General features: G+C 51.9%; 777 protein-coding genes, 8 tRNA genes, 4 pseudogenes and 1 riboswitch (2 of these 790 running past the window's edge). Of the genes and pseudogenes, 405 read left to right on the top strand and 384 right to left on the bottom strand.

Going from position 1 to position 922,746, the window contains the following annotated elements; all coding sequences use genetic code 11:
- The 3 genes from rfbC to B0B12_RS07365 all read left to right on the top strand — a co-directional run.
- Positions 1–308, top strand: partial view of a dTDP-4-dehydrorhamnose 3,5-epimerase gene (gene rfbC / locus B0B12_RS07375; RefSeq protein ID WP_076667762.1) — the 3' portion only. 247 nt of this gene lie to the left of the window's left edge; only the last 308 of its 555 coding nucleotides appear in the window; the start codon falls outside the window, past its left edge; its stop codon occupies positions 306–308.
- A 117-nt stretch (positions 309–425) separates the two neighbouring features.
- On the top strand, positions 426–1,772 hold the full coding sequence (locus tag B0B12_RS07370) for an NAD(P)H-dependent oxidoreductase (protein WP_076667046.1): 1,347 nt from the start codon (positions 426–428) through the stop codon (positions 1,770–1,772).
- A 95-nt stretch (positions 1,773–1,867) separates the two neighbouring features.
- Positions 1,868–3,082, top strand: coding sequence for a glycosyltransferase family 4 protein (locus B0B12_RS07365; protein WP_076667044.1), 1,215 nt, complete (start codon positions 1,868–1,870; stop codon positions 3,080–3,082).
- A gap of 10 nt (positions 3,083–3,092) precedes the next feature.
- On the opposite strand, the gene B0B12_RS07360 is transcribed toward B0B12_RS07365, so the two are convergent.
- From B0B12_RS07360 to B0B12_RS07350, 3 genes are all read right to left on the bottom strand, one after another.
- Positions 3,093–4,334, bottom strand: a complete 1,242-nt coding sequence (locus tag B0B12_RS07360; protein WP_076667043.1) for a glycosyltransferase family 61 protein — start codon at positions 4,332–4,334, stop codon at positions 3,093–3,095.
- Positions 4,335–4,395: 61 nt separating this feature from the next.
- Positions 4,396–5,520: an alginate O-acetyltransferase AlgX-related protein gene (locus B0B12_RS07355; protein WP_076667041.1), complete on the bottom strand. Its 1,125-nt coding sequence runs from the start codon at positions 5,518–5,520 to the stop codon at positions 4,396–4,398.
- Positions 5,521–6,999, bottom strand: a complete 1,479-nt coding sequence (locus B0B12_RS07350; RefSeq protein WP_076667039.1) for an MBOAT family O-acyltransferase — start codon at positions 6,997–6,999, stop codon at positions 5,521–5,523.
- A gap of 592 nt (positions 7,000–7,591) precedes the next feature.
- Between B0B12_RS07350 and B0B12_RS07345 the strand changes: the two genes are divergently transcribed.
- Entirely contained in the window at positions 7,592–9,937 is a 2,346-nt protein-coding gene (locus B0B12_RS07345; protein WP_083704103.1) for a LamG-like jellyroll fold domain-containing protein, read from the top strand.
- Positions 9,938–10,277: 340 nt separating this feature from the next.
- The gene (locus tag B0B12_RS07340; RefSeq protein ID WP_076667038.1) at positions 10,278–10,754 is read left to right on the top strand and encodes a hypothetical protein; all 477 of its coding nucleotides are present in this window, start codon (positions 10,278–10,280) and stop codon (positions 10,752–10,754) included.
- Positions 10,755–10,895: 141 nt separating this feature from the next.
- Here the strand turns inward: B0B12_RS07340 and B0B12_RS07335 are convergent, their stop codons facing one another.
- The 17 genes from B0B12_RS07335 to B0B12_RS07255 all read right to left on the bottom strand — a co-directional run bounded on the left by B0B12_RS07335 (position 10,896) and on the right by B0B12_RS07255 (position 34,585).
- Positions 10,896–13,487 (bottom strand): PA14 domain-containing protein, encoded by a 2,592-nt coding sequence (locus B0B12_RS07335; RefSeq protein ID WP_076667036.1) that lies wholly within the window; start codon positions 13,485–13,487, stop codon positions 10,896–10,898.
- Positions 13,488–14,182: 695 nt separating this feature from the next.
- Entirely contained in the window at positions 14,183–15,445 is a 1,263-nt protein-coding gene (locus tag B0B12_RS07330; protein WP_244554621.1) for a glycosyl hydrolase, read from the bottom strand.
- Between the two features lie 27 nt (positions 15,446–15,472).
- A complete protein-coding gene (locus B0B12_RS07325) occupies positions 15,473–16,312 on the bottom strand; it encodes a glycosyltransferase family 2 protein (protein ID WP_076667034.1) in 840 nt (279 codons plus the stop codon).
- 106 nt (positions 16,313–16,418) lie between these two features.
- Positions 16,419–17,315 carry a nucleotide-diphospho-sugar transferase gene (locus B0B12_RS07320; RefSeq protein WP_244554620.1) on the bottom strand — a complete coding sequence of 299 codons (897 nt, stop codon included), beginning with the start codon at positions 17,313–17,315 and terminating at the stop codon, positions 16,419–16,421.
- 102 nt (positions 17,316–17,417) lie between these two features.
- Entirely contained in the window at positions 17,418–18,719 is a 1,302-nt protein-coding gene (locus B0B12_RS07315) for an O-antigen ligase family protein (protein ID WP_076667031.1), read from the bottom strand.
- A 40-nt stretch (positions 18,720–18,759) separates the two neighbouring features.
- Positions 18,760–19,953, bottom strand: a complete 1,194-nt coding sequence (locus B0B12_RS07310) for a glycosyltransferase family 4 protein (RefSeq protein ID WP_076667030.1) — start codon at positions 19,951–19,953, stop codon at positions 18,760–18,762.
- A 78-nt stretch (positions 19,954–20,031) separates the two neighbouring features.
- Positions 20,032–21,567 (bottom strand): lipopolysaccharide biosynthesis protein, encoded by a 1,536-nt coding sequence (locus B0B12_RS07305; protein ID WP_076667028.1) that lies wholly within the window; start codon positions 21,565–21,567, stop codon positions 20,032–20,034.
- A 104-nt stretch (positions 21,568–21,671) separates the two neighbouring features.
- Positions 21,672–24,044 carry a GumC family protein gene (locus B0B12_RS07300; RefSeq protein WP_076667026.1) on the bottom strand — a complete coding sequence of 791 codons (2,373 nt, stop codon included), beginning with the start codon at positions 24,042–24,044 and terminating at the stop codon, positions 21,672–21,674.
- 5 nt (positions 24,045–24,049) lie between these two features.
- Positions 24,050–24,748: a polysaccharide biosynthesis/export family protein gene (locus tag B0B12_RS07295; protein ID WP_244554619.1), complete on the bottom strand. Its 699-nt coding sequence runs from the start codon at positions 24,746–24,748 to the stop codon at positions 24,050–24,052.
- A gap of 522 nt (positions 24,749–25,270) precedes the next feature.
- Positions 25,271–25,489, bottom strand: coding sequence for a hypothetical protein (locus tag B0B12_RS07290; RefSeq protein ID WP_076667023.1), 219 nt, complete (start codon positions 25,487–25,489; stop codon positions 25,271–25,273).
- A gap of 172 nt (positions 25,490–25,661) precedes the next feature.
- Entirely contained in the window at positions 25,662–26,978 is a 1,317-nt protein-coding gene (locus B0B12_RS07285; RefSeq protein ID WP_076667021.1) for a sensor histidine kinase, read from the bottom strand.
- Positions 26,962–28,341 (bottom strand): sigma-54-dependent transcriptional regulator, encoded by a 1,380-nt coding sequence (locus B0B12_RS07280; RefSeq protein ID WP_076667020.1) that lies wholly within the window; start codon positions 28,339–28,341, stop codon positions 26,962–26,964. Before B0B12_RS07280 ends, B0B12_RS07285 begins: the two co-directional genes overlap by 17 nt.
- Before the next feature lie 54 nt (positions 28,342–28,395).
- On the bottom strand, positions 28,396–29,574 hold the full coding sequence (locus tag B0B12_RS07275; RefSeq protein ID WP_076667018.1) for an ABC transporter permease: 1,179 nt from the start codon (positions 29,572–29,574) through the stop codon (positions 28,396–28,398).
- The gene (locus B0B12_RS07270; protein WP_076667016.1) at positions 29,571–30,812 is read right to left on the bottom strand and encodes an ABC transporter permease; all 1,242 of its coding nucleotides are present in this window, start codon (positions 30,810–30,812) and stop codon (positions 29,571–29,573) included. The genes B0B12_RS07275 and B0B12_RS07270 overlap by 4 nt, the downstream gene beginning before the upstream one ends.
- Before the next feature lie 2 nt (positions 30,813–30,814).
- Positions 30,815–31,519, bottom strand: a complete 705-nt coding sequence (locus B0B12_RS07265; protein ID WP_076667015.1) for an ABC transporter ATP-binding protein — start codon at positions 31,517–31,519, stop codon at positions 30,815–30,817.
- Positions 31,520–31,772: 253 nt separating this feature from the next.
- The gene (locus B0B12_RS07260) at positions 31,773–33,230 is read right to left on the bottom strand and encodes a TolC family protein (RefSeq protein WP_076667013.1); all 1,458 of its coding nucleotides are present in this window, start codon (positions 33,228–33,230) and stop codon (positions 31,773–31,775) included.
- Between the two features lie 110 nt (positions 33,231–33,340).
- The gene (locus B0B12_RS07255) at positions 33,341–34,585 is read right to left on the bottom strand and encodes an efflux RND transporter periplasmic adaptor subunit (RefSeq protein ID WP_076667011.1); all 1,245 of its coding nucleotides are present in this window, start codon (positions 34,583–34,585) and stop codon (positions 33,341–33,343) included.
- Between the two features lie 262 nt (positions 34,586–34,847).
- Between B0B12_RS07255 and B0B12_RS07250 the strand changes: the two genes are divergently transcribed.
- From B0B12_RS07250 to rluF, 7 genes are all read left to right on the top strand, one after another.
- Entirely contained in the window at positions 34,848–35,816 is a 969-nt protein-coding gene (locus B0B12_RS07250; RefSeq protein ID WP_076667010.1) for a hypothetical protein, read from the top strand.
- Positions 35,817–35,892: 76 nt separating this feature from the next.
- On the top strand, positions 35,893–37,188 hold the full coding sequence (locus B0B12_RS07245; RefSeq protein ID WP_076667008.1) for a S41 family peptidase: 1,296 nt from the start codon (positions 35,893–35,895) through the stop codon (positions 37,186–37,188).
- Positions 37,189–37,266: 78 nt separating this feature from the next.
- Positions 37,267–38,406: an OmpA family protein gene (locus tag B0B12_RS07240; RefSeq protein WP_076667006.1), complete on the top strand. Its 1,140-nt coding sequence runs from the start codon at positions 37,267–37,269 to the stop codon at positions 38,404–38,406.
- Between the two features lie 160 nt (positions 38,407–38,566).
- Positions 38,567–40,345: an aminopeptidase P family protein gene (locus B0B12_RS07235; protein WP_076667005.1), complete on the top strand. Its 1,779-nt coding sequence runs from the start codon at positions 38,567–38,569 to the stop codon at positions 40,343–40,345.
- 556 nt (positions 40,346–40,901) lie between these two features.
- The gene (gene ctlX, locus B0B12_RS07230) at positions 40,902–41,831 is read left to right on the top strand and encodes a citrulline utilization hydrolase CtlX (protein WP_076667003.1); all 930 of its coding nucleotides are present in this window, start codon (positions 40,902–40,904) and stop codon (positions 41,829–41,831) included.
- A gap of 178 nt (positions 41,832–42,009) precedes the next feature.
- A complete protein-coding gene (locus tag B0B12_RS07225) occupies positions 42,010–42,921 on the top strand; it encodes an AEC family transporter (RefSeq protein ID WP_076667002.1) in 912 nt (303 codons plus the stop codon).
- Between the two features lie 90 nt (positions 42,922–43,011).
- A complete protein-coding gene (gene rluF / locus B0B12_RS07220; RefSeq protein WP_076667000.1) occupies positions 43,012–44,022 on the top strand; it encodes a 23S rRNA pseudouridine(2604) synthase RluF in 1,011 nt (336 codons plus the stop codon).
- 176 nt (positions 44,023–44,198) lie between these two features.
- On the opposite strand, the gene B0B12_RS07215 is transcribed toward rluF, so the two are convergent.
- The 3 genes from B0B12_RS07215 to hemN all read right to left on the bottom strand — a co-directional run bounded on the left by B0B12_RS07215 (position 44,199) and on the right by hemN (position 46,951).
- Positions 44,199–44,858 (bottom strand): hypothetical protein, encoded by a 660-nt coding sequence (locus B0B12_RS07215; RefSeq protein WP_076666998.1) that lies wholly within the window; start codon positions 44,856–44,858, stop codon positions 44,199–44,201.
- 59 nt (positions 44,859–44,917) lie between these two features.
- Complete coding sequence (locus B0B12_RS07210; protein ID WP_076666997.1) at positions 44,918–45,466, bottom strand: CopD family protein; 549 nt, start codon at positions 45,464–45,466, stop codon at positions 44,918–44,920.
- 114 nt (positions 45,467–45,580) lie between these two features.
- Positions 45,581–46,951, bottom strand: a complete 1,371-nt coding sequence (gene hemN / locus B0B12_RS07205) for an oxygen-independent coproporphyrinogen III oxidase (RefSeq protein WP_076666995.1) — start codon at positions 46,949–46,951, stop codon at positions 45,581–45,583.
- Between the two features lie 228 nt (positions 46,952–47,179).
- Here hemN and B0B12_RS07200 point away from each other — a divergent pair, with 228 nt between their 5' ends.
- Complete coding sequence (locus B0B12_RS07200; protein WP_076666994.1) at positions 47,180–48,292, top strand: alanine racemase; 1,113 nt, start codon at positions 47,180–47,182, stop codon at positions 48,290–48,292.
- Positions 48,293–48,355: 63 nt separating this feature from the next.
- Here B0B12_RS07200 and B0B12_RS07195 read toward each other — a convergent pair whose 3' ends face one another.
- Positions 48,356–49,219 (bottom strand): M28 family peptidase, encoded by an 864-nt coding sequence (locus tag B0B12_RS07195; RefSeq protein ID WP_076666992.1) that lies wholly within the window; start codon positions 49,217–49,219, stop codon positions 48,356–48,358.
- Between the two features lie 192 nt (positions 49,220–49,411).
- Between B0B12_RS07195 and B0B12_RS07190 the strand changes: the two genes are divergently transcribed.
- The gene (locus B0B12_RS07190; protein ID WP_076667756.1) at positions 49,412–50,293 is read left to right on the top strand and encodes a glycoside hydrolase family 25 protein; all 882 of its coding nucleotides are present in this window, start codon (positions 49,412–49,414) and stop codon (positions 50,291–50,293) included.
- A gap of 101 nt (positions 50,294–50,394) precedes the next feature.
- Here the strand turns inward: B0B12_RS07190 and B0B12_RS07185 are convergent, their stop codons facing one another.
- Complete coding sequence (locus B0B12_RS07185) at positions 50,395–51,135, bottom strand: hypothetical protein (protein ID WP_076666991.1); 741 nt, start codon at positions 51,133–51,135, stop codon at positions 50,395–50,397.
- 84 nt (positions 51,136–51,219) lie between these two features.
- Positions 51,220–53,031: a glycosyltransferase family 2 protein gene (locus B0B12_RS07180; protein ID WP_076666989.1), complete on the bottom strand. Its 1,812-nt coding sequence runs from the start codon at positions 53,029–53,031 to the stop codon at positions 51,220–51,222.
- 289 nt (positions 53,032–53,320) lie between these two features.
- On the opposite strand from B0B12_RS07180, the gene B0B12_RS07175 reads away from it, so the two are divergent.
- Positions 53,321–54,568, top strand: a complete 1,248-nt coding sequence (locus tag B0B12_RS07175) for a glycoside hydrolase family 2 TIM barrel-domain containing protein (protein WP_244554618.1) — start codon at positions 53,321–53,323, stop codon at positions 54,566–54,568.
- A 238-nt stretch (positions 54,569–54,806) separates the two neighbouring features.
- Positions 54,807–55,622 carry a nucleotidyltransferase gene (locus tag B0B12_RS07170; RefSeq protein WP_083704100.1) on the top strand — a complete coding sequence of 272 codons (816 nt, stop codon included), beginning with the start codon at positions 54,807–54,809 and terminating at the stop codon, positions 55,620–55,622.
- A 206-nt stretch (positions 55,623–55,828) separates the two neighbouring features.
- Here B0B12_RS07170 and B0B12_RS07165 read toward each other — a convergent pair whose 3' ends face one another.
- The 3 genes from B0B12_RS07165 to B0B12_RS07155 form a co-directional block, all read right to left on the bottom strand.
- Positions 55,829–56,314, bottom strand: coding sequence for a GNAT family N-acetyltransferase (locus B0B12_RS07165; protein WP_076666986.1), 486 nt, complete (start codon positions 56,312–56,314; stop codon positions 55,829–55,831).
- 3 nt (positions 56,315–56,317) lie between these two features.
- Entirely contained in the window at positions 56,318–56,743 is a 426-nt protein-coding gene (locus B0B12_RS07160) for an EamA family transporter (RefSeq protein ID WP_076666984.1), read from the bottom strand.
- Between the two features lie 98 nt (positions 56,744–56,841).
- On the bottom strand, positions 56,842–57,651 hold the full coding sequence (locus B0B12_RS07155) for a phosphatase PAP2 family protein (RefSeq protein ID WP_244554617.1): 810 nt from the start codon (positions 57,649–57,651) through the stop codon (positions 56,842–56,844).
- Between the two features lie 1,130 nt (positions 57,652–58,781).
- Here B0B12_RS07155 and B0B12_RS07150 point away from each other — a divergent pair.
- On the top strand, positions 58,782–60,245 hold the full coding sequence (locus B0B12_RS07150) for an aminoacyl-histidine dipeptidase (protein WP_076666981.1): 1,464 nt from the start codon (positions 58,782–58,784) through the stop codon (positions 60,243–60,245).
- A 90-nt stretch (positions 60,246–60,335) separates the two neighbouring features.
- Here the strand turns inward: B0B12_RS07150 and B0B12_RS07145 are convergent, their stop codons facing one another.
- The 5 genes from B0B12_RS07145 to B0B12_RS07125 all read right to left on the bottom strand — a co-directional run bounded on the left by B0B12_RS07145 (position 60,336) and on the right by B0B12_RS07125 (position 67,675).
- Positions 60,336–61,511, bottom strand: coding sequence for a sensor histidine kinase (locus B0B12_RS07145; RefSeq protein ID WP_244554616.1), 1,176 nt, complete (start codon positions 61,509–61,511; stop codon positions 60,336–60,338).
- 25 nt (positions 61,512–61,536) lie between these two features.
- Positions 61,537–62,112, bottom strand: a complete 576-nt coding sequence (locus B0B12_RS07140) for a chemotaxis protein CheB (protein WP_076666977.1) — start codon at positions 62,110–62,112, stop codon at positions 61,537–61,539.
- Positions 62,112–62,942 (bottom strand): CheR family methyltransferase, encoded by an 831-nt coding sequence (locus B0B12_RS07135; RefSeq protein ID WP_076666975.1) that lies wholly within the window; start codon positions 62,940–62,942, stop codon positions 62,112–62,114. The genes B0B12_RS07140 and B0B12_RS07135 overlap by 1 nt, the downstream gene beginning before the upstream one ends.
- The gene (locus tag B0B12_RS07130; protein ID WP_076666974.1) at positions 62,932–66,984 is read right to left on the bottom strand and encodes a response regulator; all 4,053 of its coding nucleotides are present in this window, start codon (positions 66,982–66,984) and stop codon (positions 62,932–62,934) included. Before B0B12_RS07130 ends, B0B12_RS07135 begins: the two co-directional genes overlap by 11 nt.
- Positions 66,985–67,150: 166 nt before the next feature.
- Positions 67,151–67,675 carry a DUF421 domain-containing protein gene (locus tag B0B12_RS07125; RefSeq protein ID WP_076666966.1) on the bottom strand — a complete coding sequence of 175 codons (525 nt, stop codon included), beginning with the start codon at positions 67,673–67,675 and terminating at the stop codon, positions 67,151–67,153.
- Positions 67,676–67,961: 286 nt separating this feature from the next.
- Here B0B12_RS07125 and B0B12_RS07120 point away from each other — a divergent pair, with 286 nt between their 5' ends.
- Positions 67,962–68,498 carry a DUF2975 domain-containing protein gene (locus tag B0B12_RS07120; RefSeq protein WP_076666964.1) on the top strand — a complete coding sequence of 179 codons (537 nt, stop codon included), beginning with the start codon at positions 67,962–67,964 and terminating at the stop codon, positions 68,496–68,498.
- Positions 68,499–68,501: 3 nt separating this feature from the next.
- Positions 68,502–68,723 (top strand): helix-turn-helix domain-containing protein, encoded by a 222-nt coding sequence (locus B0B12_RS07115; protein WP_076666963.1) that lies wholly within the window; start codon positions 68,502–68,504, stop codon positions 68,721–68,723.
- A gap of 52 nt (positions 68,724–68,775) precedes the next feature.
- Here the strand turns inward: B0B12_RS07115 and B0B12_RS07110 are convergent, their stop codons facing one another.
- Positions 68,776–69,174, bottom strand: a complete 399-nt coding sequence (locus B0B12_RS07110) for a GNAT family N-acetyltransferase (protein WP_076666961.1) — start codon at positions 69,172–69,174, stop codon at positions 68,776–68,778.
- A gap of 192 nt (positions 69,175–69,366) precedes the next feature.
- Between B0B12_RS07110 and B0B12_RS07105 the strand changes: the two genes are divergently transcribed.
- Positions 69,367–69,582, top strand: coding sequence for a hypothetical protein (locus tag B0B12_RS07105; RefSeq protein WP_076666960.1), 216 nt, complete (start codon positions 69,367–69,369; stop codon positions 69,580–69,582).
- Between the two features lie 112 nt (positions 69,583–69,694).
- Here B0B12_RS07105 and B0B12_RS07100 read toward each other — a convergent pair whose 3' ends face one another.
- The 14 genes from B0B12_RS07100 to B0B12_RS07035 all read right to left on the bottom strand — a co-directional run bounded on the left by B0B12_RS07100 (position 69,695) and on the right by B0B12_RS07035 (position 90,141).
- Complete coding sequence (locus B0B12_RS07100; RefSeq protein ID WP_076666958.1) at positions 69,695–70,105, bottom strand: SdiA-regulated/phytase-like domain-containing protein; 411 nt, start codon at positions 70,103–70,105, stop codon at positions 69,695–69,697.
- A gap of 80 nt (positions 70,106–70,185) precedes the next feature.
- Entirely contained in the window at positions 70,186–70,554 is a 369-nt protein-coding gene (locus B0B12_RS07095; protein ID WP_076666957.1) for a methylglyoxal synthase, read from the bottom strand.
- Positions 70,555–70,817: 263 nt separating this feature from the next.
- The gene (locus tag B0B12_RS07090; RefSeq protein ID WP_076667750.1) at positions 70,818–72,020 is read right to left on the bottom strand and encodes a threonine synthase; all 1,203 of its coding nucleotides are present in this window, start codon (positions 72,018–72,020) and stop codon (positions 70,818–70,820) included.
- Between the two features lie 62 nt (positions 72,021–72,082).
- Positions 72,083–72,988, bottom strand: coding sequence for a LysR family transcriptional regulator (locus B0B12_RS07085; RefSeq protein ID WP_076666955.1), 906 nt, complete (start codon positions 72,986–72,988; stop codon positions 72,083–72,085).
- A gap of 72 nt (positions 72,989–73,060) precedes the next feature.
- Entirely contained in the window at positions 73,061–73,306 is a 246-nt protein-coding gene (locus B0B12_RS07080; RefSeq protein WP_076666954.1) for a hypothetical protein, read from the bottom strand.
- A 118-nt stretch (positions 73,307–73,424) separates the two neighbouring features.
- Positions 73,425–76,175, bottom strand: coding sequence for an alpha-L-rhamnosidase-related protein (locus B0B12_RS07075; RefSeq protein WP_076666952.1), 2,751 nt, complete (start codon positions 76,173–76,175; stop codon positions 73,425–73,427).
- Between the two features lie 548 nt (positions 76,176–76,723).
- Complete coding sequence (locus B0B12_RS07070) at positions 76,724–77,899, bottom strand: aldose epimerase family protein (RefSeq protein ID WP_076666950.1); 1,176 nt, start codon at positions 77,897–77,899, stop codon at positions 76,724–76,726.
- Between the two features lie 14 nt (positions 77,900–77,913).
- Positions 77,914–79,500 carry an alpha-amylase family glycosyl hydrolase gene (locus B0B12_RS07065; RefSeq protein ID WP_076666949.1) on the bottom strand — a complete coding sequence of 529 codons (1,587 nt, stop codon included), beginning with the start codon at positions 79,498–79,500 and terminating at the stop codon, positions 77,914–77,916.
- A 303-nt stretch (positions 79,501–79,803) separates the two neighbouring features.
- Positions 79,804–82,275, bottom strand: coding sequence for a glycoside hydrolase family 31 protein (locus tag B0B12_RS07060; RefSeq protein WP_076666947.1), 2,472 nt, complete (start codon positions 82,273–82,275; stop codon positions 79,804–79,806).
- Between the two features lie 105 nt (positions 82,276–82,380).
- Positions 82,381–83,421 carry a SusE domain-containing protein gene (locus B0B12_RS07055; protein ID WP_076666946.1) on the bottom strand — a complete coding sequence of 347 codons (1,041 nt, stop codon included), beginning with the start codon at positions 83,419–83,421 and terminating at the stop codon, positions 82,381–82,383.
- 68 nt (positions 83,422–83,489) lie between these two features.
- Entirely contained in the window at positions 83,490–85,079 is a 1,590-nt protein-coding gene (locus B0B12_RS07050) for a RagB/SusD family nutrient uptake outer membrane protein (protein WP_076666945.1), read from the bottom strand.
- Between the two features lie 13 nt (positions 85,080–85,092).
- Positions 85,093–88,383, bottom strand: coding sequence for a SusC/RagA family TonB-linked outer membrane protein (locus B0B12_RS07045; protein ID WP_244554615.1), 3,291 nt, complete (start codon positions 88,381–88,383; stop codon positions 85,093–85,095).
- Between the two features lie 17 nt (positions 88,384–88,400).
- Positions 88,401–89,435, bottom strand: coding sequence for a FecR family protein (locus tag B0B12_RS07040; RefSeq protein ID WP_076666943.1), 1,035 nt, complete (start codon positions 89,433–89,435; stop codon positions 88,401–88,403).
- A 142-nt stretch (positions 89,436–89,577) separates the two neighbouring features.
- Positions 89,578–90,141 carry an RNA polymerase sigma factor gene (locus B0B12_RS07035; protein WP_076666942.1) on the bottom strand — a complete coding sequence of 188 codons (564 nt, stop codon included), beginning with the start codon at positions 90,139–90,141 and terminating at the stop codon, positions 89,578–89,580.
- 223 nt (positions 90,142–90,364) lie between these two features.
- Here B0B12_RS07035 and B0B12_RS07030 point away from each other — a divergent pair, with 223 nt between their 5' ends.
- Positions 90,365–93,184, top strand: coding sequence for a DUF4961 domain-containing protein (locus B0B12_RS07030; protein WP_076666940.1), 2,820 nt, complete (start codon positions 90,365–90,367; stop codon positions 93,182–93,184).
- An 82-nt stretch (positions 93,185–93,266) separates the two neighbouring features.
- Here B0B12_RS07030 and B0B12_RS07025 read toward each other — a convergent pair whose 3' ends face one another.
- Complete coding sequence (locus B0B12_RS07025) at positions 93,267–94,724, bottom strand: M48 family metalloprotease (protein WP_076666938.1); 1,458 nt, start codon at positions 94,722–94,724, stop codon at positions 93,267–93,269.
- 137 nt (positions 94,725–94,861) lie between these two features.
- Entirely contained in the window at positions 94,862–95,503 is a 642-nt protein-coding gene (locus tag B0B12_RS07020) for a dioxygenase family protein (protein WP_076666937.1), read from the bottom strand.
- Between the two features lie 292 nt (positions 95,504–95,795).
- On the opposite strand from B0B12_RS07020, the gene B0B12_RS07015 reads away from it, so the two are divergent.
- On the top strand, positions 95,796–96,683 hold the full coding sequence (locus B0B12_RS07015; protein WP_076666935.1) for a hypothetical protein: 888 nt from the start codon (positions 95,796–95,798) through the stop codon (positions 96,681–96,683).
- A 172-nt stretch (positions 96,684–96,855) separates the two neighbouring features.
- Positions 96,856–97,317 carry a DUF4268 domain-containing protein gene (locus B0B12_RS07010; protein WP_076666933.1) on the top strand — a complete coding sequence of 154 codons (462 nt, stop codon included), beginning with the start codon at positions 96,856–96,858 and terminating at the stop codon, positions 97,315–97,317.
- A gap of 8 nt (positions 97,318–97,325) precedes the next feature.
- Here B0B12_RS07010 and B0B12_RS07005 read toward each other — a convergent pair whose 3' ends face one another.
- Both B0B12_RS07005 and B0B12_RS07000 read right to left on the bottom strand, forming a co-directional pair.
- Entirely contained in the window at positions 97,326–97,556 is a 231-nt protein-coding gene (locus B0B12_RS07005) for a DUF3820 family protein (protein WP_076666932.1), read from the bottom strand.
- A gap of 96 nt (positions 97,557–97,652) precedes the next feature.
- Positions 97,653–98,513, bottom strand: a complete 861-nt coding sequence (locus B0B12_RS07000) for a bestrophin family protein (protein ID WP_076666930.1) — start codon at positions 98,511–98,513, stop codon at positions 97,653–97,655.
- A gap of 252 nt (positions 98,514–98,765) precedes the next feature.
- On the opposite strand from B0B12_RS07000, the gene B0B12_RS06995 reads away from it, so the two are divergent.
- Positions 98,766–99,530 (top strand): oxygenase MpaB family protein, encoded by a 765-nt coding sequence (locus B0B12_RS06995; protein WP_076666928.1) that lies wholly within the window; start codon positions 98,766–98,768, stop codon positions 99,528–99,530.
- A gap of 61 nt (positions 99,531–99,591) precedes the next feature.
- Here B0B12_RS06995 and B0B12_RS06990 read toward each other — a convergent pair whose 3' ends face one another.
- From B0B12_RS06990 to B0B12_RS06975, 3 genes are all read right to left on the bottom strand, one after another.
- The gene (locus B0B12_RS06990; protein WP_076666927.1) at positions 99,592–100,653 is read right to left on the bottom strand and encodes an ArsO family NAD(P)H-dependent flavin-containing monooxygenase; all 1,062 of its coding nucleotides are present in this window, start codon (positions 100,651–100,653) and stop codon (positions 99,592–99,594) included.
- A 289-nt stretch (positions 100,654–100,942) separates the two neighbouring features.
- Complete coding sequence (locus B0B12_RS06985; RefSeq protein ID WP_076666925.1) at positions 100,943–104,218, bottom strand: S41 family peptidase; 3,276 nt, start codon at positions 104,216–104,218, stop codon at positions 100,943–100,945.
- 945 nt (positions 104,219–105,163) lie between these two features.
- The gene (locus B0B12_RS06975) at positions 105,164–106,474 is read right to left on the bottom strand and encodes an NCS2 family permease (RefSeq protein ID WP_076666921.1); all 1,311 of its coding nucleotides are present in this window, start codon (positions 106,472–106,474) and stop codon (positions 105,164–105,166) included.
- Positions 106,475–106,796: 322 nt separating this feature from the next.
- Between B0B12_RS06975 and B0B12_RS06970 the strand changes: the two genes are divergently transcribed.
- Both B0B12_RS06970 and B0B12_RS06965 read left to right on the top strand, forming a co-directional pair.
- Positions 106,797–109,265, top strand: coding sequence for a TonB-dependent receptor (locus B0B12_RS06970; RefSeq protein WP_076666919.1), 2,469 nt, complete (start codon positions 106,797–106,799; stop codon positions 109,263–109,265).
- 111 nt (positions 109,266–109,376) lie between these two features.
- A complete protein-coding gene (locus tag B0B12_RS06965) occupies positions 109,377–110,123 on the top strand; it encodes a Mut7-C RNAse domain-containing protein (protein ID WP_076666917.1) in 747 nt (248 codons plus the stop codon).
- A 35-nt stretch (positions 110,124–110,158) separates the two neighbouring features.
- Here the strand turns inward: B0B12_RS06965 and B0B12_RS06960 are convergent, their stop codons facing one another.
- From B0B12_RS06960 to B0B12_RS06945, 4 genes are all read right to left on the bottom strand, one after another.
- Positions 110,159–110,410, bottom strand: a complete 252-nt coding sequence (locus B0B12_RS06960; protein ID WP_076666915.1) for a hypothetical protein — start codon at positions 110,408–110,410, stop codon at positions 110,159–110,161.
- A 189-nt stretch (positions 110,411–110,599) separates the two neighbouring features.
- Positions 110,600–111,673: a 3-oxoacyl-ACP synthase III family protein gene (locus B0B12_RS06955; RefSeq protein WP_076666914.1), complete on the bottom strand. Its 1,074-nt coding sequence runs from the start codon at positions 111,671–111,673 to the stop codon at positions 110,600–110,602.
- Between the two features lie 163 nt (positions 111,674–111,836).
- Positions 111,837–112,487 (bottom strand): CatA-like O-acetyltransferase, encoded by a 651-nt coding sequence (locus B0B12_RS06950; RefSeq protein WP_076666912.1) that lies wholly within the window; start codon positions 112,485–112,487, stop codon positions 111,837–111,839.
- A 70-nt stretch (positions 112,488–112,557) separates the two neighbouring features.
- Positions 112,558–112,971, bottom strand: a complete 414-nt coding sequence (locus tag B0B12_RS06945) for a hypothetical protein (RefSeq protein ID WP_076666910.1) — start codon at positions 112,969–112,971, stop codon at positions 112,558–112,560.
- A 529-nt stretch (positions 112,972–113,500) separates the two neighbouring features.
- Between B0B12_RS06945 and B0B12_RS06940 the strand changes: the two genes are divergently transcribed.
- From B0B12_RS06940 to B0B12_RS06920, 5 genes are all read left to right on the top strand, one after another.
- On the top strand, positions 113,501–114,127 hold the full coding sequence (locus B0B12_RS06940) for an OB-fold-containig protein (protein WP_076666909.1): 627 nt from the start codon (positions 113,501–113,503) through the stop codon (positions 114,125–114,127).
- Positions 114,128–114,132: 5 nt separating this feature from the next.
- Positions 114,133–116,268: a flotillin family protein gene (locus B0B12_RS06935; protein WP_076666907.1), complete on the top strand. Its 2,136-nt coding sequence runs from the start codon at positions 114,133–114,135 to the stop codon at positions 116,266–116,268.
- 68 nt (positions 116,269–116,336) lie between these two features.
- Entirely contained in the window at positions 116,337–116,678 is a 342-nt protein-coding gene (locus B0B12_RS06930; protein ID WP_076666905.1) for a cyclic-phosphate processing receiver domain-containing protein, read from the top strand.
- Positions 116,679–116,836: 158 nt separating this feature from the next.
- Positions 116,837–117,538 (top strand): LEM-3-like GIY-YIG domain-containing protein, encoded by a 702-nt coding sequence (locus B0B12_RS06925; RefSeq protein WP_076666904.1) that lies wholly within the window; start codon positions 116,837–116,839, stop codon positions 117,536–117,538.
- 170 nt (positions 117,539–117,708) lie between these two features.
- On the top strand, positions 117,709–122,670 hold the full coding sequence (locus B0B12_RS06920) for a DNA repair ATPase (protein WP_076666902.1): 4,962 nt from the start codon (positions 117,709–117,711) through the stop codon (positions 122,668–122,670).
- Positions 122,671–123,030: 360 nt separating this feature from the next.
- Here B0B12_RS06920 and B0B12_RS06915 read toward each other — a convergent pair whose 3' ends face one another.
- The 5 genes from B0B12_RS06915 to B0B12_RS06895 all read right to left on the bottom strand — a co-directional run bounded on the left by B0B12_RS06915 (position 123,031) and on the right by B0B12_RS06895 (position 130,758).
- Positions 123,031–126,123, bottom strand: a complete 3,093-nt coding sequence (locus B0B12_RS06915; protein WP_076666900.1) for an efflux RND transporter permease subunit — start codon at positions 126,121–126,123, stop codon at positions 123,031–123,033.
- A gap of 24 nt (positions 126,124–126,147) precedes the next feature.
- Positions 126,148–127,296 carry an efflux RND transporter periplasmic adaptor subunit gene (locus tag B0B12_RS06910; RefSeq protein ID WP_076666899.1) on the bottom strand — a complete coding sequence of 383 codons (1,149 nt, stop codon included), beginning with the start codon at positions 127,294–127,296 and terminating at the stop codon, positions 126,148–126,150.
- Positions 127,293–128,603 (bottom strand): TolC family protein, encoded by a 1,311-nt coding sequence (locus tag B0B12_RS06905; protein ID WP_076666897.1) that lies wholly within the window; start codon positions 128,601–128,603, stop codon positions 127,293–127,295. The genes B0B12_RS06910 and B0B12_RS06905 overlap by 4 nt, the downstream gene beginning before the upstream one ends.
- A 105-nt stretch (positions 128,604–128,708) precedes the next feature.
- Positions 128,709–130,076, bottom strand: a complete 1,368-nt coding sequence (locus B0B12_RS06900) for a sensor histidine kinase (protein ID WP_076666896.1) — start codon at positions 130,074–130,076, stop codon at positions 128,709–128,711.
- Positions 130,066–130,758, bottom strand: a complete 693-nt coding sequence (locus B0B12_RS06895) for a response regulator transcription factor (protein WP_076666894.1) — start codon at positions 130,756–130,758, stop codon at positions 130,066–130,068. Before B0B12_RS06895 ends, B0B12_RS06900 begins: the two co-directional genes overlap by 11 nt.
- A gap of 475 nt (positions 130,759–131,233) precedes the next feature.
- Between B0B12_RS06895 and B0B12_RS06890 the strand changes: the two genes are divergently transcribed.
- Positions 131,234–132,073, top strand: a complete 840-nt coding sequence (locus B0B12_RS06890) for an MBL fold metallo-hydrolase (RefSeq protein WP_076666892.1) — start codon at positions 131,234–131,236, stop codon at positions 132,071–132,073.
- A gap of 23 nt (positions 132,074–132,096) precedes the next feature.
- A complete protein-coding gene (locus B0B12_RS06885; protein WP_076666891.1) occupies positions 132,097–132,357 on the top strand; it encodes a hypothetical protein in 261 nt (86 codons plus the stop codon).
- A 213-nt stretch (positions 132,358–132,570) separates the two neighbouring features.
- On the opposite strand, the gene hflC is transcribed toward B0B12_RS06885, so the two are convergent.
- Positions 132,571–133,509, bottom strand: a complete 939-nt coding sequence (gene hflC / locus B0B12_RS06880; RefSeq protein ID WP_076666889.1) for a protease modulator HflC — start codon at positions 133,507–133,509, stop codon at positions 132,571–132,573.
- A gap of 3 nt (positions 133,510–133,512) precedes the next feature.
- Positions 133,513–134,496 carry an FtsH protease activity modulator HflK gene (gene hflK, locus B0B12_RS06875; RefSeq protein WP_076666887.1) on the bottom strand — a complete coding sequence of 328 codons (984 nt, stop codon included), beginning with the start codon at positions 134,494–134,496 and terminating at the stop codon, positions 133,513–133,515.
- 226 nt (positions 134,497–134,722) lie between these two features.
- Here hflK and B0B12_RS06870 point away from each other — a divergent pair, with 226 nt between their 5' ends.
- On the top strand, positions 134,723–135,334 hold the full coding sequence (locus tag B0B12_RS06870) for a hypothetical protein (protein WP_076666886.1): 612 nt from the start codon (positions 134,723–134,725) through the stop codon (positions 135,332–135,334).
- A gap of 32 nt (positions 135,335–135,366) precedes the next feature.
- On the opposite strand, the gene B0B12_RS06865 is transcribed toward B0B12_RS06870, so the two are convergent.
- The 4 genes from B0B12_RS06865 to B0B12_RS06850 form a co-directional block, all read right to left on the bottom strand.
- A complete protein-coding gene (locus B0B12_RS06865) occupies positions 135,367–135,729 on the bottom strand; it encodes a spore germination protein GerW family protein (protein WP_083704099.1) in 363 nt (120 codons plus the stop codon).
- 217 nt (positions 135,730–135,946) lie between these two features.
- Positions 135,947–136,969: an LLM class flavin-dependent oxidoreductase gene (locus B0B12_RS06860; RefSeq protein ID WP_076666884.1), complete on the bottom strand. Its 1,023-nt coding sequence runs from the start codon at positions 136,967–136,969 to the stop codon at positions 135,947–135,949.
- A gap of 144 nt (positions 136,970–137,113) precedes the next feature.
- Positions 137,114–137,815 (bottom strand): DsbA family oxidoreductase, encoded by a 702-nt coding sequence (locus B0B12_RS06855; RefSeq protein ID WP_076666882.1) that lies wholly within the window; start codon positions 137,813–137,815, stop codon positions 137,114–137,116.
- A gap of 77 nt (positions 137,816–137,892) precedes the next feature.
- A complete protein-coding gene (locus tag B0B12_RS06850; RefSeq protein ID WP_076666881.1) occupies positions 137,893–138,522 on the bottom strand; it encodes a nitroreductase family protein in 630 nt (209 codons plus the stop codon).
- A gap of 116 nt (positions 138,523–138,638) precedes the next feature.
- Between B0B12_RS06850 and B0B12_RS06845 the strand changes: the two genes are divergently transcribed.
- The 3 genes from B0B12_RS06845 to B0B12_RS06835 all read left to right on the top strand — a co-directional run bounded on the left by B0B12_RS06845 (position 138,639) and on the right by B0B12_RS06835 (position 141,850).
- Positions 138,639–139,088: a winged helix-turn-helix transcriptional regulator gene (locus tag B0B12_RS06845; RefSeq protein ID WP_170871830.1), complete on the top strand. Its 450-nt coding sequence runs from the start codon at positions 138,639–138,641 to the stop codon at positions 139,086–139,088.
- Positions 139,089–139,201: 113 nt separating this feature from the next.
- Positions 139,202–140,614 carry a DUF1800 domain-containing protein gene (locus tag B0B12_RS06840; RefSeq protein ID WP_076666879.1) on the top strand — a complete coding sequence of 471 codons (1,413 nt, stop codon included), beginning with the start codon at positions 139,202–139,204 and terminating at the stop codon, positions 140,612–140,614.
- 24 nt (positions 140,615–140,638) lie between these two features.
- Positions 140,639–141,850 (top strand): DUF1501 domain-containing protein, encoded by a 1,212-nt coding sequence (locus tag B0B12_RS06835; RefSeq protein ID WP_076666878.1) that lies wholly within the window; start codon positions 140,639–140,641, stop codon positions 141,848–141,850.
- Between the two features lie 60 nt (positions 141,851–141,910).
- On the opposite strand, the gene B0B12_RS06830 is transcribed toward B0B12_RS06835, so the two are convergent.
- The 4 genes from B0B12_RS06830 to B0B12_RS06815 all read right to left on the bottom strand — a co-directional run bounded on the left by B0B12_RS06830 (position 141,911) and on the right by B0B12_RS06815 (position 148,166).
- Entirely contained in the window at positions 141,911–144,382 is a 2,472-nt protein-coding gene (locus B0B12_RS06830; protein WP_083704097.1) for a TonB-dependent receptor plug domain-containing protein, read from the bottom strand.
- Between the two features lie 108 nt (positions 144,383–144,490).
- On the bottom strand, positions 144,491–145,627 hold the full coding sequence (locus B0B12_RS06825; RefSeq protein WP_076666874.1) for a putative sensor domain DACNV-containing protein: 1,137 nt from the start codon (positions 145,625–145,627) through the stop codon (positions 144,491–144,493).
- A gap of 215 nt (positions 145,628–145,842) precedes the next feature.
- A complete protein-coding gene (locus B0B12_RS06820) occupies positions 145,843–147,441 on the bottom strand; it encodes a M20/M25/M40 family metallo-hydrolase (RefSeq protein ID WP_076666873.1) in 1,599 nt (532 codons plus the stop codon).
- 158 nt (positions 147,442–147,599) lie between these two features.
- The gene (locus B0B12_RS06815) at positions 147,600–148,166 is read right to left on the bottom strand and encodes a pseudouridine synthase (protein ID WP_076666871.1); all 567 of its coding nucleotides are present in this window, start codon (positions 148,164–148,166) and stop codon (positions 147,600–147,602) included.
- A gap of 372 nt (positions 148,167–148,538) precedes the next feature.
- On the opposite strand from B0B12_RS06815, the gene B0B12_RS06810 reads away from it, so the two are divergent.
- From B0B12_RS06810 to B0B12_RS06795, 4 genes are read left to right on the top strand one after another with little or no spacing between them, the layout of a single operon-like run.
- Entirely contained in the window at positions 148,539–148,967 is a 429-nt protein-coding gene (locus B0B12_RS06810) for a hypothetical protein (RefSeq protein ID WP_244554614.1), read from the top strand.
- Positions 148,968–148,982: 15 nt separating this feature from the next.
- A complete protein-coding gene (locus B0B12_RS06805; protein ID WP_076666870.1) occupies positions 148,983–150,077 on the top strand; it encodes a toxic anion resistance protein in 1,095 nt (364 codons plus the stop codon).
- Positions 150,077–150,265, top strand: a complete 189-nt coding sequence (locus tag B0B12_RS06800) for a hypothetical protein (RefSeq protein WP_076666868.1) — start codon at positions 150,077–150,079, stop codon at positions 150,263–150,265. The genes B0B12_RS06805 and B0B12_RS06800 overlap by 1 nt, the downstream gene beginning before the upstream one ends.
- Positions 150,262–151,194 carry a hypothetical protein gene (locus B0B12_RS06795; RefSeq protein WP_076666867.1) on the top strand — a complete coding sequence of 311 codons (933 nt, stop codon included), beginning with the start codon at positions 150,262–150,264 and terminating at the stop codon, positions 151,192–151,194. Before B0B12_RS06800 ends, B0B12_RS06795 begins: the two co-directional genes overlap by 4 nt.
- A gap of 802 nt (positions 151,195–151,996) precedes the next feature.
- Here B0B12_RS06795 and B0B12_RS20785 read toward each other — a convergent pair.
- Together B0B12_RS20785 and B0B12_RS06785 are read right to left on the bottom strand one after the other, a co-directional pair.
- Complete coding sequence (locus tag B0B12_RS20785) at positions 151,997–152,152, bottom strand: BPTI/Kunitz-type proteinase inhibitor domain-containing protein (RefSeq protein WP_170871829.1); 156 nt, start codon at positions 152,150–152,152, stop codon at positions 151,997–151,999.
- A gap of 223 nt (positions 152,153–152,375) precedes the next feature.
- Positions 152,376–153,932 carry a protein adenylyltransferase SelO gene (locus tag B0B12_RS06785; protein ID WP_083704096.1) on the bottom strand — a complete coding sequence of 519 codons (1,557 nt, stop codon included), beginning with the start codon at positions 153,930–153,932 and terminating at the stop codon, positions 152,376–152,378.
- A 186-nt stretch (positions 153,933–154,118) separates the two neighbouring features.
- Between B0B12_RS06785 and B0B12_RS06780 the strand changes: the two genes are divergently transcribed.
- The gene (locus B0B12_RS06780) at positions 154,119–155,051 is read left to right on the top strand and encodes a 2-hydroxyacid dehydrogenase (RefSeq protein WP_076666862.1); all 933 of its coding nucleotides are present in this window, start codon (positions 154,119–154,121) and stop codon (positions 155,049–155,051) included.
- Entirely contained in the window at positions 155,052–155,465 is a 414-nt protein-coding gene (locus B0B12_RS06775; protein WP_076666860.1) for a VOC family protein, read from the top strand.
- A gap of 100 nt (positions 155,466–155,565) precedes the next feature.
- Here B0B12_RS06775 and B0B12_RS06770 read toward each other — a convergent pair whose 3' ends face one another.
- The 12 genes from B0B12_RS06770 to B0B12_RS06715 form a co-directional block, all read right to left on the bottom strand.
- Positions 155,566–156,072, bottom strand: a complete 507-nt coding sequence (locus tag B0B12_RS06770) for a GNAT family N-acetyltransferase (RefSeq protein ID WP_076666859.1) — start codon at positions 156,070–156,072, stop codon at positions 155,566–155,568.
- A 33-nt stretch (positions 156,073–156,105) separates the two neighbouring features.
- Complete coding sequence (locus B0B12_RS06765) at positions 156,106–156,993, bottom strand: dienelactone hydrolase family protein (RefSeq protein WP_076667740.1); 888 nt, start codon at positions 156,991–156,993, stop codon at positions 156,106–156,108.
- A 199-nt stretch (positions 156,994–157,192) separates the two neighbouring features.
- The gene (locus B0B12_RS06760; protein WP_076666857.1) at positions 157,193–157,846 is read right to left on the bottom strand and encodes an ABC transporter ATP-binding protein; all 654 of its coding nucleotides are present in this window, start codon (positions 157,844–157,846) and stop codon (positions 157,193–157,195) included.
- Positions 157,843–158,151: a hypothetical protein gene (locus tag B0B12_RS06755; RefSeq protein ID WP_139337776.1), complete on the bottom strand. Its 309-nt coding sequence runs from the start codon at positions 158,149–158,151 to the stop codon at positions 157,843–157,845. The genes B0B12_RS06760 and B0B12_RS06755 overlap by 4 nt, the downstream gene beginning before the upstream one ends.
- A gap of 161 nt (positions 158,152–158,312) precedes the next feature.
- Positions 158,313–159,179, bottom strand: a complete 867-nt coding sequence (locus B0B12_RS06750) for an amidohydrolase family protein (protein WP_076666854.1) — start codon at positions 159,177–159,179, stop codon at positions 158,313–158,315.
- 184 nt (positions 159,180–159,363) lie between these two features.
- Positions 159,364–159,753, bottom strand: coding sequence for a RidA family protein (locus B0B12_RS06745; RefSeq protein WP_076667738.1), 390 nt, complete (start codon positions 159,751–159,753; stop codon positions 159,364–159,366).
- Positions 159,754–159,840: 87 nt separating this feature from the next.
- Complete coding sequence (locus tag B0B12_RS06740; protein WP_139337775.1) at positions 159,841–160,434, bottom strand: Crp/Fnr family transcriptional regulator; 594 nt, start codon at positions 160,432–160,434, stop codon at positions 159,841–159,843.
- A 306-nt stretch (positions 160,435–160,740) separates the two neighbouring features.
- Positions 160,741–161,703: a hypothetical protein gene (locus B0B12_RS06735; RefSeq protein ID WP_139337774.1), complete on the bottom strand. Its 963-nt coding sequence runs from the start codon at positions 161,701–161,703 to the stop codon at positions 160,741–160,743.
- A 119-nt stretch (positions 161,704–161,822) separates the two neighbouring features.
- A complete protein-coding gene (locus tag B0B12_RS06730; protein WP_139337773.1) occupies positions 161,823–162,155 on the bottom strand; it encodes a hypothetical protein in 333 nt (110 codons plus the stop codon).
- Positions 162,156–162,553: 398 nt separating this feature from the next.
- Positions 162,554–163,183 carry a phosphatase PAP2 family protein gene (locus B0B12_RS06725; RefSeq protein WP_076666848.1) on the bottom strand — a complete coding sequence of 210 codons (630 nt, stop codon included), beginning with the start codon at positions 163,181–163,183 and terminating at the stop codon, positions 162,554–162,556.
- 53 nt (positions 163,184–163,236) lie between these two features.
- Positions 163,237–164,592, bottom strand: a complete 1,356-nt coding sequence (locus B0B12_RS06720; RefSeq protein WP_076666846.1) for a sensor histidine kinase — start codon at positions 164,590–164,592, stop codon at positions 163,237–163,239.
- Positions 164,582–165,940, bottom strand: a complete 1,359-nt coding sequence (locus tag B0B12_RS06715) for a sigma-54-dependent transcriptional regulator (protein WP_076666844.1) — start codon at positions 165,938–165,940, stop codon at positions 164,582–164,584. The genes B0B12_RS06720 and B0B12_RS06715 overlap by 11 nt, the downstream gene beginning before the upstream one ends.
- Before the next feature lie 232 nt (positions 165,941–166,172).
- Between B0B12_RS06715 and B0B12_RS06710 the strand changes: the two genes are divergently transcribed.
- The 7 genes from B0B12_RS06710 to B0B12_RS06680 all read left to right on the top strand — a co-directional run bounded on the left by B0B12_RS06710 (position 166,173) and on the right by B0B12_RS06680 (position 174,984).
- The gene (locus tag B0B12_RS06710) at positions 166,173–168,599 is read left to right on the top strand and encodes an ABC transporter permease (RefSeq protein WP_076666843.1); all 2,427 of its coding nucleotides are present in this window, start codon (positions 166,173–166,175) and stop codon (positions 168,597–168,599) included.
- 364 nt (positions 168,600–168,963) lie between these two features.
- Complete coding sequence (locus B0B12_RS06705; RefSeq protein WP_076666841.1) at positions 168,964–171,414, top strand: TonB-dependent receptor; 2,451 nt, start codon at positions 168,964–168,966, stop codon at positions 171,412–171,414.
- A gap of 169 nt (positions 171,415–171,583) precedes the next feature.
- Entirely contained in the window at positions 171,584–172,150 is a 567-nt protein-coding gene (locus B0B12_RS06700; RefSeq protein WP_083704095.1) for an RNA polymerase sigma factor, read from the top strand.
- Entirely contained in the window at positions 172,147–172,959 is an 813-nt protein-coding gene (locus B0B12_RS06695; protein ID WP_076666839.1) for a HEAT repeat domain-containing protein, read from the top strand. Before B0B12_RS06700 ends, B0B12_RS06695 begins: the two co-directional genes overlap by 4 nt.
- Positions 172,960–172,964: 5 nt before the next feature.
- Positions 172,965–173,834: a DUF4097 family beta strand repeat-containing protein gene (locus tag B0B12_RS06690; protein ID WP_076666838.1), complete on the top strand. Its 870-nt coding sequence runs from the start codon at positions 172,965–172,967 to the stop codon at positions 173,832–173,834.
- 49 nt (positions 173,835–173,883) lie between these two features.
- Complete coding sequence (locus B0B12_RS06685) at positions 173,884–174,693, top strand: DUF4097 family beta strand repeat-containing protein (protein WP_076666836.1); 810 nt, start codon at positions 173,884–173,886, stop codon at positions 174,691–174,693.
- Positions 174,694–174,777: 84 nt separating this feature from the next.
- Positions 174,778–174,984: a hypothetical protein gene (locus B0B12_RS06680; protein ID WP_076666834.1), complete on the top strand. Its 207-nt coding sequence runs from the start codon at positions 174,778–174,780 to the stop codon at positions 174,982–174,984.
- Between the two features lie 208 nt (positions 174,985–175,192).
- Here B0B12_RS06680 and B0B12_RS06675 read toward each other — a convergent pair whose 3' ends face one another.
- The gene (locus B0B12_RS06675) at positions 175,193–175,627 is read right to left on the bottom strand and encodes a hypothetical protein (protein ID WP_076666833.1); all 435 of its coding nucleotides are present in this window, start codon (positions 175,625–175,627) and stop codon (positions 175,193–175,195) included.
- Between the two features lie 126 nt (positions 175,628–175,753).
- On the opposite strand from B0B12_RS06675, the gene tcmP reads away from it, so the two are divergent.
- Complete coding sequence (gene tcmP / locus B0B12_RS06670) at positions 175,754–176,878, top strand: three-Cys-motif partner protein TcmP (RefSeq protein WP_076666831.1); 1,125 nt, start codon at positions 175,754–175,756, stop codon at positions 176,876–176,878.
- Positions 176,879–177,672: 794 nt separating this feature from the next.
- Complete coding sequence (locus B0B12_RS06660; protein WP_076666828.1) at positions 177,673–178,236, top strand: DUF1543 domain-containing protein; 564 nt, start codon at positions 177,673–177,675, stop codon at positions 178,234–178,236.
- A 67-nt stretch (positions 178,237–178,303) separates the two neighbouring features.
- Here B0B12_RS06660 and B0B12_RS06655 read toward each other — a convergent pair whose 3' ends face one another.
- Positions 178,304–182,206 carry an InlB B-repeat-containing protein gene (locus B0B12_RS06655; RefSeq protein WP_342039365.1) on the bottom strand — a complete coding sequence of 1,301 codons (3,903 nt, stop codon included), beginning with the start codon at positions 182,204–182,206 and terminating at the stop codon, positions 178,304–178,306.
- Positions 182,207–183,125: 919 nt separating this feature from the next.
- Here B0B12_RS06655 and B0B12_RS06650 point away from each other — a divergent pair.
- Together B0B12_RS06650 and dacB are read left to right on the top strand one after the other, a co-directional pair.
- Positions 183,126–183,839, top strand: a complete 714-nt coding sequence (locus B0B12_RS06650) for a hypothetical protein (protein ID WP_076666825.1) — start codon at positions 183,126–183,128, stop codon at positions 183,837–183,839.
- A gap of 100 nt (positions 183,840–183,939) precedes the next feature.
- A complete protein-coding gene (gene dacB, locus B0B12_RS06645; protein ID WP_076666823.1) occupies positions 183,940–185,334 on the top strand; it encodes a D-alanyl-D-alanine carboxypeptidase/D-alanyl-D-alanine endopeptidase in 1,395 nt (464 codons plus the stop codon).
- A gap of 80 nt (positions 185,335–185,414) precedes the next feature.
- Here the strand turns inward: dacB and B0B12_RS06640 are convergent, their stop codons facing one another.
- Entirely contained in the window at positions 185,415–185,747 is a 333-nt protein-coding gene (locus B0B12_RS06640) for a hypothetical protein (RefSeq protein ID WP_076666822.1), read from the bottom strand.
- A gap of 289 nt (positions 185,748–186,036) precedes the next feature.
- On the opposite strand from B0B12_RS06640, the gene B0B12_RS06635 reads away from it, so the two are divergent.
- The 3 genes from B0B12_RS06635 (at position 186,037) to msrB (ending at position 190,280) form a co-directional block, all read left to right on the top strand.
- Positions 186,037–189,213: an AsmA family protein gene (locus tag B0B12_RS06635; protein ID WP_076666820.1), complete on the top strand. Its 3,177-nt coding sequence runs from the start codon at positions 186,037–186,039 to the stop codon at positions 189,211–189,213.
- A 148-nt stretch (positions 189,214–189,361) separates the two neighbouring features.
- A complete protein-coding gene (locus tag B0B12_RS06630) occupies positions 189,362–189,787 on the top strand; it encodes a DoxX family protein (RefSeq protein ID WP_076666819.1) in 426 nt (141 codons plus the stop codon).
- A gap of 31 nt (positions 189,788–189,818) precedes the next feature.
- Positions 189,819–190,280, top strand: coding sequence for a peptide-methionine (R)-S-oxide reductase MsrB (msrB, locus tag B0B12_RS06625; RefSeq protein ID WP_076666817.1), 462 nt, complete (start codon positions 189,819–189,821; stop codon positions 190,278–190,280).
- A 28-nt stretch (positions 190,281–190,308) separates the two neighbouring features.
- Here the strand turns inward: msrB and B0B12_RS06620 are convergent, their stop codons facing one another.
- The 5 genes from B0B12_RS06620 to B0B12_RS06600 form a co-directional block, all read right to left on the bottom strand.
- Positions 190,309–191,427 (bottom strand): tetratricopeptide repeat protein, encoded by a 1,119-nt coding sequence (locus tag B0B12_RS06620; protein ID WP_083704093.1) that lies wholly within the window; start codon positions 191,425–191,427, stop codon positions 190,309–190,311.
- Between the two features lie 67 nt (positions 191,428–191,494).
- The gene (locus B0B12_RS06615) at positions 191,495–191,956 is read right to left on the bottom strand and encodes a hypothetical protein (RefSeq protein WP_083704092.1); all 462 of its coding nucleotides are present in this window, start codon (positions 191,954–191,956) and stop codon (positions 191,495–191,497) included.
- A 98-nt stretch (positions 191,957–192,054) separates the two neighbouring features.
- Positions 192,055–192,819, bottom strand: a complete 765-nt coding sequence (locus B0B12_RS06610) for an alpha/beta hydrolase (RefSeq protein WP_076666813.1) — start codon at positions 192,817–192,819, stop codon at positions 192,055–192,057.
- 47 nt (positions 192,820–192,866) lie between these two features.
- Positions 192,867–195,659: a cation-transporting P-type ATPase gene (locus B0B12_RS06605; protein WP_076666812.1), complete on the bottom strand. Its 2,793-nt coding sequence runs from the start codon at positions 195,657–195,659 to the stop codon at positions 192,867–192,869.
- 121 nt (positions 195,660–195,780) lie between these two features.
- Entirely contained in the window at positions 195,781–196,545 is a 765-nt protein-coding gene (locus B0B12_RS06600) for an SDR family NAD(P)-dependent oxidoreductase (RefSeq protein ID WP_076667732.1), read from the bottom strand.
- 174 nt (positions 196,546–196,719) lie between these two features.
- Between B0B12_RS06600 and B0B12_RS20255 the strand changes: the two genes are divergently transcribed.
- The 7 genes from B0B12_RS20255 (at position 196,720) to B0B12_RS06570 (ending at position 205,675) form a co-directional block, all read left to right on the top strand.
- Positions 196,720–196,881: a hypothetical protein gene (locus B0B12_RS20255; protein WP_170871827.1), complete on the top strand. Its 162-nt coding sequence runs from the start codon at positions 196,720–196,722 to the stop codon at positions 196,879–196,881.
- 23 nt (positions 196,882–196,904) lie between these two features.
- Complete coding sequence (locus B0B12_RS06595) at positions 196,905–197,954, top strand: efflux RND transporter periplasmic adaptor subunit (RefSeq protein WP_244554613.1); 1,050 nt, start codon at positions 196,905–196,907, stop codon at positions 197,952–197,954.
- 2 nt (positions 197,955–197,956) lie between these two features.
- Positions 197,957–199,216: an ABC transporter permease gene (locus B0B12_RS06590; protein ID WP_076666808.1), complete on the top strand. Its 1,260-nt coding sequence runs from the start codon at positions 197,957–197,959 to the stop codon at positions 199,214–199,216.
- Positions 199,217–199,241: 25 nt separating this feature from the next.
- Positions 199,242–199,922 (top strand): ABC transporter ATP-binding protein, encoded by a 681-nt coding sequence (locus B0B12_RS06585; RefSeq protein ID WP_076666807.1) that lies wholly within the window; start codon positions 199,242–199,244, stop codon positions 199,920–199,922.
- A 147-nt stretch (positions 199,923–200,069) separates the two neighbouring features.
- Complete coding sequence (locus B0B12_RS06580) at positions 200,070–201,269, top strand: anhydro-N-acetylmuramic acid kinase (RefSeq protein WP_076666805.1); 1,200 nt, start codon at positions 200,070–200,072, stop codon at positions 201,267–201,269.
- A 51-nt stretch (positions 201,270–201,320) separates the two neighbouring features.
- Entirely contained in the window at positions 201,321–204,332 is a 3,012-nt protein-coding gene (locus B0B12_RS06575; protein ID WP_076666803.1) for a SusC/RagA family TonB-linked outer membrane protein, read from the top strand.
- Positions 204,333–204,358: 26 nt separating this feature from the next.
- Positions 204,359–205,675 (top strand): RagB/SusD family nutrient uptake outer membrane protein, encoded by a 1,317-nt coding sequence (locus tag B0B12_RS06570; protein ID WP_076667730.1) that lies wholly within the window; start codon positions 204,359–204,361, stop codon positions 205,673–205,675.
- A 100-nt stretch (positions 205,676–205,775) separates the two neighbouring features.
- Here B0B12_RS06570 and B0B12_RS06565 read toward each other — a convergent pair whose 3' ends face one another.
- Entirely contained in the window at positions 205,776–206,303 is a 528-nt protein-coding gene (locus B0B12_RS06565) for a GAF domain-containing protein (RefSeq protein WP_076666801.1), read from the bottom strand.
- Between the two features lie 355 nt (positions 206,304–206,658).
- A complete protein-coding gene (uvrA, locus tag B0B12_RS06560; RefSeq protein WP_076666799.1) occupies positions 206,659–209,196 on the bottom strand; it encodes an excinuclease ABC subunit UvrA in 2,538 nt (845 codons plus the stop codon).
- Between the two features lie 469 nt (positions 209,197–209,665).
- On the opposite strand from uvrA, the gene B0B12_RS06555 reads away from it, so the two are divergent.
- Both B0B12_RS06555 and B0B12_RS06550 read left to right on the top strand, forming a co-directional pair.
- Positions 209,666–210,817: a zinc-dependent alcohol dehydrogenase gene (locus B0B12_RS06555; RefSeq protein WP_076666798.1), complete on the top strand. Its 1,152-nt coding sequence runs from the start codon at positions 209,666–209,668 to the stop codon at positions 210,815–210,817.
- A gap of 14 nt (positions 210,818–210,831) precedes the next feature.
- The gene (locus tag B0B12_RS06550) at positions 210,832–211,320 is read left to right on the top strand and encodes a hypothetical protein (protein ID WP_076666796.1); all 489 of its coding nucleotides are present in this window, start codon (positions 210,832–210,834) and stop codon (positions 211,318–211,320) included.
- A 71-nt stretch (positions 211,321–211,391) separates the two neighbouring features.
- On the opposite strand, the gene B0B12_RS06545 is transcribed toward B0B12_RS06550, so the two are convergent.
- Complete coding sequence (locus tag B0B12_RS06545; RefSeq protein ID WP_076666794.1) at positions 211,392–212,207, bottom strand: hypothetical protein; 816 nt, start codon at positions 212,205–212,207, stop codon at positions 211,392–211,394.
- A gap of 271 nt (positions 212,208–212,478) precedes the next feature.
- Between B0B12_RS06545 and B0B12_RS06540 the strand changes: the two genes are divergently transcribed.
- From B0B12_RS06540 to B0B12_RS06525, 4 genes are all read left to right on the top strand, one after another.
- Positions 212,479–212,883: a hypothetical protein gene (locus B0B12_RS06540; protein WP_076666793.1), complete on the top strand. Its 405-nt coding sequence runs from the start codon at positions 212,479–212,481 to the stop codon at positions 212,881–212,883.
- Positions 212,884–213,020: 137 nt separating this feature from the next.
- Entirely contained in the window at positions 213,021–214,166 is a 1,146-nt protein-coding gene (locus B0B12_RS06535; protein ID WP_076666791.1) for an efflux RND transporter periplasmic adaptor subunit, read from the top strand.
- 196 nt (positions 214,167–214,362) lie between these two features.
- Positions 214,363–217,512, top strand: coding sequence for an efflux RND transporter permease subunit (locus tag B0B12_RS06530; protein WP_076666789.1), 3,150 nt, complete (start codon positions 214,363–214,365; stop codon positions 217,510–217,512).
- A 35-nt stretch (positions 217,513–217,547) separates the two neighbouring features.
- Positions 217,548–218,999: an efflux transporter outer membrane subunit gene (locus tag B0B12_RS06525; RefSeq protein WP_076666787.1), complete on the top strand. Its 1,452-nt coding sequence runs from the start codon at positions 217,548–217,550 to the stop codon at positions 218,997–218,999.
- A 145-nt stretch (positions 219,000–219,144) separates the two neighbouring features.
- On the opposite strand, the gene B0B12_RS06520 is transcribed toward B0B12_RS06525, so the two are convergent.
- Together B0B12_RS06520 and B0B12_RS06515 are read right to left on the bottom strand one after the other, a co-directional pair.
- Complete coding sequence (locus B0B12_RS06520; protein WP_076666785.1) at positions 219,145–219,546, bottom strand: hypothetical protein; 402 nt, start codon at positions 219,544–219,546, stop codon at positions 219,145–219,147.
- 45 nt (positions 219,547–219,591) lie between these two features.
- Positions 219,592–222,153 carry a PAS domain-containing protein gene (locus B0B12_RS06515; RefSeq protein WP_076666783.1) on the bottom strand — a complete coding sequence of 854 codons (2,562 nt, stop codon included), beginning with the start codon at positions 222,151–222,153 and terminating at the stop codon, positions 219,592–219,594.
- Between the two features lie 188 nt (positions 222,154–222,341).
- Here B0B12_RS06515 and B0B12_RS20100 point away from each other — a divergent pair, with 188 nt between their 5' ends.
- From B0B12_RS20100 to B0B12_RS06500, 3 genes are all read left to right on the top strand, one after another.
- Positions 222,342–222,854 carry a hypothetical protein gene (locus tag B0B12_RS20100; RefSeq protein WP_139337772.1) on the top strand — a complete coding sequence of 171 codons (513 nt, stop codon included), beginning with the start codon at positions 222,342–222,344 and terminating at the stop codon, positions 222,852–222,854.
- A 75-nt stretch (positions 222,855–222,929) separates the two neighbouring features.
- Positions 222,930–223,664 carry a hypothetical protein gene (locus tag B0B12_RS06505; RefSeq protein WP_076666779.1) on the top strand — a complete coding sequence of 245 codons (735 nt, stop codon included), beginning with the start codon at positions 222,930–222,932 and terminating at the stop codon, positions 223,662–223,664.
- Positions 223,665–223,961: 297 nt separating this feature from the next.
- Positions 223,962–224,441 (top strand): DinB family protein, encoded by a 480-nt coding sequence (locus B0B12_RS06500; protein WP_076666777.1) that lies wholly within the window; start codon positions 223,962–223,964, stop codon positions 224,439–224,441.
- Between the two features lie 91 nt (positions 224,442–224,532).
- Here the strand turns inward: B0B12_RS06500 and B0B12_RS06495 are convergent, their stop codons facing one another.
- Positions 224,533–225,453 (bottom strand): macrolide 2'-phosphotransferase, encoded by a 921-nt coding sequence (locus tag B0B12_RS06495; protein ID WP_076666775.1) that lies wholly within the window; start codon positions 225,451–225,453, stop codon positions 224,533–224,535.
- Between the two features lie 228 nt (positions 225,454–225,681).
- Here B0B12_RS06495 and B0B12_RS06490 point away from each other — a divergent pair, with 228 nt between their 5' ends.
- From B0B12_RS06490 to B0B12_RS06480, 3 genes are all read left to right on the top strand, one after another.
- Positions 225,682–226,116: a hypothetical protein gene (locus B0B12_RS06490; RefSeq protein ID WP_244554612.1), complete on the top strand. Its 435-nt coding sequence runs from the start codon at positions 225,682–225,684 to the stop codon at positions 226,114–226,116.
- Positions 226,117–226,340: 224 nt separating this feature from the next.
- Positions 226,341–228,089 (top strand): ABC transporter ATP-binding protein, encoded by a 1,749-nt coding sequence (locus B0B12_RS06485; RefSeq protein ID WP_076667728.1) that lies wholly within the window; start codon positions 226,341–226,343, stop codon positions 228,087–228,089.
- Positions 228,090–228,456: 367 nt separating this feature from the next.
- Positions 228,457–230,664 carry an acylase gene (locus tag B0B12_RS06480; RefSeq protein ID WP_076666771.1) on the top strand — a complete coding sequence of 736 codons (2,208 nt, stop codon included), beginning with the start codon at positions 228,457–228,459 and terminating at the stop codon, positions 230,662–230,664.
- A gap of 111 nt (positions 230,665–230,775) precedes the next feature.
- Here B0B12_RS06480 and B0B12_RS06475 read toward each other — a convergent pair whose 3' ends face one another.
- A complete protein-coding gene (locus tag B0B12_RS06475) occupies positions 230,776–231,558 on the bottom strand; it encodes a bestrophin-like domain (RefSeq protein ID WP_076666769.1) in 783 nt (260 codons plus the stop codon).
- 176 nt (positions 231,559–231,734) lie between these two features.
- Here B0B12_RS06475 and B0B12_RS06470 point away from each other — a divergent pair, with 176 nt between their 5' ends.
- The 5 genes from B0B12_RS06470 (at position 231,735) to B0B12_RS06450 (ending at position 234,922) form a co-directional block, all read left to right on the top strand.
- Entirely contained in the window at positions 231,735–232,088 is a 354-nt protein-coding gene (locus B0B12_RS06470; protein WP_076666767.1) for a DUF6152 family protein, read from the top strand.
- A 14-nt stretch (positions 232,089–232,102) separates the two neighbouring features.
- A complete protein-coding gene (locus tag B0B12_RS06465; RefSeq protein ID WP_076666765.1) occupies positions 232,103–232,576 on the top strand; it encodes a DUF6644 family protein in 474 nt (157 codons plus the stop codon).
- Positions 232,577–232,824: 248 nt separating this feature from the next.
- Positions 232,825–233,145, top strand: coding sequence for an ArsR/SmtB family transcription factor (locus B0B12_RS06460; protein WP_076666763.1), 321 nt, complete (start codon positions 232,825–232,827; stop codon positions 233,143–233,145).
- Positions 233,142–233,651: an SRPBCC family protein gene (locus B0B12_RS06455; RefSeq protein WP_076666761.1), complete on the top strand. Its 510-nt coding sequence runs from the start codon at positions 233,142–233,144 to the stop codon at positions 233,649–233,651. Before B0B12_RS06460 ends, B0B12_RS06455 begins: the two co-directional genes overlap by 4 nt.
- 182 nt (positions 233,652–233,833) lie before the next feature.
- Entirely contained in the window at positions 233,834–234,922 is a 1,089-nt protein-coding gene (locus tag B0B12_RS06450) for a DUF3616 domain-containing protein (protein WP_076666759.1), read from the top strand.
- 83 nt (positions 234,923–235,005) lie between these two features.
- Here the strand turns inward: B0B12_RS06450 and B0B12_RS06445 are convergent, their stop codons facing one another.
- On the bottom strand, positions 235,006–238,920 hold the full coding sequence (locus B0B12_RS06445) for a S8 family serine peptidase (protein WP_076666757.1): 3,915 nt from the start codon (positions 238,918–238,920) through the stop codon (positions 235,006–235,008).
- 455 nt (positions 238,921–239,375) lie between these two features.
- Between B0B12_RS06445 and B0B12_RS06440 the strand changes: the two genes are divergently transcribed.
- Entirely contained in the window at positions 239,376–239,732 is a 357-nt protein-coding gene (locus B0B12_RS06440; RefSeq protein WP_076666754.1) for a DUF6152 family protein, read from the top strand.
- Between the two features lie 8 nt (positions 239,733–239,740).
- Here B0B12_RS06440 and B0B12_RS06435 read toward each other — a convergent pair whose 3' ends face one another.
- From B0B12_RS06435 to truA, 4 genes are all read right to left on the bottom strand, one after another.
- Positions 239,741–240,349, bottom strand: a complete 609-nt coding sequence (locus B0B12_RS06435; RefSeq protein WP_076666752.1) for a c-type cytochrome — start codon at positions 240,347–240,349, stop codon at positions 239,741–239,743.
- 158 nt (positions 240,350–240,507) lie between these two features.
- Positions 240,508–240,699 (bottom strand): hypothetical protein, encoded by a 192-nt coding sequence (locus tag B0B12_RS20095; RefSeq protein ID WP_139337771.1) that lies wholly within the window; start codon positions 240,697–240,699, stop codon positions 240,508–240,510.
- Between the two features lie 56 nt (positions 240,700–240,755).
- Entirely contained in the window at positions 240,756–241,787 is a 1,032-nt protein-coding gene (locus B0B12_RS06430; RefSeq protein ID WP_076666750.1) for a proline iminopeptidase-family hydrolase, read from the bottom strand.
- A 122-nt stretch (positions 241,788–241,909) separates the two neighbouring features.
- Entirely contained in the window at positions 241,910–242,698 is a 789-nt protein-coding gene (gene truA / locus B0B12_RS06425; RefSeq protein WP_076666748.1) for a tRNA pseudouridine(38-40) synthase TruA, read from the bottom strand.
- 263 nt (positions 242,699–242,961) lie between these two features.
- Between truA and B0B12_RS06420 the strand changes: the two genes are divergently transcribed.
- Complete coding sequence (locus B0B12_RS06420) at positions 242,962–245,679, top strand: PAS domain-containing protein (protein ID WP_076666746.1); 2,718 nt, start codon at positions 242,962–242,964, stop codon at positions 245,677–245,679.
- A gap of 87 nt (positions 245,680–245,766) precedes the next feature.
- Here the strand turns inward: B0B12_RS06420 and treF are convergent, their stop codons facing one another.
- Positions 245,767–247,305: an alpha,alpha-trehalase TreF gene (gene treF / locus B0B12_RS06415; protein WP_083704091.1), complete on the bottom strand. Its 1,539-nt coding sequence runs from the start codon at positions 247,303–247,305 to the stop codon at positions 245,767–245,769.
- Positions 247,306–247,475: 170 nt separating this feature from the next.
- Here treF and B0B12_RS06410 point away from each other — a divergent pair, with 170 nt between their 5' ends.
- From B0B12_RS06410 to B0B12_RS06400, 3 genes and pseudogenes are all read left to right on the top strand, one after another.
- Entirely contained in the window at positions 247,476–248,060 is a 585-nt protein-coding gene (locus B0B12_RS06410; RefSeq protein ID WP_076666744.1) for a Crp/Fnr family transcriptional regulator, read from the top strand.
- Positions 248,061–248,134: 74 nt separating this feature from the next.
- The gene (locus B0B12_RS06405) at positions 248,135–248,554 is read left to right on the top strand and encodes a DUF4345 domain-containing protein (protein ID WP_076666742.1); all 420 of its coding nucleotides are present in this window, start codon (positions 248,135–248,137) and stop codon (positions 248,552–248,554) included.
- 238 nt (positions 248,555–248,792) lie between these two features.
- Positions 248,793–249,146, top strand: a pseudogene (locus B0B12_RS06400) (SRPBCC family protein); the annotation flags it as partial.
- Between the two features lie 209 nt (positions 249,147–249,355).
- Here B0B12_RS06400 and B0B12_RS06395 read toward each other — a convergent pair.
- From B0B12_RS06395 to B0B12_RS06385, 4 genes are all read right to left on the bottom strand, one after another.
- Positions 249,356–249,991: a DUF6932 family protein gene (locus B0B12_RS06395; protein WP_076666740.1), complete on the bottom strand. Its 636-nt coding sequence runs from the start codon at positions 249,989–249,991 to the stop codon at positions 249,356–249,358.
- 101 nt (positions 249,992–250,092) lie between these two features.
- Entirely contained in the window at positions 250,093–250,506 is a 414-nt protein-coding gene (locus B0B12_RS20090) for an ASCH domain-containing protein (protein ID WP_139337770.1), read from the bottom strand.
- Positions 250,484–251,077: a GNAT family N-acetyltransferase gene (locus B0B12_RS06390; protein WP_139337769.1), complete on the bottom strand. Its 594-nt coding sequence runs from the start codon at positions 251,075–251,077 to the stop codon at positions 250,484–250,486. The genes B0B12_RS20090 and B0B12_RS06390 overlap by 23 nt, the downstream gene beginning before the upstream one ends.
- Positions 251,078–251,329: 252 nt before the next feature.
- On the bottom strand, positions 251,330–252,502 hold the full coding sequence (locus tag B0B12_RS06385; RefSeq protein WP_076666736.1) for a hypothetical protein: 1,173 nt from the start codon (positions 252,500–252,502) through the stop codon (positions 251,330–251,332).
- Positions 252,503–252,696: 194 nt separating this feature from the next.
- Here B0B12_RS06385 and hrpB point away from each other — a divergent pair, with 194 nt between their 5' ends.
- Positions 252,697–255,153: an ATP-dependent helicase HrpB gene (hrpB, locus tag B0B12_RS06380; protein ID WP_076666734.1), complete on the top strand. Its 2,457-nt coding sequence runs from the start codon at positions 252,697–252,699 to the stop codon at positions 255,151–255,153.
- A gap of 321 nt (positions 255,154–255,474) precedes the next feature.
- Here the strand turns inward: hrpB and B0B12_RS06375 are convergent, their stop codons facing one another.
- Both B0B12_RS06375 and B0B12_RS06370 read right to left on the bottom strand, forming a co-directional pair.
- Complete coding sequence (locus tag B0B12_RS06375; protein ID WP_076666732.1) at positions 255,475–255,843, bottom strand: endonuclease domain-containing protein; 369 nt, start codon at positions 255,841–255,843, stop codon at positions 255,475–255,477.
- Positions 255,844–256,068: 225 nt separating this feature from the next.
- Complete coding sequence (locus B0B12_RS06370; protein ID WP_076666730.1) at positions 256,069–257,544, bottom strand: alanine/glycine:cation symporter family protein; 1,476 nt, start codon at positions 257,542–257,544, stop codon at positions 256,069–256,071.
- A gap of 617 nt (positions 257,545–258,161) precedes the next feature.
- Between B0B12_RS06370 and B0B12_RS06365 the strand changes: the two genes are divergently transcribed.
- The gene (locus tag B0B12_RS06365) at positions 258,162–258,452 is read left to right on the top strand and encodes an isoamylase early set domain-containing protein (protein ID WP_076666728.1); all 291 of its coding nucleotides are present in this window, start codon (positions 258,162–258,164) and stop codon (positions 258,450–258,452) included.
- A gap of 15 nt (positions 258,453–258,467) precedes the next feature.
- On the opposite strand, the gene B0B12_RS06360 is transcribed toward B0B12_RS06365, so the two are convergent.
- The 6 genes from B0B12_RS06360 to B0B12_RS06340 form a co-directional block, all read right to left on the bottom strand.
- The gene (locus B0B12_RS06360; protein ID WP_076666726.1) at positions 258,468–258,890 is read right to left on the bottom strand and encodes a hypothetical protein; all 423 of its coding nucleotides are present in this window, start codon (positions 258,888–258,890) and stop codon (positions 258,468–258,470) included.
- Between the two features lie 14 nt (positions 258,891–258,904).
- A complete protein-coding gene (locus tag B0B12_RS20665) occupies positions 258,905–259,027 on the bottom strand; it encodes a hypothetical protein (RefSeq protein WP_280173744.1) in 123 nt (40 codons plus the stop codon).
- Between the two features lie 15 nt (positions 259,028–259,042).
- The gene (locus tag B0B12_RS06355) at positions 259,043–260,860 is read right to left on the bottom strand and encodes an AMP-dependent synthetase/ligase (RefSeq protein ID WP_076666724.1); all 1,818 of its coding nucleotides are present in this window, start codon (positions 260,858–260,860) and stop codon (positions 259,043–259,045) included.
- 79 nt (positions 260,861–260,939) lie between these two features.
- Entirely contained in the window at positions 260,940–262,061 is a 1,122-nt protein-coding gene (locus B0B12_RS06350; RefSeq protein WP_076666722.1) for an MBL fold metallo-hydrolase, read from the bottom strand.
- 118 nt (positions 262,062–262,179) lie between these two features.
- Complete coding sequence (locus B0B12_RS06345; protein ID WP_076666720.1) at positions 262,180–262,653, bottom strand: COG2426 family protein; 474 nt, start codon at positions 262,651–262,653, stop codon at positions 262,180–262,182.
- Positions 262,654–263,122: 469 nt separating this feature from the next.
- Positions 263,123–264,232 carry an SDR family oxidoreductase gene (locus B0B12_RS06340; RefSeq protein WP_076666718.1) on the bottom strand — a complete coding sequence of 370 codons (1,110 nt, stop codon included), beginning with the start codon at positions 264,230–264,232 and terminating at the stop codon, positions 263,123–263,125.
- 164 nt (positions 264,233–264,396) lie between these two features.
- On the opposite strand from B0B12_RS06340, the gene B0B12_RS20250 reads away from it, so the two are divergent.
- The 10 genes from B0B12_RS20250 (at position 264,397) to B0B12_RS06295 (ending at position 275,899) form a co-directional block, all read left to right on the top strand.
- Positions 264,397–264,573, top strand: coding sequence for a hypothetical protein (locus tag B0B12_RS20250; protein ID WP_170871826.1), 177 nt, complete (start codon positions 264,397–264,399; stop codon positions 264,571–264,573).
- Between the two features lie 96 nt (positions 264,574–264,669).
- Positions 264,670–265,224, top strand: a complete 555-nt coding sequence (locus B0B12_RS06335) for a serine acetyltransferase (RefSeq protein WP_076666716.1) — start codon at positions 264,670–264,672, stop codon at positions 265,222–265,224.
- Positions 265,225–265,373: 149 nt separating this feature from the next.
- Positions 265,374–267,320, top strand: coding sequence for a PAS domain-containing sensor histidine kinase (locus B0B12_RS06330; RefSeq protein ID WP_083704089.1), 1,947 nt, complete (start codon positions 265,374–265,376; stop codon positions 267,318–267,320).
- A gap of 155 nt (positions 267,321–267,475) precedes the next feature.
- Positions 267,476–269,602, top strand: a complete 2,127-nt coding sequence (locus B0B12_RS06325; protein WP_076666713.1) for a PAS domain-containing sensor histidine kinase — start codon at positions 267,476–267,478, stop codon at positions 269,600–269,602.
- 39 nt (positions 269,603–269,641) lie between these two features.
- Positions 269,642–270,559 (top strand): pirin family protein, encoded by a 918-nt coding sequence (locus B0B12_RS06320; RefSeq protein ID WP_076666711.1) that lies wholly within the window; start codon positions 269,642–269,644, stop codon positions 270,557–270,559.
- 717 nt (positions 270,560–271,276) lie between these two features.
- Entirely contained in the window at positions 271,277–271,768 is a 492-nt protein-coding gene (locus B0B12_RS06315) for an EF-hand domain-containing protein (RefSeq protein ID WP_076666709.1), read from the top strand.
- Positions 271,769–272,096: 328 nt separating this feature from the next.
- Positions 272,097–272,357 (top strand): hypothetical protein, encoded by a 261-nt coding sequence (locus B0B12_RS06310; protein WP_076666707.1) that lies wholly within the window; start codon positions 272,097–272,099, stop codon positions 272,355–272,357.
- Positions 272,358–272,432: 75 nt separating this feature from the next.
- Positions 272,433–273,950 (top strand): sensor histidine kinase, encoded by a 1,518-nt coding sequence (locus B0B12_RS06305; RefSeq protein WP_076666705.1) that lies wholly within the window; start codon positions 272,433–272,435, stop codon positions 273,948–273,950.
- A 29-nt stretch (positions 273,951–273,979) separates the two neighbouring features.
- A complete protein-coding gene (locus B0B12_RS06300) occupies positions 273,980–275,041 on the top strand; it encodes a serine hydrolase domain-containing protein (protein ID WP_076666703.1) in 1,062 nt (353 codons plus the stop codon).
- 180 nt (positions 275,042–275,221) lie between these two features.
- Complete coding sequence (locus B0B12_RS06295; protein ID WP_076666701.1) at positions 275,222–275,899, top strand: LytR/AlgR family response regulator transcription factor; 678 nt, start codon at positions 275,222–275,224, stop codon at positions 275,897–275,899.
- Between the two features lie 378 nt (positions 275,900–276,277).
- On the opposite strand, the gene purL is transcribed toward B0B12_RS06295, so the two are convergent.
- Positions 276,278–279,958, bottom strand: a complete 3,681-nt coding sequence (gene purL, locus B0B12_RS06290) for a phosphoribosylformylglycinamidine synthase (protein WP_076666699.1) — start codon at positions 279,956–279,958, stop codon at positions 276,278–276,280.
- Between the two features lie 189 nt (positions 279,959–280,147).
- On the opposite strand from purL, the gene B0B12_RS06285 reads away from it, so the two are divergent.
- The gene (locus tag B0B12_RS06285) at positions 280,148–280,804 is read left to right on the top strand and encodes a response regulator transcription factor (protein WP_076666697.1); all 657 of its coding nucleotides are present in this window, start codon (positions 280,148–280,150) and stop codon (positions 280,802–280,804) included.
- Positions 280,805–280,901: 97 nt separating this feature from the next.
- Here the strand turns inward: B0B12_RS06285 and B0B12_RS06280 are convergent, their stop codons facing one another.
- Positions 280,902–284,333, bottom strand: coding sequence for a PAS domain S-box protein (locus tag B0B12_RS06280; protein ID WP_076666695.1), 3,432 nt, complete (start codon positions 284,331–284,333; stop codon positions 280,902–280,904).
- Positions 284,334–284,765: 432 nt separating this feature from the next.
- Between B0B12_RS06280 and B0B12_RS06275 the strand changes: the two genes are divergently transcribed.
- From B0B12_RS06275 to mug, 3 genes are all read left to right on the top strand, one after another.
- Positions 284,766–285,152, top strand: coding sequence for a hypothetical protein (locus B0B12_RS06275; protein WP_139337768.1), 387 nt, complete (start codon positions 284,766–284,768; stop codon positions 285,150–285,152).
- A gap of 203 nt (positions 285,153–285,355) precedes the next feature.
- Entirely contained in the window at positions 285,356–286,270 is a 915-nt protein-coding gene (locus tag B0B12_RS06270) for a cyanophycinase (protein ID WP_076666691.1), read from the top strand.
- Positions 286,271–286,403: 133 nt separating this feature from the next.
- On the top strand, positions 286,404–286,964 hold the full coding sequence (mug, locus tag B0B12_RS06265; RefSeq protein ID WP_076666689.1) for a G/U mismatch-specific DNA glycosylase: 561 nt from the start codon (positions 286,404–286,406) through the stop codon (positions 286,962–286,964).
- A gap of 12 nt (positions 286,965–286,976) precedes the next feature.
- On the opposite strand, the gene B0B12_RS06260 is transcribed toward mug, so the two are convergent.
- Positions 286,977–287,438 carry a DoxX family protein gene (locus tag B0B12_RS06260; protein ID WP_076666687.1) on the bottom strand — a complete coding sequence of 154 codons (462 nt, stop codon included), beginning with the start codon at positions 287,436–287,438 and terminating at the stop codon, positions 286,977–286,979.
- Positions 287,439–287,627: 189 nt separating this feature from the next.
- On the opposite strand from B0B12_RS06260, the gene B0B12_RS06255 reads away from it, so the two are divergent.
- From B0B12_RS06255 to B0B12_RS06240, 4 genes are all read left to right on the top strand, one after another.
- Positions 287,628–288,203: a TetR/AcrR family transcriptional regulator gene (locus tag B0B12_RS06255; protein ID WP_076666685.1), complete on the top strand. Its 576-nt coding sequence runs from the start codon at positions 287,628–287,630 to the stop codon at positions 288,201–288,203.
- A 165-nt stretch (positions 288,204–288,368) separates the two neighbouring features.
- Positions 288,369–289,703 (top strand): TolC family protein, encoded by a 1,335-nt coding sequence (locus tag B0B12_RS06250; RefSeq protein WP_076666683.1) that lies wholly within the window; start codon positions 288,369–288,371, stop codon positions 289,701–289,703.
- Positions 289,704–289,721: 18 nt separating this feature from the next.
- Positions 289,722–290,864 (top strand): efflux RND transporter periplasmic adaptor subunit, encoded by a 1,143-nt coding sequence (locus B0B12_RS06245; protein ID WP_076666680.1) that lies wholly within the window; start codon positions 289,722–289,724, stop codon positions 290,862–290,864.
- A gap of 39 nt (positions 290,865–290,903) precedes the next feature.
- On the top strand, positions 290,904–294,098 hold the full coding sequence (locus B0B12_RS06240) for an efflux RND transporter permease subunit (protein WP_076666678.1): 3,195 nt from the start codon (positions 290,904–290,906) through the stop codon (positions 294,096–294,098).
- Between the two features lie 452 nt (positions 294,099–294,550).
- On the opposite strand, the gene B0B12_RS06235 is transcribed toward B0B12_RS06240, so the two are convergent.
- A complete protein-coding gene (locus B0B12_RS06235) occupies positions 294,551–295,009 on the bottom strand; it encodes a hypothetical protein (protein ID WP_244554611.1) in 459 nt (152 codons plus the stop codon).
- 223 nt (positions 295,010–295,232) lie between these two features.
- Here B0B12_RS06235 and B0B12_RS06230 point away from each other — a divergent pair, with 223 nt between their 5' ends.
- Positions 295,233–296,525 carry a DUF5690 family protein gene (locus tag B0B12_RS06230; protein WP_076666674.1) on the top strand — a complete coding sequence of 431 codons (1,293 nt, stop codon included), beginning with the start codon at positions 295,233–295,235 and terminating at the stop codon, positions 296,523–296,525.
- A gap of 38 nt (positions 296,526–296,563) precedes the next feature.
- Here the strand turns inward: B0B12_RS06230 and B0B12_RS06225 are convergent, their stop codons facing one another.
- Both B0B12_RS06225 and B0B12_RS06220 read right to left on the bottom strand, forming a co-directional pair.
- Positions 296,564–296,935 (bottom strand): hypothetical protein, encoded by a 372-nt coding sequence (locus B0B12_RS06225; RefSeq protein ID WP_139337767.1) that lies wholly within the window; start codon positions 296,933–296,935, stop codon positions 296,564–296,566.
- Positions 296,908–297,204: a hypothetical protein gene (locus B0B12_RS06220; protein WP_139337766.1), complete on the bottom strand. Its 297-nt coding sequence runs from the start codon at positions 297,202–297,204 to the stop codon at positions 296,908–296,910. The genes B0B12_RS06225 and B0B12_RS06220 overlap by 28 nt, the downstream gene beginning before the upstream one ends.
- Before the next feature lie 153 nt (positions 297,205–297,357).
- Between B0B12_RS06220 and B0B12_RS06215 the strand changes: the two genes are divergently transcribed.
- Entirely contained in the window at positions 297,358–297,996 is a 639-nt protein-coding gene (locus tag B0B12_RS06215; RefSeq protein ID WP_076666668.1) for a TetR/AcrR family transcriptional regulator, read from the top strand.
- A 60-nt stretch (positions 297,997–298,056) separates the two neighbouring features.
- Here the strand turns inward: B0B12_RS06215 and B0B12_RS06210 are convergent, their stop codons facing one another.
- On the bottom strand, positions 298,057–298,557 hold the full coding sequence (locus B0B12_RS06210; RefSeq protein WP_076666666.1) for a DUF421 domain-containing protein: 501 nt from the start codon (positions 298,555–298,557) through the stop codon (positions 298,057–298,059).
- A gap of 234 nt (positions 298,558–298,791) precedes the next feature.
- Here B0B12_RS06210 and B0B12_RS06205 point away from each other — a divergent pair, with 234 nt between their 5' ends.
- Positions 298,792–299,655 carry an SDR family oxidoreductase gene (locus tag B0B12_RS06205; protein WP_076666663.1) on the top strand — a complete coding sequence of 288 codons (864 nt, stop codon included), beginning with the start codon at positions 298,792–298,794 and terminating at the stop codon, positions 299,653–299,655.
- Positions 299,656–299,717: 62 nt separating this feature from the next.
- On the opposite strand, the gene B0B12_RS06200 is transcribed toward B0B12_RS06205, so the two are convergent.
- From B0B12_RS06200 to B0B12_RS06175, 6 genes are all read right to left on the bottom strand, one after another.
- A complete protein-coding gene (locus B0B12_RS06200) occupies positions 299,718–300,377 on the bottom strand; it encodes an alpha/beta hydrolase (protein WP_076666662.1) in 660 nt (219 codons plus the stop codon).
- A 40-nt stretch (positions 300,378–300,417) separates the two neighbouring features.
- Positions 300,418–301,251, bottom strand: coding sequence for a 4,5-DOPA-extradiol-dioxygenase (gene ygiD, locus B0B12_RS06195; RefSeq protein ID WP_076666659.1), 834 nt, complete (start codon positions 301,249–301,251; stop codon positions 300,418–300,420).
- Between the two features lie 116 nt (positions 301,252–301,367).
- Positions 301,368–301,820, bottom strand: a complete 453-nt coding sequence (locus tag B0B12_RS06190; RefSeq protein ID WP_076666657.1) for a DoxX family protein — start codon at positions 301,818–301,820, stop codon at positions 301,368–301,370.
- 19 nt (positions 301,821–301,839) lie between these two features.
- Positions 301,840–302,412, bottom strand: a complete 573-nt coding sequence (locus B0B12_RS06185; protein WP_076666655.1) for a YceI family protein — start codon at positions 302,410–302,412, stop codon at positions 301,840–301,842.
- Between the two features lie 45 nt (positions 302,413–302,457).
- Positions 302,458–303,120 carry an NADPH-dependent F420 reductase gene (locus B0B12_RS06180; RefSeq protein ID WP_076666652.1) on the bottom strand — a complete coding sequence of 221 codons (663 nt, stop codon included), beginning with the start codon at positions 303,118–303,120 and terminating at the stop codon, positions 302,458–302,460.
- Positions 303,121–303,232: 112 nt separating this feature from the next.
- Positions 303,233–303,811: a Crp/Fnr family transcriptional regulator gene (locus tag B0B12_RS06175; RefSeq protein WP_076666650.1), complete on the bottom strand. Its 579-nt coding sequence runs from the start codon at positions 303,809–303,811 to the stop codon at positions 303,233–303,235.
- 361 nt (positions 303,812–304,172) lie between these two features.
- On the opposite strand from B0B12_RS06175, the gene B0B12_RS06170 reads away from it, so the two are divergent.
- Positions 304,173–304,511 (top strand): hypothetical protein, encoded by a 339-nt coding sequence (locus B0B12_RS06170; RefSeq protein WP_170871825.1) that lies wholly within the window; start codon positions 304,173–304,175, stop codon positions 304,509–304,511.
- 158 nt (positions 304,512–304,669) lie between these two features.
- Here B0B12_RS06170 and B0B12_RS06165 read toward each other — a convergent pair whose 3' ends face one another.
- Entirely contained in the window at positions 304,670–305,335 is a 666-nt protein-coding gene (locus tag B0B12_RS06165; protein WP_076666646.1) for an NADPH-dependent FMN reductase, read from the bottom strand.
- A 209-nt stretch (positions 305,336–305,544) separates the two neighbouring features.
- Between B0B12_RS06165 and B0B12_RS06160 the strand changes: the two genes are divergently transcribed.
- Positions 305,545–306,522, top strand: coding sequence for a ring-cleaving dioxygenase (locus B0B12_RS06160; protein ID WP_076666644.1), 978 nt, complete (start codon positions 305,545–305,547; stop codon positions 306,520–306,522).
- Between the two features lie 239 nt (positions 306,523–306,761).
- On the opposite strand, the pseudogene B0B12_RS20245 reads toward B0B12_RS06160, so the two are convergent.
- Positions 306,762–307,991: pseudogene (locus tag B0B12_RS20245) on the bottom strand (arylsulfatase); the annotation flags it as partial.
- A gap of 445 nt (positions 307,992–308,436) precedes the next feature.
- Between B0B12_RS20245 and B0B12_RS06145 the strand changes: the two are divergent.
- The 5 genes from B0B12_RS06145 to B0B12_RS06125 all read left to right on the top strand — a co-directional run bounded on the left by B0B12_RS06145 (position 308,437) and on the right by B0B12_RS06125 (position 311,710).
- Positions 308,437–308,976, top strand: a complete 540-nt coding sequence (locus B0B12_RS06145; RefSeq protein WP_076666638.1) for a YceI family protein — start codon at positions 308,437–308,439, stop codon at positions 308,974–308,976.
- Positions 308,977–309,055: 79 nt separating this feature from the next.
- Positions 309,056–309,991 (top strand): ring-cleaving dioxygenase, encoded by a 936-nt coding sequence (locus B0B12_RS06140; protein ID WP_076666635.1) that lies wholly within the window; start codon positions 309,056–309,058, stop codon positions 309,989–309,991.
- A gap of 38 nt (positions 309,992–310,029) precedes the next feature.
- Positions 310,030–310,389, top strand: a complete 360-nt coding sequence (locus B0B12_RS06135) for a cupin domain-containing protein (RefSeq protein ID WP_076666633.1) — start codon at positions 310,030–310,032, stop codon at positions 310,387–310,389.
- 43 nt (positions 310,390–310,432) lie between these two features.
- Positions 310,433–310,729, top strand: a complete 297-nt coding sequence (locus B0B12_RS06130; RefSeq protein ID WP_076666631.1) for a GNAT family N-acetyltransferase — start codon at positions 310,433–310,435, stop codon at positions 310,727–310,729.
- 18 nt (positions 310,730–310,747) lie between these two features.
- Positions 310,748–311,710, top strand: a complete 963-nt coding sequence (locus tag B0B12_RS06125; protein WP_076666629.1) for an adenylate/guanylate cyclase domain-containing protein — start codon at positions 310,748–310,750, stop codon at positions 311,708–311,710.
- A 74-nt stretch (positions 311,711–311,784) separates the two neighbouring features.
- Here the strand turns inward: B0B12_RS06125 and B0B12_RS06120 are convergent, their stop codons facing one another.
- The gene (locus tag B0B12_RS06120; RefSeq protein WP_076666627.1) at positions 311,785–312,828 is read right to left on the bottom strand and encodes an LLM class flavin-dependent oxidoreductase; all 1,044 of its coding nucleotides are present in this window, start codon (positions 312,826–312,828) and stop codon (positions 311,785–311,787) included.
- Between the two features lie 118 nt (positions 312,829–312,946).
- Here B0B12_RS06120 and B0B12_RS06115 point away from each other — a divergent pair, with 118 nt between their 5' ends.
- The 16 genes and pseudogenes from B0B12_RS06115 (at position 312,947) to B0B12_RS20560 (ending at position 325,874) form a co-directional block, all read left to right on the top strand.
- Positions 312,947–313,834 (top strand): helix-turn-helix domain-containing protein, encoded by an 888-nt coding sequence (locus tag B0B12_RS06115; RefSeq protein ID WP_076666625.1) that lies wholly within the window; start codon positions 312,947–312,949, stop codon positions 313,832–313,834.
- A 6-nt stretch (positions 313,835–313,840) separates the two neighbouring features.
- Positions 313,841–314,005, top strand: a complete 165-nt coding sequence (locus tag B0B12_RS20240) for a hypothetical protein (RefSeq protein ID WP_170871824.1) — start codon at positions 313,841–313,843, stop codon at positions 314,003–314,005.
- Positions 314,006–314,332: 327 nt separating this feature from the next.
- Entirely contained in the window at positions 314,333–315,454 is a 1,122-nt protein-coding gene (locus B0B12_RS06110; protein WP_076666623.1) for a muconate/chloromuconate family cycloisomerase, read from the top strand.
- 3 nt (positions 315,455–315,457) lie between these two features.
- Positions 315,458–315,754, top strand: coding sequence for a muconolactone Delta-isomerase (gene catC / locus B0B12_RS06105; RefSeq protein ID WP_076666621.1), 297 nt, complete (start codon positions 315,458–315,460; stop codon positions 315,752–315,754).
- A gap of 56 nt (positions 315,755–315,810) precedes the next feature.
- Positions 315,811–316,734: a catechol 1,2-dioxygenase gene (gene catA, locus B0B12_RS06100; RefSeq protein WP_076666619.1), complete on the top strand. Its 924-nt coding sequence runs from the start codon at positions 315,811–315,813 to the stop codon at positions 316,732–316,734.
- 12 nt (positions 316,735–316,746) lie between these two features.
- Positions 316,747–317,556 (top strand): 3-oxoadipate enol-lactonase, encoded by an 810-nt coding sequence (gene pcaD, locus B0B12_RS06095; protein ID WP_076666617.1) that lies wholly within the window; start codon positions 316,747–316,749, stop codon positions 317,554–317,556.
- A 7-nt stretch (positions 317,557–317,563) separates the two neighbouring features.
- Positions 317,564–318,913: a 3-oxoacid CoA-transferase gene (locus B0B12_RS06090; protein ID WP_076666615.1), complete on the top strand. Its 1,350-nt coding sequence runs from the start codon at positions 317,564–317,566 to the stop codon at positions 318,911–318,913.
- Positions 318,914–318,956: 43 nt separating this feature from the next.
- Positions 318,957–319,445: an FUSC family protein gene (locus tag B0B12_RS06085; protein WP_076666613.1), complete on the top strand. Its 489-nt coding sequence runs from the start codon at positions 318,957–318,959 to the stop codon at positions 319,443–319,445.
- A 19-nt stretch (positions 319,446–319,464) separates the two neighbouring features.
- Positions 319,465–320,673, top strand: coding sequence for a 3-oxoadipyl-CoA thiolase (pcaF, locus tag B0B12_RS06080; RefSeq protein WP_076666611.1), 1,209 nt, complete (start codon positions 319,465–319,467; stop codon positions 320,671–320,673).
- A gap of 101 nt (positions 320,674–320,774) precedes the next feature.
- Positions 320,775–320,918: a hypothetical protein gene (locus B0B12_RS20235; RefSeq protein WP_170871823.1), complete on the top strand. Its 144-nt coding sequence runs from the start codon at positions 320,775–320,777 to the stop codon at positions 320,916–320,918.
- Positions 320,919–321,082: 164 nt separating this feature from the next.
- Entirely contained in the window at positions 321,083–322,333 is a 1,251-nt protein-coding gene (locus B0B12_RS06075; RefSeq protein ID WP_244554610.1) for a M20 metallopeptidase family protein, read from the top strand.
- 216 nt (positions 322,334–322,549) lie between these two features.
- The gene (locus tag B0B12_RS06070) at positions 322,550–323,341 is read left to right on the top strand and encodes a glucose 1-dehydrogenase (RefSeq protein WP_076666609.1); all 792 of its coding nucleotides are present in this window, start codon (positions 322,550–322,552) and stop codon (positions 323,339–323,341) included.
- Between the two features lie 61 nt (positions 323,342–323,402).
- Complete coding sequence (locus B0B12_RS06065; RefSeq protein ID WP_076666607.1) at positions 323,403–323,921, top strand: DUF488 domain-containing protein; 519 nt, start codon at positions 323,403–323,405, stop codon at positions 323,919–323,921.
- Between the two features lie 548 nt (positions 323,922–324,469).
- Entirely contained in the window at positions 324,470–324,880 is a 411-nt protein-coding gene (locus B0B12_RS06060) for an OsmC family protein (protein WP_076666605.1), read from the top strand.
- A gap of 24 nt (positions 324,881–324,904) precedes the next feature.
- Positions 324,905–325,438 (top strand): annotated as a pseudogene (locus tag B0B12_RS20565) (DUF5996 family protein); the annotation flags it as partial.
- Between the two features lie 55 nt (positions 325,439–325,493).
- On the top strand, positions 325,494–325,874 hold the full coding sequence (locus tag B0B12_RS20560) for a DUF5996 family protein (RefSeq protein WP_244554609.1): 381 nt from the start codon (positions 325,494–325,496) through the stop codon (positions 325,872–325,874).
- 17 nt (positions 325,875–325,891) lie between these two features.
- On the opposite strand, the gene B0B12_RS06050 is transcribed toward B0B12_RS20560, so the two are convergent.
- From B0B12_RS06050 to B0B12_RS06030, 4 genes are all read right to left on the bottom strand, one after another.
- Positions 325,892–326,476 (bottom strand): NADPH-dependent FMN reductase, encoded by a 585-nt coding sequence (locus tag B0B12_RS06050; RefSeq protein WP_076666603.1) that lies wholly within the window; start codon positions 326,474–326,476, stop codon positions 325,892–325,894.
- A 110-nt stretch (positions 326,477–326,586) separates the two neighbouring features.
- Positions 326,587–327,447, bottom strand: a complete 861-nt coding sequence (locus tag B0B12_RS06045; RefSeq protein ID WP_076666601.1) for an EamA family transporter — start codon at positions 327,445–327,447, stop codon at positions 326,587–326,589.
- Positions 327,448–328,131: 684 nt separating this feature from the next.
- Positions 328,132–329,379 (bottom strand): alpha/beta fold hydrolase, encoded by a 1,248-nt coding sequence (locus B0B12_RS06035; protein ID WP_076666597.1) that lies wholly within the window; start codon positions 329,377–329,379, stop codon positions 328,132–328,134.
- Between the two features lie 470 nt (positions 329,380–329,849).
- Positions 329,850–329,921 (bottom strand) — tRNA-Glu (locus B0B12_RS06030).
- A 183-nt stretch (positions 329,922–330,104) separates the two neighbouring features.
- Between B0B12_RS06030 and gap the strand changes: the two genes are divergently transcribed.
- From gap to B0B12_RS06010, 4 genes are all read left to right on the top strand, one after another.
- Positions 330,105–331,097 carry a type I glyceraldehyde-3-phosphate dehydrogenase gene (gene gap, locus B0B12_RS06025; RefSeq protein WP_076666595.1) on the top strand — a complete coding sequence of 331 codons (993 nt, stop codon included), beginning with the start codon at positions 330,105–330,107 and terminating at the stop codon, positions 331,095–331,097.
- Between the two features lie 181 nt (positions 331,098–331,278).
- Complete coding sequence (locus tag B0B12_RS06020) at positions 331,279–332,124, top strand: universal stress protein (RefSeq protein ID WP_076666593.1); 846 nt, start codon at positions 331,279–331,281, stop codon at positions 332,122–332,124.
- A 124-nt stretch (positions 332,125–332,248) separates the two neighbouring features.
- Positions 332,249–333,130 carry a diacylglycerol/lipid kinase family protein gene (locus tag B0B12_RS06015; protein WP_076666591.1) on the top strand — a complete coding sequence of 294 codons (882 nt, stop codon included), beginning with the start codon at positions 332,249–332,251 and terminating at the stop codon, positions 333,128–333,130.
- Between the two features lie 79 nt (positions 333,131–333,209).
- Positions 333,210–333,557 (top strand): translation initiation factor, encoded by a 348-nt coding sequence (locus tag B0B12_RS06010; RefSeq protein ID WP_076666589.1) that lies wholly within the window; start codon positions 333,210–333,212, stop codon positions 333,555–333,557.
- 396 nt (positions 333,558–333,953) lie between these two features.
- On the opposite strand, the gene B0B12_RS06005 is transcribed toward B0B12_RS06010, so the two are convergent.
- The 5 genes from B0B12_RS06005 to B0B12_RS05985 form a co-directional block, all read right to left on the bottom strand.
- The gene (locus B0B12_RS06005; protein WP_076666587.1) at positions 333,954–334,379 is read right to left on the bottom strand and encodes a hypothetical protein; all 426 of its coding nucleotides are present in this window, start codon (positions 334,377–334,379) and stop codon (positions 333,954–333,956) included.
- A 265-nt stretch (positions 334,380–334,644) separates the two neighbouring features.
- Complete coding sequence (gene kdsB, locus B0B12_RS06000; protein WP_076666585.1) at positions 334,645–335,379, bottom strand: 3-deoxy-manno-octulosonate cytidylyltransferase; 735 nt, start codon at positions 335,377–335,379, stop codon at positions 334,645–334,647.
- A gap of 105 nt (positions 335,380–335,484) precedes the next feature.
- On the bottom strand, positions 335,485–335,829 hold the full coding sequence (locus B0B12_RS05995) for a hypothetical protein (RefSeq protein WP_076666582.1): 345 nt from the start codon (positions 335,827–335,829) through the stop codon (positions 335,485–335,487).
- A 37-nt stretch (positions 335,830–335,866) separates the two neighbouring features.
- Positions 335,867–336,205: a hypothetical protein gene (locus B0B12_RS05990; protein WP_076666580.1), complete on the bottom strand. Its 339-nt coding sequence runs from the start codon at positions 336,203–336,205 to the stop codon at positions 335,867–335,869.
- A gap of 124 nt (positions 336,206–336,329) precedes the next feature.
- Positions 336,330–337,676: an NfeD family protein gene (locus B0B12_RS05985; RefSeq protein ID WP_076666578.1), complete on the bottom strand. Its 1,347-nt coding sequence runs from the start codon at positions 337,674–337,676 to the stop codon at positions 336,330–336,332.
- A gap of 84 nt (positions 337,677–337,760) precedes the next feature.
- Between B0B12_RS05985 and B0B12_RS05980 the strand changes: the two genes are divergently transcribed.
- The 4 genes from B0B12_RS05980 to B0B12_RS05965 all read left to right on the top strand — a co-directional run bounded on the left by B0B12_RS05980 (position 337,761) and on the right by B0B12_RS05965 (position 341,592).
- Positions 337,761–338,531 (top strand): DUF4905 domain-containing protein, encoded by a 771-nt coding sequence (locus tag B0B12_RS05980; RefSeq protein WP_076666576.1) that lies wholly within the window; start codon positions 337,761–337,763, stop codon positions 338,529–338,531.
- A 32-nt stretch (positions 338,532–338,563) separates the two neighbouring features.
- The gene (locus B0B12_RS05975) at positions 338,564–339,550 is read left to right on the top strand and encodes a LysM peptidoglycan-binding domain-containing protein (RefSeq protein WP_212564605.1); all 987 of its coding nucleotides are present in this window, start codon (positions 338,564–338,566) and stop codon (positions 339,548–339,550) included.
- A 148-nt stretch (positions 339,551–339,698) separates the two neighbouring features.
- Positions 339,699–340,475, top strand: a complete 777-nt coding sequence (locus tag B0B12_RS05970; protein WP_076667715.1) for a TIGR02757 family protein — start codon at positions 339,699–339,701, stop codon at positions 340,473–340,475.
- 40 nt (positions 340,476–340,515) lie between these two features.
- Positions 340,516–341,592 carry a serine hydrolase domain-containing protein gene (locus tag B0B12_RS05965; protein WP_076666573.1) on the top strand — a complete coding sequence of 359 codons (1,077 nt, stop codon included), beginning with the start codon at positions 340,516–340,518 and terminating at the stop codon, positions 341,590–341,592.
- A gap of 11 nt (positions 341,593–341,603) precedes the next feature.
- Here B0B12_RS05965 and B0B12_RS05960 read toward each other — a convergent pair whose 3' ends face one another.
- From B0B12_RS05960 to B0B12_RS05950, 3 genes are all read right to left on the bottom strand, one after another.
- Positions 341,604–342,053, bottom strand: a complete 450-nt coding sequence (locus B0B12_RS05960; RefSeq protein WP_076666571.1) for a GNAT family N-acetyltransferase — start codon at positions 342,051–342,053, stop codon at positions 341,604–341,606.
- Between the two features lie 53 nt (positions 342,054–342,106).
- Positions 342,107–343,075 (bottom strand): alpha/beta fold hydrolase, encoded by a 969-nt coding sequence (locus B0B12_RS05955; RefSeq protein ID WP_083704086.1) that lies wholly within the window; start codon positions 343,073–343,075, stop codon positions 342,107–342,109.
- Positions 343,076–343,145: 70 nt separating this feature from the next.
- Complete coding sequence (locus tag B0B12_RS05950) at positions 343,146–343,604, bottom strand: NanQ anomerase/TabA/YiaL family protein (protein WP_076666569.1); 459 nt, start codon at positions 343,602–343,604, stop codon at positions 343,146–343,148.
- Positions 343,605–343,933: 329 nt separating this feature from the next.
- Here B0B12_RS05950 and B0B12_RS05945 point away from each other — a divergent pair, with 329 nt between their 5' ends.
- The gene (locus B0B12_RS05945; protein ID WP_076666567.1) at positions 343,934–346,330 is read left to right on the top strand and encodes an endonuclease MutS2; all 2,397 of its coding nucleotides are present in this window, start codon (positions 343,934–343,936) and stop codon (positions 346,328–346,330) included.
- Positions 346,331–346,360: 30 nt separating this feature from the next.
- On the opposite strand, the gene B0B12_RS05940 is transcribed toward B0B12_RS05945, so the two are convergent.
- The 3 genes from B0B12_RS05940 to murB all read right to left on the bottom strand — a co-directional run bounded on the left by B0B12_RS05940 (position 346,361) and on the right by murB (position 348,455).
- On the bottom strand, positions 346,361–346,792 hold the full coding sequence (locus tag B0B12_RS05940) for a hypothetical protein (RefSeq protein ID WP_139337765.1): 432 nt from the start codon (positions 346,790–346,792) through the stop codon (positions 346,361–346,363).
- Positions 346,793–346,895: 103 nt separating this feature from the next.
- Entirely contained in the window at positions 346,896–347,336 is a 441-nt protein-coding gene (locus B0B12_RS05935) for a lipocalin family protein (RefSeq protein ID WP_076666563.1), read from the bottom strand.
- A 102-nt stretch (positions 347,337–347,438) separates the two neighbouring features.
- Positions 347,439–348,455 carry a UDP-N-acetylmuramate dehydrogenase gene (gene murB, locus B0B12_RS05930; RefSeq protein ID WP_076666560.1) on the bottom strand — a complete coding sequence of 339 codons (1,017 nt, stop codon included), beginning with the start codon at positions 348,453–348,455 and terminating at the stop codon, positions 347,439–347,441.
- A gap of 309 nt (positions 348,456–348,764) precedes the next feature.
- Between murB and B0B12_RS05925 the strand changes: the two genes are divergently transcribed.
- Positions 348,765–349,940 carry a THUMP domain-containing class I SAM-dependent RNA methyltransferase gene (locus tag B0B12_RS05925; RefSeq protein WP_076666558.1) on the top strand — a complete coding sequence of 392 codons (1,176 nt, stop codon included), beginning with the start codon at positions 348,765–348,767 and terminating at the stop codon, positions 349,938–349,940.
- A 96-nt stretch (positions 349,941–350,036) separates the two neighbouring features.
- Here B0B12_RS05925 and B0B12_RS05920 read toward each other — a convergent pair whose 3' ends face one another.
- The 6 genes from B0B12_RS05920 to B0B12_RS05895 all read right to left on the bottom strand — a co-directional run bounded on the left by B0B12_RS05920 (position 350,037) and on the right by B0B12_RS05895 (position 357,850).
- Complete coding sequence (locus B0B12_RS05920) at positions 350,037–351,962, bottom strand: glycoside hydrolase family 13 protein (protein ID WP_076666556.1); 1,926 nt, start codon at positions 351,960–351,962, stop codon at positions 350,037–350,039.
- A gap of 93 nt (positions 351,963–352,055) precedes the next feature.
- Positions 352,056–352,712 (bottom strand): hypothetical protein, encoded by a 657-nt coding sequence (locus B0B12_RS05915; protein ID WP_076666554.1) that lies wholly within the window; start codon positions 352,710–352,712, stop codon positions 352,056–352,058.
- A gap of 91 nt (positions 352,713–352,803) precedes the next feature.
- A complete protein-coding gene (locus B0B12_RS05910) occupies positions 352,804–353,190 on the bottom strand; it encodes a hypothetical protein (protein ID WP_076666552.1) in 387 nt (128 codons plus the stop codon).
- Between the two features lie 208 nt (positions 353,191–353,398).
- On the bottom strand, positions 353,399–354,703 hold the full coding sequence (gene murA / locus B0B12_RS05905) for a UDP-N-acetylglucosamine 1-carboxyvinyltransferase (RefSeq protein ID WP_076666550.1): 1,305 nt from the start codon (positions 354,701–354,703) through the stop codon (positions 353,399–353,401).
- 6 nt (positions 354,704–354,709) lie between these two features.
- Positions 354,710–355,381, bottom strand: a complete 672-nt coding sequence (locus B0B12_RS05900) for a DUF4290 domain-containing protein (protein WP_076666548.1) — start codon at positions 355,379–355,381, stop codon at positions 354,710–354,712.
- A gap of 213 nt (positions 355,382–355,594) precedes the next feature.
- Positions 355,595–357,850: an ATP-dependent helicase gene (locus B0B12_RS05895; protein ID WP_076666546.1), complete on the bottom strand. Its 2,256-nt coding sequence runs from the start codon at positions 357,848–357,850 to the stop codon at positions 355,595–355,597.
- A gap of 250 nt (positions 357,851–358,100) precedes the next feature.
- On the opposite strand from B0B12_RS05895, the gene B0B12_RS05890 reads away from it, so the two are divergent.
- Positions 358,101–359,711: an ankyrin repeat domain-containing protein gene (locus B0B12_RS05890; protein ID WP_244554608.1), complete on the top strand. Its 1,611-nt coding sequence runs from the start codon at positions 358,101–358,103 to the stop codon at positions 359,709–359,711.
- A gap of 76 nt (positions 359,712–359,787) precedes the next feature.
- Positions 359,788–360,372, top strand: a complete 585-nt coding sequence (locus B0B12_RS05885) for a DUF3109 family protein (protein WP_076666541.1) — start codon at positions 359,788–359,790, stop codon at positions 360,370–360,372.
- A gap of 75 nt (positions 360,373–360,447) precedes the next feature.
- Here the strand turns inward: B0B12_RS05885 and B0B12_RS05880 are convergent, their stop codons facing one another.
- From B0B12_RS05880 to efp, 4 genes are all read right to left on the bottom strand, one after another.
- On the bottom strand, positions 360,448–361,404 hold the full coding sequence (locus tag B0B12_RS05880) for a DUF6340 family protein (RefSeq protein WP_076666538.1): 957 nt from the start codon (positions 361,402–361,404) through the stop codon (positions 360,448–360,450).
- A gap of 137 nt (positions 361,405–361,541) precedes the next feature.
- The gene (gene accC / locus B0B12_RS05875) at positions 361,542–362,885 is read right to left on the bottom strand and encodes an acetyl-CoA carboxylase biotin carboxylase subunit (protein WP_076666536.1); all 1,344 of its coding nucleotides are present in this window, start codon (positions 362,883–362,885) and stop codon (positions 361,542–361,544) included.
- A gap of 129 nt (positions 362,886–363,014) precedes the next feature.
- Positions 363,015–363,512 carry an acetyl-CoA carboxylase biotin carboxyl carrier protein gene (gene accB, locus B0B12_RS05870; RefSeq protein ID WP_076666534.1) on the bottom strand — a complete coding sequence of 166 codons (498 nt, stop codon included), beginning with the start codon at positions 363,510–363,512 and terminating at the stop codon, positions 363,015–363,017.
- A 4-nt stretch (positions 363,513–363,516) separates the two neighbouring features.
- A complete protein-coding gene (gene efp / locus B0B12_RS05865) occupies positions 363,517–364,080 on the bottom strand; it encodes an elongation factor P (protein ID WP_076666531.1) in 564 nt (187 codons plus the stop codon).
- Positions 364,081–364,395: 315 nt separating this feature from the next.
- Between efp and B0B12_RS05860 the strand changes: the two genes are divergently transcribed.
- Together B0B12_RS05860 and B0B12_RS05855 are read left to right on the top strand one after the other, a co-directional pair.
- Entirely contained in the window at positions 364,396–365,658 is a 1,263-nt protein-coding gene (locus B0B12_RS05860) for a PAS domain-containing protein (RefSeq protein ID WP_076666529.1), read from the top strand.
- 24 nt (positions 365,659–365,682) lie between these two features.
- Positions 365,683–366,048: a histidine kinase gene (locus B0B12_RS05855; protein WP_076666527.1), complete on the top strand. Its 366-nt coding sequence runs from the start codon at positions 365,683–365,685 to the stop codon at positions 366,046–366,048.
- Between the two features lie 74 nt (positions 366,049–366,122).
- Here the strand turns inward: B0B12_RS05855 and B0B12_RS05850 are convergent, their stop codons facing one another.
- The 6 genes from B0B12_RS05850 to B0B12_RS05825 all read right to left on the bottom strand — a co-directional run bounded on the left by B0B12_RS05850 (position 366,123) and on the right by B0B12_RS05825 (position 371,579).
- Positions 366,123–367,121, bottom strand: a complete 999-nt coding sequence (locus B0B12_RS05850) for a beta-ketoacyl-ACP synthase III (protein ID WP_076666523.1) — start codon at positions 367,119–367,121, stop codon at positions 366,123–366,125.
- A gap of 134 nt (positions 367,122–367,255) precedes the next feature.
- The gene (gene plsX / locus B0B12_RS05845) at positions 367,256–368,200 is read right to left on the bottom strand and encodes a phosphate acyltransferase PlsX (RefSeq protein WP_076666521.1); all 945 of its coding nucleotides are present in this window, start codon (positions 368,198–368,200) and stop codon (positions 367,256–367,258) included.
- A 51-nt stretch (positions 368,201–368,251) separates the two neighbouring features.
- Positions 368,252–368,449, bottom strand: a complete 198-nt coding sequence (gene rpmF / locus B0B12_RS05840; RefSeq protein ID WP_076666519.1) for a 50S ribosomal protein L32 — start codon at positions 368,447–368,449, stop codon at positions 368,252–368,254.
- 54 nt (positions 368,450–368,503) lie between these two features.
- A complete protein-coding gene (locus B0B12_RS05835; RefSeq protein WP_076666517.1) occupies positions 368,504–369,049 on the bottom strand; it encodes a YceD family protein in 546 nt (181 codons plus the stop codon).
- A 66-nt stretch (positions 369,050–369,115) separates the two neighbouring features.
- On the bottom strand, positions 369,116–370,138 hold the full coding sequence (gene pdxA, locus B0B12_RS05830) for a 4-hydroxythreonine-4-phosphate dehydrogenase PdxA (protein WP_076666515.1): 1,023 nt from the start codon (positions 370,136–370,138) through the stop codon (positions 369,116–369,118).
- Between the two features lie 7 nt (positions 370,139–370,145).
- A complete protein-coding gene (locus tag B0B12_RS05825) occupies positions 370,146–371,579 on the bottom strand; it encodes a leucyl aminopeptidase family protein (protein WP_076666513.1) in 1,434 nt (477 codons plus the stop codon).
- Positions 371,580–371,737: 158 nt separating this feature from the next.
- Between B0B12_RS05825 and rsmA the strand changes: the two genes are divergently transcribed.
- From rsmA to B0B12_RS05800, 5 genes are all read left to right on the top strand, one after another.
- Entirely contained in the window at positions 371,738–372,517 is a 780-nt protein-coding gene (gene rsmA / locus B0B12_RS05820) for a 16S rRNA (adenine(1518)-N(6)/adenine(1519)-N(6))-dimethyltransferase RsmA (protein ID WP_076666511.1), read from the top strand.
- A gap of 4 nt (positions 372,518–372,521) precedes the next feature.
- The gene (gene mgtE / locus B0B12_RS05815) at positions 372,522–373,874 is read left to right on the top strand and encodes a magnesium transporter (RefSeq protein ID WP_076666509.1); all 1,353 of its coding nucleotides are present in this window, start codon (positions 372,522–372,524) and stop codon (positions 373,872–373,874) included.
- 4 nt (positions 373,875–373,878) lie between these two features.
- The gene (locus B0B12_RS05810; RefSeq protein ID WP_076666507.1) at positions 373,879–374,832 is read left to right on the top strand and encodes an NAD(P)-dependent oxidoreductase; all 954 of its coding nucleotides are present in this window, start codon (positions 373,879–373,881) and stop codon (positions 374,830–374,832) included.
- A 320-nt stretch (positions 374,833–375,152) separates the two neighbouring features.
- Positions 375,153–375,626, top strand: coding sequence for a transcription elongation factor GreA (greA, locus tag B0B12_RS05805; RefSeq protein WP_076666506.1), 474 nt, complete (start codon positions 375,153–375,155; stop codon positions 375,624–375,626).
- Between the two features lie 4 nt (positions 375,627–375,630).
- Positions 375,631–376,032, top strand: a complete 402-nt coding sequence (locus B0B12_RS05800; RefSeq protein WP_076666505.1) for an HIT family protein — start codon at positions 375,631–375,633, stop codon at positions 376,030–376,032.
- A 64-nt stretch (positions 376,033–376,096) separates the two neighbouring features.
- Here the strand turns inward: B0B12_RS05800 and B0B12_RS05795 are convergent, their stop codons facing one another.
- From B0B12_RS05795 to ruvC, 4 genes are all read right to left on the bottom strand, one after another.
- Positions 376,097–377,149: an MlaD family protein gene (locus B0B12_RS05795; RefSeq protein ID WP_076666504.1), complete on the bottom strand. Its 1,053-nt coding sequence runs from the start codon at positions 377,147–377,149 to the stop codon at positions 376,097–376,099.
- The gene (locus B0B12_RS05790; RefSeq protein WP_076666503.1) at positions 377,150–377,929 is read right to left on the bottom strand and encodes an ABC transporter ATP-binding protein; all 780 of its coding nucleotides are present in this window, start codon (positions 377,927–377,929) and stop codon (positions 377,150–377,152) included.
- Positions 377,929–378,747: an MlaE family ABC transporter permease gene (locus tag B0B12_RS05785; protein ID WP_076666502.1), complete on the bottom strand. Its 819-nt coding sequence runs from the start codon at positions 378,745–378,747 to the stop codon at positions 377,929–377,931. Before B0B12_RS05785 ends, B0B12_RS05790 begins: the two co-directional genes overlap by 1 nt.
- Before the next feature lie 786 nt (positions 378,748–379,533).
- Positions 379,534–380,100: a crossover junction endodeoxyribonuclease RuvC gene (gene ruvC / locus B0B12_RS05780; protein WP_076666501.1), complete on the bottom strand. Its 567-nt coding sequence runs from the start codon at positions 380,098–380,100 to the stop codon at positions 379,534–379,536.
- A gap of 25 nt (positions 380,101–380,125) precedes the next feature.
- Between ruvC and B0B12_RS05775 the strand changes: the two genes are divergently transcribed.
- From B0B12_RS05775 to B0B12_RS05730, 10 genes are all read left to right on the top strand, one after another.
- Positions 380,126–381,115 (top strand): lysylphosphatidylglycerol synthase domain-containing protein, encoded by a 990-nt coding sequence (locus B0B12_RS05775; RefSeq protein WP_076666500.1) that lies wholly within the window; start codon positions 380,126–380,128, stop codon positions 381,113–381,115.
- Positions 381,115–382,254: a glycosyltransferase gene (locus B0B12_RS05770; RefSeq protein ID WP_076666499.1), complete on the top strand. Its 1,140-nt coding sequence runs from the start codon at positions 381,115–381,117 to the stop codon at positions 382,252–382,254. Before B0B12_RS05775 ends, B0B12_RS05770 begins: the two co-directional genes overlap by 1 nt.
- Positions 382,247–382,504: a hypothetical protein gene (locus B0B12_RS05765; protein WP_076666498.1), complete on the top strand. Its 258-nt coding sequence runs from the start codon at positions 382,247–382,249 to the stop codon at positions 382,502–382,504. Before B0B12_RS05770 ends, B0B12_RS05765 begins: the two co-directional genes overlap by 8 nt.
- Positions 382,505–382,722: 218 nt before the next feature.
- Positions 382,723–383,946 (top strand): GAF domain-containing SpoIIE family protein phosphatase, encoded by a 1,224-nt coding sequence (locus tag B0B12_RS05760; RefSeq protein WP_076666497.1) that lies wholly within the window; start codon positions 382,723–382,725, stop codon positions 383,944–383,946.
- Between the two features lie 157 nt (positions 383,947–384,103).
- Positions 384,104–384,739, top strand: a complete 636-nt coding sequence (locus tag B0B12_RS05755) for a polysaccharide deacetylase family protein (RefSeq protein ID WP_076666496.1) — start codon at positions 384,104–384,106, stop codon at positions 384,737–384,739.
- Positions 384,736–385,827: a glycosyltransferase gene (locus B0B12_RS05750; protein WP_076666495.1), complete on the top strand. Its 1,092-nt coding sequence runs from the start codon at positions 384,736–384,738 to the stop codon at positions 385,825–385,827. The genes B0B12_RS05755 and B0B12_RS05750 overlap by 4 nt, the downstream gene beginning before the upstream one ends.
- 383 nt (positions 385,828–386,210) lie before the next feature.
- On the top strand, positions 386,211–386,978 hold the full coding sequence (locus tag B0B12_RS05745) for a TatD family hydrolase (RefSeq protein WP_076666494.1): 768 nt from the start codon (positions 386,211–386,213) through the stop codon (positions 386,976–386,978).
- A gap of 3 nt (positions 386,979–386,981) precedes the next feature.
- Positions 386,982–388,046: an asparaginase gene (locus B0B12_RS05740; protein WP_076666493.1), complete on the top strand. Its 1,065-nt coding sequence runs from the start codon at positions 386,982–386,984 to the stop codon at positions 388,044–388,046.
- An 81-nt stretch (positions 388,047–388,127) separates the two neighbouring features.
- A tRNA-Ser gene (locus B0B12_RS20230) sits at positions 388,128–388,215 on the top strand.
- 479 nt (positions 388,216–388,694) lie between these two features.
- A riboswitch (SAM riboswitch) is annotated at positions 388,695–388,799 on the top strand.
- Between the two features lie 801 nt (positions 388,800–389,600).
- Positions 389,601–390,935: a Na+/H+ antiporter NhaC family protein gene (locus tag B0B12_RS05730; protein ID WP_076666491.1), complete on the top strand. Its 1,335-nt coding sequence runs from the start codon at positions 389,601–389,603 to the stop codon at positions 390,933–390,935.
- A gap of 137 nt (positions 390,936–391,072) precedes the next feature.
- Here B0B12_RS05730 and B0B12_RS05725 read toward each other — a convergent pair whose 3' ends face one another.
- Together B0B12_RS05725 and rlmH are read right to left on the bottom strand one after the other, a co-directional pair.
- Entirely contained in the window at positions 391,073–392,620 is a 1,548-nt protein-coding gene (locus B0B12_RS05725; RefSeq protein WP_076666490.1) for a glycoside hydrolase family 10-like protein, read from the bottom strand.
- 229 nt (positions 392,621–392,849) lie between these two features.
- The gene (gene rlmH / locus B0B12_RS05720; protein ID WP_076667709.1) at positions 392,850–393,323 is read right to left on the bottom strand and encodes a 23S rRNA (pseudouridine(1915)-N(3))-methyltransferase RlmH; all 474 of its coding nucleotides are present in this window, start codon (positions 393,321–393,323) and stop codon (positions 392,850–392,852) included.
- Between rlmH and B0B12_RS20225 the strand changes: the two genes are divergently transcribed.
- Positions 393,307–393,471 carry a hypothetical protein gene (locus B0B12_RS20225; RefSeq protein WP_170871822.1) on the top strand — a complete coding sequence of 55 codons (165 nt, stop codon included), beginning with the start codon at positions 393,307–393,309 and terminating at the stop codon, positions 393,469–393,471. The two genes, rlmH and B0B12_RS20225, sit on opposite strands and share 17 nt — an antisense overlap.
- Before the next feature lie 175 nt (positions 393,472–393,646).
- Positions 393,647–393,883: a hypothetical protein gene (locus B0B12_RS05715; RefSeq protein ID WP_076666489.1), complete on the top strand. Its 237-nt coding sequence runs from the start codon at positions 393,647–393,649 to the stop codon at positions 393,881–393,883.
- 156 nt (positions 393,884–394,039) lie between these two features.
- Here B0B12_RS05715 and B0B12_RS05710 read toward each other — a convergent pair whose 3' ends face one another.
- The 5 genes from B0B12_RS05710 to B0B12_RS05690 all read right to left on the bottom strand — a co-directional run bounded on the left by B0B12_RS05710 (position 394,040) and on the right by B0B12_RS05690 (position 398,966).
- A complete protein-coding gene (locus B0B12_RS05710; protein WP_076666488.1) occupies positions 394,040–394,291 on the bottom strand; it encodes a hypothetical protein in 252 nt (83 codons plus the stop codon).
- A 209-nt stretch (positions 394,292–394,500) separates the two neighbouring features.
- Entirely contained in the window at positions 394,501–395,589 is a 1,089-nt protein-coding gene (locus B0B12_RS05705) for an ABC transporter permease (protein ID WP_076666487.1), read from the bottom strand.
- Complete coding sequence (locus B0B12_RS05700) at positions 395,586–396,968, bottom strand: ABC transporter permease (RefSeq protein WP_076666486.1); 1,383 nt, start codon at positions 396,966–396,968, stop codon at positions 395,586–395,588. The genes B0B12_RS05705 and B0B12_RS05700 overlap by 4 nt, the downstream gene beginning before the upstream one ends.
- A gap of 7 nt (positions 396,969–396,975) precedes the next feature.
- Positions 396,976–398,604, bottom strand: coding sequence for an ABC transporter substrate-binding protein (locus tag B0B12_RS05695; protein ID WP_076666485.1), 1,629 nt, complete (start codon positions 398,602–398,604; stop codon positions 396,976–396,978).
- 176 nt (positions 398,605–398,780) lie between these two features.
- Positions 398,781–398,966, bottom strand: a complete 186-nt coding sequence (locus tag B0B12_RS05690; protein WP_076666484.1) for a hypothetical protein — start codon at positions 398,964–398,966, stop codon at positions 398,781–398,783.
- Positions 398,967–399,286: 320 nt separating this feature from the next.
- Between B0B12_RS05690 and B0B12_RS05685 the strand changes: the two genes are divergently transcribed.
- Positions 399,287–400,795 carry a hypothetical protein gene (locus B0B12_RS05685; RefSeq protein WP_076666483.1) on the top strand — a complete coding sequence of 503 codons (1,509 nt, stop codon included), beginning with the start codon at positions 399,287–399,289 and terminating at the stop codon, positions 400,793–400,795.
- A gap of 26 nt (positions 400,796–400,821) precedes the next feature.
- Positions 400,822–402,150 (top strand): MFS transporter, encoded by a 1,329-nt coding sequence (locus tag B0B12_RS05680; RefSeq protein ID WP_076666482.1) that lies wholly within the window; start codon positions 400,822–400,824, stop codon positions 402,148–402,150.
- Positions 402,151–402,419: 269 nt separating this feature from the next.
- Here the strand turns inward: B0B12_RS05680 and B0B12_RS05675 are convergent, their stop codons facing one another.
- Positions 402,420–404,081, bottom strand: coding sequence for an amidohydrolase (locus B0B12_RS05675; protein WP_076666481.1), 1,662 nt, complete (start codon positions 404,079–404,081; stop codon positions 402,420–402,422).
- A 9-nt stretch (positions 404,082–404,090) separates the two neighbouring features.
- Positions 404,091–404,864, bottom strand: coding sequence for an AMP nucleosidase (locus B0B12_RS05670; protein WP_076666480.1), 774 nt, complete (start codon positions 404,862–404,864; stop codon positions 404,091–404,093).
- Positions 404,865–404,952: 88 nt separating this feature from the next.
- Between B0B12_RS05670 and B0B12_RS05665 the strand changes: the two genes are divergently transcribed.
- Entirely contained in the window at positions 404,953–405,405 is a 453-nt protein-coding gene (locus B0B12_RS05665) for a type I restriction enzyme HsdR N-terminal domain-containing protein (protein WP_076666479.1), read from the top strand.
- 34 nt (positions 405,406–405,439) lie between these two features.
- Here B0B12_RS05665 and B0B12_RS05660 read toward each other — a convergent pair whose 3' ends face one another.
- The 3 genes from B0B12_RS05660 to B0B12_RS05650 all read right to left on the bottom strand — a co-directional run bounded on the left by B0B12_RS05660 (position 405,440) and on the right by B0B12_RS05650 (position 409,707).
- The gene (locus tag B0B12_RS05660; RefSeq protein ID WP_076666478.1) at positions 405,440–407,317 is read right to left on the bottom strand and encodes an LTA synthase family protein; all 1,878 of its coding nucleotides are present in this window, start codon (positions 407,315–407,317) and stop codon (positions 405,440–405,442) included.
- A 172-nt stretch (positions 407,318–407,489) separates the two neighbouring features.
- Complete coding sequence (gene ald, locus B0B12_RS05655) at positions 407,490–408,602, bottom strand: alanine dehydrogenase (RefSeq protein WP_076666477.1); 1,113 nt, start codon at positions 408,600–408,602, stop codon at positions 407,490–407,492.
- Between the two features lie 322 nt (positions 408,603–408,924).
- Entirely contained in the window at positions 408,925–409,707 is a 783-nt protein-coding gene (locus B0B12_RS05650) for a DUF1573 domain-containing protein (protein WP_076666476.1), read from the bottom strand.
- Positions 409,708–409,896: 189 nt separating this feature from the next.
- On the opposite strand from B0B12_RS05650, the gene B0B12_RS05645 reads away from it, so the two are divergent.
- Positions 409,897–412,305 (top strand): alpha-ketoacid dehydrogenase subunit alpha/beta, encoded by a 2,409-nt coding sequence (locus tag B0B12_RS05645; protein ID WP_076666475.1) that lies wholly within the window; start codon positions 409,897–409,899, stop codon positions 412,303–412,305.
- Between the two features lie 255 nt (positions 412,306–412,560).
- Here B0B12_RS05645 and B0B12_RS05640 read toward each other — a convergent pair whose 3' ends face one another.
- The gene (locus B0B12_RS05640; protein ID WP_076666474.1) at positions 412,561–413,175 is read right to left on the bottom strand and encodes a hypothetical protein; all 615 of its coding nucleotides are present in this window, start codon (positions 413,173–413,175) and stop codon (positions 412,561–412,563) included.
- Between the two features lie 74 nt (positions 413,176–413,249).
- On the opposite strand from B0B12_RS05640, the gene B0B12_RS05635 reads away from it, so the two are divergent.
- Together B0B12_RS05635 and B0B12_RS05630 are read left to right on the top strand one after the other, a co-directional pair.
- Complete coding sequence (locus tag B0B12_RS05635; RefSeq protein WP_076666473.1) at positions 413,250–414,245, top strand: acyl-CoA synthetase family protein; 996 nt, start codon at positions 413,250–413,252, stop codon at positions 414,243–414,245.
- A gap of 34 nt (positions 414,246–414,279) precedes the next feature.
- Positions 414,280–415,206 (top strand): zinc-dependent peptidase, encoded by a 927-nt coding sequence (locus tag B0B12_RS05630; RefSeq protein ID WP_076666472.1) that lies wholly within the window; start codon positions 414,280–414,282, stop codon positions 415,204–415,206.
- An 85-nt stretch (positions 415,207–415,291) separates the two neighbouring features.
- Here the strand turns inward: B0B12_RS05630 and B0B12_RS05625 are convergent, their stop codons facing one another.
- Positions 415,292–416,458 (bottom strand): sigma-54-dependent transcriptional regulator, encoded by a 1,167-nt coding sequence (locus B0B12_RS05625; protein ID WP_076666471.1) that lies wholly within the window; start codon positions 416,456–416,458, stop codon positions 415,292–415,294.
- A 125-nt stretch (positions 416,459–416,583) separates the two neighbouring features.
- Entirely contained in the window at positions 416,584–417,480 is an 897-nt protein-coding gene (locus B0B12_RS05620) for a transglutaminase domain-containing protein (RefSeq protein WP_076666470.1), read from the bottom strand.
- A 296-nt stretch (positions 417,481–417,776) separates the two neighbouring features.
- Here B0B12_RS05620 and B0B12_RS05615 point away from each other — a divergent pair, with 296 nt between their 5' ends.
- Positions 417,777–419,156, top strand: coding sequence for an alpha/beta hydrolase family protein (locus tag B0B12_RS05615; protein ID WP_076666469.1), 1,380 nt, complete (start codon positions 417,777–417,779; stop codon positions 419,154–419,156).
- 24 nt (positions 419,157–419,180) lie between these two features.
- On the opposite strand, the gene B0B12_RS05610 is transcribed toward B0B12_RS05615, so the two are convergent.
- From B0B12_RS05610 to B0B12_RS05590, 5 genes are all read right to left on the bottom strand, one after another.
- On the bottom strand, positions 419,181–420,251 hold the full coding sequence (locus tag B0B12_RS05610; protein ID WP_076667706.1) for a hypothetical protein: 1,071 nt from the start codon (positions 420,249–420,251) through the stop codon (positions 419,181–419,183).
- A gap of 137 nt (positions 420,252–420,388) precedes the next feature.
- A complete protein-coding gene (locus B0B12_RS05605; RefSeq protein ID WP_076666468.1) occupies positions 420,389–421,180 on the bottom strand; it encodes an FRG domain-containing protein in 792 nt (263 codons plus the stop codon).
- Between the two features lie 192 nt (positions 421,181–421,372).
- Positions 421,373–422,434 (bottom strand): PA0069 family radical SAM protein, encoded by a 1,062-nt coding sequence (locus B0B12_RS05600; RefSeq protein WP_076666467.1) that lies wholly within the window; start codon positions 422,432–422,434, stop codon positions 421,373–421,375.
- 36 nt (positions 422,435–422,470) lie between these two features.
- Complete coding sequence (locus B0B12_RS05595) at positions 422,471–423,745, bottom strand: Y-family DNA polymerase (RefSeq protein WP_076666466.1); 1,275 nt, start codon at positions 423,743–423,745, stop codon at positions 422,471–422,473.
- Positions 423,738–424,208, bottom strand: a complete 471-nt coding sequence (locus tag B0B12_RS05590; RefSeq protein ID WP_076666465.1) for a LexA family protein — start codon at positions 424,206–424,208, stop codon at positions 423,738–423,740. The genes B0B12_RS05595 and B0B12_RS05590 overlap by 8 nt, the downstream gene beginning before the upstream one ends.
- 350 nt (positions 424,209–424,558) lie before the next feature.
- On the opposite strand from B0B12_RS05590, the gene B0B12_RS05585 reads away from it, so the two are divergent.
- Together B0B12_RS05585 and B0B12_RS05580 are read left to right on the top strand one after the other, a co-directional pair.
- The gene (locus B0B12_RS05585) at positions 424,559–425,101 is read left to right on the top strand and encodes a DUF4142 domain-containing protein (protein ID WP_076666464.1); all 543 of its coding nucleotides are present in this window, start codon (positions 424,559–424,561) and stop codon (positions 425,099–425,101) included.
- A 278-nt stretch (positions 425,102–425,379) separates the two neighbouring features.
- On the top strand, positions 425,380–426,627 hold the full coding sequence (locus B0B12_RS05580; protein WP_076666463.1) for a pyridoxal phosphate-dependent aminotransferase: 1,248 nt from the start codon (positions 425,380–425,382) through the stop codon (positions 426,625–426,627).
- Between the two features lie 112 nt (positions 426,628–426,739).
- On the opposite strand, the gene B0B12_RS05575 is transcribed toward B0B12_RS05580, so the two are convergent.
- Positions 426,740–427,990 carry a pyridoxal phosphate-dependent decarboxylase family protein gene (locus B0B12_RS05575; RefSeq protein WP_076666462.1) on the bottom strand — a complete coding sequence of 417 codons (1,251 nt, stop codon included), beginning with the start codon at positions 427,988–427,990 and terminating at the stop codon, positions 426,740–426,742.
- A gap of 624 nt (positions 427,991–428,614) precedes the next feature.
- Here B0B12_RS05575 and B0B12_RS05570 point away from each other — a divergent pair.
- From B0B12_RS05570 to B0B12_RS05555, 4 genes are all read left to right on the top strand, one after another.
- Positions 428,615–429,286 (top strand): carbonic anhydrase family protein, encoded by a 672-nt coding sequence (locus B0B12_RS05570; RefSeq protein WP_076666461.1) that lies wholly within the window; start codon positions 428,615–428,617, stop codon positions 429,284–429,286.
- On the top strand, positions 429,261–429,941 hold the full coding sequence (locus tag B0B12_RS05565; protein WP_076666460.1) for a TetR/AcrR family transcriptional regulator: 681 nt from the start codon (positions 429,261–429,263) through the stop codon (positions 429,939–429,941). The genes B0B12_RS05570 and B0B12_RS05565 overlap by 26 nt, the downstream gene beginning before the upstream one ends.
- 140 nt (positions 429,942–430,081) lie before the next feature.
- On the top strand, positions 430,082–431,098 hold the full coding sequence (locus tag B0B12_RS05560) for an NADP-dependent oxidoreductase (protein WP_076666459.1): 1,017 nt from the start codon (positions 430,082–430,084) through the stop codon (positions 431,096–431,098).
- Between the two features lie 17 nt (positions 431,099–431,115).
- Positions 431,116–432,273 carry an iron-containing alcohol dehydrogenase gene (locus B0B12_RS05555; protein ID WP_076666458.1) on the top strand — a complete coding sequence of 386 codons (1,158 nt, stop codon included), beginning with the start codon at positions 431,116–431,118 and terminating at the stop codon, positions 432,271–432,273.
- Between the two features lie 79 nt (positions 432,274–432,352).
- Here the strand turns inward: B0B12_RS05555 and B0B12_RS05550 are convergent, their stop codons facing one another.
- Positions 432,353–432,712 (bottom strand): STAS domain-containing protein, encoded by a 360-nt coding sequence (locus B0B12_RS05550; RefSeq protein ID WP_076666457.1) that lies wholly within the window; start codon positions 432,710–432,712, stop codon positions 432,353–432,355.
- A gap of 423 nt (positions 432,713–433,135) precedes the next feature.
- On the opposite strand from B0B12_RS05550, the gene B0B12_RS05545 reads away from it, so the two are divergent.
- Positions 433,136–438,961 (top strand): carboxypeptidase-like regulatory domain-containing protein, encoded by a 5,826-nt coding sequence (locus B0B12_RS05545; RefSeq protein ID WP_076666456.1) that lies wholly within the window; start codon positions 433,136–433,138, stop codon positions 438,959–438,961.
- Positions 438,962–439,323: 362 nt separating this feature from the next.
- Positions 439,324–439,569, top strand: coding sequence for a hypothetical protein (locus B0B12_RS05540; RefSeq protein WP_007652719.1), 246 nt, complete (start codon positions 439,324–439,326; stop codon positions 439,567–439,569).
- 236 nt (positions 439,570–439,805) lie between these two features.
- Here B0B12_RS05540 and B0B12_RS05535 read toward each other — a convergent pair whose 3' ends face one another.
- The 4 genes from B0B12_RS05535 to B0B12_RS05520 form a co-directional block, all read right to left on the bottom strand.
- Positions 439,806–441,161 carry a 4Fe-4S binding protein gene (locus tag B0B12_RS05535; RefSeq protein ID WP_076666455.1) on the bottom strand — a complete coding sequence of 452 codons (1,356 nt, stop codon included), beginning with the start codon at positions 441,159–441,161 and terminating at the stop codon, positions 439,806–439,808.
- A 141-nt stretch (positions 441,162–441,302) separates the two neighbouring features.
- Complete coding sequence (locus B0B12_RS05530; protein WP_076666454.1) at positions 441,303–442,682, bottom strand: NAD(P)/FAD-dependent oxidoreductase; 1,380 nt, start codon at positions 442,680–442,682, stop codon at positions 441,303–441,305.
- A gap of 148 nt (positions 442,683–442,830) precedes the next feature.
- Entirely contained in the window at positions 442,831–443,070 is a 240-nt protein-coding gene (locus tag B0B12_RS05525) for a hypothetical protein (protein ID WP_076666453.1), read from the bottom strand.
- 62 nt (positions 443,071–443,132) lie between these two features.
- A complete protein-coding gene (locus B0B12_RS05520; protein WP_076666452.1) occupies positions 443,133–443,798 on the bottom strand; it encodes a hypothetical protein in 666 nt (221 codons plus the stop codon).
- A gap of 134 nt (positions 443,799–443,932) precedes the next feature.
- Between B0B12_RS05520 and B0B12_RS05515 the strand changes: the two genes are divergently transcribed.
- The 3 genes from B0B12_RS05515 to B0B12_RS05505 all read left to right on the top strand — a co-directional run bounded on the left by B0B12_RS05515 (position 443,933) and on the right by B0B12_RS05505 (position 445,952).
- A complete protein-coding gene (locus B0B12_RS05515) occupies positions 443,933–444,607 on the top strand; it encodes a hypothetical protein (RefSeq protein ID WP_076666451.1) in 675 nt (224 codons plus the stop codon).
- A 63-nt stretch (positions 444,608–444,670) separates the two neighbouring features.
- A complete protein-coding gene (locus B0B12_RS05510; RefSeq protein ID WP_076666450.1) occupies positions 444,671–445,204 on the top strand; it encodes a hypothetical protein in 534 nt (177 codons plus the stop codon).
- A gap of 202 nt (positions 445,205–445,406) precedes the next feature.
- Positions 445,407–445,952 (top strand): SRPBCC family protein, encoded by a 546-nt coding sequence (locus tag B0B12_RS05505; RefSeq protein WP_076666449.1) that lies wholly within the window; start codon positions 445,407–445,409, stop codon positions 445,950–445,952.
- Positions 445,953–446,017: 65 nt separating this feature from the next.
- Here B0B12_RS05505 and B0B12_RS05500 read toward each other — a convergent pair whose 3' ends face one another.
- The 10 genes from B0B12_RS05500 to B0B12_RS05450 all read right to left on the bottom strand — a co-directional run bounded on the left by B0B12_RS05500 (position 446,018) and on the right by B0B12_RS05450 (position 457,191).
- Complete coding sequence (locus B0B12_RS05500; protein WP_076666448.1) at positions 446,018–446,464, bottom strand: DUF421 domain-containing protein; 447 nt, start codon at positions 446,462–446,464, stop codon at positions 446,018–446,020.
- 9 nt (positions 446,465–446,473) lie between these two features.
- On the bottom strand, positions 446,474–446,977 hold the full coding sequence (locus B0B12_RS05495) for a hypothetical protein (protein ID WP_076666447.1): 504 nt from the start codon (positions 446,975–446,977) through the stop codon (positions 446,474–446,476).
- A gap of 42 nt (positions 446,978–447,019) precedes the next feature.
- Complete coding sequence (locus tag B0B12_RS05490) at positions 447,020–447,913, bottom strand: hypothetical protein (protein ID WP_076666446.1); 894 nt, start codon at positions 447,911–447,913, stop codon at positions 447,020–447,022.
- A 125-nt stretch (positions 447,914–448,038) separates the two neighbouring features.
- On the bottom strand, positions 448,039–448,908 hold the full coding sequence (dapA, locus tag B0B12_RS05485; RefSeq protein ID WP_076666445.1) for a 4-hydroxy-tetrahydrodipicolinate synthase: 870 nt from the start codon (positions 448,906–448,908) through the stop codon (positions 448,039–448,041).
- Positions 448,909–449,099: 191 nt separating this feature from the next.
- Positions 449,100–449,834 (bottom strand): LytR/AlgR family response regulator transcription factor, encoded by a 735-nt coding sequence (locus B0B12_RS05480; protein WP_076666444.1) that lies wholly within the window; start codon positions 449,832–449,834, stop codon positions 449,100–449,102.
- 4 nt (positions 449,835–449,838) lie between these two features.
- Complete coding sequence (locus B0B12_RS05475) at positions 449,839–450,852, bottom strand: sensor histidine kinase (protein ID WP_244554607.1); 1,014 nt, start codon at positions 450,850–450,852, stop codon at positions 449,839–449,841.
- A gap of 414 nt (positions 450,853–451,266) precedes the next feature.
- The gene (gene ligA / locus B0B12_RS05465; protein ID WP_076666442.1) at positions 451,267–453,276 is read right to left on the bottom strand and encodes an NAD-dependent DNA ligase LigA; all 2,010 of its coding nucleotides are present in this window, start codon (positions 453,274–453,276) and stop codon (positions 451,267–451,269) included.
- 369 nt (positions 453,277–453,645) lie between these two features.
- Positions 453,646–454,140, bottom strand: a complete 495-nt coding sequence (locus B0B12_RS05460; protein ID WP_076666441.1) for a DUF4920 domain-containing protein — start codon at positions 454,138–454,140, stop codon at positions 453,646–453,648.
- Between the two features lie 122 nt (positions 454,141–454,262).
- Positions 454,263–456,614, bottom strand: coding sequence for a patatin-like phospholipase family protein (locus B0B12_RS05455; RefSeq protein WP_076666440.1), 2,352 nt, complete (start codon positions 456,612–456,614; stop codon positions 454,263–454,265).
- Positions 456,615–456,627: 13 nt separating this feature from the next.
- The gene (locus B0B12_RS05450; RefSeq protein WP_076666439.1) at positions 456,628–457,191 is read right to left on the bottom strand and encodes a hypothetical protein; all 564 of its coding nucleotides are present in this window, start codon (positions 457,189–457,191) and stop codon (positions 456,628–456,630) included.
- 291 nt (positions 457,192–457,482) lie between these two features.
- Between B0B12_RS05450 and B0B12_RS05445 the strand changes: the two genes are divergently transcribed.
- Positions 457,483–458,109 carry a cytochrome c oxidase subunit 3 gene (locus B0B12_RS05445; RefSeq protein ID WP_076666438.1) on the top strand — a complete coding sequence of 209 codons (627 nt, stop codon included), beginning with the start codon at positions 457,483–457,485 and terminating at the stop codon, positions 458,107–458,109.
- Positions 458,110–458,114: 5 nt separating this feature from the next.
- On the opposite strand, the gene B0B12_RS05440 is transcribed toward B0B12_RS05445, so the two are convergent.
- On the bottom strand, positions 458,115–460,304 hold the full coding sequence (locus B0B12_RS05440) for a T9SS type B sorting domain-containing protein (RefSeq protein ID WP_170871821.1): 2,190 nt from the start codon (positions 460,302–460,304) through the stop codon (positions 458,115–458,117).
- A 301-nt stretch (positions 460,305–460,605) separates the two neighbouring features.
- Between B0B12_RS05440 and B0B12_RS05435 the strand changes: the two genes are divergently transcribed.
- Positions 460,606–461,073 carry a hypothetical protein gene (locus B0B12_RS05435; protein ID WP_076666436.1) on the top strand — a complete coding sequence of 156 codons (468 nt, stop codon included), beginning with the start codon at positions 460,606–460,608 and terminating at the stop codon, positions 461,071–461,073.
- A 123-nt stretch (positions 461,074–461,196) separates the two neighbouring features.
- On the opposite strand, the gene B0B12_RS05430 is transcribed toward B0B12_RS05435, so the two are convergent.
- From B0B12_RS05430 to B0B12_RS05420, 3 genes are all read right to left on the bottom strand, one after another.
- Positions 461,197–461,628, bottom strand: coding sequence for a DUF2147 domain-containing protein (locus tag B0B12_RS05430; RefSeq protein ID WP_076666435.1), 432 nt, complete (start codon positions 461,626–461,628; stop codon positions 461,197–461,199).
- Between the two features lie 667 nt (positions 461,629–462,295).
- The gene (locus B0B12_RS05425) at positions 462,296–462,670 is read right to left on the bottom strand and encodes a hypothetical protein (protein ID WP_076666434.1); all 375 of its coding nucleotides are present in this window, start codon (positions 462,668–462,670) and stop codon (positions 462,296–462,298) included.
- 100 nt (positions 462,671–462,770) lie between these two features.
- Entirely contained in the window at positions 462,771–463,190 is a 420-nt protein-coding gene (locus tag B0B12_RS05420; RefSeq protein WP_244554606.1) for a C40 family peptidase, read from the bottom strand.
- Between the two features lie 456 nt (positions 463,191–463,646).
- Here B0B12_RS05420 and B0B12_RS05415 point away from each other — a divergent pair, with 456 nt between their 5' ends.
- The 3 genes from B0B12_RS05415 (at position 463,647) to B0B12_RS05405 (ending at position 466,713) form a co-directional block, all read left to right on the top strand.
- Entirely contained in the window at positions 463,647–464,060 is a 414-nt protein-coding gene (locus tag B0B12_RS05415; protein ID WP_076666433.1) for a hypothetical protein, read from the top strand.
- 86 nt (positions 464,061–464,146) lie between these two features.
- Positions 464,147–465,949, top strand: coding sequence for a M61 family metallopeptidase (locus tag B0B12_RS05410; RefSeq protein ID WP_076666432.1), 1,803 nt, complete (start codon positions 464,147–464,149; stop codon positions 465,947–465,949).
- A gap of 320 nt (positions 465,950–466,269) precedes the next feature.
- Positions 466,270–466,713, top strand: a complete 444-nt coding sequence (locus tag B0B12_RS05405; RefSeq protein ID WP_076666431.1) for a hypothetical protein — start codon at positions 466,270–466,272, stop codon at positions 466,711–466,713.
- Between the two features lie 29 nt (positions 466,714–466,742).
- Here the strand turns inward: B0B12_RS05405 and B0B12_RS05400 are convergent, their stop codons facing one another.
- Positions 466,743–468,167, bottom strand: coding sequence for a Glu/Leu/Phe/Val family dehydrogenase (locus B0B12_RS05400; RefSeq protein WP_076666430.1), 1,425 nt, complete (start codon positions 468,165–468,167; stop codon positions 466,743–466,745).
- A gap of 272 nt (positions 468,168–468,439) precedes the next feature.
- Between B0B12_RS05400 and B0B12_RS05395 the strand changes: the two genes are divergently transcribed.
- Complete coding sequence (locus tag B0B12_RS05395; RefSeq protein WP_076666429.1) at positions 468,440–468,931, top strand: hypothetical protein; 492 nt, start codon at positions 468,440–468,442, stop codon at positions 468,929–468,931.
- An 85-nt stretch (positions 468,932–469,016) separates the two neighbouring features.
- Here B0B12_RS05395 and bamJ read toward each other — a convergent pair whose 3' ends face one another.
- A complete protein-coding gene (bamJ, locus tag B0B12_RS05390; protein WP_076666428.1) occupies positions 469,017–469,616 on the bottom strand; it encodes a BamJ family beta-barrel-assembly machinery protein in 600 nt (199 codons plus the stop codon).
- A gap of 745 nt (positions 469,617–470,361) precedes the next feature.
- On the opposite strand from bamJ, the gene B0B12_RS05385 reads away from it, so the two are divergent.
- Together B0B12_RS05385 and rnk are read left to right on the top strand one after the other, a co-directional pair.
- Positions 470,362–471,918 carry an FMN-binding glutamate synthase family protein gene (locus tag B0B12_RS05385; protein ID WP_076666427.1) on the top strand — a complete coding sequence of 519 codons (1,557 nt, stop codon included), beginning with the start codon at positions 470,362–470,364 and terminating at the stop codon, positions 471,916–471,918.
- Position 471,919: 1 nt separating this feature from the next.
- Positions 471,920–472,333, top strand: coding sequence for a nucleoside diphosphate kinase regulator (gene rnk / locus B0B12_RS05380; RefSeq protein WP_076666426.1), 414 nt, complete (start codon positions 471,920–471,922; stop codon positions 472,331–472,333).
- A 111-nt stretch (positions 472,334–472,444) separates the two neighbouring features.
- Here the strand turns inward: rnk and B0B12_RS20220 are convergent, their stop codons facing one another.
- From B0B12_RS20220 to B0B12_RS05370, 3 genes are all read right to left on the bottom strand, one after another.
- Positions 472,445–472,606, bottom strand: coding sequence for a hypothetical protein (locus B0B12_RS20220; RefSeq protein WP_170871820.1), 162 nt, complete (start codon positions 472,604–472,606; stop codon positions 472,445–472,447).
- A 154-nt stretch (positions 472,607–472,760) separates the two neighbouring features.
- On the bottom strand, positions 472,761–476,147 hold the full coding sequence (locus B0B12_RS05375; protein WP_076666425.1) for a methylmalonyl-CoA mutase family protein: 3,387 nt from the start codon (positions 476,145–476,147) through the stop codon (positions 472,761–472,763).
- 211 nt (positions 476,148–476,358) lie between these two features.
- Positions 476,359–477,039 carry a helix-turn-helix transcriptional regulator gene (locus tag B0B12_RS05370; RefSeq protein WP_076666424.1) on the bottom strand — a complete coding sequence of 227 codons (681 nt, stop codon included), beginning with the start codon at positions 477,037–477,039 and terminating at the stop codon, positions 476,359–476,361.
- Positions 477,040–477,346: 307 nt separating this feature from the next.
- Between B0B12_RS05370 and lepA the strand changes: the two genes are divergently transcribed.
- The 5 genes from lepA to B0B12_RS05345 all read left to right on the top strand — a co-directional run bounded on the left by lepA (position 477,347) and on the right by B0B12_RS05345 (position 483,542).
- Complete coding sequence (lepA, locus tag B0B12_RS05365; protein WP_076666423.1) at positions 477,347–479,131, top strand: translation elongation factor 4; 1,785 nt, start codon at positions 477,347–477,349, stop codon at positions 479,129–479,131.
- 94 nt (positions 479,132–479,225) lie between these two features.
- Complete coding sequence (locus B0B12_RS05360; RefSeq protein ID WP_076666422.1) at positions 479,226–479,726, top strand: class IV adenylate cyclase; 501 nt, start codon at positions 479,226–479,228, stop codon at positions 479,724–479,726.
- Positions 479,727–479,761: 35 nt separating this feature from the next.
- Complete coding sequence (locus B0B12_RS05355; protein ID WP_076666421.1) at positions 479,762–480,643, top strand: bifunctional 5,10-methylenetetrahydrofolate dehydrogenase/5,10-methenyltetrahydrofolate cyclohydrolase; 882 nt, start codon at positions 479,762–479,764, stop codon at positions 480,641–480,643.
- A 313-nt stretch (positions 480,644–480,956) separates the two neighbouring features.
- Entirely contained in the window at positions 480,957–481,610 is a 654-nt protein-coding gene (locus tag B0B12_RS05350; RefSeq protein ID WP_076666420.1) for a 7-carboxy-7-deazaguanine synthase QueE, read from the top strand.
- 6 nt (positions 481,611–481,616) lie between these two features.
- Positions 481,617–483,542 carry an OmpA family protein gene (locus tag B0B12_RS05345; protein ID WP_076666419.1) on the top strand — a complete coding sequence of 642 codons (1,926 nt, stop codon included), beginning with the start codon at positions 481,617–481,619 and terminating at the stop codon, positions 483,540–483,542.
- Positions 483,543–484,426: 884 nt separating this feature from the next.
- Here the strand turns inward: B0B12_RS05345 and B0B12_RS05340 are convergent.
- The gene (locus B0B12_RS05340) at positions 484,427–485,713 is read right to left on the bottom strand and encodes a citrate synthase (protein WP_076666418.1); all 1,287 of its coding nucleotides are present in this window, start codon (positions 485,711–485,713) and stop codon (positions 484,427–484,429) included.
- A 443-nt stretch (positions 485,714–486,156) separates the two neighbouring features.
- On the opposite strand from B0B12_RS05340, the gene B0B12_RS05330 reads away from it, so the two are divergent.
- Positions 486,157–488,613 carry a T9SS type A sorting domain-containing protein gene (locus B0B12_RS05330; RefSeq protein WP_076666416.1) on the top strand — a complete coding sequence of 819 codons (2,457 nt, stop codon included), beginning with the start codon at positions 486,157–486,159 and terminating at the stop codon, positions 488,611–488,613.
- Positions 488,614–488,681: 68 nt separating this feature from the next.
- Here B0B12_RS05330 and B0B12_RS05325 read toward each other — a convergent pair whose 3' ends face one another.
- Complete coding sequence (locus tag B0B12_RS05325) at positions 488,682–489,005, bottom strand: hypothetical protein (RefSeq protein ID WP_076666415.1); 324 nt, start codon at positions 489,003–489,005, stop codon at positions 488,682–488,684.
- Positions 489,006–489,062: 57 nt separating this feature from the next.
- The gene (locus tag B0B12_RS05320; RefSeq protein WP_076666414.1) at positions 489,063–489,524 is read right to left on the bottom strand and encodes a hypothetical protein; all 462 of its coding nucleotides are present in this window, start codon (positions 489,522–489,524) and stop codon (positions 489,063–489,065) included.
- 526 nt (positions 489,525–490,050) lie between these two features.
- On the opposite strand from B0B12_RS05320, the gene B0B12_RS05315 reads away from it, so the two are divergent.
- The 3 genes from B0B12_RS05315 (at position 490,051) to B0B12_RS05305 (ending at position 495,134) form a co-directional block, all read left to right on the top strand.
- Positions 490,051–491,979 (top strand): PrkA family serine protein kinase, encoded by a 1,929-nt coding sequence (locus tag B0B12_RS05315; protein WP_076666413.1) that lies wholly within the window; start codon positions 490,051–490,053, stop codon positions 491,977–491,979.
- A gap of 186 nt (positions 491,980–492,165) precedes the next feature.
- On the top strand, positions 492,166–493,425 hold the full coding sequence (locus B0B12_RS05310) for a YeaH/YhbH family protein (RefSeq protein ID WP_076666412.1): 1,260 nt from the start codon (positions 492,166–492,168) through the stop codon (positions 493,423–493,425).
- A gap of 194 nt (positions 493,426–493,619) precedes the next feature.
- Complete coding sequence (locus tag B0B12_RS05305; RefSeq protein ID WP_076666411.1) at positions 493,620–495,134, top strand: SpoVR family protein; 1,515 nt, start codon at positions 493,620–493,622, stop codon at positions 495,132–495,134.
- Between the two features lie 115 nt (positions 495,135–495,249).
- On the opposite strand, the gene B0B12_RS20085 is transcribed toward B0B12_RS05305, so the two are convergent.
- From B0B12_RS20085 to B0B12_RS05290, 3 genes are all read right to left on the bottom strand, one after another.
- A complete protein-coding gene (locus B0B12_RS20085; protein WP_139337764.1) occupies positions 495,250–495,996 on the bottom strand; it encodes a fasciclin domain-containing protein in 747 nt (248 codons plus the stop codon).
- Positions 495,997–496,383: 387 nt separating this feature from the next.
- The gene (locus B0B12_RS05295) at positions 496,384–497,622 is read right to left on the bottom strand and encodes a cysteine desulfurase-like protein (RefSeq protein ID WP_076666410.1); all 1,239 of its coding nucleotides are present in this window, start codon (positions 497,620–497,622) and stop codon (positions 496,384–496,386) included.
- 37 nt (positions 497,623–497,659) lie between these two features.
- Positions 497,660–498,127, bottom strand: a complete 468-nt coding sequence (locus tag B0B12_RS05290; protein ID WP_076666409.1) for a MaoC family dehydratase — start codon at positions 498,125–498,127, stop codon at positions 497,660–497,662.
- 745 nt (positions 498,128–498,872) lie between these two features.
- On the opposite strand from B0B12_RS05290, the gene B0B12_RS05285 reads away from it, so the two are divergent.
- Positions 498,873–499,769: an aldo/keto reductase gene (locus B0B12_RS05285; protein WP_076666408.1), complete on the top strand. Its 897-nt coding sequence runs from the start codon at positions 498,873–498,875 to the stop codon at positions 499,767–499,769.
- 4 nt (positions 499,770–499,773) lie between these two features.
- Here the strand turns inward: B0B12_RS05285 and B0B12_RS05280 are convergent, their stop codons facing one another.
- From B0B12_RS05280 to B0B12_RS05255, 6 genes are all read right to left on the bottom strand, one after another.
- Positions 499,774–500,493: a hypothetical protein gene (locus B0B12_RS05280; protein WP_076666407.1), complete on the bottom strand. Its 720-nt coding sequence runs from the start codon at positions 500,491–500,493 to the stop codon at positions 499,774–499,776.
- Between the two features lie 4 nt (positions 500,494–500,497).
- Positions 500,498–502,327, bottom strand: a complete 1,830-nt coding sequence (locus tag B0B12_RS05275) for a hypothetical protein (protein WP_076666406.1) — start codon at positions 502,325–502,327, stop codon at positions 500,498–500,500.
- Positions 502,328–502,680: 353 nt separating this feature from the next.
- Positions 502,681–503,010, bottom strand: coding sequence for a hypothetical protein (locus B0B12_RS05270; RefSeq protein ID WP_244554605.1), 330 nt, complete (start codon positions 503,008–503,010; stop codon positions 502,681–502,683).
- A 100-nt stretch (positions 503,011–503,110) separates the two neighbouring features.
- On the bottom strand, positions 503,111–505,336 hold the full coding sequence (locus tag B0B12_RS05265) for an FUSC family protein (protein WP_076666404.1): 2,226 nt from the start codon (positions 505,334–505,336) through the stop codon (positions 503,111–503,113).
- A 196-nt stretch (positions 505,337–505,532) separates the two neighbouring features.
- Positions 505,533–508,271 carry a family 10 glycosylhydrolase gene (locus B0B12_RS05260; RefSeq protein ID WP_076666403.1) on the bottom strand — a complete coding sequence of 913 codons (2,739 nt, stop codon included), beginning with the start codon at positions 508,269–508,271 and terminating at the stop codon, positions 505,533–505,535.
- A gap of 370 nt (positions 508,272–508,641) precedes the next feature.
- Positions 508,642–509,535 carry a phosphorothioated DNA-binding restriction endonuclease gene (locus B0B12_RS05255; protein ID WP_076666402.1) on the bottom strand — a complete coding sequence of 298 codons (894 nt, stop codon included), beginning with the start codon at positions 509,533–509,535 and terminating at the stop codon, positions 508,642–508,644.
- 165 nt (positions 509,536–509,700) lie between these two features.
- On the opposite strand from B0B12_RS05255, the gene dndC reads away from it, so the two are divergent.
- From dndC to B0B12_RS05230, 5 genes are read left to right on the top strand one after another with little or no spacing between them, the layout of a single operon-like run.
- Positions 509,701–511,038, top strand: coding sequence for a DNA phosphorothioation system sulfurtransferase DndC (gene dndC, locus B0B12_RS05250; RefSeq protein ID WP_076666401.1), 1,338 nt, complete (start codon positions 509,701–509,703; stop codon positions 511,036–511,038).
- On the top strand, positions 511,028–513,121 hold the full coding sequence (gene dndD, locus B0B12_RS05245) for a DNA sulfur modification protein DndD (RefSeq protein ID WP_076666400.1): 2,094 nt from the start codon (positions 511,028–511,030) through the stop codon (positions 513,119–513,121). Before dndC ends, dndD begins: the two co-directional genes overlap by 11 nt.
- Positions 513,111–514,661 (top strand): DndE family protein, encoded by a 1,551-nt coding sequence (locus B0B12_RS05240; protein WP_076666399.1) that lies wholly within the window; start codon positions 513,111–513,113, stop codon positions 514,659–514,661. Before dndD ends, B0B12_RS05240 begins: the two co-directional genes overlap by 11 nt.
- Before the next feature lie 10 nt (positions 514,662–514,671).
- Positions 514,672–515,124 carry a hypothetical protein gene (locus tag B0B12_RS05235; protein ID WP_076666398.1) on the top strand — a complete coding sequence of 151 codons (453 nt, stop codon included), beginning with the start codon at positions 514,672–514,674 and terminating at the stop codon, positions 515,122–515,124.
- On the top strand, positions 515,124–516,347 hold the full coding sequence (locus B0B12_RS05230) for a DNA phosphorothioation-associated DGQHR protein 1 (protein ID WP_076666397.1): 1,224 nt from the start codon (positions 515,124–515,126) through the stop codon (positions 516,345–516,347). The genes B0B12_RS05235 and B0B12_RS05230 overlap by 1 nt, the downstream gene beginning before the upstream one ends.
- Positions 516,348–516,393: 46 nt before the next feature.
- On the opposite strand, the gene B0B12_RS05225 is transcribed toward B0B12_RS05230, so the two are convergent.
- Positions 516,394–517,539 carry a cysteine desulfurase family protein gene (locus B0B12_RS05225; RefSeq protein ID WP_076667697.1) on the bottom strand — a complete coding sequence of 382 codons (1,146 nt, stop codon included), beginning with the start codon at positions 517,537–517,539 and terminating at the stop codon, positions 516,394–516,396.
- A gap of 273 nt (positions 517,540–517,812) precedes the next feature.
- On the opposite strand from B0B12_RS05225, the gene B0B12_RS05220 reads away from it, so the two are divergent.
- The gene (locus B0B12_RS05220) at positions 517,813–518,640 is read left to right on the top strand and encodes a hypothetical protein (protein WP_244554604.1); all 828 of its coding nucleotides are present in this window, start codon (positions 517,813–517,815) and stop codon (positions 518,638–518,640) included.
- A 65-nt stretch (positions 518,641–518,705) separates the two neighbouring features.
- On the opposite strand, the gene B0B12_RS20745 is transcribed toward B0B12_RS05220, so the two are convergent.
- A complete protein-coding gene (locus B0B12_RS20745) occupies positions 518,706–519,590 on the bottom strand; it encodes an SRPBCC family protein (protein ID WP_076667693.1) in 885 nt (294 codons plus the stop codon).
- Between the two features lie 129 nt (positions 519,591–519,719).
- Entirely contained in the window at positions 519,720–520,274 is a 555-nt protein-coding gene (locus B0B12_RS05210) for a 3'-5' exonuclease (RefSeq protein ID WP_076666396.1), read from the bottom strand.
- A 298-nt stretch (positions 520,275–520,572) separates the two neighbouring features.
- Between B0B12_RS05210 and B0B12_RS05205 the strand changes: the two genes are divergently transcribed.
- Positions 520,573–522,891, top strand: coding sequence for a GH92 family glycosyl hydrolase (locus tag B0B12_RS05205; RefSeq protein WP_076666395.1), 2,319 nt, complete (start codon positions 520,573–520,575; stop codon positions 522,889–522,891).
- 492 nt (positions 522,892–523,383) lie between these two features.
- Here B0B12_RS05205 and B0B12_RS05200 read toward each other — a convergent pair whose 3' ends face one another.
- Positions 523,384–524,808 carry a sugar MFS transporter gene (locus B0B12_RS05200; protein ID WP_076666394.1) on the bottom strand — a complete coding sequence of 475 codons (1,425 nt, stop codon included), beginning with the start codon at positions 524,806–524,808 and terminating at the stop codon, positions 523,384–523,386.
- A 57-nt stretch (positions 524,809–524,865) separates the two neighbouring features.
- The gene (locus B0B12_RS05195) at positions 524,866–525,579 is read right to left on the bottom strand and encodes a DUF8091 domain-containing protein (RefSeq protein ID WP_083704083.1); all 714 of its coding nucleotides are present in this window, start codon (positions 525,577–525,579) and stop codon (positions 524,866–524,868) included.
- 255 nt (positions 525,580–525,834) lie between these two features.
- Here B0B12_RS05195 and B0B12_RS05190 point away from each other — a divergent pair, with 255 nt between their 5' ends.
- The 3 genes from B0B12_RS05190 to B0B12_RS05180 are packed head-to-tail and all read left to right on the top strand — an operon-like array spanning position 525,835 to position 529,615.
- Entirely contained in the window at positions 525,835–527,088 is a 1,254-nt protein-coding gene (locus B0B12_RS05190) for a glycosyltransferase family 1 protein (RefSeq protein ID WP_076666393.1), read from the top strand.
- 34 nt (positions 527,089–527,122) lie between these two features.
- Positions 527,123–528,325: a UDP-galactopyranose mutase gene (gene glf / locus B0B12_RS05185; RefSeq protein WP_076666392.1), complete on the top strand. Its 1,203-nt coding sequence runs from the start codon at positions 527,123–527,125 to the stop codon at positions 528,323–528,325.
- A 30-nt stretch (positions 528,326–528,355) separates the two neighbouring features.
- Positions 528,356–529,615 (top strand): glycoside hydrolase family 1 protein, encoded by a 1,260-nt coding sequence (locus B0B12_RS05180; protein ID WP_244554603.1) that lies wholly within the window; start codon positions 528,356–528,358, stop codon positions 529,613–529,615.
- Between the two features lie 307 nt (positions 529,616–529,922).
- Here the strand turns inward: B0B12_RS05180 and B0B12_RS05175 are convergent, their stop codons facing one another.
- The 6 genes from B0B12_RS05175 to B0B12_RS05145 all read right to left on the bottom strand — a co-directional run bounded on the left by B0B12_RS05175 (position 529,923) and on the right by B0B12_RS05145 (position 537,355).
- Positions 529,923–531,671, bottom strand: coding sequence for an amino acid permease (locus B0B12_RS05175; protein WP_076666391.1), 1,749 nt, complete (start codon positions 531,669–531,671; stop codon positions 529,923–529,925).
- Positions 531,668–532,786 carry a lysylphosphatidylglycerol synthase transmembrane domain-containing protein gene (locus B0B12_RS05170; RefSeq protein ID WP_076666390.1) on the bottom strand — a complete coding sequence of 373 codons (1,119 nt, stop codon included), beginning with the start codon at positions 532,784–532,786 and terminating at the stop codon, positions 531,668–531,670. The genes B0B12_RS05175 and B0B12_RS05170 overlap by 4 nt, the downstream gene beginning before the upstream one ends.
- A gap of 264 nt (positions 532,787–533,050) precedes the next feature.
- Positions 533,051–533,413, bottom strand: a complete 363-nt coding sequence (locus B0B12_RS05165; RefSeq protein ID WP_076666389.1) for a hypothetical protein — start codon at positions 533,411–533,413, stop codon at positions 533,051–533,053.
- Positions 533,414–533,640: 227 nt separating this feature from the next.
- Complete coding sequence (locus B0B12_RS05160) at positions 533,641–535,068, bottom strand: APC family permease (RefSeq protein ID WP_076666388.1); 1,428 nt, start codon at positions 535,066–535,068, stop codon at positions 533,641–533,643.
- Positions 535,069–535,620: 552 nt separating this feature from the next.
- Positions 535,621–536,349, bottom strand: coding sequence for a LytR/AlgR family response regulator transcription factor (locus B0B12_RS05150; RefSeq protein ID WP_076666386.1), 729 nt, complete (start codon positions 536,347–536,349; stop codon positions 535,621–535,623).
- Positions 536,318–537,355 (bottom strand): sensor histidine kinase, encoded by a 1,038-nt coding sequence (locus tag B0B12_RS05145; RefSeq protein WP_076666385.1) that lies wholly within the window; start codon positions 537,353–537,355, stop codon positions 536,318–536,320. The genes B0B12_RS05150 and B0B12_RS05145 overlap by 32 nt, the downstream gene beginning before the upstream one ends.
- A gap of 250 nt (positions 537,356–537,605) precedes the next feature.
- Between B0B12_RS05145 and B0B12_RS05140 the strand changes: the two genes are divergently transcribed.
- On the top strand, positions 537,606–538,532 hold the full coding sequence (locus B0B12_RS05140; protein ID WP_244554602.1) for an ABC transporter ATP-binding protein: 927 nt from the start codon (positions 537,606–537,608) through the stop codon (positions 538,530–538,532).
- Positions 538,529–542,119, top strand: a complete 3,591-nt coding sequence (locus B0B12_RS05135) for an ABC transporter permease/M1 family aminopeptidase (RefSeq protein ID WP_076666384.1) — start codon at positions 538,529–538,531, stop codon at positions 542,117–542,119. Before B0B12_RS05140 ends, B0B12_RS05135 begins: the two co-directional genes overlap by 4 nt.
- Before the next feature lie 377 nt (positions 542,120–542,496).
- Here B0B12_RS05135 and mnmE read toward each other — a convergent pair whose 3' ends face one another.
- From mnmE to B0B12_RS05090, 9 genes are all read right to left on the bottom strand, one after another.
- Positions 542,497–543,876 (bottom strand): tRNA uridine-5-carboxymethylaminomethyl(34) synthesis GTPase MnmE, encoded by a 1,380-nt coding sequence (mnmE, locus tag B0B12_RS05130; RefSeq protein ID WP_076666383.1) that lies wholly within the window; start codon positions 543,874–543,876, stop codon positions 542,497–542,499.
- 79 nt (positions 543,877–543,955) lie between these two features.
- A complete protein-coding gene (locus B0B12_RS05125; RefSeq protein WP_076666382.1) occupies positions 543,956–544,501 on the bottom strand; it encodes a thioredoxin family protein in 546 nt (181 codons plus the stop codon).
- A 73-nt stretch (positions 544,502–544,574) separates the two neighbouring features.
- Positions 544,575–545,453, bottom strand: a complete 879-nt coding sequence (locus B0B12_RS05120) for a metal ABC transporter permease (protein WP_076666381.1) — start codon at positions 545,451–545,453, stop codon at positions 544,575–544,577.
- Positions 545,454–545,714: 261 nt separating this feature from the next.
- Positions 545,715–546,998, bottom strand: coding sequence for a metal ABC transporter permease (locus B0B12_RS05115; RefSeq protein ID WP_076666380.1), 1,284 nt, complete (start codon positions 546,996–546,998; stop codon positions 545,715–545,717).
- Between the two features lie 226 nt (positions 546,999–547,224).
- Positions 547,225–548,016, bottom strand: coding sequence for a metal ABC transporter ATP-binding protein (locus tag B0B12_RS05110; RefSeq protein WP_076666379.1), 792 nt, complete (start codon positions 548,014–548,016; stop codon positions 547,225–547,227).
- Positions 548,017–548,028: 12 nt separating this feature from the next.
- Positions 548,029–548,961: a metal ABC transporter solute-binding protein, Zn/Mn family gene (locus B0B12_RS05105; protein ID WP_076666378.1), complete on the bottom strand. Its 933-nt coding sequence runs from the start codon at positions 548,959–548,961 to the stop codon at positions 548,029–548,031.
- Position 548,962: 1 nt separating this feature from the next.
- Positions 548,963–549,619, bottom strand: coding sequence for a metal-dependent transcriptional regulator (locus tag B0B12_RS05100; RefSeq protein ID WP_076666377.1), 657 nt, complete (start codon positions 549,617–549,619; stop codon positions 548,963–548,965).
- A 157-nt stretch (positions 549,620–549,776) separates the two neighbouring features.
- The gene (locus tag B0B12_RS05095) at positions 549,777–550,775 is read right to left on the bottom strand and encodes a 3-oxoacyl-ACP synthase III family protein (protein ID WP_076666376.1); all 999 of its coding nucleotides are present in this window, start codon (positions 550,773–550,775) and stop codon (positions 549,777–549,779) included.
- A gap of 76 nt (positions 550,776–550,851) precedes the next feature.
- Complete coding sequence (locus B0B12_RS05090) at positions 550,852–551,991, bottom strand: glycosyltransferase family protein (RefSeq protein WP_076666375.1); 1,140 nt, start codon at positions 551,989–551,991, stop codon at positions 550,852–550,854.
- Positions 551,992–552,042: 51 nt separating this feature from the next.
- Between B0B12_RS05090 and B0B12_RS05085 the strand changes: the two genes are divergently transcribed.
- Positions 552,043–552,855 carry a 2,3,4,5-tetrahydropyridine-2,6-dicarboxylate N-succinyltransferase gene (locus B0B12_RS05085; RefSeq protein WP_076666374.1) on the top strand — a complete coding sequence of 271 codons (813 nt, stop codon included), beginning with the start codon at positions 552,043–552,045 and terminating at the stop codon, positions 552,853–552,855.
- A 115-nt stretch (positions 552,856–552,970) separates the two neighbouring features.
- Here B0B12_RS05085 and B0B12_RS05080 read toward each other — a convergent pair whose 3' ends face one another.
- Entirely contained in the window at positions 552,971–553,360 is a 390-nt protein-coding gene (locus tag B0B12_RS05080; protein WP_076666373.1) for a VOC family protein, read from the bottom strand.
- A 2-nt stretch (positions 553,361–553,362) separates the two neighbouring features.
- Positions 553,363–554,268 carry a 3-hydroxybutyryl-CoA dehydrogenase gene (locus tag B0B12_RS05075; RefSeq protein WP_076666372.1) on the bottom strand — a complete coding sequence of 302 codons (906 nt, stop codon included), beginning with the start codon at positions 554,266–554,268 and terminating at the stop codon, positions 553,363–553,365.
- Positions 554,269–554,700: 432 nt separating this feature from the next.
- Here B0B12_RS05075 and B0B12_RS20080 point away from each other — a divergent pair, with 432 nt between their 5' ends.
- Together B0B12_RS20080 and B0B12_RS20075 are read left to right on the top strand one after the other, a co-directional pair.
- Complete coding sequence (locus B0B12_RS20080) at positions 554,701–554,853, top strand: lmo0937 family membrane protein (RefSeq protein ID WP_007660459.1); 153 nt, start codon at positions 554,701–554,703, stop codon at positions 554,851–554,853.
- A gap of 67 nt (positions 554,854–554,920) precedes the next feature.
- A complete protein-coding gene (locus tag B0B12_RS20075; RefSeq protein WP_007660460.1) occupies positions 554,921–555,070 on the top strand; it encodes a lmo0937 family membrane protein in 150 nt (49 codons plus the stop codon).
- Positions 555,071–555,145: 75 nt separating this feature from the next.
- On the opposite strand, the gene B0B12_RS05070 is transcribed toward B0B12_RS20075, so the two are convergent.
- Together B0B12_RS05070 and B0B12_RS05065 are read right to left on the bottom strand one after the other, a co-directional pair.
- Positions 555,146–555,829 (bottom strand): hypothetical protein, encoded by a 684-nt coding sequence (locus B0B12_RS05070; RefSeq protein ID WP_076666371.1) that lies wholly within the window; start codon positions 555,827–555,829, stop codon positions 555,146–555,148.
- A 36-nt stretch (positions 555,830–555,865) separates the two neighbouring features.
- Positions 555,866–557,491, bottom strand: coding sequence for an ABC-F family ATP-binding cassette domain-containing protein (locus B0B12_RS05065; RefSeq protein ID WP_076666370.1), 1,626 nt, complete (start codon positions 557,489–557,491; stop codon positions 555,866–555,868).
- A 370-nt stretch (positions 557,492–557,861) separates the two neighbouring features.
- Here B0B12_RS05065 and B0B12_RS05060 point away from each other — a divergent pair, with 370 nt between their 5' ends.
- Together B0B12_RS05060 and B0B12_RS05055 are read left to right on the top strand one after the other, a co-directional pair.
- Positions 557,862–558,296 (top strand): DUF4199 domain-containing protein, encoded by a 435-nt coding sequence (locus B0B12_RS05060; protein WP_244554601.1) that lies wholly within the window; start codon positions 557,862–557,864, stop codon positions 558,294–558,296.
- 65 nt (positions 558,297–558,361) lie between these two features.
- A complete protein-coding gene (locus B0B12_RS05055) occupies positions 558,362–558,820 on the top strand; it encodes a DUF4199 domain-containing protein (RefSeq protein WP_076666368.1) in 459 nt (152 codons plus the stop codon).
- Positions 558,821–558,905: 85 nt separating this feature from the next.
- On the opposite strand, the gene B0B12_RS05050 is transcribed toward B0B12_RS05055, so the two are convergent.
- Positions 558,906–559,241, bottom strand: a complete 336-nt coding sequence (locus tag B0B12_RS05050; RefSeq protein WP_244554600.1) for a hypothetical protein — start codon at positions 559,239–559,241, stop codon at positions 558,906–558,908.
- Between the two features lie 210 nt (positions 559,242–559,451).
- Between B0B12_RS05050 and B0B12_RS05045 the strand changes: the two genes are divergently transcribed.
- On the top strand, positions 559,452–559,850 hold the full coding sequence (locus B0B12_RS05045; RefSeq protein ID WP_076666367.1) for a hypothetical protein: 399 nt from the start codon (positions 559,452–559,454) through the stop codon (positions 559,848–559,850).
- 51 nt (positions 559,851–559,901) lie between these two features.
- On the opposite strand, the gene B0B12_RS05040 is transcribed toward B0B12_RS05045, so the two are convergent.
- Positions 559,902–560,291: a hypothetical protein gene (locus B0B12_RS05040; RefSeq protein ID WP_076667685.1), complete on the bottom strand. Its 390-nt coding sequence runs from the start codon at positions 560,289–560,291 to the stop codon at positions 559,902–559,904.
- A 268-nt stretch (positions 560,292–560,559) separates the two neighbouring features.
- Here B0B12_RS05040 and B0B12_RS05035 point away from each other — a divergent pair, with 268 nt between their 5' ends.
- On the top strand, positions 560,560–561,375 hold the full coding sequence (locus B0B12_RS05035; protein WP_076666366.1) for a murein L,D-transpeptidase catalytic domain family protein: 816 nt from the start codon (positions 560,560–560,562) through the stop codon (positions 561,373–561,375).
- A gap of 71 nt (positions 561,376–561,446) precedes the next feature.
- Here the strand turns inward: B0B12_RS05035 and B0B12_RS05030 are convergent, their stop codons facing one another.
- On the bottom strand, positions 561,447–561,638 hold the full coding sequence (locus B0B12_RS05030) for a hypothetical protein (protein WP_244554599.1): 192 nt from the start codon (positions 561,636–561,638) through the stop codon (positions 561,447–561,449).
- A gap of 275 nt (positions 561,639–561,913) precedes the next feature.
- Here B0B12_RS05030 and B0B12_RS05025 point away from each other — a divergent pair, with 275 nt between their 5' ends.
- Together B0B12_RS05025 and B0B12_RS05020 are read left to right on the top strand one after the other, a co-directional pair.
- Positions 561,914–562,711, top strand: a complete 798-nt coding sequence (locus B0B12_RS05025) for a M48 family metalloprotease (protein ID WP_244554598.1) — start codon at positions 561,914–561,916, stop codon at positions 562,709–562,711.
- A 38-nt stretch (positions 562,712–562,749) separates the two neighbouring features.
- Positions 562,750–563,655 (top strand): diacylglycerol/lipid kinase family protein, encoded by a 906-nt coding sequence (locus B0B12_RS05020; RefSeq protein WP_076666363.1) that lies wholly within the window; start codon positions 562,750–562,752, stop codon positions 563,653–563,655.
- Positions 563,656–563,663: 8 nt separating this feature from the next.
- On the opposite strand, the gene B0B12_RS05015 is transcribed toward B0B12_RS05020, so the two are convergent.
- Complete coding sequence (locus tag B0B12_RS05015; protein WP_076666362.1) at positions 563,664–564,893, bottom strand: metallophosphoesterase family protein; 1,230 nt, start codon at positions 564,891–564,893, stop codon at positions 563,664–563,666.
- The gene (locus B0B12_RS05010; protein ID WP_076666361.1) at positions 564,893–565,528 is read right to left on the bottom strand and encodes an LON peptidase substrate-binding domain-containing protein; all 636 of its coding nucleotides are present in this window, start codon (positions 565,526–565,528) and stop codon (positions 564,893–564,895) included. The genes B0B12_RS05015 and B0B12_RS05010 overlap by 1 nt, the downstream gene beginning before the upstream one ends.
- Before the next feature lie 159 nt (positions 565,529–565,687).
- Between B0B12_RS05010 and mtgA the strand changes: the two genes are divergently transcribed.
- Positions 565,688–566,425 carry a monofunctional biosynthetic peptidoglycan transglycosylase gene (gene mtgA, locus B0B12_RS05005; protein WP_076666360.1) on the top strand — a complete coding sequence of 246 codons (738 nt, stop codon included), beginning with the start codon at positions 565,688–565,690 and terminating at the stop codon, positions 566,423–566,425.
- The gene (locus B0B12_RS05000) at positions 566,412–566,906 is read left to right on the top strand and encodes a YybH family protein (RefSeq protein WP_076666359.1); all 495 of its coding nucleotides are present in this window, start codon (positions 566,412–566,414) and stop codon (positions 566,904–566,906) included. The genes mtgA and B0B12_RS05000 overlap by 14 nt, the downstream gene beginning before the upstream one ends.
- 89 nt (positions 566,907–566,995) lie before the next feature.
- On the opposite strand, the gene B0B12_RS04995 is transcribed toward B0B12_RS05000, so the two are convergent.
- The 4 genes from B0B12_RS04995 to B0B12_RS04980 all read right to left on the bottom strand — a co-directional run bounded on the left by B0B12_RS04995 (position 566,996) and on the right by B0B12_RS04980 (position 572,664).
- The gene (locus tag B0B12_RS04995) at positions 566,996–568,135 is read right to left on the bottom strand and encodes an App1 family protein phosphatidate phosphatase (RefSeq protein WP_076666358.1); all 1,140 of its coding nucleotides are present in this window, start codon (positions 568,133–568,135) and stop codon (positions 566,996–566,998) included.
- 57 nt (positions 568,136–568,192) lie between these two features.
- Positions 568,193–569,029: a M48 family metalloprotease gene (locus B0B12_RS04990; protein ID WP_076666357.1), complete on the bottom strand. Its 837-nt coding sequence runs from the start codon at positions 569,027–569,029 to the stop codon at positions 568,193–568,195.
- Positions 569,030–569,248: 219 nt separating this feature from the next.
- Complete coding sequence (locus B0B12_RS04985; RefSeq protein WP_076666356.1) at positions 569,249–572,098, bottom strand: M16 family metallopeptidase; 2,850 nt, start codon at positions 572,096–572,098, stop codon at positions 569,249–569,251.
- A gap of 89 nt (positions 572,099–572,187) precedes the next feature.
- Positions 572,188–572,664, bottom strand: a complete 477-nt coding sequence (locus B0B12_RS04980) for a hypothetical protein (protein WP_244554597.1) — start codon at positions 572,662–572,664, stop codon at positions 572,188–572,190.
- 73 nt (positions 572,665–572,737) lie between these two features.
- On the opposite strand from B0B12_RS04980, the gene B0B12_RS04975 reads away from it, so the two are divergent.
- Positions 572,738–573,805, top strand: a complete 1,068-nt coding sequence (locus B0B12_RS04975) for a DNA topoisomerase IB (RefSeq protein WP_083704082.1) — start codon at positions 572,738–572,740, stop codon at positions 573,803–573,805.
- Between the two features lie 87 nt (positions 573,806–573,892).
- Here the strand turns inward: B0B12_RS04975 and B0B12_RS04970 are convergent, their stop codons facing one another.
- Positions 573,893–575,491 carry a hypothetical protein gene (locus B0B12_RS04970; protein WP_076666354.1) on the bottom strand — a complete coding sequence of 533 codons (1,599 nt, stop codon included), beginning with the start codon at positions 575,489–575,491 and terminating at the stop codon, positions 573,893–573,895.
- Between the two features lie 47 nt (positions 575,492–575,538).
- Positions 575,539–577,188 (bottom strand): glucose-6-phosphate isomerase, encoded by a 1,650-nt coding sequence (gene pgi / locus B0B12_RS04965; protein ID WP_076666353.1) that lies wholly within the window; start codon positions 577,186–577,188, stop codon positions 575,539–575,541.
- Positions 577,189–577,396: 208 nt separating this feature from the next.
- Here pgi and B0B12_RS04960 point away from each other — a divergent pair, with 208 nt between their 5' ends.
- The 5 genes from B0B12_RS04960 to B0B12_RS04940 all read left to right on the top strand — a co-directional run bounded on the left by B0B12_RS04960 (position 577,397) and on the right by B0B12_RS04940 (position 582,828).
- Positions 577,397–577,582, top strand: coding sequence for a hypothetical protein (locus tag B0B12_RS04960; protein ID WP_076666352.1), 186 nt, complete (start codon positions 577,397–577,399; stop codon positions 577,580–577,582).
- 111 nt (positions 577,583–577,693) lie between these two features.
- Positions 577,694–578,440 carry an HAD family hydrolase gene (locus tag B0B12_RS04955; protein ID WP_076666351.1) on the top strand — a complete coding sequence of 249 codons (747 nt, stop codon included), beginning with the start codon at positions 577,694–577,696 and terminating at the stop codon, positions 578,438–578,440.
- Between the two features lie 35 nt (positions 578,441–578,475).
- On the top strand, positions 578,476–579,297 hold the full coding sequence (otsB, locus tag B0B12_RS04950; protein WP_076666350.1) for a trehalose-phosphatase: 822 nt from the start codon (positions 578,476–578,478) through the stop codon (positions 579,295–579,297).
- Positions 579,290–581,692 carry a glycoside hydrolase family 65 protein gene (locus tag B0B12_RS04945; RefSeq protein WP_076666349.1) on the top strand — a complete coding sequence of 801 codons (2,403 nt, stop codon included), beginning with the start codon at positions 579,290–579,292 and terminating at the stop codon, positions 581,690–581,692. The genes otsB and B0B12_RS04945 overlap by 8 nt, the downstream gene beginning before the upstream one ends.
- A 197-nt stretch (positions 581,693–581,889) precedes the next feature.
- Positions 581,890–582,828 (top strand): 1-phosphofructokinase family hexose kinase, encoded by a 939-nt coding sequence (locus B0B12_RS04940; RefSeq protein WP_076666348.1) that lies wholly within the window; start codon positions 581,890–581,892, stop codon positions 582,826–582,828.
- A gap of 641 nt (positions 582,829–583,469) precedes the next feature.
- Here the strand turns inward: B0B12_RS04940 and fbaA are convergent.
- The 3 genes from fbaA to B0B12_RS04920 form a co-directional block, all read right to left on the bottom strand.
- Positions 583,470–584,540 (bottom strand): class II fructose-bisphosphate aldolase, encoded by a 1,071-nt coding sequence (fbaA, locus tag B0B12_RS04930; RefSeq protein ID WP_076666346.1) that lies wholly within the window; start codon positions 584,538–584,540, stop codon positions 583,470–583,472.
- A 107-nt stretch (positions 584,541–584,647) separates the two neighbouring features.
- The gene (locus tag B0B12_RS04925) at positions 584,648–586,057 is read right to left on the bottom strand and encodes an exonuclease domain-containing protein (RefSeq protein WP_076666345.1); all 1,410 of its coding nucleotides are present in this window, start codon (positions 586,055–586,057) and stop codon (positions 584,648–584,650) included.
- Between the two features lie 136 nt (positions 586,058–586,193).
- Positions 586,194–587,342 carry an AI-2E family transporter gene (locus B0B12_RS04920; protein WP_076666344.1) on the bottom strand — a complete coding sequence of 383 codons (1,149 nt, stop codon included), beginning with the start codon at positions 587,340–587,342 and terminating at the stop codon, positions 586,194–586,196.
- A gap of 348 nt (positions 587,343–587,690) precedes the next feature.
- Here B0B12_RS04920 and B0B12_RS04915 point away from each other — a divergent pair, with 348 nt between their 5' ends.
- The 8 genes from B0B12_RS04915 to rplT all read left to right on the top strand — a co-directional run bounded on the left by B0B12_RS04915 (position 587,691) and on the right by rplT (position 597,637).
- Positions 587,691–589,553 (top strand): DNA topoisomerase IV subunit B, encoded by a 1,863-nt coding sequence (locus B0B12_RS04915; RefSeq protein WP_076666343.1) that lies wholly within the window; start codon positions 587,691–587,693, stop codon positions 589,551–589,553.
- Positions 589,546–592,293 carry a DNA gyrase/topoisomerase IV subunit A gene (locus tag B0B12_RS04910; protein WP_076666342.1) on the top strand — a complete coding sequence of 916 codons (2,748 nt, stop codon included), beginning with the start codon at positions 589,546–589,548 and terminating at the stop codon, positions 592,291–592,293. The genes B0B12_RS04915 and B0B12_RS04910 overlap by 8 nt, the downstream gene beginning before the upstream one ends.
- Before the next feature lie 61 nt (positions 592,294–592,354).
- Complete coding sequence (locus B0B12_RS04905; protein WP_076666341.1) at positions 592,355–593,146, top strand: tetratricopeptide repeat protein; 792 nt, start codon at positions 592,355–592,357, stop codon at positions 593,144–593,146.
- Positions 593,147–593,294: 148 nt separating this feature from the next.
- Complete coding sequence (locus B0B12_RS04900) at positions 593,295–594,371, top strand: tetratricopeptide repeat protein (RefSeq protein ID WP_083704081.1); 1,077 nt, start codon at positions 593,295–593,297, stop codon at positions 594,369–594,371.
- A gap of 21 nt (positions 594,372–594,392) precedes the next feature.
- Positions 594,393–596,333: a threonine--tRNA ligase gene (thrS, locus tag B0B12_RS04895; protein ID WP_076666339.1), complete on the top strand. Its 1,941-nt coding sequence runs from the start codon at positions 594,393–594,395 to the stop codon at positions 596,331–596,333.
- Positions 596,334–596,452: 119 nt separating this feature from the next.
- The gene (gene infC / locus B0B12_RS04890) at positions 596,453–596,977 is read left to right on the top strand and encodes a translation initiation factor IF-3 (protein ID WP_076666338.1); all 525 of its coding nucleotides are present in this window, start codon (positions 596,453–596,455) and stop codon (positions 596,975–596,977) included.
- 23 nt (positions 596,978–597,000) lie between these two features.
- Positions 597,001–597,195: a 50S ribosomal protein L35 gene (rpmI, locus tag B0B12_RS04885; protein WP_076666337.1), complete on the top strand. Its 195-nt coding sequence runs from the start codon at positions 597,001–597,003 to the stop codon at positions 597,193–597,195.
- A gap of 97 nt (positions 597,196–597,292) precedes the next feature.
- Positions 597,293–597,637, top strand: a complete 345-nt coding sequence (rplT, locus tag B0B12_RS04880) for a 50S ribosomal protein L20 (protein WP_007656428.1) — start codon at positions 597,293–597,295, stop codon at positions 597,635–597,637.
- Positions 597,638–598,590: 953 nt separating this feature from the next.
- On the opposite strand, the gene B0B12_RS04875 is transcribed toward rplT, so the two are convergent.
- Positions 598,591–598,664 (bottom strand) — tRNA-Met (locus tag B0B12_RS04875).
- A 135-nt stretch (positions 598,665–598,799) separates the two neighbouring features.
- Here B0B12_RS04875 and B0B12_RS04870 point away from each other — a divergent pair.
- The 8 genes from B0B12_RS04870 to bshB1 all read left to right on the top strand — a co-directional run bounded on the left by B0B12_RS04870 (position 598,800) and on the right by bshB1 (position 607,485).
- Positions 598,800–599,201 (top strand): START-like domain-containing protein, encoded by a 402-nt coding sequence (locus tag B0B12_RS04870; protein ID WP_076666336.1) that lies wholly within the window; start codon positions 598,800–598,802, stop codon positions 599,199–599,201.
- Positions 599,202–599,301: 100 nt separating this feature from the next.
- Positions 599,302–600,729, top strand: a complete 1,428-nt coding sequence (locus B0B12_RS04865; RefSeq protein WP_076666335.1) for an LptF/LptG family permease — start codon at positions 599,302–599,304, stop codon at positions 600,727–600,729.
- A 116-nt stretch (positions 600,730–600,845) separates the two neighbouring features.
- Positions 600,846–601,121 carry a 30S ribosomal protein S15 gene (gene rpsO / locus B0B12_RS04860; RefSeq protein ID WP_076666334.1) on the top strand — a complete coding sequence of 92 codons (276 nt, stop codon included), beginning with the start codon at positions 600,846–600,848 and terminating at the stop codon, positions 601,119–601,121.
- A gap of 146 nt (positions 601,122–601,267) precedes the next feature.
- A complete protein-coding gene (gene pnp, locus B0B12_RS04855; RefSeq protein ID WP_076666333.1) occupies positions 601,268–603,406 on the top strand; it encodes a polyribonucleotide nucleotidyltransferase in 2,139 nt (712 codons plus the stop codon).
- 192 nt (positions 603,407–603,598) lie between these two features.
- Positions 603,599–604,462, top strand: coding sequence for a sigma-70 family RNA polymerase sigma factor (locus B0B12_RS04850; RefSeq protein WP_007656436.1), 864 nt, complete (start codon positions 603,599–603,601; stop codon positions 604,460–604,462).
- A gap of 171 nt (positions 604,463–604,633) precedes the next feature.
- Positions 604,634–605,572: a thioredoxin-disulfide reductase gene (gene trxB, locus B0B12_RS04845; RefSeq protein WP_076666332.1), complete on the top strand. Its 939-nt coding sequence runs from the start codon at positions 604,634–604,636 to the stop codon at positions 605,570–605,572.
- Between the two features lie 135 nt (positions 605,573–605,707).
- Complete coding sequence (locus B0B12_RS04840) at positions 605,708–606,751, top strand: M23 family metallopeptidase (protein ID WP_076666331.1); 1,044 nt, start codon at positions 605,708–605,710, stop codon at positions 606,749–606,751.
- 14 nt (positions 606,752–606,765) lie between these two features.
- Entirely contained in the window at positions 606,766–607,485 is a 720-nt protein-coding gene (gene bshB1 / locus B0B12_RS04835; RefSeq protein ID WP_076666330.1) for a bacillithiol biosynthesis deacetylase BshB1, read from the top strand.
- Between the two features lie 79 nt (positions 607,486–607,564).
- Here bshB1 and accC (B0B12_RS04830) read toward each other — a convergent pair whose 3' ends face one another.
- Positions 607,565–609,064 (bottom strand): acetyl-CoA carboxylase biotin carboxylase subunit, encoded by a 1,500-nt coding sequence (gene accC / locus B0B12_RS04830; protein ID WP_076666329.1) that lies wholly within the window; start codon positions 609,062–609,064, stop codon positions 607,565–607,567.
- A 207-nt stretch (positions 609,065–609,271) separates the two neighbouring features.
- Here accC (B0B12_RS04830) and B0B12_RS04825 point away from each other — a divergent pair, with 207 nt between their 5' ends.
- On the top strand, positions 609,272–610,510 hold the full coding sequence (locus tag B0B12_RS04825) for an aminotransferase class I/II-fold pyridoxal phosphate-dependent enzyme (RefSeq protein WP_076666328.1): 1,239 nt from the start codon (positions 609,272–609,274) through the stop codon (positions 610,508–610,510).
- Between the two features lie 106 nt (positions 610,511–610,616).
- Complete coding sequence (locus B0B12_RS04820) at positions 610,617–610,808, top strand: histone H1 (RefSeq protein WP_076666327.1); 192 nt, start codon at positions 610,617–610,619, stop codon at positions 610,806–610,808.
- A 78-nt stretch (positions 610,809–610,886) separates the two neighbouring features.
- Here B0B12_RS04820 and tyrS read toward each other — a convergent pair whose 3' ends face one another.
- Positions 610,887–612,191 carry a tyrosine--tRNA ligase gene (tyrS, locus tag B0B12_RS04815; RefSeq protein ID WP_076666326.1) on the bottom strand — a complete coding sequence of 435 codons (1,305 nt, stop codon included), beginning with the start codon at positions 612,189–612,191 and terminating at the stop codon, positions 610,887–610,889.
- Positions 612,192–612,726: 535 nt separating this feature from the next.
- Between tyrS and holA the strand changes: the two genes are divergently transcribed.
- The 9 genes from holA to trmB all read left to right on the top strand — a co-directional run bounded on the left by holA (position 612,727) and on the right by trmB (position 623,891).
- Complete coding sequence (gene holA / locus B0B12_RS04810; protein ID WP_076666325.1) at positions 612,727–613,776, top strand: DNA polymerase III subunit delta; 1,050 nt, start codon at positions 612,727–612,729, stop codon at positions 613,774–613,776.
- Between the two features lie 221 nt (positions 613,777–613,997).
- Positions 613,998–617,048 (top strand): tetratricopeptide repeat protein, encoded by a 3,051-nt coding sequence (locus B0B12_RS04805; RefSeq protein ID WP_076666324.1) that lies wholly within the window; start codon positions 613,998–614,000, stop codon positions 617,046–617,048.
- Between the two features lie 6 nt (positions 617,049–617,054).
- Positions 617,055–618,761 (top strand): TonB-dependent receptor, encoded by a 1,707-nt coding sequence (locus B0B12_RS04800; RefSeq protein WP_076666323.1) that lies wholly within the window; start codon positions 617,055–617,057, stop codon positions 618,759–618,761.
- A gap of 6 nt (positions 618,762–618,767) precedes the next feature.
- Entirely contained in the window at positions 618,768–619,892 is a 1,125-nt protein-coding gene (locus tag B0B12_RS04795) for an HU domain-containing protein (RefSeq protein WP_076666322.1), read from the top strand.
- Between the two features lies 1 nt (position 619,893).
- On the top strand, positions 619,894–620,598 hold the full coding sequence (locus tag B0B12_RS04790) for a MotA/TolQ/ExbB proton channel family protein (RefSeq protein WP_425298497.1): 705 nt from the start codon (positions 619,894–619,896) through the stop codon (positions 620,596–620,598).
- Between the two features lie 2 nt (positions 620,599–620,600).
- Positions 620,601–620,996, top strand: coding sequence for an ExbD/TolR family protein (locus tag B0B12_RS04785; RefSeq protein WP_076666320.1), 396 nt, complete (start codon positions 620,601–620,603; stop codon positions 620,994–620,996).
- A gap of 10 nt (positions 620,997–621,006) precedes the next feature.
- The gene (locus B0B12_RS04780) at positions 621,007–621,927 is read left to right on the top strand and encodes a hypothetical protein (protein ID WP_076666319.1); all 921 of its coding nucleotides are present in this window, start codon (positions 621,007–621,009) and stop codon (positions 621,925–621,927) included.
- Between the two features lie 59 nt (positions 621,928–621,986).
- A complete protein-coding gene (locus B0B12_RS04775) occupies positions 621,987–623,234 on the top strand; it encodes a bifunctional folylpolyglutamate synthase/dihydrofolate synthase (protein WP_244554596.1) in 1,248 nt (415 codons plus the stop codon).
- Between the two features lie 3 nt (positions 623,235–623,237).
- Positions 623,238–623,891, top strand: a complete 654-nt coding sequence (gene trmB / locus B0B12_RS04770) for a tRNA (guanosine(46)-N7)-methyltransferase TrmB (protein ID WP_076666317.1) — start codon at positions 623,238–623,240, stop codon at positions 623,889–623,891.
- A 257-nt stretch (positions 623,892–624,148) separates the two neighbouring features.
- Here the strand turns inward: trmB and trpF are convergent, their stop codons facing one another.
- Positions 624,149–624,772: a phosphoribosylanthranilate isomerase gene (trpF, locus tag B0B12_RS04765; RefSeq protein ID WP_076666316.1), complete on the bottom strand. Its 624-nt coding sequence runs from the start codon at positions 624,770–624,772 to the stop codon at positions 624,149–624,151.
- A 217-nt stretch (positions 624,773–624,989) separates the two neighbouring features.
- On the opposite strand from trpF, the gene mnmA reads away from it, so the two are divergent.
- The 5 genes from mnmA to B0B12_RS04740 are packed head-to-tail and all read left to right on the top strand — an operon-like array spanning position 624,990 to position 631,642.
- A complete protein-coding gene (gene mnmA / locus B0B12_RS04760) occupies positions 624,990–626,117 on the top strand; it encodes a tRNA 2-thiouridine(34) synthase MnmA (RefSeq protein ID WP_076666315.1) in 1,128 nt (375 codons plus the stop codon).
- Positions 626,117–626,839, top strand: a complete 723-nt coding sequence (locus B0B12_RS04755) for a hypothetical protein (protein WP_076666314.1) — start codon at positions 626,117–626,119, stop codon at positions 626,837–626,839. Before mnmA ends, B0B12_RS04755 begins: the two co-directional genes overlap by 1 nt.
- Positions 626,840–626,844: 5 nt before the next feature.
- A complete protein-coding gene (locus tag B0B12_RS04750; RefSeq protein ID WP_076666313.1) occupies positions 626,845–628,485 on the top strand; it encodes a S8 family serine peptidase in 1,641 nt (546 codons plus the stop codon).
- A gap of 52 nt (positions 628,486–628,537) precedes the next feature.
- A complete protein-coding gene (gene rpe, locus B0B12_RS04745) occupies positions 628,538–629,191 on the top strand; it encodes a ribulose-phosphate 3-epimerase (RefSeq protein WP_076666312.1) in 654 nt (217 codons plus the stop codon).
- 21 nt (positions 629,192–629,212) lie between these two features.
- Positions 629,213–631,642, top strand: coding sequence for a TonB-dependent receptor (locus B0B12_RS04740; RefSeq protein ID WP_083704079.1), 2,430 nt, complete (start codon positions 629,213–629,215; stop codon positions 631,640–631,642).
- Between the two features lie 62 nt (positions 631,643–631,704).
- On the opposite strand, the gene B0B12_RS04735 is transcribed toward B0B12_RS04740, so the two are convergent.
- Positions 631,705–632,571 carry a DUF2911 domain-containing protein gene (locus B0B12_RS04735; protein WP_076666311.1) on the bottom strand — a complete coding sequence of 289 codons (867 nt, stop codon included), beginning with the start codon at positions 632,569–632,571 and terminating at the stop codon, positions 631,705–631,707.
- 504 nt (positions 632,572–633,075) lie between these two features.
- On the opposite strand from B0B12_RS04735, the gene B0B12_RS04730 reads away from it, so the two are divergent.
- The 5 genes from B0B12_RS04730 to hisB all read left to right on the top strand — a co-directional run bounded on the left by B0B12_RS04730 (position 633,076) and on the right by hisB (position 641,454).
- Positions 633,076–636,801, top strand: coding sequence for an MBG domain-containing protein (locus tag B0B12_RS04730; RefSeq protein ID WP_083704078.1), 3,726 nt, complete (start codon positions 633,076–633,078; stop codon positions 636,799–636,801).
- A 360-nt stretch (positions 636,802–637,161) separates the two neighbouring features.
- A complete protein-coding gene (gene hisG / locus B0B12_RS04725) occupies positions 637,162–638,013 on the top strand; it encodes an ATP phosphoribosyltransferase (protein WP_076666309.1) in 852 nt (283 codons plus the stop codon).
- The gene (hisD, locus tag B0B12_RS04720) at positions 638,013–639,302 is read left to right on the top strand and encodes a histidinol dehydrogenase (protein WP_076667679.1); all 1,290 of its coding nucleotides are present in this window, start codon (positions 638,013–638,015) and stop codon (positions 639,300–639,302) included. Before hisG ends, hisD begins: the two co-directional genes overlap by 1 nt.
- Complete coding sequence (gene hisC, locus B0B12_RS04715; protein ID WP_076666308.1) at positions 639,295–640,338, top strand: histidinol-phosphate transaminase; 1,044 nt, start codon at positions 639,295–639,297, stop codon at positions 640,336–640,338. The genes hisD and hisC overlap by 8 nt, the downstream gene beginning before the upstream one ends.
- Before the next feature lie 21 nt (positions 640,339–640,359).
- Positions 640,360–641,454 (top strand): bifunctional histidinol-phosphatase/imidazoleglycerol-phosphate dehydratase HisB, encoded by a 1,095-nt coding sequence (gene hisB / locus B0B12_RS04710; protein WP_076666307.1) that lies wholly within the window; start codon positions 640,360–640,362, stop codon positions 641,452–641,454.
- 83 nt (positions 641,455–641,537) lie between these two features.
- Here the strand turns inward: hisB and B0B12_RS04705 are convergent, their stop codons facing one another.
- Positions 641,538–641,921 (bottom strand): hypothetical protein, encoded by a 384-nt coding sequence (locus B0B12_RS04705; protein ID WP_244554595.1) that lies wholly within the window; start codon positions 641,919–641,921, stop codon positions 641,538–641,540.
- A gap of 596 nt (positions 641,922–642,517) precedes the next feature.
- On the opposite strand from B0B12_RS04705, the gene B0B12_RS04700 reads away from it, so the two are divergent.
- The 8 genes from B0B12_RS04700 (at position 642,518) to B0B12_RS04665 (ending at position 650,157) form a co-directional block, all read left to right on the top strand.
- Entirely contained in the window at positions 642,518–643,927 is a 1,410-nt protein-coding gene (locus B0B12_RS04700) for an anthranilate synthase component I family protein (RefSeq protein WP_076667677.1), read from the top strand.
- Position 643,928: 1 nt separating this feature from the next.
- A complete protein-coding gene (locus B0B12_RS04695; protein ID WP_076666305.1) occupies positions 643,929–644,492 on the top strand; it encodes an anthranilate synthase component II in 564 nt (187 codons plus the stop codon).
- A 57-nt stretch (positions 644,493–644,549) separates the two neighbouring features.
- Positions 644,550–645,560 carry an anthranilate phosphoribosyltransferase gene (gene trpD / locus B0B12_RS04690; RefSeq protein ID WP_076666304.1) on the top strand — a complete coding sequence of 337 codons (1,011 nt, stop codon included), beginning with the start codon at positions 644,550–644,552 and terminating at the stop codon, positions 645,558–645,560.
- Between the two features lie 45 nt (positions 645,561–645,605).
- A complete protein-coding gene (trpC, locus tag B0B12_RS04685) occupies positions 645,606–646,421 on the top strand; it encodes an indole-3-glycerol phosphate synthase TrpC (RefSeq protein ID WP_076666303.1) in 816 nt (271 codons plus the stop codon).
- A gap of 29 nt (positions 646,422–646,450) precedes the next feature.
- The gene (locus B0B12_RS04680) at positions 646,451–647,092 is read left to right on the top strand and encodes a phosphoribosylanthranilate isomerase (protein WP_342039361.1); all 642 of its coding nucleotides are present in this window, start codon (positions 646,451–646,453) and stop codon (positions 647,090–647,092) included.
- Between the two features lie 89 nt (positions 647,093–647,181).
- Positions 647,182–648,372 carry a tryptophan synthase subunit beta gene (trpB, locus tag B0B12_RS04675; RefSeq protein WP_076666302.1) on the top strand — a complete coding sequence of 397 codons (1,191 nt, stop codon included), beginning with the start codon at positions 647,182–647,184 and terminating at the stop codon, positions 648,370–648,372.
- Positions 648,362–649,150, top strand: coding sequence for a tryptophan synthase subunit alpha (gene trpA, locus B0B12_RS04670; protein WP_076666301.1), 789 nt, complete (start codon positions 648,362–648,364; stop codon positions 649,148–649,150). The genes trpB and trpA overlap by 11 nt, the downstream gene beginning before the upstream one ends.
- The gene (locus B0B12_RS04665; RefSeq protein WP_076666300.1) at positions 649,147–650,157 is read left to right on the top strand and encodes a bifunctional 3-deoxy-7-phosphoheptulonate synthase/chorismate mutase; all 1,011 of its coding nucleotides are present in this window, start codon (positions 649,147–649,149) and stop codon (positions 650,155–650,157) included. The genes trpA and B0B12_RS04665 overlap by 4 nt, the downstream gene beginning before the upstream one ends.
- A 487-nt stretch (positions 650,158–650,644) precedes the next feature.
- Here B0B12_RS04665 and B0B12_RS04660 read toward each other — a convergent pair whose 3' ends face one another.
- Positions 650,645–652,696: a S9 family peptidase gene (locus B0B12_RS04660; protein WP_076666299.1), complete on the bottom strand. Its 2,052-nt coding sequence runs from the start codon at positions 652,694–652,696 to the stop codon at positions 650,645–650,647.
- Positions 652,697–653,029: 333 nt separating this feature from the next.
- On the opposite strand from B0B12_RS04660, the gene hisH reads away from it, so the two are divergent.
- The 4 genes from hisH to hisIE all read left to right on the top strand — a co-directional run bounded on the left by hisH (position 653,030) and on the right by hisIE (position 655,908).
- Complete coding sequence (gene hisH, locus B0B12_RS04655; protein ID WP_076666298.1) at positions 653,030–653,611, top strand: imidazole glycerol phosphate synthase subunit HisH; 582 nt, start codon at positions 653,030–653,032, stop codon at positions 653,609–653,611.
- Positions 653,608–654,330 (top strand): 1-(5-phosphoribosyl)-5-[(5-phosphoribosylamino)methylideneamino]imidazole-4-carboxamide isomerase, encoded by a 723-nt coding sequence (gene hisA / locus B0B12_RS04650; RefSeq protein WP_083704077.1) that lies wholly within the window; start codon positions 653,608–653,610, stop codon positions 654,328–654,330. The genes hisH and hisA overlap by 4 nt, the downstream gene beginning before the upstream one ends.
- Positions 654,324–655,082 (top strand): imidazole glycerol phosphate synthase subunit HisF, encoded by a 759-nt coding sequence (gene hisF / locus B0B12_RS04645; RefSeq protein ID WP_076666297.1) that lies wholly within the window; start codon positions 654,324–654,326, stop codon positions 655,080–655,082. Before hisA ends, hisF begins: the two co-directional genes overlap by 7 nt.
- Positions 655,083–655,302: 220 nt before the next feature.
- Positions 655,303–655,908: a bifunctional phosphoribosyl-AMP cyclohydrolase/phosphoribosyl-ATP diphosphatase HisIE gene (hisIE, locus tag B0B12_RS04640; RefSeq protein WP_076666296.1), complete on the top strand. Its 606-nt coding sequence runs from the start codon at positions 655,303–655,305 to the stop codon at positions 655,906–655,908.
- 65 nt (positions 655,909–655,973) lie between these two features.
- On the opposite strand, the gene B0B12_RS04635 is transcribed toward hisIE, so the two are convergent.
- From B0B12_RS04635 to B0B12_RS04625, 3 genes are all read right to left on the bottom strand, one after another.
- Positions 655,974–656,570, bottom strand: a complete 597-nt coding sequence (locus B0B12_RS04635; protein WP_076666295.1) for a hypothetical protein — start codon at positions 656,568–656,570, stop codon at positions 655,974–655,976.
- Positions 656,571–656,635: 65 nt separating this feature from the next.
- Positions 656,636–657,493, bottom strand: coding sequence for an alpha/beta fold hydrolase (locus tag B0B12_RS04630; RefSeq protein WP_076666294.1), 858 nt, complete (start codon positions 657,491–657,493; stop codon positions 656,636–656,638).
- Positions 657,494–657,512: 19 nt separating this feature from the next.
- Complete coding sequence (locus B0B12_RS04625; protein WP_076666293.1) at positions 657,513–658,067, bottom strand: TetR/AcrR family transcriptional regulator; 555 nt, start codon at positions 658,065–658,067, stop codon at positions 657,513–657,515.
- Positions 658,068–658,344: 277 nt separating this feature from the next.
- Here B0B12_RS04625 and B0B12_RS04615 point away from each other — a divergent pair, with 277 nt between their 5' ends.
- Positions 658,345–660,048: a hypothetical protein gene (locus tag B0B12_RS04615; RefSeq protein WP_139337763.1), complete on the top strand. Its 1,704-nt coding sequence runs from the start codon at positions 658,345–658,347 to the stop codon at positions 660,046–660,048.
- A 325-nt stretch (positions 660,049–660,373) separates the two neighbouring features.
- Entirely contained in the window at positions 660,374–661,180 is an 807-nt protein-coding gene (gene prpE, locus B0B12_RS04610; protein WP_076666290.1) for a bis(5'-nucleosyl)-tetraphosphatase PrpE, read from the top strand.
- Positions 661,181–661,194: 14 nt separating this feature from the next.
- Here the strand turns inward: prpE and mnhG are convergent, their stop codons facing one another.
- Genes mnhG through B0B12_RS04575 form a run of 7 tightly spaced genes read right to left on the bottom strand, consistent with a single transcriptional unit; the run spans position 661,195 to position 667,104 of the window.
- Positions 661,195–661,596 carry a monovalent cation/H(+) antiporter subunit G gene (gene mnhG, locus B0B12_RS04605; RefSeq protein WP_076666289.1) on the bottom strand — a complete coding sequence of 134 codons (402 nt, stop codon included), beginning with the start codon at positions 661,594–661,596 and terminating at the stop codon, positions 661,195–661,197.
- Between the two features lie 3 nt (positions 661,597–661,599).
- The gene (locus B0B12_RS04600) at positions 661,600–661,869 is read right to left on the bottom strand and encodes an MrpF/PhaF family protein (RefSeq protein WP_076666288.1); all 270 of its coding nucleotides are present in this window, start codon (positions 661,867–661,869) and stop codon (positions 661,600–661,602) included.
- On the bottom strand, positions 661,866–662,363 hold the full coding sequence (locus tag B0B12_RS04595) for a Na+/H+ antiporter subunit E (protein WP_076666287.1): 498 nt from the start codon (positions 662,361–662,363) through the stop codon (positions 661,866–661,868). Before B0B12_RS04595 ends, B0B12_RS04600 begins: the two co-directional genes overlap by 4 nt.
- Before the next feature lies 1 nt (position 662,364).
- Positions 662,365–663,873, bottom strand: coding sequence for a proton-conducting transporter transmembrane domain-containing protein (locus B0B12_RS04590; RefSeq protein ID WP_076666286.1), 1,509 nt, complete (start codon positions 663,871–663,873; stop codon positions 662,365–662,367).
- A 9-nt stretch (positions 663,874–663,882) separates the two neighbouring features.
- On the bottom strand, positions 663,883–664,245 hold the full coding sequence (locus B0B12_RS04585; RefSeq protein WP_076666285.1) for a Na+/H+ antiporter subunit C: 363 nt from the start codon (positions 664,243–664,245) through the stop codon (positions 663,883–663,885).
- Between the two features lie 4 nt (positions 664,246–664,249).
- Positions 664,250–664,792 (bottom strand): MnhB domain-containing protein, encoded by a 543-nt coding sequence (locus tag B0B12_RS04580; protein WP_076666284.1) that lies wholly within the window; start codon positions 664,790–664,792, stop codon positions 664,250–664,252.
- A complete protein-coding gene (locus B0B12_RS04575) occupies positions 664,789–667,104 on the bottom strand; it encodes a putative monovalent cation/H+ antiporter subunit A (RefSeq protein ID WP_076666283.1) in 2,316 nt (771 codons plus the stop codon). The genes B0B12_RS04580 and B0B12_RS04575 overlap by 4 nt, the downstream gene beginning before the upstream one ends.
- A 157-nt stretch (positions 667,105–667,261) precedes the next feature.
- On the opposite strand from B0B12_RS04575, the gene B0B12_RS04570 reads away from it, so the two are divergent.
- A complete protein-coding gene (locus B0B12_RS04570) occupies positions 667,262–668,185 on the top strand; it encodes a universal stress protein (protein ID WP_076666282.1) in 924 nt (307 codons plus the stop codon).
- 87 nt (positions 668,186–668,272) lie between these two features.
- On the opposite strand, the gene B0B12_RS04565 is transcribed toward B0B12_RS04570, so the two are convergent.
- The 4 genes from B0B12_RS04565 to B0B12_RS04550 all read right to left on the bottom strand — a co-directional run bounded on the left by B0B12_RS04565 (position 668,273) and on the right by B0B12_RS04550 (position 673,019).
- Complete coding sequence (locus tag B0B12_RS04565; RefSeq protein WP_076666281.1) at positions 668,273–669,613, bottom strand: Na+/H+ antiporter NhaA; 1,341 nt, start codon at positions 669,611–669,613, stop codon at positions 668,273–668,275.
- 331 nt (positions 669,614–669,944) lie between these two features.
- Entirely contained in the window at positions 669,945–671,018 is a 1,074-nt protein-coding gene (locus tag B0B12_RS04560) for an alanine racemase (RefSeq protein ID WP_076666280.1), read from the bottom strand.
- A gap of 4 nt (positions 671,019–671,022) precedes the next feature.
- Positions 671,023–671,475 carry a GNAT family N-acetyltransferase gene (locus tag B0B12_RS04555; protein WP_076666279.1) on the bottom strand — a complete coding sequence of 151 codons (453 nt, stop codon included), beginning with the start codon at positions 671,473–671,475 and terminating at the stop codon, positions 671,023–671,025.
- Positions 671,415–673,019 carry a sodium:solute symporter family protein gene (locus B0B12_RS04550; RefSeq protein WP_076666278.1) on the bottom strand — a complete coding sequence of 535 codons (1,605 nt, stop codon included), beginning with the start codon at positions 673,017–673,019 and terminating at the stop codon, positions 671,415–671,417. The genes B0B12_RS04555 and B0B12_RS04550 overlap by 61 nt, the downstream gene beginning before the upstream one ends.
- A 425-nt stretch (positions 673,020–673,444) precedes the next feature.
- On the opposite strand from B0B12_RS04550, the gene B0B12_RS04545 reads away from it, so the two are divergent.
- From B0B12_RS04545 to B0B12_RS04515, 7 genes are all read left to right on the top strand, one after another.
- Positions 673,445–673,834 carry a DUF4180 domain-containing protein gene (locus tag B0B12_RS04545; RefSeq protein ID WP_244554594.1) on the top strand — a complete coding sequence of 130 codons (390 nt, stop codon included), beginning with the start codon at positions 673,445–673,447 and terminating at the stop codon, positions 673,832–673,834.
- A gap of 16 nt (positions 673,835–673,850) precedes the next feature.
- Positions 673,851–674,495: a hypothetical protein gene (locus B0B12_RS04540; RefSeq protein ID WP_139337762.1), complete on the top strand. Its 645-nt coding sequence runs from the start codon at positions 673,851–673,853 to the stop codon at positions 674,493–674,495.
- Positions 674,496–674,519: 24 nt separating this feature from the next.
- Positions 674,520–675,083 carry a DUF4256 domain-containing protein gene (locus B0B12_RS04535; RefSeq protein ID WP_139337761.1) on the top strand — a complete coding sequence of 188 codons (564 nt, stop codon included), beginning with the start codon at positions 674,520–674,522 and terminating at the stop codon, positions 675,081–675,083.
- A 77-nt stretch (positions 675,084–675,160) separates the two neighbouring features.
- Entirely contained in the window at positions 675,161–676,228 is a 1,068-nt protein-coding gene (locus B0B12_RS04530; protein ID WP_076666275.1) for a DUF5700 domain-containing putative Zn-dependent protease, read from the top strand.
- Between the two features lie 47 nt (positions 676,229–676,275).
- Positions 676,276–677,010: an acetolactate decarboxylase gene (locus tag B0B12_RS04525; RefSeq protein WP_076666274.1), complete on the top strand. Its 735-nt coding sequence runs from the start codon at positions 676,276–676,278 to the stop codon at positions 677,008–677,010.
- Between the two features lie 345 nt (positions 677,011–677,355).
- Positions 677,356–679,947: a DUF5686 and carboxypeptidase regulatory-like domain-containing protein gene (locus tag B0B12_RS04520; RefSeq protein ID WP_244554593.1), complete on the top strand. Its 2,592-nt coding sequence runs from the start codon at positions 677,356–677,358 to the stop codon at positions 679,945–679,947.
- 314 nt (positions 679,948–680,261) lie between these two features.
- On the top strand, positions 680,262–681,509 hold the full coding sequence (locus tag B0B12_RS04515; protein WP_076666272.1) for an aspartyl protease family protein: 1,248 nt from the start codon (positions 680,262–680,264) through the stop codon (positions 681,507–681,509).
- Positions 681,510–681,516: 7 nt separating this feature from the next.
- Here the strand turns inward: B0B12_RS04515 and B0B12_RS04510 are convergent, their stop codons facing one another.
- Positions 681,517–681,789 carry a hypothetical protein gene (locus B0B12_RS04510; protein ID WP_076666271.1) on the bottom strand — a complete coding sequence of 91 codons (273 nt, stop codon included), beginning with the start codon at positions 681,787–681,789 and terminating at the stop codon, positions 681,517–681,519.
- A 555-nt stretch (positions 681,790–682,344) separates the two neighbouring features.
- Between B0B12_RS04510 and B0B12_RS04505 the strand changes: the two genes are divergently transcribed.
- The 8 genes from B0B12_RS04505 to argH all read left to right on the top strand — a co-directional run bounded on the left by B0B12_RS04505 (position 682,345) and on the right by argH (position 691,265).
- On the top strand, positions 682,345–683,013 hold the full coding sequence (locus B0B12_RS04505; protein ID WP_076666270.1) for an N-acetyltransferase: 669 nt from the start codon (positions 682,345–682,347) through the stop codon (positions 683,011–683,013).
- Between the two features lie 7 nt (positions 683,014–683,020).
- A complete protein-coding gene (gene argG / locus B0B12_RS04500) occupies positions 683,021–684,217 on the top strand; it encodes an argininosuccinate synthase (RefSeq protein ID WP_076666269.1) in 1,197 nt (398 codons plus the stop codon).
- The gene (argC, locus tag B0B12_RS04495; RefSeq protein WP_076666268.1) at positions 684,217–685,218 is read left to right on the top strand and encodes an N-acetyl-gamma-glutamyl-phosphate reductase; all 1,002 of its coding nucleotides are present in this window, start codon (positions 684,217–684,219) and stop codon (positions 685,216–685,218) included. Before argG ends, argC begins: the two co-directional genes overlap by 1 nt.
- 249 nt (positions 685,219–685,467) lie before the next feature.
- Positions 685,468–686,616: an aspartate aminotransferase family protein gene (locus B0B12_RS04490; protein ID WP_076666267.1), complete on the top strand. Its 1,149-nt coding sequence runs from the start codon at positions 685,468–685,470 to the stop codon at positions 686,614–686,616.
- A complete protein-coding gene (locus B0B12_RS04485; protein ID WP_076666266.1) occupies positions 686,616–687,572 on the top strand; it encodes an N-acetylornithine carbamoyltransferase in 957 nt (318 codons plus the stop codon). The genes B0B12_RS04490 and B0B12_RS04485 overlap by 1 nt, the downstream gene beginning before the upstream one ends.
- A 357-nt stretch (positions 687,573–687,929) precedes the next feature.
- Positions 687,930–688,727 carry an acetylglutamate kinase gene (gene argB / locus B0B12_RS04480; protein WP_076666265.1) on the top strand — a complete coding sequence of 266 codons (798 nt, stop codon included), beginning with the start codon at positions 687,930–687,932 and terminating at the stop codon, positions 688,725–688,727.
- Entirely contained in the window at positions 688,720–689,784 is a 1,065-nt protein-coding gene (locus tag B0B12_RS04475; protein WP_076666264.1) for a M20 family metallo-hydrolase, read from the top strand. The genes argB and B0B12_RS04475 overlap by 8 nt, the downstream gene beginning before the upstream one ends.
- A gap of 149 nt (positions 689,785–689,933) precedes the next feature.
- Entirely contained in the window at positions 689,934–691,265 is a 1,332-nt protein-coding gene (gene argH / locus B0B12_RS04470; protein ID WP_076666263.1) for an argininosuccinate lyase, read from the top strand.
- A 179-nt stretch (positions 691,266–691,444) separates the two neighbouring features.
- On the opposite strand, the gene B0B12_RS04465 is transcribed toward argH, so the two are convergent.
- Complete coding sequence (locus B0B12_RS04465; protein ID WP_244554592.1) at positions 691,445–692,095, bottom strand: MCP four helix bundle domain-containing protein; 651 nt, start codon at positions 692,093–692,095, stop codon at positions 691,445–691,447.
- A gap of 232 nt (positions 692,096–692,327) precedes the next feature.
- Between B0B12_RS04465 and B0B12_RS04460 the strand changes: the two genes are divergently transcribed.
- The 7 genes from B0B12_RS04460 (at position 692,328) to B0B12_RS04430 (ending at position 698,679) form a co-directional block, all read left to right on the top strand.
- Positions 692,328–693,050: a peptidase-C39 like family protein gene (locus B0B12_RS04460; protein WP_076666261.1), complete on the top strand. Its 723-nt coding sequence runs from the start codon at positions 692,328–692,330 to the stop codon at positions 693,048–693,050.
- 3 nt (positions 693,051–693,053) lie between these two features.
- Entirely contained in the window at positions 693,054–694,529 is a 1,476-nt protein-coding gene (locus B0B12_RS04455; RefSeq protein ID WP_076666260.1) for a RimK family protein, read from the top strand.
- Positions 694,519–695,775 carry a carboxylate-amine ligase gene (locus B0B12_RS04450; RefSeq protein WP_076666259.1) on the top strand — a complete coding sequence of 419 codons (1,257 nt, stop codon included), beginning with the start codon at positions 694,519–694,521 and terminating at the stop codon, positions 695,773–695,775. The genes B0B12_RS04455 and B0B12_RS04450 overlap by 11 nt, the downstream gene beginning before the upstream one ends.
- Positions 695,769–696,494 carry an N-formylglutamate amidohydrolase gene (locus tag B0B12_RS04445; RefSeq protein ID WP_076666258.1) on the top strand — a complete coding sequence of 242 codons (726 nt, stop codon included), beginning with the start codon at positions 695,769–695,771 and terminating at the stop codon, positions 696,492–696,494. The genes B0B12_RS04450 and B0B12_RS04445 overlap by 7 nt, the downstream gene beginning before the upstream one ends.
- Positions 696,495–696,635: 141 nt before the next feature.
- The gene (locus B0B12_RS20545) at positions 696,636–697,238 is read left to right on the top strand and encodes a YqaE/Pmp3 family membrane protein (protein WP_244554591.1); all 603 of its coding nucleotides are present in this window, start codon (positions 696,636–696,638) and stop codon (positions 697,236–697,238) included.
- A gap of 127 nt (positions 697,239–697,365) precedes the next feature.
- A complete protein-coding gene (locus B0B12_RS04435; RefSeq protein WP_076666257.1) occupies positions 697,366–698,292 on the top strand; it encodes a DnaJ C-terminal domain-containing protein in 927 nt (308 codons plus the stop codon).
- A 30-nt stretch (positions 698,293–698,322) separates the two neighbouring features.
- The gene (locus B0B12_RS04430; protein WP_244554590.1) at positions 698,323–698,679 is read left to right on the top strand and encodes a hypothetical protein; all 357 of its coding nucleotides are present in this window, start codon (positions 698,323–698,325) and stop codon (positions 698,677–698,679) included.
- Here the strand turns inward: B0B12_RS04430 and B0B12_RS04425 are convergent, their stop codons facing one another.
- Positions 698,680–699,414 carry a pseudouridine synthase gene (locus B0B12_RS04425; protein ID WP_076666255.1) on the bottom strand — a complete coding sequence of 245 codons (735 nt, stop codon included), beginning with the start codon at positions 699,412–699,414 and terminating at the stop codon, positions 698,680–698,682.
- 94 nt (positions 699,415–699,508) lie between these two features.
- On the opposite strand from B0B12_RS04425, the gene B0B12_RS04420 reads away from it, so the two are divergent.
- Entirely contained in the window at positions 699,509–699,709 is a 201-nt protein-coding gene (locus tag B0B12_RS04420; protein ID WP_076666254.1) for a hypothetical protein, read from the top strand.
- Between the two features lie 2 nt (positions 699,710–699,711).
- Here the strand turns inward: B0B12_RS04420 and B0B12_RS04415 are convergent, their stop codons facing one another.
- Entirely contained in the window at positions 699,712–699,975 is a 264-nt protein-coding gene (locus B0B12_RS04415; RefSeq protein ID WP_076666253.1) for a hypothetical protein, read from the bottom strand.
- Positions 699,976–700,007: 32 nt separating this feature from the next.
- On the bottom strand, positions 700,008–700,427 hold the full coding sequence (locus B0B12_RS04410) for a hypothetical protein (RefSeq protein WP_076666252.1): 420 nt from the start codon (positions 700,425–700,427) through the stop codon (positions 700,008–700,010).
- Positions 700,428–700,640: 213 nt separating this feature from the next.
- Between B0B12_RS04410 and B0B12_RS04405 the strand changes: the two genes are divergently transcribed.
- The 6 genes from B0B12_RS04405 to B0B12_RS04380 all read left to right on the top strand — a co-directional run bounded on the left by B0B12_RS04405 (position 700,641) and on the right by B0B12_RS04380 (position 705,315).
- Entirely contained in the window at positions 700,641–701,021 is a 381-nt protein-coding gene (locus B0B12_RS04405; RefSeq protein ID WP_139337760.1) for a hypothetical protein, read from the top strand.
- A gap of 47 nt (positions 701,022–701,068) precedes the next feature.
- The gene (locus tag B0B12_RS04400; protein ID WP_076666250.1) at positions 701,069–701,350 is read left to right on the top strand and encodes a GIY-YIG nuclease family protein; all 282 of its coding nucleotides are present in this window, start codon (positions 701,069–701,071) and stop codon (positions 701,348–701,350) included.
- A gap of 118 nt (positions 701,351–701,468) precedes the next feature.
- Positions 701,469–702,494, top strand: coding sequence for a cation diffusion facilitator family transporter (locus tag B0B12_RS04395; protein WP_170871819.1), 1,026 nt, complete (start codon positions 701,469–701,471; stop codon positions 702,492–702,494).
- Between the two features lie 117 nt (positions 702,495–702,611).
- The gene (msrA, locus tag B0B12_RS04390) at positions 702,612–703,256 is read left to right on the top strand and encodes a peptide-methionine (S)-S-oxide reductase MsrA (protein WP_244554589.1); all 645 of its coding nucleotides are present in this window, start codon (positions 702,612–702,614) and stop codon (positions 703,254–703,256) included.
- Between the two features lie 94 nt (positions 703,257–703,350).
- Entirely contained in the window at positions 703,351–703,785 is a 435-nt protein-coding gene (locus B0B12_RS04385; RefSeq protein ID WP_076666248.1) for a phage holin family protein, read from the top strand.
- 141 nt (positions 703,786–703,926) lie between these two features.
- Positions 703,927–705,315: a thioredoxin domain-containing protein gene (locus tag B0B12_RS04380; RefSeq protein WP_076666247.1), complete on the top strand. Its 1,389-nt coding sequence runs from the start codon at positions 703,927–703,929 to the stop codon at positions 705,313–705,315.
- Positions 705,316–705,683: 368 nt separating this feature from the next.
- Here the strand turns inward: B0B12_RS04380 and B0B12_RS04375 are convergent, their stop codons facing one another.
- From B0B12_RS04375 to B0B12_RS04330, 10 genes are all read right to left on the bottom strand, one after another.
- A complete protein-coding gene (locus B0B12_RS04375) occupies positions 705,684–706,817 on the bottom strand; it encodes a tetratricopeptide repeat protein (RefSeq protein ID WP_076666246.1) in 1,134 nt (377 codons plus the stop codon).
- Between the two features lie 68 nt (positions 706,818–706,885).
- Positions 706,886–709,438: a DNA gyrase subunit A gene (gene gyrA, locus B0B12_RS04370; protein WP_076666245.1), complete on the bottom strand. Its 2,553-nt coding sequence runs from the start codon at positions 709,436–709,438 to the stop codon at positions 706,886–706,888.
- Positions 709,439–709,505: 67 nt separating this feature from the next.
- Positions 709,506–709,748: a hypothetical protein gene (locus B0B12_RS04365; RefSeq protein WP_076666244.1), complete on the bottom strand. Its 243-nt coding sequence runs from the start codon at positions 709,746–709,748 to the stop codon at positions 709,506–709,508.
- 146 nt (positions 709,749–709,894) lie between these two features.
- Complete coding sequence (locus B0B12_RS04360) at positions 709,895–710,671, bottom strand: SDR family oxidoreductase (RefSeq protein WP_076666243.1); 777 nt, start codon at positions 710,669–710,671, stop codon at positions 709,895–709,897.
- A 4-nt stretch (positions 710,672–710,675) separates the two neighbouring features.
- On the bottom strand, positions 710,676–711,695 hold the full coding sequence (locus B0B12_RS04355; protein ID WP_076666242.1) for a metal-dependent hydrolase: 1,020 nt from the start codon (positions 711,693–711,695) through the stop codon (positions 710,676–710,678).
- Between the two features lie 2 nt (positions 711,696–711,697).
- Complete coding sequence (locus B0B12_RS04350) at positions 711,698–712,864, bottom strand: hypothetical protein (RefSeq protein WP_076666241.1); 1,167 nt, start codon at positions 712,862–712,864, stop codon at positions 711,698–711,700.
- Between the two features lie 168 nt (positions 712,865–713,032).
- Positions 713,033–713,105, bottom strand: a tRNA-Thr gene (locus B0B12_RS04345).
- 22 nt (positions 713,106–713,127) lie between these two features.
- Positions 713,128–713,200: transfer RNA gene (locus B0B12_RS04340), tRNA-Thr, on the bottom strand.
- A gap of 131 nt (positions 713,201–713,331) precedes the next feature.
- Entirely contained in the window at positions 713,332–715,485 is a 2,154-nt protein-coding gene (locus B0B12_RS04335; protein ID WP_076666240.1) for a DUF349 domain-containing protein, read from the bottom strand.
- Between the two features lie 26 nt (positions 715,486–715,511).
- Positions 715,512–716,081: a YqgE/AlgH family protein gene (locus B0B12_RS04330; RefSeq protein WP_076666239.1), complete on the bottom strand. Its 570-nt coding sequence runs from the start codon at positions 716,079–716,081 to the stop codon at positions 715,512–715,514.
- A gap of 276 nt (positions 716,082–716,357) precedes the next feature.
- On the opposite strand from B0B12_RS04330, the gene pdxH reads away from it, so the two are divergent.
- The 4 genes from pdxH (at position 716,358) to B0B12_RS04310 (ending at position 720,510) form a co-directional block, all read left to right on the top strand.
- Entirely contained in the window at positions 716,358–717,008 is a 651-nt protein-coding gene (pdxH, locus tag B0B12_RS04325) for a pyridoxamine 5'-phosphate oxidase (RefSeq protein WP_076666238.1), read from the top strand.
- A 179-nt stretch (positions 717,009–717,187) separates the two neighbouring features.
- Entirely contained in the window at positions 717,188–718,486 is a 1,299-nt protein-coding gene (locus tag B0B12_RS04320; RefSeq protein ID WP_076666237.1) for a DUF1015 domain-containing protein, read from the top strand.
- Positions 718,452–719,033, top strand: a complete 582-nt coding sequence (locus B0B12_RS04315; protein ID WP_076666236.1) for a Maf family nucleotide pyrophosphatase — start codon at positions 718,452–718,454, stop codon at positions 719,031–719,033. The genes B0B12_RS04320 and B0B12_RS04315 overlap by 35 nt, the downstream gene beginning before the upstream one ends.
- Before the next feature lie 289 nt (positions 719,034–719,322).
- Complete coding sequence (locus B0B12_RS04310; RefSeq protein WP_076666235.1) at positions 719,323–720,510, top strand: class I SAM-dependent rRNA methyltransferase; 1,188 nt, start codon at positions 719,323–719,325, stop codon at positions 720,508–720,510.
- A gap of 49 nt (positions 720,511–720,559) precedes the next feature.
- Here B0B12_RS04310 and B0B12_RS04305 read toward each other — a convergent pair whose 3' ends face one another.
- From B0B12_RS04305 to sdaAB, 7 genes are all read right to left on the bottom strand, one after another.
- A complete protein-coding gene (locus tag B0B12_RS04305) occupies positions 720,560–721,963 on the bottom strand; it encodes a methyltransferase RsmF C-terminal domain-like protein (RefSeq protein WP_076666234.1) in 1,404 nt (467 codons plus the stop codon).
- A gap of 44 nt (positions 721,964–722,007) precedes the next feature.
- Positions 722,008–722,418, bottom strand: coding sequence for a (deoxy)nucleoside triphosphate pyrophosphohydrolase (locus B0B12_RS04300; RefSeq protein ID WP_083704076.1), 411 nt, complete (start codon positions 722,416–722,418; stop codon positions 722,008–722,010).
- 35 nt (positions 722,419–722,453) lie between these two features.
- A complete protein-coding gene (locus B0B12_RS04295) occupies positions 722,454–723,443 on the bottom strand; it encodes an acyltransferase family protein (RefSeq protein ID WP_076666233.1) in 990 nt (329 codons plus the stop codon).
- An 84-nt stretch (positions 723,444–723,527) separates the two neighbouring features.
- Positions 723,528–724,517 (bottom strand): NAD(P)H-dependent glycerol-3-phosphate dehydrogenase, encoded by a 990-nt coding sequence (locus tag B0B12_RS04290; protein ID WP_076666232.1) that lies wholly within the window; start codon positions 724,515–724,517, stop codon positions 723,528–723,530.
- A gap of 9 nt (positions 724,518–724,526) precedes the next feature.
- Positions 724,527–725,918: an efflux RND transporter periplasmic adaptor subunit gene (locus tag B0B12_RS04285; RefSeq protein WP_076666231.1), complete on the bottom strand. Its 1,392-nt coding sequence runs from the start codon at positions 725,916–725,918 to the stop codon at positions 724,527–724,529.
- A gap of 9 nt (positions 725,919–725,927) precedes the next feature.
- Complete coding sequence (locus B0B12_RS04280) at positions 725,928–727,406, bottom strand: TolC family protein (RefSeq protein WP_076666230.1); 1,479 nt, start codon at positions 727,404–727,406, stop codon at positions 725,928–725,930.
- A gap of 14 nt (positions 727,407–727,420) precedes the next feature.
- A complete protein-coding gene (sdaAB, locus tag B0B12_RS04275) occupies positions 727,421–728,098 on the bottom strand; it encodes an L-serine ammonia-lyase, iron-sulfur-dependent subunit beta (protein ID WP_076666229.1) in 678 nt (225 codons plus the stop codon).
- Positions 728,099–728,444: 346 nt separating this feature from the next.
- On the opposite strand from sdaAB, the gene B0B12_RS04270 reads away from it, so the two are divergent.
- From B0B12_RS04270 to B0B12_RS04260, 3 genes are all read left to right on the top strand, one after another.
- Positions 728,445–729,413: a tryptophan 2,3-dioxygenase family protein gene (locus B0B12_RS04270; protein ID WP_076666228.1), complete on the top strand. Its 969-nt coding sequence runs from the start codon at positions 728,445–728,447 to the stop codon at positions 729,411–729,413.
- Between the two features lie 241 nt (positions 729,414–729,654).
- A complete protein-coding gene (locus B0B12_RS04265; protein WP_076666227.1) occupies positions 729,655–731,232 on the top strand; it encodes an NAD(P)/FAD-dependent oxidoreductase in 1,578 nt (525 codons plus the stop codon).
- A gap of 91 nt (positions 731,233–731,323) precedes the next feature.
- The gene (locus tag B0B12_RS04260) at positions 731,324–731,686 is read left to right on the top strand and encodes a CoA-binding protein (protein ID WP_076666226.1); all 363 of its coding nucleotides are present in this window, start codon (positions 731,324–731,326) and stop codon (positions 731,684–731,686) included.
- Between the two features lie 142 nt (positions 731,687–731,828).
- On the opposite strand, the gene B0B12_RS04255 is transcribed toward B0B12_RS04260, so the two are convergent.
- Together B0B12_RS04255 and B0B12_RS04250 are read right to left on the bottom strand one after the other, a co-directional pair.
- Entirely contained in the window at positions 731,829–734,339 is a 2,511-nt protein-coding gene (locus B0B12_RS04255) for an ABC transporter permease (RefSeq protein WP_076666225.1), read from the bottom strand.
- A 223-nt stretch (positions 734,340–734,562) separates the two neighbouring features.
- Positions 734,563–735,279, bottom strand: coding sequence for an ABC transporter ATP-binding protein (locus tag B0B12_RS04250; protein WP_076667663.1), 717 nt, complete (start codon positions 735,277–735,279; stop codon positions 734,563–734,565).
- Positions 735,280–735,422: 143 nt separating this feature from the next.
- Between B0B12_RS04250 and B0B12_RS04245 the strand changes: the two genes are divergently transcribed.
- On the top strand, positions 735,423–736,142 hold the full coding sequence (locus B0B12_RS04245; RefSeq protein WP_076666224.1) for an arylesterase: 720 nt from the start codon (positions 735,423–735,425) through the stop codon (positions 736,140–736,142).
- A 183-nt stretch (positions 736,143–736,325) separates the two neighbouring features.
- On the opposite strand, the gene B0B12_RS04240 is transcribed toward B0B12_RS04245, so the two are convergent.
- The 3 genes from B0B12_RS04240 to B0B12_RS04230 all read right to left on the bottom strand — a co-directional run bounded on the left by B0B12_RS04240 (position 736,326) and on the right by B0B12_RS04230 (position 742,323).
- Positions 736,326–737,498 (bottom strand): efflux RND transporter periplasmic adaptor subunit, encoded by a 1,173-nt coding sequence (locus B0B12_RS04240; protein ID WP_076666223.1) that lies wholly within the window; start codon positions 737,496–737,498, stop codon positions 736,326–736,328.
- 1 nt (position 737,499) lies between these two features.
- Positions 737,500–741,897, bottom strand: coding sequence for a CusA/CzcA family heavy metal efflux RND transporter (locus B0B12_RS04235; protein WP_076667661.1), 4,398 nt, complete (start codon positions 741,895–741,897; stop codon positions 737,500–737,502).
- A gap of 102 nt (positions 741,898–741,999) precedes the next feature.
- Positions 742,000–742,323: a DUF6660 family protein gene (locus tag B0B12_RS04230; protein ID WP_076666222.1), complete on the bottom strand. Its 324-nt coding sequence runs from the start codon at positions 742,321–742,323 to the stop codon at positions 742,000–742,002.
- Positions 742,324–742,581: 258 nt separating this feature from the next.
- Here B0B12_RS04230 and B0B12_RS04225 point away from each other — a divergent pair, with 258 nt between their 5' ends.
- The 3 genes from B0B12_RS04225 to B0B12_RS04215 are packed head-to-tail and all read left to right on the top strand — an operon-like array spanning position 742,582 to position 745,155.
- Positions 742,582–743,115: an RNA polymerase sigma factor gene (locus B0B12_RS04225; RefSeq protein WP_076666221.1), complete on the top strand. Its 534-nt coding sequence runs from the start codon at positions 742,582–742,584 to the stop codon at positions 743,113–743,115.
- A gap of 18 nt (positions 743,116–743,133) precedes the next feature.
- Positions 743,134–744,015 carry a hypothetical protein gene (locus B0B12_RS04220; protein ID WP_076666220.1) on the top strand — a complete coding sequence of 294 codons (882 nt, stop codon included), beginning with the start codon at positions 743,134–743,136 and terminating at the stop codon, positions 744,013–744,015.
- Positions 744,016–744,027: 12 nt separating this feature from the next.
- Entirely contained in the window at positions 744,028–745,155 is a 1,128-nt protein-coding gene (locus tag B0B12_RS04215) for an outer membrane beta-barrel protein (RefSeq protein ID WP_076666219.1), read from the top strand.
- A gap of 65 nt (positions 745,156–745,220) precedes the next feature.
- Here the strand turns inward: B0B12_RS04215 and B0B12_RS04210 are convergent, their stop codons facing one another.
- Positions 745,221–745,973 (bottom strand): TrmH family RNA methyltransferase, encoded by a 753-nt coding sequence (locus B0B12_RS04210; RefSeq protein ID WP_076666218.1) that lies wholly within the window; start codon positions 745,971–745,973, stop codon positions 745,221–745,223.
- On the opposite strand from B0B12_RS04210, the gene tamL reads away from it, so the two are divergent.
- Entirely contained in the window at positions 745,932–748,439 is a 2,508-nt protein-coding gene (gene tamL, locus B0B12_RS04205) for a translocation and assembly module lipoprotein TamL (RefSeq protein ID WP_483247307.1), read from the top strand. The two genes, B0B12_RS04210 and tamL, sit on opposite strands and share 42 nt — an antisense overlap.
- Positions 748,440–748,509: 70 nt before the next feature.
- On the opposite strand, the gene B0B12_RS04200 is transcribed toward tamL, so the two are convergent.
- Positions 748,510–750,588, bottom strand: coding sequence for an alpha-ketoacid dehydrogenase subunit alpha/beta (locus B0B12_RS04200; RefSeq protein WP_083704074.1), 2,079 nt, complete (start codon positions 750,586–750,588; stop codon positions 748,510–748,512).
- Between the two features lie 318 nt (positions 750,589–750,906).
- On the opposite strand from B0B12_RS04200, the gene hemF reads away from it, so the two are divergent.
- The 4 genes from hemF to B0B12_RS04180 all read left to right on the top strand — a co-directional run bounded on the left by hemF (position 750,907) and on the right by B0B12_RS04180 (position 755,819).
- Positions 750,907–751,806, top strand: a complete 900-nt coding sequence (gene hemF, locus B0B12_RS04195) for an oxygen-dependent coproporphyrinogen oxidase (protein WP_076666216.1) — start codon at positions 750,907–750,909, stop codon at positions 751,804–751,806.
- A gap of 72 nt (positions 751,807–751,878) precedes the next feature.
- Positions 751,879–752,466: a phosphatase PAP2 family protein gene (locus B0B12_RS04190; protein ID WP_076666215.1), complete on the top strand. Its 588-nt coding sequence runs from the start codon at positions 751,879–751,881 to the stop codon at positions 752,464–752,466.
- A 43-nt stretch (positions 752,467–752,509) separates the two neighbouring features.
- Positions 752,510–754,882: a TonB-dependent receptor gene (locus tag B0B12_RS04185; protein WP_076666214.1), complete on the top strand. Its 2,373-nt coding sequence runs from the start codon at positions 752,510–752,512 to the stop codon at positions 754,880–754,882.
- Positions 754,883–754,886: 4 nt separating this feature from the next.
- Positions 754,887–755,819 carry a DUF4249 family protein gene (locus B0B12_RS04180; RefSeq protein ID WP_076666213.1) on the top strand — a complete coding sequence of 311 codons (933 nt, stop codon included), beginning with the start codon at positions 754,887–754,889 and terminating at the stop codon, positions 755,817–755,819.
- A gap of 61 nt (positions 755,820–755,880) precedes the next feature.
- On the opposite strand, the gene B0B12_RS04175 is transcribed toward B0B12_RS04180, so the two are convergent.
- Positions 755,881–756,468 carry a riboflavin synthase gene (locus B0B12_RS04175; RefSeq protein WP_076666212.1) on the bottom strand — a complete coding sequence of 196 codons (588 nt, stop codon included), beginning with the start codon at positions 756,466–756,468 and terminating at the stop codon, positions 755,881–755,883.
- A 234-nt stretch (positions 756,469–756,702) separates the two neighbouring features.
- Here B0B12_RS04175 and B0B12_RS04170 point away from each other — a divergent pair, with 234 nt between their 5' ends.
- From B0B12_RS04170 to B0B12_RS04160, 3 genes are all read left to right on the top strand, one after another.
- A complete protein-coding gene (locus tag B0B12_RS04170; protein ID WP_076666211.1) occupies positions 756,703–757,365 on the top strand; it encodes a protein-L-isoaspartate(D-aspartate) O-methyltransferase in 663 nt (220 codons plus the stop codon).
- Between the two features lie 86 nt (positions 757,366–757,451).
- A complete protein-coding gene (locus B0B12_RS04165) occupies positions 757,452–757,982 on the top strand; it encodes an acyl-CoA thioesterase (RefSeq protein WP_076666210.1) in 531 nt (176 codons plus the stop codon).
- A gap of 15 nt (positions 757,983–757,997) precedes the next feature.
- Positions 757,998–758,642 (top strand): hypothetical protein, encoded by a 645-nt coding sequence (locus B0B12_RS04160; protein WP_076666209.1) that lies wholly within the window; start codon positions 757,998–758,000, stop codon positions 758,640–758,642.
- Between the two features lie 175 nt (positions 758,643–758,817).
- On the opposite strand, the gene B0B12_RS04155 is transcribed toward B0B12_RS04160, so the two are convergent.
- The 3 genes from B0B12_RS04155 to alaS all read right to left on the bottom strand — a co-directional run bounded on the left by B0B12_RS04155 (position 758,818) and on the right by alaS (position 764,269).
- Positions 758,818–759,927: a TlpA disulfide reductase family protein gene (locus B0B12_RS04155; protein ID WP_076666208.1), complete on the bottom strand. Its 1,110-nt coding sequence runs from the start codon at positions 759,925–759,927 to the stop codon at positions 758,818–758,820.
- 108 nt (positions 759,928–760,035) lie between these two features.
- Complete coding sequence (gene gatB / locus B0B12_RS04150; protein ID WP_170871818.1) at positions 760,036–761,490, bottom strand: Asp-tRNA(Asn)/Glu-tRNA(Gln) amidotransferase subunit GatB; 1,455 nt, start codon at positions 761,488–761,490, stop codon at positions 760,036–760,038.
- A gap of 142 nt (positions 761,491–761,632) precedes the next feature.
- Entirely contained in the window at positions 761,633–764,269 is a 2,637-nt protein-coding gene (gene alaS, locus B0B12_RS04145; RefSeq protein ID WP_076666206.1) for an alanine--tRNA ligase, read from the bottom strand.
- A gap of 202 nt (positions 764,270–764,471) precedes the next feature.
- On the opposite strand from alaS, the gene B0B12_RS04140 reads away from it, so the two are divergent.
- From B0B12_RS04140 to B0B12_RS04130, 3 genes are all read left to right on the top strand, one after another.
- Positions 764,472–764,819 (top strand): MerR family transcriptional regulator, encoded by a 348-nt coding sequence (locus B0B12_RS04140; protein WP_076667657.1) that lies wholly within the window; start codon positions 764,472–764,474, stop codon positions 764,817–764,819.
- Positions 764,820–764,837: 18 nt separating this feature from the next.
- Complete coding sequence (gene dprA, locus B0B12_RS04135; protein ID WP_076666205.1) at positions 764,838–765,959, top strand: DNA-processing protein DprA; 1,122 nt, start codon at positions 764,838–764,840, stop codon at positions 765,957–765,959.
- A 196-nt stretch (positions 765,960–766,155) separates the two neighbouring features.
- Positions 766,156–766,971 carry an aminotransferase class IV gene (locus tag B0B12_RS04130; RefSeq protein WP_076666204.1) on the top strand — a complete coding sequence of 272 codons (816 nt, stop codon included), beginning with the start codon at positions 766,156–766,158 and terminating at the stop codon, positions 766,969–766,971.
- A 75-nt stretch (positions 766,972–767,046) separates the two neighbouring features.
- Here the strand turns inward: B0B12_RS04130 and B0B12_RS04125 are convergent, their stop codons facing one another.
- The gene (locus tag B0B12_RS04125) at positions 767,047–769,653 is read right to left on the bottom strand and encodes a TonB-dependent receptor plug domain-containing protein (protein ID WP_076666203.1); all 2,607 of its coding nucleotides are present in this window, start codon (positions 769,651–769,653) and stop codon (positions 767,047–767,049) included.
- A 125-nt stretch (positions 769,654–769,778) separates the two neighbouring features.
- Between B0B12_RS04125 and B0B12_RS04120 the strand changes: the two genes are divergently transcribed.
- Both B0B12_RS04120 and B0B12_RS04115 read left to right on the top strand, forming a co-directional pair.
- On the top strand, positions 769,779–770,843 hold the full coding sequence (locus B0B12_RS04120; protein ID WP_076666202.1) for an oxidoreductase: 1,065 nt from the start codon (positions 769,779–769,781) through the stop codon (positions 770,841–770,843).
- An 85-nt stretch (positions 770,844–770,928) separates the two neighbouring features.
- Positions 770,929–771,645 (top strand): 3-ketoacyl-ACP reductase, encoded by a 717-nt coding sequence (locus B0B12_RS04115; RefSeq protein ID WP_076666201.1) that lies wholly within the window; start codon positions 770,929–770,931, stop codon positions 771,643–771,645.
- A 60-nt stretch (positions 771,646–771,705) separates the two neighbouring features.
- On the opposite strand, the gene B0B12_RS04110 is transcribed toward B0B12_RS04115, so the two are convergent.
- Positions 771,706–772,500: a thymidylate synthase gene (locus tag B0B12_RS04110; protein ID WP_076666200.1), complete on the bottom strand. Its 795-nt coding sequence runs from the start codon at positions 772,498–772,500 to the stop codon at positions 771,706–771,708.
- A gap of 138 nt (positions 772,501–772,638) precedes the next feature.
- Positions 772,639–773,238 carry a DUF4136 domain-containing protein gene (locus B0B12_RS04105; protein WP_170871817.1) on the bottom strand — a complete coding sequence of 200 codons (600 nt, stop codon included), beginning with the start codon at positions 773,236–773,238 and terminating at the stop codon, positions 772,639–772,641.
- Between the two features lie 234 nt (positions 773,239–773,472).
- Between B0B12_RS04105 and B0B12_RS04100 the strand changes: the two genes are divergently transcribed.
- The 3 genes from B0B12_RS04100 (at position 773,473) to B0B12_RS04090 (ending at position 777,232) form a co-directional block, all read left to right on the top strand.
- Complete coding sequence (locus B0B12_RS04100; protein WP_076666198.1) at positions 773,473–774,762, top strand: acetyl-CoA hydrolase/transferase family protein; 1,290 nt, start codon at positions 773,473–773,475, stop codon at positions 774,760–774,762.
- Positions 774,763–774,821: 59 nt separating this feature from the next.
- The gene (locus tag B0B12_RS04095) at positions 774,822–775,664 is read left to right on the top strand and encodes a DUF1206 domain-containing protein (RefSeq protein ID WP_076666197.1); all 843 of its coding nucleotides are present in this window, start codon (positions 774,822–774,824) and stop codon (positions 775,662–775,664) included.
- A gap of 209 nt (positions 775,665–775,873) precedes the next feature.
- Positions 775,874–777,232: a sigma-54-dependent transcriptional regulator gene (locus B0B12_RS04090; protein WP_076666196.1), complete on the top strand. Its 1,359-nt coding sequence runs from the start codon at positions 775,874–775,876 to the stop codon at positions 777,230–777,232.
- A gap of 62 nt (positions 777,233–777,294) precedes the next feature.
- On the opposite strand, the gene B0B12_RS04085 is transcribed toward B0B12_RS04090, so the two are convergent.
- On the bottom strand, positions 777,295–778,392 hold the full coding sequence (locus B0B12_RS04085) for a sensor histidine kinase (RefSeq protein WP_076666195.1): 1,098 nt from the start codon (positions 778,390–778,392) through the stop codon (positions 777,295–777,297).
- Positions 778,393–779,215: 823 nt separating this feature from the next.
- Here B0B12_RS04085 and B0B12_RS04080 point away from each other — a divergent pair.
- From B0B12_RS04080 to alr, 3 genes are all read left to right on the top strand, one after another.
- The gene (locus B0B12_RS04080) at positions 779,216–783,178 is read left to right on the top strand and encodes a PAS domain-containing hybrid sensor histidine kinase/response regulator (protein WP_076666194.1); all 3,963 of its coding nucleotides are present in this window, start codon (positions 779,216–779,218) and stop codon (positions 783,176–783,178) included.
- Between the two features lie 132 nt (positions 783,179–783,310).
- Positions 783,311–784,483, top strand: a complete 1,173-nt coding sequence (locus tag B0B12_RS04075) for an amidohydrolase (RefSeq protein ID WP_076666193.1) — start codon at positions 783,311–783,313, stop codon at positions 784,481–784,483.
- 7 nt (positions 784,484–784,490) lie between these two features.
- Positions 784,491–785,642: an alanine racemase gene (alr, locus tag B0B12_RS04070; protein WP_076666192.1), complete on the top strand. Its 1,152-nt coding sequence runs from the start codon at positions 784,491–784,493 to the stop codon at positions 785,640–785,642.
- Positions 785,643–785,660: 18 nt separating this feature from the next.
- Here the strand turns inward: alr and B0B12_RS04065 are convergent, their stop codons facing one another.
- The 16 genes from B0B12_RS04065 to B0B12_RS03990 form a co-directional block, all read right to left on the bottom strand.
- The gene (locus B0B12_RS04065; protein ID WP_076666191.1) at positions 785,661–786,491 is read right to left on the bottom strand and encodes an ion transporter; all 831 of its coding nucleotides are present in this window, start codon (positions 786,489–786,491) and stop codon (positions 785,661–785,663) included.
- Between the two features lie 8 nt (positions 786,492–786,499).
- Positions 786,500–787,888, bottom strand: a complete 1,389-nt coding sequence (locus B0B12_RS04060; RefSeq protein WP_076666190.1) for a TIGR00341 family protein — start codon at positions 787,886–787,888, stop codon at positions 786,500–786,502.
- Between the two features lie 54 nt (positions 787,889–787,942).
- On the bottom strand, positions 787,943–789,277 hold the full coding sequence (locus B0B12_RS04055) for a DUF2254 domain-containing protein (protein WP_076666189.1): 1,335 nt from the start codon (positions 789,275–789,277) through the stop codon (positions 787,943–787,945).
- 112 nt (positions 789,278–789,389) lie between these two features.
- Entirely contained in the window at positions 789,390–789,764 is a 375-nt protein-coding gene (locus B0B12_RS04050; RefSeq protein ID WP_076666188.1) for a Crp/Fnr family transcriptional regulator, read from the bottom strand.
- 13 nt (positions 789,765–789,777) lie between these two features.
- Positions 789,778–790,686 carry a universal stress protein gene (locus B0B12_RS04045; RefSeq protein ID WP_076666187.1) on the bottom strand — a complete coding sequence of 303 codons (909 nt, stop codon included), beginning with the start codon at positions 790,684–790,686 and terminating at the stop codon, positions 789,778–789,780.
- Positions 790,687–790,786: 100 nt separating this feature from the next.
- Positions 790,787–791,503 carry a sulfite exporter TauE/SafE family protein gene (locus tag B0B12_RS04040; RefSeq protein ID WP_076666186.1) on the bottom strand — a complete coding sequence of 239 codons (717 nt, stop codon included), beginning with the start codon at positions 791,501–791,503 and terminating at the stop codon, positions 790,787–790,789.
- 4 nt (positions 791,504–791,507) lie between these two features.
- Complete coding sequence (locus tag B0B12_RS04035; protein WP_076666185.1) at positions 791,508–791,972, bottom strand: FixH family protein; 465 nt, start codon at positions 791,970–791,972, stop codon at positions 791,508–791,510.
- Positions 791,973–792,013: 41 nt separating this feature from the next.
- The gene (gene ccoG / locus B0B12_RS04030) at positions 792,014–793,420 is read right to left on the bottom strand and encodes a cytochrome c oxidase accessory protein CcoG (RefSeq protein WP_076666184.1); all 1,407 of its coding nucleotides are present in this window, start codon (positions 793,418–793,420) and stop codon (positions 792,014–792,016) included.
- Positions 793,421–793,644: 224 nt separating this feature from the next.
- Positions 793,645–794,829, bottom strand: coding sequence for a c-type cytochrome (locus B0B12_RS04025; protein ID WP_244554587.1), 1,185 nt, complete (start codon positions 794,827–794,829; stop codon positions 793,645–793,647).
- An 8-nt stretch (positions 794,830–794,837) separates the two neighbouring features.
- Complete coding sequence (locus tag B0B12_RS04020; RefSeq protein ID WP_076666182.1) at positions 794,838–795,032, bottom strand: hypothetical protein; 195 nt, start codon at positions 795,030–795,032, stop codon at positions 794,838–794,840.
- A gap of 88 nt (positions 795,033–795,120) precedes the next feature.
- The gene (gene ccoN, locus B0B12_RS04015; RefSeq protein ID WP_083704071.1) at positions 795,121–797,301 is read right to left on the bottom strand and encodes a cytochrome-c oxidase, cbb3-type subunit I; all 2,181 of its coding nucleotides are present in this window, start codon (positions 797,299–797,301) and stop codon (positions 795,121–795,123) included.
- A gap of 147 nt (positions 797,302–797,448) precedes the next feature.
- Positions 797,449–797,631: a cbb3-type cytochrome oxidase assembly protein CcoS gene (gene ccoS / locus B0B12_RS04010; RefSeq protein ID WP_076666181.1), complete on the bottom strand. Its 183-nt coding sequence runs from the start codon at positions 797,629–797,631 to the stop codon at positions 797,449–797,451.
- Between the two features lie 188 nt (positions 797,632–797,819).
- On the bottom strand, positions 797,820–800,228 hold the full coding sequence (locus B0B12_RS04005; protein ID WP_076666180.1) for a heavy metal translocating P-type ATPase: 2,409 nt from the start codon (positions 800,226–800,228) through the stop codon (positions 797,820–797,822).
- A gap of 324 nt (positions 800,229–800,552) precedes the next feature.
- The gene (locus tag B0B12_RS04000) at positions 800,553–801,257 is read right to left on the bottom strand and encodes a Crp/Fnr family transcriptional regulator (protein ID WP_076666179.1); all 705 of its coding nucleotides are present in this window, start codon (positions 801,255–801,257) and stop codon (positions 800,553–800,555) included.
- 170 nt (positions 801,258–801,427) lie between these two features.
- Entirely contained in the window at positions 801,428–801,970 is a 543-nt protein-coding gene (locus tag B0B12_RS03995; RefSeq protein ID WP_244554586.1) for a plastocyanin/azurin family copper-binding protein, read from the bottom strand.
- A gap of 28 nt (positions 801,971–801,998) precedes the next feature.
- A complete protein-coding gene (locus B0B12_RS03990; protein WP_076666177.1) occupies positions 801,999–803,741 on the bottom strand; it encodes a L,D-transpeptidase family protein in 1,743 nt (580 codons plus the stop codon).
- Positions 803,742–804,166: 425 nt separating this feature from the next.
- Between B0B12_RS03990 and B0B12_RS03985 the strand changes: the two genes are divergently transcribed.
- A complete protein-coding gene (locus B0B12_RS03985; RefSeq protein WP_076666176.1) occupies positions 804,167–805,969 on the top strand; it encodes a M1 family metallopeptidase in 1,803 nt (600 codons plus the stop codon).
- A gap of 148 nt (positions 805,970–806,117) precedes the next feature.
- Here the strand turns inward: B0B12_RS03985 and B0B12_RS03980 are convergent, their stop codons facing one another.
- Entirely contained in the window at positions 806,118–806,621 is a 504-nt protein-coding gene (locus B0B12_RS03980) for a YciE/YciF ferroxidase family protein (RefSeq protein ID WP_076666175.1), read from the bottom strand.
- A gap of 338 nt (positions 806,622–806,959) precedes the next feature.
- Between B0B12_RS03980 and B0B12_RS03975 the strand changes: the two genes are divergently transcribed.
- Complete coding sequence (locus B0B12_RS03975) at positions 806,960–807,856, top strand: cyanophycinase (protein WP_076666174.1); 897 nt, start codon at positions 806,960–806,962, stop codon at positions 807,854–807,856.
- Here the strand turns inward: B0B12_RS03975 and B0B12_RS03970 are convergent.
- Positions 807,853–808,779, bottom strand: a complete 927-nt coding sequence (locus B0B12_RS03970; RefSeq protein WP_076666173.1) for an isoaspartyl peptidase/L-asparaginase family protein — start codon at positions 808,777–808,779, stop codon at positions 807,853–807,855. The genes B0B12_RS03975 and B0B12_RS03970 overlap by 4 nt on opposite strands.
- 169 nt (positions 808,780–808,948) lie before the next feature.
- On the opposite strand from B0B12_RS03970, the gene B0B12_RS03965 reads away from it, so the two are divergent.
- A complete protein-coding gene (locus B0B12_RS03965) occupies positions 808,949–809,314 on the top strand; it encodes a DUF3127 domain-containing protein (RefSeq protein ID WP_076666172.1) in 366 nt (121 codons plus the stop codon).
- 144 nt (positions 809,315–809,458) lie between these two features.
- Entirely contained in the window at positions 809,459–810,079 is a 621-nt protein-coding gene (locus B0B12_RS03960; RefSeq protein WP_076666171.1) for an AlbA family DNA-binding domain-containing protein, read from the top strand.
- 50 nt (positions 810,080–810,129) lie between these two features.
- On the opposite strand, the gene B0B12_RS20660 is transcribed toward B0B12_RS03960, so the two are convergent.
- Both B0B12_RS20660 and B0B12_RS03950 read right to left on the bottom strand, forming a co-directional pair.
- Entirely contained in the window at positions 810,130–810,258 is a 129-nt protein-coding gene (locus tag B0B12_RS20660) for a hypothetical protein (protein WP_280173743.1), read from the bottom strand.
- Between the two features lie 585 nt (positions 810,259–810,843).
- Positions 810,844–811,320: a toxin-antitoxin system YwqK family antitoxin gene (locus B0B12_RS03950; protein WP_244554585.1), complete on the bottom strand. Its 477-nt coding sequence runs from the start codon at positions 811,318–811,320 to the stop codon at positions 810,844–810,846.
- A 272-nt stretch (positions 811,321–811,592) separates the two neighbouring features.
- On the opposite strand from B0B12_RS03950, the gene B0B12_RS03945 reads away from it, so the two are divergent.
- Positions 811,593–813,008: a PhoH family protein gene (locus B0B12_RS03945; RefSeq protein WP_244554584.1), complete on the top strand. Its 1,416-nt coding sequence runs from the start codon at positions 811,593–811,595 to the stop codon at positions 813,006–813,008.
- A gap of 37 nt (positions 813,009–813,045) precedes the next feature.
- On the opposite strand, the gene B0B12_RS03940 is transcribed toward B0B12_RS03945, so the two are convergent.
- Positions 813,046–813,627, bottom strand: a complete 582-nt coding sequence (locus B0B12_RS03940; protein WP_076666168.1) for an SRPBCC family protein — start codon at positions 813,625–813,627, stop codon at positions 813,046–813,048.
- Between the two features lie 197 nt (positions 813,628–813,824).
- On the opposite strand from B0B12_RS03940, the gene B0B12_RS03935 reads away from it, so the two are divergent.
- From B0B12_RS03935 to gndA, 7 genes are all read left to right on the top strand, one after another.
- Entirely contained in the window at positions 813,825–814,274 is a 450-nt protein-coding gene (locus B0B12_RS03935; protein ID WP_076667651.1) for a YkvA family protein, read from the top strand.
- A gap of 533 nt (positions 814,275–814,807) precedes the next feature.
- Complete coding sequence (locus B0B12_RS03930; RefSeq protein ID WP_076666167.1) at positions 814,808–817,135, top strand: S46 family peptidase; 2,328 nt, start codon at positions 814,808–814,810, stop codon at positions 817,133–817,135.
- A gap of 390 nt (positions 817,136–817,525) precedes the next feature.
- Positions 817,526–817,909: a hypothetical protein gene (locus B0B12_RS03925; protein ID WP_170871816.1), complete on the top strand. Its 384-nt coding sequence runs from the start codon at positions 817,526–817,528 to the stop codon at positions 817,907–817,909.
- Positions 817,910–818,080: 171 nt separating this feature from the next.
- Complete coding sequence (locus tag B0B12_RS03920) at positions 818,081–818,593, top strand: hypothetical protein (protein WP_076666165.1); 513 nt, start codon at positions 818,081–818,083, stop codon at positions 818,591–818,593.
- Between the two features lie 112 nt (positions 818,594–818,705).
- Complete coding sequence (locus B0B12_RS03915; RefSeq protein WP_076666164.1) at positions 818,706–819,224, top strand: hypothetical protein; 519 nt, start codon at positions 818,706–818,708, stop codon at positions 819,222–819,224.
- A gap of 97 nt (positions 819,225–819,321) precedes the next feature.
- On the top strand, positions 819,322–819,990 hold the full coding sequence (locus B0B12_RS03910) for a hypothetical protein (protein ID WP_076666163.1): 669 nt from the start codon (positions 819,322–819,324) through the stop codon (positions 819,988–819,990).
- Positions 819,991–820,371: 381 nt separating this feature from the next.
- Positions 820,372–822,273, top strand: coding sequence for an NADP-dependent phosphogluconate dehydrogenase (gndA, locus tag B0B12_RS03905; protein WP_076666162.1), 1,902 nt, complete (start codon positions 820,372–820,374; stop codon positions 822,271–822,273).
- Positions 822,274–822,565: 292 nt separating this feature from the next.
- On the opposite strand, the gene B0B12_RS03900 is transcribed toward gndA, so the two are convergent.
- Entirely contained in the window at positions 822,566–823,438 is an 873-nt protein-coding gene (locus B0B12_RS03900) for an SDR family oxidoreductase (RefSeq protein ID WP_076666161.1), read from the bottom strand.
- A gap of 283 nt (positions 823,439–823,721) precedes the next feature.
- On the opposite strand from B0B12_RS03900, the gene B0B12_RS03895 reads away from it, so the two are divergent.
- A complete protein-coding gene (locus B0B12_RS03895; protein WP_076666160.1) occupies positions 823,722–824,126 on the top strand; it encodes a nuclease A inhibitor family protein in 405 nt (134 codons plus the stop codon).
- 63 nt (positions 824,127–824,189) lie between these two features.
- Here the strand turns inward: B0B12_RS03895 and B0B12_RS03890 are convergent, their stop codons facing one another.
- Together B0B12_RS03890 and B0B12_RS03885 are read right to left on the bottom strand one after the other, a co-directional pair.
- Entirely contained in the window at positions 824,190–825,023 is an 834-nt protein-coding gene (locus B0B12_RS03890; protein WP_076666159.1) for a DNA/RNA non-specific endonuclease, read from the bottom strand.
- A gap of 203 nt (positions 825,024–825,226) precedes the next feature.
- Positions 825,227–826,681 carry a phytoene desaturase family protein gene (locus B0B12_RS03885; protein WP_076666158.1) on the bottom strand — a complete coding sequence of 485 codons (1,455 nt, stop codon included), beginning with the start codon at positions 826,679–826,681 and terminating at the stop codon, positions 825,227–825,229.
- An 81-nt stretch (positions 826,682–826,762) separates the two neighbouring features.
- Between B0B12_RS03885 and B0B12_RS03880 the strand changes: the two genes are divergently transcribed.
- The 3 genes from B0B12_RS03880 (at position 826,763) to B0B12_RS03870 (ending at position 829,427) form a co-directional block, all read left to right on the top strand.
- A complete protein-coding gene (locus tag B0B12_RS03880) occupies positions 826,763–827,590 on the top strand; it encodes an SDR family oxidoreductase (protein ID WP_076666157.1) in 828 nt (275 codons plus the stop codon).
- Between the two features lie 82 nt (positions 827,591–827,672).
- Complete coding sequence (locus B0B12_RS03875; protein ID WP_076666156.1) at positions 827,673–828,902, top strand: BaiN/RdsA family NAD(P)/FAD-dependent oxidoreductase; 1,230 nt, start codon at positions 827,673–827,675, stop codon at positions 828,900–828,902.
- Between the two features lie 81 nt (positions 828,903–828,983).
- The gene (locus B0B12_RS03870) at positions 828,984–829,427 is read left to right on the top strand and encodes a ferritin-like domain-containing protein (RefSeq protein WP_076667649.1); all 444 of its coding nucleotides are present in this window, start codon (positions 828,984–828,986) and stop codon (positions 829,425–829,427) included.
- A gap of 343 nt (positions 829,428–829,770) precedes the next feature.
- On the opposite strand, the gene B0B12_RS03865 is transcribed toward B0B12_RS03870, so the two are convergent.
- Entirely contained in the window at positions 829,771–831,612 is a 1,842-nt protein-coding gene (locus B0B12_RS03865) for a DEAD/DEAH box helicase (protein WP_076666155.1), read from the bottom strand.
- Positions 831,613–832,273: 661 nt separating this feature from the next.
- On the opposite strand from B0B12_RS03865, the gene B0B12_RS03860 reads away from it, so the two are divergent.
- The 8 genes from B0B12_RS03860 (at position 832,274) to B0B12_RS03820 (ending at position 843,808) form a co-directional block, all read left to right on the top strand.
- Positions 832,274–832,810, top strand: a complete 537-nt coding sequence (locus tag B0B12_RS03860; protein WP_076666154.1) for a hypothetical protein — start codon at positions 832,274–832,276, stop codon at positions 832,808–832,810.
- A 173-nt stretch (positions 832,811–832,983) separates the two neighbouring features.
- On the top strand, positions 832,984–836,382 hold the full coding sequence (locus tag B0B12_RS03855) for a UvrD-helicase domain-containing protein (protein WP_076666153.1): 3,399 nt from the start codon (positions 832,984–832,986) through the stop codon (positions 836,380–836,382).
- Positions 836,383–836,474: 92 nt separating this feature from the next.
- Positions 836,475–837,029, top strand: coding sequence for a DUF4287 domain-containing protein (locus B0B12_RS03850; protein ID WP_076666152.1), 555 nt, complete (start codon positions 836,475–836,477; stop codon positions 837,027–837,029).
- Between the two features lie 115 nt (positions 837,030–837,144).
- Complete coding sequence (locus B0B12_RS03845) at positions 837,145–837,519, top strand: VOC family protein (protein WP_244554583.1); 375 nt, start codon at positions 837,145–837,147, stop codon at positions 837,517–837,519.
- 408 nt (positions 837,520–837,927) lie between these two features.
- On the top strand, positions 837,928–840,828 hold the full coding sequence (locus B0B12_RS03835; RefSeq protein ID WP_076666149.1) for a PD-(D/E)XK nuclease family protein: 2,901 nt from the start codon (positions 837,928–837,930) through the stop codon (positions 840,826–840,828).
- Between the two features lie 91 nt (positions 840,829–840,919).
- Positions 840,920–841,537, top strand: a complete 618-nt coding sequence (locus B0B12_RS03830) for a hypothetical protein (RefSeq protein WP_076666148.1) — start codon at positions 840,920–840,922, stop codon at positions 841,535–841,537.
- 169 nt (positions 841,538–841,706) lie between these two features.
- Positions 841,707–842,804, top strand: coding sequence for an N-acetylmuramoyl-L-alanine amidase family protein (locus B0B12_RS03825; protein ID WP_076666147.1), 1,098 nt, complete (start codon positions 841,707–841,709; stop codon positions 842,802–842,804).
- Positions 842,805–843,199: 395 nt separating this feature from the next.
- Entirely contained in the window at positions 843,200–843,808 is a 609-nt protein-coding gene (locus B0B12_RS03820) for an outer membrane beta-barrel protein (RefSeq protein ID WP_076666146.1), read from the top strand.
- 75 nt (positions 843,809–843,883) lie between these two features.
- Here the strand turns inward: B0B12_RS03820 and B0B12_RS03815 are convergent, their stop codons facing one another.
- Positions 843,884–845,143, bottom strand: coding sequence for an alkaline phosphatase family protein (locus B0B12_RS03815; protein ID WP_076666145.1), 1,260 nt, complete (start codon positions 845,141–845,143; stop codon positions 843,884–843,886).
- Between the two features lie 169 nt (positions 845,144–845,312).
- Here B0B12_RS03815 and B0B12_RS03810 point away from each other — a divergent pair, with 169 nt between their 5' ends.
- Complete coding sequence (locus B0B12_RS03810; protein WP_076666144.1) at positions 845,313–846,692, top strand: MBL fold metallo-hydrolase RNA specificity domain-containing protein; 1,380 nt, start codon at positions 845,313–845,315, stop codon at positions 846,690–846,692.
- A gap of 7 nt (positions 846,693–846,699) precedes the next feature.
- Here the strand turns inward: B0B12_RS03810 and B0B12_RS03805 are convergent, their stop codons facing one another.
- Complete coding sequence (locus tag B0B12_RS03805; protein WP_076666143.1) at positions 846,700–847,161, bottom strand: RES family NAD+ phosphorylase; 462 nt, start codon at positions 847,159–847,161, stop codon at positions 846,700–846,702.
- Positions 847,158–847,586, bottom strand: a complete 429-nt coding sequence (gene parS / locus B0B12_RS03800) for a type II RES/Xre toxin-antitoxin system antitoxin (protein WP_076666142.1) — start codon at positions 847,584–847,586, stop codon at positions 847,158–847,160. Before parS ends, B0B12_RS03805 begins: the two co-directional genes overlap by 4 nt.
- A 233-nt stretch (positions 847,587–847,819) precedes the next feature.
- Here parS and B0B12_RS03795 point away from each other — a divergent pair, with 233 nt between their 5' ends.
- The 3 genes from B0B12_RS03795 to B0B12_RS03785 all read left to right on the top strand — a co-directional run bounded on the left by B0B12_RS03795 (position 847,820) and on the right by B0B12_RS03785 (position 850,237).
- Positions 847,820–848,533 carry a tetratricopeptide repeat protein gene (locus B0B12_RS03795; RefSeq protein ID WP_076666141.1) on the top strand — a complete coding sequence of 238 codons (714 nt, stop codon included), beginning with the start codon at positions 847,820–847,822 and terminating at the stop codon, positions 848,531–848,533.
- An 84-nt stretch (positions 848,534–848,617) separates the two neighbouring features.
- Positions 848,618–849,337 carry a tetratricopeptide repeat protein gene (locus B0B12_RS03790; protein WP_076666140.1) on the top strand — a complete coding sequence of 240 codons (720 nt, stop codon included), beginning with the start codon at positions 848,618–848,620 and terminating at the stop codon, positions 849,335–849,337.
- Between the two features lie 42 nt (positions 849,338–849,379).
- Positions 849,380–850,237 carry an OmpA/MotB family protein gene (locus tag B0B12_RS03785; protein ID WP_076666139.1) on the top strand — a complete coding sequence of 286 codons (858 nt, stop codon included), beginning with the start codon at positions 849,380–849,382 and terminating at the stop codon, positions 850,235–850,237.
- Positions 850,238–850,317: 80 nt separating this feature from the next.
- Here B0B12_RS03785 and B0B12_RS03780 read toward each other — a convergent pair whose 3' ends face one another.
- Entirely contained in the window at positions 850,318–850,881 is a 564-nt protein-coding gene (locus tag B0B12_RS03780) for a DUF2062 domain-containing protein (protein WP_076666138.1), read from the bottom strand.
- A gap of 200 nt (positions 850,882–851,081) precedes the next feature.
- A complete protein-coding gene (locus tag B0B12_RS03775; RefSeq protein WP_076666137.1) occupies positions 851,082–852,185 on the bottom strand; it encodes an AI-2E family transporter in 1,104 nt (367 codons plus the stop codon).
- 223 nt (positions 852,186–852,408) lie between these two features.
- Here B0B12_RS03775 and B0B12_RS03770 point away from each other — a divergent pair, with 223 nt between their 5' ends.
- The gene (locus tag B0B12_RS03770; RefSeq protein WP_076666136.1) at positions 852,409–853,788 is read left to right on the top strand and encodes a DEAD/DEAH box helicase; all 1,380 of its coding nucleotides are present in this window, start codon (positions 852,409–852,411) and stop codon (positions 853,786–853,788) included.
- A 206-nt stretch (positions 853,789–853,994) separates the two neighbouring features.
- On the opposite strand, the gene B0B12_RS03765 is transcribed toward B0B12_RS03770, so the two are convergent.
- Complete coding sequence (locus B0B12_RS03765) at positions 853,995–854,276, bottom strand: hypothetical protein (protein WP_076666135.1); 282 nt, start codon at positions 854,274–854,276, stop codon at positions 853,995–853,997.
- Positions 854,277–854,385: 109 nt separating this feature from the next.
- Between B0B12_RS03765 and B0B12_RS03760 the strand changes: the two genes are divergently transcribed.
- From B0B12_RS03760 to B0B12_RS03745, 4 genes are all read left to right on the top strand, one after another.
- On the top strand, positions 854,386–856,641 hold the full coding sequence (locus B0B12_RS03760) for an efflux RND transporter permease subunit (protein ID WP_076666134.1): 2,256 nt from the start codon (positions 854,386–854,388) through the stop codon (positions 856,639–856,641).
- A gap of 64 nt (positions 856,642–856,705) precedes the next feature.
- Entirely contained in the window at positions 856,706–857,290 is a 585-nt protein-coding gene (locus B0B12_RS03755; RefSeq protein WP_076666133.1) for a hypothetical protein, read from the top strand.
- A gap of 161 nt (positions 857,291–857,451) precedes the next feature.
- On the top strand, positions 857,452–859,392 hold the full coding sequence (locus B0B12_RS03750; RefSeq protein WP_076666132.1) for an AAA domain-containing protein: 1,941 nt from the start codon (positions 857,452–857,454) through the stop codon (positions 859,390–859,392).
- Positions 859,393–859,514: 122 nt separating this feature from the next.
- Positions 859,515–860,030, top strand: a complete 516-nt coding sequence (locus tag B0B12_RS03745) for an FKBP-type peptidyl-prolyl cis-trans isomerase (protein ID WP_076666131.1) — start codon at positions 859,515–859,517, stop codon at positions 860,028–860,030.
- A 238-nt stretch (positions 860,031–860,268) separates the two neighbouring features.
- On the opposite strand, the gene B0B12_RS03740 is transcribed toward B0B12_RS03745, so the two are convergent.
- Complete coding sequence (locus tag B0B12_RS03740; protein WP_076666130.1) at positions 860,269–860,856, bottom strand: acyl carrier protein phosphodiesterase; 588 nt, start codon at positions 860,854–860,856, stop codon at positions 860,269–860,271.
- Between the two features lie 137 nt (positions 860,857–860,993).
- Between B0B12_RS03740 and B0B12_RS03735 the strand changes: the two genes are divergently transcribed.
- Together B0B12_RS03735 and B0B12_RS03730 are read left to right on the top strand one after the other, a co-directional pair.
- Complete coding sequence (locus B0B12_RS03735; RefSeq protein WP_076666129.1) at positions 860,994–861,488, top strand: pyridoxamine 5'-phosphate oxidase family protein; 495 nt, start codon at positions 860,994–860,996, stop codon at positions 861,486–861,488.
- A 117-nt stretch (positions 861,489–861,605) separates the two neighbouring features.
- Positions 861,606–862,346, top strand: a complete 741-nt coding sequence (locus B0B12_RS03730) for a DUF3291 domain-containing protein (protein WP_076666128.1) — start codon at positions 861,606–861,608, stop codon at positions 862,344–862,346.
- 2 nt (positions 862,347–862,348) lie between these two features.
- Here the strand turns inward: B0B12_RS03730 and B0B12_RS03725 are convergent, their stop codons facing one another.
- Both B0B12_RS03725 and B0B12_RS03720 read right to left on the bottom strand, forming a co-directional pair.
- Positions 862,349–863,044, bottom strand: a complete 696-nt coding sequence (locus B0B12_RS03725; protein ID WP_076666127.1) for a DUF1003 domain-containing protein — start codon at positions 863,042–863,044, stop codon at positions 862,349–862,351.
- Positions 863,041–863,691 carry a DsbA family protein gene (locus B0B12_RS03720; RefSeq protein ID WP_083704070.1) on the bottom strand — a complete coding sequence of 217 codons (651 nt, stop codon included), beginning with the start codon at positions 863,689–863,691 and terminating at the stop codon, positions 863,041–863,043. The genes B0B12_RS03725 and B0B12_RS03720 overlap by 4 nt, the downstream gene beginning before the upstream one ends.
- A gap of 160 nt (positions 863,692–863,851) precedes the next feature.
- Here B0B12_RS03720 and B0B12_RS20215 point away from each other — a divergent pair, with 160 nt between their 5' ends.
- Together B0B12_RS20215 and leuS are read left to right on the top strand one after the other, a co-directional pair.
- On the top strand, positions 863,852–863,989 hold the full coding sequence (locus B0B12_RS20215; RefSeq protein WP_170871815.1) for a hypothetical protein: 138 nt from the start codon (positions 863,852–863,854) through the stop codon (positions 863,987–863,989).
- Positions 863,990–864,081: 92 nt separating this feature from the next.
- The gene (gene leuS, locus B0B12_RS03715; RefSeq protein ID WP_076666126.1) at positions 864,082–866,847 is read left to right on the top strand and encodes a leucine--tRNA ligase; all 2,766 of its coding nucleotides are present in this window, start codon (positions 864,082–864,084) and stop codon (positions 866,845–866,847) included.
- A 149-nt stretch (positions 866,848–866,996) separates the two neighbouring features.
- Here leuS and B0B12_RS03710 read toward each other — a convergent pair whose 3' ends face one another.
- From B0B12_RS03710 to ispG, 4 genes are all read right to left on the bottom strand, one after another.
- Entirely contained in the window at positions 866,997–867,503 is a 507-nt protein-coding gene (locus B0B12_RS03710; RefSeq protein WP_076666125.1) for a MarR family winged helix-turn-helix transcriptional regulator, read from the bottom strand.
- Positions 867,504–867,771: 268 nt separating this feature from the next.
- Positions 867,772–868,116 carry an MmcQ/YjbR family DNA-binding protein gene (locus tag B0B12_RS03705; RefSeq protein ID WP_076666124.1) on the bottom strand — a complete coding sequence of 115 codons (345 nt, stop codon included), beginning with the start codon at positions 868,114–868,116 and terminating at the stop codon, positions 867,772–867,774.
- Positions 868,117–868,129: 13 nt separating this feature from the next.
- A complete protein-coding gene (locus B0B12_RS20210) occupies positions 868,130–868,294 on the bottom strand; it encodes a DUF6728 family protein (RefSeq protein ID WP_170871814.1) in 165 nt (54 codons plus the stop codon).
- Positions 868,295–868,375: 81 nt separating this feature from the next.
- Positions 868,376–870,349 carry a (E)-4-hydroxy-3-methylbut-2-enyl-diphosphate synthase gene (gene ispG / locus B0B12_RS03700; protein WP_076666123.1) on the bottom strand — a complete coding sequence of 658 codons (1,974 nt, stop codon included), beginning with the start codon at positions 870,347–870,349 and terminating at the stop codon, positions 868,376–868,378.
- Between the two features lie 285 nt (positions 870,350–870,634).
- Between ispG and B0B12_RS03695 the strand changes: the two genes are divergently transcribed.
- Positions 870,635–870,997, top strand: coding sequence for a hypothetical protein (locus B0B12_RS03695; RefSeq protein WP_244554582.1), 363 nt, complete (start codon positions 870,635–870,637; stop codon positions 870,995–870,997).
- Positions 870,998–871,050: 53 nt separating this feature from the next.
- Here the strand turns inward: B0B12_RS03695 and B0B12_RS03690 are convergent, their stop codons facing one another.
- A complete protein-coding gene (locus B0B12_RS03690) occupies positions 871,051–873,243 on the bottom strand; it encodes a glutamine synthetase III family protein (protein WP_076666121.1) in 2,193 nt (730 codons plus the stop codon).
- A 275-nt stretch (positions 873,244–873,518) separates the two neighbouring features.
- Between B0B12_RS03690 and B0B12_RS03685 the strand changes: the two genes are divergently transcribed.
- The 3 genes from B0B12_RS03685 (at position 873,519) to B0B12_RS03675 (ending at position 877,525) form a co-directional block, all read left to right on the top strand.
- Positions 873,519–875,357: an LTA synthase family protein gene (locus tag B0B12_RS03685; protein ID WP_076666120.1), complete on the top strand. Its 1,839-nt coding sequence runs from the start codon at positions 873,519–873,521 to the stop codon at positions 875,355–875,357.
- Between the two features lie 133 nt (positions 875,358–875,490).
- Positions 875,491–876,813, top strand: coding sequence for a tRNA (N(6)-L-threonylcarbamoyladenosine(37)-C(2))-methylthiotransferase MtaB (gene mtaB, locus B0B12_RS03680; protein ID WP_076666119.1), 1,323 nt, complete (start codon positions 875,491–875,493; stop codon positions 876,811–876,813).
- Positions 876,814–876,886: 73 nt separating this feature from the next.
- Positions 876,887–877,525: an OmpH/Skp family outer membrane protein gene (locus tag B0B12_RS03675; protein WP_244554581.1), complete on the top strand. Its 639-nt coding sequence runs from the start codon at positions 876,887–876,889 to the stop codon at positions 877,523–877,525.
- Positions 877,526–877,588: 63 nt separating this feature from the next.
- Here the strand turns inward: B0B12_RS03675 and B0B12_RS03670 are convergent, their stop codons facing one another.
- Both B0B12_RS03670 and B0B12_RS03665 read right to left on the bottom strand, forming a co-directional pair.
- Positions 877,589–877,972: a DUF6678 family protein gene (locus B0B12_RS03670; RefSeq protein ID WP_076666117.1), complete on the bottom strand. Its 384-nt coding sequence runs from the start codon at positions 877,970–877,972 to the stop codon at positions 877,589–877,591.
- A gap of 3 nt (positions 877,973–877,975) precedes the next feature.
- Positions 877,976–879,208 carry an ABC transporter permease gene (locus B0B12_RS03665; protein ID WP_076666116.1) on the bottom strand — a complete coding sequence of 411 codons (1,233 nt, stop codon included), beginning with the start codon at positions 879,206–879,208 and terminating at the stop codon, positions 877,976–877,978.
- Between the two features lie 128 nt (positions 879,209–879,336).
- Here B0B12_RS03665 and B0B12_RS03660 point away from each other — a divergent pair, with 128 nt between their 5' ends.
- On the top strand, positions 879,337–880,605 hold the full coding sequence (locus B0B12_RS03660) for an asparagine synthetase B (RefSeq protein WP_076666115.1): 1,269 nt from the start codon (positions 879,337–879,339) through the stop codon (positions 880,603–880,605).
- Between the two features lie 157 nt (positions 880,606–880,762).
- Here B0B12_RS03660 and B0B12_RS03655 read toward each other — a convergent pair whose 3' ends face one another.
- From B0B12_RS03655 to lpxK, 3 genes are all read right to left on the bottom strand, one after another.
- On the bottom strand, positions 880,763–881,368 hold the full coding sequence (locus tag B0B12_RS03655; protein ID WP_076666114.1) for a MiaE family protein: 606 nt from the start codon (positions 881,366–881,368) through the stop codon (positions 880,763–880,765).
- A gap of 16 nt (positions 881,369–881,384) precedes the next feature.
- Positions 881,385–883,268 carry a putative porin gene (locus B0B12_RS03650; protein WP_083704069.1) on the bottom strand — a complete coding sequence of 628 codons (1,884 nt, stop codon included), beginning with the start codon at positions 883,266–883,268 and terminating at the stop codon, positions 881,385–881,387.
- A 66-nt stretch (positions 883,269–883,334) separates the two neighbouring features.
- The gene (lpxK, locus tag B0B12_RS03645; RefSeq protein ID WP_076666112.1) at positions 883,335–884,408 is read right to left on the bottom strand and encodes a tetraacyldisaccharide 4'-kinase; all 1,074 of its coding nucleotides are present in this window, start codon (positions 884,406–884,408) and stop codon (positions 883,335–883,337) included.
- Positions 884,409–884,529: 121 nt separating this feature from the next.
- Here lpxK and B0B12_RS03640 point away from each other — a divergent pair, with 121 nt between their 5' ends.
- From B0B12_RS03640 to groL, 12 genes are all read left to right on the top strand, one after another.
- Positions 884,530–884,988 carry a hypothetical protein gene (locus B0B12_RS03640; RefSeq protein WP_076666111.1) on the top strand — a complete coding sequence of 153 codons (459 nt, stop codon included), beginning with the start codon at positions 884,530–884,532 and terminating at the stop codon, positions 884,986–884,988.
- 55 nt (positions 884,989–885,043) lie between these two features.
- Positions 885,044–886,150, top strand: a complete 1,107-nt coding sequence (locus B0B12_RS03635; RefSeq protein WP_076666110.1) for a Nif3-like dinuclear metal center hexameric protein — start codon at positions 885,044–885,046, stop codon at positions 886,148–886,150.
- Positions 886,151–886,158: 8 nt separating this feature from the next.
- Complete coding sequence (locus B0B12_RS03630; RefSeq protein ID WP_076666109.1) at positions 886,159–886,890, top strand: zinc ribbon domain-containing protein; 732 nt, start codon at positions 886,159–886,161, stop codon at positions 886,888–886,890.
- A gap of 47 nt (positions 886,891–886,937) precedes the next feature.
- A complete protein-coding gene (locus B0B12_RS03625; RefSeq protein WP_244554580.1) occupies positions 886,938–888,416 on the top strand; it encodes a tetratricopeptide repeat protein in 1,479 nt (492 codons plus the stop codon).
- 3 nt (positions 888,417–888,419) lie between these two features.
- Entirely contained in the window at positions 888,420–889,715 is a 1,296-nt protein-coding gene (locus B0B12_RS03620; RefSeq protein ID WP_076666108.1) for an anthranilate synthase component I family protein, read from the top strand.
- An 89-nt stretch (positions 889,716–889,804) separates the two neighbouring features.
- Positions 889,805–891,244: a tRNA (N6-isopentenyl adenosine(37)-C2)-methylthiotransferase MiaB gene (gene miaB, locus B0B12_RS03615; protein WP_076666107.1), complete on the top strand. Its 1,440-nt coding sequence runs from the start codon at positions 889,805–889,807 to the stop codon at positions 891,242–891,244.
- Between the two features lie 88 nt (positions 891,245–891,332).
- Complete coding sequence (locus B0B12_RS03610; protein WP_076666106.1) at positions 891,333–892,607, top strand: sigma-54 interaction domain-containing protein; 1,275 nt, start codon at positions 891,333–891,335, stop codon at positions 892,605–892,607.
- Complete coding sequence (locus tag B0B12_RS03605; protein ID WP_076666105.1) at positions 892,591–893,115, top strand: LptE family protein; 525 nt, start codon at positions 892,591–892,593, stop codon at positions 893,113–893,115. The genes B0B12_RS03610 and B0B12_RS03605 overlap by 17 nt, the downstream gene beginning before the upstream one ends.
- Before the next feature lie 33 nt (positions 893,116–893,148).
- Positions 893,149–894,546, top strand: a complete 1,398-nt coding sequence (locus tag B0B12_RS03600) for a hypothetical protein (protein WP_076666104.1) — start codon at positions 893,149–893,151, stop codon at positions 894,544–894,546.
- Between the two features lies 1 nt (position 894,547).
- Positions 894,548–894,934, top strand: a complete 387-nt coding sequence (gene secG / locus B0B12_RS03595) for a preprotein translocase subunit SecG (RefSeq protein ID WP_076666103.1) — start codon at positions 894,548–894,550, stop codon at positions 894,932–894,934.
- A 249-nt stretch (positions 894,935–895,183) separates the two neighbouring features.
- Positions 895,184–895,474: a co-chaperone GroES gene (gene groES / locus B0B12_RS03590; protein WP_101442623.1), complete on the top strand. Its 291-nt coding sequence runs from the start codon at positions 895,184–895,186 to the stop codon at positions 895,472–895,474.
- A gap of 36 nt (positions 895,475–895,510) precedes the next feature.
- Complete coding sequence (gene groL, locus B0B12_RS03585; RefSeq protein ID WP_076666102.1) at positions 895,511–897,148, top strand: chaperonin GroEL; 1,638 nt, start codon at positions 895,511–895,513, stop codon at positions 897,146–897,148.
- A gap of 82 nt (positions 897,149–897,230) precedes the next feature.
- Here the strand turns inward: groL and B0B12_RS03580 are convergent, their stop codons facing one another.
- Both B0B12_RS03580 and B0B12_RS03575 read right to left on the bottom strand, forming a co-directional pair.
- Entirely contained in the window at positions 897,231–897,827 is a 597-nt protein-coding gene (locus B0B12_RS03580) for a hypothetical protein (protein ID WP_244554579.1), read from the bottom strand.
- Between the two features lie 173 nt (positions 897,828–898,000).
- Complete coding sequence (locus tag B0B12_RS03575; protein WP_076666101.1) at positions 898,001–899,587, bottom strand: peptide MFS transporter; 1,587 nt, start codon at positions 899,585–899,587, stop codon at positions 898,001–898,003.
- Between the two features lie 211 nt (positions 899,588–899,798).
- Here B0B12_RS03575 and pckA point away from each other — a divergent pair, with 211 nt between their 5' ends.
- The 3 genes from pckA (at position 899,799) to B0B12_RS03560 (ending at position 902,952) form a co-directional block, all read left to right on the top strand.
- Positions 899,799–901,415 (top strand): phosphoenolpyruvate carboxykinase (ATP), encoded by a 1,617-nt coding sequence (gene pckA, locus B0B12_RS03570; protein ID WP_076666100.1) that lies wholly within the window; start codon positions 899,799–899,801, stop codon positions 901,413–901,415.
- Positions 901,416–901,551: 136 nt separating this feature from the next.
- Complete coding sequence (locus B0B12_RS03565) at positions 901,552–902,268, top strand: 16S rRNA (uracil(1498)-N(3))-methyltransferase (RefSeq protein ID WP_076666099.1); 717 nt, start codon at positions 901,552–901,554, stop codon at positions 902,266–902,268.
- 18 nt (positions 902,269–902,286) lie between these two features.
- Complete coding sequence (locus B0B12_RS03560; RefSeq protein WP_076666098.1) at positions 902,287–902,952, top strand: DUF4159 domain-containing protein; 666 nt, start codon at positions 902,287–902,289, stop codon at positions 902,950–902,952.
- 154 nt (positions 902,953–903,106) lie between these two features.
- On the opposite strand, the gene B0B12_RS03555 is transcribed toward B0B12_RS03560, so the two are convergent.
- Positions 903,107–903,685, bottom strand: a complete 579-nt coding sequence (locus B0B12_RS03555; RefSeq protein WP_076666097.1) for a hypothetical protein — start codon at positions 903,683–903,685, stop codon at positions 903,107–903,109.
- Between the two features lie 141 nt (positions 903,686–903,826).
- On the opposite strand from B0B12_RS03555, the gene smc reads away from it, so the two are divergent.
- Positions 903,827–907,369: a chromosome segregation protein SMC gene (gene smc / locus B0B12_RS03550; protein ID WP_076666096.1), complete on the top strand. Its 3,543-nt coding sequence runs from the start codon at positions 903,827–903,829 to the stop codon at positions 907,367–907,369.
- 127 nt (positions 907,370–907,496) lie between these two features.
- On the opposite strand, the gene B0B12_RS03545 is transcribed toward smc, so the two are convergent.
- The 6 genes from B0B12_RS03545 to B0B12_RS03520 all read right to left on the bottom strand — a co-directional run bounded on the left by B0B12_RS03545 (position 907,497) and on the right by B0B12_RS03520 (position 912,101).
- On the bottom strand, positions 907,497–907,844 hold the full coding sequence (locus B0B12_RS03545) for an MmcQ/YjbR family DNA-binding protein (RefSeq protein WP_076666095.1): 348 nt from the start codon (positions 907,842–907,844) through the stop codon (positions 907,497–907,499).
- A 32-nt stretch (positions 907,845–907,876) separates the two neighbouring features.
- Entirely contained in the window at positions 907,877–908,428 is a 552-nt protein-coding gene (locus B0B12_RS03540) for a 1-acyl-sn-glycerol-3-phosphate acyltransferase (protein ID WP_076666094.1), read from the bottom strand.
- Between the two features lie 92 nt (positions 908,429–908,520).
- Entirely contained in the window at positions 908,521–909,171 is a 651-nt protein-coding gene (locus B0B12_RS03535; RefSeq protein WP_076666093.1) for a hypothetical protein, read from the bottom strand.
- 123 nt (positions 909,172–909,294) lie between these two features.
- Positions 909,295–910,059 (bottom strand): patatin-like phospholipase family protein, encoded by a 765-nt coding sequence (locus B0B12_RS03530; RefSeq protein WP_076666092.1) that lies wholly within the window; start codon positions 910,057–910,059, stop codon positions 909,295–909,297.
- Positions 910,059–910,901 (bottom strand): MBL fold metallo-hydrolase, encoded by an 843-nt coding sequence (locus B0B12_RS03525; protein WP_076666091.1) that lies wholly within the window; start codon positions 910,899–910,901, stop codon positions 910,059–910,061. The genes B0B12_RS03530 and B0B12_RS03525 overlap by 1 nt, the downstream gene beginning before the upstream one ends.
- Positions 910,902–911,150: 249 nt before the next feature.
- Complete coding sequence (locus B0B12_RS03520) at positions 911,151–912,101, bottom strand: acetyl-CoA carboxylase carboxyltransferase subunit alpha (protein ID WP_076666090.1); 951 nt, start codon at positions 912,099–912,101, stop codon at positions 911,151–911,153.
- 223 nt (positions 912,102–912,324) lie between these two features.
- Between B0B12_RS03520 and B0B12_RS03515 the strand changes: the two genes are divergently transcribed.
- The 3 genes from B0B12_RS03515 to B0B12_RS03505 all read left to right on the top strand — a co-directional run bounded on the left by B0B12_RS03515 (position 912,325) and on the right by B0B12_RS03505 (position 912,667).
- Positions 912,325–912,398 (top strand) — tRNA-Asp (locus B0B12_RS03515).
- Positions 912,399–912,461: 63 nt separating this feature from the next.
- A tRNA-Asp gene (locus B0B12_RS03510) sits at positions 912,462–912,535 on the top strand.
- A gap of 58 nt (positions 912,536–912,593) precedes the next feature.
- Positions 912,594–912,667 (top strand) — tRNA-Asp (locus B0B12_RS03505).
- A 626-nt stretch (positions 912,668–913,293) separates the two neighbouring features.
- On the opposite strand, the gene gmd is transcribed toward B0B12_RS03505, so the two are convergent.
- The 3 genes and pseudogenes from gmd to B0B12_RS03490 form a co-directional block, all read right to left on the bottom strand.
- On the bottom strand, positions 913,294–914,406 hold the full coding sequence (gmd, locus tag B0B12_RS03500; RefSeq protein WP_076666089.1) for a GDP-mannose 4,6-dehydratase: 1,113 nt from the start codon (positions 914,404–914,406) through the stop codon (positions 913,294–913,296).
- 57 nt (positions 914,407–914,463) lie between these two features.
- Positions 914,464–915,426, bottom strand: a pseudogene (gene fcl, locus B0B12_RS03495) (GDP-L-fucose synthase); the annotation flags it as partial.
- Positions 915,427–915,670: 244 nt separating this feature from the next.
- Positions 915,671–916,498 (bottom strand): DUF481 domain-containing protein, encoded by an 828-nt coding sequence (locus B0B12_RS03490; protein WP_076666087.1) that lies wholly within the window; start codon positions 916,496–916,498, stop codon positions 915,671–915,673.
- 157 nt (positions 916,499–916,655) lie between these two features.
- Between B0B12_RS03490 and B0B12_RS20740 the strand changes: the two genes are divergently transcribed.
- The 4 genes from B0B12_RS20740 to B0B12_RS03475 are packed head-to-tail and all read left to right on the top strand — an operon-like array spanning position 916,656 to position 919,226.
- Positions 916,656–916,865, top strand: a complete 210-nt coding sequence (locus tag B0B12_RS20740; protein ID WP_342039360.1) for a hypothetical protein — start codon at positions 916,656–916,658, stop codon at positions 916,863–916,865.
- Complete coding sequence (locus B0B12_RS20735; RefSeq protein WP_342039359.1) at positions 916,856–917,110, top strand: hypothetical protein; 255 nt, start codon at positions 916,856–916,858, stop codon at positions 917,108–917,110. Before B0B12_RS20740 ends, B0B12_RS20735 begins: the two co-directional genes overlap by 10 nt.
- A gap of 57 nt (positions 917,111–917,167) precedes the next feature.
- Positions 917,168–917,839, top strand: coding sequence for an HD domain-containing protein (locus B0B12_RS03480; protein ID WP_076666086.1), 672 nt, complete (start codon positions 917,168–917,170; stop codon positions 917,837–917,839).
- Positions 917,840–917,894: 55 nt separating this feature from the next.
- A complete protein-coding gene (locus B0B12_RS03475; protein ID WP_076666085.1) occupies positions 917,895–919,226 on the top strand; it encodes a DNA recombination protein RmuC in 1,332 nt (443 codons plus the stop codon).
- Between the two features lie 66 nt (positions 919,227–919,292).
- Here B0B12_RS03475 and B0B12_RS03470 read toward each other — a convergent pair whose 3' ends face one another.
- Positions 919,293–920,012, bottom strand: coding sequence for a pirin family protein (locus B0B12_RS03470; RefSeq protein WP_076666084.1), 720 nt, complete (start codon positions 920,010–920,012; stop codon positions 919,293–919,295).
- Between the two features lie 143 nt (positions 920,013–920,155).
- The gene (locus B0B12_RS03465) at positions 920,156–920,932 is read right to left on the bottom strand and encodes an XRE family transcriptional regulator (RefSeq protein ID WP_076666083.1); all 777 of its coding nucleotides are present in this window, start codon (positions 920,930–920,932) and stop codon (positions 920,156–920,158) included.
- Between the two features lie 525 nt (positions 920,933–921,457).
- Here B0B12_RS03465 and B0B12_RS03460 point away from each other — a divergent pair.
- Positions 921,458–922,746: the 5' portion of a S8 family serine peptidase gene (locus B0B12_RS03460; RefSeq protein ID WP_076666082.1), read on the top strand. Its footprint extends 238 nt past the window's final position; the window shows 1,289 of its 1,527 coding nt (coding positions 1–1,289); its start codon is at positions 921,458–921,460; its stop codon lies beyond the right edge, outside the window.

The raw sequence follows: 922,746 nt of genomic DNA, 5'->3' as shown, positions 1-922,746 counted from the left end.
ACGTTATCATCGATCTGAGACCGGACTCCGAAACGTATAAGCAGTGGATCGGGGTGGAGCTGACCGCGGACAACTACCGCATGCTCTATGTGCCGGAAGGCTTTGCACACGGCTACATGACACTGGAGGACAACTCGGATGTGATGTACCAGGTAACGGCCTTTTATGCGGCAGGAGCCGAGCGCGGCCATCGCTGGAACGACCCCGCTTTCAACATCCAGTGGCCAATGGAACCAGTGGTGATTTCAGAGAAAGACCAGCAGCACCCTTTGCTGGAGACGGTGATGGAGCAGTCTGGAATAGCTTGACAAACGACTGATTGACAAAGGATAAGAGACTTTTTTTATCGTAAGCTACTAGCAAAGTCTTTTTCATATTTAGTCCTTTGTCTAAAAATCCCTTGTCCTAAATACAATAAGAACAACATGATCATTATAGATACCGCATTAGCCAAACGACAAGCCGAAGGCCGACCTGTTCGTGTGGGCATGGTGGGAGCCGGGTTTATGGCGAAAGGCGTAGCCCTTCAGGTCAAGAACCATGTGCCAGGGATGGAGATCGTTGCTATCTCCAACCGCACCATCGACCGCGCCCGCGAAACTTATAACGAGGCAGGTATAGCCGACGTGGAGGAAGTGAACTCCCTGACCGAGCTGGAAGAAAACATTCGCCAGGGCAGGTATAGCATCACCCACGACCCGATGCTGTTATGCCGCGCCGAGGGAATCGACGCGATTCTGGAAGTAACCGGTGCCGTAGAATTTGGCGCGCAGGTGGCTTTGGAGGCTATTCAGCATGGCAAGCACACGGTTATGATGGATGCGGAGGTGGACGGCACGGTTGGTCCGATCCTGAAGGTATACGCCGATAAAGCAGGTGTTGTGTTTACGAACGTGGACGGCGACCAGCCCGGTGTGATCATGAACCTGTACCGCTATGTGAAGTCCATCGGCATGAAGCCGGTGCTGTGCGGCAACATCAAAGGCCTCCACGACCCTTACCGCAACCCGACCACGCAGGAAGGTTTCGCCAAGCGATGGGGACAGAACCCGGCCATGGTGACCTCCTTTGCCGACGGCACCAAAATCTCGTTTGAGCAGGCCATTGTAGCCAATGGAACCGGCATGCGGGTGGCCAAACGCGGTATGCTGGGACCTTATGCGCCACAGGGAGCTAATATCCGGGAGTCGGTGAACCTGTTTCCGCTGGAGGAACTCACCAACGGTCCAGGTATAGTCGACTATGTGGTAGGTATAGCCGAGCCGGCCGGCGGCGTGTTTGTGCTGGCTACGCAGGATAACCCACGACAGCAGCATTACCTCAACTATTATAAAATGGGTGAGGGGCCGCTTTACTGCTTCTATACCCCGTACCACCTGTGTCACCTGGAGGTTCCGCTCACCATTGCCCGGGCTGTGCTTTTCAACGACGCGGCGCTCACACCGCTTGGCAGACCTTACGTAGAAGTAGTGACGGCTGCCAAGAAAGACCTAAAAGCCGGCGAGACCATCGACGGCATTGGCCACTACATGACCTATGGCCTGTGCGAAAATGCGGACGTGACCGAGCGCGAAAACCTGTTGCCAATGGGTATAGCCGAGGGTTGTGTGTTAAAACGCGACATCCCGAAGGACCAGGTCCTCACCTACGACGATGTGATTTTGCCGGAAGGTAGAACCATTGACAGACTGCGGGAAGAGCAGCGCCAGTACTTTGCTTCAGCTTTTGCTGAGGCCAGAGAGCAAGCGCCCAACACAACCGCTATTGCCTGAGATTTTTCACCCACAAAAAAGAAGTATTAGGCAAAATCCCGCACTGGTCAGGTATAGACCGGGCGGGATTTCGTATGCCTGACAAATAAAGATTCATGCGCATTCTGATCATACACAACTATTATAAGCAGGCTGGGGGCGAGGATACCGTTTTTCATGCCGAAGCCGCCTTGCTGGAGCAACACGGCCATCAGGTGGAGAAGCTAAGCTTTTCGAACAAAGAGGTAAACAGCCTGTCGGAGAAGCTCAAGGCTGCGCTGGGCGTCGTGTATAATCCGGGGAGCGCCAAACTGGTGGAGGATCGGATAAAGTCCTTTCAACCTGACGTCATCCATGTGCACAACTTCTTTCCGCTGCTTTCGCCGTCCGTCTTCTATGTGGCCAACCGCCTGCAGGTGCCCATTGTGGTGACGCTGCACAATTACCGCCTGGTTTGCCCAAGTGCGCTGCTTTACTACAACGGAAAGGTACAGCTTGAAAACCTGCACAAGGTTTTCCCCCTGAGTGCCATCCGCCAGAAAATATACCGTGACTCTGCCATACAAACCGCCTCTGTAGTGCTCACCACTGGTATGCATAAGTTGCTGGGTACCTGGAGGAGTAAGGTTGACAAGTTCATCGCACTTACGCCCGGAGCCGCCGACCTGTTCCATAACTCTTCGCTCAAACTCAGGCCAGGGCAGGTGGCCGTGAAGCCCAACTTCACCCAGGACATAGGTATAAGCCGCGTCGAACGGGAGGAGTACTTTCTGTACGTTGGTCGCCTGACGGCTGAAAAAGGGATAGAAACACTTCTGAAAGCCCATGAACTGAATCCATTTCCGCTGAAAGTGGCCGGTGACGGGCCGCTGCGGGAGCGGGTGGAGGAATATGCAAAGACGCATGCAAGTATAAAGTACTTGGGTTTCCAGAACCGGGAACAGGTACTGGAACTCCTGAAGCAAGCCAGGGCACTGATCTTCTCCTCTGAGTGGTTGGAAACGTTCGGCATGACCATCATCGAAGCTTTCTCGGCGGGTACGCCTGTGATTGCGGCCAACATTGGCGGCGCGGCGCAACTCGTGGAAGACGGCGTAAACGGACTGCACTACACTCCGGGCAATGCGGAGGAACTGGCGGAGCGCGTGCATACCCTGATCCAATACCCGCGTATGATCCGGCAACTGGGTACGGCAGCCCGCCAAAGCTATGAGGTCAGGTATACGCCTGAGGTAAATTACCAGATGCTCATCTCCATTTACAAAGACGCCATCCGCTCTAAAAAGAGAAAAGCCCCTGCAACCAAAGTCGCAGAGGCTAACCTTTCCTAGCGGCTTGGTGCTACACCGCTTCTACATTCGTTTTCTTTCCGGAATTCTTGCGCATCTTCTCCAGTATCGACACAACCTGTTTGGTGTCTACTAACAGGTGCTGGCGCTGCCCCTCGTCTGCATTATGCACCGGCTTGTCGCCTTTGCAGATGATGTAGTCGTAGTCCAGGTCTATTTTGGTGGCAATGTCATAGAAAGGCTCTATCACAAAACCCTCGTGGAAGATCTCGATGATCTTGGTGCCCGGCTTGCAGAAGAACATGCTGATCAGGCCAGCCCCAGTGGCAGAAATCACCACCTTCGCCTGCGAGAACATCCGGATTTTCTCCAGGATGCTGTACTTGCTGGAAACGATCGACTTGAATTTATACGGTTCCAGTGCTTCCAAAAGCTCTTGCTCGTTCAGTACGTTGCGTATAGCCGAGTCGCTGCGGCTGATGTATAGGTAGGGCACGCGCTCCGATTCAGGCAAGACTTCGTGCTGCACGAGCGGCAGGAAGGAGTCGCGGATGTACTGGCCCAGCCAGCGTGGCACCAGGGTATGGCTTCCGCGTGGCGCCGTGGAGGCGATCACACGGTCGGCAGTCAGGTGGTGGTATTCGATAGAAGTGATGATCTTCTCGGCAGGTATACCCAGCAACTCCAGTGTTTCGGTCTGGTAGCTGTAGCGGGTGCTCGGCACCAGAAACCAGTCTACTTCGTCGTAAAGGCCGCTTTCGCGGAGCAGGTGCAGGCGTGGCAGCACATCCATAAACCAGTGGCCAATGTTGTTGAGGCCCGCGCCACCGGTCAGCATGCTGAACACGGTGCCCTTGAAACGGGTGGGCGCCTGGAAATAACTCTGGTCAAAGATGTTGTTTTTCTCGGCATCCACCACTTTGCCGTTGATCATGCTAAGCGACACATTCTCCACGATCCGGTTCTGCTGCGACACGATGGCCACACTGCTCTCATTGTCTGTGTAAATGCGTCCGTTGGGCACCTCGGCCACCACATAGTCGGTGGTAACGCTGCGCATGGGCTTCCAGTAGTCGGAGCAGGCTTTGTAGAGGTCCTCCGAAATTTCGAGCGGGGTGGTCAGGTTCGGGTAGATGGGGTATACCTTCACTTCGGACGGCGGGCAGGAAGTCTCGCCCCCTTTGCTGATGCGGCAAACGCCGATTGGTCTAAAGCGCTTGTTGTGGGGAATGATGCGCCCCATTATCTTTTTAAGGCGTTTGGTAGATTTATCGTAAAATACCTTTGGTTTCATATATATACGGTGAGTAATAATGGCTATACGTTTGTAATTCAAATTTGGCTGTGTGATACCATCAATCAGGCTGCTTTACCAGGTATAAGGTATTGGATCCGGTACTGTCGACTGGCTGCTGCAAACGCTGCGCCAGCAGGCTGGCAGCGGCAGCCACCGCCGTATTGTTCCAGTGCCCGTCATCGGCAGGGTACAGCTTCTTGTTTTCGTTCAGGTACAGGCGTTCGAACAGGCTTTGCGGATTTACCACCGTCACGTTCCTGCTTTGGAGCTCTGACACGAGGCGCGGAAGAAAGTCCGGTTTACGGGCCGAGGGTAACAGCTGGTGATAAATGTTCTCCTTGTTAGGGATTGGCATGAACACAAAGGGAATGCCCCGCTCGGCCAGCGCAAGTTTATAGCCCTCCAGGACATCGGCTATCTGGTGTATCTCTTCGTCACTGAAATGGCGGTTGGCATGTTCGCCTTCCATGAAAAATTCGTTCTGGTATTGGATGTACTCCTTTTTACCGGACATGCGTTCGATGTTGGCCAGTGTGCGGTGGTAGAGCGCCAGCTTCGAGGCGCGGTCAGCCGTCACAGCCAGCCAAGTGAGCACCCCAGACGAGTTGATAACAGAGCCGGTCCGGTCGCGGAGTTTGTTGCCTATACCGGTGGCGCCCACGGGAGGCAGTTCAGGTATACGGCGCTCGATGCTCGAAACTACCACCAGCTCCGGTGGGTTTTCTTCGAAGCGTTTGGTGCCCAGAAAGCGGTTGACGGTGGCAGGAGCGAAGGAGTATACTTCTTTGCCCAATTGTTTTTCCAGCACCTCCGCCAGCGTTTCTTCCTGCGAGAGCTTGGCACCGGTGATGTTGGAGTCCCCGATCAGCAGCACCTCGGCTTTGGAGTCGCGGTTACGATAGCCGTAGCGGTCGGTGTACCATACTACCTGCTTCTTTTCGGCAAAGCGCGTGCGAGGTGCCAGTTCGCCTTCTTCCTCCATGCGCAGGTGCATGTTCGGGTAAAAGGGCCCGGACATCAACCGCACGCTGTTCACCGAAATAGTTTCCCACACCCGGAAAGTGAAAGTATCCATGGGCAGCACCACGGCTTCGACCAGAGGCCAGAGCACGAAAGGGGCCACCAGCAGCGCCAGTTTTCGGAGCAGCCTTTTCACCTCGCTATGTTTGGTCTCCTGCGCCATTTAGAACTGAAAATAAATGAACTCCTGGTGTCCAAACTGCCCGAAGAGCAGCACCGCTACGATGACCACATAATACAAACCCCAGCGCACCACAGCCGGGCGCTGGCTGATTAACTGCGATATGCTGCCGTTGCGCTGAATCAGGTGCACCGTTTCCATGATCAGGATGGAAATGACAGACACGGCAAAAACCTTGAAGCCTTGGTCCATGAACAAGATGTGCTGCAGGTCTATACCTGCCAGCAGCTGGCGGATGTTGCCTATACCTGCCACGCTGCTCTGCAGAATGTAGAAAGCGTCGCCGATGGAGTTGGCCCGGAAAAACACCCACGAAAACAGCACCAGCGCGAACACGCTCAGCACCTGCACCCATTTGTATAACAGTGGCCGGCTGGTAAGTCCGATGGCCTCGGCAAGAGCGTCGCGCTGCTTAACCGTGACAATTGCAAACACCAGGTAAAAGCCGTGCAGCGCCCCCCATACCACAAAGGTCCAGTTAGCGCCGTGCCACAGGCCACTCACCAGAAACGTGATAAACAGGTTGTAGTACCAGCGCCACTTCACCACCCGGTTGCCACCCAGCGGGATGTAGAGGTAGTCGCGGAACCAGGACGAGAGCGAGATGTGCCAGCGGCTCCAAAACTCCGAAATGCTTTTGGAAAAGTAAGGTCGCCGGAAGTTCTCCATCAGCTGAAAGCCCATGACCTGCGCCGACCCGATGGCAATGTCGGAGTAGCCCGAAAAATCGCAGTAGATCTGAAAGGCGAAGAAGACTGTGGCAATGATCAGCGTGATGCCCTCGTAGTCGGTGGGGTTGTTGTATACCTGATTCACCATCAGGGCCAGGTTATCGGCAATCATGATCTTCTTGAAAAAGCCCCAGCCCATGCGTCGCAGGCCGGCCACCACCCGCTCGTAGCTGAACTGGTGCTCCATCTTGAGTTGCCCGAGCAGGTTGCCTGCCCGCTCAATGGGGCCTGCCACCAGCTGCGGGAAAAAGGTGACGAAGAGTGCGAAAATCCCCAAGTGCTTTTCTGCCTTGATGCGCCCATGGTACACGTCGATCGAGTAGCTCATGGTCTGGAAGGTATAGAAGGAGATGCCCATGGGCAGGAGCAGCTCAAATGCCGGCATGGCGTAGCTCATGTTCAGGGCCGAGGCAATATCGTGCGCGCTGTCGTTGAAAAAATTGTAATACTTGAATAAGCCCAGTATGCTCAGGTTAGATAGAAGCGAGAGCCAGAGAAAAGGCTTGCGTTTGTGTTTTTCCACGTCGCTATACCTGCCCATAGCGCGGCCGCAGAAATAGTCCACCAGCGTGGAGCCGATCAGGATCAAGGTATAGGCGGGCCTCCAAGAGGCATAGAAATAATAGCTGGCCAGCAGCAGGATGAGCCATCTGCGATTAGGAGGCGTCAGAAAGTAGAGCGTAACGACTACCGGGAAGAATATGAAAAATTCAGTAGAATTGAATAACATATGCAGACGCTGTTATGGATCGGGAGAAGCGCGTGGTCTCCAGTCGTTTTGCTTTCACCCTCTCGGGTGAGGGGTGGAACCATGGCCTTTAACCTCATTATAGGAAAGCCAGGCCTAAAAGGTTTAAGAATTCGGTATATATTTTTCTAGCTGTATAGATGCACGAATATAATTGTGCAGCTTTCTATACGCAGCTAAAATGAATTGGCTGTTACTGAGGTGAAAAAATTGCATTAACAGATCTGACTCCATGATACAAGCGTAGACCTGGCTCAGGTATGTTGTGTTATCAGATCTGTATTCTCCCTGATTTGGCCGCTAAAATCCCCTCTGACAACTCTTTTCAGGAAGATGACAATGTGGACAATTTAAGTATACCCTAAAGCCGAACATCTGAGCGGCAACGGCGTAATATTATTGTACTCTAATACAACAGTAACCCTATACTCTCCGTACAGGACATGCGATGTTGTCAACTGGCATTTTAAGTAGAACAACAGCTGTTCAGCTCTAGCCTATACCAATCATACACCCGACTTAGAAGTAGCGAGCATCAACCAAATGCCGTGATACAGATACTTAGTGAGCTTATATGATAGCAACTACCTTCAGGTACATTCTTCGGTACCTTTCCCTATACCTTTGGGGCTGCAACTGCAAAGTAGCCCTGACACTTTGCGCGCTACTCAGCTTAGCAGTACAGGATGCGGCGGTGGCGCAGACCAACTGTCCTCCTGGTCTGGTGCACCACTTTGGACTCGACGAAAAAGTGGCTGGCGCCTACACAGACTACGTGTCCGGCGCCAGTGCCACCTGTACGGCTTGCCCTGCGCCCACAGTCAGTCGGTATGGCGGCGGGCAGCGCTTCAGCGGCTCCAACAACGGCATACAATTCAGCGAGGTTGGCAACTTTCAATGGGGGCCGCATGATAGCTTCACGCTCGAGGTATGGGTGCAGGTCAACCGCAAATCTGCCAACCAGGTGATTGTCGGCCGCAAATCAAGCGACGGGCTGTCGGCCTGGTGGCTGGGCGTTAACCCGGAAGGGTATGCTGTGTTCGACATGCAGGATAATTACGGGGAGCCGCATACCATGACGGACTACCTCAAGGCGGTGAACCTATTTGACGGCAAATGGCATCACCTGGTGGTGGTACGGGAGGGAGCTCCCCAGATCACCAAACTCTATGTAGATGGTTTTCGGGTAGACGACAGACGGACTGAAGTGAGGCAATACCGCGGCAGCATGGAGTCATCCAGTCCGGTTACGATTGGGTACATCGACATCGACTCCAAGTATTTTTTGGATGGCACAATCGATGAACTGCTGGTTTATAACACCAATTTGTCGGAGCAGCAGGCGCGCGACCGCTACAACCTCGGTGCGGGCAGCTACTGCGGTCCTGAGGATGTCCGGCCTGAAATCATATCGACACCTATTACGTACGGCACCGTCGGCCAGCAATACCGGTACGATGTGAATGCCGTCGGCAAACCTGCTCCGCGCTATATCCTCCTGGTGAGTCCGCCGGGGATGACGATTGACGCAGGCACGGGCCTTATTTCGTGGGTGCCATCAGCCGCCGGAAGTTTCGGAGTGGAGGTAAAGGCAACGAACAGCCTGGGAGAAAGCACTCCTCAGCGTTTTCAAATAGAGGTGAGGCCCGCCACGGAAGAGCCCAACGGCATGCTCCATCACTGGATGCTGAATGAGAACGGAGGCCCAAATTACCGCGATGTGTACACGCCGATAGATGCCGTTGCCAAAGAAAGAAGCCGCCCAGCCGCGGTGAAAGGCGCCGTGGAAGGCGGACAGCGGTTTAACGGTCGCGACACAGGGCTCGACGTAATCGGCAGCCCGAACTTCGACTGGAAGGCAAAAGAAACCTTCACGATCGAACTCTGGCTCCGAACCGACACCAAAGATGGCAGTAGCGAGGCCCAGAACCAGGTGTTGCTAGGGCGCCACGCCACGGATTCGCCCTCGCAGTGGTGGCTTGGACTTGACAAGGACCGAAGGGCGGCCTTTTACCTGCCGGATATTGAGTTTAAGGGCATTCTGGTAGGGTCTAGCGGTCCTAAACTGAACGACGGTGGCTGGCATCAACTCGTGGCAGTGCGGGACGGTGGTTCCGGGGCCCTCAGGCTGTATGTGGACGGAGAGCAGGTTGCAGCAGGCAACTTCGCGCACAGTTTCGGATTCAGCAGCCGGTCGCCTGTTACCATGGGTTACTTTAATGCGAGCATGCTCAACAGTTACCATTTCGAAGGCGACCTCGATGAAGTAAAACTCTTTGGCAGAGCGCTTTCGTCAGAGGAAATCCGTGAACGCTTTGTGGACGTATATAATAACCTGACTGAGATCGTCGGCTTTAAGGGACGCTATGTAGAGGGCGAGACCTTCAACCAGAAGACCGTGGTGCTAGACTGGAGAACCCTTTACGAGCTTGAAACCAACTACTTTGATGTGGAGCGGTCTGAAGATGGGGAGAACTTCACAGCCATCGGCCAGGTGAAAGCTTCGGGAACTACAACGACAGCCATCGACTATACCTTTACGGACGATGCACCGCTCAAAGAGCAGGGGTATTACAGGCTCCGGCTCGTTCGGCTGGACGGTACCTCTTCCTACTCCAACGTCATCCTGGTGCAGGATCGCTCCCCTTCTGCCTCTTCGTTTAGGATCTACCCTAACCCGGCCGCGGTTGGCGATGAAGTGACCCTCGAAGTTGCCAATCTGAAAGAGAACGAGGAAGTGACCTTTATGATAACAGACGGAGCCGGACGGCAGGTGATGAGCCAGCAGGTGCAAACCGATGCGTTTGGGGAACTGCGCCTGACGCTACCTGTCGGAGGGAATCTAAAACCTGGCATCTATAACCTGACAGTGGCTGGCAGCAACAAAACCCTTAACCGTAAGCTCGTGATCGCACGTTGATAGTAGTTGATTAACTGTGCAATTAACAGGAGATGAGCAATTGGATCGTTTGAAAGACTTACAGGTATAGTATTTAGCTCGGAGAAGGACTGATAGAAAGCGTTAAAAACTTATAAATGTGAGGTAATTTTCAGGTATAGCGAGCTCTATTGGTATTTAATTTTTATATAACATGCTGACTTGTAATTTTTTAAAAATATAATATCGCATCTATGAAATTTTTGATAAACCCTGCCATGCCTAGTCCGTACTATGTCTGGAAATCATAGGCAAATACCCGCATGCCAACAGCATATCACTCGATTTTAAATAGCCTTTACTTATATAAATTTTAGTTTCTATGAAAAAGTTATTCCTCATACCAATTCTATTTGCCTTGTTCCTTACATCTTGCGACGATGATAAAGATGAAAAGCTAGACCCGCCGGTTTCGCAAACTGACGCGCAGATGCGTGGCGACTGGACAAACACCATGATCAAAAGAGTGTACTACTCTATGGAAGACGAGGTGATGTTCACGGACTCAGTACAATATCAGACAACTTTCAGTTTTAACGGAAAGCAGTTAACCGTTACTGTACCGGGCGGTCAGCCAGAAGTGATGAACTACAGTTTCCCGGACCCGAACGATTCTACCCTGATTGAATTGCAGCGTGGTAGCGACAGAGGAAGGTATAATGTTGTCTCTATTTCAGGTTCACAAATGACCTGGATGGAAGAAAAGGCCTGGGCAGGCTTCCCGGAAGAAGCTCCTGAAGCTGAGAAAACAACATCCAAGAAAGGTGTCTATACCTGGCGATTCACGCGCAAGCAATAGTTGACACCGAGAAGTGTCCTGGACTTTAGGATGCTTTGAAAGATTTAGAAAAAAGAAGCGGTACAGGTTTTTCCTGCACCGCTTCTTTTTTATTTGGCCTGTCCCTCCGTCAAGCTTTGGGAAGCCTTATTTTTGATATACTTACTCTTTGATCAATTTGATGGTAGCGCTCTTGCCAGCGTTATCAGTATACTTCAGGAAGTACAGACCTGCTCTAAGTCCGGTAGCAGCCAGGTTCATCACCAGCTTGTTGTTCTCTACCTTCAGGTTTTCTTCTTTGTATACCACTGTACCAGCCTGGTCCAGGATGACAACTTCCTGCAGTTTGATCTCCTCTTTGCCCAGGTCAAGCGTTACCACGTCGTTGAACGGGTTAGGATAAGCGCTCACTTTTTCGAAGCTGATGTTTGTGTCCGCTGTCTCAGCAGTAAGTGCTGAAGAAGAGGAAGCAGTCAGCGACTCGATTGGAGACAATCTGTTTCCGGCAATCGGGCGCTCCATGGTGCCGTTCGGCAGCTGCCAGCCCACGGCCAGGTTGTCGCCGCCGCCGCCCTGCAGCATCAGGGCCTCGATGTAGTAGCGCTTGCCGGCCTCCAGGGTGATCTTGGCCGACTGCTGGCCTGAGGTCTTGGTCCACTCGCGTGGGTTGGTCCAGGTGCTGGAAAGAGCGATTCTGGTCTTCTTGGCAGGGTCCTCCGAGGTGCTCAGGTAAAGCTCGGCCACGTCGTCGGCCGCGATCCAGAAGGTGTACTGGCCTGACACAGGGGCCGTCACGTAGCCGCGGATGCGCTGGCCGTAGTTGTTGCCCTGGCTCTGTGGCGCCTCGAACGAGCTCAGCTCGGTGGTAGAGGCAGGCTTGGTGTTCACCGGAATTACGCCGATGGTAGAGCCGTGCACGTTGCTCCAGAAATCGCGGGTGATCTTGCCAACTGGTGTTGTGCTTGCAACTGGAGCCGTTGTTTCAGTAGGAGCGGTAGCCGGAGCAGTGCTTCCTATTTCAGACAGTCTGTTTCCGGCGATCGGGCGCTCCATGGTGCCGTTCGGCAACTGCCAGCCCACGGCCAGGTTGTCGCCGCCGCCGCCCTGCAGCATCAGGGCCTCGATGTAGTAGCGCTTGCCGGCCTCCAGGGTGATCTTGGCCGACTGCTGGCCTGAGGTCTTGGTCCACTCGCGCGGGTTGGTCCAGGTGCTGGAAAGAGCGATTCTGGTCTTCTTGGCAGGGTCCTCCGAGGTGCTCAGGTAGAGCTCGGCCACGTCGTCGGCCGCGATCCAGAAGGTGTACTGGCCTGACACAGGGGCCGTCACGTAGCCGCGGATGCGCTGGCCGTAGTTGTTGCCCTGGCTCTGTGGCGCCTCGAACGAGCTCAGCTCGGTGGTAGAGGCAGGCTTGGTGTTCACCGGAATTACGCTGATCGTAGAGCCGTGAACATTTGACCAGAAGTCACGCGTAATCTTACCAGTGCCTGCTGTGCCTGTAGTAGTACCAGTACCAGTACCAGTTGAGCCAGTTCCTGTAGTTGGCTGCTCAGCAGGAGCAGTAGCTACAGGATCCTGTACTGGCTGTGAAGGCGAAGTAACAGGAGCTGAGCCGTTAGGTCCAAGCACGATTCCGTTGCTGCTAAGCTTATTCAACCAGGCGTTGTATTCATTTTTCTCGTGCTGCTTCGTGATGTTGCCACCTACGTATGGGTTGTTCTCGTTCTTAACCAATCCATCCGGGAAGTAGTTTTTGTCGAAGAGGTTGCCCTGGCTCATAACGCCGGTTGTGTTGTTGCGCATTACGGCATTAAACGTAGCGCCTTTCTTGTAGTAGTCGTAGCCATAGAGGCCTACGTTGTGTGTGTTGACACGAGTGCCATCGTCAAACAGGCCAGAGTTAACACCACGGTTGTTGTACACCTCGATGTTGTTACCACCTGCGATAGCGTAGTTGTAGTTACCTACGTTTACAGTCTGGTTGTCGTATACCTTCACGAAGGCAGTGGCCACGGAAGCAGGATCGCCCATGCCGTCCTGGTACCAGGAGTCTGTGATGATACCGCCACCTGAGAACTTCGTTTCTGTAGCAGGATAAGGGTAAGCACCCTGGATGTAGTTGTTGTGAACACGGATCGGAGAACCGGAAGTACCGCGTGAGTTGGACAAGTTGATATTGTCCTCTACAAGCGACTTGTTCGGCTCGTTGATGATCTCGTTCCAGGCGATCTCAGCGTGCGGCAGGTTGCCACGATAGTTGAACTGAGCGAACTGCGAGTGCTCGCGCTGACCACCGTAAACGCGGCCGTCGATGTTCTTGGCTTTGTTGTAGCGTATTTTTACTGTGTTGTTAGCAGATCCGTCACCTTCATAGCGCGTGCCCACGTAAATGCCGGCCGTACCTTCCAGGTAGCAGTTCTCTACTATAACGTTTTTGAAGTTGTTTACAGTTAAGAAACGACGTGGTTTCTTGTAGTCTCTGAAGGGAGTTGGTGTAAGACCGTAGCCTTTAGTGTTTTTTACGGTAACATTAACCGAATAGCCCCAGCTTTTGATCAGGTAACCTGCACCACGGATGTTGGAGTTAACAATGGTCACAGGCTCAGAAGTACGAATGTCCACAGCGGCCACCTCAGAATCTTTCGATTCCCAGTTGCCTGTGTAAGTACCTCCTTTTGTGATTACGAGTGGCCCGCTGTAAGTCTGGGCATTGGCGAAGCCTGTCGATAATAGAAAGGCTACGAGTGTGAGAATCAAAACAGACAGAGTTGTCCCCGTCCACTTAGATCCCTGAGTGGAAATTGTATTCATCTTTTTGGCTAAAAGTTGAAAAATTAAAAAATGTACTCCTTATAAGGCACTCGACAAGTCATCGTCTTCAAGAACAGAAGCAAACGTCTTACTTTGTGCTTTTTATGAAAATATTAAGCTTGAAGAATCAAGTGTTCTATCTTCATATATAAGTTGTTGCAAATATAAGTAGGAATTTTTTAGAAAAACTAGTCTTTTTAGAGTTCTTCTTTCTTAAATTATAAATGCTTAGAATATTTCTATTGTTGTTGACTGTCTAAATTGGGTATAAGGCCTTTAATTGATGTTTTTATCCCAATTTGAGCCTCAAAAAAGGTTGTCGAAATTTGAAAGATACAAAAAATAAATTTATATAAAACGTATAAAACATATGAAATAACAAATAATTTAGGATTTTGAATATAGAATACCGCGAGGATTTTGGAAGAAAAGCGATACAAAAAATGTAAACATATAAAATATAATATATTTAATAAATCCGCTATAATTGTTTAGTTTTTTTAAGGTGTTATAACTTTGATTTGGGGCGCTAAGTGGCTCCTCCCGAAAGTCGGAGCGACAGGTATAGCTAGGATAAGTGAAAAGTGGAGGAGGGTAAGCGTATAAATTTGCTGGCTTATACCTGCCAAAGTGTTCGCCTGCTATTGGATAGTAGTGGAGGTTCTCTCTACCGGGCGTGTCGTGTGGGGGCCAAGCAGGATGTTGTGCTCTTTTAGTTTGGACTTCCAGAGCTGGTACTCAGCTCGCTCGCTCTGTTTGTCTATCTCGCCAGTAATGAACCTATTGCTGTGCTCACGCACCGTACCGTCCGGAAAGTAATGGTTGTCGTTTCTGGCGTCCTGCCCCATAATGCCAATCACATTGTTGTGAAAGGTGTTGTTGAAAGTCGCATTCTTCTTGTAAAAGTCGTAGCCATAGAGCCCCTGTGTCCACATCTTGAATTTTTCGCCGTTCTCGAACCGGGCGGAGTTGACGGCTCGGTTTTTAAACACCTCAATGTTATTGCCGCCCGCAATGGCATAGTTGTAGTTGCCGAGGTTGACCGTTTGGTTCTCGTATACCTTCACGTGGGCTGTTGCCACCTCCTTCGGGTCGCCCATACCCTCCTCGTACCACGAGTCTGCAATAATGCCGCCACCTGAATAGTCCTTGCTATCGGCCGGGAAGGGGTAGGCGCCTTGTATGTAATTGTTGTGAATGCGGATAGGGGAGCCGGGCGTACCCCGTGAGTTCGACAGGTTGATATTATCTTCCACCAGCGACTTGTTCGGCTCGTTTATGATCTCGTTCCAGGCGATCTCGGCGTGCTGGATCGGGTTCCGGAAGTTGAGCTGTACAAACTGCGATCGGTACCAGCCCTTGTAAATGCGCCCGTCGATGTTTCGGGCCACGTTATAGCGGATCTTGATGGTGTTGTCAGGGCTACTGTCTCCTTTGTAGGCGTCCCCGATGTAGATGCCGGCCGTATTCTCCATATAGCAGTTCTCCACTACTACATGCTTGAAATCATTCACGATCAGAAACCGACGTGGCTTCTCATACAAAATCCAGGCGGTAGGCATAAGACCATAACCACGGGTATTTCTGATCGTGATGTTTGCATCATGCCCCCAGCTTTTGATCAGGTAGCCAGCTCCGCGGATATTGGAGTTCTCAATAATGACAGGTTCCGACGTTCTGATCTCCACTGCAGGCACTTCGGAGTCTGTTGATTCCCAATTGCCGGAATAGGTACCTTTTTTTGTGATCACGATCGGGTCGTCGTAGCCGACGGTTGTGGCTTTGGCCTTGCTTTTTGCGCCAGGAAGGTGCCCTTGGGTATAATAATAAGCAAAAAGCATTGCTACCACCACCAGGGGAATAACAATGCTCAGTGCTTTGAGGTATGGAAAGTTTCGCTTCAAATCAATCGCAAGGTGCATTAGCAAGTATTACCTTAAAAAGTACCCGACGAGCCTGCGCGTATAGCCGTTTGCCAGGTGAAACGGAATATAGGGTGTCGGGCAGTTCTTCAACGTAAATCTGGTAAAGTCGCGCAGGTTACCGCCGCCCTTCAGGTCGAACAGGTGCTTGTAGTAGTTTTTAAAGCTCTTCGTGCTTCTAATCTGACGCTCTCCGCTTTCTTCCGGGTAGGTAAGCAGGCGGGCATCGTAGTTTACGTACAACTCAAACCCGGCTCTTCTGGCCGTGTGGGTATAGTCGTAGTCGGCAATGTAGTGCGGGAAGCGGTCCTGGTCAAAGAGGCCGATCTTTTCAATCACCGCACGAGGTATAAGCAATCCCCTGCCGGGCAGGTGGGTAACGGCATGCAGGCCCTTTTGCTCGTCCTTTGACAGCGTAGGCAGCACTTCTTCGATGGTGTTCAGCAGCCAGTTCAATCGCTCACCGCCAAAAATAGGCTGTTGTGTGTTGGCATCCAGCTCAAGAGCGCCCAGCAGCGCCTCAGGTTTCTGGGCATGCCAGAAGTACATCTTCTCTATCAGGCGCTCATCCGTGATCACGTCGTTGTTCATGGTCATGATAAGGGGCGCTCCTTGCTTGAGGGCGTGGCGGATGCCCATGTTCACGCCGGCCGTCCAGAACAAACTGCCGCTGCCTTTGAGTACTTCCACCTCCGGAAACTCCTCCCGCAGCATGTCTTCTGTGCCGTCTGTAGAGCCATCGTCCACAATTACGACTTTAAACCGCTGGTCCGTTTGCTTCTGCAGCGACAGCAGGCACTCTCTTGTATATTCTTTCCTGTTGAATACAGGTATAACGATGCTTATCATATGGTTCAAAATGTAATGCTGTTAGCAGGTATAGCTTGTAGGCCGTCTTGCAGCCGAGCAGCCCCGACAGCATTTTTACGAAAATCAAAAATGTTGTTGGATGATCTTACAAATTAAAGCTTAGGATGCTCTTCAGCTTGGAGCTCACCTTGCCCTTGATCAAGTGATTAAAGTTCTTGGTGTCCGACTCGATGTCGCGCACGACAAAGCGTGGGTGGCGGAGCGGGAAGGCAATCTCGTTTTCCTTGATCTGTGCCTTGTTATCGTGAGTGTTGAAGGTATGCGTGGCGTCCTCTCCGAAGCCGATGTTGCGCACCAGGTTCACCTCAGGCACAATGCACAGGCCCGAGTTGCTGTAGACCGTAAACTCCCACTGGTAGTCCCAGATGTCACCATTCGGGATGCTGGCAAATGCTTCCTCCAGCTTACTCAGGCGGTAGGTTTCCTCGAACTTGTTCAAAAACAAGCCTTTCAGGTAGCCTTTCTCCTTGAGCTCCGGGTAGGCTTTGAGGTTGAAATCGAATAGCTGCCAGGCTCTGCGCCAGGTGGCCCAACCCCAGGCATTCACCTTGTTGGAGAAGTAGTAGGAGTAGTCGTTGTCGCGGCGCCAGCCGTTCAGGTAGTTGTTGCCGCTGATGTGCATGATGCGCGTGTCGTGCTTGTATTTCTCCAGCAGCTCCTGGCAGAACCAGAAAAAGCTTTTGGACGGAACGCAGTCATCTTCCAGTATAATGCCGGTCTCTTCGTGCTCAAAAAACCAGCTGATGGCGGTAGCTGGGGCCACACCACACTTTAAGTTCTTCTCCTGGAAAAGCGTTTTTACCTCGCAGTCCCAGTCCACTTGTTCTACAATGCGTCTTGTCTCGGCGCATTTAGCTATATCTGTCTCTACGCCTGGTCTTGGTCCGTCGGCGGCTACATAGAGGCGCGAAGGCTTTACCTGGCGGATACGGTCGAATACTTGTTGTGTGGTATGAGCTCTATTGAATATAATTAACAGCACGGGTGTGTGCAAAGGGGTATTGGGAATAGAATTACTCATCATATTAAGGTATAACGATATGTCTGTATTGTATACTGAAATTGCTGCCAGAGGTTTCTAAAATCAGGCGGCTGTAAGCTTTCTGTACTGCCCGATTGCTTTGGCCTTCCAGCGGGCTCCAAAATCGCGCAGGTAACTGGTTTTCTCAACGCCGTCTTCCTCCATGTACACGATCGTCCAGCCCAGTATGGCATAGTAAAACACGGGCAGCACGTACGAGAAACCGTAAACGAAGCCCGTGCTGATAAAGGCCAGCAGGATGATCTGGTGCACCGTCATGGCTTTGGAGCGCAGTCCTTTTACGATCGCGTAGATCGGCATGATGGAGTAGATGGCCAGCCCGACAAAGCCGGTATAGAAAAGGATGTCTACATAGAAGCTGTGGAAGTGGTGGCCCTGGCCATCGTCGAATACGGGCTCGTTGGTGTCGTCGCGCCAGAACTGAATGGGCAGCTCAAAACCTTCGAAGCGCATCCCCACCAGCCAGTTGTCCTGGATAAAAGGCAGGTACGACATCCACTGAATGTATCGCCAGCCGCCGGTGCCCTGCGAGTCGAAGTTCTCGATGTCAGAGAAACTGTCTTGTATCTTGGTGATGATCTCCGGATTCGTCGAGAAGAGGAAAGCGCTGCTCGCTATACCTGCAATCAGCAACACGATGCCAATGGGCATGAACTTGGTCACAAAGTTGATCGACAATCCCGACTTAAAACGGATCAGCAGGTAGTATACCACCAGTATAATGGCAGTGGAGATCCATACGGTACGGTGCTGAAAGAAAACGATCGAAACCAGTATGAAGAAGGACATGAACAGGCTGGTCAGCTTGTTGTGGAAAATGTACTGGCTGAGGAAATACATAAACGGAATCACCAGCATGTAGACCGATGAGGCGTATACCCCGCGCTCGTGTGAGGTAAAGGCGCCCAGGCTGAGTTTGTCAGGGTGCACAACGACAACGCTGATCCAGAAACCGCCCAGTATGAACCAAACCAGGTGCGAAAACTTCAGGTGAAAATTGCCTTTGTAGAAGGTATAGACAAAGAAAATGAAGTAAAACAGAAACAGCTTCTGAAACACGTGCGGGTATACCATGGGAGTACCATAGAAGTAGTACGACTCAAATACCATGGCAAACACATACAGCGTGGTCAGCGCAAAGGCCACCCGCATGACGGGCGACATGCGTTTGAAGTAAAAAGCGCTGTAGCCAAACGACACGACCGCCATCCCTTTCAGCAAAAGATTCAGCATGTTTCCCTGCGCTTCAAGGTTGTGCGGAAACGCCAGCTCCGTGAACATGTTGTCCATCAACAGGATCAGGGCAATGGGTATAATGAATATGAAGCTGTAATTGAGTTTCATGTTTTGCTTTCAGTTTAAAGCCGTGTTTGCCGCCAGCAGGCTAGGCAACTTTTTGAGGCTTGTCGGGCTGCTGTACAACAGGCTTCAGGTCCCTGCCTAAAACTTCGCTGTAGTAGTCCAGGTGTTTGCGTACGATCACCTCCTCCGAGAAATTCTCCTCCGCATAGGTATAGCCGGCATGCGCAAGTGTCTGGTACAAGTCCCTGTCCGACAGGAGGCGGCCCACTTCGGTTGCCATCGACTCCGGTGACTCCACATCGCTGAGTAAACCCGCTTTGCCGTAATTGAGCAGATGGGGAATGTAGCCACTGGCCTTGCCGCCAACCGTCGGCGTACGTGCCACCATGGCCTCGAGTAGCACCATGCCAAAGGACTCTTCTCTGGACGGATGCAAAAGCACCTGGGCGTTCTGGATCAGCTTGAACACATCGTCGTATGGCATCGGGCCCATAAACCGTACGCCATCTGTTAAGTTTTGTTTCTCGGCATACTGCTGCGCCAGCCCTCCTTCTTCCGAATCGACCCCTACCAGGTAGTATTCCAGGTCCGGAAACTGCCTGCGCAACAGGGCGAAAGCCTGCAGGCCGTTCTCAATGTTTTTACGCTGCGTGAAGCCTTGGGCGACCGTGATAATGTAATTTCCTTTCTGGGCAGTAGCCGACAGGCGCTGCTCTAGTGTGCTTGGGTAAAAGTTGTCAATGACCCTGGTTTTGGACTTCGTTTTTCGGTCGAGCTGGTTGTAGGTATAGACTGAGTTGGCCAGCAGGAAATCCGCCTTGCTCACGACGATGTAATTGATCATCCAGCGCACCAGACGGAACATGTCCGGAATTTTGCGCAGAATCTGGAGGGCCACGTCGTGCAGGCTCACCACAGTAGGTTTTCCGGTTTTCAGGGCCGCCCAGGCGAACTCGTAGCTCCAGAAAGCACTGATGAAATCAGCTGGGTGTGCCACCATCATCTTCCGCATGTCTTCCACCTCAAACAAAAAGAAACGGCGACCGGGCTGCGGCTTCTGGCGGCTGATGCATACCTTCAGGTTACCGCTCTCCAGCACCATCGGCTCCGCGATTTCGGTCGAGTTAGTATAGGCGATGACTTTAAACCCTCTTTTAAGCAAGGCATTGATGAAGTGCGAGGTAAGCGGAAACGCATTGGTCTGGGGTAAACTTGTGTCTTTCAGGTCCCAGTCAAGTATTCGCAACTCAATGGGCCCGGCTACTCCTATCGTCATTTTTGTCTTCTTCTAATTAAATTCGTGTGCACTAGATGAGCCAAGGCCGGCTAACGCGGCTGCCTGTTTATACCTTGTTTATACCTGCTCAGTTTCTTTTATCAGACTCTTTCTATACCGCATCAGCATACGGCCATAGTACGAGCTGGGGTTGTCCTGTACCCCCAGTTTGGAGAAGATCATTTGCAGTTGCTCCCTGAGCGCGCTGTGCGGGAAAAGCAGGATCATGGCCAGAAACACAAAGCCGCCTACGATCATCTGCGAGACCATGACCACCAGGTGCGGTAGCTCCATGTTGCGCAGCAGGCTGCTCAGCAGGTATACCACGATGGCTACCACCGCGCCGTTCATAATGCCTGGCAGGTATACCCGCATTTGCTTCCAGTAGCTGATCTCCAGGATCTTCTTCATCAGGGTCTGGTACATGCCGATGCGGACAAGCTCGCTGATGAGGAGCGCAAAGCCGAAGCCCACCAGACCATAATCGCGGAGCAGGAAAAACAGGCCGCTGATCACGACAATCAGGGTGATGGTAATCACGATCTTCCAGTTGAGCACGGCCTTGGCGTCGCACACGATGCCGGCGAACATGGTCACGAAGCTGAGCGGGATGGCCAGGCTGAGTACCTGCAGCACAGGTATAGCCTCCAGCCACTGGTCACCCAGCAACACATGCACAATCTCGGGCGCAGCCACCATGATGCCCAGGCAGACAGGTATAATGATGGTAGCCAGCAGCGTGGTGCTCGACAGGTATACCTTGGCAAGCGTTGCTGTTTCGGACTGCAGTTTGCTGAATGAGGGGAACACCACACGCGACACGGTACGCGTCAGATTATACATGGGCAGGTTCACCAGCATGAAGGCCCGGTTGTAGATACCCAGTTTAAAGGCACCGAACACACGGCCGATTAGCAAGGTGGCCAGCTCGCTGTAGATGAACTCGAAAAAGCTGATGACGGACATTTTGCTACCGTAGGCCAGCAGCGCCCGGTAGGCTTCCCAGCGCACCACCGGCAGCACATTGTGCCGCGCCATGGCATGGGCACCGATCGCTACCAACAGTTGCTGCACGAGCGAGGCATACACCAAGCTCCATACCCCAAAGTCCAGCCAGGCCAGCAGGATGCCCACACCCAGGTATGAGACCACATAAGAAGCCGTCTCGACAATGCTCAGCTCCTTGAAGCGCATGTTGCGCTGCAGCAGACTGGTGGCCGTGGCCGATACGCCGCCAATGACGAACGCCAGCGCCATGACGCGCACAATCGGCACTACCTCGGGCATGTCGAAAATAAGGGTGGCGTAAGGAGCCAGCGCCCAGGCCAACACCGTGAACACCGCACCGAGCAGGGCCGAAGAGGTAAAGGCCGCCCGGATGTTCTCAGTGGTCAGCTCCTCTTTCTGGATGATGGCCTGGTTCAGGCCCAGGTTTGCAAAGTAGTACCCGAAGCGCAGGATAACGGCCGAAAGCGCCACCAGACCAAAGGCCTCGGGAGCAAGCAGGCGGGCCATGGCGGAGGTATAGCCAATCTGCATCACGGCGTTGGCGATGGTGCCCGCTGAACTCCATTTCAACCCGCTGACCGCTTTCGAAGCTAAATTCTTACTCATGTGTAATTTCAGGTAGTCGTGCTGCTCTCAAAAAAAGGTGCCGCAGGAATCTGCATCCTACAGCACCTTCTGTTTCAAGCGCGCATTTATTTGTTGCTCAGGCGCTAAACGTAGTAGTAGCTGCCTTTTTTCTTGTATCCGTACTCGTAAGTGTTGTTGTAATCCAGGTCGTTGATCACCATGTAGATGTTCTTCAGCTTGCGGGCCGCGTACAGCTCGTTCACCTGTGTGAGCATGTCCTTGCTGGTGTACTTGTGCTTCACCACATACAGGTTTACGTCCATGTGCTTCATCAGGATAAAGTACTCAGCCACAAAACCGATCGGCGGCGTGTCGATCACCACATAGTCGTACTGCTCCTTCAGCTTAGCGATCAGCTCGGTCATGCGCTTGTGCTCCAGCAACTTGATCGCGTTGTCAGGTATAGGGCCGCACGAAATGATGTCCAGGTTCTCGATGTCAGTTTTCTGGATCACTTCCTCCAGTGGCAGTCCCTGGCTCAGGTATGAGGAAAGGCCGGCCGCGTTGTGCGTGTTGAAGTACTTGCCAAACGTAGGCTTGCGCATATCCGACTCGATCAGGATGGTACGCTTACCGGCCATGGCCATCTCGCTGCTTAGGTTAACGGAGGTAAACGTTTTGCCCTCGCCCGACACGGATGACGTTACGCCCACCACCTTGAAGTCAGTTTCAGACATCAGATACTGCAGGTTAATACGGATGGACCTAAACGACTCGGCAATGGCAGAGCGCGGGTTGTTTTTTACGGCCAGCTTGTCGGCCTTGGTGCCGTGTGCGATCACGCCCAGGAACGGGATGTTGGTCACGTTGTTCAGGTCGTTTTTGCCCTGTATGGTATTGTCCACGTTGTCCATCAGCACGATGAGCACAGCAGGTATGATCAGACCCAGGATAAGGGCCAGCATAAAGATCATTTTCGGCTTCACGTTCACCGGACCGGAACCCCACATGGCGGCTTTGTCCACGATCTTCTTGTCGGTGGTGTTTGTAGCCAGGGCAATAGCCGCTTCAGCGCGTTTCTCGAGCAAAAAGTCATACTTCTTATTCACGAAATCGGCCTGGTTCTGCAGATCCATCAAACGGCGCTCATGCTCGGGCACCTTCGCTATACCTGTCTCGAGCTGACCGATGCGTTTGTTTGCATTGGCAATGGAGATATCGGTGGAGCGGATCAGGTTTCGGATGTTCGCGATAATGGCATTGCGCGTGCTTTTTATCTCACTCTCAATTACCTTTATTTTCGGGTTTTCTGCCGTGGCGCTCACGCTGTAAGAGGCGCGCTGCTGGTTCAGGCGCGACAGCTCAGCAAACAGGTTGGCCAGGTTCGGGTTCTGCACGCCCGCCACCGCCGGCGACACCGCCTGCGTGAAGCTCTCGTCGTCTTCGATCTGCTCGAGCACCGTCACGTAATACTGCTTCTCTGTGCTCAGCTTCGATTTCTCCATTTCCAGCTGCGCCAGTTTCTCGTAGCTGATATTCGACTGCACATCGATGTTGGCGATGCGGTTAGACGAACGGAACGAAGAAAGGGCCTGCTTGCTCTGACGGAGCGAGTCGGAAAGGCCGGCGATCTGGCTGTCGATAAACTCGAGCGTTTTCTGACCGTTCATGTTCTTCTCCTCCAGGTCGCGGGCCACGTAGGTCTCCATCAGTGTGTTCAGGAAGAGCATTTCTTTTTCAGGTATGGCGCCCTTGGTGCTCATTTCCAGCACGCGCGCCTCACGCTCAATCGGCTTGATGTGCAGGCTGCTGGCATACTGGGCCACCAGGCTTTCCATGCTGTTGAGCACGAAATAGTGCTTTTTGGCGTCGATCTTGTCCTCCGGATTGGCGCGCTCCACCGTGAAGCTGAAGTACTTGTCCTTGTACGGCTTGCCAAACTCGAGCACCTTGGTAAAATTTACCTCCGGCACTATCTGCTTCACGGTATGGCTCGTGTAATCATACAGAGGAGGGTTTTCGGCCTTCACGGTCAGCTCATATTGCTTATCGTTGAGCACGCGCACCTCCAGCGGTATGTCCACAATCTGCAGCGAGCCGGTATCGAGGCGCACCACAAACGGGGCATTGTCATACTGCTCTTCTTTAATCAGGTCCAGTCCGGTGTTCAGCCAGTGGTCGGGCACCTTGTAGTAGGACACCGAGAAATCAAGCTGCTTCAGGGTGCTGCGAATCATGTCCGCCGAGGTCAGGATGCCGATCTCGTCTTCCACCTTGATGCCCTTGTTCTGCACATCGAGGAGGTTGAGCAGTTCCTGGGCCTTTTTAGAGCCAGTATGCTGGTCGCCCAGCAGGAGGGTGGATTTAAAAGCGTATATGCGGGTTGAGCTTTTGACATAGACGTAGGCCCCTGCCATCGCCACCAGTACGAAGGCCATGAACAGGTACCATCTGGTGCGGAACTTGAACAGCCAGCTTCTCAGGTCTATTTCGTGCGCTGTATTTTTTCGTTTCATGGGTACTATTTAAAGTAATTCAGGATAACAGCCGCTGTGGAGATAACTCCCAGGGCAATGGTGATCACATTGAGTCCCACCAGGTTGTCGCGTTTCACCTGCGCGACAGAAGGTTCTACATACAGCACGTCGTTAGGCTGCATGAAGTAGTATTTTGATTGTACGATGTTCGGGTCTTTGAGGTCAAGCAGGACTACTTCTGATCCGCCGGGCGTCTGGCGCACTAGTTTCACATTCTCACGTGCAGCACCGCGCGTCAGGTCGCCTGCCATGCCCAGCGCGTCGAAGAGGGTGGCGCGCTCGTTGTAGACAAAGTACTGGCCCGGACGGTTTACCTCGCCCAACACGCTCACTCTGAAGTTGATGAGTTTCACCACCACGGTGGCGTTGGTGATGTAGCGGTCCACGTTTCGCTGAATCAACTCCTGCGACTGCTGCAGGGTGAGGCCCGATACTTTCACTTTTCCCACGTTGGGGAGATTCACGTTGCCTTCATCGTCCACGGAGTAGCCGCTCAGGAACATGGTGCCCGGGTCGGCGAAGCCGAAGGCGCTGGAAGGGGGTACAATGTTGTAGATATTGGATATTTCTGGTTCCAGGCTTTGTACTTTAATAGAGAGCACGTCGGCAGGCTGCAGCAGGTATGGCTTGTAATTTGTTTGCATCGGCGTGGCCACGGTCTCTTTCAAATTGTCATTTTGCATGTATACAAGCTCTTTTTTGCTGAGGCACGATGTTGCGCTTATCATTAGGAGCAGGAGGTATACGACTCTTCTCATGGGTTTTGCTTAAGGGTGTTGTGATGGATGATACTTGTCTGTTTGTTTTGTGTCGGATTGTGTTACCCAAAAAATTGTATCAGCCATATATACTATGGGAGCCACAAAAAGATGCTCATTTTCAAAAATATTATGTGAATTTAATGTATAAGATAGGCTTGTTTTAAAATAAGTTTCTGATCAACAGTGATTTGTATTTTTTATGTACTTCGGTTAAAGAACGCTTTACGACATGACAATTGCACAGCATCAGCCATTTGATATAAAGGTTTTATTGGAATAATAATATTATTTGTTTTGATATGGGTTCGTCACGGAGAGGAGGGCAGAAAAATGTGACGACTGCTGTTATACCTGGGGCTGGCATAAAACAGAGCCACCTTCCCCATGCGCTCGGCACGAAGAAGGTGGCTCACCTACTTATATAAAAAGTATCCGGTATGCGGGTTATTCAATCCATTTGGTACGGCGATGCTTGGCGCGGGGTGCCGGGAGCTGGTTCTGTCTCTGTTTTAGTTTATCAGATGCCTTGCGGGTCAGCTGCTGTGAGTATCCGCCAGCGTGTTCAATAATTCCACCTTTCAGCTTCCAGCCTTGCGGAAATAATACGGCAACCTCTGTTGCCAATGTCTCTAGATTAGGGGCTACTACTATATTGTATTCCATCTTTGTGAGTAAATAAACAAACTATAGAACCAATATAGCGGATTGTAACATAGGTTGTATGCGTCTGGCTACGAAATTTGGCGAATGAAGTTACATTCAAAATAAAATTTAGTAGATTATGAGAATGATTCAATAGAAAAGAGGGGTTCGGTCGCTTTTTGACGAATTTGTGCTATTTGGAATTTTCTGTTGTAAGATGAATTCTGAATGAGGTCAGCCCGTTTTCCTCAGATTCGAGCGAGAACCGGAAGCCGTGGCTGAGCAAAATCTCCCGGATCATGGTCAGGCCGATGCCCTGGCCGGTTTCTTTCGTGCTGAAGAAGGGGGTGAAGAGCTTCGGCCGAACATGCTCCGGTATACCTTCGCCGTCGTCGGAAATGGTGAGACAGAGCGGCCGCTCCTGCAACTCCACCCAAATATTACCGTCCGATTTCACAGCTTCCATGGCGTTTTTCAGGATGTTAAGCAGGGCCTGTTCTATCTGCTGCTCATCCATCGGGATGCACAGTGGCGCGTCAGGCAGTTTCAGGCTGAGTTTAATCTGCCGCTGCTCCAGCTGGGGCAGCATCAGGCGCTCGAGCCGTTTGAGCAGCGCCTGTACCTGCACGGGTTTTTTGGAAGGGGCGGGGAGGCGCACTACATCCGCAAAGTTGGCCATGAACCGGCTTAGGTTCGCGTTCCGGTCGATGGCCACCTGCAGGGCATAGGTAAAGTCCTCGCGGTGTTCCTCGTCGATCTGCGGGGTATAGAACTGCACCGAGTCCAGGATGGAGTTGATGGCGCCGGTCGAGTTGTTCACTTCATGCGACATCATCCGGATTACTTTTTCATAAGCCTGGCGCTCGTTTTTGATGATGGCCTCGGTGAGCTCCTCGATCATAATAAAAGCCCGTTGGAAGCCCCGGTCGATAAAATGTGCCCGATGTGCCCGGAAGGTGCGGATGCCGTTGAGGCGGAAGGTATAGGGTTGACCGGCCTGTACCTGTGTGAGCTCCCGCGCCCAGGTATTGGGAAGCGTAGCCAGCTCGCTGCCCTGCCACGACTGACCGGATAGGTATAGGAAGCGCTCGGCGGCGGGGTTGATGCTTTCGATACGGCCATCGAAGTCGAGGAGGATGATACCGGCGGGGGAGGCCTGGATGATCTTTTCGAGCAGGAAATGTTTCTCGGCCTGAGCCACGCGCTCCTGCCGCAGCTGCTCGATCATGCGGTTGTACACGTCCACCAACTCGTCGAGCTCGGGTTGCCCCACCTGCACAAACTTCGTCGAAAAGTCCTTGTCGCGGATGGACTCTATACCTGCCCGGATCAGGTTGAGCGGTTTGAAAAAGGCATTGTAGAGGTTGACGGTCAGCACCACGGAGAATAGCACCAGCAGCTCCATCCCGATAAACAGCCACTTGTTTTCCTGCAGCAGGAAATAGGCCATGATGGCTAAGAGGACGTGCAGGACAACTGCGAAGAAGATGAACTTAGTCCTGAGCTTCATACGGGATGCCAAACTTTTCGAGGCGGCGGTAGAGGGCGGCACGGCTCAGGCCAAGCGCACGGGCCACTTTGCTGATGTTGTTGTGGTAATAGGCCATGGACTTGCGAATCATGGAGGCCTCCATTTCGTCGAGCGTCATGGTGCCCACGGCAGGCAAGGCTTTGTCGCCAGCCTTTACGGGCCCCTGCTGCGCCTGCGCCTGGAAATCCTCCGCGCGTAGCACCTCGTCTTCGGCCACCAGCACGGTGCGCTCCACCAGGTTCTTCAGCTCGCGGATGTTGCCCGGAAAAGGCAGCTCCTTCAGCCACTGCAGGGCTTTGGGACTCAGCGCCAACTCCGGCCGGTGGTAGGTCTTCTTCATGTTCTCCACAAAAAACTGCACCAGCAAAGGGATATCGTCCGGTCGCTCTCGCAGCGAAGGTATACGCACCTTGATCAGGTTGATGCGGTAGAACAGGTCCTCGCGGAATTTGCCTTCCTCCACCATCTGCTCCAGGTTGCGGTTGGTGGCGCACACCACCCGGATGTCGAGCTTGCGGGAGCGGCTGTCGCCAAGCACTTCGTAGGTGCGGTCCTGCAGCACGCGCAGCAGTTTTACCTGGCTGTTTAGATCCAGCTCGCCGATCTCGTCGAGGAAGATGGTGCCCTTGTTGGCCATTTCGAAGCGGCCCACCCGGTCGGCTTTGGCGTCGGTAAAGGCGCCGCGCTTGTGGCCGAACATCTCGCTTTCGAACAGACTAGCCGAAATACCGCCCAAATTCACCTTCACGAATGGCTGGGATTTGCGAAGGCTGTTACGGTGCACGGCCTCCGCAATCAGTTCCTTGCCCGTGCCGCTTTCACCCTCGATCAGCACCGAGGCATCGGTTGGCGCAATCTGCCCGATCCGCTTCAGGATTTTGAGCAGTTGCGGGTCCTGGCCCACAATGTAGCCGAAATCATACTGCTGGTCCAGCTTTTTACGGGTGAGGGCTTCGTCCTTGGCCGGAGCCTGCTGCGACAAGCTGAGCGCTGTGCGTACCGCCTGCACCAGGTAGTCGTTGCTCCAGGGCTTGGTAATAAAGTCGGCCGCCCCCAGCCGCATCCCTTCCACAGCCAGGCTGATGGAGCCCCAACCGGTAATCAGGATGACGGGCAGCTCCGGCATACGCTGCTTGAATGCCTCCAGCAGCTGCAGCCCGTCGTGGCCGGTGGTTTCGATGGAGAAGTTCATGTCCATTATGACGAGTTGCGGTGGGTGCTGCTGCGCTACTTCCAGCGCCTCTTTCGGGGAGGCCGCTTCTTTTGTCTTGAAGCCGTGCTGTTTGAGCAGGATGCTCAGCGAGGCGCGAACGGCCACATCATCGTCTATTATCAGGATCATGCGCGGTGTGCTTAATTTCTGCTCTAAATTAAGTTTTTTGTGACTTATTTGCTATTATTCTTCATGCAAAGCCAGGGCCGGATGAATGGCAGCGGCCTGTCGGCTCGGGTAGAAGGCGCAGCCAATAGCCAGCAGGTAAATAAGCCCTACGGCTATACCTAATGCGATGAAGTAAACTATCGATTCGACCTCAAACACCTGCAGCAGCGGAAACTGAACCGCAAAGGCCACGCCCAGCACCAGGCCAAATGTCGCCAGCACGAGCACCTCGCCTATGAACTGCCGGTATACCTGGTTGGCAGACGCACCCAAGGCCCTGCGCAGGCCGATCTCGCCATTTCGGCGACTGATGTTATACCACAGCACCCCAAAAAGCCCCAGCGCCACGTTGAAAATAAGGAAACCACACACCACGGCCATCGCAATCATGGGTACTAAGGAAAGCTTTTCTTTCGTCTGTCGCATTTTTTCGACAGTCGTCAGCTCCAGCGTCCAGTTTTTGGCGATGCCGCTCAGGTCTTTTACCATGCGTTCTTCAAAGGCTATACCTGTGCCCGGCTTCACCCGGATCAGCATCTCGCCCCAGAAAACAGCCACTTTCTGCTGATTGATGCGCGTAAACAGCACCGGCGATTCTTCAGAATATTCGCTGCTGCCCCGGTAGTGGTCCACCACGCCGATGATCTGCACCTGGCTGCTGTCGTTTCGGGTAATCAACTTTCCGACCGCGCTTTCGGCTCCGAACAGTTCCTGCTGCAGCACGCGGTTGATCACGACGGATTCATAGCGTGCGGCATCATCCTGTTTTGTAAACCAGCGGCCAGCACTCACGTTCAGCTGCAGCACTTCGGCAAAGGTATCCTCCACGTCGATGTTCTCAACCAGTATGCGCGGACCGCCCTCTACCTGGGCCCATACCTTCATCTGGCTGAAAGCGAAAGGGGAGTTGCTGCTGACCAGGGCCGTACCTTCTACCTCGCCATACGACCGGATCTTTTGAGCCAGTTGCTGTTCTACAGCTATTCTTAACTCAGTGGAGTCGATGTCGGCGCGGGAGGTCAGCAACCACACGTTGTCGTACTCAAAGCCGAGGGGCTTGCTATAGTTGCGCACGTTGTACACGACCAGGCTCAGCACGGCGAAGAGCACCAGGAAGCAGAAGAAAATCTCCGAGATGAGCAGGAAGTTGCTTTTCTTCCTGTTCCAGATCAGTTTAAACAGATGGCGTATCATTGATTACCTCCTTTCAGTGCGGCCACCGCGTGTAGCCTCGACATTTTATAAGCCGGGTATACCCCCGAGACAAGTCCAAAAATCAAACAGAAAAACAAACCGAGCGCGAAAACCCGCAGGTTCAGCCCCAGGTCGGCATACACGATCACCCCGCTGTCGTTGATCAGCCACAGTACCCCCGCCGACAGCACAAACCCGAGCAGACCGCCTAGCAGCGTCAGGAAGATGTTCTCGATGATAAACTGGCCGATGATGGTGGAAGAAGTAGCCCCAAAAGCTTTGCGGACGCCAATTTCAGAGGAGCGCTCCATGATGCGGCTGATGTTGATGTTAGCCAGGTTGATGGCGGGCAGCAGCATGAACAGCAGCACCGCAGCAGCCAAGATCGCATAGAGCTTGGCCATACCTGTGTCATCGTCATTGCCTAAAAAAGTTCGGGCAAAACCTTCCACAATCGAGTCGGGGTAAGAGTAAAGTTTGGTGCCTTTTTCCGGGTGCTGACGCTCCACATCCTGCAGCATCACCGCGAATTCATTCTTGATGTTGTCGATGTCCGACGCTTTATGAGCTTTGATGGTGGCAAAATAATCGCCGCGCAGACTCGTGGAGCTGTAGTCTTCGGTGCGCAAACTGATCGGTACCCACATATCGGCATAGGAGTGGAGTCGCAATACGGGCACATCTTTCACCACACCCACCACCGTGTAGCTCACCTGGTCTGCCACAATGGTTTTGCCGACTGCCGTGGTATTGCCAAAGTAGTTCTGGCGTGTTGCCTCGTTGATTACGGCCACGCGCTGAGCATTGCGCACTTCCTGTGCTCCGAAAGGGCCGCCTTCCACAAATTCGAAATCCAGTATCTGCCAGAACTCACTGTCGGTAAACTTGATGTCGAGGGCCAGTTTCCGGTTGTCGATGTAGCTGTTCACGGTTTGGAACACGGAGTTGACGGAGACCATCTCCGGTGTGGTGAGCGTGCGTACTCTTCGGTCGAGGAAGGTATAGCTGGGCGGACCGCTCATCTGGTAGTCGCCGTCTTTGCGTTCCTGCATCATGTTCACAAACAGGATGCGGTCGAGGTCTTTCTCGGGCATCTGCGGACCGAAGGCATGGTCGTACAGGGCGGTGGCCACCATGAGCACCATCAAGGTAAAGCTGATGCCGAAAAGGCTGATGAAGGTAAAGAACTTGCGCCGCAAGAGCACCTTCCAGGCTATTTTAAGGTAATTCTTTAGCATGGCTATACCTGTTGAAAGTCGTAGGCGTTGGTTTTTGCGTCAGATACCTGCTGTCCGTCAAAGAAACGGATGAGGCGCTCGGTCTTCTGGGCCATGTTCTCGTCGTGCGTCACCATCACGATGGTGGTGCCGTCCTGGCGGTTGAGGTTGAGCAGGATGTTCATGATCTCTTCGCCCATCACCGAGTCGAGGTTACCGGTGGGTTCGTCGGCCAGGATGATCTCGGGCTGACCGATCAGCGCGCGCGCAATGGCCACCCGTTGGCGCTGGCCGCCCGAAAGCTGCGTCGGGTAGTGCTTGGTGCGGGCGCTCAGACCCACTTTCTCCAACGCGGTGAGGGCCATGTGTCGGGTTTCGGCGGCGGAGGTGCCACTGCGGTAAAGGAGCGGCAACTCCACGTTGTCGAGCACGCTCAGGTCGTTGATCAGGTGGTAGCTCTGGAACACGAAGCCGATTTTCTGGTTGCGGATGTGCGCCAGTTCATTGTCTCTATACCTGCTGATGGGCTTGCCGTCTATCTCCACGATGCCATTGGTCGGTTCGTCGAGCAGGCCCATGATGTTGAGCAGCGTGGACTTGCCGCAACCCGATGGCCCCATCACCGACACAAACTCCCCTTTGGGTATGTGCAGGTTGACGTTGTGCAGCGCTACCGTCTCAATGGTCTTGGTCTGGTAGACTTTTTCGATGTTCTTTAACGTGATCATAGTTTTATGTCTTGATGGTTGAATTCCTAAATTGTTGTATTTAAATGGTTAAATTGTTGATGGTTAAATTGTTGGATGAATGATTAATCTTTCACTAACCTTCCTTTTAAAGAGCACCCCTACCACCGGAGAGGATTCCGCTGCATGATTATCAGTACACGATTCGGAAGGTCGCGACCTGCACCTACAGCTATACCTATCACATTTTCAAATCTTAGAATCTCCAAATCTCCAAATTTCAAAAATCACTCATTCACTCAATTATTTTCCCCTGTTCAAAGTCAAATAGCGTCAACTGCCGCAGCATGTAATGTGCCGTCCAGAACTCACTCAGCGAGGCAATATGGGCGCGGCGGGCCTGGTCTTTTTCGGCCAGGGCGATGTTGAGGTCGGTGATGCTGATGCGGCCGATTAGGAAAGTGTTGCGGGCGATCTCGTAGCGTTCCTGGGCGATGGCGTCGGCTTCGGCGGTGGTGGCGATGCGGGCTTTCAGGGTATTGTATTGGTTTACCTGCGTGAGCACGGCCTGCTCAAAATTGGCCTCTTCCTGGTCGACGGTGTACTGCACCAGCTGTTTGTTCAGCTCGGCTACTTTATAGATGGAGCGCTGCCGACCCCAGTCCAGGATAGGCATGCTGAACCCGATGCGGGCGCGCTGCTGGTTTTCGGGACTGGTATAGATGTCGGTGAAGGAGGCGCCGCGGTTGGTAAGGCCGAAAGTGGCAAACAGGCTGGCGTTCAAACCATTGTCGCCCTGTGCTTTGGCCATCTGCGCTTCGGCCTCCAGAAGTCTTCTGCTGAAGTTGATGCTCTCTTTCCTGTTTTTGCGGGCTTCGGCCAACGCTACTTCTGCCAGCACGGTTGTCGCAGGTATACCTTCCGGCGCCAGCAACTCTAACTCGTCTGTTTCTTTCATGCCGATGTAGGTTTTAAGGGCAAGGGCGGCGGTCTGTTGATCGAGGGCGGCCTGCGCCATGGCCAGTTCGGCGTTCAGCACAGCCAGGCGTAACTGTAGTAGGTCGTTTTTGGAAAGGCGACCAAGCTTGTACTTCTCCTGCGCGATCTGGTACAGGGTGTCGTTGCTTGACTGGTTTTGGCTCGCGATGCGCTGATTGGTCTGCGCCAGCAGCAGGTCGAAGTATAGTCTGGTAGCATTCACGGCTATCTTTTCGCGCTCCTCCAGGTATACCTTTTGCGATTCCTGGTAGCGGAGGGGCTCTATCTTTTTGGCCCAGGACAGCTCGTTGTAGGCAAACAGCGGCTGTTCAATCCCTACAATGGCGGGGTTTCCGTTGTAGCGGGTCTGGTCGCGGTCAAAATCGTCGAAGCGCTGCATCAGCGAGGTTACGAACACCCGCCCGCCTGTTGGACTCACCACCTGGTTCAGGCTCAGCCCCAACTCCGAGTTATTGATCGAAACCGGTTTGAAATCGGTGGTGCCGTCGGGTTGCGTAACCGGCATGATGGTGCGGCTAAAGTCAGGAAGGGTGCCGGTCAGACTGAGCTGCGGTTTGTAGTCCGATTTAAAGCTGCGCCACTGCCAGTAGCTGTTCTCGCGGCTGGTTTCGGCCTGCCGTGCTGTTGCTGACTGCTCCTGCGCTAGGGCAATCACCTCCTGCAGACGTAAGGTACGCGTGGCAGGCTGTGCTATACCTGGCAGACAGGGCAGCAGCGTCACAAACAGCAATAAGATCAGGTATAGCTTTTTCATGGTTCTATTTCGGTATCACGACACACGTATCAGGTAGCACGACTTCTTTTTTGACAAAGGACCATTTGACTTTCTAACTTTCTAACTCCCAAACTCCTCAACTTCCAAACTCACTTCACTTTCACTTTGTCCAGGTGCTGGTAGTCAGCCAGGTCAGAGATCACAACTTGCTCACCGGCTTGCACGCCGCTTTCCAGTTCCACGTAGTCGATGTTGCTCACGCCAATTTGGGCATCTCTTCGGATCAGCTCACCGTCGCGCAGCACGTATACCTGGGGCTTGGTAGCTGTTTTGAAGTAGGGGCCGTTTTTCACACGCAGCGTGTTCGGCTTGGCGGCAGTTTGCACATACACATCTACGCGCAGGCTGGGGCGCAGCAGCACGTGTGCTTTCTCTTCTAAGGCCACAAAAAAGGTCACAATACCATTTTCGACGGTCGGTTTGATGGAGGCCACGCTACCGTGGAGGTTAGTCTCGTTGATGCGCACCAGCACGCTGCTCCCGACGCTGATCTGGCTGGCGAAGGCATCCGAAATGGTGGCCTGCACGCGGTAGCTGCTCAGGTCAGCGAGGCGGGCAATGATGTCGCCGGCGTTCACATTGCTGCCGATCTCGTTTTTCACCCAGGTGATGACGCCGGGCTGCGTGGCCCGCACTTCGGCCTGTTTCATTTTGCGCTGCAGCTCCTCAATCGAGCGGCTCTGCATGGCCAGGGTATAGCGCAATTCCTGCTCGTCGGCTTTCAATAGTTGGCGCTCCGTTACGATGTCGCGCTCTATCTGGGCCAGTTCCTGCTGCGCGATCTTCAGGTTGAGTTCAGCCTGCTTCACACTCTCCTGCGTGCCACCCCCGATCTTGAGTAGGTATAGCTCGTCTTCGAGCTGGGCCTGCAGGCTCTTCACATGCATGAGCTTGATTTCCAGCTGCGAGGCCAGGGCGTTCAGTTTCTTTTCGAGGTTGAGATTGAGTTGCACGCTTTTGTGGCGACTCTGTTCCTGCTCGTCCTTCAGTTTGTCGTAAGCCAGTTGGGTATAAGCCCTGTCGAGTAACAGGATCTGGTCGCCGGGCTGCACCTGCTCGCCTGTGGTGTGCACTACCTGCTCAATGCGCGCCTGAATCGGACTGGTAATAACCTGCTCGTGCTCCGGCACCACCGTACCCGAGGCCGTGATGGTGGCTTCCACCGGCCCTGCTTCCACCACCGCAGTTCTGATCTCAGTTTGTGCGATGCTCGGAGTGATCAGGCTTCTGAAACCGAATATAGCGACTGCCACCAGGGCAGCGGCTATACCTAGTTGCCAGAAGCGTTTCTGCTTCCGGGCGTGTCTGGTGCTGGCTGATAATTCACGGTCCATCGTCTTGTATTGTGTATTGCTCGTGAGGGTATACCCAATTTGAATGCCAGTTATTTAAATAATTGATTTACTGTGGTTTACGATAAATATCGTAAACTTTTTATGCCATATGCCTGTCCGGAAATGAACAGTTTGTGCGGTTTTGAATTGGGATTTAGTCAGGTGAGCAATTAAAGATAGTATTCTGCTGATTTTTAGTAGTTTTAGGTGTGGGTAAGTCTCAGGCAACCTTCCATGCTACATAAAACTATTTCCATAAAAGATGAAGACAAACTATTTGCTATACCTGGCTGCGGTGCTGCTGCTGGCTTGCGGTGAACAACAGGTGAAAGATCCCGATGTTGCCGCTGAAAAACCTATTGAAACTTCCGTGCAGCTTACGGAAGAGGAAATAGATACCTTGCGGCAAAAGTGTGAAGCCTACTACGCCGGTCTGCATGTGCACGACTCGGTGCGGATAGCGTACCTGGACAAGGTTTTGGCAGACAGGAAAAGCAAACTTACTGAGAACAACCGCCGGTTTCTAACGCAACTAAAGCAGGATTTTACTACAAGCACACCCAAGCAGCCTCGTCTGACCATTGAACAGGCACTTTTCCCGGTTTTCAGGATTCCAGACCAGCCATTGGGCATTATCGGTCAGCGCATTCCGGATATGGACAAACCTGAGGAGTTTACAGATCTTTCTGCAGAAGCTGCGCTGCTGCAGAAATGGGTCGGTCCTGACTGGGCAAATAATAATGGAACCCGCCTGGTGCATTACCCTGAGTTACTTGAATCTGTTTATCCTGCCGGCAAACCCCAGGTATACCTGTACACCACCAAAACAACCCGCAAATCTAGGATAAAGGAGTTGGGATTCTACCAAAGTGAGTGTTCGGACTATTTCCATTATACCTTCGATGCGCAATCGTTGCAGGAAGGCGACGAATTACTTTTTGCCAGCCGCCTGCCACTCGACCTGACCTACGAAAACAATCCGGCTTTCGACAGCTGGTACAAGTCTAACTTATTGCCCGAGTGTGCCGACTGCCCCAGCAGCCACGATCAAGCTAAAACTGTTGCCAAGCTGACAGGTACCGAAAACCTTTACTTTATGTATGCGGACGCCTTCCCGGATAACCAGGAGCTGCACACACCGCTTCGGGCACTGGTAGCACAAGGAGATGATGGAAAGTGGCTATACCTGTGGTACAGCGACATTGACAATTTCGGTTGTAGCTGTTTGTAGGAAATGTATTCAAAAGTTAGTCTGCTATACCTGAACATGTTGTAGTGTTGTTATCAAAACACTTGATTTAAAGATCATGAGGATACTTCTGATATTAGCTCTCTTATTGTCTGCCCCTGTTGCAAATGCGCAGGTAGATGTGTACCTGGCCGACTTGGAAGCATTGAGGACTTTCCTGGAGAAGACGCCTTCTTATAGAACGCAGATCAGAGGCAGCAAGCTTTCTGCCTATAATGAGCTGTATGGACAACTAGCGGCAGACACGTCAGCTGACCTGAGCAGCTACGAGCAGTTTTGCAGGCTGTCGAAGCTTCTGTCTCCAATCCGGGACAATCATCTGAGTTTGTACCAGACCCCTCAATTCCATCACTTCAAGGACTCCGTCAGTACCAACAACTATGTAGCTTCAGAAGAGTTTCAGCATTATCCCAGGGTCGAACTTAACGTGGACTCATTAAAAAGCGTGTTGCTTCAGAAGCCGACAGACTCCGTTGAAGGGATCTATCACTTTGGGAAGTCTTACCGTGTGGGTCTTTTCCGGAGGAGCGACAAAGAATATCTGGGGGTGGTGCTGGACTCGGATGTAAAGGTATGGCAGAAGGGGCAGATTGCCGTTCGCCTTTACCAGACAGGGCTAGGTACTTTTAAAGCGGTATACGGTCATCCGGCCTACAAATATTTTATACTTCAGAACAACGAAAAACTTCGAAACCAGACGCTCTTAAATTCTCAGTTTTACGCTTTTGGTGCCCTGAATCAATACACCAAACATCAGCATCAGACTGACTACATAAATATACCCGGCACTTCTAGGTTTGAGTTGAAAAGTGTAGCCGACGATGTGCAGTATCTGTTGATCCGGAGTTTTCAGGTGAACAGTGCTACCCGGCAGCAATCACAGGCCTTTTATGAATCCATCAAAGATTCCCTCACTGCAGACAACCTGATCCTGGACCTGCGAAACAACGAAGGTGGCGCCCCGAAAGAAATGTTAAAGTACTACAAGCTACTGAGGGAATACTCCAGAAAGGGTAACTTGTATGTGCTCCTTAATAATGGTACGCTCAGTCAGGCCGAGATTTTTACCTTGAAGCTTCAAAAATTGAAGAACACCACGACTGCAGGGCAAACCACTAAAGGGATGTTGAGTTACGGCAGCAACTATGGTAAACGAGAAAAATTGCCAAGCGGGCAATTCGTTCTCTATATCACGGATACTAAAAATAAAAGAGCATTCCTCAAATATGAAGAGCGGGGCATTGATCCGGCGATCGAACTGCTACCTGACGCTGATTGGACCGACCAGATACTAGAACGAATAAAGGGAAGAAAACCAGTTGTTTCAAGCGAAAACCGGCCTGAAAAGGGGTAGGCCGGGCGGACGTTTTCATATTTATAATTGTCCGACTCTCCACCACACCCTCTGCCATTGGTCCCCGTAAAAACAGAGATGAAAGCGCTGCTGCTATACCTTCTTTTCAGCTTGTACCTGACTCAGGGTATGGCGCAGAATCTGGTGCGGAATCCCAGCCTGGAACAGCTGAAAGGTGGGGTTATCGGATTCAAGGGAGAGAGCGGTACGCCCGATGTTGCCGCTGTGGAAGGAAAAGTCGTGCAGTTCCCGCCTTACTTCAACGCCTTTCAATCGAACACGCCCTCCCGGCAGGTTTCTACCATCCAATTCGGGGAGGTTTGCCTGTGCCAGTGGTTCAGTTTTGAGGCGAGTGAGCTGACGCAGGTGGAATTATCGAAACCGCTCCGGAAAAATCAGGAGTATGTGGTCTCGCTCTATACCATCCGGGCCTCTGCCATCGAGCCGCCCATCAGTGAAGTGACGGTACACTTTAGAAGCAGACCCCTGGCAGCTATAAAACAGGTTTACGGCCTCAAAGAGCATCCCCTGACAGCGGCTACTATTTCCTATACCACCCTCAAAAATGCCACCGGAACCCCTTTGTTTTCCCGCACATCCTGGGAAAAAGTTAGCGGCACCTACAAAGCCACTGGTGGTGAACGCTACCTGCTGATCGGTAATTTTCTGGGGGCAAATGCTGCTGCGCTGAGTGTCATGAATCCGGATACCGTGGATAGCGACGAAGAACCTAAAAGCAGCAAGACCAAAGGCACCTATTACTGCTACGACAATTTCAGTGTCGTGCCAAAAGACGAGGCAGCCCGGGATACAGATGCTGTACCGGATGTGGCCCCTCCGTTGGCGTCGGGGAATGCGGCGCCCATAGCCATTGGCAGCACCCTCACGCTAGACGATGTGAATTTTGCTTACGGAGAACATACCATCCAGCCGGTAGCCTTTCCGCTACTCGATTCCCTGGCTGCTTTTATGGCAGCGCACCCACAAGTGGGCGTCCGGATTGTGGGGCACACCGACGATGTGGGGACCGATGCCGATAACCTCGCTCTCTCACAAAGAAGGGCCACTGCTGTGAAGGTATACCTGGAGGAAAAAGGGATAGCCGATCATCGCATTTCGGCCAATGGACTAGGTGAATCATCTCCGAAAACAGATAACCTTACCCAGGAAAACAGAGCCCTGAACAGGCGGGTGGAGATCGAGATTTTCCAAAAGTGAAGGCACCTTCCTTCTCATAAGGTATAGCCTTCCGTTTTCCAGCTGATATTTTCCATCCAGGTAAAAATTAACCAGTCGGCAAGCCACCAATCTGGACCCGGGACTGCGCATTTCTCCCCATCTTTCCTTAATTTGCCTCTTTCACAAAGCAACCATACCTATGAGTTATACAGAAAGACTGGCCGCCATACGCCAGCAAATGAAAGAGCAGGGGCTGAGCGCCTACATCATCCCTTCTGCAGATCCGCATATCAGCGAATACCTGCCCGACCGATACAAGTGCATTTACTTTGCCTCGGGCTTCACAGGCTCAGCCGGCACCCTGGTCATCACCCAGGACTTTGCCGGTCTTTGGACCGATGCCCGCTATTTTGAACAGGCCGTGGACCAGTTGGCAGCCAGCGGTTTTGAGCTGGTAAAGCTGCAGGTGCAGCACGCGCCGGAGTACATTGGCTGGCTGGCTGGCCGTCTGAACCAGGGCGAGACTGTGGGCTACGATGCGAAACTGATTTCTGTAGGTTTGGCCGAACTGCTGGAACAGGAACTGGCTCCGCTCGGCATAGCGCTAGCCACCGACCGCGATCTGCTGGACCCGATCTGGGAAGGCCGTCCAGACCTGCCAACTGCGCCGGCCTACCTGCTGGGAGAGGAGCTAACCGGACAATCTACCACGGCCAAGCTGGAAAAACTGCGTAAGTCGCTCCAAAAGCAGCGCGCCGACTACCACCTGATTTCCTCGCTCGACGACATGGCTTGGCTCTTCAACATGCGCGGTGCCGATGTGAAGTGCAACCCCGTGGTGCTGAGCTTTGCGCTCATCAGTCAGGAGAACGCCGTGCTATTCATTGACCAGGCAAAACTGAGCGAAGCCGACAAGAAGAAACTGATGGCCGATGGTGTGGAACTGCAGCCTTACGAAATGGTGGAGCGTCTGCTGGCCGAGCTGCCTGCTGGTTCCTCGATCCTGATCGACCCGAAACGCAACTGCTACGCCCTGTACAAGCAGTTGCCAGATGGCGTGCGCGTAATCCAGAACACCAACCCAACCACGTTCTTTAAGGCTGTTAAAAATGAAGTGGAGGTAGAGAACACCCGCAAAACGATGGTGAAGGACGGCGTGGCCCTGACCCGCTTTTTCAAGTGGCTAGAGGAAAACCTGGGCAAAACTACCATCACGGAGATATCAGTAGCAGACATATTGCGCGATTTCCGGGCAGAGCAAGAGGGCTTCATCGGTGAGAGCTTTGATACCATTGCCGGCTACAAAGCACACGGCGCCCTGCCGCACTACAAAGCAACGCCGGAGAGCGACGTGGAACTGAAAGCCGACGGCCTATTCCTCCTCGACTCCGGCGGACAGTACACCACCGGCACCACCGACATCACCCGTGTGGTATCGCTGGGTAACCTCACCGACGCAGAGAAGACTGACTATACCCTCGTGCTGAAAGGCATGATCGACGGCGCCACTGCCCGTTTCCCGAAAGGCACCCGCGGCTACCAGATCGACGCCATTACCCGCAAACCGCTCTGGGACCACGCCCGCAACTACGGTCACGGCACCGGTCACGGCGTTGGTTTTGCCCTGAACGTGCACGAAGGTCCGCATGTGTTCAACCCGTCGCCCACACCCGTGGACATCGAACTGGGCATGATCACCTCGGTAGAGCCCGGCATTTACAGACCAAACCAGTACGGTATCCGCATCGAGAACCTGGTGCTCACCATTCCGGACGAGGCCAATGATTTCGGCGAATTCTTTACCTTCGAACACCTGACGCTGGCGCTAATTGATACCGCTCCGGTGAAGAAAGAGCTGCTGGACGAGCGCCAGATCCAATGGCTGAACGATTATAACCAATTGGTAGTAGAGAAGTTAGGTCCGCATTTGAGCGAAGAAGAACTTAACTGGCTGAAGGAAAAGGCGAAAGCTGTTTAGTTGTTGATTGATAATTGTTAAACCGGCTATACCTGCATAAGGTATAGCCGGTTTTTTTATTTGTCAGAAATAGGATTTTCGTGTACGATTAACCCACCCCTGCCCCTCCCAAGAGGGGAATTTCTGCAGCTACCAGTTCACGGCATAGGCTTTGATGTTTCTGTCACAAACTATAAATGCCCCTGGCAGGTATAGCAAGACTAACTATCAGCAGGCTATGCAACAACTAGCTATACAAGGTGCGCCTAATGACTATCCACTGTTGGGGGTGAAGGGGTCCCCCTGTCAAGAGCGTTCAGCGAATGGGGGTAGGGGCCCTCTTTATTTTCATCAAGGAAAAAAGTGAGTGCCCGCCGCACAGGCGAAACAGCGTCCCGCCTGGCTAAGGCAAATTATGCAACAGAAGCAGTTGCTATACCTATACTTATACCCTCAAAGAACCATAATTACAAACACATGGGCGCACTAACTAGCAAACCATAGCCTGGATTAGCTAGAGAGAAGAACACTATACCTTTGCTGGAAACAAAGTATATTTGTAGGTATACACGCTACCATGAAACAAACCACCTCCACCATCCTCATGATCGAGCCGACAGGCTTTGGCTATAACCCAGAGGCGGCCTCCACCAACTCCTTTCAAAAAGAATCCCGTGACTTCACCCCAAGCCAAATACAAGACATTGCCGTGCTGGAGTTCCGGAATGCCGTGGCGGAACTGCGGAACCTGGGCGTAGAGGTGATTACTCTTCGCGACCCGGAGAATGCAGGTACACCCGACTCTGTGTTTCCGAACAACTGGTTCTCCACCCACGCCGAGGGGCAACTGGTGACGTACCCGATGGCATCGCCGAGTAGAAGGAAAGAGCGCCGCCCAAAGGTGATCGAACAAATTAAGAACGCCTGTGGGTGCGGCGAGCATGTGATGCTGGAGTCTTTTGAGGAGCAGGAGACACCGGTATTCCTGGAAGGAACGGGCAGCATGGTGCTCGATCGCGTCAACAAAATTGCCTACGCTGCTGTATCGCCGCGTACAAATGTTGAGGTGCTGCAGCAGTTCTGCGACAGGCTGGGCTACCAGGCGCATACCTTTAAGGCCTATGGGGCAGCAGGCGAACTGATCTACCACACCAACGTGATGATGTGCATTGGCGACACCTATGCGATTGTGGCGCTGGACACAGTGGCAGTGCAAGACCGCCAGAAACTACGCGACAGCCTGAGCGAGAGCGGGAAAGAGATCATTGAGATCTCAAAAGAACAAACCTACCAGCACTTTGCAGGCAACATGCTGCAGGTTGAAAACCAGCTGGGTGAGCGCATTTTGGTGATGTCGAAGGCGGCTTATGAAAGTCTGACGCCGCTGCAGCTGGAGCGTGTGCAAGCCCACAACGAGTACCTGCTATACCCGCCCATCCACGTAATCGAGCAGGCGGGGGGCGGCAGCATCCGGTGCATGATCGCAGAGCTGTTCAAGAAAGTTTAACCTGGAGCATCAGCTATTCTTTATGCTCCTCTCCGCGTACCTGGGAGCGGGGAGATAGCCTTCCAAGGATGCAGCCATGGCAGCTCGGAGGTATAGCTGTATAATTTTTCTCCTGTTCTATACCCCATTCCAATTCACGTATACCTAGTTTTGCGGTTTCATCTAGACCGGAGCCTGCATGAGCAGTATCATCTTACTTTTTCTGTGCCTGATCGTGGGGGTGTTGCTGCGGCGAGTACCGGCTTTCCCGAGCTCATCGCCTGTGGTGCTCAACCAGTTCATCATCCATATTTCGCTGCCTGCGCTGGCGCTCTATGCCATACCTGAAGTAAAACTCGACAGCACGGTGCTGTTACCCGTGGGCGTGGCTTGGATCTGCTTTGTAGCGGCGGCGGCGTTCTTCTATACCCTGGGCCACATGTATGGCTGGTCCAAAAAGCTGATTGGCTGCCTTATTCTGACGGCCGGGCTAGGCAATACCTCGTTCGTCGGTTTCCCGATCATCGAGGCACTGTACGGACAGCAGGGTTTGCAGACGGCGATCCTCGTCGACCTGCCCGGGACTTTTGTAGTGGTGTCGACGTTAGGCATCGCCCTGGCCGCCTACTTCTCCAAAGGACAGCCCGATTTCAAAGCCATTGGCCTCAAGATTCTCACTTTCCCGCCCTTCATCGTATTTATGGTCGCCTTTGCTATGAACGTGGCCAACCTGCACTTTTCAGACGATCTGAAAGATGTCTTCAACCGCCTGGGCAGCACCGTGACGCCGTTGGCGTTGGTAAGCGTGGGCATGCAACTCCGCATCGAACGCAAGAGTAAGCACTGGCGCTTTCTGTTCCTGGGCCTTGCCTTTCAGCTGATTCTGGCTCCGCTGCTGATCTATGTGCTTTATGTGCTGGTGCTGGGCGCGCGCGGTCCGTTGGTGCAGGTGAGCATCCTGGAGGCAGGTATGGCGCCCATGATCACGGCCTCCATCGTGGCCATTTCCTACGCACTCAAACCCCGACTGGCTTCCATGATGGTGGGGTTTGGCATCCCGCTTTCCTTCATCACGCTGGCCATCTGGTACCTGCTAGTGCAAGGGCTGTAGGCTGCTAGGGTTAGCTTTTGCTGAAGATTTCTCGTTATTTTACAAGGTATACCATACGGGGCCGGGCTATACCTGGGCCTATTGCTAATTATGACACAACACACAGCCGAGGGCATCCGCCTAAATAAATTCATCAGCGAATCGGGCATTTGCTCGCGCCGCGAAGCCGACAAACTGATCGAGCAGGGGAGGGTGCTGGTGAACGGCAAATTGCCGGAGGTTGGCGCCCGCGTAAGGGCTAAGGACAAGGTACAGGTAGATGGCAAAACGCTGCAGATCGACCAGGTGCCACCCGTATACCTGGCGCTCAACAAACCAGCTGGTATCGAAACCACTACCGATCTCTCGCAGCGCGACAATATCATCCGCTTTGTCAACTACCCGGAGCGCATTTTTCCGATTGGCCGCCTCGACAAAGATTCCGAGGGTCTGATCTTCCTGACCAACGACGGCGACATCGTAAACAAGATTCTGCGGGCTGGCAACAGGCACGAGAAAGAGTACATCGTGACGGTGGACAAGCCGATCAATGAGGATTTTGTGAAGAAAATGAGCAGCGGCGTGTCGATTCTGGGTGTAAACACGAAGAAGTGCTTCGTGGAGCAACTGGGAGCGAACAAGTTCCGCATCATCCTCACGCAGGGCATGAACCGCCAAATCCGACGCATGACTGAAACGCTGGGTTACGAAGTGCAGACCCTGCAGCGCATCCGCATCATGAACATCACCCTGGCCAAACTCCCGCTCGGCCAGTGGCGCGAACTCACCGACGAGGAAATTGCTGAGATCCAGAGTCAGGTGGCCGACTCCGCAAAAACTGAAGAAGGCTCCGTGAGCAAAAAGAAGGCAGCGACGAATCAAACGTCCACTTCTCAGCCTGCTCGCAAGAAGTCACCTACAAGCAACCGACCAGCCCGGAAAGAGGGCGGAGCGGGCAAGAAAAGCAGTTTTGGAACAAGTGATGCCAAAGGCGGCAGAGGGCAGCGCGGTGCTTCGAAAGGACCGGGCGCTAAAAAGTCTGGTGGTAAGAGCAGCGCAGGTGCCAGAGGCGCCAGCCGCAACGCCCCGGCAGCCAAAGGCGGTGGACGTAAGAGACGCTAAGCAGGTAACTGAAAGCGAAAAACCGGTGCAGCAGGTATAGGAATTACCTGCTGCACCGGTTTTTTTGTTTTGTGGGCCTACTGATTTAGGAGTGATTACACCTGCGCTCAGGATGACAAAAAGGAAACGATTTTGAGTCTGCTATACCTTGGTCAGAAATTCTTTAAGCGAACGGCTTACTGATTATCTTCCTCCTCTTCAGCTTCCTCTTCCGGATAAGCGTTCAGCTTGATCTTTTCGATCTGCAGGTAGGTTTTGAATTGGTGGATCAGCTTGTCCATTTCCTTTTCCTTCTGCTGCAGGGCGTCCACTTCTTCGTCTGAAGTTTGGAGTACCGGGCGCAGGCGGTTCAGGCTGTCTTTCATCTGAATTACAGCGTCTTCGGTCTGGTGGATCACTTGCTGGTTTTGCTCGGCGGCCATGGCCAGTTGCAACTGCCCGATGTACATTTCCAGAAACTCGACCATGTCCCAGGGGTTGTTGGGGCGGTTCCAGGTAAAGCCCGTGTTGCAGCGGCGGCACTTGTAGGTGTTGCACTTCCAGCCGTACTCGTTGGTGGTGGACCCGGTGCGCTTCAGCATGTCGGCTTTGCTGCACTTGGGGCACTGGGCGTTGTCTTCGATGAGGTTGAGCAGGCGCTCCCGCTTGTCCATGATGGCGCTGCGGTTATTGGCGTGCGTGATCAACTGTGTTTCCAGGTTCTGGCAGGCAGCGGTCAGTTGGGAATGTTCCGCGCTAAGCTCTCCCTCCTCCATCAGCTTGGCAGCACGCTTGCTAAAAAAGCGTATCAGTTTGATCAGTTCTCTCTCGTTCGGCTTCAGAGCGGCTTGTTTCATGTGTTGTGTGTTTGTTCAAAGGTACGGAATCTGGCGCAAAGCACGAATTGTTAGCTGGTTTAGCGCGACTGTTTCGCTTCGCGGGCGCGTTTGTAGATGCGAATAGCCAGCATTAGCATAGCCGAAAACAGCAGCAGTCCCACAATGCCCCACACCATGCTCAGCGCGCTTTTGAGCACTACCAGAAACACAATGGCGATCAGGAAGACCGTGGCCACCTCGTTCCAGATACGCAGTTGGGTAGAGGTATACCGAATGATGCCATTTTGCTGTTGTTTGAAGATGCTATGACAAAGAAAGTGGTACAAATAGAGGCACACCACAAAAGCCAGCTTCCAGACCAGCCAGCCCGGGAATTGGTCGTACAAACCAAGGGTGACCACGATGCTGGTACCAAAGATGAGTGTCAGGATGGCCGAGGGCCAGGTGATGCCGTACCACAGGCGCTTCTGCATGATGCGGAACTGGCTTTGCAGGATGCTGCGCTCCGGCTCCGGCTTCTCCGCGGCCTCAGCAAAGTAAATGAACAGGCGCACGATATAGAACAAACCTGCAAACCAGGTCACCACAAAAATGATGTGCAGCGCTTTCAGGTATAAGTAAGGCATAGGACGTTAGGGTGCTGTTCCGGCAAAGGTAAGTAAAAACAAAAGCCCGGCATACCCTGCGGTACCCGGACTTTGCTCTTCAGTCTGAATAATTACAAAATCAATCCTCTCACCTTAAACAGACTTACTGAAAACAGGCACCGTTAACTTACTGGCCCACAGGCGGGAATCCAGGCACATGGCAATGTTGCGTATGAAGGGCTTGCCAGCGGGCAGCACCTGTATGTCGTGGTTGCTGTATTCGACCAGGCCATCGTCGGCAAGCGGCTGCAGGCGCATGAGGGCATCTACAAAGTAAGGCAACTCTTCAGGATTCCAGCTGGTGTAGTCGCGGCACATCAGGTTTTGGATGTGGGTGCGCAGCAGCATGTCCTCACCGGTCAGTTCGTGGCCTTTCAGGATTGGCAGGTGACCGGTCAGAACGGCTTCTTCGTAGGCTTCTACTTCCTTGACGTTCTGCATAAAGGCCGTGCCCGTGTCGGAGATGCTGGAGCAGCCCAAGCCGATCAGCAGCTCGGTATGGCGCGGGGTATAGCCCATGAAGTTGCGGTGCAAAGTGCCATTGGCGGATGCAATGCACAGCTCATCCTCTGGCAAAGCGAAGTGGTCCATACCGGTTTCGATGTAACCGGCATCTTCTAACATGGCGCGGCCCAGTTCATACAAACCGCGTTTTACTTCCGGTGCAGGCAGGTCGGCTTCGGAGTAACGGCGCTGTCCTTTGCTTTTCCACGGCACGTGCGCGTAGCTGTAGAAGGCGATGCGCTCCGGACGCAGTTCTTTTACTTTCTCAATGGTATGGCGTACGCTCTTCGCGGTCTGGTGCGGCAGTCCGTAGATGATGTCGCCGTTGATGGAGGTATAGCCGATCTCACGGGCAATGTCAAAGATTTCTTTTGTCTTCTCGAATGTCTGGATACGGTTGATGACCAGTTGCACGTAAGGATCGAAGTCCTGTATGCCGACGCTCAGCCTGCGGAAGCCCAGGTCGTAAAGCACCTCCAGTTGTTCACGGTTCGTGGCGTTCGGATGCACCTCAATGCTGAAGGCCGCATCCGGTGTGATCTCGGCTTTCTCGAGCAGACGCTCCAGCAGGTTTTTGAGGTTGGCGGCGCTGAAGAAGGTAGGCGTGCCGCCGCCCAGATGCAGCTCCGTGATGCGTGGCTTCTCATCAAAAAGAGCCAGGTACTGGTCCCACTCTTTCAGCAGCGCCTCCAGGTAGGGCGACTCCACCGCGTGGTTTTTGGTGATGCGCTTGTTACAGCCACAGTACGTACACAAGGCCTCACAGAAAGGCAGGTGCAGGTATAGACTGATGCCATCTTTGCTATTGGTCTTGCGGAAAGCCTGCTGCACATGGCTCATCCAGCGCTCCTCGGTCAGGGGCTTTTCGTCCCAGAACGGCACAGTGGGGTAGCTGGTATATCGTGGCGAGGGTACGTCGTACTTGGCCAGTAGTTCAGCAGGGGTGACAGCAGTATTCATAGTAATTCTTCTTAATTATACCGAAGCAGACGTCTGCTCCATTACGGTTACAAAGGTCGGGCACGCAGGCCGGCTAAGAAATGACATTTGTCAGTCAGCGTGCTTTTCCCGAAATTTAAGGCAGGGCAGCGGGGTGATATTTGTCATGAAAATCAAATTTTGTGCTGACAGATCAACTGCTATACCTGTTTCATCGCCGCCCGCTATACCTGTAAACCGATTATTCTCATGCTCGACCATATCACACAAACCACACTCCTGCTCGACGAGGCAAAATGCCGCCAAAACATCGCCATGATGGCTGAAAAGGCCGACCGCAACAACATCCGGCTGCGGCCGCATTTTAAAACGCACCAGTCGGCGCAGGTGGGAGAGTGGTTCCGCGAAACGGGCACGACGGGCATCACGGTGTCGTCGCTGAAGATGGCCCGTTACTTTGCCAGCCACGGCTGGACCGACATCCTGGTGGCTATACCTGTGAACATCCGGGAAATGGCGCTGGTGAACGAACTGGCGGCCAAAGTGCAGCTGCACCTGGTGGCCGTGAACATCGAGACGGTGCAGGCGCTGTCCGAAAAGGTGCTGCATCCAGTCCAAGTGTGGCTTAAGATCGATACCGGCTACCACCGCACCGGCATCCCGCCGCACAGTCACGAGCAGCTCGACGCCACGGTGGCGCTGCTGGAGCAAAGCGATAAGCTGCAGTTCACGGGAGTGCTCGCCCACGACGGCCATACCTATAAGCAGACCGACGCCGATGCCATCCGTACCATTCACCACACCACCGTTTTTCTTCTGAATCTGGTGCGCGACAGGTATAAGGCCCGTTTCCCAGAGCTGAAAATATCGATCGGGGACACGCCTTCTTGCAGCATTTTGCAAACCATCACCGGAGTAGACGAGATTCGGCCAGGCAACTATGTGTTCTACGACCTCACGCAGCAGCACATTGGCTCCTGCAGCTTCGACCAGATAGCGGTGTGCATGGCCTGCCCCGTCATCGCCAAACACCCGGAGCGCAACGAGATCATTGTGCACGGCGGCAGCGTGCATTTCTCCAAAGACAGCTTGGTAGGAGCAGATGGCTCAGTGATTTTCGGGAGGGTAGTGGCATTGACGGAAAACGGCTGGTCGGAGCCGCTGGAAGGTATAGAAGTGGTGTCGCTTTCGCAGGAGCATGGCACCATTCGCGCCAGCAAAGCGCTCTTCGACAGGTATAAGATCGGTGATCTGATGGGGATCCTGCCTGTGCACTCCTGTCTGACGGCGGACGTAATGGGGAGCTATACCACCCTGGAAGGCGAGCGTCTGGAGCATTTGTCAGGTATAGGGCAGGTATAACAAGGTATAGCTTTCGAAGTGCGGGTGCCTGGCAGATTTTAGCTCTTGCCAGGCACCGGTTTTTTATAAGCGGATGAGCGCCCCGTAAACCCCTTGCACAACTGCTGCCATTCGGTCAAAATCGAGCGTGTCGATGGTGTCGCTGGTTTGATGATAGTGCGGGTTGCGCAGAAAAGAAGAGTCGTTGATCATGATGGCGTTGATGCCGTACGTCCAGTAGTTGCGGTGATCGGAGAGGCCCACCAAGCCGAAGCCGGCCGGCAGGTTCACCGACTGCACATCGATGTCGGTGTGCTGGCGCATGAGGTCGCGCACCTGCTGGGTATAGGCTTCCTGCCCCGTTTTGCCGACTACTACTATAAAATTACCCGTATGCGGGTAGTGCCTGGCCAGTTCCGGGTCCGGGAACTTCTGTGAGTCCGGCTCGTCCGAAAAATAACCGATCATCTCGTAGCAAATCATGGCCCGCACCTTCACTTTATGTTCGTGCAGTTTCCGGGCATGCACGGCGCTGCCCATGTCCTCGCTGGCAAAGTAGGGCGGCTCCTCCAGGCAATAGGCTACCAGTTCCACATCGTGCTGCAGCAGTGGCTTGTGCTCGTGAAGGAGCCGGGCTGTCTCGAGCAGGCCGGCCACACCGCTGGCGTTGTCATCGGCACCGGGCTGGTCGCCGCACACATCGTAGTGCGCGCCTACCACGATGCGCTCAGTGCTGCTGCTACCCTTGAATAAGGCCACCACATTTTTGTACGTCCTGCCATCAACTTTAAAGGGCTGCTCCTGCACCTCACAATCAAGTTGCTCCAATTCGCCTTTGATGTACCGGACTGCCTCCTCCAAAGCCTCCAGGTTCTGGTAGTTTCGTGCCGGCTGTATACCTGTCAGTTGTGCAACATCCCGGTAAAGTCTCACTTTGCTGTTTTCCATGTCCTTGCTCTCAGGTAGACTATCACTTACGAGAACAGCAAAATCTGTTTGGCTGGATTTAGGCATTATGCCATCCTGAGGCTGCTCTCAAGCCTCCTTAAGGTATAGCTACCTTCGACAGCATCTTTTTTAAACAGACCTATACCTTCCATTTGCCTGAAAGGCATATCTTTGCTTCCCCCGCAGCAACCTATGAGCACCGTTAAGACACCCGCACCGCTAAAGCCCATCAAGACGCCCAGGAAGGCCGTGCAGGCCCCAAAGGTGCCGCGTGCTGCGCCTAAGCGGAAAAAAGGGAAGAAAAAGCAGTCCAAACTGCCGTTCTGGATCGGGGTAGGCGTGGTGGCCGCCATCGGTTTGCTGGTGCTTTATGTGGAGCTGTTCACGGAAAAAGAGCAGCCCATTTGGCCGGAGGGACATAGTCCGCTCGGCAATACCATATTGGGTATAGACGTGTCCAAGTACCAGCGCAAGATCGACTGGGAAAAGGTGCGCGACAACGATGTGTCCTTTGCCTTTATCAAAGCGACCGAGGGCAAGAAGCTGAAAGACAGCCATTACGAGCGCAACTGGGAAGGCACGCAGCAGGCCGGCATCATCCGCGGGGCCTATCACTTTTACCGGCCTAATGTATCGCCTGAGGAGCAGGCACGCAACTTCATCCAGACGGTAGTGCTACAGCCCGGCGACCTGCCGCCTGTGCTGGATGTGGAAGTGCGCGGCAAGCAGGCGCTCAACCATTTCCGGGGCGATATCAAGGAGTGGCTCGTGCATGTGGAGCGGGCCTATGGCGTGAAGCCGATCATCTACACCGGTTACAGCTTTTATAAAGACTACCTTGAAGGTTTTTTTGACGAGTACACCCTCTGGATTGCACACTATAATGTGAAAGAGCTGCAAATGCAGCGCACCGACCGCGCCTTGCTCTCTTTCTGGCAGCACACCGACCGCGGCGTCATCGAGGGCATCAAAGGTCCTGTGGACTGCAACATCTTCTACGGTACTAAAAAAGATATCCAGAAACTTTGCATCCCACCCAAGGAAACCACACAAACAGCAAAGGCGCAACGATAAGCTGCGCCTTTGCTGTTTTTAACAGGCTATACCTGCTTTTTGTCATGCTGTGGATTTTCTTCTAAAAATTATTGTCGGATTTGGGAGGCTATACCTGTTGTTTACCAGTCGGTATTCCAGCGGTTCCGGGCGGTGTTAAACTCGCGGGTGCGGCCTTGGCGGTCGCGGTTCATGTTGCCCTGGTTGCGTGACTGCAGGTAGCCGCTCGAGCCGTAGTCGCCTTCGCCATACCTGCCGCGGGACTCGCGATGGTAGCCGCCGCCCATGTAGTTGCCCTGGTCGTCGCCGTAGTTGGAGCTGTAGTAGTCGTCGCGCTCAAAGTCGTAACGCTCCTGCCCACTGCGGCCCTCAAAGCGGCGCGAGATCTCGTTTCCGTACAAATCTTCGCGGCTGGAGCCATAGTGGCCGGAGCGACCATAATTCCGGCCCTCCTCACGGTAGCCCCGGTTGCCCATGCTGCCGCGGCCTTCATTGCCATACCTGCGCTGCGAGCCCATGCCGCTGTCGAAGGGGTGACCCGAGTCGTGACGGCCGCCTCTGCTGTCGCCGAAGCCCTGGGCGCCGCCGTAGCTGCCCATGTTACCGTAGTTGCGGGAGGTGCTGTAGGTGTTACTGTCGGTGATGTTGGTGCGGGAGTAGTTGCGCGATCCGCCCCGCTCGTTACCCTGGTTGCCCCAAGTGTCCTGGTAGCTCTCGTTGCCATAGCCCCCGTGCGCTGCGGAGCCATAGTCGTCGAAACGGTAGCCGCGGTCCTGCTCCGGATGGCGGTAGCGCTCTGAGCGATGGGTATGGAAACCTCCTTCGTGGCTGTCGTAGTCCCTGTCTGATGCGTGTCTGTTCATAGTCTTAAGTTTTAGCGTTTTACATCGGTACACTATACTTATAAACGACAGCGAACAGCAACTGTTGGGTAATTTGTGCCAGACTTAATTGGGAGCAGGCGGCATACTAACCGGAAGGGTAGCGTGCGTGCGGGCTCCTGGTTTAGTGGGTTTCTGAACGAGTGGCTGGTCCTGGCGCTGCGGCGTGTTGTAGGGTTTGTAGCCAAAAAGCAGGAAACCGGTCGAGACGGCCACCGAGACCATGGTGATGACGATGGCCACGTAGCGGATGCCGTCGTAGAAGCTGTGGCGTGTTCGCCAGATGGCCAGACGCAGGGGCTGCAACACAGGCTGCAGCAGTCGGGCATGCAGTACGTTGTGGCGTACCCACTGGATAGTTTTCTCCTGACCGATCACCACCACCGAGCCCAGAATCGCGACGTTTACGAGCGAGAACATCGCCATCATCTGCACATAGGGGTTGTAATAGAGGTGTCCGTACAGGTGCTGGCTGTAGGCGATGGCCCCGAGCATCAACCCGATCATCAGGATGTTAGGTAGGCTCAGCAACCAGTTGTTTTTCGGTTTATCGTCTTTTGGGGTCGGTATATAAGGCACCTTCACCCGGAAAATAGAGTAAATGAGTCCTAGTAAAAAGATCCACCAGGTACCGGTGCGCAGGATTCCGCCAAACATATGGAAGCCCTTCTCATTTTTCTCATGATACCAGCGCTGCGCATACTGCCGGATGGCGATGGAGATCAGGAAGAAAGGTGTGAACATAATCAAAAACTCACCCAGCGACACATACCACGGGAACTCTGCCATGATCAGTGCCAGTGAGGGAATGAGAAAATCGATGAGGTTGAACACCCCGAAGAGGTAGTACATCGGCAACGTGCCGTAGTGGATGCGCTGCCGCCAGGTGAAGTGCTTAAACAGTTTTGGGTATACCGTGAAAAGCAGCTCGAAAGTGCCGCGACTCCACTTCACCTGCTGTTTATAATAGGCTGAAAGCGTGCCGGGTACCAGGCCACGGTTGAGTATCTTGGGAACGTAGACCGATTTCCAGCCCTTGGCATGCAGCTGCATGGCCGTGTGCATGTCTTCGGCCAGACCGGCGGCGTGGCCTCCAATGCTGTCGAGGGCGCTGCGACGGAAGGTGCAGTTGGCGCCGATGGCCTGGGCCGTGCCGTGGGCGTTCATGCCCATCATCATCGGGCCATAAAAATTGTAGGTCTGCTCCGCCGCACCATAAGCCACCAGGCTTTCCTTTTGGTTATAATAAGCCTGCACACACTGCACATAGCCAATCTCCGGGTCCTCAAAGTAAGGCAGCACCTCGTCCAGAAACTCCGGCACAGGTACGTGGTCCGGGTCCAGTACCAGGCAGATGTCGCCGGTGGCTTGCTTCAGGGCGTTGTTGATGTTGCCGGCCTTGGCGTTGATCTTCTGGGTGCGGGTTACATGAATGACTCCCAGGCGCGCGCATTCTTTTCGCAGGAAAGGGTCGTCGGCCTCATCGCAGAGGTAGGTAGTGTGCGGGTAGCGGATGCGCTGAATGGCCTCCAGCGTGTTGATGATCATGTCGTAGGGCTCGCCAGGGCAGAACGTGGTAAGCACATCCACCTTAAACTTGGTGCGCAGCTTTGGCTTGACGGGCACGCTCACATCAAAATAATGATACCACTCATGCAGGGTGCGCAGGAGCTTGAAGGCCAGTGCCGTGGTGAGCATGATGTAGAGCGGCAGGTAGCCGATATGGTCTTTGTCGATGAACCAGTAAAGGAACAGCACCATCGTGATGAGGCCCATCACGATCATCAGCCGGATCGTCAGTACATCTTTCGAACTCGGGACAACACCGGGCACAGAAGTATGCTGAACTTTCGGATTACTGGCAGGAGCGTTAAACATCAGGAAAGGGAGTCGTGTATTATCTTTAGAATGGTTTCATGGGCATGCAAGTGCTCTCTTGCATGATTTAGGGTTATCTGGTACAATAACATCTGCAGTTTATACTCGTATTAGCCTCAAAAGTTCTGTTGCTTTACCCCGATTTTTAGAATAAACACCCGCTATACCTGCCTATATGCTTACCCGCCACATGGTTCACTTTGCCCGTAAGAGTACAATTTTATTGTTCTGCTTACTCTTTATCAGTTCTTGTTCTTTCAGAGGGTCTGATAATCAGCGGTATACAAAGTTGGGACGCACAGTAGAGGTTGTGAAGGAAGGCGACAAGTATACGCTCTACCGCAACGGCGAACCTTATTTTATAAAAGGAGCGGCCGGGTATGAGCATTTTGACAAGGTGGCGGCCTATGGCGGCAACTCCATCCGGGTATGGCACACCGACGACGACACCCAGCGCATACTGGACGAAGCCCACCAACAAGGCCTCACCGTGATGCTCGGGCTCTGGATGGAGCGCGAGCGCGAAGGCTTCAACTATTACGACAAAGACGACGTGGCCGCCCAACGGGAACGCTTGCGCGCGGAAGTGCTTAAGTACAAAGACCATCCGGCCCTACTAATGTGGGTAGTAGGCAACGAACTGTACGCCGAAGGATCGAACGTAAAGGTATGGGACGCGGTGAACGGCGTGGCCGAAATGATCCACGAGCTAGACCCGAACCACCCAACCACGACCACTGTGATGAACGTGCCCAAGCAGGTGGTGAACCTGATCAAGCGCCGCTGCCCGGCTATCGACATCCTGTCCATCAACTCGTTCGGCGCCCTGCATAATTTGTCTACCGAACTGCGCGACACTAACTGGGACGGGCCCTATGTTATCGCCGAGTTCGGAGGGCAAGGTTACTGGGAAACCAGAACAACCTGGTGGTATGCGCCCCTCGAGCAAACCAGCACAGAGAAAGCCGCTTTTGCCCGTGAAAGGTATGAAAAAACGGTACTAAACGACCCCGACCGCTGCCTGGGTGCCTATGCCTTTATCTGGGGCTACAAGTATGAGACGACCCCGACCTGGTTCAGTATTATGACTGAAACTGGCGAAGAAACCGAAATGGCGCAGGTGATGCGTGAGATCTGGAGTGGAAAGCGCGACTTTAACCGGGCACCGCACATTGCCTATCTGTCGCTCAAAGACATTTTTCCATCTGACCAGGTATACCTGCAGCCCGGCGAATTGTCTAAGGCTGCCGTATTTGCCACCGACCCTGATGGCGACAGCCTGCAAGTGAAATGGGAGTTGCTGCCCGAAACCGTGAGCGAAGACGGTAATGCGATTAAAGAGCAGAAGCCGGACGCTATACCTGGCGTGATCCAGGAAGCAGCGGGTAACCGCGTCACCCTAAAAGCCCCGCAACGTGACGGCGCCTACCGTCTTTATGCCTATGTGTATGACGGAAACGGAAACGTGGCCACCGCCAACTTCCCGTTTTATGTAAAAGCTGGCAACACCTTCAGTTCAGCATTGGATTTCTACTAATAGCGGATCTGTTTTATTTGGATTATCAGGTTGATTGTTAGGCTTATATCAACGTCCGGGCCTGCCTGATTCTTTATTTAGTAAGTACAACAACCAATTGGGCGCTTCAGCAGTAAACCACTTACCTCAGTTTTAGATTTAGGAGTAGTACAATTTAGACTGTTTCCGATAGAGGCAGTCTTCAGGACATGCTGTCTCCTGCTGAACATTTCAAAGATTATGGATCCTGCATTGACACATGAATAAGCAACTGAATAATACAAAAACAAAAAAGTCCCCGCCGACCGAGAAACTAACCCGCACCATCTCGAAGAATGGGCAAAAGTCACCCGACAAGCTGGAGGCCGCAGACTTTTACAAAGAAGCGCTGAGCCTGCTGGTAAAAAGCGAAGCGAAATTTCTGGTAGGCGGCGGACTCGCCCTGGACAAATACACCGGCATCAACAGAGCCACCAAGGACCTGGACATTTTCTGTAAAGTAGGGGAGTGCCCCCGCATCCTCAAAACTTTTGCCGATGCCGGCTACTATACCGAGATGACCGACCCGCGCTGGCTGGCTAAAGCCAAGAAAGGCGACCACCTGATGGACCTGATCTACAACAACCCGGCTAGCCTGTGCCCTGTGGATGACCGCTGGTTTGAGTATGCCACCGAAGGAGAGCTGTATGGTGTGAAGGTTAACTTTATGCCGCCTGAAGAGTTGATCTGGTGCAAACTGTACGTCCAAAACCGGGAGCGCTACGACGGTTCCGACATCAACCACCTGCTGTTGCGCTGCGGCGAAACGCTTGACTGGAAACGCCTCTGGTCTTATACCGAACAGCACTGGCAGCTGGTGCTGGCGCAGTTCATGAGTTTCCATTTCGTATACCCATCCGACCGCGACATCATACCCCGCTGGCTGATGGACGAGCTGCTGCTGCGCGCCAAAGAGCAGTACGACGTAGAGACTCCGAAAGAAAAAATCTGCCGCGGCCCTTACATCGACCAAACCCAGTATGGCCACGACATCACGGTATGGGACTACAAAGCTCTGACGATGCGCACGATCTAGGGTGAGGCTGTCAAATTAAGTTGCCATACCTTTAAGGATTGATTTTCAGAGCATATTGCCAGTAAGCTGATGGCTGTTGAAATTGAATCTTCCACTTTAGGTATAGCTCCTATTCAGTCCATCGTTCCATAAGGTATAGCGCTGCCTGTTTGCTATACCTGACCATTTTACAACAAAGGCCCTGTACTTGCAGGGCCTTTGTTGTTTCAGAACTTATCGCTACGCCGCTCCAGCAGAACGGTGTTGCGCCAGACGCCGTGCAACTGCGCAATGCGGTCTCGGTAGCCGATCTGCCTAAAGCCGTGCCTTTCCTGTAGACGCAGGCTGGTGGTGTTGTCGGCGAAGGTGGAGGATTGCAGGGTCCAGATGCCGTTGGCTTCGCTTTCTTCGATCATGGCGCGCATTAGCTGGTCGGCTATACCTCTGCCGCGGTGGCGGGAGGCGATGTAAATGCTAAACTCCGCCACGCCCCGGTAACAGGCTCTCGACGAAACAGGCAACAGCGCTACCCAGCCCAGCACTTCATTGTTCTCAATCGCTACCAGACGGGTGTGGGGCAGGTGGTTGCGGTCCCATTCCTCCCAGGTAGGCACTTCGGTGTTGAAGGTCGAGTAGCCGGTTTCCAGGCCCTCGCCGTAAATGCGGAGTACCTCGTGGGCATGCTCCAGCTGCATGGGTGCAAGCGCTATCATGGCTTATTTCCAGATCAAAATCAGGGTGCCACACAGAATCACGCCCATGCCGAGCAGCAAACGTGGCGTGAGCGGCTCGTTTAGCAGGAAGTAGGAGAGGCCCACCGTCACCAGAATGCCAGCCCGGTCTATCGTCGCCACAACCGACACATCGGCTGTTTTGATGGCTTTGAAATACAAAATCCAATAAACGGCGGTGCAGGCCCCGGCCAGTATAAACCAGGTAAGCGTTTTATTGTCGATCTGCCGGGCCGTCTTGAGGCCGCCCGCATACAGCGCATGCCCCAGCACCATCATAAAGAGCACACCGGTGCGTATAACCAAAGCCAGGTGCTCGTTGGCATTGTTATTCATTCCCATCTTCGCAAACACCATGGCCACGCCCCCTGTGAGCATGGCAATGAGTGCGTATCCTAACCAAGCTTCCATGTATTCTTATACTTTGAGGCTGCAATAGTACGATAGGTTTTGATCTTTCCCGCCAGTTCTAACCGGAATTTTTTATCCCACCGCCAGCCCCTGTACGTTTACTTTCTGGTGAGCTGATGAGCGGCTCTTTCTTGCATAATTTCGTTCTTCATAGAGGCCAGATCTGTGCGGAATTTTGGGCTCTTCATCAGTTCGTTTACAAACTGTCGTGCAAATTCTTTTCCGGCCTCTGAGTCGCTGGGATAGTGCACGCCGCGGGTTTCTCTGGAGAAAGCCATGTCGCTGGCAACCCCCTCGAAGTGGTCTTTGTACTCCGGGAAAATATGGCTCAGGATGAAGGCATGCACATAAGAGGCAGAAGCGTGTCCGCTCGGGTATGAGGCGTGACCGGGCGCTTCAAGGTGCTGGATGCGACTGTCCAACTGGTAGGGTCTGGCACGGCTGAACTCATTTTTGAGCGAGAAAATGTAATAGGTAGCGTCCTGTATCACGTTCTGTAGCACCTGCGAGGTAAGCGGCAGCTTCTCTGCATTGAACCAGGGCCCCAGATCGCGGCCGATATAGAACAGGCTGTTGATGTTGCGGGTATAGTCCGGATCGCTTGGGTTGGTGGTCAGCGGATCGAAGTATACGGCGGCCATGGTTTCGGTGCGGTTAATGGCCTCAGCGTTGCGCGTTTGCTGCAGGCGCAGCAAAAAGTTGAGCTCAGCGCGGGTTTCAGAAGAGCTATTTGCTGGGAAGGGTTTCAGTTTGAACTTACTGAACGGCACATGCACGTACACGGTGCGCAGTTTCAGGTAAGCGCTACGTCTGAAGTCTGCCTCCGGAAAAGTCATGTCGTCCAAAGACCGAAAGGCCACATCCGAATTGTTTTCTTTCGCTGCTTTCTTGCCACCGTTGAATGCCACAGCTGTTTGGGCAATCGCAGCTGTATGCAGAGCCAAGCCGCAGAATAGAATCAGGGCAAGGGTGAGCAGAGAAGGGTTCGCTTTTTGCGCTCGCTCGCAGGTTTCTTTGCTGCAGTGTTGCTGCGTATCCGGCTGCTGTTATTCTGGGGTTTGGCTGTGCTGTCCTGATTTCTGGTTTTGAAGAGACTGCGGTGTTGCGAAATGGTAAATCGGTTCCATATGATGAATTGGTTTGATGTTTTGGTTTCAAATTCATCAGGATGACGGGGAGGGGAGCAGAAAGACGCAGGGTTTCGAATTTTTTTCGGACTTGGAGAAGAGGAGTGCTTCTATTCCTTTGGGTTGATTAAACAGGTATGGAGCAACGACTTTAAGCCTGTGAGTGTTTAAACCGGTCGGCGGTGGCTGATCAGGTATAGCCTGTCTGAATCAGGATTTTAAAGAGGGCCCCTACCCCCAGGATTAACAGGATCTCGGTGCACGGTTAACCCACCCCTGCCCCCTCCCGAAAGGGGAATCTGGGAACGATTGTCATCCCCCTGCCCCCTTCGAAGGGGGACTTTTCTGTTGCAGCTATACCTAAGGTATAAGCTCTGTCGTAAAGGCCACACTGACCACTGACAGGTATAACAAGACTAACTTGCACGCTCACAATGCAACAAGTAACATTGCCAGGTGCACTTTTTGACGCTCCACTGTCTGAGCGGTCAGCGAGTTTGGAGCGTCTTGACTTTTTTGCTTACTTTTTGTGTCAAGACAAAAAGTGAGTGCCCGCCGCACAGGCGAAGCTATAAAACAAGACAGATCGCTATACCTGCAAGGGCAGTAGCTACACTAGCAAAAGCTTCTCCTCAAGCGACCAGAGTCCGCCCGATAACGCACACTCGCGGGACACGAGCGAGGGCATATCCTTATGATACAAGACAATTCATATACCTGCCACGGGGCTAGAGACCTCACCATACCAGACACAAGCGTAGACGCTCGCGCCATAGCTAATAGCTATACCTACACCAACCAAGCATATGCCCGCAAACCAAAACCTTTCCCATATTCTTATTACCTTAGCGCCACATTGCCACTGGCAATTGCAATTCATTATTTCAACACCAGACATAAGCAAATCAGATATGAGCACTGAAGTAAGAGCACTGGAGCCGAAGGCCCTTTGGAATAATTTCGCTGACCTGAACGCCGTGCCGCGGCCCTCTAAAAAAGAAGCACGCGTGATCGCGTTCATGATGGAATTTGGCCAGAAACTCGGACTGGAAACCATCCAGGATGAGATCGGCAACGTCATCATCAAGAAACCCGCCACACCCGGCATGGAAGACCGCAAAACGGTGCTCATCCAAAGTCACGTTGACATGGTGCACCAGAAAAATGCCGATACCAATTTTGACTTCGACACGCAGGGCATCGACATGTATGTGGACGGTGACTGGGTGAAGGCCCGCGGCACCACGCTGGGCGCGGACAATGGACTGGGTGTTGCCTCGATCATGACGCTGCTGGCTGCCAACGACATTGAGCATCCGGCCATTGAGGCGCTTTTCACGGTGGACGAAGAGACCGGCATGACCGGTGCCCTTGGCCTGAAAGGAGGCGTACTGAAAGCCGACATCATGCTCAACCTCGACACCGAAGACGATACCGAGCTGACCATTGGTTGCGCAGGTGGTGTAGACATCAACGCTACTGGTACCTACCAGCCTGAAGGTATAAGCGGCGATGTGAAAGGCTACAAAGTAAGCATCAAAGGACTGACCGGCGGACACTCGGGTATGGACATCTATTTGGGTCGTGGCAACGCCAACAAACTGATGAACCGCCTGCTGCACCAGGCTGCCGAAAAGACTGGTCTGCTCATTGGCTCTATCGACGGCGGCGGACTGCGCAATGCTATTCCGCGTGAGTCGGTGGCTGTGGTTGCTGTACCTGCTGAGCAGGCAACTGCTTTCGAAAAGTTTGTAGCTGAACTGACAGCCATCCTGAAAAACGAGCACGCCACCACCGACCCTAACCTGGCTGTGACAGTAGAGGAGGTAGAGGCGCCGGCACAGGTACTGCCAGCCGATTACCAGGCAAAATTGCTTCGCGCACTTTATGCCTGCCACAACGGGGTATACCGCATGAGTCCGGACATTGAGCACCTGGTGCAGACATCCAACAACGTGGCCCGCGTGCTGGTGCAAGACGGAAAACTGCAGGTACAGTGCCTCACGCGCAGCTCCGTCGACAGCGAGAAGATGGACCTGGCCGCAGCCATTCAGAGCGCGCTGGAACTGGCTGGCGCTTCGGTAAGTCTGAGCGGTTCGTATCCGGGCTGGACGCCGCGTCCGGGTGCGGGCATTGTGCAACTTATGAGCGACCTCTACAAAGAAAAGTATAACGGGGAAGCGCATGTAAACGCCTGCCACGCTGGCCTGGAGTGCGGCATCATCGGCTCGAACTATCCGGAGATGGAGATGATTTCATTCGGCCCGAACATCCGCGGCGCACACTCTCCTGACGAGAAAGTGCAGATCAGCTCGGTGCAGAAATATTGGGATTTCCTGCTCAATACTCTGAAACGTATACCTGCAAAGGCCTAACTCTATTATTGCCTGAAATAAAAAGCCCCTTCCGGACCATTCTGGAAGTGGCTTTTTTATGCCTGACTGCTTATGTGGGCTTTCTGTTCTCTAAACGCCTTTCAGGTATACCCTGAATTCGGAGCCTTTGCCTTGTTCGCTGTCGCATTCTATTTTACCGTCGCTGTTCTCTACAATTCGCTTCACAATGGCCAGACCTACGCCTGTTCCTTCCACATGGGCGTGCAGGCGCTTAAACATATCAAACACTTTATCCCGGTCTTCTGATTTCAGTCCAAGTCCATTGTCTTTCACGCAGAACACGGTATAGTCACCTTCCCGGTAAGTACTCACCCAGATGATGGGCTTGCGTTCCGGCGAGCTATACTTGATGGCATTCGACACCAGGTTATAGACTATGCTGCGCAGGTTTTTGCGGGAGAAAACCATGTCCGGGACTTCCGAAAAATCGGTCTCGATGGTGGCGTCGTACTTGAAGATCAGATCCTGGATGTTGAGGGTGATGTCGTCGATCAGCTCTTCGAAGCGAACGCTTTCAGCCGCCGTTTCGTCCTGATGCTGCAGCTTGGCCACTTCCGTCAGGTCCATCAGGGTATGTTTGAAGCGGCTGATGGCGTCCTGGATCATGGCCATGATGATGTTGAGTTCGTCACGTGCCTCCTCCGGGTTTTCCAGCACTTCTCCCAACGCAGTAACCAGCCCCTCAATGTTGTTGATCGGTGCCTTCAGGTCGTGGGAGGCGGTATAGACGAAGTTGTCGAGGTCTTTGTTCACACGAGTGAGCTCGGCAGTGCGGGCAAGCACGCGTTCCTCCAGTTCGCGGTTGATCTCCTGCGTGCGTTTGTGGGCCTGCTCAATCTCCTTTTTCTGAAGATAAAAGCGCACAAAAGCCGCCACCTTGGCTTTGGTAATGGCAGGGTGCAGGGGCTTGAAGAGAAAGTCTACGGCACCGGCCTCAAAGCCCTCCATCACGTGCACATCCTGCTGGTTAATGGCCGTCACGAAAATGATCGGAATGTCGCGCGTTTTGGAAATGTCGCGCAGGTAGCGGGCTACCTCGTAGCCGTTCATACCGGGCATTTGCACATCTAACAAAATAAGGGCGATTTCTTCCTGCAGAGCAAGCTTCAGGGCTTCTTCACCCGAATTGGCCAGCAGGTAGTTGGTATGGTCGCCTTCTTCCGAAAGCAAACTCATCAGGCTGACAAGGTTTTCCTCCTTGTCGTCCACGAGCAAGATCTTCACCGGGTGGGTATGAGTAGGCAAGGTTGTAATAGGTAAAATATCGTGGTCAGTGTTCATGTAAGGTTAGCAAATAAGCCTGTATGCCCTCAATGTTCATGATACGACAGCCGGGTGTGCTGTTGATGGCTGCCAGCGGCATGATTGCAATCTCCGCTTCGCCGGGGTGCTGTACAATGGCGGTGCCCCGTTTGTCAAATATATGCTTTAATCCTGAACTTCCATCCTTGCTGGCGCCACTAAGTAGAATACCCACCGTGTTTTTCCCGAAAACATCGGCCGCGCTGGTAAACGTCACGTCGATGGAGGGGCGGGAGTAGTTCTCCAGCTCCGAGTCGTCGAGCGAGAAGGTATGGTCCTTTTCGAGCAGCACGTGGTAGTTGGCCGGGGCAATGTACAGGTGGCCCGCCTCCAGTGGTGCTTTATCATCTATTTCCACCGCCTTCAGGGCCAGCTTTTTTTCGTAGAGCTCCTGCAGGTTGCCCTCGTAATTGCGCAAACGGTGCAGCACCAGCACAACGGGAAAAGGGTAGTCGGCAGGCAGTGCGCGCAGAATTTTCATCGACGCCTGTATACCGCCCCAGGAGCCACCTATTACGATCAGTCTGGATGAAGTGCCGTGCATCAGGAATTTTTGCGATAAATGCGGTTGCTCTTGTCTACAAAGTCATAGCGGTCGTTGATGCCCGACATCACCAGCGTCTCCTTTTTGCCCAGTGCCAGGTAGCCAAGGTCCACCAGGCTCTCGTCGAACAAATTGAAAACGCGGTCCTGCAGCGCCCGGTTAAAGTAGATCAGCACGTTGCGGCACACGATCAGGTGAAACTCGTTGAACGAGCTGTCAGTGGCCAGGTTGTGCGGATAAAACACCACGTTCCGAACAAGCGAGGAGTCAAACTTCACGCTGCCGTAGTTGCTGGTATAGTAGGTAACGAAATCGCGCTTGCCGCCCGCTGCATAGTAGGCGGAGGTATAGGCGGCCACCTGTGTGGCTGAAAAGATGCCTTCCTTCGCCTGACGCAATACCTTCTGGTTGATGTCGGTAGCGTAAATCTTGGTGCGGCCCAGCAGTCCTTCCTCTTCCAGCAAAATCGCTAAAGAGAACAATTCCTCACCGGTCGAACAGCCCGCGTCCCATACCTTGATGAAGGGGTAGGTGGACAGGATGGGCAGCACGTTCTCGCGCAGCGACTTGTAGAAGGTCGGGTCGCGGAACATCTCCGTCACGTTCACGGTGATCTCCTGTAGAAAGTTCTCGAAGAAAAAACTGTCCGTGAACAGGTGTTTCCGCAAATCGTCGATGCTATGCAAATGCTTCTGCCCCAGAAACCGCTTGATGCGGCGGTACACCGAGGCCCGGGCATAGCCGCTGAAATCGTATCCGTACTGGGTGTGTATTTCTTTGATGAGCGCCTCTACCTCCTGCTCAAACAAATCATCCTGCTCAGGCTTCATACAACCAAACCCGCATCAGGGTCAGCAACTTATCGGTGTCTACTGGTTTCGGAATATAATCAGAAGCCCCGGCTTCAATGCATTTTTCTCTGTCCTCTTTCATGGCCTTGGCGGTGAGTGAAATAATCGGCAGTTGCTTAAAACGTAAATCCGCCCGGATTCGTTTTGTCGCTTCTATACCGTCCATCTCGGGCATCATCACGTCCATGAGCACCATGTCTATACCTGGCTCAGCGTCAAGTTTTTCCAGTGCCTCCTTGCCATCATAAGCGGCAATTACCTGCATGCCGTGCATCTCCAGCAAACTGCTCAGCGAATAGATGTTGCGCACATCGTCGTCCACTACCAGTATCTTTTTGCCACGCAGCACTTCCTCGGGCACGTGCAGCTTCATCTTGAACTCGTTGCCCGGCGGCAGCTTCTGGTTCACCTTGTGCAGGAAAAGCTGCACTTCGTCGAGCAGGCGCAGGTATGAGTACTCGTTTTTGATGATGATCGTGTTGGCAAACTCTTTCAGCTTCGTCTCCTCGTCCTCGCTCAGGTCTTTGCCGGAGTAGATGATGATCGGAATGTCGCCGAGTTTGGTCTGCGACTTGATCTTCTTCATCCACTCGTAACCCTTCATACCCGGCAGGTTCAGGTCGAGGATGATGCAGTCCACTTTCTGCTTGGCCAGCACCACCTCGGCCTCTTCGGCGGAGTAGGCGGAGGTAGACTTGAGTCCGTGGGCCAGCAGCAGCTCAGCCACGGCCTTGTTCTCGATCTCGTTGTCCTCCACGATCAGGATGTTCTCGATGTTGGCGCCCGAATTGTGCACAATGGAGCCAAAGGCCTTGTTGAGCATCTCGAGCGTGACCGGCTTGGGCAGGTACTCTTCGTTTTCAGCATGCTCGCCAATCACCTCCTTGTCGTAGGCCGACATCACGTGCACGTTGATGCTGCGCAGGTTCTTGTCTTCCCGCACTTTTTTGAGCACATCCCAGCCACTCATATCCGGCAGGTGAATGTCGAGCAGCATGGCGTCAGGTTTGTGCTGCAGGGCCATGCGCAGGCCGTCGCGACCCGTAAAGGCCTGGTGCACCTTGAAATTTTTCGCTTTGGCGAAGTCGGCCAGGATGTCGCTGAAGCCCTTGTCGTCTTCCACGATCACGACGCAGATGTCTTTCTTGTCCTCGCGTTCCATTTCCAGGAAAACCTGGCCCATGCTCTGACTCTTCTGCTGGCCCATAGCAAGTGGCGCCTCAGTTGGTTGTGGCATTGGCTTGTAGGCCGGAGCTTGTGGCTGCGCAGGTATAGCCGAACCGTTCACGGCGCCTTGTGGCACGCGCGGCAGGTATAGCGTAAAGGTGCTGCCCTTGCCCGGTTCACTCTCAAGCGACAGTTCACCGCCCAGCAAAGTGGCGAGCTCCTTGCTGATCGTCAGGCCCAGCCCGGTACCGCCGTACTTGCGTGTGGTAGAGGTGTCGGCTTGCTGGAAGGCTTCAAACACCATTTCCTGCTTGTCCTGGGCTATACCTATACCTGTGTCGCGCACGGCAAAGGCCACCACGTCCTGCGACTCGCGCAGTCGCTCCGATTTAAAGGCCGGGCGATCGCTAACCGGGTATACCTGAAACTCTACTTCGCCGCCCTCGTCGGTAAACTTGATGGCATTGCCGATGAAGTTCTTCAGGATCTGCTCCAGTCGGAAGCGGTCGGTCACGATGCTGTCGAAAGCACCTGCCAGGTGGCGCTCCCTGAAGCTGATCTGCTTTTTGGCGGCCAGTTCCTTGAACATCGGCTTCATCGAAATATCGGCCAGTTTCAGTTCCTCGGTTTCCAGCTTCACCATACCAGATTCGATTTTGGAAAGGTCCAGTATCTCGTTGATGAGGCGCAGCAGGTCGTTGCCTGACTTGTGGATGATGTGGGCGTGGTCGATCTGTTTGGTCGACAGCGTGTTTTCCGTATTGTCGGCCAGCAGCCTGGAAAGAATGAGGATACTGTTGAGCGGCGTGCGCAGTTCGTGGCTCATGTTGGCCAGGAAGTCGCTCTTGTACTTGCTCACGGTTTCGACCTGTTGTATCTTCAGCTCGATGGCTTCGCGGGCATCTTCCAGGGCCTTGTTCTTGGCGCCAAGGGCCTCGTACTGCTCTTCCAGCAGCTGCGCTTTTTCTTCGAGCTCGGCGTTCTTTTCCTGCAGCTCTTCCTGGTTCACGCGCAGTTCTTCTTCCGAAGCCTTGAGCTCGGCATTGAGCTGGCGCAGTTCCTCCTGCTGGGTTTCAAGTTCTTCGGCCTGGTTCTGTGTTTCGTAGAGCAGCTCCTGGGTATGCAGGTGCGCCTTCAGGGTATGGATCAGGACGGAAATGCGCTCCGAGGCAGAGTCGAGCATACGGCGCTTCACGTCGGTATAAGGCGTGCGCGAGGCTAGCTCCAGCGCCCCGACAATGGTGTTGCCAAAGTAGAGTGGCATGATGATGACCGTGGCCGGCTCGATTTCAGAAAGGCCGGAGCGGATGCGCAGGTATTCTTCCTGCACGTTTTCCAGCACTTTTACTTTGCGTTCCTTCACCGCCTGGCCCACTGTGCCGGTTCCAATTTCAAACACGGGCAGTTGCGCCTTATTCTGCTGCACGCCGTAGCTGGCAGCCGGCTCCAGTTTGCCATTCTCGAACAGGTATAGCACACCCGCTTCGGAGTCGGTGTAGTTGCAGAGGTAGGAGAGGGCGTGCTTGGACACGTTGTCGAGCGTGGACTCGCCCCCGATCAGGTTGCTGAGCTCGGCCACGCCGGTGAGCACCCAATTGCGGTTGGCATTGTCGGTGGTGAAGGAATGCAGGTTATCCTTCATGGTGCGGATGGATAGGCTGAGCGTGTCTTCCTCGCTCTGCGGCTCCACATCCATGTCGTAGCGGCCCTGGCCAATGGCTTTGGTCACTTCCGAGAGCATCACCGTTTTCTTCACAACGCCCCTGAACGAGGCCGCCACACTGCCAATCTCGTCTTTGCTGTCGATGTCGATCTGCACGTCGGTAGCGCCCAGCCGGATGCGGTCGGCCGCGTTTTTGAGAGTAGAAAGCGACCCGGAGATCAGGCTGATGATGTAGTACGACAGGAAGCCAACCAGCAGCAGAACGGCCAGCAGACTCGCAAACAGCACCTGCAGGTAGCGCTCCTTGTTCGTGCTCTCGTTCACCACCTCTTCCCGGATCTGTCCGATCAGGGCTACTTCGGCTTTGCGAATAGTTTCGATGTTGTTAGTGAACAGGGTATAGACAGCGAGCGGCTCGAACCTGTTCAGGTCCACTTCGGGATTTTCCTGAAGGGTTTTCAAGATCGCATCGCCGCGCTTATACGCGTCCGACACCACAATCTGCTGTACTTGGGCAACCGCATCCTTTTCGCCATAGCGGTAAAACTCGCTCAGGGCGGAGTTGTGTGCCGTGTACTGCGTCATGAGTTGGGCATAATCCTGGTAAGAGAAAATGCCCTCCTGCAGCGATTTCATGAGCAGGCTGCGCATGCGGGCCAACTGCACTTTCGCTTCCGACAAGCTCTTGAAACTGTTCAGCTGCCTGGCAATCCGGGCATTGCCTATACCTGTGGCGCCGGCGTCCATGCGCTCCAGCATGCTGAAAATAAAATTAGAAGAGTAACGCCGGAACTCCAGCACATCGAGCTTGCCCTGGTCAAGGTCGTTACGGTATTTTTTAAGCTCCTGCAGCATGCCGAGGGCAGGCAGGGGGCGGTTGTTCTCGCTCAGGAAATTAACAAGCTCTGTTTCAGTTGCATCCGTGAGGCCGCGTTGGGCACGGGCGTCCAGCATAAAGGCCGAGTCGCCGGCGGCGGCTGCCAAAATACGGGCCCGCTCCCGCTGAAAGGCGTGCAGCAGGTCGGATATCTTTTCAGACTCGTTCAGCTGAACCACCTCCTGTTTCAGCTTCTCGTTGTCTTCGAGTTCGCGCTGCACGTTGGTGGCCACAAAGTATACGAGCGGGAAAAGGAGCAGCGCCAGCAGGAGGAGGAGTTTGTCCCTGATCTTCAGGTTTTTGATGATGTTCATCGCGTGTGCGTCGTTTTAAACAAGGGTGAATAAGAACCTGTTGAAAATGCAAGTTAGGAAAACATAAGGAATTTTGAGTCCGGGTGCCCAAAAAGCCCAGGCAGAGCACTTCTGCGCATACCTGGGCCTATACCTATAAGGGTACCAAGTATTGTTGGGGACAGCCTTAGCCCGGGAAATTGCCTGCGTCTTTCACGGTACTAAGCCTGTTGGATTTCAGTGTAGGTATAACCGTTATTTCACCAGTCGATTCCAGTATCATCGCGTCAATTACCGACAAGTCTTCCTGGCCTCCGTTACGGGCGGCAGAATTGATTTCTTCTATTGTAATGCGTTCCCTTTTCAGGGCATCTTGCAAGAGTTCTCCTTTGTAGAGCAGCAAGGTGGGCTGACTGGTGATGACCTTTTTGACTTGTTTGATGCGAACAGACAGCCAGGTGATGGTGTACTGCAGGAAGATAAGCACGAAGAATGACGTGATGCCGTCGGCCAGCGCTACGTTTTTGTTGAGCGAAAGCGAAGCCAGTACAGAGCCCAAAGCCACTGTCACCACAAAGTCAAAAGCATTCATTTTGGAGAGCGTGCGTTTACCAGAGGCTCTTAACAACACGATCATGGCCACATAACCCATAATCGTGACAGCGAATGTTCTGATGATGCTTTCCCAACTATCGAAGAAGATGTTTTCCATAAGGTGCGTTTTCCTGTGAGGCTCAGAAAAAAGTATACGCCCTCTTTTACTCGATTGCGGTTGTACAGTTACGGATAGCCAGAAGCCTCCTTTCCTAAACAGAAAGGTGTTTACTGTACGCTCAAAATGTCCGGCTTTCGAACAGAATTGGACCAACACAACGCTGCACGAATAAGCCACAATTTCAGATCGTGGTATTTTAGAAAAGGATCAAAAAAATTAAACTATTATTTATTGTTTTTCGATAAATATTTATTTACTTTCGATCAATATAAATGATAAAACTATGGAAACTATAGGCAAAACAAGAACCGAGCAAATTCTACGGGTCATGTACGTACTGTCGTGGATCACGTTTATTGGCCTGTTGATAAAAACAGGGGCCATTTTGATTTCTTTTGGGGTGAGCCTGATCAATCCAGAGGCCTCACACAATTTGTACAAAGGTTGGAGTCTGCATGGGCTGAGGGTGCACAGTTTGTGGTTATACATGCAGGTTGTTTCTCTCGTTATTGCCTTTTCTGGCCTGAAAGCCTATATTTTTTATTTGGTGATCAAAGCCTTGTCAAAAGTAAACATGACTAACCCCTTCACCATGGACGTGGCACACCTGCTGGAAAAGATCAGTTATGTACTGATTGGTATTTGGGCAGTGGCGCTGCTGTATAACGCACAGGCGGAGTGGTTTGCCAAAAGACAGATCATAAACCTGGATCAGTGGTCAACCGACGGATTCTTTCTGATGGCAGGGCTTGTGTTTATTATCTCCCAAATATTTAAGCGTGGCGTGGAGATACAGACTGAAAACGAACTTACTGTATAAGGTATGCCGATAATTGTGAACCTGGACGTGATGATGGCCAAACGGAAAATGTCGTTGAACGAACTGTCAGAAAAGGTCGATATCACGCTGGCGAATCTGTCTATACTCAAAACGGGGAAAGCCAAGGCGATCCGATTCAGCACCCTCGAAGCCATCTGCCAGGCCCTCGACTGCCAGCCCGGTGATCTGTTGGAATTTAGTGCTGATGAAGGTGCAGGTTCCTAATACAATGTGGAATATGGCTAATAGTTTATAACTGGAGGTATAGCTGGAGGTCCTATCTGCTCCGTTTGATCATAAATCCATTCTCCACCTTCTCAAATCCTACTTTGGGATAGTAGTCCATGGCGGCCGGGGCTGAAAGAAGTAGCAGCATGGTCTGCTCGCCGATAATCTCTTTCGTCAAAGCGATGAGCTGTCTGCCGATTCCGGCTACCTGGTACTCTTTGCGAACGGCCAGGTCAGAAAGATAGCAAGCATAGCAGAAGTCGGTGAGCGAGCGGGCTATACCTACCAGTGTTTCCCCATCCCAGGCTGTCACTACCAGGTTAGAGTTTGCATACATGTTGGCAATGCGGGCCTGGTCTGAAGTCGGGCGATTTATACCTGAACTGTCGTAGAGGTTGATGATCTGTTGCGTGTCTGGTGTGATGTCTGTTTTGTAGGTGATGTTCATGCGGGAGGAGGGATGTTGGAATTTAGGTTAACTGATTGGTACAAGCAATGTGTGAGGCGTCAGCCGAACGTAATGGTTAAGCAGCAAGCCTATCCTATAACCTTATGCAAATAAATTTAAGGAACGGTTGGGCATTAAATAGAACTTCATACTCCAAATGTCGTTTCTAACGAGAAACATAAAAATACTACTATGAATAACTTATTCAGAGGCTTGCTTGCTGGCTATGGTGCTAAAAAACTAGGTGGAGGATGCTTCAGTACGATTCTAATTTTTGTAATTATTTGGGTTGTGCTTGGTCAGTGTAGCAATACACTTAAATCGAACGAAAGCGAAGAAAACACGACTAATCAAACAGAGCTAAAAGAACCTGGATTTGTCTCTTTATGTGTCCCCGCCTTTCGGTAAAAGTATGTGTGCTTTTATGATAACTTGATGCCGCGCCAATTATGGGTGTAAGTAGGGTTCATGATACACTTCTTTAACGGATAGTGCAGCCTGAGCCGAAGCGTAGCAAAGGTTAAGGCTGAACAGGGTTAGCGATAGATGTATTTGTGTTTTGTTTGATAATTGGTATTGTTTCCCAACCTTCAGCTGGAACATCTTTTATAGTGTCAGGCACAGGCATGTCCTGTAGAAAGTCACTAAAGTCAGGATTGTCTGAAGAAAACTTAACAAAATATCGTTTGCCCTTTTCTCCGCCTTGATAATTTTCCCTACCAATATATTCAACGCCATCTACTAAAAATTTGTAGTCTATTTTTTGAATGAGATGCCCACTAAGAGAAAATTCCACAATTTCTCCCACAGTGTATTTGGCGTTGTTCTTCAACTCGTAGGTCTGTCTAAAAATAACATAAACACAATAGCCAGATATAATTAAGAGAATAAATACACCTGCATATTTATTTAAGTTTTTCAGATTTTGCATTTCTACTATTTATCATTAACCGCCAACTAGTTCAAAAGCATGAACATACGCTCCGTAGTACTGAATCAAAAGCGCTTTCCCTAACCCTCTCGTTCCAGCACAATCAGATCCGCTGAGGCTCGGTTCAACGCAATCGGGATATTATTGAGCACTGCGGTGCGAATCAAGGTTTGGATGTCGTGCTCGTGGCCGTGCGGGGTTTCTACGTCGATGAAGAAAATCACTTTCTGGATCTGGCCTTGCAGCAGGCGAGCGGCCAGCAGAATGTCACCACCACTGGGGCCGTGTCCGAAAGGCTCAATGTTCATGTCGAGCAGCTCGTTGATGAGCTTAGCGGTGTTGGTGGTACCGATCAGGTGATATTGGCGAAGCGCCTGTTGGTTTTCCTTTACCCAGTTCAGGAGTTCGGTCTTTTTGTTGTTGTGGGCGATCAGTGCAATTGTTGTCATAATTTACAAGTATAAGGTATAGACGCAACACCGCTCCCTGGATGTCGCGCATTGAAGATAGCGGATTTCCTATTAATAGTCGATACCCGGAAGATCGAAAAATTGGAGAGCAACAGGTATAGCAGCGCCAAATCGGTGGCGTGGTCCATAAAAAAGCGTCGCCGGACAATGCCGACGACGCTTTTAATAACCACCAGGGTGAAAGCGGCGGGAAAAACGCTATTGCATAAAAGAGCCCCACCTTTTGTTAAAGATCAGCGTAGTTACTCCGGCTGAAAGCCGCTTAGGTTCTCCATGTATTTCTGGCCCGATCCGGTGTTGAGCAGCAGGATTTCCTCGTCGTACTGAATAAAGCCGGTGTCCAGCAATTTGCGGGCGGCCATCCAGACGGCCGCTCCCTCTGGCGCCACAAACAGCCCCTCGCGGGTACCCAGTTCTTTCAGACCCTCAACCATTTCCTGTTCGCTAATGCTGATGGCCGTGCCGCCCGATTCCTGCAGGGTCTGCAGCATCAGCTGCTCGCCCAGCGGACGCGGCACCGCCAGGCCGTTGGCGATGGTTGGTTTGCCCATGTAGTTCTGGGCATTGTCCTGCCGGCCGTAAAAGGTCTCTACCAGCGGACGGCAGTTTTCGGCCTGCACGGCCACCATCCGTGGCAGTTTAATGTCTTCCGGCAGCCAGCCGATCTGTTTCATTTCCTTGAAGGCCTTCCAGATGCCGATCAGGCCGGTGCCTCCGCCAGCAGGGTATAGGATCACGTCCGGCAGTTGCCAGTTGCCTTGCTCGGCAATCTCGTAGCCCATGGTTTTCTTGCCTTCGAGGCGGTAAGGTTCCTTCAGCGTCGAGACGTCCAGTAGTTCACCATTGCTGTTGAGTTCTCTCACTTTCGCGGCGCAGTCGTTGATCAGGCCATCCACCAGCACCACCTCAGCGCCATACCAGTAGCACTCATCCCGGAAAGCCTTTGGCGTATGGCGGGGCATCACCACGGTGGCGCGCATACCTGCCTTGGCACAATAGGCGGCCATCGCCACACCCGCGTTGCCGGCCGTCGGTATAATGCAGCCCTCTACGCCGTGTTCTTTGGCTTTGGAGATGGCCATGCTCAGGCCGCGGGCCTTGAAAGAACCGGTCGGGTTCTGGCCTTCGTCCTTCAGCAGCAGTTTGCGGAGTTCGTAGCGCCGCGCCAGGTTGTTCAGTTCCAGTATCGGGGTGAAGCCCTCGCCCAGGCTCACGATGTTTTCTTTGTGCAGCACGGGCAACATCTCGAGGTAGCGCCACATCGTGCCTTCCCGGGTAAGCAGTGCCTCTTTTTCAGGCATTACGTCAGGGGTATAGCCGGCCAGTAGCGGCAGCTGACAGCAGGCCGAAACCGTTTGTTTATCAAAAGGTGAATGAGGTTTGCCACAGTTAGAGCAGGTAAGGGCGCTCAAGTGGCTGGTAAGGGATTGAAGCGTCGTTTTCATATCAGTATCTACGGCAAATTGCATCCCTGATATGACCAAACAAAATAGCTAAAAGGAATAGCCTATTCCATTTTGGAATAATAGCGCTTTGTAAACTGAATGAAGTTCTTGTAAGGGAAATTGTTCTCAGTGCCTTTGCGCTGGATAAAGTTGAAGCTCCGCTTGATGGTGAGTCCGTTGATCGGCACCTGCACCAACTCGCCTGACTGCAGCTCCTTGATAACCGCCTGCCGGGGCAGGAAGGAAAGGCAGGTATCGACCCGCACAAAGTTTTTGAGGGCCTCTGTGCCGCCCAGCCTTATTTTGATGGGCAGTTCACTGAGCTTCACCTGCTTTTTCTCCAGTGCCAGTTCCAGCACGGCCAGGGTGCCCGAGCCCCTTTCGCGCAGCGCCAGCGGGACCTCGTACAGGTCGCGTATCTCGAGCTGCTGCTTTTTGAGCGGGTTACGCGACGAGCAGACCGCAATCACCTCGTCTGTCAGGAAAGGGGTATAGGTTACGTTGCTTACCTTGTTGATGCCCTCTACAATGCCCAGGTCGATTTCGTGGTCGAGGAGCGCTTTGAGGATGTTCTCGCTGTTGCGGTTTTTGAGGTCGAGCTGCACGTTCGGGTTCTTCTGCAGGTAGGCCGACAGCACGGGTGGCAGGATGTAGAGCGAGATGGTGGTGCTGGCCCCCAGCACCATGTTCACCTGCGGCGAAAAACTCTCGCTGAGCTGCTTGAAGTCCTGGAACAGCTCGTGCTGCAGCTGCTTGGCAGCCAGTAGTTTGTCATACAACAGCCGGCCGGCGGGCGTCAGCACCACACTGTTGCCGAGCCGCTCAAAGAGGCCGGTTTTATAGAACTCTTCTAGCGCCTTGATGTGCTTGCTGATGGCGGACTGGCTGATAAAGAGCGTCTGGCTGGCTTTCGTAAAGCTCAGCAGCCGCGCCACTTCCATAAAAATCTCGTGCCTGTGAGAGAGCATACCGGTCTGAATGTGTTCCTGCCAATATAACGAAATGCTGTGTGCTTTGGTAGCAGGTACACCGGAAAGGTACTATTGCTGCTGCGTTGTAATCTGCTTGACCAGTTCCTCGTCGCTCACAGACTCCAGCCAGTCTTTGGGAAGCTGCAGCCGCACGGTTTGCGCACCGCCGCTGGGAGTGCAGACCACCGTTACCTCGCCGTTAGTGTCTTCGGTTAGCTCAGCTGCTTTGTCGGCGTTTTCTTTTGAAAGGGTGCCATAGGCCTGCACGCAGGTCCAAGTGGTGTTTTCGGAGTCGGTTACTTCTCTTTGGTTCATCGTTCGTGTTTTAAGGTATAGGCTATACTCTTTTGGGCAGGATAGGATGCAGGCAAATAAAAAATCCCCTGCATGAATTAGCTCAGGCAGGGGATTTTCATGTATAGCGAGCAACAAGCTACTGCACCCGGATCATACGCAGGTGGTCGATCATGGCCTGGTTGACTTCGCCGTTCATGTTCTCGTTGGCGGGCTCGAAGGTGAGGGACAGTTGGTTGGCGCCTTTCTCGAGCTGCACCCATACCTTGTTGCTGTAGCCCCAGTCGCTCCACTCGCCAATGCCCCGCTGCGGCAGCACAATGGTGCCCGCAAAGGCATTGCCTTTTTTCAGGGTGCGCATGGCCGCTTTGTTGTCTGTGTTGATCGGGCCGTTGCCGTTGGCATAGCGGAAGTCGATGGCGTACAGGCCAGCCTGGGGTGCGTTCACTTTGAAAGTGATGGTCGTGTTTGCCTTTCTGCTCACTTCCACAAAGCCCTTGCCGGTGAAGCCTTTGTAGGGTTGCTTGGCTGGTGTAGCAGCTGCTTCCGCTTCGTATACCTGCTCCAGCAATTTGGCATACACTGGCAACGGTTCGCTGGCGAAAGAGCCATAACCAGCTGCATCCGTCGCAATCACCTGGTACTCAGCGTAACCATCCGGCTGCACAGCTATACCTGTCTCAGTCGTTTGCTGCAGCGGCTTGCCGTTTTTGAGTACCGTGTAGTTCACCGCGCCCTCTACGGGCTGCCAGCTATACCTGCCCTTGGCGAAAGTAGCGGTAGGGGTGGGAGGAGTTACATGGTGGGCTACTTTGTTCTGCTTTCCTTTGTCCGAAATCGCATCGCTTAGCACGATCTTCACGGTATGGCGACCGGTGAGCGTGGCAGGTATAGCAGCTCCTTTTAGTTCCTGACCATCCATTGTAATGGAGCGGATGCTATTGCCGAAACCTTCCATTTCGATGTCGAGCACGGCGTTCCTATACCTGAAATTGGTGAGGCTGCGCTTGCCTTTGTAAACTTCCGGCACAAAGGGCTTGAACGCGAGCTGGTCTGCCTGAAAATCCATACCGAAAAGCAGTTTGTAGGTCATGCCCAGATAACCGCCCACGCTCCAAAGCTGACGGTCGGAATTAACCTGCGTGCCGGCGTAGTCGCCGTTGCTGGCCACAAAGTTCTCCTTGTTGGTGAGGAACAGGGCAGCCGGACGGTAAATAGCGTTCAGGCTCTCTACAGTAGCGGTTTCATTACCAGCTTTGGCGGCAGCCAGCGTCCAGTATGCCTGCACGAAGGGCCAGATGCCGTTGTTGTGGTAAGGCGGCATGTTCGGGATCTGTGGGAAGATACAAGGCACTCCATATTCGTAAACCGGCGTGCTGGCCACGATTTGCTTCGTTTTGCTTTCATCGGCAATGTCAAACAGCACCGTCAGGGCCTCACCCAATGCTTCGGACCTAGGCGAAAGCGTCAGGTAGTTGCGACCATACAAGTATTGTCCATAATAGCCTTTGTCCTGCTGCCAGAGTTTTTCATTTATACCCTTTCTAATGCGCTGGGCTAGTTGGCTATACTTGTCGGCTGCTTGTTTGTCGTTTAGCATCGTCGCCATCTGGCTTAGCAGCACATTGGCCTGGTAGTGCACCGCGTTCGTGCCCAGGTTCTGCGAAGCGTAAATGTCGGCGGGCTGCATCCATTTCGGGTACGTCTGCTCACGCCAGTCCAGGAAAGAGGATTCGCCGCGCATCAGGTTCGTCTTTTGGTCGAAGGCATTGAGCAGGTCATCTTCCATGGAATTGCGGGTGATCTCGTATGCCTGGCGTAGCCAGTTCTGGTCGCCGGTCACGGTATAGATTTCCCAGGCGGCAAGCGCCCACACAATGCGGTCCGTCGATACCGGGTAGGCGCCGCCCGTGCCCGTGTCTTGAATGATGCGCTTGTTCTTCACTTTGCGCATCAAACTCTTGCGGGCTACCTCAGGCTCGATGGCGGCCAGGCCCAAGACCAAGGCATAGCTGATGTCGCGGGTCCACACCCCGGCCCACTCTTTTCCGGTCCGGAACGTGCTGTCGGCCTCGATGTTTTTCACCACTTCTTCCAGCGTCATATTGTAGAGTGCATCAGTCAGCAGGTAATCCGATTTGTACTGCGGATAATGGTCGATCTTCGAGCTCAGCTTCCAGTGCGAGGCCGTGAATTTTTCTTCGCGGTGGGCGTTCATGGTGAGCGTCACTTCGTAAATGCCATCGCCATCCGGGTCCTCCAGCCGCATGCCTTCCCGACTAGCCAGGTTGTCGAAATCCCAGGAAAGGGGAGAGGAGTTGCCGGCGATGTAGACGCCCTTGAAATCGTCTTTGTATACCTTGCTGCCGTTGTAGGCCGTGTAAAAACCGTCTTTTTCAAAAGCGGCCAGCACGTCCCGCATGTCCACGCGCACAGTCAGCGGCGTGTTCGGGGCCAGAAAAGCCTTTGGTGGCGCAGGAGCCGTAGCCTTTAGCTGTTGCCCGAACTTGATGATCGGTGTTTCGCAGCTTCCGCCTTCCTCGGCCAGGCAGATGAACTGGTGGTCCATGCCCGGCGGCATCTCATTGTCCTTGCTGTTGATGCTGAACTTGAACATGATCTCAGGCGACTGGAACTCATTGGCCGGACTTTGGTAACTGGAGGTAATCTCGGTTGGGGAGACGGCTTTTGCTGTGTGGTCGCCTTGCACAATACGATCACGGTATACGCTGTAGACCTGCGATTGCCAGATCAGGTTTTCGTTGCTGACTGTTGCGGTAGTTGCGCCGGTGTCGGCAGTGGTAGCCGAGCCAGGCTGTTGTGTTTTGCAGGCTGTGGCAGTTAGCAGGGCTGCTAAGCCCAGGGTATGTAGGTAATAGTGTCTTTTCATGGTCAATCTTTGTAATGTATTATACCTGTGTTGGTTGCAGATATAGCGGTTCTTGTTTCATAGCTTTCGCTTAGCCAGCGGGGCTGTTTCGCCTGTGCGGCGGGCACCTACTTTTTGTCTTGACACAAAAAGTAGGCAAAAAAGTCAAGACCCTCCAAACTCGCTGACCGCTCAAACAGTGGAGTGTCGTAAAGTGCACCTGGCCATTGTAATCTGTTCCATAGCTTCGGGGACAAGTTAGTCTTGCTATACCTGCCAGAGGTCAGTAACAATACCGGTAACTACAAAGCTTATACCTTAGGTATAGAAGCTACAAAAAGTCCCCCTTCGAAGGGGGCAGAGGGATGTCAACCGTTCCCAAATATGAAGCTAGCTACAGCGCTGCTACCCCAAAATTTGCAGCATCATAAATTCCCCTCTCGAGAGGGGCAGGGGTGTGTCAATCATGCACGAGAATCCTGAAAATCCGTGGGGGTAGGGGCCCTCTTTAAAATCCTGCAAATCCTTGGGGAAGGGGCCCTATATAAAGATTCAGGCAACCCCCAACACTACTCCTTCACCTCAAACTTATAAACCGTTGTCTCACTATACTTCTCGCCCGGCTTTAATATCGTCGAAGGAAAACTTTCCTGATTCGGGGAATCGGGGAAGTGCTGGGCTTCGAGGCAGAGGCCGGCGTAGCGGTTGTAAGTTGTGTTGTTGTGGCCGGTCAGGGTGCCGTCGAGGTGATAGGCGGTGTAGAACTGGATGCCGGGCTGCGTGGTCTGCACATGCATCACACGACCTGTACTCGGATCTTCTACTGTGGCGGCGTGTACCAGTTTGTCGCCGCCGTTGCGCACTACATAGTTCAGGTCATAGCCGTAACCCTGCAGGTTTTCGATGCGGTCCCCAACACGGGTGGGCGTGGTAAAGTCGTAGGGAGTGTCTTTCACTGAAGCAAGCTCGCCGGTAGGTATAAGCGTTTTGTCGGTAGCCGTGAACTGGTCGGCGTGGATCGTGACGATGTGGTGGAGGATGTCCTCCTCTTTGCCGGCGCTCAGATTGAAATAACTGTGGTTGGTCAGGTTCACCGGGGTGGCTTTGTCGGTAGTGGCCTCGTAGTCGATCTTCAGAGCGTTGAAGCCGGTCAGGGTATAGGTGACTACTACGGTCAGGTTGCCGGGGTAGCCTTCTTCGCCGTCTTTGCTCACATAGGTCAGCCGGATGGCATTTTGCTTCTGCAGCGGCTCGGCCTGCCACACCACCCTGTCGAAACCGGTGATGCCGCCGTGCAGGTGGTTGGGCTTGTCGTTCACCGCCAGGGTATACTCCTGCCCATCCAAGGTAAATTTGCCTTTGGCGATGCGGTTGGCGTAGCGCCCCACAATGCCCCCGAAATGCGGGTCGTTGGGAACGTAGCCGTCTATGTTGTCGAAGCCAAGCGCCACTTCGCCCATATTGCCGTCCCGGTCGGGTGTCTGGATGGAGGTCACGATGGCGCCGTAATTGGTGATCTTCACGGTCATGCCGTTGGCGTTCGTCAAGGTATAGAGCTGCACTTGCTGTCCGTTGGGGGCAGTGCCAAAGGGTTCGGATTTTATTTCCACAGTATTCACTTCCTGTTCACTTAAATCTTGTCCGGACTGGTCTGGGTTACTATTGCAGCCTGTCAGCGTCGCGCAACTCAGGCAGGCAATCAGCGTCAGCGAGGGCAAGGTATAGGAGCCTTTACGTTTTTTCATAAACTCGTTTTGATTTATTTTCTTAAGATAAGGGAGCTGTAGGCTGGTAGCTGCGCCGTATTGCCATTTCGTTTGGCGCCGTTGTGCTGGTGCATCAGCTGCTTGTGGTCCTGCACACTGGCAGGTATAGCCACGCTCACTTCCTTGCCTGACAGGTTGTGCAAAACCAACACCGATTCATCAGGCGACGTGCGTGTAAAGGCGCTAATGGCACGGTCGTTCACGTTCACAGGTTCGATTTCCCCAAGGGCCAGGGCCTTGCTGCTGTTGCGCAGCCGGATGTAGGCTTTGTAATGGTTGAGGAGCGAATTCGGATCCTGAGCTTGCTGTGCTACTGGCTTAACCGTTTGCTCTGTGCTAAACTTTGGCGTTACCCAGCTCGTGCGGCAATCGTCGTTGGTTTTGGTATCCCACAGGAAGGGCTCGCGTATCTGTTCGTCCGGTTTCTTGCCTTGCATCCCGATCTCCTCGCCATAATACACGTAAGGCGCGCCCGGCAGCGTGAAGAGCAGGGCAGCTGCTACCTTGGCTTTGTTCGGGTCGCCGTTTACCTCACTCATAATGCGGTTCTGGTCGTGGTTGCTCAGGATGGTGGCATCGACATAATTGGGGTTCACCTGCTGGTAGGCGTCCCGCATACGTTCGTGGTGGACGGCAATTGAGTCGCCGTTCCCGGTTTTGAGCGCGTCGAGTATTTTCCAGCTCAGCTCGAAGTTAAAGAGGGCGGGAAGGCCCTTCATGTAAGGAGCCACGATATCAGACTCACCCCAAACCTCGCCCACCAGGTATACGTCCGGTTTTACTTTCTGCATCTCGGCTTTGAACTCTTCCCAGAAAGCGTGGTTGTCGTCGGGTCTGTCATCCGGGAAAATGTGACGGGCCGCATCAAGCCGGAAGCCGTCCACGCCAACTTCTTCGAGCCAGAAACGCCCTACTTTGTATATTTCCTGCCGCACTTTCGGATTGTCGAAATTGAGGTCGGGCATGCCGCCCCAGAAGTAACCGAAGTATTTGTAGTCGCTGCCCTTCACTTCGTGCCAGTGCTGCACGTTGCGGGAGTCGTCGCCCGTGGTTTTGCCCTCGCCTTTGGTCTGCGGATCGTCTTTGTGCGCCCATACGTAGTAGTCGCGGTAAGGGCTTTTCTCGTCTTTGGCCGCCTCCAAAAACCAAGGGTGCTGGTTGCTCGAGTGGTTCACCACCAGGTCGATCACTACTTTGATGTTACGGTCGTGCGCCGCAGCCACAAAAGCCTTAAAATCCTCCATCGTGCCGTAATCCGGGTGGATGCCGTAGTAGTCGGTCACGTCGTATTTGTGGTAGGAGGGAGAGGGGCTCATCGGCATCAGCCAGACAGCCTCTATACCTAAATCAGTCAGGTAATCGAGTTTGGAGGTCATGCCTTTGATGTCGCCGATGCCGTCGTCGTCGGAGTCGCAGAAGGACTGCACAAAGATCTCGTAGCTCACGCTGCGCGGCCATTCGCTGGCTTTGATTTCTGTGCTCACACCGGATTCGCCCTCTGCTGTACCCGGTCTGCTACAGGCCGTGGACAGGTATAGCGCAGGTATCAGCAGGAGGTAATTCAGGTTTCGTTTTTTCATGGTTGTTTGAGTTTACCGATGATGTAAAGTCGTACTATGTAGCACTCCTCGTTTTTATGTTTCTAATCCCTTCGCCCCTTAATGCCCTCGCTCGCGTCCCGCGAGTATGCGCTATCTGGCGGACTCTGGCCGCTGTGTTTGTGCCTTCTGGCACAAGTGGCGGGACGCCAATAGATTTCTCACAGGGACACTCTGCACGATAATTCCCCTCGTTGTAGGGGTAGGTTAATCATGCACAAGAATCCTACTAATGCGTGGGGGTAGGGGCCCTCTTTATAATCCTGAAAATGCTGATTCAGGCAGTTAAAACCCCACCGTAAACTTTCCATTCTCATTCCGCACTACCAGGCTTCGCACGCTATACCCGATTCCCGGGTTGGCTGTGCCTTGCGGATCGAAGCGGGAAACCGGGTCGATGAACGAGGCGAAGTCTTGCTGCACGGTGGTGCGCTTGCCGTTCAGTTGGAACCGGGTCTTTGCATCGAAACCGTGCAGCATCACCTTTACGTGGTTGAATTTCGTTTTGAAGTTGCCCTCCACATCGCCGAAAGTGATGGTCTTGCGGCGCGGGTCGTAGCTGATCGTGCGTTTGTAGTAGGCCCCCTTTTGGTAGTCGTAGCTCTCGCCGTCGTCTTCGTAGTACACAAAACTATTAGGCACGTCGCCGCGGTAAACGTGTATGGTCAGCGTGTCGGTTGGCATCTCACTGGTGTGCTGCACCAGCGACTGCATCGGAACAATGCTGCTTTCCTTCACATAGACCGGCAACTTGTTATACTGCACAGGAATCATCTCTTCGCGGTTACCCTGTTTTACTTCGCCTGTCCAGAGATCGTACCACCTACCGCGCGGGAAGTAAACCCTGCCGTAGTTTTTGGTACTCTCGAACGGCATGATCAGGAAGGCCTTGCCGAACTGGTACTGCGACTCAAACTCGCCATTGTATACCTTGTCGTCGTGGGTATAGTCAATAGCGAGCGTGCGCATGAGCGGCTGTCCGGTTTGCGTCGCTTCGTACATGTTGGAGTAGATGTAGGGCATCAGGCGGTAGCGCAGGCTGATGAAGTTGCGGGCAATCTCGGTTACTTCTTCGCCAAAAGCCCAGGGCTCTGCAGAGCGGGTATTAACGCCGGTGTGGTTGCGGAAGTAGGGGGTAAAGGCTCCCAGTTGAATCCAGCGGGCGAACAGACCAACCGGCGCATTGCCCGTGAAGCCGCCAATGTCCATGGCCGAGAAGGAAACGCCCGTTACGCCGAGGCTGTTGAGCAGGCGTATACCTAGGAGCATGTGACTGTCCTCGGCGCGGTTATCACCGGTCCAGATGGCGGAGTAGCGCTGGGAACCCGAGTAGCCGGCACGCGAAAGGATGAACGGACGCTTGTTAGGCATGTGCTGGCGGGCGCCTTCGTAGCTGGCGCGGGCCATTTGCAGACCGTACACGTTGCGGCCCTCTTTGTGCGTGGTGAGGTTGCCCTCATAGTCGAAGAGCACATTGTTGGGCATTTTTTGACCCCAGGTGGCAATCTCATTCATGTCGTTCCAGAATCCGTCCACATTCGTGTTAGCAAAGAATTTGATCTCCTTCTTCCACCATGCGCGGCCTTTCTCACTCGTGAAATCCGGGAAGTGCGTCCAGCCCGGCCATACCTCACCGGCATAATATTTTCCGTCCGGGTACTTCAGAAACACATCGTCTTTGACGCCGCGCTCATAGGCGCCGTAGCCTTCCTCGATCTTAATACCCGGGTCCACGATCACGGTAGTCCGGAAGCCCATGTCCTTGAGCTTTTTGTTCATGGCGGCCGGGTCCGGGAAGCGCGTTTTATCCCAGGTGAAGAGTTTGTAAGCATCCATGTAGTGGATGTCGAGCGTGATGCCGTCGGCAGGTATGCGCTTTTCGCGCAGGGTCTGGGCGATGCGGTATACCTCCGTCTCCGGGTAGTAGGAGTAACGGTTCTGCTGGTAGCCCAGGCTCCAGAGCGGCGGCAGCTCCATGCGGCCAGTCAGCCAGGTATAGCTCCCGATGATGTCGGCCAGTTTGGAGTGGTAGAAGAAGTAATAGTCCATCTCGCCACCCTGCGCCCCGAAAGAGGAAAAGCGGTTGTTGCTGGCCCCAAAGTTGAAATCGCTCTGGTAACTGTTGTCGAAGAAGATGCCGTAGTTGAGGCCACTGTGGATGCCGATGTAGAAAGGAAAGGTGGTATAGAGCGGATCCTGGTTGGTGGTGTAGGCGTAGGCGTCGGTGTTCCAGTTGGTGTAGCCGCTGCCGCGTCGGTCAAGCCCACCGGTCTTTTCGCCCAGCCCAATGAAGCGCTCGCCCTGCTGCATTTTTTTGTAAGTAGTCACTTCCTCGCCGATCCAGGAGGTAGTCAGGCCCTCTTCGTCCTGGTTGATCACCTTGCCGTCGCGGGTCAGGAATGCGATGGCGTAAGGCTTCTTGGTGATGCGGGCCTGCAGCGAGTCGGTCACGATCGACACTTCCTTGTCGTTCTGCGTGATGTTCACCTTAACCTGTTGCGGTTGCGTGACCACGGCGTAAGAGAAGTCCTTGCCCAGTGGTTGCTTGTCCATGCGCACGCGCACCACGGTCGGGGAATAGACGGTCACCTCCACGTGGTTGTTCAGGTCGGTAGTCAGGTTTACCCTTTGGCCCTCGATGCTCACATTTTTGACAGAGCCAACTGCTCTGATCGGGTTGTTCTGAGCAAAGGAGGACGGCAGGTATAGCACGGTAGCTAGCAGGAGGGCGGCCAGTGGTTTGTAGAAAATCTTCATAGGCAGGGTTCTTACCAAAGGGTTAAAACAAGAGGTCTTTATATAGCAAACCCGGCCAGGCGTGGTAGCCTGCCGGGTTTGCTGATATGTGATAGTCAAGTCCGATTACAACTTAACTAAAGTGTAAGTTGCAGTCTCAGCCTCTTCATCTATTTTGAGCGTGATCTCATACTTACCTGCCGCCGTTATGGCAATGTTATCACCACCGAGGTTCAAGTTTCCGTCTTTGCCGCCATAGTTGATGTCCCAGGCGTCGTTGAAGCGGAATTTGATATCACCTACTTTCAGGTCAAGGGTTGCTTTCCAAACATCCTCCTCGTTGATGTAGCGCATGTTCTGGTCTGAATCCCAGCCACCTGCCGTCGCGCTACCGATTACGCCCCATGAGTGTTTGGTAGCGCTCCAGGTCAAAGTGTTGAGGTTAACAATGAGCATATAGCTGTCATTTGCAGGTACTGACAAGTCGGAGCCATTTTCAGCCAATGTGCCAGCTGTTGCCCCATTGCCCCAGTTCAGATCCCAGCTACGCTCAGCTGTAAATTTGAACATACGGCTCTTTCCTGGATCTGTGAAGCTGATTATACCCTGGTAAATGTTGTTAGCCTCTACTGAGATTAGACTTGGTGCCGTGCCTGGGTTCCAGCCCTGGTAGTCGCCTGGTACATAAATGAAGGTTGGCTCGATGTACGTGTTGTATGGCGTCACGTTTACGGTTACGACGTTAGAGTAAACCGGATTCACGAACTCTGAAACCCCGGCTCTGATTCTGAATTTCACTTCGTGCATCTCTTCCGGTGTGTACTTCAGCCGGCTCATCAGCGTATTCAGTTCCTGACCAGTATAGGCTTTTGAGGTCATTTTGTTACCCAACGAAACAGAATAGGGAGCCACGAAATTATCACCAGCCGTATCGATCTGCAACGAGTACTCTGTGGCCGCATCGAAACCGAAATCGGCTTCGTTCCAGTTCAGGGTGAGGGCTGTGCCTTCAGCAGTCTCCTCCGTTAAAACCACATTAGTTGAGCTTGCTGAAAGCATAGGAGGAGTGCCCTCACGGAGAATCAATTTGTCTTCGTCTTTCTCGCAACTCATTAGCGTGAGGGAGGCGAGCACAAAGACCAGCGATTTATTTAACCAGTTTTTCATAAAAAACGATTTTTAAAACAGTTGGAAAAGGCAGCGACAGGTATAGCGCCTGCCGCCGCCGTTTATTTTTAGTAACCTGGCGTAGGGGTCAGGTTAGGGTTTGCCACCAGGTCGTTGGCCGGAATCGGATACAGTTTCCTGAAGTCGGCTACGCTAGTACCCTCCATCATGCCGCCTTTCCAAGCCCATAGATAGCTATCACCTGTAAAGCGGTTGAAGCGAATCAGGTCGGTACGGCGGTGTGCTTCCCAGTTCAGCTCGCGGGCGCGCTCATCCAGAATGAAATTGAGCGTCATCTGGCTGGCTGTAACGTTTCCTGCCGCGCCGCCATTATAGGCGCGGGTACGAAGGGCATTCACATATTGCAACGCCAAAGCAGGGTCACCGCCTGTGCCGCCACGCAACACGGCTTCTGCATACATCAGGTATACATCCGCCAGACGGAACATCGGGAAGTCAGTGTCCACGAAGGTAGGGTTGGAACCTGCCTGGCCGGCAGGATTAACGTTTTTCCATTTCGTAATCGGGTAACCGTCCGTGAAGGTGGCAATCGTGTTAATCTCTTTCTCCTGTCCGTTGGTGTGAAAGTTGGCACGGTCATCAGCAGTGAGCGCTGTGCTGGAGAACAGGTCATAAATAGAAGGGGTGGAGCGTATACCTCCCCAACCAGAGTCGATGCCAAAGGCTGAGGCTGACATGGTACCGCCAACAGCCGCGTGTGTCAGGAAGGTAGTACCACCGTAAGACTGTGTCCGCAGACCATCAAACGTGATCGGGAAAATGATCTCGTTGGAGGTATGGTTCGTTGTCATGAACAGGTGGTCGTAATCTGGTTCCAGGGTATAGCCTGCACCAATCACCTTTGTAGCGTATGTGATGGCCTCCGTGTACTTTTTCTGGTTCGTGTATACCTCTGCGTTCAGGTATAGCTTGGTTAGCAGCGTCCAGGCAGCGGCCTGGTCGGCACGACCATACTCATTCTGGCGGGCAGCTGCCAACTCGCTCTCGATGGCCAGCAGCTCAGATTCCACATAAGCGAACAGCTCTTCTCTGGAGGCTTGTTCCGGGAAGAACTTGCCGATCAGGTCGGCTTCGGTTACAAACGGCACGCTTCCGTACAGGTCAAGGGCATGCCAGTAGCTGAGGGCACGCAGGAATCGGGCCTCTGCACGGAATTTCTTCGCCTCTTCAAGGTTAGCGCCTGTAATGCCGCGCTCATTTAACTTGGCATCGTCCATCTCCCGGATAAACTCGTTCGCCAGCGTAATCTGGTAGAAAATGCGGTAGTACATGGCTGTGGTCACGTCGTTGTTCGATGACCAGGTCAGTGTATTGAGCGCAGGCAGTCCCGGGTCGTTCCAGGCGATCACCGCCTCATCGGTTGGCACCTGCTGCAGCATCCAATAGGTACGCACATAGTTAGACGCACCCTCATCTATACCGCCCACGTCTGGCCTACCGGACGGGCCTTGCTGGCCTGTAAGGGCAAAGCCAGCATATAATTTAGCCAGAATTGGTTTGTAATTGGCAAAGTCGCGGTAAACGCTTGCCGAGGTAGCCTCATAAAAAGGCTCTCTTTCAAGGTCGTCGACGCAGGAGGTAGCGGCCACAGCCATGAGTCCTGCACAGAGTATGGTTTTTAGATATCTTGATGTCATGATGATGCGCTAATTAAAGTTCAATGTTCAGACCAAGGGTGAACACTCGCGGTCTTGGGTAGAAATTGTTGTCGATACCGCTCGCTATTTCAGGATCCAGACCGGTATAGTCGGTGATCACAAAGGCGTTCTGGATGTTGGCGTTCAGTCGCAGGGCCGCACGATCGTTCATGATCCTGCCGAAGTTGTAACCCAGGCTGATGTTCTCCATGCGAACGAATGAAGCGTTCTCAATGTAGTAGTCAGACTCATACTGACGGATGTTGAAGCCCGTCTCGTTTACGTTGCGTGACATGTTGGACAGCCAGTTGCTCACAGAGGTTACTTCGTAAGCGCCCGTGTTGGAATGCACGTTGTTGTAAACATAGTTATTGAAGTTGCCGCGCATTAACAGACCCAAAGACCAGTTGTTATAGTTCAACTGTGTGTTGAAGCCCATGAAAAGACGTGCATCGGGATTCTTATAGCGGTACTTGTCTTGCTCATTGATGATGCCGTCCTGGTTCAGGTCAGCATACAGGCCTTCGATCGGACGACCGTCCTCGCCATACACCTGCTTGTACACATAGAAGCTGTTTGGAGCGAAGCCTACGGTGTGTACCTGTATGTTACGTCCGGTGGCACCTGCAATACCGCCAGTTAGTACGCCTACAGAGTTGTCTTCGTCCACTGTGTTCAATTTAGTGATCTCGTTGCGGATAACAGAACCGTTGATGCCCGCAGACCAGGTGAAGTTCTCACGGTCGATGATCACGTAGTTCAACACTGCTTCTAAGCCCTTGCTTTCGATGCTTCCCACGTTGGTCAGCAGCAGGTTGGTCAGGTTCGTGCCAGCAGGTACCGGCACCACGCTCAACAGGTCTTTTGTGTTACGCTGGAAGGCGTCCAGGCTACCGTACAAGCGGTTGTTCAAGAAACCAAAGTCGATACCTGCGTTCCATGTCTTGGTTTCCTCCCATTTCAGGTTCGCGTCATATCCTTCCGGACGAAGCAGCAGGTAGTATTGATTGCCGATCTGGTACATGGCAGCGCTGTCACTGGAGGTATAGCGGGCCAGGTATGGGAAGTCATTGCCCACGTCCTGCTGACCAGTTACACCATAGCCTACACGCAGTTTCAGATCAGACACCACTGGGTTATCTCGCAGGAAAGCCTCTTCATTAATTCTCCAGGCAAGTGCCAGTGATGGGAAAGTTCCCCATTTCTGACCTTCTCTGAAGCGGGAAGAACCATCACGACGCACGGTGGCTGTTAAGATGTAGCGGTCCATCAAAGCATAGTTCACACGGCCAAAGAAAGATACCAATGTGTTCTGCGTTTTGAAAGGGAATGGGGCAGCCGCTCTGCGCACTGTACCATTTTCTCTTAACAGCGGGAAAGCCGGGCGCTCCGTAACCCAATCCTGATAAGAGTAACCGGCTGTTACATCAACGCGGCTGCGAATGCCCTCGAAGTCGTTGGTGTAGTTCATGTAGTAATCGAGTAGCTTGTTGGTCCGCTTCTCTTCGTAGCGCTGGAATGAACCACCCTCGAATGACTCAGCGGCAAGCGTAACAGGCGCGTTGTTGTTGCCTTCGCTGTCAGACTTGTCGTAGCCTACGTTTAAGTTAGCACGCAACGCTGGCAGGAAGTGAAATTTGTAGTCAATCTGTATGTTACCGATGCTGCGCCGGGCTTCCCCTTCGTTGCGGCGCTGCTCCAGCATGCTGAGTGGGTTGCGGGTCGCAATGGTAATCGGTTTTTTGTCAGCCGGGTCAAGCCATTCGAAATAGCCGCCGAAACCGTTTTCTGCATACACAGGCTGTGTCGGATCGAAATTAACTGCGGCTCCGATGGCACCTTCGTCAGCAAAACGGCTGTTGGTCAAGGCGCCTTTCCAGTTCAGATCCACACTTAAGTGATCGTCCAGGAAATTTGGTGTCAGCTTCACGCTACCCGTCAAACGCTCAAAGTTGGATGTTTTGACAACACCATCCTGGTTCAGGTAGCCGAGTGATACACGGTAAGGCAGCTCTTTCACCGAGCCGCTCACACTCAAATTGTTGTCGGTAGTGTAGGCATTGCGGTAAATCTGATCCTGCCAATCGGTGTTTGCACTGCCCAGCAGCCTGATCTGTTCCTGGTTGCCCAACTCGGTTACGGTCCTTCTGAACTCATCCGCGCCCATGACGTCCACCTGCTTGGTGTTGGTAGACAGAGAGTGCTGAGTGCTGAAGTTAACGCGTGTCTTCTGACCGGCTTGGCCACTTTTGGTTGTAATGATAATCACACCGTTGGACGCCCGTGAGCCGTAGATGGCTGTCGCGGAGGCATCCTTCAGGATGTTCATGGAAGCGATGTCGTCCGGGTTAATGAAGTTGAGCGGGTTAGCTGAACCCGCAATCACCTCGTTGTCGATCGGCACGCCGTCGATTACGATGAGGGGGTCGTTGCTGGCGTTCAGGGATGCGCCACCACGTATACGAATGCGGCTACCAGCACCCGGTGCACCACCGTTTGAGGTGATCTGCACACCGGCTACTTTACCGGTAATAAGCTGCTCGGCTGTAGTTACCTGTCCATCCTGGAAATCCTCTTCCGAAATGGTGGTCACGGCGCCAGTCACGTCTTTTCTTTCCTGCGTACCATACCCCACCACGACCACTTCCTGTAGCGCCTGCGCGTCGGTGCGCATCGTCACGTTCATGGTAGCTTGGTTGTTGACGGCCACTTCCTGTGTGGTATAGCCAATAAAGGAGAAGACCAGCGTGCCGCCGGAAGCCGGCACCGGCAAGGTGAACTCGCCGTTGGCATTGGTGGAAGTACCGCGGGTAGTGCCTTTGAGTACCACCGTTACGCCGGGCAGCGATTCGCCGTTCTCGTCCAGCACACGACCGCTTACGGTCACATCCTGCTGCACGGTTGCGCGAGGCTTGGCTACTACGGTGGTGGTATTGGCTGCGGCAGGACGTGCCTTGGAGATGATGTACACACCGCGAACTTTTTTATACGACAGGTTATTGCTGGCCAGCGTGGTGCCCAGGAACTCGTCCACGTTCTGCACGGCGCCCTTTTGCTCCGGCATGATCAGTTGTACGTCATCGGCCAGGCTGGCCTGGTAAGAGAACTGTATACCGTGTGAGTTCTTCAGGTCGTTGAGCAGATCCTTGAGCGACTTGGCCGTCAGGGCCTGTCCGGAGGTGTGGTTCACTGCAAGGTTCGGACCCGGGCCCGGATAACCCTGAGCGGTCCCCGGCACCTGCAAGCAGCACAGGGCTACTGCCAGACCAAAGGACCCTAATCTCTTGGTAGATGTATTTGACATGGATTATGCGTTAGTTTTTATAGTGAGCTAATGTATATGGTATTCTCTTGTTGGGTGATTTTCAGTTCAAATGTCTCAGCCAGTGTGTTCAGAATGTCTTCAGGGCGCTTTACTTCCAGAAAGGCGGTGATGCGCTGCCCGGAAAGCTCTTGGCCACTGAATTCTACTTTATAGCCATACTGCTGCTCGATCAGTGCGCCTACTTCACGCAGCGTGTAGTCATCAAAATATAGTTTGTTTTCCTGCCAAGCAGTGTATAGGTCGGGGTCTACGTGTCGGTGGCTGAGGGCACCCGCTGCAGACACTGTGATCAGGTCGCCGGGCTGCATCTCCGTTTGTTTGGTTGCCCCGTTTTGGGTGGTGCTCAGCCTTACTTTGCCGCTCGAAAGTACAACCCTGTCTTCCTGGCCGCGGTCATATACGTTAAATTCGGTTCCGAGTACATTAATTTCGGTGCCTTTGCTGGTTGTTACGATAAACTGCTGTCTGTTAGCCTGCTGTGTTACCGAGAAAAACGCCTCGCCGCGCAATTCCACTTTTCGGGGTCTGTTACGCTCCCATTTTTCAGGAATAGTTATACTTGAATTGGCGTTAAGTACTATTACGGATTTGTCAGAGAATTGGATGGTGCGTTTCTCGCCATAAGCAGTGGCATAGGTCATAGAATCAGTGCTTTGGCGGGTGAAGAGTAGGGCGGCTGATGCAAGCAACAGGATAACGGCGGCAGCTGCCGACAGCCAGGTTTTGCGGCTATACCCCAAAAGGGAGAACACGCTTCCGCCATCGGTTCCGCGCTCCCGGTCTTGCTGCATCGCTTCCTGCAGTTGCTCCCAAACCAGCTGCGCGTCCTCATCAGCGCTGTGGTCGTCGGCCTGCTCCTGCGACAGCAACAGCACCAAACGACGCGCCTCGGCCAGTTCCTCCGCCTTTTCAGGATGCTGCTCGGCTACCTGCGTCCAGTATAGCGTGCGCTCCTGCGTAGGGTACTTGACCCATTGGATAAAGTCGTGGTCGGCTGCGAGTTCAGCTGCAGTGGCTGTTGCGTAGTTCATGTCGGGCGTTTTGTTGCGATGCGGTTTTAGCAGGTATAGGTGCTCTCCTTATACAATAGCCTGCCTCCCCGGAAATTATCCCTCCAGGCAGCGAAATTTTTTTTAAAGTTTGGTAAAAGATTGTAAGTGAGGATGGTAAATTTTAAAAGAGCAGCATGAAAAGCAGGAGGGCACCGTGGTGCAGCAGCTGCTGAAGCCGGGCAATGGCCTTGTAAGTGGTCTTGTATACGGAGTCCTGCCCGATGCCCATGATGGCGGCAATCTCGTCGTATTTGAGGTTGGCGTAGTATTTCAGGAAGATAACCTCCCGCTGCCGGGCCGGAAGCTGTGAGAGCAGCTCCGCCATGCGCTGGCGCGTCAGTTCGGCTGTCTGCAGCTGGATCAGGGTCTGTTCATGGGAGTCCTCTTGCTCGAGGTGATAGTTTTCAGGCAGGGCCTCGTGCTGCCTGTCGCGATTGCTTCTTTTGATGACTTCGTTCCGGATGGATTTGAGCAGGTAGTGCTGCACACTGGCAGGGTTGCCCACCGTAGTGCGGCTTTTCCACAGGCTAAAGAATACCTGTTGCAGGCAATCGCGTATAAGCTCTTTGTCGGGCGTGATCCGGTTGCCGTAGCGCAGCATGATGGGAGCAAAATGACGGTACAGCAGCGAAAAATCTTCTTCGCTTCCCGCTTTAAACCTGTCCCAGACTTCCTGCTCGTTCATGCGCAATTGCACCCTAAGTGAAACGGATTACAACAATTATATCAGAATTTAATTTGAAATCATACCTTTAGGCTCTGAATAATATACAAACTTATCTGTTGTTATAACACTTAATACGACACATGGCCGCTCTTGCCATGTCGGACAATTGCTGTTATGACCCGGAAGAGTTGCCGGCCTGCTGCTTTATACCTGAATTTCTGTTTTTTATACTTATCCCTTTATGGCAAACAAATACTACTATCGTTTGTTGGTGCTTTTTATTTTTTTATCAGGTATAGCCTGGCAGGCAAAGGCGCAGGCGGTGCAGACCATACCTGAGTTTCCCAACGGCGACCAGGAAATCACTTTAATTTTTGATCTGAAACAGGCCAAGGACGGGCGAGCGGCGGGGCTGCTGGGCAAAACCGACGATGTATACCTGTGGTCGGGTGCAGGTGTGGTGGGCAACAGCAATGCCTTCCAGTACCAACCGGCCGGACAAACGAGCTTCAACCAGCCTTTCAATCCGGGCAAGATGACCTCGCTCGGCAACGACCGCTGGCAGATCAAACTTACGCCACGCACCTACTTCGGCGTACCGGCCGGGCAGACCATCGACAAGCTGGGCTTGCTGCTCAAAAACGGCAGCGGCACAGCCCAGACCGAGGATTTTATCATCAAGATCTACGACGGCAGTCTGCAGATCGCCCTGCAGGAACCGGAGCAGCAGAACTTTTTCGTGGCGGCCAACAGTGCTATACCTGTGCGGGCGGTTGTTTCTGCTGCAGCCGATGTCACGGTGAAGCTGGACAATACCGTAATATACAGCGCCTCCAACACCGACCAAGTACAGACCAGCGTGAATGCCGGCAACCAGCAGGGCGTGCTGCGTACCGTCACCATCGAAGCAAAGCGCGGTACAGAGACTGCAACCCAAACCTTCACATTTCGGGTGAGGCCGCAACCGGTGGTGGCCGCGCTGCCGGCAGGTATGCGCGATGGTGTGAACTATACCAGTGCCACCACAGCCACACTGGTGCTTTTTGCCCCGCATAAGCAGTTTGTGTACGCCATCGGGGAGTTTAACAATTGGGAAACTTCGCCGGCATACCTGATGAAGCGCACCCCAGACGGCAACCGCTACTGGATCGAGCTGAGCAATCTGCCGGCCGGGCAGGAGGTAGCCTACCAGTATTTGGTGGATGGCACCCTGGCCGTGGCCGACCCTTATACCGAAAAGATTCTGGACCCGGCCATGGACCAGTACATACCAACCAGCACCTATCCCAATCTGAAAGCCTACCCGGCAGGGGCGGAGGGCATCGTGTCGATCCTGCAGACAAACCAGCCCGGCTATACCTGGAAAGTGACGAATTTCGAGAGGCCGGACCCGGAAAACCTGGTAATTTACGAACTGCACGTGCGCGACTTCATCGAGGCACGCAACTACAAGGTGCTGGCCGATACGCTCACGTACCTTAAAAGGCTGGGTATAAATGCCATTGAGCTGATGCCGGTGATGGAATTCTCGGGCAACGATTCCTGGGGCTACAACCCGATCTTCTTTTTCGCGCCCGACAAAGCCTATGGGACCAAAAACGACCTGAAGGCCTTCATCGACAAGGCACACGAAATGGGCATCGCCGTGATCCTGGACATCGTGCTCAACCAGGCCGATTATGAGTACCCTTATGTGAAAATGTACTGGGACGGCAACCAGCCGGCCGCTAACAGTCCCTTTTTTAACCAGCGGGCTACGCACCCTTTCAGCGTTTTCTTCGACTTTAACCACGAGAGCGAGGCGTCCAAGGCCCTTGTGGAGCGCGTAAACCGCCACTGGCTGGAAGAATACAACATCGACGGCTACCGCTTCGACCTGTCGAAAGGCTTTACGCAGAAAAACACCGGCGATAACGTGGGCTCCTGGAGTGCCTATGACGCCGGCCGCATTGCCACCTGGAAGCGCATTTACGACGAGATCAGGAGCTACGATGAAACGGCCTATGTCATACTGGAGCACTTTGCCGACAACCAGGAAGAGCAGGAGCTGGCTAGCTACGGCATGCTGTTCTGGGGCAACCACAACCACGACTACCGTAATCTGGCCAAAGGCGTACAGGCCAATCCGCAGGGTATCTCCTACAAGGTGCGGGAGTGGGAGCAGCCCCACCTGATCGGGTACATGGAGAGCCACGACGAGGAGCGCATGGTGTATGATGTGGTGCAGAATGGCAACCGCAACGGCAGCTATAACACCCGCACCCTGGCCACGGCCCTCGACCGCGCCAAACTGGCCGCCACTTTCTTTTTGCCTATACCTGGCCCTAAGATGATCTGGCAGTTCGGTGAACTGGGCTATAATGTGTCGATCGACCAGAACGGGCGCACCGGTCAGAAACCGATCCGTTGGGAGTACCAGCAGCAGCCCGACCGGCAGAAGCTCTACCAGGTATACGCCGAGCTGATCAAGCTTAAACTAAATGAGCCAGCTTTCGCAACCGACGATTTTGAGCTGCAGTTGAACGGACAGGTGAAGCGCATCTTCCTCTTTCACGACGACATGAATGTGTTCATAGTCGGTAATTTTGACGTGCGGGCGCAGCAGGTGAATGCCAATTTCCCAAAAACCGGGGCCTGGTACGATTACTTCACTGGTCGCGAAAACATGATTGACGACCCTGGGCAGGTCATGGAACTGCAGCCCGGCGAGTTTCATATCTACACCTCCAAAAAGCTTGCAACGCCACAGCCCGGCCTTGTGCCCTGGCAGGGACTGGTGCTCTCAGCTGAGGAGGAACTGGCCGAACGGGGCGTGACCGTCTACCCGAACCCCATGCAGGAGGCCACTTTGCTGCACCTCGATGGCGACTACCGTGGTCCGGTGCAGGTACAACTGGTGGATATGACGGGTCGCCAACTGCAGCAGGTTCGTTTTCTCAAGCACCTGCAGAGCCACCAGGAGCAGCTCCGGTTGCAGCGGGTGCCAGCTGGCATCTACTACATGCAGGTAGAGCAGGGAGGTAAAAAGTCGGTGCACAAGCTGCTCAAGGTAAGCGAATAGGCGCCTGACCAACAGGTATAGCTAAAAACAAAAAGCCCTGCTTCCGGATAGGAGGCAGGGCTTTTCTTTGGGATTGTTGTCCCTATTTCTTCACGACTTTGATCAGGGTGCCGGCAGGCAGCTGGTCGCTTAACTGCATGCCGTTGAGCACGGCCAGCTCGTTGTGGCGGTTGTCCGGCATGTTGTGGCTGCGCAGCGCCTGGGCCAGTGTGGAGGCTTTCGAAACCGTTACGATGCTAATGCGCTCGGGTTTGCGGTTCAGCTTGTCCGGGTCCGACAACACTTTGAAGCTCTGCATGCTGCTGCTGAAAACCTGGAAGTAGTTGTTGAAATTCTGTACCGTAGTGATCCCCATCAGGCTGTAGATGTTACCGCCATGCTGGATAAAGTAGGTGAGCGTGCGCAAGGGTTGCTGCTGTTGTTGCTGTTGCTGCTGCTGTTGTTGCGGGTCAGCCACCACAGCAATGGCAGGCAGGCCGTTTACGGTTACCTGCTTGCTTTCAACAGGCTGCAGGCCGTAGTTCTGCAACGACTGCTGGGCGGCCTCCTCCAGGCTGTTGCCGGGCACGAGGGTCAGACCCATCACGGCGCTTCCGTCCTTCGGACCCATCTGCACCTGCTGCGGGGTGTTCTGGTAACCCCATCCAGATGGTATCGAAAACTGGAACTTGAGTTCAGGATGGTAGAAAACGCTGTTCTCGACAAAGCCCTGCTTGGGGTCTTCGCCATAAATCAGGCCATCGATCATTTTCAGGTAGCTGTTGCGGCCCACTTTCGGGTCGGTCAGGTTCTGCTTTCGTTGCTCCGCGTCTGCCAGCTGGTGCACGGTATTGTAACGGTCGCCCGGGTCGGGGTGCGACGATAGGAGCGATGGGATCGCCTGTCCGCCTTCCTCTTGCTTGCGTTGCAGGGTGGTGAAGAAATCAGCCATTTCGGAGGCGTCGTAGCCGATCTTGGTCGAGTACTCCACGCCCAATTTGTCCGACTCCCGTTCCGCGTCTCGGCTATACTTGAGCATCAGCAGGCCGAGTCCCTGTGACACTTCCTGGCCGTACTGCGCAATGGTGGGCGACAGGATCATGCCAAGCAGGAGTCCGCCCTGCGCCAGGATGGACTTGCTTTGCTGCTGTGCCGAGTGCCGCGCCGTGATGTGACCGATCTCGTGACCAAGCACCCCGGCAAACTGCGCCTCGTTGTTGAAGTGGGCCATAATGCCGCGCGTGAAATACACGTAGCCGCCCGGCACAGCAAAGGCGTTGATCACAGGCGAGTCCACGATCTTGAACTCGTAATTGAGGTTGTTTCGGTGCGAGACCTTGGCCATTTGCTGGCCTTTTTCGTTAATGAAGCGCTGCAGGGTGGGGTCTTCGTATAGTCCAAACTGCGCTACAATCTGCGGGTCCGCTTCCTTGCCGAGGGCAATTTCCTGACTCTCCGACATGAACATCACGTCTTTTTTGCCCGTTACCGGGTTGGTCTGGCAGGAACTGCTTATCAGGAACACGGACGCCACTAATCCGGATATGATTTTCTTTCTCATCGTTTTATCTTTTTAGGCCTCTCGTTTACAGCCAAAAATGGCAGCTATATGGCAGAGGCTGAATATGTAACAAGCAACGATAATGCAATTTTTAAGTTGCGGGAAAGGCCTGTCTGATATCGTGAAGCCATTTTTTGCTAGGGAGTGTAGTCAGGGATGTGCAGCCCCAGCGTGATATCCCGGTTAGCGACGAGCAGATCGCCCTGACGCTGTAGTGTGACGATGCCGGAGCCGCCACGCCCGGGACGGGCATTGCGCACTTCAGGTGTCAAGAGCGGGTCGTCTTCAAATAGAAAATCATCCAGGTAATATTCGTTTTTGTCGGGCTCCTTCACCGTGACGTGGATGTGGGCCGGTTCATCGCGGGAAGGGTAGGTGCCGGGCCGGGTCGTGTAAAACGTATACCTGCCATCGGCTCCCGTCCGGGTCCAGCCCCTCAGGTAGCCGTGCCGTCTGGCCCAGCCTGATTCGTTTCCTCTTTTGGGGTAGATGCCTGTGCTGTCGGTGTGGTAGATGTACAGGATCACATCCCGGGCAGGCGTTTTGCCATCCGGCAGGTATACGGTACCTGTCAGTTTGAGCTTGTTTTTGGCATTGGGATGAAAGCCGGTCAGCGTGTCAGTCGGGCTGAGCTGTTTGTCGCCAAATTCATGCAGCGCCTCGCATCCTTCGCAGGGGCCTCCTACGTGGCGGGCAGGCTGCCGGGTTTCCTGCTTGTCCTGTGCCTGGCAACTTGCCGCCGCAAAAAGCATCAGGTATAGGAGAATCGTTTTTCGCATGGGGCTTCTCGGTTAATATTTTGGGTAATTGCCTGGTTGTAAGTACCGCTTCTTAAGGCAGTGTAGTAGCTTATTATGGTGTGTTGATAATCTGTCATTGCGTTCTGTAGGAGCAGCGGAGACAGATCACTCAAAGCCTGTTAGCTTATGCACCGTAGTACTTGCTCGATTTTATAAGTGATTTTTATATAATATTATTTATGAGAATCTAATATGTAATATGAATTTTACGTTTAATATATGATTTGTATATGTAATTGAAAGCTAATTTTTCATCCGTAACTTCTTGACTATGAAATCAAACCTATGCGTCCTTCTCATTTTATGCCTTTTCTTAGGTGCATGCGATAAAGACCCACATGTGGAAGAGGAAACGGCAGCAACTGATTGTTTGGTACAACAGGTAATTCGCTATCATACTTCACAGCAAAGCGGCCAGCCACTAGGTCGGACGAAGCATGTTTTTTCTTATGACAACCAGCACAGGGTTACGCAAATGGTGAGTACAAGTATGGAGAGCAGCACAGCAGATTATGAGGCTATTACGACTTACCGTTATGATAGCAAAGGAAGAGTTGCTGAAATAAAACTAACCAGTACTTATGATGGCCCTGGTAATGAAACGATCATATCTTTTGAATATAATGAGCAGGGGCAATTAGTGTTGAGGAGACATTTTAGTGCAATAGTGAATTGCCCCACCATTGAAGTCATAAGAGTAGAGTATACCTATGGGGCTGCAAACGAGCCGGACTCAGCAGCGTTTTACTCTATGAGACCTTGGAAAGGACCTGAGTTATTCCATAATCTATCATACAAATACACGTATGCCAATGGTGTGATGACACGTGTAAAGACATATCCTATCGATCCGGAATTTCAATTTCTGCCCTATGAAGATGATATCAGGTATGACAAGGGGAAAGCACCTTTCTCAGCATCGCCGGCGCAGCTTGCCCTTATGCTGGAGTATGATGTTGACATCCTTGCGTTGAATTTACCTCAGCTTCATAATATTACGAGCGTAACCAGATGGAGTGAAGACGGTCAGCTACATCGTGCATACGATCTACAGTATACTTTCTCTGATAAAGGGTACCCCCTTACAGTACGACAGAAATATTCGCAAGGCAGTTATGTAGAGGATAACTTCGAGTATACCTATACCTGCTCAAAGTAAGCTTTAGGGTTGAAAAGGTACGCATCCGAAACTGAGCCGCAGCCTTCGCCGCCTGTTCGGGTTTTATTTTTCGTGATTATCCCTTGGTTAAGCTGTGCAGGGAAAGTATTATCATTACTACTGTTCATCAGTATACCTTGCTAATCAGCCAGGCAATCGCCAATTTTACCCCATGTATACACGCGAACAGGCATCTAAACTCAGGCAGGCATTCTGGACAGCATTCGGGCAGTACATGTCCCCCGTGCTGTCGGCAGAAGGAATGCCCACTAACTGGATCAACTACAAGACGGGACTGAAGAACGTGTACTTCCGCATGCAGGCCGACAAAAAGCTGGCCACCATCGGCATCGAAATGACGCAACCGGACCCGGAGATTCAGCAAATGTTCTTTGAGCAGTTTGAGGCCCTGAAGGAGATGCTGCACGAGGCGGTAGGAGAGGAGTGGATATGGGACCTGCATACCTACGACGAGAACGGCAAAGTGATTAGCCGCATTTATACCGAGCTGAGGGGGGGGAGCGTGTTCAAACAGGACGACTGGCCCGCGCTCATCTCTTTTTTCAAACCCCGCATCATGGCCCTGGACGCCTTCTGGAACGATGCCAAATACAGTTTCGATGAGCTGCGCTAAGTTTAGCCTTAGCGCTTAGAGGCCTGCCGCTTGATCGGCTCCAGCAGGTATTCGAGTCCGTTGATCTTGATCTCGTAGAGGGTGGCCAGCAGCATACCGAGTTTGCCGGGCGGGAAGCCTTCGCGGGCAAACCACTCCAGGTATGAGACCGGCAAATAGCACAGCACCGTGTCTTTGTATTTGCCAAAAGGCATTTTCATTCGCACCAGGTCGGTGAGCATGGAGGAGTCGGGTTGCATAGGCTTTCTGATTTTCCGAAAGATAAGGTATGGCAGGGAGCTACAACGAATTCTGAGCGGAAGGTGAGCTACGTATTTTTTTGCCTGGCCTGAATTTTAGTCCAGCACCTCGCTTACGTGCTTGCGGATGTTGTGGCAGATCTGGTCAATGGGCAGGTCATTGGGGTCGGTGCCGAACGGATTCTCGATCTCTTCGGCAATCAGCTCCAGGCTGGCCAGCGCATACAGGATCAGGATCACGACCGGTATTACGTAATAGCTCAGGCTGAATACCCAGCCAAAAGGCAGGGTCATGACATAGAAGAAAATGAACTTCTTGATGAAGACACTATAAGTATAAGGTATAGGCGTGTTCTTGATGCGTTCGCAGGCACCGCAGTGTTCTGTCAGGGCTTTCAACTCTTCGTTGAGCACCAGCAATTGGGCCGTGTCAATTTTCCCCTGGGTGTACATGGCGTTCAGGCGCGCATACATACCGGCTGCTACCTGGTTGGGGAGGTGTTTTTCCTTTTTCAGATCCAGCACCGGGTCCAGCTCGCGGAAGTCCTCGTTTTCGCGGAGTAGGTATTTCAGGGCGAAGGCGTAATTGGGAACCATCAGCCTGAAAAAACGGCGGTCGTCCTTGTCGGTGGCAATCGCCTGTAGCTTAATGGCCAGGTTACGTGAGCTGTTGGTGATGCCGCCCCATATCTTGCGGCCTTCCCACCAGCGGTCGTAAGCCGTGTTGGTGCGAAACACGAGCAGGAGCGAAATCACAAAACCCAGCACGTTGTGCATCATCCCAACATTGCGTATGTACTGTGTTTCAGAAAGATGCAGGAAATTCAGCTCCAGGTAGGCAACAACACCGGCGTAAATGCCAACCCCGATCATGAGCGGCAACAGCTTCCGGAAGGTATCGGCCTTCGAAAGCTGGAAGATAAAAACGAACCAGTCTTTGGGGTTGTAGTTGATCATAAAAAAAATCCGCTTAGCCCGTCCCTAAGTGAGTGGGCAGGCTAAGCGGGGTTCAGTTTGGCTAAAAGCTGAGCCTAAAGATAAGAACAAAAATTTTTAGCGTGCAAGCCCTGTTTCTTAAAATAAGTATATCTTTTTATATATGTATTTGATTTTCAGACTAATAAAGTTGCCCTGTGTTAAACAAAGCACTTTATAAAGGAAATAGCACTTCAGTCAGCACATTTTGACCTATCCCTTTGTTCTCTCCATATGGAATATTTTGTAAAGCAAGGCAGCGTGGTGCGCGAGATCTGGGGAAAGGGCGATACCATCCTGTTTATTTTTGCAGGCGCCTCTGCCGAGTTCGCCCTCAACAAGGCAGTGGACTGGCTCTATTTCACCGGAAGGTTGCCCGCGGATCCGCTGGGGCGCCTGTTCTCGACGGTTGGCTATGCCCGGCAGATCGTTTTCTCCAGCATGGAAGGAGCGCACAAGGCAATCGATACCATGGCCAAGATACACGCAGGGGTGGAGGCAAAACGCGGCATGGCCATACCTGACTGGGCCTACCGCGACGTGCTCTTTATGCTCATCGACTATTCCATCCGTTCTTTTGAGTTGCTGGAGCGGCCGTTGACCGAGCTTGAAAAAGAGCATGTGTTTGAGGTGTTCTGGCGGGTGGGTGCCCGCATGGGCCTGCAGGGGCTGCCGGACGATTACCCAACCTGGCTACACATGCGACAGCGCCACCTGGAGGAAAACCTGGCGCCCAGCCATTTCACAACCGACTTGTACAAGCAGTACCGCAAGCACCTGGGGCCTGTCAGGTATAGGCTGTTACTGGAGGGGCAGAAGTTGATTGTGCCTGATACCGTGCGCGAGCAGCTTGCCCTCGGCAAATGGTCGGCACTGAAGCCAGTGCTGCAGGTATATAAACTCAGTCGCCACCTGCGCGCCGACTGGCTGCTTAAATCCCTGATCCTGCCACCGGCCTATAAGAACGAGATCAAAGAACTGGATGTGCATCCCGCTTAACGAGATTGAGTTTATAGTTTCGCTTTTATGTTAAATAGAAGGTCGTTATACCTCTAACCTGCTATACCTGCTCCAGGTACTTTTCTATCTCTGCCACCGTCTGGCGGGCACTCCGGCCCACCCCGATGAGTGTAGCGGAGGCAAAGCCGGTCCAGTTGCCGTAGCCCACTAGCCAGAGGCCCGGCTGCTGTATTGATCGGGTGCCCTCTACAGCTGTTTTTCCCTTTGGGTCACGCTGCAGCTGCAGGCAGGCCAGGTGATCGAGGGCATACCCAAAGCCGGTGCACCAGATCACGGCATCTATTACTTCTTCCTGGCTATCCGGCCATACCACGCCCGTTGCCGTGAAGCGTTCGAAAGGCCGCACCGTCTGCAGCACGCCGCGCGTACGGGCCTCTTTCACAGTCGGCACCATCACAATGCTGCCCAGACTATACCTGTAGGGGTCGATGGGTTCGCCTTTTTGCATAGCATAATAGCGGGCTGAGGCCTGGTCGAAGAGCACACGCCCGTCCACATCATCGGGCAGAAAAGAAACCTCTTCCAGCGTCACCCAGCTCGTATCCGCCACTTTCGATACTTCCGCTAGGATCTGCGCACCCGAGTTGCCACCGCCAACGATCAGCACCCGTTTTCCTGCCAGCGTTTCCGGCGATTTATATTGGGAGGAGTGAAACTGAAGGCCTTCATATTGCTTAGAACCTTTGTAATGCGGAACAATCGGATCGCGGAAGGTGCCGGTAGCGCTGATGACGGTGCGGGCAAGGTATAGCCTTTGGTCGCACCGGATCTCAAACAGCCCATCTTTGTGGCACACATCCTGCACCCGCACCGGCCGCTCCAAAGGTATAGCATACCGCTGTTCGTACTGTGTGAGGTAGGAGATCACTTCTTCCCGTAAGGGATTCTCGCTTGTACTCTCGGGCATCAGCCAGCCGGGCAGACTGCTGAACATGGCAGGGGAGAAGAGGGTGAGGGAATCCCAGTAACTGCGCCAGGAAGCACCCGGCGCCGGCTGATCGTCCAGCAGTACGTAGTTCAGGTCCGCTCGGCGGAGGTAGTAGGCGCAGGCCAGGGCACTTTGTCCACCGCCAATCACGATAGTGTCGTAAATCTCTTGCATGCGGCTAAAGGTATAGTTATACTCTCTAAGTTAACTAAAAGTCTGGTAAGTTGAAGAACGCCATTCTCATTAAAGGATGTAGAGCCCACCCTGTCATCTCGACAGCATGGAGAGATCTGGATTTACACAGTGCATCAATACTATTTCAGATTTCTCCCAAATATAGCGCCCCTACCCCCAGGTCGAAATGACAGCAAAATGTTCAAGTGGAAAGCACTGAAAGAGAAAAAAGCCATACAAAACAAAAGCCCCGACTCATGCCGGGGCTTTTGCTATACCTGAGGGAGCGTTAGTTCTGAGCGCTTCCCTGTGCTTCTATGTCCTTGAGCAGCTCTTTCACGGCTGCCTCCAGCTGCTGGTCTTTGCCTTTGCTCACCAGCTCGTATTCGTTGGCTACTTTCACGTCTGGCTCGGTCTGCAGGTTCTCCAGGTACTGGCCCTGGATGTCCTTCACGCCCAGCGGCGGCACGCCCCAGCGCACGCTGCCGTTCTGCAGCATGGCCCAGCCGCCGAAGGTACAGGTGCCCGGCACCGGCATACCTACCAGCTTGCCCAGTTTCAGGTCGATGTAGCTGTAGGCGAAGCAGTGGCCGTCGCTGTAGTTGGCTTCGTTGGCCAGCGCGATGCTCGGCTTGGTCCAGCGGAACGATGGCTCAAAACCAGTGGAGCGGGTGTCGGTGGTATAGTCGAGGAACTTCTTGCCGCTCAGGAACATGGCCAGATCGGCTACCAGGTCACCGCCGCCGTTGTTGCGGGTGTCCACGACCATGCCTTTGCGGTTGGCGTACTTGCCCATCACCTCTTCGTACACGGTGCGGTAGCTCGGATCGTTCATGCCCGGGATGTGCACGTAGCCCAACTGGCCGTTGCTCAAGCGATCTACTTCCTCGGCATTGCGGCGCACCCAGCGCTTGTAGAGCAGCGGGTTCTCTTCGCCCAGTGTAATTGGCTTCACGGTGATGTCACGGCTGTTCTTGCCGTTGGCGTCCGTTACGGTCAGCAGGGTGTTTTTACCTGCTTTGCGGTTCAGGTACTGCGACAGGTCTTTGTCTGGAGTAATCGTCTCGCCGTCGATCTTCTCGATGATCATGCCCGGCTTCAGGTTCAGGCCGGCCTTATCGAGCGGACCGCCCACGATGATCTCGTCCAGCTTGATGCCGTTGCCGGTATAGGTCTGGTCGTAGAAGATGCCCAACGAGGCCGTGGCATCGCCGTTCGGATCGTTTTTGAAGAAGCTGGCACCCGAGTGCGACACGTTCAGCTCGCCCAGCAGTTCGCTCAGCATCTCGGCAAACTCGTGGTCGTTGCTGATGTGCGGCAGGTAGTTCTCGTAATCAGCTTTCAGCTCGTCCCACTTGGTGTTGTGGAGGTTGGCGGTGTAAAAGGTCTGCTTGGTGCGGCGCCATACGTGCTCAAACATAAAGGCACGCTCCGCGGCAACATCCAAGTTCATCTCGCCGTCCACTTTCACGGTTTCCTGCTTGCTTGTGGCCGGGTCCAATTTGATAATCTTACCATCTGACTCCAGGAAGAGGTTCTTCTGCTCTTTGTCCCACACCATACGGGCGCGGTTGGCGTTCAGGGTCACTAGCATTTTGGTTTCCTTGCTGCGCAGGCTCGTCGACCACAGGTTGAAGCCTTTTTCAAAGCGGGCCAGGTAGTAGAGCGTCTCGCCGTCTTTCGACACCAGGGCGTCAGACAGGCTGGAGGAGTGTAGCGTCAGTTTCGCTTTGCGGTTGGTGATGCCGTCCCAGTCGATCTGCAGCGCTTCTTTTTTAGGAGCCTCTTCTTTTTTCGCTTTCTTCTTATTCTTGTCCTGCTCTTTTTCTTTCTCCTTGTCTTTCGCCGCTTTTTCTTCCTGCTCTTTTACAAGGACATAATCCTCCTTGCTGAGTCTGAACTTGTCAAAAGCATCCTGGGTGAAGAACAGGGCATACACGTCGGCCTGGGCGCCGCCGCTGTTGGCCTGGCTGCGCATGCCGTCGCGGTTGCTGTTCCAGATCATCATCTTGCCGTTCATCATCCATTTCGGCGCGTAGTCGTTGTAGCCGCTTTCGGTCAGGTTGATCTTCTTGCCTTTGCCGTCAGCCGCGATGATGCCGACCTCGCCGTTTGCAAAACCAGGCTCCGAGTACTCGAACAGAATCCATTTGCCGTCCGGGCTCCAGCTGTAGTACTGGTCGTTGTCGCGCATCGAGAAGAGCTCCTGTGTGGTGAGCAGCGTGCGCACCTGCTTGCTGGCCAGGTTCAGAATCTTCAAGGTAGCGCGGTTTTCCAGGAAGGCAACCTCCTTGCCGTCCGGAGAGTACTGCGGATCGTAGTTTTCCTTGTCGTTTTCGATCAGGGGCGTTTCTTTGAGGAGGGTAGAGGCGTAGAAGTAAGGCTCCTCCGAACGCACGATGTCCGTTTTGTAGATCTTCCAGCTCTTGCCGCGCTCGCTTGCGTAGAGTAGCGATTTGCCATCCGGGGAGAAGCTCACGCTGCGCTCTTGCTCCGGCGTGTTGGTGATGCGCTTGGTCACGGAACCTTCCACAGCGCTCACAAACACCTCGCCGCGGTAGATGAAGGCCACTTCTTTTCCGTTAGGCGACACCGCCAGGTCGCTGATGCCATTGCCCACTTTCAGAATGCTCTCGTTATTGTTTCGGGCATCAGTCGCAATGCGGACGCTCACTTTCTGCGCCTGTCCGTTTGGCTTTTTGGTATAGAGCTCGCCGTTCTGGCTGAAGGAGAGCGTACCGTCCTTGGCAGCAGACAGGAAGCGAACCGGGTGCTTCTCGAAGTTAGTCACCTGCTCTGGTTTGGCAGGGCCCTGGGCCGCCATCCGGTACACGTTGAAAGTGCCGCTGGCCTCGCTCAGGAAGTAAATGGACTTTTCGTTATCGGCAAACACCGGGTTGCGGTCTTCGCCTTCGTAGGTCGTCAGCTTGGTGTGCTTGCCCGTCTTGGTGTCGTAGGACCAGATGTCGCGGGCTACGGAAGACACGTGGTGCTTGCGCCACTGGTTCTCGCCGCCTTTTCTGTCATGGTAGAGCATAGTGCTACCATCGCGGCTCAGCTTCACATCCTCGGCTGGCGTCGTAAGCACCTGCTTCACGCGGCCGCCTGTTACGGCTACCTGGTAGAGTTCTGAGTGATAGGCAGTCGGATACTGGCGGTTGCTGGCCGCGTCGAGGCGGCTAGAGCCGAAGTAGACCGTTTTGTTGTCGTGGCTGAACTCGTAGGGGAATTCATTGGCCGAGTGGAAGGTGATGCGCTGGGCAGCACCACCCGTGGCCGGCATCACAAAGATGTCGAAGTTGCCGTAGCGGTCGCTGGCAAAGGCGATGGACTTGCCGTCGTGGCTCCACACAGGCATGAAGTCATGCGCCTCGTGCAGCGTGAGCGGCGTAGCTGTGCCACCCGCAGCCGGAACGGTATAGAGGTCACCTTGATAGGTGAAAACGATGGTTTTGCCATCAGGGGAGATGGCAGGGTAACGCATCCAGGAGGGTGCGTCCTGCGCAGCCGCCGAAAACGCCGATCCGGCGGTCAGCAGTGCTGCCAGAGCAAATTTTCTGATCATAGAGTCTCGGATTGAAAGCCCCTAAATTAAGGATTTGTTGGGAATATAGAAGAGATAGTATGAATCGGGATATTCAGGACCGGAGGATTTGCAGGATTTTCGTGCAGAGACCGGAGAACCCCACCCCAGCCCTTGAAAACCTCCCCCAGCCCCTTCTTTGTCGAGGGCCCCGGCCCCAAAAACAGGAGGGGAGCTAAATAGCTCCGCTTGCGTCCATTCTGCTCTTTCGGACATCTATGTTCCCGCAAGTAGACGCTGTGGTATTGTAGCTTCAGTACCTGTTGAAATGTGTCATCCCCCTGCCCCCTTCGAAGGGGGACTTTTCTGCAGTACCGGGTCCAACCTCCCCTAACCTCTCCTAAAAACAGGAGGAGGACTTTAGCCGCTGCCACTTTTCAGGTAAAAGCGCTTTAACAAATGCCCATCGGCAGGTATGATTCTGTCATTTCGAACGCTAGTGAGAAATCTGGAGCCTGCTGCCGACTTGAAACTTCAGATCTCTCCCGCTGGTCGAGATGACATGGAGAAGTAGGTGTAGCACCGACATCCTTACAACAGTTGCTACAAAGCAATGACATCAGCCCGGTGCACCAGCGACGATTTTGTGTTTGAGCGGTCAGCGAGTTTAAAATCGTCTTGACTTTTTTGCCTACTTTTTTTGTCAAGAAAAAAAGTAGGTGCCCGCCGCACAGGCGTAGCACTAGCCCGCCGGGCAAGGCAAGCTATGAAACAAGTTGCTATACCTGCAACCGCACCAGATACAAGTATACCGGTACTATGCACCACCGGCCAGAGTCCGCCCGCTAGCTCACACTCGCGGGACGCGAGCATACTAAGAGCCAGCTATTAATTATATCTATACCAGGGCCAGAGGCCTCACGAAAGCAGACACGGGCGAGGACGCTCGCGCCATTAATGGCTATACCCGCTACTACAACGCCACCATCAATGCGTCTGCATCACAAGTGCCAAAACACAAAAGGCGATGATTACCCACAGTGTAACCGGAATGCTGCGGCTCTGGCCGGTTGCGACTTTCAAAACAGCCCAACTCAGAAAACCCCAGATAATACCCTGCGAGATGGAGTGGGTGAAAGGGATCAGCACCATCGCCAGAAAAGCAGGGATCGCCTCATCCATTTTCAGCCAGTTGATCCGGACGATCGGGCGCACCATGAAGGCACCCACCAGCACCAGGGCAGGGGCAGTAGCGATGGCCGGAATCATGGAGAGCAGCGGTGCCAGGAACAGAAAGGGGAGGAAGAGCAGACCGGCTACAACCGCTGTCAGACCAGTGCGGCCACCCGCCTCTATACCTACCGCCGACTCGACATAGGCCGTGCCGGGGCTCGAGCCCAGCAGCCCAGAAATGGTGGTGGACAAGGCATCGGCTGTGAGGGAGCGGCCTACGTTGCGGGGCTCTCCGTGCTCATCCGTCAGGTTGGCGGCTTCAGCCAGGCCTACGAAGGTGGAAAGGCTGTCGAACAGATCGGTGAAAACGAAGGCGAAAATAACGGGGAAAACCGCAAACTGAAGCGAGTTGACCAAATCCAGCTGCAGCACCAAACTGAAGTCGGGTGCGGCGAACACGCCCTGCCAGTTGATGACCGGGGCAGCATCCAGCGCCCACCACCGGCCCAGCGGATAGGCAGCCAGCGTGGTAAGTACGATGCCTATCAGGATGGCACCCGTCACGTTGCGGGTCACTAGAATCGCCATCAAAAACAGACCGCCCAGAAAAGTGAGCACGGAGGGAGTGAGCGGGCCCAGGCCCGTTGTGGTGGCTTCATTCGGCACAATAAACCCGGCGTTGGCAAAGCCGATGATGGTGATGAACAAGCCTATACCTGCGGCGATGGCATAGCGCAAGGGCCGGGGTATAGCCTTTAGGATGAGGACACGCACTTTAAACACGGAGAGCAGTAGAAATACAATGCCGGACCAGAAAACGGCCCCCAGTGCCACCTGCCACGTAATGCCCATCCCCAGCACAGCAGAGTAAGTGAAGAAAGCGTTGAGTCCCATACCTGGCGCCACAATAATCGGATTGCGCGCATAGAGGCCCATCATCAGACTGCTGAAAAACGACACCAGCACCGTGGCAGTCAGCGCACCTGAAAAAGGCATGCCCGCCTGACTCAGGATGGCCGGATTCACCGCAATGATATAGGCGGTGGCCAGAAAAGAGGTGAGGCCGGCAATTACCTCTGTTCGAATACTCGTGTTGTTCTTCTGCAGCTCAAAGTAAGACTCCATGCGTGGACGTGGGTTAGATAGGAATGGCGGTTTAATATTAGGCAATTTATACGGGCAAGCGTTAAAAATATGTTAAACCCCTGCTTTTCCGACCCATTCTCCCAACCTCAAAGCAACCTTCTTCCCGCCGCCTCTCTCTTTTGCTTATAAATCCTGACGGACATGTGTCCGGATTCAAAATAAGGTGTTCATTTTCAAACACTTTTGGTTGTGGTTATTACTTAAATTTTATTTTAAATAACTGATAATCAGTTATTTATACAGATGGCACGCAATTAGAATAAGCAACATTAAACTATGGGAAAATAAATACAAAGCGCACATGAAAAGATCTCTAACTCTCCAGTCTCAAGGCAGCGGCAAGGTATACTGGCTGCTGCTGTTTTTTCTCTTTACGTACACCTCTGCTTCGGCACAGCAGGCCACCATTGCCGGCAAGGTGATGGAAACAACTGACAAGCCCATGGGCTATGCCAACGTGCTCCTGCTCAAAGCGGCCGACTCCTCGCTGGTGAAGGGCACGCTGTCCGATGAAAGCGGCGCTTTCCTGTTCGAAGGTATAGCCGTGGGCAGGTATAAGGTGGTGGCCAGCATGGTGGGCTTTGGCAAGTCGAAGGCTATGGAAACGAACGTAACCACTGCATCCGAAGCGATTAAACTAAACCCGATCCTAATGAGCCAGGCTGCCACGGCGCTGAAAGAGGTGGTGATCGAAGGGCAGAAACCCCTGATCGAGCAGCACCTCGACAAAACGGTGATGAACGTGCAGAACAGCATTGTGTCGGCGGGCAACACGGCGCTGGAGGTGCTGGAGAAGGCGCCCGGCGTGGTCATCGACCAGAACGACAACATCAGCATGCGCGGTAGGCAGGGCGTGATCGTGATGGTGGACGGAAAGCCGGTGCCGATGTCGGGTTCTGAGCTGGCCAATATGCTGCGCGGCATGTCGGCCAACAGTGTGGAGAAGATCGAGCTGATCACCAACCCTTCAGCCAAATACGACGCGGCCGGTAACTCCGGCATCATCGACATCCGCCTGAAACGCGACAAGAGCCTGGGCACCAACGGCACCTTCAGCGCCTCTTACGGACAGGGCCGCTTTGCCAAGTCGAACCAGGGTGTGCAGCTCAACCACCGCACCAAAAAATTCAACCTCTTCGGCAGCTACAACTACGTGCTGCGCAAAGACTTCAACGACCTCGACATCTACCGTCGCTTCCTGGACGAAAACGGCACTTTCACCGGTGCTTACGACCAGCAGAACCGGTTCGACTTTACGATCAACAACCACAGCGGCAGGGTAGGAGCCGATTACTTCCTGTCGCCTAAAACGGTGCTGGGCGTGGTGGCCAGCGGCTTTGTGTCGGACATAGACCGCGGCACAAACAACCGCTCTGCAGTGATCAACACACTGGGGCAGGCCGAATCCTCTTTCGTGACAGGTGCCGATGTGGAGCATGGCCGTCGTAACCAGGCCTACAACTTCAACCTGAAACACACCATCGACAGCCTGGGCCGAGAGATCACCGCCGACGTGGACTACATCACCTACCGCAACACCGACGAGCAGAACTTCACCACTAATTACTACAACCTGAGCGGCGAGCCGATCCGGGACCCCTACCTGCTGTACGGCACCCTGGACGGCGACCTGACCATCAAGTCTGCCCGCGCCGACTACCGCCAGCCGCTGCGTGCCATCGGTGGTAATTTTGAGGCCGGCCTGAAGAGCAGTCTGGTGACGGCTGACAACGACCTGGCATTCTTCGACCGCAGCAACGGCGGCAACGTGCTGGACACCGACAAGAGCAACCACTTCCTGTATGACGAGAACATCAACGCCGCCTATGTGAATGCGAACAAGAAATGGAAAAAGACGGGGCTGCAACTGGGTCTGCGACTGGAGAACACCATCGCGAAGGGCCGGCAACTGACCGACGGACAGAAATTTGACCGCAACTATACCCAGTTGTTCCCGAGCGCCGCTGTGAACTATAGCCTGAACAAGAAGCACGACCTGGGTGTGTCGGTGAGCCGCCGCATCAACCGTCCGTCCTATAACCAGCTCAACCCATTCAAGAACTTCCTCGACCCGAGCACTTACTCAGCGGGCAACCCCTTCCTGAAGCCGGAGCTGTCCTACTCGTTTGAGCTCACCCATACCTTCGATCAGCGCTTCATCACCAAGCTGAGTTACAGCCGCACCAACGATGTGATGGTAAGCGTGCTCTCGCCAGCTGAGGAAGGTGAGAAGCTGGTGATACAGACCTTCCGCAACCTGGCCTCGCTCGATTACTACGGTTTAACGGTGACAGCGCCTTTCTCGATCGGCAACTGGTTCAACAGCGTGAACAATGCCACGGTTTACTACGGTCACTACAGAGGCTTCGTAGCGGACACCGACCTGAGCAATGGCATCCCGACCTTCAACCTGAACTCGAACAACACCATCAAGCTGCCAAACGACTGGTCGGCGGAAATGGTGGGTGTGTACCGTGGCCGCGAGGTGTACGGCTTCCTGGAGGTGGACCCGCTGTGGTTTATGTCGGTGGGCGTGCAGAAGCAGTTCTGGGACAAGAAAGCGAGCCTGAAACTGAACGTGTCGGATGTGTTCTTTACGAACAAAGTGAACGGCTATACCGCCTTGGCCCGCTACGAAGAGAACTTCTTCCAGCGCCGCGACACGCAGGTAGCGACGCTGAGCTTCAACTACCGCTTCGGACAGGCGCAGTCCGGTCCGTCTCGCCGCCGCACAGGCAGTGCTGAAGAGGAGACAAGAAGAGCGAACTAAGGGATTTAAGATTGTAAAGACTGGTTTTTGTTAGTTGATAAAGCGCCCGGGTTTTGCCCGGGCGCTTTTACGTTTGGGTGCGTATACCTGTCTGGCTATACCTTGCACCTAATGTCACATACCGCCCATTTTCGTTTCCACGGCTCTTTGAATGACTTTCTGCGGCCCCGCCAACGCCATATCGCTCTCGGCTATACCTTCGCGGAGCACCAGACGGTAAAGGATATGATCGAGGCGATGGGCGTGCCCCATGTGGAAGTGCGGGAGGTGATGGCGAACGGGGAGAAAGTAGATTTTGATCAACGACTTCAGCCGGAAGATCAGGTGGAGGTATACCCTTATGAAAACGGGGAGGAGGAACTGCTGACAGGTATAGCGGAGCGGCGCTTTGTGCTGGACGTGCACCTCGGCACACTGGCCCGTTCCCTGCGCATGCTCGGCTTCGACACGGTATACGACCAGCACCTGCACGATCCGGAGCTGACTCAGATTGCTAGCAAAGAGCAACGCATCCTGCTCACGCGCGATGTCAACCTCCTCAAGCACAAGGCTATACCTGCCGGCTACTGGCTTCGCTCCCAACATACAGCCGAACAGTTGCGGGAAGTATTCACCAGGTATAAGCTGGCAGATTACATCCGGCCTTTCACACGTTGTATGGTGTGCAACGGTCAAATTGTGCCAGTCGAAAAACAGGAAGTAGTGGAGCAGTTGCCTCCCAATACACAGCTATACTTCAACGAGTTTTACCAATGCCGACAATGCAAGCGGGTGTACTGGAAGGGCTCGCATTATGAGCGCATGCAGGAGACGGTTTGCAGGATCTTCCCGACCAATGGCAACATGGATTTGAGCTAAGAAACGGAGTTGATGAAGATGCTCCAGAAGGTAGTTTAGCGCTTGCTATCGAACCACTTGATGAGGCTGACATACACCACTGCCTGCGGATAGGTAATCAAAAAGTTCGTTGTGAACCTGGTGGCCCAGTCTGTGTAAAAATAGAGGCTATCCTGTGTTGCCAGAAAGCTGTTGACCAGGCAAAGGGGCGTGGCGACCAGGGCCACAAACCGCAAGGTTGGTTTTAAGTTCTTAAAGAAAAAGTAACTCTGAAGTTTGGGCTTCAAGGAAAGCAGCAAATTCTTCATGTTGGTAAATCGTAGTTTTAAAGTTAAACCTGGGCAACCGACAGCGTCTTCAAAACTGCATAAGCCGCAAGGGTTTCTGTTGCGCCCGATCCTGCAAGTTACGCAAAATCAAAACTATAGCTAGCTAGTAAAAACAGGCAGGCCTCGCTACCAGTAGCGAGGCCTGCCTGTTACGGTTAGTACTTTCTGCTATACCCGATAACAGATCGCGTTGATGTTCATGCCGGCTCCCACGGAAGCAAACAGAACAATGTCGCCCTCGTTGAGTTCGTGCTTTTCATCCTGGCCCCTGCGCACAATGTCGTATAGCGTCGGCACAGTGGCCACGGAGCTATTGCCCAGGTAGTGGATGCTCATCGGCATGATGTCTTCCGGAATGTCGCGACGGCCGTAGAGTTTAAAGAGCGCCTGGATCATGCCTTCGTCCATTTTCTCGTTGGCCTGGTGGATGAACACTTTTTTGACGTCCCGGATGTCGACGCCGCATAGGTCGAGGCATTCCTTCATGGCCTCCGGCACCAGCTTGATGGCGTACTCGTATACCTTGCGGCCCTTCATTTTGATATAGCGCACCCGCGGGTCGCCGTCCGGCATATAGGACTTGTTCATGTTGATGTAGTAGGCCTCCTCCACACTATGGCTGCGGGCGCAGCTTGCCAGAATGCCACTGCCGTCCTCGGGCACTTCCTGGTATTCCACCACCGAAGCACCGGCTCCATCACTGAAAATCATGCTGTCGCGGTCGTAGAGGTCGATGACACGGGAGAGGGTTTCGGCCCCGATCACGAGCGCCTTTTTGGCCATACCTGCCTTGAAAAAAGCATCGGCCTGAATCACGCCCTGCACCCAGCCCGGACAGCCGAACAGGATATCGTAGGCCACGCAGGCGGAGTTCTTGATCCTCAGATTATGCTTCACGCGACTGGCCAGCGCCGGCACGGCATCCGACTGGATGGTCCCCTCGATCACGTTGCCGAAGTTGTGCGCCACTATGATCATGTCGAGCGTTTCGGGGTCGATGCCGCTACTCTTGATCGCTTCCTCAGCGGCCAGCGTGGCAATGTCGGAGGTCGTGAGGTGCGAGGCCACGTAGCGGCGCTCTGCTATACCTGTTATTTTCTGAAATTTCTCTACCACTACATTCGGACAAACCCCGATTGGTTCGTTCTGATCGGTGTAGAAATTATGAGAGGTGAAGTCCTGGTTGGTTTTGACTTCGGTCGGGATGTAACTGCCGGTGCCAGTGATAACGGATCGCCACATATTGGTTGGTTAAAAGGTGAGAAAGATGCGTCGTATTTGAGATCTTATGATCACCCAATATATTGGTTATCACTATATACGGCAAGCTAAATCTGCCGAAAATGTTTAAACATTGTTGCGTTTAATACTTGCTTTAGGTATAGCGCAATAAATACGTAGAAATCTACAAAGAATAGCGCTTCAGAACCTTTTCGAATTCTTCCATGAACAGGTGCATGTGGTAGCCGTCGGCCAGGGCGTGGTGCAGTCCGATGCTGATGGGCAGGTATACCTGGTCGTCGCGCATCTCCAGTTTCCCATACCCGATCTTCGGTATACCCGGCTCTTCGTGACCGATCGAGAAAGCATGTTCCATTCCTTTAAAAGTGAACCAGGGCAGTGTGGTCATATGCAGCAGGTCGATGCCTTGGTGGCCATGGAAAAGCTTTTGGCTCTTTCTTACTTCTGCAATGATGTCGGTGCCCTCGGCACAGAAATCGGCCAGTTTTTCGTGAAAAGGAAAATGCGTGAAGGCCAGCTGCTTGTTGTCTTTCAGTATAGTGGCCGACACATCCAATCCGCTATACCGGACTACCTGCCCGTTCTGGATGCGAAGCAGAAAGTTCTCGACCTGTCGGGCCGCCTGCGTGGTGGCGTGCATATAGGCGAGCGAAACCGACAGGCCGTGGCGTTTGCAGTAGGTATAGAGCGGTGTGATGTCCGCCTCGGTATGCACATTGAAAAAGGGCTGGGTGAAGGTGCTGAAAAAGCGGAAAGTCTCTTCGCGTTCCCATCCTTCGATCGGGATAATCTCTTTGCTGTAGCGGTCTTGCATGAAAGTGCTGTGTCAGCTGCTACACAGAACAGTCTGACGTTTTCTATGGAAATGGCAAAGATACGGGAAGCTATACAGACAACCACAACTCGGCTGTTTCAATTTCGGTGAATAATTCCAGTTCAAAGTGATCCCTTAAATGGAAATCGTTTTGGATGGCCTCCTGTATCAGGTTTTCAGGCAGAAGCTCCAATCTGTCTGACGGCACTAAACAGGCCAGTTTGTGACGCTTCCACTGGTCAAAGGCGGGGAAGAAGGTATGGGTGGTCCAGCTTTGGTCGGCAATGGTGGTATAGCATAGTTTGCGCATATCGAACAGCCAGCGGCTTATTCCGTTGTGGATCGCATACTGCAAGGCTTCTTCTAATGCTGCCCGGAGAGGAAGGCCACTGGTGTGCTGTGACCAGGTAAGCTTAATCAGTTCCTTTTCCGGATTGGCCTCAACTACAACATATTCATCTGAAAAGACCTTACTTAAAGTCATAGCCTTTGATGGAATGGGTACTTTGTATGGATGGCAGTTCTGTTGCGGAACGCCTGTTTGCTCATTTGAGGGCGTTACGGTTCACTGGCAGCTTCGCCCGGCAGGCAGCCGCCCTTGCAGAAATTCTTTTACATGCTGGCAGAATTGTTCGGTAGAGCCAGAGATGTGACTTTTACGGGTTGGACCAGGTCAGATAGCTCCTGAAATATAGCCTATTGTGCTCATTGCGTTAATGTAATTTCTCTACCTGGCTCTGGTTGCTGGACATGCAGCACATGCTGGAGCAGGTTTTTTCTTCCTCTATGGGTAAACATTGAATTACCTAACATAGGTAGACGAGTGGATGCTTCGATAGGTTGTTCCTGCAGCTCCCGAACGGGCGTAATAATTGCAAAGGGGGTAGCATACCCTGTCGGGAAAAAAGGACCGACCCAAGATATCTGTCCATAAAATGAAGATTAGTATATGCTTTGTTATGAATATTCTATTATATTTATAGCACAATACTTTTTATACCTGCTTTTTGCCTATGAACGAACTTTTACAAGCTGCTTTTTCTGGGGTTAACATACTGCCGACGGCATTGCTCGCCTTTGTGATGCTGTACTGGCTAGCGGTCATCTTCGGCTTCCTGGACCTCGACTTTTTCGACGTAGAGGTGGAGCCCGAAGTGGATGCCCACGGTGTTTCGGCTGTGACCTGGCTCAACTCCGTACTTGCCTTTTTTAACCTGGGCAAGGTACCTTTCATGGTCTTTCTGTCCTTCCTGGCGCTGCCGTTCTGGGCAATTTCCATTCTACTCAACTACTACCTCAACCACGACTACGCGCTGCTGGGACTCCTATACCTTGTTCCGTCCTTTATCGCGGCGCTGTTTGTGTCCAAGTTCCTGACCATGCCTTTCGTGCGCATTTTTGCCGCCATGGAAAAGGAGCATGAATCCGCCGCCAACATCATCGGGCAGGTCTGCACCGTCGTGCTGCCAGCCAATGGCACCGACATGGGGCAGGCCGCTGTCAAAACCACGGGAGCGCCGCTCTTGCTCAACGTCAGAACCGCTCAGGGCTCTGCCGTGCAAAAAGGCGAGACCGCGCTGGTGCTCGAGTACAATGCTGAAAACAAATTTTACCTCATAGAACCTTACCAAACCATTTAATTCACATGCTGGAATCTTTATCCCTTTCTATCGTCATCATGTTGGCGGTAGTCGCCATTGGCTTTATTGTCATCGTTATCAAAATGTACCAGAAGGCCATCCAAGGCGAGGCCATGGTGCGCACCGGTCTAGGCGATACGAAAGTATCGTTCTCGGGCATCTTCGTGGTGCCTGTTATTCATAAACTGGAGGTGATGGACATTACGCTCAAAACGATTGTGATTTCCAGAACCGGCTCCGAAGGCCTTATCTGTAAAGACAACCTGCGTGCCGACATCAAGGTGAACTTCTTTTTGCGCGTGAACAAAACGCCGGAAGATGTGATTCAGGTGGCGCAGTCCATTGGCTGTAAGCGTGCCTCCGACCACTCCGCCCTTGAGAGCCTTTTCGACGCCAAGTTCTCGGAAGCGCTGAAGACCGTGGGCAAGCATTTCGACTTCGTGGAGCTTTACAACAGCCGCGACGATTTCAAGCGCCAGATCATCCAGACCATCGGCACCGACCTGAACGGCTACATCCTCGACGACTGCGCCATCGACTACCTGGAGCAGACGCCGATCCAGAATCTGAACGAAAACAACATCCTCGACGCGGAGGGTATCAAGAAGATCATCGACCTGACGGCCAAGCAGAAAGTGCAGGCTAACCTGATTGAGCGCGAAAAGCAGAAGACGATCAAGAAGCAGGACGTAGAGGCGCAGGAAACCATATTGGAGCTCGAAAGACAGCTGGCGGAGAACGAGGAGAAGCAGAAGCGCGAGATTGCCAACATCAAATCGCGTGAGTTTGCCGAGATGGAGAAAGTGCGCCACGAAGAGCGCCTGAAAGCGGAGAAAGCCCGCATTGCCACCGACGAAGAAGTGAAGATCGCCGAGCAGAACCGCGACCGCCAGATTTTGGTGGCTGAGCGCAGCAAGGAGCGTACTGACGCCATCGAAACCGAGCGTGTAGAGCAGGCCCGTTTGCTGGAGGCCAACGAGAAAGAGCGTATCGTGGCACTGGCACAGATCGAGAAAGAAAAGGCCATTGAAGAAGAGCGCAAGAACATCCAGGGCATCATCCGTGAGCGTGTGACTGTGGAGAAAGCCGTGGTGGAAGAGGAAGAGAAGATCAAGGACACCAAGGCTTTTGCTGAGGCAGAGCGTACGAAATCAGTGGCCATCAAGAATGCCGAGAAAGAGGCAGAAGAGGCGCTGGTGAAAGAGATTAAGAGTGCTGAAGCGGCCCGTCAGGCAGCCGAGTTCCGTGCCAAGCAAATGCTGATCGACGCCGAGGCAGAGCAGGTATCGGCGAACAACCGTGCGCAGGCCATCAAAACCATGGCCGAGGCTGAGGCGGCACAGGCGGCAGCGATTGGCTTGTCGGAAGCGCAGGTGATGGAGGCCAAAGCCCATGCCCGTCAGAAAGAGGGCGAAGCGGAGGCGCTGGTAATTAAAGCCAAGGCCAACGCACAGGCCGAAGCCGACGAGAAACTGGGGATGGTAACCGCCAAAGTGACCAAAGAGAAAGGTATAGCCGAGGCCACCGTGGTAGAGAACATGGCTTCAGCGGAAGAGAAACGCGGACTGGCAGAGGCCCGTGTGATAGGCGAGAAGTTCACAGTCGATGCCAAAGGTATAGAGGAGAAAGCCGAAGCCATGCGCAAACTCGATGGCGTGGGCAAAGAGCACGAGGAGTTCAAGCTGCGTCTGGAGAAAGACAAGTCCATCGAACTGGCGCACATCCACATCCAGAAAGACATTGCCGCCTCGCAGGCCGAAGTAATCGCCGAGGCCCTGAAAGCCGCGAAAATAGACATCGTGGGTGGCGAGACCATGTTCTTCGACCAGATTGTGGGCTCCATCACCAAAGGCAAGCAAATGGACCGCCTTGTAAGCAACAGCGAAGTGCTCAACACCGTGAAGGAAACCTTCTTCCAGCCAAACTCGGACGGGCATGTGGACTTCCGCGAGAACCTGCAGCGCTTTGTGAGTCAGTTCGGCATGAACTCGGAGGATGTGCGCAACCTAAGCGTATCGGCCCTTTTACTCAAGATGATGCAGAGCAGCGCCGACGAAAGTACGCTGAACACGTTGAAGCAGCTGACCACGACGGCCACGGCGATGGGTATAGCGGATAAGCCGTTTATTTCACTGAATTAACCTCACCCCAAACCCCTCTTCTGAGAACAGGAGAGGGGTTTGGGCTGAGGTTAGGTATAATTTTAACAATGAAAAAGCTTTTTCTCGATGATATAAGAACAGTCGACATGGTTTACAGTAAGGCTATGGAAGATGAATTTGTTGTTGTAAGAAGCTATTATGAATTTGTAGACTACATTAATATTAATGGACTACCTGATTTTATCAGCTTTGATAATGATTTAGGGTTGGAAGAAAATGGAGAATTAGCTCCTGATGGATACGCCGCTGCCAAGTGGCTAGTTTATCATTCAGGTCTTGATTTAATTGAATTAAAATTCAATGTTCATTCGGCTAATCCTGTAGCGGCACAGCAAATAAATGGTCTTTTGACAAATTATATAAACTATCTAAAAGACAATAGAGAGTAGTGTTGCTTGTGAAGATAGTTCTTTACTCCCAGCTAAGAATTCGAAACAAGCATTATCAGATGTAACTTTTTCCGATTCTTGAGTATTATGAAACCTCTTTAATAAATTATCAGCTAAATGCTCATTTTATAAATAAGTATCGGTTACAATTAGAAAATATGATAAAAGAATTTACTCAAGCAGTCTGTGAACGAATAGGATACTATGTCTACATTCTAAAAGAACCTGTTTCGCAGCAAATATTTTATGTAGGCAAAGGCAAAAACAATCGAATTTTTAATCATGTTCAATGTGCTTTAGATACAGAATTACTCTCTGATAAATTAGATGAAATAAGAAAGATTGGAGCTGGCAATGTTCAACACTATATCTTAAGACATGGCTTGACTGAAGAGCAAGCTTTGGAAATTGAAAGTGCTTGTATCGACTTACTAGGACTGGAGAATTTAAAAAACGAAGTAAACGGACATCATTCGTGGGTGCGGGGATTAAAATCTATAGCTGAAGTAATTCAGCATTATGACGCGCAAGTCATAACTGTAGATAAGGAGGAACCCTCAATTATCATCAACATTAATCGTCTTTATGAAAGATTCATGGATGATGAAAAACTATACAATGCTACTCGCTCTTCTTGGGTTGTTGGGCCTAAAAGAAATTTGGCGAAATATGCCTTTGCTGCATATCGTGGTCTTGTTAGAGAAGTTTACAATATACATGAATGGCACCATGTTGGGGGCAGGCGCTGGGAGTTTACTGGAAGTGTAGCTGAACCAGAAATCAGGGATAAATATATAAATCAATCTTTATCCAATTATATGAAAAAAGGGAGCCAAAACCCTATTAAATATACTTTCTAAAAATAGAAAGTGAAGCTCCCAAAACGAATAGCAGCTAGGCAAGCTTATACCTTGTCCACAGCCAATACCAAAAGTTAAACAAGCCACTAGTACAAAATAAGCCGTGAAAACAATTGGCTTTCACCAGAGCCAAATACTTACCACCATTTAAAATTTAATCCTCCACCCACATGGAAGATACCAATACCGCCGCTACCACTTCTGCCGAAAATGTACAACTCGAAGGGGGCACTTATGAAATCCTGCGTAACCGTCTGCAGAAAAGCGGGGCCGAACTTCGCGCGCAATTGGAGCAGCTGAACCAGGAGCGGAAGAGCGTGTTCGGGGCGATTGAGACGAAGCTGATCACGACCGAGCGCATTACCACCGAGAACAACTGTGTGCCCTCGGACATGGTGCCCGTGGGCTATACCTTGCTTTTTGGCTACAACGTATACCTTGGCCTGAAGTCGGAGGTGGAGCTGTCGGATGTGTTTGGCGTCTATACCTACGAGGGCCACAGCTTCCACCAGCAGCCGCTCGACTTGCTGCAGGACAAGACCTTTCAGGACGACTTTCAGAAGCTTTACAAATACTACAAGAACACTCAGTTTGTCAAATTTGCGCACATCGGCAACTACCTGTACATGGTGTTTCGGGTGGGCAAGGGCGTCAACGATATCAAGACCTTTAAGTGGTTGCTCAAAGGCGACACGATCACTTACATCGACAACCGCAGCGACCACGAGTATGTGTTCCCCAACCAGCACGACTTCAGCTGGAAACGCACTACCCGCGAGGCGCAGCGCAAAGGCAAACACCCGCATGTGTCCATCGAGGACAAGGTGTTTGTGGAGACCGTCGGCGGCGACCTCACCATCAAGGTAGAAGACAACACTGACTCGGGCCGTGGCATTTACTCGGAGGAGGTGGAGGACAAGGACCAGACGCTCGACGACTCGGAGATCTACTACGCCACTCTGGGAAACATCATTCTCCTGAAGATCCGACCCTACCGCGAGAACAATTACCGCTATATTGTCTTCAACTCCAAGCTGAAAGAGGCACGTCGCATTGACGCACTGGAGCATAGTTGTGTGCTGTTGCCCGACGGGCAGGGGATCATTTACGCTTATGGCTACTACCTGCAGACGGGCGAGTTCAAGCAATTCGACAACAACCTGCAGGACATGCTGTTTGAGAAGCGCATTGCGTCCCCCAACGGCGAGGATTTCCTGTATGTGTTCTACAACAAGGAGACGAGCGTATACCTGTTGCTGTCTTATAACCTGATCACGCAGCAGATTGAAGTGCCCATTGTCTGCCACGGCTACGCCATTTACGAGAACGGGGAGCTGTGCTATTTCCGAGCCGACGAAGAAGCGCAAAAACACCACTCCATCCAGATCTGGCAGACGCCTTACATCGGGCCGAACTTTACCATACCTGTTACGCAGGAGTCGTACCTGTACAAGATCGGCAATAAGGACATTGTGCGGGCCATGGCCGAAAGCAACGAAGTGCTGACTCTGTTGAATAAGGAGAATTCCTACGCCAACCTATACCTGGACCTGATCAAGAAAACCACCGATGTACTGGACTCTTACCACTGGCTCAGCAGGGAAGAAACTTACAATCTGGCGGCTCCGCTTTCGGCTGCGCGGCAGACGGCCACGGCGGCGGTGGAGGAGTACGAAAAGGTACTCAGCATCAAGAAAAACACGCAGGCGCAGATCAGTCAGGTGCTGGGGCAGGCCGACGCGCTGATCCAGACGCTGAAGCACAAGAAGGCCGAGAGCATCAACGATTATGTTCGCTACCTGGCCGACCTGCGGGGTATACGCGGCGAGGTAATCTCGTTGAAAGAACTCCGCTATGCCGACCTGCCAACCATCGAAAAATACGAGGCGCAACTGCAGCAATTTGCGCAGGACACGGCCAACGCAGCCGTTGATTTTCTGTTGCAGCCCAATGCGCTGGCGCCTTACGAGAAGCAGGTCAGGGAGATCAATACCGCCATAGAAGGTATAGGCAAGGTAGTGGAGGCCGACGCGACCGACAAGGAAATCGCGGCCGTATCGGCGGAGCTGGAAATGCTCATTGATGTGGTGAGCAACCTCAAGATCGAAGACGCCACCCAGACCACCCGCATTATTGATACCATTTCGGCCATTTACGCCACGTTCAACCAGACCCGGGCCGCCCTGCGCCGCAAGCGCAAGGACTTGCTGAGTCAGGAGGGCAAGGCCGAGTTCAACTCCCAGATCAAGCTGATCAGCCAGAGCGTGGTGAACTACCTCGAGGTGTCGGACTCGCCGCAGAAGTGCGAAGAGTACCTGGCCAAGCTGATGGTACAACTGGAGGAGCTTGAGGGTCGCTTCCCTGATTTTGACGAGTTCATTGAACAGCTCACCGTGAAGCGCGAAGAGATTTACAGCGCTTTCGAGTCGAAGAAGGTACAGCTGCAGGAGGCGCAGAACAAGCGGGCCAACAGTCTGCAACAAGCCGCCGACCGCATTCTGAAAGCGGTGCAGAATCGAGCGGGCAAGCTGACTTCGGTGAGCGAGATCAACGGCTACTTCGCTTCCGACCTGATGATCGAAAAGGTGCGGAGCACGGTGGAGGAACTCCTAGGTATAGGCGATACGGTAAAGGCCGACACCATCCAGAGCCGCCTCAAAACGCTGAAAGAAGACGCTATTCGGCAGCTGAAAGACAAGCAGGAGCTGTTCGTGGACGGCGCCAACATCCTGAAGTTTGGCAAGCACCAGTTTACCGTGAATACCCAGCCGCTGGAGCTGAGCGTGGTGCACCGCGACGACGCCATGTACTACCACCTCACAGGCACCAATTTTTTCGAGAAGATCACCGACGAATCTTTCCTGAGTTACCGCCCCGTGTGGGAGCAATCGCTGGTATCGGAGAACCAGCAGGTATACCGCGCCGAGTACCTCGCCTTTAAAGTGCTGCAAGCGGCGCAGGACACAGGTATAAACAGGCCGCAAAACGAGAACAGCCTGCGCTACCTGAGCATCGACGAACTGCACAAACTCACCGCCTCGGAGCTGACAGACTACGTGAACAAATTCATGGCCGTTCGCTTCAACGAGGGCTACCTGAAAGGCGTGCACGACCACGACGCGGCCCTGATTCTGGCCGCCCTGATCCGCCTGATCAAAACAGCCGACCTATTGCGCTATACCTCCATCGACAGAGCCTGTGCGCAACTGTACTGGCAGGTGTTTGCGCCCGAGTCGAAAAAGAAATCGCTTACCCACCAGCTCCAAGGTATAAGCGCCATCCTGCAGGTCTTCCCCGACACGCACGAGTTCGACGACGTAAAAGCTGATCTGCAACAGGAGCTCTATACCTTTCAGCAGGAGACAGGGCTTTGCAAAGAAGCCAATGCTGCCGAGGCAGGGGACTACCTATTTTACGAACTCACCCGCGGCAACCATTTTGTCATCGACAGTCAGGCCGATGTGCTCTACGACGGCTTCAAACATTTCCTGACGGAGCGGCGTGTGCTGGACCGGTTCGAGGAATCGGTGAAGGCGCTGGAGGAGAACGTGGCACACCAGTTTGAGCTGATCCAGCACTGGCTGAAAGCTTACATTGCGCAGGCTGGTCAGCATGACAAAGCCGAGTTTGTGGCCGAAGTAGCGACGCTCTTGCTCACCGACAGCTACAGTCCATTGCAAGTGGTGCACACCGTTCTGAACGAAAACATAGCAGGTATGCAGGGCGCCCACCAGCAGGTACAGGGCCAGCAATACCAGTTGCATTACCACGGCTTCATGCGCCGTCTCCGCGACTACAGCAGCACGGCCACGGCCTTTACACAATTCACGGAGCTCAAAAAGCACCTGACCCAACAGGCCGAGCAGGCATTGCGGCTGAACGAATTCAAGCCACGGGTACTGTCTTCTTTTGTGCGCAACAAACTCATCGACCAGGTATACCTGCCGCTGATCGGCGCGAACCTGGCCAAGCAGATCGGTGCGGCAGGGGAGACCAAGCGCACTGACCTGATGGGCATGCTCTTGCTGATCTCGCCGCCAGGCTACGGTAAGACCACCATCATGGAGTACATCGCCAACCGACTGGGCATTATCTTTATGAAGATCAACGGTCCCGCCATCGGGCACCAGGTCACGGCGCTGGACCCGAAAGAGGCGCCCAATGCCGCTGCCCGCGAAGAGCTGGAGAAGCTTAACCTGTCCTTTGAGATGGGCGACAACGTGATGATCTACCTTGACGACATCCAGCACTGTAACCCGGAGTTTCTGCAGAAGTTCATCTCGCTTTGCGACGCCCAGCGCAAGATCGAAGGCGTGTACAAAGGCCGCAGCAAAACCTATGATTTCCGGGGCAAAAAGGTATGCGTGGTGATGGCGGGTAACCCTTACACGGAGACAGGGGAGAAGTTCCGCATCCCGGACATGCTCGCCAACCGCGCCGACATCTACAACCTCGGCGACATCATCGGCGATACGGAGGACGTGTTCAAACTGAGCTACATCGAAAACTCCCTGACCTCCAACACCGTGCTGGCGAAGCTGGCGGCAAAGAGCCAGAAAGACATCTATACCTTGCTGCAACTGGCCGAAACGGGCAACAGCGAAGGGCTGGAGTTCGAGGGCAACTACTCGGCTGCCGAGCTGAACGAGTATGTGCTGGTGCTCAAAAAGCTGCTCAAGATTCAGGATGTGATCCTGAAGGTAAACCTCGAGTACATCCGTTCGGCAGCGCAGGCAGACGAGTACCGCATCGAGCCCGCCTTCAAGCTACAGGGCTCGTACCGCAACATGAACAAGCTGGCCGAAAAGGTGATGCCGATCATGAACGACCAGGAACTGCAGACTCTGATTTTGTCGCACTACGAAGCCGAGTCACAGACGCTCACTTCCGGTGCCGAAGCCAACATGCTCAAGTTCAGGCAGCTGATTGGTATCATGACCGAGGCTGAGGCGCAGCGCTGGGAAGATATCAAAGCCACCTTTGTGCGCAACAACAAGCTCAAAGGCTTCGGCGGCGGCAACCAGGTCGGGCAAGTGCTCACCGAAATGGAAAAAATCTCGGGCGGACTGGCAGGTATACGCGATGTGCTGAGTCAGTTTAAACCGAGTAAGCTCGAAGCGGAGGAATTTTAAGGTATAGCCTAGATATAGAAAAGCCCCTGTAGGTATAAACTGCAGGGGCTTTTTTAATGATCAGGCAAAATACCAGGCCCTCGCTCGCGTCCCGCGAGTGTGAGTTATCGGGCGGACTCTGGCCGCTAAAGCCTATGCTATAGGCACAAATGGTGGGACGCCACTGAATTTCTTACATTCGCGGGACGCGAGCGAAGGCAATGTGGCCATTTTTTACATTGTCTAGGTGTAGTGCACCTGGTTTAATTTAACCCTAAGACTTTCAACACAAGTCTGTGAAGACCCCATAAAAAAGCGTGCCCGGAAACTCCGGGCACGCTTCTGCAAACAAACTAACCTAACAATAAACACTCAAATACATTATTTCTTTCTCCGGCTATAGGCCAGGTAGTATACCTGCGGCAACACGATCAGCGACAGGATCATACACACCATCAGGCCGCCCACGATCATAATGGCCAGCGGCTTCTGGATCTCAGAACCCATACCTGTGGATAAGGCCGCTGGCAGCAAACCCGCCGAACCCATGATGGCGATCATGAACACCGGCCGGATGCGGCTGTACACCCCTTCCGAGATGGCCTTCTGAAGCGGTAAGCCTTTTCGCAGATATTCCTTCATCACGGCGATGAGAATTATCCCGTCGATGGTGCCCACCCCGAACAATATGATGAAGCCTATACCTGCCGATATGCCAAACGTGGTGCCGGTGAGCCACAGCGACAGGAAGCCGCCGATAAAGGCAAAGGGAATGGTGATAAGGGAGATGACCGTGTCTTTCAGGTTGCCGAAGTTGACGTAGAGCAGGAAGAAGATCATCAGCAGTGAGATCGGCACAATATAGCTCAGCCGTTGCGTGGCCCGCTCCTTGTTCTCAAACTCGCCTGCCCAGGTCAGCCGGTAGCTGTCCTGCAACTGCACCTGCTCTGCCACCCGCTGCTGCGCCTCTTCCACGGTGCTGCCCAGGTCGCGCCCGCGCACCGAGAAGCCAACGGCAATGTAGCGGCTGCTTCCTTCGCGGTAAATAAAGGCAGGCCCAGTGAAGAAGCCTACTTCAGCGATCTCGTGAAGCGGAATCATGGAGCCGCTGTTGGCGGGCACCAGGATGTTGCTGATCTCCGCTTCTGACTTGCGGAAGGGCTCCGCGTAGCGCACCCGCACATCAAAAATGCGTTCGCCTTCATAGAATGAAGTGGCTGCTTTACCGCCTATGGCCATTTCGATCACAGCCTGTGCGTCGGCCATGTTCACACCGTAGCGGGCCATGCGCGCTTCGTCCAGCTTGATGCGCAGCTCCGGCAGCCCGATGTTGCGGTAGATGTTGAGGTCTTCCACACCCTCCACGTCTTTGATGGCTGCTGCTACCTGTTCGGCGGAGTTCTCCAGCGCAAACAGGTCATCCCCGAAGATCTTGACCACCAGCGAGCTTTTCACCCCGGACACATACTCCTCCACGTTGTCCATAATCGGCTGGCTGAAGCCGAAGGTCACCCCCGGGTATACCGCCAGGGACTGCTCCATCTCCGAGAGCAGGTGCTGTTTGGAGATCTTGCGGGGCCAGTCGCTTTCGTCCTCGAGCTGCACATGAAACTCGATGTTGAAGAAGCCGGTCGGGTCGGTGCCGTCATTTGGCCGTCCGGTTTGCGTAAGCACGAATTTCACCTCCTCAAACTCCCGGAATTTGGCTTTCATTTCCTTGGTCAGCTTCACCGATTCGTCCAGACTCACACTGTTGGGCAGGGTGGCCCGGATATAGAGCGCTCCTTCGTTGAGCTGCGGGATAAACTCGGTCCCCAATCTGCTGAAGCCAAACCCACAGGCAATCAGAAGCGCGGCGAAGAGGGTTAGGGTCAGCTTTTTGTTATAGGCACCCAGCTCGTAGAGCTTGAACATGGCGCCCCGGATGAAATTGGTGATCGGGTTTTCGCGGTCGACCACGTTCTTGTTGAGCAGTACCTTGCACATGGCCGGCACATAAGTCAGGCTCAGCAGTACGGCACCGATCAGGGCATAGCCCAGGGTAAAGGCCAGTGGAGAGAACATCTTACCTTCTACTTTTTGGAAAGTGAAGATCGGCATCAGGGCCACGATCAGGATGATCTGGGCAAAGAAGATAGACTTGGCCACCCCACGTGTCTGCTTTTTGATGATGCCCAGCTTGGAGATCTGGTTAAAGCGCGGCATGCCCAGTTCCTTAGCCCGTTTATCGAGTCCCACAAACACATGCTCCACTACCACCATGGTCCCTTCCAGCAAGAGGCCGAAGTCCACCGCCCCGATCGAGATCAGGTTGGCAGGTAGGCCTTGGATGCGCAGCATGATGATGGCAAACAGGAAGGCCAGCGGAATTACAGAGGCCACGATGACTGTGGTGCGCCAGTTGAAGAGGAAGATAAACACCAGCACCGACACCAGGATGATCCCCTCCACCAGATTCTTCGTTACCGTGCTGACGGTCTTATCGACCAGTATGGTCCTGTCATGGAAGGCCTCGATCTTTACATCTGCCGGCAGTATCCGGGTGTTAAGCTCCTCAATTTTATCTTTCAGCCTGGCGATTACCTCACTCGGGTTCTCCCCGCGCAGCATGATCACTACACCCTGTACCAGGTCATCTTCCTCGTCGAGCCCCACCTGGCCCAGGCGCGGCTTGGCCGAGATCTTCACCTCCGCCACATGCTTCACCAGCACCGGTGTGCCGTTCACGTTTTCGATGAGGATGTTCTCGATATCGGCTATACTTTCCAGCAGGCCCACGCCGCGCACCACATAAGCCTGATCGCCTTTGTTGATCACATCGCCCCCCACGTTGATGTTGCTTTTCTCCACCGCCTCAAACACATCGAGCGGGGAGAGGTTGTAGTTGGCCAGCTCCACCGGGTTGACCTGCACCTCATAGATCTTCTCCTCCCCGCCAAAGCTGATCACTTCGGCTATACCGGTTACGCCCACCAGTTCGCGCTCTACCACCCACTCATGGATGGCAGTCAGGTCGCTGATCGGCCTGGACTTGCTTTTGAGCACATAGCGGAAGATCTCGCCTGTTGCTCCTGAAGGCGGTTCGATTTCTGCTTCTGCTCCTTCCGGCAGTTCGATGCCCTGCATGCGGTTGGAGGCATACTGCTGCGCGTAGAAGTCATCTACGTTTTCGTCGAACAGCACCGTCACCACCGACAGGCCGAAGAGGGAGGTAGAGCGTACCTCGGCCTTCTTCGGGATGGTATTCATCTGGCGCGTGATGGGCAGGGTGATGAACTTCTCCACTTCCTCGGCGCTGCGGCCGGGCCACTGCGTGATGATGCGGGCCCGGGTATTGGTGACATCCGGAAAGGCCTCGATGGGGGTGTTGATGTAACTGATGATTCCCGCTGCCACCAACAGCGCCGTCATGAAAAAGACGATGATGTGGTTCTTGAGCGAGAACGATACTAAACTTTGAACAAATTTATCCATGTTGTGTGTCTATGCCTCCCCCTCTTAGTTCTTTAGCTGGTTGTATATGAGCAGGTGATTCTCGGTCACTACCTTGTCTCCCTCCATCAGTCCTTCCGTCAGACTTTCCTGCACGACCACGGCATCCGAGGTCTGGTACACAGGGACCAAATGCATAATTTCGAAGTTGCAGCTGTCGCGGTAGACCACCACCTGGTGTTTGGAGTTTGAGAAGATCATGGCTTTGGAAGGGAGAGAAAGCAGGCGCTTTTCCTTCATATCCTGATCATCTGTAGCCTGTGTGACCGAAACGTTCACAAACATCTCGGGCTTGAGGAGCAGGTCCGGGTTCTGGAGTTTGATGCGGGCCTTCAGCACCCGCTCTTCGGTATCGAAGGTGTTGGCCAGCCGGTCAATTTTCCCTTTGAATACCTGATCGGGGTAGGAGGAGGCTCTTACTTCCACTTCCATGCCCTGCTTCACGCTGCGCAGGTTGCCGGCGTAGACATTGGCCATCACCCACACCTCTTCCAGGTCCGAGATCGAGAACAGGGGATCATCGCCGGCCTCAATCTGCTGTCCGCTCACAATGTTTTTGGAGACAACATAGCCGCTGAACGGAGCCTTGATGATGAGCACGCCTCTTTCCAGGCTGCCCCCGTAAATCCCCAGGTTTTCCTGCACCTTCGTGATCTCGAGCCGGGCCATCTCCACATCCTGTTGCGCCCCGATAAGCTCACGTTCCGAGGCCACGCCGTCATCGAACATCTCCTGTGTGGCCGAGAGCTGGCGCTGGGCCAGTTTCAGCTGGGCCTGGGCGGTGCGCAGTTCAACGTTCAGGCTGCTCAGCTCCGGACTGCGCACCTCCAGCAGCACGGTGCCAGCCTTCGCGTAATCCCCCAGCGAGAAATTTACCTTCGACACCACGCCATCGAGCAGGGGCACAAAGCGGTAGTACTTTTCCGGGTTGCTCATCACCCTGCCCGTCAGCTGGATGTGGTTCAGTTCGGTCGCGGACCTTACATCGGCCAGCTTCATGTTTTTGGCTAGCTGGGCCGGCAGGCAGTACCCATCGGCAACAGCATCACGCTCCGCTACAAGCTCATCCGGCTGCTGGCAGGCTGTTAGAAGCACAGCCAGACCAGCGGTGGCGGCGATCCTGTTGAAATAGTTGAGGTAGGACACGGGTATCATAAATCGGTTCCGGTTAATAGGTTGAGTTCTTCTTTTTTGGATTCCAGGCTGCGGAGGGTGTCAAAGTAGAGGAGCTTGTTTTCTTTGAAGGCCTCAAAGAAGTCCAGAAACTCCAGCAGGCTGATGTTCTTGCGCTGAAAGTTGCGGCTGACGCCGGCCAGCACCTCGTCCAGCTCATTGATGTAGGTCGCGTCGATGGACTGGTACAGCTCTGACAGCTGCCGGTAGTCCTGGAAGGTCTTCACCACCTCGTTCTGGGCCTCATTTACCCGGAGCGTGTGGAGGTGCCTGCTTTGCTGTACCTGCATTTCAGCTGCCTTGATGTTGCCTTTGTTCCGGTCAAAAAAGGGCAAGTCCATGGCCACGCCGAAGCCAACGAAGTTGAGCAGGATGTTACCACCGCGGTCGTAGTTGGCGTTGAATCGCAGGTCCGGCACGCGCAGGGCACGCTCCAGGGTATGGGCTGCCTCGCTCACTCTGATGTCGGTCTCTGCCACCCTTACAGCCGGGTTAAGGCGTGCAGCCAGCGTCAGCAGGCTATCCAGTGACTGGTCCTGGAGCAGGGACTGATGCGGCAGTGGCTCCGAGTCGGTCAGGTATAGTGTTGTGGCAGGGGGCAGCAGCATGAGGGTCTTCAGCTCTTTTTGCGCGCGGCTGCTTTCCTGCAGCGCCTCGTTCAGCTCTGCGCGCAGGGACAGGTCCAGCGCCCGAATGCGGTAGAAATCGGCTTTGGAAATATTGCCGTTGCGAAGCTGCGCCTCCTGTGCCCGGACAAGCTGTGAGACCACCTGCTGTTGCCGTTGCAGCAGTTGCAGGTGCCGCTGCTGGTAATGCAGTTCCGATAGCATGGTCCTGAATTCCGCCTTGAGCGAGAGGAGCATTTCGGTGTACGCTGTCTGGGCCAGTTCCCGGTTCGCCACCTGCAGGGAAATGTTCTTTTTGCGTTTGCGGGCGGTAAATACCAGTTGCTCCAGCTGCACGGCAAACTGCCTGTTCTCGCCAAAGCCGTTCCGGAAGAGGGGAGGGTTGCCGTCGCCGTTGGCAATCTGGTGCGGCGTGGCCCAGAAGTTGACTTCGCTGATTTCCAGCTCGGGGTTCGGCCAGGCCTTTGCCTGCAGAATCAGCGCCTCTGCCTGGTCAATGCTTAGTCTTTCGGCAATCTGGGCCAGGTTCTTTTCCAGGAAAAGGGCCTCGGCCTCGACTCTTGAAAGCGCCAATGTATCGGGTGTTTGTGCCTGTGCCTGTGTAAGGCAGAAGGGGACAAGCAGCAAAAGCCAGATAACATGCTTCAGAAACTTAATTGTCATGTTGTGTTTGTAGCTATAAAATAGTGCGCTACAAAACTACAGTCACAACATTAAAGGCTTCTTTGACCCGGATTAGACTTAGATTAGAAGAGGATTATATTTCGGTTAAGCGCCGGGAAATACCAGCTTCACCTCGGTTCCCTGGTGCGGAACAGAGGAAATAGAGAGGTCGATGTGACAAAAGTGGGTGATGTGTTTCGTCAGCGACAGGCCTACACCGTGGCCCGGTTTCAGGTACTGGGTGTTGCTGCCGCGGTAGAACAGGTCAAACACTTTTTCCTGTTCCTGCTCCGGTATCCCTGGACCATAATCCTGCACCAGTAAAGCGACCCGCCCTTGTTCGTTCAGGGCAATTCTTAGGGTGACCTTCTGGTCGTCGGTAAACTTGAGCGCATTGTCGATGATGTTGGTGATGGCTGTGGCGATCAGCTCAGGGTAGGAATGCAGCTGCAGCACCTCACTGTCTTCCACCTCCATGATCGTCTCCACTTCCGCATCTGGATACTTAAAATGAAGCTTTTCAAGCACCTCCCAAAGCAGCTCGTCGAGGCGGAAGGGGCGGGCCTTCACATGGGAGGTCTTATTGGCCAGCCCGCTTATCAGGAGCAGCCCTTCAATTACTGAATTCAGCTCTGCCGTGTTCTTTACGATCTTCTGCAGTACCTGCCGGTACTCTTCCGGGCTTCTTTCTTTTTCCAGGTTCAGCTCGGCCTCGCCCATGATGGCAGCCAGCGGCGTCTTCAGCTCATGCGACACATTCCGGAGGAAGTGTTTCTGATGATTCACACCCGCCTCCAGCCTTTCGAGCAGTGTGTTCAACGTCAGCGTCAGGTCGCCCAATTCATTACCCGGTTTGTTTAGTTGAGGGAGCCGGGAATTGAGGTTCTCGGTAGAAATGGTGTTTACCTGCCGGAGAATAGAGGAAAAGGGCTTAAAAGTTTTGTTGGCGACAAGCACACTGAAAATATAGTTGATCAGCACACCCACGAGGAATAGAATGACCAGGATGATCTTCAGCAGGTATAGCCGCTCCTGCCCGGTCACATACACCCCGGAACTGACGATCACGAAATCGCCCTGGTTGTCTTGATAAAATAACCCGGCATGCTGCATCCCATCAGCCTGAAAATTGAGTTTGCCTTTCTTGCGAATCTGGTCCAGGATCTGGGCGTCGACTGGATGGGAGGGGATCTCGGGTACGAAAGCCACGTTGTTGTGGGCATCGTAAATCTGAAGGGTCTCCTGTTCGAGCGTGTTCAGGTACCTCTTTTCATACTCCTGGTACTTCTTCTTGTGCAGTTCGTCTTTCTCCAGGAAGATAATGGCCGACAGCAGGGCGCGGTTCTCCAGCCTGCTGTAAAACGTGTTGGTCGTAAAGCTCTTAGCTAAATAGAAAATGCTGCCAAAAACAAGCAGCAGTGTGATGGCGCAGACGAGGGTAGAGCGGAGGGCAAGCTTTTGTTTAAGATTCATCTGATTTCTGCGCCAGCTGATAGCCACGCCCTTTGATGGTATGGATCAGCTTGGTTGAAAAGTTCTTGTCAATTTTGTTGCGAAGGTAGTTGATGTACACGTCCACCACGTTGGTGTTGGAGCTGAAATGAATGTCCCAGACGGCCTGTGCGATCTCTACCCTGGAGACGACCTTTTCCCGGTTCCTCAACAGGAAGAGCAGCAGATTATACTCCCGGGGCGTCAGCATAATTTCTTTCCCGGCTCGCTTCACCGAATTCTGCTCCACGTTCACCTCCAGGTCAGCATAGCGGTCGGCCTCAAACACGCCCTGCTCCAGCTGTTTTCTCCTCAGGTGCGCATTGATGCGGGCCAGCAGCTCCCGGAAGTGAAAGGGCTTCGACATGAAATCATCGGCACCGGCCTCCAGTCCTTTGATCTTTTCCTCCGGGTTGCCCAGCGCACTCAGGATGATGATGATGGAGGCGATGTTACGCTTGCGGGTGATCTTGCATATTTCGAAGCCGTCTATACCTGGCAGCATCACATCCAGGATCACCACGTCGTACTCATGCTGGCTGATGAGTTCAGCCGCCTTAAAGCCATCTGATACAAGCTCTACCTGGTACCCTTTCTCCGTCAGCCCCTCCTGTATAAAAGAGGCTACGCTACTGTCATCTTCTACTAAGAGGCACTTAATCATGGGGATGTTGTTCTATAGGAAGGTTAAAGCTACTAAAAATTGATCAGAAACTTTTGTCACACGCGTTGCACCAATTGAGGCGGGAGCTTGTTTGCTCTTCTCAAGATCTCTCAAAAAGAGCCGGGGAGGTATAAAAACCAAGACGATGAGGTGAAACAACCTGGAGTCATATTACTGACTTTCGTCTGCTAATCAGACTTTGCCGGAGGCGGAAGCTGGAAATTTATACGAGGCTAAAGCAGTGTCTAAGCATACAGCAGCAGGGTAGAAAAAGCTGAGGGCAAGGCTGTCAATTCCAGCTCACCAGTAGGTATACCTGTTGCACGGCTTGATGCAGTGAAAGATCGATAGGCAGCGCATTAAAGTAAGCGCGATGTACTATCGTAGCCGCCTGATTCCGCTCCTTAGAGATAAGCATTATTTTGAATTATTACAAGTTGATAAATCTTCTAAAAAGCACGAACTTTGTAACTCTATGCAATTGTCTGTCACCTCAATAAACTCCGGAAGCAACGGGAACTGTTACTACATCGGCAACGAGCACGAAGCGGTGCTGGTAGATGCCGGTATCTCGTGCCGCGAGACGGAGATGCGTATGCGCCGCCTTGGGCTGAGCATGCATAAGGTGAAGGCAATTTTCGTGTCGCATGAGCATTCCGATCACATCCGCGGTATACCTGTGCTGGCTAGAAAGTACAAGCTACCCGTTTACATCACACCAGACACCCTGTGCCGCTCCCGCATGGATTTGAGTGGGGTAGAGGTGGTATCCTTCACAGGATACGAGCCCGTGCAGGTAGGAGGACTAAGCGTGACAGGATTCCCGAAGTTTCATGACGCGGCCGACCCGCACAGTTTTTTGGTGGAAGGCAACGGTGTGAAGATTGGTGTGTTTACCGACATCGGTTCGCCTTGCGAACATGTGATCCGGCACTTTGAGCAATGTCATGCCGCTTTCCTGGAAACGAACTACGACGACGGCATGCTCGACCGTAGTTACTACCCCTACCACTTGAAGCGCCGCATTCGGGGCGATCACGGGCACTTGTCCAACCGACAGGCACTGGAGCTATTTGTAGCGCACAAACCCGCTTTCATGAGTCACCTGTTCCTGTCGCACCTCTCCAAAGACAACAACTGCCCGAAGCACGCCAAAAGCCTGTTCGATGTCTGTGCCGATGGCACTGAAATAGTCTTGGCCTCTAGGTATGTGGAAACCGCCGTGTACCAGATCAGCCACCAAGGCGACATCTTCGGCCGCACTTTGACGGTGGAGGATATCACATCGGCAGGGGAGCAGTTGTCGTTGTTTTAGCCTCCGCTTTACATGCCTGTACAATGAAATTCAAGACAAATAAAAGCGACCTTATCAATACTTTAATCGCTGCCATTTTCTTACTAGGAAGTGGTATATGGATGATAGTAAATGATTTGGTGGCAGTTGGTGTCCATAGCAGAACACTTTCTGCATCAGGCTATGGCGGGCATCTGCTAATCTTAGTGAGTTTGATTTTCTTCTACGTTGCCTATCACTGCCTTTCTCCTTTCAGCAAAATAAGGCGGTTTTTTGAAGGTAATAGAAGAAGAAAAAAGAAGTGAGATAAGAGCCTCCAAGACTTGCCTACTAAGTTGTGTAGTATACCTGTGCTGCCAATGATCAGATATATCATACCAGTCTATACCCACGAACGTCAGCAAAAAATCCTCAAGCACGATACGGACAGGTCTCGACCTGTTCCTACCATACCTCACAACTCGAGACTCTTAACTCTTAACTCTTACTTCCTCAACTCTCAAACTCCTAAACTCTCCTCAGTTCGCTTTCTTCAGATACTTGTACAATTCCGAGTCCGTAGACAGCACCACGTTTGTCTTCTCGTCAAACGACTTCTCCAGCGTTTCCATGGAGCGGAGGAAGGAGTAGAGTTTACGGGCCTGGGCGTTGCGGTTGTAGGCGCTGGCGTAAATAGAAGTGGCCTGCGCGTCGGCTTTACCGCGGATTACTTCGGCTTCGCGGGTGGCCTGGGAGGTGATCTGGGCCAGGTCACGCTCTTTGTTACCCTGTATCTTGCGGGCCTCGCCCTGCCCTTCAGAGCGGAACTGGTCGGCGATGCGGTTGCGCTCACTGACCATGCGGTCGTATACCCGGTTGCGCACTTCGTCCACGTAGTTCATGCGCTTGAAGCGGAAATCCAGGATCTGCACGCCCAGGTCGGCGGTGCGTTCGTTGGCACGTTTTAGGATCAGGGCTTCAATTTTGTCGCGGCCAACCGATATCTTATCCAAGTTTTCCAGATCTTCCATCACCTCGTCCGATACCTCCGGTTCGCGGTTGGTGGAGCGCACAATGTCGAGCAGGTCGTGGCTGGCGATGGCATTGCGGGTCTCGCCGTCCAGGATGTCGTCGAGGCGGGATTGGCCGGAGCGCTCATCGCGCAGACGAATGAAGAACTGCAGCGGATTGGTGATCTGCCAGCGAGCGTACGAGTCTACAAAGATGAATTTCTTGTCCTTGGTCGGCACCTGGTTGGCGTCGCCGTCCCACTCGAGGTAGCGCTTGTCGAAGAACTGCACCTTCTGCACGATCGGAATCTTGAAGTGCAAACCAGGTTGGGTGAGTGGTTCGCCCACCGGCTTACCAAACTGGGTGACAATGGCCTGCTTCGTTTCGTCGAGCACAAACACGCTCGAGAAAAGCAGGGTGAGCAGCAGCACAGCGGCCAGGAGCGAAAGTATGTTACGGGTGTTCATGGCTTATTTCTGTTGGGTTTGCGGCTGTTTCTGGCCAAGGTTCAGGAGGGGCAGCACGTTGTTGCCACGCTCGTCTACAATCACTTTTTCGCCTATTTTCGGCAGCAGGCGTTCCATCGTTTCCAGGTACAGGCGCTTCTTAGTCACCTCCGGCGCTTTCACATACTCTTCGAATAGCGCGTTGAAACGGGCGGCTTCACCAGTTGCCACGTTCACGCGGGTCAGGGCGTAGGCTTCGGCCAGCTGAATGGTCTCGTCGGCCTCGCCACGGGCACGCGGAATGATGCGGTTATACTCCGACTCGGCCTGGTTGATGAGTGTTTCGCGCTCCTGCTGGGCCTGGTTCACGGCATTGAAGCTCGGCTTCACAGGCTCCGGCGGATTCACGTCCTGCAGCACCACCTGGTCGATGCGGATGCCGTTTTCGTATTCGTCGCACATGCGCTGCAGCAGCACCTCCATGCTGGTGGCCACTTCCTGACGGCCCACCGTGAGCACTTCGTTCACGGTGCGGTCGCCCACGATTTTGCGCATCGCCGACTCGGACATATCGCGCAGGGCTTTCTCAGCGTCGCGTACCTTGAACAGGTAGTTGTATGAGTTCACAATGCGGTACTGCACCACCCACTCCACATTGGCCAGGTTCAGGTCGCCGGTCAGCATGAGCGACTCGTCGTTGAAATCTGCTTTGGAGTACTGCGTGGTTCTGTCGGTATTCGCCGTTCTGAAACCAAACTCCTGCTTGAGCTGACGCTGCACCGGAATCTTCTGCATTTCCTCTATCCCGAAGGGCAGAATGAAGTTCAAACCGGGCTGCACAGTGCGGTCGTAGTGGCCCACGTACATCACCACACCCTCTTCCTCAGGGCCTACTGTCTTGACGGAAGTGAGCAGGACGATCAGCAAAAACAGTCCGAGCAGAATTTTGCGGAAATGCTTGCTGAGCAGAAACAAATAATACTGGAGTCGGTAATTCGGCTCGGCCATGGGCGGTACATCAATTAGTTGGTAGCGTTAAGATAACTAAAATATCTTAATATTTTGATGTTTTAATAGGTATAACTGCTGGGTTCAGGCGGGTAATTATGTAGGTATAGCAATGCAATGAAAAGCAGGGTAGGGGAAGAGAAAGCTTTTTACAGGCTTTCTTCGTACAGGGTAAAAGCCATCCGGCACTTCTGTTTTTGATATTTTCACTTAACTCCAGACCGACATGAAACAGCTTTTCCCTTTTGTTTTCGCCCTGTTGATAGGATATAGCGCCTATTCCCAGAGCACCGCTATACCTAGTGTTGAGATCCAGCTAAAGACCGCCGTGCTGGCCGCACCTGCCGACAAACGGGAAGGAGCCACCGTGCTGGGTTATAACCAAAAGGGTGAAATAGTCACATTGCGCAAAGGCACCAATGAACTCATCTGCCTGGCCGACGATCCGACCCAGCCTGGCTTTTCGGTGTCGTGCTACCACCGCGACCTGGAGCCCTTTATGGCCCGTGGCCGCGAGCTGCGCAAGCAAGGTATGAGCGCCAACGACATTTTCGATACCCGCGAAAAAGAGGCCAAAAGCGGAAAGCTGACCCTCCCCAAACAACCTACAACGCTCTTCGTGTACAGTGCGACGGATGAGCAGGTGAATGCGCGCACCGGGGAAGTAGTGGATGGCTATTTGCGCTACGTGGTCTACATACCATGGGCCACCGCCGAGAGCACCGGCCTACCGCTCAAACCCGAACAGGGCTCAGTGGCCATGCCCTGGATCATGCATCCGGGCACACACGGGGCGCACATCATGATCAACCCACCGAGAGCCAAAGCAGGGCAGTAGGGAGTTGACAAAACGAAATCAGGTCCGCGGGCTTAGCGATTCAGCAGTTTGGTTACGGCTCTCAGAATCAGCAACGACATTACACCGCTCACCGCAATTATTTTGACCACCCGCTCCGGATCGGGGATGGATCTGAACTTGGTGACACCGTCCTTAATTTCGATATAGCCAACTGGCTTGATGCCCACGCCGCCCCCGCCGCCGGTCCCTTCTTCGCCTGCTTTGGAGCCACTGCCGCCACCGAAACCGTACATGGCCTTGGCGGCAGGTATAACCGTCACGCCGTCTCGCTCCACGGGCTCGCCATAAATGGTGCTGGCATTGGCTGATACACCCAGCCGCTGGGCCAGGCGCTCAATAAAACTGTTCTGCTCTCTTTTTGCTGTCTCTTCCATACCTTCATCTGTTTTAGTACTGCTGATCTATGGTTGTACGTGACGAAATCCGATCGTTCCGGAAAAGCAAGAGAGTAGCAGCATTTGCAGGGTGAGCATCGCCAGCGGGAAGGTATAGGTATAAAAAAACAGACCCGAATGTGCTTCGGGTCTGTTTCGGTGTAGTGGATCTGGTATAGCACCTGCATCGCTGTTGTTTTATTGATTAGCTGTAAGCCTATACCTTGGCAGCTTTCAGGTCTAACAGTTCCGAGAGCAAGGTATAGGAGTGCTGTCGCTTCTCTGGGTCAAAGATGCCGGTTGAGATCATCAGCTCGTCCACCTGCGTTTCATTCACGAAAGCTTCCAGTTCTTCCTGCACCGACTTCTTGCTGCCCACAAAGCTGTAGCGGAGCATCTGTTTCACGGCGTACTCCTCCTGCAGGCTCCAGCGCTCCTTCATGCTCTCCACAGGCGCCTGCATTGGCAGCGCCTTGCCTTGTATCACGTTCAGGAACGACAGGTAAAGGGAAGTGGCCAGATGGTTCGCCTCCGCATCTGTGTCGGCTGCGATCACGTTCACGCAAGCCATGGCATAGGGCTCCTGCAGTTGCTCAGACGGACGGAAACTGTCGCGGTATACCTTCAGGGCATGGTGCAGGGCGGCCGGGGCAAAGTGACTGGCAAACGCGTAGGGGAGTCCCATGATGCCGGCCAGTTGTGCCCCGAACGTGCTCGAACCCAGAATCCAGACAGGTATATCCAGCCCCTCGCCAGGTATAGCGCGTACCCTGGCCGTGCTGTTTTCCTTGCTCAGGTACTGGCGCAGCTCGGCTACGTTGTTCGGGAAGTCCTCCACGCTGCCCTGCAGGTCGCGGCGCAGTGCGTGGGCCGTTACCTGGTCGGTGCCAGGGGCACGGCCCAGACCCAGGTCGATGCGGCCGGGGTACAGGCTTTCGAGTGTGCCGAACTGCTCAGCCACTACCAGCGGGGCATGGTTGGGCAGCATGATGCCGCCGGAACCCACCCGCAACGTAGACGTGCCTCCGGCAATGTAACCGATTAGCACCACGGTGGCGGAACTGGCGATGCCGGGCATGTTGTGGTGCTCGGCCAGCCAGTAACGGGTGTATCCCAGTTCCTCCACATGACGGGCCAGCGCCAGACTGTTCTCAAACGAGTCATGGATACTCTTGCCCGTGCGGATCGGCACCAGGTCGAGTACGGAAAGTTTTACATCAGTCAGTTTTTTATCTGCCATCGTTCTTGGTTCATATGCCGGACAATAGTCATTTGATTTTACAGAAGCACGCTGAATAGGTTAGGCAGCTTTTTAAGATTGCTTTGTGTCTCAAAAGTCTTTTGTCCTTTGTCTAATTTCTTTTGTCTTAGTGCTTGCTCGAGGCTAGCAAACCCCGCCTATTTCGCAGCTGTTGCCTTCCAGGTCAAGTTTTTGGATAGCCGGAGCTACCTGCTGGAACACGTTCAGGAAAGTCTCGGCGGGCTGCGCGCCGCTCACCAGGTACTGGTCGTTGATCACAAAGGCGGGCACTCCGGTTATACCTGCGGACTGCGCAAAGGCTTCCATCTCGCGCACCTCTTTCTTGCCTTCTTCGCCTTCAAAAAAGTTTTCCAGTCGCTCGGCCGGTATACCTTGAGCGATGCCTATCTCCTTCAGCACCTCGGTGTCATTCATGGGGCGGTTATCCGTGAAGTAGGCTTTGAACAGGGCACTGGCAACCTCGTGTTGCACCCCGTACTGCTCTGCCAGCCAGATCAGGCGATGTCCATTGAAGGTGTTGTTCACTGGCATGCTGTCCGAGAAGTTGAACTCGATGCCTTCTCCGGCACCGGCTTCCGTCATGCGCTGATCCATGGCCGGCAACTGGGCCACGATCTGCTCGCCATAATTGCCTTTGAAATAGTCAAGGCGGGCCAGGCCCTCCTGTGGAAGGTTAGGGTTTAGTTCATAGGCTTTGAACGTGATCTCAGCCTCGTATTGATTTCTCACCTGCTCCAGCGCCTTGTGAAGGCGGCGTTCGCCCACGTAGCACCAGGGGCAGTTGATGTCGGAGAAGATGTCTATTTTGATTTTCTGCTTTGTCATGGTCCTATTGTTTAAATGCGTAAGCCGACAGCTACCTACTAGAGGCAGCCGTCGGCTAAAACATGGTAGACTGAAGCTTATGCTTCCAGTACGAATTTTTCCTTCTGGCGTCTTACTTTCGGCAGCTTGGCCAGCCAGTCGTTATCGGCATCGCGGTAGCCGAGCGGCATCAGGGTAACGCTGCGCAGACCTTTGGCAGGCAAATCGAGCAGTTTGTCCAGCGCGGCGGCGTCGAAACCCTCCATCGGCGTGGCGTCCACTTTCTCGGCGGCGGCAGCTACCAGTCCCACCCCAAAGGCAATGTAAGCCTGGCGGGCGGTCCAGTTGAAGTTCTGTTCCTGCGTGTTACGCTCAGCGGTGCTCAGTAGTGTGTTCTTAAAGTCCTGCAGGTTCTCGACAGGTATGCTGCGCTCCGAAGCGGTATGCGAAATAAATTCATCTATATGCGCAGGAGTCACGTCGTCCCAGGCGGCAAACACCAGCAGGTGAGAGCCCTCCTCAATCTGCGGCTGGTTGTAGGCAACCGACCTGATCTGCTTTTTCAGTTCCTCGTCCTCGATCAGCAGCACCGTGTAAGGCTGCAGGCCCATGGAAGACGGAGCCAGGCGGATGGCCTCCAGAATGCGTTCTACTTTATCAGACGGCACACGCTGGCCGTTCATGCGTTTGGTGGCGTAGCGCCAGTTCAGATTTTCAAGTAAATTCATGTCTATACAACAGTTAAAAACCTAGTATTGTTTCATAACTAGGTTACTTTTGGTAACTCAAAGGTATTTCTTAAATTTGTACCTGTCAAGCAGGCACTTTAGCCGCACCAGGTAACATGGAGGTAACTATAGTTGAAAATCAGCGACTTGAGATCCAGAAAAAGATCGATAAAGTTTTGTGCGGCAAGGCAGAGGCAGAACCCTGCTGTCCGATCAAGGACATTCTGGCCCGTTTCGGCGATAAATGGTCCATCTATACCATCCTCACGCTCGGCAAGCAGGAGAAAGTGCGCTTCAACGAGCTGAAAAGCCAGATCACCGGCGTGTCGCAGCGCATGCTTACCGTTACGCTGCGCTCGCTGGAAGAGGATGGCCTGGTGAGCCGCACGGTATACCCCGAAATTCCGCCCCGCGTGGAGTACAGCCTCACGCCGCTAGGGCAGGGGCTGCTGCTGCAACTGCTGCAACTCGCTGACTGGGCCAAGCTCAACATCGGCCAGATTCTGGAGGCGCGGGAAAGGTATGCGCAGAAAGGAAAATCGGGTCACGCCGAGCTGCCGGCCTGATGACCCGAACCGGTTGACTGTAAGTTTATTGAACACCCTACATGCAGAAATATATTTTCAGGTATATTTAAACTCGGATGATACTTTTTCATCTAAGTTTAAATGGCATCTGCATGAAAACTTTGGCACGCGAACAAAAGCTACAGCACCTCTACTGGCGGGCTGGCTTTGGCATCCCTTTCCGACCTGACCAGGCGAGGTCCGGTATTAAATCTGCTGTTCGCGAACTGCTCAAATCATCGGGCCAGGCAGCACCTTTGCAGGTGGCCCTGCCGCATTCCGAAACAACGGGACAGGCCGATGCGCAAAATGCCGACATGCGCCAAAAGCGGCAGCGGGAACGGCAACAAGGCTTTGTGTTGCTCAACAATGCCTGGCTGCAGCAAATGGCCACTTCCGAAGCCCAACTGCGGGAGAAAATGACCCTCTTCTGGCACGGGCACTTTGCCTGTCGCCTAAGAGAACCGCGCTTTGCGCTGCTGCAGCACAATACCCTTCGCGAGCACGCATTAGGCAAATTCCCGGACCTGCTGCAGGCCATCTCCAAAGACCCCGGCATGCTACAGTTTCTCAACAACCAGCAAAACCGCAAACAGCGCCCTAACGAGAACTTTGCCCGCGAGCTGCTCGAGCTCTTCACGCTGGGCCGGGGACATTATACCGAACAGGACATCAAAGAGGCCGCCCGCGCCTTTACCGGCTGGACCTACAATCCGCAGGGAGATTTCGTGTTCCGGGCGCGGCAGCACGACCGTGGCCAGAAAACTTTTATGGGGAAGCGGGGGAATTTCAGCGGGGAAGAAATCCTTCAGATGATCGTGGAGAACCCAAGCACAGCCGAGTTTATGACATCAAAGCTCTATACCTTTTTCGTGAGCGAAGTGCCCAACCCGGAGCGCATTAAAGCCCTGAGCGGCTACTTTTACGAAACAGGCTACGACATATCCAAGCTGTTGGAGAAGATCTTCACGGCGAAGTGGTTTTACGGGCCGGATGTAGTGGGAAGCAAGATCAAATCGCCGATCGAGTTGCTGGCCGGTTTGCAGCGGCAGTTTGAGGTGCGCTATGCCGATGGCCGCAGTCCGCTGGTGTTGCAGCGGGCGCTGGGGCAGGAGCTGTTCAGGCCCCCGAACGTAAGCGGCTGGGCCGGCGGCCGAAACTGGATCGACAGTTCCACGCTCGCTTTCCGGCTGCGCATCGGGCCGGCGCTGCTGCAGGACGCGGCGTTGGAAGTCAACCTGAAACCCGACGACGACACCGAACCCACTGCACCGCGCCAGCGCCGGCAGGACGGCATACGCACCGTACGCGCCAAGGCCAACCTGAGCGGACTGCAGCAGCAAATGCAAGATGTGAAGGACCGGGAGATGATCGAAGCCTTAAGCCAAAAGCTGCTGCAGGTGCCTTTGCGACCGGAAACAGCCGCCTTGCTCACGCAGCATATACCTGCAGGCGCCACGCATGCCGATAAAGTCACCCTGCTCACGCTGCGGCTACTTTCTTTACCTGAGTACCAGTTATGCTAGTTTTCTACCGCTCACTTTCACACGATGGCAACTAATTCCAGAAGAGAATTTATCAAGAAGTCGGCGCTGGCCTCCGGTATGCTGCTGGTCCCCAATTTTCTGCACGGCCTGGACCGGGGCGGCCTGTCGCTGCTGGCCAATTCCAACGGCAAAAGGCTGGTGGTGGTGCAGCTCAGCGGCGGCAACGACGGCCTCAACACCGTGGTGCCTTACCAGAACGACCTGTATTACAAGGCACGCCCCACCCTGGCTATACCTGCCCGTGAGGTGCTCACGCTGCAAAATGGCCTCGGGCTGAACCCGGCCATGGAAAAGATGCGCCTGCTCTATGACCAAGGATATGTGTCAGTGCTGAACAGCGTTGGCTACCCCGATCCGGACCGCTCACACTTCCGCTCCATGGACATCTGGCACTCGGCCAGCGCCTCCGACGAGTACCTGAGCACCGGCTGGCTAGGCCGCTACCTCGACAGTCTTTCCGGTCCCTCAGCCAACTACGCGGCCATTGAAGTAGACGATACGCTCAGCCTGGCACTGAAAGGGGAGCATTATACAGGTATAGCCGTGCAGGATGTGAAGCGCTTTTTCCAGGCCACGAACGACCAGTTCCTGAAGCAGGCGGCCCAACTGCATGCAGAGGAGCATTCGCACCACCAGGTCGACTACCTCTACAAAACCCTGATCGATACGCAGCAATCAGCCGGATACCTGCAGGAGAAGACCAAGGTATACCGCAGCAAAAAAGACTACCCGAACGGCGAGTTTGCCCGCCATCTGAAAACCATTGCCGAGCTGATCGCCTCCGGAGTGGAGTCGCGGGTGTACTATGCGTCGCTCACTGGTTTCGACACGCATGTTCGGCAGGCGGGGCAGCAGGGTAATTTGTTGCGGGAGCTGTCGGAGGGACTCTACAGTTTTGTGGAAGATCTGAAACAGCAACAGGAGTTCGACAATACCCTGATCATGGTGTTTTCGGAGTTTGGGAGGCGCGTGGCCCAGAACGCCAGCAACGGCACCGACCACGGTACGGCCAATAACCTCTTCCTGATCGGCGGGAAACTGAAGCAGGCGGGCATTTACAACGAAGGCCCCAATCTGCAGGACCTCGACCAGGGCGACCTAAGGTATAGCATCGACTTCCGGAACATCTACGCGACCTTGCTTAATAACTGGCTGAACGGCAATGCGGCAGGTATAATCGGTGGTAAAACCCAATTGATAAACGGGCTTATCTAAGGTATAGAAACAAAAAAACCGCTGCTCAGGTATAAGCAGCGGTTTTTTTGAAGTAACTTCTTACGGATTGGCTCTTCCCAGGCTCACATCAAAGGTTGTGCTGCCGCGGCCAGACTTGCCAGCGTCGGATATACCTTCCATAATGGCGCGGTAAGTCGTGTTGCGATCGGCGGCATAAAAGGTCACCGTCGCTTTGCCTTGGGCATTGGTCTGCACGCTCGGGTTCCAGTACAGCGTGGTGCGCAGATCGGGCTCCCGGCTGGCCGGGGTCTTGCCATCGTATTGCGGACTATAGAACTCGCGCACCTTGCTGTAACCCTGCGCCCGGTGAATGATGATGTACTTGCCAGGCTCCACTTCCTGCATGGCCTCACTACCCTGGCGGGTATAGAGCGCAATCACACCACCCGAAGCACGGCCGCCGTACAGGCTGGCACTGGCCGGATCTTTCAAAATCTCAATGCGGCTGATGTCGAACTGGTTGAGCATCGAGGTCGAGCGCTCTTCCACAGGCACGCCATCGATCAGGTATAAGGGGGCTGTTCTGCTGCCTCGGATGCGGGCCCTGAAATCGTTCGGGCCGGAACGGTATACCTGCACTCCGGCAACACGCCCCTGCAGGGATTCCAGGATATTGCCGGAGGGAGCAGCCGGAAGGTCTTTCGCGTTGATGATCGCATCGGCCCTGCGGTGCAGTTTAAAAGGCTGTACCATGTCCGCTTCGCCCTGTATCTCCACATCTTTCAGCAAAATGCCCTTTAGTGTCAGCTCCGGGTTTACCTCGTCTGCCGCTGCCAGTTCCACTTTGCCGGCAGTCAGCAGCTCGGGGCTGGCACTGGCCACAAGTCCCTCACTTTGCGGAGCAGGTATAGCCGGCAGCTCTGGCTGAAAGGTTTGTTCGTCGATCTTTACTTGCAGGTGCTTGCGCCGGCCGCGCGCATCCGTACCCTGCACCACCATGTCCACGGGTCCGCTGAAGTCAAAGCCTTCGAAAGCAAAGCGGCCGTTTTGGTCGGTTTCTGTCGTGATAAAAGCCAGGTGCTGGCCTTTCAGGTATAGGAGCGCCTCGCCGCCTTTCACGGGTTTGCCGCGATCGGTTACTAAAGTGCCACGCACCGCAAGGTCTTTTTCAGGACTATACTGCAAGTCCGGAAACTCACCTTTGGCCATTTGTTGCCAGCTAAACCGACGCCAGCCCTGTGTCATGAGCAGGTAGGAGAGAGCCTTCTGTCGAGCAGCATCATTGCTTTCAAAATAGTAACCCGGGTTCTGCACATAGCCGCGCAGGTCAGAGGTGAGCAACAGGTAAGCGTTGATGTTCAAGCCTTGCAGATCGGGTGTTACCAGCTCATCGTCGGTGATGGCTAGTGAGAAGTCTGCCGCCACCGGTTTGCCCTGTTTGTCGCGGGCCAGCACCTGCATCGTCACCTGCTCACGACCTGCGTAGGTTTTCTTGTCGGTGGTCAGGCTGATGTTCAGGTTGTCGTTGTTGTCGATGAACACCAGACGCTCGGCGAGGGGCTCCCCGCTGGCAGTGGCCAGGTTGAAACAGGCTATACCTGTGGGGAAGTCTGCTTTGGAAATCTGCTTGTTAAAGGATTGTCCCGCCTCCAGATTAAATTGCTCGGTATGCTGCACGGCATCACGACTGATCCCAGTTAGCACCAGCGACTGCCGGCCAGCTACATTACTTTTCACACTCAGCTGCACTTGATTCGGGTCGGAAGTTTCTTCTACGCTTAACACAAAGCCCGTTTGCTTGGCTTCCGGCAAGGTATACTCCGCCTTGCTGCCATCCTCAAACGCCACCCGGGCGGTATAGCGCTGGCCCTGCTGCGGCTGCAGCGCAAAGGCCCCCATACCCAAGTGCGTGTCTTTAAACTCGAGTACTTTTTGGTTCTGAGCATCATAGACTTCACCAGTCAGGGCTATACCTGTTCCATCGGGTTTAGTGGCTTTAAAAGCTACACGGCTCAGTAGCCCATGCACCAGATCACCGCCCTCCGGGAAAAACTGCAAATCAATCTGCTGCGCGGTTTTGGCAGGCTGCTCTTCAGCTGTTTCTTCGCCGATGATGTGGATCGCCCTTCTAAAGAAATTTTCTTCCCCGAAATTGCGCATCCACTGGGTATAGGCGGTTAGGGTATAGGTGCCCAGGGGCAGGTTGGCCGGCAGCACGATGTCGCCGTTGGCCTTGCCATTCACCGTTTTCAGCGTCAGGCGCTCCACGGCTTTGTTGTTGGCATCGAGCAGGTCCACGTACAGTACGCCGCTCTTGGTGCTCGGCTGCAAACTAGCGGCGTCTACCACATAGCCCTTCAGCCAGATCTGCTGGCCCGGCGTATAGCGCGGCTTGTCCAGGTGCAGGTATACCTTTTCGGGCGCGTAAGTGGTGCGCCAGTTGGCAAGGTGGCGCTCCAGCGTTTGGAGCACACCGTTTTGCGGACTCACAAACGCCAGCGAAACTACTGCCAGTAGCAGCAGCATCGGCAGCGCATAAGCCCACCTTTTGGTTAATTTATCTTGATTCATGGCTATCTCTCTTTCTTAAACTTCCCTACTAATGAAACAAGAACCAGTGCAATAATCATTCCCGGAAATGCTATGACCAGAATGCCTTTGTGGTGTGTCAGAACAGCCCTAAAGCAGCAGGGAATCGATACGATTGGCCTGCACCATGTTCTCGCAGGTAGACCAGCTGAAGATCGTGAAACGACCGTCCTGGGAGGCAACCAGTGCAATGGCGTCACGCTGGTCGTGCACGAACTGGGCTGCCGACAAATGTCGTGTGCCGCCACTCAGTGCAGGCTGATCGATGGTGGCCCCTCCGCCAAGTACAGGTTCGGTCATGATCAGCTTCTCTACCGGCTCGCTCCCCGCCCTACGGTCAATCTTGGCGCCAAAGCCGTACAGCTCGTACTTGTCGCTGATGATGGTAGCCCCGTCAACCGCCGTAAAACCGGCCATCGCCTCAATCGCTCGCTTCACTTCATCTTGCCAAAGCGGGTCTTTGTCGTCTTGCTGCAGCAGCAGTTTCGCCAACTCCGAATACGCGGGTCCCACCGCATACCGCATCGGGTGTCGGATGGACTTGCGCCAGGCTTCCGAACCGGAAGGCACTACCAGCAGGATGCCCCCTTTTCGGTGAGAGCGCATCGACACGGCCAGCTGCACCAGCACATTGAGCGACTTATTCCATATCCGGTGCGAGTCGAAGCCCAGCAGCGTGTACAGCAGATCAGGGCACTCAGGTGTATGGACGCTTTGCTCATCCACGATCTTAATCTGGTCACCTGTCAGCACGACCACGTTCACAAATTTGCCGAAGCCGTCCCGCCGGCGGTGCTTGATCACCAGCAGGCCAGGCTCCGACACATCGAGCACAAAGCAAAAGTCAGGGATGCTGCGCGTCATGCCCCAGATGTGCAGGTAGTCACCCTCATACCACACGCCCAGGTGAATGCCCGGCCGCTCCACGCCCGGCCCGATCTTGGTGAGCACGGCGGGGGAGAGGGTGAGGTGGTGCTCGAAGCGCAGCGGCTGCTCTGACTGTTCGGGTGGCAAAAAGGCAAGCGATATTTTGGGCGACTGCCCCTCTTCCCGCCGCAAACTCGCCCAGAAAGCCGCGTCGATCATGGCCTCGATGATGCGGGCAGGTGGAATCGTAGCCAGGTTTTCGCCGTTTTCCTTTTTCGCAGCTTCAATCTGCGTTGCGAAATGATCTTCTGCGATCTGGGCTACTTCGCGCGCGGCCTTGTATGTCGATTTGCCGATCATGTGTTCTCTTTTCAGGTATAGCAGGCAGCGCGCACGGCAAAGCTGATCGCACACCGCCAAAACTTACTATACGTCATTTTTCACGAAACCTGCAGATGCCTACCAAAGAGAGACGGGGAGAGAACAGGTATAGCAAAAAAAAGCACAGCCGCTCCAGAAGGTCTGAAGCGGCTGTGCTCGTAAACAGGCAGGTATACGACCTGCACGGTTATGGTTTAGTCAAGACCACCTTTGCGTGTGGCAGGTCTTGGCTCTGGCCAGCTCATTTTTTCGCCTGTGCGTGGGTTAAGCGGCAACACACTGCGCTCACGCGATACCAGTTCCGGCTCTTCGCTGGCCATGTACGCCAGAATCGCCGTCAGGATCACGTTGCTGCGCACGTCGTCGAACACGATCTTGTCGTACGTGTCGCGGTTGGTGTGCCAGGTATAGTTGCCATAAGACCAGCTCAGGGAGCTCAGCATAAAGGCAGGAATGTCGTGCGGAATGAAAGAAGCATGGTCAGAACCGCCACCGCCCGGGAAGCCAGGGTATGAGGTCTGGATGTCTTTGGTGATATCACGCGGAACGGCGCTCAGCCAGCGACCCATGTAGTCGTAGGCGTTCAGGAAGCCCTGACCCGAGATATTAGCCACGCGACCAGTACCGTTGTCCTGGTTGAAGACAGCCTGCGTCTTCTTCACGATCTCAGGGTTGTCCTCCACGAAAGCGCGCGAACCGTTCAGGCCCTGCTCTTCGCTACCCCAATGGCCTACCAGAATGGTACGCTTCGGGTTCGGGTATACCTGCTTCAGGATGCGCATTACTTCCATCATCAGGATCGTGCCGGTGCCGTTGTCCGTAGCACCTGTGCCACCGTCCCAAGAGTCGAAGTGGGCAGACAGGATCACGTACTCGTCTGGCTTCTCAGAGCCTTTGATCTCGGCGATGGTGTTGAACGTAGGAACCGGCTTCTTGGCGTGCTTCGATTCAGCCACTACTTTAATGCGCGGCTTGCTGCCGTTCTCGGCCAGGCGATACAACATACCATAGTCTTCCAGGGCAAGGTCCACAGTCGGGATTTTTTTCGTGTAGGCGCTGAAAATTTTGTTCACGCCAAAACCCTGCGACCAGTTCGACATCACGATACCGGCAGCACCGGCGTTCTCAAGCGCCACTGGCAGTGTGCGGGCGTTTTTGCCGGTGGCGGCAATGCGCTTGCTCCAGGCAGCAGTTTGTTCGTCGCGCATTTTCTTCATCTTATCAAACGACTCCGGTGTGGCGAACTCTTTCCAGTTGTACTCCGGACGGCCGCTTGCCTGGTTCATGGATACCATCACCATTTTGCCTTTCACGCTTGGCAACCAACGCTGGAAAGCCACAGAATCAGCAAATTCCGGCATGGTGATCACTTCAGCCGTCACCCCTTTGGATGGAGTGGCAGGGCTCCAGGCCAGTTGCATGCCTTCGAGCGTTTTCAGGCGTGGGTGCACCATGTCGATGTGCGTTACGCCGCGCTCCCAGCCACGCCACTCGCCGTAGTTTTGGTTGCGGGCCTCAATGCCCCAGCTCTTGTACTTGTTCACGGCCCAGTCACCGGCCTGCTGCATTTGCGGCGTGCCTACCAGTCTCGGTCCGATGCCGTCCATCAGTTCGTGGCCCAGTTTCTCGAGCTGCGAGTTTTCGGTGGCCATTTTGATGATGTTCTGGATAACAGGGTCCTGCTGTTTCTGTGTTTGCTGCTGTTGCTGCGGCTGCTGCGCGAAAGCCACGCTGCTCACACCACCTGACAGCATCAAGGCCAGCGCCAGAACGTGAATAGGGTTTTTCTTCATGGTTAAGATTAAAGAATAGATTGTTTGTATGATAAGTTAAGGGAATGCCCGCTCAATATAGTCAATTTGTGTTATTTATGCCCGAAAGCCCTCAATAGACTGATGAAAGCGACTTTGGTTTAACAGCCCGTGAAATTTTCAGGTATTGGCGACCGTCTTCAGCCCAGATCGAAGTTCTCCACTTCCTGAACAGCGCCCGGCGCAAACCCAGTGAGCCGGATATTCCCGATCCGCACGCGCACCAGCCTCAGGGTCGGGAAACCAACGGCAGCGGTCATTTTGCGCACCTGCCGGTATTTGCCTTCTGAAATGGTGATGGACACCCAACTGGTGGGACCGTGACGGTCGTCGCGGATGCGGCGGCTGCGCTCCGGGAAATCGGGCGGGCTTTGCAGGCGGAAAACGGTGCAGGGGCGGGTACCGTACTGCTCGCCGTACAAACAGATGTCCACACCTTCCTGCATTTTAGCAATGGCCTCGTCGGTGATCAGCCCGTCTACCTGCGCATAGTATTCCTTTTCCACGTGCCGTCCGCGCACCTGTTCGCTCGTTTTGCCGTCGGTGGTGAGCAGGAGCAGGCCCTCGCTGGCCTCGTCGAGCCGCCCGATGGCCATGGTGCCCGCGGGGAAGTCGTGCAGGTCGCCGAGCAGCTTTTTCTTTTTGGCGTCGGTCACGAACTGGCTGATGTAGCCGAAGGGTTTTTGCAGAATAAAATGCCGGTGCATGTGAGCGAAGGTATAAAAACAGGTATAGATCAGGCCGCAAATTAGACAAAACCCCCGAATTTACCGGCAAACATCGCAAAGGCAACGACCCGTTTAGCGTAATAGGACAAACATAAGACACCCCCGGCCTGGGAACAGGCATACGTCCTGCCTTGTTCTCCCTATACCCTCCCCGGCGACAGCCCGCGTAACTGCTTCCGCGTATAGAAGATAAAAAAAGCCGGTCAGGTATAGGCGTCAATGAGCAAAGGGAGGAAAATTCCGGCCAGGGTCGAACCATCAGAAGCACATCCGTCCTGCCGGCACTTGGTTACATCAAATTATTTTGCTTCATTACATAGTAATTGAGCGTTTAACTTTAGCAATACAAACGTGATTTTTTGGACATTCTTAATAGCAGCTATATTGGGTTATGTTGTGGGGCACTACGTAATGCCGAACCGCAAACTGCGCAAGGCCTTGCACGATGTGCGCACGCAATGTGCCGCTGCACTTGAGGAAGGCAACAAGGGCGTGTACAAGACCATCGTGACCGATAACGGGAAGTCGTCGGAGCTGGTGGTGGAGGTGCGCGAACTGGCCGTTACCAAGACCGGACAGGTGAAGGTGGAATATGTGAGCGCGCAGTACCGCAACCCCGATTTTAGAACAAAAAAGGGCGAGGCCCTGCTGAATGAAGTGCGCGACCTGCTGGGCGAGTACCTGCCCCTCAACGACATCGAGTGGTACGAAACCACCGACCGGCATGAGAAAATTAAAAAGTACCTAAACTCATTGGACCTAATCAACCGCAACCTTTAGAGGTAATAAAACAAGATGGAAAAAACAGAGAAAACAGAGATTACGATCGTAGAGAATCAACAGAAGATACAAGAGAAAGCCCTGGCAATCTCCAAATCCATAGATCCGGCAAACCCGGAAAGTTTGAGCAATTTTGGGGTGGAAACGCAGCGCAAACTGGGCCACTACTCCAACGAGCTGCTCACCAAAGTAAAAGCCAAAGACTCCGGCGAGGCAGGCGAGGCCATCAACGAACTCCTCAACCAGATCAACATGATCAAGATTGAGGAGCAGGAGAAGGGTGGTTTCTTTTCGCGCCTGCCCTTCGTGAAGAAGATTTCGGACAAGTCGAAGCAGCTGGCTACGCAGTATAACTCGGTGTCAGCCAACGTGGACGATGTGGTTGTGAAGCTGGAGCGCACCCGCCAAAGCATTATGAAAGACTCTACTTCTCTTGAAGTGATGTTTAACCAGGCGGTGGAGTACATTCACGAGATCCGTTCGGTGATTGCGGCCGGTAAGATGAAGATTGACGAGATCGAGCACACCATCATCCCGAAACTACAGGAAGAAGTGGAAACCAGCGGACAGGACGAACTGGCCGTGCAGCGCCTGAGCGACATGATCGCCTTTAAGGAACGCCTGGAGAAAAAGGTGCACGACTTCCAGTTGTCGCATACCATTGCCACGCAGTCGATGCCGCAGATCCGCATGATCCAGACCACGAACGATGTGCTGGCCCAGAAGATCCAGAACTCGATCGTGACCGTGATACCGGTGTGGCGTCAGCAGGTGGCCATTGCACTGGGTTTGGAGAAGCAGCGCAAGGCCCTCGAGATCCAGAAAAAAGTGACCGACACTACCAACGAAATGCTTCGCAAAAACTCGGAGCTACTGAAGAAAAACGTGGTGATCGCGGCCCAGGAAAACGAGCGCGGCATTGTGGACGTGGAGACGCTCAAGAAAGTGAACAAGGACATGGTGGAAACGCTTGACCAGGTGATCAAGATTTCGGAAGAAGGCAGCAAGAAGCGGGCAGAAGCCGTAAGAGAACTGGCCCAGGTGCAGGAAGAGCTCAATAGCAAGATCATTGGCACCTTCGGCAAGTCGAAGCAGATTGAAATTGAATAATGATATACAACGGGGATAAGAAAGCAGAAGAACTAGCCGTCCGGCACCGCATCCTGAGCGATGAGCAGGAGGCGGTGCTGGACCTCTATATCCAGCATATCGACAACGTATTTGAAGAGATGAAGCTCTCGGAAAAACTGCAGGTCGAAATCGAAACGCAGCACCTCAAACGTATCCTGTCCAGATGATGGGTTTTTTTCGATCACTTTTCGGAATGGGGCAGGAGAACACCCGCACGGTAGTGGCGCACCCTGGTGCCGCCGATGCCCGTGCCATGCAGTATATCCGGGCTTCCAATGCCAGGCTCAACGCTCTGCACAAACTTTACGAACGCTACCAGCACACACCACATGCCGAAAAGCTGCTGGCCGTTTTCGAGAAGACGAAACTGGTGCACAACTACTTGGTGACGCGCAAGCGCATACAGGAACTGGAGCTGTTTCATGTGCAGAACACGGAACACTTCATTAATACCTTTACCACGGTGATCAACGTGCACGAGCGGCACATCAAAGACAGCTACATACCGGAGCGTGAGAAGCCAAAGCCGCTTTCGCAGGTGCAGAAACCACGTCCGGTTGGGCAGGCACCCCAGCGGCCAGCACCGCAGCCCCAGCCGGTCAACCCCGGTCAGCCTTTCGAGTCGAAGGTGGAGCAGGTGCTCAAGCGCATTGAGTCCGAAACGATCAAAGGCATCTATACCGCCCAGAAAGTAACGGAAATGGTGAAGCGCGTTGCCAACCAGGCACCCATTGCTCCACCAGACGTGATGCAGGCCAAAGTACCCACGCTGGCCGTTCCGGTTGTCGCCATCGATACCTATTCCCGCGTGTTTTATTCTCCGGAATTGGAAGGGGGGGGCACCATGTCACGCGAGATTTCCTTTACATCGTCGGATGCCGACAAAGAGGTTTTTCTGCAGCATGTCGCGAGTAAATTAGCGATTGAAAAAGGGGAACTGAGTTACATTGGCAATACGATGCTGGCTATACCTGACACCAAGGGCCCAAGTCCAGCCCGCCATGTGCCGATTGTACACTGGCGTGGGTTTCCATATGCGGTGAGTTTAATGGATTACCGGTTGTTTCCGGTCAGGATGCATCGGAAGAGTTTTTAGGTTTTAATTTATGGAAGAGCCTCTGTTTTGTTAGAGGCTCTTTTTTTGCCTGACGGGTTAGATATGGCGCGAGCGTTCACGCTCGTGACTACTATTGTGCGGCCTCCTGCCTAGTATACCTATACTTGGCGTAGTAAATGCTTTGGGTATAGCAACCAGTATTGTTTCATAGCTTCGCCTGTGCGGCGGGCACTCACTTTTTTCCTTGATGAAAAAAGTAAGCAAAAAAATCAAGACGATTTTAAACTCGCTGACCGCTCAAACACAAAATCGTCGTTTGTGCACCTGGCACGGCTAATTATTTTATCGTAAGCGTGCAAGTTAGTCTTGCAATACCTGCCAGTGATGTGTGACAGTGCAGGAAGCTACAGAACTTATACCTGTAAATTGGCAGCTACAGAAAGTCCCCCTTCGAAGGGGGCAGGGGGATGTTAATCGTGCACAGGTATGCATATACTATAGCGCTTATACCTAACAAATAGCAGTTCCAAATTCCCCGCCTCAGACAAGGAGGGGCCAGGGGTGGGTGGACCCGGTATAGCTATACCTTTGCTACAATGCTTATACCTGTGAATTTCCAGTGATCGAAATCCCCTCTTGAGAGGGGAAAGGGTGTGTTATAGCAACTGCCTGACCTCCCTTCGACCAAGATCCTTTCAGGATGACAGATAGGATAGTAGTAGAAGGCAAAGTCCCTCTTAGGGATAGGAACCTTTGATAAAGAAGGGGGCACGGGATGACAGTAGTGCGCGAAATCTTTACTTGCAATCAGGTCCACTACATTGAGCTAAAGTATTTCTACTCACCCACACTTGCACTGCTCACACTCCTGCACCGTTTCAAAGCCTTTCAGTGTGCACCCGCTATACCTGATTTCCTCGCACTTTTTCTTACCCTCGTTGTAAAACCATCTTGTAAAGGAAGCCTGGCAAAGTTCATCGGTCGGTGGCCGTTCCATGCAGGCTGCGATGGTAGTTTCACAGTCCTTATCACAGGAGGTTAACCCAAGCGAAGCCGCCATTAGGATGATAAAACCAAGTGCCTTGCATTTCATAAGTCATTCTTAAAGAAGAAGGTATAGCTTCATTTTCCCAATGCTATACTTTCTTCAAAATACGACAATTTCCTGGCCAATGCAGTAGCAGGAGCCTTCGAAAATTAACAAATTCTAAATTAAATACTTACGAACTACAAGACAGCATCGAGCAGCCCGCCTTCTCACTCGCCCAGCCCGGACGAGTCTGAAAGAACTCGTCGAATTTATTTGAGTACGGTTCTTTGATCGCTTCCTGTAGCTTCACTAATAAAGCATCATCGCCTTTCTCCAGCCCCTCAATGGCCTGGTGCAGCAGGTAGTTGCGGAGCACAAAGCGTGGGTTGGCTTTGCGCATCATATCCTGCGAGGCCGAGCGCTTGATCTTGTTCGTGTTCAGTCGCTCCAGGTAATGGCTGATCAAGGTATAGAGCGCGGTTTTCTGCTCCGGTGTCAGGTCATCATACAAAGCCTTCTGGAAATGCTCGGCCACTTCATCTTCATTTTCTACAGACAGCGGCAGGTCGATGAGCAGCTGGTAGAAAATGGTCATGTCGGGTTGGATGTCGGCCAGTGTTTTCTCAAACTGACTGATCAGGTCGCGGTCGAGTTGTGATACCTGGTCGAGGCCCAGTTTGCGGCCCATCATGGCGTAGTATTCCGTCCAGTAGACGTCTTTGAAGGTTTCGAGTGTAGCCACCAGTTGGTCTTTGTCGGCCAGTGGGAGCAAAGCACCCGCCAGGGCACCCAGGTTCCAGTAGCCGATGGAAGGCTGTTTGCCGAAGGCGTAACGTCTGCCGGGCAGGTCGGTGGTGTTGGGCGTGAAGTTCGGGTCGTAATTGTCGACGAAGGAGTAGGGGCCGTAGTCGATGGTCAGCCCCAGGATAGACATGTTGTCGGTATTCATTACGCCATGCACAAAACCCACCCGCATCCATTCTACCATTAGACGGGCGGTGCGGTCCACCACTTCCTTGAACCAATCAATTACCTTGTTCTCGCCGGTGATGTGCGGATAATAGCGGCTGATGGTCCAGTCTACCAGTTGGCGCAGGTTGTCGACTTCCTTGCGGGCGTTGAGCATCTCGAAGTTGCCGAAGCGCAGGAAACTCGGGGCTACCCGCATCACGATGGCACCCGGCTCGTAGGCGGCGTTGCCATTGTAGAACATGTCGCGCAGCACGGGCTCGCCGGTACTCACCAGGCTGAGCGCACGGGTAGTCGGTATACCTAAATAATGCATGGCTTCGCTCATCAGGTACTCGCGCACCGAAGAGCGCAGCACGGCACGGCCGTCGGCGCGGCGGGAGTAGGGGGTAAGCCCGGCGCCTTTTAGCTGCAGCTCCCAGGTTTTGCCATCAGGTGCTTCCCACTCACCCAGGGTAATGGCACGGCCGTCACCCAGTTGCCCAGCCCAGTTGCCGAACTGGTGCCCGGCATAGCAGGCGGCATAGGGGTACATGCTGTCGGTCACGCGGTTGCCACCCAGAATGTCGACGTCCTGCTGCTCTGTCGGGCGGGCGATGCCCAGCTCCTTTGCGAGTTCCTCAGACCAGGCCAGGAGCGTTACTTTCTCCACTGGAGTGGGCTTTGCTTTGCTGTAAAACACGCCCGGTGTCTGGCGGGGCGTGAGGGTGCCGCTATCGTCGCCGGCAAAGGCCTCTACAAATTCTTTCTTATAAATCTTTGAGCTCAGTTGCTCCATATTTTTCAGTTTTAAGTATAAGGTAGCTGGCTTAAGTAGTTCTTTTAAACCTTATGCCAGCCTTTTGGTCTCTCGTTAACAATCTTTGTGCAAGATTAGTTAAATTTAGCAGACTTATCCCGCTTAACCCGTAAGCGGGGAATAGCTACACCTTGCCAAACATCACCGAACAGACTTACATCAACTATGTCAATTACCATATTTAGCCAGGGCCGGAACACGAGCCGCTGGGAAAGCGCCCTGAAAGAACGCCGTCCGGGTCTGGAAGTATACGTTTACCCAAACACCGCTCCTCCAGCTGATCAGGTTGAATTTGCGCTGGCCTGGAATCATCCGCCGGGTGTTTTCACTAGTTTCCCGAATCTGAAATGCATTGCCTCCACGGGCGCGGGTGTCGATCACATACTGCGCGACCCGGAGCTGCCGGAGGGCATACAAATCACCCGCATCGTGGACGAAGACCTGACCCAGGACATGGCCACCTTTGTAACCGCTCAGGTGCTGAACCACGTGCGTGGCCTGCACCGCTACAAGGAGGCGCAGCGCAGCCATACCTGGAAACAGCACAGCTACAAGCGTACCGCTGAGGTGGTGATCGGGGTGATGGGCATGGGTGTATTGGGAGCTCATACAGCACAACAACTCAGCAAACTCGGCTTTAAGGTGAACGGCTGGTCCCGCTCTCCCAAACTGATAGAAGGGATTGGCGCCTACGCCGGGACGGAGGAGTTAACCGCCTTTCTGGAAAAAGCCAACATCCTGATCTGCCTGCTGCCGCTTACCAAAGACACGGCTAATATTTTGAACAAGGACACCTTCAGCAAACTTCCCAAAGGCGCTTACATCATCAATGTGGCGCGGGGGGAACATGTGGTAGATGAGGATTTGATCGATATGCTGGACAATGGGCATCTTTCCGGCGCCAGCCTGGATGTGTTTCGGGAGGAGCCGTTGCCGGAGGAGCATCCGTTCTGGGAGCATCCGCTCATCCACGTCACGCCGCATATCGCCAGCATCACCAACCCGGCTTCGGCTGTGTCGCAGATCCTCGAAAACTACGACCGCATGCGCCACGGCGAGTCGCTCATCAATGTTGTTTCTAAAACCAAAGGATATTAAATGAACCCATTTCACTATGCCTTCAAAGTGAAGGACATCGAATCGACGCGCCAGTTTTATGTGGACATTTTAGGCTGCAAAGAAGGCCGCAGCACAGAACACTGGATCGATTTTGACTTTTTCGGACACCAGCTTTCGGCCCACGTGAGCGCCAACATACCCGAGCCGGACTATTGCGGACAGGTGGCTGGCATCAGCGTTCCCGTGCCCCACTTCGGCTGCCTGCTCAGCTACGAGCAGTTCGACCAAGTGCGCGACCGCCTGGTGCAGCACGCGATACCTTTCGTAGTGGAGCCCTATACCCGCTTCGAGGGTCAGGTGGGGGAGCAGCGCACCATGTTCATCCTCGACCACAGCAAGAACCCGCTGGAGTTTAAGGCTTTCAAAAATCCGGAGGAAGTGTTTGCTTCCTAACGCATTGCTATACCTTTATTAAGTGTAAAGGCCAGTTGCGGAAGTCTGCAACTGGCCTTTGTGTTTGTAAATGAGCTAATCTATACCTGCTAGTCTGCCATTACGCCGGCCTCCTCACCGCATAGATCAATTCATCCTGGTACTCCCCATTCTTATAAAAGGTCTTTTCCAGTTTCGTCTCCAGCACAAAACCCGCTTTCTCGAGGGCGCGCTGCGAGCCGATGTTGTAGCCAAAGGGGCGGGCATAGATGCGGGTGATGTCCCGGTTCGCAAAGCCGTAGTCCACCATCTGGCGGATAGCCTCGGTCATGATCCCCTTGCCCCAGAAAGGCTGACCCAGCCAATAGCCTATCTCCGCATTTTTCCGGTAAATATCCTGCTGCGGGTGTATGCCTATACCTCCCACGGCTTCGCCTTCAACCTCAATTGCCAGAATGTTGGGTGGCCTGCCCTGGGTCACCATCTCCAGAAAAGCCCGGCCTTTTTCGTAGGTATAGGGGTGCGGAAAAACATCTGCCATGTTGCGGGCAATGTTGAAATTGTCCGCATGCTTCACCAGACTGTCGAGGTCTGCCAGAGTCCAGGGGCGCAGTTTGAAATCGCTCATATGTCTGCCTAAGGTATAGCTTTTGCGAGTCCCTTACTTCAAGTGCTGCTTAAAAAAATCTACGGTGCGTTGCCAGGCCAGTTCGGCTGCTGCTTTGTCGTAGCGGGGCGTGGTGTCGTTGTGGAAGCCGTGGTTGGTGCCGGGGTAAAAGTGGGCTTCGTATACCTTGCTGTTTGCTTTCAAGGCAGCTTCGTAAGCAGGCCAGCCTTCGTTGACGCGCTCGTCGTGCTCGGCATAGTGGAGCAGGAGGGGCGCCTTGATCTGGGGCACGTCTTCAACGGGCGCCTGACCACCGTAAAACGGAACAGCTGCGGCCAGATCAGGTATACGCACGGCCATCATGTTCGAGATCCAGCCGCCAAAGCAGAAGCCCACCACGCCGGCTTTGCTATTGCAGTTTTTGTGGTTTTTGAGATAATCGTGCGCCGCTATAAAGTCCTCGAGCATCTCGTTGCGGTCGCGCTGGCTCTGCAGGGTACGCCCTTCGTCGTCCGTGCCCGGGTAGCCGCCCAATGGCGTGAGGGCATCGGGTGCGAGGGAGACAAAGCCGGCCAATGCCGCCCGGCGGGCCACGTCCTCGATGTGCGAATTCAGTCCCCGGTTTTCGTGCACCACCACAATGCCCCCAAGCTTTTTCTTTCCTTTCGCCGGCATCGACAGCAGCGCCTTGATCGGTCCGCCGCCTTTGGGAGACTGGTAGGTGATGTACTCCGAAACAATGCGCGGATCATTGGGAGCCACCTGCACTTTGTTCTGGTAATCCGGCATCAGGAAACTCGCCAGCGAACCCACCGTGAGTCCGCCCACCGCATAGATCGAGAGCTTCTGCATGAAATCGCGCCGGTTGATGCGGTTATGGGCATAGTCATCGTAGAGGTCGAACACTTCCTGCTTGATGTCTTCTTTTTTGATCTCGTCCATAGGGGCTGGGTTTTGCTGATTGGTTTGAGAGATATTGTTTGCTATATCTGCAAGGTACATTCAAAGTGCCAAAACATGCTTTAAGTTAGTGAAAATGAGTTGAAAAGAATTGGTTGGGGTATCAATTTTTTTGAATGTAGTAAAGTGGTCTTCCCGGCAAAACCTATACCTTGGCTTACTTAAAGCCTGAGGTCATACTTTATACCTTCGCATAACCAAGTTCCTCTATCTCCTCGGTAGTCCTAACCAGATGTGTCTTCCCATTTGTCAGGAGGTATAAATTATCGCAAATATCCAACACATGCCTAAACATGTGGTCGGTTATGATCAGGCCTTTGTTTTGCTTTTCCTCTGAAATGAAGTCCTTCACCTTGTCAATCTGTATCGGATTCAGATGGGTGAAGGGTTCATCCAACATGGCAAACTGAGAGGTCGACTTCACAACGGAATAGATTTCTACCAGCCTTCTTTCCCCGCCAGACAGGCTGCCGATGGTTGATCTATACCTGGACGTGAATACCGGAAATCGATCCACGAAAGACGGATAATCCAAGTCAAAGTCACTGAAAATTCTTTTCAGACGGATATGAGGTGGTATGAAGTTGAACTGCGGAAGGTATAGCAGTAAGTCGGGCCGCTTAAAAGCCTCGAACTGAATTCTGTTATCAAACCGGATGGACTTGTCACACTTCAGGCTACCGTAAATGATTTTCATCAGACAGGATTTGCCTTGCCCGTTCCTGCCCAACAGGCCCGTTATATTTCCTGTTTCGCATTTTAGGTAGATGTCGGAGAGTATTCTTCTGCCATCAAACGCCAATTGAATACTGTCGGCTTCCAGTTTGTGCATCATCTGAAATTGTAAGCAAGAACGATTAGCGATATGAATAAGAGGATGTCAAAGACCAGGGTAGTGGTCCAGAGCAGCGCCCTCGATATACCCAGGTTTTGATAATAATAGTAATGGTTGCTTTTATAGCTGTTGATGAAATAAAATATACTGCTCAGGGTAGCTACCTTAAACCAAAACAGGATGCCGAAGATCTTGAAATCGTAATCCCAAAGTAACTTGATGCAGCACAATGTGATCACCAGCGATGCCAGCATGAAACTTCTGTAGAAGGTCCAGATAAGTCTTACTGTTTTGAATGGCTTCATGCTGGTTGACTGTTTGATCATGGATTTGAATAGGGATTTTGGCGGTCTTGAAACTCTTCTCTACTTACACAAACCGGACTTTTTTTCAGAGCTGAGAAACTATCATTTAGAAATCACCTGCTATCAGCTATATACCTTGTTTTCTGCTGCCTTCCGAGGGTTTAATGCTTTTCTGATTTGCTAAAGAATCGTTCAGCGTTCTGATAATACAACTTTCGTTTTTGAGCGTTTGATAAGAAATCAAGCGACTCGACCGCATTCAGCACTTTCAGTATATCCCCATTGTCTGTGCCGAACATGATCCGGTCTTCAAGCCCTGCGTCCAGGAATGCTTTCATGATGGTCGAAAACCTCTCTGCTGGTACAATATCCGGGTTAGAAATAACGGAGATATCCGTGTAGACCAATTCATTTTCCTGCATGATGCTGATCGTTTCTTGATAGTACTGATCGCCGCTGTGCATAATCCAGACTTTCAACTTCGGAAAGCGGGAAAGAAGCGGTTTCAACAGCAACGGATTTCCCATTTCCATTCTGAAATTTGGACTGCCATGATCTGGACCAGCACCTCCTGTATGAATTCCTACAGGCAGGTTGTATTTCAGTGCCAAGGTATAATAAGGAAACAGTAAAGAGTCAGAAGGTGAAATGCCATAATATTGATTTAAAATCTCACCAAAGTAGTCGATCCTCTTTTTCTTAATTTGCTGTTCTACCCAACTGACGGAAGGCCACTCTTCGCCTGTAAAACAGGTTTGCAAGCTGTAGGGCACTTTTCCATTGGCACAGGGAAACATCAGTCCATGGAGGAAGTTGATATTAGAAAAGTCTCTGTAGCTGTTTTGTAAGCTCCATGAAGTGCTGATGGCGGCTTTGTAAACACCAGCCTTTTGTAAGGCAAGTACTTGTGCCGAAGGGTTCTCCGTGCCATGCAGGTGTACGTCAAAAATCTTTTGCGCGGAAGCTTCAAAACGATCCAAAAGCGTCATCCATCCTATTAAGACAAATAAAATTAAGCGTGTTTTCATTTATTCATTCTAATAGGATGGACACTGGTGTGGTTCGAAGCAAGGGTCAAGGTATTGCAAAAGCGGGGACTTTTAGCATAAAAGTTCGATCGAAGAAAAAATGTCGAACATTTGCACAAATGTTGACTCGAGTCCATCCAGCCCCGCTTTTGCAATACCTTGTTATAAGCCGATTTTTTTAATTTTATTTTACTACCGTGGCTTCAAACTCCACCTTTAAGGTTTCAAAAAGACTTTTTACTTCCAATACGGTCGATGTTTGTCTGATTTTGTTCTCAGTTATCCAATTTTGAATGATGTCAAAGTTTTCAAGTAATTCATGGTTTGAAGTAGTATAGATATTTAGTCTGACAATGTTTTTCAACTCATAATCAGCCTCCCCAATAACTCTTTCTAAATTTTGAATGGCCTGTATTAATTGGGAACGCATATCTTCATTACTTGAGATGCCCTCATCGCTTATGGCTGTTTGCCCTGAAACATACAAAGTGCCTTCTGCATTTTTTACTTCTACTGCCTGCACATAGTTTCTCGCATCCTGCCAAGTCCAGGGATTGATAATGTTTTTTTCCATTTCTGATTCATTTAAAATTTTACATATTTTACTTGATGCAAAATTCCCATTATCTATTGGCATGGACGTGTGACCGAAATCACTTTCTTAACGTGTTTTATACAATCGGCTCAAAGTTTCTCTCGAAATGCCAAGGTATAAGCATAGCACGGATTTTGGAATCCTCTGTAAAAGAGACGGATATAATTGCAGGAATTGTTCATATTGTTCTTTGGGCTTGTGCTTCAGCAGGGAAAGAATTCTATTTTGATTGGCGATATGCCCTTTTATAGATTTCTCAAGAAAATATTTTGACAAGCTGTGTTTATCCAATATCGCCGTGTAATCATCAAAACTCAACCCGTAAGTCTCGGTGTCTTCTAGGCATTGAAGTGTTAATGTTGATTTGGTCTGATTATAGAAAGCTGGAAAGTCTGTTTCCCACCAGTTTTCGTGAGCGAATGATAAAATAAATTCTTTATGATCATCATCAAAACAGGAGAGCTTCACCAAGCCTGATCGAATGAAATAAACATGCTTAACCAGATCGTTTTCTGCGATGATGAAAGCTCCTTTTTTGTATTTTTTATAATGAAAAAGGTCTTTCACCTCAAGAAACTCGCTGTCACTAAGGCTTGCGAACAGGTCTATATCATCTTTTTTGATAGAAAGGTCAGCATCTTGCATGGATTTCTTAATCAAAATTATTCTGGTTTCAGTTTTGTCCTAAAGGAATGGCTTTTTCGTCGTATGTCCGGACGGTCGGAAAGGACAAGCAATGCTGACATAATTTTTCTAACTGCCCTAATCAAACTTAAAAAGTGCGCTATTGCTACTTTGCCATTTTGACCATTGGCGTTAGCCGTAAAGGTCATTTTATGTTAATATCATTCATTTATCAAAACTACGGATCTGGCTTTCGTTGCAGGGAGTGGTTAAAATGACTTGTACCGGTTGGGATATAAGGTGACAAAGCTACTGTAAAGGTGTGGTTGTACAAATTTGTTCTTATACTTCTGCTAGTCTGTTTTGATAACCTAATGACTTAATCTTGATTTGTATTTCTTTATCTATTTTCACTTTTGAGGTATAAAAGCCGAATGTTTTCAGTGATTTCGGAAGTCTCTTCTCGACTAAGTTATCAAAGTCAAGCCCAGTCTTGTAAATCCATAGCCTGCTGAGTCTTTCCAAGTTTTCTAGTCCGTCAAGGAGAGAAAAGGACTTACAATTCAGAATAGTTACTTCTTCAAGATGATGAAGCGTTTTATCAAACACCAGTTCAGTTAGCTGAATCTGGTCTTCGATTTGGAGCTTCTTTAATTTTTTAAAGCGGGTAATATTCTTTAATTCGTTGAAGCCTCTCACACGTATGATTTCAAGCTCTTCTATATCGTTGTCTTCTATTTCATAGATATCGCTTCTACCTCCCAATATCAATTTCAGAGTCTTTAACTTTTTTAAGTTATTTACAAAGCCGATAGGTGCTTTGCTTATTGAGTTAAGTGATAGGTATTCCAAATTTTTAAGCTCACCAATTGCTTCTATGTTTTTGGTGTGACTGCAACAAATCAAGTACTTAAGGTTCTGATACTCTCTCAGGTATTCTAAGTTCAAGGCCTTAGTCCTTGTGTCAGAAAGCAACAGCTTTTGAAGTGACTTTAAGTTTTCAGAATTTAAGATTTCAGTCTCTTTTAGCTCAAAGAAACCAAGACTAAGGGTATGAAGATGCTTCAGTTTTGTCAGGAAAGTCAGGTTTTTTGCATGGTAAAGGCAATCCACAAACAAGGACTTCACATCTGGCAGCTTTTCAAGAATTTGGGAGTCAAAGTATCTATTATCTTCATAATGCCCATAGAACCTAATCTCGAGTAGCTCACTATTCCTTGCGCACAGCGCATTAAGCTCAGCAAGAATCTTGTCATCATAGACTTTTTCTGAAAACTGAATGACAACAGTTTTACTTTCACTCAAGTCAGATTCTATTAAGTTGGTATCTAAATAGGCTGGATTATGTATTCTGTTAAAAAGTATCATTCAATTTTGTACAACGGACTTGGGCATAAGGCGGCGTAGCTGGCTTATCGGTGTGGTTATGAGTTTACTCTTTCTTCAATAAGCTCTATTTTATATTCTGATTTACTTAGTACCCCTTGGTAGATATTTACATGCAGGTATCTATGCTCATTGAGTATTTGCAGTAAATTGTTCTTGAAGCTAGGACTAATATTTACTCCTAAGAAGACACATTTAATAGCTGAAGAATCAAACCGGAACAGATGAATTTCTTGCTCATTAGATTTTATTACTTTATCAGAGTCTTCTAAAGTTTGCATGAAACGAACTTCCTCTTCGTACTCCCAGTGCTTACTTTTTGTAAGTAATATGTTTTGAATAAGAGACTCTAGCATTTCCTCTTCTCTCACGTTGGAGTCAATAAGAGTTAAATTAGGTCTTACTTCTGAGTACCTAACCTCATTTAACCTTCTTAATAAATCCTTCTCAGTTTTAGCTTTATTAAAGTAATTATAGTGCTTTTACAGCAGCTCTCCAACTGACACAATATTTTCGCAGTACGTGTCAAATCGCACAATTAAATACTCTGTAAATCAAGCTATTAGACTAAAGTGTAAAGTTTTCTTCTAAATGAATGCAGCCATTTCTCTTGCCAAGGTATAGCCAGCATGGTGTTCAATGAAAGCAGAAAAGTATTTAAACGTTTATAAACGCAATGATACGTTTCAGAAAACGGATGTCGCCCGTATCAGCGCTGTACTTGGCTGGTTTTTGCCTGATTGCTTGCCCCTCTAAGAAAACGCTATACCTACGGCATGATCCTCAAACTCCGGCCCCGCCTGAGCAAGGTATAAAACTGCTCGCGGTGCTTCCGGAAGGCGTAGGTGGAGAGAAAAGCGGCAGCGGAGCCGAGTAGCATGGAGCCGAGCACATCGCTGGGGTAGTGCACACCCAGCGCCAGCCTGGAATAGGCAACGAGGACGGCCCAGGTCAGCAGGAGGCCGCGCAAGACCGGGTGCCGGAACATCAGCACCAGCACGATAGCTGCTGTAAAGGCATAAGCCGTGTGGCCGGAAGGGAAGGAGGGACTGCTGGCCTCCGCGATCTGCTCAATCGTGTCGTGCGTCACAAAAGGGCGCGGTCGGTCAACGGTATACTTCAGCAGACCGATAAACAGGATATTCAGCCCCATAGCAAACACATATTGATAGGCTTTCAACTTCAGCGAAGCTATCTTTCTGAAATGCCCGGCCAAGTATAGGTATAGCGGCACGCAGGCCCCTAGTCCGTAAGCCGATACGGTGAGGGTAAGCAGTAGATAATCCAGGTCGGTTGCCCGGCTGCTATTGAGTAGCTCCAGCGTGGCTATATCCAGTTGAGCGAGGGTTTCGAAAAGGGTAGTCGTCAGTATGAGCAGTAGCGTAGAAGGCAAAAACATGGGTAAGGGTTAATTCTTATTATTCCTGCTTTCTATACGGGGCTTTTCGGATTTCATTGCCCGAAACGCAGCATAAAAGTAGTGCCCTCTCCGGGCGCTGACTGTACCTGTATAGTGCCCCGGTGTAGCAGCACAATTTGTTTACAAAGGCTCAGCCCGATGCCGCTTCCCTGCTTCCGCGTGCTGAAAAATGGGATAAAGATTTTCTCCTGCACTTCCTGCGTCATGCCGATGCCATTATCCTCAACCCGGATCACTGTTTTGTCATCTGGCGAGGTATAGGCAGACAGTGTGATCTGAGGAACCGGCACCGTTTTCACCGCTTCCATGGCATTCACCAGCAGGTTGATGAGCACCTGATCCAGCAGGGCAGCGTCGGCATGCAGCGTGAGGTAGGGGCTAGCCAGGTGGAGTTCCAACTTTATACACTTTTGCGCCAGGGTGGGCAGCATCAGGCGTTGCAGGTTCGCGAAGAGGTCTTTTACATGCACCGTGTCCAGGTTCAGCTTCGTGATCCGGTTCAGGTTGCGGTAGGTTTCGGCAAAGCGCAGCAGCCCCTCGCTTCGCTGCTTGATCGTGCTTATACCTATTTCCAGGTCCTCCAGGTCTTCGGAGGTTATACCTGTGGGCTGGGTTTCCTGCAGGCGGTTTTTCAGGGTGTCGGCCAAAGAAGAAATAGGAGCAACCGAGTTCATGATCTCGTGCGTGAGTACGTTGAGCAGCTTCTGCCAGGCCTGCGACTCGGTCTCGTCCAGGGCTTCGTTCACGTTCTGAAAGGCCACCAGCTTATACCGGATTCCTTCATTCTGTAACGCGGTGGCCGAGAGCAGCACTTTGGTGGTGTGCTTCTCGAAATGGGTGGTATGCGCCGTCGCGATGCGGGTGTGGCCAGGCTCCAGGGCAAGAATGGCCTCGTACAATTCCTTGTCCCGCTTAGACAGGTAATGGATCGTTTTCATGAAGGGCACGTGCAGCAGCTTCCGCAGCGACTCGTTCATGAGCACCACCTCGCCGTTTTCCACGTTGTAGGACAGAATGCCGGTTTCCACCAGTTCCATCACTTTCTGCAGGTTATGGTACTGGGTCTCTTTTTCGAGCGTGATGGTTTTGAAAGTGGAGTTAATCTCGTTAAAGCCCCTGCGGAGCGGCTGCAGCTGGGTATAGACGTGCTGTTCGTCGAAGTGCCGGGAGAAGTCGCGGTAGTGCACCGACTCGATGAACTGGTTGAACTCGGTCTGGGTCTTGCGCAGGAAGCGGAGCAGGTCCACCACCTGAAACATGAACACCGGCAGCCAGAACACCAGCGCCTCCGGCCAGCCCTGCATGACGACGAAAGCCGGAATGCTCAGCGTAACGAGCAGCAGGGCCACCCGCGCAAGCAGCGCCCATTCCAGGTTTTTAAAGCCCATACTTGTTCATGCGTCGGTAAAGGGCCGTTCGGGTGATGCCGAGCTCTTTGGCGGTTCGGGTCAGGTTGCCTTGGTGCAGTTGCAGCACTTTGTTGATGGTCAGCTTCTCGAGCTCCTCCAGGTTGGTGCCGCGCTCCAGCTCTTCGCCTGCCGGCGCCGCCTCGATGGGGGAGAAGAGAATGTCAGCAGCGTCGAGCAATGCCCCGTCGGCCATGATCACGGCCCGCTCGATGGCGTACTGCAGTTCCCGCACATTGCCCGGAAAGAGGTAGTGCAGCAATTTGTCCTGGGCGGACTTGCTGAGCTCGGGCACCGGCTTCATGTATTTGTGGGCATATACCTGGGCAAAATGTCTGGCAAGCAGCACAATGTCCTGGCCCCTTTTGCGCAGCGGCGGTATGAGAATCTCCACGGTATTGATGCGGTAGATCAGGTCCTTCCGGAAGCGCGCTTCGTTGGCCAGTTCGCTCAGCGGCACGTTGGTGGCGCAGAGCAGGCGCACGTCAATATCCACCGGCTCGTTGGCCCCGACGCGGATCACCTGACGGTTTTGCAGCACGCTCAGCAGCTTCGACTGCTGGTGGAGCGAAATGTTGCCGATCTCATCCAGAAAGATCGTACCGCCCTGCGCTGCTTCAAAGCGCCCGGCGCGGTCCTCGCGCGCATCGGTAAAGGCCCCTTTCTTGTGCCCGAACAGCTCGCTTTCGAAGAGAGAGTCGGTGAGCGCACCCACGTCCACCTTCACGAAAGGCTTGGCCGCCCGCAGCGACTGCTCATGGATGGCTTTGGCTACCAGTTCCTTGCCGGTGCCGTTCTCACCCAGTATCAGGATGTTGGCATCGGTGGGGGCTATCTTCCGGATCTTGAGTTTAATGTCCTGCATCACATCCGACTCGCCCAAAAACGTTGTGCCGGGAGAGGGAATTCCTGCTGTAGCAGCTGGTGCTTTGCTGCCACCCGCTTTCTGACTGACGGCACTGTTAATGGTGCTCAGCAGCTTCTCGTTGTGCCAAGGTTTGACTACAAAGTCAAAGGCGCCATCTTTCAGGGAGCGTATGGCCAGGTCGATGTCTCCATAGGCCGTGATCATGATCACCGCAATCTCGGGGCGGAGCTCCTTCACTTTCTGTAGCCAGTAGAGGCCCTCATTGCCGGTATGAATGGCGCTCTTGAAATTCATGTCCAGCAGGAGAACGTCAAAAGCCTGTTGTTTGAGCAGCGCAGGAAGCTGCTCCGGGTTCTTTTCCGTCACGATCTCCCCAACATGCGGGCGAAGCAACAAGCGGACTGCCGTGAGTACATCGGCATCGTCATCAACGACCAGTATGGAGGCCTTTTTTAGCAGCATAAGCACAAATCATAATTGTAGATAAATTAACTATAATTATGCCATTAATACAACTGGTTGATTACGAAGCTGAAACAGGCATCTCCCGAAACGAGGGCGGGCGAATTCGCACACCTGTTGCACGGAAATGTACGGATTGAATACTGGTATGTGACATAAATAATTGATGTTCAATAAATTATGATTGTGGCACACGCTCTGCCTATGATCCGCTAATTAACTCATGCACTGTATGTTCAGAAACTACTTTAAAACCGCCTACCGGAATTTATTAAGGCACAAGGGCTTTTCCTTCATCAACATTGCCGGCCTGGCCCTCGGTATCACGGCCTGTTTGCTCATTGGCCTGTTCGTGCACGACGAGTTGCAGTACGATAAGTTCCTGCCGGAAGGGGAGCAGGTATACCGGGTGTATAGCGATAAGTCGGCCAAAGAGGCTGGCGAGATGGTGGCTCCGGTACCACCTATGTTTGCCACTACCCTGGAGCAGGATTTCCCGGAGGTGGAGCAGACGGTGCGCATTCTGATGGTGCAGTTCGATGCCAACAACCTGGTAGAGGCCGGAGACAAGCGGATCTACGAGTCCGGCCGCTTCTTTGCCGACCCCGGCTTTTTCGAGATTTTCCAGCTGCCGTTTATCTATGGCTCCCCTGAAAAAGCCCTGGAAGATGCTTCTTCTATCGTGATTTCAGATGAATTTTCGCAGCGGGTGTTTGGTGACGCCAACCCTGTGGGCAAGCAGGTAGCGGTGAACCACCTGCCTTACATTGTGCGGGGGGTGTTCAGTACCAAGGAGCGCTTCCATCTGCCTGTCAACTTCATACACGCACTGGAGGCAGCCGAACTTCCGGCCGAGCGCATGAAGAGCTGGAACTGGCAACAGTTTTATACCTATGTTAAGTTGAAGGAAGGGGCCAACCCGCAGTTCCTGCAGGCGAATTTCAGGGAGGTTGTGGCAAAGCAGCGTAATCCGGACAACAATGAGCCTTACGATTATAAACCAGTGCTGCAGCCACTCGATGAGGTATACCTGCACTCAGCGAGCTTCAAGCACGACCAGGCCATTCGTGGTAATATCACCTACGTGCGGGCGCTAAGCATTATTGCTGTATTCATCCTGCTGATTGCCTGTTTCAACTTCGTGAACCTGGCCACGGCCAAGTCGATGCAGCGGGCCAGGGAGGTAGGCGTGCGTAAATCCGTAGGGGCCAGCCGGGGGCAGCTCGTGCTGCAGTTCCTGGGCGAGACGCTGCTGCTCACCCTCATCAGTGTGATCTTCTCTGCTGCGCTCGCTTCCCTGCTGCTGCCTTCGCTCAATGCCTTTACAGGCAAGGAGATGAGCTTCAATTTCTTTACAAACCCGGGTTTGCTCCTGCTCCTGCTGGGGCTGACACTGGTGGTCGGCCTGCTGGCAGGGTTCTATCCGGCGCTGGTGCTCTCAGGTTTTCAGCCAGTAAAGGTGCTGAAGAGCGCCGTGGTGGTCGACAGCAAGGTAGGCCGCATCCAGTGGTTGCGACACGGGCTGATCGTGGTACAGTTTGCCCTCTCTATCTTCCTCATCATCTGCGCCTTTGTTGTTTACCGCCAGGTGTCCTACCTGCACAACAAAGACCTGGGCTTTGACAGGGACCAGATCATGTTCTTCCAGATGCGGGGTGAGGGGATGTTCAACAACTACGAAACGTTTAAGAACGAGCTGCGACAGGTGCCCGGCATCCGGAATGTCTCCATTGGCTACGGCTTTCCGGGCGATGCCACGGCCGGCGATGGGATCATTGTGCCCAGAGACGGAGAGCAGGTACACCATGGTGTCACGCATCTGATGGTAGACTATGACTACATCAACACACTGGATGTGAAGGTGCTGGCCGGAAGGCCTTTCTCGAAGGCGTATAAGACCGATGCTGATCACGCATTCATGATCAATGAAACGGCGGTGCGGGAGCTGGGCTACGGCACACCTGAAAAGGCGCTGGGACAGACGCTGCGCTGGAATGTATGGAACGACACTGACAAGGATACTCTGAAGGAAGGAAAGATCATTGGCGTGGTAAAGGACTTCCACTTCAAGAGCCTCTACGACAAGGTGGATCCGACCGTACTGCAGATCTTTCCGGGGGCCAACTGGAAAGTAGCCGTGAAAGTAGATCCCCAGAACATTGCCGGCACGATAGAACAGGTGGAGAAGGTGTGGAATAAATTTGCACCCGACTACCCGATCGAGTACATCTTTATGGACGACAACTTCGAGAAGATGTATAAGGCCGAAGACAAGCTCAAAACCCTGCTCTGGATCTTTACAGGTATGGCCATTTTTGTAGCTTGCCTGGGGCTGCTCGGTCTGGCTGCCTATGCTGCCGAGCGCCGCAAAAAGGAGATAGGTATACGCAAGGTGATGGGTGCCGAAAACTCCGATATCGTGATGCTGCTTTCCAAGGAATTTCTGCTGCTGGTTGTGTTGGCGGCGCTGCTCGCCTTCCCGCTGGCCTGGTATGCCATGCAGACCTGGCTGGAGGACTTCGCCTACCGGATCGAGATGCCAGCGTGGGTGTTTCTGTTCGCGGGTTTGTTTGCCGCCGCGCTGGCCTTTGTCACCATCAGTTACCAGGCACTGAAGGCAGCCATGGCCAATCCGGTAGCGAACCTACGCTTCGACTGATTTGGCTCTGAATCATGGGTGCACCTCTGTCGGGCACATCAGCGGTATGTGCAGTAGGCTGACGTGCACCCTATACCTTATCCTGGTGCCTGAAAAAAAGAGCACCAAATGCTGTAACCTTCTCCAAAACTGAAGTTACCCTTTGTATACATCAACTTGGTGCTGCCCGGCCCTTGGCAGCGATGGTGAAAAATAATTTGAAAAACCTGTAAGGTTTAGGCGATCCGGTCGTCTCCTTGAAAAGAAGGCGCTTCCAGAGGACAGATTTTTTTGGTAGGGATGCAACTATGCATGGGAATGTGTGTCTTTAGCTTACACCCCACGAGTACAAAAGCGGAAAAATAAAATCATAATTCTACAGACTATGAAAAAAAGTGTACTTTTTTTGATGGGAATGCTATGCCTTTTCCTGTCCGTTTCTGGTGCCGCACGGGCGCAGGAAGCAGGTGCGATCTCCGGCACACTGACCGACTCCCTCACAGGAAAGCCAGTTGAGTATGCCACAGTCGCACTGCTCCGGTCAGGCAATACCCAGGCCTTGCAGAGTGCGCTCACCGACACCAATGGCCGCTTTGCCTTTGCAGGTGTGGCGCCCGGCAACTATCAGCTGGCCATCAGTTTCCTGGGCTATCAGAAAAAGTTTATCAGCTCAGTCGGGGTAAGCGCTGCAAAACCGGAGGCAAGCGTGGGCAACATCAAACTGACACCGGCCGCTACGCAACTAAAGGAAGTGAAGGTGGAGACGCTCCGTCCCACCATCACCCAGGAGGCAGACCGCATGGTGGTGAGCATAGAAGGCACAGCGCTGGCGGCAGGCCGTACGGCTTATGATGTGCTGGCCACTTCGCCGGGCGTATTCATTGATCAGGAGGGCAACATACAGCTCAACGGCCGGGCCGGGGTAACCATCATGCTGGACGGGAAACTGACCTACCTCTCAGCCCGCGACCTGCGCTCCCTGCTCGAAGGTATGTCGGCCGAAAACATCCGCAACATCGAGATCATCACCAACCCATCGGCCAAGTACGACGCGGAAGGTTCTTCGGGCATTCTGAACATCAACCTGAAAAAGAACACGCAGCAGGGCATGAACGGAAGCGTATACGCCAGCGGCAACTATAATTTCAAGCAGTACGGGTATAGCACCGGCGGCACGGTCAACCACAAGCGCGGTCCCTGGAACTCTTTCCTCATGGTGGACCTGGTGCGCCGGGCCGGAGGGCGCGATGCCACCTTTAACCGGGTGTTCCGGGGCGAGCAGCGCACGACTTATTTCGACCAGGTAGCCGACGGCAATTTTGAAGTGCAGGGGCCGCCGTCCGTTCGCCTGGGCACGGACTATAGCTTCAACGACAAGCACAGCATCGGTATCATGGGCTATTACCTCACCAACGACCTGGAAGGCGACTTTCTGACGGAGACCTTCATTGGCAATGCCCCCAACCAACCCAATCTGTTTGTGGATGCCGACAACTTCAACACCAACACCTTCACGAACAGAAACGCCAACCTCCACTACTTGGGCAAGTTCGACACGCTGGGTACCCAACTTACCGCTGACCTGGACTTTGTGCGGATCACCAACAGGGGGGAGGCGAACTTCTACAACTATTATGACTCCCTCAATGTCGACCAGCCCATCATCCAGGACTTTCTCTATACCAGTACCCCGAACGAATTCAACATCTACTCCGCCAAAGCAGACTTCACCAAGATGTTCTCCCGCGGCCGTAAGCTGGAACTAGGGGCAAAGGCCAGCCGCGTAGAGTCAGACAACGATTCCCGCTTTTACTTTAACAACAGCGAGGTGCCGGTGCTGGACCTGAGCCGGACCAACCACTTTGTTTATGACGAGGACATCTACGCCGCCTACGCCAACTGGAGCAGCAAATTGAGCGAGAAATTCAGTCTGCAGGCCGGTCTGCGCGCGGAGCGGACAAAGTCACGGGGCGAGTCGCTGACGACCGGGCAGGTGACCAAGCGCAATTACCTGGACCTGTTCCCGAGCCTGTTCCTGAAGCAGACGGTGAGCAAGGACTACGACATCAACTACAGTTACAGCCGCCGCCTGCAGCGCCCCAACTACGGCATGCTCAACCCATTCCTGGCCTACCGCGACCCCTATACCTACTGGCAGGGCAACCCCTACTTGCGGCCACAGTACACGCACGTGATCGGTGTGACGCATACCTTCAAAAAGCAGTATAGCCTGGCGCTCAACTACCAGCGCAACGAAGATGTGATCGCTGAAATACCGGCCATTATACCGGAGACGTCCACCACCATTTATTCCATCGGCAACGTGGACAAATCACAAAGCCTGAGCGCCACGGCGATCGTACCGGTGAGGTTCATGAAGAACTGGGACTCCAACAACACGCTGCTCGTTTCTTACAACGAGTACAACACAGTGGTCAATCAGCAGCCGGTGCTTACCGACCAGGTGTTCTACATGCTGCAGTCCAACCACAACCTCCTACTGCCGCTCAAATTTAAGCTGGAGGTAAACGGCACCTACCAGAGCCGTGCCGTGTACGCCCTCTACGAGATAGATCCGCGCTGGTGGGTGAACCTGGGCCTGAAGAAAAGCTTCCTGGACGATAAACTGGACCTGACCCTAAATGCCAACGACATCTTTAAGACACAGCACCTGATTATTGCGGCCAACGTGGGCGAAGGTAATGTGAGCGATTGGGACCAGTACTTCCGGCAGCGCAATGTCGGGTTTACGCTGCGCTACAAGTTCAGCAAGGGCGATAAGCCCGAAGAGCGCAAACGCAGCACCCTGGAAGAGCTGAACCGCACCGGAAACTAAGAAACTACTGTTTGTTTTACTGGGAATTATGGTGGGGCGCTTTGTGCCCCACTTATTTTTTCAGGCATCCTGCTTTCTCCCATTCCTTCCCAAAAAATAAGTGCCGGAAGGCTGTAACTTTTCCATAAACCGAAGTTTCTATATACGAACACCAAAACAAGCTGCCCATTTGGAAATACTGACTGACAATGCTTTGATGCTCCAGGTAAAGTCTGGCGACCTCGACAAGCTCAGCCTGCTCTTTAAGCGGTATGGCAGAAGTCTGTATGGGTTCTATTTCCGCTTTACCAAGAACGCTGAGCTGAGCGAGGACCTGGTGCAGGACGTGTTTGAGCGGGTGCTCAGGTACCGCCATACCTTTCGGGGCGATGGCAAGTTTGTCACCTGGCTCTATCACCTGGCCCGCAACGTGCTGGCCGACCACATCAAAAAAACAAAGAGAGCCGGCATCCGGACGGACATCGACGAAAAGCAGGAGGTGCTGGCGGATCTGACGGTGCCGGGTGAGGCGAAGCAGAAAGAAGAGTACCTGCTACTGATGGAAAGTGCCCTCGACCGGCTGAGCCACGACAAAAAGGAGCTGCTCCTGCTCAGCAAACTGCAGGGCATGAAGTACAAAGACATTGCAGAGTTGCACAACTGCACCGAGGCAAATGTAAAGGTCCGGGTGTTCCGGGCAATCAACGACCTCCGGGAGGTCTTTCTGAAATTACAGGCAAAAGGAATAAACGTATGAACAGCGAGCGACACGAAGAACTGATACTGGACTACCTGACAGGAAGCCTGGATGAAGCGCAACGGCGCGAATTCGAGTCCATGGTGGAATCAGGTGTGATACCCGCCGCCGAGCTGGAAGCAACACAGGCTGCCTACAACTCCTTCCACACCCTGCCGGAACCAGAGCCGGGACCGGGGCTGGATGCAAAATTCAACCGACTGCTGGCAGCCGAGAAGCGGAAAGCGCGACCTGCGGGTCCCACATTTTCCTGGGGAGACCTCTGGCAGCAACTGAATATTTTTCTGAGCCCGGCAAAGTTCGCGTATACCCTGGTCATCTTTTTTGCTGGCTTTCTGGTGGCCTGGTTTGCCTTCTCGCCCAAGCAGCAACAGCAGCAGGACCCTGACGTGAAAATGCTGGCCACGGAGCTGAGCCAGATGAAGAAGGTGCTCTTTACGACGCTCATCGAACAGCCGCTTGCCGTGGACCGGCTGCGTGCCGTGAACATCTCGCAGGAAATGACGGAGGCTGATAGCCGGGTGATCGATGCCCTGTTCAACTCCCTCAACAACGACCCAAACGTGAACGTGCGGCTGGCAGCAGTGGAAGCCCTGAAAATCCACACGGCAAAGCCGGAAGTAAGGGCCGGGCTGATCCGGTCTATCGGTCAGCAGGACTCACCCATGGTGCAGATTGCCCTGGCTGACCTCATGCAGGCCTTGCAGGAGAAAGAAGCCGTGCCGCAGCTCAAACAGCTCCTGCAGGACGAAGGCACCAACGAGTTGGTGAAAGACAAAATCAAGGAGAGCATAAACGTCTTAATCTAATCACTATGAAAATCATTCAACCGCTGTTTCTAATTGTGGCACTCCTCTGTTTCAGCACGGGGCTGGTAGCGCAGGACCACACCCAAAAGATTGTGAAGGAACTGCGCTTTAACCGCCAGTCGCCGGGCAACGTGCTGAAGATCGAGAACATCAACGGCTTCGTGCATGTGGAACCTCATCAGGGCGATAAAGTGCTGATCGAGGTGGAGCGCATCATCGAACCGAGAGCAGCAGACGGCCTGGAGAAATCGAAAGAACTGAGCCTGGAGTTTGAGGTGAGCGGCGACAGCATCATCAGCTTTCTGAAAGCGCCCTATATCCAGTCGCACCGGACGGGGTCCTCCAACCGGGGCGTGAACATCACAGGTGAACTCGGGTATTCCTTCACGCACAATTTCACGATCAAGGTGCCGCAGAACACCAACATTTCGCTAACCACCATCAACAACGGCGACGTGCAGGTGAAGGACCTCACGGCCGGCTACATTCAGGCGGCCAATGTCAACGGGCCCATTCTGCTGGATAATATTTCGGGAGAGGTGGACGCCAAAACAGTGAATGGGAGCGTGGTGGCCAAATACCGCGAAAACCCAAAAAAGCAGGCGAGGCTGGAAACGCTGAACGGCAACGTTGAGTTGTTGTACCGTCAGCCGCTTTCAGCCACCATCAGCTTCAGCGCCTTCAACGGCGACTTTTTCACCGACCTGAGAGACCTGCAGCCCCAGGCGGCGAAGGTGCAGAAAGTAAGCAACGTCAAGGGAGCCACCACCACTTACAAGCTCGGGAAGGAGTCTGTCTACAAAACAGGAAAAGGCGAGGCCCAGCTGCAACTGAAAACCTTCAACGGAAAAGTAATTGTAAAAGCGCAAAGCTAGGCGGCTATACCTCGACACACATATACATGAACCACAAAAAATAGAATCCATGAAACGCAACATCCTATTTTTGATATTTCTGATGCTGGGCACACCTTTATTGGCTCAGAGTACAGCCGGAGAAGAGATCAGAGTGCCGCTTACCAAACCCAACGAGGCCGGCAGCCTGGAAATCAGCCTGGTCACCGGTTCTATTAGCGTGACTGGCACCAAAGGCAAGGAAGTGGTCATCAAAGCGAGTGCAGGCGAAAGTCGGACCAGGGAGCGCGAAGAAGCCGGTGGCCTGAAGCGCATCCCGAACACGAACCTGGGCCTGACGGTGACCGAGCAGAACAACAAAGTGCAACTCAGCACCGAGGCAGTGACCAGGAGAGTGAACCTGGAGATACAGGTGCCTCAGAACTTCAGCCTGCGGCTCTCCACGGTCAATAACGGCGAGCTGGCCGTGCGCAATGTCAACGGCAACCTCGAACTCTCCAATGTAAACGGCAGCATTCTGCTCGAAAATGTGTCGGGCAATGCGGTGGCCAACACAACCAACGGCTACGTAAAGGCCAACATCCTGCGCTGGGACGGTAAATCGCCTATGGCCTTTTCCACCCTGAACGGTAACGTGGACGTGACGCTGCCCGCTAACTCCAAATTCAACACCAAGCTGCGATCCGACAGGGGAGAGGTATACACCGATTTTGAGATGACCCAGGAAGCCGCGCAAACAAAGGCCGGCAGCCGCAACGAGAAAGGCCTTTACCGGGTGAGCACTGCGGACTTTATCAGCGGCAAGGTTAACGGGGGTGGTCCCGAGATCCTGATCAAGAACATGAACGGTAACATTTACCTTCGCAAAGCCACCAAATAGGAACCGGCGGCATGTTTGGCTTTTCTCAAATTTCCCTATCTATTCGGCTGATGTTTCCGTAAGCAAAGGGAAAAAAGAAAGACCATGAAAACCAATACAACCAAATCTTCGAATCCTTTGAACTACCTGCTGGAAAATCCGGGAGAGATTATGAACGTGGTGAAAAACCCGGGCAAGTTCGGACTGGACACCTACAACGGCCTGGACACAAAACAAAAGCAATACGTGCTTTTCGCGGTGGGCGCCGGCCTGATCGGGTATGGGATTTACCTGGGTATGAACAAGAAGTAAGTGTTTGGACATCAACCTACTATGCCAACTTGCGTATACCAAGGTATAGACATTATGTTATCGTTCAGACAGGCGAAAGCCTGAATTAAAGCTTGTAGAAGCTTCTGGAAGAATTGCTTCCATGTTTGACGGAACATGAAAAGGAAAGACCTGCTTAAAGCGATGCTTGAAGCAGGTCTTTCTGTTTTTATACCTGGTGAAGAGGCGTCTATTTTTTCTTTTTGCCCATGCCCTTGCGGGCCTGCCGGAGCTTGTGCTGCTCTTCTTTCAGGGCCTTAAACTCTTCATTCGAAATTGTGACGGTATACTCTACCGACGAGAGCACATGCTCCTGCTCAAACTCGTCGTAGGCCAGTAGCACCGACAGAAACTTGCTCTCGTTGAGCACATAGTCCCCGTCTTCCTGATCGTACACGTCAAAATCGTACTCGCCTTCCTGCAGGTGCTTGTCCGGCTTGCGGGCCAGGCAGTCGCCCGTAATCAGGAGCGGCTCATCCAGTTCCACTTCCAGGTTGAAGGGCTGAAAGTACTTACCATCCTTCTTGTAGGTCACGTACTCGATCTTGTCCACCTCGATGGCTATACCTGCATTGCGGTCGTCGCGCTTGTTTTTTATGTTGAGAATGTTGCCCGTCAGTTTCATGCTGCAAAATTACTGTTATAATTGAAACAAGCCCTAACTTTACCTTCCCTTAAACATTGGCCCACTTGCTAGGTACAGGAATTATACTGCTATACCTGTCATGTGGGCAGAATAGACCGATAGTTCATGTCTACTGCCGATACAAACGATTTTTTTATTGAACAGCGCAGCAGCGCCGAGATCAAGTCAGAGCTGCTCGTTGAATTTTTCAAGGCCTGGTGCAGCGCCCAGCTGCAGGGGCAGCGCTACAAGTCCAACCCCGTGCTGGCCTTCATCGACCTCTACGCCGGCGACGGCAAGCCGGAGGATGGCAAACCGGCCACGCCCGTGCGCGTGCTCAACAGCATTTTCGGAGCTACGGATAAGTATAACCTGAACAAGGTGGTGCGCACTTTTTTCAATGATGAGAAGAAGACCGTCACCACCCGGCTGAAAGAGAACCTGCAACAGCTGCCCTACTACCAGGACCTGCAGCACAAGCCGGTGCTTTTGCACGAAGAAGCCAGTTTAGCCACACTCGCCAAGCTCCTCGGCAACGATGTACCCACGCTGCTATACCTGGATCCTTTTGGCTACGAGTTTTCGCAGCAGCTGCTTTTGCAGTCAGTGCGCCGCTGGGGCCTCGACTTGTTTATGCTCTTCACGCCGGCCAAACTGCGTGCCGCGGTGCAGGGCGCTACCGATGACAGCATCATGGCCGAAGTGTTCGGCAAGGAGCGCCTGCAGAAGATCCGAGAGTTCTGTGACCGTTACCAAGATGCCGGCCAGCGTGAGGACTTTATGGTGGATCAGTTTGAGGACGTGTTCCGGGAGAAGGATTACAAGTCCTTCCGCTTCAAGATCAGTCTCCCGAAAAAGAACCAGACAAGCCATTACCTGTTTTTTGTGTCGAAGAACGATGCGCCTTACATGAAGATGAAGGAGCTCATGCTCATGTACAGCGACTACCAGGAAGACGGCGTGCCGCTTTTCGGCGCCAATATCAAGCACCAGCTCTCGCTGTTTCAAGAGCAATACCGCTACTCCATCAAAAACCTGATCACCGATCTGGCCGGCAAGCGCTCCTTCTACCACAACCTGCCCATCGACAGCATTTACCGCCATCACAACATCGGCACGAATTACATCCGGGGAAATTACAAAGAAGCGTTGGAGGCGCTGAAAGCGGAGGGAGTGGTTGAGGCGATCAATCCGGTGTCGCGGCAGCCGATGCGGAAGGTGTCGTTTACTTCGATTATTGGGTATAGGTAAGGGGAGCTGGGGTTTTCGCCTGGCCGGCTGGGCAGTGGGTGATGTCGCGAGCGTCGACGCTCGTGTCTACTATAGTGGGGCCTCTGGCGCCGTAGTTATAGGTGTAGCTAGCTTCTAGTATACCTCTTTGCCCTCGCTCGCGTCCCGCGAGTGTGCGTTATCGGGCGGACTCTGGCCGCTGGTGCAAAGTGGCGGTATACTTATACCTGCTGTAGATGCTTAGCCGTTGAAGGTATAGCAACTTGTTTCATAGCTTGCCTTGCCAGGCGGGCTGGGGTTTCGCCTGTGCGGCGGGCACTCACTTTTTGTCTTGACACAAAAAGTAAGCAAAAAAGTCAAGACCCTCCAAACTCGCTGAACGCTCAGACAGTGGAGTGTCAATTAGTGCACCGGGCACAGTTATTTGCTTTGTAGCTTGCTGATAGTAAGTCTTGTTATACCTGCCAGTGGTTTGTGCAACCACAAAAGCAGCGAAGTTATACCTGAGAAGAGGCTGCAACAGGCTCCCCTCCTTGGACAAGGAGGGGTAGGGGTGGTTTGACCCGGTATAGCTAAACAACAACTACAAAGCTATACCTGTAGATTAAGTAGTAGCTGAAGAGTCCCCCTTCGAAGGGGGTAGGGGATGTCATTTTTCAACTGTTATATCTTACCTACAGCGCCTATACCTTGAAAAAGGAAGCGGCTAAAAATCCCCTCTCGGGAGGGGCAGGGGTGGGTATAATCGTGCAACAAAAACCAAATAAGCTAACACAACTACACATACAAAAAGAAATTTCAAAATAACCTTACCAATGCAAAACCCAAAACTCTTCATGCTGATGCTGGGCTGCCGGCCGGCGGGGCGCAACACCGAGCAGCACGACATGTTCTTTGCCATAGGCGAGCAGGTGAAAGACCTGGTGCCGGCTATCAAGGCGTTCTGGCCGGAGGCGAAAGGCAATATTCACGTTGATGCCTGGCGGGAAGTGACGCAGGTAAAGGACTTCCAAATAAAGGTGGTCTCCAAAGAAACTATACCTGCAGATGCTGGTGCCGACAAACTTTTCTTTTTGAACCTGGGCGGCTACAAACAGGGGGAGTTCGATGAGTTTCACTATAAAATGCTGGCCGTAGCGCCCGACCAGGCAGGTGCCGTGAAGCAGGCGAAAGAAACAGCCTTTTATAAGCATACCGGCTTTAAAGGTGCCACCTCTCATATCGATGATAAGTTTGGCGTGGATGTGGACGAGGTGTTAGAAGTGAAGGAGATCCTCACCGCCGAAGACAAGCAGCAGTACAGCCTAATGATCACACCAAGTATAGCCGGATTTGAGGATGAGATGCACCTGGGTTATTTCCAGCTGCACAAGTTATAGATTCTTTGTAGATGACTAAAAACTCAAAGCCCCTGCACATATGCAGGGGCTTTGAGTTTTTTAATGCTTAAAGTGTTTTCATTAATTTAAACACTTTTGTCTGTTGAGGATACTCTACCCTTAGGAAGTAAACCCCTGGTGTCCTCATTTTCTCAGAAAAATCAAGATTTACTTGCTTCGATGATTCTTCCCTTATCAACTCACCTGAGTAAAGTCTCTCACCAATGGAGTTCACTAAGCTATACCTGACTTTTCCAGTTTCTCCATCAGACAACATTAATTTAATGCGACCGTCTGATGTTGGATTTGGATACACATAGAGCTTTGAGGCTTCTGGATTCACAGCGCTCAAAGATGAAGTAGCATTATTTATAAGCGCTCCATCTCTGTTGAAAGTAAATGTGATGGTCAATGGCGTCCCTGCGGTTCCAGTCGCCCTGGGCCCCGAGTACGGGGTGGCCGTGAGGGTGTAGGTGCCCGTGGCGGGCGGATTCCAGTTGCCGTAGTAGTAGTTGCCCGCCCCATCATCGCCGTGCAGGGCGTAGGGGGCCTGGTTGTCGACGAAGGTCTTGCTCTGGGCGCCGCTCAGCTCGAACCTGACGCTTCCGACCGCGCCGGGCGAGGTGTTGGCCCGGATGTTGAGCTTGGTGTTGGGCAGGGAGGCGAAGCTGATGGCGGCCCCGTCAGCGATGGTGAGAACGTCCTGCTCTGTCTGGGCGCTCACCAGCACGAAGCCGGTCACCTGCGGGCCGCTGGCGGGGATGGCCTCGAACGTGGCCGAGACCGCCTTGTCGGCGTTCATGGTCAGCTGTAGCGGGTTGGCCGTGCCGGAGGCGTCCCCCGTCCAGCCCGCAAAACGGAAACCTGCCGCAGGGCTTGCTGTCAAAGTGACCACGGTGCCGGCCGTATAGCTATTCTGATTTGGACTCTTTGTTACTGAACCGCCGTTAGAGGAATTGACAGAAAGTACATAAGTGTTACTTTGTATCGTTTCGAACACAGCTGTAATGGATTTATTACTTGTCATCGTAATGGACAGCGGATTCTGTGAACCAGAGGCATCACCAGTCCAGCCTACAAAGCGTGATCCGGAGGCTGCCGTTGCTGTTATCGTTACAAAGCTACCGCTGGCATAAGTGCTTTGATCAGGAGACTTTGCTACTGTACCGTTACCCATTGTGCCTGTATTCAAGCTATATTGGGTTGGCGGTGTACCTCCGTCACGGTTAAGGGTAAATGTGATGGTCAATGGCGTCCCTGCGGTTCCAGTCGCCCTGGGCCCCGAGTACGGGGTGGCCGTGAGGGTGTAGGTGCCCGTGGCGGGCGGATTCCAGTTGCCGTAGTAGTAGTTGCCCGCCCCATCATCGCCGTGCAGGGCGTAGGGGGCCTGGTTGTCGACGAAGGTCTTGCTCTGGGCGCCGCTCAGCTCGAACCTGACGCTTCCGACCGCGCCGGGCGAGGTGTTGGCCCGGATGTTGAGCTTGGTGTTGGGCAGGGAGGCGAAGCTGATGGCGGCCCCGTCAGCGATGGTGAGAACGTCCTGCTCTGTCTGGGCGCTCACCAGCACGAAGCCGGTCACCTGCGGGCCGCTGGCGGGGATGGCCTCGAACGTGGCCGAGACCGCCTTGTCGGCGTTCATGGTCAGCTGTAGCGGGTTGGCCGTGCCGGAGGCGTCCCCCGTCCAGCCCGCAAAACGGAAGCCTGAGGCCGCTGTGGCCGTTAGCGTCACTACACTACCAGCTTCATATGTATCGGCAGAAGGCTCAAGGCTGATAGAGCCGTTTTCAGGTTGCGTCAGCGTCAACTTGTACATCGTTGGAAGAATGAGTTCAAATGTAGCCGAGGCATGCTTGTCAGCATCCATTGTTATAGTAGTTGTAAGCTCGACGCCAGTTACATCACCTGCCCAGCCAGTGAAGCGGTAACCGCTGGCCGGCTCAGCTGTGAGCGTGACCATGGTGCCTTCGCGGTATTTACCTGTTTGATCAGGTGCTGGATCTTGGGTAATACTACCATTACTCGACTCAGCGATTGTAAGTGTAAAGGTTGGGATTGGTTCAAAAGTAGCCGATACCGTCTTGTTGGCGTTCATCACCACAGCCGTGGTGGCCTCGGTGCCGGAAGCGTCTCCTGACCACCCAGTGAAGCGGTAGCCATCATCAGGTATAGCTCTTAGTGTGACCTCAGTGCCGGCCACGTATGAATCAGCCGCTGGGTCAGCTTCGATAGAACCGTTAGTAGGATCATGGAGCGTCAAGGTATACACGGTCGGCGGGATGAGCTCAAACGTAGCCGAAACGTTCTTGTCAGCGTCCATTATTAGCTTCAATGGGTTTACGTCACCGGACGCATCTCCTGTCCAGCCTGTAAACTGATAGCCATTGGCTGGGATGGCAGTTAGCGTAACCTCCGTGTCTTCAGTGTATTTGCCTTCCTGGTCTGCCTCCGGAGTATGCCCAATCGTGCCGGAGCCGTTGTCAGGATTTGTAATTGTAAGCTTATAGGTCGGAATCGCCTCGAAAGAGGCTGAAACAGTCTTGTTACCGCTCATGGTCAGAGCAAGTGGGTTTGAAGTGCCTGTGGCATCGCCTGTCCAACCTGTAAAGCGGAAGCCTTCATGTGCTTCAGCTGTGAGTGTCACCACAGTGCCAGCTTCGTAGGTTTCACCAGCCGGTTCATGTCTGATCGAACCGTTTTCAGGTGGAGTTAGCGTAAGAGAATAATATGTTACTGGTGGGGGTGTTACAGTTACGGTAAAAGATTTCTCGTCTGAAAGCGGGAAATTGCCACTTATACCATTGTCCTGCAGCTTGATTTTGACAGTATAAGTACCCGGTGTTGTAGGTGTCCAATCAAATATACCTGTTATAGTACTTGTATTTGCGCCCGTAATGGCCTGATTGCCAGTCCAGTCGCCTTCAATTTTAGTTATAGCGGGTACATCATCCGTTGAGTATTCACCCTGCACTTCGACCGGAGTCACTTCCACTGAAAACGACCTGGATTGATGTGGAGAGCTAAACATATCGGAACTACTGTTTACATCCGATCCAGACAACTGGAACGTGAGCTTTTTGCCTGCTTCAACAGATTTTGCTGTAATCGCATTTAACCTGGGTGGAGCATTTACATACAGATAAAATGTAGGAGAAGCCTGGCCCCGCAAACCATCGTTGGCCAAGGCATATACAGCCGCTCTACCTACCTGGTTCGCAGCTGGTGTCCAGGAGAAGAGTCCTTCTTGCGGGTTTGAACTTGGTAGTATGTTCGTGATGGTAGCCCCAGCAGGATATACACCATTGGTGCCGCTTAGGCTAAGAGTTATCGTCTGTGTACCAGGCACATCGTGGTCAGTGGCCCTCACGGTGAACTCTATCTTTTCACCCACTTTACCATATGCGTTGCTGATAGGATCATAAATAGGCGCTGTGTTTACTTCATTCACTGTAATAGTAAAGGACCTGGTACCCGACAGTTCGCCATCAGAGGCAGTAACTTCAATTGTAAAAACACCTGGACCTTGCGCTTCAGAAGGCCGCCAGGTAAGTGCTCTTGTCGTTGTGTTGAATGCTGCGCCATCAGGCAATCCATCATTCATCTCCCCTCCGTCTACAGCATGACGGAAACTGAACGTAAGCGGATCCCCGTTCGGGTCGCTTGCCGAAAGAATGGTAGAAGGAAGGTTTGTCAACTCGTTTAGAGTTTTGTTAGTTATAGCGGCTATAGTAGGTGCACAATTGTCAGCAGGTGGTGAAACTATAACTTCGTCCGTATAGGTGCAAGAGCCGCCGGTTACAGTGAGCGTATAGGTTCCGGGAAGGGATACAACGGGGTTTTTTATCGTTGAAGTAAATCCGCCCGGACCCGCCCAGCGCCAGGTAACGTTGTTCTGAAAGTTAGGATTACCAATGGTGACACTTGGCGAAGCACAGGATAATTGCACGTCTGGCCCTGCTTCAGCATACGGCATCGTGATTGTTCTAAATCCATTTCTAGTGGTGCCATTTTCCATCTTCACGTTTGCTGATAAGGAAAATCCTCCACCAACCGTGCCCGGCACAATCTGTATAGAATTCATTACCGGGCCACGAATGATTTTAATTGGCTGATTAGAGGTAACTGAGTCTTTACCACCTACTATATAGGCATCTGTATTCGTGGCGCTTATTATCCAAGTGTAACTGGCCGCCCCGGATTGTATCGGAATCGAGTAAGTGATAGGTTCAGTACCCATACAGAGTGGTGATGGACCTGTGATGGAAAAGTTTTGAGCAAAGCTAGCTGCAGTCTGAAAAAGTAAAGCAGCTAGTAAAGTGAAAAAGAATGGAACAGAGGGGATTCGCCTAAATGATGCCTTTTGTAAGCTTTTTGAATGTAAGTTGCTGTGCAATGATATTTTATCTTGTCGGGGCATATCACTGTTATCCCCATAGTTCGGAGGTTGTGTAGTAGATTTGACATTCATGACTTTTAAGTTGTTTTTAAGTGAGTGATACAAATAACTATGTGATTTAATTGCTGTAATGAGTTACGTAAGATTGGCTGATTGATTATTTTTATAATAAAATTTATTTTTTATTGTCATTAGTAAATAAATTGTACGAATAAAATATGATTTTAATTATTATTTTTATAATATTTCTATATATAATGGTGAGCGTAACTGGTAGGAGGGCGAAGGGCAATTACCCGCAGGTGAAAAAAAGGCGAGACTTGCAGTTAATTTAAGGTTTGTGTGCAGGAGCAAGTTTGCGATCTGCCTAAGGCACCAAATCGCTGGTTTGTGGCTTAATAAAGGGGCTAGATTACTGGAATAGCTGGGCTTTGATTAACATGCGTCGCTTTGCTGCGTTATGAGAGGGAGTGTTTTTAACCTAAATTACAAAGCTATGAACAGAAACAACGCGCAGAACGACCGCTCCCGCAAGAACCATTATGCCGACTTCGACGAGCACGGCAATGCCCGAACCGGCAACACCCACAGCCTGTCGCGCTACAACCCTGATGACATGAACAGCTCTGATGGCCGCTACCACTCCGGTAGTCACCGAAGCCATGAGAACAGGTATAGCGACGACCGTGATAGGTATGAACGCAACCGCAGAACTTCCGACGCCCGCGCCTATGGCGACTTCAGCGGCGGAACACGCTACGGCGAAGGAGGCAGCACCTACGGCGGCGGCTCAGCCTACGGACCATCCAACTACGGTATGTCGGGACGTGAGCGGCCGAGCCACATGGGCGGCGACCGAAACTATTACGACCACAACGAGCATAGCCGTCAGAACTACAGTGGTTCCGGGGAGAACGACTACCGTGGCCGCATGAATGACGATGATGAAAGGCGCTACCGTGGCACCGGCTATAGGGACAGCAATCAGTCCAGATCCGGTTACCGAAACGAGGATAGGGGAGAAAGAGGCTACAACCGCAGCTTCGATGAGTACCGCGACACGGGCTATGGCTCCACCAGGTATAACAACCGCGACGAAGACCGCGAGCGCAGCGCCTACAACAACTGGGGGCACAGCCAGCAGCGCAGATCCGAGGACGAGCGTCGCTACAACGAACGCAACATATACCGCGATCACCAGGACTGGTAGGTATAGCATTTGATACAAAACGGCCGCTTGTTCCTGCGAATGAGCGGCCGTTTTGTTTTTAGGTTTGGGGATAACCGGCAGAAATGCGTAATTTTTGGCTATGAAAACCCGCACCCTTTCCCTCACCTTCCTGTTTGCCTGTTTACTGACGCTACCGCAAGTCTGGGCGCAGTCTGCTGCTACCAAACTCACCACCGCTTTCCAGAAGTTCGAAGCCGATTCGCAGCTGCAGAACGGCATCGCTTCGCTGTATGTGGTAGATGCCAAAACAGGGCAGGTTGTGTTTGACCGCAACGGCAAAATCGGGCTGGCACCGGCCTCTACCATGAAGCTGATCACCAGCATCAGCGCCTACGAATTGATGGGCAAGTCCTATCGCTACGAAACGAAATTTGCCCTTCGGAAAAGCGGCAAGCAGACGTCGCTCATCATCGTGCCGAGCGGCGACCCTACGTTTGGAAGCTGGCGCTGGCCGGTGACTAAAGAGGACGCTGTGCTGAAGGACCTGGTTCGGGCGATGCAGCGTGCCGGAGTAAAAACCGTGCATGAGGTAGTGGTGCAGAATGAAGGCTGGAACGAGGAAATCGTGCCCGACGGCTGGATGTGGCAGGACATTGCCAACTACTACGGGGCAGGTGCTGCCAAACTGAACTGGCGCGAAAACCAGTACGATGTGATCCTGAAGTCGGGTAAGCAGATCGGCGAGCCGGTTTCGATCGTGAAAACGGTGCCGAACCTGAACGGCTATGGCCTGCGCTCCGAGCTTACCTCTGCTGCGGCGGGTACCGGCGACAATGCCTACATCTACTTCCCGGTGGGCACCAGCACGGCCGCCATCCGGGGCACAATACCGGTCAACGAAAGTAGTTTCAAGATCTCAGGCGCCCTGCCTTCCGGGGCTAACCAATTTGTGAGCATGCTGGCCGACACACTTCGTACGCTGGGCATCAGCATGCCGCAGCAGGCCGTGTTGCAGCACAATGCCGTGCCCCAGCAGGGATTCACCTTCTTCCACACCGTCACGTCACCGCCCCTCGACAGCATCGTGTACTGGTTCAACCGCAAAAGCATCAACCTCTACGGAGAGGCGCTCGCCAAAACGATCGCTTTCGCCGATGGCAGTACCAGCGACACCCGCCAGGGGCTGAACAAGATCCGGCAGCACTGGAAAAGCAAAGGTATAGCCGAGTCTGAACTGGCCATGGTGGATGGCTCTGGCCTCTCGCCGCTCAACCGGGTAACGACGCACGCCCAGGTGCAACTGTTACTGCACGCCCGTCAGCAAAACTGGTATCCGGGTCTCCATGCCTCGCTGCCCACATTCAACAACATGAAAATGAAAAGCGGCACCATCCGTGGCGTAAAGGGTTTTACCGGCTACCACAAAGCCAAAGACGGGCAGGAGTACGTTTTCTCCTTCGTTGTGAACAACTACAACGGCTCGGCCTCATCGCTTGTGAAAAAGATGTACGCGGTGCTGGATGAATTGAAGTAAGGTATAGCGATACTATACAGGTAGAAAACGAAAAGCCCCGGCTACTGCCGGGGCTTTTCGTTTAAGGCGCAGGTATAACCTTAGTTGTTACGCTCCTTGTTTTTCATATCTGGGTCTGTGATGGTGCTTGGGTTCGGCTGGTTGTTGCGGAACTCCTTGTCGGTGCTGTCAGCGCCACGGCTGGTCGTGGTCGGGTTGGCATTGGAGCCCTGCGGGCTTTTCTGCTCGCGAGGGTTGTCTTTGCCATGCTTGGCACCGCCGCTACTGCCTTCACGACTTGGCTTGTTCTCGCCGCGGGTATTGTCAGCGCCACCTGCTACCGGGCCAGTCTGTTTGCCTTGGCCCAGTCCGCTCACACCTTCACCTTTTCTTGAATTCGGATCCTCGGAGATATTTCTATTGTTGCTGCTCATGGTTTGTTTTCGTTTGGTAGAACATAAAATTTCTGGCACTATTATGCAGTAGAGCCTGTCTCTTGTACGGACGAGGGGAGGGTTTAGGTTAAAAAATGGGCAGGAAGGCCATTTTTCCGCTTTGTCAGATTAAATCCAACCAATTCGGGCACCGTTGCTCCAGATATAGCACAATCCTATATAACACAGGAGGTTCGGAGCGAGGCGGCTGAGCCAAACTTTCTTTTAAAAAGTGAGTTTAAGGAGAAGCAAACCGGAAACCAAGCGACCGGTCTGGCCAGGTAATTTTATGAAAACGCGCCTCCTCCTTAAGATCTTTCTGTTGGTGATCGGACTAGTGCTCATGCTGGTGCTGGTAGCTCAGTTTATGCTGGCCCCGCTTTACCAGGACAAGCTTCCGGTGCTCGTCAGAACCACCCTCACCAAAGATCCGAATCTGGTGCTGGCGCCTTTTCAGTCTGATATGTCCAACTGGAGGAATTTTCCATACCTCACCCTCACGCTCGACAACATCTCCTTAAAAGACACCAGCGGGGCCCAACCCGTGGAGGTGCTGGCCGTGCAGCACACCGAGGTGCTGGTGCCGGTTTTGCAGTGGCCGTATGGCCGGCTCCGCATCAGCAAGGTATACCTCGACGGCCTCACGATCCATCAACACGTAGACTCCACCGGCCATAAGCGCAGCCTCACCTTTGGTAAAGGCGGCAAGCAGGACGACGACGCTGGTGATTTTACCCTGAACATTCCACAAGTCAGGATCCGAAAAGCCCAATTTCTGAGCGAGAACCACTATAAGGAGAGCGCTTTCTCGCTGCAACTGCTCGACTCGGAGTTGGCGGCGGAACTGATGGACAGGACCCTGAAAATAAAAGGCAAGCTGGAGGGGAAGATCGATTACATCAGCAGCCGCGACCTGCGCCTTTTTGAGGACAGAGCCTTTACGGCCGACGCGCGCTATACCTATAACCTGGACAAAAAGCTGGGCAGAATTGAGGACAGCAAAGCCATCCTGAACGAAAATGAGGTGCTGATCTCGGGCACGCACCAGAAAACGTCCGACGGCCCGGGCTCCGAACTCGATCTGCATTTTAAGGGAGAGCAGCCGTTCTTTTTTCTGCTGAACCAAATGAGTTCGGTCCGCTCCATCCCGCTGCTCAGGCAGGTGCAGAGCGATGGCCGTGTGCAACTGCACTACCACATCGCCGGTCACTCCGGCCCAACCACGCGCCCCCGAAACAAGCTGCACTTTGCCTTGCAGGATGGCAGACTGCACTGGCCCACCACCCGCATCACGCTCTCGCACATACAGATTGCCGGACTGCTGGACAACGGACCGAAGCACGCACCGGAGTCGAGCACTTTTGCGTTGCATCACGCCTCCGTACGCACCGGTCAGGATAGCCTGAAGCTCAAGGCCATGATCACAGACTTTACCAAGCCTTTTGTGGATGCCCGCATCAGCGGAAGCTATACCCTGGACAGCCTGGCGAAGGTTATGCCCCCGGATTACCTCTCGCTGCCGCGCGGTACGCTGGCCGGCGACGTCACCATCAAAGGAAACCTGCACGCCGGACCTGACCTGGTGCGGGAGCAGGACCTGCAGTGGCAGGGCTTTATCCGACTGCAGGAGGTTGGTTTTCAGCCGGCAAAACTCACCGTGCCCCTCACCGACCTGAACGGCGAGGCGAAGCTGGCCGGCAACACACTGAGTCTGCAAGGTATGGGAGGCAAAGTAGGCGGGAAACCTTTTTCGGTGGAGGGGTCAGTACGGGATGTGATGAACTACCTGATGGGACAGCAAAGCACCGTGACCGTGAGAGGCGCCGTGAAACTAAAACAGGTAAACACAGCCTGGCTGAAACCTGTTACGAAACCTACTAACACGCAGTCGGCACCGGCAAACAAAGCAGTCGCTACCACTACCATCTTGCCGGATTTTCTGAGGCTCAACATGCGGCTGGCGTGTCAGCAACTCAACCTGGAGACGGCACACGTGCACAACATGCGCGCCAGGCTCAAGAGCGACGGCAGGCGCCTCACGCTCTCCGACATCGGCCTAAACTCTCAGGGAATCACGGTGACAGGAAACGTGACGGCCCCGAACGACAACCGAAAACTGCACACGGCCGACATCGAACTGGCGGCGCAGATGGACACGCTCGACCTGACCAGTATGCAGCAAGTGAACGCCATTGCCGGCTCGGCGGGAGGTGGCAAGACTGCAGAAAGTGATCGAGAAGGAGGGATGGAGTTTCTGATGCCGCTACAGCAGGTAAACCTGTTGCTGCGCGTGAAACACATCGACCTGCCCGGAGCAGAAGACCTGCAGCACCTGTCTGTGCGCCTGAACAAGAACAAAAGCCACGTAGCCATGAAGGAAATGCGCTTCAAGACTTCTAAAGGCGGGTCTGCCTCTGCGTACGGCGGCTTCTACCTGATCAGCTCCAAACTAACGCGTCCTTACCTGGACGTGCACCTGCAATATGATTTTCTGGACCTGCAGGCATTCATGCAGAATTTCGCAGCCCTGAAAACACTGCTGCCCGCCGACCAACCGCAGGATCAGCCGGGGCAGGAAGATGAAAATGCGATGAGCACAAAACTGCGGGAGAAGGTATACGACCTGGGCTTGTATGTGGAAGCGCAGGAACTGAAGTACGAGTACCTGAAAGGCAGCAACCTAGCCATCAAAGCCCGCATGGACCGGGACCAGGCACAGCTCGACAAGCTATACCTGGAAGCCTTCGGGGGCAAGATTTTCTCGCATGGCATGATGTACCTGAACGAGCCCTCCGACACCATACCCGTGCGGCTGAAGGCGCAGGTACAGGACGTGGATCTGGAGCAGTTGTTTGCCGTGGCCGAGCAGATGGAACTGGACATGCTGGGCAGCCAGAACATTAAGGGAAAGGCAGACTGCAACCTGACCGTGTACACCAAACTGGACGGGACCTTTACGCCGAGTTTCGACCGCACGGTGGCCTACAGCAGCGCCGCTTTCCGGGGTATGGAACTGATCGACATCAAGCCAATTCAGGAAGCGTTGGGCTTCATCCGGAAAGAGCGAACCGGGCACCTGTTTTTCGAAGATGTGGCGGCCGATTTTGTGCTGTACAAGAACAAGTTTGTCGCGCCTGGGTTCAGCATGAACAACAACCTGTCCTCCTTCGACCTGAGGGGCTCCTATACCATGCAGGGAGATGCCCGCCTGAGCATGGACATCAACATCTTCAACATCCTTTTCGGTAACAACCAGAAGCGTATCGAGCAGATCCAGCAGGACACACTGTCACTAAAGGAAAGCCAGAGCAAGCAACACCTGATGCTGGTGCGTGACCAGGATAAATACAAGGTGAAGCTTAGTAACCGGCAGGAGCGGGAAGACATCTCCCTTGTGCTCCGCAACGAGTTCCTGGAAGTGCTGGAGCAGTACGAGATCGACACGGCCTTCAGCAAAATAGAGTAGCTTCGCTGCCATACTTATTCCATTTAACTTCCCGCACAGTTGTCAGCTGTATTGGATTCGTTCAACAGGATCACCTAAAAATCGTTATTTCCGTATGTAAGTGCTTGTATAATAGCCTGGTAACTAAACAGGTGTAAAAGCTAAAACTATGGAAAGATTTCTGGGACCTTACAGTCCGCAACTGTATGCCATCCTGCGCATCGTGGCCGGCTTGATGTTCGCCATGCACGGCACCCAAAAGCTCTTCGGCTGGCCCGGCAACGGCAGCACGGTAGAGATCGCCTCGCTGATGGGGCTGGCAGGTATCGTGGAACTGGTTGGCGGATTAATGATCGCATTCGGCTTCCTGACAGGCTGGGCCGCCTTCATTGCCGCTATTCAGATGCTGGTGGCCTTCTTCATGGCGCACTTTCCCGAGCACTGGAACCCCCTGCTCAACAAAGGTGAACTGGCATTGCTCTACTGCTTTCTGTTTCTGTACATGGCTTCACGAGGCTCGGGCATCTGGAGCGTGGATGCCGCGATGGGCAGAGGCGTGAGGCGGGAAGATGGTACACGTACCAGCTATACCTGACAGGTATAAAGAAGGCTGCGTATAAACCGCTATGCTACGCTGGAAAGACATCATCTACTACGCCAAATACAGTAACCCGGAGCCATCTTATAGAATTGAGAAAACGGAAAGTGAGTGGAGGCGAGTGCTGACACCCACGCAATATGCCGTGCTTCGTGAGAAAGGAACGGAGCCGCCCTACCGCAATGCCTACTGTCGTAGTTATGAACCAGGCACCTATACCTGTGCGGCCTGTGGGCAGGTGCTGTTTAACGCAACAGAGAAGTACCACGCCATTTCCGGCTGGCCCAGTTTCACGCAACCCGCCAGCCGGGGCGCCATCCGCTATGCCTTCGACGACAGCCACCACATGCAGCGCATAGAAGCCTTGTGCAATGTGTGCGGCAGCCACCTGGGCCATGTTTTCCACGACGGACCTGAGCCTGCCGGCCTGCGCTATTGCATCAATTCAGTAAGTTTAAAAAAGCTTGAGGACGAGCCGGAAGCACCTTGAATGTTTGTCTTCCCTGTTTAGCTATACCTTAATTGCACTTGTTGTACTTGAGCAGGTCCATGGCGTTGCGGTTGCCCAGTTGGTGGGCTTTGGTGAGGTCGGTACAAGCTTTGGCCGTTTGCTTCAGGGCCATGTAGCAATAGCCGCGCCCCAGGTAGGCAGCAGGTGATTTGGCATCCAGACTCAGGGCTCGGGTGAAGTCCTTTTCACCGCCGGCGTAGTCTTTCAGTTTGATCTTCAGTTCCCCTCGTTTGGTATAGAACTCGGCATTTTTGCTGTCGAGGCTGATCGCTTTGGTATAGTCTGCCAGGGCTTCCTGTGTCTGTCCAGTTTTGGCATAGGCCGTGGCACGGTTGGCGTAGGCTTCGGCGCGGCCCTTGTCGAGGGCAATCACTTTGGTAAGATCCTGAATGGCGCCTGAAGTGTTCTCACGCATATACCTCAGGATTGCCCGGTTAAAGTACGCGTCCGCGTGCGCCGGATCCAGTTTGATGGTGGTGCTGTAGTCTGCCTCGGCCGCCATATGCTCGCCCAACTGCTCCTGCACTGTTCCCCGGTGGAGGTGTGCTTCACCTAGCTTGCCGTCCAGTTCAATGGCTTTATCGAAGTGGCGTTTGGCTGCTTCAAAATTCCCGGAAGCGTCGCTCAGCTTGCCTAGTTCCAGATAGGCGGGGGCGGAAGGTGCCAGTTCTATGCTTTTCAAGAGGTGCTGCCGGGCAGGGGCGGTTTTGTGGTCGAGGAGCAGGGCCAGGGCTGATTGGTAGTACAGGTCGGCATCCTTGGGGGCGATGCTGATAGCCTTGTTGTAATCGTACTGTGCGCCTTCCATGTCTTTCAGGTGTACTTTTACGAGTGCCCTGTTGCTGAAGGCATCCTTGTTGCCTGCGTTCAGCAGCAGGGCCCGGTCCAGGTCGGTGAGTGCGGCCTGGTAGTTCTTAAGCTTTAAGTAGGCGAGCCCCCGGTTGTAAAAAGGCTCGAAGGTAAAACTGTCGCCTTTGATCGCGATGGTATAGGCTGCCACTGCCTCCTGGTAGCGGCCGGCGTCGAGGTGCTGGTCGGCTAAGGTAAGCGCAGAGGGACCTGGGTCCTGGGCGCTGGCCTGCAAAGCGGAAAAAAGAAAGAGGAGGGAGAGTAGAATTCTAGTCATGCACAGAGGTTTAGTGCACAAAACTAGTTAAAAGATTGCTTTAAAAACCCTCCTCTTCGCCACTTCTTTACTCGTGCTTCCTGCCTTCGTTGCGGATCAGGATATCCCGGACAATCGCCTGCGCTTCCTTTTCATCCATGTCCAGGGCGGAGTGAAGGTACTGTATCAGTTCCTCCTCTTTTTCGGTCACCACGCAGTCCGACAGCACCAGTTGGATGGTATGGGCAAAGAGAGCGGGACGACTTTCTTCCGCAATCAGATCCACGGAGTTATCGATCAGTATTTTGCTGCCCAGCTGTACGTGCGCATAAAATACACGCCGGGTGTAGGCCATGATGTCGTGCCCTTCAAAGAGCGGCCGGTCGGCCAGGGTCTGCGCCATTTCATCCAGTTCTGCGTCGGCTACGTCATCGTCCACGGCCACGCAGGCGTGCATAATGGCGATCCAGGCTTCCTGTTCGTTTTGCGGAGTGTAGGTATAGGAGTCAGGTACATTCATGCGACCTGTGGTGTTAAAAACGCCTTCCATGCTTTCTTCTTTAGTTCTGTGTTTTCTCTGGTTTTGTACGGTTGCTATACCTGACTTAGGTATAGCATTACTTATGATGATCTCCGTCAGATATTGTTTCAGGGCTTTGCAGGCGGCAGGCTGTCAAACACCTTTTCCAGTTCGCGCCGGTATGCCGGATCCTCGTTCATGCCGTTGTGGCCCTGGCCCTGGAGTAGAATAACGCGATCTGTCGGTTTTAGGTGTGCTTTCAGTTTTTCTGAGGAGCCCGGGTAGATGATCTCGTCCTGCTCGCCGTGAAAGATGACGATGGGCGACCTGGTTTGCGCCACAAAGGTATAGGTCTCGAATTTGTAGCGCAGCAGGAAGCCCGGCACGATGGGGTAGAGGCTGTGCATCAGATCCGGGAGGCTGTAGTAGGGGGCTTGCAACACGAGCAATGTGGGCGAATGCTGGGCCGACAGCCGCGCCGCTGCCGCCGTGCCGATAGAGTAGCCGACCACCAAAATAGGCCTCCCGCTATACCTGCCGGCCACTTCCCGGAAAGCTACTTCGGTATCGTCGTAAAACTGCTTTTCGCTGCTGATCTCACCCTGGCTTTTGCCGTAACCGCGGTAGTCGAGCACGAACACATCGTAGCCCAGCGCGGTATAGGCCTCGTGCACCCAGCCCCAGCTGGCCACCGAACCCGCGTTGCCATGCATGTAAAACACCAGCCCCTTCGACTCGTCGGCCTTGAAGAGCAGGCCATGCAGCAACACCCCATCCGGCGCAGGTATAGCGATCTCCTCCACCTCCCGATTGAAGCGAAATACATAGTCCGCTGGCAATTTCTCCGGAAAGAAGATCAGCTTTTCCTGCTGAAACGAAAGGAATCCCATCATTACCAGATATACGATACAAAGTAAAGCCAAGGCCCCGAGCAGCCCTTTCACTGCGCCTCACCCTCCCTAAGCTGTTTTTTGCGTTGAGCGGCAGCTCGTCTTTTGTTGCCCAGCCGGAAGCGGATCTGCTTTTCAACCGATACGATCGTGAACACGACGGCGCCTGCTCCAAAAATGCGCAGCACCTGCATGGCGTCCAGCGGACTGGAGCCGAAGAGCATGTTCATGAACGGGGTGTAGATGAAGAGGGCCTGCGCCAGGAACATGATCCCAATGCCGTAGTACACCCACATATTCGAGAACCAGCCGATCTGCCCGACTGGTCGCACCAGCGACCGGCAGTTGAGCAGGTAGTACGATTCCACCACCACAAACACCGTCGTCACAACAGTCTGCGCCTCCACGAGCGTGGCGCTCTGGTTCAGCTCGTACAGAAACAGGCCGTAGGCGGCTATCAGCATCAGCACACCCACTAGCAGCGTGCGCATGATCAGTTTGGGGGTGAGCAGTGGTTGGTTGGAAGCACGCGGGGGACGATCCATGATGCCGGGCTCCTTGGGCTCGAACACGAGCGTAAGTCCGAGCAGCACCGACGTGGTCATGTTGATCCAGAGCAGCTGCACGGGCTTAATGGGTAGCTGGGAACTGAGCGCCACCGCCAGCAACACCACCAGCGCCTCGCCCAGGTTGGTGGGCAGCGTCCAGACAATGAACTTAGTGAGGTTGTCGAACACGCCCCGGCCTTCCTCCACAGCGCCTTCTATCGACGAGAAGTTATCATCGGTGAGCACCATGTCCGAGGCGTCTTTGGCCACGTCTGTTCCGGTAATACCCATGGCGATGCCGATGTTGGCCTGCTTCAGGGCCGGGCCGTCGTTCACGCCGTCGCCCGTCATGGCCACCACCCGGTCGCGTGACTGCAGGGCTTTGACCAATCGCAGTTTCTGCTCCGGTGCCACACGGGCAAACACAGCGGTTTTCTCCACCAAGTCGGGCAATTCCTGGTCACCGATCTGCTGCAGCTGCTTGCCCGTCACGGCCACCAACTGCCCGTTTTCCTGGCGCCCCTGCAGACCTATCTGGCTGGCAATGGCAGCGGCTGTCACGGCATGGTCGCCGGTGATCATTTTCACGTCTATACCTGCACGCTGGCACAGAGCCACAGCCTCCATCGCCTCTTTGCGGGGCGGGTCTATCATCCCTTGCAGGCCCAGGAAAACGAGGTCGGATTTGGTGTGCTCGTGGTCGATCTGCGTCTGCCCCTCAGCAGAATCCAGCATGGCGAAGGCTAGTACGCGCAAACCTGCGCCGGCCATTTGCTCGACCTGTTTTTCAATGTGCGCTTTGTCGAGTTCGCCCAGTTCACCGTTGGGCAAGAGGGCCTTGTTGCTGCGGTCCAGCACCGCTTCTACGGAGCCTTTGAGGTAAATGACTGGTCTTTCGCCCGCGTGCAGCGTGGCCATGTACTGGTACTCCGACTCAAAGGGAATGGTGTCCTGGCGGGGTTGTGCTTCCTCCAGGTTTCGCCGTTCGAGTCCGGCCTTGCGGGCAGCCACTTCCAGCGCTCCCTCGGTAGGGTCGCCTTCGATCAACCACTGTCCGTCTTTCTCCTTCAGTGCACTGTCGTTGCACAGGGCGCCAGCTTTCAGGCACTGCGCCAGCGCTTGGTTGCTGCTCAGATCAGTCTGTGTTTCCTGTTGCTGAATTTTACCCTCCGGCCGGTAACCCAGCCCGGTAACCGTATAGGTCTCGCCGCCGGCCAGGATTTGCTGCACGGTCATCTGGTTTTCGGTGAGCGTTCCGGTTTTGTCGGAGCAGATGACGTTGGTGCTGCCCAGGGTCTCGACGGCCACCAATCTGCGGATGATGGCGCGGCGTTTGGCCATCTTCGACACGCCCAGGGCCAGCATGATGGTGACTGCCACAGGCAGCCCCTCGGGTATGGCGCCCACCGCCAGGGCGACTGCCAGCATAAAGGTGTCAGCCGGGTCGGCGCCGCGCAGGTACTCTACCAGGAAAACGGCGGCCGAAAGCGCCAGAATCACCCACAGGAGCAGGCGGCTGAACTCTTTTATTTTAATGGTGAGCGGAGTGTCCAAATCCTGCGCACCCGAGATGGACTCCTGAATTTTGCCCACCTCGGTTTTGTCGCCGGTGGCCACCACCAGGCCGGTCGCCTGCCCGTAGGTCACGACGGTGGAGGCGAAGCCCATCGAAAAGCGGTCGCCCAGCATTTCGTCGGCGGCCACAGGGTCCGGGTGCTTCTCCACCGCCACCGACTCGCCGGTCAGCGCCGATTCGTCCACTTTCAGGTCGCGGGCCTGCACCAGACGCACATCAGCCGGAAACTTGTCGCCGGACTGCAGCAGCACGATGTCGCCGGGCACTAGCTCCGAGGCGTCGATCTGTTGCTTGCGGCCCTCGCGGAGCACGGTGGCTTTGGCCGACATGCTTTTGGAGAGGGCGTCGATAGCGGCCAGTGCTTTGGATTCCTGTATGTAGCCGATGATGGAGTTGATCAGGACAACCCCGAAAATAACGCTCGCATCGATGTACTCACCGAGCAGCACCGAAACAAGGGCAGCCACCAGCAGGATGTAGATGAGGGGCTGGTGAAACTGCAGCAGGAACAGCACGAGGGCACTCTGCTGTTTTTTCGGCGTCATCACGTTGCGGCCATACGCTTCCTGTCGCCTACCGGCTTCTTCGTTCGTTAATCCTTTTTTCTGATCGACCTGAAGCAGTTCGAGCGCCTCCTGCGCCTCCAGGCTGTGCCAGTCCCGGACTTTGTCTGGTGATAGGGTTGTATTTTGTGGACTTCTCTGTTCTGTTACACGCATGTTTGCTTGACGTTCTATACCTGCACGGGTGCGAAAAGCCCGCGCGGACCGTTATAATTCCAATACAAGGTGAGTATCTGAATTATGGAAGCAGCTGGTATTCTGTAAGTAGTACGGGCGTTTACTGCGACAGGTAAGCTCCATCGGCAGCGTAGTAGGCACCGGATAAGAAAGAAGCCTTGTCGGAACTGAGCCAGATCACGAGCTCTGCTATTTCTTCCGGTGCTCCGAGGCGACCGATCGGGTGCTTGGATGTCAGGAACTGCAGCGTTTCCTCACCCATGCCAGACAGTAAAGGAGTTTTGATGAAGGCCGGCCCGACCGCGTTGATGCGTATACCTTTGGAAGCATACTCCAGGCCCCCGTTTTTGGTCAGACCCACCACACCGTGCTTGGCGGCCACGTAAGCGGCTGAGTTGGCAAAGCCCACCTGCCCAAGGATGGAGGAGTTGTTGACAATGGCACCGCCGCCTTGCTGCAGCATCTGCCGTATCTGAAAGTGCATGCAGTAGAACACGCTGCTCAGGTTAATGCTGATCACTTTATCCCAGCCCTCGATGCTCATGTCGCCAATGGCGTTGGACTCGCCGCCTATTCCTGCGTTGTTGAAGGCGATATCCAGCCGGCCGAACTTCTCGACGGCCTGCTGCACCATGCGCTCGCAGTCCTCCGGCTTGGAAACATCGGCCGATACAAAAATAGCCTGGCTGCCCAGTTGCTCAATTTCCTGCACAACCTGCATGCCGGACTCTTCGTGAATGTCGGACACTACTACTTTAGCACCTTCGCGCGCGTACAGCAGCGCTGTTGACCTGCCGATGCCAGACGAGCCGCCGGTTACCAGTGCTACCTTACCATCGAACAACTTTGTCTGATTATTTGTCATAGCGTTCATAATTTTATCTGTCTAAGTTGAAGATTTACATTCCGACAAATTTCGAAAGACCGACATGCCCTTTTGATGACCTAGGTCACTTCCAAAAAAAGCACTTGTCAGTAAAGCCGCTTCGTATACCTTAGCTTACTTTAAATAATGAAATCATGTTCTGAATGTTTACATTTGAAGCAGAGCGCCTTTGATAGCCCCAGCCAGTTGGAACGCCGCCAGGAAGGTATAGGTATAGGTATAGGTATAGGTATAGGTATAGGTATAGGTATAGGCGGGCCTCAGATGAATTGCTGTCGCAGTGTGTCCTTTACATTTAAGGTATCATGTCCATAAGAAACTGTTTACAACTGCTATTGATGTTATTCTTGCTAGCCGCTTGTGGCGAGAAGCAGGAAACCACGCAGCCAACCGTGGAGGATATCTCGGAAGCCGTGTACGCCTCGGGCGTTGTGAAGAGCCGCAATCAATACCAGGTCTATCCGGTGGTGAGTGGCATCATCGAGGAAATACTGGTGACCGAGGGAGACACTGTGCAGCGGGGCGAAACGTTGGTACGCATCAGCAATGAGGCCGCCCAACTGAACACCGAGAACGCCCGCCTGGCTGCAGAATATGCCCGCGTCGGTGCCAATGCCGAGAAGCTGACCGAACTGCAGGAGAACATCGAGCTGGCCCGCAGCCGCATGCAGAACGACTCGCTGTTGCTGGTGCGGCAGCGCAACCTCTGGGCCAGCCAGATCGGCACCCGCGTGGAGCTGGAGCAGCGCGAACTGGCCTACAAGAATTCTCAAACAGCCTACCGCTCGGCGCGCCTCCGCTACAACGACCTTAAAAAACAGCTCAACTTTGCCGCCCGCCAGTCGCAGAAGAACCTGCAGATCAGCGAGACCCTGCGCGACGACTACACCGTAAAGAGCGAGACCAACGGCAAGGTATACAGCGTGTTGCGCGAGAAAGGGGAACTGGTGAGCCCACAGGTGCCGATTGCGGTGCTGGGCGATGCCGACGAATTTATACTGGAACTGCAAGTGGACGAATACGACATTGCCCGCGTGAAGCCAGGCCAGCAGGTGCTCCTCAACCTCGACAGCTACAGGGGGCAGGTCTTTGAAGGGCGCGTCACCAAAGTCAATCCGGCCATGAACGAGCGCACCCGCTCCTTTACTGTAGAGGCCGCTTTCGTGACCAAACCCGATGCGCTATACCCGAACCTCACCACCGAGGCCAACATCATCATCCAGACGAAGAAGAATGCCCTGACCATCCCGCGCGAATACCTGGTGGAGGGGACCTATGTGCTGAATGAAAACGACGAGCGTGTGCCGGTGAAGACCGGGCTGAAGGACTACCAGAAAGTGGAAATAGTAGAAGGTTTATCGAAAGAAACCGTGATCGTGAAGCCATAGCGATGAATTTTAAACTGATCTACAGCATAGCGAAATCGATGCTGCTGGCCCGCTGGCGGCAGACGCTGGTGGCGGCCGTCGGGGTCACCTTCAGCATCGCCATGTTCATTACGCTGCTCGGGTTTATGAACGGCCTCAACGACCTGCTCGATGGCCTTATACTCAACCGCACACCGCACGTGCGGCTCTACAACGAGATCAAGCCCAGCGACAACCAGCCGGTAAATGCAGCGGAGCAGTACAGGAATTCTTACAACTTCATTAGCTCCGTGAAAGCCGGCGTCACCCGGCAGGAAATCTACAACAGCGGCCCCATTCTGCAGGCCGTGAAGGCCGACAAACGGGTGCTGGGAGCCACACCCAAACTCCTGGCGCAGGTCTTTTTCAATGAGGGCACGATCGATATCACAGGCATCATCAACGGCGTTGATGTTGAGGAGGAAAGCCGCCTGTTCAACTTCAAGGACTATGTGACGACGGGCAACCCGATCGACGCCAAAAACGTGGCCAACAGCATCATTCTGGGCAAGGGGCTGGCCGATATACTGGTGGCCGACATCGGCGATGTGGTGCAGGTCACGACTGCGCAGGGCGAGCGTTTTCCGCTCAAAGTGGTGGGCTATTTTCAGTCAGGTATTCAGGAGATCGACAAGGTGCAGAGCTACGCCTCCCTGGCCACCACACAGAAGCTGCTCGGCAAGCCGGCCAACTACATGACCGACATCCAGATCAAGCTCCACGACCTGGAGCAGGCCCCGGCCGTTGCACGCGAGTATGCGCAGCTTTTTCAGGTCGATGCCGAGGACATCCAGACGGCCAACGCCCAGTTCGAGACCGGCAGCAGCGTGCGGTCGCTCATCTCCTACGCCGTGGGCATCACGCTGCTCATCGTGGCGGGATTCGGTATTTTCAACATCCTCAACATGATGATCTACGAGAAAATGGACTCCATCGCCATCCTCAAGGCCACCGGTTTTTCGGGTCGGGATGTGAATCTGGTCTTTCTGCTGATCGCGATGAGCATCGGCTTTTTTGGGGGCATCGTAGGGCTCGTGTTCGGCTTTGTGTTCTCGGTCATCATCGACAACATTCCGTTTGTGACGGCGGCACTGCCCACCATTACGACCTACCCGGTCAACTACGATCCGGTATTCTATTTTATTGGCGGTACCTTCTCCCTTATCACGACCTATTTTGCCGGTTTCTTCCCGGCCCGCAAGGCAAGCAGGGTGGACCCGGTCGAGATCATCCGGGGCAAATAGGTATAGGAAAGACAGCGAAGAAAAAATGCAGGAAGTTATACTCGAAGCAAGGGGAATCAACAAGGAGTTTCATGATCCGGTGACGGTGCAGGTGCTCCGCGATGTTACTTTTGCTGTGAACAAAGGCGAGTTCGTGTCCGTGATCGGCAAGTCGGGCTGCGGCAAGTCTACGCTACTCTACATCCTCTCCACCATGGACACCGACTATACCGGTGAACTCTACATAGACAAGGAGCTGATGTCGGGCCGCCCGGATGTTGAACTGGCGCGCATCCGAAACGAGAAGATCGGCTTCGTGTTCCAGTTCCATTACCTGCTCAACGAGTTTACGGTGCTGCGCAACGTCATGCTGCCCGGCCTCAAGCTGGGCAGGTATAGCGAGCAGGAAGTAGAGCACCGCGCCATCGAGCGTCTCAAAATGCTAGGTATAGCGCACCTGGCCAAGCAGTCGGCTTACCGCATTTCGGGTGGGGAGAAGCAGCGGGTAGCCATCGCCCGGGCCCTCATCAATGACCCGCACATCATCATGGGCGACGAGCCCACTGGCAACCTTGACAAGCGCAACAGCGACATCGTGTTTAACATTTTCAAGGAACTGACCGAGGCGCACAACCAGACCCTGCTTATCGTGACGCACGACCCCGAATTTGCTGAAAATTCACACCGGATCATCGAGATGGAGGACGGCCGGATAATCCGGCAGTAAACACAAGTCAAACGAACCACTTCCTTTATCGAATTTCTGCCTGATAATGCTGAAATTCGCCACTATGTATATTATCTAAGCTTTATGTATTTCGTATGAGGAACCTATGGTTCTTTGGGCTTTTTATGCCTTTAAATAAAATTTAATATGAACAAAATGCTAAGTCGGCTTTTTGAAACAGCCAACAAAGAAAAAAGAACCATTATCGGCCTTATGTCGGGCACCTCGCTCGACGGTCTTGACATTGCGCTCTGTGAATTTGAAGGTCATGGTACCGAAACCCGCATAAAACTTAAAGAGTTTGTGACGATGCCTTATGACGAGACTTTTAAGCAGGAAGTAAAGGCCATCTTTTCTAAACGGGAAGTTGACCTGGAGCGCGTTTGTCTGCTTAATGCCTACATCGGTCGCTTCCATGCCGATCTCATCAACAAAAGCCTGCAGCAGTGGGGGATAGCTGCCTCGGATGTTGATGTGATTGCCAGCCACGGCCAGACCATTTACCACGCACCGGCGTCGCTGCATGGCATGGCAGGTATGCCGGATGCCACGCTGCAGATCGGCGACGGTGATCACATTGCCATGGGTACCGGTATCATCACGCTCAGCGATTTCCGGCAGAAGCACGTGGCAGCAGGAGGCGAGGGTGCCCCTTTGGCCGTGTACGGCGACTACCTGCTCTTCTCGAAGCAGGAACAGAACCGGATCATGCTCAACATAGGCGGCATTGCTAACTTCACCTTCCTGCCAGGCGATCTGGACACGAGCCGTATTTTCTCAACGGATGTAGGGCCAGGCAATACAATGATGGACGCTTATGTGCAACGGCATTTCCCCGGCACTTACTACGATGCAGACTCTGCCATCGCCTTGAAAGGCAGGTATAACCAAGCCTTGGTCGCGGCGCTCCTCTACCATCCTTTCTTTGAGCAGGACTTCCCTAAAACGACGGGCCCGGAACTGTTTAATCTCGCATACCTGGCCGAAGCACAACGCAAGTCAGATACGGAGCACCTCTCCCCGGAGGATGTGATGGCGAGTCTGAACCGTTTTTCGGCTGTTGGCATCTGCGGTGCCCTGACCCGCTCACTGGGCGATGCTGATTTTGAAATTTTCCTGAGTGGAGGAGGGATGCACAACCCGCTTCTCATACAAAACATAAAAGAGCTTTTGCCAGGCGCTACAGTGCGAAACACGGCCGAACTGGGCGTGTCGCCGGATGCGAAAGAGGCGGTGCTGTTTGCCACACTGGCCAATGAGTGCCTGGTGGGCGAGCCGATCCACTTTGGCCCTGGCAAAAGGCGCGTGCCCTCGGTGCTGATGGGCAAAATCAGCTTACCGGAATAACGACGGAACACCATTTAATTACATAATCAACAGTACAAAAAAAGAGGCACTATGAGAAAAGTTTACTTGATTGGGAGGGCCTCGGGTAAGGCTATCCTGCTGTGTTTCCTACTGTTGGCGGCTGCGTGTCAGCTGGCCATAGCGCAAGGGGCACGCTACGCCATTACGGGAACTGTGACGGATGCCCGTACCAAGTCGCCGCTGCCGGGCGTGGTGGTGAAGTTCCAGAACCACAACATTGCCACAGCCACCGATGCAAACGGGGTATACAACTTGTCGGCCGCCTTACCTCCGGGTAATTACCAACTCACGTTCTCTTTCATAGGCTTTAAGCCACAGAGTCTGCCTGTCACCCTCGGTGATCAGCAGACGGTGCAGGTGGATGCTCAGATTCAGGAGGATATTGTGGGTCTGGACGAAGTGGTGGTGACGGGTACCTCTGTGGCAACCAGCAAAAAAGAACTGGGCAACGCCATCTCCACCGTTTCTGCAGCCTCGCTCGAAAACAGCGTTGCCACTTCCGTTGACCAGGCCCTGTCGGGTAAGGTCGCCGGTGCCCAGATCAGCCAGAACTCGGGCAACCCGGCCGGTGGTATCAGTGTGCGTTTGAGAGGCACCAGCACGGTTGTCGGCTCGGGCGACCCGCTATACATTGTGGATGGGGTTATCATCAACAACAGCTCTCCTGAACTGATTGACCTGGGAGGCTACGCGCAGAACCGACTAGTAGACATTAACCCAAATGACATTGAGCGCATCGAGATCATCAAAGGGGCAGCAGCGGCCGCTATCTACGGCTCACGGGCCAGTAACGGGGTGGTGCAGATCTTCACGAAGCGTGGGGTGGAGGGTGCACCAAAAATATCAGTCTCCACGCAGTTCCGGGTGAACGAGGTGCGCAAAACGCTGGACTATAACAAGTACCCTTTCCGCTTTGTGAACAACCTCGCCTCAGACCTCACGCAGGAGCCGGTCACCCGGTATGACTACCAGGACAAAATCTTCAGGACTGCCTATGGTACCGAAAACAACGTGTCGGTTTCGGGCGGCAGCGCGAATACCCAGTACTACATGAGCGGTAACTTCCTGAGCAACCAGGGTATCATCGACAACACGACTTTTAAGCGGGGAGGTGCCCGTTTGCGCATTGACCAAACAATCAAAAACTGGATATCCGTTTCACTGGGGGCCAACTATGTGCTCAGTACAAGCGAAGAGATTCCGAATGGTGGCTTGAGCGAAGCATATGGTGCCCTGACCGGCTTTATTTTCAGCAACAACTTCATCAATCCGGAGCCGGTGAACGGGGTATATCCCTCCACCGCGCCTACAGCTATTCTGCGTCGAACCAATCCGCTCGAGGCCATTGACCGCTTTAATTTCGGGCAGCGCACCAACCGCTTCATTGGCGATTTTCAAGTGAATCTTACGCCGATCAATGGACTGAACATAAGCTATGTGCTGGGATTTGACAATTCAACGCAGATTGCGACAGGCTACATACCGGTGGGAAATACAACACCCTCCTATAATGCAGGCTATTCACGCCGTGCTGACCGTACTGCTTACCTCCTCAACAACGACCTGAATGCCTCTTACCGCACCTTCCTGACAGACTGGCTGGAGTCGACGACAGGTATAGGGAGTACGGTACAGACGGAAAAATACTACTCAACAGGTATAACGGGCACGCAGTTAGGTCCTATTGCTCAGGTTAGTTCCGGTGGTGCCACGGTAGTCTCCAACGAAGGGCGCGCTGATATTAACATCTTAGGCTTTTTCCTTCAGCAGACTTTCGGTATCGGTGACCGTTTCTTCCTGACGGGAGCTGGCCGTTATGATGTGTCGTCTGTATTCGGGGAGGACAACAGGTGGCAGTTCTACCCGAAAGTGAGCGGCAGCTACCTGGTTTCCAACGAGAGTTTCTGGCAGGGGCTTGCTGACATTATCCCTATTTTCAAACTGCGTGCCTCTTACGGACAGGCGGGCAACCTGACGGCTATCGGAGCCTATGACCGCTATACTAACTATAACCCGGTGTCACTTCCTGGGATTCCGGGCGTTATCCCATCTACGCTGCTGGGCAACTCGGGCATTAAGCCGGAACGCCAGGTAGAGACCGAGGTCGGGGCCGACATGAGCTTCCTGGGAGGCAGGCTGGGTCTTGAGTTTTCTCTCTACAAGAAAGATGTGGAAGACCTGCTGTTGTTCATTGGCCTGACACCTTCTTCAGGCTTCCTGAATCAGTATGCTAATATCGGTACCATGACCAACAAAGGTTTTGAGCTGATGGTGACTGGTGCGCCTGTTCAGACGGAGCGCGTTCGTTGGACCTCTACGCTGATCTATTCCCGCAACAAAAACGAAGTGAACAATATTCCGGGTGGTGTACTGCCATTCCCGGGCGGTTTCGGCCAGGTGGCCGCTGTGGATGGCTATCCGCTAGGTGCCTTCTATGCTACCTATTTTGCACGAAACCCCGACGGCTCGCTGCTGCTGAATCCTGCCGGGTTGCCACAGCCGGAGCGAGCAGGACGCAACCCCGAAAACGGACAGCCGACCGGCGCCACCGTGCCAAAGGTGATCGGTGACCCTAACCCGGACTGGACCGGCTCCTGGACGAACGATATCTCGGTAGGCGACCGCCTGTCCTTCCGCACACAGTTGGATGCGGTTTATGGATTCGATGTGTTCAATTTCACCCGCCGTGTGGGTGAGCGTGACCTGTATGGCGGACTGGCCGGTTACGAGCCGGAGCTAAGAGGGGAAGTGCCGAAAGGAACCTCCACTGCTCTGTTCGGCATATTTGAGAATTACATTGAGGACGGCTCTTTTATTAAGCTGAGAGAGGTGTCGGTGGCGTATGACTTTAAGCCCGCCTTTTTGGGAGGTAACAGCATGCGCCTCAGTCTGGCCGGGCGCAACCTGTTCTCGATTGACGACTACAGTGGTTATGACCCGGAGGTGAATGCCGCTGGCCAGACCAACGCTGTGCGAGGCTTTGACTTTGTGGAGGTGCCGATCCCGAGAACCTATGCACTGGGTCTCAACTTTACTTTCTAATGCTTCCTAACCTTATGAAAAACATCATGAAAAATATAGCTTCATACTTAAAAGTGGGTCTCCTCTCAGGCTGTCTGCTGCTGTCGAGTGGGTGCGAACTGGATATACCCAACCCGAACGCAGCCAGTGACGTGGAGGTGCTGAACTCCCGCGAAGGTATCATAGCCTTGAGCGTTGGGTTGCGACAATTTTACTCTACTTCGGCCCTTGAGGCGGCACTCTTATACGCAGGTGTGACGGGTCGTGAAATGAAAGGCGTGGCTACCTTTACCAACGTGCTGGAGCTGGAGGCCGGTGGATCTGACCTGCCCACATTTAACGGCAACATCCTCGGCTATTGGTCACGCATGCAGCGCGTGATGCTGATGAGTGAGCAGATTCTGGAGAACGCCCCCAACGTACCCACCCTCACGGGCGGAACGCTGAGCGGGGTGATGGCTCATGCGCATTTGTTCAATGCCATGGCACTCGGAAACCTGTACATCGCATTTGAGCAGGCAAACCTGGAAACCAGCCGGACCGGAAGTGTAACTTTCAGACCGAGAGCTGAGGTGTTGGCAGCTGCCATCGCACATCTGAACGAAGCCATTGCCCTCATCGAGGCGACACCCCCTTCGCCGGAGTTCACAGCACAGGTTGCCGGGCCTGCCTTCGACCTGCGCAACACGCTCTACGCTTACAATGCCCGGTATAACTTATATGCCGGGAATAATGAGGCGGCCATCGCCAATGCTGACAAAGTGGATCTGAGCAAGCGCTCTGAGTTTGTGTATAGCACACTGAGTCCGAACCCGATCTACAACACCGTTTTTATATTGGCTTATTACAGACCACGCGATAAGTTCGGCCTGCCAAATGCGCTCTTTGAAGAAGGGGATAGGCGCTACAACTTCTACATGACAGAGCCGGGTGCCGATGTGTTAGGAGACCGGGTGATGACGCTGGCAGGCTTTTTTAACACGCAGACAACCAGCATACCCGTATACCCGCCAGACGAGATGAGGCTGATCAAAGCGGAGGCACTCCTACGGAGCAATGGTTCCCTGGATGAAGCCCTGGCGCTGATCAACCAGGTGCGGACACAGACGGCAGGCGACCCCTTTGGCGTACATGCCGGTTTGCCGGCTTACAGCGGGCCAGTCACAGCAGAGGCGCTGTTGCTGGAGGTATACAAGCAACGGTCTGCTGAGCTATACCTGAGCGGGCAGAAATGGGAAGACAGCCGTCGTTTCAACCGTCCGGGGCCACCTGATAACCTGACGGAGCGTAACCGCAATTTCTATCCGTACCCAGATCAGGAGCGGCGCAATAACCCGAACACGCCAAACGATCCTGTCATCTAAGGCCGTTTAGCTATAGCTGATTCTGAAAATGCAAAAACCTCTGCCGACTTCCAGCGCTTGAGCTGTGGTGGCAGAGGTTTTTTATTGGCTTCGTGTGTTTTTAGAGTGTTGGGTGACACTGCAGGACCAGTTCTTCCTCAATAGCAGGGCTCAGTACCAGCACCAGGTGCTCGGCAAAAGCGGCATTGTCGAATGGCCGGTCGTTCATCAAGGCGATCAGCCCAACTGGCTCGCCGTCCTCTTTCAGGAAGATGCTGCCCAAGTAACTTTCGATGTTCAACTCCTGTAATTCGATATCTTTGGGGAAGTGGCTTTGTACATTGTCGGGGTAATAACAAAACCGCTGAGTGAGAACAGAATCGCAAGGACTGGATTGCAGGGAGTAGGAGATATTGGGTAGTACCTCTCCGTTTTTGAGAAACACTTTCGTGACAACCTCCTTGCCGTCTTCGCTTAAACTGCCAATCAGTACATACTGTACCTGTGCATGGGTCGCAATGAATTTAGCCGCCCTTTGCAGGAAAGACTCGTCGCGCGGCTGAGAGGTGAGTGAGATGGCAGATTCCAGTATCTGGTGCTCATCCTCCTGTAGCGCATAATTCCAATGATGTACGAATCTGTATTCCATCGCACAAAGTAACAAGAAAGTAATCTACAAATTTAAACATTTGTGTTGCATAAAAGCAATAGGATAAATAGCAATATGTGATGGACTTATGGTGTTGTGTTGATAAAATTAACCGATCTAATGTGTTTGTTTATTCCAATATAGTGCTATTTGTGAAGGGAATATCAGGTTTGTACTTCTGCCGGATTACCTATACAGCAGAAGCGCTACTCAAATGGTATTATTCTGTTCAATCAGTATTAGCAGAAAGGTTATCCTTGCCATTTTGTGCAAATTGTCTTCACGTTGAAGAGAAGCCATTAGAAAAAGCAAAGACAGCGGGTTACAATAGCAGCTTCACAACTGCAAAATTAACCTAGGATAGGGCTCTCAAAAACGGAGCTGTCTTACTTTCTTTAGATTTGGCAATTTGAGCAGGAGGTCCTGCTGCCACTACCTGTCCGCCGTCCTCTCCGGCACCCGGGCCAATGTCGATTACCCAGTCGCTGGCAGCCACTACGCGCATATCGTGCTCTACCACAATCACCGTGTTGCCCGCATCTACCAGCAGGTGAAGTTGGGTCATCAGCCGATCCACATCCGCAGGGTGCAGGCCAGTGGTGGGTTCATCCAGAATGTAAAGGGTGTTGCCGCGTTGGGAGCGCTGCAATTCGGTCGCCAGCTTAATGCGCTGCGCCTCGCCACCCGACAGCTCGGTGGCCGGCTGCCCGAGTCGCAGGTAGCCCAAACCAACCTCTCGGAGCATGGTGAGTGCGCGTTGTACAGCGGGCTCTTCGTCAAAAAACTCCCAGGCTGCATCTACCGTCATATCCAGCACTTCGGCGATGTTCTTGTCACGATAGGTCACTTCGAGGGTCTTGGCGTTGTAGCGGGCACCGTGGCACACAGGGCAGGGAGCGTATACGCTCGGCAGAAAGAGCAACTCCACCATCACAAAACCTTCACCCTGGCAGTTCTCACAGCGCCCTTTGGCCACGTTAAAAGAGAAGCGTCCGGCGTCGTAGCGGCGCTTTCTGGCCAGCGGAGTGCTAGCGAAGAGTTTACGCACGTTGTCGAACAAGCCGGTATAGGTAGCCATGTTCGAGCGCGGCGTCCGGCCAATCGGCTTCTGGTCGACGCGCACCAACCGTTTGATCTGCTCCATACCTGCCGTGATATGACCTCCGGTGGTGAGAGGGATGTCCCGCTCGAGTTCATCGCCTTCCTCTACTTCTGCAGACAGATGATGCCCCAGGTGAGCGGCTACCAGTTCTACCAGCACCTGGCTTACCAGACTGGACTTGCCGGAACCGGAGACGCCTGTCACGGATGTGAACACGCCAAGCGGAAAATCGGCGGACAGGCGATGCAGGTTGTTACGGCTAACATCGCTCAGTTTGAGCCAACCTTTCGGTTCCCGCGGATCGGAGTTGAAGCCCTTTGCGTTGCCAAACAGGTACGCACCTGTGCGGGAGGCCTCAACCTGGCGCAAACCTTCAGGCGGACCGCTGTACAGAATTTCTCCGCCTTTCTCGCCGGCAGCCGGTCCCACATCCACAATCCAGTCAGCATGGCGGATCACTTCCAGGTCGTGCTCTACCACAAACAGCGAATTACCCGCTTTCTTGAGGCCGTCGAGAGCCCGGAGCAGCGCCACCTTGTCGGCGGGGTGTAAACCGGCGGATGGTTCGTCGAGCACATACACGACCCCAAATAGGTGCGAATAGAGTTGCGTAGCCAGGCGCAGGCGCTGCAGCTCGCCCGGGGATAGGGTAGGCGTGCTGCGCTCCAGCGACAAATAGCCCAGGCCCAGGTCGAGCAGCACCTCGATTCGGGCGCAGAGGTCATCGGCAATGCGTTTGGCTACAATGGCCTGTTCCGGGTGCTCGGTTTCCGTGCGGGCATGGCCTGGTTCTTTCCCTTGGGCAAAAGGCTTCAGAACAGCCTGCACCCGTTTCAAAGGCAATCGCGAAAGCTCTGTGATGTCGTAACCGGCAAACTTTACCGACAGTGACTCCGGTCGCAGGCGCTTGCCCTGGCAGGTGGGACAGTCGGTGCTTAGCATATACTGCATCACCCGCTTTTTCATCATCGGGCTATTGGTGTTCGCGAAGGTATGGAACACGTGCCGGCGGGCGCTGCTGAAAGTCCCCATGTAATTGGGCTCCTCCTTGCGCTTGATGGCGCGGCGCGTTTCCTCCGGCGTGTAGCCCGGGTATACCGGCACCACAGGCTGCTCGTCCGTGAAGAGGATCCAGTCGCGGTCTTTCTGCGGCAGTTCCCGCCAAGGTATATCCACATCAAAACCCATCGTTACCAGAATGTCGCGCTGGTTCTGCCCGCCCCAGGCCATGGGCCAGGCCGCAATAGCCCGCTCCCGGATGGTCAGCGAATCGTCGGGAACCATCGACTTTTCGGTGACATCATACATGCGCCCCAGTCCGTGGCAGGTAGGGCAGGCCCCTTCGGCGGTGTTGGGCGAGAAAGCCTCGGCATAGATGATGGATTGTCCCGGAGGGTAGTCGCCGGCCCGGGAGTAGAGCATGCGCAGCAGGTTGGAAAGCGTGGTGACGCTGCCCACGGAAGAGCGGGTAGTAGGCGTACCGCGCTGCTGCTGCAGGGCCACAGCAGGGGGCAGTCCGTGTATGGCGTCTACTTCAGGCACCGCCATCTGGTGAAAAAGGCGGCGGGCATAAGGCGACACCGACTCCAGGTAGCGGCGCTGCGCTTCGGCGTAAAGCGTGCCGAACGCCAGACTCGACTTACCGGAACCCGACACACCTGTGAAAACCACAAGCGCATCGCGGGGGATCGACAGGTTGATGTTTTTGAGGTTGTGCTCCCGCGCCCCGCGCACTTCTACGAACCCCCTGAATTGTCCGTCAGTAGTCTTATTTTCTTTGTCTGAATTCATATACCTGTGTGAATTGCCCTGCCGCGAAGGTATGGCTTCTTGGCGCAATTGAAAATGGTTGAGTGTACGCAGGATTACGCTTTTTGGTAAGGTATGTCACGAAAGGGCATCACCTGTTGGCAAATAGGGAAGGGCAGGACAGTCCAAAATTGGAGCGATAAAATGGTGCTGTCTGCAGCGACCTGGCTGGCAAGTATGGTCTTATGGCAGAAGTCTGCAGCAGTTTGTAGTTAGCTAAGGTATAGAGTCGATTAAAGTGTGGAAGTTACCTAGTCGCTTTGGGCGAACGTGTGTGGTTTGATAAAGACTTCGCAAGGGAAGTATGCAAGCATACGTATATAGGTATTTCTTTTAAAAATACAATTATTGTAACCAATAAGGTATAGAATAGTATTTATCTAGACGTAATTCGGAAGCCTATCCCAGGCGGAAGAGAAAGTACTTTTGAAGACAAACTGAGAACAAACTTATGTTGGCAATGAACTATCGCGGGCCGCAGCGGGTCCGCATCGACGAAAAACCGGAGCCTAAAATACTGCATCCTGAGGATGCGATCGTGCGTGTGACACGCTCCTGTATTTGCGGCTCTGACCTCCACCTCTACAACGGCAACGTACCCGATACCCGGGTCGGCACGACCTTCGGACACGAATTTATTGGCGAAGTAATAGAAATTGGCTCTGAGGTACAGAAACTGAAAGTGGGTGACATGGTGATCGTACCGTTCAACATCGCCTGCGGAAAATGCCATTTCTGTAAGCAGGGCCTGTTTGGCAACTGCCACGAATCCAACTCGCAGGCAACGGCAGTGGGAGCCATTTTCGGCTACTCGCACACCGCCGGTGGCTACGATGGCGGACAGGCCGAGTATGTGCGCGTACCCTATGCCGATGTAGGACCAACGGTTATACCGGAAGGCATGGACCCGGACGATGCCGTGCTGCTGACCGACGTGGTGCCAACCGCTTACCAGGCCGCTGAGATGGGTGGTATACAGAAAGGCGACACGGTTGTGATTTTTGGCGCCGGACCGATCGGCATCATGGCGGCACGCTGCTGCTGGCTCTTCGGTGCCGGCCGCGTGATCGTGATCGACAAGATAGAATATCGATTGGAGTTCGTGCGCAACTACGCCAACTGCGAAGCCTACAACTATGAGGAGATGGATGACCCGGTGGTATTCATCAAGAAGACAACCGACTGGATGGGCGCCGATGTAGTGATCGATGCGGTGGGAGCCGAAGCAACCGGTAACCTGATGCAGACCATCACAGGCCGTAAACTCTTGCTGCAGGCAGGTTCTGCCACGGCGGCGCACTGGGCCGTGAACTCCGTTAAGAAGGGCGGGATTGTATCCATCGTCGGGGTATACGGACCAACTGACAACCTCTTCCCACTGGGCAATGTGCTCAACAAGGGCCTCACAATACGGGCAAACCAGGCGGCTGTGAAGCGCCATTTGCCGCGGTTGATCGAGCACGTGCAGAATGGCATCCTGAACCCGAAAGCGCTGATCACGCACCGTGTGCCGCTGGAAGACGTGGCTGATGCCTACCATATTTTTTCAGAGAAACTGGACAACTGCATCAAGCCTGTCCTGATTCCGCCAACAGCCAGATAAAGGAGAGAAAGACCATGGAAAACAAGACACCGAAAGACTATTCGCACATAAAAGGCTGGGGTATAGACGCGGATCCGAAAAACGACCCGACTTACCCCATGAAGCACCGCACTGATGCCGAGCACGAAGGCTACAGCTGGGACCGCCCCACGCAGCAGCCCATCGACGTAGAGGTGCTGCACTCCATCGAGCGACCCAACGTGACGGCCGTGTTTGGCACCTCCGTGCCCCCAAGCGGACTGAGCGGCATGATCCGGCGCTTTGCGTTTAAGCACAGCGAAAACAGTTACCTGCATTGGCTACCCCTGCTGATGGCGGACCGCGTGAATGTGGTGGAGGGCGTGATCGAGGATTTGGGCAAAGGCTCTGTGCCGAACATATTTGCTGAGAAAGGCTGGAAAGCCGATTGGGAGCACAACCGCACCGGGCTTATCCAGAAAGTAGGCATACTAGCCCTGGTGACCACGGCAGCCGTTGTGTTGCTCACGCGCAAAAAGGATTAGCTGAAGGATTAGACAGAGGCCAACAGAAAGGCAGCTACCGTAAAGTGGCTACCTTTCTTATTTTCTGATCGTTAGTCCCATTCCACAATATCGTCGTCCTCTTCATCATCAAGGTAATCTGCAATATCCAAATCCTCGTCTTCCCAGTCATCCGATAGGTATACCTCATCTGCCATGTCGTCGGGTGATTCAGCTTCTTCTGTGCTGTCGTTTGCATGCTGCTGCAGAAATTCCTGCAGAGCAGGTACAGCGGCAAAGCCCGCCTCAGTAAGGGCGATCAGTTCGCCGCGCTGTAAGAAACGATTGGCATCGAGCAGCACCTCGTAGGTGGGGGTATGGATGTGCTTCGGGATCCTGAACAGCCTGGGGTCACGCTTGTTGAAGGGTGTAGGTATAGCAGCGGAATAAAGGTAGGGTAGCAGCGTCTTGGAGCAGCTCAGGGCGATTCGGTCGATGCGGTGCGCCTCAAAGTAATCCTGCAGTCGGGTGTTGATGTTGTCGAAAAACTCAGCCGTTTCACCCAGCCGCACACGGGAACCAGCTCTGGACTTGCCCTTCGTTTTGAGGTATTTGATCTGGCTCTTGCCTTGCTTCTGGCGCACCATATACGAGCGGTATACCTTGTGATTCATGCATTGCCCGTTCTCGAAATAGCCCAGAGCGCAGTGGCCGGCCTGTATCAGCAGGATCACATAGTGCTGTTTCGGATCGCCTTCCGCATTGAGATAAGAAGTAGTGATCGGTAGCCTGAAATAGACCAGCTCACGTCCGTTTTCGTCCATCAACAAAAGCCGGTGCCGCTCCGGGTCGTATACCTGCCGGATGGAGGAGCTCCGAAGAAACTGCAGAAGGGTAGCGGCTACCGGGCCAGGTATAAATCGGTTCATGTTCGGTTGCGTGTTTCGGACTGTCGAGCTGTAAAGATACGATCAGGATCATTTCAGCAATCCGCATTTGAAATGATAAAGTAGCATTCGGTTTTGAGTAGTAAAAGAGTCAACCCGCTTCACAGTACGGCTACGGTTGTTTCCATTATGGTAAAATTAGGCAATTATTGACTTTAATCCTGAACATGCAGGAGGGGTTTTGCTTCTCTAGCGTGTATTGGGTAAACTTGTAATACGTTCAAGAGATTATAATTGCAGCATCGTAGCGCTAATGAAAAGGTGGTTTAACTGGTTCGTGATTTCCTGCTTCATCCTGCATGTGGGGCTTTACTTCAGTACCTCCCATGTGGCCGGCAAATCGATGATCCCGCTCGAGGACTTGCTCGAGGGCCCCAGCAGTGGCGAAAGCGTAGCCGAGGATGAGTCCCCGATCAACCTGATGCTGCAGGAGTACCTCGACCTGATCGAGGACTTCCCGAGAACCGAAAGCCCCAAGCCAAGTCACAAAGGGGCGAACTCCGTCTACCAGACCAACCTAAAACCTGTTCCGCAGAAGACGGATATACCTTTTCTGCAGGAGTGGTACTCTATTACCGACAGCTATACCCCTTACCGACCGCTCACTTTCCTGCTGTCGGAATACCATGGCTATCTTTTCCGGTTCAAGCCCTTCTAGATTTCTTCATTCCTAAGTCTGGGTATGGCTCTCCCCATACGCCTCCAGATCAGGTTGCTGACCGCTGAGTTTTTTCTCTTCGGTTCCGGCAGCCTCAGTAATCCATTATCCTACTACATTACAAGTTTAACTTTGCAATGAAACTGCTACCGAAGAAATCGAATCTATTATACACACTTACGCTTAGCGCCCTAGTGGCCGGCTGCACGGCCCAAGGCGGCGATATCGATACTACCAAAACCGAGACAGCCCTGCCTGTCACCCAACTGATCACCAAAGACACGACCCTGCACGTGGATTACGTGTCCGACATACAGGCCGTACGCCACATTGAAGTGAGGGCCCGCATCAACGGCTACATTGACCGGATCCTGGTCGACGAAGGACAGGAAGTGAAGGCAGGCCAGGTGATTTTTAAACTGAACTCCAAAGAGCGTGAGGCCGAGCTTGCCAAAGCAAAAGCCAATCTTAACAATGCTGTGGCCGAAGCGATGGCTGCTGAAGTAGAGGAGGGGCGCGTGCGCGTGCTCGTGGAGAAAAACGTGATCTCTGCATCCGAACTGGCATTGGCAAAAGCCAGGCACAAGGCGGCCAAGGCAAAGGTAGAAGAAGCGAAATCAGCTCACGACCATGCTGCCAACCTGCTGGCCTATACCAGCATCCGGGCACCGTTTTCAGGTATAGTAGACCGTATTCCGCTCAAGGTAGGCAGCATCGTGTCAGAGGGTGATTTGCTTACCTCCCTGTCTGACCTGCAGTCGGTGTACGCTTACTTTGAGGTATCCGAAAAAGAGTACCTCCGCTACGTTAGAGCCCGCGCGGAAGGCGAAGATGCCAATGATGGCGACGTGCAGCTGATTCTGGCCGACGGCAGCACCTATCCGCACGAGGGCAAGATCGAGACCATGGAAGGCGTGTTCGCTCCTAACACTGGTTCTATCGCCTTCCGGGCCACTTTCCCGAACCCATCCAAGATCCTGAAACACCACGCGACCGGCAAAGTGCGCCTCTTCAATGAGGTGGATAGTGCCCTGCTGGTGCCGCAAAAAGCTGCCTTTGAGATTCAGGACAAGAACTTCGTCTATGTGGTAGGGGAGGACAACAAGGTGCAGACCAGGAGCTTTGAGCCAAAAGCGCGCTTCTCCCACTTCTACATCGTGGAGTCTGGTCTGGAGCCGGGCGAGCAGGTGGTGTACGAAGGCGCTCAGACGCTGCGCGAAGGCACTCTGATCAAGCCGGAGCTGATCCCGATGGACAGCCTGCTGGCCGCAACGCCGAGGTAGGTTTTCACCAATATTTCACACCCCCTTTCTGTGCAGGAGGTTTTGGCTGGCGCTGAATTGCCCCTGCCCGAAATCCTGCGCCTAATTGTGCCTACGGCAGTCTGCGCTATACCTGGTAGGTATACCTGGCAGGCTGACCGCGTGTGTGCTGGCAACAGCCACGCAACTAAGTCTCTAAGTATTCAGAAAATCATCCATGTTAAAGATATTCATACAAAGGCCGGTGCTCTCACTGGTCATTTCCCTGATTATAGTCCTGTTGGGGGTGCTGTCGATCCTGAACCTTCCGGTGACGCAGTTCCCCGACATCGTACCGCCCTCCGTTACGGTTACTGCCAAGTATACCGGTGCCAATGCCGAAGTGAGTACCAAAGCCGTGGCCACGCCGCTCGAGCGCGCTATCAACGGGGTGCCCGGCATGACGTACATGACCTCCGTTTCGAGTAACAACGGCGTCACGCTGATCCAGATCTTCTTTGAAGTGGGTACCGACCCCGACCTGGCCGCTGTAAACGTGCAGAACCGCGTGACGACCGTGCTCGACGAATTGCCCGAAGAGGTGATCAAAGCCGGTGTGACCACCGAGAAAGAGGTGAACAGTATGCTGCTATACCTCAACCTGATGAGCGACGACCCGAGTGCCGACGAAGAGTTTGTGTACAACTTCGCCGACATCAACATCCTGCAGGAGCTCAAGCGTATCGACGGGGTTGGCTTCTGCGAGATCATGGGTAACCGCGACTACTCCATGCGGGTGTGGCTCAAGCCTGACCGCCTCATGGCCTACGGCGTGTCGCCCGACGAGGTGATCAACGCCATCCGCGCTCAGAATGTGGAAGCTGCGCCGGGTAAAGCGGGCGAAAGCTCGGGCGGCAACGCCCAGATGCTGCAGTACGTGCTCCGCTACACCGGTAAGCTTTTCGAGCCTGCCCAGTACGAAAACATTGCCATCCGCTCGAACGCCGACGGCTCCGGCTCGGTGCTGCGCCTCAAAGACGTGGCTGAGATCGAGTTTGGCGCCGTGGACTACGGCATGGTGTCGAAGACTGACGGCCGCCCGTCGGCCTCTATCATGATCAAGCAGCGCCCGGGCTCCAACGCCAAAGAGGTAATCGAGAACGTGAAGCTGAAAATGGCTGAGCTGGAGGAGACTTCATTCCCGCCGAGCATGAAGTACAACCTCGCTTACGACGTGTCCCGCTTCCTCGACGCCTCTATGTCGGCGGTACTGATCACCCTGCTCGAGGCCTTTATCCTGGTGTCGATCGTGGTGTTCATCTTCCTGCAGGACTGGCGCTCTACCCTGATCCCGATCCTGGCCGTGCCGGTGTCGCTGGTAGGTACCTTCTTCTTCATGGACATGTTCGACTTCTCCATCAACCTGCTCACGCTTTTTGCACTGGTGCTGGCCATCGGTATTGTCGTCGATAACGCCATTGTGGTCGTCGAGGCCGTGCACAGCAAGATGCACGAGAAAAAGATGAATGCCCGCGAGGCTACTTTGGAGGCAATGGGTGAGATCAGCGGTGCCATCATCGCGATCACGCTGGTGATGTCGGCGGTGTTTGTGCCGGTGGCGATGATGACGGGTCCGGTGGGGATATTCTACCGCCAGTTCTCAATCACACTGGCCATTTCGATTGTGATCTCGGGTATCAACGCACTCACGCTCACGCCCGCTCTTTGCGCCATCATGCTGAAAGTGGACCACAGCCAGCATAAAAAGAATAGCCTTTTGCAGCGCTTCTTCGACAAGTTTAATCTCGGCTATAGCAAGGTGGAGAACGGCTACAAGAGCCTCATCCTGCGTGTTGCCGGTCGTCGAACCGTGACGCTGGGCATCCTGCTGGTGTTCGTGCTCGGCACCTGGGGCATCACCCGCATCCTGCCAACAGGCTTTATCCCGACCGAAGACCAGGGCATGATCTACGTGAACGTGACTACGCCGGCGGGTGCTACCGTGGAGCGTACCGAATATGTGCTGGACCAGGTACAGAAAGCAGCCGAAGAGATCGGGGCTGTGGAGAACGTGTCGACGCTGGCGGGCTTCAGCTTGCTGACCGATGCGGCTGGTGCCTCTTACGGTATGGGCATGATCAACCTCAAGGCCTGGGACGAGCGCACCGAGTCGGTGGAGGACATCATCGCCCAGCTCACCGAGAAAACGGCCTACCTGAAAGACGCCAGCATCGAGTACTTCCCGCCGCCAACCGTGCCGGGCTTCGGTAACTCGAGCGGCTTTGAGCTGCGCTTGCTGGCCCGCGACAAAACGGCCACGCTCACGGAGACTGCTGAAGTGACGAACCAGTTTGTGCAGGCCATGCAGCAGGCACCGGAGGTAAGTTCTGCCTTCACCAACTTCGACGCAAGCTTCCCGCAGTACCTCATTCACGTGGACCAGGACCTGGCGGCCAAAAACGGCGTGACCGTGGACAATGCCATGGGTACCCTGCAGACGCTGATGGGCAGCTACTACGCCTCCAACTTCATCCGCTTCGGGCAGATGTACAAGGTGATGGTGCAGGCCTCGCCGGACTACCGCAGCAAGCCGGAAGACGTGCTGAAGATGTACGTGAAAAACGAGTGGGGCGAGATGGTGCCGTTCTCGGCATTCGTGACGCTGGAACGCGTGTACGGACCGGAGCAGCTCACCCGCTACAACATGTATACCTCGGCCATGATCAACGGAAGCGCCGCACCAGGGTATAGCAGTGGTGACGCCATCAAGGCCATTGAGCGCGTGGCGGAGGAGAACCTGCCAAGGGGCTATACCTACGAGTGGTCCGGTATGACGCGTGAGGAGATCCTGTCGGGCAACCAGACCGTGTTCATCTTCATCGTCTGCCTGCTCTTTGTATACCTGCTGCTGGCCGGTCAGTATGAAAGCTTCCTGCTGCCGCTGCCGGTGATCCTGTCACTGCCGACAGGTATATTCGGTGCCTTCCTGTCGCTGCAACTATTGGGTCTGCAGAACAACATCTACGCACAGGTAGCCCTGGTGATGCTCATCGGCCTCCTGGGCAAGAACGCCATCCTGATCGTGGAGTTTGCCATCCAGCGGCAGCAGGAGGGACGCACCGTGCTGCAGGCCTCCGTAGACGGCGCCGTGTCGCGTTTCCGTCCGATCCTGATGACTTCGCTCGCTTTCGTGGCCGGACTTATTCCACTGACGATCGCTACCGGGGCGGGTGCCATGGGTAACCGCTCCATCGGTACGGCTGCTGCTGGCGGCATGCTCATCGGTACGATCTTCGGCGTGCTGATCATTCCGGGACTGTACGTACTGTTTGCCTCCATTGGCAAGGGCAAAAAGAAAAAGAAGGAAGAAGAAGTGGCCATGGCCTAAGCCTTCGGAAGTTTTACCAAATTGATTTTGCAACCATGCATTTACATAGAAGTTTATTAAAAACCATACCCTGCCTCGCGCTGCTGGTACTGCTGGGAGCCTGTAAGGCCATAGAGCCTACGCAGCTGCCAGACGCAGCGCCCTTGCCTGCCAGCTTCGGCAGCACCGCCGACTCAGCCAGTCTGGGCGATGTGCGCTGGCGCGATTTCTTTAAAGACGAACACCTGGTGCGCCTGATCGACACTGCGCTGCACAACAACCCGGATGTGCTGGCAGCCGCGCAGCGGATCGAGCTCGCCAGAGCAGGCGTGCTGCAGACACGCGGTGAGCTACTGCCGCAGGTGTCTGCTGTTGGGGCCGCTGGTGTTGACCGCTTTGGCAAGTATACCATGACCGGCGTCGGCAACTTCGACACCAACCTGTCGCCCAACATTTCGGAAGACCAGAAGGTAAACCAGCCGCTGGTGCCGGAGTATTTCCTGGGCCTGCGCAGCTCCTGGGAAATAGACCTATGGGGCAAGCTGCGCCAGGGCAGAAAAGCTGCCTTCGCGCGCTTCATGGCCTCCGAAAAAGGCAGGCAGCTGGTGACGACCTCCCTGGTGGCTGATGTGGCTAACCTTTACTACCAGCTGCTTTCGTTAGACAACGAACTGGCCATCCTGGACCGCAACATTGCGTTGCAGGAAAGGGCGCTGGAACTAGTGTGCATCCAGAAAGAAGGGGGCAGGGCCACAGAGCTGGCTGTGAAGCAGTTTGCCGCCCAGTTGCTGAACACGCAGGCCCTGAAAGCAGAGAAGACGCAGGAGATCACGCAAACCGAGAACCAGCTGAACCGTCTGCTGGGCCGTCACCCGCAGCCGATCGCGCGGGGTGCGGCGCTGGTAGAGCAGGAGCTGCCGCAACAGGTGCATGCCGGTGTGCCAAGCGACCTGCTGCGCCGCAGACCCGATATTCAGCAGGCAGAGCTCGAGCTGCTGGCGACGAAGGCTGATGTGGCGGCTGCCCGAGCCGCTTTCCTGCCAGCTCTCACGCTCAACCCTTATGTGGGCTACAATGCCTTTGATGCTTCACTGCTCTTCAAGCCAGCCTCCCTCGCCTACGGCGTGCTGGGCGGATTGTCGGCGCCTTTGCTCAACCGCAGCAACATCCGGGCTGACTTCCGCCGTGCCGATGCCGGCAGGCTGCAGGCCTTCGCGGCGTACCAGAGCGCTGTGCTGACGGGAGTGCAGGAGGTGATGACCAACCTGCGTGGGATCGAGAACTTCCGCCAGTCGGCTGAGCTGAAACAGGAAGAGGTGGAGGTACTACAAGAAGCTGTGGGAACTGCCAACGACCTGTACGCGGCTGGTTACGCCAGCTACCTCGAGATCATCACGGCCCAGCGCAGCGTGCTCGAGGCCGAACTGCACTTGACCAACACCCGAAAGAACATCCTGCAGTCGACAGTGGGACTCTACCGTGCCCTGGGTGGCGGCTGGCAGGAATAAGCCAGGTATAGCCAAGGCTGATTAAATCAGAAAAGCCGCAGAGGGATAACCAGCTGCGGCTTTTTTTTGCTATACCTGCACTTTTGTAAACAATGAAAAGGTCGGCGGCCGAAGCTGAGTTTTTTACCTTGTTACTGGAGCTTTCTTACGCCTTTAATTTTTCCATTTCCTTCAAGTAATCACTTCTTTCGAACTGAAACGGTTCTATTTGGGTGTATTCCCAATTATCTCTATGGACTTGTTCAAAATGGCTCCACTCAATCAAATCGTCCTTTTCGGTTATTTTAACAACGAAAGACCAACAGCCGTCACAACCGCATTCACATTCTAAGATCCTAGATTTTACTTTCTCTTCACGCTGTTGAAATTCATCGATAAATTCTGCTGGGCTAATTCCGTCATAGGCTCCTGCTAGCGATTTGTCATATTCAAGTTCTATACCTTTCAGAATTTCAATCAAAGACTTTTCATTGATAAAAGGAATGACAACTTTATTGGAAAGACTGCCATCTTCTCTTTTCTCTATTTCAAGTCTTAATTTGTCCATTTCGTATATTAAAAATTATCGACTAGATGCTAGCTAAACATTAAACTACCTTTTAAAATACACACTAAAGGTAGTGCCCTGACCAATCTTACTGTCAACTTCAATCCGCCCCTCAGCGTTCTCCACAATCTTTTTGACCATGTACAGGCCAATGCCAGAACCTTCCACGTGGTCGTGCAGGCGGGTGAACATCGAGAAGATCTTGGCCACGCCGCTTGGCTTCATGCCCAGTCCATTGTCCTGCACCTTCAGTAAGGTATAGTCACCGGCCTTTTCACAGCTAATTTTAACAACCGGAGTGCGATCCGGGTCTCTGTATTTGATGGCGTTCGATAATAAATTGTAGAGCACAGAGCGCATGTTCTTTTCTGAGAAGCGGATGGCGTTGCAGGCGGCTACGTCCACCTCTATGTGGGCACCCACATTGTCGATCTGGGCACTCAGGTCGAGCCGGATGTCATGGATTAGTTCGGAGAGGTTCACTTCCGAGGCCTCCTGGTTGTTTTCCTTCTGCAGTTTGGTCACATCCGTCAGGTGATCGATGGTGCGCTTGAACCGGCTGATGGAACTGTGAATCATCTCGATGACCTGCTTCAGTTCCGGGGAGGCATGTGCGTCGTTCGGGATGGATTCTATCAGGATAAGCAGCAGTCGCTCGATGTTGTAGATCGGGGCCTTGAGGTCGTGGGAGGCGGCATAGATGAAGTTGTCCAGGTCGATGTTGGTGCGGGTTAGCTGGGCATTCGTTCCGGAGAGCTCCTGGTTGGTCTCGGCCAGTTTGGTGCTCAGCGCACGGGCCTCGTGCCCACTCTCTTCCAGCTTCAGGCGGGCGATGGTTTGATCCGTGATGTCGTGCACCAAGGTATAGAACCCGGCCACCTCTCCATCTCGGATGTCGGGCACGTAGCTGGTTTGGATGTACTTCACAAAGTCCTCGCGGTAGGGCATGCGGCTCTCAAAGTCGAGGCGCTCGCCGGCCAGGGCCCGGTCGATGTATTGCTTCACACCGCTGTAGGCCTTTTCACCGACGATCTCCCGCACGGGTTTGCCCAGCAAGTCGCTTGCCTTTCCCGGGAACCACGCTTCGTAGGCCTTGTTCGTGAAACGGTACTTCTCCTCTTTGTCCAAGTAGCCGATCAGTACGGGCAGTGCGTCTGTGATCAGGCGCAGCCGCTCGGCGCTTTGCTCCACCGCTTGCCGGGCCTTCACCTGCTCCGTTACATCGTGAGCAAACACCAGCACACCGTCTATGGCACCCTTTTCATCGCGCCGGGCCTGGTAAGTAAAGGAAAAGTAAATCTGCTCCGGTTCGGCCCCGTCGGAGCGCGAAAGCATGAGAGGGTATTCCACGGCTTCGAATTTTTCGCCCGTGCGGTATACGGCCTGCAGAATAGGCGGTATGGGGGTGGACTGCAGCTCCGGGAACACTTCGAGCAGGGTTTTGCCGAGCATGTTCTTGCCCGGAAACACCTTCTTAAAGGCCGGGTTGATCATTTGAAACCTGAACTCAGGGCCATCCACCGCCAGAAACGGGGTGGGGGAATTCATGAAGATGGTGTGCAACTGGTTGCGCTGCGCTTCAATCGCGGCTTTGGACAACTGCAGTTCCTCGGTGCGCGCGGCAATGCGCTTTTCCAGTTCCTCGTTCAGGTGCAGCAGGGCCTTTTGTGCGTGGTACAGCTCCAGGTTGGATGCCTGCATCTCGCGACGTGCCAATACCTGTGCCGTTACTTCAAAGGCGAATACCATGATGCCGTCGATATGGCCCTGCAGGTTACGGATCGCCTGGTAAGTGAAGTTGTAATAGTTATTGCCCAGGTTGCCGGAATTGGCGTGGTCCAGGCGCACGAGCAACTCGTGTGCGAAGGCGCTTTCACCTGTCTGGTATACCTCGTTCAGCATCCCGATCACCGTTTGCCCTTCCAGCTCCGGCATGGCCTCCAGGATGGGCTTGCCCAGTATAGGCCGGTTGCCGACCAACTGCTGGTAGGTGGGGTTAGCAAAACTGAAAACATGCTGTGGCCCTTCCAGAATACAGATCATGGCGGGCGCCTGCATGAAGATGTTGTGCAGTTTGCGGCGCTCCAGTTCCGCCTCGGCACGTGCGGTAATCAGGGCCGCTTTCGTGATTTTTTGCTCGCCAAGCAGTTCCTTCATCTCCTGCTCACTCTGCTGCAGCTGCTCCTGGGCCAGCACCTGCTCTGTTACATCCAGTACTTTGTGCAGGATGTAGCTGATGTTGCCGTGCTCGTCCAGCACCGGCGTGTTGGAAGGTAGCCAGTATTTTTCAAGGAAATTACCCGTTTGCGGAGGGAGCTGCATGTCGTAACGCTGGAGCGCCATCTGATGACGTTGCTTGTGCTCAATGACGTATTCGAGCGAGTTGCGCAGGTTGTGGGTGCCGTCAGCTAACGCTAAATCCGGGTTGTCGGGGAAAACTTCGAACAGGTAGCGTCCTCTGAGCTCGTCCTGGTTAAACTGGGTCAGTTGCAGGTAAGCGTTGCTGGCACCCAGTATGTGGAAGTCGGTGGACAGGATCAGGTATAGCTCAGGTATAGCCTCGAAAGCGCGCAAAACTTCCGCTGAAAGAGAGAAGGGTGTGGTCATGGAAAGAGGGTGAGGCCTGATTTTTTTAAAGTTGTTTATAATTAAAGACAAATCAAAAGATGAGTTGTTCTAATTGGGCTGCGTTTTTTGAAAAATAACAACGGGCATCCCCGCTTTTCGCACCCACCGGACGGCCGCATGCGTATAGGCGACAGGTATAGCTTATCTAACCTGACGCCCCCTGTCGCATGAGATGGACCCTGGTTTTACTGCTGCTGCTTAGTGCCTGCGCCACCCAGCGTCAGGCTGGGGCTGATGAGGAAGCTATACCTGGCGCCAACAGGAAGCTACCGAAACTGTACGCCCCTGCCGTGCATCCCCGGCCTGTCATTAGTCCTTCCCAGTCAGCACTAAGCCCGGAAGCCATCGGTGATGGACACTTCTACGCAGCCTTTTCAGTCGGAGGACCAACTAGCGCACCAACCAGAACGGCTATACCTTACGCACCCGTGCAAAGACGGAGCGAACCGCGCATCGTATACTTACGCGACACCCTGGCGCTTGACTCCCTGCAGCGTGAGTTGCACGTCGAGCAACTGGCCAACCAGGCCATCCGCAAGAGGCTGAAGTCTGCGGAGGGCGAGCGAGATTACTGGCAGGACAAGAACGAGCAGAAGTTCTGGACGCTGATCGCCATGGCCATTTTCGCCTTTCTCTACATCCTGTTCCGCGTGCTGGCTTCCCGCATCAAAGAAACCTGAGGCCCTGCCTGGATAACCGTTAGCCGCTGAGCTCGTTTAAAAAGGGAAGTTTCATTTTAAACCTGATAGAAAACTATGAACAGACGAGACAGAGATCGCTACGATCACGACAACTACGACCGGGACGATTACAGTGGAGGCGCCGGCTACGGCCGCAACGACGAGCACTACCACAGCGCCCGCAACCTGACCAACGAGTTTGAGCAGGAGTATCGCAGACATCACGCAGACATGGAGCACGACCGCTACGATCGCAGCAACATGCGCCGCAGCTACCACGAGGGCGACGATATGGGCGATACCTATGAAAGGATGCGCGAAGGCAGCAGAAACCGTGATTCGGACTACAACATGCAGTACGGCGGGCGCGACAGAAGTAATTGGGGCGAGAACCGCAACCGCAGCCAGGACTGGTCGTCTTCTGATCGCTACAGCACATCCGGCAGGTATAGCCAGCGCAGCAGTGACTTTGACCGGGACCGAGACATGGGCCAACGCAACTGGTCTGGCAGCTCTGACCGCTTCAGCAACCAGGACCGCAGCAACCAGAGGGATATGGGGCGTGGCAGCCGCATGAACCAGGACCGACTGCGCGAGGGATATGGTATTTCAGACTATGGCCGTATGCGGCCGACAGAGAACATCCACTCCAGCAGGGGCATCCCGAACGCGGGCATTACCAGCAGCTTCGAAGACGACTACGGCACCGACCTAGACAGCAGCAGAAGCAATCGCATTTCGTCGGGCAACTACGGGGGCTATGGCTCACAAGGTGGCAACTACCGACGTGACCGCGACGATCGCTACTAGCGATACATTTGAATAGACAGTTAACGGGACAGCCGCTACCTCAGGGAAGCGGCTGTCCTTTTTGTGTGCTTGAACTTCAATCTATACCTATACCTGAAAGGAGAAACTAGCATCTGACTTCGTTATTGTTGCTGCTCTTTTTTGCTTCTCCACAGGTGCAGCCAGCCAATACAGTTTTAACCTTAGTATGGATTTGGCCTTTCTTCACGGCAGCCAGCTGTCTTCCCGATTTGAACATATACAGGCGCTCTGACTCAACTCTGCGTAGGTATAGGAGTATGAACCCGAAAAGAGCCTATGGAACAGGAACAACAATTGCGCGATCATTTGGAAAAGCTGATGCGGATGGGGCAGGCTTTTCGGCCGGGTGAGGAACTGCTGCAGGGAATCAGTGTGCAGGATGCAGGCAAGCGCGTAGCCGGACTGCCCTATACCATCTGGCAACTGCTCGAGCACCTGCGCTTCGCCCAGCACGACATCCTGGACTTTTGCCGCAACCCCAACTACCAGACGCCGGAGTGGCCCGACGACTACTGGCCCGCAGCCGAAGCCCCTGCCGACCAGGCAGCCCTGGACCATACCCTGCAAGTCATCAAACAAGATTTGGACGCCATGGTGCAACTGGTGCAGGACACGGAGCAGGATCTTTTTGCGCGTATACCTCATGGCAATGGGCAGACGCTCCTGCGCGAAGCGATGCTGGTGGCCGAACACAATGCCTATCACCTCGGTCAGATCGTGGTACTTCGCCGTTTGCACGGAAAACTAACTACCTGACGCATTCGTAACTGGTGCCACTTCAGATAAAAAGCGGCGGCTATACCTGATTTCAGGTATAGCCGCCGCTTTTAAGAGGTATACGTATAGGTCAGGAACTCAAGCCAAGCGCCTCTTTTGCCATCGGTAAATAGTCATCCGTGCCCGACTCCAGCACAAATAAACCGATGTTCACGCCATAGGCACCGTGCCGTTGCTGCACGTGCTCCAGCATGCGGGGCCATACCCGGCCACCGGCCTGTTCGTAGGCAACCAGCACCCGTTTCATGAAATCTTCGCCAAAGGCGGCCAGTAGCGCCACAAAATCAATGGCAGGGTCGCTTACTTCGGCCTCGGTCCAGTCGAGAAGGCCATTCACTTTGCCGTTTTCGTCGGTGAGGATGTGGGCAGCCTGCAGATCGCCATGCACGAGACAGGTATAGCCGGGCCAGTAGCTGTCGTCCTGCAGCCAGGCCTGCCAGCGATCCCAGACCGGATCAGCGACACCGATCGCCGTTTTCACGCGTTGCATCTGGCCTTGCAGGTGCCCGCGCAACTGCTCCGGCTGCAGCACGTTCAGGCCGGCTTTTGCAGCGGCTGCCGTGTCCTGGGCGTGCAGCGCGGCAATGGTCTTCCCGAGCGACTGACAAAACGCCTCCGGTAGGTTTTCCATGTCCAGGTTCCAGACGTAGCATAGCTTTTCCATGTCGATGTTGGCCACAGGTATACCAGGCAGTCTTGGGTAGGCGATCAGGCTCGGGTCAAAAATCTGCCAGTCGGGTAGGTCTGCCGGCAATTTGCCTTTCAACAATTGGAGCACCCGGTGTTCGTTGTTGGCGCGGGGCAGCACATCCGGTCGGCGGGGCAGGCGCAGGATCCAAGGTTGCTGTGCATTGTCCAGTGCATGGATCACCTGAAAATCGAGGCCGGTTTCATTGTAGTTGAATGTTTCTGGTTGCAGGTGCAGGCCATGCCGTTGGGTAAGCCCGATCAGTTCTGATTCAGAGAGGGGACTATTTTTCACTTCCTTCATGATGTTTTGCTTTCACTTAAAAAAAAATACAAACGGAGCCCATACCTGGTGGGAATCGGAGCGAAGGTATAGGGCATGGGTTAATTGCCGATGCACAGGAGGTGCCCGGATTTGGTGCTACCGAAGCAGCGTATTACATGTAGAGTTGCAGGAGGGAAGTGCTCATGTGTAAAAGCAATGCGTTTGAGGAGTAAGATAAAAAACTATACGCAGCTAACCAAGGAAAGTATGGATGCGGTTATCGCTCCACACACTGCCTTCGTTCGTAAAATAGTGTGGAGGAGCCGTTGGAAGATGGAGCTAAGCCAGGAACAGGACCTAGTAAAAAAGGAAAGAAAACTACTGCTCATCAAAGCCGTGCATACGGTGGTATGGGTATTTTACAATGTGGTGATCTTTTACCTGCTTTATGCCGTGCTCACCAACCGGATCGATAAATGGGTCTGGATCTGCCTGGGCCTGATTGCCTTGGAAGGGCTTGTGCTGCTGGTATTCAACAAAATGTGCCCGATCACGGTGGTGGCACGGCGGTACTCCGACTCTAACCGCGATAATTTCGACATCTTCCTGCCTAACTGGCTGGCCAGGCATAACAAAGCGATCTATACCTCCATCGTGCTCATCAGCGTGCTCATTTTGATTTACCGGTTGGTACTGGCTTGAAGTGACGGTGCCTGGCATTGCCAAAACAACTGAAAAGCAATACCAGCATGTGTCGCAGCCATCTCTTGCAAGGCATGGAAGTCTCGCTTTATAGGACTCAGCTCCTTCAGACGAGAACCTGTGGGCCCACTAGCTCCTCCCAAGGTTTAGCGCACTGCTTGATTTGAAAAGCCCACGGCAGAAAGCTGCTTATGAGCGTGTTTTTTTGTCGTACCTTCACGCCTATGCCAAAATCAAAAAAACTCCAGAACGTTACGATTGCAGAAGTATTCAGGACCATCATCTGGCCGCGGCGCAAATACCTGGCGGTCGGCTTGGTGCTGATCATCATCAGCCGACTGGCCGGGCTGGTGTTGCCGGGTGCCAGCAAGTATCTCATCGATGACGTGATTCCGACCGGCGACAGCACCATGCTCAAATGGCTGATCGGGGCGGTGCTGACAGCCATCGTCATTCAGTCAGTTACCTCTTTTGCGCTCACCCAAATACTGAGTGTCGAGGCCCAGCACCTTATTTCGCAACTGCGCGCCAAAGTACAGCGCCACATCATGCAGTTGCCCATCCGCTTTTTCGACAATACCAAAACCGGCGAACTCGTCTCGCGCATCATGACCGATGTGGAAGGGGTGCGCAACCTCGTCGGCACCGGCTTTGCACAAATGATCGGCGGCGTCCTGACCTCGCTCATTTGCCTGGTGCTGCTTATCTACATCAGTCCGCTCATGACAGGTTTTGCGCTCATTCCGGTGGCCATTTTCGGGGTGATCTCACTCAAAGCCTTTGGTAGGATCAGGCCGATCTTCCGGGAGCGTGGCGTGATCAATGCCGAAGTGACCGGTCGCCTGACCGAAACGCTGGGCGGCGTGCGCGTGATCAAAGGTTTCAATGCGGAGGCGCAGGAAATTAAGACATTCGAAGATGGCGTGACGCGCCTTTTCCTCAACGTCAAGCAGAGCCTGACTACTACCAGCATGGTAACATCAGCCGCTACTTTGCTGCTGGGCATTGCCTCGGCGGGTATCATGGGCATTGGCGGTTACCTGATCATGAAAGGTGAGATGACCTTTGGCGACTTTCTGGCCTTCACGCTATACCTGGGTTTTATGATTGCCCCGATCCTGCAGATGAGCAACATCGGAAGCCAGTTCACGGAAGCCTTCGCCGGCCTCGACCGCACCCAGGAAATCCTCAACACACCGTTAGAAGATGCGCACGGCACCCGCACGCTCCAGCTCGATCAGATTCACGGCGACATTGTGTTCGACCGTGTGGCGTTTGCCTACGAAACCGGCAAAGATGTGGTGAAGGAGGTCAGCTTCCGGGCACCGGCCGGCTCTGTAACCGCACTGGTGGGAACTTCGGGTTCCGGCAAAACGACCATTGCGGGTCTGGCCGCCTCCTTCCTCAACCCGGACAGTGGCACGATTACGGTGGACGGCCACGACCTGCAGCGCATCAGCTTACAAAGCTATCGCAGTCAGCTAGGCGTGGTGCTGCAGGACGATTTTCTTTTTGAAGGCAGTATCCGGCAGAACATCCTTTTCCCACGTCCCAACGCCACAGAGGAGCAGTTGATGCAGGCCGTGCAGGCAGCCCACGTGCAGGAGTTTACCGACCGTTTCCCGGAGGGGCTGGATACGCTAATCGGGGAGCGGGGCGTGAAACTGTCCGGCGGTCAGCGGCAGCGCATCGCCATCGCCCGTGCCATCCTGGCTGACCCACGCATCCTTATTCTGGACGAAGCGACTTCTAACCTTGACACCGAAAGCGAGAGCTTGATTCAGGCCAGCCTCAAAACCCTGATGCAGGGGCGCACGACCTTCGTGATTGCTCACCGCCTGAGTACCATCCGGCAGGCCGACCAGATTCTGGTGATCGAGCAAGGCTGCATTGCGGAGCAAGGGCGTCATGAGGAACTGCTGGAGAAGCAGGGGCGGTATTATCAACTCTATACCTATCAGGCCAGAATTTGATCTTGTAGCAGGTTCGAATGTGTAGGTTATACCTGGTTTTGAAATTGCTTAGGCCTAGCTGTCTTCGTTATTTCGAATTGGTCCTTTGTCGCCGTTCCTCCATCGCTGAATCGCTGTACCGGATTGGCAATCCGCATCCTGGCCAGTAGCTACTGCCTTAGCTATGCGGATTACAAATCCGCAGTTACTGAACTTTCGGATTCCAAATCCGAAAGAGCTCTTGGTCTATACCTGTAAAAGCGCGCTATACCTGAAGCTGTGCTAGACTTCTTCAGGTATAGCGTGTTGCTGCAGCCTATCTGACCTGTGCATTTCAGAATAATGCTTAAATTGGAAGATCGTTTTCCAGCTTATCTACCTTAAAACCATGAAATACCTTTTAAAATCTCAGTGGCTCCTGCTGCTTTTATTCATCTGCCTGTCTTCCTGTACGACCAGTAACAAACCGGATGCTGCCAGTGAGGTGGCAAGGTGGGAGCAGCAGGCCGCCCGCATCACCATCATGCGCGATGATTTTGGCGTGCCGCACATCTATGGCAAAACGGACGCCGACGCCGTGTTCGGACTGTTGTACGCCCAGTGCGAAGACGACTTCAACCGCGTGGAGCGCAATTACCTGTGGGCTACCGGCCGCCTGGCCGAAGTGGAAGGAGAGGAGCAGCTGTACAGCGACCTGCGTGCCAAACTGTACATGACGGAGGAAGAAGCCAAGGCCGAATACGAGCGTAGTCCGGAATGGTTGAAAGTGCTTTGCCAGGCCTTTGCCGATGGCATCAACTACTACCTGCACACGCACCCCGAGGTGAAGCCGAAGCTGCTTACCCGTTTTGAGCCCTGGATGCCGATGTACTTCAGCGAAGGCTCCATTGGCGGCGACATCGAGAGCGTTTCGACCAAAGGCATCAAGGCATTTTATGAAGAAGATAAGTCGCTGGGGTTGAACAGTGCCGGGCACGGACTGGTGCAGCCTGCGCTGCTCGAAGAACCGAAAGGCTCAAACGGCTTTGCTATTTCCGGCAAGCACACGGCCTCCGGCGATGCCATGCTGCTCATCAACCCGCACACCTCGTTCTTCTTCCGGGGTGAAGTTCATGCCGTAAGCGAAGAGGGACTGAATGCCTATGGTGCCGTGACCTGGGGACAGTTTTTCATCTACCAGGGCTTCAACGAGAAAACCGGTTGGATGCACACCTCTGCCTATGCCGATGTGATTGACGAATTTGAGGAAACCATTGTAAAGCAGGACGGCAAACTATTCTACAGGTATGGCGAGGAGCTGCGCCCTGTGCAGACAAAAGAAGTGACGCTGGCTTATAAAGAGGGGGATGCGCTGAAAGAAAAAACCTTCACCACCTACCATACCCATCACGGGCCGATCACCCACAAAAACGGAGACAAATGGGTGGCTACCGCCCTGATGTGGAAACCGGTGGAGGCGCTTACCCAATCCTATACCCGCACCAAGAAAACTAACCTAAAGGAGTTTAATGAGATGATGGAGATGCGCACCAACTCCTCCAACGCCACCGTGTACGCCGACGCCGACGGCAACATCGCCTACTATCACGGCAACTTCTTCCCAAAACGCGATACGGCTTTTGATTACTCCAAACCAGTGGATGGCAGCAACCCCAAAACCGACTGGAATGGCCTGCATACCTTAGACGAGACCATCCGGATCATAAACCCACCCAACGGCTGGATCCAGAACTGCAATTCCACACCGTTTACTGCTGCTGCCGAGTACAGCCCGAAGAAAGAGGACTACCCGGTTTACATGGCGCCTTCGCCAGAGAACTTCCGCGGCGTACACGCCATCCGCCTGCTCGAAAAAGCCGAGAACCTAACATTAGACAAACTCATCGACCTGGCCTACGACCCTTACCTGCCGGGCTTCGAGGTGCTGATTCCCGGACTCGTAAAAGCCTATGACAACCAGAAGCCAAACGACCCGAAACTGAAAGCAGCGATCGAGGTGATGCGTACATGGGACTATGCCGTGTCGAAGGAGTCGGTGGCGATGTCGCTGGCGCATTTCTATGCCACCAATTTGCTGCGCGATGGATCAGCACCGAAGGGGCACGTGATGGAGCGTTTCGACTACTACGCCAACAAAGCCCCAGAGACAGAGCGGCTGGAGATCTTCAGCAAAACCATCGCTGAGCTGGAAAAGGACTTTGGCAAATGGAACACGCCCTGGGGTGAGATCAACCGCTTCCAGCGCTTGACCGGCGACATCAAGCAGCCGTTTAACGATGCGGCGCCGAGTATACCGGTAGGTATGGCATCGGGCAATTGGGGAGCGTTGGCTTCTTACGGCGCGAATCGCTATGATACCAAGCGCCTCTACGGCACCTCCGGTAACAGTTTTGTGGCCGTGGTGCAGTTCGGCGACAAGGTGAAAGCCAAGACCATCCTGGCAGGCGGACAGAGCGGCGACCCAAAATCCCCGCACTTCAACGACCAGGCCCAGCGCTATGCCGATGTGCAGTTTAAAGACGTCGCCTACTACCGCGAAGATGTGGAGAGAAGAGCCAAGGCCAGGTATACGCCGGGGCAGCGGGTGAGCGAGTAGCAGGTATAGATTGATCTAAACAAAAAGGTCCGGGCTTTTCAGTCCGGACCTTTTTGTTTAGATCGGGGGCAGGTAGCGCTTTAAACAAAGCACACTGGCTGATCATAAAGGCTACTTGTCTGTTTTCAGGCGTTCCAGGCTATACTTGTCCACCTTTACGATGCCGCGCATAGGCCGGTCCAGGTCGATGATGATGAACACCACCAGGCAGATCATGAAACTCAGGAATGCAGACGGCAGGGTGTTGCGTTTCTGGCCCAGTCCGCTGCCATACCCGATCAGGGCACCCGACATGATGAACACAATGAACAGCAGGTAAAAGATCACTTCGGGCACGTGCATGGCCAGTAAGGCGTTTCGCTCGTTATGGGCAATCACCAGCTGGTTGAGTGCCGTGATGAAGTAGCCGGTAGTGACGGTATTGGGGTCGATGCGCGCGGCTTTCACAGCGGCTTCCCAGATGTGGCGCTGGGTTGACTCAGTCTCGTCGGCAAGGGCTTCTTGCTCCTGCACCATGGCATAATTGGTATTACTGAGGGCCAGCCGCAGGTCGATGTACTGCTGCAATTGCTGACGGGTGAGCGAATCGTAGGGGGCAGGGAGCAGGTGGGAGCGCATAAGGGCTGTAGCGATGGCGTTAGCCTCGGTGATGACCGCTTTGGTGCGGGCGTTATAGCTCTGCAGGGAAATGTTGAAGGCAAAGCCGAGGATGAGCGCCAGCAGACCCAGGGTGCCCGCCTGTATGGTGCTGGTTTGCGCTTTCACATCTTTGTCGGTGTTGCGCTGGTGATGGCGGCCGATGCGGTACCCGACTTCCTGGGCCAGCAGAATCAACACGAACAGCACCGACACAATCAGGATGCTGTTGTGCTCGTACAGATATTCTTTTGTCATACTTTTTATAGCATCTGAAACAGGACCAGCCAACCGCAGGGAGCCCTGTAGCAGCTAAGCCCTATACGTAGCCGGTATAAAAAAGAAGCTCAGCCGGCGCCAGCTGCTCTCCTCATGTCATTACTTTTTTCGGGATTCTTCGTTTTACAAAGAGTATCACCAAATGCCTCATGCTTATGACTTTACCTGCCAAATTCCTGCTGATCATCTTCCTGCCACTGACGATGGCTTTTTCAGCTCTGCACCACGGCTGGGCGAACTACGACCAGACCAAAACACTGGACTACACGGGCCTGGTAGAGGAAATCACCTACGAGAACCCGCACGGCATGCTGCAGCTCCAGCACGAGGACAAGACCTGGACGGTGGTGCTGGCCCCGCCCAGCCGAATGAGTTCGAGAGGTCTGAGCAAAGACATGATCCAGCCTGGCGATTCGGTGCGGGTGGTGGGCTATCCGCACAAAGAGGTGAAGGATGAGATGCGCGCGGAGCGGATTTATGTAAGTGGTAAAAAGATAGAGCTGCGCTAACGGTGTCCGCCTCCATGGCAGAACTGCTGCAGGCCCTGGAAGACTCGGCACTGGCCAGCGCCATTCGGGCTTCCTCCTGGCTATACCCTTTTCTGGAGATTGTGCACATCCTGGGCATCGTGCTGCTGGTGGGCACCGCCTTCCTCTTCGACCTGCGCCTGCTGGGCTTCTCCCAAAACCTGCCTGTCCCGGATCTGGCCCGCCATCTGCTGCCCTGGTCCCGAAGGGGGCTATACCTGATCGTGCCTTCTGGTCTGCTGCTTTTCAGCACCAATGCGATGGCCCTGGCAGGCGATCCTGTTTTTCACATCAAACTGATTCTACTGCTGATAGGCGGCTTGAATGCAGGTTTCTTTCACCGGTTTCTTGCGCCATCCTCAACTGATTGGGAACAGAGCGGCGTACCGATGGCTGCCAGGGCTGTGGCGGTGTGCTCGCTGGTGGTGTGGGTGGTAGTGATCGCCTGCGGCAGGCTGCTGGCGTATTAGGGTGCCAAAGGTCTAAATCAGCAGCGTTTTACCGCCACTTATCCTTGTAATTTCCACTGTTAAAGAACCAGACTGGTATCCTGTATGGCCTTCGATTGGGCTAGTCAGCTTACAGAACCCTTCTGAAACGTCGACCTATACCTGCTCTGTATGAAGACATTAGAGAAAAATAATTAGAAAATAATTTGCGCAACCGATTAGTTGCGCGTATATTAGCAAACAAATGGTTGCATATTGAAGCTAAACAAATGAGAAGAGACGTTTTTCAGGCCATAGCAGACCCCACCCGACGCGCCATTATTGGCTTGATTGCCCTGCAGGCCATGACGCCGAACGCCATAGCCGAGCATTTTGACACCAGCAGGCAGGCTGTTTCAAAGCACCTGCAGATCCTGACGGAGTGCCAGTTGGTGAAGCAGGAACAGCAGGGGCGTGAGATTTACTATCAGTTGGAAGTATCGAAGATGAAGGAAATAGACAAATGGCTGGAACAGTTCCGGAAGATTTGGGAAGACCGTTTCAGCGAACTTGACAATGTATTATCAAACCTTAAAACAAAAAAGCCATGAAAAAAGAACTGGAATTTGAGTTTTCCGTGAACAAGGAAAACAAAACGATCACCGTAAAGAGAGAATTTGCCGCAGAGCTCCCGCTGGTATGGGATGCCTACACCAAAAGCGAGATACTGGACCAATGGTGGGCACCCAAGCCCTGGAAAGCCCGCACCAAGACAATGGATTTTCGAGAAGGCGGCCACTGGCACTATGCCATGGTTGGTCCGGAAGGCGAAGAACACTGGGCACTGGCCAATTACAAGACCATCGACCCTAAAAAGCGCTTTACCGCATTCGATGGATTTGCAGATGCGGAGGGAGTGGTGAACCCAGACATGCCCCAATCGAAGTGGGAAGTGAGCTTTACGCCCAAAGACGAGGTAACGCTGGTCGAAAACCTGATCACCTTCGACGACCTGTCACAACTCGAAACCACCATCCAGATGGGCTTTAAAGAAGGCCTGACCATGGCCATGGAAGGACTTGATGCCTTACTGGCTGCCCAGAAACAGGAGGCCTAAGTATCGGCAGCCACAGAGAAAAATCATGCTTCATCACATATTTAAAAGCGGGGCAGGTGTTAAACCTTCGAGCCCCGCTTTTTGAGTTATATGACGCTTATACCTGACGTGCCCGGCACAGCCAGTGCAGGTCTGCATGCGTATGTTAACCTGAATAGAGCGCTCTATACCTGACTGACAACATGCACAATCAAATCAAACTATCCTTTACCCCGGACCTGAGCCTGAACGCCAAAGGCAAGCATGTGCGCGACGGCCTTTCTACCGCCTTGCTGCTGGGCGATAACCTGTGGCTGAGCTGTGACGAACGCACGACCATGGAGCGCCTCACCCGCCTGCCCGACGGCTCTTTTGGCAAGCACCGCTCCTTCGACATTCACGATTATCTCGACCTCCCGGCAAAGGATTTCAGCGAGATCGACATTGAGGGAATGGGCATGGCCGATCACTACCTTTGGCTCATCGGTTCGCACAGTCTGAAGCGAAAGAAGCCGAAAAGGCCCGACTCCATCAAGAAGCAGATAGCGCGTTTGTCGAAAATCAAAAGCGACCCGAACCGTTACCTGCTGGCGCGCATCCCTATTCTGCAGGATCCCGAAACAGGTGAGTACACGCTTTACAAAGAAGCCGAAGATCCGGACCATCGCGGCAAAATGCTCCATGCGGCTCAGCTGAAAGGGAACAAAACCAGCAATATGTTAACTGAGCTGATGGAGCAGGACGAGCATATTGCCCCATTTATGAACATCCCCGGCAAAGACAACGGCTTCGACATAGAGGGACTGGCCGTGCACGGGCACCGTATTTTCATTGGCCTGCGCGGGCCGGTGCTGCGCGGCTGGGCCATGGTGCTGGAGGTAGAACCTGAGGAAGAGGAAGCCGGCACCCTGCGCCTGAAGCGGATCACGAAGCAGAAGCCTTACCGCAAGCACTTTCTGAACCTGCGCGGTAAAGGCATCCGGGAGCTGCGCATTGCCGGAGACGACATGTACCTGCTGGCCGGCCCCACCATGGACCTGGACGGCGTGATTGCCATTTACCGCTGGCGCAATGCTGTGAACGGAAACACAGAACAGGTGATCCATAACAACGAACTGGAACGATTGAGCGAGGTGCCGCACGGATCAGGCGAAAACTCCGGTAAGGACAAAGCGGAAGGGCTTACCTTACTGGATGAAAAGCATGTGCTGGTGGTGTTCGACAGCCCGACAGCGGAACGGACAGTAGGGGAAAACGACGTGCTGGCGGATGTACTGCAGATAGGGGAGTAGTTTCTATGAATTTGCCAGTTGGCAGCTTCGTAAATAAAAAAAGCCCGGCGATGAGCCGGGCTTTTTTATACTTGAGTGTTCGTCTATTCTTTCACCAGCTTGTGCGTCTGCACCTTGCTGCCGTTCGTTACCCGGATCAGGTAAAGGCCTTTCGGCTGGTCCTCAAGGCTCAGTTGCTGCGTCTGGGTGGCGTTCTCCAGCGTGAGGTTGCGCTGCTGCACCAGTTTGCCGTTCACATCCCATACACTGATGTTGAATTGCTCCTGCGCTTTGCCATTCAGCACCAGGTTGAAGCTGCCGCTGGTCGGGTTCGGGTATACCATGTCATTCGAAATACCCTTGATGGCAGACTCGCTCTGTGCCAGCAAGGCATTGTCGGTCACTTCTACCTGCACGCTCTTCGTGGAAACCTTCGCATCGCAGTCGCCTAGCACCGTCAGGGTGATGGTGTAGATGCCCGGCTTGTCGAAAGAAACAGATGCCTGGCTCATGTCATCGGCGGCGCGCTGACCATTGGTCGGTGCATAACTGATAGTGCCGCCGTTCACAGTCCAGTTGTAGATCAGAGCCTTTTTGCTTTGCTTGGCATCCAGTTGGATGGTCTCACCCACACCTACCGTAGTGGCAGAGGCAGTGAAGGCCGCAACAGGGAGTTTATCGGCGTTGTCTATTGTGCTGATGGCGATGGCCAGGTCTGTGTAGAGCGATACCAGCTCGACCATGCTGAGCCAGGTGCCATTGTAATTAGCCATAGAACGGTTACCCATGCCCGCGCCCGCTACACTAGTGGACAGGTAGAAGGTTTCCTGTGGAATGTAGTTGATCGAGAAGCCTACGTATACCTTGCCATCTGCAGGAGCCAGCACCGGCTGGTCCAGTACCACTTCGATGTTACCGCCATTTGTATTCACGGCCTGAATGAGGTCGGTGTATTTTACAGGAGTTGAGCTGATTACCTGGCCTGGTCTTCCGTTTGGACCTGATGCATCCCATACCTTCACCAGGATAGTAGATTGAGCCGGAGCAGCGGCACCTGCTGCAAATACGTTCAGAGTGGCTTTGGTCAATGCCTGGCCTGCGCTCAGCTCAAACGACTTGGCATAATCCTTTATGCCGTAACCGTTGTGGCCGGAGAAGGCGCCACCCGCTGCTGTACCATAGGCCGTCAGGCGAGGGAAGGGCAGGTCGATCGTGTTGCAGTCCTGGCCAGCTGTCAGAATCTCCACATACTGTTTCTTGTAGGTTTCCGCTTTTACCCCGTTCGGATTTTTAGCGATCAGGGTCACATCGTATTTACCTTTCTGCGTGAAAGTGATCACCGGACTAGCTTCTGTGGAAGTGATGCGGTTTCCGCCCTGCACGATCAGCCACTCGTAGCTCGTAGCGTTTTCCGCCTTGTTCACAAAGCGAACTGGCGTACCAGCATTGGCTGTCTGGGCTGATACCTCGAAGGCTGCCACCGGCACTTTGCTGCAATCCGCCACGCTCACCTGCTGCGCAAACGTGTTACGCAGCTGTACCGGGTAGTTTACTGCGCCCTCGGTGATGGTGATGTTGCGGCGTGCCGTCAGGCTTGATTGGTAAACGCCTGCTGCCGTGTACGCGGCAGAAGTGGTGGCATCAGTAGAAGTACTGCCATTGCCGAAGTTCCAGGTATAGGCATCTGCATTGGTTATACCTGCTGCGCTGAAGGTTAGTGGGGTGCCCATGCAAACCTCTGCTTTCGCTGCCAAATTGCCGCTTGGGAACAGTGCCTTTTCAGCCACTACCGGGAAGATTGCGAATGTCCAGGCGGCACCGATCTGACCGGCTATCTGCCACCTGTTGTTGAAGTACAGCGCTGCGTTGGAGCCAGCCGCTGCTGAGGAATAGTGGTGAATGGAAATGTTGTCGCCTTTGCCGTAATCGATCTCGAAGCCGATGTAGAAGCTCTTGTCAGCCGGAATCTGCACCGGTTTGTCGAAGTAGATATAGTTCGGGCTCAGGGTTCCCACTAATCCATTAGCCACCAGGTCTGCGATTCTTACGGTCTGGGTATGCAGCACGGCGCCTGGCAGGCCCTTGTCCACTTCCCATACCTTCACCCGGATGTTGCCGGTGGAAGAGCCGGCCGTCGCCACGCGGAAAGAAATGTTCACACCCGCAATCTGGTGCCCGTCGCTGTATTTGTAGAAATTAGCGAAGGCAGGGATGTTGTTCGTGCTGTGGCCGTTTACACCAGAGGCACCCACAGGTCCGGCCAGTGGCAATCCCAGGATGTCGGTTTGGGCAAAGCCCGTCACATTCACCTTCACAGTCTTAGAAATGCTACCATTCACCGTGAGGGTAACGTTGTGCGCACCGGCACTGGTAAAGGTAACGGTTGGGTCTTTTTCAGTGGAAGTGGCCTTGTCGGCGTTCTCAAAGGTCCAGGCGTAGCTGTTACCCCCAATAGAGCGGTTCACAAAGCTCACCTTCTCACCAATCACGATCTCCGACTTGTTGATGATAAAGTCAGCCGCCGCTGCCAGAGCTGTACCGCCTGCGGCACGGATGGCCTCGTAGGCGTTGATGCGGCCTGCACCCAATTGGCCTTCATAGCCCGGGTTGATCAGGTCGATGTTGTCGGCAGTGGAGGTGAGGAGCTGTCTTACCTGCTCGGGTGTGAGCGACGGATTCTGAGATTTCATGAAACCCACCAGACCAGCCACCATGGGCGCAGACATGGAAGTGCCCGACTTGGAGCCATAAGCACCCGCGGCTATGGCTGCACCTGTTCCCGGCACTGTGCTGACGATGGCGTTGCCCGGCGCAGTGATGGTCACCCATTTGCCGAATGTGGAAGAGCTGCTTTTCTTGTCAGCGGCATCGGAGTTGGCAACCGAGATCACGTTCTTGTAATTGGCCGGATACTGCTCCAGGTCGTTGTTGTTGTTACCGGCAGAGGCGATAAAGATCATCCCCATGGCAGCGCCTTCGTTGATCAGGTCCTGAAAGGCCTGCGAGTAGCTGCCACCCCCAAAGGACATGGACACCACATCTGCCTTGGCGCCGCGCACGGCGTAGGCCAGACCATCGAAAGAAGCGTTGATGGAATTGGTGTTGGTCGCGTTGTCGAAGGTGCTCTTCACTGGTACGATCTGTACCTTGTTGTTGCTGACAGCGGCTACGCCCGTGCCGTTGCCTGTTACAGCACCCGCTATACCTGCGCAGTGCGTGCCGTGCGAAAATACCGTTGGGCTGGCTAGGTTACCCAGTGCGGTAGGAGTCAGCGGCGGGCTTGGGTTGTTGTCCTTGTCGGCCGCGTCCCAGCCGTTCACGTCATCGATGTAGCCGTTGCCGTCGTCGTCGATGCCGTTAGTGGCTTTGTCTCTGCCGTTGGCATCAAGGCCTGTCTCGCCTGGGTTCGTCCAGATATTGGCTTTGAGGTCGCTGTGGCTAATGAGCACGGCATCGTCCACGATGGCAAGTTTGACAGGCCGGCTGTTTGGGTTGTTGAAGGAAGAAAACGCCTGGATCGCTTTGGTGATATGAAGCGAGTACTGATTGTTTGTCAGTAATGGATCATTTGGCGTGGCGTGGATGTAGTAGATCGGCACGCGCTCGGCATACTCCACTTCCGGCATGGCGTTCAGCTCGGTGAGCAGCTGGTCGACCGCACCCTTAGCGCCATCGAGCTCCACCTGGAAGATACGGTCGATGTTACGGCCCATGGCCTTGCCGGCGGCCTGTCGCATCAGGCGGGCGTCTGCTTTGAGGAGAGCCTTGCTGAGCTTGTCCTGCTTCAGTTTTTGTCCGCGCGCCGTTTTGTCGTTGAAGGCTAGGGAAGAACCGGTTGCTTCTGAGCGGAACTTCACGAAGATCTTATCGTCATGATAAGGCTTCTGTAGGTCAGGGGATGCGGTAGGTGGAGCAGAGGAGGTGAGTTGCGCCGAAGTCAACTCCTGCGCCTGTGATGATGACACCTGCCCGGTCAGTATAGCCGCGAGCAGGGTGCATGCAATGTAGAACTTCTTCATAAAGGGATCGTGTGAAAGTTTAGTTTTAGAGAGTTTTAGGTGGATTTTAATGTGAAAGTAATAATACGCAAATTTTAATATACTGATATGTTTTTTTTACAATGTTTTACCCTGAATTTTAGTGTTAAAACATAGAATGTCATGCAGATAGCTGAATCAGGTTGTGTGAAGAAAATGGCTTAAAACGTGATATGCCAACTAACGCGGCACAGTGAGAGTAGCAGGTATAGCTTGGACAAAAGAGTGGGCTTTAACTGGGTTCATCAAAGCTATAATTGGCCACTCGAGCTGATTTTTTTCGAATTGATAGGTATAGTAGTGTCTTTGGCCTGCCTAAGGTGCCTTCCAGCAGTTGTTATACGTATTGATCTGCGCTACACCTTTTCTATTTCCTCCGTTTTGACAGAAGTCTCTCATCAGCTGGTTTATGCTTATGACTTTACCTGCCACTGACGATGGCTTTTTCAGTTTTGCACCACGGCTGGGCGAACTACGACCAGACCAAAACGCTGGACTACACGGGCCTGGTAGAGGAAATCACCTACGAGAACCCGCACGGCATGCTGCAGCTCCAGCACGAGGACAAGACCTGGACGGTAGTGCTGGCCCTGGCAAGCGATCCTGTTTTTCACATCAAACTGATCCTATTGTTGATAGGTGGCCTGAATGCCGGTTTCTTTCACCGGTTTCTTGCGCCATCCTCAACTGATTGGGAACAGAGCGGCGTACCGATGGCTGCCAGGGCTGTGACGGTGTGCTCGATTGTGGTTTGGACAGCTGTGATTGCCTGCGGACGGCTATTGGCTCATTAATTCTCTAGCTACTTACCCGATACGGCCATCACCGGTGGCTGCGGGGCCGGAACGACGTTCTTGATGGGGTTGGTAGATTTCAGGTAGGCGAAAATGGCCCGTAGCTCTTCGTCCGTCATGTGCTTGTACATGTCCCAGGGCATGGGCGGCAGCAAGGAGCGTGTGTTTTCCATGCCCTTGTACTTACCTTCGCGTATGGCCATGAAGAACTGCTTCTCCGTCCAGTTGCCGATGCCGGTCGCATCGGATGTCAGGTTGGCGGCATAGGAAACACCCCAGGGACCGACCCAGGCAGTTAGGGTACTGGTGACAATCAAGCCTTTCTGCTCCATCTCCTTGCGGTTGACCTCAGGCGCCGGTTCATTGGCCGGATGTCCGGACAGGGCGCGTTCGTAATCCAATACCGGCCCTTTGTCCGTCATCTTTTTGGGCGTGTGGCAATCGTGGCACGCAGAGGTAAGCACCAGATGCTCCCCTCGCTTAATTTGTTCCTGATCTTGCTGCAGTGCGCTTACAGCCGGCTTTTTAGTTGTTTTAGACTGATGTTTCAGTACCGGTGTGGAGAGCAAAATGATGGAGAAGAGCAGGAGGGAAGAAATGAGTAAATAAATTTTCATAGCGGTATGGTTTAGTGGAATAAGTAAATCAACGGCAATACCTAATTTACCTATAATCCAGCAGATCCGGAATTACAATCCCGATTACCGCGTGAACAGCAGGATGCTCGATGTGAAGGGTATAAATTCTGGAATAAATCGCTTTCCTAGCGTCTTGGCTATTTTCTGCTCACCCAGACACTCGCAGGACCTCCGGACACTGCGAGGTCTTTTGCGCAGGTTGCCTCACCTTCAGAAATCATCGCCTCAGGTATAGGTATAGGTATAGGTATAGGTATAGGTATAGGTATAGGTATAGCACCCATGCACGATTCGGACAGGTCGCGACCTGTCCCTACGAAATCCAGCAACCGAGACTCAGAACTCGAGATTCACAAACTCTCTAACTCTCTAACTCTCTAACTCTCTAACTCCCCACCTGGTCCACTTCTTTCATAAACTTGACCAGTCCTTCAAAATACATTTTCTGATCATCGTAAAAGGCCATGTGGCTGCCTTCGGGGCAATGGTGATAGCGGCCATCCGGAAACTGTGTGGCCATCCACTCCATGTGCTGCGGGTCCATGGTGTCGTGCTGGCCGCCGATGGTGAGCGTGGGTACGTTGATCTTCGGCAAGTCCTGGGAGCGGTCCCAGTTGAGGAGCGAGGCGTTGCCCCGGATACCGAACTCGCTTGGTCCCTGCATCTGCAGGTATACCTGCTGGTTCATGTGGTCGAGCATGCGCAGGGCCGGGTCCGGCCACTCCTCCAAGGGCATGCGCAGGGCGTGCCGGGTATAGAAGTGTGGCAGCAGCAATTCCATGTAGCGCGGGTTCTCAAAGTCGTTTGCCGCTTCAATCTGCTTGATCTCGGCCAGCACCTCGGCGGGCATCTGCGGGCCCAGCACCTCGTCGGCATAGCGGTTATAGGCCGGCACACTCGACATCATGTTCGAGATGATCAGACCTTTAAGGTGCTGCTGGTACTTAAGCGCATACTCCATGGCCAGGATGCCTCCCCAGGAATGGCCCAGCAGGTAAAAATTGCTCTTGTCCAACTGCAGCGCCTGGCGCACCTGCTCCACTTCCTCTACAAAGCGGTCAATCTCCCAGAGGCTGGTATCATCGGGTTTGTCGCTGTAGTGGGAGCCCAGCTGGTCGTAGTAATAGTACTCGATGCCAGCCTTGGGCAGGTAGCTATGGAAGCACTCAAAAGCCTCGTGTGTGCCGCCCGGACCGCCATGCAGTAGGAGCAGCTTCATGGTTGGGTTGTTGCCCACCCGCTTCGTCCAGACAAAAAAATCGCCTTTCGGGGTATGGATGGTGATGCGGCGGGCGCCACCGCTCAGTTCGTGGTCCGTGCCGGTATAGTTGTGGTAGTCGGCCACAGAAGGTATAGAAGTGCTGGCATTTTCGGAAGCGACAGGGGAAAGCTGGCGCATGGAGAAGCGTGTTTGCATGGCGTTTGGTTTTAGGTGAGCAGAAGGTATGTGTACGGTGAAGATAGAAAATGAATGGCACTCTGTCGCCTGTTTATTCTCTTGAAATCGGGTCGGGGTGGAGAGGAGCGCGACAGGTATAGCTAGAGCGATGCGTGTGTGGCTGGCAGGAACGAAGCTCGGGGCGGTAGGTCCAGGAAGGGGTAGGTGACTTTGGACAGGTATAGCCCCTGCGGATAAGCTGGATTCAGGTGCTTGGGGGCTCGCTCCAGCGCCAGGTAACTTTCAAACTCGGAGAGGCTGAGCGTGCCAGTGCCCACCTGTAGCAGTTGACCCACCAGAATGCGGATCATGCGGCTCAGGAACCTGTTGGCTGAGATGTGAAAGCGCAGCCGGTCGCCTTGCGGGTTTGTCTGCCAGTGAGCCTCTGTGATGTGGCAGATGGTGCTGTCGTGCTCGGCTGGCGTAAGGCAGAGGTTCCGGTAGTCGGAGTAAAGGGGGAGCAGGGCAGTGGCCGCCTGCATCGCATCCAGGTTCAGGTTCTGCACAAGGTATAGGGCGCTGGCCTCGTGCAGAAACGGGTCTTTGTAGGTATGGATGAAGTAGTCGTAGCTGCGCTGGCAGGCGTCGAAGCGGGCGTGGGGCTGGCCTTCCACGGGCAGGATGTCGAACACGGCAATATCGGGCGGCAGCACTTTGTTCAGCCGGAAAAGCATGTCAAACTCCCAGGGCTGCGCCACATCCAAATGAAAAAAGAACTGGCTCGCATGCACCCCCGCATCCGTCCGTCCGCAACCCACAATTGAAATTGGCTGCTTCAGAATCTTCTGCAGACACTCCTCCAGCACCTGCTGCACGCCTACGCCATAGGGGTGGCGCTGCCAGCCCTTGTAGCGCGTGCCACTATAGCCGATGTGAAAGAAGTAACGCAAGGGGTTGGTCAGGTATAAGGTTGGAGGTTCTTCTGCAAGATAGGGATAAAGGAGAATGATGCTGCATGACGGCAAGATTATGTTATCTACCCGCAGTGCCCCTGCATGCGCCTAAAGGGAAATTTGATTTTGGAAGCACCTTGCAGGCAATATGCCGGATGGGAAAGTTAGGTAAGTTTCAGATTTAAACTGACATTCTACCAGAATGGAATTAATCCTGCTTCGTAATTGTGTATCTTTCCACATTACTTACCAGCCACTGCATGCAACAAGCTAATTCTGTCGGGAAAGACATTCCGGCTCCGGACTTTCAAGAAGTGTTCAACTCCCTGGCAGGCAATTTCCTGTTGCTGCAACCCAACCCTCCCCATTTTACCATACTGGCCGCAAGCGACGAGCAGCTACGCCTGACCGGGCATGAGCGGCATGAGGTAGTGGGCAAAGGTGTGTTCGAGGTATACCCCGAGAACCCGGAAGACGCGTCCGCTTCAGGCCCATCCAACCTGCAGGCTTCCCTCATGCGGGTTATGCAAAGCAAAAAGCCCGGCCAGATACCCACCATGCGGTATGATGTGGCAGGAGAAGCCGGCGTGTTTGAGGAGCGCTACTGGACAACAACCAACAAGCCCATACTAGATGTGGCAGGCAAGCTGCGCTACATCCTGCACACCTCGGCTGAAATTACAGCGCAGGTACTGGCCGAGAAGAAAGCCGCCGCCCTCCGTGAAATTGAACAAAAATACAGCCTGTTTCTGCAGGCACCAGTGGCGGTGTGCATTGTAGCCGGCCCTGAAAACAGGGTAGAGCTCGCGAACGGGGAAATGCTCAGCCTGCTGGGCAAAACGTCCGATATAATTGGCAAACCGCTGTTTGAGTCCATTCCGGAAGCCGCAGGCCAGGGATTGCCAGACCTCCTGGACCAGGTGCGCAATACAGGCCAGCCATTCTATGCCGCGGAGTATCCCGTGACCCTGGTAAAAAACGACTCCGAAGAACTTTGCTATTACAATTTCGTGTACCAGCCCTACTATGCCAACCCCGGCGACACGGTGGCCTCCGGTGTGTTCAGTGTGGTGCACGATGTGACGGAGCAGGTGCAGGCCCGCCAAAAGGTTGAGGAAAGCGAGTTGCAGCTGCGCTCTTTTATCGAAAGCTCCCACCACCCGATTGGGGTATATGTGGGCCGCGAAATGCGTATACAGTTCGCCAACCAAGCGATCAAAGACGGACTGGGCAAAGGCAACGACATTGTGGGCAAGCTGTACAAAGATGTGTTGCCCGAGCTGGAGAACCAGCAGGTGTTCGAACAGCTGGAAGAAGTTTATACCACGGGTATAGCTTTCCATGCCAAAAACCACAGACTGGACCTGGTAGTAGGCGGAGAGCTGCGGACGCATTTTTTTGACTTGAGCATGACGCCCCTGTTCAATACCGCCGGTGAGGTATACGGGGTCATCAACACGGGGGCGGATGTGACTGAGCTCAACGAGGCGCGGGAAAGAATAGCTGAAAGCGAGTGGCGTTACCGCACCCTGATCGAAGAAGCTCCCATTGCCACGGCCCTATACCTGGGCGAAAACCTGACCATACAATATGCCAACGACATCATGCTGAGCTATTGGGGAAAAGACAGTTCGGTGGTCGGGAAAACATTTCGCAAAGCCCTGCCGGAATTGGAGGACCAGCCGTTCCCGGCCTTGTTGGAGAAGGTGTATGCAAGCGGCGAGGCCTACGTGGGCACAAAAGAAAAAGCCGAACTGGAAATAGACGGTCGCCTGGTGCCCGGCTATTTTAACTTTACCTACAAGCCGCTCTTCAACAAAGAAGGGGAGGTATACGGCATTCACCACACCGCCATTGATGTAACCGAAGAGGTGTTGGCCCAGCGACAGGTAGAGCAAAGCACCCGCGACCTGCAAAACCTGGCCGACGCCATGCCGCAGATCGTGTGGATCGCCAAACCGGACGGGAAGGTAACGTACTACAACGAACGCGTAGCTAAGTTTTCCGGGGCCAGAAAACTGCCGGACGGCAACTGGCACTGGGAGAGCATGGTACTGGAAGAGGACGAGCAGGCCACCTCCGCAGCCTGGCACAAGGCCGTGCAAACGGGTACGCCCTACGAGATAGAGCACAGGCTTCGCATGCAGGACGGCAACCACCGCTGGCACCTGAGCCGCGCCCTTCCCCAACGCGACAGCGCGGGCAACATAACCGGCTGGTACGGAACAGCTACCGACGTGCACGAACGCAAAGAACACGAGGAGGCATTAGAGATCAAGAACAGGCACCTGATCAGCATCAACAACGACCTGGATAATTTCATCTATACCGCCTCCCACGACCTCAAAGCGCCCATCCTCAACATAGAAGGCCTGCTGACGCTCCTGACTGATGGGCATACCTCTATAGGTGATCAGAAAGATGATACAGAGGCGATACTGGAAATGATGAAAGGCTCAGTGGAGCGTTTCAAGAAAACCATCGACAGTCTGACTGAAGTGGCCAAGCTCCAGCAAGCCTATGAGTTCAATGCCGAGCAGGTGCATGTGGCGGAGGTGATCGAAGAAGTGACCCTGGACCTGGCGCCTTTGTTAACCTCGACCCAAGCTGTGCTGGATGTGGACATAGCACCCAAAACAACCGTCCGCTTCTCGCGCAAAAACCTGCGGAGCGTGGTCTACAACCTGCTTTCCAACGCCGTGAAATACCGCTCCCCACACAGGACCCCACACGTGCAGATCAGTTGCCACCAGTCGGATCACTACCAGGTGCTGACCTTCGCGGACAACGGGCTCGGCATGACCACTGCACAGCGAAAAAGCCTTTTTACCTTATTCAAGCGCTTCCACGACCATGTGGAAGGCACCGGCATCGGGCTTTACATGGTGAAGAAAATAGTGGAGAACGCCGACGGCAAAATAGAGGTGGAGAGCAAGGCAAACGCAGGCACTACTTTCAGGGTATACCTGCCCGTGTAGGTATAGTTTTGAAGAGAGACAGAAGGTAAACCAAAGTCTGTTTAGTTGCTGCCAACCCTGACGCTCGTGCCAGTTATGAGCTCTTCCTCAACTATTGTGCTTCATCCAGAGATAGACGCCGTTCGTCCAGCCGAAGCCATCCTGGTTGGGGTATTCGCCGCCTCCGGCTTCTGAGCCAGGGTCTACCACGTTGTATTTTTCCATCATCTTGCCCGTTTCTTTAAAAGCCTGGTCGCTCATAGCGATCCATCTCTTTTTGAGTTCGTCGGCGGTAGCGTCAAAGCCGTAGTTCCGTAGCCCCACATAGCTGATGTATTGCAGCGGCGCCCAGCCGTTCGGGTAGTCCCATTGCTGGCCGCTCTCGTGGAGAGAAGACACCAGGCCGCCTTTTTTCATGAAACTGCTGACAAGGTGCTCGTGCAGCTGCCCGGCCTGCTCCGGGCTGGCGATTTTGAAAAACAGCGGGAATATACCTGCCAGCGACATAATGGGCGTAGACTTTTCTGACTTTGTATCATAATCCATGTAAAAGCCCTTTTCCTCATGCCAGAGATACTTGGTCATGGCCTTTTTGCGCTTCTCTGCCTTTTGGAGGAAGTAAGCCGAAGGCTCAGAAAAAGAGCTGTGCGCATAGGCTTCTGCTAAAGTTTCTTCCAGGTCATAGAGCAGGCAGTTGAGGTCGACAGGCACCATGTCGGTTGTGTGGATGCTTTCCATGTTGTTTTCTTCCCGGAACCAGCGGCAGCTAAAGTCCCAGCCCGATTCGCAGGCTGCCCTGATGTGCCGGTAGAGTGTGCCAGGCTCCACGCCATCCGAAGCGGCACGATGCGCCATCTCCACATCCTCCACATACGACTCTGGACGAGGGGCGGACTGGTCATCCCAGTAGCGGTTAAGAATACTACCGTCGGGCATCAGGACAACCCTGCGGATGCAGTCTTCTTTAGCGGAAAGGCGGTAGTACCCGTCCATCCAATAGTTATATTCCTTCTGCATGTGGGGAAGGTACTCCGTCAGCACATCCGGCCCGTCAATCTCCGCCAGCAGCTGGACCATCAGGGCAAAAAAGGGAGGCTGTGAGCGTGTGAGGTAATAACTCCGGTTCGCGTTCGGAATATGCCCGTAGGCATCAATCAGGTAGGCAAAATTGTCTACCATGTCCCGGATCAGCTCATGTTCCCCGGCACATTGCAAGCCCAGCATGGTAAAGTAGCTGTCCCAGTAATACAAACCCCTGAACCTGCCACCGGGCACAATGTAGGATTTGGGCACGGGCAGCATGGAGCAGTTGGTTTGTGATTGGCGCGTCAGCAGGGGCCAAAGTTGCGCGATATGCTCCGTCACGGGAAGCTGCTGGTCGCTTTCGTAGTCGGTTTGAATCGGGGTGGGGATTTCAAAATATTCACAGACAAAATCCTTCAGTTTAAAATCCTGCTTGTGCTTTTCGATCTCGTACAAATTCAGGATTTCTTCGGGGGCACGTTTGGGGAAACAGTCTGCAAACGTGATGGAATCAGGAAAAACATGATTCATCTGCACGTCGTGAAACAGTGGTCCGAACAACTGATCGGGTGGTAAAATGGCGGGTACTACGCTGTATATCTGTGGGGTCTCTATCTCTCTCATTTATTTTCGACTTTCCTTTGCACAGATAACTGGTTTTTGGGTTGAAGTGTTTTGATGGATTTAGCATCTTACGACAGTGAGGGCAAACTGCATACCTGTTAAAATCAGAATTTGCAGATCACCCTAGTCCCGTTAAATTGCAGGTAGTATACACAGCAATCACCCCAATAATGACCCAAGAACTGCAGCAGCTCAGGCAACTGGTAAACGGCATTCGTCCATTGTCCGACGAGGACTGGGAGGCGTTTGCGGCTGTCTGGAGCCGCCATGTGGCCAAACGGAAGGAGCCCCTGACTGTGGCGGGCGAGGTGGAGCATTATTTATACTTTGTGGCCGATGGGGTGCAGCGGGTGTATTACTTCGACGACCAGGACCGGGAAGCGACGCTGGTGTTCACCTATGCCCCGTCCTTTGGCGGCGTGCTCGATTCCTTTATGCTGCAGTTGCCTTCCCGCTACTACTATGAAACCTTAAGCCCATCCGTTTTCCTGCGGGCGCCTTTCCCGGAGCTGCAGCGGCTTATGCAGACCAGACCGTCCATCGAATCCATGATACGTGAGGGGCTGAGCCATAGTATGTCGGGTTTGCTGGCGCGGCTGGTAGAACTGCAGTGCTATACCTCGGAGGAGCGGTTCAGGAAACTGCTGCAGCGCAGCCCCCACATTCTGCAACTGGTGCCGCACAAGTACCTGGCCAACTACCTGGGCATCGACCCGACCAACTTCAGCAAACTGCTCAACAAAGTGCGCATCTGAAATCTTGGTATTTACCAAGAATAGTCTTTGCGGGGCACGCCATCTTTGTAACATCAAATAAACAAATGAATGTTATGAAGACGCAAAAAACCGTGACCCTGGCCTCCAAAGGCTTTATTCTCCTCTCGGCGATCAGCCTCCTGTCCGTTAGCCTGATGGCCTTTGCCAACCCGCAGTCGGTGATGGACCTGGTACACGTGCAGCTCAACAATACCGATGCCCTCAGCTCCATCCGCGGGGTTTACGGTGGGGTAGGAATGACGCTCTTCCTGAGCCTGATCTACCTGATGTGGCGCGATACCCAAAGCGGCCTGCTGTTTCTGTGCCTGCTCTGGGGCTTCTACGCCTTGTCGCGCACCATCACCATTTTCTCGGAAGGGGCCCTGGGCGACTTCGGCAACCAGTGGCTGCTGATAGAGTCAGTGTTTTTTGTAATCGCCCTGGCCCTGGTGCTGGCAAACAGAAAAGCTGTACCTACCCATAAGGCGGTTTAGAGAAAGGCTAATGGCAATGAGCAAAGCGGCGGCGCCTGGAAGACGCCGTGGAGCGGCACCACGTGTAACAGCGGTCTGTCCCCCGATCAGGCTATACCTCCGCTGGGGTAGCTTGCAGCACGTGCCTGTCCCACATCTTTTCTGAAAGCCGTCCTCTTGAGGACAGGGCCGTTTCCATCTCTGTTTTCGTTATCCTGAAAGGAGCTAGGTAAAGAGGGCGCCTAAACCCTGGAAAGTCCGCACCAAAACCATGGATTTCAGGGAAGGTGGCTACTGGCACTATGCCATGGTTGGCCCGGAAGGGGAAGAGCATTGGGCCTTGGCTAACTACAAGACCATTGATCCTAGAAGGTGTTTTACCGCGCTGGATGGTTTTGCAGATACTGAAGGCGTGGTAAACACAGAAATGCTGCAATCAGATTGGGAGATAAGCTTTACACCCAAACAAGAAGTTACCTTAGTAGAGAACCTGATCACATTCGATGACCTGGCACAACTCGAAACTACCATCCAGATGGGCTTTAAAGAAGGCCTGACAGCGGCCATGGAAAATCTCGATCAACTATTGGCTGCTCAGAAACAGGAGGCCTAAGGGCTGTAAGCTGCAGAAGAGATCCTATTTAATAGTATAAATAAAAGCGGGGCTGGTGCATAACCTTTTAGCCCCGCTTTTATAGTTTATAGTACTCATTCATCTTATGCTAGTGCGAGCTTGTAGTTTGTACTGTTACTTGTGCTGAATGTATAGCTGTGTGGGATAGAAAAGGCACGAATTACTAGCTCGCTACAGCGGAGGACAAACTAACCTATAATAATCTGTTTTATAGGGATTGATTTAAACTTATTTTTGATGGGTATAAGCTTTCCATCTGTATACTGTGCTTTATTCCCTAAGCAAACAATATTAGAATAAGCTTTAAACTTATTTAAGTTATAATCATCTTGAAAGAATTTGATATCTAGTCCCTGAGGAATTTCTCTTATAGCGTACAGATAAGTTTCCTCTAAATCATCATAGTCCTTGTTGTAAAGGTCAGTGGGGACAAGGATAGCACAGTCAATATCATTTGGGTTTTCTTTATTTAGGTCTGTAAAGCTCCCCCCAATATTTACTATTATAGAATTTAGTTTATACTTCTCCTTTCTTTCTAAAATAAATTGTTCTAGTGTTGAAAAAATGGCTTCTCTTCTATCTGAAAAAAGATATTTACTCTTAAAGATTTCTAATTGAAGAAATTCTGGGCTTTGTATAAAAGGTGGATTAAGCTTTATAGGGTATTTATATATGTGATTGAGCCAACAAAGAAATCTGTATTCAATCCCTTCAACAAAATCTTTAGGAGAAAGATAATCATATGCATTCTTCAGAAATTGTTTATCAATTTCCTTGTCATAGATTCTAAAATGACTTTCAATTTCTTTCTGGATTATGTTCATTAAAGCTTTAACTGTTACAATTAAGTAGCAGAGGGTTATATTTTAATTCTTTATTTGTAAAGATGTATGCTAAGATATCAAGTAGACCTATAGTGTTTTACTTATGATATTTGTTCAATATTAGCTAGTAATGTTTTGTCAATCTGAGATAGGTAAAAGTAAGATTGGGGAGGAGTGAAGGGGTTTTTAAAAAGAATTCCTAGTACAGGAGAAGAGAATTTATATACCTCACCTATATGAATTGCACATCCAATTGAATGATTTGAAAAATAGCTATTATACTCTAGCCTTTCAATTGAGCCAACATTTTGATATTTATTCCAGAGGTTATCCGGATGATCTAATTCCTGCTCTAGAATTGTAAAATATCCATAAACAGCTTTATATGGTGCCGTTATATAAATGAAACAACGTTCAATGGGTTTTGAAATAGGTCTTTTTCTAAACTCAATTTTTTTCTCTCCTCTTAAAATTGCAAAGGCATATTCTGGATTAATAGATATTAAAGCATCCATTTGATGAGGTAAACAAATTTATATTGTAAGTCGTTGGGAGACTCATCAAATGTCTTATATACACAAGTTCTCCTTTTTTATTTTTACTATGATTTACAAAGCCATGCTTTGTAAGCAAAGAAATTAGAGACTCATGTTTTGGAAAAACAGTCAAATAAATATAATCTAAGTTGTTTTTGACAGCAATCTTAAATGACTCTCTTATAAAGGACTCTCCCAACTTATAACCTTTCACTTCATTAGAGACTTTGAAAGTACAAAGCTTAAGAGCTTTATCAGAAATATGATCAAGCTGATGATCTTTAGGAGCTTCAATATTATAGATAAGCAAAGCTGCTATATCTGAATCCTTTTCATAAAAATAGCACTTCCGGTTTTGATCTAAGGTCTTGTTAAACCATCTGTCAAATTCGGGATAATCGTATTTAATTGCCTTTAAGAAAGGCTTTTCTATGTTAGAATAAATGTCTCTTACAGTACCATTAATAAGTGTATTAACATTATGGTTTGGTATGCTATGTGAATTATAAGAGTTAAGGGTTTTGTAGAAAAGCACTTTCTTAGCATTCAAAGCTTTCTTGCTTTGAAATTGATATAAATGGGAAGACCGATTAGTGTCAATATGAAACTTACAATCTGAGAAAAGGAGGTATTCACTCAATTTTTGAACGTTAGCGTAGCCTTGCTCAAGGACGTCATTTATATATGAGGTAGACTCTGGAAAATCTTGTCTCACTAATGACTTCACATGAGCATCCCATTGAAGAACATTATCTTCATTATGAGTAAAAGGAGTAGTGTCTAGTGACAATATCAAGATAAATTATCTTAAGTTGTTATTTAAATTACGTATGATGTTAGCCCATCCCTGCTGAACTAACTCTCCTAAATACGATAAGATCTCTTTTAAATCTGAAGCTGTAAGTTCTACAAAGTACGATAATACTAACGCTATTCCTAAATACGCAAGTATAGTTCTTACACTTACTCTTTCGACCTTAAACTTAAATCCTACAATAAAATCTTCTAATGCAGAGCCGTTTGTAGTCTTTGCCGATTTAGTATGATAAGCAAAGATATCATCTAAAATTATATCTTCAGAAAAATAAGATTTCCATAGCCCTCTTTCAAGAATTCTGCTAGAATGTAGATTCCCACTATTAAACATCAATTCATCTCGAGCGCTTCTTAATATTAACAAGTGTATCTTCTTAAGATCAAATGATTTGTTTATACTCATTTCTTCTAATAGAGTTGGATTCAGATTTCTAATTTCTTGAACTCTAAAGTCCAATACCTCTATTTCTGAAAATCCACTTTCAAATAAGCGATTTTTAGGTCTATAAACAACTCTTAATGTATCTACAAAAGGTCCTTTGATTCTAATCCTAAAATAAAGAGGAATTTCAGACTGAAGAATACCATTTGGCACTTTGATTTTTAGAAGTGTTCCATTAAACTTTTCTTCGTATTCAATATCTGTTGCATCATCTAGGACATAGATATTAAAGTTTTTATCAGGTCTAGAATCATCTGTAACATTTATAATTTTTGAGCCAGTTGAGACAGAAACTTTAAACTTCTCATTAAATATCGCATAAACAAGTTCAGGCCTCTCTTTTAATAGTTTACCTAAATCCTCAACTTGGATTTTATTTGATACAGAGCTAAAAGGTATAAAAATGTAAACAATTTCAACCAGACTTGGCTTGTCTAATAAAATACCAGCATCAAGAAAAGATATTTCTCTCCTTCTTGGGATAAAGAGTCTCTTTTTTAAACGCTCATTAACTTGCCAATAATTGAGATGTATAGTTAAGGGGCACTTTTCTCCACTTTGTATATTATGTGCACTGTCTGTACTTTCTGATAATTCTTGTTGATTTTCAGACTCAGTAGTATCTGTAGCTGCAGGGTCAACTATGTCATCTATAGATTCAGTAGAATTTGTAATTACTGTTTCTCTTTCTTTATACCAAAGAGCAATACTATTCATCTAGTCTGTTTTTGTAAGTATGAACTGAATCTGAAGTTTCAATACTAAAAGTGCAAATATAATTATAAATATAATAAAAAGTTAATATAATAAGGTGCTTACGAAGGTTATAAAGTTTAAACAATCTTTACTTTTGCAAGTAATAATAAAATCTATTCGTCTACAGGAACGAAATTAACCAATAACTTACCCCCTTGCCCTTCAACCCATTTACCATAGACTTACCCGTTCGGGAAATTATACCTGCCGTTAGGAAGCACCTTTCGGCGCAGAACACGCTGATCGTAAACGCCCCTCCCGGAGCCGGTAAAAGCACCTTGCTGCCGCTGGCTTTGCTGGACGAGCCCTGGCTGAAAGATCAGAAGATCGTGATGCTGGAGCCCCGGCGCCTGGCGGCTAAAACCATTGCCGAGCGCCTGGCGCAGCTGCTGGGCGAGGAGGTAGGCCAGACCGTCGGTTACCGCATCCGTTTCGAGAACCGCACCTCCGCCGCCACCCGCATCGAGGTCGTAACAGAGGGCATCCTGACCCGTATGATCCACAGCGACCGCTCGCTGACGGGCATCGGCATCGTGATTTTCGACGAGTTTCATGAGCGCAGCATCCATGCCGATGTGGCCATGGCCCTGAGTCGGGAGGCGCAGCAGGCGCTTCGCCCGGACCTGCGCATCATGGTGATGTCGGCCACCCTGGACATGCCCCAGCTCACGAGCCTGCTCAAGGCCCCGGTGGCGCAAAGTATGGGGCGGCAATACCCCATCAACACCATTTATACCGGCGACGCCGACGACCGCATGCTGCCCGAAATGACGGCCAAAGTGGTGCAGCAGGCAGCGCAGGAGCAGGAAGGCGATATCCTCGTGTTCCTGCCCGGCGAAAACGACATCCGGAAAGTTGAAATCATACTTCGCAAGCAGCTGCGCGGCGTGCAGATACACCCGCTGTTCGGCATGCTGCCCTTCGGCAAGCAGTACGCCGCCATCATGCCCGACCGCCAGGGCAGGCGCAAAGTGGTGCTGGCCACCAGTATAGCCGAGACCAGCTTAACCATAGAAGGCATTTCGGTGGTGGTGGATACGGGCTTCGGCAAGACTTCCCGCTTCGACCCGAAGTCCGGTTTGTCGCGTCTCGAAACAGCGCGCATCTCCAAAGACGCCGCCGACCAGCGTGCCGGCAGGGCAGGGCGACTGGGTCCGGGCACGGCTTACCGCATGTGGAGCAAAACCACGCAGGAGCGCATGGCCCCGCACCGCACCCCCGAGATCATGGAAGCCGACCTGTCCTCGCTGGTGCTCGACATGGCCCAGTGGGGCATCACCGATATCCGGGGCCTTACCTGGCTGAACCCGCCGCCGCGCGCCGCCCTGGCCTATGCCACCGACATGCTGCACCAGCTGCAGGCGCTGGAGCACGGCCGTATCACGGAGCACGGCCAGAACATGCACCGGCTGCCTTGCCACCCGCGCATCGCGCACATGCTGCTCAAGGCCGAGGAAACCGACCAGGTGCCGCTGGCCTCCGATATTGCCGCCGTACTGGAAGAGCGCGACCCGCTGGACCGCAACGCCGGCATCGACATCAATTTAAGAGTGGAAGCACTGCGTAGGTATAGAGCCGAGCAGGGGCAGGGCAAGCGTTTCGGCAAGATAGAGAAGATTGCCCGCTCGTACCACCAGCTGTTTGAAGTGGAGCCGGACAACGGCACTTTCGACGAGTATGAAACCGGTGTGCTGCTGGCGCATTGCTACCCGGAGCGCATCGCCTACGCCCGCCCCGGCAACAACGCGCAGTTCCAACTGGCCAGCGGACAGTATGCCTCCGCCGGTCACAGAGACGAACTGGCGCACGAGCCCTGGCTATCCGTGGCGCATATGCATGCCGGCACCGGCGACAACCCCGGCCGCATTTTCCTGGCCTCGCCGCTCAATCCCCGCGACCTGGCTCCGCTGCTCAAGCAGCAGGAAGTCTACCATTGGGACGTGAACGACGGCGAACTCACCGCCTCGCTGGACACGCGCATCGGCAGCATCGTGCTGCAAAGCAAGCCGCTGCCACCTCCCGACGAGAAGCACCGCGTGCCCGCCATGTCCGAGGCCATCAAAGCAGAAGGCGAGCACCTGCTGGACTTCAACCACGAGCTCACGCAATGGCAAAACCGCGTGATGAGCCTCCGCAAATGGCGACCCTCCGAGTTCTGGCCCGACGTGAGCACCTCCACGCTGCTCATCACCAACTGGGACTGGCTGAAGCCCTACCTCTACGACATCGAGCACCCCGACGAGCTGATGGAACTGGAGCTGCTGCCGATCCTGGAAAAGAAGTATCTGAATGAAGAGCAACGGGCAAGGCTAGACGTACTGGCTCCGGCAAATCTGACGCTGCCGGACGGTTCATCGATCGAGCTAGAGTATAAGCCGGATGGCGCTCAACCCAGGCTGGAGATACGATTACAGGATGTGCTGAGCTGGGAGGAAAGCCCGACAATGGACGATGGTGAGATGACGGTAGAGCTGGCTTTGCTTACCCCGGAGCTCAAGCCGATCACCACCGTGTCGGATCTGGCAAGTTTCTGGAAAGGGAATTACCGCGTGATCAAGCGGCAACTGGAGGTGGTGTTTCCGGAGGTGGAGTGGGAGCGGACTGCTCAGTGATGTTTGTGAATGATTACACCCCAGTGGTCCCCTCAAGGTTAGGGCTGTTTCATTCAACGGGATTCTCCCCTTGAGGGGAGCGCAGAGGGGTGTTTGCATCTGTGTGTAAATTTCAAATTGGCCAATTCATGGCACCATATTGCCGACTTTACACCCCTATAATCCCCTCAAGGGGATAGTCTTTTCTCGCGGTTTTAAGACTATTTCAAGTAGTCACTTCCTACTTTTGAGGATGGAAGTGTATACGTGTAACTAGGAAATCGTAATAGCGGAATTGTCCCCTTGAGGGGACTATAGGGGTGTAATCATGCACAGACCATATCACTTGTTCTCAGTGATCCAATGCTCTAATGTTCGCAGTACATTTTGGATATTTTTCTTGATTTCGATATCATCAAATCTTAGGAACTTTACCCAGTACCGTTCCAACTCTGACTGTCGCTTTACATCATAGTCAAAGCTGTAATCATGGCTATCCCCATCTATCTCAATTGCTAGTCGTAATTCATGACAGTAGAAGTCAACAATATAATCTAGCATAGGTACCTGCCTGTGAAATTGGAAACCCATTAGTTTTCGCTCCTTTATTTCCTGCCATAAAAGCACCTCAGCAAGTGTACTGTTTTTTCTTAGCTCCCTTGCTTTGTCTTTGAGATTTTCTCTGTAAGGTATAATGGTGTTCTTTTTCATACCTGGTATTTACTAATATCTGGTGCTCTAAAACTCAGACAAAGGGCTGGATTTTTAAGTTCTGTGAGAGAGGTTGATTGTGCATATTGCTGGCTTTGTATATCGAAAAGAACACCCCTATAATCCCCTCAAAGGGATAGTCCCAAGAACGGCATTGCCCCTAAACAAAAAGAGACGCTGCCTAAGCAGCGTCTCTTTTCTATTTTATAATACTTATCTAAAAAGCTAAACCGCTTTCAATTCTCTTTGATCCATTGTTTCCTCTTCATCAACACCGATCGCTTTGTTCCAGTCGCCGGCGTTTTTGATGCCTAGTTTTTCCGGGTCAAAGGTCGGGTCGAGGCCGGCTTTGCGCTGGGCCAGGTAATCCTGCAGGGTGCGTAGGGCAGGCTTGCGGAGCAGGAAGATCGCGATCACGTTCAACCAGGCCATTAGTCCCACACCGATGTCGCCCAACGTCCAGGCCGATTCTGCCGTCTTCACGGAGCCGTAGAAGGTAGCACCTAGGATAAGCAGGCGCAGCGCCCACAGCATCCATTTTTTGTTTTTGGTGTTCAGGTAGCTTAGGTTGGTTTCGGCGATGTAGTAGTAGGCCATGATGGTGGTGAAGGCGAAGAAGAACAGCGATATAGCGATGAAGCCGCTACCCAGTGCCGGGAAGTGCTCACTTACAGCCAGCTGCGTATATTCCGGTCCGAAGGCCACGCCCGGCAGGTTCTCCACCAGGAAGCCTCCTTCGGGGTTTACCACATTGTACTGTCCTGTGAACAGGATCATGAAAGCCGTGGCAGAGCAAACAAAAAGCGTATCGACGTAAACAGAGAAAGCCTGCACAAAACCCTGTTTGGCAGGGTGGCTCACTTCGGCCGCCGCCGCCGCATGGGGTGCCGTGCCCTGGCCCGCCTCGTTGGAGTAGATGCCGCGCTTCACGCCCCAGGCGATGGCCATACCGAACACACCGGCAAAAGCGGGCTCCAGGTTGAAGGCAGAGCTGAAGATGAGCTTAAAGATGGCCGGCACCTCCGAAATATTCATCAGAATGATCACCACCGACATCAGGATATAAGCGCCCGCCATAAACGGAACGACAATCTGTGCCACGTTGCCAATGCGCCTAACACCCCCGATGATAATCAGGGCGAGCAGCAAGGTAACGGCACCGCCCGTATAGGCCACCGGAATCTGGAAAGCGGTACTCATGCCGGAGGCGATGCTGTTGCTTTGCACACCCGGCAGGAACAGGGCCATGCTGATGATGGTAGCCACAGCAAACACGACTGCATACCACTTTACGCCAAGTCCTTTTTCGATGTAGTAGGCCGGGCCGCCACGGTATTGGCCATCCTTTACCTGCTTGTAAATCTGGCCCAGCGTGGCCTCGATAAAGGCAGACGAACTGCCCAGGAAGGCAATCACCCACATCCAGAACACAGCCCCGGGTCCGCCCATCGCAATAGCTGTGGCGACACCGGCAATGTTACCGGTACCTACCCGTCCGGCAATGGCTACGGTGAAAGCCTGAAAAGAACTGATGCCCTTGTTAGAGGACTGCCCCGTAAAGAGCAGGCGCAGCATTTCGCGGAGATAGCGAATCTGCAGGAATTTGGTGGCGAACGAGAAGTACACACCTGCCCCCAGACAAAGGACGATAAGTGCGTTGCTCCAAACGATGTCGTTCACCGAACTGATAATGTTTTCCATGAGAGAGTGGCAGGGGTAAAATCGTGTAAAGTTTAGTTTAACAGCCTGTTATAGAAAGAACCACAGGTTTTGAGCTGTTTAAATTAAACAGAATATCCGAAAAGTGTAGACTTTATCTCAGGTAAATGTATGTGGGGTGAGTGAGGCTGCACTAACCTGAATATATGCTGATATGTAATAAATTTCTGGCGTTCAGCGAGGTAGCCAGGCCGGGAGCGTGCTTTCTAAGGTGTACGGGGAAGGCATAAACCGGGATTACGCGATGCACAGTTCATGTGGGCTTCAACCATCCATTTCTATACCTGAAAAGACCAAGGCAGTATGCAGGTGCCTCAACTGCTGCCAACAGGTATAAGGCGTGCCCGTTTCAGTTGTAAACTGTCTCCACCTGTAGGTATAGGGGCTGTACCACATTGGGGGCAGGAGGATGGGTAGGAAAAGTCATATTCGAAGAGGGGTTAACAAAATTTGTTTTATCGGAGTACATGATAGGGCTGCTACAGGTATAGACGGGGATGGATATGAGGTTGAAAGGAGGGAAAGTCTTTTTTGTAGTCGACGTGCCCTGACGTGCAGAAGCGTATAACCCAACATGATAGGAATAAAAAACCAACGGAATGATCCAGAAAACCTACCTAAAGACGAAAGACCAGTGTAAAGTAAAATTCACGATGAGCCTGACAGATGCTGAGCGAGTGGAGATACGCGGACTTAATAACGACTGGGAAACGCCTATCCCGATGAAGAAGCGGAAGGATGGTGTGTTCGAGTGTGTGCAGAGCCTTCCGCGCCATACCCAGCACGAGTTTAAGTACCTGGTCAACGGCACCGAATGGCGCAACGATCCCGATGCCGACGGCGAAGCCCCCAACGAGTACGGTGGCTCCAATTCGCTGCTGGTGCTGTAGGCAACAGCTCCCTTTTTAATTGCTGATACCGGAGATGTAGGAGGCTATTTCGGTCTCCTTTTCCTGCATGTGCCCGTAGGCGAACTTCTGCAGTACATCGCAGGCCACCTTATCCAGCACGCCGAAAATACGCGCTTCGCTGATCACTTCCTGGTTCCAGTCGGAGGCGATGACCAGGATGGCTTGTCCGTTGTAGGGCGTAAGGTCCAGTAGGTCGGCCGTGGTGTTGGGCGAGGGCCACTTGCCGGCTGCCAGGCTGTAGAGGCCCGGCTCCCAGCGGGGTGGCTGCTCTTTATGATCTGGCGCCGGCTTAAAATACCCGTTTTCTACAGGACCAATAAACAATACATTCGCTTTGCTCAGCGTGGTCGGTACGAGCGTTTCGGGTGCTGGCAATACGGTTTCGGCCCCTTCCAGTGTTTCTTCAGCGTCATTCATACCTATACATACTTTCAAAAAAAGCAGAGGGTTCTGGCAGCGGCAGTTTCGTCTTCGCAGGTATAGGTATAGGTATAGGTATAGGTATAGGTATAGGTATAGGTATAGGTATAGGTATAGGTATAGGTATAGCGCATCAGGTTTTTGCCGAACTACACGTAAAGTCCGCTCACCAAGTCCTTATACCTTTCCAAAATCACGCGGCGCTTGAGTTTGAGCGTTGGGGTGAGCTCGCCGTTCTCGATGGACCACTCGGCCGGTATAAGCGCGAACTTCTTCACCTGCTCCACCGGGTTGAACTCCCGGTTGTATTGGTTCACGGCCTGCTTGATCAGGGTCCATACCTCCTGGTCTTCCAGCACCGCCTTGTTGCCCGGATAAGACTTGCCCTTCGTTTCGTACCACTCGCGCAGTTTGTTGAAGGCCGGCACGATCAGAGCGCCCACGAACTTCTGCGTTTCGCCCACCACCATGATCTGCTCAATCCAGTTGCTTTCCACCATTTTGTTTTCGATGGGCTGCGGGGCCACGTACTTGCCGCCGCTGGTCTTGAAAAGCTCTTTTTTGCGGTCCGTTATCTTTAAAAACTTGCCGTCCACCATCGTGCCGATGTCGCCGGTATGCAGCCAGCCTTCGGCATCGATCACCTCTGCAGTCAGGTCCGGACGACGGTAGTAGCCCATCATCACGTTCGGGCCTTTGCACAGGATCTCGCCGTCTTCGGCAATTTTCACTTCCACACTCTTGAGCAAAGGACCCACCGTGCCGAACATGCGGTTCTCCTCCGGGTAGCGGTTGCCGCTGATGATGGGGGAGGCCTCCGTCAGGCCATAGCCTTCCTGTATGACAATGCCGGCGGCGGTGAAGATGCGAAGCAGGCGCACCTGGCAGGCGGCTGCGCCCGTGATGATCGCTTTCACTTCGCCCCCCAGCGCATCACGCCATTTGCTGAAAACCAAGCGGTCGGCCAGGGCCAGCTGCAGGCGGTAACCCAGCGGCATGGGTTTGTTGATCTCAAAGCGCTCGGCCAGGGCCAGGGCCCAGAAGAAGATCCGCTTTTTGTTGCCGGTGAGCTCGGAGCCTTTGGCCACAATGCCCTCGTATACCTTCTCGAGCAGGCGGGGCACGGTGGTGAACATGGTGGGCTTTACTTCGCGCAGGTTGGCCGCAATGGTTTCCATCCCTTCGGCATAGTAGATCGACACGCCACAGTAGAAGTAGCAGTAGGTGGCCATGCGCTCGAAGGCGTGGTTGAGGGGCAGAAAGCTGATCGCCTTTTTGCGGAACACGCCAATCTCCTGGATGATCAGGGCGCTGTCGAACATGTTGCTCAGGATGTTGTGGTGGGAGAGCATCACGCCTTTGGGGGTGCCGGTGGTGCCGGAGGTATAGAGGATGGTCGCCAGTTCGTGCTCGTTAACGGCATCGCGCAATACATCCAGTTGCTGCAAGGTATAAGTAGCGGGCTCCACCAGCAGTTCTTTCCAGTGGGGGGCATCCGCGACCGGCTTGAAGGTATAAACAGACTGCAGGGCCGGAAGCGCATCCTGCATGCCGAGTATTTTGCGGTAAAGCGGTTCGTTGCCAACAAAGGCCACCTTCACGGCGGCATCCTGCAGCACAAATTCCAGCTCGCTGTTGCTGATGGTGGGGTAGATGGGCACTGAGATGGCACCGATCTGCTGGATGGCCATGTCCACCAGCATCCACTCCGGGCAGTTCGGGCTGATGATGGCGATCTTGTCGCGGCCCTCGGCGGTGCCGTCGCCTTTGCTGATGCCCAGGCCGAGCAGGGCGGCGCTGATGCGGTTTACCTTGTCCTGCACATCGCGGGTGCTATACCTATGCCAGGCGCCGTCTTCCTTGGCGGCCAGCATGCCGTCCAGCGGAAAGTTTTTCAACTGCCAGTCGATGCAGTCAAAGAGGCGTCGGGGCTTTGGGGCCTGCGCCTTGTCTTCGTTCTGTCTCACGAATTCTTACCTTCAAATTTATACCTATACTCCATTACTGCGTCGCGGCCTTGTGTGTTTCCGCCAAGCAGTATTGGCGCTACTCCCACCACTTCGAATGAGGAACACTTTTTTTCAGGATGATGGGCTCCCCAATGCGCGGCGTAGTCATAGGCACGTCGAGTTCTTTTGCTTTTTTCGTTACCCGCTCTATCGGGTCGGTCCAGGAGTGCATGGCCAACGTGAAGGCGCCCCAGTGGATCGGCATCATCAGTTTTCCTTTCAGGTCGAGGTGGGCCTGCACCGTTTCCTCGGGCATCATGTGGATGCTGTGCCAGAGTTCGTTGTACTGCCCGCACTCCAGCAGCGTGATGTCGAAAGGACCGTATTTCTCACCGATCTCCTTAAAACCCTCGAAATAGCCGGTGTCGCCGCTGAAGAAGATCTTGTCGTTTTCACCTTCTATCACCCAGGAGGTCCAGAGGGTTTTCATCCGGTCGGAGATGCCGCGTCCGGAGAAGTGGCGGGCCGGTGTCGCGACAAATTTCAACCCTTTGTAACTGACTTCATCCCACCAGTCCAGCTCTGTAATCTTTTCAGCAGGTATACCCCAGCGCTCCAGGTGCGCGCCCACGCCCAGGGCCACGTAAAAGTGCCCGGTTTTGTCCGCCAGCTTTTGGATGGAGCCATAGTCGAGGTGGTCGTAGTGGTCGTGTGAGATGAGCACCGCATCGATAAAGGGCATGTCCTCTATGGTGATGGGTAGTTCGTCGGTGAAGCGTTTCGGGCCCAGGAAACTGAGCGGGGAGGCCCTGTCGCCCAGCATGGGGTCTAGGAGCAGGCGCTTGCCGTCCAGCTCAATCAGGAAAGTAGAGTGTCCGAACCAGGTGAGCACCGTGGCGGTGTCCTGTGCAGTGGCGAGTTTTGCTGGGTCCAGTTTCTCAACAGGCAGTTCCCGATCAGGTGCTTGGTTCTCCGTTTTGTCGAAGAGGCGCGAGTTGATCATCTTGACAATGCCGCCAAAACCCATGTCCATGTTGGTGGGCACCGGGTTGTGAAAAATGCCGTCCTCGTAATTGGGGGAAGCCTGCATGTGTTTGAGCCGATCGCCTTTGGCCTCGCCGCCAAACTGGGGCGAGAGGTGCATAAAGCTGCATCCGGCTACACCCATGATCAAAAGAAGAGAAAGTAAAAAGTAGGACGTGATTTTTTTGAGCGTCATGGCCCAAAATTACGCATTCTTTTGCTCAGTGCCGAAGTCTGTATCATCAAAAAAGCCCTGTTTGCTTTCGGCCGGACCGGCTGTGCAAACAGGGCTTCTACGGATGTATGCTATCGTATTATTTAGAAGTAAGCTGCATGATGCCGATCTGGCCGAAGTGCGTGGCCAGGGCTACGAAAAGGGAAGAAACCACCACCCCGATGCTGATGGCCAGGAAGGCCCGGCGTCGCTCGATCTTGAAGATGGAGGCGGCGATCGTACCCATGTAGGCGCCCGTGCCCGGCAGCGGAATCATCACAAAAAGCATCAGTCCCCAGAAGCCGTGCTTCTGCACATCCTTGCCCACCAGCTTCTTGGCACGTTTCGAGAAGAAGATCACGCCGCGCTTGTATACCTTAAAGGGCCAGAACTTCTGGCTGAAGGTGTCGATCAGCCACATGAAGAACGGGTAGATTAACGCATTGCCAACCGTTCCGATCACAAACGCCAGGATAAAGTGTACGTTGTTCAGGATGGCATACGGTATACCTGCCCGCGCTTCACCGAAAGGGGAAATACTTAGGAAAAAGGCATATATGATCGTTTCAAACATAAATTCTATAAAAAAAGCTACCAGCTACTGATCCATCAACTGTCATGACAGCAGCCAAACAAGAGGCCGCGCTATACCTGAAAATCGTTCTATCAACCTGCCACACAGTGCGATACACCGTCAAGCCAACTTATCCCTAACAGCGAGCCAGGTACTTTAATTCAACGAGCTTTGGTAGTTTTTTGATATAGTGATTTATCGATTATAAATATAAAATCAACTGTATTTAAAGGAGATTAACATGAAAAGTGGCTCCAAGCGCAATAACGCAATGTTTTGAAAAGAATCGCAAGGCGGCAGCGGAGCATCTTGCGGAGTTGCTTTGATGTTTAAATTGTACTATAATAATATATTTTTAAAACACAAATCTACTGACAAACAAAACAGGTGCAAAGGCCGGAGCCCTTGCACCTGTTCTAAACTGCTCATATGTAAGCCTAACTAGGCTTAGATGTCGCCTAAGCTAGTTTTATAAAGGTCGCTGCGGTGGGAGTGGGGTTTCATTTATTTCCACGATCTCCACCACCTCTACCATCTCCGGCCTGGTATTGGCCTGCTTATATTGGTCGCTGCCGTTGCTCTTGTGTTTTTTGCCCATGAGCGCCAGTGCAGCAGCACCTGCTGCAGCTACCACGGCCCCGGCCACTACCGGGTTCGTTACAGCGCGGGTATAGAGGCTGGTCGGCATGGTGTCTTTGATGCGGCCGTGTATGCGGCCACCCTCTCCCGGCTGGTGCAGGGTGCCTTCCCGGTGACGGGCTGGCTCGTCGAGCAGTTGCTGGTCGGTCATCAGTTTTTCGCTGGAAAGGTCCATCAGGCCCGGTGCCAGTTTGTTCGTCAGGCTCATGAGTTTGCCTCCACCGCCTACCATAATGTCGCGCTTCTGGTGCGTGGCGGCATGCAGGATGGCATTGGCCACTTCCTCTGGCTCGTAGACCGGTGGTGGCAGTGTCAGTTTGCGATCGGTGTAGTTCTTGGCATGGTCAGGGTAGGGCGTGTTGATGGCGGCCGGCTTGATGAGCGTAACCGATACAGGCGCTCCTTCCTCCTCCAGCTCAATGCGCAGGGCATCCGTAAAGCCCTTTACGGCATGTTTGGTCGCGCTGTACATGCCCTGCATAGGGATGGCGGTATCGGAGAGCACACTGCCGATGTTGATGATGGCGCCACCGCGGTTGCGCAGGTGCATGGCTGCCATCTGCGAGCCGTATACCAGTCCCCAGAAGTTGGTGTCGAAGAGGCGGCGGTTGTCTTCGTCGCTCACCTCCAGCAGACGGCCGTAAATGGATACACCGGCATCATTTACCCAGGTGTCGAAGCCGCCGAAGTGGGAGAGGGCTGCGTCGGCGATGCGCTGCACGTCCTGCTGACGGCCTACGTCGGCCCCCACGGCAATGGCCTGACCGCCGTTGTCGTTTATTTCGCGGGCAATCTCCTGCAGAGCCTGTTCGTTGCGGGCTGCCAGCACCAGGCGGGCGCCTTTTTCGGCGGCGGCAAAGGCCGTGGCCAACCCAATGCCGCTCGATGCCCCCGTTATGACCATGACCTGGTCGTGCAATGGTTTCAGTTTGATCTTCATAGTCGTGTTTGTTTTATCGGTGATAAGATGCTACCTTCATTAGGTACGGCCTCCGGCGACGCATGTTGGGGTATGCGCCGCCCGGCACAGAAAAGACTTGGTCGGTGAAATGATTTGGCCGTTAATTTGTTACAGGTATAGCTTAAAGCAAAAAAGACCTTAAAATGACCGAAGAAGAGTTCGACGCCACGTTCACCTATACCTTAGATGTGCTGCTGGCCACCATGGCCGAAGAGCCGGAGATTGACCCCGAGAAATTTTTCAGCGTGGCCTGTGTGCTGGAAAATCTGCGCTATTTCAGCCCTGTGCTGTACGGGGCTATCCGGAAAAAAACGGAGTAACGTCCGTAAAAAAACGTAATAGTGAAGGACTGCCGTGCATGTTGTAACGCCAGACCGCAACACAGCGTATGCGCAATCATACATGTAAACAACCCTATGTTTCTTTCATATATTTTTCAGGATTGGGACGCAAACAAGGGTAACCTGAAAGGTCGCCTTGTGATGCTGCTGTTCCGCATTGCCTATCCTGCCCGTCTCAACACTTTTTTCCGCATTATCTGGTTGCCATACCTGATGTTCTACAAAATACTGGTAGAATGGTTTATGGGCATCGAGCTGCCCCACTGGACCAAAGTGGGCAAGAACTTTTTCCTGGGCCACGGCCAGGCACTCGTTATCAACGGCTGTTCCGTGATCGGTGAAAACTGCTTTTTCCGCCACTCCACCACCCTGGGCAACATACGCCGCGAGGATGGGAGCTATACTGGTTCCCCCATCATCGGCAACAACGTGGAGTTGGGCTCTAACGTGTGCATCATCGGTGAGGTGCGCGTGGGAAACAATGTGCGCATCGGGGCGGGCTCTGTTGTGGTGAAAGACATACCTGATAACTGCGTGGCGGTAGGCAACCCGGCCCGCGTCATCCGACGACTCGACCAGCCTGTAGTACCAGGCGAAGTGCACACTAACAAACAACCACAGGAGGTATAGGTCTTCCTGTTTTATCACCTCGACAGATATCAATCAATTTTTTTCCTTACATTAGTCCCTCACCAGCAGTCGGACGCAAACAAGACTAAACTCAAAAAGACTTAACCTCCGCTCACTCCCTACTCACCTTACCTAAACAGTTCTATTTAATGGACATAAACTTAAAACCAGTTACTGCTGCCGCAGCAGGTATAGATACCAGCGGCGAGGAGCAGTACCGGATCCTGATTGACAGCATCACAGACTACGCCATTTTTCTGCTTAATCCGGAAGGCTACATCATTAGTTGGAACACCGGTGCCAGGCAGATCAAAGGCTACGAAGCAGATGAGATCATAGGCAAGCATTTTTCGACCTTCTATACCCAAAAGGATATTGCTGACAACCACCCTGCAAAGGAGCTGGTCAAGGCCATAGCGGACGGCAAATACGAAGAGGAGGGATGGCGCGTGAAAAAGGACGGCTCTGTTTTCTGGGCCAACGTGGTCATCACCCCCATCTATGACAAGAACAAGCAGCTGATCGCTTTCTCCAAGATCACGCGCGATTTGTCGGAGCGCAAAAAGGCAGAGGACGACCTGTACCGTGCCTTCGAAGAGCTGAAGGAGAGCGAAGAGCGCTTCCGATTGCTGATAGAGGGCGTTACCGACTACGCCATCTTCATGCTGGACCCGGCGGGTAACGTGGCGACCTGGAACCACGGCGCACGGCGCATGAACGGCTACGAGGCACACGAGATCATCGGGAAATACTTTTCGAGGTTCTACAGCCAGGAACTGATTGCAGAGGGCTTTCCGGACTATGAACTGAGGCAGGCCAAAGAGCACGGCCGGTTTGAGGACACAGGCTGGCGCTACCGCAAAGACGGTTCCGCCTTCTGGGCCAATACGGTTATCACGGCCATCTACAATTCCCAGAAAGAGCTGATCGGTTTCTCCAAAATCACGCGCGACCTCACCGATAAACTAAAGTTGGAACAGCAGCTTTTCCGGATGAACGAGGAGCTGCGGGAGAGCGAGGAAAAAAGCCGCCTCATGATCGACAGCGTGAAGGACTACGCCATTCTGATGCTCAACCCAGAGGGGATCGTGATGAGCTGGAACGAGGGGGCCGAACGCATCAAGGGCTACAATCCGAAAGAGATCATCGGGAAGCATTTTTCTGCTTTCTACAGCCGGGAGTCCATCGCGAGCGGGTTTCCGCAGTACGAACTCAAGAAGGCGCAGGAGATGGGCCGCTTTGAGGACGAAGGCTGGCGCATCCGCAAAGACGGCACCGCTTTCTGGGCCAACGTGGTGATCACGCCGATCTACAACAGCAAAAAGCGCCTGCTGGGCTACTCCAAAGTAACACGCGACCTGACCGAGCGGCGACGAAACGAGGAGCTGATGCACAAAAACAGCGAACTGATCAAGATCAACAACGAGCTTGACAACTTTGTGTACGCCGCCTCCCACGACCTGAAGGCGCCGATCACCAACCTCGAAGGCCTGCTGCAGGCGCTCCGGGAAGATTTGGGAGACAGCCTGTCCAAACACGAGGTGCTGTTGTCCTACATGGGCAGCGCGCTCGGCACGCTCAAAAACGTGATCGCTGACCTGTCTGACGTCACCAAGCTGAACCACGAGCAGGAATTGCCGGAGGACGTGCAGATACAGGACATGCTGGAAGAAATCAAGATCGGGCTGCAGCCTTACATAGAGCACACTGACGCGCTGGTGCAATGCACCAACATGGAGTTCACCACACTGCGCTATTCCCGCAAAAATCTCCGGAGCATTCTCTTCAACCTGGTGTCCAATGCCATCAAGTATTCGGACCCCAAGCGCAGTCCGGTGGTCAACATCAGCTCGACCATCACCGAAGAAGGAGTATACGAACTCTCGGTACAGGACAACGGCCTAGGTCTTGCCCCCAGCCAGATCGGAAAAATATTTTCCCTGTTCAAGCGCGCCCACGATCATGTGGAGGGCTCAGGCATAGGACTATACCTGGTGAAGCGCATACTCGACAACGCCGGCGACAGCATCGAGGTGGAGAGCGAGGAGGGAGTAGGTTCCAGGTTTATTGTTAGCTTCCGGCAGTCGAAAAACTAACCTTCGGAAAGCGACAGGCTCTGGCACAGCAGAGCGAAAATGAATGAACATTTCAGGTATAGCACGGTTAGATGCGGCGGTGGCGGCGCTTTTTAAGGGTCGCCACCGGTCGTATCGTCTCACACCCGTTATCAGTGTAAATTTAAATGCCCCGTATGCTACATAGCAACGTTTCCGCGCAGGAGAATCAGTCCGAACATTCCATCCCTTACCAGCAACTGCTGGAGGCGCAAAGTGGGCTGCTCCTGCTTATTTCGCCTGACCTGACCATTATGGGTGCCTCAGAGGCTTATTTGCGTGAAGTGCTCCTAACGCGCGATCACATCGTAGGCAAGCACCTCTTTGCTATTTTCCCGGACAACCCGAATACGCCCGACCACACCCCTTCGGCCACCCTGCAAGCCTCCATCGAGCGGGCGATCGCAACCCGCAAGCCTGATAAAATGGAAGTGATGCGGTATGACATTCCTGAGCCCGACAAACCCGGAAAATTTCTGGAGCGGCACTGGGCCTCCACCAATACCCCCATTTACAACAGCCAGGCCCAACTTGTATGCATCCTGCACGAGACAAAGAACATTTCGGATGCCCTGAAGACGAAGACGCAGCTGCAGGAAAGTCGAGAGAAGGAACAGGCGGCGCTGGCGCAGGCAGAGCAGCAGCGGCGGCGCATGGAGCGTTTTTTTGACCAGGCGCCGGCGGCATGCGCCATGCTCGAGGGGCCAACTTTCATTTACAGGGTGATTAACTCTGCTTACCAGCAGCTATTCCCGGGCAGGCAGATGCTGAACCTGCCCCTGTTCGAGGCTTTGCCGGAACTCAGGGATCAGCCAGTGTACGACATTATTCAGGAGGTATACAGCACAGGCATCACCTACGAGGGGAAAGAGTTGCTGATTCCGGTGGCGCGCTACGAAGGGCAGCCGGCCGAGGACATCTACTGGAATTTTATATACCAGGCCCTGCTGGATGCCGCCGGAAACGTGAACGGGATCCTGATCTTTGCCCTGGACGTGACTGAGTTTGTGAAAGCGCGACAGCTGGCGGAGTCGAGCGCCGCCTTGCTGCAAAATCTGAACCAGGGGCTGGAGGAGGTGATAAAACGCCGCACCTCTGAGCTGGTACTGGCGCAGGCAGAGGCCGAAAGTCATAGCAAGCGGTTGCAGAACCTGTTTATGCGTGCGCCAGCCCCTATTTGTATTCTAAACGGCCCCGACATGGTGTATGAGCTGGTTAACCCGGCCTATGCCGCGCTGTTCCCGGATCGGGAGCTACTTGGCAAGCCCATACTCGAGGCCCTGCCCGAAATTAAAGGCAAGCCGGTTCACCAAACATTTCTGGAGGTATACCGGACCGGGCGCACGCACGAAGAAAAGGAAATGTACATTCCGTTTGCACGACCTGACGGCGAGATGGAGGACAGGTACTTCCGCTACATTCAGCAGGCCCGCTTCAACGAGCAGAACCAGATCGACGGGCTGGTTGTGTTCGCGCTGGAAGTGACCGAACAGGTGCAGGCGCGCATGGCGGTGGAGGCAAGCGAAAAGCGGTTGCAGAAAGCCAACAAAGAGTTCGACATCGCCAATCAGCAGCTCACCTACATCAACAAAGACCTCGACAATTTTATCTATACAGCCTCGCACGATCTGAAGGCGCCGATCTCCAATATCGAAATGCTGTTGAGCGAGCTTTTGCTTGAGCTTTCGGTGGATAGCCTGGGAAAACCGGAGGTGAGAAGGATCCTCAACATGATCCAGGGCTCGGTGTCCAGGTTCAAGAAAACGATCGGCAGCCTGACGGAGATCTCGAAGCTGCAGAAAGAAGACCTGAACAAGCAGGAGCATGTGGTGGTGGCAGACCTGCTACGGGAGGTGGAGCTCGATCTGGAGAAAATGATCGTAGAATACGGTGCCAGCATCGAGACAGATGTGGCTGGTTGTTCGACCATGGCCTTTTCTGAGAAAAACCTTCGCAGCATCCTTTTCAACCTCCTGTCGAACGCCATCAAGTACAGTCACCCGGACAGAAAGCCCCGCATTGTGGTGAGTTGTGAGCAACGCGAGGAGGGGCAGGTGCTGCAGGTGCGGGACAACGGCCTGGGCCTGAACCCAGTGCAGAAGAGCAAACTCTTCACCATGTTCAAGCGCTTCCACGACCATGTGGAGGGCTCGGGCGTGGGCTTGTATATGGTGAAGCGCATGGTGGAAAACGCAGGCGGCCGGATAGAAGTGGAGAATGAGTTGGGCGAAGGTACCACCTTCAGCGTATACCTCAGTAAATAAGCCTTGCAACAGGTATAGGAAACCCCTAAATTCGTCTTTATGCTGGATATCGTCATTGAGGCCCGCAAAGCCTCGCTCGCTCCCGGAATGGATGTGCGCCGCATTCTGCCTTTTCGGCTGCGCCGCATGGTGGGCCCCTTCATTTTCATGGACCATGCCGGTCCGGTAGAAGTGCAGCCCCCGCTCACCCACGACATGGACGTGCTGCCGCACCCGCACATTGGCCTCTCCACGGTCAGTTATTTGTTTGGCGGGCAGGTGACCCACCGCGACAGCCTGGGCGTGGAGCAGATCATACGACCGGGTGAGGTGAACTGGATGACAGCGGGTAGCGGTATTGCGCACTCCGAGCGTTTTGAAGACCCCGCCACCCTGGCCGGCGGCGAACTGGAAATGATACAGACCTGGGTGGCGCTGCCCGAGAAAGACGAAGAAGCCGCCCCTTCCTTTGAAAATTACAAGCCCGAACAACTGCCCATCTTCACAGAAACCGGCGTGTGGATGCGCCTGATCGCCGGAGATGCCTACGGGCTGCGGAACGATGTGAAGACTCATTCGCCCCTGTTCTACCTGCACGTCGTGCTCGAAAAAGGCGCCCGTTTTGGATTGCCAAAAGAACATGCCGAGCGGGGAATCTACGTAGCCATAGGCAGCATTGAAGTCGCGCACAGGACTTACACCATGGGGCAGATGCTGGTGTTCAGCAAAGGGGCAGACCCGCTCATAATTGCAAAAGAGCCTACAACTATAATGCTGCTGGGCGGAGAACCGCTGGGCGAGCGCTTTATCTGGTGGAATTTTGTGTCGTCGCGCAAAGAAAGAATAGAGCAGGCGAAAGCCGACTGGAAAGAAGGACGCATCCTGCTCCCGCCCAACGATAACTTGGAATACGTACCGCTCCCGGCCGACCGCTCCAAACCGGCAGGCGGCGGACCTGCACCGCAAGCACTTTCTTAAGCTTATTTTAATTTACCTCTGATTATACCTGTTCTATAGGCATAATCAGCCCATCTACGTAATAACAGCCCGCGCCCTTTTGCAGCATTCACTGGAAGGAAGCCGAATGCGTATAAATTAAAGTATAGGACGTCGCTTCAAGCTGCCCGCACATGCGCGTCGGCTTCTAAGAGCACACTGGTCATGCCCGTTCCGGACACCACAGACCTGACATCTGCTTTCTACGCCCTGAAGCAAGAACCACTCCTTTCCTTCATACCACGACAGCCCCTGTTGCATGGGCTGATTTAACACCGCATCTCCTTATTTCTGTTTCTGCTTTTTCTTACTGCTATGGGAAAAATCTATAAACTCCTGTTTCTTCTGATTTTAAGCTTTCTGGCCTCGTGTGGGGATGACGATGATGCTCCATCACCTGGAACAAACAATGCTCCTGATACAGAAAAGCCAACAATCAACTTTCTTTCTCCGGATGAAAACACAACGTATCTTATTATAGATCTGGTTAGTTTTAGCGCCAGGGCTTCGGATGACAAGGCCTTAGAAGGAGTACGTGCTTTTCTGGTAAGTGCAGACGGGAGCAAGCGTGAAGTGACAGAACCATTCACACTGACCGGGGCTACGAAGCTCTTAACCTTTGGAATTTCATTCTATCCTCGCGATACAGCACCGGGGACTTATTCGCTGGTCCTGGAAGTAAAGGACAAAGCACAAAACATGGCCAAGGATTCCGTCACGCTTACCGTGCATGCGCCAGACCTGAACAAAACAGAATTTGCCAACGCCTTTCAAAAGAGTAGTTTCTACAGCTTCGTCGACTGGGGTTGGTTCGGATTCGACTTTACAAATGGCATTGAGTTCAACGAGAAGCAGTTCAGCGATGGCGTATTTATGATGATGAACGTGGAAAGCAGCATCCCGAAAGACCAATGGGAAAAGTTTGTAAAGGATTTCCGGTTCGAAAAGCAGGCTTGGACTACCTGGGATGAAGACGGAAATGATGTGCTGACTATCGAAGAGTTTCGGAGTGGGCTGGGCAGGCTTGACCTGTTTGACGAATGGGACCTAAATGACGACGGCCTTGTGAAAGAGGCTGAATTTGCGGCCGGCATTTTTGACCGCTGGGACCGCAACCGGAATAAACTGCTGAGCAGAGACGAGTACTTCGACATGTACTATACCTACCTGGCATTATGGGGTGTCAAGTAAGACACTGTGTGCTAAAGGCTATACCTGATACCCACCTTATTTTATTAAGCAGGTATAGCCTGCAATCAAGTTCCTATACCGAACCGCTCTAGTACTAGAGCGGTTTTTTTATTGGCCGTTGGCTTTCGTTTTTTTAGGTATAGCAAAGTCTTATGGATAAAAGTTGCGATAGTCCCTTTTTGGCGGGGTCAACGCGCACTTGTGCTCAGTTTATCACATCTTTTGGATCATTCATCACTTTTTGTTGAAGTCCTGTTTCCTGTTTCCTAATCTTATACCTGTAAAGTAACTGGCGGGCAGTCTGCCAGGAAGAAGTCAGATAAGGAACATGAAAGAAACGATGGCATTGACGATCAGAAATAGCGACAACACGAACCCGAGGCAGGTACAGGGCCTGCTGCGGGCCGGTCTGGCCATACTGCTTCTGCTGTACGGGTTGCTGGGGCAGAACGGGGCCGGGATGTCGCGCCTGGTAGAGCTGTTGTGCGCTTTAAGCGAGCCGAACGAGGGACAAAGCCCGCCCGGCGACTTGGATGTGGTGTGGGAAGCGGACCAGTTGCTCCACTTTCTGCTCGATACCCTGTTTTAGCAGCACCCGTCACAAAATCAGCCGCATTCATCACATTTATTGTTTATACTCAACCCTTTCATCTATCATTGTTACATGAACGATATGACCCTCGACCATCCTGTTGCAAAGCCCATCCAGACCGCTAAAATAGAGTTCTGGGCGGCTACGGCCATCTTTGTTTTTGCCATCTTTTCGCTGTCCACCTCCGACGAGCCCTACCGATGGGATTTCGAAGAGGCAGGGATACACTATCGTTTTTACAAGCATCATTTCTGGCCGCAGCTCATCCGCTATACCTTGCTATACCTGGGTTTCCTGCTGCTCAACTTCCGCATCATCCCCAAACTGATGCAAAAGCAAAATGTCGCGCTCTATTCCCTGATGCTGCTAGGTTTATACCTGGCCTACGCCTTCGGGGCGGGCGTGCTCGACACCTATACCAAAAGCTATTTTATCAACTGGAATTTTCCGGGTGAGCAGGACTACGGTCTGATCTTCCAGGACAGCTTCCGCCACGCGCTGTTCCTGCTGCTGCTGGTCGGCATCTATACCTTCATCAAATACACCGGGCTATACCTGCTCTCCAATGCCACGGCTATTTCGGCCAGGTATCGGTTTGTTAACCGGGAAACGCTGACCGCCTTCATTATCTGGATGGTGAGTGTGTTTGTGCTGATGGTGTTCGATATAGATCAGGATATCACAGTAACCCTGGGGATACTTTCCCTGTGTGCCTTAATGCTTTACTGTGGTGCTTACTATTACCTGATCCCGAATGCACTGCGGTCTAAAAAGCCTTTGCGGAAGTATCTGCTGGTATCGCTGTTGGTTGTGATCTTAGCCTATCTGCCGGTGACGTTTCTGCTGCTGCCCTTCTTTCATGACGAAGACAATGCCTTTGGCCTGAGCTTTTTCAACTCGCTTTTTCAGTTGGTGGTAACGGCTCCTTTTGTCTGGTTTCTGTTCAAGCGCCAGATGAAGGGGAGAGAGGAGATGGTGGTGCTGAAGAAAGAACTCGGCAAAACGAGCGCCAACCTGGATTTCCTGCGCTCCCAGATCAACCCGCATTTTTTGTTCAACGCCCTGAACACGCTGTACGGCACCGCCCTGCAGGAAAACAGCGAGCGCACCGCACAAGGTATACAGATGCTGGGCGACATGATGCGCTTCATGCTCCACGAAAATCACCAGCAAAAGATCCTGCTCTCGCGCGAAATAGAATACATGCGCAACTACATCGACCTGCAGTTGCTCCGCACTTCGGCCTCGCCCAACATCTCGATCGAGACCAAGATTGACGATGTGGTAGGGGACAAGTACATCGCGCCCATGCTGCTGATTCCGTTTATTGAAAACGCCTTCAAGCATGGCATCAGCCTGAAACACAAATCCTGGATCCGGATAAGTCTGCACAGCGAGCAGGACAAGATCTACTTCGACGTGTACAACAGCAAGCAGAAGAAGTCGGAGCAGGACCCGGAGAAAGACGCCTCGGGTATAGGACTCATCAACGTGCGGCAGCGCCTAAACCTGCTATACCCTGACCGGCATGACCTCATCATCCGCGACACACCGGAAGAGTTTTTTGTACACCTGACACTGCAATTGTAGTTGCTACGAACCATCAAAAAATCAGTATCATGAAAATAGTCGTGTTCTTATTCGGTTTTTTCTTTTTCGCGACAGGCGTAAAAGCTCAGAATTTCCAGACAGCCAAAATGGACAGCTTGCTTTCCATGTTAGAAAAACATGACAAAGTGATGGGCAGTCTGTCGGTCTACCACAAGGGTAAAAGTGTGTACCAAAAGTCAATCGGCTATGCCGATGTAGACAAAAAGGTAAAAGCAACGGCTGATACACAATATAGGACTGGTTCCGTCTCCAAAATGTTAACCGCTACGCTCGTCATGCAGCTGATTGAAGAGGGCAAATTATCATTTGAAACCAAACTATCTTCGTTTTATCCCGAATTGCCGAACGCAGATGGAACAACCATACAGCAACTGCTGCAGCACAAAAGTGGCCTTTTTGATATTATAAAATCCCCGAATTTCAACGAGTGGATGGTAGAAAAGAGAAGCAAGGAGGAGTTGTTGTCCAAGATTAAAGAAAACGGCAGTGTCTTCTCTCCTGGGGAAAAAAGGGACTATTCCAACACGAATTACATCGTACTATCCTTCATTCTGGAAGACATCGAAAAGAAGGATTTTGGTAAAATTCTGGAAAAGCGTATCCTGAAACCCCTTAAGCTAAAGAATACTTATTACGGGGAAAGTAACCCTAAAAAAACCATTGCCAGTTCCTACGAAAAGAAAGCTGGCGTGTGGGAAAAACCTGTGCATATTGACTTAAGCATTCCCCGAGGAGCGGCAGGGATCATCTCCACGCCGGAAGATCTGAACAAGTTTATGAACGGTCTTTTAGATGGAAAATTAGTATCTGAAAATTCCCTTGCGATGATGAAGAAAGAACCTGGCATTGGCATGTACCCAATTCCAGTTTTGCAGGAGGAAAAAATGATTGGCCACATGGGAGGGATGGACCAATTTAAATCGCTTCTGGTGTATATGCCGCAGCAAGACATGACGTTTGCCTATACCTTTAATGGGGTTGATTATCCTTATAAAGAAATTGTGATGGGGATCTTTCACATTCTGTTGAATAAGGAATACGATCTACCAAAACTGGAATCTGAAGACTAGGAAGTGTGCAGGTGAGCACCTGCCAAATGCCGCCCGACAACTTCAAGTAACTGCCAATCAGTCTGAGACAAATCACATTCAGTGAATGTTGCTCATTTCCCCGGCTTACACAGTGCTTTTTATCAGAAATTGTAGTAAAATAGGGAAACTCTAAACAGGTATACAGCTAAAGAAACAGGTATGCGCGCAATAGCGATAGACGACGAACCAATGGCCCTGGAAGTGGTGCGGGCCCATGCCGCCAAGGTGCCTTTCCTGGAATTGGTCGGCTGTTTCACAGACGCCTTCAAAGCCCTGGAGTTCCTGCAAAACGAACCAGTCGACCTGCTGTTCCTGGACATCAAAATGCCGGACATCTCCGGGCTGGAGTTCGTGACGAGCCTGCAGAAAAAGCCGATGGTGATTTTTACGACGGCCTACTCGGAGCACGCCGTAACGAGTTTTGAGCTCGATGCGGTCGATTATCTGTTGAAGCCCTTTTCGCTGCCAAGGTTCATCAAGGCCTGCAACAAGGCCCAGGAGCTACTGCAACTGCGCGGCACGACTGCTCCCGTCAAGGATTACCTCTTCCTGAAGACCGGTTACGAGCAGGTGAAGGTATACTACGATGATATCCTATACCTGGAGGCAGCGGGCAATTACGTCACTTTTGTGCTGGCAGACGGGAAAAAGCTGCTCTCGCGCATGACCATACAGGAACTGACCGAACAGTTACCCGCCGACAGTTTTGTGCGGGTGCACCGTTCTTACATCGTTTCCAAAAAGCAGATCGATAAGATCGAACGCCACCAGGTATGCATCAAAGGAAACGAAGTGCCGGTGGGTGCTTCTTATATGCAGCAGTTGCAGGGGATTTGATAGGTATAGCTGGGGTACTTCCATTCTTACCATGAGGTTAAGGGATGTTTCGCTTTGCAAAACTATCCCCTTGAGGGGATTATAGGGGTGTAAATTCAAAGCCAAAAATCCAGTATGTAGCCAACTTGAGATCTCCTTGCAGATGTAAACACCCCTCTTCGCTCCCCTCAAGGGGAGAATTACCTGGAATGAAACGGCTTTTCTCTCAAGGGGATAATTTTCGTGAATGCTATTGTACTTTCTCTTGCGAATACTGCTCTTTCATTGAGCAACTGGGAGGTTTAGGAGTATAAGTCCGGCAAAAAATCAGCTGCGAAAACAAAAAGGCGCTCCGGAATAAACCGGAGTGCCTTTTTTATGTTAATCTAAAACGTATACCTATTGGTTCGCTTCCAGCCATTTTCTGGCATTCACGAAAGCTTCCATCCACGGCGATACTTCGTCGTGGCGGCCTTTCGGGTAGTGCGCCCACTGCCATTGCAGAAGCGAACGTTCGATGTGTGGCATCATCACCAGGTGGCGACCTGTCTCGTCGCAGATCATGGCCGTGTTGTAGTCAGAGCCGTTCGGGCAGGCCGGGTAGGTCTCGTAGGCGTACTTCGAAACGATCTGGTACTTGTCCTCGGTGTGCGGCAGACTGAAGCGGCCTTCGCCATGCGATACCCAAACGCCCAGCGTACTGCCAGCCAGGCTGGAGAGCATCACCGATTTGTTTTCCTGGATGGTGAGCGAAGTGAAGATGCTTTCGTGCTTCTGGCTCACGTTGTGCAGCATGCGCGCTTTCTGGTCGTGGCCCATCGTGATGAAGCCAAGCTCCACAAACAGCTGGCAGCCGTTGCATATACCTACCGAAAGTGTGTCTTGGCGCTTGAAGAAGTTCTCGATGGCGGTTTTGGCTTTCTCGTTGTACATAAAGGCACCGGCCCATCCTTTGGCCGAACCCAGCACGTCGGAGTTCGAGAAGCCACCAACAGCGCCGATAAAGCGGATATCCTCAAGCATTTCTCTTCCCGATATCAGGTCTGTCATGTGTACGTCCTTCACGTCGAAACCGGCCAGGTACATGGCGTTGGCCATTTCGCGCTCCGAGTTACTTCCTTTCTCGCGGATAATGGCCGCTTTGATTCTTGGCTTGGAGCTGTCGATCACTGGTTTCTTGCCGTCGAAGTGTGCCGGGAAGGTATAGTTCAGTTCGTGCTTCTTGTAGTTCTCGAAACGCTCGCGGGCACTGTGCGGACCGCTCTGCTTGATGTCGAGCAGGTACGAGGTCTTGAACCAAATATCGCGCAGCTGGGCAATGTCGAAGGTATAGGCGTCGTTCCCGTTCTTCAGTTCCAGTGTGGCAGAAGCCGTTGCCGTACCGATTTTATGGAAAGGAATGTTGCTTGCCTTCAGAGTTTCTTCTACGTCAGCCGAAGCCTGGAACACCACGCCGATGTTCTCGGCGAAGAGCACTTTCACGCTGTCTTCTTCACCCAGACTGCTCAGGTCGATGCTGGCACCCAGGTTGTTGTCGGCAAAGCACATTTCGAGCAGCGTCGTGATCAGACCACCGCTGCCAATGTCATGACCGGCTTCGATTTTACCTGCCTTAATCAGGTCCTGCAGGGTGTTGAAGGCAGTGCCGAACAATTCCGCATCCGTGATATCCGGCGTCTCGTTACCGATCTTGTTCACGATTTGGGCAAAAGAAGATCCGCCCAGTTTGTAGGCGTCGTTCGACAGGTTGATGTAGTAGATATTACCGCCATCGCGCTGCAATACCGGCTCCACTACCTGGCGCACGTTGCTACAGTTACCCGCTGCGGAGATGATCACCGTACCCGGCGCAATCACATCTTCTTCCTTATACTTCTGCTTCATCGAAAGAGAGTCCTTGCCGGTTGGAATGTTGATGCCCAAGGCAATTGCGAACTCCGAGCAGGCTTCCACGGCTTTGTACAGACGCGCATCTTCGCCTTCATTCTTCGAAGCCCACATCCAGTTAGCCGAAAGCGACACGCTCTTCAAACCATCCTTCAGCGGAGCCCACACAATGTTCGAAAGCGACTCGCCGATGGCGTTACGGCTACCGGCTGCCGGATTGATCAGGGCAGAGATAGGGGAGTGACCGATGGAGGTTGCTATACCTTCTATACCTTGAAAATCGAGTGCCATCACACCGCAGTTGTTCAGCGGCAATTGCAGCGGACCAGCGCACTGCTGTTTCGCCACACGGCCACCTACGCAGCGGTCTACTTTGTTTGTGAGCCAGTCTTTGCAGGCTACGGCTTCCAGTTGCAATACCTGCTCGAGGTAGGTATAGAGCTGACCATTGTCGTAGCTCACCGGATGGTAATTTCTTTCAACGGTCTGGTCGGTCATCACCATTTTCGGTGAGCTGCCGAACATATCGCTCAGTTCCAGGTCCATCGGTTTTTCGCCGGTGCTGGCCGACTGGAAGGTAAAGCGGTGGTCGCCGGTCACGTCACCCACGGTATACATCGGGGCACGCTCGCGCTCAGCTATTTTTTGAAGTGTCTCAATATCTTTTTCGCCAATCACCAGGCCCATACGTTCCTGCGATTCGTTACCGATGATCTCTTTGGCCGACAGGGTCGGGTCACCAACCGGTAGCTTGTCCAGGTCGATCTTGCCGCCTGTTTCTTCTACTAGTTCAGAGAGGCAATTGAGGTGACCGCCGGCGCCGTGGTCGTGGATGGAAACGATCGGGTTGTGCTCGCTCTCCACCATACCGCGTATGGCGTTGGCGGCGCGTTTCTGCATTTCGGGGTTAGAGCGCTGAATAGCGTTCAGTTCTATACCTGAACCATGCTCACCTGTGTCGGCAGACGATACAGCCGCGCCACCCATACCGATGCGGTAGTTCTCACCGCCCAGGATCACGATCTTATCGCCGGTTTTCGGGTGTCCTTTCTGTGCCTGGCTCGCTTTGCCGTAACCCACGCCACCAGCCAGCATGATCACTTTGTCATAGCCCAGTTTGCGTGGCGACTCAATCGCATCTGCTTTCTCGTCGTGCTCAAACGTAAGAACCGAACCCGTGATCAACGGCTGACCGAATTTATTGCCAAAATCCGTCGCGCCGTTGGAGGCTTTGATCAGGATGTCCATCGGCGTCTGGTATAGCCAAGGGCGCTCCTGCGTAGCCTGCTCCCAAGGACGGTCTTTTTCTAGGCGCGAGAGGGCCGTCATGTAAACTGCTGTGCCTGCCAAAGGCAAGGCACCCTGGCCACCGGCCAATCGGTCGCGTATCTCACCACCCGAACCGGTGGCGGCGCCGTTAAAGGGCTCAACCGTGGTCGGGAAGTTGTGTGTTTCTGCTTTGATGGAGATAACAGATTCGAAATCTGTTACCTGATAAAAATCCGGTACATCGGCACGTTTCGGGGCAAACTGCTGCACCACTGGCCCTTTGATAAAGGCCACGTTATCTTTGTAAGCCGACACGATATCGTTCGGGTTGGTCTCGGATGTTTTGCGGATTAGTTTGAAAAGCGAGCTCTCTTTATCTTCGCCATCGATCACGAACTTGCCGTTGAATATCTTGTGGCGGCAGTGCTCAGAGTTCACCTGCGAGAAACCAAACACTTCCGAATCAGTGAGCGGTCGGCCCAGTCTATCAGAAAGCTGGTTTAGGTAGTCTACTTCCTCCTCGCTCAGCGAAAGTCCTTCCTGCTTGTTATAAGCGGCAATATCGGTTACCGGCTGTACTGGTTCCGGCTCAATGTTGATGGTATAGATCTCCTGGTTCAGGCCATTGTACTTCTGCGACAGCATGGGGTCGAAGCTGGTGAAATCCTCCGCCACGATCTTAAACTCCTCGATCCGGATGATGCCTTCGATGCCCATGTTTTGCGTGATCTCCACCGCGTTGGTGCTCCAGGGAGTCACCATGGCGGCACGCGGACCAACAAAAAAGCCACTCAGCGCAGTCTCCTGCTTTAGAGTGGCGTTGCCGAATAGCCATTCCAACTTTTGGATGTCAGTGGCGGTAAGTTCTCCCTTTGCTTGCAGGGCGTAAACTGTGTCAGGTTGACTAAAAAAGAAGTGAAGCATGCTTATTTTTTTTCAATACACAAATGTAGGGTTATTCTGTTTGATATGCTTGTTTCAGTTGTCAAAACATTTCTACTTGCGCTTTCCTGCCCCTAAAACCAAAACGGCAGGATGCTAGTGGGTCGTCAAGGCCCGGATTGCGTATACAAAAATAGCTGCGTATGTAGCCGATGAGATGAAACCATACCTATGTTGGAAGAGAAAATAAGCTTAATCATTGCAGAAGATCATGTGGTGCTGCGCCAGGGACTCAGGGCGTTGTTGGAGAAAGACACCGATCTGGAGATAGTGGGTGAGGCTGAAAATGGGCGTGAAGTGCTCCATTTGCTCGCAGAAAAGCAGGTAGACATTGTGCTGATGGATGTGAACATGCCGGTGATGGATGGCTTTGAGGCCACAGCCGAGATTCGCAAAAACTTCCCGGAAACGAAAGTAATCGCCCTCTCGATGCACAGTAATTTGCCCTTTGTGCAGAAGATGCTCGACAGTGGTGCAGCCGGCTACCTGCCCAAAACCGCCAACAGCAACGAGTTGAGCGCTGCCATCAAACTGGTAGCCAGTGGCACGCGCTACATCAGCGGAAACCTGTCCATACAGCTGTTGGAACAATCTATTATGAAGGAGGGGCAGTACGTGCAAAAAGCCGGTGCTGACAAGGGCCTATCGAAACGGGAACTCGAAGTGTTGGCGCTTGTGGCGGAGGGCTACACCAATGTAGAGATTGCCGACAAGCTCTTTACCAGCAAGCGCACCGTCGAAACGCACCGCCAGAACATACTGGAGAAGACGCAGGCCAAAAACACAGCTAGTCTGATCAAATACGCTGTCGAAAACGGAATCATCTAGCGCAAAATCCTGTATAAACGCCTGCACCTTTGGCCTGCTAGAGCTATACCCGTACACTTCGAAATGTCCCAGCTATACCTAAACCAAGGTATACGATCTACAGGGGCAGGGTAATTTTTACTTGGGTGCCCAGGCCGGGAGCAGTATTGAGGCTAAATGTACCGTTCAGCAGTTCCACCCGGTTCTTGATGGAGCTTAGCCCAATGCCTTTTTTCAGAGAGACAGCGGGGTTGAATCCGCGGCCATTATCCTCTGCTATAAGTATAAGGTATTGGCGCTGCGCCCGCAGCAGCAGACTTGCCTCGGTGGCCTGCGCGTGGCGAATGATGTTGTTGGCCATTTCCTGGGCAACGCGGTATACCACCAACTGCAGGTGCTTGTCCAGGTGCTTGGGCAGGTTGTAAACCAGGCACTGCATCTGCAATGAGGAGTTGCTGAGCAAATTGCCGATTTCTTTAAAAGCCGTTTCCAGCCCGAACTGCTCCAGCAGGGCAGGGGCAAGCTGGTGCGACAGGCCCCGCGTCTGCCTGATCGCTTCATCGAGTATCTGTTCTACTTGCCGGATGGGGTTTGCCTGGCTGTCCTTTTTGGGTTGCTGGCTCAGGTAGTGGCTCAGGTGTAACTTGGCCGTGTATAGAATCTGCCCGACGCCATTGTGCAATCCCTCTGAAATTCTTCTTCTTTCCTCTTCCTGCGCATCGAGTATCGTCAGGAGGTTGGTTCGTTGTTGGTCGAGGCGCATTTGCAGGTTTTCCTCTTCCAGCATTTTCAGCTCGTTGATGTCCTGCACGACGCTGATGAAATGGGTGGGTTTACCCGAATCATCCCGCCTGAACACTTTTCCCCGGCTGCGGTACCAAATGGCTTTTTCGTCATCGGAAACGCGGTACTCCAAGGTATAGGCTTCGTGATCCGGAGTTGTCCTGAACCTGTCGATGAACTCCTGAAGCTTTTGCCTGTCCTCCGGATGCGAACGGCTCATCAATTGCTCGTAGTCGATTTGCAGTGTTTCCTGGTAACGCTCCTGGTTGCCGGAGTAGGGATTTTGGTTCACAAACTCCACTTTGTTGGAAAGCAGATTGAAGATCATGATAAAGTCGGGCGTGGCCTCCGTGATCTGCTCAGCAAAAAGTTTGCTCTCGTTCAGCTCATGTGTCCGTTCCGCTACCAGCTGCTCCAGCGATTCGTTCAGTTCCTGTAGTTGCTGTTCGGCCTGTTTGCGTAGCGTGATGTCGCTGGCCGTGCCAAACCACTCTTTGATGTTCCCCTGCTCGTCCAAAACAGGTATAGCACGCGACGCGATCCAACCCACTGTTCCGTCTGCCTTGTATACCTGATGTTCCAGCTCAAAAATGCTTTTCGTCCGGATGGCTTCCCGAACCTTCGCTGTCACAAACGCCCTGCCTTCAGATGGGATGTAGCCATCAAACCAATAGTTGGTTGGCTCTTCTGGCTCCGGAAGAAAGTTTCTGCCGGTCAGCATGTGCAGTTGGCTCCAGTCGGCGCTTATTTTGTAGATCATATCCGAACTGGCCGTCACAAACAGCCTGAACTGCTCCTCGGATTGCCGAAGCGCTTCCTGGCTCTTTTTGCGCTCGGTGATGTCGGAGAAAATGACGGCCACGGTGCGTTCTTCCGGCTCTCCGATGCGGAAGGCGTAGAGTGAAAAAATATGCTGCAGTGCCTCAGAAGCTTCCTCGAACCGCAGCGGGATTCCGCTTTTAGCCACCTGGTCATATATCTCAATCCATTTCGGCTCAATGTCAGGGGCCAACTCCCGGATGGTTTTGCCTGCGACAGCGCGCAGTCCGGTGTTACGCTCAAAGGCCTGGTTCACCTCCAGGTACTGGAAGTCCACAGCTGTTCCGGACGCATCATAAAGCAACTGAATAATGCAGTAGCCTTCGTCCATAGAGTTGAACAGGTTGTGGTATTTGTCTGTCGCTTGTTGCGCCACTTCATCTTTCAGGCGCAGTACTTCCTGTTCATTCTCTTTCTGCTCCGTGATATCGTCCCAAACGTGCACCAGGCGTTCTGCATCGAGCCGGGCATTGGAGATCAGGATCCACCGGTTCAAGCCCAATAGCTCCCGCTGAATGACATAGCTGTTGGCCTGGCCGGTCTCCAGCACGCTCGAGAACTCGGCAATCTGCAGCGATCCGGCTTCACCGTGGTCGCTCAGAAGCTGCCCCGTCATGTCGTGGCCACCGAGTGCTTCCAGCGTTCGTCTGTTGATGAACTCGTGCACAAAATCCAGGATGTTACCTTGCCCGTCGCGCACAGCTTTGTACACGGCCATCCCCACGTTGGGAGCGTCCAGGATGCCTTGCAGCAGGCTTTTGCTTTGCTGCAGCGCCTGTTCGGCTTTTTTGCGTTGTGTGATGTCGTGAGTTGTGGTGGCTACGCCGTCGTGCAGTTTAACCGTTGACTGATGGAACCAGCCGTCAAACTGTTCATACGTGTAGTGCCGTTCGCTCTGGTCGGGTATACCTGTTTCAACTACCTGCCTGAACGTGTCGAAGATGCCCTCGCGCAGCACACCCGGATTGTGCGTCAGCAGGCTTTTGCCTACCACGTCCCCGTAGATTTCTTCTGAGGTATGGTTGTTCAGGATCCATTTAAAATCAACGATCTTTCCGTTTTCATCCCGCACTGCTTCAAACACCTGGATCATGTCCAGGGAGCTGTCGATGGTGGTTTTGAGCAGCTCCTCATTCTGCTTAAGCTCCTGCTCGGCCTTGGTCCGGTCGGTGGCATCGTGCACCAGGCCGATCAGTTTCACGGCCTGGCCGGCGTCGTTGCAAACCACATGCCCGAGTATTTCGAGTGTGCGCAGCGAGCCGTCGGGGAGTTGGATGCGGCGGGTGTACTGGTAAGGAGTGTTATGATCAACGGCCCGCTCGATTACCGCTTTGATCACGTGCAGGTCGTCTGGGTGGGTGCGTCGGTTTACAAAATCCATAGACGGCCCGAAAGATTGCCGCTCTTCACCAAATAAGCGGGAGAGTTCGTCTGAAAATTTTATTTTTTGGGTGGTAAGATCCAGCTCGTAGCAACCCGGGATTTCTGTTTTTTTCGTGGATCGGCGCGTAGTGGCGGGTACGATACTCCTTTGCGTATAGGCCTGTTCTGTTACTTGTTGCAGCCTGTGAATGATGTACGCTACCTCTCCCTGTTCGTCGGTTACCGGCGAGTTGAGCACTTTCCAGTACTTGTGGACAGGGGCATTCGGTATAGAATTATCTGCTTTCTCACACTGCTGCAGCTCTAAGTGTTGGGTCTGCCCTGTTTGGAGCGCCTGTTGCAGCGAACTGGTTAGGGACACAATGGCACCTACTTCCATCGCCTTACCATCCAGCACCTCGCTGAATCCTCTGCCCACGATTGCCTCCCGAACGGTGCCGGTGGCCTGCAGGTAGGCATCGGAGGCAGTCAGTATCTGCAGCTCAGGAGAGAGAATCAGGTATAGGTCTGGCACTTGCTCGAATGCTTGTAAGACTGCCTGGTGAAGCGTGGTGGTAGAGGTCATGGACAGCGTTTGTTTTTCAGGTATAACGGACGAAGGATGGTTGACGAGTTTCGCGGCCTTCCCAAGCTACTAATTACAGGCTGCCTGCGCAAACGGCTTGCTGCCTCCGAGCGGTATTTGCAGCACAGGTAGGATAGTTTGCGCCGAAATTGTCGCCTGGCATCTGTTACAATCAAATGTACTAAGAGGGCTCTTCTTGACAGGCTAATGAGCTGAACAGATTGGTTTATACCTGCTTAGGTTTTAGTGTTTGTACGGGTCGTAGTACCAGGTATACGTGTCTGGTGTTAAAGGAGTAGTACTAAATACGTAGGTCGGTCAAAAAACCCTTAAATTTCCAAATTTGTCAGTTAAAGGAAACAAATTACCGGCTTTGCAGCTATAGACTGCGTATACCTACACAAAACGCGACAACCTAAAAGACATTTGCCCATGCTACTGGCGATGTCACTCGTTCACCCTGAAAACAATTTAAAGATGACACACATAAGGCTTTTGCTTTTGAAAGAGCTACAGGAATTGGCTATAGGCCTGCAGAAGGGAAATAAACTCCTGATGAGACAAAAAGGTGGCATCCTGATGTGCCAATTTGTGATGGGAGGACTCGTTCGCCACTTGGCCGAAGTTCGAAGTGAGCTTTTGATCGAGGCGCTTCTGCAAAAAGGTATGGGAGGGATCGTTGAAGGGAAACACTACCATGCTTTCTTACACGGATTCAAAGCGATGACCCTGCACGTGAAATCACAGTGGCTGCTCCATGAGTTGGAGTTGGAACAGCACGAGGCAAGCGGTGACTACTTGCGGGCCTTCGTCGCCTAGCTGAGGAGGCGGGAGGCAGGCAGTATGTGTTTACCATATCTGTGCAAGGGCCGTTGCCTGGAATCGTCAAAGGGGAGGAAGTCAAAAAGCCAGACAGCAGACACTGTCTGGCTTTTTGAATGCAGCGCTAAGCCGGAAACCTATCCTTCAATTGAAGGTATACGTACTGCTGAAAAGCAGCTTTTTCAAATCCATTTTCAGGTATGGCGACAGCAAATAAATCTCTCCATAAAAAGGCGCAGCAGCTCGGATACCCCATCCCCAAAGGTATACTGCTGGCCATTGGGGGCAAAGAGAGCAAGAATGAAGAACGTCCGGATTCGCAGGAGGAGAACACCAGTTTCATCAGCGAACAAATACTCAAGCGTTTTGTGAAGGAGCTCCGTGGCAAAAATCCCTTGGTATTGGTCGTTCCGGCCGCTTCCAGCGACCCGGAGCCGGCCGCTGCAGAGTACTTGAATTTATTCCACGAACTGGGAGTGAAAAATGTCAAAAAGCTGGATATCAGAACCCGCGACGATGCCAAAGACCCTGAGAAGATTGAACTGATTGACGAAGCTGCCGGCATCATGCTCACAGGGGGTGATCAGCTCCGACTCACCTCCATACTGGGCGGTAGCCCGTTGCTGGAGCGCATCAAAGAGCGCTACATGAACTCGAAGTTGGTGGTGGCCGGCACAAGCGCCGGGGCATCGGCCATGTCGACCAACATGATTTACAGAGGCGAGGCACAGGGCGGCATGCTCAAAGACGAGATGAGTTCGACCGCCGGACTGGACCTGCTCAAGAACGTAGCCATCGATACGCATTTTATTGACCGGGGACGCATCATCCGGATGGCGCAGGCCGTGGCCCAGAACCCGGGCTGTATCGGCATTGGCCTGGAAGAAGACACGGCGATACTAGTGAAGGACGGCATTGAGGTAGAAGTGGTTGGCAGTGGTCTGGTCACCATTCTGGATGGCATGGATATCAGCAGCACAGACATCTACGACATAGACCCAGGAGACCCCTTTACCATCTATGACCTGGAGATGCACCTGCTGGGCGACGGCAAAACCTACACCATACCTGCCTATAACAAAACGGCAAACGGCGGGAAAAAGTCAGCAGCCTGAAGCAGCCCCCGTCAAAAAATCGCTATCGGGCAGGCGCGTTAGCTTCAGCCAGTGGGGGAGAATCCCACATCGAAACCAGGCTATACTTAGCCCAGGATATAACTGCAATCATCAAGCCTGAGTAAAGGAGGAGATGCAATCCAAAAGACAAAGACCTACCAAAGAAGAACTGGCGGCGGCTGGCGGGAGAACCTTGCCTGATATCATTGCCCCTAATCTTAAAGTCCTTTTCAGCGGCATCAACCCAGGGCTCTACACGGCTGTAGTTGGGCACCACTTTGCCCGCCCGGGCAACCGCTTCTGGCCGACCCTGCATGCGGCGGGGTTCACGCCCCGGCTATACCTGCCCGAAGAAGAAAGACGTTTACTGAACCTGGGCTTAGGTATAACCAACATCGTAGACCGGGCCACGGCCAATGCCGCTGAGTTGTCAGCGACGGAGTTAAAAGAGGGAGCGTTCAAGCTGGAGGAGAAAGTGATGGGGTACCAACCACAAGTGCTGGCCTTTTTGGGCATATCCGCCTACCGAGTGGCCTTCGGAAAAGCAACTGCAGGTATAGGAATGCAGGAGCAGACCATCGGGAACACGAAGCTGTGGGTGCTGCCAAACCCCAGCGGCCTGAACGCGCATTTCCCGCCCCGGAAGCTGGCTGAGGTCTACCAGGAGCTGCGCCTCTTTGTCGATTCGCTCTAGTCGGATTCGAACTTACACCTCCGTCTCGGGTTGTCTTTGCCGCAGCACTTTGTTATCGATGGAGTAGCGGCCGGGCCCCTTGATCATGAAGAATAGGATAAGGCCCGTGAAGAAGACCGTCAGTATCAGTTCTGTATTGGCTAGCTGAATCCCACTTTGCTGCGGGCCCACAATCAGCAGCGCGCCGACCAGGACCGGGATCTGACAGAGCAGGGCCAGGCGCGTGAGCATCCCGAAGGCGATCATCAGGCCGCCCACGATGTGCACCATGCTGGTGAGGATATGGGCCTTGCCTGTCTGGCTAATGCCCTGCACGGCGCCGAAGAGTTGGAAGACATCGGAGATGTGCTCCAGAAAAAACACACCCTTTACGAACAGGAAAAGACCAAGGAGGATTCTGAGGCCGTCCATCCAGACCGGGTTGTTGGCGCTGTTGATGCGGCGGCTGTGGCGGAGTTCGTTTGCGAGTACCATGGCTGTCAGGATTAAATTAAACAATGGCGCTATACCTATACTTACGTTCAGGCCTGCTATACCGTTTATTTACCATGTTACTGAAGTCGTTTGGCCAGTAAATTCTGCTTTTTGGCGGAATTGCTTTTACAATTGTAGATACAAACGTAGCTTTGCAAACCGAATGAACATTCAATTGGGGCGGAGTTTATGGAGCACATGTCGGACAAGAAGCGCGCTATCTTCAAGAGCACGATGGAGCTGGTCAGAGAACGAGGCTTCCATGGAACGCCCATGAGCCTGGTCGCCAAGCATGCTGGGGTGGCCGCGGGCACCATTTACCACTACTTCGAAAGCAAGGAGCAGCTCATCACCGAACTTTTTGACTACGCCCAGCAGCAGGTCATTGCAGTGGTGGAGCGGGAGAGTGGCTCCGACGTCCCGTTCAAAGACTGCTTCTTCCGGCTCTGGAGCGGCCTTTATACCTTTTACCAGAACAATCAGGACCTGCTCCGGTTCTTTGAGCAGTTCGTCAGCTCCCCTTACAGTGCGGGTATGCCGCCCCTAGAGGAAGACAGGTACTATACTGTGCTGTTCGCATTTTTTGAGCGCGGCATTCAGGAGGGAGCCCTCAAGCCGGTAAGCCCCAAGATTCTGGCCACGCTCACACACAGCAGCATCCTGTCCACAGCCAAGATGACGGCCAGCGGCCGGCTGGAGCTGGACAGCGGAGAACTCGACCAGATCCTACAGCTCATCTGGAACGGCATAGCCCAGGACAGCTAGCCAGCCCAATGCAAAACCATAACCCAGCGCTTATACCTATACCTTGATCCTATGCCCGGACAACTAAATGAAACATGAAAGAAAAACTAAAGCTGCAGGAGCACCATCGGCTGCGGCATCTGCACGTTAAATACTCAACCAAAAAGCTGAATACCAAACCTATACATGAAGCTAAAAACCTATTTTAAACCTTTGCTGCTAGCCTGCCTGCTGGCACCCGGCGCCCTGCTTGCCCAGGACAACAAGGGTGCGGCAACGACGGACAGCCTGACACTGGAGCAGGTCGTGCACTTTGCGCTGGAGAATGCAGCCACTATGGAGCAGGTCCAGATCGACGAGCAAATCGGCAACAGAGAGGTTAGAGCCAGTCTGGCAGGCTGGTTTCCGCAGATCAACGCCAATTTAGGCGGCACTTACAACATCAGGCGGCCACAGCAGCCAATCGGGGGCGAGATCATCACCTTCGGGCAGAAGTACAACTCCAGCATCGCCCTGCAGGCCACACAGAACATCTTTGACAACAACCTGTTCCTCGCTTCCAAAGCGTCCAACTCCAGAAGGTTACTGCTCGAGCAGCAGGTGACGGACACCCGCATCAACACGGTGGTGGAGGTGAGCAAGGCTTTCTACAATGTGCTGCTCACCAAGGAGCAACTGCGCATTTTGGACCAGAACATTTCGCGCCAGGAAAAGCAGTACAACGACGCCAAAAGCCGCTACGAAGTGGGGCTGGTGGACAAGACGGACTACCAGCGCGCCGCCATTACCCTGGCTAACATACGGGCAGACCGCAAGCGGGTGGAGGAAAGCATAAAAGCCAACCTTGCTTACCTGAAGCAATTGATGGGCTACCCGGTGGAGCAGGACCTGAAGCTGACCTACAACTATGGCCGCATGGAGCAGGAAGTGCAGGTAGACACTACCCAGCTGCTGGCTTTCGACAGCAGGATAGAGCTGCAGCAGTTGCAGTCACAGCGCGAACTGCTCCGCCTGAACACAGCCTACAACCGCTGGAGCTTCCTGCCTACGGTTTCTGCCTTCGCCAACTACAACCTCATGTACTTCAATAACGAGTTCGCCAACCTCTATAGCCAGCACTTCCCGAACTCATCGGTGGGCCTGCAGGTCGCGCTCCCTATCTTCCAGGGCGGCAGGAGGTTCCAGAACCTGAAGATCGCGCAGCTGCAGGAAGACCGCCTGGATGTGCAGATCGAGGATACGCGCCGGGCCATCAACACCGAATACCAGACGGCGCTGGCCAATTACAAAGGCGATTACACCGAGTGGCGCACAGTGCAGCAGAATCTGGAAATGGCCGAAGAGGTATACGAGATCATCAAACTGCAATACGACGAGGGGGTGAAGGCTTACGTGGACCTGATCGTGGCGGAAACTGAGCTGCGCACCACTCAGCTTAACTATTACAATGCCCTTTACAGTGTGCTCTCTAGCAAACTGGATCTGCAGCGGGCCCTGGGAAACATAGACATCAACCGATAAAATCAGAGAAACTGGATAATGAAAAATAAGTACGCCTGGCTGTTTGCAGCCATCCTCAGCCCCACTCTGCTCGTGTCATGCGGCGGTGACAATGCCGGACAGCAGATGAACCCGATGGCCATGGCCGTTCCGGTGAACACGATTCAGGTGAAACAGGAAAGCGTGACCGGTCGCGACACTTACCCGGCTACCGTGGTGTCGCTGCAGGAAGTAGAGTTGCGCCCGCAGGTTTCGGGCTACATCACCAACATTTTTGTGCAGGACGGGCAGCGTGTCAAGAAAGGGCAGAAGCTCTACGAAATAGACCAAAACAAGTACCAGGCAGGTATACAGCAGGCGCAAGCCAGTCTGCAGAGTGCCAAAGCCAACCTGGCCCGCGCCGAGAAGGACCTGGAGCGCTACGAGCGCCTGGCCGAGCGCGACGCCATCGCCAAGCAGCAGGTAGACTATGCCCGCACCGATGTGCAGACCGCACGCGCGCAGGTGACGGCCGCACAGGCACAGGTACGCAGCGCCTCCACCGACCTGAGCTATTCGGTGATCAACGCGCCCTTCAGCGGTACCATCGGCATCTCCCAGGTAAGGGTAGGAGCGCAGGTGTCGCCGGGGCAGCCCTTGCTCAACACCATTTCCTCTTCCGACCCGATTGCGGTTGATATTGTGATAAACGAGGGTGAACTGGGCCGTTTCGGCAACCTGCAGCAGGGCAAGCAGCCTGATTCGCTTTTCACCATCCGCTTCAACAACGGCGAGCAGTACGAGCACAACGGCAAGCTGGTCGCCATTGACAGAGCCATTGGCCGCCGCTCGGGCACTACGACCGTGCGCGTGCAGTTCCCCAACCCGGACGAAAGATTGGTGCCCGGTATGACCGTGAGTCTGGATGTATTGAACCAGGACCTGGGCAACCAGATCGTGATTCCGTTCAAGGCGGTGACGGAGCAGCTGGGCGAGTACTACGTGTATGTGGTGCAGGGCGACTCGGTGGTGCAGCAAAACGTGGAGCTGGGCACGCGTGTGAACAGCAGCATTGTGGTGCGCGAAGGCCTGAAAGAAGGGCAGCAGATCGTGACCGAAGGTATACAGCGCCTGCGCCAGGGAGCCAAGGTGCAGCTGGGCGGGCCGGAGCAGGGCAAGCCGCGGGCAGGAGCCGCCAAATAAGTTAGAGACAGGTCTTTCAGAAGAAGATTAACAGATATTATGATTTCAGATGTATTTATAAGAAGGCCCGTCACCGCCATGGTGATCTCGATCGTGATCGTATTGGTGGGATTTCTGGCCATGCTGAATTTGCCCGTTACCCAGTACCCGGATATTTCGCCGCCCTCTGTTTCGGTGTCGGCCAACTATACCGGTTCGGATGCCCTCACGGTAGAGCAGGCGGTGGCCACGCCAATCGAAACGCAGATCAACGGTACGCCGGGCATGGCCTATATTTCGTCCACGAGCACGGGTACCGGCCAGATGAACATGTCGGTGACCTTCGAGATCGGGACTGATATTGACATTGCCACGCTCGATGTGCAGAACCGCGCCAGTATTGCGGAGCCGACCCTGCCGGAGGATGTGCGCCGACTGGGCGTAACCGTGCGCAAGCGTAACCCGAGTATCATGATGGTGATCGGTATTTACTCCCCGAAGCGTACGCACGACATCCAGTTCCTCGACAACTACACCAACATCTACATCAAGGATGCCTTGATGCGTGTGAGCGGGGTGGGCGATATTTTCTCAATCGGCCAGGACTTCAGTATGCGTATCTGGCTACAGCCGGATAAACTGGCCCAGTACAACATCGGAGCCAGCGAGGTGACGGCAGCCATACAGGAGCAAAACCTGCAGGTGGCGGCCGGTACGGTGGGTAACTCGCCGCAGTATAGCTCGCAGACATTCCAGTACCCGATCACGGTAACAGGCCGTTTGCAAACGCAGGAAGAGTTCGGCAACATCATCGTGCGCACCAATCCCGCTGATGGTTCTGTAGTTTACATGCGCGATGTGGCGCGAATCGAGTTTGGCCGCTTCGACTACGGACGCGAATCCAAGATCAATGGCAACCCGGCCACCATGATGCTCATCTACCAGGCACCGGGCAGTAATGCCCTGGGTACAGCCGAGGGCATCTACGCCGCACTGGATGATCTGAGAGAGACTTTCCCGGCCGACGTGGACTACATTGTTTCGTTTGAGACGGTGTCCGTGGTGCAGGTGTCGATCAACGAAGTGGTGATGACGCTGATAGAAGCGCTCATCCTGGTGATCATTGTGGTGTTCCTGTTCCTGCAAAGCTGGCGCGCCACGCTCATTCCGATCCTGGCTATACCTGTGTCCATCGTCGGTACCTTCATTTTCTTCATTCCGCTCGACTTCACGATCAACACACTGACACTATTCGGTTTCGTGCTTTCGATTGGTATTGTGGTGGACGACGCCATTGTGGTGGTGGAAGCGGTGCAGCATAATATTGACCACGAGGGGCTCTCGGCTAAAGAAGCCACCCGAAAGGCGATGAAAGAGATTACGGCCCCGGTTATTGCGATTGCCCTTATCCTAGCGGCCGTGTTTATACCGGTGGGCTTTATACCGGGCATCGTGGGCCGACTGTACCAGCAGTTTGCGATCACCATTGCCATCTCGGTACTGATCTCGGCCTTTGTAGCCCTTACCCTGACGCCGGCACTCTGCGCCCTGATGCTGAAGCCGATGAACGTGAACAAGGACTCGCGTGGCATCAACAAGTTCTTCTACAAGTTTAACAACTGGTTTGCCCGCACCACCGAATCTTACTCTGTAGGCGTGCGCAAGAGCATCAAAGCGACCCCGCTGGTACTCATCCTGCTGGTATGCCTCTATGTGGGCACGTTCGGCCTGTTTGTGAACAAACCAACCGGCTTTATACCTACCGAAGATGAGGGCCGCATGTTCGTGTCGATCGAGTTGCCAGAGGGCGCTTCTGCGAGTCGTACAGCAGCTGTTCTGAACCAGGTGGCAGAGCAGATGGCCACCATTCCGGCCATCCGCAACTATACCTCGGTGGCCGGCCTCAACGCCATCAACTTCTCGTTCAAATCAAACAGTGGTACCTTCTTCGTGCAGCTGCAGCCCTGGGATCAGCGGAAGGATGAATCGGAGCAACTGCAGGGTGTGATGGCTGCGCTGCAGCAAAAGGTAGCCGGTATAAAAGAGGCCAATATTCTGGTGGTGGCACCACCGGCTATACCTGGTCTTGGTGCTTCGGGTGGTTTCACGTTTGTGTTGCAGCAACGCCGGGCAGGCGATGTGAAAGAACTGGAACAGGTAATGGGCCAGTTCCTGGGAGCGGCTAACCAACGTCCTGAAATTGCCATGGCTTACAGCTTCTTCACGGCCAAAACGCCGGGCTACCACGTGGACGTGGACCGCGAAAAGGCCAAGCGCCTCGGTGTGAACATTGCCGATATCTATGCCACGATGTCGACCTACATGGGTAGCCGCTACGTGAACGACTTCACCCGCTACGGCCGTAACTTCAGGGTGGTGGCGCAGGCCGACACGGCCTACCGCATGGACATCGAAAGCCTGAAGCAGTTCTATGTGATGAACCGCCAAGGCGAATCCGTTCCTTTGAGTGCTTTGGTAACGACCCGGGTGGTGGAAAATGCACCTGTTATCTCACACTATAACCTGTTCCGTTCTGTGGATATAAACGGTAGCGCAGCGCCGGGCTACAGCTCGGGCCAGGCCATTCAGGCCTTGGAGGAAGTGGCGGAGCAGGTGTTGCCTGCAGGGTATGGCTACGAATTCTCCGGCCTGAGCCGCGAGGAGATTGCAGCAGGCGGCAGCACGATCTACATCTTCTCGCTTTCCATCATTCTGGTGCTCCTGTTGCTGGCAGCACTGTACGAAAGCTGGTCGGTACCGTTCTCAATCCTGTTCGCCATTCCGCTGGGTATGTTCGGGGCGATACTTGCCCTCACACTACTGCCTAAACTCGACAACAACGTGTATGCGCAGGTAGGTATGATCACGCTGATCGGTCTAGCGGCCAAGAACGCCATTCTGATCGTGGAGTTTGCCAAGGAACGCGTGGACCGCGGCATGGAACTGATCGCAGCAACCATCGAAGCCGTGAAGCTGCGTCTGCGTCCGATCATCATGACTTCGCTGGCCTTTATCCTGGGTGTGGTTCCGTTGGCCTTGTCCTCCGGTGCGGGCGCCGTGTCGCGCCAGACGATTGGTTGGGTCGTAATTGGTGGTATGCTGGCCGCTACCTTTCTGGCGATCTTCGTGGTGCCAGTACTGTACGTGGTTATCACGCGCCTTGCCTACGGCAAGAAAGGCCTGGCCGAACTGCGTGCCAAAGGCGATAACCTACCAGATGAAGAAGGTGGTGATCCTGCTTATGTAAATCCGTGATTTCTTTGACAAAGGAATTTTAGACAGAGGACTAAAGACACTTTGATCCTGCTATAAATAAGAAGCCCCGGCCAAACGGTCGGGGCTTTTTTTGTTTTGTAAGGGTGAGAGAGTTGCTATATCTATACCTAGGACAGTTCAAAACAAGACAATTCCTTTATTATTATTTGTCATCCTGAAAGGATCCTGGTTATGAACCACATCGGCTCAGTATCTGGGTTTAGGCCTGATGCCGGTTACTTGAGGGCTTAAGTCTTACCAATTTGTCATCTCGACATCATGGAGAGATCTGGATTTTTTTAGAGCTTAGCTAGATTCCAGATTTCTCACTAGCGTTCGAAATGACATTAACATGCGAAAGTTGACCGAATGCGGAAGGGGTTCTTGGTCTCAAAAGTTATTTGCAAAAAGACCCTTATCAAAAACTCCTTTGTCAAAAATTCAATGACCTGCTATACCTTCGTCTTCTCCAGCAGCCGCTCCAGCCAGAAGATCAGGAACAGGGCAACCAGGTTGACGCCGATAAATTTGAGGCCCAGGTCGTCGCCGATGCTGAAATGAAAAGAGGAGAGGGCCAGCCTGAATTTTAGGGTCCAGCCTTCCACCATATCCACGCCCACCCCGACGCGCAGGCCTGCCACATACTGAAAACCGTAGGCGCCGAACGAGAAGTACACAACCTGCAGTACCTGGTTGATAATGGAAAGCACAAGCCCGCGCCGGAGGTTGCGGAACAGCATGCGCCCGCAAAGGATGGAAAAGATGTAAAGTCCGCCGGCGAACAGGCCGATGCGGAGCGCCATTTGATCGACGACCATTTCGCCGCTGAACATCACCCAGATGGTAAGGGCTATACCTAAAATGCCGCCGATGATTTGGTAGAGCGCGATGGCTCTGATCTGATTATTCAAGTTTTTTTGTTGTCCGGTCATGCGATATTCTTAATCTGCAAGTTAGCGAATTTAGCGCTGAAACTGCTCGCAAATGCAGTCCTATCAATCCATAGACTGACTATACCTGTTGCCGGGAAAAAGAATAAATCAGCTTTCCTTCCGAGGATATTTCGCTGTGAATGACTACATTTCAAGAAAGGAAGGTGAAATTTCAACAGGACACATCAGGTCAGAGGCAGGTATGCTAAACAAAAACAGTAGTCAGCTTAAAGTCGGGCTTTATGCCGCCGTAGTGGTATTCTTGGCCTATACCATGATCTTCGGCTTCCGGAAGTCGTTCACCGTGGCCACCTTCGACGGCATTGAGATTGCCGGGTATAGCTACAAGACCTTGCTGGTGATTAGCCAGGTGCTCGGCTACCTGCTGGCCAAATTCTACGGCATCAAGTACATCTCCGAGCTCAAACGGACCGGTAGGGGCGCCGTCATCCTCCTCCTGACAGCTATAGCCTGGGCCAGTTGGCTGTTTTTTGCCCTGGTGCCGCCGCCTTACAACATCGCTTTCCTCTTCATCAACGGTTTTCCGCTCGGCATGCTCTGGGGCGTCGTCTTCTCGTATGTGGAGGGCAGGCGAAGCACCGACTTTATTGGGGCAACGCTGGCCGTGAGCTTTATTTTCGCCTCCGGCTTTGTCAAGTCCGTGGGTGCCTGGCTGATGGTGGAATTTGGCGTATCGGAATTCTGGGTGCCTTTCTTCACTGGTTTGGTATTTGCGCTGCCGCTACTGCTTTTTGTTTTCCTGATGGAGCAAATTCCGCCGCCCAGCGAGGAGGACATTCGACTAAGAACCGAGCGTGCGCCCATGACCGAGGAAGACCGGAAACGCTTTATAAAAGAATTTCTGGCAGGCATCGTGGTCTGTGTGCTCATCTACTGCTTTGCCACCATCTTCCGGGACATACGCGATAACTTCGGCGCCGAAATGTGGAAGGAACTGGGTTACTTCGATCAGCCGGCCATCTTCTCGAAAACCGAGACGCCCATTACCCTGATCATCCTGGTGCTGATCGGCAGCATGGTGCTCATCAGAAACAATTACAAGGCCCTGCAAACAGCGCACGTTTTTATTCTGATCGGCTTTGCCATCGCCGGCATTTCGACGGCTCTTTTCGCAGCGCAGTCCCTGGACCCGGTGTGGTGGATGATGCTCGTCGGGCTGGGGCTATACATGGTCTACATCCCCTTCAACGCCGTCTTCTTCGACCGGCTGATCTCCACATTTAAGTATACCGGCAACGTGGGCTTTCTGATCTACCTGGCGGACTCGTTCGGGTATGTGGGCAGCGTGGGCGTGTTGTTCAGCAAGGAGATTTTTCAGGTACAGCTCAACTGGGTCACCTTTTTCTCGAACAGCGTGATTGGGCTCTCCGCCATCGGTATCCTGCTGACCGCCTTTTCCATGCTTTACTTCGGCAGAAAATATGAGCGAATGAAAGCCCGCGAAGAGAGCACTGCCGTCACGGTACAGGTATAGCCTGTCCGCCTTTGGAGCCTGCAGGCAGGTATAGCTTCTTACTTATTGAGGAAGCGGTAGAAGATTAAACCGCCTGCTGTATAGCACAGCACGTCTGCCCAATCGGAGGTATAGCGGGGCATGAAAGTGGGGAAGAACAGCTCGAAGGCCAGGGAAAAGTAGACGACCGTAAAGGCCACGTGGTACCAGGAGAAGCGCAACTGCGATCCGTAGAAGAAGCGAAGAATAAAGCGTGTGACCGTGAGCACCAGCGGCAGGCAAAGTAGGTCGTCCAGGTAATGCTGCACCCACCAGGACCTCGGCAGTTCGAGCCAGCGCCAGACCAGGTGCCCCAGGTATAGCGCCGTGAGCAGCCAGAACAAGGGGCTAAGCGTGCGCCAGTTCAGCCGGCCAGCAAGGCGATCAGCCATAAGATAAACGAAATGATGGACACGAACGCGATCTGGAATCCCAGCCCGATCCGCTTGAAGAAGCTTTTGTACCACGGATCGTTTGGGTTGATCTGAATAAATTTTAGCGACAGATGCTCGTCTTCCGCTAGTTTACGCTCCTCCCGGGCCTGTTGACGGGCAACGGCAACAGGGTCAAGCACGCTGTTGCAATGCTCACAGCGGTCGGTCGGGTTTTGGGTCCAACGGGACCACTGGCCGCAGTTTGGACATTTTTTGGTAGCACTCATAGGCAGTCTGGTTTCTTCTTCCCCCAGCAAGCACTGAAACGGGCGGACGTATTGACAAACAAGGTATAGCCGAAGAAATAAAAATTGCGGCTTACTCAATGGAGTTTATGCAAAGATACAATCTTTTAGCTAATTTAGCTCCAAAGAGCTAAAATGAAAAAGAAGATCATTGACCAGGCGGTGGCGGTCTTTAACCGCAAGGGCATCAGCAAGACCACGCTCCGGGATATAGCCCGGGAACTGGCGATCAGCGACGGGCACCTGCGGTATTATTTCAAGACGAAGGAAGAGCTCGTGCACGCCACTTTTTCGGAGATGGAGCAGGAGATTAGCGCCCTAGCCGCCGCTACAGGCGCCACGAGCGCTTTCGATGTGCAGACCCTGGTGGCGCCACTGACAAGCGTTTACCGGATCATGTACCGCTACGTCTTTTTCTTCTCTGAATCCACGGCCATACTCGAGACATTCCCCAAGGTATACGTGGCCTACGAGCAGCTTTTCCAGAATCGCCGGCAAATGTTTCTCGCACTCTTTGAGCAGTACAAACGGGAGGGCGTGTTTGAGGACAAAGTGGAAGTTCACCTCTTTCCGCTGTTGTTTGAGCAAGTGTTCATCCTGTCAGACAGCTGGGTAAGGTATGCGCGGCTGCCGCAGTACGGGCACCTGAGCCAGGAAGAGCACATCAAGCATTACGTGGCTGTGACAGTGGCGCTGCTGCTCCCATACTTCAATGCCGATCTGCGGGCCCAGGTATCGGATTGGCTGAAGCAAGCTGGTTCCATGCCTTCCTGATAACGTGCCGGGGCCTGACCATACCTTTGAACGTCCGGTTGGGCAGGAGGGCTATACCTCTCAGCGGTCGCCATTCTTACTGATGAAACTGATGTGACCGTCCGCCTCCACATGCGCCGATTTCACTTCCCTGATGTCCGCTATACCTTCTCTCCGGAGGTGCTCCATCAGTTCCTCTTCCGTCAGGAACTCACGCCGCATGTTCCGCCGCAGCAATTTGCCATCCTTCACCACCAGCAGCGGCGGGTAAGAAACGAGCTTTTCTATGGCCGGGAAATAATAGCTCAGGGAGTTGATGACATAATTGAGCGCAAGCAGCGTCAGGATAACGACAAAGCCTTCGGTGACGGTGGAGTAGCCTCCAAGGGAGTGCGTGGCTGCCTCCGAGATCAACAAAACGAAAAGCAGGTCCATAGTGGCCAGTTCGCCACCGGTTCTGCGTGGCACAATGCGCAGCAGCAACAGGATACCCAGGTATAGCGCCACGGCCCGCAGTATCAACTCGGCTAGAGGTTTCTCGATTTGGAATAGATCGGCAAGGTTTATCTGAAGTAGCTCCATGTCTGTTAGTGCATCATTACCAGAAGTGTCTATAAACACTGTTCCTCCTGGCCGCATCTGATGGAGGGCGAGGAGGAACAGTGCAGTATACGCCAGAAGAGGCAAGCGGATGCCGTTATTGAAGTGGTAAAGGTATGGTTACGCAGGCAGTGAATGGGTATTTGTAGTAAGCGCGCTTCCTGATTTTATGATTTCAGCGTAAAAGCTAGTAGTCTAACTTAAACAACAGACAGGATGAAAATAGGAATAACCGGAGCTACGGGGCACCTTGGGCGGCTCGTTGTAGCAAAGATGAAAGAAAAAGGCGCCGCAGGTGATCTGGTTGCGCTCGTTCGCTCCCCTCAAAAGGCAGCCGACCTGGGTATAGAAGCCCGTGAAGCAGATTATGACAAGCCCGAAACACTCAATCGCGCCCTGGAAGGTATAGACACGCTGCTGCTTATTTCGGGAAGTGAAGTTGGGAAGCGTGCCAAACAGCACCAGCACATCATCGACGCGGCAAAGCAGAATGGCGTGCAGCGCATCGTTTATACCAGCTTGCTGCACGCCGACACCTCTTCGGTTAGCCTGGCAACAGAGCACCGCGCTACCGAGCAGGCCCTGAAGGCTTCCGGAATTCCGCACACGCTCCTCCGCAACGGCTGGTACACCGAAAACTATACGGGCTCCATCCAAGGCGCGCTGGGTGGCGGGGCTGTTATTGGCAGTGCGGGAGAGGGCAGGATTTCGGCGGCCACGCGAGAAGATTATGCCGAGGCGGCAGTTGCCGTACTGACCAGCGAAGGACACGAGGGCAAGGTATACGAGCTGGCCGGTGACGAAGCATTTACCCTCAAAGAGTACGCTGCGGAGCTGTCCCGGCAGACCGGACGGGATATACCTTACAAGAACTTGCCTGAGGCGGAGTATGCGGCTGCGCTGGCCGGCTTTGGTATACCTGAGGAAATGGCAAAGGCGATTGCAGGTTGGGATATTTCCGTGTCGAAAAACGACCTGTACGATGACAGCCGGCAACTTTCCAAACTCATCGGGCGACCCACTACGTCGCTTTCGGAGGCGGTGGCCGATGGCCTGAACGCGGCCTCAAAGGCAGGATAGGTTCCTGCGCGATTACTCTAAATTGTAGTGGGAGACCTGTGAAAATTTAAGTGGCAGGCCGGCTATACCTGTAGCCAGTCTGCCACTTTTGTTATTGCCTCACCGCTGATCTGGTGGCCCATGTCCTGTTCATGGTACGTTAGCTGCACGCCTGCCTCCTGCAAATACTCCTTCGCCTTGCGGGCGTAATGCACAGGCAAGGTGCTGTCCTGCGTACCGTGTGAGATAAAGACTTTGAGCTGCTTCAAGGCTTCATTGGGCTGCACCAGCGGCCTGATTTCCAGCAGGATTCTTCCGCTGAACCCTACTATACCTGCCACAGACTCCGGCTGCGTCAGCCCGATGCTGAAACTCATGATGGCGCCCTGGCTGAAGCCTCCCAGGTATACGGTGTCCAGGTTATACTTTTCCTTCACCTGACGGATGAAATGCTGAATGGCCTCTCTGCTCTTGGCCTCCTGTTGCGCATTGATCTGCGGCTTGCCCGAAGCGAAATCTACCTCATACCAGGCATAGCGTCCGGCTCCCAGCACAATTGGCCCGCGCGGTGAGATCACTATGAAGTCATCTGGCAGATAGGGAGCCAGTTGAAACAAATCCTGCTCATTGCTTCCCACGCCGTGCAGCAAAATCACCGCCTTTGGCTGCGTGGCTGCGCTGCTGCCTGGTCGCACCAGGTAGGGGAGCGACAGGTCATTCTTGATCGTTTCTATTGTTGCCATAGTATATCATTTTTTAGTGAAACGGGCCCGCAATACCGCCTTAGCCGATCATCACCGAGGTCATGGTCAGGGAACCGGCCACTACTTTGTCGTTAAAGAAGGAGACGACGTCCTTGCTGCCTTTCAGGCCCAGGGTATAGAGCAGCGGCCAGTAGTGTTCCGGCGTAGGTATAGCCAGCATGGCTTCGCGGCCGAGTCGCTCGTATTTGATCAGCTTGTCGTGCTGACCGTTAAGGATTAAGTCTTTGAAAGTCGTGTTCATTTGCACCGCCCAGTCAAAGCCGTATTCGGTTTCGTTCAGTTTATCCCAGGCCACCATGCGCAGGTTGTGCACCATGTTGCCACTGCCCACAATCAGTACGCCTTTCTTACGCAGAGCAGCCAGTTCTTTGGACAGATCGTAGTGGTACTGTGCCCCTTTGGTATAGTCGATGCTGAGCTGCAGCACCGGGATGTTGGCCTCGGGGTACATGTGCCGGATAACGGTCCAGGCGCCGTGGTCAAGGCCCCAGTCGTGGTCCATTTCTACAGCCGTGGACTTGATGATGGAAGCGGTTTCCTTGGCCAGCTCCGGGCTGCCGGGTGCTTTGTACTGCACGTTGAACAGCTCCTGCGGAAAGCCGCCGAAGTCGTGGATGGTTTTCGGGAAATCCATGGCCGTGATGCGGGTGCCTTTGCTCAGCCAGTGAGCCGACACCACCAGCACTGCCTTGGGTGTGGGAATCTCTTTGGCCAGCTGGGCCCATTTGCGGCTGAATTCGTTGTCCAGAATACCGTTCATAGGGGAGCCGTGCCCCATAAAGAGGACGGGCATCAGCTGCTCCTGCTCACCCAGGTTGTCGGTAAATTTGTTGAAAGCTGATAAGGTCGTCATACCTGCTACTCCTGTTAAAAGTGTCTTGATAAACTGTTTCCGTTGCATAACAGCCTGATTAAATTATAGCTGCCTCCAGAGAGAACCCTTCCCGGAGGCAGCTATTTTATTTTTGATTACTGTAAAGAATATCGCTTGACGTAGGCTGGTTTCATTACCCTTTGCTGGAGCAGATAATCCAGGGAGTACCTGCCGCTGCCTGTCAGTAGTAACCCGATGTAAGGCAGCAGGTATAGGAGCCCCAGTTCCTGCTTTGCAAAAGGGTCTGCCGCATGCACCACAAACACCGCCACCACCATGGTGATGATCAGGGGGATGCTGGCCAGCCGGGTGCCCAGGCCAAGCAGAATCAGCAGCGAGCAAACCACCTCGGAGAATACGGCCAGTGCGAGTACAGCTGTAGCGCTTAATCCGAAGAGGGCCGGAAACTGAACCGGATCACCCGATAGCAGCATGCCCAGCTTTGGCCATCCGTGTACGAGCATCAGGGCTGCAATGCCTACCCGGGTAAGCAGAAGGGCCACATCAATGCTGTTGGCACTCTGGTGCACGTTGAATAGTTTTTTCATGGCTGATTCTTAATATAAATTACTGGATAAACTCGCCGTCCGCCTTGATGCGCACTTCGTCGCTAATCATCGGGGCTGGGAAACCGCTACCCAGGTTGAAGTCAGAGCGCTTGATGGTACCTGTTACCTGGAAACCGGCTGTCTGCTTCTTGTTCATGGCGTTCTCTACTGTGCCGTTGTATTTCATGTCCACTGTCACAGGTTTTGTCACGCCGTTCAGGGTCAGGTTGCCTGCCAGTTTGTAGGTGTCTTTGCCAGCCTTCTTAATGGAGGTGCTCTTGAAGTTCATGGTCGGGTATTTCTCTGCGTTGAAGAAATCCGGGCTCTTCAGGTGATTGTCTCTGTCCGTTACGCGGGTGTTGATGGAAGCTGTCTTGGCAGTCAGCTCTACCACGGCGTCACTGAAATCCGGCTTGGTGGAGGTGATTTTCACATCGAAATCATCAAACGTGCCCGAGATGTCGGAGATGCCCAGGTGCTTCACGGTAAAGCCAAGCTGCGAGTGCGCATCATCGTTTGTCCAAACAGAGTTCAGGGTGGTAAAAGCTGTCAGTGACAGGAATGCGAATAAAATCAAGGATAACCTTTTCATAAAATGTGTGTGATTTAAGTGTTTATAGATATAAGAATGATTCGATTATTGATGCAGGATCTTCCAGCCTGCCAGCCAGTTGTAGTCGTACTTCATGTTCAGCTGAATGAGAAGCAACTGCATGCGCTCCAGCGTTCCGCTTACTGACAGGTCACCGGCCACAAGTGGGTTGAAACCGGCCGTTTCCACCAGTTCAGAAACTGTTTGCAGGGCGTCAAGGTCGTTGCCGGCAATAAAAGCGTCCGCCTGTTTCCCGTCGATCACGGGTGTGGCGAAGTCGGCGGCAAACGTGGTGTTGAAGGCCTTAATCACTTTGGAATTGGGCAGTAGTTTCTGCAGCTCTTCTGCCGCGCTGGTATCCGGCGCGGTTACCAGGCCATTGAAGAAATCGTTCAGCGGATTGGCAATGCTGATGACGATCTTCTGGTTAGCCACTTCCCTGATCTTCTCGGCTACTTCTTTTTCGGCAGCGTAGGGAATGGCCGCGATGATGATGTCCGCTTCCCAGGAAGCGTCCTTGGAGCAGTCCGATGCCTCTACTTCGGCATCCGGGTTGCTTTCCTTTATTTCGTAAGCTACCGTTTGCACCTTGTCGAGGTTGTTGGCGCAAAGCAGCAGCCGGTAGTTACCCTTCGACAGGCTCCTGGCTACAGCAGCTCCCATGTTACCGGAAGCGCCTATAATGGCTATGGTTTGCTTTGTCTTCATATTGGTAAATAATTAACAATACAAAGGTACGGCCATAGGCAGGCGCAATCATTGAGCCCAGTCAAGAAAGGACGTTGATTTAAATCAATGCTTTTGTGATAAATGTTGGTTACTACCTGGAGGAGATGCGCTTGCGGATGCGGCTCAGGGTTTCGGGGGTGAGGCCCATGTAGGAGGCGATCATGTGCTGGGGAACGCGCTGGGCAATGTGCGGGTAGAGGGTGATGAAGTCCTGGTAGCGTTCCTCCACAGAGGCGCTGATGGTGGAGGTGAGGCGGCGCTGCATGGCCAGGTAGGCGCCCGTGATGTTGAGGCGGGTGAAGGTTTCGTACTTGGGCATCGTCTGGAGCAGCTCCTCGTGCGCCGACTTGCTGATGATCACCAGTTCTGAGTCTTCGAGGGCGTCGATGTTGTAGGTGGCAGGCTCGCCGGTCAGGAAGCTGTAGAGGTCGGAGATGGTCCAGCCCTCCAGCCCGAACTGGATGATGTGCTCGTTGCTGTTTTCGTCCACAGAGTAGGCGCGCAGGGCCCCCTTCTCCACAAAGGCGATCATCTTGCACACATCGCCTTCCTGCAGCAGGTACTGCTTCTTCCGGAGCTTCTTCAGGGTCAGGTAGGTTTTGATCTGTTCCTCTTCCTCTTCCGTAAGCTGGACTTTACTGTTTAGGTTCTGAAAGAATAGTGTGTACATCACAAGACCGTTATTATTTTATAAGGCAGGGGGTATCTATACCTGCATCAGCAACTTATACCTGGGGCTAATTTACGAATTATTCTGCCCTTTCCGTTTTCTTCGCCGCTTTCTCTCCGTGGTCGTATAAGGCCTGAACGCACACTGCAGCCCTATAGATTAAATCGCGCACAACCAGACGCGCAGCAATAGCCTGTCTTGGCCAGCTATCTGCTTCTGAACGGACAGTGCCAAATTTTATAGTGCGCGACTGTTGTTTTCTTATCTTTGTGCTTCGTTACTTTTAATTAGCGGGATGATTACTGTATCTGACAACCAATTCTACGAGTTAGCCTACGACCCTCAAAAGAATCGTATTTACATGAGGATCAACAATTACTGGAAATCTCCAGACGTGGTGCCCAATTATTTGAACGATTGGAATAAAGTGATTAGCCTGGCGGCGCCGGGCTTTACCCTGCTGGCAGATTTCCGCAACATGATCACGCATCCTGCTTCCGTAAAAGAACTGCACGAAGCGGTGGCCAATAAGTTGTTTGAATCCCGGATCTCCTATGTAGCCGAAGTGTCCCCCACCGATCGGATAGCCGTGCTGCAGGTGAGCGGTGTGTGGAAGCAGATCGGGAAGGGAAGCATAAAAGTAGCCGACGTCGTGCTGGGCGAGAACATCCTCGATCAACTGACAGAGGCCAAAGCCTAGGAAGCCTCTCTACCGTCAGCTGCTTGCGCGGTCTAAATCCTCAAAAAATACTGCCTAACTGATGATGCCGCAGCCAGACATGCTGCGGCTTTTGCATTCAGGGCTTTTATGTCGGGTGCTATACCTATGGCGCAGCTGCTCTGTGCCAGCGTTCGGAATCAGCTCTCTTCTACACGTTCTGTTTCTTTGGCTGGTTTCTCTCCCAAAAACTCTACCCAGGCCTTGCGGATGCACGGATAGTGCTTGGAGGCTTCCACCAGGTTCATAAAGGCGACCAGATTGCCTTCAAATCGTTTGGCCAGCGTCTTGTCCTTCAAGCTGCCATCCTCCTCAAAAGCCTGGGGCGCGATTGCCAGCGAGAACATATCGGGGTATACCCGCGTGCCCAGGTGCTCGAACGGAACACGCAGCGCCCAAAGCCCGCGGTTGCCACCCGCCATGGAGGAAGAAGCGGACAAGAGCAAGGCATGGTACTGGTGGAAGGGCTGCGGCCGGAAACGGGAGGTCCAGTCGATGATGTTCTTCAGGTTGCCGGGCATGGAGCCGTTGTACTCCGGCGATGAAATGATCATGGCATCGTTTGCCAGAATGCGTTTCTGAAACTCCCTGGCCCCATCCGGATGGAAACCGTCTACTTCCAGGTCCTGGTTAAAGGTGGGGCAGTCGAACTCGGCCATGTCAGCAAAGTCCACGGTGCCACCATGTTGCTCAATTACCTTCACGGCCAGTTTTGCCAGTATAGTATTCAAAGAGTCTTTTCGGAGTGAGGCCGAGAAAACCAGAAAACTGGTGTGCTCCCGGCTTTTATTTTGTTCTTCTGCCATGGCTATCTTTTTTTATTTTGTTAAACGGGAGCCCACTAAAAAGTTTTAAGCAGGTCGGGGCGATTGTCTGTACCAACAGATCCGAAGAGTCAGGTATAGCGCAAGGCAGCGCTGTAAGTTTCTCTACTACTATACCTGTTTGCGGAAAAGGCAACGTATAAAATACCTGTAAAACCTATACCTGCCCCAAGACCAAAAAAGCAAGCAGCATGAACGAGCTAAAAGGAGTACACCATGTCACGGCCATCACCAGCAGTGCCGAAAAGATATACGAGTTCTTCACCTATACCCTGGGCATGCGCCTGGTCAAAAAAACGGTGAACCAGGACGATATCCAGACCTACCACTTGTTCTTCGCCGATGACAAAGGCAGCGCCGGCACCGACATGACCTTCTTTGATTTTCCCGGCATTCAGAAGGGGGTGCATGGCAAGAACGAGATCGCCAAAACCTCTTTCCGGGTTCCAAACGATGCCGCCCTGGCTTACTGGGAAAAGCGCTTCGACCGTCTGAACGTGAAGCATGCTGGCGTGAAAGAGCAGTTTGGCCGCAAGACGCTCTCCTTTGTTGATTTTGACGACCAGCAGTACCAGCTTATTTCAGACGAAAATAACACAGGTATAGCGTCGGGCACACCCTGGCAAAAGGGACCTGTTCCGCTGGAGCATGCCATTACGGGTTTGGGTCCGGTATTTATCCGGATCGGGGAGTTTGACTACCTGAAGGAAATACTGGAAAAGGTCTTTCTGTTTAAAGAAACCGCGGAGGAGGGGGCCTTCCATTTGTTCCAAGTGGGAGAGGGCGGAAATGGTGCTTCTGTTATTGTTGAGCAGAACGGAAATGTGGCGATGGCCCAGCAAGGGTTTGGAACCGTGCACCACGTTGCATTCCGGGTAGAGGACCGCGCCGTGCTGGAGGAATGGATTGCCCGCATGGGCAGGATAGGACTACCTTCATCCGGTTACGTCAACCGCCATTTCTTCGAGTCGGTGTACACGCGGGTTGCGCCCGGTATTTTGTTCGAACTAGCCACTGATGGACCTGGATTTATGGGAGACGAACCCTATGAAAAGTTAGGTGAAAAATTGTCTTTGCCACCATTCCTGGAACCGAAGCGCGAAGCCATCGAGAAAATGGTGCGGCCCATCGATACAGTCAGAAGCATGAGGGAATTCTCGAAAGAGTAGTCCTCTTTTAACAGAGAGCAAAATAAACGGTGCCATTCGTCGCCCTTGCCGTAGGGTGGGGGCATGAAGATGAGTTTCCAGTCGCCTTTGAGCACGGCTTTGCACTCGGTTATCTCGAATCCCAGCACGTCAAAGTCGTTGCGCACTGGCTGCCTGGTTTCCTGTTGCAGGAAGGGTTTCAGCGAAGTGCCGTAGAGTGGCTTCAGGCCTTTCTCCTTCGGGTACGAGACATTGGCGTAGTCCAGCATGGTAGGCAGGATGTCGGTGACGTGGAGTAGTTCATCTGTCACGATGCCGCGTTTGTGCATGCGCCTGCCCGAAACGATAAAGGGCGTTTGCGTGCCGCCCTCGTAGGTGGTGAGCTTGAAGTAGGAAAGCGGCGTGTTGGCCACTTCCGCCCAGGCCCCGCCAATGGAGATGAACGAGTTGATTCTGCCCATATTCTCCAGACTGTTGTCGTATTCCGCTGCAATCGATTCCTTTGTGTTAGGCGCATAGAAATGGGGCTCTTTCGGGTTGGCCCCGTTGTCGGAGAGAAAGAAGATGATGGTGTCGTCGAACTTGTCCAGTTCCTTCAGCTTGTCGAACAGGCGGCCGAGGTTTCAGTCCAGGTTCTCGATCATGGCGGCGTAGATCTCCATTTTCCGGGCGGCTTCTCTTCGTTCAACTTCTGTTAACTCGCCCCACTGTTCAAACTCGCCGCTGCCTTCGTTCGGGGTCAGGTTCTGGGGGACCAGGCCGAGCTCCTTCATCCGCTGCAGACGCTGTTCCCGGATGGCATCGTACCCGCTATCGTAAGCCCCCTTGTACTTATCCAGCCACGCGTCAGGCACTTGCAGAGGGTCGTGGGGCGCCGTGAAGGCCAGGTAAGCGAAGAAGGGCTTGTCGTCCTGCTGCTCTGCTATGTACTGGATCATTTTGTCGGTATAGAAGTCTGAGGTGTAGAAATCTTCCGGCAGGTGCTCCACCGTCTCACCGTTTTCCGAATACTCTGTGTTTGGTTGCTCAAATTCGCTCAGGGCCCGTTGGTCGTAGAAATGGCTGACACCGCCGCCCAGAAAGGAAAAAGTGCGCTCAAAGCCCCTGTCATGAGGTCTGAAGCCGTCTAGCTCACCCAGGTGCCATTTGCCGGACATGTAGGTATGGTAGCCAGCGTCTTTCAGAATCTCAGGAATGGTCAGCACATCTTTGTTGAGGTAGCCTTCATAGCCGGGCTGCATGTACTGGTTGGTGGCGTGTGCTGTCGGCATGTTGCCCAGGCCCGCATGGTGGTTGTCGCAGCCCGACAGCAGCATAGCCCGGGTGGGTGCGCATAGTGCTGAGGTATGGAAATGGCGGAAACGCACCCCATTATCCGCCAGCTGCTGCAGGTTGGGCGTGTTGATCTCGCCGCCAAAAGGCTGGCAGTCGGAGTAGCCCATGTCATCCACTACAATGAGCAGGAAATTCGGTTGCCGTTCATGATTCATGTGATGTCGTTTGTTTTTTGTTCATAGCCTGGTGTATCTGCTTCCGTTCACCTCGCATTGATGGGCTCCCTTAGCAGGCTTTCGCCACCAAATGCAAGCTTTCAAGGTATAGGTATAATAGCCAGATCCTTCTGATATGTTACGTTGAATAAGCTGTATTCTTGCTGATTAATAAAACATTACGCGAAACCAGCGGCTTGGTGAGGAAGGCGCAAAAAGTAATGTCTGAGACAGGTCTGGTTGGGATGGTGACACTTGGCAGAGAAATGGTCACACATACTGAATGGTGGCAGTTGCAGGTATGGCTAATTGATAACTCGCCCCTAGAACACTGTTTACATAAGGAGGAAACTTTTATTAGATAATAATGTATATACAATAAATGTACATACATTTGTAATTGAAATCGATAGAATCAGTTTTAAAGGCACGTAGAGGAAACAGCATGGCACCTACAAAATGGGTGGTAGACCCAATACACAGCGAAGTGCAGTTCAGAGTAAAGCACCTGATGATCACGAGCGTAAGTGGTTACTTCCGAAACTTCAACATCGTTGCGTTCACGCCGGATGAGGATTTCAGTGAGGTGGAGGAGGTCGTTTTTACGGCCGATGTCAATTCGATCAGCACCAATAATGTGCAACGCGACACGCACCTTAAGTCACCGGATTTTTTCGACGTGGAGAAGCACAACGAGATCCGGTTTGTGGCTGATCGCTACCAGCATGTTAACGGCAGTCGCTACAAGCTACACGGCGAACTGAGCATACGCGATGTGTCCAAACCGGTGACCGTGGACGTGGAGTTTGGCGGTACAGTGGTAGACCCGTACGGCCAGACAAAGGCCGGCTTTACGGTATCCGGCAAGATCAGCCGCAAGGAATTCGGCCTTACCTGGAACGCCGTGACTGAAGCGGGCAGCGTGGTGGTGGGCGACGAGATTCGGCTCCATGCGGAAGTGCAGCTGGTGAAGCAGACGGTGTAAACTGAAATGAAAAATAATTCAATATATAAAACAGTCGTATACCTGATTATCAGGTAGATGGCGCCTAAATAATGATATCATGGAAAACAGAATAGCAGGCCTGCACCACATCACCGCCATCGCAGGTATGGCCAGGCAAAATCTGGATTTTTATACCAACGTGCTGGGCCTCCGCCTGCTCAAAAAGACGGTCAATTTCGACGATCCGGGTACTTACCACTTTTATTTTGGCGACGAGAAGGGCAGCGCCGGCACCATCCTCACTTTTTTCCCGCACGAGGGAGCCCGCAGGGGGAGCGCCGGTACCGGTATGGCCACCAACATTGCCTATGCCGTACCCGGGGGCAGCTTCGATTTCTGGATCGACCGCTTCCAGAAGCACCACGTCACCTACAACAAGCCCTCCGAAAAGTTTGGCGAGCAGTACCTGACGTTCCTGGACCCGGACGGGCTGAAACTGGAACTGGTGATCCCCAAAAAGCAGGACAATCGCACGCCCTGGGAAACCGACGAGGTGAAAGCTGCTGTCGCGACGAAGGGCTTTCACGGTGTGACCCTGACGGTACAGGATAAAGAAAAAACAGCGCAAGTATTAACCGATATCTTCGGCTATACCTTGCAGGAACAGAGCGTGAACCGCTACCGCTACGTGACAGACGCAGTCGACACGGCCAACATCATCGACCTGGTGGAACTGCCGCAAGAGCCGCGTGGCATTGGCGGGGCAGGCACCAACCACCACATCGCCTTCCGGGTGAAAAACGAGGAAGTGTTGATGCATTTTCAGAAAAAGATAGCAGACCTGGGCTACAACATCACCCAGAAGATAGACCGCAATTACTTCTACTCGCTCTACTTCCGCGAGCCGAATGGCATCTTGTTCGAGATCGCCACCGACAACCCGGGCTTTGGCATCGACGAACCTTGGGAGGAACTGGGAACCGGTTTGCTGCTACCCCCACGCTACGAGGCACGCAGAGCGGAGATCGAAGCCGCGTTGCCCAAACTTGACTAAAGTGAAATAAAGAGATTAGAGATTAACGAAAGGAAGGTATGGAGGCTTTTAGAATCACACGGGTATACGCGGACGAAAACGGCGACAGCAGGTTTGAGGATATTTCCAGAACCTTGAAACCGGAAGGGGAGATCGGATTCCTGTCAGAGGCGGAAAAAGCGGAGAGCGTCATTTTCCGGAAAGTGGTCCCTACCTACGATTACGACTTTCACACAGCACCGGCCCGGCAGTACATTGTCGTGCTGGACGTCGGCATCGAAATAGAGACCTCGCTGGGTGAGAAACGCACCTTCCGGCAGGGGGAGGTCCTGCTGCTGGAGGACACGACCGGCAAAGGCCACAAAACCCGAAACCTGCAGGAGGCCGTCCGCAGCTCTATTTTTATTACCCTCGCCTAAGGTATAGCTAGGCATCCGAAGAATAACTCTAAGAAGCAATGACATGGAGATAGAGGTAAAAGATAATCCGGCCCAGAACAGGTTCGAGACCACTGTAGAAGGCCATACCGCGGTGATCGAGTATAAGCTGAAGCCCGGCGTGATGACCGTGCTGCATACCGAGGTGCCGAAAGAAATGGAAGGCCAGGGTATAGCCGGGGCCATGACCAGGTATGCACTGGAGCACATTGCCGCCAACAAGCTGGAACTGGTGCCGCTGTGCCCCTATATGCGAGCCTTTCTTAAAAAGCATCCGGAGTACCAGCACCTGGTGCGCAAAGAATCGGCCAAAAACGAGTAAGTATAATCCAAAGCGCTCATGACTCACAATCTGAACTTCAAAGGCGAGAAAGTAGTGCCGGTGCGGGATGGGCAGACGATTCTGCAGGCTTCGCTGGATGCCGGTATTCCGCACTACCATGCCTGTGGTGGGAAAGGGCAATGCACCACGTGCCGTGTGCTGGTGCTGGAAGGGCAGGACAAGCTGACGCCGCCCACCGCTCCAGAGCAGATCATCAAGAGAGTGAAGAAGTTTCCGGACAATGTGCGGCTCGCCTGCCAGTCGCAGGTAAAAGGAGACGGGGTGGCCGTGCAACGGCTGATCCGGGATGCGGTGGACCGTCATATTTTTGTGGATGAAACCGAAGAGAACATGACCTCGGTGATCGGGGAGAGCCGTAAGCTGGCGCTTTTTTTCATCGACATCCGCGACTTCACACCTTTCGTCGAGAAGAGCCTGCCCTTCGATGTCATCCACGTCATGCGCCGTATCTTTGCACTGTACAAAAATGCCATCGCCCAGTACGACGGTGAAATTATCGACACGGCCGGTGATGGGCTTTATGTTGTCTTCGGGCTGAACAGCAAGATCAGGGAAGCCACCGAATCGGCTGTGCTGGCCGGGCTCAAGATCCTGTCCGATCTGCGGATCTTTAACAACACCTACATGCGGCCTTATTTCAACCATACCTTTGAGGTAGGTATAGGTGTGCACGTGGGCAGGGTGATCGTCGGAAACGTAGGGATAGGACTGAGCCAGAACCTCACGGTGATGGGCTTTCCGGTAAACATCGCCGCCCGGCTGCAGGCGGCCACCAAAGAGCTGAACAACAGCTTCGTGATCTCGGCCGTCGCCTACCGCCTTCTCCGGAAACCACCTTACGCCGTGGGCTGCGACTACCTGAATCTGAAAGGCGTGAGCACGCCCTACGAAGTGAAACTGATCGGGAAGCCCTACGAGTCGAAGGACGCTGCTGTCCTCGCCAGAACGATACAGGAGTAAGGCCTCGTTAATAGTTACTCAAAACCGTTAACAAGGCCTTAGCAAAAGGTATAGCGCCTCAAGGTATAGCGATTCTAGGAACTTGCCTTGGCTACCGCTTTTTTCACGGCCGGGGCCACCACGGTCCCGAGGAGCTCGATGCAGCGCATCAGTTTGTCGTGTGGCAAGGTACCTACGCTGATGTGCAACAGGAAGCGGGTATTGCCGAACAGCTCGTACTCGTACAGGATCTTGTCGATCACCTGCTGCGGACTGCCCACCAGCAAAGAACCCTTCGGCCCGCGCATGGCTTCGTAATGCTCCCTGTTCATAGGCGACCAGCCCCGTTCCCGCCCCAGCTTGCTCATGACGTAGGCATAAGGACCGTAATATGTATCGGCCGTCTGCTGCGCATCGTCCCCGACAAACCCATGCGAATTAATGGCCAACTGAAGCTTGGCGGGGTCATGGCCGGCTTTTTTGTAGGTCTCTTTGTAGAGGTTGGTGAACGGCACAAAACGCTCCGGCTCGCCGCCAATGATGGCCAGCGCCATGGGCAAGCCATGCGTAGCCGCCCGCACCACAGACTGCGGTGTGCCGCCGACCGCCACCCAGATCGGCAGTTCCTGCTGGTAGGGCCTGGGGTATACGCCACGGTTATCAATGGCTGGGCGGTGTTTGCCCTCCCACGTTATCTTCTCGCTTTTGTTGAGTGCTATCAGCAATTCCAGTTTCTCGGAGAACAAGGTATCGTAGTCTTTCAGGTCGTTACCGAAAAGCGGAAAAGACTCGATGAAGGAACCGCGGCCTGCCATGATCTCGGCCCGGCCTTCGGATAACAGGTCCACATGCGCGAAGTCCTGGAAGACGCGAACCGGGTCGTCGGAGCTGAGGACGGTGACGCCGCTGGATAACTTGATGTTTTTGGTCTTAACAGCCGCCGCTGCTAGTATGACAGCCGGTGAGGAAACGATGTAGTCGGAGCGGTGGTGCTCCCCAACGGCAAAAACATCCAGGCCCACCTGGTCTGCCAGCTCTATTTCTTCCATCAGGTTGCGCATTCTTTCGGCAGGCGGCAGCAGTTTTCCGGTATAAGGATCCGGGGTATTCTCGACGAAGGTGGTTATTCCGATTTCCATAGGGTAGCTTTCAAGAGTTTCATACAAACTTTAAATTACGTAATATAGCCAAATGGAGCGGCCTTACCTAAATTCCTGTTTGCCTTGCTGCCTGCCGTGCAATGCGACAATTTAAAACATGGAGGAGAAACGATTTTACAAAGGGCTTTACGGCTCCAACACCATCGAATTTGCGAAAGGGCTCATCCACGTGCATCCCTTCGGGGAGATCGGTAAGCAGCACCAGGGACAGGTAAAGCTGCACGCACACCATAATTTTCTGCAGATCTTTCTCGTACAGCAGGGCCACACCGAGTTTCATTCCGGATCGGAAAAACGCACCATTCAGGCGCCCGCCTTCATCCTCGTTCCCAAAAACATCGCCCACGGTTTTCTGCATCTCACCGATGTTTCGGGCTGGATCATCAACCTGGCCGACACGGTGCTGGAGCATATGCTGCAGCGGGAGGCCGATGTGATTTTCGGGATGGAGGAAATTCATGTGGTGTCGGTCACGGAGGAGGAGCCCGCCACCATGGAAGTTTTTGAAACTATGCAAAAGTGTGTGGACGAGTACAACAGCCAATTCCCGGGCCGCCTCCTGATGCTGCAATACCTGGTCGGGCAGATGCTGGTGCAACTCTACCGCATCTCGCTGGGCGGTAGGCAGACCTTCTTTTCTTCTTCTAATGTAAGCAAGGTATACTTCCGGCGCTTCCAGCAGCTGATCCGGGCAGAGGGCACCTACAAGAAAACGGTAGAAGAGTACGCCCGCGACCTCTTTATCTCCACTGGTCACCTGAGCCGCGTCTGCAGAAGCATCGCCAACCAATCCCCCAAAGACATCCTGATCGACTATTTCATCACCAAAGCCCAGTTGGCGCTTTCGGATGTGGACAGCAACATTGCTGATATTTCCTACTCCCTCGGCTTCGACGACCCCGCCTACTTTGCCCGGCTATTCAAGAAAAAGACCGGTCTGACACCGCTTGGATTCCGCAAAAAGATTGGCGTAAAGCGTACCTGAGCTGCTTTGCCGGTCGCCATCTTAGTGTCGGTACAGGCCTACTATGCCTCCATGCTGGGCAGCGTGAATGGCAGGCTATACCTGACCGGGGTCAGCGAAGAAGTGAACCGGGAGGTGATGCAATCCGACAAATTATGCCTGAACGGACCGGTGAAAGCCTTTGAGGTATAGCCCGAACTCGGTCTTTCCACCCACAACGCGGTAGTTGATGCCGAAGCCTGTCTGGTGGAGTGTGAGCCGCGAGTCAATTAGCCCTTGTCTCTTGTCCTACAGGCTAAGACGATTAGAGCCGCCTTTCTTGTCCTATCAAATAACATCTACCTGTTGCCTTTTACATAAAGTGCATCGAGAGGCGCAGTATGTTCGATTCGTCTTGTTAAAAACGAAAAAGTCCTATCTATGGGGGCGCTGTGCGAGTAGATTTGTAATACTTAGTGAGTGATTACTTTCCTGGGTAAGTGCGCGCTCATTTTTATTTATACTCGTACATCTAACCATATGAAAGACATACAGATAGAGCGAATTGAGTCCTTCATTGTCGACCTGCCCACCATCCGCCCACACCACTTGTCGATGGCCGTAATGCGCAACCAGACCATGGTGATCGTGCGCCTGTTTTGCAGTGACGGCATCGAAGGGATTGGCGAGGCAACCACCATTGGTGGTCTCAGCTATGGAGACGAGTCGCCGGAAGGTATGAAGCTCACCCTGGACACTTACATGGCTCCCTTGCTACAGGGAAAATCTGCGCTGAGCGTCAATGCCATCATGGCTTTGCTGGATAGTCACATCAAAGGAAACAACTTCGTGAAGTCGGCCATCGAAACCGCCTTACTGGACGCGCAGGGCAAACGGCTGGGCGTGTCGGTTGCCACGCTGCTCGGCGGGGCCGTGACCGATACCTTGCCTGTGCTTTGGACGCTAGCCAGTGGTGATACCGAGCAGGATATAGCCGAAGCCCATGCGCTCTTGAAAGAGGGCCGACACTACACCTTCAAACTAAAGATAGGTCGCAACGACTGGAAAACCGACGTGCGCCACGTGAGCGCCATCAAAGAGGCAGTTGGTCCGGAGGTGAAGGTGACCGTGGATGTGAACCAGGCCTGGTCAGAAAGCATCGCCAAACAAGGTATAGCCCTGCTGCAGGAAGCAGGCATCGACCTGATCGAACAACCCATCATCAAAACGAATTTCGACGGACTGGCCCGGCTCACGCGGTACTTCACCGTGCCGATCATGGCCGATGAAGCGGCCGGAACCGTGTCGGATGCCTTTAAGCTCGCCAAGATAGGAGGGGGCAGCGTGTTTGCCCTGAAGATCGCCAAAGCGGGCGGCTTGACCAACATTCAAAGGCAGGCGGCCATTGCCCAGGCCGCAGGCATCAGCCTGTACGGCGGCACCATGCTGGAGGGCACGGTGGGCACCGTGGCATCGGCGCAGGTTTTCAGCACACTGCCACACCTCGAATGGGGCACCGAGCTCTTTGGCCCGCTGCTGCTAACAGAGGATATCGTCAAGACCAGGCTGACCTACCAGAACGGCGTCCTGCAGCTTCCGCAGGGACCGGGTCTGGGTATAGAGCTGGATATGAATCAGGTAAACAAATTCAAAAGAAAATAAGCCATGCTATTTCACGTGCACATGACAGTGGATATCCCGCTGGATTTAGACAAAGCCTATGTCGAGAATCTAAAGGCAAAGGAAAAGGCGCTCTCGCAGGAACTGCAACAGCAGGGCAAGTGGACGCACATCTGGCGCATCGTTGGCCAGTATGCCAACATCAGCATCTTTAACGTGGACAGTGCCGGCGAGCTGCACGACATTCTGATGTCGCTCCCACTCTACCCGTTCATGCAGGTAGAAGTCACGGCCCTGTGCCAGCACTACTCCTCTGTTAAAAACGAGGAAGAAGCCCACTAAAAAAAATCCCCCAGAACCTTAAAGCAAATTAACCTAAACCTTAATACAACCCGATTATGGAAAGACATGAAATTGACAAAGTAGTTGAAAGAATAGCATCAACAGAAGCCACTGGTAAAGGCTCCGAGCGGATCAAAGAGATCGTCAACCGCTTGACCACCGACCTGTTCTACGCCATCGAAGACCTGGACATTCAGCCGGAGGAGATCTGGAAAGCGGTGGACTGGCTGACCACCACTGGCAAGAACAACGAGTGGGGCCTAGTGGTGGCCGGTATCGGGCTGGAGCATTTCATGGACCTGCGCATGGATGAGGCTGAGGCCAAAGCAGGTATAACGGGCGGTACGCCAAGAACGATCGAAGGTCCGCTCTACGTGCCCGGCTCGCCGGAATCGGTGGGTTATGCCGAGTTGGAGACCGAGCCCGAGGTAGGAGGCGAGCGCCTCTACATGCAGGGGCAGGTGCTGGATGAAGACGGCAAGCCCGTGCCAAACGCAAAAGTGGAGGTATGGCACTGCAACCTGCGCGGCATGTACTCGATGTTCGACACCTCGCAGCCTCCCTTCAACCTTCGCCGGGCCATCATTACTGACGAAAACGGGCGCTATCGGTTCAAAAGCATATTGCCGGTCGGCTACAGCTGTCCTCCGCGCGGCGCGACAGACCAAATGCTGAAAGCCATCGGCCGCCATGGCAGTCGTCCGGCACACATCCACTTTTTCGTCTCAGCGCCTGGCTTCCGCAAACTAACCACACAGATCAACATAGAGGGTGACCCGCTGATTTGGGATGACTTTGCCTTCGCTTCCCGTCCGGAACTGGTGCCGCACATTACGCGCTACAATGCCCAGGAAGCCAAAGAGAAGTTCAACATCGACGAGCCTTTTGCCTCCATTGATTTCGATTTCCATATCCACGAAGAGCGGGAGGGCGTGTTCTCCAGCGAGATCGAGCGCACCCACGGTCCTGCACAACCCTAAAACCTCTGCATTATGCCGATTCTGAAAATCGCAGACAACGACTGTTTCTATACCTACGAGGCACTGGGGCACGATGACACCATTGTGTTCTCCAACTCGCTGGGTACGGACCTGAGTATGTGGGATGCAGTTGCGCACAAGCTCAGGGACCACCTGAACATCCTGCGCTACGACACCCGCGGCCATGGCCAGAGCACCATCGGTTCCGATACAGTGAGCATCGCGGAGCTGGGGCAGGATGTGGTCGCGCTGTTGGATCATCTGCAGCTGGACAAGGTATACTTCTGCGGGCTCTCGATGGGCGGGCTGATCGGGCAGTGGCTCGGCATCCACCATCCGGAGCGGTTCAAGAAGATCATCGTTGCCAATACGGCTGCCAAAATCGGTACCGCCGAGGGTTGGAACGCCCGCATTGCCCAGGTGAAGGAGCACGGACTGGAGAGCATATTAGACGGCACGGCGCAGCGCTGGTTTACCCCAGTCTTCCGCGAAAAACATCCGGAAGTGGTGAATGATGTGCTGCAAAAGTTCACCAAAACCTCACTGCAGGGCTACATAGCCAACTGCGCGGCAGTGCGCGAGGCCGATTTCAGGAAAGAACTGCAAAAGCTGCGTGTTCCGACCCTGGTGATCAGCGGCACACAGGACGAAGTGACCACTCCCGCAGACGGCGAATTTCTGGCCAGCAGCATCCCCCGCTCCCGGCACGTGCAGCTGAATGCCAACCATTTGTCGAGTGTGGAGCTACCTGCCGAGTTTGCCAGGGATGTGCTGTACGCCGCCAAAAACGAGGGCGACTTTTATTTAAAAATATACCAGTGATATAAACATGAAATCGGTACCACAGATAAGCCTTGAAGAAGCCGTTGCTTTGGTAAAGGACGGTGATATTTTGCTACAGGGCGGCTTCGGGATGACTGGCAATCCGGTGCATTTGATGCACGCTCTTGCCGAGACCGGCACGAAAAACCTGACCTTTATCGGCAACAATGTAGGCGAGGTAGGTATAGGCGGCGGCAGATTGCTGCGCAATGGGCAAATCAGAAAAATGATCGGTTCCTTCTTTACCAGTAACCCCGAGGCGGTGAAAGCCGCACAGGACGGCGAGGTGGAATACGAGCTGTTGCCCCAGGGTACGCTGGCCGAAGCCATCCGGGCAGGCGGCGCAGGTATAGGCGGCTTCTATACGCCCACCGCAGCAGGCACCGAGCTGGCTAAAGGACGTGAAACGAAATTGATCCAGGGCAGGGAGCAGGTTTTTGTGGAAGGCATCCGCGGCAATGTGGCCTTCATCCGCGCCTGGCGGGCCGACACCGCCGGCAACCTGAGCTACCGCATGACGGAGCAGAACTTTAACCGCGCCATGGCCACCGCCGCCGATCTGGTGATAGCCGAAGTAGAGGAAATTGTGCCGGTTGGAGAAATCGCGCCGGAGCATGTGCACACGCCGGGCTCTTATGTCGATTACCTCGTGCAGGCCACGCTCACGCTGGAGGACCTGGGTTCTTCTGCCTCGGTGGAGTCCTCGCGCAAGGTGAGCGAAAGGCGCATGAACATGGCCAAGCGCGCTTTGAAGGAGCTGAAGCGGGGTGATGTGGTGAACCTGGGCATTGGCATTCCGACGCTGGTGGCCGACCTCATCACACCGGAAGACGGCATCGTGATGCACACCGAAAACGGCATGCTGGGCGTGGGGCCCTCTCCAAAGGACGGCGGCGGCGCCATGGACTACCCGGTCAACGCCGGCAAGATCCCGGTGACTGCGTTGCCGGGTTCCAGTTATTTCGACAGCGCCGACTCCTTTGCCATGATTCGTGGCCGGCACGTTGACATTGCCGTGATGGGCGGATTGGAAGTGGACGAGCAGGCCAACCTGGCCAACTGGGCCGTGCCGGGGCAGCCTCTGCTGGGTGTGGGCGGCGCCATGGACCTGGCCTCGGGTGCCAAAACGCTCATCATCACAATGACCCATACCAACAAAGACGGTTCTCCGAAAGTGGTTCCGACCTGTGCCTTGCCTCTCACTGCCTTAAAAGCGGTGGACATGATCATCACGGACCTGGCGGTTTTCCGGTTTATCGAGGGGCAATTGACGCTGACCGAACTGATGCCGGGGGCTAGCCTGGAAGAGGTGCGGGCCAAAACCAGCGCAAAATTCAAAGAGGCGCTCGAGGCATAGGCTGGCCACGCGCCACCCGATCATGTAGAGGAGAACAGCACATATGGCAGACAGCAGGTATAGCTTTGACGTGGACGTGGTCCTGTACATCATCCGGTGTACCATTGGCTTCCTGATCGGCTTTTCGCTATACCTGGCTTTCCCAAAGTATGAACTCTACTGGACGATGCTCTCCATTCTGCTTGTGCTTTCGCCGGAAATAAGGGACTCCTCCCGACTCACCGTTGAGCGCGTCAAATCTAACCTGATCGGGTCGAGCGTCGGCTTGCTATGTGTGATGCTGCCTGTGCCCCAGGTGGTGATGATGGTGCTAGGCATTGCCGTCTCCATCCTGATCTGCCACTTTTTTAACCTGATGGGGGTGGCCCGGACGGCCGTGGTCGCACTCGTGATCGTGGTGATACACGAGCAGGAAACCATGTCCAACTGGGCAGGGGTGGAGCGTTTTATATGTGTCGCGTTGGGTTGTGTGATCGGATATGGCGTGTCCAGTGCAACCTCGTTTTTGTCTGATAAGCTGAAGAGGAACTAAGCAGTAAAATTTTAAAATCATGAGCAAAGAAGCCTATATCATAGATGGCATCAGAACCCCGGTTGGGAAGATCGGGGGTATACTTTCACCCATCCGCGCCGACGACCTGGCGGCGATGGTCATCCGGGAGCTGGTTTCACGCAATCCGGCCATACCCAAAGAGGCGGTGGACGATGTGATTCTGGGTTGTCACAACCAGGCCGGGGAAGACAACCGGAACGTGGCCCGCATGGCCGGTCTGCTGGCTGGCCTGCCGGTAACGGTACCGGGCGAAACAGTCAACCGCCTGTGCGCATCCGGTATGTCGGCCATCATCCATGCGGTGCGGGCCATCAGGTCGGGAGACGGTGATGTGTTTATAGCCGGAGGCGTGGAGCACATGACGCGTGGCCCTCTGGTGATTTCCAAACCCAGCAAAGCCTTCGGCCACGACTCCGAGATGCATGACTCCAGTTTCGGCTGGCGCTTCATCAACCCCAAAATGGAGGAGGTATACGGTACCGACCCCATGGGCGTGACAGCCGAGAACCTGGCCGAAATGTACAATATCTCGCGCGAGGACCAGGACAAGTTCGCTTACCACTCGCAGATGAAAGCGGCCAAAGCGCAGGAAAACGGCACGATGGCAGAAGAGATCATGCCCGTTGAGATTCCGCAGCGAAAAGGCGAACCTGTGGTTGTGTCGAAAGACGAATTTGTAAGACCCAACACTACCCTGGAAGCATTGGCTAAACTGAAACCCGCTTTTAAAGCCAATGGCACCGTAACAGCCGGCAACGCCTCTGGTCTGAACGACGGCGCGGCCGCCACATACATTGTATCGGGTGAGGCTGTGAAGAAATATAACCTCACCCCGCTGGCCCGCATAGTGAGTTCGGCAGTGGCCGGTGTGGAGCCCCGCATCATGGGCATCGGCCCCGTACCCGCCACCGAAATGGCGTTGCAGCGCGCAGGCTTAAGCATGGACGACATGGACATCATCGAGCTGAACGAAGCATTTGCGGCCCAAAGCCTGGCCTGCACCCGCGCCTGGGGGCTGGCAGACGATGACGAACGCCTCAACGTGAGCGGTGGCGCCATCGCCCTTGGGCACCCGCTGGGTATGTCAGGCACACGCATTGTGTACACCGCGGCCCTTGCCCTGAAAAGAATGCAGAAACGCTATGCGCTGGCCACCATGTGCGTGGGAGTAGGGCAGGGCTACGCAACTATTCTGGAAAGGGTATAATCCCTGCTCACTTTTGTTGAGATTGATGTTTAATACGTGATCCGGAGATCGGGAAACAGCCTGTCGGCATGCCGGCACGCTGTTTTTCTTTAGGGCGACACATGCCGGACGAAAATAGGTTCGCCGTGCTATACCTTTCAGGATGCCACGGGCACGGCAGGTATAGCAGCAACAAGAGGCTATACCTGCGGCAGCAACATGGTGGAAGCGTTTCTGAAGCCGGTCGTCGCATTTCTGCCATATAGGTGTGACTCAACTGACTGTGCTTCAGGACGTATACCCTTCTGTATATTCCCCATCCACTACTTGCTGCACCGCCACCCCTGCGCAGTTCCATTTCAATTAACCCTGACCATACCCCAGGCAACAGGTATGGCCTGGACTAACCTTTCTCAAAATCTGTAGTTCCATGAAACGAATTCTTCTGTTAATCTTGGCAGTTTGGTGGGCTGGTGGCGTCCAGGGCCAGACCAAACAGGCTAACGCAGCGCGGAAAAGCAAGGCGGATGCGGCCTGGGTGAAAAATATACCTGTTGAAGAAGTGATAAAGTGGCGGCGGCACATTCATCAAAACCCGGAGATATCCTTTAAGGAGGAGCAAACCAGCAAATATGTGGAGGATGTGCTCAAGTCAATGGGCAACATAGAGGTTAGCAGGCCCGCCAAGACAAGCGTGATCGGTGTGTTGAAAGGCGCCAAGCCCGGCAAAACGGTTGCTTTCCGGGCCGACATGGATGCCCTGCCGATGCAGGAGGAGACCGACTTGCCCTTTAAGTCGAAGAACGACGGCGTGATGCACTCCTGCGGCCACGACGCCCACACGGCCATGCTGCTCGGAACTGCCGCCACCCTGTCCAGAATGCAGAAAGAGCTGCCGGGAACCGTGTATTTCATTTTTCAGCACGCAGAGGAAACACCGCCCGGCGGGGCGATCGACGTCATCAATTCCGGTGCGCTGAAGGGCGTGGAAGCCTTTTTTGGGATGCATGTGCTGCCCGATTTCCCGGCCGGCCATGTCGGCATTTTGCCGGTGGGCGCTGCCTCCACTGCGCAGGACATCTTTAACCTGAACATCATCGGGAAGGGGTCGCATGGCTCGATGCCGCATCTGGGGATAGACCCGATCGTGGTAGGGGCCGCCATTGTCAGTGCCTTGCAAACTGTTGTGTCCCGAAACGTAGAGCCGGGAGAGATGACGGTGGTCACCATCGGTAAATTTCAGTCGGGTGATGCCTTCAACGTGATCGCAGACAGGGCAGAACTGGCTGCCAGTATCCGCACCACGTCCGATAAAACCAGAAAGCAGGTGGAGGAGAGAATAAAGGAAATAATTGAGAGCATTACGAAGGCGTATGGCGCTACCTACGAGTTGGACTACATCAACACCTACCCGGCCATACAGAATGATGAAGCCCTCAACGCCCACGCGAGGAAAAGTGCAGTTGCCGCCCTGGGGAAGGAGCAGATTTTCGACGCCCCGATGATGACAGCCAGCGAGGACTTTGCCTACTACAGAAAAATTGCCCCCGTCAGTTTTATGACGCTCGGCATCGGGAAAGGCCCAGCAAACCATAACCCTGGATTCACGGTGGAAGAAAGCGCCCTGCAAAACGGGGTGAAAGCCCAGGTGCAAATCATCCTGGACTACCTAAATAAATAAGAGCCGGCTTTGTGGCGAGGGGCAGGTATAGGTTATCTAGTTAGCAACCGTCTTTAAAGCGCAGTGACAGGGTATAGGAGCAGTTCTGACATGAACTGGGATGCCGTAAAATAACCAGGAACCTGGGATACCGTTGGTATTAATGCCATGGTATGGGCAGGGGTGAAGTGCATCAGGTATAGCGAAAGTGGAGGTGTATTTTAAATGATATTGAATATGAAAAAGCTGGAAAACAAAGTGATTGTCATCACCGGAGCTGCTATGGGCCTGGGCTTGGCTGCGGCGCAGGAAGCAGCCAAACAGGGCGCGCAGCTGTCGCTGGTTGATTATAACGAGAAAGCCCTGGGGGAGGCGAAGCAAGCCATCTTGCAGGAATACCCTGATGCAAAAGTGATCACCGTCACGGCCGATGTTTCGAAAGAAGAGGAAGTGAAAAGATATGTGGATGAAACGGTGAAGGCCTTTAACCGCATCGACGGCTTTTACAATAACGCCGGCATTGAGGGGAAGCAGGCCTTGATGACGGAGTACGACATAGCGGTATTCAGGAAAGTGATTGACATTAACCTGATGGGTGTGTTTTACGGCATGCGGTACATCATTCCCATCATGCAAAAGCAACAGTACGGTCGGATCGTAAACGTGGCTTCTGTGGGCGGTATAAGAGGCGTCTTGAACCAAACCCCTTATGTGGCCAGTAAGCACGCCGTTTCGGGCATGACCAAAAATGCTGCGCTGGAATTTGGACGCCACGGTATCATCACCAATGCCATTGCGCCCGGTGCCATCCTAACGCCCATGGTAGCCGAAGCTTTCCGGCAGGTAAACCCTGACGACCCCAAAGCCGCCGAAACCGAATATGCAAAAGCCAATCCGACCAAACGCCTGGGACTGCCCGAGGAAGTGGCAAAAGTTGTTATTTTTCTTTTGAGCGAAGATGCATCTTACGTAAACGGACAGACCATTGCCATTGATGGCGGGGAGTCTAATAGCTACGGCTTTGTTTAACAGGAATTCTTAAAACCTTTTCTTCCGGTGCCCTGAAAAAGGCTTCACACTATTTCTATCTATGTCAGCAACGAACAAGACCATCTGGACTTTCGGCCACTCAACCAGAAGCCCGGAGGAATTTGTGGCAGCGCTAAAGTCGTTTCAGATCGAGGTGCTGGTGGACGTGCGCCGCTACCCCGGTTCTAAAAAGTATCCTCACTTCAATGTGTCGGCATTGGAGACCTACCTGCCCGAAGCCGGCATCCACTACATGCCCGAGCAGAAACTAGGAGGCCGCCGCAAGCCCCGGCCCGACTCACCCCATACCGTCTGGCGAAGCGAGTCCTTTCGCGGCTATGCAGACTATACTGAAACCAGCGAATTTGAAGCAGGTATAGCGGAGCTGACGGAAGTTGCGCACCAGAAGCGAGTTGCTTACATGTGTTCCGAAGCCGTGTGGTGGCGGTGCCACCGTGCCATCATCTCAGACTACCTTAAAGAAAGAGGCTGGACCGTGCTGCACATCATGGACGAAGGTATAGCGAAAGAACATCCGTATACCGCTGCGTACCTCGAAATGCATCCCGACAAGGTATAGCCTCCTGCTTTTTTTATTCAGCGGCCCTTATCTTGTTTTATCCTCGAAACTCGGTATAGGTATATCTCCGAGGATGGATTCGTTTTTCATCCTGAGTGAGCCTTCTGCTTTTCCTTTTTTCTCCATCAATCAGAAATCCAAAATCAGCCTAGCGTCTTTTTCGCACACTTGGAGATGAGCAGGCCCGGCACAGCCAGTATGACGCCTTGATCATTCGGAGGAGATGTTTTTGAAGCTGTTTACGGGAACTTACAAGTACCCAGGTATAAACGGAGCGCATCCGGCGAAAGGGAATGTAACTCTAGCAGGCAGCTTTTAACTAGCCACCTGCAGTAGAAATGTTTTCGCAGTTATCAGCAGCAATATCGAGCAGGTTGTATACCTGATCACAGACAGGGTGGGATAGGTATACTGTAGCCAGAACCACTTGCCTATCGAAGCGGTATAATATGTAAATAGCTGGGAATGAAGTAAAAACTGCTCGACAGGTATAGGTATAAACCAGTCAACTGCCAGGCCTTACAGCACGAAAAATAAACAACCAACAGATGCCCAACATCATTGCCACTGCCGAAGCCGAGAATACTGGGGAGATGTATACAACGACGCTTCAGACGAACCGGCATACGCTCATAGCCGATGAACCGCTCGACCTGGGCGGCCAGGACCTGGGGCCCGGTCCCGGCGACTTCCTGTGTATGGCGCTGGCCTCCTGTATGGTGATCACCCTCCGGATGTACATAACCCGCAAAGGCTGGGAGATAGGCCGGATTAATGCAAAAGTGAACCTGGTAAAAAGTCCCGATACTGCCACCGGCGCGAACACATTTTATTGCAGCGTGTCTTTCAGCGAAAAACTGACAGCAGAGCAACATGGCAAGCTGTGTAAAATAGCGAAAGCCTGTCCACTGCACCGCCTGCTGAACAGACCCAGCAATATCATCACCTTACTGGAGTGACCAAGCCAACCAAAAATACTGCCTATGAAAACAACATGGCCTACGCTGTCCTTTAAAGAGGCTCAGAAAACGTATGAAACGCTACACCTGTGGACGCAGATCGTGGGAAAGATCAGACTGATTAAAACGCCCTGGATCAACCATTCCTGGCACGTCACACTCTATGTCACACCCAGCGGCCTCACCACCTCCGATATGGTGGACGGGGAGAAGCATTTTCAGCTGGACTTCGACTTCATACGCCACCAACTACAGCTCAAAACCAGTGCAGGCGAAACACACAGCATCGACTTAAAAGAAGGTCTGTCGGTGGCGGGGTGCTATCAGCAGCTACTGGATGCGCTTCAGCGAGTAGGTATACGGGCGGACATTTACCCGGTGCCGAATGAACTGGAAGACCCTATTCGCTTTGATGAGGATGAAACCCATGCCACCTACGACCCGGAACACGCAGCAGCTCTGCACCAGGCCTTGCTCCGGTCGCATGCGGTGTTTAACCGGTTCCGGGCTGGCTTCAGGGGCAAGAGCAGTCCGGTGCATTTTTTCTGGGGCAGCTTCGACCTGGCCGTGTCGCGCTTCTCAGGCCGCGACGCTCCCAAACACCCCGGCGGCAGTGCCCAATCTGCCGGACTGGGTAGCCCAGGAGGCTTATTCCAGAGAGGTTTGCAGCTGCGGCTTCTGGCCTGGAAACGAGGCATTTCCGCATGCGGCGTTTTACAGTTACATTTATCCGGAGCCGGAAGGGTATAAGGATGCCCGCATTAAACCTGAGCAGGCCTACTACCACCCGGAACTTCGGGAGTTCGTGCTGCCTTACGATGCCGTTCAGAAGGCAGAAGATCCGGAAGCCACGCTGATGGACTTCCTGCAAAGCACTTACGAAGCGGCTGCCGATCAGGCCAAATGGGATCGGAAAGCGTTGGAGCAGGAAGACGTTGCCAAACGGAGAAAATCAGATCATGCGGCGTACAAGCAGGTAGATAAAGAGCATTAAAACACCTGATGGGCGCATTACTGATCGCTATTGTCTTGCTTTCCTTTCTCACGCACCTGTTTCAAGGCCGTTCCCCAGCTCACCAACTGATCGAGTAAGGTGTTCAACTTTTTCTCGTGGAAGGAGGCTGGTTTGAAAACGCTGTAATTTTCAAAGTCGGTGAAGAGCGACAGGGCTACCTGCTCCCGCACGTCGGCCATCTGCAGCTCGGCCATGGTGGCGCGTAGGTGCTCCACAGACCGGGCTCCTCCTGCGTTGCCATAGGCCACGAACCCGGCGGCTTTGTTGTTCCACTCTTTATACAGGAAATCGAGGGCATTTTTGAGAGCCGCCGGCACCCCGTGGTTGTACTCCGGGGTAACGAACACAAAAGCGTCGAAGGGGTCTATCCGGGCAGACCAGTCTTTTGTGTGCTGCTTGGTATACTTCTGCATGGCGGGCGAGTTGGGCTCATCCAGCAGGGGCAGGTTCACTTCCAGCAGGTCGATCAGTTCGTAGGTGGCGTCGGTTCGTTTGGACGCTATTTCGTACACCCATTTTCCGACCGCTTCGCCGTTTCGGCCCGGGCGCGTGCTTCCAATAATGATGGCTACTTTTATCATACCTTATGCGTTGTATTTGGTGCTACAGTCAGTTTTCAGTTGTATACGCGGGAACCGACTTTGTATCCGACACAAGGTATAGGTATAGCGAAAACCTCGATTTGGAGCTATTACCGGACCTTCCGTGAAAAGTACGTAGCGCCCACGCTGGCCGCGACAACGCAGCTGATGGACAGCCATTGTTTCAGGCTCAGGTATTCATCCAGGAACAGCAAACCGGAGAGGGCGGCAAAAGCCGGGTGCAGACTCATTAGAATGCCAAAGGTCTTGGGCGGCAGCTGGCGCAGGGCACCGATCTCCAGGGTATAAGGTATGGCGCTGGTCAGGAGCGCGACGGCCACACCGAGCAACAGCAGCGGCACCGTAACGGCCGCTAGGTCGCCGCTGAAAATGCCAAAAGGGAGCACGAAGAGGGAGGCAAAAAGCATCCCCACTCCAACGGCATCACTGCCTTTCATCACCTTCGCAACCTTACCGCCTAGCACAATGTAACCCGCCCACAGGGCGCCGGCCCCAACAGCCAGACCTGCGCCTAACAAATCCACGTTGTTGTTCTGCCACGGGGCGATCAAAGCTATACCTGAGCAGGCAAGCAGCACCCAAAGCAGGTCCAGCTTTTTTCGGGAGCCCAGCAGCGCCAGCACCAGCGGCCCGGTAAACTCCAGGGTAACGCCTAGGCCCAGCGGGATGCGCTGGATGGCAAAGTAGAACACCAGGTTCATGGCGCCGAGGCAGGTACCATAGGCCAGGCAGTAGAGCCACTGCTTTTTGGTCACCTTCAAGAGGTTAGTTCTGAAAAATGCCAGCAGGATGAGCGTTGAGAAGCCGATGCGCAAGGAGGCCGTGCCACTGGCCCCCAGCACAGGGAAGAGATACTTGGCAATGGAGGCGCCGCCCTGCACGCTGATCATAGCCAGCAATACGGCAGGTATAGCCGGTATAACTATTTTCTTATTTGGTAAATGTAACATGATTCGGATTGGTGTATGGCAGCTGCATTTCAGGCAACACTCTTTAAAAGAGAAAGGCACGCAAAACAAGCTGGAAAATGGGTGTAGGCGCTCTTGGAAGGGCTATTTATTAGAAAATGGCGTTAACATACGTGAAACGAGAAAACGCTTAAGCTGCAGGCAAAACAGGGCAAGGTGGGGAAGCGAAATAAAGGTGAAAAGCCATAATCTATCATTACGGTGCAAAGGTGAGGATGATTCCCTGAAATTCCAATTGAAGCGTAGGAAGTTGCTTTGAACCAGTTGAAGAAGCTGACGCAGGCTATACCTGACGGGGACGTCAATTAAGGGAGTTTATCAATTCTCTGATCCCGCCTTGTTTCATGACGCCTCTTGTATACCTTGGCCAGCTTTGTAGCTCGTCTAGTTCACCGACCAGGTATAGTACAAAGTCCACTGATTGCCAAGTTATTGATTCAAGATACAAATTTACAGAGAATGAAGCGAAGGTATAAAAACGCAAACAGGCTGGCTGGAAAAGCAGAGCGATGTGTCAGGATTGAAATACAAAAGCCCCTTAGTCTAGACTAAGAGGCTTTATCTTTAGGTCAGTAGGATTCAGCTATAGAACCTTATCCTAAGGGAATTGGTCGTTCTGAAAGCTTATTCTCCTAAGGAGTAGGAGCAGAAAAACTTACACTGCTACTACAGGCGTTTAGAGCTTTTTAGCTGCTTGATCTTTTCCAGGTGGCTTTTGCTGTTTTTAAGTGTAGAAGTGTCATTGGCAGCTGTGGCAAGTTCGATGGCTTTATGGAACTGCTCCTCCGCCTGCTTTAGCTTGCCTTGCTTCACCAAGGCCTCACCGTAGCTATCAAAGGCGTTGGCCGAGCTGGCATAAGTTACCGTGTTATACTTGAAAATCAGCAGCGAAACAGGCAAGGTAGCCGGGCTATTTAGGTATTGGTAGGCGATGGTGTTAATGGTACGCTCACCAAAGCCGGAGTCTCTTAAACCCTCAAATGCAACTGCTTCGGCCTTAGGTTCTTTTCGCTGCTTCAGGTATACGGCCGACTGCGTCAATTTATCATGTAAGGACGTCGTTTTGGCTTCGTGCTCCTGCCGGGCCTTTTCCTTCGTTGCCGCCTGCACCACCTGTCTGATGGCGTTGATTACCAGTTCCGGTTCTTCCCGATGAATGTTATGGCCGCTATGGGCAGTTATAACATGGGCACCGCTGGTGAACCGGCTGAAAAACTCGCTGTGCAGCGCGCGCCATATTTCCACACCTTTGGGCTCATGGAGAAACAACTCTGGGTTGGCTCTTTGCTGAACCGAGGTAAGCACTACAGCCGGCACTTGTGGCAGCACCCCGAAATCAGGCAGGGCAGCTTTTTCGAAGATCCGGTTAATGGCCTCGTTTTCCTGCCTGAACCTGTCTGGTACAAAGCTGTTTTGGAGCTCGATGTCTTTAACCGCTTTGGCTTGATCTGCTTTTTTCAGTTCCTGCATCATTTTTTCATGTGCCGGATCAACCAAGACCAATCCCTTCACTTTATCCGGATGCTGCGCTGCATAGGCCCGGATAATGAAAGCACCGTATGAGTGGCCCACCAAAATGAAAGGAGGTTTCAGGTTTGCCTGCTCAATAAGGGTGTTCAGATCCTGTACTGCAGCCTCCAGCGTTTGTGGTTTTGGGTTAGCCTCTGATTTGCCGGTTCCGGCTCTCGAATACAGCATAACCTGATTCATGTTCATTACTTCTGCAGCCACGTTGCCCCATACTTTGTAGTCTGTTCCGAAGCCTGATTCGAAGATGACAGTGTAGTCGCCAGTCCCTGCCTGTATCATCTCCAGCGAGTGATCCCCGACGTTAATCATTTTGGTTTGTTGGCCAGTCGCCAATAGCGTGTTTCCGAAGAAAAACAGCAGCAAGAAAGTTTTTTTGAGTGTCATAGTTTTAAATGTGAAAGGGTAGGGGGTGATTGATGAATTTATCCTGTACAACATAAGCAGTAACCTCCGTCGAACTGTCTTTGGCAAAGCCTGTTAATTGGCGCCGAGCTGGTTCGATCAGTAAGTGGTATAAAGTTATATACAGTACCTTGTAATACAAAGTACCGATTAGTATTTGATTGTTTTTTAGATGAACCAGGTTATTTTATCTCTGAAAACCGCTTAGTTCTGGTTAGAAAGGCTAAAATAGCCATCAGTTTCAGCTGTCTTCTCCTGAGTAGCTACAGATGAGCCTGCTTGGCTAAGCGTAATAGGAGGGAGGGCAGAAAGGCTTGCTGAGTTTGTCTAGTACCTGGTAGTTTTTGAGGACAGTGCCCGCTCGCAGTTGGCAGTGGGAGGGAGGCTAGCATCTGCCTGGTGTGCTAGGAGCATAAAAAAAGCCCCTCAGGTTTAGCTGAGAGGCTTTTGAGTAGTCCGTAGGGGAATCGAACCCCTGTTGCCAGAATGAAAATCTGGAGTCCTAACCCCTAGACGAACGGACCATTCTGTCATTTGGTGGTGCAAATATAAGGCAAAGCGATTACAAGGCAAATGTTTTTTTGATTTTTTAGCCTGTTTCTGCGTAAAACATTAAGGGTCAGCAAGGAAAAAATATATTGGTTTTCCTTATCCGTAATCGTAACTTCGCAGCATCAAAATTTAAAAACAAATCAATCCCAAATACCATGTCTAAAATTAAAGTTGCAATCAACGGTTTTGGCCGTATCGGCAGACTTACTTTTAAGGCCCTTCTGGAGAAGGACAATGTAGAGGTAGTAGCGATCAACGACCTGACCAATACCAAAACATTGGCTCACCTGCTGAAGTACGACTCAGTGCACGGCCGTTTTAATGGTACAGTAGAAGCCACTGACAACGGTATTATCGTAAACGGCAGAGAGATTCAGATCACGGCAGAGCGCGAGCCTAAAAACCTGCCTTGGGGCAAGATGGGCGTTGACGTAGTGCTGGAGTCTACCGGCCGTTTCGTAGACGAGCAGGGCGCTGGCGGTCACCTGGAAGCAGGAGCCCGCAAAGTGGTTATCTCAGCCCCTGCCAAAGGTAACATCCCAACTGTGGTACTGGGTGTGAACGAAGAAATTCTGACTGGCGACGAGCGCATCGTTTCCAACGCATCATGCACCACAAACTGCCTTGCGCCAATGGCGAAAGTACTCGACGACACGTTCGGTATCGAGAAAGGCTACATCACCACCGTACACGCTTATACCTCTGACCAGAGCCTGCAGGATTCTCCGCACAGCGACCTGAGAAGAGCCCGTGCCGCAGCTTATTCCATCATCCCAACTTCTACAGGTGCCGCCAAGGCCGTTGGTCTGGTACTGCCACACCTGAAAGGCAAACTGGACGGCGTAGCAATGCGCGTTCCAATTCCAGATGGCTCCCTGACAGACCTTACCTGTATCCTGAAGCGTCCTGCCACCAAAGAGGAGATCAACGCTGCCGTGAAGAAAGCCGCTGAAGGCGAAATGAAAGGCATCCTGGAGTACACCGAAGATCCAATCGTTTCGATTGACATCGTAGGCAACACGCACTCTTGCATTTTCGACGCTGAGATGACTTCTGCCAACGAAACGCTGGTGAAAGTAGTAGGCTGGTACGACAACGAGGCCGGTTACTCTAACAGAACAGCCGATCTGATCGCTAAGCTGGGTTAATTACCGGATTTTATACCGTATACCTGCAAAAGCCCGCCATTCCGGCGGGCTTTTGCGTTTTGTATTGGATATAAAAGAAAATCACTATATTTCACCTGAAATGACAATTGTCATCGTTTAGGCGTATACAGTCCCGTACTTTTACCTTGAAATCAACGCAAAGCATTTAACCGCACTAATTATGAGAAGAATACTTGTACCCACCGACTTTTCTGAACAGGCCTACCACGCCTTTGAAGTAGCTGTTGCCATCGCACGTCAGACCGGCGCTGCCATTAAACTGCTGCACGTAGTGGAAATGCCTTACTCACAATCCTTCAGCGTGACCGGCGACCTGGTTGGCGGAGACGGCATGGAGCAGGTATACATGATGAAGTTGCTCGAAACGACCAAAAGCCGTATGGCCCAGCTGGAGCGTTCGGTAGAACATGCCGGAGTGGAAGTAGTGCAGGAGGTAGACGCCGACACTGTGATCCGCAAGATCCGCCGCGTAATCAAAGAGGACCAGGTGGACCTGGTGGTGATGGGCTCGAAAGGCGCCAGCGGCATGAACGAGTTTCTGCTGGGATCCAACACAGAGAAGGTGGTGCGCACGGCCGAGTGCCCGGTGCTGACCATCAAAGGAGCCATACCAAATTTCCGGGTACGCAACATCGTGCTGCCATCTGACTTCAAGCGTGAGATCGGAACGGCTATGGAGAAGTTCAAGTACTTCCAGCAGATGTTCGGCGCGACACTGCACCTGGTGTATGTCAACACACCCGGCGCTTTTGAGTCGAACGCCATCCTGCGTACGCGCATGCAAACGGCTGCTGAGCGCTACGGCTTGCAGAACTATACCAGCAATGTGTACAACGACGTAATTGAAGAGAACGGTATCCTGAACTTTGCAGAAGAGGTTGGTGCTGACCTGATCATGATGGCCACGCACGGACGCACCGGTTTGGCGCACTTACTCAGCGGCAGCATCGCCGAGGACCTGGTGAATCACTCGGACGTTCCGGTGCTCACGTTCCACCTCAAATAAGGAAACCTATACCTGTACGACAGAAAGCCCGGCCATCTGCCGGGCTTTTTTATTTTCAGGCGGAATAGGTTACTTTGCGTACAAATAAACCAGTCAGCAGCGCCCTTAGCCGAAAAGCGAGTATATGAGCAAACGCCCCATTATCCGGTTCATTATCAATCCCACCTCCGGACCCAGCAGCAGGATAGATGTGGCCGCCCGCATCAAGCTCCACCTCGACCACGAAAAGTTCGACCATGACATCGTGTACACCGATTATGCCGGGCACGCACCAGAGCTCGCCAGGCAGGCAGCCGAGCAGGGCTACGCGGTGGTGGTGGCCGTTGGGGGCGATGGCACCGTAAACGAGGTAGCACAAGGCCTGCTGTATACAGAAACGGCGCTGGGCATTATCCCGAGGGGTTCCGGCAACGGCCTGGCCCGCCACATGCAGGTGCCCCTGACGGTAGACGCAGCCATACGCTTCCTCAACCAAGGGCACCGCACCCAGATCGACAGTGGCACCATCAACGGACGCCCCTTTTTCACGACGGCGGGTATAGGATTTGATGCCTACATCAGTTCGGTGTTTGCGGGGAGCAAGAAGCGCGGTTTGCAGACCTATGTGGAGCTGATCTTAAAGGAGGTGCGCAATTACCGTCACCTGCCAGTGAAGGCTGTTATCAATGGCAAGACCATCGAGACAGAGCTGTTTGTGATGGCCTTTGCCAACGCGGCGCAGTATGGCAACAACGCCTACATTGCTCCCATGGCCAACATACGGGACGGTCTGCTGGATGTGTGCCTGGTGCGTAGGCTGGATATGTTCAAGGCGCTGCAACTGAGCTACGCCATGCTGGCCAACAAACCGGCCAGTGCTGACAGTGCCGAGTATTTCAAGACCGAGGGCGTAAAGGTGCAGACAGACCACGAGATGATGCACCATGCCGATGGAGAATACCTGGGGAAGGCCAAGGAATTTGAGGTGCGCATGGTGCCGCAATCCCTGCATGTGGTGGCACGCTGAAGGAGGTATAAAGGTATAGCGCGGTAGCCTGCCTCAGGTATAGCATGGCCACCGCAGAGGGTATAGAGAATAAGAGATTATGAGCGACAAGAATAAAAAAGGAAGACAGGGCGTGGTTTACTCCACCAATGCCGATTACAACTACGAGTACGAGCAGCAGCACGAGGCGGAGACGCTTCCGCCACAGCAGCAGAATCTGAAAGTGATGCTCGACAAGAAAGCCCGTGGCGGCAAGCAGGTAACGCTGGTGGCAGGTTTTGTCGGCACAGAAGACGATCTGAAAGAGCTTGGCAAAATGCTGAAAAACAAATGCGGCGTAGGCGGCACTGCCAAGGATGGCGAGATCCTGATCCAGGGCGATTTCCGGGACAAGGTGCTGCAGGTGCTGGTGGCCGCTGGTTATAAGGCTAAGAAAGCGGGAGGGTGATTTTGTTTAATTGTTAAATTGTTGATGGTTGAATTGTTAGGTGCACGATTAACCCACCCCTGCCCCTCCGAGGAGGGGAATGTCAGTGAACGATTGCCCATGCACGATTCGGACAGGTATAGCCGGTGCACGATTCGGACAGGTCGCGACTCCATGCCGTCAGCTTAAGAAACATTGTACCCAAACTGTCATCTCGACAGCATGGAGAGATCTGGGTTATTTAAGCATTTCCGCAATATTCCAGATTCCTCACCAATAGAGGGCCCCTTCCCTCAGTTCGAAATAACAAAAAACGCTTAAGTTGACAGCATAGGGTCGCGACCTGTCCCTACAAAGGGGCGGCCATACTGCTTAGCACCTTAACCTTATGGTATAACGTGGATACGGTATACCTTTCTAAACACTCAAATCCTTCAACTTGCTCACCGGCCCATGCAGGTGGTAGAAGTTAGCAGACTTCTGCACGAATAGTCTACCAGCGAGCGCAGAGGCTTTGGGTGGGCGCGGCTTGTATACCTGTACAGACCCCTTGACCTTATCAACTATGCGCTCGTAACCGATCTCCTCAAGCTTTTGTTCAAGCGCCTTCTGACTGATATGCGTTACCGGAATCCTGACCTCTGTGCGCCTGAACCACAGCAATAACGCAATGGTAAACAGCAGTGAGAAGATCGCCGCATTCACCAGTATCTCGTTAATCGCCCCACTCGCATTTTCACTAAACCTGCCACTAAAACCAAACCAGACGGCCGTCAACAAACCGTACATTCCAAAGAAGTACAGGCTCAATTTCACAAACCGCAGCAAGGTATAGTTCTTCATAGAGAATGAAATAATGAGTAAAGATTAATGACGAATGACGAATGAGTAATGAATGTCTGCCGAGGGTTAGATATAAAATTATTTTGATGGGTGTAATGCTGTGCTTAATAATTTACGAATCAGATGTTTAGTAATATATGCATGAATTAATACATAAAAGGTGCTAACCGTGATTTAGCTTTATAGTCCACAGCCCAGCCCGTTACTCATTACTCACTATTCATTCGTCATTATTCATTAATCACTAGTCATTACTCATTTGTCATTATTCATTAAAACCGATTTTCTCCAGATCCTCCGGGGTGTCGATGCCGATGGTTTCGAATTCGGTGATGGCCGTGGTGATGCGGAAGCCGTTTTCTAGCCAGCGCAGCTGCTCCAGCGATTCAGCCAGTTCTAGGCTGGAAGGGGGCAACTGGGTGATCTGCTCCAGGATGTCGGTGCGATAGCCGTAGATGCCGATGTGCTTGTAGTAGGTATGCTGCTTGTGCCAGATGTCGTTGGGGACGTTGCGGCAGTAGGGGATTGGCTGCCGGCTAAAATACAAGGCCTCTCCGTGACGGCTCACCACCACCTTCGGCGCATTCACGTTGAAGAGCTCTTCTGCTGAATTGATCTTCTTGATAAGGGTTGCCAGTTGCGTCTGCGGATTGTTGAAGCAATTGGCAAGCAGGTCGATTTGCTCGGGCTTAATGAAAGGCTCGTCCCCCTGTATGTTGATCACGTACTCGAAAGGTTGGTCGTGTAGCTGGTAGGCTTCGAAGCAGCGGTCGGTGCCGCTTTGGTGGTGGGATGCTGTCATCACGGCCTTGCCTCCAAAGCCATGCACATGGTCCAGAATACGCTGATCATCAGTGGCTACAATAACATCAGTTAAACCTGAAGAGGAAGCCTGTTCGTACACCCGCTGGATCATGCTTTTGCCGTTGATGTCGACAAGGGGTTTTCCGGGGAAACGGGTGGAGGCGTAGCGGGCAGGTATAATGCCGAGGATTTGCATAGGGCATACGGTTTTCTGTGGCCGGCCATGCAGCGGCAGGCCCCGGCAAGTTACGCAAGAGAAGGGAGTAATGCAGCAGGCAGGTATAAAAAGCTCGGCAGGGGGCTAGGTCCGTTTCTTCACAGAGATCACCCGGATGGCGTCCATGGCACGGCTCTGCGTGGACAGCCCACAGCGGATATCGAGTTGACGGCCCAGGCGCTCGAAGGTGATGATCACAGGCGTTTCGCCCTCTACCTTGAAAGCCTCGCCGATCTCGTTTTCGTTGTCAGGCTTGTAACGCTTGCCGTCTATTTCTACTTCAAAGCCACAGCCGTCCACCATGTACTCCCCCGACCAGATCAGGATGGCATCATCGGTCTCAGCGCTTTCGTCTGCATTGCTCTGGCAGGCGATCAACAAAAAGAAGGAAAGACCGATTAAAAGCGTCAGTTGAATAAAAGTTTTCATAGGTGTTGATTATGAATATATTAATGGTGGATTACGGCTATATTTTCCTGATGGAGAGCACGCGAACAAAATCTCTTTTTGATTTACCGGGAAGCATACCACAGGCAATTTCCCGCTCGCCTTTGTGAATTAACTTGATCGCGACCGGGATAGGCTCATACACTTTGAACGAAGCGTCAATGTCGCCTTCGTTTTCAGGCTTGTAGCTCTTTTCGCCTATCTGGACTGAATACCCGCAGCCGTCAACGGCCACATCGCCCGTCCAAAAGAGGGTGGCGGTTGTTTCAACAGCGTCGAGGTCCTCGTCCTTGTCGCAGGAGAAGGCGGTTAACATTATCACCAGGGGGGCGATGAGGTAGAGGGTGGGTTTTCTCATGTTACAATTTAATAAGTGTCTATAGCTGGAAGACCCATGCAGCGCTCAAAGAGTTGCATGATGGGGGCGGGGTAATGCAGCATTCTGATCTGCCCATTTCTCAAACCCCTAGACTGCCCAACTCCTAGACTTTCTTCACCCGCAGCGCGAAGGTGCTTTGGTCGATCACCTGCACTGCGTCCCCTTTCTCAATGAAGCCGTCGCGGGCCTGGGCGTCGTACAGGTTGTCCTCGATCATCACGCGTCCGCTCGGGGCCATGCGGGTATGGGCTATACCTGTTTTGCCGATCAGGTGCTCGGCCGAGTTGCTGGAACGGTAGCCTTCCTTGCTGTTGAAAGTGTTCACGAGGGTAACCCGCTGCAGGGCGCGGCTGCCCAGCACGCGGTTCCAGGTTAGCGCTACAATGATCACCGCGCTGATCATACCCAGCAGCACCGAAACCAGACTCTCCATCAGGCGCTCAGACGACACGAACGTGAAGTCAAAGGCCTGGTTGTTGACCATGATCAGGAGCAGGGACAGGAACACCAGTATAATGCCGCTTATACCTGTCACCCCGAAGCCCGGCACCACAAACACCTCCAGCCCGATCAGCACCAGTCCCACAATAAAGAGCAGCACCTCCCAGTGTTCGGCCAGACCGTTGAGGTAGAAGGGTGTCAGGTATAGCACGCCGGCCACGATGGCTGCGATAAGCGGAAAGCCCACGCCTGGCGTCTGGAGCTCGAACCAAAGCCCGCCGATGATGATCAGGATAAGGATGCCGCTGATGACGGGATTTAGGAAAAAGGAAATGACCTTGTCTGTTGCGCTCAGCTCGTAGCGCAGCATTTCTGCATCCTGCAGGTTAAGCTTCTGAAGCACTTCCTCTATGTTGTTGGCCTGCCCTTCGCTGAAGCCGTGCTGAATCGCTTCGGAGGTAGTGAGGGTCAGCACCTGATCAGCAGTCAAAGTGCTGTCCACGGAAGCGTCGACCATGGCCTCGGCCAGTCGGGGGTTGCGGCCATTGGCTTCGGCGGTGGAGCGCATGATAGAGCGCATGTAGCTCTGGTACTTGCCGGGAGCGGCCTGCCCGTCTGCTCCCACCACGGTGGCGGCCCCGATGTTGGCGCCCGGCGCCATGTAGATGCTGTCGCAGGCTATGGAGATGAGGGCACCGGCAGAGGCGGCGTTTTTGTCGATGAACACATAGATTGGTTTCGGATACTCGAGCAGGCGCAGGCGAATGGCATCGGCGTCGTTCACGGCACCCCCGTAAGTGTTGAGCTTGAGCAGCACATGGTCAGCCTCCAGGCGGGTAGCCTCTTCGAGCGCCAGCTGGGTATAGCGGTTGGTGCGCGGGTCGATCTCTGAGTTGATCTCCATGACGAATACCTTCTGGCGCTCCTGCGCCCAGGCTGCCGTGCACGAGAAGAAGAAGGCCAGCAGGAAGAGCGGGGACCAGGACCATATTTTTGCGTTAGATTTCATACATTTGGGCTTAATCGGAAATAATATACTAAAAAAATCCCGCTTATTCTCTCCCTAGTTTTTAAATACGATTTTGAGGCGCCCGTGTGGCGTATTCGGCTCGACACTCCGGGCGGCTGGCTGGCACTGGAGGTGCGCGACGCCGACCTGCTGCAGACCCGCTTCTATACCTTGCACCTGCCCGATGGCAAGCTGCTGGAGCTAAAACTACCTGATGCTAACACCTGGTGGATGGGCCTGGAGGACGTGTACAACCGGGCGGTCTACCTGCATGGCTACGGCGACCGCAAACTGGGCCAGCACAAAGGTATACGGGCCTTTGCAACAAATACAGGCAAGGCCCTCTGGGAGCAGCCCGACCTGGCTTTTTATGGGGTGGAGGAACGGGGATTGCTGGCCGTTAATATTAGTCAGCAGGGCGGGGAACTGCTTTTGCTCGAAAGCGGTTACGGTAACACCATTCGAAACGATATAGGCCAAAAAGAGGCGGCAGAACGTGTACACCTCTTCCATACGGTCCGTTTTGGGGCGGTGCAGTACCCGCACCTCTACCGCGAGGGAGAAACCTACTTCCGGCAGGTACGCGATTTTTTGGTGCAGGAACTTGATTGTGAGCCTGTAAGCGCCCTGGAGTATGCCGAGACGGACACTTGCTTGGTGGTGAGTTACTACCGGCGGACGGCCGAAAATAAGTTAGATAATTTTCTGGCTGTTTTTGATTTAAATGGTTTTTTGCACTTAAATGAGTTACTTGCAGGTGCAATGGATGGCGTAGGTTCAGATACTTTTTTTATCTTTATGCGCAGTTTGTATTTCGTGCAAAACAAAACGATTCTGAAGGCATATTCTCTTTAACTTATAGTTACGATTAGTTACGACTTTTAGCTATGATTCGAATTTTACTTATCGCCCTGGTAGCACTGCCGCTGTTCCCTGTTTCAGCCTCAGCTCTCGACCTGGTTGCCCCGCGCGACTCTGTAGGGGTAGAGCGAAAGAACGGCAAGATATACGTGCAGCACCGCGTAGAGCCAAAAGAAACACTTTACGCCCTCTCCAGAAAGTATAGTGTGTCGGTGGCCCAGATCGTGGACGCGAACCCTTCGGTTGAAACCACCATCCACGTGGGTCAGGTCGTGCTGATCCCGCGCAAGTATGCTGCAGCACCAGCCCCTGTAAAGCAGACGGCAGCCGCAGCCACCGCCAGCAACCGTACCTTTACTGTGAACAGCCGCGGCGAAAAATTGCACCAGGTAGAGCCACAGCAGACGCTGTACTCGATCTCGCGTATGCACGCCGTGAAGGTGGATGACATCAAGCGTTGGAACAACCTACCGGATAACACCATCAGCGTGGGTGCCCTGTTGATCGTAGGCAAAGGCCAGCCGGTTCCTTCCAAAAACCCGATCTATGTGAGCGAGGCAGATGACGAAATCGCGAAAGACAATGTGAAGGAAACAGCCGTAGCTTCTGCAGAGCCAGTAGCCGCCGTTACCACGCCAGCCAACACGCACGTTGTGCTCACACCGCAGCCAGCAACGCCGGCACCTGCCACCAACGTAAAAACTGACGATGACGACGAGACGGTAGACTCCGTTTCCGGTGCCAAGAAGATCCTTGAGACAGGTATGGCCGAGATGATTGACCCGAAAGCAGACACGAACAAATACCTGGCGCTGCACAAGTCCGCTCCGGTTGGCACGATCATGCAGGTGAAAAACGCCATGAACGACCAGGTGGTGTATGTGCGCGTGATCGGTAAATTGCCCAACACAAGCGAGAACAACAACGTGGTGGTGCGCCTGTCGAAGAAAGCCTGCCAGAAGCTCGGCGCCATCGACCAGAAATTTAGAGTAGAGTTGTCTTACATGCCCTAAGCAGGTAGAATGATAAAGAAGGAGCCCGGACCGTAAAGTCCGGGCTTTTTTGTTTTTAGCCATTCTGATACCTGATGCGGCAGCTGAAGGCTGGGCTCCCAGCCGCAGATTGACTAACTTGCAGGGCGCCATTTCTCGTACCAAGCACATGAAACAGGACATCGCCCAGATCAAGGCCCTGCTCGACGACCGGGTAGCCCGCTACAACCAGCCCAGCTTTATTCCGAACGACCCGGTCTCCATTCCGCACCGCTTCACCAAAAAGCAGGATATCGAGATCAGCGGCTTTTTCGCTTCTATACTGGCCTGGGGGCAGCGCAAGACCATTATCAACAACTGCCTTCGGCTGATGGACCTGATGGACAATGCCCCGCACGAGTTCATCCTGCAGCACCAGGAGCAGGACCTGCCCCGCTTTCTGGGTTTCAAGCACCGCACTTTCAACGACACCGATCTGCTATACCTGATCCATTGGTTCAGATGGTATTACGAGCAGCACGAGAGCCTGGAAACGGCTTTTACAGGTATAGGAGGCAAGATCAAAACGCAAAAGGAAAGGCTGGAGCATTTTCATGACCTGGTGTTTAGCCTGGAAGATGCCCCACACCGGACTCGCAAGCATATTTCTACTCCGGCCCGTAAATCGGCCTGCAAGCGCCTGAACATGTACCTGCGCTGGATGGTACGCCCCGCGGATGGCGGCGTGGACTTCGGCATCTGGCACACGATGCAGCCCGCCGACCTTGTTTGTCCCTGCGACGTGCACGTGGAGCGGGTAGCACGACGCCTTGGCCTGATCACCCGCAAGGGCATGGACTGGCAAACGGCCGAGGAACTGACGGATCATCTGCGTGCCTTCGACCCACTGGACCCTGTGAAGTACGACTACGCCCTGTTCGGGCTAGGTGTGGAGGAGAAGTTTTAAAGTATACATTTACTGGCTTTATTTTACTGGTGCTTTATTTATGTTAAATAGCGATAAGTCTACTCTAAAGCTGCCATTAACAGAGGCCCTGGATGCGCACCTCAAGGGTACTTACCAGGCTGATGCGCCCGGTGCTGTGCTGCTTGTGTCGGTAGCGGGGGAGGAGCTTTACGCGAAAGGTATAGGTATAGCTAACCTCATCACGTGCGAACCCATTACACCAGACACTACCTTTCGGCTGGCCTCGGTGAGCAAGCAATTCACGGCAATGGCCGTGCAGTTGCTGGAGCAAGAGGGACACTTGTCTTATGAGGACACCTTGAATAACTTCTTTTCAGACTTCGCAACAGGTATAGGCGCGAAGGTCACGTTGCGTCATTTGCTTTGCCATACCTCCGGTCTGCTGGATTACGAAGCGTTTGTGAAAGAGCGGTCCGACTGGCAGGTCAGTGATGAAGAGGTTTTGGCAATTACCGCCTCGCAAACTTCAACTTACTTTACACCCGGCAGCAGGTATAGGTATAGCAACACAGGCTATGTGCTGCTGGCACTGGTAGTCGAACAGGTGTCAGGTATGGAGTTTGGCGATTTTCTGCAACAGCATTTTTTTGCACCGCTAGGTATGCACCACACTACGCTATACCAGCGAGGTAAGCCTATACCTAATCGGGCCATGGGCTATGCCCGAAATAGGGTCGGAGAGATTATATCGGCCGACCAAGGCACTTGCACCGCCACCAAAGGCGATGGCTGTCTCTATACCTCGGTACGCGATTACCTGCTGTGGCACCGGGCTCTGAGCAGCCAGACAAGTATGGCACCGGCACTGGAACAGGTATATACCCCGATCGAAGGGTATCCGGATGGCTTCTATGGCATGGGCTGGTTTTATTCGCTAAGCAACTCAGGAAAACTGGAGATGTGCCACACTGGGAACACCAGCGGCTTTAGCAACCTGGTCATCCGTATACCTGAGAACGATGTGCTGATTGCCTATTTCACGAACATAGCGGACAACCCCTATCTGCTGACGAGCTTTTTAGATGTGTTAAGTCAGTTTCCGCTGCTCCGGCCGGAGTCCCGCCTGGTCAGAGATTTGCAGCTGCTAACGCGGTAGCCTATACCTTGCTACAACAGCTTTTCGAAGCAGACGCTGTTCTCCACTCCGGCATACTGGCCGTAATTCGGAATACGGCTATACCTGCTTTTCCGGTAGAGCGCAATGGCCTCGGGTTGTTTCAAGCCTGTTTCCAGGATGCATTTGTTAAATGATAACTCGGCAGCCCACCGCTCCAGCTCAGCCAGTACTTTGCCGGCAATGCCCTTTCCTCTGAATTGAGGAAACACAAACATGCGCTTTACTTCCACCGTGCCCGGTTCAAACTCCTTGATGGCACCGCAACCGACTGGCTTTTCGTCTTCATAAGCGACAACCACATATTTTATCTTGTCGATCTTGTTGAACTGGGCATAGAACGCATGTTCTGCACCATCCCGCTCCGCCAGTTCAGCGTCGAGGTGTCTTACCAGATTAATGAAATCTTTGTGGTCGGAGTTGGTTCTGATGAGGTGTAGCATTTCAGGTAGGGGAGGTTGCTATCTGTCGAAATAGCTTATTTTAACACTGCTTATCATTTACCTTGAGTAAACATTTTCACATCTGCAGCAAAGCGATCCTCTTCTTCCATGTCGGGGAAATGCGCGCTGTTTTCATACAGTTTGATCATGCTGTTGCTCAACACCTGTTTCAGGGCAAGCCCCGTGTGCAGCCCGCCGTTTTTATCATGCACGCCACTGATGATCAGCGTCGGCGTTTTCAGCCCTGTCGCTTGTTGTACCAGGTCGGCTTTGTTGTGTTTGAGGTATACCTTGGCCATCAGGCCGGTATTCTTCAGCTTACTTTCCTGCCACATTTGCCTGTTCTTCTGAGCCAGTTCAGGGTTCAGGAACAGGAACCGATCGACCACATTAGAAGAACTTAAATTCCATACCTTGCCATACTTATCTTCAATCGAGGTCGAGTCTTGCAGGATCTGCTCAATACCGGCTTTGAGTGTGCTGTCGCCAATGGCATAGAAGCCCTGTATCTGCACCAGCATGTTGGCTTTCGACAATTCGGCGGGAGAGGATAGGATGAGCTTCTCCACCCGTTCCGGATGCGCAATGGCATAGCGTAGGGCCAGCTCGGCTCCAAAGGAGTAGCCCAGCAGAGTCATCTTCTCCACACCTAAAGCATCTCTGAGCTGCTCCAGGTCACTGATGAGGGTTTGCAGCAGATAGTCGTCCGGGTCCTTGGGGGCTTCGCTTCTTCCGCTCCCGCGTTGCTCGTAGTACACCACTGTGGCAAAGGCTTCGATCTTCGGCCCGACCGTCCGTTCAAAGTTGTAGTTATTGCCACCCGGTCCGCCATGCACAATCACAATAGGGGGCGTGCTGTTTTCGCTCCCTTTTATTTTCACCCAATGTTTTATGCCATTGAGGGTATAGAATTGCTCCCCGTCTTTGGCCTGCACCTTGCTTTCAGGAGCCTGGCTGGTACCAGCAGGCTGGGTACAGGAAAACAGCACAGCTACAAGTAAAAGGCTGTATAAGTATCTCATATCTGTTGGTCTTAGGTAGCTTTTTGAACGAGCAGAATGATTTCCCTTCGAAGCGGAGAAGCCGTCAGCGCTATACCTGAGAATCTACCGCAATCTTCAGCACCACCTTGCGCACCGTGCTTTCGGTTACCATGGCGGCGTGGGCGTCGTCGGGGTAGAAGATAGTGAAAGAGCCAGCCGGCACATCGAACCAGAATGAGGGCTTGTCCGGGAAGAAGGCGGCATCGCGTTCCTCGGTGTAAGGGTCGTTGGGTTCGCTGCAAAGGGCCAGGTCGCGCCAGCCCATGTGGTCGGTGCCTTCCATCACGTACTGGATGTCGATGTAGCGGCGATGCACCTCAATTTTAGCGTCCTTTTCCGGTATACCGCTGCCTTCGGAAATGATCGCAAAAAGATCTTTGCCCACAATAGCCTCCTGGCCTAGCGGAAGCGTCATCAGGTCAGCCTCCTGCAAAAATTGAAATGCCTGCGCAAAAAGCGGGTGCATACAGGTATAGCGGGCGACGTTGGAGAGTTTGTCGAGAACCATATAAGTTAGAAAGTTGAGAAGTTAGAAAATTAAAAATTTTTTTCATTAATGTCAGGACGTGATTTCGTGGTGCCATGTAGCAGCTTCGTTGCCTGTAGGCACAGGTCGCGACCTGTCCGAACCGTGCATTGGTCTGCCCTAACGATGCACGAAAAATCGTTCCTTGATATTCCCCTCCTCGGAGGGGCAGGGGTGGGTAAACCGTGCACGAACAACAATCAACAACCACCAATTCAACCGCCACATAATTTATAAAATCGCAGCGAACGAAAGCAGCGGCTTTTCGTGTTATATTATGCTAAATTTGCGTTAAATCTAAGAGATAACAATTGATCTATCCAGATAACTTTGAAATAAAAATTGGCTTTGCGCAGGTGCGCGAATTGCTTTCGGAGCTTTGCCTGAGCCCGCTCGGCCGGCAGTTCGTCAGCCGCATGACCTTCCTGAACCGCCACGACCTGGTGCAGCGCCTGTTGGAGCAGACAAACGAGTTCAAGCAATTGCTTGAGTCCGACGCCGAAATTCCGCTGCAACACTACTTCGACGTAACTGCTTACCTCGACCGAGCCGCTATACCCGGGACCTTCCTGGAAGTGCAGGCTTTCTTCGAGATCAAAATGTCGCTGCGTACCATCCGCGATTCGCAGCGCTTCATTTCAAGTACGGAAGAGGGCAAGTTCGAGGCCCTGAAAGCGTTGGGAGCCAATGTGATGGTGGAGCGTTCGCTGATCGCTGCCCTCGATAAAGTGGTGGACGATGCGGGTGCCGTGCGCGACGACGCCTCGCCCGAGCTGCAACGCTACAAGCGCGACCTCATCGCACAGCAGGGCCAACTGCGTAAAACCATCAGCTCGATTATTCGTCACGCCAAGAACGAAGGCTGGACGCCCGGCGATGCCGAGCCGACCATCCGAGGCGGCCGTCTGGTTATACCTGTCATTGCCGAGCACAAGCGCCGTATCAAAGGTCTCATCCACGACGAGTCGAACACAGGGCAGACGGTCTACATCGAGCCGGAGTCTATCTTCGAACTCAACAACGACATTAAGGACCTCGAGAACGCTTACCACCGCGAACTGATCCGCATTTTGACGGGACTAACCAACACGCTGCGCAACTTTATACCTGAGCTGCGCAAAGCCTACCAGTACCTGGGCCTGCTGGACTTTATCCGGGCTAAGGCCGCCTTTTCGCGTCGCGTGTCGGCAAGTATGCCGAAGCTGCACAAGTACCCGCACATCGCCTGGAAACAGGCCATTCACCCGCTGCTATACCTGTCGCACCGGCAACTGGGCAAACCAACCGTGCCGATGGAACTGGAACTGACCCGCGACCAGCGCATCTTGTTGATCTCCGGTCCGAACGCGGGTGGTAAGTCGGTGAGCCTGAAAACGGTGGGATTGGTGCAGTACATGCTGCAGACCGGCATGCTGATACCAGTGGCTGATAACTCGGAGGCCGGCATTTTCCATGACATCTTTATCGACATCGGCGATGAGCAGTCCATCGAAAACGACCTGAGTACCTATAGCTCGCACCTCACTAACATGAAGAAATTCGTGACGGTGGCCGATAGCAAGAGCCTGGTGCTGATCGACGAGTTCGGTACCGGTACAGAGCCGGTGCTGGGTGGTGCCATTGCCGAGGCAGTGCTGCAGAACCTCAACGACAGCAAGGTGTTTGGCGTGATTACGACGCACTATACCAACCTGAAGAACTTTGCCGAGCGCACGCCGGGCATTGTGAACGGGGCCATGCGCTACGACCACAAAAACCTGCAGCCGCTTTATCAACTGGAGATTGGTAAGCCGGGTTCTTCTTTCGCCATCGAGATTGCCCGCAAAATCGGTCTTCCGAATCACATTGTGGACAAGGCCAGCAGCCTGGTAGGCAAGGATAAGATTCGCTATGACCGTTTGCTGGAGGAACTGGAAACCGAGAAGCAGGAACTGGAGAAGAAGCTGAAAGAAGCCACCGCGCTGGAGCTCAAACTCAAACGCAACGTGAAGGAGTACACCGACCTGAAGAACTTCCTGGAGGAGAGCAAGCAGGATGTGATGCGCGAAGCCAAAGGCAAGGCCAAACTCCTGCTGAAAGATGCCAACCAGAAGATCGAAGCGACCATCCAGCAGATCAAGCAGAGCCAAGCCGAAAAGGAGCAAACCAAGCAGGCCCGCCGAGAACTCGAGGAGTTTGCCACCGAAAAAGTGCGCAAAGAAGAACCCCGACCTGCTCATAAACGGATTGCTGGTAACGGCGGACCGCTCAAAGCCGGCGACACGGTGGCACTCATCGGGCAGGATTCTGTGGGTGAGATCGTCAGCATCAAGGGCAAAACGGCAGAGGTGCTGTTCGGTGGCCTGAAAACGATCGTGAAGGTGGACAACCTGGAACGAGCCGAGGCACAGACTAAAAAGCAGAAGAAAGCAGAAGTGGCAGAGGGCTATACCCGCGGCATGAACATCACACAGCGTATGGCCGACTTTGGCTCTACCATCGATATCCGGGGCGAGTATGCCGAAGATGCGTTAAACAAAGTGATGAACTTTACCGACGAAGCCATTATGCTGGGTATACCGGAGATAAAGATCGTGCACGGGCGTGGCAACGGCGTGCTGCGGCAAGTGGTGCGCGACTACCTGTACTCGGTGCCGGAGGTGGTCAGCCTAGCCAGCGAGGCCGAGGAAAGGGGAGGCGACGGAGCTACCCTAGCTGTACTGAAATAAAAAAAGGCTCCTGCAAGGGAGCCTTTTTGTTTATCGGGTGAATCTAAATTCCAGTGTTAAATCGCCATCTTCAGTTTCAAGCGTTTGCTCCATCCGGAGTTCTTTATCTGTAAGCATCAGCACGCTTGCTTTGTACTCATCTCCGGTACCCTTGTCGAATATGATGGATTTATCGTTATCCGCAAATTCCCAAGTGCCGTTCAATGACCTTCTTTCGTAGGAGTCTACGTACGTGCCCGCTTTATCAAACTTAACTATATTCTTTTTGATGTCATAGCCAAGTTCGTCTAAAAACAGCTCTGAAATATCGTTGCCATACGCCCATACGGAATGTCCGGTCCAATTGGCAGATGTTAACAAGTCTCTGTTCGTCGGCTCTTTATCCTTGTCTTTGTCGCAGGAGGTCATGCTGGTTACCAGAAGCAGGGCAAACAGGAAAGTGAGTAATTGTTGAATTCTCATAGAATGATATTTAATTGAAAGATAGATTACCTGGGGCCTGTCCTGCGCTGTGAAAGGGCATAGGGACGCATGTAGGGCAAAAGCCAGCCCTAACTTACTCAATTTAGTTTTTCTTCACAAACTGGACCTTTGCATCAAAGCTGGTGTTGTTACGGTTCACGGTAGTGATCAGGTCCATGTTGGTGGTCGTCAGGGTTTCTATCTGGAGGTCACCGAGCAGGTCGAAGTAGATGATTGTTTCATTTTCCTTAAACTCCCAAGTGCCGGTGGTGGTCTGGCTGCTGCCTGCCTGGTCGTATACTGCGGTATAGGTACCGTCGCGGCGCAGCGTCAGGCGTGTGCTCTTAATGTCGAGCAGCATGTCTTTGATCTCGGGGCGGTCCGACACATCGAAACCATTCACCAGCACGCGTTCTCCCTGCCATTCGTGGGCTACGAGCAGGTCGGTTTTGGTAGGCTCCGGATCATCGTCGTCGTCGCAGGAAGTCAGCACAAGGGGAAGTGCCAGAAAAAGCAGTAGGTAGCGGTATAAGTAAAATTTCATAGGGTTGTATGCTGTTATAGTCTACCCTATATATCGCAACCTGATTAAATAAGTTAGGTCTGTTGACTTAAAAATTTCGCCCTTTCGCAGAAGCCTTGTTGGTCAGATGATGTTTACCTCCGGGTGTAGCGAAATACCGAATTTCTCCTGCACTGACTGTATGATATCCTGCGCCAGTTGTAGCAGGTTCTCGCCTTTTGCACCGCCGTAGTTTACGAGCACCAGCGCCTGGTTTTTGTGCACGCCGTAGTTGTCGATCACTTTGCCTTTCCAGCCGCACTGCTCGATCAGCCAACCGGCCGGCACCTTCACGCTCGTGTCGGACACGGGGTAGGCGGGCATGTCGGGGTATTTTTCCTTGAGCACATCAAAGAGCAGCACCGGGATCTCGGGATTCTTGAAGAAGCTGCCCGCATTGCCGATTTGCGCCGGGTCGGGCAGTTTGCTGCGGCGGATGTGGCACACGGCCGCACTTACGTCGTGGATAGTAGGCTGCTGTACCTGCATTTCCTCCAGCGTGGTTTTGATGGCGCCGTACGAGGTGTTCAGTTCCGGGTCTTTGCGTAGGCGCAGGGTAACGGCCGTCACTACATACTGCCCTTTCAGGTTGTGTTTGAAAACGCTCTCTCGGTACCCAAACTGACATGCCGCTTTGTCGAAGGTATGGACTTCGCCGGTTTCGAGCTGTACGGCTTCCAACTCCACAAACACATCTTTCAATTCTACGCCATAGGCCCCGATATTCTGCAGAGGAGCAGCTCCCACGGTGCCAGGTATAAGCGACATGTTCTCGATGCCGCCCAGGTTATGCTCGAGGCAGAAAAGCACCAGGTCGTGCCACTTCTCACCACCGCCAGCCCGCACGTAGGTATAGCCACCGGCCTCGTGCAGCACTTCCATCCCTTTAATGCCGTTGAGCAGCACGATGCCGTCGAAATCTTTGGTGAAGAGCAAATTACTTCCCCCGCCCAGAATAAGCTTCGGCTCTTCCTTCACCTCCGGTCGCTGCAGCAGCTCCTGTAATTCGGGCACACTGTCGAAGCGGGCAAAGTGCTTGGCCTTTACATCGATGCCAAACGTATTGTAAGGTTTCAGGAAAAAGTCTTTCTCGAATTTCATAAGCGGGTATTTGCCGTAAAATTAAGGTTTATAAGTTAGAAAATTAAAAAGTTAGAAAGTGGAATCACCTGACTGAATATGGACACATATGCTTAAATCCGATGAATGCCTATCTGATACTATTCAATGACGAGGTAAAAGAAAGGAATTTTTAAGGTCGGTGCTTATTAAATCGAGCTGGTTGTTGCGAACGTACGGCTTTCACTAAAAGCTTCGTTTCACTTTCTAACTTTTTAATTTCTAACTTCTCAACTTAAAATAACTTCCCAACTTAAAACCTTATTTTTGCAGCTCAAACAGGTATAGCAAATGGCGAAGCAAAAGCAGAGCGATAATTTCAACATGATTGCCACAACGCTCAGTGGTCTGGAAGAGGTATTGGCACAGGAACTGGAAGCACTGGAGGTAGAGTATATTAAGGTAGGCAACCGGGCGGTTTCTTTTTCGGGTAACCTGCGCCAGCTCTACGAGGCCAACCTGTGGTGTCGCACTGCCATTCGCATTCTCAAACCGATCCGAACCTTCAAAGCCCGCAACGAACGCGACCTCTACGAGCAGGTACAGAAAACCAACTGGGCCGAGGCGTTTGACCTGGACCAGACCTTTGCCATCGATTCCGTGGTGAGTCACTCTACCTTTGAACACTCGCTGTTTGTGGCCCAACTCACCAAAGACGCCATCGTGGACCAGTTCCGTAAAGCCACTGGCGAGCGCCCATCCGTGGACCGCATCCGGCCGGACGTGCGCCTGAACCTGCACATGCACGAGAACATGGTCACCCTCTCACTCGACTCTTCCGGCGACTCGCTGCACCGTCGCGGGTATCGTCTGCAGACCAACGTAGCACCGCTCAACGAAGTACTGGCCGCTGGTATCATCTCGCTGTCAGGTTGGGACAAGAAATCGACCTTTGTTGACCCGATGGCCGGCTCCGGCACTTTCCTGATCGAGGCTGCCCTCATGGCTCAAAACATTGCGCCGGGCATTTTCCGCCGCGACCCTTATGGTTTTGAGAGCTGGAAAGACTACAACGCCGAGCTCTTTGAAATGGTATGGAAGACAGCGGAAGCCAAGGAAAAGCGTGAGCCGCAGGCCCGCATCATGGGCTATGACATCGACCCAGACTACGTGATCGCAGCCCGCAAGAACATCGAGAATGCTGGTTTGGAGCATGTGATCAAGGTGGAAATGGCCGACTTTTTCAAGACCCAGGCACCAGTAGAAGAGGGTGTGCTGATCATGAACCCGCCTTACAACGAACGCATTCAGTCAGACGACATCCACCAACTGTATAAACAAATCGGCGACACGCTCAAGAATAATTACCAGGGCTTCGATGCCTTTGTGTTCACTGGCAACCTGGATGCTGCCAAAAGCATTGGCCTCCGCGCTTCTCGCCGCACTCCGCTATATAATGGCGCTATCGATTGTAGGTTACTGAAGTATGAACTGTATCGAGGTAGCAGGAGAGGGGAAAAGGAATAAGTAACGCTTGGTGTAAACGGCGGTGAAGCCTGGAGCTGTGGTTTACACAAAATTGGCAGCTGTCTTCTTTTTATTTCTACGTTGTACGCTAACTTTTCAATTAGATAACTTCAGCAAACAAGCTGACCTGGGTGGAATTTCGGCTATAACTTCCTTGCCGTTAGTGCTAATCCTTGAAGTTTGCAAAACATCTACATATTCTCCTTTCGATAATAAAGGAATATTTACTGTCTTAGGTTGATGGTGATGATTGAAGACAACAATCATTTCATTTCCTTCATTAAAGCGACGATAAGCCAATACTTCATTCGAATCATCAAGTTTGATAAATTCCAACTCACCGTCTATCAAGACAGGATTGGATTTACGAATACGTATCAACTTCTGATGAAATTGAAACAAGTCATGGTTGAATTCTACCTTGTCTGTTGGGCGGTCTTTCCCAAGAGGGTGCACAACTTCATCCTCAAACGTGTAATCTGGCCAGATTAAGGGTTTCCTGGATGAAGGGTCATCAGCGCCCCACATCCCCATTTCATCACCAGCATAAATATGGGGAGAACCAACATACGTATACTGTTGAATTAAAAGCATTTTCAGGGTCTGGTACGTGTCAGAATCCGGCTTATGGATTTTGTAAGCTGGGTTCTCGTGCGCTTTGCTGTAGTATTTATACTTGTTCTTATTAAATAAAGAGGTAAGAATTCTGGGAGTGTCAAAGCCACCCGTGTAATTCATCATAGAATAATTACTCACCTTCCGGAGGTTTGAACTGAAACTATGTAAACTATCCGTTAATTCTGAAACTGAAATTGGGTGAGGAGATTCATTAAAAAAGTGTCTGACAGCCCTGTACCATCTGTAATTCATGACAGCGTCAAAAACATCACCTCTTAAATAAGGCTCAGGATCTAATAGTTTATCAGGCCACTCCTCCCACCAAATTTCTCCCATTAAATAAGCGTCAGGGTTTACTTTTCGTACGTTTTGTCTGAATTCCCTCCAGAAACCAAGTGGTGTTTCAGCAGCTACATCTAATCTAAAGCCATCGACGCCATCAGATGGGTCTCCATCATTATTGGGGTCTAGCCACCGTTTGGCAACACTGGATATGTGTTGTTTGGCTGCTTCATTGTAAATATTGCCTTCAAAGGATTTTAAGCCACTGGAGAGGTCTTGTTTCTGTGTCTCTTTTATTTCGGGGAGATCAGGAACACCAACCCAACCATGGTATTTAAATTCGTTTTCAGGTGTATTGGGATCGTCAAAGCTCCCAACCCAATACCAATCTTTATACTTTGATTTTTCCTGGTTTTTTAAAACATCCTGCCATGCCCAAAAGGTTTGGCCTGTATGGTTCCATGAATAATCTAGAATGACCTTTATACCTCTTTTATGGAATTCCTCAATTACTTTCAGAAACATTAGATCTGCTTCGGTCATGACCCAGGTACTGGGGTCATCCGGAATTTCGGATGCGATGGTTTTTTTATCTTTTAGCGGATCAGGGCCAAAATTTACATCTACGTGGTGCCAATTCCGTGCATCGTATTTGTGTAGGGATGGTGCATCATTTAAAGGCCTGAAATAAATGGCAGTTACCCCTAAAGAATCAATATAGTCCATCTTATCTAGCACACCCTGCAGATCGCCCCCATACCGGCGTAGTTGCACTTTGTCTGTTATTTTGGTTATTTCATTTCCATAGTAATCTTTTCGATTGCCAATATTCTTGAAGTAAGCATCTTCTTTGTACCAATCGTGTGTCCATGGGGTAACTTGCCATCCTTCCGGAACAAAACCTGGATAAGCACCTTGGATATCTTCTGCGGTAGGGTCATTAGATGGATCCCCGTTTCTAAACCGTTCCACCGATACTTCATACCAAATTACTCCCTTTGCCCATTCAGGAGCATTTTCAAATGTAGTGGCTACATCCTGTAGATCCTGAACAGGTTTTTCTACCGGTTTGCATCCAAGGAGGAGAAGAATAAAAAACGAGGAGTAGAATTTATTATTCATCTAAGGTTTCTAGAAATTAATTAATTATCGCCAACGGACTAGTACAGGCTGTGAACGAAGCGAAGCCGAGTATGGAGCCTGTGCAGGGTTAGCCTATTTTGTTTTCCCAAATATTTCATCTCTGAATATCCTGCCAAGTATAGGTAGAGTCACAGAATAGACGACAATCACAGACACAAACTTTTTAGCTGTCATATCTCCAATAACTAGTGTATAGAGCACATAAGGAGTAAACAAAAAGAGTGTAAGTAAAAACAAATACCCAAGCATTCTGTACCCCTTTCCACCATAGGCATAAGATTGTTGAAGGGGTCCGATTTCTGAATCAGATGCTTCCGAAATACGTCTCTCCACATCTTTTGTAAATGCAACAAAAGTTTGTCTACTAAGGCTTTCCTCTATTCTACTAGGGATAACTATCTTCTCTTTAAGTCTTAATCTGATTGTCAACACCTCAGATTCTAGTCTCTCTTCGAGGTCCAAACTATGAACTTCACTCCATTTTACTAGACCATGCTTACTTGTGTGCAAACCGTCCTCGTTTACCAGAAAATATTCACTCCTTTTCGAGGCGAAGTAGGCTGTAAAGCACGATATGACCAACATCAATGGGATGACGCCAATCATCAATGCTTCTTTAATATTAAAGTTGATATTAAGGAAGATGGGGAGGGCAATTGACAGAATCATGCCTGCTAGTCCGATTGCTACGAGCCTATTCCCGTTTATAAACTTTATATTATACTCCACATCAATAATATTCTTTATTAATATTCAGGCCAACGGATTAGTGCAGCAGAAGCCCGAGGCGTAGCAAGGGTTAAAGCTGCATTGGGTTGGGCTACGTTATTCTTTCTATTTTTCTTTTCCTAAGTAACTGGGTTAACAGGAATGATGCAGCTAACATTATCCAAAGCCAGTAGTCATATTTGAATGCCCAATAGATAAATGGCGAAATTATAAGCAACCATTCTATCAGTAATTTTTCTGTTAACTTTCTTCTATTAGGAAAAATTAGAAGCATGTCTAAAGCAACTATTGCAAAAACAAAAAGCAACCAAGACATCATGCCATAACCAAAGATTGTGAATAAGCTTCCAAAAAGCCAAATCATTAAACGGTTACCTTCAAAATCTGAAGGCTTGGAAAAAGTCCAGAAAAAGGTATACAAATAAGCTGTAACAATTATACCAACGACATTTATCCAGTTACTTAATAAAATTTTCATTGGTATTTTCATGATTAAAATGCAGCCCAACTACCTGCTAGCAGGAGTACCTACTCCCACTATCTGCAATATAAGTATAGATACGTTTTGTGTAATTACTGAACTTACACCTAAGATAAGCAAGATTCATCTTTGCTTTTCATACCAGCCAAAATAAAAAGAGCGCCCATCTCTGAGCGCTCTTTCTCTTTAAATATCAACCAAGATGCTACATTCTTCTGATCTGTGCACCCAGCGCATTCAGTCGGCCGTCGATGTTCTGGTAGCCGCGGTCGATCTGCTCTACGTTGTCGATGATGCTGGTGCCCTCGGCGGAAAGTGCCGCGATAAGCAGGGCTACACCGGCACGAATGTCAGGTGAGGTCATGCGGATGCCACGAAGCGGGATCTGCTTGTTCTGACCGATTACGGTGGCGCGGTGCGGGTCGCAGAGAATGATCTGAGCACCCATGTCGATGAGCTTATCCACGAAGAACAGGCGGCTCTCAAACATTTTCTGGTGCACCAGCACCGTGCCTTTTGCCTGCGTCGCCACGACAAGGGCAACGCTTAACAGGTCAGGGGTCAGGCCAGGCCAGGTATGGTCGGCAATGTTCAGGATGCTGCCGTCGATGTAGGTGTCCACTTCGTAGCGGTCCTGCTCAGGTATAAAGATGTCGTCGCCACGGAATTCCATCTTGATGCCCAGTCGCTGGAAGGTGTCCGGTATAAGACCCAACTCCGGAATCTGGCAGTCTTTGATGGTGATCTCCGAACCTGTCATGGCAGCAAGACCGATGAAAGAGCCGATTTCGATCATGTCGGGCAGCATGCGATGCTCGGTTCCACCTAGTTCTTCCACTCCTTCAATCACGAGCAGGTTAGAGCCGATGCCACTGATCTTGGCGCCCATGCGGTTGAGCATGCGGCAAAGCTGCTGCACATATGGCTCGCAGGCCGCATTGTAGATTGTGGTAGTACCCTCGGCCAGCACCGCTGCCATCAAAATGTTGGCTGTACCGGTAACAGAAGCCTCGTCGAGCAGCATGTAGGAGCCCTTCAAGCCAGACGAAGTAACGGTATAAAAATCGTCCTCGGCGCTGTACTCAAAAGAGGCGCCCAGTTTTTCGAAACCAGTGAAGTGCGTGTCCAGCCTGCGGCGGCCAATTTTGTCGCCACCCGGCTTAGGCATTTTGGCTTTGCCAAATCGGGCCAGCATCGGGCCTACGATCATCACCGACCCTCTGATGGCACGGCCGAGTTCTACAAAGCGCTCGGAATCCAGGAAATCGATGTCGATGTCATCAGCCTGGAAGGTATAGGTATCCGGTGCAAGGCGCTCCGTTTTAACACCCAGCGAACGCAGCAGCTCGATCAGCTTATTAACGTCGCGAATGTCCGGGATATTAGAGATGGTTACTTTCTCGGGGGTAAGGAGTACGGCGCACAGGATTTGCAGTGCCTCGTTTTTGGCACCCTGCGGAATGATTTCTCCGCGCAGCTTTGCACCGCCTTTTACTTCAAATGAAGCCATTTAGTACTATTTGTTTCGTTGGTTGGAAGTTGTTCTGGTGTTTTTGTGGCTACGCTTGTCGCCGCCACGGTTTTGCTGTTGCTGCTGCGGACGGTTGCTGCCGCTGTCCTGCGACTTGCTGCTCACCGATTCGAACAGGTTATTGGCCTCTACAGTCGCCAGGTCCAGGTTCAGCTTGCCCTTGGATATCTGCACGATATCGTTCAGGATCACATCGTCCGTGATGCTGTCTTTGTTGTATGAGCGGTACAGCGTCTTCATCAGTTTCCCGATCGAGATCGTAGCCGCTTCACGCTCTTTTTCGTCCTCTAGCTCTGTGGCGCGCTGAATCAGCAGTTCCACGTTCTGGCCATAGTGCTTATACCTTGGCGTGCTCAGCGGATAGTCCATCGTTTGGGGTTTATCGTTGAGGTACTCCATGGCGCTGAGTGGGTAAGGAGCGTCCACATCGAGTTTGGAGCCGGACATCACGTAGAGGTGGTTCCATAGTTTTTGCTGATAGTCCTGCGTGTCGCGCAACTGCGGATTGAGCTTGGCCATCAGGTTGATGAGCAGGTAAGACAGGCGAGTGCGCTCCGAACGGTCTTCGATGGTCAGGATGTGGTTGACCAGATCCTGCACGTTTCTGCCGTATTCGCGCAGCAACAGCTCCTGCTTAAAGGTGGTACTTGCTTCCATTATGTCAATTTATGAATCTCAAATGTAGGGGTAATTTATTTTTGAATGAGTGATTTAGTGAATGAGTGAGTTATATTTATTGAGTAAATGAGTGATTTATAAAATTTAAAATATGGAGAATTCATGCATTGAAGAACTTTCATTCAATCCTCAATCAAAAATAAAAAAATCACTCCATCACTAACTCACTCAATCACTAAATTCTGAACTCACTCAATTATGAATCCTAAGCTTGGCAAAGCTCAGCAGCAGCGTTTTTTCGCCCACTTCGTCGAAGTTGATGATGGCTTTGGTGCTGTTGCCTTGCGTGTCCATCTTGGTTACTACGCCGAAACCGAATTTAGGGTGCTCTACTTTCATACCGGCCGCCAGATTGGACGTATCGCTTGGCGTGAAGTCGGCAGGTGCGGTATAGGCGGTGGCAGCTTGTTTACGAGCCTGTGGCTGTACCAGACTGCTGATGCTGCTTTTGCGCTGCAACACGCGGTCAAACACGTTGCCGCCTCCGCTGGCCGTGCTATGCTCGCCGTACTTAAAGTTGAGGTACTTCGGATCGATCTCGTCGAGGAAGCGGCTCTTCTCACAGGCGCGTAGGTTGCCCCATTGGTAACGGCTGGTCGCGTACGTCAGGTATAGCTTTTTCTCGGCGCGCGTGATGGCGACGTAAAACAAACGTCTTTCCTCTTCCAGGTCAGCGCGGGAGTTGAGCATCATCTGGCTCGGGAAAAGGTTCTCCTCCATACCTACGATGAACACATTCTTGAACTCCAGTCCCTTGGCGGAGTGGATCGTCATCAGCGTCACAAACTCACCGTCCATATCAGCTTTCGTATCGGCATCGGTGATCAGGGCGATGTCTTGCAGGAAAGCCGACAGACTCTTGTCTTCCTTCTCCGGATCGTCCACATACTCTTTGATACCGTTGAGCAATTCCTGGATGTTTTCGTAACGGGCCAGGCCTTCCACAGTTTTGTCCTGGTACAGGTCGTCTACGATACCGGAGTGTTTGGCTACGTGTTTGGCTACCTCAAAAGCATCGGTATTATCGGCAATGCGGGCAAAGTCCTTGATCATGATCGAGAAGTTCTCGATGGCTGTACCTATACGATTGCCTAAAAACTGCCCTGCATTCTGAATCACTTCCCACACGCTGTGGTTCGTCTCGTCGGCCGTCACAAACAGCTTCTGCTCAGTCGTTTCGCCTATACCTCGTTTCGGATAGTTGATCACGCGACGCAGTGCCTGCTCGTCGTTCGGGTTCACCACCAGACGCAGGTAGGCGATCAGGTCCTTGATCTCCTTGCGCTGATAGAACGACAGACCGCCCACAATCTTATACCGGATGTTCATGCGGCGTAGGGCCTCTTCCATGGCCCTGGACTGCGCATTGGTGCGGTACAGGATGGCAAAGTCGTCGTAGGAGAGGTGGTTGTTCATCTTCTCCTCAAAAATGGTGGTCGCCACCAGCTTGCCTTCTTCGTTGTCGGAGTTGGCTTTGATCACCTCGATCAGCGGTCCCTGCTCGTTGTCGGTATACACATCCTTCTTCAGCTGCGCCGAGTTGTTTCGGATCACGGAGTTGGCTGCGTTCACGATGTTCTTGGTGGAGCGGTAGTTCTGCTCCAACTTAAATACTTCCAGCTCCGGGTAGTCGCGCTCAAAGTTGAGGATGTTCTGAATGTCGGCACCGCGGAAGGCGTAGATCGACTGCGCATCGTCACCCACCACTACGATGTTGCGGTTCTGGGCCGCCAGTTTGCGCGTAATCAGGTACTGCGAGTAGTTCGTATCCTGATACTCGTCCACCATCACAAACTTAAAAATATGCTGGTACTTGTTGAGCGCATCCGGATGGTCGCGGAACAGCACGTTGGTCTGGAACAGCAGGTCGTCGAAGTCCATGGCGCCGGCCTTGAAGCAGCGACTGGCGTACTGTTCGTAGATCTTGCCGATCTTCGGGCGCATGGCCGCCTCATCGTCAGCCTGAATCACCGGGTCGTTGAGGTACTGCTTGACCGAAATCAGCTTATTTTTAGCTGAGGAGATGCGGCCCAGCACCACGTTCGGCTTGTAGAGCTTGTCGTCCAGGTTCATCTCCTTCACGATATTGCGAATGAGCGTCTTGGAGTCATCGGTGTCGTAAATGGTAAAGCTTTTCGGGTAGCCGATCTTATCTGCCTCGGCACGCAAAATGCGCGAGAACACGGAGTGGAAGGTACCCATCCAGATGTTCTTGGCCTCGTTGCCGATCACTTTTTCGATACGATGGCGCATTTCCTTGGCCGCCTTGTTGGTAAAGGTCAGGGCCAGTATGTTGAACGGATCCACCCCCTGGCTGATCAGGTAGGCGATCCGGTAAGTGAGTACTCTTGTTTTGCCTGAGCCGGCACCCGCAATAATCATGGCTGGCCCCTCGGTGTGGAGCACGGCCTTGCGCTGCGACTCGTTCAGTAAACTAATATAATCCATTTGCTTTCTTCCGCGTGCTTCTTTGATAATCCATGCAATTTACACATTCCTATCCGTTTTAGGAACGGCACTTGCACATTTAGAGAACCAGACCGCCCCTGCAATTGGTTTCTTATAAAGGAATGCGTTTTTGGCCTCTCTTTTGCGTGTCTTCAGGCAGTGCTTTTTAGAGAAAAGCCGCATTATCTGTATCTTTGTAAAATTGAGAAGGTTGGTGCGGACTTTTAATGTCTGCTATACCTGAAAATATATGATCCCACTACTACGCATGAAAAAGCTTCTTCTGCTTCTCGCACTGCTCCCGGCCGGGCATCTGGCTGTGGCGCAATCCGATACCAGCCAGGTTGCCAAGATTATACCTGACTCCCTGAAACAGGCGAAGGTCCCCCGCTCTGCCAAACAGGTATGGCGCACGCCCGAAATGCAGGAAGGCATGGACCTCTACATCGGCCTGCAGTACAACGAAGCTTATAACAAATTCCGGCAGGCAGCCGCTCGCGACGAGGCTGCGGCTTATTACTTTATGGGTCGCATGCACCAGTATGGCGAGTTGCTGGAAGACGGAGCCCCGATTGATGAGATCATCACGTCTGACTCGGTAGCCTATGTGCGCAACCCTGAAAAATTCTACAAAGCCGACCCTGACACGGCCCGTATTCTGTTCGAAAAAGCGCTGGAGGGTAGTAGCCTGTATGGCAACCTGGGTCTGGCAGAACTGATGACGATCCGCAACGACGAAGACAAGCAGCGCTTTACTCGCCATATGCGCAGCGCCGCCCTCGACATCCGGGATATGGCCATTGCAGGCGATGCCTTCAGTAACCGCATTCTGGGCAGTATGTACTATACCGGCTACGGCGAGATGGAGGACAAAGGCTATGCTTTTACCTACATCAAGCGGGCCGCTGAACTGAACGACGTGGTGGCCTATACCTCATTGGCAAACCTATACCTTAGAGGGGAGGGAACAAAGGAAAATGTGGCACAGGCCAAGTACTGGCTTGAAAAAGGCGCCGCTGTCGGCGAAAAGGAAGCCCTCTATACCTTGGGACTGCTATACGAAGAAGGCAACCTGGGTAAACCGGAGCCTGAGAAAGCCCGCAAGCTCTATCACCAGGCCATCTCGCAGGGTAGTTCCAACGCGTTTGAGCAGCTCAAGTATCTCAACCAGTCATCGGATCAGAAACTGGTGCTGGCGGCCATTGAACGTAACCCGGAAATCGTGAAACGCTCGCTGGAGAATGGGGCCTACGTCAATACGGTGTCGGTGCCCAACGGCTATGATTTTGACTTCAGACTGCGCACACCGCTGATGCATGGGGTATTTATTCCGCTGCTGCTCGAAGACTATGGCGTGATCTACCAGCCGGAAGTGCGACTGCAGGTAGCGAGTCTGCTGCTGCAGGCCGGGGCCGATGTGAATGCAACCGATCAGGATGGCAAAACAGCGCTACACTACGCCATGTCCGGAGCCCGCATCAACACAGAGGGCTTTGAGATCGAACAGGCGCAATTGCTGGACACCTTATTCAAGTATAAGGCTGACCCGAACTTAGTCGATAACAAGGGCAATACGCCACTTTACTATGCCGTGCGCTTCGCCAATGGTACGCACATGATGGAGATGAGCAGTCTGCTGAATGCCGGTGCCAACCCGAACATTCAAAACCTGGAAGGCCTGACGCCGCTGATGCTGGCCTGTCAGTTGGATGGTGGCAACGAGGTAATCGTGATGCTGATCAACGCCGGCGCTGACCCGAGCCTGCGCGACCATTCAGGCAAAACAGCCATGGATTACACCAAGCGCGAAAGCGTACAAAATATTCTGACGGCGGCAGGAGCAAGGGCGCCTAAACGCTAGTCTAAACTTATTTCAAATTATTATTGTCTCTTCTTTGCCAGCCTGGCCAAATTGAGAAGCTTATTTTACTACTTACATGATCGTTCTTCAGAATACCGTCATCAGCGACGACATCCGTGATAATTTCTTTGTCTGCAATCTGGAAAAGTGCAAAGGTGCCTGCTGCGTAGAGGGCGACCTGGGTGCTCCGCTCGAAGCTGAGGAACTCGCTATCCTGGCGGATAACTACGAGCACATCAAGCCCTATATGACGGGTGCCGGAAAGCTGGCCGTGGAAGAGCAGGGGCTCTACATCCAGGATTTTGAAGGCGACTATTCCACCCCAACCATCGAAAACCGCGAGTGTGCCTATGCTTTGTATGACGAGGCAGGTATACTGAAGTGCGCGATTGAGCAGGCCTACTATGATGGCAAGATCAGCTGGAAAAAGCCGATCTCCTGCCACCTGTACCCGATCCGCATCACCAAGTACGACGACTTCGAGGCGCTAAACTACGACCGCTGGAGCATCTGTGCCGCCGCTTGCAACTTTGGGGCAGACTTGGGTGTGAAGGTATACCAGTTCCTGAAAGAGCCTCTGATCCGCAAGTACGGCGAAGGTTGGTACAATGAACTGACTGAGTTGATTGAGAAAGAAGCACAAACTCCCGCTACCTCCTAAGGTATAGGTATAGCGCATACAACGACAAAGCCCGGCCAACATGGTCGGGCTTTGCTGTTTAGATTACGTATTTTCTTATTTGATCAAGCCGGCGTTTGTCCAGAGTTCAAGCAGGTTTGAGGACAGTTTGTCGCCCTTGCTTTGTGCTTGACGTGCCCAATAAGTGGCCTGCTCATAGTCGCCAGCGGCTTCGTAGGCAATGGCCAGGTTATGGGCCGCCTTTCTACCTGTTTTAGAGGAAAGGTCCTGAGCCAGAGGCTGCAGTTTGGCAATGGCCTGCTGAAACTGACCCAAGAGCAACATGATGTGGGCTTCCTGCAACGTGCTTCCCATGTATACCTGTCGGACCAGAAGCGTTGGCTGCGGATAGAAACGGTCCCAGTAACTGTAGCCAGTCTCCACGGCCAGCCGGTTCACTACGGGGCCTGCTTTTCCCATGGCCGGACCAATGGCCAGTAAACCACTCACAACCGTCCGCGAATCGTAGAACTCCTGCTCCTCAACCGTTGCCTGGTCCAGCAGCGTACCAGTGCTGTCGTAAAGTGACCAGGTGCTCGCCACCACCAGGTCGAAATTGGCAATTTTAGTTTTGTCGCCGTACTCGTCCTCGTAGCTATCGACTATTTTCCCAAATCCTGTATTGAACTTGTCGAGCGTCAGGATCAGGTGCGGACCGTACTGCTTGAAGAGCCCATCAACTTCTTCTGAGTTGAGGCGATCAGCGCCGGCTGGTAGGCTAATGGCCTGGTCGGGGTTAACCAGCACAAAGGTCGAGTCGTTGTAGATGGCACCCATCACACCACCGGCAGCCTGGTAGGCACCGTCGCGCAGCACGGCTGTTACATTCTCGTTCTTATTCGCAGCCTGCCTAGCCGGGTCGTAGCGGTTCACGACCAACACTTTCCATTGGTCGGGGCTTACCCGCACCACAGGAGGGCGTACCGTTTGCATTGTGATCATGGAGGCGCAACTGCTCAACTGTACGGCCAGCGCGGCCCAAAGAAAGGAGAGGAGGAGCTTACTTTGTTTCATTTCTGTTTCTGGTCAGATAGATGCCTAAGTTAGTGCAAATATGATAATCGGGCTATATTTTAAAACCACATATATCGGGCCAAATAAAAAACCGACTCTGTTGGGGAGTCGGTTTTTTATTTGGTTTTATCTGGTGCTTACAAAGCGTTGAAGTCGAAATTCTCCAGGTAAGCAGTTGTGAAGTTTCCTTCCTTAAAGCCCGGATCATCCATCAGCTTCAGGTGGAAAGGAACCGTTGTCTTGATGCCTTCGATCACAAACTCGCTCAAGGCACGCTTCATCTTTACCAGGGCCTCCTCACGTGTCTGCGCGCTCACGATCAATTTCGCGATCATGGAGTCGTAGTTAGACGGGATGGTATAGCCGGAGTAAACGTGAGAGTCTACGCGTACGCCGTGTCCGCCTGGCACGTGCAGGTTTGTGATCTTACCCGGAGAAGGACGGAAACCATTCTTCGGATCCTCGGCGTTGATGCGGCACTCGATAGCGTGCATCTTCGGATAGTAGTTCTTACCAGTGATTTTCTCGCCGGCAGCCACCTTGATCTGCTCCTTGATCAGGTCGTAGTCGATTACTTCTTCTGTGATCGGGTGCTCTACCTGGATACGGGTGTTCATCTCCATGAAGTAGAACTCGCGGTGCTTGTCTACCAGGAACTCGATCGTGCCCACGCCTTCGTAGTTAATGGCCTTGGCGCCTTTGATGGCTGCCTTACCCATACGGTCGCGCAGGTCGTCGGTAATGAACGGAGAAGGCGTTTCCTCTACCAGTTTCTGGTGACGGCGCTGGATCGAGCAGTCACGCTCTGAAAGGTGTGCCACGTTGCCGTGCTGGTCACCGATCAGCTGAATCTCAATGTGGCGAGGCTCCTCGATGTATTTCTCCAGGTATAGACCGTCGTTACCGAACGCAGCCTTCGACTCGGTGCGGGCATCGTTCCATGCCTTCTCGAATTCGTCTTCGTGCTTAATGATGCGCATACCGCGGCCACCACCACCGGCAGTTGCCTTGATAATCACCGGATACTTGATCTTCTTGGCGAGTTTCTTGCCTTCTTCCAACGACTTCAACAGGCCGTCAGAACCAGGTATAGTCGGTACACCGGCCTTTTTCATGGTGTCTTTGGCAGAAGACTTGTCGCCCATGGCGTTGATCATCTCCGGAGAGGCACCGATGAACTTGATGTTGTGCTCGGCGCAAATGCGGGAGAACTCAGCATTTTCAGAAAGGAAGCCATATCCTGGGTGAATAGCATCGGCGTTGGTAATTTCGGCAGCCGAAATCAGGTTAGGCATGTTCAGGTATGACTGCGCACTTGGCGGCGGGCCGATACATACGGCCTCGTCAGCAAAGCGTACGTGCAGGCTTTCCTTGTCGGCCGTTGAGTAAACGGCCACCGTCTTGATGCCCATCTCTTTACAGGTACGGATGATGCGCAGGGCAATCTCGCCTCTGTTGGCGATTAGTATTTTTTTAAACATAATGTCAGATTTGGAGATTTGGAGATTTGGGAATGCGGAGATTCAGGTGAAAATGATATAAAAATGGAGAGGGTATTGGGCCATCTCCATTTTCAAATCTTCACATTTTCAAATTTTCAAATCAATGAATTAGCTAGGGTCTACCAGGAACAGCGGCTGATCGTACTCCACCGGGTTGGCATTGTCTACCAACACCTTCACGATCTTGCCGGATACTTCAGACTCGATTTCGTTGAAGAGTTTCATGGCTTCGATAATGCAGATCACCTGACCTTTTTTCACCTCGTCACCAACGTTCACGAAGGCTGGCTTGTCTGGGCTGGAAGAACGGTAGAACGTACCGATCATAGGTGCTTTGATAGCGATGTATTTGCTGTCGTCGCTGGCAGGTGCTGCGGCAGGGGCAGCCGGAGCGGCTGGCGCCTGTGGCGCTGCAGGAGCGCCGGCGGCTGGTGCAGGAGCAGCAGCATGCTGTACCGGAGCGGAGGCCGCTTCCTTTACATACGTTACCTGCTGGTCTGGATCGCGCTTCACCGAGATCTTGAATTCTTCTGTCTCAATGTTTACTTTATTCAAACCAGACTTGGCGATAAAGTCAATAAGGTCCTGGATTTCTTTAGCTTTCATGTTGTTATTTTACTCGTTCTGCGTAAGAATAAGTTCGTGTGTCTACTTTGATTTTTTCATCCTGGCCGATGAACAACGGTACCTGGATGGTAGCACCGGTTTCCACAATGGCTGGTTTTGATGCGTTGGTGGCCGTGTCGCCTTTCAGACCTGGCTCTGTGTAGGTGATGGTAAGCTCTACAAAAGGAGGAATCTCGCAGGTAAGCGGCGTCTCTGTTTCGGCATGGAACAGGATGGTTACTTCCTGGCCTTCTTTCATCAGATCGGCAAACGGAACCATTTTCTCGTCAAGGGCAACCTGCTCAAACGTGCTCATGTCCATGAAGTTATAGCCCATGTCGTCTTTGTAGATGAACTGATGCGGGCGCTGCTCCACACGGGCAGTCGTGATCTTATGACCAGCCGAGAAAGTGTTGTCTAACATTTTTCCGGACTTGATATTGCGAAGCTTCGTTCTTACGAATGCAGGGCCTTTGCCTGGTTTAACGTGTTGAAATTCAACAACTACATAAAGGTCGTTGTTAAATTCAATGCACAAACCATTTCTGATGTCAGCTGTGGTTGCCATAGTGTGCTGTTGTAACGCTTGAAATTGAATGAAACGATAAAAGTATAGCGCAAATCGCTTTCTTGCAAACAATTTAGCTATTATACTCAAATATTGATTAAAAAGCCCACGTCAATTCGCCTGGCAGGCAAGCGTTTGGATGGTTCGCCATAAAGGCTGAAGTAGGGCAGGTCGATTCATTTTTTTTATATAAATTAGCCATTATTTTAAAAATAGGCCATATCTGTACGGGCGCTTCTTTGCCTTTCTTCGTATGGGGGTATGCCTGGAGCACATAACAGACGTGCTTTTTTAACTGTAAACTTCAACTTATTAATGGATTATAAGCTCATCTTTGACAACACCCCAGAGGCCATGGTGCTGCTTGACCCCGACCTGAAAATAGTGGCAGCTAATAAACACTACCTGGAAGTAACGATGCGGAAGTTGGACAGTATCCTGGGTAAACATTTTTTGCTGGAAGCTTATCCCGAGCCCAGTGTGCCTTATGAACAAAATCCGGTGCGTCTCTCTATTGAGGAAGCCATTGCGAAAGGGCAGCGGGTATACCTCGATGTGATCCGCTACGCTATTGCGCGGCCTGACGGGAGCGGCTACGACGAGCGTTGCTGGGAGGCCTCCCATACGCCCATCCTGAACGAACAGGGTGAACTGCTGTATGTGCTGCAGGAAACCAAGGATGTAACGGAGCGGGAAGAAACGAAGAAGGCTTTGCAGGACATCGAGCAGAAGTTCCGGTTCATGGCAGACTCCATGCCCCAACTTATCGACTCTGACGATGCAGAGGGTAACTCCACTTATTTTAACAAGCAGTGGGAGTCCTATACAGGTATACCGACAGAAGAACTGCTGGCTGGTAGCTGGCAAATGGCAATTCATCCGCAGGATCTGCCTGCGGCCACCGAAGTCTGGCAGCAGGCGCTCGAGGCAGGGGAGGCTGGCCAGGTGGAAATCCGCATCCGCGACAAGGAGGGCGGCTATCGCTGGTTCCTGAACCGCTACCTGCCCATGCGGAACGAAGATGGCGCAATCCGGATGTGGCTGGGCAGTTGCAGCGATATCCACGACATGAAAAACCTGGTACAGGAACTCCTCGCAAGCAATGAGCAGATGTCGGAACTGGCAGACCAGGTGCAGCTTGCCTTCCGCAAAGTAGAGAACGAACGCGCGACGCTGGAGCGCCTGATCATGCAGGCACCTACCTTCTTTGCCATTTTGAAAGGCAAGGATCACCGCTATGAACTCGTTAACACGAAGTATCAGGACCTGTTTCCGCATGTTAGCCTCATTGGGAAGACGTTGGCGGAGGCTTTGCCTGAAATTGCAGATCAGGGCTACATCGATGTGCTGAACAATGTATACCAGACAGGTGAAACGTTCGAAGCGAAGGAAATCATTGTGAAGCTTGCCAATGCGGAAGGGAAGCTGGAGGATAATTACCTGACCTTTATTTTCCAACCGCTTTACGATGAACTAAACCAAATAACCGGCATCTTGATTGCCGGCTTTGATGTGACGGATAAATACCTGCTGAAGCAAAAACTGCAGGATTTAGGTGTCACTGTAGATAATTTATAGCATACCTTTTTTAGTTAGCAACAGGTGAATTCAGCACAGGTAGATTTTCAGCAGATCCGGATTAAGCATATTCTGTTTAAGTCCAAGGTACGCTCTGTGCTGTACGGAGGGGCGCATGACAGTGTGTTTTTTTCGGACGCAGGGCCGATCAGTCATTGGTTTTTACAGGTAGGGAAAGTGAAGTACGCAAACGAACCGGAGCTTAGCAGCCTGCAAAGGACGCACAGCGAACTGCTTTTGAGTGCCAATCAATTGTTCTCACTTTACCGCAGCGGCAGCATTGAGCAGGCGCATGCTGGCATGAAAGACATAGAAAAGCTCTCAGACAGGTTCCAGGAGCTGCTCTCGCAAATGGAAAAGCGACTTTCCTTGCGAGCGGATATGGCTTGATCAAACTCAATCAATAGTTACAAACAGAAAAAGCGGCTGATGGGCCGCTTTTTCTGTTTGTAAGATCAGGTTAATTATTTCGGATCATAAGCCCACTTCAAGTAGATGGCTCCCCAGGTAAAGCCACCGCCAAAGGCAGCCAGAATCAGGTTGTCTCCTTTTTTCAACTGTTTTTCGTACTCCCACAGGCAAAGCGGAATAGTGCCACTTGTGGTGTTGCCATAACGCTCAATGTTGAGCATCACTTTCTCGCTGCCCACGCCCATGCGGTTGGCAGTTGCGTCGATGATGCGCTTGTTTGCCTGATGCGGCACCAGCCAGGCGACATCTTCTGCCGTCAGGTTGTTACGCTCCATCACTTCAGCTGATACATCCGCCATACCTTTCACAGCGAACTTAAACACCTGCTGTCCTTCCTGGTATGCGAAGTGCTCGCGCGCCTGCACTGTCTCAATAGTAGCAGGTTTGCGGCTGCCGCCCGCTTTCATGTGCAGGTACTGCGCGCCCGTTCCATCTGACTTCAATATAGAGTCCTGTATACCGTAACCTTCCGTATTCGGCTCCAGCATCACGGCACCGCCGCCATCACCAAAGATGATGCAAGTCGCGCGGTCGGTATAGTCCACAATGGCAGACATCTTGTCGGCGCCTACCACAATCACTTTTTTGTACTGACCCGACTCAATAAACTTAGAGCCGGTGGCCAGCGCGAAAAGGAAGCCGGAACAGGCAGCCTGCAGGTCGTAGCCAAAGGCATTCACAGCTCCCACTTCAGCCGTGATCAGGTTAGCCGTGGCCGGGAAAACCATGTCAGGGGTAGTGGTGGCACAGATGAGCAGATCTACCTCTTCTGCTTTGGTATTGGTTTTCTTGAGTAAGTCCAGTACTGCCGGTACTGCAATATGCGAAGTGCCTTTTCCTTCGCCCTTCAAAATGCGCCTCTCTTTAATTCCGGTGCGTGAGGTAATCCATTCATCGTTGGTTTCCACCATCGTCTCCAGCTCCTTGTTGGTCAGCACATAGTCCGGAACGTAGCCAGCCACTCCTGTGATCGCGGCAGTAATTTTACTCATGTTGTGAAAGGTATAAGTGTTGGAAGTTTAAGACGGCAATATAATAAAAAAAACTTGGCACAAACCGTCGTCACGCAAAAAGAGTAGGGAGACAGTTTGTGCCAAGAAATGTGTTTGGCCGAAGCCAGCGCCTTTTATTGAGCGCCCGTATGCTTTTTAAATCGCTCTGACAGGTTAGTGGCAACCATTTTCTGGGCCTGCAGCACCATGTTGCAAACGGCCAGCGGAGTTGATACCCCGTGTCCGATCACGGCGTTGCCGTTTATACCCAGGATTGGGCTGCCACCTACGGCCTCGTAGTTGAACTTGTCGAAAAAAGGATCGTGCATGTTCTTCGCATGCAGGATGTCGTAGATCGACTCAGCCATTTTCAGGATGATGTTGCCGGTATACCCGTCACACACGATCACATCGGCTTTGTCGTTGAACATGTCGCGTCCTTCGATATTGCCGATGAAGTTGATGTTAGGGTTTACCTTCAGGCGTTGGTGCGCGGCCTGCGTGTTCACAGTACCTTTGCCTTCCTCTTCGCCCAGGTTCATCAAACCCACTTTCGGGTTATCGATTTCCAGAACGTACTTGGCATAGATAGAACCGATTTCACCGAACTGCTCCAGTACCTCAGGTTTGCAGTCTGCGTTGGCTCCTACATCCAGTATAATACCGAAGCCGCCATTGAGTTTTGGAACCAAACCACCAATAGAGGGTCTCAGGATGCCTTCTACGGCTTTTACGCTGAACATGGCTCCTACCAGCATAGCTCCGGTGTTGCCCGTGCTGCAGAAAGCGTGTGCTTTCCCAGCCTTGAGCATTCCAAAACCTACAGCGATGCTGGAGTCTGGCTTCTGGGTAAGTGCCTTCGTGGGATGCTCTCCCATGTCGATCACTTGGGTGGCGTTCACCACCTTTATAGCAGAGCCAGTATAACCATATTCTTTTAGCAGCTGCTTCAGTATGTCTTCCTTGCCTATAAGCAGGATTTCATAGTCCTCTTCAAGCTGTTCTGCGGCCAACATGGCACCTTTCACGTTTGCTTCAGGCGCAAAGTCGCCGCCCATAGCGTCCAGGGCGATTCTCATGTACTGGATGACGTTAAATTATACAGAATTTAAACGGAGTACTGAATTCGGTTACTGAGCGTTAGCTGTATAATTTTTGATCGCCAGTTTGCCTTTGTGGTACAGGTCGCCTTCAACCACATACGCATGGTGGAACAGGTGAGGAGTGTCTGTAGTAGGGCAGATTGCAATCGCTTTCTCAGAGAGCTTCTGGTGAGTTCTTCTCTTATCTCTTCTGGTCTTCGAAATCTTGCGTTTAGGATGTGCCATTTTTAGTTATAAATTTACTTGCTGTTATTTTATACTTTATTATTCTACTGCTTGTTAGTTCAGGTTCTTTAGGGCGTCCCAACGTGGGTCAACATCATCGTCGTCGTCATCGTTTTCGTCGCCCTCCCCATCGCCTGCCTTGCGCGAAGAGTAGATCAGGATATCCCGCTCGTCGTCTTCGTCCAGCTCTTCCACAAAACGTGGGTGAAGCTTCTTCATGGGCAGCGATAGGCCGATGTAATCATACAGGTGCTGTGCCACATTGAGCGTCTGCGTCTCGGGCGTGATCTGCCACAAGTCATCATCCAGTTCGGCATTTTCCTCTCCGAACTTGATCAGCAGCGTTTCCTCGATGTCTACGGGCTGGTCAAATTCCTCCAGGCTGCGGTCGCAGGTAAGGCGAACGGTGCCCTTGATGTCAAAATGCAGCGTCAACAGCGACTCAGTCTTATCGAGCTCTACTTTTGCCAGTAGTTTTCCCCCCAGTATGATCTCCTGCTCAAACAAAGAGAAGAATGAATCGTCCATTTCAAACTCATAAGAGTGCTTCTTATTCGCGAGTTTGGCAATGCCGATTTCGTAGTCTCTAAGCTTTTTCACTACCGTGTTTTTATTGCAAGACGCAAAATTAGAACATTATTTCGATAAATAAAATAGCAGCTCGATTTATAAAGCGTGCATTTGCTCCGTCTGGCGCTTTTTTATGATGTCGCAGGCAAGGAACAGCGCTTCTCTGAAAGAGGTTTCATCGGCTGTGTGTTTTCCGGCAATGTCGTAGGCGGTTCCGTGGTCAGGCGAGGTGCGCACGATTGGCAGACCAGCCGTATAGTTCACGCCGGTTTCCATGGCGAGCGCCTTGAAAGGGATCAGCCCCTGGTCGTGGTACATGCTCAGCACCGCGTCGAACTGCTTGTACATGCGCATGCCAAAGAAGCCATCGGCCGGGTAGGGGCCGAATACCAGGTGCCCTTTGTCTTTCAGGTGCAGCACGGCCGGACGGATGATTTCCAGCTCCTCAGTGCCCAGAAGTCCCTTCTCGCCGGCGTGCGGGTTCAGGCCCAGCACGGCGATGCGTGGTTTTAGAATACCGAAATCCTTGCGCAGCGACTCCTGCAGGATGGTAATCTTGCGGATGATCAGGTCGAAGTTAAGTTTACTGGCAACGTCCTTCACCGGGATGTGGCCCGTTACGGTCGCCACGCGCAGGTCGTCGCTTACGAGCAGCATCAGGCTGTCGGCGGCGTCGAAGTAGGAGGTCAGGAACTCCGTATGGCCCGGGAATTGAAACTCCTCGGACTGGATGTTGTCTTTGTCAATCGGGGCGGTGACCAAGCCTTCCAGCAGCCCGGCTTTCAGGTCGCGGGAGGCGGCCAGCAGCGAGTCGAGCGAGGCCTTGCCGGATTCCGGTTTAGGTGTGCCCGGCTCCACAGCGATGTCGGCTTCCCAGCAATTGATCAGGTTGACTTTTCTAGGTATAAGCTCCTGCGCTGAACCCACCTGCTGGTAGTGGAAATGCTCGGCGCTCAGGGCCTTGCGCACCTGGTTGATGACTGCGGCAGAACCGTAGATTACCGGGGTGCAGAAATTGAGAATGCGCTGGTCTGAAAGGGTCTTGACGATGATCTCCGGGCCGATGCCGTTCGTGTCGCCAATGCTAATGCCTATTTTTGCTTTGTGTCTGTTGTCCATTTTTCGCTTAGTTAGCCAAAGAGCTAAGGTAGTTGTAAACCAGGCGCACGCCCGATCCGGTGGCCAGTTTGCCTCGGTAAGAGTCTTCGCCGAGCAGATAGGCCGTGCCGGCTATGTCGAAATGCACCCACGGGTAGTCGGTGAAATACTCCAGGAATATACCTGCGGAAATAGCGCCCGCTTCGGCACCGCCCAGGTTTTTGATGTCGGCTATGTCGGATTCGATGTGCTTTTTGTACTCGTCCCAAAGCGGAAACTCCACAATGCGCTCATGCTCTTCCTCACCCGCTCTTTTCAGGGCGTTCATTACCTCGTCACCGGCATTGCTCATGGCCACCAGGCCTTCCTTGCCGATGGCACGGGCCGCGGCTCCGGTCAGAGTCGCCATGTCAATTACGAGTTCCGGCTTATACTTCTGGGCAAAGCTCAGCGCATCGGCCAGAATCAGACGGCCTTCGGCGTCGGTGTTGAGTACTTCTACAGTCATGCCGTTGTGCATAGTGAGCAAATCGCCTGGCGCATAGGCCTTGCCGCCTGGACGGTTGTCGGTGGCAGGTATAAGGGCGATGACGTGCAGCTGGATATTGTTTTTGGCGAGTGCATAGAGCACGGCGGTCACGGCAGCGGCACCCGCCATGTCGGACTTCATGTAGTCCATGGACTGCGGTGTCGGTTTCAGGCTAAGGCCGCCAGTGTCATATACCACGCCTTTGCCAACCAGTACGTAGGGTTTGCTGTTAGTGGCGCCTTCCGGCTTCCACTCCAATATATTAAAGGTAGGCGGCTCTTCGCTGCCCTGGTTCACGGCCAGCAATCCACCCATCTTCAGGGACTGTATCTGCAGCTTGTCAAACACTTGGGTGGTGAAGCCGGCTTTTTCGCCCAGCGCAACCAACTCCTCGCTGAACTGGGTAGCAGATTGGTGGCTGTTCGGCTCATTCACCAGGTCGCGGGCGATCGTAACCGCATCCAGCACGTTCTGCAGCTCTGCCACATCAAACTCCGATAGGCTCTCATCGGTCAGCACGATGGTTTGCAGTGGGTTTGGCTTGCTGTTGCGGGTCTTGTATTTCTGGAACTGGTAGTTGCTCAGGTATAGGCCTTCGGCCAGGTAAGGGCTCGCGTCAGATTTGGTCAGATCCTGAATGGCAAGTTCCTCTATTTTGTCGGCTTTGAGCTGCTTGAGCAAGGTATAGCCTGCCTGGCGCAGCGCCTCTCTGGTGAGGTGCTGGGTTTTGCACTCAGGGTATAGCACCACATACACCCGCTGGGTATAGCGGTTGAGGGAGATGATCTTTGCCTCTGCTTCCAGCTGGCGTTTCAGGTAGGCGGCCTCGTCCGGGCTCAGTTCCGGGAGCGAATCCGTTTGGTCAGCCCGCACAATCAGGGCTACGTCTGTATTTTTACCTACCGATGTACTGTATTTGAGTTGTGTTGGCATTTGTCATTCGTATCTTTGAGCACGCAATATAGTAAGTATATAGTGTAATGCGAAAAGCAGGGGCGCAGGTATAGCCGGCACTGGTAGCGCATATAAATAAGGTATAACGGGTTTCCGGCGAAATTGTCTCAAGCAGCCGGTGCCATAACGCATAGCACGTGAGCAAAGTAAGTCCGAAAAAGCACCTGGGGCAGCACTTTCTGGTTGACCAGAACATCGCCCGCAAAATAGTGGAGCAGTTGACTTTGCCCGACGGGGTGGAGGATGTGCTGGAGATCGGACCGGGTATGGGGGTGCTCACGCAGTACATGCTCGAGCACAAGGAGTACCGCACCACCGTCTTGGACATCGACAAGGAGTCCATCGCCTACCTGCAGCAGCACTTCCCGGCTTTGGGCGACCGCATCATCTCAGCGGATTTCCTGAAAGCGGATCTGAGTAAGCTATTCCCGGGCAAATTTTCCATCATCGGCAACTTTCCTTATAACATCTCGAGCCAGATTTTCTTTAAAGTGCTGGAGCACCGCGATGTGGTGCCCGAGGTGGTGTGCATGATTCAAAAGGAAGTGGCCGAGCGGCTGGCCTCGCCTCCGGGCAACAAGGCGTACGGGATTTTGAGTGTGCTCCTGCAGGCCTTCTATACCATCGAATATAAGTTCACGGTGCACGAAAATGTGTTTCACCCGCCTCCCAAAGTGAAGTCTGGCGTGATCAGGGTGTTGCGCAACGACCGCCAGAGCCTGCCTTGTGATGAGAAGCTCTTTTTCTCTGTGGTGAAGAACAGTTTTGGAACAAGGCGCAAGACACTGCGTAACTGCCTCAAGACATACAACCTCCCGCCCGAAGTAACGGCGCAGCCTGTGTTCGACCAGCGGGCCGAGCAGCTGTCGGTAGAGGATTTCATAGCATTGACCCAGCTTGTAGAGCAGAACATATAATACCATGCAGGTAGAGATCACACGCGAATATATAGAACAGGTTGAAGAGGCCATAGCACGCGACGACAAGGGTTTCATACTCGAAACCATGTCGGAGATGTACCCCGCCGACATCACGACGGTGCTCTACGAACTGGACACCAATGAGTCGAAGTACGTGCTGGATTTGCTGCCTCCCGAAATCGGTTCTCAGATTCTGGGTGATCTGGACTACGACATCCGCACCGATTTTCTGGCTTACTTCACCAGCGAGGAGATAGCCCGCTACCTCAACCTGATGGACTCGGATGACGCGGTGGACATTCTGAACGAGATGAATGTACAGCGCCGCGAGGAGGTGATCGCCCTGATTGACAACGAAGAAAAGGCGGACGATATCCTGGACCTGCTGCGCTACGAGGAAGACTGCGCTGGCGGTCTGATGGCGAAAGAATTGATTAAGGTGAACATCAACTGGCGTGTGCGCCAATGTATTGAGGAGATTCGCCGCCAGGCAGAGGACGTGGAGCGCATCTATACCGTGTATGTGGTGGACAACCGCGACGTGCTGCTCGGCCGGCTCAGCATTAAAGCACTGTTGCTGTCCAAAGACGACAAACTGGTAAAGGATATTTACAGCGAAGACGTGATCTCGATCGAGTCTTTTCGCGACGAAAACGAGGTGGTGAGCGTGATGCAGAAGTACGACCTGGAGGCTATACCTGTGGTGAACATCCAGGGCAAGTTGCTCGGCCGCATCACCATCGACGACGTGATTGACGTAATGCAGGAGCAGGCCGAACTCAGCCGCCAGCTCATGACGGGTATCTCGGAGAACGTGGAGGAAGACGACAGCGTGTTCCGCATTTCGCGCTCCCGTATACCTTGGCTCGTGATTGGGATGGTGGGCGGTTTGCTCGCGGCGCACTTCATGGGCTTTTTCGAGGCGGACATTGCCATGCTGCCGGCCCTGGCGCTCTTTGTGCCGCTCATCACGGCCACAGGCGGAAACGTAGGTATACAGTCCTCATCCATCATCATCCAGACGCTTTCTTCCAACGCCGTGATCTTCGAGAACTTCGCCCAGCGTTTGTTCAAACTCATCATGGTGGCCTTGCTCAATGCGCTCATCATCTCGGCGCTGGTGTTCACATTCACCTACCTGTTCCGGCAGGACCTGAAGCTCTCGATGGTGGTGTCCGTTGCACTCTTTTCAGTAGTGATGCTGGCCTCGCTCATGGGAACGCTGACCCCGATGTTGCTCGACAAGCTGGGCGTGAACCCCGCTGTTGCCGCCGGTCCGTTCATCACAACGGCGAACGACCTGCTGGGTCTGGCGATTTACTTTGGTATAGCGCACATGCTCTACGAACTCTAGCAACATGACAAAATCCCGCATCCTGATCATCGATGAAGTCCATCCTAGCCTTTTCCCGATGCTGGAAGGTATAGGTATGGCCTACGATTACCGTCCGGAGATTAAGCCCATTGAGGTATGTGAAGCGCTGGCCGGCTTTGATGGATTGATTGTGCGGAGCAAAATGCGGATCACAGCCGATACCATTAAGCTAGCTGACAAACTCAAATACGTAGCCCGGGCGGGCGCCGGTTTGGATAACATCGATGCAGAGGCCCTGCAGGAGCGAGGGATTGCATTGCTGGGGGCCAACGAAGGCAACCGGCAGGCAGTGGGGGAGCATGCGCTAGGTATGCTTCTTAGCCTGATGCGCAACATCGCGCGCGGCGACAGACAGGTGCGCGGCAAGGTATGGCAGCGCGAAGAGAACAGGGGAGAGGAGATCAGCGGCAAAACCGTGGGCATAATCGGCTACGGCAACATGGGGCAAAGTTTTGCCAACGTCCTGCGTGGCTTCGGCTGCCGCATCCTGGCCTACGACCGGTACGCTCCTGAAAAGATTATAACGCCTGCTGAGGCGGTTTCCCTGGAGGAGCTGCAGTCGGAGGCTGACATGGTGAGCCTGCATATACCTTATATACCTGAAAACTGGGCTTTTGCCGATGACGCATTTTTCAGCGCCTTCAAAAAGCCGATCTGGTTCATGAACACCTCCCGCGGTGAAGTGGTGGACCAGAGCGCCTTGGTGCAGCACCTGCAGTCTGGCAAGCTCAAAGGAGCAGCGCTCGATGTACTCGAAAATGAAAAACTAGGCAGCCTGACGGAAGCGCAAACCAGCAACTTCGATTATCTGAAGTCCGCAGAAAATGTGGTGCTCACACCCCATATTGCAGGCTGGACGCACGAGTCCTATGTGAAGATAAACGAGGTGCTGGTGCAGAAAATACGGGCTTTGCAGGAAGACGGCAAACTAGCCTAAAAATACCCACCTGCGGACCTTCCCAACCTGCTATTTCAACGTATAATAGTGATGCAGATGCCGCCAACAAGTGTTTTTGGGGCTGCCAAATAAGTATCGCCGAAAAATTTTGTATTAAAATAAATTTGTATATTTGCTCAACACAGTGCCACCGGGGAACGCCCGCTCGCCTGTGGCTTACCTGGAATTGCCGCCTCGATTCGATGCAGGCAGGCTGAAAAAGAGAAAAATATATCATCTACATATTAGGCAAAAAGAACGGTTATGTTTGACATAGCCGTTCTTTTTGTTTTTGTGTTTTAAAACGTGAAGACAGTATTATGAGCAACATTTCTTATTACACCGCTGAAGGTTTACAGAAGCTAAAGGAAGAGTTACACGACCTAAAAACAAGGGGCCGCGCAGAAGTAGCCCGTCAGCTGGCAGAAGCACGCGACAAGGGTGACCTGAGCGAGAACGCCGAATACGACGCCGCCAAGGACGCCCAAGGTCACCTGGAGCTGAAAATCGCCAAGCTGGAAGAAGTAGTAGGCAACGCCCGTCTGATAGACGAGTCGAACCTGGACACAAGCAAGGCGCTGATTCTCTCGAAGGTGAAGATCAAGAACTTGAAAAACAACATGGTGATGGACTATACCCTGGTTGCGGAAGAAGAAGCCGACCTGACCTCCGGCAAAATCTCCGTGAAGTCCCCGATCGGCAAAGGCCTGCTGGGCAAGTCGGTTGGCGAGAAGGCTGAGATCACCGTGCCGGCCGGTAAGATTGAGTTCGAGATTCTGGAAATCAGCCGCTAAGCGTATGGAGCCGTCAATCTTCACTAAAATTGTAAATGGCGAGATTCCTGCCTACAAGATAGCCGAGGATGATCGCTACCTGGCTTTTCTGGACGTGTTCCCGACAACAAAAGGCCATACGCTCGTTATACCTAAGCAACAGATCGACTACCTGTTTGATCTGGATGATGCGCTATACCTGGGTTTAATGGCTTTTGCCAAAAAAGTGGCCGCTGCCGTAGAAAAGGCGGTGCCCTGCAAGCGAATCGGCGTGGCAGTGGTAGGTCTGGAAGTGCCCCACGCACACGTACACCTGATTCCGCTGAACAAAATGGCGGATATGAACTTTGCCAACAAGCAAAAGTTCAGCAAGGAGGAGTTTGAAGAAATAGCCGAGAAGATTCGGAAAGTATACGAAACACTGTAAGGTATAGCTATACCTTAGAGCTCAATAAAAAGGGGCGCATCTTCGAGATGCGCCCCTTTTTGTTTTAATTGCTCCGTAAGATCGAAGGCTTAAATTCGATTGAGTCCTTTGGCTGGACGGTCTGCTGCGTAGGCTGGTTTTGCTGTTGCTTGGCCTGTTCCTTTGCCTGCTTTCTGAAAAATCCTCTCAGCAGGAAGTTGTTTTGCAGGGCCTCCATGTTTTGGTCGAGCTTTTTGGTGCCGGTTTCCAGGTTCTGCATGGTGCTCTGCAACTGCCGTGCAAACTGCTGGTCGTTGAGTAGCACGCCTACGGCACCATCGCTGTTATTGAGCTGGCTGGTAGCCGTACGCAAATTCTCTGTTATTTCTGAGGCGGAAGCAGTGGCCTCCTCCAATTGTGTCATCGAGTTTTTCAGCTGTTGGAACACCTCTTTGTCGGTCACGAGCTGGTTGGCCAGGCCGTCAGATGAGTTGAGCTTGTTGGTGAAGGCCGACAGGGAACGGGAAGCGCTGACAGTACTCTGTGACGTACGCTGCAGGTTGTCCACCATGTTGCGGAAGTCCTGAGCCATGGTCGTGTCGGTGAGGAGGGCGCCCACGGTTCCTTCACCTTTCACCAGACGCGAGGTAAGTTGCTTGAAATCTCCGGTGATGGCAACCAGGTTCTCGTTGTTCTGCTGTAGCTTTTCCATCAGGTCATCGGTGTTAAGCGGGCTCACGGCTGCAATTCTGTCGCCGTCCTCCACGGGCGCTGCCGACTGGGTGCCGCCGTCAATCACGATGTTTTTGTTGCCGATGAAGCTTTCGGAGCTGATGCGGGCCGAGGCGTTTTTGCGGATGAACTGCTGCACCTTCTCTTCAATGTTCATCACTACCTCTACCTGAGAGTCGCCGTACAGGTTAATGGACTTGATGGTACCGACCTTTACACCTGAAAACCAGACATTGTTACCGGTTCGTAAGCCGGCCACGTCGTCAAATATGGCGGTCAGGGTAACTGTTTGGATCAGGCGCTTTTGCTGGCCGGCCAGCGTGAATATACCGACCACCAGAATCACGATCGCCAGGAACGTGAAAATACCAACTATAACTGTGCGTTTATTATCTGCAGAACTCATCTAGTCTATAAAGTTGTAGTTATAAAAAGATTGTACGCGCTCGTCGTTGCTTTCGAACACTTCTTCAAATGTGCCTTCGCGCTGGAACTGTCCGTCGAGCAGCATCACTACCCTGTCTCCTACGGCGCGGGCACAGGTAAGGTCGTGGGTAATGATGATAGAGGAGGTGTTGAATTTCTCCTGTACTTCATTGATCAGGCTGTTGATCTCGATACACGTAATCGGGTCGAGGCCGGCGGTGGGTTCATCGTACAGCATGATGTCCGGTTTTAGGATTAGGGTGCGGGCAATGCCAATGCGTTTGCGCTGACCGCCCGACAGTTCGGACGGCATCTGGTTGATCGCCTGCAAGAGCCCCACGGCTTCCAGCACATACTGAATCGTGTCTTCCCGCTCGGCTTCAGTCATGTGCTTGGCGTGACGGATCAGTGGAAACTCCAGGTTCTCGCGCACGGTCATACTGTCGTACAAGGCGCTGTTCTGAAACGAAAAGCCGATTCGGAGCCGGAGCGCATCCATTTCACGTGGCTTGAGGCTGCCTACTTCCTCACCCAGCACGTTTACCGAGCCTTCGTCGGCCTGTAGCAGACCGGAGATGATCTTGATCAACACCGACTTGCCCGTTCCGGAGCGGCCAAGCACCACCAGGTTTTCACCTTTGTACAGGTCCAGGTCCACGCCTCGGAGTACCTCAAAATCGTCGAATGCTTTTTTGAGGCCCCGGATAGAAATCACTTTCTCGCTTCTATCGATGTTAGGGTTTATTTTTTTTGCCTCCATTAAAAAGCTCTGATTGCGTTAATTACCTGCATGATGAGCAATTCCTCGATAAAGATAAGGAACATGGCCGTCACCACCGACGAGTTGGCCGCCTTGCCCACACCCTCCGTTCCTTTAGAAGAGTTATACCCTTTGTAGCAGCCCACCATGCCAATGGTATAACCAAAGATGACGGACTTAACCGAAGAGGCGACGATGTCCAGGAAGGTGATGGCGTCAAAAACCTGGTAGAAGAAGACGCTCAGCGAGGTCAGTTCGTTCTGGTGCACGTTCAGGTAGCCGCCCAGCAGCGACACGAGCGTGGTGTACATCGTGAGCGCCGGAATCATCAGGGTCGAGGCCAGCACCCGGCTCACCACCAGGAACTTAAACGGGTTGGTGGCCGATACCTCCATGGCGTCAATCTGCTCGGTCACGCGCATGGAGCCCAGCTCGGCCCCGATGGCTGAGCCCACCCGGCCGGCCGCAATAAGCGCCGTTACCAGCGGACCGATGGCCCGGATGATGGCCACGGAAATAAGGGCGGGCAGGAGAGAGGTCGCACCAAAATCGGCCAGGGAAGGACGCGACTGGTTCGTAAATACAATACCGATGATAAAGCCTGTGAGCGAGATCAGCGGGAGAGAGCGCACCCCAATTTCGTAGCACTGCTTGATGATCTCCTTGAACTCGTAGGGCGGGAACCACATCTCCTTGAAAAACCGCGCATTGAAACGGTACACATTCGCCAGCTCCACAAATATTCTGTCGAGCCTGCGAGTTGTTACGTACCTGCGCCGGGCTGGAGCTGCTCCCGGTTTATTTCTGTCTAAATCCATTTATGCTGTTTAGGATTCACCTATACAATGCCTTTGGCAAAGCAGCGGCAAAAATAACTTAATTTTAAGAATATGCCTGACGCTAAATTTAACCGCACCAGCAAAAACATGTTTAAACTTTGTTTTCGGCAGGTCCTCTACCTGTTAGCAGGCTGATACAGTTTAGCTTCCGGAAAGGCATCAGGCAAGCTTATAAGCCTTACGAAAGATAGAAGCGAATTTTTACAAAACTGCTAAATATTTTCAAAAGCTTATACTTATTGGAGGCGGTTGAATGGTTAATTGCTAATTGTTGATTGTTTGGTGCACGATTAAGCTATCTCTTCCTGTGTTGAGGGGCTAGAGGTTAAATTGTTGATGGTTAAATTGTTGTTTATGCATGATTAACCCATCCCTCCCAAGAGGGGATTAAGGTACACGATTCGCACAGGAATAGCGGTGCATTGCCTTCAATTGGAATAAGCTCTTTCGAACATCCGTGTCCGAAAGTATTTCTGACGGGGAAATCCTTGTCCCCGCATGTTAGATAACGCAATCGGCACGCGGCGATATGGCCATTCCCTGCACATGGGATTGGCGGGCCTTAATAAAGTCTTCGAACATGGATGTCCGAAAGAATAATTGAAAAAGCGGCCAGAGTCCGCCCGATAGATCACACTCGCGGAACGCGAGCGGGGGCAAAGCTGGAACGATGCACGATTCGGAGAGGTCGCGACCTGTCCCTACAGATCGATTTAATAATTAAACAATCAGCAATGAACAATCAACCATTCAACTCCCAAATTTCTACACTTGCCTCTCGGGGTTCTCCGTCAGGAAGGCTTTCCAGGAGTTGGCGCCTTTTTTGGCGTTGTTGCCTTTTTGGTAGTGGTGGCAAAGAGCCACGGACAGGGCGTCGGTGGCGTCGAACATTTTCGGGTCGGGCTGTATTTTGAGGATCTGCACCAGCATGCTGGCCACCTGCTCTTTGGAGGCGTTGCCGTTTCCGGTTACCGACTGCTTTACTTTTTTGGGGGCGTACTCCACGTAGGGGATGTCGCGGGAGAGGGCGGCGGCAATGGCAACTCCCTGTGCGCGACCGAGTTTGAGCATACTCTGCACGTTCACGCCAAAGAAGGGCGACTCGATGGCCAGCTCGTCGGGCAGGTATTCGTCGATGAGCTGTATCATGCGGTCAAAAATTTTCTTTAACTTGATGGCGTGGTTGCTGTAGCTTTTGAGGTGAATAACGCCATACTGCACTACCTTTACCTTCGATCCGGTTACTTCAATCAGGCCATAGCCCATGACTTGCGTGCCGGGGTCGATGCCAAGAATTAATTTGTTGGGTGGGAGGGTAGAAGAGTAAACCATAAGAGCCGCAATTTAAGACAATATCTTGAACATTACCCGCAACAGAAGGTTCCTTTTAGTTTCCGGCAAAGTTGTCGTGGTGCTGCTCACCTTCTATTTTCTATACCTGGCCATCTTTACGGCCCCCGATACGCTGCTCTCCTGGCAGGCCATACTCCAATCCGCCCGTCAAAGCGATTATACTTTTCTACTGATCCTGAGCGCGCTGCTCATACCTGCCAACTGGGGACTCGAGGCGTGGAAATGGCAGGTCCTGGGGCAGAAACTGGAGCGTATCTCATACCTGCGGGCCTTTCGCGCCGTCATGGTCGGGCTCACGCTCGGCTTCATCACCCCCAACCGCCTCGGCGACTATGCTGGTCGCGTGCTCGAGCTCAAAAGCAAAGAACGTTTGGAAGGTATAGGCGCCGTCTTTATCGGCAGGTTTTGTCAGCTGGTGGCCACGGTGCTGGTCGGTTCGCTGGGTGTACTTTATTTTGCGCTTTTGCTTTACTGGCAGGAGTATCCGGGCGTCTGTCTGAGTGTGTTTTTTCTGCTGCTCGTGCTCAATGCAAGCATGCTGCTGCTGCTTTTCAATGCGCGCGCCCTGGTGGCGCTGGTAGCAGCGGTCAGACCCTTGCGTAAATTCACGAAATACCTGGCGGTGATGGGGCGCTATACCTTCGGGGATGTGAACCGGGTGCTGATGCTTTCGCTGCTGCGTTACTTTGTGTTTCTGCTTCAGTTTGTGCTGTTGCTCTTTTTGTTTGAGGTGCGGCTGAGCCCGGTGGAGTACGTCAGCGGCGTGTCGACTACGTTCTTTCTGAAGTCGGTGGTGCCTTCGGTGTCGCTACTCTCGGATCTGGGCATGCGGGAGCTGTCCGCCATGTATGTGTTCAGTTTGCTGGGGCAGGAGCGCCTGCAGGTGCTGAGCGCCAGCCTGAGTTTGTGGCTGCTCAACATCGTGGTGCCAAGCGCGGTCGGTTTGTTTTTTGTGTTGCGCCTGAAACTGGGCAGGAGAGGAGGAAGTGCTTGATGTTTACGCTGCTGTTGCTTCTTTCGTTAGTCGCCTATACCTGGATCATCCTGCGCTGTCTGTACGCCTGGAAGCGCCTGCCTATACTTGCTATACCTGCCGGGTTTATACCTGCCACCAGGCTCACCGTCATCATTCCTGTCCGGAACGAAGCGCAGCAGGTACTTACTTTACTCGGCGATCTGGAAAAACAAAGCTACCCGGCTGCACTCTTTGAAGTGCTGGTGGTGGACGACCACTCAGAAGACGGCACCGACCGGCTTGTACAGGATCTTATACCTGAGACCCGGCTTCCGCTGCAGCTGATCCGGCTGGCTGACCACACGAATGCTACCGGCAAGAAAGTCGCCATCAAACAAGGTATAGCACAAGCCAGTGGCGAGTTGCTGGTCTTTACAGATGGCGACTGCCGCGTGCAACCTGACTGGCTCCTGCACTTCGCCTATACCTACGAAACACGTCAGGCAGTTTTCATTTCAGGACCTGTCAGTTTCCACAACACCCATACCTTGCTGGAGCGCATGCAGCTGGTTGAGTTCGCTTCTTTGATCGGGGTTGGAGGGGCCTCCATCGGGTTGCGGCAACCCAATATGTGCAATGGTGCCAACCTGGCCTATACCCGGCAGGTGTTTGAAGAAGTAGATGGCTTTGCCGGAAACGAGGGCATTGCCAGCGGCGACGATGAGTTCTTGCTGCACAAGGTAAACGAGCTATACCCGGAACGCATCGCCTTTTTGAAACACCCGGCTGCCATTGTGTATACCGAAGCGCGCAAGACTATCAGCAGTTTTATCGCACAGCGGGTGCGGTGGGCGAGCAAGTGGCGGAGCTACCAAAGTCTGTCGGTTAAGCTAGTGGCCCTGAGTGTGTTCGCCGTCAACCTGCTGCTTTTCCTGGCTATACCTGCCGTGCTGCTGGGCTGGCTCCCGGGCTGGACATTTCTAGCGGCCTACGCGGCCAAGTTTCTCATCGATTTTCTGTTCTTAAATCGTGTCCTGACTTTCATGCAGCAGCGTCGTGAGCTGATTTTTATGCTTCCGTTGCAGCTAGTTTACATTCCTTACGTACTATATACCGCCATCATGGGTCTTTCGGGTCGCTATACCTGGAAAGGCCGAACTATCCGTAACCATGACTGAGAATGAATTTGCCATCATGGACGAGCTCTATTTTGTGACGTCCTACCCTGACCTGAAAAGCACCAGCGCCCTTACCGACCAGGAACTCTGCGCCGCCCTGCGCGACCTGATCACCAAGGGTTATATCCGGATCCTCTACCCCGATCCGGATACCGAGCACGAATACGACGAGGCAACCTTCGGAACGCACTGCCAGCACTACTTCTACCTGGCTACCAAAGCCGGTCTGGTGGTGCATAATTCTATTTGAGAGGATATTTTTACGGCAGCTATGAACAAGTAGCCGACCTACGTAGTTGCAAGTAAACGCATGCGAGGAATACGTATTATTTCAAAGGAATTGGAGGGTTGGCAAAGAATGCGACTGATTTTTTGTAAATTTACACGGTCTATACCTGCGTGACAGGTATAACTGGAGAGAAGAGTCCCCAAGTGCGGATTTTTCGCCAACCTAAACTATGAAACCGAATGCCTGATATAGTTGCTCCGAACATACAGCAAGAGTTAAACCTCAAAAAGCTGGAATTATCGGCCTTGTTGGAAATCACGCAGGCGATTAACGACAACCTGCCCGAAGAGGCGCTCTACAAAATATACCGCTTCACGCTGCTGGCCCAGTTGCAGATCAACCGCCTGGCCCTGTTTGTGCACGACGAGAAGTGGGACTGCAAAGTAAGCTTCGGCTCCGACCTCGAACCCGCCAAGCAGCACCTCCCCGAAGCCATTCTCGAACTGAAGGAAATCACCCGCATCTCGAAGCTGAGCGTGGACAAGAAGTGGCGCAATTTCGAGATCGTGATCCCGATTCTGCACAATGGCAAAGTGCTCGCTTTTGTGATGATAGGAAAAATTCAGCCCTACTATACTAATATTGAGGCGCTCAACTTTGTGCAGACGGTGAGTAACATCATGCTCGTGGCGATTGAAAACCACCGCATGGCCCGTCAGCGCTTGGCACAAGAGGCTATCCGCAAGGAGATCGAGATTGCCCGCGAGGTGCAGTCCATGCTGTTCCCGAAAAGCCTGCCGAACGACAAAGACGTGGCCATCCATGCCAGCTACATTCCACACTCGTCCATTGGCGGCGACTACTACGATTTTGTCGAGATCGACAAAGACCAGTTCCTGTTCTGCGTGGCCGACGTGTCGGGCAAGGGGGTACCTGCTTCGTTGCTGATGTCGAATTTTCAGGCCGGATTGCGCACCATTCTGCGCCAGACGGCCGATCTGAACACTGTGGTGTCTGAGCTCAATCACCTGATCTACCGCAATGCGATCGCCGAGAAGTTCATCACGACTTTTGTAGCCATATTTAATCGCAGCACGCGCGAGTTGAGCTATGTGAATGCCGGTCATGATGCCCCAATCCTGCTCTACAAGAACAACACCTACGACCTGCTCAACGACGGTTGCACCATGCTGGGCGTGTTCGATGTGCTGCCTTTTATGAACGTGGGCAAGATCCACGTGCCGCACGATGCGGTGCTGCTCTGCTATACCGACGGCCTGACCGAGGTGTTTGACGAGGACGAGTCGGAGTTCGGTATTGCTGGCACGATTGGCTTCATGCAGAAGAACCGCTTCCTGAGCTCCAAAATGCTGCACCTGCAGCTGCTCAACGCCATCAACCTCTACAACGAGGACTCATCCTTCAACGACGACATCACCCTGCTCTCGTGCAGGTTTAAGTAGTTTTCAGATTTGGAAACTTGAAAATGTGTAGATTTGAAAATGTGGGAATGGAGAGAAATTGAAAACTGACAAATTGATGATGAAGGCTTTTCATTAGTAACTTTGCAAGTTTCTTAATTTCCAAATTTTCAAATCTTCTCAATTTTCAAATCTAAAAATGCTCCGCCTTTACAAGACTCCCGCCTTGCTTCGCAGACTTTTGCCTGGCTATACCTGGTTGCGGCAGGCGCAGGGCAAGGTGTTATACCTGACTTTTGACGATGGGCCTATACCGGAGGTGACGCCCTGGGTGCTGGAGCAACTGGAACAGTACAAGGCCAAAGCGACTTTCTTTGCCGTAGGCGATAACCTGGTGAAGTACGCAGGTATAGCCCAGCAGATTTTAAGGGAAGGGCACCGGCTGGCGAATCATACCCACAACCACCTGCGCGGCTGGGAAACCTTACTGGAGCGCTACCTTGAAAACGTGCAGCAATGCCAGCAGGAGCTTGAACGCCTCGACCCTCATCCAGCACAGCCGAAGCTTTTCCGACCTCCCTACGGTCGTATCACCACGAAACAGGCAGCCGCCCTGCGACCCAACTACGAACTGGTGATGTGGGACGTGCTCACCAACGACTATGACCGCTCGCTGAGTCCCGAGAAGTGCCTGCGCGAATCCATCCGCTGTACCCAAAGCGGTAGCATCATCGTATTCCACGACAGCCTGAAGGCGCAGCGAAACATGCAATACGCCCTGCCCCGATTCTTAGACCACTTCACCACACAGGGCTATACCTTCCAGACCCTATGATGGTATCCGTCGTCTATTTCATAGTTTACTTTCTGCTATTTCTGGTACTGCTGGCTCTGCTGCTCTTTAACCGAAAACGGTACTCGGTACGGGCCGCCGACACGCCACGCGTCAGCATTTTGATTGCCGCCCGAAACGAAGAGCACAACATTTTAAGTTGCCTTCAAGCCATCGAGCGTCTCGACTACCCCCAAGACAAACTGGAGGTACTCATAGGAGATGATGATTCAACAGACAACACGCGGGCGGTGGTGGAGAAGTTCATACAAGACAAACCCGGCTATACCTGTATCACCGTCACCGGAACAATAGGGCGGGCCAAAGGCAAAGCCAACGTGCTCGCACAGCTCGCTCACCACGCCACGACAGATTTTTTCCTTTATACCGATGCTGACATCCAGGTGCCTCCAGGTTGGGTACATGCGATGCTGGCAGGTTTGGATGCAAAGGTTGGAGTCGTCACCGGCCTGACCACTGTCGCGGGCGATCGCCTGTTCTTCCGGCTTCAGAGCATGGACTGGCTGTATTCGCTGGGACTGATGCAGGCTGTCAGTGATGTGGGCCTGCCCGTCACCACCATGGGGAATAATATGCTGCTCACCCGGAAGGCCTACGAATCGGTAGGCGGGTATGAGAACATCAAATTTTCCATTACGGAGGATGTGGCCATCTTCAACCAGGTACTGAAAAAGGGCTTTGATTACCGGAACATATACGACCGCAGTGTGCTTGCCCTTTCGGCTCCAGCGACTACTTTCTGGCAATTACTGGAGCAGCGTAAGCGCTGGATGCGTGGGACAAGGCACCTGCCCGTTTACATGTTTGCCATACTAGCCATGCATTCAGCCTACTATCCGGTGTTGCTCCCTTACTTCTGGCAAGCGTCCGTAGGTATAGCAAGTAGCATATTTCTGGCCAAGCTTTTGTTGCAAAGCACCTACCTTCACATCTGCCTTAAGCGCCTCGGGCGGCGCATCCCTTGGTGGCAATATGTTGTTTTTGAGCTTTTCATGGTCGTGACCAGCATCATCCTGATCCTTTACTTCTTCCTACCCACGAAGGTGAAGTGGAAGGGGAGAAGGTATTGAGAGTTTAGAAGTTGAGAAGTTAGAAAGGTACAAAGTTCATCTGTAGTGGCGTTACATTGTAACGTCGTGGTACTACGCAGTATGGCAGTTCCATTGCAGCGACAGGTCGCGACCCGTCCGAATCGTGCACCGGCCATCACGCCACTCTATTCTTTAATGTATCACGTACCGCTATACCTCCTGTACGAATCATGTACCAGAATCCCCTCTTGGGAGGGACAGGGTGGGTTAATCATGCACAAATCCCAACAAAATCTTGCTACGTGATACGTGTGTCGTGATACGAACTAGTGTTACGAACTAGATGACACGCAAGAACATTTGCAGCCTTAGCCTGAAGTTCGGACCTTTGCACCGAAGTAATTTGATCCAAAAAAACACACATGACTTTAATTGATTCGCACGCCCATATCTATTCAGAGCAGTTTAAGCAGGACCGCGACCAGGCACTGGCACGGGCGCTCGAGGAGGGGGTGGAGAAAATCTATATGCCCAACATCGACCACACCTCCATCGATGTGATGCTGGAGACGGAGGCGAAGCACCCAAATCAATGCATTGCCATGATGGGACTACACCCAACGTCGGTAAACAATGACTTTGAAAAGGAACTATACCTGGTGGAAGAGTGGCTGGGCAAGCGAAAGTTTGCGGCAGTGGGTGAGTGCGGTATCGACCTGTACTGGGACAAGACTTTTCTGCCGCAGCAGCAGGAAGCCCTGAAAGTGCAGGTACAATTGGCCAAAAAGCATCAGCTGGCCATCGTGCTCCATACCCGCGACTCTTTCGACGAAACCTACGAGATCATCGCGGCTGCGCAGGACGGCAGTCTGAAGGGCGTATTCCACTGCTTTTCGGGCACTGTAGAACAGGCGGCGAAGGTGAAGGAACTCGGATTTCTGATGGGCATTGGCGGTGTGGCCACGTTTAAGAACGGCGGACTGGACAAGGTACTGCCACATGTAAGTCTGGATGATCTGGTGCTGGAAACAGACTGTCCATACCTGGCGCCCGTACCGCACCGGGGCAAACGCAACGAGCCCGTATACCTGCCCCTCGTAGCCCGCAGGGTGGCCGAGCTAATGCAGAAGCCAGTGGAAGAAGTAGCCGTTACCACAACCCGAAATGCCCTCAACCTTTTCAAGCACTAAGCCATGAACGTAGTCAAAACCAGCATCGACACCGCCGCGCCCGCACACTCCGACGCCTCCATTCTGATCATCTACACCGGCGGCACAGTAGGCATGGTGTATGATGAAAAGCATAGCCTGGTTCCCTTTAACTTCAGCCAGATACTGGAGAAAGTGCCCGAACTGAGCAACTTCAAGTACCTGCTAACGGTGCTGAGCATCGAGCCGGCCATCGATTCATCGAACGTGTCGCTTGGAGACTGGCTGATGCTGGCCAACCTGATTCGTGACAACTACGCCGACTACGATGGCTTTGTGGTGCTGCACGGCACCGATACCATGGCCTACAGCGCCTCTGCCCTCAGCTACCTGCTCGAGAACCTGGCCAAGCCCGTGATCTTTACAGGCGCTCAGGTGCCTATTGGTCGCACCCGCACCGACGCCCGCGCCAACCTGATCTCAGCCCTACAGATTGCGGCTACTAAAATCAATGGCAAGAGTGTGGTGCCGGAAGTGTGTATCTACTTCCATAACCTGCTCATCAGAGGAAACCGGGCCAAGAAAGTAGAGAGCCGCCATTTCAACGCCTTTAAATCAGAGAACTACCCGCTACTGGCCAAAGCCGGCATCAGCATCGATTTCTATGAAAATGCCATGCTGCCCCATCCTGAAAGACCCTTGCACGTGCACCAGCACCTGGACGATAATGTAGCCATTCTGAAGCTTTTTCCGGGTATAACGCCACAGGTGATGCGCGGTGTGCTGGAGGCGCCAGGGCTGCGCGGACTCGTGCTCGAAACATTTGGCGCAGGCAATGCCCCCACGGCCGGTTGGCTGCTCGAGATGCTAGAAGATGCTATTTCGAGGGGGATCTATATTCTGAATGTATCGCAGTGCGACGAGGGCAGGGTGGATCAGGGGAAGTACGAAACAAGCAAGTTCCTGCTCAACATGGGCGTGATCGGGGGCGACGACATCACGACCGAGGCGGCCATCACGAAGCTGATGTTTGTGCTCGGACTCGACCTGCCGTCTACGCAAACCCGTGAGCTGCTTGCCAGTAACCTGCGCGGCGAGATCAGCATATAGCCTAATGTGATTATTTATCAGGTATAGCGGTGTAAAAATTTGCGATAGTGTAAGTTATTGGCGTATATTTGCACCCATAATAGAGAGCTGTCCGAGTGGTCGAAGGAGCACGCCTGGAAAGTGTGTATACCCCAAAAGGGTATCAAGGGTTCGAATCCCTTGCTCTCTGCAGAGTAATTATCAGTTAGTATAAAAGCCCTTAAATCAGCGATTTAAGGGCTTTTTGCTCTTAAGGTTCACGTTCCCCGATTGGGAGTACTTGAGAGCAGATCTTATTGAGACGCTAGAAACTATGGCACCCTAATCTGAAGACCTCCTAACACTACGTCAAAATTCAGGATTGCAAGGTGGATGAGGATGTGCAGCTGCTGCGGGTTGGGTTAACGCTGTCGTTCGGGCATTGGTGGAAGAGAATTGCAGAGCGGATTACAGTATTGGGTTTGTAGATACATTTGTCTATGGTATAAGGGTGAACGACTGACATTTAGGAGGTGTACACTACGTTAAAGAAAGTGTAGTGTATTGTATTTAGATAAGTTGAGTTCTGGATAATCTCGTATGATCCATTTTGGATTTTTAAAAAATTATTCCTGCTAAAATTTGCAATACTCATTTGCCTGCAGCTACCTTTGCGGCATCTTTATCGAAGATTTATAAAGAAGAGGTGAGAGAGCAGGCTCCATGATCCTCTAGCAACCATCGGTGCAAACAGAAAAGGTGCTAACTCCTGCCCAGTTTTGGGACATATAAATTGAAACGCATGAACACACAGCACACACTCTCAACTTATTCATTGACAGCCTTACTTCCTGTTACAGCGCCCACTGTGCGGATGTGCTGTTGTTGCTGTTGTTGCTAATCTCTTTTTATTCAGGTTTTGGCTTGTCTGCACCTTCACGGTGTAGCGGCCAATTGTGTGCCTGGGCCTCTTTCATCCATTATTTTTCTTACAATCCATATTATGGGAAATTCTATGCCCCAACCAGTGCTGCGCTGCATTAAGACAGATTATCCGCAACGGGAACAACAGAAGTTGCCCGCCAACATCCTTATACCTGCCTATATGCGAATGCGCATGCGTAGCTGCTGTTGTTAGCACTATGCTTTGTACTAATCCGATATAATTCTATTTGATTTATCCTGTGGCTGCAATCGATAAAATTGCAGATTCTGAATGTTTTGTCCAGCAATTAAAAATAAAATGCAAGCTAGGTTTTCAAATAGATTTTGCGGCTTGTGACATTTCTGAAGTGCAGGTATAGCAGCCATCGCAAAAGGCGCTCTAACACCATGCTGACTGTGGAACGGGAGCACAAGATAGTGACCGCTTTTGAAGACCGCAGTGGTTTTGACCTGACCTGTAAGTGTCACGCGCAGCATGTACTGGGCATTTCAGGCCAGCATAAATTCCTTTATCCATTACCCAATAATGAGATTCTGGCAGAGCCTGATTTGGGGCAGTTAGTTCAGAACCCTGGGTATTAATCCTTTTGTTACCAATGGCCGAAGGTGGCACGCTCACCTCCAGCCTCTTACATTGATTTAAACAAATACATGAACCAGATTGATAGGAGTGGAGGCATTGCCCTGATCCCATTTTTGATATTCGTTCTCACCTTTTTAGGGGCAGGCATCGTGCTCAACGATTTCTATGTCCTTCCTCCTCCTGTGGCGGCATGCGTTGGCATTGTTTCCGCTTTCTTTATCATGAAGGGATCCATTCAGGCCAAAGTGGAGGCCTTGATCCGTGGCTGTGGCGATTCCAAGATTATCACCATGTGCCTCATATACCTGTTGGCAGGTGCTTTCGCTGCCGTCTCCAAGGCCGTAGGAGGGGTAGAAGCTACCGTAAACCTGGGGCTCAGCCTGGTGCCGGTGCAGTACCTGGCGTTGGGGGTGTTCCTTTTGGCCGTATTCCTTTCAACCGCCATGGGTACCTCGGTGGGGTGTATTGTGGCGCTGGGACCGATAGCTGTGGGGCTGGCCGAGCAGAGCGATACTTCCATGCCCCTGATGCTGGGCTCCCTGCTGGGTGGCGCTATGTTTGGCGACAACCTCTCGTTCATCTCAGATACCACCATTGCGGCCACGCAGACCCAGGAATGTAGTATGAAAGACAAGTTTCGGGTAAACCTGCTCATTGCGGGACCTGCTGCGCTGCTCACCATTCTGCTGCTGCTTGTGGCAGGGCATGAACCGGGGGGCAGCTCCTCGGCTGCCGCCCTCCCAGCTAATTTTTCCTTCTGGCAACTGGTGCCATACCTGCTGGTGATTGTGCTGGCCGTGATAGGCGTGGATGTGTTTGTGGTGTTGACCATCGGTACTATTGCCTCCGGCGTAGTGGGATTGTGGCAGGGAAGCCTGGAATTACTAGGGTTCAGCCAGCAAGTGTACGAAGGCTTTACCTCGATGACAGAGATTTTTCTGCTCTCGATGCTGACGGGTGGTCTGGCCGAGATGGTGCGTCAGGCGGGCGGAATTCAATATTTACTGGAGAAGGTGAGCGGCTCCATCAACGGAAAACGGTCAGCGCAACTGGGTATAAGCGCGCTGGTAGCGGGTACCAATGTAGCCATTGCCAACAACACAGTTTCAATTGTAGTGACGGGCCCGCTAGCCCGTGACATCAGCCGTACCTACGGAGTCGACAAGCGGAAGTCGGCGGCGGTGCTGGATATTTACTCCTGTATTGTGCAGGGGCTGCTGCCTTACGGCGCCCAGATGCTGATCATGCTCAGTTATACCAATGGTAGTGTTTCGTTTGTAGAGGTATGGACCCACGCCTGGTACCTATACCTGTTGCTGTTCTTCAGCCAATTGGCCATCTTCACGCCATTTGTGGATCGTTACATCAGCAGGCAGCCTGCTGCCAGAAGAGTGGGCGCGTAAAGCTCGACGCATCCGTTCGCAGGTGCAAAAATAAAAGAAGAACTGCTTCGATTTGGCACCCTTCCATCCATTGGCTCAAAACACACAGGGCCAGCCGTAAATCGCGGCTGGCCCTGCTGTTATGATAGAGCGCTGACTTATTGTTGAGTCAAAGCGATCTCCTGGAAAGCGCTCTCATTCCCTACCCGATCTACGGCGGTCACTGCAATCTGGCTGAGGGGAACAAGCACCGGGGTAGCGCCTCCGGTGGTGAGCTGCAGGTCCAGGGAGCGGTCGTTGCGGTTCAGAATTTTATATTCCCAGCGACCGGCATACTTGTAATACACGATCCAGCGGAAAACGTCTTTCTCGTCCGGGTGCGTCCAGCTGATTTTCAGGTTTTCGCCCTGGGTTGTGGTTGTCACGGACGGAGCGGCTGGGGCGGTGCTGTCCAGCCATGGGCTGGCCGGTACCAGCGCCTCTTTCTTGTATGGCCCGCTGAGCAGCGACCTGGCCATGTTGGGGTTTTTGGTGAGCGAAGAAATGCTCCAGTGCACCACGCCCTGGCTTTCGGGCAGCATTCCGCGCGAGATCATGATCTGGCTCATGGTTTCTCTCACGTTGAGGGCAGAACTGTCGCGGCCCACGTTGATGCCAGGCCATAGGTGACGTTTCTGGGTATTCTCACCGGCCCACCAGCCCAGCAGCACCGGGAAACTCTGCGGAATCCGGTTGATGGGCCAGTAAAGCTGCGGCGTGAAATAATCCACCCACCCCTTGTTCAGCCATAGGCGGGCATCGGCATACAGCACGTCGTACTGGTCCATGCCTTCAATAGAGGCAGGATAACCAGGTCGCCACACACCAAAGGGACTTAACCCGAATTTCACGTATGGTTTCTCGGCTTTGATCTCTTTGTAGAGTCGCTCAATGAACTGATTCACGCTCTGTCGGCGCCAGTCGCCGCGGGATAGGGTGCCACCCGTTTTCAGGTAAGCAGCCCAGCTATCGTCGTCCGGGAAATCTTTCTCGTTGTTGTAAGAAGAGTACGGGTAGAAGTAGTCGTCAAAATGCACGCCATCGAGGTCATAGCGCTTCACCAGGTCCATTACCACAGCAGCGGAGTGGTCCTGTGTGCCTTGTTTGGCTGGATCCATCCACCAGTAACCCTGCTCCAGCTTTACCACCAGCTCGGGCTTGGTTTTCACGATGGACTGCTCGCTTATCTCGCCACCTGCCACGTGGTGAGCCCGGTAGGGGTTTAGCCACACATGTAGCTCCAGCCCACGGTCATGGGCGGCCTCGATCCAGAACTCCAGCGGATCATAGTATGGCTCGGGGGCTTTGCCCTGCTGGCCGGTCAGGTAATAAGACCAGGGTTCTAGCTTACTGTTGTAGAGGGCATCGGTTTGCGGACGTACCTGGAAAATAACGGCGTTGAATTTGTGTGCCTGCAGGAAGTCAAGCAGTTCTATGGCTTCGCGCTGCTGCTCCTGTGTGCTCAGGCCCGGCTTGCTGGGCCAGTTGATGTTGGCCACGGTGGCCACCCAGGCGGCCCGGAACTCGGTGTCCGCTTTGGCAGCCGGCTTGGCGGTTTCTACGGGTTTGGCTGCTTCCTGCTGCGAGACAGCGGGCTGGGAAGAGGAACAGGCCTGTAGGAGCCAGAAAGCAAACAGTCCGGCTACGTAGCGTAAGGGTTTCATCATCAGAGTATATTTAGGTTGGAAGTGTCTGGAGATAAAACTAGCGGAAAGTTTTAACTGTCCCAAACCTAAATAAGAGTTGTGACTTCATTTCCTGTCATTTTACTAGATTTGGCCACTTGTGAGCAGGAGGAGAGAAGCGCACTGCAAAAGAGATTCCAGCCTATTCAGTCCTGGTTTGTTATTCAAGTGATGCCATTGGTAGATTACCCAACATGCGTCACCCTAAAACTCAATCATGATGGTATTTCTCGCCTCTCAGAATTGTGAAGCCCCGGTATAGTTGCTCCACGAAAAAGAGGCGAACCATTTGGTGTGAAAACGTCATTTTAGAAAGTGAGATTTTGTCATTTGCCCGCTCGTAGATAGCAGGAGAGAAGCCGTAGGCACCTCCGATTATGAAGACCAAGTTAGTGGTCACAGCATTGAGTTTCTTTTGCAGAAAGTGGGCATACTCAGTTGAGGTGAAGGTTTTGCCCTTTTCGTCTAGCAGCACAACGTGGTCGCCATCCTGGATTTTTTGCAGCAGCAGTTTGCCTTCCGCCTCCTTTAAATTATCAGCTGTGAACTTACCGCCCTGCTTTACATCTGGTATAATTGTGAACTCGAACGGATGATAGTGCTTCAGCCGCTTCATGTACTTCTGTATACCTTCCTCCAGAAACGGCTCGTCCGTCTTGCCAATCGCAATGAGTTTGATCTTCATGTCGCCTTTTGCCGCCAATTTCGGTCTAAATACCCTGTTTTGCAACCAGACGCATCTGCTTTTAGGTATAGCCAACGGTTTTGAGACTTTTGTCAGGGTGTTTATTCTACCGCGCATTGTCGCCTATACCTTCTCGGAAATGAGTTGAACTCTTCCTTCTGATCAACCTCAGATATTAGGTTATTACTGGAAAGGTATAGAGGTTGATATTGTTTAGCTTTATTCTAAATTACTGCATATAAGCAGCTAAACGCAACCTAAGTATGGCTAAAGCAGGTAAAAAGGGTATAGTAAATCAATGTATGACTTAAAACTATTTTGATATGGAAGCTATCTGCAATAACTGTAACCACTGGGAACAGGACCAAAATAAAGTTCAACTTCAGAGCAATCAATTTGGCGTGTGTGACGAGCTAACCGGACAGCATGCCCTCGAGCCCGCTTATGTGCTGCCACTCATTCACGAGGGGCCGGAAGACAAGAAGCCAAGAAGATTTGAGATGATCACAGGCGCACAGTTTGGCTGCAATCATTTCTCGGAGCGAAAAGGCTGGGTATAAGTCCGGCATGAGGCTATAAAAACAGATGCCCTGCAGGAGACTGCAGGGCAAATGCCTAATCTAAACACAAACAACCAACACTAATATTATCTAAACTTATTCTATTCTATTCTATTCTATTCTATTCTATTGGTGTAGTTGCCTTGTCGGCCGATATTAGTACCGCAGGTAAGGCACATTACTCTTTCCTGAGAGCGAATCAAGTATTCCTACAAAATAATCACCTATAAACAGACCGGTTCCTTTCTTAACCGCATCCGTCCCTAAAGTCGAATCGATCACTTCCCCATCAATAGTGGAATATTCAATCGAATCATCATTTTGAGTAACAGGCTTCAATGATTTTAAGTTATTGCGGCTGCCAGCATGCTTATTTGCGTTAGCTGCATTGTTTTCGTAGGTTTTCATATTGCAAGCTGTGGTTTGGTTTAGATTGATACAATAATACTACCCAGCCTGCTCCTAACACAGGAAATATATTCATTAAAAGTAACTTGTACTTTAATGAATATTAATATGAATATACAAAATAGAGGGGAATTGATATGTAGTAGAATTGCTTGCAAGGCCTACTGCGATATCTGTTATTGAGGGATCAGGATAAAAAGTAACAAAAGCTAATGCTGTTTAAGTTGCAGGAACTGCAGCACATAGTAGCTAAACGTCTGTAAAGCCAGTACGGTCAGTGACAACATAACACCAGGTATAGCAACGAGCCACCAGGCGGCTGTGTTGGTACGTATACCCGCAATCATCCTTCCCCAACTTACCAGATCGGTGCTGACGCCAATGTTTAGGAACGACAGCGTAGACTCCAGCATCAGTAGTCCTGCTAAACCGAAAGAAAACGCAACCAGGATCGGCCCTAGCAGGTGTGGGAGCGCGTGCCGGACCAGGAGGCGTTTTTGTGTGTAGCCCAAGCTGGTCGCAGCCTCGAAAAAGGGCAGCTCCCTGATTCTCAGCATCTCCGCCCTGGCCAACCGCGCTGTTCCCGTCCAGAAGGTAAGCACCAGTAAAACAGACAAAGCCAGTAGGGTAGGAGGCGCAATAGCGGCTAAAACCAGTATCAACACAAGTCTCGGAATACTGGTCTGCACCTCGATCAACCTTAACAGCAGTTCATCAACCGGAAAAGGGGCTTTCTTTTTGAGAAAGGGCAATTGCTTGAAAAGCAGTGTCAAGCCTGCAACCAGGAGTAGTGTTAAACCGATAGCAGCTATACCTGTCATTAAAAAGTCGGAGGAAGCGCCGCCTTGGCTAGAGAGTATTGTCGGAAGGTATACACCATAGTACATAAAAGGAAGCAGACCGAGAAGCAAAGCCAGCAGGCGGGCGCGGCTCAGGTATAGGCGCCGGTTACCATAGAGTCCGGCCGTAGCTCCGAGCGCTAAACCAATCAGGCTCGCCAAAGCCATTACGGGTAAACTGATGGCGAAAGCGGTGCGAGCTCCATACAACATATTAGCCAGCACATCACGGCCCAAGCCGTCGGTGCCGAGCCAGTGCCGGGGCTTGTCTGCCACTGCCGATCCTCCAAAAGGCGCCTGGTAAATCTGGTCCAGATCCAGCTCATTCGGTGTGTAGGCCAGCGGCAGCCAGGGCAGCGCAAGCGCGACCATTCCCAACAATACCAGGTATAGCAAGGCCAACCGGAAGGCGGGCGCCGTCTGCCACAAGGCGCGCGCTATTTGCCACAGGTTCTTCATGAGGCGTGCGTGCGAATACGTGGATCGGCCAAGGCGTAGAGGAGGTCAGAGAGCAGGTGCGACAGCAGGCGGAAAATAGCCACAATCACCACAATGCCCACTATCACCGGGTAGTCGCGTGCCAGTACCGCATCAATCAACAGGCGGCCTACACCAGGTATAGCAAAAATAGTTTCGATGATCACGGCTCCGGCCACCAAGGCAGGCAGAAAATCCGACAGATGCGTAATGACTGGCAACAGGGCATTGCGCAGCATGTGGCTCCGAATGACGCGCTGCTCCGAGAGGCCCTTTGCGCGGGCCGTGCGAATGTAATCCTGTCCAGCCACGGCCGAGACCGACTGATAAAACTGATTGGTCAGGTATGGCAGATTAGCCAGCACCAGGCAGATCATCGGAAGGGCCATAAACTGCAGCCATTGACTGAGCTGCTGTACCCAACTTTGATCATACCCACTGTAATAGCCCATGCCGTACACCGGGAAAAGCTGCACAAAAGCCGGACTCGCCAGCAGCACCAGCAAGAGCATGGCCAGCACAAAGAGCGGAATGCTGTCGAGCAGGAAGAGGGAGGGAAGGAGCATGCTGCGCCAGATCCGACCCGAGCGGCGCACCATTAGCAGGGCCAGCTCCATGGCCAGCATCGTGGCAAAGCACACACTTATCAGCAGTAACCACCAGGTGTTCCCAATTGCCTCGGCTAGTACTGTGCTAACCGGACGGCCATCCCGCAGCGAAGTGCCCAAGCTCCCCTTTGCCAGGCCCACGAGCCAATGGTGATATTGGTTTTGGGAGCCATGCCACTGCATCGATGGGGAAAGGAAGGTATAGCCCGAGGAGTTTGCTAACAACAGGGCACTGTTCTCCAGTATCTGACTGTGCTTGAGCCGATCAGCAGGCAACAACGCTGCTATACATGCTGTTGCCTCCTCCAGCTCGGAAGCATTTCGGTGGCTATAAATCGTGTAGAGATGCGCCTGTATCGGTTGGCGTTCTGTCTCCGTCAGGCTGGCTTCCAATGTTTTCAGGCTCCGGAAAAACCTGGCAGCTGCATCGGGGTTTCCGTACTGCCAGGAGATCTTTTGAAGGAAGGCCCGGTCACGCTCCGGAAATACCCGGTATAAGGTGTCGGGCAGGGCGGCAGAGGAGACACTGAAGTAGAAGAGCGGCAGGTCCTGACCAGTGCTTTTTAAGAACTGGCGGTAGCTGTGGTCGTGCGAGGCGGCATCGCTGCGGCTATAGTAGCCAGCTTCCTGCTGTGCCAGGTGGGCGCTGCCAAATGCGCCTGGCATCAGCTTGCTCAGTAAAAAGATGGCTGATGCGATGAGCCAAAGCGTAGGTATAGCCACGAGTAGCCGCCTGAGTACAAAGTTGGCCATGGCACTGTCAAGGCTTAAGCATAAACGAACTCAGGTCGTAGTAAGGACGCACACCTGATACCTTTGTGTTCGTGAACCTGTTGTGTATAGCTATGCGCTCTTTTCTGAAATAGAGCGGTAGAAAAGCGGCTTCCTCCTGCATAATTTCCTGCAGCCTGTGCAGCGACCTGGCTTTATCAGCTTCGCTTTCAGCTTCGTTTATCTGATCCAGAAGCCGGTCGCTTTCAGGTGTGCCAAACCCTGTGGAATTGAGCCCGCCCGGTCCGGAAAAACTGGTGTGAAACAGCGGCTTGAAATTGAAAACAAACGGATTACCCGAGATGCCCCTGAAGTGCATGTCATAATCCCGCTGGTCTATCCGCTGGCTGTAAACATTCCCCTCCAGCGGCAACAAAGTGACAGGTATACCGGCCTTTCCTGCATGTTGCTGAAAGATAAGGGCCATTTGCTCATACGCCGTATTGCCTGCCCTGTAGAGCAGTTCAATGCGCAGGTCTTCCCGCTGGCCATTGATGTTCCGGTACCAGCCGTTCTGCTCCTGTATCCAGCCGGCAGCTTTCAGCAGTGTGGTCGCTTGTGTTGGGTCGTATGGGCGGGGTTGCAACTGTGGATGATACAGGTCTTTTCGGTCAGGAGGTATAGGGCCCACCGTTGGCGTCGCGTACGATTGCTGGCTCACCCGGATCATAGCCGGCACGTCCAGCAAGTGAGCGATGGCCTGCCGGGTACGTTTGTCGCGGAACTTGGGAGCCCGTGAGTTGATGGCAGCGTAGATCAGGTCGTAGCCCTGCGGGGTATGGAGGTCGTAGTTTTTCAGGAAGTTTTCATCCTGCCGGAGCTGCTCGAATTCGTTGACAGGGATATTGTCCAGTACATCAAGCTGGGAGTTTTTGAGCGCCAGCAGCGCGGTGGTGTTGTCCGGGATAATCTGAAAGTTGATTTGTGCTGGGTGGGCAGTCAGGTGGCTAACCACATTTCCTGTGTTTTTTCCCCACCAGTTTTCTTTCCGTTTTAGCACGATGTGTTGGCCCGGAGCCCACTCCGCTACCTCGTAGCCAGCGCTGCCTTGCAACAATGCTTTGTTTTCGGGTGAGCCTAAACTGTTGCAGCGTGTAGCCACAGCCCTTGTACGATCTGTGTTATATTGGGTACTGTCAGCCGTGGACCAGGCCTGTAGAGGTATGGTATTGTATACCTGTTGAGGATCCAGCAGATAGGAAGGCAGGATAAAAAAGTCGCCGGTCAGGAGCTGCATTTCAGGTGTGTAGCCCCGGCATACGAGCGTGAACCTGCTGGGGTCAGCAGAATTAAGCTTTATGTCCTGGATGAACTCTAGTTGTGAGCGGATATTCTCATTCCGGACGTAAGGTGACTTTAACACCTTCAGCGTAAAAGCCACGTCTTGTGCAGTAACGGGGCTTCCGTCAGGCCATTCGGCTTCGGGGCGCAGTTGGTAGTGGAAAAAAGTAAGCGAGTCCTTGCGCTCCACTTCCGGAAAAGCGGAGGCAAGGCCTGGCTTCAATTCGTTATCTTCAAGATCTACGGTCAGCAGGCTATGATAAAGCAGATTGATGATCTGCAAAGCTTCCAGCGAGGTATAGCCAATGGGACTCAGACTCCCCGGATCTATAGCCAAACGAAGGCGTACTTCATCGGGCTGCCTTGCTGGCTGACCGCAAAAATTTAATAGTAGTAGAAGTAAGGAAAATAGAAATGCCTGGGTTTTCCGCATTATTTTTTGTGCCCTTTATCCATTATCAGACAATGGCAATATAGGGAAAATGAAGCAATTCTCAAGAATGACCCGAAAGCCTATTTCTCAATATTAACCCATGTACCTGAACCACCCATGGCATTCATGGTTTCAGTCGTGCTCGGAGTAGTGGAAGTTGTAGATGTGGTGCTGGTGGTAGTCGCGTTCTGATCCTGATCTTTTGTAGTTTCAGTTGGTGTGCCTAACAGAACATTCAGGATGATGGTGATGATGATAGTTGCCATGATTTTTAGGGTTAAATCGGTTTATAGTGTAACAAAGATTCACACAGTTGGCTTGAAAAGAAAAGAAAGTTTTAGTAAAAAGGTAACTATCAATTAAATAATATTTTATATAAACATTTTTATAAATAATATAAAACTATTGCTTTTAGTTTTAATATTCATATATTACTATCTAATAAATTTAAAAAAGGTAACTTAGTTGTGTTACTTTATGTCAAAATAAGGTAGAAAATACTCAGGTTTAGCGTTAAAAAGGGCTCCAAGAGTGTTTGAAAGGCTAACGGATTTCTAATATATAGAGTTTTTAGTTAATCTTTTACATGAAAGAAGTAAAAAAATTGATTGACATTGTTCTTTCCTGTAGTCAGGCAGAAACCGCGCTGCTGGACATGCCCAAGCAGAGTGTGAAGGAGAAGAAATTTATAGAAGGCATACAGCTAGGAAAATACACCTCTGATAAGCAGGCAGCAAAAGATCTGTATGATGCTAACCCCAATGATGTGAGGTATAAAATGCTAAAGCATCGGGTTAAAAAGAAGCTTTTCAATGAGCTAAATTATGTGGATCCGCAAAAAGTCACAGCCAATCATGTACGCCAGAAGGAAATACAGTGCAACAGCTTGATCTACCAGGCAAACATTGTGCGAGCCCGCTACGAGTTTGACCTGGTTATAAGCCTGGCCAGTAAGGCACTGCTGATAGCACAAGAGTTTGACTTTACTGATTTGAAAGTATCTGCGCTGGAACTGCTGAGCCTAAGTTACTCGGAACAGGGTTTTATAAAGAAGTTCACAGCTGCTCAAGAAGAGCTTAAGACGGCCATGAGCCACTTCGTAATGGAAAGGGAAGCCGTCTCTACGTTTCAGCATGCCACTGTTCAGCTGCGCAAGTCAACTAAGACCAGAAAAGAGTTTTTGCCACATCTGCCGGAAATTATCGAGAAGCTGGAGAGATTATGGAAGGGGTCCGACACATTCAGCTCCTACTATGCTTACTATCGGACTTACATCTGGTACCATGAGCTTGAAGGAAACTTTAAGGAAATCATTGCAATAACGGTAGATGCCCTGAGTCTGGTTGACCGTAATAAAATCAACGTGCACCGTTTCGATCTGACCTACAATAACTTCATCATGGTATACGCTCACTTGAGAGCCAAGGACTATATCGATGGATTGGCATATGCTGAAAAGAATTTGCAACTGTACAACCCGACTTCAGTCAACTGGTTTTCTTATATGGAAAACTACTTTTTGCTGGCAGTACACGCCCAGCAATATGAATTAGGAGACATCCTGCAGCGAAAAATATTCGATAATTCTTCTTTTCACATCATCCCTACCAGCGCCAAAGAACGCTGGGTGTTGTATCGTTCCTATTTCAGGTTGGTGTACCCGCAGGCGACTGTTCCGGAAGGGGAGGCCAACAATCCTTACCTGCTTTCGCTGCCGGAGTATAGCAAAGACAAACTGGGCTTCAATGTGGCCATTCTCACACTGCAGTTCATCTACCTGCTCGAGCGCGGGGAGACAGAAGCACTCCTGTACCGTATTGAAAGCATTAAGAAATATGTGTCCACGCACTTAAAAGATGCCTTTAGCCTGCGTAGTAAGCTTTTCCTAAAACTGCTGGTATTGACCGTAACGGAGGACTACGATGCAGAGATGTGCCGGACGAAAGGGGAATCACTTTACAAGAAATTGATGGATACGCCCGCACCCGGAGATGCCTACGCAGAGATCGAGATCGTCCCGTATGAGCATTTGTGGGACCTGATTCTGCAGATTTTGGCAAAGGCTGAGGCGACTGCAAAAGTGCGCACCCGCTAAGTGAATATTTTTGCTATATTTCAGCTATGCAAAAAAATAACCCCACCATTACCAGAGCCTGGTGCGTGTATGATTGGGCCAACTCGGTGTACTCGCTCGTTATTATTTCTACGATCTTTCCGATCTACTACAGCGCGGTCTCCAAACATCCGAGCACGGGCTCTACCCTGGTTAATTTCTTTGGGTTTGAGCTGCAGAGTTCGGTTTTGTTTTCCTACGCTGTTTCGGGTTCGTTTCTGCTGATCGTGCTCATGAACCCCTTCCTGACGGCCATAGCAGACTATAGTGGACGGAAGAAGTTGTTCATGCAGCTGTTTTGTTACGTGGGCTCTATTTCCTGTGCCAGCCTGTACTTCTTTACCAGGGAGACGTTCTCTATCTCCGTCGTACTGTTCATGCTCGCCTCCATCGGTTTTACGGGTAGCATTGTGTTTTACAACTCATACCTGCCCGAGATCGCCACTGAAGACCAGTATGACCGCCTGAGCGCCCGTGGGTTTGCGATGGGCTATGTAGGCAGCGTGCTGTTGCTGCTCTTTAACCTGGCCATGATCCTGAAGCCCGGATGGTTTGGCATTGCCGCCGACAACACCAGTCTGGCACCACGCATCGCTTTTCTGACCACCGGCCTTTGGTGGTTTGGCTTTGCACAGTATACTTTTTACCACTTGCCTGCCAATGTGTACCAGAAAAACCCCCAGGGCAGTTGGGTGCTGAATGGCGTGAAGGAGCTCAAAAAAGTGCTGAACCAGGTAAAGGAGCTGCGACTGCTCAAGCGCTACCTGCTGGCTTATTTCTTTTTTAACATGGGGGTGCAGACCGTGATGTATGTGGCCACCATTTTCGGAATAGAAGAGTTGAAACTGCCAAGTGACAACCTGATCATCACCATCCTGATCATTCAACTGGTGGCCATTGCGGGTGCCTACGGCTTTGCCGCTCTTTCTAGCAGGTATGGCAACATCAGGGCCTTGATCGTCGCCGTTAGCATCTGGATCGGCATTTGCATCGCAGCTTATTTCACAAAAACTGCTTTTGAGTTTTATGTGTTGGCGGCCGTGGTAGGGTCCGTTATGGGGGGTATACAGTCGCTTTCCCGCTCGACTTACTCTAAGCTGATTCCTGCCACCACCAAAGACCACGCTTCATATTTCAGTTTCTACGACATCACCGAGAAGGTCTCCATCATGCTCGGTACGCTGGCTTATGGTGCCATTGCCCAAATTACGGGCTCTATGCGCTACAGCATACTGGCGCTGATCATTTTCTTCGCCCTCGGCCTAATCTTTCTGTCCCTGATTAAAGGCAAAATATCGCTGGAACCGCAAGGTGAAGCTGAGGCTGTGGTAAGCTAGGTATAGGAAAGGTATAGAAAACAGAAACGGCAGCCTGATTGGGCTGCCGTTTCTGTTTTTTGTCTGAATCAGGATTTTGAGATTTTCAGGATTACCGCAAAGTGTTTTAAACCGAATCTTTTATAAATAGTGAATCCTGTGAATCCTTTAATCCTGTAAATCCTGATTCAGATAGTTTTTGGTGCACGTTTCGGACAGGTCGCGACCAGTCCCTACAAGCTCTACCTTTCTAACTCCTAAACTCTCAAACTCCCCAACTCCTAAACTTTTTACTTTTTGTATACCTCTACACCATTCACATAGGTGCGGAGTACTTGCAAACCGCGCATCTGGTCGTTTGGTATTTTCATCAGGTCGCGGTCTACTAGAATGAAGTCGGCGAACTTGCCGGGCTCGATGCTGCCTTTTTCCTTCTCCTCAAAAGCGGCTTTTGCAGCCCAGATCGTCATACCACGCAAGGCTTCTTCGCGGCTCAGGGCATTTTCCATCTGGAATCCGCCTTCCGGCCAGTTCTCACCATCCTGACGCGCTACTGCGGCATGGAAGCCATAAATCGGGTTGATATCTTCTACCGGGAAATCACTGCCCAGCGGGATGTAACCGTTCTGGTCGAGTAGTTGCTTGAAGGGGTAGGCGTGTGCGATGCGTTCCTTGCCCAGGCGGTCACCCGCCCAGTACATGTCGGATGTGGCATGCGTCGGTTGCACAGAAGGCAGCACGCTATACCTGCCAAACTTGTCCATGTCAGCAGGGTTGATGATCTGGGAGTGCTCAATGCGCCAGCGCTTGTCGTTCTTCTCCTTCAGCACCTCTCCGTAGATGTCGAGCAGCAGACGGTTGGCCGAGTCGCCAATGGCGTGAGTATTCATCTGAAAACCGTGTTGGTTCATCAGCGCTGCCAGAGTACGGAACTCCTGCTCAGAAGCCAGCAGGAAACCATAATGGCCATGCTTATCACTATAAGGTTTAAGGAGGCTGGCACCACGTGAGCCCAGTGCGCCATCGGAGTATACCTTGAAAGAGCGCACATTCAGGCGGTCTGTCTTATAAGGTCCGTTCGCAAAGTAATGGTCCTGGTTTGTTTTGCCGGGGTTCATCATGGCATACACGCGCATACGCAGGTCACCACTCTTGTGCATGGCATCCATCAGGTCGACGGTCGATTTGTCGAGACCGGCATCGGCTACCGAGGTGAGGCCCACCGCAAAGCAATTCTTCTCAGCATTGATCAGCGCCTGACGCTGTTCCTGCTCGTCGGGTGCCGGTATTTTGGAGCTCACCAGGTCAATGGCGTTGTCCACCAGAATACCGGTCATCTTGCCGCCTTCCACTTCCACCAATCCGCCTACCATCTTGGTCTGCGGTGTAATGCCGGCCAGATCCAAAGCTTTCTGGTTTACCAGCGCAGCATGACCGTCAATGCGGGTGAGGATGATGGGCGTGTCCGGGAAGAGCTGGTCCAGGGTGTCTTTGGTCGGGAATTCCTTCACGGCCCAGTCGTTTTGGTCCCAGCCGCGCCCCGTGATCCAGTCCGCCTCCGGGTAAGCCTTTTGTTGGTCCACTACCTTCTGCACCACTTCCTTAAAAGAGGTGGTACCCACCAGATCCGCTGACTGCAGTGCTAACCCATACCGGTAGAAGTGGGCGTGCCCATCAATCAGGCCCGGGTAAATGGTTTTGCCCTCGGCGTCGAGTTCTTCGGTGGCGCTATACCTGGCCCGGATATCGGCTGTCGTGCCCACGGCTACGATCTTGCCGTCCTTCACGGCAAATGCCTCGGCCTGGTCGAAATTTTCGTTCACCGTATACACGTTGCCATTGTAGACGATCAGGTCAACCGGCTCGTTGCCGGAGCTGGTGGAGTTGCAGCTGCTCAGGAGAGTGAGGCCCAGCAGGGCAGCGGCTGCAAAAGAGCGTAGTGTTTTTTTCATGTATTGTGCTTATTCGAAACGCATGTGTTTCACCGACTCACCGGAGTTGATGAGTTCGATCAGAGAATCTATACCTATACTGAGGTGCTTTTCTACATAATTAGTGGTCACGAGCTTGTCGCTTTCTGATGTCTTCACACCTTCCGGAATCATCGGGTTGTCTGACACAAGCAGCAGGGCGCCGTGCGGAATTTCGTTGATGAAACCGACAGTAAAGATCGTGGCAGTCTCCATGTCGATGCCCATGGCGCGGATCTGGCGCAGGTACTCTTTAAAGTCCTCGTCGTGCTCCCAAACGCGGCGGTTGGTGGTATAGACTGTACCGGTCCAGTAGTCCATCTCGTGTTTTTTGATCATGGACGAAACGGCTCGCTGCAGACGGAACGACGGCAGAGCCGGAATTTCTGGTGGCAAATAATCGTCGGATGTACCCTCGCCACGAATGGCCGCGATGGGCAGAATCAGGTCGCCGATGGCTGTTTTGCGCTTCAGACCGCCGCACTTGCCCAGGAACAGGGCCGCCTTTGGTTTAATGGCCGACAGCAGGTCCATCACGGTGGCCGCCATGGCGCTGCCCATACCGAAGTTGATGATGGTGATGTTGTTGGCCGTAGCCGTCTGCATCGGTTTGTCCAGGCCTTTTATCTCCACGCCGAACCGGTCGGCGAACATACGCACATAATTGATAAAGTTAGTGAGCAGGATATACTCGCCAAATTCGTCCAAAGGTACACCGGTATACCTTGGTAACCAGTCGCCTACAATTTCTTCTTTGGTCTTCATGTTTTAAATATAAGTAATTAGGTATAAAAAAGCCGCCTTCGCAAGGGAGTTTGCTGGGGCGGAGGCTCTAAAATCGGTAAATTGCGGTATGGAAATGCTGAACTTACCGACGTTTGACTACAAAATTAAGCATTCTGGCGCTAATGTCATGATATTTGATGCGCTGCGCCGGAAATATGTGCTGCTAACGCCGGAAGAATGGGTGCGGCAGCACTTTGTGCATTTCCTGATCGGCACGCACCGCTATCCGAAAAGCCTTATCAGTATTGAACGGGGCACCACCTACAACAAGTTGCAGAAACGCACTGATATGTGCGTGTACGATCAATCCGGCAAACCTTACCTGCTGGTGGAGTGCAAAGCCGCGCATGTGCCCATTACGCAGGAGGTGGTTAGGCAGGTGTCGGTTTACAACCAGGTGCTGCAGGCCAGGTATGTGGTCATCACCAACGGCCTGGAGCACTACTGCTGGGAAGTTGATTTCGAGACGCGTCAATTTACACCCCTGCAAGGTATACCGAGTTTCGAGGCCGAGGTATAGCCACCTTCACAAGGTATAGCTACCACCTATCCAACTATTTTTCCCGTTGCCAGAAGTATAAGTCGTTTGCTACCATTTTGTTTTTGAAGTACTGCACGTAAGCTTTCAATTGCGATCCGTGCTGGGCGTTGGCTTTATCGGCAGGCGCCATCTCCGGGAAGGTATAGGAACGCAGTTCGTCGGTTGCCGTCAGCTCAGCCACGCCATCCGGCTGTACCATAAAATACGAAACGCCATTGTAGAGCAGCGCATGCCCAGTGGCGGAGCTGTCGAGCACCGACTGGCCAAAGAGCATCAGGTTGTCGGTTGGCAGACGCAGGTAGTCCACCATGGTCGGCAGGATGTCGGCGTGCTGCGTTACTTTCTGCACATCCGCCTTCAACTTTTTGGCAGGATGGAAGAGCATGAGCGGCACCCGGTGGTAGCCCAGTTCGTTTTGGTACTCTGGCCGGATGCTTTTCTGGGTGTGGTCGGCCACCAGTATAAACAGCGTGTTTTCGTACCAGGGCTGCTGGGAAGCCGTCTTAAAAAACTCCCGCAAGGCATGATCGGCGTAGCCCACCGACTCGTGTATCTCCAGTTCGCCTTTTGGGAATTTGCCTTTGTACTGGGCCGGCACCGTATACGGCTGGTGAGAGCTGAGCGTGAAAACCGTACTAAAGAAGGGCTGCGGGAATTTGCTCATCTCATGCACCGTATACTGCAGGTATGGCTCGTCGAAAATGCCCCAGTTGCCATCAAAATCTGCTGCCTGGAGTTCAGACGGGTATTCATCCAGGCCAAAATAGTGCTGTATACCTGCCATCTGGGTGTATTGATTAAAACCCATCGTGCCATTGGTCGCGCCATGGAAAAAGGCTGTGGCATAGCCCGCGTTCCGCAGCAGGTGCCCGGCGCTGTACACCGTGTTAGACTGGTATGGTGACGTAATGTAAGGATCAGGCAGGAGCGAAGGCAGACCCGACAAAATGGACGGCAGCGCCTCGATGGACTTGCGGCCGTTGGCAAAGCTGTTTCGGAACAGCAATCCCTCAGTTGCTAACGAATCCAGGAAGGGGGTATAGCCTTCGCCATTATTCAGGGCGCCCACATACTCCGAGGCAAAGCTTTCCAGAATGATCAGGACCACATTTTCCTGTAGCGGCTCACCGGCAGGTATAGCATACTGGCCCGGCTTTACGGGCAGATTGGCCAGCAATTCCTCGTCAGAGGTAAAAAAATGCTTTTCTTCCAGGGTGGTCTTGCCGATGCTTCTGATAAAGGTGAAAGGCGTATTGAGCGAGAGGTGACCAAGTGACGGGTGCTCGTGCACAAACGCATGCGCCGGTCGTAAGGGTTTTAGCTGAATGCCGCCCCGTATACCTAATACCACAAACCCAGCAACCAGCAGCAGGCGCAGGTAGCGGAGCCCGAGCTTAGGTTGCTGATCAGGTATAGCAGCCGATGTAGGGTATAGCTTGAACAGCGCAATCACCAAAGCCACGAAACCAATACCCATATACCAGTAGTAGCTGGCCAGCTGCCCTAGTTGTGCTAGCACATCACCCGTGATGGTAAGCACCTCGTTGCCCGACCGACGGCCGATGAATTTGAAAAACTCCACATCCACCAGCGCCAGCGCGATGAAAGGCGCATTGGTGAGCACAAAGAGCCACCGAAGCGTCTTTTGGTAGGAGGGGTGCTGCAGATTGCCATGCGGCAGGAGCGACAGGAGTATAAAAAGCGAGTTGATGACAACGAGAGCCGCCACGTCGAAACGAAGGCCGTGCACAAATGCAAGCGCCACCTGACCGGCAGAGGCTTCGGCAAAGTGATCGAAGTTGAATATAAAGAAAACAGCCCGCAGCAAGGTATAGAGCAAAAACACAAGCCCTAAGCGCCGCAGCAGCAGTTGAAAGGAACTGTCAAACATTGTATGAAAAGCGAGTCTTAGCGTATAGGCCACCCCAGCGGCGGAGGCGGGCCGGCATTAAAACACAAAGGTATGGAAATTGGTGCGCTTTTGGTAAATGGCGGAAAAGAAGAGCGCCTTCCCGATCAGCTCAGGAAGGCGCTCTATATCATATAGTCAGGCTATACCTTGATTACAGAACAGCGTTTACTTCTGTGTAGTCCAGGTTGAAGGCTTCTGCCACACCTTTGTACACCACTTTGCCCTGCACCACGTTCAGGCCTTTCTTCAGCTCTTCGCTGTCAGCACAAGCCTTCTTCCAGCCTTTGTTAGCGAGTTGGATCGCGTAAGGCAGGGTAGCGTTGGTAAGCGCCAGTGTGGAAGTGTAAGGTACGGCACCCGGCATGTTGGCTACGCAGTAATGCACCACATCATCGATGATGAAAGTCGGATTTTCGTGCGTAGTCGGCTTGCAGGTTTCGATACAACCGCCCTGGTCAACAGCAACGTCTACCACCACAGTACCTGGACGCATTTCCTTCAGCATTTCGCGTGTGATCAGGCGAGGGGCCTTCGCACCCGGGATCAACACAGCACCAATAATTAGGTCGTGCGTCGGAAGCAGTTCGCGGATGTTGTATTCGTTAGACATGAAGGTGTTCACGTTGGCTGGCATGATATCGTCCAGGTAGCGCAGACGGGCCAGGTTCGTGTCCAGGATCGTTACATCAGCACCCATACCTGCCGCCATCTTGGCTGCATTGGTACCCACGATGCCACCACCCAGGATCATCACTTTGGCCGGACGAACACCCGGTACGCCACCTAGCAAAATGCCGCGGCCTTTCAATGGTTTCTCCAGGTACTTGGCTCCCTGCTGAATGGACATACGACCGGCAACCTCTGACATTGGTACCAGCAATGGAAGGCTTCTGTCAGCGCGCTCCACCGTTTCGTACGACAAGCAAACTGCCTTACGCTCGATCATGGCGTTGGTAAGCGGCTCATGCGAGGCGAAGTGGAAATAAGTGAACAGCAACTGATCTTCTTTGATCAGGTTGTACTCTGACTCAATCGGCTCTTTCACCTTGATGATCATTTCCGCGATGCCGTATACCTCCTCAATGTTTGGCAGGATCGTAGCGCCAGCCTGGGCATACATGTCGTCTGGAAAACCGCTGCCCTCACCGGCAGTAGCCTGTACATACACGGTGTGGCCGTTGCGCACCAGTTCCACCACGCCGGCAGGAGTTACGCCTACGCGGTTTTCGTTATTCTTGATTTCCTTTGGAACACCAATAATCATGTCGTTATTTCTTATAGTATTAGTTATTGGAAAAGCTGCGCAAATATACCATATCTATCTTGAAATAAAAGGCTAAACACAAAACCTGCTCTAACAATGTTAGAACGGCTGCAGTTGGTTGATTTAAAGTGTCTTGGAAAAGGAGAGGGGAGAGGTATAGGGCTAGGAAGCGGCGCTTTTGGGGTTGCGCCTGTCTGGCAGCGTCCGGCTACTTTGAAATTGCACCCTGCTCCGCTGGCGACTTTTTGATGGAAGGGTATAAAATGAAAAAAGGCAGCGATAGAATCACTGCCATTAGTACAAAATAAAACTATGAAAAAAACTATCTGAAAGGTACCGGCTGATTGCCCTCCCTTAACATATTCTTTTGAGCCAGACTCTCTACCACATTTGCCTTCAGCGTGAGCTTCAGGTCTGGCATTACTATATCATTCGAAACAATGGTTACTACCTCATTTTGCTCCTTTAACATCGTAGGAATATAGGTTAGTTCCAAAGTTGCCTGCTGTCCTGGTTTTATTGCCGGCTGCGAAACTTTGTAGGTCACACAGTTGCAGTTTGACTTCACGCCCTGCACCACCAGGTCCTGCCGACCGGTGTTTTTGATTGTGAACTTTGCCACGGCTTTTTGTCCTTTTTCAAGTTTTCCGAAGCTGTGTGAAGTAGTTCCAACAGCCAAACGCGGTGAATTTGCTTTTTGTTCCGGCGTGTAGCTGGTTTTTAAATCTTTTGGTCCAACCTCTCCTTTAATGAAAATAACGCCATGTGGCTGCTCGGAATTAGACACGATCGAAATAGACTTATGAAAGGGTCCCGGACGGCCGTTGCTGTTGTAAGCCGCTTTGATGACACCCGTCTTGCCCGGCATAATTGGGTCTTTGGTCCAGTCTGGGGTAGTACAGCCGCATGAAGGCTGAACTTGGGTTATAACCAGAGGCTTGTCGCCTACGTTCTTCACTACAAAATCGTGGGAAGCAATCACACCCTCGGCAAATGTGCCAAAGTCATGGGTTTCTTTCTCAATCTTTAATACGGCTTGTGCCTGAGCTGAGAATCCAGCCAGCAAGAGGCTAAGTGCCGTGAGTAAGTAAAATTTTCTGTTCATAATGCGAATTAAAGAAATTTTGCGACTTGTAAAAAGGGATTTATGCAAACAAAGATATCATTTTTTTAAATAAAAAGACAAGTCAACACGTAGGCGCGAGTCCGTCTGCGCAGTGCCTCAAATTTGATTTTAGGCCAAAAATCTGTACTTTTGAAGAGAAATTCCACAATAAGCTTACACAGACAAGACATGCAAACTGCTGAAGCATCTATAACTCAACGACTAAGCACCCAAGAGATACTTGACGACTACCGCCTTGCGTGGGAGAGCCGGCAGGCAAGCCTTGCAGGCCGAAAAGAGGTCTTCATGGGCAAAGCCAAGTTCGGTATTTTCGGAGACGGAAAAGAAGTGGCCCAGCTGGCCATGGCCAAGTTCTTCCAGAACGGCGACTTCCGCTCCGGCTACTACCGCGACCAGACCTTCATGTTTGCCATTGGCGAACTGACGCTCCAACAATATTTTGCACAGCTATACGCACACCCCGATGTTGACGCAGAGCCTTCTACAGCGGGCCGCGCCATGAACGGACACTTCGGCACCCGCCTACTTGATGAGGAGGGAAAATGGAAAAACCTGATGGAGCAGAAAAACTCCAGCTCCGACATATCACCCACTGCCTCCCAAATGCCTCGCCTGGTGGGGCTGGCCTATGCCTCCAAACTTTACCGCCAGAACCCGGAACTGCAGGGTATGCAGCAGTTTTCGGTGAACGGCAACGAGGTAGCGTTTGGTACGATCGGCAACGCCTCTACTTCAGAGGGCATGTTCTTCGAGGCCATCAACGCAGCCGGAGTGCTGCAGGTGCCGATGCTGGTATCGGTTTGGGACGATGGCTATGGTATTTCGGTGCCGGCTGAGTACCAGACCACCAAAGGCAGTATTTCAGAAATTCTGGCCGGTTTCCAGCGCAACAGCCGCGAGGAGCAGGGCTACGAGATATTTAAAGTGAAGGGCTGGGACTACCTGGCGCTTTGCGAAACCTACGAGGCAGCTGTAAAGGTATGCCGCGAAGAGCATGTGCCGGTACTGGTGCACGTAGAGGAAATGACACAGCCACAAGGACACTCTACTTCGGGATCGCACGAAAGGTATAAGTCCAAAGACCGCCTGGCCTGGGAAGCCGAAAACGACTGCCTGGTGAAGATGCGCGAATGGATGCTGAGCGTTGGCGTGGCCACGGCTGAGCAGCTAGATCAGATCGAGGCAGAAGCAAAAGAAACTGTTCGCCAGGCACGCAGCGCAGCCTGGAACGCCTTTGCCGAAGGTATAAAGGCCGACCAGGAAGAAGCGCTGCGCTTGATGGACAACCTGGCGACTGCCAGCGAGCACATCACCGAGATCGCCACTATTACGGAAGAACTGCGCAAAGTATCCGCTCCTATTCGCAGCGATGCCGTGAGAGCCGTACGCAAGGTGTTGCGCTATGTGCGCGACGAAAACAACCAAGCCAAACGCGAACTGGTAGGCTGGCTGGAGCAGACGCTGGGCGAAAATACTGATCGCTTTAACTCTTATTTATATAGCCAGTCCGACGAGGCAGCTCTGTTGGTAGAAGAAGTGAAGCCTGAGTGCGCCGAAGACGCACCGCAGGTAGACGGCCGCGAAGTACTGCAGGCTTGCTTTGATGCTATGCTGGCCCGTGACCCGCGTGTGTTTGCCATCGGCGAAGATGTGGGCCGTATCGGCGACGTAAACCAGGCCTTTGCCGGTCTGCAGGAAAAACACGGCGAGTTGCGCGTGACTGACACCGGTATACGCGAGTGCACGATCGTGGGACAAGGTATAGGCGCCGCCCTACGTGGTCTGCGTCCGATTGCCGAGATCCAGTACCTCGACTATTTATTATATGCGATCCAGATTCTGTCTGACGACGTAGCCTGTCTGCAGTACCGCACCAAAGGCGGACAGAAGGCACCATTGATCGTGCGTACCCGTGGTCACCGCCTGGAGGGTATCTGGCATTCTGGCTCTCCGATCGGTATGATCCTGAACAGCCTGAGAGGTATGCACGTGCTCGTTCCGCGCGATATGACGCAGGCAGCCGGTTTCTACAATACCTTGCTGAAGTCCGACGAGCCGGCGCTGGTGATTGAGTGCCTCAACGGCTACCGCCTGAAGGAGCGTATACCTAGCAACATCGGGGAACTGACTGTACCACTGGGTAAGCCGGAAGTGCTGAAGGAAGGTACAGACGTTACGATCGTGACCTATGGCTCTATGTGCCGCATCGTGATGGAAGCTGCCCGTCAGTTGGAGGAGTTCGGAATCTCTGCCGAGGTGATCGACGTGCAGTCGCTGCTGCCGTTTGACCTCGAGCATTCGATCACCGATTCGATCCGCAAGACCAACCGCGTTCTGTTCGCTGACGAGGACGTACCGGGAGGTGCCACTGCCTACATGATGCAGCAGGTAGTGGACGAGCAGGGTGCCTGGCGCTACCTCGACTCCAAACCGCAGTGCCTGTCAGCGCACGCACACCGACCTCCATACTCATCCGACGGCGATTACTTCTCCAAGCCAAACACGGAGGATGTATTCGAAGCGGTGTACGAGATCATGCACGAAGCAGACCCGAAAGCTTATCCGGTGATTTACTAAGTCGGACTAATTTCTGACACAGAGCATAAGGCGAGTTGCTATACCTGCAATAAAGGTATAGCAACTCGCCTTTTACCATGAAGGGGACAGTGTCTCTGCTAAGGGATAAGAATGGCCCAGGTATAGCGGCTTCCATGGCAAATTAGCAAGCTAACTTATTTCACTGGCTAGAACCCTTTCGTGCTGTAACTGCATAAAAAAGAAAAGCCCTGTACCAATCGATACAAGGCCTGGTGCATTTTCTATACCTGATTCCTACTCGCCTGTCGGCTGAAACAGCGTTATTTCGTCTGTCGTCACAGTATTGCTACGATGGGGAACGGGGGTGGTGCGGTCGTAAATAAAGATGTCGAACTTGATTACGGTACCGGGTTTGAGTAGCGCAAATTCTGATGCGTTGATCTCGTTGATGCTGTACTTGATTTCACCTTCCAAAGGCTCTGGGCGATCGTCTGCGGAAAGTCGCTGGAAGCGGCCCGAGAACTGAAAGCCAGGTACCGGGAAAGGGTAGGGCACGAAGCGGGAATTGCTCGGGTTATCGGGGTCCTGCTCTTTGATGTACATCACGGTATGAAAATTCTGTTCGAACTCAGATCCCTCATTAAATGGCGGCTGAAAATCCTGCGACTCACGGTTGCTCGAGAGGCCTAGGTTGCCGTCACCGTCCTTGAAACCAATGACCAACACAATCGAATCGCGTAAAGAGGTGATATCCGGTCTCTGAGGGAAGGGGGTGTCCACAAAATGGTACTGCTCTACGCGCCTGAACTCGATCTGAGGCACTACGTCATAGACAGGTTCTTTGCGGCAGGAGCTAAGGGCTAGCCCCAACAGCAGGCAGGCCGCACCATACTTTAGCATGTATCTCATGTGGGATCTCAGAAAATGAAGCTAAATTTACTAAATCAAACGAACAGATACAGGAATTGTTATAAATAATTTGGATGGACTTCAAAGCCCGACATCTCCAGCTTTTAGCAGCTGACCAACCCTTCAATTTTGAGAAAACTGCCCTGGCGCTGTTCAGGTACCAATCCGCGCATAACCCCGTTTACAGCGACTATCTGCAACATTTAGGACGCAGTCCGGAGTCGGTGACACGGCTGGAGGACATCCCATACCTGCCGATCGAGTTCTTCAAAACACACGAGGTGAAGACCGGCGCATTTGAGCCGGAGGTGACTTTTTACAGCAGCGGTACCACCCAGATGACCCGCAGTCGCCACCAAGTCGCCAGCCTGGATCTATACCTGCGCACCACACAGCGCATTTTCGAGTCGTTCTATGGCCCGTTGACCGACTACGTGGTGCTCGCGCTGCTGCCCTCATACCTGGAGCAGGGCGGCTCGTCGCTCGTGGCCATGGTCGATTATTTTGTGAAACAGTCGGGGCAGGAGGAGGAGGGCTTTTACCTGCGCAACCACGACCAGCTGCTGCAAACTGTCAAAGCAGCGCAACAGAAGGGAAAGAAAGTGCTGCTGATCGGGGTGTCCTACGCCTTGCTTGACTGGGCCGACGAACTGCAGGGTAGGGAAGACTTCAGCCACGTGACTATCATGGAGACCGGTGGGATGAAGGGCCGCCGCCGCGAGATGATCCGGGAAGAACTGCACACCTACCTAAAACAGGGCTTTGGTGTGGAGGCGATTCACTCAGAGTACGGCATGACGGAGCTTTTGTCGCAGGCCTATTCGCTGGGCGACGGCTTTTTCCATCCGGGCTATACCTTGCGCGTGCTTTTGCGCGACCTCAACGATCCTTTCGACATCCGGCCAGACATGCGCACAGGCGGCATCAACATCATCGACTTGGCCAATGTCGACTCCTGTGCTTTTCTCGAGACCAAAGACATCGGCAGGCTAAAGCCAGACGGCACCTTCGAAGTGCTGGGCCGCTTCGACAACTCCGATATCCGGGGTTGCAACCTGTTGGTCGTTTGACATCCAAAGTAACAATCTGACGTTTAAGCTGCCCATGGGTTATTTATTTTTTATTGCACTAGTGGCAGGTATGCTCCTGCTGTTTTACAGGTGGGCCACCCGCAAGGAGCGACATCGAAAAGAAATTCTAAAGCGAGGCTTTCCGGCCGAGTGGCGCAAGATTCTGCAGGATCGGGTGGGCTTTTACCATACCCTCAAGACTGACGAAGAAAAGGAGCGGTTTGAAAGAATGCTGCTGCTTTTTGTGTCCGAAAAGCGGATTACAGGTATAGACACCCGGGTAGACGACACCACCAAAGTGCTGGTGGGCGCCAGTGCCGTAATCCCTATTTTTGGTTTCAAGGACTGGGAGTATCATAACCTGGGCGAGGTGCTCGTGTTTCCGGGCAGCATCCACAGGTATAAGTACGAGGACAACGAAGCGGTGGCGGAGGTGCTGGGGCGCGTGAATCCTTTCCAGAACGACCATTATGTGACCTTGTCGAAGCCGGCGCTGGAGCAAGGATTTAATGACATGGCCGACCGCAAGAACGTAGGTATACACGAGTTTGCCCACATGCTCGACCAGGCCGACGGGGAGATCGACGGCGTGCCTGAAGCTTATCTGCCTGATGACCTGGTGCGACCCTGGAAAGAGCTTATGTACCGCAAAATCAGTCAGATTGAAAAGGGCAAGTCAGATATAGACGATTACGGCGCGACCAGCGAGGCGGAGTTTTTTGCGGTGGTGACCGAGTACTTTTTTGAGAAGCCCGAGCAATTGGCTGAAAAGCACCCGCGCCTGTACGAGCTGCTAACAAAGGTTTTCAAACAGAACCCCAAAAGAAGGTTCCGCATCAATTTCCGGCAACTGCTCAACCCCTATGGCAAGCGCCTGGGCCGCAACGAGCCTTGCCCTTGCGGCAGCGGGAACAAGTATAAGTACTGCTGTATGCTGAAACAGGACAAAGCGGCTGCCTGAGCCATAAAACAACAAGGCCCCAACCAATTGGTCGGGGCCTTGTGCATTAGTGAGAACAGTATAATTAGGAACAGTAAACAGTTTTTTACGCCACAGCTGGGCGGGCATAGGCTTTGGCATCTTCCAGGGTCACTTCCTGGCCACTCATGATCACGAGGCGCTCCACCACGTTGCGCAGCTCGCGCACGTTGCCGCGCCAGTCGAGTTGCTTCAGGTATTCGAGCGCATCCGGGGTAATGGTCTTGGCTTTGTTGCCGTAGTCGTTGGCGATGTCCTGCAGGAATTTCTGCACCAGATCAGGTATATCCTCGCGTCGCTCATTCAGCGGCGGCACGTGCACCAGAATCACCCCTAGGCGGTGGTACAAGTCCTCGCGGAACGTTTTGGCTTCGATCTCTTCCAAAAGGTTTTTGTTTGTTGCGGCCAGCACGCGCACATCCACTTGTATATCCTTGTCGCCGCCCACGCGCGTGATCTTGTGCTCCTGCAGGGCGCGCAGCACCTTGGCCTGTGCCGACAGGCTCATGTCGCCCACCTCGTCCAGGAAGAGGGTGCCGCCATTGGCCTGCTCAAACTTACCGATGCGCTGCTTCACGGCCGAGGTGAAAGAGCCTTTTTCGTGGCCAAACAATTCGCTCTCGATCAGTTCGCTCGGTATAGCCGCACAGTTTACCTCGATCAAAGGGCCTTGGGCGCGGTTGCTGTGCTCGTGTATGGCACGCGCCACCAGCTCTTTGCCCGATCCGTTCGGGCCCGTGATCAGCACGCGGGCATCGGTCGGGGCTACCTTTTCGATGGCTTGCTTGACGCGGCCCAGTGCTTCCGAAGTGCCCACCATTTCGTAGGTCTTCGATATTTTCTTTTTGAGGATCTTGGTTTCGGTCACCAGCTTTGACTTGTCCAGCGCATTGCGCACCGACACGAGCAGGCGGTTCAGATCCGGTGGTTTCTGTAGGAAGTCGTAGGCGCCTTTTTTGGTGGCTTCAACCGCCGTGTCGATGGTGCCGTGCGCCGAGATCATGATGAAAGGCGTGTCCGGCGCCATTTCCATGGCTCTTTCCAGCACCTCGATGCCATCCATACCTGGCATTTTGATGTCGCAGAGCACGACGTCGTATTTCGTTTTGCTGATGTGCTGCAATCCCTTCTGACCGTCCTCGGCTTCGTCTACCGTGTAGTTCTCAAACTCCAGAATCTCTTTGAGGGTGCTGCGAATGGCCCGTTCGTCATCTATAATCAGGATTTTGGGCATAGGTCTTTCGTTCGTTTTATGCTGTGGGTGGTAAGTATAGAAAATAAACAGCCGCTAATCAAGCGGCTGCAGCATTTGTACGATAAATCCAAAAAAATAGCTGTGTGGTCAGGTATAGGTTATACTCAGGAGTTGGTAAAGTTGATCACACTATAAAGTTCAGGCTCCAGAAACGGACCGCCCGGATAGCCGGCTGTGTAGTCGAAGTTGATCCAAAGCTCCCCGTTCGTTTCGTGGAAGTGGATCTTACCGCCCGTCACCTCATCCGGGAAAAGCGAGCGCACGGCATAACTTACTTTGTCCAGGTCCTCTACGGTTCCCATCTTCACTTCCGTGTACATGTGGTTGGGCGAGATCACGATGCGGGCCTCCCCGCCGATGGCCATAATAGAAGAGGCCATCAGGATGGCATAGTCGTCGCAGTCGCCAGCCAGTAGCTTGATGCTCTCGGTGGGAGGGGAGTAGTAGTCGAGACCGAGCGGGTCGTTTACGTAGCGCCAGCTGTTGCGCACGTGCTTGAAGAGCGAGAAATAGCGCACCATTTTGCCATACTTGCGGTAATACTCGTCATGGAAATAGCGGGTAGAGTGCTCCACGGCAAAGGACCGCACGGCCGGGTGGGTCGGCTGCATGGCGCTCTTCACGCGACGCTCCTGGAAATAAGTGCCTTTTACGGGCTTAAAGTAAGATACCTTGCTGGAATTGCTGGTCATGTTCACCAGCATGGCGTTGTAGTCAGCGTACAGGTTTTCTACGGTATAGTCGTCGAAGGTGCTGTTGAAGAACATGGCGCCCATGATGCCCACAAAGGTCAGCAGGATAAGCTTTTTATTGATGCTGGTCACAATCACCGAGACGATGGCCGCCAGTATCACGCACAGCAGGAAGTTCAGCTCGTAGTCGATGAAGCTGATGGGTGGAAGGTAGAAACTAATGAGGACCGCCATCGGGAACACGATGATGATCTGGATGAACCGAACTAGAAACGTAGTCAGATTAGAGAGCTTGAACAATTGCGTCATGATTCCCTGCTTTTGTGGTTTCTGGCGCCTATAGCCCTTCTGGCTTTATAAGTGCATTGTTTTTTGATCTTATACCTGTAACGCAAAATCCGGGCCTTTTTACTCACTCCTAATCCCGAAAATTTTAAATTTTTCGCTTGCGTGCCGATATGCTGATAATTTCGGCATTATTTCTCAGAATCTGAAAGCCTTTTTAGGCAAAAAGGTTAAAGTTTAGTTAAAAGCGGACATTTTGAACTTTGCCCTGCTTCAGCGTTTCATTTTACAACGTAAATTAGTCACTATTCCATCTGACTATGAAAATAACAGTTAGCTTGCTTTTCGTTTGCTGGCTCTGCGCCTGCAGTTCGGTGTGGGGACAGCATCTGCAGCGCCGACCTTTTCTGGGGGTGCAGGTGTCCGCAGTCTCAGACTCGCTGGCCAAATCCGATAAACTGCCCGGCACCCAGGGGGCTTTTGTGAGACGCGTCATCCCCAACAGCACGGCCGCTGCGCTCAAGCTGCAAGCCGGCGATGTGATCGTTCGCGTCAACGGCACGCCGGTCAACAATTTTATGGACGTGCCCGCCCTGGCCCGCCAGTTTCGCACAGGCGAGCCGCTGGCGCTCGATCTTACCCGCAAGGGCAGGCGCACCACGGTGAAGGGAAAGGTGCAACCCATGCCGTTTGAAACTGACCCGAATGCGGATGTAAGGTATGGCGAAGTGCCGTTGGCAGACAATCGCTATGCACGCTCTATCCTTAAAAAGCCGAAGGGGAAGGGACGCTTCCCGGCGGTATTCTTTGTACAGGGCTATGGCTGCAGCAGCCTGGACAATCTGCCGGCCGAAGACCCGCAGCGGCAACTGATCGACGAGCTGGTGGCCCGCGGCTATGCCGTTTTCAGAATGGACAAGCCCGGCTCCGGCGACAGCCAGGGGAGTAAGCCCTGTACCGAGATCGGTTACCAGGAAGAACTGGAGGCCTTTACTGCTGGCCTGAAGCTGCTGAAGCAGGACCCTAGCGTTGATCCGGATAATGTGTTTCTGTTCGGTCACTCGCTGGGTGGTAATACCGCGCCGCTGATGGCGGCCCGCGAGAAAGTGAAGGGCCTGATGGTGTACGGCATTACAGGCAAGCCCTGGTTCGAATATCTGCTGGAGGTATACCGCGACCAGCGCACGCTCCTGGGCACTGACTATGTGCAGGTAGACCAGGACATGCGCACGGTGGTACCTTTGCTCTACGAATTCATGATTCAGAAGAAGAAACCTGAGGAACTGGCACAGAACCCCAATTACCGGGCTGCGCTGGAGAATATTATGGACTACGACGGACAGGGGCACTTGTATGGCCGCCACTATACCTTTCTGCAAGACCTGCAGGACCTGCCTATGAACGAGGCTTGGCGCGATGCCAATGCTTATACCTTGGCTATTTACGGAGAGGCCGATGTGCCTGCCTTAGACCCGGAGGGAGCGCAGCTGGTGGTGAACCTCGTGAACAGCTACTATCCCGGTAAAGCGACCTATGCGTTTCTGCCCCGCACGGACCATGGTTTTATGGAAGTGGGCACGATGGAAGAGTACCTGAAAAGGCGTGAGAGTGCGGAAAGCGATACTTTCCAGCCCAGGTTTAATCCCAAACTGGTGGATTTGGTAGACAACTGGATGAAAGACAAACTAAAAAGAGCGTAGCTGCCAGCTACGCTCTTTTTAGTTTTACTGGTACTGGATGTACAGTGGCTTTGGGTTTAGTTTGAGAATCTCCTCCGGTGTCATCAGGCGGGAGTTGTTGCGGGTGTCGTTCTTGTAGAACACCTTGAAGCCTGTGAACTGCACTGGCTCCTTGGCGATGAAGCGACGATACGTGTCTTTCTTAAGTGCAGGCGGTCCCCAGCCGTCCATGTGCATCACAACCTGTACCTCCGGCCTTAGTTTGATGTCCTGGGAGTTCTGGATCATACGCTGCGTGAAGCGGTGCACGATCAGCAATTTAGGCGGCAGGTTATGTTCCTTCGCAATGTCAGCCAGCAGGCCGGTGGCGTAGTTGATGTCCTCGGCGTCGAAGCTGCCGATTTTCTTGCCGGGCACTTCGCCCTCCTTCATCGCAAACTCGGCGTCTATACCTAAGTGTACGTTCGGCAGCTTCAGGAACTGGGTCAGGCGTGGCAATTCTTCCGGCAGCGTGCTGCGGCCTACCTGCACGTCCAGAAACACAATGGCGTCGCGCTGTTTGGCCATTTCCAGCACATCCTCAATCATCTTGTCTGTCATGCGCAGTCGGTACTTGTCGCCACGTCCGGGGTGCCCCTGCGCCGTTACCACAATGGCGTGCAGGGCGGGCTGCACCGGCGTCAGTGAATCGGCTTTGGTCCAGTTAGCTACTTCTGCGTCCAGACGGCTGAGCATTTCCTCCACCGGGTATTCGCCCAGTATCCCCATGCGCTTCGACAGCGGGTTGCCATAATAGGCCAGAATACGCTTGTGCGGCAGAATGGCACCCGGCAGCGGCTCGGGTCCAGGGTATACAACGGGCGTCACCGCAGTAGTGTCTGTCTTTACTGCGACAGTTGGTGTCTGTGCTGCCAGCGTGTCTGTAGAGGCCGTACTGGTGCTGTCGGTTGGCTGCGCCGGCACTGTGTAGTTTTCAGCGGAGGCTGGCAGTGTGGCTGAGTGGACTTCCTTATCCTGAGTGCAGGAGGCAGAGCCAAGTAGCAGGGTGGCCGCAAGCACGGCAGCGGCAGGTTTCAGGTGTTTTTTTAGGGAGTAGGGAGGTAAGTGATTCAGCATGAAGCGTTTGATTGCTTCATGTGTACGGGGCAAAAAGGGGTTCATGTCTCAGGTATACGTAATCAGTGTAAATATCTATTAAAGTATAGATATTTCATGAGGATACAGCGCCTGAGCCTCCTTTTTTAGTAAAAAACTTATTCGTGGGTGTAATGCCGCTTCAGCCATTGGCTCAGACCCTGCAAACCCGGAAAGAGCACCCGCTCGGTGATGTTGGCCTGGTCCAGCTTGTCCCGAATCTCCCACTTGAGCCCAGCCGGTATAATGACTTTGAAATACAGTTCGGGGTGTTGCTCCAGCCACTGGCTCATATTGGCTCTCGCATTCGACATAAGCGAGAACAGGGCGTACTGGTGCACAATGCGCTCGTCCAGCGATGGCGGTTCCAGAAACACCACAAACTCCTCTGGCTGCAACAGGGAGAGCTCTTTGAGTGATGAGCAGACGGGCTGCAGGATCTCGGGCGTGAACACGTTGGAGCCTTCTTCCTTGATGGCAGTCTGGAGCTTTAATGGCAGGAAATCATTGGCCTTTACGTAATCCACACACCAGATGGCGCCGTCTTCGTGGTAGCTGTCCAGGTTTTGGGTGGCAAAGTGAAGCGCTACGTAGGGCGAGTAGGTCCAGTCGAGCAGGCGGGTCGGGAGGCCATGATGCTGTGCCACGGCCAGCCAGTTCCAGACCGAGTCGCCGGGCGCGGCGTTGCTGTGGGCATACTTCCGGAAGTTGCGCAGAATGTGCGGCTCTAATTCGTGGTAGCGGCTCCCCAGTCGGGTGAGGCTGGTGCTCAGGTCATAGCCCTTGCTCCAACTGCCGCGGTATACATATGAGGAGCGGAAGCGCTTGATGTGCTCGTTCCAGCTATGATCAAACAAAGCGGACTGCACTTCAGCCCAGCTGTTAACTATAATTTCGTTTCCGTTTTCCATGCAATCTTTTTGCTGTCTAGAAGTAGCAGGCGGCGGGGTTGCTGATAAGTGTATACCTGACTGGCGGTTTAAATGTTGTACCCCTCCATACTAACGAGGATGCATCCTGATTACAAGCAGACCTGACTATACTTTCTGGGTAATTTGCCTGGACATCTATCGCTAGGGTACAGGTGATGTTATCTTCAACTTTTAAAAGAGATTCATTTGTATACCTGCCCTGGTACAGAAGTGGTTATAGTTGTAAGGTTTCATGCTGCGTCCCGCCATGTACTTGCGCCTGCTCATGCTGAAGAGCCGGTTGATGGCCTCAGCAAATTTCCCCTCGCCGCGCATGCGGGTGCCGAAACGACTGTCGTTAAGCTGCCCGCCGTGGCAGTCGGCGATCTGGCTTAATACTTTGTCCGCCCGGTCTGGAAAAGCCTGCCGGATCCAGTCTTCGAAGATGGGTCCGATGTTGCCGTTGAGCCGCACGATGGTATAGGCGGCGCTGCTGGCACCGGCCTCGGCTGCGCTTCTGATGATGGCCGGTATCTCGGAGTCGTTGAGGCCGGGTATAATGGGCGCTACCATCACATTGACAGGTATAGCAGCATCCGTTAATTGCTTTACTACCTGCAGTCGCCGGGCTCCGGTGGCGGTGCGAGGCTCCATCTTCTGGCGTAGCTCCTCGTTCAGCGTGGTGATGCTGATGTTCACATGTACGAGGTCTAGTTTGTTGAGCTCCTGCAGCAGGTCGAGGTCTCGGAGGATGAGCGCGTTTTTGGTGATGATGCTCACCGGGTGCCGGTACTGCAGCAAAACTTCCAGTATGCGGCGCGTCAGTTTCTTTTTCGCCTCGATGGGCTGGTAGCAGTCGGTGTTGCCGGCCAGCATGATGGGCATGACCTGCCATTTCTGGTTCTCCAGCTGCCGGGCCAGCACCTCCGGGGCATTCTCCTTGACGATGATCTTGCGCTCAAAGTCGAGCCCGGCGCCGTAGCCCCAGTACTGGTGGGTGTTGCGGGCATAGCAGTAGATGCAGCCGTGCTCGCAGCCCTGGTAGGGGTTCATGGAGTAAGCAAGGCCTAGGTCCGGACTATCAATCTTGTTGATGATCTTCTTAGGGTGTTCCGCAAAGAACTCTGTCTTGCTGTTGCAGAGCATCGCCTCGTCCAGCCCCTCGATGTGCGCGGCTACATATTCCTGTTTCAGGTAGGGGTTGGCGGGGTTGTACTGCGCGCCGCGGCCTTTCAAAAATTCGTCTGCTTTCATAGCTTCTGCTCTGTGATTTTCTTTTTCCTCTGTTTGCTATCTCGTCTCAATCCACAGGAGTCCCTTGAATTGCGTGGTATAGCAGGGCGACTTCTTTTCGCACTTGAGCTGCCAGGGACGGGTGGTGCCCTGGGCGGCGCAGGTGACCTTGTCGCGGCCCCAGGTGCTGTTGAGCTTGTCGAGGACCTGCATCAGGCGCTGGTGCTTGTCGCGGTCCACGGGGTCGAGGAGGCTGGTCTGCACCTGGTTTTGCGGCCGCAGCTCCGACACGATCACGCCGCTCTTCTTGTAGCGGTAGCCTGGGCGGTAGAGCGCCTGCAGCGCCAGGTTGGCATAGTGTACCAGCTCCAGCGTGCTGCTGGTGGCCGTGGGCAGCGCGATGGTTCTGCTGTTGAAGTACTGTGCATCTGTTTCCCGGAAACGGTTGGTCTCCACAAACACCGTAACAGCACCCGCACAACTCTGCTGGCGACGCAGCTTGGCGGCGCAGCGCGAGGCGTAGTTGGCCGTGGCCTCCTGCAGCTGTGAGAGCGTCGTGACGGACGCGCCAAAGGAGCGGGACGTGCAGATGTTCTGCTTATTGGGTGCCACCAGTTCCAGGTCCTGGCAGGGCTCACAGCGTAGCTCACGCACAGTACGCAGGCCCACCACGGTCAGGTGCTTTTTGGCAAAGGCATCGGAAACATTGCGCAGGTCCAGGGCGGTGTGGATGCCGAAACCGGCCAGCTTCTGGGCATAGCGCCGGCCCATGCCCCACACATCACCCACTTCCGTGCGCCGCAGCGCCTCCTCTATGTGCCGCTCATCGGTCAACACCAGCACCCCATCCGCCTTCTTCGACTTCTTGGAAAGCCGGTTCGCCAGCTTAGCCAGTGTCTTGGTGGGGGCCACGCCTACCGATACGGGTATACCTGTCCAGGCCCTGACGGTGCTTCGCATCTCCCCGGCATACTCGTTTAGGTCGCGGCCATAGAAGTTGCCCAGGTCCAGAAAGGCTTCGTCGATGGAGTATACTTCCAGGTTGGGCGTGAACTGCCCCAGCGTCTGCATTACCCGTGCCGACATGTCGCCATACAGGGTGTAGTTGCTGCTGAAAACGTGTACGTTGTGCTGCTCTATCGTATCCTTTGCTTTAAATGCCGGTTCGCCCATTTTGATGCCCAGCGCCTTGGCTTCGTTGGACCGCGCAATGATGCAACCGTCGTTGTTGGAGAGCACCACGATGGGTTTGCCCTCCAGCTTCGGATCGAAGACCCGCTCGCAGGAGGCGTAGAAATTGTTGCAGTCCACGAGGGCGAAAAGGTTAGTCATGGCTGCCGTTCACTTTGTGGAGCGACCACACCACCACGCCCCAGGGTTTAAAGTCCATTTCTTCGGTGATCTCCAAGGGCGGGTAGGCTTCGTTGGCCGGCTGCAGAAACATCCGGTCTCCTTTTTTTAAGTAGCGCTTTACCGTGAATTCGCCGTCTACCACGCCAATGATGATGTGGCCGTCGCGCGGTTTCAGGGAGCGGTCCACTACCAGGATGTCGCCATCATGCAGCCGGGCGTCACGCATCGATTCGCCCCGTACCCGCACCAAAAAGGTGGCGGTAGGATTGTGGATGAGCACCTGCTGCAGGTTGATCCTGTCTTCCAGGTAATCGTCGGCCGGGGAAGGGAAACCCGCCGCTACATAGCTTTGGCTGATGGGTAGTTCCAGGAGCTCAGACAGATGCAGGGGCAACAACTCGAGGCTGTGCGGCAGGGTGTAAGGGGGATGTGTTTTTTCCATAGTGCTTTCTCGTTTGGTCTCTTTCGCGACACATGCCTCAAATATAGGATTAGCTAATATATTTAGCAATATATACTAAAAATTTTAGTTTTTGGTTCTGTGGCCCGGGGGAATCAACCAGAGTGGCGGAAAGGAAAGGCGGGAAAAGCAACAGGTGGTTGGTAAGAGGCTGTACCTCCTGTAGGGCAAATACCTCAGTATACCTATTGTTATATTATGTGTTTATACCTGAGCTTTTACGTATTTATCTGCTGCCTCATTGCCAGAGGTGCACGTTTAAAAACAGGACTGCAGAAGAAAGTGTGTTTCTTCTGCCTGAGTTCCTTTAGTTTAACCATAATAATTTAACTATGAAAAGAGCGAAGGATTTGAGATGGAGACTGCTACTACTTTTTGTGCCGCTAGCATTTTTAGCAGCCTGCGATGACGACGATGACGATGATATTGACTTGCCTCGGCTGACAGCACAGGAGTTTGTGCAGCGTGCTGCTGCCAGTGATATGTTTGAGATTCAGACAGGAAACATGGCGCTTCAGAAGTCAACGATGCAGGAGGTGCGAGATTTTGCGCAGGAGATCGTAACTGACCATACAGCCTCCAGTCAGGAACTGATGACACTGGCGCAGCAGAAGAACCTGCAGGTGCCTACCACGCTTCCGCAGGACAAGCAGGCTATTGTAAGCCGACTTGACGGTAAAACAGGCGTCCCATTCGATAAAGACTTTGCCGATGTACAGGAAGAAGCACATGAGGATGCTGTAGAACTGTATGAGCAGGCCGTAGAGGATCTGGATGACGCTGAACTTCGGGCTTTTGCTCAGAAGACACTGCCCGCCTTGCGTATGCACCTTGACCATGCCCGCGAACTGGACGATATGACAGATGCCCTTTAACAGGCGACGAGCCTGATTTAGAATGAAGCTTCTCTAAAGCCCTTGCCTCATTGGTAGGGGCTTTTTAATTGATTTATAGTTGAGTATAATGTATTGTGTATCAATTAGGAATAGTATTTATGGTGAATGATGGGTACAGGTAAGCTTAGTTGCTTTTCCACAGGGAGTAAAGGCAGAAGACAAAAATTTGGAGTAGAACATAGAAGCCGCGTTTTTTAAGTATATGTACTAGTTTATCATGTGCAGCGAACCCTTATTTTTGAGGAAATTTAACAGCTATGATACAACGCAGCACGCGGCTCGACGCGGTTCATTACGAACTGTGCGGCCCCATATACGAGCAGGCAAAAGAACTAGAGCGGGAGGGACACCGCATCACCAAGCTTAACATCGGCAACCCGGCTCCCTTTGGCTTCGATGCACCCGAGGCGGTTACCCGAAGCATCATCGACAACCTGCGCCACGCCCAAGGCTATTCGGACCATAAAGGCTTGCTGTCTGCCCGCGAGTCAATCCGAAATTGCTATGCCGCCAAAGGTATAGCTGGCATCCATACCGACGATATCTCCCTCGGCAACGGGGTAAGCGAACTAATCCTGCAGGCAGTACAGGCGCTGCTCAACGAAGGGGATGAGGTGCTGGTGCCTTCGCCGGACTACCCGCTCTGGACGGCGGCTGTGCGCTTCTCGGGCGGCAAGGCCGTGCACTACCTCTGCGACGAAGCTTCCGACTGGAACCCGGGCCTAAACGACGTCAAAAGTAAGATCACCAGCCGCACCAAGGCCATGGTGATCATCAACCCCAACAACCCAACCGGCGCGGTCTATGCCCCGGAACTGCTGCAGGAACTGGTCGAGCTGGCTGCAGTCCACAACCTGGTGGTATTCTCGGATGAGATTTACGACAAGATCCTCTACGACGAAGTGGCGTACCGCTCCACGGCCACTTTTTCGGACGAGGTGCTGACCGTGACCTTCGGCGGCCTTTCCAAGAACTACCTGGCGGCCGGTTTCCGGGCAGGCTGGATGCTGGTGAGCGGCAACAAGGCCAAGGCAAGAAGCTACATTGAGGGGCTAAACACCATGGCCAGTCTGCGGGTGTGCAGCAATGTGCCGGCCCAATTTGCCATACAGGCGGCGCTGGAAGGTGACCAGGGGATGCAGGACTTGGTGCTGCCAACCGGCAGGCTACGGCAGCAGCGCGACACCTGCTACGAAAAGCTGGTGGCTATACCGGGCGTCACCTGCGTGAAGCCCAAAGGCGCCTTTTACCTCTTCCCGAAGATCGACGTGAAGCAATACCGCATTACGGATGACCAAGCCTTTGTGCTGGATTTTCTCCGAGAGCAGCATGTGCTACTGGTACAGGGCAGCGGCTTCAACTGGCAGCAGCCGGACCACTTCCGCATCGTCTACCTGCCGGAGGTGCAGGAACTGAGTCAGACCATGGACAAGTTGGCGCTCTTTCTACAGAATTACAGGGGAACAGGTATAGCAGCTCCGCGGCAACTAACGGCGTCGCTGTAGGTATAGCAAGGCCCTAAATCAGAAAAGGCTCCCGCTTAGGGAGCCTTTTCTGATTGATGGGTAAGGTATAGAACCTGCGGCGCAGGTATAGCAAGGTATAGCAAAACACGATTTACTCTGCCAGGCAAGCTTCCTGCTGGTATACTTTCAGGTCCTCCAGCAGCGGGATCAGGCGGTCGATGGTCACGTGGTCCATCACCACGATCTTGTACCAGCGCGGGCTCTGGTGGTTGTCCGGCACAAGGCCATACCTGCCCGCAATCTCCTTGCTCAGGAACTCGCTCCGGATCGTAACGATGTTAGAGTAGGTGTCGCGGTAATAGGAGATACCCATCTTGTCCAGCTCGCCGGCCAGCCAGGTGGCGCGGTTGAGCAGAGTGGTAATTTTCTCTTCCCATCCGTAGCGCCCATAGGTCATCAGAATCATCCAGACGGCAATGGCATTGGCGCCGGAGCGGCTGCCGATCAGGGTAAAGTCCTCGCCCTCCACGTAGCTGGCCTCCTTGGTGTTGGCATGCTGCATAAAGCCTTTCCGGATCAGGAAGATGCCCGTGCCGTAAGGGGCCTGCACCATTTTGTGCGCATCCAGGGTGACCGAGGTGATGTGCTTGTTCTGAAAGTTGAGCATGTTGCCCGGGTTGGTGAACGGGTAGATGAAGCCGCCAAAAGCTGCGTCCACATGGATCATGAACCGGCAGTCGTTTGCTTCAAGTGCTGCTGCATATACCTCGGCGTTATCCACTGAGCCAAACATGGTTGTCATCATATTGGCCACCACAATAAAGTGGCTCTTGCCTTTCGCTTTCTGCGCTGCGATCGTCTCCTGCAGGTGCTCCTCGTCCAGGGCTCTAGTGGCCTCGTCCACCTGCACCATGGCAATGTCCAGGTCAAACACGTTGGCGGCCTTGCTCATGGAGTAGTGGCTGTCGCGGGAGCACAGGATGCAGATGTTGTCACTGCTGACCCCGTAATGGTTGCGGAAATAGTTGCGGTAGATCCAGATGGCCTGCAGGTTGGCCTCCGTGCCGCCGGCCGCCACGTAGCCGTCGCAGCTGTCCGGCTCGGCTTTCAGGATTTGCTCGGCGCACAAGGCAATCAACTCCCGCTCAATCTGGTGCGTTCCCCTGAAAAAGGACTCAGAGGCGCCCAGGGTATGGCAGCCGATGTGGTTTGGGTTGTGGATAAGCGCCGTCAGGAAAGGTGCGTCCTTGAGAAAGGGGGCATCCTGGTAAAAGACTTTATTATCGAGATGGGAGCCAGGTATACCCAGGATGTTCTCATCATAGAAATTCACGTTCTCGGCCAGGGCATTGAAGACAATCGTCCGGATGGTGTCCTTGCTGAGTTTATTCCACTGTTGCATACTTGTAAACGGTGTTTAATGGTCAATAGCGGGGCTTTGCCGGTCCGGCACAGCCCTGTTCCAATGCCAGGCAAATATACGACATTCAACAGACATGCTCCCTGCGCGACAGGTTCGTCCTTCTCGCTACGGACTGCGATTTACGAGCACCTGTTTCCGGAAACAATGATATAAATCATGCCCGACAATAAAAACCGGGGAAAGCTGGGAATTAAAACAAATGTAGCTTTACTTTGTAGTGTTAAAGTAAAGCTATTGATTCAGATTTCGAACCTATACCTTAAACAGAAGGTACTATAGTCATAGGTCAACCTGGTTTTCGGGTACTTCTGCCATGTTTACATGTAAGCTGGCCGACACAGGTATAGCGACTTCACGATTACCGTGTAGGTATAACCGGTACATTCTCAGTTGAAAACCGGCAAAGCGCTGCGAACCCGGATGTGCCTGGAGAGATTGAGAACTGGTAAATGATAAGGGAAAGTAGAGGCAGCTGCCTGAAAATAAAACAGAAATCCGGAGACAAAAAAAGCAATACGGAGGCAGGAAGTTCTGAAAACACCCGAACTTTGCCGGACAGGCTGCTTGAAGGACCTCCCAATGAATTCAAAAAAACATAGACCCATGAGAACGCAAAACAGAGAAACACAGGCAGAACTGACCCCGCAGCGCGCAAAGGAAATCCTGCTGGAAGGCAACAAGCGCTTTGTAAGCAACCTGAAAGTGAACCGCAACCTGCTGCAGCAGGTCAACGAAACGTCGGCAGACCAGTTTCCGTTTGCTATCGTGTTAAGCTGCATCGACTCCCGCACATCGGCCGAACTCATCTTCGACCAGGGGCTGGGAGACATCTTCAGCACCAGGGTGGCCGGCAACGTGGTGAACGAAGACATACTGGGAAGCATGGAGTTTGCCTGCAAAGTGGCTGGCTCTAAACTGATTGTGGTGCTGGGCCACAGCCGGTGCGGTGCCATAAAAGGAGCCTGCGACCATGTGGAGTTGGGCAACCTGAGCAAGCTGCTGCACAAGATAGCGCCTGCGGTAGCCGCCGTAGAATATGCCGGCGAGCGGAGCTCTAAAAACAGCGAATTCGTGGAAAAAGTGGCCGAGACCAACGTGGTGTGGGCCATAGGCGAGATAAAGAAAAACAGCCCGATCCTTCGCGAAATGATAGAAAAAGGCGAGATTGGCATTGTAGGCGGTATGTATAATGTGGAAACCGGTGTGGTGAACTTTTACGACGACGCAGAAAACCTGACGGAGACACTTCATGAAGAACTTGCTGGCAAATATTAAGATCAAAGTAGAGGAGAAGGTATACCTCAAAGACCCGGAGGGGTCCGAAAAAGGGCGTGACATCGTCAAACATGGCATTCTCCTGATCGATGAACTGGGACTGGAGGCCTTTACTTTCAAGAAACTGGCTGAGCGCATCAACAGTACGGAGGCCACCATCTACAGGTACTTCGAGAGCAAGCACATGCTGCTCTCATACCTGATCTCGTGGTACTGGAACTGGCTCGAGTACCGCCTGGTGTTCGCCATCAACAACATCAGCTCGCCCGAGGAGCGCCTGCGCATCGCGATCGGCATTCTGTCGGGCCGCAACGAGAACGACCTGGAGTTTGAGCACATCGACGAGGCTACGTTGCAGCGCATTGTGGTGGCGGAGTCGGCCAAGGCCTACCTGACCAAAACCGTGGATGCCAACAACAAAGAGGGCTTCTTCCTGAGCTACAAGCGCCTCTGCAAGCGTATAGCCGACATCATACTCGAAATCAACCCGGAGTACAAGTATCCGGCGTCTTTGGTCTCCACGATAGCGGAGAGCGCGCATTACCAGAAATTTTTTGCCCTCCACCTGCCTTCCCTGACGAACATACACCAGAATGGCAGCGGCGATCCGGAAGATTTTCTGACCCACCTGGCTTTCAAAGCGATCGAAAAGTAAGTCTGAGCAGGCAACTGTTTAAAGGATGGCACAGGCGATAGCGCTTTGCCATCCTTTTTCTTTTGAAACCTGCTGCGAACAAAACCATAACCCCCGGCATCTGTTTTCCATACACTAAAAGGTATAACACATCCAAGTCTATGAAAACCAAAAGCATTTTATTGAAAAGCCGGCCAAAGGGCATGCCCACCGAGGAGAATTTTGAATTCAGAGAGGAAACATTGCCGGATCTGCAGGAAGAGCAGCTGCTGCTGAAAGCCCTCTACATATCGGTTGACCCCTACATGCGCGGCCGTATGAGCGATGCCAAATCCTATGTGGCGCCCTATAACTTAAACGAACCCATTGCCGGGGGCGTGGTGGCCGAGGTAGCAGAAAGCCGGAATGACAGGTATAAGGCCGGTGACGTTGTGCTGGGTAATCTTCCATGGCAAACGTACAGCATCTCCAATGGCAGAGGACTCAGTCAGCTGGACCCGAACCTGGCGCCACTGAGCTACCACCTAGGTATACTGGGCATGCCGGGCATGACGGCCTATTGCGGCTTGCTGTTTATCGGGGAGCCCAAAGAAGGCGAGACGGTGGTGGTGTCCGGCGCGGCGGGGGCGGTAGGTACCGTGGTCGGGCAGATCGCCAAGCTGAAGGGCTGCCGCGTGGTAGGTATAGCCGGCTCTGACGAGAAGACAGCCTATCTTAAAGAAGAGCTTGGCTTCGACGAGGCCATCAACTACAAATCCACTTCCAATATGCGCGAGGCACTGGCAAAGGCCTGTCCCGATGGGGTGGACATTTACTTCGACAACGTGGGTGGGGAGATTTCGGATGCGGTATACAGCCAGCTCAACGACTTTGCCCGCATCGCAGTCTGCGGACAGATCGCGCTGTACAACGCCACCTCGGTACCGACGGGTCCGCGGGTGGAGCCTATCCTGCTCAAAAAAAAGGCACTGATGAAGGGTTTTATCGTGAGTGATTATGCCGACCGTTTCCCGGAGGCCGCCACTGAGCTGGCAAACTGGGTAAAAGCTGGTAAATTGCAGTACGAAGAACATGTACTGGAAGGCTTCGATCAACTGCCACAGGCCTTCTTCGGCTTGTTTAGAGGTGAGAACACAGGCAAACTGCTTGTGAAAGTGGCAGATTTTAACACCAATTAATTAGCAAAATTACGTTTATGAACAATTTCACTTTCTATAACCCGGTTAAGATCCTGTTTGGCAAAGGGCAGATCGCGGGCCTGTCCAAAGAGGTGCCGGCTGGTGCACGCGTGCTGATGGCCTATGGCGGCGGGAGCATCAAGAAAAACGGGGTATACGAACAGGTCATGGATGCCCTGAAAGGCCACAAGGTGGTGGAGTTTGGCGGTATTGAGCCCAACCCGCGCTACGAGACCCTGATGCAGGCCGTAGGCCTGGCCAAACAAGAACAAATAGACTACATCCTGGCGGTAGGTGGCGGTTCTGTCATCGATGGCGTTAAGTTCATTGCGGCAGCCATACCTTTCGAGGGTGGCGACCCGTGGAAGATCTGCTCTGAGAAGGTGCCGGTGACCGAAGCCATCCCGTTCGGGGCGGTGCTCACGCTGCCGGCCACAGGCTCGGAGATGAACTCCGGCTCGGTGATCACGCGGGAAGAAACCAAGCAGAAGCTGTCGTTCGGATCACCGCTCACCTTCCCCAAATTCTCCATCCTTGATCCGGAGACTACCTTTTCGCTGCCTTTGCGCCAACTCAGCAACGGCGTTGTGGATGCCTTCACGCATGTGCTGGAGCAGTATTTGACCTATCCGGTCAATGCGCCGCTCCAGGACCGCCTGGCCGAGTCTATCCTGATTACGCTGAAAGAGGAGGGACCTAAGGCACTGCAAAACCCAACCGACTATGATACGGCTGCCAACATCATGTGGTGCGCCACCATGGCCCTGAACGGGGTCATCCGGGTGGGCGTGCCGACTGACTGGGCCACGCACATGATCGGCCACGAGCTGACCGCGCTGCACGGCATCGACCATGCGCGCACGCTGGCCATTGTGCTGCCTTCGCTGTTGCGCTACAAGCGCGATACCAAACGGGAAAAACTGTTGCAGTACGGCGAGCGGGTATGGGGTGTCACCCAAGGCAGCGACGAGGACCGCCTCGAAGCCACCGTGCAGGCCACCGTCAATTTCTTCGAGTCGCTGGACATCCGCACCAGGCTGAGAGACTACGAAGTGGACAAGTCGACGATACAGGAGATCGTGCAGCGCTTTGAGGAGCGCGGTGTGAAGAACCTGGGTGAGCGGGCCGACATTCAGGTGGCGGACGTGGAGCAGATCCTCACCATGAGCCTGTAGCAGGTATAGGTATAGATTCAAAAAAAGAGCGCCTCTGCTTTCGGCAGGGGCGCTCTTCTGTGTTTATAGAAAGGCAGATTTAAGCGGCAAGTTGCGGGATTCTCTCTTTTTCAGCTTCCTCGAAGGACCGGGCCTTTTCGAATAGCGAATCGAGGCGCAGGAGTCGGAATAGGCGTTCGGTCGTAGCGTTCATGTCGCAGAGTACCACTTTTATACCCTGTTTCCGGATTTTGAGCAGTTCGCTCACAAAGGAGCAGATACTGTTGTTGGTCAGGTGCAGGCGGTCAACGTGCGAGCAGTCGATCCAGAGCTCTTTGCTACTCACTTGGGGCGACTCGGCGATGGCCTGGCGTACTTTATCAAGCGCTTGCTGCTTTACAAGGCCTTTCACAAAAAAGATATGACGGTTCTGGTGCGGGGTGTGGTTGGTTATTTCCATGGCGACGTCCCTTTAAAAAGATTTGACATACAAAGGAGGGTGCCTGAGGAGTAAAGGCGTCCTTTGCTAAATACTAAAAATTTAAAAACATGGTACTTGTTGCGTTTTGTATTTTTAAAGTACGGGCTAATTAGTATATAGTTATTTAGTTTTCGATTTATTTAGTTAATGGATTTATGGCTAGTATTTTGCTAGGGAAGGCCCTCGTTGGATCTATGATGAAATGTGAAGATAATAGGATTTATTGCAGAGATTCTAGAAGGCCAAAGCTATTGTATAAATGAAAATTAAGGCAGCCTGTTGATACGGCCGGCGAAGAGCGGCTGTGCGCGTGGTCGCTACGCTACGGAAGAACCATTTGTCGCGATGGGCGGATATCAATATATTATTTTCAGTATATTGATATGGAATTGACACCTCGCTATGCTAAAACAACTACTGCTGCTACTCTTTATTTCCTTGCTTGCCATACCTGCTTTCCCGCAGGGCCGACTCGCCAATTCCCAGCTGCGCAGTCCCTATACCTACATCTACAAAATCACCGACGAACAGGCGCTTGATATTTACGAGAAGGGACCGAATGTCGTGAAGGCTAGTTTCTTCCACACCGCGATCGACTCCTTTGCGATCGGGAAAACCTATACAAAGCCGCTGCCACAGGGGCACTACCTGTACATGCACGCCCAGGGACCTGACCTGGTCTACTGGCTCGAAACAAAGAGCAAAACGCAGGCGAAACTCCTGCACCTGCAGCCGGAACTTGCCCTTGTAGTGCACGACAGTCTGGGCCAGCTGATAAGGAATGCAAAGGTAACGGCCGGCAAAAAGCATGTGCCCTTTGATAGCGAAACAAACACTTACAGACTGAAGAAAGGCCCGAAAAAGGGTATAGTCAGCGTCAGTCACCAAGGTCATACCTTTTACGAAGAGCTGGCTCCGCAGCACGAGCTTTACAAACCAAAGTGGTGGCAACGCCTGATCAACACCTGGCCCATTTACTATACCTGGCGACCGTTTCGGGACGTGTACAAAACCATTCGGTGGGGACATCCGGAGGGCTGGATACGAAGCGTAGCCGCTATTTTCGACGAAGACTACCGCAACGAAAAACCCGACAAATACAAAGGCTACCTGGTCACGAACAAACCCCTCTACCAGCCCGGCGATACGGTCCGATACAAGGCCTATGTCGTGAACGAAAATGGCAAGCCGGTGCGCCATAAAGCGCAGCTGGTGCTGAATGGCTACAACATCAGGCGAAAGAAACTGGCTACGATCAGCCCTTACCGCAAGGGGGCCTACGAGGGCTGGTTTGTGTTGCACGACAGCCTGAACCTGCGCCTGGATGCCACCTACAACCTGTTGCTGGAGCGAACGAACAAGCGGGAGGATGTACTGGTGCGCCACTCGTTTACCTACGAAGACTACGAGCTGAAGGAAAACAAGTATACCCTACGGCTGGCACATGAAGAGCACCAGGCCGGGGTGGAGAACCAGCTGCATGTGCGCGGCACGGATGCCAACGGCCTCAGCCTGCTCGATGCCCGGGTAGAGGTGGCCGTACTTACCAGGCAAGTGTTCTGGTCGGATGAGCGACAGGTTTTTGTGCCGGATACGCTCTGGAAACACCGTCAACCGTTGGAGTCCGCAGGTGAGACAAGCATCACCATCCCGTCAACCGTTTTCCCGAAGGCTTCCCTGCGCTATCAGGTCAGAGCTGATTTTTTGAACAGCAGCAACGAGCGTAGTTTCCAGTCCGCAGAGGCCAGCTATACCTACAGGCCGGGGAAATTGCAACTCAGTCTTTCGCAGGACAGTCTGCTGGCCCGGTATGTGGAGGGCGACAAGCCCATGCCGCAAAAAGCGCAGCTGACCGCTGTGGATGTGAGAGGAAATAAGGTACTCGATCAACTGGTGCAGCTGCCCTTCCGTTTGCAGGTGAACCCTTATGTACGGCGCTACATTTTACAGTCCCCGAAGCAGGAAACATCGCTCTCCCTGAGCCCCGAAAATGCACAGCTGCAGGCCCATACCGACCGGAACAACGACTCACTCTACCTGGTACTGGACAATCCACGAAAGCTGCCGTACTGGTTCTTCGTATACCGGGGAGACAAACTGGTGGAGCAGGGCAAAGGGCAGGAGCAGCGTTTGCGCTATACCCGGGCCCTGCGCGGCGATGCTCCTTATTTTGTGACGCTCCGCTACATGTGGGGCGGCGAGATCCGGTCAGACGAGAAAGTAGCCCCGCACCGCAGGTATACCCTGAATGTGGAGGTGGACGCGCCGCAAGTGGTATACCCCGGCCAAAAGAGCGACCTGACCGTAACGGTACGCGATGTCAAAGGCAAGCCAGTGCCCAACGCCGACCTCACGGCCTACGCCATCACCTCGAAATTCACGGCGCAGGGTGTGCCCACGCTGCCGTCCTGGGACAAATACAAGGGACGCAAACCCTACCAGAAACTGCGGCTGAAAAACGAAGCCAAGTCCGCCACACAGCTAATGGACTGGCAGGTATGGAGCCGGCGCATGGGGCTTGACAGCATCGCCTACTACAACTTCCTGTACCCGAAACAAGACATTTTTACAGAATACAGCCCTTCCCGCGACAGCCTCACGCAGTTCTCGCCCTTCGTGGTGGACTCGGGCAGGGTGGTGCCGGTGCACGTGGTATACCTCGACAAAGTGCCGGTGTATTTCTCCGGAACGGATGTGGTGCCCGCCTATTCCTTTGCGGCCGACAGCGGCTACCATACTATCGTGATGCGCACCGCCGACAAACTGGTCACCCTCGACAGCGTATACCTGCGCCCTTACCACAAACTGGTACTGAGCGCTGACCTGACACAGGCTACCGTACCGTATGCAAAAGAGGCTGAAAGAAAAGACTACCTATCGGCCCGGGAACGCAACAACCTGCACGGCTACCTGCTGGAAGTGGAGCAGAATTTCGGAAGCGATCTGGCCTACCTCAAGCAGGGCCCCCGGGTACTGCACCTGCAGGATGGCCGCTTCCAAAACAACTATTACCATTCGTCAAAAATCGCTCTGCTGACGGGCCCTTACTCACCGGATTATCTGCAGTTCACCCGGTTTGGCAAGTTCAACACCACCTTCGAGCTGGAGGCGGGCTATACCTATACCTTTGAGCGGGAGCTCCTTAAAATGCGTGAGCGCAAACTTTTGCCTGAGCACGCTCACCTCGGCGCCTGGAACAAAAAGGAACGAAACCCGGTGCCCCTCTACGACAAGGCCCTGACCGAACAGCAGTTGCAACAAGAGTGGGAGGAGCTGCAGCGGCAGTTCTGGCTACAAAAGGCCCTGGGCAATAACCCGCGCTACAACGACTACCTGCCCAAAGGCCGCGTAGGCTGGCGACTCGACACCGCCTTTACACAGCAGCCCACCATTGCCGTGCTGCACAAGGCTGGTCAGCCCGATTCCGCCCGACTCTACAACGGCAATACGCGGATGTTGACAGGTATACCGGTTGGCAACTATCGGCTGGCGCTGCTCTTCCCGGATAGCAGCTACGTGGCCACCGACCTGCGCGTGCAGGCAAACGGACAAGTGCAGCTATACCTGCAGCCAACCGCACAGAAGCAACCCGACAGGTATAGCCAGACCTTGCTGCAGTTGGTTAACAGAAGAATCAGGGAAGCACAGCGCGGGGTAGGGATAGAAGTGCAGCAGCAGTTGATCCGGCAGATGCGAAACGACAGCTATACTTCCGGTCTGAGCGAGTACAGCACGACCGTATCAGGTATAGTTATGGACGCGGTGTCAGGCGAGCCGCTGCCGGGCGTGGCGGTGCTGGTGAAAGGTACACACATCGGCACGGCGACTGATGCTAACGGCTACTACCAGCTTGGCGTGCCTGCCAACGCTGTGCTGGTTTTCAGATTCATTGGGTATGTTACAGCTGAACTGCCTGCTGAAGGACGAAGAATTATTGATACCAGTCTGCAAGTGGATGCGAAAGAATTGCAGGAGGTAGTGGTAGTGGGCTATGGTGCGCAGCGGAAAGGTGAAATGGCCTACGCAACTCAGTTAGCGGGAATTGCTCCGGGAGTACATGTGTCTTCCGAAGGAAATATACGCATCAGAGGAAACGCCTCCGTCCGGAGCGCCACATCACCACTTATCATCGTGAACGGGGTGCCTTACAGCGGAGAATTGTCTGACCTCGATCCGGCCCTGCTTGCCTCCATGAAGAAGCTGGATGCCGCAGCCGGAACGGCGCTCTATGGTTCCGTAGCGGCTGGGGGCGTGATCATCATCGGCGGCAAGGGGTCAGAGGGACTTACGGCGGCGCTGCCGGTAGACGAGGCAGGGGCCATCCGCGAGAGCTTCTCCGACTTCGCCTTCTGGCAGCCGCGCCTGCTCACCGATCGCAAGGGGCAGGCTACTTTCCCGGTTACTTTCCCCGGCGACATCACCAGTTGGAACACTTACGTGCTGGGCATGGACGGCAAGAAACGAACGGGCATCTACAGCACTAGCATCAAGTCTTTTAAAGCGGTGATGGCCACACTGGCGATGCCGCGCTTCCTGGTGGAGGGTGACAAAACGCAAGTCGTAGGCAAGGCACTCAACTACCTGCCGGATTCTTCCAACGTCAGCACCCGCTTCGAGGTGGATGGCAAACCGGTGCGCAAAAGACAGGTACTGCTGAAGCGGGCCTATACCGATACCCTCACCTTTACAGCCCCGCCTGTTGCGCCTGACTCGGTGGAAGTGCTCTTCGCCCTGCACTCCACCGAAGGCATGGCCGATGGCGAGCGTCGGCACGTCCGGGTATACCCGAAAGGCACCCAGGAGACCACCGGACACTTTGTTGCCCTGCACACGGACACGACGCTGACTCTGAACTTTGACCCGGCGAAAGGCCCTGTGAAGCTGCACGCGAAAGGCAATTTGTTAGAAGTAATGCTCGAGGAAATCGACTACCTGCACAAGTATGAATACTGGTGCACTGAGCAGGCCGCTTCCAAGCTCAAGGGGCTGCTGCTGGAAAAGCGCATCCGGGAGCAGCTCGGGGAAAAATTTGAGCATGAAAGGCTGGTGCGCCGTCTGGTGCGCCACCTCGAAAAGACCCAGCTCCCCGAAGGAGCCTGGACCTGGTGGCAAACTGGCCCGGCTTATACCTGGATCACGAGCCACGTGGTGGAAGCACTGTCGCTGGCCAAAGTGGAAGGTTACGCCCCGAAATACGACGAAAAAAAGCTACAGGACTACATGGTATACCGGCTGGAGCAGGCACGCGCCACGGACAAACTGATGATGCTCGAAACGCTGTACAAACTGCAGGCCAAGGTCGACTACACCCGCTACGTGACGGAGCTTTCGAAACGGGAGGGACTAACCCTGGAAGAACAGCTGCGACTCACGCGCATGCGCCAGTTGCTCATACTGGAGGCTCCACTCGATACGCTGCAAAAGTACAGGAAAACGACTACTCTTGGCGGGCTGCACTGGGGCGAGAACAGGTATAGCCTCTTCAACAACCACATCTCCAACACGCTGCTGGCCTACAACATACTGAAGGCGGCAGGCGGTCGCGAACAGGAACTGGCCCGCATCCGCGCCTATTTGCTAAGCGAGCGCCGCAACGGGCGTTGGCGCAACACCTACGAGTCGGCCCGCATACTGGAAACGCTGCTGCCTGATTTGCTGAACACAAATGAAGGTGATCAGCAGCTGCAGAACTCTCTGAAACTGACAGGGCCTCTGCGGCTGGAGGCAAGCAAATTCCCCGTAGACACCACCTTCCTGCCGGGCCAGCCACTGGTTATCCAAAAGACTGGTAAGTTGCCGCTATACCTGACAGCCTACCAAACCCACTGGAACGCCAGTCCGGAGCCGGTGCAGAAAGACTTTGTCGTGAAGACCTCCTTTAAAGGTATGGCAGGCCAGGCCGTTTTAACAGCAGGCATGCCGGTTGAACTAGTGGTGGAAGTGGAGGCCAAAGCCAATGCCGACTTTGTGATGATCGAGGTGCCTATACCTGCTGGCTGCTCTTATGATGAGAAAACGGGTCGTGGACCATATGAAGTGCACCGGGAATATTTCCGCCACAAGGTCGCCATCTTTGCAGACCGTCTGCCCAAGGGCAAGCATACCTACACCATCCGACTTTTGCCGCGCTATAGCGGTACCTATACCCTTAACCCGGCCAAGGCAGAGTTGATGTATTTTCCGGTGTTCTATGGCCGCACCGGACTGAAGGGCGTAACGATCGAGTAACGTGGCGGGATACGCTGCAGTGGCTTGTTTTTTTCCGTGAGCGGCCAAAGGCAGGTTTCAGGTTGTTAATCTTTAAGTTGTTAATTATCAGATTTTTGCGATATTTAATTGGCTCAAATCTGCTTGCTAAAGGGCATTTTGGGCAGGTGTTAACATATTGTTAAATTTATTTCTAACAATTATTGTGAATTAAGTTTATGTCTCCTAAATTGCACTATGTGTTTAAGAATAAGCACACTCGCAATCTAAACCTGACCAAAAAACACACGACCTGATTTGAACTAAAATGTGTACTTTTCGGCTTTATACCCTAAATTGTACACGCTCCGGGAAAATCAGAAACAACATTTAACTTTTAGCCAATGTTAGATATCATCAATTTTATTGCGCTTGCCGGCATCTTCAATATCTGTTTCTTTTGGTATGCATCTACTAAAATGAAGACAAAGCCCGATCCGGTAAAGACGCTCGTTGTGTCTTTTGTATTCTCTATCCCGCTTAGCTTTTTGTTGATCGCCGTTTACACCACTATGCTGCTTTACGCGGCTAAAATCGGCGCCAGCGAAGATGCCATGTGGGAATACATGGAGCAGGAAGAATTGCAGTAGTACCTGGCAGGTATAGCCACCCGGCTGACCTGTTTTCTTAAACGCATCGCGGGCACTTGCTTCAGGCAGGTGCCCGCGATGCGTTTATTGCTTATGGGTTTTTCAGACTTCGGTTATCAGTGAATTAGTACATGTGAATAAAGTCTTCGCTACTCGGGTAGCGTACTGTTTTGTCAAGCGAATTTGAGAGAAGCAGAAATAGGCGCAGGCATAGACTTCGGATTTTTTCTTAAATCCTAGCCTAAAATCCGCAGTTCGTCGCGCCCGATCAGCGGGGAGCCAGCATAGCGGCCCTCGCGCGGACCGTTCTCTAGTTTCAGTACGCCGCGCGGACAAACGTGCGCGCAAATGCCGCAGCCCACACAAGAGGCCCGGATGATGGGTTTACCCTGTTGCGCATACCAGCGCACATCAATGCCCATTTCGCAGTAGGTGGAGCAGTTACCGCAGGAGATGCACTGCGCCCCGTTTGTGCTGATGCGGAAGCGGGAGAAATGCTTTTGCAGCAAGCCCAGGTAGGCGGCCATCGGACAGCCAAATCGGCACCATACCCGGTTGCCCATCAGCGGGTAAAAGCCTACCCCGATCACACCCGAAAACATGGCCCCGATAAAGAAGCCGTAGGTGCTGGCAAAGCCGCCTGACAGATCGCCTAACAGCCGACCCTCGCTCCAGGAGTTGATCCACAGAAAGAGCGTGGTGAGAATGACGAACCCCAGGATCGGGTAGATGGTGGCCACTTCCCAGCGCCAGGCTTTGCGGCTTTTGTCGGAGAGGTGCCGGTAAGGGTCGCCGGCGGTTTCGGCCAGTCCGCCGCAGCCGCATACCCACGAGCAGTACCAGCGCTTACCATAGAAATAGGTGAGCACCGGGGTGGCCAGAAAAGAGAAAACGGCTCCCCAAAACACCATGAATACGCCCAAGGCCGCACCGTCGCGGATCAGATAGTCCACCGTGCCCGGAAACAGGTAGTCGTACTTGAGCGGCCAGAAGTAACTGAAGTAATATTCCGGTTTGTTGAGCATGAGCAGCAGTCCCGGGAGCAGAAAAGCAAAGCCCAACTGAAAGAACATAACCGAGATGGTCCGGATGATGTGGTAGCGGCTGTTGCGGTACTTGAGCAGGGCATATACGCCCATCACGAGAATCGCCAGGGTATAGAAAGTGCCATACAGGAACCACTGATCGCTCGGTCTGCCGCGCAGCCACTGGCTCAGGGGCTCCGTGGCCTGAATTAGCCCCTGCAGGGTGTCCGGGAACCAGTAAAGGAGCACGTAAAAACCGGTGAGCACAAAACCGATGACCCAGGCGGAAGCGCCTCGCGAGGTAGCCTCTTGTTGCCAAATTCCATGATTTTGCTCAGTAGGAGACTTTTGCCGGCGGCTTTGCCAGATGTAAAGCAAAGCACCCACCGTGAGGATAAAGGTGCCTCCCAACCCGGTCATAACAGGCGACAGATAATCAGCCCCCACGGCCGCGACCAATATCCCCAGCAGTCCGAGGCTGATGAGCACCAGGCCTGCCATTTTCAGAACGTTCAGCGAACCGCTTGAAGGCGAAGGGGATGTGGGGAGAGTTGCGGCGGTATGCATCTGTAGGATCGGTGATTAAGTGCGGCGTGTATTTAGGTTATGGACTGAACGGATAATTAACAAAACTTCACCTGTTGATGAAGTGTGTACGTGAGTTATTATGGCCTTTGTCTTTTGTCAAAATCTATTTTGTCGCAATGGTTAACACGAAGCAGTGTCAGAAGCCAGACCAAAGCGCCTGCGCAGCTCCCACCAGGTATTATTTTTCGAGGGCGGCTGCCGTTCCGGGAAGCGGGTATAGTACTGGCGCAGCAACGCTTCTTCGTAGCGCTGGAAAAACTCTGGGTCGAAGTTGACGGCCGGTAGTTCCTGCATGACATCGTGTAGGGTATAGCCCTGTTGCAGCCAGTGGTGACACAGATCGTGGCGGTAGCGGATGCCGAGCAGATTTACACCCAGCAGTCGGGCCGTTTCCTTGTCATACAGCAAACGGATGGCCTTGGTCGCCTCCTCGTTCTGCCAATACAGCGACTGGTGCTGTTCGGCTAATTGCGCAGGAACGGTACCATAGGTCTGGTATTCGATGTCGAAGAACTTGGCCGAGTTGAACCAGGGACCACGCTCGTAAGGTTTGCGGTCGCCGAGCAGGGTCGAGGCCAGCGCCTCGGCTTGCAACCGACCAGTATACCAGAGCTGCTCCAGCATCGGCTGACCCGGAGCGGGGTTTCGGAACTGGGCGCAGTCGCCGAGGGCGTATACCTTAGGCTGGTTCGTCTCGAAAAACTCATTTACCAGGACGCCCCGGTCAATGTCTATACCTGCGTCTTTGAGAAATTCCACATTTGGCTGCACACCCGTCGTGATGCCCACAAACTGGCAGGGCAACTCCTGGCCACTGCGCGTTCGGATGGCGCGCACCCGACCCGCGTCATCAGCCACAATTTCCTGCAGCTCTTCCTGAAATAACAGTTCAATGCCGTGTTGCCGGATATGGTCTGTCACGAGTTGCGCTTCCTCCTGAGGCAGCACATTGTGCCAATAGAGTTTGTCCCGGATCAGCATGGTCACGGCAATGCCACGACTACGAAGCATTTCGGCCATTTCCACCCCGATCAGCCCGCCGCCAACGATCACGGCCTGCGCTATACCTGCTGTGTTAGCCTCCATCAACTCCAGGTCCTGCAGCGAGACGAGGCCCTGCACGCCTTTCAGGGTTTGGCCGGGCCAGTCGTAGTAAGCGGCGCTGGAGCCGGTGGCCAGCACCAGTTTGTCGTAATGCAGGGGAACACCTTCGCGCATCACCAGTTTTTTATCGCCCGTTTCCACCCGCTCCACATAATCGTGCACCAGTTCGATCTGCTGTTCCTGCCAGTACCAGTCGGCATAGGGCACAATGTCCTGAAAGCGCATGTGGCCCATGTACACATACATGAGGGCGGTGCGCGAAAAGTGCAGCCGCGACTCAGCCGACACCATAGTGATGCGACAGTCGCTCCCTTGCCGCACACGCTGCGCCAGGGTAACGCCCGCAATGCCGTTTCCGATGATGACTAAATGTTCGTCTGCTTTGATTTTCTCCATTCAAGAAGCCCTCTGCTGGCTTAGTGGCTATACCTGTTATACCTTGCGTTGACAAAGCAGGTATAGCCAAAGATACAAAATTAGGGCAGGCATAAAAAAGGGAGGCTAGGTGATCCCCGGCCTCCCCATTTGAAAATCTGATTATATGCTAGCGGCTTCCGGCACTGCTGCCGACATCCTGTCCGCCGTCTTCCACGCTTTTGCCGCCCTGTCTGCCACCAGTGCGAGGCTCGTTGCCTGTGGTGCGACCTGCCTGCTCGTTTTCCTCAGAGCGTGCAATCTGCTCTGACGAATCCTTCTTAGCGGTGGGGTGGATGTTCGGCACTTTGTTGCCTTCGTTTATATTGTTCTGATTCTTATTCTGGTCTTTATTCTTATCTGTGTTCATCTTCAAGTTGTTTTGGTTGTCTAAAATTTTACTTTGAACTGCTCCAGGCTTACGGCTATACCTTAGTAGCGGTCGTAATCCGGGTTGGAAGCGGTGCGGTCTGGCGGACCGTAGCGGCGCGGCTGTCCTTGCTGGTAATTGCCCGAACGATGACGTATTTCGCCGGTCAGTGGGTTGTAACGGCGGTTATAGTCCGGATCGGAGGTATAGCCGCCGTCGTAGCCATAGCTGAGCGAGCCGGCCATGTTGCCGTAGTTCTCGCCGCGGCGCTGCGGGTAGTTGTCAGGATGGTAGTCGCCATCGAAATTGCCCGAAATGCGACGACCGTAATCGTCGTCGTAGTACTGGCTGTCTTCACGCGAGTTTCCGCCTTCGTTGCCATACCTTGAGCGGTCGTCGCGCATACCTGCGCCACCTCCGTAGCGTCCACCGAAATTGCTGTAATTCCCTTGGCGTGAGTTGTCACCGCGGTAGCTTTGCTGGTACTGGCGCTCGGTATAACCATCGTTGTCCTGCAGGTTGCGGCTGCGACGGTAGACGTAGTCGCCTCCGTGGTTATTTTCATGGCGGCCACGGTTACCCATGTCGTCTCGGTTGGAGCGGTTGTAGGTGCTGTAATGGCCGTCTTCGTCCAGGCGGTATGCGCCCCTGTACTGCGATTCGTCCAGACGACGGCTGTCGCGGTGGCGATCATCCCGTCTGTCCTGCCAGTTGTTATATCTTTCCATAGTCTTATCTTGAATTGGTATACCCCTCTATAAACGAACAATCCGGTTGGGAGTTTACACCACGTCTTTAACCCAAAGCGGGGGCATGCCCGTAAACAGTAGCTGAACTTTGTAGGACATTTAAACACAACGCTATGAGAAACAACAGAGAAGAAAACCGCGACGATCGTAACATGGAGCCACGCTGGGCACATACCCATCACCATGGCGAAAACTCAGACCGTGGCAACTATACCGTAGATTCGCGCTTCAACAGCGGCTACGGTGGGCAGGAAAACGACTTCTACGACACCAGATCTTTCAATACTAACATAGACCACGAGTTCGGCTCCAGGCAGGGGCGCTTTCAGCCAGGCGGTGCGCAGTACAGCGGCGAAGATTATACCTCAAGCAGAGGCAGACGAAACGACAACCCCTATGGTATGAGCTACATGCCAAACGATGACCACAATTCAGGCCGCCATTACGACCCACGGGCCGATTACAGCAGCCGCGACTACGACGACCTGCGCCAACAGGGAAACAGCTGGACGCGCTCCGGTATGGCCAATGAACGATTCGGACACGACATTGGTAGGGGCGACCGTGATTTCCAGGGCCACTCGTCCATGGGTGATTACGAATCTTACCGACGCTACGAAATGAACAACCGTATGTACGACAACGACTACAGCGGGGGCTTCGCCGGTCGTAACCACACCGAAGGCCGCGAGCACTTTGGCGAGGACAGCCACTACAGCAACCTCGACCGCTGGGGACAGGAAAACCGCCCGCAGCGACGTTCCGAAGACCGTCACAACCGTCACTAATATGTAAAACCGTGCAGCCGCAGGAGAGCGATCTTCTGCGGCTGTCCTTTAAAGAATAAAGCTATGAGAGATAACAGAGATCAGTACTACAACGATTACGGTCGCCGAGACGAACAGAGACATCCGCAGTGGCAGCACCAGCGCTTTGAGGAAAACCTGGAGTGGGAGAGAAGACCAGAGTACGAGGGCGACGGCCGCCGGTACCGCGCCAGGTATGAGGAGAGCGGCATGCGCGAAGGCGACTACCGCGGCAGCATGGAGGATTTCTACAACACCACTTACGAGACCAACACTTATAGTGGGGTACCTCGCCACGAGGAGTATGGCCTGCCGCACGGCCCCGAAAACGACTTGGGGCGCGTGAGCCGCGGCAATCCGCAGTTTTACAACCCGGATAGCTTTGAGCGGACCCGCTACCGTTACAGCACAGGGTATAATCCCAACTATGATAACCCGGAAGAGGGGGACCTATACCGCAACTTCGACAGCCGCGGCAACCACGGCTACCGCCACGACGCCTCATACGGCAATGCCGACGAGTTCCGCGATTTTGGCGACGACCACTACGGCACTAGCCGCGAGAGCGGACGCTACTGACAAAATCGGCAAAGTGAAATGATTTTCAATATTGTATACTTTTTGTAAGTGTTGCGTATAAGTCACTATACATTAGTATTGAATTTCCATCTGAGAAAGGCCACAGCGTAACAGCTGTGGTTTTTTTCATTCAGTACAAAATTTTAGAAATTGTATTAAATTGCTTTTTATTGATAGAGATTTACGTTTACCATCGACTTATATGCATGTATTGAAATCTTTACTGCTCGGAGCCGTTACTTTCATCGCTATACTTGGCGTTATTTCCATTAGCCTGCCTCGTCAAATTCATTTGCAGCGCGACATTATCATCAACGCGCCCGCCGAAGTGGCCTACGAGCAACTCGGTGACTTAAGAAACTGGACCAAATGGCTGCCAGGCCACCTTCTTGAAGTAGACAGATCGATCAGCTATGCTGGTCACGCAACAGGCGCACGCTATACCTGGACGAGCCAGCGAAGGGGCATCGGGCAAGGCGTCGTCACGATCGTAGAGGCAGAGCCACCCAGCCGAGTTGTCACGAACCTCGAATTTGAAAAAAACGACAAGGCGCACAGCACCTTTGTATTGGAAGAGACCGAGGAGGGCACCAAATTAACCTGGCATTTCGAACAGTACATTGGGAACGATCCCATCCGGAAGTTCTCCGGCCTGCTGATCGACAGCACAGTGGGAGAGGAGTTTGAGGATGGGCTGGAGAATATCAAAAAAGAAGTGGAGGCGAAGTACGCGGTAACCGACAATTAAGCCAACATCCTGAGAGAGTTTTAAGGTATAGCCTAAAAAAGCTATACCTTTTTTATTTCCCTTTGCTATTTTTCTTTCGGGATGATGGTGATTTTGCCGTCTTTTTCCAGAATGGCGTACTTGATCTGATCGAGCCGCTGCAGTCCCTGCGGATCCCGCGCCGACTCCAGAATGTCAGCCTCGTCTACCCGCACCTTCTTAAGCCGGTCGTGCAGCACCTTGCCATCGTCCAGGAGAATGATTGGCACCCCGTCCAGCACCTTGCCGAAGTAATTGAACTTCTGCTTCAGTAGCGAGAGCGTGATGTCGGCCAGCAGCAGCGTAATGATCAGCACGAAGCTGTTCGTCATGGATTGATCTTCGCCAACGAGCGCCTGTTCGGCCGTTTCGGCAATAATCAGCAACAGCACGAAGTCAAAAACGGTGGCATCGTACAAGGTTCTTTTGCCGCTTACTCTGAAAATGAGCATCAGCAACACATACAAGACCAAGCCTCTGATAACGGTTTCCATAGCGTAAACTTAAGGGTATATGAATGGTGTGATGTTTACCTTTTTCCCGGCAGTAGAAATGTGCAGCGGCACGGAGCCCATCGCTTTTGGCTTCAGATAAAAGATGACAGTAAACGGTTGGTTGACAGAGGCAAAGCGATAGGTGATGCCCTGCTCGTGGGTGAATACCTCCGAAGGCTCAGGCACGACCTTGTCGACCTCCAGTTTCTCGTAAAAATTCTTGCTGAGTTGCAGATCTGTATGCGAATCGCCGGAGGAAGGAGCCAACTGCACTTTGAATTCGGACGGGGCGCCACGGCGCAGGAAGCGCTCGCACTCCACTTCAAGCCCTTCAGTGCTATTGCCGGCCTTTAGGCGATGCAGGTCACCAATACCGCCGTTGCCCGTAAACCCCAGCAAAGCGGCAATCACGACGAGGGCCATCAGAACCCAGGCTACGCGCTGGGCCTTCCAGTTGGCGCTCTCCAGTTTAATGTCCTCGTCTATTTCGAGTTCACCCTTATGTTTTTTCACGGCTATACCTTGCTTTTGCAGGTATATAACGCTTGGGCAAATTTATGGTTTTGCCAGGCTGTCAGGGCTGGCTATTTCAGGATAGGCGTCGGTTTTAAAATCGGCCACTTTCCTGTAAAGCTTGCCTTTCTCAGCGGTCGAGGACAGGAAGAGCGTGATTTTGGAGGAGTTGTAGTGATTGGACAAATCGGCCACCAGGTCAGGTATACCGTCGCGGTCAAGGTCGCCGACCCAGAGGAGCGAATAGATGGCACTCTCGAAGTTCTCGTCAGCAGCCAGCTCCTGCGAAATCCTGCGGCCGTTTTTGGAGCCGGTCACCGTCCATTTGTAGTTTTGGACCGAGTAGGACTCCGATCCTTCCTGCTGTATGCTGTCGCCGCTGGCTGCCAGGGTATAGGTTTTGCCCTTAAACCGGAGATCGATGGCCGTGTTTGGCAGTATGACCTGACTCGGGTAGCTCACCGTATCCACTTCAGTGGGTTGCAGTTTGGCTATACCTGTCATGAAGAGGAGGGTGTTTGGAAGTTCGCCCCGCACCTCACGGCCTGAACGTACCTGTCGTCCTTTGTCATAAACCGGATCGAAAAAAGGGCTCACCTGCAGGTGGCTGGGCAGCAGGCGGAAAACACTGTCTTCCTGCACAAGCGCCATCCAGGACTTTTGTTCAGCACCTTGCCATACCTCGTGTTTGTGGAATCGACCCTCGATCATGATTTTGGCAGCCGTGTTGGGCTCAGGGCTCAGGCCGGTCGTGTCGGGGGCGTAGTGCTGCAGCTCGTCGTCAGTTGGCTGCGTGGCCGAGTCGGGTGCCTCTACGAGACTGGTGTCGGTCACCAGCAAATGCGTATGGTCCGTTTTGTCGGCCTGCGACTGGTCCGGGGAGTTGTTGCAGGCCGCCATGCTCAACGCTAAAAAAAGGATAGCAGGTATACGCATTGTACTGGGGTATTAGGATAGAAGAAAACGAATATAGCGAAAATATCTTTGGCTCAACAAAAAACAGGAAGGTTAACTTTCGTCGACCTTCCTGTTTTTTTGTTGCTATACCTTGGTTCTGCAGGCTATAGCTGCTTGTAAAGTCTGTCTTTGAGTCCGGCAGAGGCTTCCACTAAGGGGAGACGCACCGCGCCACCACATACGCCAAAGCGATCCAGCAGTGCCTTTACACCTACCGGGTTGCCTTCTTCGTACATCATCGGGTTGATGTCCACGAAATCGAACAGCAGGTCGGCCGCTTCTTTGAACTGATAGGACAGGCCCAAACGAACCATGTTACTGAATTTCTCAGGGAAGGCATTGGCCAGTACGGAAATCACCCCTACGGCACCGAAGGAGATCATCGGCAGGGTGAGCATGTCGTCGCCGCTGATCAGCAGGAAGTCGGCCGGTTTGTGCTTGGCAATGTATAGGCACTGCTCCAGGTTACCGGATGCTTCCTTGATGCCGACGATGTTTTGGTGGGCAGCCAGACGCACCGTAGTTTCAGGCGCCATGTTGCTGCCGGTTCGGCCGGGCACGTTGTAAAGGATAACGGGCACCGGACAGGCGTCCGCAATTTGAGTGTAGTGCTGTATGATGCCTTGCTGGGAAGGTTTGTTGTAATAAGGACTCACCGACAGTACGGCGACTATACCTTCCAAATCCGTTTTCTGGATTGCGTTGAGGACTTCCTGGGTGTTGTTACCGCCCAAACCGTATACCAGCGGCACGCGGCCGTTCACGTGTTTCTTCACAAAGGCCAGTATCTCAGCCTTCTCTTCTGTCGTTGTCGTCACCGACTCGCCTGTGGTGCCGTTTACCACCAGGTACTCCACTCCACCTGCTATGGTAAAATCAAGCAACTGGCGCAGGCCGTCGTAGTCTACCTCCAAGCTGCTTGTGAAAGGCGTTACCAAAGCAACACCTGTTCCTTTTAATTTATCTTGTATCATGCGCTGTTTTTCTAATGCGCGAAGTTCGAATTATGATTCGGATTCTGCAAGTGATTTAACATAGCATGGTGCCTTCTGTGATGGCCTATTTAACAAAGGACTTCTGGGAAACCGGTTATATATGTATAGAGATTCATTTGTCAAAATGTCTATTGTCCTTTGTCCAATAAAAGTCGTGCTTCGAAAAAAAACTACTGTATATTATTCTCCTCTACCCAGTGCAGAAACTGGTCTTTGTATACCTCACCGATTGGGATTTCTTTGTTGCCAATGCGGATGCGGCCTTTCTCGATGCTGTCGATCTTGTGCAGGGCCACAATGAAGGAGCGGTGCACACGCATGAACCTGGATTCTGGCAGCTTCTCCATGGCCTTGTTCATGCTCAGGAGCGTGATGATCTTCTGGTCCTTTGTTTGGATGATGATGTAGTCTTTCAGGCCCTCGATCCAGAGGATGTCGGCAAAGCCTACGCGCACGGTTTTGTAGTCGGCCTTCACGAACATAAAGTCCTGCTCTGGCACCTGTGGGGCAGGTGCGGCTACCACTACTTCTGGTGCTTTGCTGCTGCGCAGCATACGCTCCTGCGCTTTGGTGACTGCTTTTAGGAAACGGTCGAAGGGGATAGGCTTAAGCAGGTAGTCAACGGCGTCGTGGTTGAAGCCTTCGAGTGCGTAGTTGGGATAGGCCGTCGTGAAGATGATGAGCGGCTGGTGCTTGAGGATGTTGAGGAACTGGATGCCCGTGAGCTCGGGCATCTCGATGTCCAGAAACATCAGGTCGATCTGCTCTTGCTGCAACACCTGCATGGCCTCTGTGGCGCTGGAGCACGTCTTTACAAGTTGTAGAAAAGGCAGTTTGCTCACATAACTCTCAATGATGTCGAGGGCAAGCGGTTCGTCGTCTACGGCAAGGCAGCGGATCGTCATAGGTTTATTTTTTGGGTTGGAAATACAGTTTCAGCGAGGCGAAAAATGTATCGTCTTTTTCTTCCAGGTATAGCTCGTGCTGGTGCGCGTATAGCAAGTTAAGGCGTTGCTTTAGATTTTGCAAACCGATGCCGCCAAAGTCCTTTTTTTTGTGGCTGCTGCTGTTGTTCACAGTCGAAAACTGCAGCCATTCGTCGGTTACTACCAGGTTGAGCGTGATGCCCACCTCGTTGCGGCTGACCAGTCCGTGCTTAAAGGCATTCTCGACCAGCGTCATCAGCAGCATGGGCGCGATCTGCTTTCCGCTCACGTCGCCTTCTACATGTAGCCGGATGCTCGTTTGCTCGCGCAGACGCAGTTTTTGCAGGTCGATGAAGTTCTGGATGTGCTCCAACTCCCGTTCCAGGCTCACCAGGGTGTCGTTACTTTCATACAACATGTAGCGCATCAGGAGCGAGAGTTTCATGATCGCATCCGGCGTTTCGGGCGACTGCTTATAGGCCAGTGAGTAGATGTTGTTGAGGGTGTTGAAGAGAAAGTGCGGGTTCACCTGCGACTTGAGGAAGTTGAGTTCGGCCGCTAATTTCTGGTTCTCGAGTTCCTTGTTGCGACGCTCGTTGCGGATGTAGTTGCCGGTGACTTTCAGGGCCGAACTAATGAAGACCACGATCAAGCCGGCCAGCACATAATTGAGGATGCGGTCCGAGGAATAGAGCACCGTCATGCCCGGGTTAAATTCCCGGAACACATAGTAATCAAGTGGCGAGCGCACCAGCGCAACCACAGTGAGGGTAAGCAGCACGACCCCGAGGTAGGCGAAGATGCGGTTTCTCGCCAGAAACTGCGGAATCAGCACATACCAGTTCAGGTAGAAGATCATCATGGCGAAGCTCAGGCCCACCAGCGAGTCGACGGCCTTGTTGAAGGTAAGGCCCCGCTGAAACTGAATGTAAAAGATCCAAGCTCCAAAAAACGCCCAGGCTGCCACATGCATGGCTAATTTATACCGCTTTTTCATGGTAAATGGGGGTAGGGCTATCATGTTCAAGGCCTTATCGGAAATGGGTAGTAAGAGCTGCATAACTAGCAGTGTTTTGCTGAAGTTACGCAATATTACCACGCTTCCGTCTAAGCCCGGACCGATACTATACAAATGGGCAAACCTGCCCTATCAAATCAACAATTTAAGAGATTAAGCTTCCAAAAGGGGGTAAATGGTTGTTCGTATATTCTTTTCGGTTGTTGGTCTATTTCATTTTTATTTGTCCTCTAAATTGCCTCCATTTGTGCCATGCTTCACGGTCTTCTAGCTGTGCCGTGAGCAAGGGCCAAACGGCCTGAATAAGGTTTAAATGTTTTTATTGTTTGTTTGTTAATTAGTAAGCGCCGGCCTCCAAAAGACCGGCGCTTATGTTTTATAAAAGTCAACGCACTAGTTTACCATTCCTAAAAACTCGCCCTCCGAGAGGATCGTAATACCGAGCTTATTGGCTTTCTCAAGCTTAGAAGGACCCATCTTGTCGCCGGCCACCAAGTATGAGAGCTTCGCGGAGATAGAGCTGACCACCTTGCCGCCGTGACTGACAATGATGCGCTGCAGCTCGTCGCGGCTCACGCTCTCGAACACACCAGAAATTACAAAGGTTTTCCCCTCCAGCTTGTTACTTTCCATTTCAGGTGCGGTATTCTCACTCTTGAATTGCAGTCCGGCCGCTTTCAGGCGCTCAACCAATTCCTGGTGCTCAGGTCTGCTGAAATATTGAATGATAGACTGCGCAATACGTTCACCGATTTCGTTTACCGCAATCAGCTCTTCAAACATGGCGCCGCGCAGGGCTTCGATGTCGGTGAAGTGCTCGGCCAGTTTCTTGGCCACCGTACTGCCCACATAGCGTATACCCAGCGCAAACAGCACGCGGTCATAAGGCGTCTGCTTCGATTTTTCCAGGCTGTTGAGGATGTTGTTAGCCGATTTCTCACCCATGCGCTCGAGATTCACCAGCTGCTCGAAGGTAATGTCATAGAGATCGGCCACGTTATGAACAAAACCCGCTCTGTACAGTTGTTCGATGGTTTTCGGGCCCAACTCGTCAATGTTCATGGCTTTGCGGGAGATAAAGTGCTCCAGCTTGGCCTGAATTTGTGGGGCGCAGCCTTCCTCGTTCGGGCAGTAGAAGTTTGCCTCGCCTTCGGCGCGTACCAGTTCGGAGCCGCAGGCCGGGCAGTGCGTTGGGTAGATGATCGGCATGGAGTCGGCAGGGCGCTTGCTGAAGTCCACACCTGTGATCTTAGGTATAATTTCGCCGCCTTTCTCCACGTGCACGATGTCGCCCAGGCGCAGGTCGAGGCGCTGGATTTCGTTGGCGTTGTGCACCGAGGCGCGCTTGACAACGGTTCCGGCCAATAGCACAGGCTCCATGATGGCCACAGGCGTCACGGCTCCAGTCCGGCCAATCTGGTACTGAATTTCGAGCAGGCGACTCACGGCGCTCATGGCCGGGTACTTGTAGGCAATCGCCCAACGGGGACTCTTAGAGGTATAGCCAAGCTCTTCCTGCAGGGCGTAGCTGTTCACTTTCACCACCACACCATCGGTGGCAATGGGTAACTCATGGCGTTTCTGTTCCCACTCGTTGATGTAGTCCAGCACCGTGTCGATGGAACTGCACTTGCGCCAGGTGTCCGATACCTTAAAACCCCATTTCTGGATAGCCTGCAGACTTTCGGAGTGTGTGTCAAAAGGGCTGGAGGAACTCATGAAACCATAGGAGAAGCAACCCAACCTGCGACTGGCCACGATGGCCGAGTCCTGCTGCTTAAGCGTGCCCGAGGCGGCGTTGCGTGGGTTGGCCAAGAGTTGCTCGCCGGCTTCCTCGCGTTCGGCATTGAGCTGCTCAAACACCTGCAGGGGAAGGAACACCTCACCGCGTACCTCAAAGCTTTCCGGTAAGTCGTTGCCATGTACCTGCAGCGGAATATCGCGGATGGTGCGCACGTTGGCGGTGATGTCGTCGCCACGGGTGCCGTCGCCGCGGGTAGCGCCCTGCACAAACTCACCATTTTCGTAGGTCAGGCTGATGGCCACGCCGTCAAACTTCTGCTCGCATACGTACTCCACCTCGTCGCCTACGATCTTGCGCACGCGTTTGTCAAACTCCCGCAGGTCTTCCTCCGAGTAAGTGTTGCTCAGCGAGAGCATCGGGTATTTGTGGAAGACCGTCTTGAAGCTCTTGGTGATGGTGCCACCCACGCGTTGGGTAGGGGAGTTGGGCAGGCGCAGTTCCGGGTGCTGGTGCTCGAGTTGCTGCAGCCGCTCCAGCATCATGTCAAAGTCATAGTCGGAGACTTCCGAAACGCTGTTCTGGTAGTATTGATAGTTGAGGTAGTTGATGCGTTGGGTGAGCTCCTGAATCTCAGAAGCCGGGTCGTTTGCTAAGGCCATAGGGTATTTCTGTTTGGTCTGTAAAAATAGAGAACGCACCGCAGCTTGCCAAGATACATTGCGCATATACCTATGCTGTGGCCTGATAATTTACGGGTGCAAGCAGAAGGTATGGCATGTATTGGGTTCTTAGTGAGTGAACGGACTGAACCAAATATGATTTAGCCTCCTGTTATGCGTGCTTGCTTAAAATCTGGTGTTCCGTATCAAGCCTCTTTTGTCTTTTGTCAAGTAATCTTTTGTCAAGGTACTTATCTGCCAGAGAACAAAGCGATAAAGACAGGTATAGGTGTGTCAGGTATAGCAGCAGACAAAAAAAGCGGCTGCTCCGGAAGAACAGCCGCTCAGGTATAGGTATAGCGTCAGTACTTACTTCAATTTCACGCCGTCGGCTACAAAGCGCAGCTCTTCTCTCGGCTCGGTAATGGCGGCAATCTCTTCGGCTGACTTTCCGGCATCCTCGGCAAAGTGGCGCTGGTCGTCAACCGAGATCACTTCATGCTTGGCTATACCTGTGAACACGGCCGTTTTGCCAGACAGGTCTTCTACCGGTAGGAAAAAACCGTAGTCGCGGAAGGTTACTTTCATCGTGCTGCCATTCTCCAGCTTCACATCCATCCAGCATCCTTTCGACTGGCAACTTTCCACGATTTCCGCTGTCACGGTGGTCTGAAGGGAGTCTTTTCCGCTCAGGGCCTCCTGTAGCTGCGCAGCCGGGATCACGTTCTCTTCCTCAAACGAAGCGCCGTAGGCGTTCGCCTCAGCTACGGTTTCGGTGGTTTCCTGGCCTTCGGCTGTGGGGTTGTTCTGGGAGCAGGCCTGCAGCACGGCGGCAGTCAAAAGCAATGCAAATAGTTTTTTCATGGAGGTGTTGGCTTGTTTGTGATTCCAAATATAGGGATTATCCCTTAAGTGCAAAAGGCTCGCAAAAGACTCCTGCCGGAAAGTAGGTATAGCCCGCTGAACTGCTTCGGAATCAGGTCGGTTTACTCAAGCGCCCTGTTCTGAAACACCAAATAACCCAGGTGAAAGAGCACGCCCCACTCTTTGGACTTGTCGTTGTAATAGTTCAGGCTAAGTGCAGCCGGGCCCAGTATGCCGTGGTATACCACGGCAGCCGTGGCGGCCACTCCGGTGCCCGTCAGTCGCTTGCCATAATAGGCCTGCTGGTTGTCGTTTTGGAGAATGGGCCGGTAGGGCTGAAACAGGTAGGCCTCGGTGCGCGCCTCGAGCCGGGGCGTGAGCAGGTATACGTATTGCAGGCCGCCCGCCACAAACTCATGCGCCCGAAAACGGTCCAGGAACAGCGTACGGCTATCAGCCAGCGGATGGAATGCCGGGGCTATGGTCAGGGATGAGCGGTAATTGCTGTAAAAGGGTTGTGTCGAGATTACGCCTTCCAGCCTGTAGCCAAAGCGGTGACTGCCACTACCCAGAAAATTTTCATAGAGCAGTCTTCCATAAAACCAGCTGCGGTCCTCAGACAAATTAAAGGTTTGGCTGGCCGTGGAGCCGGGTCTATACCTTTCCGTTGCACTCACCATGCGGCCGGTGGCGGTGAATGATCGCCCGCCGGAAGGGTACTGTTTTCGATTGAGCCCACCACGCCGGAAAACGGCACTCACCGTCCACCCACTGGTAGCAGTGCGGTCGAGGGTGTCGGAGCGCTGTATCTCCAGCCGGTTGCTATACCTGTCTATCTGCTGCATGTAGGCAGCGCTGAGCACCAGCTTGCCTTTGTAGGTGTTCGTAAAGCCCAGGTTGAGGCCAAAATTCCGGTCGGTCTGCTCCAGCAGTGGCAGGTTGTTGCGCTCCAGCAGCAAACCGGTGGTAGACAGGAAGTTCCAGTGGTTGTAGGTAAAGGCTGGCTCTATGTAATAAGGCAGACTGGCAGGCACGTCGATGCGGGTGCGCAGCTGGGCGCCCTGGTAAAAACGACCTGTCTGGAAGCTGCCGGCAAAGGTATAGAGCTGCCGGCCGAGCAAGCTGTACTCCATACCTGCGTAGATGTTGTCGATCGGGCGCGAGGCGATTACGCCGCCCAATGCTATTTTCAGGCCGTCTTCCTTCTTCACATTCAGGTGCAGGTCGTATACCCTGGCTTTGGCATCGTAGCGCATGGTGGGGTACAGGTTGCGGAAGTTGTCGATGGCGGCCAGGCGGTAGTAGCTTGTCTTGATGTCCTGCATGGTGTAGCCGTCTTCCTGCTCGCTCCGGAAAAAGCGCTCCACGAACTCCTGCTGGTTTTTTTTCAGCCCCTGTATCTCCACGTTCCGGAAAGCATGAGGCTGGAATCCGCTCCTGAACTTTTCGCGCTTCGCACCGAGGGCCTCTGCACTCACCCTGCGCTTTATTTTTCCCAGAATCTGGTCCATGTGATCATTCGTCACTTTATACCCGGCCGCGAAGAAATCCTCCACGTTTTTGAAATCAAGTGAATTGAGGTTGCCAAGCTCGGGTTGCAGGTATACGTCCCGCTCTGTCAGGGCGGTGGAGTCAGAGTTCGACATCATGGCAAAGAGCAAGGTATAGGCCAGGTCAAAATCGTCGTTGTCGTAGGGGTACTCGCTGTAGGTTTTGGAGGAGACGTTTACCCCAATGATGATGTCCGGGTTGAAGTCTTTGCGAGCCACATCCACGGGGAAGTTGTTGTAAAGACCACCGTCAAACAACAGGCGCTTGTCAATGCGGATGGGCTTGTAGAAAAGCGGCACAGTGAGGGTGGCCCGCACGGCATCGGCCAGCTGACCCTTGCGCAGGATGACCTGCTGCTGGGTAAAAATATCGGCGGCTACACAGCGGTAGGGCACCATCAGTTTATCGAAATCGTAGCCGGCGTGCGCGGCAGGCTGGGAGAGCAGCTGCGCCAAGGCAAAGTTGAGCGAGGCGTCGTTTACCAGGTTCGACGTGAGCTTGGCCTGAAAAGCCGAGTCAAGTGCCACGTGCAGTTTAAGCAAGGCCGGATTGGGATCGGGCGAGGCAAAATTGTAGGTATAGTTCTGCTCCGGTTTGCCGGTGGCCCAGGCCTGAAAGGCCTCTGTGTGGATCAGATATTCGATCTCGGCAGGAGAATAGCCGGCCGCATAGAGCGCCCCGACAATGCCGCCCATGGAGGTACCCACGATGTAGTCGATCGGGATGTTATTTTCTTCCAGGGCCTTGAGCACGCCCACATGCGCTATACCTTTGGCGCCGCCACCACTCAGTACGAGGGCTACTTTCTGGGCATGGCTTTCCCTCCACCCGCTGAGCAGCAGGGCCAGTAGGAACAGGCAGGGTAGGGTGTTTCGGTATACCTGTTTGCGTAAAAAATGGCCAGCAGCCTGCAATAGGCGCATAGTTCTTTTTTTATCAGTTTCTGAGGTCAGCCCAGCGTGCGCTGCGAACCGTAAACAGCATGCGCCCCGTCAGCCTGGACGTATAGCGGGCGGGTACCCGCAGGCGCAAATCCTGCAGCATCAGTTCAAAGCTGGTGCTGAAGGTAATCGTTTTACGGTCGGGTGTGAACGTGACCGGGACCACCATTTCTTTGACAATGCCTTGTATGTTAATGAACACCCGGCTGTTCAGGGTCTGCCTGCTTCGTTTACCGGCATTGATCTGCTCAATAGGGGCTTCGATCTCAATATACAGCTCTGGGTAGCGGGATGCAAAAAAGACGTCCTGCACCATGGATACCGGGCTGGAGTCGTTGGCCGGCAGCAGGTTCTCGATTGGCAGCAGGCACTCAAGTTTGCTCGTATTCTGGTCGTAGCGCACCAGCATTTTAATTGACTGAAAATCGTAGGTGCTGCTGGCGCCCTCCAGACTGATTTGGATGCTGTTATTGGCCGTGAAGGGCGTTCGGTTCTGTTGCGCCAGCGTGGGTGCAGCCATCAGCAGAAAACAAAGCACAGGGAGTAACCATTTAATCATATCGGGGCATGTAGTAGCGTGTACTCCTGCTAACGCAAATCAGCTGCGAAAGATAGGACTTCGGCATCGGTTTGTCACCCGGAACCTTTTGAATTTGGCCACGCGCCGCCCTATATCGGCAAAACACGGTCTGAAGCTTAAATAAGACCGCGAAATCTTATTTTTTGTGAAGCATTTACAAAACTATAACCCCCTCTAGTTGGTATACAGATAAGATAAATTACCCGTAATTCAATTAAGCAGAGGAGGCCCGCAGCCATAAGCCGGGAATGCTCGGGGAGATGACTCGACATGAACCAGGACAGAAAGAATAAGGTAGACGCACGCCGGGGCTCAGCGTTTGGCAAGATCGAGCATCTGCACCCGATCCGGATGCTGCTATACCTGAGCATGGTGGGCATTGGTGTGCTCTTCTTTGTGCTGGTAGTGGCTTTTGTGCGTACGGGCGGATTCGGCAGCGAACAGTTCTCGCTTCCGAAATTCTTCAGCATCAGCACCCTTTTTCTGCTCTTCAGCAGCTATACCATCAGCAAGGTTCCCCGCATTTACAAGAAAGACAAGCTCCGCAAGATGACCCGCTACCTGGCCATGACGTTTCTGCTGGGGGTGGCCTTCATCGGGGCGCAAATACTGGGCTGGCGCGAACTAACAATCTCCGGTGCCTACTTTACCGGGAAAGCCTCGGGCAGTTACCTCTACCTGATTACGGCACTGCACCTGCTGCACCTGCTCGGCGGCATGATCTTTCTGGCTTTTCTGCTGATCAAAACGGCCCATATGGCAGGCGACGGCGTGCGCAGCCTCATCTTTATCCGCGACCCCTACCGCCGGCTGCAGCTGACCATGCTCAACACTTACTGGCATTTTCTGGGCGCCATCTGGCTCACGTTATACCTGGTAATCCTCTTTATGGCTTAAGCGCTCTAGCGCACCAACGTGACAGATCCCCTGAACTTGTCTGCTCCGTAGTCGATCACGTAGTAATATACCCCGTCGTTCACGTCCTTGCCGTCCCATTTAAAGTCGTGCGCCGTGCTCGAGAAAACCTCTTTGCCCCAGCGATTGTAGATGCGGATGTGCTGGAAGGCGCTCGTGCAAACATCTGCTGGCATACCTGGTATCTCAAAGAAGTCATTCAGACCGTCGGCGTTGGGGGTGAAGATGTTGGGCGGTACGAACGTCTTGTAATCCGGCACTTTCACTTTAAACTCCATCGTGATTTGCTGCGTGGGCGAAGGAGCGCAGGCGTCTTCCATCAGCATAAAATTTACCCGTAACACACCTCCTTTAAAGGCTTCGCAATTGGCCGTAAAGTTAAACTTACCTGTGGCAGCTCCCGCACCGCCTGTCGACGTAAAGGTCATACCCAAACTGGCCAGGTCGAAGTTCTCGCCACGGGCCTGCATGCTCAACAGGTGTTGGTCCAGGTCGGTGCCTGTGAAATTAGCCTCAAAAGGTTCGTTCAGATCCAGTTCAAACACCAGCACTTGCTTGTCAGTGGTCAGCACCGGCACCTGGTTGGGGTAAACCGTCCTCACTTCAATCACCTCTGTTTGTGTCAGCTCCTTGCCGCAGACCATGGAGGTAGCTGTAAATTCAATCTGGTAAGTTTTCTGCCCGACGGTTTTGCAATCGATCAGCCACTTGAAAGGCGACTGCACCTGTCCGATGCTGCTGCTGTTCTGAAAGGTGATCGGCAGCGAGTTGATGTCGAAGTTCAGCCCTTTGGCCGAAATACTCACCTCGTCGTTGTCGGCGTCAAAACCCAGCACGTTGAAGTCAATCACATCGCCTTCCATCACCGTGAAAAGCCGGTCCGGCTTCGAAAGCTGGATCGTGGGCGGCTCGTTAGGTATAGGATCAATGATGAAGCTCACCTGCAGTGTATCCTGTCTGGGCAGGCTGCAGCCATTGTCTTTCACGATCAGGTCAAGTTTAAAGACCTTCCCCTCGGTGTCGAAGCACTCATCAAAGCAAATGTCAGCTTTTAACGATTCCTGGCTGCCGGGTGCATTTACTATGCCGCTGGTAGTGCCTGTGAAGGTATACTGGTCGCTGCTGAAGTTGACGGGTCGGGCATAGAGCGTGATTCTGGAATTGGGGTCCGGATCGGTAAATTCTATGTTGAGGCAACGGGCATCCGTTGGGTTGATGCGGATCACATCACCCCGTTTATAATTGGTGGTCTGGCCATTTACCCTGGCCTGTACCTGCGGGCTCTCGTTACGCGGACAGTCTTTTACAAGCAGTTGAAAGTCACGGCGTACTTCACCGATCTTTACTCCGTCACGGTACTCCTGCACGCGCACTGCAAACACGAAAAGGCCCACACGGTCAGGTCGCACGGTCAGGCGACCCGTCTGCTTATCGATAATAATCGGGGGGGAGCCCTGAATCTGGTTGCTGCGATTATACCCCGGCATCCACCTTACTTCGGGGTAGGGCGCGGGCCTGGCAATAGGAGCCGCATTGGATGGGTCTGCGGTGGCATAACCGTTGAGCGGGGTGACCATGTCGTATACCAGCGAGTCGCCGTCGCTGTCTGTTCCGCTAAAGTCGTAGTAGAACAGCTCGTTCGCACAGGCATAGTCACTCAATGGCGGGAACAGGCGTGGAGATGAGTTGACGAACTGGGCGCTGTTTTTTGTAACAGGCGGAAACTCCATGTAGAAAACCTGACCCGCCGCGTCTGGCATGATGATGTTGTTGATCGTGCGGTTACGGCAGCAGCGCTCCCAAGCCATGTAGTAGCCCTGCTGGTTGTTGAACATGTTAGGAGACAGCACAACGTCCTGTGAGTACACAATGCGGCGGGTGCGCAACTCCCCAATCGTACAGGCAATGTCGGTATAGTTGACAAAGGTGTCGCTGCGCAGTGGCAACTGTACATCCATCATGAAGCGGTTGTTCCCCTTATCGAATATCCTGATGTTGGCAGAAGGGTCCCGCGCGCCTGGTGTGCCGTTCACATCGTCAAAGTAGAGGTTCATTGTGATGCGGTAGGTATAGCCCGAGCGATGTTCTATCTCCAGTTCGCCGCCTACAATGTGTGTGGCCGTGGATTTCAAACTGATTATCAGGAGACACAACAAAAGGAGTAAAGCGTGTTTCATGTATAGCGGCATTTTGGGGATTTTCTTCAAATTCCGGTGAGACAGCACTACGAGTGGGTATAAGTTACATCAAATCCTGAAACTTCGCTATATAGTATAAAATTTTATGATTAATGCAGCTAACATTCAGGAAGGTTTTGCGTTATATGGCATCTGGGAATCACCTTAATAGGTCAATTTCGGATAAAAATATTTCTGTTTATACGCAGCCGAAACAATTCATGCCCATTGAAGTTATAAGCAGACGCAAAACTTCCTGATGCCCCTCAAAATTGATCGTTTAACGGATAATCTATATACCATGATGACGCTAACACAAGAACTTGAACTGAAGAAAAAACTGCTGCAGGAGTCAACCAAGCTATTAAGCACGCAAATTCAGGCAGCGAAAGAGGCCATGGACGAAGCGCAGGAGAGCGCCAACGAGCACCATGGCGCCATTGAAGACAAATTTGAATCCTTCAGGGAGGCCTGCCAGATACAGCGCGACATGTATGCGCGCCAGCTGGACGAGCTGATCACCACCATGGGGGTGCTGAAGCGGGTGAACTCGACGAAGGAAAACAAAGAGGTGTCCTTTGGTGCGGTGGTGATGACAGAGCTTCAGAACTATTTTATAGGCGTGAGCCTGGGCGAGATCAAAGTCGACGGGGAGTCGTTCTACGCCATCTCAGGACTGTCGCCGCTTTACAAAGCCATGGAAGGCAAAACGAGCGGGGAGAGCTTTGTTTTCAGAGACAAGACCTACCAGGTGCTGCAGGTATTTTAATACTGACGACAGGTATAGTAAACCTTTTGCGCTGAAATCAGTTTAATAAAGCAGTAAAGGGTTGAAAACAAAAAAGGTTGGCTTTAGGGCCAACCTTTTTTGCTTATAGGCAAGGTATAGCGCTTACTCTACGCGCGTCCAGTTCTGTGTTCTTCCGATCAGGGAGATACCAATGTAGCCTTTTACTTCCATCTTGTCCTTGCCTGTCATTTTCATGTAGCAGGAGTAGGTCTTGCCACTCTCCGGATCGTAGATCGTGCCATCATCCCATTTGTTGCTGCCGTCGTACTTAAAGTCCTTCATAAACACCATGCCTTGCAGTGGGCGGTTGCGCAGCTTCTTATCCGGGTTGTTCTCATCCAGCTTCGGCTTTCCGTTTCGGAGCGGCTCCTTCAGTTGTACGATCTTACCGTGCAGTTTATCGCCTGACTGGTAGATCTCGAAACGGGCTTTGCCATCTTCATTGGTCCAGATGCCAACAGGGGAGAGTTTCTGTGCCCACGCTACAGAAGTGAAGAGCATCAGGGCTACAAGGGTTAGCAGGTGTTTTTTCATGATCGAGTTCTTTTTTAATAAGATTAGTAACGAAATATAGAAAAAATAATTCATTCTTCAACTAAAATCCACCATCGGTCGAGATTTAGGTCCGAGCAGCAAATTCATTCATTTTTTTTTATCCGGTAGGCGTCAGCTATTTTGATTGAATCTATACCTGTTAGCAGTCCCTCACTTAATTGTATTGGCTTCATTTTGAGCTGCTTAAAATAACAGGATACAAATGGCGGGCCACTCTCTCTACTTTCAAAAGAAAAGACGATAAATAAAGTGCAGAACCTTGTGAACTTATCCGCGTTGTTTTAACTTTATACTATCAGTGAAAGCGGCGAGTGCTGCGGCCTGCGTATGACTGCCAACGGCAGCGGCGCATGGTTTATGTCGGACTAAAGAGAAAGGAGGTGCTATGTCTAATCCATCAGTCGTCTTAGTAAGCCTTGGTAATAGTGTTCACCTCAACGGTGAGCTGGCTTAGTAAGCAGTGAGTATCTACTGCTTGCGCAGTAAATATTACCTTTGGTCTTGAGTGATGGTGCTGCTGCAAAACAGGGCGCCGCTTGTTAAGATTTGAAGGATTCTTAAGGCGCTTGGTGTAACTTGACGGGCTACACCAAGCGCTTTTTCTTTTACCCCCTTCTCAGTTAGCCTGGTAAGTTTTCTGGCGCAATTACAGGTCGTCTTTGTAAATGGTATTGTTGCGCAGTCTGCGTTCTTTCAGAAAAGAGGCCACATAGGAGAACGCCGCCAGAAAGCAGCTCACGCCCATCAGCAGGACGAGGGTATGCTTGGCGTCCCACACAAAATTATCCGGATCGATACGCACCATCAGCAGAAACCCCGCCAGCAAGGTGAGGGCCGTGACGGTATGCAGCACAAACCGGTTGTGGCGTTTGAGATGGTAAGTGGCGGCAAGCAGCAGAAGGCCGAGCATAGGAGCGAGCAGGAGCTCAAGCGGGCGGTCAGGGGACAGGAAGTAAGCTGCCAAACCGGCCAGGATGAGCACCATGGCATTGATGGAGTTGGCTATGTAAGGATGCACCATATCAATTTCTTTAAGCGGAAATTTGCCCGACCAGCAAATGCCAGTCGGGCTATATAGAGTGTCTTACGTAATTAGCAGGATTTTTTGTTCGGCCTATACCTTAAAGGACGCGTCTCACGCCCAAAAAACGAACATCGTAACCCGTACCCTCTACCTGGCTGATCTTAACACCACCATTAGAAGAGGAGTGTACAAAGCTGATGGTGTCGCCCGGTTCTGAAATGACGATGCCCACATGACCGGGCTCGCGCACATGCGGGTTAGTCCCTGTAAAAATAACCAAGTCGCCCGGCTGGGCCTCATCGCGCGACACCGCTATACCGTCCTCAGATTGCGTAGTAGAAGAGCGCGAAATCGGCACTCCAAATTCCTGGAACACATGCGATGTAAAGCCTGAGCAGTCAAATCCGCTATCAGTTGTGCCGCCATATTTATAAGGCGTTCCCATCAGCGACATGGCGTATGTGATCAATTCGCCTGCTGGAGCGTCTCCACCAGCTCTTATCCAATCTCTCTCCACGGCATCAGCACTCGAAAGTATAGCAGCCTTATTACGATTATTAGTTGCTACCTGCTTGTCGGTTTTCAAACTGGCAAAGTGTACAGTTGTCGTTTCTTGCGTAGGTGTAGTTGCCTGGTCATCCCCCGCTGATAGCAGGACTAATAACAAAACAACTGGGGCAAGCATTAGGGCAAATATCTTTTTCATAGCTTTCGTGTTTAGGTTAAGTAACAATAACTATGGAAATATCGTGCCAAACTATTTGGGTATACCTTAGTAACAGCCCTTGTATGTTGGTGATAAACAAGTAACTACCCAAACGATCACGTTATTTTTCACAGGTATTTTAAGGTAGTTCGTCTGCCATTTGTAACCGTTAGTATAAATAAACCTCACAGAAACTATTTAATGGTATAATAATATTAAATATTATTACATATCTTATATATTTGTAGCGGATTTAATGCACAGAGGATGGAATTGTTTAAGTCAGATAACTGTGAAGTAGAGTTTGTAGCAGACCGGCTAGAATTACGGTACGATCAGCACAAGCAGGCAGAGGATTTCACGAAAGGACCACTTGCTGCCCTGGCATTTGCCAAAGAACACCACATCAAGTTGTGGTTGTTTGACCTGCGTCAGATCGGACGATTCAGTGAAAACGAAGAGACTTGGCTGCAGTCCCAGCTTTTTCCGCAGATTATGATGCATCTGGGCACCGGCAATCACGTGGCATTGGTAGTAGATGAGCGCTGCTACGACGACATGATCAAAGAATCGGGCTTGCTAGGGCTCAAAAGCTATAATTCTTTTATTATCATCAATACTTTTTGCGACTTGCAGGTGGCCGTCGAGTGGCTGGACCACCGGCAGTCTGAGTGCGCTTAGATCCTATACCTGTCCCGTGCGGATTTTGAAAAGCAGGCTTTTTGTCGTAAAATGCCTTCTTCTAATCATCAATCCAACTAAACCGCATGCTTCAACCCAGGCAATCCATCCAATTCCTGTTCCTATCCATTTGCTTTTTCCTCCTCTCCACGCTTCCGGCACTTGCCATTGATCTGCGCTATACCTTGTCGATGCCAGAGCCGCACACCCACTATTTTGAGGTGGAGGTAGAGCTAAGTGGCGCCCGACACAACTACATCGATTACAAAATGCCGGTATGGGCCCCGGGCTCATACCTGGTGCGTGAATTCGCCAAAAATGTGGAAGGCTTCAGCGCCACCGACAAATCGGGCAAGGCACTGCGTCACGAGAAGGTCAGCAAAAACACCTGGCGTGTGTATAGCAACAAAGCCGATGCTGTGCGGGTGCGCTACAAGGTATACGCCTATGAGATGAGCGTGCGCACCAGCTTTCTAGACGCATCGCATGGCTATGTGAACGGCACCAGCATGTTCATGTATCCGGAGGGCTACCAGAAGCAGCAGGGCACGCTGGTGGTGCAGCCCTACAAAGACTGGAAAACCGTATCTACCGGCCTCAAAAGCACCGGAAACTATACCTATACCTTCCCGGACTATGATGTACTGGCCGACTCTCCTCTGGAGATAGGCAACCACGAGGTGCTGCGCTTTGAGGCGGGCGGCGTACCCCACGAAGTGGCTATGTACGGCGAAGGAAACTATGAGCCGGCCCGTCTGCTGGCCGACATGAAGAAGGTGGTGGAGGAGTGCATCAGCCTGATGGGGGAGCTGCCGGTGGACCGCTACGTATTCATCGTGCATAACCTGCACAAAGGCGGCGGTGGACTGGAACACCTGAACTCGACCACCTTGCAGACAAGCCGCTGGAACTACGGAACCGAGCAGGGCTATACCGGTTTTATGGCACTGGTGGCTCACGAGTACTTCCACCTCTGGAACGTGAAGCGTCTGCGCCCGGCACCGCTCGGCCCCTTCGACTACGACAAGGAGAACTATACCCGATTGCTGTGGGTGTCAGAAGGCATCACCAGTTATTACGACGATCTGCTCACCCAGCGGGCCGGCGTCATGCCCACAAAGCGCTACCTCGACATCGTGGCGGGCAGCATCAACTCGGTAGAGAACACACCGGGCAACCAGGTACAGACAGTGGCCGAATCGAGTTTCGATGCCTGGATCAAGTACTACAGGCGCAACGAGAACTCCAACAACGCGGAGGTTTCCTACTACACCAAGGGCGGTGTGCTGGGGCAGTTGCTCAACATGGAGATCATGAAAAACACCAAAGGCGACAAGAGCCTGGACGACGTGATGCGCTACATGTATGATCGCTATTACAAAAAACTCAACCGTGGCTTTACGGAACAGGAATTCAAAGAGGCTTTGGAGCGCTTTGCCGGCCGGAAACTGGATGATTTTTTCCAGAGCTACGTGCACGGCACCAAAACACCGGACTACAACGCCTATTTCGGGGCAGCCGGCCTGCGGCTTGTCAACCGGAACGAAGGCACGCTCAACCTCAACTGGGGTGCGGGCACAGCTCTTGAGAACGGTCGAACCATTGTCAAAACCGTAGCGCGCGGCAGCAGTACCTACGAAGGTGGCCTTAACGTAAACGACGAGCTCATCGCCATTGATGGGTACCGGGTGGAAAGTGATATTACGCCTTTGATAAGTGGTCGCACTATAGGGGATAAGGTGCCCGTAACCGTCGTGCGCGACGGCAAGCTGCTGGAGCTTCAGATCCCGATTGTGGCAGACAAAAGTGTTCGCTATCAGTTTGAACGGGTGGAGAATCCGACTGCGGTGCAGCAGAAGATCTATAACAAATGGCTGAAGCAAGGTTAATCATATAGTTCCTGAATACAAAGGCGGCGCTCCGAAGGCGCCGCTTTTTTTACCACTTAGGTAGCTTCTTTTGAGTAGTCTGCCATCCAAAAGATACTCCGAATGCAGTATGACTAAATACGTCGAAAGCTACAGGAACCTAAGCATGGGATAGAAAAATAACTATATAATACTGGATATTTAAAATAGCACTGATTTGTCGTGATAAGCCAGATTTTATTAGGACTGGGTTTAGGAATTTTTACAGGATGAGATTTGCACAAAAATAAATTACATATTATATTTCGAATATAAATGTCAGAAACCAAGCGGTTTGCCCTATGGTCATCAGCGATTCGTCCTATGCTTTTGTTCACTATTCAAAGGATGCCAATGTGCTGTGCATTAGCTGGAAATTGAACCCCGGCATGGAGCAGTTCCGAAATCTCTATTGGCAGGTGCTACAGTTTGTCAAGACCAATCCTGCAATCTACTACTATACCACCGATATTTCACGCATCGGCCCATTAAAGGCGGAGCAGGAGGCATGGCTGAGCCGCGAATATTACCCACAAGTATACAACATCATCGGCAGGGACATTTACGCTGCTGTTATCTTCTCAGAGGGTCATTTTAAAGCGCTGGTGAACAACTACATGGCAACCCCCCAACTGCCAGTGCATGACTTCATTCACTTCAACTATTTTACTGACAGGGAAGAGGCTTTGGATTGGTTTCTGTTCATGCAAAAAGGCCAGGACCTCGCCCTACTGGCAAAATCCTGACCTTTCCTATACCTTGTTCGACTCTTAAATCAAGGGAAGATACCAAGCGCTTCGTAGCTGACGCCTATCTTTTCGATCGCTGAAAGGAAGGCGGCCGTGCGCATGTCTTCGATGTCTTTCCTGTTCATCACCCCTCTGATCTCGTGATAGGCATTGATCATGGTGTCCTCCAGGCCGGAGCGCACCAGACTGATCTCATCCGATCCTTGTATGAGCAAATTACGCTCGTGCGTGGACATGCTCTTGCCGGAGGCGCTCTCAATGGCATTCACAAGACGACGATGACTGGCTTCTTCGGCCCGCTTGCCCATACGCCCGAAACGCACGTTCGACAGGTTTTTGAGCCACTCGAAGTAGGAGACGGTTACACCGCCGGCGTTGATGTACAAGTCAGGTATGATGATGATGCCTTTCTGGAGTAGAATCTTCTCGGCGTCGCGGGTAACAGGGCCGTTAGCGCCTTCCGCTACGATCTTGGCCTTGATGCGGGCTGCATTGTCGGCGTGAATCTGGTTTTCAAGTGCGGCAGGGAGCAGCACATCGCACTCTTCTTCCAGCAGTTCAGCTGAATTCTCGAAATTTTTGCATTGCCCGAAGTTCAGGATCGAACCGGTTTCGCTGCGGTGTTTGAAGGCCTCGGCCACATCGATGCCATTTGGGTTATATATACCGCCCTCACGCTCGGCTATACCAATAATCAGGGCGCCATCCTGCTGGCAGAAGTGTGCAGCATTGTAGCCCACATTACCCAGGCCCTGTACGATAATGCGCTTGCCCTCCATGGTGTTGCCTTCTATACCTGCCTTTCGCATCAGGTCGGAGTCGCTGAAAGCCTCGCGTATGCCATAGAATATACCCAGGCCAGTAGCCTCAGCACGTCCGCGTATACCTCCCTGGCCCACCGGTTTGCCCGTCACGCAGCCCAATGCATTGGTTTCGCCATACTTGAGCGCCTGGTAGGTGTCCGCAATCCAGGCCATTTCACGGCTGCCGGTTCCGTAGTCGGGAGCCGGCACGTCCATACCTGGGCCGATCAGGTTCCGCTTGATCAGTTCGGCTGCATAGCGGCGTGTTACTTTCTCAAGCGTTTTCACAGAGCTGGTACGCGGGTTGATCTTTACGCCACCCTTGGCTCCTCCAAATGGAACGTCAACCACAGCGCACTTAAACGTCATAAGCGTAGCCAGCGCCTTCACTTCATCTTCATCCACCTGCATACTGAATCGGATACCACCTTTGGAGGGGAGTTTGTGGTGGCTGTGCTGTACCCGGATGCCTTCGAACACTTCCACGCGGCCGTCGATCTCTACCGGAAACGACACTTTGTAAACACTGTTGCAAGTCTTGATTTGGGCCAGAATGCCAGGGTCAAGCTTAGAATAACTGGCAGCGTGGTCGAAGAACTGGTGCACGCTCTCCAGAAATTTTCTGCCCTCATTATCGGTGTTAGCCATACGAGTATATCTTTTTGGTGAATGCATTAAATGTGTTTAGAACGGCTGCTAGGTTAATTTGTTTGCTCACAAGCCTCTGTTTCACAATTCAGCCTGGTTTATGGGAATTTTTTTAAACTTCTTAGCTACTTGTCAGTTAGCCAGTTAACCCGAATAAATATATGAATCCAATAAATTATTTAACTATATTTTGTTTTTATAATATAAATATTACATCTTTGTTTATCACATAATCCACATGATGGCCTTTGCCGCATAACCCGATCCATACCATGTACACAGATAAAATAATGGGTGCCAATGCATTTGGCAGACATTTTTCGGTAAAAGACCAGCACCGGAGCGTACTGAAGGAGCAGCTTACGCTACAGTATAACCACGAAGAAGAGACACTTTATGTGAAGTGGGAGGGAGAGGTAAGTTCGAACGAGCTGCGTCAGGGCTATGCCCACATCATGAACATGGTGCTTACCTACAAGCCGCAGAAGTGGATCATGGACCTGCAAAACAGGCGGACCATTGAGAAAGAAGACCAGCAATGGGTGTTCAAATATGTTTTTCCGCAGGTGTTGCGCGCCGTGCAGAAGAACGTGTTCGTCGCCATTGTGATGCCGGTGTTTGCCTACAGCAGCCTGGTGAATGAAATTGACGGAGACGAGTTGATGGACGGCGATAATTTTATGATCATCCATCATTTCCTGTACCCGGAGGAGAGCCGACGCTGGTTGCAGGAGATGGCCGAAACAGATCTGAAGATAGCCTAGGTATAGCGCTATACTTAAAAGAAGAGGTCCGGCAGGTGTGTTCAATCACCCGGCCGGACCTCTGTATTTTATACCTGACTATGTATTAATGTACCGAGATCAGCTCTACGTCAAAAATAAGTGTGGTATTTGGTCCGATTACGTCACCGGCACCCTGCGAGCCATAGGCCAGGTTAGACGGGATGAAGAGTCTCCATTTGGCACCTTCCTTCATCAGCTGAAGCGCCTCTGTCCAACCCGCGATCACACCGTTCACTGGGAAAGTGGCCGGCTGTCCGCGCTCATAACTCGAGTCGAATACGGTTCCGTCGATCAGCGTGCCGTGGTAGTGGGTCGTTACTTTGTCTGAGGCCGAAGGCGACTTGCCTGTGCCTTCCTGGATCACCTGATACTGCAGGCCGCTTGGCAGTGTTTTGATGCCTTCCTTGTTTTTATTTTCTGCTAAAAAAGCCTCGCCAGCTTTCTGGTTCTCTCCGCCTTTTGCGCCCTGCTTCTGTTGCATTTCCTGCTGCAGCGCCATCATCGCCATCTGGATGTCCTGCTGCGACAGCGAAGAAGGTTCGCCAGCGATAACTTCTTTCAAGCCTTTGAAGAAAGCTTCTGCTTCGATGTCGATTCCCTGCTTTTTGAGGTTGGCAGCCATGTCGCGGCCGATGATGTAGCTTATTTTTTCCTGTTGTGTCATGTAATAAGGAATAGGTGATAGGATTTATTTCCGGGGGCTAAAGGTACAGTTTATACAATGATATACCTAAAGAGGCACTGTATATGGAGAAAAAAAGCAGGTCGGAAAACCTGCTTAGTACTTTGTCAAAACAACAGTTGCGAGCCTATAAATACAGGTGCACGTCGTCTTCGTGGAGATTCATTTGAAGTTGCTCAGGCGACATCCAGCCTTTCATGAAATAGCCAAATGTGGTACCAATAAGCAGGAGAGAGGATATGGTCGTAAAGCGCATCATGTTTGTAGCCTGAAGAGTTAAACTTAAATTTCCTAACGCTATATAGGGATTAAGGTTGTGCCCTTTGCCATACCATTAATTGTATTTTGTCGTTAAGTCCCTAAGTTGGCTGTCTGGAATAGCTTTGGACCAAAAAAATGCCCATTTATAATTATTAGTGGCTGATTTTTGTGTTTTCTCCTTTTCTTTCCGCTAACTTTGCACTGTCAATCATAAAGATTATGAGGCCAACCGGCAAACACCTTTCTTTTTGGCTTGCTATACCTGCTTCCGGGCTGGTGGCAGCTTCTCATCATGTGGCAATGTGTGATGAACTGAACGGCTATTGCCTTAACTTCTTTTCCTCCCCAAAGGCCTTTAACTAGTAAGCCGGAGCTTACAGCTCTGGCCCCCTGCAAACAAAACTGGCAATTACCGATTTCTGGTTTAACAAGTTCCCTTTATTTAATTCATTTTTGATTTTTCAACATGGCGAGTAAGGTCAGTGTCAGGCAATCCATGGGATATGCCTTTCTATCAGCTTATCTGATTACCTTGTTTTTATCGGTGTTCGAACGGCAGTACCTGTGGCTGCTGGTGGTCGTTGTGCCGCTGCACCTGTTATACCTGGCCAACATCCGGCAAGGCAAGCATTCTATCCTGCGCAACTACCCGATGGTGGGTTACCTGCGCTATCTCTTCGAAAGCATCCGCCCGGAAATCCGGCAGTACTTTTTTGAATCCGACCTGGACGGCAAGCCCTTCAGCCGCCGCCAGCGCTCCATCGTGTACCAGCGTGCTAAAAACGAGCGCGAGACAGTGCCTTTCGGTATGCAGGCCAACAGCCACGAGGCCGGTTTTGAGTGGATCGCGCATACCATGTTCCCGGCACGCGTGCAGACGAAAGACCTGCGCGTGACCGTAGGGGGGAGCCGTTGCAAGCAGCCCTACAGTGCGAGCATTTATAATATCTCGGCCATGAGCTACGGCTCATTGAGCAAAACTGCCGTGACCGCCCTGAGTGCCGGAGCCAAGCTGGGCGGCTTTGCCCACAACACCGGCGAGGGCGGTGTGAGCCCCTTCCACATTGAGGGAGGCGGTGACCTGATCTGGCAGATTGGTACAGGCTACTTCGGCTGCCGCGACAAAGACGGAAACTTCTCTGAAACACTGTTCAAGGAGCAGGTGGCGCATCCGAACATCAAGATGGTGGAGATCAAATTGTCGCAGGGTGCCAAACCGGGCCATGGTGGTATCTTGCCGGCAGCCAAAAACACGCCGGAGATTGCGGCCATACGTAAAGTAATGCCCCACACAACAGTGGCTTCTCCTCCGGCGCACTCGGCTTTCAGCGATCAGTTCACCATGCTTCTCTACATTGATAAGCTGCGCGTGCTGTCAGAGGGCAAACCGATTGGCATTAAGCTATGTATCGGCAACAAGCAGGAATTCGAGCTGCTGTGCAAAGAGATGAAGCACAACCGCATTTACCCGGACTTCATCACGATTGACGGAGCCGAGGGTGGTACAGGCGCTGCGCCGTTGGAGTTTACCGACAGCCTGGGCATGCCATTGTACGATGCACTGGCCTACGTGCAGCACATGCTGGAGCAGTACGATCTGCGTGACGAAATCAAGCTGATCGCGGCAGGCAAGATCATCACGGGGGTCGATATCATCAAGGCGATCTCGCTGGGTGCCGACATCTGCTACAGTGCCCGCGGCATGATGTTCGCGCTGGGTTGTATACAGGCCCTGAAATGCGACTCTGGTCGCTGCCCGGTAGGTATAGCCACGCAGGACAAGAACCTGTACCAGGGACTGGACGTAGCTGATAAACGTGTGCGGGTAGCCAATTTCCATGGCAATACCATTAAGTCGACCATCGAGGTGATGGAGGCTTGCGGATTTGGCTCGCTGGAAAGCATCACACCAGACAAAATATTCAGACGAGTGGAGCAGGGGCAGACGAAGAGCTTCCAGGATATTTATTTTCCGAAGCAGACTTCATCTAGTCCTGTCAGCAAAAATTACGTACTAAACTGATATGGAAGAAAACGTGATCTATCTTACGGAGCAGGATTACAAGCGCCTGATTGAACTGATACAACAGCAGCGGCAGGGGCCAGGAATGCAGGCCAACATTGCCAAGCTGGGGGAGGAACTGAAGCGTGCCAAAAGGGTCGCCTCGGAAGAGATTCCGGCTGAGGTCGTGACGATGAATTCTACTGTATTGCTTCGGGACCTGAAAAGTGGCAATGAGCTGGAAATCACGCTGGTGTATCCGCGAGATGCGGATGTGAACGCCCGAAAGATCTCGATTCTGGCACCGGTGGGTACTGCCATCATTGGCTGCAAAGAGGGAGACGAGATTGAGTGGCCTGTGCCATCCGGCACCATCAACTATAAGATAGAGAAAGTGACCTTCCAACCGGAGGCATCCGGCAATTACGCACTGTAATATTAACTATAACTAGCAAAAAGCCAGTTCGCAACCTGCCAAAGCAGCGCGAACTGGCTTTTCGTTTTATCAAATTGGGATAATCTATACCTGTCGGAAACCTATACCTGATTAGGCGTAATCGCTGACATCCTCATCCCACAAATCAAAATCAATATCCTCTTCTGCAATTCGGGTATTGAGGTATACGTAGGTAGCCAGGCCCAAAAAGAGGAGGGCAGAACCCACCAGCATAAACGGGAAATCCTGTGAATCTTTGTTTTTTCTTTTCATAAATGCGGTGCCTATATGTTGCTTTATACCTTGCAAAGCGGCATTATGTTGTCAATAAGCTGGCTGTTAAAGGTATAAAAAAGCAAAGGCCAGACTTATCAGCCCGGCCTTTGCTTTTAAAACGCCAGGAAACCCTGGCATATTTTATCGTAGGTTACATATTTCTGCGGTATTGGCCACCTACTTCGAATAAGGCATTGGTGATTTGGCCCAGGGAGCAGTATTTGACCGTTTCCATCATCTCCTCGAAGATGTTGCCGTTGTTGATGGCCACCTGCTGGATGCGCTTGAGCATCTCGGCAGACTGATCAGCATTGCGCTGGTGTAGTGCCTGCAGCATGGAAATCTGGTACTGCTTCTCTTCCTCGGTCGCGCGAATTACCTCCTGCGGAATAACCGTAGGAGAGCCCTGTGATGACAGGAAGGTATTCACGCCGATGATCGGATACTCGCCCGTGTGCTTCAGCGTCTCGTAGTACAGGCTTTCCTCCTGGATCTTGCCGCGCTGGTACATAGTCTCCATCGCACCAAGCACGCCGCCACGCTCCGTGATACGGTCGAACTCGGCCAGGACAGCTTCCTCCACCAAATCCGTCAGCTCTTCGATGATGAAAGAGCCCTGCAGCGGATTCTCATTCTTTGCCAGACCCAACTCGCGGTTGATGATCAGCTGAATCGCCATCGCGCGACGTACCGAAGCCTCGGTTGGCGTCGTGATGGCCTCGTCATAAGCGTTAGTGTGCAGCGAGTTACAGTTGTCGTAGATCGCGTACAGGGCCTGCAGCGTGGTGCGGATGTCGTTAAAGTCGATCTCCTGCGCGTGCAGCGAACGGCCTGATGTCTGGATGTGGTACTTGAGCATCTGCGAACGGGCATCGGCGTTATACTTGTGCTTCATCGCCTTCGCCCAGATACGGCGCGCCACACGGCCAATCACGGCGTACTCCGGATCGATGCCATTGGAGAAGAAGAAGCTCAGATTTGGGGCGAACTTGTTGATGTCCATGCCGCGGCTCACGTAGTACTCCACAAAGGTAAAGCCGTTGGCCAGCGTAAAGGCCAGCTGCGTGATCGGGTTGGCACCGGCTTCGGCAATGTGGTAACCGGAAATAGATACTGAATAGAAGTTGCGTACGTTCTTGTCGATGAAGTAGGCTTGTACGTCACCCATCAGGCGCAGCGAGAACTCCGTGGAGAAGATACAGGTGTTCTGTGCCTGGTCTTCCTTCAGAATATCAGCCTGTACCGTGCCGCGCACCGCAGCCAGTGTACGGGTTTTGATCGGTTCGTATACCTCTGCTGGTAACACCTGGTCACCGGTTACGCCAAGTAGCATCAGGCCCAGCCCGTCGTTGCCTTGTGGCAACTCGCCCTGGTACTGCGGACGTGCTATACCTTTCTCTTTATAAATTGCTTCGATTTTTTGGTTTACCTCATCCTCCAGTCCGTGCTCTTTAATATAAAGTTCGCACTGCTGGTCGATGGCGGCATTCATGAAGAAGCCAGTCAGAATGGCCGCCGGACCGTTGATTGTCATCGAAACCGAGGTCATCGGATCAGCCAGGTTGAAACCGGAGTAAAGTTTCTTGGCGTCGTCGAGGCAGCAAATGCTCACGCCTGAGTTGCCGATCTTACCATAAATGTCAGGACGGAAATCCGGGTCCTCGCCGTAGAGCGTTACCGAGTCAAATGCCGTAGACAGACGCTTGGCTGGCATACCTAAGCTCACGTAGTGGAAGCGACGGTTCGTACGCTCCGGTCCACCTTCGCCCGCAAACATACGTGTTGGATCTTCTCCTTCGCGCTTGAATGGGAACACACCGGCTGTGTAAGGGAACTCACCCGGTACGTTCTCCTGCAGGTTCCACTTGAGCAGATCGCCCCAGGCCTCGTAGCGTGGCGTGGATACTTTAGGGATCTGCAGGTGCGACAGGGATTCAGTATGTGTCTTAATCTTCAGTTCCTTGTCGCGCACCTTGAATACGTAGAACTCGTTCTTATAAGCCTGAACCTTCTCTTTCCAGTTCTCGAGTATCTTCTTGTTCTGTCCGTCCAGGCTCAGTTCCACCTCGGCATAGGCCTGCTCCAGCTGTCTGATCAAACGGTCTTTGTCCTCCACTTCTATACCTTGCACCGCCGCAATAGACTTTTTAATGCCGTATAGCTTCTGCGCTACTTCCGCCTGGTCTTTCGTCCACTTGTCGTAGTTGCGGATGGTCTCGGAGATCTCAGACAGATAGCGTGTGCGGGCAGGAGGGATGATGTATACTTTCTCCGACATCTCCTGCGAAGTCTGCAGGTTGGAGTTAAATTCCACACCTGTCTTTTCCGTCAGCTTCGCCATTACGGCACGGTAGAGCTGGTTCATGCCCGGGTCGTTGAACTGCGAGGCAATGGTGCCGAACACCGGAATCTCCTCGTCGCTCACATCCCACAACTGGTGGTTGCGCTTGTATTGTTTCTTCACGTCACGCAGGGCGTCCAAGGCACCCCGCTTGTCAAATTTGTTCAGGGCGATCACGTCGGCAAAGTCGAGCATGTCGATCTTCTCGAGCTGCGTGGCGGCACCATACTCGGGCGTCATTACATACAAACTCATATCCGAATGCTCGATGATCTCCGTGTCCGACTGGCCAATACCGGAAGTCTCCAGGATGATCATGTCGAAATCGGCGGCTTTCACAATGTCCACCGCGTCCTGCACATATTTGCTCAGGGCCAGGTTACTTTGACGCGTAGCCAGTGAGCGCATGTACACCCGCTCGTTCGAGATCGAGTTCATGCGGATGCGGTCACCCAGCAGGGCCCCGCCTGTTTTGCGCTTCGATGGGTCCACGGAGATGATGGCGATTTTCTTATCCGGAAAATCCATCAGGAAGCGGCGCACCAGCTCGTCTACCAAAGACGATTTACCGGCACCACCTGTACCAGTTATACCCAGTACCGGCGTCTTTACTTCTTTGGCCTGTTCTTTTACTTCGTCGAGGATGCTGCGGGCTTCGTCCGGGAAGTTCTCGGCAGCGGAGATCAGGCGGGCAATAGCCTTTGGGTTTTTGTCTCTCAAATGCTTCGCCTCACCGTTCAGGTCTTTGCCCGTAGGGAAGTCGCACTTTTCGAGCATGTCGTTGATCATGCCCTGCAGACCCATGGCGCGGCCGTCGTCCGGAGAGTAGATGCGAGCAATACCGTATCCGTGCAGTTCCTCAATTTCGATAGGCAGTATCACCCCGCCGCCTCCGCCGAAAATGCGGATATGGCCACAGCCGTGCTCGTTCAGCAGGTCGTACATGTACTTGAAGTACTCCATGTGGCCACCCTGATAGGAGGTGATGGCAATCGCCTGCGCGTCTTCCTGTATGGCGCAATCCACGATCTCCTGTACCGAGCGGTTGTGACCCAGGTGAATTACCTCAGCGCCGGATGCCTGTATGATGCGGCGCATGATGTTAATGGAAGCATCGTGCCCGTCGAACAGCGAGGCCGCCGTCACGATCCGGATATGGTTAACCGGCTTATATGGTTCTACTTTAGTAAGTTGCATATGTAATTAACAGGGATTTTTCAAATTTGATGCGAATATAGTCATTTTTGAGCAGGAATGACAGGGCACTCAGATGAATAGGGCATCCTGAGCGGCATTCGACTAAACGGAGAGGAATGGGATTCTGTTGTTCCACAGGCAGTACGTTCCGCCCGCTAATCCCTGGTCAGACGTGCGCGTTGCCCTTAGATAAAGAAGTGAGTTTCTGCAGTTAAATCAGGTCGAAAGCGCGGGCGTACTGGGCCAGTTCGTAAGATGAGGTGGCGTTGAGCTTGGCTTTGATGTTGCGTCGGTGAGTTTCGACGGTGGAGGTGGCGATGTATAGCTCCTCGGCAATTTCGGAAGAACTCTTGCCCAGTGCGGTCAGTTTCAGGATGTCCCGCTCACGACCGGACAACTGCGAGTAGGTGGAGAAGTTTTTTCGCAGGAAAATATTTTCCTCCAGCAACTTGCCCACCTTGGGCGTAACGTGGTGGTCCGGGTCTACCGGTATAGAAACCGTGATGGAGAGAATGGGATTGCCCTCTTCATCGCGCATGAAAATTTTGGAGCTGCTCAGGTGCCACACATAGTCCTGCTCCGGCAACAGCCGCACTTGCTGGAAATAGGTAACGTACTCGTTTATATCGTTGCGCTTGATCATACCCAACAGCTTCGGAACATAGTAATCCGCATCTTCAGGGTTAAAGAATTTTTTGTGGTAATCGAGTCCCATCGCCTTTATCTCTTCCTGCGTGGTTCCCAGAGATTTGGCCCCTCTTTCTGATATGTACTCAACCAGTCCGCTGTCAAGCCAGTGGATGATGACTACCCCCGGTATTTCTTCGTTAAGTGCCTGTACTTCATTTATTTTCCTCCTTATTTTCTCGTTGATGCTTTTGTTCTCAGTCATCACATTGATTTTTTAAGTCATAAATAGACTTTTACAATATATAGAGGAGTATGAATAAATCCAAACCTGGTCCGTACAGCATAAAAGAAAATGAGTGTTTACAGTTCAGGTAGTTGCTCTGGTAAGCCGGGTATAGACTGCTCTTCAGCCTCTAAATTCAGGTATGAGCATGGCAGCTTTGGAGCTTGAAAAGAGGGTAGGGGTGCTGGATTTGCTGTGCCTAAAACAGATTTAGTTCGCCCTGGCACTACTTTATTGAAATAAATTGACAGGAATATTATTAACTTTGTTCTCGTATTAAATTTATATGAAGAACATCCGAAATTTCTGCATCATTGCTCACATCGACCATGGTAAAAGTACTCTGGCCGACCGCTTGTTAGAGTTTACCTCTACCGTGGCTGAGCGCGAGATGCAAAACCAGCTGCTCGATAACATGGACCTGGAGCGTGAGCGCGGCATTACGATTAAGAGCCACGCCATCCAGATGAACTACCATTATAAGGGAGAAGACTATGTGCTGAACCTGATCGACACGCCGGGCCACGTCGACTTCTCATACGAGGTATCCCGTTCCATTGCCGCCTGCGAGGGCGCGCTGCTGATTGTGGACTCTTCGCAAGGTATAGAGGCGCAGACGATCTCTAACCTATACCTGGCCATTGGCTCGGACCTGGAAATTATTCCGGTGCTGAACAAGATCGACCTGCCACACGCTATGCCGGAAGAGGTAAGTGACCAAATCATCGACCTGATCGGTTGCGACAAAGAAGACATCATCCATGCCTCTGGTAAGGCAGGCATCGGTATAGAAGAGATTCTGAATGCCATTTGCGACCGCGTCCCTGCTCCGAAAGGCGACCCTAGCGCACCGCTGCAAGCCCTGATCTTCGACTCGGTTTTCAACTCTTACAGAGGCATCGAGGTATATTTCCGCATCTATAACGGAACGCTGAAGAAAGGGGAGAAGGTAAAGTTCATCAACACGGGCAAGACGTATGAAGCCGACGAGATTGGTGTTCTTAAACTGAACCAAGAGCCACGCCAGGAAATGGCCGCCGGTAACGTAGGTTACCTGATCTCGGGTATCAAGAATGCGAAAGAAGTAAAGGTAGGTGATACCATCACGCACGTCGACCGTCCTGCGGTAGGTATACAGGGTTTCGAAGATGTGAAGCCAATGGTATTTGCCGGTATATACCCGGTGGAGACGAGCGAGTACGAAGAACTGCGTGCCTCTATGGAAAAGCTGCAGCTGAACGACGCCTCACTGGTATGGGAACCGGAGACATCGGCCGCACTGGGTTTCGGATTCCGTTGCGGTTTCCTGGGCATGCTGCACATGGAAATCGTGCAGGAGCGTTTGGAGCGCGAGTTCGACATGACGGTGATTACGACCGTGCCGTCGGTACAGTTCCATGCCTATACCACCAAAAATGAGATGGTGAAGGTAAATGCGCCTTCCGAAATGCCGGAGCCGAACTATATTGACCACATCGAGGAGCCGTTCATCAAAGCCCAGATCATTTCGAAGGCCGAGTATGTGGGCCCGATCATCTCGCTTTGTATGGACAAGCGAGGTGTGCTGAAAAACCAGACCTACCTGACCAGCGACCGTGTAGAGCTGTCGTTCGAAATGCCGCTTGCCGAGATCGTATTCGACTTTTTTGATAAACTAAAGACTATTTCGAGAGGCTACGCTTCGCTTGACTATGAGCTGATCGGATTCCGTCAGTCGAACATGGTGAAGCTGGACGTGATGCTGAACGGCGAGAAGGTGGACGCCCTGAGCGCCATCGTTCACCGCGACAAGGCTTATGACTGGGGCAAGCGCCTCTGCGAAAAACTGCGTGAGCTGTTGCCTCGCCAAATGTTCGAGATCGCCATTCAGGCGGCCATTGGCCAGAAGATCATCGCTCGCGAAACGGTGAAGGCCCTGCGTAAGAACGTACTGGCCAAGTGCTACGGCGGTGACATTTCGCGTAAGCGCAAGCTCCTCGAGAAACAGAAAAAAGGAAAGAAACGCATGCGCCAGGTAGGCAACGTGGAGATTCCACAAGAAGCCTTCTTAGCTGTGCTCAAGCTCGACTAACAGTGCCAAGCCCCAACGTGCCCCTGCGCGCCGGGGCTTGCCGCTTTTTTAATGTTGACAAAAGTCCTTTGTCTGGTCTAAAACTACGGACGAATTGTACGCTGACATCACGATAAAAGCTCGCTGTGCCAATCCTACCGATGCAGAAAGTACGTTGCTGCAACACGAGGCAACATACGTAGGCCTCGACGTGCAGACCGATACCTTCTATGAAACCGATACCGGCAAGCTCAAGCACCGGCAGGGCAACATAGAAAATGTGCTCATACACTATAAGCGCGAGTACAGTGGAGGCTTGCAAAAGACAGAGGTGCTGCTATACCTGAAGAACCCCAGTCCAACTACAGTTGCGCAGGTATGCGATGGCAAACAGGTGATGGCGCAGGTAAAGAAGTTTCGCAAGATCTTCTTTATCGAGAATGTCAAGTTTCACATCGACCACCTGGAGGGATTAGGGCACTTTGTGGAGATTGAAGCCATTGACCTGGAAGGCTCCCTCGGAACGGAGGTACTGCGGCACCAGTTAAATTACTACAAAGGCTTGCTACAAATTGCCGACGAATATGTAGTGAACGACTCCTATGTAAACCTGTAATTGAAACTCTTAACACATAATTTTTAACTAGAAAGATGATTCTGCTCGACGGTAAAAAAACATCCGAAGCCATTCAGCAAGAGATTGCTGCAGAAGTTGCCGATATTAAAGCCAATGGTGGCAAAGTACCGCACCTGGCGGCCATCCTGGTAGGCAATGACGGTGGTTCTGTCACGTATGTGACCAACAAAGTGCTGGCCTGCGAAAGGGTAGGATTCGGCTCGACGCTGGTGCGCTACGAAGACGATGTGACCGAAGAAGAACTGCTTAGCAAAATTCAGGAACTGAACGAGAGCAAGGAAGTGGACGGTTTCATTGTGCAGCTGCCCCTTCCAAAGCATATCAATACGCAGAAGGTGCTGGAAGCCGTGGACCCGAAGAAAGACGTGGATGGCTTTCACCCGGCAAACGTGGGCCGCATGGTAGCCGGTCTGACTTCTTTCCTGCCCGCCACGCCTTACGGCATCCTGCAACTAATCGAGCGCTACGGCATCGAGACGAGCGGCAAACATTGCGTGGTGATCGGGCGCAGCAACATTGTGGGCTCTCCCATGAGCATCCTCATGGCCAAAGCCGCTTACCCAGGCAATGCCACCGTGACGCTTTGCCACCGCAATACCGTTGACCTGGCTTACCATACCCGTCAGGCGGATATCATCATTGCCGCTGTAGGTATACCTGGCCTGATCACTGCCGACATGGTAAAAGAAGGCGCTGTGGTGATCGACGTAGGCACAACCCGCGTTCCGGACGCTACCCGCAAGTCCGGCTACAGACTGCGCGGCGACGTGGATTTCGACAACGTGGCGCCGAAGTGCAGCTACATCACCCCGGTTCCGGGCGGTGTCGGTCCGCTGACCATTGCCATGCTGCTGAAGAACACACTCAGAGCAGCTAAAAAAGAAGTATACGCCTAAGCTTCTCATATCCCCCTCCTAAAAATAGAAGGGGGATTTTTTTTCGGGGTTCCTCCAACAGGTTTTCCCAAGCACAAATGCGATAGATATACCTGTACAAGACTTAAACAGGTCGCGACCTGACCCTACAAATCCAGACTATAGAAGTTTATGTTTCGGTTGGGTATAACGGAACATAAGTTGAGCTCTTCCTTGTTGCTTTTTTAACTAACTTTGCAAGTTCGGAGATGCCTGATTTTGGTTTAGGTATAGCCGGGCTTAATTTAAGAAGGCCTATACCTGTGGCTACAGGTATAGCCATTGGAATACAGATTTGGAAACGACAAAAGCATACAAGACCGCTTCAATTCATACAGTGCCCAAAGACGGCAGCGAGCTTCCGTTAATGGAGGCTTTTTACACGATTCAGGGGGAGGGTGGTAACACCGGTACGGCTGCTTATTTTATCAGGCTTGGTGGTTGCGACGTGGGCTGTCACTGGTGCGATGTAAAGGAGAGTTGGGACGCGGAGCAGCATCCTCTTACGCCTATACCTGAAATTGTAGCCACTGCCAAAACCTTTCCCGGCAAAACAGTCGTAGTCACAGGCGGCGAACCTTTGCTCTATAATTTAAACCCGCTGACAGCCGGATTGCAGGAAGCAGGTATACGGACGATGATCGAAACTTCCGGGGCCTACCCGTTGAGCGGTTACTGGGATTGGGTGTGTCTGTCCCCAAAAAAGTTCAAGGCGCCGGATGCTTCCGTGTATCCTTTTGCAGATGAGCTAAAAGTCATTATATTTAACAAATCGGACTTTGCGTGGGCAGAAGAGCATGCGGCCAGAGTAGGAGCTGACTGTAAGCTATACCTGCAGCCGGAGTGGAGCAAGGCGACGCAACTGATGCCGCTGATTGTCGAGTACGTTAAAAACAACCCCCAATGGCGTGTGTCCCTGCAGACGCACAAGTACATGGATATCCCTTAAAAAGCTATGCTTAAGCCACTGCTTCTTCTGACTCTGATTGCCCTTAGTGTAGCAACCACTTGCCTGGCACAGGACAGACCAGCCTCCAACTCCAGAAAAGCAGTGACCCTATATTACAAAGCGGAAGAAGCAGCGCAAGCCCGGGATTTTAACAAGGCGCTTGCCTACCTGGACGAGGCCATTGAGCGCGACCCCAAATATGCTGACGCTTACCTGAAAATCGCGAGTCTGCACCGGGCCATGGGCAACAAGCCAGAGGTGTTTGAGAACCTTCAGAAAGGGCTGTCCCTCAAGCCCTTCAATGCAGGTTTGATGAACAGCTACTTTGACCTGGCTGACCTCTATTTTGAGCGGGGAGACTACGAAAATGCCCGCAAAAACTTTGAGTTCTTCCTGCGTGGCAAGCCCCGGAACGGCCGTATGACCGACTTTGCGCGGCAGCAGATACAGTCCGCTGAGTTTGCTGCTGAGGCTATGAAGAAGCCGGTAAGCTTTAATCCGGTCAGGCTGCCTAGCAACGTCAACCGCTTCGAGCTCCAGTATTTTCCATCTACCACAGCCGACCAGCGTCACCTGATCTTCACAGCGCGGGCAGGCCACCGCCCGGACCAGGACGAAAACATATTCGTCAGCCAGTATCGTGACAACCAGTGGAGTCCGCCGAGCTCTATTTCGCCCGCCATCAACACCTCTGCCAATGAAGGGGCTGCCACCATTTCGGGTGACGGCAAAACGATTGTATTCACCTCCTGCAACCGCCCCGATAGCCAGGGCGATTGCGACCTGTACATATCTTTCCGGAGCGGTGACGAATGGAGCAAGCCTAAAAACATGGGCACCGTGGTGAATTCCAAGGCCTGGGACTCACAGCCGAGCCTTTCTGCTGACGGGCGAACCCTGTACTTCACGTCTACACGGCCAGGAGGTATAGGCAAAGAGGACATTTGGGTAACACGCCTCAATGAAGACGGATCATGGCAAAAGCCTGAGAATATGGGGGAGCCCGTGAACTCAAAAGGCCGCGACATGGCCCCCTTTATCCACGTGAGTGGTAGCACCCTTTACTTTGTAAGCGACGGGCATCTGGGGATGGGCGGCCTCGATGTGTTTATGACCAAGCAGGACAACAAGAGCAAGTGGGGTGCACCCGAAAATATGGGTTATCCGCTGAACACGCATGCCGACGAAGGCTCGCTCTTCATCACAGCCGACAACAAAAAAGGCTACTACTCCCGCCAGGAAATGACAGAGGCCGGTGCCGCTACTATACAGCTTTATGAACTGGACGTGCCTGAGAACTGGCGCAGCAAAGTAAAAAGTACCTACGCCCAGGGCCGCGTTTACCATGCCGACACCAAGAAGCCGATAGCAGCCGTAGTGCAGCTCTACGACGTGAATGCCGACTCGCTGGTGCAGCAAGTGAATTCCGACAAGGTATCAGGCGAGTATACCATTGTGCTATCAGATGGTCGACAGTATGGGTTATATGTGTCAGCCCCGGGTTTCCTGATGAACAGCCTCCACTTTGACTATACCTCCCGCAAGTCGCTGGACCCGGTAGCGCTCGACGTATACCTGAAACCGATCAAATCCGGTGCGGCCATCGTGCTCAACAACCTTTTCTTCGACACAGGGCAGTATAAGCTCGAGCGTGAATCGAAAACGGAGCTCGACAAGTTGATCACCTTCATGCGGCAGAACCCTTCTATCAAGATCGAGATCTCGGGGCATACGGACGACATAGGGTCTGATGCCGATAACAAAGTGCTCTCCGAGCGACGCGCCCGCTCTGTTGCCGACTACCTGCGCAGCAACAATGTCTCCAAGGACCGCATTACCTCCGTCGGCCACGGCGAGAGCAAACCCGTAAAGCCCAATACTTCCGACGAAAACCGCAGCCAGAATCGCCGCATAGAAATGCGGGTGTTATAGGGGAGACGATGACATTGCTATTACTTCAAGAACTGCGAGTGGTTAAAGGTTCCAGCGGTTGTAGAGGTATAGCATGTCTGAATCAGGATTTTCAGGATTCTAGGATTGACAGCATTTTCATGAATGATTGACACCCTCTGAGCTCTTCTCGAGGGGAGAGTTTTGACTTCTGCTAATCCAGAGGTTACAAGTGCTGTAGTTTCTGTTCTGCCATACTGGGTCCAACCACCCCTAACCCTTCCTGGGGAAGGGGCTCTCTAAAAAGTCTAAGGCGGGGAATTTGGATCTGCCAATTCACAGGTATAGGCGTTGTAGTTGGTTATATACCTGTGCACGATTATACCCACCCCTGCCCCTCCCGAGAGGGGAATCTGGGAACGATTGTCATCCCCCTACCCCCTTCGAAGGGGGACTTGCTGCTGCTGCCATTTCTTAAGGTATAAGCCCAGTAGCAAATGAACTCTGTACTACCCACACATACCACTGACAGGTATTGCAAGGCTAACTTACACTTGAGCAATGAAACAGACAGCTTTGCCAGGTGCACCAAACGATGCTCCACTGTTTGAGCGGTCAGCGAGTTTGGAGCGTCTTGATTTTTTTGCTTACTTTTTTCATCAAGGAAAAAAGTGAGGCCCGCCCAGCCAGGGCATACAGTGACCGCCGCACAGTCGAAGCTATAGAACAGTATAGCATGCTATACCTGTAACAGCATTAGCTATAAGGCACGTTATACCTATACCTATATCCGGGCAAGAGGCTCAACCATAGCCAACATTAGCGAGGACGCTTGCGCCATATTATCAAACCTTAGTCTCAAGCAACAAAAAAAAACGGCCCGCTACTACTCAGCAGCGGGCCGTTCTTTCTATTTCAAAACAATATTATCGTTTCTCGATATCCACGTAGTTACGCTCTGTTTCACCAGTGTAGATCTGACGCGGACGGCCGATTGGCTCCTTCTGCTCACGCATCTCTTTCCACTGGGCGATCCAGCCTGGTAGACGGCCCAGGGCGAACATTACCGTGAACATGTCGGTTGGGATGCCGAGTGCGCGGTAGATGATGCCGGAGTAGAAGTCTACGTTCGGGTAAAGCTTGCGCTCTACGAAATACGGATCGTTCAGGGCAGCTTCCTCCAACTCCATCGCAATCGTCAGGATTGGGTCGTTGATGCCGAGGGCAGACAATACTTCGTCAGCGGCCTTCTTGATGATACGGGCACGTGGGTCGAAGTTTTTGTACACACGGTGACCGAAGCCCATCAGGCGGAACGGATCGTCTTTGTCTTTCGCTTTGGCAATGTATTTCTTAGAATCGCCACCGTCAGCCTTTATAGCCTCCAGCATCTCGATCACAGCCTGGTTGGCACCACCGTGCAGCGGACCCCACAGGGCGCTGATACCGGCAGATACAGAAGAGTAGAGGCTGGCGTTCGCAGAACCTACCAGACGCACAGTAGATGTAGAGCAGTTCTGCTCGTGATCAGCGTGCAGGATCAACAGCTTGTTCAACGCATCCACTACCACCGGGTTGATCTCGTAATCTTCCGTTGGGAAGGCGAACATCATGTGCAGGAAGTTAGAGCAGTAGTCCAGCTTGTTTTTAGGATAGTTAACCGGATGCCCAACTGAGTTTTTGTACGACCAGGCCGCAATAGTTGGCATCTTCGCCATCAAACGGATGATCGACAGGTCTACCTCTTCTTTAGTTTGGTTCGGGTTAAGCGACTCCGGATAGAAAGCCGTCAGAGAACTGATCAGGGCTGACAGAATACCCATTGGGTGAGCAGTAGACGGGAAGCCGTCAAGTATCTTACGCATGTCCTCGTTCACGAGCGTGTGCATCTTGATCTTGCCGCTGAAGTCCTCCAGTTCCTGCGCAGTTGGCAGTGCACCGTAGATCAGCAGGTAGGCTACTTCAATGAAGTTCGATTTTTCGGCTAGTTGCTCTATCGGGTAGCCTCTGTAGTGCAGTATACCTTGCTCTCCGTCCAGGAAAGTGATCGCACTCTTCGTGGCACCTGTATTCTTATAACCTGAGTCCAGGGTGATGTAGCCTGAGTCCGAGCGCAAAGCCGCTATATCGATTGCTTTCTCATTCTCGGTACCAGTTACAACCGGGAACTTGTAGGACTTCCCTTCTAAAATTATTTCAGCGTGTTCTGACATGCCTGTATTTTTTATGTCCGTGATAGTGTCTCTTGTACGAGCGAAATTATGCAAATAATGTAATAAAATAAAATTAGGAGCGCATGAATATCTTAAGTTAATAATATTTTAATCCGCCCCGCCTCTGGTGACATTTGTATAAACGTCAGCCCGCCAAAAAGTTTCTGAAATCCGTCTTGTTTTAGAATTGCTATTAGCCCTAAGCTGATGTTGAAGAATTTGCAGGGGAATTTATCCGGAATTGGTACAACAATTTATATAACAATTCAGTACAGATTTGAAAAGTATTTCATAACGATCAGTTCTCCTGTTAAACCCATTAATGTGCTATATAAGGCTATTATTCAATTGATTAAGCGATTTGGTTCGTTCATGCCACCTTATGCCTTATTTAGCACTTTTTCATTTATCAATTATTTCATTATAACAGCTACCCTATAACTATGAAACAAAATTTACGCTTCAGTTCAGTCTTCTTGAAAAATGGTACCGCAACACACAGCCCTTGTGCTTACAAAATATTCTGTCTTACTTTTTCGCTTTTAGTCCTCTTTGCAGCCAGTGCCTCTGCCCAGATGGTGCAGCAATGGAATGTGTTTGCCTCTACAGAGGGCAGCACATCACAGCTATTCTCTGGTAGCGTACTGGATGCCAACGGAAACATCTATATGCTAGGTTCGCAGGAATCACCGGGCGGTGAGTCGACTTTGACCTTGATGAAGTATGATGCCAATGGACAGAAAGCCTGGCATAAAAAAATGGAAAACTTCCCGAACAGTACACGCGAATTTCCTGTCACCTTAAAAGTGGATTCTAAAGGGGATGTCTACCTGATGGCTGTGTTTACTTCGACTTATGGCGGCCAGGCCATGGCATTCGCCAAAGTTTCCAGTGCAGGTGAGACGCTATGGATACGACCGTACCAGAACAAATTTGCCAGTATCGATAGGGCACACGATTTCATGATTACCGAAAACGATGAGGTATATGTGGCAGGCTATAGCTCTTACACAACTGGCAAGGACATTTTTGCGCTCAAGTTAAGTGCATCAGGCGAGGTGATCTGGAACAGCCAGCTGAACGGAATGATAAGCCACTCTACCTATGGGGCAGCACTGGCATTGGATACCGAAGGCAATCCCTTGCTGGCTTTTAGGGGTAGAGTACTTTCCAAGGATACCACCCCTGTTTCCTATCTGGTCAAGCTCAACAAGCTAAACGGCATACCCCTCTCCACTACGCCCGCTTCAGAACCAGAAACTGAAGACACCGTGCTAGACCCCAGACAAGTCTATGTAGATGCTGATGGCATGATTTACACCATTTCGCAAAATCGATCGGGTTACCAGTACACCATTCTTCTGACGAAAGCAGATGCCGCAGGAAACATCATTTGGTCTAAGGTAGAGGATTTTGATGGAGCAGGTAGTGTTGTGATGTGGCACATGCGTGTCGATGCGGAGGATAACCTGATCCTGTCCAGTTCACAGCGCGATGCCTTTACGATGAAGTATTCCAAAGAGGGCAAGCGTGTCTGGTTCAAATCGTACACGGCAGGCGCGGCAACAGAAGCATCCGTAAGCGCTATAGACATAAATGCAAATGGGCATATTGCGGTGGCAGGAAGCTATTATAACACGACCACAAAAGCGCCAAGATCGCTGCTGTTGCTTTATGACCAGCAGGGTGAATTGATTTTTGAGGAGAAGTTTGAATCTGTAGAACCAACCTTTATGGACGGGGGCAGCGTGCAATTCGATGTGAACGGCAATCTATACCTGTCTGGTGTTGGTTCAGAAGAAGGCAAGAGTAAACTATTCGCCATGAAGTATAGTGCTCAAGCCGCAAACTGCGACACGCCGGTAGCCGTAAAGCTGATTCTTCCGCCGGGCGGCCAGCAGGTGGGCAAACCTGTCAGCACGACGGCAATGCTGGAAGCAGACAAGCTACCTGCTGATGTTTCAGCGCACTGGAATTGGGGCGACGGCGCTTCGTCTGTTGCCTACCACACAACAGGAACGAACCGGGTAACAGGCCAGCATACCTATAGCAGCACCGGTGTCTACCTACCTCAACTGGAGTTCACAGACGCCTGCCTGGAATCCACCGGACCGGAGAATGCGCAACCGCTTGCCATCTACGACCCCAATGCCGGATTTGTAACCGGTGGAGGTTGGTTTACGCCTGCCAGTATACCTGAGCAGGTCAAGGTACAGTTTGACTTCAACATCAGGTATAAGGAGCAGGGAGGGGAGAACCTGCAGCTGACCGGCACGACGAGTTTTAAGCTGTCCAACGCGCTTCGGTTTGAAAGCACCAGCCACGACTGGCTCGTGGTGCAGGAGGACAAGGCCGTGTGGCAAGGGGCTGGCCAGATCAACGGGCGTGGTAACTTCGGCTTCACAGTATCGGTAGTGGATGCGGGGCAGGGTAAAAAGAACGGCACGGACAAGTTGCGTCTGCGCATCTGGGACAAACACGAGGGCAACAAACTCTACTACGACAGCCACGCAGCAGATGAATTCGCCTATTTCCTGACTGAAAACGGTCCGGCCATTGGCGGCGGCAACATTGTGATTCACCGAAACGGTAACCTGTATGCCGAGAAGAAAAATGGAGCCGATGCGCAGGACATGCTTACCAATGTACTCACTGCTTATCCAAATCCATTTGCGGGCACGTCCATGCTGCGTTTCGAGCTGCAGGAGCAGAGCAGCTATACCCTGGCTTTGTACGACATGAAAGGCGTGCTGGTGCAGGAGCTTCGCCAAGGCAATGCGCAAGCCGGCGAGTTGGTGGTAGTGCAGGTAGATGCCAGCGCCCTGCCAAAGGGAATGTACCTGGCGCGCCTGGTGACTCACCGGGAGACAAGGTCCGTGAAAATGGTTGTGCAGCAGTAATCTAACAACTATCCGCCATGAAAAAGGGAGGCCCGTAAAGGCCTCCCTTTTTCATGTTTCTGAGCGCGCTACCACGGCGATGGTGAATCGTCGGCATCGGAGGAGGCGCTCCCGAAGCCGTGGCGCAGGGTATAGGGCGTGCCCTTGCCTTCCAGGTGGTTCTGCATGTCGAGGTGCAGCTTGATGCGGTCCAGTTTAATGAACTCTTTCCAAAGCTCCTGATCGCTGTCCGACATGCGATTGATCAGGTCTGCCAGCTGGAGCCCGTCCTCCGATTTCCGAAGGTCCCGGATGTAGGGATCGGAATCGACCATGCCCTGTATTTTTATCCTGAAGTAGGTGTTCAGTTCCATGTACCTGTTTTCGTCCCAGTGTTCCATTTCCAGCGTCATATGCTACTTCGTTTTTCTGTTTATACTCATTTGGGTGCATAAGGCTGCACTTCCCTTTCATAAACCATCCAACCCACTATCCGGGTCCGGGTCTTCGGGCTGCACGCCGGGCGGGTTGAAAAGGCCCCAGCGGTCCACGGCGTAGTTCCAGGCGTCGAACGTTCGCACCCAGTCCACGAACAGCAGGCGGTACTCTTCCAGCGCCTCCCTAATCAGGTGCAGGTAGTGGATGTGCTCAAAGCCAAACATGGTCAGGGTGTTGCAGTGGTTCTGCAGGTCACGGGCAGCCTTGCGGATCAGGGTCGCGCACTCCATCCGGATGTCGTACAGGTCGCCGCCTTCGGCACCGGCCACCTTCACACTCAGTAGCGCCGCATCTTCGAGCATGAAAGCCTTGATACCGGAGAGTCGGCTGTCGTCTTCCGGTATCAGGTCCGCAATCTTCACGGTGAGTTCATAGATCTCGCGTCCTTTCCGGAAGATCGGCATATTGCGTGGGTTCAAGTGTTCTTCGTCCATGGAGGTAAGATGTGGTCAGAGCAGCCTTGCCCTACAACAACAGGTATAGGGATGGCCAGTTTTGTACAAAATACGTATAGATGTGAAGTTATAAAATATTACCGGATTTGAATTCAAAAAGAAGATGCGCTGTTCTGCAATTAGAGAGGCGCCAGATCCGACTACAGAAACCAAAAATCTACGTATAGCATAACATAGGGCACAGGGGATAGCACATTTTGTCGCCAAGCCACTCTTCCCCTGTTCCGGGCAACGGAAAGCAGCGCCCTGCTTTATGTGTACGCGTACACGTTTCCTGCCCGCCTACCTGTGCATGAGTGCATTGCCTCATCGTTTACCAAAGGCCAGTCCATGGCACAGGTGCCAGACAAACAAGCATAGCGGCATTCCTCTTTCGTGAGGCGTGCAGACCATAAACTAACAGAAATGATGACACATTCAGCTGACAGGCAGTAAACGGGCCAGCATTCATGAGGCCACTGCTTATTGCTCTCAGGTATAAAATGATTCTCTAAAAATACGCCCTATGAACATTTTAGAAAAGATCAAGACCAATTATAGTGCCTCCATGAACGAGATGACAGTAGCTGCCTATCTTGAGGAGTGCCGGAAAGACCCGAAGATGTACGCCAAGCCCGCTGAGCGCATTCTCGACGCCATCGGCGAGCCCGAGATGCTCGACACGCGCCAGGACCCCAAACTGAGCCGTATTTTCTCCAACAAGAAGATCAAAATCTACCCTGCCTTCCGCGATTTTTACGGCATGGAAAGCACCATCGAGCAGATCGTGTCTTACTTCCGTCACTCGGCGCAGGGGCTGGAGGAGAAGAAGCAGATTCTATACCTGATGGGGCCGGTGGGAGGTGGCAAAAGCTCGCTGGCCGAAAAACTGAAACACCTCATGCAGCAGTTCCCGATTTACGTGCTCAAGGCCGGCGAACAGATCAGTCCGGTGTTCGAGAGTCCGCTCGGCTTGTTTGCCGACTATGCCGATGAACTGGAAGAAGAATACGGTATACCCACCCGCTACATTCCGGGCTGCATGAGTCCCTGGGCCTCCAAGCGACTGCGTGAGTTCGACGGGGACATCAACCGCTTTAAGGTGGTGCGCCTGTTTCCGTCCATTCAGGAGCAGATCGCCATTTCCAAAACCGAGCCCGGCGACGAAAACAACCAGGATATTTCGACGCTGGTAGGTAAGGTCGACATCCGCAAGCTAGCCGATTACCAGCAGAGCGACCCGGATGCTTACTCCTATACCGGCGGACTGTGTTTGGCCAACCAGGGTTTGCTCGAGTTCGTGGAGATGTTCAAGGCCCCGATCAAAGTGCTCAACCCGCTGCTAACCGCCACCCAGGAGAAGAACTATAAAGGCACCGAACCAATCGGCGCTATACCTTTCGACGGCATCATTCTGGCGCACTCCAACGAGTCGGAGTGGGCGAAGTTCCTCAATGACAAAAAGAACGAAGCCTTCCTGGACCGTATCTACAAAGTGCAGGTGCCTTACGTGCTACGCGTGAGTGAAGAGATCAAGATCTACGAGAAACTGATCCGCGAAAGCTCGCTGAAAGATGCTCCTTGCGCACCCAAGACCATCGAACTGCTGGCCGAGTTTTCGGTGATGTCGCGCCTGAAAGAGCCTGAAAACTCCAGCATCTACTCCAAGATGCGGGTGTACAACGGCGAGACCCTGCGTGAGACCGACCCCAACGCCAAGTCCATACAAGAGTACCGCGACGATGCCGGTATCAACGAGGGGATGCAGGGTATTTCCACCCGCTTCGCTTTCAAGATCCTTTCCAAAGTCTTCAACTTCGATAGCGAGGAGATTGCTGCCAGCCCAGTGCACTTGCTTTATGTGCTGGAGCAGGAAGTGATCAAGATGATGCTACCACCCGAAACGGAGAGCAAGTACCTGCACCTGATCAAGTCGGTGCTGGCCAGCAAGTACGCCGAGTTTATTTCGGACGAAATCCAGAAGGCCTACATCGAGTCTTACAGCTCTTACGGTCAGAATATCTTTGAGAAATACGTGGTATATGCCGACCACTGGATGCAGAACAATGACTACCGCGATCCAGACTCCGGCGAGATCTTCGACCGCAGCATACTGAATGAAGAACTTGAGAAAATCGAGAAGCCGGCAGGTATAGCCAACCCGAAAGATTTCCGCTCTGAGGTGACGAACTTCTTTTTACGTCACAAGGCCAACCACGGCGGCAGGAGTCCGCGCTGGGATTCTTATGAAAAGATCAAGAACGTGATTGAAAAGAAGATCTTCACCAATACCGAAGACCTGTTGCCGGTGGTGTCCTTCAACGTGAAAACCAACGAGGAAGACGAGAAGAAGCACCGCGACTTCACCCGCCGCATGCGCGACCGTGGCTACACCGACAAGCAGATCCGCATTTTGGTAGACTGGTTCATGCGCGTGCGCAAGACGATGGCATAAATGAGTTTAGGAGTTAAAGAGTTTGAGAGTTTAGGAAGTGAAGAGAGAAGAATTTGGGTGTTATTGATTCCTGGATCGGTTAGATCTATTGGCAACTTGCAATTTCTTAATTCACATTTCTTTAAATTCTATATACTCATACCCCCTAACTCCTAAACTCTCAAACTCTTTAACTCCCAAACTCACATGTCCCACATCATCGACAGACGGAAGAACGACAAGGGGAAGTCTACTGGTAACCGGCAGAAGTTTTTGAGGCGCGTGGAGAACCAGATCAAGAAGGCTATACCTGACATCATCTCGCAGGAAAGCATCAAGGACAGCAGTACCGGCGGTAGTGTAAAGGTGCCGGTGCGCGGACTCGAGGAGCCTACTTTTCACCACGACCCGAAGACTGGCAAAAAGCAAACCGTGCGGCCCGGCAACGACAAGTATAGCGAAGGCGATCGCGTGCCCAAACCCAAAGGGGGAGCGGGGAGCAGCGGAAGGGGCAAGGGCTCCAACAGCCCGGAGGTGACTGAGGATGAGTTTACCGTAGTGCTGTCGCGGGATGAGTTTCTGAAATACTTTTTTGATGACCTGGCGCTGCCCAACATGGTAAAAAAACTGATGGACAGCACCGAGAATTTTGAGATGCGACGAGCCGGTTATACCCGCGACAGCGTTCCTTCCCGCCTCAACATCAAGACCAGCTACCAACAGTCGCTTGGGCGTCGACTGGCCCTGAAGGGCGTACTGGACAAGAAGTTGGCGCTACTGGAGGAGCAGCTGTCGCTGGCGACCGACCCGCAGCTGATAACCGAGCTTACTGAGGAGGCGGAACGAGTAAGGCGACAGGCCAGCACGCTGCCTTTCTTCGAAGACATTGACCTGCGCTACAACAATTTCGAGCGGGTGCCTATACCTGTCACTTCAGCTGTGATGTTCTGCATCATGGATGTGTCGGCCTCCATGGGGCAACATGAGAAGGACATGGCCAAGCGCTTTTTCACCCTCCTTTACATCTTCCTGACCAGGCAGTACAAAAACGTGGAGCTAGTCTTCATCCGGCACCACACCGAGGCCAAGGAAGTGAGCGAAGAGGAGTTCTTCAACTCCCGCGAAAGTGGTGGTACGGTGGTGGCACCGTCGCTCAAACTGATGGAGCAGATCATGCGGACCCGCTTCGACGATAGCTGGAACGTGTACTGCTGCCAGGCCTCGGACGGGGACGTGTGGTCGAAGCAGGATGCTACCGAATGCAAGCAGCTGCTGTTGGAGAATATCCTGCCCGTCATTCAGTACATGGCCTATGTGGAGATCAGCAACAGTCCGCGCGAAAGCGACCTGTGGCAGTCCTACAACCGCATCAGCGACGACGACTCATTTTCAATCCGGAAGGTATACGAACCCTACGAGATCTGGCCTGTCTTCCAGGGATTGTTCAGGAAGCGGAGTACTGTCTGAATCAGGATTTTAGGATTAACAGGATTTTCTCAGAGAGTAATTATTCTGGAACTTATCATCCTAATGCTGAACACGAACCAGTAAAACTCTTCCAGTGGCGTATGTGAATTTTATTTATAGAACCCCCTATAAATCTTTCTGATTTGTGTACGGTTTGAATCCTGAAAATCCTAAAATCCTGTAAATCCTGATCCATGACAGATAAAGAAAAATACCGGGCAATGTTTTGTGATCCGAACTGGGATTATGAGACGCTACAGGCGGCCGACGAGGTGATCAGCCGGATCGGGAAGGAGTACCTGAAGCTGAAAATATATCCGAACCAGATCGAAGTGGTGACCTCCGAGCAGATGCTGGACGCCTATGCACTGACCGGTCTGCCTACTTCTTACCCGCACTGGAAATTCGGGAAGGACTTTGTGCTGAACCAGAGTAACTACAGCAAGGGGCGCATGGGGCTTTCGTACGAGCTGGTGATCAACTCCAACCCCTGCATCAGCTACAACATGGAGAACAACTCCACCTGCATGATGCTGCTCGTGATCGCCCATGCCTGCCAGGGCCACAACGCCTTTTTTGCCAACAACTATATGTTCCTCGACTGGACTGCAGCTGACTCCATTGTTGATTACATGGCCTTTGCGCGGGAGTACGTTTTGCGATGCGAGGAGGAGCATGGTGAAGACGAGGTGGAGAAGGTGCTGGATGCGGCGCACGCGCTGATGAACTACGGCGTGGACAGGTATAGGAAACCCACCAAACTGTCGGCGCTGGAGGAGAACGAGCGCCTGAAGAAACTCACCCTGATCCGGCACGAGAACTACAACGAACTCTGGCGCACCCTGCCCAAGAGCACTGCCGAACTGGAAATAAGCGGGCTGGACGAAGGCCGCTTCCCAAAAGAACCGGAAGAGAACATTCTGTATTTCATTGAAAAATACGCCCCCGCATTGCCCGCCTGGAAGCGGGAACTTGTCCGCATCGTTCGTAAAGTGGCGCAGTACTTTTACCCGCAGGGGACTACCAAGGTCATGAACGAGGGCTTTGCGACATTCGTGCACTACCACATCATCAACAAGATGTTTGAGGAGGGCTACCTCAACGACGGTTTCATGCTGGAGTTTATCAAAAGCCACAGCAGTGTACTCTACCAACCCGAATACAACAGCAAGTTCTACTCCGGGCTCAACCCCTATACCTTGGGCTTCAATATTTTCATGGACATCAAGCGCATTTGTCAGGAGCCGACCGAAGAAGACAAAGCCTGGTTTCCGGACCTGATCGGCAAAGACTGGCTGGAACAGGTGCTGTACGTGATGGAGAACTTCCGCGACGACAGTTTTATCCTGCAGTATCTCTCACCTAAGGTTATCCGCGATATGAAACTCTTCACCATCATCGACAACGAAGGGGAGGCAGAGTTTGAGATCGGGGCCATACACAACGAGCGAGGCTACCGCCGGGTGCGGGAGCAGTTGGCCGCGCAGTACGACCGTTCTAGTATTATACCTAACATACAGGTGACCCGCGTAGACCGCCACCAGACCAGCAAGCTATACCTGACGCACTACATGCAAAAGGACCGCAAACTCGAAACCAAAAGCGCCCGCCAGACAATGGCCCACCTCCGCTACCTGTGGGGTTTTCCGGTGGAGCTACACTCGAAAAACAAGCTAGGCATAAACGAAAGTGTGTTTGAAATAAAGTAGCAAGACGAGGATTTCATTTGCTGAAGTAATCCTTAAAATAATAAGAGCGCCGGAGTAATATTTCATCCGGCGCTCTTACATTAAATTTTTAAAACCGTTTCAAGTGATGGCTTTATTATAGCTGTTCTACCGCAGATGGCAGTATAACGGAGTCGAGCACATGGATTCTGCCATTGGATGCCTCCACATCGGTTTTGACCAGTTGAGCGTTTCCCACTGTCGTAATTGTACCACTATTGTCAGTGCTAACCGGGAGGTAGCTTTGGTCTGTCATCCGGATTCTTGTGTTGCTCTGCAACTGGTTTGAGCGTACTTCCGAAGGCAGGATGTGGGCCTGCACCAGGGCAGAAAGCAAAGCCCTGTTTTCAGTTAATAACAACTTCGAAAGCTTGTCTTTCGACAATTTGGCAAATGCCTCGTTTGTTGGCGCTAAAAAGGTCATTTCATCCAGGCGCTCTACGTCATCTTCCAGACCAGCTTGTTCAATCAATTTCACAAAAGTAGACAGGTTGGGGCTTTTTCTCGCCAGTTCCATCACCGAATACTGTTCTGTATCGTCGATGTCATCAAACATGTCGTTAATATCAACCGGGTTCTCCAGGGCCAGCGCTGTAACGGCTATTGTACCTATCGGTACCACGGCTGTCTCTTCCACCACCAGCACATCCAGCACTTGTCCTTCCTGCTCTGCTGCCATCAAACCTTCGTCATCTGATGTTCTTCCGGCCATACGCTCGGTTTCGCTGTAAGTGGCTTGTTCCATCGCAGTGGCATCAGTAGTCTCGGCTGAGCTGGCACAGCCATACATCATAAAACCAGACAAAGTCAACACAGCAATCGGACTTAAAATATTCTTCTTCATAGCTTTCCCTCTTATTTAATTACAAAATATAATAATACTTACCTGGCTTCTTGTTGAACAAAGAAGCGTGTACTATAAATTTTTACTGTAATTAACAGATGTTGTTACAATAGTTTTTACTTTCCGGGAAAGATGGTATACCTTTAACCAATTTTATACTGCTGTTTACCAATAAAATAGGTGCTTTTACATGAAGAAAGTAGGGCTTCGCCATAAACATGGCATTGCACTGCTTTTTTATTCTTATAAGTGAGTTGAACTGCAGGCTTTCTGCGAATAGAAAATGAGTAATTGTAAGATTACGGGAAGCTGGCTGGAGTTGAGTTTATCGTGGTCCCATCCTTACAGATAGAGGATGACCTTGAACTGTTTTATCGTCTGAGTTAGTTAGCTGCGGCGGGTGGCCATAAACTTCTGAAAGCCTTCCTCAAACAGCATGACTTCCTCGAGCGTGTTGTAGGGTGCCAGTCCGATCCGGATCCAGCCGCCTATGGGCAGTACGCCCAGTTTTTCGGCCATGGTCGTCGCATAAAAGTGGCCATCTGCAATACACATGCTGTAATTTTCGGCAAACCAGGTGGTCACCTCGCGAGCTTTTATACCGGGTATCGTAAAGGCGAAGGTTGGTGTTTTATAGACACCTTCTGGGGCGCGGTATAGCTTCAGATCCGGGACTTGACGCAGGAAACCATCCAGCCGGGCGGTGAGTTGCTGTTCGTGTTCTTCGATGCGCTGCATACCTGAAACCAGGCGCTCTCTGCGGTTCTTGCCCTCTCCCAACTGCTCTATAAACGTGATAGCACCGATCAGGCCGGCTAGGGCCTCTTGATTTTGAGTGCCTGTTTCGAGCTTGTCGGGAATTTGCTGTGGGGCCGGTGCCAGCTTGTATACCTGTAGTTTCTCAAACAGCGAGGCCGCGATGACAGCGATGCCGATATGCGGCCCAAAGAACTTGTAGGCTGAGCAAAGCAGGATATCGCAACCCAATTCCTGGAAGTCGATGGGCATGTGCGGCACAGCATGCACGGCATCCACCACCACAATTGCGTTCACCTCTTTTGCCCGCGCGATTACGCGCCTTATATCGGTCACCGTACCCGTCACATTCGACGACATCCCCACAGCCACTAGTTTTGTCTTCTCTGTGATCAGTTCGTCGAGCCTATCCAGTTTCAGGGTATAGGTATTCGGGTCGAGCTCTATGAATTTGACTTTCGCGCCTTTGTCAGCGGCCAGCGTTACCCAGGGATCCACGTTGGCGCGGTGGTCCATTTCGGTCACCACCACCTCGTCATCAGCAGAAATAAAGCTGCCTAAGCTGCGGGCAATACTAAAGGCCAGGGTCGTCATGTTCTGCCCGAAAGCTACCTCTTCGGACGCGCAATGCACCAGGTCTGCCACCGCTTTCCGTCCTTCTAGCAAAAGGTTGTCGGTTCCCACGCTCGTCGGGAAGGCACCGTGCAGGTTGGCCATGCCTCCCGTAATATAGGCCAGCATTCCATCGACGGACTGCTGGGCCATTTGGGTGCCGCCAGGTCCGTCAAAGTAGATGTAAGGCGCTTTATTTTCGGAACCACGGAGGGCCGGGAACATGGCGCGGAGTTCTGCTACTGCTAAGGTTTTCATAGGTTGCTCTTCTGGTGGGCCGGCGTGGTGCGACTGGTTAATCGTTAAAGTGATACAGGAACGTGACCACACCAGTATAGGCAGGTTTACGGCTGTTTTCAATTTCGAGGGTAACTTCGATCTGCGTTTTGGCAATACCACGCAGGTTTTTAACAGAAAGCATTTTGGCACGCAGTCGCACCCGGCTGTTTACGGTCACGGCCTGGTTGAAGCGCAGACTTTCGATTTCGTAGTTCACCTGCATCTTCACATTCCCGATCTTCACGATCTGGCCCCACAGGTACGGCAGCAAGGACACTGTGAGGTAGCCGTGCGCGATTGTCGACCGGAAGGGCGTCTCGATGGTGGCGCGGTTTTCGTCCAGGTGGATCCACTGGTGATCGAGCGTAGCGTCTGCGAATTTTTTGATCTGCTCCTGCGTGATGGTGTGATACTCCGAAACGCCCAGTTCTTTCCCCTGGTACGACTCCAGTTCTTCGAGGCTGTTGATGGTTAGTTGACTCATGTTAGGTTTAGTGTTTGTGTTGGTGCTATAAACTTACGTTTTATTCCGGAAAATTAGTTATTGTCTATATTTTGGAATAAGGAAATTTAGGGTTTCGTCCAAGCTCGTGTCTACAGTCGTGTGGCCACTGGTCCCTGTGCCCCAGGTAGAGTACCGTCTGGCAATGCTTATGCCTGGAGTGGCTCTTGTTGCAGGTATAGCAACTTGCTTGTTTCATTGCTTCGCCTGTGCGGCGGGCACTCACTTTTTTCCTTGATGAAAAAAGTAAGCAAAAAAATCAAGACCCTCCAAACTCGCTGACCGCTCTTGACAGGGGGACCCCTTCACCCCCAACAGTGGAGCGTCGAAAAGTGCACTTAGCACCGCTATCTGTTTCATCGTTAGCGTGCAAGTTAGCCTTACTATACCTGCCAGTGGTTTGTGAAGGGAAACAACAGAACTTATACCTATGAATTGGCAGTGGCATGATTCCCCTCTTGAGAGGGGCAGGGGTGTATAAATCGTGCACCAAAATCCTGCCAACCCGTGGGAGTAGGGGGCGACAAAAGAGGAGGGCTGAGGTGATTCTGTATCTGCGAAAATCCTGTAAATCCTTTAATCCTGTAAATCCTGATTCAGACAAACATGCGCAGGTCAAAAGACGCTGCGAGCTCACGGCACCTTTCACATAAGAGGAACGGGCATATCACCAACCTTCTCCTAATAATCACGCTATAGCAGATAAGCCAATCAAAACTCAATCAATATGACCTACAAACAGCTAGGAAATTCAGACCTTCAGGTAAGCGAAATTGCCTTTGGGTGCATGTCGCTGGGGAGCGACCATGCGGCTAATGCCGAACTTCTGCACCATGCACTGAACCAAGGGGTTAATTTCTTCGATACTGCTGACCTGTACGACAAAGGCGCCAATGAAAAAACTGTCGGGAAAGCGTTTGCCGGGATGCGGGAGCAGGTAATCATCTCGACCAAAGTCGGGAATCAGTGGCGGGCGGACGGTAGCGGCTGGGACTGGAACCCGCGTAAAGCGTATATCCTGCAGGCTGTGGAAGAGAGTCTCCGGCGGCTGCAGACCGACTACATCGACCTGTACCAACTGCATGGAGGCACCATCGAAGACCCGATCGACGAGACCATCGAAGCTTTTGAACTGCTAAAAAAACAGGGCAAAATCCGGCACTACGGCATTTCGTCCATCCGGCCGAATGTGATCCGGGAATATGTGAAGCGTTCCAACATAGCAAGTGTGATGCTGCAGTACAGTTTGCTCGACCGAAGACCAGAGGAGCAGGTACTCGACTTGCTAAAAGGGAAAGGTATAGGCATACTGGCCCGCGGTAGCCTGGCGCAGGGACTACTGGCCGGTAAGCCTGCTAAACCCTACCTCGGCTATACCTTTGAGGAGATTCAACAGGCGGCCAACTCCGTGCGAAAAGTAGCGGGTACGGACCGAAAGGCAGCTGAAGTGGCCTTACGCTATACCTTACACCATCCGGCTGTCAGTGCAGCGGTGATGGGTATTCGTACCGAAGAGCAGCTGGACGATGCTCTGCTAGCTAGTAAGAGCGCACCTTTAACGGCGGCAGAAATCAAAGTGCTGCAGCAATCCTTGCAAGCGAACAGGTATGAGCAGCACCGTTGATAATCTACCTAACAATGGGAATAGCGACGGATACGTTGACGCGCAGGCCACTCCAGCCGGGGTGTATCGTTTTGTTGTTGCTGTCGATGACAAGTTGCTGGTCTAGCTCACCCGGCACATGGAAGGGGTAATTCGTATCCACAAAGTAGCCTATAGAGAGTATAGTTGGAAATAACATCAAAGGGTACTGCAGTCCCACAAAGGGCTTAAAGCCCAGCCCATAGGAGTTAAATTTATCTTCACTGCTTTCGGTTTGGCTGTTTATTTTGGTGTAGGCTTGCAGGTTCATGTTCGTCATCAGCATATGCAGTTCTGTTCCCGCCACATAGCGAAGCCTGCTTTCTTTGATGGACTGGTGGTGATAAAACAAGCCGCCGAAGGCATTGTAATTGAGCGGGGTGTCCAGCAAAAACTCACCGGAGTAGTCTGCATAAGCCACCCGGCCACCGGTGGACCCATGCTCAAGAAAGAATCCTATACGGGATTGCTCCCCTATATCGGACACGACGTTGAGGCCAAACTGAGCATAAGAACCAAAGGCATCGGTCGCTTTGGCATCCAGTCCGGTGTTGGCGATCATCACGCGCTGTAGCTCCTTCATCGATTGCATCCGGAAAGTGCCAAAGCCTAGCCGCGGCTCCAGGTATATGGTAGACTGGGCTATGGCGGCGCTGGCAGTTAGCAGCAGACAAACTGCCAGCATTAAAGTTTTCGGGTATGACATAGCCTTACAAGTTAAGATAGCGATTGCCGGAATAGAGCGTGTTGTTATAAAGGAAAACCAGGGTGCCACCCGCTAAATCAACTTTGTTGACCAGTTGGCCCGTGCTGGTGTTGTAAATAAAGAGCTGGTTATAACTGCTGCCATAAAGATGGCCTGTCACCGGATCCGTATCAATTGGGTAGAGCTCCCTTTCTGTCTGAAGCGTTGACTGCAGGGTGCCATCCGTGGTGGAGTAAAAGGAGATCGTGGTACCTTTGGTAGTAAAGAAAAGCGGGCTAGCGGTATGAAACTTCAGGGAATTTGCCTCCTGTCTTGTCAAAGGCAGCTTTTTCCAATCGCCCTTTGGCTGCTCTACATACACCTGGTCCGAAGCGTTGATGGTTTTCCCATCCGGGCTGATCATGGCATAGCTATAATTCAGATCGGCCTCCACAGCGGTGACCACCTTTTTCTGGTCCATGTCAATCACATAGGCCATGTCTTTATTCTCCGGATCGTAGTCCGCGTTGCGGGCCCGCAGAATCAGGCGGTTGGTGTTGCTCACCCCATCCAACATGCTAAAATGATAGAACTCCTCCGGCAATAAATCATTCAGTTCATAGCGCTCCAGTGTCTGTAGTGTGAGTGGGTCCAGCCTGTGTATGGCATAGTTGATGATGCTGTACAGAAGCTTGCCATCCTGGGAGATCACATCCTGCTTCTCGCTGCCTATCTGGTCGTACATGACATTTCGCTCCCGCAAGATATGGCGGGTGGCTGCATCCACTACCTTGATGTAACCCCGGTCCGCAAAGTAAAGCTTTCCGGAGGAGGGTTTCCCGAACAGCCTGTCTACGTCCTGTGGCCCCCAGGGAGCCCCTATACCTTCCAGTATGGCATAGTCCGTCACAGACCTGGAGCCAGGGCTGGGGTAGGACTTAGAGTACGTGGCCAGGGTGGCATGCAGCTCTTCCCCAAATATGTTGGCAGGTATGGTAACAACGGTGTCCTTCGGATCGGTCAGTCGGATAACCCTGTTGGAATTAAGGGTCAGTTCGTAGCTGCCAAAATTGCTGGTGAAGGGGGTGGAACTGAATGTGATGGTAAGCTCCTTTTCAGGGCTGATGGTACTGCTCAGCACATGCGGTTTGGGGTAAAAGTAAGGGATCGAATTGCTGGCCAGGTCATAATAATAGCCGTTTACCCGCGTCACCACCCGGTAGGAAATCTGCTCGCCCAAGTATTCCTCGTCGAACCAGGTCGTCTGGTTTGGATCGGTAATCGTGGCGGTGAGCTGCCCGTAAACCTGGCCCGGATAATGCCGGTGAATCTCGTATTTCTGGAAGCCGGTTCCCCTGTACTTTTTCCATTCCAGTTTCAGGCTGCCATCTACGGCTTTCACACTGGTGAGCGTAACCGGTTTTGGCGGTGTGTTGTCGATGTACACCACCCAGGTTCTGTATACCTGCACGCCCTCGACGCCCGACTTGTCTGCCAAGCTGCCGGTACCTGAGTTGCCCAGCACGTTGAGCTGTAGGGTATAGTAGCCGTCGGGATATTCGGTCGTTTGGAGTTGACGCCCCCCTGTGGCAGACGAAGTCGCACCCAGCGAGTTTTTTCCCAGCAAAAGCTCTACAGAATAGATGGTGCGCCCCGGAAGGGAAACACTGAATTTAAGATTGACTGATCCCCGCAGCATCAGGGTGTCCTGCGACGGATAATTGTCTAGTTCAATATCGCCTACCACTTCGACCTGAGGGCTTACCTCCTCAAAGTGGCTTCCGGATGGGCTGTAGTCGCAAGCAAGAAAAAGGCACGGGATGATCCCGAGCAACAGGCGTAAAAGTTGCTTCATAGGCGAAGGACGGATAGTAACACAAGGTATAGGAGAGGGCAAATATACAGATTGTCTGTTATTTGCACTATATCCGGAGTAAAAATTGGAAGGTATAGTGCCTTACCATTAGGAGTCCCCTGAAAACAAAAAAGCAGCAAACTCCGCGGTCTGCTGCTTTCCAAATTTTGTGGGTATACCTGCCGGTTGGGGCAGGCAAATGCTCTAGTCGTAGCTTTTCTTTTTCTTTTCGAGTTTGGCCGCCTGCTTTTCCTTTGGGGTTTTGGCCGGCTTTTTCTTGGCCTCTTTTTTCGCGTCTTGTGACTTTGCCATAAGTATAGTTTTAAGGTATAAGCGAAAGGTACGTAATTTTTCTATTCGAAGTGTACCTCCAGCTCATCCTCAGCCAGACCAAAGGCAATGCCCCGCATCAGGATCTGGGCGTTAGGGTGAGCGGGGTCCTGTAGATCGTGCTCAATCTCCTGGATGCTCATGCCCAGCGTATCGCCACCAAATATGCGGATGCGCAGCGACTGTGTGCTCTCCACTTCGTCCTCATCCCCAAATTCATCGCCGGCATCTGCCTGCAACTGCAGTTCCATTTCCTGCAAACGCCCGATCAGGGTGTCGCGGTCAATTTCCTCGTCCAGGAACTGGCCGAACAGCTGCCGGGCCATGGGAGAGTAGTGGGGTTGATGCGCCATAAGTATAATGTATGCTGATGCGTATTTTAACGCAAGATAGGGGAATTGTGCTGCAAAAATTGCGGGCGTATACCTGAACGTAACCCGCAAGTGACCATGATCAGGCTAGTTCCCGCACGGCTTGCTTCAGGTTTCCGGAAATGCTGTGCAGCCATTTCAGCTGATCCGAGATGAGGCGGGCCTCCTTTAGGTTTTTGAGAAATTCGGGGGCGATGGGTTTGTAGGAAGAGCCGGCCAGCTCACGGGTACGGATAGCCACCAGTTCGTTATACCTGCCCTCTAGGTGATCGTAGGCCTCCACCAATTCTTCCTTGGCTACTTCTTCGGCATCTTCATCCTCCTGCAGGGTTTGCAGGGCCTGCACCAGATTGGCGTCAATCGATTTGATGATCAGGTGTAAGTCTTCTGTGTTAGCCTGCGTTTTTGTATCCCGGATAAAAGTGCCCAGCGCCGCCGCGGCCGCCAGGAAGGTATGGTTCAGGCCGACAATCTCGTAAAATTCCATCAACTGCTGCTGCGCCGATTTCGGCTCCTGGCTCATGCGCTGAAAAGCCGCGTTCAGGTTGCCCATCTGCAGAAAAGCCTCTTTCCGGGCAAGCTTATAGTCGGTGGTGTTCTGCAATTTGTGCTGGCTATACCTGTCAATCTCGGCCAAGTATAGCCGGTTGGCGCGCAGTGCTTTCACGATGCTGCTTTTGATGCTCTGCGACTCCCAGGAAGGCCACAAGAAGGTGATGGCCGCTATGGAAATGACAGCGCCCGTCAGCGTATCGATCACCCGGAACTGGATCGCGTCGAAGGCATCCGGTGTGATGAGAGCGTAGATGAAGATAATGCCGGTGGTCACGAAAATAGACGAAGTACGGTAGTTGCGCTGGATGAAGGCGAAGGACAATATCAGCGAAACCAAGGCCAGCACACTATACAGGTACACATTCTGCACCAGCAGCACGATCAGCCCCGCAATTACGGCGCCCAGCAAGGTGCCGTAGAGCCGGTGCTTCGACCGCTCTTTGGTCAGGGTATAGCCGGGCCGCAGAATCACCACAATCGTGAGCAGAATCCAGTAGGCGTTCTGGATCGGGAAAAGAATGCCCAGCCCATAGCCCAGCAGCATCGCGATCGTTAGGCGACCAGCGTGTTTGAAGATGGGCGATTGCAGGGAGAGGTTGTCGCGCAGGATGCGTACATCGTAGTCCTGTTGGGTGATGAACTGCCGTCTTTCCCTGCTTTGCATGCCAATGCCTTGCTGCTCCTCCAGGTTCAGGTATACGCGCTCAATGGAGGTGATCTTTTGCAGCAGTTTTTCTTCGTAGTCCAGCAGGTTGTGCAGCAAGAGCGCTCCCTCCCGGGCTTGTGGCAGTTTCAGTTCTTCCACATACTGGCGTATGCTGTCGCGGCACTTGTCGATCAAGGGCTCCAGGTCATGTTCTGCCGGAAGTCCGCGCCGCTGTTGCATGCTGTCGGCCAGGTGGTCGAGCTTGGCCGACAGCTCAAAAACCAGTTTAATGAAAGGCAGCAGCACCCGCACAGAGTGGCCAAACAGTTCCCGGGCACGTTCGTAGTTGGCCGGGTTAGCCAGAGACAGTTCCAGGATGTCGATCAGGTCGATAAAGATCAGGAGCTGTTTGCGGTGGTAGTTGGAAGAGCCGGAGCTCTGCCTCTCGTGCAGCAGCACCTCGCGCAGGGCCTCGTGCGTCTCGTTCAGCTTCACCTGCAGGTTGTAGAACTCCTTCTGCAGCGCTTCCAGGTTTTGTTCCTCTATGGCCAGCTTTCCGCGCAGCTGTATGTAACGGGCCGTCTGCCGCAGACAGTTGATGAGCAGCGTTTCAGTTTGCCGCTTTTGCAGCAGCGAATGGAAGACCAGCGACAGCAGCAGCGCCCATAAGCCACCCGCGCCCATCAGCAGACCGTGTATAAAAATATCGGCGCCCGTGTGCACGTGCACAAAGCTCATGACAATGGCCATCAAGCCGGCAAAAGACACCAGCGAAGCCCGGAAACCATACACGGAAATGAAGGAGATGGCAAACACCAGCACAGCCAGCACCGGTAGCAGCAGGTATAGGCTCCCTACCACCAGGCCGACAGCGATACTGGCCAGCATGGCAATAGTGGCCGAAGCAAGGATGCCCACGGTTTTGTGCCGCCTGCTGCCCGGCACATCACTGCCCGAGGCGAGGATGGTGCCCATGGTCACGCTCAGGAAATAAGGCACCTGATCGAACCAAAGCCCTAGCAAAACAGGCATAACAGCGGCGAACGTGATCACCAGCGCCTTTACAAAATCTGTACTCCTTAAAAATTCTCTCAGCTCTTGCAGCATACCGCAAATGTACGGCAAGCGAGCGTCTGAAGCTGTGTCCAAAGCCGGAACTATCGTTATTTAATCTTAATTTTTTATTGAGTGGGTTTTACCAGGGTAGAGTAAAAGGATAGACTGTACTCAAGCCAGGAACTGCATAAAAAAACACCTGCCGATTTCCCGGCAGGTGTTTCTAACCTCAACAAACTACTCAATATTACCTGTTCTTCATCAGGCGGAAAGTCTTCACCTCTCCGGCCGTTACCAGGCGAACGATGTACACGTTGTTGCGCAGGGTGTTGCCGTTCAGGTTGAAGGTATAGGTTCTGTCGGCGGCAGCGCTGCCTTCATACAGGCGCGCTACGCGGTTGCCGTTCATGTCGTATACCTCCAGCACCACGTTTGCTTCCTCCTGATCCAGCGTGAACTGTACTGTAGTCTCGCTGTTGAATGGGTTCGGATAGGCGTTCAGCACAGGAGCCTGACCTTTGCCGGCGATGGCAGCAGGAGCGCATCCGCCCAAGGTTCCGCCTTTGCTCAGGTGAGCCGCTACAGCCTCAGGCGCTATGCAGATGCCGTTGCCTGGATTTGTGGCGCTGCCTGTTTTGTTGCATACAAGCACCTTGTCGTTGTTCTCACCGCAGCGCACATCGATCACCTCAACCGTCACCGTGGCGGTGGAAGTACAGCCGTAAGCATTGGTCGCCTCTACCTTGAAGGTATAGGTTCCGGCAGCCTGTGGCGCGAATTCCGTAATAGCACCCGTGGTCGTGCTCAAACCAGTAACTGGAGTCCAGGTATAGGTTGTGCTTGGGTTTTCAGCAGTGGCGTCTGTGGCTGTGAGTGTCAGCGATTGCGCGCCGTAGCCCAGGGCAATCGTATTGTCCGGTAAACCGGTATAGGTGTTGTCGGCTCTGCTGAGGCTGATGGCGGCCTGTGGCACCACACCCTCAATTGTTACTACAGCGGTGGCCTGCGCCTCGTTTCCGCTCAGGTCGCGGGCAGTCAGGGTCACGGTGTTCTCACCGATGTGGCTGCAGTCGAAGCTGCTTTGCGAAAGCTGAAGCGAACTCACATCCAGACCACAGTTGTCCCAGGTGCCGAGGTCGATATCCCCCACCGAAATAATGACGATGCCGTTGCTGAGCGTACGTTTGATATCCTGAACCAGGATAACCGGTGCCGTAACGTCTTTCTTGGTCAGCGTCATACTGCTGGAAGTGGACTTGCCGGAGGCATCTGTTGCCGTGAACGTGATCTGCATCGGTCCGGCTCCGCTGATCTCCGTACCAGCTGCCGGCGACTGCGTGAGCGTGATCTGATCCGGGAAGGAAACGTCGTCGCTCACAGTCAGCATAGCAGTGTAGTCAGGCAAAGTGGCGGAGCAGTTGTCGGCGTCCAGCGAAATTTCCTGGTTGCTTACGCCAGCCAGGATAGGTGCCTGGTAGTCGCTCACGTTGGAGGGCGCACTCTCGTTGTGGAAGCGGTCGAGGGCCGTCACAAAATAATAATAAGGCGCGTCGGAGGCCAGGGCCTTGTCGGTATATCGGCCGGTGGCGGTGTTGGTAATGGCCAGCAGGTTGTCGGTATTCTCCGGATCCATCATCGGGCTCAGGGAGCGGTACACGGCAAACTGGCGCACCTTGTCAAACTCGTCGCCGGAGCTGGCTGGCTGTGACCAGGTGATGACCACTGAGTCATTGCCATGGCGCTGCGCAATCAGGTCTGCAGGGGCTGTTGGGGCCACATTGTCGCGCCAGGGCATATTAGGCAACAGGGCAGGCTTGCTGTAGAAATCGTAGCGGAGCGAGTCGCGGAAGCCCAGTTTTGTGGCGCTGCGCAGGCTGCTGGTATTGTAAATGGCCTGCCCGTAGATGTTGGGGTGCGCGGCGTCGCGGTTCATGCGCACCTGGTTCGGAATCTGTGATGGATTGGCCCAGTTCACGCCCTGCGCCGGATCGTTCACTTTGTAACCGGCCATGCCGATGTAGATGTGGCGGCCATAGGAGTTGTTGTTCCACCAGGGAATCAGTACGCTGTAATTGGCGCCTGGCTGACCGATGTACCAGTATACCTGCGGGGCCAGGTAATCGATCCAGCCTTCCTGCAGCCATTTGCGGGAATCGGCATAGAGCGTTACGTAGTGCTGCAGACCGCTGGTAGCAGAGCCAAGGGCCGGGTTGGTGCTGTTGCGGTAAATGCCGGAAGGGGAGATGCCGAACTTCACCCAGGGCTTCGCCGCCTTGATGCTTTCGCTCACCTGCTGCACGAGCATGTTCACGTTATCCCTTCTCCAGTCACCACGGTCGGTGAAGCCTCGCGGGTCGGCCAGGAAGTTGGCGTCGTCATTGAAAGCTGCGTTCGGGTAAAAGTAGTCGTCGAAGTGAATGCCGTCTACATCGTAGCGTGCCACAATGTCGTCGATCACCGAGGTCACGTAGTCGCGTACTTCAGGCAGGGCTGGGTTGAGGATACGCTGGTTGCCGGCTGCCAGCAACCACTCCGGCTTGCGACGGGCCACATGGCTTGGGTCGAAGCTGTTGATATTGTTGTAGTTGGCAATGGCACGGTAGGGGTTGATCCAGGCATGGAATTCCATACCCCGCTTGCGGCACTCTTCGATGGCAAAGGCCACTGGGTCCCAGGGTGTGCTGGGTGCTCTTCCCTGCAGACCGGTCAGGTCGGAAGACCAGGGCTCAAGCTGACTCGGGTAGAGGGCGTCGCTCTGGCTGCGCACCTGCAGAAAAATAGCGTTGATGCCGGTGGCCTTGTGGTGGTCCAGAATTGAAATAAGCGCAGCCTGCTGCTGGGCTGGTGTCTGGGTGCGGTTAGGCCAGTCGATGTTGGCGTAAGTCGCGATCCAGGCTCCGCGGAATTCCCGCTTGGGCGCGCTTTGGGCCATCCCGGTCAGGAACAGCGCCAGTGAGAGAAAAACAGAAAGTAAAGGTGTTTTCATAAGCGGTTTTTCTTTAAGTTTTTATGCGTGAATGATATAAGGATAGACAAATAAACGCATTTATTTATAGAAATGTTTTAATATAGTTTGAGTAGGTATAGCACATAGCTTGAAAACCAGCTTGAATTAATGCAAGTGAGGTTTTTGAGAAAGATTCTTATTTCGTTGAAGGGCTTTACGAGTGTTTTTTTTGTATTAAGCCCTGTCCTGAATTTTGCCTGGCGACTGGTGGTCAGTGTAACAGAGAAGCAGCAGTGCCGCGCTGATTTTTGCGTGACACTGCTGCTTTTTCTTTATTGATGATTAGTGTGGGAGAGTAAGGTCTTGTGCTAGAGCAAGTAATATGAAAATGGTAGTCCGGGCAACTCAATCAGACGTCTCTATATCCGCCTTTGAACACTTCATTGACATGCCAGATGGTGAAATCGGGACTGGGATAAAAGGACTTCTTCTGAGGTGCCCGAATAGATTTGCCGTGATGCTGCAGAAGCCATTCGTTTGCACCGATGCCGTTCACTTCATCTGATACGAGCAGTCGTAAGTCAGGATTAACAGTAAAGGCACCCAGATCGAAGAGCTTATGGTGAGTAGCACAAAGAGCCAAACCATTTACTTCTACATCGGGTCCACCAGCCTGGTGCCACATGATGTGAGCAGCCTCCAATGCAAGGACTTTATGCTTTAAACGGACGCCAAAACCACAAACAGCACACTGGTATTCGTAGGCTCTCAGGATGCTTTCGCGGAATTGAGGATCGCGCTTTCGAATTCGTCTGACTTGGAAACTACCACCAAGCTTATCTAATTCTATACCAACAGCATCGAGAATATCCTGATGTATTGTGTCAGGAAAGTTCTCATCCAATAGTCTTTGAACCACTTCTCTGAACAGTTGTGGATTTTGCTTTAACTGTTGCGTGATTTCTTCAGTGAACTTACCACCAACCTGCTTCTCTCTGAGCTCCTTTGGGCTGGCATCGCCGGAAGAATTTACCTGTATAACTTTATCAAGTGTCCAGATACCATCGTTGGCTAACCGGATGAAAGAATAATGAGGTCTTACATTTTTCTGTGGACGGCCAAAATCTATTAGTAAGTCCTTTAGCTTTTCCTCAACTTCTGCATAAGGCATAAAGTCTGACTCCCCCTGTTGCAACTTTCCCAATGCAAGTAATAGCAAGAGTGGTTTGTGTGGAGCGCGTTCACCGTTACTCTTCCATGTGTTAATGTTAAGAAACAAGGTGACGAGAGTGGATTCTGACATTTAATTGGAAGCTTAATAACTGTTGTGAAAATCTAAAATGTTCACAGTCAGTTATTAATAGATAAAGCTGTTTAAACTTTTAATATAATTACAGATTTACAAATAATATTTTATATTTTTAATACTTTAAATTAAAATTACTCGATTACCCTTACAAAGAGCTAAATGCTATTCAATATAAATTATTTAGAGGCGGAGATTATAGACCAATATTTACATGACGAAAATCCCGATCGTCCTTGGATTATTGGTTTCAGTGGAGGCAAAGACTCTACTATGTTATTGCAGGTTGTGTGGAACGCAATAAAAAAAATAGAAGAATTAAGTTGGACTAGAGACATTTACATTGTTTGTAATGACACCCTTGTAGAGAACCCTAAGGTTGTTCTTTTTATTGAAAAAACTCTCAAGAAAATTGAAGAAGCTGCTGTCAGAACAGGTATGCCATTCAAAGTGATAAGAACTATACCAAGACTAGAAGATACTTTTTGGGTTAATTTGATCGGTAAAGGATATCCAGCCCCAAGTAATACCTTTAGATGGTGTACTGAACGCTTGAAAATAAATCCAACAACTCGCTTTATACTAGACAAAGTAAGCGAGAAGGGTGAAGCAATTATATTACTCGGTACAAGAAGTGATGAAAGTTCTTCTAGAGCAAGATCTATAAAGAAGCATGCTATAAAAGGAAATAGGCTCAGAAAGCATATGCTGCCTAATGCTTTTGTCTATGCTCCGATTAAGGATATAACAACGAATGAACTGTGGCAATATCTTAATCAAGTAGCGCCACCTTGGGGAGGTACTAATAAAGAGTTAGTGACTCTTTATAGAAATGCTAATAGTGGTGATTGTCCTTTAGTTATTGACGAAACGAGTCCGAGCTGCGGCAATAGTAGGTTTGGTTGCTGGGTATGTACTGTTGTTAAAAGAGATAAGTCAATGGAGGGGCTTATTGACAGTGGAGAAGAATGGATGGAGCCCTTGATGGATTTTAGAGACTATCTAGTAGAGACACGTGAAAACGGAGAGAAGTATAGAGAAAAATTTGGGCGTGATGGCCGAGAAAAACCTGAAGGTTTCTATGGGCCATATAAAAGTTGGGTAAGAGCAGACTTCCTAGAAAAGCTTCTAATTGCGCAAAAAGAGATACAGGATACTGAAGGTGGTGTTGAGCTTATTTCTCATCAAGAACTAGTTGCTATTCAAGTAACTTGGTATCGCGATGGAATTTTTAATCATAAGGTAGCAGATATCTACAACCGCATCTATAATAAAGACCTTGATATGAGCAAACAAGAGGAGAAGTTCAGAGTTGAAGAAGAGCTTTTGAAGAAATCTTGCAAACAAGACCTTGAAGAGCTCCAGTTGATTCAAGACCTGATTGGCATTCAGAAAAAGAAAGCCTTGCTGCTACGCAAAAGAGGCCTTCAAAATGATATTGATGTTAGATTGGAAGAATATTTAGAGGCAAAGAAAGAAGTAGCAGGAAATGATAATTAAGGAAATTGAGCTCTATAATTTTAGAATTTATAATGGGCTTAATAAAATCGATTTTACTTCAGAGGAAGATAAAAACATCTTTATAGTAAGCGGCAGAAATGGTTTTGGGAAAACTACGTTTCTAATGTCTTTGGTATGGTGTCTCTATGGTAAGCAAATGCAGGATGTAGATGACCTATATAATAAAGAGATCGCTGACCAAGGAGGATATAGTAAGTATATCGTTAACTCTTTAAATCGCCTTGCTAAGGCGGAAGGTGATACTAAGTTTTCAGTTTCTATAACATTCAACAATGTTAATATTGCTGATATTCCTTGTAAGGAAATAAAGGTCACTAGAAGCTTCGACACGATTACTAGTACTGCTGATGAAGTCGAAATTTTAGTGGACGGATATGCAAACGAATTATCGAAAGAAGTAGGCCCTGAAATTTTCATCAGGGATTTTATCTTACCTAAAGAGATAGCTAAGTTCTTTTTCTTTGATGCAGAAAAAATTGTAACGCTTGCAGAAATAAATACTGCTGAGCAGAGAAGAAAGTTAAGTCAGGCTTATTCAGAAGTTTTAGGTATAAAGAAGTATGAAGACCTAAAGAACGAGTTGGAAACACTACAGCTCAGATTAAGACAAGATTCGGCTAGTAGTAAAGAAAAGATTGAACTTATAAACCTTAGAAGTGATGTAGAATCCTTTGAAGTTAAGATTGAGGATAATCAAAGTCGCATATCGGAATTAAAAGAACAGCGAAGCGAAAAGAACAAAGAATCGAGAGATATTCAGGAAAAGTTGATTCGCGCTGGCAGCAAAATTACGATGGAAGAGCTAGCTGAATTGCGAATCGAAGAAGAAAAGTTATCATTTCGTTTAAAAGAGCTCCAAAATGAACTTAAGGAAAGTTATGAACTGATACCTTTTGCGATCGCTGGAGGTTCACTTCTTGAGGTCTCGAAGCAGATTAAAAACGAGACTGATTTCAAAACAGCTAAGTATCAAGTAGATAATGTAAAAGAATCGACTAACAAAATCCTAACAGAACTAGCTGAGGTACAGCGACCCGATGATTTGGTAATAGACCATCGTGTTAGATCTTTCTATCAAAATACCTTTCAGGAGTTAATTAAGAAACACTTTTACCCTGATACCCCAGATTTACCTGAGGACTTTCAAACGCTTCATGAGTTTTCAAAAACCCAGGTTAATGAGGTAAACTCTTTAATTAATAATATCAAGTTATCTTTTAAAGAAGCATTTAAAAGGATTAACGGTGATTATATACAAGCCAAAAATGATCTCAATACTATAAGAAGGAGATTAAAGGATGCTGAAGCTAACCAAGAAGACCCTGTAATTGCAATTTTTAGGGCTAAAAAGGATTCATTAGATAATGAAGTAATCCACATTGATCAAACCATTGAATCTTTAAACCGAGAGATAGGAGAGTTCTCAAATGAGAAAACTCAAAAAATAAAAAATATAGAGGCCATATCAAAAAAACTCGATGTAGCAGCAGCTAATAAGGAAAAAGATGAGTTGGCTTCTCGACTAGTAAATAACCTGAAAGATTTCATAGCGAATTTTAAAGAGCAGAAGAAGAAATCATTAGAAGATCAGATACTTAAAGGACTATCGACTCTTATGCATAAGAAAGGTTTTATCAAAAATGTAAGAGTTGATATAATAGGTGAAGACATAGATATTGTGCTGCTTAATAGTAGAGGTGAAGAGATAAAAAAGGAATCTTTGTCTAAAGGCGAGCAGCAGATGTATGCAACCGCACTTCTACGAGGGCTGGTCGAAGAGTCAGATATCCAGTTCCCTGTATTTATTGACTCACCTATGCAAAAGTTTGATGAGCATCATGCGGAGAATATAGTTAGGTATTTCTATCCTAATGTGTCTGACCAAGTTGTGTTATTCCCTTTGATCAATAAGGAACTTACCTCTAAAGAATTTGATATTCTCTTCCCAAGTATAGCGGGCACATTCTTGATTAATAATCTACATGAAGATAAGTCCGAATTCAAGGCCATTGCCCCAAGTGAATTTTTAAATACATACAACAGTCTGTATAATGCAATTTAATATAAAGACTTCTGAAGCCAACAAGGTAGTTGTACAGGAGCTTACAAGGAGGATAAACCTACCTTCTGAGAATCATATATCAAGAATTGCTTTTAGCTATTCTCTTGCAAAAGGTGAGAAGCTTAATCTGGAAACAGATTTAAAAGACAGCAAAGGGAAAGAATACAAAGATGATATCCTGTTTGGCAGCTACCGTGATTATTACATTGCTTTAACTTGCCAGCATTATGGTTTGTACAAGACTGATGCAAGCATCGGTAAGTACATTAAGATGCATATTGATCATGGCCTAGAATTAATTAATAGGCTCTTTGAGAATAATAAAAGTTATTCTGGCCTTGACTTCCTTTTAGAGAATGTGGCCAATGGTATCGAAGCACTAGAAGATGCTGAAATTAGTTTAGATGCAGTTAAAAACTTTAATCAAACAATTAAAAAGAGTTATTATGCTGATGCAATTAGAATTTTGGTTGGAAAAGAGATTGATTCTGAGGAGCAAATCTTCTTTAATCTGAATGACACTTCTATACATAATAATGCACACGTCGCTGTAGCAGGCAATTCCGGTACTGGAAAAACGTATTTTGCTAATAACTTCCTGAAACAAGTTGTCGAATCATCGAAAGGTGAAGTAAACTTCATTTACCTAGACTTTAAAGGTTTAAAAAAGGAGGATGAGCAAAGCTTAAGGCCATTCTTTGATCAAACTAAAGCAGTTTATATTGATGCCCCTCATACCCCGTTTCCTCTTAATCCACTGTCTTTCATAGACAATGTGAATGAGAAGAATAAGATCATGGGTATCAATAAGTTTGTTGATATAATAGAGGCTTACTCTGGGATAGGAAAAAATCAGGTACAAACGCTGAGGGATGCTACTCGTGATGCCTTTGCTGCCAAAAAGAATGGGGGATATCCATCATTCAATGACATCTTTAATTTTGTTTTAGATGCAGAGGGAGATAAAGCCAGTAAACTACGAGAAGTACTGCAGAGTTTAAGTGAACTAGAGCTATTTGAATCTAAGGTTGATTTAAAGAATAGCTTTTTGAACAAGAACCACTATCTAAGTCTTTCAGGAGACTTACCAAAGGCAGTACGTTTTACAGCTGTCTTCTTACTAATTAACTATATCTATAACATATTCATGAACATGGAAAATGCCCCTATAGAGGGCAAGTACCAAGGTATGCGATATGTGCTACTTATAGATGAAGCCCATGTGATTTTTAAAGAGAAGAAATCTCAGGACTTGCTTGAAAAAATTCTCCGTGAGATACGTTCTAAAGGTGTCTCCGTTGTACTTCTTTCTCAAGGTATAGAAGAATTTAATCAGCCTTCTTTTGATTTTTCTAGCATGTGCGAAACAGCTTTCTTGTTCGATATTAAAGACAAAACAAACCTGAAAATGATGAGCAAGTTCTTAGGAATAGGAGAGAAAGAAGCCAATAAACTTAAAAGTAGCATGGAGAAGATACAGAAGTATCAGGTAGTTTCTAATCTTAAAGAATTTAGAGCAGGAGAGTTGTTCAGAGCATAACATAGTAATTATGAAAGGCAAACTCATAAATATTTCAGTAAATGCATTATACTTTGCAATTACCATCATGCTATTAAGCTCACTTGGTGTATGGTTGCCATTTGCGTTCGATAAGGCTCAATACGATTGTATTCAGGAGAGTACCTGGAATGGGCTACCTTGGAATCTAATTACCTATTCGATTGCTTTAGTAATGGTTGCTTTTATTGATCGAATAAGATATTTGTTTAAGACAAATAATGAGTTTAATAAAAATGAATTAGAATTTTTTATTATTCTAGTAATAATAATACTTGCGGCTTTTTTAATATATAAATCGCTTGTAGACTCTAAGTTTTCCCGTTTAGACCAATCCATTATTTATGCATGGGCTTTTACAGCCTTATCTTGGATAGTATGGTTATATGTTAAGCATAAGAATCCGAGTTACGATAATTATTCAACTTTAGGAGGGCGTTTCTAATGAGTTTTCTTGATGTATTTGCTTTGCGAGTTGAGCAACCCCTTTGTGACTTTTACATCGCATCTCTGAAAGCCAGTGATTTATTAAAAATTACTTTCTCAGAAAAGTTACAATACCAAGATGAAAAAGGAAAGCTTCACGGAAGCCAAAGGAAGATAGATCATAAAAGATTAGTCGAAATTGGCAGGTATATTGATTCAGTAGAAATGGCATTCCCTAATTCTATAATTTTAGCTGTAAATTATAATGAGGAAGGTGAGTTAGTGAATGATGAGGCTATACGTTGGGACATACATCATGTAGACGATAATCTATACAGATTAAGAATTCCATCTCATAGTAAACTAGCTGCTATAATTGATGGTCAACATCGTATGAAAGGATTTGAAGATCCTTATCTTAAAGATAAGAGCCGCTTAGATGTTGAATTACCTTGTTCGATATTCTTTGACTTACCAAATTCATATCAAGCATTTCTATTTGCTACAATCAACGGTAATCAAAAGAAAGTGGATAAAAGTCTGGCATTAGAACAGTTTGGTTTTAATGTTGAAGATGAACCTCAACATTCATGGAATCCCGAGAAATTAGCTGTATATTTTACAAGACGTTTAAATTTTACAGAGAGCCCCTTAAAAGGACACATTAAGATTGCTCCTACTATCTCTTCAGAGCTACATAACCGAATCTTTAGCGACAGCAAACAATGGTCTGTATCTACTGCCACGATTGTTGATGGCATATTAAATTTGATTAGTACTAAGCCTAAAAGAGATAGAGTTGAAATGGCTCAAGAAAATATTTGGGGCAAGAGAAGTCGGAGTATGGTCAAACCTTTTAAGGATAGTTCTCCACTTAGGAGTCACTTTTTAGATAAGGAAGATGAGGTTATTTATAAAATTATATCGACCTTCCTAAAGGTTGCAAAAGATACAATATGGAAGGAGTATAATTCGAAGTCTTACATTTACAAAACCGTAGGTGTCCAGGCGGTTTTTGATTTGCTGAGAAGAATTTTAGAGAAAGAGATAATTAGTGAGGAGGTGGATTTTTATAAATATCTTAAAAATGCTGTAGATTATGATTTTACTAAAGACACAATACAAGCATCTGGTATTGGAAGAAAAGATATTCGAAATGCTCTGTTATATGCTGGAGGATTAATAAGTAATAAAGACTTAAAAAGTTCAGACCTAGATAAAGTCCTTGCGCTTAAACGGTGAAGTTATAATCGTTTTATTATTGAGGTTTATATTGATACAAGTTGTGTTATGTTAGCATCCCTTTTAGATTAGGTATTAAAACACCTAACAAATTGATTAAAATTTCTAATTCATTTCTTGTGTTATATTTACTTAAACTAAATCTGATACAAGAAAAAGCATTATTTTCGCTTAGTCCAAGTGCCATCAAAACGTGACTTGGGTCAATTGATGCAGACGTGCAAGCGCTTCCATTACTGACAGCGATGCCCTCTAAGCCCATAATGATTGCATCGCTGTCAACACCTTTGAACAAAATATTTGAAGTACTATAAATTCTCTGACTTCTATTACCATTAACTTTAGTATCATCAATCTTTAATAGCTCAGTTTCAAGATAATCTCTTAGGTCTTTAATCTTGTCTTGATTTTCAGACATTTCAGTTTTAGCTATCTCACAGGCTTTTCCAAGAGCAATAATTCCTGGCACGTTAAGTGTGCCGCTTCTCAAGCTTCTTTCATGTCCTCCACCATGTATTAGTGCCTCTAATTTTACTCTTCTTGGTCGGCGCTGACGAAAAAAAAGAGCACCTACACCTTTTGGAGCATACATTTTGTGACCTGAGAAGCACATCAAGTCTATACCTAAATCATCAACATCCACTTCAATTTTACCTACAGCTTGTGTCCCATCTGTCATAAATATAGCTCCGGCTTCATGGGCTATATCAGCAATTTCTTTGACAGGTTGAATAACACCAATTTCATTATTCACCAGCATTACTGAAACCAGTATTGTATCAGCTCTAATTGCTTCCTTAAGAACCTGTAAATCAATCAAACCATCTGCTTGAACTGGCAAGTAGGTTACTTCAAATCCTTTTGTTTCTAAATACTCACAGGTATCAAGTACTGCTTTATGTTCTGTTTTAACGGTAATGATATGTTTACCTTTATTGCAGTAATTTTCTGCTACTCCCTTTATAGCAAGATTGATAGCTTCAGTAGCTCCTGAAGTGAAAATTATCTCATTCGTTTCACTTCCGATCAAGTCTGCCACTTGTTGCCTTGCATTTTTGACAGCCTCATATGCACCTAATCCGAAAGGATGTGTGCTAGCTGCGTTAGCGAAATTATCAGTAAGAAAAGGCACCATGGCTTCAAGTACTCTAGTGTCTATTTTAGTTGTGGCGTTATTGTCGAGGTAAATCATATCTGTATTATCATTAGCTTCTAAAATACACATTAATTAAGTATTGTGGAGTTAAAACTGTTGTACTTAATAAGATGTGCTTGATCTATAGCCATTTGTAATTTGTTATTTCAACTCAAAACCGAACAATTTCTGTTCACTTCCGAACGCCACTTAGGTAGCTGCCTCAAACCTTACTCCCTAATTTCCTCTCTTCACCCAAAATATTAGCTTTTCCTAATTCTTGGCATATAAATTGGAAATGGGTTTTTGCTATATACCTTAAATAAAACTATGAAAAGTTCTAATGCAAGCCCCCGTATGATCGTGCTGCTAGCTGGAATAGGATTCTCCTTGCTGACGCTTACTTCCTGCGAAAAAGAGATGGTTTTACCTGCTACGCCAGGCAAACCTTCGACAGGTACGCCAACCACCACGCCGCCTGTTACACCACCTGCTAACCAAGACCAGCCACCTGTTACCGGCACCAGCCTGCTAAAACAGTTCGGTACGCGGGTGTTCCGCTACGATGACCAGAAACGGCTGGTCGAGCTGAGCTATACCGACCAGCAGACGCATGGCTATACTGTGATCTGGGAAGGGAATAAACCGATGCGACTCAACTTTAAGGGAGGAGAGCATTACCTGCTCTATACTTACGAGGGCGATAACGTGATCGAAGCCGTTACTTATTCTCGCGACCACCAGCCGATCTACCGCTATACCTATGCCTACAATGGTGACCAATTGGTACGCGAAGCCAACATCAGTTATGCGACTTCAGCAGAGGGGAGGCTGCATGTAATCGACTACAAATACGATGTGCGGGGCAACCTGACCGAGCTGGTGCAGGCTTGGTCGACGAGTAGCAAGGCCGAAGACCTGAGCGCACCAGTTACCATTCGCTGGGGAGGCTATGATAACAACCCCAACCCACTACCTTACATCCAGAGCACCATGTTTCTGCCTGGCGTGAAGCTGTTCCAAAATAACCCAGGCTTCCGCAATGATGAAATCTATACCTATACCTACCACGAATCAGGAATGCCCAAGCAGCGCTACGCCAAAGTGCAATCGTATCCGAACGTGCCGGCCATTGGCGAAAGCTATACCTACGAGTAATAAAGCTCCAAGCCATAAACCAAAAGAGCCGCCTTTCTCAAATGAAAGCGCGGCTCTTTTTCATTCTAAGCTTTGGTTTCGCACATGGCTTTGATTTTCTGAAGGGCTTTTGGCCAGGTTTCTGCAAAGTGGGCTTCAAACTCCTGGTTCGTGTCCACGTCAATGGCGAGCAGCGTTTCGCCTTCCGTCTCTGTGAAGGTATAGTTCTCTAGCGCACCCGCCCAATCCGCTACCTCCGGACCGCTCGTGATCTCCTTGCCGTCCTGCACCAGACCCAGGTGCTCGATACTGATGAACTGGTTCGGGATGTTCTCTTTTATCCGGCTTACCATGCCGCCGGTTTTGCCCTGCTCGTCCAGGCCCAGAAATTGTATTTTGGCGCCTTTCTCCCATGAGCCTTTGTAATGCGAGGTCGGGTGAAATACGGCGGTCCAGGCTTTGTACTGCTCCGGGTCGAGCATCGCGCGGTATACCTGTGCGGCGGGAGCCTTTATCCTGATTTCGTAGTGAAGCGTGCGGGCTTTAGCGGCTTCCACGTAGCGCTTGAAATGATCGAGAATGGCCTGCCAGCCCGCCTGCTGCATGCCGGCATCATGACTCGGATCCGCGTCAAACGATTCAGTTACAAGGGTTTCTTCACCCTGGGGCTCAAAGCTGATCTCGACTTTCCGGCCGTCCTCTAAGGTATAGGCAATGCGCTGGTGCTCCTGCACGTCGGTATAGGTGCCGCTAAAGTCGAAGCCCATGCTGCCGTCTCTGGCTTCCATTCGGGAGAGAAAAGTGCCGCCGACGCGAAGGTCGTTCTCCGCCCGCGAGGTATGCCACTCTTCGGAAGCGCTGTTCCACTGCATGATGTGTCGCGGCTCGGTCCAGTACTGCCAGACTTTTGCTACCGGCGCCTGCACATGGGTGCTGATGGTGATACGAACGGCTTTTGATGTGTTTTCCATAGTCATGTGTTTTGTTAGAGATTCCTAATTCAGGTTCTCTAAAAGTATACACATTACCCGGTTTACACAAAAATTATTTTTAGTTGTGTTACGCTATGTTCCTGAATTAAAAGGAGGGGAGAAGTGCTGCTATACCCGGGCAATCTTGCAGCCCATGCGCGAGTCAAACTCTGCTTCGGAGGTGGTGCCTGTCAGGTCGAGGGCCTTGAGCGAAAGGCGGGCGCAGGCATCGGCGTCGGAGGCAGCGCGGTGGTGCAGAAAATCGATGCGGTGGAGGTTGCAGAGCGTTTTGAGGTCATACTTGTGCATCCCTTTCCAGATGTTCTTCGAGAATTTGAGGCTGCAGGTATAGCGCGCCTCGGGCAAAGGTATGTTGTAGGTGGCCAATGTTTTGCGCAGCACGCCCATGTCGAAACTGGCATTGTGGGCGATGAGGAGCTGGTTTTCCAGGTAAGGCCTGAGTTGCGGCCAGAGCTCGGCAAAATCAGGCTGGTCTTTCACGTCAGCCGGCCGGATGCCATGCACGGCGATGTTGAAAGAATTGAAATTTGGGTAATACAGCGGCTTGATGAGCCAGGACCGTGTCTCCACAATGCGCCTGTTACGCACCACGGTTATACCTATCTCACAAGGGCTGTCACGCTGGGGCGTGGCCGTTTCAAAATCAAGCGCAATAAAATCCATCGGGCGGCTATGTGTAAAATGCAGGGTGTTAAAAGCGAGGGCAAGTTAGTCAATTTGCAGGTATAAGCGGAGGCGGACGTACCCTCTTTTGTCATCTCGACGATAGGAGAGATCTGGATGATTTCATGTAGTGGCAATTTTGCAGATTTCTCCCAAAGGTCGAAATGACATAGTGTGTTCTTGTACAACTTAGACGCTCTTCTAGACAATGTTATTCAAATCAGCTATTCTGGTCAAGCAAGAGCCTCTGGTTTAAAAATAAACTTTAACTTTAAGAGCTATACCTTAACCCCGTACTATGAGAGTTTTTACCCTAACCGTTCTGCTGCTTATACCTTGCCTGGCCGTGGCGCAAAAGAAAACCGCGACCCCTGATCTAGTGAAGTACGTCAACCCGATGATCGGCACCGCTAAAATGGGCCATACCTACCCGGGTGCCACCGTGCCTTTTGGGATGGTGCAGTTGAGTCCGGATACCGATACCATCCCGTACGAGGTGAACGGTAAGTATAACAAGGACGTGTACAAGTACTGCGCCGGCTACCAGTATGATGACAAGACGATCGTCGGTTTCAGCCATACCCACTTCAGCGGCACCGGCCACTCCGACCTGGGCGACTTCCTGATTGCGCCTACTACCGGGAAACTGCAGCTGAATCCGGGCACGGCCGATAAGCCGGAAAGCGGCTATCGCTCGGCTTTCTCGCACAACAACGAGGTGGCAGAACCAGCCTACTACAAAGTAAAGCTCGACGATCACAACATCCTGGCAGAGCTCACGGCCAGCAACCGCGTGGGCATGCACCAGTATACCTTCCCCAAGTCCGACGAGGCGCACATCATCCTGGACCTGATGTCCGGCATTTACAACTACGACGGCAAAACCACCTGGACTTTTGTGCGCGTGGAGAACGATACCCTGATCACCGGTTACCGCCAGACCAACGGCTGGGCCCGCACCCGCACCGTATACTTTGCCATGGCCTTCAGCAAGCCCTTTTACCAGTATGGCAACAAAGACTACTCGGAGGCCCAGGTATACAAAGGCTTCTGGCGCAAGTTCGACCAGACCAAAAACTTTCCCGAGTTTGCCGGCAAAAAGATAAGAGCCTACTTTGATTTTAAAACGGAAGAAGGGGAGAAGATCAAGATCAAGTTCGCCCTCTCGCCGGTGAGTACCGAAGGCGCGCTGGCCAACATGAAAGCCGAGATCCCACACTGGGATTTTGAGCGGGTGAAGCGTGAAGGGCAGGCCGCCTGGAACAAAGAGCTCAGCAAAGTAGTGGTGGATGCCGGCAAAGATGACCTGGTGAATTTCTATACTGCCATGTACCATGCCTTCCTGGGTCCAACCACGTATATGGACGTGGACGGCAGGTATAGGGGCATTGACATGAACGTGCACCAAGCCAGCGGATTCACGAACTACACCAGCTTCTCGCTCTGGGATACCTACCGCGCACTGCACCCGCTCTTTAACATCCTGCAGCCTGCTCGCAACAACGACATGATCAAGTCCATGCTGGCGCACTATGACCAAAGCGTGCACAAAATGCTACCGGTGTGGTCGCACTATGCCAACGAGAACTGGTGCATGATCGGCTACCATTCCGTACCCGTGATTGCGGATGCCGTGCTAAAAGGCAATGGCAATTTCGACGCGAACCGTGCCCTCGATGCCTGTGTGCAGACCGCCCGAACGCGCTACTATGACGGCCTGGAATACTACATGGAGTTGGGCTACGTACCGGAAGACAAGAACGGCTCCTCGGTATCCAAAACGCTGGAGTACGCCTACGACGACTGGTGCATCGCGCAGATGGCCAAAAAGCTCAACCGCCAGGACATTTACGAGGAGTTCAGTAAGCGAGCCGAAAGCTATAAAAACGTGTACGATGCCAAGTCCGGCTTCATGCGCCCGAAGCTGAGCGACGGCAGCTGGAAGCAGGAGTTCGACCCGCTCGACACGCACGGGCAGGGCTTCATTGAAGGCAACTCCTGGAACTACAGCCTCTACGTGCCACATGCCCCGGAACAAATGATCGCGATGATGGGAGGGAAGACCCGCTTCGCCCAGCGCCTGGATTCCCTCTTCACGATGGAGCTGCCGGATAAATATTTCGAGAACACCGAAGATATCACCCGGGAAGGCATTATCGGCAATTATGTGCACGGCAACGAGCCCTCGCACCACGTGCCTTTCCTCTACAACTGGACCGACCAGCCCTGGAAAACACAGGAACGCACCCGCATGGTGCTCAAAGCCATGTACAAACCAACAGTGGACGGACTGGGCGGTAACGACGACTTCGGCCAGATGAGCGCCTGGTACATTTTCAGCACCCTGGGCTTTTACCCGGTCGCTCCCGGCTCTGACCAGTACGCCATCACCAGCCCCGCCGTCAAATCAGCCACCATCAACCTCGAGAACGGCAAGACTTTTACCATCGACGTGAAGGGCCAGAGTGATAAGAATGTATTTATCCAGAAAATGGAGCTGAACGGGAAGCCTGTGAACCGCACTTACCTGACGCATGATGAGATTATGAATGGCGGGAAGATCACGTTTTTTATGGGCAGCAAGCCGAATAAGAAGCTTTTTGCTGTAGCCCCTTGATGAAGTGATTTTATGGCGCGAGCGTCCACGCTCGTGTCTGGTATCGTGGGGCTTCCGGCCTAGGTATACCTAACGTAGCTTCGGTCATTCTATACCTTAAGCTGTAATGCTTTGTAGCTTCGCCTGTGCGGCGGGCACTTCCTTTTTGTCTTGACACAAAAAGTAAGCAAAAAAGTCAAGACCCTCCAAACTCGCTGACCGCTCAGACAGTGGAGTGTCATTTGGTGCACCTGGCACTACTATCTGTTTCATAGTCAGCGTGCAAGTTAGTCTTGCTATACCTGCCAGTGGTCTATAATAATTCTGGAAACTACAGTGCCTATACCTGTGGGATAGCAGCTACGGAAAATCCCCTCTTGAGAGGGGCAGTGGTGTGTTAATCGTGCACTAGAATTCTGAAAATCCTCAATTCATGCCAATCCTCATTCAAACAAAAAAAAAGACCGCGGGATTACCCCGCGGTCTTTTTTTTGTTTGAAGTCTCTTGGTGCTTTACACAGCAGCCTCTTTCACTTTATACCCCACAAAGCCATAATACACGATGTAGGCGTAGCAGATCATCGGGATGATGAAGGAAAGCTGCAGGTCGCCGGTTAGGTCCGCGAAGAGGCCTTGTAGTGGCGGTACAATGGCACCACCCACAATGGCCATAACTAACAGGGATGAGCCTTGGCTGGTGTGGCGGCCGAGTCCTTTGATGGCCAGGTCGAAAATGGTTGGGAACATGATGGAGTTGAACAGGCCGATGGCGATGATTGCCCACATAGCCAGCGTACCTTCCGCCACGATACCGATCAGCAGCAGACCGATCACGGCCAGGGCAAACAGACCTACGGTGCGGTTAGGTATAAAGCGGGCCAGCAGCAGTACCACCACGTTCAGCGCGATCAAGCCCAGTATGATCAGGGCTTCGTTCAGGTCATAGAGTGCATACACCGTGAGGAACGTAACCAGGGCAATCAGGCCGATCACCATAAATTTGCCTGTGCTCTTCAAAGTGCTCAGAGCCACCGCCCCGAAGAAGCGACCGACCATGGCACCACCCCAAAAAAAGGCCAGGTAATGCTTTGCCTCGGACTCTGACAAACCAGTGATCTGAGGAAGTTTGATATAATTGATCAGCGCACTGCCGATGCTCACCTCACCGCCCACATACATGAAAATACAGATGATACCCAGCACCAGATGCGGATACTTGGTGGCACCTGCACCTCGCTCAATCTTGCCACCGCCTTCCAGGCGCGGCAACTTCGCAACCTTAATCAGCAAAGCCAGCAGCAGCAGAAGTCCGGCAAGGCCCAAGTAAGGGAGTTTCACCGAGTCAGCCGTGTCGATCTGGGCAGAGGCCACTTGGTCGAAAATGAGGTAACCGCCAATGATGGGGGCGATGGTGGTGCCAAACGAGTTGAGCGCCTGAGACAGGTTCATGCGGCTGGATGAGGTTTCAGGCGGACCGAGAATCGCCACATAAGGGTTGGCCGTAATCTGCAGTACCGTAATGCCGGATGCCAGCACGAACAAGGCCATCAGGAAGAAACCATAGCTGTGCAGGACAGCCGCCGGGTAAAACAGGACACATCCCACGGCCGCTACGAGCAATCCGATGATGATACCGTTTTTGTAGCCGATCTTCTGGATAGGGTCGCCTTTGATAATGGACATCATAAAGTAGAGGAACGACACAATGAAGTAAGCCCCGAAGAAAGCCGTCTGGATCAGCATGGCTTGCCAGAGCTGCAGCGTAAAGACTTCCTGCAGTTTCGGGATCAGGATGTCGTTCATGCAGGTGATAAAGCCCCACATAAAAAACAGGAGCGTAACGACGATGAGCGGGGAGGTATAATTCCTATAGTCCCGCGGGGTTTCTTTCGACTGCGAGGCAGCTGCGTCAGTCGTAATTGGCGTGGTGGATGGCATCAGGGTATAGTTTAGTGTTTGTTAGGTTTATTTCTGTTTGTGTATTGCATTGGTGTTCTACCACTCGTAGAGCAGCTCGTTCCTTCTCTTTCCCACGACCACAATCGCATCCATCTTGCGCAGGCAGTACGTGATCTGGCGGCAGCGGTGCATCGGCAGCCCGGTAGCCGCTGCCAGGCACTTGTTCGAAAAGGGCTGGGGCAGGGAAGGGGGCAGAAACTCCAGAAAATCGGTGTTCTTGCTATATACCCTGGACGAAACCACAGACACCAGCCGCCTGTCTTTCAGGCTTTCGCGTTTGCGGCGCTTACTGCCTTTGCCGTCTTTACAGCGCACCTCCTCTTCCTGTATGAGCGGAAACTCAATCGAGAAATTGGCGTGGTTGACCAGTTCCGGCAGCCGCACAAGCTCCTCGAACAGATCGGTAAGCGCCCCTTTGGTAGTAGACTTTCGTCTGGATAAAGTTCTTGCGCCAGACTCGTCTACCTGCACGATCCACTTTTCGAGCGTGATCGGGTGCAGCATGTGTACGCGATGTTCCTGCACAAGGGTCTGCAGTTTTTGCCGGATGGCGGTAAAATTGCGGGTCTGTATCTCGACCAGCTGTTCGCCGCGCACCAGGTCGATGACAAAACCGCCGACAGGCACTTCAAAGTTATCGCCGGGCTGGGCGTACCACTGCTTCAGGGCGGCATGCAGCGAACGCTCATTGCGTATGCCGATGCCCGTCTCTCTTGCCACAATTTTATCTTCCAACTCCGGATCAGCCATACCTTCCACCTGCTTTTTCTAATGTGCAAAATAGACATTCTATCTTAATCTCAGCTATCGGAGACTTGATAATTAGTTGCAGGTATGGGTTCAGTGATGTGAATATAAAAATTAAGTGTATAAAACGGTGATAATACGTGTATATTCTTAAGATGATTTATCATAACTCACGTAGTTATTAAATCTGTACTATCAGTTCGGGGCCTACCTGAAACAATCCCGTAACCTGGCCTCAATGTCTCTTAAAAGAACGCTATGTTTAAAACAAACTCAGAATCCATTGCGCCGGCAGCAACCGGTGAGGAAATCACAAGTGCGGTCTCTTATTCCAAGACCGAAGAAAAAAAAGTAACACGTAAAGAAACCCCGTCTGCCAATCCTCTACAAGGTATACGGGATGTGGTTTGTCTCTCGCACCTGCGCTGGGATTTTGTGTACCAGCGGCCACAGCACCTGCTCTCGCGCTTCGCCCTTCATGCGCGTGTCTTCTTTGTGGAAGAGCCCGTTTTTGTGGACTGCCAGGAGCCATACCTGCAAGTGACGGAGCGGGAGGGGAAGGTGCAGCTGGTCGTGCCGCATATGCCTCATGGACTCTCACCGGAAGCGGTGGAGGAAGCACAGCGCCGCCTGCTCGACGAGCTGTTTGCCGAACAGAAGATAGCGGACTACCTCTTTTGGTACTACACCCCAATGGCCCTGGGTTTTACGTCGCATTTTAAGCCTGCCATGACCGTGTACGATTGCATGGACGAGTTGTCGGCATTCAGGTTTGCGCCCGCCCAACTCAAAGAGCGCGAACTGGCACTTTTCCAAAAGGCTGATCTTGTCTTTACGGGTGGTCAGAGTCTGTACGAGGCTAAAAAGAAGCAGCACCCGCAGGCTTACGCCTTCCCAAGCAGTATTGACAAGATGCACTTTGCGCAGGCACGAACCCGTTTGCCCGAACCCGCCGACCAGGCAGCTGTACCTGCACCCCGCATCGGTTTCTTTGGGGTGATAGATGAGCGCATGGACCTGGACTTGCTGGAAGCGATGGCCACTGCCCGGCCGGAGTGGCAGCTCATCATGATTGGGCCGGTCGTGAAGATTGATCCGGCCACGCTGCCCCGGCACGCCAACATCCACTACCTAGGCGGTAAGTCTTATAAGGAGCTACCGGCCTATTTAAGTGGCTGGGATGTGGCACTCCTCCCATTCGCCATCAACGAATCCACCGAGTTTATCAGTCCGACCAAAACCCCCGAATACCTTGCGGCGGGCAAACCTGTGGTTTCAACCCCCATCCGGGACGTGATCCGCCCCTATGGCGAGCAAGGTTTGGTACACATTGCCGCTACGCCCGAGGCTTTTATTGCCGCGGTAGAGCAGGCCCTGACGCAGCAGCAAGACGAGTTGTGGCTGGCCGCGGTGGACGACTTCATGGCCGATCTTTCATGGGATACTACCTGGGGCAGCATGGCGAAGCTGATCACCGATGCCCTGGAGCTGAAAAAGCAGCGAAAATCCTGATCAGGATTAACACTTACCTTATAAATCAAACTGTATGTTCGACTACCTGATTGTGGGAGCGGGCTTTGCCGGCAGCGTGCTCGCCGAGCGACTGGCCTCGCAGCTGCATAAAAGCGTGCTCATCATCGACAAGCGTCCGCACATTGCCGGCAATGCCTTCGACCACTACAACGAAGACGGCATCCTGGTGCACCGCTATGGGCCACATATTTTCCATACCAATTCAAAGGAGGTATTCGACTACCTGTCGCAGTTCACCGCCTGGCGCCCGTACGAGCACCGGGTGCTCGCGAGCGTGGACGGGCAATTGGTGCCCATGCCCATCAACCTCGATACGATCAACAAACTCTACGGGCTCAGCCTGACCTCTTTTGAGGTGGAGGACTTCTTCAAATCCGTGGCAGAGGACGTGTCGCCGGTGCGTACCTCCGAAGATGTAGTGGTGAGCAAGGTGGGGCGCGAGCTCTACGAAAAGTTTTTCCGCAACTATACCCGCAAGCATTGGGGCATGGATCCATCGGAGCTGGATAAATCGGTGACCTCCCGCGTGCCGGTGCGCAGCAACCGCGACGACCGCTACTTCACGGACACTTTTCAGGCCATGCCGCTGCACGGTTACACGAGTATGTTCGAAAAGCTGCTGGCGCATCCCAACATCAAGATCATGCTCAACACCGACTACCACGAAATTCTGGACCTGATTCCTTTCCGGGAGATGATCTATACCGGTCCGGTAGACGAGTACTTTGGCTTTTGTTTTGGCAAGCTGCCCTATCGCTCCCTGGAGTTCAAACACGAAACACTCGATGCGCCCGTTCACCTGCCTGCTGCGGTGGTAAACTACCCCAACGAGCACGCCTATACCCGCATCACGGAGTTCAAATACCTGACCGGGCAGCAGCACCCCAAAACCAGTGTGGTGTACGAATACCCCAAGGCTGAGGGGGACCCCTATTACCCGGTGCCGCGCCCTGAGAATGCTGCGATCTACAACCAGTACAAAAAGCTGGCGGATGCCACGCCCGGCGTTCACTTTGTCGGCAGGCTGGCGACCTACAAATACTACAACATGGACCAGGTGGTGGCGCAGGCGCTCACGCTTTTCAAGAAACTGGCTGGTCAGGAGCAAGCCTTGCCGGTTTTGGATGGCGCACTAGCAGAGCACAACGGTCACCGCCTGAAGGCAGAGGCAGTAGAACTGCGGGTTAGCTTAAATGGCGACAGCAAAATCACCTGATAAGGATCTTGTAACGGAGTTATTTAACAAATGGCAGAAAACGCAGCGGCAAACACCAGCGCACAGCAAAGTTCTTTTCAATCCTTCTGGATGGCCGGGTTTGAGTGCACAGACAAACTCAACGCCTTCGGAAACAGAGTGGACTTCCTCACCCTGACGGGACATCTCCAACTACTGGAGCAGGATTACCGCAACCTGTATCCCTTCCGGATCAGGACGGTGCGGGAAGGTATACGCTGGAGTCAGGTAGAAAAATTGCCTTACTGCTACGATTGGACGACCGTCGGCACCATGCTCGCGATGGGTAAGAAACTGGGCATACAGCAGGTATGGGACCTCTGCCATTTTGGTTATCCGGACGACCTCACACCCCTGCATCCGATGTTTGCCAGACGCTTCGCCGCCATGTGCAGAGCTTTTGTGCAGTTCTACCGCTCTCAGGTTCCGGATGGTCCCTTGGTGGTTACCCCCATCAACGAAGTGAGTTTTATTTCCTGGTTGGGTGGGGACGTACGAGGGACTTCGCCTTACTGCATCGGGCAAGGCTGGGAAGTGAAGTATAGTTTGATGCGGGCCTACATAGAAGGTATAGCAGCCATGCGCGAAGAAGACCCCGACATCCGCATCCTGACCACGGAGCCGCTCGTGAACATAGTTGCTCCCCGCGATGGGTCGCCCGATGTGCAAGCCGAGGCCCAAAGGGCGCAGGAACACCAGTTTCAGGCAGTGGATATATTGTGTGGCCGTATCTGCCCCGAGCTAGGTGGAAAACCAGAGTACCTGGACATTCTGGGTCTCAACTACTATTACAACAACCAATGGGAGCTGGGTACGCACGAGCGGCTGAGCTGGGTGAACGAGCACCAGGACGAGCGGTGGCAACCCTTGCGGAATTTGCTGCAAATGGCCTATACCCGTTACCAGAAACCCATCGCTCTGGCAGAAACAAGCCATCCAGGTATAGACCGTCCGCATTGGATCCGTTTTGTGGCTGAGGAGTGCACTGCTGCACTGCAGGCAGGTATACCTTTGTGGGGAATCTGCCTGTATCCCATCATCGACCGGCCCGATTGGGACCACCTCGCTCCCTGGCACCGGTCAGGACTTTGGGACGCGGAGGAGGAGCCCGGTGAACTGCCGGAACGTGTACTGTACCAGCCCTACGCAGAGGCCCTATTAGAGGCACAGCAGCGAATGGATGAGGCTATCACAAAAGGGAAGGGTATACGAAAGATGCGGCGAAGAACTGTCGGCACGAAAAGCAGGTGGGTCTTCAGTGATTTGCAGTAGATTAGTAGGGAAGCACGAACTTAAGGAAAGCCTATTAAATAGAAAACCCGCTGCCGGAGCAGCGGGTTTTGCTTTATTGTCTATACTCTTAACGCCTGTTAATCTACCACTTGTTTAGTCGTTTCGGGAGTCTTCTGCTGCAGTTTGCCGTGTTTGGGGCACTACAGTAAGTAAACCGGCACATCTATTGTGGCTACCTGACCTGTGATGATGATTGTCACATAAGGCCTGGTAAACTTGCGATGTATCATTCCGAATTAAGCGGGCAACAGACCATCGCGGCACATGGCGTATGAAATGGGTTTGCTTAGGCAGCTTTTACTTCCGCTGCTTGACGGAGTTTGCTGTTTCGGTAGCCGTATGCAAAGTAAACCACCAGACCCAGCGCCAGCCAGCCTAAGAAACGTGTCCAGTTCGTCAGGCCCAGCTCTGTCATCAGGTATAGGTTGGTAAGCAGACCCAATACAGGTATAAGCGAAAGCTCGCGGACAATGGTGAGCACGGTGACGATTGCGGCGACCACAATGAAGCCCAATAATGGCAACTTGTGCTGAAAAACTTCCCAACCACCGTCGAGGCTGAAGAAGGCGCTCACCGCAGCTGCCTGAAAATAGAAGAGCAATGCAATAGCCGCCAGCATTAACACAGGCAGTACGTAACGGCCATTGATGTAGGGTACCCGGAAACCTTTGTGGGCTGTGGTGGCCACTTTTTGTTTCTCTTCCATCAACAGGATACCGCCGCACACCAGCACAAAGGCGAACAGCGTGCCGATGCTTGTCAGGTCTGTCACTTCAGTCAGGTTCATGAAAAGAGCCGGCACCGCCACTACAAAACCGGTGACAATGGTGGCAAAGGCAGGAGTCTTGTGTTTTGGGTGGATGCGGGAGAAGGCACGCGGCAGCAGCCCGTCCCGGCTCATGGCCATCCAGATACGGGGTTGCCCGTACTGGAAAACCAGCAGCACACTGGCCATGGCTACCACGGCGCTCACGGCCACAATACCGGCCATGGCATCCAGGTTCACCCGCGCGAATACAAAGGCCAAGGGGTCACCCACGGCCAGCTCGTTGAAGGGAACCATACCTGTTAGCACCAGGGCCAGCAACACGTAAAGAACCGTACAGATCACAAGTGTGAAGATCATGGCGCGTGGCAGGTCGCGCTGCGGGTTCTCACTCTCCTCGGCTGTGGTGGAGATGGCGTCGAAGCCAATGTAGGCGAAGAAAACCGCCGATACCCCTTTCATAATGCCTGACAGTCCGTTCGGAGCGAAGGGAGACCAGTTATCCGTATTGACATAGAAGGCGCCTACCGTGATAACGAGTAAAATAACGATGAGCTTGAGCAGCACCAGTAGGTTGGCCGTGCGCTTGGACTCCTTGATGCCGATGTATACCAGGTACGTGATCAGCGCCGTGATGCCCAGTGCAGGTATATCTGCCACTAGCCTGAAACCAGCCAGCGTCGGCGCGTTTTGCCAGGCCAGAAACGATTCCTGCAAGTACATTGGCAATGACGAGAGCGCCTGCCCCTGTGCGAGCAAGCCCTGTGCTTCCTCAAAGCCACGTGATGCGCTCAGGTAATCCATGGTGAGGTACTCCGGCATGCCGATGCCGATGCCACGGAGCACGGCCGTAAAATAGTCGGACCAGGAGATGGCTACTGCAATGTTTCCGATGGCATACTCCATGAGCAGGTCCCAGCCGATGATCCAGGCCACGAACTCACCGAAAGAAGCATAGGCATAGGTATAGGCGCTGCCCGACACAGGTATGGTAGAGGCAAACTGTGCGTAGCAAAGAGCCGAAAAACCGCAGGCGATGGCCGTGAAGATGAAAAGCAAGGAGACGGCCGGGCCGCCCGCCGCACTGGCATTGCCGATGGTGCTGAAGATGCCCGCCCCGATAATAGCCGCGATGCCAAAGGCAACAAGATCCCTGAACTGCAGGTTGCGTACCAGATCGGTGCCTTGTATGTTACCATCTTTACGATAGTCCTCTAGAACGGCAACGGCATTTTTTCGACGGGTGAGGTTCTTAACAAAATTTCTCATTTAGCGGGGATAGTGTCGGAATTAAGGGTGGTTGAAATATTTTTTTGCTGGTTCGATGCAGGTATGGTATTGTCTTTCTCACTGCCATACACCACAGCAACCCAGCGTGGAAACACGATGACGCCCACCAACAGGTATAGGTAGTAGGTCAGCAGGCGGTACAGCAGTACGATGATGGTGGTAAACCCACCCAGGAAAGCACCAAAAAAAGCTGGAAAAGCGATCTCGGCAAAGCCAGCTCCTCCCGGGGTAACAGACACCAGCAGAACTACCTTGTAGATGAGGTTGCGTGCAAACACCAGGAAATGGTCTCCCGCATCCAGGTGCGTGAAAGCCGCTATCAGACAGCCGATGATGGCGTACCGGGCGGTCCAGACAAATATAGTAGAGATGCTTCCATGAAGCCAAAAAGAAACGTCTTTCGTGCGCAGGTGCTTGGAAGCAATGAGCAGCTCGTTGGCGTGGCGCAATAGTGCAGGCCGCCACTTTCGCAATATTCTGATGCTTCCGATCCGCAATAATAGTCGCTTGACGGCTTTTGGGTTCATGAAAAGGGCATAGAACATGGTAAACGCATAAAGGGCGATCAGCAGGTATGAGATACCAAAGGCAATGCTTAGGCTCTGCCGGAACGTTTCGCTCATGTTATCGAGAGAGGGAATTAACTCGCCATCTGCGAACAGCAGCACAAGTGGTACTGCCAGCACGAAATACAGGTTGTCCAGCATGGCCGTCACCATCACCTGTGCAATGGACTTGCCCAGCGCAATCTTCTCTTTGAACAGAATGTAGGCCGCAATGGTAGAACCACCCACTACCGAGGGCAGGGCGCAGGAGGCGAACTCCCAGAGCATGATCACCCGGAAACTCTGCTTCCAACTCAGGGCTTTGTCTGTGATGTAACGGATACGGTACATGTAGCCCAGATCCCTGATGAGCAGTACCAGCAACGTTACCCCAATCCAGAGCGGGCTGGCTTGCAAGAGCGTCTGAAGTTGCCCTGGCTCGTAGTTTTTATACAGCATGTAGCCCACCACGCCCAGTCCCAGCAACATGGGCAGTATGAGCCTGCGGGTAGAGAACTTCGCCTGTAATTTTTCCTTTGTAAGCGTCATGGTTGTAATCGTGTCTACTCAGACCCTCGCTCTTCGCATTGCATGCCAGTCGCGCGAAAAGGGCCTGTAGTATCAGGCATAGCCGTTCTACACTAGTGCAGCTGTCAGTTCAATCCCGCCTTTGTAAAACCATCGAAAAAACGAGTTGGCTTTAGCCGGGAAAAAGCTGCTGTCAACAGAAACAGCTTTTATTCGGACTCCGGCTTCTAAGGCAGGTATCCGCGGGGATTAGGTCAGTATGAGCAGCCGGAAAGAGGCTGATATCTAAGGGCCTTTGGTCTGAATAATGTAAAGGCCGCAGTCGTCCTTGGAGGCAGAGGATGCATGTACTACCGCAGGTATAGCACCTTTGCCATTAGGGTAAATTTTTTGGAGTAGCAAGTAGAAAAGGGGAGCTAGCAGGGACCTCTCAAGCTGAGGCAGGCCGACCACTTCGCCAGGGGTGTAATCGCCCAAAAAGAAAGCGAGTGGAGCTTCTTCTACCGTATTCGTGCTCTCCTGAAACAGCCTCTTAGGCAGGTTATTTGCCTGTACAGTGGCAGGTAGGGCAATTGTCAGCACGCCGCATAACAGGATTGTCAGCAATACGTTCAGCTTTTTTAGCACCTGCGCAACTGTAGTTTTCATCTTAACAAAGGAAAAGTGTAGAGCCCACTAATGCAACAGGGAGGTCACATAAATTTTTCGGGAGGCAACAGGCTGATCCCGGCATATTTAGCCAGGCATCCTGAATAGCAAGATGCAGACAGGGGATCGATGCTAGGACTAAAGTGCAACCCGCTTCGCCCATACAAAAACAAAGATCCGCAGCCTATAACTTGCTAAGGCTAGAGGCTACCATCCCGCTTTGGTTCTCAGTTTAGAACCTTTTTCTCAGAAGACGCTTCAGATTCTTTGCGCTGGTTTTTACGGAACCACCAGTACATGGGAATGCCCGTCAGGATCAGCGCCATGCCAATGGCTGCCTCCCGGGGGCGGACCATGATCGTGTTTAGGAAGAGGGCGGCACAGAAGAGGACCATGATGGCAGGCACCACCGGGTAGCCCCATACCTTATAGGGTCTGACGGCGTTGGGCATTTTTCTTCGCAGGATGAATACACCCAGTGTGGTAGACCCATAAAAGATGAAAACGGCAAAAATAATCATGTCCGTGAGTTGGTCGAACGTACCGGAGAGTACCAGCAGACAGGCCCAGATACACTGATAGCGGAGCGAGTTAGCAGGAGCCTGCGCCTGGTTAAGGTCTGCCGCCTTCCGGAAGAAGAGCCCTTCTCGTGCCATAGCGAAGTAGGTGCGACAGCTTGCCAGCACAGTGGCATTGGTACAGCCAAAGGTCGTGATCAGGATCAGGATGGAAATGAACACGGTGCCGCCATAGCCCCAGAAACTCTTCACAGCCTCTACAGCCGCAATCTTGTTTCCGGCTGCATGAATTTGTTCCAGCACCGAGACAGGAAGCAGGGACAGGTAGGTCATGTTCACGAGCAGGTAAATGCCGATCACCGTCAGCACCCCGATGGTTATACCCCTCGGAATGTTTTGCTTTGCGTTTTTGACCTCACCGCCCAAAAAGCCGATGGCTGCCCAGCCCTGGTAGGCCCAGAACGCAGAGAGCATGGCTGTGAAGACGGCGCTGAAAGTGACAGGAGAATTGGAGACGGACGAAACTGAGAAGCTTTCCCCGATATTTGACTGGCTGCTGGAGAGCCCGAAAAGCACAATGATACCGATTCCGGTGAAGACAAGCAGCAGGATGGCTGTGCTGAGCCAGGCCCCGGTCCGAACGCCCTTCATGTTCACCCAGGTTAGGAGGACGATCAGCAAGATGGCAACTAGCTTGATGTTGAAGTCGGCAAATGGGTAGAAAATACCACTAATCGTGAAGTCGGATAACCCTTCGAGCATAGGGGGTAGGGGCACAATGCTATGGAGCGACTGCGCAAAGACATACGACAAAGAAGAGATCGCCGCCGTCTGGATGACCGTGAACAGTGACCACCCGTAAATGAAGGCGAAGAAACGGTTGTAGATTTTCTTGTAATAGGCGTATTCCCCACCCGTATCGGCCAGCAGACCGGCTACCTCCGCGTTGCAGAGCGCGCCAAACAAAGAGATAACGCCGGCCAGCAGCCAGCAGATCAGCACCCACTCAGCCGAGTGCAACTCAGCAGCCATCGGTGCCACCTTTTTGTACACGCCGGACCCAATGATGTTTCCAATCACGACTACGATCACCAGGCGCAGGCCCAGTGAGCGGTCCAGTTCACGCTGTATCCCCATGCGTTCTATTTTCTGCTGGTCTCTTAGAAATGATTATAAAAGCAAACCACAATGTAAGCTGGAAAAATAATATTTCATACTATTTTATCCATAGCAGTAAAATTCGAATATCTGATGCTATTCAGGGTGAGCCTATGGCAATAGGGTGCTGTGCTAAGTTGTTGGCTATTTTGATGTTAAGCAGCTAATCACGGAGCGTTTTTCTAATCTTATTTACCGCTGCCGTAAATCTATACACCCTTGGCCATGCACTTGCCCGTCTACTTGTTTATTAGCAAAAGCTGCATTGTTCCCGGTGATCATGCGTTCCTCCAGGCCAGGGTCCCAGTTCAACTGAAGCAGGCGCAAGCTGCTTTCCGGGTATACTATCCAGTGCATGGAGGTATAGGGCGCGCGCCTTTTTTCAGCCAGAACAAGGCGGGTCTGCAGAATGGACATTGAGTGAGCGTGCCTGACGACTTCAGGGGGTATGATTCTTTATCCCGATTAAGTTAAAAGCCATCCTACTTTTATCGTCCAGAGCGGTTGTGGAGCGTCCTACTCTTTTAGCGTCTAGCTCAGGCCTCTTAACTTTTTGTAAAAACCATCACTGTAGGTATCGCTGATCGGGATGATCTGATCGGCGATTCTGATCCTGTTCTTCTCGATGTGGTCAATCTTGTCGAGGGCCACCAGGTAGGAGCGGTGCACCCGGGCAAATTCCCCGGCAGGCAGCAGTTCTTCAAGTTTCGCAAAGCTCAGGAGCGTCATCATCTTCTCCCTGGCTGTGTGGATGCGCAGGTAGTCTTTCATGCCTTCCACGTATAGGATGTCGCGGGTCGCCAGCTTCTGGATGCGATGGCCTACTTTCAGGAAGAGGTATTCCTGCTCATGCATGGACGCTGGGTTTGTTTCTTTTTTTTCAGGCAGCTGCATGGGGCTTTGTTCCTGGTACAGGCGCAGCACGCCTTTGTAGAACCTTTCAAAAGAAAAAGGCTTTACCAGGTAGTCTTTCACTTCCAGTTCAAAGGCTTTCAGGGCATACTGATCGTAGGCCGTGGTCAGGATAATCATCGGCCTGGGGTTCAGCATCGGGATGAAACTAAGCCCGTCCAGGTCCGGCATGTTGATGTCCAGGAAAAGCAGGTCCGGCTTATCTTCCTTCAGTTGAGCCGCCGCTTCCAGGGGGCTCATAAAGGTGCCTTTCAGCTCCAGGAAAGGGACTTTCGCTACATACTCTTCCAGTATCTCCTGCGCCAGATGCTCGTCATCAATTATATAGCAAGTGAGTTTCTCCTTCATGAACCTGTAATGGAAGACCGTTGATGATTAAAGTTACTGTAAATGTTTCACCCGAGTTATGGATTTCCAGGCTGTGTTGATCCGGATACAGCAAGGTCAGTCTTTTCCGCACATTGGGGAGCCCGATGCCGCCAGGTTCTTCCAGGGCATGCGCCGGGCTTTTATTGACCGGGTTCCGCAGACGGAAGATAAGCCTGTTCTCTTGTATGGTGACGCGCACCTGGATAGCACCGGGCTCCAGTCGGGCCGGGCTGTGTTTGTAGGCATTCTCCAGCAGATGGATGTACAACAGGGGGGCAATGTGGCAGGAGGCTGTGTCTCCCTCAAGGGCCAGGTCCACCACAGGGCTCTTCTTATAGCGAAGCTGCTGCAAACCCACATAATCCTGCAGGTACTTCATCTCCCTGGAAAGCGGCACCGTGGGGGCATTGGATTCATAGATCATGTAGCGCATTAAGGAAGCCAGACGCAGAACGGCCTCCGGTGCTGCCGGCGCCTGTTTGTACACCAGGGTATGAATGTTGTTGAGCGTATTGAATAAAAAGTGCGGATTGATCTGTGATTTCAAATAGTGTAACTCGGCCTGGACGGCCTGTTTTTCCAGCTGTTCTTTCCGAATGGTATTCAGCACGAGGTTCTCTGTTACCCGGGCAAGCCAGCTGAGAAAGAGGAAAGCCGGCACAATGGTCACAAGGGCCATGGTATAGTAGCCGAGGAAGGGATCCCAGTTATCCTGCTTGTAGTAATGCGTCAGCAGAAACAGGAAAGGTCCGGTGAAGATGATGGCTGCCAGCCACTTAAAATAGGCACCGCGCTTTCCTTTACCTGCATAGCGGGTCAGGAGAAAAAAATGACTGTAAAAAACATACAGGCATGTCAGGATGAACCCGATGGTCAAGGGAAACCAGTTGGAATCGTCCTGACTTAGCTGGAGGGCTACCAGCAGGCTAAACAGAATCCAGAGACCGAGGTGGATCAGCGTAAATACCTTCTTAATTCTATTCATAATCCAAAGATATCTTTTCCTGTTATTTCCTGATGACCTACTCGGCCACTGCCCTGTCCCGATCTACGAAACCGCCTGTTGACTCTGCCAGTGCTTTGGCGGAAGTTAGCGTCCCTTGGCAGATTACTTTACGCAGGTCATATATCGCTTTTTGCCTTCCCATTCCAAGCTGTTTCCTTTATTCAGAAATGAAGGGGTGGCCTCTGTAGAGGGGCTTTGCTCTTGAAAATAAACACTTCAAATCAGAACGATGGAAAATCAGCAGATCAGCCTCTCAATCCGCAATGTCTCGAAGACCTATGCAAACGGGGTGCAGGCCCTACGTAACGTTTACCTGGATATCCCGGCAGGTATGTACGGGCTACTGGGTCCTAACGGTGCAGGCAAATCAACCCTCATGCGCACGCTGGCAACCCTCCAGGAGCCTGACAGTGGCCAGGTGTTTCTGGGGGGAATCGATGTCTTGAAGCAAAAAGAAGAGGTGCGCCAGACGCTGGGATACCTCCCGCAGGAATTTGGAGTTTACCCCGGGGTGAGGACGGAAGATCTGCTGGATTATTTCGCCGTACTCAAGGGCATCACTAGCCGGGCTTCCAGAAGAGAAGTGGTAGCCGCCCTGCTGAAACAAACCAATCTCTGGGAGGTACGCAGCCAAAAGCTCGGCGGCTTTTCCGGGGGGATGCGGCAGCGCTTCGGGGTGGCGGTGGCCTTGCTGGGAAATCCGAAGCTGCTGATCGTGGATGAACCCACGGCAGGCCTGGACCCAGCCGAGCGGGTTCGCTTTCTCAACCTGTTGAGCGAGCTGGGGGAGAACAGCGTGGTGCTGCTCTCTACCCACATTGTGGAGGATGTCTCGGAACTATGCACCCACATGGCTATCATCAACAAAGGGCTAATCCTGCAGGATGCCGCACCAATGCATGCAGTAAGGGAGCTGCAGGGGAGGATCTGGCGGTGTGTTGCTGAGAAAGGCTCGTTGCCGTCCCTGGAGCAGGAACATCAAGTGATCTCTACCAAGCTGCTGGGCGGTCGGACGGTGGCCCACGTTTACAGCGAAGAAGATCCCGGCAAGGGCTTCGAACTGGTGCAGCCCGACTTGGAAGATGTCTACTTCACCGCCATGGCAGGATATCATCATAAGCAGGAGCTGCCACAGGTAGGGGAGGTGCAGTCATGATACGCTGGAAAATCTTTTGCTTTGAGTTCGCCTACCTGGTCAGGCGCACCTTCACCTGGCTCTGCCTCGCTCTTCTGCTTGCCTTTACCTTTGGCATGAACCAGGTCATCTCCCCCGGCGACGGCGTCTACCCAAACAATACTTTCCTTGTCACGGCCCTTACCGTGCTCGGCGGCCTGCTCTGGCTGATGATGGGAGCTTCCATAGCCGGCCAGGCAGCAGCCCGGGACGCGCAGGCACGTATTCATCCCCTGATCTATACCACGCCTGTCTCCAAGCTTGACTACCTGGGTGGAAAGTTTCTGGCAGCCTTGGCAGTGAATGCATTGCTAGTCCTTTCCTTGCCGGTCGGCATACTCCTTTTCTTTTACCTGCCGGGTAGGGAGCATGGCGAACTGCTGCCTTTCAGGCCATGGGTATACCTGAATGTGTATTTCCTGATTGCCTTGCCGACAGTCTTTGTAGCAACCGCCCTGCAGTTCACCTTTGCAGCGCTTAGCCACCGGGTGATGACAAGTTACCTGGCCAGCCTGCTGCTAGCCATTTTCCCACAGCTCATCGCCATGTCGGCGGCAACGCTCCTTGGGAACTGGAGCTGGGCCGCCTTATTGGACCCGATAGGGGTTGCCGGCATTGTAGGCGGCGAAATGCAAACATGGACTGCACCCGATAAGAATACACGCCTGATGGCGCTGGAAGGAGTCTTCCTGCTGAACCGCATCTGCTGGCTTGCCGCCGCCGCAGGGATTCTGTGGCTTGCCTACCGCCGCTACGGTTTTGTTCATCCTGTAACCAACAGCCGGTGGCCTCGCCTTAAACGGCGTTCCAAAGCGCAGACCGAAGCGCCTGCTAAGGGAGCTACAGGTGGAGCAGCCTCCATTACTGTGCCACAGGTGCAGCGAAGCTTCGGCTTTGCCACCCGGTTCTGGCAGCTTCTGGCAATGACGAGGGCATCTTTTGGGATGATAGCCAGAAACCCTGTAGGGCTTACACTGGTGGGCGCCATTGCCCTGGCTTCGGCTGTCTTCGGCGCCTTCATTATGAAGGAAAACGGGGTTCCGCTGCTCTCGACCACCCAGCAGGTGATCGGCTGTCTGGCTGCTCCCGTAGGCAACGTCTCCTCGCCCTGGGTGGTGATCCCGCTGCTCATCCTCTACTTCGCGGGCGAGCTGGTGTGGCGTGAGCGGGATGCCGGTCTGGGGGATGTGGCGGATGCTGCACCGGTACCGGATTGGGTCCTTTTCATGGGCAAGTTCATGGGCCTCGGGCTCATTATCCTGGCCTGGCTGGGGTTGCTCATGACCGGCGGCATCGGGATGCAGTTCATCTTGGGCTACGATAAGTTAGAGCCAGGCCTATACGTGAAGGCGCTATTCGGACTTCAACTCATAGACTACCTGCTCTTTGCCCTGCTTGCCCTGGTGGTGCACGTCGTGGTGAATCAAAAACACATCGCTTATCTGGTGTTGCTCTTCGTATTTTGCTTTATGGCCTTTCCTTCCAGGTTTGGCGTCGAGCACCCTCTGCTCATCTATGGAGCGGACCCGGGATGGTGGTACACCGACATGCGTGGTTTCGGACCAACGCTGGGGCCGTGGCTGTGGTTTAAACTGTACTGGACTGCCTGGGCCTTACTGCTTTTAGTGGGGGGAAGGCTGCTGTGGGTACGGGGAAGGGAGCAAAGCCTGAAACACCGTCTTAGGGTAGCACCGCGACGCATCAAGCGCTCCACTGTTTGGGTGACCGTGATCGGTACAGGGCTCCTGCTGACTACGGGGAGCTTCATCTTTTACAATACGAATGTGCTGAACGCGTACCACACAGAGGCTGACGGCCTGGAATGGGAGGCTGAATACGAGCGGCGCTACGGCCGCTACAACCAGTCGCCCCAACCCCAACTGACGGCTACGAAACTACAAGTCGAGCTGTATCCTGACCAGCAGGAAGTGGAGATACGAGGAGCCTATACGCTGGTGAATAAGACCACCGCCGCCTTAGACACCATCCAGCTGGGAAGCGAACCGGGAGCTGCGTTTGGAGAGGTACGCTTTAACCGGCCGGCTGCCGGGGTGCTGACTGACAGCGCATTCGGTTTCCGCCTATACGCCCTGAAAGCTCCACTGCAGCCCGGTGATTCGCTGCAGGTAGATTTTGTGGTGCACCACAAACAAAATGGTTTCCGTCACAGGAACACAAAGCCCTTGGTAGTGGCGAACGGTACCTTCTTTACAAACTACGACCTGCTCCCTGCCATCGGCTACCAACGCTTCCGGGAAATCCAAGACGCGTATATCCGGAAAAATCATCAGCTGGCTGCACGCCCTGTATTGCCTTCTCTTTATGAGCATGAAGCACGCAGGAAGCCTTTCAGTGCAGATCAGACGACCTTCGAAGCCATTGTCGGAACCGCAAAGGGTGAAGTAGCCGTTGCGCCGGGTGTACTGCACAGTACCTGGGAAAAAGATGGTCGTCGCTATTTCCACTATAAAACGAATGCTTCGATCGGGGGGGAGTACGCCATCCTGTCGGCAAACTATCAAGTGAAGGAAAGCAGGTGGAAGGATGTGACGATCAGGATTTATCATCATCCCAGCCATGATCAGAACATCGAACGCATGCTCCGGAGCGTGAAAGCTTCACTGGCTTATTATACAGCGCAGTTTGGCCCTTACCCGTTTGAATCCTTCACGCTGGTAGAGGGTGCCGGGCCTGGGGGAGGGGCAAGTGCAGATGCGGGCATTGTATATTTCGGAGAGCAGTATGCCATTCTAAATCCCGATGACAGTCCCGGTGGCTTTGACTTGCCTTATTATATTATGGCGCATGAAATGGCGCACCAGTGGTGGGGCTTGGCCAGGTTAACACCTGCCTACGTAGAAGGGGCCGGTGTGCTGATCGAAAGCCTTTCCGTGTATTCCGGCATGCAGGTGCTGGAAAAGGACTATGGGGATCACCATTTACAGCAATACGTGGACTACCTGCATGCCTCATACGCGATGCCCCGCTCCCTGGTCTCCGCTTCCCTGCTTCAGGCCAATGAGGAGTTTTTATATTATAAAAAGGGTGGTCTCGCCCTGTATGCCCTGAGTAAGTACATCGGGAAAGAGAAAGTCAACGGGGCGCTACGGAGTCTGCTCCAAAAACGCACGACTGGCGAACTGCCCCTGCCCACCACGTTGGATCTCTACCAGGAGCTTCAGCAGGCAACCCCCGACTCATTGCATTACCTCTTAACCGACCTGTTCAAGGAGAACACGTATTGGCGCCTCAAAACCAAACAGTTTGTGGCAGAGGAGTCGAAGTCGGGCGACTGGAGGGTAACCCTGAAGATACAGGCGCAAAAGGTGGTCGTGGACAGTGCGGGCAATGAAGAGGAGGTGCCCATGCATGACTGGCTGGAAGTCGGTCTGTATGAAGAAGGCAAGGGACTGAGCGAGCCACTCTACCTGCGGATGCACCGCGTCCGGTCCGGTGAGCAGCTTATAAAAATGACCGTGCCACGAAAGCCCGAAAGCGGTGGGATTGACCCAAACAAGCTGATGATTGACCTGCGGCTGGATGATAATATGAGGCAAGAGGGCGACTAATCCTATGCCGGCACAGTCCCATTTCGTGTTGTGGCTTTTAGCTGATAAGACCCCCAGTCTCTAATTTTCAATGAGCTAAAAGGGGGCACAGGAGTTGGACAGGCCAGGCCCATGCGCTGTATTCTGATGTTGGAGCTCATGGCTATTAAGAGCAGCTAGCGTTAATTAAGTATTGTTAGTGTTAAATAAGTCAAATGATCTCCCCCGTTTTCAGTAGTGGGGTACAAATAGGGTATTTTTGGTACAAACGAGGTACAACGATAGTATAAATATAAGGCTATTGTTTTTGATGCACAAAGAGGAGGGGTGCGAAAAAGCCTGATTATCAGCGATAATAAGGCTTTTGTTTGAATGTGATATTGTGTTATTTTGAGATGCTATTTGCCGATGCAGAACTTCGTAAAGATGTTATCCAGCAAGTCATCCGTTGTGATTTCCCCCGTGATCTGGCCAAGGCTGTAGAGCGCCCGGCGGATATCGGCCGCCACCAGGTCGCCGCTCATGCCCAGGGCGAGACCGTTTAGCACATCGTCCAGCGCTTCATAGGTTTTGTTCAGGCTGTCGACGTGGCGAAGGTTGGTCACAATGGTTTGCTGCTGGGTGTTGAGCTTGCCCAGGTTCACCTTTTCTACCAGCGCCTGTTTTAGATCTTCCAGGTGTGCACCTTCTGCTGCAGAAATCTGTACCAGGCCTGCTATACCTGCAAATTCAGCCAGTTGCTCAGGTATAGCCTGGTCTATTTTGTTGGCGACAGCAAGCAAAGGCAGCTTCTTCGGGTTAAGCTCTTCCAACTCAGCTTGTAACTCTTCCGTCGTGGTGGTGGTGATGTCGAAGAGGTAAATGATGAGCGACGACTGGCTCAGCTTCTGCAGCGTGCGTTCCACCCCGATGGCCTCTACCTTGTCGGTGGTTTCGCGCAGACCGGCCGTGTCGATAAAGCGGAACGTTATGCCTCCGATGTTGATCTCGTCTTCGATGAAGTCGCGGGTGGTGCCCGGTACATCCGACACGATGGCTTTCTCCTCGTTGAGCAGCTTGTTGAGCAAGGTGGATTTACCGGCGTTTGGTTTGCCGACGATCACGGTTGGGACGCCGTTTTTGATCACATTGCCCAGCTCAAATGACTTAAGCAGTTCGCGTATGATCTGCTGTATGTTCAGGATCAGAGAGCGTAGTTGCTCACGGTCAGCGAATTCTACATCTTCTTCACCGAAATCTAATTCGAGCTCGATCATGGAAGCGAAGTGCACTAGCTCAGCCCGCAGCCGCTTGATCTCCTGTGAAAAACCACCGCGCATCTGCTTCATGGCTACTTCGTGCGAAAGGGCAGAGTCAGAAGCGATCAGGTCGGCCACGGCCTCGGCCTGGGCCAGGTCAAACTGCCCGTTCAGGAAGGCGCGTTTTGTAAACTCTCCGGCATTGGCCAGGCGTGCGCCTTTTTTCAGAAGCAGCTGCATGATCTGCTGCACAATAAAATCGGAGCCGTGACAGGAGATCTCTACCACGTTCTCTTTGGTATAGGAGTGGGGCGCCACGAACAGGGAAACCAGCACTTCGTCAATGATCTTGTCTCCGTCGCGCAAGGTGCCGAAATGAATGGTATGGCTGGCCTGCTCGGTCAGGTCCTTACCTTTGAAAACAGCGTTCGTAATGGTGATGGCCTCCGGACCGGAGAGACGAATGACTGAAATGGCGCCTGTGCCGGATGCCGTGGCAACCGCTGCAATGGTATCGGTATGTAAGAACTGATGAATCAAGGTAATATGAATAATATATAATGATTAGTGACTAATGATTAATTAGCGATGCTTTTGTAAAATTACTCATTAATCATTATTAATTCCTTTTCGCGTACTCTTCCCAGGTTTTGGACTTGTGATGATTGTCCCCGAAATAGGTAAGGATCTTGTGGAAAGTCGGTGCATCGAGGTAGCCGGGAACAGGTGTGAGCATGTTGAACTTCTCATCCAGGTATACGGTGGTCGGATAACTCATCTGCCCCTGCAGCAGGGCAATGGCCAGTTCGTGCGCCCTGTATTGCTCCTTGTAGGTATAGGTATGGCCATTGAGTGTGATCGGCGTTTTACCCTCGGCATCCAGCTTCACCGCATAGTAGTTTTTGTTGATATAGGCTACCACAGCCGGGTCTGTAAAGGTAGACTTGTCCATTCTCTTGCACCAGCCGCACCAGTCTGTGTACACGTCAATTACCACCTTGCGGGGCTGCTTTTTAATCTTTTCAGCAGCTTCCTCTATGCCGATCCAATTGATTTTACCTACCTTCTGAGTTACGGCTTCTTTAGGATCCGCACTACGCCAGGTATAGCCAGAGGCTATAAGCACGAGTGCAAGCAAAGAAAACAGGACTATTTTTTGAGGCATGGCAGGTATCTTTCGATCTAAACGCTTAAAGAAACACTTTCAATACAATTTAATAAGAAGCTTATTATTCAGTTTAATGGCTGATCGTTTGCACGCGTTTTTGACTGCGCAATTTGCCGTGCGTAGGCGAGAAAAGAAATGCCAGCAGAAACTCTATACCTGTCACGGTTGCGATGGCTCCGGCAATAGATCCATCCAGCCATACAGCCAGGTAGTAGCCGGCAAACGAAGCGATGATTCCCAGGAGGACCGATAAGCCCAGCATGGATTTGAAATCGTCGGTAAGCAGGTAGGCCGTGGCTGGGGGCGCAACCAGAAAGGCCACCACCAGAATAGCCCCCACTGACTCGAAGGAAGCCACCGTCGTGAGTGATACCGCACCCATCAGTAGGTAGTACCAGAGTGTAGTAGAGATGCCGATGGCTGCTGCAAAAGCTGGATCGAAGGTAGTCAGGAAAAGCTCCTTATACCCCAGCACCACGAAAGCGCCGATCAGCAGCGTCACCACCGCCAGCATCCATACCGTACGGGGACCAAGGCTCAGCCCGCCTTCGGTTATGATGAGGTCGAGCGGCACGTAGGCAATTTCGCCATACAATACGCAGTCCTGGTCCAGGTCCACCTGACCGGCAAACACGGAAATAAGGATGATGCCGATGGCAAAGAGCCAGGTAAAAGTTACCCCAATGGCCGCGTCGGCTTGCACCCGCGCGAAACGGTGAAAGAACTCGATCAGGAAAGTGGTGAGCACCCCCAGCAGTCCGGCGCCAATCAGCATCGGAACCGTGTCGCGCGAACCGGTGAACATAAAGGCAATCACAATGCCTGGAAGCACCGCATGCGAAATGGCATCACCTACCATGGCCATACGCCGCAGTATCAGGAAACAACCCAACAAACTGCAGCAGGTTGCCACCAAACTTCCCGTCAATATGATCCAGAATGCGTTCATTTTTTTTGAGTAAGTGAGTTAGTGATTGAGTGATTATTTCTGAGTTGAAGTTCGGAATTAAAACTACCTGCGATTCCTGGACACGATCTAAGATGGGGTTAGATCACGCAAAATCTCACTAATCATCATTTTCCCAGTTGTGTAACTCTATTTCCTTTCAATTTCGTCGCTTTTAATAACATTACTTCTTTAAATCTCAAATGCTCACCTTCCCCAATCACTCATCCACTAATTCACTCATTCACTCATTTGCTAACTTTCCTAGGGTATTCTTGCGCTGTGTGGGTCCAGATCCGGGTAGTTGAGCTCCTCGATCAATCGTTGCTCCAGTTCAGGGGTGATGATGTGTTCGATGGTTTCGGCGTCTTCGTGTACGTGGTCGGAGGCCAGGTTCAGGTATTGTGTCAGGTATAGCTCCCATAGACGATGGAGGCGCACCACCCGGCGGCCACGTTTTTCGCCTTCCGGAGTCAGCAGCCAGCGACTTTCTACTTTTTGAAGGTAACCTTGCCGTCTGAGCTTTCGCAACCCAGTTAGCGCTTCCTTTTTGGGAATGTTGCGCCGTTCAAGTAATTCCTCCAGACTGCGGGCGCTACCGTAGTCCTGTCGGAGTTCGCCTAACTGGTAAAGCAACTTAAGCAGGTTTTCTTCCAGAATGCGTGTTTTGTTACGTCGTTGTCGCATGATGCGGGCCACCCAACCACGACCAGGCGCCAGGGCAAAAGACAAAATTGCGATCATCGACACGATCAGTACAATCCAGGGACCGGTTGGCATGGAAGGGGCGGTGTAGGAAACGAAGGCGCCTGCTATACCTGAAAAAGCACCAATCAAGGCAGCAAGCACTAACATCACCTTCAAGTTTTCGGTCCAGAAGCGAGCCGCCGCAGCCGGTGTGATGAGCATGGCCGCCATCAGCACAACGCCCACCGCCTGTATACCTACCACGACGGCAAAAACCGTGAGGGTAGTCAGTAATAACTCGAGTCCACGCACCGGAAAGCCAATGGTGCGGGCATAGGCCTGATCAAAACAGAGCAACGTGAGTTCTTTGTAAAACACCACCACAGCCACGAGAAGCAACACGGCCACCACGCCAAAAGCGATCAGATCTTCTCCGATCAACGAAGCTGCACTGCCGAACAGAAATTTGTCGAGGCCGCTCTGGGCGGCATTACCAGTCTGCTGGATAGCGGTGAGCATCAGAATACCGATACCGAAAAACACGGAAAGCACCAACCCGATGGCCGTATCTTCTTTGACGCGGGAACGGGACGTGATGTAATCGATCACCAACAGTGATAGCCAACCCGTTACAAAGGCTCCAATCAACAGAATAAAAGGGTTTTTTGTGCCTGATAGCATGAAAGCCAGACAGACACCCGGCAACACGGAATGAGCGACTGCATCGCCGACCAGCGCCCGCTTGCGCAGCAGCGTAAAGCAGCCCACTACCGCCGAACTGGCAGCCAGCAGCACCGAGCCCAACGTCACGTACCGTATGTTGGCATCCGTAAACGAGAAAAACTCTATGAAGTCCTGCATCTTTTAGATGGTTAAATTGCTGATGGCTAAATTGTTAGTAGGTTGGTGGTTAAATTATTGATGGTTAAATAGTTAATTGTTGTATATAGTGATGTTGCTTTAGGTAATATAGCCTTCAATACGAAACTTATACCGACAAATAGGTATCCCCGGAAATCCCCTCCTTGGAGAGGCAGGGGTGGTTTAATCGTGCACTAAACAATTTAACCTTCAACAATTTAACAATTCAACTCTTCTCCCTCGCCGGAAACTCTTGTTTCCTCAGCAGGTCGCCCACTTTGCTGAGCAGGGTGAGCTTGCCGCCGTAGGTTTGTTCCAAAAGCTCCTGGTTCAGTACCTGGTCGGTTGGTCCGGAGGCCACCAGGCGCATGTTGAGTAGCACCACCCAGTCGAAGTACTCGGAGGCGGACTGCAGGTCGTGGTGTACCACGATCACGGTTTTGCCCTGGTCGCGCATCAGTCGAAGCAGCTGGATGATGGCGGTTTCGGTGGCGATGTCGACACCGGCGAAGGGCTCGTCCATGAAATAGACATCGGCATTCTGGGCCAGTGCCCGGGCCAGGAAAACGCGCTGCTGCTGTCCGCCGGAAAGCTGCGAGATCTGTCGGTTAGCGTAGCTTTGCATGCCTACTTTTTCGAGGGCTTCCATGGCGGCGTCCTTGTCGGCTTTGCGCGGGCGTTTGAACAAACCCAACTGGCCATACCTGCCCATCAGCACCACATCAAACACCGAAGCCGGAAAATCCCAGTCCACCGACTCGCGCTGGGGCACATAGCTGATGCGGCTGTATACCTGCTTGAGCGGTTGGTCGAAGATGCGCACGTAGCCGCTACTTACTGGTAGCAGGTTCATCATCGCCTTAATCAGGGTAGACTTTCCTGCGCCGTTCGGACCGATCACACCCACCAGCGCACCGGCAGGCAGCGTCAGGTCGATGCCCCACAACACGGGCTTGCGGTCGTAACTCACCGTCAGGTCGTGTACTTCTACTACCGGATTTTCTACTTGAAGTATCATATGTTAGTCTTCTTATTTTAAAGAAGTTACAATCGTGTTTGTGTTATACCTGACCATGCCGGTATAAGTGCCTTCGGGGGTACCCACTTCTCCCATGGCATCAGAGAAAAGCGTGCCGCCTATCTCGATGGTATGACCGCGTTTCCGGCATCCTTGTACTACTGCTTCAATGGCCTTTGGCGAAACAGATGACTCAACAAAAACGGCCTTGATCTTGTTTGCGACAATGAATTTGACGAGCGAAGAAACATCCTGTAAACCAAACTCCGATAGGGTAGAGATGCCCTGCAGACCACGTACCTCGATGCCGTAAGCGTTACCGTAATAACCGAATGCATCGTGCGCCGTGATCAGAATGCGTTGCTGCTCCGGTATGGAGGCAATGGCGGCTTTGGTATCGTTGTGTAGGGCTGAGAGCTCGCGCAAGTAGGCGGCGGTTTGCTCCTGGTACAGGGCCGTATGCTGCGGGTCTTTTTTCTGCAGTTCGCTGCTCACGTAAATGACGACCTTCATCCAAAGAGAAACGTCAAACCACACATGCGGGTCGTGGCTGTCGGAGTAATCGGCCGACTGGAGCAGGTCCGTTTCAGGTATACCCGCTGTAGCAGGCACCACCGTTTTGTAACGGCTCAGCTTTTCCAGCACTTCGCCCATTTTCCCCTCCAGGTGCAGCCCATTATAAATGATCACATCCGCTTCCGTCAGTTTGTTCAGGTCGCCCTGCGTCGCTTTGTAAAGATGCGGATCCACGCCGGATCCCATAATTGCCTCCACATCGGCGGCATTGCCTACTATGTGCGCAACGGCATCCTTTAGCATACCTGTTGTGGTGACGATGCGCATTCGCTTCCCGGCAGGTATTTCGCCCCGGCTGTCAACCTGGGTACAGGCGGTGCCGAGCAACAGCGTGAACATAAAGCCCAGAAAAAAAACAACTACTTTCATACTAGGCAGACAGGAAAATATTACGCGCAACCTCCCCAGATACCACCAGATTTTTTTTGTTTTCCAGGTTGATCTCTAGAGAGTTGTCGTAGGGTATTTTGTCTATTACTTTAATCTTGGCTCCCAGGAATATCCCCATTTTATCGAGGTACTGCAGGAAGAGCGGCTGCGAGTCGTTGACGCCGACTACTGTGCCGGAACCGTTTACTTCCAGCTCTGCCAACAGACGCTGTTGTTTGGTATTCATCTTGCCATCTTCCGAAGGGATCGGATCGCCGTGGGGGTCGAACTTCGGATAGCCCAGAAACTCGTCGAGCCGCCGGATCAGTAGATCGGAGTTGATGTGTTCTAGTTCCTCCGCCACGTCATGCACCTCGTCCCAATTAAACTTGAGCTTCTCGACCAGAAATACTTCCCACAGCCTGTGTTTCCGGATGATCTGCAGGGCTACCCGCTCACCAGTCTCCGTTAGCGTAACGCCCCGGTACTTGACGTAGTCGGCTATACCTTTGGCGCCCAGTTTGCGCAGCATGTCGGTCACAGAAGCCGCCTTGGTGTCCAGTGCTTCGGCAATGGCATTGGTGTTCACCTCACGGGTGCCCCCCTCAGAAAGCTTGTAAATCGCCTTGATGTAATTCTCTTCAGTAAAACTGTGCACTTTTTTAATTGAGTGAGTGAGCGAATGAGTGATTGAGCGGGTTGGTAAATGAGTGGATTGTTAAATTGTTGAGATTCATAATTGATAATTCACAAATGAGGTACAGCTCATCTACTAATCACTCATTCGCTAACGCACTCAATCACTCCATATAAAATTACCATCTGATCAGCGCGGAGGCCCAGGTAAAGCCTGAGCCGAAAGCTGCCATACATACCAGGTCACCTTCTTTGATGCGGCCTTCCTGCACGGCTTCGCTCAGGGCAATTGGTACGGAGGCAGCTGTCGTGTTGCCATACTTGTGGATGTTGCTCATCACCTTTTCGTCTGGCAAGCCCATTTTCTGCTGAATGTATGAGGTGATGCGCAGGTTAGCCTGGTGCGGTATAAGCATGTCAACATCAGATGCTTTATAGCCATTTTTGTTAAGTGCTTCTTCAATCACTTCTGGGAAACGTGTCACGGCGTGTTTGAATACTTGATTGCCGTTCATGTAAGGGTAAACGGTGCCTTCATCGATCATTTCGTGTGTCAGGCGGTCCTTTTTGGTGCTACCCGGATCGATCACAGCCAACTCCTCAGCAAACTCACCGTCGGCATGCAGGTGTGTGGACAGTATACCTTGTCCTTCCTTCTCAGCAGGGGTGAGCACCACTGCCCCGGCGCCATCGCCGAAGATTACAGACACGTTGCGTCCACGGGTGGAGAAGTCAAGGCCATTGGAGTGAATTTCGGAACCAACCACCAGGATGTTGTTGTACATACCGGTTTTGATGAACTGATCGGCCACCGAAAGCGCATATACAAAGCCGGAGCACTGGTTTCGCACGTCAAGCGCCGGAATCTCTTTCAGGCCCATCTCACGCTGCATCAGCACACCGGAGCCCGGAAACACATAGTCAGGGCTGAGGGTGGCAAACACGATCATGTCCACGTCCTCCGGCTTTAGACCCGCCATTTCCAGCGCCTTCATGGAGGCCTTGGCACCCATGTTGGACGTCGTATCTACACCTTCCTGGAAGTAGCGACGTTCCTGTATACCTGTTCGTTCGCGGATCCATTCGTCTGAAGTCTCCATGACTTTCTCGAGGTCAAAATTGGTCACAACCTTTTCAGGCACGTAATGGCCAACGCCAGCTATCTTTGAGTTTCGCATAATATAATGTTTAGCTTTACAAATATACTGATTTCGTTTAAATTTAGATTCGTCTAAAAAATATTTTTTATGCAGTCTATACCTGTGCCAGTAGGGACATGATCGCTTTTAGTAATTCCTCCTCCTCGCTTTCCCAGTAAATGGACTCAGGTATACCTTCATTGTAGAAGCTGCTGGTGCTCAGATCTTCGTAAAGTGCCGCTGTGTTTAGTTGGCTGAAGTTGATGGATCGACCGGCATCGTTTCCCTCTACTATACCTTGCCACAAAGGGTTTTCCTGGATCAGGATCGGCAGCGCGTGGGCCATGTATTCGTAGAGTTTGGTGGGGATACAGCGGAAGGTGCTGGCATTGGGCCGGTAGGGTAGCAGGCCAATGTGGCTCTCTTGTATTTGCTGCAAAATGCTTTGATGTGGAACCAGTTTGCCGCCTCCTATCAAATCTACGAAGGGGAGCGGCTCACAAATCTTTCGTAGTTGAGTTAAGGTATGGCTATTGGCGCAGTAGCCGATGATGGTCAGTTTTGTGTCGGGTCTCACAGTCTGCAGCTGTTTGGCCAGTTCAATTGCCTCCCAAACACCGTACTCCTCCGCTATGGTGCCGCTGTAAAGTAGGCGCAGCGGGTCGGTTGCAGGCAGGTGAACAGGTATTGAGATGAAGGATTGCTGTTGGTTTGCTTTGTACTTGTTCTCCACGAAGGTATAGCGGCCCCCCAAAAAGGGAATCTCGTCCGCATAGCTGCGCTCAGCCAGTAAAAAATGATCGATGCTGCCAGCCGATAATCTTTCGATGCCACGCACTGTAGCTGCTAGCAAATGCTTTAAAGGCCGGCTATAATTATGCTGCGCTCGTAAGTTCAGACTATAGTTTTCTTGTATATCATACACGATCCGCACGCCGCTATACCTGGTTTGGTATAGCAGTGTGGGCAAGAGCAGTTCGTGTGTGCTGACAATCACCAGTTGAGGCCTGATACGTTGGAGTAAGCGGAAGTAGTCGCGCTGAGCAAACAGTCGACCAAGGCTGAGCCTTTGGAATCGGAAGATCGGGTGGAAGTGCACGCTAGCCGGTGCCCCCGAAGGTATAGGCGCTTCGTAGCCTGCTATGTGAATGCTGGCACCGGGAATTTTGCTAAGCGAGATGCCCAGCTTTTCGTAGAGCCGGGTGTCGGTTATGGGCTTTAGCAGTGAAGCCAGCAGGATTCTCTTTTCAGACATCGCCTAAATTTAATACTTTTACGCTTTGATTCTCAAAAAACGAAAATTAGCATGGCATTACAGCAGATAATAGAGCAGGCTTGGGAAAACCGTGACTTGCTGAAGGAACAGAATACGATTGAGGCGATTCGTGCCGTGATTGAAGAGCTCGACAAGGGTCGCTTGCGTGTGGCAGAGCCTGCCGGCGACGACTGGCAGGTGAATGAGTGGGTGAAGAAGGCGGTGCTGATGTATTTTCCGATTCAGGCCATGAAGACAATTGAGGTGGGTCCTTTTGAATTTCATGACAAGATAGCCCTCAAAACAAACTATGCCGAGCTGGGCGTGCGCGTCGTGCCACACGCGGTGGCCCGCTATGGTGCCTACCTTTCTAAAGGCGTGATCATGATGCCGTCTTATGTGAACATTGGCGCCTATGTGGATGAAGGAACGATGGTGGATACCTGGGCAACTGTGGGTAGCTGTGCGCAGGTGGGCAAGCATGTGCACCTGAGCGGTGGTGTTGGGCTGGGTGGCGTGCTCGAGCCGGTACAAGCAGCACCTACAATTATTGAGGACGGAGCCTTTATCGGTTCGCGCAGCATTCTGGTAGAAGGTTGCCGCATCGGCAAAGAAGCGGTGATCGGTGCAGGCGTGACGATCACGGGCAGTTCCAAGATCATCGACGTGACAGGAAGCGAGCCGAAGGAGTACAGAGGCTATGTGCCGCCGCGCGCTGTTGTTATACCTGGTTCCTATACCAAGAAGTTCCCGGCAGGCGAATTCCAGGTGCCATGCGCCCTGATCATTGGGCAACGCAAGGAAAGCACCGATCTCAAAACCTCGCTGAACGACGCACTGCGCGAGAACGCTGTAGCTGTTTAGTCTATTTACACAGCATCATTTAACGGAAAATCCCCTGCTGATCGATCGGCAGGGGATTTTCTGTTTTTAAGGTATAATCTATACCTTGGCGCTATACCTGTATCTAAGATCTATTCTAACCCCTGGAATGCAGGGCAATGCGGTTGCCTTCGGTGTCGAGGATCAGGGCCATGAAACCGATGGCTTCTGCTATCAGGGTTTTGTCCTGCAGTATTTTGCCACCTGCTTTTTCCACTCGGGTCAGCTCGTTGGCCAAGTCACCGGTCGGGGAGGAGAAGTAGACTACTGCTCCATCGACAGAGGGCTTGTATTTCTCTTCGTGCTTTACGAGTGAGCCGGAGGCACCCGGACCTTCTTCAGTCCAGGGAAACCAGGCCATTTCCTCGTCGCCCATGGTTTGGTAATGCAAGGTATAGCCGAACAAAGTTTCGTAGAAGCGGATAGCCCGAGGCATATCGGTTACCGGTATCTCGAACCAGCCAACCACATTAAAGTTCTGCGCCATCTTTATTGAACAAAATGTCTTTTCTTAAATCGATCCGCCACAACGAGTTCTTTTGTGCCGTGCGTCCAGGAGTAGAAGCCCTGTCCGGACTTAACGCCTTTGTGGCCTGCCTGCACCATGTTTACCAGCAGCGGGCACGGAGCGTACTTCGGATTGCTAAATCCGTCGTGTAGCACGTTCAGGATCGAAAGGCAAACATCCAAGCCAATAAAATCGGCGAGTTGCAGCGGTCCCATCGGGTGCGCCATACCTAGCTTCATGATCGTATCGATCTCTTCCACACCGGCCACACCTTCATATAAGGAGTAGATGGCCTCGTTGATCATTGGCATCAAAATACGGTTGGCCACAAAGCCCGGGTAGTCGTTGCACTCGGTCGGCACTTTGCCCAACTGCAGCGACATGTCCATTACCTGGCTGGTCACTTCATCGGATGTAGAGTAGCCGCGAATGATCTCGACCAGTTTCATCACCGGCACCGGGTTCATGAAGTGCATGCCGATCACTTTGTCCGGCCGGTTGGTTACCGAAGCGATTTTGGTGATAGAGATAGAGGACGTGTTACTGGCCAGAATTGCCTCTGGTTTAGCGAAGGCATCGAGGTCTCTGAAGATCTTCAGTTTCAGGTCTACGTTCTCGGTAGCCGCTTCTACCACCAGGTCAGCTTCCTGCACACCCTGTTGCATGTCGGTAAAAGTGGTGATACGGTCGAGGGTCTGGTTTTTCTGCTCTTCCGTGAGATTGCCTTTGGCGATGATGCGATCGAGGTTTTTCGTAATGGTTGCGAGCGCCTTGTTGAGTGCCTCTTCTGAAATATCGACTAAGGATACAGGGAATCCATTTTGGGCAAACACATGGGCGATTCCGTTACCCATCGTACCCGAACCAATAACTGCTATTTTCTTCATAGTGATATGCGTGTTTTAAAATTCCATTACAAAACTAACAGAAATCAGACAAACATCGGTTTTAAAAACTTTTCTCTTGTAATAATTCAATTGCAGGTGGCGGTATGCTGCTATGGTATACCTTTGTGTTACCAGGTATAGTTAATATTCTATACAAAATTATGGAAGGCAATTTTCATTTTGAAATAAGATTTGTTTTGCCTGATTATCAAATGGCTAAGGGCTTGTTTTGTTTATGTTGCAATAACGGATTTTTGCGATATTCGATCAAAGTATACAAAATAATGCGATTATATACATCCTTTAAAGTATAGGGCTCGTAAAAAGCTTAAAACAAAAAAATGCAAAGCAGATCAGCCGGTCTGTTTTGAAAGCCTGACAGACGGTTTTGCTTTCAGCGCATTGAAAAGGAGAAATTAAAACTAAAAAACTATGGGAAATTTATTGTACATCATAGCCGTCGTGCTAGTGATCTTTTGGCTGATCGGGTTCCTTGGGTTCCCTGATGCCGTAGGTGGAATCATCCACGTTCTTTTGGTGCTGGCTGTTATCGCAGTGCTGCTGCGACTAATACGAGGCGCTTAACCTATATAGCGGAACTACGTTAGATAGGGTAACAGACTATATTTTCGAAATCAAAATATTTAAAACTATGGGAAATTTATTGTATATCATAGCCGTTGTGCTGGTTATCTTTTGGCTGATCGGATTCCTTGGGTTTCCTGATGCCGTAGGCGGATTGATTCACATCTTACTGGTGATCGCCGTGATCGTGGTACTGCTACGACTCATACGGGGCTAAAACAGTTACTTTAAAAACAAAAAAGGCTGCAAAGAGATTTGCAGCCTTTTTTCGTTTATACTCAAGTGTCAAGAGCTATTTCCTGAATGGAAAGCTAAAGCCCGCTCTAATAATCGGATTAGAATAGGGCGAGGCATAGGAGTCGTTGAAATTGTAAAGCAACAAGATGTCGGCCGCTCCCCGCTCGCCAATCTGCTGTCTGTAGCCGAGGCCAGCCATCGGTATACCTACAAAGCGCTTCTTGAACTCATACACGCCTGTGTTGTAATTCATCAGCGGGAGTTCCACACTCAGCTGCTCAAACTCGGCGTGAATCAGGAAATTCTCGAAGACCTGCTGCTGTGCGAAAACACGCCCACCGTAGTTGTGCATGCGCTCTCCTCTAAAGCTCCGGTAATGGTACACACCACCTATACCTAGCCAGAACGTTTCGGTGGCCCGATAGCCCACCATAGGCAATAAGGAAATGTTGGTGTAGGTGCCAAACTGCAAACCAAAGCTGCCACCCCAGAACATGCGGTCAATCAGTGCCTGCGGCGCTTCCTCGCCCGGGCGCACCACCTGCGGGCGGATCACCTCTGGTTGTGGCTGGGGTTGTGTCGCGCGGGGCTGCCGTTGCTGCGGCTCTACCGTTGGCCGAGTGGGCAGTTCGCGTTTGCGCTTCACGGTGTCAGGTTCCACTTGGGCCATGGCCGCTGTGCTGCCCAGAAGGCAGCACAGGGTTAGTACCAGTAATTTAGAGCGATAGCGTCGCAGCATAACGTGTTCGTTTACAGGTTGTCGCTGGTATATACGCTATACCTTGGCTGTGGCATACATTTTCTTGCGCAGCTCTTTGATGTTTTCGTCCGATAGGTACTCCTCGTAACCCATGCGCTTGTCGATGATGCCGCCCGGCGTGAGCTCGATGATGCGGTTTGCAATCGTGTCTACAAACTGTAAATCGTGCGAAGAGAAGAGGATCGTGCCGTCGAAGTCGCGGAGGGAGTTGTTGAGCGCCGTGATCGACTCCAAGTCCAGGTGGTTGGTTGGCTCGTCGAACACCAGCACGTTGCCGGAATGCAGCATCATGCGGGAGAACATGCAGCGCACTTTCTCACCACCTGACAACACATTGGCCTTCTTCAGCGACTCCTCGCCTGAGAACAGCATACGGCCCAGGAAGCCGCGGATAAAGCTCTCGTCTTTCTCTACAGAGTACTGGCGCAGCCAATCCACCAGGTTCAGGTCCGTAGCGAAGAACTCCTGGTTATCTTTCGGGAAGAAGGAAGCCGTGATGGTAGTGCCCCACTTGAACTCGCCTGAATCAGGCTGCTCTTCGTTGAACAGGATCTTGAAGAAAGTAGAAGCGGCAATATCGTTACGACCGATCACTGCAATCTTGTCGCCTTTGTCCACCATGAACGAGATGTCCGTGAAAATAGGCTGTCCGTCGATCGACTTGCTCAGGTTCTCCACGTTCAGGATCTGGTTACCGGCTTCGCGCTCCGGTTTAAAGGCGATGTATGGGTACTTGCGTGAAGAAGGCTGAATGTCTTCCACCGTCAATTTCTCGAGCAACTTGGCGCGGGAAGTCGCCTGCTTCGACTTGGAAGCGTTGGCGCTGAAGCGTCGGATGAATTCTTCGAGTTCCTTGCGCTTGTCTTCTGTTTTTTTGTTGGCATCGGCACGCTGTTTCAATGCCAGCTGGCTCGACTGATACCAGAAGCTATAGTTACCGGCAAACATCTTGATCTTGCCAAAGTCAATGTCGGCTACGTGCGTACACACCGCGTCGAGGAAGTGACGGTCGTGTGACACTACAATAACGGTGTTTTGGAAATTATCGAGGAAGTTCTCCAGCCACATGATCGACTCAGCGTCCAAGTGGTTGGTCGGTTCATCGAGCAGCAGGATGTCGGGGTTACCGAAAAGGGCCTGGGCGAGGAGCACACGAACTTTCTCGCTACCACTCAAATCTTTCATAAGCGAGTAGTGCAGGTCTTCGCTGATGCCAAGGCCGCTCAGGAGTTCAGCCGCTTCATACTCTGCGTTCCAGCCCTCCAGGTCAGCAAACTCGCCTTCCAGTTCAGCAGCGCGTTCGCCGTCAGCATCCGTAAAGTCTGCCTTGGCATAGATCGCGTCTTTCTCCTGCATGATGTCATACAGTCGTTTGTGGCCCATGATCACAGTCTGCAACACCGGCGACTCGTCGTACTCGAAGTGGTTCTGCTTCAGTACGGCCAGGCGGGCGTTGGCCGGTATCTCCACGGAGCCGGTGTTCGGCTCAATCTCGCCAGAGAGTATTTTCAGGAAGGTGGACTTGCCAGCACCGTTGGCCCCGATCAGGCCGTAGCAGTTGCCGGGAAGGAATTTGATGGTAACGTCTTCAAACAGGGTACGCTTGCCATAAGACAGGCTTACATTGTTGGTGCTGATCATAGATAGCTAAAAAATGAGTGTATGAAACGATTGCGGTGCAAAATTACGAAATAAAAACCGTCTTTTTTTCAAATTGCTGTAAACCAATAGCCTAAGGGCGTGCAGCGGGTAAGTTAATTGCTTTGAAATGAAGCGCTTCGGCATGTGGCCCGAAAAATTTATGGCTCAAATCACAACGCCACGCCACCTTCTCTAGTATATTGATTTAATTATATACGGCAGATTGCACCTGCTTTGGGGAGCTTAGTATACGGTAAGCTCTTTTTTATAACCAATCGTGCAACTAATCTGTTCATTTTTAAAATCTAAGGACTCTTAACAAAATAGTATTCATATGGCACTTTCAAGAATCACATATCAAAAGGTATCAATGAAATATGGTATTTTCGTAGGTATAGCGCACATCATCTATTTCCTGATCATGCGTCTGCTGAACCTGCAGAATAGAGTAGAGCTCTCGTTTTTGAGTGCGATTTTCCTGATCATAGGTATAACAGTGGCTATTTCGCAATTTAAGAAGGCTAAAGGAGGAAACATCAATTATTTTCAAGGTTTGGCCATCGGTGCTACCACTGGTGTGGTGTCTTCTACCATTCTGGCGCTCTTTATGGTTTTCTACCTCACCCTGTTCGACACCGCATACCTGGCCGCACTGCAGACGAGTTCACTTTTCCCACTGAGTTTGTCCGTCCTCTCGTTCTTCGTGCTGACGATCATTTACGGTACCATCCCGGGTTTCCTGATTGCCTTCGTAGCCATGCAGTGGTTTAAGCGGGCAGACCATACCATCCCAGAGCGTATCTAAGCTATTGCAAGCACTTTTAACGTCAGATTAAACAAACCTGATTAAGAACACCTGAAGCACCCGTTATGGAAAAAATTGGCCTTAAATACGGCCTGTTCACGGCAATTGCATTGATTGGTTACTTTCTGCTCATGAAGCTCTTCGGGCTGGCGCACATTATCGAATTGCGTTTCCTGAATGGTGTGATCATGGCGATTGGAGTTACGATGTCCATTAGGGCTCTTAAGATCATACGGCAGGGCAACCTGGGTTACTTTGAAGGTCTGGGAGTGGGTATCATCACTTCAGTACTAGCCACAGCAATTTTCGCCGCCTTTATGGTGGTATACATCAAGGCCTTCGACGACAGCTTGTTAAAGGTGCTTTCCGGAAACCAGTTCGTGGGAGAGCGGCTGGCCATTACACCCGGCGTCGTAGTCTTTATAGTGCTGATGCTGGAAGGCGTGATATCGGGCTTTATGGTCTCGTTCATCGCCATGCAATGGTTCAAGCGGCCTGACCACAAAGTGCCGGGCAGTCCCTGATCATACTGCTAACGCCTGATATTATAAAAAGAGAGGCCGTCCGGGATTTCCCGGACGGCCTCTCTTTTTGGATTTTACTGCCAGATCAGCTTACCAGGTTGTCTGGCCGCTGTATGATTTGTACAACTACCTCATGTAGATCACCTTCCTCATCTTTTAGCTTATAAATAACCATCGGGTTGTCGGTATTATGTATGGGCGTGATATTGATTACTTTGCCGGAATCAAGCCTGTCCTCGAGTTGCTGCGCCATGTCTTGAAGTGCCTTTGCAAAATTAACCTCTAGCAGACTGGGATTATAAAATTTAGTTTTCATTCTTTTTTCACTTTGTAGGGAGGGAAACGCCGTAGCGAAGCCGAAAGCCACTGTTAAAAATACTATTTCGATCCTTTGCTTTTGTATACTCTTCCAGAGGGGCATGGTTACGATATAGGTAAATTTGAATACAAGTTATTTTTATAATTTAAAATTATTTTTAAATATTACTATTCATAGTTAAAAGGGGTAAGTTGACTCTATGAGAAAAATCTAAAAATTGTGTGTTTGCAGCCAGAACCAAACTTTTGTAATTCCGTTCATAACACTATATAACTTTAGCATAGCCGTTTGGCAGCATAATACCCGAATACCATGAAAAGAATTTTACCTTTTTTAATCATACTTGGATTAACCACCAGCACAGCACAGGCACAGCGGCTGACTGAGAAAGACGATGATCTGGACAAAAAAGTATTGGCTATCAGCCTGAGTGGCCCCCAAATGGCGATCCTGGAAATGAAGCGCGAACTGAATCTGAGCGAAGAGCAGATGATGCAGGTAGAGCTGCTTCATGAAGAACGTTACCAACTAATGTCGGACGCTGAGCTGAAAGTGAACGACCCGATTGAGTTGCAGCGCACTTACAGAGAGATACAATTAAAGACGGACAAAGTAATGGCCGGCATCCTGAATGAAAAACAGCTGAAGCAGTTCCTGGAACTGGAAGGGCGGCAGTACGTCAATTTTTTGACAGGGAAAGAAGAGGAATAGTTATTTAGAGATAGTAATTATAGAAGCCCGCCTGATAGCGGGCTTTTTACTTTATCTGGAGGCAGGTATAGGTCGCAGGTATGTGATTTCACTTACCTTGTTGAGGGCATTGAAGCGCACTTCAGCCCGGTTGGCGTTAGATAGCTTGTTTCGTTCGTTACAGTGCGAGCCGGGCTCAAAGTAGTAGATGAAAACACGCTGACCCCGGCGCATCAGCTGCTCCGCGTCAGGTTTGCCCAAAATGTCCTTTACATCCGATTCTGGAAGCCCATACAACTCGCGGCGGACTGACTCGAAGTCATTGACCATGGTGCTTCGCTCTCCAAGGCATCCTTTCTTATCTTTTTGCCATTTTTCGCTGTCGAAGCCTGCTATGCGGGCAGGATCGGAGCAGCCCATCAGGATGATCAGTAGAAGGGTATAGAAGGGGTAGGTTTTCATGTGCTGTTCTCTTCCCTCAAAATTGCAGCTTCCGGCTTTGGCATACAAGTAATTGTCCTAATTTATAAAGCGAAGGTTTGTTAACACCCTCAAAAATTTCCGGCCTGGTATACTAAGCTTCAGGTATACAGACGTTTACTTATACATAAGCTCACAGATGTTGGAAGAAGGTCTGCAATTGGACATAAACATCTTTTAAGGGAACAATCTTTGTGTTTTTTCCTGTTAGTACAGTAATTGCGTAAAACCTGATAAGAATAATAACCCTATGATAAGAGCTATTGTTACCTCTTTTGCCCTGAGTTTCCTGCTGATTGCCACACCTGGCGGCGCCCGACCTGACGAATCTGATAGAGCGGGACGTACTGCCGAGACTGTTCTGACAGCTTCTTCACTTGCCAATCTTTCCTTTGCTGAGAAAAAACTCGCCTTCGACGAGCATGTGCAGGAGGTATACAACCGTGTAGGCTTACAAAAAGCCGGGCTGTCTTTCAGCGTGTTTGAGCGGGCTTATACCGGTTACCATAACTTTAAGCAGGATGCCCTGACAGCTACCGACAAGCAGATCTTGACCGTAGTCGATTTCACAAAGCCTAGCAACCTGAAGCGTATGTGGGTTATCGATCTGGAGGAAGGTAAAGTACTTTACAATAACCTGGTAGCACATGGCCGCAACACAGGCAATGTGAAAGCAGAGAAGTTCTCAAACGAGCCCAACTCTAATATGAGTAGCATGGGATTCTACCTCACCGATAAGACTTACTATGGGAAGCATGGTCTGTCGCTCCGCCTCTCAGGTATGGACGAGAAGTTTAACTCCAAAGCAATGGAGCGTGCCATCGTGTTGCATGGTGCCGATTATGTAAGCGACGATTTTGTGAAGCAGTACGGTCGGCTGGGCCGCAGCCTGGGTTGCCCGGCGGTGCCTAGAGCCATTTCCGGCGACGTGATCGAACTGATCAAGAACAATACAGTGCTGTACATCCACAGCGCAGATAAAACTTATACTTCTGACTACCTGAACACCGAAAGAGCCGTTGAAGGCTTTGCCGCACTTCAGGGTATAGAGTCGATACAAGCATAGCCGAATTTAGAATGACACAAAAAAGCCACACCGTTTACGGCGTGGCTTTTTTGTTTTTTTAACCTTTCCAATCAGGTCTGGTCTTTTGTGGTCTTTACCAGGTTGATGCCTGCAAAGAAGAAGATCAGCCCGACGATAAATGGCACGACGGCTGTGTACTTGCCGATGGCTGCACCGTCGCCTCCCATAACGAAGGCATAAGCGCCCCAGATGATGCCGACTATACCTAATATGGTCAGAATGGCACCGAATGTTCTTTTCATATTCATAATTATCAGTTTAGTTTGAAGCTGTTTTTGCAGCAATTTCTTGTATTACGAAATTCATATAAAATAGGGTAGCTATTTATGAATTCTCAGTCCGTTTCCGGTCAGCATCCTACATTATTTTCATGGCGCCTACGTATACTTTCTAGTACAATTGAAGTATATGCTGAAGCGGCCCATCCAGCCACTTAGAAAGCTCATTTTCAAGTGTGGATGTATAAGCGAGTCAAACATTCAGAATCAAGCAGATATAGCATAGCATGAGAGGAATCATGAAATTTATCGCCGCTTTGCTGATTGCGGCGGTATCGTTGGTCACGTACTGGTGCAACAGGCAGGAAAACGAATTCACGGGCCAGATGCAGCACGTGGACATGACCGTAGAGCAGGAAATTGCCCTTGGGTTGCAGACAGCTCCCCAGATGGCTTCGCAGTACGGCGGCCTGCATCCAGACGAGCAGGCGAGGGCCGAGGTCAACGCCATCGGGCAGCGGCTGGTCCAGAGTACCCGCGTCGGCGAAACACCTTATAAGTTTGATTTTCATCTATTGGCCGACGAGCAGACGGTCAACGCCTTCGCCCTGCCGGGTGGACAGATCTTCATCACAGCGGGTCTGCTTCGCCGTCTGGGTTCCGAAGCGCAGCTGGCCGGTGTGCTAGGCCATGAGATTGGGCATGTTGTGGGGCGGCACTCTGCCCAGCAACTGGCCAAGGCCAAGCTCACGCAAGGTCTGACCGGAGCCGCTGCCATTGCCACTTATGACCCGGACAACCCCGCCTCCCGGACGGGCGCTGTGGCCGCCGCCATGATCGGCAAACTGATGAACATGCGCTATGGCCGGGAGGACGAATTGGAATCAGACAGGCTGGCAGTGCGGCTAACAGGCGAAGCAGGCTATGACCCAAGGGCCATGATCGAGGTGATGCGCATTCTGGAAGAAGCCAGTGGCGGCAGCAGTGGTCCAGAGTTCGCCCAGACACACCCTAACCCGGGTAACCGGATCGCAGAGATTGAGCGGGCCATCCAACAAGAGTACCCGAACGGTCTGCCAGCCGGTTTAGTAGAATAATCTGCGGCCATTTAAAAAAAATGACACCACGACTGCATATGCAAGAAGAAAATAAGCTCCGTAATCTGCTCTTTGTCATCAACCCCATAGCGGGCGACATCGACAAAGAAGAGCTGGAAGATGAAATAAAGACAGTGTGCGCCGAGCATCAACTGAACTGCACCATTTACCGCACGACAGGCAAGCAGGACCCGGAGCAGGTAAAGGCGCACTTGGGGAAAGATAAATATGATGCTGTTTTTGCAGTAGGGGGAGATGGCACGGTCAGTATGGTCGGCGCATTGCTAATCGGCACTTCAATACCGTTGGGCATTATACCACTGGGTTCGGGAAATGGCCTTTCGAAAGACCTGGGTATACCACAGGACACCGAGGAGGCCCTGCAGCTGATCCACGAGCATGTGGTGCGCAACATCGACACTATCGACCTGAACGGACGACCATCGATCCACCTCAGCGATCTTGGTTTCAATGCCTTGGTTGTGAAGCGTTTTAGCGAAGGGGAGAAGCGCGGACCGGGTGCCTATGCCTGGATCGCCCTGCAGGAGTACATCAATTACGAATCGAAGTTTTACCGCATCGAGACCGATACGGAGAATTTTGAGGGTGAGGCTTTTATGGTGACCATCGCCAACGCTAACGCCTTTGGGAGCAATGCCGCCATCAACCCCAGCGGCATTATGAACGACGGCCGCTTTGAGATCTGCCTGATCGAGCCCTTCCCGAAAGCCGCCGCGCCAGTTCTGCTGGTGCGCATGTATACCGACAACATCGATGGCTCTATTTATAGCCGTCGCATCAGCTGCCGCAAGGCTACGGTTTACAACATCGACCGCGAAGTGGCCCATATTGACGGGGAACCAGTTGAGCTGGGAGAGGAGATAAAAGTGACGATGCACCCCAGAAGCCTGAAAGTCATCCTGCCTATACCTGAAGAGGGCTAAACAGCCTGCTATACCTGCTGCTCCTGCTTCTTCGGTTGCAGGACCGGGCTAAGCTCTTTCCTGAACACGACGGCGCCAGGCTTTGGAATGTCTTCTGCTTCTGCGGCGGCCAGCGCCTCTATCCATACCTCGCCGGTGTCGTAGTAGTTGAGCACAAAGAAACCCCGCTGCTCTAGCGTAAAGGTGGCCTTGCCGCCTTTTTTCACAAAAGAGGTTTTGCTGCCTGATCCGCTCACGATGTAATGATTGTCACGCACCTCGAAGTGTTGCAGGTTGTGGTCGTGCCCCGCTACATACACAATGTTGCTGTACTGATGGAAGATGCGAAGCAGCCGTTTGCGCATCTTTCGGTACTTGCGGTGCGACATGTCTTCATAGGCTCCAAACAGCTTGCGGTAAAACGGGTAGAGCGAACCGAAAATAGGCAACGGTACATAAAAGCGCTTGTGTGCGGCTGTGAGCGGAAAAATGTGCTGCTTGATCGTGAATTTGCCCCCATGCAGGGCATTGCTGTAGAGCGGGTGGTGGGCGGCCACTACAATACGCTGGTGCTGGTTCCGGCGCAGGAGCTGGTTCAGGCGCAAAAAGAATTCCTCGATGTGGTCATACGGGCAACCCTGGTTCATACCCATCGGCTTTTCACCGCGCTGTACCCACCACTGCGTATTGATGATAATAAGCAGCAGCCCTTCGGCCAGCTGTATGGCTTCCGGACCAGGACAGCCGTGGCGGGGCAGGTAGCTGTCTTCGTCCTGCAGGGTGTCGACTACGTATTTTTCCTGCCGCAGCATATATTCCAGCCCATTCTTGCGACCCTTGTTCCAGTCGTGGTTGCCGCTCAGGAAAATCTTGCGTCCTGCATAGGCGCCCATTTGCTGGAGCAGAAAATCGAACCGCTCCTTGGCAGCGGGGTAGTGACGGTGTGTTTCGGGGGGCAAGCCGACCGGGTAGAGGTTATCTCCCAGAAACAGGATGCTGCCGTCTGGCCCTATACTTTCCTGCCATTCCTGCAATAGCTTCATCACAGGGTCAGAACCGTCGGTTGCTACGTAGCCCACATCGCCCATAAAGGCGATGCTGTGTACCAGCCGTGCCTCCGGTTTGGGCAGGCATTTGCGCCAGCCCACATCTGAGAGTTTGTAAAAGGGTTTTTTACGGTATTTGAGCTCCTGCCAGTAGCTGAACAGCCCAAACACCAGAAACAGTACGGCAGGTATAAGCAGCAGGTATAGGAGCATCAGAAATTGGGTGGTGTGAGGTTTTTGAAATGACCATTGAGCTTGACGCGCTCCTTGAGTTTTTCAGTTTCGGCTACGATGGGCAGTACCTGCTGAAGATGCTGCAGAATCATCTCCTGGCGCATGGCCTCGCTGTTGCATTGCAGCAAGGTATACTCCTGCTCGGTATTAAGCCCTAAGTGATGGCCAACGTCGTAGGAGGTGAAGTTCTCGGGCAGGTCCAGAAAGATGTTGCTTATACCTAGGGCCGTATACAGTTCGCGAAGTTTCTCGCGTATCTGTTCCTTCGTCACAATGTCTTCGTCCTCCAGGTTCTCCACTTCCTCTACCTGGCCGCCCGCATACAGCCTGCCCGGCGCCTGTTTGTCAAATTCCACTATTTTAAAAATGCCGATACCTTGCGTACGGATGTCCATCTCGCCATTCTCATATTTCTTCTCGACCTGCAGCAGCTTGATCTCGGTGCCGTATAGGCCCACGCCGTTGTTAATGTAGGTGGGAATACCGAATGTGCCGCCACTTTCGATGCAGTCGTAAACCAGCTGTTTGTAGCGAGGCTCGAAAATATGCAGGTTCAGTTTCTCGCCCGGAAATACCACGATATTCAAAGGAAATAAAGGTAAGTACTTTTGCATGGGTGTTCTCTTTAGCTTTATAACAGGCAAGTTCCGGTTTTGTATACAGAATACGGGTATGTCCGGAGCCGTGTTAAGTATAACAATTCAGTCGGACCGCATTTGTTGCAATATGAGCCAAAACAATTAGCTTTGCGCACTTATTTTCAACCGCTTTAGATGAAGAAAAAACGGCTGGGCTTCCGTGAGATCAGGCTGATCGTCACCAAGCTTTTGCTGAGCCTCGTGCTCCTGAGTGTGCTGTGGGTATTGGTATACCGCTGGGTGGCTCCGCCCGCTACGCTGCATATGGTGAAGCGCCGCGCCGAAGCCGGAGCGGCAGATAAGGATGACCCTTCGATCAGGTATAAGTTTGTTTCTTTGGAGGAGATGTCGGAGCAGTTGCCGCTGGCCGTGGTGGCGTCTGAGGACCAGCTTTTCCTGGAGCACAGCGGCTTCGATTTCAATGCTATTGCGGATGCCTTTAAGCGCAATCAGAAAGGGAAAAATATCCGGGGAGGCAGTACCATCAGTCAGCAGGTGGCCAAAAACGTATTTTTGTGGCATGGCCGTAGTTACCTGCGCAAAGGGGTGGAGGCCTACTTTACGTTTCTGATCGAATTGCTCTGGGGCAAGCAGCGGATTCTGGAGGTATACCTGAACATTGCAGAGATGGGGGACGGAGTGTTTGGCGTGGAGGCTGCTTCGCAGAAATACTTTAAGAAACCGGCTGCACAAGTAGGACGGCAGGAGGCAGCCCGCTTGGCGGCAGTGCTCCCCAACCCAATTCGCTATTCTGCTGAAAGGCCATCGGCTTACGTGATGGGCAGGCAGCGGCGTATAGCCCGCGCCATGGGCCGACTGGGTGGAACCACTTATATCAAAACCATACTTCCCACAAAAGATGAAAAGAAATAAGTTTATTGGTGCGGTGGCCTTAGGTATAGGCTTGTCGCTTACGGCCTGCAAGCAACAAGAAGAAAAACAGGTGGAGCTCGCCACCAATACTCCTGCCACGCACGACACAGCCGCCGCAGAAGCGCAGGTGCGCGACATGCTGGCCGCACAGTCAACTTGCTGGAGCCAGGGCAACCTCGACTGCTTTATGCAGGATTACTGGAAGTCGGACTCATTGCTGTTTGTAGGCAAAAGCGGCCTGACCTACGGCTGGCAAAAGACCCTCGACAACTACCGCAAAAGCTACCCCGATCCAGCAGCCATGGGCCAACTGACCTTTGACCTGAAAGAGTTTCGTCACCTGTCCTCAGACCACATGCTGGTCGTAGGCAAATGGCACCTGCAACGCGAAGCCGAACTAGGTGATCTGCAAGGCCACTTCTCCATCATCCTCAAACGCTTCCCGGAGGGCTGGAAGATCGTAGCGGACCATTCTAGTTGAGTTAAAAAGGTGAGAAGTTAAAAAGTTATAAAGTTGGTTATCTCAAGGCGATCACTTTCTAACTTTCTACATTTTTAACTTCTCAACTTCTATTCATCTCCCTCGGCGTCCACCTCCGTCTCACGGGCAATTTCCGGAATTTCTTCGGTGAAGATGTAACCGCATTTGGCAGCGTGTTCAGCGGCCTCCAGGGTTTGTTTTACCAACACCATCTCCACTTCTTTGTTGTCCTTAAACTCGTCGAATATCTTGACCACTTTGGTGGTGTGCTTTTCGATGTTCACATCCCGGATGTAGATGGCCAACACACGGCCCGGATGCTTGCGCACGACTTCAGCGTAAATCTCGGCATCCTGCTGTCCACTGTCGCCTATCAATATGAACTTGAGCTCGGGATAAGTGATCAGAATGTTCTCGATCTCTTTGTACTTGTGGCTCATGTGGTCCGAGGAGCCGAGTTTGCTCTCGTCTATGCCGAAATCCCGGAGCAGGAGCGGACCCTGCGGTATCTCGTTCAGTTCCAGAAAGTGGTAAAGCAAGTCGTACGTGTTCCAGGGGCTGCTCGAAACGTAAAAAAACGGGTTGTTGCGCTTGCCGTTTCGTCCTAGCTGCAGGGACTTGTAGAAGGAGGAAACCCCATGGAAAGGGATGCGGGAATGCGCATTGTTGAGCAGTACGTTTCGGCCTGTCTGCAACAGGCTGGTGGCGCCGGTCCGCACCACGGTATCATCAATGTCGCTGATGATGCCATACTCGGCATCGGGAGGAGGAACGAGCACATGCGCCTGCGCCTTCACCGGACCCTCCACTTCAACCGGCGATTCTGCCAGCGTGATATCAATGGTGTGCCAGATGTCGTCGAGCACCAAGGGCCTCTCTGGAGCGAGGTTCAGCACAAAGTATCCTTCTACATCAGTCGTGATTTCGTGCTTCTGATCTCCCAGGCAGAGCTCCACACGGGCTCCCGGAATCTCCCGGCTGTTGAAGCGCTTGTACATGTTCAGGATGTTCTCCCACAAGGAATCATTTTCCTCCGACACTGTGATGCCCTTGTCGACCAGCACGCGCCCTTTCACATATAATCGGGAGGGGGTGCCGTAGCTGCGGTAGGCCATGATGTGCAGCGGGCCAAACATGTTGAGCTTGCGACGCAGGTTAAAGGTCAGGGTATCAAACTTCTCTTCCGCTTTCAGGACGGCTTTGGTGGCCGTGTTCTTTATTTTTTTCATCGTCTGCAGGTACAGGAGTGAAACAGAAAGGCCTGCCTCGCGACAGACCTTTGCGTGTTACAAGTTCAGGCTTTTTTTCAGTTCGTTGAAGTCGGTATTGGCGGCCCCGTCTGTGGCGCAGCCACGCTGGTTAGCCTGCTGCTGTATGTTCTCGACGCGGTTCTCCGGGTTTGGGTGCGTGCTCAGGAACTCAGGCGGGTTGCTGCTTTGCGCCTGCGCATTGAGCTTCACGAAAAAGCCGGCCGCACCGTCACAGGCATAATAATTAGTGCCATCCAGGTATACCACCGAGGCATTATCGGCCTCCGTCTCGGCACCACGGCTGAAGCGCAGACCGGCCAGCGTACCGGCCAGCTGAGCGGCAATCTGCTGCAGTGTGCCAGCATTGTTACCAAGCGCCACGGATAGTAGCAACGCTATACCATAGTCGCGCTGGAGCTGCTGTACGCTGTGGCGTTTGTCGGCGTGCGCTATTTCATGGGCCAGCACGCCGGCAAAATGGTCTTCGTCGTCCAGAAACTTCATCAGGCCGGTATACACATAAATGTGCCCGCCTGGTGCGGCAAAAGCGTTGAGGGTTTCGCGGTCGTCGATGATCTTCACTGTCCAGACAAATTCGTTTCTGTATTTGATCTCACCGGAGTTAAGCACGCGGTTCACAATGCGGTCAAGGTGGGTATAGGCTTTCTGCACATTTGCATTGGAGGAGTTTTGTTCCAGCAGCTTGCCCTGTGCGCGAAAGGTGGAGTCTACCTGCTGCGACACCTGCTCTCCCAGCCGGATGTCGTCCTGAATGGAGAAAATGACACCTTCGTTGTCTTTACAACTGCTCATGAAAAACACGCTGGCAAAGACGAGCAACCAGGGTGCGGTAAGCTTGATATGTTTCTTCATTTGGTTAAGAGTGGTAAAATGGGTTTAAGCGCTGCACAGGTATAAGCCGGAAAAACAGCCCCCTGCAAATGCTTAGAACTTGCGCGATCAGATTTTAGTATGCCCTTACGGATTAAAAATACCCATGGTTGGAAGCATTGTGGACAGGTATAGCGCAGAAAATAGTGCAAATAAAAAAGCCCCTGAATTTCAGGGGCTTTTTTTCAAGTGTAGTATGGATTATTTTACGGATGAGGTACCTACGGGGTTGCCGTTGGTATCCAGCTCCACCAATTCGTAGTTCAGCTTCTGCAGCTCAGGCAACACGGTCTTCTTGTCGCCCACTACCACGATGTGCATCTTGTCAGCAGGCAGGTGCTTGGCTGCCAGCGCATCGATCTCCTGCTTCGTCATGTTGTTCAGGATCTGGGTCTGCTTGCTCACGTAGTCCTTCTTCAGGTCGTAGCGCAGGATGCGGCCCAGGAAGTTCGCCTTTTGAGCAGGCGTCTCGTACTGGCGGGCATCTGACTGACCGATCGAGTTCTTCATGAACTGCAATTCATCTTCTGTGATGCCTTTGGTTCTGAAATCGTTGATCTCTTTCATGAATTCCACAACCGAAGCGGCTGTAGCATCGGCACGCACACCGGCAGAAGCCGTGTAAGGACCAGCAAAGCGGCTGCCACCAAAGCCTGAACGGGCACCGTAGGTATAGCCTTTGTCTTCACGCAGGTTCAGGTTGATGCGGCTGTTGAAGGCACCACCCAATACGAAGTTCATCAACGACGTTTTGTAATACTCACCGGTCGCGTCGTAAGGGAGGGCCACGTAACCGATTCTGATCTCAGATTGTGCTGCGTCTGGCTTGTCCACAAAGTAGATCTTAGTAGAGGCGATGGCAGGAGCCTTCACATCAGCAGGCACAGTTACATTCTTCTTTTTCCAGTTTTTCAGGAAGCCGAGTTTACCGATGATCTCTTTTTCGTTGATGTCACCTACTACCACCAACTCAGCGCCGGTAGGCGTGTAGTTGTTGGCATAGAATTGCTTCACATCGTCCAGTGTGATGCTGGTAACCGACTCTGTTGTACCTGAAGTAGGTATAGCCATGATGTGGTTATCGCCATAAAGCAGTTTGTTGTACACGCTGCTGGCAATAGCCGTTGGCTGTGTCGACTGGTTGGCTATACCTTCCAGCTGCTGCTTCTTCAGACGCTCAAAGTCGTCCTGCGCAAACTTCGGACGGAACAGGCGCTCTTCGAGCAGTACCAATGTCTTGTCCAGGTTCTTTTTCAGCGCTTGCACCGTGATGTAGGTGTCTTCCGTACCGGAACCAATGCGGATCGAGCTACCCAGTTTGTCGAGCTCGCTTGTGAAGGCTTCCGAAGTGTAGTTCTCGGTGTCCTCGTTCATCAGTGAAGCTGTCAGCGAAGCGATACCTGCTTTGCCCGGGTTGCTGGCCAGTAAACGGTGTCCGCCAGGTATAGTCAGCTGCAGCGTTACGGTTGGGATTTCGTCCGACTTGGTGCCGATCACCTTCATGCCATTCTTGAACTTGGCAGTATAGAAGTTCGGTACGCTCACCGCCTTAGCCTGACCAGCTACCGGGCGCTTGCTGCGGTCGAACGTGTCAACAGCCTTGGTATAGCTCAGGCCGCTGTAGTCCTGCGGTTGTGCTACCGATACCTTGGTGTCAACGGTGTAGTTGTCGGCTTTGGCCACCATCTCCGGCTTGCCCTTAGGCACTACGCTCAGGATAACGGCCGGCTTGCCTTTGATGTACTGGTTGTACACACGCATCACGTCTGCTTTGGTCAGCGCATTGATGCGACGGATTTCCTCCTGCAGGTAGTTCGGGTTATTGCGGAAGGTTTCGTATGCAGCGAGCTGCGATACTTTGCCACTCACGCTCGCCATGCGGTTGATCAGGCTCGACTCAGCAGAAGCCTTGTAGCGCTGCAGGTCTTCGTCAGTCACGCCGCGTGTTTCAAACTCAGCAATGGACTTGCGCATCAGTTCCTCCATTTGCGCCAGGGTGCTGTTCGGGAACGCCATGATGGAGATACCGAATTCACCAGCCAATTCTGAGGTAGAGTTCATGGCAGAAGCCTGCAGGGCTTTCTGCTCTTTCACGAAGTTTTTGTAAAAGATAGAGTTACGTCCCTGTCCCAGGATCTCAGCCAAAACGTCCAACGCGTGCTCATCTTTGTGACCAGCCTCAGGCACCGGATACGTTACGCGCAGCATTGGGAAACGCACGTTATCTTCGTAAGAAACATAACGGTCAGCAGTAAGCGAAGCGACCATTGGCTTCATGTCCTGTACGGCAGGGCCGGTAGGGATTGAACCGAAATATTTCTCCACCAGCTTTACTACTTCCGCCGGGTTTACATCACCACCTACTGTTACAGTGGCGTTGTTCGGACCGTACCAGCGGAGGAAGAAGTTCTTCAGGTCGTCCACGTTCACGCGGTTCAGGTCCTCGATGTAACCAATGGTAGTCCAGGAGTACGGGTGACCGTAAGGGTAGAGGTTCTGAGAAGTCTTCTCGTATACCAGACCGTAAGGGCGGTTGTCGTAGTTCTGGCCACGCTCGTTCTTCACGGTTTCGCGCTGCACTTCGAATTTCTTCTGGGTTACGGCATCCAGCAGGAAGCCCATGCGGTCAGCCTCCAGCCAAAGCGCTGTTTCCAGTTGGTTGCTTGGCACGGTTTCGAAGTAGTTGGTGCGGTCGCGGTTGGTAGTACCATTCAGCGTACCACCTGCATCCGACACGATTTTGAAATGCTCTTCGTCGGCCACGTTGTCGGAGCCCTGGAACATCATGTGCTCAAAGAAGTGCGCGAAGCCAGACTTACCCACTTCTTCGCGGGCCGAGCCCACGTGGTAGGTAACGTCCACGTGCACAACCGGATCAGAGTGATCTTCGTGCACGATCAGGGTGAGGCCATTGGCCAGTTTGTATTTTTCGTAAGGTATAACCAGCTCATCGCCTTTCTTGGTTACCTTTTCCACGAGTTTTGTCTGCGCCTCGGCTGCATTGACCACACTGGCCGTTAGCACGATGCTCAAACCGATTTTCTGAAGCATAAAAATTTGTTTAGGTGAACGATTGGTCTTTTGTTAAGACCAATATAACACATAATGGTTTAATGCTATAAGAAAATATAGACGAACGCCTATTTTGTTTCGGCAAACACTTGTTTAGCGAACATAACCGATACAGCTAGGGTCAAAAGAGCCACTACCAGCATGGCCGTGGTTAGCAAAAAAGCCATACCTGCCGTCTGGGTGGAGTTCGGCTCCGGCGCCTCCTGCACCATCTCGAGCAGGCGGATAAAATAGGTGCCTGAGCGCCACCCTAAGAGCAATGTAAGCAGGCCGGCCTCGGCCGTACCCAGCAGAAAGCCCCAGCGCTGGCGGCGGTTCAGGAAGTGCCCAGCCGTGAGGGCCAGCAGACCGCCGGCTATACCTGTGATGAGCGCGGTCTGGGCTTGCTCGCCGGCTATATCTACGGCCACTATGCCACAGCCCAGCAGAAACACGCCAAAGAAGGCATAGAGGTATGAGATTTGCTTATGAATGGTCATGCGTTTGTCTTTTTTCCGGGAACAAATATAGCGGTAATTGTTGAGCAGGTATAACCCAATGTCCATACCCGCTTACCTCCCGAATAACTTTTGAAGACCATCGTAGTATTATGGCAGGGGGCGCCTAATGCCTCAACAGATGACGAAAGAAGAACTGCATAACTTACATAAAGATCCGGCACTCTCAGCAGAGTGGGCTGGTCTGCGCTATACCTCGGACGAAAAGCCGGGCATCACCCGGAAGAAAGCCGGAAAAGGCTTCCACTACCACGACCAGAAAGGGGAGAAGGTGACGGACGAAAAGACGCTCGATCGTATCAACAAACTCGTGATCCCGCCTGCCTGGACCGAGGTATGGATCGCAAAAACTGCCAAGGGACACCTGCAAGCCACCGGCCGCGACGCCAAAGGTCGTAAGCAGTACCTATATCACCCCGAGTGGCAAAAGGCCCGCAATCTGACCAAGTTCGGCCGCATGATCGCCTTCGGGAAGTCGCTGCCCGCCCTGCGAGAGCGTATTCAGAAAGACATCCAGTCGCGGGAGCTTGACAAACGCAAAGTGACGGCGCTGGTGGTGTCGATCATGGACAATGCCCTGATCCGGATCGGCAACCGCGCCTACGCCAAGTCAAATAAGTCCTACGGACTTACCACGCTCCGCGACCGGCACGTGTCTTTTAATGGCAGTACGGTGACCTTTTCGTTTGTGGGCAAAAAGGGGGTGGAGCAGAAGATAGACCTGAAAGACCGTCGACTGGCCCAGCTCGTAAAGAAATGTAAGGATATACCTGGCTACGATCTGTTCCAGTACTACGACGAGGACGGCGAGCGGCAGACGCTGGAGTCAGGCGACGTGAACGAGTACCTGCGCGAAGTGACGGAGTATGATTTCACAGCGAAGGATTTCAGGACCTGGGGTGGCACCGTGCGCATGGTGGAATGTTTGGAGCGCGTGATCGACGAGAGCCCGGAAATTGACAAGGAGAAAGGTATAAAAGAGGCCGTGAAAGAAGTAGCCAGAGGCCTGGGTAACACCCCAACCGTTTGCAGCAAATATTACATTCACCCCGAAGTTGTAAACCTCTTCCGCGAAGACAAATTGATCAACTACCTTAAAAAACACGATCCCACCAAATCGAAGATCGAACACCTTAGCAACATGGAAAATTTCGTGTTGAAGATGCTGGAGAAAAGCCTGAAGAGTTAAAAATTTAAAAAGGTCGGAAGTTAAAAAGTTGAGAGTGTTATAAATTCTACTTTCTACCTTTTTAACTTCTAAACTTTCTAACTTAAATCAGTTTCCCTCCCTGTCATAGGCATGCACCTTTACGTCGCGGGTGGTGAGGTCTTTGGCTTCGGTACCGAAGTCGATTTCGTTGCCGCGCTCGGTGTCGTAGATGTGGGTCATTTTACGCCAGCCCTTGACAGCGGATTTGTCAGTGATCTCGTCTTCTCCAAGGCCGCCATATACCTCCACCAGTATACCATCGGCTACATCCCCCTCAATCAGAAACTGATCGTCTCCACTGAGTCCGTGTAGGGTGATCTTTTCGGTTTCATTGCGCAAGAACACACGTTGATAAAGCACTTTCTCAGGTATGGCAGCACGAGCTGGTCGAATCAGTTTCACTTCAGTGCGTTCATCATCCAGCCGCCGTACCTGAAAAATATCCGTTTGGTCGGTGCCGGCAATGGTTACCTCCCCGGCCAGGATTTCATACATCTCTTCGGCCACCACAGGCAATTGGTCGCGGCGGCTTTTCAGGTTTTGGATGGTTGTTTCGCCTTTTAAGGTATAGATAGGATGAGGCAGGTTTTTCACGGCCCTTTCAATCACTTCATCTGTCAGTCTTTGCTGCATATCTTCGGCAATCGCTATCCATTCATCGCGGGTCAGTTCATGGAGCAGGCGCTCGTCTATGAACCGGGCATTGATCATCAGGGCTTTCACATCCCTGATTTTCGGGCCGAAGGAGTTGAACTTGCGTGCCAGAAGCTTGCTGGTGGCGATAGCAGGTATAGCGCCGTCGTTCATCTTCAGGAAAACCTGGTCCCGGTCTTTGGGGATGGGCCTGTAAGTCGTATCCGTCTGCGTTGCATAGGCCGCCCAGTCCCACTGCCCTTTATGGCGGTCCCAGTCACCGACGAGCACATCCAGGAGTCGGGCACGGGCAAAAGCCTTCTGGTCGAAGTGGTGCGTGTTGGTTTCGTATCGGCTGCGCAGAGCGTCTTCGGAGTCCACAAATCCGGAAACATTTCCAAACATGCCCAGTGTGTCGGCCATGCTGACAAACTTCTGTTCAAGCATGTATACCTTGCCTTGCACCGCCCCGGCATATTCCCCAAATGCTGTGTCGCTTTTCGGGACATAATAAAGAGTGGGAGAGGTATGGTAAACGCCTGCCGCATGGGCCAAGTCAGGTATAATAAGCGCTCCGTAGGGATTGGCAGAGGAAATCTGGTCACGCAGAATGTTGGTAACGAAGGTAGGACGCCAGAATTTGGCCAGCACGAGCACCGGGTCTTTGTCGATGGAGCGGAAAGCGTAGGTGCGACCAAGACTATCCTGAAGCTGGAAGCTGCTCGTCTGGTAGCCACCTCCCTTCTTCAATACTTTCATGCCACCGTTCACCTTGGCAAGATCAAAGATGGGAAGCTTAACGGGTGTGGTCCAGCTGTCGCGGTGGTGGTCGCCCCAGAATAGGCGATGAAACCAGCTGCGGTCATAGTGCCGGCCTGCGACGGCCCATACGCTGTCGGTGCCAGCCGGGGGCAGTTCATATTCTCCCGGCTGTACCAAAGCGTCTTGTTGGTAAAAATTATCGTCGGCGCAACTGCTTAGCAAAAGTGTGAGAAGCAGCAGAAGCGCCGTTTTAGGGTATAGGTGCTGCATAAGGTATAGATACCATCCTTAAACGCAGCCCTGCCGCAAGGTTTTCGCTATTTGCGTTTTTGTCTGTAGTAATTGATCAGTCCGGCTGTGGAGCTGTCGTGATCAGCCTGCTTGTCCTGCAGCAGCTCTTCCTCAATGGTGCCGGCCAGTTGCTTGCCCAGTTCCACGCCCCATTGGTCGAAGCTGTACACGTTCCAGATCACACCCTGCACGAAGGTCTTGTGCTCGTACATCGCGATCAGACTGCCCAAGGTATAGGGCGTTAGCAAATCGAACATGATGGAGGTGGAAGGTTTGTTGCCTTCGAACACCTTGTGCGGCACCAGTTGCTCCAGTTCTTCACCCGCCATACCTTTCTTCTCGAGTTCGGCACGTACTTCTTCTTCTGTCTTTCCCTTCATCAGCGCCTCGGTCTGGGCAAAGAAGTTGGAAAGTAGCATCGGGTGGTGCTCGCCGATCGGGTTGTGGCTGTTCACCGGGGCCAGAAAGTCAGAAGGGATTAGGACCGAACCTTGGTGTATCAACTGAAAGAAGGAATGCTGCGCGTTGGTGCCTGCCGCGCCCCAGATGACTGGCTGGGTCTGATAATTCACATACTTACCGTTGCGCATAGCGGTCTTACCGTTGCTTTCCATTTGCAGTTGCTGCAGATACTCCGGCAAGAGGCGTAAATATTGATCATAAGGCAGCACCGCATGCGACTGCGCCCCGAAGAAGTTTGTATACCACACGCTCATAAGTGCCATCAGTACCGGTATGTTCTGGCGCATGGGCGTGTTTTTCAGGTGCTTGTCCATGGCTTCAGCGCCGCGCAGCAGTTCCTCGAATTTGTCATACCCAATGGCGCAGGCGATCGAAAGACCAATGGCTGACCAGAGCGAGAAGCGGCCGCCCACCCAGTCCCAAAAGCGGAAAGTATTTTCCGGAGCGATGCCGAACTTGGCAACTGCCTCGGTATTGGTGGAGAGCGCCACAAAATGCTTGCTCACATGCACCTCGTCTTTGGCCGTTTCCAGGAACCAGCTGCGCGCGGTGTGGGCGTTGGCGATGGTTTCTTTGGTGGTGAAGGTTTTAGAGGCGATGATAAAGAGCGTCGTTTCCGGATCAACTTTTTTCAGCACTTCTGCCGCATCAGTGCCGTCCACGTTCGAAATGAAATGTACTTCGATGTTAGGCTTCTGGTATTTTTTGAGCGCCTCGGTCACCATTTGCGGACCCAGGTGCGAACCGCCAATGCCGATGTTGACCACATGCTGCACTTTTTTGCCGGTATAGCCCGTCCACAAGCCATTGTGTAGGCGATCGCAAAAGTCTTTCATCTGGCGCTGCACATCCCGCACTTCTTCCAGCACATTCTCCCCGTCTACCATCAATTCCTGATCCGTGAAATTGCGCAAGGCTGTATGCAGCACAGCGCGTCCTTCAGTGGCATTGATCTTCTCACCGCGCAGCATGCTTTCGATGGCAGCCGGTACTTTTGTATCCTCGGCCAGTTCAGTCAGTAGATCCAGCGTCTCTTCGGTGATGCTGTTTTTCGAGAAGTCGTAGAGCGTGCCGTCTACTTCAAAAGAGAATTTCTCAAAGCGTTGCGGATCGGCCTTGAAGAGGTCGCGCAGGTGTTGGTGCTGCAGCTCAGCAAAGTGGGCTTCCAGTTTTTTCCAGGCTTTGGTCGTGGTCGGGTTGTCAGATTGTAGCATGTTTTATTTTGTGTAGATGTCTTTGGCTGAAATTACTCAAAAAGCAAGTTCGGGGTTATTCGAATTATTAAAAGCAGGGGTAGCAAAGGTAAGGTAATTTCAGGAGGCACTGACTGAAAAGGTATCATTTACCGTTCTCCTGCGTAGGTCTAAGATTGAAAAGGCTTATAGAGCTATCATAGTCACCAAACATTTTAACTGCTTGATCATGAAAGAGGAAAAGAACCAGCACGACGATCATAAATCACCCAAAGCGAAAATACTCCGCGAAGACGACGGAAAAAGAACGCCGCCTCACCATCCGAAAGGAGCAACAGGTGAGCAGCATCACAACACTCATCCGGAACAGGCTCCCGACGTGCCCCCACATGAACGCACAGAAGGTATACCTTAAGCGTATATACCTGCTAAAGAGGCATGCACGGTGACGCATACCGGGTGTGCCTCCTTTATGCCCGGGCCATTCGCTCGTCTGCTATCCTAATGTTTTTAATTATACGAGCTTATGCATTCCCTTCAGCAAAATCTACAGGACAAGCACATCAAGGCGCTGATCTTTGATCTAGACGGTGTTGTCACGCAAACGGCGCGGGTACATGCCCAGGCCTGGAAACGCATGTTTGATGCCTACCTGCAAAAGCGGGGCGAGGCAGAAGGAAAGCACTACGAACCGCTCGACATCGAAACCGATTACCGGGAGCACATCGACGGTATTCCGCGCTATGACGGCGTACGTAATTTTCTGGAGTCTCGCGGCATCCGGCTGCCAGAGGGCACACCCGAGGATGAGGCGGGACACGAAACGGTAGCTGGTCTCGGCAATCTGAAAAACATGTACTTTCAGGAACTGGTGAAGCAGGAGGGGGTGGATGTATATGAAGATACCATCGCCTGGCTGAAACAGCAAAAGCAGAAGGGCTTGCGCACTGCCATTATATCGGCCAGCAAAAATTGCGTGGATGTACTGCACTCGGCAGGTATAGCGCACCTCTTTGAAGAGCACGTGGACGGACTGCAATCGGGCCAACTGGGACTAAAAGGCAAGCCTGCTCCAGACATTTTTCTGGAAGCCGCGCGCCGCTTAGGTATAGCCCCACAAGAGATCGCTATATTTGAGGACGCCCGCAAAGGCGTGCAGGCTGGAAAAGCAGGTGGATTTGGGCTGGTGGTCGGCATAGACCGCACCCACGACGAAGCCGCTCTGAAAGCAGGTGGTGCCGATCTTGTCATTCAGCAATTCCCTGCACCCTGACACATCCTCCAACACCGACATCCCAAACCAACACCATGATACAAAAACGTGAGGCCCAGGACTTGCCTTCGGCCCTCAACCAACTCCACGAGCTCAAAGCACAGTTCCAAGGCAAAACTCCGGCTGTCTTCCTAGACTACGACGGCTGCCTGACCCCCATTGTGCAACGACCCGAAATGGCCATCCTGTCAGATGAAATGCGTACTGCCTTGCACGAGTTGGCGGCTGTTACCAAAGTGGCTGTGGTAAGTGGGCGCGACCGTAAGAATGTGGAAGACCTTGTCAAACTTGACAACCTATACTTTGCAGGCTCCCACGGATTCGATATCACCGGTCCGGGCGGTATGGCCTCGGAGCCCGGAGGTGCCAAAGCCGCTCTGCCTGCCCTGGACAAAGCCGATGGCATCCTGCAGGAAAAACTCCAACATGTGGCAGGAAGTCTCGTGGAGCGGAAGCGCTACGCCATTGCCGTGCATTTTCGCAACGTGGCCGAGGACCAGGTGCAGGAAGTGCGCAAAGCCGTAGACGAGGTGCTGGACGCGATGCCTGAACTCAAGATAGGCTACGGCAAAAAGATCTACGAGCTTAAACCCAACATCGACTGGCACAAAGGCAAGGCGGTGATGTGGCTGATGCAGGAGCTCGGTTTGAACGATGACAACTATATTCCGCTCTATATCGGCGACGACATAACTGACGAAGACGCCTTTGCAGAGCTGCAGGGACAGGGTATAGGAATACTGGTGGGCGAACACGACGATCAGACGGCAGCCACGTACCGGCTTGAAAGTGTGGAGGAGGTGCGGGTTTTCCTGCAGGACCTGACAGACACCATCAAGCAAAAAAGCAATGGCTGATTGGAGCATTGTCTATAACCAATGGGTGCCTGAGGAGCAAACCCTGCGCGAAGCCCTCTGTACCCTGGGGAACGGCTATTTCGCCACACGGGGCGCCTTTGAGGAAGTCAATGCCGAAGCCGATGCTCACTATCCCGGCACTTACCTGGCCGGCGGCTACAACCGGCTCACCTCTGAGGTGTCCGGCAAACAGATTGAGAATGAGGACCTAGTAAACTGGCCCAATTGGTTGCCCGTTGCTTTTCGTCATCCGGGCGAAGCGTGGTTTCACATCAAAAACGTCGATGTGCTGGATTTTAAGCAGGAGCTCGATCTAAAGCATGGCGTGCTGCGTCGTTTCGTACATTTCCGCGACAGCGAGGGCCGGGAGTCAAAGCTCCATACCCGTCGCATTGTCAGCATGGCCAACCGGCACCTGGCAGCGCTGGAGTGGCAGCTTATACCTATCAACTGGTCGGGTGAGATAGAGCTGCGGTCCGCCCTGGACGGACGCGTGATCAACAGCGGCGTGGCCCGTTACCGCGCGCTGGCCAGTCAGCACCTCGAGTTGCTGGAGCAGGGTGAGCACGACGAGGAAACCATGTACCTGGTGGTACAGACCGTGCAGTCGAAGACCCGCATGGCGCAGGTGGCCCGCACACAGGTATACCTGAATGGAAAAGCCAGTGGTGTGTTGCCTCAGACAAAAATCGAGCAAGGCTATACCAAACATCAATTCAAGTTGAAGGCCACCAAAGGCCAGCCAATTCGGCTCGAAAAAAGCGTGTTGCTTTATACCTCGCGCGACTGGGCCATTTCGGAGCCCTTGCAAGATGCCTGTGTCAACATGGTTAGGCAGGGTACTTTTGAAGAGTCGCTGGAAGAGCACAAACGCGCCTGGCAGCGCATCTGGAACCGCTGTGACCTCTATACGGCCTGCAATACCAAAGTGCAATCCGTTCTGCGTCTCCACATTTTCCACCTGCTGCAATCTGTTTCAGGCCATACCGTCGACCTCGACGTGGGCGTGCCTGCACGCGGTTGGCACGGGGAGGCCTATCGGGGACACATATTCTGGGATGAGCTGTTTATCTTTCCCTTCCTCAACCTGCGCCTGCCTGCCATCACGCGGGAGTTGCTCATGTACCGCTACCGTCGCCTGCCCGAAGCCAGAAGCGCTGCTGTGGAAGCCGGGTATAAAGGAGCCATGTTTCCGTGGCAGAGTGGCAGCAATGGGCGCGAGGAAAGCCAGGTCATTCACCTCAACCCGCAGTCAGGCCGCTGGCTGCCCGACAACACGTTTCTGCAGCGGCACATCAGCTCGGCAGTAGCTTACAATGTGTGGCACTATTACCAATCCACCGACGACATTGATTTTCTCAGTTACCACGGTGCCGAGCTCATGCTGGACATCGCCCAGTTTTGGTCGACCATCGCCACGCGCAACAAGGAGACCGGCCGTTACGAGATACTGCATGTGGTAGGGCCGGACGAGTACCATACCGAGTACCCCGATTCGGAAGAAACAGGCCTGAACAACAACGCCTATACCAATGTGCTGGCCGTTTGGGTGATCCAGAAGGCGCTGCAGCTCAAAGAAGTGATCGACGACTCACGTTACGAAGAACTGCTCACCAAACTGCACATTTCACCCGACGACCTGACGCGCTGGCAGGACATCAGCAAGCGCATGTACGTCCCTTTTTTGCAGGACAGCAGCATCATCGCGCAATTCGACGGCTATGACCAACTGCAGGAGTTTGACTGGAAGAAGTATAAGGCGAAGCACGGGGAGGCGATGCGGCTCGACCGCATCCTGGAGAGTGAAGGCGACAATGTGAACAAATACAAGGCCAGCAAACAGGCGGACGTGCTGATGCTCTTTTACCTGTTCTCTTCCGAGGAGCTGCTCTCCATCTTCAAGCAGCTCGACTACGACTTTAAACCGGCCAGTATACCTGAAAATGTGGCCTACTATGAACAGCGCACCTCGCACGGCTCCACGCTGAGCAAGATCGTGCATGCCTGGGTGCTGGCCCGGACGGACCGGAAACGCTCCTGGAAAAACTTTGAGGTAGCTTTGATGAGCGATCTGGAAGATATACAGGGCGGCACTACGGCAGAAGGAATCCACCTCGGCGCCATGGCCGGCACAGTAGACCTGGTACAACGCGCCTATACCGGCCTCGAGATCCGGGACAACGTACTGTGGTTGAATCCGGTGTTGCCGGATGAAATGCCTTGCCTCAACCTGCAGTTGCGCTACCGGGGTCATTGGATCAAATTAAATCTCACAGTCGATAAAATGATCATCACCTTCGACAGAGGCTGGTCCAAAGAAGTGAAGATCGGGGTTCGTGGGGAGGTCTATACTTTCAAGACCGGTGACCAGAAGGAATTCAATATCAGCAGATGAGGGATAAGGTCTTTCATTTGGATTGCCTATACCTGTAGACCCTTTATGAGTAAGTGAGAAACTGCTCCGAGGCATAGGGATCGCTCAGTCAGAAAAGCAGTTTAGAACAGCGTCTTATATACCTGTTAATTCTTCTATCCTCCGTTTGAGATTCTTCCATCAACTATCTTTTTCTTGAAACTTATACCTGAAGCAATATGCACAGCGTCCTGACCATTACAATCAACCCCGCCCTAGATAAAAGCACTCGTGTTCAACGTGTGCTGCCCGAAAAGAAACTGCGCTGCGAGGAGCCTGTTTACGAACCGGGTGGTGGCGGTATCAACGTTTCCCGGACCATACGCAAGCTGGGTGGCAGCTCCTGTGCTTGGCTGCTCTCGGGAGGGCCAGCCGGGGAAAAGCTCTGCGATTTGCTGAAGGAGGAAGGCGTGGAATACTGGAACGGGCCAACCAAAAGCTGGACCCGTGAAAACCTGATGGTGGTGGAAGAAAGCACCGGCGATCAGTTCCGCTTCGGCATGCCGGGCCCACGAATAGAGGAGGCGGAGTGGCGACAGGTGCTCGACAAACTAGAAAACCTGGAGAAAGTACCCGAATACGTCGTAGCAAGTGGCAGTCTGGCGCCCGGCGTGCCCGATGATTTTTACCTCCAGATGGCCGTGATCGCGCGTAAACGGAACTTCAAGCTGATCCTCGATACTTCGGGCGAGGCTTTGATGAAAGCGGCAGGAGAGGGGCTATACCTGATCAAACCCAACTTAGGTGAATTGGCGAAGCTGGCCGGCAAGGAGCACATCTCGGCATTTGAGCAGGAGGACTTTGCCATGCAGGTGATCGACGAGGGCAAGTGTAAAGTAATGGTTGTGTCGCTCGGCCCACGGGGTGCCATGTTGGCCTCGAAGGAATCAGGTATACATTATGTCGTGCCGCCCACCGTGAATCAACAGAGCGCCGTGGGTGCCGGGGACAGCATGGTAGCCGGCATGGTGATGAGTCTGCTGCATGGCTGTTCCCTGGAGGAAGTAGTGCGCTACGGCGTGGCCGCCGGAACCGCCGCCACCATGACGCCGGGGTCAGAGCTTTGCCGGAAAGAGGATGTCGAGATGATTTATCAATGGTTGTTGAAGCATAAGTAGGGTGATAATAGCGCGAGTGTCCACGCTCGTGTCTGCTATCGTGGGGCCTCTGGCCCAGGTATAGGTATAGCGGCCGCTTCTTTTGCATAGGATGCCTTGGCCAGGCGGGCTGCTCTTTCGCCTGTGCGGCGGGCACCTTCTTTTTGTCTTGACACAAAAAGAAGGCAAAAAAGTCAAGACGCTCCAAACTCGCTGAACGCTCTTGACAGGGGGACCCCTTCACCCCCAACAGTGGAGCGTCGAAAAGTGCACCTGGCACGGCTAGTTGATTCATAGTTCAAGGTGCAAATTAGTCTTCTCCTATACCTGCCAGTGTTGTGTGTGGCCTTCGCAACATGGCTATATCTGTGGTTGGGCAGAGGCCAAAAGTCCCCCTTCGAAGGGGGCAGGGGGATGACACTTTTCAACTGTACTACTTGAGCTGCAGCGTTTATACCTTAAAAAAGGACGCGGCCAAAAATCCCCTCTCGGGAGGGGCAAGGGTGGGTATAATCGTGCATATATTGACCTCCTGTTTTTAGGAGCGACTAGGGGGAGGTTTAATCCTGAAAATCCTTATGGTAGGGGCCCGTATTAAGATTCAGACAAAATAAAAAAGGGTGAAGCTTTCGCCTTACCCTTTCTGTTATTCTCAGTTCAAACTACGCATTTCGGTTCACGCAATTCAAATCTTCAAATGCCTCTTTCAAACGGGCAATGAAGTTCTCTTCGCCTTTGCGCAGCCATACACGTGGGTCGTAGTATTTTTTGTTTGGAGAGTCAGGTCCTTCCGGGTTGCCGAGCTGGCCTTGCAGGTAGTCCTTCTTCGACTCGTAGTAGTTTTTCACGCCGTCCCAGAAAGCCCACTGCATATCCGTGTCGATGTTCATTTTGATGGCACCGTAACCGATCGCTTCTGTGATCTTGGCTTTCTCTGAACCGGAACCGCCGTGAAATACGAAGTTCACCGGGTTGTCGCCTGTGCCGAATTTCTCTTTGATGAAGTCCTGTGAGTTTTTCAGGATCTCAGGGCGAAGCTCTACGTTGCCTGGCTTGTACACGCCGTGCACGTTGCCAAAAGCAGCCGCGATCGTGAAGCGGTCGCTCACCTTTTTCAGCTCTTCGTAGGCATAAGCCACTTCGTCTGGCTGGGTATATAGTCGGGAGCTATCCACACCAGTATTGTCCACGCCGTCTTCCTCGCCGCCCGTTACGCCAAGCTCGATCTCTACGGTCATGCCGATCTTATTCATGCGCTCCAGGTAGCTGGCGCAGGTCTCAATGTTTTCTTTGATCTCTTCCTCCGACAGGTCGAGCATGTGCGAGCTGTAAAGCGGCTTGCCGTGTTGTTCGTAGTACTTCTCACCTGCATCCAGCAGTCCGTCAATCCAAGGCAACAGTTTCTTGGCGGCATGGTCGGTGTGCAGTACCACCGGTACGCCGTAGGCTTCAGCCATCAGGTGCACATGCTGCGCACCCGATACGGCACCGGCAATAGCGGCTTTCTGGTTGTCGTTCTCCAGGCCTTTGCCAGCGAAAAACGTGGCGCCACCATGCGAGAACTGGATGATGACGGGGGAGTTAAGGGACTTGGCTGTCTCCAGTACAGCATTGATAGAGTTGGTGCCAATCACATTGACGGCTGGCAGCGCAAAGTTATTTTCATTGGCATATTTGAAAAGCTCTGTTACTTCATCGCCAAACAATACGCCCGATCTGAAACGTTTTTCCATGTATGTTTAAGTTTTATTTCGATTTGAAATTAAGGATAAAAAATTTCTAAACCGAAAATACCCAGCACGCGCTGCAGAAAAATGGTCCTATACCTTTTCAGGAAGACTTAATCGAACACAAGCACTTTGTCTTTGTGCTTGCCGCGCATGTGCCCGCGTATGATCTGCTGGATGTCCTTATTGTCGTTGTAGTGCTTTATCTCCGACTTGAAATCCTCAAGCGAGTTAGCAGAGAAGTACTCGTCCACGAAGCCAAAGCCAAGGTAGGTGCCATGCTCCACCACTACAACAGATTTTTCGCCCACCTCGCGTCCCTTGCCCACGATCACGAAGCTGTTGTGCTCGTAGGTAAACGACTCGATGGCAGCGTCCACGCGGGCGTTGTACTCGGCGGGACTTTCCGCCCCGATGCAGGCGCCTTTGCAGATGTGTACCTGGTAGTCAAAACAGGCTCCTGGTGTTTTATAAAGGTCGCACAGCTTCTGGCACAGATTGTACTTCGATACTTTATGAAACAGGAAACCTTTTGCCTTGAACTGGTTGGATAGCGCGATGATGGGCGTCATGTTTACGTTGTCAGCTTTGTTCACACTCCCAAATGTCAGACGCTTATAACCATTTTCGTCTTCGTAGGTAAAGATGCCGGTATTGAACACACTGCGTCGCTGCTGACGGTTGTAGTGCGGCTTCATCCGCTTAATCTCCGCTGACTCAAATAGCAGCGCCACTAACTCGTTGCCCATTAGTTCGTAAGTGATGTCAGTTATTTGATTCTTGAACTCAATGGATTTGCGACTCTTATAATCGATGTTGAAGTGCTGGATGATGCGCTTCCGGATGTTAATGCTCTTACCTACATAAATCACCTCACCGGCTTCGTTGTAAAAGTAATACACGCCCGGAGCCGTTGGCAAAGCGTCCACCTGCTCCTTGCTGATGGCTGGCGGCAACAGGGAGGCCTTGATCTCGTTTTTGAGTTGTTCTGATGGGTCTACTACGTGCTGCACGCCGTCTATCACCGGCCGGTTGATCTTGATCAGCTTATCAAATAGCTTGGCCGTAGCCTCTGCGTCGCCGATGGCACGGTGACGCATCTGCAGCGGTATGTCGATGCTCTTGCATAGTTTGCCCAGCGAATAAGAGGGCAGGCCAGGTATAAGCGAGCGGCTCAGGCGCACGGTACACAGCGTCTTGCGCTGGAAGGTAAAACCCAGGTCGGCAAACTCTTTCTTGATGAAGGAATAGTCGAAGCGCACGTTGTGAGCCACAAACACCATCCCCTCCGTGAACTGCACGATGTCCTTGGCCACCTCGTAGAACTTAGGTGCGTCCTGCACCATGTCGTCGGTGATGCCGGTGAGCTGGGAGATGAAGTAAGGTATAGGACGCTGCGGGTTGATCAGGGTGCTATACTTGTCCACGATCTCTTTGCCGTCGTGAATGAAAATAGCGATCTCGGTAATCTTGTCCTGTGTGGGCTGACTTCCCGTCGTTTCAATGTCTATGATGGCGTACAAGCTGTATCTCTTTTAGGCTTTTTCGAAGCTGCCCTGTCTTTCGCTGAAGGGCTATCCTGTAAACCAATATTCTTAGCAATACGTTTCAATTTCTGTTTACGCCATACCTCGTGCAAATAACATTAGCAAAGACAGTCTACAAGTCGGTTTCCTGCTCGTCCTCGTAGCGCTTCCGTTTTGCCTTTTCGCGCAGCTTGTCGAACATTTTCCGGAAGCGCCCTGACTTCTGGTCCTTGATATCATCAATGTCTGCCAGCAGAAAGCCAAAAGGCCGCAGCGGTTCGTAGGCATCGAAGATCACTTTCATGATCGCGATCATGGGGATGGAGATGATCATGCCAGCCGCCCCCCAGATCTCGCCGCCGATCAGCAAGGCCACGATGGCTGCAAAGGGGTTGATGCTGACCTTGGAACCCACCACATAGGGCGTAATGAAGTTGCCCTCCAGAAACTGCACGAACATGAACACCAGCACCACCAGCACCGCATCGATTAAATGACCAGTGGTGGCCAGCGTGAATAGTGCCGGTAGCAAAGCCCCGATCATGATGCCGATATAAGGTATAATGGTCAGGATGGAGGCGAAGACTCCGAAGAAGATCGCATACTTCACACCCAGAATCAGGAGGCCTGCCGAGTTGAGCAGCGACACGATCACGATCACGATCATCAGACCTGAAATGTAACTTTGCGCCACCAATTGGATGTTGTCGATGGTATGGTTGAGGCTGCTGCGGCGCTCCTTCGACACAAACTTATACATGAACTGCTCGAGGTGATCGCGGTAATAGAGAAAGCAGAACACAAAGATAGGGACGACAGTGATCACCGTCAGCGCGCCGGTGGTCAGCGAGATGGTGCTGCCGACAAAGGTGGTGGAGATCTCCCGCAAGCCGCCCACCGTGTTGCGGAAGAGTTCGCTTTTGTTGGCCGGCTGTATACCAAAGTTATGATAGAGGTAGTCCTGCACCTTCATCAGCAGTGCGTCGAAATTCTTGCCAATCGCGTCCAGTTCCGAAGTGAGGCTCATGACCTGCATGGATAAAAACCAGATCACCAGTCCCAGCACGATCACCACCATGACAATGCTACAGATAATAGCCAAAGCGCGCGGGATGCGGAACTTCTCAAGGTCGCGGGTGAAAGGCAGTAGGAGTAGGGCAATCAGCAGGGCGAAGGCCAGCGGCATCAGAATCGACTTGAAGGTCTGCAATACCCAGATTGCGAGAAAAATGCCCAGTAAGATGATGACGTACTTAAAATACCGGGGTAATTTAATTTCCATAGGGTGCTTGTGTATGTAGGTATGCGGCCAGAATTTAGCTGCATTGTGTTAAGCAAATGTAAGGCGCAAGTATAGTTAAATCTAAATATTTTTATGCTAATAATTTTAGCTAAATTATACCCGTGATTTCTTCCGTTTTTGTGAACTGTAAGCCGCACGTAATGGTTGTATAAGAGTAGTTGATGTATTCAACTAAAAACACTATATTTGCTGACTAAAAATATTAGCAATTACTTGCCTGGCAAGATGAAACGGTTAGACGCTGGAACTATTTGTAGCGTCTGATTTCTTTTATTTTTCTATATTTCCGAGTGATTCCACTAAATCAAATACACTTACGCTTACAGAATGGCAGAGTTAGAGCATAATTACAACGAAGACAGCATTCGCTCGCTGGAGCCCCGCGAACACATCAGGCTGAGGCCCGGTATGTACATCGGCAAGCTGGGAGACGGTTCTTCGGCCGATGACGGTATTTACATTTTGGTGAAAGAGGTGATCGACAACTCCATCGACGAACACGTGATGGGTTTCGGCAAGACCATCGACATCAAGATCTCAGACCACAAGGTACAGGTGCGCGACTATGGCCGTGGCATTCCGCTGGGCAAGGTGATCGACTGCGTGAGCAAAATCAACACCGGCGGTAAGTATGACAGTAAGGCGTTCCAGAAATCGGTTGGTCTGAACGGGGTGGGTACCAAGGCGGTGAACGCCCTGTCGAGCAACTTCCGCATCCAATCGGTGCGCGACGGCCAGATGAAGGCTGCCGAGTTTGAGCGTGGCTTGCTGACAAACGATTTGCCGCTGGAAGCTACTTCGCAGCGCAATGGTACGCTGACGACCTTCACGCCGGACGATACGATCTTTAAGAACTACCAGTTCAACCCAGACTACCTGGAAAACCAGATCTGGAACTACGTATACCTGAACGCCGGCCTGACGATCAACTTCAACGGCAAGAAATATTACTCTGAGAACGGTTTGCTGGATCTGCTCCGCAACAAGGCCGACGAAGAGAGCATGCGCTACCCAATCATCCACCTGAAAGGACCGGACATTGAGCTCGCCCTAACACATGGTAACGAGTATGGCGAAGAGTACTACTCTTTCGTGAACGGTCAGTACACCACGATGGGCGGTACCCACCTGGCGGCCTTCCGTGAGGCGGTAGTGAAGACGGTGCGTGACTTCTACAAAAAAGACTACGACGCGACAGACATCCGTGGCTCTATCATCGGGGCTATTTCCCTGCGTGTGCAGGAGCCGGTATTTGAATCTCAGACCAAGACCAAGCTGGGTTCTATTGAGATGGGACCGGACGGGCCTGCAGTGCGTGCCTATATCAACGAGTTTGTAAAAGAGGCGCTAGACAACTACCTGCACAAGAACCCAACGACGGCTGAGGCGCTGAAGAAGCGCATTGAGCAAAGTGAGCGCGAGCGCAAGGACATGGCGGGCGTGAAGAAGCTGGCCAACCAGCGTGCCAAGAAGGCTAACCTGCACAACCGCAAGCTGCGCGACTGCCGCCTGCACTTCAACGAAGACAAGCACGAGAACTCAATGCTGTCGACGCTCTTCATCACGGAGGGTGACTCGGCGAGTGGTTCCATCACCAAATCTCGCAACGTGGATACCGAGGCGGTGTTCAGCTTGAGAGGAAAGCCGCTTAACTGCTTCGGCTTGAAGAAGAAGGTGGTATACGAGAACGAGGAGTTCAACCTGCTGCAGCACGCGCTGAATATTGAAGAAGGGCTGGAAGGCCTCCGATATAACCGCGTGGTGATCGCTACCGACGCCGACGTAGACGGCATGCACATCCGCCTGCTGCTGCTCACCTTCTTTTTGCAGTTCTTCCCGGACTTGGTGCGCAACGGACACGTGTATATCCTGGAGACGCCGCTCTTTAGGGTGCGCAACAAGAAAGAAACGATCTACTGCTACAACGAAACGGAGAAACAGGAAGCAATCCAGAAGCTGGGCAAGCGACCAGAAATTACCCGCTTCAAGGGTCTGGGTGAGATCTCTCCGGACGAGTTCGGCAAGTTCATTGGCGACAACATTAAACTCAAGCCGGTGATCCTGCAGAAGGACACGACCATCCAGAAAATGCTGAGCTACTACATGGGCAAAAACACGCCGGAGCGCCAGCAATTTATTATTGAGAACCTGAAGATTGAGAAAGACATAGTTGAGGAAGTATATGCATAACGACGAACTGAACAACGAAGGTATAGAAAGAGAAGACGAGCTAGAGGTTGCATTTACAGACGGTGACGAAGAAGTGATCCATAACGTGACGCCGGTATCCGGTCTGTACGAAAACTGGTTCCTCGACTATGCTTCTTATGTAATATTAGAGCGTGCCGTACCTGCCATCGAGGACGGTCTGAAGCCGGTGCAGCGCCGCATCCTGCATGCGATGAAGGAGATGGACGATGGTCGCTTCAACAAAGTGGCCAACGTCATCGGTCAGACCATGCAGTACCATCCACACGGCGACGCCTCCATCGGCGACGCCATGGTGAACCTGGGGCAGAAGGATCTGCTGATCGAAACACAGGGTAACTGGGGCGATGTGCGTACGGGTGACAGCGCTGCGGCACCACGTTACATTGAGGCGCGCCTCTCGAAGTTTGCGCTGGATGTGGTCTTCAACCCTCAGACCACACTGTGGCAGCTGAGTTACGACGGCCGTAAGAACGAACCGGTAACGTTACCGGTGAAATTCCCGCTTCTGCTTGCGCAGGGTGTGGAAGGTATAGCCGTTGGTCTGTCGACCAAGATCATGCCGCACAACTTCAAGGAGCTGATCAAAGGCTCGATTGACGTGCTGAAAGGTCGTAAGACCACCCTGCTGCCAGACTTCCCGAACGGCGGTATGGTCGACGTGACCAACTACAACTCAGGTATGCGCGGCGGCAAGATCCGGGTGCGTGCTACGATTGAGAAGGTAGACAAAACGATGCTCATCATCCGTGACGTGCCTTATGGTATCACCACCACGGGTCTGATGGAGTCGATCGTGAAAGCGAGCGAGAACAATAAGATCAAGATCAAGAAGGTGGTCGACAATACGGCCGCTGATGTGGAGATACAGGTACAGCTGCCGCCAGGCGTGTCGCCTGACCTGACCATGGACGCGCTCTACGCCTTCACGGACTGCGAGGTATCGATTTCACCAAATACTTGTGTGATCATCGACGAGAAGCCGCACTTCCTGAGCGTGGACGAACTGCTGCGTATTTCCACCTTCAAGACAGTGGATTTGCTCAAACGCGAGCTGGAGATTCGTAAAGCTGAACTTGAAGACAAGTGGCACTACTCCTCTTTGGAGAAGATCTTTATCGAGAACCGCATCTACCGCGACATCGAAGAGTGCGAGACCTGGGAGGCGGTGCTTCAAGCCATTGATAAAGGTCTGGATCCGTTCAAGAAACTGCTGCGCCGTGAGGTAACAGAAGAGGATATTATTCGCCTGACCGAGATCAAGATTAAGCGTATCTCCAAATACGACTCCTTCAAAGCCGATGAGTACATCAAGAAACTGGAAGAGGAGATGGCTGAGGTGGATGATAACCTGGCTAACCTGATTCGCTATGCGATCGCTTATTTCGAAGGTTTGCTGAAGAAGTATGGCCAGGGACGCGACCGTAAGACGCAGGTGAGAACCTTTGATGTGATTACAGCACAGAAAGTTGCGATCGCTAACCAGAAGCTTTACATGAATGCCAAGGACGGCTTCATCGGTACTGGTCTGCGCAAAGACGAATTTGTGTGTGACTGCTCTGACATGGATGATATCATCGTGTTCCGCAAAGATGGTAAGTTTACTGTGACCAAAGTTGCTGAGAAGACGTTTGTAGGCAAAGACATCATCATGGCTGGCGTTTATAACAAGAACGACGAGCATATGGTCTACAACATGATCTATGTGGATGGTAAGTCTGGCGTGTCGTTTGCGAAGCGCTTCGCCGTGAAGTCCATTACCCGTGACAAAGAATACGACCTGACAAAAGGAGAGAAGGGCTCCAAGGTGCATTACCTGACGGCCAACCCTAACTCTGAGTCGGAAGTGGTAAGCATCACGCTTTCGCCACAGGCCACTGCCCGCAACAAACAGTTCGACTTTGACTTTGCCGAACTGATGATAAAAGGCAAGGGATCAAACGGTAATATCGTTACCAAGTACCCGATCAAGAAGGTGGTGCAGAAGAGTCTGGGCGAGTCGACACTGGGTGGACGTGAGATCTTCTACGACGAAGTGATCGGTCGTCTGAACACTGAGGGTCGCGGCCGTTATTTGGGCTCCTTCAATACGGAAGACACCATTCTGGTCGTTTATGAAGACGGAACCTATGAGCAGTCCACTTTTGACCTGGCCAACCACTATACCGTGGAGAAGATCAAAGTGCTGCAGAAGTTCGACCCGGAATTAGTGGTATCCGCTATTTATTACGAGGGTGAAAATAAAACCTACTATGTAAAGCGTTTCAGAATTGAGACCTCTACGGTAGGAAAGAAATTCAGCTTCATCCCGGAGACCAAGAACTCCAGACTGGAAGCCGTTTCGACGCATTCGGTTCCGATGGCGACCATCAGCTTCAAGCGCTCGCTCCGTGGCGAGAAGGAAACCGAGAAACTGCTGCTCAGCGAATTCATTGACGTGAAAGGCTGGAAAGCGATGGGCAACAAGCTCAGTTACTTCAAGATCTTCGATGTGAAAGTGCCGAGACTGGAGGAAATAGAGCAGGAAGAAAAGCCTAAAGCTAAGAAAGTTACCACAAAGCGGGAGCCGGTTACGTTGCCTTCTGAATTGAAAGAGTTGGCAGAAGAAGCGGCCAAAGCCAGTGGGGCTCAACTTGATACGCTGGAAGCCGTAGAAGACCTAATAGACGACAACAGTACAAAAAAGGCTTTGAAGGAAAAGAAGCAGCTGGATTTATTCTAAATTAAGTCCTTTTTTGCATAAGTCGTTTTAAAGCAATATATTAGGTTGCTTATTATAGATTATGCGAATACTTTTCAAAGCTATACCCATTCTGTTCATCATGCTCGGTTCCCTGGTATGTCCGCTGGACGCGCTGGGAGATTCCGGGCATGATGTGCTTTTAAAGAAGGCGTACGAGCTGAAAGAGCAGTACAAGGAGACCGAGGCACTTGCTGTGTATGAGCAGATTATTGCTGCTGACGAATCCAATTTCGAGGCGCTTTGTCAGGCCAGCGTGCTGCACAGTCTGATGGGAAATCGCTTCACGGATGATACCCGCAAGATTGATCATTTCAGCACTGCCAAAGCGTACGCCCAACGAGCTTACATGCTGGACTCCGTCAATGCTCAGTCAAATTATGCCATGGCGCTCTCGCTGGCCTCGCTGGCTATGGTGTCGGGACCAAAGCAACGGCTGTCCCTGATCAGCGAAATCAAGTCCTACCTGGATGGTACCCTGGCGGCCGATCCTAACCATGCGGATGCCTGGCATATGCTGGGTCGCTGGTACTTTAAAATGGCCAACCTCAATTTTGCTGAAATTACGGCTTATAAAGTGATGCTGGGTGGACTTGCGCAAAAATCTGCTACTAACAAAGATGCGATCTACGCGATGGAAATGGCCATTTTGCACAATCCGAACAACCTGCGCTATTACTTTGATCTGGCCAACATCTATCAGGAAATGAAAAACAAGGAAGCTTGTGTGTATACGTTGCAGCGTGCCATGGCCCAGAACCTCGATCTGCAAACGAAAGAGGAACTGGAGTTAAGCAGGCGCTGTAAGATGATGCTGCAAGCCTATCAGAGGTAACAGGATATCATTGCCAAGCAAAGGGCCTGCTTCTATCTGGGAGCAGGCCCTTTGCTTTTCTTTAAAACTATATGGCAGGCGATTTGTCGATATTTAAGCAAATTATCTATAATTTAGCGCCAATCTGGATTGTAAGAAAAGACAGCACATGATGTCTCGTTGGACCTTAAGTTGGGTAGTGGTGGTATGGTTGCTTTCCGGTTGCGGCAAAGAAGAAGGTATACGGGAGCAGATGGTAAACCTGGAAGCCGTAGCTGTGGAGGATCCCGCCAAGCAACTGGTAAGTCTCAGCGAAGCCATCGAGCGCTCGAAGCGCGACGGCAGCCTGTACGCCCGAAGAGCCATGGTGCTGCTCCGGCAGGGTGAGCTGGACAAAGCGCTGAGCGATGTGGATGAGGCTATCAAACTGTCGAAGGAGCCCGCCAACTTTTTCGTGAAGGCACAGGTGCTATACCTGATGGGCCGACGGGAGGAGGCACTGCCGCTTGCACTACAGGCCGAGCGGAACTCGTACGAGAGTTCGTCGCTGTACGTGCTTTTGACGGAGCTATACCTGGACAGGAAAGAGTATGCAAAGGCAGCCCATTTTGCGCGTCAGGCGTTGGAGCTTTCTCCAGACGATCCGCAGGTGGTTTACTACAAAGGGAGGGTATCAGAAGTGACGGGCGATACAGCCGTTGCCATGAAGCATTACCAACAGGCGCTGACGTACAAGCCTGACTTTGCAGAAACGCATCGCGCATTGGCTAGGCTATACCTGGCGCAACAGGAACCGGCGCAGGCCAGAAAGCATACGGAGCAAGGACTGCGCGTGTCGCCGAAAGATCCGCAGCTGTGGCTCTACAAAGGGATGCTTCAGCTGCAAGTAGCTCGGAAGGACAGCGCCCTGGCTAGCTTTGAAAACGCGCTCGCTTTGTCAGATACGATGCAGGCTGCACATTTTCAGCTGGCGCAGTTGCGGCACGGGTTAGGAGAAAATGAATTGGTGCTTCAGCACTTGGAGCAGGCTCCCAGGTATAGCAGTCAGCTGAAATACCTGTCGGTGCGGGCGAGTAGCTTGGAGCGAACAGGGGAAAACGTAGCCGCACTGCGTACTTACGAGCGGATGCTGGCCATTGAGCCAAAACACACCTATGCCAGGCAGAGTATTGCCCGGCTTCGGTACAAATTAGAAAGACCCAGACCCCAGCTGGACAGCATGGCTGTCAGGCAGCGGGGCTTTTAACACGATACCTAAGAAAAGAACATGATCAACATCACTTTGCCAGACGGCTCTGTACGCCAGTATTCCAAAGGTGTAACAGGCCTCGAGATCGCCACCAGCATTAGCGAGGGACTTGCCCGCAATGTGCTGGCCGTTAAGGTGAACGGTTCCGTTTGGGACCTGTCCCGCCCCATTGAAGAAGATGCCAGTGTGCAGCTGCTTACCTGGAACGACGATCTGGGCAAAAACACATTCTGGCATTCATCCGCCCACTTGCTGGCAGAGGCCCTGGAAGCGCTATACCCCGGTATAAAGTTCGGCATCGGACCGCCCGTGGAGAACGGCTTTTACTACGACGTGGACCTGGGTGAAGGCAAAACCTTCTCACAGGACGACTTTGCCAAAGTAGAGCAGAAAATGCTGGAACTGGCTCGCGCCAAGAATGAGTATGTGCGCCAGGAAGTATCAAAGGCCGATGCCATTAAGTACTTCACTGAGAAAGGCGACCAATATAAGCTGGACCTGCTCCAGGACCTGGAAGATGGTACCATCACCTTTTATACCCAGGGCAACTTCGTAGACCTTTGCCGTGGACCACACATTCCGAATACGGGCTTCATCAAAGCTGCCAAGCTAATGAACGTAGCCGGTGCCTACTGGAGAGGTGACGAAAAAAGCAAGCAGCTGACCCGCATCTACGGCATCACCTTCCCGAAACAAAAGGAACTGACGGAATACCTGGAGCGTCTGGAGGAGGCCAAAAAACGCGACCACCGCAAGCTAGGCAAGGAATTGGAGTTGTTCGCCTTCTCTGAAAAGGTGGGCATGGGCTTACCGCTTTGGTTGCCGAAAGGTACGCTGCTGCGCGAACGTCTGGAGCAATTCATGCGCAAGGCACAGGTGAAGGCCGGCTATCAGCCGGTGGTGACGCCACACATTGGTAGCAAGGAACTGTATGTGACTTCCGGTCACTACGAGAAATACGGAGCCGACTCCTTCCAGCCGATCAAGACGCCGAACGAGAACGAGGAGTTCTTGCTCAAGCCGATGAACTGCCCGCATCACTGCGAGATCTACAAGACACGTCCGCGCTCTTACAAAGAGCTACCGGTGCGTTTTGCAGAGTTCGGTACCGTGTACCGTTATGAGCAGAGCGGCGAGCTGCACGGTCTGACACGCGTGCGTGGCTTTACGCAGGACGATGCGCACATCTTCTGCCGTCCGGATCAGGTGAAGGAAGAGTTTATCAAGGTGATCGACCTGGTGCTGTACGTGTTTAAAGCACTTGGATTTGAAGACTATACCGCCCAGATTTCACTGCGTGACCCGGAGAACAAGGCCAAGTACATTGGTACTGATGAGGTATGGGAGAAAGCCGAAAGCGCCATCATTGAAGCTGCTGCCGAGAAAGGGCTGACTACTGTAACCGAACTGGGTGAGGCTGCGTTTTACGGTCCAAAGCTGGACTTTATGGTGCGCGATGCGCTGGGCCGCAAGTGGCAGTTGGGAACTATTCAGGTGGATTATAACTTACCAGAAAGGTTCCAGCTTGAATACATCGGCGCCGATAATGCCAAACATCGCCCTGTGATGATCCACCGTGCACCATTTGGTTCACTGGAGCGCTTCGTGGCCGTATTGATCGAGCATTGCGGTGGTAACTTCCCGCTGTGGCTCAGCCCGGAGCAATTTGCGATACTCCCGATTTCGGAGAAATTCCAAGACTTTGCCCAGCAGATTTACGACCGTCTGCAGCAGCACGATATCCGGGGCTTTGTCGATAACCGTGACGAGAAGATCGGCCGTAAGATACGAGACGCGGAAGTGCGCAAAGTGCCTTACATGCTGATTGTAGGGGAGAAGGAGCAGGAGAACGGCGCGGTATCGGTGCGCCGGCACGGCGAGGGTGACCTGGGCACGATGACGGTGGATGAATTCATTGCCAGCTTTCAGTCAAAAATCGCCGAGATGCTGAACAATTAAGAGGAGATATTTTTTTCTTGATATAAAATGTGCGATATTCGCACCCTGATTGTAGAAACTAAATTTAAGGAGGTAAAACTATAGCTACGCCAAACAAGCGCTACATCCCACGCGGAAAAGTGGAGGAGCCATACAAAGTCAATGATAAAATAACTGCCAGAGAAGTCCGGTTAGTTGGTGACAATGTAGAGCAGGGGGTATACTCAACAAGAGATGCTCAGAAAATAGCGAACGAGCAGAATCTTGACCTGGTTGAGATTTCGCCAACTGCTAATCCACCGGTTTGCCGCATCATCGACTACTCGAAATTCAAGTACGAGCAGAAGAAGAAAACCCGTGAGATGAAGGCCAAAGCTCAGAAGGTAGTCATCAAGGAGATCCGTTTCGGCCCTAACACAGATGACCACGACTTTGAGTTTAAGTTGAAGCATGCAAAGTCTTTCCTGGAGAGTGGCTATAAGATCAAGTCTTATGTGCACTTTGTCGGTCGTACGATCGTGTTCAAGGAAAGAGGAGAGATCCTGCTGCTGAAATTTGCCCAGGCACTGGAGGAAGTAGCGAAGGTGGAGCAGCTGCCGAAGCTGGAAGGGAAGCGAATGTTTCTGATTCTGGCACCTAAGGTGGCACCTCCTGCTAAAAAGTAATTTGTTTCATTAATTATATACACATGCCAAAAGTTAAAACAAAATCTGGTGCAAAGAAGCGTTTTTCTTTGACAGGTACTGGCAAAATTAAGCGTAAGCACGCTTACAAGAGCCACATCCTGACCAAGAAGACGACTAAGCAGAAGCGTAATTTGACACACACTGGCCTTGTTAGCACAGCTGATATGGACAGAGTGAAGCTGATGCTTCAAATCTAATTCCTCAGGAGTTAGAACGGTTAATTATTTAGTACGAACCCGGTGCCTGGTTTAATGAAGATCGAAAAGGATCACCAGCCGCCAAAACTTTTACAAAATGCCTAGATCGGTAAACGTTGTCGCAGCGCGACACAGAAGAAAAAAAATGATGAAAATGGCCAAAGGTTACTTTGGCCGTCGCAAGAATGTCTGGACAGTTGCGAAAAACGCAATTGAAAAAGGTTTGCTTTATGCTTACCGTGACAGAAAAGCGAAAAAGAGAGATTTCCGCGCCCTTTGGATCCAGCGTATCAACGCCGGTGCACGTGAGCATGGCATGTCTTACTCTCAGCTAATGGGCGCTCTGAAAAAGGCGAACATCGACCTGAACCGCAAAGTACTTGCTGACCTGGCGATGAACCATCCGGAAGCTTTCAAGAGCATCGTTGACAAAGTAAAGTAATTTACTTTAGCTATATTACACAAAAGGGCCTGGCGCAAGTCAGGCCCTTTTGCATTTCTACCTGTAAGTCTTAAGACGAATAGAGTTAAGTTGTATTTGATGGAGACTTGCGTATTCTGACGATAGGGTGTAATACACTGCAAAGTTTAGTTCTCAAACGCCCTCAGATAAATCTTATGTTTCCTGATATTCAATCATTATCCCTTGTGTAGAATGGAAGAAAGTGGTCTATAGGCAGAAAGAAAATTAAGAGTTGGCAGATCGAGTGCCTAGCAGGCTGAAGATGTAGGGTCTATACCTTTATTTCGTTCATCATTACAAAAAGGTTCAACAGGTACAGCACGAAGTTATCAGATGATACTTTATATTATACCCTTGTTAATCAATGGTATTGAATACTTAAAGTTTAAGTTTTACTTTATTTCATTCCAGCCTGGTTTGCAGAAATCTGTCTAATTGAAATATGCTCAATTTATTCTTGTCATGCTGTCAGGATTAGCTTTAACGAAGTGCTCATCGCTCGACTAATACCTATACCTATTTGCGAAAGGAACTGCATTCGTTGCCCAGGCATACACCACACAGGTATAGAGAACGGGCGTTTCAGCTTACATTTATGCCCTTCTTTTAAGACTTTGTGAGATCATGGTGTTACACTAGCCTTCGGGAGAAGAGGTCTCTATTTTAACTTGTTCCTTTAACAGAAAATCTAAACTGGTTTTACAATACCTAGGTGCAGGTGAAGAAGAGCTATACCTTGGCAAGAGGCAGTAAAGTATATTTTAGTCTCTCGAAGGGTAGAAAGCATGCTGGATGGTGACTTTTCTTAAGTCGTGTCCTCTGGATCGCTGATAAGTAGAGAGGAAACAAGTACAACGCCAGGTCCAGCAGCTGTGGTGGAGAAGAAAAGTATAAGGCATAAAAAAAGCCCTGGAATTACTTCCAGGGCTCTGTAGCGGGGAGCAGAATCGAACTGCCGACCTTAGGGTTATGAATCCTACGCTCTAACCATCTGAGCTACCCCGCCGAATTGTGGTGCAAATATAAGGGGTAAGTTTTAAAAAAAGCAACTATTGATGCACAAAAAAATATTTTATTTTCTGTATATTTAGCCAATCAGAAATTAACACTATACTTAGTCAGTCACTTACAAGAACAAACAATGAAGGCAACCAAGACGAAATTTGTGCGGGAGTACCCTGTAAATGCATCTGCCCGTTTGCTATACCCATACCTAAGCACCCCGAGCGGTCTTTCGCAGTGGTTTTGTGACGACGTTTCCATTGATGAGGACAAGGTGTTCAATTTCTACTGGGACGGCAGTAACCACTATGCTGAGATGACGAGCCACCGTACCAACCGCTCCGCCCGCTTTAATTTTCTCAACGAGGACAAATCGCATGTTTCTGACCCATCCTATATCGACTTCTCGATCGAGACAAGCGAACTGACCCAGGAGCAGTATCTGAAAGTGGTTGACTACTCAGAGGAAAGCGATGAAGAGGAGTTGGAGGAGCTGTGGGAGCACTTGCTGCAGAAATTGCGTGAAATAGTAGGAGGGTAGCGCATCTTAGCACCAAAGGCTTATCTTTGCACGATTTTTGAAAGTCCGGTGTTAAAGAAAATATCCGGGTTTTCGGACCCCCGACTGCCAACAGGCTCACATGAAGAAACTAGATAAGCTAATACTTAAATCATTTGCCGGCCCTTTCCTCCTCACGTTTGCCATCGTGGAGTTTATTCTGCTTACGCAGTATATGCTCAAGTACCTCGATGAGCTGGTAGGAAAGGACCTTGGGTACGACGTGTTCGCCGAGCTGCTGTTTTACTTCAGCATCAACATGGCGCCTGTCGCCCTGCCGCTTGCCGTACTACTCTCCGCCCTGATGACCTTTGGTACGCTGGGGGAGCACCACGAGCTCACGGCCATTAAAACCTCAGGTATAGCCTTGCCGCGCATTCTGCGCCCTGTTGCCTTTTTTGTGGTTGCGCTTGCCATTGGGGCCTTTTTCTTCAACAACTACGTGGTTCCGAAGGCGAACCTCAAGGCCTATAGCCTGCTCTGGGACATCCGGCAGAAAAAGCCTGCCATGAACTTCAAGGAGGGGGCCTTCTACAACGGGCTGCCTGGCTACAGCATCAAAATCAACGAGAAGCTCAACGATGGCCGCTCCCTGCGCGACATCATGATCTACGACCACTCTAAGGGCGGTAACAACACCACCGTAATTCTTGCTGACTCAGGTCAGATGTACACCGAGTACAACGACAATTACCTGATTCTGGAGCTTTTCCGAGGCAATACCTACGTGGATCAGAACAATGGCGGATTCCGGAACTCGTCGGAGCAGTTTGTGCGCGAGAAGTTTGACGCCACCAAGATCATTTTCAGTCTGGCTTCCTTTGAGCTGGGTCGCACCCGCGAAGAGCTCTTCTCGGATAATAAGATGATGAAGAACATCGGGCAGCTGACAGCGGTAACAGACTCCCTGCGCCAGTCCGGAACGCGGGAGCGCCGGATGTACGCTCCGAACGTGGACCCATTCTACATGTACTTTAAAGCAGACACGGGGCAGGTGAAGAATGGTCTACCGCTTACCAAAGTTTTGCCTGATTCGGTGCACGAGCAGAAGACGCTGCCGCCTACCACGGCCGATGTGATGACGGCAGCAGCCAACAAAGCCCGCAATGTGAAGAGCTTTACCGGCAGCTACAAAGAGCGCGTGGCAACGCTGAGCCGCGATGCCAACAACTACGAAATAGAGATCTGGCGAAAGTACACGCAGTCTTTTGCCATCGTGATCATGTTCCTGATCGGGGCGCCGCTGGGAGCCATCATCAAGAAAGGGGGCTTGGGCGTTCCCGTGATCATATCCATCATGTTCTTTATCGTGATGTATGTGCTGGGGATTCTGGGCGAGAAATGGGCCCGGGAGGGCTTGATCTCGGTGGAGGCGGGGATGTGGGGCGCGAATGCCATCCTGCTGCCGATTGGTTTGTTCTTCCTGTACCAGGCCCAAAACGACTCCAGCCTGCTGGAAGTTGATTTCTGGCGCAAGCTGATGACCCGTTTGAAGCGCAACAAAATATAGCGCTATACCTGAATAACTCGCCGCAAAAAGTTTTTTAATGTAGATATTTTATTTAACTTTGCGGCTTATACGGGAAAAATCCACTGATTATAACAGATTGATATTTTTTATACGCAATGAAATTAACTACTGAAGCGAAACAAGAAATTTTTGAAAAGCACAGCCTGAGCAAGTCTAAGACTGACACGGGTTCTGCAGAAGGCCAGATCGCGCTGTTCACTACGCGCATTGCTGATCTGACAGAGCACCTGAAGATTCATAACAAAGACTTCGCTACTCGTCTTGGCCTTCTTAAGCTGGTAGGTAAAAGAAGAAGACTTCTGAACTACCTGCAGAAAAATGACATTGAAAGATACAGAGCGATCATCGCCGAGCTTGGTATCCGTAAATAAGCTTATAGAAAATTAGGGAATTTCTAACAGGGATTCCCTAATTTTTTCTGTACCCTTCCTTATTCCCCTTCCTCTTTGCCAGTACCCCAGCAGTGGCTGCAAATGGTAGCCCTGTTCTATTTGATGCTAAAAAATAAGAATTGAAGATGTCACAAACCGCAATCACAAAAACAATCATTCTTCCGGATGGCCGGGAGATCATTATCGAAACTGGTAAATTAGCCAAGCAGGCAGACGGCTCTGTTGTCGTGAAGATGGGTAACACCATGCTACTGGCAGCTGTTGTTTCTAACAAAGAAGCCCGCGAGGGAGTTGATTTTCTGCCTCTTTCAGTTGACTATCAGGAGAAGTTTGCTTCTTCTGGCAAAATCCCCGGGGGCTTCCTCAAAAGAGAGGCACGCCTTTCTGACTACGAAATCCTGATTTCCCGTTTGGTTGACCGCATTCTGCGCCCGATGTTCCCGGAAGACTACCATGCGGAAACTCAAATGACTATACATATGATCTCTGCTGACACGGAGATTATGCCGGACGCGCTTGCCGCACTGGCCGCTTCTGCCGCACTGGCAGTATCTGACATTCCTTTCAACGGACCTATCTCTGAAGTGCGCGTTGCCCGTATCGACGGTCAGCTCGTAATCAACCCACTGACTTCTGACCTGCAGCGTGCCGACATCGACATGATCGTTGGTGCTTCGATTGACAGCGTGGCCATGGTGGAAGGCGAGATGAACGAGGTGTCGGAAGAAGAGATGCTGGAGGCAATCGCTTTCGCACACGAAGCCATCAAAGTACAGTGCCAGGCCCAGATGGAACTGGCCGAAATGGTAGGCAAGCTGCAGAAGCGTGAGTACTCGCACGAAACACACGATGATGAGCTGCGCCAGAAGGTATACGCTGCCACTTACGACAAAGCGTACGAAGTTGCCAAGCGTGGCCGTGCCAACAAAGCCGAGCGCAAAGAAGGCTTCGCCGCTGTGCTGAACGAATTTGTGGAGTCGCTGGGTGAGGAACATGGCTATGACATGACGCTCATCAAGACCTACTACCACGACGTGGAGAAAGAAGCCGTACGCAACATGATCCTGAATGACCGTGTGCGTCTGGATGGCCGTCAGCTGGACGAGATTCGTCCGATCTGGTCTGAAGTAAACTACCTGCCAGCTACACACGGTTCTGCCGTGTTTACACGTGGCGAAACGCAGTCTCTAACTACTGTAACCCTGGGAACCAAGCTGGACGAGCAGATGATCGACAGCGCGATGGTATCAGGTTCAAATAAATTCCTGTTGCACTACAACTTCCCTGCCTTCTCTACAGGCGAGGTGAAGCCAAACAGAGGCCCTGGGCGTCGTGAGATCGGTCACGGTAACCTGGCGCTGCGTGCCCTTAAGAAGGTGCTTCCTGCAGACGGAGAGAACCCATACACTATCCGTGTGGTTTCTGATATTCTGGAGTCTAACGGTTCGTCTTCTATGGCTACCGTGTGTGCCGGCTCGCTGGCGCTGATGGATGCGGGTGTTCCTGTTAAGGATGCCGTTTCAGGTATAGCCATGGGTCTGATCACAGACAAGCAGACTGGTAAGTTTGCCGTATTGTCTGACATCCTGGGCGATGAAGACCACTTGGGTGACATGGACTTCAAGGTAGCGGGTACCAGCAAAGGTATCACAGCCTGCCAGATGGACATCAAGGTACAGGGCTTGTCGCACGATGTGCTGAGCCAGGCACTTGCACAGGCAAGAGCAGGCCGTCTGCACATCCTAGGTGAGATGAACAAGACCATTGCTGCCCCTAATGCTGACTACAAGCCGCATACCCCACGCTCATTCAACATCGTGATTGACAAGGAGTTCATCGGTGCCGTGATCGGACCAGGTGGTAAGGTGATCCAGCAGATCCAGAAGGACACGGGTGCTACGATCATCATCGAAGAGAAGAACGAAAAAGGCCACGTGAACATCTTTGCCAGCAACCAGGATTCTATGAACAACGCCGTGAGCAAGATCAAAGCGATCGTGGCACAGCCTGAGATAGGAGAAGTTTACATCGGTAAAGTGAAATCCATCCAGCCTTACGGCGCCTTTGTGGAGTTCATGGCAGGCAAAGACGGTCTGTTGCACATTTCCGAGATCAAGCACGAGCGCCTCGAAACGATGGATGGCGTGCTCGAGATTGGCGAAGAGGTGAAGGTGAAACTGATCGACGTAGACAAGAAAACAGGTAAGTTTAAGCTGTCTCGCAAGGCGATTCTTCCGAAACCAGGCGCTGAAGCGCAACAATAATCCTACTTTCATATACTCCTGATGCCCGTTCCGTATAAGGCGGAGTGGCGTCAGGAGTATTATGTTTTGCCGTCGCGGAAAGTGTTCTTGATTTTAATCTCAAAATGTAAGAACTTTGCGCGATTTTCTGATGTTACCAGTCCGGGCCCGGAATTAAGATTTTCACATTTTTTGTAATAACAATATACTCTGATGAGACAACTCAAGATAAGCAAACAGATCACCAACCGCGAAAGCCAGTCGCTGGACAAGTATCTTCAGGAGATTGGTAAAGTCGATTTGCTTACACCGGATGAGGAGGTGTCGCTTGCTCAGAGAATCAAAGAGGGAGATCAGTTTGCACTTGAGAAGTTGACCAAAGCCAACCTGCGTTTCGTAGTGTCGGTGGCCAAACAGTACCAGAACCAGGGCCTTTCGCTAGGCGACCTTATTAACGAGGGAAACTTGGGTCTGATCAAGGCTGCCAAGCGTTTCGACGAAACAAGAGGCTTTAAGTTTATCTCTTATGCAGTTTGGTGGATCCGTCAGTCTATTCTGCAGGCATTGGCCGAGCAGTCTCGTATTGTGCGTCTGCCGCTGAACCGTGTTGGTTCTCTTAACAAGATTTCCAAGTCATTTTCTGAACTGGAGCAGAAGTTCGAGCGTGAGCCTTCTCCGGAAGAGATCGCAGAGGTACTTGAACTGACGACTGCCGAGGTAGTTGACACGCTTAAGATCTCAGGTCGTCACGTGTCAGTAGATGCACCGTTCGTGCAGGGAGAGGAAAACCGCTTGTTGGACGTGCTGGAGAATGAAGACGAAGAGTCGCCGGACACAGGGTTGATGAACGACTCGCTCCGTAAAGAAGTACAGCGCGCCTTGTCTACCCTCACCAAGCGCGAGGCTGACGTGATCACGCTATACTTTGGTTTGAACGGTGAGCATTCATTAACGCTCGAGGAGATCGGGGAGAAGTTCAACCTGACCCGTGAGCGTGTGCGCCAGATCAAGGAGAAAGCCATCCGCAGACTGCGCCACACTTCCAGAAGCAAAGCATTGAAGCCTTACCTCGGTTAAGCCAATATAACATTAAAAAGAGCCCTGTCCGAAAGGTCAGGGCTCTTTGCATTTCCGGCAAGGGATAGTTGCTCTCCGTCGGGTTTGTGCTAATTAACACAGGAAGTATGCAGGCAGAGCATCATATTTTTTGTATACTTGCAACCAATTTCGAATAAGCCTCACATAGACATGGAAATAGAGAAAGTAAAATGCCTGATCATCGGGTCAGGTCCCGCTGGTTATACAGCAGCCATCTATGCTTCACGTGCCGGCCTTAACCCTGTGCTGTACCAGGGGTTGCAGCCTGGCGGTCAGCTTACCATCACAAACGACGTAGAAAATTACCCGGGTTATCCGGATGGCATCAACGGTCCGCAGATGATGGAGGACTTTAAGCGCCAGGCGGAACGCTTTGGCACAGACGTAAGGTATGGCATCGCCACAGCCGTGGATTTTTCTTCGCAGCCGCACAAAGTAACGATAGATGACCAGAAGGTAATTGAAGCGCATACCGTTATCATCTCCACCGGCGCGTCTGCCAAATGGTTGGGCATGGAGTCTGAAGTCCGCCTGAATGGGAGCGGGGTAAGCGCCTGCGCCGTTTGCGACGGTTTCTTTTACCGCGGACAGGATGTAGCGATCGTAGGCGCCGGTGACACGGCAGCTGAGGAGGCCACTTACCTGGCCAACATCTGCAACAAGGTATACATGATCGTTCGTCGTGACGAGATGCGCGCCTCCACTATTATGCAGGAGCGTGTCAAGAAGACCAAGAACATCGAGATCCTCTGGAACTCAGTGACGGACGATATCTTAGGTGAATTTGCCGTGGAAGGTGTGCGTGTGCGCAATGTGCTGACGGACGAGCTGCGCGAGATTCCTGTAAAGGGCTTTTTCGTGGCGATCGGCCATCAACCAAACTCCGGTATTTTTGCCGACTACCTGAACCTGGACGAGAACGGATATATTAGAACCATTCCGGGTACGAGCAAAACCAACATTGACGGGGTGTTCGCCTGTGGTGACGTGCAGGACTTTACGTACCGCCAGGCTGTTACGGCAGCTGGTTCAGGCTGCATGGCCGCACTGGATGCGGAGCGTTATCTGTCCGCACAGGATTTGCACTAAAATTACGAGTGTGCTATACCTGTCAGGCGAAATTTGTTTCAGCCAGGCGGGAGGTGACCACAATAAAATGGCGCAGCAGTAGTTAATTTTGCGACATTGAGCTTAGTAAATCTGCTCCGCCTAATATTTAAGACGATGCTAAAGTATAAAGCACCCCTTACGATTGCACTTTTTTTGCTCGGTCTAGTTTCCGGGTCAAGTGCCTTTGCGCAGGGTAAGGTCAAAGATCTTTTCAAGGTAAAGTCGCCTAAGATAGATTATGTACGGCCTGACACCACCATTCTGATCAAGTACGAGGAGTTTCCGGAGGATGACTCGGACGCGGGCAAGTCTATCTTCTTTAACCCGAAGAAACAGCTTTCCATCGTTAGTGAAGACACCTCGGAGCTCGACTTGGGAGAGCAGCATATTGTAGAGGTGTCGGAGGAAGTGCTCATAGACTCTACCTGGATCAAAATCGCAGGCTACTACGCCATCTGGGATACACGCAACATCAACCCATACCGCATGGACGGCCGTCAGCTGAAAGACACCGTGGATATCACGCTGTATGATCCAAAGGCTAACCGTGCCTACAACATGCCCTTGGAAAAGACGCCGGTTACCAGCCGCTTCGGTCATAGAGGTTATCGCTGGCACTATGGTACGGACATCGACCTGAACACAGGTGATTCCATCTATGCCGCCTTTGACGGTGTGGTGCGCATCAACAAATGGGACGGCGGAGGATACGGCAACTACATTGTGCTGCGCCACTACAACGGCCTGGAGACGCTCTACGGGCACATGAGTAGAACCATTGCCGAAACAGGGCAGTTTGTAAAGGCTGGGGAAGTGATTGGTCTGGGTGGCAGCACGGGGCGCAGCTCCGGACCGCACCTACACTACGAGGTTCGCTACCAGGGTAACCCTCTGGACCCGGAGTTGATGTACGATTTCCCGGACTATCTGCTAAAGGGGCAGAGTTTTGTCATCACTTCAGCCCTGTTCAACTATTACAACAAGGCGAAAAGCAGCAGTGGTGGTTCGCGCAAAGCAAGTTATCATAAGGTACGCAGTGGTGATACCTTGTCAGGTATAGCCAAGCGCTACGGTGTTTCTGTCAGCCAGATTACCAGACTGAATGGCATCAGCACGCGTACAACTCTGAAAGTTGGACGTTCGCTCCGAATCAAATAAGAAAGCAGTTGAAGATGAAGTTAGACATACTTGCCTTTGCCTCCCACCCGGATGATGTAGAACTTGGCTGTGCCGGAACGTTGATAGCTCACATCGCTGCCGGTAAAAGCGCCGGGGTGGTAGACCTGACCCGAGGGGAGCTTGGTACGCGGGGCACTCCGGAAGAGCGACTGGCAGAAGCAGAGGATGCCGCCAGGCTAATGGGACTTGCCGTGCGCGACAACCTGGGCTTTGCAGATGGTTTTTTTGCCAATGACCGGGAGCATCAGCTCCAGATCGTGCGAAAAGTGCGGCAGTACCAGCCTGACATCGTGTTGATGAATGCGCTGCATGACCGTCACCCGGATCACGGACGCGGTGCGGCAGTAGTGACCGAGGCTTGTTTTTTGGCCGGACTCAAAATGATCAAGACGCTGGATGAGAAGGGAGAGGAGCAGCAGGCCTGGCGCCCAAAGGCTACCTACAATTTCATTCAGGACCGTTACATCAAGCCGGACTTCGTAATGGATGTGACACCCTATTGGGAGAAAAAAGTCGAAACCATTCGGGCTTTCCGGACACAGTTTTACAATCCGGATGACAATTCCCCCAACACTTATATTTCATCGCCTGAGTTCCTGGACTTTATCGAAGCCAGAGCCCGTGAATATGGCCATGCCATTGGGGTGACCTTCGGCGAGGGCTTCACCTCTGCCAAACAAATCGGAGTTCGCAACCTGTTCGATATCGTCTGATATAACAGGCGAAGTTCTTATAAAACAGCAGGGGCCGGTCAAGTGACCGGCCCCTGCTGTTTTAGGTATAAGCTATACCTTACACTCTGTTTTTACGCCAGTTAGAAACAGTTGCGTTCTGCGCACCCGTACTCGTCGTATTTACTTTGGGCTTGTTATTTCCCAGTAGCATGGCCGCGAGCACAGCCGAAATTACTTCCGTGTCCTCCGTTGGCTTTTCCTCCAGCACGCTCGGAGTGAAGTAGCGCTCAATGAATTTGGTATCAAAGTTACCGGAAACGAAGGCCTCGTGCTGCAGCACAAACTTGCCAAAGGGAAGCGTGGTCTCTATACCTGTGATCTTGTACTCGTCGATGGCACGCAGCATTTTCCCGATGGCTTCCTGACGGTCTTTACCAAAAGTCACCAGCTTGGCGATCATTGGGTCATAGTAAATCGGAATGTCCATACCTTGCTCAAAGCCGTCGTCCACGCGTACGCCCAATCCCTGCGGACGCACGTAGGTTTCCAGTCGGCCGATGTCTGGCAGGAAGTTGTTGGCCGGGTCTTCGGCGTATACCCGTAGTTCCAGCGCGTGGCCGTTTATCTGCAGGTCCTCCTGGCGGAAGCTGAGCGGCTTGCCTTCGGCAATCTGAATCTGCTCTTTCACCAGGTCAAGGCCCGTGATCTGCTCGGTAACCGGGTGCTCCACCTGCAGGCGGGTGTTCATTTCCAGGAAGTAGAAGTTCAGGTTCTCATCTACCAGGAACTCCACCGTACCAGCTCCTACATAGTCGCAGGCCCTGGCCACGTCCACAGCGCAGCGTCCCATTTCATCCCGGAGCTCAGGGGTGAGAACGGCGGAAGGTGCCTCCTCAATCACTTTCTGGTGACGGCGCTGGATGGAGCATTCTCGCTCAAACAGATGCAGAATGTTGCCATGCGTATCACCTAATACCTGAATCTCGATGTGACGGGGAGAACCGATGTATTTTTCGATGAAAACTGAGCCGTCGCCAAAGGCAGAGGTTGCCTCGCTGACAGCTAGCTTCATCTGCTCTTCAAACACCTCCACGCTCTCTACCACGCGCATTCCTTTGCCGCCGCCGCCGGCACTTGCCTTGATCAGGATCGGAAATCCTACGTTAGAGGCGATCTCTTTCGCTTCTTCCACATCTGTGATGGCCTCCTCTGTGCCGGGCACCATCGGAATCTTATACCTAGAAACAGCAGCTTTGGCAGCCAGCTTGCTTCCCATTAGCTCAATGGCCTCCGGGGAAGGACCGATGAAGATAAGGCCAGCCTCCTGCACCTGACGGGCAAAAGCAGCATTCTCGGAAAGAAAGCCGTAGCCCGGATGTATGGCATCTACCTGCAGTCGTTTGCAGACATCGATGATCACTTCACCGCGCAGGTAAGATTCGTTTGACTTGGGACCTCCTACGCAAACGGCTTCGTCGGCGTAGCGCACATGCAGGGCGTTGCGGTCGGCCTCGCTGTAAATGGCTACCGTGCTGATACCCATTTCTTTGGCAGAGCGCATCACACGCAGGGCGATTTCACCACGGTTGGCTACCAGTATCTTGTTGATTTTTCTCATGCAGCAGCTAAGCTATTTTTGTTCAAAGAAACAGCTTATGAGGCAAACTTAAAAATGAGCTGCCGAAAAAGGGAGCGGAGGAGTATTAGAAATTGTTTATGAATCTATAAAATCATAAATTTGCAGGCAGTATTATATCAAGTGAATATATAGTATAAACTACTACATAAAATCCTTAAATTATCCCGTAACTTAATTAAACACAAGGTGGATTTATTTGAAAAGTTGTTGACCAACAGAGGTCCGTTAGGCAGCCACTCACACTACGCGCATGGCTATTTCACGTTTCCAAAGCTTGAAGGGGAGATTGCTCCGCGTATGAAGTTCAGGGGCAAGGAAGTGCTTACCTGGAGCCTTAACAACTACCTGGGCCTGGCTAACCACCCGGAAGTGCGCAAGGCGGACGCCGAAGCTGCTGCAGATTGGGGTATGGCTACGCCAATGGGTGCCCGCATCATGTCTGGCAACACCAATTATCATGAACAGCTGGAGTCTGAGCTGGCCGATTTCGTGCAGAAGCCGGACGCCCTTTTGCTGAACTTCGGTTATCAGGGCGTGGTGTCGATCATCGACGCGCTTGTTGACCGCCACGATGTGATTGTATACGACGCTGAGTCACACGCCTGTATCATCGACGGCGTACGTCTGCACCAAGGCAAGCGCTTTGTGTATTCGCACAACGACATGGCTAGCTTAGAGAAGCAACTGGAGCGTGCTACGCGCTGGGCTGAAAACACAGGTGGTGCCATTCTGGTGATCACGGAAGGTGTGTTCGGTATGTCCGGTAACCTGGGCAAGCTCGACGAAGTGGTAAAGCTGAAAGAGAAATTCAACTTCCGCCTGTTTGTGGACGATGCACACGGATTCGGTACGATGGGTAAAACCGGTGCCGGTACTGGTGAGCACCTAGGTTGCCAGGACGGTATCGACGTTTACTTCTCTACTTTCGCCAAATCTATGGCCAGCATCGGTGCTTTCGTAGCCTCTAACGAGCAAGTAGTAGAGTACCTGCGTTACAACATGCGTTCTCAGATTTTCGCCAAGTCGCTGCCAATGCCGCTTACGATCGGTGCCATCAAGCGCCTGGAGCTGCTGCGTACCCAGCCTGAACTGAAGGACAAACTGTGGGAGGTAGTTCACGCTCTGCAGTCTGGTCTGCGTGAAAAAGGCTTCAATATCGGTACAACCGAGTCGCCGGTGACGCCAGTGTTCCTGAACGGTCAGATTCCGGATGCGACTCAACTGACACTCGATCTTCGCGAAAACTACAACATCTTCTGCTCAATCGTGGTGTATCCGGTGGTGCCTAAAGACGTGATCATGCTTCGCTTGATCCCAACAGCTGTGCATACCCTGGACGACGTGAAAGAGACGATCGATGCTTTCGAAAAGATTGCACAAAAACTAGATAAAGGTCTATACTCTAAGTCTGCGGTGTCCGCTTAATTTGATTTAGAGGCATATATTAAAGTTTGCTAATCTTTGCATGTTATCATTTAATGTGTATATTGGAGCAGTAATAACAAATGTTTCACTATAATAAACACCTCAAATGAACAACAACTTTAGCAAACTCAAGGACCTTGTAATGTCGTTGGAAGCTGACTTCGAAAAATTCTACGACAAGAACAATGCAGCTGCCGGTACGCGCGTGCGTAAAGGTATGCAGGACCTTAAAAACATGGCGCAGGACATCCGTAAGGAAGTTCAGGACATGAAAAACAGCTCTACTGAGAAGAAATAAGCAACTCAAGAAGCAATAGCAACAAAAAAGGTGATCTGAAAAGATCACCTTTTTTGTTTGTAAGTAGCTGTATTTCAGTTATTTGATTGATACAAGGTAGTAGTTTTTCTTTCCTTTCTGCACCACCAGGTATTTTTCCTGAAGCAGCTCGTAATTCACAGGCTCTTCCGTTCCCTGGATCTTCTGGCGGTTGATGCTCACGCCGCCATTCTTGATCATGCGCTTGGCCTCGCCCTTCGAATCGAAAATCTGGCCCCCTGTTACCTCAGAAAGCAGATCGCTCACCGTAGCCGCGCCTTCGTAGGTAGATCGGTTCACTTCGATGTGCGGCACGCCTTCGAATACGGACAGCAAAACATCCTCTTTTAGGCCTTTCAGTGTCTCTAAATCACCTTTTCCAAATAAAATTTCAGAGGCATCTACCGCTGATTTGTAATCTTCTTCGGAGTGCACACGAATTGTAACATCTTTAGCCAGCGCTTTCTGCAAAATACGCAAATGCGGGGCCTGTTTGTGCTCTTCGGTTAAGCGCTCAATATCGTCCTGCGGCAGCAAGGTGTATACCTTAATCAGCTTTTCAGCCTCTTCGTCCGATAGGTTGAGCCAGAACTGGTAGAACTTGTAAGGAGAGGTAAAGGATGGGTCGAGCCATACGTTTCCGCCCTCGGATTTGCCAAATTTAGTACCATCCGCTTTCGTCACCAGTTTTCCCACCAGCGCGAAGGCTTTGCCGTCGTCGATACGGCGGATCAACTCCGTGCCTGTCGTGATATTGCCCCACTGATCGGATGCACCCATCTGCAGACGCACATTCTTGTTCTTATACAGGTGGTAGAAGTCGTAGCCCTGTATGAGCTGGTAAGTGAACTCGGTATAGGATAGGCCCTCGGCACGGTTTCCCTCTTCGTCGGCACTAATGCGTTTTTTCACCGAGTCTTTGGCCATCATGTAATTTACGGTCAGGTGCTTGCCCACCTCTCGCAGGAAGCCAAGGAAGCTGAATTCCTTGAACCAGTCGTAGTTGTTGACGATCTCTGCAGAATTTTCGCCGCTATTGAAGTCCAGGAACTTCTCGAGTTGCTTGCGTATACCTGCCTGGTTGGCCTGCAGGGTGGCTTCGTCGAGCAGGTTGCGCTCTGCAGACTTGCCAGATGGGTCGCCGATCATGCCGGTAGCACCACCCACGAGAGCGATTGGCTTGTGACCGGCGCGCTGCAGATGCACTAATAGCATGATGGTAGCCAGGTTGCCGATATGCAAGGAAGAGGCAGTCGGGTCGAAGCCGATATAGCCCGTGGTCATACCGGAAGCAAGTTGCTCTTCTGTACCGGGCATGAAATCATGGAGCATGCCTCTCCAACGTAGTTCTTCTATCAAGTTCATGTAAACCTAAATAATCGTCAATTCAGGGCAAAGATAAAAAAGAGTTGGCAGATTCGCGGAAGGTAAATCGAGAAGCTATCAGGCAGTCGAGTGACGACCGGAAGGTATAGGGCTAGCCAGAAGCAGCGGCTATACCTTAAATTGGGCTCGGCGGGTGATACAATTAAGTAGGTATAGGTTTGTTGGGACCTTCTTATCAGTCACTATACCTGCTAATACCTTGCTATACCTCTTGTGAACTTCAACTGGCGATTCCTACACTTTAGTCATGATGCTATACCTGCTAAATGATTATAAAAACAGTATAAGATTATGATATAAAACACGTTGTATGTATTTACTTAAAAGATAAGTTAAGGTATAACAGGAGATTACAACCTTAATGTGTGTTTAAATTTGAGGCACAGAGGTATAGCCTAACAAATAGGTGCAATGCTGATTTTTCACCTTGTTGCCTTTCATTTGCAGCCCGGATAGCTGTATCTTTGGTCTCTGTATATCTGTACCATCTCTTACTCTATACCTGACCAACGCCATGTCGCACACCCCGGAGGGCATTCTGGAGCAGTTAAAAAAACGGCAGTTCGCCCCTGTTTACTTTCTGCAGGGAGAGGAGCCTTTCTACATCGACCAGATTGCTGACTTTATTGAGAAGCACGTGCTGCAGGAGCATGAGAAGGGCTTTAACCAGGTGGTGGTGTATGGGAAAGACGTAGATGTAGCCATGGTGCTGTTGCAAGCCAAGCGTTTCCCGATGATGGCTGAGCGCCAGGTAGTGATTGTGAAAGAAGCGCAAAGTATTGTGGACCTGGAACGTGAAGAAGGCATCCGGCAATTGGAGGCCTATTTGCAAAACCCGCTGCCCTCTACGATCCTGGTATTCTGCCACAAGCACAAAACCCTGGATGGACGAAAGTCGCTGGGCAAAGTGGTACAGAAGCATGCCGTCCTACTCACGACCAAAAAGCTTTACGATAACCAGATACCCGCCTGGATAACGGCCTACGTCAAGAGCAAAGGTCTGCAGATCAGTCCCAAAGCGGTGCTGCTACTCAGTGAGTTTATCGGGGCCGACCTGTCACGCCAAGCCAACGAGATAGACAAGTTGTTGATCAACCTGCAGCCAGGTCAGATGATTGACGAGCGCGTGGTGCAGGAAAATGTGGGCATCAGCAAGGAGTACAATATTTTTGAACTGCAGTCAGCGCTGATTGCCCAGGATGCGCTCAAGGCAAACCGCATCATCCAGTATTTTGAGGCAAACCCAAAAAATAATCCCCTTATACCGAACCTGAGCCTGCTCTTTACGTTTTTCACCAAGCTTTTGACCCTGCACCAGTCCGCCGACAAATCGGAGGCCGGGGTGCGGAAGAGTTTGGGCAATCGGGGTTTCCTTGCAAAGGAATACATGCTGGCGCTGCGCGTGTTTCCGCTCATGCGCGTAGTGGACATCATCCACCATATCCGGGTGGCCGACTTGCAGGTGAAAGGTATAACTGGCGGCGATATGAGTGAATCCGAAATTTTAAAGGAATTGGTATTCAAGATATTGCATCCTGTGCCGAGGACTTTAGCCCTTCATTAAGCACAAATTCCTGCGATCAGCACAATATTTGCTGCTACTGCGGCATTGTATAGGAGTGTGAGGCGTTTTCTGACGACATGTTTATCGCCTGTGGTTCGTGCGGTTATCGATTTTTAATTAACTTTGAGTTTGCCTTTCGGGCATGGCGCTTGCGGGCGCCTATACCTGTTTTCTAAGAATAAGCCATAAGAATAGCTCGTAAGCGGGCAGTTAGATACATTATGAAGATAGCCTATAAAGTAGCGCTGGCATCGGTTTTGGCTGGGGGAAGCCACATCGCGGTGGCCCAGCACACCCAGGTGTTCACCGCAAAAGACAAGCACTATCACGAAGGCGTAGAGCTGTTTGACCGTGCCAAGTACGGCGCGGCGCAGGAGGCCTTCCGCAAGTACATCAACCTGATCGGCGACGATGCCAAGACCGCAGACGCGCAGTACTACTACGCCCTGAGCGGCCTATACCTGCTGCATCCCGATGCCGAACAGCTGATCCTGAACTTTACCCGCAAGTTCCCGGCCCACCCGAAGACGACGCTTGCCAACTACGAGCTGGGCCTTTTCTATTTCGAGAACAAGGACTACAAAAAGGCGGTGGAGAAGCTGGAGAGCGCCCCGACGCACTTGCTCAGCATCAAGCAGAACAAAGAGCTGGAATTTAAGCTGGGCTATTCTTACTTCGCCAACAAGGACTTCAAAAACGCCAAAATCTGGTTCGACAAGAACAAGACGACCGGTTTCAGAGAAGACGAGCACCGCTACGCCTATGCCTCTAACTACTACGCCGGCTACATTTCTTACCGCGAAGGCGACTACGACGCGGCCAAGGCGGACCTGCTGATTGCCGAGAAGAACGAGGCCTATGCGCAGATCGTGCCTTACATGATCACGGAGATTCTCTACAAGGAGCAGGACATTTTTGAAGTGATCCGTTACGGCGAGGCAGCGCTGGCCAAGACCCCGAAAGTGCAGCAGGCAGAGGAAATCGCCCTGTTGGTGGGAGATGCCTATTACCAGCGCGCCGAATACAAGAAGGCAGAAGAGTATTTCAGCCAGTATGCCCAAGGCAAACGAAAGATGGATCCGGTGATCCAGTACAAAATCGCTTATACCGACTACAAGAACGGTAACTACAAAAACGCCATTGCCAATTTCAAGGAGGTAGCCAGTAAAAAGGATGCCCTTGGACAGAATGCAGCCTATTATCTTGGTCTGAGTTACCTACGCGAGGATAACAAGCAGTATGCTCTCACAGCCTTTGACCAGGCCCGAAAGAACAACCAGGACACCACCATCACACAGGCGGCTACGGTAAAATTTGCGCAGGTGAGCTACGAGCTGGGTAACTTCCGTGACGTATTCAGCTCGCTGCAGAATTTCAACGAGGAGTTCCCCAAATCGGAACATGCCGCCGAGGTAGATGCGCTGCTGACAGAGGCGTACTTTAACTCCAACAACTACTCAGAGGCCATCCGGCACATCGAGAGCATGCCAAACAAGAGCTACCGTATGCTGGAAACCTACCAGCGCATGACGCACCTGTATGGCGTGAACCTTTACAATGAAGGCAAATTCCCAACGGCAGTTTCCTTGCTGGATAAATCATTGCAGTACCCTTACGATAAGGAGATCACGGCAGCGAGCCACTTCGTGAAAGGGGAGGCTTACTCGATGGGACAGCGCTACGTGGATGCTATCAACAGCTACGCGGCCGTGTTCCGCAACAGCGAAGCCCGCAAGTCGGAGTACTACATGAAGTCGCGCTATGGCATTGCCTACGCTTACTACAACAGCAAGGAATACGACAAAGCCATGCCGCACTTCAAGGCATACGTGGACGGCACCAGCACCAGCGACCCGAACCATTACGATGCCATGATGCGTCTGGCGGACCTGCATTACGTGAAAAAGCAATATGCACCTGCCCTTGCGCTTTATGACAAAGTGCTGGCCTCCAATTCCAACGATAAAGACTACGTGTACTTCCAGAAAGGCATTGTGCTGAGTCTGATGGGCAACAAGGAAGCGGCCAAGCAGAACTTACAAACCGTTTACAGCCAGTACCAGAAGTCGCGCTATGTAGAGCCGGCCATGTACCAGCGCGCCATCATCGATTTTGAAGCTGGCAACTACCAGTCAGCGGTTTCCGGCTTCACAGCCCTAATTCAGGGAAGACCGCAAAGCCGCCTGCTGCCAAATGCGTTGGAGAAAAGAGGTATAGCCTACGCTAACCTGGGTCGTAACGCGGAGGCCGCCGCAGACTACAAGCGCGTACTCGACGAATTCCCGAACTCCCGTTCTGCCAGCGGCTCACTCTATAGTCTGCAGGAAGTGCTGGCTACCCAGAACCAAAGTGGTGAATTTGATCAGTATGCTGAGAAGTTCAGAACGGCAAACCCAGAGAGCAATGCGCTGGAAAGCATTGAGTTCGAGGCTTCTAAAACGCTTTACTTCAACGAAAAATATGATCAGGCAGTCGCCAAACTGGAGAACTACCTGAAAACCTATCCGAACAGTCCTTATGTGAGCGATGCCAACTACTTCCTGGCAGACTCTTATCTGCGTGTGAACCAGCCAGACAAAGGCTTGCCGCTTATGAAGTCTGTAGTGGAGGAGGGCAAGAGCGAGTACGTGAACCGGGCCATTCAAAAGGTGGCAGATGCTGAGTTTGAAAACAAGAACTATACCGAGGCAATCAAGTACTACAGCCGCCTGCGCGACACGGCCACAAACCGCCGTGAGCAGCAGACAGCTCTGACTGGCCTGATGAAGAGCCACTTCCTGACAAACGACTATGCTGCGACGAAGCGTGTTGCCAATGAGCTGATCAGCCAGGGTAACTCCGCCTTGTATGTGTTCAACACGGCACAGCTCTACAAGGGCAAGGCTACGTACGCCGAAGGCAATCTGGACCAGGCTCTGAAAGAACTGCGCGAAGCCTCAGCCTCAGCAACAGACGAGAACGGAGCAGAGGCGCACTACCTGGTAGCCGAGATCCTTCACAAACAGAAAAAATACGCTGAGTCGATTGATGTAGCCTTTGACTTCAACTCGAAGTTCTCCAGCTACGACTTCTGGCTGGGCAAATCCTTCCTGATCATTGCGGACAACTACGTGGCACAGAACGAAACCTTCCAGGCTACTTCCACCCTCAACTCCATTATTGAGCACTCACCAGTGCCGGAGATAGTAGAGGAGGCGAAGCAAAAGCTGGCCAAGTTGGGAGGTACGCCGAGCACTGCCCCGGCTGACTCCGTGAAGGGAAGAAAAAGATAATGCATCATGAAGAGAAAGATCAACATGAAGAATAGATTGAAAAAAGCTTCCATTGCGGCGATCGTACTGTGTGCCGGGTATAGCTTTCTGAACAGTGCCCAGGCGCAGACAACAGGCTGGGGCGAAGGCGCTAAGCTGCAGGATTCTGAAGTAGTGGTAGAAAAGGATCGCAAGATCGAGCTGCCGAGGGCTTCACGTAATTACCAGAAATTTGCAGTGGTGGCTCCGGAGCCGGGCGAGCGCAACGTGCGCTACCGTTTCAACGATTACCGCCTCGAAGACCAGGACGTGAACCTGCAGATGCGTGTGCTCACCATTAAGCAGGAAGAGCTGAGCAAGCTGTACGGAAATTATGTGAAGGCAGGTATAGGCAACTACGGCACGCTATACCTGAAAGGCTACTTCCACAACAAGCGCAGCAATGTGGCTTCTTACGGAGCGGATGTTAGTCACATCACTTCCGCCAGAGGACCTGTTGATGGCAAGAATTCGGCTGTCACCAACTCGGCCATCAACGTGAACGGCGAAACATACCTGCAGGGCCTTACTTTGGGAGGTAAGCTAGGCTACGGACGCGACAAATATCATTTCTACGGATATGGTCCCCAAGAAACCACTGTGGACCGTGACACCATCAGCCAGGTGTTCAACCGGGTGAATGCCGAAGGGTATATGCACAACCACGGTGCCGGCATGCCGCTCTTGTTCAAAGCTGGTCTGAACGTGAACTACCTCAACGACCGCTATGACATGCGAGAGACGAACATTGCTGCTAAACTCAACACCGAGTATGGACTAGATGATGTATCTGCTTTCAAAGTAGATGCTGACCTGTCGCTGGTGTCCCACAAGGATTCTGCTTCGGTGAGCCGTACCTTGTTCAAAGTGCATCCGCAGTACGAGCGTCAGCTGAACGCCATCCGCCTTTCTATTGGTGCTAACATCGCCTATACAGGCGACACCGTGAATGACGCCCGCAAGTTCAATATATACCCAACGGTACGCGTAGGAGTGGAGCCTATAAAGGGTAACCTGTTGATTTACGGTGGTATAGGGGGTGACCTGCAAAGGGTTACTTTATATCAGTTGACCCAAGAGAATCCATACCTGGCACCGAACGTGCGCGTAGCTGATCAGAACAAAGGATTAGAGGTATACGGTGGTATGCAGGCCAACATTGCCAACTTTGTGCACCTGACAGGTCGCGTGGCTTACCAGAACTTCCGTAACATGTACTTCTACAACAACTCGGCTACCGACTCGACTAAGTTCGACCTGGTGTATGACGACGGCGTGACAAATGTTTTGAATATTTATGGTGAGGCCACTTTCAATTATTCAGACGAACTGCGCATCGGATTAAAAGCTGATTATAACAAGTATAGCACGGCTTCCTTAGAGCAGGCATTTCACCGTCCGGAGCTGATGGCGAGTGTTTTTGCCACCTACAACTTCTACGACAAGATTCTCTTTAATTCAGAACTTTACTATATTGGGAGTTCTTTCGGGCGCATTACCCGTCCTGACGGCACATTCGGGCTGCGGGAGACGGACACGATCGTGGACCTGAACCTGAAGGCCGACTACAGGTTCTCCAACCGGTTCACGACTTTCCTGATGGTGAATAATTTGTTTGCGCAGAAATACGAAAGGTTTGTAAATTACCCCAACAAAAGTATCAACCTGATAGGAGGCATCTCTTATTCATTCTAAGTGCCTATGGTAGAAAAGCACATCAAGCACCTGCTCTACAATCACGACTGCGTGATCATACCTGATTTTGGCGGGTTGATTACGCGCTATGTGCCTGCCCGGATTAACCCGGTGAAGCACACGCTGGTGCCGCCGTCCAAAAAAATTGCTTTCAACGAGAAGCTGGTTCTGAACGATGGCCTGCTCATCAGCACCATCGCCTACGCCAACAACAGCTCCAAGGAGGAGGCCAGGCAACTGGTTATCTCTTTTGTGCATGAGGTAAGAACCCGTCTGGAAAGTGAGCAGCGCTATGAGCTGACCGACATCGGTGTGTTTAAATACAACCACGAGCAGCGACTGGTATTTGAGTACACGGAGGGCGACAATCTGCTGGAAGCCAGCTTTGGTCTGCCGGAGATAGTGGCCCGACCGATCCGCCCTGAGGAACCGGCTGTGCTGCGTACCCTGATTAAGGAACGACAGGCAGCAGATACGGCGCCAGCCAAGAAACCTTTCAAAGTCCGCCTGAAGCGCGCCTACCACGTGGCAGCAGGACTGGCCCTGACAGGTTTAGTCGGAACGGCCCTCTACATGCTTTCGCTTCAAACAGACTACAATTTGAGCACGCTGAATCCTATTTCGCTCATCAGCGGCGACAGACAGGCAGAAACTGAAAAAACCGCTTCGGCGGCTATACCTGTGCAGCACGAAGCGACACTGGGTCAGCCTGCTTCCAATGATGTGTTCGATGCCGCTGAAGCAGGTATAGCAGATAGCTCGGATGCTTGGGATACTTCTTCGATCAGTACTTCTGGACAGGAGGCTCAATATGCAGCAGATGAATCCGTTAATACTAAAGAAGCGGTTGTTGAAGAAGCACCTGCTCCGGCTCCACTAGCTACGACAGTTAGCGGTAAAGATGGTCGCTTTTATATCATTACGGGTGGTTATGCCCGCATGCTGAATGCTGAGTTCAGCCGTCAGGAAATAGCGGAGTTCGGCCACGAGGCCAAAGTTTTGGAGCCCGGGAAAGGCAGCAGGCTCTTTAAAGTATCTGTAGCGGACTTTGCTTCGGCAGAGGAGGCTCAGGCAGCCATGAACACCTACAGAAAATCATTCGGAGAAAATATTTGGGTTTATAATAATTAACATGACATCTCTCTTCTTACAAATTACGACAACTCCTGCCGACACGACTTCAATGCTGATGGATGGCGCAGAAACAGCGGAAAACTCAGTTTCGTTGATGGATCTGGCGATGGCGGGTGGCTGGGCCATGATCCCGCTGCTGCTTTTGTCGCTGGCTGCCGTTTACATCTTCTTCGAGCGTTACCTGACCCTCAAGAAGGCCTCCAAAAACCCGGATGGCTTCAGTGACCGCATCAAGAGCATGGTACTGGCAGGCGACATCAACGGAGCCCGCATGCTGTGTGCTCAAACCAACACACCGGTAGCCCGCATGCTGGGTAAAGGCATCAGCCGCATCGGTAACCCACTTAAAAACATCGAGACTTCTATCGAGAACGTAGGCAAAATCGAAATCAGCAAGCTGGAGCGCAACCTGGCTTCCCTGGCAACAATAGCAGGTGCAGCACCGATGCTGGGCTTCCTGGGAACGGTAACAGGTATGATCCAGGCCTTCATCGCCATCGCGCAGGCCGAGGGAACTATTAGCCCGCAATTGCTGTCAGCCGGTATCTACCAGGCAATGGTGACCACGGCTACCGGTCTGATCATCGGTCTGCCGGCCTATGTAGGCTACAACTACCTGGTGTCAAAGATCGACAACATTGTGCACGGGATGGAATATACCTCGATTGAGTTTATTGATCTTTTACAAGAACCACAACTTTAAGCATGAATTTACGCTCTAAAAATAGGATCAACCCTGAGTTTAATATGTCGTCGATGACCGACATCATATTCCTGTTGCTCATATTTTTCATGCTTACCTCAAACTTCGTGGCACCTACCGGCCTACCTGTTAGTTTGCCTACGAGCAAGTCATCTACCATCGTTATTCAGAAGATCAGCGTTACTATTACGCCTGACCTGAGGTATTTCCTGAACGGTAAAGAAGTTAGTCTTTCTGATCTGGAACCACAATTGGCAGCACTTTTGCAGAACGCTGAGGAAGGTGTGGTTGTTTTGCATGTCGATAAGAGTGTGCCGGTAGAGTACCTGGTGAATGTTGCCAGTGTGGCGGCAGGTTTGAATGCAAAGGTAACGCTGGCCACCACACCGACAGAATAAAATTATTAGGATGGAGATAGCACTGAACAAGGAAGAAGAAAAAAACAAGAAAATCGCGGCAGGTATAAGCATTACCCTGCACGTGATTATCTTGTTGCTTTTGTTCTACCTCTTGGCATGGAATGGTGCTCCGGGTAAACCGGATGAGGAGATAGGCATTGAACTGGACTTTGGCATGAGTGCTGTCGGCAGTGGTAGTGTGCAGTCGAAGGCCACGCCGAACGAGTCGAAGAACGTGCAGGACAGCAAGCCGGCTCCAACGCAGCCCGATCCACTGCCGGAGCCAAAGCCTGTAGCGGCTGTCACGCCTCCAACTCCTGTTGAAACACCCAAGGTAGTGACGACCACGGCCGACGCGCCAGTGGTGGTGAAGGAAGAAGTGAAGCCCCAGCCAAAGCCACAGCCGAAAGAGGAAATAAAGAAACCGGTTGAAAAACCTGCCGAGAAGCCGGTGGAGCAGCCTAAGAAGGAACCTGAAAAGCCACGCTCGCTATACCCTGGCAAGCCAACCGAAAGCACCGGTACAGGCAAAAGCGGCACATCGAACGAAGCCACTGGTAACAACAACGGCGACGACGCTAACAAGGTAGGTGACAAAGGTGACCCAAGAGGTATCATGGGGGCCAAGAACTACGAAGGCACGCCAGGCGGTGGAGGCGGTGGTGACGGTCTGGACATGGCCGGCTGGCGCTACGACATTTCTCCTAAGCGCGACCCTTACGAAAATGAAACAGGTTTTGTGAAGTTCCGCATCCGCATCGATGCCGACGGCAACCTGATCGGCATCGATCGACTGGAGAGCACCGTGTCGCCGCACGTAGAGAAATGGTACCGTGAGCAGCTTCAGAAGACAACTTTTAGCCGCATTGGAGGCAGCAGAGCCACCTCCGGTGCCACTGGTACGGTTACTTTTGTGATCAAATCACGATAACTTTTATTGATTTCATGACCTATCAGGAGTGTCTTGATTACTTATACCAGCAATTGCCGATGTTTCAACGCATCGGCAATGTTGCTTTTAAGAAGAGCCTCGACAATATCTTAGCCTTGTGTGATGCGCTAGGCCAGCCGCAGCACAGGTTCAAAAGCGTGCATGTGGCAGGGACAAACGGCAAGGGCAGCAGTTCGCACATGCTGGCCTCCGTGCTCCAGAGCGCCGGCTATAAAACGGGCCTCTATACCTCGCCACATCTCAAATCATTTACCGAAAGGGTTCGCGTAAATGGTGCCGAACTGCCGCAGGATTACCTGATTCGTTTTGTGGAGCAAAACAAGGATCTTTTTGAGGAGGTGAAACCATCTTTTTTCGAGATGACCGTGGCGCTTGCCTTCCGGTATTTTGCTGACGAGCAGGTGGATGTGGCCGTGATCGAAGTGGGGCTTGGCGGCAGACTGGACTCGACTAACATCATTACGCCGGAACTTTCGCTCATTACCAATATTGGTTTTGACCATCAGGCATTGCTTGGCGACACCCTGCCTGAGATTGCAGGGGAGAAGGCCGGCATTATCAAGCCCCATATACCTGCCGTCGTTAGTACTAAGCAAGCTGACATCGTGCAAGTGTTTGAGCAGAAGGCTGCAGCTGAAGAGGCACCGCTTTATTTTGCTACCGATCATATTGCTGTGCAGGTAATGGAGCAAAACATGGAGGGCCAGGTATACGACGTGTTCTCCGATGGCAAGCTGTGGTTACCATCACTTCAGTCAGACCTGGCGGGGATTTACCAGCAGTATAATTTACCCGGCGTGTTGCAATCGTTGCTGTTGCTCCGCGACCGTGGCTTTGCTATACCTGACGAGGCTATTCGCCAGGGTATAGCGCATGCAAAAGCCATAACCGGCCTGAAAGGACGATGGCAGGTGTTAGGCTATAATCCATTAACTATTTGTGATACAGGGCACAATGTGGACGGTATTAAACAAATACTTACTCAGCTAACTGCCCTTCAACCTCAGCACGTTCACCTGGTATTCGGAGCCGTGAATGACAAAGATGTGACCATCATCCTCCAGCTTTTACCCAAGGACTATACCTATTACTTCTGTCAGGCGCAGATTCCGCGTGCTTTGCCTGTGGCAGAACTGAAGGAAAAAGCCGACCAGGTCGGATTACAAGGAACTGCCTATGCAACCGTAAGCGAAGCCATCGCAGCGGCCAGGCGAAATGCGAAACCGGATGAGGTAATATTTATCGGAGGTAGTACCTTTGTGGTCGCTGAGATTGACGAACTATAAGAAATGGGAAGAAGTAAATTAGTGAAGTTTGCCGCCATAGCGGAGCGCGAGAATGTGATAGAACCGGAAGGTGAACTCTATGGTCAGCTGAAAGGCAAGTGGCGGGAAGAGTTTTTTGAGAATGACAATCCCCTGATCCTGGAGATCGGATGCGGTAAAGGGGAGTATACTGTGGGCATGGCCCGCCTGTACTCAGATAAAAATTTTCTGGGACTCGACATCAAAGGGGCTCGCATCTGGAAGGGAAGTTCGCTGGCGGAAGAGGAAAATCTGGACAATGTCGCTTTTCTGCGCACATTCATTGAGAACCTGGAAGAGAACTTCGCCGAGGGTGAAGTAGATGAAATTTGGGTAACTTTCCCGGACCCTCGCCCGAAAGACCGCGATATCAAGCGCCGCCTGACTTCACCGCGCTTCCTCGATCTGTATGCCAAGATTCTGAAACCCGGCGGCATCCTGCATCTGAAAACAGACAACCAGATGCTCTTTGATTATACCTTGGAAGTGTTGCAGGAGCGCAAACCCAAAGATTTGCTGCATACCCACGACCTTTACCAGTCTGACCTGCAGGAGCACACCATGGGCATCTACACCACTTATGAGAAACGCTATTTAGCTGAAGGCATAACGATTAAGTACCTGCAGTTCAAGGTATAGGTGTTACCTAAGCTACTTACATTTTTAACGAATAAGGTCCGCTATACCCGAGTATAGCGGACCTTCTTGTTTTTACTGGTTTCTCAGGTTTAGTTTAGGGTATAGTTAGTCTAAAAAGCAACCTAAATAGTGAAAAGGACGCTTCAGACAAGTTGCGACCTATACCTTCAGGGAAACGGAAAAGCTACGTAGCACCACGACCATATACTATAATGTCGCTACATCTTAACTCCTAAACTCTTAAACTCTAAAACTTCCTAGCTTTCCTCTATTTCTTCGAAGATCTCCTGCAGCTCGTCAAAATCCTTGAGGCCAGGCTTAATTTCATGGCCGCCGCGCAACCCGATTCCGGCAGGTTTTATCTCCTTCAGGATGGTTGTGATATTGTGACGGTGCACGCCGAAGCCCAGGTATATCTGGAAACGCTTGGCCAGGTTCTTAAGGAACTTGGTATTCGTCTCATCAATGGTGTCAAAGTCCGATGAGTAGATTAAGAAGCTGTCCACGGAAGGTTCGTAGAGCTCCATCATTTCCAGCAGTTCGCTTTCTACCGTGTCTTTGTTGATAAACACCTTCTGGATTACAGGGCGGTTGATTTCCTCGATTTCATCGATCAGGTAGGGGGTATCCAGTTGAATATAGTCAAGGCCGAATTCATCGGCGTACTGGTTAATGATGTCGGGCTTGGCGCGTTCGAACTCGCCGGCCAGTTTCACGCCAGATACCCAACCCACAATTTCCTTCAGCGTCTCGGAAGACATGCGGGTTTTGTCGTCCAGTTTCAGGTTAAAGCTGATCACATCTACGCCCATGCCGGCGCAGTAACGAGCATCGCTCAAATTATTAATACCATTTACTATTACAGAGGTACGTAAGCCCATAGCAATCTATCTTTTAAGAACCAGATCGGTTCAGTTCTTCATATATAATACCAAAGTAAGCCCCTTATTGGGTATGATGCAATATTTTTTTTATGCCGCGACCACTTCTCCCATAGTTGTTGCTACAATATTTGCCCGGCTGAATCTTTATTAGTGCCCCGATGTTACTATCTTTGTAGTAAAATTATAGCATTTCGAATCTCAATTCTGAAGATAAATGAGTAAGTTAGGAAGGGTATTGGTAGCCATGAGCGGCGGCATAGACAGCTCGGTGGCGGCGGTGATGTTGCACGAGCAAGGCTATGAAGTAGTAGGCATGACCATGAAGACATGGGACTACGCTTCGAGTGGCGCCAGCAAGAAAGAGACCGGCTGCTGCAGCCTCGACTCGATCAACGATGCCCGCAACATTGCGGTACAGCTTGGCTTCCCGCACTATATCATAGACATACGCGAAGAGTTTGGTGATTTTGTGATCAACCATTTCACCGACGAGTACATAGCCGGTCGTACGCCAAACCCGTGTGTGTTGTGCAATACACACATTAAATGGGACGCGCTGTTGCGTCGCGCCGACCAGCTGGGCTGCGATTTTATCGCTACGGGACACTATGCCAACATCCGCGAAGAGAACGGCCGCTATGTGATTTCCAAAGGCTTGGATGAAAGCAAGGACCAGTCTTATGCGCTGTGGGGCATTTCTCAGAAGAGTCTGGCCCGCACTATTTTCCCATTGGGAGGACTGCGCAAGACGGAGATCCGCCAAATGGCCATGGACCGCGGTTTTACAGAACTAGTGAACAAACCGGAGTCCTATGAGATCTGCTTCATACCTGACAATGACTACCGTAGCTTCCTGAAGCGCCGGGTAGATGGACTGGAGGAGCAGGTAGCCGGTGGCGAATTTGTGCTTGAGGACGGTACTGTGGTAGGCAAGCACGAAGGTTATCCGTTCTATACCATCGGCCAGCGCAAAGGCCTGGGTATAGCACTTGGTTTCCCGGCCTATGTAACACGTATCGAAAAAGATGCCAACCGCGTAGTGCTTGGTAATTACGAAGACCTGGCCAAAAACGCCATGACTGTCGGAAAGCTAAACATGGTGAAATACGAAAACCTGATTGGCCAGCCTATACCTACCATTACGAAAGTAAGGTATAACGACCCGGGCACAGAGGCCATTATTGAGCATGAAGGCGACAAAATGAAAGTACATTTCCTGCGAGGAGTCCATGCGATTGCTCCTGGACAGGCAGCCGTTTTCTACGAAGGCAACGACGTAGTGGGCGGTGGGTGGATCGAGACGAACTTTAATTCAGATTATAACCTGACGGTGTTGCAATAATGAGAAAAGCCCTTCTGCTTCTGGTCGTGCTGTCCGCTTTTGTGGCTGGCTGCGAAAGTAAATACAAGGACCCCGACCCGCAGGCGATGGGTTACGATTACTATCCGCTGGAGATAGGGCAGTACCGTGTATATAATGTGGAGGAAACATTTTACTTCAATGAAACACCCTCTAACCTTAACTACCAATTGCGTGAGCGTATAGATACGAGCTTCCAAGATCAGACTGGACAGCTTGTTTATAAGATTATCCGGTCCAAAAGATCTGATGCATCGATTGATTGGCTGGATGACTCCGTGATGACTGTGTCTAAAAGCCCGACAATGGTCATGCTTACCAAGGACAATACTAGATATGTGAAGATGGTTTTTCCTGTAAAGAACGGATTAGAGTTTGTTGGTGATTTATACAACACTCGGCAGGTTGAAGGAGGAGCTGGAGGTAAATTACGCAATGGTAAGCAAGTGTATACCTTCCAGAACGTAGGAGATAATTATGAAGTGAGCGGAAATTCTTATTCAAACACTGCAACCGTACTTCAGAACTTCTATTCGATCAATACCATTTTAGATGATCGCTTCGAAGTTTATGCAGAGGGTATCGGATTAGTACACCGGGTTTATAAGCGTATCAATTACAAGTCTAATACACATGATGATGGCTACAGTATAACAGATGGCCACGAACGCGAGGAAATCTTAATCGAGCACGGTAAACTATAAGGCTTATGCGATCACTGACGCTGCTCACTTACTTTCTGCTGATAGCCCTTTTTGCAAAGGCGCAGGGAAGTGGCGGCCCTGAGCAGAAGCACCTGATCTACTTCACCGACAAAAAAGACTCTCCTTATACCTTAGAACAGCCAGCGCTATACCTTTCTGCTAAGGCCCTCGAACGCCGAAACAAGCAGGGTATAGCGCTTTCTGTTCGTGACCTGCCAGTTAATCCTTCTTATGTCAGTGGCCTGAAAGCAAAGGGTGCAAAAGTGCTCTATACCTCCCGCTGGTTCAATGCAGCGGTCGTGCAGTGCCCGCCTGAAAAATTGGCCGAGTTGCAATCGCTGGCCTTCATAAAAGGAACACAGCAACTTAACCGTTTACCTGCTTCACCAACTGGCAAGAAAGGCACTCAGTCAAACGATAGTCTGAAGCTTGCCAAGGCTTCTTTCGACCCATCTTACTTTGGCCCATCTTTCCACCAGTCCAACATGCTGGGTATACCAGAACTGCACGCAGCTGGCTTCCAGGGCGAAGGCATGACCATCGCGGTTTTCGACGCGGGTTTCCCAGGCGTGAACAGCGTCAACGCATTCGCACATTTGTTTCAGAATGGGCAGCTAAAAGGCACGTACGACTTTGTGGGAAACAAAAAAGACGTTTATGGGCATAGCCAGCATGGCACTTCGGTGCTGTCGACCATGGCAGCCTACGAGCCCGGCCGCATAGTTGGTACGGCTCCTAAAGCAGACTATTACCTCTTACGCACAGAGGACGCTGCCACGGAGCACAACATTGAGGAGGTCAACTGGCTGCTGGCCGCTGAGTTTGCCGATAGTGTCGGTGTGGACGTGATCAATTCCTCACTCGGCTATACCTTATTCGACGCGCCTTCTTACAGCTATACCTACAGCGAGCTCAACGGCAACACGACCATCATTACCCGCGCGGCCGATCTGGCTGCTGCCACTGGTATGCTAGTTGTGACGAGTGCAGGCAACGAGGGCAACAAAGCATGGCGCTATATTTCGGCACCTGCTGACGCCGACTCCGTGTTGGCCGTCGGAGCGGTCGATTCGCTGGCAGTGCATGCGCTTTTCAGTTCTGTAGGACCCACGGCCGACCAAAGGCTGAAACCGGATGTGGTGGCGATGGGGCAGCAGGTATTCGTGCTGTCATCGTCTGGGAATCTAGGACGTTCGAGTGGCACCTCCTTCTCAGGACCGATCATGGCAGGTATGGTTGCATGTATTTGGCAGGCCCGACCAAAGCTCACCAACATGGAACTGCTGCAGCTAATCCGCCAGATGGGAAGCAACTATAACAACCCCAACAACACCATCGGGTACGGCATACCGACTTACCGTCGACTCGTCACGGGTTTGGAGGATGAACTGACGACCGGAATCAGCATCACCAACCCGGTATCGGAAGACCCTATTGTGCTGCGAATGGATGAGAACTGGCAGCGGGAAAATGCGTTAGCGCGACTTTATGACGCCTCTGGCAAACTGGTTCATACCCAGTTGTTGCGCGCAAACCAGGCAGTCCATACGCTCAATATCAAGTCTTCCCGACTCAAGAAAGGCATTTACTTGTGTCAGGTGAGCTCAGCTAGCAGGAACGCTACCCTGCGCTTTGTCAGACTCTGATGTAGCAGATTTTTCAAACGAAGGATTCTATCTTAATTTCTATATTTGTTTCATGAAACCAATTATTGCCCCCTCTCTACTTGCCTCTGACTTTGCCAACCTGCAGTCTGAAGTAGAAATGCTGAACGAAAGCCAGGCTGACTGGCTTCACATCGACATCATGGATGGCCGCTTTGTGCCGAACATCTCATTTGGTTTTCCTGTGCTGCAGGCCATTCAGCGCCATGCTAAAAAGCCGCTGGACGTGCACCTGATGATCGTGGAGCCGGAGCTGTACATTGAGCAGTTCAGAGAGGCGGGAGCGGAGATCATATCCGTGCACCTGGAGGCTTGCAACCACCTGCACCGTACCATTCAGCAGATAAAGGCAACAGGAGCCAAGGCAGGTATAGCCATTAACCCGCACACTTCCGTACAACTCCTCGACGATGTGATCGCAGATGTGGATCTGGTTTGTATCATGTCGGTTAACCCAGGCTTTGGCGGACAGAAGTTCATCGAGAACACTTACCGAAAGATCGAAGCGCTTAAGAACCTGATCATTGCCCGTAATTCCAATGCACTGATCGAAATCGACGGCGGGGTGAACCAGCAGAATGCCCCTTTGTTGCTAGAAAAAGGCGCTGATGCGCTCGTAGCCGGCAGCTTCGTTTTTAACTCAGCTGATCCGCTGCAAACCATTGCCAATCTGAAGAACCAGGCATAATTTATAACCTAATCGCCCTCTATGCTCCGATATCTTGCGGTATGGCTCTTTATGCTGCTGCCAGCAGGTGTCTTTGCACAGCAGGGAATAGTGAAGGGTACGGTTCTGGACCAAAACCGCCAGCCACTCGAGATGGCCACGGTTGGGGTGCGGGGCCGTACCCTTGGCGTTCAAACCGATGCCCAGGGCAGGTTTAGCCTGAAAGTACCGGCTGTGGAAGACCTGGTGCTGGTGGTGCGATTCCTAGGGTATAAGGAGCAGGAGCGGACTGTGCGACTGCAGGCAGGAGAGGAGCAGGTATTTGACTTTGTGCTTGAGCCCGACCCGCAGCAGTTGCGCCAGGTAGATGTGCGGGGCAAACGCGAGGACGATACCCGCGAGCAGGTCAGCGTGACTCGACTCGACCCGACGCTCACGAAAACCCTTCCGTCCGCTTTCGGCGATTTCAACATGATCCTCGCCACGCTGCCAGGCGTTACGAGTAACAACGAACTATCCTCGACCTACTCTGTGCGTGGCGGTAACTACGACGAGAACCTGGTCTATGTCAATGGCATCGAGATTTACCGTCCTTTTCTGATCTCAGCGGCGCAGCAGGAGGGCCTGAGCTTTGTGAACCCGGATCTGGTCGCCAATGTCGAATTTTCCTCCGGTGGCTGGCAGCCCAAGTATGGCGATAAGCTGTCGTCGGTGCTGAACATCCAGTACAAGCGCCCAACGGAGTTTGCGGCTTCCGTAACAGGCAGCCTCACCGGCGGTGCCATTCACTTGGAAGAGGCCTCCAAGAATAAGCGCGTCTCATACCTGATGGGCCTGCGCCACAAAAACAGCCAGTACATGCTGCAGGGGCTGCAGGTAGACGGACAGTATCGGCCTACCTTCACAGATGGCCAGCTATACCTGAGCTTCGACCTGGGCAAACAGCCGGAACGGACCACGCTCGGAGTGCTTGGTAGTTATGCTCGTAATAATTACAGAGTAAAGCCTGAAACCCGCACCACCACTTTCGGAACCCGTCAGGCTCCGCTCCGGCTGCTGGTCGCCTACGACGGGCAGGAGAACATGGACTACGATACCTACCAGGTAGGGGCCAATCTCAGCCATCGGGTATCAGAAGACTTGCTGACGGAGTTTATCATTTCGGGCGTGCATTCGCTGGAGCGTGAGTTTCGCGACATCGAGGCCGCTTACCGCCTGTGCGATGTGAACACGCTCGGGCGCAACGACATGGGCGAATGCCTACGCGATAGGGGCATCGGCAGCCAGTTTGACCATGCCCGAAACGCGCTGAAAGCACTGGTGCTGGCAGCTGAGAGCCGCAATACCTGGCGCCTGAGCAGTCGCAGTACCATTTTGGCCGGAGCCAAAGCCAGCCTGGAGCGCATCAACGACCGTTTGGCCGAGTACGGCTTCGTGGACTCCTCCGATTACGTGACCATGGCTTATCAGCTCAATTCTGAGCTGAATCTGAATACACAGCGCTACAACGGCTATGTGCAGCATACCTACGAACTGGATTCGCTCAAGACAATCACTTACGGCATCCGGGCTAGCTACTGGACTTATAACAATGAACTGACCATCACGCCACGCATACAGTATTCCTTCATCACCCGTCACAATCCGGACCTATCATTAAGAGCCGCCGTCGGGCTTTATTACCAGCCACCCTTTTATAGAGAACTGCGCAATTTCCAGGGCGAACTGAATCCAGACCTGAAAGCGCAGCGCTCCCTTCATGCCGTGGTGGGCAGTGACTACCTCTTCAAAGCCTGGGACCGAGACTTCAAACTGACCACCGAGGCCTACTACAAGCATATGACGAACGTGGTGCCCTATGACCTGGACAATGTGCGGCTGCGCTATTACGGCCAGAACAACGCGAAAGCCTATGCTACAGGTATAGATGTGCGTGTAAACGGGGAGTTTATACCTGGAGCGGAGTCGTGGCTGAGTTTAGGGCTAATGCAAACACGCGAGAATGTGCAAGGCGATTCCATTCTCGTTTATAATAACTCCGGCGAAATTATTGGAAGCAATGACCGTAGCTATTTGCGCCGCCCGACTGACCAGTTGGTGAATATTGGGGTCTTTTTCCAGGACCACCTGCCTGACAATCCGACCATCCGGATGTACCTGAACGCAGTTTATGGCAGTGGATTGCCTTTTGGTCCGCCCAACCGTCCGGAGTTCCGCAATGCTTTTTCAGGCAAGTCCTACAAGCGTGTGGACATTGGGTTTTCGAAACTCATTGCCTTGGGGGATGATCTGACAGAGCGCAAAAAAGTATCCCTGGAGAGCCTTTGGATAGGCTTGGAGGTTCTTAATATCATCGACGCACAGAACCGCATATCTTATAGTTATGTGACAGATGTGAATGACCTGACCTACGCTATACCTAATTTCCTGACAGGTCGCCGGCTCAACCTCCGCTTTATTGCCAGGTTCTAAATAACAAAGAGCGGGGCTCCGACTAATGCCGAAGTCCCGCTCTTTGTTTAGCTATACCTGTTTTACCTACGCTTTTTCCATTCGTTATAGGCCGATTCAATTTCGCGCGCATAGGTCTGGTAGCTTTCCGGTTCCTTTGGTCCTAACTGCATGGCTTTTGCAGTCAGGTTAGCTGCTACCTGGTACTCCCTATTTAGCGCGTATAGTCTGGCTTTCACCCAGTTGTTGTAGAAATTCTCTTTAATCGCAATCGACTTGTTGATGTATTCCAGAGCTTTATCATGCTGGTCTTTGCGGGAGGTCAGGTAATCAGCAGCCTGTGCCCAGGTATACCAGTCGTCCGGAGCCGCTTCTTTCAAAGCCTTTTGGATATTAGCGAGCGCCTTCTTTTCAATTTCAGTCTCGATGCGGATGGATACCTTGGAGTTTTCCCAAGTCAGGTTTAGTGTGCCCGTGTTGGTACTGATGTCACTGAATGCAAATTGCAGCGTTTCCTGGAAAGGGATCTTGGTAGGCGTTACCCGTAGATAAGCCACGTCGTTCAATTCACTATAGCCTTCCAAACCCCAGAGCGTCGTGTCTTTATTCAACACAATATTCCATTCCGTTTCATTTTCGGGCAGGATGAAGAAAGAATAAGTGCCCGCCGGTACACGCTCGTGGTTCAGGAAAAGATCATCTTCAAAGGTAATCAAAGTAGCCTCGTTGGCACCGGCGCGCCACAGTTTGCCATAGGGCACCAGCGATCCGAAGATCGGACGACCCTTTACACCCGGCGCATGGTAGCGCACCGTTATCTCAGTTAATCCAATAGTCTGTTTTACCATAGCGGCAGGGCTGGCCTGCGGCAATTTAATCTGAGCGGCAGCTTGCTGACTAAGCGCCAAGCAAAAAAACAGGGCCAATAAACTGAGCAGATACTTCTTCATGATCTATATACGTGTGATATGTCGTTGGTAGTATAGGCGGTTATTGAAAAAACTATGCCAAAGAAAGCACAGCTATATATCAAATTTCTGATACAAAGTTAGCTAAAAATAGTACTGATAAAAAAGATGATTTCGTGATAACATGACATAAACCGGCATTTTGAGCAAATAATTGGATGAAAAGCACGCTAACAAAGGATAGACTATTGTTGAGATATTGTAATCTGTAAAAATAACTTAAAAATTTGTTTGAATAGTATAACCATTTTACTGTATTTTTGTATAATGATACTATAAATTTAAACTTTAGTAATTTGCTTGAGTTCTTCTACCCAGAGCATCTTGTACTCCGGCTGCCGAGCAGGCCGCAGGGTATGATTTGCTCTTTTCTATTTTAGGCCAGGTATAATCAAACTTTTTTATTCTACAGTTGCGCTCTGAGCGGTTGCCGAGAGCGAGTTCAAAATGTAAACCCTTTATTTATAACCCTTTTACTACAGATTTATGAATGTGAAACTTTTACTAAAACATTTTTCAAAGTGGCGGCTGCTTTATGTAGTCACGTTGCTGGCTACGCTGTCCTTTGCAGGCGTAAGCGCCTTAGATAATTATGAGCCGACGGTTGTATCGGATAAGGATGATTACTCACCTGGGCAAACCGCTATTATTGAAGGTTTTGGTTGGGTGCAGGATTCCCTAGTCGATGTTCATTTTAACGAAGATCCTGCTCATGATCATCACCACGGTTATCATGATACAAAAGTGGATAAAAATGGATATTGGAAAATTGAGTATCCAATTGAAGAGAGACACTTAGGGGTAACCTTTACTGTTGAGGTAAAAGGTAAGCAAACCGGTAAAATAGCAACTACAACATTTACTGACGCAGGGATAAGTTCGGTTAAAGTTTTAAATGGGACAAATTTTTGTATTGGGAAACCAATTTCTGTGGAATTTGAAAAAGTTGCTGCACAGAACAATGGAGTTAGAGGACAATTCGTAGCGGGTGCTACTTTTATTGCTGAGCTTACTAATTTTAATGGAACAATGGTTCTTGGTAAAATTGGAGAGTTAACAGACAACGATGGGGGGAATGGAATACTTACAATAAATGGTGTAGTACCATCGGTAATTGCAGGGGCGAATTATAGAGTTAGGGTTAGATCCATAAATCCAGAAACTAATTCTCCACTCAATAATGTAAATATCATAATCAATCCGGCGCCTATTGCTCCAACAGCTTCAAGCAACAGTCCAGTTAATGTGGACGAAACATTAAGACTATCAGCCTCTTTAGTAGCTGGAGCCACTTATTCTTGGACTGGCCCCAATAGTTTTACTTCAACAGCACAGAATCCAACTATAACAAATGTCAATTCAGCAGCTAGCGGAACTTACTCGGTAACTGCGACTGTGAATGGTTGTACTAGTGTTGCGGGTACAGTTGAAGTTGAAATCAATACTATAAAACCTACAGCTCTTTCATTAGGTACTGCTATAGGTACATACGGTGGAACTACTTCACTTTCTGCTACCCTCAAATCAGAAACCACTAACCTTAGTGGGAAAGACATTAGCTTTAATTTGAATGGCGAGTCAGTTGGTACTGCTACAACGGATGCTAATGGAGTTGCCGTTTTAAATAATGTTAGCCTAAGTGGTATTAACGCAGGAGAACACACTAATGCTGTTACCGCAATGTTTGGAGGTGATGCTACTTACAGTGAAAGTAGCAACACTGCCAACCTATCTGTAAATAAAGCCGATCAAACAATCACTTGGAATAATCCTGCTTACATTACTTATGGTACTGCACTTTCAGCAACACAATTGAGCGCCTCGGCACTGGAGAATGCTGTTTTGACTTACTCGCCGTCAGCGGGTATAGTCCTCAATGCTGGTAATAATCAAACTATTACTGTAACAGCAGCCGAAACAAATAATTACAAAACAGCAACAGCTACTGTTAAGATTAATGTCACTAAAGCAACACCGTCCGTTTCGTTGGAAGTTGGTGGACCTTATACCTATGACGGAGCGGGAAAATCGGTTACTATTGCCCAGGTAACTGGTGTCAATGGTGCTGACCTGGGCGCTGCAATTGTCACATATAAGCAGAGTGAAACAACTGTGGTGTCTCCAGTTAACGCTGGTTCTTACGATGTGCTGGCTGCGTTTACCGGAAACGACAACTATGAGGAAGCTACTGTAAAAGGCACACTGGTAATCAACAAGGCGGCGGCCATTGTTAGCGTGGAAGGCAAGACAGTTACTTATGACGGCGAAGAGCACGGCGCTTCAGGTTCGGCGAAAGGCGTGAAGGGCGAGAGCCTTGCCGGCCTCGACCTAGGCGGCACGTTCACCAACGCCCCTGGCGGCACGGCCAACTGGAGCTTCACCGACGCGACCGGCAACTACGAAGACCAGAGCGGCACTGCCTCGATTGTGATCAACAAGGCGGCGGCCATTGTTAGCGTGGAAGGCAAGACAGTTACTTATGACGGCGAAGAGCACGGCGCTTCAGGTTCGGCGAAAGGCGTGAAGGGCGAGAGCCTTGCCGGCCTCGACCTAGGCGGCACGTTCACCAACGCCCCTGGCGGCACGGCCAACTGGAGCTTCACCGACGCGACCGGCAACTACGAAGACCAGAGCGGCACTGCCTCGATTGTGATCAACAAGGCGGCCATCACTGTTACGGCCAATTCAAAAAGCAAGACCTATGGAGATGTGGATCCTGTTTTAACTTATACTATCACGACTGGCTCACTTGTTGGAAATGATGCCTTCTTTGGCTCTCTGAACAGAGCTGTCGGCGAAAACGTAGGCTCGTATGCGATTGCGAAAGGCTCTCTTGCCCTGAGCGATAACTATACCCTGACTTACAATGGCGCCAACCTGAGCATCACACCGCTGAGTGTCACTGTGACAGCAGAAGCGAAGCAGAAATACTGCGGTCAAGCAGATCCTACTCTAACTTTCGGATCGAGCCCTGCTGTAGGTGCTGCTTTGGCAAATGGTGCTGAGATTAGCTTCGCAGGTTCTCTATCCAGAACTAGGGGCGAGATTGTAGGATCCTATGTCATCGGCCAGGGTACTCTGACTAATAGTAACTTTGCCATCACTTATGTATCAGCAAACCTCGATATTCTAGGTATATCGGTTGATGCAAGTGCGAGCAGCAGACCTGTTGCATTGAATACGACTTCTGCAGTTTTATCAGCAACTGTGACTGCCGGTACTGCTTATATTAGTGGTGTTCCGGTGACTTTTACTGTTACTAATGAAGCAGGAGCTATTGTACATACTAATACTACAGAGACGGGTGCGTCAGGTGTTGCAACTGGTGAAGTTCCAAGTTCAGTTTTGAAACTAGGCGTTTACAAGGTAGCAGTTACAGCAGGGGAAGGCTGTTCTTCTTCAGAAGCCTACATCCCTGTGTTCGATGCCAGCGGCAGCTTTGTAACTGGTGGTGGTTGGATCGAGTCTCCCAAAGGTGCGATGCCTTTAGATCCTGATGCAATTGGCAAAGCAAACTTCGGTTTTGTATCCAAATACAAGAAAGGCAGCAGTCAGGTAGACGGTAATACTGAGTTCCAGTTCAGCGCCGGCAACGTGAACTTCAAGAGCACAATGCACGAGTCTGGTTCACTTGTGATTGCCGGTGGTAAAGCAACTTACCGTGGTACTGGTACTGTAAATGGACAGACTGGCTTTAAGTTTACCATAGTTGCAATTGACGGTGACACGAAAGGTACCCCTAATGCCGACAGATTCAGAATCAAGATCTTGGACAGCAAAAACCAAGTAGTATATGACAACCAAATCGGCAAAGCTGAAAATGGAGACGATGCGACTATCCTGGGCAACAGTGGCACAGGCGGTGGCTCTATCGTGATCCATGAAGCGAAAGAGCTTACAGCCAGCAACGGCAAAAAACTCGAAACAGCTGACCAACTGGAAGGCTTGTCTTCTGCCCGCTTCGACAACTATCCAAATGCGTTCTCTGACCGCACGACGATTCGCTTCGCATTCGATACGGAAGAGCAGTTTGCACTGGAGGTATACGATGTGAGAGGTTCGTTGATCAAAAAGGTAGCAACCGGCAAGGCTGAGGCCGGACAGGTGTACGAGTACGAACTGGATGCCCGCAACCTGGCTGAAGGCGTATACATTGCCCGCCTGATCACTGGTTCTAAAGCGCAGAGCATTAAGATGATCCTGAAAAAGTAACCTGACGCTTTCGGGGTCTTTTGGCCCTTCACTAAAAAGGCACCTGTCGTAACTGACGGGTGCCTTTTTAGTGAAGGGCCAAATTATGTGCTGCCCAAAACATTATTGGCTCAGGTTTGTATATACCAAAATCAACTGTACCTTTGCGTCAGCAGATGAACAAAACCACGCTAAATAGCATTCTTTTCACTTCTACGGCAGCGCCTGTTGCCTGTGGTTCTGCTGCGCATCATCATTTCCATCATTCCTCGTAAGAGGAATCATACTACTATATAGCCCCCTGTAGGGTCTTGCACCCTTTTTACACTTTGCCTTCAGCAAGGTTTTTGTCGTTATACCTGTTTAATCTACTCAAATTATATGCTACGATTAGCAATCCAGAAGTCTGGCCGACTGAGCGAAGACTCGCTCAAACTGATCCGCGAGTGCGGCATCTCCTTTATTACCAGCTCACTTAAACTTAAAACCGAATCAACCAATTTTCCGCTCGAGATCCTATACCTGCGCGACGATGATATACCCGGCTATGTGGCCGACGGTGTGGCCGACATTGGCATTGTAGGCGAAAATGTGCTGGTAGAGGAAGGGATGCAGCGACTGGCTGTCGAGCAGCTGGGTTTTTCGAAATGCCGCCTGTCATTGGCTGTTCCGAAAGGCGACAGCTACGAGCATATCAGCGACCTGCAAGGCAAGAATATTGCCACATCCTACCCAAAACTGCTCCAGACCTACCTCGATGAGAAAGGCGTTGATGCCAACATCCATACTATCAGCGGCTCTGTCGAGATCGCGCCCAGCATTGGTCTGGCAGATGCCATCTGCGATATTGTAAGCTCTGGCAGCACACTCATAAGCAACGGGCTAAGGGAAGTAGAGCGTGTGTTTAGTTCGCAGGCTGTGCTAATTGCCAACGAGGGACTGGATGCAGAAAAGCGCAGGGTGCTGGACAAACTTTTGTTCCGTATCCATGCGGTGCAGCGGGCCCAAAAGGCGAAGTATATTCTGCTCAATGCTCCGAACGAAAAGATCGAGGAAATCAGTCAGTTGTTGCCTGGTGCCAAGTCGCCGTCCATTTTGCCGCTTGCCGAGAAGGGCTGGAGCTCGCTGCACTCGGTGGTGAACGAGGATGATTTTTGGGAAATCATCGAGAAGCTGAAAGAAGCAGGTGCGCAAGGCATTTTGGTGGTACCCATAGAAAAGATGATTGTATGATGCGCAAGATCGAATACCCAGGTATAGCGGAGTGGCCCGAGCTGGTAAAACGGCCTACACAAAACTTTGAAGATCTAGAGGCAGGTATAGCACAGACTTTCCAGCTAGTGCGGGTGCAGGGAGATGCAGCGTTGAGAGAATTGGCTCAGAAATACGACGGTGCGCAATTAGAAAATTTGCTCGCTTCCCCTGAAGAACTGGCAGTGGCAGAGTCTCTACTTTCGGAAGAACTAAAGCAGGCTATTTTGCAAACCTACAGCAATATACAGTTATTTCACGCACAGCAGGCGGAGCAATCCAAGCCGGTGGAAACCATGCCCGGCGTGACCTGCTGGCGCAAGAGCGTACCGATTGACAGCGTAGGACTTTACATACCTGGCGGCACAGCGCCGCTCTTCTCGACCCTCCTGATGCTGGGGGTGCCGGCTCGACTAGCAGGGTGTCCGGAAGTGGTGCTTTGCACGCCGCCTGCCAAAGATGGCTCCGTTCACCCGGCCATCCTTTATACAGCCACGTTGCTAGGTATAGCGAAAGTAGTGAAAGCTGGTGGCGCGCAAGCTATAGCCGCCATGGCTTTCGGCACGGAGAGCGTACCGGCTGTGAACAAGATCTTTGGCCCGGGTAACCAATACGTGACCGTGGCCAAACAGATGCTCAGCAAAACAGGCGTTGCTATCGACCTGCCTGCCGGTCCTTCGGAAGTGCTCGTGATCGCGGATGACTCGGCCAACCCTGCTTTCGTGGCAGCCGACTTGCTCTCGCAGGCGGAACATGGCGCTGATTCGCAGGTCGTGCTGTTGACCAACTCAGCCGAGGTGCTAAGCCAGGTAGAGAAGGAGCTGCAAGCGCAACTGGAGCTGCTGCCACGTAAAGGTTTTGCTGCAAAGGCTTTATCGAACAGTATAGGTGTAGTGCTGCTCAGTGTAGAGGAGATGATAGCTTTCTCGAACCTGTACGCACCGGAGCACCTGATCCTGTCGATCAGCAATTTTGAGGAAGTGCTAGACAAGATCACCAATGCGGGCTCCGTGTTCCTGGGTAACTACAGCCCGGAGTCAGCCGGCGACTACGCCTCGGGCACCAACCATACCTTGCCTACCAATGGCTATGCCCGCGCCTACAGTGGCGTGTCGCTCGATAGTTTTGTCAAAAAGATCACGTTCCAGCACATCACACCGGCAGGATTGCAGAACATCGGGAAGACGATCGAGGTAATGGCTGCCGCAGAAGGCCTGGAAGCACACAAGAATGCCGTCACTATCAGACTGAAGGAGGTGAAAAATGTTTAACCTGGAAAGTATTGTACGCCCGAACGTTCGCAACATGAAAGCCTATTCATCGGCCCGCGATGAGTTTAAAGGCACCGCGAGCGTCTTCATAGACGCAAACGAAAATAATGTGGGCAGTCTGGCTGGAGCTGGTTACAACCGTTATCCGGATCCGCATCAAAAAAAGCTAAAGGAGAAGATCGCAGGTATAAAAGGAGTGAGGCCTTCCCAGATTTTCCTGGGAAACGGCTCTGATGAAGCCATCGATCTGGTCTACCGGATGGTTTGCCGACCGGGACAGGACAGCATGCTGCACCTGCCGCCAACATACGGCATGTATGAAGTGTCAGCCAATCTGAATGAAGTGCAGCTGGACGCCGTGCAACTGACACCGGAGTTTCAGGTTCCGGTGCTGGAAGTATTGCGCCAGGTAAAGGTCACAACCAAGCTGATCTTCATCTGCTCGCCCAACAACCCAACCGGTAACCTGATCAAAGCGGAAAGCATTGAAACCCTGCTGGATAATTTCGATGGCCTGGTGGTGGTTGACGAAGCCTATATCGATTTTGCCGATGCACCGAGTTGGACTACTCGCCTGGAAGAGTATCCGAACCTGGTTGTTTTGCAGACCTTCTCCAAAGCTTGGGGCATGGCCGGTTTGCGGATAGGTATGGCCTTTGCCTCCGAAGAGATTATTGCGCTGCTCGACAAGATAAAACCGCCTTATAACATTAATGAAGCTACCCAGGAACTGGCCCTCCAGGCGCTGGAGCAAACAGAGCAGCTGGCTTATATGATCGAGGAAATCGTGCAGGAAAGGGAAATGCTGGTGCAAGCCCTTCCGACCCTGGATGCTGTGCTGAAGGTATACCCATCGGATGCCAACTTCCTGCTCGTGAAGGTAAAAGACGCCAATGGCCTGTACAACCACCTGCTGGAGCATGGCATTGTGGTCCGTAACCGATCCAGTCTGCCGGGTTGTGAGGGCTGCCTGCGCATATCGGTTGGCACCACAGAAGAAAATCAACAGCTATTTCAGGCTATAGCTGAGTTTTAATTTTGTAGCACGATATAAAAAATGAAAAAAGCATTATTCATAGACCGGGACGGCACCATACTGGTAGAGCCGAAAACCGATTTTCAGGTGGACTCTTTTGAGAAGTTTGAGTTCCTGCCCAAAGTAATTCGTAATCTGTACAGAATTTACAACGAGCTGGATTACGAACTCGTGATGGTAACCAACCAGGACGGACTCGGCACTGATTCATACCCGGAGCACACCTTCTGGCCCTACCAGAATAAGATGCTCGATATCCTGAAAGGAGAAGGCATCACATTCGACGATATTCTAATTGATCGCAGCTTTGAGCATGAAGGGCTTGAGACCAGAAAGCCAGGTATAGGCATGATGAAAAAATACCTGTCAGGAGAATATGATCTGGGCAACTCTTATGTGATTGGAGACAGGCTAACGGATGTACAACTGGCTAAAAACCTGGGTGCCCAAGCGATCTTTATCGGGGAGAACGTGGTGGAGGATGCCGCCCTGAGCACCAACGACTGGGATGAGATCTATACCTTCCTGAAACTGCCTGCCCGTCGCGCTTCTATCAGACGCCAGACAAGCGAGACCGATATAGCAATCGACCTGAACCTGGATGGTACCGGGCAGATGAATATCCATACCGGACTCGGATTCTTCGACCACATGCTGGAGCAGCTCGCCAAGCACGGCAAACTGGACCTCAGCATACAGGTAAAAGGCGACCTGCACATCGACGAGCATCATACCATCGAAGATACGGGACTTGCCCTCGGCGAAGCCTTCCTGGCAGCGCTTGGCGATAAGAAAGGCATCAGTCGCTATGGTTTCCTGCTGCCGATGGATGACGTGCTGGCCCAAGTGGCCCTGGACTTTAGCGGAAGGCCCTGGACGGTGTGGGAAGCTGAGTTCAAGCGCGAGAAGGTGGGCGACATGCCAACCGAAATGTTCTTCCATTTCTTCAAGTCGTTCAACGACGCGGCAAAGTGTAACCTCAACGTGAAAGCCGAAGGGCAGAATGAGCACCACAAGATCGAGGCGATTTTCAAGGCGTTTGCCAAAGCGATTCAGATGGCGGTGAAGCGAAATCCGGAGGACAACTCTATACCTAGCACGAAAGGGACTTTGTAAATAGCACTATCTAGAATTAAGAAGGGGTTGCCTGAATAGTTACAGGCAACCCCTTTTCTGGTTGTTAAAGCGGTTGGTTGATTTCAGAAGCTGCGCAACCAGTCGCTAGCCGCCGTGATTTCATCAAAAGTTCGTATAAAGCTGGGGTCTTCAGTGCAACTGAGTGTCTTGTCAGCTGAAAGCCGACTAAAAACGCTGGGAGAGTACACCCACGCAAAACACTCCAGCCCGGCAGCCTGCATTCTGGGAAGCCAGTCCTGACCCACCCATCTCGAAGCGCCTGACCAAATGCCCTCCACGTTGGTGTTGTCGTTGAGTACTTTAGTGCAATTTAATTCCAGTAGTATCTCCAGTATCTTTTCACAGCCGGCCACCACCGTGTCGTAATTCTGGTAACCGCGCCAGTTCACATAAATCCATCCCTCCGAGTGGTTAAATTCAATCAGAATATTGCTTTGCCTATGCAAAATTTCGTTCCTAACCAATTTCATAAGTTCATTTCAGATACATCCAGCCTTAACCTTGCTCGCTCGCATAGCTTTTATGCTGAGCCATTGAAGCAGGATAAATACATCCAAGTGGAATAGGTATTGCTCAAAAACCAGACCCAATCAGTACAAGGTTGGTAAAATGAGCCAAATAGCTGGCAAACAAGGTTTAATCAATAGGGCGCTCGTTATTGTTTGTTCAAAATATTCCCAATTATGGAATGCCTTCTCCCAAAATCTGGCGCCCTGTTACTTTACAGATTAGGGTCATCTTTCGTTATGAAAAGACAGGTATAGATTGGCACACCTGCTTAAATAAATTTTCGAAAGAATTTGCATTCCACGGTTTAGCCTTTACCTTTGCAAAACAGGACTTCAATTTTTGTCCCTGTTTTAGAAAGCACATGATCCAAAATCTTCTTCATACTGCATGGTGGTGGCACGTTACGCAAAGTATCGTGAACAGACCCGCTATGTTAGATATAAGAAGCTAATACAATCTATAGCCAAAGGTATAAAAGCCTGCTGTTCACTTGAATGGCAGGTTTTTTTATTTTCTACCCCTTTTCAAACTGATGAAGAACTACAAGATTCACACCGTCTACAAACGCTTGCTGGCCGACACGCTCACGCCGGTAAGTGTATACCTGAAACTGCGCGACCGTTTCCCGAACAGCATTCTGCTCGAGAGCTCGGACTACCACGGTGCAGAAAACAGCTTCTCCTATATCTGCTGCAGTCCAATGGCCAGCATTAAGGCAGAGGACGAGGTACTGACGGAGGTATACCCGGATGGTCACACCAGCCAAACGCCTATCACCCGTGACACGGATGTGCCGGCCTTGCTGTCGGCCTTTGCGGGCAGGTTTGAGCCGGAGGAGACGCACTTCAGCTTTATCAGCAACGGTTTGTTTGGCTATATGAACTACGATGCGGTGCGCTACTACGAAGACGTGCAGATCAGCCTGCGCCCGGACCGCCAGCAGATGCCGGACCTGTATTATGCCGTCTACCGCTACATCATCGCTATCAACCACTTCACGAACGAAGCTTATCTCTTCTCCCATACCTGTGGTGAGCCTGATCAGGATGGCATCACGCAGCTCGAGGCTTTGCTCAACAGCCGCAACATTCCGAGCTATACCTTTAAGGCAGTGGGTGAAGAGGCCTGCAACATCAGCCGGGAAGGGTTTCTGCAGAATATTAAAAAGGCCAAAGAACACTGCTTCCGGGGGGATGTATTCCAGTTGGTACTGTCCCGCCGCTTCGAGCAGGCTTTCCAGGGAGACGAGTTTAACGTATACCGTTCGCTGCGCTCTGTCAATCCATCGCCCTACCTGTTCTACTTCGACTATGGCAGCTTCAAAATTTTCGGCTCCTCGCCAGAAGCGCAGCTGGTGATCAAAAACGGCAAGGCCAGTATTTTCCCGATTGCGGGCACCTTCCGAAGAACGGGCGAAGATGCCGCCGATGCCGCCCTGGCTGAAAAGCTGCTCGCCGACCCGAAGGAAAACGCGGAGCATGTGATGCTCGTGGACCTGGCCCGCAACGATTTGAGCCGCAACGGGCATAGTGTGGAGGTAGAGACCTTCCGGGAGATCCAGTTTTACTCCCACGTCATTCACCTGGTATCTAAGGTATCCGGGCAGCTGAACAAGCCGGAAGATGCCTTGCGGATGGTAGCCAGCACCTTTCCAGCCGGTACACTCTCCGGCGCGCCCAAGCACAAGGCCATGCAACTGATCGACCGCTACGAGACGACTAACCGCTCTTTCTACGGCGGCTGCATCGGCTTCATGGACTTTAAAGGCAACTTCAACAGCGCCATCATGATCCGATCCTTCCTGAGCAAAGACTACAAACTATTCTACCAGGCGGGTGCTGGTATCGTGGCCGCCTCCGACGACGAGAGCGAGCTGCAGGAAGTGGACAATAAACTAATGGCTTTGCGCAAAGCCCTCACCTTAGCACAGGAGATTAATTAAGATGCAAGTACTGGTAATTGACAACTACGATTCTTTCACCTACAACCTCGTGCACCTGCTGCAGGAACTGGGTGCTCAAGTGACTGTCCGACGCAACGACAAAACAAGCCTGGAAGAAGTGGCGCAGTTCGACAAGATCATGCTTTCACCCGGCCCGGGTATACCCGATGAAGCAGGTATGTTAAAGGAGATTATCCGGGAGTTTGGCCCAAGCAGAAGCCTCTTTGGCGTGTGCCTGGGACATCAGGCAATAGGTGAGGTATACGGCGGTAAGTTGTTTAACAGCAACGAGGTATGGCACGGCGTGGCCACACCTGTCCAGGTAGTCTGTGCGGAGGAGCCGCTCTTTAAAAACCTGCCGCGCCAGTTCAGCACCGGCCGCTACCACTCCTGGCTGGTCGAATCAAATCTACCCGGCTGCCTGGTACCCACAGCGGTCGATGCAGCTGGCCATATCATGGCACTACGCCACAAAGAGTATGATGTGCGGGGCGTGCAGTTCCATCCGGAATCAGTGCTCACCGAACACGGACGTGACATCGTGAAGAACTGGTTAAATAGTTAAGAGTTAAAAGTTAAAAGTCGTGCTACTTGATACGTGTGTCGTGATACGCAAAGAAAAATGAAAGAAATACTGAATCACTTATTCGAACATAAAACCCTGAGCCGGGAAGAGGCGCGGCAGGTGCTGGTCAACATTGCGGCTGGCAGGTATAACCAAAACCAGGTGTCGAGTTTCCTGACCGTGTACATGATGCGGAGCATTACGGTGGAGGAACTCGAAGGATTCCGCAATGCGCTGCTCGACCTTTGCCATCGTGTGGAGCTGGATGCCTACGATCCGATCGACCTGTGCGGGACGGGCGGCGACGGGAAGGATACCTTTAACATCTCGACCTTATCTTCCTTTGTAGTAGCGGCTAATGGTATTGCCGTTACCAAGCATGGTAACTACGGTGTGTCCTCTTCCTGCGGCTCGTCCAATGTGCTGGAGGCGCTGGGCATTCGCTTCACAACCGACACCGACAAGCTGGAACGTAGCATTGCCGAGTACAACATCTGCTTCCTCCACGCGCCGCTTTTTCACCCGGCTATGAAAAGTGTCGGCTCGATCCGCAAGGACCTGGGCGTGAAGACCTTCTTCAATATGCTCGGCCCGATGGTGAACCCAGCTTTCCCTAAAAAACAGCTGGTTGGCGTTTTTAGTCTTGAACTTGCCCGCATGTATGGCTACCTCTACCAACAGCAGCCCGATGTCAGGTATAGCATCCTCCATACCCTGGACGGCTACGACGAGATTTCCCTCACCAGTCCCTTTAAAGTGATAGCCGATAACAAGGAGCAGCTGCTGGACGCCGGTGACCTTGGCTTGAGCAGATTGGAGCACAGCCAGATCAAAGGCGGCGGAGGGATAGCCGATTCAGCTGACATATTCCTGAAGGTGATCAAAGGAGAAGGCACCGCGGCACAGACCGACGTCGTGGCCGCCAATGCAGGTATGGCCATTCACTGCGCCCGTCCGGAATTTGCCATACCGGATGCCGTGGCGATAGCTAAAGAAACACTGCAATCAGGCAGAGCTTATACCTTATTCAACAGGCTGATACAGGATGAAAAGCTGGCCACAGTCTGATCATTTTCAAATCTTCAAATCCCCAAATCTTCAAATCCGAAAATCATGAACATACTCGACGAGATCATCGCCCATAAATACAAAGAAGTGGAAGAACGCAAGGCGCTATACCCGGTGAAGCTGCTGGAGAAAAGCCTCTACTTCGAAACGCCTTGCCTGTCGCTGGAGCGCTACCTCTTGCGGACGGACAAAAGTGGCATCATTGCCGAGATCAAGCGCAAATCGCCTTCAAAAGGCGATATCAATCCTTATGTATCCGTGGAGCGCACCTCGATTGGTTACATGCAGGCAGGAGCTTCGGCGCTGTCTATCTTAACCGATACGAATTTCTTCGGCGGCAAGAATGAAGACCTGATGATCGCCCGCAAGTACAATTACTGCCCGATCCTGCGCAAGGACTTCACGGTGGACGAGTACCAGATCGTGGAAGCGAAGTCGATTGGAGCCGATGCTATTTTGCTGATTGCGGCGGCACTGGAGCCGACCAGGTTGAAACAACTGGCCGCCTTTGCCCGCTCCTTTGGCCTGGAGGTGCTGCTGGAAGTGCACAGCCTGGAAGAGCTGCAAGAGACGCTCTGTGAGGACGTTACGGTGGTGGGCGTGAACAACCGTAATCTACAGACGTTCCAGACAGACGTGGCGCTTTCCTTTGAACTCGCCAACCATATTCCGGCAGGTATCACCAAAGTGTCGGAAAGCGGGTTGAAATCAGCACAGACGCTGGTGGAGCTCAAAGCAGTAGGCTACAACGGTTTCCTGATCGGTGAGACCTTCATGACAGATGGCCGTCCGGAGCGTGCTGCGGCGGAGTTTATTAGGGAGCTGCGCAATTTGCAGCAGACCAGTTTGAGCAAGGTATAGGGATATTGATAAGGCAAAATTTCAGAGACATGGCAGCGATCAAAATAAAGGTATGTGGCATGCGCGATCCGGAGAACATCCGGCAGGTGGCAGCACTGCAGCCCGATTACATGGGCTTCATTTTCTACGAAGGCTCCAAGCGATTCTGTGAAGGCCATATTACCCCGGAGCTCTTAGCCGGGCTGCCGGCAGGTATACAGAAAGTAGGCGTGTTCGTGAACGAAGCAACTGAAGTCATCCAGGATACTGTCCAGAAATACGGGTTGGACTTGGTTCAGCTGCATGGCCGCGAAACGCCGGGACAATGCCGGGAACTGCAGGAGGCGGGTATAAAAATCATCAAGGCTTTCTCCGTAGACGATCGCTTTGTGTTCGAAAACACCCTGCTCTACGAGCGCTACTGTGACTATTTCCTCTTCGATACCCGCGGCAACAACTATGGTGGCAACGGCACTGTCTTCGACTGGGAGATTCTTAAAGGCAACTTCTCACCTATACCTTATTTCCTAAGTGGTGGACTGAACCTGGAAAATCTGCAGAGCAAGGAATTCAAAGAACTGCGAACCAAACCTTTCGCCATCGATGTGAACAGTGGCTTTGAGCTGGAGCCGGGGCTGAAGGATGTGGAGAAGCTGAAAAAGCTTTTTAGCTTAATAAGGGATAAGAATTAAATTAACAGTCATCTCGAAGATAGTAGAGATCTGAATTTGAATGTGTACCAGATTTCTCCCGATGGTCGAAATGATAATAAGAAACAGAAATGAAATACCAAGTTGACGATAATGGTTTCTATGGCCGCTTCGGTGGGGCTTATGTACCCGAAATGTTATACCCCAATGTAGAGGAACTGCGCCAGAATTACCTCAAGATCATGGCGGAGCCGGACTTTCAGGAGGAGCTGCAGGTCTTGTTGCGGGATTATGTCGGCCGCCCGACACCGCTCTACTTTGCCAAGCGCCTTTCAGAGAAGTATAAAACTAACATCTACCTCAAGCGCGAAGACCTGAACCACACCGGTGCGCATAAAATTAACAATACCATCGGGCAGATCCTGTTGGCAAAGCGACTGGGCAAGACCCGCATCATCGCTGAGACGGGGGCCGGTCAGCATGGGGTGGCCACGGCAACGGTATGCGCGCTGATGAACCTCGAGTGCATTGTGTACATGGGTGAAGTAGACATTCAACGGCAGGCTCCTAATGTGGCCCGCATGAAGATGTTAGGCGCCACAGTAGTGCCCGCTACCAGCGGCAGCCGCACCCTGAAAGACGCTACCAACGAAGCCATCCGCGACTGGATCAACAACCCGGAAGATACCTATTACATCATCGGTTCGGTAGTGGGACCGCATCCGTACCCGGACATGGTGGCCCGCTTTCAGGCGGTGATCTCCGAAGAGATGAAGGCACAGCTACAGGAGAAGACAGGCAGCGAGAATCCGGATTATGTAGTGGCCTGTGTGGGCGGTGGCAGCAATGCGGCCGGCGCTTTCTATCACTACCTCGATACGCCCGAGGTGAAGCTGGTGGCCGTGGAGGCTGCCGGTCTAGGTATAGACTCCGGTGAATCGGCCGCTACCTCGGTGCTGGGCAAGGAAGGCATCATCCACGGCAGCCGCACGCTTCTGATGCAGACAGAGGATGGCCAGGTGACAGAGCCTTATTCCATCTCCGCCGGTCTCGATTACCCGGGCGTAGGACCATTGCACGCGCACCTGCACCAGTCTGGTCGCGCCATCTTTGAAAGCATAACCGACGAAGAGGCACTGCAGGCGGTACTGGAACTGACGAGACTCGAAGGGATTATACCTGCCCTTGAATCTGCCCACGCCCTGGCCGCCATCGGCAGACTGGGCGCAAAGCCGGACGAAGTGGTGGTGATCAACCTATCGGGCCGTGGCGACAAAGACTTAAGTACTTACCTTGACAGATTCAAATTCGATGACAAATAGAATTCAGCAACTTTTCGCGCAAAAGCCGGAGGGCTTGCTTTCGGTTTACTTCACGGCCGGTTACCCCAACCTGGAGGACACAGTGCCAATCATTCTGGAACTGGAGAAAAATGGGGTGGACCTGATTGAGATCGGCATGCCCTTCTCTGACCCACTGGCGGACGGACCGACCATTCAGCAAAGCTCACAGGTTGCCCTACGTAACTGGATGACCATTCCGAAGCTTTTTGAGCAGCTGCAGGATATCCGACGCCATACCCAGATTCCGCTGGTGCTGATGGGCTACCTGAACCCGGTGATGCAGTATAGTGTGGAACGCTTTCTACAAAAAGCCAGCGAAATAGGTATAGACGGGCTGATCCTGCCGGACCTGCCACTCTCGGATTATGTGCGGGAGTATAAGGAGCTGTTTGAAAAGCATCAGCTGAGCAATATCTTTCTGATCACGCCGCAAACACCGGAGCAGCGCATCCGGGAGATTGACCGGCACAGCAACGGCTTTATCTACATGGTGTCATCGGCCTCGGTGACGGGCGGTACAACGGAGCGTTCGGTAGTTAACACTGCTTATTTTGAGCGGGTTAAGGCGCTGGGACTGCGCAATCCGGGCATCATCGGCTTCGGCATACACAACCGCGACACCTTTACGCAAGCCTGCAACCATGCCAGCGGCGCCATTATTGGCAGTGCCTTCATCAAGGCGCTGGCACAGGAGGGAAGTCTGCAGCAAAACATCAGCACATTCATTCAGAGCATCAAACAAGAGCAAATCGCATGATCATACAACTGCAACAAGGTATACCGGCCGAACTGAAGGAGCGCATCCTGCAGGTGGTACAAGGTATAGGGTTTAAGGCTAATGAGGTAGTGACACAGGAGGGGCATTATCTGGTCGGAATCGGCAAGAAAGAATTTGACATCCGGACTTTGGGCCAACTGCCGGGCGTGGCCGACATTCACCGTGTGTCGGACGAGTATAAGCTGATCTCCCGCAAGTGGCGGGTAGAGCCAACTCAGATCGATCTGGGTGATGGTGTGCTGATTGGGGAGGGTAACTTCAGCGTGATGGCCGGCCCGTGCTCCATCGAGAGTGAGCGGCAGATCGAGCTGGTGGTAGAGCACCTTAAGGCGAATGATGTAAAGATCATGCGTGGTGGCGTGTTCAAGCCGCGGAGTTCGCCTTACGCATTCCGGGGCTTGGGGATTGACGGCCTGAAAATGTTTCACCGCATCTGCCACGAAAACGGCATCAAGATCATCACGGAGGTGATGCAGGTGTCGCAAATCGAGGACATGATCAATTATGTAGATGTGTTCCAAGTGGGAGCCCGCAACAGCCAGAACTTCAACCTCCTGGATGCCTTGGGAGAGGCACAGAAGCCGGTCCTGCTAAAGCGCGGCATCTCCGGTACGCTGGAGGAGCTGTTGCAGGCGGCGGAATACATCTTCTCAAATGGTAACGAAAAGATCATGCTCTGCGAGCGCGGGATCCGTTCCTACGAAAATGCCTACCGCAACGTGCTTGACCTGAACGCAGTGCCAGTGCTCAAAGCCAAGTCGCACCTGCCGGTGATCGTGGACCCCTCGCACGGCATCGGTTTGCGCGACCATGTAGAGCCAATGGCGCTGGCCGCTGTCATGGCGGGTGCTGATGGTGTGATCTACGAAACGCACCAGAAACCGGAGGAGGCTTTTTCGGATGGGCAGCAAACCCTGAACTTTAAGGAGTCGGAGCGGCTGATAAACCGTATGCGACAGGCGTATGCGCTGCGGGAAAGCTTTTGATATAGCGGTTTTGCTATTGCATAGCTGGCTTTTCGCCTGTGCGGCGGGCACCTACTTTTTTTCTTGACAAAAAAAGTAGGCAAAAAAGTCAAGACGATTTTAAACTCGCTGACCGCTCAAACACAAAATCGTCATCAGTGCACCTGGCTAAAGCTATAACTCTTCAGCTAAGGTTGTAAGGATGTCAGTGTTATAGCACATATACCTGAAAAGTGGCAATGGCAGAAAAGTCCCCCTCCTGTTTTTAGGAGGGGCTAGGGGAGGTGATACCCCTTCTTGGACAAGGAGGGAAGGGGTGGTTCGACCCGGTATTGCTGAACAGTGACTACGGAGCTATACTCCTCGCATAGTAATAGCCGATAGTCCCCCTTCGAAGGGGGCAGGGGGATGTTAATCGTGCACGATAATCCTGTGTATCTTCTAATCCTGAAAATCCTGATTCAGACAAACAAAAAGCCCGGCACACTTTGCACCGGGCTTTCTTTATTTAATTGGCTTTCTTATTCAGCGTTTCGTCTAACCAGTTGAAGAACTCACGCTGCCATACCATGGCGTTTTGTGGCTGAAGTACCCAGTGGTTTTCGTCCGGCAGGTAGAGCAGGCGGCTCTTGATGCCTTTCAGCTGGGCCAGTTGGAAGGCCTGCAGCCCTTGCTCAATCGGTACGCGGTAGTCGCGGCCGCCCTGCACGATCAGGATGGGCGTGTTCCACTTGTCAGCGTACTCACTTGGGTTGAATTCTTTGTAGCTCTGTGGCGACTTGGTGTTCCAGTAAGGGCCTTTCAGTTCGTTGTTGGCGAAGAACATCTCTTCGGTTGTGCCATACCAGCTGCGCATGTCGTACAGGCCGTTGTGCGAGATGAAAGTCTTGAAACGACCTTCGTGCACGCCCGCCAGCATGAACACCGAGTAACCGCCGTAGCTCGCACCAACTGCTCCCAGTCTGTCTTTGTCTACATAAGGCTCTTTGGCCATGTCGTCGATGGCCGATAGGTAGTCGCGGATAGGCTGACCCCCCCAGTCGCCGCTGATCTGGCGGTTCCACTCTTCACCATGGCCCGGCATGCCTCTGCGGTTAGGCGCTACCACAATGTAGCCCTGCGCCGCGATCAGCTGCAGGTTCCAGCGCATGGAGTAAAACTGGGTCAGGGCCGACTGCGGACCGCCCTGGCAGTAAAGCAGCGTCGGGTATTTTTTGTTCGGGTCGAAATCCGGCGGATACACGATCCAGGAGAGTAGGTCCTTGCCATCGCTGGCCTTGGTGATGCGCGGCTCTACTTTGCTCTTGGCCAGTTTGCCGTATACCTCGTCGTTTACTTTGGTGAGTTGCGTCAGGTTGCCAGACTTCACATCGAGTCGGTACAGCTCCGGCGCGTGGTTCATGTCGTTGCGCGACACGATCAGGTTGTTGCCGGCCTGACCCACGATGCCATTCACGTCGAACTGGCCTTTGGTCACCTGGCGTATACCTTTGGCAGTGAACTTGTCAAGGTTTTTCGGTAGCGCGATCTCATATACCTGGATCGTGCCTTTGGTTGGGGCCACAAACCAGATCTTGCTGCCGTCGTTGCTCCACTCAAAGGAGTTGATGGTTTCGTCCCAGGTTTTGGTCAGGTTATACTTCTTGCCAGACTTGATGTCCAGCACGATCAGCTCGTTTTTGTCAGCTTCGTTGCCTTCTTCGTCCATCGCCAGCCAGGCCATTTTAGTACCGTCGGCGCTGAAGGTCGGGTGCGTATCATAGCCCTTGTTTTCTTCCGTCAGGTTGGTGGTCTTGCCGCTGGCGATGTCGTAGCGGTAGATGTCGGTGTTGGTGCTCACGGCGTAGTCCTTGCCGAACTTCTTCTTGCTTACATACAGAATGGCTTTGCTGTCCGGGCTCCAGATCGCGTCTTCCTTGCCGCCAAAAGGCATCTGCGGTGCATCAAAAGGCTCGTCCTTCATCAGGTCGACCGGCGTGCCGAGCTGTCCGTTGTTGTAGCTGGCGAAGAAAATGTGCTGGAACTTACCGTCTTCCCAGGTATCCCAGTGACGGTAGTTCAAGTCCTCAAATACATAAGCATTGGCCTTATGCAGCTCCGGGTAAAGGTCTTTGCTGTGCATCGGCTTTACGAGCACTTCACGCGAAAACAGCACATGTTTGCTGTCCGGAGAGAAGCGCACGTTGCTCAGACCGCCTTCCACGTTGGTCAGTTGCTTCGGCTCGCCCTTGCCGCCGGCTAGCTGCCAGAGCTGGCCTTTGTGCAGGTATACAATGTTGCCAGTAGCCTTATCAACGTGCACTACGCTCTCGCCGCCTTTGGTCGAGGTGATTTGAGTGGCTTGTCCGCCATTGACAGGTATAGTATATAGGTTGCGCTCGCTGTTGTTTTCCTCCACGTTGGGGTAGCTCACGCCGTAGATCACGGATTTACCGTCTGGGGTGATGGTCTCGGCAGAAACCCGGCCTAGCTTCCAGAGAAGCTCCGGGGTCATGCGCTGCTGCTGGGCCTGTGCCATGGTCGCGGCAAGCACACCAGCCAGTATCATTATCTTTTTCATGATCCAAAAATAGCCTAAAACCTGACATTCTGAAAAGGGATTATACCCTGGACTAAAAAAGAATCAGCTAGAAACAAGGTATTACGCTACACGCCACTTATATTTGCAGCCATGAAAGGCACATTGGCACATCTGCATCATCATCATGCACGAAGCAAAAGTTTCGGAGCCATCTGCCTATGGACTAGCATGTAGTTAATTAATGCGTATATTCCAAAAGCCTGACTCCGAACAGAGTCAGGCTTTTTTTGTTTATCTGGATCAGGATTTTCTGGATTAAAAGATTTTCAGGATTTATTAATCATTCGTCACTATTCATTACTCATTATATAAATGGATCTCGTTATAGTTGATTATAAAGCCGGTAATGTGCAGTCGGTGCTGTTTGCGCTGGAGCGGCTTGGGGTGCAGGCCACGCTGAGCAGCGACTTTGAAACCATACAGTCGGCCGATAAGGTGATCTTCCCGGGCGTGGGCGAGGCCTCTTCTGCCATGGCGCAACTGAAGGCTCGTAACCTTGACAAACTGTTGCCAACGCTCGAGCAGCCTTTCTTTGGCGTGTGCCTGGGTATGCAGCTGCTTTGCCAGCATTCCGAAGAAGGCGACACCGACATGCTGGGCATTATTCCTTTGCCGGTGAAGCGCTTCCAGACGGAGTTGAAGGTGCCGCACATGGGCTGGAACCAGTTGGAGAAGCTACAATCGCCTTTGTTTGGAGGTATAGCGGAAGGCGAGTATGCCTATTACGTGCACAGCTATTATGTGCCGGTGAGTGAGCATACTATTGCGCAGACGTCTTACCCGGAGCCATTTTCAGCTGCCTTACACTACAAAAACTTCTACGCCGCGCAGTTTCACCCCGAAAAAAGCGGACCTGCCGGTTCACAGATCATCAAAAACTTCCTTGCCTTATGATGGAGATCATCCCAGCCATTGACCTGATCGGCGGCCAGTGCGTGCGCCTCACCGAGGGCGACTTTGCGCGCCAGACCACCTACGACAGCAATCCGCTCGAAGTGGCCAAACGTTTCGAGGCACACGGCATCAAGCGCCTGCACCTGGTGGATCTGGACGGTGCCCGTGCCCGCAAACCGGTCAACCTGGCCGTATTGGAAAACATCGCAACCAACACCGGCTTCACCATTGACTTTGGAGGAGGTTTACAGTCAGACGAGGCAGTGCAGCAGGCATTTGACGCAGGTGCGGCGCAAATCACAGCGGGCAGTATTGCGGTGCGGGAGCCGGAGAAAGTGAAGAACTGGCTGCTGGAGTACGGGCACGAGAAGATCATCATCGGGGCCGACTTCAAAGGCACCAACATCGCCATCAGCGCCTGGACCGAGGAGAGCAAGTACCCGCTGCAGGATTTCATGTCCGGCTATCTCAAAACCGGCGCCCGTCTGTTCATCTGCACCGACGTGAGCAAAGACGGCATGCTGCAAGGCCCGTCCTTGAACACCTACCGTCATCTGAAATTGACACTACCAGAGGCCCAAGTCATTGCCAGCGGCGGCGTTACCACCGTGCAGGACCTGGAGGAGCTGCAGGAGATCGGCGTAAAAGGGGCCATCATCGGAAAAGCCATCTACGAAGGAACCATTTCATTAAAGGACTTAGCGCGATTCTTATGTTAACCAAACGCATCATACCTTGTCTGGATATTAAGAACGGCCGTACCGTGAAGGGTGTTCGTTTTGAAAACATCCGCGATGCCGGCGATCCGGTTGAACTGGCCAAATGGTATGCTGAACAGGGCGCCGACGAACTGGTGTTCCTGGATATCACAGCCACGAACGAGGAGCGCAAAACCTTTGCCGAGCTGGTGCGTGACATCGCGAAGCACATTGATATACCTTTTACAGTGGGAGGCGGTATCAGTGCTGTGGCCGATGTAGAAGTGCTGCTGATGGCGGGCGCCGACAAGGTCTCGATTAACTCGGCTGCTATCCGAAACCCGCAGCTGGTGGAGGATTTGGCAAAACGCTTTGGCAGTCAGTGTGTGACCGTTGCCATTGATACCAAGTATACCGAAGACACGGGCTGGAAGGTATACGCCCGGGCCGGTACCGTAGAAACAGAACACGCCACTGTAGACTGGGCCAGCAGAGTAGTAGACTTAGGGGCGGGCGAGATCCTGCTTACCAGCATGAACAACGACGGCACCAAAGCCGGATTCGCACTCGATGTTACGAAGGCAGTGTCGGAAGCTGTTTCCGTTCCGGTGATTGCCTCAGGCGGCGCCGGCACCATGCAGCACTTTGCAGACGCTTTCCAGGTGGCACATGCCGACGCCGCCCTTGCCGCCAGCCTCTTCCACTTCCGCGAACTGTCTATACCTGACCTGAAGCAATTTTTGAAAGCCGAAGGTATAGCGGTGAGGGTTTGATTTAGTGATTTAGTGAGTGAGTGAGTTGTTGATTGCTTAAATTGTTGATTGGTTTTGCACAATTCGGACAAATTTACCGGTGTATGTTTTGCCGGTGAACGAATCGGATAGGTTACGACCTGTCCATCGTGCGCTGATAATCAAGCAGTGAAACCTTTTTTGCTCGTGCATCAGGCAACAATTCAACCATCAACAATTTAACAATTTTTAAACTATACCTATGTTGGATTTCGATAAAATGGGCGGGCTTATACCTGCTGTGATACAGGATGCTGAGACAAGCCAGGTGTTGATGCTGGGCTACATGAACCGGGAGGCGCTGGATAAAACTGAAAAGGAGGGACTCGTGACGTTTTTCTCCCGCTCTAAAAAACGCCTCTGGACTAAGGGCGAAACCTCCGGCCATACCTTGCAGGTGGTCAGCATTGCAGAGGACTGTGACAATGACTCGCTCCTGATCAAGGTGAAGCCCAACGGACCGACCTGCCATACCGGCGACACAAGCTGCTTTGGCGAAGATCCTGCCGTCAAACGTGCTGCTGGGATCCAGTTCATTGCCCGGCTGGAGGAGGTGATCCAACAGCGCAAGGCCAACCCGACGGAGGCGTCATATACCAATTTCCTATTCGACAAGGGCGTGAACAAGATCGCGCAGAAAGTGGGTGAGGAAGCTGTTGAAACCGTAATCGATGCGGTGGCCGGGAAACTGGACACTATGAAGGGCGAGGCTGCCGATCTGCTTTACCACCTGCTGGTGCTGTTGGCTGCTACCGGTCTGGAACTGGCCGATGTGGTGGCCGTGCTGCAGGAACGACATAAAAAATAAAAGACCAGTCGCATTTGCGGCTGGTCTCTATACCTTTATTATACCTTCCTGGTATACTGTTTTACTTAAGGGTTTACCAGTTTCAGGTTATTGAATTTACCGCTCAAAGTAATGTTACACTTGCGCGGCTTCTCAGGCTTGCTTTCGTACGACGTCGGGTCGGTCACATTGCTGATCGTTACTTCAAAACTACCGTTTGCCAGGCCGGTTGCGGCATTGTAGGCGCTGATTTCAATTTTCCCTTCCATCCGGTTGCCACTACTGAATAAGGCGCTTTTGCTCGTTTTATTATAGTAGTGATAGTAGGTTATATCAGCGCGTCCCTTTTTGTTATTCGAAAGCGAGCGGATCGGGTAAGTGCCAATGTAGCCGTTCAACAGATCCGATTGGTTAATGCTGAATACCAATGCGTCGTTGGCGGCAGGGCGTGCCGGAGCAAAATCAATCTGCAGTTTCTGATCGTCCGACAAAAGCTGCATCTCCCGCAGGCTAAGGCTGTAGACTACTTTTTCTTCTTCTGCTGATTCCAGGTAATGAAAAGATCGCTCCATCGTAGCCTCCACTTTGGGTAAAATCGTGGTACTTTCATCATCCTGTTTATCACAAGAAAAGGAAAGAATGGCAATGACTAAAAGCCATGTCGAAGGTATGATCTTTTTCATAGTTTTAATTTGACTATAAAGGTATGAAAAAGATTACTTTAACTGCAATAAATATTACATATTCTTTATATAAAATGTTTAATAGCGTCGGCAATCTCGCCGCCCTTTTCTTCCTGCACAAAGTGCCCGGCCTCATACCGTTTGACGGTCGCATCCGGATAGGCCTGCTGCCATTTATCGAGCAGGTGCAGCGGCAGCAGCTTATCTTTCTCTCCCCACAAGATCAGTTTAGGTATAGCGCGGAGTTTTTCACGCTGCTTCCAGAGGGTGTCAAACCAAAGGCCTGATTCTTTCAGCGCTACAGCAAAATGCCAGGTGCCAATCCGGTTTCGGCTGTTGCTGAGTGGACTCAAGTAATGCTGGTGCACGTCTTTGCTCAGGTGGCGTTTCTGATGGTAGCCTTTAGGTAGCAACATGCGGGCAGAGAAACCCAGGTTCAGGTATAGGAATCGCCCCATGCCGCTATTGAGGAAACCACTGATCTTCATCATCTGCGCTTCGTCTTCGAGCGACCACATCCAGGTATTGAGGATAACCAGGCGCCTGATGTTTTCCGGGTGCTTCAGGGCATAACTCAAGCCAATGGGGCCACCAAAGTCATGCACCACCAAGGTGATGTCTTTTAACTGCAGCTGATCGATCAGTTGCTCCAGATTATGGGCGTGCGCTTCGGGCGTGTAGGCAAAGTTCATGGGCTTGTCGGACAGACCGAAGCCCAGGTGGTCGGGCGCAATGCAGCGGTGGGTACGGCTCAGGGCCTTGATTTGCTGCCGCCACACAAACGACCAGGTGGGGGTGCCGTGCACAAACACAATGGGCTCGCCCTGGCCCTCGTCTACATAATGCATTTGCCCTGTCTGCAACTGCAGGGTGTGGTGCGCGAACGGATACAGAATGCGGTCAAGCCATTTTGGTGATTTCATCTTTATTATCTGGCTAAAGTCACTTTTTATACTTCATGATCAGGAGCGAAGCCACGTCATCGATGGGGTAATTAGGGTATAGTAAAAAATGGTTGGCCATGCCGTCGATGGAGGCGAAAAGGAGTTTGGCTTCGAGGTCGGGGAAGGGGATACCCGCCTCGATGAGGTTTTGCCGGATGCGATCTTCAATGTAGGCGGTTTGTTCCTGCATTTCAGCCATCAATTGTTTCACCACTTCGGACTGTAAGCGGATGCCGTGCAGCAGTTTCCAGAAATCCTTCTTCTCCTTAAGCAGTTTCACGGTCTGCCGGATGTGCTGCTCTATACCTGAACCGCCCTGCTCGGGACTTTGCTCGAAGGAAGCGTGTATGTCTTCCACGCCGCGCCGGAATATTTCTTCCAGCAGCTCGTCTTTGCTTTTGAAATAATTGTAGAGCAATCCGAGCGACATGCCGGCCTCACTGGCAATGTTGCGGATCGAAGTGGCTTCATAACCCTTTAGAGCGAAAAGACTTAGGGCCACTTCCACTAACTTATTGATACTGTGCTCTCTTTTTTCCTGGAATCGGGGCATAACGATATGAACATCCGCACAAATATACTATGATTGAACGTTCGTTCATATAAAAAGTTGATTTTGCGATTGCATTTTATCAAATACGATAATAGACCAGGTATAGCCAATTTACCTGTGCCATCATGTACAGCAATTTTCATTTACTAACGGCAAAACATTTGGCTCCGTATACCTGTCTCCATATTACTTCGCAGTAATTGAACATTCAATTAGCAGATGACAGTGTCCGAACGCATGGCTTCTGTGTCCGAACTCAAAGAAATTGATCTGATACGTGGAAATTAATAAGCTCTTTCAAAAATGGTGGGTATGGCTCCTCTGCCTCCTTGCGGCCCTTCTCTTGCTCATTGGCATTCTTACATCCCTGTACTTTACTCCCTGGCTGCAAGGTGAGTTGGAGTCGCGGGTAAAGAAGGAATCGAGCGGGCTCTATACCCTGAAACTGCATGGCCTTGATTTTTCTTTGTTGAGCGGCCGTATTACAGCAGACTCTATCCATCTGATACCTTCTTTTAAAGTATGGGAGCAGCGCCACAAAGCTAAGCAGCAGGACACCGCCGCCACAAAAGCGCCCCGCACCCTGATCGATCTGAGCACAAACAAGCTTGTACTGACAGGTATAAATTTCATCGGCATCCTGCGCGGCCAACCGCTCGAGCTGAGCAAGCTGCAGGTAAACCAGCCCACCCTCCTGATAACTGGGATGCGAAAGGATACGACTGAAAGCCACCAACCCCTGCATAATTCAGTAGACGGTATTTTGAAGAACCTGAAGATCACGCTTATTGAGGTAGAGGGGGCCACGCTGCGCATCCGAGAGGGACGTGAGGCGAAGGCAGACCGTATCGCACTAGAGAAATTGTCGATTAGAGTCAACGATTTTCAATTGGATAGCACCGCCTTTGAGAATAATGAGCGGGCCTATTATGCGCGCGGCATTGCCTTGGAATCGGGGAAAGTGGAGTTCCGACTGCCAGACGGCACCTATAAACTGCAGGCCACTGCCCTTAAAGCCAATACCGAAGATGGCACGCTCAACATTGGCAACCTGAAGCTTATTCCGCTGCTCGACAATGCGGCACTCGCCCGCTCAAAAGGCCAGGCCGTTTCAACGATGCGGTTCGATGTGCCGGAAGTTAACCTCAGCGGAGTCGATTACAAGGTGCACTCCCGCTACAATAACCTCGATGCCGGCAATGTCGTGATCAAAAACCCTTCGATCAGCGCTTTCATGGATCGGAAGAACTTCACCTCAAAAGGAAACAAACCTTTGCCGCATGACTTCATTCAGGATTTAAAAACCGGCCTGACGATAAAGAAAATAGAGGTGCAGGGCATGCACGTCCGCTACGAAGAACTTGGCGAGGAAGCCAAAGAGAAAGGGTTGATCACATTCGAGAAGCTGGATGCCACTATCCGCAATGTCACCAACGACAAAAACCGCATGTCGGCTAAGAACCCTGCTGTGGTGGAGGCGAAGACCAGGATATACGGAAAAGTACCCCTCACTGTCAACCTTAAACTAAACCTGCTGGCACCGAACGGCCACCATATCTTACAGGGAACTGCAGGACCAGGCGATCTGGCCGTGCTGAATCAGATACTGGAGCCGACAGCCTTTATGAGCGTGAAAGAGGGGAGTCTGCAAAAGAGTGATTTTGCTATAGAACTGAACCGAAACAAGGCCAGCGGCAACCTGAACATACGCTACCAGAACCTGAAAGTAGATCTGCTGACCAAAGACGAAGACACACGACAGTCGAAGGGTAAGAAAATACTCTCTTCCGTGGCCAACAAATTTGTGATCGAATCGCATAATCCTAAGGCAGGGGAAGAACTGCGGGCTGGTGACATTGAGGTGGTGCGTGCCCAAAGGCGCTCGGTTTTCAATTACTGGAAAGATTGCCTGGTCAGCGGCATTCGGACCGCTGCCGGCGTCGAAAACTTCGGTGCCGACCTTCAAGACCCGAACCGCTAAAGGCGTTGAAGGTGCAGCAATTGTTCACTTGCAAAGGGTAAAGGACGCGTTAATTCTCCTAATATTATTCCGAGCAAGTATGGCTAGCGGGATAAGGCTGCTGATTATGGATCAAAATAGAGTTAAAGCCTGTCCTATATCCGAATGAGAACGCCAACATAAAATTCAGGCAGTTTACAGTGTCCAAACCAGTACAAACCCCGTCATAAATGCCTCAACCCAACACCTTTATAAAAAAAAATAACACAGGAATTCTAACCTGTAGCGCCCTTTTCTAGTTATTATACTGGTTGCGATCTGACCAAAATCAATACAATCTGAGACTATGCACCACGAGCCGGATAGAAGCGGAAACCTGATACTGAAAGACCTGCATGGGCATTTCCATATTGTTGGGGATGTGCATGGCTGCTATGATGAGTTGCTGGCGCTACTTCAAAAACTAGGCTACGAGGTATACGACGACAAATCTACAGGCAGGTATAACGTGACGCCGCCTAAAGGCTGCATGGCTGTGTTTGTGGGCGATCTGGTGGACCGTGGACCGAACTCACCGGAAGTACTGCGCCTGGTCATGGACATGGTGGAGCAGGAAGTGGCCCTCTGCGTGAGCGGCAACCACGACGACAAATTGTACCGCAAACTGATGGGCCGCAATGTGCAGGTTCGCCATGGGCTCGAACTGACCATGGCGCAGCTCGAAAACTACGACCAGGCTTTTGTCCGACGGGTACGCGACTTTCTGGGTCAATTACCGCACCACATAATACTGGATGAAGGCCGCCTGGTGGTGGCGCATGCGGGTCTGGAGGAGCGGCTTCATGGCCGGCACAGCAAATCAGTGCGTGACCTTTGCCTTTACGGCCCTACCACTGGCGAAGTGGATGCCCATGGACTCCCCGTCCGCCTCGATTGGGCAGCAGCATACTCCGGGGTGGCAGTCGTGGTGTACGGCCATACGCCGGTGCGGGAGCCCCGCTGGAAAAACAACACCATCAACATCGACACAGGCTGCGTTTTCGGGGGCAAGCTCACGGCGCTTACCTATCCTGACCATGTCCTGACCTCGGTTGAGGCCTTCGACACCTACGCCGATTCTATCCGACCCTTCCTGCATCAGCCCTCACACTAAGCCTGCTATATCTGTTACAAGTGTTTGTTGTCTCGCTCGTGGTCGCGGTGATTGCTGTGCTCTTTTCGCAGGTAGTCCTTAAATTCCTCCAGGTCAGTAGGTCCCCAGAACGGGATCTTGTTGCGCACGGCCGTTCGGCCAATCACGTGTGCTGCTACCGGAGAGGTCAGGAACGTAAACCCGATGATCAGTAATACCTTCAGCAGCATGTCAGGCTCGTTGAAGTAGATGCCCATACCCGTCAGAATTAGCCCCAGCCCCAGCGTGGCTCCTTTGGTGATGGCCGACATGCGGATGTAAAAATCCGGGAAGCGCAAAAGCCCGATCGAGGAGATCAGCATAAAAATGACACCCATGATGATGAGCACCGAACTGACGATTTCGCGGATGAGCAGGAAGTTGATGTTATCAAGCATAGGCTATCGGGATGATTTCATGAGATAATAGGCAAAGGAGATCGAGCCCAGGAAACCGAACAAAGACAGAATGATGGCCACGTCGATAAAGTCCTGGTTGCCGGTCAACTCGGTATAGATGGCGACAATGCCAATGATGTTGGCCACAAATAGGTCGAAGCACGTAATGCGGTCGGGTAGCGTGGGGCCCATGGCGAAGCGTATACCAATCATCACCACGCAAACGCTGAGTGCGGCCATGGCAAATATGAGGGTGAAGGAAAAAAGGCTCATCTGGTCAGTTTCAATATGCGTCGTTCAAATCCATCTTTTACTTCCTGTTTCGCTGCTTCCATATCGTTGTCCTTGACATAAAGCGTGTGCATGTAAATGTACTTGCGGTCAGCGCTTACATCGATCATCAGTGAACCCGGTGTCAGGGTGATGATAGTCGCCAGCAGCGTAATTTCCATGTCAGTCGATACAGTCAGGGGTACGGCCACCACCGCTGGGTTCATGCGGTAATTGGGCGTCAGGATGTCGTAGGCCACACGGAAATTGGCTACCACCAGCTCTTTCAGAAAATACACAAAAAGGCTGATGGCCTGCGGCAGTTTGTGAAAGTAGGCACGGTGGTAGAAGGGCGAGGTCAGCCAGAGCAGAAACATAATGAAGGAAGCCACCAGCACTGCCCAGATCGCGTTGTAGGGCACAAGCGGATCCCCGTATTTAAAGTACACGTAGCTGCCGAAGAAAGCGATCAGGAAATGGACGATAAAAGTTTTCATGCTATCTTTTCAATACGGCGTTAATGTATAATTTGCTGTTGAGCAGCTGCTCGGCCGCCAGTTGCGCCATCGCCACCACTGGCTCGGCATAGAGCCCGATAAGGAGAATGAACACCGTCATAATGCCAACGGGCAGGTACAGTTGCCGGTTGTCGCGCAGCTTCTGCTGTGGAACCACATCCAGCAGAGGCTCTTGCTCGGGTTTCTTTTTCCAGAAAACCTCGTTCCAGATCTTTGTCATCGAGAAAATGGTCATCAGGCTGACGGCCAGCGAAACCAGTACAATGGTGAAACTGCCGATCTCAAAACCTGCCTTTGCCAGCATAAACTTTCCCCAAAAACCGGAGAAAGGCGGTATACCGGCCAGCGAGAAAGCCGAAATAAAGAACAGCACCGAGAGGATGGGCTGTTGCAGGTAGAGGCCACCCAACTTTTTAAGCGCGAAGGTTCCATGGCGGTGGGCCACCACGCCGCTGATCAGGAAAAGATTGGTCTTGACCAGGATGTTGTGGATGATGAAGTAAATGCTCCCCGCAAGCGCCAGGGGTGTGAAGAGGGCCAGCCCCATCAGCATATACCCGATCTGGCTGACGATGTGGAAAGAGAGGATCTTGCGGAAGTCGTTTTGCGAGGCCGCGCCCAGCACCCCGATCACCATCGTAAAGCCCGCCAGCACCGTGAAAAGCGGGATGGTCAGCTCCTGGTCCGTCACAAAAATGAGGGTGAAAAGCCGGATGAAGGCATACATACCCACTTTGGTGATGATGCCCGCTATAAAAGCAGATATGGCAATGGGCGGTGTGTGGTAGGCAGCCGGGAGCCAGAAGAAAAGCGGGAAAATGGCAGCCTTGATACCAAAGGCGATCAGGAAAAACATGCCAGCCATGTTAATGAGGGCCGGATGCGCCACCGGCATGCGCACCAGCAGGGCCAGCTCTGCCATGTTGAGCGAACCCATCGTGCCGTACACGATCCCTATACCTGCCAGCAGAAAGCTCGTAGCCAGAATGTTGATGGTTACGTATTTGATGGCCCCCTCCAACTGTGGCTTGGTACCGCCCAGCGCTATCAGCACAAAGCAACACATCAGCAGCACTTCGAACCAGACAAAGAGGTTGAACAAATCGCCCGTCAGGCAGGCCCCCGATACGCCCAACTGCAGCACAAGGAGCACCGGGTAGTAGCCGAAGGTCTGCCGCGCTTTGTCGAGCCCCTTGATAGAGAAAAGGTAGACGGCCATACCCGTGATGGCACTGGTGATCACGATCATCGCGCTGAACAGGTCGGCCACCAGCGTAATGCCGTAGGGAGCCGGCCAGCTTCCGATCTGGGTGGTGCGGATACCGCTTTCGTTAACATCAAAAAGGAGCAGAAAAGAAGCGACCAGCAGACAGACTTGCGTCAGGATGCCGATGTACAGTTGCACACGCACAGACCGCCAGCAGAAGAGGCTCAGAATAGCCCCATATAGCGGAATGAGTATAGGCAACATGATGAGCAGGTGGTTCATAGAGGGTGCTTAGTGGTGTTCTTCTATTTGGTCGGTGGTGTTCATGTCGTCGAGGTCGGTAGTGCCGAACGACTGGTACACCCGTTTGATGAGCACGATGGTAAAAGACTGGATGCCGAAGCCGATCACAATGGCCGTGAGCAGCAGCGCCTGCGGCACCGGGTCTGCAAAAGGCTCCACGGCCACGTTTTCGTCCTGCCCGATGATGGCCGAGCCCCCACGTGTCAGGCGACCGATCACGAACAGAAACAAGTTAGTAGCCAGACTGAACAGGATGAGCCCGAGTATCAGCTTGAAGAAGTGCCGGTGCAGGATCAGGTATAAACTCGCCGAAAAAAGTATTCCGATCAAAAAAGGGAGTAAAAATTCCATATTCTTATTCTTCTGACATCACAAAGGTTATTTTAAGCACCACCCCAATCACCAGCAGGTATACGCCTAGATCAAACAGGATCGGCGTGCCCGGTTTACCCAGCACCGGAATGTAGAAATCGCTCCAGTAAGCGTGCATGTAAGGTTGCCCGGAGAGCAAACCGAGCACACCGCTGGTGGTGGCCAGGAACAGCCCCGTGGCAATGATGTAAACAGGCTCGATGCGGAGCATGCGCTGCTTTACTTCCGGGTGCCGGGCCATTCTCCGGCGGCGCCACACGTTTACGCGCATCATGCGCATCAGGTAGAGCGAGCGGCTTTGGTTGGGCTGCCGCGGGTAGCCATAAAGGTTCAGTTTCAGGAAGGTGTTTACGGTTTGCTGCGGGCCGTGCGTCATGGTGTGGAACACGAAGGCGATAGACCCGATCAGCCCGCCGATAAAGCCCCCACCCGGGTGGTTGTGGCCCCGAAACAAGGTATAGACCGAAAAGATGATGAAGAGCGGGATGAGGATGCGAATGGCGGTCGCAAGTATGACGGTTTTCATGGTTTGTCTCCTTTATGCATACGTAGTTTGAGCATGGCCATGATACCGATGGCGGCCACGGCCAGCACCACAATCTCGCCGAGCGTGTCGAAGGCCCTGAAATCGACCAGAATCACATTGACGATGTTACGCCCTTTGCCGAGCAGGAAGCTACCCTGGCCGAAGTAGGCCTTTAGCTGAGAGTCCAGCGGGTATTGCTTCACGATCAGGATGACGTAGGTCATCACGGCTCCGAAGGTGAGCGAAAGCGTCACGTATTTGTAGCGCTCCGTGGCGTGCGAGAGGTACTTGAAAACGGGGAGTTTGTGCAGGATCAGCACAAAAATCACAACGGTGAGCGTTTCGATGAGCAGCTGCGTGGCCGCCACGTCGGGAGCTCCGAACAGAATGTAGAACAACGAGGCCGAGTAACCGACAATGCCCATAATGGCGATGGAGGTCAGGCGGGACTGAGACTTGAAGAGGAAAATCAACGCCGACACGATCATCAACAGCAACACAATTTCGTACATGCGCAGCTGCGAGAGCAGGTGAAGATTGTTGCCCAGCTCCAGCCGAGGGCCATTTTCCCACAGCGAGAGCACCACCAGGGCAATGTGCGCCGTGATGATGGCCGCGATGTAGCTGCGCAAATAGCCGTTTTGAATGGTAGCCGTGATCTTGGTTGCCCCTGTCATAAAGCCCCTGAGCGCGAGCTGGTACAAGTTGGCCGGACCGAAGAGGTATAGCCCACTGAAACGGCTGGCATAACTTAGCAGTCGGTTGGAGAAGCGGTACACCACATAGCCCAGGAGCACGGTGAGTACACTGAGTCCTAAAGCGAGCGTAAAGCCATGCCAGAGAGCCAGGTCAAACGTTTGCTCCACACCCAGCATAGCCTCTGAAGCCCTGCGCAGCAATGGCGTCACAAAAAAGCCCGGCAGCAAGCCAAACACGAGGCCCGCGCTGGCCAATATGACCGGTGGCAGGTATAGCAGTGGCTTGTCGGGATGCTGCAGGGGAGTGGGGTTTTGGCTGCGACGCCAGAAAATGCCGTACCCCAACGCGATCGCCACAGCCACAAACACCATCCCGGAAAAGAAGCTCATTGCAAAGAGTATCCACCGGAAGGGGCTTTCCTCGAGCGAGGCTTCGTAGAGCAGTTCTTTGCCGATAAATCCGAAAAAAGGCAAGATGCCGGCCATGGACATACCTGCCAGCAAAGCGGCTATACTTGTGTAGCGCATCGTACCCGACAGACCAGTGAGTTGCGTCAGGTCGCGGGTGCCGGTGGCATGGTCCACGTTGCCGGCCACCAGAAACAGAGTGCCTTTGTAGAGGGCGTGCGCGAGCAGAAACACCACCATTGCCTCCATGGCCGGAGCGGTTCCGATGCCCGTCATGGTCACCAGCAGACCGAGTGCGCTGATGGTGGTATAGGCCAGAATGGCTTTCAGATCGACGTGCTGCGTAGCCAGAAGAGCGCCCAGCACGGTGGTGATTCCTCCAACGATCATCAAGGTATATTGCCACTCGTCGGTGCCGCCCATCACGGGCGTAAGTCTGGCCAGCAGGTAGACGCCGGCCTTCACCATGGTGGCCGAGTGCAGGTAGGCGCTGACGGGCGTAGGCGCGGCCATGGCGTTGGGTAGCCAGAAATGAAATGGAAATTGCGCCGATTTGGTGAACGCGCCCAGCAGGAGCAGCACGAGCGCGGGCAGGTATAGCGCATGGTTAGTCACCAGGTCACCCCGTTCCAGCAGCTCGCTCAAGGTATAGGTTTCGCCTGCCATACCTACCAGAATCAGTCCGCCCATCAGGGCCAGGCCGCCAAGTCCGGTCACCAGCAAAGCCTGCAGCGCCGAGCTGCGGGAGGACTCCTTGTCCTGGTTGAAACCGATGAGCAGGTATGAGCTAATGCTGGTAAGCTCCCAGAACACAAAGATGGCCATGATGTTGCCTGCCAGCACAAGACCGAGCATCGCCGTCATAAACAACGTCAGGTAGAGGTAGAAACGCCCCAGCAAAGGGTGGCCTTTCAGATAGCCGCCCGCGTAGAGCATGATGAGGGTGCCGAAGCCCGTGATCAGCAGCGCGAAAAGCAGGCTGAGGCCGTCGAGGAAAAAATGCAGGTTGATGTTGAGCGAGGGAGCCCAGGCTTGCAGCTCGCCCAGGTTGTTGCCAGCCAGCACGGCGGGGGAGAGCGTGAGCAGGTATACGAAGATGGTAAAAGGAAGCAGCGCCATAGGCACAACCACCCATTTGCCGAGCCAGCGGTGAAGTAAAGGCGCGGCAAATGCCAACAGGAAACCTGCGAGTATAGCTAAAAACATCAAAAATGATTAGTTTGTAAATGTATCTTTGTTAATTCCGTAGATGATTTTACACTTAGTACCAATCTGCGTATTTTATGTTACGTAAGGACCGAAATTGAGGGGTGAACATGAAACGGACGGACGCAGCAAATCTTAACCCATAAACCTCAAAAAAATGAACTCGCTGAAACGTATCATGGTGGGCCTCGACCTGTCAGAGATGGACGACACCCTCATCCGCTACACCGCCTTCCTTTGCTCCATTTCTGAGATAGAGAGCGTGTACTTTATTCATGCCGAAAAGAGCCTTGACATTCCGCAGGAAGTGCTCGAAAGCATGCCGACCGGAATGCCGGCAGACGAAAAACTGCGCACCTCCCTTATAGAAAAAGTAGAGCACTATTTTGGTCCTGATAGCCGCACGCAAGTGGAGGTACTGGTGGTGGAAGGATCACCATTGAAAGAGCTGCTGAACTTATCTAAGGTAAACCACATCGACCTGGTCGTGGTAGGCCGAAAATTCCACATGAGGGGAAGTGGCCTGCTGGCCCAGAAAATTTTGCGTAACGGCCGCGTGAGTGTTCTGTTTGTGCCTGAGAACGAAGAGCCAAAGCTAGACCATATCGTGGTGAGTGTAGACTTCTCGGACTACTCGCTGATGGCGCTGGAGCGAATGCTTACCTCCGCCCTGACCAAGCCGAACGTACGCATCACCTGCCTGCACGCCTACCAGGTGCCGAGCGGCTATATTACACTGGGGATGAACTATGAAGACTTCGACAAGCGCATGCAGGGATTTGCCCACAACAAGTTTGCGCAGGTGCTGGAGCGATTCCCGAGCCTGGATGGCCGTGCCACTTTGCATTTAGTGAAGCAGGAAAACGAGGACGACATGGGCGAGCTACTGGTAGTAGAGGCGAAGCGACTGAAGGCAGATCTGCTTGTGATCGGAGCCAAGGGCTTGTCGGCTGCCGCGCTGTTCGTGCTGGGCAGCGTAACCGAGAAAATGCTGCGCTACAACGACGACATTCCGATGATCGTGTACCGAAAGGAGAATGAAGAGATCGGCTTCCTGGATGCGCTGCTGGGTAATGATTAATGGAGAACGATGAATGAGTAATGAGTAATAAAGACTAACTAATACTGATCAATTATTCATTACTCATTAGCCATTATTCATTAAAAGCTACGTGTTTGTCAGTTCTTTTTTTGTGCCAGCCACCGCCAGTACTAACAGCCCGAGCAAAGCCGCGACGGCCGAAGCGGCGTAAATGCTGATCTTCACAAGCGTCAGCTGCTCTTCGTTTGTAAAGGCCAGCTGCGCCTGAAACAGCGACAGCATAAAGCCAGCTCCCAAAAGTAACATTCCGCCCGTCAGCTGCCCCCAACCCACAGAGGCAGGTATGCGCGCTATACCTGTCAGGGAAGCAAGCCAGGCAAAAAGCAGCATACCAATGGGTTTGCCAAGCACCAGCGCCAGAAATATTCCCAGCGGAACCGGGCCTAGCAGGTCGCGCCAGGCGAAACTGTTGTAGGCAAAAGGCACGAATGCCAGCGCAAAAAGGGGCAGCGCCAGGTAGGCCGCCCAGGGCAGGAGTCGCTGCTGCAAGCGACGCAGAGGGGAGAGTGCCTTGGTGCAGTTCGTCCGCAAGGTATGCGCAGCTGCCTGGAAGTCCTCTTCCATTACTTCGCCGGGTTCGGGCCGTTTCATCATGCGCAGGGCATGGAGCTGGCCCATGACGGTATCTGTCGCGGTCACAAAATCTTCTTCATTCACCCGGGAGTATATCGGGATCACGAGCGCGAGCATTACGCCTGCCACCGCCCCCTGTACACCCGCCAACAAAAAACTCACGAGCATCACCAAGCCCGACAGCAGGTATAGCCACATGGTGCGGTTGCGCAATGCCCGCAATACCACCAGCAAACCAAACACCCCCGTGGCCACCGAAAGTGCCAACAGATTTTGAATGGACGCATAGAGGATGACACTGAGGAGCAGAGAAGCTATACCTTGCATGATAGCAGTTGCTGACACAAACACCCGTAAAGACAGCGGCAGGTAATTGCTGGCGAGTGCGAGCAGCGCCAGCACGGCCGCCGCATCGGCAGTGGCCACTGTGCTCCAGCCCGGCTGTGCAGCTGATGGAGCCAGGTATAGGTATAGGGCTGCAGGTACCAATATGCCGCCCAAAGCCGCCGCCATGGCGAACAGCTTATCGTGCCTTTCTTTTAGTTCGCCGACGCGAAACGCTCGTTTCAGTTCAAGGCCCAGCGCCAGGTAAAAGAGCGCCAGCAACACCTGCTGCACCCAGAAGCCGATCGGTCGGGCAAAGCCGTAAGTTCCGAATTTAATGGTCAGCGGATTTTCCCAGAGGTATAGCCAGGCCGTTCCCCATGGCGAGTTGAGCCACGAGAGCGCCAGCAGTGCGACTACAATGGTCAGCGTACCACCACGCGACAGTACCTGTTGGAACAACTCAAAGGAGTAGACAATGCGGTTAACTAAGGTTGGTTTTGCAGCCAAGGTATAAGTAGATAGCCATATTCAGATACACCATAGAGACGTAGCAAGCCCTGAAAAGTTTTGACCGGTCTATACCTCTCAGCAAAATAATCTGAAAGCAGTAACGCCCTCACCACGGTAAGTTTTGGAGTGAGGGCGTTAGGATAAAGAGTAGGTATAGGTAAGCTGTCCAGTTCTTTCTGATATCTGAGTCTGAAAGAGCGCTAAGAAGGGCCTCGGCCAGTCTGAATCGTGCAATAGCAGTCCTACCCGTATCGTGCAGGAAAATCCCCTCCTCGGAGCGGCAGGTTAATCGGGTAACCAGCCACTCAACCATCAACAATTTAACAATTCAATCCACCACCTCCTTGGCGATATACCGGGAGTTCATGATGCTGAGCGCACCCATATACCTTAAGTTGAAGCTGAGCACGTCGCCTACTTTGTAATGCTGTTCGTTTGTGCCTAACTCCACTACCAGCATATCGGAGCTGGCACCCACCACGCTTAGGGAATTGTCTTTGGGCAGTAAGTACTTGGGGTTGATGTCGAGCAGACCAACGTCCAGAATGGCGCGATGTGAGGTTTTGCCGTAGAGGCTTTCGTCAATCTCAAAGCTCTCGCCGCTGGGGTTTTCGGCCAACGTTCCAATCGGAATCATGGGCTTCTCGTTTAGTTCGATGATCTCGGCACAGAACTCGAACACGTCGTCGTGCATCCCTTCAAAGGTCTCACCAGTGAACAGGTTGAGTCCGAAAAAAAGCGCTTCTCCAATCCGGAAATGGTTGACGCCTTTCGGCATCAGGTGGTTGAAGAGCAGTGGAATCGTAACGGAGGTGCCGCCCGACACCCAGGGAATTTCGATGTTGAACTTGGCGTCGATGATCTGTTTGTAGAGGCTGAGCTGAATCAGTTTGTCCTGCGTGGGCATTACGCCATGCAGGCAGTTGAAGTTAGCCCCGAGTCCGATCACGGAGATGCCAGGCAGCTTGAAGATTTGTGCATAGAAGTCCACTAGATCGTCGCCCATCACGCCTTCACGCAGGTCACCCATCTCAATCATGATGATGATCTTGTGCGTTTTGTTTTGCCTGACGGCCTCGTCGGAAAGCAGTCGAATGATGTCGAGCTCAGTCTGGAAGCTTACGTCGGCGTAGCGGATGATGTCCGGAATACTTTGCTTCGGAGCGGGTTTGATGTAGACGGTTTGCACATCGGGCGCCATTTTCTTTATGGCAACCAGGTTCGAAACGCGTGAGTCGTGTACCTCTTTCACACCCAGGTCGAGTACCTCTTTCAAGAATGTTTCTTCGCCGCAGAGCAGTTTGGTGACAATGCCCCAGTCGATGCCTTTTTCGCGGAATATGCGGTCGAGGTGGTTGTAGTTGTGTCTGAGTTTGGAGCGGCACAGTTTTAAGACGGCCATGCTGTTATCGGATAAGTCTGTATTCTAAATATTTGTTTGTGAAGCCCATTTTCTCGTAGAGGTGTCGGGCCGGGTTATCAGGCTCCACGTGCAGGGCAATGCTGCCCTCGCAATTTTCTGTCGCCAGCTGCACCAGTTTTTTTCCCACACCCTTGCCACGCTGGCTGCCATGCACGGCTACATATACGAGTATGTTCTCCGGTATATACCCGCTCATACCTGTATTGTTCAGGATAAGCGCGCCCACTACCTTACCAGCCTCACGGGCCACGATCACCGAACCGCCCTTGCCCTCTGCCTCCGACAGCGCATAGTCCATGCACTTGGCAATGTCGGCGCGGGCGTCGCCGTACTGGTCCAGGTGCTCAAACAGGAAGTCGAGCACTTCGTCGCGGTTTAGTTGCTGGTGATTGGTTGGGGTATGGATCTCGTATTGGACGGAGTTGTGTTCTGCCATTTCTTATGCGTTTTGTTAGGGTATAGAATAGTTAACGTAATGTAAAGCACTAGGGCAGCTGTGAGGCCAAATAAATTAGGATCGAGTCCGTAAGGCAACCCGAAGCGAAGCCCAAGGAACGGAATATTTACGAAGCCCTCGGCGCTCATGGTTACCTGCAGCAGAATGGTGGTGGCGCCACCGACAAGCATCGCCCAGAAAGCAGCCACGTTGCTGCGGCGCTTCCAGAACAACGCCCCGATGATCGGCACGAACAATCCTGATACCATGAACGCGTATGAGTAAAGCATCAGGTTGAGCACATTGGTCATGGTGCTGGCCAGTGCAAGCGCGAGCACGCCCACCAGCAGGGTCACCAATTGTGAAAGGCGCAGCATGTGCGGGGAATCGGGATCTGCCTTGGTGAATCGCCCGATCACATCGGTGACAATATTACCGGAAGAGGCCATCAGGCAGCTGTCGGCCGTGGAGAGGATGGCCGAAAAATAAGCCGAGAGCATCAGCCCCATCAAGCCAACGGGCAGCACCGAGCGTAGCAGCATCGGGAGACCCGATTCCGGATCAACCTCCGCGCCTATACCCAGGGCCTCAAACATACCTTGCTCGGCGGCCACGCGGGCCAGTATACCTAAGCTCACCCCCATAAAGGCCATGATCGGCCACTCAAAGAGGCCAGCCAGGTACCAGGCCCTCTTCGCTGTTTTCTCGTCGCGGCAGGCGTAAATGCGCTGGTAAAGTGTCATGCCCACAAACCAGATGGGGATGATCGTAATGGCCCAGTTCACGATTTGCGGCCAGGTGATGTTGGTCAGTGTCAGAAACTCATCGGGCAGGGTGCTCCGAATGGCTTCCATGCTGCGACCGGATTGCTCCTGAAGCCAGGTCAGGTCCGTGAGCTGACTGAAGCTGATCTGCTCCACGCCGCCGCCCACTGCCAGAAAGGAAACAGGTATACCGATGAAGACCAGTCCGCCCATCAGGATCGCCCACTGCACGGTGTCGGTATAGATCACCGCTTTCATGCCGCCCATCACAGTATAGACTACCGCGATGACACCCATGATGATAAGGGCCGTGTTCAGATCAAGGTTGATGAAGGTGCCGCTGGCCAGTTTAGCACCTGCCAGTATCTGAGAACTGGTGAAGCCGGTATAGCCGATGGCCGAAATGATACCGGCCAGCAGTGCCACGCGGGCATTAAAATAGTGGCCGAAGATCTGGGGAAAGGTCAGAAACTTGTCGAAAGCCGGATTGCGCTTGACCTTAGGTATAAGAAAGACTGCTGCCAGCCAGGCGCCGAGCAGACCGGTGAAGAGCATCCAGGCCCCGGAGAGGCCCATCACAAAGCCAAGACCGCCCAGCCCTATCGAGAAGCCGCCGCCTACGTCCGTTGCCACTACAGACAGACCAATATGCCCGCTTCCCATGTTTCGTCCGCCCACATAGTAGTCGTCTGCGCCCTGGTTCTTTTTCAGAAAGTAAAAACCAACGCCCAGCATGGCCAGCATGTAGAGCACGAAAATAGTGAGGTCAAGATAATGCATGTATTAGAATAGTATAAGTTTGTGTTGATGGTATCAGTATCGCTAATTTTGAATATACTCAAAAGTTTGCTTAAAAGCACGTGTTTTGAGCATAAAGTGGCTATAAGTGGTGCAATCAGTTAAAATGGGGTATAGCTTTTATGCAAAATCTGAGAATGCAGGCTAATGTGGTTAGTTATTTAAAAACGAATAGGGGAGCGTCGTTTTGTTAGGATAGTAACATTTAGAAAAGCATCACAAATGCCTGGCTATGCTTAGTAGAAGCGTATGATAAAAGTGAAAGCCGGAGGTGAGATTATTAGCATTATTGGATTGAAATTTTAGATAAATACCTATATTGGTTGATCGCTATATATAGCAATAGCTTATGTGGAATTCGGGAAGGTTCAGCTGGCAAAGGTGTAGCAACCGTGAGATTGCATGAAATGGAAGCCTTCTTTAAAAGAGCAGACAAGATGAAAATAGTTACCCATACCATAGACGATATCAGAATAGCCGAAGTGGTTTCAGCGGATAGGGTCATCCATGGGGTGGAAGACGGTATAGACTTGTTAGGGAACATTTATTATCAGGACTTTGATCGGGTTATCCTCCATGAGCAGAACATCACGCCTGATTTTTTTGAACTGAAGAACGGCATGGCGGGAGAAATTCTTCAAAAGTTCGCCAACTATCGAGTCAGGTTGGCTATCGTGGGCGATTTCTCAAAATATAACCGTCAGAGCGTTCAGGACTTTATCCGTGAAAGCAACAAAGGCAGGCAAGTCAATTTTGTGAGCTCCCTTGCAGAAGCAGTATGCAAACTCTCCCAGTAATTTGATAGCATCCCCAATGAAAAAAAACTTAACGCTGCTATTGCTACTTATACCTTTCGGTATCCTTTCTTATCTCTATAGCCTGACAGGATTTCTGTTGCTTGCCATCATGGTTTTTTGCCTGGTTGCTTTGTTGGTGGCAGGTATAGTGAAATCCTTTCGTCCTGACCTTTCACCGAAGTGGTGGAAACGACCTTTGCTGCTAATGTCTGTTTGTGCCATGGGCGTTCTGATTGGCTTGTTGCGTCCTTTAGCACCTGCGATCCTGGGCGCAGGTGATGTGAGTGAGCAGTTGGCCTATGCCTACAAAACCGACCAGGCCGACCGCATGACGATCGGCGCTTACACGGGATTATACGAAAACAGCCTGGCAATGCGTGACAGTATCCGGCTCGCGCAGGTTAGCCAACTCTACCACGATAATCAGATCAGCCTGCCGAAAGATAAATTCTATGCGGCTTTTGTGTTTCATCACAGCCGGAAGAGCGATCTGTTTGAAATAGCACAGAAACTGGCCGGTGAAGCGGCGGCTGTAAGCGAATTAAAAGATGACTACGTGGTGCAATGGCTGGCCAAAGCAACCTACGACCGGTGGATGGTTTCTCTGGGCAAACCTGAAAAATATGGCACGCAGGATAAGTTTAGCATCAGCGTTGAGTAGCTTTATAAAAAACAAAAGATGACAATGAAAAAGACGAATAATCTTTCTCCGGAACAAGCCGAGGAGCTCCTCCATACTTTAAAAACCCGTTTTGAGAAGAATAAGCACCGCCACGCAGGTATAGCCTGGTCAGCTGTGCAGTCGCGGCTGGAGGCAAACCCCACCAAGCTGTGGTCGCTGCACGAAATGGAGCGCACGGGAGGGGAGCCGGATGTGGTAGGGCAGGACCCAGATACGAATGAAATAATCTTCTTCGATTGCGCAGCCGAAAGTCCCAAAGGGCGACGCAGCGTCTGTTACGACCGAGAAGGACTCGAGTCCCGGAAAGAGCACCGACCCGAGAACACTGCTGTCGATATGGCCACGACCATGGGCATTGCATTATTGACGGAAGCGCAATACCGGGAATTGCAGCTATTGGGTGAGTTCGATCTGAAAACGTCGAGCTGGATTCAGACGCCGGCTGAGATCAGAAAACTAGGTGGCGCACTTTTCTGCGATCGCCGCTACGATCATGTGTTCGTGTACCACAACGGGGCGCAATCTTACTATGCCGCCCGGGCATTTCGTGGCGCCTTAAGGGTCTGATTAATTCCAGTCGTTCAGCTATACCTGTAGGGCTTGCACAAACGCAAATAACTCACTTAAAACAAACTTATACCTGCATGAAAAAACTTTTTACCCTATTGCTGCTGGCAGTTTCCGGCTACACAGCCCAGGCGCAGTTCGTGGACGTGGCGTCAGCCGAACGCTACTTTCAATTGGTGGATACCCTGAAGTCCGGCAAGCGGCTGCACGACCATACCTGGCAGCAGTTTTTGGCCATGGAAGGCAACCGCCAGTACATCGAAAACCAGAACTACAAGGACGCATACCTGAACACTTTCCGAAAAACGATGGAAGTGGTCTACCTGCCTGAGCATGATAGCCTCCTGCAAGTCCGCTTGCAGGACAATCAGGCAAACTACCTGACCTACAGCATTCATGTGTACAAAGCGCATGAAGCGGAACTGCGGCAGTACCTGGCGCAGCTGGCGGCCGATAAGGAGAGCTATGTGAGCACCATGTACCAGAGCTGCTATACCGTGTTGCCCAAACGCATGCAAGGCAGGAACAAAGAGACCGGGGTCTACCTGATCGCACTAGGCAATGACGCGGTGGCGCAGAATGGAAACATGGTGCTGAACCTGTGGGCCGAATACAAATTTAACCAGGTGATGCCCGGCGCTGTGGGCGGTCACGAACTGCACCATCTGCTCTTCAAGCCGAAGCGCTACGAAGTGGCTGAAAAAGACAAGAGCCTCCTGCTGATGCTGCAATTGCTGACGAACGAGGGCGTACCGGATCTGATCGACAAGAAATACGCCGTGGCACCACACGTGCCGGGCGACATGCAGTGGGGGACCTATTTATTGGATCTGGGCAAGCAAAACCTGCCGCGAGTCGACGCCGCCATCCGGGAAACGGCCTCCGGCGAAAAACAATATTCCAGCAAGGAGATCAGGAACCAGGTCATCGGGATGAGCGGTCACGTGCCCGGTTTCTATATGGCCGACGTAATTGAGCGCAACGGGCTGAAAAAGAAACTGGTGGCAGGTATGGACAACCCCTTCCAGATCATCCACCTCTACAACAAAGCCGCCAAAAAAGACAAATCGAAGCCTTTTATCTTCTCTGACGAAGCCATCGCCTACCTCAAAAAGGTAGAGGACGAAGCCAAAATCGTAAACTAATTTATACCTTGCCGCTTCACCAAATACCAACCTATTCGGAAACAATCATGAAGCATTTAACCTTTTCCGCTCTTACTCTGACATCTGTTATTTTGCTGGGCAGTTGCGCCACCAATACCACCGAAAACACTGACATCGCTTCAGGTGAAGTGCATGTGGTTGGCGCGATGCGCAACGTGATGTGGAAGGGCGAATTGGGCGGCACCATCGACCTGGATACGCTTTCTGCTAAAAAGCACCTGATCGGGCTGGGTCCGGTGGAGTACCTGGCCGGTGAAATGATGATCGTGGATGGCAAGAGCTATAAATCGGTCGTGACCAGCGACTCGACCATGCGGGTGGAGGAAACCTTTGCGGCCAAAGCGCCCTTTTTCGTTTATGCGCAGGTACCTGAGTGGCAGGAGCGCGCCGTGCCGGATTCTGTCCAAAACCTGCAGCAACTGGAGCTATACCTGGACGCGGAGACTAAAAACAGCAAACGGCCCTTCCCCTTTAAGTTGAGTGGCGAAGTAGAGACAGCTACCATCCATATCGTGAACCTGCCGGCAGGCTCTACCGTGAGCAACCCCGACGAAGCGCATCAGGGGCAGGTCAATTATGAACTGGAACAGGAGGAGGTGGAGGTAGCAGGTTTCTTCTCCACGGAGCACAAAGCCGTCTTCACGCATCACGATACCTTCATGCACCTGCACCTGCTCACGAAGGACCGATCCAAAATGGGTCATCTGGATGAGGTCGTCTTTAAGCCCGGCAGCCTGACGCTTTATTTGCCGAAAGAGTAAGGCACACAGCCTTCATTCATAGGGGCCTTCTTAACAGCTGCTATACCTGGCACCGCCCGCCAGGTATAGCAGCTGTTTTTTTTAGATAAATTTCAAAATTGAATGCAACTGATTGAGGTTAAATTGCATCTTAACTATATATTGCAGTAAGAATATAATTGTGCTCATTTACCTACTTATACCTGTTTATGAAAACTAACACTCCGCTACTCCGGTGTTTCAGGCACCCGCCTTCCCCGATTTGCTCCCTTCCGATATGCCTGATGTGCTAGGCCCTTTTTACTTATCTTTTAAGCTTTCTATACCTTTCTTACAATGCGTTTTTTAGCTTCTTTTCTTACCTTTTTGCTGGTTCTGTCACAGCTTTCACTTTCTGCCCAAGGTATACGCGGCAGCATCAAAAACCAGAAAGGCGAGGCGCTGCCCTTTGCCTCGGTCTACATCACCAACCTAAACAACGGCTCGTCGAGCAACGCAAACGGCGATTATGAAATCAAGCTGCCAGCCGGTAAGCACACGGTAGTGGTAAAATACATTGGCTACGAAGCGCAGCAGGTGGAGGTAGAGATAACGGACAAGTGGGTGCAGCGCGACTTTAGGTTAGGTGAGCAGTCCTTTGCGTTGAAGGAAGTGCAGGTGAAAGGGAAAGGAGAGGACCCGGCCTACACCATCATGCGCAAGGCCATCGCCAAAAAGAAATACCACCTGCTGCAGTACGACAGCTATCAGATGAAGGTATACGTGAAGGGCACTGGGGAGCTGACCAACGCGCCCTTCTTCCTGAAGAACAAACTCAAAGAGGAAGGCGTGAAGCTGAACGAGGCCTATACCGTGGAGTCGGTGAGCGAGATCAAGTTTGCGCAGCCCAACAAGTTTGAGGAGAAGGTCATCTCCATCCGCACGTCCGGCGACAACAAAGGCACCATTTCGCCGATGATGTTTGTCAGTGCGAGTTTCTACAACGACAAAGTGGCGGAGATGGTCTCACCGCTTTCGCGCTCTGCCTTCGCCTACTACAAGTTCCAGTACGAAGGCAGTTTTCAGGAAGGAAACATCGACGTGAACAAGATCAAGGTGACCCCACGCTCTCGCGGCGACAATGTGTTTGAGGGCTACATCTACATCATCGAAGGCTATTGGGCCATTCACAGCCTCGACCTCAAAACCAGCATGATGGGCTTCCCAATCCGGGTGAAGCAGAACTATGCGGAAGTGGCCCCGACTGTCTGGATGCCGACCACGCACCAGTTTCATTTCTCGGGCAAGGTGATGGGTTTTGGCGGCGAATTCCGCTACCTGGCCTCCAGCTCTGATTACAAAGTGGTACTGAATAAAAAGCTCGTGGCGCCTAAAGAGATCATCGACGAGAAGGTGGAAGATGTACCGGAGGCGATTGCCGCCATCAAATCGAGCAACAAGAACCCCAACCTGGAGGCGCTGGCCAACCAGGACAAGCTCACGCGCAAGCAGTTCCGGCAACTGATTTTGGAGCAGGAGAAGGAGGCGCTCAAGGAACGTAAGGACCCGGAAGTGGTGTCGGAGCGCAGCTATACCGTCGACAAACTGGCCACCAAGCGTGACTCTGCTTACTGGGAGTCCATACGCCCTGTGCCGCTGAGCGAGAAGGAGATCAGGGGCTATCAGCGCGACGATTCATTGGCACAGATCAAATCGGCCGAGCTGACGGGCAAAGACTCGACCAAGGTGATCAAGAAGAAGAAATTCAAGCCTCAGGACCTGTTAATGGGTGGAGGCTACCGTCTATCGCCTAGAACCCGTATCAACATCGACCCGACTTTTGCCAATGTGTACTACAACACCGTGGAAGGCTGGAACGTGAACCTGAGCGGCAAACTGCGCCACCAGTACGACAGCTTGCGCCGGACGTTTGAGGTAGCGCCCACTTTCCGGTATGGCTTCGACAGTGAGGAGTTCTACGCCAAGGCCCGCGTGTCGCATGCTGTCCGGAGCAAGGGCAAGTCGCATTCCCTATACCTGGAGGGCGGCCAGTTTGTGGAGCAGTTCAACAGCGACAACCCGATCCACCCGCACATCAACACGCTCAGCACGCTGCTCTTCCGCCGCAATTACATGAAGATCTACGAAAAGAGCTTTGTCGAGACAGGCTTCGAGTATAAGCCTTCGGTGTGGCTGAAGGTGAGTGGCAACGTGGAGTGGTCGCAGCGCAACCAACTCTACAACAACACCGACCGCAGTTTCTTCTATACCGACGAAGACAGAACCTTTACCCCCAGCACGCCGGATAATGTGGAACTGGAGACCACCGAATTTCCGAAGCACGAATCGCTGGTGTTGCAGGCTAATGTGAGTTACCGTCCGGTGCAGCGCTACCGGATGTATAATGGCCGGAAAATTCCGATCATGGAGCGCTCGCCGGAACTGTTATTCATGTACCGCAAAGGTATAGCAGGTGTGCTGGGCAGCGACGTGAACTTCGACCAGGTGCAGCTGGGCGTCAACCATGCGCTGGCCTTTGGGGTGCGGGGCAAACTGGAGTTCGAACTTCGTGGCGGCACTTTCCTCAACAACAGGAGCATGTACTTCATGGACTACAACCATTTCGACGGCAACCGCACCATCCTGAGCAGCCTCAAGCCGGCCGGCTCATTCCGCCTGCTCGACTATTACCAGTACAGCACGAATGGAGCCTATTTTTCGGCGCACACGCATTACCAGTTCCGCAAGTTCCTGCTCACCCAGATACCTGAGGTGCGCTTCACGGGTATAAAGGAGAACATTTTCTTCAACTACCTCAAAACCGAGCACTCGCCGCACTATTACGAAGTAGGCTACTCGCTCGACAACGTGTTCCGTGTGTTCCGCATCGAAACGGCCGCTTCGTTTAATGACAGAAAATTTCAGGAGATCGGTTTCAGGATAGGTATAGCCACGCTGCTGAAGTTTAACCAGAACTAAAAGCAAAGGTATAGCAAAGGCTGTTTCTGCTGATCAGGTATACGATCAGTGGAAACAGCCTTTTTATAATTTAGAACAGGTATAGTTTGGAATTTAAAGGTGATGGAGTACTATTAGGTAATCCGACAGGTATAGCGATGCCTTTTATAACAGTGCCCAAACGGCGATTCAATCAATAAAAGTAAGAGTCCTTTCTGATCAAGGTTGGCGCAGGTATGGTATTTAAACAATGAGTTTAAGTAAACATACCATTTTATGCTGGAATCTACGTATACTAATCAGGCTGATTATCTGTATCTTATGTAGGTTTTGTCATGGCAAGGTTTTCTCCTTTCTTTCTGCTTTGTCTCTGCTTCTGTCTGTTGTTTTCTGAAGCAAAGGCGCAGGATTTTGCCTCTGATACTGTCTACTTTACCTCCAAGCGCAAAAGCGTTACCCTTCCTTTCAAACTGGTGCATAACCTGATCATCATTCCGGTGCAGATCAACGATTCTAAACAGCTCAATTTCATACTCGATTCCGGCGTCAAAAACACCCTGATTACCCGCCTGCATTACTCCGATTCATTGAGCCTGAACGAGGCCGGACGCATTTCTTTACAAGGTCTGGGCACCGGGCACGAACTGGAGGCGATCTACTCTAAGGGAAACTTAATGCGCATGCCGGGCATCGTGGGTGTCAATCACCAGGTTTATGTGCTGATGGAAGACATTTTCAACCTATCGATGCGCATGGGCATGGCCATTCACGGCATCATCGGATACGACATCTTCCGGAATTTCATTGTCAAGATCAATTACAGCAACAAAACCCTGACGCTCTACCGGCCGGACATTAATCTCAAGATCCCGAAAAAAGGGGAAGTATACCCACTGCATATCGAAAACACCAAGGCCTATGTAGAAGCGGGAGTACGGCAGCACAACGGGGATGACATTAAAGTGAAACTAGTGATCGACACAGGGGCCAGTCATTCCATATCGCTATACCTGCCCACAGACGAGCGCTTGCAACTGCCGCCTAAAGTGATGGAAGCCTACCTGGGCCGGGGGCTGAGCGGTGACATCAAAGGCAAGATTGGTCGCATCAACAGTTTTTCGCTGGGCAAATACGAGCTCCTCAACCTACCGGCCTCTTATCCTGATGAAGAGTCGATCAAGGCGGCACTCAATCTGGCGAACCGCAACGGCAACCTGGGGTCTGATATACTGAAGCGCTTCACGGTGATCTTCGACTATCCGAACCAGCGCATGATGCTGGTGCCTAACAGCAAGTACAGCGAACCGTTTTATTACAACATGACGGGCTTTGAGATCAGCACGCCGCTGCCCGGAGCCAACTTCTACATCGTGTCGCATGTGATAGACGATTCGCCCGCCAAAGCGAGCGGACTACTGCCCGGCGATCAACTCATCAACATCAACGGTCGCGATTGCACTGAACTGGCGCTGGACGAGCTGCTGGAGCTTTTCGAAAGTAAGCCAGGCCGCAAGGTGAGACTGAAGCTGAAGCGGGACTCCAAACTGGTAAACGTTGAGATGGTGCTGCAGAGCAGGATCTAACGCAAGCTTACTGCAAATCGGAGTATACCTGCACGCCCAATAATATAACAGCCATCGCAATAAGGGCAACACCGACATAGATTCTTACCTTCGGTATAGGAGCGGCCACCATATTGCCTGCTGCATCGGGTCTGGAAAAGCGCAGATTGGATAGAATAAGGCCGTTGCCAAAACTGAGCCAGACGGCGGCCATAAGCGGATTCTGGGTTATGAACAGGGAGGCTGTGCCGATGGCAGAAAAAAGAATGCCGATGATAACGGTCAGGGATAAATTCTTCATTGCACTGCAAGATACGCAAAGCAGCCAAAATTTCCGGCAAGCTTACTTGTCACCAACTCAGTTTTTGCCTGCCAGCCATAAGAAATAGGAGTGCTTTTAAACTTTATGTTGTAACATTTTGTAGTAAGGTGTAATTTTTAGCATAATCTACAACTATTTGTTGTAGATACCGATATTAATTGCAAATCTTTGCTTTCCGAAACAGGCAAAGACCTGTTTTTAAAAAATTTGAACCAACAAATTGAAATGAAAAAAAAGTCGACTTTATCATCTGTGATGGTAAATCACCTTTCTCTGAAGGGTGCGTCTTTTTCTATCCTGTCTGCCAGGGTAGTTTTGAGGGCCATTAACGCCGTGGTCCGCTACAGGCCCTAGGCCGACGTGCTTCCGGACTACCTACGCAGTAGTCAATCTTCCCAATACGATGTATGTTTTTGATGTTGCCTGACGAAGGTATGCGCACCCGCATAACTTTTTCACGACAATGTTTCTAGTATTTTTAATTCTGTATCAGCAGGTTATGCACAGGCATGGCCCCGGTATATTATTTTTAAAATGACGCCATCTCCTTTTATCATTACGGTTGCCACAGCGCAACACACTTCATACGCTGCACAGATCTGCGACGAAATGGAGTCGTCGGCCAAGGCCAGGGGCACAGGTATAGCCAAGCGCACGCCGGAATACATCGCCCAGAAAATGCTGGAGGGAAAGGCCGTGATCGCACTGGACGTAAACGGTGTGTGGGCCGGCTTCTGCTACATCGAGACCTGGAGCCACGGCAAGTATGTGGCCAACTCGGGCCTGATCGTGTCGCCTGAGCTGCGCAAAAGCGGACTGGCCAAGCTGATCAAGATGAAGATTTTCGAGCTCTCGCGCACTAAATACCCGGACGCCAAGATTTTCGGACTGACCACCGGTTTGGCTGTAATGAAGATCAACTCCGACCTGGGCTACCGTCCGGTGACTTACTCGGAGCTGACGGATGATGACGCTTTCTGGGAGGGCTGCAAGAGCTGCGTGAACTACGAGATCCTGACGATGAAGAATCGCAGCAACTGTCTTTGCACGGCCATGCTGTACGATCCGGCCCGTGAGCAGAAACCCATTGCGCGCGAGCAGGTGCAGATTCTGACACCTGTGGAAGAGCCGTCTATACCTGTTGGCTATGGCACCTTTGCACAAAGCCACGGAAACCAAAACACGAACCCTACAAGCATCTAAAAAAGACATGAAGAAGAAAGTTGTTTTAGCCTTCAGCGGCGGCCTTGACACCTCTTACTGTGTAAAGTACCTGAAAGAAGAAAAAGGACTGGAAGTACATTCGGTATTAGTGAACACCGGCGGATTTTCTGAGGATGAACTGCAACAGACCGAGCAGCGCGCCTATGTCCTGGGCGTGGCGCAGCACACCAACCTCGACGAGACCGAGTACTACTACCAGAGCTGCATCAAGTACCTGGTTTTCGGGAACGTGCTCAAGAACAACACCTATCCGCTGTCGGTTAGCGCCGAGCGCGTGACGCAGGCCATGGCCATTGCCCGCCACGCCAAAGCCCTTGGTGCCGATTACGTGGCACACGGCAGCACCGGCGCCGGCAACGACCAGGTGCGCTTCGACATGATCTTTCACATCATGATCCCAAATATTGAGATCATCACCCCGATCCGCGACATGAAGCTTTCGCGTGAAGAGGAGATCGAGTACCTGAAGCGGCATGGCGTGGAGTATGACTTCGTGAAAGCACAGTACTCCATCAACAAAGGCATCTGGGGTACCTCCGTAGGCGGCAAAGAAACCCTGACCTCGCACCAGCCACTGCCAGAATCGGCCTATCCGACGCAGCTCACCAAAGAGCAGCCGGAGCGCATAACCCTGCACTTCGTGAAAGGCGAGCTAGTAGGTATAAACGACAAAACATATGAAAGCCCGGTGCAGGCCATCCAGGCGCTGCAAGGTATAGCCGGTGCTTTTGCCATTGGCCGTGATATCCACGTAGGGGATACCATCATCGGCATCAAAGGCCGTGTTGGTTTTGAAGCAGCAGCTCCGATGGTAATCATCAAAGCGCACCATACCCTGGAGAAGCACGTGCTCACTAAGTGGCAGCTCTACTGGAAAGACCAATTGTCGACCTGGTATGGCAACTGGCTGCACGAAGGACAGTTCATCGACCCGACCATGCGCAATATCGAGGCTTTCCTGCAGGAAACGCAGGAGAATGTGACCGGCAAAGTACACGTTTTGCTGGCGCCATACCGTTTCCAGGTAGAAGGCATCGAATCGGACTATGACCTGATGTCGTCGAAATTCGGCAGCTACGGTGAGATGAACAATGCCTGGTCCGGAGAGGATGTGAAAGGCTTCTCCAAGATATTCGGCAACCAGGCCATGATGTATCACAAGATCAATAACACTGAATTCTAATGGCGCAATCCATTAAAGCAGGTATAGTAGGCGGAGCAGGGTATGCCGGAGGCGAGCTGCTGCGCTTACTGCTGCTGCACCCCAATGTAGAGCTGGCCTTTGTGCAAAGCCGCAGCCAGACCGGCAAGCCGGTCTCTTCTTCGCACCCAGATCTCCTGGGCGAGACGGAGCTGGTATTTTCTGCCGGGGCGAGTGCTTCGGTGGATGTACTTTTCCTTTGCGCTGGTCACGGGGAAGCAGCTAAATATCTGGCTGAAAATGAGGTAGCAGACGGGACAAAAATCATAGACCTGAGCCAGGATTTTCGCTGGAACGAATGCACGGCCACTGCCAATGTAGAGGCCGACGGCCGGAGCTTTGTCTACGGCTTGCCGGAGCTGCAGCGTGCGCGCATCAAAGAGGCGCAGTTCGTCGCCAACCCGGGTTGCTTTGCGACAGGTATACAGCTGGCGTTGTTACCGCTTGCAGATCAAAACCTGTTGACCTCGGAAGTGCATGTAAGCGGTATCACCGGTTCGACAGGGGCTGGACAAAGTCTGAGCGCGACCTCGCATTTCAGCTGGCGCACCGAAAACATCTCGACTTACAAAGTGATGGAGCACCAGCACATGCGCGAGATCAAGCGCAGCCTGCTGAGCTTGCAGCCGGAGAACCAGCCGAACATCCACTTTATACCTTACCGCGGGCCCTTTGCCAGAGGCATTTTCATCACAGCTTACTTGCAGACGGACTTATCGCTGGAAGAGGCGCAGGCGCTGTACAAAGGCTACTACGAAGGTCACCCTTTCACCATCGTGACTGACCAGCATGCGGACCTGAAGCAAGTGGTGAACACCAACAAATGCGTGCTCCACCTGCAGAAGCACGGTCAGATGCTCGTGATCACCAGCTTGATTGACAACCTGCTGAAAGGTGCCGCCGGCCAGGCCGTGCAGAACATGAATTTGGTGTTCGGTCTTGAGGAAACTACCGGGCTGAAGTTGAAAGCGACAGCGTTTTAAGTCTGAATAGCGCAAGCGTCCTCGCTCGTGTTTAATATGAAGGGGGCTCTGGCCCAGTTGTTTGTTTTCGCAGTTTAGCACAACGGGCCAGAGGCACCACGATAGCAAATCACGAGCGAGGACGCTCGCGCCATACATGCAGGATTAAACAATTAACAATCAGCAATTAACAATTTAGCAATATGCTACAGTACCCCAGAACACTTTTCTACATCTATTTTCTCACCTCCTACATCTAATTCTATAGCCATGAACCTCTTTGATGTATACCCGCTCTTTAATATCGAGCCAGTAAGAGCCGCCGGACTGACCGTATGGGATAAGGAAGGCAAAAAATACCTTGACCTTTATGGCGGCCACGCCGTGATCTCGATCGGTCACTCTCACCCACACTACGTGAAGCGCATCGCGCGCCAGCTATACGACATCGGCTTTTATTCCAACGCCGTGCAGATGCCGCTGCAGCAGGAACTTGCCGAGAAACTGGGCAGACTCAGTGGCTACAAAGAATATAGCCTGTTTTTGTGCAACTCCGGCGCCGAGGCAAACGAAAACGCCCTGAAACTGGCTTCTTTCCAGACAGGCCGCAAGAAAGTCATCTCTTTCTCCGCCTCTTTCCATGGTCGAACCTCAGCCGCTGTAGCAGCTACCGATGACCCGTCTATCGTGGCACCGATCAACCAGACCGAGAATATCATCTTTGTGCCTTTCAACGATGTAGTGGCTTTTGATGAGACGTTGCAACAGCACGGACAGGAACTGGCTGCGGTGATTGTGGAAGGGATACAGGGTGTAGGAGGGGTAAACATTCCGACAACTGATTTCCTGAAAGCGTTAGATTCGGGCTGTAAAAAAGTGGGCGCTCTCCTGATTCTGGATGAGGTGCAGTCGGGTTACGGACGTTCAGGCAAATTCTTCGCGCACCAGCATGCCGGCATCAAGCCGGATCTGATTACGGTGGCCAAAGGTATGGGCAATGGCTTCCCGGTTGGCGGTGTGCTTATCAGCCCCGAGATTGAGGCACGCCATGGGATGCTGGGAACTACCTTCGGCGGTAACTACCTGGCCTGCGCGGCATCCATTGCGGTGTTGGAGGTGATCGAGAAAGAAGAGTTGCTGGAAAACGCCACTATCATGGGCCATTACCTGAAAGAGAAGCTGGAAGGTATGCCAGGTGTGAAGGCCGTACGAGGCCAGGGCCTGATGATCGGCATTGAGCTGCACGAGCCTTGTGCAGGCATACGCAAAGAACTGCTGAATCAGCACTGCATCTTCACGGGCAGCTCCTCCAACAAAAACACGCTGCGTCTGCTCCCGGCCCTGACCATCTCCAAAGCCGAAGCAGACCAGTTTATCAAAGCATTCTCTTCTATTCTCGCCAAAAAAGTAGTCGCCTAATGAAGCAATTCACTTCCGTAAAAGATGTGCAGGATGTAGCCGCACTGGTGAACGAAGCACTTGAACTAAAGAAAGCACCATACGCCAATAAAACCCTCGGACAGGACAAAACCCTTGGCCTGATCTTCATGAATCCCAGCCTGCGCACCCGCCTGAGCACGCAGAAGGCAGGTATGAACCTGGGCATGAACGTGATGGTGATGAACCTGGATAAAGAGGGCTGGGCACTGGAAACGCAGGACGGCGTGATCATGGACGGCTCCACGGTGGAGCACATCCGGGAGGCGGCCGCTGTGATGGGCCAGTACTGCGACATCATCGGCATCCGCTCTTTCCCGAAGCTGCAAGACAGAGAAGAGGACTACAGCGAGGATTTGCTCAAGAAGTTCATTGAACTGACCGGCGTGCCGATCGTGAGCCTGGAGTCAGCGACACGCCACCCACTGCAGAGCCTGGCCGACCTGATCACGATCAAAGAACAGGCTGCGGCTGGAAAGAAGCCGAAGGTAGTCCTAAGCTGGGCACCGCACATCAAGCCGATCCCGCACTGCGTGGCCAACTCTTTTGCCGAGTGGATGCAGCAGGCCGATGTAGAACTGGTGATCACCAATCCGGAGGACTACGACCTGGCCGAGGAGTTCACCCAAGGCGCCCAGGTGCTGCACAACCAGGACGAGGCGCTAAAAAATGCCGACTTTGTGTACGTCAAAAACTGGTCGAGCTACGAGCAATACGGCAAAGTGCTGACTGACGGCCAGGGCTGGATGATTACCAACGAAAAGCTGGCACTGACTAATAATGCGAAAGTAATGCACTGCCTCCCGGTGCGCCGCGGTCTGGAGCTCAGCCATGAAGTACTGGACGGACCAAACTCCCTGGTGATCGAGCAGGCCAACAACCGCTTGTATGCGGCTCAGGCTGTACTCAAGCGTATGTTGGAGGCGGTTGATCGTTAATCGTTTTTCGTTGATCGTTATTCGTTATAGGAACTCGTTTCTTCCTCGCTTGTCTCTGGTGAGTGTGAGCTATCGGGCAGACTCTGGCTGCTCTTGAGGGTATAGATTGAGGCGTTACTACAGCATCTATACCTGCGGAGCGAATAGCCAGTAGTTCCCCTTAAAAAGGAAATGTGTCAGTCTAAAAAGACAAGTTCACTACTAATTGTCATTCTGAAAGAATCTTATGTGAAGGGAGGTTAAGCCGTTGCAACTTGCTACCAAGATCCTTTCAGGATGACAATTAGAAAGAATGTAACAGTCAGATAAACAGCATTAACCCATCTGCACATTATACATTAGCACATTATTTAACATATGTACATCATTAAAATCGGCGGCAATGTTTTGGACAACCCGGTGCGGCTGCAGCGTTTTTTGATTGATTTCGCGCAGCTGCCCGGGCCGAAAATACTGGTGCACGGCGGTGGCAAAATCGCCTCTACCATCGGGCTGCAGCTCGGGATAGAGCCACAATACGTGGAGGGCCGACGCCTGACCGACGCTGAAACACTCAAGTTGGTAACCATGGTTTACGCTGGGCTGATCAACAAGAACGTGGTGGCGCAGCTGCAGGCACTTGGCTGCAACGCTATCGGCATGACGGGTGCCGACGCCAATGCTATACCTGCGACTAAGCGTCCTGTCAAAACCATTGACTATGGTTTTGTGGGAGATGTGGCTGGTCCAGAAACGATCAATGCTGCCGCCATACATGCCCTGGTACAGGCAGGGCTAACACCGGTATTTGCACCACTCACACACGACGGTCAGGGCGGCCTATTGAACACCAATGCCGATACCATTGCCTCAGTGCTGGCAACGGCACTGGCGCCGCATTTTGCGGTGAAGCTGGTGTACTGTTTCGAGAAGAAAGGCGTACTGGCCGATGCAGATAATGATGATTCTGTGATTGCGCACATTGACCTAGACCGGTATAGCGCTTTGAAAACTGAAGGCGTGGTGAAAGACGGGATGATCCCGAAACTCGACAACGCCTTTGCTGCTTTGCAGAATGGCGTCAGTGCAGTGCTGATTGGAGAGGCTGAAGCGCTTCCATCGCTGGCCACCGGTTCAGGTTTTACAGGCACCACCATTTCGCTGAAGCATGGATAAAAACAGTCTATACCCACAGGCGCTGGACCTCTTGCAGCGACTGATCGCCATACCTTCTTTCAGTAGAGAAGAAGATAAAACGGCGGACGTAATTGCCGCCTTTCTGCAATCAAAAGGAGTAGCGGTAAACCGTAAGTTCAACAATGTCTGGGCCTTCAACAAGCACTTTGATCCGTCACTGCCTACGCTGCTGCTCAACTCGCACCACGACACGGTAAAACCCAACACCGGCTATACCCGCAACCCGTTTGCAGCTACTGTTGAAGATGGGAAACTGTATGGTTTAGGCAGCAATGATGCCGGCGGTTGCCTGGTATCGCTATTAGCTACTTTCCTGTATTTCTATGAAGAACAGGATTTAAAGTATAATCTGGTGTATGCCGCAACGGCAGAGGAAGAAATATCCGGCAGAAACGGACTGGAGCTGATCTTGCCGGAATTGGGTGAGTTGGAAGCGGCTATTGTCGGGGAACCCACGTTGATGCATTTGGCAGTGGCTGAGAAAGGCCTGCTGGTACTGGACTGTGTTGCAAAGGGTCGCTCAGGCCATGCCGCCCGGGAGGAAGGCTTGAATGCGATTTACGAAGCCTTGCCGGACATTACCTGGTTCCAGACCTACCGTTTCCCGAACGTGTCGGAGCACCTGGGACCTGTGAAAATGTCGGTGACCATGATAGAGGCTGGCTCACAGCATAATGTGGTGCCGGACAAATGTAAATTCACGGTGGATGTTCGCCTGACGGATGCTTATTCCATGGAGGAAGTGCTGGAGGTGATACGGCAGCATGTGAAGGCCGAGGTTACGCCTCGTTCCATGCGCCTGAAGCCATCGTCTATCCCGATGGAGCATCCGTTGGTGCAGGCAGGTATAGCATTGGGCCGTACTACCTACGGCTCCCCGACAACCTCTGACCAAGCCCTGCTTTCCATACCTTCGCTCAAGCTGGGTCCCGGTGATTCTGCTCGTTCGCATATGGCAGACGAGTTTATTTACCTGCAGGAGATCGAAGAAGGTATAGCGCTTTACATTGATATCTTAGAAAGGGTAGTTAAATAACTTTTTCGCTTCAGTGTCATCTCGACGATAGGAGAAATCTGGATTGGTTCACGGTTCTGACGAGTATCTCAGATTTCTCACTAGGGTCCGAAACGATAGAAAGAAAAAAATCACTCATTCACTCAAACACTAACTCACTCAATCAAATCATGAAACTCTGGCAAAAGAACACCGACGTCAAAAAAGAGATAGAGGAATTTACAGTGGGTCGTGACCCTGAATTTGACATGCAGCTGGCTGCTTTTGACGTGCTGGGTTCGCTGGCGCACACACGCATGCTGGAGCAGGTGGGCTTGCTCGGTAAAGAAGACCTGGACGCGTTGCAGCAGGAGATGAAGGCTATTTACCACCGCATTGTGGCAGGTGATTTTACAATCGAGCCAGGTGTGGAGGACATTCACTCGCAGGTTGAGCTGGAGCTAACGCGCAAACTGGGGGAAGCCGGCAAGAAAATTCACAGCGGCCGCTCGCGCAACGACCAGGTGCTAGTGGACCTGAAGCTATACCTGCGCCATGAACTGCAACAAGTGGTGCAGGAGGTGAAGGCGCTTTTTGATGTGCTGCAGGAGCTGAGTGAGCGACACAAAGACAAATTACTGCCTGGGTACACCCACCTGCAAGTGGCCATGCCATCTTCTTTTGGACTTTGGTTTGGCGCCTATGCCGAGAGCCTAGTAGATGATGTGCTGCTACTGCAGTCGGCCTACAAGATTGTTGACAAAAACCCGCTGGGCTCAGCTGCCGGTTACGGTTCTTCGTTCCCGCTCAACCGCCAACTAACCACTGACTTGCTTGGCTTCGGCACGATGAACTACAATGTGGTGTATGCGCAGATGGGACGGGGCAAAACAGAACGGGTGGTAAGCACGGCTATTGCTTCTGTGGCGGCTACACTGGCGCGTATGTCCATGGACCTGTGCCTATACATGAGCCAGAACTTTGCTTTTGTGACTTTGCCGGATAACCTGACGACCGGCTCCAGCATCATGCCGCATAAAAAGAATCCGGACGTGTTCGAGATCATGCGCGGTAAGTGCAACAGGCTACAGGCTCTGCCAACGGAGATCTCCATGCTCCTGATCAACTTACCTTCTGGGTATCACCGCGAACTGCAGCTGCTCAAAGAATCCCTATTCCCGGCGATCAGCACACTGAAGGATTGTCTGCAGATGATGGCCTTTATGCTGCCGCAGCTGAAAGTGCGCGACCGCATCATGGAAGATGAGCTGTACAAGTACGCCTTCAGCGTAGACGCGGTGAATGCCGAAGTGCTGGGTGGACTGCCCTTCCGTGATGCCTACAAAAAAGTAGGAGAAAGCATTGAGCAGGGTACCTTTGCTATACCTGACTCGGTAGAACACACCCACGAAGGTAGCCTCGGCAACCTGTGTAACGAGCAGATCACTACTCTGATGCAGCAAGCCATCGCTGAGTTTAACTTTGAACGTGCAGAGAAGGCGCTGAAAGAGTTAGTGAGTTAAGTTTAGGAGTTAGAGAGTTTGGGAAGTTGTGAGTTTGAATCTTATCAACCTTTTCTCTTAAATTATAATCGTCGCTATACCTCGAAAACACTAAAGGCCTGCACCAGCAGGCCTTTAGTGTTTAAATAAAGGATCAAAATTTTAAACTCCTAAACTCTCAAACTCTTAAACTCCCCAACTTAATTCAATCCGAAATTCTGTGGTTTTATGTTGTTCAGCTTACGGGTGGCTTGCAGAAGCGTGGCAACCAGCAGGGCGATGAACACCGACATGCCGATCACCAAGTAAGAGAGTATTTTCAGCGTTTTAACCTGTCGGTCAGCTGACTGGTACAATTCCTGACCAACCTCACCCTGCAACTTAATCAGTTCATGCAGCGGCTCCAGCAAATGCAGGAAGGCCTGATGCCCTTCGGTGCGGTACAGGTTTTCCGCTTCTTCTTTCGCACCCGCGCTGCTTAGTTTCAGAATGCGGTCCTGCACAGCCACGAGTTTCGCAAACTCTTTTTGATAGGTTGCCAGACCGACACTCTCGCGCTCAATTAGGTATGTTCTGGCGAACTGGTTGATAAGCGATTCAATCTCCTTTGTATTGGCAGTAACCAACTGGTGCAGACTATCGTGCTCGGATGCAGCGCTGGAAAGGATGTGGTCTTCCAGCGTCAGACGGTTTTGGTAGGAGCGTTCCATCACATCCGAGATTACCAGCGAGGGCACCAGTCGGTCGTGGTACACTTCGCTGAACTGGTTACTCACCCGCCCAATGCTGTAGCTGGCAAACCAGTTAGCCAGAATGATGATAGCAAACACTGAACCTAGCGCAAATGCCACTTTATCACGTTTTGTAATTCGATAGGCCCAGTTCATAATCAACAGGATTTAATATAAGACAAGATACGTTTTCAGCTCATATTACCCAACATAAGCTACCTTTTTTTGAACGCAAATAGGGTGCCGGCCCTACCAGATACTCATACTTCTTCTTTCTAAAATACAGATAACTTCTTTCCTGGTCCGCGTATAACAGGCACACTGTTTTAAGTGCAACACAAAAAAGCTGCCTGTGATTCCGATCAAGATCCATACGCAACCCGACGATTCCACTTGCGGACCCACTAGTCTGCACGCGGTATACCGTTATTTCAACGATTCCATCTCCCTGAGCGAGGTAATCAAAGAAGTACCGTATCTGGACGAGGGCGGTACGCTGGAGGTGCTACTGGCTTGTCATGCCCTGGAACGAGGTTATAAAGCCCGCATCTATACCTACAATCTGCATATTTTTGATCCAACCTGGTTCCAACTCAGCAACGACGAGATCATTGAAAAACTGGAGAATCAACTGGAGTTCAAGAAAGGCGCCAAGTTCAGGCGGGCCACCATGGCCTATATCGATTTTCTGCAAAGAGGAGGCGAGCTGCGCTGCACGGACCTGACCAAAGGGCTGCTGCGCGAGTATTTCGAGAAAGGCATTCCCCTGCTCACCGGCCTCAGCGCCACCTATTTGTACCAAAGCTCCCGCGAGACGAGCGACGAGGCGGGCAACTCCATTTACGACGATGTGCGCGGCTACCCAATGGGGCATTTTGTGGTGCTCTGTGGCTTTGCCGACGACCAGAAGCAGATTGTGGTGGCAGACCCCTATAAAGAAAACCCTTACTTTAAAAACAATTACTACGAGGTGAAAGCATCGCACCTGCTCAATTCCATTATGCTGGGCATGGCCACTTTTGATGCCAACCTGCTTGCCATAAAGCCAGTGGACGCTGAACCCATCGACGAATAAATCATGCGAAAAATAGTTGTAGTGGATAATCCCAAAGACTGGGATGTGGCGATTGAAGACGTGGAAGTAGTGGATGTGCAGACTTATCTGACCGATACCACTTATACTGACATCAAGAATGCCCGCATATTTAACCTGTGCCGTTCCTATAAATACCAGAGTGCCGGCTACTACGTGTCGCTGTTGGCCGAGGCGCGCGGGCACAAACCTATACCTAGCGTGGCCACCATGCAGGACCTCAAAAGTCCCACCATCGTGCGGGCCATCACGGTGGAGCTCAACGACCTGATCCACAAAACGCTGGGAAGTCTGCGGTCCAAGTCCTTCACGCTTAGCATTTACTTTGGTCAGAATGTGGCTCAGAAGTACGAGAAGCTTTGTAAGCAATTGCATGACCTGTTCCAGGCACCGCTCCTGCGGGCCCAGTTCGTCTACAAAGATGAGTGGGTGCTGCAGAGCATTTCGGCCATACCGATCAACGATGTGCCGGAGCATCACTGGCGCTACCTGGTGCGCTTTGCCAAATCTTACTTTGCCCGACACCGCTTTTCGGGTGCTAAGATCGGCCGGAATAAAATCTACGACTTGGCCATTCTGCACGATCCGAACGAGAAAGAACCGCCCTCTAATAAGAAGGCCCTGCAGCACTTTGTCGAGGCCGGTGAGGGCATGGGTTTTTATGTGGAGATGATCACGAAAGACGATTACCGCAGGCTGGCCGAGTTTGATGCTCTCTTCATACGCGAGACCACTTCGGTGAATCACCATACCTACAAGTTCGCGCGCAAAGCCTATGCCGATGGCCTGGTGGTGATCGACGACCCGATCTCGATCCTGCGTTGCACCAACAAGGTATACCTGGCCGAATTGCTTGCCAAAGCCAAAGTGCCCATCCCCAAGACCATGATCATCCACAAAGACAACCGCGAGCTGGTGGAGCAGGAGCTAGGTATACCGTGCGTGCTCAAAAAACCGGACAGCTCTTTTTCGCAAGGTGTCGTAAAGGCCAAGGATAGCGAAGGTCTGCAGCGTGAGTTGGACGAAATGCTGGCTGATTCTGAGTTGATCATCGGGCAAGAGTTTACCCCGACGGACTTTGACTGGCGCATCGGCATTCTGGACAAACAACCGCTCTACGCCTGCAAGTACTTCATGGCCAAAGGACACTGGCAGATCTATAACTGGAACGGCAAGAAGAACGACACAGAGGGGGATCATGAAACGGTGCCGTTTGAAGAGGTACCCTTCGTGGTGCTGCACACGGCCATTAAAGCGGCGAACCTGATCGGCAACGGGCTGTATGGAGTGGATATTAAGGAGATAGACGGCAAAGCCTACGTGATTGAGGTAAATGACAACCCGAGCATCGACGCCGGCTGCGAGGACCAGATACTCAAAAAAGAGCTTTACACCGCTATCCTTAAATCCATAAAGAAACGCATAGATGACAACAAGAACGTTAAAACAGATGAGTACTAAACCCGTGACGCTGCACCTGTTTGAAGGCTATGGCGTGGAAATGGAGTATATGATCGTGGACCGGGACACCCTGCAGGTGCGGCCCATCACAGACCAGTTGATCTACGACGAGGTGGGCGCCTATGTGTCGGATGTGGAGTTCGGCAAAATGGCCTGGTCCAACGAGTTGGTGCTGCATGTGGTAGAGCTCAAAACGCAGTCGCCTGCCCATACCTTGCTCGGCTTGGAAAACGATTTTCAGGAACACGTCCGGAAGATCAACCAGCTGCTCGAGAAGCACAACGCCATGCTGCTGCCGACCGGAGCGCACCCCTTGATGGATCCTTTCAAAGAGACCAAACTTTGGCCGCACGAGCACAACGCCGTGTACGAAGCCTATAACCGTATCTTCGATTGTCGCGGGCACGGCTGGGCCAACCTGCAAAGCACGCACCTGAACCTGCCTTTTGGTGATGATGAGGAGTTCGGAAAGCTGCATGCGGCCATCCGGATGGTGCTGCCCCTTATACCTGCGTTGGCTGCGTCCTCGCCTGTGCTGGACGGCAAGGCTTCGGGTTTGCTGGACACGCGCCTGGAGGTATACCGTAAAAACCAGGGCCGAATTCCGGCCATTGCCGGCAAGGTGGTGCCCGAGCCGGTTTTCACGCAAAAGGATTACGAGGAGCAGATCCTGAATCGCATGTATGAAGCTGTGGCGCCACACGATCCGGAGGGCGTGCTGCAGGAGGAATTCCTGAACTCACGCGGTGCCATCGCCCGCTTCGACCGCAGTGCCATCGAAATCCGCATCATCGACATTCAGGAAAGTCCGGTGGCCGACCTGGCCGTGCTGCAAGCAGTGGTAGCGGCCATACAGGCACTGATAGCGGAGCGTTGGGTAGGTATAGACAAATTGAAGCAGTGGGACGAAAACCGCTTGTCGGATTTATTTTTGCAGGTGGTGCGCAGCGGCCAGGAAGTCGTGATCAACGACCGTGACTTTATCGATTGCTTTGGTTTCGATTGCAAGGATAACTGCACCGTAGGCGAGCTTTGGAAGCACCTGGTAGCCGAGACGCTCAACCTCGAAGAACAGCCACATGTGGCCCACGCCCTCAACGTCATCCTATCGCGCGGCTGCCTGTCCAAGCGCATTGTAGAAGCAATGGGTGAGAACCCAACTGAGCAGGACATAAAGCGTGTATACCTGAGCCTTTCCCGTTGCCTGCAAAATGGCGACGTATTTATACCTGAAAAACCATGCTGAGACTACTGCTGACCTGCGAACACGGAGGTAACCAGATTCCCGCTGCCTATGCACCACTCTTTCAGGGGCAGGAAGAAATACTTAAAACACACCAGGGCTACGATATCGGGGCTTTGGAAATTTATCATACCCTGAGATCTATAGCGGATGTAGGCTTTTTTTCAGAGACGAGCCGGCTTTTGGTAGAGCTGAACCGATCCCTCCATCATGCCAAACTATTCTCTGCTTATACCCAGTTGCTGCCGCCTACTGAAAAGGAGCGCCTGCTGAAAAAACACTACAAGCCTTACCGGGAGCAAGTGGAGCAAATGGTGTCAGATTTTGTGTCGGCAGGCAGAAGCGTGTTGCATGTGGCTGTGCATACCTTCACACCCGTCCTGAACGGTGAGGAGCGGCAGGCAGACATCGGCCTCCTGTACGACCCGAAACGGAAAAACGAACAGGCTTACAGCAAGGCATGGAAAACCGCTCTAAACAAAGCCGACAAAGATTTGCTGATTCGCTTCAATTATCCATACCTAGGTATAGCCGACGGTTTCCCGACCTACCTGCGTCGCAAGTTTAAGGCTGACGAGTACATAGGCATCGAGCTCGAAGTAAACCAGAAATTCCCGCAGCAGGGTGGGGGCCGCTGGCAGGAAATACAGAAGCTGTTGGCGCTCACACTCCAGGAAGTCGTGGACCGCAACAAGGCTTCGCAATCCGAGGACACCATTTAGGAGAACAAAATACGCGTTTATGCAGTACTGTATGGTATATATGAAGAGTTTTGCATATAACTTTAGCACTATTCTCCATGTAGCATCAATCCTTAATCAGGAAACAATCTTTTTATTTAAATACCTTTAAAACCTAAAACTATGAAGATCAAAAGTTTACTTAACCTGGTATTTGTGTTAGTAGCCGCGCAACTGATGTTCGCCTGTAGCTCAGCCAAGTACTATGAGTTTGCCGGCCACAAGCAGGCACCTTACAACGACATGAAAAAACCTGTCCCAAAGCAGGAAGTAGCCCCGGAAATTTCTCTGAGTGAAGTAGCCCTGGCAGCTGCCGAAGAAAAAGCCACAGAGAAAGCAGTAGCAGAACCGGTATTGGAGGCAAGCGCTGCTAAGCCAGCCCCTGCTGTTGCTCCAGCTCCAAAAGTTGCTCCTATTGCGCCAGCAGCTGCAGAAGAGGTGACAATGACGGAAGCTGAGGCCCTTGCCATGGCAAAGGAACGCATCGCCAACATGACGAAGGCTGAGAAGAAGGAGTTCAAGAGAGAAGTGCGCGAAGCCCTGAAGCAGGACCGTGGAGGTGATCTGAGCATCATCAAGATTATTCTGGCCGTACTGCTTCCGCCACTGGCCGTGTTCCTGCACGATGGCATCGGTACTACTTTCTGGATCAGCCTTATCCTGACGCTGCTCTTCTGGATTCCGGGTGTAATTTATGCTCTGCTAGTGGTGACCGACACCATCTAATGACAGTATCTAATTAACTTACCAAAAGCACTGCCTCCAGGGGTGGTGCTTTTTGGTTTATACCTGCTTAACCCCTCGTGCAGGTTTGCGTTTTATACCTGTAACTGACTTTTATACCTTTATAAGCATGGACTATAAAGATTATTACAAGATTCTTGGCCTCACGAAGTCTGCCTCCCAGACCGAAATCAAAAAGGCCTACCGTGCTTTAGCCAAGAAGTACCACCCGGATAAAACAAAAGGCGACAAAGCAGCCGAAGAAAAGTTTAAGGACATCAGCGAGGCCTATGAGGTGTTGGGAGATGAGCAAAAGCGCAAGCAGTACGATGAATTGGGCGCCAACTGGCGACATTTCCAGCAGCAGGGGGGACCAAGCCAGGGAAGGCCCGGCGGCACCTATTACGAAGGCGACATGGGGGATATGTTCGGCGGGGGAGGCAGTGGTTTTTCTGATTTCTTCGAGCAGTTCTTCGGGGGTGGCTTTTCGCAGCAGGGTGGCGGCTTCCGCTCTGGCAGACGCGCTCCCAAAGGCCAGGACTACGAAGCAGAGATGCTCATCACGCTGCAGGAGGCATATAGCGGCACCTCTCGCCTGCTAACCGTTAATGGCCAGCAGCTGCGCATCACCACCAAGCCCGGCGTGACAGATGGCCAGGTGCTCCGCATCAAAGGCAAAGGAGGGCCTGCTACGGCCGGTGGCACCGCCGGAGACCTGTACATACGCGTGCAGGTGCAACCCCTTCCCGGCTTTGAGCGGCAGGGCGATGATTTGCACACCAAACTGAATCTCGACATGTATACCGCCATATTGGGAGGCGAGGTACAGGTGAGCACGCTTACCGGCCGGATCAAACTCAAAATACCAGCCGGCACCCAGAACGGCAAGACCCTGCGGCTGCGCGGAAAAGGGATGCCCGTGTACGGCAAAGCAGACCAGCACGGCGATTTGTACGTAAGGATAGAAGTGCAGCTACCGGTGCATCTCTCTGAAGAGGAGCGGGGCCTGATGGAAAGGCTCCGGGAACTGCATCAGCGCAAGACAGCCAGCGTATAAGAAATAGAGTGGAATTTTAAGCCGAATGCCATGTTAATGACCATCGACCACATCAATATCCACGGTCCGATCGATAGCTTTGTTGACAGCCTGACCGACAGCAACCTGACTTGTTACGCCAGCGATTTGTTGGAGCAGCAAGGCTGCCAGAGCCTAAAGGAGTTGAGCGAAGCGGTAAAGCGGGCCACAGAAGTGTGCAATTGTATGCATGTGCCGCTTCAAGAGAACTTTAAAGTGGTGTTTCGCTCCGTAAATGGAGAGGTGGTACAGGACTGGCGCCTGTCGCGGATGGCCTACCTGCTCACGGCCCTCAACGCCGACTCCCGCAATGCCTTTGTCGCCCAGCTACAACTCGAAATGGTGAGCCATATGCTCCGCTCTGCCTAATCAGCGCAATGTTTCCTGCGCCAAGCTCTCCTGCTGCAGCACCTCCTCCCATCCAAACTGAAAACACAGGCGCTCGAAATGTGCGGGCAGCGGCGCCTTTATTTCAATACTATTTTCTTGAAAAGGGTGCGTAAATGACAGTGCGGCTGCATGTAGTAGCATGATTGGGGACTCCAGCTGCTCCCGAAACATCTGGTTGTGTCGCCAGTCGCCGTGCCGTTTGTCGCCCACAATGTAGTGGCGGATGTGGGCAAAGTGCTTCCGGATCTGGTGCATGCGCCCCGTTTCAGGCATCACCTTCACCAGCGAATAACGGGCCGTGCTGTAGCGGCCGACAGGTATAGGCAACTCTACAGTAGCCAGGCGCTCGTAATGCGTCACGGCCTCTTGCGGCGCCTTGTGCCTATGATCCTTGTCAGGCCGAATGGGACTGTCGATGGTGTCTTTTTCAGGAGTATAGCCACGCACGATGGCATAATATACCTTGTCTACCTGCTTTTCTTCAAATGCTTTCACAATCGGACTTACCGCTTCCGGATCTTTGCCAAAGAGCAGTACGCCAGAGGTACCGCGGTCGAGCCGGTGCGCAGTGTAGACAGGGTAGCCTAACTGGTCGCGCAGCATCTGGAGGGCGAACTCTTTTTTCTCCTCTGCTATGCGGGTGCGGTGTACCAGTAAGCCGTTCGGTTTGTTCACCGCTACGTAGCGCTCGTCCTCGTATATGATCTCTAACATTTGCACTTATTTTTCGGTAAAGATAGCCTATCTGGTAAGAACTGAACGGAAAGCTGCCTATACTTGCTTAAAATTTACAGAAAGAACAAACAGCATGGCCATATCGTTTGACAACCTGAGGAAAGGGAAAAAGTATGTGATGGAGAACCACGGTGAACGCTACGAGTTTCAGGTGGTGGACATGCCAGAGGAGGGAAGCTATTTGGTAAAAGACCTGCATACGCTGGATGTGTTCCTGCTGAACGACCTGTTCCGCTATGGCCGTGGCAAAGACTTCGACATGCAGGAACTATAGCCTTAGGCGCCGCGCGTGACTTTGCCTTTCAGGTCCCAGTGGCTGCGCAGCACTTTGCCGGTTTTGTTGTCGCGCACAATCTTGCGCACATAGCGCTCCCCTGAGATCGCGCCGTCCTCCAGCCGCTTGCCAATGAACAAAGTGACTGGTTCCCCGTTTTCATTCGTGATGAAGGTCAGGTCCTTGCCATTGTAGTGCTGGTCCAGTTTGCTGTCGGGGGCGTACAGTTTGTCGAGTTTCTCGAGTAGTTTCGGTCCAAGTGCCATAGGGACAGGATAATCTGCTTTCGTTCCGAAATTCAATTAACTGATAAGTGACCGGCTTGGGTACACCAGGCTTGGGCATCTTTGGGATCATGAAAAACCTCGAACTCGATGCAGTTTCTGCTCAGGGCGCGAATTTGGCTGAAGATACTGTTTGTAACCAACTCCTGGAATACATCAATGGGTGTGACGCGCGCGAACCGCTTTAGGGAAGTTTGCTTTAGCCGACTGGCAGCCAGTTGCGCCAGTGCACGCTGCATCGAGACATTGACCTGAAAGCCTATGCTGTTATCGGCCACCCAACTTGAAGCCTGATTCGAGATAGCCATTTCAAACCCCTTGCTGTAACCGCACAGAAGCGCTGTTTCATCTGGAGGAAGAAGCCATTTCATGTATACCTGGTGGGTGGCAGAGTTGTAGCTGATCTGACAGTAACTGTCCTTGTATTGCTTCATGTATGCTTTGAGGTAGATGGGCAGTATATTAACAATACTATTTAGGTAGTATATAGTTCAATTATCGTTACATTAAATGATGTATTGTTAGGATAGTTCAATGATTATCTAGGAATAAGCAACTTTAAGGAAAGTGGTTAGGTAAAAAATACAAGAAAGACCAAGTCGTGTGTTATCAGAAATATGTTATCAGTGCATAAAAATCAGGAACAATTGGTTCATAGCAGTGATTACCTGGAAATAAAGGTGAATGTAAAAGACAGGGTGTTGATTTCGGATTGGCAGGGTTGGCTTGACACTACAAAAGGGCATTCAGGCTGTACTAAAATACTGGAATTAGTAAATGAGTTTAAGATTACAAAAATTCTAAACGACAACTCGAAAGTAACAGGCCACTCCGGAGATACTACCTGGATGGCCAAGGTATGGACACCCGGTTTGCGCGAAGCAGGCGTGCAGTATTTTGCGTGGGTCTATTCCTATGAATTCTTCACGCAACTCGAAATCGACAACACCATCGACAGAAGCACAGGTATAGCCATGCGCACCTTTTTCATTCAGGAGGATGCCCGCCAATGGCTGCAGCAATTTTAACCAGGTAGTTTTTCTTTCGTATACCTTGTTACAAACTCACCTATGCTATGCAGCCAGATCAGCACGCAAATCACTTCTACGTTTACATTATGGGCGATCAGTCCGAGCCACAGCTAAGCATTGGCGTTTCTGAAGACCTCCTTCAACAACTGGCTGGCAGGGATGGCCAAGCCGGACAGACCAAACTGGTGTATTACGAGCATTATGAACTGGAAGAGGTAGCCCGGGTGCGCGAAAGCCGTATTAAGTCGGCAGGGCCCGAAGATCACCTCCGTCTTGTAGAGTCGATGAATCCTAACTGGCTCGATCTGGCCGATACACTCAGCTAGCACAATAATCCGGTTTTCTATTCACTATTTTCGTTAGACTTGCCTTTCGCCGCTGATCCTTGTACCTTGTAAGGCATAGGGCTGAGCGCTGTGCACCAGCCGGAACCTACCCATCGCCATGAAAAAAATGCTGTCGCAGCAAAGCGAGAACATACGCATGCAACTACTGGTGCTGGCGGTAGGAGTGCTGTTGCTGCTTACCAAGTTTCTGGCCTATTATCTGACGAACTCCAACGCCATACTCACTGACGCCCTGGAGTCAATCATTAACGTAGTGGCCGGTGGTTTCTCACTTTACAGTCTGGTCCTTTCTGCCCGGCCAAAAGACCATAACCACCCCTATGGCCATGGAAAGATAGAATTCGTAGCCGCTACGCTGGAGGGCTCCCTGATTCTGGTGGCAGGAGGGGCTATTATCTTTAAGTCCTTTTATAACCTCTTCGAACCGCAGGTCATATCGCGGCTCGACGCCGGTATATACCTGATTGCCGTATCGGGCATCATCAATTATGTTGTAGGTTATTTGACAGAACGGCGGGGAAACAATGCCAATTCCATGGTGCTGGTAGCCGGGGGCAAGCATCTGAAGACCGACGCCTATTCAACAGCAGGTATCTTGGTTGGCCTCTTGCTGCTATACCTAACCGGACAAGTATGGCTGGACAGTGCGGTGGCCATCCTGTTTGGTGCCTTTATCTGCTACACTGGTTACCGGATTCTGCGTGCCTCGTTGGCCGGTATTATGGATGAGGCGGACTATGAGCTACTGAAGCGCATTGTGCGGGTGCTGAACGATAACCGGCGAGAAAACTGGATTGATATCCATAACCTGCGCGTGATCAAATACGGCAACACGCTTCACATAGACTGCCATCTGACCGTGCCATGGTACCTCACCGTGCTGGAGGCGCACGAGGAGGTCGAAGCCGTTGGAGCGCTGGTAAGGGAACAGATCGACCCGGATATCGAACTCTTTATTCACACCGACCCTTGCGTGGAAGTATCGTGCTCCATTTGCACCAAAACTGACTGTGATGTGCGACGGGCCCCGCTCCGGAAACGGGTGGAGTGGGACCTGGACGAAGTGATTGCCGATAAAAAACACGCCATTTATACGCCAGACAGCGTGGAGAAGAATGGGTAGTTTCAAGAAGTGTGGATTCTTTTAACAAAAAGCCATCCCCAAGGGTTAAATTAGCGTAGCCAATATTAAGGCTTGTGGCGTATGGTTCGGAAATATACCTATCTTTTGTTCCCCCTTTTGTTACTGCTCTGGAGTTGCACAGAATCCGGAGGTGAGCAGCGCATGCTGTTGCAGCAGAGCGCCTACAGTTATGGCGACAGTCCGGATACCCTCGGGCTTAGCAAAGCTACCTTTGCCGGCGGCTGTTTCTGGTGCACGGAAGCTTATTTTGAAAGGCTCAAAGGAGTTGAGCGGGTCGAATCAGGCTATACGGGTGGGAGAGAGGAGCGCCCCACCTATGAACAGGTTAGCAGCGGTGAGACGAGCCATGCGGAGGCTGTGCGCATCTGGTACAGGCCAAACGTGATCTCTTACCGGGAATTGCTGGAAGTGTTTTTTGCCACGCATGACCCGACTACCCTAAACCGGCAGGGCCCAGATGTTGGTAAGCAGTATCGTTCCGCCATTTACTATCACGACGAACAGCAACGGAAACAGGCTAGTAATTACATGCGTTCGCTCGAGGACGCCGGCACGTTCCGCAACAAAATTGTAACCGAGCTCAAACCAGCTGGCAAGTTTTGGATTGCGGAAGACTACCATCAGGATTATTACCGTAATAATCCCGACGATCCTTATGTCATTTCCATTGCCAAACCCAAGGTTTTAAAGTTTGAAGACTCTTTCCGTAGCAAACTGAAAGACAATTATTTGAATCAGTAACCTTTGGCATGATCTTACAGAAAATCAGCTTAACGATCATCCATAAAAGTTTGTATGCGTATTAGGACAAAAATGTTACTAAACCAAACAAACTATGGACTTTATACTCAACTTATTAGTAAGCGCTGGCGTCATCGTGCTGCTGGCCTACGCATTGCCGCAAGTGCATGTCAAGAGCTTTTTAACAGCCCTTTGGGTGGCTTTTCTGGTCGGTCTGCTCAATGCAACAATTGGCTGGCTGCTACGAGGTGTGCTCAATCTCGTGTCGTTCTTTCTACTCGAAGCAATTGTCGGTCTGATCGTGACAGCTCTGATGATCAAGCTGGTTGACAAGCTGGTAGGCAATTTTAAGGTAGACGGTTGGTGGCCAGCCTTTGTGATTGCCATTGCAACTGCCATTGCGCTGGTGCTGGTTGGTTGGGCGAGAGGTGGCGACGATGACATGGCCAGATTAGAAAATGAACCAAAGATTGAGCAGTATTTCGCAAAGATTGAGATAAACGAGGCAAATGCAGTTCAACTAATCTAATTGCTAAAACCAGGTATAGTTAAGGCAGCTGGAATCCGATTCTGGCTGCCTTTTTATGTTAAGAGATAAATAATCTATTTGAATCTCTAATTTATATTGTTTTATCTATATTTAAGGGAGTAACACCCTCTTCCGTATAGCATGAAAAAAAACATCATTGCCTTCATTTTCACTATCCTGATCTGTCATAGCGCTTTTAGCCAGCAGATCAATTTTGAGCAGGATTCTCTGGAAGCGGTTTTAGTTAAGGCGAAGCAGTTAGGCAAACCAGTCTTTATACTCGTTTCCGGACCTGCGATCTCTAAAGATGTACCCAAGCAAATGCGCGAGCAGATGACGGGGTCGGGGATGGACCACCCGGACGTAACAGCGGCTTATAACAGTCAGTTTATCAACTTCAAAGCACCTTACCGGTCTACTGCGGGGCTTCGACTGAGTACGAGGTATAATATTCGCGCTTTTCCTACTTTCCTATACCTGAGTCCGGAAGGTATACTGATCCACCGCAATCACGGAAATTATTCAACCCCAAAGCGTTACATTGACGATGTTAAAGCCTTTCAGGATAAGTTGAACAGCACACATAACCTGGCTTATTTCAGTAAGGAGTTTGAAAAGGGCAGGAGAGATGCTGATTTTTTAAGGCAATACCTGCAGCTGCACAAAGAAATGGGAGTGGAGCCTGCGCCAGAATTGCTGGACGCCTATACTGGCAGTTTGTCTGAGGCAGGTATAGCTTCTTTTTCGGAAGTGATCTTTATCCATGAGTTTGGCCCTCTGGTAGGTAGCCAGGCTTTTCAGTACGCACGACAGGACCAGCGCCTGGTGGATAGTTTATACAGAACCTTGCCGTATGCCAAGCGCGTGGAGATCAATAACAAGATCATTGTCAATACAATGCGGACGGCCATTGAAACGAAAGATAAAGGTATGGCCGAGCGCGGCGCCGGATTTGCCCGCAGCACCTGGAACAATGATCGGCCACGCGGACAACGGGTATACCTCAGTAATATGTTAAGTTTCTTCAGAGGTACCAAAGACACTGCCAATTACATACCGAGCGCCCTGGGTTACTATAACCGCTACTTCATGGCTATACCGCAGGATTCGGCTGCGAAAATTGTCGCGAATGAAAAGCGAATGCAACAAGCCCAGACAGCTGCCGGACCAGCGATGACTGAGAATATGAAGCAAGCTGGTCAGCAGACAGAGACTATAGTGATGACACGCTTTGAACCAGCGCCAAGTTCCTATACCATGGAGCTGAACAACGCTGCATACCACATATACCAGACCGGTACAACGAGTAAACTAACTCTAAGGACGGCGGCAGATTGGAGTAAACGTACGGTAGAGCTGGATCCGACAGTGGCTTATTTCCATACCTATGCGGTGCTGCTCTACAAACTCGAAAACTTCAAAGGGGCTGAGGAAAACATAAAGTCTGCCATCAAACTCGCTAAACAGCACAACGCATCGACAGACTGGCTGCAGGAAACGCTGCGCAAAATCAAGTCTAGAGATTTATAAGAGATAGAAGCATAGAAATGAAGATGCACTTACTTAACATAAAGTATATTATCAGTGACACTTATTATAGAGTATATTTACTCGTATATAATCAGTCTTATAATTTATATTATGTTAAGTAATGTTTATAATGTCCCGTGTTTTATTCCGTTTCTACTCCTTCACTTTTCATCAGGTATAGAATTAATGTAGAATTGTCATGCTATACCTTTATTGCTTCTCACCTGCTTTGGTATTCTTTAATTCACTACATTACTGTGCTCGGTAGATGTAGATCTTAAGTTTAAGCCTACTCGAGCAAAAGCCATAAATTAAAAAAGGGAGACTATACTAGGCTCCCTTTTCATAATATCTGATCTACTCAGAAATTAGTTTTTCAGTTTCTTACCGATTCTCTCAGCATCAGCAGTACGCTTCAGGCGGGTGTAAACACGCTGCAGGTTGGCAAGCGTTGCCTGGTCATCTGGCTGAATTTCAAGAGCTTTCTCGAAGTATGGCAGTGAAGCCTCATAGTGCTTGATAGCTTGCTTCTCCAGCCCTGCACCTTGCTTTTTATAAGTTGCGTAGTCCATCTTAGCGGCTTTGTTGTTAAACTCGCTGCCTTTGTTGTACTCCAACACACCCAGGTTAAAGAAACCGTCGAAGTTGTTCGGGTCTACCTCTACTGCTTTCTTGTAGTTCTTGTAAGCAGCATCAATGTTGCCTTTGCGCTCCTCCAGGTTACCACGAACGGCATACAAACTGGCGTTTTTCGGGTCAGCTTCAATCGCTTTGTCCAGTTTCGCCATAGCCTCGTCGGCACGGTCGTTCTTCAGGTAGTAACGCAGCTCTTCCTGCATCAGGTATACGCTGTTCGGGTGCTTCTCCAGACCAGCAGCAATCGAAGCCATTACCACGTCATCGCTTGCTTCAATAGCCTGCTGCAGCTGAATTTTGTTTTTGTAAACATCTTCGGTTGTGTGACCGATGCTGATCAACTTATCATAATATTTAACCGCTGAGGCATAGTCCTGCTTGGCAGTGGATGCATAGGCAGCATAAAGCACAGCAGTAGTGTCAGTTGGGTTGATCTGAGAAGCCATGTCATACTTGGCGATGGCGTTGTCCCAGTCCTGGTTGTTGTGGAACTCAACGGCTTGGTTCAAAACCTGGCCATAAAGCATCTCCATACGCTCAGGCACCATTTTGCCGAACTGACCATCTTTACCGTCAATTTCAAGCGTTTTGTTGAATGACGAAAGCACCACTTCTGGTGTTTGCTCAGTAGCCAGTTTACCATAAATCGGGTTGCCGATCAGGTCCTGGTTGATCACACCATGGTAGAACCATGTCTTCGCTTTATCCTGCGTTTTTTTGTGCTGAGTTGCTTTATTGATGTCTTCTAGCGCCTTATCCAGCGTGCCGTTCTTGTGGTTCAGCACGGCGCTGTTCACGGCCGAGTTCTGAGCGACAGCAACCTGAACGCTTACGGCTGCCATAGCTGTCATCAGTATTTTTTTCATACTATTCAGAGATTGGTTTTTGTTTGTATGTTAGACGATTAATAAAAAAATATAATTCCATTTACAGATTAAACTTCATCCTCTGCTACTTCAGGATCTATTTGAGTATCAGGTTGTAAAGAATCCTCTGGCTTCAGTTCGGACTGTTCCATCAGCGCCTCTGCTACCTCTTCCTCGTTCTCCATTTCCACCTTCGCTACCGACGAAATCTGGTCACCTTCTGTTAGCTTGATCAGGCGCACACCCTGTGTGGCACGGCCAATCACACGGATGTCGGCTACACGAAGACGGATCGTAATACCCGAACGGTTAATAATCATCAAATCGTCGGTATCCACCACGCCTTTAATTGCCACGAGTTTACCGGTTTTTTCCGTTACGTTCAGGGTCTTCACTCCTTTTCCGCCACGGTTCGTTATACGGTACTCTTCCAGCAATGAGCGTTTTCCGAAGCCGTTTTCAGAGACTACCAGCAGTTCTGTATCTGCGTTTTCTACACAAACCATACCAACTACCTTGTCTTCCGGTCCGGCTAGTGTTACGGCACGCACACCTGTTGCGTTGCGACCCATCGGGCGAACCTGGCTTTCGTTAAAGCGGATGGCACGGCCAGAGCTCAGCGCGATGATGATCTCGCTGTTACCTGTCGTCAGCTGTACATCCAGCAGACGGTCGCCTTCGTTGATCGTGATGGCATTAATGCCGTTGGTGCGCGGTCTTGAGTAAGCCTCCAGTACGGTCTTCTTGATCGTGCCTTGTTCTGTACAGAATACCAGGTTGTGGTTGAGTACAAAATCCTGGTTCTTCAGGTCGCGCACATTAATCACTGCCCGTATCTTATCGTCTTTCTCGATGTTGATCAAATTCTGAATGGCGCGTCCTTTGGTGGTCTTCCCTCCTTCCGGAATCTCGTATACCTTCATCCAGAACACGCGACCAAACTCGGTGAAGAACAGCATGTGGTGGTGCGTGCTGGCAATGAACAAGTGCTCTGTAAAGTCGCTCTCCTTAGAAGCAGCAACGCCACGTGAACCAACACCACCGCGGCTCTGGCTGCGATATTCGCTCAGCGAAGTACGTTTGATATAGCCTTCATGCGAAATGGTGATCACCATGTTCTCTTCCGGAATCATGTCCTCATAGGAGATGTCGCCAGTAGAGGCCTCGATGCTGGTGCGGCGCCCGTCGCCGTAGCGCTCTTTTATTTCGGTTAACTCGTCTTTGATGATCTGCATGCGCAGGCCTTCATCGTTCAGCACAGAAGTCAGGTAATCGATCAGTTTCATGATCTCGGCGTACTCTGCCTGAATCTTGTCGCGCTCCAGACCTGTCAAACGCTGCAGACGCATGTCCAGTATAGCACGTGCCTGGATCTCGGTCAGGGCGAAGCGCTCCATCAAGCCGTTTCGGGCAATCTCCGGGTCACGCGACGAACGGATCAGGTTGATCACTTCGTCCAGGTTGTCCAGGGCGATGAGCAAGCCTTCGAGTATGTGGGCACGCTTCTTCGCTTCGTCCAGTTCGAACTGCGTTCTGCGGATCACCACCTCGTGTCTGTGCTCTACGAAGTAATGGATAAGCTCTTTCAGGTTCAGCGTCATCGGGCGCCCTTTTACCAGGGCCACGTTGTTCACGCCGAACGAAGATTGCAGTGCTGTGTACTTGTATAAGTTGTTGAGTACTACATTAGGTATAGCATCGCGCTTCAAGTCGTAGACGATGCGCATGCCGTCGCGGTCTGACTCGTCGCGCAGGTCCGATATACCTTCTATTTTCTTGTCGTTAATCAGGGCAGCGGTCTTCTCGATCAGGGAAGCCTTGTTGACCATGTAAGGAATTTCCGTTACAATGATCTGCTCTTTGCCTGTTGACGTGGTTTCGAAGTTAGCACGCCCGCGCATCAGCACGCGGCCACGGCCTGTCTCGAAAGCAGCCTTCACACCATCGTAACCGTGGATGATGCCACCGGTCGGGAAGTCGGGAGCTGTGATGTAATGCATCAACTCTGCTACCGTAATATCTCTGTTGTCGATATAAGCGATCGTGCCGTTGATGACCTCTGTCAGGTTATGCGGCGCCATGTTAGTGGCCATACCTACCGCGATACCGGATGTGCCGTTCACGAGCAGGTTCGGGAACTTAGCCGGCATCACCGACGGCTCCTTGAGGGAATCGTCAAAGTTGGGCACAAAGTCCACCGTGTTTTTATCCAGATCGGCCAGTATTTCGTCGGCGATGCGCTTGAGGCGGGCCTCCGTGTAACGCATCGCAGCCGGCGAGTCACCGTCAATCGAGCCGTAGTTACCCTGACCGTCTACCAGTGGGTAACGCAATGACCATTCCTGGGCCATACGCACCATGGTTTCGTATACCGAGGAGTCGCCGTGCGGGTGGTACTTACCCAGCACCTCTCCTACGATACGGGCTGACTTCTTATAGGCTTTGTTATAAGATACCCCCAGTTCGGACATACCGTACAGCACACGGCGGTGTACTGGCTTCAGGCCGTCTCTCACGTCAGGTAAGGCTCTGGAAATGATAACAGACATTGAGTAGTCGATGTATGCACCGCGCATCTCGTCTTCAATGTTGATCGGTATTATTCGTTCGCCTTCGTTCATGTTCAAGGTCTAAATAATAGTTTTGTGTTGGATAATATACTCATCGGGCAAAAGCCCGTAACATTCGTTAGTTCTTTCGCTGGCTCTTGTCGTTGTTGCGCTTGCGCACCTCTCCTGTTTGCTTGGGCAGCTTTTCACCAATCTTAGGGTTTTGCTTTTTGTAAATGGGCTGGCCTCGGAACTCCTGCTCACCATGCAGGTGTTCCATGCGCACCTGGCAGGAAGTGATCGGACACATCGGCTTGCAGGATGAAACAGTCAGAAGCAGCAGAGCGGCGCTAAAGAGTAAGAGCAATCGGATTTTTGCCATGCATGTCGGGTTATGAAGAGCGCTAAAACAGGTGTTTTGCTCTTGTATCCTTATCATACAAAAGTAGTGAAATTTGCATTAATAAACCAGCTTTTCGGGGTATACTTTACTGGTCTGAAACTACGGTTTTATAGCTGTTTTGCGGTTCAGGCGGGGTGAAATCCATTGATCGTAAAACCACCGTCAACAGCCAGCGTCTGACCGGTGATATAAGCGGCCGCCGGCATGCACAAAAAGGCAACGGCACCGGCCACATCCTCTGGTTTGCCGATCACGCGCATGGGCGTTCTGACCAGCACCTCATGGAGGTACTGCTCGTTCTGCAGCACGGTCTGGGCAAGGGGTGTGCTGATGTACCAGGGAGCGACAGCGTTTACGCGAATCCCATCTGCGGCCCACTCCCCTGCCAGGTTTTTGGTGAGCTGCACCAGCGCGGCTTTCGTCATGCCATAGATGGCACCTGTTCGTACATGGGTAAGGCCCGCCACAGAAGTCACCTGAATGATGTTACCCTGGCTAGAAGCCTTGAGCAGCGGGTAAAAACTACGGCTCAACTCAAAGGCGGAGCGCAGATTCGTGCTCATCACAAAATCGTATTCCTCCGGCGTATAATCGGTGGTCGGCTTCCGGATGTTGGTGCCTACGTTGTTGACCAGGATGTCGAGCGCGGCCCAACGTGTCTGTACTTGATCCAGCAGCGTTTTTCGTCCTTCAGCCGTACTGACATCAGCTACCAGCACTTGCAATCCTTTCGGAAATCTTGCCTGCAACTGTTGTAGGTCCTCTGCCTTGCGGGCTACCGCCAACACCTCGGCGCCCAGCCCGATAAACTCTTCTACAATGGCGGCTCCTATCCCTTTGGACCCGCCTGTAACAACGGCTTTTTTGCCGTTCAGCTGCCACCTTGCTGCTATCGTGTGCATGTGTCTAGTCTTTATTTCCGAGAATACGGTGTAGGTATGCTTTGAGGTAATCACCGTCTATTTTCGGACGGTTGTTCACTTCCTCAAATTTCAATGAGCCGTCCTGTTCGTACCAGACATGGTATACGAACACATACTGCCCCTTGCCTTCCTGCCAGCCATCGAACTGACCGAAGCGGAGGTCCTTGATGTTGATGCCCTCTGCTGCCTCCTCTACTGCGTGGTAGCCTTTCGTGATCTGGAGCAGCCGCTCTATTTTCGGTTTGCCTCGGTAGCCTTCCAGCAGGTGTTCTTGCCTTGGCTCAAAGTTATACCTGATGTTCTGGTCATCGTCCAGCAAGGAGTAAAAACCGTTGTAAAAGCCATCCTCAGTCGCTGCTGTGACAGACCAAAGCAGGGTATTCATGGGGGTGGCTTTCACGATTTCTGACTCGTACGCTATACCTTGTGCATCCAGACTTTTTTTGAAAACACCTTTCGCATAGGCCTGCGCTACAAGGGAGAAAACAAGGTATAGCGAGCTGATGATCAAGCCGGCGTTGTTCCAGCGCTTTCGTTTCGGGTTGCGTCTGTCGTAGAACAGCACGGCAATCACGCAGATGAGGAAAGGAACAGTGTAGAATGGATCGATGACGAAGATGTTGTAGAAGGCTACCCCATAATTGGTGAAGGGCCAGAAAAGCTGGGTGCCCCAGGTCGTAAAGCTGTCGAGAATGGCGTGCGTTGTGAACCCCAGAAAAAACAGCAGCGTCCAGTCCCGGAACGAGGCGTGCTCATTTTTGTAAAGCCGCCAGAGTGCCCAGCCCAGCAAGGGCGAAGCAATTATCGCAAAGAAAAAAGAATGTGTAACGGAGCGGTGAAAACTCAGCTGTCCCACCATATCCAGCAGCGGATTGGCCAATACATCCAGATCAGGTATAGTGCCGGCAATGGCGCCCCACAGCAGGGCCTTGTTACCCAGCTTGCGTCCGGCTACTGCTTCGCCAACCGCGGCTCCTAATACAATCTGTGTTAACGAGTCCATACCTACTTGATGATCGTGGCGCGCTTAAACTCTTTTTCGCGGTCGAACAGGAAGCGATAAGTCGTATACGTTTTCAGGATACGGCCTCCAATCTGCTCTACCACCTTCATCATTTTCGGGTTAAAGTCACCGATCCAGTTCATTTGCAGGTCGTAGTACGGGATGTTGGGATTCCCCTGTACCACTCTGGCGGCTGCCACCACCATGGCCGCCTCTACGCCTTTGCCCTGGCACTCGGGTATGATGCCGAACACAATGCCGTACATGGTCTTGCAAGAGCCTCTCCAGCGGTGGTAGATAAACTTAATCTTACCCCACAAGTCCAGCTTGCCGTTCACGTGCTTGAAAAGCTGGTTCATTTCAGGTATAGCAATGAAGAATCCGGCGGGCTCTCCTTTGTGGTAGGTGAACCAGATGATCTTCTCGTCCAGCACCGGCTTCAGAGACTTCATAATGCTTTTGGCTTGCGCCTCTCCCATGGCTTTTACTCCTTCGTGTTTCACCCAGCCTTTGTTATAGATGATCCGGAAGTCCTCAGCATACTTGTCCAGATTATTCTTGTCCAGATGACGGAACTCGTAATCCGGGTCTGCCAGCACGCGTTGTGCCTTCTCGTAGTACTCAGGCGGAAAGGGATCATCTACCGTGCGGTAGTACACATACTGGTTAAAGTACAGCTTAAAGCCATAGTTTTCGAACAGTTTCTGATAGTACGCATGGTTGTAGTTCATGCAATAGGTAGGCTCGTAGAAGCCATCTACCAGAAGTCCCCACCACTTATCGCGCTCACCGAAGTTAATAGGCCCATCCATGGCTTCCATGCCCCGCTCCTGCAGCCAATTGCTGCAGGCGTCGAAGAGCATATTAGCCGCTTGCTGATCGTTGATGCAATCAAAGAAGCCCATTCCGCCAGTCGGCTGTTCAAAGGTGTTGGCTGTTCGCTTATTGATGAATGCAGCTACCCGACCGATGGTCTCACCATCTTCGTCCTGCAGAATCCAGCGGATCGCTTCGCCGTCTCGCAGCAGTTTGTTTTTCTTGGGGTCGAACACCTGGTGCACATCTTTGTCGAGCGGGCGGATGTAGTTGGGGTCTCTGCGATAAAGCTTGACCTGCATTTTTATAAACTCTTCAGCCAGTTCCGGGGTGTTTACTTCTATCAGTTGCATACGCTGTATTCTGTGCTTGGGTGAATTCCCAAAATAAGCCATAAAACTTGAAAAAGCCTATATAGCTGCGGTTGCTTTGGTCTAAAAGCCTGACGGGGGGTGCCAACGTCAGAATTGGGGGAGGTGTAAAAACAAAAAAGGCTTCAGATTTCTCTGAAGCCTTTTAAGAGCCCCCAGTCGGAATCGAACCAACGACCTACTGATTACAAGTCAGTTGCTCTACCAGCTGAGCTATGGAGGCGGAAAAAGAACAAATAAAGCTGAGCCCCCAGTCGGAATCGAACCAACGACCTACTGATTACAAGTCAGTTGCTCTACCAGCTGAGCTATGGAGGCGATACTTTATTTGTGTTGCCCTATCGTTCTAAAGCGTTGCAAAGGTATAATAAGGTTTTTTAATATACAAATACCCGCTGCAGGATTTTTTGCCGTTTCAGGATAAGGTTTTGAGTATCAAACAGAAATTTTTAACTTCTGAAAGCGGCCAGCTGCCGCTGCAGGATGTCGATGCGTTTCTCCGTGTCGTCTATACGTCCTTCATACTCCTCGCGCAGCTTGTCGGCGTTTTTGGAACGCGCAAAGAAGTCGAGGTTGGTGCGTAAGGTCTGTATGTCGTTCTGCAGTTGCGCAATCTCACGGCGGATCGTCTGTTCCTTCTGATATAGCTTCTGCGAGGCGTCCGGGCTGTTTTTCAGACGATCAACCTGCAGTTGCGCAAGTATGGTAGTACGGTCGTCGTAGTGTAGGTCCGGTACTCGCTCCAAATACCGCTCCATCAGGGATAGGAAGCGCTCCTCTACCCGGGTGCTCACACGTTTATTGCCGGCATCCATGCTGTCCCACTCTGCCACGATCCGGTTGAAGTCTTCAATGGAAGTGGTGGTGTTGGGCTGCGCCAGTTCCTCTGTCAGACGGTCGCAAAGGGCCAGTTTTTCGGAAGAAAGCTTCTCTATTTCCGCACCTTTCTGTTGCTCCTGCGCCTGCTTGCGGTCGAAGAACTCGTTGCAGGCCGAACGGAAGCGCTGCCAGATCTTGTCCGAATGTTTATCGGGCACACGGCCTATCGTTTTCCACTTCTTCTGAAGCTGAATCATCTTCTCCTTAGTGGCGTTCCAGTCCGTGCTTTCTTTCAGGCTCTCGGCCTGCTCGCACAACTCCGTCTTTAGGCGAAGATTTTGCATCTTCTGCTCATCCAGACCTTTGAAAAACTGATTTTTGTGCTGGAAAAAAGCCTTGTAGTTGCTCCAGAAGCTTTTGTTCACTTCTTCGGCATATTCTTTCGGCACCAGACCGGCGTTGTCCCATTCTTCTTTCAGTTTCTGGATCTCGTCCGTCTTGTCACGCCACTCGTTGATGCGATCTGTGTTGAAGCTTTGGAACTCCTGTAAACGGGCCAGCAGTCCGCGTTTCTTTTCCAGGTTGGCCATTTCAACGGTTTTGCGCTCTTCCATGTAGGAACGGCGTTGTTCGTGCACCTTTTCAGAAGCCTGTATAAAGCGCTCCCAGATGGAGTCACGTTGTTCGTTTGGCACCGGTCCAATGTTCTTCCATTCTTCGTGCAGGTGGCGCAGCTCTTGCAAGGCTTTGTTGATGGAGGTTTCGTTCTGCAGTGCCTCGGCACGTTCTATCAACTGCATTTTGGCATCCAGGTTACGGCGCCTGTCCAGCTCCTTCATTTCGAAGAACATGCTGCGGTTGTTGTAGAAGATGTCGAGCAGGGCATGATAGGAATCCCATAGCTCCTGGGCCTCACCCGGTGGCACCGGACCGATACTCTTCCACTCCGCTTGCAGCTTCTTCAGCTCATCGCTGCTGTTTTTGGTTTCAGCGGACTCTACCAAGGTGCGCAGTTGCTGCAACAGCTCGCGCTTACGCTCCAGGTTGCGGCCGCGCTGCTCTTCGCTGAGCTGACGGTCCTGGTGACGGGCCTCACGGTAGGCGGCATAAAGCTGCTCAAGTTCGGTGTGGGCGACGGGGGCATGGTAATCAAAATCTTCTTCGGTGCCTCCCTCCTGCCGGAAACGGTCCAGTGCCTGGCCCTTTTCTACCTGGAACTTCTCCTCATACTGGCGATGAATTTCCTGAATCTTTTTGTACTTGCGCTTGGCGTCCGGCACCTTCAGGAGCTGCGTCAGATGCTGACGGAGTTCTTCCAAAGGCATCTGGCTGTAATCTGCGTGGTCGTCCTCATCGAACTCCTCCTCGTCGTGATGCTCTTCAGCTGAAGCCATAGGCGCTTGGGCGGCGGTGTCAGACTGTACTTCAGCAGTTGCAGTTGCTTCAACTGTTTCAGCTACAGGAGCAGCTTCAGCAGGTGTTGTTTCAGCTTCGGACTCCGGTAGGTTTGCTTCTGCAAAGGCCTCTGTTATTTTTTCTGTTTCTGACGTCTCTGCCTCTGAAGCCAGTTCTGGTTTTATCTCAGGCTGGTCTTCTTTGGGCACACCGGCATCGGATGGCTTGTCCTGTGCGCTTTCTTTCTGTGCGTTGATCTCGGCGAGGCGCTGTTCTACAATGTCCATCGGCGACGAGGCCTGCTGCCCGTTGGCTTGTGCTTCGTCTTGTGGCCGGGGCTTGTTGGCCTCAGCTCCGGTTGCGTCGGTGTGCTGTTTATCAGTTGTCATGACTTGAGGTTTTAGTCCACGTTTTGTCAATTCAGGCGGGGGTCTACCGGGTAGTTTGAAAGTACCTTGTATTTTCCGCCCATTTGGCGCAGTATGTTTCGCCAAAGCGTATCTGCCTCCAAATTAAATAATTTATTTGCAGCATTGTTGTTCACGATCCAAACATTTTTGTCGATCTCCTCCTGCAACTGGCCGGGTGTCCATCCGGAGTAGCCAAGAAAAAACCGGATGTCTGCCGGTGTCACTTCGCCGGTTCCGATCAGGGTGCGGAGCGACTCAAAATCACCGCCCCAGTACAGGTTATCGTTTAGCTGCACAGCCTGAGGCAAGCTGGCTATTTGGTGTACGTAGTGCAGGGTGTTGTACTGCACAGGTCCTCCTATACCGAGCTCGGCCTCAAAGCTATCATTATATATATCAACCACATCAGACAGCTTTAGGTTTGACAGGCGGTTCAGTACCAGCCCGAACGTTCCCTCGTCCTCCACGTGGCTGCAAATCAAAACCACCGTGCGTTCAAAATTAGGGTCGCCCAGGTATGGCTCCGATATCAGAATGCTGCCGTTCTGTGGTTTATTTTCGCTTTCTTCCTCCATTATAATCCAGGGTTTAATTGCTTTACCTTACGTAAACTTCTGACCTCGCAGGCCCGGTAATCGCTGTTTATACCTTCTTACGAAAACAACACATTAGGGTACAATCCTGTTATGCGCCGAAGCCTTGCAAAAACAGCTACAGGCAGTCTAACGCCTGTCAACACAGAGAAATAAGTCTTCTAATTTTATAAAATATTTTTAAATTATTGCAATATTAATTAAAATTTAACCTACAGCCGATTATTTTATAATTTTGGGCAAATCATTGCTTATGCCATGGCGCTACAACACGACATTGCCTCTATCCGGAAGAACTACTCCCGGCAGGCGCTTTCAGAAGAATCCGTTTCACAAGACCCCTTAGACCAGTTTAAGGTATGGCTGAACGAGGCCATCCTCTCGGAGGTGCTGGAACCGACGGCACTGGTATTGTCCACCGTGTCCGCTGACGGTCACCCTTCTGCAAGGGTTGTGCTTCTGAAAGAGGTTTCTTCTGATGGCTTCGTGTTCTTCACCAACTACGACAGCCGCAAAGGGCATCAATTGGCCGAACGACCACTGGGTGCCATGACCTTTTTCTGGGCAGAATTGGAGCGCCAGGTACGAGTTGAAGGAGCAATAGAGAAAGTGTCGGCGGAGGTGTCGGATGCCTACTTCCACAGCCGTCCGCGTGGCAGCCAGATTGGGGCATGGGCCTCGCCGCAAAGCCAGGAGATACAAAGCCGCCAGGAACTAGAACAGGCAGAGGCGAAGTACGAGCAGGATTTTGCCGCTTTGGATGTGGTGCCCCGTCCGCAACATTGGGGTGGCTATGTGCTGAAGCCGGAACGAATCGAGTTCTGGCAGGGTCGTCCCAACCGCCTGCACGACCGCATCGTGTTTGAAAGGGCAGATAGCCAATGGACCCGCAAACGACTGGCTCCCTGATCGGCTATACCTTGAGCGCTATACCTATACTTGCTTCGTTTATAGCTTTAAGTATGCTTATATCTATACCTGGTTCACCTAGCGCTTTAATCACGCCTATACCTGGAGGTGTTAAGACCTGGTGCATTACTCATTATTCATTAACCATTACTCATTACCTATACCTGTAAGCATTCCTGATGGCCGAAATATTACCGATTAAAGCCTGGCGTTACAAAGAAGAGCTTAGCCAGTCGATTGAAGAACTGACCTCTCCCCTTTTTGATGTGGTGTCGGCAAAGCAGCGGGAGGCGCTGTACCAGAACCCGATCAACAGCATCCACCTCTCCGTGCCACGCGGCGAAAAACCAGCTGACACGGCGGCAGATCTGTTGCAGGAATGGAAAGCGGCCGGCACGCTTGTACAGGATCCGCTTCCCGGTATTTATGTGTATTATCAATACTTCAGGCTGCCCGGTAGCGACCGCGAGTACTGCCGTAAAGGCTTCATCTGTCACATCAAAGCCTACGATTGGAATGAAGGTGTCCTGCTGCGACACGAAAACACGATTCCGAGCGCGGTGAACGATCGCATCGACTTGCTAGACAAAACGCTCCTGAACACCAGTGCCACCCACGGCCTCTACACCGATCCTGAGTTTGTGCTGGAGCGCTACATGGATGAGAGCATTCAGTCGCCTCTTTATGTGACCGAGGATTATCAGGGCGTACGTGACGTGCTTTCCGTGATCCACGACCACGATGTGATCAGGCACTTTCTAGAGGTACTCGAATCAAGACAGGTGCTGTTGGCGGACGGGCACCACCGCTACGAAGGTTCGCTGGAGTACCGCAAGAAGCGCATGGTCGCTAATCCAAACCACACCGGTGAGGAGGCTTACAACTACCACCTGATGTACTTGACCAACACCGAGGCCGACGACCTGCGCATTCTGCCAACGCACCGCGTGCTGGAGAAAATTGACCTGAGCGACGAGGAGTTTCTGGAGCGCTTGCGGGAATACTTTGTGGTGACGCCTAAGGAAGATGCCTACGAACTGAATGAGGTGATTGTGGGCAAGAATTGGGCTTTCGGGCTCTACCTGTCAGGCAACGCCTACAAGCTGCGCCTGAAGCCGGAAGCACATTCTTTAATCGACTGGGCAGTGCCACAGGAAGTGAAGGACCTCGACCTGACCGTGATGCACTATTTCATTTTTGAGAAGGTGTTAGGTATAGACCGCGAGGCACAGCGCGATTACCCCGGCCTTAGTTATGTACGCAACTTCACTGCCTGCGTCAGCCAGGTAGACTCTGGCAAAGCCCGTCTGGCACTGATCACAAACGATGTGTCGATGGAACAGGTGAAGAAGGTATGCCATAGCGGGGCCATCATGCCACAGAAATCTACTTTCTTTTATCCTAAAACAATCTGCGGATTCTTATTCAGTTCAATCAAAGAAAATGAATTTATCTCGTCCGATACTGCTTGCCTCTAACTCGCCGCGCCGCAAAGAGCTCTTGGCAGGCCTTGGCATCCAATTTGAGGTGCGGGTAAAAGAAGTGCACGAGGATTTTCCGGAGCACTTGCAGCGCGAAGAGGTAGCCGAGTTTCTGGCCTCACACAAAGCCGATGCCTATACCGCCGATCTGCAAAACGAGGTGCTGATCACAGCCGATACGATCGTCTGCCTGGGTGAGCGCATTCTCAACAAACCCGCCGATGCTGCGGAAGCCTTTGCCATGTTGCGCGCTTTGTCCGGTACCCATCACGAGGTGATTACCGGCGTTTGCATCCTGACCAGGGAGTCGAAGACCGTTTTCCACGATGTGACCAAGGTATACTTTAAGGAACTGACTGACGAAGAGATCCACTATTACATCGCTCACTACCAACCCTTCGACAAAGCAGGCGCCTATGGTATACAGGAGTGGATCGGTAAGATTGGGATCGAAAAGATCGAGGGTTCCTATTTTAATGTGGTCGGCCTGCCCGTACAGAAACTTTACACTCACCTCCGGGATCTTCAGGTGATTGGCCTTTAATTTACTGTAAAAAAGAACTGGATAATTTTAGCCAAAGGCTAACTGGATGATCATACAACTTTTAAACATCAACTGCTTACCGCAAGGTTTGCCAAGACCCTTTCTTTGAATAATTTCCTCCCGCGCGGCTAAATCGCACTACTTTGCTGTGTTGTAGGTATAGCCCCAGCTAATTTTCTTCACCGGGCACGGAACGATATTTTCCATTTACAGCTTTATCTTTTTCGTACCGCTTTTGCAGACTAATCTGAGCAAAATCGGCATTTTCAAAAATCAGCACATTCCATAAATGTCATTAACCAAACTATACCTGGCCAAAGGGAAAGAACACTCCCTGAAACGCTTTCACCCATGGGTTTTCTCTGGCGCTATTAAAAGAATTGAAGGATCGGAGCCTGAAGAAGGCGACACTGTGGAGGTTTACTCCAACCAGCGTGAGTTTCTGGGCATGGGCCATTGGGCACCGGGCTCTATTGCGGTGCGCGTGTTCTCTTTTGAGCAAGTGGAGCCGGACTATACTTTCTGGAAACGCAAGGTGCAGCAAGCCTACGACTACCGCAAGCGGTTGGGCCTGATCGATAATCCACATACTGACGTTTACCGCCTGGTGTACGCCGAGGGTGATGGCGTGCCCGGCCTGATTGTGGACATCTACAAAGACACAGCTGTGATCCAGACGCATTCTGTGGGCATGTATTCGGTTCGCGAGCACATTGCCAAAGCACTGCAGGAAATCTACGGTACAAAACTGAAAGCGGTGTACGACAAAAGCGCGGAGTCACTCCCGGCAAAGATGCCGGTACAGGCCCAGAATGGCTATCTCTTCGGCGAGTCGAGCGGTGGCGTGGTGGTGACCGAGAACGAGCACCAGTTTTTTGTGGACTGGGAAAGCGGCCAGAAGACGGGCTTCTTTATAGACCAGCGCGAAAACCGCGAATTGCTGGCCCGCTATGTGAAAGACAAATCGGTGCTGAACACGTTTTGCTATACCGGAGGTTTCTCGGTATACGCCCTCAACGCCGGAGCCAAAGAAGTACACTCAGTGGACGTGTCGAAAAAGGCGATCGAACTAACGATCAAAAACGGCGAACTGAGTCAGGCACCTGAGCGCCACGAAGCCTTTGCAATAGATACTTTTGATTTCCTGAAAGGCAAAGAAGACCGTTATGATGTGATCGTGCTAGACCCGCCTGCCTTCGCCAAAAGCCAGAAAGTGCGCCACAATGCCGTGATGGGCTACAAGCGCCTGAATGCCGAGGCCATGAAGCGCATCAAGCCAGGCGGCATACTCTTCACGTTCTCCTGCTCACAAGTGGTAGACAAGTACCTGTTCAACAACACGGTGATGGCAGCTGCCATTGAGGCCGGTCGCAACATCAAGATCATGCACCACCTCACTCAGCCTGCAGATCACCCCATTTCCATCTTCCACCCCGAAGGCGAGTACTTGAAAGGGCTGGTGTTGATGGTGGAATAGGTTTGCTAGTTAAAAGTTTAGAGTTATGAGTTAAGAAGGTATGTGATCGCTAATCGCTCTTAACGCATAACTCTAAACTTTCAGCTAATTTATCTGGCAATTCCATTCGGATCCGCCATTCTTTCGGATAATAATTATTTAGTCGATTGCCGACTTGTTTGGCCCAGCCGAGGGACTGGTTTTCGAACTGAAGTAGGATCCAGTCGTTGCTGTTGCCGCTGATGCCGATGTCTTCTTTGCGGAGGTAGCGCAACGCCGATTCTAGGTCAAGATCTTCGGTGCGGAAAGCTTCTTGGTTGAGGTACTGCGAGAGCGCCAGTGCTTGCAGTGGTTTCAGTTTTTTGCCATTCACTTCGGCTATCTCAGTGCCAGCGTAGATCACGTGCATGTTCTGGTAGAGTTCATCCACTTCCTCGAACAGATTCTCAGGTATAGCCGAAATCACCTCCCCATACTGCACCCAGGCAAAACGCTCCGGCTCCAACAACCAGTCGTTTACCAGAGCCTTTTCCTTCTTACCGGCGTGCGTCAGCTTATATTTTTTCTTTTTAGAGGATCGCTGCGGTGCTTCATACTCCCCCGCCTTTCGGATAACGGATAAAAAGAAACCCTCCCCCCGTACCTGATGCGGATAGAAACGATAGCCAGACACCCCATCGAGAGAAGTAGCCTCTACTCCCCAGGCCGGATCCAGTTTAAGGGAGAGCGGCTGAGCGTTTTCCTGTTGGGCCAGCCAGGCAATGTTCTGTTCATTTTCAGCCAAATTCCAGGTACAGGTACTATAGATAAGTAGTCCGCCTGGTCGCAGGGCATTCCACACGTCCATTAAGATACGCTGCTGGCGTTGGGCGCAGAGGTTCACATTTTCGTCTGACCATTCGTTCATGGCCTGTGGGTCTTTGCGGAACATACCTTCACCGCTGCAGGGTGCGTCTACCACCATCACATCAAAAAACTCGGGTAGCCGGTTAAAATCACGCGGGTCGTTGTTGGTCACTACTACATTGCCGCTCCCCCACTTGGTCCCGTTCTCAGCCAGAATGCCGGCGCGGCTACGGATCACTTCGTTGGCAACTAACAGGCTGTCGGGTGAGATCAGGCTGGCAATGTGGGTGGACTTGCCGCCGGGCGCGCCGCAAAGGTCGAGTATCCGGAGGGATTGGCTGAGGTCGAGGTGTTGACGCAGGGCCTGCTCTAAAAACATGGAACTGGCCTCTTGCACGTAGTAAGCCCCTGCGTGAAGACGTGGATCGAGCGTAAATTGCGGACGCTCCGGCAGGTAATAGCCGGTTTCAGTCCAGGGCACGCGCGGCAGGTTTGGTTGGCCTGGCAGCTTGCTTTTGTTCAGGCGTATGCTAATTGGCGCAGGTTTTTGCAGTGCTTGCTCGAAACGGATGTAGTCCGCACCCAGCTGCCCCCTCATGCGCTGGACAAATGATTGTGGTAATTCCATACCCAAAGGTACGGCAATTTGACCTTTTCGGGAAAAGGTTGGCTTTACTTGTTACCTAAAAATTGCTCAGCGGCCATTGCCAAATATTCCTGTACGATCGGAATGTCGGCTTGGCACCAGTTATAACTAGTCATGTCATGCGGCTGAACCCAATGGTAAGACCGGTGTTCTGCCAACCTGATGGCGCCGCTGTTATATTGGCACAAATAAGGTATCAGCTCGATGGTTTTGTCACCGTATGTTTGGAGAACGGGTGTCAGGCGCTGCAGCGGGGTGATGCTAAGGTTCAGTTCTTCCTGTATTTCCCGCACCAGGCAGGCTTCTTCTGTTTCTCCCTCTTCTATTTTCCCGCCCGGAAATTCCCACAGCATAGCTTGCGGCATGGTTTCGCTGCGCTGGGTGATGAGCACACGACCGTACTGTTCAATAAGGGCACAAGTTACTTTAGTAATCATACCTTAAGTTACTCAAATAGAACGAAGTTATACTTTTATCTCGATATTTTTTTGCTTAAAAACGATTCGACCCAGTAGAAGATCATACCTGTTACCAGACACACCGTTAAATTAAGGGCAATATTAGAGTCATCTACCACCAGGCCAAAGTAAAGCACCTGCACCAGGAATATATGGTAAGACGCCTTCCCAACCGTGGCCATACCTTTGAGAACCGGAACATTTGATTGCTGCGGGAAAGCCAGTATACCCCAATAGCAGAGCAAAGTGGCAAAAGGGAACGTGAGGAACAGTTGCGCTTGCCACTCCGGCCGGATGTAAGGCAGCCTGACTTGCTGGTAAATATGGAAGTACAGGTATACGCCACTGGCAAGACCGGCGAGCAGCAAGAGCCAGCCATACCTGCTGTTTGATGCTGTGATCAAGCGGGAAAGCCACAGGCCCAAGGCAATGGCTGAAAAGTAACGGAACAAGGCGGCATCGTAGAGATAACGGTCCTGATTGAAATAGCTGATCTGGAACGCTAGCGCCTGAAAGGCGATTTCGAGGAGTACCAGCACCAGCGTAGTAAGTATTGGCCAGCGATGGAAGGTATAACCAATCAGCGGAAGCGCGAGCAGGGACTGAAGTAAAAGTGTGATAAAGTAATTTCCCTTGCCTGAAACAGGCAGCACCCCGATCAGGTTTTTCCAATCTAAGGTATAGACCTCCCTTCCGTATACCTGTTCCCAAACAAAACCCAGTACCAGAGCGATGGCATAGATTAGAAGGAGCGGGAAAATAATGCGCAGCGCCTTCTTCTGGAAGTAGTGTCGGGTATAGAGCTGCTTGAAGTGCAGGGTTTTGCTGCCGTAGGACATGCCTAGGTTCAGGCCCATCAGCACCATAAAAACCGGAACAGCCTGCCAGATGTGGTAAATCGCGTAACTATCCACCAACTGCCCACGCGAAAGCGAGTGCAGTAGTAGCACGGCCACAATAGCCAGTCCCTTTAATATATCAATTTGCTGGAAGTGCTGTTTCATGTGTCAGGCCCAGCCGTTGGGTCAGGGCTTTAAACGCGAAAGGCACACCACCGGGTATGCCTTTCGCGTCTTTGGTCGCTTAGCCTACGTAAGCTTTTCCTTCAATATTTCGAATTCCACTGCCGGTGCGATGCGCTCGTACAGGATCAGATATACCGCCTTTGTGATTGGCATGTTCACCTTCAGCTTTTTGTTGAGCTCGTAAATGCTTTGCACGGCGTAGTATCCTTCCGCCACCATGTTCATCTCGATCTGGGCCGATTTCACGGTATAGCCATGGCCGATCATGTTACCGAATGTACGGTTGCGGCTGAACTGCGAGTAAGCTGTCACCAGCAAGTCACCGAGGTAGGCCGACCCGCTCAGGTCGCGGTGGATCGGCATAACGGCATGCAGAAAGCGCTCGATCTCCTGCATGGCGTTCGATACCAGAACTGCCTGGAAGTTGTCGCCGTAGTTCAGGCCTCGGGCTATACCGCAGGCCAACGCAATGATGTTCTTGATCACAGCGCAGTATTCAACCCCGTCCAGGTCCTCAAGCGGATTGGCTTTGACGTAGCGGTTGCGAAGCAGTTCGCAGAAGCGTTCTGCCGTAGGCAAATCGTAGGAGCCAATGGTCAGGTACGACTGTTTTTCCATGGCTACTTCCTCAGCATGGCAAGGGCCGGCAACCACCAGTTGGTGACTGTTCGGGACACCGTACTGCTGACCCAGGTAATCCGTGATCAGGATGTTCTGCTTCGGGATCATGCCCTTGATGGCAGAAATCAGCACTTTGTCCTTCAGGGCGTTCTGTTCCAGTCCGCTCAGAGCCGATTGGATAAAAGCAGCCGGGACTGCCAATATCACCCAGTCCGCCACGGCTACGACATTGCGCAGGTCCGTTGAGGGCTTTACGTAGTTCAGGTCATAGGTCACGCCACTCAGGTAGCGCGGATTGTGGCGGTAATTGATCAGGTGCTGCACGTCGTTTTCGTTGCGCATCCACCAGTGTACCTGTGATTTGTTCTCTGAGAGTATCTTCACCAGAGCCGAAGCCCAGCTTCCCCCTCCTATTACAGCAATTTTTTCCAAATCGGATGTTTATTTTTCTTCACCATTCGCATCAGCCAAAGCTGATTTGTTCAGTGATTTCTCGTCCTTCACAGCCACTTTGGCACCGTCCTTCAGCGTTTTCGATACAGCTCTGAACGGACCGGAAACTACCTTCTGGCCTTCCTCCAGACCGCTCAGGATCTCGATGTTGTCGAAGTCGCTGATGCCTGTTTTTACCTTCACCGATTTAACGGTATTGTTAGCATCGTGTACGAACACTACTTCTTCTACCGGACCTGCAGGGGCTACAGGAGCTTCCTCCGCGTTCTTATCAGCTTCTTTCTCCTCAGCATTTTCGCCCGTTGCCTTGGCTGGCTTGTTCGAACGAGTCGTCACTGCCGACAAAGGTACAGATAAAACATTGTTTTTGCGCTCTGTGATGATATCTACCGAGGCGGTCATACCCGGGCGGAAAGGACGTGCATTCTTATCGGCCAGGTGGCTGTAGGAGTCGTTGAGCAAACGGATGCGCACCTCAAACTCGGTTACAGCCTCCAAAGAAGCAGCGTCTTTTGCCGTATTGGCGATAGACGTCACGATGCCTTTGAACTTCTCGTCGCGGCTGGTATAGGAGTCCACTTCTACAATTACCGAGTCACCCATACCTACCCGGATGATGTCGTTCTCGTTCACGTTCACGCGCACCTCCATGTTGTTGAGGTTGGCAATGCGCATAATTTCGGTACCAGCCATTTGCGATGTACCTACCACACGCTCGCCACGCTCTACATTAAGTTTTGACACGGTGCCACTTACAGGTGCATAGATAGTGGTTTTGTTCAGGTTCTCGCGGGCGTCATTCAGAGAGGCCTGCGCATTCTGAATGCCGAACTCAGCTGCACGCACGCTTTGCGCCAAAGACTCAATCTCCTGCTTACCGGCTTCGTACTGCGCTTTGATCTGCTGAAACTCAGCCTCAGAGATTACCTTCTGATCGAAAAGGCTCTTGTTACGCTTAAAGTTCTGCTCTACCTGCGCAAAATTAGCACGCGATTGTGCCAAACGCGCCTTCGACTGTGACAGGTTGGCACGGGCCTGGTTTACACCAGCCGTCTGCATGTCTACCAATGACTTGTAGTTATCAGGGCGAATGCGCACCAACAACTGTCCTTTTACAACAGAGTCGCCTTCCTGCACGGTCAGCTCGATGATCTCACCAGACACGTCCGGGCTGATCTTTACTTCTGTCTCAGGCTGTACCTTTCCAGAGGCACTTACCTTTTCAACGATCTCGGTACGTTTGACTTCTGACAATACAACTTCTGTTCCTTCTTCTTTACCGATCCAGCCAGCCTTTTTAGCTCCCAGCGCCAGTATCAGAATCAGAACCAGTCCGCCTATCAGGGTGTAGATAAGCTTATTCGATTTTTTTGCAGCCATAATTTTATGTTAGAAAGAAAGGTCTTTGCCCTGGTAGAAGTCCAGAACTTTTAGTTTAAAGGTATAGTCGTATTTTGCCTGTATCAAACTAGACTGGGCAGAGCGGTAAGTGTTCGCTACCACATTGAAATCTACGGTGTTGATCACACCACCCTGAAGTCTTAGTTCAGCATTGCGGAAGTTCTTTTCAGAGGCGTTCACCTGCTGGCGGGCCGACGCATAACGTCGCTGCGCGGCAACAGCATCTACATAAGCCTGCTCGATGGTCTGGCGCAGGTTGTTTTTAGCAATGTCGGCATTCAGCTGCGCATTTTGCTGTTGCAGCTTCGCGCGCTGCACGTTGGTGCGTACCTGGAAACCGTTCAAGATAGGCACTTGGAGCGACAAGCCTACCTGTGTGTTCAGGTTGTCGTCCCACTGACGGAACATGCCGTAATATTCGTCAATGCGCCGTGTCTCCACATTGTCAAACCAAAGGGTTTGAGTTGCGGGGCCATCTTTGCTGCTGTATACAACTTGTGGAAATCGACCCACGACCACCTGTTCCACATCGATAAGTCTTCGGCTAGTGCTAGCATAACGGCTACCTGCACCAGCGAACAGGCTCAGGCGGGGATAATAAGCTCCCTTGGCAACACTCAAACCTGTTTCAGCACTTCGCAGTCGTAAATCCGCAGCCTTTATCGCTGGCAATGTTTGCAAAGCCACGTCGTATACCTGACTTCCGTCCACAATCACCGGATTTTCTTCGGGATCTGGTATATTAGGTATCTCCACCTGAAACTCCTCAGTTGTCGGGATGTTTAGCAACTGCATCAGGGTCAACCTGGATATATCGCGCTGGTTCTGCGCTGTGATATAGTTTAGGTCATCTGTCGCGAGCTGCGACTCCAGATCCAATACCGCGTTTTCAGCTACGCTGCCTGCCTTGAAAAGCGCCTGAGTACGTCTCAATTGCTCATTGGTCAGGTTGCGCTGCGATTCTGAAACAGCCATTTGCTCGTTGGCAAACAGGATGTTCAGATAAGCCGTTACGATCTGGATGGTGACATCATTTTGTGCAGAGAGAAATTCCTGCTCGCTTGCCTCCAGGCTCAATTCGTTTTGCTTGATCTGGTTAACCTGTTGAAAACCTGCAAACAAAGGCAACGACGCATTGATCGAAACATTGGAAGTCCGTGCGTTTTGTGTTTGCAGGTTAAAGCTTACCGGGTCCTGGAACGAACCTGTGTTAAAGCTGTAATTGCCGTTGGCATTGATGCTCGGTAGTCTGGCCGCCTTCGACTGATTAAGGTCAGCTCTGGTTAAATCGCGGTTCAGGCTGCTTTGGCGCACGTTCAGGTTGTTCGCTTTAGCATACTCAACGGCTTCCTGCAACGACCAGATGCCATCGCCGCCAGCACCCTGTTGCTGCGCCATCGCGGAGCCAAAACCGCCCACAGTGAGGCCAAGAGCCAGTAAAAGCACTTTGTTTGACATTTTTTTCATAGTGTATCTTCTTCTTAAAGATCGATGTTTGGAATGTAAATCACGTGCTTCACCCAGCTCAACTGCTTCAGGTACTCCAACGTGATGGGCTTGATGCCGGAATCCATCTCAATGAACTGGCGGGCCATTTCGTTTTTGCCCTTGCGGGACACGTTCATGGTGGCAATGTTGCAGTCATCGTGCGCGATGACGGTGGCGATAAAAGCGATACTGCCCTTCACGTCGTCTGCGTCAATGATGAGGGTGTGCAGGTTGGCAGAAAAGCTGGCCGTAAAACCGTCTACCTCCACAATATTAATCACTCCGCCTCCGCGGCTCTGTCCGATCACCTCTACCTGGCGGTCACCTGCCTTCAGGTTTAGCTTGATCGTGTTGGGGTGCATAGTAGAAGCGTTTCCAACCGAGCGGAAGGTATACTTCAGGCCTCGCTCTTTGGCATGATCGAAAGCCTCTTTGATGCGTTTGTCATCTGTTTTGAAGTCCAGTAGACCCGCTATGATGGCACGATCGGAGCCATGGCCCTCGTAAGTTTGTGCAAAGGAATTATAAAAGGTGATGATGGCTTCTTCGGGAGCAGCCCCTAACACGCGGATGGCAGCGCGCGCAATGCGCACAACGCCAGCGGTATGCGAGCTGGAAGGACCGATCATGATAGGGCCGATCATATCAAAAACACTGCTTTTTTCTGCCATGGAGCTGGAGCGGGTAAATATCGTAAAACCCAAATTTAACAAATTAGGCTAATGATAACATTTTTTCACTGTTATATTCTTTGGATTTCTACCAACAGTCGAATTTACTCTATCAATATAGTCAATAGAACCATTAACCACCAGCCACATCAGCTTGAATTTGACGCTGCCCGTACACAGGATGTGCTTTTTGTATAAAAGGTTGCCTGCAAGATTTGGATTTATTTCAACTCCAGCGTGTTTTAAAGATAGCGTGCGATAAATATGAGCATGCAGCCGAATTCTGTGCGATTGTTTTACTTTATTTGTGGAAGAATGGCGATTCACCAACCCCCATCTGCATACCATGGAGCAACAACCTTTTAAGCCGGAAGTGCTGGAGCAGCTCAGAAGACTGGAAGCTAAGTACGTGCCGCTCGGCCAGGACCTGGCTGCCTATCTGGAAGGACTTTACTATACGGATTACCTCAACTACTGGGATTACATCCACCTCGATACCCTGTTGAGTCTGCAGAATCCACGCACTTCTATTCCTGATGAAAAGATCTTCATTATGTATCACCAGATCACGGAGCTCTATTTCAAGCTGTGTCTGGAAGAGTACAGGCAAATTGGTGAAGACAAGCAGCTTACAGGTGATGTACTCTTGAAACGCTTGAAGCGAATCAACCGCTATTTCGAAAACCTGATCGACTCCTTTGATGTGATGGTAGACGGCATGGATCCGAAGCAGTTCCTGCAGTTCCGGATGGCGCTCATGCCGGCCAGTGGTTTCCAGTCGGTGCAGTACCGCATGATCGAGATCGCCTCTACGGAATTGCGCAACCTGACTGATAAAGAGAAACGCAAGGCGCTAGGGTTGCAGAGCACACACGAAGAACTGATGGGCTGCATCTACTGGAAGGAAGGCGCTACCGAAGTTTCGTCTGGCGCTAAAACACTTACATTGATCCGATTTGAGGAAAAGTACACTGTTCAGTTGATACAGTTTGCAAAGCAGTACGAGCATATGAACGTTTGGTCCGCCTACAAGCGTTTGTCTGAGGAGGAACAGCAAAATCCCCGGTTGATCCGTCAATTGCGTGAACTGGACAGCAACGTGAACGTGAACTGGCCACTGATGCACTATAAATCGGCCGTGCGCTATTTACAGCGCGATCCGGAAGTGATCGCTGCTACTGGTGGCACCAACTGGCAAAAATACCTGCCTCCTAAATTCCAGAAGCGCATCTTCTACCCAGAACTTTGGAACGAAGAAGAACTGAACAACTGGGGTAAAGGCTGGGTTGAGAAAGTGCTGAACGGAGAGATTTAGAAGTTAGTGATTGAGTGAGTTAGTGAACGAGTGATTTTAAGAGTGGTTATACCTTGCATGCTTTGATGGATGATTATCTCTTTCTTAGAGCTTTTCGCAAACGTTGAGTGTCAATAATTATCAAGATATAAATGAATCACTCACTCAACCACTTAATCAAATAAAACAATAAATCACTCATTCACTAACACACTCAATCACTCAATAAAAACTTTAAGGATAAATACCTTACAAACTGTAAATGAAGAAGAAAGAAGTTGAAGTTGTGTTGTCGCCTGAGGTGGCGTACAACGACGAATTGTTGGAGCGTGAGCTCATTTTAAGTGCTGGTCTCAAAGCAGAGCAGGTAAAGCACATCCACCGCATCAAGCGCTCCATCGATGCGCGCGGTCGTCAGGTGTTGCTCCGTGTAAGAGCTGACTTATACCTGGACACCCCTCCTGCTGAGATTATATCAGCTAAGTATATTTACTCCGATGTCGGTAATGCCAGGAAAGTGATCATTGTCGGGGCCGGTCCTGCCGGGCTGTTTGCGGCATTGCGCTGTATAGAACTTGGTTTGAAGCCAATAGTGCTTGAGCGTGGCAAAGATGTGCGCTCCCGCCGTCGTGACCTGGCTGCCATCAACAAAGAGCACATCGTGAATCCGGACTCGAACTACTGTTTTGGGGAGGGCGGTGCCGGTACTTATTCAGATGGCAAGCTCTATACCCGTTCTAAAAAACGCGGCGATCTGCAACGCATTTTCGAAATTTTTGTGCAGCATGGCGCTACCCGCGACATCCTGTTCGACGCCCATCCGCATATCGGCACAAACAAACTGCCCCGCATCATTTCTGCCATCCGCGAAAGCATCGAAGCTGCAGGTGGCGAGGTGCTGTTCGACAAGCGCGTGACTGACTTTATACTGGAGCAGGACGATATGAAGGGTGTCGTGACGCAGGATGGCCAGGAATACCTAGGCGAGGCCGTCATCCTGGCTACTGGCCACAGCGCGCGCGATATCTTTGAATTGCTGCACCACAAAGGCATTACCATCGAAGCAAAGCCTTTTGCGATGGGCGTTCGCGTAGAGCATCAGCAAAAACTGATCGACAGCATCCAGTACAAGTGTGAAGACCGCGGTTGCTGGTTGCCAGCCTCTTCTTATGCGCTGGTACACCAGACGGTTTATGACAACAAACAGCGCGGCATTTTCTCCTTCTGCATGTGCCCCGGTGGGTTCATCGTGCCATCGGCTACAGCGCCCGGCGAAGTGGTAGTGAATGGCATGTCGCCCAGTCGCCGTGACTCTAAATTTGCCAACTCAGGTATAGTGGTGGCCATTGAACTCGAAGACATGGAGTTGGATAAGTATGGCCCGCTGGCAGGCCTGCGCATGCAGGAAGCCCTTGAACGAAAAGCCTGCGAAATGGCCGGAGGGACGCAGAAAGCCCCTGCCCAGCTCCTCCTCGACTTCACACTTCAGAAAACTGGTGGCGCCTTACTGGAAACTTCCTACCAACCCGGCCTCACGCCAGTGGATATGAACCAGTTGTTCTCGCCCGAGATGGCCTATCGTCTTCGCGAAGGTTTCAAGGCATTTGGTAACAAAATGCGCGGTTACCTAAGCAACAATGCCCAGATCGTCGGGGTAGAAAGCCGTACCTCCTCCCCTGTGCGCATTCCCCGCGACCGGGAAACGTTGGAACATGTGCAGATCAAGAACTTATACCCGTGCGCAGAAGGCGCCGGCTATGCGGGCGGTATCGCGTCGGCGGCAATGGATGGGGAGCGCTGCGCAGAGAGAATTGCGGCTAAAGTGCTGCAACAGGTATAGCGTGCAGTATTGCATCTGGTTTATACCTTATTGCGCTGTAACGTTTCAGGTCTCATTGCGGTTAAATAGAGGGATCAACAAAAGCTGAACTATGAAAAAGACACTTGTATTGGGTGCTACCGATAATCCATCCCGCTTTGCCTACAAGGCCATTCACCGGCTGCAGCAGCACGGCCACGAAGTGGTGCCGGTGGGCATTCGCAAAGGAGAAGTCGGCGGACAGCCCATCATCACCGATAAAGAACAGAAAATAGAAGGGATTGATACGGTCACGCTTTATGTGGGACCGCAAAACCAGCCGAGCTGGTATGACTATATCCTCACATTAAGGCCTAAGCGCATCATTTTCAATCCGGGTACAGAGAACCGTGAACTGGAGCAAATGGCTGAGGATGCAGGTATAGAAACCATGCACCACTGCACGCTCGTTATGCTGGCCTCCAGTACTTATTAATTTTTCCGGTATTTTTAATCGGAAGCTGTAACCTCTGCAGAAGGTGGGCGTATAATCCAATATAATCAAAGTTTGCAGATGGCATTTGTTGTCTATGCGAATTTTAGAAAAAGGGATCTTTCAAGAGATCCCTTTTTTGTTTTTATGCCTCCCGCCGCAGCACTTCCAATGGCGGCCTGTTCAAAACACCCCGGCTGTTGAGTAGGCCTACCACCACCGTCAGCAAAGTCACGAGCACAAAGATGATGAGCAATGGCCAGAGTACTGGTACGAATTCCATCTCGAAGCTAAATACTGCCAAGGCCCAGGCGGCGCCAAAAGCGATCACACAGCCCACCGCGGCGGCCAGGATGCCTAGCATCAGGTACTCCATCAGCGTTATACCTAATATTTGTTTCTTGTTAGAGCCCAGTGTTCGTAGCAGCACACTCTCCTGCACCCGCTGAAATTTGCTGACATTGACAGAGCCCACCAGCACCAGCAAACCCGTGAATATGCTGAAGAGCGCCATAAACTGAATCACAAAAGAGATCTGGCTCACCACTTCCTCCAGCGTACGAAGGATTAGGTCGAGCCCGATGGCCGATACGTTCGGGAAGGTTTCGACCATGCGGCGCTGGAACTGCGCTGCCTGCTGCTCGTTGTCGCTACGCGTCATCAGTACATGGAACTGTGGTGCCTCTTCCAGCACACCTTCCGGGAAAAGCACCTGAAAGTTGGTCTGCACCCGGTTCCAATCCACACGGCGCAGATGCGCCACACGTGCAGGTATAGTCGCACCTTGCACATTGTACACCAGCGAGTCTCCTACCTTTACTTTGATACGCTCTGCATACCCTTCTTCCAGCGATACAGGTACCCTGTCAGCGCCCTTGTACTGCCCCTCGCTCCATTCTCCTGCTTCCGTTTTCTCCGAATCACTTAAATGGTCGCGGTACGTTACCCGGTATTCACGCGTGAAATTTCGTGGCCTGATCTCCAGCGTCGTGTCTTTGCGCACATCGGCCAGCGTCAGGTTGTTGATCTGCTCCAGCCTGACGGTCACGATCGGGTCAAAGTACAGGATCGGCAGTCCCTCCGCTTTGGTCAGGTCGGCTACTTGTTCCCGCTGGCTGTTCTGGATATCGAAAAGCACCAGGTTGGGCTGGTTCTCGGTGCCAGAAAGGGACACCTCGCTCAGCAAAGTGCGCTGTACCATGAAAAGTGTACCAATCAGCGCCGTGCCCAAACCAATTGACACCATCAGCAACAGGGTCTGATTGTTGGGTCGGTAGAGGTTTGCCAGTCCCTGCCGCCATACGTAACCCCAGTGTGCCGGGAAGAAACGTTTGACGGTCCAGGAAAGCCCTTTGGCGAGTAGTGCGAGCACCAGGAAGGCCGCGATAACGCCACCCGTAAAGTAGAGCGCCTGCCACCAGGTACCCAGTTGCCAGCGCGAGAAGACCACGATAAAGCCTAAGAGCAAACCGTATACCGCCCACCGCAGCGGATCCTTCTGGTTCGTCAGGTGCTCAACGGTGGCGCGCAGCGTAATCAGTGGCGATACTTGCCGGATGCTCAATAAAGGTAGTAGTGCAAACAAAACCGATACGATCACCCCTAGCAGCACGCCCTGGGTAGCAGCAGTCACAGAAAAGTACGCATCCACCGAAACGGGCAGGAATGTTTTGAACAACTCCGGTAGAATCAACTGCACCACACTGCCCAGAGCCGCACCGGCTATACCTCCGATCAAGCCCATGCCCATCACCTGAAACAGGTATACCAAAAAGGCCTGCTTGCCGCTCATACCCAGGCAACGCAGTATTCCGATAGTAGCCAGTTTATCGCGCATGTACACGTGTACCGCGCTGGCCACGCCTACGCATCCCAACAGCAAGGCCACAAAGCCCACCAATGCCAGGAAACGGGCTAGCTCGTCGTAAGAACGGCCCATGCTCGCTTTTCGGGTTTCTACGGTGTCGTAGAACATGCCGTACTCCTCAAAGCGTGGGTCCAACTTGTTGGCTAGCGTATCCGGCTGCACAGATTCGTTCAGATCATAGTAATAGTAAAAGGAAACCCGGCTGCCGCGCTGGATCAGTCCGGTCTCGGGTAGGTATTGACGTGGAATGTACACTACGGGGGCTACGGCAGCCGTCATGGCCGTCTGCCCAGGTATACGGTGCAGGGCACCTTCGATGGCAAAGGTTACGGCACCCACCCGGATCGAGTCTCCGATCTGAGCCTCATACTGCAGCATCAGGTTATAGTCTACGAGCGCCCGTTTGCCTTCCCGAAAGCTGAGGCTGGCTTCAACCGGATTGGTCTCGATAGCACCGAAGTAAGGGAAACCGCCTTCCAGCGCCCGTACCTGTACCAGGCGGGTATCGTTACTCTTTACAAAGTAAACCATTGACATCATGCGGTTCTCGTCCGAGCGCTCGCCCAACGTACTCACCGAGTCGATGATGGCTAAGGATAGGGAGTCAGGCTCTTTGTTCATGCCCATCACCAGATCAGCGCCAATCAGGCTTCTAGCTTTTTCGTCGATAGCCAGTTGCAGACTGTCACGGAACGAGTTGATGGCCACCAAAGCGGCTATACCCAGCACGATGGATGAAAGGAACAGCAACAGCCTTCCCCTACTGCGACGCGTATCGCGCCAGGCCATTTTGAGAAGCCAGGGTATGTTCAGCCTGGGTTTATCTGGATTTGGCTTGTTGTTAGACAAGGTATACTTTATGTTTGGTGAAGTAAGTTATTGTTGTACTGCTGTTTATTTCTCAAACAAAAGAATCGTTAGACAATGTGCTTAAGGAGTATCTAACCTGCACTTTATGTAAGCTTTGGCCTCTTTTGTCCTTTGTCAAAAAGTTCTTTTGCCAAGTGCCACTTCAGAAATTGGAGCCCTCCGGTTGCTGAACCCGCTCGGGAGCCCCTGTATCGGAGACTACATGACCGCCCTTGATGCGAATAATGCGTTGTGTCTTCTCAGCCAGTTCGAGGTCGTGGGTGACAAGCACGAGCGTGGTGCCGGCCTCGCGGTTCAGGTCAAACAGCAACTTCTCTACCTTCTCGCCGGTTTCCTCGTCGAGGTTGCCGGTGGGCTCATCAGCAAACAGAATGGTAGGCCGGTTGGAGAAAGCCCTTGCCAGTGAAACCCGCTGCTGTTCCCCACCTGACAATTGTGTCGGGTAGTGGTCATGGCGTTCGGCCAAGCCCACACGGGCCAGCAGGTCCATGGCTTCGCGCTGTACGTTGCGTTCGCCGCGTAGCTCGAGCGGCACCATCACGTTTTCAAGCGCCGTAAGAGTTGGTATAAGCTGAAAGTTTTGAAAGATAAAACCCACATATTGGTTGCGCACCTGCGCCCTAGCGTCTTCGCTCAGATTATCGAGGCGCACACCGTTCAGGATAACGGAGCCGCTACTGGCACGATCAAGTCCGGCGCAAAGTCCCAGTAGCGTGGTTTTACCGCTGCCAGATGGTCCCACAATCGAGCAGGTGTCACCGGCTTGCAGTGTAAAGTTGATGCCTTCGAGCACGGTGAGGTGACGGTCGCCGCTGTTGTAGGTTTTTTTCAGGTTATTGATTTCTAGTATAGTAGACACGTTTTTGTGTTTTTTGAAATGGAACGACAGGTATAGCACAACAGGTATAGGAAAACGCTGAGCTATTCCCGAACCTAATAACTTCTACAGGTCGTTATAGGTTTTAAGATTGATAAAACTAAATTTAGGAAAAAATCAGCTACATGAACAATAAGAGCAAGTATATCTCCCTATTTATAGCCCTCTCCCTTACTTTTTCCAGCTGTGATCAGGCGGGGACTACCGAACAGGTGACAACAGAGCAGCAGGTACAAAACGACACCACCACTCCTGCCGAAGCCCCTAAAAACGAGCGAGTCAAGACAATCGTCTTTTTCGGAAACAGCCTGACGGCCGGGTATGGACTGGAGCCTGACCAGGCGTTCCCTGCCCTACTTCAGGAGCGCATTGATTCGTTGGGTCTCCCTTACAAAGCCGTGAATGCCGGACTAAGTGGTGAAACCTCTGCAGGTGGCAAAAGTCGTATCGACTGGCTCCTGAAACAGCCCATTGACGTGTTTGTGCTGGAACTGGGTGCCAATGACGGTCTGAGAGGTATAGACCCGGCTTCGACCTACGATAACCTCGGTACGATCATCGACAAGGTACGGGAGCAAAATCCGGAGGCAGCCATCATTCTGGCAGGTATGCAGATGCCGCCGAGCATGGGTCAGCGCTATACCCAGGAGTTCCAACAGGTCTTCACGCGATTGGCTGAGGACAAGGATGTGACGCTTATACCTTTCCTGCTGGAAGGTGTGGCAGGCGACCGGGCATTGAACCAGGGCGATGGCATACACCCGACGATTGAGGGGCAGCGCATCCTGGCGGACAATGTGTGGACGGTGCTGGAGCCAATTTTAATTGCGAATAGAGCCTCCTAAACCACTTTTTGAAAAATTTTTAAATTATTTTCAAAGATTTGTAACCAAACACAACCATTGCCACGTATAAAAGCATGGCTAAAAGTTGAAAGTTTAATTAATAATTAATCCTTTCAAAAAATAACAGCGCCGGTCCCTTCATTGGAGCCGGCGCTGTATTTTTTTACATTGGTCTTATACCTGTTAGTCTTCAGCCACTTCCGATTTCATCTTCTCGGCTAGTACGTAGTAAGCACCTATGGTTACCACCTGCGCTGCTTCGGGCAACTTGGCCTTAGGCTTCACTTCCGTAAAACCGCCCTCGGCTACACCTGTCTCCACTTCCTGCATGCGGAACGTGGTGGGGCCTTCCTTCACAAACACGTAGTGCTTGCCCTTGTAGCGCACCACCGACTCTTCAGGCAGTGTGGGCATCTCCTGTTTTCCGGCCAGTATTTGCGCGTTCACATACATGCCTGGCAACAGATTGGCATTTTTCTCATTCTCGAGTTCGGCGTGCACCGTTACCATGCGCGAATCGCCCTCAAAAGCTCTACCCAATGCGAAAATCTCGGCTTCCAGGGGCTCACCGGCCACATTCGGCATGGTAAACAACACCTTCTGTCCTTCTTTCATTTTGCTGAAGTCGCGCTCAAACACATTGAGCTCCAGATGCAAGTGCCGGTTGTTCACGATCTCGAACATTTGTTGGCCTGGTTGTGCGTAAGAGCCCATGTTCACGTCAATCACGCGCACATAGCCGTCAATCGGGGCAGTGATGGCCATGGTGGACGTGATCTGACCTGCTTCTACGCTCTTTGGCGAAACACCCATGGCAGAAAGGTGGGTCGCCAGCGCCTTCATACGGGCGCGCTGTACCTGCACATCCGACTCGGCCTGCTCAAAACGCTTGCGCGAGCCTACCTGCTCCTCGCTGAGGGTGCGCTGGCGTTCGTAGTCCTGCTCGGCAAAACGCAGCTGGTTGCGCGTGGTCAGGTACTCCTCCTGCAGCTTGATCAGCTCCGGGTTCTGGATAGTGGCCAGCACCTTGCCCTTTTTCACGTACTCTCCTTCTTTGACAGGTATGCTGCGCACCACACCGCCCATTAATGGGTTAATGCTGGCCTTGTTTTGTGGTGGCAGTTGAAGCTGTCCGTTAGCTGTAATACGGGCCGACAAAGGCCTGTTTTCGATGGTGCCCAGTTCCAGGTTACCCATTTTTTGCTGTTGTTCCGAAAAGGTGACAACAAACGGCGATGTGCTGGTAGTGGTTTCTGTTGTAGCGGCTTCCGGCTCTTCGGCAGGCGCCTGCTTGGAGCATGAGGCCAGCGCGATAAGTCCGCAAAGGGTGATGATTTTGATTTTATATGCTGTCATGTTATTCGAGTCCTGCAGTGAATTCTAAACTAATGATGGTTTGGTTGTACTCCCGGAGGGCGTTGAGGTAATTGGTGCGTAGCTGGTAAGCCTGGTCCAAGGCCTGCACATACTCCACGTAGTCGATGTCGCCGGTCTGGAAACTGAGTTCGGCCGCCTTGTTCATTTGCTCGGCCTGCCGCAGGGCGCCCTGCTCAAAGAAAGCCAAAGTGTTAGCGTGCTTCTGCAACTCCTGCGCCAGGTTTTGCAACTCTGTCATGAGCTGCTGCTGCTGATAGCGTACCTGGCTTTTCACGGCTTCCTCATTCATTCTGGCCGCCTTGATGCGCGAGCGCTGCGCCCCGAACCAAAGCGGGAGGGCTATGCCTACTTCATAGCCCGTAAAGCGGTCGCCGGAGCCATACACGCGGTTGGGGTTATCACGGGGTGCTTCACCCATAAAGGTTTGGTTGAAGTAACCGACCGTAAAGTCTGGTAGCAGACGCGATTGCTCCACTTGTTTCTGTCTTTCGGCTACCTGTGTGGCACTTTGCAGAAAGGCCAGGTATGGGTTCGATGCCAAGGTAGAACTATCGGCCTGTATGACAATTTCCCGCTTGCTCAGGCGCTCGTCGGTAAAGCGAAGCGGCTCCTCTGCCTGCAATAATTGACGCAATCTTCGCTCGGCTATTTGCTGATCGGCCTGGGCTTGTTGCAGTTCTGTTCTTATACCTAGGCTGCGTGTTTCGGCGGTGGCTTGTTCTAAATAGCCGGTTTCCCCTGTCTTAAAGCGGATGGTAGCGGCTCGGGTAAAACGTCCGTATAGGCTGTCCTGCTGTTGCAACAGCCGCAGGCGTTCGTTCTGGTATTGCAGCGAATACCAGGCCTGCTTCACATCCCGGACAAGTTCACGCTCTACGATCTGCTTTTGGGCCTCGGACTGTTTGATGTTGGCATCGGCTAATCGCGCCTGATTGCGGTAAACGGTCGGAAAGGCGAACTGCTGGGAAGCAGAAATGTACTCGTCCTGATTGATCGTGCTGATCTGCCCACGGCTATAAGAAATATTTGTCTTGGGCAGATCAGTGGCAGCGCCGCGCAGGGCCTGCTCCCGCTCCACACTATAGGCCGCGCTTTTCAGGCCGAGATTATGCTCGCGGGCATAGTTGATACTCTGCTCGAGGTTCAACGGACCCTGCACCGACTGTGCTATACCTTGTCCGGCAAACAGAGTTCCTCCTGCAATGAGAAGCAGCGTGATAAAGTGTACGGGTACTGCTTTGTGATGCACTTGCTCTTCGGTTGGCTTTTCGTTGGAAGAGAAAATATAGTAGAGCACCGGCAATACTACCAGCGTCAGCAAGGTAGATGTAAATAGGCCTCCGATTACGACTGTAGCTAACGGACGCTGCACTTCCGCTCCTTCTGAGCCGGAAAGTGCCATCGGCAGGAAGCCCAGAGCCGCTACAGAAGCCGTCATCAGTACCGGACGAAGACGCACGCTTGTGCCCAGCAGTACACGCTCGTAAACATCCGTCATCCCTTCCCGCTTCAGCTGGTTGAAGTAACCGATCAGTACGATACCGTTCAATACAGCCACACCAAACAGAGCGATAAAGCCAACGCCAGCCGAGATGCTGAAGGGCATATCGCGTAGCCAAAGCGCGAAAATTCCGCCGATGGCTGACAAAGGTATAGCCGTGAAAATGAGCAGGCTTTGCTTGACTGACTTAAAGGCAAAGTATAAGAGCAGTAGGATCAACAAAAGGGCGGCCGGAACGGCAATCGACAGACGCTCCTTGGCATGTACCAGGTTCTCGAACTGTCCGCCATAGGTAATGTAATAGCCAGCCGGAAGCGGTAGTTCACGTTCCAACTTATCTTGAATTTCGGATACAATCGACTCCACGTCGCGCTCGCGCACGTTGAAACCCACCACAATACGGCGACGGCCATCCTCACGCGAAATCTGCATCGGGCCTTCCTCAAAACGGATGTCCGCCACTTGCTGAAGCGGTATCTGTCCACCCGCTGGCAGCGATACAAACAGGTCTTCGATGTCATTCAGGTCGTTACGGGCACCGCCCTCCATGCGTACCACCAGGTCGAAGCGGCGATCGCCTTCGTAGATGGCTCCGGCAGTCTGACCGGCAAATGCAGTACGGAGTACCGCATTTACATCAGCCACCTGCAAACCATACTGCGACATACGCGCTCGGTTGTAGTCTACCACAATCTGCGGCAGACCCGTTACTTCTTCCACATAAATATCCTGCACCCCTTCCACGGGAGCAATCAGTTTGTCTACCTGACCGGCCAGATCGGAAAGCTGATCCAGGTCCTCGCCGAATATCTTGATGGCCACATCCTGGCGGGCACCCGTCATCAGTTCATTGAAGCGCAGTTGGATTGGTTGCTGGAAGCCGTAGTTCACGCCGGGCAGCACTTTCAGTGCCTCGTCCATTTTGGCGGCCAGTTCCTGACGGTTGCTGGCGCTGGTCCATTCGTCCTTGTCCTTGAGCAGGATCATAACGTCGGCCGCCTCAATCGGCATCGGGTCCGTTGGGATCTCGGCTGTGCCGATCTTACCGATCACTTCCGTTACCTCCGGGAATTGTGTCAGCAGAATTTCACTGGCTTTGGTAGTGGTTTCGATGGTTTGGCTGAGCGAAGCGCCTGGTACCAGACGCAAGTCCATCGCAAAGTCGCCTTCCTCCAGATCTGGCAAGAACTCCCCTCCCATGCGGCTGAACACAATCAGGCTGAAAGCGAAAAGCACGAGCGCTGCTCCGATTACAATTCCCTTGCTACGCAGGGCGAAGGTAATAACCGGTCGGTATACCCGTTCCAAAAATCCCATCAGACGGTCGGAGATATTGGGTTTGTGCTTGGTGGTTTTGCTGAGCATCAGCGTGGATACCATCGGCACGTAAGTAAGTGACAGGATAAAAGCACCCAGAATAGCAAAGCTCACGGTCTGGGCCATTGGCTTGAACATCTTGCCTTCTATACCTACCAGGGCCATAATCGGCAGGTATACGATCAGAATGATGAGCATACCGAAGGCCGCGGAGTTCATGATGTTGGAGGCAGCGCTTTTTACTTCCAGGTCCATCTCCTGCTGGGTCAAGCGTCGGAGTGGCAGATCTTTGTTCTTGACTACAATGAAGTGCAGCACGCCTTCTACAATAATCACAGCACCGTCTACGATCAGGCCGAAGTCAATGGCGCCCAGACTCATCAGGTTGCCCGACACGCCAAACACATTCATCATACCCAGCGCGAAAAGCATCGATAAAGGTATAACAGAGGCCACCACAAGTCCTGCCCGTAGGTTTCCAAGCATGAGCACCAAAACAAAGATCACGATCAGACCGCCTTCGATTAAGTTCGTCGCCACCGTGTTGATCGCCTTGCTCACCAAATCGCTGCGGTCCAGGTACGCTTCGATGATGACACCTTCAGGTAAAGAGGACTGAATAGTAGCAACTTTATCTTGCACGCTTTTGATTACCTCGGAAGAGCTGGCTCCTTTCAGCATCAGCACGATACCGCCAACCACTTCACCCTCGGTGTTGCGGGTAAGCGCACCATAGCGCACGGGGTGACCGTACTGCACTTTGGCCACGTCGCGCACCAGCACCGGCATACCATTCCGGTTGGACACAACAATTTTTTCGATATCCTCCAGCGAACTCACCAGTCCAAGTCCCCGGATGAAAAAGGCATTCTGGTTTTTTTCGATGTAGGCTGCGCCGGTATTTTCATTGTTTTGCTCCAGCGCCCCAATCACATCGGTGACGGTCAGGTTCATGCTGCGCAGGCTCGCTGGGTTCACAGCTACCTCGTATTCTTTCAGGAAACCGCCAAAGCTACTCACATCCGCCACACCGGGCGTGCCCAGCAGTTGACGTCGTACGATCCAGTCCTGTATGGTGCGAAGCTCGGTAGGGCTGTATTTTTTATCACTCTCCGGGTCTGTCACCAGCACATACTGGTAAATCTCGCCCAAGCCGGTCGTAACGGGAGCCAGTTCAGGCGTGCCCATCTCCTCCGGTATCTGCCTGGCGGCATCGCCCAGACGTTCTGAAATCATTTGCCGGGCCAGGTACTGGTCTACTTCGTCTTTAAACACGACCGTGATGACGGAAAGCCCAAAGCGCGAAACAGAGCGCATCTCCACCACATCCGGCACGTTGGCCAGCGCCATTTCGATAGGGGTTGTGATGAAGCGCTCCACTTCCTGGGCAGCCAGTGTAGGCGAAGAGGTCACCACCTGCACCTGGTTGTTGGTGATGTCGGGAACGGCGTCTACGGGCAGTTGCGTAAGGGAGTACGTTCCCCAAACGATCAATGCCAGCACCATCAACCCGATCACCAGTTTGTTATGTATCGAAAAATCGATGATCTTATTAAACATGGTAAGCTTGATTTTATCAATGGAATAAGAATGCAGCAAAGCCCCAAGCACTTTTCAGGGCCTGTGGTTATGCTTTAAGCTGCATTTTAACTTGAGATTGGATCAGGCTACCAGCCGCGGAGGGTGCCACCAGGTAGAAGCGATCTTGATTTCGCGCAGCTCCGGGTAGATGAGAGGTTTGGTCTGAGGAATAACAGGTATACGAAACACAATATGCGCCGGCTCTACGGTAACTGTAAAGGTCGCACAGCAACCGCAGCTACAGAACAGTGGGCAGGTGTCTTGGTGAAAAGGTGATTCGCCGGTAGTGTCAGCAACGTCCGTCAGGTTAGGGTGATGTTCATGGCTTTCCATGATCTTGTCCGTGCACGGCAAGCAAGCCGTCCAAAGCAGGAACAGGGAAAAGATGATAGCCACGAACTTCATGTCTACAAATATAAACCATTCTATTTGAAACAGGTTCCAATGGCCTTAATTCAGAATTATTCTTAAATGGCTTAAATAAAATCTAGCTGACAGCCTATATTTCATAGCCAACGGTAGGGCGCTCTCAAAAAAATATCAGAAATTTATTTTTGCTTAGGCAACCTCCCGACAAGTATCTTCATCTAAGAGGTAAAGAGCAGCAAAACAGCTCAGACAAAGGCCAGACAAGCGACACTATTTGATAAAATTTTACCCAGCGTGACGGAACAGGAGTTAATAGCAGGTTGCCAGAAGGCCGAAAGTAAAGCGCAGAAATGCCTTTACGAACGCTTTGCCTCGCCGATGTACGGCGTGTGCCTGCGTTACCTCAAAAACCAGATGGACGCGGAAGAGGCTTTGCTGAACGGGTTTATGAAGGTATACCAAAACATAGACAAGTTCGAAGGCAAGGGCAGCTTTGAGGGTTGGGTAAGACGCATCATGGTAAACGAGGCGCTTGGGTTTTTGAGAAAAAAGGAGTCGCTATACCTGTCGATCGAGGATGACCACGTACAAGTGGCGGGCGGCATGGGAGCCGACAACGATCTGGCGGAAGGCGAACTATTGGAGTTGTTGCGCACTTTACCTGCCGGCTACAGGGCAGTTTTTAACCTGTATGCAATAGAAGGATATTCTCACAAAGAAATAGCCGACATGCTGAACATTACGGAAGGCACTTCGAAATCGCAGCTGAGCAAAGCGCGCGCCATGCTGCAGCGAAGACTGACCGGACGTGAAGCAGTCGCCAGCTGATAAGAAGGAGGTTCAATCATGAAACCAGAAGACATAGACAAACTATTCAAGGAGCGTTTGGGAGGCTCGTCGCCCACGCCGCCTGCCGACCTTTGGAACCGATTACAGGACAGGATTGAGACGGAGATGCCTGCCGCCAACAAGAGTGAAGCAAAACCGCGTGGCTTTATGTGGCTTTCCTACTCCATCGCAGCAGCCATTACGCTTTTACTTTCAGTGGGCGTAGTGTTTTACAGCGTGCAGAACGGTACTGTGCCAGTTGAGCGGGATGGCCTGGCCAGTCACAATGGTTTGAAGCCAGAGCAGCCGCTCGTTATACCTGAACCCGCCACTACCGAAGGGCAAATAGCACAGGCAACGGAATCTGCCGCCACTCCTTCAGCAGATGATAAAGCAAAAGAGTTCGCTATACCTGCTGAGACTGTAGTTAGTGCACCTAAGCAGTCGGAGGTGGTTGCCCGACATACTATCGCCAAAGCAAAGTCAAAGTCGGCTGCTAAGAGTGTCGGCTTGAAAAACAGTGCAAAAAACGTAGTCGCCACTTCACAACTCCTGGCACGTAATGAGCGGCCGGCTATACCTGACGCTCCTCAGCAGGTTGACCTCGGTAACACAGGAGAAACCACGCCGGTTGTATTTGCTTCAAACACAGTCGATATGAATGCACAACCTGTCGAAATTATAATAAAGCGTGCCGTGGCCACCCAAGAGTTTGAAGAGAACGAAGAACTAAACGGCTTTGAGAAAAAGCAAAAACTGGCCAAAAACATCTTCAAGCAGGTTCGAAATTTGTCGAACGGGGAAAAGGTTGAGCTGTCGGAACTCGGCATCAATGCAGACAGAATTGCACTTGAAACACAAATAGGAAAACAGAAAATATCTAAAGTCATTAATCTCTAATCTTTTAAAACCATGAAAAAGATACTACTTCTCGTAACGGCCATCCTCATGGCTGCAGCCACCGGTGCGTCTGCCAAAGGCGGTCTAACCATAGGCGAAAGGCTCGGCCAGCAAGACACCATTGTGGTGAAAATGGCAAACGGCGCCAAAATGGTGCTATACCTGCAGAACATAGAGCAGCTCAAAGCCTTCGAAAATTATAGCCTCGACTCCCTCATGCGTGTGCTGAATAAGTATGTGGACCAGGTGGACCGCATGGACAGCGCCAACAAAGAACTTAAGTCGCAGGAAACAACGGTTGTGTTTGGAAAGGAGGGCAACGACCCCGAAACAGTGACCATTACGGTACAGGAGACGGGCCAGGACGGCAAAGTGACGAAGGAAAAGCATGAGATCCGCATCAACAAAAACATCAAGATTGATGTGGAAATTGAGGAAAAGGATGGCAACACGAAAGTAGACGTGAATGTGCCGAACCGGGCCGAACGCGACAGCATCCGCACCAGCAACGAGCGCAAGTCCTACAAAGCCACCCGCTTCAATTTCGATGTGGACCTGGGCCTGAACAATTTCCTGAACGCCGACGACCAGCAGGTGCCTGACCTGAAACCGCTCGGATCGCGTTACGTGAGCCTGAACTGGCACCTGAACTCTCAGATTGGTGGCCGCAAAAGCCCCTTCTACCTGATGTCAGGTCTTGAGTTTGCCTTCAATAACTACATGTTCGACCGCAATTTCGTGATTGAGGAGGATGTGAATGATGTAACCTTTTTCCGCCGTGAAACTGAAATCAACTACGACAAGTCTAAGCTGACGCACTCATCTGTAAACGTGCCGCTCATGCCGATGCTGAAGTTTAAGCGCCAGAATGGCAAAGAAGGATTTAAGATCGGTGTTGGTCCGTTCGCCGGCTACCGCCTAGGTGCTCACTCCAAGTTCAAGTTCGAGGACGGTGGCAAGACGCAGAAGGAAAAAGTACGCAGCAGCTATAACCTGAGCGACTTCCAGTACGGCCTGACCGGCGTGGTAGGCTACGGCAACCTGGATTTGTTCGTGAAATACAACATGAATGACCTGTTCAAAGACAATCGTGGCCCGGACGCCAATGTGATCAGCTTCGGCCTGAGGCTGTTCAACTAAAGAACTGTTTGTTAGGTGATTAAATTGTGTGCAGCAGAGGCCTCTATTCAGAGGCCTTTGTTGTTTCAGGCCCCTGCATGGCGCATGAAATTGTCGATGATGATGGCCGTGGCTGTGGCAACGTTCAGCGATTCGGCTTTGCCAAAGGCGGGGATTTTAATCAGTTGGTTCACTTCACTGGCGACCTCCGGGCGTATGCCGTTGGCCTCGTTGCCCATCACTACCACGCCTTGGGGCTGCAGTTGTATGCGGTGCAGGTTCTCTCCTTCCAGCGATGCTCCATAGATGGGAATACTACCCGGCAGCTCGCGCAACCACTCGCCCAGGTTGAGGTAGTAGGCTTTGACGCGGGTGAAGGAGCCCATAGTGGCTGAAATGGTTTTAGGGTTGTAGAAGTCAGCGCAGGACTCAGAGCACACGATCGTCTGGATGCCGTACCAGTCGGCAATGCGGATGATGGTGCCCAGGTTGCCCGGGTCGCGAACATCGTCCAGGGCAATTGTAAAATCACCGGGCTTGAACTGCAGTGCAGGCAGCTGGCGCATGCGGGCCACGGCCAGTCCGGCATTATTACTCGAAAAAGTGCCCGCCTTTGTCAACTCCTGTTCCGTAACAAGTTCGTATCGTGTACCTTTGCCCAGCCTGTTGCCGTGCTCCTGCAGAAACTCATCGGTAATGAACAGGTGCTGCAGCTCAAAATCAGAGTTCAGAAGCTCTAGTACGCTTTTGGCACCCTCCACCACAAAGGCTTGGTGTTGGTTACGGTATTTTTTTACTTGCAGGGCATTAACGTACTTTACAGTAGCTTTCGACAACATAGAGCAGAGAATCGTTTGAGAACACGATGTTACATATTCGGGCTGGTAATTACAATTATTAGTTTTGCTGCCTGTGTGCCCACCAAAAATCTGGGCGAAAACGAGCAACTCCTCTTAGGTATAGAGCCCAAGGGTATTAACCATGTAAGCCAGACGGATGTGGAGGCGCTTTATCAGCAGCAGCCCAACCGCACCTTCCTGGCCTCTACCCCCTACCTGGCCATCTACAATTTCGGAAAAAAATTCTACAGCCCCTCCCGCATCGACGAGCGCATTGCGGAACTTCGCAAAAAACGCGCAGACAAAATTGCGGAAGTGGGTGGCGACTCCACCAAATCGCGCCGCATACAAGATCGCTATGACCGCCGCATTGCCCGTCAGCGCGACCGCAAGGAAGAGGGCAACCTGCTCATGCAGATCGGTGAGCCCCCTGCCATTTACGACTCCCTGCTAATGGAGCGCACCATGGACCAGGTGGAGATTTACATGAACACCAAAGGCTTCTTTAACCACGAGCTCAGCTATGATAAGAAGGAAAAGGGCAAAAAGGTATACATTACGCTTAACATCAACGAAAACGAGCCTTACCGCTACAGTGAGTTCAACTATGCTATACCTGATGATTCCCTGCTGAAGGTTGTGAAGCGGTACGAGGATCGCTCTTTGCTCAAGGTGGGTGACGTGTATGACGAGCAGTTGATCAGTGCTGAGCGGGATCGCCTGTACGAAATGATTCGCCATAACGGGTATTTTGACTTTGTGCGCGCCTACATCGAGTTTGAGGTCGATACCAGTTTCGGAGGAAACACCGTTCGGGTCAATACCATCATCCAGAACCCGGAGGATCAACCCGCTCACAAGGCTTATACCATCCGGAACGTATATTTTAAAACAGACGCAGACCGCTTCGGTTTGGTGCGCGACACCCTGGAGTACAACAATGTGAAGTACCTGGCCTATAATCAGAGATTCTCACCTAATATACTGGATAAAAAGGTATCCGTCTACCCAGATCAGCGCTATAGTCAGTTCAGGACTTCGCTTACGCAGAGGCGGCTGGCCGAAATGGACGTGTTTCAGTTCAACAACGTCAGTTACAGCAAGATAACAGACCCGACTGATATACTGGCTGGAAATCAGCTCGACGCTTTTGTGAATGCTGTCCCTTCTAAAAAGTTTCAGCAAACGACGGAGTTGGGCCTTACCTACTCAGAGCGCCGGCCGGGACCTTTTTCTACCTTTCGATTAAAGATCAGGAATGTGTTTGGAGGAGCTGAGAACCTGGAGCTAGGTATACGGGGAGGACTGGAAGGACAGTTTAACATATCTAACCCGGAGCAGACGGTGATGATACGCGAGCTCGGTGGAGACGCCGCCCTGACTTTTCCGCTCTTTATTCTACCTTTCGGGGGCAAAAACATTCTGCAGGACTTTAATCCGCGCACTCGGCTGTATGCCGGTTACACCAATGTTAACCGTTTGGAGTTTCAGCGCACGCTTTATGAGGCTTCGCTGGACTATATCTGGTACAAATACCCGCGTCCGTTGCTAACGCCTACGGTGCAGTATGTGTTTTCGCCGGTGAATGTGAACGTGATCCAGGTTGGCCGCATTGATTCAACCTTCGAATCTGATCTGAGGGAGTTGAGTGATTTGAGCCGCTCTTTCATCGAGAGCTTCCGGAGCGGATTTGTTTCTTTTATCGGCTTTAACCTGATCTACAACACCAACGACTTCATACAGTCACGCAACGCCCGTTATTTCCGTGTGCTCAGCGAGGTAGGCGGACTTACATCGAAGCTCGGTATTCTGCCGGAGTTCGGAAGTTTGCGACAGTTTCAGTACGCCAAGATCAACCCGGATTATCGCCGCTACATTCCGCTGGGTGGCAACCGCTATTTTGTTTACAGAGTGAACGCAGGGGTGGGTGGCCCGCTTTTTGGCTCTACTGCGCTACCTTATGATAAGTATTTCTTTGCCGGTGGTGCTGCGAGCGTGCGAGCCTGGACGGCCCGCCGTTTGGGGCCCGGCTCCTACCGTACGTTGCGTACCGAAATTGTAAACGGAGAACCTGTGGTGCGGCCTTATGTAGCGGAGCAGCCGGGAGAAGTACTGCTGGAGGCCAGTGCCGAGTATCGCTTCAACATGGTTGGATTTCTGAATGGGGCAGTATTTGTCGACGCCGGCAACGTTTGGATGCTCAAGCCTGACAGCCGCCCGGGTTCGGAGTTTCAGTTCAATCGTTTCTACAAAGAACTAGCCGTCGGCACAGGTTTTGGCCTGCGTCTTAACTTTTCGGTTGTGATCTTGCGCTTCGACTTTGCCACGCAGGTATACGATCCGGCCGGCGACATCAACGGGAACAAGTTCGTCATCCGCGACTTCCGTTTCTCTGACCTTTTCCGTCAGGCTCCTCCTGCAGAGCGACGGACTAACCTGAACATCGGCATCGGTTATCCTTTCTAGAACCTAATCTTAATAAATAAAGCCCCGTCAGTTAGTGACGGGGCTTTATTTATGTCTGCTATACCTGGGTTTAGTAGTTCAGTAGTTCTTCCATCGCGGTGGCTACTTTATCAGGGTTAGGCAGCATCATCTTTTCCAGCTCCACATTCAGCGGTATAGCGGGCAGGTTGGCGGCACCCAAGGTATAGACGGGCGCGTCCAGCTGCTGGAAGCACTCCTTGGAGATGCGTCCAGCCAGTGACTCAGCAAAGGAGTTCATGAGTGGCTCTTCGGTCAGCACCAGCGCCTTGCCGTGTCGGCGGACAGAGGCTACTACCGATTCAAAGTCCAGCGGGTTGAGCGTGCGCAGGTCCAAGATCTCCACACTTCCTTTAAATTGTTTCGAAGCCGTTTTCGCCCAGTACACGCCCATGCCATAGGTGATCACAGTCATGGAATTGCCCAATCGGATTTCTTCGTCGCTTGCGTGCTGAACCACATTGGCTTTACCAAGTGGCAAAATATAATTCTCGTCCGGCTCCACGGTTTTAGCGTCTTCGGTGCCCGCTACTTTTGACCAGTATAGGCCTTTGTGTTCGAGCATGATCACCGGGTTCGGATCCAGGAAAGCGGCTTTCATCAGGCCTTTCATGTCGGCAGCATTGCTAGGGTATACTACTTTAATGCCGCGTATGGTAAGCAGCGTAGATTCAATACTGCCGGAGTGGTAAGGACCTCCTCCACCATATGCGCCAATTGGCACCCGGATGAGGGACTGGATCGGGAACTTGCCCATTGACAGGTAGCAGCTCTTAGAGAGCTCTTCTACCAGTTGGTTCATACCCGGCCAGATATAATCGGCAAATTGTATCTCGACAATCGCTTTGGCTCCTACAGTCGACATTCCGGCGGTTGAGCCAACAATGTAAGCCTCCTGAATGGGGGTGTTGAACACGCGGGCGTCGCCGTATTTTTTGGCCAAAAGAGCCGCCTCACGGAACACGCCACCGAGCTCCCCTCCCACGTCTTGTCCATAGAACAAGGCCTCCGGATAGGTACGAAGAATATCGTCCACGGCATGGAGCGCGGCATCCACCATTATGGTCTTCTCTGCTCCTGCTGGGCTGCGTTCGCCTTTTTCTTCTGTAACCGGCGTTGGCGCAAACTCGTGCTGGTCAAATGTGTTTGGATCAGGAACTGGGGCATCGAGTGCACGCTGGTAGTCATCGGCTACTGCTTTCTGCGCCTCCTGCTCCAGCCACTGCACTTCTTCTGTGGTCACGTCCGCCTCCAGCAATGCCTGGCGTAGTTTCGGGATCGGGTCATTTACGCTGTGTGCCTGCAGGTTGTCACCGCGGTACCACTCGCGGCGCACACCCGAAGTATGGTGGCCCAACAGCGGCACTTTGGCGTGTACCAAAATCGGTTTACGAACTTCTCTAGCATACTCAAAAGCCACACGCATACCTTCGTACGACTCGCTGAAATCAGAGCCGTTCACGCGTAGGCGCTCCATGCCTTTAAACCCGGCCGCATACTCATAGGCATCCATGGCGCGCATTTCCTTGCCGGTAGCCGAAATACCCCAGTCGTTATCCTGCACCAGGTATACGATCGGCAAATTTTTGAGTACTGCCATCTGGAAGGCCTCGGCTACCTCGCCCTCCGTCACCGAGCCATCGCCCAACGAGCAAAGCACGACCGGCTTCTCCTCTCCATTCAGCAGCCCCTGCGACTCCATATAGGCAATGGCGTGCGCCATGCCGGTAGCAGGGATCGCCTGCATACCAGTGGCCGAGCTCTGGTGCGGAATCGTCGGAAAACCTTCGCGGCGCAGCGAAGGGTGTCCGTAGTAGGTGCGGCCTCCCGAGAAAGGGTCGCCGGCTTTGGCCATGAGTTGCAGCATCAATTCATAAGGCTGCATACCCATACCCAGGAGCATGGAATCATCGCGGTAGTAGAGTGCGGCGTAATCGTAGGGCTTCAGCTGAAAGGCAGCGGCCAGTTGGATGGCCTCATGACCCCGTGAGGTACTGTGCACGTACTTGCTGCAGATCGTTTTGTTTTCTTCGTAGGTGTCTGCCATGGTCTTGGCAGTTATCATGAGGCGGTAGGCCTTTTTAAGAATGCTTGTGTCAATCTTAAAAGCCTCCATCAGTTCTTTTGACATAGATTGCGCTTAGTTATTGGCCGAAGATAAGCAAAAAAGCCCTTTTTCTGAAATCCTTACGAATGTTCGGTAGAGCGGGGTTTATTTGGTAATTTTGAGGCTTCGTATCAAGCAGCACGTATCAAGTAGCACGATTCCTTCGGAGATTATTTGACAAAAGACTATTAGACAAAAATAAAGGACAATTTAAGGTAAGATGTAATTGCCGTATGAAATTCTTTTGTCCTTTGTCATGAAGCCCTTTGTCAGTCATTTCCCTGAGCAAAGTCGTGCTACTTGATACGTGATACTTGATACGACTTTTAAAACCTGAGAAATATGTTCAGAGAAGAAGTTGAAGCCTTTATGCGCCAGTTCCAGTTGGATTTGGTGCGTGACCTGGAGAATTGTGACGGCGGTGCCACTTTTCAGAAAGATGAGTGGCAGCACGAGCAGGGCGGTGGCGGCATCTCCCGCATCATCGAAAATGGAAACGTGCTGGAAAAAGGCGGCGTCAACTTCTCTGCTGTGCAGGGTGAGCTTTCGCCCTCTTTTCTGAAAATGCTTCAGATGCCGGACCCGAAATTCTTTGCAACTGGCGTATCGGTCGTCATGCACCCGCATAGCCCGATGGTGCCGATCACGCATATGAACGTGCGCTACTTCGAGGCGGGCGACGGTACGGCCTGGTTTGGTGGTGGCATCGACCTGACCCCGATCTACGTGGATGTGAAGCAGGCGCGTGAGTTTCACCAGGCCATGAAGGAGGTATGCGACAAACATCATCCTTCGTATTATCCGGAGTTCAAGAAGTGGGCGGATGATTACTTTTTTAATGAGCACCGCAAAGAAACACGCGGCGTGGGTGGCATTTTCTTCGACCGCTTGATGGCGACTGACGAGATCAGCCTGGAGCAGCGCTTTGCTTTTGTGCGTGACGTGGCCTATGCCTTCGCTCCTTTCTATACCTCGATTATCAATCAGAACCGCGACCTCCCTTATCATGAGCGCCAGAAACAGTGGCAGCTGATCCGTCGTGGCCGCTATGTAGAGTTCAACCTGGTGTACGACCGCGGCACCAAGTTTGGTCTTCTGACTAACGGCCGCATTGAGTCCATCCTGATGAGCCTGCCAACACATGCCTCCTGGGTATACAACCACCAGCCGGAGCCGGGTAGCGCGGAAGAAAAGACGCTGGCCTATCTCAAAAAGGACATTGACTGGATCAACATCGCTTAGTTTAAGCCGGAATTGCCAGTCTTTTAAACCTCTTTTTTAATTCTGTAATTTTTAATCAAGCGTAGCGACCACATGCTGGAGCAACTTGAAAAACTTGATCAGGAACTGTTCCTATACCTGAACGAGCAGCAGAGCCCGTTTTGGGACACGATAATGGTCACGGTCTCCAACAAATACTTCTGGATTCCTTTTTACCTGTTGCTGATCGGCTACATTGTCTGGCGCTATCGTCTGCAGAGCATCCCGATGCTGTTGATGGCGGTGGCAGGTGTAGGCCTGGCTGATTATGTGGCCTCCGGTATCTTTAAGCCCTATTTTGCCCGGCTGCGTCCCTGCCACGATCCGGAGCTTTCGGCTATGGTGAATTTGGTGCAGGGCTGTGGCGGACAGTTCGGCTTCCTTTCTTCGCATGCCTCCACGGGCTTTGCGCTGGCGGTGTTCTTCAACCTGATCCTCTCCGACCGCTACCTGGTTTTCAAGATCGTGCTAGTGGCTTGGGCGGTGTTGGTGTCTTATTCACGCATTTACCTGGGCGTGCACTACCCGGGCGATATCATCGGGGGCGCTTTGGTTGGTACCGGAACCGCGATGCTGGCGGTAGTAGGCTACCGTTTCTGGCTCCGAAAATATACCCGCTTTCAACACAAACCTTTGGCATAATCCGCTGTTTCTGTCGTATTGTTAGAACAGCTGATTTCCGGACTTGCAACTACGACATCTCTTATACCTGTTCCCGCTTTTTATTCTACTGCCCGCGCTGCCCGCATGGGCGCAGGATAGTTTTGTGCTGCGCGGCCGGATACTGGAGACGAACTCGGCCAATCCGCTGGCTGGTGCTTCCATCAGTTTAAAGGAGCGCCCTTCTATTGGTACGGTTTCGGAGGCCGATGGCAGGTATAGCCTGACTGCCCCTCCCGGAACCTATACCTTGCTGATCCGCTACATCGGTTACCAAAGCCAGGAGCTGCCGCTGCAGCTTTTCCGAAACGAAACGCTGGACATCAGGCTAGCCCCAGCCAGCTACAGCACCCGCGAAGTGGAAGTGATCGGTACGCGCGTGAAGCCCATCACCCAGACAGCCACCATGGGCGAGCTTGATATTCCGATGCAGTCGGTGAAGACGCTGCCGGTGCTGTTTGGCGAAACCGACATCATGAAAACCGTTCAGTTGATGCCGGGGATACAGTCGGGCGGTGAAGGCAATACGGGCTTTTATGTGCGCGGTGGTGGTTCCGATCAGAACCTGATTCAGCTCGATCAGGCCGTGGTTTACAATCCGGGCCACCTGCTCAATTTCTTCTCCGTCTTCAACAGCGACGCGGTTAACAGTGCTACCATTATCAAAGGTAACATGCCAGCCAGGTATGGCGGCAGGCTCTCGTCGGTGCTGGATGTGGAGATGCGGGAAGGAAACCAGGATAGTCTACAGGTAGAAGGAGGCATTGGGCTGATCGCCTCGCGGCTGACGGTGCAGGGTCCGCTCATAAAAGAGAAGGCTGCGTTCATTTTCTCCGCCCGCCGCACCTATGTCGATGTGCTTTTTGGCCCGTTTTTACGCAATACGGAGCAAGGCGGCGTGCCCTATTATTTCTACGACTTCAACGGAAAACTCTCCTATACCTTGTCGCCTAAGGATAAGCTATACCTAAGCGGCTATTATGGCAAGGATGTGGGCTCGCTCAAACTCTCCTCCGGTCGTTTTGTGGCCGATTTTCAGTGGGGAAATGCCGCCGCTACTGCCCGCTGGAATCACCGGTTCTCAGACAGGCATTCCGTGGACGTGTCAGGCATACTGAGTGATTATGGGTTTAATTTCACCTGGGATTTCGCTGACATCACCACCACTGTGGAGACCGGCGTGCGGGATTATAGCCTCAAAACAGACTTTGTCTATACTCCCTCGGTGCGCCACCAGTTGTCTTATGGTCTGCACTACACCCACCATACCCTCCGTCCCCGTTCCGGCAGTGCCGAAACCGCCGAGGGCGATGTCTTTTCAACAGACCAGATCCTTTCCAAAACGGCTCATCAGGCAGCGCTATACCTGTCCGATGACTGGAACGTGACCGATCGGCTGTTGCTGAGCCTGGGAATTAGGGGCAGCTATTTTGCACAAATGGGCCCCTTCACTTTTTATCAGTTTGATCAGAACCAACGCGCTGTCGATTCGGTGAAGTACTCGGCAGGCGAACGGGTGAAAGAGTTTCAGGCGCTGGAGCCGCGTGTTTCGCTGCGCTATACCTTGGGAGGTGATGCTTCCGTCAAAGCCAGCTATACCCGCTCCGCGCAATACCTGCACCTGGTGTCGAACGCTTATACCACGCTGCCGCTGGACGTGTGGGTGCCGAGCTCGGCGATTGTGGAGCCGCAGCGGGCCACGCAATATGCGGTTGGATACTTTCGGAGCTTTGACCAAAATATGTACGAAGGCTCTGTGGAGGTCTATTACAAAACCATGGAGAATCAGTTGGAGTACCGCGAAGGTTTTGTAGCCGGACCTTCGAACCGCGACCTGGAGTACGAGTTTGTGAGCGGAAGCGGTGAATCGTATGGAGCGGAGTTTTTCCTGCGGCGCAACTACGGCAACCTGCAGGGATGGATCGGCTATACGTTGTCCTGGACAAACCGCACTTTTCCTGATATTAACCAGGGCCGTACCTTCCCCGCCCGCTTCGACCGTCGCCACGATATCTCGCTGGTCGCCACCTATACCTACAGTCCCCGCTGGACCTTCGGGGGCAGCTTTGTGTATGGCACTGGTCAGGCCACCACCATGCCCGAACGCCGCTACCTGATCGAAGGCACGGTCAATTACCAGTACGGAGAACGGAACGCTTTCCGGATGCAGCCTTTTCACCGGTTGGACCTCTCCGCCACATTGGAAGGAAAGACGCAGCGAAGGCTGCAGTCGAGCTGGACCTTCGCGATATACAACGTATATGGACGGCGTAATCCGTTCCTCTACTTCATCGATAGCGAAGGAGCGCCCTACAGCACCGATACAAAGGTACAAGCCAAAAAAGTCTCATTAATTCCGTTCCCCCTGCCCTCGGTCACCTGGAATTTTAAATGGTAATACGATGCTAAAGAACAATCTCCTGATATTAATCTCACTACTTTTCCTGGTAGGCTGCGAGGAAAACCTAAGCATCGACATTCCTGCCGGTCAGGAACAGCTGGTGGTGGAAGGGCACATCGAGCAGGGTGCACCGCCCGTGGTGGTGCTCACGCGCAGTATGCCGGTGTTCGATGGCTTCACTCCTGCTGAAATCGAGGCAAGCTTTGTGCATGGCGCGCAGGTGGAAGTGCGTTCGGGTGGACGCAGCTATACCTTGAAAGAAGTGCCGGCAGCCGCATTCTGGCCTGAGCTACGGCGTGTAGTATCTGAGCAATACGCTATACCCGAAGATAAACTTACCAGTGGCAGCGACTTTATATTCTATGTCTATACTTCTGAGGAACTACGCGGAGAAATTGGCAAAAGCTACCAACTCCGGATCAGTCACGAAGGGCACGTGCTGACTGCTTCGACTACCATTCCGCAGTTAAATCCGCTGGAGGAGTTGTTTATACAGCCACATCCCGACCCGGCACAGGATAGCTTGTTTGTGCTCTTTTACCGCTACCGCGACCCCGATACCCTGGGCAACAGCATTCGCTACTTCACCAAACGCAACAGCGAGCCCTTCTACCCGGGCTACTTCAACTCCGTTTTCAATGACGAATTGATCAACGGTGTGCAGAATTTGAGCTTTCCGCTAGACCGGGGCGAACCTCGCGGAAAGGACCCGGATCTGGACACCTATAGCTATTTCGGCAAGGGCGACACTATTGTGGTGCGCTGGGCTGCCATCGATCTGGAACACTACCGTTTCTGGTATACCCTGGAAAACGAGCGCAACAACAACGGCAGCCCGATTGGATCGCCGAATACAACGCGGTCAAATATCAACGGAGGCTTAGGTGTGTGGGGCGGTTATGGGGTGACTTATCACCGGATTGTGGTAGAGTGATTTTTTAATTGCGCTTGGTTAAGTCATTTCAATTCACTCATTCGCTCGATCACTAAATCACTCAACTTTTACCTAGCAACTTCGCTACATACTTCCCGATAATATCAAACTCCAGGTTTACAGTACTTCCCGGTTTCACCTGGTGCAGGTTTGTATGCTCGTAGGTATAAGGTATAATCGCTACTGAAAAACGGTCATCTTTCGAATTGACTACTGTCAGGCTGATGCCATTAACCGTTACAGAGCCTTTCTCCACGGTGACATTGCCCAGCGAAGGGTCGTAACGGAACGTGAAGATCCAGCTGCCGTTCTGGTCCTCCACCGACTCACATACCGCTACCTGGTCCACATGGCCCTGTACAATGTGCCCATCGAAACGACCGTTGGCGCTCATGCAGCGCTCCAGGTTCACTTTGTCGCCTACTTTCAGACTGTTTAGATTCGTTTTCTGCAGGGTTTCATCAATTGCCGTAACGGTATAGTGATCGCCTGCTATTTCAACCACCGTCAGGCAGATGCCGTTGTGGGCCACACTCTGGTCGATCTGCAGCTCGTTGGTGAATGGGGCCGACAGCGTGAAATGCTTGTTGGTGCCTTCTTCGCGGATGGCTTCTACCTGGCCCATCGCTTCTATAATACCTGTAAACATGGCTTTGCTAACTCTTTGTCTGAATTCAAAATTAACCATGATTTGACTCAAATGCACAATCGGCCCGTTTAATTCGCGCGGGGTGAGATTAAATTGCGAACCGGTTAGGTAACTCTGGGTAGGTATGCTTATTTTCGCATACAGGAGTTTCGGGCTGATGGCTGGCCAGGTATAGCGTCAATCTATACCTCAATGCGAACAGCCTGCTTTTTACATTACTAGATTCAGAGGGAAATGCAGACAGATTTGTACAAGCACAAAGGCATGCGCCGCGCCTTGGTAAAGCAGTTGAGAGACAAAGGTATACGCGATGAACGGGTGTTGGCGGCAATCGAAACAGTACCCCGGCATTTCTTCTTCGATAAAGCCTTTCTGGAGCAGGCTTACCAGGACAAGGCTTTCCCGATCGGCGAGGGCCAGACCATTTCACAGCCCTATACCGTGGCCTTTCAGACCGAGCTGCTCAGGCTGCAGCCAACCGATAAGGTGCTGGAAATTGGCACCGGTTCGGGCTACCAGTGCTGCGTGCTTCTGCAGATTACGCCGAAGGTATACACCATTGAGTATAACAAACCGCTCTACAATAAGGCTGTGAAATTTTTCAGAACCTATGGACTGTTTCCGCATACCTTTCACGGCGATGGTTCGCTGGGGCTGCCTGCACACGCTCCGTACGACAAAATCATCGTGACGGCCGGCGCACCGGGTGTTCCGAAGACACTCGTGAGTCAGCTGACCATTGGAGGTATTCTCGTGATCCCGGTTGGGGGCGAATCGAGCCAGAAAATGCTGCGCATCACCCGCACGGGCGAAAATGAATTCTCGCAGGAAGCATTTTCCGACTTCAAATTCGTGCCTTTGCTCGGAAAATCCGGCTGGGATAATCCCGCTTTATAAAAATAAGCAGAAGCGCCTTAATTTATACCTGGCTTTTAGTTTGGCCTCCCGTCCCCTATCTTTGCGGCAGAATTTATAGAACTGATATGCGTAAACAGAAAAAAGTAAGCGAATCTTACGTGATCATGACCGAGTTGGTATTGCCCAATGATACCAACACCCTGCACAACCTGATGGGCGGCAAGATGATGCACTGGATGGACATTGTGTCGGCCATCGCCGCGCAAAGGCACTCTAACCGCATTGTGGTGACGGCCTCGGTGGACAACGTCTCTTTCGCTGAAAGTATAAAACTGGGCAACGTGGTGACCCTCGAAGCCAAAGTTACCCGCGCTTTCTCTTCTTCTATGGAAGTACACATTGTGGTGTATGCCGAGGATATTCCTTCCGGAAGAAAAGTAAAGTCAAACCAAGCCTTCTTCACGTTTGTTGCCGTTGACCAGTCCGGTAAGGCGATTGATGTGCCGGAGGCTATACCTGAAACAGAAGAGGAAATCAAGCTTTATGACGGTGCACTGCGCCGGCGTCAGCTGCGCCTTGTGCTGGCTGGCCGTATGAAGCCGAGCGAAGCAAACGAACTGCGCTCTATTTTCGATCTGAAGGAAGGCAAGGAGTAATTTATACCTGAACACATGACAGCACTGACACCAGAGCAACTGAGCGATGATTTTTTCCGCCATTTTATGCCGGAAACGCTATACCTGATCGATGGAGAGCAGGTAGCTGAGGTCAGTGCGCCAATGGTTTTTGCTGAGTCAGAAGTAGAAGTTTCGGTTGTTGCTGTCGAAAACGCAGCACCGGAGGCTATACCTGTCGGTCCGGCTCCTTCTACCTCTTCAGCTGCTATACCTAAACTACCTAAGGTTGAAAAGACGGAACAGCCAAAATCTTTCGAGGTGATCGGTGAAAACCGAAAGGGGCTGCTCGTTTTGGTGACGCTGCCAGAGCCAGAGTTTAAAGCCCTGCCTAAATCTGAATTCCTGACCAGGATTCTGGCTGCCATTGGTTTTGGTCCTGCGGATGTCGCTTTTGTGAATAATGTATCGGGCGCCACGACGAAGTTCGAAGCGCTATGCGACACGCTGCAAACTAATTATATCCTCAGCTTCGCCAGTCGTCTGGATACGGACCTGCCGCACGACAAGTTCACACTGTATAATCCGGTGCTGGTCGGCAGCGTGCCTGTGGTTTTCTCTCAATCGCTGGCGGTGCTGGACGGTGACCAGGAACAGAAAAAACTGCTTTGGAGCGCCTTGCAACGTGTGTTTAAAAAGTAAGCTTGGCATTTAGTTCACTCAACAGTAGACGACCACGCTTAGCATGCAACCCTGATAATTAACCCAGGCAGTCAAGACTTGACTTGGTTTAACTTTTGAAGGCTATACCTTTATAAACAAGAAGAGCCCTTTCCGAACAGAAAAGGCTCTTCTTGTTTTGGGCTATGCCTATACCTTACTGAACCAGCGAGGCGATTTTAGCTTCCAGTTCTTCTCCTCTCAAACCTTTGGCAATGATCTTGCCTTCCTTGTCGAGCAGGATGGTTTGGGGGATGGCGTCTACCTGGTATAACTGTGCGGCGGAGCTCTCCCAGCCTTTCAGATCTGATACTTGTGGCCAGGTCAGCTTGTCGTCTGCAATCGCCTTCAGCCACTTTTCACGCGACTGGTCGAGCGACACACCGAAAATCTCAAAGCCCTGGTCTTTGTACTTGTTGTACATTTTGACCACGTTCGGGTTTTCCTTGCGACATGGGGCGCACCAGCTGGCCCAGAAATCAATCAGCACATATTTGCCTCTGAGGGAGGACAACGCTATTTCGCCGCCTTCAGGTGTAGGAAGCTTGAAGTCCGGGGCAACAGAACCAATGGCGGTTGTGCGCAATGACGAAAGGCGCTCTTCCAGGGTCTTCGTATACTTTGACTCTGGTATGTGTTGGGTATAGAGCGCCAGCATGCTGTCAGCAAAGGCAAAGTCCAACTGCGGGTTTACGAGGCTAAGCGTTCCGAAAGCCGACACGATGGAGGAAGGGTGCTTGGCAATGAAATCTTTGACACCTTTCTGCAAAGCCAGGTACTGCTGGCGGTAACCTTCGGCTTCTTCTGCCTTGCCTTCCGACATGGCCCGGTTGAATTGCTCACTAAGCTCCATTTCCTTCTGGCGATTTTCCGTCACCATTTTATTCATCTGCTGGAAAAGCTCTGAGTCCTCCGAGTTCTCAAATTTAGCCGTCGCGTTGAGGTCTCGCGCATCCGCTTCTACTTTGATGGCTTTGTTTTCCAGCACCATCATCATCGCGTTTTGCTGATCGAGTCCTAGGCGGTACAGGGTTGGCTCTGTCACCTCGCCCTGAAAAGTAAAGGTACCATCCTGGCTGATGTCGGCCGTGTCGCGGGCGATGAACTGCTGCTCACCTAGCTCAAACAAAAAGATTTGCCCTGGCGTGGCGTTTTGCAGCTTTCCCTCAATGGTATAAGCACTGCCATTAGTGGCGGTTTTATTACCCTGGCAACCTGCCATAAGCGCAGCCGCTGAAGCCAGTACTACATACTTCCTTAGGTTCATATCTCTTGCGTTTATTTATATTTCGTAGCAAGTATCACGTAGCAAGTAGCACGACTTATATTGTCAGGCTCTCTTTCTATGCATCGTGATACGTGTGTCGTGATACGTCTATTTAAGGCCTTCCTGCAGCAATTTGTTTGCCACCTTCGGGTCAGCTTTGCCTTTGGTCTTTTTCATGATCTCGCCCATGAACATTCCAATGAGCGACTGCTTGCCAGCCTTGTACTCCTCCACTTTCTGCGGATTGGCGGCCAGCACCTCGGCTACGATCGCCTTAAGTGCGTCCGAATCTGAGTCCTGCAACAGGTTCTGCTCTTCGGCAACCTGGTGCGCAGGTATACCCGGATTCTCCAGCATGTATGGGAAAATCTTTTTGGCAGCTACCGAGTGGCTCACTTTGTTCTCGTCCACCAGCGTGATGATCTCGGCAATGGCATGCGGCTGCAGCGGGAAGTCTTTGATGTGCAACTGAAGCTCGTTTAAGTATGATTTTACCGGACCGGTTACCCAGTTGGCGGCTCCTTTGTAGTTTTTGGTATACTTGCAAAGCTCGTCGTAATATAACGCGATCTCTTTGGTGTCGGTCAACACGCCGGCATCGTAGTCGGATAAGCCAAACTCCACTGTAAAGCGCTTGTATAATTCCTGTGGCAGGCTCGGCATGGTCGCTTTGATTCGCTCCAGCCACTCCTGCTCGATCACCAACGGCGGCAGATCCGGCTCCGGGAAGTAGCGGTAGTCGTTCAGCGTCTCTTTCGAGCGCATGGCCGTAGTAGTGCCCGTGTTGGCGTCGAAGTTGCGTGTTTCGGACTCTACTTTGCCACCATTCTCCAGCACCATGATCTGGCGCTCGATCTCGTGCTCGATGGCACGCTGCACGTTGCGGAAGGAGTTCATGTTCTTCACCTCTACTTTGGTGCCCCAAAGCGGCGAGTCTTTCAGCATCACCGAAATGTTGGCGTCGCAACGCAGCGAGCCTTCCTCCATGTTGCCGTCGCAAATCTCGAGGTAGCGCACCAAACGACGGATCTCTGTCAGGTAGTTGTAAGCCTCCTCCGAGTCACGGATATCCGGCTCCGACACGATCTCGATCAAGGGAACACCGGCACGGTTCAAGTCGATGAGCGTTTCCGTTTCGCCAGCCAGGTGCATCGATTTACCCGCATCTTCTTCCATGTGAATGCGTGTGATGCCAATGCGCTTGTCATTGCCTTCGGCGTCTTTTACCAACAGGTGACCAGCCGTACAAACAGGCGTTTTGTCCTGCGTGATCTGGTAGCCTTTCGGAAGATCCGGATAGAAGTAGTTTTTGCGGGCATAGATGTTGTAGCGTGTGATGTCGCAGTTTGTCGCCAAACCCATTTTCACAGCCATCTCCACCACCGACTTATTGATGCGTGGCAAAGTACCCGGATGCCCCAATGTGATCACACTCAGGTTCGTATTCGGCAACACGCCATACTCCGTGGAGTCAGACGAATAGGCCTTGCTCTCCGTGAGCAACTGGGCGTGTACCTCCAGACCAATAATCGCCTGGTATTTGTCTCTTATCTCTTTATCCATGATTTTATAATGACTAATGAATAATGAGTAATGAATAATTAAGAATGACTAATGAATAATTATTAATGGCTGCTCTGAACTGATTGAGTCCTTAAATCTTACTTCATTAGCATTTCCTCTATTCATTAATCATTACTCATTCTTAATTATTCATTAGTAATTTAACCAACTCTGCTGCCTTGCCAGGAACAGCCTGCAAACCAGCTGAGTCTTTACCACCCGCTGTGGCATAGAATGGCTGTCCGCCGCCACCGCCTTTGATCTCTTTGGCGAGCTCGCGTACCATCTGGCTGGCGTTCAGTTTGCGGTCCGCTACCAGATTGTCCGACAGCATCACTGCGATCTGTGGCTTGCCGTCGATTTCAGCCGCCAACACCAGCACTAGGTTGTCGAGCGCCTGACGCATGTCGAAAGCCAGTTTCTTTAGATAATCCGAAGTAGATACGTCTACTTTCTCGGCCACGAAGTTCACGCCATCGATGGACTGCGCTTTCTGCACCAGGCTTTCTTTCAGGCTGGTGAGTTGCTTCAGCTCAAATTGCTCGAGTTGCTTCTGCAGGGCTTTGTTATCTTCCTGCAGCTTTTGCACGGCACCCGATATGTTGCTGTGCGTGCCCAGCACTTCGCGCACGGCATTCAGTTCGTTCAGCTGTTGCTGCATGTACTCTTCTGCCGAGCCAGCGGTAGTTGCCTCGATACGACGCACCCCAGCGGCTACGGAGCTTTCGGAAAGAATCTTGAAGTAGCCGATCTCGCCGGTGTTGTACACATGCGTACCGCCGCAAAGCTCTACCGAGTGGTCACGATCGAAGGCGATCACACGAACAAATTCGCCGTACTTCTCGCCGAACAACGCCATGGCACCCATCTCTTTCGCCTGCGCGATCGGCACGTTACGCTGTTCTTCCAAAGGAATCGCCTGGCGCACGCGCTCGTTTACAATGGTTTCCACCTCGCGCAGTTGCTCGTCGGTTACTTTAGAGAAGTGCGAGAAGTCAAAACGCAGTACTTTTTCGTTCACCAAAGAGCCTTTTTGCTGCACGTGCTCACCTAAAACTTTACGTAAAGCAGCGTGCAGTAAGTGCGTAGCAGAGTGGTTCTTACGAATCAGGTTGCGGCGCTCAAAATCTACTTCGCTTCTGAAAGTAGCCTCAATGTTTTGCGGCAATTTAGAAGTGATGTGCAGGATCAGGTCGTTTTCTTTTTTGGTATCCAGCACTTCGATCTGTTCTGAATCAGAAATCAGATAGCCCGTATCACCTACCTGTCCGCCGCTTTCGGCGTAAAACGGGGTGCGGTCCAGCACGATGTGGAATTCGCTCTTGTTCTTGGTCTTCACCTGACGATAACGCACAATGTGCGAATCGGCCACGTCATGTTCGTAACCCAAAAACTCTGTCTCTACGTCCGGCTGAATGATCACCCAGTCGCTTTGCTCTTGTGCAGAAGCATTGCGGGAACGGTTCTTCTGCTGCTCCATCTCCACACCAAAGCCAGCCTCGTCTACCTTCAGGCCTTTTTCACGGGCAATCAGGGCGGTTAGGTCTAGCGGGAAACCGAATGTATCATACAACTCGAAAGCAGTTTTGCCGTCGATGGTATTGTTGTTCTCTTTGAATTTGGCCTCCAAGGCATCCAGTCGCTTCAGACCGTTCTCCAGTGTACGCAGGAAGGCATTTTCTTCTTCTTCAATCACGCGCTGCACAAAGCTCAGCTGTGCTTTCAGTTCTGGGAACACATTTTCCATCTGGTCGGCCAGCATGGCAGCCAGTTTGTAGAGGAATGGCTTTTTGAAGTCGAGGAAGGTAAAGCTATACCTTACAGCACGACGCAGGATACGGCGAATCACGTAACCCGCCTTGTTATTCGATGGCAGCTGACCGTCCGAAATGGCAAAGGCGATGGCTCGGATGTGGTCGGCCATGACGCGAATGGCGATATCTACCTTTTCATTTTCACCATACATTACACCAGCTTCTTTGGCGATGAACTGAATCAACGGCTGGAATACGTCGGTGTCGTAGTTGGAGCGCTTGCCCTGGATGGCCATGCACAAACGCTCGAAGCCCATACCTGTATCCACGTGCTGCGCAGGCAGTTTTACCAGCGAGCCGTCCGCCAGACGGTTGAACTCCATGAATACGTTGTTCCAGATCTCTACGACCTGCGGATGGTCAGCATTTACCAACGTCTTGCCGTCCACCTGCGCGCGCTCTTCCTCGGTACGCAAGTCTACGTGTATCTCCGAGCAGGGACCACAAGGACCCGTATCGCCCATCTCCCAGAAGTTGTCCTTCTTGTTGCCCATCAGAATGCGACCCTCTGCGATCATAGACTTCCAGATGTCATAAGCCTCCTGGTCCATTGGCAGGTTCTCAGAGTCATCACCCTGAAACACCGACACATACAGCCTGTCTTTCGGCAGCTGGTATACCTCCGTGAGTAGCTCCCAGGACCAGGTCAGGGCTTCTTTCTTGAAATAGTCGCCGAATGACCAGTTGCCCAGCATCTCGAACATGGTGTGGTGGTAGGTATCGTAGCCCACTTCCTCCAAGTCATTGTGCTTGCCCGAAACGCGCAGACACTTCTGGGTGTCGGCGATGCGTTTGGACGGGGCGGGTTTGTTGCCCAGAAAGTAGTCTTTGAAGGGCGCCATACCTGAGTTGATAAACATCAGGGTAGGGTCATCTTTTACCACAAGGGGTGCCGACGGCACGATCTGGTGCTGTCGTTGGGCGAAGAAGTCAAGAAACTTTTGTCTAATCTCAGCTGAGTTCATCTATGATTATTAAGCCTTTAGATACAATCTGCTATACTTGTTGTTTAATAACAAAAAATATAGAATTTTTGCCTTATTGAAAGAGCCCTTTCGGGTGGTGTTTCTAATGCCGCAATTAGGGCAAAAGTAGCAATTTTAGCCGTAATTCAGCGTGCTATACCTGAAAATTAGTGCTGTAGTGCCATACCTTGAAACCGATACTATGCCTTATAAAGAAAAAGAAATAGAAAAGCAGTACTATACCATTGGGGAAGTAGCTGCCATATTTGACGTTGCCCCTTCGCTCATCCGCTTCTGGGAGACCGAGTTTGACCAGCTCAAGCCGAAGAAAAACAAGAAAGGCAACCGCCAATATACCGCCAAGGACATTGAAGAGCTGCGCGCCGTGTACCATCTGGTGAAAGAGCGCGGCTTCACGATTCAGGGCGCTAAGGAGGTGTTGAAGAATAAGTCGGTGCAGACCAAGGACAAGATCGAAATCATCAATTCATTGGAGAAAGTGCGTTCTTTCCTGGTAGGCATCAAAGAACAGCTGAACACCAAAAGCTAAGCCTGCGTACCTTGGTGCATGTCTGAAGAAGCCCAGTTTGAAGTAGCCCTTTCGTTTCTGCCCCACGTCGGCGACCAGCTGACGAAGGTGCTGGTGAGCTATTGTGGCTCAGCCAAAGCCGTGTTTGATTCACCCGTCGCCAAACTAATGAAGGTGCCGGGCGTGGGTGAAAAGGTAGCCAAAAGCATCCGAGACAATGGCCGCCAGGCCTTGGTGGAAGCGGAAGACGTGCTGAAGAAGGCTGCAGACAAAAATGTAGAGTTGCTGTTCTATACATCGCCGAAGTACCCAAACCGACTCAAACAGTTTCCCGACGCACCACCCCTCCTCTATTTTAGAGGCAACACCGACTTAAACCATCGCCGCATTATTAGCATTGTAGGTACCCGTAAGCCAACGAGTTATGGACAAGGTATAACCGAACGGATTGTGGAAGAGCTGAAGCCCTATAATGTGATGATCGTCAGCGGACTGGCCTATGGCATCGATATTGCCGCCCACCGCGCTGCGTTGCAGGCAGGTCTGCCCACCATCGGCGTGATGGCCTCCGGTCCCGACACCATTTACCCGGGCGTGCACAAGAAGTACGCAGAGAAAATGCTAGAACAGGGCGGTGTAATCACCGAAAACACCTTTGGCACCAAACCCGACGCTCCCCGCTTCCCGGCCCGCAACCGCATCATTGCTGGCATGTCCGACTGCACGATCGTAGTAGAAGCTGCTTTCAAAAGCGGCACCCTCATCACCGCCGACATTGCCCACAGCTACGACAAAGAAGTGATGGCCGTGCCCGGCAACATCAACTCGCCCATGTCGGAAGGCACGAACTGGCTTATCAAGTCGCACAAAGCTGCTGTGCTCACCTCCACCCAAGACCTGATCGAGCTGTTGAACTGGGATGTGGAAGACAAGCTGGCCTCCAAGCGAGCCGCTGCTATACCTGCCCTCGACCCGGCAGACTTCACGCCGGAGGAAATGCAGGTACTACAGGTGTTGATTCAGAGCGGGGAAGAGCAAATGGATAATTTAGCCTGGAAGTCACAAGTATCTGTGAGTCAACTTGCCTCCATATTATTAGCACTCGAATTTAAAGGGATGGTAAAAGCCATGCCTGGTAAGCGGTTCGCCTTGATCAGATAAATTGACACGATAGCCATGATTTATCACCTTTTGTCATTCAGTAGGAACCTTGTTTGCCAGTTACAAAAGCCCGTGCAATGTGCGGAGGCAGGGGCCCTCTTCACCAAGAACTTAATAAGATGACATAATGGGGAGAATAACTCTTGTAAGCTCTTCAACTTTCTAACTTCATAACTTTCTAACCTTCTAACTTAAAGTGCTTCTCTATAACAACGTCTTTCTACCCATTCAAGATCTTAAGCTCTCCTGGACGAACCGGGCTTTTCAGTACAACGATGGTTTTTTTGAGACGATCCTGGTGGTAGAAGGCAGACTTCGTTTTTGGTCAGAACACCAAGCGCGTATAACCGAGGCGGCTGAGGCACTGCAGTTGGCTATACCTGGTTATTTTCAGGACGGTGAGCTGGAAGAGAATTTGTTGCAGTTAGCGAAGCAGCGGCAAGTATTGCAGTATGGGCGCATCAAACTGAAGGTGTGGCGGGCTGGTGGCGGATTGTATATCCCGCAATCAAATGAAATAGAGTGGCTGGCGACCGCAGAAGTTGCCCCCCCTATACCTGACTCAGGTATACGGATCGGCATATGCCAGTCAGTCCGAACGCTTTTTTCGCCCCTCTCCCATTTCAAAGGCCCTCAAGCACCACTTTATGTGCTGGCAGGTATAGAGAAGCAAAAAAGCGGCTTAGATGATATGCTGCTAGTAGATGTGCACGGTAATGTGTCAGAGTTAATCTCTTCCAATATTTTCTGGCTGAAGGATGGTGTGCTCTATACGCCCGCTTTGGAGACAGGCTGCGTGAACGGGATCCTGCGCCGCAATATCCTGCGCTGGTGCCAGCAGCAAGGTATAGCAGCGCTGGAAGTTTTAGCTAAACCGGAAGAAATAGTTCAAGCCAATTGTGTTTTTGCTGCGAACGTGACAGGTATACGAGGTATAGAAATGCTGGCAGATCATCAATTGCATATAAAGAATGACTGGCTGCAAGCTATCAAAGCTGGTCTGCAGGTATAGGTCAAAACTAAACAGGTATAGAAAAGGCTGCCCTTATTAAAGGACAGCCTTTTGATTTTAAGTCCATTGCCAGATTTATATCACGAGCTGTAGTCCCAGGGAAAATGTGCGGGGCTGAGGTGTTAGTCCTCTGTCCATGCCACTGCGCACTTCGGGGTCCATGCCGCTGTATTTTGTCAAAATGAAAGCATTTTGCGCGGTGGCATGTAGTTTCAGATTTGCTCTGTTGCCAGCTATACTGCCCGCATCATAGGATACCTGCAGGTAATCCATCCGAAGGAAAGAGCCTTTTTCCAGGAAGTAATCTGATTGATACTGAATTTGTCGGAATCCAGTATCTGCATAGGTCCGGCTGGCATTTTGCAACCGGCTGCTATTCTGACCAACGTAAAACCAGCTTCTTCGCTCTTCCGCGTAGTTATACACCTTCTGCCCGAAATTGCCACGCATATAGAGAGCAGCATGCCATTTTCCATACCCTGTACTTGCCTGTAGCCCCCCGATCAGACTGGGCTTTGGGGAATCAATTACCATCTTGACTACTCTCCCATCTATTCTTTCATAATCCTGTATTGGTCTGCCATCCGGGCCGTATAGTTGTTTAAAAAGGTAAAAGCTCTGCACAGACCTGCCTAGCTCACTGACCAAGTAGTTGTTGTGCGGCTCAATGTAATGGAATTGTGTCGGTGCTTCGTCAAAGCTTACCACTTTGCTGTTCATCTGAGTCGCATTCAATCCCAAATCCAGGTAAAAGTCTCCGTTCCTGATAACCTTAATGAGGAAGGAAGCTTCCAGGCCGCTTGTTTTTAGCTCACCTGCCGTTCTGCCGATGGTTGCACCGCCCTGGGCATTTGGTAGCGAAAAAGCCAGCAGCAGATCGGTTGAGCGGTTGTGGTAAAATGAAAGGGTACCTTGAAGCCGATTGCTCCACAAGCCATAGGTCAGGCCCACCCGCTTGGTTATTGTTTTTTCTGCATCTCCCCCAGGCGCATAGGCATATTGATTTGAGTTCAGAATCAGATATTGGTTTGGGTTGTCGAGGCGCTCAAAATAACCCAGTGAAGTACCTATGTTTAAGTGCGACAACCAGGTCGATTGGCTAAGGAAAGACTCTTTGGCCACATTCCAACCAAGTCGCAGCCCGGCACTCTGAGCACTGTAGGGGTCTCTTGAGATGCGGGTAGGCGAGCTCAGTTGGCGCCTTCCGGACAAACCGGCCGTATACTTGTCGCGCATCGTAACATGCAGGTTTCCGTAATATTCCAGATCAGTTTCTGTCAACTTACTCCCTTTCCCCTGAAAAGCCTGGTTTGTGGCGCCATCCCTTATAATGTGCTCGCTCCTGGTCATGAGATCTGTCTTCAGAATTCCTCCCGTCAAATGAAGAAGACCGTTGATGCTGTTCAGCTGCTGATCAAAATCTACAAATGCCTCTTGGTAGGTGCGGTCCATTTTGTTCTCCTGCGTGTGCAGAAGCTGGTTGTTATACACAAAAGTGGCTTGATTATCGCTTATCCGAAAGTCGCTGTCAGAGCTATGGTAGGCATGGCGATAGTTTAGTTTGACGCTTGGCAGAAAGTGAAGTTTGTAACGCAAATGCGCCTGACCAAACCAAGTGGCCATCTGGTCTCTGGCATCGCGTCGCTCCAACATGCTCAGCGGATTAGGGGCATCGTAGTTGACTGTGCCATTTTGATTGTAGTATACAAAGTAACCGCCATGCTGATTCTCGACATGTACCGGCTGTGTTGGGTCAAAGCCTAGTGCCTGGCTGATAGCTCCTTCATTGGCAACCTGGAGTTGCTGATCGCTGTGTAGCAAGGATAAATCCAGTGTAAGGTGGTCCTGCAGCAGACTCGGGTTCAGGTGGAGCGACATTGATTTGCGCTGTCTTTCTGAAGTCTTCAGGATGCCCTGCTGTGTGAGATAACCAGCTGAAACGCGGTATGGCAAAGAGCCAATAGCGCCCTGCAAGCTCAGGCTGTTATCCAGACTGTAGCCATGCTGATATATAGCATCTTGCCAGTCCGTGTTGTGACTGCCGGCTAGGTGGGCTTGGCCCGGGTATTTGGTTTGCAACAGGTTGCGTACCTCGTCTCCACTGTAAACGTCTGCTTTTCTGCGAAGCGAGGATACGGCTCCCGTCGTATTGAACCTTACCTGTGTTTTACTTTTCGGCTTGCCTGCTTTCGTTTGGATCACCAACACTCCATTAACAGCTTTGCCCCCATAGAGTGCCATAGCCGACGCGTCGCGCAGGTAGCTGATCGAGGCTACATCTTCTGGGTTCAGAAAGCTGAGCACGCCGGTATTCGCTGAGACATCCGCATAGCTGATCAATACACCGTCGATGACAATTAAAGGGCTATTTTGCCCCACCAAGGAGTTGCCATGGCCGGTTTCCATGGTATAAGGCGCTCCCGGAGCTCCGCTTTTGGGAGTAATGCGAAGACCCGCCAACCTGCCATTAATAGCCTGTTCCACAGAGGTGACAAGTCCCTTGTTAAAATCGGATGCGTTTAATTCGTATGGTTTGTAGGTCGCTTGTAAAGTATCAGCTGCAGCCGAGGTAGAATCGGCTAACTGTTCACCCTGACTAAAGACAGGATTGGTGATCAGTAATCCAAGAGCGGCACAACTATACTTCAGGAATTTCAGGTGATGGGGTAAAATTTGTTTCAAATTGCAGGTATGGTTGGTGTAAGAAAGCTTAAATATAGTAGATTACATATAATAGTGCAGTAATCATGATTCTTTATTGGAGGCAAATGCATGCAGCCATAAGGAAATACCGTAAAGACCTTTTGATGACGAATAGAACTATAAATATCGGCCTTCTCGGCTTCGGCATGGCCGGGCGCGTCTTTCATGCGCCAATTGTATCGGCTGTGGATGGCCTGAAACTCAGCAAAATAAAAGCAACCCGCTCTGAAAGCATTGCCCTTGCTAGAGTACTATACCCTGATGCTGCGGTTGTAACAGATACAAGCAGCGTATTAGAGGACCCGGAGATTGATATGGTAATCGTGGCCACTGCCAACGATACACACTTTGAGTTGGCTAAAGCCGCTCTGCAGGCAGGAAAGCACGTGGTGGTCGAAAAACCTTTTACGGTGACATCCAGTGAGGCAAGTGAACTGATCGAACTGGCCAAATCTCAAGGCAGGCTGTTAACAGTATACCAGAACCGGCGCTGGGACAGCGATTTCAGAACTGTGAAGAAGTTGCTCGAAAATAAATTGTTGGGCCGTCTGGTGGAGTACGAAGCCCATTTTGACCGCTTCCGCCCTATTCCTGCTTCCTCTACCTGGAAGGAAGAAGACCTGCCGGGTACGGGTATTCTCTACGATCTGGGCGCTCACCTCATCGACCAGGCACTTGTACTGTTTGGCACCCCTCAGCAGGTATACGCCGACCTGCGCACCCAGCGAAGTGGCGGGAAAATAACAGACAGCTTCGACCTGACGCTGTATTATGCAAGTGGACTGAAAGCTATTTTGAAGGCAGGTATGCTGGTGAGGCAACCAGGGCCACGTTTTATGCTGTCGGGCGATAAAGGATCCTTTGTGAAGCACGGACTGGATGTGCAGGAAGCAGCGCTGAAAGCCGGCTTCGCTCCTTCAGGTGCTGACTGGGGCCTGGAGCCGGAAGAGATCTGGGGCAAACTTGATACAGAGCTTAACGGGCAGCAACTCATCGGCAAGATTAAGAGCGAACCCGGCGATTACCGGGGCTTTTACGAGAATGTGCGGGATGCCGTCCTTGGTATAGCCGAACTGGAGGTGAAACCGGAACAGGCCCTGAACACGATACGCATCATCGAACTGGCCATGCAGAGCAGCCAGGAAGGGAAAGCAATGGCCTTCGATTAGTTTTGTTCTCCCCTTACGAGGCCGGATCAAAATTTTAGTCGATTCCGTAGTATATTTGTAGCTACAAAAATCATTAGTTTACTGTATGGAATCATTGAAAGGAAAGAGCGCCCTCATCACAGGAGCTGGGAAAGGTATAGGAAAGGCGATCGCAATCGCGCTGGCCAAAGAAGGTGTTAACGTAGGTTTGCTGGCCCGCACCACAGCACAGTTAGAAGAAGTAGCCGCTGAGCTCAGAGCGCAAGGTGTTAAAGCCGCTGTCGCGACAGCCGATGTGGCAGACATAAACTCTGTAAACGAAGCGGTGAAGCAGATTGGCGCCGAACTCGGACCCATCGATATCCTCATTAATAACGCCGGTACGGCCAAGTTTGGAAAGTTCCTTGAGCTGGAGCCGGCCGAATGGGAGCACATCATCCGGGTTAACCTGTTGGGTACATACTATGTGACCCGCGCCGTGTTGCCGGAAATGATCGAGCGCCAGACCGGTGACATCATCAACATCTCCTCCACGGCCGGACAAAGAGGCGCTCCGGTCACGAGTGCTTACAGTGCTTCAAAGTTTGCGGTAATTGGACTTTCAGAGTCGTTGATGCAGGAGGTGCGCAAGCACAACATCCGGGTGAGCACCCTTACGCCGAGTACTGTGGCAACTGACATGGCCATCGATCTGAAGCTGACAGACGGCAACCCCGACCGCGTGATGCAACCGGAAGATTTCGCGGAGCTGATCGTGGCGCAACTGAAACTGAACCGTCGCGTGTTCATCAAAGAGGCCGGCATCTGGTCAACCAACCCCTAACAAAAAATGCCCGAAGTTCAGCTTCGGGCATTTTGTTTTATGAAGCTATACCTGAATAGTTTATACCGCAACAGGCGCCTTTATACCTGGATGCGAAACGTAATTCTCCAACTTGAAGTCTTCGAATTTGAAGTCAAAAATATCTTTCACATCCGGGTTCAGACGCATGGTGGGCAGCGCGTGTGGTTCTCGCGTCAGCTGCAGTTGCGCCTGCTCCAAATGGTTCAGGTATAGGTGCGTATCACCGCCGGTCCAGATGAACTCACCTGGCTCCAGGCCCGTTACCTGCGCCATCATCAGCACCAAAAGGGCGTAGGAGGCGATGTTGAAGGGTACGCCCAAAAACACATCGGCAGAACGCTGGTAGAGCTGGCAGCTCAGTTTACCCTCGGCCACGTAAAACTGGTAGAAGGCATGGCATGGCGGTAACTTCATGTTTTCGATCTCCGCCACGTTCCAGGCGCTCACAATAATGCGGCGCGAATCCGGGTTGTGCTTCAACTGGTTCACCACTTGGGTGATCTGGTCGATGTGGCGGCCATCCGGCGTTGGCCAGCTGCGCCATTGCGAACCGTATACCGGGCCCAAATTTCCGTTTTCGTCCGCCCACTCGTCCCAAATCGTCACGCCGTTCTCTTTGAGGTAGGCAATATTGGTGTCACCCTTCAGGAACCACAGTAGTTCGTGAATGATGGATTTGAGGTGTACCTTCTTGGTTGTCACCAGCGGAAAGCCTTCTGACAGGTCGAAACGCATCTGGTAGCCGAACACACTGAGGGTACCGGTGCCGGTACGATCTTCTTTTTTCACCCCCTTGTCGAGGATGTGCTGCATCAGGTCCAGGTACTGTTTCATAAGGGATTGTTAGTAGCGTGTAAGTTTCCGAAGCATAAAGATAGCGCAAAAATAATCCGACGAAAAAACTGTCGCCTGTTTTCTAGTCGCAGGTATAGCGCGTCCTTATTCGGGTTTCAAAAAAAGGTTTACTTCCGTTTAGGGTTGTCCGGCGCTCGGCATACGGTTCACGATCTTCTGTACCTGGCCTTTTACGGTGCTGTAGCCCGCATTAAAACTCTTGATGGCTCCCTCGGTCCATCCCCGCCAGAGCAGCTGCTTGGATTTCGGGTCGATCACATCCACGATTAGCGTGCCTTGCTTGAAAAGGTCCACTGCACGGTAGCCGGGCAGCTCAGCATTGCCATACTTATACCTGTAGCCACTCATATAGGCGTAGCTATACCCGAAACCAGGGCCATACAGCTCCGGTTTGTCCATCGCATCCGGCACCGATACGCTCACATCATAAGCCACCAGCATGTCCGGGTTCACGGTGGTTTTGGTATAGCCTTTTCTTCCCAACTCTTCGTCCACCGCTTTCAGCAGGTGCTCGTGCAGGTTGGCGTCAAAGTCCGGGCCGTAGGCAGGCTGGGCGGCTGGTGTAGGTTGGTACCAGGCATAGGTCTTCTTTTTACTCAGCACTCCTTCGGAAGAACTGATCGTATTGGTATGATCGATGCCGGACGTGGCGACGCAGGAGCTGAGGAGAACAGTGCCCAGCAGAAGGTATAGGGCTGAGGCCAGTTTATTTTTCATGCTTTTCATAGTTGATGCTGGTGTGGCTGGCAAAGGTACAGGGCTTATTTCCTCCCTCCTTACGCATGCTAATTTCTAAGGGTGACAATTATCATCGCTTGCTTTCAAATTTATATATTCTTTTGCGAATAAATAAACAGTGCGCCCCGATTTCGGAGGCATTTCAAACCGAGTGTCTGGCTAACCGTAAGTTAAGCGATACGCCCTAAGCTTACACTCTTAAAAAGAAGAACCATGAACCAAGCCCAAATGAAGTACACTACAGCTGAAGAAGCCCTTTCTGTTATCAAATCAGGTGATCGTGTGTTTGTGCATGGCAGTGCCGCCACACCGCAGTACCTGGTGCACAAGCTGGCAGAGCGAGCCGACGAACTGCGAAATGTGGAGCTGGTGAGTATTTCCACTTTTGGGGACATGCCCTGCGCCGAGGAACGTTGTAGTGATGCGTTTTACATCAACTCCCTCTTTGTTTCGGCTAACGTGCGAGAGGCCGTCAACAGTGGCCGCGGCGACTATGTGCCTATTTTCCTGAGCGAGATCCCGAACCTGTTCCGCTCCGGCATCATGCCGCTTGATGTGGCCATTGTGCACGTGTCGCCGCCCGACCGCCATGGCTTCTGCTCCCTTGGTGTATCGGTGGACATTGCCCGGCAGGCGGTTATCAGTGCCAAACACGTCATCGCGCAGGTAAACCCCCAGATGCCCCGCACCCACGGCGATGCCCTGATCAACATCCGCCGCTTCGATGCATTGGTAGAGGTAAACGAGGCACTTCCGGAAGTAGACTATGGTCCGCGCATAACCGAGACTGAAGAAACCATCGGGCGCTACATCGCCGAAATGGTGGAAGATGGTGCCACCCTGCAAATGGGCATAGGGGGTATACCGGACGCCACACTCCGTAGCCTGACCAACCACAAAGGACTCGGCATCCACACCGAGATGTTCTCCAACGGGGTACTACCCCTGGTACAGAAAGGCGTTATTACGAACGAGTTCAAGAAGAAGCACCGTGGCCGCATTGCAACGGGCTTTATTGTGGGCAACCGGGAGCTCTATGATTTTGTGGACGACAACCCGCTGATCACCATGCTCAGCTCCGACTATGTGAACGATGTGACCGTCATCCGTTCCAACCCGAAAGTGACTGCCATCAACAGCGCCATTGAGATTGACCTGACCGGCCAGGTGGTGTCAGACTCCATCGGTACCTATCAGTTTTCAGGTATAGGCGGCCAGATGGACTTTATCAGGGGTGCTGCCCTATCAGAGGGAGGCAAACCGATCATTGCGCTGCCTTCTGTCACGAACAAGGGCATTTCGCGCATCACACCTTACATTAACCAAGGAGCTGGTGTCGTGACGACGCGCGCGCACGTGCACTATGTGGTGACAGAGTACGGGGTAGCTTACCTGTACGGTAAAAATCTGCGGCAGCGGGCTAAGGCACTGATCGAAATCGCGCACCCGGACCACCGGGAACGGTTGGAGGAAGAGGCGCACAAGCGCTTCAAAAACTTATAGCCACGATACTAAACTTTCGCTTCGGGTTTGCGTGTATGGGAAAGTCAGATACTTAACATATGGATATATCGATTTCACCTTCCCGTATACCTTCTCCCCGACCGGAATGGGTCGTGCGATTTGCCCGCGTCGGCCTCATCGCAAAAGGAATCGTTTATTGCCTGGTTGGGGCACTCGCCTTTATGGCGGCCTTCGAACTGGGTGGACAAACAGCTGAAGAAGCCGGTAAGACAGGAGTCTTTCAGTTCATCCTGGAGCAACCTTATGGCAAAGTGCTGCTGGCCATTGTGACGGTTGGCATGTTGTGCTATACCTTGTGGCGCTTCATCCAGGCCTTCGGCGACACAGAAGACAAAGGCACCGATGCAAAGGGCATCGGAAAGCGCATCAGTTACGCTTTTAGTGGAGCCGTGTACGGGGCCCTCGCCTTTACGGCGGCGCAGTTGCTGCTCGGCAATGGTGGCGGTGGCAGCGGCTCCGATTCCCGGCAGACGCTGGCCCGTGAGTTGCTGTCCCAACCATTTGGACAATGGCTGCTCGGAGCAGTGGCCATCGGCACCATGGTGATGGGGATATACCAGTTTTACCGCGCCTATTCCGGCAAGTACATGAGCAAAGTGCAGTCACAACAGCTGAAGCCGGAACTCCGGACCTCGCTTGTGCGTGCCGGACTGGTTGGTTACATCGCCCGGGGTTTCGTTTGGCTGATCATTGGCTATCTGCTCCTGCGTGCCGCGCTGAACTCAAATTTCCGTGAGGCAGGTAGTAGTTCGCAAGCCTTTCAGTTTGTGGAGAGTTCTTCCTATGGCTCTTTCCTGCTGGGCATATTAGCCTTGGGACTCATCTGCTACGGCGTTTTCATGTTTGTCCGGGCCAAGTGCGAGGTGATCAATACAAAGTGATAGGGTCAGCAAACAAGCAGCTATACCTGTTACATAAGAGAAAACAGGTATAATTACTTAGTAGAAAGTACTGAACCGAGTCATATTATAACATTCTTTTGAAATGTTAATTAAGCCATGCGGTTAAACCAAAATTGAGCCGTAAACTGTTATCAGGATATAACATTTCAGTTATATTTGACCTCAAATTGCATTTACCTGACCTCCTGATGACAAACGGTTCTTTTAAAATATTTATACTGGATGATGACATCTGGTATAGCGAACTGCTCGAATACCACCTCTCGCTGAACCCGGACTACGAGATCCGTAAGTTTCACTCAGCCAGCGACTGCCTTGCCAACATGCACCTGCGCCCCAATGTGGTGACACTCGACTATTCGTTGCCCGACAAAAACGGCTCGGAGGTGCTCAAGCGCATCAAAGAACAGAACCCGGATGTACAGGTGGTGGTAATATCAGGACAGGAAGACGTGGCCACTGCGGTGGACCTGCTCAAACTGGGCGCTTATGACTACATTGTAAAAGACGAGGATACTCCTGAAAGGCTTTGGAACACGATCAACAAGATCAGGGAAAATGTGTCGCTGCGCGAGGAGATCGACCACCTGAAGGAAGAGATCGGCCAGAAATACGACTTCGGGAAAGTAATCATCGGGAATAGCGACGCCATCAAAAAGGTGTTTAACCTGATGGATAAAGCGACGAAGACCAACATCACCGTATCTGTGCATGGCGAAACAGGAACCGGAAAAGAGCTGGTAGCTAAGGCGATACATTATAACAGCACACGCAAAAAGGCTCCTTATGTGGCTGTAAACGTGGCTGCTATACCCCGCGAACTGATCGAAAGTGAACTGTTTGGCCATGAAAAAGGGGCCTTTACCGGAGCTGTGTCACGCCGCCTGGGCAAGTTCGAAGAAGCCAATAAAGGGACCATTTTTCTGGACGAGATTGGTGAGCTGGAACTTAGCTTGCAGTCCAAACTACTACGCGTACTGCAGGAAAAGGAGATTACGCGTGTGGGTGGCAACACCGTCGTGCCAGTGGATGTGCGCATCATTGTCGCTACTCACAAAAACCTGGCGGAAGAAGTAAAGAAAGGCCGGTTCAGAGAAGACTTGTACTACCGCCTGTTGGGTCTGCCCATCCAACTACCGCCTTTGCGCGAAAGAGGCAGTGACATTCTCGTGCTGGCAAAGTTCTTTATTGATGCCTTCTCCAAAGAAAACGGGCTTGGTCGTAAACACCTGTCGTCTGAGGCGCAGCAGAAACTCCTCTCCTACGCCTTCCCAGGAAACGTGCGTGAGCTGAAGGCCCTGGTAGAACTGGCAACCGTGCTGGCAGATGATGACACGATACGGGAGCAGGACATCAATTTCTCCGCCAGTCACACCGAAAAGGATTTCCTGGCCGAAGAGCGCAGTTTAAAAGAATACACAACTGCCATTATCCAACGCTTCCTGGACAGGTATGACTACAATGTGCTGCTGGTGGCCGATAAACTTGATATCGGGAAATCGACCATTTACCGCATGATCCAGAGTCAGGAACTCACGGTTAAATAAGGTATAGCTTTAAGGGATAAACGAACCTGGCGGAGCGTAGATGAGCACAGGTATAGGCGGATTTAATTGGCAGGAAGCATGATGGTAAACAAAGAGCCCTTGTCGACTTCACTTTCGACTTTTATCTGCCCGCCCATCAGCCTGACCTGCTGGTTCACGATGTAAAGGCCCAGACCATTGCCTTCTGCCACTTTGGGCGCGAAACGGCGGTGCATCTGAAACAAATCCTTGCCAATGCGCGGCAGGTCCATTCCAATGCCATTGTCCCATACCTGAATCGTCAGTTGTTCAACGCGCAGCAAAGTGTATACCTTTACGAGGGGCGGTCGGTTTGGGCTGCGGTATTTCAGCGCGTTGGAGATCAGGTTACGGACGATGCTGTTGAAGTAGGCTTTGATGGCTAGAAACCGGGTATTTTCCGGAATTTCTAGCTCTACCACCGCACCCGATTGCCTGATCTCTTCCTTGAAAAAGTTGACGATGCGTCGGAGCGTTTTGTTCACATCTATTTCCTCTTTGCTCTCTTTGCCCGTCGACTGCAGCGCGATCAGTTCGTTGAGGTCGCGCAGCATCGCGTCCACAGACTCGACGGTGTGCAACAGGTAGCGCTTTACTTCATGTTCTTTCTGGTCGGAAAGACTGCCCTGCAGGAGTCTGGCAAAACCTAGTGCATTGGCAACTGGTTTTCGCATGTCGTGGGCCAATATCTTCCGGAATATCTCCAGCTCGTCGTTGTGTACCTGCAGCAGAGCGGCGTATTGCTCGAGCTCAATCTCCTTCTGTTTCTTTTCGGTAATATCTTTGGCGATGCCGAAAACGGCCAGGATGCGGTTTTCGTTTTTGAGCGGGAAGTTGGTGATGTCGAGGTACCGGACCCCGTTTTTGGTGACAATGGCAGTTTCGTAGCGTTGTGGCCTGTCCTGCATAGTTTCGAGAAAGCGCTCCTTCGTAAAAGCCTTCATGCTTTCCTCAATTAGTGGCTCAAAGCTTTGCCCAATCAGGGTTTCCCGGTCATAGCCAGAAATCCGGCATACTTCTTCGTTCACCATCATAAAATTTCCTTCCAGATCCAGGAGATAGATGGCATCCGGATGATTGAGAAAAAGCGTCTGGTTAAGTTTTTCGAACTGATACAGTTCTAATTCTTTCTTTATATCCATTGGATATTTTATAGCTGCAGTAATTACATGGGGTCGTATTTAAATGTACGGCTGCAAGCGGTAATCGTCGTCATTTGCTTGTTAAGTCCCTATTTTTTTTAGCTGAAAGCAGTTTTAGGGCAGAACAGGTTCCAATTCGCGAACCCTGATGACTAGCAATGACACCTCTCGATTGGAAGATGTCTACTTCGATATCCAAAAGCTGATAGGTATTGGATTCCTAACTAGACTATACCTTGGGTGTGTCAAGTTTTGGGATTTATATAGCTGCTAACATCTAATGTTATGACTTTGATTTGCATGTCGGACTATTCACCTCTGATTTCCATTACCAGCTTACTTAATCTATCAAAAGCAGGCAATCAGTTTTAAGGTATAGGATATACATATGGGATACTCCGGCAAAGGAAGGTGCATTCTAATTTTAATTATATATAGCAGATAATAGCTCGAGCAGACATAGGTCGTGCTGTTATTGGGTTGTTATGTTGTATTTGAATGGTAATTAATGGGTGGGATAGTCAACCCTGTTGCTAAAGTAGTACTTCTCTATAGGGCTCACTCGTACCACTAGCTTATACATTACACTATAACATCAGGTGTAATATCTGAAAGTTACTATTTTAATAGCGGTTTAATGTTAGGACTTTGGCATACCTTTTTAACGGACTGGCATTGACTTATAAGAACGTGTTATAGAACTGTCACATAAAATATTTCGGTATTGCATTAAATTATCCTCGTACATCGATTGTTACATCACGGAAAAGCGATAATTTGCGGTAAAATCCGCCGCATTGTTTATCCGGATTTTAGTGATTGCATGATGGAATCTTCGTACGAGCTGCAGGAAATGCAAAGGGAGCTCGAAAAAGAAAGGGAGGCACGGCAAGAAGCCGAACAAAAAGCCATAACACTTGCCTGCGAACTAGAGGAGCTCCGTAAAAACCAGTCTGAAACATCGGCAGAGCTGGTGCAAGACGTCATGCACATGGTGCCCAGCATCGTCTACATCTACGACCTGGATCAGGACAAAAGTATCTACCTGAACAATTGCATTAAATCAATCCTTGGCTACTCGCAGCAGGAATTGGATTCGATGAACGGGCATTTCTTTATGTCGGTGGTGCTGGATGCTGACAAGCCCCTTCTGCTGCAGCATTCTTCTGGTATGCTGAATGCACAGGATGGCGAGGTGCGCAAAATTACTTATAGTGTACGGGCCAGCGACGGTTCAACCAGAATCCTGTTTTGCAGAGAAGCTGTTTTCAGACGCAATGCCGATGGCAAAGTAAGTCAGATCATCGGTTCGGCCGAGGACGTTACCAAGCTGCGACATAAAAACCGGGAGCTCGCCGAGCAGAAGGAATTCTACGAGGCCATCCTGAACAACCTGCCCTCGGACGTGGCCGTGTACGACAATAAGCTGCGCTATATTTTCGTGAACCCTGCCGCTGTTTCCGATCCGCATTTGCGTGAATGGATCATCAATAAAACTAACGAAGAGTACTGCGCCTACCGGAACGTGCCGCTTCACCGCATCGAGAACCGGGGCAAGCACTTGCACAAAGTGATGGATGAGCGCCGCCAGGTGTCATTTGAGGAAAAGCTGGTGGACAAGCAGGGCAATGCAAGTTACCACATCCGTAAACTAAATCCGGTGTTGGACGAGCAGGGCGAAGTGAGACTCGTTATCGGGCATGGGCTCAATATCACCGACCTGCATAACGCACAGCAGGAGATTCGAAACAGCGAGGCCAAAATAAGGGCTATTCTGGATGCCATACCGGATCAGATGTTCATCATTGATAAGCATGGTGTATACCTGGAAATGCATAACGAGCACGTGCAGGACAATCAGGTTCAGCCTTCAGAAGTGATTGGCAAAACGCTTTTCGACATGCTCCCGGCCTCCCTGAGTCAGAAAGCCTTTGACCTTATACAGGTTGTGCTGGCAACTGGCCAGATGCAGTCAATCGATTACGAGCTAAACGATCGCTACTACGAAGGGCGTATTGTGAAGTACAATGACGAGCAGGTTCTCACCATTGTTCGCGATGTAACAGAAGAGCGCATGGCTGCTCTTGAGGTAAAAGAGAAAAATGACTTCATTCGACTGGTACTCAACACCAGCCCTTCGCTGATCTATGTAAAGGATGGAGAAGGCAATTTCAAGCTGGCGAACCAGGAGTTTGCTGCTTTGTTTGGACTTACGCCTGAAGATATAATTGAGCAAAATAACCGCGATCTGCACAGTGTAGACCAAGAACTGCAGCATTTTAACCGTATAGACCAGCTGGTGATCGAAACAGGCCAGGAATTGCGCTTGCAGGAAAATTTTACGCTGCCGGATGGCCGCGTGGAATGGTTTAATACCATTAAAAAGCCCCTCATCACAAAAGATGGGGAGGTGCATGTGCTTGGTATCTCTGCCAACATCACCGAGCAGTACAACGCGAATAAGAGACTGGAGGAGAGCGAGGAACTGCACAGGCTACTTTCAGAGAACTCACGCGATCTGGTTTGTCTGTACGACGCAGATGGCAACTACCTCTACGTGTCGAATGCCATTGAAGAAATGCTAGGCTATGAGCCTTCCGAACTGATCGGTGTCTCGGCCACCACTATTGTGCACCATGAGGATTTGCAAAAAGTTCAGTCCATGGGCCAGTTGGTTGCGATGAAACAAAAGAGCAACATCACGGTGCAGCATCGCCTCACCCACCGCGACGGTGACTTTATCTGGGTGGAAACCAGCATCAAGGCCATCACAGACAGTGAGGGTCAGGTGATCAAGTTTCAGTCCTCATCGCGCGATATCACGGAGCGTCGTCTGGCAGAGGAAGCCCTAAGGAAGAGCGAGAAAAAGTACCGCGACCTGATCAAATACAGCCAGGCCTACATGTGCACGCACAATTTGCAAGGCGTCATTCTGTCCGTCAACCCTTACCTGGTTGAAATGCTGGGCTACAAGGAAGAGGAGATCATTGGCAAGGAGATGAAGCATTTCTTCCCGTTAATGCATCGCCAGAACTTCCCGGAATACCTGAATCAGTTCGAGGACCAGACAGTGGTAAAAGGTGTGATGAGTGTGATGCGAAAAGACAAGGAGGAGCGCTTCCTCAGTTACCAAAACTACAAGGTGACCGAAGATGGTGAAGAGCCTTATGTGATTGGTTTCGCTCAGGATGTGACCGATCGCATCCAGACCGAGCGTGAACTGAAGAGTGCCAAGGAAGCTGCTGAAGAATCGGCCCGTGTGAAAGAGAACTTCCTGGCCAACATGAGCCACGAGATCCGGACACCGCTCAACGGTATTCTAGGTATGAGTGGCCTGCTGCACAAAACCCAATTGGATGAAACCCAGCTTAATTATCTGAAAATCATCAATCAGTCAGCTGACAACCTGCTGGTGGTCATCAACGATATTCTGGACGTGGCCAAGATAGAGGCCGGCAAACTGGAACTCGAGTTTATACCTTTCCGGATTGAAGACACGGTGCAGGCTGCTTACCAGGCCTTGAAATACAAGGCGGAAGAAAAAGAGATTGCCCTTCGGCTCGGCACACTCGAGCTGCCGCCCATGCTGCTGCAGGGCGATCCATACCGTTTGAACCAGATTCTGCTCAACCTCCTCAACAATGCCATTAAGTTTACAGAGGAAGGAAGCGTTACCCTGCATGCCACGACCCTGGAAGAAACAACTTCTACCATCACCATCGAGTTTTCGATCGTGGACACAGGTATAGGCGTGCCAGCTGTTAAAAAGGACCTGATTTTTGAAGGCTTCACGCAAGCCTATTCCAGTATCACCCGAAAGTATGGGGGCACCGGCTTGGGGCTCAGCATCTGCAAAAATCTGGTAGAGCGTCAGGGCGGTGAAATTTGGGTGGAGGACAACCCGGCAGGAGGCAGTATTTTCCGCTTCATGATTACCTATCCGAAGAGTGAGGTCGAGCAGCTGCCAAACGTGGAAGCCGCTGAAATCGACTACAGCAGTTTAGGAGCCGTGAAGGTGTTGCTGGCAGAGGACAATGAGGTAAACGTTTTCCTCGCGCAGTCGATTATGGAGGAATGGGGCTTTAGATTAGACGTAGCCTACAATGGCCTTGAAGCTGTGGAGATGGTTAGACAATCCGACTACGATATCGTGCTGATGGACATCCAGATGCCAGAGCTCAGTGGTATAGACGCCACCATGCAAATCAGGGCCATGAGCGACCCGCGAAAGGCAAGCGTTCCGATCATCGCACTAACCGCTAATGCGCTGAAGGGTGATGCCGAGAAATACCTGAGCGTAGGAATGAACGATTACCTGTCGAAGCCTTTTGAAGCAGAAGTGCTGTTTTCCAAAATAGCCAGCCTGGTGCCTGCCAAGCTGAATGAACCGGAGACTAAGGACACTGATCTGGTACAGCCTTTAGAGGAAATGAAAATACAGACAGCACCGCTATACAGCATGGAGATCATTCAGAAGATGTCGCATAACAATGAGGCGTTCATGAACCGGGCCCGCCAGCTTTTTGCAGACACCATACCTGTTACTGTGCATGAGATGCAAAAGTCCCAGGAGTTGGAAGACTGGAAAATGGTGGGTGCGCTGGCACACAAGGTAAAGTCCACGATCGACACCATGAAGATCGAGTCTCTGAAAGAAGTGGTGCGCTTTGTGGAGTCAAATGCAAAACAGGAAACCAACCTGCCTGAAGTGCGCGAAGGGGTACATAAGCTTGGGCAGGTGCTGCTACAGGTGGTGGATGAGATCAGAATGGAAATCACCTCCTAAGAAGTTTTAACTATACTTTTTACAAATAAAAAACCTGTCCCGCTAGCCAGATGGTGAAGCGGGACAGGTTTTTTTGTAAATTATATTGTCGTATACCCGTAAACCATACTAACTGCCATACCTGATCCGTCTATGTCCCCTACCCTATCACCTGCTGCTATACCTGACCTGACAAAAATCACCGCGCTGCGCCACCACTTGCATCAACATCCCGAGCTTTCCGGACTCGAATACCAGACAAGCCATACCCTTCAAAATTTTTTGGAGCGTTATCAGCCTGATGAAATTATAAAGGACTTAGGCGGCACTGGCTTCGCGGCCGTCTTCCATGGCAAAGTAACGCATGAGGGGCCCACCGTGCTGTTTCGAGCGGAACTGGATGCGCTTCCGACTCTAGAGCAAAACGAATTGCCTTATACCTCTACTCAGAAAGGTGTCAGCCACAAGTGCGGGCACGACGGACATATGGCGACTCTGACCGGGCTTGCCAGTCTGCTGCAACAGCAGCCACTAACACGTGGTCGTGTTGTGCTGCTTTTCCAGCCGGCAGAGGAAACGGGCGCTGGTGCCTGGGATGTTCTCCATACAACTGCATTTCAGAGAATAGCACCTGACTACGTTTTTGCGCTGCACAACATGCCGGGCCTGCCTATGGGACAAGTGCTGGTGCGCTCCGGCATATTTGCTGCTGCTTCAGTGGGTCTTCAGGTGAAATTGCATGGAAAGGAATCGCATGCGGCTGAGCCGGAGAACGGGCTGAACCCCGGCGAAGGTATGAGCGAACTGATACAGGCGCTTAATGCGCTGGTGCGGGAGCCTCAGCAATTTCAGGATCTGACGCTGCTTACAGTCGTACATGCTCGTCTGGGCGAAGTCGCCTTTGGCACTAACCCAGGTTTTGCAACAGTGATGGCTACCCTTCGGGCTTTTGAGCAGGAAGATTTGGATAAGTTAAAATCGCTTGCCTTAGAAGCAGTTAAGTTGGTTTCGGTCAAGTACGGGTTAAAGTGTGCGGTTATATGGGTGGAAGAATTTCCTGCCACTCGCAATAGTACGGATGCTGTAGAACTGGTGCAAAGCGCAGCACAGTATCTGCGCATGGACGTGAAAGAGGCAGAGCGGCCGGTACGCTGGTCAGAGGACTTCGGCCACTTCACAAACAGGTATAGCGGTGCCCTTTTCGGCCTAGGTTCCGGTATAAACCAACCACAGCTGCATCATGCCGATTATGACTTCCCGGATGAGCTTATACCTGTCGGTGCCACTTTATTTTACCGCATCGCGGAATCTATTTTAACTCCATAATCATTTCATGTTTTATAGTTCCTTTATCGAAATAAGCCGTTCAGCTTTAGCGCATAATGTTAGCTTTATTAAAGCACAACTAAGACCTGGCACCCGTTTCTCATCGGTGATCAAGGGCAATGCGTACGGGCACGGCGTAGAGGAGTTCGGGGAGCTAGCCTATACCTGTGGTGTCGATCATTTCTCGGTTTTCAGCGCCGACGAAGCCTACCGCCTGCATCAGGTGCTGCCACACAAGGCCACCATCCTTATCATGGGTTATATTGATGATGAGGAACTAGCCTGGGCCATCGCCAACGACATTGAGTTTTATGTTTTTTCGATTGACAGGCTTGAAGCAGCAGGTAGAGCAGCACGTCGTTTGCAGAAACCGGCCCGCATTCACCTGGATTTAGAGACAGGGATGAATCGCCTCGGATTGGAAACACGCGAAGTAGAAAGAGCAGCTGATCTGATTCTGAAACAACCTGACGCATTTGAAGTAGTGGGTGTTTCCACGCACTTTGCGGGTGCCGAGAGCAGCGAAAATCATGACCGGGTGACGGCGCAATTGAAGCAATACCATCTGGCCGTGCGCACGCTGAAGCAGAAAGGGCTCCAGATCAAGACGCTACATACGGCATGCTCTGCAGCCGTAATGGCATACCCTGAAACCCACCTGGATATGGTGCGGGTGGGCATCATGCAGTATGGCTTCTGGTCAAGCCCGGAAATCTACCAGCGTTATATGGGTACCAGTACCGATCGCACAGATCCATTGAGGCGGCTGATCAATTGGAAGAGCCATGTGATGAGCCTGAAGCACATACCTGCAGGCGAATTTATAGGGTATGGCAAGAGTTTTCAGGCCAGTAGTGACATGCTGGTCGCCGCTATACCTGTGGGGTATGCCTGGGGGTATAGCCGTAGCCTGAGCAACCAGGGCGAGGTATTGGTCAGGTCCCACAGAGCGCCGGTGGTGGGCATCGTGAACATGAATGTGCTGATGGTAGACGTGACAGGTATACCGGGTGTGACGCTCAAAGACGAAGTGGTGCTACTTGGCAAACAGGGTAACGAACATATCACCGTAGCCTCATTCGCAGAGCTCAGCACACAATTAAACTACGAACTGCTGACCAGGCTCCCGATGAATATTCCCCGCTATATCGTGGACTGATTGCTATACCTGAATCGATCACTCTGCTAGCCTTCTCAATGGAAAGCCACAGTTGTCGCAGTATCTGGCGTCGGAACTGTGCCCTTCTTTGTGGCAATTCGGGCAGACGCGTGACGTAGCATCCAGCTTGTCAGCCCTTGACAACTCCACGGAAACAATGCCGGTGGGCACTGCAATGATGCCATAGCCCATGATCATGAGGCAACTGGCTAATAACTTACCCAAGGGCGTAGCTGGTGTAATGTCGCCAAAACCCACCGTTGTAAGTGTCACGATGGCCCAATAAATGCTCATGGGTATACTCGTAAAGCCACTGGCGCGTCCTTCCACCACATACATTAACGCACCCATTACGACCACCAACATCAGTACCACCCCCAGAAAAACCGAGATTTTAGTCAGGCTGGCACGAAGGGCTTTAGTGAGCACCTGTCCCTCATTCACAAAGTTGGTCAGCCTGAAAATACGGGCTACCCGAAGCAACCGGAACACCCTGATCACCAGCAGGTATTGTGAGCCAATAACAAACAGACTCATGTACGTAGGTATGATGGCCAGGAAGTCGATGATCCCAAAAAAGGAGAAGATATACCGAAGGGGCCTTTCCGAGCTGTAAATGCGGAGAAAATACTCGATCGTAAAAAGGATAGTAAAAGTCCACTCAAGTGCCTGAAACACGTGCAGGTATTCTCTTCGCAAAGAAACAACGCTCTCCAGCGACACCACCACGACACTGGCCACGATCATGATCAGCAGGATGATGTCGAAAGTCCTGCCCGAAGGTGTTTCAGCTTCAAAAATGATGCTGTAGAGCTTGTGTTTCAATGAGTCGTTTCGCTGACTTGCCATACTGCGCTTTAGAGTGAAGATGAAACTCTCACTGAATCACGGCGGAAGCGACTGGCCATGTACTGCTTTATACGTTGCTCGTAATCTTTAATCTTGGCCGGATCCACAAATACAGCCTTCGTGCTTTTGGCCGGATTGGCAGCCTGCGGTTTCTTCCACTCGATCATCACCAGCATGACCGTGTCGAGCGCTGCCTTGTTCTCCGTCACCGACACGATTTCCCCAAGCTCCACCTTGTCTATCTCCGGGAAGATGAGCTTGAGTTCGCGGGTGGCACTGACCGGAGTGAAAGTATTGGCCAGTCGCATCAGGCTGTCGGCCCGTTGGTTTTGCAGTTTCTGGATCTCAATTGTCCTCAGAAAGTCCTGCGTCAGGTTGTTTGTAAGATCAGAAGCCATACGGCGTACGTCCTCTGCCGATACATCGAGCTGCACCAGTTTGACTTTGTGTTGCGGAAGCGAATTGTTGGTCAGCAGTGTGTTGTAGTGTGCCACGAGGGTGTCGTTCACCGGATTTCCTACGCTGTAAATTTTGATTGTGCTGAGCGTGTCCGTATCGATCACTTCCCATTTGATGATCTCGTTGTTCCGGTTTGCGAAATCGCGCACGACCAGGTTTTCGATCTTCTTTTTGGTCTGAACGCCCTGGTAAATGTTGTAGAGAAAATAGGCACTGGGCGATACCACAATGAACAGCATCACTGCCATGATACGGGCCACGCGACGCTCAGTGGCTTTGTCCACGTAGTGCTTGGTGTCGAACTTGAGGTACTTTACGATCAGGAAGGTTGCCAGGCTGATGAAGACGGCGTTGATGAAGAACAGGTAAAAGCCCCCGAAGAAGAAGTCAAAACGGCCCAGCGCCAGCCCGTAGCCTGCTGTACACAGCGGCGGCATCAGGGCGGTGGCAATGGCCACGCCAGGTATAGCGTTCGATTTATCGGACCTCGAAATAGAGACAATGCCTGCCACGCCTCCAAAAAAGGCCACCATCACATCCAGCAAGGTGGGTTTGGTGCGGGCCAGCAGCTCGTTGGTAGGCTCTCCCAGTGGCGTGATCATGAAGTAAAGCGTGCTCACGATGAGGCCGGCGGCAGCGGCAATAGACAGATTCTTGACCGAAGCCGAGAGCATTTCGCGGTCGTTGATGCCAACAGACAGCCCCACCCCGAGTATAGGCGACATAAGCGGTGAGATAAGCATGGCCCCGATTATGACGGCGCCTGAGCCGGTATCCAATCCGATGGAAGCCAGCATGGCCGAGCAGATCAGCATCCAGGTGTTGTTGCCGCGCACCGGAATCTTATCGTAAATTTCGCGGATGGTGCCGGGCTCATCGGTCTCGTGGATGATGTTGAGCACACTGCCCAGGGACCGCTTGATTGTATCAAAAATCATAAACAGGAAATTGCAATTCCTGTAAAAATAACCTTTTCTCGGTTAAGTACCCAACTATGCCTGGAGCTTCGGTAGTGTTTGGTCAAGCCCGCAGGTGTCATTCAGGGAGTCTAGCATTTGGTTAATCTTCTGCCGGTCTCCCTCGTTCTTTACAAAATCATCTGCATCTGCTACGATCAGTTGAGCTTCCTTTGTAATCGAACTTTGCCTGTTGGGATAGGATTTTGCAGCCAGGAACAAATTTTTAACCAGGTTCAGCAGCCGCATCAAAATAACCGGGTCTTCTCTGCCATAGACGCGAATAGGTCCCAAACACAAACTGAGCAGATCCTGATAGCTCACTTCATCCAGACGCAGACGAAGTACATGCTCCTTGTCGTGAAATATTTTCTCATCGGTGAGGGGCATCCGGACAATCAAAAGGTCGGTGAGGTAATCGATTGCTTTTATGGCAGTGCCCGGGTCGTTGATGCTGGGACTAAGCGCCTTCACAGCACTCTCGGTGATCTGCTTAAATCCGTAGAGGTAATTTACATCCGCCAGTTCTTCCTGATAAAAACTCAACTGCGTGTCGAGTTCGTTGCAAAAAGCCTCTTCATCCTTCAACTGGCCGGACACTCTGGCAAATGGCAGTCCTTTTATCACAAAGTGACCGAGTGGCTGCAAAAACTCCAATACCACATCTTGCTCTCTGCAAAGCTCAATCACGGCATTCCTGTCGATTTTTTGCAAATAGCCACTCCTGCTACTGTCAAGTAGCTGCCAGCTACCGGTTTTGAAGATGGCCTGAAGTTCTTTTCCCTCGTCTTGTGCCAGTTCCCTGCGCAGCTTGTCAAGAGTCAGCTTGTAGGTGTCCTCCAGGATGCTGCCAATTTGAATAGCAGTTGAAATGGAATGAATAAAATACACAAAGAAAGCCAGGCAAAGTATGGTGAAGCACATGGCCAGGAACACGGCAAGCCCCGGCAGGTCAGTGTCGTAGTGCTCCGAGCGAACGTTTACCATCACCACCAAGGTATAGATGAGCGTCCCGAGAAATAGACCCAGTACTTTCTGGTTTGACTTAGAAGTGATAAGTCCCGGAATAACCCGGGGAGAGAAGTTGGCACTGGCCTGGTTGAGCACCAGCATCACCATGGTAAAACCGAAGGCGATCAGCGAAAAAATGCCCGTAGCGATAGAGCTCAGGATCATGTTGGCAGTTTCGCCATGGCTGATAATGAAGAAAGGCAGTTCGTCTTCAAGGGATTTACTAATACCCCTGGTTTCGAAATAGATCATCAGTACTGCTATTCCGAAAAAGAGCAAAGAGAGCAAGGTCGGGTAAAAGCCAATGCTGGTATAGATGAACTGCGCAACAAGCTTTAGCCTGCCTATGATCCTCTTCATAAATAATGGCTGGATAGAATTTCTACTTTTTACTACCAGCGACAGGTATAGGTTGTAAAGCAAAAAGCCGGCAGCATTCTACTACCGGCTCTTGCACATAAAAAGGGTTAATTTACTCGAATGCCATTTTGGTGAGGCTGGCTTCCCAGCTCATCATTTTGAGCAGGTATAGCCGAAGCAGCGGGTCTTTGTTCACAGCTTCCTGAATCGCGTCTTTCTTTATCCGGATCAGTTCGGTGTGCTCCAAGGTATAGGCGGTGAAGCTGTAAGTGGCATGCAGCAGGTCGGTGGCGCCAAGCAGAAAATCCGGTGGGGCAACCAACTGCTCGCTTATACCTGTGGTATGGTCTATCAGTGCCACGCGGCCTTTCGTGATCAGATAGAAGCAGGTAACCGCTTCTCCTTGCCTGAAGATGCTATTACCAAACTCCAGGGCTTCCAACTCCCCTGCAATCACCCCCTTGTCTATAAAAGCCCGTAACGCCATACCGCTTTCTCGTTTACACGTTTATAGCTTGCAATTCCATTTGTGCCTTCTTGCTCTTGCAGTTCGCACAACAGCCAGAGCATGGCTTCTTCTTGAACTGTCGGTAGGTCAGCAGCGGAATGCGCGTGTGAAATGCCATGGTCTTCATGTAGTTCGTGCTGAAAAGGCGCTCCAGCAGGTAATTGTCCTGCGTGGCCAGTATCAGCATGTCTGCCGACTCTTCCTCCGAAAACTCGCTGATGCCCTCCAGTACGTCCTCTTCCTCCAGCAACCGGAAAGCAACCTTGCGGCCTTTTAACTGCTTTTCGAGCTCCAGCATGGCTGTTTGATAGGTACACCACTGGGAGCGCTCCTCCTCGCCGTATACCTGCACAAGGGTTAATTTGGCCTTCAGCTGCTGTGCCAGGTCTGCTATGCGGAACAGCACCCGCTGGTCCTGGTCTGTAAAGTCGGTTGCAAAAACCAGGTGCTTCAGTTTTTTATAACGAACCTTGTCAGGCAACACCATCACCGGGCACGGAACGAGGTCCATAATGGTGGCGGCTAGCTCTGCTGCTTCTCCTGTTAACCCATTGTTAGCCCGCGCACCGGCGTCCATCAGCATCAGGTCGATCTGGTAATCCTGCACCACCGCCTGAATACTGTCGCGTATTTGGCCGGGGCGCACCACACAATCGAAGGGCACGGTAACTTTAGAAGTCTTGAGCTCCCGACTGAACACGCGTTCGGTAAAAGATCGAAGCTTCTGGATACAGTTACTTTGCTGGGTGAATGTCATGTCGGCCATTTTGCAGGCATGGAACAGGTATAGCTCCGCACCCAGTGCATGTGCCAGTTTACCGGCATAGTTCAACAGGTCCTCACCTGTCTCGTTCAGTTCCAGCGGAACCAGGATGCGCTTTGTCTGCGATAGCGTTATCATAGTCATTATGGTTAGTGTCGTAAAGGTATAGGAAGGCCCTTTCGGGTGCAGTGAGTTGCATCACCCGAAAAAGTGACTTTTAACAGTATTGCTGTTAGATTTATTTCGGCTTGGAGCAGCAGCTCATTTCGGTGGTGTGCTGCGCCGTCTGCACGACTTTAGGGCTGAGGTAAGGTATACCCAGGCCAAGACCTCGCACGATGAAGAGCACCGCCAGCGCCATGCCCACATACGGTACCGCCCGGTTAAATATGCCCCGCACCTTCAGGCTGATGAGCTTGCCCGATAGCGACACAAGGTACATCAGCGGGAAAGTGCCCAGACCGAAGAGGGCCATGTAGAGCATGGCGCCGCCTATACCTGGCGCACTGATGGCACCGGCCAGGGCGATGTAGACAAATCCGCAGGGAAGTAAACCATTAAGCACACCCACCATGAAAAGTGAGCCCAAAGAGTTTTTCTGAAAGTAATAGCCCAGCTTTTTGCGCACCCAGACCATTACTTTGTCTGTCCCCATCGCATTGGAGGCCCTCCCTTTGAGAGCGGCCGGCAACACGAGCATGAGCAAGATCATCACGCCGGATACAATCGAAACGGTCTGTTGCAAACCTGCCATTTCGAGGGACTGACCGAAGGCGCCTGCGAGCGCGCCCAAGGATGCGTACGTAACGATACGACCACCATTGTACAGGAGCCGGCCGACGTAGTAACGCCAGCCAGAGCTCCCGACAAATGGTAGCGCCATTGCTATAGGGCCGCACATCCCAACACAATGGAAACTGCCTAGTAAGCCAAATAGAAATCCTGCCCAGATCATGGCCTTATTTTATTTGGAATGTTTTCTCTGAATAATATGCTTCGGCCCCGTCACTGAAGTTCACGCGAACTTTCCAAAGTCCTTTCTCCAGGTCGCCCACTTCAATAAGCTGGCTCTTGTCCCGACCAAGCTGTAAAGGCAACTGCTTGTCGAGTTTGTCATCCGACGGACGGAACAGCGTGATAGTGCCGTTCAGCTTTTTGTCTTCGTAAGTGGCCGGTACTTGCAGCAGAATGTTGCCTGCCTCCTGGTTGTACTGCAGCATCACATCGCCCAGCGCCTGAGTGCGGCGCACGCGGTCAATCTGGTCCTGGAAGGCAATTTCCTGGGCGTAGTAGTCTTTGCTCACCAGGTCCACATCCTGGTTCATGGCCTGTACCACAAAGTAAATGATGTACGCCATGAAGGATACCAGCCCGATGACGATGGCATAAGGCCAGAAGGTGAATTTTTTATTTTCAGTTTTCATGATGAATTCGCTTGAATTGATGAGCTGTATTAAAGCTGTTTTTACTTGGCTGGGGCTAAAAACTTGGTGTCCTGAGTGGTAACCAGTTCATCCCCGTGGTACACCCCGATCTCTATTTTGGCGTTCATACCTGTCAGTTGATTTTGCGGAATCTCTGCGAAGAATACGCCATCAGCCTTGCCCTGCGCTGGCAGTACCAGTTCACTACCCACCATCTGGATCTTGCCGTCTTTGTCAAGCAATTTCAGGGTCAGTGGCATCTCATGATTGGTTTTATTTATCACCGAAATGTTGTAAAGGTTTTTCACAGTACCCTGCTCTGTTTTCTGGTATAGCTGGCCCGGTGTGCGCAATATCGTGGCCTGTGCTTCGTCGCGCGTCAGCAACAGGGTTGTCAGCGCGACCATCAGCAGTAACAGCACAGCGCTGTAGCCCATTACACGCGGTGTGAAGAGCTTCCACTGGCGACCTTCGGCAATGGCTTCTTCAGAATCGTAACGGATAAGCCCCTCTGGCTTGTCGATCATGCGCATGATGTCGTTGCAGGCGTCGATGCAGGCGGTACAGTTGATGCACTCGAGCTGCTGCGCTCCGTTGCGGATGTCTATACCTGTCGGGCATACCTGCACGCACTGGTGACAATCGATACAGTCGCCTTCGGTTCGCTCCTGCCCTTTGCGCAACTTGCCGCGCGGCTCTCCCCGTCCGTAGTCATAGGCCACCGTCAGGCTTTTCTTGTCGAGCATCACGCCCTGCAGGCGCCCGTAGGGACAAACAATGGTACATACCTGCTCGCGGAAGTAAGCGAACACCCAGTAGAATACGCCTGTGAAAGCCACCAAAGCACCAAAGCCAGCCATGTGGTTGATCGGGCCTTCCACAATCACTTTCTTCAGTTCGTCTATACCTATCACATAGGCCAGGAACAGGTTGGAGATCAGAAAGGAAATCAGCAGGAAAACAGCGGTCTTGGAGCCTTTCTTCAGGATCTTCTCGGTATTCCAGGGCATTTTGTTCAGCGCCCGCTGTTTGGTGTAGTCACCCTCGATCAGGTACTCGATGCGGCGGAAAACCATTTCGAGGAAGATGGTCTGCGGACAGACCCAGCCACAAAAAAGCCTGCCGTAGATGACCGTGAACAGGATGATGAACACGACCAGCGCCAGGAATGCGAGTACCAGAATGAAGAAGTCCTGCGGCCAGAACAGCACGCCGAAGATCACGAACTTGCGCTCGACCACGTTAAGCATCAGCAGCGGCAGCCCGTTGATTTTGATAAAAGGACCTGCGAACAGGAAAGCCAACAGACCGTAGCTCACCCATTTGCGGTAATCGTAGAGTTTGCCTTTGGGCTTTTTCGGGTAGATCCATACCCGTTTCCCGTGCTCGTCTACTGTCGAGATATGATCGCGAAACTCTTCTCGCGAAGTACCCAGTTTAGTTGCCATGGCAGTTTAATTTGTGCGGATATTAATCCTGCCTGTGAATGAAAAATTAAGCAGCAAAGCCGGATAAGTGCCGTTCTTTACTGCTACAAAATTCAGCATTCGGCCTCTTGAAAAAGATGACCAATATCATTCTTTGGAGTGATTGTCATCAGTAATGGCCTTGATATGATAAAAGGCAGGCACTCCTTTCGGAATACCCGCCTTTCCAATCAAAAAGGGTTGATTTATTCTTTTTCGCCCTGCGCCTCCTTGGCATTTGGCGGGTTGCTACCCTGCAGTGACAGTATGTAGCTGCTCACTTCCAGCATCTGGTCTTTGGTTAGCTTGCCCTGCCAAGGCACCATGCCTTTGCTTGGCACCCCGAACTTCACCGTTTTGAAAATGTCGTTCACGTCGCCACCGTGCAGCCAGTACTCGTCCGTCAGGTTAGGACCCACCGTGCCTTCGCCGGCCTGGCCGTGGCAGGCCGCGCAGTTCTGCAGGTAGATAGCTTTGCCCGACTCCAGGGCTGAAGCATCTGTCAGCACTTCGAAATTGGTAACCGCATTCGGATCTTCCACGTTCTGAGCGGCAATCAGGGCTGCCTGCGCCATTTCCATCTCGTACTCCTCTGTCTGCAGCGCACCGGTTCTGAACACGTGGTAGTGCAGCATGTAGCCCACTGCGAACACGATGGTCACATAGAACATGTACTTCCACCACGGTGGCAGGTCGTTGTCGTACTCCTGTATGCCGTCGAAGTCGTGGTTGGAGTGAATAACGTCTTTTGCCTTACCCGTCATCACGGTGGCATCACCGCTCAGCAACGCATATACGCGGCCAGAGAAAGTGGACTGGAATTCCTCGTCCTTCAGCGAGTCGCCCATCATCGGCACGATCACTCGGAACAGCATCACGAGAACCACCACAATCAGCAGGATGATCAGGCCAACCAGGCCGTAGATGAAATGCACGATGGGCGGCAGGTCCATGAAGGCAACCTCTTGCGGTGTGGCCGCCGGAGTAGCCTCAGCCGTTTCGGTGGCTGCCGGCTCTACTACAACAGCTGGTGCAGCGGCGCTGGCTTCTTTGATGTAGGCGATCACATGGTTAATGTCGTCATCAGTAAGAGAACCTCCAAAGGCCGGCATTGGCATTTTGTTGAACTTCTCGTAAACGGCTACAGCATCTGCATCACCCGACGCGATCAGCTCCTGCGAGTTCTTGATAAACTTGTGCAACCATTCGTCGCCGCGACGCTCGTGCACGTCTTTGAGGGCTGGCCCTACTACATCAGCATCGATGCTGTGGCAGGCGGTACAGTTTCCTTCAAAGATTTTCTTACCCTGCACCGCATCCTGCGCAAATGCCGAGGCACCCGTCATCAGGACAAAGCCGGCCGCCAGGGCCAGTTGTCTCAGTTTTGTCATGGGAGATTTCATTGTCTGTTCCCTCCTATTGTTTGATCTTCGTCTTCGTCGGCACAGGCTAAGCTGCTCATGTTGCTCACATACTCCTTTCTCATCAGGGCCACATAAACCAACAGCCCCAGGAAAAATAGAAAGAAGATGGTGAATGAGATAAGCGGGTATATTTCAATGCCATCTATGGCTTGTAACACGTTCTTGTACATGGCTTTTTATTTTTTCGACACTCGTATCACGTATCAAGACCTGTTTTTTAGTCGAGTGTCGTGATACGTAATACTTGTGTCGTTTTAGTTACTCCTGTGTTTCCTTTACCTTAATATCAGTACCCAGACGCTGCAGGTAGGCGATCATGGCCACGATCTCGCTTTCAGGTCGCACTTCCAGGCCTTCTTTGGCCAGGTCGGCGGTGATTGCTTTTGCCTGCTTCATCAGCTCCTCGTTTGCATTGGCGATGTACTCGTCCTCGTAAGGCACGCCCAGTTGCTTCAGCACTTCGAGTTTCTTCTGTGTGGTGCTTAGGTCCACGTCCTGCTCAAACAACCAAGGGTAAGCTGGCATGATGGAGCCTGGTGACATGGAAGTCGGGTCGAGCATGTGGTGGTAGTGCCAGCTGTGCGGGTACTTGCCGCCTACACGGTGCAAGTCCGGACCGGTACGCTTGGAGCCCCACAGGAAGTTGTGGTCGTACACGAACTCACCCGCTTTGGAGTACTCGCCGTAGCGTTCTGTCTCAGAGCGGAACGGACGAACCATTTGCGTATGGCAGTTCACACAGCCTTCTTTGATGTACAGGTCACGTCCCTGCAGTTCGAGTGAGGTATAAGGCTTCACACTGGCGATGGTCGGCACGTTCGACTTGATCACGAAGGCAGGTATAAATTCTACCAGACCACCAATCAGGATCGCTATGGTTGCCCAAACTGCCATTTGCATTGGGCGTTTCTCAATCCAGCTGTGCCAGTGACCGGCGTTGTGGCTTGCTTCTTTCACAACCGGAGGAGCTACTGCTGCCTCGTTGGCTTCCAAAGCACCAGACTTAGCCGTCTTGTACAGGTTGTAGATCATCAGGAACACACCGCTCAGGTATAGCACACCGCCAATACCGCGCAGGTAGTACATCGGAACAATTTGCAGTACTGTCTCCAGGAAGTTAGAGTACTGAAGCGTTCCTTCTGGGGTGAACTGTTTCCACATCAGGCCTTGTGTGAATCCTGCCCAGTACATAGGTATAGCGTAGAACAGGATACCCAATGTGCCCAGCCAGAAGTGCGCGTTAGCCAGCTTCTTGGAGTGCAGTTGTGTTTTATACAGGCGTGGGAACAACCAGTACAGCATCGCGAAGGTCAGGAAGCCGTTCCAGCCCAGGGCACCTACGTGCACGTGTGCTACGATCCAGTCCGTAAAGTGCGCGATAGCGTTCACGTTCTTCAACGACAGCATTGGGCCTTCGAAAGTAGCCATACCGTAAGCAGTGATCGCTACAACCATGAACTTCAGTACCGGCTCTTCACGCACCTTGTCCCAGGCACCACGCAGCGTCAACAGACCGTTGATCATACCGCCCCAGCTTGGCGCGATCAGCATCACAGAGAAAACAACGCCCAGTGACTGTGCCCAATCAGGCAGTGAGGTATACAGCAAGTGGTGCGGACCAGCCCAAATGTAGATGAAGATCAGCGACCAGAAGTGAATGATGGACAGGCGGTAAGAGTATACCGGACGATTGGCAGCCTTTGGCAGGAAGTAGTACATCAGGCCCAGGAACGGTGTGGTCAGGAAGAACGCTACCGCGTTGTGGCCATACCACCACTGTACCAGCGCATCCTGCACTCCAGCGTAGCCAGAGTAGCTTTTCCAGAACGTAACAGGTATTTCGTAAGAGTTTACAATATGGAGTACCGCTACTGTCAGGAAAGTGGCAATGTAGAACCAGATGGCTACGTACATGTGCTTCTCACGACGCTTGGCGATGGTACCGAACATGTTCCAGCCGAATACCACCCATACCAGCGTGATAGCTATGTCGATAGGCCACTCCAATTCGGCGTATTCTTTAGATGTTGTAATACCCAATGGAAGCGTGATTAGCGCCGCCACAATGATCAGCTGCCAGCCCCAGAAGTTGAGTTTGCTCAGCAGGTCACTGTACATGCGCGACTTACAAAGGCGCTGCAGCGAGTAGTACACACCCATGAAGATGGCATTACCCACGAAGGCAAAGATCACGGCATTGGTGTGCAGCGGCCTGATACGGCCAAAAGTGGTGTACTGGTTGCCCAGGTTCATGTCGGGGTTTGCGAGCTGGAAAGCGATCAGCGTACCGATGATCATGCCGGCAACGCCCCAAAATACGGTGGCAATGCCGAAGTCGCGAACGATCTTGTTGTCGTAGAAAAAGGATTCGATGCCCCCAGAATCCTGACCTACCCGTTTCGGGCTCGGCTCTAAGACAGTTCCTGCATTAGTTGACATGTGCGGTGTCCTCCATTGGTTAAGGTGTGTTGTGAAATACTGTTTGTTTGCTCTAAAATCATGTGCAAAATTGAGAAATCGGCCTATCTCAAAAGATGACCAATGTCATTCTTCCAGGTGATTGTCATCAGTAATGAGCACGCCCAATTACTGCTTCTGGCTAGTTTTTTCGGTTTTTGGCCCGCTGCCTGCTTCGTTTTCGAAAAGCATGCGCACGGCCGGCGTATAATCGTCGTCGTACTGCCCGGAGCGAACGGCCCACAGAAAGGCCCCCAGAAAAGCGGCTGCCACCAGCACGCTTATGGCGATCAAAATGAATATGATATACATGGGTGTTGGATTTAGTGAGTTAGCGATTGAGTGGTTGAGTTAATGATTAATGATTAATAGGTAATGATTAATGGGTGGTGATATGACCAACTAGACTGAGTCCTAACTCAATGCTTTAGCCCGAAATACACTTACCACTCACCTCATTTTTATACATTATTCATTAATCGTCACTCATTAGTCATTATTTACAAACCTGCTTTTTTGGCGGCGTACTTCACGGAAAGTGTGGCGAAGGTCATCACACTGAGCGTGCTGATCGGCATGAGGATGGCAGATACAATCGGCGTAAATAGTCCCATCACAGCTACCGTCAGCCCGACCACGTTGTAGACCAGCGACACGGCGAAGGTGAGCAGGATCAGTTTCATGGTCTTTTTCGAGAAGTTCAGGAAAGTACTCAGCTTGTCGAAGGACTCGGCATCCAGGATGGCGTCGCAGGACGGTGAGAAGTTGGTCACGCTGTTACTCAGGGCTATACCTGCGTCACTCTGCTTCAAGGCACCGGCATCGTTGAGGCCGTCCCCTACCATCAGCACCTTGCGGTTACCGTGCTCCTTCAGTTGTTGGATGTATTCCAGCTTCTGCACCGGCGACTGATTGAAGTTCAGTTCGGCTTCTTCGCCCAGTAGCTCACGCAAGCGGGCCGCCTCGTGGTCATTGTCACCCGACAACACGGCTATTTTCTTGTCGCTTATACCTGAGAGCACATCCTTCAGGCCATCGCGGTACACGTTGTAGAAGGTATAGTAACCCAACACCACCCCGTCGATGGAAACATAAACGGTAGTTTTGAGTGTGTCTTTTTGCTTATCAGTCGGAACGCCCAGGTATGAGGCAGAACCGATACGAACCAGTTTGCCGTTCACTTCACCTGCCAGACCCTTTCCAGTAAACTCCTGAAACTTTGAAACCGGAGCGGAATTGCCCTTCATTGTCTCGCTGATGCGTTGGCTAAGCGGGTGCGTGGAGTGACGGAGGACTGAAAGTATCGCTTGCTTCTGCTCCGCTGAAAGCACTTTGCCTGTGTAGGTTACTTCCGCTTCACTCGGTTCTGTCAGCGTACCGGTTTTGTCGAACACCACGGTGTCGATCTTGGCAAGTCGCTCTACTACACCGGTGTTTTTGAGGTAAAACTTATTGCGTCCGAACACACGCATGGTATGTCCGTGCACAAAAGGCGTTGCCAGTGACAGGGCACAAGGACAAGCAATGATGAGCACTGAGGTAAAGGCCTTCATGGCAATGTCCATGTCGCGGGGCACCCAGTAAATGAGCGCTCCGGCGGCCACCAGCAGCGTCACGATGATGAACCACTTGCCTGCGATGTTGGAGTAGGTATGCAGGTACTGCTCTTCGTTTTTGGAGAAAACGGTATCGTTCCAAAGCTGCGTCAGGTAGCCCTGCGACACCTCTTTCACTACTTCCATTTCGATGCTCTCGCCTACCTGACGGCCACCGGCGTAAATCACTTCGCCCATCACCTTTTCTACCGGTTCAGACTCACCGGATACAAAGCTGTAATCGATCATGGCGCGGCCGCGCAGCAGAATGGCGTCGGCAGGTATAAGCTCCTGGTTCCGAATACGGATGCGGTCTCCTACCTGAAGGTTTCGTACCGCTGTTGAGCTTTCCTCACCGTTCTCTTTCAACACAGTGATAGAAACCGGGAAGTAGGCGGTATAGTCGCGGTCGAAAGACAGAGAGTCGTAGGTGCGCTGCTGAAAGTACTTGCCGATCAGCATGAAGAACACCAGGCCTGTGAATGAATCGAGGTAGCCGGGCCCGCGGCCGGTGAGGATGTCAAACAACGACACAAAGAAGAGCGCCAGCAGACCCGTGGAGATCGGCAGGTCGATATTGACCATGCGCTGCTTGATGCCTTCCCAGGCCGATGTAAAGAAACCACGGGCGCTGTAGAAGAACACAGGTATAGACAGCAGGATACTCAGGTAGCCGAAGAAGGATCCGAAGCTATGCTGCAGCCCCTGAGTGAAGTCCAGGTAATCTGGGAAGGCCAGCAGCATGACGTTACCAAACGCAAAGCCCGCTATACCTAGCTTATAAATGATGGTGCGACTTTTCTTGGTCGTTTTCTTGCCGTCGGTATCAGCCAGCGTAATAGCAGGCTCATAACCGATGCGGGTCAACAGCTCCACCACTTCACGCAGCGAGGTTTTCTCGTGCAGGTAGGTGAGCGCCACTTCTTTGCGCATGAAGTTCACCGTAGTCTCGGCTATACCTGGGTTCAGCTTAAAGAGGTTTTCCAACAGCCAGATACAGGAACTGCAGTGCATCTGTGGAATGTAGAAGGTCAGTTTACAGATCTTGTCGCTGCGGAAGTTGATGAGCTGCGCCTCTACCCCCGGATCGTCGAGGTAAGCAAAACGAGCCTCTGAAACAGGCTTCTTGCCAGACAGGCCCGGGCTCTCTTCCAGGTTATAATAGGTACAGAGGTTGTTCTCTTCTAAAAGTTCATAAACGGCTTTACACCCATCGCAGCAGAAAGCTTTTTCATGCGCTACAATGGGCTCGTCACCGCAGGAATCCCCGCAGTGGTAGCAGTTCTGAATATTGGTTTGGAGTGCGGCTTCCATCACAATTATCCTTTATTAATGTCTGAGACAAAGGTAATTGGATGCAAAAGCCTAAAAGATGATGCATGTCACTTTCTGAACTGATATACCTCAGTGCATAGTCCGGGCGGATGGCCGACCTTTGTAACATCAACAATGACAAATAAGGCAAGCAGCCAAGTACTGCAAACCCTTCAAGATATTGTTTTGTGATTAAAGTTTAGTGTTTAGTATAAGGTGATTTAGCTTAGAGGAGAGACTGAGCTACAATAACGGCAGGCGTTTTACGGTTGCCGTTTTTTATTGCCCATACTTTATGCCTTATACCTACTAGCGCCGGTTGGCTTAGTCGTACATGTGGCTGATCTTGTATAGCCGCTCGTGGTCCAGGATGGTAATGGAGCTGCCTTTGGCTGTAATCAGCCCTTCTTCCTTGAATTCCGAAAGCAGACGAATGGTGGTTTCCTTGGCGGTGCCAACGATGGAGGCCAGGTCTTCGCGGGAAATGGAGATGGTGAACTGGTCGCCCTCTTCGCGCTCCTGGTAGGTTTTCTGAAGCAGCAGCAGGGCCTCGGCCAGACGTTCGCGCACCGGCTTGTAGGCCATCTGCACCATGCGCTCCTCCGCCTCTCCCAAAGCGTTCGAAATTAGTTTCATCAAACCACCCGCAAACTCCACGTTCTGGCTGATCAGCTCCAGGAACTGCGAACGGGGAATGAAACAGATCACGGCATCTTCGAGCGCAACAGCCGAGGCTGAGTAATTGGAGTCGGCCATCAGAGCACGGTATCCGATCAGGTCGCCGGGTTTTGCAAGGCGCACAATCTGCTCTTTGCCGTCACTGCCAAGCTTGGCTATTTTGATCTTGCCGGTGTTAATGCAGTAAAGGCCCGTCGGTTTGCCTCCCTCATGAAAGATCAGCTGCCCTTTTTTGTAAGCGAAACACGATTTTGTTTCAGAAACGTGCGCCAGCTCAGACGCCCGGCAGCAGCTCAGCAGGGAGTGTGCTCGGCTCGAACAGTTCAGACAGTCGGGGTTGGTGAATTTCATAAGCAATCAGGATACTGCAAAAGTATGCAATCCCGCTAACATCGTATGCCTTCTAACATGGAAATTTTGCATTTCGTTCGCAGGCTATACCTGCTAAGTGGTTAAAGATCAAAAAGAAAGCCCCTGCTTTTGTGCAAAGGCTTTCCAGAGTGCTGTACCCGGAAACGGGTTTATTCTTTGACGATCAGCTTTCCTTTCATGAGCGGTGTTTCGCTTGGGTAGGTGTTCACAAACTCAAACACGCCGGCTGAGTCGGGTGCAGTAAACTCCATCTTGACGGATTGGCCGGGCAAGGCAAGTGGTGTGGCAGCTAGCAACAATGAGCTATCAGGCAAGTAGTTGCCCGATGCGCCGGCTTTTCCTCCCTTCTGAGCAGCCTGGGCTGAGTAGCCTTCCCTGGTAAACACCAGGTTATAGATCATTTTGGGGTCTTTGCCTTCGTTCGTGAAAGTCAGTTTCACGAGCGTACCTACTTTCACTTGGATGGTGTCCTGGTCGTAGGTCATACTTTCCAGTGTCTCACCTCCCACTGCCCGAATATTTACTTCGGCAACCTCTTGCAGGGTTGTGTCCGGCTCCTGCTGGCGTTGCGTCAGCGGCTCGTCCGTTATTTTTTCTGGCCTGTCACTTGTCTCTCGTTCTCCCCCGCAGGAGACAAAAAACATGAGTGCAGCAAGCAGGCCTGCTATACCTAGCTGTTTCATAGCGCGCATGTTAAGGGTTATTACCTATACCTACGGTTTAGCTGAAAAGCTCCTGCTCCAGTCGCTTGTCGTGTCCGTAGATGTCGTCGCGGAAATGCACGTTTCCGTCCTCATCCACCCAACTGGTGAAGTACACCAGGTATACCTGCACTTTTTTCGGCAGCGTGATCCATACCTCCTCACCTCCATTGATGGTTTCCTCGATACGGCTTTCGTTCCACTCCGGCATGTCCTTCAGGACGTACTTCGCCAGGTCCATAGGGCGCTCCAGTCTGACGCAGCCATGGCTGAAACCGCGCTGGGTCTGGCTGAATAAGGAACCTGTTGGTGTGTCGTGCAGGTATACGGCGTGCTCGTTCGGGAACAGGAACTTCATGGTTCCGAGCGAGTTCTTAGGACCTGGACGCTGGCGTACCATATAGGGGAAATTCTTTTCTGTGACAGAGGACCAGTCAATGGAACCCGGATCAACTTGCTTCGGGTTGCGCTCTTTGGTCACCACTTCCATGTTCTGTCTGTCCAGGTAACCGGGTTCGCGCATTATACCAGGCGCAATCTCTTTCTCTACAATACTGTTCGGCACGTTCCAATAAGGAGCCAGTACCACGTATTCCATTCTGTCACTAAAAATTGGCGTGGAGTGCATGGTTTTGCCTACGATCACGTTCATCTCCATGGTCTTTTTGTATTCGCGCTCTGCTTCCGGGCTGTTACTCGGGTCTTCGTACACGTAGAGTTTGTACTCCGGAATGTTCACCCAGATGTATTTCTGGTCCAGGCTCTTCGGTACGAGGCGTTTAGGAATCCAGCGCCAGCGCTCCATGTTCATCATGATCTGCTGGATTCGGTCCTCTACCGGCACATTCATCGTACGCAGCGTATTGCCGCCCACCTTGCCATCTGGCACAATGCCGTGCAGTTCCTGGAAAGCTTTCACCTGCGCTTCCAGCTTATCGTCGAACTTGCGCATGGCCGGGTCTTTGGCGTTAATCTGCGTGCCCAGGTTCAGGCGCTGACGCAGCGACACGACAGCGGCGGCTGTATCCCCTTTCACCAGCATTTTCCGGTTGCCAAGCTCCACTTTGGCCCAGCCTCCTTTTTCCTCCAGTTCGCGGTATTTCTGCAAGGCGTCGCGTAGATCGGAATAGCCTTTGTGCAGCGCCTCAAACTCATAGTATGGATAAGTGCTTTCGCGCTCCCGCAAAATGGTCTGCAGCGCCTTGTGCAGTTTTATTTTGTTGTTGCGCACACCCCACTGCACCTGTTTCACATTGCGGGGGTCGATGCGGCCCCTGTAAAAGTCAGAGGCATAGTTAAAGTACGTGGCCGTCAGGGCAATGTCAATCTGCTGCTGCAGCTCCAGTCGGGCGGAGTCTTTGCGCCCTAATTCGTTGTATTGGCTGATCATTTCGTCAATGGCCACCACTTTATACTCTTTGGGGTCCAGGCCTTCCTGAGAGGCGTTGTCGAGGGTGCTCAGTAGTTTTTCCGACTCCGCTACCAGGTCTGATCCCTTGAACCAGCCCAGGCGATAGTCGCGGTCGCCGTAAAAGAGGTAGATGAGGTCTTCGTGCTCTTTAAACTGCTTATGCTGGCTGATGTAGTCCCGGATGTAGAGACTGTCGGTTTCGGTGGCGGCCACGGTGTTGAGGCCCAGCATTTCCTTCACGCCGCCGTTTTCTTTTTTGCTGTCGCCGCTTTTGTTGCAGGAGGCAAGTCCGAACAGACATAAGAGGGCTATCCCGATTGGTTTAAATTTCTGTAGGTTGTAAGGGTTCATGTTGGTCGGTTTAATGGCATTAGCGAGCTTTTGGTATAATGCGGGTGAAAACCCTCGCTTAAAATTGTGCTATTTGTCTGCTCTAATGCCTTTTTATGTTGATTTTGCTTTATGTACTTTAAACAGGTATAAAATGTTCTATATATGCGCATACAGGCTTATCGGCAGTTGGGCTAAGAACTAGATCCGGAGCCCTGATTCAGGTATAGCTTATACAGAAAACCCTATAACATCATACGTACTTCGCTCCTCTGACGATGTGATTGAGGAGGATGCTTTCTAGTTCCTGTCAAAAAATGTATCTTTCCACCCTACAACCAAAGTATACAATGACTCCATACCGTAAATTTTTACTTGGACTGGGTTTGGCCAGCAGCTTACAACTAGGCGCCTGCTCCACCCAAACTACTACCACAGAAGAAACTATGACAGCAGAACAGCAAGGCATGGCCCAGACACCGACTGACGTGCACAGTTTTGCCAGGCCCGCTGAGGCCGTGGCTCGCCACCTGGACCTGGACATTGCCGTGAATTTTGATAAGAAGGAAATCTCCGGCAAAGCATCTTACCAGATCGAAAACCTGGCGAAAGGCAACGAGATCGTTTTCGATACACGCGGACTCGAAATTGAGCAGGTATACCTGGGCAAAGAGCAGACGCCGACCACCTTCAAGCTCGGCGATGAAAAAGAATTCTTGGGGCGTCCGCTGATTGTGGCCATACAGCCGGAGACGGACTATGTAACCATCCAGTACCGCACCACCGCCAATGCGGACGCGCTGCAGTGGCTCAATCCGCAGCAGACGGCCGGCAAGAAGCACCCTTTCCTGTTCACGCAGTCGCAGGCCATTTTGGCCCGCACCTGGATTCCGATTCAGGACAGCCCAGGTATACGCATTACGTACAATGCCAGTGTGCAGGTGCCTAAGGAACTGATGGCCGTGATGAGCGCCGATAACCCACAGCAGAAGAACGAAAGCGGCCGCTATACCTTCGAGATGCGCCAGGCAATCCCTTCTTACCTGATGGCCCTTTCGGTAGGTGACATGGTTTTCAAACCCATTGGGAAGCAGACTGGTATTTATGCTGAGCCTGCCACCATCGATGCCGCCGTGTACGAGTTCGCCGAAATGGACAAGATGCTGGTAGCCGCCGAAAAACTGTATGGAAAGTACCGCTGGGATCGCTACGATTTGCTCGTGTTGCCTCCTTCCTTCCCCTTCGGCGGTATGGAAAACCCGCGCCTGACTTTTGTGACGCCGACCGTGCTGGCCAAAGACCGCTCCCTCACCAGCCTGATTGCGCACGAGCTGGCGCATAGCTGGAGCGGTAACCTGGTAACCAATGGTACCTGGGACGATTTCTGGCTGAACGAGGGCTTTACCGTGTACTTCGAACGCCGCATCATGGAGGAGATTTATGGTAAGGATTACGCCGATATGCTGAACGTACTGGGTTACCAGGATCTGCAGAATACCTTGCAGGAGCTGGGGCCAAACAGCGACGACACCCGCCTAAAACTTGATCTGGAAGGCCGTGATCCGGACGAAGGCCTGACCGACATCGCATATGAGAAAGGCAACTTCTTCCTACAGAACATGGAACGTGTGGTGGGTCGCGAGCGTTTCGATCAGTTCCTGAACAAGTACTTCCAGACTTTCGCTTTCCAAAGCACGAACACAAATCTTTTCCTGGATTTTCTGCGCAAAGAACTGATTCAGGGCGACGAGAAGATAGCCGAGCAGATCAATATTGAAGGCTGGGTGTATACGCCGGGTCTGCCGGAAGACCATGTGAAGCCAACTTCTAAGCGATTTGCTCAGGTAGAAGAATCCTTCAAGGCCTGGCAGGGCGGTAAGCCGGCTGCTCAGCTGCAGACCAAAGACTGGTCTAGTCACGAGTGGCTGCACTTTATCCGTATGCTGCCTCAGCAGATGACGCAGCAGCAGATGGCGGATCTGGACAAGGCCTTCGGCTTTACCAATTCGGGCAACTCCGAGGTGCTGGCCGCATGGTTCATCCACACCATCCGCAATAACTACGCGGCTGCCGACAAAGCGCTCGACAACTTCCTGACCAATGTAGGACGCCGCAAATTCCTGGTGCCAATCTATAAGGAGTTGGCCGCAACGCCGGCAGGCAAGAAAAAAGCCCAGGAAATCTATAGCAGGGCCAAGCCGAATTACCACGCCGTGTCCACCAACACATTGGATGCCATGCTGAAATAGGTATAGCCAACCAGACATAAAAAAGCCCTGCAGCGATGCGGGGCTTTTTTTGATGCAAACAGGTATAAACGAAAAAATCTGTCTCCTTCTGGCCAGCTTGGTTAGCATGGGGAAAGGACAGATTTTTTTCCGTATGTCTTGAAGGGCCTTATTTTGTGCCTTTGTGTTCAGCCTTGATGTTGATCTTGCTCTCAGCCAGATCTGTCAATTTCAGGTCAGTTGCCTTCTCTTCTTCCAGCGTCATGAGCAACAGGTTCAGTACCTCTTTGTGGCCTAGCTGCTTGGCATAGGTGCAAAGCGTGCCGTAGCCGGCAATTTCGTAGTGCTCCACGCGTTGGGCCGAAGCGATCAGGGCAGCGTCCATCACTTCCGAGTCAGCGTTTTCGGACATCATGTCCTGTGCTTCCCGGATAATGCCTTCCATCGCTTTGCACTTTTCTCCGGAGGCCTTCATGCCCAAGAGGTCGAAGACTTGCTCCAGCCGCTCAATTTGTTTCTCTGTCTCGCCGAGGTGCATCTCAAAGGCTTTCTTTAACTGTGTAGACGAAGCCTGCTTCATCATTAAAGGAAGCGCCTTGGTTATCTGCTTTTCAGCGTTGTAGATATCCTTTAGTTCATGGATGAATAAGTCATTCAGATTGTTTAGTTTCATAGCTTGGAAAGGTTTAGCGTCGTAAATAATTGCAAGCCGAAGCTTGTGAGATTACTATACGGGAGGTTAAGACGGAGGTTTAAAAATGTAATTTTTATTAGATAAAATATATATAGTAAGATCACATGATATTCGGCTATACCCCGGATGTGGTATCTTTCTTGTGGGAGCTATACCTGTGCAATTGACAGAAAGGCATTATTACAGGCCAATGACGCAATTAGGAAGCCTATTCCGTAACGAATTTGAAAAATATTGGTAATCTTAGGAGGGTGATGGCATCGCAGGCCATCATACCTTTTAGAGTTAGCATACAATTAGCATATAAAAGAACACCCGTGGATAAACCAAAAGGAAAGCTCATAGCCATTGGCGGAAACGAAGACAAAGGCTCATACCCGAACCCGAAACACAAAAAGAAATATTACCTCGATTTTTTTGAGTTGGGTATACTCAAGCGCTTCCTGAACGAGATACCCAATCGCAATCCCACCATTGAAGTGATCACGACGGCCTCGCTTATACCCGAAGAAGTAGGTGAGCGCTACGAAAGCGCCTTCGGCATTTTGGGATGCGAGAACGCCAACCTGATGCACATCCGGGAAGAAGAAGACGCCCTGAAGCCGGAGTACCTGGAGCGCATCCGCAAGGCTGACGGCGTGTTATTCAGCGGAGGCGACCAGTCGCGCCTGACCCGCATTTTTGGCGAAACGGAGTTTCTGCAGATCGTGCATGACAGGTACTGGCAGGAAGATTTTGTGGTCGCAGGGACGAGTGCGGGCGCCATGGCCATGTCAGAGATCATGATCAAAGGGGGTAGCTCAACGGAGTCGCTGCTGCGTGGCTCTGTCAAGATGGGCCGTGGCTTCGGGCTGATCAGCGGTGTGATCATCGATTCGCACTTTGTCATCCGGGGACGTTTTGGCAGATTGATGGAGGCAGTGGTAACGCACCCCAAAACTGTTGGCATCGGGCTGGGAGAAGACACGGGTGTGCTGATCACCGATGGCCACATGATTGAAACAATTGGCTCCAACTTGGTGGTCATCGTGGATGGCCACGGTGTGGATTACACCAATATCAATGACATAGAGCCCGGGCGACCGATCGCCATCTCCGGTATGATGATGCATGCACTGGCCAAGGGGAACGTATTCAACATCAATACGCGCGCTTTTTACAAGGACAAGGAGGCTGTGGAGCGGAACGAGCTCGCTTCGGAGACGAGAGGCTAATCTTTGTAAATAGCCACCCTCCCTTCACGCCCGCTGCTGCGGTAGCCCCTGTACATACCGTCAGAATTGAAAGGCAGGGCCAATTCTCCTTTGCCGTCTACCGCAATCAGGCCGCCCTCTCCCCCAAACTTGACGAGCTTGTTCAGAACCACTTCGTCACAGGCCTCCTGCAAGGTATAGCCCTTGTATTCCATCAGGCACGAGACGTCGTACGCCACCACCGCCCGGATGAAGTACTCGCCGTGTCCGGTGCAGGAAATAGCGCAGGTTTTGTTGTTGGCATATGTACCCGAGCCGATCAGGGGGCTGTCGCCGATGCGGTTGTAGTTCTTATTCGTCATGCCGCCTGTGGAGGTGGCTGCTGCCAGGTCACCGTTCGCATCGCGGGCGACGGCCCCCACCGTCCCAAATTTCCGTTCCTTGCTGTGATCCAGCATAAAGGTATCCGTATCACGCACCTCACGCCACTGGTTGTAGCGGTGCTGATCGTAAAAGTACTCTTCAGGTGCGAACTCAATGTCGTACTTGCGGGCAAACTCCTCTGCTCCGTAGCTGCTCAGAAGCACGTGGTCCGACTGCTCCAGTATGGTGCGGCTGAGGCGCACCGGATTGCGGATGCTGCGCACGCCGGCTACCGCGCCGGCATCCAGCGTCTTGCCACACATGATGGCCGCGTCCATTTCGTGCTTGCCCTCCTTCGTGAACACCGAGCCCCTTCCTGCATTGAACAGTGGCGAATCTTCGAGCAGCGCAACTGCCATTTCCACGGCATCTAAGGCCGATCCTCCTTTCTCTAGTAATTGGTACGCTTGGTTCAGGGCATGCGCAAGGTCTTTTCTGTAAGCTTTCTCAAGTTCGGGTGTCATGGAGTCGGGTGTGATGGTGCCGGCTCCTCCGTGTATGGCAATGGCTAAGTTTTGCATAGTTTGTGGTGCGTTATAGTAGGCTCCTACGCCTGCAGGGCCTTGCCTGTTTTACGAGCGGGGTTTCAGGCCCTAAAATTTAAAAAAGCAGTCATTTTTCAGTCCCGGCGAAACCAAAGATTTTGTATATTTGTCCTTAGATCAATCTATTCATTCTAAAGTTTATTTTATGTCGTTTGATATTCAAGGAAAGCTGTACGAAGTGTTTGAGGAACAGCAGGTAAGTGAAAAGTTCAGAAAACGTGAGTTCGTGTTGGAGATTCCGGACGGTTCTTTCACGCAGTACTGCAAGTTCCAGCTGACACAAGACAAATGCAACCTGATCGACAATTACAAGCCGGGCGACGAAGTGAAAGTGACGTTCAACCTGACAGGCAAGCCCTTCACGAAGAACGGACAGACCATGTATTTCACTAACCTGCAGGCCTGGCGTGTAGAGGGTGCAGCCGCTGCTGGCGGTTACAATGCCCCTGCTCAGGAGTCAGCGGCTCCGTCATTCTACAGCAGCGATGCAGACAACGATCTGCCATTCTAATACATATTGCGTATAAACAGAGCGAGCCCCGACAGGCTCGCTTTTTTTATGCCTTTTTGATTTGTTTAGAACAAAATGAGGCTACCTGCTCTTCTTATTTTATAACGAGGTATAGCCGCTAGCTATACCTGCATCCTTCTGACTATGGACGATTTACAGCGCCTGATCTGGCAGGGCGAAAACGATCAGGTTGATTTCAAGCAGCGCGTCACGCAGCCCGACAAAATAGCACGCACGCTGGTTTCCTTTGCCAACACGCGTGGCGGCACCATCCTGATCGGGGTGAAAGACAATGGCAAAGTCGTCGGCGTTGATCCGGAGGAAGAAAAGCACACCCTGGAGCTAGCCGCCGGTTTCTACTGCGACCCTCCCCTGCTGCTCAGCTACGAAGAAGTGGAGTTCGATGGCCACACCATCCTGAAAGTGACTGTACCGGAGAGCAAGACAAAGCCCCATTTTGCCAAAATAAAGGAGGACGACTGGCGCGGCTACGTGCGGGTGAAAGACACCAGCGTGCAGACCAGCAAAATGGTAGAGAAGTCCTTTCAGGTCGAAGAGCCCACATTCGAGCGTATTCCCCTCGACCGCCACGAGCGCGCCGTACTCGATTACTTGGCACTCAACCGCCGCGTCACACTCCGTCAGTACATGAAGATTGCGAACCTATCGGAAAGACGCGCTTACCGCATGCTGGTTAAGCTGGTGATTCATGGGTATTTGCGTTTGCACTATAAAGAAAAGGAGGAGTTTTATACCCTGAGCTGATTCAGCCTTTTATGGCGCTAGCTTCCAACCTTCTGTCTACTATCGTGGGGCTACTGGCCTAGGTATAGGTATAGGTATAGGGATGGCGTGCGCTGTAGCAACGGCTGTCGCAGGTATAGCAACCTGTACTGCTGTGTAGCTTCGCCTGTGCGGCGGGCACTCACTTTTTGTCTTGACACATATCGAGGGCCCCTACCCCCACTCGCTGACCTCTCTTGACAGGGGGCCCCTTCACCCCCAACAGTAGAGCGTCGAAAAGCGCACCTGGCACAGCTTTCTGTTGCATTATGAGCGTGCGAGTTAGCTTTGCTATACCTGTCCGTCACTGTCAATTCGACCAACGGGAGAAATCTGGATTATTGAGACTGTTGATCCCAGATTTCTCACTGGCGTTCGAAATGACAGAACCATACCTAGAGATGCCCTATACTTCAACGCCTATACCTTGGAGTAACAGTTTCTGGTTCCTCGCCTTTGACTTTTTAGAAGGCCCCTTCCTCCAGGAGGGGCTAGGGGTGGTTGGACCCGGTTAAGCAAAACAGAAACAACACCGCTTATACCTTAGGTATAGCAGCTACAGAAAAGTCCCCCTTCGAAGGGGGCAGGGGGATGACAATCGTGCATTGGAATCCTGAAAATCCTTTAATCCCGAAAATACTGATTCTGACTAGCTATACCTGTTCAACCACCGCCAATTAGGTATACTCTCGTAAGGTTATGAGACATTGTGAGATCAGCGCTTCCTTTACAGACATTATTAGCCTTCACTTTTTACTCAAATCAAGCTTAATCTCGTTCCCCTTTTCATAATACTCAGTATGAGTGAGTTGGCCGGCGCGGTTGTAGATCTGCCAGGTTCCGAACCAGTAGTAGTGGATCACGCGGTCGGTCTCTACTACCCGGGCCATCCCCTGCTTCTCCAATTGGCCGTTGTCGTGGAAGAGCCTGACCAGGAACTCCTTTGAACCTGGTTTGTGGTACTCGATCTTGCGGAGGCTGCCATCAGGATAGTAGTAACGCCACTTGCCTCGCTCCTGCCCGTGCTTGAAACGTCCGTTTCGCAGCAGCGTGGTGTTGTCTGGCAGGTATAGCTTCCAGCGACCATGGTGCCGCCCCTCTTTGTCGAATCGATTGATCTGGAAGGGCCAGATGCCTTTACTGGGCTTCTGCTTCACTTGCCCATGCATGGTCAGTGGCAGTAGCAAAAGTAGCAACAAGGTGAAGGTATAAATCTTTTTCATACACGCTATCTGGTTTTACAAGTCACATCCGGCTAAGCACTCAACTTGTCTCAGGAACGACTAAACAAATATACATAAATTTTCACGCATAACTAATTATTTAGTTATACATCTTTTAAAGGTAAACAGTTATGATTCAAGGGACTAAAAATCGAACAAAATCCGATGTGGTAACAGGGCCTGTGCGATTGCAAAAATTGTGTCTTTCATAGATAGACTGCGCGCTATGTATTTGCGTAAAAAGAGTGTGTCTCTACTATACCCCTACCCTTATGCCCAAACAGACGAAGTCAACCCAGGACAAACCCGAAAAGAAATCCCCTACTTTAAGCAAGGTCAAAACACAAGTCAACGGCAAAGCGACTGACGCAAAAGAGAAAAAAATATTTGTGCTCGACACCTCGGTCATCCTCTATGACCATAGCGCGGTGCAGAACTTCCAGGAGCATGATGTGGCCATCCCGATCACGGTGCTGGAGGAGCTCGACAACTTCAAAAAAGGCAACGACATCAAGAATTTTGAGGCCCGCGAGTTCATCCGCTTCATCGACAAGCTCTCTTCCGAACACATGCTGCAGGAGTGGATTCCGCTCAATGGCAAGACCAAGGGCAAGTTTAAAGTGATGATGAACGGCAGCACGCAGCTCGACGCCACCAAGATTTTCGGCGACAAGAACGACCACCACATCCTGAACTCCGCCCTGCAGATGCAGCAGGATTTCCCGAAAAGCAAGGTGGTACTGGTCACCAAAGACATCAACCTGCGCTTGAAGGCCCGTTCCCTCAATCTGATCTCGGAAGACTATGAAACCGGTAAGATACAGGATGTGGCGGGCCTGTACACGGGCAGCGATACGCTGGAAGAAATCGATCCGACCATCATCAATGAGCTCTACGAAAAGGGCAGTTCAGAAAGCGGGAAAGTGATCAAGGAAACCCCTGCGGACAATCACTTTTATGTGCTCAAGAGCTTCAAGAACTCGATCCTCTCCTACTATAATCCGGCGGAGGACCAGTTTGAACGGGTAGACAAGCAGACGGCCTATGGTGTAAAGCCTCGCAATGCGGAGCAGACCTTTGCCATGCACGCCCTGTTAAATCCGCGCATTAAGCTGGTGAGCATACAGGGCGTAGCTGGTACTGGCAAAACGCTGTTGGCCCTGGCCAGTGCTCTGGAGCAGCGCCGCGACTACAAGCAGATCTACCTGGCCAGACCCATCGTTCCGCTTAGCAACAAAGACATTGGCTATCTGCCCGGCGACATCAAATCGAAGCTAAACCCTTACATGGAGCCGCTTTGGGATAACCTGAAGTACATCCAGAACCAATATGCCGAGAGCAGCAAGGAGTATCAGAAGATCCGGGAGCTGGTGGAGCTGGAGAAACTGGTGATCACGCCGCTGGCCTACATCCGGGGACGCAGCCTTTCGAACATTTACTTTATTGTGGACGAGGCCCAAAACCTGACACCGCATGAAGTGAAGACCATCATTTCGCGGGCCGGTGAAAATACGAAAATCGTATTTACGGGTGACATTTACCAGATCGACACGCCTTACCTCGACTCACAGAGCAACGGCCTCTCATACCTGATTGACCGGGCACGTAACCACCCGTTGTATGCACACATCACACTGTTGAAAGGGGAACGTTCCGAGTTGGCGAACCTGGCGAACGAACTGCTCTAACCATACCTGTATAAAAGGCAAAAGGCCGCTGCTATACCTAGCTGCGGCCTTTTTCTTTTGCGATTCGTGATGTGCTGCCCTCTTCCTCGACGGGGTCGAAGATTGTTTTAAGCAAAAGCAAGCCTTGCTCGGTTTCCTGCTCCGTCTTTAGTTTGTTGAAGAACCCTTTATACTTATTAAATGGGTCGTCGACTACCTGCGTCCGTTGTTGCCATATCACGCGGGTGCCTCCTTCCGTCGGTTCAAGGCTGAAGATGCCGATCGTCTCGAAGGCCTCGCCTTTAGTGAGTTGCTTGTAGTAAAGTTGGTTGGGAGGTGTACTTTCCGTAAAGTGCACTTTTACCATCCCTACCCGGTCGCCTATCCATTCCTGGTGAGCTCCCTTACCCGTAATCGGGCCACCATAAAGCCGGATCATGGTCGGGTCATAGTCCTTATTCCAGGCGTTCCACTCTTCCCACTTGGTGGGGTTGTTGAGGTATGGGAACACCTGCTCGGGTTTGGCGCTCACCACAATGGTGCGCCTGACCTCGTAGGAATCCGGAAGAAGAAAAGAACCGAAATAAACTGCGGCCGAAGTTACCAGCAACGACACCAGCACGATGAACGACGCTTTCATAAACGATGCGACATGCCTGTAAGTGTATGGGATAATTTGATGCTAAACGTACACCAATTTAAAGGAGAAAAAACAATACTGACAAGCAAGTATACAAGAATATTTTTATATCTAAGTCTTAGCTCTGTTTCCGCCCGGCCGAGTTCACACCAATTAGCGGCCCGATGCCGTATAAGGGCCAAACAAAAGACAAAAACATGATTCAGGATCTTATCAATAAAGGACTAACACTCTCACAGCATACTATTTTCAAGCGCTTTCTGGGACGGGCCGGCGGGCTGGTTTCCAAACCCGTAAAGCTGGGCATGCTACTGACAACAGCCTATGGCAAGCTTGTAGATGTAGAGAGTAATCAGAGTGGGTTTGAGCAGGTGAAGGGCGTGATGCAGACCTTCATTCGTCTGGTGAAGGCCTACATTAACGGCTCTTATCGTGAGGTTTCGAACAAGTCGCTGCTGGCTGGTGTGGCGGTGTTGCTATACCTGGTGACACCCCTCGACGTGATACCCGACTTTATACCTGTGCTCGGCTTCCTCGATGACATCAGTCTGATGGCCTGGTTCATCGACTCGTTCCAAAAGGAAATCGCTAATTTCAAAAACTGGGAGACCAACCAGAACTTTGAGCCGACGATGGGAACGCTTTAGGTAATGATTAATGACTAATGAGGAATGAATAATCCTTAATGCGGGCTGATTGTTACCTAAGTCGAAGAAGTATATTTCCCGGATGCCCTTGTTCAATCTTCTTTGGACAAGGGCATTTTTTAATGGCGTTTATACCTACTTATAAATTTTCTACTGTCGTTCTGGACTTAGAATCAGTAAATGTGGTGTATTTGTAGGGACAGCTCGCGACCCAATGGTGTCAACTTAAGGATTTTGTTGAAGATGATTCGGACATCCTTGTCCGCGTATTCCAGCACACGGGGACTAGGAAGCCCCCTACAGTTAGCTTCGGGACAGGGATTTCCTGAAGAGCATTTGCGATTCGCGCGTAATTCGGACATGTCGCGAACTGTCCCTACAATGGAACATCTATGCTGTGTTGGACCACGACGTTACATTCTAAGGTCGCTACATCTTACCTCCTCAACTCTCAAACTCCTAAACTTCCTAATCTACCAAACTCGCATTTCTTCCGTATCTTGGGGACTTAAAACCAACTCTTATAAAAAACCATGATCAGTAAGCGCATAATAGCATTTTTTGCTGCCGCCTGTCTGAGTCTGGGTATAAGCACGGCCAAGCCTGATGAAGGCATGTGGCTGCCTATGCTCCTCAAGCAGCTGAACGAAGCAGAAATGCAGAAAAAGGGCATGAAGCTCTCTGCCGAAGACATTTACAGCATCAACCAGTCCAGCCTGAAAGACGCTATTGTGTCGTTTGGCGGATTTTGTACCGGGGAGATGATCTCTTCTGAGGGGCTTCTGCTCACCAACCACCACTGCGGCTATGGACAGATCCAGAGCCACAGCTCCGTAGAAAAAGACTACCTGACCGAAGGCTTCTGGGCCATGAACCGCGAGCAGGAACTTCCGAACCCGGGCCTGTTTGCCACTTTTATCGTACGCATGGAAGACGTGACGCAGCAGATCCTGGCAGGTATACCTGCTAACGCTGCTGAGGCTGATCGCGAGCGCATGGTGCAGCAGAACATCGCCAAGGTTCGTCAGCAGGCCATTGCCGGCACGCACTACGACGCCATCATCCGCCCGTTCTTCTATGGCAACGAGTACTACATGTATGTCACGGAGACCTTCCGCGACATCCGCCTCGTGGGTGCTCCTCCTTCTTCGATCGGCAAGTTCGGAGGCGACACCGACAACTGGATGTGGCCACGCCATACTGGAGACTTTGCCATCTTCCGCATCTATGCCGACGAGAACAACAACCCGGCCGAGTATTCCCCAAATAACAAGCCTTACAAGCCCAAGCATCACCTGCCGATCTCGTTGAGCGGTGTGCAGGAAAATGACTTTACAATGGTGTTCGGTTTCCCGGGTCGTACCAACGAGTACCTGACCTCGCATGCCATTCAGGAGATCTACGAAGTGTCTAACCCGCACAAGATCAAGATCCGTGACACGAAGCTGGCGGTGCTGGATGAGGACATGAAGGCTTCTGACGCCGTGCGCATTCAGTATGCCGCCAAGCATGCGAGCGTGGCCAACGCCTGGAAAAAGTGGATCGGTGAGAGCCGCGGTCTGCGTAAGGCCAATACCATTGAACGTAAGCAGGAGCTCGAGAAACAGTTCACGGCCTGGGCCAATGGCGATGCCAAGCGCAAGCAAACCTATGGCAACCTGATCAATGAGTTTGCTCAGAACTATAAGCAGCTGGAGGGCGTCACCATCGCCCGCGACTACATTATGGAAGCCGCCTGGGGGGTGGAGCTTGTGCGTTATGCCAACGACTTCATCAAACTAAACGAACTGATTGAGGCCAAAGCGCCACAGCAGGAGATCAACGCGCAGCTTGACCGACTCGAGAGAGGCGCAGCGGGATACTTTAAGAACTACAACGCTCCTACCGACAAGAAGGTGTTTGCGGCCCTGCTGAGCATGTACTATGAGAACCTGGACCATAAACTACATCCTTCGGCCTTCGCCATGGTGCGACAGAAATATAAGGGAGACTTCAGCAAGTATGCCGACGAGGTATACAGCAAGTCGCTCTTTACGTCAGAGGCAGGTGTACGCAAAGCTATTGCCGATATCCGGGCCGGTAAAGCTAATCCACTGAAGAATGATCCGGGCTTCCAGCTGGCCAGCAGCATCAACGACTACTACCGTACGAACGTGTTGCCGACCTATACCAAGGTGAATGACAACCTGAATCTGCTCTATAGAACCTATGTAGCTGGTCTGCGCGAGATGCAGCCGGACCGCAAGTTCTACCCAGATGCCAACTCTACCCTACGTGTGGCCTATGGCAAAGTTGAGCCTTACCAGCCGGTAGATGGTGTGAAGTACATCCACTATACCACACTGGAAGGTGTAATGGAAAAAGCCGCCTCTGGTGTTGCTGAGGACTATGCTATACCTGCCCGCTTGCAGGAGTTGTACGAGAAGAAGGACTATGGCCCTTACGGTGTGAACGGTCAGCTGCCGGTAGCATTCATTGCCTCTAACCATACCACAGGTGGTAACTCCGGTTCACCGGTGATCAACGCCAATGGCCAGCTAATCGGTACCAACTTCGACCGCAATTGGGAAGGCACCATGAGTGACCTGACCTATAACCCGGACCAGGTACGCAACATTTCGGTGGACGCGCGCTATATGCTTTTCATAGTAGACAAGTTTGCCGGTGCCGGTCACCTCGTAAAAGAAATGACGCTGGTAAACGACAACACGTCCGGCCTGCCGCAGTTAGACGCCCGCCGCAAAACCGAGACTCCGGCAGAAGCGACGCAGCTTTCGAAGAAAGAGCAGCGCAAAGCGGAGAAAGCCGCCCGAAAAGCAGCCAAAAAGAAAGAAAAAGAAGCTGCTGAGCTTGTAAACTAAAATCAGCACTTTGTTATTGAAAAAGCCCCGCTTGGTTATTCAGGCGGGGCTTTTTCGTTGTTCTATACCTGCGTATGGAGTATGCTATACCTTATATAGCGCCATGTAGGGTTGATCACTCGCAACAAGTAAATTTCGTCGGGCAACAGTAGCTGTGGAGTTCAAGGTACTGGATATGAGCAATATGCTTGACTGTCTTCAGGAAAATCGTATATTAGCTGGAAACAATGTAATTGATTATAGGAGTTGGAGATGGTTTTAAAGTGACGGTGCAGCAGTTGTATAGGGCAGATTACTACTTCGCATAGAGTGCCAATAACCGTATGTTTACGCTTTCGAAGTAGTTGCCAGTAATCGAAATCATTAAAAGAGAAAAGGAAACAATCAAAAGTGACTTGGTACAACCTGATATTCTTCCACGTTTTCAAGCGCTATTATAAAAATGGAATGTACAAAAATGATATTCCATGGTTAACTGCCTCTGGAATAGTGGGTACATCCAGTCTATTGTATCTATTTACTTTTGCTGACTTGGCTTACTACCTCTCTAATGGAGAAATGCCAGAATTTGATAAGAAGTATATTCTTCCTTCAGGTTTTGCTTTTGTAGGACTTCATTGGCTGTGGTTTATTGGTGGTAGCAGATACCTGAAAATATTTGAGAACTTTAAAGAAAGGTACTTAAGGGATAAACTTACTGAAACGCTATCTTGGGTTTATATCTTTGGTGCTTATATTACATTTATTATGATGATTGTTTGTCTTAGAATGTAGAACCAGTGGAGCTACAAACAGGAATCAGTAAAAAATAAAACAAAAACTCCTTCTGGCAAAGTTACACGTGCAGCCTATACGCTCGGCTTTGCCCGCCCATTGGCTGAACGAGTAACGTTACCAGTAATATCAATCATATTTTAAGAATCAATTCATACGAAGCACTCAAATATGAAAAAGCATTTACTCAATTCTATTGCATTCATAATGTTACTATGCAGTTGTGCAAAAGATAAAGAGGTAAATCCTTCGGCCAAAGAGATGGTTCAAGGGAAATGGGAAACTGTCGAATTATTATGGCAGTTCTATGACGATGCAAATAAACTTGTCTATGAAGAACCCTATAAGGTTATGAAGGGCAACAAGTTTGAGTTTGGTAAAGACTCCCTTTGGATTACTGCCCCTGACTTCGTTAGCTGGGGAGGTACGATAAGATCCAGTACTTATAAATTTTACGAGTTAGATGGACAGGAGCGTTTATACATTGAAGACGGTAAGTCAACTGAGCAAGTAAAAGGGTTCACGGATTATAGAGTTGAGTATGTTTCTGAGAAGGAAATGCGTCTCGCGATCGATACACAGGAGCAAGGAATTAATTCAGTGGAATATCAAGATTGGAGTGATGGCGGCATGCTGAAGTCAACAAGAAAATACGTTCAAACTTTCAAACTTACCCGAGACTAGTCCATAATAAACAGCCAAATAAGAAAACGACTGCTACCAACAAAGCCTATAAGCCACACTTCGGCTACGCCTCGTTAGCCTTCTATACAATCCGTTGGCAGGTATCACACTTATGAATAACAGCCGCATGGTTAAGAAAGTACATCTTGGCTTATTAGTGCTCTTGCTTGCGAATCTGTTGCTGTTTGTAATATCAGACCTTGAGTTTGATAATAGATTGATGTTCCTGGTTCGGGTGCTTATATATGCAACAGGGGTATTATTGTTCATTAATACCTTCAAAAACAGAAGCGCCATAACCTATTATTCGCCTTTGTATATTCTTTCACCTATTGTTGTGTTCTTCTCATGGTTATCTGACGGAATCTTAGGTGCTTTATTAGGCTCTATCTTCTTTGCTTTCTTGACTCCAGCAGACAACATTATGCAGAGTGATAGGTACCAAATCAGGAGCCAGTATACAGGATTTTTAAGTGGTTGTTGCTCGTACAACCTGTATGAAACTAAATTTCCCATGTTTGAAAAGAAGATTGGCGAGTTCAGGGTACAGCGCACTTCAAACGAGATAGCAGATTTAAGAATTAACGGTGATCAAGCAGTAGTGTACTATAAAGTAGAACCAGCTGATTAAACCTTGATTCAGATAAAAAATTAAAATCACCTTTGCTGACAAGACCTTTAGTGCATAAAAACACCATAGCAAAATTGCTCCTCAACAATCTCAAGCAATGAAAATTCGAGCTTTCTCCTTCCTGCTGCTCAACTTCCTATTGATGAACAGCAAGGCCTATAGTCAGCCTACAGAAGAGATGGTACGCTTTCACATTGCTCCCCTGAACTTTTTGGACCCGATATCCGGCGTTCTGCAGGTTGGCGTGCAGAAGAATCTAAGTCAGCGGTTCGCTCTGTCGATGGACCATGGATTTAAATTGCAGACCTTTCGAAAGATCATGTCGGAAGGTGAAAGTGAGCGGAAGAATTATAAATATTCTAAAACCAAAGCGGAACTGAAGTACTTCATGAGCGACGCAGCATCAGAAGTACGATCATACATAGCGGTAGAGGGTATGTATTTTCCGCAGGAATATGAGAAGGAGCATGATTATCTGATAAAGAATGGTACCTCGTACAGGTATGAGTCTTCCCAGATTGATAGGACAGTCTGGACCACCAGTTTAAAGTATGGCGTGGAGGTGAAAGTCAACAACTTTGTGATCGACCCTTTCTTGGGCCTGGGCGTGCGACGGCTTTCTATTGAACACCAGCCCGTCGGTTTGTTAGAAGATGAATTGTATGCACCAACTGATCTCTGGTTCCCACCCATCGACCGGAAAGAAGGTGTCTTTTATCGGCCGCATGTAGCGATGGGCGTAAAGGTTGGATACGTAATAAAGTAATTTATCAAGCACCACTGACCACGCGCATCGGTTGCTTCGGCCTGCGCTACCCATTTACCATCCCTACACTCAACTTAGCCGAAAAGCCAAATGGCTCTAGGGCATGGCGCTTGACCTATACCTGAGCCAAGATGCAGGCGAGCTCCAGCACAGCATAGCACACATTCGCCACTTGCAGAAAATAAAGAAAGCGCAGTTTTTCAACTAGTCACAGCTACCATCACTTAACCTTACATGAGCAGGCACGCAGCATTTCCTTTTTGGTTCGATAATCACAATTGTGTGCTGGGCAATCGACTATTTGCAAACTACTGGCTGCATTTCCGTACAAAAGCCCGATAGTGTACGGAAGCTCTTCGGAGCTCTATTAATGCAGCAACTATGATCTACATTGTGATGGGAGTTACAGGAAGTGGCAAAACCACCGTCGGACAGAAACTTGCCGCCAGGCTCCGGCTCCCGTTTTACGATGCAGACGACTACCACCCCCGGCAGAGCATCGACAAGATGCGCCAGGGCATTCCCCTGAACGACCAGGACCGGGCACCCTGGCTGGCGCAATTAGCCAGCCTGATTCCTGCCTGGGAAGCTGCGGGAGGCGCCGTGCTCGCCTGCTCAGCCCTGAAAGAGGAATACCGCAAAACACTGCAAACGGTGCCCGATATCAGCTGGATCTACCTCGACGGTTCACGTGACACCATCCTGAAGCGGCTGCAGGCACGGCAGGCGCACTTTATGCCGCCTACCCTTCTGGAGTCGCAGTTAGAGGCGCTGGAGAAGCCTGCCTACGGCATACACGTCGACGTTTCCTTAGCTCCTGAGCAGATCATTCAGGAAGTCATCACAAAACTAGAGCATATGAATCCACAGTCAGAATTTGGCGTGATCGGGCTGGGCGTGATGGGCAAAAGCCTTGCCCTGAACCTAGCTAATCGTGGTGTGCGCGTCGCGATATACAACCGGCATGTGCCGGGCTCGGAAGAAGGTATAGCTGCGCGGGTTATTTCAGAAAACCCTTCCCTTTCCAAGTTAAAAGGATTCGACCAGTTGGAGGAATTTGTGCAGTCGCTGGAAAAGCCGCGCAAAATCCTGCTGATGATCTACGCCGGCGCGCTCGACGCCCAGCTCGAGGCACTTATACCTTTGCTGGAGCCAAGTGATGTGGTGATCGACGGTGGTAACTCTTATTACAAAGACACTGCCAGGCGTACAGCGCTGCTTTCCGGCAAGGGGCTGCACTTTGTGGGAACAGGAATATCGGGTGGTGAGGAAGGCGCCCGTAAAGGACCGTCCATCATGCCCGGGGGGCCGCGCGAAGGCTACGAACAGGTAGCGAACTACCTGGAGCTGATTGCGGCCCGGGACAGCAAGGGCAAGCCCTGCACAGCCTACATTGGACCTGACGGAGCCGGGCACTTTGTGAAGATGGTGCACAACGGCATTGAGTATGCTGAGATGCAGGCCCTGGCTGAAGTATACGCGCTCCTACGCCACCTGGCAGGTATAGCACCCGCTGACATTGCCGCTACATTAAAAGAGTGGCAGCAGATCGGACTGGGAAGTTACTTGCTTGAGATTACCATCGATATACTTCAAAAGAAAGAGGGCGATGAACTCTTGCTCGACAAAGTGCTGGACCAGGCCGAGCAGAAAGGTACCGGAGGCTGGTCAGCCGCTGCGGGCCTCGAGTACGGCGTGCCCTACGACACGCTTTCCGCTGCCGTAATGGCCCGGGCGCTTTCTGCCATGAAAAAAGAGAGGGTGAAAGCGGCCGCGCTATACCTGCAGCAGCCCGCCGACATCACAATTGATAAAAGCAGCTTTGTCCCCAACCTGAAAAGTGCATACGAGGCAACCCGCATCATCAACCACGACATTGGCTTTAACCTGATGCGGGAAGTTTCGGTGCAGCTAAACTGGAATCTCAACTTCAGCGAGATAGCCCGCATCTGGACCAACGGCTGCATCATTCGTTCTGAGTTGATGGAGGAACTGGCAACGATCTACAAACAGGAACAGCACCTGCTGCTGGCCCCTACCATCGTCGAGCGGATCCGCAATGCGCGGAAGGGTTTTGCTTCGGTGGTGTCAATAGGTTTGCAACAAGGTATACCGCTGCCGGTGCTGTCCGCTGCGCTAAATTACCTCCACGGGTATAGCACAGCAGACTCAGCCGCTAACCTGATCCAGGCGCAGCGAGACTATTTCGGAGCCCATACCTACCAGCGCAAGGACAAACCAACCGGTGTGTATTTTCATACAGACTGGAAAGGCTCTGATTGAGTTGATATATGTATGGTACACTAGATTCTTCGATTTAAGTGACTACAGATCCAAAATCTCATCTCGACAAAAGGAGAGATCTGAAGTATATTAGTAACTATCCAATACTTCAGATTTCTCCCTAATAGAGGGCCCTACTCCCAGCTCGAAATGACAAACAACTGCTTAAAATATGGCATTGGAGATGGTTCTGGCACAGCATCCGTGCACGATTAGGACAGGTCGCGACCTGTCCTACAAATACATTATCGTTCACCCCACTAATCACTCATTCACTAACACACTAAATTTCTCAATTCCCTTTCCCGCGCATCTGCTTTTCCATGGCGTCCCACATCTCCTGTGGTATCTGGTTGAAGCTGTTGAACTCGCCGGCGCCGTACAGCCATTCGCCTCCGTCGATCGTTACCACTTCGCCGTTCACGAACGAAGCGTAGTCTGACACCAGATAAGCGGCCAGGTTAGCCAGTTCCTGGTGCTCACCGAAACGACCGATAGGTATACGCTTCACCGGATCAAGTTTATCGGCCAGTTGTTTTGGGAACAGGCGTGTCCAGGCGCCTTCTGTCGGGAAAGGGCCGGGTGCGATGGCATTGGAGCGAATGCCGTATTTGGCCCACTCAGAAGCCAGAGAGCGGGTCATGGCCAGCACGCCGGCTTTGGCGCAGGCCGAGGGTACTACATAACCAGAGCCTGTCCAGGCATAGGTTGTCACGATGTTGAGGATGCTTCCCTCCTGCTTTTGCTCGATCCAATGTTTGCCCAGCGCCAGCGTACAGTTGTAGCTGCCCTTGAGTACAATGTCGGTGATGACGTCGAAGGCTTTGTGGCTGAGGCGCTCGGTCGGGCTCACAAAGTTGCCGGCTGCGTTGTTTACCAGCACATCCACCCTGCCGAATTTGTCGAGTGTGGCCTGCAGCATGGCCTCCACTTCGTTGTACTTGCGCACGTCGCACACAATGGGCAACACTTGCCCGCCGGTTTCCTGCATCAGTTCCTGGGCAGCTTGCTCGAGCACATCCTGCTTGCGGCTGCAGATCACGGCATTAGCGCCGAGCTCTAGAAAATATTTGGTCATGGAGCGGCCCAGGCCGGTGCCGCCGCCGGTCACCACTATGGTTTTGCCTTTCAGGGCACCTTCTTTCAACATTGGTTCTGCCTTCATCGTCTTATTTTGTATGTTTTAAGCTAACGTATATTAGTACGGGGTAGTAAGGTATAAGCGTGTTTAAAATTCGCTTCTGCTGGCAACGTTTGGTCCTAAAGGTTCTGATGTTGCAACTCGTGTATCACTTAGCAAGTCTGCTTAATATAAGCATCGGTATGAACAACTCACTTCAGGACAATCTGGAGTACTAGAAATGAATAATAAACATGTTCTAAATATAAGAACCTAAGGCGAGAATTAGAGTAAAAGAAGCATTCTTTTGCTGAAGCGATATAAAACTATGGACTTAAAAACAATTGAATCTGAACTGAAGGAAGCCACCGACGGATTGCTGATGATGAGCGAGACAGATGCTCCCTTTGAATTCTATCATGCCGAGAACTTTCGCGGCAAGCCACTGGATAAGGAAACGGTGCTGCAGCTGTCGGGCATGCCTGCTGATTATCCGTTTGAGGAAATGGAGCTGAGTTATTTTCTCCGTAACATGACCCAGGCCAGCCCGGAAGCGCACGATGATGCACGGCAGCAGGCCCGGCGCTTTCAGCACCTGGAACAGACACTGCTTCAACTCCTGCAGAACGTCAAGGTATTCCGCGTCGGCGAAACCCAGAAGTTGGTGTTCATACTGGGTCGAACCTCCGATGGTGAGATTGCCGGCCTTAAAACACTGGTTGTAGAAACCTGATCAAAAGCAAATCCCCGACTGCTGCAGCCAGGGATTTTTTAATCTAGTAGGTATAGCTATACCTTAGGAAGTCGGTCCATCATCGACTCGGGCCTCAATCACACGCTGTACTGTAGTTGATACATTAGAGAGGATGTCATAGCCTGTCTTGGCCTCGATCGCGTCTACCGTTGTGCGGTAAGTGGCCCAACTGGTACTGATGTTGTTGGAGTTCGGCGTGTCGATCGCGATGACACGGGTGCTGCTGGTCACCCGGTTCACATCATTATTTCCTTCCGGCAGCACCACGATCACCTTCCAGATACGGTTCGGCACCGTTATCTTGCCTCCTGCCAGGGTCTCTTTGAAGCCTGCGCTGCCAGTTCCTCCTTTGCCATACTGCCCCATGATAATGTAGAGCTCATTCCCCTGGCTCACCAGCTTGCGACAATAGTTCTCCAGGTTGGCCCAGGTCTGCTGGTTGTTATTGGGTGCCTGCGGAATCATATTTGACATCAGGAAGGTAGCCGAGTTGTCCTCAACAGTAAGGGTACGGTCCGCTGATGGCGCATTGTGGCCACGGTCAAAACCGCTGCCGGTATAGTCGGCCGGCGTGACGCGGTAAAAGGTTGCAGGCAGCGAGTTGTCTCCTCTGAAGTCATCCTGACGTGGAGCACTACCCAGCCAGGTGCTGCTCAGGTGCCAGCTCACCCAGTTTGGTGTGCCGCGGTAAGAGTTATAGGATAACGAGTACTGCGCTTTCTCGATCAGGTAGTTTGAGAAATCCGTAGCAGCCTCACTCGGATTGCCCATTGCCAGGTTGTCACCTTTGGGAGCAACCCCATCCTCCTGCGAACAGGATACAAATAACCACCCAACAAAGGCAAAATAGGTGAAGCGTTTCAAGTGCTTGAGCATGGTGTAAACTGTAATTGGGGCAGCAAAATTGTTATTCTATTTTGAAACGGACATTATGGCAATTTCATATTTTCATAAGTTTATATCTTCTCAAAGATCCGCTCAATTTTGAACCTAAAGCGCTGCCTGAGCAAAGGTAAAGCCTTGAGATTTATTTAGCGTTTGGAAGACAAGAATTGTAAGTCAGAAAGTGTGGGGCATACTTAGATATGATCTCGGAGCAGTTTGTTGGCTGCGATGATTCCGCTCAGGCAAACACCCACAATCCCCTGACCAGGGTAAACCGTATCGCCGCAGACGTAAGCACCTTTGTGATCGAGCCGGGCGTCTTTCATCTGCCAGGGTTTGATGTCGCAGTATTGCGGGTATCCGCCCACCATGCCGTAGGCCCGTTGTGTCCAGAAAATCCAGGCGCCGGGCGTGGCCGAGTCCAGGTATAGGATATCCTTCTTCTGCAATAATCCCAAAGCTTCCATCCGGCCGAGGATCGCTTCTTCCAGTTCCTTTTTGTCCTGAATCCGAAGTGCAGCCGGATCGGGCACGTGCGTGCTGATCGCTACCACCCGCTCTTCTTCCCCTGCCCTGCTCCTGTCGGCCGGGTGACTATAACTGACAAAGAAGCTTCTGCTGCCGATTAGCGGCAAACCTTTGGGCACGTGAACCTGGTGGTGCAGCACAGGTATAGCAGCCGCATTACGAAGTGCGATGGCCATGGTGAAAGCGCCATTCAGTTTTCGGGAAGGAAGTAGGTATGGCGCCAGTTTTTTCTTCACCTTTTCATCCTCAAACAGGCGGTAGGTATCATTGAGCGGAATGCCGCTGATCACGAACCGAGTACTAAAGCTTCCTGCCATGCAAGACACTTCATAACCATCTGCCTTCGATATAATCCTGTGCACGTTGTGCCGGTATAAAATGGTGCCGCCTTTTTCGTGCAGGTATTGCTCAATCGCACGGGCCAGTCCGATCATGCCACCCGGAACATAGTAGTTGCCGAACAAGGTATAGCAAAGGGCCGTGGCCCCGAAAAGCTCGTTTACCTCCTCCAGGTGGTTTTGTGCCGTGATCAGGAGTTGCTCGTTTACAAAGTCGGTGAACAGTTTGTTGTCTAGCAAACCGTAACGTGTCAGCATATCCTGCATGGTCCGGAAAGCGCCCGGCAATAGGGATAACTGATGCGGGCGCACCTGCAGCGCCGCTTGCCACAGGTCCTGCAGGTTGGAGAAAGGAAACGACTGCTGCTCCAGCGACGTGCGCCATACCTGCTGACTGATGCGATAACAGTGCTGCCAGAAAGGACGTTGCCCCTTCGCTCCGAACACCCGCTCGGCTTCTCTGATCCATTCCTCCAGATTAGCATAGCGGGTCAGCAACTGCCCATTCGGCAAATGCACCTGCATCGGGGTCGGAAGCTTAATCAAGGGTAGTTCTATACCTGTCTCGTCGAGCAGGTAACGTAGCGGCATGTGCTCGTCCAGACCGACCAGTGTGGTGGCCCCCGTCTCGAACCAGTAGCCTTTGCGTTTGTACGTTGAGGCGCAGCCACCGGGGTATTTGGCCTGTTCCAGCACAGCTACTTTTAGCCCTTGCTTGGCCAGCAAAGCTGCCGCCGAGAGCGAACCAAAACCCGAGCCGATCAGGATGACATCGTACTGCATGTTTGTCTTAATTTAGGCTTACCTTTGTCGCAAGAGACAACAATCGGGCTTACGGAATGTTACCCTTAAAAAACCAAAGCGATGCAAAAGAAAGCTGATATCAGTGTGATGGGCTGTGGCTGGCTCGGCCTTCCGCTTGCCGAAGGACTGGCTCGTTCCGGCCGACGGGTAAACGGCTCCACCACTTCAGAGCAAAAGCTGGACATGCTGGCCCAGGCAGGTATACGCCCCTTTCTGATCAACCTTTCTGATCCGGAATTGAACGAACAGACACTGGTGGAGTTTCTGCAGACGGATGTGCTCGTGCTCAACATTCCACCCAAGCTTCGCGCTGATGGAGGTGAAAGCTATCTGCAACAAATGGCCTTACTACACCGGGCGCTGCTGGCTTCGCCGGTCAGCCGGGTGCTTTTTGTTTCCTCCACCTCCGTATACCCGGAACTCAACCGCATTGTGACCGAAGAAGACACCAGCTTTACAGACGACCTTGATCCAGACAACGTGCTGTTGAAGGCTGAACGCTTGTTCCAGAACAGTGACAGCTGGGTTTGCTCGGTCGTGCGTTTTGGCGGTTTGGTGGGCGGCAACAGGCAACCTGGTCGCTTCCTGGCGGGCAAACGTGACCTGCCCAATGGCGATGCGCCTGTCAACATGATTCACTTGGAGGACTGCCTGAACATACTGGAGCGCATCATCTCGCAGGAAAAGTGGGGCCAGATATACAATGCTTGTGCTGACGAACACCCAACACGAAGGGAATTTTACGAAGCAGCCGCGACAGCCCTCGACCTGGAAGTCCCGAATTTCAAAGACATGGAAGAAACCCACTTTAAGCTCATCAGCAGTCAGAAATTGAAAGACGATCTGGCCTACGTCTTCACGCACCCCAATCCCATGGCATTCTTTTAATATCTTAACAAGAATTGCTGATTGTTAATTGCTAATTGTTAAATCAAACAGAGCAAACAATCAACAATTAACAATTCCATACATGAACATAATCGTGATAGGCGGCGGGGCGGCGGGCTATTTCGGGGCAATCGCCTGTGCGGAGGCAAACCCGAAGGCACAGGTGACCATCCTCGAGAAAAGCAGCAAACTGCTGTCGAAAGTGAAGGTATCGGGTGGTGGGCGCTGCAACGTCACGCACCATTGTTTTACCCCTACGGTTTTTGCGCAGCATTATCCGCGTGGCGCAAAGCAGTTAAAAGAGGCCTTCAAGGCCTTTGGAGCGGCAGAAACAGTGGCTTGGTTTGAGCAGCGCGGCGTGAAGCTGAAGGCTGAGCCTGACGGACGCATGTTCCCGGTAACGGACAACTCCCAAACCATCATTGACTGTCTGCAGCGTGAAGCGGCCCGAACCGGTGTAACGGTTAAAACAGGTATAGCCGTTGAGCGCATTGTACCCGTGCCGGAAAAGGGCGGCTATACCTTATACCTGAACAATGGCAAAGAGCTGCAGGCGGATCGGGTGCTGGTGAGCTCAGGAGGCAATCCCAAAAGCCATAACTATGACTGGCTGCGGGCACTGGGGCATTCGATTCAGGAGCCGGTCCCTTCCCTCTTTACTTTTAACGTGCCGGGCTCGCCACTCAAGGAGCTGCAGGGTGTTTCGGTACCACAGGCCCGTGTGCGTATAGCCGGGCACAAACTGGAGTACGAAGGGCCGCTGCTGATTACGCACTGGGGCTACAGCGGGCCGGCTGTGCTGAAGCTGTCGGCCTGGGGCGCCCGTCTCTTTCACGGCATGGGCTATCGCTTCACAGCCCTCGTCAGCTGGGTGCACGAACAGACCGAAGAAAGTCTGCGCGGGCACCTACAGGATTTCAGGCAGGCACACCCTAAGAAGGTTGTTACTTCTAACCCACTCTTTGGTCTGCCGCAGCGGCTCTGGAAAGCGCTCACAGGTATAGCAGGTATAAGCGAGGAGGTGAAATGGGCCGAACTGCCTGCCAAAAACACCAACAAACTGGTGGAGGCACTGCTGAGGATGCCGGTGGATGTAGATGGCAAAACCACTTTTAAAGAAGAGTTTGTGACCTGCGGGGGGCTGGACCTGAGTCAAATCAACATGAAAACGATGGAGAGCAGGCTGCATCCAGGACTCTATTTTGCTGGCGAAGTACTTGATATCGATGGCATTACGGGTGGATTTAACTTTCAGGCCGCCTGGACAACGGGTTATCTGGCGGGCCGGGCCATGGCTGCTCCCATATCTTAGTATAGCGGTATATCCATATTGGTAACAAAAACTGGTAGAATGCAGTACATCAGCATACAAAACCAAATAAAAAATATCACTATGGAAATTAATAAAGAAGTTTACTCAACCGTTCACCATCTGATTGAAAGATGCAAAGACGGCGTAAAAGGCTATAAAACGGCAGCTGAGGACGTAGAGGACCAGGATTTGAAAGACCTGTTCCGCAAATACGCCGTGCAGCGCGACAGCATGATCACAGAGCTGCAGGACCAGCTGCACCGAATGGGCAAGACCGACGATGAGTCCAGCTCTATCGAAGGCACCCTGCACCGCGCCTGGATCGATATCAAAGCCGCTCTATCTTCGAAGGACAGAAAGCGTATTTTGGAAGAGTGCGAGCGTGGAGAGGATTATGCGGTAAAAGCCTACGAAGAAGCCATGCAGAAAAATCTGCCAGGTGAGTTGAAGCCGATTGTGGCGCAGCAGTACCAGGACGTGAAGAATGCGCATGACCACATTCGTTCGCTGCGCGACAGTGCCTGATTGCTTGCTAGAGTTTAATATTACAAGAAAGGAGCCTTATAGCTCCTTTTTTTACGCCCTGCTCTGTCGCCTCAGGTATAGGCAGGTATAAAAGTAATAAGCCTGACATCCGTCTGATGTCAGGCTTATCAATTCTAACTGCGTAAAACAGTAGAATAATCTTCCAACCTTTTTATGATACCTTCTTTAACGGAAAGGTATAACCAAGGTTACACATTCGAGAGAATATTTTTAAAAACAAAAAGGCTGACGTTTCAAGTCAGCCTTTTCTAACAATCTGAAGCTTTTTACACTTCACTTTGTATATCTGTTTATACGCGGTGCCCGCAGACAGGTTTTGATTTTAGAATCTTTTTTTGCGGAATCCGCCACGGTCGCCACCGCTGCTGCGACGGTCACCGCCTCTGAAAGAGTCACGATCGCCACGGCCACCGAAACGGCTTCCACCGCCTCCGTACCCGCCGCCATCTCTGCGCGGTCCGCGGTCACGGTCGCCATAGCCACCACGGTCGCGGTCTCCGAAACCGCCGCCGCCGAAGCGTCTGCCTTTCTCACGATCGCTGAAACCGAAGTCTTCTTTGCCACCACCGGCCTCGCCTTCTTTCTTCTGCGATTTCTCTACGATCACCATGCGTCCGTCCACTTCGATGCGGCCTACTTTCTGCAGAATGTCCGCTGTGTATTCGGTTGGCACCTCCACAAAGCTAAACTTGTCGTACAGGTCGATGTCGCCTACTTTAGAAGCAGGTATGTCAGCGTTCTGGCTCAGCAGGTCGATCAGGTCTTTCGGATGCACGCGGTCCTTCTTACCAATGGTGATGAACAGACGGTCGAAACCAGCTTTCGGGCCACCCATGCCTTTTTCCGCTTCTTTGCCAGCTTCTTTTGTTTTGGCTTCTTTCAAGCTCATTTTAAGAAGGGCAGCAGCTACTTCAAGTGAGGTATACTCCTCGTTTACCAGCTTCTCAATGCTAGAGATGTGCTTATTAAGGTTTCCTTTCTCCAGTACTTCGCGTACCTTATCCAGGAACAGGTTCGTGCGGATTTCATTTACGTCCTCGTAAGTAGGTACCTGCTGCAACTGGATATTGGCTTTGGTATAGCGCATGATATCCTTCAGCTTGTACATGTCAGAGCGGCCGGACACGAAAGAGAACGCACGGCCAGACTTACCGGCACGGCCCGTACGACCAATGCGGTGTACGTAAGACTCCTCGTCCTGCGGCAGGTCGTAGTTGAACACCGCCTCCACATTATCCACGTCCAGACCACGGGCGGCTACGTCTGTGGCCACCAGGATCTCCAGCATGCCGTTACGGAACTTGCCCATCACGTTAGAGCGCTGGTTCTGGTTCAGGTCACCGTGCAGACCATCGGCAAAGTAGCCGCGTGCCTGCAGGTTGGTTACCAATTCATCCACCATACGCTTGGTATTGCAGAAGATGATCACCGACTTCATGTTGTGCATGTCGAGGATGCGGGAAAGCACTTCCTGCTTCATGGAGTTGCGCACTTCGAAATATACCTGATCGATGTTGGTAACGGTCAGCTCCTTATGCACCACTTTCACGATCACCGGGTCGTTCTGGTAGCGCTTGGTCAGCTCCATGATCGGCTTAGACATCGTGGCCGAGAAGAAGATCGTCTGGCGCTCCTCCGGCATTTTGCTCAGCACAAACTCGATGTCTTCACGGAAGCCCATGTCGAGCATTTCATCGGCCTCATCCAGGATGATCTTTTTGATCTTGTCCAGCTTCAGAGTTCCGCGCTCGATGTGGTCCATCACACGACCCGGCGTACCGATCACGATCTGCACGCCTTGCTTCAGGGCACGCAGCTGACGGTCATAGGCCTGGCCACCGTAGATCGGCACGATGCTGATGCCTGGCTTGTACTTAATAAGTTTTTGGATTTCTCCGGCTACCTGAATAGCCAGTTCGCGCGTTGGGCACAGGATAAGGGCCTGCACACTGCGGTCGTTGTCATCGATGCTCTCGATGGTAGGTATACCAAAGGCAGCCGTCTTGCCCGTACCCGTCTGGGCCTGGCCAATAATGTCGCGTCCTTCTAATACTACCGGGATTGCCTCTGTTTGGATGGGAGATGCTTCTTCGAAGCCCATGTCAGCGATAGCACGCTGTACTTCCGGCGAAAGCGGAAGCTCGTCAAATCTGATTTTGTTCATTCTGATAATAATAACTTTTTACACTTCATCTGGAGACAGCCTGTCCATAAACCCATCTTTACGAAAAAGAGGTCCGACAAGAAAAAAAATCAACCAGGTTATGCTTCAAAAAGCGGTGTAGCCAGTTTTACTTAAATCAGACTGATTCCAAATCGGGTGCAAAGGTACGCAGAATAAATGAAACCATTGTCATACGATCTAATTTATTCTTAAACAGCCTTCTATACACATCCCTGCATTATTCTACCAAAAAATTGTTCTAAAAAATGGTGAACGATTATATTTATTTCAAATTCTTTTTTATTTTGCGTTAAAATATTGCAAATAAATATTAAAATAAGAAACACACGTTTCATTTGCCCGTAAATTGACTACGTTCACCCTTAAAATCAAGCTGTTAACTATTATTAAAGTTTTTCATTGGTAGATCCAATATTTAGCTCGTAGTTTAGTGTATTACTGGATCAAAATCAGTCCAATTTTAACTAACATTTTATTGGCTTGAATTTAATGACCGAATTTTCCGGTTTACAGATTCGGTTTTATTGCCTCCGCCCCACTTTTCTGCTTGAAAGCAAAAATTGAAAGATAAAAATCCTAAGAAAGACATTTTTACAATTAAAAATAGCATTGATCTTTAACCCTTTAATCCTTTCTAATTATGTTACACTTCTCCAAAATCACAGCTAAAAGCAAGGACTTTCATTTAATCGCCTCAGGCGCACTGGCCTTTAAGATCCACAACAAGATCCTGAAGGACGAAGACTTTATGAAGGGTGCCAAGGTCTCACGCAATCTGCTCCCCAATAACGCGGTTATCAAGTCCGACAAAAGCGAGGCGAAAGTGTTCTTTGTGATCATCTCGGACCTGGACAAGATGAATGCCTCCAACTTGTGTAACATGATTGCGAAGGAGCGTGCCAAGGGTAGCTATGCCGTGTGCCAGGTAATTCCGATGTATTACAACGAGCCATCGTTTAAGGCGCTCAAGATGCTGCGCCAGAATTTCGACGAAGTGATCGAGCTGAACAAGTTGACACTGGGCGGCGGTAAGGCGCTGATGAGCACCGAACAGCAACACTGCATCATCACGGATTACTCGATCTCGATGGCCCGCATCGTGCGAAACGTGTGTGTGAATGACCATGCACAGGTGAAGGAAAAAGAGGAGAAGAAAGGGCAGATCGTATACGCATAACCCTTTACTCAGAATAGAAAGGCAACAGGCTCCTTCGCGCAGGCGGGGGAGCTTTTTGTATTTTAGGTCCTGACCGACAAACACTTGCTGCGGGCTGTCATTATTTTAAAGCCCGGCTCTGGCATAAGCCACGCCGTCCATGTATCTTTAGAATCCCTTTTAATTCGCCCGCTATGTCGCCAAACTTCAAGATACTCTCTTCCTCAGCAGGTTCCGGAAAAACCTATACCCTGACAAAAGAATACCTGAAACTCGCGCTGCATACTTCCGACCCGGATTACTACCGCTCTATCCTGGCCATTACGTTTACAAACGATGCGGCCGCTGAGATGAAGGAGCGCATACTGGGGGCACTGCGTAACTTCAACGACCCCAATCTGAGCGAGGGAGAACGGGAGAAAAGCGAAGACCTGCTCGACAAGATCGTAGACGAGCTGCTGCAGCGTTACCCGGGCGAAAGCTTTGACAAAGAGCAGATCAGACAGCGGGCGGGTCGTCTGTTTACACAGATACTATATAATTACAGTGACTTTTCTGTCAGCACCATCGACAGCTTTGTGAACAAGATCGTGCAGGCTTTTACGAAGGAACTCAACATACCCTATAACTTTGAGGTGGACCTGGACTCGCAGACACTGGTGACCACCGCCGTGCAACTGCTGCTGGACAAGGTAAGCAACCGCAAAGACGACCTGCTTTCGGAAACGCTGGAGCACTACGCGTTGGAGAAAGCCCGTGAAGGACGCAGCTGGAACACGCTGGCCGATGACCTGGCCGACTTTGCCAAAAACCTGCTGAACGAGCAGGTATACGAAGCAGTGACGGACCTGCAGAGCCTGACGCTGGAAGATTTCCGGGAGATACGGCAACAACTCAAAACCCTGCAGGAAGGTATACTGGCCGCCCTGCAGGAAGATGCTGGCAAAGCACTCCAGGCCATCGAGCAGGCAGGCCTCGCTCCTGCTGACTTCTACCAGGGAGCACGCGGTCTTTATGGTTATTTCAGCAAATTCAACCGCGAAGCCGACCTGACCTACGCCAACAACTACGCCCGCCAAACGGTGGAGGAAGACAAATGGTATGCTGGCAAAGCCTCATCGGCCACCAAAACTCAGATCGACGGCATAAGGCAGCTGCTGACAGACCTCTATTATAACATAGAGTCAATCAAGGAGCAATATGCGGGTACCTTTACCCTGATCTCGGCGGTAGTGCCCCACTTATATAAGGTGTCGGTGCTGAACGAGCTGGAGAAATGCCTGCAGGAAATTAAGCTGGACCGTAACACGGTGCATATTTCGGAGTTCAATAAGCGCATCATCGATATTGTTCTCAAAGAACCGGTGCCTTTCATCTATGAGCGACTGGGCGAGAAGTACAACCACATTCTGATCGATGAGTTTCAGGACACCTCGGTGCTGCAGTGGAACAACCTGCTGCCGCTCGTGGACAATGCGTTGGCTTCGGGGCACTTCAGCATGGTGGTGGGCGATGCCAAGCAGGCTATTTACCGCTGGCGCGGCGGGGAGATGGAACAGATTCTGCACCTCTATAAGAACAACACGCACCTGCTTTACGAGAACAGGCGCCACGGCCACATGATACGGGAGCGCTACGAATCGGTGCGGGAGAACCTGGCGCCTGATGTGCTGCAGCAGAACTTCCGCAGCCGCCGCGAGATCATCGAGTTCAACAACAAGCTTTTTACCTACTTTAGTGAGCAACACAAGTTATACGGCACCTTCACCTCTATTTACGACGAAGATTTTGTGCAGGAAGCGCCTGCATCGGGCAAAACGGGCGGGCATGTGCAGATCATGTTCACCTACCCCGATGATCTGAACTACAAATACGACCTGAGCTGCTGCGTTCGCTCGGAATCGCTTTATGACAACTATACACATGAGCAGGAACTGAGCTACGATGCCAGTACCCTAAACATGGTGCTCGAGCTAGTGCGGCAGGGCGAGGCCGATGGCTATACCTTAAAAGACATGGCCGTGCTGTGCCGTACCAATGCCAAAAGCAAACTGATCGCTAATTTCTTAAAGGAGAAGCAGTACGACATCATATCGCAGGATTCGCTGTCGCTACAGTTTGCCGAGGTGATCAACCTGATCATCGCCATGTTCCGGGTATTCAACCGCCCGAACGATACGCTGGCAAAATCCGAAGCGCTCTACCTGATCCATACCGTAACCACTGGTCGGGTGCCTACGACAGAACTTGCGCAGACGATTGCCAGAATTTCTAACCAAACGGACAGGCAGCTGTTCTTCGATTACCTGCGCGAGGTGGGCTATGATGTGAAAGAGCGGGAAACGGGCAACCTGTCGATTTACGAGCTGACCGAACAGCTAATCCGCATCTTTAATCTGCTGGGGCATAACAACGAGTGCGAGTACCTGTTCCGATTTCTGGACCTGGTGCTGGAGTATAGCCTCAAGAACAGCAACAACCTGAACAATTTCCTGGCTTACTGGGACGTGCAGAAAGAAAAGCTAAGCATTAATACGCCAAAAGACCGCAACGCCATCACGATCACCAGTATTCACAAAGCCAAAGGCCTCGCCTACCCGATCGTGATCGTTCCGTTCGCCGACTGGAGTACTGAGCCGCAGACACACGCCCTCATGTGGAGCCGCCTGTCGGACAACAACAAAGTAATGGGCAAGCTGCGCAGCGTGGCCGTGAACATTAGCGCCCGCCTGGAACACACGGAGCTGGCCAAGCAATACAACACCGAGATCGAGAAAACCTTTATCGAAAACCTGAACATGCTGTACGTGGCGCTCACCCGCCCGAAAGACCGGCTATACCTGATCGGCAACGGGAAAGACTTGCTCGAAGAACGAAAGGCCCTGAAAGCGTTGGAAGGAACTGCCAAAAATGTGAGCCACTTGCTACACCGCTACCTGGTGGCGGAAAACCTTTGGGAACCCGGCAAGCTGTGCTATCAGGTTTACGCGGGTGAGGCCCGGAAACAGAATAGCGGCAGCCAAGAGATAGGACCTGCTTATGCCCTGGATTTTCTGCAGACCAACGACTGGGCACAGCGGCTTCAGCTCAAGCAGCATGCCAACAACGTGTTCGATTTCGAGACGCAAACCGAACAGCGCATCCAGAACAAAAAACTGCACTATGCACTTTCCCGCATTCTCACCGCCGCACAGCTCGACGATGTGCTGCGCCAAATGGTGTATCAGGGCATCATCAGCGACCGCGAAAAGCTTTCGCTGAAAGAGCGCTTGCTGGAGGTGGTAAATCACCCGAAGATCAGCCATTATTTTTCCGAAGCTGTCATTGTGGAGCACGAAAAGGAACTGCTCGATGCCCGCGCCTACCTCTACAAACCCGACCGGGTGGTGTTCGACGGGGACCAGGTGGTGCTGATGGAATTTAAACTGCCACCTCCGCTGGAGGAGCACCGCAACAAGCTCGACCATTATGCGGTGCGCTTCAAGCAGTTGGGCTACGAAAAAGTAAAATGCCTCCTTTACTACTTTGATACCGAAGAACTTTACGAGTGGTCATATGGTGGCAAAAGCCAGCAGATAGGACTGGCGCTATAATAATGGTGAATGGGTAATGAAGAATGAATGATTCTTCTTGCGGCATCAATCGAGGTAACAATTAATAATTAATCATTCTTCATTATATAAAGATGGATCAGGCAGCACAAACGATGATCGATAACCTGCAGAAAAACACAGGGAAGTCGCTCTCAGAATGGATCAAGATTGTTCAGGGTACCGGCCTGCAGAAGCATGGCGAGATGGTGAAGTTTTTAAAAACGGAACATGGTTTCACCCACGGCTTCGCCAACATGGTGGTGCTCAAAGCCAAAGGATCAGACGCCGGTTCGGCCGAGAGTCCCGATGACCTAATCGTGAAGCAATACAAAGGAAAAGAACAACTGCTACCCATCTACGAAGCGCTGGTGACGCGGCTAAAGCAGTTTGGTGAGGATGTGGAACTGGCGCCCAAGAACGCGTACGTCAGTGCGCGCAGCAAAAAGCAGTTTGCTCTCTTACAGCCTTCTACCAAAACCAGGCTGGATGTGGGCATCAACCTGAAAGGCCGAGAGCCAGAGGGTCGGCTGGAGAAGTCCGGAAGTTTTAACGCCATGTGCTCGCACCGCGTGAAACTGCAGTCTGCAGATGAGGTCGATGCTGAACTGATTGGCTGGCTGAAGGCAGCTTATGAGCAAGCTAGGTAAGCGGTCTTAGGTATAGGTATAGGTATAGGTATAGGTATAGGTATAGGTATAGGTATAGGTTGCGATAAGAAAGTATAATAGAGAGAATATGGAACAGCGAATTACATTGATCACTTTGGGCGTCAGAAATCTGCAGCGCTCCCGGGAATTTTACCAGCAGGTTTTTGGCTGGCAACCGCTGGAGAGCAGCACGGAAAGCATCATCTTTTTTCAATTGAATGGAATACAGCTGGCCCTCTTCCCACAGGAGTCACTGGCCGATGACGCTGGTCTGGAAGCAGATGGCAAAGGCTTTAAGAGTTTTTCGCTAGCTCATAACGTGCGTTCAGAACAAGAGGTGGACGAACTGATAGCAGAGCTGGAATCGAAAGGCGTAAAAGTACTCAAGCAACCCGAAAAAGTATTCTGGGGCGGCTACAGCAGCTACATCGCCGACCCGGATGACAACCTCTGGGAAATCGCCTACAACCCTTTCTTGCCTTTACATTAAACAGTGAGCTTTTTAAGTTAGTGAGTATTCGTATCAAGATTTAGTTATAAAGTTGATGAAGGATAAAACTGCTTGGCTTATTTTCTTAGTATTCGCAATAGTCAGTGTCGTTGTGGATTATGCCACTTTTTCGAAATCACCAACAGTTTTGCTTCAAGTTATTGAAGTGTTCGTTCACATATTCCTTATGATTCTGTTCGGCCTTATACCTGCACTACTCATCTCGATTATTCCGATGAAACGACGATCATATAGTGATCGCTTTAAAATAGCTTTGCCATTAGCGTCTGCAGTATTTGCTGTATTTCTTTCAATCATTCGAATCACATCTTTTAATTGATTCTTCTAAGTCAAGATAAATCACGCAATCACTCATTCACTCAATCACCAATTCACTAAATCAATAAAGTGCAGACCTTCCTAGAGCTAGCGGCAAAATACGTATACGAGAAGTATAAAGAGAACATCAGCGAGCTGTGCATCGTGCTGCCGTCGCGTCGTGCGAGCTTCTTTTTTAAAAACGCCCTGGCGCAAGCTGCTCCGGAGCCGATCTGGTCGCCGGAGGTGTCAGGTATGGAGGACTTCATCACCAAACTGGCCAAAGTGGATGTGCTGGAACCGATCAACCTGCAGCTGGAGCTCTACGATCTGATGCGCGAACAGGACCCGAACCTCGATTTCGACCAGTTCATCACCTGGGGCGGCACCCTGCTCGACGACTTCAGCCGCATCGACCAGAACCTGGTAGATACCACCAAGCTGTTTGACTACGTGAGCGAGGCCAAGGCGCTGGAGCGTTGGGACCCGGCGCACCTGGGTAAAGAACTGACGCCCGCCGTTAAGAAATACTTCAGTTTGTGGGATAACATTGAGAGGACCTACCACAACCTGAAAGGCCATTTGGAGGAGCGCAAGCAGGCCTATACAGGTATGGCTTTCCGGCTGGTGGCCGATAACATTGAGCAATTAGCCAAATCGCCGGAATGCGCCCAGTACCTTTTTATCGGTCTCAACGCCCTCACCAGTTCTGAAGAGCACATTATCCGCACGCTCCTCAAGCACAACAAGGCCGAAGTGCTCTTTGACTCTGATGATTTTTATATGGAAGAAGGAACGCCGAATCGGGCGGGCAGTTTCCTGCGCAGGTATAAGAGCACCTGGAATATGGCGGACTGGCGCTGGCAGCAAAACTTGCTCCTCACCGACGAGAAGGAAATCAACGTGATTGGGGTGGCCAATGCGAGCATGCAGGGCAAGCTAGCCGGACAGCTGATTCAGGAGATTCGCCAACGCGACAAACATGCCCAAATTGCGGTGGTAATGCCCGACGAAACGCTTTTGCTACCCGTACTACACTCTATACCCAATGAGGTGCCGAACTATAACGTAACGATGGGCCTCAGCTTTAAAGGTACGCCCCTCTACAACCTGATCGACCTGCTCTTTGATGTGCACCTGACGGGCGTGACCCAGCTGCAGGAGTCGGGTTACAAGGTATACCAGTACCACCACCTGACGGTGACCAAGCTGCTCTCCCACCCTTTCATCCGCAGGTATGAGCTATACCTGAACGAGCAGCCCGACAAACAGGAATTCCATGGCTTCATACAGCGTGTGCTCGACCAGATCGTGCAGGACAACCGCGTGCTGATTACGGCCAACGACCTGCTAAAGATGGGCAAGCACGAGCCGCTTTTCGAAGTGCTATTCAAGTCCTGGCGCGACTGCGACGACATCATCGCTTCGCTTTACCAGCTCATCGACCTGCTGCACAAGATGTACAGTCACCAGCCGAGCACCATCGAAACGGAGTACCTCTATATTTTCTATACCATCGTCAAGCGCCTTGACACCATTTTCGATTGCCGGGAGCAGAAGATATCGGTGCGCAGCTTCCGCAAGTTTTTGAACGAACTGATAGCACGACAGCGCCTGCCCTTCAGCGGTGAGCCTATCTCCGACCTGCAGATCATGGGTATGCTGGAGACCCGTGCCCTGGACTTCGAGAACCTGATCATTCTGTCAGTGAACGAAAACACGCTGCCTGCTCCGAAGCGGCACGAGTCGCTGATGCCGTACGATGTGTTGAAGCAGTTCGGGCTGCCGACCTACGCCGAAACCGAAGGTGCGATGGCCTATAACTTTTACCGCTTGCTGCAGCGCGCCAAAAACGTGAACTTGCTGTACGTGCTGCCGTCCGACACCTATGGCTCTGGCGAAAAAAGCCGTTTTATCCTGCAGCTGCAAAACGACCTGGCCCTGCGCAACCCCAAGATTAAATTCCGCGACCTGACGGCCACTGTGGAGCTGCGCGATCAGAAAAAATACGACGAGGACATAGTCATCCACAAAGATGCTCAGACGCTGGAGCAACTGCGACAGGAGCTGAAGCGCGGCCTCTACCCTTCGCACCTCAACATGTACATCAACTGCTCTCTGCAGTATTATTTCAGCCGCATCGCCAAAATCAGGGAGATCGATGAGGTGGAAGAGCAGCTTGGCGCTGATCAGTTTGGTACGATCGTGCACCAGGTGCTGGAAGATTTCTTCCGGCCTTTTGAGCAGAATGGCCAGCCGATCGAAAAGCAACATGTGGAGCAGATGCTGCGCGAGTTACCAGCCAAGGTGGAAGAAGAATTCCGTAAGGTGACGCGTGGCGCCAGTCCAGAGCGCGGCATGAACTTCCTTCTTTTTAAGGTGGCCGTGCAGGTGTTGGAGAAGTACCTGGAGGGGCTGCTGAGTTCGGAGGACGAACTGCCGCTTTATGTGCTGCGTCTCGAAGAACAGCTCGAAACGATCCTGGAGGTGCAGGTAGGCGATGAGCTTATACCTGTAAAGGTGGCCGGCAAGGCCGACCGCATTGACCTGAAAGGAGCCGAACTCCGCGTGATCGATTACAAGACGGGCAAGGTAGAGCGCAACCAGGTGAGTGTAAAGCCGGACGATATGGACCTGCACTTCATCACCTCCCCCAATTATGACAAGGCGCGCCAGCTCTGGCTCTACGAGTACATTTTGCAGCGCAACCTGCAGCAGAAGCCCGAGCTGTTGCTTCGCAATGCCGGTCATCTTGACCCTGCCCGCATCGTGCCGAAGTCAGGTATACTCTCGTTCCGCAACCTCGACGCCGGCGTGCTGACAGCTGATTTTCCGTTTGAGCAGTCCACCGGGCAGGATTTTATCTCCGCATCCGAAGCCTTGCTCTCGCGCTTTGTACAGGAACTGCTCGACCCAAATGAAGTGATCCGGAAGACAAAGGAATTGGAGATTTGCCAATACTGTCCGTACCGGGGGATATGTGCGCGCTAGCTTACAAATATCTTGATTCTGCAATATTATTATAGCTGAGCATGCAACGTTTTCAGGAATTTGGGTATCATACATTCAAAACACGAGTCCTATGAAATTGCAGCCTTTGTTCAGAGCCTTTACCTTCTTCTGCCTTTCATTCTCCCTACTTTCATGCGAGAAAGAAGAAGTGCCAGTACCCGTTGAAGAAATTATGCCCCTAAAAGTAGGCAATGAATGGGTGTATGATGTGATCGAGTATACATCGGACGGCAAAATTCTTTCCACCAGTTCGTTTAGACGGCAGGTCGTAAAGGATACGCTGATCCATAAAACCACCTGGTACATATTGAATAATGGCATGATTGTGAGGAACGACAAAGACGGCTATGTGCACTATCGGAAGGATGCAAGAGAGCAGTATATCACCTACCCCAGCCCGGAGATGTCGGGCATCGCCTACGGGTATCAGTACCCGAACTATACCTTGTGGATCTACCACAGAAGAACAGCAGGCCTGGTACCTATACCGGATTCAAAGCATGCTGACCAGGCCCTTGAGTTCAGTTTTGAAAGGCAAACCGAACAAAAGGCATCTGCTGCGCTGAGCACCACCTGGGTGAAAGAATACGTTACGCCTGAACTGGGCATGATCCGGACAGACTGGTACTACGCGGACTCCGACAAACTGATGCGGCGCTATGAACTGATCAGTTACCGGGTGCAGTAAAGTTCTACATGTTTAATCTCCCTGATCGAGCGATAATTTTTCGATTGATCTGAAATAACGCAGTAATAAAATCAGTTCATCCGTATATAGAGCCTCCGATATTTTACGTTGATCTCACAGAGGAGCTTTTATACCTCGTGCATTTTTACTAATATCGGATTCTTAACATATGCCGGTAAACCTTATTGCATTGCGTACCTCTATTTTCACCCTTCTTCTTGCACTTTCATCCTTAACCGCGTTTGGGCAAAGCTCCCTTCTGGAAGCCGTTGCCATGCCCGGCGACGGCATCTATACCTTATTGCGCCGGCACGGCCTCAATCCGCCGGAGCATCTCCAAAAGTTTGTAGAAATCAACAAAGACCGTTTCGGCAAAGACAATGGCCTGATTGTCGGTAAAACCTATACATTGCCCGAAGGCGCAACTTTAGCAGATAACAACACCGTCACCACCGACAATACCCGGGTAGCCGCCGTCGAGACCAAAACCCGAAACGATGTAACAGCCGGTCCGGCCAAAGTAGCCGCGCGCGTGCTCGAAATGCCGCTTTTTGGAGAGAAGTATTCCCGGGTGGAGGTGAAAAGTTCCAAGCTGCAGGGCGCAGTCTATTACCTGAGCTCTGGCCATGGTGGGCCCGATCCAGGGGCAGTCGGCAAGTACGGCAGCAACGACCTGGCCGAGGACGAATACGCTTACGATGTGACCATTCGCCTGGCACGCGTCCTGATGGAGCACGGCGCCACGGTATACATGATCGTGCAGGACCCGGACGACGGCATTCGTGACGAGGGGGTGCTGAAAATGGACAGGGATGAAATAGTCTACCCGAACAGAAAGATACCCCTCAACCACAGTGCTCGCCTGCGCCAGCGCACGGAGGCCGTGAACGGCCTATATCTGAAGCACAAGGGAGCCTACCAGCGCATGCTGGCGATCCATGTCGACAGCCGCAGCGAGAGCCAGAACATCGATGTGTTCTTCTATCACCACGAGAACAGCAAGGACGGCGAGCAGCTCGCCAAGAACATACACCAGACCTTTACAAACAAATACCGTCGCTACCAGCCCAACCGCGACTACTCCGGCAATGTAACACAACGCAGCAGCCTTTATGTGATCAAGTACAGTCACCCGCCTACCGTCTTCATCGAGCTCGGCAACATTCGCAACGTAAAGGACCAACGCCGTTTCGTGATAGCCGACAACAGGCAGGCTCTGGCCAACTGGATCTACGAGGGTTTGTTCGCGGACTACTCCTCCAAGTAATAACTCACATGAAAGGCTCTAGTAAACTACTTACTGGAGCCTTAGTTTTGTCGTGCTATACCTTTAGGGAGTTAGTCCGCTCTCCCCTCTAACTTAACATATGCCCTTCTTAATTGATTAGAGTAGTTGTCATGCTATAAGACAGCATACAGCAAAAGACAACGCCTTCCTATACCTACTTCGGACGATTGTCTACCCGGATTTCATTAACTTTCACTTTAGCCTTAGAAAAGAAGCAAACCCAAATTTGCACTCACCTATATCGAGTAAATATAAACATGTAATATGCTGATATAAAGCTACTTCGAACAAATGATTGTCCCCTTCGTTAATATTTAATGTTTAGACGACAATTATTTAAGTACAATTTATTTCAAACTCCTAATATTACTCCTATGAAAAGTATTTACTTTCTGTTTACTTTCTGCGCTTTGTTTACAACTGGTACGCTCCTGGCGCAGGACACCGATTTAGACATTCAAAAACCACAAACTTCGGCCGCTGTGGCCAACGAGTCTATACAGCAAGGCAACTGGTTGGTAGGTGCCAGTGTAGGCTCTATTGGCTATAATTTTAAATCAGAAACCTTCCAGCTAATCCTCGAACCTCGGGCAGGCTATTTTATCAGCGACAATGCAGCGATCGGGGCACAGGCCCAGCTTGGCCTGGCGCTTTACGATGGTGGTGAGAACTTCAGCTATGGTTTAACTCCTTTTGCCCGTTACTATTTTCCGGAGGGAGCCTCCCCTAACAGCCGCTGGTTTGGAGAGGCACTGGCTGGCTTTGCCGGCAGTTCCCTGAAGGATAGCGACGGCGACCGTATTTTTGGCTCTGTGCTGGGCTTGCGGGCAGGATACGCTCACTTCGTTGCCCGCAACATTGCGCTAGAAGCCACGCTGAACTATACCCGCACCAGCGCCGACATCACAGTCGACACAAGCACCTCCGGTCTTGCCGTTGGGGTGGGTTTCCAGATTTACCTGCCCGGCCGCGGTAATTTGTAAGTTGATATACCTAAAAAGAGAAAGCCCGCTTCCTTTACAGAAACGGGCTTTTTTTAAGGCGTTAGGTCAACTTTGTTAACGCAGCACTTTCTGGATCAGGTGCCGGCTGCCATCAATTTTATGGGTATAGGGCAGGCCCAGGATCTCTGCTATTAGCGGGTACACGTCCACATTTTCGAAGGTGTTTACCTTCACTCCTTCTTTAAAGGCTGGCCCCCAGGCGTAGAACACAGTGTGCATCTCTTTCACCTTCGTGGCATCATAGCCATGCTGGCCCGGAGACGGCGGACGGGATGAAAAATGGAATACCTTGGGCGCATCCGATAGCAACAGAATGTCACCCACGCGGCCATATTTATCATCTTTAGCGCCATAGTGCAGGTGCTTGGGCATTTTCTTTCGGGTGTATACCTTATAGTCTTTTGCTTCCTTCTTCAGTTTGCGATAGGTAGACTTCACAGCTTTCTTATCCTTGGCATGCAACTCCACGACCATACCTCCCCCGGATACCATAAATTTTGCCGTGTCGATCGCAGCCGGCATGGGAAGTGTGTTTTTGGTATCTACCCCGAGCATGCCATGGTCCGACACAAACACGTAATTGACAGGCAGACCTGTTTTGGCCACAGCCTCAGTCAGCATCTGCATGTGCTTGTCCAGGTCCAAAACCGCTTGTTTGGTTTGGGGAGCGTCCGGACCGTAGCGATGACCGGCATGATCCACTTCAGGTAGGTAAAAGGTGATCAGGTGCGGCCGTTTATCCTCTGGCAGGTTCAGCCAATCCACCACTGTCTGGATGCGTCGCTCGATCGGCATCACCTCGCTGTACTGGTAATGGTAAGTAGGCAGTATACCCTGAATCGGGGCCTCGGAGCCCACCCAGAAGAAGCTGGCCGCCACCATTTGCTGTTGCTCGGCCAGTACCCAAAGCGGCGTGCCACCATACCAACTGCCGTCTTCCACTTTGCTGCGGTCGCGCATGGTGTAGTGCTCATTGCGCTGTGGGTCGTAAAAGTAATTATTGATCAGCCCGTGGCTGGCCGGGTAGAGTCCCGTCACAATGGAATAATGATTTGGGAATGTCTTGGACGGAAAGGCCGGCAACATCGACTCAGCCGCCACACCTTCTGTGCGCTTCGCTTTCAGGAATTGCGTATCATACTTATCGGCGTAATCGTAGCGAAAACCATCGGCAGATATGAGGATCACGTAGGGTTTTTCCTGCTGGGCCGGGCTATTATACCTGTTGGGTTGGACGCGCTGCACCGTGTCTACTTGTGCGAATGCCAGTCGTTGCCAGAGCAGGCAGACCAGCAAAACGAAAATCTGTTTCATGCGGCGAAGATACGTCAAAACCCGCGTAGCTGCCAGTCTGCAGTTTTAAATTACTGTTAAGCGTCCTGTCTAAGATTTTTTGTTAATATTAAATGAGGAAAGAGACATATATCATTATCCGCATTAATAGGATTTTATAGCTTGCCCATACCCACTAGCCTTTCAAACGATGCTACACCAAACTCCTCCTTTCACACTCACTTTTCTAGGCGCCGCCGGCACCGTGACCGGCTCTAAGATACTGCTCAAAACAGACAGGCACCAGGTGCTCATCGACTGTGGTCTGTTCCAGGGCCTGAAGCAACTGCGCCTGCTCAACTGGCAAAAGCCGCCCCTGGATGTGGAAGAGCTGGATGCCGTCATCCTGACGCACGGCCATTTGGACCACTGCGGTTATCTTCCAGTGCTCACGCAAAACGGCTACCATGGTCCTATTTACGCCACCACGCCCACACGAGACGTAGCAGAGATCATCCTGCGCGACAGCGCAAAGATACAGGAGGAAGATGCCGCTGAAGCTAACCGGGGTGGCTACTCCAAGCACAATCCGGCCAAGCCGCTCTATACCGCTGAGGACGTAGATCTGACCATGCCTCTCTTCGAAACGCACGACGACAACGAGTGGGTGATCATCAACGAAGACATGAAATTCTGCTTCCGGAAGAGCGGGCACATCCTGGGCTCTGCTTTTGTGGAGCTCAAGTGCAAGGGCCACACCGTTGTGTTTTCCGGAGATATCGGGCGCCGCAAACCGTTGCTGATGGAGCCCCCCGTTTTTGTAAGGGAGGCCGATTACCTGGTGCTGGAGTCAACTTATGGTGACAGATTGCATGAACAGGCCTCAGCTTACGACGAAATACAGGCCTATGTGAAGCATACCGTGGCAAAAGGCGGCGTACTGGTGATTCCGAGTTTTGCCGTGGAGCGAGCCCAAGAATTACTCCTGATCCTCAACACGCTGCGAGAAGAAGGCAGCATACCCAACGTCCCCATCTACCTCGACACGCCCATGGGCATCGACGTGACACAGCTATACCTGCACCACCGCGACTGGCATAGCCTGAGCGATGCAGAGTGCCGCACCATGATGCACAACGTGCAGGTGATACGGGATTTTGAGCAGACCCTGCGCGTGCTGGACAAGCCGGGGCCAAAGATCGTGATTGCGGGAAGCGGCATGGTAACGGGCGGGCGTGTGCTTTTTTACTTGCAGCGCCTGATTCAGGACGCGAAGAATACGGTGTTGCTGGTAGGATTTCAGGCGCCGGGCACGCGGGGCAGTCTGCTGTTGAGCGGAGCCAACGAGATCAAGATGCAGGGCAATTACTACCCTGTGCAGGCTGAGATTCACCAGATCTCATCGCTTTCGGCGCACGGCGACCAGGCCGATCTGCTTTGGTGGCTGAGCCATTTCAAAAAGGCGCCGCAGCAGGTGTTCCTAAACCACGGGGAAGCCCAGGCCTTGGAGGCTCTCCGACTGAAAATAACGGACACGCTGGGCTGGGGCTGCACCATTGCCGAGATGGGCACTACCTACGATTTGCACTAAAAGTTAGCTATTTGATGAACAGGCGCTTGTCAAACACAAAGGCCTCTGTTTTAAGGATTCGGACTTTGTTGAATGCGGGATGGCGCGGGTTGACGAGGTAATTAAAGGTGCCTTGCACGGTGGCCGAGGGTACTTTCAGGATCAGGTATAGCCCGTTCTTCACATAGTCGTCGCCTACCTGCTGCGTCACACTGCTATGCGGAAACGATTTCCAGGCCGGAGCAAGGTTTTTTTCGTGCACCTCCCCGATTGGGCCCTCGTCCGGCAGTTCGATGGTGACTAGGTGATAGTCTTTTGGAACGATGCCTAGCGGCATGTGCACAGCTATCTCCACAGTGCAAAGCGCAATAGACTCGCTGGTGTAGAGTACGGCGGTGCCTTTGCTGTTCCAGCGGCCACCCGCCAGTTCAGCGCCTTTACCCGACAGGTCGTTGCAATACTGTTTTCTGCTGAGGCGGTATACGATCATGCCAGCACGCCGTGTTCAATGCGGGTCAGCTCGTCGCGGAGCAGGCCGATGCCGAAGGTGCTGTCAAGCAGTTCTTTGGGGCGTATGCCTCCCAAGGCCACGTTTTTGGCTTCCAGCCAGGCATCAAAATCCTCTTTTTCGCCGAACACCTCTACTCCTTTGTTGTAGACCAGCGTGATTTCGAGGATCTTCTCAGAATGTAACGGGTCGAACTTGCGCTGCTCTTTTTTATAGCGCTGAAAGGTGCGCTCCGACAAGTGCAGGAATTCCGACCACTCGCCCAGGCTGAAGGGAATCTTGTTGGCGATGTTCTGGAAAGTGGCGTACTTTATACCTTCCCGCACGGTCGTGATCAGCATAAACACATCCCGGTCGTCGATGAGACTATAGTTAATGCCACCGTTTATTTTGAGTGCCTTTCCCATAACAATTTCCTTTTCTCAAATATACGAAATCTGTCGCAAATTATCCGACAAGTTGCTATTTAATTTTATTCCTATACCTGCAGCGGCAAAGCGGAAGCTGCTTTTTAAAATATAATCGAATAGGGCTATACCTTTTCTGAAGTGGACAATACAATTGAAATTTTCGAATTGAAGCGAAAGAGGCACTATTCCAAGCCACACATCGTTTGAAGCCAGAATCAACCCGCTTACCCATGCGAAGCCAACTTATCGCTTTCGGATTAATGATAGCAGGCACAATGGCCGCCTGCACTTCCCAAAACGCCATCACCGAGAACACACAGTCGCCCAGGCCTGAACTCCGGATGGCCGATGTGATACCTGCCAAAAGTACCCTAACGCCTTCGGAAAAGCAACAGCAGAAGAAGCAACTCGACAAAGACGCCAAACGCTTCAAAAACCGCGAGGCAGCCTCGGCTTATTATGTGTACCAGGCCAAGCGCACCTTTAACGAAGACAAACCGGACTCTGCCAGTTACCTGTTCGGGCGTGCCTGGCTGATGGATAGCACCAACAACGATGTATACTGGGGCTACGGGCTGGTGTACGGTCAGCAAAAAGCCTTTGACAAAGCACTCTTTCTACTCTATCACGCGCTGGAGAAAGACCAGCACAATCCGCGGCTCCTCACCGACCTGGCAACCAGTCACCTGGGCCGATTCTACGCCGAAAGCAACCCCGAAGACCTGGTGCAGAGCCGCAAGCTGCTCGAAAGCGCCGTTCGCTACTCCCCTGACGCGGCAGACGCCTATTACAAGCTAGCCATCAGTCACTACTACCTACAGGAGTACGCCGAGGCATGGAGTTACCTGCACAAGAGTATCAGCAAAGACAAGGAAGTAGCAGATGCCGCATTTATAGCCGCCTTGCTGGAAAAGCAGCAGGACCCGGCCGGTAAATACAGGTAAATGACAGGACATCATTTGTTATTTCAAGACGGGTGGCGTATTTTTAAACCAGGAAGGACGACCATACCTAGCTGATAACATCACATGAAAAGATTTTTTCTGGCTGCGGCCACTCTAGTACTTAGTGTCTCCATGGCGTATGCGCAGGAGCAGCAACCCGCATCGAACCCCAAAGTGCTACCCATGTTTGGACAGGTAGCCAAAACGGACGCCCAGCAGAAAGCAGACGAGAAATTCCTGACCAGCTGCGACAAGAGCTTCGAGAGTCGTACCGAGGCCAGTAACTTTTTCATGGAGCGCGGCTGGGAGTATCTGAACGAAGGGCAGGTAGATACCGCGGTATACCGTTTCAACCTGGCTTGGCTCCTCAACCCGGATAACTACAACACCTACTGGGCTTTCGGATTGGTGGAAAACAGCAAAGGCAACACCCAGGAAGCGATCGGGATGTTTGACCGTGCCCTGAAATACCAGCCGAACAACTCGCTCCTGCTATCCGATGTGGGCGCTGCCTACCTACAGCAGTATATCAAAGACAAAAAGAAAAAGAGCCTGAAGCAGGCCACCGCTTTTCTGGACCGCTCCCTGAAAGCAGACCAGAACAACGCTTTTGCCCTGGCCAATTACGCGCAGGTATACTATTATAACAAGAAATACACAGAAGCCTGGGATTATCTGCACCGCAGCCGCGACATCAACATCATGTCGCTGGACTATAACTTCCTGGCCGACCTGCTCGCACAAATGCCCGACCCCAAAGGCATGTTCCGCAACGACCCTAACGCCGTAGAGTCGGCTAACTAACAAAGAACAACACTATAGCATCATCCAACCTAAAAGATTGATATGAAAAAGCATTTCTACAAAGCTTCCCTCTTCCTGTTGGTCGGGAGCCTTTCGCTTTCTTCCTGCGTGGTTTCCAAAAAGAAGTACGAGGACCTGATGGCCCGCAAAAACGCCCTGGAACTGGACAAGTCGGATCTGGAGCAGCAGAAGTCGTCACTGGAAAAAGAAAAGGCCCAACTTGAGCAGGAGCGTGCTGAACTGGAAAAACAGAAAGCCGAATACCAGGCAAGTCTGCAGCAGGCCTTGAAAGAAGGCAAGACGCTGGGTGAGAACCTGAACATGAGCAAGTCGCAGATCGACAAGCTGAATGCCGACCTCAAAGCCCGTGAACAGCGCCTGGCCGAACTGCAACGTATTCTTGACGAGAAGGACAAAGCCGTGAACGCGCTTCGCTCCAAGGTGAGCAACGCCCTGCTAGGCTTCAACGACAAAGACCTGACCGTGAACATTCGCAATGGAAAGGTATACGTGTCGCTGGCCGAGCAACTGCTCTTCAACTCCGGCTCTACCAAAGTGGACCCGAAAGGTGTAGATGCCTTGAAAAAACTGGCCGCCGTGTTAAAAGAGCAGAACGATGTAAACGTGGTAGTGGAAGGCCATACTGATGATGTGCCAATCGCCCGTGGCACCGTAGGTATGCAGGACAACTGGGACCTGAGCGTGCTCCGCGCTACTGAAATCACCCGCATCCTGACACAAGCCGGCGTGCAGCCAGACCGCGTGACTCCTTCCGGCCGCAGCCTTTACGTGCCGCTTGATAATGCGAAAACAAAAGAAGCGCGTCAGAAAAACCGCCGTACCGAGATCATCCTCACGCCTAAACTGGACGAACTGTTCCAGATCCTGGAGTCAGCCTGATCGGTTTAGAATAAAACAGAAAAGCCAGCTTCGTAAAGGAGCTGGCTTTCGTTTTTTTATGGCTGTCAGAAAATAAGCCGCTATACCTGTGGCTGTGTTGTTGGTTCGGGTATGACAGGCACTGTAAGCTCAGGTATAGGGGCGACAGGTATAGTCTCTTTAACCGCTGCCGGCTTTGGCAAAAATCTTTTCAATACAAGAAGCAAAGCAAGGTAGAGCAGACCCCCAACAGGTATAGCCAATATGGCCCAGGCCGAAACCGCGGCCAGGTTGGCCATCCAGAGTTTGTTCAGTGCGTCCAGCCAGTCCAGTCTGAACATGGCGATCAATTCGTCGAGAGTGATTTTCAGGTCATCGAGGCCAAACATGAAGATACCCGCTTTAATGAACGGAATGATCAGCACCAACTGCAGCGGATGCACCAGGTAACTGATCAGCACAGTAGCCGCAATATTCAACCTGAAGCGGGCGGCCAGTGCAGTGCCCAGCACTGTCGTGACGCCGAAGAAAGGCAATATACCAACCACCGTACCCAGCGACACCGTCACGGCCAGCTTGTGCGGCGTCATGCCCTGCCGGAGCAGGTTGAGCACAGGCTGCGCGATGCGGCGCTTGAAAAATGCAGAGACGATAGAGGTAGACAAACTGTTATCTGATTTAAATTTTTGCTGCGTGATAGAACTATAAGGAAGACACCCCGTGACGCAAAAGGGTTGCATGCACAGGCGCACAAAAATTAGGCCATCCCCTTGCAGCTTAATGCCCGAAACACAGGAAAGTAACCTGCTTCTAAAAGTATTGTTTGGGGTATTTTTAATGTCAGGTATAGCGACTGCTTTCTAAACTATTTTCTGATGCGCAGAAACCGGAGTACTTTGTCTAAGGTGAGCGCATGCTCCTCAGTACCTTTCGTACCTAGTAGATAAGAAAAGGGCTGCAGATCCGGCGAGTGGTCGAAGTAGATCTTGAACATACCTAGAATTGGAACTGACACAAACATACCCGGCAAGCCCCAGATCATACCGCCCACAATAATGCTGATTATGGTAAAGAGCGGGTTGATGTTGACGCGGCTCCCAGTGATGTTAGGCGTCAGGATGTTGTTTTCGGTGAACTGCACCAGCAGAAAGAACAGCAGCACGCCGAGCGTTTTTTGCGGATCTCCCTGCACCACTAAGGTATAGAGGAAAGGTATAGCGCCGCCGATCAGGGTGCCAAAATAAGGAATGAAGTTCAGAAGAGCCGAGACAATCCCAAGCAAAATAGCATATTCCACGCCGATGATCAGTAATCCGGCCGAGTTGAGAAAGCACAGGATCAGGATGACAATCACCACGCCACCCATGTAATGCCGGGTTACATTCGATACCTCGTCGATGATCATCTTTACCTTGCCGTGGCGGTGCGACGCTACTACGCGCATCAGAAAATGCTCAAACTTATTCCGGTAATAGAGCATCAGGAAGGTATAGACCGGCATCAGACCGAATTTGGTGATCGTGTTGGTAATAGCCAGCAGCAGGTTCGTAATGGCCGCGCCGCTCAGATCGAGTGCATTGCTCACCTGCATCCGAAGCCATCGCTCGTTGGCTTGGTTTTCGTCGCCAAATTTCCGATCGATGATGGCCTGCAGGTTGTCGATGTTTGCCAGCGCCTTATCTTTCAGTGTAGGTAAGTCGGTCAGGAAAACAGACAGCTGTTTATAAAGCAGGATCAGCAAACCGATAGCGAGTGCCAGCGAGAAGATAATTGTCACGAAGTTGGCCAGGATGCGGGGTAGGCCCCAGCTTTCCAATCGCCTGACAACCGGGTAAAGCAGGTAGGCAAAGAGCATGGACATCACCAGCGGGTAAAGGAACTCTCGCGTTTCGACCAGCACAAACACCAGGAGCACCAGGAACAACAGCCAATACGTAAGCTTCTTTATCCGATCGTAGTCATTTGCCATAGCCCTACATACTGAAAAAATAGCGGAAGGGATATATTGGAGTTTGAGAGTTGAGGACTTAGAAAGTTAAAGTTGAGATTATAATACATGGTTTGGAAAGTCCCTGATCGATAGGCTTAATCGGTTGGTATAGGATTATGTTTAGCGATGACGTATGGCTGAAATATTAGGAAGTATCAAGCAGGTATAAATCCCTACCTTTGCACCTCACGTACGCATGCCCATGGCTTCTTTTGATCAACTGAAACTCTCCCCTGCGCTGCTGGAGCGCCTCGCTGAACTCGAATTCCATACCCCCACCCCTATTCAGCTTGCTGCTATACCTGCGCTCCTAAACGGACAGGATGTGGCCGGACAGGCAGAGACAGGCAGCGGAAAAACAGCAGCCTTTGGTCTGCCGCTACTGCAGCAAATTGACACGGGCAAACAGCAGGTGCAGGCGCTAGTGCTGGTACCCACCCGCGAGTTGGCCGTGCAGGTGCGCCACGAACTGAAGCAGCTGGCCCAGAAAATAGATAACCTTAAGATCAGTGCATTTTACGGTGGGCATTCATTCTCTCAGGAGCGGGCCTCGTTGGCGTTTCCGCCCCAGGTGCTCGTGGGCACGCCCGGCCGCCTCACCGACCACCTCTACCGCCAGACCCTCGACCTTAGCAAGGTGCGCCTGTTGGTGCTCGACGAAGCCGATAAGCTCCTCGAAATGGGATTTGCCGATGAAATAGACCAGATTCTGGAAGCTATACCTAAAAAGCGACAGGCTGTGCTCTTCTCAGCCACCATGCCCGACGAGGTAAAGCAGCTGATCGCTGATTCGCTCAAAAATCCGCAATTTGTGCAGGTGTCGCCCAATGCTATACCTGACCAGGTGCGGCTGACAGGTATAAAAGTGGCGCATTCCGAAAAGCAGCAAGCCCTACTCCATCTGTTGCAAAGCATCAACGCGGCTGGCACGGTCGTGTTCTGCAACACCCGGGGCGCCTCCGACGATGTGGCAGCCATGCTGGCCAAGCATGGTTTCGGGGCTCGCTCCCTGCACGGTGGCATGGAGCAGCAGGACCGCGACAAAGCCATGACGCTCTTCCGCAACGGAACCACACAGGTACTGGTCGCCACCGACCTGGCCGCCCGCGGACTCGATATTGCCGCTCTCAAAAACATTATTCATTATGAACTGCCCGACGACGATGCCGCCTACCTGCACCGCAGCGGCCGCACAGGGCGAGCCGGGCGTAGCGGCCAAGTCTATACCTTCGCCACCACCCGCGACGAGCAAAAACTCCGCGACTGGGGACTGGTGCGTATGGATGAATGGCTGAACGCTGCAGATTTGGTTGCTCGTGTTGAAAAAGCTGCCCCGGAAGCAACAGAGGCTTTCGCCACGCTCCACATCAATGCCGGCCGTAAAGATAAGCTCAGTCCAAGGGATATTGTTGGCGCTTTGATTGCTGCCGCTGGCCTGAAAGCCGACCAGATCGGACGCATTGAGGTGCAGGACAAAGCCAGCTATGTGGCTATACCTGCTTATCAGGCGAATGCGATCGTTGAGGCACTATCCAACGGAAAAATTAAGGGCAGAAAGTTCAGGGTTGGATTGGTGAAGTAATTGAGTTTAGAAATTAAAAGGCTCCCGCTGTAGGGGCAGCTCGCGACCTGTCCGAATCATGCACCGAAAAATCGTAAACGATAATACCCGTTTGGATTGTCAGGCGATAAATCAATCCATGCCGTTTACAAGCCATACCTTATGAAAACAAAAGGGGACTTACCGAAATAACAGCAAGTCCCCTTAGTTCGCACGTCAGATCGGCGTTATTTTTTTATTTCTTTTGTAGCTTCAGCTTTAGGAGCATCTTTCTTGGCGCAGCACGACTTACCAGAAGCAGAGGCAGTTGCTTTGCCGTCTTTGGCATCAGTTGTTGCGGCCATCATGTGGCAGGATTCGGCTTTATCGCCTTTCTTAGACTTTTTGGTTTTGCCGTCTTTATCGGCGTGCTCCATTTTGCACTTGCCGCCTTCGCAGGCCAAGGCTGGTGTAGCCATGCCGGCACCTACAAATCCTGCCAGGGCCAGCACTAAAACTAGTTTCTTCATATCGTTTGGTTATCGTTTGTTTAAACAGAAATTAACCCTTTGTTGTTGAGTGAGTAAATATACACGATCTGCCTAATCCCAAAAATGATCATTCTCACTTTTTAATCCCTTGAGCCACAGAACCAGCAGTTTACTCGCACTTTCCCTCATTGCTATCCTGACGGCAATCAGCGTCTTCTACGCCTCGCGTTTACGCTTCGATTATAACTTCGACAACTTCTTCCCAAAGGGTGATCCTGATCTGGCGTACTACTTCAGCTACCGCGATAAGTTCGGCAACGACAACGATTACCTGCTGATCGGTCTTGATAATGGCGGCAGTCTCTTCGATCAGCAGTTTCTACAGAAGGTCGATACGCTGACCCAGTTTATACAGCAACAGCCGCATGTAGAATCTGTGCTCTCTCCCACTACCGTCAAAAGTCCGATCATCGAGCAGTTTGGTTATTTCGAGGTCCCCTACCTGCACCCTGATGAGCCCGAGCGCTATGCACAAGACTCCACACGGATTTACCAAAGCCGGGAGTTGGTGGGTACCCTGTTTTCAGAAGATGCCAAAGCTGTATCTCTTTTCGTCCAGACCAGCGACAACCTGGCCAAACAGCCCGGCGACACTTTGATTGCAGCCTTGTATGGTGAAATAGAGCGCCTGGGTTTGCAGGAGCACCATGTAGCCGGAAAAGTGTTGGCGCAGTCGGTCTTTATCGAGAAGATGAAGATAGAGCTGGCCATTTTTATGTCTGCTTCCATTCTATTGGTCATTCTGTTCCTCTGGATCGCTTTCCGCTCTGTCTGGGGTGTGCTGGTGCCTTTGGTGGTCGTGCTTCTTTCTGTTATCTGGAGCCTGGGCGTCATGGGACTATTCGACAAACCCATCGATGTCATGACGGTCCTACTCCCTACTATTATGTTTGTGGTGGGCATGTCGGATGTCATTCACATCTTATCGCGCTACATTACCGAGATCGGGCATGGCTTGACGAAAATGCAGGCGCTCCGGCTCACGATCCGGGAAGTAGGCTTGGCCACCCTGCTCACCTCACTCACAACCTGTGTCGGCTTCCTGACGCTGCTCACCACCTCGATCGTTCCCATCCGGGAATTTGGCTTGTATACCGCCATTGGCATAGCGCTGGCTTTTGTGCTGGCCTTCACAGTACTGCCAGCTATTTTGCTGCTGACCAAGCGTCCCAACCCTCGCCGCGCCCGTCGTACCGACTTGACGTGGCCCATGCTGTTGCGTCGCATCTATACCTTTGTGCTCCGCAGGCCCTACCCGATTCTCTACACTAGTATAGGCATTGTGTTGGTCTCTCTGGTTGGCATCAGCATGATCAGGGTCGATACCACTCTGCTGGAGGACCTTGGCGACGATGACCCGATTATCCGGGATTTCCAATACTTTGAAGAGAAATTTTCGGGCGTGCGCCCCTTTGAGCTGCACCTGATCGCTGGGCCGGGCAACAGCATGTACGACCTGGAGGTACTGCAGGAAATCGACAAGTTGGAGACCTACCTCTACCAAACCTACGGCCTTAACTTCATTACTTCGCCAGCAACTGTGGTGCGCACCCTGCATCGTGCCCAAAACGGCGGTTTGCCAGAGGCCTATACCTTGCCTGCCAATAAGCAGGAGATGCAACAGATAAAGCGGCGGCTGGCAGCTTTTAGCAAGCGGAGCGAGTTGCGGGCAGTCGTAACAACAGACCAGCAGGAAGGCCGATTAGCCGGCAAGATGACGGATGTGGGCAGCGTGCGGGCAACGGCCTTGAACGATTCTTTAAAGGCATTCATCGACCTGCACATTGACCCCAGTTTACTCCAAACCCGCATTACCGGCAGTGCCGTGATGCTCGATAAGAACAACGAGTATGTGGTGAGCAACATGCTGCAGGGCTTGCTGATCGCATTTCTGGTGGTAGCCATTCTGGTGGGCTTTATATTCCGCTCCCTCCGCATGGTGGTGATCTCGCTTATACCGAACATCATTCCATTGCTGATGATCGGAGGCATAATGGGTTTTCTGGGCATCAACATGACCGTCTCCATTTCCATTATCTTCACCATCGCTTTTGGCATCGCGGTGGACGACACGATCCATTTTCTCGGCAAACTGAAGGTTGAACTGCGCAAAGGCAAGTCGCTCCCCTACGCCATCAAAACGACGTTCATCTCGGCTGGCAAGGCCATCATCATCACTTCCTGCATTCTGGTAGCCGGCTTCCTGACATTGGTGCTGTCCTCCTTCGACGCCACTTTTTACGTGGGGGTGTTTGTGAGTCTCACGCTGGTTTTCGCCCTGGTAGCCGACCTTTTGCTTTTGCCCGTGCTGATCCTCTACTTTTACAGGCCGAACCAAAAATAATTTGTGCCGAATCCAATAAGGATGGCCATCTTTGCGTGATAGAGTAAAGCATTTCCCTTTTTTTATGATGATGAAGAAACTACTGGCTCTCTGCATTTGCTGCCTTTGGTTTGTGGGCGCGCAGGCACAGCAACAAACAACGGCGCAGGAAGACAAGGTGACCCGGCTGATGGGCGAGCGCGAACAGCTGATTCTGGAATACCAGTACTACAGCCAGCAAAACAGCAATTTCTGGGGCAAGCAGTCCAAAAAAGATCTGCTCAACATCATCGACACGCTCAAAGAGATTATCCGGAAAGACTCTGAGCTGATTGCGGCTGTGAAAGAGGCCAGTGTGCGCCGGATTGCCGAAAGCACCGTGGAAAGCCAGCGGGCCGGCAAGATGATCCAGCAGGACGAGCGCCTGATCAACAATCAGATCAGCGACCTGAAAGGGCAAATCAGTACCCTCGAGAGCCAGGCCAAGAAGCGCGAGCGCGTGATCCTGGATTTGAAAGAACAGTTGAAAGCCACTGACGAAGTGCGCTACGGCAAAGACCGCGTGATCGCCATACTGGGCGTGGCCGCGTTCATCTTTTTCCTTTATGCCGTTTTCCTGCAGGTAAGGCTGAGCAGTAAGAAGTCCACTAAAAAACGCAAGAAAGCCTAAGGACGTATAGCTGCCTCCGGTATAGGAAACAGCCTGATGCAGCGGAATTATTTAGCACCCGGTTTTTGTTATAAAACGATACCCTTTCAGGTATAGGAATAGAGACAAAAGCGATGGAAAAGGCTGGCGCTTCATACCCAGCCTTTCTTTTTTAGACATACATGATCGATATTTTTGAAGAACTGCGGCAGGTACAGGACCTGCTGAAAATAGAACAGGAAGAAGACCGGCAGCAGTATAAGCTGAAGGCGCTCAAAAGCACCATCACGGAGCGAAAGGAAATGGGCCTTTGCTGGTATCCGGTCGTTATCTCGAAAGAGGAGATTGGATTCGGCAACAAAGTAGTAATCGAGCTGGAGCGAACCTCCGACCGTGATCAGTTGCACCTTTTCCAGCCCGGCAAAACAGCTTCCCTTTTTACGAATAGCGGCGAGAAAGCCAGCCTTAGCGGCGTGGTGCTCGGCATCAAACGCAACAAAGTCATCCTGGCCACCAACAAAGAGGACCTGCCGGACTGGGTGGACTTTGGCCGTCTGGGCATCGAGCTAACCTTTGACGAGATCAGCTACCGCGAAATGGAGATCGGCCTGAAGAAGGTGCAGGAAGCTAAAGGCACCCGACTGGCTGAGCTCCGCGACATCATGCTAGGTATAAAGCCCGCCACTTTCACTGACGAGAAATTAGAGGAAATACAGGCCCTGAACGCATCGCAAAACGAGGCGGTGCAGAAAATTGCGCAGGCCAAAGACGTGGCCATCATCCACGGGCCTCCGGGCACCGGCAAAACCACCACCCTGGTGCAGGCCATCCTCCATACCCTGAAATCGCAGAAGCGCTTGCTGGTAACCGCGCCTTCCAACACAGCGGTAGACCTTTTGACCGAGAAGCTGGCCAACGAAGGCGTAAACGTGATCCGCATCGGTAACCCGTCGCGCGTGTCGGATGTGTTGCTGGAGCATACCTTGGATGCGCAGGTGATGGCGCACCGGGCCTACAAAGACCTCAAAAACCTGCGGAAAACGGCCGAAGAGTACAAGCGCATGGCTTACCAGTTCAAGCGCAAATTCGGTCACCACGAACGTTCGCAGCGGCAGCTTTACAAAAACGAAAGTCACCGTCTGCTTGAAGAGGCCGACAGTGTGGAGCATTACATTACCGACGACTTGCTTGACAATGTGCAGGTGATTACCTGTACCTTGGTGGGCGCGGCTAACAAAGCCATCCGTCACCTAACCTACGACACCGTATTCATCGACGAAGCGGCGCAGGCCCTGGAGCCGGCCTGCTGGATCCCGATCAGTCGTGCCAACCGCGTGGTGCTGGCCGGCGACCACTGTCAGCTTCCTCCTACCATCAAGTCGCTGGAGGCAGACAAGGGTGGCTTGAGTGTGACGCTGTTTGAGAAGTGTATTCAGCGCCAGCCGGATGTATCCGTGATGCTGAAAACGCAGTACCGCATGCACCACCACATCATGCAGTTTTCGAACAAACAGTTCTACGGCGGCGAACTGATGGCGCACGAAAGCGTGCACAGCGCAGAACTGCACGGGTACAACCCGATCTTCGCCCCTGATATGGCCGTGGAGTTTATCGACACGGCCGGTTGCGGGTATACCGAGGCCGAAATGCCGGACACGATGAGCTCAGCCAACCCGGAAGAGGGCGACCTGTTGATCAACCACCTCTCTAACCTGTTAAAGGAATACGATGAGGAAGCTGAAGTGGCACCGTTAAAAATTGGTGTGATAGCGCCCTACCGCGCTCAGATCAACTACCTGCAGGACAAGGTGGAGCACACGCCGCGCCTGCACGAGCTGCACCAGAAACGCCAACTGAGCATCGGCACCGTGGACAGCTTTCAGGGGCAGGAGCGCGACATCATTTGTATGAGCCTGGTGCGCAGCAACGAGCGCGGCGAGATCGGTTTTCTGGCAGACGAAAGACGCATGAACGTGGCCATGACCCGCGCCCGCCGCAAACTCATTATTGTGGGTGATAGTGCCACGCTTTCGACCAATCCGTTTTTCGCGGAGTTGATTGCCTACGTGGAAAGCATTGGAGCCTATAAAAGTGCCTGGGAGCTAACGGAAAGCCTGCCGTAGCGTAGGTATAAGTTTAGATTTAGTTTATTCATCATCAGAGAGTCGTTCAAATTAAACCGGGAGGGTAATAGTACTCCGGTAAATCTTTTTTACCTTTCTGATACCAAACCAAAACACACATTATGAAAATTGAGAAAAACAGAGTGGTGACGCTTACATACGAGCTTCATATTCAGAGCGAAAGTGGTCAGCAAACCCTCGTTGAAACTGCCAATACAGAAAATCCGATGGTATTTATATACGGCATGAGCGGTCTGCCAGACCAGTTCGAGGAGAACCTGGCTGACAAGAGCGCTGGTGACGAGTTCGACTTCAAACTGGACTCAGAAGCCGGTTACGGTGAGTTCGACCAGAATGCTGTGGTAGAGCTGCCAATGAGCGTTTTTGAAGTGGAAGGCGGTATACCTGAGAACATGCTGGAAGTGGGCAACTTCATTCCGATGGCGGACAGCGAAGGCAACCAGCTGCAAGGCCGTGTAGCCGAAGTAAGAGACAACTCCATCCTAATGGACTTCAACCACCCACTGGCCGGTAAAGAGTTATACTTCAAAGGCAAAGTGGAAAAAGTGCGCGAAGCAACTGCCGAAGAGCTAGACCACGGCCACGTGCACGGCGAAGGCGGTGTGCATCACCACTAGTCTTATTTGACAGAGAGTTTATTGGCAAAGGACAAAAGACTTTTGACACCATAGATCACTTTGTGAAAAGCCGAATTGCAAAACACAAAAAGAGCCGCTATACCTGCGGCTCTTTTTTTATAGGTATAGCAGCTAGTAACCTGATCCACCTAACTTCTGGACCTATACCTTGGTAAATCCATTCAAGATCTCCCGAAACGTCCTTTGCCTTTTGTCAAAAAATTCCTTTGTCAAGAAATCAGCTTAGTTCCGGCAGTACCTCCTCCACATAAGCAATCAGTTCCGGGAAGAAGATCGAAAAATCGGTGTCATACAAGGTATAGTTTTCGAGCAACTCCTCTCCCGCCCTTTCCATACCTGAGTCGAACGACGTGCGCCGGCTTAGTCCACCCAGGGCCTGTGCTATACCTGTTACCTCGGCATAGGACAAGAGCCAGTTCTGGCGCATCATGTACGGAAAGAAATGCTGCACCCGCTCGGGCAAACTAGCCAGGTGCCGATTGATCAAGGTATAGACACGGGAGGTATACGCTTCCAGGGGTTCAGATGAAAACTCGTTGAAGCGGCTAGCCAGAAAATGGTCGAAGTACAGGTCGGCCACCACCGGGGCGTATTTGCGGAAGTGCGGACGCAGGCGGGCCTTGGTTTCGCTTACCACCGGGTGGGTGTCGGTATAGGCATCGATCAGGCGGTGCAGCCGGATGCCCCGGGCCACATCTGCAGGGTATAGCTCCAGCTGTTTTCCCTTCACGGCATCAGCAATAAAATTGCCCAGCAATAGCGCTTCGTCGTTGCCAGAGAGAAAAACATGGGCCAGGTAGTTCAAATTAATTTTGTTTGCTTACGTATTTGATAAAACAATTTGCCGGATGCTTGGTTGTAGGGAAAGTAGCGCAGAGGCTGACAAACTCTTTGACGGAAGCACCCGTACTCCAATACAAATCCAATTTACAACATATCACTATGAATAACGAACAAAAAGAGAATCTGAATAAGCTGATTGAACTGGTAAAAGACATCGATTTTACGATGATGACCACCATCGATGACGACGGTAGTCTGAGAAGCCGCCCCATGAGCACGCAAACCATCGGTGAAGACGGGGTGGTGTGGTTCTTTACGGGTTACGAATCAGGCAAATCGCACGAGATCGTGCACGACTCGCACGTTAATCTGAGCTATTCGAAGCCAGATGACAATGTCTACGTGTCGGTTTCAGGAAGAGCGAAACTGAGTAAAGACAGAGCCAAGATTGAAGAACTTTGGTCACCGGAGTTGAAGGCTTGGTTTCCTGAAGGAAAAGATGATCCGAACATTGGCCTGATCCGGGTGGATATCGACAAAGCTGAGTACTGGGACTCTCCAAGCAGCCCTGTCACCCACCTGATCGGATTTGTGAAAGCCACTTTGTCTGGCGAGAGTTACGATCCGGGTGAGAACAAAAAGATTAACCTGTAGGTATAGCACCAGCCAAATTTAAACTGGAGACACCTGCCAAACATTTCGGTTCGGCAGGTGTTTTTGCTTTAATAGTTTATTAAATTGCATTTGTACTTACCTTTTAATACCGATTCCGTGCGACAAGTCCCCCCACAGTCCGACCGACTTACCACCCTGACGCTTTTCGGTTTTAGGAAAGGCCACATCCGTTGGGGGCTTGCCCAAATGGGTACCAAAGGAGCCCAACTAGACCAGGTTCCTGGTTTGTTGTTTCATAAATTGTTGGGCAGTGGCCACGGTAAAGGCTTCAGTATCAAACCTAACTTCCGGAGGTATGGCCTGCTGTGCACCTGGGAGAGCGAGGAAGCTGCTGATGAATTTTTGGAGCGTTCCGAACTGATGCTGGAATACCGCCTGCACGCCTACGAGATCTGGACTGTTAAACTATTGCCTACGCAGGCACACGGTCTTTGGGACAGGGTGCAACCCTTCACGCCGCAGCTTACCGAAAAAAATAATCAGGGCCCTGTCGCCGTCCTGACGAGGGCTTCCATCAACTGGTTGGCATTGCCGCAGTTCTGGCGGTTTACGCCTAAGGTAAGTAAGGGGCTCGAGGAGGCGAAAGGGCTGATCTGTTCGATCGGTCTTGGCGAGCTACCCCTGATCCGGCAAGCCACCTTCAGCGTATGGGAGTCGATGGAAGCCATGAAAGCCTACGCTTACCAAGGGGCCCTCCACAAGGAAGTGATCAAACGCACGCGGGCCGAAAAATGGTACAGCGAGGAGCTCTTCGCGCGCTTTATACCTGTTGAAAGTTACGGACTCTGGAACGGGGCTGATCCATTGGCCAAAGTAATCAACAACACCTTAAGTTAAACTTACTTCCTGGAGCGATTCAGGATATCTTCCATCAGGTCAATCTGAATCTCCTGAATTTCAAGCAGGCGCTGATTCTGGTGCACGATCAGGTGATCAATCTTCTCATGCAGCAACCGTATTTCCAGCTCTGCCTTCAGGTTCACCTTATAATCGTACTCTGATCGCTGCCGGTCTTTTGCCTCTTTTCGGTTCTGGCTCATCATGATGATGGGTGCCTGTATGGCCGCCAGGCAAGATAAAATCAGGTTAAGGAGTATGAAGGGGTATGGGTCGAACGGACGAGTGGCAAGTAGGTATACGTTCACCATCATCCAAAGCATAATGAATCCGAAGAAGGCCACGATGAAAGTCCAGCTACCACCAAATGTTGCGATCCTGTCTGCCATTCGGTCGCCAATAGACAAGTTCTCCCGCAGCTCTTCCTCTATGTTGGTGGACAGGAGCTCGTTCTCCTGTATACTGTCTAGCACCTCCTTTTCAAGCTCCGAAATCTCACCAAGCTCTTTTTCCAGGAGTTGCTCCAGATACTTCTTGCGGTACTTATTCAGGTTGCCCACCGCCACATACGAGTCATCCGTAAAATCAGGGTAATCCGCCTGTATCAGTTTAAAGATAGGCCGACGGATGGTGGCGCCCAGCGCCAACTGATTCAAGGACAATTGCCTTTTGGTGAGGTGGCAGAGGGCGGTTTTCAAGGTTTGCTAGCTTTCAGTGCTTCTTCCAGCTTGGCCTTCATGGCATCGTACAAACGGTAACCTCGGCTCAACAAAGTCAGGTTATGCCCAACAAGCAGGTATAGACTCGGGAACGCATTGGCTTGCAGGTGGCGGGCAATCAGGAAGTCCTGCTGCGTTTTCTCCTTCATCTCCTCCGACTCAAACCTCTCCAGAAAAGTGTCTTCTGCTATACCTAGTCCCAGCGCGATTTCGGCCAGCACCTCCGGCTTGGTGACATCGTTGTTGCGGGCATAGAAGGCACGCTGTACTTCTTCAGCCATCGCCAATTCCTTTTCAGGTTGCAGGTAGCGGACGGTTACCACTGCCCGGCAGGCAGGCTCTGTGTCGTACACGAAACTGTCGCGCTCAAAAAAATCAAGATCGAATGGCTGTCCGGTCGCCTTCTCCACTTCCTGCCAGTGTTGGTGCACGGCGGCTTTCATCTCCTCGCCCATCGGCTCTGTCGTGCAGGGCCGTAAACCGCCCAATACCAGTTTAAAGTTCATCTTGCCATCCTGTTCTTCTTTGAGCCTATGGAGCACCGGCGCGAATCCGTAGCACCACGAGCACATCGGGTCCATCACGTAAATCAGGTGCGGCACATCCAGCAGATCGTATTTTTCCATTTTAATTGCGGTTTCCTTGAAAGTGCAAAGGTAACTATTGCTGCTAATTGTAGAAGGGTTGTCTTGTTAATTGATATTTGGGTGACCTACAAGTATTCTGACTTGGGAAGGTATAGCTAAAGGCGGACCTTAATCTAAGTCTACGAAATCTGCACGCATCATGGCGCACCTATACCTATACCTATACCTATACCTATACCTATACCTTAGATCACATCATAACCGCCAGATTGTGAATGCCCTATTACATCAACTTTTCCTATACCTGCTCAAGCACTCTAAAACACTTGTCCTATAACAATCCAACAATCAGCAACCGAACCGTTTAACATTTTAGCAATTTAACGTATCTTAGCAGCTTAACTTAGCATAAGCGAATACCGATAAACTATGTCAGAGTATAATTTCAATCAGATTGAGAAGAAGTGGCAGCGTTACTGGGAAGAAAACCAGACGTTTAAAGCCGCGGATAATACCGATAAACCGAAGTACTATGTGCTGGATATGTTCCCCTACCCTTCGGGCGCTGGTCTGCACGTAGGGCATCCGCTCGGCTACATCGCCTCTGACATTGTGAGCCGCTACAAGCGCGCCAAAGGATTCAACGTGCTGCATCCGATGGGCTTCGACGCCTTTGGTCTTCCGGCTGAGCAATACGCCATCCAAACAGGGCAGCACCCTGCCATTACGACCGAGCAGAACATTGCACGGTACATTGAGCAGCTCAAGAACATTGGTTTCTCCTACGAGTGGGAGCGCGAAGTGCGCACCTCGGATCCAAGCTACTACAAATGGACGCAGTGGATCTTCATGCAGCTCTTCAACAGCTACTACGACTATACCTCCAACAAAGCCGAATCCATTGACAAGCTGGTAGCTGCCTTTGAAACCAATGGCAATGCCGATATCAACGCTGCCTGCGACGAAGACACACCGGCCTTCACAGCTGAGGATTGGAAGTCTATGGACGAGCAGGAAAAAGCGCAGCTGCTTTTGAAATACAGATTGACCTACGTAGCCGATGCCGTAGTGAACTGGTGCCCTGCCCTGGGCACGGTGCTGGCCAACGACGAGGTAGTGGGCGGCGTATCGGAGCGAGGTGGTTATCCGGTGGAGCGCAAACTGATGCGCCAGTGGATGATGCGCATCACCGCCTATGCCGACCGCCTGTTGCAGGGCCTCGACACCATCGACTGGCCGGAACCGGTAAAAGAAATGCAGCGTAACTGGATCGGGAAATCCGTGGGTGCCGAGCTGGACTTTGCCATTGAGGGTGACGGTCACATCAAAGTGTTCACCACCCGTATTGATACGATCTTCGGAGTGTCTTTCGTCGTGTTGGCGCCGGAACATGAACTGGTAGCAAAGATCACGACGAATGAACAGCGTGCCGCTGTGGAGGCCTACGTGAGCCAGGCGAAAAACAAGTCAGAGCGCGAGCGCATGACGGATGTGAAAGTTGTGAGCGGGGTATTTACAGGTGCTTACGCCATCAACCCGCTCTCTAATGAGCGCGTACCGGTATGGATCGCTGACTATGTGCTGGCCGGTTACGGCACTGGTGCTGTGATGGCTGTTCCAGGACACGACTCACGCGACTATGCTTTTGCCAAGCACTTCAACCTGTCAATTCCACAGGTAGTGGAAGGCGGCAACCTGGAAGAAGAAGCATATGCCGGCAAAGAAGGAAAGATCATCAACTCCGGATTCCTGAACGGGCTGGAAGTGAAAGACGCGATAAAAGCAGGTATAGCCAAAGCCGAAGAACTGGGGGTAGGCAAAGGCAGAACGCAGTTCCGTATGCGCGATGCCGTGTTCAGCCGCCAGCGCTACTGGGGCGAGCCAGTGCCGGTCTACTTCAAAGACGGTATACCGCACCTGCTCAACGAAAGTGAGCTGCCGCTGGAGCTGCCAAAAATCGACGCCTACCTGCCTACTGAAACAGGTGAGCCACCACTCGGCCGTGCCGTGGACTGGAAATACCAGGACCAATATGAGTATGAGCTAAGCACTATGCCGGGTTGGGCTGGCTCGAGCTGGTACTGGTACCGTTACATGGACCCGCAAAACGACCAGGCCTTTGCTGACAAAGACAAAGTAGCTTACTGGCGCAACGTGGACCTGTACATGGGTGGTGCCGAACACGCGACGGGTCACCTTCTCTACTCCCGCTTCTGGAACATGTTCCTTTACGACTTGGGACTGGTGGTAGAAAAAGAGCCTTTTAAAAAGCTGATCAACCAAGGTATGATTCAGGGTCGCTCGAACTTCGTATACCGCGTGAAGGACAGCAACACCTATGTTTCCTATGGTCTGCGCAAGCAATTCGACACAACGCCGCTGCACGTGGATGTGAATATCGTTGAGAATGACGAACTGGATCTTGAGGCTTTCAAAGCCTGGAGACCAGAGAACGCTACGGCCGAATTCATTCTGGAAGATGGCAAGTATATTTGCGGTGTCGAGATCGAAAAGATGTCGAAGTCGAAGTACAACGTGGTGAACCCAGACATCCTGGTTGAGCGAAACGGAGCCGATACGCTCCGCATGTACGAGATGTTCCTTGGTCCGCTGGAACAGTTCAAGCCTTGGAATACCCATGGCATGGATGGCGTGACCAAGTTCTTGAAACGCTTCTGGAAGCTATTCCATGACAACGACGGCAACTTTGTTGTGACGGATGAAGAGCCAACGGCAGCTGAGTTGAAGTCCTTGCACAAGACGATCAAAAAGGTGGAGGAAGACATCGAGCGCTTCTCGTTCAACACTTCCGTTCCGACGTTCATGATCTGCGTCAACGAGTTGATCCCGCTCAAAACGAACAAGCGGGCTATTCTGGAACCATTGACGATCGCGCTGGCACCTTACGCGCCACATATTGCGGAGGAGCTGTGGGAGAAACTAGGACATAGCGAGAGCATCTCATTTGCACCGTTCCCTGCCTGGGATGAAAAGTACCTGGTGGAAAATACCTTTGAGTACCCGGTTTCCGTGAACGGCAAGACGCGCGGCAAGCTCGCTTTTGCTACCGATACCCCGCGTGAAGAAATGGAGAAAGCTGTATTGGCCGACGAGCAGATTGTGCGGTTTATGGAAGGAAAAGCACCAAAGAAAATTATTATCGTCCCTAACAAAATCATCAACGTGGTGGTATAAGGAGTTCCATCTTACCACTAACTTTTCCGTAAGCCGCTCAGACCCCAAATCTGGCGGCTTTCGGTTTTTTCGTAGCATCACCATTTACGGTTCTGGTAAATAAAAAAGGATAGCCAGTTGGGCTATCCTTTTTGTTGTCTAAAAATTTATTAGACTGCTTCATTCATTTGAAGGACATTAGAGAGACGCTCTTCTGCGGAGGCGATCGACTCCTGTGCTTTGGTTAAAAGGCTGGTTAAAGTGATGGCCTCCTCTTCGGAAAGTCCCTGCAACAGGTTATCGAGCTTATACAGATTATCTCCGATCTGGTCTAGTAGTTTGAACCCTTTGTCGGAGATCACGATGTTGACTAATCGCTTGTCAGAGATATTGCGCTCCACATCTACCAATCCCTTGGATTTAAGGCGACCCACCAGGCGGGATGTATCAGACATTTTGTCAAGCATGTTGTTGCGCAGCACCGAGGTGGAAACCGGTTTGGGGTGGTGCTCACGTAAAATGCGGAGAATGTTGTATTGCTGACCGGTTACGTCATGCTTTCTAAAAAACTCTTCGTAACTGTTAAGCAGTAAACTGTTGGTTAGGATGATGTTCAGACTGGCGTGCTGCCATTCGTTGCGGTAAGCGTATACGCCTACTTTGCGTTGAGATTGCATAGTGAGATATAGGGTGAATAGTTGCGAAATAGGTCTTAATATACATATTATCTTTTATATATGTTACAAATTCGACTACCGCATTTTTACACTTAAATCTCTTATAAACTGGGATTGAGTGGGGTTTTGTACAAAAAGCTCACAAACGGGCAAGCAGATATAACCTATGTTACAATCCTATGCAGGTTTTTGCAGGATTTACTTTTTTTGTAAGTGATCGCTAATTCAAAAAAAATTTGCTACAACGACGTGTAACAAAAAATATTGCCTAAACCGGCTTCAGCGCCTTGGGCAATTTCGCCACGACTAAGGTATAGGAATGGTCTATCAGGGACAGGATTAAGTCCGAAGGTAAGCCTGATTCAGGCAGCACGGTATTCCAGTGTTTCTTACTCATGTGGTAGCCAGGCAGCACCTGCGGATATTGCTCCCGCAAGATAATAGCCTGTTCCGGGTCGCATTTCAGGGCTATACCTTTCCCGTATTCAGAAAGGCTACACAGAGCGAACATTTTGCCGCATACCTTAAAAACAAGCGTATCCTCATCAAACGGCAATTCCTCGGTAGCACCGGGTTTAGCCATACAGTAATTTCTGAAATCCTCGATATGCACGACTTTAGCTGCTTTACCAGTGCTTGATCACAAAGTACACCATCGCGGCCAGAAACATCAGAATCGATATCTTGTTGATGGTATGCATGGCCCGGAGGTTAAAGTTAGACTTTCGGTTCGGGTCATTTTTGCGGAAGAAATAGGTAGCTACTTCTGTAAAATCAAATAAGCCTTTCATGGTGCGGTAAATAAAATTTTGTAAAAGCTTGTAACCACAATCCCCTGTAGCCACACATGTATTTCAATACTCCAGATTAACCTATGCTTCTAACTGCACAGGCTCGATCCACTTCTCATCTTCCCGTATCAACTCGATCAACTCATCCACTGCTCGGTCGGCAGGTACAGATTTCTTGACAACAGTTTGTCCACGATAGAGAGCTATCTTGTCCTTGCCGACACCAACGTAGCCATAGTCTGCGTCGGCCATTTCGCCGGGACCGTTCACGATGCAGCCCATAATGCCGATCTTCACGCCTTTCAGGTGGTCGGTTCGCTTACGGATCATAGCAGTTGTTTCCTGCAGGTCAAACAAAGTACGGCCACAGCTCGGGCAGCTGATGTACTCGGTTTTACTCATGCGGGTGCGGGCAGCCTGCAGAATGCCAAAACTGAGGTTGTTAAGCTTCCCTATGGTGTTTAGCCAAGCTACTTTCTCCTGCGCAGGTAATAGTTCGGTGCCCAGCATAATGCCATCCCCTAGCCCATCGATTAGCAAACCACCTACATCCGTGGAAGCATACAGCTGCATTTCATCGGCCGTTAATGCTCCGTAAGAACGTTTGATGATGGCAGGTGTGCTGACGCCATTGTTCATAAGTCGGAAGAAGCACTTGCGCAGTTCCGGCATGGCATGTTCGTTGGAGGTATAGAGTACCAACACGGCTGTAGCATCGCCCTTCAGTCGCTCCATCAATTCATCCGTTATACCGTGGATATCGGCTTCTATGTAGTTCAGCTTTGGATGCAGCTGAGTCGCCTGCAGATATTGTTTTACTGTCAACAACGGGTGACGATGCTCCTGGTCCTCCATCAGTTGCCACGGCACATAATTAATGATCTCCTTCAGTCCGTTTGGCAGCATGAAGTTGATGGGGTGATCACCGGTATAGATGTAATCCGCTCCCAGGTCGTTCATGTTGAACTTGTCCAGCAGCATGGAGTACAGGTGACCGACGCTTTTCAGGTCGGCGTACTGTATGTCGCGGAGCGGGCTCAGGTCAGCAATGACACGGGGTACATTTTGGTTGCCTATGTTTTCTACCTCCGCAGTTTCGCGGCGGTGATATTGAAACGGATCGATTGGGATGTTGCAGAGCGGCTTGATCGGCTGCGCTTTTTCTGCCCGGTAGGTATAGCGGTCGATGAGCGCTTTGGCAACGGGTGCCTCCGCTTCCGGCGCTTCGGTCAGGGACACGCGCACGGTGTCGCCCAAACCGTCTTCGAGCAGGGTGCCTATACCTACAGCCGACTTAATGCGGCCATCTTCTGCCTCTCCGGCCTCTGTTACGCCCAGGTGCAATGGGTAAGGTTTCAGTCCCTCCTCTTCCAGTTTCTGCACCAGCAGTCGGTAGGCCTGTACCATCACCTGTGTGTTCGAGGCCTTCATCGAGATAACGATGTTGTGGTACTGCTCATCTTCGCAGATGCGCAAAAATTCCAGCGCACTCTCCACCATGCCCAGCGGGGTATCGCCGTAGCGGCTCAGGATGCGGTCGGACAGCGAACCGTGGTTAGTGCCGATGCGCATGGCCGTGCCGTGCTCTTTGCAGATGCGAACAAGCGGCACAAAACGCTCGCGAATTCGCTCCAACTCAGCCTGGTAAGTGGCATCCGTATATTCTATTACTTCAAATTTCTTCTTGTCGGCGTAGTTTCCTGGGTTGATACGCACCTTCTCCACGATACGGGCAGCCACCTCGGCGGCATTGGGCGTAAAGTGAATATCGGCTACCAGCGGCGTGTTATACCCGCGGCGGCGCAACTCAGCCTTAATATGACGTAGGTTTTCGGCCTCTTTGATGCTCGGAGCCGTAATACGGATGTATTCGCAGCCAGCCTCAATCATACGGATGCACTGCTCGACAGAACGCAGCGTGTCCATGGTGTCCACAGTCGTCATGGATTGCACCCGGATCGGGTGGTGGGCTCCCATCGGCACCTCACCGATCTGAACTTCGATGGTTTCTCTGCGCTTGTATTCTGTCAGGCTGGGGCAATAGATCTTATTCATATATAAATAGGCCTTCGCTAAAGCTTCTTTCTCTTAACTTATTTCGGACCTGCTTTGTTCAACAGACAGGTAGCGTAAATTTAGCATCATTATTTTAAACAGCGCCACGTATCGCCAGTTTTGTGGCAGGATTCATGCTTCCATTGTAGCATTGGCTCGGACCAGGTATACCTACAAATGAAATAATCAGTATATTGTTATTTGAACTAACCGTGCGAACGTTAAATTATTTGTTGAACGCAGCTAATTGCGCACAGACCTATAAATCAGACAGAGATGATACATATGAGCGCCTACATACCTAAAAACGCAGACGAAAAGCTCCGATCACTCCTGCAGTGGGGCAAATTGCGGCAGGAGCAGCTGGCGGAGGCCTTCCTGATCACTAAGGATACAGTGCTGGGCTTCCTGAGGAGACAGATTGAGCATGGCAACTGGCGCGCTGTGCTGGAAGTGCTCAAAGGGAAGCCGATGACCCGGGCAGGCAGGTATCTGCTGAGCGAACTTCGCAGCAAAGCAGTTCGAAAGCTGATTATGCGGATGGGCCTGCGGCCAATTATAGCAACTACTCTGGTCATCGTACTCTTGCCCATCATACTGGCTAAAGTGACCGGAGAAGTGATCAGCTGGATCAGAAACCGACATTAAATAAAAAAAGAGCACCTGTTTAGGGTGCTCTTTCTCTTTAAAAGGTATAGGACTTAGCGTCTGAACATCAGCTCGCGGTACTTTACCAGTGGCCAATCCTCATCGTCCACCATCAGTTCGAGCTTGTCTACACTGGTTCGGATTGCGTCGAAGTATGGCAACACCTTCTCGTTGTAATAGATCGCCTTCTCCCGAACATCTTCGATCTTGTTGGCAACCTTACGCTGCTGAATCATGTCCACCGCATTGGTCTGGATGGTCTTGATATGACGCGATATACGCTTAATAGAGTCCAGTGTGGTTTCAGTGTATTCGTCTTCCAGCCCCAAGTCTTTCAGACCGCGAATGTTTTGAATCAGTTTATTCTGATAGGCAACAGCTGTCGGAATAACGTGGTTGAAGGCGAGGTCACCCATAACGCGTGATTCAATCTGGATTTTCTTGATGTAATCTTCCAGCAGAATTTCGTGTCTGGCGTGCAGTTCTTTTCTGGAAAGGATGCCGTGACGCGTGAACAGGTCCTGCACATCTTCGCGCTGGTGCACATCCAGTGCAAGCGGCGTAGACTTAATGTTAGACAAACCACGTCTGGCAGCCTCTTCTTCCCACTCTTTTGAGTAGCCATTGCCCTCAAAGCGAATCGGCTTGGAAGTGGCCACATACTCGCGCAGCACCTGGATAATGGCCAGTTCCTTCTTCATTCCCTTGTTTTCTATCAGATCGTCTACCGCCACCCGGAAATCGATCAGTTGATCGGCTACAATCGTGTTCAGCACGGTAATGGACGAAGAACTGTTAGCAGAAGAGCCCACGGCGCGGAACTCGAACTTGTTGCCCGTAAAGGCAAATGGAGAGGTTCTGTTACGGTCGGTATTATCGCGAAGAATTTCCGGAATCTTGTCAATCCCCAGCTTCAGGTACATGTTATCGCCTTTTTCCATCGGCACCTTAGCCGTGCGCTCCAGTTCTTCTAAAACAGCCGTAAGTTGCTGGCCAACAAATACCGACATAATAGCCGGAGGGGCTTCGTTGGCACCCAGACGGTGGTCGTTGCTGGCAGAGGCGATGCTCGCACGCAATAGGTCGGCGTGCTTGTACACGGCCATCACGGTGTTCACAAAGAAGGTCAGGAACTGCAGGTTTTCCTTCGGCTTTTTGCCAGGCGACAGCAGGTTGACTCCAGTGTTGGTGCTCAGCGCCCAGTTGTTATGCTTTCCACTGCCATTTACGCCTTTATAAGGCTTCTCATGAAGCAATACTTTAAAGCCATGACGTTCCGCCACACGACCCATGATGTCCATCAGCAATTGGTTGTGGTCTACGGCCAGGTTAGCGTCCTCAAAGGTTGGGGCGCATTCAAACTGGTTCGGAGCCACTTCGTTGTGACGGGTACGCAACGGTATACCTAGTTTCAGGGCCGATTTCTCGAAGTCCACCATGAAAGAGTGCACGCGGCTGGGGATGGCGCCAAAATAGTGGTCCTCGAGCTGCTGGCCTTTGGCCGGTGCGTGTCCGAACAGGGTGCGGCCTGTCATCACCAGGTCAGGGCGTGCCTCGTAGAGGGCTAGGTCCACCAGAAAATACTCTTGCTCTATACCCAGGGTGGTGTTCACTTTCACCACATCTTTGTCGAAATACTGGCAAACCGGAACGGCGGCCTGGTTGAGCAAGTGGAGCGATTTGAGGAGTGGCGTCTTGTAATCCAGCGCCTCACCGGTGTAAGAAACGAAAATGGTCGGTATACAAAGTGTGCGCGTACCGTGGTTCTCGATCAGGAAGGCGGGCGAGGAAGGATCCCAGGCACTGTAGCCACGCGCCTCGAAAGTATTGCGTATACCTCCGCTTGGGAAAGAAGAGGCATCCGGTTCCTGCTGCACTAGGGCACTTCCCTTAAAACTCTCGATCGGGTCGCCTTCGTTGGTCAGGTCAAAGAACGAGTCGTGCTTTTCGGCTGTGGAGCCTGTCAGAGGCTGGAACCAGTGGGTGTAATGGGTAGCACCTTTGCTCATGGCCCAGTTTTTCATGGCGGCAGCCACGGCATCTGCCAGATTGCGGTCTACTTTTTCGCCTGCGTCGATGGTAGCGCAAAGCCTTCTGAAGTTTTCGGTGGACATGGTGGCACGAAGCGCATCGTAACCGAACACGTTTTGGCCGAAGTACTCTGAAATTTTGCTGTTTGGCAGCACTACCTCTGCCGGTTTGCGCTGACTCACCAGTTCGAGCGCTTTGAATCGAAGAATTGCCATGGGTTAAAGAGGTTTGGGTTTAAGTTCGATCCAAAGGTAAATACAAAAATACATTAGTTGTTTCTGACACCCCCTAAAATTTTAGGGGGTAATCGAGAATATTTAGCTGAATTCTATTAGTTGACCTGTTGTACGATAGGGGTGTTTTAGAATTTGCTGATTTTTAGAATAAAAATGGGTTCGATACCAGAATTGACGCAGGCAGAAGTATACCCTGAATTTTAATTGAAGAGGCGACGTTAAGGGAAGGACACATAAGTCGTATATTTGCAGCCGTGAAACGAAGTCTTTTATATCAGCCACTCTACTTTCTGTTCTGGGTGCTCTACTTTGTGGCGTCCCGTGCCATCTTTCTCCTTTACCACGATAACCGGACACAGGAACTGTCGCAGTCTGACCTGTGGACTATCTTCGCCAAGGGGCTTCGCCTGGACTTTTCCTTTAGCGCCTATGTTAGTGCCATTCCATTTCTGGCTATTCTGGCGACTACACTCTTCCCGAGTTTGCGCGTGCGCAAGTTTATCCGTTACTACACCTACACTATATTAGTATTGCTGTCGGTGCTGATGGCCGTGGACCTGGAGCTCTACACCTACTGGGGTTTCCGGCTCGACTCCACTCCCATGCTATACCTGAATACGCCGGGAGAGATGGCGGCTTCGGCTGCCATGGCGCCTGTGCTGCTGCTCAGCGTTATCGCCCTAGCTACCAGCCTGGTCTTCGCGCTGCTTTTCCGCTATACCTTCGACTACAAAAATTATCACCTCAATTTCTCTAAATTCCGCTATGCAGGTATAGCCTTGCTGTTTGCAGCCCTACTGATACTGCCTATGCGGGGTGGTTGGCAACAAATTCCCATCAACCAGAGTGTGGTGTATTTCTCCGAGAATCCCTACGCCAACCACGCTGGCCTTAACATGCCCTGGAACCTGATGGACACCATGCTGAAGTATAGCGAGGAGACGCAGAACCCCTACCTGTACATGGACCACGACAAGGCCGCTGCAAAAGTGGCTGAACTATATGCCGCTACGGCTGATTCTTCGGAGAAAGTAATCGGAGTCGAACGGCCTAACGTGCTTTTCATCATCCTGGAAAGCTATACCGCCAAGTTTGTGGAGCATCTGGGCGGGGAGCCTGGGGTGACGCCAAACTTGGATAAACTGGCCCAGGAAGGCATCAGTTTTACAAAACTCTATTCCAGCGGCGACCGCAGTGAGAAGGGGATGGTGGCCTTGCTGAGCGGCTATCCGGTGCAGACTACTACCTCCATCATCAAAAACCCCAAGAAAACGGAGAAACTGCCTCATTTAAGCCAAGTATTCAAACAAGCCGGATATGGGACCTCCTTTTATTATGGCGGTGAGCTGGAGTTCGCCAACATCCGCTCATACCTGCAGAATGGCAAGTACGACCGCTTGATCGACAAAAGTGATTTTCCGGCTAGCAGTTACAATTCCAAGTGGGGCGCACACGACCATGTGCTGTTCGAGCGCGTGTTAAAGGATCTGGAGAATGAAAAAGGACCGTTTTTCAGTACGGTCTATACCTTGAGCAGCCACGAGCCTTTCGAAATTCCGATTCCAGCCAAGTTTAAAGGTGACAAAACCAGCGACAAGTTCAAAAACTCAGTTTACTATACCGACTGGGCACTGGGGCAGTTTATTGAACGGGCGCGTAAGCAGCCGTGGTGGGACTCAACTTTGATCGTGCTTGTGGCAGATCACGGACACCCGCTGCCCTACGACGACCCGAACTACCGCAGCACCAAATTCCGGATTCCTTTCATCCTGACGGGCGGCGCTGTGACCGAAAAGGGCCGAACTATACCTACCATTGGCAGCCAAACCGACATTGCCACTACCCTACTCTACCAATTGAACCTACCGTATCAGGACTTCAAGTGGGGACGTAACTTATTGGCTCCAACTAGTTATCCTTTTGCGTTTTATGTTTTCCGGGATGGCTTTAGCTTTATCACACCTGGCAAGGTCCTTTCCTTCGACAATGTGGCCAAAGCGCCCATTATCAAAGGCAAAGGAGTAACGGCTCAGCAGCTTGAGTTTGGCAAAGCTTACATGCAGTACTCGTTCGAGGACTTTGTCCGAAAATAGGCATGGCACAAGGTATAGCAATAGGTATAGCGTATACCTTAAGTGTTTCCGGACAAATGCAGTATCGGATCTTGCAAAGCCTGGTCCCTTTCACTGATTAAAAAAATTAAATTCTTATCTTTGCACCCTGATTATGAAGAAGAAGGTTGCTTTTTATACACTGGGCTGTAAGCTGAACTACTCTGAAACCAGCACGATTGGAAGGATTTTCCAGGAGCGTGGTTTTGAGAAGGTTGAGTTCACCGATACGCCCGACATTTACGTGATTAACACCTGCTCTGTCACCGACAACGCAGACAAGAAATGCCGTAAGATCGTGAAGGAGGCGCAGAAGTACTCCCCTAACGCCTTTATTACGATTGTGGGCTGTTATGCCCAGCTCAAACCAAAGGAGATCAGCGAAATTCCGGGTGTTGATGCCGTGCTGGGTGCCGCTGAGAAGTTTCAACTGGTAGACATCCTGGAGACCTTCGAAAAGAAAGAGCAGCCACAGGTATACGCCAGCGCCATCAGCGAGGCCAACACCTTCCATAACTCTTATTCCTTTGGAGACCGTACCCGTACTTTCCTGAAAGTGCAGGACGGCTGCGATTACTCCTGTACCTTTTGCACCATTCCACTAGCCCGTGGCAACAGCCGCTCTGACAGTATTGCCAATGTGGTGCGTTCCGCCCACGAAATTGCTGAGTCTGGTGTGAAGGAGATTGTGCTGACGGGCGTAAACACCGGTGACTTTGGTCTGCAGGATGGTGAGCGCGTAGAGACCTTCTTTGGGCTGGTGCAGGAACTGGACAAGGTGGAGGGTATAGACCGCTTCCGTATCTCCTCCATCGAACCAAACCTGCTGAAGGACGAGATTATTGAGTTTGTGAGCCAGAGCCAGCGCTTCATGCCGCACTTCCATGTGCCGCTGCAGTCAGGTTCGAATAAAATACTCAAGCTGATGCGGCGCCGTTACCTGCGCGAGCTGTATGCTGATCGCGTGGCCAAGATCAAAGCTTTGATGCCGCATTGCTGCATTGGCGTGGACGTGATTGTCGGCTTTCCGGGCGAGACGGAGGAAGATTTCCTGGAGACCTACAACTTCATCAACGGCCTTGATGTGAGCTACCTGCACGTGTTCCCCTACTCGGAGCGCGAAAACACGATCGCGCCCGATATGCCGGGCAAGGTAAGTATCAAAGACCGCAATCGCCGGGCCGATATGCTGCGCATTCTTTCCGAAAAGAAAAAGCGCTTCTTCTACGAGCAGAATGTAGGCTGTGAGTTTACCGTGCTGTTTGAGGACGATGTGAAAGACGGTGTGATGGAAGGTTGGACCGAGAATTATGTGCGCGTGGCTGCCAAATATGACCCAGTTTTGGTGAACGAAACAAAGCATGTACGACTGACGACCATCAACGAACAGGGACTGATGGAAGCCGAGGAAACCTATACAGAGGTGCTTAAACATTAAAAATTCTGAATTTTTAAAAATAAGCCCTATATTTTCAGCCTGAAACAATCAATAACAGCTTAATCATCTAATTGTGAACCTATCCAGAATCGTTTTGGGAGTTGCTTTGGGCGCTCTAGTAACTGCTTGTAACACAGATCAAAAACCTCAGGCAACCGGCACGGCCACCACTTCAGCAGCCAGCACAGACAGCCTGGCCACCGCTGGCACTGCCGAAATCGTCTACATCAACTCAGACTCGCTGCTGAGCAAGTATGAGTATTTTAAAGACGCCCGTACACGTTTCCAGTCCAAAACGGAGAAGGCTGAGAAAGATTTGCAGTCCAAGGCAGCAGCTTTTGAAAAAGAAGTGCAGAATTACCAGCGCACCGGCGGCAACATGACAGTAGAGCAGCGTGCCTCTACGGAGCAGAAACTGGCCCAGCGCCAGCAGCAGTTGCAGCAGCAGAGCCAGACCACCGGCAACCAGCTGGCTACAGAAGAAGCAGAGGAAATGAAAAAGATCTACGACCGCGTAGAGGCCTACCTGCAGAAGCTGAGCCAGGAGAAAGGCTACAAAATGGTGTTGACATACTCCAGAGGCCAGAGCGCGATCCTGTACGGCGATAATTCACTGGACATCACCGAAGAAGTGCTGACCGGCTTGAACAGTGAATACGACACAGAGAAAACAGCTGCCAAGTCAACAGAAGCAGCTCCTAAGAAAAAATAACCTGATACACAGGTATAGCAAAAGAAAAGGCGGGATAACACCCGCCTTTTTTATTCCTGTCAATTATTGCAATCGCTGGTAGCCAGTTATTCTGAACAGATCTCCCTCTACCGTATACGGTATGCTATACCTGTCCAGCACTTCCTGAATCAGATCGGTATAGTCCGTTTGAAGAGAAGGTGACAGCAAGCCTACACTGATATCCTGTATTGCCTTGATTTGCAGCCACTCAATATTTTTCAAACCCGTTTGCTCCAGCTGTTCCCACCAGATGGGTGCAAATCCGGAGGGGTTGTCTTCCTGCAGGTACTTGATGCGCACCTGCGGGTTTAGCTGAGGCAGCGCACACATGGCCCCGATCAGTTCACGCCACTTCGTCTGGTTCATGATGGGCACCAGACGCTGCGATTCCAGGAAGGTGGCTGTTACTTCTTTCGGGTTTCCCATAGACTATTCGTAACGGAGCGATTCGATTGGGTCGAGCTTGGAGGCGCGACGTGCCGGGTAAAAGCCCGAAAGCACTCCCACTACAACGCATATCGTCAAGCCAACAAACACCCAGATCCAAGGCACAATGAAACCACCCTCCCCAATAAGCGAGGCAATGCCGTTGCCCATCAGGATACCCAGGAAAATGCCGACTATACCTCCCAGAATACAGATTACGATCGCTTCAATCAGAAACTGCTGTTGGATCTGCTGGGCAGTCGCTCCCAGCGCCTTGCGCACGCCAATCTCGCGCGTGCGTTCGTTCACCGACACCATCATGATGTTCATCAACCCGACAGAGGCACCGAGTAAGGTGATAAAACCAATAACAAAGCCGCCTACTTTCAGATACCCGGAAATTTCGTTCAGACTCTGAATCAGGGAGTCACTTCTTCTGATCTCAAAGGACTCCTGCTGCCCTAGCTTGTCCTGGCGCACATTGCGCATCACACCTGTTGCCTCACCCATCACATAAGTTAATTCTTCCGGCCTGGATATTGAGGTTTTGATGTTGTAAGTCAAGGTACCGCCACTTGCCAGTGGAATCTGACGACCTGTCTCGAGCGGAATCAGGATCATGCGGTCGCCGCCGCTACCTCCCATGCTGCTGCCGCGCTTCTCCAGCTCACCCACTATCTTGAAGCGACGGCCCAGGAAGGTGATGTACTGGTTGATCGGGTCTGTTTTAGGGAAAAGCTTGCCGGAGATCTCCTTGCCGATAATGGCGACATTGGTCCCAAGCTCCAGCTCGTGGCTCGAAAAAGAGCGGCCGCGCTCCAGGTTCAGGTTCTGACCCGGCAGGTAAAACTCATCGCCTGCTATGATGTTGATATTCGGGTTCGTCTTGTCCGTCGCGCTCTTCACCACCGTGGCGCCCGACACGTTGGCCGAGATACCGACCTGTGCCTTTTGCCCCATCAACTCTTTGAACTTGATCGCCTCGTTATAAGTGATGTTCGGGTATACCTTTTCTGATCTGGACTGCCCGTTGTTATACTTCTTCCGAATGTCAAAGGAGTTGGCACCAAGGCTCGAAAAGGTCTGGTTGAGGGAGTGTTTCATGCCGTCTACCGCCGTGAGTATACCTACCAGCGACATGATGCCGATCGAAATGATCAGGCCGGTGAGGACGGTGCGGAGCAGATTGCTTTTGATGGCTCGAATACTTTCCCGTATATTTTCGAACAGGTCCATAGCTTAGGTCTATATGCGAAACGTTCCCCCCTGCGTTAAGTATAAGGAAGAACCTCTGATTTCTAATTCACCTCCAATATCTGAAAAAAGAACCAATTTCAATACATTTGTTACCATATGTTACGCTCATGACGTCATTCCGCTTTTTTCTACTGCTCGCCGCATACCTGGTGTTCCCTTTCCGTGCCTTCAGTTCCACGGTGCTTATACCGATGGACGAGACACAAAAAGACCACCTGAAGTCATATGGGGCAGCTTACTGGGTGCTTTCCAAAAGCGTGTCAGTCGATTGGCTGCTCAATTTCAGAGGTGGCAGCTTTGCGTTTCAACATGCGCCGCAGCTCGAAAATGAGTTGATTGTGCGGGGCATCAGCTACCAGGTAATTTCGGATGCGCAGTATAACACCATCCTCACACAAATCAGTGACCCGGAGGCGAACATGGACGTGATGAAACTGGAGAAGGTACCCAAGATTGCTGTCTACACTCCCAAGTCGAAAATGCCCTGGGACGATGCCGTGACGCTGGTGCTGACCTATGCCGAGATTCCGTATGACAAGGTATACGACGAAGAGATCATACGTGGCGACTTACCCAAATACGATTGGTTACACCTTCATCACGAAGATTTTACAGGGCAATATGGAAAGTTTTACTCGAGCTACCGCCACTATCCCTGGTACCAGGAACAGCAACGTGAATCAGAGGCTTCGGCCAAAGCGCTCGGCTTCAACAAGGTGTCGGATTTGAAAGGCGCAGTCGCCCGCACCATCCGAGACTTCTGTGCCGGAGGCGGTTTCCTGTTTGCCATGTGCTCGGCCACCGATACCTACGACATTGCGCTGGCAGCTGAGGGGATAGACTTTATTGAAGCGATGTACGACGGCGACGGAGCCGACCCGAACGCACAAAGCAAGCTAGACTTCGGCAAGACATTTGCCTTCCGGGATTTCTCGCTGGTGCGCAACCCGTTGGAGTACGAGTACTCCAACATCGACATGCAGCCACAGGAGCGCGGCCTGACGGAGCAAAACGATTTTTTCCAGCTCTTCACCTTTTCAGCCAAGTGGGATCCCATCCCGACCATGCTGACACAGAACCATGCCAAGACCATTAAAGGATTTATGGGCCAGACTACTGCTTTCCGCAAAAATCTGGTGAAGCCGGAAGTAGTGGTGATGGGTGAGAACAAAGAGATAGGCGAGATCCGGTACATGCACGGCACCTTCGCGCGCGGCACCTGGACCTTCTATGGTGGTCATGATCCGGAGGATTACCAGCACTTGGTAGGCGAAGACCCAACTGATTTGGCCCTCCACCCCAACTCACCCGGCTACCGACTTATACTCAACAACATCCTGTTCCCGGCGGCCAAAAAGAAAAAACAGAAGACGTGAGGGATGAATTGTTAAATTGTTGATGGTTAAATTGTTATACATCCCCCTAACTCACGACCGGCTCTAGATCATTAGCAAAGTGACTTTGGGGAATTTGTCTATCAATTATGTTGTCGAAAAAACAACAATTTAACCATCAACAATTTAACAATTTAACTTAATGCATCCTATCCGGACGGGGTTCCAGATCTCGGATAATGTCTGCTTCTATTTCGAGCAGTTCATTTAGGCGAGCATCTACCACCTCGGCAGGCATGTATTCTTTGGCAAGCTTCACAAAGCTGACGTAGTGGCCGGCTTCTGATACCATGAGTTCGTAGTAGAACTTCTGCAGGTCCTCGTCCTGAATATTTTTCCAGAGTAGTTTGAAGCGCTCGCAGCTGCGGGCCTCGATGAGGGCGTTGACCAGCAGGTGGTCCATCAGTTGTCTTTCCCGCTGCCCCCCCTTACGAATGTGCTTGGTCAGTTCCACCACGTACTCGTCGGGACGGTTGCGGCCCAGGCCCCAGCCGCGCTTTTTAAGTTCGGCCAGCACGCGCTCAAAGTGGCTCCACTCTTCGGCTACCAAGTCCGTCATCTCTTCTACCAGGCGCGTCTTATCAGGGTATTTCACAATCAGCGAAATGCCGGATGTGGCCGCCTTCTGCTCACAATAAGCATGATCTACCAGAATTTCTTCAATGTTTTTCTCGGCAATATTTACCCAACGCGGGTCAGTCGGGAGTTGGAGACGCAGAATGGTTTTAGTGAATTGGGAAGACATAGGTAATAAAATTCAATTAATCGAAGAACATCCACTTGATGCCGAACACAAAGCTCGTGCGCATACCCGGGTAGTAAGGCGTGGTAAAATAACCCGGCGCAGTTAGGTCAGACGCAATGTTCGACATTTTCAGGAACACGTTCAGGCTCTTGATATCGGCCGTAATAAACACATCCGCTATCGGATAGGGCTCAATGGTGAATTTGTCCTGTAAATGGAATTGCTGTGTTACAGGCATGTAGGCATCGGCAAAGTAGGAAGTAGGCGTATAGACCTGCACACCAAACTGGCCTACCAGTGCTCTCCTGAAGATCGGTCCCTCAAAGTATAGCTTGGAATCGAAGAGCCACTCCGGAATGCGAATAACGGGATCCTCGTTGGTATTGGTATAGGCGACAAAGTTCTCGAAATGTAACTTGCCGAAGCGAATGTGGTGCTGCAACTCTACACCAAAGATCTGCTGATTGTCTTGAGACTGCTTAGGCACGGCAAGCGTATCGAAGTAAATGTGACGTTTGATGTGGTTGTAGTGTCCGGTTAAGCGCACATACTGTCGCTCCCCCAACTTGCCCGCAATAGTCGCCTCTAGCCGGTCTGTTACGGAATTATTGAAGTTTGTAGTCCACTCAAAGTGATTACTAATCATACGCTGTTCAACCAGCGATGGAGAGCGCAACACACGCATCAAGCGGCCTTGCAGTGGACCCAACTTCGCAGTAGCTCCCACCTTGTAATCGTTCGTCATCTGAAACTCCCCTTCAAAGGACAGCAATGCCTGTCGGTACATCAGGCGTAATTCGCCACCCACAAACAGTTGGTTCAGCTTTTCTGTAGCTTCATTATAAAACTCAGTACTATCCTGTTTTGCAGTAGCCAGTGATCTATAATCAAGCTTTGAATTACGGAGTTTTGCGTAGGCTTTGTAAAAAGAGATTTTGTTATTTCCAGTCACACCTGCCACATTCTCCATCTCACGGTAGGCAGTCCGGTCATCTGTTCTATCCAGAGCATCATTGATAATACTTGGATAAAAAATTGGTGTACGCGCTTCATCCTGTAGCCTAGGGATGGCGTCATCCTGAAAAATATCGTTTTGAGTGCCCCAGTCAAAGCTGTGGAAGAGTTTCAGGTTCTCGCCTGCCAGTTTGAACATATGTAGCAGGTGGTAGTTGTTGCGCAGCTCCCGGGTGGATGCCTGACTCAGGTTGGTAAGGGCTTGCTGAAACAGAAAAAGGTTAGCTAAGTCGGCAGTTATACCTCCAAATTCGATCTGCTCGTGGTTGAGGTGCGTGAAATTGGCGAAAAGGTGGTACTTCTCGTTCTCAGATCGGTAATGGGTAAAGGCCTTTACGGCCTGGCTGCTCAGAACGCCGTCACGGTTCGTCAACCCAGGCCCAATCTGCCGGTTGCCGGAAATAATCTGGTAAGCCACGCCTGCATTCCAGCGTGGGGTGATGTTGCGGGCGTGAGTTGCCTCAAAAATCTGCTCGCCGCGCTGTCCCTGAATGTAATAAATATGAGAGTAGGGAGAGCGGGTGTCGAAGTAATTGATGCGGTGTGGATGGTAGGCGTAACGGTCGAATACGTTTTTGCCCAACCGGGCACCGATCTTGTCCGGCACTCTGAAAAGGATGGGCTTTGCAGCCGTGCCCACGTTGCCCAGATGCTGGTAATGGGCCGTGTCCTGGTACCAGAAACGCTCGTTCTGCATGTTGTTGATGCTGGTATCGATGCGCTGGAGGATATAACGCCCTTCCAGCACGTCGTTTTCGTACAACTGCAGGGTTGTTTTGGGGCTGTAGAGCGCTTTCGTCGTGTCATCAATGATCTGGGACTGCGCCTGCGCGGCGCCAGCCAGACCCACCAGGAGCCATATTACTGCTAAGAGCTTACTTTTCACAAGCCAAAATTAGTGATTTTCATGCAACCCGTATACGTACCGACCGGAAGTAACAGGTGCTTTCGCTTAAATTTTATCTCCCATCTGGGATTCAACTCCACGAAAGGAGCTAATGTGCTGCCGGATCATTGCATCAAAGGCATCTGCCTGCCGCAGAAAATACACCTCGATCGGGACATAGAATACGGGTAGCTGACTGGTATAAACTGCCAAAGCCTGATCTGTTAATTTTACAGCGTCTTTCCGTGTCGTGATGATATGCAAATCGTTACCCTGCTCCTGCTCCAGCAAAGCTTTTAGTTTTTCCAGGTCTGCCAAGGTATAGCTATGGTGATCCGGATAGTCGAGGTGCTGCACCACTTCATAGCCACTCTCGACAAGATGGTGCAGCAGCGGACGGGCGTTGGCTATACCTGTCAGCAGCAGCACCCGTTTTGAAGGCTGTGCAGCACGACCTATACCTACCGGCATGCCATAACGGAAAGCACTGAAGAAAACCGGTGTGTCGGGTCGGCTATACCTTTGAATGCGTTTTGTAATGTCGGCCATTTGAGCAGCAGACAGATCAGCCGGGCATTTGGTCACGATCACGACATCGGCACGTTGCGCTCCCTGTCGGGGCTCGCGCAGCAGGCCGGTAGGCAACACATGGTCTTTGTAAAACGGACGTCCGAAGTCGGTCAGCATCAGGTTCAGCGAAGGGCGAACAGGCCGGTGCTGCATGGCATCGTCCAATAGCACTACCTCCGTTGCTGGCGCTATATGAAGCAGCTGCGCTATACCTGCCGGCCGGCTCTCGCACACGGCCACCAGCGCCTCCGGAAAATCGCGGTGATACTGAAAGGGTTCGTCACCCAGTGTTTCTGCCGTCGCGCGTTCATCGGCCAGCACAAAACCTTTGCTTTTCCGCCGGTACCCTCTGCTCAGCACAGCCGTTCTCTTGTCGGCCATCAGCCGCAGCAGGTACTCAACGTGGGGTGTTTTGCCGGTGCCTCCTACCGTCAGGTTACCCACTGAGATAACAGGAAGGTTAAATTGCTCGGATCGTAGCCAGCCTTTGTCATACAGCAGATTCCGCAGCAGCATGATGCCACCGTAGAGAAGCGAAAAGGGCCATAAGAGGTAGCGCAAAACAGTCATACAAGGCGGCTATACCTTGCAAAGGTATAGAAATATGCGCAAAGCCTATACCTGCACTTGATTCGTATACCTGAAATACACTATATTTAGTACATACTATATCCGACCCCAACCACTGCACATGAAAGCAAACCGAACCCTTACCTATTTTTCACTCTTGCTGCTGCTTGGTGCGGCGGCCTGCTCGCCCTGCGCCACGCTCCGCTCCGACCCGCCGGCCCCTGTCGCCTTTTACCTGGTGGATGCCTCTGGCAGTAGCCCTTTCCAAAATCCCGGCGCAGGCCTGCATCCCGACTCCATCCAGTTGACACTCGATGGCGAGCCATTCAACTACCTCTTCACAGGCACTGATGAAAAGGTGAACAACCTGATCTTCGAAACTTATCCGGTGATGTATACCAAGTCGCGGGTGCGCATGCTGCTACGCCTCAACAGCCAGAACACCGACACACTCGACATAGCCTATACCGTGAACAGGGGCAAGTGCTATACCGACTATACCTATTCCGCCTTTTACTTCAACGGCAAAGAGCTCAAGCGCCAGCCAGACACGGGTTACCTGCAACTCCAGGTGCTATAAATTTTTAAGCCTGTACCGATCTTCGTAATTTGGTGGTTTCAAAAGCAGAAGGACTATGAAAGAGAAAACCACCGTTGGTGACATTATAAAAGTACTCGAGCAGTACGCCCCCATCCCCTATCAGGAAAGCTACGACAACTCCGGTTTGCAGACCGGCCAGGCAAGCGATGAGGTAAAAGGCGTACTGCTGACCCTGGACTGTACCGAAGATGTGATTGAAGAAGCCATCACGAAAGGATGTAACCTGGTTGTGGCCCACCACCCGGTCATCTTCAAAGGCCTCAAAAGCCTGACCGGGCGCAGTTATGTCGAGCGCACCATCATCAAGGCCATCCAAAATAACATTGCCATCTACGCCTGCCACACCAACCTCGACAGTGTGCACAACGGTGTGAATGCCAAGATCGCAGAGAAACTGAAACTGCAGAAGACAAAGCTGCTCACTTCCAAACCGCATACCCTGATGCAGCTGGCTTTCTTTGTGCCAGTCGAGAACACCGACAAGGTGCTGGGAGCCATTCACAAAGCCGGCGCCGGGCAGATCGGCGAGTACAGCGACTGCAGCTTCCAGGTACAGGGCACCGGCCGCTTCCTGCCTTCGGAGAACGCAGACCCTACGATCGGGGAAAAGGGTAAACCAGAGCAGGTGCAGGAAAACCGGGTGGAGGTGATCTTTCCGGCCTTCAAACAGCCGCGCATCATGGCTGCCTTGTTGGAGTCGCACCCTTACGAAGAGGTGGCCCATTACATGACCCTGCTCGAAAACGGCAACCAGGAAGTTGGCATCGGGATGATCGGAGAGTTGGAGACGCCACTTACAGAGCAGGAATTCCTGACATACCTGAAGCAGCACATGCAACTGTCGGTGGTTCGTTATACCCCTGTTGGAGACAAAAAAATAAAGCGCGTGGCGGTTTGTGGAGGATCCGGCAGTTTCCTGATTAAGGACGCCCTGAGACAAGGTGCTGACGCTTACGTGACGGCCGATGTGAAGTACCATGAATTCTTCGATGCGGAGGGAAAGCTGCTCATTGCCGACATCGGACACTACGAAAGTGAGGTATTCACAAAGGAGATTTTTTATGATACAATTTCCAAAAACTTTGCTAATTTTGCAGTCTATTTATCGGAAGTAAACACAAACCCTATCAGATACACCTAATTAACTACATGGAAAGTACGGTAGCCAGCAAATTAGAAGCACTGCTAAAGCTTCAGAGTATCGATTCGCAGCTTGACGAGATCAGACGAGTAAGAGGCGATTTACCAGAAGAGGTTCAGGACCTCGAAGATGAAATTGAAGGCTATGAGGTAAGGGTTCGTAAGTTTGACGATGAAGTGGCCGCCCTGAACGACAGCATTGCCCAGCGCAAGCAATCCATCAAAGATGCTGAAGGCCTGATCCGCAAATACGAAGACCAGCAAACGAACGTACGCAACAACCGCGAGTACGACGCCATCACAAAAGAAATCGAACTGCAGAAACTGGAAATCCAGATCGCAGAGAAGAAAATCAAAGAAGCCCACTACCAGATCGAGCAGAAGATCAACGAGATCGAAGGCACGAAAAACCGTTTGGAAGAGCGCCGCAAAGACCTTGACAACAAGAAGCACGAGCTTGACCAGATCGTAGCGGAAAGCGAAGAAGAGGAAAAGAACCTGGAGAAAGACCGTGAGTCTGCCGCCGGTCAGATCGAAGAGCGCCTGTTGACTGCCTACAACCGTATCCGCAAAAACGTGCGCAATGGCCTGGCTGTGGTACTGGTGAAGCGTGATGCCTGCGGTGGTTGCTTCAACACCGTGCCTCCTCAGCGCCAGGCTGACATTGCAGCTCAGAAGAAAGTGATCGTTTGCGAGCACTGCGGCCGTGTAATGGCAGGTGTGGAGCAGCGTATCTACTAAATGTTGACCCGTTGAGCGTTATGCGCTTACATACATACCTAAAAAGGATGGCATCTGCCCATCCTTTTTTTTTGTTGCTATACCTGTCCCCTGCTATACCTGCGCAGGCGGCCTCCGTCTACAACGTGGCCGTGCGGCAGGCCTATGACGCGACAATCAGTTTGCGTATACCGGAAGGCCGGCGGCTGATCCAACAAGAGCTCCTGAACAATCCAGATAATGCCGTCGCCCTGCTTATTGCCAACCAACAGGATTTTCTAACCTGGGCTGTCCAGCAGAATCCGGAGGTATACGCAGGTATATTGGCCCGGCAGGAAAAGCGATTGCAGCAATTGGGCAATTTGAAGGAAAGTTCTGCTTGGGTGGGCTATGCCTTGGCTGAAGTACGGCTTCAAATCGCGCTGAGCAAACTGGTACAGGGCAATAAGGTGGGCGCCGCCTGGGACCTGCGCCAAGCCTACGCACAATATAGCGCCAATGCACGCCAATACCCTGATTTTCTGCCAAACCGCAAAACACTGGGCGCCCTGCAGGTACTCATTGGCTCCGTGCCCGACTCCTACCGCGTGCTGCTCAACATCATCGGGATGCAAGGCAGCATCGATACAGGTATGGCTAACCTAAAAGCGGCCGCTACGAAAGACAATCCATTCCGGGAAGAAGCACAGATGTTGCAGGCCCTGCTCCAACACCTGATCGATCCGGAGGCGAACGAAGCGGCGGCTGAAGCAGTGCTCAAACTTAGCAAACAGTATCCCGATAACCTGCTTTATAGCTTCGCGGCTATGCACGTGCTCAAAAAAACCAGGCAAAGCAATACCGCGCTGCAGGTATACCTGCGCCGACCACAGCAAGCCGGCTACCTCGCCTTCCCCTACCTCCACCACATGGCGGCCGACTTATACCTATACAAAGGAGATTTTGGAAGCTCCATCCGATCAAACCAGCTTTTCCTGGCGCAGCACAAAGGCGAGCACTACCTTAAGGCAACGAACTACAAGCTCTACCTGGCCCACTGGCTTGGTGGGCAGCCGCAGCAGGCGCAGCAGCACCTGAAGTTGATCGCGCAGCAAGGTCAGACTGACCGGGAGGAGGACACTTATGCTGCCCGCTTTGCGAAGGAACAGACGCAACCGAACCGCCATCTGATGCTGGCCCGCCTGCAATATGACGGGGGCTATTATAAGGAAGCACTGCAAGTCTTGTCGCAGATGCCGCTAAATTCAGCAAGCCCTGCTGCCGAGCGTTCTGAGTACCATTACCGGAAGGCCCGCATCTACCACGGCATGCAACGTCTGCCACAGGCCAAACAATATTATGAGCAGGCAATTGAAGCAAGCCAGCATACAACCTTGTATTATGCACCCTATGCCGCCCTGCAATTGGGCTATATTTACCAAGATGAGCAGAAGCCAGAACTGGCCCGACAGTGGTTCACCAAAGCCCTGGCTTACAAAGGACATGCTTACAAAAACAGCATAGACGGCAAAGCCAAACTGGCGCTCCAGACGCTTAAAAAGTCTTAAACCATGCCCTATACCCTGCCCATACCTATATCTAGTCTGAATGTTTCTCCTGGTGAATTTCGTCAGAAGGCACTCGCCTGGGCACAGCAATTCCCGCTGGTAGCCAGCTATACCTCCAATTGCATCGAATACCCCTATGGAGGCTTTGATGAATTAATTGCCGTTTCGGGTGGGGCACCTATCGAATGGAATCAGGAGAATTCATTCGAGGAACTACAGCATAAATTTTACGCACAACAGCAGCTTTGGTGCGGTTACTTGGGCTACGACCTCAAGAACCAGGTAGAGAAACTGAGCAGTCAGAACAAGGATGAAGTGGGGTTCCCGGATATTTTCTTCTTTGAACCGGACCTATACCTATACTTTCACGAAAACACGATAAGTGTCTATAGTAAAGCGGATAATATTCAGGAGATACTAGCTCTAATTGAGGCTACTCCTATACCTGCCGAATTCGGCACGCCGTTTATTCAGTTGCAACAAAGGGTTGCCAAGGAAGACTATATACGGAACGTAGAGCGGGTGCGGGACTATATCCGTGATGGCGAGGTATACGAACTGAATTACTGCATGGAGTTTTACGCCCAAGATGTCAAGCTCGCGCCATTGTCGCTATACCTGCAGCTCAATGCCCACTCCCCCACTCCTTTCTCGGGTTTCCTTAAGTATGGCGACCTATACCTGCTGTGCGCTTCACCGGAGCGTTTTCTAAAAAAAGAAGGCCGCAAATTGATCTCGCAGCCCATCAAGGGCACCATCCGCCGCGGTGCTACGCCCGACGAAGACCAACAGCTGCAACACCAGCTGCGCCACGACGAGAAAGAGCTGGCCGAGAACATGATGATCGTGGATCTGGTGCGCAACGACCTGCGTCGCTCCTGCGCCACGGGCACCATTCACGTCGAAGAAATGTTCGGCATTTACGGCTTCAGGCAGGTTAGCCAAATGATCTCAACCATCACCGGAGAACTTCGACCGGAATGCAGTATAGCCGACGCGCTCAAAGGAACTTTCCCGATGGGTAGCATGACCGGCGCGCCTAAAATCCGGGCTATGGAGCTGATTGAAGAACTTGAAGAGACCAAACGGGGGCTTTACTCGGGCGCTTTCGGGTACCTGAAACCTAACCAGGATTTTGATTTCAATGTCGTGATCCGAAGTCTGCAGTACAATGCCGCCACCGGCTACCTGTCCTTTATGGTGGGCAGCGCCATTACTTACGACTCTGTACCTGAGCAGGAATACGAAGAGTGCCTGCTCAAGGCGCAAGGTATACGCAAAGCCCTGGGGCTGGAATAGGCCGCATATTTTAAGAATTCCTCTGCCATTCTGTCACGTTTTATACCGGATTATAGTATATTTGCACCTCCTAAGAGATTTTTTGAAGCATGGATCCAATCATCGATTTAGATTTTATAGATAACCGCACACCCGAGCAGGCAACTGCTGCGGCCTCCTGCGACACCAAAGTGACCGCTGAAACGAATACCGGCAAGTCCCGCAAACTGTACATCGAGAGCTACGGCTGCCAGATGAACTTTTCGGACAGCGAGATCGTGTCATCCATTATGTTCGAGCAAGGCTTTGATACGACTGCGCAGATTGAACAGGCCGATGTGGTATTCCTGAACACCTGCTCCATACGTGAAAAGGCCGAAACGACCGTGCGCAACCGCCTGGGCCAGATCAATTACTTCAAAAAGAAGAAGCCGGAGATGGTGATCGGCATTCTGGGCTGTATGGCCGAACGCCTCAAAAAATCGCTGCTGGAAGAAGAAAAAATAGTGGACCTGGTGGTTGGACCAGACGCCTACCGCGACCTACCAAACCTGATCAATGAAGTAGACGGCGGCCAGAAGGCAGTGAATGTGCTCCTTTCCCGCGAAGAGACTTATGCTGATATCAACCCAATCCGCCTGAACAGCAATGGCGTGAGTGCCTTTATCTCGATCATGCGAGGCTGTGACAACATGTGCTCTTTCTGCGTGGTGCCGTTTACCCGCGGCCGTGAGCGCTCCCGCGATGCCCACTCCATCGTGCGTGAGGCAGAGGCGCTGGTGGCGCAAGGATACAAGGAAGTGACGCTGCTGGGACAGAACGTGGACTCTTACAAGTGGGCCTCTGAGGACGGAACTGAAAGCGTGAACTTCGCCCAGCTTTTGGAGATGGTGGCACAACTGAGCCCGAACCTACGCGTGCGCTTCTCTACCTCCCACCCGAAAGATATTACAGATGAGGTGTTGTATACCATGAAAAAGTACGACAACATCTGTAAATACATTCACCTGCCGGCACAGAGCGGCAACTCCCGCGTGCTGGAACTAATGAACCGCACCTACGACCGCGCCTGGTACCTCAACCGTGTAGACGCCATCCGTGCCATACTTGGCGAAGACTGCGGCATATCTTCTGACATGATCGCGGGCTTCTGCTCAGAGACTGAGGAAGAGCACCAGGATACGCTTTCGCTGATGGACTACGTACAGTACGACTATTCTTACATGTTCTTCTACTCTGAGCGTCCGGGTACACTGGCTGCCCGCAAGCTGGAAGACGATGTGCCATTGGAGGTGAAGAAGCGCCGTCTGGCTGAGATCATCGAAAAACAGCGCGAGTGTTCCCTGAACCGCAACAAGCGCGACGTAGGCCGTGTGCACCGCGTGCTGGTAGAGGGCTTTTCCAAGAAATCGGACCAGCAGTTGAGCGGACGCAACGACCAGAATAAAGTGGTGATCTTCGATAAGAAGCACTACCAGAAAGGCGACTACGTGAACGTGTTCGTCAACGACTGCTCCGTCGGCACCCTCTTTGGCGAGGCGGTTGATTAGATTTGGGAATTTGAAGGTGTGAAAATTTGAAAATTAAGTTCAGATCATCTTCAAATCTCCACATTTCCAAATCTTCAAATCTTAAAACATGCGCAATATCGATATACAGAGCATAAAGCAGCGCTTTGGCATTATTGGCAACTCACCCTTGCTCAACTACGCCATACAGGTGGCAGCCCAGGTGGCCCCAACCGAAATGACCGTGCTGATTACGGGTGAGAGCGGCAGCGGCAAGGAGTCATTTTCCAAGATCATCCACCAGCTGAGTCCGCGCAAGCACGGGCAGTTCATCGCCATCAACTGCGGCGCTATACCGGAGGGTACCATCGACTCGGAGCTTTTCGGTCACGAGAAGGGCTCGTTTACAGGTGCAACTGACACCCGCAAAGGCTATTTTGAGGTAACGGATGGCGGCACGATCTTTCTTGATGAGATTGGCGAAATGCCATTGGCCACACAGGCCCGCCTGCTGCGTGTGCTCGAAAACGGGGAATTTATTAAGGTAGGTTCTTCCAAGGTACAGAAGACCGATGTACGCGTAGTAGCCGCCACCAACGTGAACCTGCTCAACGCAGTGGAGAAGGGCCGCTTTCGCGAAGACCTCTATTACCGCCTTAATACCGTGCCGATCACAGTTCCACCTTTACGTGAACGCGGAGAGGATATTTACCTGTTGTTCAGAAAGTTTGCCTCGGACTTTGCAGAGCGTTATCGTGTGAAGCCCATTTCACTGACGCCGGATGCAGTAGAGGAACTCCTGAGCTTCCGCTTCCCCGGCAACATTCGTCAGTTGAAGAATATAGTGGAGCAGATCTCGGTGCTGGAGTACGACCGCGAGCTGGACGCCGCCAGGCTGCGCCACTACCTCCCCCGTGAACAGGGTGGCAGTCAGGTACCGGCTTTGCTAGCCAGAGAGCATGGAGCTGATCAGTCTTTCTCTGAACGTGACCTGCTCTACAAAGTACTCTTCGACATGCGCCGCGATGTATCGGACCTCAAAAAACTGGTATACGAGCTTATGACACGCCAGCCTGGCGACACCGAACTGCTGAAAGAGCACAGCCATCTGTTTGAGAACATCGAGCAGGTAAACCATGTGCGACCTTTCAAGAGTCCGGAGCAGCACGAGCCTTATTACCTGCCTATGCAGCAGCCCCGCGACGAAGAGGATTACGAAGAGCGCGTGGAGGACATTCCGCACGAAACTGAGGAAGAGGGCCTTTCGCTGGAGTCGATGGAGAAAGAAATGATTCTGAAAGCCCTCAAAAAGCATAACAACAAACGCAAATACGCCGCCAACGACCTGGGTATTTCGGAAAGAACACTGTACCGCAAACTGAAACAATATGATATCGAGAACTAAAAGCCTAATCCTGAGCCTGACGGTGTTGGTTGCCCTGTGCTGCAACGCCTGCGGGGTCTATTCCTTTACAGGAACCTCTATCTCGCCTGATATCAAGACGATTTCCATCCAGACCTTTGAGAACAGCGCCGGGGAGGGCCCTTCGAACCTGACACAGGTGGTGACCAACAGTTTCAAGAACTACTATCAGCGGAACACCAACCTGACTGTTTTGCAGCGTGACGGCGATTTGCAATTAGAAGGACAGATCGTTACTTTTACACTGACGCCAAACGCCGTTGTACGGGAAGGAAACATCGACCAGGCCACGCTGAACCGCCTGACCATGGGTGTGCAGATCCGCTTTACAAATGCCAAGGATCCGGAGCAGGACTTCGATCAGCAGTTCACGATCACAGAGGAATTTCCGCCGACCGTGGACATCACAAGCATACCGCAATCGGCCATAGAACGCATGACCGACCGACTTGTGGCCGATGTGTTTAACAAGACGGTTGCCAACTGGTAGTCATTACTTAGCCTCGTTACCCTTAACCCTTACATGAATAAGTCTGCCTTCCTTAAACTGATCAAGCAGGTATCCGACATTTCTGACCAGCAGCAAAGTGAGCTGGAACAGGTGGCGGCCACCTTCCCTTATTGTCAGACGGCCCATCTGCTGCTGGCAAAGTCAGCTTATGACAAAGGCAGTATGCTCTCTACGCAGCGGCTGCGCCGGGCCTCGGCCTATGCCACCGACCGGCAACTGCTCAAACGCCTGATCTACGCCACGACTGTGTTGGAGCCTACCTATGCAGGGGAAGACGAAGCTTCAGTGGAAGAAGAAACAGAGGTAGCTACTGTAGAAACTGTCATCGAGGAAGAAACTACAGTTGCTGCGGTACAACCCACAACAGAAAGCGCTGAAACTGATGTTGCTATAGCTGAGCCCGAGGAGGTTGAGCAGGAGGAATCGCTGGAGCAGGTATACAGCCCCGCCCCTGTAGAGCAGCACGCCTACCCGGAGGAAAATCAAGTTGAGACTGAACCAGAAACCCCTGATGCAGAAATAGATTCAGAGCTCGCCTTGCTATTTACCTTTAACAGCATCAGCTCCTCTTCTACTGACTTACTAAGTAGCCGTGAGGAAGAAAGCTTTGAAGGTTCAGAACAAGAAAGCCCGCATGCACACCTAAGTGAAGCAGCCGAAGCGCTGCATGATTTGGAGTCAACACAACCGGCAGATCAGAATTCCTTCGTAGTAGAGCAGGCTGAAGAGCCGGCAACAGGGGAACAAACTATACTTGATTCATACCCTGCAGAAACGGGAGAGCAGGCTATACCTGACCAGCACGTTGAACGAACGCAGGAAACCTCGTCGGCAGTCTTGGCTATACCTGAGACGTCAGAGTCTGAAAGCGACTTTTATGCTGATGAGCCCGCAGAACCTTCGCAGAGCAACCCCGAAGAGGCTGAGATCAACTATTCGTTTGATGAAATTGACCGCCTCTATGAAGAAGATGCGCTCGGCTATTGGATGGGCTCCAGCCGCATGGGCGAAATGCTGCAGCTGAAAGACGACTATACCCGCCCTAGGCCTCAAAGCTTCCACCCGGAGCTCATACTAGAGTATAGTAAAACCCATGAACTCGAAAAAGCGATACAGCCGACGGCCCATGTACTAAGCAGGCAGCTGGATATTATTGACCAGTTCCTCAAGCTCAACCCGAAGCTCAAGACCATGGCCAACCTGAAACTAAAGCCTGAGCCACAGGAGGATTTGTCGCTTAAGAGCTCCAAGATAAAGAAAGGGATGGCTACCGAGAGCCTGGCCAACATCTTTATACAGCAGGGAAAGCCTAAAAAAGCCGTTAAAATTTATGAACAGCTTATTTTGAAATATCCGGAAAAAAAGTCTTACTTTGCCGAACAGATCGAGAAATTACAAAACATAACATAAAATGTATATCGCCCTACTCAGCATTATTCTTTTCATTTGCGTACTTCTTATCTTAGTTGTACTTGCTCAGAACCCAAAAGGAGGTGGATTGTCCAGCCAGTTTGGTGGCGGCGGTGCCAGCCAGCTGATGGGTGTTAAGCGCACAGGCGACCTGCTTGAAAAACTGACCTGGGGCTTTGCCATTGCACTGGTAGTGCTGACCCTTAGCACGCACATGCTGGGCGACAACGGTGCTGAAAGCACAATCCGCAGCGTAAACGAGGAGCGTGCCCGCCAGATGGGTACTCCAGCTGCTCCAGCATTGCCAGGAGCCGAGTCTGAAGGCGACATGTCAATACCTGGCACAGGTGAGATTCCTGAAATGGTAGACACAGCAACAAACAACTAAGCGTAAATCCTATAAATGAAAGCCGGCCTTTAAAGCCGGCTTTTTTATTTTCAGTCTTCTTTACTGTCATTTTCCTATACCTCTGCCCCACGGGCTGACATAAACTGACAGGTTTGTCAGTCCCAATTCCTGTATTGACTGAAAAAATGGCCTGAAATGGCAGGAAAACGGCATTGGCACAGGAAATGATAGAGGGAGTATGGTTTCAACGTTAAATCATTAACCACAAAAACTAAAACATAACAAACTATGTCAATCAGCATTAAACCATTAGCAGACAGAGTGATTGTAGCTCCTGCTGCAGCAGAGGAAAAAACGAAGTCTGGCATCATCATTCCGGACACTGCTAAAGAGAAGCCACAGCGCGGCGAGATCGTGGCTGTAGGCGAAGGCAAAGTATCTGAGCAAGGTGCTCTGATGAAGCCTCAGGTGGCCGTTGGCGACCAAGTGTTGTATGGCAAGTACGCAGGTACCGAGATTTCCATCGACGGAAACGATTACCTGATCATGCGTGAGTCAGATATCCTGGCTATTCTTTAATCTATTCCCATTAACCAAAACCAAAGAGATATAACTATGGCTAAGAACATCACATTTGATGCTGACGCGCGCCACAAGATTAAGTCTGGCGTTGACAAACTGGCAAATGCTGTAAAAGTTACCTTGGGTCCAAAAGGCCGTAATGTAATCATCGATAAGAAATTCGGTGCCCCTACCATCACGAAGGACGGTGTTTCAGTAGCGAAAGAAATCGAGCTGAAAGACGCGATCGAGAACATGGGTGCACAACTCGTTAAGGAGGTTGCCTCTAAAACTGCTGATCAGGCTGGTGACGGTACAACTACTGCTACTGTATTGGCACAGGCTATCTACACAGCCGGTATTAAGAACGTAGCTGCTGGAGCCAACCCAATGGACCTGAAGCGCGGTATCGACAAGGCAGTTCATGCTGTGGTTGAGAACCTGCGTGCGCAGTCTAAGAAAATCGAAAACTCTTCTGAGATCGCTCAGGTAGGTACTATCTCTGCCAACAACGACTCTGAGATCGGTAAAATGATCGCCGACGCGATGGACAAAGTGGGCAAAGACGGTGTGATCACAGTTGAAGAGGCAAAAGGCACTGAAACTGAGGTGAAAACTGTGGAAGGTATGCAGTTTGACCGCGGTTACCTATCACCATACTTCGTAACAAACGCGGAGAAAATGGAAGCTGACTTCGACAATCCATTCATCCTGATCTACGACAAGAAGGTTTCTACTATGAAGGAACTGCTTCCAGTATTGGAGCAGGTTGTTCAGACTGGTAAAGGCCTGGTGATCATCGCCGAAGATGTAGATGGTGAGGCTCTTGCTACACTCGTAGTAAACAAACTGCGTGGCTCCCTGAAAATCGCTGCAGTGAAGGCTCCTGGCTTCGGTGACCGCAGAAAAGCTATGCTGGAAGACATCGCCATCCTGACTGGTGGTACGGTGATCTCAGAAGAGCGCGGCTACAAGCTGGAAAACGCTACGCTGGATTATCTGGGCAAAGCGGAGAAAGTGATCATCGACAAAGACAACACCACAATCGTAAATGGTGCTGGCTCTAAGGATGACATCGTAGCTCGTGTGAACCAGATCAAGGCACAGATGGAGACAACAACATCTGACTACGATAAAGAGAAACTGCAGGAGCGTTTGGCAAAACTGTCTGGCGGTGTGGCTATCCTTTACATCGGTGCTTCTACGGAAGTAGAGATGAAAGAGAAGAAGGATCGCGTAGACGATGCACTGCACGCGACAAGAGCTGCTGTTGAAGAAGGTATCGTTGCTGGTGGTGGCGTTGCCCTGATCCGTGCGCTGGATGCTCTTGGTAACGTTGACGTTTACAACGCTGACGAGCAGACTGGTGTAAGCATCATCAAGACTGCACTGGAGGCTCCGCTTCGCACGATTGTTTCTAACGCAGGTGGTGAAGGCTCTGTAGTGGTACAGGCAGTTCGTGAAGGCAAAGCTGACTACGGTTACAACGCCCGTGATGACAAGTACGAGAACATGTTTGCGGCCGGTATCATCGACCCAACGAAAGTAACACGTCTTGCACTGGAGAATGCTGCTTCTATCGCTGGTCTGTTGCTAACTACAGAGTGCGTAGTATCAGAAGAGCCTGCTGAAGAAGGTGCTGCTCCAGCCGGTATGCCAGGTGGCATGGGCGGAATGGGCGGCATGATGTAATCGACTCCCATAGTCTGATAATAGCAAAGCCCCGGGCCAATAGGTCCGGGGCTTTGTGTTTTATAGCGCCTCTCAGATATACTTATAGATCTCTTATCTTAATTGAAATATCATGGGGAGCAGTTTCGTCGCCACCGAAATATGGGTATAGCTGATAGTTACTGCCCATTGAGGTACAATAGCGTGGCAGCGTAACTTGTTTGTCATTCACCTTAAAGGTATACACCTTCTCGCCCATTGTGAGCTCATATCTGTTTGTTTGGCCAGGAAATACCGAGGTGATATAACTTGTGTTGCGCTTTTTATTTGTATAGGTATAGGCGTGTATTTCCAACCGCCCCTCATACCAGCGCCAGCCGAAACGGGAGCTGTTGGTGTGGTGGTCTGTCTCGCAATCAGATAAGCCGTAAAGCTTATTGATGTCAGCCTGATTGGCAGGTAGGCTGGTCGAATAAATCGCTGTGCTGTCGAAGGTCGCCTCAAAGCGAAGGGTTGAGTTATCGATGAACTTGAGCGGATTTTGCGTTGTGTGCCCTCCCTTCCTAATGATATAAGTGGTTATGGGCGGCTCCGGAAAGGTTGCATCGGTTTCGGTAGTGGTGGTAGTTTCTACCTCGCAGGAGGCAGTAATTAGGATAAGTGAGGCTGCTGTAAAAAAGCGCCTGATGGATAAGTGCATTAAAAAATGTAAGTGGGCTAAAAGTTAATAGTTCGAACAAACACCAAACTACTATATTTCAGGCAGTTCAGCTCGGTTCTGTAAATTTTGCGCAATATCCTGAATTGTATTATAAAAACAAAAAGCCCACACTAATTAAAGTGTGGACCTTTTGTGATTTAATTTAATACAGATTAGTGGATACCGTTCATCCACTTACGCATGATCGGCGTGAGCAATAGAGCCAGCACAGCAAAGCCAAAAGCCACATAGGCGATCTGCTCGAATACGCCTGTGTAAACCAACAGCGAGGCCATACCTGTAGCAGCTTCTCCCTCAGAACCGCTCACGGCAGTCAATTTCGCGATGAGACCAGCGATGTAGTGCGCGAACGAAGATGACAGGAACCAGATACCCATGATAAAGGCCACGATCTTCTTTGGAGAAAGCTCCGTCACTTTAGATAAGCCAACTGGAGATACAAACAACTCCCCTGTCGTGATGAACATATAGCCCAGGATCAGGAACCAGATAGACACTCTGCCTTCCGCATCGGCGTAGTTGGCACTCCAGGCGAAGATTAGGAAGCCCAGACCAAGCTGCGCTATACCTAAGGCAAACTTAACCGGGGTGTAAGGATTCATGCGCTTCTTAGAAAGAAACACCCACATGGCAGAGAAAGGAAGCGCAAAAAGGATGATGAAGAATGGGTTGATCGAGTTTGTCTGCGCCGCGTTCATGAAAGTCAAATTCACGTTACGCTCTGCAAACAGCGTAAGGGAAGAACCTGCCTGCTCGAAGAAAGACCAGAACACCGTTACGAAGAAGGTAAGCAGGATCACAACAAACAAACGCTGGCGCTCTATGCTGTCCACTTTCACCAGGTTGTAAATCAAAACAAGGGCGATAACAGGAAGCAGGATGTAGTTCATCACGATGTGCATGATGGAACCATCAAAAACGGTTTCTCCAAAACCTGGCAGATCCAGCGTGCCATTGAACAACAGCAGACCGAACACAGGAAGCGACAGGAAGCTCAGGATCGTAATCCAGGCCTCTTTTGTAATACCACCCACACGCTCTTTGATAACCGCTGGATTCGGCGGAAGTCCGTTGTTACCGAACACGCCACTGCGGCCACCTTGCCAGAACATGATCAGGCCAAGTACCATACCCACACCGGCAGCGCCGAAGCCATAATGCCAGCCATACGTCATACCTAACCAACCACAGATAAGCGGTGCCACCATGGCGCCAATGTTGATACCCATGTAGAAAATGGTGAAACCTGCATCACGACGCGAATCGCCTTCTTTATAGAGCGTACCTACCAGCGTTGAAATATTCGGTTTGAAAAATCCGTTACCTACAATCAAAAGGGCAAGAGAACCGTAGAAGAAAACAGGGTGCTCGATGGCCAATGCAAAGTGACCCAGCGCCATCAGAACGGCACCCAACATAATGGCTTTGCGGTAACCCAGCAGTCTGTCGGCAATCATACCGCCAATCACCGGAGTGGCATAAACTAAGGCGCCATAAGCTGCGTAGATACCAATTGCGATCTCATCGCGGTTGGCAAAAGCCTGAAACAGGTTGTTTACCATGTAGAGCACCAACAGGGCGCGCATACCATAGAAACTGAAGCGCTCCCAGAGTTCGGCAAAGAAAAGGTAGAAAAGCCCTTTCGGATGCCCGAACATTTCTGGACCAGTTGGGTCAGCTCCAATCGGCGCATTTTGCTCACTTACCTGGTCAGTAAGCGTATGATCTTGATAAGACATAGGGATTTTTAGTTGATTGTTTAGTTTAGTTGAGCATACAAAGAAGGTAAATATATCGGTTTAAACACTTACAGGCAAATTTTTTTAGTAGAATACCACAACAGACCTCATTTTTAATTATAGTGACTAATCTTATTTTAATATCTAATATTTTATATTTTTGTAGCACCGTTGTGAAACAAACAGTTCACTTAAAACCCTTTATTTTCAAATGAAAGAATCTGGTAATAAATCAGGTACAGTAGGTCTGGAGAGCCTGGGCATCAAAGAAGCGAAAGAAGTGCTCTGGAACCTCACCCCTGCCGAGCTAGTGGAAGAGGCTCTGAAAAATGGCGAAGGCGTACTCACGGACACTGGCGCCCTGATGTGTGACACAGGCAAATTTACTGGCCGCTCTCCCAAAGACCGCTTTGTGGTGAAGGACGCCAAAACCGAAAACACGGTTTGGTGGGGCGACATCAACATCGCTTACGACCCGGAGAAGTTCGACAGACTCTACGACAAAATGGTTGACTTCCTGAAAGACCGTCGCATTTATGTTCGCGACGCGTACGCAGGCGCTCACCCAGACTACCGACTAAACCTGCGCATCGTTAACACTCAGGCCTGGCATAACCTCTTCTGCAACAACATGTTCCTGCGTCTTGAAAAAGAAGAGCTTAAAGACCATACCCCTAACTTCACCATCATCTGCGCTCCTGAGTTTGAGGCCGATCCGGAAGTGGATGGCACCCGCCAGCCTAACTTTGCGATCATCAACTTCACCCGCAACATCATCCTGATCGGTGGCACCGGCTACGCAGGCGAGATGAAGAAAGGTATTTTCGGCGTGCTGAACTACATCCTGCCCGAAGAGAAAAATACCCTTTCCATGCACTGCTCTGCCAACGTGGGCAAAGATGGTGACACGGCGATCTTCTTCGGCTTGTCAGGTACTGGCAAAACGACACTGTCTGCCGACCCGAACCGTGGATTGATAGGCGACGACGAACATGGCTGGACTTCTGACAGCGTGTTCAACTTCGAAGGTGGCTGTTATGCTAAAGTAATTGACCTGACGCGTGAGAAAGAACCACAGATCTGGGATGCCATTAAATTTGGCGCCATCGTGGAGAACACGCGTTTTGTTGAAGGTACCCGCACAGTTGACTACGAAAACAAGTCCGTAACGGAGAATACCCGCACGGCCTACCCGATCAACCACATCGACAACGCCGTGGAGCCATCCAGAGCTGACATTCCGAAGAACATCTTCTTCCTGACAGCGGATGCGTTTGGTGTGCTGCCTCCAATCTCGAAGTTGAACACAAGCCAGGCCATGTATCACTTCATCTCGGGCTACACTGCAAAAGTTGCCGGTACCGAAGTAGGCGTTACAGAGCCACAGACCACGTTCTCTGCTTGCTTTGGAGCGGCTTTCCTGCCATTGCACCCAACCAAGTATGCCGAAATGCTCGGTCAGAAGATGAACGAGAACAACGTGAACGTTTGGCTGGTGAACACCGGCTGGACCGGTGGCCCTTACGGCATTGGTTCCCGTATGAAGCTTCCGTATACCCGCGCCATGATCACGGCTGCCCTGAACGGAGAGCTCGACAACGTGGAGTACACAAAGCATCCGATATTTGGCGTAGAGATGCCGAATTCGTGCCCGAACGTACCGGCCGAAATCCTGAACCCACGCAACACATGGGCTAACAAGGAAGAGTACGATGCCAAAGCAACTGACCTGGCCAGCAAGTTTGTGAAGAACTTCAGCAAGTATGCTGACTATGCCAACGAAGACATCCTGGCTGGTGCTCCGCAGGTGGAGGTTTCTATCAACTAAGATTAAATTAGCTTCAAAGAAAGCCTTCCTGCCTTCGTGGGAAGGCTTTTTTTATGGAATGCAGCCTGTTAACTTGTTATAAAAATGCCTACATTCGTATACCTGAAACAGGTTTCTTACATCAACCGATTAAAGCGTGCACTTATTCTATACACCCGACATTCATTCTGATATCTATACCTTAGCCGAGGACGAATCGAAGCACTGCACCCGTGTGCTGCGCCTGCACCAGGGCGATACGGTATACCTGGTGGACGGGAAGGGAACCAGGTATACGGCCATTATTCAGGATGCGCACCAAAAGCGCTGCCAGTTGCAAATCATTGACAAACAGCTTGAGTATGGCAAACTCCCCTATTACGTGCACATTGCGGTAGCCCCGACCAAGAACCTGGACCGCATTGAGTGGTTTGTAGAAAAGGCCGTTGAAATTGGTGTCAGCGCCATTACATTCCTAGAGTGCGAGCACTCCGAGCGCAGGCAACTCCGCCTCGACCGCGTCGAGAAAATCGCGGTAAGCGCCATGAAACAGTCACAAAAGGGCTACCTGCCGCAGCTGAATGAAATGGTGCCTTTCCAGCGGTTCATCAAAACCTGTATACCGGAGGACACTTTTATTGCGCACCTCGAAGATGATGCCACCAAGTCGATCCGCGATTATTACAAACCAGACAGGCAGCATTGCATCCTGATTGGTCCGGAAGGTGACTTTTCTGCCAGCGAGATTGCCGCCGCTTACGAGGTAGGTATAAAGCCTGTCACCTTGGGCCAGAGCCGGTTGCGTACCGAAACGGCAGCCTTAGTCGCCTGCCATACTTTGCACGTACTACACGATATCTACGCCCCGTTATAAAGCTAAAATTACAAGCCTATGAAGCGCTCCCTCCTGTTCCTATACCTGTTTCTGATTTGTGGCGTATTGGTCGCCCAGCAGAAGTATAGCTTTAAAATAGCCAAGCTTAAGTATAACGGAGGTGGTGACTGGTATGCGAATAAAACATCGCTGCCTAACCTGATCAAATTTTGCAACCAGAGCTTGAACATGAACATCGCGCCGGAAGAGGGTGTGGTGGAAGTTGGGAGCCCGGAGATCTTTACCTATCCCTTTGTGCACATGACGGGTCATGGCAATGTGGTCTTCTCAGATGCTGAAGCGCAGAATCTGCGCAACTACCTCATCAGCGGCGGTTTCCTGCACATCGACGACAACTATGGACTAGACCAATACATCCGGAATGAGATGAAGAAGGTGTTCCCGGAATACGAGTTTGTGGAGTTGCCCTTTGACCACCCGATCTACAGCCAGAAGTATACCTTTAAGAACGGCCTTCCCAAAATCCACGAGCACGACAACAAACCACCCCAAGGGCTGGGAATCATCCACAAGGGCAGGCTGGTTTGCTTCTACAGCTACGAAACCGACTTGGGCAACGGATGGGAAGACGCTGAAGTACACAACGACCCTGAAAACAAAAGGCAGGAAGCGCTGCAGATGGGTGCCAACATTCTGGCTTATGCCCTCACGCAGTATTTATAATGCATGAGCCTGGAAGCTATACCTCTCCCGTGAATAGTAATACCTAAAAATCTGCACTTGAAGAGATTAGGAATGCAGATCAATCAAGCGCTTTATCATGAAATTCCCGGTTGATGAGAATTATACCCGGTAATTAACAGCTTCGCAGGTATAGCTAGTACTGCTTCCGGTTAAAAATCTCCGACATGATGAAAGCCTGGCGGATGGTTGCCGGGTTTTGAAGCAATTCCGCATATTGGTTTGGCGCAGTCTTCCTGCTCTGCATCTTCGTCTGGCGCGAGGCTTCAGCCGTGGCCAAACGCTCCCTTCTTTGTAACTCGTAAGCGCGTGCCTGTTCGGGGTCTTCCAGCGAAAGTGTTCTTCTGGGTTCCGTTTTGGCTACAGGTTGCGTAATAGGCTGCAGAACAGGCTTTGGTTTCTCCACCGGCGCTTTGTGCTGCTCGTTAGCGCGTTCCATTTTGCTCTGCATTTCCCGCAGAATGTCTTCAAAAGATGTGGCCGGTACTGCCGGTCTCGCCTGTCTGGGTTGGGAAGGAGCGGCAGGTATAGGCCGTGGTGCTGAACGTTCCTGATTCGGAATATCGCGTGCTGGGCGCTCACGCTGCGGTCGCTCCTGCGTTGGTGTATCGGGGCGTCCATTCTCATCCGGTGTCTTGAAAGCTTTGCGCCAGGCGTTGTAGATGAAATAGGCCACGATGGCCAGAACGTACAGAATCAGTTTAAAATCTTCCATGCTCTCGGTCTCTAATCAAATATAGCAGAATAAATGTATTCTGCCTCTATCCCTCCCGCATATTTATACTGTCTCCCTATGATATGGTAAACAAATTAGTCTTATTTTTGAGTTTGGTTTGAATAGTTTCCGCTGACGCGAATGCAAGTATCAAGATTAGAGATTAAAGGATTCAAGAGCTTTGGCGACCGTGTCGTCATTAATTTTGATGAAGGAATTACAGGTATCGTCGGCCCGAACGGCTGCGGCAAGTCCAACATCGTGGATGCCATACGCTGGGTATTGGGAGAGCAACGGACACGCAACTTGCGCTCCGACAAAATGGAGAACGTAATTTTTAACGGATCCAAAACCCGCAAGCCGGTGCAGATGGCGGAAGTGTCCATCACCTTCGACAACAACAAGGGCATCCTCCCGACCGAGTACTCCCAGGTAACCGTTACGCGCAAGTACTACCGAAACGGCGACAGCGAGTACATGCTCAACGGCGTGACCTGCCGCTTGAAAGATATCAACGAACTCTTCCTCGACACAGGTATAGGATCAGACAGCTACGCCATCATTGAGCTGAAGATGGTAGACGAGATCCTGAACGACAAGGAAAACTCCCGTCGTCTGCTCTTTGAAGAGGCTGCCGGTATATCCAAGTTCCGAGTTCGTAAAAAGCAGACGCTCAAAAAACTGGAAGAAACCGACGCTGACCTGGAGCGCGTGGAAGACGTGCTTTTTGAGATCGGTAAGAACATGAAGACGCTGGAACGTCAGGCAAAACAGGCCATTAAGTACTTCCAGCTAAAGGATGACTATAAGAAATTCAGCCTTGAATTCGCAAGACGTAACATCAACCAGTACCAGCAAACGCTAGAGCGCTTTGAGCAGGATGTACAGCGCGAAACGGAATTGAAGGAAGGCTACGTGCTGGCCGTAACAGAAGCTGAAGACGCTATTGCTGACCAGAAAGCAGAACTGAACCAGACGCAGGAGCAACTGGCCGAGATGCAGAAAACCATGCAGGTACAGACAGCCAAACTGCGCCAGCTGGAAAATGATATCAAACTGAAATCTGAGCGCAGCAATTTCCTGAAAGAACGTATGACGCAGCTTCGCCAGCAAATCAGTCAGGACACGGCCAACCTGGAGCATACCCAGGAAAGCATTGTGGAGCTGCGCGATGAACTGATGCAGGTGCAGGATAGTTTTGCGGGTGCCGAAGAGCAGGTGAATGCCCTGAAAGAACAATTGCAGGAAGCAAATGAGCAGAAGCTCAGTCTGCAGGAAGCCTTTCAGGAGTTGTCGCAGGAGCAGCGCAGCAAACAGAACGCTGTATTTCAGCTGAACAAATCCCTCGAGATCAGCCAGGTACAGATCCACAACCTGACGCAGGACCTGGAGCAGCTCCGACAACAGCAGCTGACAGCCGACGAAGATGCCGCCATTCTGCAGGAGCAACTACAGGAGGCACAAGCTGAACTAGAAGAAAAAACCTCTTCACTCGTAAGCCTACAAGCCAAAGAAGAGTCGCTGCTGCAGAACATCGAGAAAACAGAGGCCGATATAGAGGGGCTGAAAGAGCAATTGGTAGCGCTGAACCGCAAACGTGACGCCCGTCAAAACCAATACAACCTGACCAAATCGCTGGTCGAGAACATGGAAGGTTTTCCGGAGGCGATCAAGTTCCTGGCGCAGTCAGACGACTGGAGTAAACCCGCTCCTCTCCTATCTGACATTATTGTTTGTGAGCTTGAGTATAAGTCGCTTATCGAAAGCTACCTCGAGCCTTACATGAACTTCTTTGTAGTGGAAGAGTTGCAAGATGCCGTGGATGCGATCGCTTTGCTCAAGCAGCACAACAAGGGACGTGCTAACTTCATCATCCTATCTGAAATTGAAGAACTGGAGCCAACGGCTACCTTTAGCGATGGGGATTTGAAAGCCGCCTTCGAGGTGGTAAAGGCCGAGAAGCAATACAGCAGCCTGCTCAAGTACATGCTGCGCAATGTATACATCAGTGACGAGACCGAAGAAGACTTTTCGGCGGAAGACTACCGCACCATCATTTTGAAGGATGGCTCAGCCATTAAGAAACCTCTCAGCCTCTCCGGTGGCTCAGTCGGGTTGTTTGACGGAAGCCGTCTGGGACGTAAGCAAAACCTGGAGCAACTGGCCGAAGAGCTGGAACAACTGCAGCAGGAGGTAGAACTGATGCAGAGTCGTATCAACGCCCAGCAGCAAATTCTTCTCAACTACCGCAGCGAATCGCAAAAGGAAACGATCAAACTACTCGAAAAGGAGGTGTCTAAGCTACAGCAGGATCTCTTAACCATTCGCATTAAAAACGAGCAGCACCAGCAGAACCGCCGGAACTTCGATCAGAAGCAACAGGAACTACAGCAGCGCCTCGACGACTTGTACGTTCAGAGCCAGCAGGTATCGCCACAGGCCGAGGAAGACATGCAAGCGCTGAAGCAGCTGGAAGAGCAACTGGCTGTTCTCAACTCAAAAATAAACCAGCAACAGGAGCAGATTACGGTGATCTCCAGCATGTACAACCAGGAGAACATTCAGTTTCATCAACTGAAAAACCGCTTTGGCTCCCTTCAGCAGGAGATCAGCTACAAGCAGAAGACAGTGGAGACCAATCAGGAGCGTATAGCCGGTCTGCGCCAGGAACTGCAGAAGTCAGAGGAGGAAACCGTAGAGGCGACAGATTTTATTGAAGAGAACGAGGCGCTGGTACAGACCATGGTGGAAGCCCGCCGCGAATTTGGCTATGAACTGGACGCTGCCGAGAAGAAATACTTTAGTCTGCGTGGCGAACTGGATGAAAAAGACAAGACCATCCGGGAACTGCAGCGCAAGCGCCAGAATGCGGACGAACTCTTGATGCGCATGCAGCAAACTATCAACGATACGCGCATCAAACTCGTGTCAGTACAGGAGCGCTTGGGCGCGGAATTCAATATTGCGACCGAAGAATTAGAGCAACCTATACCTGAGATGGAGCGCGATGGGCTGTTTGAGCTAAGCAACGAAGAACTTAACAAGAACATCAGCGAGATCAGAACAACGCTTGATAAAATGGGTCCGGTGAATGCCATGGCGGCCGAAGCCTATACCGAGATTGAAGAGCGCAACCGTTTTATAACCGAGCAGCGTGACGACTTGGTGAACGCCAAAAATGCCTTGATCGATACCATCAACGAAATTGACACGGTGGCCAAGGAGAAGTTCTTATCCTCGTTCAACGAGATTAAGCAGAACTTTATCCGCGTATTCCGCAGCCTGTTTACGGAAGAGGACAACTGCGATCTCGTGCTCACAGATCCGAAAAACCCGCTGGAGTCGCGCATCGAAATCATGGCCCAGCCAAAAGGCAAGCGACCGCTGACTATCAACCAGCTGTCGGGTGGTGAGAAGACCTTGACGGCCATCTCCCTCCTATTCGCTATCTATCTGCTCAAGCCTGCGCCATTCTGTATCTTTGACGAGGTGGACGCGCCGCTGGACGATGCCAACATCGATAAGTTCAACAACATCATCCGCACGTTCTCGAATGAGTCGCAGTTCATTGTGGTAACGCACAACAAGCGCACGATGGCCTCAACGGACGTGATGTACGGCATCACCATGATCGAAGCTGGTATATCCAGAGTGATACCTGTAGATCTAAGACAGATCGCATAGGCATTGACTATACCTGAATAAAAGAGGAGCCGCTCTAAACGAGCGGCTCCTCTTTTGTTTTGCAGAAACAGGTAAATATTAGTATACTGTAACATAAAATCCATGTATAGGTGTTTTTTTCCTATACCTATAACGCCTCTATCTCTTTTTGCAGTTTCTTCGTGAGTTTTGATTTAATGAGTTCATAAGACTGCTTAACATAAGTTTCCCACTCCTGCTCTGTGAGCCTGTCCCAGGATTGTACCTGCACCCATTTGTTACGAGCCATGTAGGGTGCGGGGATTATACCTGCTGAAACGGAAAGTTCATCGTACTCAGCATCGGAAACCTTGAAAGACACACTTGAGTCACCTTCCAGATTCGTTACGCAGAACATTTTGCCGCCAATCAGGAAGCAGAGGTCGTTTCCCCATTTCACATCCTCTGTTACCCCTTGCAGGCTCAGGCAGTAGGCTCTTAGTTTTTCTATATGCATCTGAAGATCAAAAACGTTAAAAGCTTAAAGTATTACCTCACACCGTTCTCCGGGAATTTACCTTGTTTGGTGCGATAGAAAGCCTTGATTTTTTCCAGATCTGCCTCCACATCGCCTGTCGGGTAAATGGAAGGTCCTATACCTGCCTCCTTTTTCGCATAGTCCACGTAGCCAAGCACGATGGGCACGCCGGCGCCAATGGCCACATGATAAAAACCCAGTCGCCAACGTGGCTGGTACTTGCGGGTACCCTCTGGTGTTACGAGCACGCACATATCACCAGGTGTTTCCTTTATGATCTTGATCATGGCATCCACCATGCGGGTGTTTTTTGATCGGTCAACAGGCAGGGCACCCATGGCTTTAAGAAGTCCCCCAAATGGAAATCGCATGAATTCCTTCTTTATCGTGAACCGGATGGGGGCTTCCATCATGTAAAAGGCGGCACGGGCGAAAATAAAATCCCAGTTGCTGGTGTGCGGGGCGGCTACCATGACACAGCGCCTTTGGTCCGGAGCCAGATTACCGTTTAATTTCCAGCCTGCAATTTTGAAGATAAGTTTAGAGATCGCTTTTGCTAACATATAAAAGGCTATAAAAAATGCTAATCCACTACCCGATGAGGGCGTATGGATTAGCATTTCAAATATAGTGTATTCTCTGTTAAAATCGAATTCTAGAGAGCCCGTTTGATAACGTGCGATTTTTGGCGGAGCAAATAAGCCTGCAAACCAAAGCCAAACATGGGGCCAAACTCGCTATAGGCCCTTCCATCCCGGTCTACTTTCCGGAAATAGCGCAATGAGAAAACCGGTTCTAAGGAGAACTGCTTGTTGAGGAATAAAGCATAACCCAGGCCTATACCACCTTCCAGCGCTTTATACTTTTGATTAACATCATTGAAATTATGAAGACCTGCGAGCATGGTCAGTTCCCCGAATACGCCGTTCAGCATGTAATAACGGAGGAATGGGCCGGCCATGACAAATGTCTCACGGCGTGCCTCGCTCACTCTGTCCGACGTGTTATCTAGCTTATTACTCTGGTGCAGCACGCTCAGGTCAAGACCAACAGCGAAGTCTTCACGAATAAAATATCCATTCTTGCTGCGCAGGTTAAAATCAATGCGCCGTCCGTCAACTTTCTGGCCTGTGCTGTTTAGTTCGCTCGAAGTCACCTGGTAACTCCCTTGAAAATTGCCGCCCAGCAGTAGGGAGCCATGTTTAATTTTAGCTCTGATAAGCGAGCTTTCATTTTCCTGTGCCCTAACAGAAAGAAAAGAAATGAAGAAAAGGGCTACAATAAAGGTGAGTGAACGTTGTAGCATGGTAGAGTTCGGTTGAATATGAAGGTATGTACGGGCAATGTTTAAAATTGGATTGTATTTTCTCGTATAATATTAGAAAATAATATCAGACAAAGAAAATATTTTCATCAAAATATGCCAACCTTATTTAGTCAATTCGAACAGCTCACTTTTTAGGCTCATTGTGTAGTTAAAACCTATGTTAAAAAGTTCATCTGCCTTGCTAAAACTCATGAGTCTGTAATATTTCAGTTGAGGGGGTTCAATAAAAAAATCTGAGAGATGACGGCGAAGCTGCACATTGTTATTGATGGCCAGGTGCGCTGTACGTTCTACCATGCTTCGCAGGCTGGTGATCCGCGCCTCATGATTGATCGGGTTGCTGTGCACGCCAATTTTGACATCGCATTTTCCTGCAAGGGCCTGTGTCGGAAGATTATCGAGCAGCCCTCCATCGTTTAACAACATACCCTGGTATTGCACCGGTCGGTACAGAATAGGAACCGCAGATGAGGCAATGAGTGGTTTGATCAGCTCACCGCTCGAAAAGTTGACGGTAGCGCCCGCATGCATATCGGTCGTTCCAATGATTACTGGAATATCTAGATCCTCGAAGGTAGCTCCCTCTCCCAGGTAACGGAAATAGAGTTTCTCCACCTCGTCGAGGTGAAGGATGCCCACCTGTCCAATGGCCAGTCGCATCACGCGGTAAATGCGCAGCTCCTTAATTAGCCGCAGAATGTCGTCCGGGCTATAGCCTGCCGCATAAAAGACCGCCACGATGGCTCCGGAACTCACCCCCGAGAGGATGGCAGGCTTTATACCTATTTCATCAAAGGCTTTGAGCACTCCCAAATGAGCAATTCCCCTGGCAGCCCCACCGGATAGTGCCAGCCCGACCTTTTTCATTAGATTTCGCTGAGTGAGAAGGTCGCATCAAGCCGAATACCCTTCTCGGTGCGTTGTACCGTGCAGCATTCATTCACCGCATCATGCTCCAGGTATAGCACAAGGTTCTCATCAGCCGCCATATTCAGGAACCTTGCTTTTTCGTCCATCGTGAGAAGGGGGCGCGTGTCGTAGCCCATCACGTAGGGCAATGGTATGTGGCCGGTAGATGGCAACAGGTCGGCCATGAAGGCTACTTTGCGTCCTTTGTAGGGAATGATCGGCACCATCATCTTATCAGTGTGGCCGTCGGCATAAAAGATGTCAAACTGAGAGAAAGGTGACGGTTTGGAAGGATCAACAAACTGGAGGTGACCGCTCTCCTGCATGGGCAAAATGTTCTCTTTCAGAAACGATGCTTTTTCACGGGCATTGGGCTCAGTCGCCCATTTCCAGTGGTCGGCATTGGACCAGTAGGTAGCGTTCGGGAAAACAAGCTCAAGGTCTCCATCGCTGTTCTTATACCTTACGCCTCCGCCACAATGATCGAAGTGAAGATGTGAGAGAAAAACATCCGTCACATCTTGGTGCGAAAAGCCGGCAGCGTGCAGGGATTTGGCAAGGGTGGCCTCACCATGCAGGTAGTAGTGACTGAAGAACTTGGCGTCCTGCTTATCGCCGATGCCATTGTCGATCAGAATAAGCCGGTCGCCGTCTTCGATCAGCAGGCAGCGCATCGCCCAGGTACACAAATTATTTTCATCTGCCGGATTTGTTCGTTGCCAAAGCGACTTAGGTACTACGCCAAACATGGCGCCTCCATCTAATTTAAAGAATCCGGTATCAATAACGTGTAGCGTCATTTGAGTTAGAGAGTTTAGAAGTTGGTAAGGCAGAAAGGTATGGAAAGTAGTTTACTCGTGCCTGTATACGCACTTAAGTTCGTCTCCATATACCTGATTCGCCTAGGGACTAAAGGTAACAAAACGATAAGAGGTGGTCAAGCAAAACGCCTCACCACCTCTTATATCTTTGAAGAAATGAAATTTGAAAAAAATAGACTGCTAGACCAGTAACTTTCTACCTTTCAAACTTTTTAACTTTCAACATTCTTAGCTTTCCTGCACTACCCCCATGGCAGAGAATTTCTCGATGCGCTGCATGATGCGGTCTTCGGTATCAACTGCCTCCAGTTCATCCAGCATTTTGCAAATCTCCTTTTTGAGTGTACGCATCATTTTGTCCGGCTCAGTATGGGCACCGCCAAGTGGTTCTTTGATAATGCCGTCAATCAGCTTGTGCTGCAGCATGTCAGTGGCCGTTAGTTTCAAGGCCTCGGCAGCCTGCTCTTTGTAGTTCCAGCTGCGCCACAAGATAGACGAGCAAGATTCAGGCGAAATAACGGAGTACCACGTGTTCTCAAGCATCATCACGCGGTCACCGATGGCTATGCCTAAAGCACCACCCGAAGCACCCTCTCCGATGATGATACAGATAACGGGTACTTTTAGCATGAACATTTCCTTCAGGTTGCGGGCAATCGCCTCGCCCTGACCACGCTCCTCCGCTTCCAGTCCCGGGAAAGCGCCCGGCGTATCAATGAAGGTCACAATGGGACGGCCAAACTTCTCGGCCATTTTCATTAAACGGAGTGCTTTGCGGTAACCTTCCGGGTTGGCCATGCCGAAGTTGCGCATCTGACGCTGCTTGGTATTACGGCCTTTCTGCTGCCCGATGAACATCACGCTACGACCGTCTATGTCACCAAAACCACCCACCATGGCTTTATCGTCGCTCACGGTGCGGTCGCCGTGCAGTTCTACAAACTTAGAGGTGATGCCTGCAATATAGTCTAAGGTATAGGGTCTGTCGGGATGGCGCGAGAGCTGCACGCGCTGCCAACGGGTGAGGTTGGCGTAGGTCTCTTTCTTAAGCGTCTTTATCTTCTCTTCAAGCGCTTTTACTGCCTCGGAAACGTCTACCTGGCTTTCGCTGGCCAGTTTTTTCATTTCCTGCAGTTTGCCCTCCAGGGCCGCTATAGGTTGTTCAAAATCCAAAAGCATAAATCCTCATTGCTGATTGAACCACAAATTTAACAGTTTCAGAATATGGAATAGCGATTATTCAAAAATTATCATGCATTACAAAAAAAGAATATTTGGTTTTGAGCGACTTACGGTTTCAGGCTAAAAATATAGAGGCAAAATATAGCAATGCTCTTGCAGAATCAAATTTTACCCTCTACATTTGTGACACTTTAACGGATAGCGTTGAGGAAAACAGTTTGGTCTGGTAGTTCAGTTGGTTAGAATGCCGCCCTGTCACGGCGGAGGTCGCGGGTTCGAGTCCCGTCCAGACCGCAGCTTAAAACCCTGCGGTTTTACAAAAGCATGAGCAACAGGCTCTGCGATATCGAAGATTTTGGTCCGGTAGTTCAGTTGGTTAGAATGCCGCCCTGTCACGGCGGAGGTCGCGGGTTCGAGTCCCGTCCGGACCGCAGCATTAAACTGCGGTTTATCTTTCAGAGTAGATGACTCTGACTTTTTGAAAGTATTGGTCTGGTAGTTCAGTTGGTTAGAATGCCGCCCTGTCACGGCGGAGGTCGCGGGTTCGAGTCCCGTCCAGACCGCATAAAAGCTCTTGCGAAAGTAAGAGCTTTTTGCGTTTATAACGCTCTCATCTCTCCTACCCTATCCCTAGCGTAGCTTCCGGTTAGCTATACCCAAGTTGATTTGTACTATAGCTTCGCCTGTGCGGCGGGCACTTCTTTTGTCTTGATACAAAAAGGAAGCAAAAAAGTCAAGACGCTCCTTTGTCGAGGGCCCCTACCCCTACTCGCTGAACGCTCTTGACAGGGGGACCCCTTCACCCCCAACTGTGGAGTGTCGAGAAGTGCACCTGGCAACATTATTTGCTTTGTAGTTAGCATACAATATAGTCTTGCAATACCTGCCAGTGGTCTGGGACAACAAAGCTTATACTAGTGAGCTGGTAGTGGCCAAAAGTCCCCCTTGGGGGTAGGGGCCCTCGACAAAGAAGGGGGCAGGGGGATGTTAATCGTGCACAGGTATACATGATTAATAAAAGGCGAGATCTGAACTCATACTGAAGTACAGATTACGATTATGCAGGTAGAAGGTATATATTTATTTGTTTTTCGAAAGCCTACGCCACGAACAACCTATATGCAGAAACGGCAGCCTCATCAAAGTGAGACTGCCGTTTCTATATGAGCTATATCTAAGGTATAGCTAATTACTCGTGGTAGTTGAGGATGCGGTGACCGCCTTCCATTAGGTAAGTATCGCGCTTGAAGAGTTCGATGTCGTTCTGCATCATGTCAGTCACGAGCGCCTGCAGGTCGTACTTCGGCGTCCAGCCCAGCTTCTCTTTCGATTTGGTCGCATCGCCAATCAGCAATTCCACCTCTGTCGGACGGAAATAGTTCGGATCCACGCACACCACTTCTTTGCCGATCTCTACCTGGTACTCCGGGTTGTTGCAGGCCACTACGTAGCCCTTCTCTTCAACGCCCTCGCCCTTGAACTCCAGCTCGATACCCACGTGGGCAAAGGCCATGCGCACAAAGTCGCGCACCGTCGTGGTCACTCCCGTGGCAATCACGAAGTCCTCCGGCTCGTCCTGCTGCAGAATGCGCCACATGGCCTCTACGTAGTCTTTGGCGTGGCCCCAGTCGCGCTTGGCGTCCAGGTTACCCAGGTATAGGCCGTCCTGCAGACCCAAAGCAATACGGGCGGCGGCGCGGGTGATCTTTCTGGTCACGAAGGTCTCGCCTCTGAGCGGCGACTCGTGGTTGAAGAGGATACCGTTGCAAGCGAACATGCCGTAAGCCTCGCGGTAGTTCACCGTGATCCAGTAAGCATACAGTTTGGCCACTGCGTAAGGCGAGCGCGGGTAGAACGGTGTCGTCTCCGTCTGCGGCACTGCCTGCACCAGGCCGTATAGCTCAGAAGTGGAAGCCTGGTATACCTTTGTTTTCTTTGTTAAGCCCAGGATGCGGATGGCCTCCAGGATGCGGAGCGTGCCCAGTCCGTCGGCGTTGGCCGTGTACTCAGGCGTGTCGAAGCTCACCTTCACGTGGCTCATGGCGGCCAGGTTGTAGATCTCGTCGGGCTGCGTCTCCTGGATGATGCGGATCAGGTTGGTCGAGTCTGTCAGGTCGCCGTAGTGGAGCTTGAAGTTGATGTTCTTCTCGTGCGGGTCCTGGTAGAGGTGGTCGATGCGCTCGGTGTTGAACATCGAGCTGCGGCGCTTCACGCCGTGCACTTTATATCCTTTACTCAGTAAAAGCTCTGCTAAGTATGCGCCGTCCTGTCCGGTAACGCCAGTGATAAGGGCTGTCTTCATGTGATATACTTCTTTAATATAATTCTGTTTTTTTATTTGGTCTAGTATAATTTGTGACTAGGCTGTCACGTATTTTTCTTTGAAATCGGCATAAGCCAGTGCTATACCTTCGCGCAGTTCAATTTTGTGTTTGAAACCAAGGCTATGCAGTTTGCTCACGTCCATCAGCTTGCGCGGCGTGCCGTCCGGTTTGGAAGTGTCGAATTCCAACTCTCCCTCGTAACCAATTACGTCCTTAATAAGCAGGGCCAGCTCTTTGATCGAGACATCCTCGCCTGTGCCGATGTTCACCAGCTCGCGGCCGTCATAATTATCCATCAGGTATACGCAGGCAGCTGCTAGGTCATCCGCGAAAAGGAACTCGCGTTTCGGGCTGCCCGTACCCCATACGGTAACAGTGGGCGCGCCGTTGTCTTTCGCCTCGTGTATTTTTCGGATAAGGGCCGGCAGCACGTGTGAGTTCTGCAGATCGTAGTTGTCGTTGTAGCCATAAAGGTTGGTTGGCATCACGCTGATGAAGTTGCTGCCGTACTGGTCGCGGTAGGATTCGCAGAGCTTGATGCCGGCAATCTTGGCGATGGCATAAGGCTCGTTCGTCGGCTCCAATGGGCCTGTCAGCAAATACTCTTCTTTTAGCGGCTGCGGAGCCATCTTCGGATAGATGCAGGAAGAGCCCAGGAACATCAGCTTTTTCACGCCCGACAAATGCGCGGCATGGATGATATTGGCCTCGATCATCAGGTTGTCGTAGAGGAACTCGGCGCGGAAGGTGTTGTTGGCATGAATCCCTCCCACTTTGGCGGCGGCCAGGAAAACATAGTCCGGCTTTTCTGTCTCAAAGAACTCCTGCACGGCCTCTTGGTTGCGCAGGTCCAGCTCAGAAGAGGTGCGGGTGATGATGTTGGTATGGCCGTTGGCCTCAAGTTGGCGCAGGATGGCAGAGCCCACCATGCCCCGGTGGCCTGCAATGTAAATTTTAGAAGTTTTTTCCATCGATAATATAGTGCAAAATATGCGCTTCTGTAGCGCACCGGAATTAGCTTTATTTAATTAAACGTTGAATACCAGGATTGAGCGTTCCGGTCTTAGGATATTTGCTTAGATGCAGGCCAGGTACGTGCCTGTAACATATCCTATGACGCAGCTTACGCCAAAGTTGGCCGCATTGTTCGGCTCAGTGCAAATTATATTAAATTTTTTTGATATAAATCCCCTAGCGAGCAGTGCAAATGCTGTATTGGTTGTTACGGGAACACGCATCAGCCTAAAAATCAACCTGCAGTCCATTCGTAATAGCGTAGATGAAGCGCGTCACAGGTACGATCGGTCTGTCTTCGTAAGTGAAGTTGAAATTTGTACGCATGGACACACGACCGATCAGTTTCACCGTCAGGCCAAGATCGCCGCTGATGCGGTTGCGGTACCGACTGATGTCCCGATCATAGCCTGTCTGGAAATAGGCTATGTTATTTGTCTCCACATGCTCTGACAGCTTGGAGCGCAGACTGATGTAGTTGGAGGATTTCAGCAGATCCGATACTTGTGTCACGCCCTCCTGCTCGGGATCTTTCCAGCTTTCGTGCTCGTGCATCAGGCCCGTGCCTGCAAACCAAGAGGTATTTTCGGTGCGATACAGCAACCAGCGCAGACCTCCCCCCGTCAAAATACGCCGCTCGAGGCCTCGTGCCATGTCTGTCTGGTACTGCGTAAACAACTCATAAGACATCTTGCGCCGGCTCAGCAGATTGACTCTGAAATGAGAATAGCCATTGCTGGCCACCGTGTTGCGCAGCTCCCGAGAGTCGTAGTTCACCAACAGGTAGTTGTAATAGTTGAGGAAGAGGTAGGTATGCTGCCTGGAAATATAAGCCAGATCGCCGTTGAAGGTCAGCTGCAGGAAGTTGTTGGGGTTGTTTCGGCCTGCATTGCGGTTGAACATCGAAAAGTTCAACCCGGCCTTGCCTGTCACAAAATTGGCTGTGTCTCGCTCGACTCTGGACCGCTCAATGTTGAGTATCTGGGCATCGGCACCTGGAGCGGCAAACAGAATCAGGATAAACTGCAGAAAAATGATGACAGGTATGGCACGCATGTGGTAAGCTTAACAGTGAGCAGGTATACCTGCAAAGGTATAAAGCCTGGGGGAGGTATGAAAATAAGGCTTGTTTTCATAACATTTAGACTCGTTGACGTTTTAATAGAGAGGGGTTTATACGCTTTAAAACATTCACCTTTAAAAGAGTAAGCTTATGGCAAGAAGTTCAGCGCAACTGGTGGCGGCCATACGTCAAACGGCCGACCGACTGGCAAAGGGCGCCATTTACCAGTGGGGCCACATGGGCAGCTGCAACTGCGGTCACCTGGCCCAAACCATCACCCAACTCGACAAAGGACACATCCACGGGGCGACTGGAGCGAACAGCTGCGCGACTACTGCCCTCAGAGTGGATTGCCTTTAGACGAGATCATTGACCAGATGATTGCTTGGGGATTGTCCAAAGACGACCTGGCGCACCTGGAACGGCTGTCGGATGCCAAGGTGATCAAGGCGCTTCCCCCGAACAAGCGCTACCTCCGACACAACCAGCGCGACGATGTGGTCCTATACCTGAACACCTGGGCAGATCTGCTCGAGCTGGAATTGGTTAAGCTGCCTTTGTCACAAGGTATAGGAGCCGAAGCTTTGGTTGGTATAAAGGTATAGAAAGGGCTTTGTGGCTTTGCAGGATATTTCGCAGTTTTGAGGAATATACCTGATCTCATGCAGCAACAAGCCATTATCGACAAAACAGCAGCCTATGTAAAATCGCAACTGGAGGGAGAAGGCTCCGGCCACGACTGGTGGCACATTTTCCGGGTCTGGAAAAACGCCCTCTACATTGCCTCGCAGGAGCAGGGTGCCGATACCTTTATGGTGGAGCTGGCCGCCCTGCTACACGACATCGGAGACCACAAATTTCATAACGGTGACGAAACCGTGGGGCCACGCCTTGTGCGGGAGTGGCTGGAAGAACAGCTACTCGACGAGGAGCTTATTACTTCGGTTTGTGACATCGTAAGTGGACTATCATACAAAGGTGCCGGCACCTCCTCTGCCATGCCTACCTTAGAAGGCCGCATAGTGCAGGACGCAGATCGCCTTGATGCCATTGGCGCCATCGGCATTGCCCGCACCTTCGCCTATGGTGGTCATAAGGGAAGAGAGCTGTATAATCCGGGTATAGCACCTGTGTTGCATGAAGATTTTACCGCTTACAAAGCGAGTACGGCACCTACCATCAATCACTTCTACGAAAAGCTGCTGCTCCTGAAAGACCGCATGCACACCTCAACCGCCCGGGCCATGGCCGAAAAACGGCACCGGTATATGGAGAGTTTTCTGGAGCAGTTCTATGCTGAATGGAATGCGACAGAGCAGCTGGAAGATTCCTGAAAACTAAAACGGTTAGCATCTGGTTTGAATTGCTAAAAAAACATACCTTTACTGTATGGAGATAATGGTAGGTATAGCGGCATTTCTGGTAGGGCTTGTGGTGGCCTATCTGGCCATGAAGGGTAAAATAAGCGCCTTGCAGGAGAAGTTTAACCAGGCCGTAGTGGCGCAGGGTGTGCTCGAAGGCCAGGCCCGACACCTGTCGCAGGAGGCGGAAGGCCTGAAAAGTCAACTGCGTGATGCCCAGACCGAAACCATGGAGCTAACCAATGCCCTGACCAAGACCGAGGCCGACTACGAGCACCTGCGCGAACGCATGCACGAGCAGGCCGAAGAACTAGAGCAACTGCGCGAAAAATTCTTACAGCAGTTCCAGCATATTTCCAACCAGGTACTCATGACGAATGCTGAGCACTTCAACAAAGCTTCCTCCGAAAACCTGGAGCGCATCCTGTCTCCTCTCAAAGAACGCATTCGCGAGTTTGAGGCCAAAGTAGATCAGACCTACGAGAAAACACTCAAGGACAGCATCTCGCTGAAAGAGCAGATCACGCAACTGTCAGCCCTGAACCAGCAAATGAGTCAGGATGCGTTGAACCTGACCAAAGCCCTGAAAGGCGAAAGTAAAACGCAGGGCAACTGGGGAGAATATTTACTGGAGAGCCTGCTTGAAAAATCGGGATTACGCAAGGGCGTGCATTACGAGCGCGAAGAGGTACGCCAAAACGATGAGAAGCAGGTATACCGCCCCGATGTGATCGTGCGCCTGCCGGATTCCAAACATCTGGTCATTGATTCGAAGCTGTCGCTTGTAGCCTACGAAGCCTATTGCAGTTGCGAAGACGATGGACAGTTAGAAACCTACCTACGCAGCCACATCACCTCCATCAGGACACACTTTAATGATTTGGGGCGCAAGAACTACCACCGCCTGAGCGGTATCAATTCCCCGGATTTTGTGCTGATGTACATTCCCATTGAGCCGGCTTTTAACCTCGCCCTCCAGCACGACCAAAATATATTCACCGATGCCTTCGACAAAAACATTGTGCTGGTGACTACCTCTACCCTGCTGGCGACCCTGCGCACCGTTGCCGGCGTGTGGCGTCAGGAAGACCAGAAAAGAAACGTACTCCGAATTGCAGAGGAAAGCGGCAGGCTTTATGATAAGTTTGTGGGCTTTGTGGAAGACCTAAAAACCGTTGGCCGCCATCTGGAGCAGAGCCAGACTGCGTATAACGGGGCCATGAACAAACTGACAGACGGCAAGGGCAACCTGATCCGTAAAGTGGAGATACTACGGGAGTTGGGCGCTAAAACCAGCAAGCAATTGGATGAACACCTCCTGCAAGAAGCCATCGCTACCCCAGGAGATGAGGTCGAATAAAAAAGAAAAGCAGTGCGTGGGGCTTTCAGAAACCCCACGAACTGCTTTTCCCTTCGGTTATAGACTCTAGTAATTTGCCTCCACAGCCGGAACATCCACCAGGATAAAGGTGGCATCCGCCGTGCCTTTGATTCCAACAACTTCCTGGTCATCCAACCTGATCTGATCCTGTTCGTCAGCTTCTACGTTGTTCACCAGCACACTGCCTGTCAGCACGTAGATCAGGGTTCTGCGGAGCTTAAACGTCCGAAAAGGCACTTCCTCGCCCTGCGTCACGCTACCATAATATACCGTGGAGTTGGAGTTGATATAGGCCACATCTTCCAACACCTTCTGGCCTGTCACCAAAGGTATAAGCTCGTCTTTTGCTTTCAGAAATCCGGTGTCCATCACTTCGTATGAAGGAGCCAGCCCGCGCTTGTTCGGCAAAAACCAGAGTTGCAGCAAATGAATTTCCTCGTCCGTCTCATTCGTCTCCGAATGGGTCACGCCTGTGCCTGTGGTCATGCGCTGTACCTGTCCCGGCGTTACCGTCGTTTCGTTCCCAATGTTGTCCTTATGGGTTAGCTCGCCTGACAGCACGATGGTCACGATCTCCATTTCAGAATGCGGATGCGAAGGAAAGCCAGACCGCGGACCGATATAATCGTCATTGAAGACACGCAATGGCCCGAATTCCATGTTCTCCGGATCGTAATAATCTGCGAAGGAGAAAAGGTAGTGGGAACGCAGTCCTCCCTCCAATTTTGCCTCGTATCGTTGTGAATCGGTAATTAATCGTATCATATCGCGCTTTTGTTTTATGCTATGCCTTTACGGATAATGCCGTTTGTAGTTAGCAAGCGGTCTAAAACAGGGCAAAAACAGCGCATCCTGCCCCGTGAGAGGCAGGATGCGCTGTTATGTTTTGCTATAGCTGACTGCGTGGCTTACTCTGCCTTCTTCAACTTGAGCATCTCCTTCTGGAGATCCAACACAATAGAAGATAGCTTGTCAAGCGAAATATCTGCGATCGGGAAGGTAGAACTGATATAAGATTTGGCTTCCCATATCTCCACGACGTCATCAATCGGAAGTTCGTAAGGAACATAAAGCGGATTGTCAGAATGCAGACGCAGCGTAGCAGCCTCTTTCACTTTATTATATACCCGCTTAAACACAACGCCCTCTTTGCCGCTCACGATAATGCAAGGGGTACCGTCTTTCAGTGCACTCCAGTCCTCCACGTAGCGCCCGACTATGACAGTACCTGAAGCCAAAGGTAGCATGGAGTCCCCACTGATTTCGAAAGCCCGGTAGGTGCCGCCGCTGCCCAAGGTAGGCAAGCGAAAGCGAGGGAGCTCCTCGATGAACTCCGGGTCGGCATATCCATTGAGATAACCGGCACTAGCTTTGTATGGTACGAGCTCAATATTTTCTTTGTCCTCCTGATCTACCGTAATGGCCAACACGCGCAGTTTGCCATCATTTGTCTGGCCTGGTTCTGGTTTATAATTCGGGTCAGACAGATCGGCTGTGATGAGTTCATCCAGTGAAACCTCGAAAAGGCGGGCAACATTGACCAACGTACTCAACTTAGGCTCTGCCCTTCCTTCTTCATACGCTCCCACCAACGAACGCTTGATTTCTAACTTTTCAGCAAGCTGTGCCTGGGTATAACCGGCATGCTTGCGGAGGTGCCTTATGTTCGATGTAACTTTTTCCACTATTCTAACTTCTTAGCGTTCTCAAATCAAAAGGGTACACCTTAGTACCGCCATGTAAACTTACTAAAACTATACGTATAATACTAATTTTATTAGCAAATATTTGTTTAAAATTTTAGTTATATTTATAAAAAACTATACTCAACCTTATAGTGCAATTTTAGTAATAGATAGTGATCTTAATTCATTATACATCAGCATCAAAAAGTGCAAACGAAATTTTATTGCATAAATACTTGCAATATTTCTTTTAATACAATTATCTTTCGTGAAAATAACCACAAAACACGTATTATATGGTAAAAATCTACTAATAAAACCTATCTTACTCTACTTCATTTTGGAGTAACACCTTTGAGAATCCACATTTTAAAATGTGGACCGGGATTTCTTATCCTTATAATTCAGCTACCAGAATAAATATTTTACAATTTTCACCAAGTCTTAAACTTTTTAAAAATTCGTACTGTTACGGGGCTTAGTGAAAATTTAATTCAATTATTTACCCAATCCAACCAAACTTATATGATGAACAATTCTACACTATTCAAGGCGTTGTCAGGTTTAGCGCTGGCATCCATTGTTACACTATCCAGCTGTCAGAAAGAGGACTTTATGGAGGAGCAGTTCAGAACAGACACTGTTCAAGTAAACGCACAGCACGGACAGGCTATACCTGACCAGTATATTGTGGTGTTTAAGAACGGCTCGAACAATTTAGGAGCAACCGGTGTGAGCGCTATGACCATGGCCGGACGTGCTGCTACTGTAGCCTTACGCGAACGCATGCTGCTTGCATCAGGTATAGAACCTGAAGCTATCAAACAAACTTTTGAAGGAAATGTAAATGGTTTTGCCGCCCGACTAACCAAAAATCAGTTGGAGCAATTGCGCAAAAACCCCGAAGTGGCCTACGTGGAGCAAGACCGCATCATCATGCTTGCAAAACCAAGCAACGACAATAGCACAACCAAGGGAAACAGTGGCAAAACCAAGGACGAAACCACTACTAAAGGGAACGGTAAAACCAAGGATGACACTGTGAAAGGCAACACTGGGAACGGCAATGGCAAGAAAAACCCAACTGAGCCTACCCCAACTGAACCTACTCCTACCGAACCGACACCAACAGAGCCCACGCCTACTGAACCAGCCCCGACTGAACCAGCCCCGGTAGAGCCAGCGCCAACCGAACCTGCACCGACTGAACCAATTCCTACAGAGCCTAGCCCTGAGCCGCAGCCGGAGCAGCCTACGACGAGCCCTTATACCAAAATAACACCGCTTGCAGGTGAGACGCTGCCTTGGCACATTGCCATGAACGGCTACGGTGACGGCACAGGCAAAACCGTATGGGTTATCGACTCAGGTGTTGATACAGATCACCCTGATCTGAATGTGGACTTCCAGCGCAGCGTATCGCTTATTTATGGTGATGCCTCTATCGAAGACGGGTTCGGTCACGGCACCAATGTAGCTGGTATCATTGCCGCCAAAAACAATGGCAGCGGCATGGTGGGTGTGGCAGCCAATGCAACCATTGTGGCCCTCCGTGTATTCGACAACACTGGCTATGGTACTGTTTCTCGCGCCATTAGTGCCGTGAACTATGTGATCAACATGGGCAAACCTGGCGACGTGGTGAATATGAGCCTAGGCGCCGGTATCTCCAGCACGCTGGACAATGCCGTGACTACAGCGGCTGGCAAAGGCATTCTCTTTGCTATCGCAGCTGGTAACAGCGCAACTGACTGCTCTGTAAACTCTCCTGCCCGCGTGAATGCGACCGGTGTTTACACTGTATCGGCTATGGA

Origin of the sequence: Pontibacter indicus (genome assembly GCF_900156345.1) — a bacterium.
In the GTDB taxonomy this organism is placed as follows: domain Bacteria; phylum Bacteroidota; class Bacteroidia; order Cytophagales; family Hymenobacteraceae; genus Pontibacter; species Pontibacter indicus.
This window is presented reverse-complemented; position numbering and strand designations above follow the sequence as displayed.

What these genes read in the sequence shown, in the direction of transcription:
- B0B12_RS05490 (WP_076666446.1), bottom strand. Translation starts at nt 447,913, where the DNA reads ATGCGTATACCTGCTATCCTTTTTTTAGCGTTGAGCATGGCGGCCTGC.
- B0B12_RS04955 (WP_076666351.1), top strand. Translation starts at nt 577,694, where the DNA reads ATGCATTCCCTTCAGCAAAATCTACAGGACAAGCACATCAAGGCGCTG.
- B0B12_RS05625 (WP_076666471.1), bottom strand. Translation starts at nt 416,458, where the DNA reads ATGCCCAAAATCCTGATTATAGATGACGAACGGGCCATTCGCAGCACC.
- B0B12_RS04820 (WP_076666327.1), top strand. Translation starts at nt 610,617, where the DNA reads ATGAACAACAACTTTAGCAAACTCAAGGACCTTGTAATGTCGTTGGAA.
- B0B12_RS04590 (WP_076666286.1), bottom strand. Translation starts at nt 663,873, where the DNA reads ATGAACCACCTGCTCATCATGTTGCCTATACTCATTCCGCTATATGGG.
- B0B12_RS05555 (WP_076666458.1), top strand. Translation starts at nt 431,116, where the DNA reads ATGAACAATTTCACTTTCTATAACCCGGTTAAGATCCTGTTTGGCAAA.
- B0B12_RS04525 (WP_076666274.1), top strand. Translation starts at nt 676,276, where the DNA reads ATGAAGCATTTAACCTTTTCCGCTCTTACTCTGACATCTGTTATTTTG.
- B0B12_RS03825 (WP_076666147.1), top strand. Translation starts at nt 841,707, where the DNA reads ATGCCGGTAAACCTTATTGCATTGCGTACCTCTATTTTCACCCTTCTT.
- B0B12_RS05475 (WP_244554607.1), bottom strand. Translation starts at nt 450,852, where the DNA reads ATGAAAAAGCGGTATAAATTAGCCATGCATGTGGCAGCCTGGGCGTTT.
- B0B12_RS04700 (WP_076667677.1), top strand. Translation starts at nt 642,518, where the DNA reads ATGAAGAACTACAAGATTCACACCGTCTACAAACGCTTGCTGGCCGAC.
- B0B12_RS07210 (WP_076666997.1), bottom strand. Translation starts at nt 45,466, where the DNA reads ATGCCTTACTTATACCTGAAAGCGCTGCACATCATTTTTGTGGTGACC.
- B0B12_RS03490 (WP_076666087.1), bottom strand. Translation starts at nt 916,498, where the DNA reads ATGCGTGCCATACCTGTCATCATTTTTCTGCAGTTTATCCTGATTCTG.
- B0B12_RS04235 (WP_076667661.1), bottom strand. Translation starts at nt 741,897, where the DNA reads ATGTTTAATAAGATCATCGATTTTTCGATACATAACAAACTGGTGATC.
- B0B12_RS07065 (WP_076666949.1), bottom strand. Translation starts at nt 79,500, where the DNA reads ATGAAAAAACGAAACCTGAATTACCTCCTGCTGATACCTGCGCTATAC.
- rpmF (WP_076666519.1), bottom strand. Translation starts at nt 368,449, where the DNA reads ATGGCACATCCTAAACGCAAGATTTCGAAGACCAGAAGAGATAAGAGA.
- B0B12_RS03890 (WP_076666159.1), bottom strand. Translation starts at nt 825,023, where the DNA reads ATGCTCAAGCACTTGAAACGCTTCACCTATTTTGCCTTTGTTGGGTGG.
- B0B12_RS05790 (WP_076666503.1), bottom strand. Translation starts at nt 377,929, where the DNA reads ATGGAGGCAAAAAAAATAAACCCTAACATCGATAGAAGCGAGAAAGTG.
- B0B12_RS03655 (WP_076666114.1), bottom strand. Translation starts at nt 881,368, where the DNA reads ATGTCTTCCCAATTCACTAAAACCATTCTGCGTCTCCAACTCCCGACT.
- B0B12_RS05675 (WP_076666481.1), bottom strand. Translation starts at nt 404,081, where the DNA reads ATGAAAAAAACACTACGCTCTTTTGCAGCCGCTGCCCTGCTGGGCCTC.
- ctlX (WP_076667003.1), top strand. Translation starts at nt 40,902, where the DNA reads ATGAAACAAACCACCTCCACCATCCTCATGATCGAGCCGACAGGCTTT.
- B0B12_RS07280 (WP_076667020.1), bottom strand. Translation starts at nt 28,341, where the DNA reads ATGATCCTGATAATAGACGATGATGTGGCCGTTCGCGCCTCGCTGAGC.
- B0B12_RS06450 (WP_076666759.1), top strand. Translation starts at nt 233,834, where the DNA reads ATGCACAATCAAATCAAACTATCCTTTACCCCGGACCTGAGCCTGAAC.
- B0B12_RS06225 (WP_139337767.1), bottom strand. Translation starts at nt 296,935, where the DNA reads ATGGCTGATCGCCTTGCTGGCCGGCTGAACTGGCGCACGCTTAGCCCC.
- B0B12_RS06240 (WP_076666678.1), top strand. Translation starts at nt 290,904, where the DNA reads ATGATTTCAGATGTATTTATAAGAAGGCCCGTCACCGCCATGGTGATC.
- B0B12_RS06120 (WP_076666627.1), bottom strand. Translation starts at nt 312,828, where the DNA reads ATGGAAATCGGAATAACCACCTTCGTCGAGAATACCCCGGATCCTTAT.
- B0B12_RS07245 (WP_076667008.1), top strand. Translation starts at nt 35,893, where the DNA reads ATGAGGATACTTCTGATATTAGCTCTCTTATTGTCTGCCCCTGTTGCA.
- B0B12_RS04155 (WP_076666208.1), bottom strand. Translation starts at nt 759,927, where the DNA reads ATGAACCTAAGGAAGTATGTAGTACTGGCTTCAGCGGCTGCGCTTATG.
- B0B12_RS07355 (WP_076667041.1), bottom strand. Translation starts at nt 5,520, where the DNA reads ATGGCGCAGGAGACCAAACATAGCGAGGTGAAAAGGCTGCTCCGAAAA.
- B0B12_RS07110 (WP_076666961.1), bottom strand. Translation starts at nt 69,174, where the DNA reads ATGAACATCACCTACAAAACAGACATCACACCAGACACGCAACAGATC.
- B0B12_RS04210 (WP_076666218.1), bottom strand. Translation starts at nt 745,973, where the DNA reads ATGTTGTCGAAAGCTACTGTAAAGTACGTTAATGCCCTGCAAGTAAAA.
- B0B12_RS06345 (WP_076666720.1), bottom strand. Translation starts at nt 262,653, where the DNA reads ATGTTTGAAACGATCATATATGCCTTTTTCCTAAGTATTTCCCCTTTC.
- B0B12_RS06985 (WP_076666925.1), bottom strand. Translation starts at nt 104,218, where the DNA reads ATGATCAGAAAATTTGCTCTGGCAGCACTGCTGACCGCCGGATCGGCG.
- B0B12_RS03965 (WP_076666172.1), top strand. Translation starts at nt 808,949, where the DNA reads ATGTCGTTTGATATTCAAGGAAAGCTGTACGAAGTGTTTGAGGAACAG.
- B0B12_RS06750 (WP_076666854.1), bottom strand. Translation starts at nt 159,179, where the DNA reads ATGAAAACACGCTTAATTTTATTTGTCTTAATAGGATGGATGACGCTT.
- otsB (WP_076666350.1), top strand. Translation starts at nt 578,476, where the DNA reads ATGATACAAAAACGTGAGGCCCAGGACTTGCCTTCGGCCCTCAACCAA.
- B0B12_RS05270 (WP_244554605.1), bottom strand. Translation starts at nt 503,010, where the DNA reads ATGGCGCATCAACCCCACTACTCTCCCATGGCCCGGCAGCTGTTCGGC.
- B0B12_RS03475 (WP_076666085.1), top strand. Translation starts at nt 917,895, where the DNA reads ATGGAGATAATGGTAGGTATAGCGGCATTTCTGGTAGGGCTTGTGGTG.
- B0B12_RS04170 (WP_076666211.1), top strand. Translation starts at nt 756,703, where the DNA reads ATGCAGACAGATTTGTACAAGCACAAAGGCATGCGCCGCGCCTTGGTA.
- B0B12_RS04050 (WP_076666188.1), bottom strand. Translation starts at nt 789,764, where the DNA reads ATGGCGTTACGGGCTTTTATAGACAAGGGGGTGATTGCAGGGGAGTTG.
- B0B12_RS04660 (WP_076666299.1), bottom strand. Translation starts at nt 652,696, where the DNA reads ATGAAAAAGATAATGATACTGGCTGGTGTGCTTGCCGCGACCATGGCA.
- B0B12_RS07005 (WP_076666932.1), bottom strand. Translation starts at nt 97,556, where the DNA reads ATGCAACCCGACTCCTCCATGCTCACCGACCTGGTGCGAATGAAAATG.
- B0B12_RS03470 (WP_076666084.1), bottom strand. Translation starts at nt 920,012, where the DNA reads ATGATACGATTAATTACCGATTCACAACGATACGAGGCAAAATTGGAG.
- B0B12_RS06775 (WP_076666860.1), top strand. Translation starts at nt 155,052, where the DNA reads ATGAACCCATTTCACTATGCCTTCAAAGTGAAGGACATCGAATCGACG.
- B0B12_RS05110 (WP_076666379.1), bottom strand. Translation starts at nt 548,016, where the DNA reads ATGATACTTCAAGTAGAAAATCCGGTAGTAGAAGTACACGACCTGACG.
- B0B12_RS04420 (WP_076666254.1), top strand. Translation starts at nt 699,509, where the DNA reads ATGGCCATATCGTTTGACAACCTGAGGAAAGGGAAAAAGTATGTGATG.
- B0B12_RS06520 (WP_076666785.1), bottom strand. Translation starts at nt 219,546, where the DNA reads ATGGACAAATTAAGACTTGAAATAGAGAAAAGAGAAGATGGCAGTCTT.
- B0B12_RS03820 (WP_076666146.1), top strand. Translation starts at nt 843,200, where the DNA reads ATGAAAAGTATTTACTTTCTGTTTACTTTCTGCGCTTTGTTTACAACT.
- accB (WP_076666534.1), bottom strand. Translation starts at nt 363,512, where the DNA reads ATGAAAGCTAAAGAAATCCAGGACCTTATTGACTTTATCGCCAAGTCT.
- B0B12_RS07085 (WP_076666955.1), bottom strand. Translation starts at nt 72,988, where the DNA reads ATGCTCTCTCACAGGCACGAGATTTTTATGGAAGTGGCGCGGCTGCTG.
- B0B12_RS05990 (WP_076666580.1), bottom strand. Translation starts at nt 336,205, where the DNA reads ATGAGAAAACCCACCCTCTACCTCATCGCCCCCCTGGTGATAATGTTA.
- B0B12_RS06295 (WP_076666701.1), top strand. Translation starts at nt 275,222, where the DNA reads ATGCGCGCAATAGCGATAGACGACGAACCAATGGCCCTGGAAGTGGTG.
- B0B12_RS05700 (WP_076666486.1), bottom strand. Translation starts at nt 396,968, where the DNA reads ATGGCCAACTTTGTACTCAGGCGGCTACTCGTGGCTATACCTACGCTT.
- B0B12_RS06545 (WP_076666794.1), bottom strand. Translation starts at nt 212,207, where the DNA reads ATGAACCGATTTATACCTGGCCCGGTAGCCGCTACCCTTCTGCAGTTT.
- ygiD (WP_076666659.1), bottom strand. Translation starts at nt 301,251, where the DNA reads ATGACGACCTTATCAGCTTTCAACAAATTTACCGACAACCTGGGTGAG.
- B0B12_RS20220 (WP_170871820.1), bottom strand. Translation starts at nt 472,606, where the DNA reads ATGAAAAGAAAAAACAAAGATTCACAGGATTTCCCGTTTATGCTGGTG.
- B0B12_RS06325 (WP_076666713.1), top strand. Translation starts at nt 267,476, where the DNA reads ATGCTACATAGCAACGTTTCCGCGCAGGAGAATCAGTCCGAACATTCC.
- B0B12_RS20545 (WP_244554591.1), top strand. Translation starts at nt 696,636, where the DNA reads ATGAAGATCAAAAGTTTACTTAACCTGGTATTTGTGTTAGTAGCCGCG.
- B0B12_RS03575 (WP_076666101.1), bottom strand. Translation starts at nt 899,587, where the DNA reads ATGTCTTATCAAGATCATACGCTTACTGACCAGGTAAGTGAGCAAAAT.
- B0B12_RS06655 (WP_342039365.1), bottom strand. Translation starts at nt 182,206, where the DNA reads ATGCCGTATGCTGAAGCAGGGCCAGACGTGCAATTATCCTGTGCTTCG.
- B0B12_RS03960 (WP_076666171.1), top strand. Translation starts at nt 809,459, where the DNA reads ATGGACGATTTACAGCGCCTGATCTGGCAGGGCGAAAACGATCAGGTT.
- B0B12_RS06310 (WP_076666707.1), top strand. Translation starts at nt 272,097, where the DNA reads ATGAAAGAAACGATGGCATTGACGATCAGAAATAGCGACAACACGAAC.
- B0B12_RS03900 (WP_076666161.1), bottom strand. Translation starts at nt 823,438, where the DNA reads ATGAAGGCAGAACCAATGTTGAAAGAAGGTGCCCTGAAAGGCAAAACC.
- B0B12_RS06500 (WP_076666777.1), top strand. Translation starts at nt 223,962, where the DNA reads ATGGAACAGGAACAACAATTGCGCGATCATTTGGAAAAGCTGATGCGG.
- B0B12_RS06590 (WP_076666808.1), top strand. Translation starts at nt 197,957, where the DNA reads ATGAATTTTAAACTGATCTACAGCATAGCGAAATCGATGCTGCTGGCC.
- B0B12_RS04090 (WP_076666196.1), top strand. Translation starts at nt 775,874, where the DNA reads ATGACAAACGGTTCTTTTAAAATATTTATACTGGATGATGACATCTGG.
- B0B12_RS06185 (WP_076666655.1), bottom strand. Translation starts at nt 302,412, where the DNA reads ATGAAAAGGTTATCCTTGATTTTATTCGCATTCCTGTCACTGACAGCT.
- B0B12_RS05785 (WP_076666502.1), bottom strand. Translation starts at nt 378,747, where the DNA reads ATGGATTTAGACAGAAATAAACCGGGAGCAGCTCCAGCCCGGCGCAGG.
- B0B12_RS06960 (WP_076666915.1), bottom strand. Translation starts at nt 110,410, where the DNA reads ATGAAGAATTTGCTGCTTTCCTTGAAGCCCAAACTTCAGAGTTACTTT.
- B0B12_RS06075 (WP_244554610.1), top strand. Translation starts at nt 321,083, where the DNA reads ATGAAACGAATTCTTCTGTTAATCTTGGCAGTTTGGTGGGCTGGTGGC.
- B0B12_RS06580 (WP_076666805.1), top strand. Translation starts at nt 200,070, where the DNA reads ATGAACAAAATGCTAAGTCGGCTTTTTGAAACAGCCAACAAAGAAAAA.
- B0B12_RS20075 (WP_007660460.1), top strand. Translation starts at nt 554,921, where the DNA reads ATGGGAAATTTATTGTATATCATAGCCGTTGTGCTGGTTATCTTTTGG.
- B0B12_RS04430 (WP_244554590.1), top strand. Translation starts at nt 698,323, where the DNA reads ATGTTAATGACCATCGACCACATCAATATCCACGGTCCGATCGATAGC.
- B0B12_RS06350 (WP_076666722.1), bottom strand. Translation starts at nt 262,061, where the DNA reads ATGACGCTCAAAAAAATCACGTCCTACTTTTTACTTTCTCTTCTTTTG.
- B0B12_RS05070 (WP_076666371.1), bottom strand. Translation starts at nt 555,829, where the DNA reads ATGCTGCGACGCTATCGCTCTAAATTACTGGTACTAACCCTGTGCTGC.
- prpE (WP_076666290.1), top strand. Translation starts at nt 660,374, where the DNA reads ATGCACCACGAGCCGGATAGAAGCGGAAACCTGATACTGAAAGACCTG.
- B0B12_RS20080 (WP_007660459.1), top strand. Translation starts at nt 554,701, where the DNA reads ATGGGAAATTTATTGTACATCATAGCCGTCGTGCTAGTGATCTTTTGG.
- B0B12_RS07340 (WP_076667038.1), top strand. Translation starts at nt 10,278, where the DNA reads ATGAAAAAGTTATTCCTCATACCAATTCTATTTGCCTTGTTCCTTACA.
- B0B12_RS03520 (WP_076666090.1), bottom strand. Translation starts at nt 912,101, where the DNA reads ATGCTTTTGGATTTTGAACAACCTATAGCGGCCCTGGAGGGCAAACTG.
- B0B12_RS06950 (WP_076666912.1), bottom strand. Translation starts at nt 112,487, where the DNA reads ATGCAAGACCGCTACAGCAAAGAGATTATCCCGATCGAAGGATGGGAA.
- rpe (WP_076666312.1), top strand. Translation starts at nt 628,538, where the DNA reads ATGAAACCAATTATTGCCCCCTCTCTACTTGCCTCTGACTTTGCCAAC.
- ald (WP_076666477.1), bottom strand. Translation starts at nt 408,602, where the DNA reads ATGATTATTGGTGTTCCAAAGGAAATCAAGAATAACGAAAACCGCGTA.
- B0B12_RS04160 (WP_076666209.1), top strand. Translation starts at nt 757,998, where the DNA reads ATGACAGCACTGACACCAGAGCAACTGAGCGATGATTTTTTCCGCCAT.
- B0B12_RS06785 (WP_083704096.1), bottom strand. Translation starts at nt 153,932, where the DNA reads ATGGAGCAACTGAGCTCAAAGATTTATAAGAAAGAATTTGTAGAGGCC.
- B0B12_RS07105 (WP_076666960.1), top strand. Translation starts at nt 69,367, where the DNA reads ATGAATAACTTATTCAGAGGCTTGCTTGCTGGCTATGGTGCTAAAAAA.
- B0B12_RS05895 (WP_076666546.1), bottom strand. Translation starts at nt 357,850, where the DNA reads ATGGATTATATTAGTTTACTGAACGAGTCGCAGCGCAAGGCCGTGCTC.
- B0B12_RS05210 (WP_076666396.1), bottom strand. Translation starts at nt 520,274, where the DNA reads ATGGATTTTATTGCGCTTGATTTTGAAACGGCCACGCCCCAGCGTGAC.
- B0B12_RS06525 (WP_076666787.1), top strand. Translation starts at nt 217,548, where the DNA reads ATGCATTTACATAGAAGTTTATTAAAAACCATACCCTGCCTCGCGCTG.
- B0B12_RS06570 (WP_076667730.1), top strand. Translation starts at nt 204,359, where the DNA reads ATGAAAAATATAGCTTCATACTTAAAAGTGGGTCTCCTCTCAGGCTGT.
- hisH (WP_076666298.1), top strand. Translation starts at nt 653,030, where the DNA reads ATGGATCTCGTTATAGTTGATTATAAAGCCGGTAATGTGCAGTCGGTG.
- B0B12_RS06280 (WP_076666695.1), bottom strand. Translation starts at nt 284,333, where the DNA reads ATGACCTCTACCACCACGCTTCACCAGGCAGTCTTACAAGCATTCGAG.
- rnk (WP_076666426.1), top strand. Translation starts at nt 471,920, where the DNA reads ATGGAAGAAAACGTGATCTATCTTACGGAGCAGGATTACAAGCGCCTG.
- ccoG (WP_076666184.1), bottom strand. Translation starts at nt 793,420, where the DNA reads ATGGCAACTAAACTGGGTACTTCGCGAGAAGAGTTTCGCGATCATATC.
- gatB (WP_170871818.1), bottom strand. Translation starts at nt 761,490, where the DNA reads ATGGATAAAGAGATAAGAGACAAATACCAGGCGATTATTGGTCTGGAG.
- B0B12_RS06600 (WP_076667732.1), bottom strand. Translation starts at nt 196,545, where the DNA reads ATGACAAATAATCAGACAAAGTTGTTCGATGGTAAGGTAGCACTGGTA.
- B0B12_RS03710 (WP_076666125.1), bottom strand. Translation starts at nt 867,503, where the DNA reads ATGCAATCTCAACGCAAAGTAGGCGTATACGCTTACCGCAACGAATGG.
- B0B12_RS05680 (WP_076666482.1), top strand. Translation starts at nt 400,822, where the DNA reads ATGCAAAAAAATAACCCCACCATTACCAGAGCCTGGTGCGTGTATGAT.
- B0B12_RS05435 (WP_076666436.1), top strand. Translation starts at nt 460,606, where the DNA reads ATGATGACGCTAACACAAGAACTTGAACTGAAGAAAAAACTGCTGCAG.
- B0B12_RS04300 (WP_083704076.1), bottom strand. Translation starts at nt 722,418, where the DNA reads ATGATTACTAAAGTAACTTGTGCCCTTATTGAACAGTACGGTCGTGTG.
- trmB (WP_076666317.1), top strand. Translation starts at nt 623,238, where the DNA reads ATGGGAAGAAGTAAATTAGTGAAGTTTGCCGCCATAGCGGAGCGCGAG.
- mgtE (WP_076666509.1), top strand. Translation starts at nt 372,522, where the DNA reads ATGCAGGTAGAGATCACACGCGAATATATAGAACAGGTTGAAGAGGCC.
- B0B12_RS05580 (WP_076666463.1), top strand. Translation starts at nt 425,380, where the DNA reads ATGATACAACGCAGCACGCGGCTCGACGCGGTTCATTACGAACTGTGC.
- B0B12_RS06575 (WP_076666803.1), top strand. Translation starts at nt 201,321, where the DNA reads ATGAGAAAAGTTTACTTGATTGGGAGGGCCTCGGGTAAGGCTATCCTG.
- B0B12_RS05200 (WP_076666394.1), bottom strand. Translation starts at nt 524,808, where the DNA reads ATGCCATCCACCACGCCAATTACGACTGACGCAGCTGCCTCGCAGTCG.
- B0B12_RS03735 (WP_076666129.1), top strand. Translation starts at nt 860,994, where the DNA reads ATGAATAACGAACAAAAAGAGAATCTGAATAAGCTGATTGAACTGGTA.
- mtgA (WP_076666360.1), top strand. Translation starts at nt 565,688, where the DNA reads ATGAAGAAAAAACGGCTGGGCTTCCGTGAGATCAGGCTGATCGTCACC.
- B0B12_RS05255 (WP_076666402.1), bottom strand. Translation starts at nt 509,535, where the DNA reads ATGTCAGAATCCACTCTCGTCACCTTGTTTCTTAACATTAACACATGG.
- efp (WP_076666531.1), bottom strand. Translation starts at nt 364,080, where the DNA reads ATGGCAACCACAGCTGACATCAGAAATGGTTTGTGCATTGAATTTAAC.
- B0B12_RS05375 (WP_076666425.1), bottom strand. Translation starts at nt 476,147, where the DNA reads ATGCAACTTACTAAAGTAGAACCATATAAGCCGGTTAACCATATCCGG.
- B0B12_RS06495 (WP_076666775.1), bottom strand. Translation starts at nt 225,453, where the DNA reads ATGAAGGAAGTGAAAAATAGTCCCCTCTCTGAATCAGAACTGATCGGG.
- B0B12_RS04555 (WP_076666279.1), bottom strand. Translation starts at nt 671,475, where the DNA reads ATGGCAGAACACAACTCCGTCCAATACGAGATCCATACCCCAACCAAT.
- B0B12_RS05610 (WP_076667706.1), bottom strand. Translation starts at nt 420,251, where the DNA reads ATGCTGAATCACTTACCTCCCTACTCCCTAAAAAAACACCTGAAACCT.
- B0B12_RS07090 (WP_076667750.1), bottom strand. Translation starts at nt 72,020, where the DNA reads ATGAAAACGACGCTTCAATCCCTTACCAGCCACTTGAGCGCCCTTACC.
- B0B12_RS05030 (WP_244554599.1), bottom strand. Translation starts at nt 561,638, where the DNA reads ATGAAAAGAACATTCGGTGCCATTCTGACCATATTAGGTATAGTCGGC.
- B0B12_RS04315 (WP_076666236.1), top strand. Translation starts at nt 718,452, where the DNA reads ATGAATTTATCTCGTCCGATACTGCTTGCCTCTAACTCGCCGCGCCGC.
- B0B12_RS03850 (WP_076666152.1), top strand. Translation starts at nt 836,475, where the DNA reads ATGGATCAGGCAGCACAAACGATGATCGATAACCTGCAGAAAAACACA.
- B0B12_RS05685 (WP_076666483.1), top strand. Translation starts at nt 399,287, where the DNA reads ATGAAAGAAGTAAAAAAATTGATTGACATTGTTCTTTCCTGTAGTCAG.
- tyrS (WP_076666326.1), bottom strand. Translation starts at nt 612,191, where the DNA reads ATGAACTTGATAGAAGAACTACGTTGGAGAGGCATGCTCCATGATTTC.
- B0B12_RS05285 (WP_076666408.1), top strand. Translation starts at nt 498,873, where the DNA reads ATGACCTACAAACAGCTAGGAAATTCAGACCTTCAGGTAAGCGAAATT.
- B0B12_RS07190 (WP_076667756.1), top strand. Translation starts at nt 49,412, where the DNA reads ATGAGCACCGTTAAGACACCCGCACCGCTAAAGCCCATCAAGACGCCC.
- B0B12_RS04970 (WP_076666354.1), bottom strand. Translation starts at nt 575,491, where the DNA reads ATGCAGCACCTATACCCTAAAACGGCGCTTCTGCTGCTTCTCACACTT.
- B0B12_RS06720 (WP_076666846.1), bottom strand. Translation starts at nt 164,592, where the DNA reads ATGGGCTTTAAAAACCTGGAATGGGCGCTGCTTGCGCGGGTGGCCCTG.
- B0B12_RS07305 (WP_076667028.1), bottom strand. Translation starts at nt 21,567, where the DNA reads ATGAGTAAGAATTTAGCTTCGAAAGCGGTCAGCGGGTTGAAATGGAGT.
- B0B12_RS06870 (WP_076666886.1), top strand. Translation starts at nt 134,723, where the DNA reads ATGAAACAGCTTTTCCCTTTTGTTTTCGCCCTGTTGATAGGATATAGC.
- B0B12_RS04260 (WP_076666226.1), top strand. Translation starts at nt 731,324, where the DNA reads ATGAAAAAGACACTTGTATTGGGTGCTACCGATAATCCATCCCGCTTT.
- B0B12_RS06050 (WP_076666603.1), bottom strand. Translation starts at nt 326,476, where the DNA reads ATGATAAAAGTAGCCATCATTATTGGAAGCACGCGCCCGGGCCGAAAC.
- B0B12_RS05940 (WP_139337765.1), bottom strand. Translation starts at nt 346,792, where the DNA reads ATGAGAATTCAACAATTACTCACTTTCCTGTTTGCCCTGCTTCTGGTA.
- B0B12_RS06490 (WP_244554612.1), top strand. Translation starts at nt 225,682, where the DNA reads ATGGATGCGGTTATCGCTCCACACACTGCCTTCGTTCGTAAAATAGTG.
- B0B12_RS06900 (WP_076666896.1), bottom strand. Translation starts at nt 130,076, where the DNA reads ATGAATCTTAAACAAAAGCTTGCCCTCCGCTCTACCCTCGTCTGCGCC.
- B0B12_RS06905 (WP_076666897.1), bottom strand. Translation starts at nt 128,603, where the DNA reads ATGACAATTAAGTTTCTGAAGCATGTTATCTGGCTTTTGCTGCTTGTC.
- B0B12_RS07165 (WP_076666986.1), bottom strand. Translation starts at nt 56,314, where the DNA reads ATGATAGCGCTTGCACCCATGCAGCTGGAGCATGCCCACGAGGTACTC.
- B0B12_RS05510 (WP_076666450.1), top strand. Translation starts at nt 444,671, where the DNA reads ATGAGAGATAACAGAGATCAGTACTACAACGATTACGGTCGCCGAGAC.
- B0B12_RS07025 (WP_076666938.1), bottom strand. Translation starts at nt 94,724, where the DNA reads ATGAGAAAGAAAATCATATCCGGATTAGTGGCGTCCGTGTTCCTGATA.
- B0B12_RS06165 (WP_076666646.1), bottom strand. Translation starts at nt 305,335, where the DNA reads ATGGCAGAAGAACAAAATAAAAGCCGGGAGCACACCAGTTTTCTGGTT.
- B0B12_RS05060 (WP_244554601.1), top strand. Translation starts at nt 557,862, where the DNA reads ATGAAATATGGTATTTTCGTAGGTATAGCGCACATCATCTATTTCCTG.
- B0B12_RS04630 (WP_076666294.1), bottom strand. Translation starts at nt 657,493, where the DNA reads ATGAAATCACCAAAATGGCTTGACCGCATTCTGTATCCGTTCGCGCAC.
- B0B12_RS06605 (WP_076666812.1), bottom strand. Translation starts at nt 195,659, where the DNA reads ATGCGTGTAACAGAACAGAGAAGTCCACAAAATACAACCCTATCACCA.
- B0B12_RS03895 (WP_076666160.1), top strand. Translation starts at nt 823,722, where the DNA reads ATGGACTTAAAAACAATTGAATCTGAACTGAAGGAAGCCACCGACGGA.
- B0B12_RS05165 (WP_076666389.1), bottom strand. Translation starts at nt 533,413, where the DNA reads ATGAAAACTACAGTTGCGCAGGTGCTAAAAAAGCTGAACGTATTGCTG.
- alaS (WP_076666206.1), bottom strand. Translation starts at nt 764,269, where the DNA reads ATGAACTCAGCTGAGATTAGACAAAAGTTTCTTGACTTCTTCGCCCAA.
- B0B12_RS04375 (WP_076666246.1), bottom strand. Translation starts at nt 706,817, where the DNA reads ATGAAAAAAATACTGATGACAGCTATGGCAGCCGTAAGCGTTCAGGTT.
- dacB (WP_076666823.1), top strand. Translation starts at nt 183,940, where the DNA reads ATGAAAACCCGCACCCTTTCCCTCACCTTCCTGTTTGCCTGTTTACTG.
- B0B12_RS05530 (WP_076666454.1), bottom strand. Translation starts at nt 442,682, where the DNA reads ATGGAGAAAATCAAAGCAGACGAACATTTAGTCATCATCGGAAACGGC.
- B0B12_RS05615 (WP_076666469.1), top strand. Translation starts at nt 417,777, where the DNA reads ATGAAAATAACAGTTAGCTTGCTTTTCGTTTGCTGGCTCTGCGCCTGC.
- B0B12_RS04545 (WP_244554594.1), top strand. Translation starts at nt 673,445, where the DNA reads ATGGAAGCCTTCTTTAAAAGAGCAGACAAGATGAAAATAGTTACCCAT.
- lpxK (WP_076666112.1), bottom strand. Translation starts at nt 884,408, where the DNA reads ATGACTGTTTTGCGCTACCTCTTATGGCCCTTTTCGCTTCTCTACGGT.
- B0B12_RS07055 (WP_076666946.1), bottom strand. Translation starts at nt 83,421, where the DNA reads ATGAAAAACTGGTTAAATAAATCGCTGGTCTTTGTGCTCGCCTCCCTC.
- B0B12_RS06340 (WP_076666718.1), bottom strand. Translation starts at nt 264,232, where the DNA reads ATGAAGATCAAACTGAAACCATTGCACGACCAGGTCATGGTCATAACG.
- B0B12_RS05085 (WP_076666374.1), top strand. Translation starts at nt 552,043, where the DNA reads ATGGCATTACAGCAGATAATAGAGCAGGCTTGGGAAAACCGTGACTTG.
- B0B12_RS05020 (WP_076666363.1), top strand. Translation starts at nt 562,750, where the DNA reads ATGCAAGAAGAAAATAAGCTCCGTAATCTGCTCTTTGTCATCAACCCC.
- B0B12_RS03535 (WP_076666093.1), bottom strand. Translation starts at nt 909,171, where the DNA reads ATGCTACAACGTTCACTCACCTTTATTGTAGCCCTTTTCTTCATTTCT.
- B0B12_RS04165 (WP_076666210.1), top strand. Translation starts at nt 757,452, where the DNA reads ATGCGTAAACAGAAAAAAGTAAGCGAATCTTACGTGATCATGACCGAG.
- B0B12_RS05765 (WP_076666498.1), top strand. Translation starts at nt 382,247, where the DNA reads ATGACTGAGAATGAATTTGCCATCATGGACGAGCTCTATTTTGTGACG.
- pdxA (WP_076666515.1), bottom strand. Translation starts at nt 370,138, where the DNA reads ATGGACAACAGACACAAAGCAAAAATAGGCATTAGCATTGGCGACACG.
- B0B12_RS05770 (WP_076666499.1), top strand. Translation starts at nt 381,115, where the DNA reads ATGTTTACGCTGCTGTTGCTTCTTTCGTTAGTCGCCTATACCTGGATC.
- B0B12_RS04805 (WP_076666324.1), top strand. Translation starts at nt 613,998, where the DNA reads ATGAAGATAGCCTATAAAGTAGCGCTGGCATCGGTTTTGGCTGGGGGA.
- gmd (WP_076666089.1), bottom strand. Translation starts at nt 914,406, where the DNA reads ATGAAGACAGCCCTTATCACTGGCGTTACCGGACAGGACGGCGCATAC.
- B0B12_RS05275 (WP_076666406.1), bottom strand. Translation starts at nt 502,327, where the DNA reads ATGAAGCAACTTTTACGCCTGTTGCTCGGGATCATCCCGTGCCTTTTT.
- B0B12_RS05750 (WP_076666495.1), top strand. Translation starts at nt 384,736, where the DNA reads ATGATGGTATCCGTCGTCTATTTCATAGTTTACTTTCTGCTATTTCTG.
- B0B12_RS05440 (WP_170871821.1), bottom strand. Translation starts at nt 460,304, where the DNA reads ATGAAACACGCTTTACTCCTTTTGTTGTGTCTCCTGATAATCAGTTTG.
- ispG (WP_076666123.1), bottom strand. Translation starts at nt 870,349, where the DNA reads ATGAATAAGATCTATTGCCCCAGCCTGACAGAATACAAGCGCAGAGAA.
- B0B12_RS04985 (WP_076666356.1), bottom strand. Translation starts at nt 572,098, where the DNA reads ATGCTTCAGAAAATCGGTTTGAGCATCGTGCTAACGGCCAGTGTGGTC.
- B0B12_RS07035 (WP_076666942.1), bottom strand. Translation starts at nt 90,141, where the DNA reads ATGAACGAGCAGGAAGTCTGGGACAGGTTTAAAGCGGGAAGCGAAGAA.
- B0B12_RS07295 (WP_244554619.1), bottom strand. Translation starts at nt 24,748, where the DNA reads ATGCAAAATGACAATTTGAAAGAGACCGTGGCCACGCCGATGCAAACA.
- parS (WP_076666142.1), bottom strand. Translation starts at nt 847,586, where the DNA reads ATGGGAAAGGCACTCAAAATAAACGGTGGCATTAACTATAGTCTCATC.
- B0B12_RS06220 (WP_139337766.1), bottom strand. Translation starts at nt 297,204, where the DNA reads ATGAGTGCTACCAAAAAATGTCCAAACTGCGGCCAGTGGTCCCGTTGG.
- B0B12_RS07265 (WP_076667015.1), bottom strand. Translation starts at nt 31,519, where the DNA reads ATGATCACGTTAAAGAACATCGAAAAAGTCTACCAGACCAAGACCATT.
- B0B12_RS05150 (WP_076666386.1), bottom strand. Translation starts at nt 536,349, where the DNA reads ATGAAGGAGAAACTCACTTGCTATATAATTGATGACGAGCATCTGGCG.
- B0B12_RS06855 (WP_076666882.1), bottom strand. Translation starts at nt 137,815, where the DNA reads ATGACAAAGCAGAAAATCAAAATAGACATCTTCTCCGACATCAACTGC.
- B0B12_RS04140 (WP_076667657.1), top strand. Translation starts at nt 764,472, where the DNA reads ATGCCTTATAAAGAAAAAGAAATAGAAAAGCAGTACTATACCATTGGG.
- B0B12_RS05690 (WP_076666484.1), bottom strand. Translation starts at nt 398,966, where the DNA reads ATGGCAACTATCATCATCACCATCATCCTGAATGTTCTGTTAGGCACA.
- B0B12_RS05415 (WP_076666433.1), top strand. Translation starts at nt 463,647, where the DNA reads ATGGAATTGTTTAAGTCAGATAACTGTGAAGTAGAGTTTGTAGCAGAC.
- B0B12_RS06255 (WP_076666685.1), top strand. Translation starts at nt 287,628, where the DNA reads ATGGAGCACATGTCGGACAAGAAGCGCGCTATCTTCAAGAGCACGATG.
- argH (WP_076666263.1), top strand. Translation starts at nt 689,934, where the DNA reads ATGAAACTCTGGCAAAAGAACACCGACGTCAAAAAAGAGATAGAGGAA.
- ccoS (WP_076666181.1), bottom strand. Translation starts at nt 797,631, where the DNA reads ATGTATATCATATTCATTTTGATCGCCATAAGCGTGCTGGTGGCAGCC.
- B0B12_RS05140 (WP_244554602.1), top strand. Translation starts at nt 537,606, where the DNA reads ATGGAAAATCAGCAGATCAGCCTCTCAATCCGCAATGTCTCGAAGACC.
- rpsO (WP_076666334.1), top strand. Translation starts at nt 600,846, where the DNA reads ATGAAATTAACTACTGAAGCGAAACAAGAAATTTTTGAAAAGCACAGC.
- B0B12_RS06505 (WP_076666779.1), top strand. Translation starts at nt 222,930, where the DNA reads ATGAACAGACGAGACAGAGATCGCTACGATCACGACAACTACGACCGG.
- B0B12_RS06990 (WP_076666927.1), bottom strand. Translation starts at nt 100,653, where the DNA reads ATGCAAGAGATTTACGACACTATCGTGATTGGCGGTGGACAAAGTGCC.
- dndC (WP_076666401.1), top strand. Translation starts at nt 509,701, where the DNA reads ATGCTATTCAATATAAATTATTTAGAGGCGGAGATTATAGACCAATAT.
- B0B12_RS07215 (WP_076666998.1), bottom strand. Translation starts at nt 44,858, where the DNA reads ATGAAACAAGCCGCTCTGAAGCCGAACGAGAGAGAACTGATCAAACTG.
- B0B12_RS03750 (WP_076666132.1), top strand. Translation starts at nt 857,452, where the DNA reads ATGATCGATATTTTTGAAGAACTGCGGCAGGTACAGGACCTGCTGAAA.
- B0B12_RS03870 (WP_076667649.1), top strand. Translation starts at nt 828,984, where the DNA reads ATGGAAATTAATAAAGAAGTTTACTCAACCGTTCACCATCTGATTGAA.
- trpB (WP_076666302.1), top strand. Translation starts at nt 647,182, where the DNA reads ATGAAATACCAAGTTGACGATAATGGTTTCTATGGCCGCTTCGGTGGG.
- B0B12_RS05425 (WP_076666434.1), bottom strand. Translation starts at nt 462,670, where the DNA reads ATGGTGCATCCTTACATAGCCAACTCCATCAATGCCATGGTGCTCATC.
- B0B12_RS04095 (WP_076666197.1), top strand. Translation starts at nt 774,822, where the DNA reads ATGGATATATCGATTTCACCTTCCCGTATACCTTCTCCCCGACCGGAA.
- B0B12_RS03530 (WP_076666092.1), bottom strand. Translation starts at nt 910,059, where the DNA reads ATGAAAAAGGTCGGGCTGGCACTATCCGGTGGGGCTGCCAGGGGAATT.
- B0B12_RS05265 (WP_076666404.1), bottom strand. Translation starts at nt 505,336, where the DNA reads ATGCTGCAAGAGCTGAGAGAATTTTTAAGGAGTACAGATTTTGTAAAG.
- B0B12_RS07060 (WP_076666947.1), bottom strand. Translation starts at nt 82,275, where the DNA reads ATGAAGATTTTCTACAAACCACTGGCCGCCCTCCTGCTAGCTACCGTG.
- B0B12_RS05325 (WP_076666415.1), bottom strand. Translation starts at nt 489,005, where the DNA reads ATGACGCTGGAAATGGAACACTGGGACGAAAACAGGTACATGGAACTG.
- B0B12_RS04540 (WP_139337762.1), top strand. Translation starts at nt 673,851, where the DNA reads ATGAAAAAAAACTTAACGCTGCTATTGCTACTTATACCTTTCGGTATC.
- B0B12_RS03480 (WP_076666086.1), top strand. Translation starts at nt 917,168, where the DNA reads ATGCAGCAACAAGCCATTATCGACAAAACAGCAGCCTATGTAAAATCG.
- B0B12_RS03915 (WP_076666164.1), top strand. Translation starts at nt 818,706, where the DNA reads ATGAATAACAGCCGCATGGTTAAGAAAGTACATCTTGGCTTATTAGTG.
- B0B12_RS05740 (WP_076666493.1), top strand. Translation starts at nt 386,982, where the DNA reads ATGAACGTAGTCAAAACCAGCATCGACACCGCCGCGCCCGCACACTCC.
- B0B12_RS06830 (WP_083704097.1), bottom strand. Translation starts at nt 144,382, where the DNA reads ATGAATCAAGATAAATTAACCAAAAGGTGGGCTTATGCGCTGCCGATG.
- B0B12_RS06015 (WP_076666591.1), top strand. Translation starts at nt 332,249, where the DNA reads ATGAGCAAACGCCCCATTATCCGGTTCATTATCAATCCCACCTCCGGA.
- B0B12_RS05515 (WP_076666451.1), top strand. Translation starts at nt 443,933, where the DNA reads ATGAGAAACAACAGAGAAGAAAACCGCGACGATCGTAACATGGAGCCA.
- B0B12_RS05800 (WP_076666505.1), top strand. Translation starts at nt 375,631, where the DNA reads ATGGAGCCGTCAATCTTCACTAAAATTGTAAATGGCGAGATTCCTGCC.
- B0B12_RS06205 (WP_076666663.1), top strand. Translation starts at nt 298,792, where the DNA reads ATGAAAATAGGAATAACCGGAGCTACGGGGCACCTTGGGCGGCTCGTT.
- B0B12_RS05225 (WP_076667697.1), bottom strand. Translation starts at nt 517,539, where the DNA reads ATGATTTACCTCGACAATAACGCCACAACTAAAATAGACACTAGAGTA.
- greA (WP_076666506.1), top strand. Translation starts at nt 375,153, where the DNA reads ATGAGCAACATTTCTTATTACACCGCTGAAGGTTTACAGAAGCTAAAG.
- B0B12_RS04455 (WP_076666260.1), top strand. Translation starts at nt 693,054, where the DNA reads ATGCGAAAAATAGTTGTAGTGGATAATCCCAAAGACTGGGATGTGGCG.
- B0B12_RS05445 (WP_076666438.1), top strand. Translation starts at nt 457,483, where the DNA reads ATGAACCAGGACAGAAAGAATAAGGTAGACGCACGCCGGGGCTCAGCG.
- B0B12_RS06535 (WP_076666791.1), top strand. Translation starts at nt 213,021, where the DNA reads ATGAAACTGCTACCGAAGAAATCGAATCTATTATACACACTTACGCTT.
- B0B12_RS06745 (WP_076667738.1), bottom strand. Translation starts at nt 159,753, where the DNA reads ATGGAAAAAAACATTATCAATCCCTGGACTTGGCAGGATGCGAGAAAC.
- B0B12_RS06725 (WP_076666848.1), bottom strand. Translation starts at nt 163,183, where the DNA reads ATGTTTTTGCCTTCTACGCTACTGCTCATACTGACGACTACCCTTTTC.
- B0B12_RS05240 (WP_076666399.1), top strand. Translation starts at nt 513,111, where the DNA reads ATGCAATTTAATATAAAGACTTCTGAAGCCAACAAGGTAGTTGTACAG.
- hemN (WP_076666995.1), bottom strand. Translation starts at nt 46,951, where the DNA reads ATGAATACTGCTGTCACCCCTGCTGAACTACTGGCCAAGTACGACGTA.
- B0B12_RS05650 (WP_076666476.1), bottom strand. Translation starts at nt 409,707, where the DNA reads ATGAACAGAAAATTTTACTTACTCACGGCACTTAGCCTCTTGCTGGCT.
- B0B12_RS07325 (WP_076667034.1), bottom strand. Translation starts at nt 16,312, where the DNA reads ATGATAAGCATCGTTATACCTGTATTCAACAGGAAAGAATATACAAGA.
- B0B12_RS05405 (WP_076666431.1), top strand. Translation starts at nt 466,270, where the DNA reads ATGGTCATCAGCGATTCGTCCTATGCTTTTGTTCACTATTCAAAGGAT.
- B0B12_RS04380 (WP_076666247.1), top strand. Translation starts at nt 703,927, where the DNA reads ATGAAAAAAAACATCATTGCCTTCATTTTCACTATCCTGATCTGTCAT.
- B0B12_RS04060 (WP_076666190.1), bottom strand. Translation starts at nt 787,888, where the DNA reads ATGATTTTTGATACAATCAAGCGGTCCCTGGGCAGTGTGCTCAACATC.
- B0B12_RS05965 (WP_076666573.1), top strand. Translation starts at nt 340,516, where the DNA reads ATGTTAAATAGCGATAAGTCTACTCTAAAGCTGCCATTAACAGAGGCC.
- B0B12_RS06135 (WP_076666633.1), top strand. Translation starts at nt 310,030, where the DNA reads ATGGAGGCTTTTAGAATCACACGGGTATACGCGGACGAAAACGGCGAC.
- B0B12_RS07285 (WP_076667021.1), bottom strand. Translation starts at nt 26,978, where the DNA reads ATGAAGCTCAGGACTAAGTTCATCTTCTTCGCAGTTGTCCTGCACGTC.
- B0B12_RS20100 (WP_139337772.1), top strand. Translation starts at nt 222,342, where the DNA reads ATGAGATGGACCCTGGTTTTACTGCTGCTGCTTAGTGCCTGCGCCACC.
- B0B12_RS05640 (WP_076666474.1), bottom strand. Translation starts at nt 413,175, where the DNA reads ATGAGATACATGCTAAAGTATGGTGCGGCCTGCCTGCTGTTGGGGCTA.
- B0B12_RS20785 (WP_170871829.1), bottom strand. Translation starts at nt 152,152, where the DNA reads ATGGAACGGCCACCGACCGATGAACTTTGCCAGGCTTCCTTTACAAGA.
- mnmA (WP_076666315.1), top strand. Translation starts at nt 624,990, where the DNA reads ATGAGTAAGTTAGGAAGGGTATTGGTAGCCATGAGCGGCGGCATAGAC.
- B0B12_RS05600 (WP_076666467.1), bottom strand. Translation starts at nt 422,434, where the DNA reads ATGAAAGCAGACGAATTTTTGAAAGGCCGCGGCGCGCAGTACAACCCC.
- B0B12_RS06615 (WP_083704092.1), bottom strand. Translation starts at nt 191,956, where the DNA reads ATGGAAGGCGTTTTTAACACCACAGGTCGCATGAATGTACCTGACTCC.
- B0B12_RS04035 (WP_076666185.1), bottom strand. Translation starts at nt 791,972, where the DNA reads ATGAAAACTGAAAATAAAAAATTCACCTTCTGGCCTTATGCCATCGTC.
- pdxH (WP_076666238.1), top strand. Translation starts at nt 716,358, where the DNA reads ATGGCGCTACAACACGACATTGCCTCTATCCGGAAGAACTACTCCCGG.
- B0B12_RS05920 (WP_076666556.1), bottom strand. Translation starts at nt 351,962, where the DNA reads ATGAATAATAAATTCTACTCCTCGTTTTTTATTCTTCTCCTCCTTGGA.
- B0B12_RS03640 (WP_076666111.1), top strand. Translation starts at nt 884,530, where the DNA reads ATGAAAGCAAACCGAACCCTTACCTATTTTTCACTCTTGCTGCTGCTT.
- B0B12_RS07170 (WP_083704100.1), top strand. Translation starts at nt 54,807, where the DNA reads ATGAATAAGCAACTGAATAATACAAAAACAAAAAAGTCCCCGCCGACC.
- B0B12_RS05305 (WP_076666411.1), top strand. Translation starts at nt 493,620, where the DNA reads ATGACAGATAAAGAAAAATACCGGGCAATGTTTTGTGATCCGAACTGG.
- B0B12_RS05220 (WP_244554604.1), top strand. Translation starts at nt 517,813, where the DNA reads ATGAAAAGTTCTAATGCAAGCCCCCGTATGATCGTGCTGCTAGCTGGA.
- B0B12_RS04530 (WP_076666275.1), top strand. Translation starts at nt 675,161, where the DNA reads ATGAAAAAACTTTTTACCCTATTGCTGCTGGCAGTTTCCGGCTACACA.
- B0B12_RS05710 (WP_076666488.1), bottom strand. Translation starts at nt 394,291, where the DNA reads ATGAAAACCTACGAAAACAATGCAGCTAACGCAAATAAGCATGCTGGC.
- hflC (WP_076666889.1), bottom strand. Translation starts at nt 133,509, where the DNA reads ATGAACACCCGTAACATACTTTCGCTCCTGGCCGCTGTGCTGCTGCTC.
- B0B12_RS06460 (WP_076666763.1), top strand. Translation starts at nt 232,825, where the DNA reads ATGAGAAGAGACGTTTTTCAGGCCATAGCAGACCCCACCCGACGCGCC.
- B0B12_RS04100 (WP_076666198.1), top strand. Translation starts at nt 773,473, where the DNA reads ATGAACCAAGCCCAAATGAAGTACACTACAGCTGAAGAAGCCCTTTCT.
- B0B12_RS04990 (WP_076666357.1), bottom strand. Translation starts at nt 569,029, where the DNA reads ATGAAGAAACATATCAAGCTTACCGCACCCTGGTTGCTCGTCTTTGCC.
- B0B12_RS05575 (WP_076666462.1), bottom strand. Translation starts at nt 427,990, where the DNA reads ATGCAACAGTGGAATAAACTCAGCAAGGACACCATCCGGACGATTGTC.
- B0B12_RS05730 (WP_076666491.1), top strand. Translation starts at nt 389,601, where the DNA reads ATGAACCAGATTGATAGGAGTGGAGGCATTGCCCTGATCCCATTTTTG.
- accC (WP_076666536.1), bottom strand. Translation starts at nt 362,885, where the DNA reads ATGTTTAAAAAAATACTAATCGCCAACAGAGGCGAGATTGCCCTGCGC.
- B0B12_RS06320 (WP_076666711.1), top strand. Translation starts at nt 269,642, where the DNA reads ATGCTGGATATCGTCATTGAGGCCCGCAAAGCCTCGCTCGCTCCCGGA.
- B0B12_RS05340 (WP_076666418.1), bottom strand. Translation starts at nt 485,713, where the DNA reads ATGTCAGAACACGCTGAAATAATTTTAGAAGGGAAGTCCTACAAGTTC.
- B0B12_RS05660 (WP_076666478.1), bottom strand. Translation starts at nt 407,317, where the DNA reads ATGTTTGACAGTTCCTTTCAACTGCTGCTGCGGCGCTTAGGGCTTGTG.
- B0B12_RS07270 (WP_076667016.1), bottom strand. Translation starts at nt 30,812, where the DNA reads ATGCTAAAGAATTACCTTAAAATAGCCTGGAAGGTGCTCTTGCGGCGC.
- B0B12_RS06885 (WP_076666891.1), top strand. Translation starts at nt 132,097, where the DNA reads ATGAAATTCAAGACAAATAAAAGCGACCTTATCAATACTTTAATCGCT.
- B0B12_RS04335 (WP_076666240.1), bottom strand. Translation starts at nt 715,485, where the DNA reads ATGACAACTGATAAACAGCACACCGACGCAACCGGAGCTGAGGCCAAC.
- B0B12_RS05035 (WP_076666366.1), top strand. Translation starts at nt 560,560, where the DNA reads ATGATAAGAGCTATTGTTACCTCTTTTGCCCTGAGTTTCCTGCTGATT.
- B0B12_RS06630 (WP_076666819.1), top strand. Translation starts at nt 189,362, where the DNA reads ATGGAAAGATTTCTGGGACCTTACAGTCCGCAACTGTATGCCATCCTG.
- B0B12_RS07045 (WP_244554615.1), bottom strand. Translation starts at nt 88,383, where the DNA reads ATGTCAAATACATCTACCAAGAGATTAGGGTCCTTTGGTCTGGCAGTA.
- trpF (WP_076666316.1), bottom strand. Translation starts at nt 624,772, where the DNA reads ATGGGCTTACGTACCTCTGTAATAGTAAATGGTATTAATAATTTGAGC.
- B0B12_RS06765 (WP_076667740.1), bottom strand. Translation starts at nt 156,993, where the DNA reads ATGGACGAGATCAAAAAAGAAGACATCAAGCAGGAAGTGTTCGACCTC.
- B0B12_RS03945 (WP_244554584.1), top strand. Translation starts at nt 811,593, where the DNA reads ATGCCCAAACAGACGAAGTCAACCCAGGACAAACCCGAAAAGAAATCC.
- B0B12_RS04795 (WP_076666322.1), top strand. Translation starts at nt 618,768, where the DNA reads ATGGTAGAAAAGCACATCAAGCACCTGCTCTACAATCACGACTGCGTG.
- B0B12_RS05635 (WP_076666473.1), top strand. Translation starts at nt 413,250, where the DNA reads ATGGACTTCAAAGCCCGACATCTCCAGCTTTTAGCAGCTGACCAACCC.
- murA (WP_076666550.1), bottom strand. Translation starts at nt 354,703, where the DNA reads ATGGCTTCATTTGAAGTAAAAGGCGGTGCAAAGCTGCGCGGAGAAATC.
- B0B12_RS07115 (WP_076666963.1), top strand. Translation starts at nt 68,502, where the DNA reads ATGCCGATAATTGTGAACCTGGACGTGATGATGGCCAAACGGAAAATG.
- holA (WP_076666325.1), top strand. Translation starts at nt 612,727, where the DNA reads ATGTCGCACACCCCGGAGGGCATTCTGGAGCAGTTAAAAAAACGGCAG.
- B0B12_RS05355 (WP_076666421.1), top strand. Translation starts at nt 479,762, where the DNA reads ATGATTCTGCTCGACGGTAAAAAAACATCCGAAGCCATTCAGCAAGAG.
- catC (WP_076666621.1), top strand. Translation starts at nt 315,458, where the DNA reads ATGCTATTTCACGTGCACATGACAGTGGATATCCCGCTGGATTTAGAC.
- dprA (WP_076666205.1), top strand. Translation starts at nt 764,838, where the DNA reads ATGTCTGAAGAAGCCCAGTTTGAAGTAGCCCTTTCGTTTCTGCCCCAC.
- B0B12_RS03610 (WP_076666106.1), top strand. Translation starts at nt 891,333, where the DNA reads ATGCGCAATATCGATATACAGAGCATAAAGCAGCGCTTTGGCATTATT.
- B0B12_RS07125 (WP_076666966.1), bottom strand. Translation starts at nt 67,675, where the DNA reads ATGGAAAACATCTTCTTCGATAGTTGGGAAAGCATCATCAGAACATTC.
- B0B12_RS05715 (WP_076666489.1), top strand. Translation starts at nt 393,647, where the DNA reads ATGGAAGCTATCTGCAATAACTGTAACCACTGGGAACAGGACCAAAAT.
- B0B12_RS04105 (WP_170871817.1), bottom strand. Translation starts at nt 773,238, where the DNA reads ATGAAAAATAAACTGGCCTCAGCCCTATACCTTCTGCTGGGCACTGTT.
- argG (WP_076666269.1), top strand. Translation starts at nt 683,021, where the DNA reads ATGAAGAAGAAAGTTGTTTTAGCCTTCAGCGGCGGCCTTGACACCTCT.
- B0B12_RS07075 (WP_076666952.1), bottom strand. Translation starts at nt 76,175, where the DNA reads ATGAAAAGACACTATTACCTACATACCCTGGGCTTAGCAGCCCTGCTA.
- B0B12_RS07180 (WP_076666989.1), bottom strand. Translation starts at nt 53,031, where the DNA reads ATGTTTAACGCTCCTGCCAGTAATCCGAAAGTTCAGCATACTTCTGTG.
- B0B12_RS04995 (WP_076666358.1), bottom strand. Translation starts at nt 568,135, where the DNA reads ATGAAAAAAATAAAGAACACGGCCACCAAAGCCGTCCTGAAAGCGGAA.
- B0B12_RS05290 (WP_076666409.1), bottom strand. Translation starts at nt 498,127, where the DNA reads ATGAGTCAACTAACCATCAACAGCCTCGAAGAACTGGAGTCGTACCAG.
- B0B12_RS04580 (WP_076666284.1), bottom strand. Translation starts at nt 664,792, where the DNA reads ATGAAAACCGTCATACTTGCGACCGCCATTCGCATCCTCATCCCGCTC.
- B0B12_RS06975 (WP_076666921.1), bottom strand. Translation starts at nt 106,474, where the DNA reads ATGGAGTCTTACTTTGAGCTGCAGAAGAACAACACGAGTATTCGAACA.
- B0B12_RS04915 (WP_076666343.1), top strand. Translation starts at nt 587,691, where the DNA reads ATGGCAGAGTTAGAGCATAATTACAACGAAGACAGCATTCGCTCGCTG.
- B0B12_RS06305 (WP_076666705.1), top strand. Translation starts at nt 272,433, where the DNA reads ATGAACGATATGACCCTCGACCATCCTGTTGCAAAGCCCATCCAGACC.
- B0B12_RS06010 (WP_076666589.1), top strand. Translation starts at nt 333,210, where the DNA reads ATGAGCGACAAGAATAAAAAAGGAAGACAGGGCGTGGTTTACTCCACC.
- B0B12_RS05015 (WP_076666362.1), bottom strand. Translation starts at nt 564,893, where the DNA reads ATGCTCCTATACCTGCTGCTTATACCTGCCGTACTGTTTCTGGTGTTT.
- B0B12_RS05090 (WP_076666375.1), bottom strand. Translation starts at nt 551,991, where the DNA reads ATGTCTGAAAAGAGAATCCTGCTGGCTTCACTGCTAAAGCCCATAACC.
- B0B12_RS06330 (WP_083704089.1), top strand. Translation starts at nt 265,374, where the DNA reads ATGGACATAAACTTAAAACCAGTTACTGCTGCCGCAGCAGGTATAGAT.
- B0B12_RS05880 (WP_076666538.1), bottom strand. Translation starts at nt 361,404, where the DNA reads ATGAAACAAAGTAAGCTCCTCCTCTCCTTTCTTTGGGCCGCGCTGGCC.
- B0B12_RS04000 (WP_076666179.1), bottom strand. Translation starts at nt 801,257, where the DNA reads ATGAAATTCACCAACCCCGACTGTCTGAACTGTTCGAGCCGAGCACAC.
- B0B12_RS03970 (WP_076666173.1), bottom strand. Translation starts at nt 808,779, where the DNA reads ATGCAAAACTTAGCCATTGCCATACACGGAGGAGCCGGCACCATCACA.
- B0B12_RS04790 (WP_425298497.1), top strand. Translation starts at nt 619,894, where the DNA reads ATGACATCTCTCTTCTTACAAATTACGACAACTCCTGCCGACACGACT.
- B0B12_RS05190 (WP_076666393.1), top strand. Translation starts at nt 525,835, where the DNA reads ATGTTTAAAACAAACTCAGAATCCATTGCGCCGGCAGCAACCGGTGAG.
- B0B12_RS06820 (WP_076666873.1), bottom strand. Translation starts at nt 147,441, where the DNA reads ATGAAGAAAAACCCTATTCACGTTCTGGCGCTGGCCTTGATGCTGTCA.
- B0B12_RS04740 (WP_083704079.1), top strand. Translation starts at nt 629,213, where the DNA reads ATGCTCCGATATCTTGCGGTATGGCTCTTTATGCTGCTGCCAGCAGGT.
- B0B12_RS05925 (WP_076666558.1), top strand. Translation starts at nt 348,765, where the DNA reads ATGGCGAAGCAAAAGCAGAGCGATAATTTCAACATGATTGCCACAACG.
- B0B12_RS05885 (WP_076666541.1), top strand. Translation starts at nt 359,788, where the DNA reads ATGATCGTTCTTCAGAATACCGTCATCAGCGACGACATCCGTGATAAT.
- B0B12_RS03625 (WP_244554580.1), top strand. Translation starts at nt 886,938, where the DNA reads ATGGCATCTGCCCATCCTTTTTTTTTGTTGCTATACCTGTCCCCTGCT.
- B0B12_RS05050 (WP_244554600.1), bottom strand. Translation starts at nt 559,241, where the DNA reads ATGCCCCTCTGGAAGAGTATACAAAAGCAAAGGATCGAAATAGTATTT.
- B0B12_RS04775 (WP_244554596.1), top strand. Translation starts at nt 621,987, where the DNA reads ATGTTTCAACGCATCGGCAATGTTGCTTTTAAGAAGAGCCTCGACAAT.
- B0B12_RS03660 (WP_076666115.1), top strand. Translation starts at nt 879,337, where the DNA reads ATGACGTCATTCCGCTTTTTTCTACTGCTCGCCGCATACCTGGTGTTC.
- B0B12_RS06955 (WP_076666914.1), bottom strand. Translation starts at nt 111,673, where the DNA reads ATGTGGCGATCCGTTATCACTGGCACCGGCAGTTACATCCCGACCGAA.
- B0B12_RS04285 (WP_076666231.1), bottom strand. Translation starts at nt 725,918, where the DNA reads ATGGCTGCAAAAAAATCGAATAAGCTTATCTACACCCTGATAGGCGGA.
- B0B12_RS05630 (WP_076666472.1), top strand. Translation starts at nt 414,280, where the DNA reads ATGGGTTATTTATTTTTTATTGCACTAGTGGCAGGTATGCTCCTGCTG.
- B0B12_RS05055 (WP_076666368.1), top strand. Translation starts at nt 558,362, where the DNA reads ATGGAAAAAATTGGCCTTAAATACGGCCTGTTCACGGCAATTGCATTG.
- B0B12_RS03985 (WP_076666176.1), top strand. Translation starts at nt 804,167, where the DNA reads ATGACAGCAGAACAGCAAGGCATGGCCCAGACACCGACTGACGTGCAC.
- B0B12_RS05025 (WP_244554598.1), top strand. Translation starts at nt 561,914, where the DNA reads ATGAAATTTATCGCCGCTTTGCTGATTGCGGCGGTATCGTTGGTCACG.
- B0B12_RS04410 (WP_076666252.1), bottom strand. Translation starts at nt 700,427, where the DNA reads ATGAAGCAATACAAGGACAGTTACTGTCAGATCAGCTACAACTCTGCC.
- B0B12_RS03930 (WP_076666167.1), top strand. Translation starts at nt 814,808, where the DNA reads ATGATCAGTAAGCGCATAATAGCATTTTTTGCTGCCGCCTGTCTGAGT.
- B0B12_RS05400 (WP_076666430.1), bottom strand. Translation starts at nt 468,167, where the DNA reads ATGGCTAACACCGATAATGAGGGCAGAAAATTTCTGGAGAGCGTGCAC.
- B0B12_RS07140 (WP_076666977.1), bottom strand. Translation starts at nt 62,112, where the DNA reads ATGCACGGCACTTCATCCAGACTGATCGTAATAGGTGGCTCCTGGGGC.
- B0B12_RS04025 (WP_244554587.1), bottom strand. Translation starts at nt 794,829, where the DNA reads ATGACAAAACTGAGACAACTGGCCCTGGCGGCCGGCTTTGTCCTGATG.
- B0B12_RS04005 (WP_076666180.1), bottom strand. Translation starts at nt 800,228, where the DNA reads ATGGAAGCCGCACTCCAAACCAATATTCAGAACTGCTACCACTGCGGG.
- B0B12_RS03630 (WP_076666109.1), top strand. Translation starts at nt 886,159, where the DNA reads ATGGAAAGTACGGTAGCCAGCAAATTAGAAGCACTGCTAAAGCTTCAG.
- B0B12_RS07050 (WP_076666945.1), bottom strand. Translation starts at nt 85,079, where the DNA reads ATGACATCAAGATATCTAAAAACCATACTCTGTGCAGGACTCATGGCT.
- hisF (WP_076666297.1), top strand. Translation starts at nt 654,324, where the DNA reads ATGTTAACCAAACGCATCATACCTTGTCTGGATATTAAGAACGGCCGT.
- B0B12_RS04800 (WP_076666323.1), top strand. Translation starts at nt 617,055, where the DNA reads ATGAAGAGAAAGATCAACATGAAGAATAGATTGAAAAAAGCTTCCATT.
- B0B12_RS04445 (WP_076666258.1), top strand. Translation starts at nt 695,769, where the DNA reads ATGCTGAGACTACTGCTGACCTGCGAACACGGAGGTAACCAGATTCCC.
- B0B12_RS06200 (WP_076666662.1), bottom strand. Translation starts at nt 300,377, where the DNA reads ATGGCAACAATAGAAACGATCAAGAATGACCTGTCGCTCCCCTACCTG.
- B0B12_RS05480 (WP_076666444.1), bottom strand. Translation starts at nt 449,834, where the DNA reads ATGACGATCCGCTGCCTTGCCGTAGACGACGAACCGCTTGCCCTCGAC.
- B0B12_RS03855 (WP_076666153.1), top strand. Translation starts at nt 832,984, where the DNA reads ATGTCGCCAAACTTCAAGATACTCTCTTCCTCAGCAGGTTCCGGAAAA.
- B0B12_RS04635 (WP_076666295.1), bottom strand. Translation starts at nt 656,570, where the DNA reads ATGAAAAAGATCATACCTTCGACATGGCTTTTAGTCATTGCCATTCTT.
- B0B12_RS07225 (WP_076667002.1), top strand. Translation starts at nt 42,010, where the DNA reads ATGAGCAGTATCATCTTACTTTTTCTGTGCCTGATCGTGGGGGTGTTG.
- B0B12_RS04900 (WP_083704081.1), top strand. Translation starts at nt 593,295, where the DNA reads ATGATGTCTCGTTGGACCTTAAGTTGGGTAGTGGTGGTATGGTTGCTT.
- B0B12_RS05995 (WP_076666582.1), bottom strand. Translation starts at nt 335,829, where the DNA reads ATGAAAACTTTTATTCAACTGACGCTTTTAATCGGTCTTTCCTTCTTT.
- B0B12_RS05410 (WP_076666432.1), top strand. Translation starts at nt 464,147, where the DNA reads ATGCTTCAACCCAGGCAATCCATCCAATTCCTGTTCCTATCCATTTGC.
- B0B12_RS03810 (WP_076666144.1), top strand. Translation starts at nt 845,313, where the DNA reads ATGCTACACCAAACTCCTCCTTTCACACTCACTTTTCTAGGCGCCGCC.
- B0B12_RS04585 (WP_076666285.1), bottom strand. Translation starts at nt 664,245, where the DNA reads ATGGAATTTTTACTCCCTTTTTTGATCGGAATACTTTTTTCGGCGAGT.
- B0B12_RS07010 (WP_076666933.1), top strand. Translation starts at nt 96,856, where the DNA reads ATGTATACACGCGAACAGGCATCTAAACTCAGGCAGGCATTCTGGACA.
- B0B12_RS05145 (WP_076666385.1), bottom strand. Translation starts at nt 537,355, where the DNA reads ATGAATAGAATTAAGAAGGTATTTACGCTGATCCACCTCGGTCTCTGG.
- B0B12_RS04625 (WP_076666293.1), bottom strand. Translation starts at nt 658,067, where the DNA reads ATGCCCCGATTCCAGGAAAAAAGAGAGCACAGTATCAATAAGTTAGTG.
- B0B12_RS04320 (WP_076666237.1), top strand. Translation starts at nt 717,188, where the DNA reads ATGGCCGAAATATTACCGATTAAAGCCTGGCGTTACAAAGAAGAGCTT.
- glf (WP_076666392.1), top strand. Translation starts at nt 527,123, where the DNA reads ATGTTCGACTACCTGATTGTGGGAGCGGGCTTTGCCGGCAGCGTGCTC.
- plsX (WP_076666521.1), bottom strand. Translation starts at nt 368,200, where the DNA reads ATGAGAATCGCCCTGGACGCTATGGGCGGCGACTTTGCGCCTGAAGCA.
- B0B12_RS04730 (WP_083704078.1), top strand. Translation starts at nt 633,076, where the DNA reads ATGAATGTGAAACTTTTACTAAAACATTTTTCAAAGTGGCGGCTGCTT.
- B0B12_RS20215 (WP_170871815.1), top strand. Translation starts at nt 863,852, where the DNA reads ATGGCGCACCTATACCTATACCTATACCTATACCTATACCTATACCTT.
- B0B12_RS03865 (WP_076666155.1), bottom strand. Translation starts at nt 831,612, where the DNA reads ATGAACAAAATCAGATTTGACGAGCTTCCGCTTTCGCCGGAAGTACAG.
- B0B12_RS06070 (WP_076666609.1), top strand. Translation starts at nt 322,550, where the DNA reads ATGAAAAAGCTGGAAAACAAAGTGATTGTCATCACCGGAGCTGCTATG.
- B0B12_RS06175 (WP_076666650.1), bottom strand. Translation starts at nt 303,811, where the DNA reads ATGTACACACTATTCTTTCAGAACCTAAACAGTAAAGTCCAGCTTACG.
- B0B12_RS06970 (WP_076666919.1), top strand. Translation starts at nt 106,797, where the DNA reads ATGAAAAGATCTCTAACTCTCCAGTCTCAAGGCAGCGGCAAGGTATAC.
- B0B12_RS06705 (WP_076666841.1), top strand. Translation starts at nt 168,964, where the DNA reads ATGAAAAAAAGTGTACTTTTTTTGATGGGAATGCTATGCCTTTTCCTG.
- B0B12_RS03795 (WP_076666141.1), top strand. Translation starts at nt 847,820, where the DNA reads ATGCGAAGCCAACTTATCGCTTTCGGATTAATGATAGCAGGCACAATG.
- B0B12_RS04020 (WP_076666182.1), bottom strand. Translation starts at nt 795,032, where the DNA reads ATGTACAAGAACGTGTTACAAGCCATAGATGGCATTGAAATATACCCG.
- B0B12_RS06715 (WP_076666844.1), bottom strand. Translation starts at nt 165,940, where the DNA reads ATGCTGCTAAAAAAGGCCTCCATACTGGTCGTTGATGACGATGCCGAT.
- B0B12_RS05950 (WP_076666569.1), bottom strand. Translation starts at nt 343,604, where the DNA reads ATGGTTCTCGACAAACTCTCCAACGTCGCCCGCTATACCTGTATGCAC.
- B0B12_RS03990 (WP_076666177.1), bottom strand. Translation starts at nt 803,741, where the DNA reads ATGAACCCTTACAACCTACAGAAATTTAAACCAATCGGGATAGCCCTC.
- B0B12_RS05745 (WP_076666494.1), top strand. Translation starts at nt 386,211, where the DNA reads ATGACTTTAATTGATTCGCACGCCCATATCTATTCAGAGCAGTTTAAG.
- B0B12_RS04330 (WP_076666239.1), bottom strand. Translation starts at nt 716,081, where the DNA reads ATGGAGGAAGAAAGCGAAAATAAACCACAGAACGGCAGCATTCTGATA.
- B0B12_RS04695 (WP_076666305.1), top strand. Translation starts at nt 643,929, where the DNA reads ATGCAAGTACTGGTAATTGACAACTACGATTCTTTCACCTACAACCTC.
- B0B12_RS06245 (WP_076666680.1), top strand. Translation starts at nt 289,722, where the DNA reads ATGAAAAATAAGTACGCCTGGCTGTTTGCAGCCATCCTCAGCCCCACT.
- uvrA (WP_076666799.1), bottom strand. Translation starts at nt 209,196, where the DNA reads ATGAATTCAGACAAAGAAAATAAGACTACTGACGGACAATTCAGGGGG.
- B0B12_RS05135 (WP_076666384.1), top strand. Translation starts at nt 538,529, where the DNA reads ATGATACGCTGGAAAATCTTTTGCTTTGAGTTCGCCTACCTGGTCAGG.
- B0B12_RS05585 (WP_076666464.1), top strand. Translation starts at nt 424,559, where the DNA reads ATGAAAAGAGCGAAGGATTTGAGATGGAGACTGCTACTACTTTTTGTG.
- B0B12_RS06760 (WP_076666857.1), bottom strand. Translation starts at nt 157,846, where the DNA reads ATGATGCACAAACTGGAAGCCGACAGTATTCAATTGGCGTTTGATGGC.
- B0B12_RS05460 (WP_076666441.1), bottom strand. Translation starts at nt 454,140, where the DNA reads ATGAAAAAACTATTTGCATTGCTTTTGACTGCCGCCGTGCTGCAGGCC.
- B0B12_RS06430 (WP_076666750.1), bottom strand. Translation starts at nt 241,787, where the DNA reads ATGCAAACACGCTTCTCCATGCGCCAGCTTTCCCCTGTCGCTTCCGAA.
- alr (WP_076666192.1), top strand. Translation starts at nt 784,491, where the DNA reads ATGTTTTATAGTTCCTTTATCGAAATAAGCCGTTCAGCTTTAGCGCAT.
- B0B12_RS06435 (WP_076666752.1), bottom strand. Translation starts at nt 240,349, where the DNA reads ATGAAAATTTATTTACTCATTTCTTCCCTCCTGCTCTTCTCCATCATT.
- B0B12_RS05535 (WP_076666455.1), bottom strand. Translation starts at nt 441,161, where the DNA reads ATGCATACCGCCGCAACTCTCCCCACATCCCCTTCGCCTTCAAGCGGT.
- B0B12_RS06555 (WP_076666798.1), top strand. Translation starts at nt 209,666, where the DNA reads ATGTTGGCAATGAACTATCGCGGGCCGCAGCGGGTCCGCATCGACGAA.
- B0B12_RS06260 (WP_076666687.1), bottom strand. Translation starts at nt 287,438, where the DNA reads ATGGTACTCGCAAACGAACTCCGCCACAGCCGCCGCATCAACAGCGCC.
- B0B12_RS05230 (WP_076666397.1), top strand. Translation starts at nt 515,124, where the DNA reads ATGAGTTTTCTTGATGTATTTGCTTTGCGAGTTGAGCAACCCCTTTGT.
- B0B12_RS05645 (WP_076666475.1), top strand. Translation starts at nt 409,897, where the DNA reads ATGCAAACTGCTGAAGCATCTATAACTCAACGACTAAGCACCCAAGAG.
- B0B12_RS04840 (WP_076666331.1), top strand. Translation starts at nt 605,708, where the DNA reads ATGCTAAAGTATAAAGCACCCCTTACGATTGCACTTTTTTTGCTCGGT.
- B0B12_RS06485 (WP_076667728.1), top strand. Translation starts at nt 226,341, where the DNA reads ATGCCAAAATCAAAAAAACTCCAGAACGTTACGATTGCAGAAGTATTC.
- catA (WP_076666619.1), top strand. Translation starts at nt 315,811, where the DNA reads ATGGAAAGACATGAAATTGACAAAGTAGTTGAAAGAATAGCATCAACA.
- B0B12_RS05755 (WP_076666496.1), top strand. Translation starts at nt 384,104, where the DNA reads ATGCTCCGCCTTTACAAGACTCCCGCCTTGCTTCGCAGACTTTTGCCT.
- argC (WP_076666268.1), top strand. Translation starts at nt 684,217, where the DNA reads ATGGCGCAATCCATTAAAGCAGGTATAGTAGGCGGAGCAGGGTATGCC.
- B0B12_RS05175 (WP_076666391.1), bottom strand. Translation starts at nt 531,671, where the DNA reads ATGAGAAATTTTGTTAAGAACCTCACCCGTCGAAAAAATGCCGTTGCC.
- B0B12_RS04425 (WP_076666255.1), bottom strand. Translation starts at nt 699,414, where the DNA reads ATGTTAGAGATCATATACGAGGACGAGCGCTACGTAGCGGTGAACAAA.
- accC (WP_076666329.1), bottom strand. Translation starts at nt 609,064, where the DNA reads ATGAGAAAAATCAACAAGATACTGGTAGCCAACCGTGGTGAAATCGCC.
- murB (WP_076666560.1), bottom strand. Translation starts at nt 348,455, where the DNA reads ATGAAATTCGAGAAAGACTTTTTCCTGAAACCTTACAATACGTTTGGC.
- purL (WP_076666699.1), bottom strand. Translation starts at nt 279,958, where the DNA reads ATGCTTCACTTCTTTTTTAGTCAACCTGACACAGTTTACGCCCTGCAA.
- B0B12_RS04385 (WP_076666248.1), top strand. Translation starts at nt 703,351, where the DNA reads ATGGACTTTATACTCAACTTATTAGTAAGCGCTGGCGTCATCGTGCTG.
- trpC (WP_076666303.1), top strand. Translation starts at nt 645,606, where the DNA reads ATGAACATACTCGACGAGATCATCGCCCATAAATACAAAGAAGTGGAA.
- B0B12_RS06930 (WP_076666905.1), top strand. Translation starts at nt 116,337, where the DNA reads ATGAAAAAGCTTTTTCTCGATGATATAAGAACAGTCGACATGGTTTAC.
- B0B12_RS04960 (WP_076666352.1), top strand. Translation starts at nt 577,397, where the DNA reads ATGAAAGAGGAAAAGAACCAGCACGACGATCATAAATCACCCAAAGCG.
- B0B12_RS06935 (WP_076666907.1), top strand. Translation starts at nt 114,133, where the DNA reads ATGCTGGAATCTTTATCCCTTTCTATCGTCATCATGTTGGCGGTAGTC.
- pgi (WP_076666353.1), bottom strand. Translation starts at nt 577,188, where the DNA reads ATGCTACAATCTGACAACCCGACCACGACCAAAGCCTGGAAAAAACTG.
- kdsB (WP_076666585.1), bottom strand. Translation starts at nt 335,379, where the DNA reads ATGCAAATCCTCGGCATTATACCTGCCCGCTACGCCTCCACCCGTTTC.
- B0B12_RS04400 (WP_076666250.1), top strand. Translation starts at nt 701,069, where the DNA reads ATGCAGCCAGATCAGCACGCAAATCACTTCTACGTTTACATTATGGGC.
- B0B12_RS05105 (WP_076666378.1), bottom strand. Translation starts at nt 548,961, where the DNA reads ATGAAAGTAGTTGTTTTTTTTCTGGGCTTTATGTTCACGCTGTTGCTC.
- B0B12_RS04560 (WP_076666280.1), bottom strand. Translation starts at nt 671,018, where the DNA reads ATGGCCGTCTTAAAACTGTGCCGCTCCAAACTCAGACACAACTACAAC.
- B0B12_RS05935 (WP_076666563.1), bottom strand. Translation starts at nt 347,336, where the DNA reads ATGAAATTTTACTTATACCGCTACCTACTGCTTTTTCTGGCACTTCCC.
- B0B12_RS03620 (WP_076666108.1), top strand. Translation starts at nt 888,420, where the DNA reads ATGCCCTATACCCTGCCCATACCTATATCTAGTCTGAATGTTTCTCCT.
- B0B12_RS05595 (WP_076666466.1), bottom strand. Translation starts at nt 423,745, where the DNA reads ATGACTAACCTTTTCGCCCTCGTGGACTGCAACAATTTCTACGCCTCC.
- B0B12_RS04045 (WP_076666187.1), bottom strand. Translation starts at nt 790,686, where the DNA reads ATGATAACGCTATCGCAGACAAAGCGCATCCTGGTTCCGCTGGAACTG.
- B0B12_RS06090 (WP_076666615.1), top strand. Translation starts at nt 317,564, where the DNA reads ATGAAATCGGTACCACAGATAAGCCTTGAAGAAGCCGTTGCTTTGGTA.
- B0B12_RS06045 (WP_076666601.1), bottom strand. Translation starts at nt 327,447, where the DNA reads ATGTTACATTTACCAAATAAGAAAATAGTTATACCGGCTATACCTGCC.
- B0B12_RS07100 (WP_076666958.1), bottom strand. Translation starts at nt 70,105, where the DNA reads ATGCAAAATCTGAAAAACTTAAATAAATATGCAGGTGTATTTATTCTC.
- hisB (WP_076666307.1), top strand. Translation starts at nt 640,360, where the DNA reads ATGAAAAAAGCATTATTCATAGACCGGGACGGCACCATACTGGTAGAG.
- B0B12_RS06685 (WP_076666836.1), top strand. Translation starts at nt 173,884, where the DNA reads ATGAAACGCAACATCCTATTTTTGATATTTCTGATGCTGGGCACACCT.
- B0B12_RS04215 (WP_076666219.1), top strand. Translation starts at nt 744,028, where the DNA reads ATGAAAAAGATACTACTTCTCGTAACGGCCATCCTCATGGCTGCAGCC.
- B0B12_RS04075 (WP_076666193.1), top strand. Translation starts at nt 783,311, where the DNA reads ATGTCCCCTACCCTATCACCTGCTGCTATACCTGACCTGACAAAAATC.
- B0B12_RS07040 (WP_076666943.1), bottom strand. Translation starts at nt 89,435, where the DNA reads ATGAACTACGCAACAGCCACTGCAGCTGAACTCGCAGCCGACCACGAC.
- B0B12_RS05040 (WP_076667685.1), bottom strand. Translation starts at nt 560,291, where the DNA reads ATGAAAACCTACCCCTTCTATACCCTTCTACTGATCATCCTGATGGGC.
- B0B12_RS04975 (WP_083704082.1), top strand. Translation starts at nt 572,738, where the DNA reads ATGACGAAAGAAGAACTGCATAACTTACATAAAGATCCGGCACTCTCA.
- B0B12_RS04485 (WP_076666266.1), top strand. Translation starts at nt 686,616, where the DNA reads ATGAAGCAATTCACTTCCGTAAAAGATGTGCAGGATGTAGCCGCACTG.
- B0B12_RS05180 (WP_244554603.1), top strand. Translation starts at nt 528,356, where the DNA reads ATGGCAGAAAACGCAGCGGCAAACACCAGCGCACAGCAAAGTTCTTTT.
- B0B12_RS06835 (WP_076666878.1), top strand. Translation starts at nt 140,639, where the DNA reads ATGGCAACTAATTCCAGAAGAGAATTTATCAAGAAGTCGGCGCTGGCC.
- B0B12_RS06925 (WP_076666904.1), top strand. Translation starts at nt 116,837, where the DNA reads ATGATAAAAGAATTTACTCAAGCAGTCTGTGAACGAATAGGATACTAT.
- B0B12_RS06065 (WP_076666607.1), top strand. Translation starts at nt 323,403, where the DNA reads ATGTCAGCAACGAACAAGACCATCTGGACTTTCGGCCACTCAACCAGA.
- pcaD (WP_076666617.1), top strand. Translation starts at nt 316,747, where the DNA reads ATGCCGATTCTGAAAATCGCAGACAACGACTGTTTCTATACCTACGAG.
- B0B12_RS06110 (WP_076666623.1), top strand. Translation starts at nt 314,333, where the DNA reads ATGAAAGACATACAGATAGAGCGAATTGAGTCCTTCATTGTCGACCTG.
- B0B12_RS06170 (WP_170871825.1), top strand. Translation starts at nt 304,173, where the DNA reads ATGAGGATCAACAATTACTGGAAATCTCCAGACGTGGTGCCCAATTAT.
- dndD (WP_076666400.1), top strand. Translation starts at nt 511,028, where the DNA reads ATGATAATTAAGGAAATTGAGCTCTATAATTTTAGAATTTATAATGGG.
- B0B12_RS07345 (WP_083704103.1), top strand. Translation starts at nt 7,592, where the DNA reads ATGATAGCAACTACCTTCAGGTACATTCTTCGGTACCTTTCCCTATAC.
- bamJ (WP_076666428.1), bottom strand. Translation starts at nt 469,616, where the DNA reads ATGACACAACAGGAAAAAATAAGCTACATCATCGGCCGCGACATGGCT.
- B0B12_RS03695 (WP_244554582.1), top strand. Translation starts at nt 870,635, where the DNA reads ATGAGCGCCTACATACCTAAAAACGCAGACGAAAAGCTCCGATCACTC.
- B0B12_RS06465 (WP_076666765.1), top strand. Translation starts at nt 232,103, where the DNA reads ATGGCAGAACTGCTGCAGGCCCTGGAAGACTCGGCACTGGCCAGCGCC.
- B0B12_RS06115 (WP_076666625.1), top strand. Translation starts at nt 312,947, where the DNA reads ATGGAGGAGAAACGATTTTACAAAGGGCTTTACGGCTCCAACACCATC.
- groL (WP_076666102.1), top strand. Translation starts at nt 895,511, where the DNA reads ATGGCTAAGAACATCACATTTGATGCTGACGCGCGCCACAAGATTAAG.
- B0B12_RS05550 (WP_076666457.1), bottom strand. Translation starts at nt 432,712, where the DNA reads ATGGAAATAACCAACCACACCCCGCACCAGAACCGTCATATCTTTTTT.
- B0B12_RS06910 (WP_076666899.1), bottom strand. Translation starts at nt 127,296, where the DNA reads ATGATACCCGTGTCCTACCTCAACTATTTCAACAGGATCGCCGCCACC.
- B0B12_RS03805 (WP_076666143.1), bottom strand. Translation starts at nt 847,161, where the DNA reads ATGATCGTATACCGCCTCAGCAGAAAACAGTATTGCAACGACCTGTCG.
- rpmI (WP_076666337.1), top strand. Translation starts at nt 597,001, where the DNA reads ATGCCAAAAGTTAAAACAAAATCTGGTGCAAAGAAGCGTTTTTCTTTG.
- B0B12_RS05960 (WP_076666571.1), bottom strand. Translation starts at nt 342,053, where the DNA reads ATGCTACACCTCATCAGAACCAACTCCGACCACAAAGATTTCATTAAT.
- gap (WP_076666595.1), top strand. Translation starts at nt 330,105, where the DNA reads ATGTCTAAAATTAAAGTTGCAATCAACGGTTTTGGCCGTATCGGCAGA.
- B0B12_RS05010 (WP_076666361.1), bottom strand. Translation starts at nt 565,528, where the DNA reads ATGCAAAAGTACTTACCTTTATTTCCTTTGAATATCGTGGTATTTCCG.
- B0B12_RS04180 (WP_076666213.1), top strand. Translation starts at nt 754,887, where the DNA reads ATGCTAAAGAACAATCTCCTGATATTAATCTCACTACTTTTCCTGGTA.
- B0B12_RS07135 (WP_076666975.1), bottom strand. Translation starts at nt 62,942, where the DNA reads ATGAAGCCTGAGCAGGATGATTTGTTTGAGCAGGAGGTAGAGGCGCTC.
- B0B12_RS06315 (WP_076666709.1), top strand. Translation starts at nt 271,277, where the DNA reads ATGGCCAAGGATTCCGTCACGCTTACCGTGCATGCGCCAGACCTGAAC.
- B0B12_RS06565 (WP_076666801.1), bottom strand. Translation starts at nt 206,303, where the DNA reads ATGGAATACAGATTCGTACATCATTGGAATTATGCGCTACAGGAGGAT.
- B0B12_RS06275 (WP_139337768.1), top strand. Translation starts at nt 284,766, where the DNA reads ATGCTACTGGCGATGTCACTCGTTCACCCTGAAAACAATTTAAAGATG.
- B0B12_RS03920 (WP_076666165.1), top strand. Translation starts at nt 818,081, where the DNA reads ATGAAAAAGCATTTACTCAATTCTATTGCATTCATAATGTTACTATGC.
- B0B12_RS07160 (WP_076666984.1), bottom strand. Translation starts at nt 56,743, where the DNA reads ATGGAAGCTTGGTTAGGATACGCACTCATTGCCATGCTCACAGGGGGC.
- B0B12_RS06710 (WP_076666843.1), top strand. Translation starts at nt 166,173, where the DNA reads ATGTTCAGAAACTACTTTAAAACCGCCTACCGGAATTTATTAAGGCAC.
- B0B12_RS03525 (WP_076666091.1), bottom strand. Translation starts at nt 910,901, where the DNA reads ATGACGCTACACGTTATTGATACCGGATTCTTTAAATTAGATGGAGGC.
- B0B12_RS06385 (WP_076666736.1), bottom strand. Translation starts at nt 252,502, where the DNA reads ATGAATAGTATTGCTCTTTGGTATAAAGAAAGAGAAACAGTAATTACA.
- rluF (WP_076667000.1), top strand. Translation starts at nt 43,012, where the DNA reads ATGACACAACACACAGCCGAGGGCATCCGCCTAAATAAATTCATCAGC.
- B0B12_RS20210 (WP_170871814.1), bottom strand. Translation starts at nt 868,294, where the DNA reads ATGAAAGGCTTATTTGATTTTACAGAAGTAGCTACCTATTTCTTCCGC.
- B0B12_RS03560 (WP_076666098.1), top strand. Translation starts at nt 902,287, where the DNA reads ATGAAGCGCTCCCTCCTGTTCCTATACCTGTTTCTGATTTGTGGCGTA.
- B0B12_RS20085 (WP_139337764.1), bottom strand. Translation starts at nt 495,996, where the DNA reads ATGAAGAAGAATATTTTAAGTCCGATTGCTGTGTTGACTTTGTCTGGT.
- treF (WP_083704091.1), bottom strand. Translation starts at nt 247,305, where the DNA reads ATGAGAGAGATAGAGACCCCACAGATATACAGCGTAGTACCCGCCATT.
- B0B12_RS06285 (WP_076666697.1), top strand. Translation starts at nt 280,148, where the DNA reads ATGTTGGAAGAGAAAATAAGCTTAATCATTGCAGAAGATCATGTGGTG.
- B0B12_RS05330 (WP_076666416.1), top strand. Translation starts at nt 486,157, where the DNA reads ATGAAACAAAATTTACGCTTCAGTTCAGTCTTCTTGAAAAATGGTACC.
- B0B12_RS06405 (WP_076666742.1), top strand. Translation starts at nt 248,135, where the DNA reads ATGAAGACGCAAAAAACCGTGACCCTGGCCTCCAAAGGCTTTATTCTC.
- B0B12_RS05665 (WP_076666479.1), top strand. Translation starts at nt 404,953, where the DNA reads ATGGAAATGCTGAACTTACCGACGTTTGACTACAAAATTAAGCATTCT.
- gyrA (WP_076666245.1), bottom strand. Translation starts at nt 709,438, where the DNA reads ATGAACGAAGGCGAACGAATAATACCGATCAACATTGAAGACGAGATG.
- B0B12_RS03670 (WP_076666117.1), bottom strand. Translation starts at nt 877,972, where the DNA reads ATGGGAAACCCGAAAGAAGTAACAGCCACCTTCCTGGAATCGCAGCGT.
- B0B12_RS07250 (WP_076667010.1), top strand. Translation starts at nt 34,848, where the DNA reads ATGAAGACAAACTATTTGCTATACCTGGCTGCGGTGCTGCTGCTGGCT.
- B0B12_RS07240 (WP_076667006.1), top strand. Translation starts at nt 37,267, where the DNA reads ATGAAAGCGCTGCTGCTATACCTTCTTTTCAGCTTGTACCTGACTCAG.
- hemF (WP_076666216.1), top strand. Translation starts at nt 750,907, where the DNA reads ATGTTCAGAGAAGAAGTTGAAGCCTTTATGCGCCAGTTCCAGTTGGAT.
- B0B12_RS06770 (WP_076666859.1), bottom strand. Translation starts at nt 156,072, where the DNA reads ATGAGCGATTTCAAACTGCGCCCCTGGACTCTGGCAGACCTCGACAGT.
- B0B12_RS06650 (WP_076666825.1), top strand. Translation starts at nt 183,126, where the DNA reads ATGAACAGAAACAACGCGCAGAACGACCGCTCCCGCAAGAACCATTAT.
- B0B12_RS05115 (WP_076666380.1), bottom strand. Translation starts at nt 546,998, where the DNA reads ATGCAGGACTTCATAGAGTTTTTCTCGTTTACGGATGCCAACATACGG.
- B0B12_RS06455 (WP_076666761.1), top strand. Translation starts at nt 233,142, where the DNA reads ATGAAAAAAGAACTGGAATTTGAGTTTTCCGTGAACAAGGAAAACAAA.
- B0B12_RS04055 (WP_076666189.1), bottom strand. Translation starts at nt 789,277, where the DNA reads ATGAAGAGGATCATAGGCAGGCTAAAGCTTGTTGCGCAGTTCATCTAT.
- leuS (WP_076666126.1), top strand. Translation starts at nt 864,082, where the DNA reads ATGTCAGAGTATAATTTCAATCAGATTGAGAAGAAGTGGCAGCGTTAC.
- B0B12_RS03635 (WP_076666110.1), top strand. Translation starts at nt 885,044, where the DNA reads ATGAAAGAGAAAACCACCGTTGGTGACATTATAAAAGTACTCGAGCAG.
- B0B12_RS06375 (WP_076666732.1), bottom strand. Translation starts at nt 255,843, where the DNA reads ATGAAAAAGAACACCATTATACCTTACAGAGAAAATCTCAAAGACAAA.
- B0B12_RS07015 (WP_076666935.1), top strand. Translation starts at nt 95,796, where the DNA reads ATGAAATCAAACCTATGCGTCCTTCTCATTTTATGCCTTTTCTTAGGT.
- B0B12_RS07150 (WP_076666981.1), top strand. Translation starts at nt 58,782, where the DNA reads ATGAGCACTGAAGTAAGAGCACTGGAGCCGAAGGCCCTTTGGAATAAT.
- B0B12_RS04570 (WP_076666282.1), top strand. Translation starts at nt 667,262, where the DNA reads ATGAACTCGCTGAAACGTATCATGGTGGGCCTCGACCTGTCAGAGATG.
- rlmH (WP_076667709.1), bottom strand. Translation starts at nt 393,323, where the DNA reads ATGAAGATCAAACTCATTGCGATTGGCAAGACGGACGAGCCGTTTCTG.
- gndA (WP_076666162.1), top strand. Translation starts at nt 820,372, where the DNA reads ATGATCTACATTGTGATGGGAGTTACAGGAAGTGGCAAAACCACCGTC.
- B0B12_RS07120 (WP_076666964.1), top strand. Translation starts at nt 67,962, where the DNA reads ATGGAAACTATAGGCAAAACAAGAACCGAGCAAATTCTACGGGTCATG.
- B0B12_RS05565 (WP_076666460.1), top strand. Translation starts at nt 429,261, where the DNA reads ATGAAGAACTTGCTGGCAAATATTAAGATCAAAGTAGAGGAGAAGGTA.
- B0B12_RS06230 (WP_076666674.1), top strand. Translation starts at nt 295,233, where the DNA reads ATGCTAAACAAAAACAGTAGTCAGCTTAAAGTCGGGCTTTATGCCGCC.
- B0B12_RS07350 (WP_076667039.1), bottom strand. Translation starts at nt 6,999, where the DNA reads ATGTTATTCAATTCTACTGAATTTTTCATATTCTTCCCGGTAGTCGTT.
- B0B12_RS04270 (WP_076666228.1), top strand. Translation starts at nt 728,445, where the DNA reads ATGGAGCAACAACCTTTTAAGCCGGAAGTGCTGGAGCAGCTCAGAAGA.
- B0B12_RS03815 (WP_076666145.1), bottom strand. Translation starts at nt 845,143, where the DNA reads ATGAAACAGATTTTCGTTTTGCTGGTCTGCCTGCTCTGGCAACGACTG.
- B0B12_RS06850 (WP_076666881.1), bottom strand. Translation starts at nt 138,522, where the DNA reads ATGAATTTACTTGAAAATCTGAACTGGCGCTACGCCACCAAACGCATG.
- dapA (WP_076666445.1), bottom strand. Translation starts at nt 448,908, where the DNA reads ATGATACAAGATAAATTAAAAGGAACAGGTGTTGCTTTGGTAACGCCT.
- B0B12_RS04175 (WP_076666212.1), bottom strand. Translation starts at nt 756,468, where the DNA reads ATGTTTACAGGTATTATAGAAGCGATGGGCCAGGTAGAAGCCATCCGC.
- B0B12_RS06865 (WP_083704099.1), bottom strand. Translation starts at nt 135,729, where the DNA reads ATGGAAGAGACAGCAAAAAGAGAGCAGAACAGTTTTATTGAGCGCCTG.
- B0B12_RS04355 (WP_076666242.1), bottom strand. Translation starts at nt 711,695, where the DNA reads ATGGACTCGTTAACACAGATTGTATTAGGAGCCGCGGTTGGCGAAGCA.
- thrS (WP_076666339.1), top strand. Translation starts at nt 594,393, where the DNA reads ATGATCAACATCACTTTGCCAGACGGCTCTGTACGCCAGTATTCCAAA.
- B0B12_RS03755 (WP_076666133.1), top strand. Translation starts at nt 856,706, where the DNA reads ATGATGATGAAGAAACTACTGGCTCTCTGCATTTGCTGCCTTTGGTTT.
- hisIE (WP_076666296.1), top strand. Translation starts at nt 655,303, where the DNA reads ATGTTGGATTTCGATAAAATGGGCGGGCTTATACCTGCTGTGATACAG.
- B0B12_RS03880 (WP_076666157.1), top strand. Translation starts at nt 826,763, where the DNA reads ATGCAAAAGAAAGCTGATATCAGTGTGATGGGCTGTGGCTGGCTCGGC.
- B0B12_RS07365 (WP_076667044.1), top strand. Translation starts at nt 1,868, where the DNA reads ATGCGCATTCTGATCATACACAACTATTATAAGCAGGCTGGGGGCGAG.
- B0B12_RS04435 (WP_076666257.1), top strand. Translation starts at nt 697,366, where the DNA reads ATGGACTATAAAGATTATTACAAGATTCTTGGCCTCACGAAGTCTGCC.
- B0B12_RS06475 (WP_076666769.1), bottom strand. Translation starts at nt 231,558, where the DNA reads ATGACAAAAGAATATCTGTACGAGCACAACAGCATCCTGATTGTGTCG.
- B0B12_RS05725 (WP_076666490.1), bottom strand. Translation starts at nt 392,620, where the DNA reads ATGATGAAACCCTTACGCTACGTAGCCGGACTGTTTGCTTTCTGGCTC.
- B0B12_RS03950 (WP_244554585.1), bottom strand. Translation starts at nt 811,320, where the DNA reads ATGAAAAAGATTTATACCTTCACCTTGTTGCTACTTTTGCTACTGCCA.
- B0B12_RS04265 (WP_076666227.1), top strand. Translation starts at nt 729,655, where the DNA reads ATGAAGAAGAAAGAAGTTGAAGTTGTGTTGTCGCCTGAGGTGGCGTAC.
- smc (WP_076666096.1), top strand. Translation starts at nt 903,827, where the DNA reads ATGCAAGTATCAAGATTAGAGATTAAAGGATTCAAGAGCTTTGGCGAC.
- B0B12_RS05570 (WP_076666461.1), top strand. Translation starts at nt 428,615, where the DNA reads ATGAGAACGCAAAACAGAGAAACACAGGCAGAACTGACCCCGCAGCGC.
- B0B12_RS04865 (WP_076666335.1), top strand. Translation starts at nt 599,302, where the DNA reads ATGAAGAAACTAGATAAGCTAATACTTAAATCATTTGCCGGCCCTTTC.
- B0B12_RS07080 (WP_076666954.1), bottom strand. Translation starts at nt 73,306, where the DNA reads ATGAACCAAAGAGAAGTAACCGACTCCGAAAACACCACTTGGACCTGC.
- B0B12_RS06550 (WP_076666796.1), top strand. Translation starts at nt 210,832, where the DNA reads ATGGAAAACAAGACACCGAAAGACTATTCGCACATAAAAGGCTGGGGT.
- B0B12_RS04305 (WP_076666234.1), bottom strand. Translation starts at nt 721,963, where the DNA reads ATGGAATTACCACAATCATTTGTCCAGCGCATGAGGGGGCAGCTGGGT.
- B0B12_RS06995 (WP_076666928.1), top strand. Translation starts at nt 98,766, where the DNA reads ATGGAATATTTTGTAAAGCAAGGCAGCGTGGTGCGCGAGATCTGGGGA.
- B0B12_RS05315 (WP_076666413.1), top strand. Translation starts at nt 490,051, where the DNA reads ATGAACATTTTAGAAAAGATCAAGACCAATTATAGTGCCTCCATGAAC.
- B0B12_RS06210 (WP_076666666.1), bottom strand. Translation starts at nt 298,557, where the DNA reads ATGGAGCTACTTCAGATAAACCTTGCCGATCTATTCCAAATCGAGAAA.
- B0B12_RS05955 (WP_083704086.1), bottom strand. Translation starts at nt 343,075, where the DNA reads ATGAGATACTTATACAGCCTTTTACTTGTAGCTGTGCTGTTTTCCTGT.
- B0B12_RS04120 (WP_076666202.1), top strand. Translation starts at nt 769,779, where the DNA reads ATGACGAATAGAACTATAAATATCGGCCTTCTCGGCTTCGGCATGGCC.
- B0B12_RS06085 (WP_076666613.1), top strand. Translation starts at nt 318,957, where the DNA reads ATGGCAGACAGCAGGTATAGCTTTGACGTGGACGTGGTCCTGTACATC.
- B0B12_RS03580 (WP_244554579.1), bottom strand. Translation starts at nt 897,827, where the DNA reads ATGCACTTATCCATCAGGCGCTTTTTTACAGCAGCCTCACTTATCCTA.
- B0B12_RS05890 (WP_244554608.1), top strand. Translation starts at nt 358,101, where the DNA reads ATGATCCCACTACTACGCATGAAAAAGCTTCTTCTGCTTCTCGCACTG.
- B0B12_RS06060 (WP_076666605.1), top strand. Translation starts at nt 324,470, where the DNA reads ATGCCCAACATCATTGCCACTGCCGAAGCCGAGAATACTGGGGAGATG.
- B0B12_RS06160 (WP_076666644.1), top strand. Translation starts at nt 305,545, where the DNA reads ATGAACGAGCTAAAAGGAGTACACCATGTCACGGCCATCACCAGCAGT.
- B0B12_RS03790 (WP_076666140.1), top strand. Translation starts at nt 848,618, where the DNA reads ATGAAAAGATTTTTTCTGGCTGCGGCCACTCTAGTACTTAGTGTCTCC.
- B0B12_RS06125 (WP_076666629.1), top strand. Translation starts at nt 310,748, where the DNA reads ATGACTCACAATCTGAACTTCAAAGGCGAGAAAGTAGTGCCGGTGCGG.
- B0B12_RS06825 (WP_076666874.1), bottom strand. Translation starts at nt 145,627, where the DNA reads ATGATCGGCAAATCGACATACAAGGCCGCGCGCGAAGTAGCCCAGATC.
- groES (WP_101442623.1), top strand. Translation starts at nt 895,184, where the DNA reads ATGTCAATCAGCATTAAACCATTAGCAGACAGAGTGATTGTAGCTCCT.
- B0B12_RS05455 (WP_076666440.1), bottom strand. Translation starts at nt 456,614, where the DNA reads ATGCGCCTATTGCAGGCTGCTGGCCATTTTTTACGCAAACAGGTATAC.
- B0B12_RS05825 (WP_076666513.1), bottom strand. Translation starts at nt 371,579, where the DNA reads ATGCCAACACAACTCAAATACAGTACATCGGTAGGTAAAAATACAGAC.
- B0B12_RS03555 (WP_076666097.1), bottom strand. Translation starts at nt 903,685, where the DNA reads ATGGAAGATTTTAAACTGATTCTGTACGTTCTGGCCATCGTGGCCTAT.
- B0B12_RS06515 (WP_076666783.1), bottom strand. Translation starts at nt 222,153, where the DNA reads ATGACCACACCCTTCTCTCTTTCAGCGGAAGTTTTGCGCGCTTTCGAG.
- B0B12_RS04905 (WP_076666341.1), top strand. Translation starts at nt 592,355, where the DNA reads ATGCGAATACTTTTCAAAGCTATACCCATTCTGTTCATCATGCTCGGT.
- B0B12_RS03775 (WP_076666137.1), bottom strand. Translation starts at nt 852,185, where the DNA reads ATGGCAAATGACTACGATCGGATAAAGAAGCTTACGTATTGGCTGTTG.
- B0B12_RS03980 (WP_076666175.1), bottom strand. Translation starts at nt 806,621, where the DNA reads ATGAAACTAAACAATCTGAATGACTTATTCATCCATGAACTAAAGGAT.
- B0B12_RS07200 (WP_076666994.1), top strand. Translation starts at nt 47,180, where the DNA reads ATGCTCGACCATATCACACAAACCACACTCCTGCTCGACGAGGCAAAA.
- B0B12_RS04065 (WP_076666191.1), bottom strand. Translation starts at nt 786,491, where the DNA reads ATGGCAAGTCAGCGAAACGACTCATTGAAACACAAGCTCTACAGCATC.
- B0B12_RS06530 (WP_076666789.1), top strand. Translation starts at nt 214,363, where the DNA reads ATGTTAAAGATATTCATACAAAGGCCGGTGCTCTCACTGGTCATTTCC.
- B0B12_RS06180 (WP_076666652.1), bottom strand. Translation starts at nt 303,120, where the DNA reads ATGAAGACAAAGCAAACCATAGCCATTATAGGCGCTTCCGGTAACATG.
- B0B12_RS04115 (WP_076666201.1), top strand. Translation starts at nt 770,929, where the DNA reads ATGGAATCATTGAAAGGAAAGAGCGCCCTCATCACAGGAGCTGGGAAA.
- B0B12_RS06370 (WP_076666730.1), bottom strand. Translation starts at nt 257,544, where the DNA reads ATGGAAAACATTATCAGTTCGGTGAACGACATCGTTTGGAGCAACGCA.
- B0B12_RS06965 (WP_076666917.1), top strand. Translation starts at nt 109,377, where the DNA reads ATGTCACATACCGCCCATTTTCGTTTCCACGGCTCTTTGAATGACTTT.
- B0B12_RS20665 (WP_280173744.1), bottom strand. Translation starts at nt 259,027, where the DNA reads ATGCGCTATACCTATACCTATACCTATACCTATACCTATACCTATACC.
- B0B12_RS06695 (WP_076666839.1), top strand. Translation starts at nt 172,147, where the DNA reads ATGAACAGCGAGCGACACGAAGAACTGATACTGGACTACCTGACAGGA.
- B0B12_RS05205 (WP_076666395.1), top strand. Translation starts at nt 520,573, where the DNA reads ATGAGAGTTTTTACCCTAACCGTTCTGCTGCTTATACCTTGCCTGGCC.
- B0B12_RS06675 (WP_076666833.1), bottom strand. Translation starts at nt 175,627, where the DNA reads ATGAAACTGACGGGCAACATTCTCAACATAAAAAACAAGCGCGACGAC.
- B0B12_RS06945 (WP_076666910.1), bottom strand. Translation starts at nt 112,971, where the DNA reads ATGACTTTAAGTAAGGTCTTTTCAGATGAATATGTTGTAGTTGAGGCC.
- B0B12_RS05395 (WP_076666429.1), top strand. Translation starts at nt 468,440, where the DNA reads ATGTACACAGATAAAATAATGGGTGCCAATGCATTTGGCAGACATTTT.
- B0B12_RS05760 (WP_076666497.1), top strand. Translation starts at nt 382,723, where the DNA reads ATGCCTGATATAGTTGCTCCGAACATACAGCAAGAGTTAAACCTCAAA.
- B0B12_RS05125 (WP_076666382.1), bottom strand. Translation starts at nt 544,501, where the DNA reads ATGCCTCAAAAAATAGTCCTGTTTTCTTTGCTTGCACTCGTGCTTATA.
- B0B12_RS06915 (WP_076666900.1), bottom strand. Translation starts at nt 126,123, where the DNA reads ATGGATAAATTTGTTCAAAGTTTAGTATCGTTCTCGCTCAAGAACCAC.
- B0B12_RS05910 (WP_076666552.1), bottom strand. Translation starts at nt 353,190, where the DNA reads ATGAAAATTTTATTAAGTAACTGGATAAATGTCGTTGGTATAATTGTT.
- B0B12_RS04240 (WP_076666223.1), bottom strand. Translation starts at nt 737,498, where the DNA reads ATGACAGCATATAAAATCAAAATCATCACCCTTTGCGGACTTATCGCG.
- B0B12_RS20225 (WP_170871822.1), top strand. Translation starts at nt 393,307, where the DNA reads ATGAGTTTGATCTTCATGTCGCCTTTTGCCGCCAATTTCGGTCTAAAT.
- B0B12_RS03540 (WP_076666094.1), bottom strand. Translation starts at nt 908,428, where the DNA reads ATGTTAGCAAAAGCGATCTCTAAACTTATCTTCAAAATTGCAGGCTGG.
- hisD (WP_076667679.1), top strand. Translation starts at nt 638,013, where the DNA reads ATGCGCAAGATCGAATACCCAGGTATAGCGGAGTGGCCCGAGCTGGTA.
- B0B12_RS06815 (WP_076666871.1), bottom strand. Translation starts at nt 148,166, where the DNA reads ATGCACCGGCATTTTATTCTGCAAAAACCCTTCGGCTACATCAGCCAG.
- B0B12_RS06130 (WP_076666631.1), top strand. Translation starts at nt 310,433, where the DNA reads ATGGAGATAGAGGTAAAAGATAATCCGGCCCAGAACAGGTTCGAGACC.
- B0B12_RS06470 (WP_076666767.1), top strand. Translation starts at nt 231,735, where the DNA reads ATGACTTTACCTGCCAAATTCCTGCTGATCATCTTCCTGCCACTGACG.
- B0B12_RS04600 (WP_076666288.1), bottom strand. Translation starts at nt 661,869, where the DNA reads ATGAGCCTTTTTTCCTTCACCCTCATATTTGCCATGGCCGCACTCAGC.
- hisG (WP_076666309.1), top strand. Translation starts at nt 637,162, where the DNA reads ATGCTACGATTAGCAATCCAGAAGTCTGGCCGACTGAGCGAAGACTCG.
- B0B12_RS03690 (WP_076666121.1), bottom strand. Translation starts at nt 873,243, where the DNA reads ATGGCAATTCTTCGATTCAAAGCGCTCGAACTGGTGAGTCAGCGCAAA.
- B0B12_RS06795 (WP_076666867.1), top strand. Translation starts at nt 150,262, where the DNA reads ATGATGGGTTTTTTTCGATCACTTTTCGGAATGGGGCAGGAGAACACC.
- B0B12_RS05670 (WP_076666480.1), bottom strand. Translation starts at nt 404,864, where the DNA reads ATGAAGACCAAAGAAGAAATTGTAGGCGACTGGTTACCAAGGTATACC.
- B0B12_RS03875 (WP_076666156.1), top strand. Translation starts at nt 827,673, where the DNA reads ATGAACATAATCGTGATAGGCGGCGGGGCGGCGGGCTATTTCGGGGCA.
- B0B12_RS06890 (WP_076666892.1), top strand. Translation starts at nt 131,234, where the DNA reads ATGCAATTGTCTGTCACCTCAATAAACTCCGGAAGCAACGGGAACTGT.
- B0B12_RS07310 (WP_076667030.1), bottom strand. Translation starts at nt 19,953, where the DNA reads ATGACGATAGGAGTAGCCGGGCCCATTGAGTTGCGAATACTTGACTGG.
- B0B12_RS06480 (WP_076666771.1), top strand. Translation starts at nt 228,457, where the DNA reads ATGAAATACCTTTTAAAATCTCAGTGGCTCCTGCTGCTTTTATTCATC.
- B0B12_RS05810 (WP_076666507.1), top strand. Translation starts at nt 373,879, where the DNA reads ATGACAAAATCCCGCATCCTGATCATCGATGAAGTCCATCCTAGCCTT.
- B0B12_RS05985 (WP_076666578.1), bottom strand. Translation starts at nt 337,676, where the DNA reads ATGAAATCTAACGCAAAAATATGGTCCTGGTCCCCGCTCTTCCTGCTG.
- B0B12_RS07360 (WP_076667043.1), bottom strand. Translation starts at nt 4,334, where the DNA reads ATGAAACCAAAGGTATTTTACGATAAATCTACCAAACGCCTTAAAAAG.
- B0B12_RS20740 (WP_342039360.1), top strand. Translation starts at nt 916,656, where the DNA reads ATGGCAAGAAGTTCAGCGCAACTGGTGGCGGCCATACGTCAAACGGCC.
- B0B12_RS04245 (WP_076666224.1), top strand. Translation starts at nt 735,423, where the DNA reads ATGAACAATAAGAGCAAGTATATCTCCCTATTTATAGCCCTCTCCCTT.
- sdaAB (WP_076666229.1), bottom strand. Translation starts at nt 728,098, where the DNA reads ATGGCAGAAAAAAGCAGTGTTTTTGATATGATCGGCCCTATCATGATC.
- B0B12_RS07095 (WP_076666957.1), bottom strand. Translation starts at nt 70,554, where the DNA reads ATGACAACAATTGCACTGATCGCCCACAACAACAAAAAGACCGAACTC.
- B0B12_RS05795 (WP_076666504.1), bottom strand. Translation starts at nt 377,149, where the DNA reads ATGAGTTCTGCAGATAATAAACGCACAGTTATAGTTGGTATTTTCACG.
- B0B12_RS20745 (WP_076667693.1), bottom strand. Translation starts at nt 519,590, where the DNA reads ATGGAAAACACATCAAAAGCCGTTCGTATCACCATCAGCACCCATGTG.
- trxB (WP_076666332.1), top strand. Translation starts at nt 604,634, where the DNA reads ATGGAAATAGAGAAAGTAAAATGCCTGATCATCGGGTCAGGTCCCGCT.
- ligA (WP_076666442.1), bottom strand. Translation starts at nt 453,276, where the DNA reads ATGGCCTTAGCAAACGACCCGGCTTCTGAGATTCAGGAGCTCACCCAA.
- B0B12_RS05000 (WP_076666359.1), top strand. Translation starts at nt 566,412, where the DNA reads ATGAAAAGAAATAAGTTTATTGGTGCGGTGGCCTTAGGTATAGGCTTG.
- mtaB (WP_076666119.1), top strand. Translation starts at nt 875,491, where the DNA reads ATGAAGAAGAAGGTTGCTTTTTATACACTGGGCTGTAAGCTGAACTAC.
- B0B12_RS06335 (WP_076666716.1), top strand. Translation starts at nt 264,670, where the DNA reads ATGTTTCTTTCATATATTTTTCAGGATTGGGACGCAAACAAGGGTAAC.
- B0B12_RS06755 (WP_139337776.1), bottom strand. Translation starts at nt 158,151, where the DNA reads ATGAAGCCATTCAAAACAGTAAGACTTATCTGGACCTTCTACAGAAGT.
- B0B12_RS04360 (WP_076666243.1), bottom strand. Translation starts at nt 710,671, where the DNA reads ATGCACACGATAGCAGCAAGGTGGCAGCTGAACGGCAAAAAAGCCGTT.
- bshB1 (WP_076666330.1), top strand. Translation starts at nt 606,766, where the DNA reads ATGAAGTTAGACATACTTGCCTTTGCCTCCCACCCGGATGATGTAGAA.
- B0B12_RS07260 (WP_076667013.1), bottom strand. Translation starts at nt 33,230, where the DNA reads ATGAAAAAGCTATACCTGATCTTATTGCTGTTTGTGACGCTGCTGCCC.
- argB (WP_076666265.1), top strand. Translation starts at nt 687,930, where the DNA reads ATGTACATCATTAAAATCGGCGGCAATGTTTTGGACAACCCGGTGCGG.
- B0B12_RS04780 (WP_076666319.1), top strand. Translation starts at nt 621,007, where the DNA reads ATGGAGATAGCACTGAACAAGGAAGAAGAAAAAAACAAGAAAATCGCG.
- B0B12_RS04785 (WP_076666320.1), top strand. Translation starts at nt 620,601, where the DNA reads ATGAATTTACGCTCTAAAAATAGGATCAACCCTGAGTTTAATATGTCG.
- B0B12_RS06690 (WP_076666838.1), top strand. Translation starts at nt 172,965, where the DNA reads ATGAAAATCATTCAACCGCTGTTTCTAATTGTGGCACTCCTCTGTTTC.
- B0B12_RS03885 (WP_076666158.1), bottom strand. Translation starts at nt 826,681, where the DNA reads ATGCAGTACGATGTCATCCTGATCGGCTCGGGTTTTGGTTCGCTCTCG.
- B0B12_RS04490 (WP_076666267.1), top strand. Translation starts at nt 685,468, where the DNA reads ATGAACCTCTTTGATGTATACCCGCTCTTTAATATCGAGCCAGTAAGA.
- rplT (WP_007656428.1), top strand. Translation starts at nt 597,293, where the DNA reads ATGCCTAGATCGGTAAACGTTGTCGCAGCGCGACACAGAAGAAAAAAA.
- B0B12_RS04755 (WP_076666314.1), top strand. Translation starts at nt 626,117, where the DNA reads ATGAGAAAAGCCCTTCTGCTTCTGGTCGTGCTGTCCGCTTTTGTGGCT.
- B0B12_RS05545 (WP_076666456.1), top strand. Translation starts at nt 433,136, where the DNA reads ATGCTAAAACAACTACTGCTGCTACTCTTTATTTCCTTGCTTGCCATA.
- B0B12_RS04450 (WP_076666259.1), top strand. Translation starts at nt 694,519, where the DNA reads ATGAGTACTAAACCCGTGACGCTGCACCTGTTTGAAGGCTATGGCGTG.
- B0B12_RS06610 (WP_076666813.1), bottom strand. Translation starts at nt 192,819, where the DNA reads ATGATGGGATTCCTTTCGTTTCAGCAGGAAAAGCTGATCTTCTTTCCG.
- B0B12_RS05045 (WP_076666367.1), top strand. Translation starts at nt 559,452, where the DNA reads ATGAAAAGAATTTTACCTTTTTTAATCATACTTGGATTAACCACCAGC.
- B0B12_RS20235 (WP_170871823.1), top strand. Translation starts at nt 320,775, where the DNA reads ATGCCGGACGAAAATAGGTTCGCCGTGCTATACCTTTCAGGATGCCAC.
- B0B12_RS06395 (WP_076666740.1), bottom strand. Translation starts at nt 249,991, where the DNA reads ATGAACATAATCCAGAAAGAAATTGAAAGTCATTTTAGAATCTATGAC.
- B0B12_RS04200 (WP_083704074.1), bottom strand. Translation starts at nt 750,588, where the DNA reads ATGTCAAAAGAACTGATGGAGGCTTTTAAGATTGACACAAGCATTCTT.
- B0B12_RS04515 (WP_076666272.1), top strand. Translation starts at nt 680,262, where the DNA reads ATGGCAAGGTTTTCTCCTTTCTTTCTGCTTTGTCTCTGCTTCTGTCTG.
- B0B12_RS04510 (WP_076666271.1), bottom strand. Translation starts at nt 681,789, where the DNA reads ATGAAGAATTTATCCCTGACCGTTATCATCGGCATTCTTTTTTCTGCC.
- B0B12_RS06635 (WP_076666820.1), top strand. Translation starts at nt 186,037, where the DNA reads ATGAAAACGCGCCTCCTCCTTAAGATCTTTCTGTTGGTGATCGGACTA.
- B0B12_RS07290 (WP_076667023.1), bottom strand. Translation starts at nt 25,489, where the DNA reads ATGGAATACAATATAGTAGTAGCCCCTAATCTAGAGACATTGGCAACA.
- B0B12_RS04255 (WP_076666225.1), bottom strand. Translation starts at nt 734,339, where the DNA reads ATGGCCTGGCGCGATACGCGTCGCAGTAGGGGAAGGCTGTTGCTGTTC.
- B0B12_RS04110 (WP_076666200.1), bottom strand. Translation starts at nt 772,500, where the DNA reads ATGAAACAGTACCTGGACCTGATGCAGCACATCCTCGACAAGGGGGTG.
- B0B12_RS06300 (WP_076666703.1), top strand. Translation starts at nt 273,980, where the DNA reads ATGAAAATAGTCGTGTTCTTATTCGGTTTTTTCTTTTTCGCGACAGGC.
- B0B12_RS06270 (WP_076666691.1), top strand. Translation starts at nt 285,356, where the DNA reads ATGGCGACAGCAAATAAATCTCTCCATAAAAAGGCGCAGCAGCTCGGA.
- B0B12_RS06020 (WP_076666593.1), top strand. Translation starts at nt 331,279, where the DNA reads ATGAGAAGAATACTTGTACCCACCGACTTTTCTGAACAGGCCTACCAC.
- B0B12_RS04595 (WP_076666287.1), bottom strand. Translation starts at nt 662,363, where the DNA reads ATGAAAACTTTTATCGTCCATTTCCTGATCGCTTTCTTCGGCAGCTAC.
- lepA (WP_076666423.1), top strand. Translation starts at nt 477,347, where the DNA reads ATGAAGAACATCCGAAATTTCTGCATCATTGCTCACATCGACCATGGT.
- B0B12_RS04350 (WP_076666241.1), bottom strand. Translation starts at nt 712,864, where the DNA reads ATGCAACTGATAGAAGTAAACACCCCGGAACTGGCTGAAGAGTTTATA.
- B0B12_RS05235 (WP_076666398.1), top strand. Translation starts at nt 514,672, where the DNA reads ATGAAAGGCAAACTCATAAATATTTCAGTAAATGCATTATACTTTGCA.
- mug (WP_076666689.1), top strand. Translation starts at nt 286,404, where the DNA reads ATGCAATCCAAAAGACAAAGACCTACCAAAGAAGAACTGGCGGCGGCT.
- B0B12_RS06005 (WP_076666587.1), bottom strand. Translation starts at nt 334,379, where the DNA reads ATGAAGAACTATACCTTGCTGCGGTTTGTGAAATTGAGCCTGTACTTC.
- B0B12_RS03665 (WP_076666116.1), bottom strand. Translation starts at nt 879,208, where the DNA reads ATGGACCTGTTCGAAAATATACGGGAAAGTATTCGAGCCATCAAAAGC.
- B0B12_RS07235 (WP_076667005.1), top strand. Translation starts at nt 38,567, where the DNA reads ATGAGTTATACAGAAAGACTGGCCGCCATACGCCAGCAAATGAAAGAG.
- B0B12_RS04575 (WP_076666283.1), bottom strand. Translation starts at nt 667,104, where the DNA reads ATGTTTTTAGCTATACTCGCAGGTTTCCTGTTGGCATTTGCCGCGCCT.
- pckA (WP_076666100.1), top strand. Translation starts at nt 899,799, where the DNA reads ATGAAAGAATCTGGTAATAAATCAGGTACAGTAGGTCTGGAGAGCCTG.
- B0B12_RS05170 (WP_076666390.1), bottom strand. Translation starts at nt 532,786, where the DNA reads ATGACGCTTACAAAGGAAAAATTACAGGCGAAGTTCTCTACCCGCAGG.
- B0B12_RS06190 (WP_076666657.1), bottom strand. Translation starts at nt 301,820, where the DNA reads ATGAAAAAACTATTCAACGTGCACCAGAGTGCCAACAGCATTGATGTG.
- B0B12_RS04850 (WP_007656436.1), top strand. Translation starts at nt 603,599, where the DNA reads ATGAGACAACTCAAGATAAGCAAACAGATCACCAACCGCGAAAGCCAG.
- B0B12_RS05860 (WP_076666529.1), top strand. Translation starts at nt 364,396, where the DNA reads ATGGATTATAAGCTCATCTTTGACAACACCCCAGAGGCCATGGTGCTG.
- B0B12_RS05900 (WP_076666548.1), bottom strand. Translation starts at nt 355,381, where the DNA reads ATGGAAGCAAGTACCACCTTTAAGCAGGAGCTGTTGCTGCGCGAATAC.
- B0B12_RS03720 (WP_083704070.1), bottom strand. Translation starts at nt 863,691, where the DNA reads ATGGAAAAATACGATCTGCTGGATGTGCCGCACCTGATTTACGTGATG.
- B0B12_RS05120 (WP_076666381.1), bottom strand. Translation starts at nt 545,453, where the DNA reads ATGAACGCATTCTGGATCATATTGACGGGAAGTTTGGTGGCAACCTGC.
- B0B12_RS07315 (WP_076667031.1), bottom strand. Translation starts at nt 18,719, where the DNA reads ATGAAACTCAATTACAGCTTCATATTCATTATACCCATTGCCCTGATC.
- hflK (WP_076666887.1), bottom strand. Translation starts at nt 134,496, where the DNA reads ATGGCCGAGCCGAATTACCGACTCCAGTATTATTTGTTTCTGCTCAGC.
- B0B12_RS06585 (WP_076666807.1), top strand. Translation starts at nt 199,242, where the DNA reads ATGCAGGAAGTTATACTCGAAGCAAGGGGAATCAACAAGGAGTTTCAT.
- B0B12_RS06365 (WP_076666728.1), top strand. Translation starts at nt 258,162, where the DNA reads ATGATCCAGAAAACCTACCTAAAGACGAAAGACCAGTGTAAAGTAAAA.
- B0B12_RS03940 (WP_076666168.1), bottom strand. Translation starts at nt 813,627, where the DNA reads ATGAAAGCGTCGTTCATCGTGCTGGTGTCGTTGCTGGTAACTTCGGCC.
- B0B12_RS03910 (WP_076666163.1), top strand. Translation starts at nt 819,322, where the DNA reads ATGAAAATTCGAGCTTTCTCCTTCCTGCTGCTCAACTTCCTATTGATG.
- B0B12_RS04415 (WP_076666253.1), bottom strand. Translation starts at nt 699,975, where the DNA reads ATGGCACTTGGACCGAAACTACTCGAGAAACTCGACAAACTGTACGCC.
- B0B12_RS04475 (WP_076666264.1), top strand. Translation starts at nt 688,720, where the DNA reads ATGGATAAAAACAGTCTATACCCACAGGCGCTGGACCTCTTGCAGCGA.
- B0B12_RS05065 (WP_076666370.1), bottom strand. Translation starts at nt 557,491, where the DNA reads ATGATCAGCACCAACAATGTAAGCCTGTCTTATGGCAAGCGTACCCTG.
- B0B12_RS04910 (WP_076666342.1), top strand. Translation starts at nt 589,546, where the DNA reads ATGCATAACGACGAACTGAACAACGAAGGTATAGAAAGAGAAGACGAG.
- B0B12_RS07020 (WP_076666937.1), bottom strand. Translation starts at nt 95,503, where the DNA reads ATGCGAAAAACGATTCTCCTATACCTGATGCTTTTTGCGGCGGCAAGT.
- B0B12_RS05320 (WP_076666414.1), bottom strand. Translation starts at nt 489,524, where the DNA reads ATGGACGAAGAACACTTGAACCCACGCAATATGCCGATCTTCCGGAAA.
- B0B12_RS06680 (WP_076666834.1), top strand. Translation starts at nt 174,778, where the DNA reads ATGAAAACCAATACAACCAAATCTTCGAATCCTTTGAACTACCTGCTG.
- B0B12_RS04535 (WP_139337761.1), top strand. Translation starts at nt 674,520, where the DNA reads ATGAAAAAGACGAATAATCTTTCTCCGGAACAAGCCGAGGAGCTCCTC.
- B0B12_RS04365 (WP_076666244.1), bottom strand. Translation starts at nt 709,748, where the DNA reads ATGGCAAAAATCCGATTGCTCTTACTCTTTAGCGCCGCTCTGCTGCTT.
- B0B12_RS04295 (WP_076666233.1), bottom strand. Translation starts at nt 723,443, where the DNA reads ATGAAACAGCACTTCCAGCAAATTGATATATTAAAGGGACTGGCTATT.
- mnhG (WP_076666289.1), bottom strand. Translation starts at nt 661,596, where the DNA reads ATGCTTGATAACATCAACTTCCTGCTCATCCGCGAAATCGTCAGTTCG.
- B0B12_RS06420 (WP_076666746.1), top strand. Translation starts at nt 242,962, where the DNA reads ATGCAACAAGCTAATTCTGTCGGGAAAGACATTCCGGCTCCGGACTTT.
- B0B12_RS05975 (WP_212564605.1), top strand. Translation starts at nt 338,564, where the DNA reads ATGATTCGAATTTTACTTATCGCCCTGGTAGCACTGCCGCTGTTCCCT.
- B0B12_RS07185 (WP_076666991.1), bottom strand. Translation starts at nt 51,135, where the DNA reads ATGAACAGACACGCATCAGACAGGGACTACGACAGCCACGAAGGAGGT.
- fbaA (WP_076666346.1), bottom strand. Translation starts at nt 584,540, where the DNA reads ATGGAAAAACGTTTCAGATCGGGCGTATTGTTTGGCGATGAAGTAACA.
- B0B12_RS06845 (WP_170871830.1), top strand. Translation starts at nt 138,639, where the DNA reads ATGGAGGTAACTATAGTTGAAAATCAGCGACTTGAGATCCAGAAAAAG.
- B0B12_RS04040 (WP_076666186.1), bottom strand. Translation starts at nt 791,503, where the DNA reads ATGATCTGGGCAGGATTTCTATTTGGCTTACTAGGCAGTTTCCATTGT.
- tcmP (WP_076666831.1), top strand. Translation starts at nt 175,754, where the DNA reads ATGTCTACTGCCGATACAAACGATTTTTTTATTGAACAGCGCAGCAGC.
- B0B12_RS04085 (WP_076666195.1), bottom strand. Translation starts at nt 778,392, where the DNA reads ATGGATATAAAGAAAGAATTAGAACTGTATCAGTTCGAAAAACTTAAC.
- B0B12_RS05280 (WP_076666407.1), bottom strand. Translation starts at nt 500,493, where the DNA reads ATGTCATACCCGAAAACTTTAATGCTGGCAGTTTGTCTGCTGCTAACT.
- trpA (WP_076666301.1), top strand. Translation starts at nt 648,362, where the DNA reads ATGACAAATAGAATTCAGCAACTTTTCGCGCAAAAGCCGGAGGGCTTG.
- B0B12_RS05500 (WP_076666448.1), bottom strand. Translation starts at nt 446,464, where the DNA reads ATGGAAACCGTTATCAGAGGCTTGGTCTTGTATGTGTTGCTGATGCTC.
- B0B12_RS06800 (WP_076666868.1), top strand. Translation starts at nt 150,077, where the DNA reads ATGATATACAACGGGGATAAGAAAGCAGAAGAACTAGCCGTCCGGCAC.
- B0B12_RS03785 (WP_076666139.1), top strand. Translation starts at nt 849,380, where the DNA reads ATGAAAAAGCATTTCTACAAAGCTTCCCTCTTCCTGTTGGTCGGGAGC.
- B0B12_RS05850 (WP_076666523.1), bottom strand. Translation starts at nt 367,121, where the DNA reads ATGAGTAAAATTACTGCCGCGATCACAGGAGTGGCTGGCTACGTTCCG.
- B0B12_RS05385 (WP_076666427.1), top strand. Translation starts at nt 470,362, where the DNA reads ATGGCGAGTAAGGTCAGTGTCAGGCAATCCATGGGATATGCCTTTCTA.
- B0B12_RS04220 (WP_076666220.1), top strand. Translation starts at nt 743,134, where the DNA reads ATGAAACCAGAAGACATAGACAAACTATTCAAGGAGCGTTTGGGAGGC.
- B0B12_RS06780 (WP_076666862.1), top strand. Translation starts at nt 154,119, where the DNA reads ATGTCAATTACCATATTTAGCCAGGGCCGGAACACGAGCCGCTGGGAA.
- pnp (WP_076666333.1), top strand. Translation starts at nt 601,268, where the DNA reads ATGTCACAAACCGCAATCACAAAAACAATCATTCTTCCGGATGGCCGG.
- B0B12_RS06035 (WP_076666597.1), bottom strand. Translation starts at nt 329,379, where the DNA reads ATGACACTCAAAAAAACTTTCTTGCTGCTGTTTTTCTTCGGAAACACG.
- trpD (WP_076666304.1), top strand. Translation starts at nt 644,550, where the DNA reads ATGAAAGAAATACTGAATCACTTATTCGAACATAAAACCCTGAGCCGG.
- B0B12_RS05560 (WP_076666459.1), top strand. Translation starts at nt 430,082, where the DNA reads ATGAAAACCAAAAGCATTTTATTGAAAAGCCGGCCAAAGGGCATGCCC.
- B0B12_RS06640 (WP_076666822.1), bottom strand. Translation starts at nt 185,747, where the DNA reads ATGAGCAGCAACAATAGAAATATCTCCGAGGATCCGAATTCAAGAAAA.
- B0B12_RS04870 (WP_076666336.1), top strand. Translation starts at nt 598,800, where the DNA reads ATGAAGGCAACCAAGACGAAATTTGTGCGGGAGTACCCTGTAAATGCA.
- B0B12_RS07255 (WP_076667011.1), bottom strand. Translation starts at nt 34,585, where the DNA reads ATGGACCGTGAATTATCAGCCAGCACCAGACACGCCCGGAAGCAGAAA.
- B0B12_RS05540 (WP_007652719.1), top strand. Translation starts at nt 439,324, where the DNA reads ATGTTAGATATCATCAATTTTATTGCGCTTGCCGGCATCTTCAATATC.
- B0B12_RS06215 (WP_076666668.1), top strand. Translation starts at nt 297,358, where the DNA reads ATGAAAAAGAAGATCATTGACCAGGCGGTGGCGGTCTTTAACCGCAAG.
- B0B12_RS05705 (WP_076666487.1), bottom strand. Translation starts at nt 395,589, where the DNA reads ATGAAGAACCTGTGGCAAATAGCGCGCGCCTTGTGGCAGACGGCGCCC.
- B0B12_RS03545 (WP_076666095.1), bottom strand. Translation starts at nt 907,844, where the DNA reads ATGCATATAGAAAAACTAAGAGCCTACTGCCTGAGCCTGCAAGGGGTA.
- B0B12_RS05525 (WP_076666453.1), bottom strand. Translation starts at nt 443,070, where the DNA reads ATGAACACAGATAAGAATAAAGACCAGAATAAGAATCAGAACAATATA.
- B0B12_RS05370 (WP_076666424.1), bottom strand. Translation starts at nt 477,039, where the DNA reads ATGACTGAGAACAAAAGCATCAACGAGAAAATAAGGAGGAAAATAAAT.
- B0B12_RS06840 (WP_076666879.1), top strand. Translation starts at nt 139,202, where the DNA reads ATGAAAACTTTGGCACGCGAACAAAAGCTACAGCACCTCTACTGGCGG.
- B0B12_RS03770 (WP_076666136.1), top strand. Translation starts at nt 852,409, where the DNA reads ATGGCTTCTTTTGATCAACTGAAACTCTCCCCTGCGCTGCTGGAGCGC.
- B0B12_RS05430 (WP_076666435.1), bottom strand. Translation starts at nt 461,628, where the DNA reads ATGAAAAAACACCTGCTAACCCTTGTAGCCCTGATGCTCTTCACTTCT.
- B0B12_RS04230 (WP_076666222.1), bottom strand. Translation starts at nt 742,323, where the DNA reads ATGAAGTTCGTGGCTATCATCTTTTCCCTGTTCCTGCTTTGGACGGCT.
- B0B12_RS20250 (WP_170871826.1), top strand. Translation starts at nt 264,397, where the DNA reads ATGACCGAAGAAGAGTTCGACGCCACGTTCACCTATACCTTAGATGTG.
- B0B12_RS05345 (WP_076666419.1), top strand. Translation starts at nt 481,617, where the DNA reads ATGCTTAAGCCACTGCTTCTTCTGACTCTGATTGCCCTTAGTGTAGCA.
- hisC (WP_076666308.1), top strand. Translation starts at nt 639,295, where the DNA reads ATGTTTAACCTGGAAAGTATTGTACGCCCGAACGTTCGCAACATGAAA.
- B0B12_RS05520 (WP_076666452.1), bottom strand. Translation starts at nt 443,798, where the DNA reads ATGGAAAGATATAACAACTGGCAGGACAGACGGGATGATCGCCACCGC.
- B0B12_RS06860 (WP_076666884.1), bottom strand. Translation starts at nt 136,969, where the DNA reads ATGGCAGATAAAAAACTGACTGATGTAAAACTTTCCGTACTCGACCTG.
- B0B12_RS04680 (WP_342039361.1), top strand. Translation starts at nt 646,451, where the DNA reads ATGGCAGCGATCAAAATAAAGGTATGTGGCATGCGCGATCCGGAGAAC.
- B0B12_RS03765 (WP_076666135.1), bottom strand. Translation starts at nt 854,276, where the DNA reads ATGAAGAAACTAGTTTTAGTGCTGGCCCTGGCAGGATTTGTAGGTGCC.
- B0B12_RS04980 (WP_244554597.1), bottom strand. Translation starts at nt 572,664, where the DNA reads ATGGACATTGGGTTATACCTGCTCAACAATTACCGCTATATTTGTTCC.
- B0B12_RS07370 (WP_076667046.1), top strand. Translation starts at nt 426, where the DNA reads ATGATCATTATAGATACCGCATTAGCCAAACGACAAGCCGAAGGCCGA.
- msrB (WP_076666817.1), top strand. Translation starts at nt 189,819, where the DNA reads ATGCTACGCTGGAAAGACATCATCTACTACGCCAAATACAGTAACCCG.
- B0B12_RS04550 (WP_076666278.1), bottom strand. Translation starts at nt 673,019, where the DNA reads ATGCATTATCTTGACCTCACTATTTTCGTGCTCTACATGCTGGCCATG.
- B0B12_RS03830 (WP_076666148.1), top strand. Translation starts at nt 840,920, where the DNA reads ATGAAATTGCAGCCTTTGTTCAGAGCCTTTACCTTCTTCTGCCTTTCA.
- B0B12_RS20090 (WP_139337770.1), bottom strand. Translation starts at nt 250,506, where the DNA reads ATGGATGCTTTAATATCTATTAATCCAGAATATGCCTTTGCAATTTTA.
- B0B12_RS05605 (WP_076666468.1), bottom strand. Translation starts at nt 421,180, where the DNA reads ATGGAAAACGGAAACGAAATTATAGTTAACAGCTGGGCTGAAGTGCAG.
- B0B12_RS07130 (WP_076666974.1), bottom strand. Translation starts at nt 66,984, where the DNA reads ATGAACATCATCAAAAACCTGAAGATCAGGGACAAACTCCTCCTCCTG.
- B0B12_RS06250 (WP_076666683.1), top strand. Translation starts at nt 288,369, where the DNA reads ATGAAGCTAAAAACCTATTTTAAACCTTTGCTGCTAGCCTGCCTGCTG.
- B0B12_RS04190 (WP_076666215.1), top strand. Translation starts at nt 751,879, where the DNA reads ATGCTGGAGCAACTTGAAAAACTTGATCAGGAACTGTTCCTATACCTG.
- B0B12_RS05195 (WP_083704083.1), bottom strand. Translation starts at nt 525,579, where the DNA reads ATGGCTGATCCGGAGTTGGAAGATAAAATTGTGGCAAGAGAGACGGGC.
- ruvC (WP_076666501.1), bottom strand. Translation starts at nt 380,100, where the DNA reads ATGGTTTACTCTTCTACCCTCCCACCCAACAAATTAATTCTTGGCATC.
- B0B12_RS05505 (WP_076666449.1), top strand. Translation starts at nt 445,407, where the DNA reads ATGCATGTATTGAAATCTTTACTGCTCGGAGCCGTTACTTTCATCGCT.
- B0B12_RS05450 (WP_076666439.1), bottom strand. Translation starts at nt 457,191, where the DNA reads ATGATTAAATGGTTACTCCCTGTGCTTTGTTTTCTGCTGATGGCTGCA.
- B0B12_RS07195 (WP_076666992.1), bottom strand. Translation starts at nt 49,219, where the DNA reads ATGGAAAACAGCAAAGTGAGACTTTACCGGGATGTTGCACAACTGACA.
- B0B12_RS06540 (WP_076666793.1), top strand. Translation starts at nt 212,479, where the DNA reads ATGAAAAGGTGGTTTAACTGGTTCGTGATTTCCTGCTTCATCCTGCAT.
- B0B12_RS04310 (WP_076666235.1), top strand. Translation starts at nt 719,323, where the DNA reads ATGTCATTAACCAAACTATACCTGGCCAAAGGGAAAGAACACTCCCTG.
- B0B12_RS07070 (WP_076666950.1), bottom strand. Translation starts at nt 77,899, where the DNA reads ATGAAAAAACGTAAAGGCTCCTATACCTTGCCCTCGCTGACGCTGATT.
- B0B12_RS06940 (WP_076666909.1), top strand. Translation starts at nt 113,501, where the DNA reads ATGAACGAACTTTTACAAGCTGCTTTTTCTGGGGTTAACATACTGCCG.
- ccoN (WP_083704071.1), bottom strand. Translation starts at nt 797,301, where the DNA reads ATGTCAACTAATGCAGGAACTGTCTTAGAGCCGAGCCCGAAACGGGTA.
- B0B12_RS06145 (WP_076666638.1), top strand. Translation starts at nt 308,437, where the DNA reads ATGGCACCTACAAAATGGGTGGTAGACCCAATACACAGCGAAGTGCAG.
- B0B12_RS04920 (WP_076666344.1), bottom strand. Translation starts at nt 587,342, where the DNA reads ATGGAAATTAAATTACCCCGGTATTTTAAGTACGTCATCATCTTACTG.
- B0B12_RS06620 (WP_083704093.1), bottom strand. Translation starts at nt 191,427, where the DNA reads ATGACTAGAATTCTACTCTCCCTCCTCTTTCTTTTTTCCGCTTTGCAG.
- B0B12_RS06595 (WP_244554613.1), top strand. Translation starts at nt 196,905, where the DNA reads ATGTTATTCTTGCTAGCCGCTTGTGGCGAGAAGCAGGAAACCACGCAG.
- B0B12_RS06920 (WP_076666902.1), top strand. Translation starts at nt 117,709, where the DNA reads ATGGAAGATACCAATACCGCCGCTACCACTTCTGCCGAAAATGTACAA.
- B0B12_RS07030 (WP_076666940.1), top strand. Translation starts at nt 90,365, where the DNA reads ATGGCAAACAAATACTACTATCGTTTGTTGGTGCTTTTTATTTTTTTA.
- B0B12_RS04505 (WP_076666270.1), top strand. Translation starts at nt 682,345, where the DNA reads ATGACGCCATCTCCTTTTATCATTACGGTTGCCACAGCGCAACACACT.
- B0B12_RS07275 (WP_076667018.1), bottom strand. Translation starts at nt 29,574, where the DNA reads ATGATACGCCATCTGTTTAAACTGATCTGGAACAGGAAGAAAAGCAAC.
- B0B12_RS05075 (WP_076666372.1), bottom strand. Translation starts at nt 554,268, where the DNA reads ATGAAGAAAATAGCAGTTATTGGTTCGGGTACGATGGGTAACGGAATC.
- B0B12_RS06805 (WP_076666870.1), top strand. Translation starts at nt 148,983, where the DNA reads ATGGAAAAAACAGAGAAAACAGAGATTACGATCGTAGAGAATCAACAG.
- B0B12_RS06140 (WP_076666635.1), top strand. Translation starts at nt 309,056, where the DNA reads ATGGAAAACAGAATAGCAGGCCTGCACCACATCACCGCCATCGCAGGT.
- B0B12_RS06360 (WP_076666726.1), bottom strand. Translation starts at nt 258,890, where the DNA reads ATGAATGACGCTGAAGAAACACTGGAAGGGGCCGAAACCGTATTGCCA.
- secG (WP_076666103.1), top strand. Translation starts at nt 894,548, where the DNA reads ATGTATATCGCCCTACTCAGCATTATTCTTTTCATTTGCGTACTTCTT.
- B0B12_RS03745 (WP_076666131.1), top strand. Translation starts at nt 859,515, where the DNA reads ATGAAAATTGAGAAAAACAGAGTGGTGACGCTTACATACGAGCTTCAT.
- B0B12_RS05590 (WP_076666465.1), bottom strand. Translation starts at nt 424,208, where the DNA reads ATGGAAAAAACACATCCCCCTTACACCCTGCCGCACAGCCTCGAGTTG.
- B0B12_RS06895 (WP_076666894.1), bottom strand. Translation starts at nt 130,758, where the DNA reads ATGATTAAGTGCCTCTTAGTAGAAGATGACAGTAGCGTAGCCTCTTTT.
- B0B12_RS03935 (WP_076667651.1), top strand. Translation starts at nt 813,825, where the DNA reads ATGATTCAGGATCTTATCAATAAAGGACTAACACTCTCACAGCATACT.
- B0B12_RS03600 (WP_076666104.1), top strand. Translation starts at nt 893,149, where the DNA reads ATGAATAAGTCTGCCTTCCTTAAACTGATCAAGCAGGTATCCGACATT.
- B0B12_RS05095 (WP_076666376.1), bottom strand. Translation starts at nt 550,775, where the DNA reads ATGCGAAACTCAAAGATAGCTGGCGTTGGCCATTACGTGCCTGAAAAG.
- B0B12_RS04940 (WP_076666348.1), top strand. Translation starts at nt 581,890, where the DNA reads ATGCACAGCGTCCTGACCATTACAATCAACCCCGCCCTAGATAAAAGC.
- B0B12_RS04395 (WP_170871819.1), top strand. Translation starts at nt 701,469, where the DNA reads ATGAAAAAAATGCTGTCGCAGCAAAGCGAGAACATACGCATGCAACTA.
- B0B12_RS03995 (WP_244554586.1), bottom strand. Translation starts at nt 801,970, where the DNA reads ATGCGCGCTATGAAACAGCTAGGTATAGCAGGCCTGCTTGCTGCACTC.
- B0B12_RS05620 (WP_076666470.1), bottom strand. Translation starts at nt 417,480, where the DNA reads ATGACGCAATTGTTCAAGCTCTCTAATCTGACTACGTTTCTAGTTCGG.
- B0B12_RS06445 (WP_076666757.1), bottom strand. Translation starts at nt 238,920, where the DNA reads ATGAAGAAGTTCTACATTGCATGCACCCTGCTCGCGGCTATACTGACC.
- B0B12_RS05160 (WP_076666388.1), bottom strand. Translation starts at nt 535,068, where the DNA reads ATGGGGATACAGCGTGAACTGGACCGCTCACTGGGCCTGCGCCTGGTG.
- hisA (WP_083704077.1), top strand. Translation starts at nt 653,608, where the DNA reads ATGATGGAGATCATCCCAGCCATTGACCTGATCGGCGGCCAGTGCGTG.
- B0B12_RS06410 (WP_076666744.1), top strand. Translation starts at nt 247,476, where the DNA reads ATGACCCAAGAACTGCAGCAGCTCAGGCAACTGGTAAACGGCATTCGT.
- B0B12_RS04735 (WP_076666311.1), bottom strand. Translation starts at nt 632,571, where the DNA reads ATGAAGAAGTATCTGCTCAGTTTATTGGCCCTGTTTTTTTGCTTGGCG.
- B0B12_RS04080 (WP_076666194.1), top strand. Translation starts at nt 779,216, where the DNA reads ATGATGGAATCTTCGTACGAGCTGCAGGAAATGCAAAGGGAGCTCGAA.
- B0B12_RS07300 (WP_076667026.1), bottom strand. Translation starts at nt 24,044, where the DNA reads ATGAAACGAAAAAATACAGCGCACGAAATAGACCTGAGAAGCTGGCTG.
- B0B12_RS06440 (WP_076666754.1), top strand. Translation starts at nt 239,376, where the DNA reads ATGGCTTTTTCAGTTTTGCACCACGGCTGGGCGAACTACGACCAGACC.
- B0B12_RS06660 (WP_076666828.1), top strand. Translation starts at nt 177,673, where the DNA reads ATGCAAAACCCAAAACTCTTCATGCTGATGCTGGGCTGCCGGCCGGCG.
- B0B12_RS07000 (WP_076666930.1), bottom strand. Translation starts at nt 98,513, where the DNA reads ATGATCAACTACAACCCCAAAGACTGGTTCGTTTTTATCTTCCAGCTT.
- B0B12_RS05970 (WP_076667715.1), top strand. Translation starts at nt 339,699, where the DNA reads ATGAAACAGGACATCGCCCAGATCAAGGCCCTGCTCGACGACCGGGTA.
- B0B12_RS04280 (WP_076666230.1), bottom strand. Translation starts at nt 727,406, where the DNA reads ATGAAAAAAATGTCAAACAAAGTGCTTTTACTGGCTCTTGGCCTCACT.
- B0B12_RS05310 (WP_076666412.1), top strand. Translation starts at nt 492,166, where the DNA reads ATGTCCCACATCATCGACAGACGGAAGAACGACAAGGGGAAGTCTACT.
- B0B12_RS05080 (WP_076666373.1), bottom strand. Translation starts at nt 553,360, where the DNA reads ATGGCGCAGAACTTTAATGTGGTTGGCTGGTTCGAGATACCGGTAACC.
- B0B12_RS03860 (WP_076666154.1), top strand. Translation starts at nt 832,274, where the DNA reads ATGTTACACTTCTCCAAAATCACAGCTAAAAGCAAGGACTTTCATTTA.
- B0B12_RS04750 (WP_076666313.1), top strand. Translation starts at nt 626,845, where the DNA reads ATGCGATCACTGACGCTGCTCACTTACTTTCTGCTGATAGCCCTTTTT.
- miaB (WP_076666107.1), top strand. Translation starts at nt 889,805, where the DNA reads ATGGATCCAATCATCGATTTAGATTTTATAGATAACCGCACACCCGAG.
- B0B12_RS03605 (WP_076666105.1), top strand. Translation starts at nt 892,591, where the DNA reads ATGATATCGAGAACTAAAAGCCTAATCCTGAGCCTGACGGTGTTGGTT.
- B0B12_RS04945 (WP_076666349.1), top strand. Translation starts at nt 579,290, where the DNA reads ATGGCTGATTGGAGCATTGTCTATAACCAATGGGTGCCTGAGGAGCAA.
- B0B12_RS04665 (WP_076666300.1), top strand. Translation starts at nt 649,147, where the DNA reads ATGATCATACAACTGCAACAAGGTATACCGGCCGAACTGAAGGAGCGC.
- B0B12_RS05295 (WP_076666410.1), bottom strand. Translation starts at nt 497,622, where the DNA reads ATGAAAACCTTAGCAGTAGCAGAACTCCGCGCCATGTTCCCGGCCCTC.
- B0B12_RS05260 (WP_076666403.1), bottom strand. Translation starts at nt 508,271, where the DNA reads ATGAAAACACCTTTACTTTCTGTTTTTCTCTCACTGGCGCTGTTCCTG.
- pcaF (WP_076666611.1), top strand. Translation starts at nt 319,465, where the DNA reads ATGAGCAAAGAAGCCTATATCATAGATGGCATCAGAACCCCGGTTGGG.